The following is a 761,042-nucleotide window of genomic DNA, read 5'->3' on the forward strand; positions in this document are numbered from 1 at the left end:
GCCGGCCACGATTTCGCTCTCGGCACCGCAGGCGGCGGCTATGGGGCCACCACCGTCGATCTGAAGGGAGGCCTCGGCTCGGCCAGCGCCGTGACGAGCGCAGGGCACACGGTCGGCGCGCTGGTCATCGTCAACGCCCTCGCCTCCACCCTGGTCGGCGGCGGGCCGCATTTCTGGGCCGGGCTTTTCGAGGAAGGCGAGGAGTTCGGCGGCCTGGGGCACCCGCCCCGCATCACGCCCGAAATGCGCAAGCTCGACTGGAAAGGCCGCGCCTCGGCGGCGACGCCTCCCACCTCCACCACGATTGCCCTGATCGCGACGGATGCGGTTCTGACCAAGGCGCAAGCCAAGCGGCTTGCCGTCATTTCCCATGACGGCCACGCGAAAGGCCTGCGCTTCGCTCACGCGCTTTATGACGGCGACACGATCTTCGCTGCCGCGACCGGCAAGAAGCCCTTGAAGGACGAAGCGGGGGATTTCATCGAGATCGGCGCTCTCGCCGCCGATTGCCTCGCCCGTGCCATCGCACGCGGCGTCTACGAGGCTACCGCCCTGCCCTTTAAAGACGCGCAGCCCGCATGGCGGGATCGCTTCGGCAAGGACAGGCCGAGTTAGAAAGAGAGTGTGGGCTGCCTCCCGGCGAAGCTGTATTCCGGGTCGTCGCCGAGCCGGTACAGCAGGCTCGCCATGCGGGCTTCCAGCTTGTTTTGCGTATGGCCGAGCGCACGGTCGAGAGTGGTTTGAACGTTCTCGGCCGAGGCCAGAAGCGCTGCGGCCAGGCGCGGAGAGGTGGCTGCGATCCGCCGTGCCCAGCGCTGGGCTTCACCGGCATTGATGGCAAAGCGCGTCCGCACCAGATCCATGAGGCGATGCTCCGACTCGGCGGGCCGGATCATCAGCAGCGTGCTCTCACAGCCGAACAGATCCTGGGCCGCTCCCCGCATCGGAATCAGGTAGGCGACCGCCGGTCCGTGCTCCTCGGTGGCCGGCAGGGAAATGGGACCGCGCAACTGATCGAACAGCCCAAACGTGATCCGCTCCAGGTTCTCGCTCAAATCTCGTTGGGCATTTTCGTTTGTGAAGGCGACACGATTGCCCGCTCTCACATGCACCTGCGAAAGTCGTGTTTCCATGGCTTGGTTGCAGGCCAGAAGGCGGCCGTTCCGGGTCAGTACCGCAGCGGGAACATCCATGAACTGAAGCGCGGACACCGTCGAACGGGCCTGCCGCGCAGCCAGATTCGTGAACAGCAACGAGGCGCGTGCGAGGTGCGATCGGAGCTGGTTGAGCCGCGCCTTTCCTTCGGGATCCAAAACCCCTTGCTCATGGCGCCGCTCGAAACGCATGCAGACGAGACCGCCACTGGGGATTTTCATGATAGCGCCGGCAGACCAACCGCCGCCACGCGGACGGTGGAAGTCCCGATACATGGGAATGGAGTCGACTTCGCCGGGCGCGAAAATATCGTGCTCATCGAAGAACTGGAGGCGCTTGCGCTGGAGTCCGCGCATGATCCAGGGATTTTCCCGATGCCAGCCGTCTTCATACCATTCAGTCAAAACGGGCCGGTAGTAATCCGTCGCCAGCCAGGATCGCTCGCCTCGCCCGTCGGCGGCAGCGATGAAGCCCCCCTCAGCTCCCGCAAGAACTGAAATCTGGTCGAGAACCTGAGGCCAACGCTCATGAATGACCGCGGCTTCATAGATGTCGCTGATCAGCGAACGATTGCCCCCGAGCATTGATGCCCTCCGTAACGTTAGGGCATATCATAAACATTATACCTCTTCATTCAAGCAGTTTTCCCCTCCGAACGAATAGGATAACTATCTTGTGAGGCATTCGCGCAATTGCGAGGGAACGGCTTAGAACCGCTCCACCCGATAAGGCTTCGGATCGACCACGGTCTGCTGCTCGCCGGTCATCATTTCCGCCAGCAAGCGGCCGGTGACGGGGCCGAGGGTCAGGCCGTGATGGGCGTGGCCGAAACCGAACCAAAGGTTCTTGTGGCGTGGGGCCTTGCCGATGATCGGCATCATATCCGGCGTGCAGGGGCGCATGCCCATCCACGGATGGGGATCGACCCGCTCGCCAAGGGGGAAGAAGTCCTTCGCGATGGGCTCTGCCCGTTCGAGCTGGACCGGGCTTCTGGGCGCATCGCGGTTGGCGAATTCCGCGCCCGTCGTGAGGCGGATGCCCTTGGACATGGGGGCGAGAAAATAGCCGCGGTCGAAATCGAGCGTCGGCTTGTTGAGCACCGCATTGCCTTCCGGCTTGTAATGCATGTGGTAGCCGCGCTTGACCGCGAGCGGCAAATTGTAGCCCAGACGCTTCGTGACCACGTCCGCCCAGGGCCCCAAGGCCACGACGACCTCGCCGGCCTCGACCGGCCCCTTCTCCGTCTGCACGCGCCAGCCGGTTGAGGTTTCCTCGAGCGTCTTGGCATCTCCTGCCGCGAGTTCCCCGCCGAGGCGCTCGAACAGGCCCACATAGCCCATGGTGAGCAGGTGCGGGTCGGAGACGGAGGCCGGATCGGTCCAGTGAATGCCGCCCTTGGTCTCGACCTTCAGGTGCGGCTCGCTCTCGGCCACGCCCCTGGTGTCGAGAGCGTTGAAGTTCACGCCGAAATCGCGCTTCACGGCTTCCGCATCGCGGAACTGCGCGTCGCGGGTCTTCTCGTCGCGGAACACCTTCAGCCAGCCGGTCGGACGGATCAGGCCCGTGGAACCGGATTCCTCGGCCAAGGCCATGTGCTCGGTGACGGAATGCTCGATCAGCGGCGCATACATGCGCGCAATCGCCTTGTGCTGGGCGGGACGCGAATGCATCCAGTACTGCCACAGGAAGGGCGCGAGCCTCGGGATGGCGTCCCAATGGTAATGAGCGTCGATGGTGTTGTTCAGGGCGTAGCGCAGCAGGGCCCCGAAATCGTGCGGGAAGCCATAAGGATAGACGCCTTCGCGCTGGATCAGGCCCGCATTGCCGAACGAGGTTTCCTCGCCCGGCTTGCGCTTGTCGATCAGCAGTACTGAGCGGCCGCGTTTCTGCAAATGCACGGCAATCGACACGCCGACGATGCCGGCGCCGAGAACAATCACATCCTTACGCATGAAGTCCTGCCCTGTTTCTTGTTGCCCCCAGACGGGAGCGGGCTTTCGCCCCTTTTCAAACCGAGTTTTACTCCCGTTCCATTGGGGCCGTCCATGCCTTTCGTGCAGCCGAAGCACCTCTCCCCAGCCGAGTGGTCTTAAAATGGTTTACGGCGCGGCGTGAAGAACCGTTGCCCGCAGAAAATGCCTGTGCTACCGGCCCTTTTCATGACACGCCCTCTGCTCATCGCCCCTTCCATTCTCGCCTCCGACTTCTCGAAGCTCGGCGAGGAAATCCGCGCCGTCGACGCCGCCGGCGCCGACTGGATCCATATCGACGCGATGGACGGCCATTTCGTGCCTAACATCACCCTGGGCCCGGACATCGTGAAGGCGATCCGCCCGCACACGAAGAAGATCTTCGACGTGCACCTGATGATCGCCCCGGTCGATCCCTATCTCGAAGCCTTCGCCAAGGCGGGCGCGGATATCATCAGCATCCACGCGGAGGCAGGCCCTCACATACACCGCTCGCTGCAGACCATCCGCAAGCTCGGCAAGAAGGCAGGCATCGTGCTCAATCCGGGCACTCACGAGGCCTCCATCGAGCACTTGCTCGACGATGTGGACCTGATCCTCCTGATGACGATCAATCCCGGTTTCGGCGGACAGGCCTTCATCCCTTCGGTCTGCCCCAAGGTACGGCGGATCAAGGAGATGGTCGGAGATCGCGACATCGACATTGAGATCGACGGCGGCGTGACGCCCGAAACCGCTCCGCTGGTGGCGGAAGCCGGGGCCAACGTGCTCGTCGCAGGCTCCGCGGTGTTCAAGGGTGGTCCCTCGACTTACGCCGCCAACATGGCCGCCATTCGCGAGGCTGCAGAGAAGGCGCGTTGAGATCGACGGGTTATCGTGCTACCGCGCGGGGCATATCCCCCGCGTGGAAGTGAAAAGCGATGATCCCTCGTTACAGCCGTCCCGAGATGGTGGCCATCTGGTCGCCGGAAACCAAGTTCCGCATCTGGTTCGAGATCGAGGCTCACGCCACGACGGCGCTTGCCAATCTCGGCGTCGTGCCTAAGGAAGCCGCCGAGACAGTCTGGGAGAAGGGCTCCAAGGCCACCTTCGACGTGGAGCGCATCGATTCCATCGAGCGTGAGGTGAAGCACGACGTCATCGCCTTCCTCACGCATCTGGCCGAGATCGTCGGGCCGGAAGCCCGCTTCGTTCACCAGGGCATGACCTCGTCCGACGTGCTCGACACCACCTTCAACGTACAGCTCGCCCGCGCCACCGACATCCTCCTGCGCGACATGGACGAGTTGCTCGCCGCCATCAAGCGCCGCGCCATCGAGCACAAGATGACGCCGACCATCGGCCGCTCGCACGGCATCCACGCCGAGCCCACCACCTTCGGCCTCAAGCTCGCCCAGGCCTATGCGGAGTTCGAGCGCTGCAAGATCCGCCTGATCGAGGCTCAGCGCGAGATTTCCACCTGCGCCATCTCGGGCGCGGTCGGCACCTTCGCCAATATCGATCCGAGCGTGGAAGAATACGTGGCCGAGCAGATGGGCCTCCAGGTCGAGCCGGTCTCGACCCAGGTCATCCCGCGCGACCGCCACGCCATGTATTTCGCGACGCTCGGCGTCATCGCCTCCTCCATCGAGCGCCTGGCGACGGAAGTGCGCCACCTGCAGCGCAGCGAGGTTCTGGAAGCCGAAGAGTTCTTCTCGGCGGGCCAGAAGGGCTCGTCGGCCATGCCGCATAAGCGCAACCCGGTCCTCACAGAGAACCTGACGGGCCTCGCCCGCATGGTCCGCGCTTATGCCATGCCCGCCATGGAAAACGTGGCGCTCTGGCACGAGCGGGATATCTCCCACTCCTCCGTGGAGCGCATGATCGGCCCCGACGCCACCGTGACCCTGGACTTCGCGCTGGCTAGGCTCACGAATGTCATCGACAAGCTCGTGGTCTACCCTGAGAACATGCAGAAGAACCTGGACCGCCTCGGCGGCCTCGTTCACTCACAGCGCGTGCTGCTGGCGCTCACCCAGAAGGGCGCCTCCCGCGAAGACGCCTATCGCCTCGTTCAGCGCAACGCCATGCCGGTCTGGCGCGGCGAAGGTGACTTCCTGACCCTTCTGAAGAACGACGCCGACGTGGCGAAGTACCTGAAGCCGGAGGAAATCGAGGTCTGCTTCGACCTCGGCTATCACTTCAAGCACGTGGATACGATCTTCACGCGGGTCTTCGGTTCCGCAGGAGCATAACTCCAGGCCTGGACATTTTTGCCTAACGCGCGACAATTCCCGTGCAGGAGATTACGGCACGGGAATTGCAACCATGGTGTCAGAGAAGATCCTTGCCGCCGCCTTCACGAACGCCGTGAAGCGGGGCACCCTGAGAATGACCACCGCCAAGGGGCAGATTTTCACCTTCGGCGACGGCACTCTCCCGGAAGTCGCGATCCGGTTCACGGACCCTGCGGCCCAGACGGCCCTTTGCCTCCATCCTGAGCTGAAGCTCGGCGAGCTGTTCATGGATGGCAGGCTCATCATCGAGGAAGGCAATATCCTGGGGCTGCTCCAGCTCCTGCTTCAGGACACGCGCGGCGACCTCAACGAGCTTCCTCTTCATCCCCTGCGCAGGATCCGTCACAAGATCATGCGGCGCGGCGAGAACGATGCCCACCGCTCCAGGCGGAATGTCGCCCATCACTACGATCTCGATGGGCGGCTTTACTCCCTCTTTCTCGACAGCGACAAGCAGTATTCCTGCGCCTATTTCGACCATCCGGATGCGAGCCTCGAAGAAGCGCAACAGGCGAAGAAGCGACACATCACAGCCAAGCTCCTGGTTGATCGCGGCCACAGCGTTCTCGACATCGGCTCCGGCTGGGGCGGCATGGGGCTTTATCTGGCGCATGTGACAGGCGCCGATTCCGTGAAGGGCGTAACGCTCTCCCAGGAACAGCTCGAAGTCTCACGCAAGCGCGCCGCTGCGGCTGGCCTGGCAGATCGCGTGAAATTTGAGCTTGAAGACTACCGCTCCACCATCGGCAGTTTCGACCGCATCGTTTCCGTCGGCATGTTCGAGCATGTGGGGCTCGCATCCTACGGCGATTATTTTCAGACGTGCCGGAAGCTTCTGAAGGACGATGGCGTGATGCTTCTTCACACCATCGGACGCTCGGGCACGCCCTATCCTACAAACCCCTGGATCACGAAGTACATCTTCCCGGGCGGGCATCTGCCTGTGCTCTCGGAGGTTCTACCGGCCATCGAGCGGGCGGGTCTTGTCGTCACCGACATCGAGATCCTGCGACTGCATTATGCCTATACGCTCCAGGCCTGGCGCGAGCGCTTCATGGCCCATCGGGACGAGGTGCTGAAGCTCTACGATGAACGTTTCTGCCGGATGTGGGAGTGCTACCTCGCCATGTCGGAATCGGCCTTCCGCTGGCAGGACGCGGTGGTGTTCCAGCTTCAGCTCGCCAAGCGAAACGACGTAGTGCCGTTGACCCGCGACTACATTGCGGAGCGCGAAGCCGCGTTGAAGCAAGCCGAAAACATGGAGATCAAGCGCAGCGCTTGAACCGGGAGCGTCGCGCCTTTATCTCGGGATTATGAAAACCTCCGATTGCGACATCCTCATCGTCCCAGGCCACACGAATTCGGGCATCGACCATTGGCAGAGCCGCTGGGAGCGCCAGCTCTCGACCGCGTGGCGGGTCGAGCAAGAGAACTGGGATCACCCCAACAAGGATGCCTGGGTCGCGCGTATCGTCGAAGACGTGAAGCGCGCCGAGAAGCCTGTCGTGCTGGTCGGCCACAGCCTCGGCGTGCTCGCTATCGTCCATGCGGCTCCGCTTCTTCCCAAGGACAAGGTGCAGGGCGCTTTCCTGGTCAGCATGCCGGATGTGGACAGGCCCGATTTCATTCCCGCCATCGACCGCGCCTTCGCTCCGATCCCGCGCGATCCCCTGCCCTTCCCCTCGGTGCTCGTGGCGAGCCGCACGGACCCGCATTGCGATTACGAGAAGGCGGAAGACATCGCCTATGCCTGGGGCTCTTCCATCGTCGATGCGGGCGATGCGGGGCATCTGAACACGGATAGCGGGCACGGCCCGTGGCCGGAAGGCCTGATGCGCTTTGCGGGGTTTCTCAAGCGGTTGGGCTAAGGCTTTCGGCCGAGATCTGAATTTTACTTTGCCCTGAAAAGTTAACGCCGCTTAATCCAACATGACGAAAAGTTCATGCGCGAGTCATCCAGCCGAGAGCAGGATGGGGGCAATCTCATCTCATCGGCCTTCAAGGAGGATACCCGAATGAAAAAGATTGCCACCCTCGCCACTGCTGCTGCCATGCTTGCCGGTGTCGGCACCTACGCTTTTGCGCAGGCTCAGCCGCCCGTCGCCCCGCCTCCAGCCTCCCAGGATCAGGCCCAGCAGCAACGTCCGCAGCGTCCCCGCATGACCCAGGACGACTTCAACCGTCTCGTCGATGCCCGCGTCGCCGGCATCAAGGCTGGCCTGAAGCTCAGCGCAGACCAGGAAAAGCTCTGGGGCCCGGTGGAAACCGCCATGCGCAACGCCGCAACCCAGCGCTACACGCGAATGACGCAATTCCGCGAGAACCGCGAGCAGCGCCGTTCGGCGGACTTCATGCAGCGTCTGGAGCAGCGCAGCACGATGCAGAATGAGCGCGCCCAGACGTCGGCGGCCATCACGACGGCTCTGCGTCCGCTCTGGGATACGTTCAGCGAGGACCAGAAGCGCATTGCTCCGCGCCTCGTGCGTCAGGCCCTGAATGACGGCCCGGGTTGGCGTGAGCGCGGCGGACGTGACGGCCATCATGGCCGCCGCGCCGAGATGCGGCAGCACGGCATGATGGGCCAGGGCGGCATGGGTCAGGGTGGAATGATGGGCCCCGGCCCGCGCGGTCCAGCTCCCCAGCAGTAAAGCACGCAACCACAAATAAAAAGGCCGCCCGATCGGGCGGCCTTTTCAATTTCAAGTCTGCTTCGCAGATTAGCGCGAATAGAACTCGATCACGAGGTTCGGTTCCATCTGCACCGGATACGGCACCTCGGAGAGGGTCGGGATGCGGGTGAAACGAGCCGTCATCTTGGAGTGATCGACTTCGATGTAGTCCGGAACGTCACGCTCGGCGAGCTGCGAGGCAACGACCACGACTTCGAGCTGCTTGGACTTGTCCTTCACCTCGATCACGTCGCCAGCCTTCACAAGATAGCTCGGAATGTTCACGCGGCGGCCGTTGACCTTCACGTGACCGTGGTTGACGAACTGACGAGCGGCGAAGGGGGTCGCAACGAACTTGGCGCGATAGACGATCGCGTCGAGACGGCGCTCGAGCAGGCCCACCAGGTTCTCACCGGAGTCGCCCTTCTGACGAATGGCTTCCGCGTAGTAGCGGCGGAACTGCTTCTCGGTGATGTTGGCGTAGTAGCCCTTCAGCTTCTGCTTGGCGCGGAGCTGAGTGCCGAAATCGGACATCTTGCCCTTGCGGCGCTGGCCGTGCTGGCCGGGGCCGTATTCGCGGCGGTTCACGGGGCTCTTCGGGCGGCCCCAGATATTCTGACCCATACGGCGGTCAAGCTTGTGCTTGGCCTGAATGCGCTTCGACATCGCTGTTCCTCTTGTTGTCGAATTTGCGAGGAACGCGCCCTCCTCTTCCCCGAAGGGACGACAGGCCGACCGAAGCCGGGCCACGGGAGCGTAAAAAGTTACGCGGCCCCGTTAAGGACCGCGCGACTAGGTGGGATGTATGGGAAAACAGGGAGGAAGTCAATCAAGACCGAGGCTTAGCTACATCATCCCTGCAAAAGCGGCATGTCCTCGATCAACACCGCCGGCAATCCCTTATCGCGCAAGGCTTCGCGGAAGGCCGAGGTGATCCCTGCCCCGCTGGTAAAGACCGCCAAAGCCTCGTTCTCGTCAGCCTCATGCCCAGGAACGGGCTGGCCGATGAGCTGGGTCACGCGGCGGGCGATGGCCGGAGCCGGATCGATCCAGGTGACCGGCCAAGGCGCGAGCTTCTGGAACCGAGAGAGAAGCAGCGGGTAATGGGTGCAGCTTAAGGCCACCACGTCTGTACGGCCGCCCTCACCATTCACGAAGCACGGCAGAAGCTCTTCGATCAGCTCCGTGTCCGAGACGGGGTTTCCGGCCAACTCCGCCTCGGCGAAGCCTGCGAGACGGCGGGAGCCCACGAGATTGACCTTGCAGCCGCCCGCATAGGTCTCGATGAGGTCGCGGGTATAGTCCCGCGCCACGGTGCCAGGGGTCGCGAGCACAGTCACATAGCCGGTTCGCGTCGCCAAGGCTGCCGGCTTGATGGCGGGGACGGTGCCGATGAAGGGCACAGAGAACCGCTCGCGCAGGGGAGGCAGCACAACGGTCGAGGCCGTGTTGCAAGCGACTACCACGAGCTGCGGATCGTAAAGGTCGATCAGGCGCTCCATGACGGAGACAACGCGGGCCGTCAGAGCCTCCTCGCTCAACCGTCCGTAGGGAAAGCCCGCATCGTCTCCTGCATAGACGAAGCGCGCATCGGGGCGCGCTTTCAGAACCTCGGAGAACACCGTCAGGCCGCCGAGGCCGGAATCGAAGACGAGGATCGTGGGAACAGGAGAAGGCATGACAGCCGGGTTATAGGACGCACCGGCCAGAAGATCGATACGCATGGACAAGCCTTAGGAACGCAACTGCTTGATGAAGCTGTTCAGGCCACCTTCTTGGGTCTCGGTGGGGGCGAGGTTGAGCTTGCGGCGGGGCCCCTGCTCTTCCTGCTTCTGGCCTTCCACCTTGGGCGTCTGCGCCGAAAGGCGGCGCACCGGCCAGCCGTCGCTCCAATTGCCCATGTCGATGAATTTCGGGTCGCGCTGGAGAGCACCGGCATCCTTGCCCGCGAACGCCGCCTCGGCCGCCATCTCGAAGGTCCTCCAGTAGGCGAGATAATCGAGAGTGTCGGTGCCGTTGTTGCCGAGCTGCTGGGTCAGGATTGTCTGGGGGCCGGACAACGACATGTCGGCGCTCCATTTCCAGGTGTTCTTCTGCTTCGGGTCTTTCGGCGGATCGGGCTGCAGCTTGATCGCCGAGACATCGTAGTCGGGTTTCGGCGAGCCGGGCGAGGCCAGGGTCGCGGTAAGTGCCGGATAGCCATGATCGTCGGAGCTGGCGCGCATGAAGAGTTTGCGGGTCACCGGCACGCCGCTCGCCGCCTCGAAGAGACGGCGAGAAGCGCGGTCACTCGGCAGATGCTCGCGGTCGCCGTTCATGATGACGATGAGGGTCGACGGATCGATCGTCGAAAGATCGCCGAGCATGATGCCGCGTTCCTTCTCGGTCGATGCGATGCCGCCCGGCATGAAGCCGAAGATCAGTTTCGGCGCGGGCATTGCCGGGCCCTCTGCAGCGGCAGCCACGTTGAGCGCCAGCGGTACACCCGCGGAATGGCCGATATAGGCCACGCGGGTCAGATCGGGCCGCGCATTCTGATCGGGGCCCAACTGCACCAAGGCGTCGTTGATCAGAGATCCCGCCTTCAGCGTGGCATCCCCCGGACGGGAGCGGTTCACTTCCTGAAAACGCGGGATGATGACGAGATAGCCCTTGCGGGCGAGATGATCGATGAAGCCGCCGTAGAGCGCCGGGTTCACCGCGCCCCAGGAATGGAAGAACACCACCACCGGGCGGGGACTCGAGGGCGTATCGTTGCCGTAGAAAACGTAAGAACCGTAGCTGACGGTGCCGGTGTCGGTCTTGATCACCTCGGCGGCTTTGTAATCCTTGCCTCCGGGCCCCTTCTCCGGCTGCGGCGGCGGAGAAGCCGCGAACGCTATGGGTGCGGCGAGGCACGAACCGAGGAAAACAAGGGCAGTCAGCGAGCGGCGCATGGCGATCTCAGATCAAATGTGCGGAGCAAAAAGGGCTCCGGGCAACACTAGAGCAGAAGAGATTTAAGGCTTTCTCAACCGGCGCCCTTCCGCAAGTGCGCGAATCGCCCCGCGCAGGGTGCGAACATCCTGCTCTGTCATTTCAAGCCGGTGGAAAATATCACGCATATTCCGGGCCATAACTGGCTTTTTATCTTCAGGATAGAAGTTCACCGCCTCCAACTCATCCTCGAGATAATCGAAGAAAGAAGTAACCATCTCGCGAGATGCCGGCGGTGAAATTCTCTCGCCGGAAAACGGCAGCGCCCCGCCGGTCGCAAGCTTGTACCATTCATACGAGACGAGCAGCACCGCCTGGGCGAGGTTGAGCGACGAGAATTGCGGATCGACCGGGAAGGTGATGATGGCATCCGCCAGCGACACCTCATCGTTCTCAAGGCCCGTCCGCTCGCGCCCGAACATGATGCCGATGCGCTGCCCCTCGCCACTTCGCCGGTGCGCCTCTGTCATCGCCGTATCCGGCCCGAACACGCGCTTCATCTGCCCCCGCTCGCGCGCGGTGGTGGCGAAGACGAAGTTGAGATCGGCAATCGCCTCGCGCGCCGTGTCGTAGAGAATCGCGCCTTCCAGCACATGTACCGCGCCGGAAGCCGCCGAATGCGCGCCTTTTCTGGGCCAGCCATCGCGCGGAGCGACGATGCGCAGTTCCGAGAGACCGAAATTGGCCATGGCGCGCGCCACCATGCCGATATTCTCGGCCAGTTGGGGCTCAACGAGGATGATGGTTGGGAGCTTCATTGCATTGAGGTCTTGAGTGATCGGCTGAACAGAGTTCACTTCCATACGCCCCATGCTCCCGGGCCGCCACATTGATTTCCCGATCAAGCTTCACAGATGGCATCTTAAGCCCAATGGCGGGAAAGCGATGCTCGTCGGTAGCGAAATCCTGATTTCGGTCGCCACCTTTATCCTCCTCGTGGGGGTTTCACTCGGCTGCCTGTTCGGACACACCAGGCTTTCCCCCAAACAGCTTCAGGAAGACACGAACGCCACCGTCCGGATCGTCGCCAATGTCTTCGTGGTCATCGCGTCCCTGGTGCTGGGCCTCATGCTGAACTCGGCCAAAAACACGTTTCAGGCCGTGGACGACGATCTTCATGCCTATGCGACCGATCTCATCCTGCTGGACAAGACGATCCGCGCGCTGGGGCCGCTCGGCGACGACGCCCATCGCGGGCTTGTCGCCTATCTGGAGAGAGCACTCAGCGCCAATCCCGGCGTCGCAGCCGACCGGGAGGCCGGCATCCTGCTGGACGAGGTCGGGAATCGTCTCAGGGCGATCCGTGTCACGGACGATCAGCAGACAGCCCTCTGGAACGAGGCGCGGCAACTCTATCGGGAAGTCCTCGACCAGCGCTGGGTCATCGCCGGTCAATCGGGAGGAACGATCCCGATGCCTCTCGTCATCGTCGTGATCGCTTGGCTTGTCCTGATCTTCGCAAGTTTCGGCTACCGGTCGCCCCGGAATACGGTGGTCATCAGCACGCTCGTCGCCGCAGCCCTCCTCATCTCCGCCTCGCTCTGCCTGATCCTGGACATGGACAACCCATCATCGGGACTGATCCAGGTCTCGGACATGCCCTTGCAGCGTGTCCTGGAGCAGATCCGGCAATAAAGCTCCAGATCGGAACCCAGTCCGGTTGAAGGCATTGTTTCCTCTGCCGCCTCCCGGCCGGCTTCCCGCTTTCATCAGATCCTTCCGGAGTTGAAATTGCCCTGGCTGCGCAGGTTTGTGACATTGCTTTGCCTCATCCTGGCATCCCCGGTCTCGGCCCGTTCCGGCATCAGCAACCCGCAGACATCCGCCCCCCTTTTCCATGGCAACTGGTGCGGCGCAGGCGATGCCAATCGCGCCTCCCCCATCGACAGGCTCGATGCCGCCTGCCGGGCGCACGACCTTTGCTATGAGCGGGTCGGGCGGGGAGCCTGCATCTGCGACCAGGCGCTCCTGAAGGCGACGGCGGCTCTCATCCGGAACCCAACGACCCAGGCCAACCTGCGAAGCAAGGCTGCCACGGTGAATTCCCTGTTCAGCGCCGTCCTGTGTCGGGAGGATGGGAAAAACGTCCAAAGCCGCAGAAAGCGCTGAATTGGGGCGATCCCCCCACCTTCCCCCGGAGCCTTAACCGCGCTATAGCCCCGGCAACCCGTCTGCCGCAGGCAGGCCGTTTCAGCCCTGGAAAAACAAGGTGAGATCAATGGCGAAGATCAAGGTTGCCAATCCGGTCGTCGAACTCGACGGCGACGAGATGACCCGCATTATTTGGCACTTCATCAAAGAGAAGCTGATCCACCCCTATCTCGACATCGACCTGAAGTACTACGACCTGGGCATCGAGCACCGCGATGCCACCAGCGACAAGGTCACGGTCGAAGCCGCAGAGGCCATCAAGAAGTACGGCGTCGGCGTGAAGTGCGCCACCATCACGCCGGACGAGGCCCGCGTGGAAGAGTTCAAGCTGAAGGACATGTGGAAGTCGCCCAACGGCACGATCCGCAACATCCTCGGCGGCGTGATCTTCCGCGAGCCGATCATCTGCAAGAACGTTCCGCGCCTCGTGCCCGGCTGGACCCAGCCGATCATCGTCGGCCGTCACGCCTTCGGCGACCAGTACAAGGCCACCGATTTCAAGGTGCCCGGCAAGGGCCGCATGACGATCAAGTTCGAGGGCGAGGACGGCACCGTCATCGAGAAGGAAGTCTTCAAGTTCCCGGGTGCCGGCGTCGCCATGGCGATGTACAACCTGGACGAGTCGATCCGCGAGTTCGCCCGCGCCTCCATGAACTACGGCCTGAACCGCAAGTATCCGGTCTATCTCTCCACGAAGAACACCATCCTCAAGGCCTATGACGGCCGCTTCAAGGACATCTTCGAGGAAGTCTACCAAAACGAGTTCAAGGCGAAGTTCGACGCCGCCGGCATCACCTACGAGCACCGCCTCATCGACGACATGGTGGCCTCGGCCCTCAAGTGGTCGGGCGGCTATGTGTGGGCCTGTAAGAACTACGACGGCGACGTGCAGTCCGACACCGTCGCCCAGGGCTTCGGCTCGCTCGGCCTCATGACCTCCGTGCTGATGACGCCGGACGGCCAGACAGTGGAAGCGGAAGCCGCCCACGGCACCGTGACCCGCCACTACCGCGAGCACCAGAAGGGCAAGGAGACCTCGACCAACTCCATCGCTTCGATCTTCGCCTGGACCCGCGGCCTCGCCCACCGCGCCAAGCTCGACAACAACCCCGAGCTCGCCAAGTTCGCCGCGACCCTCGAGAAGGTCTGCGTGGACACGGTCGAGTCTGGCTTCATGACGAAGGACCTCGCTCTCCTCGTCGGCGCGGAGCAGAAGTGGCTCTCCACCACCGGCTTCCTCGACAAGATCGACGAGAACCTCAAGAAGGCGATGGCGGCTTAACGGCCAGCTTTCATGTGCGCATCGAAACGGGAGCCGCTGGCTCCCGTTTCCGTTTCAATGGCATTGCAAAATCAGGTGAGCCTTGTCGAACCGCCGCGCCTTGAGGTCGGACCGTTTGATCCAGACATAAAGCAGGCCCAGATCGTCCCAGACCATATCGTGCTCTTCATCAGATGCGATCTGGAAGAGGAAAACCCACTCCTCGCGCTCCGCTTCGACATTGATATGAGCGATTGCCTCTTCGTCCACCCAGGCATCAGAAGTTAGCCCATGGGAGACGAGGACACATTGAGCCGCCATATCGCCCTGAATCTGGCTCGGATGACCTCCGACGTGATGAACTTTCTCATCGTTGTCCTCATGCCATTGAGACCACTCACTGAACGCATCCTCGTCGATAAACTCCAGCGCTTCCCCGCTTTGCGGAGAGAGTGACGAGAGCGAAGGCTCGCATCGGACAGCAAGCGCCTCGAATTGGGTTAGGACTGAATCGTCAGGAGCCTGAACTCTGATCAGATCGGATACGGGAGATGTATCGTAAATCAGGCGAGAACCGTTAAGTGCAGCAGGCTGCAAGCCCCAGGGCATGTCAAAGACATCGTAGAAAAGAAAAAGCCGCCCTTCCTTCGGAAGATCAGGATCGGTAGGCCCAGCTGCCGCTACTTCCGCCAGATCGATCTGCGCAACGAAAGAAAGAGGGCAAGGACGCGTGGCAGCACGGCGGATTTCCTCATCGTATTCCCCCCTTTCCTCGGCATCCGAATAAGGCTCGCGCCAAGGCCACGGGATCGGAGCAGGTAGATCAGGCCGCCCTCCGATTTTCGTCGCGCCGAGCCTGATATCGCCTTCATCAGCCACAGGGATGCTTTCGAGGACCACGGAAGGCTTAGACAAGCCTGCGATCTTACGCGCGGTCTCTTCGCTCAAGCCCATGTCCAGCAGTTTGGCTTCAATATCGGCAATTGTGTGCAAAGGCTTTTCCCCTGTTTAGCATTTGGAAGGGTTCATTTTTCTGGAGATAAGCCTACGATACGAAACAACGGAACGACAACAGGCATAACCATGGCGCGCCATCTGATAAAAAAACTGCTGCGTCTCGACCTTTTCCTGCTTTTGGCGGCAGTCTGCATTCTTGGAATCCAGAGCACCGCTCAAGCCCAATCTCAACTTCAAGCCGTCCGCCTGCGTGAGATCAAGGATCTCGACAAGCTCGATCCCAACTGGATCATGGGGGTGTGCAATCTGCCCGGCCTCGAATGCAACAAGGTGGAAGTGCCGCGCCTGTTCGAGCGCAAGACGGAAACAGGTCGAGAGTTCTATGCCGTGATGGTGAACAGGACGATCTCCCGTCTTGAAATGAAAGCACCGGGCCAGTGGCAACTTCTGAACCGTTGGAGTTTCGAGAAATATCCCCTGCCAACGGCTCAAGACGGTTCAGAGGCGAGGATGATCGACATCCACCCTGCCCTCTATCCCGCAGGTCCCGGCCTTTGGGCCGTTGCCGTGCTCGATGATAAGTTGGAAAGCTATTCAGGTGGCGGCGCTCAATTCGTCATCGCGGATTTCGTGACACTCGATCCAGCAATCACAGACATCGATGAAGATCAGCGGAAGTTCGGCAATATCCCTTTCAGCTGCAACAAAACCGTGCGCGCCTGCTTTACGGAAAAAGAACATAAGACCTCGCCGCATTGCCACGACGAGAGCACAGGTTATCTCACGCTGAAATATGCGGCGACCACAGCAAGTCGTTACTACGACTGGACAGCCACCTGGAACGAAACGTCCTGGCCCGCAGGCGTTCCTCTATCCAAAGAGAAAACGACGCAGCAAACACTTGCTCTTAAGCCAGATTCAAAATCCGAGGCATTTGACGCGTTCGCATTCTGCGACGGAGGGCCCGCAGGCCGATAGACCCTGCTCATTTGCAGGAGCGCATAAACAACGACCTCACTCACCCTTTTCAGGCGAATGAGGCCTTATCAAAATAAGAGACACGCAAAGCGCTTCTTAGTGCTTCTCGTTTTGCCCGCTTGCGCTCTCCTGCGGAGAGCGTCTCTTCTCGCGCCTGATGCGCTTCATGAGAGCAATCGACGCCAGCATCGTGCGCTCGAGTTGATTCAACATCGGCAACGTCTCGGGAGAGGGTGATGAATGCTTGATGTCTTGCATGCTCCGACCTCTGCCTTTCCTGATAGATTACACAAACTGTTCGGATAAGAATCTGGCTTGGCAGTAGGGCTAGAATGTGGCCCGGTTAGGAATGATCTAAGCATCCGGCGGCCCAAAATCGCGCCTGGAATGAAAGCGGCGATAACGTTGCTTGGACAGACCGGCCAATTGCAACGATCCTTCGTAAGCCATCAGGCCTGTGATCACCAGCGAAGCAACACCGGCTGAACCGATCACATGAAGCAAGAAGCCAGCCATGCACGCCTCCGGACTCTCAACAGCAAGTGTAAGCTGGAGACGGCAGAATCTCGCCTGCCCATAGGGACTACCTAGTTGATCGATCAGCTTCTCATGAAAGGATGCTACCATATACATACGGAATAAAGTTCGCATATGCTGCTTCAACTGAAGCGCTGGAGTTTGATCGATGACTGACTCAGAATTCCAACCCGCCATGACTGGCGGCTGCCAGTGCGGCGCGGTGCGTTACGCGTTGATGTCGGAGCCGACGCATGCCAGCATCTGTCATTGCCGCATGTGCCAGAAGGCTTTCGGCAATTACTTTTCCGCGTTGACTGGCGTGCCGCGCAAAGACCTGATCTGGACGAAGGGGCAGCCCGGGAATTTCAGAAGCTCGGAAGCCGTGGAGCGCGGGTTTTGCCGCGATTGCGGAACGCCGCTCACCTATAATGCCCTTGAGACGGATCGCATCACCATCTCCATCGGCAGCCTCGATGAGCCAGGGCGGGTGAAGCCTGAAATCCAATATGGCGTCGAAGGTAGATTGCCAGCCTTCGAGAAGCTGCACACGCTTCCCGGCATCACGACCGAGGACGACAATCCGCCCGAGATGCTGATGAAGATGAAATCACGCCAGCATCCCGACCACGATTGAGGCCCCGTCTGCATCTCGGGCGGAGACGATCACAGACTCGCTATCGACAAATCTTGGCCGTTCCCGAAACCTACCGCCTCCTAACGCATTGACCCAGCGGCGACTTTGCCGGGCGCAAGATCGTGCGCCCAGTTCAGAAACGAGAGGGAAAGTGCATTGGTTGTTGCCTCCAGTCCAGGTCTTGTAAGGCCGCTTCATCCCCTTCACGCAATCTTTCTCGCTTTTCCGCTGCCGTTGTTCGCAGGAGCGCTGATCAGCGATTTCGCTTATCGGGCCACCTTTCACGTGCAATGGGCGAACTTCTCGTCCTGGCTCATCGCCGGCGGCTTGGTTGGCGGCGGCTTCGCCGTGCTTTGGGCGCTGGTCAATCTCTTTCGCAAAGGCACTGCGCGGAGAGGACGTCTGATGGTCTATTTCGTCGTGCTGCTCGCCATGTGGGTGCTCGGCTTCGTCAACGCTCTCGTCCACGCGAAGGACGCCTGGGCGACCATGCCTGAGGGCCTTTATCTGTCTGCGATCGCGACGCTCCTGGCCTTCGTTGCAGCCTGGATCGGCTATTCCGGATTTCATGCAGGAGAGGTGAAATGATCCGCTCAACCCTCCTTATCGGCACCCTGGCCATTGCTCTCGCTGCCAGCAACGCAGAAGCCCAGCAACAGCAATATGGCCCAAACCCGAACCTGCCCGAGCCGGAGCGCGGCTTGTTGCCCAGCATGAAAATTCCACGACCGGCCAATTGGGGCAACGAACTCCCGAAGGTGCCGCAGGGCTACAAGATTCAACCCATCGCCACGGATCTCAAGATTCCGCGCCAGACTCTGCTTCTTCCCAATGGCGATATTCTTGTTGCTGAGGGCTCCGGCGGCTACGCGCCGACGCTACGCCCTAAGGACATGATCGCGGGCTACATCAAGAGCCTGGGCAAAAGCTCAGTGAAAGGCGGCAATCGGCTGACACTTCTGCGCGATGCCGATGGCGACGGCACCTATGAACTGCAGGGCGTTTTCGCCGACAACCTCAACGCGCCTTACGGTCTCGCCTTCGTCAACGGTGCCATCTACGTCGCCAATCAGGATGAGCTGGTGCGGTTCGACTATCGTGACGGCGACACAAAGGCGAGCGCGCCTCCCATGAAGGTCACGGATCTCCCTGCCGTGATCAATCATCACTGGACGAAAGCCATGACCGCCAGCGCGGACGGGCGCTTTCTCTATGTAGGCATCGGCTCCAACAGCAACATCACCGAACGCGGGATGGATGCCGAGGAAGACCGAGCCATGATCTGGCAGATCGATGTGCAGACGGGGACACACAAGCCTTACGCGACAGGACTTCGCAACCCCACTGCCCTCACCATTCAGCCCGGCACGGGCCAGCTCTGGGCAGTCGTGAACGAGCGGGATGAAATCGGCCCTGATCTCGTCCCCGACTATCTGACCTCAGTGAAGGAAGGCGGGTTCTACGGATGGCCCTACAGCTATTGGGGTCAGAATGTCGACCCGCGCGCGCAACCGCAGGATCCGGAAAAGGTCGCGGCAGCCATTCGCCCGGATTACGCCCTGGGTTCGCATGTGGCAGCGCTCGGCGTGGCTTTCTCGACACCGGAGATGGGCCCGAATTTCACTGACGGCGTGTTCGTGGGCATGCACGGCAGCTGGAACCGCAGCGCTCCGGTGGGCTACAAGGTCGTCTTCGTTCCGTTCCGCGACGGTAAGCCTGCGGGCGACCCCATCGATTTTGTGTCCGGCTTCCTGGTCGATGACGGCAACACGCGTGGACGCCCGGTCGGCGTGACAGTGGATCCGCGCGGCGCCTTGATCGTCGCCGACGACCTGTCAAACACGATCTGGAGAATTACGAAGAACTAGGTCCGACGGGCGGCAACTTCATGACTAAGGGCGCGAATGTTTCAGAGGAGCTGGCGGGAATGGAATCCCGCCAGCTCCCGACGTTTACAAGCATCATGTCTTAAGACGTAGGCGCAGCCTGTTCCTTCACCGGCCCACGCGACACCGCAGGCTTCTGCGGCTTGTTCTTGCGCGAGAGAACGAGCGGGACGAGGCTGACCGTCACAGGATTCGGATAGTGCTCAAGTGTCGAGCCGGTCGCCGCATCGACACCCATGCCGATTACGCCACCGACAAGGACGTTGCCCGCGAAACCGGCCGCACCGGCGCCAGCAAGACGCGTCTGCACCATCACGTCCTGGCTCTGGTAGCCCTGCTTGGAAAAGGTCGCGATGAACTCGGACTTGCGGCTGATATCGAGGGTGCAGGGTGTCGTCGGGCAGGTCAGGCCTGTCGAGGTCCGCATCTCAGCGGGCGGCGTGGAATCGAAGGTGATCTGTTCGGTGGTGCCGCGGGTGACCGTGGCGCAGGCGCCAAGGGATAGGCTGCCCGCAAGAACTGCGAGAATGGATAAGCGCATGATGCTGCCCCGTTATCTTTCTTTGTTGTTTCTCGCCGATGCGAGCCAATACAACTAGAAGGATGCGCTACTTCATTTCAAGCGTGGAACGAGGCTGTGCACAGGGCCTTAAGCCGCCTGCCCCGATCCCCTTGAGGATCGAGACAGATGGTCAGATTCAATGCCGTTGCGTGAGGAGATGGACAGGCCTTACGCGCCTGTCGACATCGCCTCTTCGATGGCCGAGAGCGCGGCTTCGGCCTGGGCTCCGTCGGGGCCGCCGGCCTGGGCCATGTCGCGGCGTCCGCCGCCGCCCTTGCCACCGAGCTTTTCGGAGCCGACGCGCACGAGCGAGACGGCGTCGTATTTCGACGTCAGATCATCCGTGACAGCCACCACGATTCCGGCCTTGCCATCCTCGGCAACGCCGACAATCGCGACCACGCCGGAACCAAGGCGCTTCTTGCCCTCGTCCGCGAGGCTCTTGAGGTCCTTCATCTCGACGCCGGTGACCGCACGGGCCATGAGCTTCACGCCGTTAATGTCCTTGATCGGATCGCCCCCGCCTGCAGCCCCGCCGCCCATGGCGAGCTTGCGCCGCGCCTCGGCGAGTTCGCGTTCCAGCTTGCGGCGCTCTTCCATAAGAGCCGCGAGACGCGAGGACACATCGTCGACCGGAGTCTTCAAGATGCTCGCAACCTCTCGCAGCTTGCGGCTTTCATCCGCGAGGTAACGGCGCGCGGCATCGCCCGTCATTGCCTCGAGACGGCGCACGCCCGCAGCGACCGCGCTCTCGGCCACGATGGTGACGAGGCCGATGTCGCCCGTGCGGTTCACATGCGTGCCGCCGCAGAGTTCGATGGAGAAGGTCTTATTGCCTTCGGTCTTGCCCATGGAGACGACGCGAACCTCATCGCCGTACTTCTCGCCGAAGAGCGCGCGCGCACCGGATTCGATGGCCTCATCGACGGCCATGAGCTTGGTCACGACCGGCTCGTTCTGGAGCAGCACCTTGTTGGCGATCTCCTCGACTTCCTTCAGCTCCGCATCCTCGATGGGCTTCGGGTGGCTGAAGTCGAAGCGCAGACGGTCGGGCGCAACCATCGAGCCCTTCTGGGCGACGTGATCGCCGAGCACCTGACGCAGCGCCTCGTGCAGAAGGTGCGTCGCCGAATGGTTCGAGCGTACGGCAGAGCGACGCTCATGATCGACGATCAGTTCGAGGGACTGGTTGAGCTTCAGCGCACCATGCTCGACCGTGACATGATGCACGAAGAGATCGCCGAGCTTCTTCTCGGTGCCGGTCACGCGAACGCGCGCCCCCTCGCCCTGCATCACGCCGGTATCGCCGACCTGTCCGCCGGACTCGCCGTAGAACGGCGTCTGGTTCAGGACCACGAGGCCGGTCTCGCCAGCCTTCAGCGCCGAGACTTCCTTGCCGTCCTTGAGCAGCGCAACGACGACGCCTTCCGCCTGCTCGGTATCGTAACCGAAGAACTCGGTAGCACCCGTGCGCTCCTTGACGCCGAACCACACGGTTTCCGTCGCCGCCTCGCCTGAGCCCGACCAGGCTGCGCGAGCCTTCTCGCGCTGGCGCTCCATGGCGGCGTTGAAGGCATCCGTATCGACGCCGATGCCGCGCGGCTTCAGCGCGTCCTGCGTCAGGTCGAGCGGGAAGCCGTAGGTGTCGTAGAGGGTGAAGGCCGTGTCGCCCGAAAGGTTCTGACCCTTGCTGAGATTGCGGGTCTCGTCGTCGAGGATCGTGAGGCCGCGCTCCAGGGTTTTGCGGAAGCGGGTTTCTTCCAGCTTCAGCGTCTCGGTGATGAGCGCCTCGGCGCGGATCAGCTCAGGATAAGCCTGCCCCATCTCGCGCACGAGAACGGGCACGAGGCGGTACATCAGCGGATCGCGGGCGCCGAGGAGCTGCGCATGGCGCATGGCGCGGCGCATGATGCGGCGAAGCACGTAGCCGCGGCCTTCGTTGGAAGGAAGAACGCCATCCGCGACCAGGAAGCACGAGGTACGCAGGTGATCCGCGATCACGCGATGCGAGGCCTTGCGGTCGCCTTCCGGCGCGACGCCGGTGGCGTGAGCGACAGCCTCGATGAGGGTGCGGAACAGGTCCGTGTCGTAGTTCGAGTAGACACCCTGCATGATGGCGGAGATGCGCTCCAGGCCCATGCCGGTATCGATAGAGGGCTTCGGCAGGCCGATGCGGTTGCCGGGCTCGATCTGCTCGTATTGCATGAACACGAGGTTCCAGAACTCGAGGAAGCGGTCGCCATCCTCCTCCGGGCTGCCGGGAGGGCCGCCCCAGAGTTTGTCGCCCTGGTCGATGAAGATTTCCGAGCACGGACCGCAGGGGCCGGTATCGCCCATCTGCCAGAAATTGTCCGAGGTCGGGATGCGGATGATCTTGGACTCGGAGAAGCCTGCGATCTTCTTCCAGAGGTTCGCCGCCTCGTCGTCGTCATGATAGACGGTGACGAGCAGCTTGTCCTTCGGCAGGTCGAATTCCTTGGTGATCAGGTTCCAGGCGAGCTCGATGGCCCGTTCCTTGAAGTAATCGCCGAAAGAGAAGTTGCCGAGCATCTCGAAGAAGGTGTGGTGGCGCGCCGTGTAGCCCACATTGTCGAGATCGTTGTGCTTGCCGCCCGCGCGCACGCATTTCTGCGAGCTCGCCGCCGTGCTGTAGGGCCGCTTCTCGACGCCCGTGAAGACGTTCTTGAACTGCACCATGCCGGCATTGGTGAACATCAGGGTCGGGTCGTTGCGCGGCACGAGGGGGCTCGAGGCCACAGCCTCATGGCCGTTCTTGGCAAAATAATCGAGGAAGGCCGACCGGATTTCGTTGACGCCGCTCATGGGTTCTCAAACTCGGGAATTGGGGGCCTCTCAGCCCTGGTAATCTCTTGATGGAGGCCGGTTTTAGCCGTCCCCGGCCCCTCTGTCGAGGCGGGGCGTCATAATACGCTGCATACGCTGCGTCATCCCGGACGCCGACAGGCGATCCGGGATCGTTCCCAGAACAGAGCGCCATTCTCGGACAGCGATCCCGTGCTCTGCTTTGCAGTTTCGAGATGACGGCATTCAAAATGAAAAAGACCGCCGCGATCTCTCGCGACGGCCCTTCCTTTGCCCTTGAAGGAGAGCAAACCCTTTATGGAGCGGCGTTCCGGCCGGACAACCGGCCAATACGTCATCCTTATTCAGCGGAACCTTCATCCAGGTCCTCGGCGGTCGGGGTGGCCTGATCCAGAATGCGATCGGCGAGCAGGCCGGAATTCTGGCGGATGAGCGCCTCGATCTTGCCTGCAACCTCGGGATTGTCGCGCAGGAACTGCTTGGAGTTCTCGCGACCCTGGCCGAGGCGCTGGCTGTCGTAGGAGAACCAGGCGCCGGACTTCTCGACGATGCCGGCCTTGACGCCGAGATCGATGAGCTCGCCCACCTTGGACACGCCTTCGCCGAACATGATGTCGAACTCGACCTGCTTGAAGGGCGGAGCGACCTTGTTCTTGACGACCTTGACGCGAACCGAGTTGCCGATCGGATCGTCGCGATCCTTCAGGGTCGAGACGCGGCGGATGTCGAGGCGCACGGAGGCGTAGAACTTCAGGGCGTTACCGCCCGTGGTGGTCTCAGGGCTTCCGTACATGACGCCGATCTTCATGCGGATCTGGTTGATGAAGATCACCATCGTCTTCGAGCGCGAGATCGAGCCGGTGAGCTTGCGCAGGGCCTGGCTCATGAGACGAGCCTGGAGGCCGGGCTGCACATCGCCCATCTCGCCGTCGAGCTCGGCCTTCGGGGTCAGCGCCGCCACCGAGTCGATGACCAGCACGTCGACCGCGCCGGAGCGGACCAGCGTGTCGCAGATTTCGAGAGCCTGCTCGCCGGTATCGGGCTGGGAGATCAGGAGATCGTCCAGGTTGACGCCGAGCTTGCGGGCATAAACGGGATCGAGCGCGTGTTCCGCGTCCACGAAGGCGCAGACGCCGCCCTTCTTCTGGGCTTCGGCGATGGTGTGCAGCGCGAGCGTCGTCTTACCGGACGATTCCGGCCCGTAGATCTCGATGATGCGGCCGCGGGGCAGACCGCCCACGCCGAGCGCGATGTCGAGGCCGAGCGAACCCGTCGAGACGGTTTCGATTTCCACCGGCTGCTGGCCCTTGCCGAGCCGCATGATCGAGCCCTTGCCGAAGGCACGCTCGATCTGAGAGAGCGCCGCGTCGAGAGCTTTCGATTTGTCTTTATCCATTGATGTATTTTCCACCAGTCTCAGCGAAGACTGCGACATGACCAGAACATCCTTATGGCAGGAGGAGGAGTGAATCTCAACGCGGTGTTGAGAAGATATATGTACTCACTTTGTTCCTGGTCGCAAGTTCTTTTTTCGTTCTCATTTGAGAATTCACAGGGCTTTCTTCAAGCCACGATGTCGCAGGATAAAACTATTATAAATTCAATATCTTAACAGGGCAAAAGCGACTTCCCCCACTCCTACCCTTTATCAACCGGGACTGACAAAAACAGCGCTTTCCCGGCTCACTGAACGCCAATGTCGGCCTTCAGCTTTTTGATGACCTCATCAATGACAGGGTAAGCCTGCAGGTGGATGAATGGTCGCCCTTCCCTTAGCTGGATAAGACAACCGACAAAGTAGACCTCTTTGTCACCGAAGCTCCAAATTTGGAGTGCGGTTGGGTGACTGCCGACCTCTATGTCTGGCAGGGTTCTTTCAAGCCTCGGGATTTTTCCTCTGAAGATCCCTTGCAGTGAATCCGTCATCCGCATGGCCATTTCACGGATTTCATTGATTTCGGCCGGATCTGGCGTGAGGGCAGCCATAGCGCCCTCGGCGTCGTTCTTAAGAGCAGCTTCCACAGTTGCTCGGCAAGTCTGAGGGCTGATCGTGGTTTTGGCCGAAGCGCCCGTTGGAACCAAGCCGATCGCTAAGATGCTTGCAACGAAGCCTTTTAAAAGGCTTGAGATACTGCTTGGGGGACGTTTCATCACAGAACCATAGCGCACAGGGAATGCATCGTAGTTACATATGCTGTATGCTAATTGTCCAGCCTTCGCCCAAGTAGCGTCCCACGGTTCTGAACAGATCCTACTGCCCGATCACCTGCTTCACCGTCTCCACCAGCTGGCGCAGGCTGAAGGGCTTGGGCAGGAAATTGAAGTCCTCGCCTTCCGGCAGGTTCTTGCGGAAGGCTTCTTCTGCGTAACCGGAGACGAAGATCACCTTCAGGTCGGGATAGAGCTTGCGCAGCTCGCCGAGCAAGGTAGGGCCGTCCATTTCCGGCATCACCACGTCGGAAACCACGAGGTCCACCGGCGCGCCGCGCTCTTCGATGATCTCCATGGCCTCGACGCCGGAAGCTGCTTCCAGCACCGTATACCCACGGGCGGTCAGCGCCCTGGCGTTCACGGCGCGGACCGGATCCTCGTCCTCGACCAGCAGAATCGTGCCCTGCCCCGTCATGTCGGCGGCGGGCTTCTTCGGCGCATCGGCCTTGGCTTCTTCCGGCACTTCCTGCACGTCCGGGATATGGCGCGGCAGGTAGATGCTGAAGGTCGTGCCTCCCCCCGGCGTCGAATTCACGTCGATATAGCCGCCCGATTGCTTGACGATGCCAAACACGGTGGAAAGGCCGAGGCCCGTGCCCTTGCCGACCTCCTTCGTGGTGAAGAAGGGCTCGAAGATCTTGTCGAGCACTTCCGACGTCATGCCGGTGCCGGTGTCGGACACCTCGATCAGCACGTAATCGGCGGGCGGCATGCCGCTCACGTTGAGGCGTGTTGCATCCTGGGCGGAGACATTCGCCGTGCGGATCGCGAGCTTGCCGCCGTCGGGCATGGCATCGCGCGCATTCACCGCGAGGTTCACCACCACCTGCTCGAACTGGTTCACGTCCGCCTTCACGAACCACAGGTCGCGTCCGTGGCTAAGGTCCAGCTCCACGCGCTCGCCGAGAAGGCGCTTCAAGAGCATCGAGAGATCGTAGAGCCGGTCGTTGAGGTTGAGCACTTCCGGACGCAGAGTCTGACGACGCGAGAAGGCGAGCAGCTGACGCACGAGGCTCGCGGCGCGGTTCGCGTTCTGCTTGATCTGCATGATGTCCTGGAAGGACGGATCGGTGGGGCGGTGGTTAGCGAGCAGCAGATCGCTGTAGCCGATGATCGCCTGCAGCACGTTGTTGAAGTCGTGCGCGACACCGCCCGCGAGCTGGCCGACCGCATTCATCTTTTGCGATTGCGCGAGCTGTTCCTCGACTTTGCGGAAATCCGTCGTGTCGAGAGCATAGAGGATCGCCGTCTCGCCATCCGCGCCCGTATCGCCTGCTGGCGTCACCCACACGCGCACCGAGCTGCCGTTCTCGCCGGCTGTCTGCAATTCCAACGGCGCGATGTCGCCACGGTTTTCGGCAACTGCCTTCAGGGCTGCATCGAGCGGGCCGCTTTCGTGGAAGCTGTCGAAGATCGAAGGCCCCTCGCCGACACTGTCGCTCGTTCGCGGCAGGATGCCGAAGAGTTTCGAGAACGGCGCGTTCGCATGAACGATCCGGCCCGAGCGGTTCACGGTCGCAATCGCAATCGGCGTGTTGTTGAAGAAGCGCACGAAGCGCACTTCCGCAGCGCGCTGACCCTCATCCACCTCGACACCCGGCGAGCGGTTGAGAACGAGGGTGCGGGACGCGCCCATGCGCCCATCCAGCCCGAAGGCGATGCGGTGATAGAGGCGCGCCGGCAGGAACTGGCCGTTGCGGCGACGCAGATCCAGATCGAAGGTTTCCGTGCGCACGCTTCCCGGCTCGCCGGTGAATGAGGTCATCATCGCCACCACGTTGCGCGGCAGGATATCCGAAAGGCTCAATCCGCCTGAGCCGACCTGGGCGAGATCGTAATCGAGCCAGGTTGCGAGCGTCGCGTTGAGATAGACGACGGAGCCATTGGGATCGATGGAGAGGAAGCCCGCCGGTGCGTGATCGAGATAATCGATGGCGTGCTGCAGCTCCTGGAACACATTCTCCTGGCGCTCGCGCTCCTGGGTGATGTCAGCGATGCTCCACAGGGCAGCATCGCGGTTGCCTGAGCGCGGCATGGGGCGAACGCGAACCCGATACCATCCGAATTCTTGACTGCCGTCGAGAGAGGGCGACAGGCGGATTTCCTCCGTGCCCGTGCGCTGCTCGCGTCCCGCCTGGGCGAGACGGTAGATCGCCTCGGACACCTCCGGCGCGCCCATGAACAGGCGCTCGACTGGGCGAACCTCGCCGCCGCCGGAACCTGCAAGTGCGAGATAGGCCTCGTTGGCATAGATCATCCGGCCATCGTCATCGATGACGGCGAGCCCCTCGCCCGCCGTGTCGGCCATGAGCTTGGTGATGTCGTTGCGGATTGTCCGGCCCGCGAATTGCACGACCCCGATGGCCCAGGCGAAAAGGAAGAACACACCCGCCGTCGCGAAGAAGGCCAGGAGGCCAAGGATCAGGGGCTGCGTCCGCTCGATGCCGAGATAGCGAAGACTGAGGACCGCGCCAGCCAGGAGGGCCGCCAGCAGCAGGACCCATCCGAAATGGCCGTGGCGGTCGGAACGGTCGATGGTCGAACCCTTCGGCATATCGCCCTGATGAGCCATGAACTTCATTATCCTTCAGGATAGCGGATGTGCCGGGAACCGGTTACCGCCCACACCCGCCGCTTGATATCGTGTTGGTCCTACACGGAATTTATTGATTGACCTCTAAGGCGGCGGCAAGCGCCCGCGCAAGAGGTGCATAAGGGTCGTTTTGTAGGGGAATACTCCTCTTCCTGCCCCTCGCAGGACACAATTCGCGTGCTTGAGGAGCTTCCTCCCTCCTCCTGTGGATTGCAGGATTCTTCAACAACCCCATATGCCGTAAGGCTTAGATTGGGCCGTTAACCATCTGTTAACCTTGCGGCTGGCTTTGACGGTCAATGTGGTACAACCAACACAGAACTGGCCTGCAAAGGCCCCCACAAGGCTTTGAGAGTTCATCGTGTCATCTCTTTTTGGTATCGAAGCGTCGCGCGCCGTTCTTTTCGTGATCGCCTTCGCAATCATCCTGGCCCTGGTCGCATTGTTCGGCCTGGTCCTGCGCAAGCTGACGGGCGCTCGTCTCATGATGCCGGGTGCGGACCGCTCCCGCAGCCGTCAGCCGCGCCTCGGCATCGTCGACGTTTACGATCTCGACCGTCAGCGCCAGCTTCTTCTGCTGCGCCGTGACAATGTCGAGCACCTTCTTCTGATCGGCGGCCCCAACGACGTGGTCATCGAGACCAACATCGTGCGCGTGGCCGGCGCCCGGATTCCGGCGGCAGCCAACGAGGCTGGTCCCGAGCGCTTCGAGCCGGCGCAGGTCGAGGCCAATGGCCGTCCTTCCATCGAGGCTCAGCTCGCGGCCCAGCTCGGCTCCTTTGTCCGCCGTCCGTCCGAGGAATCGGATGTGGATCAAGAGCTCTCGGCCGTCGCCTCCGTCAGCGCCCCGATCCCGGCTCATCCCGAGCCCGTTCTGAAGCCCGACGCTGTTTCGGTGTCCTCGGCTCCCGCGATCCAGGGCCTTCGCGCCGAGGCGCGAAACGTGCCGTTCCCGAGCGCTCCGATTGCTCCCGTAGCCCCTGCTCCGGAAGTGCGCCCAGAGCCGCGCCCGAACTTCACGCCTCCTCCCTTCCAGTCGCGCCCGACGCCGACGGCTCCGGCTACGCCCGCTCCGCAGGCCGAGCCCGTCCGTCCGTTCCCGGCGGCACCGGTCGAGGCCCCTGCCGCGCCTGCACCCAAGGCCGGCCCTGATGCCGCTGTCCTTTCCAACATGGCCAAGCAGCTTGAGGAAGCGCTGAAGCGTCCAGCAGCACCAGTCGCCCCGCCTCCGGCTCCCGCCTACGAGCCTCATGAGGAAGATGTCGCGGAAGAGGACGATCTTCTCGAGACTGCCGATGTCGGAGAAACTCCCGCCGTCTATGAGCAGGAGGATCACGACGATCTCGTGGAGGAGGCAGCGCCCGCTCCGCAGCCCGAGCCGCCGCGTCCGGCCCCTGAGCCGGTCCGCCCCGCTCCGCTGCCGCCGCAGCAGCCGGCTCCCGCAGCTGCTCCTGCCGCCGAGAAGGAAAGCGATCCCTTCTCCGTGGAGGAGATCGAGGCGGAGTTCGCCCGCCTGCTCGGACGCCCGCTCGATCCCTCCAAGAAGGGCTGAGGGACAGTCCACTCAAGAACCCAATGAAAAAGGGCTCCGTCACCGGAGCCCTTTTGTTTTTTACTGGAATGAATGGCTGGATCAGTCGTCCCGGTAGACCCGCTCATTGCGCTCGTGACGCTCCTGGGCCTCCAGCGAGAGGGTCGCGATGGGGCGAGCCTCCAGGCGCTTGAGGGAAATCGGATCGCCGGTTTCCTCGCAATAACCGTAGGAGCCATCATCGATCCGGGCGAGTGCCGCATCGATCTTGGCGATGAGCTTGCGCTGGCGGTCGCGGGCGCGAAGCTCGATAGCACGATCCGTTTCAGAAGAGGCGCGGTCCGCCAGGTCAGGATGGTTCTCGTTCTCGCTCTGCAAGGTGGCGAGAGTTTCCTGAGCCTCTTTGAGGATATCGCTTTTCCAGCGAATGAGCTTTCGCCGAAAATACTCCCTCTGCCGTTCATTCATGAAGGGCTCGTCTTCTGTCGGTCGATAACCCTCATCAATTACGATGTCTGTCATGTTCGGCCGTTGTTCCCCGATGAACTGTGGCGCCCCTATATAGGGAAGCGAGTTTCACTACAACGCTCTTCAGCGTCACCGATTTGTCTAAATGCCGAAACGGCCTGCGCCGAAAACCCTGGCATTTCAAGGAAAAGCCGGAAGGCGTACCCATTTGCCGCACCACTTAAGAGGCCGCGGCCTCCGCCCTATGGATCAATTCTCCCGCCACATCCCCGATTTTCGGCGGCTCTTCGCGGATGAAGGGAAGCGGGCGGCAGACGGAAAGAGCCGCAAGCCCGAATCGGGCCGTCATGAGCCCGTTCAGCACGCCCTCCCCCAATTTCGCAGAGATCCGGGCGGCGAGCCCTAAGCCCAAAACCTGCTGCATAAGGCTGTCGCCCACCGCAACGCCACCTGTCACAGCCAGATGGTTCAATGCCGCCTTGGCGAGCCTCAGGAAACCAAACAAACCCGGCCTGCCGCCATAGATCCGCGCCAGAGTGCGCAGCAAGCGCACCGCCGCGAAGATCACGAAGGCCACGTCCACGATGGCGCGGGGACTCACCGCCGTCACAAGGGACACCTGTTTAGCCGCTGCCGCAATCGCGCGCTTGGCCTGAACATCGAGGGGCGCCAGCAGCTCGCGCTCGGCAATGGCGAGGCGATCATCCGCATCGATGATCTCGTCCGTCAGGGCTTTCAGACGGGCGCTGCCCTGAGCGGCGCTGCTTCTCGCGCCATAGAGGCCGATCAGATCGCCCACGATGCCTTTGGCGGCTTTGTGATCCTTCACCGCCAGAGCATCGACGGCGGCCTCACGCAGCCGCTCGATCTTTTGCTCTCGCCAGATGCCCAAGACTTCGCGACCGATGATGGCGAAAAAGGCGAGCGCCGCGATGATGGCCAGCGCCAGTCCAACCCAGCCGAGCCACGGGGCGATGGCGTAGAGATCGACAATCAGCCTTTCAAAGGCGAGCCCGAGACCGAGAACCAGAAGGCCCGACAATGCCGAGAGCAGAATGCCCATCCAGGGCGCGCGCCGCCGCTCGCCCATGGGCACGACGACGCCGTCCGCCGCCTCGATGGCATCGAAGGGCTCCTCCGTGACCTGAATGGCTCCGCCGGTCACGTTGGGATCATCGAGGCGGAAGGCGCGAGGTTGGCGGCTCATGCGAAACGGTCCCCCAGCAGGAATTCAAGGGCGCGGTCGAGACGGATATGGGGCATTTTCGCCATGCGTCCCGCCGCATCGACAGGCAATCTGGGCGGCCTGAAGCGCGGGAAGCGGAAGGAGCCGGGCTCGATGGCGCCGTGAAAGATGGCCTCCGCCGATTCCGGCAATTCGCCCGGAAAGATCGCGGCTTCCGTCTCGCCGTCGAAGATCTCACCCCCCACCCGCTCGCCGGCCTCCGGCACGCCCGATACGGCCCGCAAGGTCTCGCGGCCTTCGCGGATGGTGGTTTCGCGCGTGGCGCGGACAGAAGCGAGCGCCACGGTGCCGACCCGCGCGCCAGCAGCTTCCGTGCGGCGCGAGGCGCGGTTCACGAGATGGCGCAGGACCGCATCGAGCCGGTCGTGATCGGTGTGATGGATGTGATCCGCCTTGGTCGCCGCGAACAGTACCCGGTCGGCGCGCGGCGAGAACAGGCGGGAGAGCAGCGTATTACGCCCGATCCGGAACGCCATGAGAACCTGATCGAGCGCTTCTTCCAGCTCGGCCAGGGCGGCAGGCCCCGCATCGATGGCCGCGAGCACGTCGACGAGTACGATCTGCCGGTCGATGCGCTGGAAATGGTCGCGGAAGAACGGTTTCACCACATGCGATTTGTAAGCCTCGTAGCGGCGCTCCATGAGCGCGGCGAAGCTGCCAGGCGCGATGGGCTGGCCGCCCGGCAGATCGAGAGGCGCGAAGGTCAAAGCCGGAGAGCCCGCAAGATCGCCGGGCATAAGGAAGCGACCCGGCGGCGTGGTTGCGACGGCTTCTGCGCCGGCGCGCAAGGCCGTCAGATATTCCTTGAAGGCCTCGCTCGCTTTCGCGGCCAGCATCTCATCGGCGGAACCTGCGGGATCGAGGCTTTTAAGCGCCTCATGCCAACGGCCCGCGACTGCCGCCCGGTCGCGCTTGCGGCTGGCTTCGACCGTCTGGCGAGACCACTCGGCATAGCTCATATCGAGAAGCGCCAGATCGAGCAGCCACTCGCCCGGGTAATCGACGATGTCGACGGCCAGCGAAGCCGGGCCCGAGCGCCATCCGGCCTTGCGTTCGTATTCAACATCGACCCGTAATTCGCTGATCCGGCTCGTGGATTGTGGCCAGCGTCGATCTTCGGTGAGCGCCGCCATATGCTCCTCGAAAGGAAAGCGCGGCACCGTATCGTCGGGCTGATGGGCCAGATAGGCGCGCCGGATCCGCCCCTCGGCCGAAGCGCGGAAAGCCGGAAGGTTCGTGCCGCGTGTCAGGTGATGAACCAGCGCGGTCGTGAACACGGTCTTGCCGGAGCGGGCGAGACCCGTGACGCCGAGACGGATGGACGGCTGAACGAGCTGACCGGAGGCCTCCCAAAGCGATTGGGCGGCAGACCCCGCGCGGGAGGCAAGATCGGTAATGACTGACACTCAGATGAACCTAATTCTCTCAAGCCAAGCTGAAAGGTGGGGCTTGGAGTCCTATCGCGCAAGGCAACGCTATCGCTCCTGGGGCTGCCCCGCCCTGACATTGGCCTCGAGCTTCGCGGTGGCGCGCTCGATGGCGGCCTGAACGAGATCGGGGCTCGCCCGCAAGGTGCCCAGCTCGAAGGAGGACATGGCGAGCATCACCTGGGTCAAGTTCGGCAATGGCTTGCCATCCTCGGCATAGAGCTTGAGGTCGTCGCTGAGCCCGATTCCCAGCCCCTGAACCATGCGGCTCGCGTAATTGCGCAAGCGCTGTTCATCGGGAGCGCAGGTGCTTGCTACCATGGGCTTTTGAGTGGCAGAGGCGGTCGTCGCGGGCTCGCGCTTCGGCTTCGTTTTCTGAGCGAGGAGCGGCTGGGGCCGTGTCGCAGGCTTCGGCTTCTCGCCCATGCCCACCGCGATGCTGGGCACGCGATATTGCGGCGTCTTCGGCGTCAAGGAAATGGACAGGGAGACTCGCCCCGGCTTGCCGCCGGGACCGCTCTTCGCCGTGTAGCGCACGACATTCCCTTTCCCCTTGCGCCGCGAGGCGAGATATTGCGCGCGCACCGTGCCGCCGATCCCCCGGATGGCCAACACCGCCATGCCGCCGATGCCGGTGGCGACATTGCATTCCGCGGGCGCCCAGCGCCGCACGATGTCGAGGGCGGATTTTCGGTTGTAGTCGAGATAATAGCGTTTCAGCAGCAGAGCGGCGGCATCGGCCCCGTGATCGGCGGAAACGAAGCCCACATGCCCCTCGCCGTCGGTCGCGAGTTCACCGTTCCAGCGGGCGCTCTTGATGCACCAGTAATTGTTGAGCTTCACGCAGCGGGTGACGAAGGGGCGCTCCGCCTTGAAGAAAGCCGCCAAAGTGACCGCAGCCTTCGGCTCAAGCGCATCGATAGCCTCGGACCGCCAGTTGGTGATCTCGCGGCTCTCGGGCTCGTAGCGCGCCTGCTTCGAAGCGACGAGATCAGCGACGTCGGGAAGCAAGGCATGCCCGGCAAGGCCAAGCGCAAGAAGCGTCTCGATCAGCATGTGAGATTTCGTCCCCGCGAACCCGTGAAATTGTCGAGGTCATTTCGGGAGAAACGATGGCGAGGCCGATATGTTCATCCATGACGGCCGATCTTGACCGTTCTCCTCAGCCCGCGAATGATCCGTCTCTTTCGCGTGAGCCCTCATGACTGCCGATATTCTGATCCGATGCCTGGAACCCTCTGACGTACAAGCCTTCCGCGACTTGAGGCTGGAAGCGCTAGCCACCAATCCGGAGGCTTTCGGCTCCAGCTACGAGGAGGAAGTGACGCTTCCGCTTGAGACGATCCGCGCCCGCATCCCGACATCAGGTCCGAATGCCATCTTCGGTGCCTTCGCGGGAGAACGTCTTGTCGGCATGGCGGGCTTCGCGGTCTATGACCGGAGGAAGGCTTCCCACAAGGGCTTGATGTGGGGCGTCTACGTGCAGGCGGAATGGCGCGGAAAAAGCTTGGGAAGGAAGCTCGTGCAGCATGTCATCGCGCGCGCGGCTCAGCACGTGATCGTGCTCGAAGCGGCGGTCGGGATCACCAATGAGGGCGCGCGCCGCACCTATCACGCACTGGGCTTCAAGCCTTACGGGATCGAGCGCAAAGCACTTCGCGTCGGCGACACGTTCTACGACGAGGAATTGCTGTTCATCGACTTTGAAGAGCCCGGCGTACCGAGCCTTTAGCCATCCTCGCCCGCGCCGATGGATTTCGGCGTCACGAAGCGCTCGAGACGACCGGACTTGCGCGTGACGTCAGACCAGCTCTCGACGGAGAAATCGATGACGGCGAGACCGGCGGTCGGATATTTGCTGCCTAGGCGCATGATGCCGTCCATGTCGCCCTCGCCGATCAGGAAGCTCGCGAGATCCTCGAATCCGGGATTGTGGCCGATCATCAGCAAGGTGCGCGCCTCGGGCTCTACCTCCCGCAACACAGTGAGAAGCCGGGCAACGGGCGCCTCGTAGATGCGTCCGTCGTGACGATTTGGAATATCGCCGATGATGGGATGCACGATCTCCCAGGTTTCCTGCGTCCGGCGTGCCGGTGAAACGAGCGCGAGATCGGGCGCGAGAAACTCGGCTTTGATGTAGTTGCCCATCACCATGGAAGCCTCCTGCCCGCGTGGGGCGAGAGGCCGGTCGAGATCGAGCACGCCCTGCGGCCAGGCAGCCTTGGCATGACGGAGAAGAAGCAGGCGAAGCATCAGCGCCCTTCCCTTCTCGCGATGAAGGCAAGCTTCTCGAACAGGCTCACATCCTGCTCGTTCTTGAGCAGCGCACCGTGCAATGGCGGAATGAGCTTGCGGGTGTCTCGCTCGCGCAATTGCTCGGGGCCAATGTCCTCGGAGAGCAGCAGCTTAAGCCAATCTAAGAGTTCGGAGGTCGAGGGCTTCTTGCGCAAGCCCGGGACCTCGCGCACCTCGAAGAAGATCTTGAGCGCCTCTTCCACAAGCCGGTGCTTGATGCCGGGATAATGCACCTCGACGATGCGCCCCATGGTCTCCGCATCCGGGAACTTGATGTAGTGGAAGAAGCAGCGTCGCAGAAAAGCGTCCGGCAGTTCTTTCTCGTTGTTCGAGGTGATGATGACGATGGGCCGCTGCTTGGCCTTGATCGTCTCGCCCGTCTCGTAGACGAAGAACTCCATGCGATCGAGTTCGAGCAACAGATCGTTCGGGAACTCGATATCCGCCTTGTCGATCTCGTCGATCAGCAGCACGGGCCTGACGTCGGAAGCGAAGGCCTCCCAGAGCTTGCCGCGCTTGATGTAGTTTTTGATGTCCGACACGCGGGAATCGCCGAGTTGACTGTCGCGAAGGCGCGAAACCGCATCGTACTCATAAAGCCCCTGCTGGGCCTTGGTGGTGGACTTGATGTGCCAGGTGAGCAGCGGCGCATTCAGGGATCTGGCGATCTCCTCGGCCAGGACCGACTTGCCGGTGCCGGGCTCGCCCTTCACCAAGAGCGGGCGCTCCAGGGTAATCGCCGCATTCACCGCGACCGTCAGGTCCTCGGTCGCCACATAGCTTTCGGTCCCGGTAAAACGCGCCATCCCCACCATTCCTTGTCCGAGCGGAGCCTATGACGTGTCGTCACCTTTCGGCAACCGCTCTCATCATGTAAGCCCATAACAAACTAGGGAGGACAACAGCCAATGGCTCATAACCGTTATCACAAAGACCGCATCGGCAATCACAAGCTGAAGCCTGAAACCCTCATGCTGGGCTACGGCTACGATCCGACCCTGTCGGAAGGCGCGGTGAAGCCGCCGGTCTTCCTGACCTCGACCTTCGTGTTCAACAGCGCCGAGCACGGCAAGGAATTCTTCGATTACGTGGCGGGCCGCAAGGAGCCGCCCAAGGGTGAAGCCGCGGGCCTCGTCTATTCCCGCTTCAACCACCCCAATTCCGAGATCGTCGAGGACCGCCTCGCCATCTTCGAGGAGGCGGAATCGGGCCTTCTCTTCTCCTCGGGCATGTCGGCCATCGCCACCACGATCCTGGCCTTCTCCCGCCCCGGCGACGTGATTCTCCACTCCCAGCCCCTCTATGGCGGCACGGAGACCCTGATCGCCAAGACGCTGGCCAATTTCGGCATCCAGGCCGTGGGCTTCGGTGACGGCGTCGATGGCGCCGGCATCCGTGCAGCGGCCAAGGAGGCTCAAGGAAAGGGCCGGGTCGCGGTCGTCATGATCGAGTCGCCCTCGAACCCGCTCAACACCCTGGTGGATGTGGCCCTCATCCGCACCATCGCGGAGGAGATCGCGCAAGCCCAGGGCGGCCAGCGCCCGGTGATCGTCTGCGACAACACCCTCCTCGGCCCGCTCTTCCAGAAGCCGCTGAAGCATGGCGCGGACATTTCCGTCTATTCGCTGACGAAATATGTGGGCGGCCATTCGGACCTGATCGCGGGCGCGGCATTGGGCTCCAAGGAGCACATGAAGTCCGTGCGCCTGCTGCGCTCGGCCATCGGCACACAGCTCGATCCGCATTCCTGCTGGATGCTTGGCCGTTCGCTGGAGACGCTGGCGCTTCGCATGACGGCCGCGAACCGCAATGCGGAGATCGTGGCCAAGTTCCTCAACGAGCATCCGAGCGTCGTGAAGGTCCACCACCTCGACTATCTGCCGGAAGGCTCGCGCGCCGCCGAAGTCTACAAGGCCCAGAGCGACGCCCCAGGCTCGACCTTCTCCTTCGACGTGAAGGGCGGCGAGGCGGAAGCCTTCAAGGTGCTCAACGCGCTTCAGGTGTTCAAGCTCGCGGTGAGCTTGGGCGGCACGGAATCCCTCATCTCGCATCCGGCCTCCACCACCCATTCCGGCGTACCGAAGGAAACCCGCGACCGCCTCGGCGTCTCGGACGCCACGATTCGCGTCTCCATCGGCATCGAGCATCCGGACGATCTGGTAGCGGATCTGTCGCAGGCTTTGGCGACGCTGGGTTGATATTCGACAAGCGTTATCCCGGACGGCTCATGTCGTCCGGGATGACAGCCTCCGGCAAGCGCCGCGTCATAAGCCATGTCTCGGCTTCATAGCTTGAGCGGAATTTGCCCTTGCGCTCCCCTTCCGCGTAGAACCACAATGCGCTTGAACGGAAGGACCCAATGACGACCTCGATCGACCTGCATGCCTATCAGGAGCCCATCCTTTTTCTGGCAACGGCAGGCGTCGTCGTCCCGCTCTTTCACAAGCTGAAGATCAGTCCGGTTCTGGGCTTCCTCGCAGCCGGAGCGCTTCTGGGTCCCTATGGCTTCGGACGGCTCATTCCCGATTATCCCTGGATAGACTGGCTCACCTTCACCGATCCTGAAGGCACATCACGCTTCGCTGAGTTCGGCGTGGTCTTCCTGCTGTTCACCATCGGCATTGAGCTGTCCTGGCAGCGCCTGCGCATCCTGCGCCGTCAGGTCTTCGGGTTCGGCACACTGCAGGTCGTCCTCTGCACCCTGGCGCTGGGCCTCTTTGCCTACAAGACCGTCAATTCCATAGCGGCAGCCGCGATTATCGGCATCGGGCTTGCGCTTTCATCGACGGCCATCGTCCTGCCCGTGTTGGCGGAGCAGAAGCGTCTTAATTCCGCGGCAGGACGCGCGAGCTTTTCCGCCCTGCTCTTCCAGGATCTCGCGGTAGCACCCATCCTGTTCACGATTGCGGCCCTCGACACGCGCCAGCCCGAAGTCAGCATGGTGTCGTTTGCCATCGCTCTCGGTCAGGCGGGCCTCGCGCTCGCGATCATCGTCGGCTTGGGCCGTCTGGTGCTGAGGCCGTTCTTCCAAATGGTCTCCGCCACCAAGAGCCCCGAGATGTTCATGGCGGCATGCCTGCTCGTGGTGCTCATGACCAGCCTGATCGCTGCGGTGAGCGGACTCTCCATGGCGCTCGGCGCGTTCATCGCGGGCATTCTTCTGTCCGAGACGGAATACCGCCGCGCCGTCGACACCACGATCCAGCCGTTCAAGGGATTGCTGCTCGGCGTGTTCTTCGTGTCGGTGGGCATGAGCCTCGATGTGATGCGCTTCCTCGAAGCGCCAGTGACGATCCTGGCCGTCGCCACCTTCCTCATCGCCATCAAGAGCGTGATTATCTTCTGGCTCTCCCGTCCCTTCGGCCTCAACGCCTCCGAGGCCGCCGAGACGAGCCTGCTGCTCGGCCCTGGCGGCGAGTTCGCCCTCGTCATCATCGGCGCCTCCATGGCGGCGGGCCTCGTGCCTTACGAGATCGGTAAGAATCTGCTGCTGGTGACCACTCTCACCATGGTGGCGATCCCCTTCCTCGCCCGCCTTGGTCGACGCCTGAGCCGCAAACTCGAACAGCAGCGCCCCATCGATCCGGAACTCTCCGTGCCGCCTCCACCGGAAGAGGTGGGCCGCGTCATCGTCGCCGGCTATGGCCGCGTCGGTCAGCTCGTGGGCGATATGCTTCAGCGTCACAAGGTGCCCTACCTCGCCATAGACATGGACCCCGCCCGCGTGGCCGAGGAGCGCAAAGCCGGCAAGCCGGTCTATTTCGGTGATGGCTCATATTCCTCCTTCTTGCGTGCCTGCGGCATCGAGCAGGCACGCGCCCTCGTCATCACCCTCGACACGCCGAGCGCCATCGAGGCGGTGGTAAGTGCGGCCCGTCAGGAGCGGCCCGACCTCACCATCGTGTCCCGCGCCCGCGACGCGAAGCATGCGGCACAGCTCTACGATCTCGGCGTTGATGACGCGGTGCCGGAAACCATCGAGGCATCGCTGCAACTAAGCGAGGCGGTGCTGGCCGATATCGGCGTGCCCATGGGCCTTGTGATCGCATCGATCCATGAGCGGCGCGACGAGTTCCGCGTGCTTCTGCGGCAGAGCAACAAAAAGCCGGAGCGGATCGAATTTCGAGCAAGACGCACAGTAGGCAAGTAAGGCGATGTTCCTCACCTTCTTCACGGAGCTGCGTGCGGCGAAGGTGCCCGTCTCCCTCAGGGAATATCTCTCCCTGATCGAGGCGCTCGATGAGGATCTCGCCGACAAGAGCGTGGAGGAATTCTACTATCTCTCCCGCACCTGCCTGGTGAAGGACGAGCGCCATTTCGACAAGTTCGACCAGGTCTTCGCGCATGTGTTCAAAGGTCTCGAAAATTTGGGCCGCGCGCTCGGCCAGGAGGAGATTCCCGAGGAGTGGTTGCGCAAGCTCGCCGAACGCTATCTCACCGACGAGGAGAAGCAGCAGATCGAAACCATGGGCTGGGACAAGCTCTGGGAGAATTTGAAGAAGCGCCTCGAAGAACAGAAAGGCCGCCATCAAGGCGGCAATAAGTGGATCGGCACCGCAGGCACGTCGCCTTACGGGGCTTACGGCTACAACCCCGAAGGCATCCGCATCGGTCAGGACAAGAACCGCAATTTCCGCGCCGTAAAGGTGTGGGACAAGCGCGAGTTCAAGGATTTCGATGACGACGTGGAGCTTGGCGTGCGCAACATGCGCATCGCGCTGCGCAGGCTACGCCGCTTCGCGCGCACCGGCTCGGCCGAAGAGCTCGATCTCGACGAGACGATTCACGAGACCGCGCACAAGGGCTATCTCGATGTGCGACTGCGGCCTGAGCGCCGCAACGCGGTGAAGGTGCTGCTGTTCCTCGATGTGGGCGGCTCGATGGATTGGCACATCCAGGCGGCGGAGGAACTGTTCTCGGCGGCGCGGCTCGAGTTCAAGCATTTCGAGCATTTCTATTTCCACAACTGCGTCTACGAGCATGTGTGGAAGGAAAACCGTCGCCGCTTCGACGAGAAGATTCCCACCCTCGACCTGATCCGCACTTATCCGTCCGATTATCGCGTGGTCTTTGTGGGTGATGCCTCCATGAGCCCCTACGAGATCACTCATCCCGGCGGCTCGGTAGAGCATTGGAACGAGGAAGCCGGCAGCATCTGGATGCGGCGCATCCTCGATCATTTTCACAAAGCTGTCTGGCTGAACCCGGTGCCGAAGAACCATTGGCACTACACCCAATCCGTCACCCTCATGCGGCAGCTCTTTTCAGAGCGCATGCATCCGCTGACGCTGGAAGGCATAGACCACGCCATGCGCGAGCTGGTACGGTAAGGCCATGACACAGACTTACACTTACAGCCCCCGTCCGGTGGGCGGGCCGATCAGCTTTGCCATCAAGGGTGACATGCTGATCGTGGATTCCGGCCGCAAGGTGCACGAAGTGCGCCTCGGCGCGGTCGATACCGTGCGCATGACCTATGAGCCCGGACGCATCGGCCAGAAATCTTTCCGCACGAAAGTGACGATGAAGGACGGCAAGACCTTCACCTTCAGCTCGCTCAACTGGAAGAGCCTCGTGGAGGCGCAGGAGATGGCGGCGGAATACCGGGCCTTTGCCCGCAACCTGTGCGAGGCCATTGTAACGGCCAATCCGCAGGCGCGTTTCATCGCCGGAAAGCCCTGGTGGCTGTGGGCCTCAACCACCGTCGTCGCCATCCTGTCGCTTCTCATGATGGCTTATCTGATCTGGCAGGCGCTCCGGATGGGCTCAACGGGCGTGGCCCTGATCGGCGCATTGCTCGCGGTCGTGGGTACGTGGCAGATCGAGCCGATGGTACGCCTCAACAAGCCGCGCGTCTTCACCTCCGGCGCATTGCCGGAAGAGCTGATGCCGAAGGCGAGCTGATTTTTCATGACGAGCAGCCTTGAAGACGCGGACGAGCGGCGGCCCGACATCGAGACTGTCGACAGCAAGATCGTCTACGAGAACAAGTGGATGAAGGTCCGGGAAGACCGGATCCGCCGCAGGGATGGTTCGCTCGGCATCTACGGTTTCGTCGACAAGCCTGACTTCGTGATCATCGTTCCGGTCCAGGACGGCATCGTCCATCTGGTCCAGCAATACCGCTATCCCATCGGCCGCAGGCAGTGGGAGTTTCCGCAGGGTTCTTGGGAAGGCGAGCATGATGCAGATCCGCGCGATCTAGCACGGGGCGAGCTGGAGGAAGAAACGGGATTGTTCGCCGGAAACATTCAAGAGGCGGGGCAGCTCTACCCTTCGTATGGAACCGTGACACAGAGCTACCGGATTTTCCTGGCGACGGGCCTCACGCTTGGCCGCCGCCAGTTGGAGCAGGAAGAGCAGGACCTCATCACCAAGGCCTTCCCGCTGGCCGAGGTGGAGGCGATGATCCTGAACGGCACCATCCAAGATGCCGGAACCGTCGCCTCCTTCGGGATGCTGAGGCTGAAAGGCCTGATCTAAAGCCCTTTTAAGTCCGCACCACCAGCACTGAGCACCGTGCATGGCGCACGATGGTGGAGGCGTTGGAGCCCAGGAGATAGGTCGCCATGCTGGGACGGTGCGAGCCGACGACGATGAGGTCCGCGCCGGTCTTCTCGGCCTCGTCCAGCACCTCGCCGTAGACTGACCCCAAGCGCACGACCGCGGAGACACGATCGGCTGGCAGCTTCACGCTGGCCGCGAGCTCGGCGAGTTTCTTCTCGGCCTCGTCCTGTTGTTCCTGGTCGAAGGCCGGGGGCATGAACTCCATGTAGGTGACGGGCACGATGGCCCGCACATAGACGAGGCGGACATTGCCCTCAGAAGTCTTGGCAAGCTCCACGGCCTTGTCCAGCGCGGGCTGCGCCGTCTCGACCTCACCGAGGTCGACGGGAACGAGGATCGTCTTGAACATGGGCAATTCTCCTGATCAGCCTTGGCGGGTGGGGGTGTGAACAACCAGCCCGTCCAGCTCGGGCCGAACCCGGATCTGGCAGGACAGGCGGGAATTGGGACGCACATCGAAGGCGAAATCCAGCATGTCTTCTTCCATGGGTTGGGGCTGGCCGGTCACGGCCTCCCACTCCTCCTCGACATAGACGTGGCAGGTCGCGCAGGAGCAGGCGCCGCCGCATTCGGCCTCGATGCCCGGAACGCCGTTGCGAATGGCGGTTTCCATGACGGTCGAGCCCTCCTCGGCCTCCACAATCCTGGCGGTTCCTTCGGCATCGATGAAAGTAATCTTGATCATTGCGGACCTTTCTCTGTCGGCGCATATTTAAGATACGGCGCGCCGGATGACGAGAGATGAGCACGAGGCTTGCCGTCTTTTCGCCGTATTTCCCCCGGTAGTGCAGGTTACTGAGCCGTTAACGACGTTCGCAAGTGGCAGGGGACATCGGGTTTCCTTGAACATGACCGGCCGCTAAACTTGCTTGGTAAATAGCAGATTACCGTACGGAAGGACTGTCACCAGTTTTTCCGGACCGGCTGAAGCCCGCATTGCCTCTGAATGATCAAGGGAATGCAGGCGGCTTCAACCATCACAGTTGCGTCACGAGGGCGGATCATGGCGACCGAAAAGAAGAAGATAAAAGACCCGGCGGAGGCAGCCCTTTCGGCTGTCGAGCAGGCTCTCAACCTTGATGAGACCTTTGAGATCCCGACCCCGGATCAGCCGGAGAACACGTCTTCTTTCGAGGAGCCGCGCCTTCCGGACATCGACGCGCATGATTTCACGAAGGGCCCCTTCGCCCTCAACCCCGAGATTTCGGATCGCCACGACAACCGTCTGGACGACCGCGATATCAAGTTGGACGACGAGCCCCGCTCCGGCTTCGTCGCGCCCGATCGCGCCGCCGTCGCCAACGATGACCGCCAGAACGTCGGCGTGATGCTGCAGGCCCTCCAGGTTCGCCCCTCCCGTACCGCCTATGTGTTTGCGACCCTCGCCTCCCTTCTCTGGGTCGGCGGCGTCGGCTATTTCCTTTACTCCCGAGGCATCGTGACGGTTGAGCAGCTGCTCGCCACATTCCCGACCTCGCAGCTGGCCCTTGGAGCCATTGCACTCGTTGCTCCGCTCTTCCTGTTCTTCATTGCCGCGATGCTGACCGTCCGCTCGCAGGAAATGAAGATGGTCGCCCGCGCCGTCGGCGAAGTGGCCGTGCGTCTTGCCCAGCCCGAGAACTTCTCCACCGACGCCGTTCTCTCCGTCTCCCAGGCCGTGCGCCGCGAAGTGGCTGCCGTGGGCGATGGCGTGGAACGTGCCCTCGCCCGCGCCGGCGAACTTGAGACGCTTGTGCGCAGCGAGATCTCGACGCTTGAGCGTGCCTATTCCGACAACGAAATCCGCATCCGCTCGCTCATCGACGAACTCGTCGCCCAGCGCGAAGCCATCGTCTCCAATTCGGAGCGCGTGCGCGGCGCCATCACCGGCGCTCATCAGAACCTGATCCAGGATCTCGACGTCGCCAGCGAGCGCGTTGTCACCGCTGTCGGCGGCGCAGGCGACAAGGTCACCGGTTCCCTCGAACAGCAGGGTGACCAGATCACGCAGGCCCTCGGCCGCGCCGGCGAGCGCGTCGTCGAAGAGATGGCGAGCCGTGGCGTCGAACTCGTGGAGCGCCTCTCCGGCGCTAGCGAGGAGATCAAGTCCGGCATCGCCGATGTGGGCACCACGATCACCAGCGCACTTGAAGGCAAGGCGCAGGACATCACCGGCGCTTTCGAGCGCACCGGCGACGTTCTCACCCGCCACCTGCAGGAAGGCGCGAGCCAGGTTACCCGCACGCTGGCCGAGACCGGCCGCGGCGTCATCGACGCCCTCGCCCAGCAGGGCAGCGACGTGCGCGAGGCGTTCGAGCAGACCGCCCGCAGCCTCGAAGAAAGCTTTGCGCTGCGCGGCAGCGAGATCACCGAGAAGCTCGCAGCCACCGGTGGCGTCATCGCCGACGACATCTCCGCCCGTACCACCGACATGCGCGACCAGATCGCGGCAGCCGGCCTCTCCGTGAGCGAAGAGCTCATGACCCGCGGCACGGCCCTGCGCGAGCAGCTCGCCACCACGGGCTCGGATGTGGTCAACGACATCATCACCCGCGGCAACGAGTTCCGCGAGCATCTGGCGACGACGGCTTCCGAGGTCGGCAGCCAGATCACGCTACGTGGCAACGAAGTGCGCGAGCACCTCGAAGGCGCCGTGCGCATGGCTGACGAATCCATCGGCAGCCGTGTCGAGGATCTCGCCATTCGTCTCGAAACCGCCAGCCAGCGCGTCAGCGAGTCCGTCACCGTTCAGGGTCAGGCCCTGGAGAGCAATCTCGCCCAGGTCGGCGAGCGCCTCTCCTATCTCATGGGCTCCAAGGTCGAGGAATTCCAGTCGACCTTCGACACCCGTGGCCAGGAATTCTCGGAGACCCTCTCCCGTCATGCGGACGAGGTGCAGACCCGTCTCGCCGGCACCGGCAAGGACATCGTGCTCGCCATCGCAACCCAGGGCGCACGCGTCAACGAAGTGCTCAACCGCACGGCGGAAAGCGTCACCAATACTGTCGACACCCGTACCCGCGAGGTGGAGGAAACCCTCGGCTCGCGTCTCGAAGCCTTCGAGGGCGTCATGGGCCGTGGCGGCGAACTCGCCGACCGCATCTCCCGCGAAGTGGGCAGCCTGACGGAAACGATCAGCGGCCGCTTCGAGGAGATGGATCGTCTCATCACCGTGCAGGGCCGCTCGATGTCCGAGGCCTTCGCCGAGCGCGCTCGCGAAGCGACAACCGCTATCGAGACCCAGCTTACCGCGCTCGAGGAGCACGCCTCCCGCCGCACCACCGAGATCACCGCGAATTTCGACACCATTGTCGAGCGTGTTGACGGCGTTCTCGGCGCTCGCTCCACGGCCCTCAACGAGGCGCTCGTCGTGCGCACCGGCGAGATGGCCCGCGTGATGGCGGAAGGCGGCCGCGATGTGGCGAACGCTCTTCAGACCCGTGTGGACGAGATCAGCCAGGCGATCACTGCCAAGACCAGCACGATCGCAGACACCCTCTCCTCCAAGGCGGAGCAGATCGGCGAGACGCTGGATGCACGCGCGACCAGCATCAACGAGCTGCTCGGCAACCGTGCCGGCGAGATCACGCAGACGCTGGAAAACCGCATCAACACGATCAACCAGATCCTCGGCGACCGTGCCGACGAGATCGCCGAAACCCTCGGCGCCCGCGCCTTCGAGATCAACCAGACTCTCGGTGGCCGTGCGGAAGAGATCGCTTCGACTCTCGATGAGCGCGTCTCGAATTTCGAGGAGCGCGTGGTCAATCGTCTCGGCGGCGTGGCGGAAGCCATCGACGAGCGCGGCTCGGCCGTCGTCTCCTCGCTCAACAGCCGCATCGGCGAGATCCGCTCGATCTTCGATACGCAGGGCAACTCGCTCATCGAGACACTCGGCAATCGTGGCGAAGTGATCGGCCGCGAAGTCGAGACCATCACCGAGAGCACCCTGCGCGCCCTCGAAGAGCGCAGCCAGACCATGCTGTCGTCGCTCCAGGACCGCACGATGGAGCTCACCTCCTCCTACATGCAGTCGACGGAAGCCATGCGCGTTGCCATCGACTCCGGCACGGAGCGCACGGTCGAGACCTTGCTCGGCACCAATGAGCGCCTGCGCGGCGAGCTCGCCGACGTGCTCGGCCGCCTGCAGGATGCCAGCCGCACTCTGCAGCAGGTGGCGGCCTCCGCCAGCAACAACCTCGGCGCCGTCGAGGACGGCCTGGGCGGACGCGTGCAGCAGATCGAGACGTTGCTGTCGGAAATCGCCTCCCAGGCGAGCCGCGCCTCGGATCAGGTTGCCGATCAGGTCGATGCCCTGCGTGGCGTCTCCTCCGGCGCGATCCAGCAGGCCATGGACCTCGCTCACGCCCTCGAGGATCGCGGTCGCTCGCTGACCGAGACCACCTACGAGCAGATGAACACCCTCACCCAGGCGGCCTCCGCTCTGGAGCGTGTGGAAAGCCGCATGACCGAGGCCCTGTCCAGCCGCCAGAGTGCCCTGGACGAGCTGCTCGGCCGCATCGAGGAGCGCTCGCAGGATCTCGAATCCGTCACCCGCGCCTTCACCACTCTCGTGGAAGGCTCGCTCCAGAACGCCGAGAACAAGGCGCGCCAGATCGGCTCTGTCCTTGCCGGCGCTGCCGAGACGACCACCTCCGCCATCGGCGAGCAGTTCGAGCGCATCCGCTCCACCACCAGCGTGGAGAGCGAGCGCACCGCTGCCACCCTGCGCTCGACCTACGAGCAGGCAGCAAGCGAGATGGCGGAAGCCCTCAGCGGCGCAACCGCGAAGTTCCGCGACACCATGGGTGAGCTGCGCGGCATGACTGGCCAGATCCAGCGCGAGCTGGAAGCCACCCGCGCCGAGCTGCGTCGCGGTGTCGTCGAGCTGCCGCAGGAGACGCAGGAGACCACGGCCAACATGCGCCGTGTCGTCGCCGACCAGATCAAGGCTCTCAACGAGCTTTCCGCTCTGGTTTCGCGCTCGAACCGCGTGGTCGATGCGGCTCCCGCCGCTCAGCCCCGCCGCGCTGCGGTGAATGAGACCCCGGTTGCTGCGACCATGGCTGCGGTTGCCGCCGCCGTCGAGCAGCGCATCGCCTCCCCTGCCCCGGTTCAGGCCTCCGCACCCGCACCGACGGTCGCCCGTCAGCCTGAGCCGCGTCCGGCTCCTGCTCCGGCACCGGCCCCCGCGCCGGTCCGTCAAGCGGCTCCCGCTCCGGTGCAGCGTCCTGCTGCCCTTCGCGAGGAAGCCTCGTCCGCCCGTGACGCTGGCGCTGCCCGTGGTGGCTGGCTCTCGGACCTTCTGAACCGCGCCTCGCGCGATGATGAAGAGGAGCCTGTCCGCGCTCCGGCTCGTGGTGGCCGCACCAACAGCCTCGACTCGCTCGACTCGATCTCGGTCGATATCGCCCGCATGATCGATCACGATGCAGCCGTGGAGCTGTGGGACCGCTACCGCCGTGGCGAGACCAACGTCTTCAGCCGCCGCCTCTACACGGCGCAAGGCCAGCAGACCTTCGACGAGATCCGCCGCAAGTACCGCCGCGACGACGAGTTCCGTCAGACGGTCGACCGCTACGTGGACGAGTTCGAGCGCCTGCTCGCAGAAGTCTCCCGCGACGACCGTGACTCCACGCTGACGAAGACCTATCTCACGTCGGAAACCGGCAAGGTCTACACCATGCTGGCCCATGCAAGCGGTCGCTTCGAGTAAGATCGGCTCCGACTAAACGACACGCGAAAACGCGGCCTTCGAGGCCGCGTTTTTTATTGAGCCGGTCGATGTGTCAGGCTCGCCATGCGCATTGAAAGGACGAGCCTTGAAGCAACCCAGTATGAAAGTTCATCCGGATTTTCTGGATGCTGCCGATCGCCTCTACGGACCGCTGGGACTTGAATGCTCCGAACTGCAAGTGGAGCCAGAAAGCGCGGAATATGGCGCGTGCCGCTTCGACCTCGGTGGGCGCTCGGTTGTGTTTCGGGCTTCAAAGATCACACCCACGAAAATCGGGCAGTTCGTCACTTGCTGGAAACGCGTCGGGAGCAGCCCGATTCAACCATTCGATATATCCGATCCGTTCGACTTTCTCGTCGTCAGCTGTCGAAGCGAAGAGCATTTCGGACAGTTCGTTTTTCCAAAACCGGTGCTGCGGGAAAAGGATGTCGTTTCGGAACACGGCAAAGGCGGGAAACGAGGCATCCGCGTCTATCCGCCGTGGGATGAACCCGAGAGCCGTCAGGCGCAGCGAACGCAGGATTGGCAGAGCGACTACTTCCTGAAGATTGAGGACGCAGCTTTGGATAAGGTCAGAGCGCGAAAACTTTATGGGCTAGAGCCATAACCCGTGCAGAGCCGCTTTAGAGTTTCTTGCTGTGTGGCTCTTGGCTACCCTTTGTCATCACCGGCCTTGTGCCGGTGATCCCGATTGTTTGAATCGCAGTGCCTTTCTAATCGAGATGACCGGAGCAAGCCCGGTCATGACGAGGGCGGCTTGAAATGAGCGGCAAAAGAAAAAGGCCCCGATCCACTCGGAGCCTTGAACGATCAATCCCAATGGGACCGCTGACTTAAGTCGGCGCCTTATCCGTTAGCGGAGCCTGGCTGCTCACGTCACCCGGCTCCGCGCGGCGCGGCAGCGGGCTGCCGCTGACCCAGCGCACGATGTCGAGCATGGCGATCGAGAGTGCCTCGTCGAGGGCACGGGCTGCGTTGGGAGCATCCACGGCGGCAACCGGCACACGGGCACGGAAGATGCGGCCGCTTGCGATGCGGCCTGTCTGGTCGCTCACGATCTTCACCGAGATCTCGACCACCGCCTCGTTGGAGGGTGTGGCGATCTCGAAGCTGCGGAGTTCCGAAACGAGCTGGACATCGGCCACCGCACCGCTACTGGGCCGGGATACCCCGCGCAGCTGGGAGGCGTTCTCGAAGGTGTTGATGAGGCGCGTCTGGATCAGGCGCGGCAGGTTATCGGCCCACTGCCCTTCCCCGATGAAGGAGACCGAACCGCTCGCGTCCTTCACCAGGATCTGCTGGGTGGCGAGGGTCTGGATGGCGGCGGGCTCGTTCACGAGCACTTGGACGCCGGCGGCTCCCCTGATCCGCGACGAGGGCGCCGAGAGGTCATACGTCGTCGGCGCCGGGCCCGACGAGCAGGCGCCGGCAAGCGCCGCCAGCAGCATCACAGGCATCAGGCGCCGGAGCGGCCGGGAATCGGTCGGGGGAAGAGACACGGATGATCCACGCATACGGTTTACTTAACGGCGTCCATTGTATTGGGGGAGATTAGGTTGACCACCGAAAATAAACTGCTGTGGATTACGCTCGATGCTGCGCACCGCACGGCTGATATCCCCCAGCGTCTTCCGGCCTTCGACGGCCAGGGCCTCGTATTCCCTCAGACCTGAATCCGTGAAGCGGCCGACGCCGGAGAGAACGCCCTCAATGCCGCTGGTGCGCCGGTTCAGGTCGTCGGCAAGATCACGGACGGAAACGGCGGCGGCCCTGATTTCGTCGAAGGCCCCCTTGCCCGCCTCGCCCGAGGCCGAGCCGAGGAACTTCTCGGCCCCGGCCAGGACACCGTCGATCTTGTCGGCGGACTTATTGAGCTTCTCGGTGATGGAACGGGCTTCCTGGATCGCCTTGTCGATGTCCGGCCTGCGGTTGTTCAGGGTGTCGGTGAAGGCCTGAACGTTGTCGACCGTGCTTCTCACCTTGGCCGGATCGACGGCCTTGGTGAGCTCGGAGATCTCACCGATCGCGGAATCCAGCTTGGGAGCGGTCTCGTTGAGGCGGTCCACAAGGCTCGCCGCGTCCTTGAGGGCTTCGCTGACCACTTGGCGGTTCTCACCCAGAGCCTGAGCGAAATTGTCCACATTCTCGACGATTCGGGTCACACGCTGCGGCTCGACCGCGCGCACCACCTGATCGACATTGGTCGCCAGGGTCTCAAGTTTTTCGGCGAGGGGGCCGACTTTCTCGGCCGCCTGTCCGATCTGGGCCAGGAAGCGGTCGATGCCTTCTGCGTTCTCGCCGAGCGCCTGCGAGAAGCGCTCCACGTTCTGAACCGTGCGGTTGATGGAACCCTCGTTGTCCGCAATGACCCGGCCCACGCGCTCCAGCACATCATCGGCCCGGCGGGCGATGTTGCGGGCTGTCTCGATCAGGTCCTGGAAGTCGGAGCGGTCCGCGAAGATGGTCGGCATCGGCTGTCCGGGCCCCGCCACCAGCGGAGGCGCGCCGGGCTCGCCGCCCGAGAGGCCGATATTCGCCACACCCGTCAGGCCTTGGTATTCCAGGCGGGCGCGAGTATCGGCGCGAATGGGGGTGCTGTTGTCGACCTGCACGATGGCCACGACCCGGCGCGGGTCTTCGGGCAGGAGGCTGATCTGGGTCACCTCGCCGACGCGAAGGCCGTTGAAGGACACGCTGGAGCCCTGGGACATGCCGGACACGGAACCGGAGAAAACGATGCGGATGTTCTGGCGGTCCTGCCCCCGGGTTCCGCCGGAAAACCAATAGACGAAGCCGAACGCCGCCGCGATCACCGCCAGGGTGAAGATGCCGATCAGGGCGTAATTCGCACGCGTTTCCATCGCTTCCTCTTAAGCGCCGCCGGCCATGACCGAGCGTGCCCGTTTTCCATGAAAATAAGAGCGGAGCCACGGGTGATCAGAAGCCAGCATCGCCTCGATCGTCCCCTCCGCCAGGATTTTGCCGTCACCCAGCGCCGCGATCCGGTCGCACACCGTGTAAAGGCTGTCCAAATCATGGGTTACCATGAATACGGTAAGCCCCAAAGTCCGCTGCAACGTCGCAATCAGTTCGTCGAAATCGCCCGCGCCGATGGGATCGAGACCCGAGGTCGGCTCGTCGAGAAACACGATGTCCGGATCGAGGGCGAGAGCGCGGGCAAGAGCCGCACGCTTGATCATGCCGCCCGAGAGTTCCGAAGGCAGCTTGTCCGCCGCGTCCGGATTCAGGCCCACCATCTCGATCTTGAGCATCGCGAGCTCATCGAGGAGCCGCTCGGAGAGATTGAGATGCTCGCGCATCGGCACTTGGACGTTCTGCTTCACGGTGAGTGCTGAAAACAGCGCTCCCTGCTGGAACAGCACGCCCCAATGGCGCTCCATCATGCGGCGCTCGGAGGGCGACAGGCCGTCGAGGTTCTCGCCCAGAACCTCGATGGTCCCCGCACGCTTGGGCACGAGGCCGAGGATGGCGCGGGTGAGCACCGACTTGCCCTGGCCCGAAGCACCCACGAAACCGAGGATTTCGCCGCGATAGACGTCGAGATCGAGACCTTTCAGGATGGTCCTGTCGCCGAAGCCGACCTCGACGCCGCGCACGCGGATGATCACGTCGCGGTCTTGGGTGGAAACAGGAGGGCGCCGTTCGAGCATCGTCAGTACCTGATGGCCGCGAAGAACATGGCGAAGAGGCCGTCGAGCACGATGACCATGAAGATGGCCTTCACCACCGACGAGGTCACGTGCCGACCAAGCGACTCGGCCGAACCCTGCACCGCCAGCCCTTCGAGCGTCGCGATGATGCCGATGATCATGGCCATAAAGGGTGCTTTGATGATGCCGACCATGAAGGTGTTGAACGCAATAGACGCCTTCAGGCGCGTCAGGAACACGTCCGGGCTGATGTCGCCGTAGATCCAGGCCGTTACGCCGCCGCCGAGCAGGGCCGCGATGCTGGCGATAAAGGTCAAAAGCGGCAGGCCGATGATGAGGGCAAGGATACGCGGCAGGATCAGCACCTCGATGGGATCGAGACCCATGACCCGCAGCGCGTCGATTTCCTCGCGCATCTTCATGGAACCGATCTCGGCGGTGAAGGCCGAACCGGAACGGCCCGCCACCATGATCGAGGTGAGGAGCACGCCCAATTCGCGCATCACCAGGATGCCGATGAGATCCACCACGAAGGGGGTCGCGCCGAACTTGACGAGCTGGAAAATGCCCTGCTGGGCCACGATGGCGCCGACCAGGAACGAGATCAGGACGATGATCGGCACGCCGCGATAGGCGATCTGCTCCAACTGGTTGATGACTGCCGTGCCGCGAAAGCGCCGGGGATTGAGGACCACACGGATGAAGGCCGAGACCAGCTCGCCCAGGAAGGCGACGCCGCGGACGAGGTCGCTGCCTGCCCCGGTGACGGTCTGGCCAACATCGACGAGAAAATCGACGAAGCGGGAGCGCCTCACCTGCGGCTGTTCCTGGAAGCCGCGATAGGCAACCTCGTTCAGGAGGATATGCTGTTCCTGGCTGGCATTGACGAAATCGGACGCCAGGCCCTTCTCGCCGAGTTCATGGCGCGTGCGGTCGAGGACCCAGGCGCCCAGGGTATCGAGCCGCTTGACCCCCTTGAGGTCGAGGATGAGGTTGCTCCGGTCGGCCTCAGCCGCGATCTCGCCCACCAGGGCTTCGACCTTGCGCGCGTGCTCCGCGGTCCAATAGCCGGCCAGCGCCGCCGTAACTTTGTTCCCGGCACGCTCGATTGTCACTTCCGGCTCTTGAGCGAGGGTGCTCTGCGCCACGATCATCCTTCCGGCATTGATTCCTTTTGGTGATAGCGTGTAGCTGCGTCAGAAGTCGAGATGAAGTTATAGAGCCGTTCGCACTTTCGTGGGATCGTCTCTTTTCTTGGCTTGCCGCATTTCTGAGCGGCGAACCGGAACCACTTCGCCGAGAAATGTTCTAACTAGAAGCCAAGAGAATGCGTCAGCTCACCGTTTCCATCGACCGCTTTCCCATTGCGGGCAAATTCACCATCTCCCGCGGCTCGCGCACCGAAGCCGTGGTAGTGACGGCCACCATCACCGAGAACGGCGCCGTCGGGCACGGGGAATGCGTGCCCTACCCGCGCTACGGCGAGACGGTCGAGGGCGTGGCGTCGGCCATCGAGGCGATGCGTCCGCAGATTGCGGCCGGAATGACCCGGGAGGCGCTCCAATCCGCCATGCCGGCGGGTGCCGCCCGCAACGCGCTGGATTGCGCCCTCTGGGACCTGGACGCCAAGCGCTCCGGCATCCGCGCCCATGTAACAGTGGGCCTGACCCGCTGGCAGCCGGTGACCACCGCCTACACGATCAGCCTCGACACGCCCGAGGCGATGGCGGAGGCGGCAGGCAAAGCGGCGGCGCGGCCTATCCTGAAGGTTAAATTCGGTGGACCGGAGGGCGACATCGAGCGCATCCGGGCCGTGCGGCGAGCCGTCCCTGACGCCACGCTCATCGCGGATGCCAACGAGGGCTGGACGGAAGAGAACATCGAGGCTCATCTCGCGGCCTGCGCCGAGGAAGGCTACGCTCTGGTGGAGCAGCCCCTCCCCGCCAAAGCAGACGGCTATCTTTCCAAGATCGCGCGACCGGTGCCCATCATGGCGGATGAGAGCGTCCATGACCGCCCGAGCCTGCAACGGCTGGTGGGGCTCTACGACGTGGTGAATATCAAGCTCGACAAGACGGGAGGGCTGACTGAAGCTCTGGCCCTTGCCGAGGCGGCGGAAGCCCTTGGCTTTTCCCTCATGATCGGCTGCATGGTCGGCACGTCGCTGGCCATGGCGCCCGCCATGGTGATCGCTCCCCGTTGCCGCTTCGTGGATCTCGACGGCCCGCTTCTGCTCGCGAAGGACCGGGAGCCCGGCCTGAAATATGAGGGAAGCCTGGTTTATCCGCCAGAGCCCGCACTCTGGGGCTGAGACTTCAGCTTTCCGGCCACGATTATCATGAGCACGAAACCGATGGCGCCGAGAGGCGCCATCGCCGCGAAAACGAGCGGGCCGACCTTCTCATAGATCATGCCGCTGCCGATGGTGGACACTGCCGTCGTGAGAGCTGCGAGTGAGCCGTAGATTCCCTGCGCGCGCCCCCTGGCCTGCATCGGCGCGAACTGGATGAGCGCCGCCATAGTGCCGATATGGGTCGCAGCGAAGGAGAGGCTGTGCATGGCCTGGAGAACGAAAGTCGCCTCGATCCCCGGATTGAGGGACATGCCCGTGAAGCGGATCACCGCCGCTGCCGAGCCCAGCAGCATCAGCCCCACGCCTGAACCGCGCCCTACGGCGCGGCCAAGGAAGATGAACACCATGATCTCGGCGATCACGCCCGCCGCCCAGAAATAGCCGATGGCGGAATCCGAAAACCCAAGCGAGCGCCAGTGAATGCTGGCGAAAGCATTCAGCGCACCGTGGCTTCCCTGCGTGATGGCGCCTGCGATCAGGAGAAGCCACAAGACCTTCGGCAAAGCTGGAGGCACGGGCTTTTCCTTGCTCTCCGACTTCGCCGGATGATCCGGCGCTTCGTCGGGAACAACGGTGAGCGTCGCCGAAATCCCGAGGATCGGGATGAGCGTGAGCGCCAAGATCACTGCATTCGCCCCGAAGGCACCCACGAGATAGCCGGCGAGGATGTTGGTGATGAAGAAAGCCACGGAGCCGCTGCCCCGGATGCGGCCGTAATTGAGCCCCGGATGACGCTGCACCGCGTTCGTGGACACGAGATCGTTGCCGGGAATGACCGCTGCCTGCGCGAAGGCGACGAGAGCCACGAGCGAAATGATGACGGGGCTGCTGTCAGTGAGCAGGAGCAGAGGAAAACCCAGCATCTGGCCCATATGGCTCGCCAGAAGCAGCCGCCTCGCCCCGAAGGAGCGGTCGGCCAAGCTGAGCAGCGGGGCCGTGGCGATGATGCGCACGATGATGGGGATCGCGACCACGAACCCTATGATGGTGGGAGAAAGCGCCTTGCTCTGCAGCCAGAGCGGGAAGAACGGCAGATACACGCCGTGGCTCACGAAACTCGCCGCCTGCAGGGCGCCCAGCCGGAATTCGAGGGCTCTGGTCGAGGAGATCAAGGACGGCGCTTTCGGGAATCAGCATGAGCCATAACGGGCGTTCATTAAAGACATGATGCCCCGTGAGCCAAGACCTGACCCGTACCGTTTTGTTGACGATGGAAAGAATTCGGCTCAACCGCCCGCGTGTGCCACATGGATATTCGTGAAGAACTGCCGCGCACTCTCACGCCATGTGAAGGTTTCGCCATAGGCCCGGCAGCGGTCTTTCGGGATGTCCAGAGCCTCCAGGGCGGCCTTTCGCAAATCCTCATCGACCACCCCGCAGCCCGATGAGCCGATGATGTCGGCGGGGCCCGTGACCGGGAAAGCCGCGATGGGAAGTCCGGAGGCGAGTGCCTCAAGAAGCACGATGCCGAAGGTATCGGTGAGGCTCGGGAAGATGAAGACATCCGCGGAGGCATAGACCCGCGCCAGATCCTCCCCCGCGAGGGATCCAAGGAAACGCACCTCGCCGTAATGCCGCTCCAGATCCCGGCGTGCCGGCCCGTCGCCGACCACCACCTTGGTGCCCGGCAGATCGAGCGAGAGGAAGGCCGTCAGGTTCTTCTCCACCGCCACGCGGCCCACATAAAGAAAGACCGGCCCTGGACAATCGAGCACGCGCTCGTGACGCGGGCGAAAGAGCGTGGTGTCGACGCCTCGTGTCCACCGCACGATGTTTCGAAAACCCCGCGCGCTCAGCTCGCGCTCGAGCGAGTGCGTCGAGACCATCATGGCTTTCGCCTCGCGATGAAACCAGCGCAGAGCCTTATAGGACCACGCTTCCGGAACCGGCAGACGCGCCGACAGGTATTCCGGAAAACGCGTGTGATAGCTCGTCGTGAAGCCGCGCGTCTGCCGCTGGCAGGCCAGGCGCGCGGACAATCCGAGCGGCCCCTCTGTTGCGATATGCACGTGGTCGGGCTTTGCCTCCGCGATCATGCGCCCGACGATTTCGGGACGCGTCAGCGACAGACGAATCTCCGGATAGGTCGGCATGGGAAACGAGCGGAAGCGCTCCGGCGTCAGGAATGAAACCTCCGCACCGAAGGATGGCGCCTGTTCCGCCATGTATTCGAGCGAGCGCACGACACCATTGACCTGCGGGCGCCAGGCATCCGTGACGATGAGAACGCGCATCAGGCAGCCTTTCCATCGAGGGCGGCGGGCTTGTCGAGCGACACTGCGAATTGCGGAGCGAGAAAGCTCTGTTTGAGTGCTTCCGTCCAGCGGATCAATTCGAGCGTGCCGTCCCAGTGCTCGACGACCACGGTGCAGGATTCCACCCAATCGCCCGTGTTCACGTATGAGACGCCGAAATGCTCGTGCATGGCGGCATGATGAATATGGCCGCAGATCACGCCATCCACCTCCTGCCGGCGGGCTTCCGCAGCCAGAAGCTCCTCGAACTTGCTGATGAAGTTCACCGCGTTCTTCACCTTCAGCTTCGCCCAGGCGGACAGCGACCAATAGGTGAGACCGAGCTTGCGCCGGATGATGTTGAGATAGGTGTTGACGAACAGAGCCGTTGTGTAGGCGCCGTCCCCCAGAAGCGCGAGCCAGCGGGCGTGGCGGACGACGAGGTCGAACTGGTCGCCATGGATCACGAGATAGCGCTTTCCGTTCGCCGTCTCGTGGATCGCGTGCTCGGCAAGTTCGATGCCGCCGAGATTGACGCCGACATAATCGCGCAGGAATTCATCGTGATTGCCTGGCACGTAGATGAGCGACGTGCCTTTGCGAACCTTTCGCATCAGCTTCTGCACCACGTCGTTGTGGCTCTGCGGCCAGTACCAGCCGGACTTCAGACGCCATCCGTCGACGATGTCGCCCACGAGATAGATCGTCTCGGCGTCATAGCAACGCAGAAAATCCAGAAGTGCTTCCGCCTGACAACCTTTCGTGCCCAGGTGGAGATCCGACAGGAACAACGTGCGCACGCGGATCGTATCCGGGTCTCTCGACATGAGGCGCCTCCTTTTGAAATAGCCTCACATCAAGCCAAACCGGATTCGCATCTCGCCGCCGTGACATTCCCTTTGCGTTTTTATGACAACAGGCCGCGCATCCATGCGCTCAGCGCAGGGAGCGGGGACCGATAATGGCTTCACGCGGCGGGCCTGCCGTGTTCTTGTGCAGTTCCTTTGTTCCAAGTACTTCGCCAAGTGACTCGCCGTCGTGAAACCTCTCCTGGGGATCTCCCTCAAAGTCCTCTCAGCCATCATCTTCACGATGATGTCGGCTGTTCTGAAAACCCTGATGGACCGCTATCCGACCGGAGAAGTGGTCTTCTTTCGCTCATTCATCGCGATCCTCCCGCTCTGCCTATGGCTTGGCTGGAACGGCGAGCTGATCAACGGCTTGCGAACCAAGAACGTGATTGGGCATTTCAAGCGCGGATTTCTGGGCACGGGCGGCATGGCCCTGGGCTTCACGGCGCTCTCCTACCTGCCGCTTCATGACGCGATTGCGATCGGCTACGCTTCCCCTCTCATCGTAGTCATCCTGGCGGCGATCTTCCTGAAAGAGCAAATCCGCGCCTATCGCTGGACCGCCGTCGCGGTCGGCTTCATTGGCGTCCTAATCATGCTCGCGCCTTATCTGACGCCGGACACGTTTGCCGGCGGCATCACCGCCGGTCCCGCCCTCGGCGCAGCCTGCGCCTTTCTGGGCGCTTTCTCCTCCGCCGGCGCGATGATCCAGGTGCGGCGGCTGACCGGAACGGAAAAGACCGGCGCCATCGTGTTCTATTTCTTCATCCTGGCCTCGGCGCTCTCGTTCTGCACCATCATCTTCGGCTGGCATATGCCCGACGCGCGGGACCTTGCCCTCTTCGTCCTCGGCGGCATCCTGGGAGGCGTCGGCCAGATCCTGCTGACAGAATCCTATCGTTATGCCGACACCTCCGTGATCGCCCCCTTCGAGTACACCACCATGATTTGGGCGCTGCTGTTCGGGTGGGTCATGTTCGGAGACCTGCCGACTCCGACCATCATCGTCGGTGCGACAATCGTGGCGGGCACTGGGCTTTTCATCGTCTGGCGTGAGCGTCAGCTGGGCCTGGAGCGATCCCGGGAGCTGAAGGTTGCAGCTCCGAAACCAGGGGCATGACGGGAAAACACCCCTTGCGACCTCTCCGGCCTTGACCCGCCTCGCCTCTTATCCCACAACCGTTTAAAGGAACGGACGTTCGGTTTTTCAGAACAGAGGCATGGTATGGGCGTCGAAGGCAAAGAGCGGCAGCGGGACCTGGAATCGGGCGCGCAGGTCTTGTCCGGCAACATGGGCAAGACGATTCAGCGCCTGCGCAAGGCCTATAACCTGTCTCTGTCGGAACTCGCCGAGCAATCGGGTGTGGCCAAGTCCATCATCAGCCAGATCGAGCGGAACGAAACCAACCCGACGCTCGCCACCATCTGGCGCCTGAGCCAGGCCCTCGACGTCTCCATCGAGGGCGTGCTGGCCTCGGCCGATGAGGAGCCCTTCATCGAGAAATCCTCCAAGGCCGACACGCCGATCCTCGTTTCGGACGACGGCAAGATGCGGCTCGCCATCATCGGCTGGATCAAGACCATCGAATGGCTGCAATGGTACGACGTGAAGTCCGAGCCCGGCGGCGTGCTCGATTCCGACAGCCACCAGCGCGGCTCGGTGGAATGCCTGTCCGTGCTAGAAGGCGAGTTCGAGGTTGAGGTCGGCGGCGTGATCCAGCAGGCCAAGGCCGGCGAATCCCTGCGCTACCGCTGCGACCGTCCCCATTCCGTGCGCTGCATCGGCGATACCCCGGGCCGCGCCACCATGGTCTGCATTCTCAAGGCCGCCGTGATGGAGTGAGGCTTTCGCCTCGCTCCTCTCAAGGCTTCGGAGCCTTGTAGCCTTCCTTGGGCGGCAGGGAGAGCAGGTATTCCGCCATCGCCTTGCGGTCGCCCTCCGGCAACTGAGCCGTATTGCGCACGACCGAGCCCATCGGCCCGCCGACGGTATCGAAATTCGGCGTCTCACCCGTCGTAAGCAGAGTCACGAGATCGGCCTCGGTCCAGCCGCCGATACCGCTGGGATCGGGCGTGATGTTCGGCACCGTGCCCCTGCCCTCCGGATCGGGCCCGCCCGCGAAGCGTCTGCCGTCGATGGTCGCACCCGCGAGGTTGCGCTCGCTGTGGCACTCCGCGCAATGGCCTGGCCCATTCACGAGATAAGCGCCCCTGTTCCAGCTTTCGGACTTCGAGGGATCCGGTGCAAAGGCCTGCCCATCGAGGAACGCAAGCTTCCACAAGCCCACGCCACGACGGATATTGAAGGGGAACGGCAGCTCATGATCCGGGACATGTCCTTCGACAGCAGGAAGTGTCTTCATGAAGGCGAAGAGATCGCCCAGATCCTCTCGGCTCATGCGCTGATAGGAGGCATAGGGAAAAGCCGGATAATAGTGCCCCCCGTCGGGAGAGACGCCCTCCCGCATGGCCCGGATGAAATCGTTGATGCTCCAAGCACCGATGCCGTCCTGCGGATGGGGTGATATGTTGGGAACATGAAACGTGCCGAAGGGCGACTTCAGGGCATAGCCGCCGCCAAGACGCAGCTTGTCATCCTGGTTAGGCGTTGAGTGGCAGGAGGTGCAGCCTCCTGCAAAGAAGAGGACGCGCCCCTTTTCGACATCTGGTGCTCTTGTGGAATCGACCGGCGCAACCGGCTCACGGGTCCCTCCCTTGCGAATGATCGTATAGGCCATGGGCGAGGTCAGCGCCCAAAAACCCAGCCCTCCCAAGATCGCAATGATAATAAGGATAGAAACGATACGCTTCATGAGGAGATCTCCTGGAAGCAAGGTAGAGGCTGCTTAGGCCCTGCTCCAACCGGAATTTCTTCCGTCCACGGAGAATTGAAGGATTGAGTTTGTCTCTCATGCCGTCAGGGGAGATATGCCGCGAGCTCCCTACTTCTCTAAGCCGACCGCACCAGAATTCGAGTGTCGCCAGAAGGGCAAGGCGAACCCGGCAATACGGCATCAGGAATTTTTACCCCGATCAAGCGCTCCTCACGAATGCAAAGGAATGCCCTTTGGAAGACTCGACGAGCATGTCGAAGCCCTGTGCTATGATGTCCCTGATGATCTGGGACACAGCATGGTCTCCGATGATCTGCGGGTGCAACTCACCACACATCGCCCGAACCTGTTGCGGGATCGGGACTTTGAAAATGTCCTTCTCGGCTCCCTCTACATCGAAGAAGATGAAAGTCGGATGAACTTTCTCCAAGAGATCCTCCATCGCAACAATCGGCACTTTTGCTTTCGTCCGCATCGATCCGCCATCATCGTAGAGCGATGAAGAGACGAATTCCTCGTCGACGAAAAATTCGGCCTCTCCCCGGTCCATCCCGACCGCGGCATTCGTCACGTTGGGCTTGAGGCTGTTGACCGAGGCAATGGCATTGATCGAAGCGATCAGCTTCGGATTAGCTTCATAAGTATGCAGATTGGCACTGTCGTGGAGCTGCTGAGCGATGAAGGCCGAAACGACACCACATCCGGACCCGAGTTCGAGCACGACATCGTCCGGACGAATGAGGTCCCTGACAATATCGATTTCATCGCATTCGTAATCACCCTTGTACATGCTGCGTCGAACCTGCTGCAGTTCCGGGGTTGCTCTCAGGGGGATCCGGATGCCTTTCAAGTCGTAGATGTTCGGGTTCCGCATGACGAGAAGCGCGTATTGCACCTCACGCTTTACAGGTTCCGCAATGGCGCGCACTCGCTTTAGAAAGCCTGATACTTTTCTTTCCAGGAATGGTCTCGAATCCAAGCTCATGGTCAAACCCATTGTTCCGGCGTGAGATAGCGTCACGCAAAGGCATTACCATTAATAAGCGTTATGTAAGACCCAAGAATGCAATCCGCGTGGAAAAGCGAGCGATAGCAGAGTTATGGTCTTCCATTCCATATTATCTTGGACGCCTCACTTGCTCATATATAACGTCTCTTAAATTAGATGATAGCATTACGGTTACAATAACCCATTGGAGGTAAATAATCCTCGCAGACAGTGCGGTTGAATGACGTTTCACAAATTGGGCTCTGGATGACAGCAATGATGCTTGTGGTGCACCAGTTAAGTTCCCAACTGAATGCGCATGCACAGAAGTCCGGCTCAGCAACTGAAAACAAATCCATTCATCTCCCCAATACGACTTGAGGAAACCTGAAGGATACAGAACCAACTCATCGGGCTAGTGTGGTTATTGCAGCGCAAGAAAAATGAGCTTGCAATAACTAAAATGGGCGACTTGAAAAGCCGCCCATTTGATATCCGAAGGCTTAACTCTTCTTGCGGAAGTCGTTGTGGCAGGCGCCGCAGTTCTGCATGACCTTCGGCATCTCGGCCTTGAAGGTCGCCTCGTCCTTGATCGAAGCCATGGCGGTCTTGGCGTCCTGGTTGAACTTGGTCAAGATGCCCTCGAACTTCGCCTTGTTCTCCCAGATGGTCGGAAGCGCTTCAGTCTTAGGAGCACCCTTCGTATTCTCGGGGAAGAGCGAAGCCGCCTTCTCCGAATTATCGGCAAAGACCTTGAGACCGGCCTGGACCTTGGCGAGGTCGAACGGCTCCTGCCCTCGCAGCATGCCACCGATCGGTCGGGTTTGAGCGCCCATCTGTTTCATCAGGTTCTGGCGCTGCTCGACCACATCGCTCTGCGCGATGGCGACGGTGGCACCCAGCGCCAAGAGGCTGGCGACAAAAATCGTACGCTTCATAGAGTCATCCCTATTTCTGGAGCGGCGAACGGTTCGAGACCCTGCCGTCCCCGCCGGAGCGCCATTAGGGCATATCTCCTTGAAGATGCGCACTGAACTTTAGAACAAATCTATGTGAGCAGTCTGGGTTATCCCCGCTCCTGCTCGACCGGCTCACCGGCGGAGACCCAGTCCCTGAAGCCGCCCTTGTAATGCTCGCGGATGTCGTGTCCGGCGGCCTGGGCGAATTCCATGGCACGCACGGACCGGACACCGGCGGCGCAGGAAAAAACGATGCGCTTGCCTTCCGGCAGGGACGAAGGATCGAAGGTTGAAAGCGGGTGCGAAATGGCTCCGGGGATATGTCCTGCCTCATATTCATGAGGCTCGCGGACATCGACCAGAAGGATCGAGCCGTCCTGAAGCCCATTCTTGATATCGTCGCGGTCGAGATCGATGACCTGGAGTGCACCCATGCAAAAATTCTCCCTGCAGAGCCTCACTCATACCGGCTTTGCAGGGAGGATGACAATCGACGGATTTACGCGAGCGGCGGGATCCGCAACACCCAGCCTGGCTGGATCATGTCGGGGTCCTTTACCGGCGGAGAATTCGCCTTGACGATCTCCGTGTACTTCGCACCCTTGCCCTTGCCGTAATGTTTTTCGGCGATTTCCCAGAGCGTATCGCCCTTCTGCACCGTATACATTGTTGCGGGCGCGGCAGCCTGCGCGATCTGCAGGTCGCTCGTGTCCACTTCGGCGACGCCATAGGTATTGCCGAGCGACAGAATGATCTTTTCGGCTTCCTCCTGGGTGGTGGCTTGCCCCGAGAGTTTCACCTTGTCGCCTTCGACCTGGATCCCGAGCTTGCTTGAATCGAAGCCGTGCCCTTGGACTTCCTGCTGCAGCTTTTCGGGCGTTGCAGCATTGGCGCTGCCACCGAAGATCTTGGCGCCAGCCTCTTTGATGAATTTGAACAGACCCATGTGTTCCTCCTCCTGGACGGGCCAAGATGCGGCCGACCAAGGTGAAGACGCACGGCTCAGGTTGTGAGTTCCGCTCAAGCCAGGTTCGAGAAGACATCCGCCAGCGACGGCAGGCGATCCTTGAGACGCAAGAGAGCGATCAGCTCGATCTGAACGATGGCCGTATCGAACTCCGTATCAGAATCATGCTCCAGCCTTTCCTCGAAGGCCGCCATGATCTCGTCCTTCGTGCGGCCCTTCACAGCCATGATGAAGGGAAAGCCGAATTTCCGCTTGTAGGCATCGTTGAGTTCGATGAAGCGATCCCGCTCCTCTCCCGTGAGGCTATCGAGACCTGCAGAGGATTGCTCATTGCGGGAATCCGCCGTGAGATCGGCAAGCTTCAACCGCCCCGCGAGGTCGGGATGCGCGCGGATGAGCGCGAGCTTCTGCTCGCGTTTCGCCTCGGACAACACATGCACCATGGAGGCATGCAGTCCTTCCGCCGTATCCTGTGCCGTCGTGAGGCCTGCATCATAGGCACGCTCCGCGATCCAGGCCGAATGCTCGAACACATCGCCGAACAATTCCACGAACATTGCCTTGTTCATTGAACTCGGTTTTGAGCCTACCGGACGATGGTAGCGCATCCAGAGGCGCGCTATGTCAATCCGTCGGGCGATCCAGACATCGTCGTGGGAAGCCACGTAATCGAGAAAGCGCGCAAGCGCCGCAGCGCGTCCGGGGCGGCCGACGAGACGGCAATGCAACCCAATGGAAAGCATCTTCGGCGCGGTCTCGCCTTCCGCATAGAGCGTGTCGAACGAATCCTTCAGATAAGCGAAGAACTGATCGCCGGAGTTAAACCCCTGCGGCGATGCGAAGCGCATGTCGTTGGCGTCCAGCGTATACGGCACGATGAGCTGCATGCGCTCGCCGTGCTGCTCCCAATAAGGCAACTCGTCGGCATAGGAATCCGCGCTGTAGAGAAACCCGCCCTCCTCCGCGACGAGGAGGTTGGTGTGTTCCGACGTGCGCCCCGTGTACCAGCCGAGCGGACGTTCGCCGGTGACTTCCGTGTGAATGCGGATCGCCTCGCGCATATGCGCACGCTCCTCCTCAGCGGAGAAGTCGCGATAGTCGATCCATTTCAGGCCATGGCTCGCGATCTCCCAATTCGCTTCCTTCATGGCGTCCACCGCTTCCGGATTACGCATGAGAGCTGTTGCGACACCATAAACGGTGACCGGCATCCTGCGCTCAGTGAACATGCGCCACAGACGCCAGAAGCCTGCGCGGGAGCCGTATTCGTAGATCGACTCCATGCTCATGTGCCGCTGGCCGGGCCAGGGCTGCGCGCCCACGATCTCGGAAAGGAAAGCCTCCGACGCGCGGTCGCCATGGAGGATGTTGTTCTCGCCACCCTCTTCGTAATTGATCACGAACTGCACGCAGATCCGCGCATCGTCCGGCCAGCGCGGATGCGGCGGGTTGCGCCCGTAGCCGACGAGGTCGCGGGGATAGGAGGTCTCGGACATGAATTTAGCTTCCTCGATAGGTGGAGTAGCTCCAGGGCGTCACGAGGAGCGGCACATGGTAATGACCATCGGGTTCTGCGATGGTGAAGCGGATTGGAACGATATCCAGAAACGGCGGATCGGCCATCGGCGTGCCAAGCGCCTTGAAGTAGGCGCCTGCCTCGAAAACCAACTCGTAAGTCCCGGTGCGGAACGCCTCGCCGACCATCAGGGGCGCATCGGTGCGCCCATCCGCATTCGTTATCGTGCGGACGACCGAGCGGCGGCTCTCACCCTCGATGGCGAAAAGCTCGATGGCGACACCCTTGGCGGGCTTGCCGTTGACGTTATCCAGAACGTGGGTGGACAGGCGGCCCATGGAACCTCGCACGATGGGTGAAGACTCAGAATTTTCGGGCCCGACGCCCCGGCGTCAACCATTCGAAGCCGAACTCGTCTGAAAGTCCAGGTTTCCCAACGGCCTGTTCCTGTTGAAAAAGCGTCTTGAGAGGCCTTCCGCAATTCTAGGCAACGCCCTAGGCTTAGGGTTCTTCATTATCTAAGGGGCTGCATGATCGACCCGCAAATCTCCGAATGGATCAGCCAGATCCTGCGTTGGACCCACGTGATCACGGCAATCGCCTGGATCGGCTCCTCCTTCTATTTCATCCATCTGGATTTGAGTCTGAAGAAGCGGGAAGGCTTGCCTGAAGGCGTCGGAGGCGAGGCATGGCAGGTCCATGGCGGCGGCTTCTACAACATGCGGAAGTATCTCGTTGCGCCCCCCGAGCTGCCGAAGGAACTGACCTGGTTCAAGTGGGAGAGCTATTCCACATGGATCAGCGGCTTCTTCCTCATTGTCTGGGTCTATTATCTCCACGCGGATCTCTACACCATCGATCCGGCTGTCCGCGCTCTTGCCCCCTGGCAGGCTCCCGTCATCGGCATCGGCGCCATCGTGGTGAGCTGGTTCGTCTATGAAGGCCTCTGCCGCTCGCCCCTTGGCAGGAACGGGGTTGTGCTCGGGGCCGCGCTCTTCGCCTACATTCTGCTCGCGGCGTTCGGCTTCACGCAGGTGTTCAACGGGCGCGCCGCCTTCCTGCATACGGGCGCGATGATCGCCACCTGGATGTCGGCGAGCGTGTTCTTCATCATCATTCCGAACCAGAAAAAGGTGGTGGCCACCCTGCTCGCCGGCGGCTCGCCCGATCCTAAGCTCGGGAAAGAGGCGAAGCTGCGCTCGACACACAACAACTACCTGACCCTGCCCGTCATCTTCCTGATGCTCTCCAACCATTATCCGTTGGCATGGTCGTCCCGCTATGCGGTCGGCATCATCGCCTGCATCCTGATCGCAGGCGCAGTGATCCGGCACTTCTTCAATTCCCAGCATGCGGGCAAGGGCTCGCCCTGGTGGACCTGGGGCGTGGCCGCGGCTGCGATCGTGCTCGCGATCTGGCTCTCGATCATCGGCAAGCCCGGCAACGCCAACATGGCGGATGCCTCGGCAACGCCAGAGCCAGCGGCTGCCTTCGAAGAGGCCACCCTCGCCATCCAGTCCCGCTGTTCCATGTGCCATGCGGCCGAACCCGTATGGGAAGGCATCCCGGTCGCACCTAAAGGCGTACGCCTCGACACTCCGGAGGAGATCGCACGCCATGCCGAGCTCATCCGGATCCAGTCGGTCCTGACCCATGCCATGCCGCCCAACAACATCACCGAGATGACTCTGGACGAGCGCAAGGCCGTCGCATCCTGGCTGGCTGTTCGCAACAACGCCGTCCGCTAAAACCGCGCCCTGCTGCGCCACACCGTCAAATCCAATTGGAGGATCCATTATGTCCGAACTGACCCTGAAGACGGCACAGACCATCGCGGAAGCGGCCCTGAAAACCGCTCGGGAGAAATCCTTCAAGCCGCTTGCAGTGGTCGTCTATGACGCTCGCGGCGCCATGAAGGCTCTCCTCTCGGAAGACGGCACTAGCCTGAAGCGCGCCGAGATCGCCATGGGTAAGGCCTATGGGGCCCTCGCCCTCGGCGTGGGCTCCCGCGCCCTTCACAAGATGGCGACCGACCGTCCCTATTTCATCGCCGCCGCGACCCATGCGGTCGGCGGGCAGCTCGTCCCGGTGCCGGGCGGCGTATTGATCAAGAATGCCCAGGGGCAGGTCCTCGGGGCGGTTGGCGTATCCGGGGATACCTCGGACAATGACGAGATCGCCGCCGCCGGTGGAATCGAGGCCGCCGGGCTCGTCTTCGACGCCGGGGCGTGAGATTTCTCCACACCCCAGACCCTTGCCAGCCCTAGGTTATACGGTTGCGAAGGGATAGTACTGGACATGAACAGTTGATTGTTCAACAAATAGGACAAGGTTACTGCCCAATCGGCTCTGACCGAAAAAATCTTCCAACTGCGGAAACGAAAACCAGAAAGGGAACGCATCCGATGTCATCTTGGATTAAACGCACGGCGCTCGCCGCCGTCGCCACGGCCGCTCTCATGGGCGCCGCCTCGGCACAGGTCACCTACAATCGCGGCAACACCGGCGAGCCGGAGACCCTCGACACCCACAAGACCTCGACGGTGCAGGAAGCACACATCCTGCGTGACCTTCTGGAAGGTCTGGTGGCCTACAATGCCAAGGGCGAAGCCATTCCCGGCCAGGCCGAGAAGTGGGAAATTTCCGACGACGGCAAGACCTATCGCTTCACGCTCCGCAATGGCCTGAAGTGGTCGAACGGCGACCCGATCACCTCCGAAGACTTCGTCTATTCCTACCGCCGCATCATGGATCCGGCGACCGGCGCGAAATACGCGAACATCCTGTACCCGATCAAGAATGCCGAGAAGATCAACAAGGGTCAGGCCAAGCCTGAAGAGCTGGGCGTGAAGGCAGTCGACGCCAAGACCGTCGAGATCTCCCTTGAGGCAGCGACCCCCTACTTCATCGAGCTGCTGACCCACCAAACCAGCCAGCCGGTCCACAAGGGCTCTGTCGAGAAGTTCGGCAAGGACTTCGTGAAGCCGGGCAACATGGTGTCGAACGGCGCCTACAAGCTCGCCGAGTTCGCCCCGAATTCGCACATCAAGCTCGTGAAGAACGAGAACTACTGGGATGCCAAGAACGTCAAGATCGACGTCGTCAACTTCATCCCGCACCCGGACCTCGCCGCTGCCGTGCGCCGCTATGAGGCCGGCGAACTCGACAGCATGGACGAGCTTCCCGCTGACCAGACGAAGTCGCTCAAGGAGCGCTTCAAGGAGCAGGTCAAGCTCGGCCCGTATCTCGGTTCGTGGTTCCTGGTCGTGAACTCCTCCAAGGCTCCCTTCAGCGACGTGAAGGTGCGTCAGGCTCTCTCGATGCTGATCGACCGCGAGTTCATCGCCGAGCAGATCTGGGGCCAGACCATGCAGCCCGCCTATTCCTTCATGCCCCCGGGCCTCGGCAATTACGGCACGCCCGCCTACATGACCTACAAGGATCAGTCCCCGATCGACCGCGAGGAAGCGGCCAAGAAGCTCCTCACGGAAGCCGGTTTCGGTCCTGGCAAGCCGCTGAAGGTTGAGATCCGTTACAACACCACGGACAACAACCGTAACTCGGTGATCGCTGTCGCCGAGCAGTGGAAGCAGGCTGGCATCGAGACCTCCTTCATCAACACGGACGGCAAGACGCACTTCGCTCACCTGCGTGACGGCGGCGACTTCGACGTGGCCCGCTATGGCTGGATCGCCGACTACTCGGACCCGAACAACTTCCTGTTCCTGGTCAAGAGCGACAACAAGGGCTTCAACTACGGCAAGTACAACAACCCGCAGTTCGACAAGCTGCTGGACGATGCCGCTAAGGAGCTGGACCTCAAGAAGCGTGCCGATATCTTCAAGCAGGCTGAGGCAATCCTGATGAAGGACATGCCGTGGATCCCGATCATGTACTACGGCAAGAGCAACCTGATCTCGCCGAAGATCCAGGGCTACGTGCTGAACACGCGTGGCGTCTATCCGACGCGCTTCCTCTCGAAGACGCAGTAAAATAAAGTGCCGGAAAGGGGCGGCCTGATCTTCAGGCCGCCCTATTCTTTTATCCGTTATCGCGTTTCAACGAGAGGAGCTTGCCGTGCTCTCCTTCGTCTTTCGCCGTTTCCTATCGGCGATCCCGACGCTGTTCATCATCGTCACGATCTCGTTCTTCCTGATCCGCCTCGCGCCCGGCGGCCCGTTCGATCTCGAACGTCCGCTCGAAGCGAAGGTGATGGAGAACCTCAACAAGATTTATCAGCTCGATAAGCCACTCATCGAGCAATACTGGCTGTATCTCGGCGCTGTGCTGCGCGGCGATTTCGGCCCCTCCTTCATCCTGCGCGACTTCACCGTCGCGGAGCTTTTCGCTCGCGGATTGCCGGTCTCCATGACGCTGGGCGCGCTGGCGCTCTCCTTCGCCATTTTCGTCGGCGGCACGCTTGGCACGATCGCGGCGCTTCGCCAGAACAGCTCCATCGATTATCTCGTGACCGGTCTGGGCGCCCTGGGTCTAACCATTCCCAACTTCGTCGTCGCCCCGATCTTCCAGCTTGTGTTCGGCCTTGCCTTGGCCATGCTGCCTGTCGGCGGCTGGGCGGACGGCAATCCGCGCAACCTCATTCTCCCCGTCATGGTGCTGGCCCTGCCGCAGATCGCGGTCGTCGCGCGCATGACCCGCGCCGCCATGATCGAGAACCTGCGCTCGAACCATATCCGCACCTTGCGTTCGCTGGGGCTGCCGACGCGCACCGTCGTGGCCCATGCCCTGCGCGGAGCGGCCCTGCCTGTGGTGTCCTATCTCGGCCCTGCGGCGGCGGCTCTGCTGACCGGCTCCGTGGTCGTCGAAACGATCTTCGGCCTGCCCGGCATCGGACGCTACTTCGTGGAAGGCGCCCTCAACCGTGACTACACGCTCGTCATGGGCACCGTCGTGGTGGTTGCCGTCTTCGTTCTGCTCTTCAACCTCGTGGTCGATATCCTCTACGCTATCATCGATCCACGCATCCGTTACGATTGAGGTGGATCATGGCTGAAGGCGCTGTTCTCCCCATTGAAGCCACGACTGGTCCGGTTGTCACCGGCCGCTCCCTCTGGGCGGAAGCCCGTGGCCGTCTCGTCCGAAACCGGGCAGCTCTCACCAGCATCATCGTGCTGAGCCTGATTGCGCTGGCCTGCATCTTCGGACCGTTCTTCACCGGCCATCCGTTCGACAAGGTCTATCCGGATTACGTGAAGGTGCCGGCGAGCATGGAGGCTTACCCCAAAGCCGACCAGATCGAGCCGAACATCGAGCGTATTGGCTCGCGCGTGCGAGCCAAGGCCGAGAACATCAATATCGACAAGGGCGTCGTGCATCTCACGCTCGTGAGCACGAGCACGCGCCCCATCGATGAACGTTTGCTCGCCTATTTCGAGCGCTCCGACCTCTTCGGCACCGCCAAAGTGGTTGAGCGTCAGGATGAAGGGCGCAAGCTCGTCGTCGACGTACCGGTGAAGCAGCAATATTTCTTCTTCGGCACCGATACGAACGGGCGCGATCTTCTCACCCGCACCATGAAGGCAGGGCAGATCTCTCTCGCCATCGGCCTTCTCGCCACCTTCGTGGCGATCGTCATCGGCGTGATCTATGGCGCAACGTCGGGCTATCTCGGCGGACGCGTCGATCTCGTGATGATGCGTATCGTCGATATCCTCTACTCGCTGCCGTTCATCTTCTTCGTGATCATGTTGGTGGTGTTCTTCGGCCGCAACTTCATCCTGATGTTCTTGGCGGTCGGTGCCGTGGAATGGCTAGACATGGCCCGGATCGTGCGCGGCCAGACGCTCTCCATCAAGCGCCAGGAATATGTGCAGGCCGCCGAAGCTCTTGGCGTCGAGACGAAAGGGATCATCCGTCGCCATGTGATCCCGAACACGCTTGGTCCTGTCGTGGTCTACATGACGCTGCTCGTGCCGAAGGTGATCCTGCTGGAGAGCTTCCTCTCCTTCCTCGGCCTCGGCGTTCAGGAGCCCAACACCAGCCTCGGCGTTCTGATTTCGGAAGGCGCCAAAAACATTCAGGGCGCAACCTGGATGCTGATCTATCCGTCCATCACGCTTGTCGCGATCCTGTTCTGCCTCAACTTCATCGGCGACGGCTTGCGCGATGCTCTCGACCCGAAAGATCGCTGACATGACAGAATCCGTTCTTTCCGTCCGCAACCTTCACGTCCGTTTCCGAACCGGCGACGGCATTCTCCATGCGGTGAAGGGCATCGATCTCGACATCCCGCCCGGCGAGACAGTCGCCATCGTGGGCGAGTCCGGCTCCGGCAAGAGCCAGACCATGATGTCGGTGATGGGCCTGCTTGCTTCGAACGGCTGGGCCGAAGGCTCGGTGAAGTATCGCGGCCAGGAGCTGGTTGGCCTCTCGCCCGAAAGGCTCAACGCCTATCGCGGCTCGAAGCTCACCATGATCTTCCAGGAGCCGATGACCTCGCTCGATCCACTTTATCGGATCGGCGACCAGCTCGCGCTTCCGCTGATGACCCATGGGGGTTTAAGCAAGGCTGCCGCGCGCAAGCGCGCCATCGAGCTTTTGGAACTGGTGCGCATTCCCGATCCGGCGCGCCGGATCGACGCCTATCCGCACGAGATGTCCGGCGGACAGCGCCAACGCGTGATGATCGCCATGGCGCTTGCCAACAATCCGGACGTGCTGATCGCCGACGAGCCGACAACGGCCCTCGACGTGACGGTGCAGGCGCAGATCCTGGAGCTGCTGCGCGACCTGCAGAAGCGCCTCGGCATGTCCATCGTGTTCATCACCCACGATCTCGGCATCGTGCGCCGCTTCGCGGACCACACTTACGTGATGAAGCGCGGCGAGGTGGTGGAAAGTGGACGGACTGCCGACCTCTTCGCCGCTCCCAAGCATCCCTACACGCAGATGCTGATCGATGCCGAGCCGCGCGGCCGCAAGGAACCGGCGGCGGCGAACGCGCCTGTCATTCTGGACGCCAAGAACATTCAGGTAACCTTCGCGCTCGAGAAGAACTTCTTCGGCAAGGCCACGCATGTTCTGCGCGCCGTCGATGACGTGAGCCTCACGGTGCGTGCCGGCGAAACGGTCGGCGTCGTCGGCGAGTCCGGCTCAGGAAAATCCACCCTTGGGCGCGCTATCCTGAAGCTGCAATCGGCCACCGGCATCGTGCGTTTCGAGGACCGTAATCTCGCGCCTCTCGACCGCGCGGGAATGCGTCCGCTGCGCCGTCACCTGCAGCTTGTGTTCCAGGACCCTTTCGGCTCCCTCTCCCCCCGCATGACGGCAGGCGAGATCGTGACCGAGGGACTGCTCGTCCATGAGCCGAGCATCTCCCGCAAGGAGCGCGACCGCCGCGCTGCCCAGGCCTTCGAGGAAGTGCAGCTCGATCCGGCCTGGCGCAATCGCTTCCCGCATGAGTTCTCCGGCGGCCAGCGTCAGCGCATCGCCATTGCCCGCGCCATGATTCTGCATCCGAAGCTGGTGGTGCTCGACGAGCCGACCTCGGCTCTCGACCGCTCCGTGCAGAAGGAAATCGTGGAGCTTCTGCGCAACCTGCAGAAGGCGCACGGCCTGGCCTATGTGTTCATCAGCCACGACCTCGCTGTCGTCCGCGCATTGTCGGACGAGATCATGGTCATGAAGACCGGCAAGGTGGTGGAGCGTGGCACGGCGGAGGAAATCTTCGAGCGTCCCCGCGAGGCCTATACCCGCGACCTGATCGCCGCCGCTTTCCTGACCGAGAGCGAGAGATCCGAGGCGAAAAGCCAGCCCCTGGCTTCTTAAGCGGGAACCGAAAACCATGGCGCGGATTTGACTCCGCGCCATGGCAAAGCTCGCATCCTATCGCGCCAAGCGCGACTTCACGAAAACCTCTGAGCCGCAGGGCAAAGCAACGCGGCGCAAAGGCTCATCGTTCGTCATCCAGAAGCACGACGCCTCCCGCCTGCATTACGACTTCCGCCTGGAACTCGACGGCACTCTGAAAAGCTGGGCCGTTGCCAAGGGCCCGAGTCTCGTGAAGGGCGAGAAACGCCTTGCGGTCCATGTGGAGGACCATCCGCTCGCTTACGCGGATTTCGAGGGCACAATCCCTGAGGGACAATATGGCGGCGGCACGGTGCTGGTCTGGGACCGGGGCACATGGGAGCCCGAAGGTGATCCTCGCGAAGCCTATGCCAAGGGGCGCCTCACCTTCCGCCTCGACGGCGAGAAGCTCCATGGCACATGGCACCTGATCCGCATGGGAAAGCGCCCGCGCGAGAAGCAGGAATCCTGGCTTTTGATCAAAGCGGAGGACGCCTATGCCCGGACGGAGAACGATCCCGATATTCTTGAAGAAGCGCCTCTCTCGGTAAAATCCGGCTGCGCCATCGAAGAGATTGGACCCGCAAAAGCTGCGCCGAAGAAGAAAGCGGCTGCGAAGAAATCGCCTACCTCATCCAAGGAAACTGCCGCCGGTCCGAAGCGCTCCACATCAGCAAAAGCGGAGAAGACAGGCAGCGTCGACGTTGCAGGCATCTCCCTCACCCATCCTGAGCGCGTGCTGTGGGAAGACCAAGGCCTCACCAAGCAGGAACTGGCGGAGTTTTATGCCGGGATTTCCGATTGGCTCCTGCCGCATCTCGTCAATCGCCCTCTCACCCTCGTTCGCTGTCCCTCTGGCGCGGAGAAAAAATGCTTCGTGCAGCGCCATTCCTGGGCCGGAATGAATCCTGCCATCCACAGCACCATGGTGCCCGACACATCGGGCAAGCTGGAGGTGCTGAGCGTCGGCGACATTCAGGGCGTCGTCGCTCTCGTGCAGTCAGGCGTCCTGGAAATGCATGTCTGGGGCGCGACACTAACCGATCTGGAAAAGCCCGACAGGCTGATCTTCGACTTTGATCCCGGTGAGGGCGTGGAATGGTCACAGGTGATCGAAGGAGCACTTGCCGTTCGTGAGCGCCTGAAGACACAGGGGCTTGAGAGTTTCGTCAAGACGACAGGCGGTAAAGGCCTGCATGTGGTCGTGCCGCTCAAGCCGAAGGCGTCATGGAAGGAGGCACTGACCTTCACGCGCGGCATTGCGGAGGCGATGGCGAAGGATGAGCCTGATCGCTACACCACTACATCCGTCAAGGATGAGCGGCAGGGCAAGATCTTCATCGACTATCTTCGCAACAATCGCGAGGCCTCTGCCGTCGCGCCCTACTCGACCCGCTCACGCCCCGGCGCGCCTGTGGCTACGCCGGTTGCATGGGAAGAGCTTACGCCTGACCTGAGGCCCAACGGATTTACCGTCAAGAACATCGCAAAACGCCTTGCCTCCCTGAAACAGGATCCTTGGGCCGGGATGACAAAAGTCGATCAGATTCTGCCTGAAGCAAAGCGTACGAAGAGAGCATCTCGGAAAGCGTGAAGGATCAGAAGACCGGTGCCTTCAAGCCTTCCGCCTCAAGAGCTGATTGAACGGCAGGACGCGCGATCACGCGCTCGGCCAATGCGTTCAAATTAGGAATCGTGCGCGGCGGACGGGGCATGCCCCTGCCCCAACGGATCAGCATGAACAGGAAGAGATCCGCAGCGGAGAAGTGATCTCCGAGAAGCCATGTCTTGTCGCCGAGCTGTTCTGAGATGACGTCGAACATCCGGTAAAGGCGCTGCTCGGCCCCCTGCTTCACAGCCGGTGCAGCCGCCTCATCGATCACATGCTCGTGGGGGTAGAACCATGCGCGGTATTCTGCTTGCGGCGTATTGGTGAGATGTACCATCCACTTGTTGAATTCAGCTCGCTCCTTCGTGCCGAGAGCGGGCGCAAGCCCTGCTTCCGGGAATTTGTCTGCGAGGTACAAAGCGATGGCAACTGTTTCGAACAGCACGAACTCGTCATCGACCAGAACGGGAATGCGGCCATTCGGATTGAGCTTGAGATACTCGGCGCTCTTCTGCGCGTTCTGATTGCGGTCGACCAGCCGCATCTCGAACGGCACCCCGATCTCTCGCAGCATCATATGCGGCAGCAGGCTGGCATTGCCGGGATAATAATAGAGAGCCAACATCAGACGGGCCTTTCGTAAACGTGCTCGCCCCATTCGTAAGAGGCGGCGACCCGCCCGTAAAGGCGCACGGCACAATCATCCAGACCTTCCTTTCGCGGATACATGCCCTATCGTCCTGATATGCTTGGGGAGTGCGGACAATGGCAGAGCAAGAGCACAGCATCATCAAAACGCTTCGGGTAAAGCCTGGAGAACGCATCAAACTGAAAGACCGGGATCCGCGCGACTCCAGCCTTTTCGGGGACGAACAGGAGACGAAGGCCGCCACGGCCTCCCTCGCCAAGGATATCGATGCGCTGCAGGACCGGCTCTATGCGGAAGGCTCGCGCGCATTGCTGATCATTCTGCAAGGCACTGACACCTCGGGCAAGGATGGCACCATTCGCAGCGTCTTCAACTCCACCGGTCCGCTCGGCGTCTCGGTACACGCCTTCGGGCCGCCCTCGAAAATCGAGCTGGAACATGATTATCTCTGGCGCGTCCATGCCGCTTGCCCTCGGCGCGGTACCATTGGCATCTTCAACCGCTCGCATTACGAGGATGTGCTGATCGCGAAGGTGCGCGGTCTCGCCCCGAAGGAAGCCATCGAGCAACGCTACGAGCAGATCAATGCCTTCGAGAAAACATTGGTCGAGAACGGAACGACCGTTCTGAAATTCATGCTGCATATCTCGAAGGACGAACAGAAGGAGCGCCTTCAGGCGCGGCTCGACGATCCGACGAAGCACTGGAAATTCAACCCGAGCGACCTGGAGGACAGGGCGCACTGGGACGAGTACCAGGAGGCTTATGAGATCATGCTGCAGCGCTGCTCCACGCCCCATGCTCCCTGGCACATTGTTCCCGCCGACCGGAAATGGGTGCGAAACGCGGCCATTGCCTCCATTGTCAAGGCGACGCTGGAGGATATGAGCCCGCAATACCCGAACGTCTCCTGGAACCCCAGCGACTTCTCGATTTCCTGACCTGCATTCCACCTTCGTCGAAAGCCCTTGCCGAGACGGGCTTGGCGCGCGACAATAATCTCATGAAAAGCATTCTCGTCCCGATCGAAGACCATGGCCTGGTCGAGAGCCAGCTCGAAGTGGCGCTGCTCTTGGGCCGAACCTTTGACAGCTATATCGAGGGCTTGGCGATCACCCCCGATTACCCCGTGGTGTTGCCGGTGGACATTGCCATCGGCGTCCCTTCGCCCCTTACCCCCGAAAACCGCACCGAAATGGCTCGTGCCTGCCGTGAGCGGTTCGAAGGCTTCATGAATACGAAGCAGATTTCGCGCTCTTCCTCCGGCCTGTCGGGACTGAGCTTCGGCTGGCGGCAGGATGGCCTGACGGAGGATGCGTTCCTAGGCGCTTATGGCCGCGTCTTCGACGCCATCGTGGTCGGCAGGCCTGACGGCTCCGATGGCCAGACTCGCCTGTCCACCGTGGAGGCGGCGCTCTTTGAAACCGGGCACCCGGTGCTGATTGCTCCGCCGAGCGTGCCCCGCACCTTCGGCGAGGTTGTCGTGATCGCCTGGAACCGCAGCACCGAGACGGCGCGCGCCGTTTTGGGCTCCATGCCGCTTTTGAAGAAGGCCCGCCGCGTCGTGGTTCTCGAACTGGAGGATTGGGGCGTTCCAGGGCCCTCCGGCTCGGAGCTTGCCCGTTCCTTGCGGATGCATGACATTGCGGCTGAGGCCATCACGGCTCCCGACCCGGCGGACAAGCCGGGCGAGACGATCCTGACGGAGGCCGCCGCTCTCGGCTGCGATCTGTTGGTCAAGGGCGCCTATACCCAGAGCCGATTGAGGCAAATGTTCTTCGGCGGCGCGACGAGCCACATCCTGAACAGCACGACTATTCCCGTTCTGATGGCCCACTAGGCTTTGGAACTTGGCATGCCTCGGGACGTCGCCGTTGTCTTGGATGAGCGCTTTCGCCGCCTGATCATTCCCTCTGCCCGGCTGGAAAAGCTCGCGGAAGGTTGCCGCTGGGCGGAAGGCCCCGCCTATTTCCCTGCCGGGCGCTATCTCGTCTGGAGCGACGTGCCGAACGACCGCATGATGCGCTTCGACGAGACGTCGAACGCGGTCAGCGTGTTCCGCAATCCATCCGGCTATTCCAACGGCAATACGGTGGACCGCCAAGGCAGGCTCGTTACCTGCGAACACGGCAACCGGCGTGTGACCCGCACGGAGCATGACGGCTCCATCACCGTGATTGCGAGCCATCACGACGGCAAGCGCTTCAACAGCCCGAACGACGTAGTGGTGAAATCGGATGGCTCAATCTGGTTCACGGACCCGGCCTACGGCATCGACTCCGATTATGAGGGCCACAAGGCGGAGAGCGAGATCGGCGCGTGTCATGTCTATCGCGTCGATCCGCAGGGCGGATCCGTCAGCATCGTCGCCGATGATTTCGTGCGCCCGAACGGCCTCGCTTTTTCTCCGGACGAGAAGCGCCTCTACATCGCGGATACCGGCGCAACCCATGTTCCCAATGGGCCTGGCCACATCCGTGTTTTCGACGTAGGCGAGAATGGCCGCTTAGCGGGAGGCGATGTATTTGCGACCTGCACGGATGGTCTCTTCGACGGCTTCCGCCTGGACGATGCGGGACGCATCTGGACCAGCGCGGGCGACGGGGTGCATTGCCACGAGAGCGACGGTACGCTCATCGGCAAGATCCTGGTGCCGGAGGCGGTAGCGAACGTGGTCTTCGGAGGGGCGAAGCGTAACCGGCTCTACATCTGCGCCACGACGTCGCTTTACTCCATCATGCTGCCCGTGAACGGGGCAAAGACCTTCTAATCGCCCACGCCAGCACGGCCCTCGATCGTCATCAGGGTCGCCGTCAACACCGCAATCAGTTTCTCCTGTCCCTCCCGCCCGGCAAACACCTCGGTCTGTGCGAGCGTGAGGGTACGTCCGGCCTTGATCACCCTGCCCCGCGCCACGATGCTGTCGCCAATTGCAGGCGCCAGAAGGTTGATCTTGAATTCCGCCGTCAGCACGCCCGCCCCCGGCGGCATCAATGTCAGGGCCGCATAGCCTGCGGCTGAATCCGCGATGCTCGCGACCGCCCCCGCATGGACGAAGCCGTGCTGCTGCGACACGGCGGGCGATGGCGCCAGCGCGATGTCGACCGCGCCTGGAGACACGCGGGCAAGGGATGCCCCCAGCGTCTCCATGAGCCCCTGCTTCGCGAAGCTGCCCCGCACCCGTGCCTCGAAATCGGGGTCCCTCAGTGTGGGCTCGCTCATGTTCCTACCTCCATGGCCAAGCTTATTAAGGCAGCTTTCGACCCTCTTGTGAATTGGCCCCGCTTCCATCATGAATGCGGGCCATGACACAGCCTGCTTCCCCCTCCTCAAAGGTGCGCTCCGGCGTTCTCGTCGGCATCGGCCTGATGCTGCTCGGCACCTTCATGTTTTCCGTGAACGACGTGATGGGGAAATGGCTCGTCGCCACCTATTCCGTGGGTCAGGTTCTGCTTCTGCGCAGCGTCGCGGCGCTGGCGATCCTTCTGCCGCTCATGCATCGGCAGAACATTCCCCTGAAAGTTCCGCCGCAGCCCGGGCTTCACGCCTTCCGCATCCTCCTCTCGACCCTCGAGGTGGCCTGCTTCTATTGGGCCGTTACTTACCTGCCCCTTGCGGACGTGATGACCTATTACCTCGCTGGTCCGATCTATGTGGCGGCCTTCGCGGCGTTTTGGCTGGGCGAGAAGATCGACAAGCCGCGGATCCTCGCCATCGGCGTCGGCTTCATCGGCGTGCTGATCGCCCTGCGGCCTTCGCCCGCGACGCTCTCCTGGCCCGCCTTCATCGCCCTTGCGGGAAGCATGTTCTATTCGCTGCTGATGATCACGACCCGCAAGCTCCGCGACACAGATGACGGCACGCTGGTTCTCGGGCAGATTCTCGGCAATCTCATTTTCGGCATCCTCGTCGCCCCCTTTGCATGGGTTGCGCCGGGATGGCTCGATCTGGCCGGCCTTTTCCTGCTGGGCATCGTCTCGATGGCAGCGCATGCCTGCGTCAACCGTTCGTTGAAAATCGCCCCGGCCTCCGTCGTCGCGCCATATCAATACACGCTCATCATATGGGCCATCGTGCTGGGCTATCTGGCTTTCGGTGACATCGTCGAGTTCTGGACGCTCGTTGGCGCCGCTGTCATTTGCACCGCGGGCTTGGCGCTTCTGTTGCTTGAAAGGGAAGCGGCCCGGCGGGGGCGCGAAACGAAAGATATTGAGGAACCCGTTCTGCCGGAGGCTTAAGCCGAAAGGCCAATGGCCTCTCCACAATCTGCCCAACAAACGCGCTTGACAGGTTCGCTCCCCGCACCGTCAATGACGCAACAAAAACACAGGGGAGTCCGATGCGCCTCAAGCTCAAAATCGCTGCCGCTACGGCAGGAATTTTCTTTGCCTCCGCAGCCTTCGCGCAGGATATCAAGATCGCTCTCATCGCTGGCAAGACCGGTCCGCTCGAGGCTTATGCCAAGCAGACCGAAGCCGGCTTCATGATGGGCCTCGAATATCTCACCAAGGGCAGCATGACGCTGAACGGCCGCAAGATCTCCGTGATCGTGAAGGACGATCAGCTCAAGGCCGATCTCGCCAAGACGCTTCTGGAGCAGGCCTATAACGACGATAAGGTCGACCTCGCTGTCGGCACCACTTCGTCGGCTGCTGCGCTCGCCATGCTTCCCGTCGCGGAAGAGAACGGCAAGGTGCTGATCGTGGAGCCCGCCGTGGCTGATGCGATCACCGGCGACAAATGGAACCGCTTCATCTTCCGCACCGCCCGCAACTCCACGCAGGATGCTTATGGCGCGGCTGGCGCCATTCCGGCAAGCGGCGAAGTTTCCATCGCAACGCTCGCCCAGGATTACGCCTTCGGCAAGGATGGCGTCGCAGCTCTCAAGAGCGCGCTCGCGGAAATCCGCCCGAACGCGAAGGTCGTGTTCGAGGAATATGCGCCGCAGAACGCCACGGACTTCACGGCTTCCGCCCAGCGCATCTTCGACGCACTGAAGGACAAGCCGGGCAAAAAGATCATCAACATCATCTGGGCCGGCCAGCATCCGCTTCCGAAAATCGCCGACCTGAAGCCCGAGCGCTTCGGCATCGAGATCGCGCCCGGCGGCAACATCCTGCCCGCCATGCAGATCTACAAGAACTATCCCGGCATGGAAGGCGCTGTGTACTACTACTATGCCTTCCCGAAGAACGCGATGAACGACTGGCTCGTGACGGAACATCAGAAGCGCTACAATTCTCCGCCGGACTTCTTCACCGCAGGCGGCTTCGCCGCAGCCTCTGCCGTCGTCACCGCCATCCAGAAGGCCGGCGGCACGGATACCGAGAAGCTGATCTCCGCCATGGAAGGCATGAGCTTCGAGACGCCGAAGGGCACCATGACTTTCCGCAAGGAAGACCATCAGGCGCTTCAGGCCATGTATCACTTCAAGGTCAAGGCCAACGGCAAGGACGCGAACGACCTGCTCGATCTCGTCGACACTATCCCCGCCGACAAGATGCCCATTCCGGTTCGCAACAAGCGCTGAACAGAAGTGACATCACTTGCAACGACAACGCCCGCGCTTGAAACGCGCGGGCTTACCATTCGCTTCGGTGGCCATGTGGCCGTCAACAACGTGTCGTGCCAGTTCACTCCTGGCACGCTCACGGCGATTGTCGGCCCGAACGGCGCCGGCAAGACCACCTATTTCAACCTGATCTCCGGACAGCTGCGCGCAAGCTCGGGACAGGTTCTGGTCGAAGGCGAGGACATCACGTCGCTTGCCACCTCCGCCCGGGCCAAGCGCGGCCTGGGACGTGCCTTTCAGCTGACCAATCTCTTCCCTGACCTGACGGCGCTCGAGAACGTGCGCCTCGCGGTGCAAAGCCGCGCTGAAGCCGGCTGGTCTCTGCTTAAAGTTTGGAACAGCCGGCGCGATCTTATCGAGAAGGCGGACGGGATTCTTGAGCGCGTGCGCCTGAGCGACAAGCGCAATATCGCGCCGAAAGCGCTCTCGCACGGCGATCAGCGCAAGCTCGAAGTCGCACTTCTGATTGCGATGGAACCGAAGGTCTTCATGTTCGACGAGCCGACCGCCGGCATGAGCGTCGATGAAGTACCGACCGTGCTCGAACTCATTCAGGACATCAAGCAGCGCGGCGATTCCACCGTGCTTCTCGTGGAGCACAAGATGGACGTTGTCCGCTCGCTCGCCGACCGCATCATCGTGCTGCACAACGGTGCCCTCGTGGCCGATGGCGATCCAGGGGAGGTCATCGCCTCGCCCGTAGTGCAGGAAGCCTATCTCGGCGTGGAGGTGGCGAATGGCTGAGCCTCTGCTGCAGCTCTCCGGCGTTCACACGCATATCGGCCCTTATCACATTCTGCACGGCGTGGATTTCGCCATTCCCGCAGGCCAGCTCACCATGCTGCTCGGCCGCAACGGCGCAGGCAAGACGACGACGCTGCGGACCATCATGGGTTTGTGGCAGGCCTCGTCGGGCACGATCCGCTTCGATGGCAACGACATCACCAAGAACAGCACGCCGGACATCGCCCGTGCCGGCATCGGCTATGTGCCGGAATCCATGGCAATCTTCACCGATCTCACCGTGCGCGAGAACATCGTGCTGGCTGCCCGCAGCGGCCCGGTGGATTCCGCGCGTCTCGACTGGATGCTCGGCCTCTTTCCAGCGTTGAAGCGTTTCTGGAACCTGCCCGCAGGCAATCTCTCCGGCGGACAGAAGCAGATGCTCGCCATCGCTCGCGCCATCGCAGAACCGCGCCGCCTGCTGCTCATCGACGAACCTACCAAGGGTCTCGCGCCCGTGATGGTGCGCAGCATGATCGAGGCGTTCAAGGCTCTGAAAGCCGCCGGCGAAACGATCCTGCTCGTGGAGCAGAATTTCTACGCCGCCTCCGCGCTCGGTGACAACGTCATCGTCATGGATGACGGACGCATCGTGCATTCCGGCACCATGCGCGAGATGGTGGAGGACAAGAACCTCCAGCAGCGCCTGCTCGGCCTATCCCTGGATGCCCATCAATGACCGATATGGCTGCTGAAACCACCGCATCTCCCGAGCCGCTACCGCGCAGCAAGACCGATTGGCTCCCGCTCCTGCTCGTGCCTGCTCTCGCGCTTCTCGCCCTGCCCTTCGTCGGCAGCGGCTCGACCTGGGTCACGCTCACCGTCGCTGGCCTTGCGATGGGCATGATGATCTTCCTCATGGCATCGGGCCTCACGCTGGTGTTCGGCCTGATGGACATCATCAATTTCGGCCATGGCGTCTTCATATCGCTGGGAGCATACGCCACGCTGATCGTACTCGGACCGTTAGCAGGCTGGGCACAGGCGGATTCGGTATGGCTCAACTTAGGTCTGCTGCTTCTCTGCATCCTGGCAGCCATGGGCGTCACGGGCGTGGTAGGCGCCGTGTTCGAGCGCGTCATCGTGCGCCCGGTCTATGGCAGCCACCTGAAGCAGATCCTCGTCACCATGGGCGGCCTGATCGTCGCCGAACAGGCAATCCATGCCATCTGGGGCGCGTCTCCCATTCCGATCCCGTTGCCCGAAACCCTGCGTGGCGCATTCATCATCGGCGATGTCGTGATGGAGCGTTATCGCGTCGTGGCGGTCGGCATCGGCCTCGTGGTGTTCATCGGCATGCAGTTGCTGCTCAACCGGACTCGCATCGGCCTTCTCATCCGCGCAGGCGTCGAGAACCCGGAGATGGTCGAGGCGCTCGGCTATCGCATCCGCCGTCTTTTCGTCAGCGTATTCGTGGCGGGCTCCGCTCTTGCCGGTCTCGGCGGCGTCATGTGGGCTTTCTACCGCCAGACACTCACCGCCGGCATGGGCATGGAAGTGATGGTGTTGGTGTTCATCGTCATCATCATCGGCGGCCTCGGCTCCGTCGGCGGCTGCTTCGTCGGCTCACTCCTGGTAGCGCTGGTCGCCAACTATGTCGGCTTCATCGAGCCGAAACTCGCTTTGATCTCCAACATCCTTGTCATGGCGCTCGTGCTGATCTGGCGTCCGCAGGGCCTCTTTCCGGTAGCGCGTCGATGAGCACATCTCCTGCCCTGCCCCTGTCTTTTGACGAAACCCGCAAGAGCGGCGGTGCCTTAAGCAGCATTCTGTCTTCGGACCTGCCGCGCTCGAAGGCGCTGACTTTCATCCTGCTCGCCATTCTGGTTCTGCTGGCCGCAACGCCATTCCTGTTCTCCGGCAGCCAGCCTTTGAGCACGGCGGCGAAGATCTGCGTCTTCATCGTGCTGGTCGCAAGTTTCGATTTGCTGCTCGGCTATACGGGCATCGTGTCCTTTGCCCACACCATGTTCTTCGGCATCGGCGGCTATGGCATCGCCATCGCGCTGGAGCGACTAGGCGCAACATGGAGTTCGGTCGCGATCGGCCTCGTCGTTGCGCTGTTTCTCTCCGCCCTGCTCGCCGTCGCCATCGGCCTCCTGTCGCTGCGCGTGCGTGCGATCTTCTTCTCGATGATCACGCTGGCGGTTGCCTCCGCCATGGCGGTTCTGGCCTCGCAGCTCTCCGGTATCACGGGGGGCGAAGACGGCCTGTCGTTCCAGCTTCCTTACGAGCTGCGCCCGGCCTTCCGGCTCTTCTCGGAGCCGGTGCTCGGCGTCACCATTAATGGTCGCCTCGTTGCCTATTACATGCTGTTCTTCGTGGCGCTCCTCATGTTTCTGCTGCTACTTCGCATCGTGAACTCGCCGTTCGGGCGCGTGCTGCAGGCGATCCGCGAGAACGAGTTCCGCGCAGAGGCCTTGGGCTATCGCGTGGTGGCCTATCGTACGATGGCATCCGTCATCTCGGCGCTCATCGCCACCGTGGCAGGTGCGCTCATGGCTCTGTGGCTGCGCTACAACGGACCGGACACCACTCTCTCCTTCTCCATCATGATCGACATCCTGCTCATGGTGGTCATCGGCGGCATGGGAACGATGTACGGTTCCGTGATCGGCGCCACTCTCTTCGTCCTCGCGCAGAGCTACCTGCAAGTGCTCATGGATGCGGGCAGCAAGGCTCTCGCAGGCGTGCCGCTGCTGCCGAACCTGGTCCATCCGGATCGGTGGCTGCTTTGGCTCGGCGCGCTGTTCGTGATCAGCGTCTATGCTTTCCCGGGAGGCATCGTCGGGCGGCTGCGTCAGGCTCGGCAATAAAGACTAAAAAGGAAACTTAGCCGGTTTCCTGCGTTCTCCTCTAAAGCGAGGAGGAAGCGCCTATGAGTCGTGCCTTTGTTCGCGAAGCTGAGGGTGGAGAAGCCTTCGAGGATCTGCCTGACCGGACCTTGACCCCTCATCATCTTGTCACGCCGGTGGGTCTTGCCCAGATGGATGCCGAGATTGAAACCCTGCAACAGCGTCTCGATGCAGCGAAAGCCGCGGATGACAAGGCTGAGGTGGCGCGCCTCTCGCGCGATCTGCGTTACTGGTCGGCCAGACGCGTCTCCGCCGAAGTCGTTCCGCCTCCCACTGATGCGGCTCATGTCCGCTTCGGCGCGCGCGTCACCTTCGAGCGTGAAGATGGGCGACGCCAGACCTATCGTATCGTGGGCGAGGATGAAGCCGATCCGGCAAAGGGGACTATCTCCTATGTATCTCCCCTCGCCCAAGCCCTGATGGGCAAGGAAGTGGGCGACGCTATCCCCATCGGAGCAACCTCGGCTGAAATCATCGAGATCGTCATCTGAGACTCAGAGCCCTACGCTCTCCGTCATGGCCGCATAGTAAGCGCGCTTGGCCTCGTACATCCGCAGGTCGGCGCGCTTGACCACGGCCTCGAGACGCTCGCCGGGCTCGCTTGTCGCCAATCCGATGGCGAAGCTCAGCGGCAAGCCGGTGTAGAACTGGTTGTTGACCTCGAGAAGGTTCTCAATGCTCTCAATAACCAGCTTGGCCTCGCGCTCCTCCGTTCCCGGCATCAGAAGCGCAAACTCGTCACCGCCAATGCGGGCAGCGCATGAAGGCTTGTCGACGGCGTTGCCGAGAACCTCGCCAGCACGGCGCAGCAGGGCGTCGCCGGCAGCATGCCCAAGCTGATCGTTCGCCGCCTTCAAGCCGTTGAGATCAATGATGGCTACGGTCACGGGGAACGGCCCCTTCCGCTCCAGGCGATTGAGTTCATCGACATAGAAGGAACGATTGTAGAGCTTGGTCAGGACGTCGTGCTTGCCGAGATATTCCAAGTATGATTCGGCGCGTTTGCGAGCAGTAATATCCGTCAGCGCCAGCTGGACGAGCGACCAATCATGCTCATATCCCGGCAGGACGGAGAATTGCAGATGCAGATGAAGCTCATCGCCCGCCAAAGAATAGTTCACCACTTCCCGCTGCTGAAAGATTTTGCCGTGCCATAGATCGATGAGCTGCTCCCGGAAATGCTCCTGCATCTCCTCGCGCAGGACGCTGCCTAGATTGCTCAGCAAGGTCCTCTTATCAACCGCAGAGAATAGTTCGAGCGTATGCCGGTTCACATCGATCACACGAATTTCACTCATGCATCGCGTGATGAATTCCGGATGCACATCGGTGAAAGTGCGAAAGTCGAGAATTCTCTGTCGGCGCACATCATCGAGCAACTGCTTGACGGCACTGAAATCCTCGACCCAGAGAGAAACCGGCGAATGCTCGAAGAGGCCGCGCGCATAGATCTCGCTTATCGAGAGCTCTCGTCGCGCCGCTTCTCTTTCCGTGACATCCTCGATAGCGATGAGGACCCGATCCCATTCTTCCTCATGCCCAGGAAGGACCGTGCCTTTCAGCTGAATGTCGAGCCGCTTTCCAGACAGGGTGTAATTAACAGTATGGCTCTCGAACGTGAGTTCCCCATCCCAGAGCTGCACCAGCTCGTGGATATGCGTCTTGAGCATGTCAGCTTGGAAGATCTTGTCGAGATTAGCGACGAGATGCGCCGTATCGTCGGCTTCGAAAAGGCTGAGGGTCTTGCGATTGACCTTGATGACGCGAATTCTGTTGGAGCAAACTCGAACGCGTTCCACGTCCTCCTCCAAATACTCCTTCAGTGAGGTCACCCCAGCGGCCCGCCATTCATTGAAGAGCAGCCTGAGACCGCTGTAATCCTCCAGCCACAGTGAGACGGGCGCCAGATCGAACATACGGGCGTCGTCTTCTCTGTTATCCGGAAGGTGGTTGTCCAAGGTACCGGCGATGGTGTGGAGCATAGAGGGCCTACAGGTATTCTTTCTCCCCGCAATTCACCCTGTAGAGGCGATGTAATACAAGATCAAAACGATAAAATATTCGCTTTCCATTGAATCATCATGCCGGAAAAATAGTCAGAAGCTCAGCCATGCCAGAGCATCGCTCTTGTCAAGCTTCGCTTAGATCTCAGCCTGCATCTGCTCGACCACGGACTGGCTCATATAAGGCTGACCAGCCTCGTTTAGAGTCCGATCCAAAGCCTCGATGGCTTTCAGGATTTTCGTGAGTTCCTCTGCCATCTCTACAGAGGGAAGCGGGGCTTCCGCGATTTGCCGCGCCATTTCCCGCCGGCGTTTCACGAGACTTTCGCGCGCTGCATTCAGCTCCTTGATTTCCTCGGACGTCATAGGCTCCTCGTCATGATGCGTTTCAGGGATAAGTCCGTGCGGCTGAATATGTTCGCAGATCACCCTCATACGCCAGCGCTCACGCCCTGAACCGATGAAGTCCGGTACTTGAAACTCTCTTAGTCCGAAGTTTCTGCGGCCAAGGCATCGGCACCCGCTGAGCTTGCTCGCCACGCAGCTAGAGGCTCTTTCTCCTCAACAGGGGCCCGATCCGGAAGACGCAGGTCTCGGCCTTGCGCATTTCAAGCAAGGCATCCTGCAGCACATCGATGGAAGCAAAAGCCCGAGCACGGGATGCCGCGATCGCCGTGGGATCGCGCATCGAAAAGCGATCCGCATCATGCGCTAGCCTCGCACAGCGCTCATACACGGCACGGCGTGCTTCCTTCAGCCTCGGCGTCAACTGGCGGCTCTGCGCCACCTGATCGCAAACCTTAAGCACTTCGCGAGCAAGATCTTCGCCGGAGTAAAGCCCGGAATACGACCGGATCAGGTTGCGAACACCGCTTAAGGAGTGGCGAATTTCCTGCCGCAGAATGCTGTCGTCGCTCATCGCATTTCCGAAAGAGCTGATCGTGTGTCTTGCTGAACGATGTTTTTCTACGCGCTTAACCCTGCCTTCCTGAGAAAGCAGTCATTCTGCCGCGGATCAGTTCCTGTGTCGGTTGATCCTGCACAGCATTAGCCGATTGCTGGACGCCGGCCTTGTACACCAGCGGCCCTGCGACAATTCCCGCGACGAATGCAAATACGAGCATGACCAAAGCAACACGCCCATAAAGGGCAGCCAGATCCTTGGCGTTCATTGATTTCTCCTCGGACTGCTTCGCTTGAAGGAATCATAGGAGCCACCCCTGCTTCGGCCAAGGTCGTCGCCAGAATTTCAGCTGACACCAGGAAAGAATGTTATACGATTCAGAGGGCAAGCTACGGATTCGAGCGGCATTTTTTAAATACTCGACGCAAAAAATACTTTTCCACAGCACGGTTAATGCGCGATATATTCTTATACATAGTTACATAGCGATAGTTATATTGTCTCACGATTGTACGTTTTGCGACCTCTTCAAGGCAGCAATTGCCGCTTGCATCGCGAACCTTTCGCCTCAAGCCGGATTGGACAAGACACACGGAACTCGAATTGATGCCCTTCTCTCCAGCGTATCGCCCCACAAGAAGCCACGAGACATTAGGGAGCGACTTTTATGATGTTGTCGCTTCAGCCCAATTTCCAATGCACCTCATGCGCTATCGAAACCAGCGCTGGGCAGCGCGCACGGGCCTCGAGAACTTGACGGACGAGGAATGGGTGAAGCACTTCGGCTTCTTCGAGCCCCTGCCCGGCAGCTTTGAAGAGCCTGTCGCGCTGCGCTATCACGGCCACCAATTCCGCACCTACAATCCCGATCTCGGCGACGGGCGCGGCTTCCTCTTCGCGCAGCTGCACGACATACGTGACGGCAGGTTGCTCGATCTTGGCACGAAGGGAAGTGGACAGACGCCATGGTCGCGCCATGCCGATGGGCGCCTAACTCTTAAAGGCGGCATTCGCGAAATTCTAGCGACAGAGATGCTGGAAGCACTCGGCGTCGAAACATCGAAGTCGTTCAGCCTCATTGAAACCGGCGAGGAGTTGGAAAGAGGTGACGAGCCATCGCCGACACGCTCCTCCGTTCTCGTGCGCCTCAGCCATTCACATATCCGCATCGGGACGTTTCAGCGCCTGCTCTATCGCGACGAGACGGCCAATATCAGCAAGCTCCTCGACTACACGATTACAACCTACATGCCGGAGGTCTGGCGAGAGAATGAGGGAGAGCGAGCGGCGGCTTTCGTGGAGGAGGTTTGCCGACGCGTCGCGCGCATGGGTGCGCAATGGATGGCGGCCGGCTTCGTGCATGGCGTTCTCAATACAGACAACATCAATGTTACCGGAGAGAGCTTCGACTACGGCCCCTGGCGCTTTCTTCCGGCCTATGACCCTGCCTTCACGGCCGCGTATTTCGATGAGACCGGTCTCTATGCTTTCGGGCGCCAGCCAGACGCTCTTCTCTGGAATTTGTTTAGGCTCGCGGAATGCTTTCTGACTCTTGCCGATCAGAGCCGTCTTGAGGCATCGCTCGCGACGTTCGAGCCGGCCTTGCATCAGGAGTTTCCCGCAGCCCTCCTCCGCCGTCTCGGCCTGCAATCTCAAAGTTTAGAGATGAATGGGAGACTGGCCCGATCCTTATGGACGTTCATGCACAGCACGAATGCCCCTTTCGAGCAGACATTCTTCGATTGGCATGGCGGCCTGAAGAGTCTTGGGCGCGCAAAACACAGCCCCTCTGCCGCGTTCTATACTCATTCTGCGTTTCAAGAATTCCGCGATACGCTCGAGAGCTTCGAGCCTCTGCCCGGCGTGAATCTCGAACATCCCTATTTCGCAAGTCCAGCACCCTGCACGATGCTGATCGATGAGGTGGAAGCTATATGGGAGCCGATCGCCAGCCGGGATGATTGGTCAGCCTTCAATTCCAAACTGAAAGACATCAGCACGATGTCTGAAGCAAGCTCGATCAATTAAATTATCATTGTTGGGCAGCGACCGGGTTTCCCGTCTCGGCTGGAGCGCCGTTGCCCGTTCCACCCTGCGTGTTGCCCGTGCTGTAGCGTTGCATGACACGGGCCGTGCGCTGCCCGTCGCCTGGTATATGAGTGTTCATGACATAAGGCGGCCAAGGGTCAGCTGTATGCACGACGCTATTCCAGGCCTGCGCTTCGCCTGCATGAAGAGTGATGGTGTCCCGGCGCTCCATGTAATCCACGCAACCTCCCAGCAGCGGGACGGATGCGCCAAGGAATGCAACAAGAGCAAGCCTATTCCTATTGCTTGACGATTTTTTTGACGGCATTGCGCTTTCCTGGCTTCAACTCGACGATGTGACCATAAGGGCCGATAACCCCTGCGCCCTCGGCGAAGCGATTCTGCATGTCCTTGTCGACCTCCATGGAACCGAGAAGGAAGAACTCCAGGTCGTTGCTGGGCTTCGTCGAGTCAAGTGGCGTGCGAAGGGGCTGCCCCGGCCGGCCGGGCTTCACGAGCCGCGGCGTCACGATGATGACAAGATCAGTCTCCTGCTCCTCGAAGGAGGAAGAGCTGAAGAGTGCGCCGATGATGGGAAGAGAACCGAGCCACGGCACTTGCTCTCGGTTCTTGGAGTGAACGCTTTGCAAGAGGCCTGCCATCGCGAAGCTTTGGCCGTCACGAATTTCGAGGGAAGTGCTTGCGCGCCGAGTGATGAATCCTGGGATGGAGATCGGGCCCGTGCTCACGCGGATCGACTCGTCGACCTGGCTGACCTCCGGTTCGAGCTTGAGATTGATGATGCCGTTCTCGAGCACGGTCGGGGTGAAATTCAGGCGAACGCCATATTCCTTGTAGGTGACGGTAATCTGATTGTCTTGAGCCGAAACAGGAATGGGAACCTCGCCGCCGGCCAGGAAGCTCGCCTTTTCTCCTGAAAGCGCGATCAGATTGGGCTCGGCCAAGCGGCGCGCAAGACCCTTTTCCTCCAACGCTTGAACAAGGATATCCGCGCTGATGCCGCCGCCAAGGAAATTTGCAACCACTGTGCCGAATGGCGTTCCGCCGCTTGCCAGCAGCGGATTGTATGTGATGCCGGACGTCCCCGTTCGCGGAGGAGTGAAGTTTCCAAGCGCGACGCCACGCCCGGACGTATCGCCGGCACGACGTCCAAACCAGCTGATGCCGAGTTCGCGGCCGGCGCTGCGATTTGCTTCGATAAAGCGGACTTCAAGCATGACTTGCTGACCGCCCGTCACACGCAAAGCATTGATAACGCCATCCGAGCCATATTGCTCAGCGATCTCCAATGCCTTGCGAAGGGCGATGCCATCCGGCACCGTTCCGCTCAGGCGGAGCCGCCCATTGATTGTTTCCACGCGAATATTGGCTTGCGGAATGGTTTCCTGAATGGTTGCCGCAAGATCCGGCGTGTCGGCGCCGACCTCCACATTGACCGTTCCCAGCAATGAATCGTCAGTGCCGTAAACGGCAACATTCGTCCGCCCTTGCGCCTTGCCGAGCATATAGAACGAGTTCGTGGTGAGCGGGACGGCTGTTGCGATATCGGGATTTCCAACTACGACACGGCCGACATCCGCAGCTGTCCGAGTGGTTAGGAACTGTCCTTGGACGATATTGATGTCGCCAATTGCGCGCCCCTTGTTGAAGCGCAGCATTCTTTCCTGGGCCTGAACCGCAGAAACTGTGCCGACAAATGCAATCATGAAGGCGAATACTGCGAGAGCTGGCCCGACCTTGCTCAGCACCACGCAGCAGCGTGCCGGATCAAACTTCAATCGCATTTCTGAAAACCGCCCCCGAAAAGTTATATTGTTCTAATTTACCTCGCTTGGCGAAGTCTAGCCTTCCAAAGGGCCTAGAACTCTTCAAGCTGTGAGCCTTCGCAGTTAAAGGTGGGTAAAGAAAAGGCGGCCTAGTCCATCTGGTCTATCGGCCACTTACCGCTAGAAGTTGCAGTATCTGCAAGCAATTGTCCGAAGCATGTCTTGCGAGAGCGGGCAAACCACTGCTACATCGATGCAATGAATCGCTAGTATGCGGCAGAAAATAAGCCTAGGGGGCTGACAATGAGAGTACTTGAACGCAAGCTGGCAGCGGTTCTACTAGGCTGTGCGCTCCCTGTGCTGGCCGCATGCAATAGCACGGGTCTCTCCAGCTTCGGGAACAGCGTCACCGAGCTTGAACTGCCCGCCTCCGTCGAGACCTATCCCGACAGCGAGGTCTTCAAGGTTGCAAAGGTACAATTCTCCGAAGGCAATTACGGCCATGCCGCACGCTATTACGAGCGCTCCGTTGAGATCGAGCCCAATAACGGAGAGGCTTGGCTGGGTCTCGCAGCTTCGTACGACCGCGTGCGCCGTTTCGATTTGGCGGATCGCGCCTATCGCGAGGCAGGACGCCTCGTTGGAGACCGGGCCGAGTATTACAACAATATCGGCTATTCGTATCTTCTGCGCGGCGATGTAGTGAAAGCCCGCAGCAGTTTCCTGAAGGCGCATGAACTCGATCCGACGAACGTCACGGTCAACAACAACCTGGATCTCCTGCGCGACAATATCTCCCGACCCAGGAAGACCAGCTAAATCAGCGAAGCAGCCTCCCCTTTCAATGAGACAATAGCGGGCCTGCGATGTGCCGCTCGTGAAAATGCGCGACCTTCAATCCCCTGGAAGCGCATTCTGCATTCTTAGGCCGTTTGGCTGAATGACGCCTCGCAAAAGCTCTAGGCCATCAGGCTGAATAGACCAGCTTACGAAAAAGTTCTTTGAATGTTTGTAACACAGCCGAGAGGGCTTGTGGGGGGTCGCATCGAAAGTGCGACAGGCCAGTCTAACAAACCAAGGAACGAAACCATGAAGTCTCTCCTGAAGCGCTTCTCGAAGAACGAGTCCGGCGCAACCGCTATCGAATACGGTCTAATTGCAGCTCTGATCGCAGTTACCATCATCGGTATGGTGACGCTGGCAGGCGGCGAACTGAAGGATACATTCGACACTGTCCAGCAGAAGCTCGCAGCAGCCAACACGGCAGCTGGCACCGGCACCACCACCCCTCCGTAACAGCCGGCTCTCTACGTAGTCGCGAATCTAGCGGAGGGGCAATTTCCCCTCCGCTACAGTCTAAAAAATTTATCAGTTCATTGCCCTAAACGTTCTTGAGGACATTCATGACGATCTCGGCTGTAGCAGCGCTCACCGCTAGCCTCTGCTTCGCTGCAGCGACGATCTGGGCAGGCCTGATGGATCTCGCCACCATGAAGATCCGCAATGAGCTCGTTCTCTTTCTTCTAGCCATTTATGCCGCGCTGGCTCCCCTTGCGGGGTTCGGCGCATTGCAAATCGGCCTGAGCGCCGCTGTCGCATTCGCTGCTCTTGTCTGCACTTTCATCCTCTTCGCCCTGCGATGGATCGGCGGGGGTGACGCCAAGCTCATCTCAGTCGTCATTCTCTGGCTCGGCGCCGAACACGTTCTCCCTTACGTTCTGTACATGGCGATCATCGGGGGCGTCCTCGCACTCATCCTCCTTCGCTTTCGCGCGATGCCGCTTCCTGCCTTCTGCAGCGGCATGCCCTGGGTCCAGAGGCTCCACGCAAAGGAAACAGGTGTCCCCTACGGCGTCGCCATTGCGGCAGCGGCTCTCTTCATTTTCCCGAGCACGCCTTGGATAAAGATGCTGTCATGAAGCAGATCGCCATCGAAGTGAAAACAACGATTGCCTTCGAAGCAACAGGAGGCCTTTAACGATGCTGCGCATTATCATTCTGGTCATCGCCATTACCGCCGGCAGCCTCGCCGGCTGGCTTGCTTTATCGATGCGGCCGGGAGTGGCCGTCACAACCGCGCCAGCCTCCGCGCCGCAGGTTGCCATGATCGACGTTCTGGTCGCTTCATCGGATTTGGGCCAAGGGCAGACCCTGAACGACAAGGCACTTCGGTGGCAGCCCTGGCCGGCCACCGCAGTCAGCCCTGGATTCATCACCCGCTCTGCACAGCCTGAAGCGGTGAAGACCCTAGCGGGCGCCATGGTACGCATGCAGTTCGTTTCGGGCGAGCCGATCCGCGAAGACAAGCTGTCACGCGGCTCCAATCTTCTTGCATCCCTGCTCACCCCCGGCAAACGTGCGGTCGCCATTCGTGTGTCGGTCGAAAGCACCGCTGGCGGCTTCATCCTGCCGAACGATCGCGTGGACGTGCTTCAGACGGTCGCGCGCCCTGGCCCGAACCAGACCGACAATCTCAGCCGGACGATCCTGACCAACATTCGCGTCCTGGCTGTGGACCAGAAGGTGGAAGAAGCGAAAGGCCAGGCTGCGACCGTGGGCAAGACAGCGACTCTCGAGCTCAGCCCATCGCAGGCTGAAGCCATTGCGTCCGGGCAAGCAAGCGGCCTTCTCTCGCTCTCGCTCCGCTCCGTTGCCGATAACGGCGAGGAACCCGTTTTGCGACCGGAGAGCGCATCCGTCCGCATCCTCCGCGCGGGCCAAAGCGAAGTCGTGAAGTTCTAGATATGCGAAGCGGTGAACTTTCCGCAGGACCGACCCTTAATGACAGGCCTGACCTTCAACATGGCAGATAATCTCTCTCGGCAGATCGCAGAAACGGACGTGCGTCTCGCTTCCTCTCCTGAGGCTATTTCTGCACATGCCCGCGAAACGGTGCGGATTCCAAGGATTGTCATCGAAGCCTTCTGCGACACAGCGGAGATTGCAGCAACCATCGAGAATTCGGCTCGAGACCGCCTTATGGCCCGCACCCGCGTCATGGTGCGGATGGGCGGAATTGCAGCAGCTATCGCGCATTTCCAGAACGCCCCTACCCCAAATCTCGTAATCATCGAGAGCCGTTCTGCAGATGATCTCAATCTTGCCGATCTCGACCGGCTTGCGGAAGTCTGCGATCCGGGAACCCGCGTCATGGTCATCGGCCGTGCCAACGACATCGTATTCTATCGCGATCTGATGAAACGGGGGGTCAGCGATTATCTTCTGGCTCCTATCACGCCTGTTTCCCTGATCACCTCCATTTCAGGCGTTTACGGCGAAACCAATTCGGGCAAGCTGGGACATACCTATGCCTTCATGGGTGCCAAGGGTGGCGTCGGATCGTCCACCATCGCCCACAACATCGCATGGACGATTGCCCGGCAGCAGCAATCCGATGTTGTCGTTGCAGATCTCGACCTCCCCTTTGGCACAGCGAGCCTGGACTTCAACCTCGATACAGGACCTGGCCTTGCAGAGGCCATCCAGGACACGAGCCGCCTCGACGAGGTGCTGCTAGACCGCCTGCTGACCAAGTGCGGCGACCATCTGAGCCTATTGTCCGCGCCTACCGACCTCGAGAAATCCTATGATCTTGGACAGAGCGAGCTTGAGGCGCTGATCGAGGTTGCGCAGTCAAGCATTCCTTTTACGATCCTGGACATGCCGCATATGTGGACCTCTTGGTCGAAAAGCATGCTGACCGCGGCAGATGAAATCATCATCACGGCCGCTCCTGATCTCGCCAACCTTCGCAATGCCAAGAATATGATTGGTGTACTGAGGCAGGCTCGCCCACATGATCCTCCACCGAAGCTGATCCTGAATCAGGTTGGAATGCCAAAGCGGCCCGAGATCAAGCCGAAGGATTTCGCCAAAGCAGTGCAACTCGAGCCGATGGCCTGCATACCTTTTGACGCGCACCTGTTTGGAACCGCGGCCAGCAAAGGTCAGATGGCTGCCGAGGTTTCCTCCAAGGGCGCTGCGCAAAAATCATTCCAGGAGATCGCGGATCTTCTCACGGGTAGAAAGGACACGAAGAATGCACGCAGGAAGGCGCTCGATCTGAGTGCACTCTTCGGCAGGACGAAGCGCAAGCCCGCCTCTGCGGGGCAGTAAGTCAGGCCACGGCAGTGCGACAACAGGCGATGCTCACGATGACCGGAAGAGTAATCGCAGGCTCCAGGTTCGGACGCCTCCGGCGTCCGATCGCTGCATTCAGGCGCGGCGAAAGCGGTGTCTCAGCCCTTGAGTTCAGTCTTTTCGCCCCAATTCTGCTGCTCGGCTTCGTAGCGGTTGCCGACCTTGCCTTTCTCGCTCAGCAGAAGATGTCGGTGGATCATGTCCTGCGGGCTGGAGCTCAAGAGGCTATGGAGGACAAATCGACAAGCTCAACGGCTCCTGAGGTGACGAAAGTTTTGAACCTCATGGCGGCTGAAGGATTTGCTGTCGGCAGTGCGACATCGATAGGCGGCAAGCCGCCTCTTATGATAAGCGCCTCGCGTTATTGCGTGTGCCCAGACAATGTGAGTGGCCCTCACCTTCCCACCTGCACGACACTCTGCACGGGTGAGAAACTCCCTGTCGCCTTTTACAGGATCACGGCCGAAAGCAGAGCCACCAACATGATCCTGCCGCCGACAACTTTGAAGTCGGAGATTCAGGTTCAAGTCCGATGAGGTGTCTTGCGAACAGGATACTTCGCCTGTGCCGATGCGATCATGGCTCGACCGCGGTCGAGTTTGCTCTCATAGGCATGCTCTTGATCGCCGGGTCCTTGATCGTCATCGATCTCGGGCGCGGCTTTTGGATCTACAACAGACTCTCTGATGCTATCGAGCGCGCTGCGCGCGACAGCCTGCTTCGGCCTATGACCGATGGTCAGATTACCCTCGATATCGAAAAGCAATTTCCAGAACTCGGATCAGGCACACCCTTGGCCGAAAGACCGAAGGTCGAAATTACATCCGATCCGGATTTCAGAACGGTCAAGGCGAGCTTGCTCTTCAAGACTGTGGTGCCTGTGTTCGTCGCAGACGGCTTGAACCTGTCACTCAAGCGCCGCTTTCCGAAAGCCCCGCCGCCGAGTTCATGATCTGAGGCATTTGCGCCATTATTTGACCGGCTCGGTCTTGCCGACAGGCCTGCAAGTGTCGATGCAGGAGTACACTTGCTGAGAGGCTCCCTGATAAACCGTCGTCACTTGGTTCGAGTTGGCAGACACGCTGATCTTGAGGTGCGCGATTTCCCGTCCGGCCTCTCCTAGGACGATCATATTCGTCACGCCGACCGCTTTCCCTGTCAGCACCATGTTGTATTCATCGCTTAGGGTACCATCGGCAATAGCCGGGTTTCCGATGACGATCGTCCGGGCCGGATGCTCGAAAGTGAGGATCTTCGCGAAATCGAGCGCAACTGGCAAGGTAGATTGCTTAAGACCGATGCGAAGGCGCGCGTCCGTTGAAGGCAGCGTCCCCAGAAGCGTCGCCTCGTCCGCCCTGCTCTCGCCAGAAAGCCCTAAAGCTCCCAGCATCAATACTGCAGCCGTGATCTTGAGAAACGAGCATTGCATGAAGTATGTCCGATCACTTGGTATCACTCTTTGAAATCATTTTTAAAGCCATAGAGGCAATTAGGCCATTTGGCCGAGCCGCGGTTGATCCGGTCCTAGACCATGAAGCTGAATGGACCCTGGCAACACGCAAGCTCTAATTAGAGCTTACATTGGCGATGCGCCCGGTAAATGGGTTGGAAGGCCAAAGAAGGACGGGGCTTTCATTATGTTCGGTAAGAGGAGCTTGCAGGAAGAGGGCTTTAAGAAAGCGCCCTCTCCCTCGCCGGACATACAGCCCGAGAAGCATCTTTCGATCGCTCCCTCCGCTTCCCCAAAACAGGCTCCTTCCACGGAGACACTCCCCCGTTCTTCTTCTGCACCGTCCTCCAGCACTCCGAGCCAGAGCGACACTGCAGCACGCCCGCAAGGCAGCCGGAAGACGGACGAATATTACGGCCTGAAAGCACAGGTCTTTGCTGCCCTGATAGAGGCCATCGACGTCTCGCAGCTCGGCAAGATGGAGCTTCGTGAAGCCCGGGAAGCGATCGGTGAGATCGTCAAAGATATCGTCACTGCGAAGAAATTTGTCATGTCGATCGCCGAGCAGGACGAGCTTCTGCAGGATATCTCCAACGACGTTCTCGGCTATGGTCCGCTTGAGCCTCTTTTGGCTCGCGACGATATCGCCGACATCATGGTGAACGGTGCGGATACGGTCTACATCGAAGTCGCCGGCAAGGTGCAGAAGACCGACATTCAGTTTCGCGACAACGCCCAGCTCCTGCATATCTGCCAGAGGATCGTCAGCCAGGTCGGCCGGCGCGTCGACGAATCCAGTCCCATCTGCGACGCGCGACTTCCAGATGGTTCGCGTGTTAACGTCATTGCCTCCCCCCTTGCCATCGATGGGCCTTCACTTACCATCCGAAAGTTCAAGAAGGACAAGCTGACGCTCGATCAGCTTGTGAAATTTGGGTCCATTACTCCCGAAGGCGCCACGATCCTTGAGATCATTGGCCGCGTGCGCTGCAACGTGATCGTCTCTGGAGGCACGGGATCAGGCAAGACGACACTGCTGAACTGCCTGACGCGCTATATCGAACCGGGAGAACGCATCGTAACATGCGAGGACGCCGCGGAACTGCAATTGCAGCAGCCGCATGTGGTCCGACTTGAGACGCGTCCGCCAAACATTGAGGGTGAAGGCCAGATCACCATGCGCGACCTCGTCAAGAACTGCCTCCGCATGCGCCCTGAACGCATCATCGTGGGCGAGGTGCGCGGCGCTGAAGCATTCGATCTTCTTCAGGCCATGAACACCGGCCATGACGGCTCCATGGGCACCCTGCATGCGAACTCGCCTCGGGAGGCGGTTTCCCGCATCGAATCCATGATTACAATGGGCGGATACAGCCTGCCATCCAAGACCATCCGGGAGATGATTGTTTCATCCGTCGACGTCATCGTGCAGGCTGCGCGCCTCCGCGACGGATCGCGCCGCATCACGCACATTACCGAGGTTCTCGGGCTCGAAGGCGATGTCATCATCACTCAGGACCTCTTCACTTATGAGATTCTGGGTGAGGATGCCAAAGGCGACATCATCGGCAAACATCGCTCGACGGGCGTCGGAAGGCCCCGCTTCTGGGATCGCGCCCGATATTACGGAGAGGAGAAGCGCTTGGCTGCAGCCCTCGATGCTGCAGACAAGGCTTCCAGCTAGCCATAAGAGAGCAAGCATCCGATCATGCTCACCCCTGAACTCATTCCCGTCTACATCGCCCTCCTTGTCACCTTCTGTGCCGGCGGCGTGGTCATTGCTCTCTTCTATTCTTATTTCGAGCGTCGCTCGGAGAGCTACAAGCGCTTCGCGGCCATTGCTGCGTCCGGCCCTTCTATCGATCGGGAGGCCGTCAGCAATGAAACGAGAAGGCGCAAAGCTGTCGAGGTCACCCTGCGCGAGTTGGAAGACAAGCAGAAGATCAAGAAAACATCCAAGCTCACTCTATCCGCCCGGATCAGACAGGCAGGACTGAGCTGGACCCTGAAGACCTATTACCTGGTTTGCGTCATCGCAGGATCTCTGACCCTCTTGATGTCCTCAATCCTATTTGGACTTGGCCCGTTCTCCTCCGTGGCCTTTGGCCTGACAGGTGCTCTTCTGGTCCCTTACCTTTATGTGAACGGAAAGAGGAGCCATCGCTTCAAGAACTTCTCAATGGAGTTCCCGAACGCCGTCGATGTCATTGTCCGAGGCGTCAAAGCAGGTCTTCCTCTTGGAGATTGCCTGCGCATTATCGCTATGGAAGCACAGGAGCCGGTCAAAAGCGAGTTCCGCATCATCATCGAGGATCAGACCCTTGGCCTGCCGATGGACGAATCCGTTCAGAAGCTCGTCGAGCGCATTCCCCTGCCGGAAGCGAATTTTTTCGCTATCGTCATCGCACTGCAAAGCCGGACGGGCGGAAGCCTGTCAGAAGCTCTATCCAACCTTTCCAAGGTACTACGCGAGCGGAAGAAAATGAAAGCCAAGATCAAGGCCGTAAGCTCCGAGGCGAAGGCTTCCGCAGGCATCATCGGCAGTCTTCCGGTCGTCGTCGCCACGCTGATCTACCTCACATCGCCGGAATATATCAGCCTTCTTTTCACCACTGCCACCGGCAACATCACGCTTGCAGTTTCCGGCTTCTGGATGCTTATCGGCTGTCTCGTCATGCGCAAGATGATCAATTTCGATTTCTGAGGCATGTCATGAACCCTGCGGTCCTCCTCACTCATCTCGACTTAATCATCGCCCTTTCAGCCGCTGTCTCCGTCTGCGGGGCTGTTCTGGTCATCTCCTGGCCCTACTTCGCCCGCGACCAACTGAGCGCTCGCATGGCTCATGTCGCGAGTGAACGTGAACGGATCAGGACGCGCGAGCGAGCCCGCCTCAATGCCAAGGCGAAAACGCCCTCCCTGCGCAGCGAGCCCAAGAAGCTTTTCAAGGACATTGTGGAGAGGTTCGACCTGGCCAGGCGCGTGGAAGACGGTGACCTTGCCCAAAGGCTGCGGATGGCAGGCTTCCGTGGTCAAAGCCCCGTCATTACGTTTCTGGCCATACGGGCGATTGCGCCGATCGCGATGTTTCTCCTCGCCATCCTGTACGTTTTCGTCGTCCTGCGTCTCCAGCACCCTCTCTTCGTCAAACTGGGAATTGCAGTTGGCGCGGCCTGGATCGGCTATTTTGCCCCCCAGCTTTATGTCTCGAACAAGATCAAGAAAAGGCAGGACGCCATTCGGAGATCATGGCCGGATGCGCTCGATCTTCTGCTGATCTGCGTTGAATGCGGCATGAGCGTCGAGAGTGCGTTGCGCAAAGTCTCCGACGAGATCGGCACACAATGCGTAGAACTCGCAGAGGAACTTAGCCTGACGACAGCCGAGCTGTCATACCTGCAAGATCGTCGAAAAGCCTATGAAAACTTGGCCGAGCGCACCGGCCTCGATGGCGTCAAGGGCGTTGTCACCAGCCTTATCCAATCAGAAAAGTACGGTACTCCCCTGGCGCACTCCTTGCGCGTTCTCGCTCAAGAGAACCGTGATATGCGCATGAACGAAGCGGAGAAGAAGGCTGCAGCCTTGCCGCCCAAGCTCACGGTTCCGATGATCCTATTCTTTTTGCCCGTTCTCTTCGCCGTTATCATTACGCCGGCGGTCATCCGCATTACAAACCTCTGAGGAGGTTCGCAGCGAGTTCGGAGCGGCACCCGATGAGTTCGGAGCGGCACCCGATCGATTTGGGCGGGCCGCATCTTCGATTTTCTACTCGACGAGCTTTACGATCTGGCCCGTCAGGACGGTCTTTGTACCGGCTCCGGCGCAGGCTGCACCCATTTCGACGGTTGAATTGCCTGCGAAGGTAACCGTATTGGCGATAATCTGGAGGCAGCTTGACTCGGCTTTCGTTCCTCCGAGAAACTCTATCGTCGATCCGGGCAAATAGATCGCGCCCTTGATGCTGGCTGTCGAAGAGTTCCCATTAATCTTGAACACCTCGCCGCATTCGAGCGGTGAATCCTCACAGCGAGCGGCGAAGAACACCAGCCCTGAGTAAAGTCCCGCCGTCGGGGCAGCCAGATCCAGCTCTGCCGAACCTGAAATTTCAGCTGTCGTGTTGTTCGCGAAGAAGAAGGTTGCACCGTTCGATTTCAAGATCGCCTTGTTGTTGACCTTCAGGTTGCCGCCCGTGATGATGTACAGTCCCGGCCCAAAAGTAGCGGTCGTGTTGGATGCGACTTCGATCCCGTCGCAGAAAACCGAGTATGCACCATATATGGGATGTGGGAGTTCCTTCGGGGTGATCGCCCCTGAAACTGTTCTGCTCTGGCAGGTGTAACCTGAGACCGATGGCTCAGGAACGTCCGCATAAGGATCCGCAGCCGGAGGAGCGTTTTCCTGCACACTGGCGCAGACATTCAGGTCGAGCAGATCGGGCGATGGGTTCTTTACAGAGGACCCGCCGACCGTGCTGATGCAATCAGCCGTGAGATCCGCTGTCGAGTTCGGCATGTAATACGCATCGGATTGAGTAGAGTTCGAGACGACGCTGCAATCGTTGAGGGTCACGCTCGTATTGCCTGACACCTCAACGGCCTTTGATCTTGTGGCAGAAAGAGCCACCACGCAGGCGGGAGAACCACCAGTGAGCTTGGCGACCGCGCGTGCCCTGATCTCGACTGGAGTGTCGGAGAATATCGATGAAAGAAGCCGCGGCTTCGTCTCGGAGAGAATAACCTCGACGGCATCGTTGTCGTCGATTGACCCTCCGGCAAGCGGAGGGTTGTTCAAGGTCAAGTTCGTAGTGACGAGATCGGTTGCATCAGGGTCAGGGTTTGCATCAGTCATAACGGGCATGAAGCCGGAGGCTGATGCTACCCGCACGGCAGCGGCCTGCAGTGGATTACCGTTTTCTCCAACACGCTTTCGAACGGCAGCTGCATAAGCGGCCACATCGGCCGCGTGCTGCAACTTTCGCTGCGTATAATACCAATAACCGGTCTCTCCCCCGAGAGCCATGCCACCGATGATCACCGGCGACATGAGGCCCATGGCAACCGCCGCTGCACCACCCTCTTCTTTCCAGAGTCTATACAACCGAGGCAGCACGCTTGGTCTGCGGGGCCGCGATGGAAATGGCAGCGTCATTCTCTCATGCTCTCCGGGCCAGCACCCAGAAGGCACCGCCCGCTCAAAGATAGCTTGGTTCCGCAGAGAGAGATTGACCCATTCGAGAGCAAGCTTCCATTCGCCTGAATGGCCTAGGCCAAGTGCGCTACGCGGGGGGTGGCCTCGTTCAAACCGGCAATCACATCGCGCGCAGCACGTGCTGCTTCGCACACCTTGTTCAAAGCCATGGAAATATCGCCACCGGATTCACATTCACGTTCGAGAGCAATGCAGAATTCCGCCAGTTCGGAAAAGCCCAGGAGAGCGGCTTGGGATGTGATGGCATGAGCCGCCCTTGCGACTTCCCGGCGCTCGGTGCTCGTGAGGTCCTGACAGGCAAAGCTCGCCTTCAGCTGTTCGTCAAGACGATGAAGCCACTGCGAAACGCGGTCTATGCCAATCGTATCGCGAAAATCGGCGAAATGTCTCTCTTGAAAAGCCTGCTCGCTGGAAAGCGAGACTCCCGGAACAGCGCGATCCTCCAAGCCGTGGAACCACTCGCTCATCTTGCGCAGCAGATCGTCTCGTCGGATCGGCTTTCCAACATGATCGTTGAAACCCGCTTGCAGGAAGTCGCGGACTTGCTGAGGCAGAACGTTCGCGGTCATTGCAGCGACGAAGACATCGCGGCATGGATGATCGAGATCGCGGATGGCACGAATAGCTGTCAATCCATCCATGCCTGGCATCTGAATATCCATCAGCACGAGATCGTATGGTCGTGCCTGGAGGTTCGCAATGGCTTCCTCCCCGTTGGAGACGGCATCGACCGTGTGCCCTGCGGCTTCGAGCAATGCCTGCGCCAACTCCCGGTTGATGTCCACGTCTTCGACGATGAGAATGTGTGCTCGCTTCGCGGTCGCGGGAATGTCCATCGGGGTCGATTGCAGCGCCGGCATCTCGCCATGTGGCAGCACCAGCTCGATCCAGAAGGTCGAACCCTTTCCCAGTTCACTCTCCACACCGATCTGCCCGCCCATCAGCTCCACAAGGCGCTTGGAAATCGCAAGCCCTAGTCCGGTGCCGCCGAACTCCCGGCGGATGGAGGCGTCACCCTGAGAAAAGCGCTTGAACAATCGGCTGTGCTGCTCCGGAGCGATACCAATGCCTGTATCGCTGATAGAAATGCCGATCACCTCGCCTGATGACACCGCTCCCTTGTGTTCAATTCTTGCGGTGATGTGACCTTCACGGGTAAATTTTACGGCGTTGTTCAGAAGGTTCAGAAGCACCTGCCGCAACCGCGCCTCATCGCCCAGAACCACCTTGGGAATGTTCTGACCCCACTCGACCCGGATCGGGACTCCCTTCTTGCCCGCGCCGCTTGTGACGATAGAAACCGTATTATCGACGAGAGAAACCAATGAGAACGGCTCGATCTGCAACGCGATCTGATCCGCCTCGATGCTGGAAAAGTCTAGGATGTCGTTCGCGACCGTCAGAAGCGCAGAAGCGGAGACTTGGATGAGATCCGCATAGCGCCGCTGCTTCGTGCTGAGCCTCTCGTCGAGAAGTTGCTCCGTGTAGCCGATGATGCCGTTCAAGGGTGTACGGATCTCGTGACTCATGGAAGCAAGAAAATTCGTCTTTGCCTGGCTTGCGATGTTGGCCTGGCCCAGAGCTCTCTCGGCCACGTCTCTGGCTGCCGTCAGCTCCTTCTCTCGATCCGCGACAGCCTTCGCCATGCGATTGAAGGCGCGCTCCAGGATGCCGACCTCGCCCGATCCCTTATAGGATGAGCGCACGCTGAAATCCCCACGTTCGAGCGCTTCTGCCGTTTGCACCAGGCCACGCAAGGGTCGCAGAATGAGCCCCTCGACGCCCAATGTTCCCAGAAGCAGAGATCCGCCGATAATGACAAGGATCAGGACCAGCCTGTATCGCAGAGCCTCGTCGATAGGACCGATGACCGATGCTCTGCTCAAGCCGATGGCCAGAATGGCATCCGTTCCCGGCAGCGTCCTGAAGACGAAAAGACGCGGCTCTCCCGAGAGATCCTCCAGCTCGGAGTCGCCCTGGAAGGATTGCAGAGCCTTGCGGACAACATCGTGGCTCTGCAAATTGCGCCCGATCAGCTCGTTTCTCGGCGGATAATGCGCAACAAGCGACCCATTGCGGTCAATGACGAGCATGTTTACGTCAAGGCCCGAGTTCACATTCTTAAGGGAGCGCTCGTCCAATAGCCCTGGATCGATCTCGGCGGCAACCACCGCAGCAACCTGCCCTCCGTCGACCACAGCCATCGCAGCTGCAATGCCCATCCTCCCTGTGACGGGACTGACGCTCAGATCGCTCAGGGCGAATGCCTCGCCCTTGAGAACACGCGCCAGAAGGTCCCGCCTGGAAGTATTCGTGGCTTCGCCATGGGCATGAGCACCGCAGATCTCATTTCCCTGAAGGTCCGTGACGCGCAGCGATGTCATCCATCGATACATACCAAAGTGCCGCTGAACGGCGCTGGCGCATTCGGCACCGCCGGCTCGTAAACCCGGCGTCTCGCTGAGATGATGTAAGATCCCCTCGGCCTCCTCAATCACGCGGCTTTGCCGATCGACAGCATAAGTGATGAGGATATCCGCCCGTTCACGCGTGGCCTCAATGGCGAGCTTGCGCTCGTCGCTCGCGAACTGCACGAGAGCAGCGCTCAAAGGCGCCAAAGCGGCGATACCGATCAGAAGAAAGCGCCAGATCAGGCTGCCGCGATGCAGCCTGAGGAGCCTTGTCCCCACTCGCATCATGCTGGTGTTCCTCCCAATCGCCATCGCCGCGCACTTTGCTGGGGGCTACACGCTGGTCATCAGGTCGCGCTTGCGGTTCGGGTAAGGGCGCGCCCCTGCCACGGCAGCCGCCGCACGATTGTTCACGCCGAAATAGCGGAAGATCGCTGCCATGTGGATTTTCACAGTCCCCTCGCCCAATCCAAGAGCCAAAGCGATTTCCTTATTCGTCTTTCCTTGTACGAGCAGATCGAGAACATCGCGCTGGCGCGGCGTTAAGGGGCTCGATGTCTCAGAAGGCTCGGCCTCCTGAACCGGAACAGAGGGCTCTGCCTTTTCAGCGATGGTCTTGATGTTCTCTTCTTCAGAGGTTTCGACGGGAGCCGAAGAAATATCCGCAAGGCACGGAGGAACATAGACGCCGCCGTCGAAGATGATCTGGAGAGCGGCCGCGAGATCCGTGATACTCAGGCTCTTGAGCATGTAGCCATGCACGCCTGCTTCCAAGGCGAGAAGAATGTTGCGGCGATTGCTGGACGCTGAAATGACCCCCACCTTGGCGTTGGGAAAGCATTCCCGGACCGTCCGTAAATTGGTAGGCGTTCTCATTCCGGGCATAGAAAGATCGAACAAGGCAACGTCGATTTGATCATTCTCGCCCAAGCGCTCGAGCGCCTCATCCAGAGACCCGGCTTCTATGATTTTCGAGAAGCCGAATTGCCGGCTCAGGATGGCCCCAACGGCCATCCGAAAATATGCATCATCATCGGCGATAAGGCCGATGCGCGCAGGCGCCCCCATCAATATTCTCCCCCAGTTAGAATGCCAGTCTGATCGACAAGGACAGGATAAAAATCAATTCTTTATAATTACCCGGATCAACTTGCCGCACCTTCAACCCTGAAAGAAAAAGATACATCATTCCAAGTTGGCCCATTAATTCTAGTAGCCATCAATTTAAATGATCATGAAAATCCTCTTGAGATTAATTTTTCGGCCTCTCTAGTGCTGAGGATTTGGTCATCGTTTCAAATCATCTCCTCAAGACCAGCAAGTGCGCCAGATAGGGTTTGTACGGAGACCTTTGCCGGCTCCAGATATTTGGACACCTTGGCACGATATGTTTCACAGTTACACTCATGCGAGCGCATAGTGCGCTTGCAAATTATCCAATAAAAGTATCGGAAAGTACGATTTTCTGGCAATATTTGGCCGCCACAGGCAGATATTGCGCATCAACCTATGCGCGAATGCAATATATTATTAATAAGGAAAGTTGCGCGGTGCGATTTAGCAGCCTTACAACTCGCGCTCGCTGCTCAATTATCAGGCCGCCGACATGAAGTGCTGGCGAGCCGGAGCAAGACCGGCAAGCGGGATCGCCCGCCCTTCAGCGGGATCTCGGCCTCTCGCGCTGCGCTATCACGGCCATCAGTTTTTCACCTACCTCGGCGACGAACGCGGTTTCCTTTTCGCGCAGCTGCTACAGGACGGCAGGGCGCTCGATCTCGACACGAAGGGAAGCGGACAGACACCGCGGTCGCGCCATGCCGACTGACGCCTGACACTCAAAGACGGCATTCGCGAAATTTTGGCGACAGAGATCCTGGAATCGCTCGACGTTGAGACATCGAAGTCGTTCAACCAAGTGACGGATGTTACGTCGCGGCTATCAAGTTGTGTCTGCGGTTCGGATATGGACGCGCGCCTGCAACGGCAGCAGCAGCGCGATTGTTCACGCCGAAATAGCGGAAGATTGCAGCCATATGGATCTTCACTGTCCCCTCGCCAAGGCCGAGGGACAGCGCGATTTCCTTGTTCGTCTTTCCTTGCACGAGCAGATCGAGAACTTCTTGTTGGCGTGACGTCAGAGGGCTGGCAGGCTCCAGTTCCTGCCACGATGTCACCTCTGCCCTTCCCGCACGAGCCAACGGCTCGTTATTCGCATAGGTATTCAGAGTATCACAAGAGATCTCAGCCAAGACCGGTGGCACATGGATGCCCCCATCGAAGATGGTTTGAAGAGCTCCAACGAGGCCTGTGACGTTCGAGTTCTTGAGCACGTAACCGTGAACGCCGGCTTCCAGCGCCAAGAGGATATTTCGGCGTTCACTGGAAGCGGAGATGACGGCAACTTTGGTCTTCGGGAAGCATTCGCGAATAGTACGCAGGTTCGCGTGCGTCCGCACGCCTGCGGTGGAAGGATCGAACAGAGCCAAATCAATACTTGGATGCTCGCCTAATCGCTCCAGAGCGTCATCCATGGACCCGGTTTCGATAATGTTGGTAAACCCGAATTGCCTCTCCAGAACCGCACCTACGGCCATCCGAAAATATGCATCTCCATCGGCAATCATGCCGATGCGCGCAGGTGCCGTCATCAGCGCCCCTCCAACTGAACTGCTGGCTGCCAATGAAGCCTGCGCTGTCGTGTAATCCACGAAGCCCCTCATCCAGCAGATCCGAGGATCCTGACATAAAGTGTTTTGTTATTACATCAACTAAAATACGCAGACGGCTTGCAATTTTGCCAACCTCGCACGCAAGGCATTGCGACAGGCATTCCATAGTCATCTCAAATCGGCACGGCTCATAAGCCATGCCGCCGCTATCTGTCAGACAAACGCAACCCACAGCCCTGCAAGAGTTATGGCAGCTCCAGAGAGGCGCACCGCCTGCCCCTGCCTCAGAACGCTCATTCCTGCCGCAAGGCCGAAGAGGTGGAGAGCAAGGCTCGCAAGAGCAAAGCCGATGCTATAAGTCAGCCCTGTACTCCCTGCCGGAATCTCGACTCCATGAGCATAGCCATGGAAGACAGCGAAGAAGCCTACAAGCGCTGTTGCGAGTGCGGCTGCCAACTGTTTCCCTATCGTAATGAGCATGCCCAGAACGATGATGGAAGCCGCAATGCCGACTTCGAAGGCCGGGATCTCGGCTCCGGCTATTCCTAAAACACCACCGGCAAGCATCATGACGATGAAGCTGGCAGGCACCAGCCAAACAGCCCTGCCTCCGAGCATGGCCGCGAACAGGCCGACACTGACCATAGCCAGCACATGATCCATCCCGCCCAAGGGGTGAGAGAACCCAGTGGCGAATCCCGAGAAATGGTGCTGGCCGGTATGAGCTAGAGCCGGAGTGGCTGTCACCATTAGGCTTAAAGCAAGAATTGAATGCATTCTTTTCATATTTACCCCATGTGATTTCCCGTGGCAGCCGCCAAGCCGCCAATCTGCTCAATGAATTTCGCGATGGCCTCGACGCCGACACCATCGCGAATGTTGCTGAACACGTAAGGGCGCTGGCCGCGCATGCGCTTCGTATCTTCTTCCATGATCGCAAGGTCGGCACCGACATAAGGCGCGAGGTCGATCTTGTTCACCACGAGGAGATCCGATCGTGTTATGCCGGGACCGCCTTTACGTGGGATCTTCTCTCCGCCCGCAACATCGATCACATAGATCGTGAGGTCTGCAAGCTCCGGTGAGAAGGTCGCAGCCAGATTGTCGCCACCGGATTCGACAAGCACGATATCAAGCGCCGGAAAACGCTTTCTCATGCTGGCAATGGCGGCAAGATTGATGGATGCATCTTCACGGATGGCAGTATGCGGGCATCCGCCCGTCTCGACCCCCATGATGCGCTCGACGGGAAGAGCGCCCGCAACGGTCAGAAGGCGCGCGTCCTCCTTGGTGTAGATGTCGTTGGTGATGGCACAGATATCGTAGCGCTCGCGGAAGACCTTGCAGAGCGCTTCCATGAGCGCGGTCTTACCCGAGCCGACCGGGCCACCGATCCCGACGCGAAGAGGTCCCGTTTGAGAAGTCATGAGCGGAAAAGCCTCGTATATTGGTTTTCGTGATGGAAGGAGCCGAGATCGGCCCTGAAGGTGGCGCTCCCGATACCGTCGAGCGGCAAATCAAGCGCCTCGCCTACCACTTTCTGAACGGTTACGGCCAAGGAAGCGCTGATGCGGATTCCAGTCGTCTGCCCGATAGGCGCGAGCCGGATTGCGGCCGAGACGAAGTTTTGAACGATCCCGAAGAGATAAGCACAGGCAGCCGTCGGCAAGGGGATGTCGTGGGCGGCGGCAGCCATTCCGATTGCGACAGGAAACGCGACGTCTCCCTCAAGCGAAAGCAGACGCGGAGACGGCCAGGCTGCGAGCGTCGCATCGATGAAGCTGCGTCCTTGCTGGCTTGTTTCCAGATAAAGCTCAGCGGACGGCGAAAGCGCCAGCGCAAGGGCGTTGACGTCTTCGAGGGCAAATCCATCCCCATTGCGCACCGCCCGATATGCATGGCTCAAGAGAATGGCGTCGTTGCGCCCAACTCCCAATGTGAGCATGTCGGTGAGCCAAGCGACGAGGGTTGCCTCGTCCTTGACATCCCCCGCCTCCACCGCCCATTCGAGGGTGTGAGAATAAGCATAGCAGCCTACGGGATAGGATGGCGACAGCCATGCGAACAAAGGCAGGATCGTTACCGCCTCTCGGCTGGTCAATAGATCTTGCGTCCGCTCATTCATGATCATGGCCATGGTCGTGATGATAAGCCCCTCTCAGAGGACGGAAAGGACGCTCGACAACATCGACCAGCGCGCCCAGGCCGCGCAGCATATCGACCAGCACGTGATCATAGCCGATATAGATCGCATACCGCGTAATTTCCGCCGGGACGTGCCGGTTGCCGATATGCCAGGCGAGGTTCAGCAGCTCCAAGGGATCGCTCGTTTTGATTTCGACGAGCCGTTCGGGCGCAGCCTTCACCTCCACCAGCCAGCCTGTCTCCAGGCACAGGGCATCGCCGTCCTCCAGCACATCGGCCCTGTCGAGATCAAGCAGGAAACCGGTGCCGCCATCGGCGTTCAGAACGATACGCCTGCGGTGACGATCTCCATGATCGAGGGTAATCACATCGACGATGCGGTCGGCATCGACGTTCTCTTTGCGGATGATGGATGTAGCGCGGATCATATCAAAACAGGAAATAACGTTGAGCCATAGGAAGGATTTTCGCCGGTTCACAGACCAGTAGCTCTCCATCGGCGCGCACGTCGTAGGTTTCCGGATCGACCTCGATATGCGGGGTCGCATCGTTGAGCACCATGTCTTTCTTGCCGATGCCACTACGAACATTCTCGACCGCGACAAGCTGCTTATGAACGCCGAGCTTTGCAGCCAATCCATTCTCGATGGCAGCCTTCGACACGAAGGTCAGAGAGGTTGTCGTCAGAGCGCGACCATAGGCTCCGAACATGGGACGGTAATGTACCGGCTGCGGTGTCGGGATAGAAGCATTCGGATCGCCCATGAGAGCAGCCGCAATCGCGCCACCCTTTAGAACGAGATCAGGCTTTACGCCGAAGAAGGCAGGTGTCCACACGACGAGATCAGCGAGCTTTCCAACCTCGACGGAACCGATGTGCTTGGAGACGCCATGCGCAATGGCAGGGTTGATCGTATACTTGGCGATATAGCGGCGTGCGCGCAGGTTATCGTTATCGCCAGCTTCCCCTGGTAGTGCGCCACGCTGCACCTTCATCTTATGAGCCGTCTGCCATGTGCGGATGATAACCTCGCCGACGCGCCCCATGGCTTGGCTGTCGGAGGACATCATCGAGAGCGCCCCGATATCGTGCAGAATGTCCTCAGCCGCGATGGTCTCCTTACGGATGCGGCTTTCGGCGAAGGCAAGATCCTCGGGGATCGACGGCGAAAGATGGTGACAGACCATGAGCATATCGAGGTGCTCGTCGATGGTGTTCACCGTGTAGGGCCGCGTCGGGTTGGTGGAGGACGGCAGCACATTCGGCAGGCCCGCCACCTTTATAATGTCGGGCGCATGGCCACCGCCGGCGCCCTCCGTGTGGAAGGCATGAATCGTGCGACCCTTGAAGGCTTCAATCGTGTCCTCGACGAAGCCCGACTCGTTCAAGGTATCCGTGTGGATCATCACCTGGATGTCGTAAGCATCGGCTACCGACAGGCAGCAATCGATGGCAGCAGGCGTTGTGCCCCAATCCTCGTGCAGCTTGAGCGCGCAGGCGCCTGCCTCGATCATCTCCTCCAGGGCCTTCGGCTGCGAGGCATTGCCCTTACCCGTAAAGGCGAGATTCATCGGAAAGGCATCCGCTGCTTCGATCATGCGGGCGATATGCCAGGGGCCCGGTGTGCAGGTGGTTGCGAAGGTGCCAGTTGCAGGCCCCGTGCCGCCACCGAGCATCGTCGTGATGCCCGACATGAGCGCTTCCTCGATCTGCTGCGGGCAGATGAAGTGGATATGAGAGTCGAAGCCGCCTGCCGTGATGATCTTTCCCTCACCGGCGATGATCTCGGTTCCTGGGCCGATGATGATGTCCACATTGGGCTGCACATCCGGATTGCCGGCCTTGCCGATGGCTGCGATGCGTCCGCCCCTGATACCGATATCCGCCTTCACCACGCCCCAATGATCGAGAATGACCGCATTGGTGATGACGGTATCGACGGCACCCTCGGCTCGGGACGTCTGCGCCTGCCCCATGCCGTCGCGGATGACCTTTCCGCCGCCGAACTTCACCTCCTCGCCATAGGTGGTGAAGTCCTTCTCCACCTCGATCACGAGAGAGGTATCGGCGAGGCGGATCCGGTCTCCCTTGGTCGGACCGAACATATCCGCATAGGCCGAGCGCGGCAGGGATGACGGCTTTCTTGCATTCGACATCAGAGTTTCCCCATCACGCGTTGGCGGAAACCGTAAACCTCGCGCTTGCCGGAGAGCGGCACCAGAACGATCTCGCGGGTTGCACCCGGCTCGAAACGCACTGCCGTCCCAGGTGCGATATCGAGGCGCATGCCGCGCGCCTTCTCGCGGTCGAAGGACAAGGCGGGATTGGTTTCATGGAAATGATAGTGACTGCCGACCTGGATCGGCCTGTCGCCGGTATTGGCAACCGTCAGCGCAACGCGTTCGGCTCCCTCGTTAAACACGATCTCCCCGGCCTGCGCCCTCACCTCGCCCGGAATGTCGGTGGATGCCGCGCCACGTATGGGATGGTGGACGGTCACGAGCTTGGTTCCATCCGGGAAGGTGGCTTCCACCTGCACATCGTGGATCATCTCGGCGACGCCTTCCATGACCTGATCGGCGGTAACCACATGGGCTCCTGCCTCCATCAGATCCGCGACGGAACGTCCATCACGGGCACCTTCCACGACCGTGTCGGTAATGAGGGCAATGGCTTCCGGATGATTGAGCTTCACGCCACGCTCCAGACGCCGGCGCGCGACCATGGCTGCCATGGCGATGAGGAGTTTGTCTTTTTCACGCGGTGTAAGTTGCATCACAGAGTCCTAACTGAGCCAGACACGCGGCAGAGGCTCGCCGCGAAAGGCAATGAGAAACGGAATGACGACAGACCGAAGGGATTGAATGCTCATGGCGCAAAAGCGTACGGCCAAGAGACCGTTCCAAGCGCTGGCGGCGACCTCGCAGCCACGAACCGATGAAAGCAGCTCACGCGTGGATTCAAGACGTTCTTCCGCATCCGGCGCGACATGCACCATGGTCGCAAAGGCACGCGCTCCATTCGCGACGCTTGGCTTGCGCAACAGATCCGAGACCGGCCCGGCAAGCCGCAGAGTGTCAGCATAAACTAAGCGTCGCCCATGGCGGATGCGCCAACGATCCTCGAATAAACCGTTCTCGATGCGCTCTTCCCTGGCCTCGCGGCCGAAGACCACAGCCTCGAAGAGCGTCAGACTTGCACCCTCATCGACATCGGCATCCAAGCGCCGGACGAGGCGCGCCTCGTCGAAGAGAAGCGTTTCCTGCGGAAGCCAGTCGAGGCGCGCGCCCGTCCGCACACTCAAGTTCACCGACAATTCTGCAACGGCCCCATCCGAGCGATAAACTTTTTCTGCGGCAGGGGTGACAAGCGAAATCATTGCCCCGCTCTGGACCTCGACCTCGACGGCGAAACGATCTCCGCAGGCAATGCCACCCGCCGTGTTGACGAGCACAGCATCGAGTCCAGCACTCGCACCCCTCGGAAGCCGGATGCGCATGGAGCCGCTTTCCTCGATCCGCATCGGACGCGTTCGGCCGTTCAGACCCGTCGCGCTGAATGCAACACGCCCATCGGCCCTCTGCCGTTGAGGGGCACTCGAAAGCGGCGCTCCATCAAATGGCCAGGCGTTGACGTACATCGTCCCCCTCAAGGGCCTGGCGGTCACCCCTCTGCACAATCTCGCCACGCTCCATGACCACGAAGCGGTCAGCCAGATCGCGCGCGAAATCGAAGTATTGCTCGACCAGCAAGATAGCCATGTCTTTCCGCTCGCGCAGATAGACGATGGCTCGTCCGATGTCCTTGATGATGGATGGCTGAATCCCTTCCGTCGGTTCGTCAAGCACTAGAAGACGCGGGCGCGTGACGAGAGCCCGACCGATGGCGAGCTGTTGCTGTTGTCCGCCCGAGAGGTCGCCGCCTCTGCGGCCCATCATCGACTTGAGAACCGGAAAAAGCTCGAACACCTCGTCTGGGATCTTGCGTTGCGGGCGTTTGAGAGGCGCGAACCCTGTTTCGAGATTTTCGCGGACCGTCAGCAAAGGAAATATCTCCCGTCCTTGAGGGACATAAGCCACGCCGAGGGCTGCCCGCTCAAAAGGCTTCAGGCGTGTAATGTCCGTTCCATCGAATTCAATCGCACCGCCGGAAATCGGGCGGTGCCCCGCGATGGCACGCAGAAGAGATGTCTTTCCTACCCCGTTACGCCCGAGAACACAGGTCACTTCCCCCAACGATGCCTCGACCGAGACACTTCGCAGAGCTTGTGCGGCACCATAATGCAGGGAGATGTTTTCAACGCGAAGCATGGTCATCGGCCCAGGTAAACCTCAATCACGCGTTCGTTGGAGCTGACAGCATCGAGAGAGCCCTCTGCCAGCACGGAGCCTTCATGAAGACAAGTGACCTTTACGCCGAGATCGCGCACGAAGCTCATGTCATGCTCAACAACGACAACTGCTTTGGTTTTGGCGATCTCGCGCAGAAGGTCAGCCGTATCGGCGGTCTCCTGATCAGTCATTCCCGCAGCGGGCTCGTCGATCAGCAAAAGCTTCGGCTCCTGCGCCAGCAGCATGCCGATTTCGAGCCATTGCTTCTGGCCATGGGACAACTCCCCCGCCTTCCGATAGCGCTGAGACGACAGGCGCACCCGTTCGAGGAGTGCGTCTATTCTTTCCCGCTCAGAGGATGTGCGGCGTGAAAACAAGGCCGAGAAAGGATCGCGTTTGTTCTTGACGGATAAAAGAAGGTTGTCCTCCACGGAATGCATCTCGAACACTGTCGGCGTCTGGAACTTGCGCCCGATTCCGAGTTCCGCAATTGCAGCCTCGTCCAGAGCGGTCAAATCGTGCAAGCCTTCGAAGAGGGCGGCCCCCTGAGTGGGCCGAGACTTTCCGGTGATTACATCCATCATCGTCGTCTTTCCCGCTCCATTGGGGCCGATAATGGCGCGCATCTCTGCGTGATCGATGGCAAGCGACAATGCGTTGAGCGCCCTGAAACCATCGAAGGAAACGGTGATGTTGTCGAGGTAGAGGAGCGTCGGAGTGACAGGTGCGGACATGATGCTACTCCGCCGCTTGAGAAACAGGCTGCGGGGAAGGCTCTTCATGCGTTCGGCGGCGCGCCTTGCCCCACAGATCCTGGCCAAAGCCCAGAATGCCGCGCGGCATGAAAAGCGTGACGAAGACGAAGAGGCCGCCGAGAGCAAATAGCCAGAACTCCGGAAGCGCGCCCGTGAACCAGGTCTTTCCCGCATTGACGACCACAGCGCCGAGAATGGCGCCCGCCAGTGTCCCGCGTCCTCCGACAGCCACCCAGATGACGAGTTCGATGGAGTTGGCCGGCGCAAACTCGCTCGGATTGATGATGCCGACCTGCGGTACATAGAGCGCACCGGCAATACCGGCGAGCATCGCGGAGATCGTGAAGACGGCGAGCTTGTAATGCTCCACCTTATAGCCGAGGAAGCGTGTGCGGCTTTCCGCGTCACGAACAGCTACGAGCACCTTTCCGAACTTGGAACTGACCAGCCATCGGCACAGCAGATAGCCCAATCCAAGCGCTATGACAGACGACACGAAGAGTACGAGCCGCGTCGATGGCGCCTGCAAGGGAAAGCCCAGGATATCCTTGAAGTCGGTCAGGCCGTTGTTGCCGCCGAAGCCCATATCATTGCGGAAGAACGCAAGCATCAGGGCAAAGGTCATGGCCTGCGTGATGATGGAAAGATACACGCCGGTCACACGCGAGCGGAAGGCAAACCATCCAAAGACGAAAGCAAGGATGCCGGGAACTAGCAGGACCATGAGCATCGCGAAGGGAAAAGCGTCGAAGCCGTACCAGAACCAGGGCAGCTCCTTCCAGTTCAGGAAGACCATGAAGTCCGGCAATGTGGGATGAGCATAGACGCCGCGAGAGCCGATCTGGCGCATGAGGTACATCCCCATGGCATATCCGCCCAGCGCGAAGAAAGCGCCATGTCCGAGCGAGAGGATGCCGCAGAAGCCCCAGACCAGATCGACCGACAGAGCCAGCAGGGCAAAGCAGATGTACTTACCGAGGAGAGGTACGAGATGATCCGGAACATGCAGGGCCGAACCTGGCGCGAGCAGGCCGTTGAGAACCGGAATCAACACGGCAGCTCCAGCAAGAACCCCCAAGACCGCAATGGTCTGCCTGTCGAGCAAGGACTGCGTTCTCATGCTTCCACCGCCCTGCCCTTCAGCGCGAATAATCCGCGCGGTCGTCTTTGAATGAAAAGAATGATCGCGATGAGAAGCAGGATCTTCCCGAGAACGGCGCCTGCATAAGGCTCAAGCATCTTGTTGGCGATGCCGAGCGTCATTGCGCCGACCAATGTACCCCAGAGATTTCCCACACCGCCGAACACAACGACCAGAAAGCTATCGATGATGTAGCCTTGCCCAAGATTGGGGCTGACATTGTCGATCTGCGAGAGTGCGACACCGGCTATGCCCGCAACACCCGATCCGAGACCGAAGGCCAGCGCATCGATGCGGTTCGTCCGGATGCCCATAGAGCCAGCCATGCGCCGGTTCTGAGTGACCGCGCGCACATAGAGGCCGAGCCGCGTGTAACGCATCACGCAGAGCAGAACGGCGAAGACCGAGAATGCGAAGACGACGATGGCGATGCGATTATAAGTCAGGCTCAAGCCACCGATCTCCAACGCTCCGCTCATCCAGCTTGGTGTGCCGACTTCCCGGTTGGTCGGGCCAAAAATCGTACGCACACCCTGCTGGAGAATAAGTGAAAGGCCCCATGTGGCGAGAAGCGTCTCGAGAGGCCGCCCGTAAAGAAAGCGAATGACTCCACGCTCGATGAAGATGCCGATACCGCCTGAGACGAGGAACGCGAGCGGCAATGCAATGAAAAGGGATGCATCGAAAAGACCAGGAACCTGAAGCCGAATGAACTCCTGAACCATGAAGGTGGTGTAGGCCCCGATCATGACCATCTCACCATGCGCCATATTGATGACGCCCATGGCGCCGAAGGTGATGGCAAGGCCGATTGCGGCGAGCAGAAGAACAGAGCCGAGGGAAACGCCGTACCAGACATTCTGAAGCGCGTTCCAGAATGCCAGACGTGACTGGATTCCTGCAGCCGCCTCCGCGGCAGCCTTGACCAGTTCCGGATTGGCGTCAGGCGGAAGGTTGCTCAGAAGAGCGAGCGCATCCTGATCTCCGCGCTCGCTCAAGATCTCGATGGCAGCCTTCTTGTCGGATACGGAAGCGTCCGCCTTGCCCAAGATCACGGAAGCGCGCGCGCGCTCAAGGGCGTCGCGGACATGCACATGACTTTCCTGAGCAATGGCGCGATCGAGCACCGGCAAGACGGCGGCGTCGCGGGAACGGAATACAGCCCGGGCCGCATTGAGGCGGGCCTGCGCATCGGTGCTCAGCAGCGTGAGATTTCCCATAGCTGCCTCGACCGCCCGCCGGACGCGATTGTTGACGCGAACCGGCTTGAGCACGTCAGGGGCATTCACGGTCGCGCCCGTGGCTGCATCGACGATGCTTCCTGAGCTTTCCTTGATATAGACCTGCCCTTCACCAACCAGCAGACGGCCGTCGCGCAAGGCCTCGACGATGGTCAAGGCCCTGCCATGACCGCTGCCTGCAATGGCTGAGAGCGCAGCTTCCGTATCCGCGTAGCTGTCGGACGCGAATTTCGGCAGCGCCTCCTCGTAGGGGCCTGCCATGGCGCGGGCACCAAAGCCGATCAGCAGAAGCAGGGCGAAGGCCCGCATAAGTATGCGCAAGCTGGTCATTCGCGAGAACTCGAAAGGAGGAAGGGTGAGAGCGGCGATGAAGCCGCCCTCATCGCTCATGCTGTCAGGCGCCGCACTTCTTCGTGACGGTGTTGTAGTTGCCGCACTTGAGCGTCTTCCAATCGGCGATAAGATCCTTCGATCCTTCCAGGTATTGCGACCAGGCCGCACCCGGCACCAAGGCATCGGTCTGCGACACGGTTTCGAACTGGCCGTCTTCCTTGATCTCGCCGATGAGAACCGGTTTCGTGATGTGATGGTTGGGAAGCATCTCGGAGACACCGCCTGTCAGGTTCGGGACCTGAATACCGACGATGGAGTCGATGACCTTGTCCGGATCCGTCGTGCCGGCCTTCTCCACGGCCTTCACCCACATGTTGAAGCCGATCACGTGCGCTTCCATGGGATCGTTGGTGACGCGCTTATCGTTCTTTGTAAAAGCCTTCCACTTCTCGATGAAGGCCTTGTTGTCGGGAGTGTCCACGGACTGGAAATAGTTCCACGCAGCGAGGTGGCCCACGAGCGGCTTCGTGTCGATGCCGGCGAGCTCTTCTTCACCCACCGAGAAAGCGACAACCGGAATATCCGTTGCCTTGACGCCCTGGTTGGCGAGCTCCTTGTAGAAAGGCACGTTCGCATCGCCGTTGATGGTGGAGACCACGGCGGTCTTCTTACCGGCCGAACCGAACTTCTTGATGTCGGCGACGATGGTCTGCCAGTCGGAATGGCCGAAAGGCGTGTAGCTGATCATGATGTCCTCGGACTTCACGCCCTTGGATTTCAGATAAGCTTCGAGAATCTTGTTGGTCGTGCGCGGATAAACATAGTCCGTTCCCGCGAGTACCCAGCGCTCCACTTTCTCTTCCTTGGCAAGGTAATCCACCGCCGGAATGGCCTGCTGGTTCGGCGCAGCGCCGGTGTAGAACACGTTACGCTCGCTTTCCTCGCCCTCATATTGCACGGGATAGAAGAGGATGCTGTTGAGTTCCTTGAACACGGGCAGAACGGATTTTCGCGACACTGAGGTCCAGCATCCGAAGACGGCAGAGACCTTGTCCTGGCTGATGAGCTGGCGAGCCTTTTCGGCGAATAGCGGCCAGTCGGACGCAGGATCCACCACCACCGCTTCGAGCTTCTTGCCCAAGAGGCCGCCCTTCTTGTTCTGCTCCTCGATGAGCATCAGCATGACGTCTTTGAGCGTGGTCTCGCTGATCGCCATGGTGCCCGACAAGGAATGGAGAATGCCAACCTTGATCGTTTCCTGTGCTTGCGCGGCTCCACTCAGTGCGCCTGTCATCAGCGCAACAGACGCCATCGCGATCAGGCTTCTGCGGGTCATCTTCAACATCGACATGGTCTTCTCCCTCGTCTGCCCTGATTTGAGGTGCAGCACGGGGCTCATACGCAATAACCATGCCAAGGCTGGACTGAAGGGGCTGGGCTCTTGCGGGGCTCTCCACCGCATGAGGATGAGGGCTTCGATTGAGCAGGCTGACTGAAAAAGGGGCATAAGCCCAAGCACGAAGCTGTAACATTCTGGCGCGCATCCGCGCCGAAGGGACGCTCGTTTTCAGCGTCTCACCTTCCTTGCAGGGTTCTGTCTAAGCGTAGACTGCCGTCTGACAGGCCCGCTCATAGACCTCTTTATATTTGGAGGCGGAGCGATCCCACCCGTGAGGTCTCCCCATCGCGGCTCGACGCATGGCAGAAAGGCGCGGTCTTGAACGGAAGGTCTCCAGGCCTCTCTTGATGGCATCCATGAAGCGATAGAGGCATGGCTCGCCGAAGAGGAATCCGTTGACGCCATCTTCGATGGTATCGGCCAGACCACCGGTCCTATGAGCGATCGGCAATGATCCGAAGCGCTGCGCATACATCTGGCTCAAGCCACATGGCTCGAAACGGGATGGCATGAGCAAAAAATCACTCCCCGCATACATGCGCCGAGCATTGCTTTCATCATATCCGATCTTCACACCCACGGAGCCGGGATGGCGCTGAGCGAGAGCCTGGAGTTCAGCCTCGAACCTCGGTTCGCCCTGCCCGATGACGGCGATCTGACCACCCTGCGAGACAATCGTTTCAGCAGCGGAAATGGCAAGGTCCACGCCCTTTTGATGCACTAGGCGCGAGACGACAGCGAAAAGCGGGCCGTTGGACAGAGCAAGCCCGAAGTTTTTCCGCACGTTATTGGCGTTCGCGCGCTTTCCTTTGAAGTTCTCTGCCGAGAACCGGCTGACGAGATAGGGGTCCTTGCTTGGATCCCAGCTTGGATCGATGCCGTTGATGATACCGTCGAGACGGCCTTGGCAAGCGCGCGTCCGCAAAAGTCCATCGAGCCCACAGCCGAATTCGGGCCGCGTGATTTCCTGGGCGTAAGTAGAGCTCACGGTCGTGACGTGCGAAGCATAGAAGATTCCGGCCTTCAGAAATGAAAGCTTGCCGTAGAACTCGACGCCGTTGATGTGAAATGCGGCATCGGGAATGCCGAGACGCGCCAAGCGGTCGCGCTCGAAGATTCCCTGATAGGCAAGGTTGTGAATGGTGAGAATGGTTGGGATGTGCTGCCCGCGCCATGCGAGATAGGCTGCGGCCAGTCCCGAAGGCCAATCGTTCAGATGCAGCAGATCAGCGCGCCACAACGGATCCCCACTGCCGCACGCAATATCCGCCGCGGCAAGCCCAAGACGCGCGAAGCGAATATCGTTATCGCTCCAATCCTTGCCGAACGGATCGACATAAGGTGAACCGTCCCGCTCGTACAGTTCCGGACAGAGAAGAACATAGACGGTCAGCCCGTCCTTGGTCGTGCCGCGGCCGAGACCGCAGGCCGGGATGCCATATGACGCTGGCAGGCGAGCAATCTCCTCGACCTCTCCGATCTGCGAGAGCACCTGCCGATAACCTGGGATGAGGATTCGGACATCGTAATGATGCCTCAGCGCCCGGGGTAGTGCCGCGGACACTTCACCAAGACCTCCCGCCTTGATGTAGTCGGCGATCTCGGATGTCACGAAGAGAATCGATTGTCTGCGTTTTACAGAAATTGAAGGCTGATGACGATCATGATGCAACTCGCCATGTGTCATCGTCGCGAAAGCTGCACCAGCTTCCGTGTGAAGTGTTTCCAGCATGTTTACACGAAGGCGCGTTCCCCAATGACCTCTCTGCGCCCAAAGCAGGTCGGCGTCTTAACGCATTACCTCTGAGGAATGTTCCGAGGAAAAATCCTAAATAATCAGGATTGCCTCAATCTTCCCCATATTATTGCCGTGCTTGAGGAAAATGCTCAACTAAGCCTCATGACGCGCAAAAATTCCGCGCAAGCTTGGCCGTATTTTTTGCAAGTGCCGGGAACCTTGTACAGCGAAGCTCGTTCGCAAGTGCCCGAACTTTTGGAGATCTCATGCGGCGGATTCATCCGATGCCTTTCGGGGCGGAAATCACGAATGATGGTGTTCGCTTTGCACTCTGGGCGCCAACCGCCGCCGATGTCAGGCTCATATTGGATGCTTCGGAGCATGCCTTGGAAGCGCAGGACAATGGCTGGCATCGTCTTGTCTCGACAGAAGCCAAAGCAGGCAGCCGATACGGCTACAGGATCGACGGGAACCTGATAGTGCCCGATCCGGCCTCCCGCTTCCAGCCGGACGACGTGCATGGACTGAGCCTCGTCGTGGATCCTCACTCCTATGAATGGAATGACCGCTCCTGGGCCGGACGTCCCTGGGAGGAAACCGTGCTCTATGAAGTTCATGTAGGCACGGCAACGCCCGAGGGCACCTATGCCGGTCTCATGAACAAGCTCGAAGCCCTACGGGATCTCGGCATCACGGCAATCGAGCTGATGCCGATTGCGGAGTTCCCCGGCCGCCGGAACTGGGGATATGACGGCGTACTTCCCTACGCTCCCGATGCCGCCTATGGCAGCCCGGAGGATTTGAAGCGTCTCGTAGACCGCGCACATCAGCTCGGCATGATGATGTTCCTCGACGTGGTCTACAACCATTTCGGCCCATCCGGGAATTATCTCCACGCCTATGCCAAGTCCTTCTTCACGGAAAGGCATCCGACTCCGTGGGGAGCCGGGATCAACGTGGATGGCGAGGAAAGCTGCACGGTGCGCGACTTTTTCATTCACAATGCGCTGTATTGGCTAGACGAATACCACTTCGATGGCCTGCGCTTCGATGCGGTCCACGCCATCGTCGACGACAGCAAGCCCCACTTCCTCGATGAACTTGCTACCCGTATCCGGCACGCATTTCCGGATCGCCAGATCCACCTCGTGCTGGAAAACGAGGCCAATCAGGCGCGCTGGCTCGAGCGGGATAACGGCAGGCGCCCTCGCCTTCACAGCGCTCAATGGGCCGATGACATTCACAATTCCTGGCATGCTCTGCTGACTGGCGAGAACGAGGGCTATTATCAGGATTATGCAGACGCGCCTCTCAAGCGTCTCGGCCGGGCGCTTGCGGAGGGGTTTGCCTATCAGGGCGATCCATCACATCACAAACCCGGCGTTGTTCGCGGAGAGCCCTCAGCCCACCTTCCGCCGACAGCCTTCGTGTCCTTCCTTCAAAACCACGATCAAGTCGGCAATCGAGCTTTCGGAGAGCGTCTTTCGCACCTGATCCCTGCCGACCGCCTCGCGCTCGCACAAGCTATCTTTCTTCTCTCGCCTCATATTCCGCTGATCTTCATGGGCGAAGAATGGGCCGCCTCGTCTCCATTCCAGTTCTTCGTCGATTTCGAGGCGGAACCCGACTTGGCCAAAGCTGTCCGCGAAGGGCGTCGAGGAGAGTTCAAACATTTCAAAGCTTTCAACGACCCTGCAACGGCCGAGCGCATTCCTGATCCGACGGACCTGGCCACGTTCGATCGCTCCAAGCTCGATTGGTCGGAGATGGCTCGCTCGCCGCACCGAGCATGTGCTCTTGAAACAAAGCGTCTCCTGCAATTGCGGAAAAACGAGATCCTACCCATGCTCAAGAGTGCATATCGCGGCTCTCGCCACACCGTCTCCACTGACAACATTCTCGATGTGACCTGGAGCTTCGATAAAGGAACGCTTCGCGTGCTGGCAAATTTTGGCGATCAACCCATTTCTGCCGACGCCAGCAGCAATCCTCAAGTGCTCTGGTCGAGCGCAGATCGCTCGCCCGCTCATGGCGTCATCCAGCTCGCACCGTGGAACGGCATCGTCATGAAAGAGGCATCCGCATGAGCACGCTGGATGTTCTGTTGGCGCGTATGGCCGCACTCGTCGGCATTTCATCGGATTATACAGATGCTTTCGGCAGACGCATCGAGACGGGTCCTGAGACGCGCGACGCCATTCTGAAAGCTCTCGGTCTTGGCATCTCTTCGGAGAGTGAGGCGCAAGACAGCCTTGCCCGGCTGGAGAAGCTGAGAACAGGGCCACTTCCAAGCATCATTACCCTCATATCGGACCATCCCACCACGATTTCGCTGCGCAGCCCGATCGGACCAGCCGCTTGGACGATCACGGAAGAAAATGGAAGACAGCACAGCGGGACACTCGCTCAGGGGAAAGATGCGCTGAATCTCCCTGCCATGCCCATGGGCTATCATCGCCTTGTGCTCGGTGATCTGGAAGCGACCTTGATCGCAGCTCCCGAGAGTTGCTGGCAGCCTGAAATCATTGAAGGAAACAAGCGTCTATGGGGCACGGTGGCCCAGCTTTACTCGCTGCGATCCGCGCATGACCTCGGCATTGGCGATTACTCGGATGTGGCCCGCCTTGCGGAGGGCGTCGGTGCCTGGGGCGCATCCTTCCTGGGTCTTTCCCCTGTTCATGCGCTTTTCTCGGCTGACCGTACGAAGATATCGCCCTATTCCCCCTCCTCCCGGCTGTTTCTTGAAGCTCTTTATATCGATCCGACCGCCGTGGAAGGTTTTGCCGAAAGCGGGGCTCAACAGATTCTGGAAAAATCCGATGTGCAAGAGCGCGTGTCGCGTCTCAAAGGCGCTCAGCTCATCGATTATAAGGAAACATGGGCGATAAAGCGCCTCTTGCTTGATGCCTTATGGAATTACTTCCGTAAATTCGCCGATCAGACCGCATTCGAATCCTTCCGCAGAGCTGCAGGGCAAGGTCTGGAAGCACACGCCACTTTTGAAGCGCTTTCTGAGTACTTCCGCGAACAAAACTGCGCTTGGATCGGCGACTGGCCGGACGACTATAGAGATATACGCTCCCCTGAAGTCGAGCGCTTCCGTTCGACGCATGCTGAGTGCGTTGCATTCCATGTGTGGCTGCAATGGCTCGCCGACCAACAACTGGCACAGGCTGCGGAGCACGCACGCGCAGCAGGTCTAACGATCGGTCTATATCGTGATCTCGCTGTTGGGGCCGACGGTGGCGGGTCGGAAATCTGGGCAACACCTGAGCGGTTTGCACCTGGGCTCGCCATTGGCGCTCCTCCAGATCCACTAGGACCCCAGGGGCAGAATTGGGGCCTTCCGCCCTTCAACCCTCTCACGCTTGAAGAACAGGGCTTGGCAGCTTTTCGGGATTTGGTCGCTGCGAATATGCGTCATGCCGGCGCGATCCGCATCGATCATGCATTCCAGCTTCAACGTCTCTTCCTCATTCCCTCCGGCGCACCTGCCTCACAGGGTGCCTATGTGGATTATCCGTTCGAGGCGATGCTCGCGGTCTTACGCATTGAAAGCCATCGCGCCCAGTGCCTCGTCATTGCGGAAGATCTCGGCACCGCGCCGAAAGGCTTCTCCGATGCCATCATGGCGTCAGGCATACTCAGCTACCGCGTTCTCCCCTTTGAGCGTGAGGGCTCCGCTTTCAGGAAGCCGGAAGATTATCCGCACTCAGCCATGTCCGTTCTCACGACCCATGATCTTCCAACCTTCATAGGTTGGTGGCGCGGACTCGACATCGACTTACGTCAGACGCTTGGCGTGTTCGATCCTGCGACAGCATCGAACGAGCGTGCGGCACGAAAAGCCGACAGGCAGCACTTCGCAAAGGCATTGACAGAAGAAGGTTTGCTGACTTCTCCCGATGTGCCGGATGAGCCGCCGCTTGAAGGAGCCCTGCGCTATTTGGCCCGCACCTCATGCATTCTCACGGCTCTCCAGATCGAGGATGCATCCGGCGAGCTGAACCAGCCCAACATGCCCGGCATGGATGCCGGGCATCCCAATTGGCGCAGGCGCCTTTCGAACACTATCGAAAGCATAGTGTCTCCCGGCAATCTTTTTGCAAAGCTCTCCGTAGTTCTGGCGGAAGAAGGACGGAACGTGCAGGGGCGAACAAGCATACTGGCTTCACCTCCGCCACGCGCCACATATCGGCTGCAGTTTCACAAGGACTTCACTTTCGATGATGCCGTAAAGATCGTGCCATATCTGGCAAAGCTAGGCATCAGCCACGTCTATTCGTCGCCCATCCAGACGGCGAGTCCAGGCTCGACACATGGCTACGACATCACCGATCACTCCAGCATCAATCCTGAACTCGGAGGAGAAGAAGACTTCCGTCGTCTGTCGGACACTCTGAAAGGGCATGGATTGGAGCTTCTGCTCGATATAGTTCCCAACCATATGGGCGTGGGCGGAGAAGCGAATGGCTGGTGGCTGTCAGTGCTCGAATGGGGAGAGAGGTCTCCCGCAGCCGATACCTTCGACATCGACTGGGAGCGCCCTGGGGCACAAGGCAAGCTCATCATACCCATTCTCGGAAGTCTCTATGGCGAGGCTTTGGAGAAGGGCGAGCTGCAGCTGAAGTTCGATGCCGATGAAGGAAGTTTCAGCGTTTGGCATTGGGAGCATCGCCTGCCGATCTGTCCGGCGACCTATTCCCTGGTTCTCGACCATGTGCCGGCGGCTCTCGATGGGGGAGCTAAGGCCGGTGATTTTCTCATGCTTATGGAACATCACCCTTCCCTGCCGGAAGAAGGCGAGCGCTTGAAACTACGCCTGAAGGAGATGGTTGCGGCTCAACCGGAGGTCAAAAAGGCTATCGATGCCGCATTGACGTTCATCAACGGCACGCGCGGCATGCCTCAGAGTTTCAAAGCTCTTCATCGCCTCCTTGAAGCGCAGGCTTATCGCCTGGCTTACTGGCGGGTAGCTTCAAGCGACATCAATTACCGCCGTTTCTTCGACATCAACAATCTTGCAGGTGTACGTGTCGAAAACCCCGAGATTTTCGCGCGCACCCATGAACTGATCTTTCAACTGGTCAATGAGAACCGGATCCATGGCCTGCGGATCGATCATATCGACGGCCTTGCGGATCCGGAAGGCTACGCCCGCGCGCTTCAGCGTGCAATCGGCCCTGGCTTCTATGTGGCCGTCGAGAAAATCCTGGAACCTGGAGAGAAGCTGCGCTCATGGCCGGTGGCTGGCACAAGCGGATATGACACTCTCAATCTGATCGATGGTGTCTTGATTGATCATCAGACTGGGGAAACATTCGAACGAATCTACCGAGAGGCTTCCGGCATCTCGGACCATTACGATGACTTGCTGAAGCAGGCGAAGCTGGAGATCATTCAGGTCAACTTCGCGAGCGAGCTGGAAGCCTTGGTCTCCGACATCAAGGCAGCAGCGGATTCCAGCCATCACACCCGGGACCACACAATCCATGGTCTGCGCCAGGCATTGGTGGAGGTCATCGCCGCATTCCCGGTTTATCGCAGCTATCTCACCGAAGGCGAACCCGCGCCTGAAGATGTCCGATTGGTGGAGAACACCATTCACGCTGCAAAGCAAACCAGTGCGCTGCCTGACCGGAGCGCGCATGACTTTATTGCCGCCGTCCTGCTGAGCAGGGCGCAGGCTGCCGATGCTCAACGCTTCCGGCGTCGTTTCCAGCAGCTGACAGGCCCTGTCATGGCCAAAAGCCTGGAGGACACAACCTTCTACCGTTATGGCCGCCTGATCGCCTTGAACGAAGTCGGAGGCGATCCGGGACATTTCGGCCTGACCTTGCAGGACTTCCACGAAGCCAATGCGGAGAGGGCACGCCATTGGCCCTATTCCATGATCGCCACCGCCACCCACGACACGAAGCGCGGAGAGGATGCGCGCGCACGCCTTCTGGCGCTTTCCGAGCTGCCGGAGGAGTGGGAAAGCGTCGTCAGGCTTTGGCGTGAAATGATTGCTCCCTATCTCTCGGACATAAATGGCGCAGTAGCACCGGATGAAAACGATCAGGTGATCCTGCTCCAGGCCCTCCTGGGTGCCTCGCCTCTGGAGCTTCTTGAGGCCGATGATGATGCAGAGCTGAGCATCTTTCATGAACGGATGAAGGGATATCTTACCAAGGCGCTTCGTGAGGCGAAGCGCCAGACGAGCTGGATCAACCCGAACGAGCCATATGAGGCGGCCGCGCAAAGGCTGTTGCAAGCTGCGCTCACTCCCAAAAACAACATCCTCAACCAGCTGCGTCCTTTCGCGCAGCGCCTTTCCGTTTTGGGCATGCTCAACGGGCTCTCCCGCACCGTGCTGAAGATGACTCTGCCGGGCGTGCCGGATATTTATCAAGGCACGGAGTTCTGGGACTTCTCCCTTGTCGACCCCGACAACCGACGCCCCGTCGATTATACGGCGCGAGCCCAAGGTCTCGATGAAGAGACCGTCCTGGAAACATTGCTGGCGCATTGGCATGATGGCCGCATCAAGCAGCAGCTTGTGGCAGCGCTCCTGAAGAGCCGCACTGAAGCTCCGCAACTTTACGCTGATGGCGATTACAGGCCCATTGCGGTCGAAGGCGAGCGCGCGTCTCATGTGATCGCCTACCTGAGAGAGCACGGAGACGAGAGCCTCGCGGTGATCGCACCCCGCCTCTGGAGCAGCTTAGAAGGGGCAGAGCACCTGCATCTCGATCCGGCCGTCTGGCAGCATACCTTCGCTGCCCTCCCCCAAGGCCGCTGGAAGAATGTGATAACAGGAGAGGCTATCGAAGTCGGAGCCGGTCAGCAGCCATTGGGCAAAATTCTGTCCCCGTTTCCCTTCGCCGTTCTCAAACAGGATCGTTCCCGTCGATAGACACTCTTCTCGCCGCTTATCAATCTGGTCGTAAAATCCGCCTGCCCCATAATCGTGTTCTCTCACCAAGCAAGAACATTGCAGGCGGATCAGCTCGGGCAGTGGAAGAAGGATTAGGGGAATATGGGTATGGCCCAACGCAGGGGTGAAGCTCGGAACGTGGCGGCGCGCTCAGCCGAGCCGCGGACGGTTGCCGATATCATCGCGTCCGGCGATCCCTTTTCCGTGCTTGGCCCTCATGAAGTATCGCCCGGAATCTGGGAAATCCGGACCATCGTTCCTGATGCTGACCACATGACGGTTTTGGATCGGGATGGAGAAATCGTTCTCGCCCAGATGGAGAGAAAGCTTGCGGAAGGTCTTTTCGCAGGCACGGTGGAAACCTCTGAGCGGCCCGAATACCGCCTGCGGATCGAAAGACAAGGCCATGCGGAAATCAGACATGACCCCTACAGCTTCGGGACATTTCTTTCCCATGACGATCTGATCGCGCTTCGCGATCCCGGCAGCGATGCGGTCTATACGAAACTGGGCGCTCATCATCTTGATCTCGACGGCATCCAGGGCTTTCTCTTTACCGTCTGGGCTCCTAATGCACGCCGTGTGAGTGTTGTCGGTGAGTTCAACAATTGGGACGGTCGATGCCATCCCATGCGGCGGCGTCATGAGGCCGGTGTCTGGGAACTTTTCATTCCCGATGTCACGGCGGGCCAGCACTACAAGTTCGAGATCATCGGGCTGCATGGCAATCTTCTTGCCTTGAAGGCAGACCCCATAGCCTTCACAGCCGAAAATCCTCCCGCGACCGCCTCTGTTCTCAAGGGAGTACCGGCTTTCAGCTGGAAAGACGACGAATGGATGAAGTCTCGTGCTGCGAAAAACCAGCGCAAGGCCCCCATGTCGATCTATGAGTGCCATCTCGGCTCCTGGGCTCGCATGCCGGAGGAAGGCAATCGCTATCTCACTTATCGCGAGCTTGCGGTGAGGCTCATTCCTTATGTGAAGGATCTTGGCTTCACGCATATCGAGCTTCTGCCGATCACCGAATATCCGTTCGATGGCTCATGGGGCTATCAGCCGATCTCCCTTTACGCGCCCACGAGCCGGTTCGGCACGCCGGAAGATTTCGCAGCCTTTGTTGAAGCGGCACACGCTGCCGGGATCGGCATCATTCTGGATTGGGTGCCCGCGCATTTCCCGAACGATCCGCATGGCCTGAGTTATTTCGACGGAACGCATCTTTACGAGCACGCCGATCCGCGTCTCGGCTTCCATCAGGATTGGGGCACCTACATCTACAATTACGAGCGGCAGGAGGTTGCCACCTTTCTCGTCGCGAATGCCCGTTTCTGGCTTGAGCGCTACCATCTCGACGGTCTGCGCGTCGATGCGGTCGCCTCGATGCTCTATCTCGATTATTCGCGCAAACCCGGCGAATGGATTCCGAACCGTTACGGCGGCAACGAGAACTTGGGTGCCATCGATTTCCTGCGCCGCATGAATGAGGTGGCCTACGCATCCGCGCCGGGCGCCATTACCATTGCGGAGGAATCGACCGCCTGGCCGGGCGTGTCGCAGCCTACCTACACGGGAGGTCTCGGCTTCGGCTTCAAATGGAACATGGGCTGGATGCACGATACCTTGCGCTACATGAGCAGGGATCCGGTCTTCCGCCGCTATCATCATCACGACCTGACCTTCGGCCTTCTCTACGCTTTTTCCGAAAACTTCATCCTGCCTCTCAGCCATGACGAGGTCGTTCACGGAAAGGGCTCGCTCATCCGCAAGATGCCGGGCGATCAATGGCAGCGTTTTGCCAATCTGCGCGCTTATTTCGGATTCATGTGGGGACATCCCGGCAAGAAGCTCCTGTTCATGGGCGGCGAGTTCGCGCAGGAGCAGGAGTGGAACCACGATTACAGCCTCGACTGGCATCTCCTGAACGATCCTTACCACAAAGGCGTCCAGACCCTTATTCGCGATCTCAACCACGCCTATCGCTCGATCCCCGCCCTGCATGAGCGGGATTGCGAATGGAAAGGCTTCGAATGGATCGTCTCCGACGACAGGGACGACAGCGTCATCGCATGGTTGCGCCGCGGCGATCAGGAAGATTCCATTGCGATCGTCGTCTCGAATTTCACCCCCGTTCCGCAAGAAGGGTACCGTATCGGCGTTCCGGCATCGGGCTTCTACCGCGAGGTCGTCAATACGGATGCCTCACTCTATGGCGGCAGCAATGTGGGCAATCTCGGCGGGGTCGTTGCCGAAGAGACTTCAAGCCACAGCCGCCCCTGCTCCATCTGCCTCACCATTCCGCCTCTGGCCACGGTCATTTTCGTTCTGGAAAGAACCTGATCGAGCGCACGATATTGTCGAGCTTGTCATGAGACTTCCCGACGCTTCGCGCGTTGACGATGTGAACCGATTTGCTCAGCTTTCTGAGAACTGAAATGAACGACAAAGTCGATACCCGAGAACCGGCTCCAGCCGAGATCGTTGCGCCCAGTGTGAGGCGGACATCCCGCATTCGAGAGGGCCTGCCCTATCCTTTGGGCGCCACATGGGACGGGCTCGGCGTCAACTTCGCGCTCTTTTCCGCCAACGCCACCAAGGTCGAACTCTGCCTGTTCGATGTGGAGGGCAAGCGCGAGCTGGAGCGGATCGAACTGCCCGAATACACGGATGAGGTGTGGCACGGTTATCTGCCGGATGCCCGCCCGGGCACCACCTATGGCTATCGTGTCTACGGACCCTACGAGCCCGATGCCGGGCACCGCTTCAATCATAACAAGCTTCTTCTCGACCCCTATGCCAAGCAGATCGTCGGCGATCTGAAGTGGGACCCGGCGCTTTTCGGCTACACGGTGGGCTCGCCGGATGCAGACTTGTCCTTCGATGAGCGCAACAGCGCCCCCTTCATGCCGAAATGCCGGGTCATCGAATCGGCTTTTACATGGGGCAACGAGCGCAGGCCTCAAACCCCTTGGGAGCGCACGATCATCTACGAGGCCCATCTGCGCGGCTTCACCATGAAGCATCCGGCGATCCCAAAGGAAATCCGCGGCACCTGCGCAGGATTGATGCACCACGAGTCCATCAACTACATCAAGAGCCTCGGCGTCACTGCCGTGGAGTTACTGCCGATCCATGCTTTTGTGGACGACAGCTACCTGATCGAGAAAGAGCTTCGGAATTACTGGGGCTACAACTCCATAGGATTCTTCGCACCTCAGCCGCGTTATCTTGCTTCACCTTTCGTAAACGAAGTGAAGGAAATGGTCAGCCACTTCCACGATGCCGGGATCGAGGTCATCCTCGACGTGGTTTATAACCACACGGCGGAGGGCAACGAGCTCGGACCGACGCTTTCCTTCAAGGGAATCGACAACGCGTCATACTACCGCCTTGCTCCCGAGAAGCGCTACTACATCAACGACACCGGTACCGGGAACACCGTCAACATGAGCCATTCGCGCGTCCTGCAAATGGTGACAGACTCTCTGCGCTATTGGGCGCAAGAGGTGCGCGTGGATGGGTTCCGCTTCGATCTTGCAACCATTCTCGCCCGCGAGCCGCATGGCTTCGAAGAGGATGGGCGTTTTCTCGATGCCGTGCGACAGGATCCGACGTTGAGCCGCGTGAAACTGATCGCGGAGCCCTGGGATTGCGGTCCGGGCGGCTATCAGGTCGGTCGCTTCTCGCCCGGTTGGGCCGAGTGGAACGATCGCTACCGCGACACGATCCGCGCCTATTGGAAGGGTGAAGATGGAAAGTTGCCCGAACTCGCCTCGCGCCTGACCGCCTCGGCGGACCTTTTCAACAAGCGCGGGCGCAAGCCCTGGGCCTCTGTCAATTTCGTCACTGCCCATGACGGTTTCACGCTTCATGACCTCGTTTCCTACAACGACAAGCACAATGAGGCGAATGGCGAGGACAACCGGGATGGGCACGATCACAACCTGTCCTGGAACCATGGCGCGGAAGGCGAGACGAACGATCCCGAAATCCGTGCCTTGCGCTATCGGCAGATGCGCAACATTCTCGCGACGCTGCTCTTCTCTCAAGGAACACCCATGCTGCTGGCAGGCGATGAATTCGCCCGCACGCAGAAGGGCAACAACAACGCCTATGCTCAGGACAACGACATTTCCTGGATCGACTGGGAGGGTGTCGACGAGGACGGTGCGGAGCTGTTCGAATTCACGCGCAAGCTGATCCAGCTGCGCCAGAGCCTGCCGATCCTGCGCCGTGGGCGCTTTCTCTCAGGAGTCTATAATGAGGAGCTCGACGTCAAGGATGTGACTTGGCTCACGCCTGCGGGCGATGAGATGACGCCCGAGCATTGGGAGGAACCCCACGCCCGTTGCATCAGCATCCTGCTCGATGGACGCGCGCAGCCGACGGGCATCCGCAAGCGCGGCACGGACGTGACCCTGCTCCTCATCCTCAACGCGCATCATGACGTAGTGAAATGCAAGCTGCCCGAGGTTACGGGCGGACGGGCCTGGGCATGCCTCGTCGACACGAACAAACCGGAACTGGCATTCCCGACGCCGTTCAACTTCGGCAAGGAATATACGGTGACCGGCCGCTCCCTGCTCCTGTTCCAGCTTCAGCCGGAGGAGCAGGCGAGACAGGAGAAGAAAAAGAGCGCCTGATCGGGCGCTCTCAGACCTCTTCGAGACATGACCGGTAGAGGCGCGCGTATTGCCGCGCCGGCCTCGCCCATCCGACTTCCGCCGCCATTCCGTTCTCCTGCAGCCGGCGCCAGGCCTCGTGATCCGACCAGAGCATCTTGGCCCGGTTTGCCGCATCGACGAGACCGCCCAGATTGACGGGCGCGAACTGGACCCCTGTTGCGACGCCCGATGCAATCGCCATTTCGTTGGCGTCGATCACCGTATCGCTAAGCCCTCCGACGCGGGAGACGATGGGCACGCTGCCGTAATGCAGGGCGCAGAGCTGCGTCAAACCGCAGGGCTCGAAACGGGAAGGCACGAGCAATGCATCGCTGCCGCCCTGAATCAAGTGAGCAAGCTCCTCGTCGTACCCGAAGAAACAGCCGACCTGTCCGGGGTAGACGATGGACGCAGCCCGGAAGCTTTCCTCGAGCACCCGATCTCCCGCTCCCAGCAATGCAAGCTGTGCTCCACCTGTGAGCAGCGACGGCAAGGCCGCGAGCACGAGGTCGAGACCTTTCTGCTCGGACAATCGACTCACGACGCCGAAGAGCATTGCATCGGGATCGGCCTCCAGGCCCAAGCGTTCCTGAAGAGCCTGCTTGTTGATGCTCCGCTTCTCCAGCGTGCTACGTGTGAATGGCGCTGCTAGGGAGATGTCAGAGGTCGGGTCCCACACGCTTTCGTCGATCCCGTTCCGGATGCCGAACACATCCCTGGAGCGCGACCGCAAAAGACCGTCCAGCCCCATTCCACCTTCAGGAGACTGGATCTCCTTCGCATAAGTCGGTGAGACTGTCGTGATACGGTCGGAGAGCTGCAAGCCTGCCTTCAGGAAACCAATCTGCCCATAATATTCGACCCCATCCACGGTGAATGAGCGAGGCGGGAGGCCCAGCTCGCTGAGAATATCCGCAGGAAAGATACCTTGAAACGCGATGTTGTGGATCGTGATGACAGTGCCTGGGCGAGGCATGTCGCTGTAATGCAGATAGGCAGGCGCAAGAGCGGCCTGCCAATCGTGAGCATGCACGATATCGGGAGTGAAGCCCGGCACCGCTCCCTGCCCGATTTCGGCGGCAATCCGGCCCAAGGCCGCAAAGCGCCATGCGTTATCTGGCCAATCGCGCCCATCCGGCGTCAGGTACGGTGACCCTGGACGCTCAAAAAGGTGCGGCGCATCGATGATGAAAAGTTCAAGCTGGCTTGCCGTCGCCGAGAGAAGCCGCGCCGGGCGGCCGAAGAGATCCTGATACTCGCGAACGGTTTCGATCCGCCCTAGAGCCTTCAGAACGGCCGGATAGCCGGGCAGAAGAGAAACGACCTGCACGCCTTCATTCGACAAAGCAGCAGGCAGGGCGCCGGCCACATCAGCAAGTCCGCCAGTCTTGATGATGGGAAACAACTCCGACGTGACGGACAGAACCTTCAATGGGCTCATCCAGAGAGCCTGTCGATCATGGGCTTCGTAATGAGGCAGATCCCGCGCTCGGTACGGCGGAAGCGTCGCGCATCTTCCTTGGGATTTTCGCCGACCACCAGCCCATCCGGAATGCGCACGCCGCGGTCGATGACGACATTCTTCAGGCGTGCTCCCCGGCCGATATCGGCATAAGGCAGGATGACCGCGCCTTCCACGTGGGCATGGGAATGAAGGTGCACGGCGGTAAAGACCAGCGATTGGCGCAGCGAAGCGCCGGACACGATGCAGCCGCTGGAGACGAGTGAGTTGATCGCATGGCCGCGCCGGCGATCCTCGTCGTGAACGAACTTGGCAGGAGGCCAGGTTTCCGAGAATGTGGAGATCGGCCAGTCGCGATCGTAGAGATCGAGCGTCGGAACGATCGCCGTCAGGTCGATATTGGCCTCCCAATACGCATCGACCGTTCCGACATCACGCCAATAGGCCGGCGCATCGCGTCCGCCCGCTTCCGCGCCTGAGCGGACGCAGGAATGCGTGAAGCGGTGCGCCACCGCTTTTCCATGTTCAACGAGATAGGGAATGATGTCCTTTCCAAAATCCCGGCTCGATCCAGGGGTCTCGACATCGCGCCTCAACTGATCGAACAGGAAGCGTGTGTTGAAGACATAAATCCCCATGCTGGCCAGCGCCATGCCGGGATTGTCCGGGATGCCAGGAGGATCGGCGGGCTTTTCCAGAAACGAGACGATGCGGTCGGTCTCGTCGACGCCCATCACTCCGAAACCGGTTGCCTCCGCACGCGGAACTTCCAAGCACCCAACGGTCACGTCCGCTCCGGAATCCACATGCTGGCGAAGCATGATCTCGTAATCCATCTTGTAGATGTGATCGCCTGCCAGGATGATGATGTATTCGGGGTCGATACTCGCAATTATGTCGATGTTCTGATACACCGCATCCGCCGTTCCCTCGTACCACATGGTCTCGGAGACGCGCTGGCTCGCGGGAAGAATGTCGAAGCTCTCATTGCGCTCCGAGCGAAAGAAATTCCACCCCCTCTGCAAATGGCGGATGAGGCTGTGCGCCTTGTACTGGGTCGCGACGCCGATGCGGCGAATGCCGGAATTCAGCGCATTGGAAAGAGCAAAGTCGATGATGCGCGTGTTTCCGCCGAAGTAAACCGCCGGCTTTGCGCGAATGTCGGTCAACTCCATAAGTCTGGAGCCACGCCCACCGGCGAGAACATAGGCCATGGCGTGGCGGGCAAGAGGCGCGGAGGCAACGCTCGGGCTTGGCAAGATAAGATCCTCACATCAACGACAGCGATCCGTTCTGTAGTGTAGACTCGAACATCCGGTCGGCAGTTCTCTTTTCCTGTCCCGGAATTCGGTAGTAGGTGCCCGCCCATTCCTTCGCTCCGGATGGAGCGAACTCGCCTTTCTCGTTATGTCATGTGGGTGTTTTCGTGGACCTTTTCCGCTTTGGCACCGCTCCGGCCTCTCCTGTCGGATTGCTCACTTCAGCCGCGGTTTCAATGGCTGCTGCGGCAGTGCTTTTCCGCTTGCGTGTCTTTGGAGCCGCTGGGCTGCTGAGCACTTCATCCAGCGTCTGGCTGGTCATGCCGAGAGGCGCAGCGCTCGTTTCCAAAGGCGCTTCTTCATCACTCCCGACGACAGGATGCGATCCGTTGCCTGCCTCGGTGCTGTGCCGTCCCAGAATTTCTTTTTCGGCCCGATACCAATATTCTTCGGCCCGGTTTGGCAGGCTCCCGTGCTGCATCCACAATTCGTATGCCCGCTCCCGGATTCTTTGTTCAAGCTGCTTATCCATGGTCACCCTTCATGTTCTCGCATCTGCCCCGCCTCGGAAGCGGTGAGCCGATAGGCTACCCACAAGGCTGCTTTTTCAACGTTTGCAAGCTGCATCAATTATTAGGCGCTTTTGGCGAATGGCAACGGCTCCGAATGAGCAAGCGTGAGGTTTTAGGCCTCAATCAGGGACTAATTTTTGAGCTTTCCACGACAGAGCCAGCGACGGCCTAGGTACAATATCTCATGCCCTGGGAACCTTGGCTTCACTACAGAGTTGCCGATGCGGTTCTCTTATGATCATGAACAACGTGCACTTACTTGACGAGACGAACGGACTGACAGGTTCTCATGCGGGCCTTGAAGCGGTCAGCAGCGCGGCGGCGCGCCCGGTCCTGAAGCCGGGCAGCAATTGCTGGCGCGTGGTTCCCGCAGACAGGGCGGCTGCCCTCATCGACGGAGCGGATTATTTCGCTCAACTGGAGGCCGCCCTGCGCAAGGCGCAGCACTCCATCATGATCATAGGCTGGGATTTCGACGGCAGCATTCGCCTGCGTCCGAATATGGATGCAGAAACCTCTCCGCCGCTCGGCCCCCTGCTCCGCTCGCTATTGGAGGAGAAGCCTGATCTCGAGATCCGCATCCTGGTCTGGAGCGTTGCCGTCGTGCATGCGCCTGGCGCCCCCGGACCGTTGATTTTCGGAGCTGAATGGCAGAACCACCCTCGCCTTCAGCTGCGCCTCGACAAGCATCATCCGCTTTATGCCGCGCATCACCAGAAGATCGTTTGCATCGACGACGGCCTTGCCTTCGTCGGCGGCATGGATCTGACCGTCAGGCGCTGGGACACGCAGGACCATGCCTGCGACAACCCCTATCGTCTTCGGGAAGACGGCACGATCTACGATCCGGTTCATGATGTTCAGATGGTCGTCACCGGGCCCGCCGCCCACTCCATCACGGAGCTCGCCTATGAACGCTGGCGGGTCGCGACAGGCGAAGAGATCGCATGCCTGCCCCACCCCGTGCCGGACATATGGCCTGCGGATCTTGCTCCCGATTTCACCAATGCTCCCGTTGCCATCGCACGAACCTTCCCGGCCTGGGGCGCGCAATGCTCCGTCCAGGAAGCCTCAGTGCTCAACGTCGATGCCCTGTCGGCGGCACGAAAGTCGATTTACATCGAAGCGCAATACATGACCGCGCCCTATATCGGCGATGTTCTGGAGCAGCAGCTTGCCAAGCCCGATGGTCCTGAGATCATCGTCATCCAAACGCATGAATCGCACGGCTGGGCCGAGAAGAAGGTGATGGGCACGAACCGGGACCGGCTCATCCGGCGCCTCCGCAAGGCAGACCGGTATGATCGGCTGCGGGTCTATTATCCTGTCGTGCCCACCAAAGACGGCTTCTGCCAGGTTCTGATTCACTCCAAGCTGATCATCGTAGACGACACCTTCCTGCGCATCGGCTCGTCGAACATGAACAACCGTTCCATCGGCCTTGATACCGAATGCGATCTCGCCGTCGAGGCTGTGAATGACGAGATGCGCGGCTCCATTCTCAAGCTTCGGGACCGCCTCCTGGGCGAGCATCTGGGAACTGAGCCGGAGGTCTTTTCGGAAGCCGTTTCGGAGGAAGGCGGTTCGCTGATCGCGGCTATCGAGCGCCTGAACGTGAACGACCGGCGCGTGCATGTTTTCGATGCGATGTTCGATGAAGGCCCTGCGGAGCCGGCCGTCGGCACAAGCCTTCTCGATCCCCTTGAGCCTTTCGAACCGCTCTGGTTTTTGAAACGCCCCAATGATTGATCAGGCTCTTGCAGGAGCCTGAGTCATTCCGGCGTGGGCATTGCTCTTCCGGCGATAGAAGAGTTCAGTCACCAGAAAAACGACGATGCCCATGCACAGCGGGATCAGGAAGTAGACGAAGCGGAACACCAGAAGCGATCCGATCAGGTCCTGCCCAGGCAGAAGATACATCACCACACTCTCGATGACACCAAGACCGCCGGGCACATGGCTGATGAGGGACGTCGTATTGGCGATCACATAAACCGACGCGACACCGACATAGGCAACATCGGTCACGGCGGCGAGCGCCTGATGAAGACAGGCGGCGACAAATGCAAAATTGACGGAGCCGACGATCACCTGCCCAATGGCAAGAGGCAGAGGGGGCATGTCGAGTTCCCAGCGCCAGATCCTGAGGGATTTCCGCATAAAGGCTGATAGCGTGAGATAGATTGCAGGCAGGGCCAAACAGGCAATGCCGAGAACGATGACGATGGTTTTCGACACCCCAGTGATCTCAACCGCGAGGTCGGAGCGCAGCAATAGCGCTGCGCCTCCCAGCACCATCAGCCCAACCCCGACAGTGATACCGCAGAAGAGGATCACCTTCGCCACCTGCTCGGCATTCAGTCCCCAACGCGTATAGAATCGATAGCGCACGGCGCCGCTGCTCAGGAATGCGAGGCCGATATTGTGGCCGATGGAGAGACTGGTGAAGGAGGCCCAAAGAGCCTTGTAATACGGCAGCGGCTTGCCGACGTAGCGCAGGGCAAGATAATCGAACCCGCTGAGGCAGAGATAACTCGCGGCGGCAAAGCCGCCTGCCGCGGCCAAGCGCGCCGCAGGAATGGCGGCAACGGCGGCAAGCAACTCATCCATACTGTAGCGGCTGAGCGTCCGGTAGAGCAGGAAAGCCGCGAGGCCGATGGCGAGAACCGCGATCAAAGGCTTCCAGATCTTCCGCATTCCTACTCCCGCATCACTAGGGCAAAGCTTGCCGACCGACCTGTCAGTCTCGGCTTATGACAATCAATCCCAGCATATGCCGGTTCCGTCCCTATTCGTGGATACGTTCCACCCCGGCCTTGTGCGCTTTCACCGGCATGACGTGGAACTCGATCATGAGAGGCAAGTGGTCCGATGCAACCCGCGCCATGGGCGAGCGCACGGATTCCACGCGCGCCACATGGATCGAGCGGCTGACGAAGGCATGATCGATCCGCAGCATCGGCATCCTGGACGGGAATGTGGGCATCGGGCGCTGATGGAGCATGGCGGCCTGGGCATCGCGAAGGCGGGATGCCAAGCGCCGATAGGCTCTGGACCGGGGCGATGCATTGAAATCACCCAACAGGATCACGGGCTCTCGGCAGGCCGGATGACCGAGCCATTGCGGTCCCATGAGGCAATCCACCTGCGCCAGACGTTCATAGCGGCGCAGGCCCAGATGCGTCGTAATCACCTGCACATCCGTACCGCCAAGGTTGATGGAGGCCCAGAGCGCGCCTCTCGGCTCCGGCGCCAGGCGGCCCGTTCCGCCCGGCAAGGGGCCCGCCTTGATCAATCGCGAGGGACGATGCGTCAGGATAGCGTTGCCGTATTCCTCTTCTACTACGCGAAGGCTGGCGTGAAAGTGCATCTGCATGCCAAGGGCCTGGGCGATGGAATCCGCCTGATCGATCCCCCCGGTCCGCGCCCGTCTGACGTCGAGTTCCTGAAGCGCCACCACGTCAGGCTCATAGGCTGCGATCACATCGGCAATGCGCCCCGGCGAGAGCCGCCCGTCCGTTCCAAGACAGCGGCGCACATTATAGGTCAGTATCCGAGGCACCTCGCCTCCCTTCCATAGAGATTGGTCGCAGATAAGGGAAAGGCTGCGGAACGGCAGCCTCAACAGCACTAACCCCTGAAGGCGGCATAATTTCCATTGCCCCTTCGCATATCGCAACATCATCCAATGGATTTGAAGGACCGAGCTTAACCGCTCAAGCCGAGGAGCATGGATTCCTCATCCGAGAAGAGGCGAGAACGCGTCAGGAAGCGGACATCGCGGCCATTCTCGAGGGAGAACATCCCTCCCCGGCCCGGCACCACATCGATGATCAGCTGCGTATGCTTCCAATACTCGTATTGAGAAGGGCTCATGTAGAAGGGAGCCCCACCGATGCTGCCGAGAAGCACATCGGCATCGCCCACGATGAAATCGTCCTTCGGGTAGCACATCGGGGATGAGCCGTCGCAGCATCCGCCGGATTGGTGAAACAGGACCGGGCCATACTCGTTCTGTAACGTCGCGATCAGATCAAGCGCGGCAGGTGTTGCCGTCACGCGCAGAATTTCGGCATCCATCCTCGGTTCCTTCCATGGCGATTGGGCCGGGGCGCAGTGCACCCCGGCCTCTGTTGGAGGCCGATCTCTTCAGACGACTGCCCCTACGTCTTCGTCCACGCCGGCCTCCTAAGGGATCAGAAGAAGCCGAGGGCCTTGTCGCTGTAGCTCACCAGCAGGTTCTTGGTTTGCTGATAATGATCCAGCATCATCTTGTGATTCTCACGGCCGATGCCCGATTGCTTGTAGCCGCCGAAGGCCGCATGTGCCGGATAAGCATGGTAGCAATTGGTCCAGACACGTCCCGCTTGAATGGCGCGGCCAAACCGATAGGCACGATTGCCGTTGCGCGTCCACACGCCGGCACCGAGGCCGTAGAGCGTATCGTTGGCGATGTGCAGCGCCTCGTCTTCGTCCTTGAAGGTAGTTACCGAGACCACCGGGCCGAAGATCTCCTCCTGGAACACGCGCATGCGGTTATGGCCGCGGAACACCGTGGGCTTCACGTAATAACCGCCTTCGAGATCGCCCGACATCACATTGCGTTCGCCGCCGGTGAGCACCTGAGCACCCTCCTGCTTGCCGATGTCGATATAGCTGAGAATCTTCTCGAGCTGCTCGCTGGAGGCCTGTGCTCCGACCATGGTGGCGGGATCGAGGGGATTTCCCTGCTTGATCGCTTCCACACGCTTGAGCGCCTTTTCCATGAAGCGGTCGTAGACCGACTCCTGAATCAAGGCGCGGCTCGGACAGGTGCAGACTTCGCCCTGGTTGAGGGCGAACATCACGAAGCCTTCGATGGCCTTGTCGAAGAAGGCATCGTCTTCCGCCACCACATCCGAGAAGAAGATGTTCGGCGACTTGCCGCCCAGTTCCAGCGTGACCGGAATGAGGTTCTGGCTCGCATATTGCATGATGAGCCGGCCCGTCGTCGTCTCACCCGTGAAGGCGATCTTTGCGATCCGGGAACTCGATGCCAGCGGCTTGCCCGCTTCGAGACCGAAACCGTTGACGATGTTGAGAACGCCGGGAGGCAGGAGATCCCCCACGAGTTCCGCCCAAAGCAGGATCGAGGATGGCGTCTGCTCGGCGGGTTTCAGCACGACGCAATTGCCGGCGGCAAGCGCGGGAGCAAGCTTCCAGGTCGCCATGAGAATCGGGAAGTTCCAGGGAATGATCTGTCCCACCACGCCGAGCGGCTCATGGAAGTGATAAGCGACCGTATCGTGATCGATCTCGGCGGCGGAACCTTCCTGCGCTCTGATGCAACTCGCAAAGTAGCGGAAGTGATCGATGGCGAGTGGAATATCGGCGGCTGTCGTCTCGCGGATCGGCTTGCCGTTATCCCAGGTCTCGGCCAGTGCCAGGAGGTCGAGGTTTTCCTCCATGCGGTCGGCGATCTCGTTGAGGATGCGGGCGCGCTCGGCAGGCGCCGTCTTTCCCCAGGCATCCTTCGCCGCATGGGCCGCATCCAGGGCCGCTTCAATGTCGTCTTTGTCTGAGCGCGCCACCTCGCAGAGCACCTTGCCGTTCACGGGCGATGTGTTCTCGAAATATTTTCCTGCGACCGGCTCTCTCCACTCACCGCCGATGTAATTCCCATAGCGGCTTTTGAAGGGAACTTTCGGCGTCGACAGAAACTCTGGCTTGTTCATTGATTTCCTCCCAGATGAACATCGCCGTATGAGCAAGTTGCATGCCAGGCGCAGGTTTTGCAGGGCAGCAATCATTGTTGCAAAGCGGCAAGTCATTGCCTGATTTGAGCCCTTTGAAGCTGTCGCGCTTGTGTACTTTTGACCGCTTCGCATTATCTCAGCTTCAGCTATCATGCTCAGCGTCACGTAAAGAAACGCATCTGCGACAGCTGTTGCAATTTGCGACACCGGACAGGAGGAAGCCGTGTCGTCAGATAAGATTCAGCATGCGCGTCAATCGTTCTTCTCTAAAGGCGTCGTTCCTAGGGGATTGATTTCCCAGCCTATCCTGCGCTCCTGGAACCGATGCGCGGCATTGGGTCTCGAGGGGCGCGCCAATTCGCTGCCGGAGCCCCTGACCTCCCATGAGTTCGCAGCCTCCGCCGAAGAGGCGGAACTCTTCAGGCGTCTTTGCCGGCCCGAGATCGAGGCGCTCTATGCGGATGCGCAGGCGACCGACAGCATTGTCATTCTCACCAATGCGCAGGGGCTCGTTCTCGACACATTGGGCAGCCTCGGCTTTGCGCAACGCGCGGCCCGCGTGGCTCTCATGCCCGGCGTTCCCTGGAGCGAGCAGAATGTCGGCACGAACGCCATCGGCACGGCCCTCGCGGAAAGCTGCCCGATCGAGGTGCGCGGCGCGGAACATTATCTCGAATGCAACAGGATCTTGAGCTGCTCGGCCACTCCCATCATCGGCCCGCATGGAAATGTGCTGGGCGTCCTCGATCTGTCCGGTCCCGCCGATGTGCACCATGCTCATGCGCTGGGTCTGGTGCGGCTTGCGGCGGAGCAGATAGAGCATCGTTTCTTCGAGCACGGCTTCGAGCATGCGGACATCGTGCGTTTCCACACGGATCCGGCGATGCTCGGAACACCGCGCGAAGGGATCCTGGTCTTCGAGGACGGACGCCTCAAGGCAGCCAACCGGCAGGGGCTGCATTTCGTCGGCCGCACCTTCGATGCGCTGGGCCGCACGACCTGGGATGACCTTTTCCAAAACGGTGTTGCGGCTCTGGCCGATACGGGTGCCTTGAAGCGGTGCGATGGAGTGCCCCTTCGCGGGCGGCTCGATCAGCGCAAGCGCAGCACTGTGTCGACGCTCCGGAGCAACAAGGCCGTTCCGCCCACAAACGTCGCACCGATCTTCAATTCGGAAACGCACAAGGCTCTCACCCGTGCCGTTCGCCTGATCGATGCCGATGTCCCGGTTCTGGTTTGGGGAGAAACCGGCACAGGCAAGGAGGTTTTCGCCCGTGCGGTCCATGGCGGAAGCGCGCGCGCCGGAAAGCCTTTCGTCGCCGTCAATTGCGCGGCCTTTCCGGAAACATTGATGGAAGCGGAGCTGTTCGGCTATCAGGCCGGCGCCTTCACCGGCGCACGCACCGGCGGATCGAAGGGACACTTGCGGGAGGCCGACGGTGGCGTGCTGTTCCTCGACGAGATCGGCGACATGCCTCTTGCCCTGCAAACCAAGCTGCTGCGCGTCCTCCAGGAGCGCGAGGTTGTGCCGCTCGGCGGCAGCCGCGCTGTCCCGGTTGATTTCACGCTGATCTGCGCCACGAACCGAAACCTGTCAGAACTCGTCCAGAGCGGCGGGTTCCGCTCCGATCTCTATTTCCGGATTGCGCAATACACGATCGAGCTGCAGCCCCTGAGATCCCGTGCTGACCGGAGGCAACTGATCGACGAGGTCTGGAAGTGCCTTGGAGCGGCCGGTCGAAACGTGCGCCTGGAGGAAGAGTGCCGCGAGCGCCTCTCGACCTATGCATGGCCCGGCAATTTCCGTCAGCTGGTCGGCTGCCTGCGGGCGATGCTGGCGCTCGGTGAACCGGGCGACCGGCTGGGGATCGATGCCCTTCCGCCCGATGTTCGGCTGGCAGCGGACGCAGTCGGCCCCCTGCCCGTCAAGAAAGCAGAACCTCATCCGGCAACGCTGGACTCGATGACCATGGCGGCCATGAGGAATGCCCTCGAAGCGGCGGAAGGGAATGTTTCCCGCGCGGCGCGCCGTCTCGGGATCAGCCGCAGCACCCTTTACCGGCGCCTCCAAGGCAACGCTTGAAGCACAAAAAGAACGGGAGCCGTGCGTACATCCGGCACTAGCTCCCGCCTTTCTGACCAATCGCCCGAGCGACCGGATTGGCTCAAGATACGCCCGAATCCATGGATGGCGGGGACGCATAGGAGGTATGAAACCGCCTCCTTCGAGGGCTTTCCCTCTTGCGGGACCAAGCAGCCTGGGGCACTGACCGAACCGATGAAAAACCGTCTCCGGCTTTGAAGGAAAAAGAGATTTTCCTATTGGGCCGGACGGGTTATGGGCTTGCCTGACAGGCAAACGGAGACGACATGAGCGAGCAGTTCTCTCTTCAGAAAGACAAGATCCGGGTGCTTCTGCTCGAAGGGGTGAACGAGAGCGCCGTCGAGATGATCCGGTCGGCGGGCTACACGAACATTACCTATCTGAAGACGGCTCTCGACGAGAAGGATCTGATCGAGTCCCTGCAGGGCGTTCATATTCTCGGCATCCGCTCCCGCACGCAGCTGACCCGCGAGGTGATCGCCGCCGCCAATCGCCTCATCGCCGTCGGCTGCTTCAGCGTGGGCACGAACCAGGTCGATCTGGAAGCGGCGCGCCAAGCCGCCATTCCCGTCTTCAACGCCCCCTTCTCAAACACCCGCAGCGTCGCTGAACTCGTGATCGGCGAGATCGTCATGCTGCTGCGCCGCGTTTTCCCGAAATCCGCTGCCGCTCATACAGGCGGTTGGGACAAGTCGGCCATCGACAGCCATGAGGTGCGCGGCAAGACGCTCGGCATCGTCGGTTACGGCAATATCGGCTCGCAGCTTTCCTATCTCGCCGAGTCCATGGGCATGCGCGTGATCTTCTACGATCAGACCGACAAGCTGCGCCATGGCAACACGGAACCGGCGGACAGCCTGTACGATCTGCTGGGCCAGAGCGACGTGGTAAGCCTGCATGTTCCCGAGACGCCCGCCACGCATGGCATGATCGGCAAAAGCGAGATCGCCGCCATGAAGAAAGGCGCTTATCTCATCAACAACAGCCGCGGCACGGTGGTGGATCTCGATGCTCTCGCGGACGCGCTGAAGAGCGGCCATCTGCGCGGCGCCGCCGCCGATGTGTTCCCCGTCGAGCCTGCATCCAACAAGGAGCGCTTCGTGACGCCGCTCCAGGGCCTCGACAACGTTATTCTTACCCCGCATATCGGCGGCTCCACGGAAGAGGCGCAGGAACGCATCGGCGCCGAAGTCGCTCGCAAGCTGATCGATTATTCCGATGTCGGCTCGACCATCGGAGCGGTGAACTTCCCGCAGGTGCAGCTGTCGTCGCGCGCCACCGGCACACGCTACATCCACGTGCATCGCAACGTGCCCGGCATGCTTGGCCGCCTCAATCAGGTTTTCTCGGCGCGCGGCCTCAACATTACGGCGCAGCACCTGCAAACCGACGGCGAGATGGGTTATGTGGTGATCGAGGTGGAAGGCCAGCCCGAGCACAGCCGGGAAACGCTGCACGAGATCCGCGCTCTGGACGGCACGATCCGCGCTCGCCTGCTTTATGCGCTCGGCTGATCGAACGGATACAACCAAGTGCCGCACTTTTCCATAGCGCCGCTTCGTGCTTGGATTGCCGCATGATCGCAAGCGTTCAGGACCGTATCCGAAGCCTCCTGCAACAGACGGCAACGCGCCTCTCGGATGCGGCGCGCTTGCCCTCCGTGGTGGTGGAGGACACCGAGGTGACGCTCGGTGCTGTCGATCCGCCGCCTGGACTGCGGGCACGCGATCCGTTAGGCAGCGCGGCAACCCTGCCCTCACCTCCTCCCGATGAGCTGGACAACCCGACAGACATGAGCGCCTCCGTCGACACATTAGCCGAGCAGATGCTGACTCTGGTGGATATTGTTTCCGCCCAGGAGAAGGACATCAAAGCCCTGAGAGAGCAATGCAGAAAACTCGAAGAGCACAACCAGGCCGTCATGGTTGCCTTCTCGGCTTTCTTTCACGTTCTCTCGGTTGGGCGCGTGGCGAAAGCGAGCGAAATCGCCTCTCTTCTGCAGAACATCAGTAAGATCGCAGAGCAGGAAGGCCGCCCCAAGGAATCCGTGATTTTCCTTCAAAATCTCGCAAAGATGGTTCCGGGCCACTCGGAGCCTGAACAAGGCGCATAGCCGCGCTCTCCTGCTTCTCCGAAACATGCGCCGTTAAGCATCCCTTAACCTTAAGGTTTCATGATCGGAGGGCTGCTGATCCATACGCAGCCATCCGGCCAGCGCCGTCATCTCCGCCTTGCCGCGATGAAACCGTCGAAGGCACCTTCACGGAAGGAAACGGTTCATGTCGGTGGAAAGGGCGAATGTCGCGGTCGAGCACATGATTGCAGATCATGTTGCTGTTTCCTTCAAGCAGAAGGCCTCCCCCGCCGGAGCGGAGAGCACTGCAGCCCAGATCCGCCAGTGCATCACAGACAAGTTTGAACTTGTTGCGCCCGGCAACGAGCAGGACAACTCTCCCCCTGCGATCCAGCTTTTACGCGATAGCCTGATCAAGGCATTCTCGCCAGCGCAGGCGCCCAACACCTCGCAGAGCCGCGCCGAGCAGCTTGCATTGCTGCACAGCTCTCTTGAGGGCATGCGCCGCATTTCCGCAGTTGCAACTCTTAAGCCGGGAAAGCCTGTCCATGTCGATCTGCTGCTTGAACGTCAGCAGCTCGTTCTGAAGAACGAATTCACGGAAGGTTTCGGGCGGTTCGAGACTTGGCTCATCTCAATTGCAGCTCTCGCCCTCGTTCTTCTCAATGCCATCGACTATCTCTGGGCCATCCCGATCCTCGCCCTCAGCGTTGGCCGGTCCTGGCATCTCGATCGTCAATGCAAGAAGCGTCGCGAGAGAATTGCGGAGATCGATGCGGTCGTTCAGCCGGCTGCGCGGACATCTCACAGCTGAGACGGCAGAAGAGCATCCCGCAAGGCCTGCCAGCTTTCCCGATCCGGCGCGTTGATCAATCCGCCGCCTCGATTGATCGGCCGGTATGGCGAACCGTCGAAATGAGCCGAGTAGCCCCCGGCCTCGTGATGGATCAGCCAGCCAGCCGCATGATCCCAAGGCATCACGCTCGACGAGAAGGCGAAGTGCATATGTCCGCTCGCGATCTGGCGATAAGCGTGCGCGGCGCATCTCAGATTCGTGACCATGGCAATGCGCGGAAAATTGGCTGTCACCGCCTGCATCAGCGTCTCCGGCAGATAACGCCAGGATACGTTCCCCACCATCTCCGCAAGAGGAACGGGTGAAGCCACCTGCAATGCCTGCGTGGTGCCGTCCTGCCGCTGCATCCACGCACCTTCTCCACGCACGGCAACCGCCCAATCGTCCAAGATCGGGTCGAGGATGACGCCGCACACCACTTCTCCCTTCACCACAGCGGCGGCCATGACACCGAACAGCGGCAAGCCGGATGCGAAGTTCAAGGTGCCGTCGACGGGGTCTAGAATGAAGGCGAGATCGGCATCGGCCAATCCGTCGAGAAGCTGAGGGCTCCGGCTCACGCCCTCCTCGCCGATGACGACGGCATTCGGAAAAGCGCGCAGGAGATCCGCTTCGATGACACGCTCCGCTGCCTCGTCCGCATCCGTCACCAGATCGAGCTGCGATGACTTCGTGCGAATGGCGCCTTCGGACAGGTTCCTGAATCTCGGCAGGATTTCAGCTTGCGCGGCATTCCTGAGAATCTCTGCAACGGTGACGGCATTGGCTCTGGAAAAGATCATCGGCTTTCGCGCTATATTGATGGTTGCTTGACGATGCTTTGTAGCGGTTAAGGTCAGATCATCTCAAGCGGGCGCTTGCGTTTCGGTGGTGGAAACTCGGCGTCGATGGCATTCAACTCATCAGGGCTGAGTTGAATGTCGAGAGCTTTCCGATTTTCGCGCACATGATCTGTGCTCGATGCCTTGGGAATGGCGATGATGCCGGGCTTCTGCAAAAGCCATGCGAGAGCGATCTGATACGGGCTCGCTTTGTGGTGTCGTCCGATGGTCTGCAAGATTCCCGCCTTTGGCAAGCGTCCCTGCTCGATGGGGCTGTAGGCCATCAATGGCATCTTCCGCTCCGCCATCCACGGGATCAGATCGTATTCGGGTCCGCGTCGCGTCACGTTGTAGAGAATCTGATTGGTTGCACAATTGGTGCCGCCCTCAATCTCGAACAGCTCTTCCATGTCGTCCGTGTCGAAATTGCTGACGCCCCAATGGCGGATCTTACCGGAGCGGCGCAGATCCTCGAAGCCTGCCACCGTCTCTTCCAAGGGCTCATTTCCCCGCCAGTGCAACAGATAAAGATCGAGACGATCTGCTTTAAGCCGTCTCAAGCTGCGCTCGCATGCTTCAACGACACCCTTGCGGCTGGCATTATGCGGATAAACCTTGCTCACGAGAAACAGGCTTTCTCGCTCTGCTCCGAGGGCCTCCGCGATCAGCTTTTCGGATGCGCCCTCTCCATACATTTCCGCCGTATCGATCAGGGTCATGCCCAATTCGACACCCAGACGCAGCGCCTCGATTTCTTGAGCGCGCCCGGTGCTCTTTTCAGCCATCTGCCAAGTGCCTTGCCCGAGCGCGGGAACGGTCTCTCCCGAAGGCAGCACGACGTGTCGGCTCATGATGGCTCCTTAGACTGTCAGGTTTTTGCTTGAGACTATTGCAGGCGCGGTGTTTTCATGAAGCGACCGCGGTCGGCGGACCTGATCGTCACGTCGAAAGTGTCCCCTTCACGCTCCAGCGTGAGAGGCACATCCACGCCCGCAGGACCCAGCGCCCAGATGGCGCGGTAGAACTCGGCAAGCGATGTCACGACTTGCCCGGCAACGGCATGAACATTGTCTCCGGCTCTCAAGCCCGCGCGCTGCGCTGGAGCATCGCCGGCAAGGCCGATGACAGCGACCTGATCTTCTTCGGTTTCCGAGACATAGAAACCAAGCCACGGCTTCGGCGGCTTGCCGACGCGGCCAAGGGTCAGCAGGTCGTCGAGAATGGGTTTGAGGAGATCGATGGGCACGCTCATGTTCAGGGGAACGACGGCGCCGCCCTGCGCCTGATGCTGAAGCTGGAGCGAACCGATGCCGACGAGATCGCCACGCGGGCCGATCAGCGCCGTACCGCCCCAATTGGGATGGGCCGGCACCGTGAAGATGGCGTTGTCGATGAGATATTCCCAATATCCCGCAAATTCCTGACATGCGACGACCTGAGCCGCCAGGGCATGTTCACGCCCTCCGCTACCGCCCATCACCAGCTGGTCTCCGGGCAGGAGACGCCGGGAATCCCCGATCGGCATGACCGGCAACCCGAGCGGCTCGAGCGCCTGCACGAGACCGAATCCGCTGTCGTAATCGTAGGCGATCACATGGGCCTCGACCGTGCGGCCCTTGTTGGTGGTAAGCCACACTTCCTCGGCTTCGGCGATGAGGTATCCGATGGTCACGACGAGCCCGTCCGCGCGGATCACGACGCCCTGCCCAGCCCGTTCGGTTCCGAGGGTCTCGGCGGTAAAGGCATCCTCCGGCACGTGGCTGCGGATCGAGACGATGGAGTTCAGGGCCTCCCGAAGGTCATAGGAGAGCGCATCCGGATCGGGCTGAAACTCGGGCGGGACCTGCCATTCCTCCGGTGAATGCATCGGAAAACTCCTTACCCCGCCTCGCGAGGCCCCAAAGAACGGGTCCTCGAAAGAACATCTACACCATCAAGATGGCGAAAAATGCTGGACCTTCAACCCAGGCTCCTCCGATTGGTGCCGAGGATCGCCTTAGGAGACTTGACCTAAATCAAGGCTGATTGAACGGAACCGGAGCAAAGGACTGGCATGACGCCAGAACTCATTGCCCGCTATGACCAGCGCGTGCCGCGCTACACGAGCTATCCCACCGCTCCGCATTTCAAGCCGGATGTGGACCATGCAACCTATGCGCAATGGCTCTCTGAGCTTTCGCCCCAGACGGCGCTCTCGCTCTACCTGCACGTGCCTTTCTGCGCAGAGCTTTGCCTCTATTGCGGCTGCCACACCACGGTGGCCCGCACCTACAGCCCGGTCGCTTCCTATGTGGAGCTTCTGGAGCGGGAAATCGAACTCGTGGCCCAGCATCTGCCGGGCCGCATGGGCGTCACGCATATCCATTGGGGCGGCGGCACGCCGACGATCCTGTCCGGAGACGATCTCAGGCGCATCATGAGCCTTCTGGAGCGCTCCTTCGGCATCCGCTCGACCGCCGAGATCGCCGTGGAGATCGATCCGCGCACTCTCACTCTCGAGCACGTGGACGCGCTCGCCGCTTCCGGCCTCAACCGGGCGAGCCTGGGCGTGCAGGATTTTGACCCCAAGGTTCAGGAGACCATCAACCGGGTCCAGTCCTTCGAGCAGACGGCCAAGGTTGCCGGCTGGCTGCGTCATGCCGGCGTGACGGGCCTGAACCTCGATCTCATGTACGGCCTTCCCTACCAGACCACCGAGAGCGTTCTGCGTACCATCGAGCAGGCCCTTCGGCTCGACCCCGACCGCATCGCCCTCTTCGGCTACGCCCATGTGCCGTGGATGAAGCGTCATCAGGCGCTGCTGCCGGAAGAGGCCATGCCCGATGCCGTCCAGCGCGTCGAGCAGAACACAGCGGCGGCGGCGGCCCTGCTAGAGGCGGGCTATGTCCAGATCGGCATCGACCATTTCGCCAAGCCTAGCGATCCCATGGTCGCTCGCCAGCGCGAGGGGCGCCTGCACCGGAATTTTCAGGGCTACACCACCGACGAGGCCACGGCCCTCATCGGCTTCGGCACCTCGGCCATCGGCTCCCTGCCGCAGGGCTATATCCAGAACGCTCCAAGCACCGTTGCCTATCGCGAGGCGATCACGAACGGCCGCCTGCCCACCGTGCGTGGGGTTGCCCTGACCGATGACGACCGTCTGCGCCGGAACATCATTGAGCGGCTCATGTGCGACTTCGCGGTCGATCTCGGCGGGATTGCCCCCGATCAATCCGACTTCAGCGCGGAGATCACGGCCATCGATGAACTCGCCCGCGACGGATTGGTGAAGCGCGAGGGCTTGTCCATCGAAATCCCCGAGGACAGCCGCCTCCTGGTCCGGAACGTCTGCGCGGCGTTCGACCGCTATCTGGAAAGCGGGGTCGCGCGGCATTCGCGCGCTGTCTGAACCCTTTTGAAGGGCATCAACGGGTCGAAAGGCACCGTTTGATTTGCATCAATGTCCCTTCCCCACCTCCCGCCTAATGAGGAAACTGATGGCGAAGCTCTGGGCCTCGCCACATCAAGAACGGTCGAGACCTATGGCTCAAACGGCAACAACTTCCAAAGGAATGACCTTCGGCGAAGGGGGCTCCGCCCTTGCTTTCGCCGCCTTGGGCTTCCTGAGCATCATCATCGCGGCGAAGGCCTATACGCCCGAATACGCGTTCCACGCTTATCTCTTCGCGGCCGCGAGCGTCGCGTCCGTGTTCGTCATCGTCAACCGCTACTTCGAGCGGCCGGCCGCTCTGCCGCCGCTGACGATCAACGGCAAGCCCAACTACAACATGGGTCCGGTCAAATTCGCCACCATCGCCTCCGTCGTCTGGGGCATCGCGGGCTTCACCATCGGTCTCCTCATCGCGCTTCAGCTGGCGTTTCCGGCGCTCAACTTCGACACCTCCTGGCTGTCCTTCGGGCGCATGCGGCCGCTGCACACCTCCGCGGTGATCTTCGCCTTCGGCGGCAACGTGCTGATCGCCAGTTCCTTCTACGTCGTGCAGCGCACCTGCCGCGCGCGCATGGTCGGCGACATCTCTCCCTGGTTCGTGGTTCTCGGCTACAACTTCTTCATCGTGATCGCGGGCACGGGCTATCTGCTCGGCATCACGCAGGGCAAGGAATACGCCGAGCCGGAATGGTATGCTGACCTCTTCCTCACCATCGTGTGGGTTACGTATTTCCTCGTGTTCCTCGGCACCGTCATGCGCCGCAAGGAATCCCACATCTACGTAGCGAACTGGTTCTATCTCGCCTTCATCCTGACCATCGCCGTCCTGCATCTGGGCAACAACGCGACGGTTCCCGTCTCGATCTTCTCGCCGAAGAGCTACATCGTGTGGTCTGGCGTGCAGGATGCGCTGGTGCAGTGGTGGTACGGCCATAACGCGGTCGGCTTCTTCCTCACCGCCGGCTTCCTCGCCATCATGTACTACTTCATCCCGAAGCGGGCCGAGCGGCCGGTCTATTCCTACCGCCTCTCCATCATCCACTTCTGGTCCCTGATCTTCATGTATATCTGGGCAGGTCCCCACCACCTGCATTACACCGCGCTTCCCGATTGGGCGCAGACTCTCGGCATGGTGTTCTCGGTGATGCTGTGGATGCCCTCCTGGGGCGGCATGATCAACGGCCTCATGACGCTCTCGGGCGCATGGGACAAGCTCCGCACCGATCCGATCCTGCGCCTCATGGTCGTGTCCGTCGCCTTCTACGGCATGGCCACTTTTGAGGGCCCGCTGATGTCCGTGAAGGCCGTGAACTCCCTCTCGCACTACACGGACTGGACCATCGGCCACGTTCACGCCGGCGCGCTCGGCTGGGTCGCCTACATCTCCTTCGGCTGCATCTACTGCCTCGTTCCGTGGCTGTGGAACAAGAAAGAGCTGTACTCGATGAAGGCCGTCTCCTGGCACTTCTGGATCTCGACCCTCGGCATCGTCTTGTACATCTCCTCGATGTGGGTCGCGGGCATCCTGCAGGGCCTCATGTGGCGCGCCTATACCAGCCTCGGCTTCCTTGAGTACTCGTTCATCGAGACTGTGGAAGCGATGCATCCCTTCTACATCATCCGTGCACTCGGCGGCGCATTCTTCGTGGCCGGCAGCCTGATCATGGCGTGGAACGTCTGGAAGACGATCATCAGCGCCGAGGCTGCCGTGGAAGAAGTCCATCCGGCACAACCCGCCCTTGTCGCAGCGGAGTAAAGGAACCGATCATGTCTTTCTGGTCCCGTCATAAGATCTTCGAGACCAACTCGATCATCCTCGTCATCGGCGTGCTGTTCGTGATTGCGATCGGCGGCCTCGTGGAGATCGTGCCTCTCTTCTATCTGAAGAGCACGATCGAGAAGGCGGAAGGGATACGTCCCTACACGCCCCTCGAGCTCGCAGGCCGCAACATCTATGTGCGTGAAGGCTGCTACAACTGCCACAGCCAGATGATCCGCCCGCTGCGCGACGAGGTGGAGCGTTACGGTCACTACTCTCTCGCAGCCGAGAGCATGTATGACCGTCCGTTCCAGTGGGGTTCCAAGCGCACAGGCCCGGACCTTGCCCGCGTCGGCAACAAGTATTCCGACGATTGGCACCGCGATCACCTGAACGATCCCCGCGCCGTCGTGCCCGGCTCGATCATGCCGAGCTATCCTTGGCTCGAAAAGAACGAACTCGACATGTCCTCCGTCTCCGAGGACATGAAGATCCAGGCGATGCTCGGCGTTCCTTACACCGAGGACATGCTGAAATTCGCGATAAGCGATGTTCGCATCCAGGCCAATGCCGACGATCCGAACGCTGTCGATCTCGCCAAGCGCTACCCGAACGCCCAGTCGCGCAGCTTCGACGGCAATCCGCAGAAGGTCACCGAAGCGGATGCATTGATCGCCTATCTGCAAATGCTCGGCACGCAGGTGGACTTCAAGCTCTACGACAACAAAGCCAACGTGCGCTGAGGACATGGACATGCCAGCCGCATACAAATTCTTCGCTGAATTCGCTCAGACCTGGGGGTTGCTCTACTTCGTAGGCGTCTTCCTGATTGTTCTGATCTATGCCCTCGCACCCTCGCGGAAGGAGCGCTTCGACGCAGCCGCCCGCATGCCTCTCCAGGAGGATTGATTCTATGGCCCACGACAAGCATGAAAAGGTCGATGCCGTCACCGGCGTGGCCACGACCGGCCATAGCTGGGACGACATCGAAGAGCTCAACAATCCGCTGCCGCGCTGGTGGCTGTGGACCTTCTATCTCTGCATCGTGTGGGCGATTGCCTATTGCATCGCCTATCCGGCCTGGCCGCTGGTATCGTCCTACACCAAAGGCGCTTTCGGCTGGCACTCCCGCGAAGCGGTGGAGGTCGAGCTCACGGCCCTGAAGGATCAGCGCTCGGGCATGACGGCGAAACTCGCTGCAAGCTCTCTCGAAGAGATCAAGCAGGATCCCGAGATGTTCGCCTTCGCCCGCGCTCAGGGCAAGGCTTCCTTCGGCGACAACTGCGCCCCCTGCCACGGTGCGGGCGGCGGTGGCGCCAAGGGCTATCCGAACCTGAACGACGACGATTGGCTGTGGGGCGGCTCGCTGGAGCAGGTCCATAAGACAATCCAGTTCGGTGCCCGCTCCACCAGCGACCAGGGTCATTCCGGCAGCATGCCTGCCTTCGGACGCGACGGAATGCTCAAGCGCGAAGAGGTCTCGCAGGTGGCGGATTACGTGCGCTCCCTGTCGGGCCTGTCCACGGAGAAAGGTATCGACCTCGCAGCCGGCGCCAAGGTCTTCGCCGACAACTGCGCGGCCTGCCACGGTGACAAGGGCCAGGGCATGCAGGAGCTGGGCGCGCCGAACCTGTCGGATAAAATCTGGCTGTTCGGTTCCGACAAGGCAGCCATCATCGAGGGCCTCAACAATGGCCGTGGCGGCGTGATGCCCGCCTGGCATGGACGTCTCGACGACACGACCATCAAGGCGCTGACGCTCTACGTCCATTCCCTGGGCGGTGACCAGAACCGCTAAGCTGCAGCCCATACGTATTTCTACTGGCGGCTGGAGGACCTCCTCCGGCCGCTTGCTTGACCCAAATCAAGGCATCGCCTCGGTCCGTATTCTATCCAGGTCTCTCTTGACCGAGAACCTGCGACGGATTCGATGGCTGACGCTCCAGTTTCCCCCTCCCTTGCGACGGCAGAGGCCGAAGACGCCCCGCTCTATGCCCCTCGCAAGCAGATCTATCCGCAGGCCGTGAAAGGCCGCCTCCGCACGATCAAATGGGTCGTGCTGGCCGTCACCCTCGGCATCTACTATCTCCTGCCCTTCATCCGCTGGGACCGTGGCCCCAACGCTCCCGACCAGGCAATCCTGGTCGACCTCGCGAACGGCCGCTTCTACTTCTTCTTCATCGAGATCTGGCCGCAGGAGGTCTATTACTTCACCGGCCTCCTGGTGCTGGCCGCTCTCGCGCTTTTCCTCATGAACGCGGTCGCAGGCCGCGTCTGGTGCGGCTATCTCTGCCCGCAGACGGTCTGGACCGACCTCTTCTACGCCGTCGAGCGTTGGATCGAAGGCGACCGCCGTGAGCGCATGCGCCACGACAAGGAGAAGCTCACCTTCAAGGTCGCCGCTCAGAAAAGCCTGAAGCATTTCATCTGGCTGATGATCGCCTGGTGGACCGGCGGTGCTTGGGTTCTCTACTTCGCCGACGCGCCGACACTCGTCTATGAGCTCGCCACGTTCCAGGCGCCGATGCTCGCCTATATCTGGATCGGCATTCTCACCTTCACCACCTACACGCTCGCAGGCTTCATGCGCGAGCAGGTCTGCACCTACATGTGCCCCTGGCCGCGCATTCAGGCCGCGCTGACCGACGAATACGCTCTCAACGTCACTTATCGCTATGACCGCGGCGAGCCGCGCGGCTCGATGAAGAAGAACGAGACCTTGAAGCTTCAAGGTTTGCCTGCGGGCGACTGCATCGACTGCAACCAATGCGTCAATGTCTGCCCGACGGGCGTCGATATCCGCAAAGGCCTGCAGCTCGACTGCATCCAGTGCGGCCTGTGCATCGACGCATGCAATGTGGTGATGGAGAAGATCGATCGCCCTCTGAACCTGATCGCCTACGACACCGACATGAACGTGAAGGCCCGCATGGAGGGCCGTCCCGAAGTGCGCAAGATCGTGCGTCCGCGCACCATCTTCTACGCCGGTATCATTGCCATCGTCGGCGCGGTCATGATCGGCTCACTCGCCATGCGTCAGACGATCTACCTGAGCGTCATGCACGACCGGAACCCGCTTTTCGTTCGTCTCTCCGACGGCTCGATCCGCAACGGGTTTACCATCCGTGTGGCCAACAAGAACCTGGACGAGCGCAGCTATGTCCTCACCGTGGACGGGCTTTCCGGCGCGAAGCTCGACATCGTGGGCGGGGAAATCGACCAGCAAGGCCGGGCCGTCGTCAAGGTCGGCCCCGACCAGACCCTGGAAGCGCGCGTGCTCGTGAGCTCCCATGGAGCCAATGTTCCCGCATCGACCGACATTCACTTCACGCTCACCGACATCGCCAACGGCGATGCTACGCGGATGAGCGACTACTTCAAGGCGCCTTAGGAGGATCATGCCCATGTCCACGACAACTGCCGGACGCCCTCCCCGCGTCATTACAGGACGGACTGTCCTCATCTATTTCATCTCTTTCTTCGGCGTCATCTTCGCCATGAATTTCGTGATGATCCGCTTTGCCGTCTCGAGCTTCAGCGGCGTCGAGACGGAAAGCTCCTACAAGGCAGGGCTGACGTTCAAGAACGATGTGGCGGCAGCCCATGCGCAGGATGCCCTTCACTGGTCCGTAGAAGCGAATGTTCAGCGCGGCGAGAGCAGCAGCATCCTCATCACGGCTCGCGACGCCAAGGCTCTGGCCGTCTCCGGCCTGACGGCGCAGGTCAGGCTCGGTCACCCCACGGATAAGCGTAACGACGTCACGGTCGATTTCGTGGAGACCTCCACCGGTCAGTTCCGCAGCCTTACCCCGTTACCCGAAGGCCGCTGGGATCTCGTGATCGACCTGAAGCGCGGAGACGATGTCGTTTTCCGCTCCAAGAGCCGCATCGCGCTCTAGAGGAGAGAGATCAGATCATGTCAGAGGCCCTCGATCTCTCGATCTTCGTCAAGCGTCAGGACGATGGAACGGCGCATCTCGACCTTGCCATCGAGGGCATCGATTGCGCTGCCTGCATCGACGAGATCGAGGGCGGATTGTGCCGCTTGCCCGGCATAGTCGACGCCCGCCTCAACTACACAACCCACCGCCTGTCCGTGCAATGGCAGGACGGCGCCATCGTGCCTTCGGCCATTGTCGATGAACTGCGGGGCTTAGGCTATCGCGCCCATCCCTATCAATCGCGCCTCGTCGAGGAGGAAGAGACGCGCCGCTCCCAATGGCTGTTGAGATGCCTCGCGGTGGCAGGCTTCGCCTCCATGAACATCATGCTGCTCGCGGTCTCCGTCTGGTCGGGCAACGTGACGGACATCACGCCCGAGACGCGCGACTTCTTCCATTGGCTTGCCGCCTTCATCGCCCTTCCCGCCGTGGCCTATGCGGGACAACCTTTCTTCCGCAGCGCCATCAGCGCCCTTAAAGCCAAGCGCACCAACATGGACGTGCCGATCTCCATCGGCATCATGCTGGCCCTGATCATGTCGGTGGTGGAAACCATCAATCATGCGGAGAATACCTATTTCGACTCCGTCGTGATGCTTCTCTTCTTCCTGCTCTGTGGCCGTTACCTCGATCAGGCCATGCGCCGCCGCACCCGCGCCGTGGCGGGCAATCTTGCAGCCCTCAAGGCCGAGGTCGCGCACCGCATCGACGATAGCGGCGAGACGATTCTTGTTCCGACAGCGGCCCTCAATCCCGGCGACCGAGTTCTCGTGCGCCCTGGCGAGCGCATCGCCGTCGATGGCGTCGTGATCGCGGGCCATTCCGAACTCGACGAGAGTCTCGTCACCGGCGAAACCGTGCGACGCTCCGCGCTTGCAGGCGATGCCGTCTATGCCGGCAGCATGAACTATGAAGGCACGCTCACTCTCCAGGTGACGGCTGCGGGCAAAGGCACGCTGCTCGACGAGGTGGAGCGGCTTCTCGAGAATGCAGCTGCCGCTAAATCCCGTTATGTGCAGCTCGCTGATAAAGTGGCCCGGGCTTATGCTCCTGTCGTGCATCTCACCGCAGCTCTGACCGCGATCCTCTGGGTCGTTATGGGTTCCTCGGTGCATGATGCCATCATCACGGCGGTCGCGGTTCTCATCATCACCTGCCCCTGCGCCCTGGCGCTGGCCGTTCCCGTCGTTCAGGTCGTGGCGTCGGGTGCGCTCTTCCGCTCCAATGTCTTCCTCAATTCCGGCGACGCGCTGGAGCGCTTGGCCTCCGTGGACACCATCGTGTTCGACAAGACCGGCACGCTGACCCTTCCTGAAATGCGTGTCGCCAATGCGGAGGCTGTCCGCCCGGATCTGCTTGAGGCTGCAGCACGACTGGCTCTCTCGAGCCATCATCCGCTTGCAAGCGCTGTCGCGCAGGAAGCAAAGGAGCACCGTCCTTACGAGGAAGCTACGGAAGAAGTGGGTCAGGGCGTCAAGGCCGTCGTGCATGGCGTGGAGATGCGCCTGGGCAGCCCGAGTTTCTGTGGCGCGGCCGATCTCGCGACTGACGCTGTCGGCAACGACGCAAGCGTCTCCGTGATCGCCTTCGCGCGCGGCCATGAGCGCGCCGTTCTGCTCGTGCGCCAAGCCTTGCGCCCCGATGCTGCGACGACCGTCAAAGCGCTGCGGGATCTCGGCATCGACTGCCGCATCCTGTCGGGCGACCGCTCTGAAGCCGTTTCTCCGATTGCCGCAAGCCTCGGCATCCGCGAATGGCGCGGCGGCGCGAAGCCCGCCGAGAAGATCGCCGCCATCGAGGCGCTCAAGGCCGAAGGCCGGAAGGTGCTCATGGTCGGCGACGGTCTCAACGATGCGCCGGCCCTTGCGACGGCCGATGTGTCCATCTCGCCGATCACGGCCGCCGACATCACGCAGGCACAGGCCGACGCGGTCTTCCTTGGCGACAAGCTCTCGCCCGTTCTCGATGCCCTCGCCATTGCGCGGCGCGCCCGCGCGCTGATGCGGCAGAACCTGATGATCGCGCTGGTCTACAACCTGATCGCGGTTCCGCTCGCCTTCCTCGGCTATGTCACGCCCCTGGTTGCAGCGCTTGCCATGTCCGGATCGTCGAGCCTGGTGACGTTGAACGCGCTTCGTGCACGGAGCACGAAGACGAAGACCTTGTCCGAGGCTTCTTCGACCGACCATGCAACACCGGCTGTTCCAGTTATGCAGGGAGTCTGATTCATGGAAGTCCTGATCTACCTCGTGCCGGTTGCCCTGCTCCTGGGTCTCACCGGTCTTGCCGCCTTCCTGTGGTCGCTGAAGAACGGTCAGTATGACGATGTGGAGGGTGCAGCCCTGCGCGTTCTGAGAGACGACGACCTCAAATGAATGCCTCTTCCACCATGCCACGGGCAGGACGGCTCGACTGTCTCTGCGAACCGATAGAATCTGCCGGAGATCTACCGGATCGTGGCGGCACCGCGCTGCTCGCCGTCGCGTTCGCCCTGTCCGTGCTCTCGCAGGTTCTCACCCTCACCATTCTCCCTCTCGCGGGCTTGTCCCTCGCTCCGAGCGGAACCTGGGCCACCCTGCCCTATGCCGCCTTCTATGCCGGAGCGGCGCTCGCCAGCCTGCCGGCCTCCCTGTTGCTCGATGCCTTCGGGCGCCGGGCCGCCTTCTCGCTCGGCGCGAGCCTGGGCGTTGCCGGTGGCCTGATGACGGCCTGGGCCCTGTTGCAATGGCAGTTCACAGGCCTTGTTCTGGGCGCTTTCTGGCTCGGCATCGCCAGCGGCTTCAGCCTGTTCTACCGCCATGCGGCAGCCCCTCTAGGAGCTAAGGGAAAAGGCTCCATCCTTGTGGTTTTTGGCGCCGCCACCCTCGCAGGCCTCCTGGCTCCGACCGTGGCGAACATGGCCGAGGGCCTTGCTGTTCCTCACACCCTGGTCGGCATGGCGGCGGCGGCGGCACTCGCGCATGTCGGATCGCTCCTTGCCACGGCGGCTTTGCCCTATCAACGCATGCGCCGGAAGCCCGATGAGGCGAAGCCCCTAATGGAATGGCGTCGCATTCTCTGGCCCAGCCTCATCGGCGCTTTGGGCTGGTTCTCCATGACGGCTCTCATGGGCGCAACGCCTATTGCGATGGTCGGCTGCGGCCTTGGCGAGGCCGTCTCAGGAACCATTGCCTGGCATGTGATTGCCATGTATGCGCCGTCGCTGGTCCTTGCCGGTCTTCCTCAACCATTTCGCCCGACTTGGATTGCTTTTGGAGGCTGCGCTCTCCTTATGACAGCGGCGCTGGCCTTTCTTGCGGCCACAAGCATCGCCGCTTTTACCCTCTCGACCGCCCTTCTCGGCATAGGCTGGTCGCTAGTCACGATGGGAACCACCCTTTGGGTTCATGAGAAGGGCGAGCCGTCCCGCTGGCTTCTCGGCCTTCACGACGGAATACTCCTCGGCTCCGCCCTTCTTGGGGCTCTGGCAGCAGGGATCATGCAGTGAATGCAGCTCTGCTGCGGGGGCCAAGACACCTGTATCAAAGCCCCTTATGCCTGTGCTAGGAACGTCATAGGAATGGTGGCCGTTCTCCCGAGACCGGTTCCGGTCGATGACCGGAGATCCTTCCTGGACTGGAGTTTGTTTTGACAGCCTCGACTTCCGCTCCCAGCACCCCGCTGCGACAGGATATCAGTTTTCAGCTCCTCGTTGATGCGGTGACGGATTATGCGATCTGCATGCTCGACACCGAAGGCCGGATTGTCAGCTGGAACACGGGGGCCGAGCATATCAGCGGGTGGAACAAGGATGAGATCCGCAGCCGCCATTTCTCGATTTTCCACATTCCCGAAGACCTCGCTTCCGGGAAGGCTGCGCACGAGCTCGAGGTTGCCCGCGATACAGGACGCTACGAAGAACAGGGCGTCCGCTTGCGCAAGGACGGATCGCGCTTCATTGCCCATGTCAGTTTGACACCCCTGAAGAACGAGACCGGTCAGCTTCTCGGCTATGCCAAGGTGACCCGCGACATCAGCGAACGCGTTGCCGCCGAGGAAGCATTGAGGACCAGAGAGGCGCATCTGCGTTCGATTCTGGAAACGGTGCCGGACGCCATGATCGTCATCGACGAGCAGGCGCGCATTCAGTTCTTCAGCGCCGCCGCCGAACGCCTGTTCGGATACAAGGATCAAGAGATCATCGGCGAGAACATCAAGATTCTCATGCCCGATCCCTATCGCGGGCAACATGACGGCTACATGCATCGCTATCTTACGACGGGCGAGAGGCGCATCATCGGCATCGGCCGTGTTGTGGTGGGGCAAAGTAAGGACGGTTCCACCTTCCCTATCGAGCTCGCCGTGGGCGAGATGCGCTCGGGTGGGCAGCGCTACTTCACAGGCTTCATCCGCGATCTCACCGAACGGCAAAAAACGGAGGCACGCCTGCAGGAGTTGCAGTCGGAACTCGTGCACATGTCGCGCTTTACCGCGCTCGGCGAGATGGCCTCGACACTGGCCCATGAGATCAACCAGCCGCTTACAGCCATCGCAAACTATCTGAAAGGTTGCCGTCGCATTCTTCAGCGCATGGAAGGCCAGGACGTGGCTATGCTGGAAGGGGCTGTGAACCAGGCTGCCGAGCAGGCTCTGCGTGCCGGTCAGGTCATCCGCCACCTGCGCGAGTTCGTGGCACGTGGAGAGAGCGAGAGGCATATCGAAAATCTGCCCAAGCTGATTCAGGAGGCGAGCGCTCTCGCCCTGGTCGGGGCCCGGGAAATCGGCGTGCGCGTCTCCTATCGCCTTGATCCCAACGCTCCGCTTGTCCTGGCGGATCGCATTCAGATCCAGCAGGTTCTCCTCAACCTTATCCGCAACGCCATCGAGGCCATGCAGGATATGCCTCAGCGGGAGCTGGTGATCGCCTCCCACGCCTTACCCCAGGAAGGGTTGGTGGAGATCAGCGTTTGCGATACTGGAACCGGTATCGAACCGGAGATTCTGGAGCGTCTGTTCCAGCCTTTCGTCACGACGAAGAAACACGGCATGGGCGTAGGCCTTTCGATCTGCCGAACCATCGTCGAATCCCACGGCGGAAAGATCTGGATTGAGTCTGACGTCGGCAATGGCACCACGTTCAGGTTCACGCTGCGTACCGTCAGTCAGGAGGAATTAGCGAATGCCGAGTGAAGCGATCGTGCATGTGGTAGATGATGACCTGGCCGTGCGCCAATCCCTGTCTTTCCTGCTCGCATCGGACGGCTTGCCGGTGCGCATCCATGAATCGGCATCCGCGTTTCTCGACCACGTGGAGGTGGCGACCGGCGGCTGCATCGTCACGGATGTGCGTATGCCTGGCATCGACGGAATCGAGTTTCTCAAACGCCTGAAAAGTCGAGGGTTCACATTGCCGGTCATCGTCATGACCGGCCACGCGGATGTGCCGCTTGCCGTGGAGGCGATGAAGGAAGGCGCCATCGACTTCATTGAAAAGCCATTCGACGACGATCTCTTTCTGGCTGCCGTTCGCGCTGCCCTGAAACGCCAGGAAAAGCATGCCCACCAGGATGCCCAGACAGCCGAAGTGCGTGCGCGGGTTCAGGCCCTGTCGGAGCGTGAGAGCCAGGTTCTGGAAGGCCTAGTCGCCGGCAAGGCCAATAAGGTAATCGCCTATGATCTCGGCATCAGTCCCCGCACCGTCGAAATCTACCGGGCGAACGTAATGTCGAAAATGCAGGCTTCGAGCCTCTCGGAACTCGTCCGTATGGCCCTCCTCGTCGGCGCCCGACCCGAAGGCCGCGACTGAACCCTTAGGGAATAATCCTGAGCTTTCGGGCAAACGGACATTGACCCATATCAAGCCCTTGGCCTCGCCTTTGAATTAGATTGGGTGAGATCCTAAAGCCAGGGACCCATTGGGACTTATCATGTCCATGCCACCAGGGCCGGTCATCGTCGTCGATGATGATGATGCCGTTCGCCAGTCATTGAAGTTCGCCCTCGAACTCGAGGGAATGGACGTACGCCTCTATGAGAGCGGCGACGAGCTTCTTGCGGAGCCGGATCTGCCCACAAGCGGCTGCCTGGTTGTCGACTATTACATGCCGGCCATGAACGGCGTCGAGCTCATGGACAAGCTGCGCCGGCGCCTCATCAAGCTCCCCGCGATCCTGATTACGGCTCGCGCAACCGACGATATGCGCAAGCGCGCAACGTCCTCAGGCTTCAGCCAAGTCATTGAAAAGCCACTAGAAGACAGCACGCTGCTCGACAGCATTCGTGGCGCCCTAAGCATTCCTGCCTAAGCCCTCCTGCCCATACGGGAAATCCCTTAGGGAGAGCATCTGAATTTTTCCCTTCACTGCATCGGTTTAATCCTGGGTTCACATCAGACTTGAACCGACACCGAGAACCCCGATGCAGATCGCGCACGCTACCCTGAACAACCAGATCGCCCCGAATGCTGCGCTGCTGCGGACACGTGCAGTGCCGGAGCTCGGCACCGCCCGCACGGCCACAAAGGATGAAGAGATCTTCGCCGAGGGGGATCGCGCCGCTTATTTCTACAAAGTGGTCTCAGGTGCGGTGCGTACCTTCAAGCTATTGAGCGACGGGCGCCGCCAGATCGACGCCTTTCACCTTCCGGGTGACATCTTCGGAATGGAATCTGGCGATGAGCATCGCTTCAGCGCCGAAGCCCTCGGTGATGTCACCATCATTGCCTATCGCCGTTGCAGCTTGGAAGCCCTGGCTACACGCGATCAGGGCTTCGCTAATCAGGTGATTGAGTCCATGATGCGCTCGCTCGAGCGTGCGCAGAACCATATGCTTTTGCTCGGGCGCAAGCATGCTCTGGAAAAGATCGCAACATTTCTGCTCGTGATGGCCGAGCGCCTGGCGGAAGATGGCCATGTTGATCTCCCCATGTCGCGCACCGACATGGCGGATCATCTGGGCCTTACTATTGAAACCGTCTCGCGCTCTCTCACCCAGCTGGAGCGCCAGGGCGTCATCGAGCTTCCGGCTCATCGCCGCTCCATTGTTCTGTGCAACAAAGCAGCGCTTGAGCAGCTTGAGGCATGAACAACGGCAGAAATCTCAGCCCTATAGCGGGCGCTTTCTGACAAGGTTTTCGGCACGGCTCTGCACATCGCGCCATACGCGCAGCTCCCGCTTCGCATCCGCAAGGGCGCGATGAGCAGGGGCGCCGTCGGCCTCATCCTTAAGCCGTGCCTGAGCGAGAATGTCCTTTACATGGACCGCAATTTCATCATCCGCAACACCGGCCTCCTGCAGGATCCGCGTAATCGCATTCTCATGCGCAACATCCGTATCCTGCAGACGTAAAGCATGACGGGGAAGACCAGCACTCCGCAATAACTTACTGAGCCATTGACCGTCCCACGAGGGCGCCGTCGCGAAGAGAGCATGGCCTGACAGCACATCCAGCATGCGCTTTGCGACCTCGTCATGCGGCCTGCCTTCCGCAACCAGACGTTCGCGCGTGACGCGATGCGTAGCCTCGGCTTCCGAGGACCAGTCCGTCCATAAAAGGGCGGGCTTGATCAGGTAGCTCTCTTCGCCTCCGGACGCGAACACCCAACCAACCTCAATAGGATAACTGTTCTTGTTCAGGGAAGAGGCTTCGAAATCGAGGAAGACGATGTCCGAATGCTCAGCCATGACCGGTTCCTCAACCCGCTTCACAAACCAGGCATTGGCTGGGCTGATCGCACGAGCACTGCGGCATCTCGCAACTCTAGCGGGCAACCGCAGCCAGCAAGGGAACGACATTCCGTGCAACCGGCTGCGGCTTATCCAGAAGAGCCTGGATTTTCTCGGCAAGATCTGTCGCGCGATAGGGCTTGTAGAGGATCTCTACATCCTCGATTGTTTCTTCATCGTCCACGTAACCCGTCGTCAGGATGACATGAACTTCTGGCTTCTCGGCTTTGATAATCCGCGCGAGATCAACCCCGCTCAATCCACCAGGCATGCGAACATCCGAGAGAACCAGACGTACACGCTCGTTTGATTTCAAAATATCGGCTGCTTCATCCCCGTTTTCGGCCTCGATGACATCGAACCCGAGAGAATTCAGCGTAGAGATTGCGACCTGACGGACAGCAGGATTATCTTCAACGACAAGAACGGTCTGCCCAGCCCCGAACGGCGCGGCATCGCGCGTCTGCTTGTCGTTCAGGCTCTCAGTCGCGCCATAGGCGCGCGGCAGGTAAATGCGAATGGTGGTTCCTTCATTGGGAGCACTGTCGATCTCCACATGGCCATGGGATTGCTGAACGAAGCCATAGACCATGCTCAGCCCGAGGCCCGTCCCCTTTCCGCTCTCCTTCGTCGTGAAGAACGGCTCAAACACACGCTGAAGCACTTCCGGCGACATGCCGATGCCTGTATCGCGGACCGATATCGCGATGAACTCCCCAGGGGTCTCGACTTTGCTCTCATCCAATGCCTGAAAACTGATTGAAATCGACAGATCGCCGCCGTCCGGCATCGCATCGCGGGCATTTACGGCAAGATTCAGCAACGCGGCTTCGAGTTGAGCGCGATCAACCTCGATAGGATAGATCCCTTCCTCAAGATTCAGGCTGATATTGATGTTCTCGCCCAGGGTGCGCCGCATCAGTTCTAACAGACCTGATATCAAGCCGCCGGCATCGATAATGGAAACCTGCAAGGGCTGCCGGCGGGAGAAAGCAAGAAGCCGATGCGTGAGATCCGCGCAGCGTTGCGCACCCTCCATCGCCATCCTGACCCGCGGCTCCGCCTTTGCATTGCCTTTGATGGCTCGCTGCAGTAGATCGAGGTTTCCGATAACGACACTGAGCATGTTGTTGAAGTCATGGGCGATACCGCCTGTTAGACGGCCAACCGCTTCAAGCTTGCTGGCATGAAGCAGATTCTGCTCCATCTGCTTGCGCTCGGTGATGTCGAACCACATGCCGAAAAACTCGCGCGGACGCCCCTCATCATCACGCATCAGCATCGTCTGGTCCAGGAAGAACCGTTCAGACCCGTCGGCACAGGTCCAGCGATACTCAAGCGTGACAGTCCCCTGGTCCGTCAATTCGTGAAGCTGGGCCAGCACCCTGTCCCGATCATCGCGATGCAGGCGCGACGACCAGAAGTCAGGCGATTCCAAGAAGGCGTTGGGCGAAAAACCAGTGATACGCTCAATGCCCTCATTGGTAAAATGCAGTTGCCGATGATCCTCTCTCACTGATGCGGTGTAGAGAGCAATCGGCAAGGATTCCAGAACGATGGACTGGTGTTCCTCGCGACGGCGGAGTGCCTGTTCCGTCTTGAGCTTCTCACTGCGGACACGCAAGTTCTCCATGAGCAGCCGACGCTCTTCCTCGCCCTGCCGCCGGATCTCCTCAGTCTTGCGATAGAGATCGACGAAGACGTCGACCTTCGATTTCAGGATCAGCGGCTCGATGGGCTTGAACACATAATCCACCGCACCGGCCGAGTACCCGCGGAAGACATGCATGTCGTCTTTGTTGAAGGCCGTGAGGAACAAGATCGGCACGCGCGAGGAACGTGGCCGGTTGCGGATAAGCCCCGCAACCTCATAGCCGTCGAGACGCGGCATCTGAACGTCGAGAAGAATAGCTGCGAAATCGTGCTTCAAAACCTCGCGCAAAGCAGCCTCGCCGCAATCCGCCTTGATGATTTCGATGCCAGGACCGCGCAGTATCTCTTCGACGGCAATCAGATTCCGGGGATCGTCATCGACCACCAGAATCTTTGCTGGCACGGGATTGGACAAGACGCGTGTCGGAACCTGAAACTGCAGGTCAGCTTCCGGCTTGTCTTGACCGCTATGTTCCATCATGTCCTCAGACCGGCCTCTGTTGCACCATTAGGATGCATCTTCCCCTCAGGCACATAAGTGCTTCGACTTAGTTGAACGCGCAAGACGGCGAGAAGTTGATCGATGTCCACAGGTTTCGAGACATAGTCGGTCGCTCCTGCTTCCAAGCACTTCTCTCTATCACCCTTCATCGCCTTGGCTGTCACGGCAATGAGAGGAATATCCCGATAACGGTCATCTTTCCGGATTTCCCGCATGGTCTCATAGCCGTCCATCTCAGGCATCATGATGTCCACGAGAGCGATGTCTACATCCCGCGTTTCCTTGAGCTTCTCGATGCCCTCCAGGCCATTCTCGGCGAAGATGACCGTGAGGCCGTATTGCTCGAGCGCGCTCGTCAGCGAGAAGATGTTGCGCATGTCGTCATCGATGATCAGCACCTTCCGCCCTTCGAGGGAGGCTTCTCCCTTCGGTTCGACGATGATCTGGTCCTCCTCCGGAATCGCATTGATGGAGCGATGCAGGAACAGTGCCGTATCGTTGAGGAGACGCTCGGAAGAGCCTTCTCCTTTTAGGATCACTGTTGCCGCAATCTGCTCAAGACGGCGCTCCTCGGCGCGGCTGAGATCTTGTCCGGTATAGATCACGATTGGCAGTTCTTCGCCGCCTTTGGTTTTACGGATGCGTTCGATGAGTTCCGCTCCAGGAAGATCGGGCAATCCGAGATCCACTACAGCACAGTCGTATTGACGTGCCTGAATGGTTTCAAGCGCCTCCTCGGCGGTGGCGACGGCGGTGATGTCCACCTCCTCGCCTCTCATGAGTTCGGAGATGCTCATGCGCTGATTCTCATCGTCCTCGACGAGGATCAGCTTCTTTACCGGCCGACTGATGAAATCCTTTGTACGGTTGAGAGCCGCCATCAGGGATTCCCTGTCTACCGGCTTTTCGAGGAATCCAAACGCTCCCGCCCTCAGGCCGCGCTTCTTCTGATCGTCCACCGAAATCACGTGGATGGGAACATGTCGCGTTCTCGGATCGTGCTTGAGCAGATCAAGCAGCGCCCATCCATCCATGTCGGGCAGACCGATGTCGAGAGTAACCGCATGCGGCTTGTAGCGATGCGCAAGCGCTAGAGCCGCCGCGCCATCCATGGCAATCAATCCTTTGAAGCCCTGCTCCCGGGCAAGCTCCAACAGAACGGATGCGAACATCGCGTCATCCTCGATGATCAGCACCACCCGATCACCCGACACAATGGCGTGCCTGTCATCAAGCGATGCCGACAGCGCCATGGGAGCCGATGGCTGTCGTAGGATGGTGGATGCCACGTCCTCCGCAGCAACCGCTGCTCCGTTACCATTACCCCGAAGGCTTGAGGCCTGGGGTTGCGTGCTGTGGTTCGCGGGCGGCTCGACAGGCACAAACAGGGTGAAGGTTGAGCCTTGTCCAGGTACGCTCGACACTACGATCTCACCTCCCAACAGACGTGCGATCTCACGGCTGATCGACAGGCCAAGGCCGGTTCCGCCATACTTGCGGCTGGTTGTGCCATCGGCCTGCTGGAACGCCTCGAAAATGATGCGCTGTTTGTCCTCTGGAATGCCGATACCGGTATCCGTGACAGCAATGGAAATCCATTGGCTGCCTGCCCGCAGTGGGGAGCCCTCGGCCGAGCCGATATGAAGCCTCACCCCTCCGCTCTCGGTAAATTTGAAGGCGTTGGAGAGAAGGTTTCGCAGAACCTGCTGCAATCGCTTCGAATCCGTCCGGATCGTGGACGGCATGTTCTCATCCAAGTCGATATGGAAATCGAGCTTCCGCTCCTCGGCAATCTGACGGAAGGTTCTTTCCATATGATTGACCAGATCCTTGAAGCCTACCTTGGTGACTTCCAGGCTGACGGTGCCGGACTCGATCTTCGACAGATCGAGGATGTCGTTGATCAAGGCGAGAAGATCGGAACCCGCCGCGTGAATCGTCTTGGCGAACTCCTTCTGCTTGTCAGTGAGATTTCCATCTGGATTCTCGGTAAGAAGCTTCGACAGGATGAGAAGTGAGTTGAGCGGCGTGCGCAGCTCATGACTCATGTTCGCCAGGAACTGAGACTTGTAGCGTGACGTCAGAGAAAGCTGCTCGGCCTTTTCCTCCAGAGCCGTTTTGGCCATGGAGACTTCGCGATTCTTGTCCTCGACTTCCTGCTTCTGCAGCTCGAGCAGGCGCGCCTTGTCCTCCAATTCCTCATTGGATTTCTGCAGCGCTTCCTGCTGCTGGCGCAGAAGCTCCTCGGACTGGCGCAAGGTCGCGGCCTGCTGCTCCAGACGGTCGTTGGTGTTCTTCAATTCCTCCTGCTGGCTCTGCAGCTCAGTGGTGAGAAGCTGCGACTGCTTAAGCAGGCCTTCCGTCCGCATATTCGCAGCGATGGTGTTGAGAACGATACCGATGGATTCAGTGAGTTGATCAAGGAACGACTGGTGAGTTTCCGAGAAACGGCTGAACGAGGCTAGCTCGATGACGGCCTTCACCTCTTGTTCGAACAGCACCGGCAGAACGATGATGTTGAGCGGGGGAGCCTCGCCAAGCGCAGAGCTGATGGCGATGTAATCGCCCGGAGCATTGGAGACGAGGATGCGCTTCTTCTCGTAGGCCACCTGTCCGACGAGACCTTCCTTGAGACGGAAGCGGTTGTTGAGGTGCTTTCGCTCCGTGAAGGCATAGGATGCAACCAGCTCCAGCATCGGCTCGCTACCATCGCCGTCGACCGTGTAGAACACGCCGTGCTGTGCATTCACCAGCGGAGCGATCTCCGACAGGATCATGTTGGACACGGTGGTGAGATCGCGCTCGCCCTGCAGCATGCGCGTGAACTTGGCGAGGTTGGTCTTGAGCCAGTCCTGTTCCGCATTCTTGAGCGTCGTATCGCGCAGATTGCGGATCATTTCATTGACGTTGTCTTTCAGCGAGGCCAGCTCGCCGGAGGCTTCTACCGAGATCGATCGGGTCAGGTCGCCCTTCGTCACGGCGGTTGCCACATCCGCGATGGCGCGCACCTGAGTGGTCAGGTTCGCAGCCAGCTGGTTCACGTTGTCGGTCAGGTCGCGCCACAGGCCAGCTGCGCCCGGCACCCTCGCCTGTCCGCCCAGCTTTCCTTCGACACCCACCTCGCGGGCCACGTTCGTCACCTGATCGGCAAAGGTCGCGAGCGTATCGATCATCTCGTTGATCGTGTCCGCGAGCGCGGCGATTTCGCCCTTGGCATCCACGGTGAGCTTGCGCTTGAGGTCACCCTCTGCGACCGCCGTCACGACGCTGGCGATACCACGCACCTGACCGGTGAGGTTGTTCGCCATCATGTTCACGTTATCGGTGAGGTCTTTCCACGTGCCGGCAACACCGCGCACCTGCGCCTGGCCACCGAGCTTGCCCTCGATACCCACCTCACGCGCCACACGCGTCACTTCCGAGGCAAAGGAGTTGAGCTGGTCCACCATGGTGTTGATGGTGGATTTCAACTCCAAAATTTCCCCACGGACATCCACTGTAATCTTCTTCGAGAGGTCGCCGTTCGCGACCGCCGTCGTGACCTCGGCGATGTTGCGCACCTGACCGGTCAGGTTCGCGGCCATCATGTTCACGTTGTCGGTCAGGTCCTTCCAGACACCGCCGACACCACGCACCTGGGCCTGGCCGCCGAGCTTTCCTTCCGTGCCCACTTCACGCGCCACGCGGGTCACTTCGCCAGCGAAGGAGTTGAGCTGGTCCACCATCGTGTTGATGGTGTTCTTCAACTCAAGGATTTCGCCCTCAACCGCCACAGTGATCTTCTTCGAGAGATCGCCATTCGCGACCGCCGTCGTGACTTCAGCGATGTTACGGACCTGACCGGTGAGGTTCGCAGCCATCATGTTCACGTTGTCGGTCAGATCTTTCCAGGTACCGGCAACACCACGCACCTGGGCCTGACCGCCGAGCTTTCCTTCCGTGCCTACTTCCTTCGCGACGCGCGTCACTTCGGACGCGAAGGAGTTGAGCTGGTCCACCATCGTGTTGATGGTGTTCTTCAATTCCAGAATCTCGCCGCGCACTTCCACAGTGATCTTCTTGGAGAGATCACCCATAGCGACAGCTGTCGTAACTTCAGCGATGTTTCTCACCTGTCCGGTGAGGTTTGCGGCCATTAGATTCACGTTATCGGTGAGATCTTTCCAGGTGCCTGCAACGCCTTCCACACGGGCCTGTCCACCGAGCTTACCCTCGGAGCCCACCTCGCGCGCCACGCGGGTCACTTCCCCCGCGAAGGAGTTGAGCTGATCGACCATGGTATTGATGGTGTTCTTCAGCTCCAGAATCTCGCCGCGGACCTCGACAGTAATCTTCTTCGACAGGTCACCATTCGCCACAGCCGTGGTGACCTCGGCGATGTTACGCACCTGTCCGGTCAGATTCGCGGCCATCAGGTTCACATTGTCGGTCAGGTCTTTCCACGTGCCGGCAACGCCGCGCACCTGCGCCTGGCCGCCGAGTTTGCCTTCCGAACCCACTTCGCGGGCCACGCGGGTCACTTCCGAGGCAAAGGAGTTGAGCTGGTCCACCATGGTGTTGATGGTGTTCTTCAGCTCAAGAATTTCACCACGCACTTCCACCGTAATCTTCTTCGACAGGTCGCCATTCGCGACCGCCGTCGTGACCTCGGCGATGTTGCGCACCTGCCCGGTCAGGTTCGCGGCCATCATATTCACGTTCTCGGTCAGGTCGCGCCAGACACCGCCGACGCCTTCCACTTGCGCCTGTCCGCCAAGTTTGCCCTCCGAACCCACTTCCTTCGCGACGCGGGTCACTTCGGACGCGAATGAATTCAGCTGATCCACCATGGTATTGATGGTCGACTTCAGCGCAAGAATTTCGCCCTTCACATCTACGGTGATCTTCTTCGAAAGGTCGCCCCGAGCGACCGCCGTCGTGACCTCGGCAATGTTGCGCACCTGCCCGGTCAGGTTCGCGGCCATCATGTTCACGTTGTCGGTCAGGTCCTTCCAGACGCCGCCGACACCGCGCACCTGCGCCTGGCCACCGAGCTTTCCTTCCGTGCCCACTTCGCGCGCCACGCGGGTCACTTCGCCTGCGAAGGAGTTGAGCTGATCCACCATCGTGTTGATGGTGTTCTTCAATTCCAGAATCTCGCCCTTCACGTCTACAGTGATCTTTTTCGACAGATCGCCCATAGCGACCGCCGTGGTAACCTCGGCAATGTTACGCACCTGGCCAGTGAGGTTCGCGGCCATCAAATTCACGTTGTCGGTGAGATCTTTCCAGGTACCGGCAACGCCCTTCACCTTGGCCTGCCCACCCAGCTTACCTTCCGAACCTACTTCGCGAGCCACGCGGGTCACTTCGGAGGCGAAGCTGCCGAGCTGGCCCACCATGGTGTTGACCACCTTGCCGATGCGCAGGAACTCGCCGCGCAAGGGGCGCCCTTCGGTTTCGAGCTCGATGGTCTGGCTGAGATCGCCCTTCGCCACGGCGCCGATCACACGAGCCACTTCAACGGTCGGCTGGACAATGTCACCGATCATGGAGTTGACAGAATTAACGCAATCACTCCAGCAGCCGGTCGCACCATCCAGGCGCCCTCGCTCGCTGATGCGCCCCTCTTTGCCAACCACCTTCGCAACGCGATCGAGCTCACTGGCAAGGCCTTGGTTCAAGTCTGCTATGTCGTTGAAAGCTTCCGCAATCTCGCCGTCGATGCCAGTCATGTCGGATGGCAAGCGAACCGAAAAGTCGCCTTTCCGGAAAGCACGCAAGACTTTGAGCAGCAGCCTGGGATCAAGCTGCGATGTGGCAGATTCAACTTGTGGCATGAAGCCCCCCGTAACACTTCCGGGCAACGGCCCGGCACCCCTTTGCTATACGGACGACCGACGGGTGTTCGCACCACCTCTGGACGGAAGCCGACCATCCATAACGTAGGCGCTAGTGAAAAGTTCCAAGGGGAAGCGTGGCAGTTTGGGTGCCGCTTATGCGAATTTAATGCCAGCAATCGCGATGATACATCAGATCATAATAGACTCTTGCCAACGCTGTCCCTCCTGCAATTTCAAACCTTTATCCCAAGGTGGATTGGGACCGAAACGCTGCGCCAGAAAATCAACGAAAGCCCGTACCTTGGCTGGAGGATGACGGTTGGAAGGATAGACGGCAAAGACACCAGGCAGTTCGAGCATGGGCTGGTCGAGCATCAAAGCGACAAGCCGCCCCGCCCGTAACTCGTCGCTTACGACGAAGGTGGGCTCATAGATAAGCCCCTGTCCCGCGACGGCCGCCGCAACCAGAGCATCCCCGTTGTTGACGCGGAGATTGCCCTTGATGGCCACCTTCGCTTTGCCGTCGGCACCAAATGCCCATTCGTTCGGCCCAAGGGCGCGTGAGAGGGTGTAGCCGAGGCAGTTATGGTCAACGAGTTCCGCCACGGTCCTGGGCGTACCCCGCTCCGCGAGATAAGTAGGAGAGCCACAGAGCGCGAGGCGGCATGGAGCAATCCTGCGAGCGACCATTGTAGAATCCTGCAATCGCCCGATGCGTACGGCCACATCCCATCCTTCCTCGATCAGATCGACGAAGCGGTCGTTCAACCCAAGATCGATCGTTACAGCAGGATGAAGGCGTGTGAATTCGGCCATCAGAGGTGCGACCTCGCGGAAGCCGAATGACAACGGAGCATTCACCCGCAGCACGCCCTGTACTTCGAGACGCTCTGCCGATGCAGCAGCTTCGGCTTCCTCGACCTCCGCCAGAATGCGCTCGGCGCTCTCGAGATAACGCCGCCCGGCCTCAGTCAGCGTCAGGCGCCGGGTAGTCCGGTGGAGGAGCTTTACGCCCAGCCGCTCCTCGATGGCACCAACATGCTTGGTCGCCATGGTTTGCGAGATGCCGAGAGAGCGTGCGGCCGCAGACAGGCTGCCCAGGGCAACCACTCGTACGAAAATCTGCATTCCGGTGACACGATCGAGCATAAACCTCACTCCATAAGAGTGAAGCCTTATCGACCCAATCCGAATTATCAACTCACAAGGTGAGGCCTGAGTGATCCAGCTGCTCTCAAGCGCTCGACCCAAGAGGCAATTCAAATACGCCGAAACCGCCAACTGGCGGAGCTGGGGACCCTGAGCTGGTCTGCTGCATTAGGAAATTGGAAAATTTCTTCTCCAGTTTCTGAAGGGCCTATAGGCAGGCACTATTTTCACATCTATATAGAAGCAATAACTTATTTAACATAAGGATAACGTTAAATGGCAGCTTATGGAGCTCTGGATCTGATCGGCCGGACGCCCCTCGTTGAGGTGACCTCTCTGGATACCGGTCCCTGCCGGCTGTTCCTAAAGCTCGAGAGCTCCAATCCTAGTGGTTCGATCAAGGATCGCCCTGCCCGGGCCATGATCGAAGCGGCAGAGAAAAGCGGCACCCTGAAACCTGGCGGCACCATCATAGAGGCCACGGCTGGCAACACGGGTGTGGGCCTTGCCCTGGTGGGCGCCAGCAAGGGCTACCGCACTCTTCTCGTTGTTCCCGACAAGATGTCCCGCGAGAAAGTACTCCATGCCAAAGCTCTCGGCGCCGAGGTTGTCATCACGCGCTCGGATGTGGGCAAGGGTCATCCCGATTATTATCAGGACCTCGCACAGAAGATCACGAACGAGACTCCTGGGGCGGTCTATATCAACCAATTCGAGAACCCGGCCAATCCAGCGGCGCACGAGGCGAGCACTGGTCCTGAGATCCTAGAAGGAATGGAAGGCGACGTGGATGCCGTTGTGGTCGGCGTCGGGTCCGGCGGCACGCTGACGGGCATCGGACGCTACCTCAAGAAAGTTTCTCCCAAGACGGAGATGGTTCTCGCCGATCCTGCAGGCTCGATCCTGGCTCCTCTTGTGGAAACGGGAGAGATGACAGAAGCCGGCTCCTGGGCCGTCGAAGGCATCGGTGAGGATTTCGTGCCGCCGAATTGCGATCTTTCCCTGGTGAAGAAAGCGTATTCCATCAGCGACAAGGAGAGCTTCTCAGCCGCCCGCGATCTTCTGCGCAAGGAAGGCATTCTCGCAGGCTCGTCCTCCGGCACATTGCTGGCGGCGGCCCTTCGTTATTGCCGTGAACAGACGGAACCCAAGCGCGTCGTAACGCTCGTTTGCGATACGGGCGCCAAATATCTGTCGAAGGTGTTCAACGATGCGTTCATCGCGCAGGAAGGCTGGCTTGACCGCGCGCCCACCGGCACGGTGCGCGATGTGGTGATCAACCCATTCGGCGAAGGCGCGACGATCTTCGTCTCTCCCAACGAGACCATCCGCTCCGCCTTCGCGCGTATGCGCTCCTCCGATATTTCGCAGCTCCCCGTCATCGAGGATGGCCGTGTCGTCGGTCTCATCGATGAAAGCGACATTCTCGATGCGCTTGTCGCAAACGAGAATGCCCCACAAAATGTCTTCAACAAACCCGTACGCGAGATCATGGTCACTCGTTTGCAGACCATTGCGGCGCACGCCCCCGTGAAGGATCTCCTTCCCCTTTTCGCTGCCGGACTCGTGCCGGTGATCATGGACGGCGACAATTTCGTCGGCCTCGCCACCCGTATCGACCTCATCAACTTCTTCCGGATTCAAGCCTGATGACCACCCGCAACCAACTCGCCTTCTCAACCCGCTGCATTCATGCGGGGCAGACCCCGGACCCGACGACGGGTGCGGTGATGATGCCCATCTACGCCACTTCCACCTTTGCTCAGGAAAGCCCCGGCGTTCACAAGGGCTTTGAATACGCGCGCTCGCAGAACCCCACACGGATGGCTTTCGAGCGCTGCATCGCGGACCTCGAAGGGGGCGCAGCGGCCTTTGCTTTCTCATCGGGTCTGGCCGCCAGTGCGACGGTACTCGACATGCTGGAGCATGGTTCACACATCATCGCATCAGACGATCTCTATGGCGGCACGCGCCGCCTTTTTGAGAAGGTGCGCAGGCAATCCGCCAATCTCGACATTACTTATGTCGATCTCGGCAACCCCGATGCCGTGAAAGCAGCCCTGCGCCCCAACACACGTCTCGTCTGGGTTGAAACGCCCACCAATCCCCTCCTGAAGCTCGCCGATCTTGAAGCAATTGCGCAAGCGACGCGCGGCCACGGGACGCTGCTGGTCGCCGACAATACCTTCGCAAGCCCGTGGGTACAGCGCCCGCTGGAATTCGGCTTCGACATCGTCGTGCACTCCACGACGAAATATCTCAACGGCCATTCGGATATGGTCGGCGGCGTCGTGATCGTCGGGCAGAACCAGGAGGTTCGTGAAAAAATCGCATATCTTCAGAATGCTGTTGGCTCGATCTCCGGTCCTTTCGACAGCTTCCTGGCTTTGCGCGGCTTGAAGACCCTGTCGCTGCGCATGGAACGGCACTGCACGTCGGCTCTGAAGATAGCTGAATTCCTTGATGCCCATCCGCAGGTCGATGGCGTGATCTATCCTGGCCTTGCCTCACATCCTCAACACGAGCTGGCAAAGCGTCAGATGCGCGGCTTCGGCGGCATCATCACGGCCCGCATCAAGGGCGGCCTCGACGGCGCGACACGCTTCCTGGAACGTTGCCAGCTCTTCACCCTGGCGGAAAGTCTCGGTGGCGTGGAAAGCCTCATCGAGCATCCGGCCATCATGACCCATGCCTCCGTACCGCCGCACGTACGCGCTGAGCTCGGCATCGACGACGGGCTGGTGCGCTTGTCGGTTGGCATCGAAGACGCCGACGACCTGATTCAAGATCTTCGCTCGGCGCTCGCTTAAGTGGAGTTATATTTTGACAAGGCCCGGGATTGCTCGGGCCTTGTCAGCATTCAATGAAGCCTCTGCGTCATCCGCTTGATGGTTGCATCGAGCAAGGCCATGGCGGCGTCTCTGCTCGCGCTCGACAGCGCAGTCATGTCAGCCTCCCCCCTGCTCTCGCTCGCGGTTTCCAGAAGAGCGTAATAAGCCTGATCACGCTTCGGGCCATTGGCTTCAGCTTTAAGAGCACTGATCGCATCGATGATACCGGCATGCTGCCCTGCATCGACGAGCGCGCGCGCTCTCTTCAGGAGTTGGAGAACGGTTATCTGATGATTCATGACGATGAGCCCCATCGCAACCGGATTATGTCTTTCTAACCCTGGCTGCTCCTGCAGCATGGGGGAGTCTGAGTTTCCCGACAAGGGACCGCTGGGTGATGCGACGCCGAACCACAGCCGCCCAGGCGTCCACCTATCTGGGCAGTATGATCGAACGAGGCCAGCGCCTCGGGTGGGCAATGGCAATGAGATCAATTACAAGTTTCAAGAATTTCAAAAACACGTCTGAAAGGCATCTGATTACCCTGAGGCTATAGAGGCCCTCCCTAGAGGAAGGCTTTGTAAAACCAATTGGTCGGATAGCTCGAATTCACCGCTTCTCTCTGCGGAACAGCAGATTGAACTAATATTTTTTTGACTTTCCCTATCTAAATCCAGAGTTTTCATCTGGACGCCCGTCAGATAGCCTTGCTCCATAATCACATAAAAAGTAAATCTTGGTCACGTTTTCGCCCCATTCAGAAACCAAAACCCGCCTCGTAGTGCTTTTAAGTACAAACCCTCGGATTTTTATTTTACGAGGGAATATTAGAGTATTTTTTCTGAGTTTCGATTATTTCTGCAAGCATCTAAAAGGTTTTACGTCCTACTAGTCCACTTTCACCAACCTTCTTGATCCTGAAACAGCGCCCAGCAAATCGCTTTGATTTGCGGACGATCATTTTTGCGCGATCGTTCATCAGGCGCGGCCTGCGTTTCAAACGAGAAATATTTAATTTTAAGAGAGAAATACTATGGCTACGATTTATGTTTCGACCACGGGCAGCGACTCGAGCTCCGGCGCCTCCGGCAGCCCCGTTAAAACCATCACCAAAGCTGCACAGCTTGCTAAGGCTGGCGACACCGTGATTGTTGGCGCCGGCACCTATAAGGGCCTCGTCAACATCAGCTCCAGCGGCACTGCATCCGCACCGATCACCTATAAGGCGGCCGACGGCGCCAAGGTCGTCATCGACGGAGCAGGCACCCCCACCAACAGCTCGCTCGTTACGATCAGTGGCGATTATGTCGTGTTCCAGGGCTTCGAGGTTCAGAACGCGCAGCGCACCGGCATCAGCCTGTGGGAGTCGCATGACGTCAAAGTGCTGAACAACAAGGTGCACGATACCGTGCGCGCCGGTATCTTCTCGGGCGCCAGCGGCGCGGGCAGCTCCTACAACAACCTCATCGAGGGCAACGAGGTCTGGAACACCGTCAAGGAAAACACCTCGAAGAACTCGTCGAGCGGGTGGGCGCAGGCTATCGGCGCCTACGCATCGGACAACATCACCATCCGCAACAACACGTCCTACGACAACTGGGGCGAAGGCATCGGCGTTCAATCCACCATGAATGCCAAGATTCTGAACAACACCACGCACGACAACTTCAGCGTCAACATCTATCTCGACAACGCGCAGGCTGCAGTGGTGCAGGGCAACACGGTCTACACCACCAACGACACTACATACTACCGCAATGGCAAGGCTGCCTGGGGCATCCGCATCGCCAACGAGACCGTGGATCGTCCGCTGCCGTCCAAGGACATCGTGATCACCAACAACGTACTGGCCGGCTCGGGCGAGATCGGCTACGGCGCCTATGAGGCGAACTCGGGCCTGATCAACCCCACGATCCAGAACAACACGTTCTACTCGACCTACACGCAGATTCCGAACCTGGGAGGCGGCACGCCCACGACGCCGACTCCCATCCCTCAGCCCACGGACAACCCGGTCAAGGCAGTCGCTGATCTGTACAACGCTAGCGAAGATACGGCCCTGACAGTCACCGCTTCCAAGGGCGTGCTCGCCAACGACACTGCTGTCGATGGTGGCAAAGTGGCCGTTGCCGGGACCTTCGCTACGACCAAGGGCGGCAGCGTGAAGCTCAGCGCCGACGGCTCCTTCGTCTATACGCCGAAGACCGACTTCTTCGGTTCGGACAGCTTTACCTACACCGTAAAGGACGCCGACGGCGACGCCGCCACCGGCACCGTCACGTTCGCTGTGGCCGATGTAGCCGAGACTCCCACGACACCGACTACTCCGACGACGCCGACGACGCCGACGAACCCCAGCACGCCCATCCCCTCGCCGGTGAAAGTCATCAACGGTACGAGCAGCGCAAACACCCTCACCGGCACCTCAGGCGCCGATAAGATCGATGGCAAGACTGGCAACGACAAGATCGACGGGAAAGCTGGCAATGATATTCTGATCGGCGGCGCTGGCCAGGACACCTTCACGTTCAGCACCAAGCCGAGCGGCGCGAATGTAGACACGATTGTCGACTTCAAGTCGGGTGAGGACATAATCGACCTCAACAACTCGGTGTTCACCAAGCTCAAGGACGGCAAGCTATCGTCGAGCGCTTTCGTTGTCGGCGAGAAGGCGTTGGATTCTTCCGACCGCATCATCTACAACGACAAGACGGGCGCTCTGTACTACGATGCAGATGGCACGGGTTCCACCAAGGCGGTGAAGTTCGCCGTCATGGAAAACCACGTCAAGCTCGCGGCATACGACTTCTACATCATCTAAAGATAAGTCTTATCCACATTGAAGATGCGCGGCTCCGGTTAGACCGGGGCCGCGTTTTTTAGTAACAGGGAGAGACCAGGCTGGCAGAGGACAGCGACGACCCAATCCTAACGCTGGATGCCTCGCGACCTGCGAGAATTTGAATAAAGTGTCGAGACTACCTGGATGCCTTGGAGGCGGCAGAGCGGTCTTGATCCGCTCCCCTTTCATCCCGGTAGCGGTCGAGACGTTTCTGGGCATGGGGCCGTAAGGTTGCCAGGGTGACGACCAAAACTGCCAGCAAACTTCCTCCGAAGGGTGCGGCGGCAAGCGCAATGAGACCGCCCCACAATGGCCAAAGCGCAAAAAATGTTATCAACGCACCTACAACAGCAAGCAATGCAACCGGCATTTGAAATGCTCCCTCGGAGAGCGGCGCAATAGCGACCTACTACCCTAGTACGCTAGATGAGCCGTAAAGATAAGTTAAATACGATATTTGCTACTTAATCACATTTCATCTTTACTAGCAATAATATCCTGCTCGTTGCACGGATGTTTCACCCGACGCAAAATCTCAACGCCTAGCTTGAAGGGAGCAGTTGCGCTGCTGATGCAATGGAAAAAACAGGTTCTCAACCCATGAAATTTCAGGGCCGCAAAAAATTCCGAATGCATCTAGGAGAGAATTCGCAGCTTTCGCAGAAGGCGGCGCGCCTTTGACACAAACAATCCTGCAAAGACTTGCGGAATGAAGGTACGACGAGCTCCATCGATGATCGTATGCTCAGGCAGGACACAGATCGTGTGCAATCCATTCGGGTAAGGACCGTCAGGATCAGGCTTTAGAACAGCAACGACCTCCTCCGAGAATCTCTCAGGCGTGAGTGCAAGTACTCGGTTGATGACAACAGCTGCGCCATATCCGGTGGAGCAATCCTGTGCCGGGCGGTAGAGTTCTCCCTCATACATAAAGGGGGTTCCGGCAGGGCGGCCAGAGCGAATATCGATCTTCAATGGATTTGCGTCATGGGGCTGCCACGGACCTGTGAGTTCATTCGCGTGCCAGGCAAAAAGCGTGCTGTTTGACCCAGCGTCTTGGCTCGTACAAAACAGCCACCAGCGCCCATTATGCTGAAAGACGGTCGAGTCCACGGCAGAAAAACCCTCGACCAGTGTCGCAACCTTCGTCCACTCGCGCAGGGATGGTCCCGCGCGAAAGAGAGAAACCTCCCGCGCTTCGAACGTCTCAGGAATGCAGTAAATGGTCTCCTCGTGCTCAAACAGAAACGGATACGACATGTGACAGGGCAGCTCGATGACTGGGGTCAGCTTTCCAAACGTATACCCATCAGAGCTCTCAGTGATCGAGATGCGTCCCCTCTCCTGCTTCCAGGGATACTCTTCAGCAATGATGGTCATCCCACCTTTGGAGCCATTGTAGCGAGAGATCGCAAATGGATCCGCCAGAAACAGGCCTTTCTCCTCAGGAAGCCAACGCACAGAGGGCGGCATCGTACCCGTTACAATTCCGGATCGGCGTCTTTCTGCCAGATCCAGCACTTTATGAATTGGCTCATCGATAATTCCGACATTCCATTGTTGCTGGTGAAAGAACCACTCGATTGTATTCCGAACCCAGGCTTTAAGCGACATCCAGCCGAAGCGTATCATCTCCAGATTGCTTGGAAAAAGATGGCTTTGGGCCTTGGCCGGGGCCGCGCTGCCAGCAAAATAATCAGCTCTACTCCGTTGAATATCCCTGCAAACCTGCCGAGGCCAATCCGAGCTGCCGAAGAGGACATTATCTCGACTGCGGCAATATGAACGGGCAAAAGTCTTGAAGAAACCACGACGCAAGATCACGCCTATTCCTGATCCGTCGACACGGCGCTGAAGAAACGCGCCGGTCACAGGATCATCCCTGTAGATTTCCCAGAATCCAGGAGGTGTCCCGCTAATTTTCTCCGGATCTCCATGATTGAAGGACCATACACCAAAACGTGGAACGGTCAGAATTTCTCCAAGAAGACGATCCGGTGTGAGCTGCAGCACGAAATCGAGATCGTATTGGCGCACTTCATCCAAATTGCTCGAGCTGAGGCTCTGGAAATTTTCACATGCAAGTTCGGAGCTGCAATGGATGACTGGTAAATGCCCCAGCACCGGCGCCATATTCACGGGCATCATGGAACGTGACGATCGCGCAATGACCATGCGATCGTACAAACTCCATAGTGTCGACGTTTCTTGGGAAGACAGAGCCTTATGAGCCAGGTCACTTTGTTGCGAGCTTTCATCGTTGACGATCAAGAGAACAAGCTTCACCCCATTCTCTGCGAGAAGGCTTTCAATGCAGCGTGCCTGCCATGACGGGAGCGTTGTGCCAGTGCATAGAATTCCGAAACGGAGTAAACGTTCGGCTCTGTTAAGATTTGACGCGTCCGCCATTATCCCCCCGCTCATATCACCCTAGACAAATCGACGCCCATCACCTCCCTAGGCCGTAGGCGGCAAGTGTCTCCGATACCATCTGTTCAACGGTGAGCCGCGAGAGGATGAACTCTCTTGCCGCCTCTCCCAACCTCAGTCTGAGCCTAGAGTCGAGAGACAGTTCCCTGAGCGCATGAGCAAGTGCATCCACATCGTCCGGCGGAATGAGCAAGGCGGTTTCGCGATCGGAGAATATCTCCGGAATCCCACCGACTTTCGTGGCAACGATAGGCAATCCGGAGCGCGCTGCCTCCAAAGCTGTATACGGGAGCCCTTCCGAGCGGCTTGGCATGCAGAGGACATCGATCTCCGACATCACTGCGGCCACGTTCCTTCTAAAGCCGAGAAAGTGAATTTGAGAGCAGAGATCAGATTCACTTATCAGTCTCATCAAGTCGCTCTCTTCGGTACCTTCTCCCACAATAAGGGCATGAACAACGCATCCCCTCTCTCTCAATTGAGCAATTGCTGAGACCAAAACATCATATCCTTTGATCTTTTGCACGCGACCAATCAAACCGACAAGGAACTGTGAATCTGGAATCCCGAGCGATCTCCTGATACCAGCTTCCCGCGCAGGACAAAGAAGCGTTGGGACACCGTTGTAACTGAGGGTGACTCGGCTTGGCTCTACCCCAAGTGAGATTAAGTAATCCTGGATAGTTCTTGAAACTACAATGAATCTAAAACCCAGCGCCTTGCAAAGAAGGAGTACCCCCTCGTGGGCCCGCTGCCTCAGAAACCCCCTATGCGCAATCCCATAGATTGAGTGAACAGTAGCTACTGCTGTATCTATTGAAGACAACTTTGCGGCAATAGCTCCCCATAGTTGTGACTGAGGATTGTGAGCGTCTATGATATCGGCGTTAAATTCACGAGAGACCCGCATAATATCAAGCACAATTCGAGGATCGTGCCTGCGCTTATTTATGGCATAGATCGGCACACCGGATTGTTGAAGTAACGTAGCGATCTGGCTGTCTTTCAAAACTATGACCAGAACCTCATGATGCTTCTTGAGGGCAATAGCCATGTCGAGAACACGCGTGTCGACTCCGCCATGCCGCTTTGACAAATCAATGATAAGGATGCGTCTCTTGCCATTCGCCATAATATTGCCCCCTCGAAATTGAAGTTCAGTGGAGTAAGCATCTTCCTCTATTGAGACCCTCGGAATGGTTTCGGTACGTCTCACATGATTGTACTTATATGGTCTCCCATCGGCAGCGGAGAACTGCTAAACATGGGTAGTCGGGAGTGGCTACTATGACCCTTGTGAGAGCTTGTTTAATCATCGCCATCACCGCAGTCTCATCCCAGCTCGAATCTGTCGAAGCCGCAACAATCTATGTCTCGACATCAGGCAGCGATTCCAATCCTGGTACGATCAGCCTTCCTTACCGCACCATCTCCAAGGCCGCACAAGCCGCTACGCCAGGAACGAGAGTCATCGTCCAGGAGGGAGTTTATAGAGAGATTGTTCGGATCCCCGTGAGTGGGGCTCCAAGGCGCCTGATCGCCTTCCAGCCAGCACCTGGGCAACAAGTTATTATCGACGGCTCCGGATCTCCGCCCGATACATCACTGGTTCAGATCAATGCCAACCATGTCAGCTTCAGAGGGTTCACGATCCGTAATTCAACACGCACGGGGATTGCCGCCTGGGGAACACAGCATGTGAGCATTACTGACAATAAGGTGCACGGGAGCTACAGAGCCGGGATCTGGATCGGCCACACGGAGGCAGGGCAATCCTCCAGAAATCTCATTGCGCGGAATGAAATATGGGACAATTGTTTAGAGAATAAGTCCCGGACATGGAGCAGCGGATGGCCTCAAGCAATAGGCCTACATGCCTCCGATGTGAGTGTTGTACGCGGCAATCGCGTCTATCGCAATTACTGCGAAGGTATTGGCGCACAATCCACGAAAGACGTCAAAATTATCGGGAACAATGTGTCGGACAGCTACAGCGTCAACATATATCTTGATAATGCACCCGGCAGCGTTGTTCAGAGAAATAGTGTTTATCACACCTATAACGCAAACTTTTATCGCTATGGCAGACCCGCACGTGGCATACAGATCGCGAACGAGTATACAGGCATAGAGCTGCCCTCGAGCGGAATTACCGTAAGTCACAACACCTTGGCTGGCGTTGGTGAAGTCACGTATGGCAACTATCAAAGAGCATCCGGCTTGGTTAACAGTATAATTACTTCAAACACAATCTTAAGTTCGCCTAAGCCTCTCTGGTAAGATGACCAAGGCATCTTCAGTTCAACGTGCGAGACTTATGCAAAAGCACGACACATGAAGTTTGAAGCCTTTATCAAAGATAACTCTACAGACATTAGATTCATCTGATGCTTTGATGATCTCGTTTATTCTTAGACTTCATGCCACCGCATTGTTCTCCAAAATATGGACGACGCGATCCGCCATCGCATCCCAAGACCGCTCCGACTCTATCCTCTCCTTTGCAGCATCACCGATAGCGCGACGTTCACCAGAGTTTTTCAGAAGGTGTAACATGGCATCTTTCAGCGCCTCGGCATCACCAGGCGGCACGAGCCAGCCGTCAACACCATGCTGAATGACTTCAGCGAGGCCGCCTACATCAGATGCAATAGCCGCGCGTCCATGTGTCTGGGCCAACGATAGCGCGGCACTTGCCGTCGCTGTCTTGTATGGGAAGACTAGGATTGATGCGAGAGAAACGAGCGAGCCAACCTCGCTCATGGGCACGTACCGGGGGTCCAAGTTCGTTTCCTGCTGAATACCGAGGTGCTCGATCTGCTCACGAAGTTCATCAAGCTTGAATTCCTGACTTGGATAACCGACGATAAGAAGTCGGGCCGTCCCTGATGGGACAAGTGAGAAAGCCTCGACAAGAACGTCCAATCCCTTGCTTGGGCGCAATCCGCCGAAGAACAGGATGACGGGTTCATCTTCACGCAACCCATATCTTTGACGCAGATTCTTCCGTTCGCGCTCGTTATCGGGGAAGATCGCTTCAGGACCATGCGATATGGCGTATGTCGGCAAGCTGGAAGATACGCTTTCCTTGAACTCGAGCATCGTCTTCTCTGAAATGAAAATGACGCAGGCAAATCTCGTATAGAGAAACTTCATAAGATTGGCGTTCACAAGTTGTGATAGATGGCCATGCCGCTCTCGAAGAAGGAACTCATGACAAATATCGATAAGGCGATGGCCGCGCCAGTGAAGATATGAGACCGCAGCAACCTCGATTGGATTTCTCAGAAGACTGAAAATTGTGTAGTCCGGTTTCTCGCGACGAACGATACGGATGATCCGGATCCATTCTCTCATTGTTATCCCTGCACGAACAAATTTACGCAAGAACCGCCTTTTTGACCTCTGATTTGGCGAGGCTACCCTCGACCAGAAGCGCAGTGAAGGATCAATCTTAAAAGGGTGAGCGATATCTGAAAGTTCGTTGTTATGGTTTGCGAGGACCGTTACATTCACTCCAGCCATCTGGAGGGACGACGCCAACTGAAAGCTAAAATGGAGAAGTCCACCGCAATCGTCCGTCTCGACAATAAGCACCTTCATGATGCAATCCCCCTAATGCCATAGAGCGCCAGCAAGCGGTCTACTTGAACGTTAAGATCAAAATTACGCTCAACGCTGTCGCGAGCAGCTCGCCCAAGTTGCTTGGCCAAGTCATGATCGAGAATGATCCGTTCGCACGCTGAAACCAATTCATCTTCGCTTGCAGGCTCGACCAGGATACCCGTCTCTTCACTCGTGATCATCTCCGGAATCCCTCCCGTGCGGGAAGCAACGATGGGAAGGCCGGCGGCCATGGCTTCGATAATCACCGTTGGAAGCGCGTCGAAGAGAGTAGGCAGAACGAAGAGATCTGCTTGTTTCATGAGTTCACGGACATCAGACCGATGCCCCGCGAAGAAAACGTTGTCACGATTTCCAGCTAACTCCGCTTCATGCTCGAGACTGTCCCGTTCAGGTCCGTCACCAACGATCCAAAGCTGGAGAGCGGGGAACCTCTTGGACAAGATACCATGCGCGCGGATGAGGTATTGGAGCCCCTTCATCTTCCGCAAAACGGCTACCGAAAGCATAACGAATGGCTTATCAGGTTTCTGGTTGCCTTGCTCAATCTGATGACTAACGCTCCATTCCGACAGATCCACTCCGTTCGGTATCACATGGACGTGTTTCACCTTTTCAGGCGCGTACTTCAGTGCAACCGTCCTTGCCTGGTTCGTCAAGCAGATCAGCTCGCAGGGAAGATACTTTATCAAGGCGAACATCAAACGCAGGCGGAGCCCAGACTTACTCCACTGATTAGGCTCATCAAGCGTATGAAGTGTAACGACTGTCCGGATGCGAAGCAGCGCTCCGACGACAATCGAAGTAATCGTCGCGTAGTGCAGATGAGCGTGTATCGCATCCGGCCGCAGCTTCTTGATCGATATGATGAAGTTCAACCATTCCCGCAGCTTCCAAAGACGGCTGACCTGGACATGAAGCGTCGGGATATGATGCCGCTGACAAACCTCCAGAGCGGTATTGCTGGCCCGCGCCTGAAGATAGACGACAACGGCATCAACTCCTGTCGCTGTAAGGGCCGCAGCGATATCTGATATCGTCTTCTCGGCCCCTCCAGCCCCAAGACCGTCAATGACAAGAGCGACTCTTCGATTCTGCATGATCGGCACTCGTAAAGCGCAGCCCTTCAAATTCAAACGAGATGTCTCCGCTCATGATGTTGCACGGTCGGTTTCAGTTTGATGGCTGCGTGCACTCGGCTCGATGAACTGAGGCAACGATAGAACAACCGTCGGCCGGGACCAGCCATACTCCGCTATGCCACCATACGAATGCTCATGCCTGCGCCTACCGGCCCTGCGGACAGCATCAATTGCTGCAAGCGCAAAGGAAAGAGCAAGGCCTGCAAGTCCGCCCAGTAGTGCCGCAGCTGCAACGCTCAAGCCAACCGGCTTGTCAGTAGAAGTCGCGGGGTCGACGACCCGAATGGATTGATCGATACTGCTATCTGCAGAAAGGCGCGCTCTTTGATAGGCGCGGTTTGCCCGGTCGGCATCCCCTTTAGCCTGTTCCACAGCCAGCTTCAGAGGCATGATGGCTGCATCCGCTTGACTGAGCTCTGCCAACCTTCTTTCCACAAGCCTGAGCTGCAGAGTACGCTGGCTTTGCACCTGACGCAGTTCGGCGCGGTTTGTGGACCGCTCCGGATCCGGCATCTGGAGCCGAGCCTTTCCACTCAACAAAGCGCTTCGCTCAGCATCCGGGTCGACAATACCCAGTTTACTTTTCATCTGAACGAGATTCGTCTCGGCCGCCAGCAGTCTTTGGTTTGCATCCGCTGCCTGCGCCGCCAACTTTTCGACTGGGGTGTCCGGGAACAGGGAGGATCGGAATGCAAGGTATTCCGTCAGAAGAGCATTCACGAAGCGTACGGCGAAGTCCGGATTGCTATAGTGCATCTCGACAGATGCAACGCTTGTTCCTTCAGCCATTTTAATACTGATCCGCTCACGGATCTGGCTTAAAGCCTGATCCTCTGTGTCCTCAACCTTGTCCATTTGCGCGGTGATGAATGCGGGCATGAAAGTGCTGAGATTTGCCAGGAGCGGCTTAACATGTCCCGCAATCCATTCTCGATATTGGTTGGTTGGCTCGGAAGCCTTCCAAGCCTCTTTTCCGCCCATGGAGCGAAGCGCGGCCCGCAGCACGGATTGGCTTCCAAGCAGAGAAAGCTCGGTACTCACCGCATTCGCCAACTCGACCCTGACGGGGTCGCCTTCCCAGCCCTCTGAGACAGGGTTCTTGGCATAGTAATTGTTGTCAAACCGCAAAAGCATCGACGCGCGCACTTCGTACTCAGGTGGGCGCATCAGCATGCCTCCAGCCGCCGCCGCGCCGAAGAGCAAAACAGCTATGACCATGACATACTTGTATCGCCAAAGTGATCTCATCAAATCAGAGACTGTCATCGTTCCCATCGTCAGACCCTCACCCTTCCCCGTAGCTTTCGCCCAAAGTTCGAATTCATAGCGACTGTCGGCAGCGCCATTGCAGTAATCATGAGAAGCCATGAATATTGGGCATAACCTTCATGCAAGAAGATCGATGTCGCCATATACCCGGCCAGTGCAGCGCCCCAGGCACCTACTGCGTTCTCGGCGGCGATGCGTCTCTGTTTATGCAGATACGAGAGCGTCTTCAGTATCGAAGTCACTGCAATCGTGATGAGCACGGAAAAGAACAGAACCCCAACAACTCCACGCTCTGACAAGACCTCAAGATACAAGCTGTGAGTTTGCCGATCAGCACCTCTTGCCATCAACCCGCGGGCAATGGATATCTCTTGATAGTAGCTCATGAACTCGCCATAGCCTACGCCCAAGAGCGGGTGCCTCTCCGCAACATATAGAGCCGCCAGTAATTCACTCGCGCGTCCAGCTACAGCTGGATCCCTTCCGAACCCACCCGATGTGATCTGCTCAAGACTGTTCAAGCCAGCATTGAACCTGTCCATGTAATGCGAGGGCAGAGCAACGAGGCCAACCCCTCCAACCAGCACAGCGATCATCATGTGCTTCTTGGTAATCCGGCGCCTGTTGATGATGACGAGAACCAGCAGGCTGACTGCAGCCCCAAGAAGGCCTCCGCGCGAAAACGTCAGTAACAGAGCAATCAGGATGAGAACGCTCGCTACCATCCCAGATAAAGCATAGTATCGGTTAGCGCCCGACACCATGATCTGTAATGCTAGCGGTAGAGCGATAACCAGTATCTGCGCGTAGAAATTGGCATCCGTGAGAGGCCCTGATGGACGCCATCCATCCACCTGTCCTGACATATGTTGGATGGATGCAAGCGCGAACCCTCCAAAATCTTTAGAGTATCCCGTGTACAAATACTGAGTGATAGTCAGAAGAGATAGAAACGTGGCTGCAAGCACGATCGCCACGCACATTTTATGAAACTGCCTCATGGAAGAGATGAGCGAAACCAGCAAGAGCGTGACCACGCAGATTTTCGCACTATCAACTACTCTGGCCACAACAGCATCTGGACTGCGCGCATAGAGAGCTGTTGCCGCCAGTGTCGCCAGATAAACTGCGCACACAACCGCCGGAATGACGACTTGGTCTATTTTCTTTCCCGATAGCCAGTGGTAGCCCATCGTCACGGCCATCATGAGCGCGACGAGATCGCCAAACACCCTTATTCCATGGCTATCCGCGAGCACGGCCGAGGAGTTCATATAGATGATGATTGTGAACGCGATAACAGCAAATCCCGCGCTTCGAACGATTGCAAATGCGACGCACAGAGCGATAGGCAGTAGCAGGATGTACTTGGACAGACCGGCCATTGATAAGGCAAAAACTGCTATGCCGCATAACAGCACAGATGCTGCCACGGAGATGGGTGAGACCGCCACGCTTGTATATGGAACTTGAGTACCGACTTGCCCCGTGACGCCCATCTTGCGCTTTACCTTCCGCAACAGTGAAAACGCGCGCATAGCGCAATGACTAATCTATCGCGCAAGAAGTACTTTTGTAACTGCCTCATTGGAGTACCCCCGTCCGAAGCTTGACGAGGTCATCGCGAAAAGAGCGATCCAATACTAGGAGCAGGATGCAATAGGAGATGCCGCCGATTAGAATGCATCCGGCAAATTCGAGAACCGTCCCGAACTGAAAAAATTGCCGGAACACGACAACGGCAGCGGCCATTCCAACGCAAGACAGCAGAGAAGGAAGAACGCTGCTTACCAACTGGGAAAATCTGATCGAAAGATCCCGTTTGACAATCACAAATCTTACATATGTCCCGATGCACTCTGACGTGAACATCGCGAGAGCCACCATCTCAATGCTCCGGCTCAAAGCCATCCCACTCAATACGAGCAAAGTCGCTGCGACAGCCTCGAGTATAGTGATGAGCGTCAACACGTGAGGACGTCCGTTGGCCTTGAAAACATCCCCGACGGCCCATCCAAGCGTAAGCGGAATGCCGCTGAGAGCCAGGATCTGAAGAAGGGTGACAGAGCTGAGCCATTCCTCACCAAACATTATCGGCACAGATAGATCGGCCGTCAGAGCAATGCCTACTGACGCAGGCAGCATTGCCGAGCTGGAGTATCGAAGCCCAACTAGGTAGGTTTCCGCCAGCCGAGCCTTGTCGTTTGCGACGATGACGAAGGATGGAAAAAGAAGGCGGGTTAGCACTGTATTGATCCCGGTCACCGCAATCTCGGGAATACGAGCGGCGATGTAATATGGGCCAAGAGCCGCGGTCCCTAGAAAATACAAAATGACCAGCTGGTCTATTCTGTTGCGAATGGGAACCAGTATATCCATCAAGGCGATATGCCGACCGTATCTCGTTAAGCTGGCAACATCCTTGAAGCTTGGCCACCCCAATTGCCAGCGGGTCACACAACTCAGATAGAAAGTACGTGCGAAGGCAGCAAAAAGGAGACCGTATACGAGACTCCAAACGCCATATCCTGCGGCAAGGAGACCAGCCGTCACGATGAGTTTCGACAGGCCGTTGATGACATCTGACAATCCCCGCCGGAAAAGCTGTAGGCGCTTTTGGGTCAATGCCTCCTGGACTGTGCCAAGCGCATTGAGGGGAAAGAGCAAACTTAAATAGGGAAGGATTTCTGCAATCTCACTCGTTATTCCCCAGTGCAGCCAACAGAATATCAGAAGCCCTGCGCATTGCAGAAAGGATATCCCCATCACCATGATAAAGGCGGTTGTATGCAGAGAGCTGCTACCTCGATGATAGATCAGCGCGTCGCGCATTCCGAAATCACGAATGGAATCGAGAATCTCGATTGCAAGCAATGCTCCGGCTAGAATACCCATTCCTTCAGGCGCCAAGGTGCGCGCCAGAAGAACCGTTATCATCAGATTCAGAAGGCGCATCACCACGTAAGAGAATAAGGTGAAGGAGGCCCCAGAGACGACCATTCTTGCATTAAAGACGGGCGGCATCAGATCGGATATCGGCTGCGATGCAGAGGAGCCGTCCAACTTTGTATTCACGTCTTAGTATCCTGAAGGACGCGTTACGAGCATAACAACCGTGAGGACCAATATCGTTAAGTCCTTCAGCAAAGACTGTTGCCGAACATATTCGATGTCCATCTGACAACGCTGATCGAAGTTCTGTGGTTTATTGCGCGCTATCTGCCAAGTGCCGGTTATTCCAGGTTTGGCGAGAAGGCGCTGCCTCTGCCATGGGGCATAGGTTGACGGATTATATGAATTCGCCCTAGGTCCGACGAGAGCCATCTCGCCGCGAAGAACATTGTAGAGCTGCGGCAGCTCATCGATGTAGTACTTACGCAAAACTGATCCGACTGGCGTAATCCTAGGGTCCTTTTGAATCTTGAAGCCTGGCCCTTTGTCCTCACTGAGTTCTGCGAGCGCGGATTTCATTTGCTCTGCATTGGGAACCATCGTCCGCAACTTGACGATCGTGAATGGCTTTCCGTTAAGGCCATAACGCGTCTGTTTGAAGAAAACCGAAGAGCGGCGATCGTTCAGCTTAATAGCAGCGATAGCCGCAATAAGGATTGGCGCTGCGGATACCAGCATAAGGAGAGCCAAACAAACATCGAATGCTCTCCTGAGATATCGCTGTGTCGCGCCTACATGGTTCGAGTTGAATGCGCCACGATCGTAAGGGTCGGTATTCGTATAGAGATCTAGATCGGACATTGCCGAACCTCGCTCACATAGTTGATCCAGCAGTTCTCGCCGCGTCGCTACGCATGAATGCAGGATGTTCAGACTTACCGCCCCACAACCGGAAGGCTATGTAACCTTCGATGCCGGTTTAGGATTATATTTTAGAGAGGGGCCTCAAGGTGTCAAAAACAACATCGCGAAATGATACGCAAATATTCAGTACCTCTTTGTAGTCGCGGCGCGTAATACCTCTTTCTCGCCATAAAGTGTCTGCTCCTGTTCATAGGGGATGGAAACGAGGCTAGTAGTATCTACAGCGTTACTGGAGCAATGCGGATGGAGGGGGGAGCATGGCGAGAAATGTGGTAGAAGCGGTGGCTTATGGCGGCGTCGCCATCATGCTTTACCACTACGCAATTTATCCATTGATCGTTTGGGGCATGTCACGATTCTTGCCCTCACCGGCGGCTCCCAACAGACATCCCGCCCGGGTTACCTTGGTGATTGCTGCTTTCAATGAAGAGAAGGTCATTGAGGAAAAGCTGAAGAACAGCCTCGCGATCGACTACCCCGATCTAGAGATTCTAGTCGCTGCGGATGGATCGTCGGATGATACTGTGGACATTGCTGGTTCTTATGCCGAGCAAGGAGTCAAGGTTCTCTTCGAGCCCGAGCGCCGCGGGAAAGCATCGGCCCTGAATAGGGCAGTAATTCAGGCTACGGGTGAGATCATCGTGCTTTCCGATGCAAACGCGATGTATGCACCTCATGCTATCCGGTCTCTAGTTGCGGAATTCTCTACTTTTAACGTCGGCGCTGTCAGTGGAATTAAAGTCGTCCGTTCCCGCAGCCAAGGCGACAGCGGCTTCGGGCGTTCGGAAGGCTTTTACTGGAAATACGAAAATGCAATCAGACGCGCAGAGTCACGGATTGGCACGACTGTCGCCGCAGTTGGGGAAATTGTTGCAATACGTAAAGATATTTTTCGTCCTTTCCCGGCGGGGATCGTCAACGACGATGCGTATCTCGCATTGACTGTCCTTTCTCAAGGCTTCGACGTCCGGTTCGCGCCGGCTGCGATTGCTGAGGAGCTCTCTTCGATCAATGAAAAAGACGAATATGTTCGCCGCAGGCGGATTGCGGCTGGACGATGGGCTCAACTCCGATACGTGAAGCTCTTGCCGTTTCGCAGGCCCTTTGTGATTGCAGCATTCTTTTCTCACAAAGTCCTGCGCCTCGTTATGCCATTCGCACTTCTGCTATCGGCTATTTCGAGCGTCCTGCTGGCCACTCTTGAGCCGGAGAGTACGCAGTATCTTTTGTTGAGTGGGGCCTATGCTCTTTTGTTCGGAGCTGCGCTCTACGGCATGTATCAGCAGAACCGCAGGGGAATTGTTCAGCGCCTGAGCCGAATCTGCTTTTTTCTCATCAGCATGAACGTCAGCCTGGCCTTCGGCTTCCTCGACTGGATACGGGGAAATGTCTCTCCCGTCTGGAAAAAGGCGGCTCGATAGATGCCTATTCCTGACATCTTCTTTGCTGATCGCAGAAGAGCTTTGCCTTATCAGCGTGCAGCACGAAATGCTGCGTGGCTCTGCACAATACTGCTCGCGCTCCTTTCCCTTATACCCGGCAGCATGCAAGTCCGCTCCGGAATGCCCGGGGGCATAGAGCATGCGCTTGCCTATTTCGGCACTGCGACGCTGTTCATGCTTGGCTACGACAAGAAAGGCTGGGAGACCGCCGTCGGACTTATAGCCTATAGCGGGCTTCTCGAAGTACTCCAGCTTCTGGTTCCTGGACGAACTGCCAATTTCGCCGACATGCTTGCGAGCGGATCAGGGGCCCTCTTCGGGGTCACCCTATGGGCGGTTTTGCTCAAGCAAGGATCGCAGCAATATCCAATCCGTTCAGCGGCGCCATCCGATTCCACGAGACATGACGGAGCCTAGGCGTCTGGCGGCTCATCGCCGAACACAGAGCGGCCGCCATAGGCATGCGATCTCCTTCGTTCCTCCGCCATGATGTCATCTAATCCCGGTTTTACGGCATGCCGCTCCAAGGAACGTGCCTGGTCGTCTAGCCGCTTCAGTGCAAACAGCTCCTCCTGATGGCCGAGCTTTGCTTTCTGGACGGCGGATTTCAGAACCTGAATCGTTTGATCGTAGACGCGTAACGGGACCGGGAACGGATGCCGGTCCTTGCCGCCGTGGGCGAACGAGAAGCGTGCAGGGTCGCTAAAGCGGCAAGGCACCCCATGCACGACTTCTGCCACCATTGCGAGCGCCTGCACCGTTCGAGGACCCACGCCAGGGGTCAACAGCAAGTCAGGATAGTCCTCAGGACCGCGCTCGGCGGCGGCGGCCAAGCTCCCCTGGAGACGCCTCAGCACAACGTCCTTAGGGCGGACATCGTGATGCACCGGCATGATCAGGTGTGGAAGGAGCGGCTGCGGAGAAGGCGCGGATTCAAGCTCCTGCTCTGTCAGTGACAGGAATTTCCTGGCGAGGCCGTCAGGGTCCATTTTATCCAACAGCTCGATCTGCGCCCGGCGGGATGCCTCAGCCCTGTGATCCGTGAGATTGACGATCGTCCCCTGCCCGACTCCATCGATGCCGGTATGCGGTTCATCCACGAAGCTCTTGAGATCCTCCGAGAGCCAGTGATAGCGGCGGGCCTGGCGACGGGAATCATTCATGCCCTGCTGGACGACCGCCCAGTTACCGTCATCCGTCACGATGAAACCATGCAGATAAAGATCGAATCCGTCCTGGATCGCCGCGCTGTCGACCTTGGCGACCAATCGGCTGGCTTTTGCGAGAGCCGAGCCGTCAAATCCTACCCGTTCACCAATGGAGATCAGCTCATGTGGGGTTTGACGCGAATGGCGCCCTCGCCCTCCGCAAACATGAATGCCGAGCTCATTCGAGAGAGGTGTGAGGCCACGCTTGAGAGCGCCGATTACGCTGGTGGTAATACCTGAGGAGTGCCAGTCCATTCCCATGACGGCTCCGAACGACTGGAACCAGAACGGATGTGCCAGGCGGCGCAGCAGTTCATCGCGCCCATAATGATGCACGATAGCCTCACTGATGACGGCACCAAGGCGCGTCATTCGATCGGCAAGCCATTTCGGCACATGTCCGCTATGAAGCGGCAGGTCGGCACTGCCTGCTTTTCTTGCCATATTGGACAAGCCCTCTTTTCGACAGCGCGCTTAGCTAAGACTAGGCGTTGGATAGATCAAGCGTGCTCTCCTGCCCCAGCGCTTGATAGTTCTTTTGCAGCCAAGCTCGCGCCGAGGCTCGTCCGAGATCCTTCAGCTTCTTGAAGAAATCCCACCGCGCATTGAAGCGGGACGATGCCGCATAAGCATCGAGCTCCGGCCCGCCATGGATACGGTGCATCAGCACGCGCTTGTACTCATCCTGCGAGAGTTTTCCTTCATCGATCAGGCGCCGAACAAAGTTAATGGCCCTAAGTTCGTAAAGGAGATTGGCGTTGAATGTGACCTCGGTCAGCCTGCTGCGGATCTCCTCGGCGGTTTGCGGCGTCACCCGGCGTTCGACGGGATTGATCTGAATGAGCAGAATGTCATCCGTATGAGTTTCATAGAACAACGGAAAGAGAGCCGGATTTCCTGTATATCCTCCATCCCAATAAGGCTCGCCGTCGATCTCGACAGCCTTGAAGACGGTTGGCAGGCATGCGGAGGCAAGCACATGATCCACGGTCAGTTCAGGGGCTGTAAAGACCCGAATTTTACCCGTCCAGACATTCGTTGCCGAGACAAAGAGCTTCGTGTCCTTGCAGGTTCTGACCCGCTCGAAATCGATCATCTCGTTCAATGCATCCCGCAGCGGATTGATATCCAAGGGATTCAGATCATAGGGGCTGGTCACGTGAGAGATAGCACCGCCCCATAGGTTCGCTGGCGATTGCACACCGCTCCAGTAATTCAGGAACTGGTCGAAAAGCGAACGCTGAATGGGCGAGAGCACACCATCCAGACTGACCCGTTTCCAGAACTTGCGAAGCTGCTCACGGGCGCCGTCCCTGCCGCCCTCCAGCCAGCCTTCCACCATCACGACGGCATTCATGGCACCTGCGCTCGCGCCGGTAATGGCTTCAATGGCCAAACGGCCATCCTCGAGCAGATAATCCAGAACGCCCCAGGTAAACGCGCCATGCGCTCCACCGCCCTGGAGAGCGAGACAGACCGTCTTTTCGGCACTCGGCCCAACCATGCCGAGGAGCCTGCCGGGCCCTTTTGCTGTGCGTCCGGTCATCCAGATCTCCGTTCGTCAAGCACGGTTCAGGATTTAGCACAGTTTGAGCGGACAGTAGGACACCTGCGACATTTGAGCAGGCAAAGTTCTGTTTCAGCTCAGGCGTTTCATGTCGGCCAGCACGGCACGCGCCGCATTATGGCCGGGTGCGCCGGTGACACCACCGCCGGGATGTGTGCCTGCACCGCACATGTAAAGTCCGGTGATGGGAGCGCGATAATCCGCATGCCCCAACATGGGACGGGCGCTGAAAATCTGGTCGAGGGTCAGGGCACCGTGGAAAATATCGCCGCCGATGAGTCCGAACGTCCGCTCGAGGTCGAGCGGGCTCATGATCTGCCGCCCCACGACGCTTTCCTTGAAGCCAGGCGCATAACGGTCGACGGTCGCGATCATGAGATCAGCCACCTCCTCACGGTGATCGTCCCACGAGCGTCCATCGGAGAAGGCAGGTTGCACATGCTGGCAGAAGAGGCTCGCTACATGCGCGCCTTTAGGCGCGAGGCTGTCGTCGAGAGTCGACGGAATCAGCATCTCGACAATCGGCTCGCGGCTCCAGCCGAATTGCTTCGCATCATCATAGGCGCGATCCATATAAGCCAATGATGGAGCGATGATGATTCCGGCGGTGTGATGGTCGGCGACCTCCCGTCCAGGAAGCGCCGAGAAGCTCGGAAGCGATGAAAGCGCGACATTCATACGGAACGTGCCGGAACCCGACTTCCAGCGCCGTATGCGGCCAAGGAAATCGGCAGGCAGGGCGTCTTCCGGCACCAGCTTGTCGAAGAGCAGTTTCGGATGGACGTTTCCGGCCACGGCTCGTGACCGGATGGTGCGTCCATCCTTGAGGACGACGCCTGCCGCCTTGCCCTTCTCGATAATCACCTCGCGTACCGGCGCATCGGTTTCGATCTCGACGCCGCGCTCGCGGGCAGCCTTCGCCATGGCCTGCGTGATCGCTCCCATACCGCCGATGGCATGACCCCAGGCACCTTTCTTGCCGTTCACCTCGCCGAAGACATGGTGAAGCAGCACATAAGCGGTGTTGGGAGTATAGGGGCTCGCGAAATTGCCGACGATGGCATCGAAACCGAATACGGCCTTGACGCAATCCGTTTCGAACCAACCATCGAGATAATCGCCAGCCGATTTAGCGAAGAGATCGAGAAGAGCCCGCCGGTTCGCCATGGAAAGGCCGCGCAGGCGATTGCCGGTCGACAGCGCACGCCAGCCCTCCAACAATGCAGCGCGCCAGCCACCCTCAACCAGGTTCGGCGGCTGTTGAAGCACGAGATCACGCAGCACATCTGCGATGGCATCGATCTCGCTTGAATAGGCGTCATAGCGCTCCGCATCCTTGGCGCTGTACCGCGCGATCTCGGAGCGTGTCACACCCTCACCGACCTTCAGATACTGATCGTTCGGAAGGGGAAGGAAGTTGGAGAGTCGACGCTCGACGATCTTCAGTCCGTGCCGTGGGAGATCCAGATCGCGAATAATCTTGGGATTGAGGAGGCTCACCGTGTAGGACGCGACGGAATTGCGAAAGCCCGGATGAAACTCTTCCGTCACGGCAGCGCCGCCGACGACGGAGCGCTGCTCGAAGACCTTCACCTTGTATCCTGCAGACGCGAGATAGAAGGCGCAGACGAGCCCGTTATGCCCAGCCCCGATGATGACGACATCGCAATCCTTGGCCACTCTTATCCCCTATTCAGGCTGTTCCTCGTGGCTTAGAGCCTAGATCAATGAAGGATCTGGCTCAAGAAGGCCCGGGCGCGCAACTCCTTGGGATTGGAGAAGAACTCGGACGGCGTGCCTTGCTCGACGATCTCGCCACGGTCCATGAACACCACCCGGTCTGCCACCTGACGGGCAAAGCCCATCTCGTGGGTCACAACGGCCATGGTCATGCCCTCTCCGGCCAACTGCGTCATGGTATCCAGCACTTCCTTGACCATCTCTGGATCGAGCGCAGATGTCGGTTCATCGAAGAGCATGATGTCGGGCTGCATGGACAAGGCCCGCGCGATCGCGACGCGCTGCTGCTGACCGCCTGAAAGCTGCGAGGCATATTTGTGAGCCTGATCCGGGATGCGGACCTTGCCCAGGTAGTGCAGAGCCTTCTCCTCAGCCTCCTTCTGCGAGACGCCACGAACGAGCCTTAAGGCCAAAGTGCAGTTTTCCAGAACAGTAAGGTGCGGAAACAGATTGAACTGCTGGAACACCATGCCGACTCGCTTGCGCACGGCCTCCACGGCTTCAGGCTTACGTGTCAGTTGGATGCCGTCGACGACGATCTGTCCATCTTGGAAGCTCTCAAGCGCATTGATGGTGCGGATGAGCGTCGATTTCCCGGAACCCGATGGACCACAGATGACGAGCTTCTCGCCACGGGCAATAGTGAGATCGACATTTTTCAACGCCTGGAAAGTGCCATACCATTTCGACAGGCTCTTGATCTGAACGGCGGGAGGAGATCCCGCCGCAGGTGCCGTTTCCACGAGAGTGAGCTTCTTCTGGATCATGAATACGTCTCCTCTCGCATGCGTTTGGCCTCGACTTGATCGCTCATCATCGCACTTGAGCCTTGTTGAAGCGACGCTCGATCCGAGCCTGGATCAGCTCCAGGACAATAGAAAGAATCCAGTAGATCAGGGAGGCGGTGATCATCATCTCGACATGGCGGAACTCGGTCTGCCCTTGAGTACGAGCAAGATACATAAGTTCCCACACGCCGACGACCGAGACGAGCGAGCTGTCCTTCAGCATCGCGATGAACTGGTTTCCGGTCGGCGGGACAATGATGCGCATCGCTTGGGGAAGGATGATACGCGTCAGAGTATCTCTAGGCTTCAGCCCCAACGCTCGGGAGGCTTCCCATTGACCCTTCGGGATGCTCTCGATGCCGGCGCGGAAGATCTCGGTCATGTAAGCGCCATAGCAGAGAGACAGTGCGAGGATACCTGCGGGCACGGCGTTGATGACATATCCGAGCTGCGGAAGCCCCAGATAGATCATGTAGATCTGCATGAGCAGCGGAAGGCCGCGGAAAAGCGATGTATAGAAATTCGCGATTCCCAGCGCGATCCCGTTGGACGAAAGCTTGGCGATGGCGCCGATCATCGCAAGAATGGATGCGATGACAATCGAAATGGCTGAGACATAAAGCGTCGTAACCAGGCCCTGCGACAGCAAGAAGCCGATCTTGCGGCGAATGAACTCGAAGCTGAGATCGAAGGAGTAGAAGAACAGCAGAACGAGAAGCGCCAACTCGACCCAGACCACATACATTTGGTGCCGGATGCTGAGCCTCATCACCACGCCGACATTGAGCGCGACCACGGCGGTGACGATGATCGCAACGAGCAGATTTGACGCAAATCCCGGATCTCCCGCCAAGCCGAAAAGGCCGGCGAGAGCCTTGCCGAACGATGTCGTTCCGGCTTGCCCATACATAAGAACGCCGAAGAGAAGTGCGAGGCCTGGAATATAAATGGACGGCCGTGACAGCAGTCTCGGGTAATCGACGTTATCGGCATAATGCATCTGTCCTACCCTCTCTCAAATCCGTTTCTCGGTTCATTAATTCTAAGCTGACTTCCGCTCCCGGAAGAGATCGGCGGCCTGATAGGCCCAGTAAGTGAGTTGAGCGGCCGCACGTCCCGCTATCCACCCATTCCAAGCAAGGCCGAATGGGGCGAAGAGCTTGTAGCGATCGCTTTCACCCAAAATAGCTTCGGCGATCACGCGTCCGCCGATGGCCGTGGTATTGAGGCCGTGCCCCCCGAACGCAGTGCAGTACCAGACGCCAGGCTGCAGCCGCCCGATCTGGGGCATCATATGCCGGGCATAGGACATGAGGCCCGACCAGACGATCTCCACATCGAGATCCTTCAATTGCGGATAGGTGGAGACCATGGTCTTGTGCAGGAGCCGGCCAAGCAGGCGCGGCTCCGTAGTCTTCGTCGTGATCTTGCCGCCCCAAAGGATGCGCTCTCCACCATCGACGAGCCGGTAATAGTCCCCCGCGCGGCGATCGTCGCCGATGGCATGCTCGGTACGGATCGCGCTCGCGATCAGCTCTCGATTGGGCTTGGTCAGCATTACATAGGTGGCAATAGGCAGATAGCTGTGCTTGAGCTGTGGAACGAGGTTTCCGGTATACCCGCCAGACGCAATGACAAGATGCTCGGCCGAAACGGAGCCATGCTCCGTCCTCGCGACCTTAGTCGCGCCGTCCATCTCCGTTGAGAGGACGGCAGACCCCTCATAGATCTTCCCGCCCAGACGCTCGATTTCCGCAGCCAGCGCACGGGCATAGATCAATGGATTAAAATGGAAGGCATTGGGATCGAGCAGAGCCTGATAATAGCGCGGAGAGACGAGCAACTGCTGCACCTCGTCCCGGCTTTTGAACTCGACCTTGTAATTGAATTCTTTCTCGAGCCAGTCGCGATGCGCCTTGAGGCCATCCGTCGCCTCATAGCGCACGGCTCCGAGAATGCCGGGGGTCGGCTTGGCTTCAGCGGCAAGAGCCTGAACATTTTTCCTGACGACCTCTGCCCCTTCGATAGACAGGCGATGCAGTTCCTTCGCGTGCTCCATACCCGCCATGCGTTGGATGTTCTTGTAGCGGGCGGCCCAGCCGGGACTCACGAAGCCGCCGTTCCGGCCTGAAGCGCCCCATGCAACGCGATTGGCCTCCAACACGCAGACTTTGCGGCCATTGCGAGCCAACTCGAGCGCGGTGGTCAGGCCGGCCAATCCTCCACCCACAACACAGACATCGACCTTCACGACCTCTTCGAGCGCTGGTCTCTGGATAGCATCCGGACCCAATGCCCGGCGATAATAGGTTTCGATGTAGGACATGATAGATCGTGTCGTGTTGCGGATGGAATGGGTTTCAGAAAAGCAACGTGCTTACTTGCTGTAGTCGTTGCCGTACCATTTGGTGGTGAGCTTGCTGAGCGTACCGTCATCCTTCATGGCTTGGATGATGCTGCCGAGCTTCGCGGTCCATTCCGGATCGCCCTTGTCGGTCACTACCACGAGCGGCTCCTTGAAGGCAGCATCGCCCGGCAGGACCTTTACCGGATAGCGGTTCTTGATGGCGTTCTGCGCGGTCTGCTCAGGGGCAATCACGGCATGAATGCGTGTGCCGTCGCCCAGGCGCAGATCATCGAAGGGCAGCATCGAGTCCGCATAAGTCTTCACCTCACCAGGGGTCAGCGTGTACTGGATCGGCGCAAGGCCGGGAGCATCGATCTCGAGACGGCGGTTGATGTAGTCCTCGGAAGTCGTTCCCGTTTCAACGCCGATCTTCTTGCCGTTCAGATCGTCGCGGGAAGCCGCCTTGCTGTCCTTGTGCACGACGAAGACGTAAGGGCTGTAATAATAGATGCCCGCGAAATCGATAACCTGAGAACGCGCTTTGGTAGGCGTTATCGAACCGACGGCGACATCGAAGCGGCCATGCCAGCGTCCACCTGTCATCACGTTCCACTCAGGTGTTTCGAAGCTCACCTTGACGCCGAGACGCTTTGCGACCTCATTAGCCACATCGACGTCGAAGCCGACGAGTTTGTTGTTGTCGTCGAGATAGCTCTGCGGAGGCCATCCGCTATTGGTGGCGACCTTCATCTCGCCGGCTTTCATGACGCGATCCATCGTCGGACCGGCTTGAGCGGCTGCGTTCATCACCGAGACGAATCCCAGCGCCATCACTGTGCCAAGAAAGAGCTTGCGCATCCTTAATCTTCCCTCTGCTTGTGGTTGAATAACAAGGCGATAGGTTGACCCTATTTCTTGGAGCCGTAGCTCACGCCCGGTTCTGCCTGGCGTCAAATTGGGCCTTCGTCGCACTGAGCACGAAAGGCCATAGAAACTATTTTGAACGAGATCCGCGAGGCGCAAATCCTCGACAAGGCGGATTGGATGTTTTTTACGCTCGCAGCTGGCCTGCAGGACCTTGCTCGAACCCCGTGTTGACGTGCGGCGCAGCGGCAGATCCAACCAGACCATCCGCTTCTCACTCGCGCCGCTCATGACTGGCACCCAAGGGGATGATCAGAACCAAGCGCAATAATAATTCATTGATACCAAAGGCTTAGCCATCAGATCTCTCCCTCTCGGCTTTCCGCCGATCCCTGTTGTCTGACAGCAGACGACTAATCTTTTCTGCTGTCAAGACTGCTGTCGCTAGGGAAGAGAAACTTTCAACCGCATCGTCTGGCGCGTTGAGCGAACCTAACCTCTGCCTGATGCACCGATGCGAGCAGAGACGCTACTTGCGCACGAAGCTGAACGAGAATCGGCTGCCGCGATGATAATCCTTCGCGAAGAGGACAGGAGTTCCTGTTGTCGTGAAAGCGGTCTCCGCGATCAGGAAGCTGGGCCCGAAATCATGCAGATCGTTTCGCTCGCGCACATCATTCGGAAGCATCGTGGATGACGCAACCGCAGTCGACATGCGTGGGCGCATATCATGACGTTCCAGCAAATCGAGAATAGATCCGCTCCAATCGATGTCATAAAGACGGTCCGAAATGATGGAGCGCGGGACATAGTCCACGCAATAGACGAGGACTTCTTCTCCCTGCATTCGCAGCCGTTCCAGCCGGATCACGCGCGAGCCCGACTCAAGACGCAGTGCCTCTAGCACCTCATCTGAGGCCACCTCCTCCGATATGGAGAGCACCTTGTTTGTCGGGCGATAGCCCGACTTGTGCAGCATGTCGGTAACACTCTCGAAACAGGTGATCGGCCGCTCGACCTGCAGCGCCGCCGCCGCAGATACGAATCGGCCTTTGCCGTGCTTCACATAGATTGCGCCATCTTGCTCCAAGAGCTTCAGGGCCTCGCGGAGTGCAGGCCTGGAGATCTGGAATTTTCGAGTGAGTTCCGCCTCTGTCGGCAATTGATCGCCAGGTTTCAGACCGTGCTCGTCGATCAGGGCGCTGATTGCATCCCGAAGCTTCAGAACCAGGGTCCGCTCGTCGCGCAGAGGCGTAATCAAGGACATATTGATTTCAACTCACTCCTAAGGCCAGTTGTCAGTCCACAGGATTGGACCATCTTAAATCCAAGCGCAAGCTTCCCGGGGCAGCGCTAAGGCTAAATTGCAGGCATCCCACCATAAATTCTGCCCAATTCGAAGAAGGCCTCAAATCAATCTCCGATTTGGCTTGACAGCCCTCATTGACCTCGACAAGTTGTCAGACGACTGTCCTTAAGGCATTCGTAAAAGTGGTCGGGAACTCTCATGCTGAATTTCGATGAAAAGCGCTTCTTGCGCATCCAGTCCGGTGCCGTGTCCCACGCAGGCGGTCTCTACCGCGCGCTTCAAGAATGTCTTGAGCAGGGTGCGGAGAACCTCTTCTTCTTAGGCACAGGCGGCGCAGCAATCCTGATGATGCCCGCTACGCAGCTGCTTCAACGCCAATCCTCCCTCCCCACATTCCTCGAGATGTCGGCCGAGATCGTACTCACCGGTCATCAGGCTCTCGGCCCGAAGTCGATCGTCGTTATCCCTTCCCTGTCCGGCACGACGAAGGAAAGCGTTGCGGTGATGGAGTACTGCAAGGAGAAAGGCGCAAAGATCATTAGCCTTATCGGCCATGCCGAGACTCCCCTTGCCAAGGGTGCGGATTACGCCTTCGTGAATTTCGCCGAGGACGATACTTCCTGCGAATCCTTCTATCTCCAATCCCTCATCATCGCTCTCGCAGTCATGCATCTGCGCGGCGAATATGACGATTTCGACGCGAGTGTTCAGGAGTTGGTGCGCCTGCCGCATGCTCTGCTCAATGTAAAGAAGGCTTATGAGAATCAGGCGGAACGCATCGCGGAAGAGATCAAAAACGAACCTTATCACATTGTGACAGGCGCCGGCTCCACGTGGCCCGAGGCTTTCTATTACGGCATGTGCATTCTTGAAGAGATGCAGTGGATCCGCACGCGCCCGGTCCATTCCTCGGACTTCTTCCACGGAACGTTGGAGCTGGTGGAAAAAGGCGTGAGCGTTCTTCTTTTCAAGGGCGAAGATGCCTCCCGCCCCCTCGTCGAACGCGTCGAACGCTTCCTGCCAGATTACACGGACAAAGTGCGCGTCTTCGATACGGCGGAATTTACGCTTGAAGGTATCTCCGACGAGGTCCGCGCCTTGATCTCACCCGTGATCCTTGCAACGATCTTCGAGCGAGTCAGTGCGCATCTGGAAGTGAAGCGCAACCATCCGCTGACAACGCGCCGTTACTACAAGCGCGTGGCCTACTGACTTGAACCGGCCGACTACGCAGCAAGAGGAAGCGGGATGAGTTTTGAGTTCGCGGCAGTAGGCGACAACTGTATTGACCGGTTTATGCCCCCGATCAGCCTTTCGCTGATCGGGGGCAACGCCGTTAATGTCGCCGTGCAACTCAGCAGGCTTGGTCTCAAGACAGGCTATTTCGGCGCAGTCGGCTCCGATGAAGATGGGCGCCGCATGCTGGCCTGCTTCGAGGAAAACGGCCTTTGCACGGATCACGTACAGATCCGGCCAGGTGTGACGGCCTACACCAACATAGAAGTTGACGAGACGGGAGAACGAACGTTCGCCTTCGAAGAGTTCGGCGTGTGCCGGGGATATCGCCCGACCGATGCCGATATTCAGGTTCTCATGAAAATGCGCCACGTACATATCGGCTGGCTTGACGACGGAGGAGATCTTCGCCGGACCCTGCGGGCCGCTGGCGTCAGCGTCTCGCAGGATATTTCCATCAACACGGATGCAAGACATCTCGGCATCGAAGGTCTCGACTGCGTGTTCGCCTCGGCCGGCGATAATAGGGATGAGGCGCAGCAATTGCTTAGCTCCATCCTCGAGCGTGGCGCAAAACTTGCCGTCGTCACCTGCGGGTCTCGCGGCAGCATGGCCTCGGATGGCATCCAACTCAAAACCGCAGATATCCGTCCGGCGAATGTCGTGGACACGACAGGAGCTGGCGACAGCTTCATCGCAGGCTTTATCTCCGCCTATTCGCGGGGAGCTGCCCTTCAAACATGCTTGGAATCCGGACGTGATGCAGCTGCCGAGACCTGCCTTCACGTCGGCGGCTTTCCGCAACCCATGCTCCGTCTCGTCACATAGGCTTGCGTGATATTCAGCAATCAAAGCACAGGCCCTAAAAGCATCCCGCACCATTGACCCAGAGCTCGGGCCCTTGTCACAAAACTGTCGCATAAACTTCATTTGGTGACATAGGATCGGCCTGCTATTCCTCGCCGGGAGTGATGGGGGATCCAATGGCAAAAACTGGAAAAGACGCTAATCAGAAAGGCTTGGCGCTTACAGCCAAGGCTCTGCAGCGCGGAGAAAAACTCGAACGAACTCTGTTAAAGCTCGTAGCGCATACCGGTCCCAATACAGCTGCCGAGGGTTTGCTGCAGGCTATCCAGGAAGGCCTCATTGCACTCCGCAATGGCATGAAGCCTTCAAAGGCAAAGCCCGAAGGCAAGAAGCAGGACTCTAAGACAAAGGCCGATATTAAGAAGGCCGCTAAGAGTACGAAGAAATCCGCCAAGCCAAAGGGTGCGGTTAAGAAGCCTACTTCGGGAGAGATCACCCCTCTCGTCGAAAACGCTTCAGAATGACAAACCTTTAAGCAGGGCCGGACGCGCTGCTCCAACACATCAATAGAGCCTGCCAGGTAGATTTGAGTAGCCAGAAACTAACAGACTACGTCAAGGATCGCAGAGTCTTCGGAAAACCCGTTCTGGAATTTCAGGATCCGGACTTCACCCTTGCCGAGAGAAAATGAAATCATGAAAATGCTGATCGCGCGTTCTCTTTGATAAGCTGGCCGGATCAAGAGCTGATCCTGAGGAGATACGCGTGAGTTCCCGGTCTAGAGCCACTGCTTTTGACGGAAGCGCCAATAGAGCCATCCGCACACCAGGGCGATGACCACCAGAACCAAAGGGTAACCGTATCGAGAATGCAGTTCAGGCATGATGTCGAAGTTCATGCCGTAGATTCCGGCTACTGCCGTCGGCACCGCCAGAATCGCCGCCCAGGCCGCGAGCTTGCGAGTGATCTCCGTCTGCTGTGACTGCCCTCTCATGAGATTGGCCTCGAACGCGAATGCCAGCACTTCGCGCAAGGACTCGATCTCTTCCTGCACTCGGCGGATGTGGTCGGAGACATCTCGGAACAGCGGATGCATGGTACCGTCGATTCCCGGAAGCCCAGGCTGTTCGAGGCGACGGCAGACCTCAACCAAGGGCACCGCTGCATTGCGCAGGCGCACAAGATCCCTGCGGAGCTGATAAATCCGCGTCATCTGATCCTCAGAGGGGTTCGCTCCCAAAATGCCGTCCTCGATCTCCTCCACTTCCGCTTGGATCGTTTCGATCACAGGCATGTAATTGTCGACGATGAAGTCCAGGATCGCATAAAGAATGAAATCCTCACCTTCCGATAACGCCTTGGGAGCGGCCTCGCAGCGTTCTCTGACTGGCGTGTAGGTGATCGAAGGCCCGTGCCGGACGGAAACCACATAACCGCGTCCGACGAACAGATGAGTCTCACCGAAGACGATGCGCCCCTCGAGCATCTGGGCGGTTCGTGCCACGATGAACAACGCCTCGCGATATTGCTCCAGCTTGGGCCGCTGATGAGCCTTGAGAGCATCCTCGATGGCAAGCTCATGCAGATCGAACTCTCTCTGAACCTTTCTCAGAAGATCAAGGTCTGGCTCGTGCAGGCCGATCCAGACGACATGTCCCGGCTTGCGCGACCATTCTCCGGCCCCTTCGATGGCGATGTCAGCCACCCGCCGACCAGCCGCATAGGCGACCGAAGCCACAATGCCAGGGCGGTTCGCAGGTGAGACTGGAATGGCTCTGAGTGCCTTAGCCATAATGCATCAACGCTTGGCAAGGGTTTAAAGTGCCAAAGCAAAGCAGCAATCAGGAGAGCCGCCGCAGTTCCTAGAAGCGGCTTGTCCGATAAGGATATGGATCGATTATCGGCTTCCTGCCCGCAATCAGGTCGGAAACCAGCAGGCCCGTTGTCGATCCGCCGATCAGCCCCGTCTGGCCATGACCGAAAGCAAGCATGACGTTTTCGTGTCGTGGCGAAGGACCGATGACCGGCAGGGAGTCCGGCGTTGCCGGGCGGTGCCCCATCCAAATAGAAACCGGCTCGCCAGTGGCACCGGGGAAGTAGCGCTTCGCAATTCTTCCGAGGGCAGCGGCCCGCCGCTCGTTCATCGGCGCGTCGAGACCGGCGATCTCCGCCGTTCCCGCGACCCGGAGGCCATTCTCCATCGGCGTCATCATGATCTTCGTGGCCAGCGGATAGAGCGGCCGCTTTGGCGCTGTCTCCGGCATGGGCAACATCACGTGGTAGCCGCGCAGGCTTTCGAGGGGAATCTTGAGACCGAGCCGCCCGGCCAGACGTTGAGACCATGCCCCGGCTGCGATCACCACCCTATCGCACGGCATGCGCCCCACATCCGTGATGACGGCGCGAACCTGTCCGGCATCCTGCTCGAAATCCTTGACCGATGCGCGAACGAAGCGTCCGCCGTTTCGCACAATGCTCTCGGCAATGGTCGTCACGAGACGATGCGGATTGCTGCAATGACCGGAATCGGGAAGGTAGACCGCCCTTGCAAACCGAGGCCCCAATGACGGCTCCAGTTGGCGGATCTCGTCGGAATTCAGAATTTCCGAGCGGACGCCCAGCGCAGCCCTGATCTCTCGACCGAGTGCATCCTTGGCGAAGGCCGCATCGCTTTCATAGAGATAGAGTTGACCGGAGACGTGAAGCAGGCTTTTGGCATCGACTCCCAGAAGCGTCCGGTAGTGCTCGAAGCTGTCGGCATGGAGAAAGCGAAGCGCTTTTGAGATTCCGCTGATGCGCGGTCTTGAGCCCGCCGCGATAAATCTGGCGAGCCACGGCAGAGCGCGGGGCAGATAACGCCAGTCGATCCATAGCGGACTGTCGGGATCAGTGATCCATGATGCGGCCTGCCGCACAATGCCCGGCGTGGATATCGGCATCACCGATCCGGGACCGATGCTTCCGGCATTGCCGAAGGAACACGCCTCCCCCGGCGGCAAGGGATCGTAAATCGTCACCTTGTGTCCGTCCCGCTGAAGGAAGGCCGCACATGAAACACCGATGATGCCTGCTCCGACGATGGCGATGTTGGCCATGTTCCGTTTCCTCAGAGTGGAAGATGCAATCCGCGACCGGCTCGTTTGGCCTCCGCAATAACCTCGGCAGCAATGGCGAGATCGCCGAGCGCGAAGCCGGGGAAAAGAAACATGGTGCGTTGCGCCTCATCCGTCCGTCCAGCAGAAGTTCCGGCGACGAGGGATGCCAAATCCGCATCGAAAGGCCCCGGATAGCGGAGCTTGGCACGGTTCGCCGGATCGGCTGCCTGAGCATGATCGTCGGTCGCTAGGATATCAAGAGCGCGCAGCCCCTCGCCGTGCCACGGACGCCCGAGATCGACTGCCGCGACGAAGCATCCGGGTTTCAGAAGCGCCGCATCAAGGAAGGGCTCAAGACCGGGTTGTGCCGGAACCGTCGAGACGACCACATCGCAGGCGAGTGCTTCATCCGGCGCATTCGAGACTTCGGCATCGAGGCCGCTTTCCCTGGCATATGCCGCAAACTTTTCTGCCGATGAGCGGCCGCGTGAGCTGCAGACAACTTTGCGCAATCCAGGCAGCGCATCACGAAGATTGTCGAGATGTCCATAGGCTTGCGCACCGCATCCGATGAAGCCGATGGTGAAACTGTCGGGACGCGCAAGATAGGAAGCAGCGAGAGCGGACATGGCAGCCGTTCGCAGCACCGTAATGCTCGTCCCGTCGAGAACAGCCACCGGCACTCCGGTCTTGTAATCGTTGACCACGATCAGCCCATTGACATTCGGCAGCCCGCGTTCGCTGTTGTCCGCAGCAACCCCGACCCATTTCGTCGTCGCGTAAGGAGGGTCGGGCATAGCGGCGCAGAGGGACTGGAAAAAGTGTCCGGGGCCAATCGCTACGGTAAGCTTCGGCTGAACATGGGTTTTGCCCTCGGCATGCAGGCGAAACGCATGCGCAAGCGCCTCTCGCGCAGCCTGGGGCTTTATGTCGAGTGCAGCAATGTCTTCGCTCGAAAGATAGAGCAGCTTGCTCATTGCCCTCACCCCGCTCGGCTGTTGGACGATGCCGGCATATCGAACTCACGCGCCAGCTTGTCTGAGACCTGAACCGCATTCTTGAAACGATTGATGGAGAAGATACCGATCGGCGTATCGGTTCTGCCATCGACGATAAGATCGGCAAGGACCGCAGCAACTCCTGGCCCGACCTGGAAGCCATGTCCGCAGAATCCGAAGGCGTGATAAAGGCCGGGCGCCACTTCGCTCTCTCCGATGACTGGAAGCATGTCGGGCAGATAACCCTCAATGCCCGACCAAACACGGATGACCTGCGCCGATTTCAGAAACGGCGCGATCTTCATGAGACTGCGCATGCCGTTCAAGGTCTTGACCGGCGGTACGGGCGCACGGTTGAGCACATGATCGGCAGCAGTGCGCGGATAGCCTGCGAAAATCACGTTGCCGCGCGGAATTTGCCGGAAGATGGCGGAGCCATCCACGGCCTGGATGGAGGGCGTAACGCGATAAGGAAGAGGCTCGGTCACGAATTGCGGAGGCCCGGCTGCGAACATGGGTGCCGTCTCGCCGAAGGTTTCCGCAATCTCCAGGGCCCAGGCACCAGCGGAGTTCACCACCGCGTCACATTCTAGCACGCGCCCGATCTCGGTCTTCACGGCAAAGCCGGAGCCGTTTCGGCTCACTTCCGTCACGCGCGTATTTTCGATGACCTCCACGCCGAGCCGCTGTGCGGCTCTGGCGACGGCCACCGACACGAGACGAGGATTAGCCGTGGCATCTCGCGCCGAATAGGTTGCAGCCTGCGGCGTTTCTCCCAGCCATGGCCAGCGGCGGTGAAGCTCGTCACGACCGACACGCTCGATCACGAGCCCATGGCTCTCAGCGACGCGGGCGTGCTGCTCCAGCTTCTCCTGCTCCGCATCATTCACCGCGATGTAGAGATGGCCTGTCTTCTCGAATTCGCATCTGTCGCCGATGAGCTCTTCGATCTCCTCCCAGATCGCCTGCGATCTGAGCGACAACGGATATTGCCCCGGATGGCGGCCTTGCAGGCGCAGGTTTCCGAAATTCGTCCCGCTCGATTGTGCACCGACGACGCCTTTCTCAATCAGCGTCACCTTCAATCCGCGCTTGATGAGAAAAAGAGCTGTCCAGGTTCCGATGAGTCCGCCGCCGACAACAACAACGCGCGTTTTCGTCGTCATGGCTCCAACTCCGCCGCTGCATGAAGAGGAATGGGCTTCACCGGCGCCTGCACGCGCAAGCGTCCTGCTTGAGCAATCGGTGCATTGCACGTTCCCGCTACGATTTCCTGCAAGGCCGGTCCGCAGAAGCGCCCTTGGCATCGGCCCATGCCGCAGCGAGTGACAGCCTTGACGCGATTGACCTCTCGCGGCCCCAACGGCGCGCGAACGGCGGCTCGGATTTCTCCGACCGTCACCGCTTCGCATCGACAGACGATGGTTTCATCGGAAAGCGCGGCCGCCTGCTCAACCGGCCATGCGAAAGCTTTGGCGAGTCCGCGTTGGAATCTCCGCAGACGCTCGATCTCTTTGCGCAGTGGCGCAAGCGCGCTCTCCGGCTGCGGCCGGCCCGTATCTGCGAGCAGTGCGTAAGCGGCGAGCGCGCCGCTCGCCTCTGCGGCATCCGCTCCGCCGATGGCGGCCCCGTCGCCTGCCAGATAAAGGTCGGCTCCGGCGCGCCCATCTGCGTCCGTCTCCGGCAACCAGAGCCGGAAGTCCGGATCGAACTGAAAACGCGCTCCGGCCAGCTCGGCCAATTGCGTCTCCGGCTTGAGTCCATAGCCATAAGCGACGGCATCGCAGGCGATAAACCTCTCACGCCCTCGCCTATCCTTGATCCGCACGCCCTCGACATGATCCGTTCCATCGATCCCGAGCGGTGCCGCGCCGTCGATGATGGGGATACCAGCCATATGAAGCGCTGTGCGATACAGCATTCCCCGCGCCAGCGTTCGCGGACTGGCAGCGAGATCGCGGATAGCGGCGCGTTTTGCGGAGAGCGGAGTCGTATCGACCACCGCCGCAACCGATGCTCCGGACTTGTGATATTGCAGTGCTGCCAGAAACAGCAGCGGCGAGCTGCCGAGAAAGACGACGCGATTGCCGATCAGGCAGCCCTGATCCTTGAGGATCACCTGCGCGCCGCCCAGGGTGAAGACGCCTGGCAGCGTCCATCCCGGCAGAGGCATGATCCGATCCGTGGCGCCGGTTGCGAGGATCAGCGCGTCATACGGGATCGTCCCCGCCACGCCATCGCATAGCGTGTGCAGAACCTTCTCATGAGTGCCCCAGACCAGTGTGCCGGGCCGATAATCAATCCGCTCCTGGAGAGACGCGAACAACGTATGCAGGCGCTGGTACTTGCCCGCTTCCGAACCCATGAGAGCTTTGATGTCCAATGCGAGGCTCTTGGCCGGCGCGCGATAGCCCTGCCCTCCCGCCTGCTTCGTCTCGTTCACGAGAATGGGCTTCAGGCCCGCCTCGACCAGAATGGAGGCTGCGCGAATACCGGCTGGGCCGCCGCCGACGATCACCACATTATGCATCGGCTTGAGCCTTCCGGAGATCGGTCCATACGGCCATGCCATCGGCAGCTAGAGTTGTGCAGGCTCGTACCCGCTCGCCGCCTACGAGAGAAACCCAGCAATCCTGACAGGCCCCCATGAGGCAGAAGCCGGCTCGGGGCGCGCCGCCGAATTCGAGATGGCGGACGACTTTCCCGTTCAGCAGCAGCACCGCGAGCAGACTATCGCCCTCTACGGCCTCTACCTCATCACCATCGACCGTAAGGCGCAAAGCTGCGCCATGACGGGAAGCAACCCTTACGAGTTGTCCTTTGCGAACCCTTTGCTCTGACTTGTCCGGCATTTATGATCACCACGCAGTTATCGCCATGCAATAACTTTTGTGGAATGGTAGGGTCGTCAGAAAAGGGCTGTCAAGAAAAACGCGCCTAAACCATAAGCAATGCGACTTAAAGATTAGCCAGCAGAGATCATCTCAGGTGTTCGAGATGGAATGCGCTCCCGCGATGATATGCATAGCGAAGCGCTCCACCACTGCTTCCGGCGAGAAGCGCGACAGCGGAACCGCGATGTTGATGGCGCCCTCCGGACGATTGTTCGCCGCGACGACCGCTGCAGCGATGGAGGCATCGCCTCGATAGAACTCATCAAAGGCGGTGGCGTATCCCTGTTCGCGCGAAACGCGCAGCTTCTTCACGAGGTCGTCGATCTGCCATGTAGTCGAGGGAGTGATCGGCTTTCGGTCGGAGCGCTCGAGAATTGCAACCGCCTCGTCTTCAGGCAGCTGCGACAGAATCGCGATGCCGGGAGCCGTGCAATAAGCCGGCATGCGAGAGCCGATAATCACATTCGTGTTCAGCATGTGCCGGCTCATGAAGCGCGAAATGAAGATGATCTCGGTATCATCGAGCACGGTCATGTTGACCGTCTCTTCCGTCTCCTTGGAGAGGTGCAGGAGATAAGGCATTGCCCGTTCTACGAGGCGATTGCTGCGAAGGTAGTAGTAACCGAGTTGCAGCGTCTTCGCTGTCAGCTCGAACCGCTTCGTCTCAGGATCCTTCCGCAAGTAGCCGAGCTTCGTCAGTGTATGCGTGAAGCGTTGTGCAGCGCTGACATCCATCTCGGTTGCAGCAGCGATCTGGGAGAGGCTCAGGCTTGTGCTGTGCTGATCGAAAACAGAGAGCACACGAAAAGCCTTCTCGACCGACATCACCAGCAGCGGGTCTGTGGCGCGGCCGCGCTTTGGCGGCGCTTCATCTTCGATGGTCTTCATTTTGCCGGTCGCCATTCCTGAAATCTCTCTCCTGGAACCTCCTCGATAAAAATCCCGAGGGCAGTTGACAATAGCAGTAAGTTAGGCGGAACATACAATAAGAACTATTGCATTGCAATAAAATAGCAGGAGGGCTTGCAGACCATGGCTGAATTTATCTTGAGCGAGCGGCAGGGCGCCGTCGGCATCGTCACCCTGAACCGCCCCCAGGTTCTGAATGCCTGGAACACGGCCATGCGGGAGGAACTGACCGCCGCCCTGACAGCCATGGAAGAGGATGCGGACGTCCGCGCGATCATTCTCACCGGCGCAGGCGACCGTGCCTTCGGCGCCGGTCAGGACCTCAACGAGACGAAGACATTCGATCCCGAGCGCGCTGAGCTGTGGATGGGCGAGTGGGAGCGTCTCTATGATCGCATCCGTTCGCTCTCGAAGCCGATCATCGCAGCGCTGAACGGCGTCGCCGCAGGCTCCGCCTTCCAGGTCGCGCTCCTCTGCGACATCCGCGTCGGCCATTCCGGCGTGACCATGGGCCAGCCGGAGATCAATTCGGGCATCGCCAGCAGCACCGGTCCCTGGATCATGCGCGAGCATATCGGCCTCGCCCGAACCATCGATCTGACGCTCACCGGCCGCATGATGGATGCGGACGAGTGCTACCGCATCGGCGTCATCAGCCGCTTGGTTCCGCAGGACAAGGTGATGAGCGAGTCGCTTGCACTTGCAGAATTCCTCGCAAGCAAGCCTCCCGTTGCGATGCGTCTGGACCGCATGCGCTTCCGTGAAATGACGCAAGCAGGTTTCGACGACTGCATGGCCGCCGGCATCCGCATTCAGCGCGAAGCATATGCATCCGGTGAACCGGCCCGGATGATGGAGCAGTTCTTGGCTCGCAAGGCCGCGGCAAAGAAGGGCTGAAGCCCCAGCCACAACCCGAGGGAATACAGGTGAACAGCCTGCCAAACAGGAGGACTAAAGAATGAGCGATACCAATCTGACTATCAATCGGAGACACCTGCTCAAGACCGCAGGTGGTGCAGCCCTGGTTCTCGGAATGCCGGGGCTGACCGGCCGGGCTCAGGCGGCGACGACAATCACCGTCGCCGATCCCGGCGGCCCCTTCGGCCCCGCCTTCCGGAAGGCCTTCTACGATCCCTTCGAGAAGGCGACCGGAATCAAGGTCGTCAACGTGGCTCGTGAAGCCGAACCCACGGCCCAGTTCAAGGCCATCGTGGAAACGAAGTCCTATACCTGGGACGTCTGCACGCTGACGCTCTCCGCGCGCGACATCCTGGTGAAGCAGAATCTTCTCGAGCCCATCGGGTTCACGCGAGATGCCGCTCCTGGCCTGATGCCCGAAGCCATCACCGATCATTGGATGGGCACGGACGTTTATTCCACGGTCTTCGCCTACAGAAACGACCACTTCAAGGACAATGCGCCGAAGAGCTGGGCCGATTTCTGGAACGTGGAGAAATTCCCCGGCCGCCGCTCCCTGCGCAAGAACCCCATCGACTCCCTCGAGCAGGCGCTGATGGCCGACGGCGTGAGCATTGATCAGCTCTACCCGCTCGATGTGGACCGCGCGTTCAAGAACCTGGACAAGATCAAGCAGCACATCGCTGTGTGGTGGACCGGTGGCGCGCAATCGACGCAGCTCCTGCAAAGTGGCGAGGTCGATATCATCAGCGGTTGGAACGCACGTCTCCAGTCGGCCATCGACGGCGGCGCGCCGGCGACAATCGTCTGGGAGCAGGGACTCTATTCCATCGAAGGTTGGGCGATCCCGAAGGGCAATCCACGCGCGGATGCGGCAAAGCAGTTCATCAAGTTCTGCTCCGCTCCTGATCGCCAGGCCGCCTTCACGGAAGTTCTGGCTTACGGCCCGACCAACCTCGACGCCTATAAGAGCATCTCAGCGGATCGCGCGAAGGTCCTGCCGACCTCGCCAGAGAACCTGAAGAAGATGCGGGTCGCCAACGAGAATTGGTGGAGCGAGAACCGCGCCGCTGTGACCGAGCGCTTCAATAGCTGGCTGCTGACCTAAAAAAGCAAGCGCCGCCGCCTCAGTCCGTGGGGGCATGAAGCCGAGGCGGCGGCGCATCTCGGCGTGACTTGAGTTGTGTTTCCCGAACCGCGTGCGCGTGAGCGTTCGTCGATGCCTGAAGGCATGGCTAACTCTCCGTGACTGCGCTGAGGCTCTGCGGAGTCGGTTTTTATTGCATTTTTCGACCGGGCGGATGTCGCGGGCTATTTCAACGCCGCGCCCGCACATGGCTTCGAGATGAAGGAAGGAAGGCGCTACGATGACAACGATAGCGAAGGACGGCCCAAGCGCGCCGAAACTGATCATTGAAGGCCTGTCAAAGCAGTATGGTTCCGTGACGGCTCTGGAGCCGACGCACCTGACCGTTCCGACGGGCGAGTTTCTCACGCTACTTGGTCCATCCGGATCCGGCAAGACGACGCTGCTTCAGATGATCTGCGGCCTCGTCGAGCCGACTTCCGGCCGCATTCTCATCGATGGTCGAGACCAGACGCAGACGCCGGTTCACCAGCGCGATATCGGCCTCGTGTTCCAGCACTATGCCCTCTTCCCGCACCTGACCGTTGCCGAGAACATCGAATTTCCCCTTCGCATGCGGCCTCTCTCCGCGACGCAGGTCAAGCAGCGCGTCAAAGATGCGTTGACAATGGTGCAGCTCGACCATCTCGCATCACGTTTCCCGCGAGAACTTTCCGGCGGCCAGCAGCAGCGTGTCGCACTTGCACGCTCCTTCGTCTACCAGCCCTCCATCATTCTCATGGACGAACCGCTCGGCGCTCTCGACAAGAAGCTGCGCGAGCACATGCAGATCGAGATCAAGCAGCTCCACCGCGAGACAGGCGCCACCATCATCTACGTGACCCACGATCAGGAGGAGGCGCTCGCCATGTCCGATCGGATCTGTCTGATGAACCATGCCCGGATCGAACAGCTCGGCTCTCCTCACGAGATTTACGCCCGTCCGGCGACGGCTTTCGCTGCCGACTTCATTGGCATTTCGAACATCTTCCGTGGGAAGGTCGACGCTTCCAACGGAGAAACTCGTCTTACGACGCCGCACGGAAAATTCCGTCTGCCCGCGGGTGCCACGCACTCCGGTGCAGAGGCCGCCATCGTGGTGCGCCCTGAGCAGATCAGCCTTGGAGGCGACAAAGGGAACACTGTCGTTGGCCGCGTCGCGGATGCCGTTTATGCCGGCTCAGAGACGCGCCTCATCGTCGATCTCGACGAGGGTGAAACGGTGATCGTGCGTCTGCCGCCCGGCCAGCCTGCTCCCGCCTATGGAGAGCGCGCAACCCTTGGCTGGAATCCGGACGCCGCGGTTCTGGTGCCATGAGTGGTAAGGGAATCGCAAGCATGACAGCCATCACCGCTCCCGCCCTACCCCTCCGACAGCGACTGCTTCGTCCCAACGCGCTTTGGCTCGCGGCACCGGGCATCGCGTTCCTCGCCATTTTCTTCCTATTTCCGGTCCTGCGCCTCCTTTCCCTGAGCGTGCAGGATCCGGCGAGCGGCGCTCTCAGCGTTGCGACCTACGCCCGGATCGCGAACACGGACGTGTATCTTCAGGTTCTGGGCATCACGTTCAAGATCGCAGCCAACACGGCACTGTTTTCGATCCTGCTGGGTTATCCCCTCGCCTATTGGCTGGCCGGACTGAAGGATGGCCTGCGCGAGCGCATGGTTCTGCTCGTGATGGTTCCGTTCTGGACGAGCTATCTCGTGAAGACCTTCGCCTGGATGGTCGTGCTCGGCCGTACCGGCGTGATCAACAGCATGCTCACGGGAAGCGGCCTCGCTTCGCAGCCTCTTCCCCTCGCCTACAACGAGTTTGGCGTGATGGTCGGCATGGTTCATGCGATGGTTCCTCTCGCCGTTCTCACTATGCTCCCGGTCATGATCGGCATCGACCGGCGTCTGATCCAGGCAGCACAGGCTTTGGGTGCGGCACCCGCTCAATCTTTCTGGCTCGTCTACTTCAAGCTCTCCCTGCCCGGCGTCACGGCTGGCGGCCTGCTCGTCTTCATCTCGTCCCTCGGCTTCTTCATCGTGCCGGCCCTCCTGGGCGGACGGCGCGAGACGATGCTGGCGCAGCTCATCATCACGCAGGTTCAGGAACTCCTGAACTGGGCCTTCGCAGGCGCGCTCGCGGCCATGATGCTGGTGGCGGCGCTTGTCACCGTCTGGATCTATGACCGTCTCTTCGGCCTCTCCTCTCTCTCGGGCGAGACCTCGGGACAAGAAGGCGGAACGGGGCGCCTGCGTCTGCTCGGCCTTTCGATCCTGCGGGTTGTCGCGAAAGCGAGCGCGCTGCTGGCCGATGTCGTCCGCCGCGTGATCGGAACGCGCGGGACGAGCAAGTTGTTGTCGATCTACTGCACGCTTGCCCTCATGTTCCTGGTGCTGCCGACATTGCTTGTGATCCCCATCGGTTTCACAAGCTCGCAGTTCCTGGAATTCCCGCCTCCGGGATACAGCCTGCAATGGTTCGAGACCTATTTCTCCTCGCCGGTCTGGCTGTCCGCCACCTTGCGCTCCTTCGGCGTGGCTGCGGCGACAGCAATCTGCGCAACCGTTATCGGGGGCTTGGCGGCGCTGGCATTGGCACGCTCCAACACCCGCTGGGGCGGGCTCGTGTTCGCTGCGTTCCTTGCTCCCATGATCGTCCCGCGCATCATCATCGCGGTCGGCCTCTTCTACCTCTTCGCACAGATCGGCCTCATCGCGACGGATCTGGGCCTGGTGATCGGCCACACCGTCCTGGCTCTTCCCTTCGCCTTCGTGACGATCACGGCGATCCTGAAGAACTATGACTGGCGTCTCGATCAGGCGGCGGCTGTGCTTGGAGCGAACCGGGTCAAGACTCTGTTTCTCGTCACGGTTCCTCTCGTGAAGGGTGGGTTGGTCGCGGCCTTCCTGTTCGCCTTCATCACCTCCTTCGACGAGCTCACGATCGCGATCTTCGTCAGCGGCGGCATCAAGACGACGCTGCCCAAGCAGATGTGGGACGACATGATCCTGCAGCTCAATCCGACCCTCGCCGCGGTCTCCGTTGTGGTGTTCGTGATCGTGACAGTACTTCTTCTTCTCGCGGAACGCTTCCGCCGGACGACATAAAATCACAAGCTGAGAAATTTCGATGCCACTCGATACCATTAGTCTCGCCGATCTCTTGCGGCAGCATGCCGATAAGAATCCGGATGGAATCTTCGCTCGTTTCAATGGCGATCCCATCACCTTCGCCATGCTGGACTCCCAGTCATCCGCCATGGCGGCGTGGGCGCGCTCCCGGGGCCTGCAGTCCGGCGACCATGTCGCGGTCATGATGCGCAACAGCGTGCAAACTCTGGCCGTGGTCTTCGGCCTCGCCAAGGCCGGTCTGGTCTGGGTGCCGCTCAATGCTCAGCAGCGTGGTCAGGGCCTGCAATATATCATCAATCACTCGAAGCCGGCTCTCATCGTCGCCGACGACGACCTTCTGCCGACGATTGCAGAATCCGAAGCGGAACATCCTCGAGAAGGCTTCATCATCCATGGAGAAGCCGGAGACCATCCACGCCTTGCCGAGGTCCTGGGCACGGGAGCGCCCTTCGCGGAGCCGGCGCCCAACTTGGATGCGCCGTTCGCGATCATGTACACCTCCGGCACGACAGGCCATCCGAAAGGCGTGACCGTCTCCAACCGGATGATCCGATTGGCTGGAGAAGGCGTTAGCCTCGTCGCTGCCTCTCGTGCAGGCGACGTGATGTTCGTGTGGGAGCCGCTCTACCATATCGGCGGGGCTCAGCTTCTGAGCCTGCCGATGACGCATGGTGTCGTCCTTGCGATGGTAGACCGTTTCAGCGCAAGCCGCTTCTGGGGCCAAGTGCGCGAATACGGTGCGACGCACATCCACTATCTCGGCGGTATTTTGCAGATCCTTCTCAAGCAGCCTGCATCGCCGATGGATCGGGACCATCTCGTCAGGATCGCCTGGGGCGGAGGCTGCCCGGGCGACATATGGGAGGCGTTCCAAAATCGCTTCGGTGTCCAGATCCGTGAATGCTACGGCATGACGGAGGCCTCCAGCATCACGACCTTCAACGACAAGGGTGTCGTCGGCTCGGTCGGAAATGCGGTGCCGTGGTTCACGGTGGAACTGCTCGATACCGACGGCAATCCCGTTCCTCAGGGCGAGCGAGGCGAAATCGTGGTGCGGACCTCGCTGCCGGGAGCAATCACTCCCGGCTATTTCGAGAACCCGTCTGCGACTGAGAAGGCTCTTCGGAACGGCGCTCTGTATACGGGCGATCTCGGCACCTACGATGCGCAGGGCAACTTGATCTTCCATGGCCGCATGACCGACAGCGTCCGCTGCCGTGGCGAGAACGTCTCCGCCTGGGAAGTGGAGCGTGTCGCCTCCGATCATCCGGCCATCGAGGATTGCGCCATGATCGGCGTCGCGGCGGATATCGGCGAGCAGGACATCAAGCTCTTCATCAAGCCGAAGGCCGGGGCCAGCCTGCAGCCTGCGGAGATCTCCACATGGCTGACCTCCCGCCTCGCGGCCTACCAGAACCCCCGCTACATCGCCGTGGTCGACGAGTTCGAGCGCACGCCGAGCCAGCGCATCATGAAACACAAACTCTCCAAGAGTCTCGACGATTGCTGGGACAGACTCGCGAAAGGAAACTGAGATGACGACGGAATCCACCATCCTCCTCACGGGCACCGGTGCTTTCGCTGCCCGCATCCTGTTCGACATCGCAGCTACCGCCACCGCCCCGACACGCGTCGTTCTCGCGGGCCGCAATCGCGAACGCCTGCAATGGCTGAAGGTTGCGGCAGGCGCCCGCGCCGCGATCTTCAATACGCCCGTGACCGTTGTTGCACGCGAAGCGGATCTGCTCGCTGATGGCGTTCCCGGCGAATTGCTCGAAGAGACGAAGTCGGATGTGGTCGTGCAGGCAGCTTCCGTGCAGACTTCGTCCGTGATCGCAGGATCTGGGGATGCTTGGAGCAAGCTCGTTCAAGAGGGAGGATTGAGCGCGACTGCCGTCTTCCAGGCGGTTCTCAGCTCCCGTGTGGCGGCAGCCATGACACGGCTGGGAAGTACCGCTCCCCTGATCAACTGCAGCTTTCCGGACGTCGTGAACGGATTGATCAAGGCACTCGGGCATCAGGTCATCAGCGGCATGGGCAATGTCGCGATTTTGTCCAATGTGTTCGCGGCCGACCGCAACCTGATGGACAGAGACCGGATCAAGGTTCTTGCTCATTATCAGCATCTCGGAGCGTGGCGCCGCCCCGCTGAAGCGCGCGTCGGATCGGCACCACGAGTCTGGATCGACAATGAGGAGATCGGGGATGTGTTCGGCACCTTCCGCGATGTGAAGCTTACGCCGGAGCCGGTCATCGATATCTCCGGAGCAAGCGGCGTACCGATGATCCTCGCTCTCGCAGAGGGGCGCAGCTGGACCGGCCATGTTCCGGGGCCTTACGGCCTGCCGGGAGGCTATCCGGTGAAGCTCACCGACGGTGTGCTTTCACTCAACCTGCCGCCATCCATCTCGCAAGATGAAGCCGTGTCCTGGAACGCGCGTTTCGAGGAAGAGAACGGTCTCGTCATCGGCGAGGATCGCCGGGCGCGCTACACGGGTGTGTTGCGCGAGCGTCTGGCTCAGCATTCACCAAGCCTGGCGGAAGGCTTCGAGGTGTCCGACCTCGAGGAGGTTCATCGCTCGATGCAGGAACTGCGCACGAAGCTGCAGCAGAACTGACTTAGAAGCCTACTGCAGCGTGACCAGCACCCGCGCTGCAGCACTGAAAGATTCGGCGCGGTTTTTTCCAAGGCATAGCCATCATGAGATCTTCTCTGCCTTCCGTTGATCCATCCGACCGTTCCTGGTGGCTCGATGAAGCTTTGAAATCCGAGGGCAACGTGCCAACGGCTGCGCCTCTTGAAGGAGAATGCACGGTCGATGTCGCCATTGTCGGCGGCGGTTTCGCCGGGCTTTGGACAGCGCTCACGCTCAAACGCCGCCGCCCCGATCTTTCCATCGCCCTGATCGAGGCATCCATCTGCGGGTCCGGCGCAAGCGGCAAGAATGGCGGAAAAGTTCACGGCTATTGGTCATCCCTGGGCACAGCCGTTCAGGCTCTCGGGCGGAACGGCGCCCTTGCCATCGCCGAGGCAGGCGACTGGGCGCAGGATGGCATCCGGACCTTCGCATCCGAGTGCGGTCGTGACATCTGGTGGCGGGAAGGCGGAAACCTCGTCGTTGCCGCGACGTCACGGCAGGAAGAGAAGATCGCGGCTATCGTGGAGCAGGCCCGTGAGCTCGGCGCGGAAGACCATGTCACCGTTTTATCCGTGGAAGAGGTGCAGGCGCGCTGCGCATCACCGGTATTCCGGCGCGGTCTCTTCTATCCCGATGCAGCGACCGTACATCCCGCCCGCCTAGCTCGTGCGCTCCGACAGGCTGTCATCGACCAGGGCGTCTCTCTTTTCGAGAACACGCCCATGCTCAGTGTCACTCCGGGGAACCCGAGCCGGATCAAAACGCCTCGTGGCCAGATCATCGCTCGGGAGGTCGTGCTCGCGACCAATGCAGCGTTAAGCGAGCGTCGGGAGATCCGACCGCATGTCAGCATTTTCTCCAGCTATGTCGTCATGACCGAGCCGGCACAGGATCAACTCGCTTCCATGAACTGGACCGGCGATGAAGGTTTGGCTGATCTGCGCATGTTCCTGCACTATTCCCGCAAGACGGAGGACAACCGCGTCCTGATGGGATCAGGATCCGGTCCGGTCAGTTACGGCGCTCATGCGCAGGCGCGGCATCTCACCCATGACAAGGCGAGCATCGGACGCGCAGAGGCTGGGCTTCGCCGGCTGCTCCCAGCATTGCGGGACATTCCTCTCGCCCGCGCCTGGGGCGGCGCAATCGATGTTTCCGCCGACCGCCTGCCCTTCTTCAAGACCATACCCGATACGCGGATTCATTACGCCTGCGGTTTCTCGGGCCATGGCGTGAACGCCACCTATATTGCCGGACAATGCCTCGCATCGCTGGTCCTTAACGAGAGAGACCGCTGGTCAGGATTGCCGTTCTGTACGCGCCCGCTGCCAAGCCTGCCGCCCGAGCCGTTCCGTTTCACCGGCGCCAGCGCCATCCGCTCCGCCATTCTCGCATGCGAAGAAGCAGACGAGCAGAATCGTGGTGCGCCTGCCCTGGCGCGAGCCGTTGCCGCACTCCCGAAACTCCTTGGGCTCAGGATCGGCGTTCGCTAACCCGTGGCACGGATCATTGGAACTATGGTTCCGCTTAGCGCGGGACAGAAAATGTTACCAAGCCCAAGCCGGACGGCAATGCAATGCGCCATAAATCTCGCGCCAGCATCCGCCACCGGCTGGATGACCGATGGTGCAGGCCTAGGCTGCACAGATCCGGCAGGAATTTCGCGGTAACTCACCGGATGCGTGACATCAGGGTTGCGCTAGCACACGGTTGATGGCCTTCTCGATCCACTCGTCCCGCGAAACCCCGGCCCGGCGCGCCGCTTCATCGACCTGACGCACCAAATCCGGCGCCAGGGGCATCTCGACAAGGATCGCATCCTCGTCCGATCCAGGCGGCACATATGCCAAGCCTGTCACCATCCGCGCGAAACGCTGGACCCGATGCACTTTCTGCTGATCCGAGAGCGCGCTGTCGGCTGCGACGAGCGGGCAATATGCGCTCACCAGGTAATCGACGACCAGAGCAGGGCTCGTGCCGCTCCCGCGCAGATCGGCCATCACTTCGCCAAGACGATTGTTGGCGGTGATGTCATTGGCCCCTGAGAACAGGCCGTTGAGTGAAGAAATCGATTTTGCCGCTTTCGCGGCAACCGTATCAGGGCAAGTGAACGCCGCATTCGCTGGCGTCACAAGCGCACTCCCGAACCCGGCGACCGAGATCAGGGCGGCAAGCAGGTTTTTTCTGCGAAGCATCGCATCCTCCTCAGATCCTTCAGCTTAAGTCTTCAATGAGGAGGAAACATGGACGAGCGATAGCGGCAGCCGAAGAGCGTAGGCTCGAAAGGGGAGCCTGACATCGGTTAGAAGCCCGTCATGAATATCACCGAAAGTCGAATATCGAACGTGAAGCCGCTGACGACATAAAGCTCATTTATAGGTGCGTCCAAGGATATGATTGGACCCAGCATGGTCCGCCGGGTCTCTTGAAATCATGAAACGATCTTGGGGAAGTGACATGGCGGAAGATCTCGCAAGCATCCTGTGCAACAATATGAAAAGCAAGCTCGCCCGGGGCGAGGTTGTCTCCTCTATGACCGCGCGCCTGGTTCGCGGCGTAGAAATCGTACGGATCGCGAAGACGGCGGGCTTCGACTCCATCTATGTCGACTTGGAGCATTCCAGCTTCAGCTTCGACACCACGGGCCAGATCTGCATGATGGCGCTCGAAGCCGGGATCGCCCCCTTCGTGAGAGTTCCCACGAGCAGGCCGGAATACATTGCAAGAGCCCTCGATGGCGGCGCATTGGGCGTAATCGCGCCCGACGTGAGAACGGCGGAGGAAGCACGCGCCATCGTGAATGCGGCGAAATTCCCCCCGTTCGGACAGCGTGGCGTCTCCGGAGGATTGCCGCATCTTCAGTTCCGTACATTCCCGGCATCTCAGGCTTTCGCGGCCATGAACGAGGCCACGATGGTGATCGTTCAGTTCGAGTCGGCGGAGGCCGTGAGAAACGCGGATGAGATCATGGCGGTCGAAGGCGTGGACATCGCCCTTATAGGCACCAACGATCTGATGGCCGACATGGATGTCGCCGGCCAAGTCGATCATCCGAAAGTGCGCGAGGCCTACACGCTCACCATCGAGGCATGCCGAAAGCACGGCAAGCATGCTGGTGTCGGCGGACTTTCCGCCCGGCAGGATCTCGTCAGCGAGTTCGTGAGGATGGGAGCGCGATACGTGTCGACGGGGACGGATCTCAGCTTTCTGCTCGCTGCAGCGACCCAACGCGCGCGCCAGGTGGCGGAACTTCAACTTTGATCCGTCAACCTGCCACCGCCTCCCCGCGCCGTGTCCTTGACGTCGAGCATAGCCCGCTCGACTTCGGCATGCCCGCAGGAGCCTGCGATTGCCATGTGCATGTGTTCGGCCCTTATGAGCGTTTCCCGCTTTCTCCCCATCGGGTTTATATGCCGGGGCCTGCGCCGATCGAGGATCTGATCGCTCATCAGAACGCACTTGGTCTGGAGCGCGTGGTCATTGTGCAGCCTAGCATCTACGGAACCGATAATTCCTGCATGCTTCACGCGCTTCGCCGCCTCGGATCTCAAGCCAGAGGCATCGCGGTGGTGGATTCGGGAATGCCGGAACCAACGCTCCGCGAATTGCATGAAGCAGGCGTGCGCGGCCTTCGCGTCAATCTCGAAACCGCGGGCGTTGCGGACCCTGAAGCCATCGCTCAGCACATCGAGGCGTCAGCCGCTCAAGCAGCACCCTTCGGCTGGCATCTTCAGGTCTATACGGATCTCGACATCATCGCGACCCTTCACGACCGGATTCAGGCTCTGCCTGTACCCGTGGTGTTCGATCACTTCGCAAAAGCAAGAGCCGAAAAGGGACAGCATCAAACGGGGCTCCCTGCCCTCCTCTCCTTGATGCGGTCGGGCAAAGCCTATGTGAAGCTCTCCGCTCCCCGCCGTATTTCCGCCAGGCCCGATCACGCCGATGCCGGAGAAATCGCGCGCACGCTCCTGAAGGCCAATCCCGAGCGCCTCCTCTGGGGCAGCGACTGGCCGCATCCCGGCGCTTGGCCCGGAATCCCGCGCGATCCGAACCGCATCGAACCGCTCCATCCCGACGATGACGGACTGGCCTTGAACAGGCTCAATACATGGATGGGGGACGCCGCTCTGATGAGACAAATTCTCGTCGACAATCCAGCGCGTCTTTATGGGTTCTAACGAGCCCGCAGCCGAGATTTCCGCCCGAACAGAAGAGGGATGTATCCAATGACGTTTGCCGCACAGCACACCAGTCCGGAAGCCGCGCAGCTCTATGCAAGAGCTGAAGACGCAAGAGCATTCGCTACCCGCATTCTCATGGCCAACGGTCTTCCCGATGAGGATGCGAAGGTTGTGGCGAACTGCCTCATCCGGGCCGATCTGCGCGGCGTCGATACTCACGGATTGCAGTATCTTCCCCATTACCTCAAGCGCGTGCGCAGCGGCTTGATCAATGCAAAACCCTCTCTGTCGCTCCAGAAGGTTACGCCCGTCGCGGGCTTGCTCGATGGCCAGAATGCCTTCGGCTTCGTCGTGGCCACATATGCCATGGCGGAGGCTGTCGAAATGGCGAGGGAATTCGGAATCGGCCTGGTCTCCGCCCGGCGCAGCACCCATTTCGGAATGGCCGCATGCTATGTGCTTCAGGCGGTCGAGGCCGGCTTCATCTCCATGGTCTTCACCAATGCCTCGCCCGCGATGCCGCCATGGGGCGGCCGCCAGGCGCTGCTCGGCACGAGTCCGCTTGCAGCAGGCGTTCCAGCTGGCTCCGAAGTGCCTTACATCCTCGACATGTCGCCTGCCGTCGCCGCTCGCGGCAAGATACGCCGTGCGGCAAAGCTCGGACAGGACATCCCGCTCGGCTATGCTCTCGATGCGTCCGGGCGGCCGACGACGAATCCCAAGGCCGCTCTTGATGGCGGCGTCGTTCTTCCGATCGGCGGCCCTAAGGGCTCGGCCCTGTCCATGCTGATGGACATTCTCGGCGGCGTCCTGTCGGGCGCCGCCTATGCGGGGGGTGTCGCCAATCAGTTCGAGGTATTCGACAGGCCGCAGGATGTCGGCCATTTCTTCCTTGCGATCAAACCGGATCTGTTCGTTTCACGCGATGATTTTCTCCAGCGAATGGACACGCTGGTGCAGCGCGTGCACGGTTGCCCCAAGGCGGAAGGTTTCGACGAGATCTTGATGCCGGGCGAACTGGAATCCCGGCTCGAAGCGAGCCGCGTCCGCGCCGGAATTCCCTACAATGCAATCGATATCGCAGCGTTGCAGAAGGAAGCCGCCACAGCTGGCCAAGCGCCTCTCGCGGTGGCCCAGCAGCCCTTCGCTTCATGACAATGAAAAGGGGGGCGCAACCCTAGGGCTGCGCCCCCAACAGGTCAGCATCAGATCACACCGCCTCAGATCACGCCCTGGCGGCGAAGATCCTCCAGCTCCTCATCCGGCAAGCCCAAACGCCCGCCGAACACTTCTCGGTTTTGCGCCCCGAGCGCGCTGCTGGGCTCCAGTGGCATAGGCGGCACACCTTCATACCTGATCGGGCTGTTCTGCACGGCGATGCGGCCATATTGCGGATGATCAATCCATTGCAGGCTGCCTCGGGCATGCATGTGCGGATCGTTAATCACCTCGCTGAGGTCGCGCACCGGTGCGTGAGGTACCCGATGTGCAAGAAGGGTCTCCACAAGCGCCGCCTTCGTATGCAGACGCGTCCACGCGCTGACGAGTTCATCCACTTCATCGATATGGGCAACGCGCGTCTTGAGATCCTGGAATCGTGGATCGTCCTGGAGATCCTCACGTTTCATGGCCTTGAGCAAAGCATGAAAATGGCGGTTGTTGTTGCATATGATAGCGATATGCCCATCCTTCACCGGATAGACATTGTAAGGCGCTTCCGCCAGGCCTCCGTGACGGTTGCCGGTGCGCACGGGAATCTTCCCACCGCTGCCGTGATACAAAGCCAGATTGGAGCTCAAAGAGGCATACACGGCCTCCTGCATGGAGACTTCAACGACACGTCCCCTGCCCGTTCTCTCACGTTCATACAGCGCTGTCGCGATTCCACCGTAGAGATGGATGCCTGCGAAGAAATCGCAAAGCGCCGGTCCCGATTTCACCGGCGGGCTATCAGGAAAGCCGGTGATGCTCATGATGCCGGACATAGCCTGCACGGTGATGTCCATGGCCGGATAGTCGCGATAGGGCCCGGAACGCCCATAACCGGTACTCGATGCATAGATCAGGCGCGGATTGGCTTTATGCAGATCGTTTGGCCCGATCCCGAGACGCTCAGTAACGCCGGGCGCGAAGTTCTCTACCAGAACATCGGCCGCGCGAACCATCTGAAGGAAAAGCTCGCGCCCCCGCTCTGACTTCAGGTTGAGCGTCACTGATTTCTTGTTGCCGTTGAGCATCGCAAACGGCAGGGCCGCTCCGCCGAGTTCCGCACGAACCCGAAGATGCTCCCCGCCATGCGGCTCGATCTTGATGACCTCGGCTCCGGCCATCGCCATGAGGAAGGTTGCATAAGGACCATTGTAGATGTGGGAGAGATCGAGAACCACCAATCCGGAAAACGGATATCCTCGACGGTCCATCGTGGTCTGAGATTGCACTTCACTCTCATCCCTGGTGCCGGTATCCATCAGAAGGCTCCCATGCCGAGGAAGCCGTCGACATCATCGAATTCGGACACGATTCTCTTGCCAACGAGATCCTTGAGCGTCTCGGTCGTGCCACCGCCGAGCGTTCCATAACGGGCGCCACGGTACAGCCGAGAGACGGCATACTCGTCCGTGAATCCGTATCCGCCGTGAACCTGGATTGCCTCGCTGGTCACGCGGTTGGACATCTCGTTGCAGTACATCTTGGCCAGCGCCGCCTGATACGGATCGGGGAACGGATTGGCGGTGGCGCAGGCGCGATACAGAATGCTGCGGCCGACCTCGATATCCCGATACATTTCCGCGAGCTTCCAGCGCATGCCTTGGAAATCGCCGATCGGCCGACCAAAGGCCGTCCGCTCCCGAACATACCGCACGGATTCCTCGAACGCTCCTTCGGCAAGACCGAGCGAGATGCTGGGATTGAGGCAGCGCTGCGTGTTGAATGCGGACAAAAGCTTGCGGAAGCCATCTTCCCGGATCACGACATTCTCAAGCGGAATCTCGCATTCGTTGAATTGAACCTCCGCCAGATTTTCGCCGCCCATCGTATGATAGCGCGCCGTAATCTCCAGGCCCGGCGTGTCCTTCTCGACGAGAACGCAACCGATCCCTTCCCGTCCGGGCTGGTTGTCGATACGACTGAAGATCACGAAGGCGCTCGCCTCGTCGACGCGACTGATGAGCGTCTTGACGCCCTTCACGACGGCCTTGTCGCCCTTGATGGTAGTATTGGTGCGATAGTTTGCGACATCCGTGCCCGCGTGGGGTTCGGTCATGCAGATCGCCAGGATAGCATCGCCGTTGCACACCGCGGGCAGGATGCGCCGCTTGAAGGATTCCGGCGCATAGGTCGCGATAATGCGTGTCTGCGTTCCTACCTCGCCGAGCACGGCCATGGCGGTGACATAGCATCCCTTGGCGATTTCCTCGAGAACGAGCGCGGTATCGAAAACTCCCATACCCGAACCGCCGTATTCCTCCGGCACCGCCATGCCCAGAACACCGAGTTCTGCGAGCTTTCGGATATTCTCCCAGGGAAAGCTGCCATCCATGTAGCGCTGCGCACGTCCCTTGAATTCACCCTGTGTTACTTCACGGATGGTTCCAACGATGCTGCGCTGCTCGCTCGTAAGTTCGAACTTCATGGTGTCATGCTCCCCTGATGAAATTTTTGTCAGGTAACCGGGCATAATCCGCCATCGACATTGATGGCGGTCCCAGTCACATATGATGCGGAATCCGATGCGAGAAAGCAGGCGACATTGGCGAACTCCTCCGGCTCACCGAGACGCTGAAGCGGTACCTGCCGGGCCTGCGGCTCGACATATTCCTCGAAAGGAATGTCAGGCGCATCGCGCTGATGGCGACGTTCCCATTGCCCGCTCCTGATGACGCCCACGCAGAGCGCATTCACCAGGATGTTCCAGGGCGCAAGCTCCTGGGACATGACTTTCGTCAGTGTGATCCCGGCAGCGCGGCTCAACGTCGTTGGAGCACTGGCGGCTTTCGGCGCCTTGCCATTGGCGCTCACGACGTTGATGATGCGGCCCCACCGCTTTTCCTTCATGCCCGGAACGACAAGCTGCGACAGGTTGACGGCGGCGAAGAGCTTGAGGTCCATATCTGCGATCATGCTGTCGCGGGACAGATCTCCGAAGAACGAGCGGCTGGAGCTGCCGGCGTTGTTGACCAGAATATCGGCAGCTCCGAATTCGGCCTGGATCGCCGCCATCACTTCGCCAACCCGCTCGCGATTCGTAATGTCACAGGCATATCCGGCAACCTTGCCCGCAGCATTATGACGGATCTCGCGAACCGCATCGTCAAGCACGCTCTCACGCCGCGCGAGAACGGCCACATCGGCTCCCGATTGCGAGAGGCGCGCGGCAATCGCCTTGCCGAGCCCCTCGCTTCCTCCTGTGACGATCGCTGTCTTGCCTGTGAGATCAATCAGCATCGCCGATCAGAGCTCCCGCAAGGCGTTGAACTGATCGACATAGCCGGAGCCATCGATCCTGACGCCGATAACCGTCGTCCTGCCGGTTTTCAGGGCAGCACTGATCGCGTCCTGCAAGCCGTTTTCCGTGTCGACCGTGACGCCATCTGCCCCGAAGCCCTGGGCCATCTTGTCCCAGTCGCATCCTCCGACGCTGACGCCGTGGAGCGGCAGTCCCTTGATTTCCTGCTTCACGCGGATCAGCCCGATCTGCTGGTCGTCGAGCACGATGACGATGATCGGCAGGTTTTCGCGCACGGCTGTCTGAAGCTCCGCGACAGCCATCAGAAAGCCGCCATCGCCAGTGAACGCCACCACCGGCCGGTTGGGATGCGCAAGACGCGCAGCCAGGGCACCGGGAACCGCATACCCCATCGAGCCAAGGCCGTTGGAGGTCAGGAATTCGCGCGGACCGTAGGATTGCCACTTCTGCACAACCAAGAGGCGGCTTGCGCCGGCATCGCAGGTCGCGATGGTGTCCCGCGGCAGGACCGCGCGGGCGACTTCCATCGCCCGTTGCGGCGAGAGCCCTTTGCTCGGCGTGTTGAGCGCGTCGATCACATCCTGTCGGAAGACCGATGCGGCCCGTTCTCCCCAGTTGCTTCCGCCCGAGCACAGCTCTGTGATCTTGCGCAGGAGTACCTTCAGGTCGCCGATAGCTTCGATCTCGGCCGGGACGAGCGCATCCAACGAAGGCGTGCTCGCAAGCGCCACCAGCGGGGTCGTGTAGGGCCACGCCTTCGGCTGCAGCTCGACGCCGTCCAATCCTACCGTGATGATCAAGTCGGCTTCGCTCACGAGCTTGCGCTCTATGAGTCCGCCGATGATGCAGCCCGCGCGCAGGGGATGGTCCTCAGGGATCGCTCCCTTGCACTTTGAGGTCACGAGAACGGGCGCGCCAAGCTGCTCGGCTAATGCGACGAGTTCGTTCGATGCCTTGTCCCATAGGACTCCGAGACCTGCGAGGATGACCGGCTTGCGCGCGGCACGGACCCGGTCGGTAACAGGCTTCAGAGAGGCCGCATCGGGCTCGGGATACAGCAGGTTCGGCATCAGCGGCGGCTCGGCGTTGAGCGGCGCGGCCTCCTTGGTCGTCTCGCTTTGCGGAATGTCGAACTGGACCGGCCCCGGCGCTGGCGCCGTCGCTGTCCGCATGGCGCGGCGGAGCTGCTGCCGAATGGTGCGTGCATCGACGGTCGTTCCCCATTTGACGAGGGGAGCATAGACAGCAAGCTGATCGATGCGCTGGCGCAGGCCGACCTCATGGGCCGGTTGCGAATACCGATCCGTGAGCAAAATGAGCGGTGCGCGATCGAGAAAGGCATGCGCCGCGCCGTTGACCATGTTCGCAGCGCCGGGGCCACGCGTGGAAAGGCACACGCCGGGAGAACCCGTGATCTCACCCCAGGTCGCCGCAAGCATCGCGCCTGCGGTTTCCTGCTTCATCAGAATAAAGCGCATGTCGCGCTGGCGCGCGGCCTCCATCAGCTCGACGGACTCGCCCCCTGGGTGTCCGACAAGAAACGGTGTCCCGGCTTCCTTGAACGCATCGGCCATGACTTCAACGGTAGTCGACATTGGTAATCCTCCCGGAAAATGCAGCGCTCCGCTTTCCTTGATGCGGATAGGCGCGTGAGATTTTTTGATCAGCCGACGTGCCAGTAGAGGCCCTTCGGCTCCATGTAGGTTCTTATCCCCTGAAGCCCCTTCTCGCGGCCAAGACCACTTTGCTTGAAGCCGCCGAACGGTGTGGAGATCGAAGTTTCCTTGTAGGTGTTGATCCAGACCGTTCCGGCCTGAATGGCGCGAGCGACCCGCCACGCCTTGGCGAAGTCGCTGGTCCATAACCCCGCGGCCAAACCGAATTCCGTATCGTTGGCCTGTTCGATCAGATCGCTCTCGTTCTCGAACGGCAGAACGACGGCGACAGGACCGAAGATCTCTTGTTGAGAGATACGGGATTGGTTCGTGACACCAGCGATCACGGTTGCAGGGTAATAGGCGCCCTGCTCGAAGCCTCCGCCGGAAGGCAGCTCGCCGCCCACGAGGATCTGCGCGCCTTCCTCGCGTGCGAGTTCCACCGTGCGCGCAATTTGGTCGCGATGATTAAAGCTGACCATCGGTCCCATGCGCGTATAGGGTTCATCGGGTTTCCCGAGCGTGTAGCCTCGTGCCGCCGCCGTGAAGCTCTCCATGAAGCGTTCGAAAATGGAAGCCTCGACAAAGACGCGCGATCCCGCGATGCAGGATTGTCCTCCGCCGGAGAAAATCCCGTCAGCCACGGTTTTCGGAGCCCGATCGAGATCGGCATCGGCGAACACGATATGAGGCGACTTGCCACCGAGTTCGAGAACAACGGGCTTGAGGCGCTTTCCCGCCTCTGCGGCAATGGCACGTCCCGCCGCCGTTCCGCCGGTGAAGCTCACCATGTCGATTCCGGGATGCTCGACCAAAGCGCGCCCAACATCGGCAGCCCCCGTGACAACATTCAAGACGCCTGCGGGGAAGCCTGCCTCGATGGCAAGCCGCGCATATTCGAGCGCGATGCGGGGCGTGACCTCTGACGGCTTGAGAACGACCGTGTTTCCGGCGGCGAGAATCGGTGCGAGCTTCTGCGCTTCGAGCGTCAGCGGTGAATTCCATGGCGTGATCGCCGCCACGACGCCGACCGGTTCATAGACGGTCATCGTCACGCTGGGGCCACGTTGCGTCGTGAGTTCGCTCTCGAAGGTTTCGCAGCCTGCGGCGTAATAGCGGAAGGTCGCGGCAGCGCTCGTCGCCTGAGCGGCGCATTCCGAGAATGTCTTGCCGTTGTCCTCCATCTGTACGCGGGCCAGATGCTTTGTATTCGCAGCAATGAGATCGGCCATGCGATAGAGGAAGGCGGCTCTTTCATGATGCCGCAGCGCCGCCCATGCGGGATCGCGGAGAGCCTCGCGTGCCGCGTTCACGGCGTCATCGACGTCCGCAATTCCCGCACCTGCAATCCTTTCAATCTCGCCGCCGTTGCTTGGATTCACGGAGACGAATGAAGCGCCCTGCCCTTCCCGCCATTGGTTGCCTATCATGAACGGCCGCAGATCCATGCCGCTTCTCCTCAAAACCGTGGGATGTTTCGTCATGGGCGATCAGGCCGCGGTTCTGTGCGGCGTGAGCACCAGGTCCTGTGCGGGAATGTCCTCTCCCGATAGAATGCGCTGCGTGTTCCACACAGCGCGCTCCACCACAGGCCTGAAATTGTCAATCGTGCCGCCCGCCGTGTGCGGTGTGACCACGGTCTGGTCCAGAAGCAGCAGGGGATTACCGACAGGAGGCTCTTGTTCGAATGCATCGAGGCCAGCGGAATAGATATGCCCGCTCACGAGCGCCTCATGCAGAGCCGCCTCGTCCACCAATCCGCCACGCGCGCAATTGACCAGGATCGCTCCCGGTTTCATGCGGGCGATACGGGCCGCATCGAATATTTTGGCGGTTTCCTTCATCAAGGGGAGATGAAGCGACACGATGTCCGATTGGGAGGTCAGCTCGTCGAGCGGCACATAAGTTGCATTCAGCTCCTGCTCGATCTCAGGGCTTGCTCTGCGCGGATCGTAGTAGAGGATATTCGCCTGAAAGCCGCTCAGGAGTCTGGCCAGTTGCTGGCCGATGGCACCGAAACCGACGATCCCGACATTCTTGCCATAGATCTGGCGGCTAACCCCGCGCGCCGCCTCCTTGTCCCAACCGCCGGCACGGGTCTGGCGGTCGAGGAGCGGCAGCCGGCGGCATGCGGCCAGCATCAGGAGCAGCGTGTGCTCCGCAACCGGGATTGAGTTTCCGGCCTGAAGACGCGCCAAGCCGATTCCACGGTCCGCGCATCGTTCGGCATCGATCCGGTCGATGCCGGCTCCGAGTTTCTGAATGAAGCGCAGTCGCGGGGCCGCATCGATGAGTGAAGCGGGCAGAGGTGCCGCCATGACGAAGACGACATCGGCGTCTCGCAGAGCTTGCGTCTTATCCTCGAGGCTCTGACCCTTGGCGATGCTAAGGCGCCATTCGGCCGGAATAGCGGCCGCAATGGTGTCGATGCTTTTCGGATGGAAAGGATCGATGATGCCGATGGTCAAAGCCGCCATGATCAGGCCCTTGCAACAGGTTGATGTATGGCCTGGAGAATTCAATCAGTGGCGATAAACGTCCAATCATTAAGTCGAGACTGCTCATTAATGACGTTTATGAGAAGCGGCCTGTCAGACGAAACCTGCAACGCCAGCCACAGCAGCAACGGCCAGAAGCCATAACGGATTGATGCGCGTCATCAGCACGACGCACGCAGTCGCGGCCGTTATGACATAACCGAGAGAACTCTGTGCGGATGCGGCTGTCAGCAACCAGGCGCTTGTGATCATGAGCCCTGTCGTCAAAGGTACGAGACCGCTCCGGAGAAGCTTGAACCATCTGAGATGCTGCCATTGCGTCGAAAGGTGCGTGGCGACATAGGCGATGATGGTTGCCGGACCGCAGATGGCGAGTGTTGCCGCGAGAGCGCCGATCAGGCCGAAGATCTGCCAGCCGATCAACGTCACGAATATGACATTCGGCCCTGGAGCCGCCTGAGCCAAGGCGAAGAGAGCAGTGAACTGCTCATTCGACATCCAGAGATTGTCGAGCACCACGAAGCGGTGAAGCTCGGGTAGGATGGTGTTGACTCCACCGATGGCCAGCAGTGAGAGAAGAGAGATGTGCACGATGAAGCCCCAAAGGCCATCGTTGCCGCTCATGGCGTCCTCCACCAGATCCAAAGGATGCTGACGGGCCCCAGGACGGCCAGCGTCCAGACGAGCGGCACTTTGATGATCGCCATCGCGATGAACACCATTGCAGCGATTGTGATGGTGCGTCCTGAACGGAGCACCGGCCACGCGATCTTAGCCGCCATGGCCACCACGAGTCCCGCAGCCGCGGAGGCCACTCCTCGGAACGCATTCGCCACCGCAGGAAGATCGCCATAGCGGGTATAAGCAGCACCCAGACACAGAACGAGAACCACGGGCATCACCATGAGGCCCAGAAGCGCGGATGTGGCGCCGGCAATGCCCGCAAAGCGCGCTCCGACATAGATCGAGATGTTCACCACATTCGGACCTGGAAGCAGTTGCGACAGCCCCAATACCTCCGTGAACTCCGAAGCCGTCAACCAGCGTCTCTTCTCGACGAGCATATGGCGCACAAAGGGCAGAACGCCGCCAAATCCCGAGAGCCCGACCAGCAGGAAAGCCCGGAACAGCTCCGTCACACTGACCGTGAGTGCTGGCGGCGCCTGAACGGATTCGCCATCGTGCAGCGGCCCCGCGCCTGTGTTCATGTTCACTCCATACGGCCCCCTCTTTCGTACAAGGGCGGTTCGTCAGCTTCAGCGAAAGCAGATCCATACAGGCTGGATGCGCGCCATACATACTAAAGCCGGATGGCTGATCATTTTCGCCACCCATATCAATGTCTAATCATTTATCCGGGCAGGCTCATAAATTTCGATAATATGCCTGCGTCAGAATGGCACGAGGAGAGACGGCGAGAATGATGAATCTTCGGCAGATGGAAGTTTTCTACGCCATCATGGTGACCGGCTCGGTCACCGGAGCCGCCCAGTTGCTCAATGTGACGCAACCCGCGATCAGCACGGTTCTCAAGCATTGCGAAAGCCGCTTGAAGATGAAGCTCTTTCACCGCGCTGGAGGGCGCCTGCAGCCGACCAGTGAGGCTGAAGCGATCTTTCCGGATGTGGCGGAGATTTTCGGGCGGATCGAGGCTGTCGGACGCCTCACGCAGGATCTTGTCGGCGGCAAGCTCGGCACTCTCTCCGTCGCAGCGGCTTTTCCCATCGCCAACGGCTATCTCGCCAAGGCCGTCGCAGGCTTCGTGACGAGCCGCCCGCAGGTACGCTGCACTCTTCAGTCGCTCACATCGCCCCAGGTTCTCGACCGCGTGATCAATCGGGAGGTCGAACTCGGAATCGCACACGAACCCATCATCAGTTCGGCAGTGGATACCGAGGTTCTCATGAGCTGGAGCATCGCCTGCGTCATGCCGGAGACGCATCCCCTGGCTGCGCGCAGCGAGATCGACATCAGGGATCTCGCGGATTATCCCATCATCACCTATCTACCGCAAATCGTGTTCAGGCCCTATGTGGACCGCGCTCTCAGCGAAGCGGGCGTTGCTCCAAACATCGTCATTCAAGTGAGCGTCGCTCTCACAGGCATCATGCTCGCCCGCTTCGGCGCAGGTATTGCCCTCGTGGATCCCCTGTTGGTGAGCACCATGGGCATTCCGGGCGTCGTCGTCAGAAACCTGGTGCCCCGCATCGAGGCCAAAACGCTGCTCATCCGGCCGAAAGCCGCGCCTCACTCAGTCGTTGTGAACGACTTCATCGCCCACCTCAAGCAGACGATCCAGGAGGGACATCTCTAGAAACTGTGTTTATGACTGATGCCGGATTTTTTATTCGACACTCTGTCGGCATCAGCTTCTCATATCAGCGCTGGTACGTTGGGACGGTCTGATCCGCCAATCCGACAGCTCGAGTGAACGATGCAAAGACATCGGAATGGTCTGAACGCAAGAATGTCAGGCCCGCAACACAATATCAGATAAACAACACGGAGGAAGATCAGATGAAATACGTCAGATACGCCCTTGCTGCGGCCGCGATGGCATTCACGACGACGGCATTCGCACAGCAATTCCCGTCAAAGCCGGTCACTCTCGTAGTCCCCTTCGCAGCTGGCGGATCGAATGATATTCTGGCGCGCTACCTCGGCGACAACCTGAGCAAGATGTGGGGGCAACCGGTTGTCATTTCCAACATGCCGGGTGCGGGTGCGGCTATCGGGTCGGCTCATGTCTCGAAAGCCGCTCCGGATGGGCACACGCTTCTCATTGCCTCTGTGACCTTTACGATGAATCCCGCCGTTCAGAAAAATCTTCCCTTCGATCCGGTCAAAGGCTTCAAGCCCGTCGCCATGATCGGTAAGGTGCCCCTGGTCCTGGTCGTCGGAAAATCCGTGCAGGCCAACACCGTTCAGGAATTCCTGACGACCGCCAAGTCCAAGGAGCTGGCCTATGCCACGTCCGGTCTCGGCACCGTCAATCAGTTCGGTGCCGAGCTCTTTGCCCAGAGCGCCGGCGTCAAGATGATCCCCGTTCACTATAAGGGCGGATCGGAGGCCATGACCGATGTCATCGGCGGGCACGCGGATCTTTTCATGAGCAGCATGACACAGGCGCTGCCGCTGATCCGCGGCGGCCAGTTGAGAGGCATCGTCGTCACAAGCCAGGAGCGCGCCAGCGTCGCCCCTGAAATTCCCACCGCTGATGAAGCCGGCGTAAAGGGTGTCGATGTGGAGCAATGGTGGGGCATCCTCGCGCCTGCAGGCACGCCAGACAATCTTGTCACCAAGCTCAACGCCGACATCAACAAGGTTCTGAACACGGAGGCCACGAAGGAATACCTTGCCCGCGATGCCGGCCGCCCCACTCCCATGTCGCCTGAGGCCTTCGGAAAGCTCATTCAGGATGAGCTCGCGAAGTGGAAGGACATTGCTCAGAAGGCCGACATCAAAGCCCAGTAAGGCTCGGCCGTTCCGATCTTGAAATGAATGTGCGCCATGTTCCAAAAACATGGCGCACACCAATCTTGCCTCGCCATGCTTCTCGAAACGGCAAGGACGAGCGCGCATTTCCGGATAGTGCAATGAGAATCGTTCGTCAGAAAGATTTTGTCACAGGGCTGCTCTACATCGCGCTCGGGGTGGCTTTTGCGGTTGCGTCCTACGGATACCGAATGGGCACGGCATCGCGGATGGGCCCAGGGTATTTTCCCTTCTGGCTCGGGGTGCTTCTGGCCGCAATCGGCGTCATGGTGCTCTGGGGTTCGCTACGTCTCCACGCCGAGCCGGAAAAGCTGCAGCGTTGGGCAGTGAGGCCAATGCTCATCATTCTGGCATCGGTCTTCATTTTCGGTGCAATGCTAGAAACTCTCGGGCTCGTTCTTTCTCTGATCGTTCTGATTGTCGGATCGAGCCTTGCCAGTCCTGAATTCACGTGGCGGTCCACTATCATCAACACAGTGGCGCTCATCGTCTTTGCTGTTGTCGTATTCGTTTACAGCCTGAGCCTTCAATTCCCCGTTTGGCCGACGTTCATCGCAGGCTGAGGAGAAAGCAGTGGAACTCTTCGATAACCTGATGCTCGGCTTTGCGAATGCTCTCACGTTCCAAAACCTTCTCTACGCCTTTTTCGGTTGCGTCCTGGGAACCTTGATCGGCGTGCTTCCGGGTCTGGGGCCGCTGGCAACCATTTCCATGCTTCTGCCCTTCACCTTTGGGCTCGAACCCCTATCCGCCCTGATCATGCTTTCAGGCATCTACTACGGGGCGGCTTATGGCGGATCGACCACGGCCATTCTCGTCAATCTTCCCGGCGAAACATCCTCGGTCGTCACGGTTCTCGACGGATACCAGATGGCGCGGCAGGGGCGCGCGGGTGTCGCCCTGTCGACGGCGGCCCTCGGCTCCTTCTTTGCAGGTTGCGTGGGAACCTTGATCCTCGCGGCCTTCGCCAAACCTCTCACGCAATTCGCGTTCAAGTTCGGCCCGGCGGAGTATTTCTCGCTCATGACCATGGGGCTGGTCGGCGCGGTGGCACTGGCGTCCGGCCCTCTTCTGAAGGCGATCGGGATGATCGTGCTCGGGCTCCTGCTCGGTCTCGTGGGCACGGATGTCGCATCCGGCGTCATGCGCTTCACATTCGGGCTGCCGCAGCTCTGGGAGGGCATCGATTTCATCGTGATCGCCGTTGGCGTCTTCGCATTCTCGGAGATCATCTCCAGCCTCGAGAGCAAGGAGATCCGGGAAACCTTTACGGAAAAGGTCACCAATCTCCGGCCGACGCGGGAGGACTTCAAGCGCATGATCCCGTCCGTGCTGCGCGGCAGCGCCATCGGATCGGCTGTCGGAGTGCTGCCCGGCGCAGGATTGTCTCTCGCATCCTTCTTCGCCTACAGCCTCGAGAAGAAAGTCTCCAAAACCCCTGAGCGCTTTGGAAAAGGCGCCATCGAGGGCGTGGCCGGCCCTGAAGCGGCCAACAATGCCGCCGCTCAAACGGCCTTTGTTCCCACGTTGACCCTGGGCATTCCCGGCAGCGCGACCATGGCCTTGATGCTGGGCGCTATGATCGTTCACAACATTCAGCCTGGCCCTCAGGTGATGACCAGCAACCCATCCCTTTTCTGGGGCCTGATCGCTTCCATGTGGATTGGAAACCTGATGCTGGTGATCCTGAACCTGCCGCTTGTGGGAATATGGGTGAAACTGCTCACGGTTCCTTTCAAGGTTCTCTACCCGGCTATCCTGATGTTCTGCTGCATCGGCGTCTACTCGGTTCAGAATTCCGTATTCGACGTATTTCTCGCGGCCGTGTTCGGCTTCTTCGGCTACGGCCTGAAGAAGCTCGATTGCGAGCCGGCGCCTCTGATGCTCGGTTTCGTGCTCGGCCCGATGATCGAGGAGAATTTCCGGCGGGCGATGGTGCTCTCCAAGGGAGACTTTTCGGTTTTCGTCAGCCGTCCCATTTCGGCCGTCCTGCTCGCGGTCACAGCGGCTCTCATCATCGCAGTCGCCCTTCCGAACATCCGCAACCGACGCGAAGAGGCTTTCCAGGAGGGTTGATCACGCTCCGCCATGAACAGCGGCGCAGCACATGCAGCTCTGCCATGCATGGTGCAGGCTTGAGATGACGAAGATGTTTCGAATCCGCAAATGCGAAAGGCGGCTCCTCGGAGCCGCCTTTACTCGTTCATTCGCTATGCTTTCAGCCACCGTAAGGCGATACACAGACCTGTCTTGGTCCGCTCAAGGGCTGATAGCTGTTGTCCGAAACGCGGTAGGACTTCCAACGGCTTCCGCACCAATTGACATGTGCGGCGCTCAACCGGACCGGAGCATATGCGGGCCGAGCAATAACAGGCTGATTGACGATGGCACCACCAATGATAGCGCCTGCAACGAAGGCTGCGGGAGGAAACCACCATCCATTGTACTGGCGATAACCACGGCGATACTCCCGATATCCCCGATGCCCGTTATAATAACTCCAGTCTCCACGCCGTTCAAAGCGCGGGCGATCAAACCGGCGCTCGTACCGCGGACGTTCGAACCGGCTCCGGTCGTCATTCCGGCGGAACTGCGCCTGTTTCAGGTCGCGGCTCGACGCCTCGGGTTTGACGACAAGCAAAGGCGCTGCATTCGAAGCGGATATCGCAGAACCGACAATGCCAAGAGACAAACAACCCGCAAGAACACCGGACACGACTTTTTTCATCACAATCTCCATAGGCATATGCTGAACTCGTTGCCTACATCGACTTTCGGGCGCATTCAGTGAACACTGACTGAATGCCAACATTAAGCTTTTGCAATGTTCGGAAAGCGGGATCAGGAATGCTTCAAGAGGCGAGAGTAGCCTCGTGCCTTATCTTCCATTGCTCGATGGGCGTCTGCTGTGACGATGAGACGATGCACACTCTATTAAAAGTCACGTTCAATCCCTGCAGCTTGCTCTGAAGAGCCGCGATCTGCCGGGTCTTCTCGTCGCTCTGCGTGACACCATAAGCGAGGGAGATATGCGGCATGAATGTTTCGAGGCTTCCCACCTTGAAAAGATCGACGGCTCTTTCCTTCAGCAGCTTCAGCTGAGGCACTACAGGGAAGCGCGCGTAGAACGAGCGATAATAAAGCTCGCTCTCCTCAACGGAGCCGACGGAAGCCTGAAAGGACGCAACTCCATCGGCCAATTGCTCCACGAGCGGCTGCAAATCCTCACAGCTTCGCGGCATATCTTCCACGAGAGTCAGGTGCGGCTGGAAAACGGGACTGTTGAAGCGCTTGGCGAGATCCCGAACGATTGAAGCGAATTTCTGCTCCTGCTCAGCGATGGGCATCAGCCAGATGGAATGATAGTCGCCGCTCATGTCATGTCTCGTTGTTGGAACTCAGCCGTCGCTCTTAAGGGAACGCACGCTGCCTCGATAGACCAGGGGTGCCTCGATGACGGAAACGATGGGAGGAGCCTTGGGATCGGCCTGGCGCTGATCCAGAACCTTGATGATCTCGTTCGAGAGAATCTCTTCATCTTGATGGAAGGTCGTGAGCCTGTAGGCCCCCCATCGCGCCTCGGGGATACCATCGAACCCAATGACTGAGAGATCTTCGGGAATCGACAAGTTCAAGACATCCCTTGCATAATCCATCAATCCGAAGGCCATAAGATCGTTGACGCAGAACACCGCCTCGACGGTATCTCCGGTTCCGAGCAGCAGCGATGCCGCTGCCTGACCGCCGTCGTAATCGGTATAGCCTGCTGCTTGAGTCCTGACCTTGATGCCCTGCTTTGCGGCAGCAGCCACAAAAGCTTCCTCGCGCTCGATCAGGTTGGGACTGCCCACCGCCGAGATAATGAGACCTAGCTTGCGCAGGCCTCGCGCGACAAAAACCTCGACAGCGATCTGTGCTGCGCGAGCATTGTCGACGCGAATATGATCCGGACCATGCTCAGTCCGACCGACCACGATGAGCGGTTGGCCATTGCGTTGCGCCAGCTCGACGAGGGACGAGGACGGCATGCCCGACAGAACGATGGTCGCCTCTGCCCGATAGCGCAGGAGGGTGGAATGAGCCGCCTTGACCTGATCCTCGCCGGAGCCTGTCGGAATGAGCACGGGCACGCTGCCGCGCTCCACAAGCCGCCGAGACAAGGCGGCGATTTGTTGCGTCCGGAACGGGCTTGCAGGATCGGACGCGACGAGCCCCACGAGGCGGCTGCGGTTGGCCAGAAGCCCGCGCGCCAGATCATTGACCTGATAGCCAAGCTCCGCTGCCGCCTGCATCACCTTCTTGCGGGTCTCGGGTGCGATGCTCGCACCCGGCGTAAAGGCTCGCGACACGGCGGATCGGGACACCCCGGCACGCTCAGCGACCATGTGGGCGCTGATGAAACCCGGCTGAGCCTCAAGCCCTGTATCCAGCTCCTGCATGACGCGACTAATGTCCGACCTTGGAGAGCACGTCCGAGCGAAGGAATTTTTCGACGACGAACATGAAGGCAATCGAGGGAACGAGAAGGATCAGGGCCGTGATCGAGGCGATCTGATAATTGCCTCCGGAGCTCGCCGTATAGAGCAGCAACGGCAGGGTCGTCACGTCGGGCGCGCCGACAAAATAGGTGCCCGTGAACTCGTCCAACGACTCCAGGAAGACGAAGATCGCGCTTGCCAAAAGTCCTGGCGCCGCGATGGGAAGGGTCACATCCCAGAACCCGCGAAGGGCGCTCGCACCCATGGAGCGGGCCGCCTCCTCAAGCTCGCGGTCGATTGCCGAGAATGCCGCCGTCGCAATCCAGACCGCATAGACGAGACCGTGCGTGACATGGACGAGCACCACGCCGAAGATCGTTCCGTTGAGGCCGTACTGATAAAAGATGCGGGCGATATTCACATAGACCGGCAGGTTCGGAAACGCCTGCGGGATCAGCAGCGCCAGCAAGATCAAACCACGGAACGGCAGCTTGAGGCGCGCCAATGCATAGCCCGCCGGGATGGCGAGGCCGAGCGACACGACCACCGTCAGAACCGCGATCAGAACGCTCGTCGCAAGCGATCCCATGGCGTTGCCGCGCGGTGAGAACACGCTTGTCCAGAATGAGAAGCCGTATTTTAGCGGCAACACATGGGGGAAGTACCAGCGTTCCGCGACAGCCCAGAGGAGCAGGTTCACGAGAGGGCCGAAGATGATGAAGGCCAGGATCCCAAGCCCGATGCCGCGCGGAATCCACTTCCAGTCGAGTTGGACGCTCATCGTGCATGCTCCCTCATGGTCTGGCGCAGATAGATGATGGCTGCCACGCTCGTCATGAGAAGCGAGATCAGACCCAGCGCATTGGCGACGCCGTAATCGCCGTGCGCGTTGATGCGGAAGGCCATGTTGGCGGTGATCATGGTGGGGGATTGAGCGTTAATCATGAGCGGCACGGAAAGCACCGACATCATGGTGACGAAGCTGAGAATGAGGCCGACGAGAAGCGTCTGCCGCACTTGCGGCAGCACGATCTCGATGAGGATGCGGATGCGCTTTGCGCCCAAGTTCCGCGCCGCCTCGATGGTGCTGCGGTCAATGGAAGCCATGGCGCCGGCGAGCAGCAGCGTCACGAACGGCGTCTGCTTCCACACAAAGGCGGTGACGATGCCGCGCCAGTCGAGGAAGCTCATGGCAGCCATCGGCGTCATGATGCCGGCCTCGATGAAGATGTTGTTCATCAGACCGTTCTTGGCGAGGAATGTGCGCAGAACCTGACCGACGACGATGAAGGGAATGAAGAGTGGCCAGCGATAGACCCAGCGCAGAATCGAGACCGCTGTCGGGTTAGACCCAAGGGTGAGATAGCCGCCGATCATGATCGAGAATAGACCGATAAGGGCCGACGACAACAGCACGATGACAAGGGTGAACACCATGTCGCTGCTGTAAAGCTCGAAGGACTTGATGAAATTGCCGAAGCCGAACGTGCCGCCCACATCGAAAGCGCCCGTGATGGAGCTGATGAGCGGGACGATGAAGAGAAGCAGAACAATCGCCAGCGCCGGAGCGACGAGCAAGAATCCAATCAACGGAATCGGCATGGCAGATGAACTTCCATGAAACCGGCGGCTTGAGGCCGGTAACGTTTGATCCTGGCAGGCGAAGTTGGCTGGGAGGGAGTTTCTCTCCCAGCCATGATGACAACCGCTTAGTTGCTGACCTGACGCTCGTAAGCCTCAAGAATCGCCTTGTTGTAGGGGGCGATCGGGAAAGGCTTGCCGTACTTGGCGAGCTCTTCAGGCGAGATGTCGGTGAAGAGCTGCTGCCATGTCTCCTTGTCCAGATTGGCCTGGACATGCTGCGCATCGATTCCCGGATACCAGTTGAAGCGCTTCACGATGCCTTCGGCCTGTACCTTCGGGCTCGTGGCGAGCGCTACGAACTTCTGGGCCAGGTCCGCATTCGGGCTCTTGGCCGGGATCACGTAGTGCATGGGCTGGCCGGGCATGCCGGGAGACGGAAGAACGAGCTTCATCTCCGGCGGAAGCTGGCCCTTGGCCTTCCATGAGTAGAACATGTCCACCCAGACCGGTCCGATGGCGATCTCGCCGCGGCTGAGCATGTCGAGCGTGCCGGCATTTCCGGGCGTCATCGTGGCATTTCGGCTGAATTCCTTCAGCGAGGCGAAAGCCTTGTCCCAATTCTTTTCCTGACCCTCTTCGAAGGGGCCGTTCATGAGCTTCTGGGCATCGCCGCCGCCATAGGCATAGATCCAGCCCATGACGAAGCTGACGCCGGACGCGCCGCCCTTAATGCCGTTATAGCCGAACTGCTTCGGGTTCTTCTTCACGAACTCGACAAGCTCGTCGTAGCTCTTTGGCGGATTGGGAACGAGGGCCGGGTTATAGGCCAGCGCGGTCTGGCTGTTGAACATGGGCATGACATAGCCGTCCACGTTCGTGCCAAGCGCCATCTTGGCGTTCTCGCGCGTGACCATAGAGCCGCTTGGGATCTTGCTGCGATAGGAATCGAGGAACTTCTGCTCGACCATGGGGCCGACGAATTTCTCGTGCACCACGGCAACATCGGCGTCCCACTTGGCGACGCCGGCTTTGCTCTGCGCCTCGAAGCGTTCGAGGATCTTCTGCGAGCCTGCATCGCCGGGGCCGGTGCCGACCACACGCACCTTCGCGCCCGGATTTTCCTTCTCGAAAAGGGGCCCGAGGTATTCGTTCACGTAGTCGACCATGTTCTGGTCGCCAGCCGTGAGAACAGTGATTTCAGCCGCAGCGAGCGGCGTGCAGAACAGGCCCGTTGCGAGCGTGGCTGCGATGAATTTAGCCTTCATGTTTTCCTCCTTGGGGGCGCCTTGCAAGCTGCGCCCAGACAATGATCGCCTGTGGTTGAGCCCACCGGTCTATTGTTTTGGGAACAGGAACAATGCCGCCTCGGGAATGCGGATCGTGACGCGCTTGCCAATCTCGAAATTGCGCGGCGCGTCGACGATGATATGCGATGATCCGACGACGATTACATGACGCCAGAGGCCGCCCGGATAACTCGTCTGCTCGACAACACCGTTCAGCGTCAGCGCGCCCTCGTCGCGCAAGGAGCCCGCGTCGTCCTTCGCATCGCTCAGCTGCACCGATTCCCCACGGAAGCGAGCATTCATAGTTCCGGAGAGCTTGCGTCCCTGCGCGGAAACAACGGCAGCGGAGTTGAACGGGCTTGCCGCGATCTCGATCCGCTCGCCGCTGGTCGCGCCTGAAAGCTCAAGCAGGTTCTCCGCGCCCATGAACGCGGCGACGAAATCGGAGCTGGGACGGTTATAGACCTCTTCAGGCGTCCCAACCTGCTCTATGGAACCATTGTTGAGGATGACGATGCGGTCGGCCATCACCATGGCTTCCTCGCGGTCGTGCGTGACATGCACCGCCGTGATGCCGAGCCGGCGCTGCAACGCGCTGATTTCGTGGCGCACCGTCAGGCGAATGCGCGCATCGAGATTGGACAGGGGCTCATCGAGAAGAAGAATGTCGGGCTGGATCGCGAGCGCCCTTCCCAGGGCCACGCGCTGGCGCTGACCGCCGGAAAGATTGGCAGGCTTGCGCGCGCCGAACGCATCGAGCCCCAGGAGCTTCTTGATCTGCGTGACGCGCGTCTCGATCTCAGCCTTCGGCACCTTCCGCAACTTGAGCCCGTAACCGATATTCTGGTCGACCGTCATGTGCGGCCAGAGCGCATAGGACTGGAACACCAGGGCCATGCCGCGCTTGTCCGGCGGCAGCCGGGTCACATCCCGGCCGTCGACACGAATTGCACCCGAGGCGGGTATGTTGAACCCTGCAATGCTGCGCAAAAGGGTCGTCTTCCCGCACCCTGAGGAGCCAAGAAGTGCGACGAACTCCCCCTTTTTGACGGCGAGGTTCACTCCCTTGAGGACTTCATGCTGTCCATAGAGAACACGGGCGTCTGCCACTTCAAGAAAGGCGTTCAATGTTTCCTGCTCCTCGGCCTGGGCCCTCTTCGGGGCGCGGTTGCACAGGCGTGCAAGGATTATGATCAGCTTCCATCGCGCCACGCAAGCGGGGCTAGACTAAGGTCTGATGACGTAGGTTTTGTGAAGCTAGCGAAGGCGTGCCCGCCCCCACCCCGCGGCGGGCGTGCTCCAGGCGACCCCTCAAAGGCGGCACGGCATCCGGCAGGATGCGTGCATCAGGCGCGGTCGAGCGACAGGGTGTGATTGTCCCAGATCCAGCGGTCGAGATCGCCGCCAATGCGCTCGATGGCGCGGCCTTCGATCTGGGTCATCCCCACACCTGCATTGCCGGAGGTGACGAGGAACGTGGCGCGCTCAGGTGCTGCCGCGACGCCGCAGATATCCGACATGCGCCTGCGTCCGAGATATCTCCGCGAGGTCCTGTCCCAGAAGGCAACGACGCTGCCGAGAGGGCTCGTGGCCGCAATGATGTCGCTCGAGCGGTCCAGCGATACGGAGCCGATATAGTTCTCCAGCGAGAGAAGATCGTCCTCCGGGATGTCGAGGAAGATCGTTTCGCCGCTCAATGTGAGAATTCCCACAAGCTGCATCACATTGAGAGCGTCGCCCTTGAACTGGCAGCCGAATACCACTTCGCCATCCGGCGCGCAGGCAAGGTGACGGATGCTCAAGCTGCGCAGCTCGCGTGGCAGTTCAATATGACTCTCAACCTCACCGGTGCCCGCACGAAGAACGGCGAGGCTCGATTCCAATGCGCCTTGGTTGAGGGCGTCGCGGCTGTCCGCTTCCGTGCGCTCGCCGCCATTGGCCACAACCAGACGCTTGCCGTCGGGCAGGAAGGTGAGATCGTGCGGCCCGGGGCCGTTCGTCATTGTCTCGCCGATCCGCACATAGCCCGCATCCGCATCATAGATACCCAGAACACCATCGCCATTCTCGACGCGGTTCTCCGTGGCGTACAGCAACCGCCCATCGTCGGAAAATGTGCCATGGCCGTAGAAATGTCGTCCTGGCATCGCCGGCACGACCTTGCGGACGTCTCCACTGATGGGATCGATCACGGCCATCCAGTTGCCGGGCCGCCGGGCGAACACGACAAGCTCACGTCCACCCGGACGGAGCGTGATGTCGTGCCCGCGCGACGGCAGGGTGGTGGCAAAGCGCATGCGCCCATCTTGGGAGAATGCCGCTACATGGTGCACGCCGTTCGCATTCGTGCAGGCCGACACATAGATGGGCTCTCCCGCAAACGCGCCGCGAGGAGAAAGGCCCGTGCCAATGGCTGCGCCAAGCGCGGCGAGGAAGCTCCTGCGATCAATCGCCATCGAGAGAATTGAACCCCGTTGTGATCTCCAAGGACGGCGGGAGACCGGCTGTCGCAATCGTGCGCGCCGAGGAAACCGCATCGCGCAGCAATATGATCTTCGTACGCCCGCGCGGATCGGCGACCGCCTTGCGGAGATCCTCCGGCGCGTTCTCGGAGATCGACGCCGCAGACTCGATGGCATCGAGCGCGCCCTGTCCCTCATCGCCAGGGTTGGGGCCGAGCAATGCGCGCGTCAGCGCGCCTGCTGCTTCCAGGTTGAGATGGATCGCACGCGTTGAGCGCCCGCTGCGCCACATCTCGGCCGTTGTCGGTCGAGTGGCATCAATACTTGGACCGAGAGGACCAACGAGCTTGAAATCCTCGACGACTTCGAGCGCGGTGAGAAGATCCGTGACAAGGCGTGTCACCGCCTCGCGGGCACGCGCTTCGTCAGCCTGCTCGAGCATCGGCAGGGTTTTCTGCCGCCATTCATCCGAGACCTTGCGGGATGTCGTAGCCAGCGCAGTCGCGATCGCCTTTCCTACCTGGCACAACCGCTCGCTGGCGGGCGCGCTGGAACGCAGGCCATTGCGCGTCTCTTCCTCGAACAGCAGCCGTTCGAGCGCCGAGAAACCCTGACCGGCAACGCTCGTCTCCTGGAAGCGCTCGGGAGACAGAATCTCGGCATCCGGGCGCGAGATGAGATTCGACAATGCGCGCGAAACCGCATTGCGCCGCTCTGGCCAATGCTCCATGCGCTCGAACCTGAACTCTTCCCCAATCGGCCCGTAGCGCACGAACTCGACCTGCGCCCACGCATCGGCAGCCGCATGAAAAGCCGCATCGAGCGCCTTCAGATCGCGCGGAGTCTTAGAGCGACAGGCATCGTTCCATGCCGCCGCTTGCGAAGATGTTGCTTCGGCCAGCGCCTCGTAGCGAGGCAATGCGAATTCGCGGGCAGCTCTCAAGGCGACCTGACGATGATCGGCTGCGTTCGCCGGCGCGCCCAATGCGAACGCGAGAAGAAAGCCCATGGCAGCCAGCAAACGCATCACGTCGAACTCCTAAAGCGAGGCCAGGAAGGCGAGAAGCCGTTCACGCTCGCGCCTCTCAAGAGCAATATAGCGCGTTCGCGCCGCGCTGCCCTCCCCGCCATGAGCAAGGATAGCTTCTTCAATCGTTCCCGCGCGCCCGTCATGCAAGAAGCGCGCGCCGGATGCAAGAATCCGCGAGAGGCCCCAGAGCGGCGCGGTTCTCCATTCGGTGGAGGCCACGCCGGGTTCGGTTGCACCGCCATCGAGGCCTGCGCCCATGTCATGCAGGAGAAGATCGGTATAAGCCTGCACCGGGCCGCTCGGCGAGGGCAGCACCGGCGCATGGCAGGCAGCGCAGCCTATGCTCGCGAACAGCTTTGAGCCAAGCTTCTCCGTTCCACCACTGGCCGGTGCGGGTGGCGCAACAGAAGCCAGATAATCGCGGATCATCGCGACGATCTCGAGCGTGATTTCCGGCTCGCTCCCGTCTGCGCCATGTGGAGCGGCGCGGCATTCGGCTTGCTTCTCGGTGCAATCGCCCCAGGGAGTCATCCTCCCTTGCGTCGAGAAGCCGAGATCGAGCGCAAACGCCGTCGCGCTCATGCCGGAGAGAGTGGCCGCCGATGCCTTCCAGCCGAAGCGCCCGATGCGGGATATGCCGTCATGTACCGCGACGACATTCGCGCGACCGGATATACCGTCGCCGTTCCGGTCATCCGGGTCCGCACGTTCCAGGATGGCGGCGTCAGTCACCGCGTCTAGAAGTCCCATTCCACGAAGGGCCGGCGCAAGGCGGGCTCCGTGCCGGCTGCCAGGGGCAAGGATGCCCTGATTCAAGCTGTGAGGAGACGGCCCGCTCTCCGAGAATGCGATGCGCCCCTCGGGTGCAAGGCCAGGAACGGCGGCGGTCTGAAGCTGCCTGCCATAAATCGGGTCCGCCTCGCCGTTCTCACTGGAAAAGCGCATGACGAGATTATCGCTCGTCACGATACCGGCAGCATCCACCTCGACCGGCATGCGCTCCAGGCCCACATGGCACGAGACACAGGCGCGGGCATTGAAGAGTGGCCCCAAGCCATCGTTGGCCTTCGTCGATGACGGCGCAGGCACCCAAGCACGCTCGAACAGTGCCTTGCCGATGGCACGGCTCATGCGGTCGTCCGCCAGGGCGGTTCCTGCGAGCAAAATCGCGATGCCAATGCCGACGGCAAGGCGCATCACACAACCCTCACATAGCCCATCATCCCAGCCTCGAGATGTTCGAGGATGTGGCAATGGAACATCCAATCCCCAGGCGCGGCGACGAAGGCGATCTCGATGCGCTCCTTCGGGTGCAGCAGCACCGTATCGGCGAGAAAGCGCGGCAGGTCGGACCGTGAAGCAGACAGAACCTCGAACATGTGCCCATGCAGATGAATCGGATGCGGGTGGGGCGTGGCGTTCATCAACTCGAACACATAGGACTTGCCCGCCTCCAGCATCGCCAGCGGCGGCGGAAGATTCCGATGACCGGCATTGGGCCAGGATGCCTTGTTGATGGCCCAGAAAGTCGCATCCTGAACGCAGAGCGCGTCGAGCATCACCTTGCTCAAAGGGTCGTCCTGAGCCATAGCCTGCACGAAGCCCGAAGCACCCGTTGCAGCACTGAACGCGAAAGTCTTGCGCTCGGCTGTTTTCAGATCCGCACGCGGCACGCGCGACGCATAGAGAGGTTTGGGACGGAACGGGCGCTGCTTCAGATTTGAGTCGACGCTCTTCAGCGTCGCCAGTGTCCAGGGCTCGGCGGAAAAATAATCGATCACCTTGAAGGATCGACCCGCCTTGGGCGCGCGTACCAGCACGTCGAGGCGCATCGCCGTGCCGAGCTTCCAGCTGTGCAGCGGAAATGGATCGATGGGATTGCCGTCGGTCGCGATCACATAGGCATCGGCTCCCTCCACGCCCACCTCGATAGTGCGGGAAGAATCGAGGTTGAGAATGCGTAGGCGAACATCGCCGTGGGCTGGGACATCGCGCGAGAATTCCTGCACGCCGTTGACGGCGCGCACCGTCCCGAAGGTGCCGGCGCGGCTTGCACCCTCATTCGTATGGAACGGCAACCACGATCCGTTCTCGGCAAGCCGCCAATCCTTGTTGGCGAGCACGATATCCGCATGCGACGGCTCCTGCTCATCACCTTCGACGATCAGGATTCCGGCAAGACCGCGCCCGATCTGTCCCGTCTCGTTGCAGTGCGGATGGAAAAAGAACGTGCCCGTATCGGGAGGCGTGAACTCATACGTGAAGGTTTCACCCGGATTGACCGGAGGCTGCGTCAGATATTGCACGCCGTCCTGTCCATTGGGCACGCGGACTCCGTGCCAATGCATCGAGGTGTGTTCCGGCAGCGTGTTGACGAGCTGCGCGCGCAAGCTGTCACCCAGCCGGATTCGCGTGACGCCGAAGGGCTGGTCCGTATAGGTCCAGACACGCGAAACAGGCCCCGAGGGCCCGAGAAGCCGAGCCTCGCGCTCAGCCGCCGTGAAGGTGAGTTCATGCTTGACGCCAATCGCACCGGGCGGACGCGCGGGCAGCCCCTCGCCTGCCCGCGCAGACGAGGATCGCCACCCAAGGCTTGCGAGAGCACCGGCTCCCGCAAGCCCTGCCGTTCCGCTCAAAAAGATGCGGCGTGTCAGCACGATGGCCTCACTGCACCGCCGACGGGTTGTCGAGAGAGTCGGAGCCCTCGATCTTGATCTTGAGACCGAGCGCGCTCACCAATCCTTCGATAGCGCGCGCCTGAGCGACGAGGGAGTTCACACCCTCTTCGACCACACGATTGCCCTCGGCATTGCCTTCCGCGATCATCTGGTCGTAGGCCTCGACGCCCTTGTCGGCGCGCGCCTTGATCGCGCCGAGCTTGTCGGTCGCGTTCTTCATCGCGGCATCGACCTTGCCGGCTGCGTCACCTGCTTTCTCTTTCGCGTAGGCCGCGAGACTCGCGCCTTCGATCACGCTGCCGTCCGTGCGCACGTAGCGACCGTTGTAGATCGCCGCCATGCCGACCTGATCGTAGTAATGCGAATTGTGGGTGTTGTCGGAGAAGCAATCATGCTCCTCTTCCGGATCGTGCAGGATGAGCCCGAGCTTCATGCGCTCGCCGGCAAGTTCACCGTAAGAGAGGCTGCCGAGTCCGGTGAGGATCGTCGCCAATCCATCATTGGCCTTCTTGGCCGTCACTTCCTTGCGGGCCGCACCCTTCGCACTCCAGGCCTGAACCATCTCTGACAGGTCGTCGACGAGGAGTTCCGTTGCCGCGCGCAGATACTCGCGACGGCGTTCACAATTGCCATGCGTACATTTGTCGAGCGCGTAATCGGTGGCAGGGCGCGTTCCCGCACCGGCCTTCGTGCCGTTGAGGTCCTGACCCCAGAGCAGGAACTCGATGGCGTGATAACCCGTCGCCACATTGGACTCGACACCACCGGCTTCCTGCAGTTTGTCGCTCAATAGCTTCTTCGTGATCTTGCTCGCATCGACCTGGTTGCGTCCGACGCGGATCTTCTTGTTGGCGATCACATTGGCGCGGTAGAGCGGATTCTCATCCGACTTCTCACCATAGGATGACGTGTCGACATAATCGATCAGGCCCTCGTCCAGCGGCCAGGCGTTGACCTTGCCTTCCCACTCGTCGACCTGCGGATTGCCGAAGCGAAAACCTTCCGTCTGCTGATATGGCACCCGCGCCGCAAGCCATGCCTCGCGCGCCTTCTTGAGGTTCTCCTCCGTTGGCGCGCCCAGGAACACATCGACCGCCTTGTTGAGATCGCGTGCCGCCTTCAGGGCATCCTCGTACATGGCCTGCGCGATGTTCGCATAGGTGGCAACCACCGCCTTGGGCTCGGGAGCGGCGGCATAAGCGGGCATGGCAACGAGCGCGCCGAGAAGCGCGGTTGCCGCCAGCAGGGATCGGGCAGACTTCATGGGAAGAGACCTCCAGCAGGATCAGCGAGACAAACGCAGTTTAGAAATCCTAAAAACTACCTTTGTTTTCAATCACTTAATATAGGAATGAGGGAGCATCCGCAACCATATCCCTTACCTCGGCGTCAGGAAGGCTGAGGAGGATAGGACAAGAACCGGCAATGCTCGGAAGGAAAAGGGCCGAGATGGACAAGCGGCGCAATCGTCATGCACCTCTTGTGTCTATCCGCTCGAGGCCGTGAAAAACGGCCACGGAATCGCGGCGGGCGATGCCGATGAGCGTGATGTCGAGAAGCCGCGCCCTCTCCAGGGCAAGCGCGGTTGGCGCCGAGATGGCGACGAGTGTCCTTGCACCGAAGGCCGCGACCTTTTCCACCAGCTCGAAGGAACAGCGGCTTGTGACGATGGCGAAACCGCTTTCCGGCCTCGTGCCCACACGGGCAACAGCGCCGATGAGCTTATCGAGCGCATTATGCCGACCCACATCCTCACGCACGAACCGGACCGTTCCGTCGAGGTCGGCCCATGCCGCCGCATGCACGGCATGCGTCAGCTCGTTAAGAGCCTGCTCGCGCTCAATGCCCAGCAGAGCTGCGCGAATAGCGGACAAGGCAATGTCCGGCGCGCGTCCTTTCGGCTGTCTGGCCTGCGGCAAGGACTTCAGATCATCGATGCCGCACAGGCCGCAACCTGTTCGCCCCATCATGGCGCGCTTTCGCGCGAGATGTTCGTGAAGCCTGTTCGATGTCAGCTCGATTGAGAGCCGAAGGCCTTTCTCCTCTGGTTCGATGCGAATCCCACGGATGTCATCCGGCTCCTGGATCACACCTTCGGTCAGGCTGAAGCCAACGGCGAAGTCTTCGAGATCCGACGGCGTCGTCATCATGACGGCAAACGGGACGCCGCCATAAATCAGATTGACCGGCACTTCCGAGGGAATGGCTCTCGTTCCATGAAACGGATCTGAATCCTCGAAGGAGATTACCGTCATTGAGGCTTCCACCGCAGTCGGGTTCCGCGGATCGTCATGTGGCACGCCCTGAAGAAGGTGGCCTTGATCGGCAGGAGAACTCAGCCCGCTGAATTGCGGCTTGACCGTGGAGTCTTCAGACTCGGTGTGATCACCCGGCATGACGGTTCCTCTCCGGTCGACCCGTTCGAATGCTGCCATGGAAATGCACCTGGCAGCTTCTGCATTAGGGCCATCCCGGGCATCAGAATGCAAGACCCGCAACCGGATGAGGCTGCGTGCGATGGAACGGGGAGTTTGCATAATCGGCGAAGGTCTGGGACCATGAAGAGAGGAACGGAGGATTCAGATGGACACGCAAGATGTTCGGCTCAGTCATTTGTCCCATGGCGGCGGTTGCGGATGCAAACTGGCGCCCGCTGTTCTCCAGCAACTCCTCTCTGAACAGCCAGTTGCCGGACCATTCAAGAACCTCCTCGTCGGCACAGAGACGGCGGACGATGCGGCCGTCTGGCAGCTCGACGAGAACACCTGCATCATCGCGACCACGGATTTCTTCATGCCGATGGTCGACGATCCGTTCGATTTCGGGCGCATCGCGGCGACCAATGCCATTTCCGACGTCTATGCGATGGGCGGCCGCCCGATCATGGCGCTTGCGATCCTCGGCATGCCTCTGGGCAAGATTGCACCGGCCACCGTCCGCGAAATCCTGAAGGGCGGCGCGGCGATTTGCGCCGAGGCCGGCATTCCGGTCGCGGGCGGCCATTCCATCGATTGTCCCGAGCCGGTCTATGGACTTGCCGTAATCGGAACGGCGAAGCCCAGCGACATTCGCCGCAACAGCGGCGCGAAGGCAGGCGATGCGCTGATCCTGACGAAGGCTCTCGGCGTCGGCATCTATTCGGCTGCATTCAAGAAGGATGCGCTCTCCGCTGACGCCTATGTGGAGATGATGCACTCGGTCACGCTTCTGAACAGGATCGGCGCCGAGCTTGCGCAGGATCCCGATATCCATGCCATCACGGACGTGACCGGTTTCGGCATCCTCGGCCACGGCCTTGAGATGGCGCGCGGATCGGAACTCACCTTGACCATTGATCACGCCCGCCTCCCCTTCCTGCAGGAAGCCCCATCCCTTGCACAAAAGGGCTACGTCACGGGTGCCTCGACCCGGAACTGGGACAGCTATGGAGACGGTGTCGTGCTGCCGGAAAGCATGGACCTCTGGCAGAGACATCTTCTCACCGATCCCCAGACCTCAGGCGGGCTCCTGATCGCCTGCGTTCCGGAGCGAGCGGAGCAGATTCTCGGTCGCATCGTCGAGGCCGGGTATCCATCTGCTCGGATCGTCGGCCAAGCGGAGGCCGGTCCCTCGCAGGTCAGGGTGATCTGACGGGTTTCGGAACCCGCCGCCCTCCGCAACGTTGCTCCGAGAGCTTAGCCAAGGAGCGGACGCTATGCGTGCCTCTATGATCCTTGCCGTCGCCGTCCTCGGCCTGTCGACGCCCTCTTGGGCTCAAACGGCAGCGCAGCCATGTCCGGAGGCGCCTGCAACCACTGCCGCGACGCCGCCCGATCCGAACAACCCTGCCTCTGGCACCTCGCCGGGAACGGCAGGATCCTCCGGCTGGACGGGCGGACTCGGTGGCTCCCATATCGGCACGTCTCCGCAAGGGCCAACTCCGCAATCGCCATCGCAACATCCCGCGACCGCGAGCGGGCTCGATCCGATGAAAAGCGCGGCTGCGTCTCCGGCCAGTTCGTCAAGCGGATGCACACCCTCTCGCTGAGAGCCTAACCGGCTGGCGGCTATCCATGTTTCTGCGCATGGCCAGCGGATGATGATGGCGGAAGAGAGTGGGAGTCGAACCCACCTAGGACCGGCTCGCGGCCCCACCCGGATTTGAAGTCCGGACGCCCCACCGGGGGCGCCTCTCCTCCAGAAGACTTTTCAAGCGGCTGGCTCACGCGGAAGAGATCCAGCCGATGCGGATTGATGCGACGAAGATCGCCGCGGCGCAAGGTGACGCCATGACGGTCGAAGAACTCAAGAATTTGGATTGCGACCTTGCGCCCGTTCAACACCCGGTCGCGGAACTGCGCTGCCGTGAACTGCCGGTCGGACGCATGCCGGCTCAGATCCTCGATGATCCCGACCATCTCGGCAACGGTCTCGCGCCGGAAAAAATGATCGTGCGCCACCTCATCGAGCTGCCCGAGGCGGCTCAAAAGCTTGCAGAGGGAGCGAACATCATTCTCCGAAACAGCCAAGAGATTGGAGATGTCACGCACGCGTGGCGGGCGGAACCGTTCCTCCCCTGAGAGAAGCGGCTGGATCGTCTGCCACAGATGCTCCTCGTGCTCATCGAGGCGTACTTCATGTTCCGCCAGCCGCACCCATGAGCCGTCGATCTTGATCCGGCCTTCCGCAATGAGAGACTGCAACGCGGCGCGAAAAGCCTGTGCCGGCAGGCGCGGCTCACATTGAAGACGCAGGCGTTCCAAACCCATGCCCTGAAGATCCGGGTTCTCCCCGTGAAATGCACCGAGAATGCCTGTCAGGCCGGTTTCAAAAGCGAGCCCGCGCTGTCTTTCGATAGCCAGAAGAGCTGGACCCGCGGCGAGACGCACGAAGCCTAGTCTGTCTGCTATGTCCGTCACAGCGCTGAGAGGCATGGCCCTGTCGCGGGCGAATAGCACGAGATCGAAAAAGAATGGCTGCGCTGAGGCGAGACCTTGCATGGCAAGAGCCGGATCGGTCTGCGACAGAGCGGCAATCTGCGCACGCCTCTCCTCGCTTCGCCTGTATCGGGCGGGAGCGCGCAGATCGATGAAGAACCCGCCACCGATCGTGCGTTTAGCGGATGTGTCCCGCACGACGAAGCGATCATGGGCGGCTGCGGCAATCGGCCGGTCGAGGACGAGTTGCACCGTGCGCTTCTCGCCCGGCTGAACGAGATCGTCTTCCAAGAGAACGATCCGTGCTCCGACCTCGGCGGCCGCATGATGCAGCCTGACGGGAAACCATTGACCCACGGGCTTCTTCTCGGTCGCAAGAATCCGTAAGTTCGCATCGATCCGGTCGGTCGGCGCGTGAAGCTCGGGAGCGAGCACCATGTCGCCTCGGACGACGGCATCCTTCGATATTCCCTCACCCGCCAGATTGAGGGCGCAGCGTTGCCCTGCAACGCCTCGCTCAGCCGCACGGTTCTGGGCATGGATCGAACGCACGCGCGCCGTGCGGCCAGAGGGGCTGACGGCAACCTGATCGCCAATAGAAACCGTGCCGGACAGAACGGTCCCCGTCACAACGGTGCCTGCACCGGAGAGAGTGAAGCTGCGGTCCACGGACAAGCGGAAGAGACCGGCAGCATCCCGTTCCCGCTGAGCGGAAGCTTCTGCCTGCAAATGCTGATTCAATGTCCCGATCCCTTCTCCCGTGACGGAAGAAACCGGAATGATCGGACAGCTTTCCAAGGTCGTTCCTGCGAGAGCATTCCGAATTTGAGCGGACGCCTCAGCACGGCGCCCCTCATCCGCGAGATCGGCTTTGCTCAGTACGATGACGCCACGGTCGATTCCCAGGATGTCGATGATCGCCAGATGCTCGAGGGTCTGGGGCTTTACCGCATCGTCGGCTGCGACCACGAGCATAACGAAATCGACGCCGCTCGCACCGGCCACCATGGTATGAACGAAGCGCTCATGCCCCGGAACGTCCACGAAGCCAATCACATCGCCATTCTCTTGTGGCCAATAAGCAAAGCCGAGATCGATGGTGATGCCGCGCGCCTTCTCTTCCTTGAGGCGATCCGTATCGATCCCGGTCAGCGCCTTGACGAGCGCGGTCTTGCCGTGATCGATGTGACCTGCCGTGCCGACGATCATGAAGCGGCCTCGAAGCGCAAGGACGAAAGATTGTCTCGAAACGCTCCTTCGTCTTCCAAGCACCTCAGATCGAAGTGAAGCGCGCCTTCTGTCACGCGCCCGATCACGGGCCATGGCAGGCCCCTGAAAGCAGCGCTCAGTGCCTCGACCGCGCGCCCTCCCCCTGTGGGTCTTAGAGAGAGTCCGAAGCTCGGAATCGTATCTAGCGGCAATGCGCCTGAACCGATCTGGCTTGCGCACGCAGCCGCTTCGACAGCCACGCCGCGTCCCAGGACCTCGTTCAGAACAGGCGCAAGACGAAGAGCCATCTGCCGAATGTCATCGACCTGTCGCGCCAGAAAACGCATCGTGGGAAGTCTTTGCGCGAGCCGATCAGGATCGCGATAGAGCTTCAAAGTTGCCTCGCAAGCCGCGAGCCGGATCTTGTCCACGCGCAGAGCACGCTTCATGGGGTTGTGGTTGATTGCGGCGATGAGATCCTTCCGGCCGACGATGAAGCCGGCCTGCGGTCCGCCGAGAAGCTTGTCACCGGAGAAGGTGATGAGATCCGCCCCCTCCTCCACCGCTTCGCGCACGGTCGGCTCTTTCCTCAGCCCGAACCGGGAGAGATCGATAAGCGTTCCCGAACCGAGATCGTTGACGAGAGGCACCTTGTGCTGATGTGCGATCTTCGCAAGCTCGCGGGCATCGACTTCCGCCGTAAATCCTTCGATGCGGTAATTCGAGGTGTGAACCTTGAGGATCAGTCCAGTCTCGGACCCCAGCGCATTCGCATAATCGCGCGCATGAGTACGATTCGTCGTGCCGATTTCGCGTAAGATCGCCCCTGCCCTTGCCATGATCTCCGGCATCCGGAACGCACCGCCGATCTCGATGAGTTCTCCGCGCGAGACGATGGCCTCCCTGCCTTGAGCAAGCGTGTTGAGGACGAGAAGCACCGCAGCCGCGTTGTTGTTAACGAGGGTCGCATCCTCCGCGCCCGTCAATTCGCAGATGAGGCTGCGGACATGATCGTCGCGCTCCCCTCTCTTGCCGCTTGCGAGATCGAATTCCAGGGAGACAGCCTGGCGCATGGCGGCACTTGCCGCCTCCACGGCTTCTTCCGCCAGGATCGCGCGGCCGAGATTGGTGTGCAGCACGGTGCCGGTGAGATTGTAGAGCGGTCTGAGCCGCTTGTCTGCACGCGCATCGAGGCGAGACAGGACGGATGCAACAATGACCGCGTCATCGACACCGGTTCCAGGTTGCATTTCCTCACGCAAAGCCGCAAGGGTTTCGCGAATGGCCAATGTGGTTTCCGAACGCCCGTGCTTTTCCACGAGAGCCATAATGTCGGGTTGGCGCAGAACCCGATCGACGGAAGGAAGATTGCGCAGGGACGACAGGGCTGCCTCCGCCATGCCTAGACCCCAAGCAGGAAAGGATTGAAACTGCCGCGCCGGTAATCCCCCTCCCGCAGAAGGAGATCGAGCCCGAGGCTGGCGATATCGTCCGCGACCGGATCCAGGGCGACATCCTTCTGCTGGTGGAAGATTTTGACGTAGCCCCGGCAATTGTCGCAGCACTCCGCCTTGATCGTCCCGGCCCCGCCTTCGACCTCCTGGTATCCGACCCCTTTTCCGGAGCCGCACAGCACGCATTTCACGCGCACTACATTCCATAACGTTCCGCACAAGGAGCAGGAACAGTAACGCGTGCCTTCCGCCCCCATCCAGCCGACGACGAGGGACGAGACCGGCGGTCCGCCGCAGCATGGGCATGCGCCGTCGCTGATCCGTGTGAGTTTGTCCTTGTCGAGTTTCGCCGCAAGCCGAGCGAAATGAACCTGCAATCCCGCCGCGACATAGACATGCTCGGCAATGGCATCGGCCGGGATCGCTTCCGAGAGAACGTCGCGTATCATGCCGTGCATCTGCTCCAGTGGAGCTGCTTTCACATGGTCAAGTGCGGCTGCCGCCTCGGCCGGCTTGGCAAGCGGCGCGACCGCATCGAAGAGGCGGTTTAATGTTTCGCTTAAGATATCGTCATGGGCGATCTGATTGCGATCGAGCGCCGGCATGCCGAATTCACGGGCGCGGTCGAGCGCATCCGGAGGCGGAAGATCCGGCTCGGGCAGACCGCTCTGAATGGCGTTCTGCGCCGCAGCGAGGCCTGCGATGAATCGGAGGTAAGGAGCAAGCTCGCTCGTCTGCGCCAGGAATTCGAGGCGCTCTCTGCGGGCTTCGAACAATCTTCCCGGATCGGGCAGCTTGACGAAAGGCGGAGCCGGGACACGGCCGATGGAGGCGGGATTGGGCTCAAAGGAGCTTGAATGTGTCATGCAACCTCACGAACCGCACGGGTCACGTGTCATGGATCGCCCTATTCCGCGGGCGATGCCGGCTTCCTGAATCTATGGCGCTCCGCCAGCTCCTTCAACCAGAGGCGATGATGCTTCCAGGCCCAGCCCCCCGTCACTGAGCCGTGAGTCATGGCGCGCAGCGTCCCCCGCGCCCAGATCACCGCATAGACATGGGCGATCCAGATGCAGATCAGCGCAACGGCAGCGAGCGAATGGATGAGCACCGCGACGCGCTTCTGCGGAATGGTGGTCCAGTCGTAGAAATACTGATCCCAGATCGCGAGCCCTGTCAGAATGAGGGCGATGATCAGAAGGGACATAGCCCAGAAATTGAATTTCTGGATCGGGTTGTATCGTCCGACCGGGGGCACCTTTTCCTCATCCCCCTTGATCATGTCTCCGGCATGCGCGAGCCATTCCTTGTCGGCTTTCTCCGGCAGGTTGGCGCGCCAGAAGCGGATGAAAAGACCAAAGAAGCTGAAGAACAGGACGACACCGATCCAGGGATGAAACGCGCGTGCTTCCTGCCCGCCCCCAAAGAGTCCCGTGAGGAAAAACAGGGACGGATGGAAGAACGCCAAGCCCGACAGCGCGAGAAGAATGAGCGATATGGCCGTGACCCAATGGTTGACCCGCGCCCCCAGATTGTAGCGGTCGACAACGACGGGCTTGCCGGGGTGGATGGCATCTTCCTTCTCGATTTGCGTTGCTGCCATCAGGTCTTCTCCTTCACGAGATCCTCGGCCTTCTCCTCATCCTCCCGCGAGACGCGGTTGGGGCTGACGAAGGCGGAGTGAAGAACCCCGGCGGCGGCCGCAATCCCGAGGGCCGCGAAACCGAGATACTTGGACACGCCCTTCCAGGCATTCACGACGGGACTGACTCTCGGATCCTTCGGCAATCCGGAATAGATCTCCGGCTGGTCGTTGTGATGCAGAACATACATCACATGCGTGCCGCCCACGCCCGGCGGATCGTAGAGACCAGCCTTATCGTAACCGCGAGACTTGAGGTCCTCGATCCTGCTCTCGGCCTGCTTCTTCATGTCCTCCTTCGTTCCGAAGGTGATCGCGTGGGTCGGGCAGGCCTTTGCGCAGGCAGGACCCTGTCCCACGGCGACGCGGTCGGAGCAGAGGGTGCACTTGTACGCCGTGTGATCGACCTTCGAGATGCGCGGAATGTTGAACGGGCATCCCTTGATGCAATAACCGCAGCCGATGCAGTTCTCGTGCACGAAATCCACGATGCCGTTGGAATACTGCACGATGGCACCGGGCGCCGGGCAGGCTTTCAGGCAGCCCGGGTCCTCGCAATGCATGCAGCCGTCCTTGCGGATCAGCCATTCGAGATTTCCTGTCTGCGGATTATCCCATTCGGTGAACCGCATCAGGGTGAACATATCGGGCGTCAGATCATGCGGGTTTTCATAGATTCCCGTATTGGTCTCGACCGCCGGATGAGTGTCGTTCCATTCGATGCAGGCCGATTGGCAGGCCTTGCAGCCGATGCATTTCGACACGTCGATGAGTTTCGCCACCGGCTCCAATTGACGGGCCGGCGGCGGAATGGTCGAGGCGGAGCGGCGAACGAGATCCCGCTCCGTCAGATTCGTGTTGGCCGGTGTGACCGGAGGATTGCTGGTTGCGGTGTGAGGACTCGGTTCCATTGCACTTCTCCTCAAACCGACACCGGCGCCGTCGTGGGCTCGATGTTGACCAGGAACGCCTTGTATTCGGGTGTCTCGATATTGGCGTCGCCCACGAATGGCGTGAGGGAGTTCGGCCCCCAGCCCTTCCGCGCCTTACCCGTGAAGCCCCAGTGCAGCGGAATGCCGATCACATGCACAGGCTTGCCATCGCACATGAGGGGCTTGATGCGCTTCGTCACCACGGCTTTCGCCTTCACCTCGCCGCGCTTCGACCACACCCGCACCCATGAGCCGGGCGCGATGCCCTTCTCCGCCGCGAGCTGTTCCGAGATCTCCACGAAGAATTCCGGCTGAAGCGCCGCGTTCACGGGATTGTGCTTCGTCCAGTAGTGGAAATGTTCGGTCAGCCGGTAGGAGGTCGCCGCATAGGGGAACTCCTCCGACGTGGCGAACTGCGCCACGTCGCTCTGGAAAATACGCGCAACGGGATTGCCCCGGATCTTCGGCGCGATCACGTTGGCGATGGGCGCCTCGAACGGCTCGTAATGCACTGGGAACGGCCCTTCGCGCATGAGGCCGCGAGCGAAGAGACGCGACACGCCTTCCTGGTTCATGATGAAAGGGCCGACCATGTCCGGCTTGGCGGTGGGCGCGATGTCGGGAACGTCGTAGCCCGACCATTTGGCTCCATCCCACGCGATCAGCTTTCGCGTCGGATCCCATGGATTGCCCTGCAGATCCGCCGAGGCGCGATTGTAGAGAATGCGCCGGTTGAGCGGCCAGGAGAACGACCAGTTGGGATAGGCGCCCGTGTCGTCTGGATCGGTGTTGTCGCGGCGCGCCATGTTGTTGCCGGCTTCGTTGAAGCAGCCGGAATAGATCCAGCAGGCGCACGCGGTCGTGCCGTCGTCGCGCAGGGCTGAGAAATTCACGACCTGCTTGCCCTTCTCCAACACCATCTTGGTCGGATCCGCCGGATCGTAGAGCGCCTCGACGGTATAGCCGTTGAGTTCCTTCGCAAGTTCCTCCGGCGTCGGCTCGTTCCGATCCTTGTAGTTCCAGGTGAGGTTGAGGATCGGATCGGGGAAAGGCCCGCCCTCCTTCTCGTAAAGCGCACGCAGACGAAGATGGATCTGCGCCATGATCCAAGTATCGGGCTTCGCTTCGCCGGGAGGGCTGCCGCCCGCCCAGTGCCATTGCAGCCAGCGGCCTGAATTGACGAGCGCGCCCTCATCTTCCGCGAAGCAGGTGGAAGGAAGTTGGAACACCTCCGTCTGGATCGAGGCGGAGTTCACATTGTTGTACTCGCCATGGTTCTCCCAGAAGCGCGACGTCTCCGTCTCCAATGGGTCCATGGTCACGAGCCATTTCAGCTTCGCGAGAGACTCCACGATCTTCTGGCGGTTCGGGAAGGCGAGCAGCGGATTGAAACCCTGGCAGAAATAGCCGTTCACCTTGCCCTGGTGCATCATCTCGAAATAGCGCAGCACGTCATAGGCCGGCACGTCGAGCTTGGGCAAATATTGATAGGCGAAGTCGTTCTGCGCAGTCGCCGCATCGCCCCACATGACCTTCTGGAAACTGACGAAGAACTTCTTGTAGTTCTGCCAGTAGCTGGTCTGGTTCGGCCGCAGCGGCTTGAACGCACGGCTCGACATGTAGGTCGTAAAATCGGCTTCCCGCTCCACCGGAATATTCAGGTAGCCCGGGATCAGGTTCGACATCAGGCCGATATCGGTGAGGCCCTGGATGTTCGAATGCCCACGCAGGGCATTCATGCCGCCGCCGCGCACGCCGATATTGCCGAGCAGAAGCTGCAGCATCGCCATGGCGCGGATGTTCTGCGATCCCTTGGAGTGCTGCGTCCACCCGAGCGCATACATCGACGTCATGGTCTTGGTCGGCGACGAGCATTCCGAGATCATCTCAGCCACCTTCAGGAACTTGTCCTTCGGCGTGCCGCAGATTCGCTCGACCATTTCCGGCGTATAGGTGGCCACATGAGCCTTGAGCAGGTTCCACACGCAGCGCGGATTCTGCAGCGTGTCGTCGACCACCGCGAAACCGTCCGGCCCGATCTCGTATTCCCAAGTCGAGCGATCGTAGTCGCGCTTGCTTTCGTCATAGCCCGTGAACAGGCCGTCGTTATAGGCGAAGCCCTCCTTCACGATATAGGCCACGTTGGTGAAGGCCTTCACATACTGCCACTGAATCTTGTCGTTCTGGATGCAGTAATTGATGACGCCGAGCAGGAACGCGATGTCGGTTCCCTGCCGAATGGGAGCATAGTAATCGGCAACGGATGCCGAGCGCGTGAAGCGCGGATCGACAACGATGAGCTTTGCGCCGCGATTGGCCTTCGCCTCCGTGACCCATTTGAATCCGCACGGATGCGCTTCAGCGGCGTTGCCGCCCATGATGACGACGAGATCCGTGTTACGGATATCCGTCCAAGAGTTGGTCATCGCGCCACGACCGAAAGTTGGGCCCAGACTGGACACCGTGGGGCCGTGTCAAACGCGCGCCTGATTATCGAATGCGACGATGCCTGTGCTGCGGACGACCTTGTAGGTCAGCCATGCGGTTTCATTGGTGGTTGCGGAGGCTGCGAGGAAGCCGACGGTTGTCCAGCGATTGACCGGAACGCCGGCTGTGTTCGCGGCGATGAAGTTCGCATCGCGATCGTCCTTCAAGAGCCGTGCAATGCGGTCGAGCGCCTGATCCCAGGACACCTGCTCGAATTTGTCGGAGCCGGGCTTGCGGATCATCGGATATTTCAGCCGGGTTTCCGCTTTCACGAAGTCCTTAAGCGCCGCGCCCTTCGGGCAGAGCGTTCCGCGGTTCGTCGGATGGTCCGCATCGCCCTCGATATGAACGATCTCGGCCGTCTCGCCTTTTCGAAGGTCACCCTTCGAATACATGATGATACCGCAGGCCACCGAGCAATATGGGCAGGTGTTGCGCGTCTCCATCGTGTTCGTCAGCTTGAAAGGCCTGATGGCCGCAGCCTGAGCCGCTTCAAGCTCCGGGAACCCGAAGGCTCCCAACGATGTCCCGGCAACGCCCACGCCGGCGGCTTTAAGGAAGCCGCGTCGTGAGAGTTCCATGTTCATGGTAACCCTCCCTATCGTTTTGCACTGCAGCAACTTCTCTTGATAAAACTAGAGTAGTTTCGAACATTTCTAGTGTCAAACGGGCCATGACGCAGAGGAATAGCCCCAAGGTTACTTGCCTTTGAACCAGCGACAGCTTGACGAAAGCCAGTTCAGGCTCATAATGGCAACGTGTCCGTCAAGCTGCTCCCGCGTTGCGGGGCCGTGCCAAGCGCCATCAGCTTTCTGCCGCTTCCGGCAGCACACAATCGCGTGATTGCGGACCGCCTTCCTCTACGCTGCTCCCATCCATTCAGGCTTCGAAATGGCGCGTGGTTTCTCTGCGTGCCGGTATCTGCCTTCACGCTGGAGTTTATGCCATGAAGACCCGTCGTGACATTCTGCTGACCGGCGCCGCATTCTCGGCCTCACTCGCCCTGCCCCGAAGCGGTTTTGCATCCCCTCACCCCACAGGCGCATGGCGGCGCTTCGATGTGGCGACCACCTTGGAGATCGCCTCACCGGCAGGACGCGCGCAGGCGTGGATCCCGCTCGCCGGTTTCTCCGCGGATGACTGGGCGCGAGTGGAAGGCAACACCTGGCAGACAAACGCGGCATCCGTACAGGTCGTGAAAGATGCCACCTATGGCGCGAAGATGCTGCATGCGGTTTGGGAAGACGGAACAGCTTCTCCGTCCATCACGGTAACAAGCCGCTTCGCCACGCGCGACCGGCACAACGATCTTTCCGGCAACGGCAAAGCCGCTCCCTTGAGCGACCAGGAGCGCAAGCTCTACCTGTCTCCCACGGCTCTCATGCCCATCGACGGCGCGGTCAAGACGCTCTCCGACAGGATCACCGCAGGAGCCACCGGCGAGATCGAGAAGGTGCGCGCGATCTATGAGTGGATGGTCGAGAACACTTTCCGGCGCGCCTCTACGCGTGGATGCGGCGAAGGCAATGTCGCGGCCATGCTGCAAGCGAATGATTTCGGCGGCAAATGCGCGGACCTGAACGGCCTGTTCGTCGCTCTCGTGCGCGCCAGCGGAATACCGGCCCGCGACATCTATGGTGTGCGGGTTGCGCCCTCGAAGCTCGGCTACAAGAGCCTCGGCGCCAATTCCAGCACCATCACGAAGTCGCAACATTGCCGGGCGGACGTTTATCTCACTGGCCACGGCTGGGTTGCGATGGATCCCGCCGACGTGCGCAAGGTCATGCTCGAGGAGCGTCCTGAAGGCTTACCGCTCGATGCTCCCGAAGTTGCTGTCGCGCGCAAGATGCTGCTCGGCTCATGGGAAGGCAACTGGCTTCCCTACAACACCGCGCACGATCTCATCCTTCCCGGCGTGAATGCTCCGGCTTTGGGTTTCTTTATGTACCCTCAGGTCGAAACCGCAGCGGGCAGACTCGACTGCCTTCAGCCGGAGATGGTGAAGTACGTCATGACGGCTGCCGAGATCACCACATAGCGTCGACATCGGCTGGGCGGACATGCCTTACGAAGAGGCCGCGCGGGCCATGATCAAATTCCGGTCCGCTTCATCTGCATTGAATCTCACGAAGCGAAGGCGTGATGCGAAGCTCGCAGGGCTGCGATGCTCAAAGATAAAGGAAGAAGAAGCGGACGAAGTCTGCAAACCGGATGTGAGATGGATCGATCATTTTCTCAGCAACCATCATCGGAGCCCTGCTAGGGCTTTCTTGGAGAATGACGGCCTAAGCCATCCCCTCGTCAATCGCGGGCCGAAGGCTTTGGTGTTGGTTGCGTACCCATGTGATCGTCTCAATAGGTTTTGCGCACGGAGTATCCCTGAAAGGCACCCTTAAATCTTCTGGTTGTAGAGGCTGGCAATTTCGGGATGTCGGGATTGACCCTCTTATGGAAGTTCTTTCTCATCTAGTTTGGGGCGAGCTCTGAGGGGAAAGATCATGACGACGATGCAATTTAAAGGCGAAGGTTTCCCTGGTGTCGCGCCTGTTCCAACAGGCGATTTTCCAGAACCCCCGCTTGATAGTCACGACATCACACCTTTAGCTGGATATACTGCAAGCGACCCTGCATGGGGCGATTTTGTGCCAGCGGACTCCTTTCCAAAAGTGGCTCAACTTGGAACGATCCGATTCTGGGAATCCGCAGACGATTTCTCCTTTTACCTCGCCGACGTAAAAGTGACTTTGTGGGCCGACGGCAAGATGAAGATTTCGTTTTGGGAATGTACCGATGGGGCGGATTCTCACAACGTGCCACCAATGGAGATCACACTTCATCGCAGAACAGGATCTCCGATACAAGTTTTGCCAGCCGTTCCTTGGGACATCTCCTGTCTGCCGAAAGAACGCTATCGATATAAGGAACACAATCGTAATGTTGGCGCTGCAGGTGCCCAGGCATGGCGGGCTTTCGTTCCGGGGATGCACTGTACTGCAAAAGCTTGTGGCAGGCTCAAAACCGGCGACAATTGAGCCTTTGGTGATACGCGATCAACGTAGGCAGGTGCAAGGCAGCCAATGCCTTGCAACTGCCTTGGCTACGAGACAAAGATGTTGACACTGCCATCCCGCACTCCACTCGTGATGTGCCCAAAGCTATCGCGGTAGACGCCAACCAGCGGCTCTTGCGTCAGCTTCTGAGCAGAACCACCGCTCACCCTTGGTCTCATTGATGGCAGTCTTTGCATATGCCTTCAATCCGGGCAGAAGATAGACATCGACGTATCCGCCTTCGTGTTTGAGGACGAACGAAAGCGCCCGCCCGAATGTCTGAGCGGTCATGGGTCGTCGTGATGTGGATATGAAAAAGCCGCCCCGAAGAGCGGCTTAGATGGGGAAGATAAACTGTGCCTTATGGCGCTTCCAACAGTGCCCCGTGCAGCACAGCCTGCTCAGAGTGCCCGCGATCTCGCCCGATCACAGTGACAGTTACTGGGCCGGATAGCCCCCTCACATCAACTGCACCGATAGTAGGGATGCGCGAATAGAGATCGATGATCTTCCCGGATGAGGCATCCTTACCAGCCGTCACTTGAACAATTCCGGACCACGCATGGCGTCGGAACAACAGCGCCTCAAGCTTGTCTGCAACTACCGTCACGCTGGTACCCTGCCCTTGAAGGATATGGTGATCGGACTTGCGCACGATGGGCCCCGCATAAGAAAAAATCGGGTCAGCAGGACGCGCGAGCACCTTCTGCATTTTGCTTTGCCGTTTTACTAAATTCTGCAGCCCCTCTTCGTTCGCCAACGCTGGAGCTCGTCGGGCTATGACGCAAAGATCCCAGCCTGACATGGGATAGACTTGGCCGACGTGGTAGTTGATGACCTCAAAGCCGGCCATCTCGGTCGCGTTCAGCCAGTCTTCAATGTCGAGATACAAAAGATGTTCGTCAGAGTCATCGAACCCGAAGGGTACCGCAAAGAATAACAGGCCTTCAGGGGTAAGCACCCGACTGATCTCATTGAAGGTCTGCGCGAGATCCGGCGAATGTTCCAGGCAGTGGGAGGAAAACACTACGTCGAAACCACCGGATGAGAACGGGAAGTGCGTGTTAGGGCCAACGGCCGCGTTGCTTGCTGGAAGACCATATCGCGGCAGCCATTCCTGAGCAGCTTCAACTAGTGCTGTCTCGATGTCGAGCAGATGATAGCGAACCTCACGCTCCTCTACGACGGCTCGCCAAATGCGCTCGATGGGCCAGCCCCCGCCGATGTCCAGCAGCCGAGCGCCACGTGGGATATAGACCAAAGCTTCCTGCCAGCGGGTCAAGTACGCTGTTTGGCGCTGCTCAACCAATGCACCACCGGAGATTGCCACCATTTTATCGAAGTCGGCCTTTTGGGCATCGTTCACGACATTAAGGGCGTCATGCGAGTTTACTGAGGAAAAGACTTTGTTAGAGGATGACATAACAGGGTGATCCTTGGGCTCGACAGTTTTTGTGTATCAGTATTCTATGCCTAAGGAAACCTGTCCCAATGCCTCAGATCTAAGCTGCTAGCCCGGACGCCTGCTCAATGAGCTCGTCCATCGTACGATCATCCACTCCCACGATCTGCATAGACATCGGCACAAGTATTTCGTTCCGATCAAAGATATCACCACGTTCGAGGACTTCTTCAGCAGCCGCCTTATGTAGTGGGTTCGATAGACCTGCAATAGCTGCTTGGACTGCACCGAACAGCGTCCCATCACGGTTGGCTCTACCCTTCACGATCATCTCACCGCGGCGAAGCGGAAAGCCATCACGTTCCTTACCAACACTGAGGGTAACCCGTGGACCTCAGACGGCTTCCGCGCATTATGGAGCAAGGCCTGCGAACAGGCTGGAATTGACGATGTGACCTTCCACGATATCCGCGGCTCTGCCGTCACGCGCTTGGCGCTGGCCGGCGCGAGCGTGCCTGAGATTGCATCACCCACGGCTACTCATTTGAAGGACGCAGAGGAAATTTTTGCAGACCCATTATTTGGGACGCGGTGTAAAGCTGGCAGAGGCCGCGATGCTCAAACATGAGAGGAAGGAAAACCGGACGAAGTCTGCAAACCGGATGTAGAATGGCATGGACCGCCATGCGGTGAAGCCGTTCTGGGTCAGACTAAGTTGTCGGCGGATTTAGCGGTAAATTTGGTGGGTGATGTAGGGCTCGAACCTACGACCCGCTGATTAAGAGTCAGCTGCTCTACCAACTGAGCTAATCACCCATCGCCGAAGCGAATTCAGCGGCTAAGATCTCCGCTGAAGAGGCCGTGCGTGTAACAAACCGTACGGCCCCTGTCTAGCCCATTTGGAGAGTTTTTCTCCTTAAGCGGCAGATTTCGATTTTGACCGGTGATAACTCCCGTCACCTTGTGTCAAAACCCGGTCCTCGGGCTGGATTTGGCCGGGCTCGATCTCCCCCTGCCCCTCCAGCTCTTTCCACAGCGGGATCAGCTTGTCGACATCGAGGCTCGGCCAGGCTTCGACCCCGTCGAGCACGAAATAGGTCTCCTGGTAGTCGTCGATCCGGTAGAGGGTGCGCATGACGCGGCCGAGGTCGAAAGCGACCCGGTTGGGCGACGGGCTCTCCAGGGCAAAAATCGTCTCGCCCGGCGAGGAGGCGATGCCTGCTCCGACGATGCGCATGCCGTCCGGCGTCTGGGCGAGGCCGAATTCCACCGTGTACCAGTAGAGCCGCGCCAGATATTTCAGCGCCCCGTGCTCGGCTGCGACAAGCCCGGCCTTGCCGTAGGATTCGAGATAATCCGCATAGATCGGCTGCATGATGAGCGGCACATGGCCGAACACGTCATGGAAGATGTCCGGCTCCTCGATATAGTCGAGCTGCTCGGGCTTGCGGATCCAAAAGCCTGCCGGGAACTGGCGGTTCGCCAGCATGCGGAAGAAGGCGAGATCGGGGATCAGTCCGGGCACCGCCACAACCTCCCAGCCCGTGGCCGCCTTAAGGCGTTGGTTCATCACCCGGAAGTCGGGAATGCCCTCCTCGCCGATGCCGAGCCGGTCGAGGCCTTCCAGGAACTGGTCGGCGATGCGGCCCTTGAGGATCTCCCGCTGGCGCTTGGCGAGGGTGCTCCACGTTGCGTGATCCGTCTCGGTGTAGCTGTCAAAACCCTGATCACGCATGTACTCACGCGGGTCGTCGCTGCCGGTGGCGATATTCATGGCGTTTCCCTCGAAAAGTTATTGTGACGCAAGGGTAGCACTCAGATCGGGTCATTTTCCGACGGATATGACCTGGATAAGCACAAAGGCAGTCATAAAATGACCTGAAGGCCGCAATCTGAGGTTTCCATGAAACGCCACCTATCCCCCTCCGACCGCCGAATCCTGCGTGCCATTCAGGGGGATGGGCGCATTCCAAACTCCGCATTGGCGGAGAAGGTCGGTCTCGCGGCCTCCCCCTGCCTGAGACGCCTGAAGGCCCTGGAGGAGGATGGCATCATCGAGGGCTATAGGGCTCTGGTGAACCGCAAGGCCCTCGGCTTCGAGGTGGAAGCCTTCGTGTTCATCAAGCTGGAGCAATCAGAGCCCGGCTGGCGCACGCGCCTCGTGGATCGGCTGAAAGGCTATGAGGAGGTCATCGCCTGCCATGCCCTTGCCGGAGAAGTGGACATCATCGTCCATGCGGTGGCGCGGGATATCGAGAGCTTCGGCGAGTTCACCATGAACCGCCTGCTCACCCTGCCCGGCGTCGCGGACGTGCGCTCGAGCTTCGTGCTTTCGACCATCAAGCCGCAGAGTCCCGTGCCGGTGTTGGATCCTTGAAGCGGACCTACAAAAGGGCGCCGAGATTATTGGCCCAATGAGCAGTTACAGCAGGCCAAAGGCTTCCACTGAAGTATCTGAGGCATCCGCAGACAAGGCCGATGAGAAAAACAGAGACAATGGTTGGAGCATTGAATGGGAGAGAGAGAATAAGCCAGCCGGGAAAATGGATTGTCAGGAACAGAGCGGCTGCCAATGGGATTGCATATCGAGCTTTCATCTGCTCGCTCAACCGCGTTTGAACGACACCTCGAAAGAGGAGTTCTTCAACGAACACACCAACGAGGCTCCACGCATAGCCTCCCAGCGAGAGTGCGGAGATACGGCCCAGAGGCACATCGACCATATTCACTCGCAAAAAATTCCAGCCGAGAACCGATACGAAGGCTAGAAGCGAGAGGGCTATTGCTTTCGTCGAAACGGGCGTCACCCCAAGCCATCGCAAGGGGTGCCGAAGCTTTACCCAAAATGCGAAGGCTGCTGCAGCCGCAATCCAAAAGAAGGTGCGAAACCAAGGCCGCGCCCATTGGGGGAGCAATTCAAGCTTCCAAATGAGAACGACACACAAGGTCCAGGTCAGGAAGAAAGTTATCGTGAAGAGGGCAAGCCCGCCTCTCAATCCCTTGGCCTCTTTGCTGCGCGGCATGTCGACAGGCTCAATCATGAACGAAACATAAGCCTCCATATGAAAAGAGCCCGCTGAGCGGGCCCTGATCGGATGCTTATTCCGCCGCGTGCTGCGCATGCAGGCGAGCGCCTCGGCTCATGAGCTTGTTGAGCGCGCCGAGATAGGCCTGCGCGGAGGCAACCAGCGTGTCGGGATCGGCTGCGCGCGACGTCACGCTGCGGCCATCGGCGGAGAGGCGCACCGACACTTCCGCCTGCGCGTCGGTTCCTTCCGTCACCGCATGCACTTGGTAGAGTTCCAGCACGGCCTCGTGCGGCACCAGCGCCTTGATGGCGTTGAATGTGGCGTCCACCGGGCCGTTGCCCTCCTGCTCCTCGATCACCGTGTTGCCGTCGACCTGCAGGCGCATGGTGGCGCGCTGCGGGCCGCGCGTGCCGGCGACGATGGAGAGCGAGACCAGCTTGATGCGGTCATGGGCAGTGGCGATGTTCTGATCGACCAGCGCCTCGATATCCTCGTCGTAGACGTGCTTCTTGCGGTCTGCGAGATCCTTGAAGCGTTCGAACGCGTCCTGGAACTGGTTGTCGGAGAGGCTGTAGCCCAGCTCTTCCAGCTTGTTGCGGAAGGCCGCACGGCCCGAATGCTTGCCCATGACCAGCGAGGTCTTCGACACGCCGACGCTTTCCGGCGTCATGATCTCGTAGGTCTGCGCGTTCTTCAGCATGCCGTCCTGGTGGATGCCGCTTTCATGCGCGAAGGCGTTCCGGCCCACGATGGCCTTGTTGTACTGCACCGGGAAAGACGTCGCGGCGGAAGCAAGCTTTGACGCGCGCGTCAACATGGTGGCTTCGATACCCGTCTCGTATGGCAGCACATCGCCGCGCGTCTTGATCGCCATCACGACTTCTTCCAAAGCCGCGTTGCCCGCGCGCTCGCCGATGCCGTTGAGCGTGCATTCGATCTGGCGCGCGCCGCCTTCCAACGCTGCAAGCGAGTTCGCGACCGCGAGGCCCAGATCGTTGTGGCAATGGGCGGAGAAGATCGCCTTGTCCGCGTTCGGCACGCGCTCGCGCACCGCGCGGAACATAGCGCGGTATTCATCGGGCGTCGCATAGCCCACCGTGTCGGGCAGGTTGATGGTGGTGGCGCCTGCCTTGATCGCGGCTTCCACGCAGCGGCACAGATAATCGATGGGCGTGCGCGTGGCGTCCATGGCCGACCACTCGATGTCCTCGATCAGGTTACGCGCCTGCGTCACCGTGGTGGTGATGATCTCCAGCACTTCCTCTTCCGACTTGCGCATCTGATGCTGCAGGTGGATCGGCGAGGTGGAGACGAACGTGTGAATGCGCGGCTTCTTGGCGTGGCGCACAGCCTCGCCTGCACGGGCGATGTCCGCCGAGATCGCGCGGGCGAGACCGGCGACGGTGGCGTTCTTCACCTGCTGCGCGATCAGCGACACGGCTTCGAAATCGCCGTTGGAGGCAATGGGGAAGCCCGCCTCGATCACATCGACGCCCATGGTGTCGAGCAGGGCCGCGACTTCGAGCTTTTCTTCCAGCGTCATGGTCGCGCCGGGGCATTGCTCGCCGTCGCGCAGGGTGGTGTCGAAAATCAATACGCGGTCTTTAGAGGCGGTCATCGTGTCAGTCCTTCTCGGGAGGAGCGCTATCCTGGTCTTTCAATGCCGGGCGCTCGGAGGTTGTTCTTGATTTTTAAGACCCCTGAGAGCCCAGGCAACAATGCCCAGACGACCCTCAGGGGCGGCTAAGGAGAAGGAGGCCAAGGAGAAGCGCGCGGCCGGCCGCGGAAGCGGTGCCGTTCTTGTCAGCGCTGTGGGAGCCGATTGCCATCGCTGCCCATTCCTCCAAAAGCCGCAGCTTAAGCCTGCGAACAACGGGCATGTTTGTAACGGGGGAGCTTTCGAATGGCAAGCGCTTGAAACAAACGAAAAGCCCAGGCGCGACGATCGTATAGGAAAGTTCCTTGACCCTCAGGCTCTGGCCGGATGCGAAAACGCACTAAATCAGAGCAAGCTTGGCTTTTATCCAGCCCCCAGCCCAACGTGAGGTGATTTGATGAAGAATGTGATCCGTGGCCTGTGCCTGACCGGCCTTGTGGCCCTGCCGCTTGCCGCCTGCAACCAGACGACGGCTTCCAACACGGCCTCCGCCAGCGCGAGCGCCACTCCTTCCGGCTTCCGCATGCCCGAGGGTTCCGGCTGCCAGGGCGAGATCGCCCGCTATCGGGCCGTGATGAGCAACGATCTCGCCATGGGCCATGTGGGCCAGTCGGTCTACAACCAGGTCGACCGGGAGATGGGACAGGCGGAGGCCGCCTGCGCCGCAGGGCGTGATGCGGAAGCCCAGCGCATGATCCGGGCGACGAAAGCCCGCCACGGTTATGTCTGAGTAAAGACCGTCTCGAAGAAGGATTGCAGGAAGAGAGGCATCGTCTCCGGATCGATGTCCCTCACGCTGCGGACGATCCGCACGTCCTGCAATTCAGGCTCTGCTTCCCTGGCGATGTTGGCGCGGATCAAGCTTGCGCCCTCCTCCGCCGTCATCGGCAGCGTTACCATGCGCAGCAGCGCAATCGTCGGCCAGCGCTGGACGATGATCCATTCGTCGTCGACATGGAACTGGCCTTCCTCGAGGCCGGTTTCCTCGATCAGCTCGCGGGTCAGGCTCGCAGCGAGATCGACGGTGCCGTCAGGCCTGAGATCGTCCAGATCGGGCGTTCCTGCCGCAAAGTAGACGCGCCCCGCATTCGCCGTATGCGCCGACATGACGCCGCAGATGAAAGCGCCGTCCGATCCGCGCAACGCTCCCATGGCGAAACCGTTGGCGATGCTTTTGTCTGGATAGCCGCTGTCGATCCAGGCGAGGAAATCCGCGTAGTCGGTTTCGAAATACGTGTTGCGGCAGAGATCCTGCTCGAACTCCAGATTGCTGAGCAGCAGCACCCGCCCATTGAACATCTTAGGCTTGTCCGCGATGCGGCGTGCCCAGTTCCCCTCGATGAGCGAGCGGTTTCGCTCGGCCCAAGGCCATTCCGCAGGCACGCATTTCGCTTCGACGCGCGACACGCGCTTAATGAGAATCTCCGACATCACGCGATGATCTCTCCGCGCGTGACCATGACGGCTCCGCCGCCGATCTCGGCGGAAACGAGCGCGCCGTTCTTGATCGTCATCTGCAAGCGGATCTCACTCGGACGGCCCATCTCGACGCCCTGCTCGATGACGATGTTGTGCTCGCCATCACCGAGCGGCTCGCATTGCATGAGAGCGCCTGCGAAAGCAGCGGCGGCGGAACCGGTTGCAGGATCCTCCATGATGCCCATGCCGAGCCCGAACATGCGGGCGCGGAAGCGCAAACCTTCCGCCTGCGGCATGCGCGTATAGACGTAGGCTGCCGGATGATCGCTGTCGGAGAAAGCCTTGTCGAAGGCCTCGCCCTTCGGATAGGCGCGCTCCAATGCATCGAGGGATGCCACGGGCACGAGATCGTAAGCAACACCTGCCGAATGGCGGCTCGGCACATGGCGTTCGAATCCGATTTCCTTCGGATCGAGACCGAGCGCCCAGGCGCAATCGGTGCTTTCCTTGCCCTCGCCCCAGGAGAACGGCAGACGCGGCAGGCGGAAGCGCGCTGTGCCACTCACCCCATCCTTCACCTCAGCCACGCAAGGCACGATGCCGACCTTCTCCTTCAGGCCGAAAGCGACGGCGCCTGGCTCGCCCTTTTGATCCAGTAGCGCGAGCAGCAATGCCGTTCCCACGGTCGGATGGCCTGCGAAAGGCAATTCCCGTTTGCTCGTGAAGATGCGGATGTCGGCGCGCTGATGCGGATCTTCCGGCGGGAACACGAAGACCGTTTCGGAAAGGTTGAATTCCTTCGCGATGGTCTGCATGCCCGCATCGTCGAGCCCTTCCGAATCCAGCACGACGGCGAGAGGATTTCCGGCAAAGCGCTCGGACGTGAAGACGTCGAGGGTGATGAAGCGGCGGTTCATGCGGATCAAACCTCTTCCGGAGTGAAACGGTACGTGGGCGAAACGAACTCGTCCTGCGCGGCGATGGTGAGGATCTCGCGGGAGCCTGCCTCCTCCGTGCGCTTCAGCAAGCCGTAGACAGAGGCGGCAGCTTCCGCAAGAGCCGTTGCCGCGGATCCCGAGCGTGCATAATGGACGAAGAACAGGGCCGCGATCGCATCCCCCGCGCCGTTGATGCTGAGCGAGAGCTTGGGCGTGCGCACGCGCCAGAATCGGCCGCCCTGGCCTGCAATCAGATCGACGGAATCGGCAGGCGTCTCCTTCGCTTCGACCGATGTCACCAGCACGGCCTTGGGGCCGAGCTGCTGCACGGTCGAGACTGCCTTCTTCACATCGCTCAAGGTTTCGGTCGTCAAGCCCGAGAGATAGTCCAGCTCGAACTGGTTCGGCGTGATGATGTCGGCGGCGGGCAGCGCCTGATCGCGCATGAATTCCGGAATGCCGGGGCGCACGAAGATTCCGCGCCCCACATCGCCGATCACCGGATCGCAGCAATAGAGCGCCTTTGGATTCAGCGCCCGCACCCGCGCCACGGCGGAAAGGATCGCATTGCCGATATCGGCAGAGCCCATATAGCCGGAGAGCACCCCGTCGCACCGGTAGAGCACGCCGCGCTCCGCGATCCCCTCGACCAGTTCTTCGATAGCGGGGCCGTCGAAGACCCGGCCCTTCCAGGAGCCGTAGCCCGTATGGTTGGAGAACTGCACCGTATGAATGGGCCAGACCTCGACGCCGAGACGCTGCATCGGAAAGACGGCGGATGCATTGCCCACATGACCGTAGGCAACGTGGGATTGGATCGAGAGAACATTCATGGCTATAGCCCCCTTCTCTCTCTTTCGGTTAGCGCATTGCTCATCCGGCTTCAAATGACGTGATGTGATAGCTTTCATCACGGATGCGCCGGATCGTGGCATAGGGGCCATTCATTCGCTACAAGAGGCCCGTTCAGGAGGCGCCGCGCGTGAATCTCGAGTCCATTACCAATACCGTCATCGAATTCATCCGGGCCCACCAGGCCTATGCGCCCTTGCTCGTGGGCCTGATGACCTTCGGGGAATCCTTTGCCTTCATCTCGCTCATCCTGCCGATGATCACGATCCTCGTGGCCGTCGGGATTGCGCTGGCGGCGGCGGATGTCTCGTTCTGGCAGGTCTGGCTCGGGGCCGCGACGGGCGCCTTTCTGAGCGCCTGGCTCTCTTACGAGATCGGCCGCAAGGTCAAGAAACGGGCCTATGGCATCTGGCCCCTTTCGCGCAGGCCCGACCTGATCGAGAAGGGCGAGCGGTTCTTCCTGCGCTTCGGCCCCTGGGCCGTCTTTCTCGGCCGCTTCTTCGGCCCCACCCGCGCGGTCCTACCCCTGGTCGCCGGCATTTTCCTGATGCCCCGCGTGCTCTTCCAGGCCGCCAACATGGCCTCGGCTTCCGTCTGGTCCTTCGCCCTGCTCGCGCCCGGCACCGTGCTGGCGCATTCCCTGCTCTGGTAAGTTTTTCTAGGGAACCGGCTTCCGGAGGGTTCATTAGTCTCCCGTACCCAAAAGGAGGTTTCCCATGGGCAAAGGCAAGATGAGCGGCGACAACTCCGGCGAGAGCAAGAAGCACCCTGGCGACCATACCCGCGGCTCGGGCGGCACGGTGAAGAATCGCACCGATCCCGGCAAGCAGGACAACAACAAGGCTCAGAACACGAAGAGCAACCAGCAGTAAAACTGCCATTTTTTCTGCTCTTCGGATAAAAATCCCCTTCGTTTCCGGAGGTGGCAAAGGCCTTCCGTAATGTTAATGCCAAGGTATAACATTACGGAAGCATTGCCATGGGACAGACCCATAAGCCTTCATACGCTTGGCACGTCGACGACGAGTCGCTGGAAGACCTCTCTCCCGCAGAACCCGGCATGGCCGGCCTGCCGAAAACCTGGCGCCATTACGAATGGAAAGTCGCGGCCTTTGTCCTCGCGGCCCTTTGGCTGATCGAGGCTTGGACGTCAGGAGACCTTCTGATCGGCATCGTGGGGTTGAACCGTGTCGCTCAGGGTGTGTGGCTGCTGCTCGTGGTGCTCACGGTCTGCGCCGGCCTTTTCCATCTCTGGCTTCGCCGCCGCCCGAGCCTCGGCTTTCACGTCTGCGCGCTGATCGCCGTGTCGGCACTGATCGTGCATTCGCTCTGACCATCCCGAACAGACAAAAAGAAGGGGCGGAATTTTCCGCCCCTTTTTCGTTGTCGCTGAATGCGAAATCAGTTCTTGGTCTTGTCGACCAGAGCCTTTTCCTTGATCCACGGCATCATGTCGCGCAGGCGGGCGCCGACGTCCTCGATGGGATGGGCGGCGTTGCGCGCGCGCACGGCCTTGAACGAGGTCTGGTTGACCTTGTTCTCGAGCATCCAGTCGCGGGTGAACTTGCCGGTCTGGATGTCCTCCAGAACGCGCTTCATCTCGGCCTTCGTCTCAGCCGTGATGATGCGCGGACCCGTCACGTACTCGCCGTACTCGGCGGTGTTCGAGATCGAGTAGTTCATGTTGGCGATGCCGCCTTCGTAGATCAGGTCGACGATCAGCTTCACTTCGTGCAAGCACTCGAAATAGGCCATCTCGGGAGCATAACCTCCCTCGACCAGCGTCTCGAAGCCGGCCTTGATCAGCTCGACGAGTCCGCCGCAGAGCACGACCTGCTCGCCGAAGAGATCGGTCTCGCACTCTTCCTTGAAGGAAGTCTCGATGATGCCGGCGCGGCCGCCGCCATTGGCGGAAGCGTAGGACAGCGCGATGTCATGGGCGTTGCCCGTGGCGTCCTGGTGGATTGCGATGAGCGTCGGCACGCCGCCGCCGCGCTGATACTCGGAGCGCACCGTGTGGCCGGGGCCCTTGGGGGCGACCATGAGCACGTCGAGATCCTTGCGGGGCTCGATGAGGTTGAAGTGCACGTTGAGGCCGTGTGCGAACAGGAGAGCAGCACCCTGCTTCATGTTGTCCTGCAGGTCGTTGCGGTAGATGTCCGCCTGCAGCTCGTCGGGGGTGAGCATCATGACGACGTCGGCCCATTTGGCGGCCTCGGCCACTTCCATGACCTTGATGCCGGCCTTCTCGGCCTTGGCTGCGGAGGGAGAGCCCTTGCGCAAAGCCACGACGATGTCCTTCACGCCGGAATCGCGCAGGTTCAGCGTATGGGCATGGCCCTGGCTGCCATAGCCGACGATGGCGACCTTCTTGCCCTTGATCAGATTGATATCGGCGTCGCGATCGTAATACACGCGCATGGTGCTCTAGTCCTTGTGTTTCAGGGGGCTCCCCGCCCCGGTCTTCGTTGTATTGCGGTTGGGCTCAAGCCTTCGCGCAACTATTGTTTTGTCCAGCGCCGCTTTTAGCGAACAAAACTGCGCTGACAAGTCGAAGTTTGTAGGAAAAGTGCCTCAACCGCCTGAAACGACGGCTTTGCCCTGCCTACAAACGGTCCGAGCTTCGAGAGTTCAAATAGATCTCCCATGCTCTAGATTGGGTATGAGCAATTCTTTCCTCAAAAGGACAAGCCGCATGCAGCGCCTCGCCACTCCCGATGAAGTCCTTGCCTTCTGGCGCGATGCCGGACCGGAGAAGTGGTTCTCGAAGGACGACGCCTTCGACCAAGCCTGCCGGGACCGTTTCATGCCCACCTATGAGGCTGCCGCGAGGGGCGACCTCAACGAGTGGGAGCTCACCCCCGAGGGTGCGCTCGCCGTTGTTCTTCTTCTCGATCAGTTCCCGCGAAACATGTTCCGGGGACAGCGCGAGACCTACAAGACCGATCCCGTCGCCCTGATGGTGGCTGACCGTGCCATCGAGCGTGGTTTCGACCACAAGGTGGAACCGGAGTTCCGCCGTTTCTTCTACCTGCCCTTCATGCATTCCGAGTCCTTGCGGCATCAGGAACGCTCGGTGACCCTGAACGAAACCCTCGGTGAGGATTCCGCCAAGTGGGCACGCCACCACCATGAGATCGTCGCTCGCTTCGGCCGCTTCCCCCACCGCAATGCCCTTCTCGGAAGAGCGACGACACCGGAGGAGGAAGCGTTTCTGAAAGAGAACGACTTCCGGGGCTAAACTCTTACATGATCCCTTCCGCACCGCGCGCCATGGCAGCGACACCGGTGCGGGAGACTTCCACGAGGCCCACCGCCGTCATGAGCTTGATGAAGCGCTCGACCTCGTCGGTCGCGCCGGTCAGCTCGTAGACGAAGGACGTGAGCGTGGCGTCCAGCGTGCGCGCACCGAAGGCGGATGCGAGGCGCATGGCCTCCACGCGGTGATCGCCCTTGCCCACCACCTTCACGAGGCACAACTCGCGCTCCACCGCTTCGCCGGTCATCGTGAGATCGACCACGCGATGCACCGGCACGAGGCGTTCGAGCTGGCTCTTGATCTGCTGGATGATGCTGTCCGTGCCCGTCGTCACGATGGTGATGCGCGAGATATGCGCCTCGTGCTCCGTCTCGGTAACGGTCAGGCTTTCGATGTTGTAGCCGCGGCCTGAGAAGAGGCCTGCGATGCGGGCGAGGACGCCCGGCTCGTTGTCGACGACGATGGCGAGCGTGTGCCGGTTGACGGGCTCGACGCGGTGCGCATCGGGATAATGTGTTTTCATCTGGAGCATGGTTCGTTGTCCGGCGTTACTGGGCTTCAGGCTGCGTTGCGATAATTTTCGATCGGCTCTTCATCGACCTCGTCGGCATCGACGATCCAGGCTTCCTTCAGCGCAGCGGAGCGCCAGTCCTGGAAGGCGGGAAGCGACAGGATTGCGTCGACATAGGCGCGCGTTTCTTTATCGAGAGCGATGGAATATGTGTCGAGGCGCGTGACGAGCGGCGCATACATGGCATCGGCGCCGGAGAACGCACCGAAGAGGAACGGCCCGCCTGCGCCGAAGCGTTCGCGCGCCTGACGCACGATCTCGGAAAAGCGCGCAACGTCACGTGCAACAGCTTCGCCACGATCCTTTTGCGCATATTTCTTGCCGAGATTCATCGGACAGTCATTGCGCAAGCCTGAGAAACCCGCATGCATTTCGGCCGCAATGGAGCGCGCCATAGCGCGAGCCTTGCGATCTTCCGGCCATACGGGCGCGCTGAGAGCGTCACCCACATATTCCATGATCGCGACGGTTTCCCACACGGTCACGTCGCCGTCGATGAGGATCGGCACCTTGCCGGCGGGAGAGTGCTTCAGCACCTTCTCCTTGGTATCCGGCAGATCGAGCGGAATCGTGATCTCGTCGAAGGCAACACCCAGCTGCTTCATCAGCAGCCAGGGCCGCATCGACCAGGACGAGTAGCATTTGTTGGCGATGACGAGGGTTGGCATTGCTTCACGCTTTCCGCATTAAACCAGCATCTTGCCCTTCTCGTCGATCACGGAGCCGATATCGGCGCCGGTCTCTCCGAGGTAGTCGTTGAGCAGCATCTCGTTATGCGCCTTGCCCGACGGGATCATCGGGAAGCAGTTTTCCATCTTGTCGACGATGCAGTCGAAGACCACCGGGCGCTTCACGTTGATCATTTCCATGATCTTCGCATCGAGTTCCGCCGGGTTGTCGCAGCGGATGCCGACGCCGCCATAGGCTTCCGCGAGCTTCACGAAATCAGGCAGCGATTCCGAATAGCTCTGCGAGTAGCGACCGCCGTGCAGCAATTCCTGCCACTGGCGCACCATGCCCATGTACTCGTTGTTCAGGATGAACACCTTGACCGGCAGGTTGTACTGCAGCGCGGTCGACATCTCCTGCAGCATCATCTGGATCGAGGCTTCGCCCGCGATGTCGATGACGAGCGCATCGGGATGCGCGAGCTGCGCGCCCACCGCCGCCGGCAGGCCGTAGCCCATCGTGCCGTGACCGCCGGAGGTCATCCAGTGGTTCGGGTCTTCGAACCTGAAGTACTGCGCCGCCCACATCTGGTGCTGGCCGACCTCGGTCGTGATGTAGGGCGAGCGGTCCTTCGTGAGTTCATAGAGACGCTGGATCGCGTATTGCGGCTTGATGGTTTCCTTCGAGTTCTTGTAGGCGAGGCAGTTGCGCGCGCGCCAGCCCTCGATCTTGTTCCACCACTCCTGAAGCTCCACCTTGTCGGCCTGCTTCGCGCCCTGGCGCCACAGGCGCACCATGTCTTCGAGCACATGCGCGCAATCGCCGACAATCGGGATGTCCACCTTCACCGTCTTGTTGATGGAGGACGGATCGATGTCCACGTGGATGCGCTTGGAGAACGGCGAGAAGGCATCGAGGCGGCCCGTGATACGGTCGTCGAAGCGCGCGCCGATGTTGATCATCACGTCGCATTCATGCATCGCGAGATTGGCCTCGTAGGTGCCGTGCATGCCGAGCATGCCGAGCCAATGCTTGCCCGAGGCCGGATAAGCGCCGAGACCCATCAGCGTCGAGGTGATCGGGAAGCCCGTGAGCTCCACCAGCTCGCGCAGCAGCGCGGAAGCATGCGTGCCGGAATTGATTACACCGCCGCCCGTGTAGAACACCGGACGCTTGGCGTTCGCCATCAGCTCGATGGCGGCGCGGATGTGATCCATGTCGCCCTTCACGGTCGGGCGATAGGTCTTGTGCTGGTTGCTCAAGGGGCGGGCGTATTGGCCGGCCTTGAACTGAATGTCCTTCGGCAGGTCCACCACCACAGGGCCGGGACGACCGTTCTGGGCCACATAGAAGGCCTCGTGCAGAACGCGCGGCAGATCCTCGATGGATTTGACGAGGTAGTTGTGCTTCGTGCAGTGGCGCGTGATGCCGACCGTGTCGCATTCCTGGAACGCGTCCGAGCCGATGAGGTGCGTGGGCACCTGACCCGTGATGCAGACCAGCGGGATCGAATCCATCATGGCATCGGCCAGGCCCGTGATGGCATTCGTTGCGCCGGGACCCGAGGTCACCAGCACCACGCCCGGCTTGCCTGAAGCGCGGGCATAACCTTCCGCAGCGTGAACCGCGCCCTGCTCATGGCGGACGAGAACGTGGCGCACCTGCTCCTGGTGAAAGAGCGCATCGTAGATGGGAAGCACCGCGCCGCCTGGATAGCCGAACACATGCTCGACTCCCTGGTCCTGCAGGGCTCGGATCACCATTTCGGCTCCGGTCATCGTCTCGCTCATGGTCTTGGCTCCGTCGGGTCTTTGGTGTTTGTCTGCGGTGTTTCTGGTGTTTTAGGCAATAAAAAAGGCCCCTGAGGGGGCCTGTGCGCCATCGCCGGACCTGCGGGGATCAATCCCGCTCCGTCGATGGCGCTCGTACTACGAGAATAAGCTTGCGCATTTGGGCAGCTCTCGGTTCAAAAGTTGCGCCGACGCTATATGATCCGTTTCATTCGGTCAAGCGGGGGCCGGTTGGCAGATTGCAGCTTAGCTTCTAAGCTGCGCACCCTATTTTAGTCGTATGACCATGACCGATACCATCTCCTCGACCGGCGTTCCGATGCAAAATCAGCGCCTGACCGCCCGCGCCCTTCTCCTCGGCGACCGCCTCGACGTGGCGGGGCTCGAACGCAGCGACGTTCTGTCCACCACCCCCCTCGCCTTCCGCGCCGGCCAGGACGGCTTTGTGGCCCTGTTCCGTTATGGCGTGGCTGTCCTGGTGGGACTGACGCCCATCGAGGAGGACGAGATCATCCGTGGCCTGCGCCAGCGCATCAGGGGTGAGTTCGCGCGGCACGAGGAAGAGACCGCGATCATCGAGATCTCGCCCGACAGGGACGACCAGATTCCTCCGGGCGGACCGATCTACGTGAAGCAGCTCTCCACCGAGCGGCTGATCGTCATCGCAGACGCTCTCTCCAAGAGCGCGACGCTCGCCCGTGACGAGCGCGAGGCCACCGCCGCCTTCGAGCTGGTGGAGCCCTCCGTCCAGCATCTCGCTCAAGAAGGCCGCCGCCCGCGCGACAGGCGCAGGATCATGAAGCAGGTGGGTCATGCCCTGCTCGTGCGCCAGCGCATGTCCGGCGGCGTCGCGGTGGAGGAAAAGCCCGACGTGCTCTGGGACCGGCCCGACCTGGAGCGCCTCTATGCGCGTCTGGAGGACGAGTACGAGCTGAAGGAGCGTGCCACAGCCCTTCACAACAAGCTGGAAGTGCTGGGCGATACCGCCCAGGCGCTCACCGACATCATCGACACGGAACGTTCGCTACGCCTCGAACTGATCATCGTGCTCCTGATCGTGTTCGAGATCTTCATCACCTTCTTCCAGATGGCCGTGGGCAATCTCACGGGCCATTGAGGCGATCCATTGCCGCGTCGTATCCCTGCTCCGGCGACACCCATTCCCAATCCCGCAATTGGTGGCGGAACCAGGTGAACTGGCGCTTAGCATAGCGGCGCGTATCGCCTTGGCCTTTGACAATCGCCTCATCGAGCGAAATCTCGCCGCGCATATGGCTGAGCAGTCCGGGAACGCCGTGAGCGCGCATGGCGGGCAGCATGGGGTCGAGGTTGCGCTCGCCCAGCGCCCTCACCTCCTCCAGCGCGCCCTGCTCCATCATGGCGAGGAAGCGGCTGTCGATGCGACGGCGCAGCTCGTCCCGCTCGGGCGCGAGAAACAGCTTGATGACGGGAACGTCGTTCAACGGCCCCGGCTGACGGGCACCGTGGAAGGAGATGAGGGGCTGGCCGGTGGCCGCGAAGATTTCGAGCGCGCGCTGCACCCGCAGGCGGTCGGAGGGGCGCAAGGTCCGCGCCGTTTCGGGATCGCGCTCAGTCAGCAGACGGTGAAGCTCGGGCGTTTCCAGCCCTTCGCTCTCCCGGCGCACCTCCTCGCGGATAGCATCGGGCACGGATGGCATGTCCGAGAGGCCCTCCGTGAGCGCCTTGAAATAGAGGCCAGTTCCGCCCACGAAGATCGGCACCTGGCCGCGGCCTTGAACCTCCCGCAGCTCTTGCACCGCGTCAGTCAGGTAGCGGCCCACGGAGAAGTTCACGGCGGCATCCACATGACCATAGAGGCGGTGGGGAGCCTCACCCTCCTCGTCGGGCGTCGGGCGCGCGGTGATGACCCGCAGGTCGCGATAGACCTGCATGGAATCGGCATTGATCACGACGCCGTCGAGGGCTTGCGCCAATTTGATGCCCAAAGCGGACTTGCCTGAAGCGGTCGGTCCTGCAATGAGAACCGCGCCGACCTTTCCGTCACTCACAGCCCGGTCTCCCCATGGCGTCCTCTCAAAACTCCCTCGTCGCGACCCTGGTCGCCAACCCGTCCCAGCCCGTCGTCACGGACGATCTCGTGGCCAAGGCGGCGGATGTTTTGGGACATGAGACGCAACGCACCATTCTGGCAAGGGGAATCGCAGCGGACCTGGTCCTGACCTCCCCTGCTGACGCCAAGGCAGTCGAGATCACTCTGCGGTCGGCCCTGGAGGGCCAGCCTGTCGACATCGTGGTGCAGCCTCTCGCCACCCGGCGCAAGCGCCTGTTCCTGGCGGATATGGATTCCACCATGATCGCCCAGGAATGCATCGACGAGCTGGCCGATTACGTGGGACTGAAAGCCGAGGTGTCGGAGATCACCGAGCGCGCCATGCGGGGCGAAATCGCCTTCGAGCCGGCTTTGCGCGAGCGCGTGGCGCTCTTGAAGAACTTGCCGGTGAATGTGGTCGACGAGATCATCGAAAAGCGCATTACCCTCACACCGGGCGGCAGCGCGCTGGTTCAAACCATCCGCAAGAACGGCGGCTATGCCTGCCTCGTCTCCGGCGGCTTCACGCTCTTCACCGGCCCCATCGGCGCGAAGATCGGTTTCGACGAGCATCGCTCGAACCATCTCATTCTCGACGGCGAGAAGCTTGCAGGCCTCGTCGAGGAGCCGATCCTCGGACGCGAGGCGAAGCTCGCGACGCTGATCGAACTACGTGAGCGTTTCAACCTCGCCCACCACGACACCATGGCCGTGGGCGACGGCGCGAACGATCTCGCCATGCTCGGAGAAGCAGGCCTTGGCGTCGCCTTCCGTGCGAAACCGGCGGTCGCCGCAGCAGCACACGCACGCATCGATCACGCCGACCTGACGGCGCTTCTCTATGCGCAAGGGTACCGCGAAGAGGAAATCGCTGCGGCGTAAGTGACGCCGCAGCAAACCGCATCAGTCGCGGATGAAGCTCAGAAGGTCGTTGTTGAAACGCTCGACCTCAAGCTGCGCCAATCCGTGCGCGCCGCCGGAATAGACCTTCAGCTTCGCATTGGGCACGATCTTGGATGAAAGCATCGCCGATGCGGCGATAGGCACGATCTGGTCGTCGTCCCCATGCAGGATCAGCGTCGGCACGTCGATCCGTTTCAGGTCTTCCGTGAGATCGGTCTCGGAAAATTGCTTGATGCAATCATAGGCCGATTTGATGCCGGCCTGCATGCCCTGCAACCAGAAGGCCAGGCGGATACCTTCGTGGATTGTCGCTCCCGCGCGATTGAAACCGTAAAACGGAATGCTGAGATCGTAGAAATATTGAGGGCGGTTGAGAGCGGTGTTCAGGCGAATGTCGTCGAAAACCTGAAGCGGCGTGCCCTGCGGGTTGATGTCCGTCTTCAGCATCAGCGGCGGAATGGCGCCTAACAGCACCACCTTGGCGATACGCCGCGTTCCATGGCGACCGAGATAGCGCGTGACTTCGCCTCCGCCTGTCGAGTGCCCAACGATGACGGCGTTCTCCAGGTTCAGATGATCGATCAAAGCGGCGAGATCGTCCGCATAGGTGTTCATGTCGTTGCCGGACCAGGTCTGGGTCGAGCGCCCGTGCCCACGCCGGTCATGGGCGATCACGCGAAAGCCGCGCTCTCCGAAGAAAAGCATCTGCGCATCCCACGCATCCGCGCTCAACGGCCATCCGTGAGAGAAAACGATGGGCTGACCCGAGCCCCAATCCTTGTAAAAGATCTCTGTGCCGTCGCTTGTCGTGATCGTGCTCATGGTTCTGTTCCTGACGCCCCATTGTTCGCCGGGCACTCATTCGCGCGCCTGTGCCGTCACGGTCAGCGGCTGTGCCTCATTGAGATCTCACTGAACTGACTGGAATACAAAAACCGGACGGCGAAGCGCCCGCATGCCGGAGGCACTATCCGTGCAGTCCATCCGGCATGCAACCTATCCTGATGAGCTAGGCCTTTCATGAGCGATTAGGGCTGCGGGCTTTGGATCCGCCTGATGATGTCCGCAACCACTGTGGGATCGGCCACTGTCGACGTATCGCCATGGTTCTCGAAATCGCCTGCGGCGATGCGCGTGAGAATGCGACGGAGAATCTTTCCCGAGCGGTTCTTGGGCAATTGCGGCGCCCACTCGACGCGGTCCGGCGTGGCGATGGGGCCGATGCGTGTGCGCACGATCTGAACGAGATCGCGTTGCAGGTCGTTACTCTCCGCAACACCCTCTTTCAGGGTCACGAACGCAAAGATGCCCTGCCCTTTGATCTCATGCGGGAAGCCTACGACGGCAGCCTCAGCCACGGACGGATGCGAGGCGAGGGCCGCCTCCACCTCCACCGTGCCGAGACGATGACCGGACACGTTGATCACATCGTCCAGGCGGCCCGTGATCCAGTAATAGCCATCCGCATCGCGGCGTGCGCCGTCGCCCGTGAAATAATAGCCGGGATAGGCGCTGAAATAGGTTTTCAGGAATCGCTCGCGATCACCGAGGATCGTGCGCGCCTGCCCCGGCCATGAATCCGCAAAGCACAGGCTGCCGCTTCCCTCGCCTTCGACAGGCGTGCCATCACTGCCGAGCAGGGCAGGCCGCACGCCGAAGAACGGCCTTGCCGCCGAGCCCGGCTTTAGCGCCATCGCACCGGGCAGCGGACACAAGAGCACAGCGCCGGTTTCGGTCTGCCAATAGGTATCGACGATGGGGCATCGCCCGCCGCCGATGACCGCGTGATACCAGAGCCAGGCTTCCGGATTGATCGGCTCGCCCACGGAGCCCAGCACCTTGAGCGACGAGAGATCGTGTTTGCGCACCGGCCCCTCGCCTTCGCGCATCAGCGAGCGGATGGCCGTGGGCGCGGTGTAGAAGATGCTGACCTTGTACTTCTCGATAACCTGCCACCAGCGCGATGCGTCGGGCCATGTGGGCACGCCTTCGAACAGAACGATGGTCGCGCCGTTCGCGAGTGGCCCGTAGATCAGGTAGGTATGTGCCGTCACCCAGCCCACATCCGCCGTGCAGAAATGAATGTCGCCGGGGTGATAATCGAACATTGCCTTGAAGCTTGCAGCCGCATGGGCGAGATAGCCGCCCGTCGTGTGCAGCATGCCCTTCGGCTTGCCCGTGGAGCCCGACGTGTAGAGCACGAAGAGAGGATCTTCCGCGCTCACATCCACCGGCTCGCAGACATCCGCTACTTCAGCGAGCGCCTCATCGTACCAGCGGTCGCGTCCCGCCGTCATCGGAACGTCGCGTCCCGTGCGGCGAACCACAAGCACATGCTCGACGAAGGGTAAATTTTCGAGCGCTGCATCCGCATTCTTCTTCAGCGGAACATATTTGCCGCTGCGCTTACCTTCATCGGCAGTGATCAGAACCCGCGAGCGGCAATCCTCGATGCGGCCGGCAAGCGCCTCCGACGAGAAGCCGCTGAACACCACGGAGTGCACGGCGCCGATGCGCGCGCAGGCCAGCATCGCCGCAATCGACTGATGAATGACGGGCAGATAGATGCTGACGAAATCGCCCTTCTTCACGCCGAGCTTTTTCAGCACATTCGCGAGGCGCGACACTTCCTTGTGCAGCTCACCCCACGTTATCCGCTTCGCCTCGCCAGGCGTATCGCCTTCCCACAGGATCGCGGCCTCATTCCCGCGCGCGGCGGCGTGACGGTCCAGGCAGTTATAGGACGCGTTCAATCGGCCATCGGCGAACCATTCGATGCCGACATCGCCGGGCGAGTAGCGCGTGTTCTTCACGACCGTGAAAGGCTTCGCCCAGTCGAGAATCTGCGCCTGCCCGCGCCAGAAACTGTCAGGATCGTCGATGGATTGCCGGTAGAGCGCTTCGTAGATATCAGCGTTCACATGCGCTGAGGCTATGAGGCTGGCCGGGACGGGAAAAACATTCTGGGTCATTGGAATTCATCATCGAATTCACGAGCCGTGCTTCAGAGCCCGTGGCATGGAGGCAAGGCCCCAGATGCCGCGATGAAGGACGCTATGTCAACCGAAACGTTCTTTATTTAGAACGAAACGTCAATAAAAAAGGCGGCCGAAGCCGCCTTTTCATAACCTTCAGAGGCACTTACTCGATGGACAGGGCCACGAAACGGACCTCGCCCTGAGCATTGGAGACCAGAAGCAGCGCGGACTTGCGCCCCTGGGTCTTCAGATCGTCGATCTTCTTGGTCACATCGGCCGGATTGGTCACCGGCTCCTGATTGACCTCGACGATCACCTCACCGGCCTGGATGCGCTTGTCCGAGGCATTGGAGTTGGGATCGACGCGGGTGATGACCACGCCCTTCAGGTCGTCCTTCAGGCTGTAGCGGCGGCGCAGATCGTCCGTCATGCCGGACATGCTGAGCCCAAGCGCCTGACGCGTGACCGTGGGAGCGTCCGCGGGCGGCTGCTGCAGGTTGGCCTGCTTTTCGCCGTCCTCGAGGCGGCCCAGGGTCACCTTCTTGTTCATCTCCTGGCCCTTGCGGACGATGGATACATCGACTTCCTTGCCCACCGGGGTCGAGGCGACGATGCGCGGCAGATCGCGGGAATCCTTCACGTCCTTGCCGTCGAACTTGACGATCACGTCGCCGACTTCGAGACCCGACGGCTTGGCGGGGCCCTTGTCGTCAATGCCTGCAATCAGGGCGCCGCGCGCGGTGCCGAGGCTGAGCGCCTCGGCGGTGGCGTCATCCACGTTCTGGATGCGCACGCCGAGCCAGCCGCGGCGGGTTTCGCCGAACTCGCGAAGCTGCTCGATGATCGGCACGGCCGTGGAAGCAGGAACGGCGAAGCCGATGCCCACCGAGCCGCCCGTGGGCGAAAGAATGGCCGTGTTGATGCCGATGACCTCGCCGTTCATGTTGAACAGCGGACCACCGGAATTACCCTTGTTGATAGCCGCATCCGTCTGGATGTAGTTGTCGTAAGGACCGGACTCGATGTTGCGGCCACGGGCCGACACGATGCCCGCCGTCACCGAGCCGCCGAGGCCGAACGGGTTGCCGATGGCCATGACCCAATCGCCAGGACGGAGGGCGTCCGAGTCACCGAACTTCACGGCCTTGAGGGGCTTGTCGGACTTCACGCGCAGGACCGCGAGATCGACCTTGGAATCCTTGCCCACGATCTCGGCCTTCAGGCGCGTGCCGTCGGAGAAGATCACGCTGATGTCGTTGGCCTCGCCGATCACGTGATTGTTGGTGACCACGATGCCCGACGGATCGATCACGAAGCCGGAGCCCAGCGAGTTGGAGCTGCGGGGACGCGAGGGTGCGTTCTCGCCACCGCCGCCGCCGCCTTGGCCGCGACGGTTGAAGAACTCCTCGAAGAGATCCTCGAACGGGGTGCCGGGCGGAAGCTGAGGCAGGGTGCGGTTGCGGGCTTCGACCGTGGTCGAGGCCGAGATGTTGACCACGGCGCCGGTCACGGAATCCGCCAGATCGGCGAAGGATTCCGGGGCCGCGCGGGCCAGGGCGGGAAGCGGCATGGCGGCTGCGACAAACGTCACGACCGCGAAGAAGGAAGCTGCCAGCCGGCGCATGGGGCGCTGGGGCAGCGGCGTTACGGAGAGCGCCAGCGCATTCGTGGCTTGAGTCATCGAGAACCCTCTCTTGGAGAATGAGATATAGATTGTCGTTCTTGCGCGCCATTCAAGCGGCGAATGCGGCGGAAGCTGGGCCGTGGCCGAGCCTCGGACCCAAAAGTGGCTCCCACTTTTGGGACTGATCCGATGCTCATTCTTTTTCAGCCAAACCAGCGCACCAGCCAGATGATGCCGAGGCCCACGAAGGCCGAGATGATGCCGACGAGGCGCATCTGGTCGCTCGGACTGTGCGCGGCCTCGTACATGGCGCGGCGCATTCCGTCAGGGAAAGCCGCAAACAAGATGCCCTCGACCGCTAGAGCGAGGCCGAGGGCTGCAATCAAGTCCAACATCAGATCTTACTGTGCAGGAGCCGGCCGGGGAGCCGGGGTTGTTGTGGAGGCTCCTCCATTGGGCCGGGAAGTGGACCCGTTGAAGTAGCGGAAGAACTCCGAGTCGGGGCTCAGAACGAGGCGGGTGCCGCTTCCCTTCAGGCCAGCTTCATAGGCCTGCATGGAGCGGTAGAACGCGAAGAACTCAGGATCCCGGCCGAAGGCCTCGGCGAGGATGCGGTTGCGGTCGGCATCGCCCTGACCGCGCAGCTCTTCCGCCTTCTGGTTCGCTTCGGCGCGAATGATCGTCGCCTCACGTTCGGCGCGGGCGCGGATGGTCTGCGCCTGCTGGTTGCCGTTTGCGCGAAGATCCGCCGCCTCGCGCTCACGCTCCGTGCGCATGCGCTGATAGACCGCCTGGCTGTTGGCGTTGGGCAGATCGACGCGGGTGAGACGCACGTCGATCATCTCGATGCCGAGGCTTGCAGCCTGGCGGTTCACATCCGCCTGGATGCGGTCCATCAATTGCGGACGCTCGGTGCGAACGATCGCATCGCGCGAGGCGCTGGCCAGGATATTGCGCATGGCCGAGTTGGTGAAGCTCTGCAGTCGCTGGTTGGCGAGCGAGATGGTGCCGACCGCCTGATAGAAGCGCAGAGGATCGATGATGCGATAACGCGTGAAGGCATCGACCTCCAGGTTCTGCCGGTCGGCGGACAGAAGCGTCTGCACCGGCAGATCGAGATCGAGAACGCGCTTCTCGAAATAGGTCACGTTGTCGATCAGCGGCATCTTGAACTTCAGCCCCGGCTCGGAGATCGCGGATTGCACCGCGCCGAAGCGCAGAACGAGCGCATATTGGGTCTGCTGAACGATGAAGGTCGCGCTGTATAGAACGATGGCCACCAGAACCAGGAGGATCAGAAGGCCCGTGCGAAGGACGGAGTTATTCATCGCGTGGTCCCCTGATTGTTGGTGTTGTTCTGGGATTGCGGCATCTGGTTGAGCGGCAGGAAAGGCACGACGCCCTGTCCGTTCTGATCCACGATGATCTTGTCCACGCTGCCGAACACACGCTCCATGGTCTCGAGGAAGATGCGCTCGCGGCTGACATCCGGAGCCTTGCGGTATTCCTCGTAAACCTGGCTGAAGCGGGCGGCCTGACCGGTGGCGTCGGCCACCGACTGCTCGCGATAGCCTTCCGCCTGCTGAACGGTGCGCGAAGCCTCGCCTCGCGCCTCGGGTACGATGCGGCTGGCATAGGCCGAAGCCTCGTTCTGCACGCGCACGGCATCCTGCTGCGCGGCGTTCACGTCGAAGAAGGCCTGCTGAACTTCGGACGGCGGACGGGCTGCCTGCAATTGCACCACGTTGATGAGCACGCCCGCGCCATAGACATCGAGCGCTTCCTGCATGATCTGGCGCACTTCGCCGGCGATGCTTGCCTGCTCGGTGGTGAGAATGGCCTGGATGTTGCGGCGGCCGATCACCTCGCGCATGGCGCTCTCAGCCACGGACTTGATGGTGCCGTCGGGGTTCTGCAGGTTGAACACGTAATCCTGCGGACGCGCGGGGTTGATCTGCCACACTGCATCGAAATCGATGTCGACGATGTTCTCGTCAGCCGTGAGCATGAGGCTTTCCTCGATCACGTCGCGAGGACGGCCCTGCCCCGTCGCCGTGGAGCGATAGCCCACTTCGACGCGCTGCTGCGCGGTCACGTTGGGCTTGAGCACCCGGCCGATCGGATAGGGATAGTTGTAGCGCAGGCCCTCGCCGCTGGTGCTGCTGTACTTCCCGAAGATCAAGTTGATGCCGACCTCGTTGGGACGAACCGTGTAGAAGCCGGTGAGCAACCAGATCGCGATGACGCCGAGAATGAGAATGATGAGGCCCTTGCTGCCCATGGAGCCGCCGGGGATGAAATCCTTCAGGCGATCCTGGCCACGGCGCAGAATATCCTCCAGGTCGGGCGGATTGCCGTTGCCCTGCGGGCCGCCGGAGCCGCCCCACGGGCTCTTGCCCCCACCTGATCCGCCGCGCTGCCCCCAGGGGCCGCCGCCGCCGCTTTGGTTACTCCAAGGCATAGGACGCCTTTCCTCACTCTGGTTATGTCCGGCTGGAAGCCGATGGGAATTTGGAGACGGTTGTTGGTTTTCCCTTTTCCGCCTGTCAAGCCTGCGAATTGGGGATTCGTAAGCCGATAGTCAACCTTGGCACCGGTCAGGGGCGCCTCACAAGATCGATAAAGGTAAACGGGTGCTCGTCATCCGGGCCCTTGGGATGGGCAATCCGCGCCGTTTCACGAAACCGTGTCCGGTCGACGGGCGGGAAGAAAGCATCCCCTTCCGGAGCGGCAGCGACTTCCGTGAGGTATATTGTCTGCACATGCGGCAGGGCGATTCTGTAGATCTCCGCGCCTCCGACAACGGCAACCGCGTCGGCCCCCATTGCCTGCGCAAGCTCTTCCCCCTTGGCCACGGCCTGGTCCCAGCTATGGACCACATGAGTGCCGGGAGCCGAGAAGCCGGCATCGTGCGTAAGCACGATGGTTTCACGGCCCGGCAGAGGCTTGCCGATGGACTCGAAGGTCTTGCGACCCATGATCATGGGCTTTGCCATGGTGAGCTCGCGAAAGCGCTTGAGGTCGGTCCTGAGCCGCCAGAGAAGCTGATTGTCGCGCCCGATCACGCCGTTCTCGGCAACCGCAACCACGAGAATGAGAGGTCTCGTCATCATGTCTCCGCCAATTTGATGGGTGCCTCTCCGATGGCGCGCCGCGTGGTCCGTTCATCCATCGGCGCGGCACTGATATGGGAGGCTGTAGAACCGGGATGCTGCACTTCTATTCCGCCTCGCCCTCGGCCTGGACGCGGCGGGGCGAGCCCCATTCCTTGAGAATGTCGTTCATGTCGTCAAGGACGAAGAAGCGCGCGCTTTCCACGTCGTAGCCTTCGTCGAGCAGATTGTCGTAATCGGTCAGGCGATGGCGGATGTAAGAAGTGATCGATAGCCACGCCGCATTCTCGGGCGAGGCCGTGTGCAGGCCACGGCTTCCGAGCGCATGATCCGTCACGGATTCGAATTCATGCTTCGGGATTCGCGGAGCCAGAACCCGGACGGCGCTCTCGATGACCTCGCGCCTGTTCATGTCCGTCAGACCGCGACAGGCGCCTTGATGGCGGGATGCGGATCGTAATCCTCGATGGCGATGTCGTCGAACGTGAAATCGAACAGCGAGCGCACCGCAGGATTCAAGCGCAGCTTCGGCAGCTCGCGCGGCTCGCGGGAGAGCTGCAGGCGCGCCTGCTCGAGATGGTTGAGGTAGAGATGCGCATCGCCGAAGGAATGCACGAAATCGCCCGGCTGCAATCCGGTCGCCTGCGCCATCATGTGCGTGAGAAGCGCATAGGATGCGATGTTGAACGGTACGCCGAGAAACACATCCGCCGAGCGCTGATAGAGCTGGCAGGAGAGTCGTCCTTCCGCCACGTAGAACTGGAACAGGCAGTGGCAGGGCGCGAGCGCCATCTTGTCGAGTTCCGCGGGATTCCATGCGGAGACGATCAGGCGGCGGGAATCGGGATTGCGCTTGATCTCGTCGAGCACCCATTTGATCTGGTCGACAGTGCCGCCGTCGGGCTTCGCCCAGGAACGCCATTGCTTGCCGTAGACGGGACCGAGATCGCCGTTCTCGTCAGCCCATTCGTCCCAGATCGAGACGCCGTTCTCCTTCAGGTAGCGGATATTGGTGTCGCCCTTCAGGAACCAGAGCAGTTCGTGGATGATCGAGCGCAGATGCAGCTTCTTCGTGGTGACGAGCGGGAAGCCCTCGCTCAGGTCGAAACGCATCTGATGACCGAAGACGGAAATGGTCCCAGTCCCGGTCCGGTCATCCTTGCGGACGCCCTCATCCATGATGCGGCGAAGAAGATCGTGATAGGCTTGCATGGGGTGCTCCTAGCCTGAATATAGGACACCACTTCCCGCGCTCCGAGTCTGAATTAACCCCACCTGAGGTTATCCCCGCTCTTTCAAATTCGGATTCTGCCTCCTATATTGGGGGTGCCGGTCGCAAGGCCGGCTATGGCGATAAACGGCTATCGGAATAAACCCATCGGACCCGGGGGCGGTACCCGGCGCCTCCACCAAAGCCCAAGCGAGCCTTGGGTTTCGGCGGGGGCGAAATAGGATCGACGAGGGCGTAAAGGGTAGACTTTCGCTCGGCATGGTTCCGCCGATATCGGGCCTTTTTATAGTTGCCAACGACAACTATGCTCCGGTTGCAGTGGCTGCGTAAGCGGTCCCTAACACCGACTCAAAGCCCTAGCGGGTAGCACCGTTAGGCGGGGTTCGGAGGCACCTGGCAACAGAAGCCTCCACTTCTATTTCTGAATAGGGATCGCCTAATGGCCGGCAAAGACCTGATCCGCTACGATCTTCTGGTGCAGGACGCCCTGAAAGGCGTCGTGCGCAAGGTGCTGATCGATTCCAAGGACGGGCTGCCGGGCGAGCACCATTTCTACATCTCCTTCCAGACGGATTTTCCCGGCGTTCGCCTCTCGAACCGCCTGCGCGAAAAATATCCTCAGGAGATGACCATCGTCCTTCAGCATCAGTTCTGGGACATGAACGTCACGGAGCACACCTTCGAGGTGGGCCTTTCCTTCTCCGGCGTTCCCGAGCGACTGCTCATTCCCTTCGATGCGCTCACCGGCTTCTTCGACCCCTCCGTCCAGTTCGGCCTCAAGTTCGATGGCCAGGATGACGAGGAGGATGAAGACATCGCCGAAGCCCCGCCCGCGCCTCAGCCGATCCGCGGCTCGGACCCCGTGGAGCTGAAGCAGCCCCGCAAGGCCGCGCCCGCCGAGAAGAAGTCCGCTCCCGAAAAGGCTCCGGCCGCCAAGGCCGAGGAAGCTCCGAGCGAAGCGGTTCCCACCCCCAAGCCGGAAGCAGCGGACGCCAACGCCTCCGGCACCGCCGAGGTCGTGAGCCTCGACGCCTTCCGCAAGAAGAACTGACGGCTCGTCCTTACCCGTTCTCCAGAGACTGACACGCTGTGAGCGTCCTCCCGGTCTTGTGCCGGTGATCCACGCCTGTGAGGCGCTGCGGGTCCATCACGTCATCCCGGGGCCGCGCAGCGGAACCCGGGATCGCAGGACGAGAGTGGCGCCTGATCCTGCCTGCGTACGATCCCGGCTCGGCTTCGCCGTCCGGGATGACGACAGGCGGACAGGAAGGACGCCTTGGCCGGATGCGCGTGTTCCGCTTTTGTTCTTGACTTTGGTCCTAACCTTGGCTATAGGTTGTGGGTCCCGGCTCAATGAGGGGCGCGCTCGCGAGGCGTCGTGATTGTCGGAGCCGGGAGCGGTCCTGTGTCAGGCTTCGCAAACCTGTCGGCGGGAGGCCCATCGTTGAAAGACACGGTGTACGCCTAAAAGAACCGTGCGCGAGGAGCCGTCGGGTTCTTCACACACTCACACAGCCGAGCCAGACGCCTCCTCGCGCCTCCCTCGACCCCAAAACCTCGGAGCCATCAGCTCGCGAGGTCATTCCCACATGTTCTTTGACAGCCTACAGCTCCCTGAGAAGCCACCCTCTCAACGTCTCAGCTCTCGATCTGAGAGCCTGTCATCTGCGATGACTCAACCGCATCGGCAGGCCCTCGCGAGGTCTCAGCGTGATACGATGGAGCGGGGTGACACTGTGCCCCTCCCTCAGGTCCAGCCGCACGGCCCGCACGATGGTGGCGAGCACGATCACGGCCTCCTGCAGGGCAAAGGTCGCTCCGATGCAGACACGGGGACCGGCGCCGAAGGGCAGATAGGCGAACCTGTCGATCTTCTCCTTCTCCCCCGGCAGGAAGCGCTCAGGCCTGAAAGCATCAGGCTCATCCCAGAGGGTGCGGTGGCGATGGAGCACGTAAGGCGCGATGGTCACCACCGTGCCAGCCTCGATGGCGAGATCCCCAATCCGGTCATCGGCGATGGCCGCGCGGCTCAAGAACGGCGCCGGCGGATAAAGCCTCATCGCCTCGTCGAGCACGGCGCGCGTATAGACGAGCCGGTCGAGATGATGCGGCTCGACGGATCCCTCTCCCAAAACCTCATCGACCTCCCGCTCGATCCGCGCCCTCGCCCGCTCATCCTGAGAGAGCAGGTAGATCGACCAGGACAGGGCATTGGCCGTGGTTTCGTGGCCCGCACCGATGAAGGTGATGATGTTGGCGCCCACTTCCGTGTCACTGAGGCCCTTGCCGGTTTCTGGGTCGGCGGCCTCCAGAAGCAGGGTCAGGAGATCGCGCGGCGCGGGCTCGCCCCGTTCGAGCATCGCCTTTCGGTCCCGAACCAGCTCGTTCACCAGCTCCTCGAAAAACCGGATCGCGGGCCGCGCCCGGAGCCGTCCGATCCTGGGAACCCAGTCCGGCAGGCCGAAGATGTCGACCGGATCGATCTTCCCCAAGCCTTCGAAATAGCGCGTGATGGCCCGCCCAAGCGCATCAGGGTCGCGGGCCACGCCTTTCGAGAAGATCGTCCGCTCCAGCACATCGAGGGTAACGCGGGTCATCTCGAGGGAGATATCGACCTCCCTGCCCTCCGGCCGTCTTTGCCAGCGGCGCACGAGGCGCTCGGCCGATTCGACCATGGCCGGGAAGAAGCCTGCCACCACCCGTGGCGGGAACAGGGGCGCAATGGTGCGGCGCTGGAGCTTCCACTCCTCGCCTTCCGCCGTCAGCAGGCCCCGCCCCAGTCCGGGCGCCAGAACCCTGAGCTGCAGGTCGTCCTTCCGGTAATTGGCGGCATTGTCGACCAGGATGTGGCGGATGACCTCCGGGTCGTTCACCACAGTGATCCGCCCCAAAGCTCCGCTGCCCGAGATGATCCGCTCGCTGAAATGCCGCTCGGTCCAGGTGGTCAGCGGGTTCCGGCGAACCGCCAGCAGGAACGCGAGGAGCCCCAGCGGCTCCTGAAGAGGCTTCGGGGCCGGAGGGCGGAAAAGCGGGTTATCGAGGGTGTCGGTCATCCGAATTTACAACGCTCTTATGCGGCCTTCGCTGTTGCGGGAGCCTGAGTTTGAGATAAGAACACGCAACTCCATTGAAAGAGGTGAGCATGTCCTCGACCCGTACCGAAACAGATACCTTCGGCCCCATCGAAGTTCCCGCCGACAAGCTCTGGGGCGCCCAGACGCAGCGTTCGCTCCAGAACTTCCGGATCGGCACGGACAAGATGCCGCTCCCCCTCGTCCACGCGCTCGCCATCGTGAAGCAGGCCGCAGCCCTCGTGAACAAGGACCTCGGCAAGCTGGATTCGAAGCTGGCCGAGGCCATTTCCGCCGCCGCCGCCGATGTGGTGCAGGGCAAGCACAACGACGAGTTCCCGCTGGTGGTCTACCAGACCGGCTCGGGCACCCAGTCGAACATGAACATCAACGAGGTGCTCTCGAACCTCGCCATCGAGCGCCTCGGCGGCGAGCGCGGCAGCAAGAAGCCGGTTCACCCGAACGACCACGTGAACATGGGCCAGTCGTCCAACGACGTGTTCCCGACCGCCATGCACATCGCCGTGGCGCGTGAGATCAACGCCCGCCTGGTTCCCGCCCTCAAGCACCTGCTGAAGGCGCTTGAAGCCAAGCAGGAAGAGTTCAGGGACATCGTGAAGATCGGCCGCACGCACCTGCAGGACGCGACGCCCGTGACGCTGGGCCAGGAGTTCTCCGGCTATGCGGCGCAGGTGAAGCTCGGCATCGCCCGCATCGAGCAGACGCTGCCCGGCATCTATGCGCTCGCTCAGGGCGGCACCGCCGTCGGCACGGGCCTCAACGCCCATCCGGAATTCGCCGACCGCTTCGCCGCGAAGGTGACAGAGCTGACAGCCCTTCCCTTCACCTCGGCCCCGAACAAGTTCGAGGCTCTGGCCTCCAACGACGCGCTCGTCTACACGCACGGCGCGCTGGCGGCTCTCTCCGCCGGCCTGTTCAAGATCGCCAACGATATCCGCCTCATGGGCTCTGGCCCGCGCTCGGGCATCGGCGAGATCTCGCTGCCCGAGAACGAGCCCGGCTCGTCGATCATGCCCGGCAAGGTGAACCCCACCCAGGCCGAAGCCATGACGATGCTCTGCTGCCAGGTCGCCGGCAACCAGACCACGGTGACCTTCGCAGGCTCCCAGGGCCATTTCGAACTCAACGTGTTCAAGCCGGTCATCGTGAACGCGGTGCTGCAATCGATCCGCCTGCTCGCGGACGGTGCGATCAGCTTCACGGACAATTGCGTCGTCGGCATCGAGCCGAACCGCGAGCGCCTGCAGGACCTGATGGGCCGCTCCCTCATGCTCGTGACGGCGCTCGCGCCCACCATCGGCTACGACAAGGCGGCCCACATCGCGAAGACCGCGCACAAGAACGGCACGACGCTGAAGGAAGAGGCCCTCAAGGCGGGCGTGTCGGAAGCGGACTTCGACGCCATCGTCCGCCCCGAGACGATGCTTCAGCCGGGCGAATAAGCGGCATTCGCGCCATGGCAGAGATCATCAATCTGCGCCAGGCGCGCAAGAACAAGGCGCGGGCCGACAAAGAGGCCCGCGCCGACCAGAACCGCATTTCCTTTGGCCGCACCAAGGCGGAGAAGGAACTGACGAAAGCCGAGCGTGAGCTGGAGCAGCGCCGCATCGACGCTCACAAGCGCGACGACAGCGAGAAGCCGTGAATGGGCTCCGACATCGTCAAACGCTCCGTCTCGATTGCCGGTCACCGCACCAGCATCTCGCTCGAAGAGCCATTCTGGCAGATCCTGCGCGAGATCGCAGAGCGCGATAAACTCTCCATTCAAGCCCTGATCGGACGCATCGACGCGGAACGCGGCGAGCAAAATCTCTCCTCCGCCATCCGCGTGTTCGTGCTGATGGATCTGCGCAACCGCTGATACGCGGATCGCAAGTCTTTGCTTACAACCTGAACAGGTTTCTCAGCGATCCGGGCTGCCGTGGATGCGCGGCGGCGCATTCAAATTCACGGGCGGATTCAACGGCGGCAAGCTGTTCATCTGAAACGGCGCGGGTGAAGATGCAGGCTGCTCTTCGTCCGGCTGTTGCTGCTGCTCCGATTGCAGACGCTCCGCTTCCAAACGTGCTTTCTCCGCATCGGCTTTTGCCTTCGCCTGACGTGCAGTCTCTTCCGCCGCAGCTCTCAAGCGCTGACGCTCGGCTTCTTGCTGTGCCTGGATCTGACGCTGGCGCTCGGCAGCGGCACGCTCGAAGGCTTCGATCTTTTCGAGTTCGCGCTTGAGCACGATGGCCGCAAGCCCGTTGCGGAACGGTCCTGCATCCAATTCTCGCGTGGGGGCGGCAAGCGTACCGCGCCAGTTCAAGCCGATGGAGGGCGGAGCACCGGTCCAGCCGGCGGGCGATGTCTTGGATACGAGCGAGCCGCGCGCATCGAGGGCGAGCGTATTGAGATCGAACGTTACCGCGCCCTGCCATGTGGAGGGCCCGGCTTCAATCACAAAAGGCGAGAGCCGCAGCGACCCGCCGACGAGGGCCGCCGATGTGGTGACTGTTTGCGCGGAAAGCGGAGCACGACCCAATTCCGCATTGATGATGGCTTCCGCTTTGCCTTCGATGAGCGGCTCGTTCTCGGCGAGAGCGCGCTTGAGAGCGCGGTCGAACACGGCAGGATCAGCGGATGGAACACGAAGCTTCGTGATCGTCCAATCGCCCGCGCCGCCAAGCGCGGATACGAGCTGCGACGTGCTCGTGCCAGCCGTTCCGAATTTGAGATTGCCTGAGAGAACCGCCTCGATGGGCGATGATCCGCCGAGGGCCCAGAGCGGCACGTTGTCGATGGCGCCCTCGCCCACGATGGTCGCCGTTGCATCCTGGCGCGTGATGGTCGTGGATCCCGTCAGGCGACCAGAGCCGATGCTGGCATCGAGATTGCGGATCGAGATGCCGTCCGACTGCGCTTCGACCGTGAAACTCGCGCGCGTGCCTTGAACGCCGCGTCCCAGATCGAGCGTGCCGACGCGGAACACGACCTGCCCGCCGCTCACAAGGCGGCCGCTCTGCCCGAATGTGGCATTGGACCAGATGGCGGTGGCGTTCGGATCGCCCGGCACATTGAGCGCAAGAGCGGCCGTCAGCCACGGCAGAGAAAGTCTGTCGAGCGAAATTTCGCCGCCGATTTCCGAGCGCGAGCGAATATTGAGATTGGCCTGAATAGGATCGCCCGCAACCTCGCCTGTCACATCGAGACGGCTTGCATCGCGCTCGCGTCCCAGGGACACACGCGCCTTCACGGGAACGGGCGACGTCACGCCCGCGCCATCGCCAAGGAGAAGCAGAAAGGGTGTGACATCCGGCGTGACGAACTCCGCTTCGCCGCTATCCACCACATCGTCGTTCGCGCTTAACGTGAAAGGCCTCAAGGTCGCAATCTGCGCGCCCGCGACATTGCCCGCGAAGGTGACATTGAACTGGCCCGAACCGACGCGGGTGCCGCGCAGATCGATCCTAGAGGGACGGTCGAGACCCGTCATGTTGGCACGGTTCACCCATCGGCCCGTATTCTCGGCGGCAAGCGCAAGGTTGAGATTCTGGGTCCGCCCGTCAACGGCATCCACGCTGCCTTCGATGGCGCCGCCCGCAGCGGTGCCTTTCATCATCGTCCGCAGCCGCACTTCGGTCGAACCTGGCGGAGGTGCGACACGCTCAGTTCCCACCTGCACGTTGAGCGCGCCTTCACGCAGGAAATACGGCACGAGCTTGGACACGCCGCCGATCCACACGCTGCCGATCAGATCAATGAGAGGGGCGGCGCGCTGCGCTGTGACCTTGCCGTTGATGCTGCCGGAACCATCGGGCGTGATACGTCCGCTCACGCGGGCATTCGCACCAGCGAGATCCACGATGTCGAGATTCTCGACGAGCAAAGCCTGTCCGTCGGAGAGAATGCGCGCCGTGATGCGGCCGCTCGCAGAACTCTTTCCAGCACTCACGCCGCGCGCTTCGAGAATGAAGCCGACATCCACATTCTGTGTGGCTTCGAACACGCTGGAAAGCTGCGGCAGCTGATCGAGGTTGAGGTTCTGGATCGCGACCTGAGCTTCCAGCTTGCCGCGCTCATCGGACTCGGGCACGGTGTAGCGCAGATTGCCGGTGGTAACCGCATCGCCGATTTTCAGGCGCATCCGGTTGAGCGACAGAACCGGGTTGTTGAAGACCACATCGGACGAGGCCTCGACGGGACGCCCGTCGAGAACAGCGAGAAGCGGCGAGCGGATCTTGATGCGGTCGAGATAGCGTGCGAGGCGATCGGAAGCGTTCGAGGCCAACGCCACCTTGCCTTCGATGCCACCTTGCGTCGTCAAGCCGAGCTGGCCTTCCATGGCCACGCGCGTCTCGCCGGGCGCATTGAACTCCACTCGTTCAAGACGTGCCTTTCCGCGCTCGAGCGACAAACGCAGAATGGCGCCCGTCAGATCCTCCTGTCCCAGACCGATGCTGTCGATCTTGAGATCGAGATCGATGGGAACGGTCGTCGGAGGCAGCGACCACGCCTGCAGGCGGGTCTTGAAGTCCTGCCCATTCGAGGAAAGGATGAAGCTGTCGGCGTCGAGACGGCGTCCTTCGAGCTTAAGCGCGATGCGAGGATCGGTGATGCCGATGCGGCCCTCGCCAGTCATGCGAAGGCTCGCACCGCCCTCGCCAGCCTCCATGCTGACGTTACTCAGCGCCACGGCACCATCTGCCGTCTTGAATTCGGTTTCGACGGCGATGGGAATAGGAATGCCTGCTGCCGCGATCTGCGCCGGAGGGCCGAACAGTACCTTGGCCTTGCCGAAGATGCTCGGAACGTTGGTTCCGGCGGCCGGATCGTCGAGAGCCAGGCGGGCATCGATGTCGAAACGCGGATAGATGTCGCCGCCGCCCGAGAGCTTGACCTGAACGCTTTTGTCTTCCGCAAGCTCTCCCGTGACGAGACGGAAAGGCACGCCCGCCGTGGTGCCCTCGACCCGCCAGGGGCCAATGAGCTTTTGCCCCTCGATCTGGACATTCTCAGCAAAGGCCTGGTTCGTATGGCCCGTGGTCGCTGACTGCGTGGTCACGAGCAAGTTGCCGACCGTGAGGCTGTCGATGGCCCATTCACGGCTGCGCCCGCTGCCGGATACGAGATCGGGAGGCAGGCGCCAGTCGCCCTTGCCGGAAACGGGAACGCGGATATCGGCTCGCCCGATCCGCGTCGCGGTAAAGCGCACTTCTCCGCGCAGGAGCGGCGTCAGCGCGATCTCGGCCAGCACGTTGTCGGCCGTCAGCATGGGGGAATCCGGCGTCTTGCCGCCGAGCTGCAAGCGATCCAGCACGATCCTCGGCTCGGGCAGCAGGCGGATGGAGATATTCCCCGCAGTCCGGGCTTCCGTGCCCGACGCGCGCGCGATCATCCCGTCGATGGTGTCGCGGTATCCCTCCCAGTTCATGAGAGGGGGTGCGGCGACGGCAACCGCCAGGATCAGGATCACAATGCCTGCGATGATCGTCAGGATATCGCGCAAGAGGCTTTTCTTCTCCGTTTCATTCTAGCTCTTTAACCCAAGGATCATGGGATCGGGAGCGCGTCGGGCGCTCCTTCCACCGTCAAAGTGCAACGATCTTACCCGGGTTCATGATGTTGTGCGGGTCCATGGCCCGTTTCAAGACGCGCATGAGGTCGAGCGCGGCCTCTCCGTGTTCAATTTCCAGGTACTTCATCTTCTTCTGGCCAACACCATGCTCGCCGGTGCAGGTGCCTTCCATGGCAACGGCCCGCTTCACGAGACGGTCCACGAAGGCTTCACAGGCAGCGACTTCCGCAGGGTCATCCACGTTCACGAGCGGCTGAACGTGGAAATTGCCGTCTCCCACATGGCCCACGATGGGGGCGATCATGCCGCTGTCGAGAATGTCCCGTTTCGTCTCGTCCACGCATTCGGCAAGGCGCGAAATCGGCACGCAGACGTCGGTTGCCACCGATTGAGCGCCGGGACGCAGGCCGCGAGCCGCCCAATAGGCATCGTGCCGGGCCTGCCAGAGGCGAGAGCGCTCCTCGGGCTTCGTCGCCCATACGAAAGGCTGGTCCGTATATTCCGCCGCGATTTCGCCGAAGCGCTCAGCCTGCTCCTGAACGCCCGCATCCGAGCCGTGAAATTCCAGCAGCAGCAAGGGGCTCTCAGGCAGGTCCAGCTTCGCGTGAAGGTTCACCGCCCTCACCTGCACCTCATCGAGCAGCTCGATGCGCGCCACCGGAATACCGGACTGGATGGTAAGGATCACTGCGTCGCAGGCAGCCTTGACCGAGGGGAACGGGCAGATACCGGCCGAGATGGCCTCAGGGATACCCTGCAGCTTGAGCGTGATCTCGGTCACGATGCCGAGCGTCCCCTCCGAGCCGATCATGAGGCGGGTAAGGTCGTAGCCTGCCGAACTTTTCTTGGCGCGGCTTGCGGTCTTCACGATCTCGCCGTTCGGCAGCACGACCGTCAGCGAGAGCACTACGTCTTTCATCGTGCCGTAACGGACAGCATTGGTACCGGAGGCGCGGGTAGCGACCATGCCGCCGATGGAGGCATCCGCTCCCGGATCGATGGGGAAGAATAGGCCCTTGTCGCGCAAGTGCTCGTTCAGCTCCTTGCGGGTCACGCCTGCCTCGACCACGCAGTCCAAGTCTTCCTCATGCACGGCGATGATGCGCTTCATGAGGCTCAAGTCGATGCACACGCCACCTTCGGGCGCGTTGATGTGACCTTCGAGCGAGGTGCCTGTGCCGAAGGGAACGATCGGAACCCCCTTCTCGGCGCAGAGCTTCACGATCTCGGACACTTCCTCCGTGGTGCGGGTATAAACAACGACATCCGGCGGCTGGTTCTTCACCCAGGTGAGTGTGTGGCCATGCTGCTCCCGCACGGCTGCGGAGGTCGTCATCCGGTCTCCGAAGCGAGTGGAGAGTTCTTTTGTCAAAGCCGAAATGACGGCTTCCGAAGGCTTGGAACGACTGGACGAGAGAATGGCGCTCATGGTGGCAATAGGTTCCGGTGACGATGCTCGTTATCCATACCTACCAAAATGGGCATTAACGCAATACTCTGAAGGTCAAATGGGCCAATATGCCCATGGATGGCGGACGGATATGTGCTAACATTCCTGCCTTGCTTCCAGGAGATTGACGGTCGTGAGCGGCATTGAGGGAGAGAAATGACCATGGAGAAGAAGACTCCTGTGTTCTTCTTCGCACCCTTCGTATCGTCCACGATGCGGGTCGAGCCCGCATGGATCGACTATAACGGCCATATGAACATGGCCTATTACCATGTGCTCTTCGACCGTGCCCTGGATGAGGGCTTCAGCCTCATCGGCCTCGGCCGGGAATATCTGGAAGAGCGCAAATCTTCTTCCTTCGCCGCTGAGATCCATACCCTCTACAAGCGTGAATTGAAGGTGCGCGATCAGGTACGTGTGACGCTTCAGCTCGTCGATTACGACGAGAAGCGCATCCACTACTACATGGAGATCCGCCATGCGACGGATGGCTGGGTCGCCGCGACCATGGAAGGGTTGTCTCTCCACGTGGACATGGAAACCCGCAAGGTCTCACCCTTCCCCGAGGATATTTTTGCCAATCTCGCCGTGATGAAGGCAGCCCATACGCGCCTTCAACGGCCACAGGCCTTGGGCCGGATCATCGGCGTTCCGGCAAGACTCGAGAAGCACGAGGCCCTGCTCGCCTTGGGCACTCGCCACTAGCACCCCGCCGAGCCCGCAGGGCAGTTGCGGAAGGGCGAAGGGGTGTTGGAGAACAGCCTCTGCCTGTCGATATCCTGCCTAAGCTGGTTCCGGTCCGTTTGGATCTGTCGCTGAACGTCGTTGAGGCGCTGGTCCTGCCGTATGTTGCGGTTGATGTCGTCGACCTGACGCTCGGACCGTGGCTGGCTCGGCAATAGCGAGGGTTGGGCCTGTGCCGCCAGGGGCAGGACAAGTCCAAGGCAGATCGCAGCCGTGACAAGCAAGCGCATGGGACATTCCTTTCGTGGCCTGTCATCACCATATGGCGACGAGAACCTCTTCCAACAACGATGACGAGCCTTGATCCACCGCCCTGTCCCAGGGCTATCGGCAATTCCGGGCTCGACGCCGTTCGCCTTTTGATCCATGGTCGCGCCGATGAATCAGCCTGATAACAGCCCCGATCCTCACGACGATCTGGCGCACCAGCCCTCCTCCGGTTCCTTGAGCGCCCGCGCCCGCGCGGCGGTTGCGCCCCAGCTTGCCTATCTCAACGGCCTGAACCCGGAGCAGCGCGCCGCCGTGGAGGCGACCGAAGGCCCCGTTCTGGTGCTCGCCGGCGCCGGCACCGGCAAGACCCGGGTACTCACCACCCGCATCGCCCATCTAATCGCCACAGGCAAAGCCTGGCCGTCGCAGATCCTGGCAGTGACCTTCACCAACAAGGCTGCCCGTGAGATGCGTGAGCGCATCGGCCGTGCCATCGGCGAGGTAGCCGAAGGGATGCAGTGGCTCGGCACCTTCCACTCCATCGGCACCAAAATCCTGCGCCGCCATGCAGAGCTCGTGGGCCTGCGCTCCGACTTCACCATTCTCGGCACGGATGACCAGCTGCGCCTGATGAAGCAGGTGATCGAGGCGGAAGGCATCGACGAGAAACGCTGGCCCGCGCGCCACCTCGCCGGTCTCATCGACGGTTGGAAGAACCGTGGCCTCGGGCCTGATCAGGTGGCTGCCGGTGAGGCCGGTGCTTTCGCCAACGGCAAGGGTGGTAAGCTCTACCGCGCCTATCAGGAGCGCCTGAAGGTTCTCAACGCCGTCGATTTCGGCGATCTGCTGCTCGAATGCCTTCGCCTGTGGCGCGAGCATCCGGACATTTTGGAGCAATACCAGGAACGTTTCCGCTACATGCTGGTGGACGAGTACCAGGACACCAACGTCGCGCAATATCTCTGGCTGCGCCTGCTCGCGCAGAAGCGAAAGAACCTGTGCTGCGTGGGCGATGACGATCAGTCGATCTATGGCTGGCGTGGCGCCGAGGTCGACAACATCCTGCGCTTCGACCACGATTTTCCGGGCGCGCCCGTGATCAGGTTGGAGCGCAATTACCGCTCCACCGGCCATATTCTCTCTGCAGCCTCCGTGCTGATCGCCAAGAACCAGGGCCGCCTTGGCAAGACGCTTCGCACGGAAGACGAGCCTGGCGAGAAGGTGTCGATCACCGGCGCATGGGATTCGGAGGAGGAAGCTCGCCTCATTGGCGAGGAGATCGAGGCGCTGCATTCCAAGAAGCATTCGCTGTCGGAGGTCGCCATCCTCGTGCGCATCTCGGCGCAAATGCGCGAGATCGAAGACCGGCTCGTGCAGCTCGGCGTGCCCTATCGGGTCATCGGCGGCCCGCGCTTCTACGAGCGCGCGGAAATCCGTGATGCGCTGGCATATTTGCGTGTCGTCAATCAGCCCGCCGACGACCTCGCCTTCGAGCGCATCGTCAACGTGCCCAAGCGCGGCCTTGGCGATGCGACGATTCAGGTGCTGCACAACCATGCCCGCGCGGCCCGCGTGCCGATGATGGAAGCCGCGCGCTTCATTGTCGAGACCGACGAGCTGAAGCCGAAACCGCGCGCGACGTTGCGCGATCTGCTCATTTCCTTCGGCCGTTGGGCGAAGCTCTCCGAGACCATGTCGCAGTCGGAAGTCGCGCAGACGGTGCTGGAGGAATCCGGCTATACGGATATGTGGCAGAAGGAAAAATCCGCCGATGCCGCAGGCCGCCTCGAAAACCTAAAGGAACTTGTGCGCTCCATGGAGGAGTTCCCGGATCTGCAAAGCTTCCTGGAGCATGTCTCGCTGGTGATGGAGGCGAACGAGAGCGATACGACCGAGCGCGTGAGCCTGATGACGCTGCACGCCGCAAAAGGCCTCGAATTCGACACCGTATTCCTGCCCGGCTGGGAGGAAGGTCTCTTCCCCAATCAGCGCGCGCTCGACGAGAGCGGCCGCGCAGGCCTAGAAGAAGAGCGCCGCCTCGCGCATGTGGGTATTACCCGCGCCAAGCGCCGCGCGAAGATCTACTTCGCCTCCAATCGACGCATCCACGGCTTGTGGAACTCGACTGTTCCCAGCCGCTTCATCGACGATCTGCCGGAAGGCGATGTCGAGATCGTGGAGGCGCCCGCGAACTTCTCTCATAGTGGCGGATACGGCGGCTCACGCTTCGACCGCATGCAGTCTTTCAGCGGCTCGTCCTATCAGACGCCCGGCTGGCAACGCGCGCAGGCCCATCGCGCCGGCGCCGAAGATGGCGGCTATTCCGCTCGCCGTTCGGGCGAACGCCGTGGCCCGATGATGATTGAGGGCGAGCTGGTGGCAAAATCCACCGGCACCTCGGGCTTTGCCATCGGCGGGCGCGTACTGCACTCGAAATTCGGCCCCGGCACCATCGAGGCGGTGGACGGCAACAAGCTCACCGTCGAGTTCGACAAAGCGGGGCGCAAGATGGTGCTCGATAGCTTCGTTGAGGCACTAGGCTAAAGGCTTTTCCCAAGAAGCAACTGAGCTCTAGCCACCTTCTCACAACTGTGGAACTATCCGTACCCGAACGGCACAACCGTGAGGCACAGATGTTTCCTCTCTCCCATATGTTAAAATCCTTCGTGCGCACTGGGACTTTGAAGGTCATCGATGCAGAGGGCAAAACTCACATCTTCGGAGGCGATAAGCCCGGCCTGAACGTCACGATGCGGCTGACGGACAAGTCGCTGTATCACAAGCTCTTCCTCAACCCGGAACTTCATGCAGGCGAGGCCTATATGGATGGCCGCATGAGCTTCGAGGAAGGCTCTACACTGCGGGACTTCCTGAATCTCTTCTCTCAGAACCGCTCTACACTGGCGAATTACCCCTTGCAGAACGTGCTGAAGCGCATCTCACGCACCGTGAAGCGGTTTCAGCAGGCGAACCCCGTCGGCAAGGCGCAACAGAACGTGGCACATCACTACGATCTCGGGAACGATTTCTACAGGCTCTTTCTCGACAAGGGGATGCAGTATTCCTGCGCCTATTTCATCAATGATGACGACACGCTGGAAGAAGCGCAGCAGAACAAGCTTCGCCTCATCGCGGCCAAACTGCAGCTCAAACCCGGCTTGAAGATCCTCGATATCGGCAGCGGCTGGGGCGACCTCGCGCTCTATCTCGCCGCGATGGAAGATGTGGATGTCACGGGCGTCACGCTTTCCAAGGAGCAATACGAGCTCTCAAACGAGAAGGCACGGCGCGCGGGCCTGTCGCACCGCGTGCGCTTCGAATTGCTCGATTACCGCAAGGTCGACAGACGCTTCGACCGCATCGTATCGGTGGGCATGTTCGAGCATGTGGGTGTGCATCATTACGGCGAGTTCTTCGCCAAGATCAACGCCCTGCTCGATGATGACGGCTTGATGGTTCTGCACTCCATCGGCAAGATGAGCCCGCCCGGCACTGCAAGCCCATGGCTGCGCAAGTACATCTTTCCGGGAGCCTACTCCCCTGCCCTGTCGGAAGTTTTCCCTGTCACAGAGCAGAACTCTCTCTGGGTGACGGATCTCGAATTCCTGCGCATCCACTACGCCAAGACATTGAACCATTGGCATAAGCGTTTCGAGGCGAGCCGCGAGAAGATCGCCGCCATGTATGACGAGCGCTTCTGCCGGATGTTCGAGTTCTATCTCATTTCCGCGGAGACGATGTTCACGACGGGCAGCCAGCTCGTGTTCCACATGCAGCTTGCCCGCAAGCGCGATGCCGCGCCCATCGTGCGCGATTACATCACCGATCTGCAACGTCACTACAAATCCATCGAACCTGAGCGCCTCAAGATTCTCGAACCGGCAAGAGAGCTGATGCCGGTGTGAGAACCGGCATCCTTGGCTTCAAGTGAGCGTCTCGTAATCCTTGTTCTTCAAGCCATCATGCGAATGGCGCGTGGGCAGCGTGCTCTTCGGCTGCTTTTTGAAGTGCGAGGACGCCATGGAGCCGACGCCGCCCTTGGCCGTCATGACACCGCCATCGACGGCATAAAGCGCCCCGGTCACATAGCTCGCTTCATCTGATGCCAAGAAGCAGAACACGTTCGCCACTTCCTCCGGCGTGCCGCGCCGCCCCATCGGCGTCGCCTCGATCATCATCGATTCCATCCATCGGGCCGGTCGACTTGTGCGTCCAGGCTGTATCGATGGGACCGGGACAGACGCAGTTGGCGCGAACGCCATAGGCGGCCTGCTCAACCGCAACACCACGCATGAAGGAATGGATGAAGGCCTTGGTGCCGCCATACATCGTATTCTGGGCAATTCCGATCATGCCGGCCTCCGAGCCGGTGGAGACGATGTTGCCATAGGTCTTCTGCAGATAAGGCAAAGTGAACCTGGTCATCAGGAAGACGGAACGTACGTTTGAGCGAAGCGTCTCGTCGAACTTCTCGATGGGGTAATCCTGCGTCTCCGCTGCGGCCAGGAACACACCGGCATTGTTCACGAGTACATCGATGCGCCCATAGGCGCTCACGCAGGCCTCCACCGCAGCTTGAGCGTGACGCTCTTCCGCAATATCGCCCAGGTAGACCTCGGCGAAGCCTCCCGCTCCGTTGATAAGCCGCGCCACATCCTCCACAGGGTCGTCAGGCAGGCCGACAAGGAGAAGGCGTGCGCCTTCACGGGCGAATTTGAGCGCAATGGCTTCGCCGATGCCGGTTCCGGCACCCGTTACGATGGCGACCTTATCGAAAAGACGTCCGGACATGGGGATCTCCTGCGGGCTCTCAGGCGCCGCCTCAAGCGTCATAGGAAAGGCTTAGCGCTTGAAGAACGGGCGCGAGTCCAGGCGGTTCCGGCCTCAAGACCTTTCGGATCGCTTGAGACGGAACACGGGGGATGCTAGAGCAGCCTCATGCTTGAAGGTCTGCACCCCAACCGCCCCACCCACGTCTTCCGCATCACCACGGATGAGCGCTCCGCGCGCGTCATGACCGATCTGATCGGAGAGATCTTCGATCCCGCCGAGACAGCCGTTGCCGCCTTCGAGACGGTGGAGGACGGCCCCTGGTTGCTCGAGGCCTATTTCGCCCATGAGCCGAACGAGACCGCCATCCGCGATCTCGTGCGCCCCATTGTCGGTGAGGAGGCGGACAAAGGCGTGTTTCTGCCGCTCGAACAGAAAGATTGGGTGAAGGCCTCATTGGAAGGTCTGAAGCCCGTCCGCGCTGGGCGCGTTCTGGTCCACGGCTCTCACGACCGGGAGCAGCGCCGCGACAACGACATCGCCATCGAGATCGAGGCAGGCCTCGCCTTCGGCACAGGCCATCACGGCACGACCCTCGGGTGCCTTCAAGCCTTCGTGGATGAACTGAAAATCCGCACACCTCGCCATGTGCTCGATGTCGGTACCGGCACGGGCATTCTGGCCTTCGCTGCGGCCAAGGTGCTGAAGCGGCCCGTGGTTGCGGGCGACATCGATCCGGAAGCGGTGCGGGTGGCGAAGGAGAATGCTCGCCTCAACGGCATCGGCCAGTGGATGAAGCTCTATGTCGGCCCCGGCACCCGCAACGCCGAGGCTGATCGTCCGGGCCATTTCGATCTGGTCTTCGCCAATATCCTGGCAAAGCCCCTGAGGATGCTGGCGCCCTCGCTGGTACGGGTGGCGAGTAATGACGGAACGCTCATTCTCTCAGGCCTGCTCGGCCATGATGTTCCGGGTGTGCTGTCGGCTTACGCGCAGCAAGGCTGGTATTTGCAACGGCGCTACGACCTAGAAGGCTGGGCAGCCCTCGTACTGAAGCGGGGCAGCGCACGTCCGCAGCCCCGCCAATAAGCGGATAAATTTGTCAGGCTTACTCGGCGATGACGCCAGGATAGCGCTTTGCCATCTCGCGACGGAGCTGGAAAGCATCGGCGATGACATCGCGAACGAACTTCATGGCAATAACGATCAACATGGTTTTACTCTTTTCTCTTCGAATGGAATTCGAGGGTTAGATCTTGAACGGCAGATCGGCGCTCTGGCTCAGGAAGTCAGCGGAGTGATCCTGCTTGCGGATCAGATCAGCTCTGAGGGCTTCATGACGGCGCAGCTCGCGAGCGGCGCTCCGGGCACGGCTCTCGGTAAGAGCATCCAAGACGCTCCGGACAATCAGAGAGAACGTGGACGGGGCCTTGGCCGGGGTAGCGTAGACGGAATTCAAAACAGCTGTGTTCATGGGCTCATCTCCAACAGATTGGCGTGAGACCCTTCGGTTCAGCGTTCCTCTGTTCTTGTTACGCTATACATAAGCCAGACACGACTTTAGTTGTAGGCGGGGCGATTGCATGTGAGCCATGCATCTATTGCACTGCACAATCAGAAAATATTAAAGCCTAGGCACCCGACGCATGATGATTGGGCAAGTTGCCTGCCGCTTATGCAGCCCCTTATGGCTTACAGCGGTTGCAGGGCCTGTTGCTCCGGCATAGCGTGCTGCCTTCCACATTCCTATTCCGGTGCTGTACGGATGGCTCAGTTCCAATTCTTCGACGATACGACCTCCCCTTCCCAGGGCCCCGCCCGCATTGCCAAGCTGCGCGCAGAGCTGAGCCGTCGCAGCTTCGATGGCTTCGTCGTGCCGCGCGCCGATGAGCACCAGGGAGAATACGTGCCAAAAAGCGCCGAGCGTCTTGCTTGGCTCACCGGTTTCACAGGCTCCGCAGGCACTGCCGTTATCTTTCTGAACAAGGCCGCTCTCGTGGTCGATGGGCGCTACACGGTCCAGGCTGCCGAGCAGGTGGACACCTCCGTGATCACACCTGTGCAGCTTGCCGACATGTCGGCTGAAGACTGGATTGCCGCAAACCTGCCGGAAAGCGGCACACTGGCCTACGATCCCTGGCTGCACACGAGCGACAGCCTGAAGCGCCTGGAGCAAGCCGCAGCGAAAGCGGGCGGCAAGCTCGCTCCCGTCGATATCAATCTGGTCGACGTAATCTGGATCGACCGGCCGGCCCCGCCACAGGAGCGTGTGCGCCCTCATCCGCTCGATTATGCCGGTGAGACTGCCGAAGCGAAACTGGAGCGCATCCGCAAGAAGATGGCGGAAGCCAAACTCGATGCGCTCGTCATTTCCGATCCGCACAACCTCGCCTGGGCCTTTAACCTGCGCGGCGGCGATGTGGGTCACACCCCGCTGCCGCTCGGCTATGCCGTGCTGCCGAAGGCAGGCCGCGCGAGCCTGTTCTTCGATCCAGCGAAAATCACCAACGAAGCCGGAGCCGCAGTTGGCGAACTCGCCGAGTTCGCGCCCATCGGCACCTTCCAGAGCGCACTCGATACGCTCGGCCAGAAAGGCGGCAAGGTGCGTGTGGATTCAGCCACCGGCGCCGTCGCCCTGATCCGCCGCATCGAAGCCGCAGGCGGCATGGTGGATGTGGGAGCCGATCCCATCGCGCTGATGAAGGCGGTGAAGAACAAGGCGGAGATCGCAGGCTCGCATGCCGCGCATCTGCGCGATGGCGTGGCGATGGCACGCTATCTCGCATGGCTCGACCGCGAGGCCCCGAAAGGACAGCTGACCGAGATCGATGCCGTCGAAGCGCTGGAGGCCTTCCGTGTCGAAACCGGCGCGCTGAAGAACATCTCGTTCCCCAGCATATCTGGCGCGGGCCCGAATGCCGCCCTGCCCCATTATCGCGTCACCGCTTCAAGCAATCGCAAGATCGAGAACAATCAGATCTTCCTCATCGATTCCGGCGCACAGTATGAGGATGGCACCACCGACATCACGCGCACGATCATCGTGGGAGAACCGACGGCAGAAATGAAGGATCGGTTCACCCGTGTGCTGCAGGGCCACATCGCCATCGCCCGCATCGTTTTTCCGAAGGGCACGACAGGCGCGCAGATCGATTCCTTTGCCCGCAAGCCTCTATGGGATGCGGGCCTCGACTTCGATCACGGCACAGGCCACGGCATCGGCAGCTATCTCTCCGTGCATGAAGGCCCGCAGCGCATCGCCAAGACCGGCACGACGCCGCTTGAGGTCGGCATGATGCTGTCCAACGAGCCGGGCTTCTACAAGCAGGGCGATTACGGCATCCGCATCGAGAACCTGATCCTCGTGGAGCCGCGCAAGATTGCTGGTGGTGATCGCGAGATGCTGGGCTTCGAGACTCTTACCTTCACACCCATCGACCTGCGCCTGGTGGAGCCTTCCATCATGACAAGAGACGAGATCGCATGGCTCAACGACTATCACGCGCAGGTACGCGAGAAGATCGGCCCGCATGTCGATGCGCAGACGCGCGCGTGGCTTGAGGATGCGACGCGCGCGATTGGCTAGATCAGGTTGCGCAGCAGCACAACCGAGGCAACGCCCACGGCGATGGTGGCGAGCAGCGGCAAACGGAAGGCAACGACGGCGGTGATGGCGGCTGCAATCGCCTCCGCCCACCCCGTCGTCAAAGCCGTCGGTGCTATGACGGAGACCAGCACGGCGGGTGGGATCGCATCGAAGGCCGCTTTTGCGCGGCCTGTGAGCACGAGACGATCCGCCACGAAGAGGCCAGCAATACGTGTGATATAAGTCACCACCGCCATGGCAATGATAGCGAGCAGCGTTGTCGTATCGAGGCTCATGCATGCGCCTCCTTAGGGGCGGCAAGATAAGCGGCGGCAATGCCCGCGAGCGCGCCGGATGCCACATGCCACGGCGCACCAATGAAGTAATGCACGAGTGCGGCAACGGCAGCGCTGACACCGACAGTCACAAGGGTCACGCGACTGCAACCAAAACCGGCCACAAGCCCGATGAACAGCGCCGTGAAGGCAAAGTCCGCGCCGATGCGCGAAGGATCACCCATGAGGGAACCGAGAACGGCGCCAAGCGTGCTGGATATCGCCCAGTTCAGCCACAATATGGCAGCCATGGCGGCCCAATAAGCTCCTGTGATCGGCCGCTCAAGCGCACGCCTTTCCGACAGTGCCCAGGATTCATCCGTAAGGAAGAACATCGCGACAAGTTGCTGAGATCGCGACATCTTCAGCTTCGGCATCAGCGAAGCTCCCATGAGCACGTGACGGGCATTGATGAGCAAGGTCGCGAAAGTAAGCGCCGCGATGGGAGCCGGATGAAGCCACGCCTCAGTCGCTGCGAATTGCGCGCCACCGGCAAAGACGAGGCTGGACATCAGCCCGATTTCCAGCGGTGACAATCCCTTAGCAGCAGCAAGTGCTCCGAACAGTAGGCCGATGGGGACGGCCGCGACGGCAACAGGGGCGATGTCGCGCAAGCCTGCGCGGATCTCGCGTTTATAGATTGTCATGGGCATTCCACTCACGAACCGTTACGCCCGACGAGGGCGAACCAGCCATCCTCGTCCATGACCTGAAGGCCAAGCTCGGCCGCTTTCGCGAGCTTCGAACCCGCGCCGGGACCGGCCACGACGATATCCGTTTTCTTGGAAACGGACCCCGCCACCTTAGCCCCGAGCCGCTCAGCCATGGCCTTCGCCTCCTCACGGGTCATCTGCTCGAGCGAGCCCGTAAAGACCACCGTCTTGCCGGCAACTGGAGATTCAGATGCCACCGTTTCATAGTCCTCTACATATACCGGCCGGCTATTAGGTTCATTTGAAAATGTCAGTGCATCAATCTCAGCCTTATTTCTTGGCTCCATAAAGAAATGAAGCACAGAATACAAAGCCTTCTCACCAAATCCATCTATCGAGATCACGTCCTCAAAATGTTTAGATTCCATAGACATCAAACGTGCGACGTCTGCAGATAAACTTGGCCAGCCATAATGTAACTTACGCGCATACTCAGATTGGGAAACATCGTAGTCTAATCGAGTAGCGAGATCGCTTAGCAGGCTGCCCCATAAACGATCTAACTGCTCTTCGATTTCAGAAATTGCATCATATGCTTTTTTGGATGAGGAGAAGTGTTCGAAAAACTTCTCTCGATTCTTTTCAGAAAATCTCTCTATCCTTGCCAGGCCTATCTCCCAATCATGCATGTTAGGAAGCTGGGAATTCTCACGTTTGAAGCGATGCATGTGCTCAATCAAGCGTCTGGCAATAATTGGCCCCACACCTTCTATGTAACGCAGCTTAGCTAGATTAACGCTTTCATAGTTGCTCTTCTCATGGAAAATATCGAAGAGCTCCTTAAGTTTTTCAGGGTCAGTGAGATCAAGTTTGCCCCCGAAGGCTGAACGAGCTTCATTTCCCCACAATTGAAGAACGAACGATACGCCCTCATTCATATAGTCATAGAAATTACTATAAGTATGAAAGTGTCTAGCTAGAAGCTTTGCGCTTGCCTCTCCAACATCAGGTATGCCCAGAGCATAGATAAAGCGATTAAGCGATATCGAGCGCTTTGCATTGATAGCGGCAAATAAATTACCGACACTTAGGCTTCCCCAGCCTTCTCGATTCTCTAGACGAGAAAGCCCCTGACGATTGCGGTGTTCAAGAGTGAAGATATCATGGGGAAGCCTGACTAAACCGATTTCGAATAGCTCATCAATGCGCTGTTCACCCATGCCTTCGATATCGAAGGCGTTGCGCGAGACGAAATGCTTCAGGCGTTCGCGCGCCTGCGCCGGGCAGATGAGGCCGCCGGTGCAGCGGCGTACCGCATCCTCCTTGCCCGTGCGCGGATTGACCTCGCGCACCGCATGGCTGCCGCAGGCCGGGCATTGCGTGGGAAATTCATAAGGCTTTGCATCAGAGGGGCGCTTGTCCAGCACTACATCGAGCACCTTCGGAATCACATCGCCTGCGCGGTTGATGATGACCGTATCGCCGATGCGGATATCGACGCCCTCGCGGATCTTTTCTCCGTTGCCGCCAATACCCTTGATGTAATCCTCGTTGTGCAACGTCGCATTCGACACGACGACGCCGCCGACGGTGACAGGGCGCAGTCGCGCAATGGGATTGAGCGAGCCCGTGCGGCCCACATTGATCTCGATGCCTTCCAACACCGTCACCGCTTTCTGCGCGGGGAATTTGTGCGCCAACGCCCAACGGGGCGAACGCGACACGAAGCCGAGGCGCTGTTGCAGGTTCAAATCATCGATTTTGTAGACGACACCGTCGATGTCGTAGCCTAGATTGGCGCGATCCGTCTCGATGGCATGATAATGCTCGAGCATCTCCGCAACGCTGGAGCAACGGCGCGTGAGCTTATTGACCTTGAAGCCGAAGGCGCGCAGGGCATCCATCATGCCGTGTTGCGTATCGGCGGGCATGGCGCTCACCTCGCCCCACGCATAGGCGAAGAAACAGAGCGGACGCGATTTCGTAATGTTTGGATCGAGCTGGCGCAGGCTGCCGGCAGCAGCATTGCGCGGATTGGCGAAGAGCGGCTTGCCTGCCGCCTCCTGCCGCTCATTGATGGCTGCGAAATCCTTGTGCGAGAGATAAACCTCGCCGCGCACCTCGAACACCTCGGGAATGTTCGATCCTTTCAGCACATGCGGAATGTCTTCGACCGTGCGCGCATTCGCCGTCACGTCCTCGCCTTCCGCGCCATCGCCGCGCGTGGCCGCCGAGACGAGCTTGCCCTTCTCATAGCGGATACTGAGCGAGAGGCCGTCGATCTTGGGCTCAGCCGTGAAAATCAACTGCGCATCCGCCTTCCATTGTAGGAAGCGGCGGATGCGCTCGACGAACTCTTCGACCTCCTCGTCTGCGAACCCGTTCGAGAGGGACAGCATCGGTATGCGGTGCTTGATCTTGGCAAACTTTTCCGATGCTCTGGAGCCGACCTTCTGCGTCAGGCTTTCCGAGGTCTTGAGCTCGGGAAACATCCCCTCCAGCGCCTCGTAGCGCTTGCGCAGGGTGTCGTATTCCGCGTCCGAGACCGTGGGCGCATCTTCCTCGTAATAGCGCCGGTCATGCTCCGCGATTTCAGCCCCCAGAGCCTCGTGCTCGGCACGCGCTTCGGAGAGGTTCAATTGGTCGACAGGCTTCAGGGAAGGTGCGTTTTGTGCGGACATGGTCGAATCGAGGTTGGTGTCGATTGAACCATAGCGTCTTGGCCGCGACTCTCCAGGGTTAAGGCCCTAGATAATTCCTGCTCAAGCCTCGTCAGCGTCCTCGTTCCGCAAGGCGCCCACAAATGCGGCTTGGCTGATGATACCCGAGGCTGCCAACACGCAGGCCGCCGCAAGCGCCGGATCATGACCCAGCCCGGACAAGGAAGTGCAGACGGCGCCGACAGCCATTTGCGCGAACCCGTAAAGCCCCGCTGCCGAACCGATCAGCCTGGGATTGACGCTCACGGCCTTGGTCAGGGCTGCCGGGCTCGACAGGCCCGCTCCCATCGTGAACAGGATCATGAGGCCAACGGCTGAGAATACATCGACCATTCCCAACAGAACGAGGCTGAGAAGTACCAAGGCGGAAACAGTGCTCAGGGCGTTGGCTCCCACCATCAGGCGCTCCATCTTTACCCTGCCGATGAAGCGGCTCGCCAAGGCGCTGCCGATGGAGGCACCCACTGCCATCAATCCGAGAGCAATACCCACTTCATAGGCCGGCCGGCCAAATTCCTCGAAGATGAAGGGAGAAGCCGCAATGAAGGCATATCCCGACGTCGTCGCGAAACTTCCGCCAATCGTGTAGCCGAGGAACGCACGCGATTTGAGAAGCCCCTTATAGTCGCGCCCTAAAGAGAGAACGCTGATCGCGCCGGAGGGCTGTCCCGTTTCCGGCAGGAGGCGCCATGCGAAGAGAAGGTTCGACGCACCAAGCGCGATGAGCAGCAGGAAGATGGAGCGCCAGCCGAAGGTGGAGGCGAGCAGCCCGCCGAAGAGCGGCGCAAGAGCCGGCCCGATCACCACAATGAGGTTCATTACGGCAAGCTGTCGGGCCGCCGTTTCGGGACCGGACATATCCCGCACCATGGCGCGTCCCAGAACCAGTCCGGCACAGCCGCCCAAGGCCTGAAAGAGCCGCGCGGCCACCAGTGCATAGACACCCGGCGCGACGGCAGCGGCAATCCCGGCTGCGGTGTAGAGAACAAGTCCGACCATCAGGATAGGTCTGCGCCCGAAACAGTCGGAAAGCGGCCCGTAGATGAGCTGCCCGAACGCCAGCCCGAGAATGTAGAGGCTGATGGTCATCTGCATGGAGGCGATGCTGGCGCCGAGATCCTGCGCGGCGATCGGGAGCGCCGGCACGAACATATGCATCGCCAGAGTGCCACTGAAGGTAATGAGCACCAGAAGCCAGAGAGCTGGCTTGCGCTTCAGACCCACAGTTGGGAGAGGTTCGTGCCTCACAAGGATGAAGCCCTGGGTTGGACAAGGAACGGCTCGGAAGCGGCATTGCACCGCTCAGGGTCGAAGACACTTGTTGACGCCTCGATACCTTATCAACTTGTTAGCCGGCTTCGATGAACTTCGGTAGAGGCTTAAACAGCATGCCTCCTGCGCGCCCTGTTAATGAGCAGCAGCTTCCAAAAGCCGCGCAGCCGCAGCGCGGGCTTCCTCGGTGATCGTCGCGCCTGCGAGCATCCGGGCAATTTCCTCGCGGCGCGGCGTTGCTTCCAGGGGCACGACCCGTGTCGCGACGCGATCTTCGGCCCCGTTGACGCCTTCCTTGGCAATCAGGAAATGGCTTTCGGCGCGGGCAGCCACCTGCGGGGCGTGAGTAACGGCCATGACTTGGACTCGCTTGGCCAGACGTCCGAGGCGTTGGCCGATGGCATCCGCCACCGCGCCGCCGACGCCGGTGTCGATTTCGTCGAACACGAGGGTCGGGGCGGAGCCCTTGTCCGCCAGCACAACCTTGAGGGCCAGCATGAAGCGCGACAGCTCACCGCCCGAGGCCACCTTCATGAGGGGGCCAGGACGGGTGCCTGGATTGGTCTGGGCCCAGAACTCCACCCGCTCGAAGCCTGCCGGGTCGCGGCTGTCCTCGTCGGTCTGGATTTCGGTGATGAACTTGGCGCGCTCCAGCTTCAAGGGCGGCAGTTCCGCCTGCACGGCGGTATCCAACGCTTGGGCCGCCTTCTTGCGGCCAGCGGAGAGCTTCCGGGCGGCAGCTAGATAAGCCTGATCGGCTTCCTTCAGTGCGGCCTCGAAGCCGGCAAGACGCTCCTCGCCGGCGTCGATTGCGGATACGTCACCCTCGAAGCGCTGCCGGAGAGCCGCTAGCTCATCGGCGGGCACGTCGTACTTGCGGGCGGCAGCGCGAAGGGCGAAGAGACGCTCCTCGGTCTGTTCCAGCTCACGGGGGTCATATTCCGTGGCGCGGATCGCCTCTTCCAGGGCCGCCCGGGCCTCGTCGATGGCGACGAGCGCCGCATCGAGGGCTTTCACGCTCGGGTCCACGAGAGCAGGCGCCTGGGCACTGCGGCGCTCCAGCTTGCGCACGGCCGCCGAAAGCTCCGGAATGGGAGATGAGTTGCCCGCGACAGCCTCGAAGGCTTCGTTCAGATCCTGCGCGACCTTTTCGGATTGCATCATGACAACCCGGCGCTCAGCCAGGGCCTCCTCCTCACCCGCTTGCGGGTTGAGCTTGGACAGCTCCTCAACGGCATGACGCAGGAAATCGGCCTCCTTGCGGGCCTTGTCGATGCGGCTGCGATGTTCCTGCAGGGCCGCCCTCGCCTCCCGCACGCGGCGTGCGGCCTCGGACACGGATTGCAGCTCATCGGAAAGGCCGCCGAAGGCATCGAGAATGGCGCGATGGCTGACGGGATCGACGAGGGCGCGGTCGTCGTGCTGGCCATGGATCTCGACTAGGGTCGCACCGATGGCCTTGAGAACCTGGACGCTCACGGGCTGATCGTTGACGAAGGCGCGGGTGCGCCCGTCCGCCACCTGGACGCGTCGCAGAATCAGGTCCCCATCCACATCGATCTCCGCCTCAGCCGCAATGCGGCGGGCCGGATGATCCATCGGGCAATCGAAGACAGCCGTCACCTGCCCCTGAGACTCGCCGTGGCGAACGAGGCTTCCATCACCGCGCCCGCCAAGAGCCAGGGCAAAGGCGTCGAGCAGGATAGACTTGCCCGCGCCCGTTTCACCCGTGAGGACGGAAAGGCCCTCACGGAAATGAAGCTCAAGCCTGTCGATGAGGACGATGTCGCGTATCGCCAGCTGGATCAGCATGGGAGGGAGGCTTACTTACCCCGCCCGCTGACCGACCTGGGGAACGCCGCGGAAGGCCTTGCTGATCCAGGACTGGGAGTCCTCGCGCGGCTCGACGCCGCCCTTGGTCAGCAATGCATGCGCGTCCTTGTACCAGGAGCTGTCAGGGAAATTGTGGCCGAGAACGGCGGCGGCCGTCTGCGCCTCGCTGACGATGCCCATGGCCATGTAGGCTTCGGCGAGGCGCTGAAGGGCCTCCTCCGTATGGCGGGTCGTCTGATAGCGCGAAACTACGGTGCGGAACCGGTTGATGGCGCCGGAATAGTTGCGCTTCTGCAGGTAGAAGCGGCCAACCTCCATCTCCTTGCCGGCGAGCTGGTCGCTGGCCACTTGGATCTTCTTCTTCGCGTCAGCCACGTATTCCGACTGCGGGTAACGCTGCACCAGATCCTGGAGAGAGGAAATGGCACGCTCGGAAGTGGCCTGATCGCGGGTGATGTCCGGAATTTGATCGTAATAGGACGATGCCATCAGGTACTGGGCATAGGCTGCGTCCGAGGTGTTCGGGTGCTGTTGGAGATAGCGCTTGGAGGCGGTGATGGCCTCCTCGTACATGCCGCCTTCATAGCTGGCATAGGCCTCCATGATCAGCCCTTTGCGCGCCCACTCGGAATAGGGGTACTGGCGGTCGAGGCTGCTGAACTTCTTGGCCGCGCCTTCGAAGTCCTGCTTCTGGACCCGGGCGAGACCGTCGTTGTAGATCTCTTCAGCCGGTGTATCGGCGACGATCTCCGGCTTATAGGTTTCGCTCTTGTCGAAGGGATTGATCGACGACAGGGTATCGCAGCCCGCGAGCGCCAGACCGCAGGCGCCAACCAGCAGCGCGCGTCCAGCAACAGCTCTCAAGCTCAAGTAAACCTTCGCGAAAGACATGCCTCGCGGTCCTCCAAAAACGGTGCCCGGTGATTTTTAACGATGCACCGAGGTTCTTTAACCTATGCGGGGGTCAAGAGCCAACCCCATCCGGGAGGCTTTACCCAATTGGATGGAGCAAAGCCGCACGAAATCGTGCGGCCAAAGGGCGCTCGCGTGAGCTTTCTCTTCGAAAAAGGCTCAGTGGACCTCGGGAGCGAAAGCCGTCATGGCCGCGCTGCTCACGTCCACATAGCCCGTCTCGCGGCGCGGAACGGCGTCCACGATGGCGTAGTTCGAGCGGCTCGAGAACAGGGCCTCAAGCACGGAGAAGTTCAAGCGATGGCCACCGCAATAGGAGCGGTAGGTGCCGAGCAGCGGCAGGCCGGCGAGCGAGAGATCGCCCACGGCGTCGAGCAGCTTGTGGCGCACGAACTCGTCCGCATAGCGCAGGCCTTCCGGGTTCATGATGCCGTCATCGCCGATGGCGACCGTGTTTTCGAGGGAAGCGCCAAGGGCGAAACCGGCGCTCCAGAGCTTCTCCACATCGCGCATGAAGCCGAAGGTGCGGGCGCGAGAGATTTCGCGGCGGAACACGGAAGGCGACAGGTCGACGGCCTTGCGCTGACGGCCGATCACCGGGGTCGGGAAATCGATTTCCACATCGAGGCGGAAGGCGCGCTCATTCGGGAGAAGCTCAGCAAAGGCCTTGCCCTGGCTCACGCGAACCGGCTTGAGAACCTTGAGGTAACGGCGGGTCGCGCCCTGAGCCACGATGCCGACCTGATCGATGGCGTCAATATAGGGGGCCGAGCTGCCGTCGAGAATCGGAACTTCCGCACCATCAACCTCGACCAGGACGTTGTCGATGCCGAGGCCTGTCAGAGCGGCCATGAGGTGCTCGATGGTCGCCACAGCCCCGCTCTCGCGATCACCGATCACGGTGCAGAGCTCGGTGGCGGTCACCGCCAGATGGCGGGCGTCGATGAGGCGGTCCAGGCCGCCCGGCAGGCCGGTGCGCAGGAAAGCAATGCCATGGTTCACCTCCGCGGGGTGGAGGATCATCTTCACCTCGTCCCCGGAATGGACGCCGATGCCTACGAGCGTAACGGCGGCGCGGAGCGTGGTTTGATGGCTTTGCTTCATTATCTCTGAACCTCGAACAAGATCGCCGCTTGGATTGAAGAACCGCTGCGCGATACGTTCGTGTAATTTCTTTGATGGGCGGGATCGAACTGGACCCTGCCCTTTCGACAAGGGCAACATAGTCTCCGCCTTAGGCTAGGCCAAATCACGCTTTTTTACGTTCTGTTACAAGCTCGGTGAAAATTAACCCCTTGTTAACAAACGGATTTATGCAAAAAGGCCCCGGCTGCCTGAGCAACCGAAGCCTTTGTCTGTAACAATCCGGTCAGGCTTAGTTGGCCTGGCGACGGAGGAAGGCGGGAATCTCCAGCTGATCGTCCTCCATACCGCGCTGAGCAGGAGCCTGGGCGGGGCGCTGGGCCTGGGGAGCCGGACGGCGGGCGTACTCGGCATGAACCGGGGACATCTGCTGACGCGGGGCCTCCTGACGGGGAGCCTGCTCGGCCGGAGCGTGGTGCTGAGCCTCCTCGCGGCGACCGAAGCCCATGGTGGCCAGACGCTGGATCAGGGACGGCTTATGCTCCTGAACCGGGTCGATCTCGCCACGGCTGGCGCGGATCTGATTCTGAGCCGGGATCGGCAGCTCGTCGATTCGCGGCATCCGGGCCGGACGCATGGCGCGCTCGGCCTGCGGCGGGATGAACGAGTCTTCCATCGCCGGCTCGTCATAGACGGGCGCTTGAGGAGCCGGGGCCTCATAGGCCATGGCGGGCTTCGGCTGGGCCGGTGTCAGAACCACGTCGTCGCGCACCACCGGCTGGGGAGCCGGTTCCATGGCCTGAGGAGCCACGGGAGCGGGAGCGAGGACGGGAGTGCCCTCGGTCAGGATGTGCTGGGCAGCCTTCACCGGCTCGGCAAGCTGGGGGTTGGCGCGAAAGGTGGGGGTAGCCTGGGTGACTGCCTGGGTATGCGTGGCGCGGGCGCGAGCCTCGGCGCGCAGGCGCTCGGCCACCTCGGAGATCCGCTGCTCGGTGGCGGAGATATCGCCACCGTTTTCCAGGATCGCGTGGTCGATGCCGGTGGCCACCACGGACACGCGGATGATGCCTTCCAGGCTCTCGTCGAAGGTGGCGCCGAGGATGATGTTGGCATCCTGATCCACTTCCTCGCGGATGCGAGTGGCGGCTTCGTCGAGTTCGTAGAGGGTGAGGTCGTTGCCGCCCGTGATCGAGATCAGCAGGCCGCGGGCGCCCTTCATCGACACGTCGTCGAGGAGCGGGTTGGCAATGGCAGCCTCGGCGGCACGGATCGCGCGCTTCTCGCCGGAAGCCTCGCCGGTGCCCATCATCGCCTTGCCCATGCCGCGCATGACGGAGCGGACGTCGGCGAAGTCGAGGTTGATGAGACCTTCCTTGACCATGAGATCAGTGATGCAGGCCACGCCCGAATAGAGCACCTGATCGGCCATCGCGAAAGCGTCTGCGAAGGTGGTCTTCTCGGTGGCGACGCGGAAGAGGTTCTGGTTCGGGATGACGATGAGGGTATCGACAGCTTGCTGCAGCTCGGCAATGCCGGCTTCGGCAAGCTTCATGCGGCGCACGCCCTCGAACTGGAACGGCTTCGTGACGACGCCGACCGTGAGGATGCCGAGTTCGCGTGCAGCGCGAGCCACGACCGGAGCAGCGCCCGTGCCGGTGCCGCCGCCCATACCGGCGGTGATGAACACCATGTGGGAGCCGGCGAGCTGATCGCGGATCTCATCGATCACCTCTTCGGCTGCAGCGCGGCCGACTTCCGGCTGCGAGCCTGCGCCGAGGCCTTCAGTCACCTGAATGCCCATCTGGATCACGCGCGGAGCCTTGGAGGAGGCAAGTGCTTGTGCGTCGGTGTTCGACACCACGAACTCGACGCCCTCCAGACCCGACTCGATCATGTTGTTCACGGCGTTGCCGCCAGCGCCGCCGACACCGAAGACAGTGATGTGCGGCTTGAGTTCCCGGATGTCCGGAGATTGCGAATTGATTGCCATGACCTGTGCCTCTTTGGCCTTTTGACTGACAGCGTTTGGCCGACGCTTACCCTGGTTGACTTGAACTCCCGCGATGACCCGCCGCGTCATCACGTTACGCATTTAAAAACTGTCGCGAATCCACCGGCCCACCCGCGAGAAGTAGCCGTCGGTTCCCGTACTCTGAAACAAGCCGCTCGAGCGCGGCTCGAAATACTCGATATGCGCCACCTGGGGATAGACCAGGAGGCCGACCACCGCCGAAAAAGCGGGGCCCTTCGCCGCTTCCGGCAGACCCTTGATGCCGAGCGGACGCCCGACACGAACCTGGCCCTGCAGAATGCGGCGCGCCGTTTCAGGCAAGCCCACGAGCTGGCTCGCGCCACCCGTTAGCACGACGCGCCGTCCGGCCTGGGCCGCAAAGCCCGCGCCTTTGAGGCGATCGCGCACGAGTTCGAGAATTTCCTCGACCCGCGGCTTGATGATGCGAACGAGATGCGACTTCGGCAGATGGTTCGGAACATCCCGTTCGTCCTCATCGACCTGCGGCACCGCGATCATGTCCCGGTCATCCGCGCTCGAAGTGATCGCGGAGCCGTAGAGAGTCTTGAGCCGCTCGGCAGCGGAGACGCGTGTCGTGAGACCGCGCGCGATATCCATGGTCACGTGATGACCGCCGACGGCGATGGCATCCGTATGTACGAGATGCCCGTTGGAGAAGATGCCCACGCTCGTGGTGCCCGCACCCATGTCGACGACGGCGCAGCCCATATCGGCCTCGTCATCGACCAGAGCCGAAAGACCCGCGGCATAAGGAGATGCGATCACCGCCTCGATACCGAGGTGGCAGCGCTCGACCGCGAGCATGAGATTACGCGCAGCTGCAGCTTCCGTGGTGACCACGTGAAGATCGACGCCGAGCTGCTCGCCGATCATGCCTGCGGGATCCACGATGTGGTTCTGCTGATCGAGCGAGAAGCCCGTCGGCAGAGCGTGAAGAACCGCCCTGCCCCGGCGCAGATCGTAATCGGAGGCCACATCGAGAACACGATGAACGTCGCCTGCATTCACGGCGCCGCGCACCGGAATATGCGCATCGAAGTGCTCGGAGGCGAGACGGCCGCCGGTGAGGTTCACGATCACCGACTGAATTTCGACCTTCGCCATCCGCTCGGCCGCGTGGACGGCCTGGCGAATGCAAGTTTCCGCTGCTTCCAGATCGACAACGACGCCGCCCTTCAAGCCAGCGGAGCGCTGATGGCCGATGCCGAGGATGCGCGCCACATGGGTGCGACTGCGCAGGGACTCAACCTCATCGGCAGGCTTCAGCTCCGCCACGACGCAGACCACCTTGCTCGTTCCGATGTCGAGGACCGAGAGAATGGCGCTCTTGCGCGCAGACAAAGGCTTGAGACGCGGCGTTAGCCCGTGACCCGAGAGACTCATGTATCGACCCCCTTGCCGCGCATCGGTTTTTTCTTGAGGGACTCGGCGCGGGCCAGAGCCGCCTCTTCTGTCAGACGCACCACGACGCGATCTGCCATGCGCAGATCGATCGCGAGCACGTCCTTTTCCAAAATCTTTTGTTCGTTCTCGAGCTTCACGAGACGGGCCAGCGCATCGGCTGCGCCCTTCTCCGGCAGGCGCACATCCATGCCGTTGTCCATCTTCAGCGTCCAGCGACGTCCGGAGACGAGCGTGCCGGCACGGATGCGCCCTTTCAGCGGACCAGCCGCGTCGAGAAGCGCGAAATATTCCTTGCTGCGGACATTGGCGCTCTCGCCCACCACGAAGGGCAGATCGGTGAAGCGCTCGTCCTGCATGAGATCGATGACGGTGCCGTCGGAAGCGATGATGAAAAGCTCGCCGTTATGCTGCCACAGCGCATACGGCTTGCGCTCGGTGAGCGTGATCACGAGCTCGTTCGGATAGAGCTTGCGCACGGCAGCGCTCTCGACCAACGGCACGCGCTCGAGGCGCTCGCGTAGGTCATTCACATCGAGGAACACCAGCGACTGCTTGGCGTTGAGGCCGCCGGCCGCGAGAACCTCGCTCTCGCGCATCTGCGAGATGCCGGAGATCGTGATGCTCTCCAGGCCCAGTCCGAGCGTGCGGGCCAGGGCGTGATGCGGCTGGCCGTTCTCACGGATGAAGGCATCGAGGTGTCCGCCCTGCCAGAGGCCGAGCGTCACGACGCCGGCATAGAAACCGAGGGTGAGCCAGGTGCCCAGGAAACGGGGAATGCGCTTCTCGAGCGAAACGCCGGCGGAACGACGCCGGACACTCCGCGAGGAGCCGAAGACCTTTTTGATTCGGGGGGGCTGCCTGTGGGAGGCAGCGCGCGCAGCAACAACGCCAGCCGGGTAGGCTGTCATCGATTGCAGGTAGCGTCCTCCACCATCCATTGCACAAGCTCGCCAAAGGTATAGCCCGCGTGGGCTGCCAGTTCTGGCACCAAGCTCGTCTCGGTCATGCCGGGTTGCGTGTTGACCTCCAGGACCACGAGTTCCCCGGTTCCCCCGGGTGTGTCGTCATACCGTAAGTCGGCGCGGCTGATTCCCCTGCAGCCGAGCGCTTGATGCGCCGTTAACGCCAACTCTTGGACCTTTTGGTAAATATTCGGTTTAATTTCTGCCGGCAGGACGTGAATGGACCCGCCCTTCACATACTTTGCGTCATAATCGTAGAAGACCCCGGTCGCCGGGCGGATATCGATGACCCCCAGCGCCTTGTCACCCATGACCGCGCAGGTAAGCTCACGGCCCGCAACATATGATTCTACAAGGACTTTCTCGCCGAAAGCCCAGTCCTCACGCAGCAGCTCCTGGGGCGGATGGGAGCGGTCTTCGCGGACGATGATAACCCCCACGGAGGAGCCCTCGCTCACGGGTTTCACTACATAGGGAGCCGGAAGCACGTGGCTTTTGGCCGCTTCCATTCTGTTAACAACCACACCTTTCGGCACGGGAACCCCGGCAGCGGCCATGATGACCTTCGCCTTGTCCTTCTGCATGGCCAGGGCCGAGGCGAGCACGCCGGAATGGGTGTAAGGAATTCTCAGGACCTCCAGGAGGCCCTGGATGGTGCCGTCCTCGCCGACGCGGCCGTGAAGGGCGTTGAACACCACATCCGGCGCCGTCGCCTGGAGAACGGTTGCAATATCGGGCTGCACATCGATGGGAGTGACCTTGTATCCCTGCCCTTCCAAGGCATTGCAGCAGGCCCGGCCCGTCGCGAGGCTCACCTCGCGCTCCGCGGACCAGCCGCCATAGAGAACCGCAACGTGCTTGGCCATGACATGCTCCTTGAACTGCACCGGCCCTAATCAAGCAGGCTGGCGTTAACAAAGTGATTCGCACCGTATTCTCAGGCGAAGCGGGTCCGATTCGCCTTTAAGCAATTGCGGCAGGCTAAAAGGCTACGCCAGATTGCGACCGACGCGTTTGATTTCCCATTCGAGCTCAACGCCCGACATCTCGTGGACCCGGCGGCGCACTTCCTCACCGAGGTTCTCGATATCGGCAGCCGAGGCAGAGCCGTGGTTGATCAGGAAGTTGCAGTGCATCTCAGAGACCTGAGCATCCCCAATGCGAAGCCCGCGGCACCCGGCGGCATCCACCAGCTCCCACGCCTTCTTGCCTGGAGGGTTCTTGAAGGTGGAGCCCCCCGTGCGGGTATTGACCGGCTGCGTGGAGGAGCGCGCCTCGGTGATGGCGTTCATCTCGGCGAGAATCTCTTCCGGGTTACCGGGGCGGCCTTCGAAGAGAGCTTCGATGAAGATCACATCATCCGGCACGCTCGAATGGCGATAGGTGAAGCCCATCTGCGCATTGGTAAAGGACACGAACTCGCCGGTGCGGGCCACGCCCCTTGCTTCGATGAGCACATCCTTCGTCTCGCCGCCATAGGCGCCGCCATTCATGCGAAGCGCTCCGCCGATGGCACCGGGAATGCCGCGCAGGAACGAGAGTCCCGCGATCCCCGCTTCCGCCGCCGCGCGCGCCACCTTCACGTCGGGAGCGCCTGCACCCGCGCGAACGCGCAGGCCCGGCTCGATGGAGACTTCGGCAAACCCTTTTCCGAGCCGGACGATCACGCCTTCCCATCCACCGTCTCGGATGAGCAAATTGGAGCCCAAGCCCACAACAAGCACCGGCATCTGCTGATCGAGGTGCTGCAGGAAATAGGCGAGATCGTCGGCATCGGCCGGCGTGAACAGCACCTGAGCCGGGCCGCCCGTGCGAAACCAGGAGAGCGGCGCCGTCGGCGCATTCGCCTCCAGCTTGCCGCGCAACTCCGGCATTCCAGCCCTCAGCTCAGGAGTGATGTCCTTGAACATCAAGCAGCCTTTTCGCCCAGGGCCTCAAGCTCGCCTGGGAGCGCATAAGCCCATTGCGTGATGTTGCCTGCCCCGAGGCAGATCACATAATCGCCCGGCTTCGCCACGCCCTTGATGAGGCCAGCGAGATCTTCCGACTTTTCGAGCGCCATCACATTGCGATGACCGCGCGCCTTCAAACCCGACACGAGACCATCGCGGTCGGCACCGGGGATAGGCTGTTCGCCTGCGGCGTAAACCGGCGCGACGATAACCGCATCCGCATCGTTGAAGCAGGTGCAGAATTGATCGAAGAGCGAGTTCAGGCGCGAATAGCGATGCGGCTGCACGACGGCAATGACTTGCCCTTCCGTCGAAGCACGCGCGGCTTTCAGCACAGCGGCAATCTCAATGGGATGGTGGCCGTAATCGTCGAACACGGTAACGCCGTTCCATTCGCCGGTGCGGGTGAAGCGGCGCTTCACGCCGCCAAAGCCGGAAAGCGCCTTGCGGATCGCATCGGGCGAGACGCCGAGTTCATGTGCGACGGCAATCGCCGCCGTGGCGTTGAGCGCATTGTGCGCGCCCGGCATCGGCAGAACGAGGTCTTCGAGCTCGAGGCGGAAGCCGGGACGGCGGTCGCGGATCATCACGCGGAACTTGGTCTGCCCGCCGCGCGGATCGATATCCATGATGCGCACATCGGCCTGCGGATTCTCGCCATAGGTGATGATGCGGCGATCCTCGATGCGGCCAACGAGATCCTGCACCGTAGGATGATCGATGCACATGACCGCGAAGCCATAGAACGGAATCGAATTGATGAAGGAATGGAAGGCTTCCTTGATCGCATCGAAGGTACCGAAGTGATCGAGGTGCTCGGCGTCGATATTGGTGACGATGGCGACGTCCGCCGGAAGCTTCAGGAAAGTGCCGTCGGATTCGTCCGCCTCCACCACCATCCACTGGCCGTCGCCCATGCGGGCATTGGTGCCATAGGCATTGATGATGCCGCCGTTGATGACGGTCGGGTCGAGGCCGCCCGCATCGAGCAGCGTTGCGACGAGCGAGGTCGTGGTGGTCTTGCCGTGCGTACCGGCGACAGCCACGCAGGACTTGAAACGCATGAGCTCGGCGAGCATCTCCGCGCGGCGCACGACGGGCAGGCGCTTCTCCCGCGCCACGATCAGCTCCGGATTGTCGCGCTTGATCGCGGTGGAGACCACGACGATCTCTGCATTCTCTACGTTCTCGGCCTTGTGGCCGATGAAGGTCTTGATGCCCTTCTCCTCGAGACGCTTGACGTTGTAATTGTCAGCCGCGTCAGAGCCCTGAACGGTGTAGCCCAGATTGTGCATGACCTCGGCGATGCCCGACATGCCAATGCCGCCGATACCGATGAAGTGAATGGGACCTAGCTTCGGCGGCAGTTTCATGAAGGCATTCCGTTCTTGTTAGAAGGTATCAGGTTGAGGACAGCGTGAGCGAGACGCTCGGCCGCATCCGTGATGCTGGCGCTATGTGCAGCGGCAGCGGCTTTGGTCAAGCTCTCAGGCTCTTGAAAAGCTGAACGAATCTCGTTCGCCAAGCGCTCAGGGGTGAATTCCGTTTGTGGGCAAACGATGGCAGCGCTAAGATCTCCAAGGGTTTTGGCGTTGGCAGCCTGGTCCTGATCGAGCGAACCCGGCAGGGGCACGAGGATCGAGGGGCGCCCGATCACCGCAAGCTCCGCGACCGTCGAGGCACCGGAGCGGGCGATGACGAGATGAGCTTCACCCAAGCGCTTCGGCAGGTCCTTGAAGAAGGGTTCGGCCTCGAATTCCACGCCGAGACGTTGATAATGGGCGCGGACCCGTTCCAGATCCTCTCCCCTCGCCTGCTGGGTGATGATGAGGCGAGCACGCAGCTCCGGCGGCAGAAGCTCGATGGCGGGTGGCACCACATCGCTCATTACCCGCGCACCCTGGCTGCCGCCGACGACGAGAAGGCGCAGCTTTCCATTGGGATCGAGTGGAGCATAGGCCTTCTTCGCCGCTTCCAGAACCGCAGGGCGGATGGGATTGCCGGTCTGGATCACCTGCCCGGACACTCCTGCCGGAATGCTTTTCGTATTCGCAAAGCCTGTCGCGATCACCGAGGCGCGACGGGCGAGCAGCTTGTTGGCACGGCCCATCACGCCATTGGCTTCATGGATCACCGTCGGCACTTTCAGGAGCGACGCGGCGATCACCGGCGGCACGGTGGGGTAGCCACCGAAACCGACGACGGCATCGGGCTTCAGCCGGCGAACGACGCCGGCGGCTTTCAGCGTTCCTTGCGCGAGGAGAAGCGCAGCTTTCGCCATCTTCGGGATCGAGCGGCCTGAGGGCGTGGCGGAGGGAATTTCGACGATCTCATCCGCCGGGAACGAGCCTGCATAAGCATTGGCGCGTTTGTCGGTGGCAAGCACCACGCGGCAGCCGGAAGCCTTCAGCACATTGGCAAGAGCTTCTGCCGGGAAGAGATGGCCGCCGGTCCCGCCTGCGGTGAGAAGAACGAGAGGCATCGTCATTACCGCTGCCAATCCTGATTGAAATTCTCCATCATCTCCGCGCGCGGGCGGCGGCGCGTGAGCGCGATGAGGAAGCCCATGCCGAGCGCCAGCGACAAAAGCGAGGAACCGCCATAGGAGATAAACGGCAGCGTCATGCCCTTGGCGGGCATGAGATGCACGTTCACCATCATGTTGATGGAAGCCTGGAGGCCGAACATGAGAATGAGGCCCGTTGCGGCCAGGCGGCAGAAGGTGTCCTCGTTGCGCTTGGCGAGCATCAGGCCGCGCAGCACGATGAACGCGAAGAGCACCAGCAAGGCAAGGCACACGACGATGCCGAACTCTTCCGCCGTCACCGCGAAGATGAAGTCCGTATGAGCGTCCGGCAGGATGCGCTTTACAGTGCCCTCCCCCGGACCGCGCCCCAGCCAGCCGCCGCGCGAAAAAGATTCCATGGCCGTATCGACCTGGAAGGTATCGCCGGAATCCTTGTCGAGGAAGCGCTCGAAGCGGGCGCGGACGTGCGGCAGGAATTCATAGGCCGCAACGATGCCGACAAGTCCCGCGCCACCAAGGCCCATCACCCAGAACCAGTGCAGTCCGGCGACGAAGAAGAGGCCGCACCACACGATGGTGACGAGCATGGTCTGGCCGAAATCGGGCTGAAGGATGAGCGGGATGATGGTGGCGGGCAGAAGCATCAACGCCATCAGCGCGCCCGGCATGTCCTTGCGCCGAGCGCCTTCAGAAAACGCCCAGGCAGCGAGAACGACGAAGGCGGGCTTCACGAATTCGGAAGGCTGAATGCCAAGCGGGCCGATGACGATCCAGCGATGCGCGCCCTTGATCTCGGGCCCGAACTGAAAGGCGAGCATGATGAGAACCATGCCGCCGATATAAACCAGCAAGGCCAGGCGCCGGATGTGACGCAGGGACAGAAACGACACCGGCAGCATGATGAGAAGCGCTGGAATGAGGAACAGCACCTGACGGTTCACGAAGTGAAAGGTCGAAAGCCCCAGACGCTCCGCGACCGGCGGGCCGCCTGCCATGAGAAAGACGAGACCGGCGAGCATCAGGATCGCGAGCGCCGCCAGCAGCAGCCGGTCGACGGTCCACCACCAATCGCTGAAAGCCGAGCGTTCCGCGCGCGATACCATCTTCAAGCCCCCTTGGCTTCAAGGCCCGGCAATGCCCGGACCAGATCGCGGAAATGATTTCCGCGCACCTCGTAATTCGGAAATTGATCGTAGGACGCACAGGCCGGCGAGAGCAGCACGACCGATGGTCCGTCCATCGACGCAGCATCCGCTGCCGCCTGCTCGACGGCTTTGTCGAGCGTTCCGCAAAGAACATAAGGAACGTCGTTGTCGAGCGTCTTGGCAAAATCTTCGGAAGCTGCGCCGATCAGGTAGGCCTTGCGAACCTTCGGAAAGTACTCGCGCAACGGCTCGATGCCGCCCTCCTTCGCCTTGCCGCCGAGAATCCAGAGAATGTTATCGAAGGACTTGAGCGCCTTCTCGGTGGAATCGGCGTTGGTGGCCTTGGAATCGTTGATGAAGAGTGTCGAGCCGCGACTGGCGACCTCTTCCATCCGATGAGGGAGACCGGGAAAGGTATGTAGAGCCTTCGCAAAGTCTTCCCATTCAACATTGAAGTTCGTTTGAGCAACAGTTGCGAATGCAGCAAGGGCATTTTGCAGGTTATGCTCACCGCGAAGACTCGTAATGCCGTCTATATCTGCAATCTCGCCATCGTCATCAGCTGGATGGAAGTAGAGCTTTGTTCCATGACCATGAAAACCGATTGTCAAAGACTGCTTAGTCGAAACCTTGTCGAGAAGATTATTATGCCGCTCCGCGATGGAACGGGAATAGGGGTCATCTATTCCAACGACCTTCCATTGAGCTTGCGCGATGAGGCGCTCCTTGATCGCGGCGTAATTCTCCATCGTTCCATGCCGATCAATGTGATCTGGAGAGATATTCAGAAGAACACCAATCGAGGGATTAAGTGACGGCGCCAGATCGATTTGGAACGAGGAGCATTCAACCACATGAATGCGATTTTCAGATGGCGGCTCCAGTGAAAGGATTGCTGTTCCAATATTGCCGCCCATCTGGACGTCACAGCCTGTCTCGCGCAGCATATGCGCAATGAGGGCCGTCGTCGTGGACTTGCCGTTGGTGCCGGTGATGGCGACTAACCACGCGTTCGGCGCGATCTTCGCACGCTCGCGGCAGAACAACTCGATATCACCGATGATCTCGACACCGGCCTCTTTCGCAAGCTTCGCCGACCAATGCGGCTCGGGATGGGTGAGCGGCACGCCGGGGGAGAGAACGAGCGCCGATACCTTCGACCAGTCGAGCTGACGCAAATCGCCTGTCTCGATACCCTTGGCTTCAGCCTCCGCCATCTTCGCCGGATTATCGTCACAGGCAATGACACGCGCTCCACCTTCCTTCAGGGCGAGCGCCGTCACGAGCCCCGATCCGCCAAGACCGAAGAGAGCGACTGTTTTGCCGGAGAAGGTCGTGACGGGCGTCATCGGATGTTACCGGAGCTTGAGGGTCGCGAGACCGACGAGGGCGAGAACCACGGCAATGATCCAGAAGCGGATCACCACCTGAGGCTCGGTCCAGCCGAGCTGCTCGAAATGGTGGTGGATCGGCGCCATCTTGAACACGCGCTTGCCCGTGAGCTTGAACGAGGCGACCTGGATGATCACCGACATGATCTCCAGCACGAAGAGGCCGCCGACGATGGCAAGCACGACCTCGTGCTTCGTCGCCACCGCGATGGTGCCGAGAAGGCCTCCGAGAGCGAGGGAGCCCGTATCGCCCATGAAGATCTGGGCCGGAGGCGCGTTGAACCAGAGAAAGCCGATGCCTGCGCCGATCAATGCGCCGCAGATCACGGCGAGTTCGCCGGTGCCGGGCACGAAATGGATCTGCAGGTAGTTCGCGAACACCGCGTTACCAGCGAGATAGGCGATGAAGCCGAAGGTACCGGCAGCGATCATCACCGGCACGATTGCGAGGCCATCGAGACCGTCCGTGATGTTCACTGCATTGCCGGCGCCGACGATCACGAAGCCTGCAAAGACGATGTAGAACCAGCCGAGATTGAAGATCAGGTCCTTCGAGAAGGGCAACGCCAGCTTGTTGGCAAGGCCGGGCGCTTCCACATATGAAATCGCAATGCAGGCCACCGCCGCGATAAGCGCCTCGATGGCAAGTCGCGACTTGCCCGAGAAACCCTTATGAGACTGCTTCGTGACTTTCAGATAATCGTCGTAGAAGCCGATGGCGCCGAAGCCCACGGTGACGAAGAGCACAATCCAGACATACTGGTTCTCGAGATTTGCCCAGAGCAATGTCGAGACCAGTACACCCGCCATGATCATGAGGCCACCCATGGTCGGCGTGCCGCGCTTGGTCAGCAGGTGCGATTGCGGCCCGTCCTCGCGGATCGGCTGGCCCTTGCCCTGCTTCAGGCGCAGAAGCGAGATGATAGCCGGTCCGAACAGGAACACGAAGAGCATGGCGGTCGCCGTCGCGCCCCCGGTACGGAACGTGATGTAGCGGAAGATATTGAGGGGGCTGAAGTAAGGGCTGAGTTCAGCCAACCAGGTCAACATTGTACTCTTATCCTTTCAGCGCGTGGGCTGTTGCGCTCGCGCCGTAACGTTCTTTCAGGGCTTTGACAACCAAAGCCATCTTCATGCTGAGCGACCCCTTGACCATCACGGCATAGCCGGGCCGGATCGCGGCGCAAACCTCATCGACGAGCTCAGCGGAGGTTTGCGCATGCAGCACCACCTTCGCCTTCGGCAAACGGTCCACCAGATTCTGCATCAGAGGGCCAGCAGCAAAAACGAGATCGATCTTGTTGGACTCAATTGCCTCGGCAAGCTCCTCGTGGAGGCCAGGCCCTTTCTCGCCCAATTCCTTCATGTCGCCCAGCACGGCAATGCGCCGAGCCTGGCGGCTCAATTCCACCGCACCGAGATTGGCAAGCGCCGCCCGCATTGAGGCCGGGTTTGCGTTGTAGCTTTCGTCGATAAGAAGCGCTTCGTCTGCGCCCATCCTCAGCATCGTCCGCTCGCCGCGACCCACGGGCGGCTTCAAATCGGCGAAGGAGAGAGCCACCAACGCAAGATCCGCGCCGAGTGCATGACAGGTTGCAAGCACGCTCAAGGAGTTGAGCGCGATGTGACGGCCTGCCGTACCGATCCGATAGGTGATGGGCTGACCGAAGACACGCGCCTCAACGATGGATTGATCGGGCTTAACGATGATCCGCTCAGCACGGATGTCAGCGGCTTCGTTCTCGCCAAAGGAGATGACACGACCTGCGGCGGAAGCAAGCGCGTGAGCCTTCATGCGCTCGAAATAAGGAGAGTCGCGGTTGATCACTGCCGTACCGCCAGGCTCGATTCCGGAAAAAATCTCGCCTTTTGCATCAGCGATCCCCCAGAGCGAAGGAAAGAATTCGATATGCACCGGCTCGATCGTGGTGATGACCGCCACATGCGGGCGCACCATCGCGGTCAGCGGCAGGATCTCGTGGGCATGGTTCATGCCGATCTCGAACACGCCGAACGTGGTTTCGCGCGGCATGCGCGAGAGGGTAAGCGGCACGCCCCAATGATTGTTGTAGGATGCGACCGATGCATGCGTCGCACCCTGGCGCGAAAGCGCAAGGCGCATGGCCTCCTTCGTGCCGGTCTTGCCGACGGACCCGGTGATGGCGACGATCTTCGCATCCGTGCGCTTGCGCGCGGCGCGACCCAGCTGGCGCATGGCGTCTAGCACATCGGGCACGATGATGAGCTTGTCGGAACTAAAAGCAGCAGCCTTTTCCTCGGACACCACGGCGCCCGATGCGCCTTTCTCCAGGGCAGCGGGAACGAAGTCGTGACCATCATGCACATCGCCCTTGATGGCGAAGTAGAGATCGCCGGGCTCGAGCGTCCGCGTGTCGATGGACGCGCCGGTTGCCTGCTTAAAGCCGCTGCCGACGCGCGCGCCGGTGGCGGCAACGATCTCATCCAATGTCCACAAAGGCGAATTCATCCCTGCCTCTCCGCAATCGCCGCCCGGACCTCTTCATGATCCGAGAACGGCAGGGTCCGGTCGCCGATGATTTGGCCCGTTTCATGGCCTTTACCGGCCACGATCAGAATATCTCCGGGCTGAAGCTCTTTTACGGCCGTCCGGATCGCAAGCGAACGGTCGCCGATCTCGCGGGCACGGGGCGCGCCTTCGAGCACCTCTGCGCGGATCGCGGCAGGGTCTTCCGAGCGAGGATTATCGTCCGTGACGATGACAATATCCGCCTTGTCGTTGGCAATGCGGCCCATCAATGGGCGCTTGCCCTTGTCACGGTCACCGCCACAACCGACGATGCAGACGAGACGTCCCTTGACGAAAGGACGCAGCGCATCAAGGACATGAGCCAGCGCATCGGGCTTGTGCGCGTAATCGACGATGCAGATTGCGCCATCGATCTCGCCTACCTGCTCCAGGCGACCGGAGACGCCTTTAAGCGTCCTGAAGCCCTCGAACACTTCGGCTGCCCTGCTCTCGCCTTCGACAGAGAGCACCAGACCGGCGGCGACGAGAGTGTTCTCGATCTGGAATGCTCCGAGAAGCGGAAGAGTCGTTTCGAACCTCTTGCCAAAAGCCTCAATGCTCAAAAACTGCCTGAAGCCCTCGGGACGAGCCTCGACGAGACGGAGCGCCTCACCCTGGCTTCCGGTGGTCATGATGGGTAATCCGCGCTCGCCCACGCCGTGCAGGAACACATCCGAGAACGGACCGTCAGCATTGATGATGGCTGGGGCATCCTGCGGCAGCAGGGTATCGAATAGACGCAGCTTCGCCTTAGCATAGGCTTCCGTCGTGCCGTGATAATCAAGGTGATCGCGACCGAGATTGGTGAAGCCTGCCGCTTTCAAACGAACGCCGTCGAGACGACGCTGATCGATGCCGTGAGAGGAAGCCTCCATCGCAAGGCGTGTGACACCATCCTTCGCCAAATTGTCGAGGGTTTGGTGCAGCGAAATCGGATCGGGCGTCGTGAGCGAACCATAGGCTGCGCCGTCCGACGTGATCACCCCGAGGGTGCCGAGGCTTGCGGATTTGTAGCCGAGAACCGCGAAGAGCTGACGCGTGAAATCCGCGACGGAACTCTTCCCGCTCGTTCCCGTGACGGCAACAACCTTCTCCGGCTGCAACGGATAAAAGCGGGATGCGGCTTGAGAGAGAGCCTCTCGCACATCGCTCACGCGGACATAGGCCACGTTGGCAGGCAGACCGGCAGGACGCTCGGCTTCTCCGACAATTGCAGCCGCGCCGGCTGCAACGGCTTGAGGCACGAAATTCATGCCATCCACCTTCGTTCCCGGCACGGCGAAGAAGGCACCATCCTGACCGACTTTGCGGCTGTCGGAGGCAATGCCTGTTACGGACAAAGATGCTTCCGGCAGTCCCTGGGCCTCCGGAAGCAGATCGCTCAATCGAATTGTTTGTGTCATCGGTTGGAGCCCCATGCATTGAGGCGTGACATGAGAGGGAAAGGCTGTACCGGCGGCTCGAACCGCGGAGGAATGCCGAGGAGCGGCGCGACCCGCTCGATCACGTTGCCCGTCACCGGGCCCGCATTCCAGCCTGCCGTCGAGAAGCCGTAAGTGCCCTCGACCGCCTGCGGTTCGTCCATGATGGTCAGGAACACATATTTCGGCTTGTCGGCCGGAACGACGGCGGTGAAAGTGGTGAAATTTTTGTTCTTCGCGTAACGGCCGTTGATGACCTTCTCCGCGGTACCGGTCTTGCCGCCCACGAAGAAGCCCGCGATGGAGGCAGAGCTTGCCGAACCTTCCGGAACCGAAGCGTTGAGGCGCAATACATAGCGCATTGCCTCGCTCGTCTCGGGCTTGAGCACCTGCAGTGCATGCTGGCGGGCCTCCGCCTCATTGCGCTTCAGGAAAGTCGGCTTGACCAGCACGCCACCATTGACCAGCGCGCCGACCGCCGAGAGAGCCTGGAGCGGTGCAACAGCAAGGCCGTGACCGAAGGCGATGGTCATGGTGTTGAGTTCACCCCAGCGCGGCGGAATGATCGGCAAGGCGTTCTCCGGCAGCTCCGTCTCGAGGCGGGTCAACTGTCCCATCTTGCGCAGGAAGGCCTTGTGCCCTTCCACGCCGATGCCCAGCGCCATGCGCGCTGTGCCGATGTTGGACGAGTGCACGAAGACTTCCGGCGTGGTGAGAATACGACGCGTCGGGTGATAGTCGCCGATGGTGAACTTGCCATAACGCAAGCCGGATCGCGCATCGAAGGTCGAGTTGATGTTGTACTTGCCGGAGTCGAGCGCCATCGCGACCGTCAAGGCCTTGAAGGTAGAACCCATCTCGAACACGCCGACATTGATGCGGTTGATCCGGTCCTTGTCGAGCGCATCGACCGGGTTGTTGGGATCGTAATCCGGCAACGACACGAGCGCGATGATCTCACCCGTATTCACGTCAAGAACCGCACCGGCTGTTGCCTTGGCCTTGAATTTCGCCATGCCCTTGGCGAGTTCGTCGCGCAGGGCATGCTGCACGCGCAGATCCAGGGAAAGTTGAATGGGCTTCAGATCGGCAGCGGAGATGTTGAAGCCCGCGCCATTGAGATCCTGCAGGCCCATGCTGTCGATATATTTCTCGATGCCTGCAATGCCCACATTGTCCACGTTGGCGAAGCCCAGCACGTGCGCGGCCGCTTCGGCATTGGGATAGACACGCTTGTTCTCAGGAAGGAAGCCGACTCCCGGGATCCCGAGACGATGCACCTCGGCCTGCTGGCGCGGCGTGATCTCGCGCTTGACCCAGACGAAGCCCTTCTTGGTGCCGAGCTTGTTGCGCAAATCCGTGGCGTCGAGATCAGGCAAGACAGCCGTGAGCAGTTCGACGGCCTCATCCTTGTCGATGATGTTGCGCGGCTCCGCGAAGACCGACACCATCTTCACGTCGGTGGCGAGGATCTCGCCATTGCGATCTACGATGTCGGGACGCGCCGCGGAAATCTCGGAGGATGCCGCACGGCGGACTTCGCTCGTGTTCTCGCTCGTCACGGCAAGCTGCACGAGGCGTCCGCCGATGACGCCGAAAAGGCCCACGAAGCAGATGGCGGCGAGACCCACACGCGATGTGCTCTTGTCCAGGCGCAACCGGAACAGCTCGCGCGCATGGGAGAGGACGCCTCTCTTGGGCGATTGGCTCTTAACCTTCAGTTCGGGTTGAGGCGCATGCAACACGGGAATTACCGTCTCGGAGTTTGAGTCGATGGGGTGCGGGCTTCGTTGCTTCTGTCTTTCGGCGTCGCTGTCGGCTCGAGCAGGCCGAGCGCCTGGAGCTTGAGCCCGATCTCATCCCCGCGGTCAGGGCGGTTCGGTAGATCGGACAGGCGGGCCAATTGCTGGATCTTCAAGGCCTGCAGATCGAGATGTTGATCGGCGGCAGCCTGCAGGCGGTCGGGGCGGTCGAGATATTGCCACTCGGCCTGAAGCACGGCGATGGCTTCGCGCTCGCGCTGCGCCTTCGACTTCAGCTTCGCCACCTGCTCGGAGTAATAGAGCGTGTCGTACTTGATCGAATAGGCATAGCCCGCCGACGAGATGAGGGCGGAGATCGCAACGATGTGGAGCAGCTTGCTCATCGCCGCCCTCCCCTTTTTTCCGCTGTCTGAGGCAGCTCTGCCAACATGGTGATGGCGCTGAGCGGCTCCTGTGGAGGTTCGCTCGTGCGTGCCCCGGCGCGCAGCTTCGCCGAACGGGCGCGCGCGTTGCGCGCCATTTCCTGCTCGCTCGGGCCAACAGGTCCTTTCGTGACCGCATCGAAGGTCGGCTCGGGAGCCGCCATCGTCGGCATATGACGGGAGCCGCTCGGCGTACGTCCCGTGCGGGCCGCGAAGAACTGCTTCACGATGCGGTCTTCGAGGGAATGGAAGGTCACGACCACAAGACGCCCGCCGGGTTTCAGGATGCGCTCGGCCGCATGCAGCGCACGCACCAGTTCTCCCAGCTCGTCGTTTACGGCAATGCGCAAACCTTGGAACACGCGCGTGGCCGGATGGATGCCGCCCGGCTCCTGCCGGATCAGGGAGGCAACGAGATCCGCAAGCTGGCGCGTCGTTTGAAACGGCTCACGGCGGCGCGCTTCGATGACGGCGCGCGCCACTGCCCGGGCACGACGCTCCTCACCGTAGTGATAGAAAATATCCGCGAGTTCGGCCTCGGAGGATTCATTGATGAGGTCGGCAGCACTCGGCCCGTCCTGTTCCATACGCATGTCGAGAGGGCCATCATTGCGGAACGAGAATCCGCGCTCAGCCTGATCGAGCTGCATGGACGAAACACCGATATCGAGCACCACTCCGTCGACGCTTTCTAAACCCTGATCGCGCGCAAGCGTATCGAGATCGCCGAAGCGTCCCGGCACGAGCATAAGGCGCTTCTTGAATTTCGCCGTTAGCGCGGTGCCGCCCGCAATCGCATCGGGATCGCGATCAATGGCAATCACTTTGTTCTGAGGATGAGCATCGAGAATGGCGCGCGTATATCCGCCTGCGCCGAATGTGCCATCGATGAAGAGGCCACCGCTCTTCACATCGAGCGCATCGCACACCTCCGCCAGGAGCACAGGAACGTGACGGGTCGGTCCGCCAGCGGCTCCGGCTCCTGGGCCGTCGCCGCGTCCCATCATTGCTCCTGCACTCCTGGTGAGGTGTTCTGTACCATACGCGGCTCCACAATCCGGGCTCCGAGAGATTTCTTCAGGTCTCTGACCTTCGTGCGCGCCTCCTCCAAGTGCGCACGGAAACGCTCCGGTTCCCATATCTGGAACTTGTGACCGAGTCCGACGAACGTCACCGTATCGCCAATCCCGGCATGCACTTTCACTGAGTCCGTCAGGATGACACGCCCCTCCGGATCGACTTTCAGAATTTCGCTGGTCCCGAACAACGCGGTCGACAGCTGATCCCGTTCGTCCGAATAAGGCGACAGCGTCGACAAGAACGCATCGATCTCGTTCAGAAGCGTGTTGCCACCTGCGTCCAAGGCCTGCGCGTCGAGCGCGGGATGAACGTAGAGACCCTCGAATCCGTCCCTGGCCAAGACGGCCCGGAAGGATGCGGGGATCGAGACGCGACCCTTCGAATCCAACTTGTTGGTGAAATTGGACACGAAGCGGTTCATTGGCCGCAGCTCGCAAGCTCCCGATTGTCAGCCCCCCGACAGGCCTTACTGGCCTGCCACCCGTTCTCGGCGAAAACGCCTCTTTCCGAAGTCTAATGTCGGCACATCTGGTGCGCCTGACATTCCCTTCGGAAGACACCGTCGACGGGATGATTTGGGATAACATGGGATAATATGGGCGTCAACGGAACGGGGTTGGGGTGCAAGCCTTGCAGCATGCAATCCCCATGAGACGCATTTGTGGTTAATGAATCGTAAGCAGACCAACGCTTTGGTCCGCTTTGTCGCAGTTTTCGGCCTGTGGAAAAGAGGGGTCAGCCGGCCTGTAAGCCGGGTTCTGTATGGCCCAAGGTTTAACCCTCGAACGTGGCGGCCATTCCTCTGGGACGGTCATTGCTGACCGCCTCAAGCAACCAACCCGGACGACCAGCCTGGAAGCAGGCCTGGCGCGAACGCCTGTCGTCCCTATTCGGTTTTGCTCCTGGTGGGGTTTACCGTGCCGTCCGCATTACTGCGTCCGCGGTGCGCTCTTACCGCACCCTTTCACCCTTACCCTGCTGAACAGGGCGGTCTGCTTTCTGTGGCACTATCCCTAGGGTCGCCCCCGCCGGACGTTATCCGGCACCTTACTTCCATGGAGCCCGGACTTTCCTCCTCGAGCAAGCTCGAAGCGGCCGCCCGGCCAGCTGACGGTTGGGATGTGGTGCGAAAGATGGTCTGACGTCAAGGCCGAAGGTTAATCGGCAGCAGCCGTAATCACTTTCACTCGAGCGCAATAGGCACGTGAGGCGCTCGTCATCGTCGTCGTGCGGTGACCGAATTGATAACGCAGGATCGTGCCGCAGGTGTCGCCACCAGCGAGCTTATGGGCCTGCGCGAGATATTTCAGGCCGTAACGGAGATTGGTTTCAGCATCCATCAGACCGGCAACGTCGCCCTTGTAGCCAAGCGACTGAGCCGTCCGATAATTGATCTGCGTCAGCCCGATATTGGGACCATTGCGCGCGCCGGGATTGTAGCGGCTCTCAATGCGAACAACCGCATCGGCCAGTTCATACGATAGGCCGTTCTCGGCGGCATAGCGGGCGATCAGAGGCTTGAGAGCGCTAGCCTTGACAGCATCAGCCCGCTCCGAGCGGGACCGGCCCTGAGGCTCAATGACGAGCGAAGCCGTCTCATCGGCGGCATCCTCTCCCGTCGTCTCTTTGGCAGCAGTGGCGGCGGCCTTCGCAGTGGCAGGAGACGGGGTTGCCGCGGCGGCTTCCTTGATCTTCTTCTTTCCGGACTTGGCGGCTTTTGCAGCCTCTGCGGCTTCCTCTGCTTGAATAGCGCTCTCTTCTTCCTTCTGTGCGGCAGCCGCAGCCTTAGTTTCCTCGATCTGAGCCCTCATGAGCGCCTCGGCCTCGTCAGGAGAAATAACGTTGTCCGCACGAGCCTGTGACGCAAGGGCAAGTGCAGCCACACCGAGAATCGCAACCGCCAAGGTTCTTGAGAAATGCTGCCAAGTCATACTGAAACTCCAAATGGCATCGGTCGCGGGGAAGCGGTGGGTGGGGAGCAAATAAGGCAAAGTTGTGACTTAGCAAGTCGAAATCGTGACGAGACAATGCTCAAGCTAGACAATGATTCTTCATCAAACCGAAGCGCAGAAAGGCAAGAAATAGCCTGCACAACTTAACGAAAAATTTTTCTACAGCTCATTGATGACCAAGGAACTTTGTCCCTTGGTCGGGAGTTGGCGTCTGCGTAAGGTCAAGCTAAGGATTAAGCTGGGCAGCCTACAGCCCGCTAGATACAGGGAAGCCTCCATGAAGAAGATCATTACCGCCATTGCCGCTGGTGCTCTCACCCTCTCGATGGCCGCCTGCAACACTCCAGGTGAGCGTGCAGTTGGCGGTGCCGCTATCGGCGGCCTGGCTGGTGCAGCTATCGGCGGCGCAGCTACGGGTACTGCAGGCGGCGCCCTGGCTGGCGCAGCCATCGGCGGCGCCGGCGGCGCAATTGTCGGCGCTAGCACGGCTCCGCGCGGCCCCGCATGCCCTTACGGCACCTATCAGGACATGTACGGCAACATCTACTGCCGCTAAGTCAGTCCCGAACTTGAATTTAAGGGGCCGGGATCATCTCGGCCCCTTTTCTTTTGCCCGAACTTGAGCGACCACTGCTCTCAAGATGATTCAGTCGATTTGGGGTAAGTTGAGTGGTGCCGGCATCGGCCTCGCTCTGGGAGGGCCGATTGGCGCTCTCCTGGGCGGCGTGGCTGGGCACGTGCTCATTGATCGTGAGGGCGCTCCTTTTGGAAAGCCGCCGCGCGATGTGCTGTTCACCATGGGCCTCGTCGCACTTGCCGCCAAGATGGCGAAGGCCGACGGCGTGGTAGTGGATGTGGAGGTGAAGGCCTTCGAGCAGATCGTCGAGGTGCCGGAAAACGAGCATCCGCGCGTGCAGCGCCTGTTCGAACTCGCCATGCAGACATCAGACGGCTTCGAATCTTACGCCCGCCAGATCGGTGAGGCATTCAAGGAGGAGCCCGCTCTCCTGGAAGACGTGCTCGATGGCCTCTTCCATATCGCCAAGGCGGACGAGGCCGTGCACGAGGCCGAGTACATTTACCTCAAGAATGTGGCGACGATCTTCTCGTTCTCGGAAACCGACTTCGAGCGCATCGCCGCGCGCCATGTGACGCGTGCGGATGATCCTTATCTCATTCTCAAAGCCGACAGGTCCATGAGCGATGACGAACTGAAGCGGCACTATCGGAGGACGGTTGCCGAGAACCACCCCGACCGGGAGATCGCACGAGGTCTACCGCCGGAAGCCGTGAAGATCGCGACCGAGCGCTTGGCTACCATCAATGCCGCCTGGGAGCGGATTGCCGCCGAGCGGAACCTCAGGTGACATAATGAGCCCGTCCCTTTCCACTGAGAGCCCTGTTGCCACGAAGGTGTTTCCTTCGCCCAATCACGGGGAGCGAAAGGACGGACAGCGCCCGACTATGGTGATCCTGCACTACACAGGTATACCGGACGAAGGCGAGGCCCTGCAGTGGCTGTGCAATCCGATCTCGCAGGTCTCGGCTCATTACTTCGTGTTCGGTGACGGGCGTGTGCTGCAACTGGTGCCGGAAGCGCGCCGCGCCTGGCACGCGGGCGTCTCCTTCTGGGACGGCGAGACGGACATCAACTCCGCCTCCATCGGCATCGAGATCGCCAATCCCGGGCATCCAGGCGGCATGCCCGCCTATCCCGATGCCCAGATCGAAAGCGTGATCGCGCTCACGAAAGACATTGTCACCCGCTGGCGCATTCCGGCAACGCGCGTACTCGGCCATTCCGATGTGGCGCCTGGGCGGAAGGTCGATCCTGGCGAGAACTTTCCATGGAGGCGCCTGCACGAAGCAGGCATCGGCCATTGGGTAGCGCCCGCGAATTTGAGCGACGGTCGCTTCTTCTCGCGCGGCGACCAAGGCATGCCTATCGAGGCATTGCAGGCGATGCTCGCCATGTACGGCTACGGCGTGAAGATCAACGGGGTGTTCGACGAGAACACGGAAAAAGTTGTTTCCACCTTCCAACGCCATTTCCGCCCAGAACGTGTGGATGGCGTGGCGGATGCCTCCACCATTACTACCTTGCGCGATCTGATCGCGAAAAGGCCGTCGTCACCGACGGCCTGATCAACCTTACTCAGCCGCCATGGGCCTGTAATTCGCCGGATCGTAGTTCAGGATCGGGCTGAGCCAACGCTCGGCCTCCTGCACGCTCATGCCTTTGCGCATGGCGTAATCCTCCACCTGATCGCGCTCCACCTTCGCCACGCCGAAGTAATAAGCCTCCGGATGCGCGAGATAGAGACCGGACACGGAAGAGCCCGGCCACATGGCGTAGGATTCCGTCAGCGTCACGCCAATGCTTTTCTCAGCGCCGAGAAGGCTGAAGATGGTCGCCTTTTCGGTATGATCGGGCTGAGCGGGATAGCCGGGAGCGGGGCGGATGCCTTTGTACTCCTCGCGGATCAGATCCTCATTGGTGAAATTCTCATCCGACGCGTAGGCCCAGAACTCCTTGCGCACGCGCTCGTGCATGCGCTCGGCGAAGGCTTCCGCGAGACGGTCGGCAAGAGCTTTCACAAGGATCGAGCGGTAATCGTCGTTCGCACGCTCGAACTTTTCGGCGATGCGCACTTCCTCAATGCCAGATGTGACCACGAAGGCGCCAATCCAGTCGGGCTTGCCGCTCTCGGCAGGCGCGACGAAGTCGGAGATGCAGACATTCGGCTTACCGTCGCGCTTGGAGAGCTGCTGACGCAGGCCGTGGAAGGTGGCAAGCGCTTCGCTGCGGCTGTCGCCAGTGTAGAGGCGGATGTCGTCGCCCACCGCATTTGCCGGCCAGAAGCCGATGACTGCCTTCGGATTGAACCAGCGCTCCTCGACCAGCTGTTTGAGCATGGCTTGAGCATCTTCCCACAATTGGCGCGCGGCAGGACCCTGCTTCTCGTCATCAAGGATCGCGGGGAAGCGTCCCTTCAGCTCCCAGGTCTGGAAGAAAGGCGTCCAGTCGATATAGGGGACAAGTTCACCCACATCGTAGCTGCGGAACACGCGCGCGCCGGTGAAGGTGGGCTTGGTTGCAGAATAGGCATCCCAATCGAGCTTCATACGGTTGGCGCGGGCCTTCTCGATGGCCAGGCGCTGCTTGTCAGCCTCCGAGCGTGCGTGAGCATCCGCCACCTTGCGGTATTCGCTGCGCAGGGTCTCCACGTAATTGTCGCGCATGTCAGGCGACAGGAGCGACGAGACGACGCCGACCGCACGGCTCGCATCCGTCACATAGACGGCCTGGCCCTGGTTGTAGTTCGGATGGATCTTGACCGCCGTGTGCACACGGCTCGTGGTGGCGCCGCCGATGAGAAGAGGAATATTGAAGCCCTCGCGCTCCATTTCGCTTGCCACATGCACCATCTCGTCAAGCGAAGGCGTGATGAGGCCGGAGAGGCCGATCACGTCGACATTTTCATTGCGTGCGGTTTCTAGGATCTTCTGGGCCGACACCATGACGCCGAGATCGATGACCTCGTAGTTGTTGCAGGCGAGAACCACACCGACGATGTTCTTACCGATATCGTGCACATCGCCTTTCACGGTCGCCATCAGCACCTTGCCGGCGGCGGAGCGTGATTCGACTCCGGAAGCCTTCTTTTCCTCTTCCATGAAGGGCATGAGATAGGCGACCGCCTGCTTCATGACGCGGGCGGACTTCACCACCTGCGGCAGGAACATTTTTCCTGCGCCGAAGAGATCGCCCACCACGTTCATGCCGGCCATGAGTGGGCCTTCGATGACGTGCAGCGGGCGTTCAGCGGCTTGCCGCGCCTCTTCCGTATCCTGCTCGATATACTCCGTAATGCCGTTGACGAGCGCATGTTCGATGCGCTTCTCGACCGGCCAAGAGCGCCATTCGAGATCGGCGGCCTTCACCGCGCCTGCGCCATCGCCCTTGAAGCGAGGCGCAGCTTCCAGAAGGCGCTCCGTCGCATCAGGGCGTCGGTTGAGCACCACATCCTCGCACAGCTCGCGCAACTCGGGATCGATCTGCTCATAGACCGCGAGCTGGCCTGCATTCACGATGCCCATATCCATGCCGACCTTGATGGCATGGAAGAGGAAGACGGAGTGCATGGCCTCACGAACAGGCTCGTTGCCGCGGAACGAGAACGAGAGGTTCGACACGCCACCCGAGATATGGGCGTGAGGCAGCGTCTCGCGGATGATGCGGGTCGCCTCGATGAAGTCGACACCGTAGCCGTTATGCTCTTCAATGCCGGTGGCGACCGCAAAGACGTTAGGATCGAAGATGATGTCTTCCGGCGGAAAGCCGACCTGCTCGGTGAGGATCTTGTAGGCGCGCGTACAGATCTCGACCTTGCGATCCTGCGTGTCGGCCTGCCCGGTTTCGTCGAAGGCCATGACCACGACTGCGGCGCCATAGGAGCGGCAGATCTTGGCATGCTCGATGAACGCCTCCACGCCCTCCTTCATGGAGATCGAGTTGACGATGGCCTTGCCCTGAATGCACTTGAGGCCGGCCTCAATCACATGGAACTTCGATGAATCCACCATCACCGGAACGCGCGCGATGTCGGGCTCTGCAGCAATGAGGTTGAGGAACTCTACCATCGCCTTCTCGGAATCGAGTAGGCCCTCGTCCATGTTGATATCGATGATCTGAGCGCCGTTCGCGACCTGATCGCGCGCGACATCAAGCGCAGCCGCATAATCGCCGTTGGTGACAAGCTTACGGAACTTGGCCGAACCGGTGACATTCGTGCGCTCGCCCACATTCACGAACGGAATCTCCGAGGTGAGTGTGAAGGGCTCGAGTCCCGACAGGTGCATGAGCGGCGCTAGCTTCGGCACCTTGCGCGGAGCCTTGCCAGTGACGGCTTCCGCGATGGCGCGAATATGCGCCGGCGTGGTGCCGCAACAGCCGCCAACCACATTGACGAGGCCTGCATCAGCGAATTCGGCGATCATGTGCGCCGTTGCTTCGGGGCTTTCGTCATACATGCCGAATTCATTGGGCAGACCGGCATTGGGATAGGCGCAGACGAAGGTGTCCGCGACCTTGCCGATTTCCTGAATATGAGCGCGCATCTCGCGCGCGCCGAGCGCGCAGTTGAGGCCAATGGAGAACGGCTCGGCGTGGCGGACTGAATACCAGAAGGCGGAAGGCGTCTGGCCTGAGAGCGTGCGGCCGGACAGATCCGTGATCGTGCCCGAGATCATCACAGGCAGCTTGACGCCCTTCTCGGCGAAGACCTGCTGGGTCGCAACGATGGCAGCCTTGGCGTTGAGCGTGTCAAAGATCGTCTCGATGAGAATGATCTCGGAGCCGCCGTCGATAAGCCCCCTCACCTGCTCCGCATAGGCATCGCGAACCTGATCGAAGGTCACGGCGCGGAAGCCCGGATTGTTCACGTCCGGCGAGATGGAGAGCGTGCGGTTCGTCGGGCCGATGGCGCCCGCCACGAAGCGGCGGCGGCCATCTTCCTTCTGCGCGATCAGCGCAGCCTCGCGAGCAAGGCGAGAGCCATGGAAATTGAGATCGTAGACGATCTCCTCCATGCCGTAATCTGCCTGGGCAATGGAAGTGCCGGAGAAGGTGTTTGTCTCGACAATATCGGCGCCTGCACGAAAGTAGTCGAGGTGGACGTTGCGCACAGCATCGGGCTGCGTGAGGATGAGAAGATCGTTGTTGCCCTTGACGTCGTGCCCCCAGTCCTTGAAGCGCTCGCCACGGAAATCCTCTTCCGAGAAGCGCGAGCGCTGGAGTTCCGTTCCCATCGCGCCGTCGAGCACGAGGATGCGCTTGGAGGCTGCTTCGCGGAGTGCCTTCAGGACTTCAGCGCCATTGGCGGGAGCGGGAGTAAACGCGGTCATTGTTCTGTTCTCTTCTCATCCAGCCGAATCCGCTTCGGCCATTCGTGTCTCTTTCGACACGGCAGTCAGGCAGATGCCAGGCTCAGCCGGGCACTAAATTTAGGCAGCCGCCTTCACGCTCTGATCACGAAGTCCGAGCAAGTGGCAGATCGCATAAACAAGATCGGCGCGGTTCATGGTGTAAAAATGAAACTCACTCACGCCACGGTCGACGAGGTCGATGACCTGCTCGGCGGCAACGGCTGCGGCGACGAGCTTGCGCGTCTCAACATCGTTTTCAAGACCGTCGAAACGAGCCGCAAGCCAATCGGGGATGCTCGCCCCGGTCTTGGCCGCGAAATTCGCCGTCTGCTTGAAGTTCTGCACCGGCACGATTCCGGGCACGATTGGGATATCGATGCCGCGCGCACGAACGCGATCGAGATAGCGGAAGTAATGGTCGTTATCGAAGAAGAACTGCGTAATGGCGCGATCCGCGCCGCAATCGACCTTTGCCTTCAGCGCATCGATGTCGGCATCGAGCGATGCGGCTTCAGGATGCTTTTCTGGATAGGCCGAAACGGACACCTCGAAATCTCCGATGGCCTTGATGCCAGCCACGAGATCGCAGGTCTGCTGATATCCGCCAGGATGAGGCTCATAGGCCGTGCCGATGCCGGCAACCGGATCGCCGCGCAGGGCTACGATGTGGCGCACGCCGGCATCCCAGTAAGAGCGGATCACGTCGTCCACTTCATGCTTCGTCGCCGCGACGCAGGTCAGGTGTGCGGCGGGTTTGAGGGCCGTTTCCTGCACGATGCGCGAGACCGTGGCGTGCGTGCGCTCCCGCGTGGAGCCACCGGCGCCGTAAGTCACGGAAACGAATTGTGGGCTCAGCGGCGCAAGACGCTGAATGGAGGCCCAAAGCGTCGTTTCCATCTCCGGAGTCTTCGGCGGGAAGAACTCGAAAGACACCTTGATCGGACAAGAAGCCTGCCTGCTGGGGCGAAGGGTCAGGGGCGACATCAGGCAACCTCTTTATTGGGCTCGGACAAAGGCCAATCCGTCATGGTGCGGCGGTCTTGTCCAAGCCAAAGTGAAACGGTGAGTTGGTCATCGCCCTTTCTGGGCGGCGCTAATTCTTTCGTCAGCGTGCAATCGAGGCCCGCCTCGTCAAGCCAGCCGGCAACCTGCGTAGGCGCGAAGCCGAGGCGACGATGGGCCTGCCCCTCGCGCAGGAACTCCAGCTTATGCGGCGCGAAATCGACAACGAGGATGCGCCCGCCCGGCGCCACCAGGCGCGCGGCCTCGCGGATCGCGCGGGCCGGATCGTCCAGGTAATGCAGGACCTGATGAATGATCACGAGATCGAAGGTGTCGCGCGGGAACGGCGGCGCATAGATGTCGCCCTGACGAAGCTCGATCCCGCGCAGGCCTGCCTTCTCGAGATTTGCGCGAGCGACGGAAAGCATGGCGTGGCTCGCATCGAGTCCAACCGTGCGGCTGGCGCGCGGCGCGAGGAGCTGCAGCATGCGGCCGGTGCCAGTGCCGAGATCGACGAGATTGCGGATCTCTTTCGATCCCAGTGCTTCGAGCACCGCTGCCTCGACCACCGCCTCAGGCGCATGGAGTGAGCGCAAGTGGTCCCATTCCGGAGCGAGGCGGGAAAAGTAAGCCTGGGCGGCATGCGAGCGCTGGGCCCGTACCGCCTCGAGGCGCGTACGGTCCTCCAGCAATTGCGGATCGGACCGGTCGAGGCTCTCAAGGGTCGGGCGGATGATCTTCAGGGCTGTGCCGCGATCAGTCAGCCGAAAGAAGGCCCAGGCCCCTTCCCGATGCCGCTCCACGAGACCAGCCTCCACGAGCAGCTTCAAATGACGAGAGATCCGCGGCTGGGACTGCCCAAGGATGTCGGTGAGGTCGGAAACCGACAACTCTCCTTCGGCCAGCAAAGCCAGGATACGCAGGCGCGTTTCCTCGGCGGCTGCCCTTAGGACATCCAGCGTCAAATCCAGCGATGGAGCTTCTCTCTCGGCCATGAGCCCAACTCGATCATACATATAAAGATATATTTATATGTATTTTGAGGAAAGCGCAAGCAGAGCATCACTGTTTGAGGCGTCCAACCTTGGCCCTGTTGGCTGCAATCACGAGCAAGAGGACGACCCCGGCCACAAGCCAGGCCGATGGGGCGACGGATTCGCCATTGAGGATGGCAGCGATCAGCAGCGTCACGAATGTCTGAAGCAGCTGAACCTGGCTCACATGAGCGATGCCGCCCAGGGCCAAGCTGGCATTCCAGGCGAAGAAGCCGAGATACTGGCTCATGAGAGCCACATAGACGAAGCCGATCCAACTCCAGGGCGGGACCGCAGCGAGCTCGCCCGGCACGGACCAGAGCGCCAAGGGAATGGTGACAGGAAGAGCAATCACCAGAACCCAGGAGATCACCTCCCAGCCGGCCATGCCCTTGAGCACGAGCTTGCCGGAGAGCACATAGCCCAGCGCGGAGGATAGGGCAGCCGCCAGAAGAAACAGGTCTCCCCGTCCCAACGACCCGCCGCCCTCATACAGGGTGAAGCCGATGACGAGAGCAGCGCCGGTCAGTGCCGCCAGCGAGAAAGCCGGGCTCGGCCGCTCGCCTGCGATCAGCGTGCTGATGGCAGAGGTGGCGAGCGGCATGATGCCGAGCACAACCCCGCCATGAGAGGCTGGGACGCTTTTCATGGCGAGCGCCGTGAAGCCTGGGAAGCCTCCGACGATGCACAGAGCCGTGAGCGCTATGGTGCCTATCTGCCGAGAGGCAGGCCATGGCTTGCGCAGCAGGAGGAGAGTTGCGAGGGCGAGGAGCCCAGCGACAGCCGCTCGGCCTGCGGTGACGAAGAGCGGGCTCAGATGCTCGACGGCGATATGCGTGAAGGGCAGCGTGCCGTCGAAAATGCACACGCCAACAAAGCCCAGAAGCAGGCCAAGACTCGCACGGGACATGAGAGATGCCGCTATCGGAACGGAGGTTCGTCGAAGCTGCGCAGTTTCCGCGAGTGCAGGGACGAGCGCTGCCCACGCAGGATATCGAGCGCCGCGAGGCCGATCATGAGGTGCTCGCTCACAGCGCGCTCATAAAACGCGTTGGCGGCTCCCGGCAGCTTAATCTCGCCATGCAGCGGCTTGTCGGAAACGCAGAGCAGCGTGCCGTAGGGCACGCGCAGTCGATAACCCTGCGCGGCGATGGTGCCGCTTTCCATGTCCACCGCGATGGCGCGGGACAGATTGATCTGCCGCCGTTCCTGGCTCCAGCGGAGTTCCCAGTTGCGGTCGTCATAAGTCACGACCGTGCCCGTGCGCAGACGACGCTTCAGCTCCTCGCCGCGCTCGCCCGTGACTTGCACTGCGGCGTCCTGCATCGCGACCTGAATTTCCGCGAGCGCCGGAAGAGGAATCTCGGGCGGCAATGCGCCGTCGAGGATGCTGTCGCGCCGGAGATAAGCATGAGCGAGAACGTAATCGCCGATCGATTGTGACTGACGCAAGCCGCCGCAATGGCCTACCATGAGCCAGCAATGCGGGCGCAGGACTGCGAGATGATCCGTGATGTTCTTCGCGTTCGAGGGGCCGACGCCGATATTGACGAGCGTGACGCCCTGCCCGTCCTTGCGCATCAGGTGATAGGCCGGCATCTGGAAACGGTGCCAGGGCGAGGAAGCGATGAGCTCCTCGACGGCTGCCTCGCTCAACCCGCGCTCGATGGCAACGCCGCCGGGCAGAACGAGCTTGTTGTAAGGCCCCTCCTCGTTCGCCAGTTCCTTCACGGCCCAGCGAATGAACTGGTCCACATAGCGGTGATAGTTGGTTAGCAGAATCCAGGGCTGCACCGAGCGCCAGTCACTGCCGGTGTAATGCACCAAGCGGCGCAGGGAGTAATCGACGCGCGCGGCATCGAAGAGCGAGAGCGGGCGCGCTTCGGCTTCATGGAAGATCCATGTGCCGTCGGCGATCTCATCGCCGACTTTTGCCAGCAGCGGTGTCGGAAAATGCTGCGCGAGTTCGGAAGCCGAATGCGCGCCGCGACCGAGCTCGTCGCCGCGCTCGAAAATGTACGGGTAAGGAATTTCCTGATCGCTGACGCCAACTTCGAGCGTCGCGCCGTAGTCGCGCACGAGATGGTTCAGCTGTTCAAGGAGGTAGTTCTTGAAGAAGGCAGGCTGCGTGATCGTAGTCGCATAGACGCCGGGGCCCTGGAACTTGGCATAAGCCCGCTGCTTCACAGGCGGTACGGAATTTGCCCGGTAATCGACGCGAAGCTCAGGATAGCGGAAGCGGGAGCGCTCTAGCGGTGTGGGGGGCGTGCCGGTGGCGAAGAAATGCTCCAGAGCGTGGCGCTGCGCCTCAGTGGCGCTGTCATGGAGCTGGATGAGCCGCTCGACGGCTTCTTCGGGAGTGGCGACGGATTGGAAGGCTGAGATCTGGTCGGCAGGCACGTGATATTTCTCTTTTTCTGTCTCGTGCCTCAAGGGTCATACACCTTTTTGACCAAGAACCCAAGCACCTAGGATTCTCAGAAGGAAAGCCTATCCCCGTTCCAGTCGAAAAAGCCGCCCGTTTCCTTGAGAGTGAGCCCATCGATAAGCCGGATAAGCCCTGCCGCGCTCTCCTCGACGGAAATGTCGGCGTCCGAACCGCCCATGTCGGTGCGCACCCAGCCGGGATGCACGGAAATCGCAATGATGCCCTCGGGCTGCAAATCGGTGGCGAGGCCCTGCATCACCTTGTTCACCGCAGCCTTGGACGCACGATAGGCGATACGGTCCGACTTCGCGTGAGAGAGCGAGCCCATGCGGCTTGATATCGTGACGATCTTGGCCGCTTTCGACTGCCGCAGATGGGACAGAAAGGCTTGCGTGATGCGCAAGGGGCCAAGTGTGTTGACCCGCAACACTTCAAGAAAACCCTCGAAATCCATGTCCAAGGTCGATTGCCGCTTCGGGCCGATGAGGCCTGCATTGTTGATGAGAACGTCAATCGGCTCATCCAATTGGCTCGCAGCCTCAACGATGGAAGCCTCGTCGCGCACATCGAGGGCGATCAGCTTGAGCCGTCCATCGGCCGTAAATTTTTTCCACTCCGGCGACGCCCAACCGAGATCGCGCAGCGTGCCAATCACGCGTTCGCCGCGCATGAGAAGGGCGCGGGCGAGTTCCTGCCCGATTCCGCGCCCGATACCTGTGATGAGGTAAGTGCTCACGCAAAAACCTTATCGCGTGAACTTCTTGTACTTGATGCGATGCGGGATCGTGGAATCCGTGCCGAGGCGGCGCTTCTTGTCTTCCTCGTAATCCGCGAAGTTGCCTTCGAACCATTCCACGTGGCTGTCGCCTTCGAAGGCGAGGATGTGCGTCGCGATACGGTCGAGGAACCAGCGATCGTGCGAGATGATGACGGCGCAGCCCGCGTAATCTTCCAGCGCCTCTTCAAGCGCGCGGAGCGTATCGACGTCGAGATCGTTGGTCGGCTCGTCGAGGAGCAGCACGTTCGCGCCCGACTTCAGGATCTTGGCGAGGTGCACGCGGTTGCGCTCACCGCCCGAGAGCACGCCCACCTTCTTCTGCTGGTCCGAGCCCTTGAAGTTGAACGCGCCGCAATAGGCGCGGGCATTGATCTCGCGCTTGCCGAGATAGAGGATCTCGTTGCCGCCGGAGATTTCCTCGTAGAGCGTCTTGTTGGCATCGAGCGAGTCGCGGCTCTGGTCCACATAGCCGAGCTTCACGCTCTCGCCGATGGAGATCGAGCCTTCATCCGGCTGCTCCTGTCCCGTGATCATGCGGAACAGGGTCGTCTTGCCGGCGCCGTTCGGACCGATGATGCCGACGATGCCGCCCGGCGGAAGCTTGAACGACAGATCGTCGATGAGGAGCTTGTCGCCGAAGGCTTTCTTCAGGCCGTTGAATTCGATGACGTTGTTGCCGAGACGCTCTGCAATCGGGATGATGATCTGAGCGGTCGTCGGACCCTTCTCGTTGGCCTTGGCCACGAGTTCCTCATAGCGCTGGATACGCGCCTTCGACTTGGCCTGACGGGCCTTCGGCGAAGCGGACACCCATTCGCGTTCGCGCTCGATGGTGCGCTGGTGAGCCGCGTCCTCACGGCCCTCCTGCTCGAGGCGCTTCTGCTTCTGCTCGAGCCAGGACGAGTAATTGCCCTCGTAGGGGATGCCGCGTCCGCGGTCGAGCTCGAGAATCCAGCCCGTCACGTTGTCGAGGAAGTAGCGGTCGTGGGTGACGATCAGGATCGCGCCCGGATAGTTGCGCAGGTGGCCTTCGAGCCAGGCGGTCGTCTCGGCGTCGAGATGGTTGGTCGGCTCGTCGAGGAGCAGCAGTTCCGGCTGTTCAAGCAACAGCTTGCACATGGCCACGCGGCGGCGCTCACCGCCCGAGAGCTTGTCCACCGGCCAGTCGTCCGGCGGGCAGCGCAGGGCGTCCATGGCCTGATCGACCTGGGAATCGAGATCCCAGAGGCCTTTGGCCTCGATCTCGTCCTGAAGGCGGGTCATTTCGTCCGCCGTCTCGTCCGAGTAGTTCATGGCGATCTCGTTGTAGCGGTCGAGCAGCGCCTTCTTGGCGGCCACGCCCTCCATCACGTTCTCGCGGACGTTCTTCGACGGATCGAGCTGGGGCTCCTGCGGCAGGTAGCCGACGCGGGCGCCCTCGGCCACCCAGCCCTCGCCGGTCCAGTCGGTATCGGTGCCGGCCATGATGCGCAGCAGGGTCGACTTACCCGCGCCGTTGACGCCGAGCACGCCGATCTTGGCATCCGGGTAGAAGGAAAGATGGATGTTGTCCAAAACCTTCTTGCCGCCCGAATAGGTCTTGGTGAGGCCACGCATGTGGTAGATGAACTGACGGGACACGGAAAAAGCCCTGCTTGATGAGATCGGTTGAATGGAGTTGGCCGTCAGTTAGCAGGGGCGGCCTGCCGGGGCAAGGCGGGGAAGTGACGCCCACGCGGGCGGACGGACAAGCTGAAGCGCTCTCGCGGCAATGGTTTGCCCGAGGTTTTGGGGTCGAGGGAGGCGCGAGGAGGCGTCTGGCTCGGCTGTGTGAGTGTGTGAAGAACCCGACGGCTCCTCGCGCACGGTTCTTTTAGGCGTACATCGTGTCTTTCAACGATGGGCCTCCCGCCGACAGGCTTGCGAGGCCTGACACAGGACCGCTCCCGGCTCCGACAATCACGACGCCTCGCGAGCGCGCCCCTCATTGAGCCGGGACCCACAACCTATAGCCAAGGTTAGGACCAAAGTCAAGAACAAAAGCGGAACATAATGTTCGCACTTCCGCATCCTCCCAGTCATCACCGGCCTTGTGCCGGTGATCCCGATTAATGAGAGCGCAACGCCTTTCCAGTCGGGATGGCCGGGACAAGCCCGGCCATGACGGAAGAAGTGAGTGAACTGCTTGCGCCCTCTCAGGAGAGGGATCACTCTCGCCTTATGAAACTCTACTACATCTACATCCTCGCCAGCAGATCTGGTGGCGCTCTGTATATTGGCGTCACCAATGATCTACCCCGACGTGTCTGGGAGCATAAAACCGGGCGCGGTGGCGATCACACGCGGCGTTATCGAATTGACCGTCTTGTTTATTATGAAAGCTATCCGAGCATCATCGACGCCATTCAGCGGGAGACATCGATCAAGCGGTGGCCGCGGGCATGGAAGACAAATCTTATTCTCGGTATAAACCCGACGTGGCGCGATCTTTATAACGACTTGAACGCGTGATCCCGCCTTACCCACGTCTTTACCGACTGTGCATGACAGTAAGCGGTTGAGCAAATGCTCACCTCAAAGCCCGAACGGATACGTCTCCGGCATGCCCTTGCCATGGGCGTGGCTCAGCGGCGTGACCGCTTTCGTTTCCTCGAACCACACGAAGTCGTCGAACTGCTCGGCCAGGATGGCCTCGAAGTAATGGCTGTAGAGTTCGGTGTCCGGCCGATAGATGACTCCGATGGCCCGCTCCAGACGCGGACGCGACAGAACTTCCTTCAGGTCGTTCTGAAGGTTCTCCCGCCAATCGGTCAGGAAGCGTTTGTGCCCCGTATCCCGGAAGATGCGCTCATGGCTGTCGGGCCTTGCAGGCAGCACGTTCTTCACCTGCATGGGCTCGTCCCAATCGTCGGCGGCGGCAACCGTGCCTCGATCAGTCCCGAAGCCGACGAGCACGGCCTCCTCGCGATAAGCCTTGCGGCAGAGCTCGCCGATATTGAACTCGCCCTGCCAGCCCATGGCGGTGGCGGCGGCGTTGCCGATGTGGGAATTATGCGCCCAGACCACCGCCTTGGCGTTGTCGCGGCGTGCCAGCAGACTCTGGAGCGTATCGAACATGTGTCGGTCGCGCAGGTTCCAGGACTCCGTCGCGCCCTCATACATGATGCGGTAATAATGCTCCGCCGCATGAACGATCTTGGCGTTCTGCACCGCATCGAAAAACGGCTCACCGCCGTTCGTCTCCAGATATTCCATGCGCTTGCCGAGAATGTCCTGCAACTGACGCAGCAGCGCTTCATCGCAGGGTTTTTTCTGACCCGTGATGACAGCGCGACCGTAACGCGCCGGGTCTGATTGCCAGGGGCTCAGGCAGCCGTAACGTCCCCTCGCCTCTTTTGCTGCTTTCGGATCGACCTTGTCGAGATAGTCGAGCACCGCGCGGATGGACGCATTGAGGCTGTAGACATCGAGCCCACGAAACTCGGCGCGCTCGCCCTCGGGGCGATCCTTGTTGATGGTGCGCATCCAGTTGACGAAATCCGCCACCTCCTCGTTGCGCCACATCCAGGTGGGAAAGCGCTCGAAGGCAACGTCATCTCCATCGGGCACAGGGCGGTGTCGCACATAAGCATCGATCCGCGCCGCATCCGGCCAATCGGCCTCGACCGCAACGATGTTGAATCCGTGATGCTCGATAAGCCGCCGCGTGATGGCCGCCCGCGCCCGGTAGAACTCCGACGTTCCGTGGGTCGCCTCGCCGAGCAGCACGACCTTGGCGTCACCGAACCGGTCGAACATGGCGCCGAAAGCCGCGTCATCCTCAAGAGGCGGAAGCGGTTCGCCATGTTTGCGGACAATATCGACTGCCTCCTTGATGGAGGATTCGTTCTCGTTCTGCTTCCAGGAAAAGCGGGCCATCGTCGCCTCTCGAAAGTGGAGAAACTTTCTCCACTAACGGCAAGCCGGAAGCGCTGTTCCCCGACTGAAAGCTATCGCAACGAGGCTATGCAACATTCTCCATGATCGAAGCGTAGGCTTCTTCCGCCGCGATAACCGTGGCCATTTGAACCGTATGGGCGAACCGGTACGCATCACCGTAGATGGTCTCGTCGGGAAACTCGGTGACGATGGTGAGCGGCGACGGATGGCGTTCCTCGGCGGTGATCAGGCACGGCACGCCGTTGATGATCTCATACGGCTTGCCGCCGGAGTGTATGGCGCAGATCTCGATCTGGCGCCGGTTGAACTCGACAAGGCCCGGCACCGCCGACAATCCCTTGGTGACCGCCTCGATCAGGGTTCTTGCCGTCTCTCCCCAGGATGGGTGATGGCGCATGATGAGGAAGAAGCCCTTCGGGATGGACCACAGCTCGAACCCGCGCGGCAGATAGCCCGTGAACGGACGTGTCCATTCATGCGCGGGATAGCCGTGCAGATTGATGTGCAGCTGCGCGCCGGACATCGCCAAGGCGTGGTTGCGAGCGCCGATTTCGAAAGCGGGTTCGCTTTTGCCGAATTCAAGATCGTTACCGCGCGAGGTGTAGCGCGCCGCATGATGCATGTGGCGCGGATTGGCCTCGCACAGGCGTCCGTGCAGCGCATAGCCGTCCGGGTTCTCGACCGGAATGAAGGCGATGTTCGCTTCAGGATTGGCAAGAAGACGGCGCACCGCCCTGAAGGCTCCGACCGGAGCCGAAGTCTCGTTGGCGTGCTGTCCGCTGGTGACGAGAACGGCAGGCCGCGATCCCGAACGGTAGAGTCCGCGCACGGGCCGCCCTTCGACGGACATGCCCTCGAACGTCTCGCCGGGAAGCGCTGCGAGTTCGCGCTGAAGCTGCATCAGGCTCGGGGCCGCATCCGCAATCTCGAGATCCTGCTCGGGCCGCGCGGGATTTTGCGAAGCGTCGAAGCCGCGGAGCGCTACGCGCACATGGGCATCGCCGTCATTCGCGCGGATGTCCGGCACGATCTGTCCGGGCTGTAGGCCGCGATCTTCCGGCGGGCGGTTCGAGCGGCGCTTGAAGAATTCGAGGATCGAGAAATAGAAATCCTCGTGCAACGCCTCGCGGGTGCTCATCACCTCGTCGCCATAGGACAGAGGCCGCTCGATGCCGGGAATCGCCACGTCGATGGCGAGCGTTTCCACATAGGGCTCCTCAGGGGGCCATTCATGAGCAGCGACGGCAGCCATGACCTTGTGAAAAACAATCTCCGCTTCCGTCTCCACAGGCTCGTCGATATCGGGCTCGCCGTCGGCGCGATCCGACACGATCAGCCAGCCCGTCGGCACAAGATCGATCTGGTCGAGATGATTGGTACGCGTGCGGTTGGGCGCGAACACCTTATGCTCAACAACACGCCCGTCCTGGTATGTGGCCTGCACGCGATAATTCAGATCGGCATCGTCGGGCTCGAAGCTCATTGCAACATGGTCGTAGAGCGCGGCGAGCGGATAGGCCTCGGAGAGGAAGCGTATGGGCGACGCTTCCGGATGGACCGGATAGCGAACGACAACGCTTGCCAGCCCATTGGTGTCAATCTCTTCCAGGAAGGCATGCACGAGAGGCTTGTAGGCGCTGCGCAGGCGCGCGGTGACGCCTGCCTGCGCCAACCGCGCTTCGCCCGCGCGCCGCGCCGCCTCGTCCTCGAACAGCCACGCCTCCAGGCGGGTTCCGCGATGCTTGTCCGAGGCCCAATCGCGCAGAAGGATATCGAGCGTGCGCGGAACGCGTTCATCGAGCAGGATCGTCATTTCGAAGTCTGTCCCGTTGGATCGAGGTAATCGCGCAGCCAATCGCCTAAGAGGTTCAGGCCGAGCACGGTGAACATGATGGCAAGCCCCGGAAAGACGCTGACCCACCAGGCCGTCTGGAGATAGGTGCGCCCATCGGCCAGCATGCCGCCCCAGCTCGGAATGAGAGGATCGACGCCGAGCCCAAGGAAGGTCAGGCTGCTTTCGAGCAGGATGTTGTTGGCCACATTCAGCGTCATGAGGATAACGATGGGGCCCAGCACGTTCGGCAGCACATGGGTGAAGATGATACGCCCGTTGCCGACGCCGATGGCTCGCGCGGAGAGGATGAACTCCCTCTCGCGCAGGGCCAGCACGGAGCCGCGCACGACGCGGGCATAATGCACCCATTGCGTCGCGATCATCACCAGGATGACCTTGTCGAGGCCCGCGCCGAAAATGGCGAGGAACATGATCGCGACGAGGATGAAGGGAAGTGCCAGCTGAATGTCGACGAAGCGCATCAGCAGCATCTCAGTGATGCCCCGATAATAGCCGGCGATCAGCCCGACGAGCGTCCCCAAAAGGACGGCGCCAAGCACGGAGAGGATTCCGACCACGAGCGAAATCCGGCCGCCCACGACGACGCGGGCGAGCACGTCGCGGCCGAGCGGATCGGTGCCGAGAAGATGGTTCAAGTCCTGGAAGGGCGGGATGAGGCGGGCCATGAGATCCATGCCCTCGCCGCCATCAGGAAAGAGGATGGGCGAGAGCAGCACCGCCAGCGAGATGCCGCCCGCGAACAGAATGCCGAGCAAGAGCTCCAGCGACCTGAAGCGCGAGCGCGATGTGGAGACAGCCTGAGCCGCAGCCATGGGCCTTACTCCGTGCGGATGCGCGGATCGACCAGCCCATAGGCGATGTCGATCACGAGATTGATGAGGACGATGAACAGGGCGAGCACCGCAATCGTGCCCTGCAGCACGGGGTAATCCCGGTTCGAGACGGCGTCGAAAGCGAGCGTGCCCATGCCGGGCCAGTTGAACACCCGCTCCACGATGACGATGCTGCCGATCAGGTTACCGAACTGAATACCGATATAGCTGATGAGCGGTATGGCCGAGTTGCGCAGGGCATGCTTGTAGAGCACGATCCGGTCGCGCAGACCTTTGGAGCGCGCGACCATGATGTATTGCTGCGAGAGCGTCTCCAGCATCGCCGTGCGCACGAGTCGGACATTGGTGGCGGTGAGAATGATCGCCATGGTGAGCGCCGGCATGATGAAGCTCTCGGGCCCTTCCATTCCGCTCGGCGGCAAAAGGCCGAGGAAGATGGAGAACAGGAGCACCAGCATGATGGCGAGCCAGAAATTCGGGAAGGACAGGCCCACCAGCGACAGGATGCGGATGAGCTGATCGGGCCAGCGCCCGCGATTGACCGCGGCGGTGATGCCGAGCGGCACGGACAGAATGATGGAGATCAGAAGGGACGTGAAGGCGAGCAGGAGCGTGGCGGGCAAGGCTTGAGCGATCAACCCGGAAACCGGCGCATTGCCGAAGAAGCTGCGCCCCAAATCCCCCACGAAGATACCCTGGAGAAAGCTGAGATACTGAACATAGAACGGGCGTTCGAGGCCGAGCGCCTGCCGGATGTTCTGCAGATCCTGCTCGGTGAAGTTGCCGCCGCTCATCATCATGATGGCGGGATCGCCGGAAAGCCGGATCGTGAAGGAAACGAGCAGCGTTACGGCGAGAATGACGAATATCGCCTGCAGCAATCGTTTGATGATGAAACCTGCCATATCGTGGTCCTGCGTCGTGGTCCTGTCCGTCCCGACCTTTTTCTTGATCTTGGAAGAGGCCCCGCTCGCGCGGGGCCTGCTCGATGTCATGAGGTTAAAGCGTTCCGCTTATTCCACCGATGTGGCGGTGTAACGGAAGCGGCGGTCGGCGGGAGCGTCGAAATCCTTCACGCGCTTGTTCACGCCGAAGAGGGTGTTCTGGTTGTAGAGCGGAAGCTCCAGCGCCTGATCGGCTACGTAGCGCGCGATCTCCTGGAGGATCTTCTCACGCTCCTTAGTATCGTAGACAAGACGCTGCTTCTCGAGCATCTCGTTCAGCTTCGCGTCGTTGTAGTACGGGTTCCACTTTTCGCCCGAGTGATACATCAGGTAGGCGTTGTTGTCGTAGTCGAAGGTCCAGCCACCCCAGGCCTGGTGCCAGGCTTCGCCGGTCTTGCCGTTCGGGATGATGTCGTTGAGCAGAACCGGCGGCTCATGCGGCTGAAGCGCCGGCTTCAGGCCGAGCGCCTGGAGATAGCCTGCCGTCGCCTGGGCCACTTCGCGGAAGGTGGCGTCGTTGCCGCGGAAGTCGATCCGCACCGGCGCTCCTGCCGGAACCTTCGCCGCTTGAAGCATCTGCTTCGCCTTGGCGAGGTCGAAAGGCAGCGGCTTCAATGCCGGATCGTTGCCGAAAGACAGCTCCGACTGGAAGCTCGCGATGGGCTTGGCGTGGCCGAGAAGCACGGCCTTGATGATAGCGTCGCGGTCGACGCCCATGATGAGCGCCTTGCGGACATTCGCATCCTTCGTGATGCCGTCCTTGGTGTTGAAGCGCAGCGACACCACCGTCGGGCCGGTGACGCTCATGAGGGTCAGGTTCTGGCTCTTCTCGATGGTCGGCGCGAGGCCGAACGGGATGAGCGTCGCCACGTCGATGCGGCCTGCCTGAAGCTCAGCCACCTGCGTATTCGCTTCTGAGATGAAGCGGAACACGAGCTTGTCGAGCTTGGGCGCGCCGCCCCAATGGTCGGGATTGGCTTCGAGAACCAGGTTCACCTTCGGATTGTATTCGACGAACTTGAACGGTCCGGTGCCGACCGGATGCGTGTTGAAGTAGTCGTCGCCCTTCTCCTGGACGTATTTCGGCGGCACGATCATCGCGCCGTAGCCTGCGAGCTTCGTCAGCAGCACGGGGTCCGGCTGCTTCATGATGAAGTCCACCGTGTTCGCGTCAACCACTTCGACACGCTCGATGGAATTGTAGTTCGATTGCTGCGGGCCTTTCTTGCCTTCCTCGCCGAGCAGGCGGTCGAAGGTGAACTTCACGGCCTGCGCGTTGAAGGGCTCGCCGTTGTGGAACTTCACGTTCTCACGCAGCTTGAAGCGGATGCGCTTGCCGTCGTCCTGGAACTCCCATGAAGTCGCAAGGGCGGGCTTCAGCTTCATGTCCGCGCCACGGGCGGTGAGTCCGTCATAGATGTTGTTGGCGGCGGACGACCAGTCGACCAGGAAGGTATCGATCGGGTCCCAGCTGGCCGGATCGATGGCAACCGCGGTCGTCAGCGTGCCGGCAGCCTGCGCGCCGGACGCCATGAGCGGCGCCAAGGCCACTGCGGCAGTCAAGCCGAGCGCCTTCATCGTTTTCGAGAACTTCATCATCGTCTCCCTCTTTCTTGAAGTTTCATGCCACACCGCGAAGAGGATCGGCCTCAACGGCAACCCAATGCCCCGGCTCCACTTCGCGCATGCGGTGAATGGCGGGCTCCTGCCCAACTGAACGGACGGGACTCGGGATTTCTCCCTCGATCCTCGTCTTCGCGCGCTCCCGCTGCGGGTCCGCAATCGGTACGGCGGACAAGAGCTTGCGCGTATAGGAATGCTGCGGATTCTCGAAGATCGCCTGACGCGACCCGATCTCCACGATCTGGCCGAGATACATCACGGCCACGCGGTGACTGATCTTCTCCACTACCGCCATGTCATGGGTGATGAAGAGATAGGACAGCCCCCTCTTCTCCTGCAATTCCATGAGCAGATTGACGATCTGCGCCTGGATCGACACGTCGAGCGCGGAGACGGATTCATCGGCAATCACGAGCTTTGGGTCGCTGGCGAGTGCACGCGCGATGCAGACGCGCTGACGCTGTCCGCCGGAGAACTCGTGCGGATAGCGCTTGGCATGCTGCGGCAGCAACCCCACCTGCTCCAGCAATTCATGCACACGCTTCTCGATGGCCTTGCGGTCTTTCAGCAGCCCGTGAACGATGATCGGCTCGGCGATGCTGTAGCCCACCGTGTGACGCGGATCGAGAGACGCGAAGGGATCCTGGAAGATATACTGGATTTCCTGCCGCAGGCGGCGGCGTTCGCCCTGGCTCATGCCCGCCATGTCGCGCCCATTGAAGCGCACCGTGCCGCCTGTCGGCTCCACGAGCTGCTGCAACGTGCGGCCGATGGTGGACTTTCCGCTGCCGGATTCACCCACCAGCGCCAACGTCTCGCCGGGATAGAGATCGAAGCTCACTTCCTCGACCGCATGAACGCGATGCGTAACGCGGCCGAAGAAGGTCTTGCCCACATCGAAGCGCGTGGTCAGTTTCTCCACCTGGAGAACGGGCTTCGCATAATCGGCGGTGTTCTGCACATGCGTGTCGCCGACAAGCTTCGGCGCGCCGCCGTCCATGACCATGACCGGCGTGCGTTTCGGCAACGGCTCGCCCTTGAGGCTTCCCAAACGCGGCACGGCGGAAAGCAGCGCTCGCGTATAGGGATGCTGCGGCGCCGTGAAGATGTCGCGCACGGGCGCCTGTTCCACCTTCTCGCCTTTCCACATCACCACCACGTCGTCCGCCATTTCGGCAACGACGCCCATGTCGTGCGTGATGAAGATGACGGCGGTGCCCATCTCCTGCTGAAGATCGCGGATGATGTTGAGGATCTGCGCCTGGATCGTCACGTCGAGAGCGGTCGTCGGCTCGTCGGCGATGAGAAGCTTGGGATTGCAGGCGAGCGCCATGGCGATCATCACGCGCTGGCGCATGCCGCCGGAAAGCTGGTGCGGATAACGGTCGAGAAGCCTGTCCGCATCCGGCAGGCGCACTTTCTGCAACAGTTCCTTCGCGCGGAGCTGCGCGTCACGCGCGTTCAGGTTTTCATGCAGGATCAACGTTTCGGCAATCTGATTGCCGATGGTGAAGACCGGGTTGAGCGATGTCATCGGCTCCTGGAAGATCATCGCGATGTCTTTGCCACGTATCTCCCGCAGCTTGTCGTCGGACGCCTTGGTCAGGTCGATCGGCTCACCATGGGAGGGACGGAACAGAACCTCGCCGCCGACGATCCGGCCGCCCGTGTAATCGGTAAGGCGCATGATCGCCAGGGAGGTGACGGATTTGCCCGATCCGGATTCGCCCACCACGGCCAGGGTCTTTCCCGGGCTCACATCGAAACTGACGTCCTTGACGGCTCTGAAAGGGCCACGTTCGGTTCCGAACTCGACTGATAGAGAGCGCACCGAAAGAAGAGATCCGCCCTGCGGCTTGGAATTGGCTGTTATATCAGACATCCATCCATACTCGTGGTAGGTGCCGGCCTCATCAAGGTCAGCACCTCATCAATACTTGCCTTCCCAGTCACAGCCGCATCTCCCTAGGTCAAGCCCTAATCGCGAGAGAACAGGCATGTGAGAGGATCATAAGCCCCATATGATGCATGGGGCCAGAGTTTTGTTACGGGGTTACCCACTCGCCGCCGCGCATCAGGGGCTCGGACGTGCCGTCCTGATGGATGCCGTCCACGTCCACCTTGTCGGAACCGATCATCCAGTCGATGTGAATGAGGCTCTTGTTGGCGCCGCGCGAAGCCAGTTCCTCCTCGCTCATGCCGCCGCCGTCGCGGATGCATTTGCTGTAGGCTTGGCCGAGCGCGATATGGCTCGAGGCATTCTCGTCGAACAGCGTGTTGAGGAACAATAGGCCGCTCTGCGAGATGGGCGAAGAGAACGGCACGAGCGCAACCTCGCCGAGACGGCGCGCGCCCTCATCCGTATCGAGTACCTTGTTGAGCACCGCCTCGCCCGTGCGCGCCTTGGCCTCCACGATGCGCCCACTCTCGAACTTGACCTGAATGTCCTGGATCAGCGTGCCGTTGTAGGACAGCGGCTTGGTGCTGGTGACGTGACCGTCCACGCGGTCCTTGTGAGGCGTGGTGAAGACTTCCTCGGTGGGGATATTCGCGTTGCAGACGATGCCGGTCTTGGTCTTGCCGGAACCGCCCGCCCATTTATGCCCTTCTGCCAGCCCCACACGCAGATCGGTGCCGGGGCCTTTGAAATGCAGCGCGGCATAGTTCTTCTCATTCAGCATGTCCCTGCGCGCGTGAAGGGTCTTATTATGCTGTTCCCACACAGCAATCGGATCGGGCGTATCGGCGCGCGACGCGGCGAAGATCGCCTTCCAGAGCTTGGCGACAGCCACATCCTCGGGATCGTTTGGAAAGACTGCTTTGGCCCAGGCGGGCGTTGCAGCGGCAACGAGCGTCCAGTTGGTTGCGGAATCCGCAATCAGGCTGAGCGCGGGCATATAGGCCTTGGAACGCGCGCGGTTGGCGCGAGAAACCTTTTCCGGATCTTCCTTGGCGAGCAGCGACGGATCGTCACCGACAATGGCCAAGCGCGCTGCGCCATTCTTGTAGGCTGCGGCCATGCCGTCATAGAGCCAGGAAGCAGCCGTATCGAAGCCTTCGTCGCGTCCGAGACGGTAACGCATGAGCGTCGCCTGATCGTCGGAGAAGAACGTGGTCACAAGCGAAGCGCCCGCCTTGTAGGCATGCTCCGTGATGCGGCGTGCCAGGGGCACCGCATCGAGCGGAGCGGTGACGACAAGCTCCTGGCCCGGCTGCAGCCCCAGGCCCACCCGAATGGCCACCTCGGCCAGACGATCGAGAAGCTGGTCGCGGGATACGGCATCGGAGGGCTGACGGAATTGTTCGTTCATGATGGCATCTCTCGAAGGATCAAGGTGAGCGGCAGGCTACACGCCTAACCGGCAGGTGCAAGTTTCAGGATTTCAATCTCACATATTTCCCGCCTGCCCTGAGCCAAGGGCCTGCCGGTCTAATGCGATGCTTTTGATGATGGCCTGAACGGACAAGCCAGGCTTCAAGCCAAGCCGTTCAACGGATTTGCGCGTCAGGCTGGCGACAATGCTGTCGCCGCCGCAATCGAGCGTCACGTCGATGCTGGCTCCTTCGCCTTCTTCAATCGCCGTGACATAGCCTGGAAGCACATTGAGAGCGCTGAGCCCTTCAGGCGCGCCGAGGGACAGGATGATGTCGCGAGCGCGAAGGCGAACCTTTACCGGAGCGCCGACCGGAAGATCGAGGCGTGCGACGGTGAGCGTGCCGGAGGCCGCTTGCAGAATTGTCAGGCCGTATTCCTCCTCGTGCCGCAGAACGCGCGTCTCCACCAGCGCACCGGCCTCGATGGGGCCAGCTTGAGGAAAAAATTTCGTGTGCCGTAGAATCTCGGAGGCAGGGTTGGAAGCGGTCACTTGCCCTTCATTCAAAACCACGATGGATGTCGCAAGCCGCGCGATCTCCGGCACGGAATGGCTGACCAGAACCATGGGCACATTGCCCCCGTCTCGCAGGCGCTCGATGTAGGGATAGATCTCGGCCTTCCTCTCCTCGTCGAGAGAGGCGAGCGGCTCGTCCATGAGGAGAAGCTGCGGATCGGCAAGAAGAGCGCGGCCGATGGCGACGCGCTGTTTCTCCCCGCCCGACAGGCTCGAAGGCCAGCGGCCGAGCAGATGCCCGATCCCAAGCAGATCGACAATCGCGTCGAAATCCGCAACGCGCTCGCGCCGTGGCGAGAACCAGCGCCCGAAGAGAAGGTTCTGCCGCACGTTCAGATGCGGGAAGAGTCGCGCCTCCTGAAAGACGTAACCGATCCTGCGCCTGTGCTTCGGCACGAAGAGGCCTTGCTGCGTATCGACAAGCACGCGCTCTCGCACACGCACGCGGCCCTTATCCGGGCGGATGAGGCCACCGATGATGTTGACGAGAGTCGTCTTGCCGGAGCCGGAAGGACCGAACAAAGCCGTCAGCCGTCCGTCCGACTGGAAGCGCGTTTGAAGCGTGAAATCGCCTTGCTGGTGATGGAGATCGACGTCGAGGATCATCAGGCGAGGAACCTCCGCCTGACGCGACGCGCCATCCATTCGGAAATCCAGAGCGCTGCGATGGAGATTAGGACGGAGACAAGTGTGAGGCGCAACGCGCCGCCCTCTCCGCCGGGCACCTGCGTGTAGGTGTAAATCGCGGTCGGAACGGTCTGCGTCTCGCCGGGAATGTTGGAGACGAAGGTGATGGTGGCGCCGAACTCCCCCATCGCCTTCGCGAAGGACAACACCATGCCTGCGATGATGCCGGGCAGGATGAGCGGCAGCGTCACGCCAAGGAAAACCCAGATCGGATGCGCACCTAATGTGCCCGCTGCATCTTCGAGCTTGCGGTCCACCATTTCAAGCGACAGGCGGATGGCGCGCACGAGCAAGGGAAAGCCCATGATGGCGCAGGCCAGTGCCGCGCCTGTCCAGCGGAAGGAGAACACGATGCCGAAATGCTCATCGAGAAAAGAGCCGATGGGACCGCGCCGTCCGAAGCCCAGAAGAAGCGCGTAGCCCACGACGACAGGCGGCAGCACCAGCGGCAGATGCACCAGAACGTCAAGCGCCTGCCGTCCCCAGAAGCGCCCACGCTCCAGCGCGTAGGCGATGGCGATGCCTGGGATCAGGCTTGCCGCCATCGCAACCGCCGCAACCTTGAGACTGAGGCGGATGGCGGTCCATTCCTCGGGAGAAAGCCAATCCGTCACGAGCTGGAGCCGGGTTTGTTCACAAACGTGAAGCCCTGTTTCTCGAAGAAAGGCTTCGCCCGATCGGAGCGCAGGAAGTTCAGCAAGGATGACGCATCGGGATTGGCGGATTCTTTGGTAAGCGCGACGGGATAGACGATGGGTGGGTGCGTGCCTTCCGGAAAAGCCGCAACGATCTTCACGTTCGGATCGGACACGGCATCCGTCTTGTAGACGATGCCGAGAGGCGCTTCGCCGCGCGACACGAGAAGAAGCGCCGCACGCACGTTATCGGCCTGCGCGACTTTATCCTTCACGCCATCCCAGGCACCGAGCCTTTCAAGGGCGGCCTTGCCGTATTTTCCTGCAGGCACCGCCTCCACCTGTCCTATGGCGAGACGGCCATTACCAAGCGCGGATGCAAGATCGAGACCGGGCTGGAGAGAAACCTGCACGCTTGAGTCTTTCGGCGCGATGAGGACGATGCTGTTGCCGAGAAGGTTGGTTCGCGTCTCCGGTTTGATCAGGCTCTTGGAGGCGGCGTAATCCATCCAATCGAGATCGGCGGAGAAAAAGATGTCCGCAGGAGCCCCTGCCTCGATCTGCTTGGCCAGTGCATTGCTGGCGGCATAGGAAATCACGGCATTCTTGCCGGTCTCCTGCTTCCAGGCGGCAGCCACATCCTCGAGGGCGTTCTTGAGGCTCGCTGCGGCAAAGACCACGACGTCCTTGGCCTGCGCGGGCAAGGTGATCAGAGAAAGCGCCAGCCCGAAAGCCAGCGCCCGGAATGCGCCGTGCCTGAATCGTATAGGTCGCATAGCCTGTTCCTCTCGCACGCCTCGTGGAGCATCCTATCGCAGACGGTTCCGGGTTCAAGCAGGGCGACGGCGAGGTTCGGCTTTTCTTCCCAAGCGGCGAACGAGGCGATAACCAAGGAGAACGGCCACGATAGCGGCGTAAATCAAGGGTTCCAGGGGCCAGGACTTGACCACGAGGATGAAGTGCAACGCCGCGCCGATGGCAGCCAGATAAACGAACTTGTGCAGCTTTGCCCAAGCCTGCCCGCCCATGCGCCGGATGGCGGCGTTGTTGGAGGTGATGGCGAGTGGCAGAAGAATGAGGAAGGTCGCCATGCCGATGGTGATGTAGGGCCGCTTCACGATATCGGCACCAATCGCCGCGAAATCGAGCCCCTGGTCGAGCACCAGATAGGTCGTGAGATGCAGGAGCGCGTAATAGAACGCGAGCAATCCGATGGCGCGGCGATAGCGCAGGAGGTTGATGGAAAAGAGCTGGCGCAGGGGCGTGATGGTGAGCGTCGCGATGAGGAAGCGGAACGCCCATTCACCGAGTTCCTGCTCCAGCGTGCGCATGGGATCTGCGCCGAGCTGATCGGTGATGCCCGCATAGAACAGCCACACGGCAGGAATGAAGCCGACGATGTAGACGAGGATCTTCGGCACCTGCGGCAGCGCAAAGCCCTTCTTGGCGGCCTGAACGGAAGCGCGGTCCTGCATCAATAATATTTCCGCAGATCCATGCCGTTATAGAGGCTCGCCACCTGCTCCGCATAACCGTTGAACATGAGCGTCTGGCGCCGCTTCGCGAACAGGCCGCCCTCCCCGATCCGCCGCTCGGTGGCCTGACTCCAGCGCGGATGGTCCACGTTCGGATTCACGTTGGCGTAGAAGCCATATTCGCTCGGAGCCTGCTTGTTCCAGGCCGTCTGCGGCTGCTTCTCCACGAAGCTGATGCGCGTGATCGACTTGATGCCCTTGAAGCCGTATTTCCATGGCACCACGAGACGGATCGGCGCGCCGTTCTGGTTCGGCAGCGTCTCGCCGTAGAGGCCGACCGCGAGGATCGCGAGCGGGTGCATGGCTTCATCAAGCCGCAGGCCTTCCGTGTAAGGCCAGTCGAGCACGGGCAAGACCGAGCGCAGGCCCGACATCTCATTCGGCCGGTTGACGGTTTCAAACGCCACGTATTTGGCGCTGCCCAGCGGTTCCGCGCGCTTGATGAGATCCGCCAGCGGGAAGCCCACCCACGGGATCACCATGGACCAGCCTTCGACGCAACGCATGCGGTAGATGCGTTCTTCGAGAGTGGACGACTTGATGAGGTCCTCGATGCCGATCTCCTGCGGCTTCGACACCAGTCCGTCGATCTTCACTCTCCACGGCGACGTCTTGAGCGTTCCCGCGTTCTTTGCCGGATCGTCCTTGTCGACGCCGAACTCGTAATAATTGTTGTAGCTCGTCACATCCTCGCGGCTCGTGAGCTTCTCGTCCGTGGAGAAGGCGCTCTTGGCCGCCGACAACGGCGCCGCTTCCGTCCATCCCGGAAAGGCGGCTGCGAGGCCGAGCCCGGCGGCCCCGGCCATCCATTGTCTTCGGTTGAGATAGACCTCTCGAGGGGTGATCTCGGAAGGAAGGATGTCGGACGGGCGGCGGATCAACACGGCGAAACCTCGTTTCAAACCCCTGATAGAGGTACACCCGGGAACGCCGATGGTGCCTTCACGTTTCCGTGTGTCCTTCAGGCTGCGGCAATGCGCTTTCCTTGCCCGTCGAAAAGATGAGCCTGATGTGCGACCGGCTTCAGAGCCACCGCCTCGCCGGGCTTCAGGGCGCAGCGTTCCCGCAGCACGACAGTCAGATTGCCGCCTTCCGCCTTCACGATCAAGGTGGTGTCCGAACCCGTCGGCTCGATGACCGAGACGATCGCCGGGATGGAGCCGGGCGTTCCGGCAGGCGCGATCTGAAGATGCTCGGGGCGGATGCCATAGGTGATGTCCGCGCCGTTGCTCACCTGCGGTTTCACGTCCAGCGGCAGCACAGCGCCGCTCGGAAGCACGATCCCCTCAGGTACGAGGCGGCCCTCGATGAAGTTCATGGCGGGCGAGCCGATGAAGCCCGCGACGAAGCGGTTCGCCGGGCGGTCATAGAGCTCGAGCGGCGCGCCGACCTGCTCCACGATGCCGTCATGCATCACCACGATCTTGTCGGCCATGGTCATGGCCTCGATCTGGTCGTGCGTCACGTAGATCGTCGTGGTCTTGAGGCGCTGGTGCAGTTCCTTGATCTCGGCGCGCATCTGCACGCGCAGCTTGGCATCGAGGTTGGAGAGCGGCTCGTCGAACAGGAACACCTGCGGATCGCGCACGATGGCGCGGCCCATGGCGACGCGCTGACGCTGGCCGCCGGAGAGCTGGCGCGGATAGCGGTCGAGCAGCGGCGTGAGGCCGAGCGAGCTTGCGGCTTCCGCCACGCGCTTCTTCTGCTCAGCCGCAGGCACGCCTTTCAGCTTGAGCGAGAAAGCCATGTTCTCCGCCACCGTCATATGCGGATAAAGCGCATAGGACTGGAACACCATGGCGATGTCGCGGTCCTTCGGCGGCACGTCGTTGACCACGCGCGAACCGATACTGATGTCGCCGCCTGTGATGTCCTCAAGCCCCGCGATCATGCGCAGCAACGTCGATTTTCCGCAGCCCGAGGGGCCGACGAGAATGACGAATTCGCCATCCTGAATGTCGACATCGACACCCTTGATGATCGAGACGGTGCCGAAGGCCTTTCGGACATCGCGGATCGATACATTGGCCATTCTAGTCTCCCTTAAGGGTTCCGTGCTTCTGCGGCACGGACGAATTTCTTGGTGATTTCGCGTGGATTGGTGATGGCGGTTCCCACCACCACCGCATGGGCGCCGCGCTTGAGGGCTTCCGCCACGAGATCGGGCGTATCGAAACGGCCTTCGGCGACGACAGGAACCTGGAGCGCGGCGACAAGCGCCTCCAGCAATTCCAAGTCCGGCCCCTCGCCTTTGCGGGAAGCCGTCTCGTCCGTATAGCCGGAGAGCGTCGTCGCCACATAGGTTGCGCCGTAGGCGTGCGCCGCCTTGCCTTCTTCGAGCGTGGAAATATCGGCAAATACCTCTTTGCCGAGTTCGCTGCGAATGCGCGCGATCAGGCGCTCCACCGGCTCGCCGTTTCGCGGGCGTGCGGTCGCATCGATACCGACAATGTCGGCACCGGCCTTCGCAATGCGCGCCGCATCCTCGAAACCGGGCGTGATGTAGACCGCGAAGCGATCATCAAACACTTTCGAAATGCCGATGATGGGCAGCGCCGTCACCGCGCGGATCGCCGCAATGTCCTCAGCCCCGTTGGCACGAATGCCCTTCGCGCCGCCCGCCTCGGCGGCGAGCGCCATGGCGGACATGTAGACGGGGCCGTGCAGCGGATTGTCCGCACGGGCCTGACAGGACACGACGAGAGCGCCTTTCGGGATCGGCATCTTACTTCACCGCTCCCGCCGTCATGCCTTGAATAAACTGGCGCGACAGGGCGATGTAGAGAAGCGTGATCGGTGCTGCAGCAATCGTGAGGCCCGCGAACAGCATGCCCCAATCGGTGGTGTACTCACCCATGAAGGTGGTGAGGCCCTGCGGCAGCGTCTTGTAGGCATCGGTCTGGATGAACACGAGCGGGAAGAAGAAGTCGTTCCAGATCGGCACCGCATTCTGGATCGCGGCAATCGCCATGGGCGGACGCGCGAGCGGCAGCATGACGGACCACATGATGCGCGGCTCCGATGCGCCGTCGATGCGTGCGGCATCCTCCAGCTCGGAGGGCAGCGAGCGCAGGAAGCCCGCCATGATGAACACGGCCGACGGCAAGCCGATGGCCGTATAGGTGACGATCAAGCTCCACCGGCTATCAAGCAATCCCAAGTCGCGCAGCAGGATGAAGAGCGGAATGACCGCGAGCTTCAACGGCAGCATTAGGCCCGCGAGGAAGAACAGCAGGATGAAGGTGTTGGTGCGCGATTCATAACGCGCCACCGCATAGCCCGCCATGGTGCCGAGAATGAGGATCAGGATGATCGATGCGCCCGTCACGAAGATCGAGTTCAGGAAGTAGGTCGGCATCGAGGTTTCGCCGAGCACCTTGGCGAAGTTCCCCACTTGCGTGAAATCAGGCAGCGCGAAGGGATGCTCGAAGATCTCGCCCGTGGACTTGAAGGCGGAGAGCACCATCACCACGACCGGGTAGAGCATGATGAAGGAATTCGCGATCAGGATCACCTGCGCGAGAAACGCGAAGGAAATGGGATTGCGCGATGCGGAGGACTTGGCCAGGGCGGTCAAAACTGAATCTCCCGACGGCGCAGCCACAGAGTCAGCGTGGACGCGAAGACGACGATGAAGAGGAAGATGAGAGTGGCGAGCGCGGAGCCCAGCCCGAAATTCTGGATGCTGGCGCTCTGGTTGCCGAAGGCCGTGCGATAGAACACGAGACCGAGCACGTCGGTGGTGCCGAAGGGCGACCCGTCGAGGCCGACCATCACATACGGAATTTCGAACCAGTTGAATGCGCCGATGAAGAGCAGCGTGAACAGAATGGTGGTGCTGGGCGCCACCAGGGGCCACACGATGTTCTTGAGGAGCTGCCACTCGGATGTGCCGTCAAGGCGCGCCGCCTCGATGATCTCGGACGGAATGCGCTGCATGCCCGCGAGATAGACAAGAGTCGGAAAGCCGACGAAGTGCCAGGCATTGGCGAGAATGAGCGCGCCGAGCGCGGTGGATGAATCGCCGAGCCAGGGCTTGGCCCATGAATCGAGGCCGACCGTATAGAGCGCCTGATTGATGATGCCGAAATTCGGATTGAGGAAGAGCTTCCAGAGAAAGCCCACGATGATCGTCGACAGAACCACCGGCACGAACACAGCCACGCGATGGAAGCGGAAGCCGAAGGGCTCCTTGTAGAGCAGCCACGCGAGCAGGAACCCGCCGCCGTTCTGGATGATCATGAGCGCAATGAGCGCATAGACGTTGTGCAGGAAGGCGTTCCACACGGTAGGCGCCATGGTGGCGCCGAACAGCACTTCCTTAAAATTCGCCAACCCCACGAACTCGCCGCGCGCGAGCCCGCGCCATTCATAGAAGGCGTAAGCGAAGGCGGACAGGATCGGATAGACCACGAACAGCGACATGAAGACGATGGGCGGGACGACGAGAAACGCCACCCAGCTGCGATGCTTCAGCGTGCGGGCCTGTTTGGGCGAGACGGGCATGGGACGAGCTTTCAGAAAAAGGCGGCGGATGACACATCCGCCGCCCTCGTTTCAGAGATGCTTACTTCTGGAACGGCTTGTAGTAGGTCGCGATGCCCTTGTTGATTTCGGCAGCGGCCTGCTCAGGCGTCTGCTGACCGGCGAGCATCTTCTGCACGTTCGACTGCAGCAGCACCGAGCCGCTCGGCTCGTTGTAGCGGAAGCGAACGAGCATCAGGTAGGACATGGCGTTCTCGGTGAGCTTCGCCACATCCTGCGTGATCGCGTCTTCGATCTTGATGCCCTTGATCGGCGACAGGTTCTTCAGGGTGTTGGTGAAGGCCGTGCCGTACTCAGGGGTCGCGAGGAAGCGCACGAACTTCAGGGCGGCGTCCTTCTTCTCCGACTTCGCGTTCACCGCATAGCCACCGTCATAATAGGTAGCCACGAGCGCCTTATCGCCAGCCTTGAGGACAGGCGCAGGGAACACGCCGAGGTCGAGCGTGGGGTTCTGGTTCTTGAAGTTCGCGACCTCATAGGAGCCGCCAGCGAACATGGCCGCGCGGCCTGCCACGAAGAGCTGCTGCGAGGACGGATAATCGACGCCGGTGAAGTTCGGCGAGAAGTACTGGCTCACGTCCTTCAGCTTGGTGAGGGCGTTCACGAAACGCGCATCGGTGAAGTTCGCCTTGCCGGACACGATGTCGGCCTCGAACTGCTGGCCGAGCATGGACGACAGCAGGCCGCCGACGATGGTCTCGTTCTGCCAGGCGGTCGCGGTGCCGTTGCCGAACGGCGTGATGTTCTTGGCCTTCAGGGCCTGTGCGAGCGTCATCAGCTCGTCCCAGGTCTTCGGCGGGTTCAGGCCGTTATCCTTGAAGATCTTCTTGTTGTAGACCACGAGCTGGGTCTGCATGGCGAACGGCACGGCATAGACCTTGCCGTCGGAGCGCAGCGTCTCGGCGGCGAGAGCAGCCTCGGGGAAGTTCGCCAGCTCCGGCACGTTGGTCTTGTCGAGCGCGAGCAGATAGCCCGGGGTCGCGATGGTCTCGAGGTTGCCGTAGGCGCGAACCTGGATCACGTCCGGGCCGCGGCCTGCTGCGAGCGCGGTCGAGAGAATGGTCTGGTAGTTCTCAGGGGCGTAGGTCTCGAACTTGATCGAGATGTTCGGCTCCTTGGCCTGGAACTTCTTGATCGCGTCCTGGTAGAACGCCTTGTCTTCCTGGCGCCAGCTCCAGAAAGTCAGCTCGGTCTGCTGCGCCATGGCGGCGCCGCTCGATAGGATGAAGCTGCCGGCGGCAGCGCCCATCAGAATGCGTCGGGTGAGTTTCATGTTGAGTTCCCTCATTGTTAAGTCCTTAGTCCTCCCACCGATCGGCAGCTCGTAGGCTGCCTTTCGGAATTCCTGTCAGCCGCTTGTTTCGGCTGCGATCACGAGCACCGTCGCATCATCGTGCATTTTGACACGCGGGTAAGCTCCCGACAGGGAGTCGCCACGCTCGAGCGCCCGTAATTCCTCGATCAGATCGTCTCCCCTGCCCTCAGTCAGCGCGGCATGAAGAGAGTGATCCGTATAAGCTCCAAAAACATCCACTAGCCGCATGAAGCCGTCGGTGGCGAGCGCGATCACGCTGCCTGCCGCAACCTGCGCCTCGAAGCGCAACTCACGCCCGGCGAAGGGCTGGCTGGGGCTTACGACCCAATAGCCGTCCGGCTGGTTGAGGCTGGCGCGGTTCTCCAGGATTTGGCGTCTCACCGCCTCGGGCATCCGTCCCGGCTCGTGCCCTCCGGCCTCGAGCGCGGCGAGCGTCTTCCTCTCGAAGGGCTTCGACCGCTCATCGGTCCAGCGCACGATGCCCTGCCCGGTCGGCACCAGAGCCACGACATCTCCGAGGAAGAAACCCTGGAGCCGGATCGCCCCGCCGCTTGCCCGCGCCTCGACGAGCCCGAGACATGCCGATGGGGCATGGTGGATGTGGCGGCCGGGCAGATGAGCGGTTGCGGCCTCGAAAACCCGATGGACCTCGCCTTCCAAGGCCGGCAGGAGGTCAGCCCCTTGGCGCCCTCCATCCACCAGCTTTTCCAAGGTCTTATCGATGGCCTCAGTGAGCCAGGCGGCATCGCTGCCGCCCTTCGTCAACTGCTCGGTCGAGAGCCCGGTGGCTCCATCGACGATCCATGCGCAATGGCCAAGCAGCCCCAGCCCGTCCTCATTGATGCGGGAGCCGGGTATGGATTGCCGGTACAAAGACCGGAAGTGGGGTGCAGGGCCAGTCAGGGTCACCCCTAACTGGTCTCATATTGGTCGCCTTCTGTCCATACTGGTCTTAAGCGCTGTTCACACCCTGTAAGCCTAGAGCCGCTTCCACTTTCCTGGAAACGCCTCTCTTTTTGGTTTGGCGCATTTTTGACGGCGAACCGGGACCACTTCGCTGAAAATGCTCTATATCGGCAGCCCCGTATAGTTCTCGGCCAGGGACTTTGAAGCCGCCTCGGAACTGACCAGATAGTCGAACTCCGTCCGCTGCATCCGGCGCCCGAAAGCGTCCGTTTCCGGGAAGGTGTGGAGAATCGAGGTCATCCACCAGGAGAACCGCTCCGCCTTCCAGACCCGGGCGAGCACCCGGGCCGAATAGCCGTCGATCCCTGCCGGAGAACGCTCTTGGTAATATTCGGTCAGGGCTTCCGCCAAGACACCCACATCGCTGGCGGCCAGATTGAGCCCCTTAGCACCCGTGGGCGGCACGATGTGGGCGGCGTCGCCCGCCAGGAACAGGCGTCCGAAGCGGAGAGGCTCGGCCACGAAGCTGCGCAGCGGCGCGATGGATTTCTCGATGGACGGACCGGTGAGCAGCTTCTCCGCCGTCTCCTCGTCCACGCGGCGGCGCAGCTCGTCCCAGAACCTGTCATCGGACCAATCCTCGGCTTTCTCGCCGGATGGCACCTGCACGTAATAGCGGCTGCGGGTCGGCGAGCGCATGGAGCACAAAGCAAAGCCCCGCGCGTGATGCGCATAGATCAGCTCATCCGCGACAGGCGGACGATCCACCAGCACGCCAAGCCACCCGAAGGGATAGACCCGCTCGAAGGTCGTGAGCGCGCCCGCCGGTACGCTCGCGCGGCAGACACCGTGGTATCCATCGCATCCGGCGATGAAATCGCAGGCGATCTCCTGCGAGACGCCATCCTTCACGAAGCGCACCTTCGGCTTGTCGCCGTCGAAATCATGGATCGTGACATCGTCCGCCTCGTAGATCGACATCGCGCCGGAAGCATCGCGCGCCTCCATCAAGTCGCGCGTCACCTCCGTCTGTCCATAGACGGTGACCGTGCGCCCGATCAGCTCACGGAAATTGAAGCGATGCTTGTCGCCGTCGAAGCAGAACTCAACACCGTCATGCACCAATCCCTTTGCATGCACATGCTCGCCGACGCCTGCTTTCTCCAGAAGCTCGACGCTTCCCTGCTCCAGCACGCCGGCGCGGATGCGGCCGAGCACGTATTCGCGGCTGCGCCGCTCGACGATGATCGTCTCAACGCCCGCCTTGTGCAGAAGCTGCCCGAGCAGGAGTCCCGCAGGGCCCGAGCCGATGATCGCAACCTTGGTGCGCATTGTTTCGTCTCCTGCCTGATATCGCGGGCGTCTAATGATTGAGTTTGGGCGACGGTGAAAAGCTCATACCTGTGATGAGCGCCTGCGCCTTGCTTAATCCCGCCGCCGTCGCCACTACCATCTGAGGCAGCACCATCCATTCCAGGGTCCATGCGGCACCGGAGCGCTCGTTCTCATGCACAAGCGCCTGATGGAGCGTGCCGAGTAGGCCGGCATTGAGGCGAGCAAGCGCGACGAGCACCTCGGCCTGAACCGGATTCGACTTGTGCGGCATGGCGGATGACCCGCCGCCGGAGGCAAGCCGCACTTCGCTCACCTCGTTCTGCGCCATCAGCGCCACATCCTGTCCGATCTTGCCGAGCGTGCCTGACAGAAGCGAAAGAAACGATGCGAACTCGCCGATGCGGTCGCGCTGCGAATGCCAGGATGGCCCATAGCCGAGCCCCAGAATATCAGCCATGGCGTCGGCGACCGCATCGCCGTGATCCTTCATCTCGCCCCGGGTGCCGATGGGGCCGCCCAATTGCACCATCAGCAGACGCGGCGCGAGATTCGCAAGGTTCTCGGCATGACGCTCCAGCGGCTGCAACCACGTGTCGATCTTGTCGGCTGCCGTAAATGGCAGCGCCTGCTGCATGCGGGTATGTGCCATCAGTTTCGTCGCGCCATCCCGCTTGCGCAGATCGCGCAAATTAGAGATTACGTCAGCCAAGCGGCTTTCGAAAATGGCGACGATGCTCTTCAGGCGAAGTACGAGGGCCGTGTCGATGATGTCTTGGCTCGTTGCACCGAAATGGACGGCTTTATTGTGCGGCTCGCCGATTGCTGAGCGAAGCTGCTTCACGAGTTCGGGAATGATGACGCCGTCCTGCATGAGGCCTTGCGCCAGCTTTTGCCAATCCGGGCGGAACGATCCGCAGGCTTGCGAGATTTTCTCTGCCGCTTCCCTGTCGATCAATCCGGCCTGGGATTGCGCTCGGGCCAATGCCGCTTCGACCTGCAACAGGGCCAAGAGTTCGGCGTCATGAGAGAAGAAAGCCTCTACAGCCTCGTCACCGACGAGAGCCTGGAGCAAGGGGTGGGACAGCGCCTGCATGAAAATGCTCCCGGACGATCAGACGGCTTCGAGGGCAACGGCGATGCCTTGACCGACACCGACGCACATGGTGGCCAGCGCCCGCTTCTTGCCCGTGAGCTTCAGCTCCAAAGCCGCTGTGCCCGCAATCCGCGCCCCCGACATGCCGAGCGGATGGCCGAGCGCAATCGCCCCGCCATTCGGGTTCACATGCGCCGCGTCCTCCGCGATGCCCAGCCCCCGCAGCACCGCGATGCCCTGGCTGGCAAACGCCTCGTTCAGCTCCACCACATCGAAAGCGCTCGGCGTCAGCCCAAGACGCGCGCACAGCTTCTGTGTGGCCGGTACCGGCCCGATCCCCATGATACGCGGCGGCACGCCTGCGGCGGCTCCGCCGACGATGCGTGCAATGGGTTCGAGCCCGTATTTCCGCACCGCGTCCTCGGAGGCGATGATGAGCGCCGCCGCGCCATCGTTCACGCCCGACGCATTGCCCGCCGTCACCGTGCCGTCCTTGCGGAAAGGCGTCGACAGCTTGGCCAGCTGCTCCAGCGTGGTGTCGCCGCGCGGATGCTCGTCCTTGTCCACGATCACCGGATCGCCCTTGCGGCGCGGGATCGTCACCGGGACGATCTCCCGTGCCAAGCGCCCGTTCTCCTGCGCCGCAGCAGCCTTCTGTTGCGAGCGCATGGCAAAGGCATCCTGGTCCTGGCGCGAGACACGATAGTCCTCGGCCACGTTCTCGCCGGTCTCCGGCATGGAATCGACGCCGTATTGTTGCTTCATCAGCGGGTTGATGAAGCGCCAGCCGATGGTGGTGTCGTGAATCTCGGCCGCACGTGAGAAAGCGGCTTCCGCTTTCGGCATGACGAAGGGCGCGCGTGACATGGACTCGACACCGCCTGCGATCATCAGCTCGGCCTCGCCTGCCTTGATGGCGCGAGCGGCCGTGATCACCGCATCCATGCCGGAGCCGCAGAGACGATTGATGGTGGTGCCAGGCACGGAGCCCGGCAGGCCCGCGAGCAGCGTTGCCATGCGGGCGACATTGCGGTTGTCCTCTCCCGCCTGGTTGGCGCAGCCGAAGATCACGTCATCGACGGCCTCGAAGTCGATTGTCCCGTGGCGCTCCATGAGAGCCTTGAGCGGAACGGCGGCGAGATCGTCCGCGCGCACGCTCGACAAAGCTCCGCCATAGCGGCCGATGGGCGTGCGCACATAGGCGCAGATATAAGCCTCACGCATATCACAACTCCGGAACGTTCAGGTCGGTCACTGGACCCTTGGTAAACAACTCGGCGCCGGTCTGAGCTTGCAGCGCCTCAAACGACAACGCGGGCAGCTTCTCGCGCAAGACAAATTGGCCGTCCTCGATGTCAATCACCGCGAGGCTTGTATAGATACGCGTCACGCAGCCAACACCGGTCAATGGGAGCGTGCAGCGCGTCACCAGCTTGGGTTTGCCGTCCTTCGTGACGTGATCGGTGATCACCGCCACTCGCTTGGCGCCGTGGACGAGGTCCATCGCCCCACCGACGGCCGGAACCCCTTTAGGTCCGGTGCTCCAGTTCGCCAGATCGCCGTTCTCGGCCACCTGATAGGCACCTAGGATCGCAACATCCAAATGCCCGCCCCGCACCATGGCGAAGCTGTCGGCATGATGGAAGAAGGCGGCGCCCGGATTGAGCGTAACGGCCTTTTTTCCGGCGTTGATCAGATCCCAATCCTCGCTCCCATCCGCGGGAGCTTCGCCGAAATTCAAAATGCCGTTCTCGGTATGGAAGATCGCCTGTCGTCCGGGAGGTTGATACTGGGCCACCATTTCCGGAAAACCGATGCCAAGGTTGACGTAGGCGCCATCCTGAATGTCCTGCGCGGCACGCCAGGCGATCTGTGCGTTGGAAAGCTTGAGAGTCATGGATGATGCGCTCCAGCGCGGTTCAGAACTTCTTCCTGTTGAGGATCGGACACCTCGACGAGGCTCTGCACGAAGATTCCGGGTGTCACCACATGCTCGGGGTCGATACTGCCCGGCTCCACGATTCGAGCAACCTGCACAATCGTGGTCGTAGCCGCCATGCACATCAGCGGATTGAAATTCCGTGCGGCCTTGTTGTAGGTCAGGTTACCCTGCCGATCCCCCAGATGCGCCTTCACCAGTGCAAAATCAGCCTTGAGCCAGCGCTCCTGCACGTAGGGCCGTCCCTCGAATTCTGCGATCACCTTACCCTCAGCGAGATCGGTGCCATAAGCCGTAGGCGTGTAGAAGGCGGGAATGCCCGCCCCGCCCGCGCGGATGCGTTCGGCTAAGGTGCCTTGCGGGACCAACTCCAGCTCGATCTCTCTGGCCAGATATTTCTCGGTGAAGACACGGGGATCGGCCGAGCGCGGAAAAGAGCAGATCAGTTTCCGCACCATTCCGTGTTCGATCAATGCGGCAAGCCCGACATGACCGTTACCTGCGTTGTTGTTCACCACAGTCAGGTTTTTTGGGCTGCCGGTCTCGCAGAACCGGTCGATCAGCGCATGGATCAGCTCGATTGGGGAGCCCGAACCACCGAAGCCGCCGATCATCACCGTTGCGCCATCACTGATTTCCGCAACGGCCTCGGCCAGAGAGCTGATTGTCTTATCCATTCGAAGGCTCCTCCCGCTTCTGGAGACGACTCTTCCTCTCGAAAGCTCGTCCGCCTGCGGGGTTCAAATATCGAAAAAAACGGTTTCCTTCTCACCCTGCAAATGGATGTCGAAGGTATAGGTGGGCATGCCATTCTCCTCGCTGCGCGCGGCAATGAGGGTCGGCACCCTCACCTTGTGTTCGATGCGCGCGAGCACGGGACATTCCGCATTGGCGGCCTCTTCGTCGCCGAAATACATGCGAGTATGAAGACCGATATTGATGCCCCGCGCCACGATCCAGAATGTGATGTGCGGCGCCATGAGGCGGCCATCCTTGAAAGGAACGCCGCCCGGCTTGATGGTCTCGAACTTGAACTCGCCCGTCATGCCGTCCGTCGGCTGACGTCCCCAACCGGTAAAATGCGGATCGGCCTTGCCGCGCTTCTCCTGCGGGCTGTTGTAGAGACCTTGCCCATCCGCCTGCCAGATCTCGACAAGCGCATCCTTCACCGGCGTTCCGCTGCCGTCGAAGATGCGACCTTTGACGATAATGCGCTCGCCCTTGGTCTCGGGGCTAACGAGAACGAGGCCGAGATCCTCGTTCCAGACACCTGTGATCTCGACCCAGTTCGGCGTCGCGCCGATATGGACGTAAGGGCCCGCCGTCTGGGAGGGCGATTCTTTCAACCTGTCGAGTTTCTGAACCATCAGTTCCCCTCCATGCGGTTCTCGAACATGGTCGAGCGACGGCCGCGCAGAACAATGTCGAACTTGTAGGCGAGCGCATCCATGGGCAGCGTGTTCTCGCGGTCGAGCGCCGCGATCAGTTGCTCCACGGCTCGCCTATCGGGGATCGTCGAGACGATGGGGCATTGCCAGATCATCGGATCGCCTTCGAAATACATCTGCGTGATCAGGCGTTGCGCGAAGGCGTGTCCGAAGACAGAGAAATGGATATGCGCGGGCCGCCAATCGTTGACGCCGTTCGGCCAAGGATAAGCGCCCGGCTTGATGGTGCGGAACCAGTAACGCCCCTCTTCGTCCGTGATCGCGCGTCCGCAGCCGCCGAAATTGGGGTCGATGGCGGCAAGATAGGTTTCCTTCTTGTGCCGGTAGCGACCGCCCGCATTGGCCTGCCAGAACTCCACGAGAACGCCGGGAACCGGTCGCGCGTTCTCATCCAGCACGCGGCCATAGACGACGATGCGCTGGCCGATGGGATCACCGGTCTTGGCGAAGTTTCGGATGAGGTCGTTGTCGAGCGGGCCGAGCTTGTTGTGCCCGAAGGTCGGCCCCGTCAGCTCGGAAATCGTGTTGTCGAGGGAAAGGAGCGGGTACTGCGGAGAGCGCAGGATGGACGTCTTGTAGGTAGGCGTGAAAGCAGGCGGATGCCAGTTCCTGTCCCGTTGGTAGAATGATCCCTGATCCGACATGGCTGCCCTCCCTGCAGAGCCGCTGTTTTTACTTTTCCATTTCCTCAAAGGCTCTCTTCACGATCTTGAAGGCATGGTTGGCGGCGGGCACGCCCGCATAGACCGCCACATGCATAAGAGCCTCGCGAATATCGTCCTTGGTCGCGCCGGTATTGCGCGTGGCGCGCACATGCATGGCGACTTCCTCGTCGTGACCCAGCGCAGCGAGAAGCGCGATGGTCACGATGGAGCGCTCGCGCTTGGTGAAGTGCGGGCGCGCCCACACCGAACCCCAGGCACCTTCGGTAATGAAGGTCTGGAAATCCGCATCGAACTCGGTCATCTGCGCGCTGGCGCGATCCACATGCGCATCGCCGAGAACTTGGCGGCGCACCTTCATGCCGGCTTTGTAGCGTTCGCTGCCCTGATCGTCAGACAAGACCGGCCTCCTGAAGATGGTTTTGGATGAGCTGCGTGAGCACCTTCGACTTCTCGACGCAGGGGATGTGCCCGCATCCTTCGATCAACGCGAAGCGTGCCTTGGGAATGAGGTTTGCGGTGCCCTGCACCACATCGGCAGGCGTGGAACCGTCCTGATCGCCTGCGACGCAAAGTGTCGGCACCGCGATCTTTCCCGCATCCGCCGTGAGATCCGCGTCGCGAATGGCGGCGCAAGTTCCGGCATAGCCGTGAGCAGGCATGCGCACCAGCATGTTGCGCCATCCGGCCAGCTCATCCTTGCGCGTTTCGTGGAAATCGGGCGTGAACCAGCGTTGCAGAACGCTCTCCACGATGGGCTCGATACCGCCCTGCTCCACGGCAGCGATCCGCTGAGCCCAGAGCTCCGGCGCGCCGATCTTCGCCGCCGTGCAGCACAACACCACAGCTTTCACGCGCTGAGGCGCCCGCACGGCAGCGCGCTGCGCGATCATGCCGCCGACGGAGAGGCCGACGAGGGAAGCGCTTTCGACCTTCAGGTGATCGAGAAGCGCCAGGAGATCGTCCGTGTGATCGTCAATCGTGTAGGGCGCAGGCGGCGCATCGGAAAGGCCGTGTCCGCGCTTGTCGTAGAGCACCACGCGGAAACGATCCGTGAAGGCAGGCGCGATCTCCTGCCAGATGCGGAAGTCGCTGCCGAGGGAGTTGTTGAACACGAGCGCAGGCCCATCAGGCCGCCCGACGACCTGATGGTGAAGAACGATGCCGTTTGAGCGAATGAATGCCATGTTCTCCCTCAATGCAGCGAGCCGACGCCGATATAATGCTCGACAAGGCCGTGATCGGCCCTGAGAGCCTCGCTCGTTCCCTGCCAGACGATGCGCCCGCGTTCGAGGATCAGCACGGACTCGGCGAAATCGAGGGCGCTTTCTAGTCGCTGCTCCACGAGCAGGATCGTCATCTCGCCGCTTGACGCTAAGCGCGTGAGAGCGGCCATCAGCTCCTCGCAGATCACGGGCGCCAGGCCTTCGAGCGGCTCGTCGAGGAGAAGCACGGAAGGCTTGCCCAGGATGGTGCGGGCAGTGGAGAGCATCTGCTGCTCGCCCCCGGACAATTGCCAGCCGAGATTGCTGCGGCGCTCGAAGAGACGCGGGAACATATCGTAGGCTTCCTGAATGACGCCGCGCGGGCGATCCTTGATGCCGACGATCAGGTTTTCTTCCACCGTGAGCGAGCGGAAAATGTCGCGCGTCTGCGGCACGAGGCCGATGCCCTGGCGCGCACGCTCGGAACTTCTCAAGGATGCGAGGTCGTTTCCACCGACCATGATCTCGCCGCCATAGCGCCGGTTCATGCCCATGAGGGTCGAGAGCAGCGTGGTCTTGCCCATGCCGTTGCGTCCGAGGATGGACAGGCGCGCGCCGGCGGGCACCGAGAAGGATACATCCTCCAGCACCATTGTCGGGCCATAACCCGCACTCAAGTGTTTGACCTCAAGCGACGCTGCGGGCATTGGCATAATTCCCCAGATAGGCTTCACGAACCTTCGGATCGGCAGCGACTTCCGACGGCAATCCCTCGAAGATGATCCCGCCCGCCGCCAGCACCACCACGCGCTTGGCGAAGCGGAACACGAGGTCCATGTCATGCTCGATCATGAGCACCGCGAGGCTCGGCGGAAGACGCTCCAGCGCCTGCTCGATGCGCGGCGTATCGGCGGAAGGCACGCCCGCCGCAGGCTCGTCGAGCAGCAGCACCTTCGGCTTGAGGGCAAGCGCGATGGCGATTTCCAGCAAGCGCTGCTGGCCATAGGCGATCTGCCCGACCTTGCGGCGAGCGACCTCCAAAAGACCAAGCGTGGCGAGAATATCGTGCACCTCGTCCGCGACAGCGGAATTACCACGGAAACGGCTGAGAATCCGCGACGCCTTTCCTTCCCGCTGCAGAACGGTGAGGGTGACGTGCTCCTCGGGCGTCAGCTCCGAGAAGAGCCGCGTGACCTGGAAGGTGCGCACCAATCCTTTGCGCACGCGACGCACGGCGCCGAGCTGCGTGACATCCTCGCCGTTGAGAACGACACGTCCGGCGCTGGGCTTGATCTGGCCCGTGACCAGATTGACGAAGGTGGTCTTGCCAGCACCGTTCGGGCCGATCAGCGCGAGGCGCTCACCCTCCGCCATCGACAGGGAGATGTTGCGGCTCACCGCCAGACCGCCGAAGGATTTGGACAGGTTCTCGACGCGGAAGAGATCGCTCATGCCTTCCCTCCCCTCAGCTTCTCAGCCAGACTCGTCAAGCCGCCGGGCGCCGCCAAGACGACGGCGATCAGCAGCGCGCCGACCATCGTCATCCAGTGGAATGGGTTGATGGCGGAGACCATGTGCTCGAAACCCATGAAGATGATGGTTCCGATCAGTGCGCCATAAAGTGTTCCCAATCCGCCGAGCACGAGCATGACGAGCGCATTGGCAGACAACTCGAAGCTCACGCTGTCGAGGCCGACCACCTGCGTGGAGATGGCAGCGAGCGCGCCGCCCATGCCAGCCACCGCGCCTGAGATGACGAACATCTTTAGGAGAACGGGAAACACGAAGGCTCCCATGGCTCGGATGCGCACCGGATCCTGCTTGATGCCCCGGCACAACATGCCGAAGGGCGAAGCCACGATAAATTTCAGCAGGATGAAGACAAGGAGCAGAAGCGCAAAGCCCATGAGGTAGGCGGTCTTGCCCCAGAGATCGAACTCGAAGATCCCGAAAAGCGGGCTCACCATCAAGCCCGCCAAACCATCGCTGCCGCCGGTATAGGCGGAGGCCTTGTTGGCGGCTTCATGGAAGAGCTGCACGATGGCGATGGAGAGGACGAGCTGCGCCAGCCCATGCGCGCGCAACATGATCGCGCCCATGACAAGGCCCGCGGTTGCACCGGCGAGAGCGCCGATGGCGATCAGCGTCATCGGCTCCGTCACGCCGTTCACGCAGGCGATGCCCGCCGCATAGGCGCCCGCGCCGAACAAGGCCGCCTGGCCTAAAGTGGCCACGCCGCAATAGCCGACGATGAGATCGATAGACAGGACCAGAAGAGCGACCGCAACAATGCGCGTGAGCAACGCGAGGTTGTCGGGGAACAGCCAGTAACCGGCCGCTCCGCAAATGACGATCAACATGATGCCGATCACATCGCGCCACCAGAGACCTTTCGCCCTGGGCGCTGCCGATACTGTTTGTGCCTGAGCCATCACCTGCATGTTACTGCGCCCTTCCCAGGAAGCCGCGCGGGAACAGGCAAACGATCAGGATCACCGCAGCATAGAAGAAGAAGTTGCCGAACTCAGGCATGAGATAACGCCCGGTCGTATCGATGAAGCCCAGCAGAAGGCACGCGATGACGGCGCCTGGAATGGAACCCGCGCCGCCGACCGACACGACGACGAGGAAAGTCACCATGTAGCGCAGGGCGTAATAGGGCTCGATGGGTAAAAACTCGGCGCCGACCACGCCGCCCAGTGCCGCGAGTCCGATGGCGATGGCAAAGCTGATGGCATAGACGACCTGCGTGCGCACGCCGAGCGCATCGCTCATGGCTGCATTATCAACGGTCGCGCGCAGCTTGATGCCGAAGCTCGTGCGCTCGATGAGATACCACAAGCCGCCGGCCACGACCGCGCCGCAGGCGATCACGAAAAGCCGGTGCGCCGCAATGGTGCGAAAGCCCACATCGATCGGCTGGCTGAGGGCCTGCGGCAGCGGAATGGTCTTGAGCGTTGGGCCGAAGAAATAGTTCGTGATGCCGATGACGCAGAAAGTGATGCCGATGGTCATCAAGACCTGGGTCAGTTCAGGACTGCCGTAGATCCGGCGATAGAGAAAGCGTTCGAGAGGAATCGAGATGATGATCGTGCCGATGATGGCGAGGAAGATCGCGACTGCATAGCCCAAGCCCAGATCGCGCGCGGCATAGGATGCGATGTAGCCCGCGATCATCGCGAAAGCGCCATGGGCCAGATTCACGACGCGCATCAAGCCCATCGTGAGCGACAGGCCGATGCAGATGATGAACAGCACCATGCCGAACGCCAGGGCGTCGATGGCTATGCTGAGAATGGTCTGCATGAGATCTTCCGCTCGTTCTCGAATGAAGAAAGCGGGCGGACGCAACCGCTTCAGGATCGCGCCCGCCCTAAAGGCACACCTTATTGGGTGGGCATGCCGGGATCCTTCTGGTTTGCGAAGGTCTGGACTTCCTTGTTGATGTACTTGCCGTCGGCACCCTTCGCGACTTCGCGCAGATAGATGTTCTGCGTGATGTGGCGATTGTCCGATTCGATGCGCACCGGGCCGCGCGGGCTCGTCCAGGACAGGCCCTTCACCGCATCGACCGCCTTTTGCGCATCCTGCTTGCCGTCGGTGGCCTCGATCATCTTGTAGATGACATGCATGCCGTCATAGGCGCCGACCGACGGGAAGGAGAGCTGGTCCGCTCCGCCGATGGCCTTGGTGGCTGCTTCCACGAACTTCTTGTTCTCCGGGCTGTCATGCGACACGGCGTAATGGAAGCTGGTCTTCAGGCCCTCTGCTGCCGCGCCAAGCGCAGGCAGGTCGGATTCCTGCGTCAGATCGCCCGGTGCGTAGAACTTGATGCCAGCTTGCTTCAAGCCTGTCTCGTTGAACGCCTTCACGAAGCCCAAGGTCGGCGGGCCGGAAGGCAGAAAGGTGAAGAGGCCAGCAGCGCCGGAATCGCGCACGCGCTGCATGATCGGGCTGAAATCGGTGGTGTTCATCGGCATGCGGATGGATTCGACCACCTGGCCGCCCGCTGCCTCGAAGGCTTTCTTGAAAGCATTCTCCGCATCGACGCCCGGACCGTAATCGCTGACCACGGTGATGGCTTTCTTCACGCCCTCGTCGAAGGCGATCTTGCCGAGCGGGCTTGTCGTCTGCGCGGTCGTGAACGACGTACGCACCACGAGCGGCGACGTGTTCATGATCGCGGAGGTTGCCGCGTTGAAGATGACGAGCGGCGTGTTGGCCTGCGCGAGCAGCGGCGTGATCGCCATGGCGTCCGGCGTGAAATAGACGCCGCCGAGATACTGCACCTTGTCCTTCACAACCAGTTCCTGCGCGAGCGCGCGGGACTGAGCGGGATTGGCGGCGGGAAGATCGCGGTAGATGACTTCGATGGTGTGGCCCTTCACGGTCTTGCCGTTCAGCGCCATGTAGGCTTCCACACCGGCCTGGAAGTTCTTGCCCTGCAGGGCGAACGGTCCCGAGAACGGGCCAATGATGCCAACCTTGATGGTGTCGGCGTATGCGGAGACGGAGCCCATCAGCAACGCGCCGACGGCCGCACCCAGAATTCTCTTGCCTGCTGTCATCCTCGTTTCCTTCCCTGCGAGCCGGCGGATCTCTTTGGACGTATCCCGGTCTCTGGTTCGATGGCAATCATCTTGTGCGCATTGCGAACATTGATTACCATATCGAACATGAAGGACGATTCAGAGGGGTGGTGTCAAGACCACTTGAGTCGAACATACCGCTCTTTGGAGACGAGCATGCACCCTCAGGACACCGATAAACAGGACGGCGAAGACCGCGATTTCGTGGCAAGTCTCGAAAAGGGGCTGCTGGTGATCGAGGCCTTCGATGCCAACCGTCCCCGACTGACCCTGTCGGACGTCGCCAAGATCACGGGCATCACCCGCGCGGCGGCGCGGCGCTATCTGCGCACGCTCACCAAGCTCCATTATGCGGATTTCGACGGGCGCTATTTCTCCTTGAGCCCGCGCATCCTCCGGCTCGGCTATGCTTATCTTTCCTCCACGGCGCTTGCCACAAGGCTCCAGCCCTTCCTGGAGCGGATTTCGGAGGAGACGGGCGAATCCAGCTCGGCCGCCGTGCTGGACGGGGACGACATCGTCTATATCGCCCGCTCGGCCACGCGCCGCATCATGTCCATCGGCCTGGGCGTCGGAAGCCGCCTGCCCGCCTATTGCACGTCTCTCGGACGGGTGATCCTGGCCCATCAGCCGATGGAAGCCTTCGAGGCCTATCTCGGGCGAGTCCGCCTGGAGCCCCGCACGCCGAAGACCATCACGAACAAGGACGAATTCCGACGCATTTTGGAGATCACGCGCCAGCAGGGCTATGCCATCGTCAACGAGGAGCTGGAATTCGGCCTACGCTCCATCGCCGTGCCCCTGGCGCAGAACGGCCAGGTGACAATCGCCCTCAACGTCAGCGCCCAGGCGGCCCGCGTTCCGGCTTCCGAAATGGAAGAGCGTTTCCTGCCGGCGCTGCGTGCCGCGAGCGAGGCTCTGCGCTATACGTTGTAGGCCTCAGTGCGGTGCAATTGATCGAAATCCCGCGATGCGCGTTAGCAAAGAGGCCAGCTTGAGCAATGAAGGACGTCCCATGGTTACCCTGGAGATTGCGGGCAAGGCGGTTGCCGTGACCAATGCCGATGAGGAACAGGCCCATGAACTCTTTTTGAGCGAGAGCTTTAAAGATGACCTCAAGTCGTTTAAGAGCGAGGGCCGCTTCCTGTGGGACGGCTCAGCTGCCTTAACAACAAGACCCGCATCCGAAGACGAAATCGATGCGTTTTATGAGGTCTTGGACGAAGAGGACGAGGACGAGGTCGGAGACGGCGAAGACACGGGCGACATCAATATCGATGTGGTTTTCCTGGTGTCGATCGACGAGATAGACGACAGTGCTGCCTCTGGCTGATCATCCTTATCAGAGCTTTTGAAGCTCCCTCCAACTGGTTCAGCCCTGTTTCATGCCCTTCCCCAAGACCAATCCAAGCCTCGAGCGCGCTCTCGCCGACAAAGGCTATAACGATCCAACTCCGGTCCAGGCCGCCGTGCTCGACACGGACGCCATCGACCGCGACCTTCTTGTGTCCGCCCAGACCGGCTCCGGCAAGACGGTGGCCTATGGCCTGGCCATGGCCTCGACTCTCTTGGGCGGCGCCGAGCGCTTCGGCAGCCCGCGCGAGCCGCTCGCTCTCATCATCGCCCCGACCCGCGAGCTGGCGCTTCAGGTCAACCGCGAGCTGATTTGGCTCTATGGCCCCGCAGGCGCGCGCGTCGTCTCCTGCGTCGGCGGCATGGACGTGCGCCGCGAGCAGCGCGCCCTGGAAGACGGTTGCCACATCGTCGTCGGCACGCCCGGACGCCTGCGCGACCATCTTGAGCGCGGACGCCTCGACACCTCGAAGATGAAGGTCGTGGTGCTCGACGAAGCGGACGAGATGCTCGATCTCGGCTTCCGCGAGGACCTCGAATTCATCCTCGACGCCACGCCGGAAGAACGCCGCACGCTTCTGTTCTCGGCAACCCTGCCGAAGAACATCGTGGCGCTTGCACGCCGCTATCAGCGCGATGCGCACCGCATCGATACGCTGGTCGAGAACCAGTCGCATGGCGACATCGAATATCGCGCCATCCGCTGCGCGCCGAACGAGGTAGAACTCGCAACGGTGAACCTGCTTCGCTTCTATGAAAGCCGCGGCACGATGGTGTTCTGCCATACCCGCGAGGCGGTGCGGCATCTGCATGCGAGCCTCGTGGAACGCGGCTTCGCGGCCGTCGCCCTCTCGGGCGAACTCAGCCAGAGCGAGCGCAGCCATGCGCTACAGGCCCTGCGCGATGGACGCGCACGCGTGTGCGTTGCCACCGACGTTGCCGCACGCGGCATCGACCTACCCGATCTCGGCCTCGTCATTCACTTCGATCTGTCGAACGATCACGAGACGCTTCTTCACCGCAGCGGCCGCACGGGACGCGCGGGACGCAAAGGCGTCTGCGTGATGCTCGTGCCCTATACGCGCCGCCGCAAGGCCGAGCGTCTGATCGATCAGGCAGGCATCGACGTCACGTGGGGCGGACCGCCCTCCGCCGATGACATCCGCAAGCTCGACCGCGAACGCTTCATGCAGGACCCGATCTTCTCCGAGGAAAGCACGGAAGAAGATATCGCCGCGGCGCGCCTGCTGATGGAACAGAAATCCGCCGAGGAGATCGCCAACGCCCTGGCGCGCTTCCATCGTTCGCGCCTGCCCGCACCGGAAGAGGTTTTCGATCCCGGCGAGGATCGCGGACCGCGCCAGCGCAAGGACAAGCGTGAGCGCGAGGACGATCGCGCAGGCGGCGGCAAGAGCTGGGGTCGCGGCTCGTCGGAAGACGGCGCTTACGGCTCATCGGAAGACATGGTGTGGTTCCGCATGAGCGTGGGACGGCGCAACAACGCCGATCCGCGCTGGCTTCTGCCGATCATCTGCCGTCTCGGCCATGTGACGAAAAAGGAAATCGGTTCGATCAAGATTTTCGACAGCGAGTCGAAGTTCCAGATCGCCAAATCCCACGCGCCGAAATTCGCCGCGTCCGTCCGCAAGACCAACGACGAAGACATCCGCATCGAGCCCGCCGACGCACCGCATGGCGGCAAAGACTTTGGCGGCAAGGGCCCCGGCGGCAAGGGTCCTGGTGGAAAGGGTCCTGGCGGAAAGCCCTGGGGCGCGAAATCCTGGGATGGCCCCAAGCCGAAAGGCCCGAGGGGCAAGTCCGAATTCTCGGACCGCAGGGACACGAAGGAACGGGGAGACTTCTCCGAACGCAAGGGCCCTCGCGAGGACAGAGGGCCGCGTGAGGGAAAGCCTGCTTACGAGGGCAAGAAGCCCGGCGCCCACAAGGGCTCGAAAGACCATAAGGGCCCCAAGGATTTCAAAGGCCCCAAAGATTTCAAGGGCCCCAAAGATTTCAAGGGCCCGAAGGACAAGAAGCGTCCTTCCGACAAGCGCCGCTGAGAACAAAAATCGAGCCGGGATGTTTCGCATCCCGGCTCGATCTTTATGGCGTAGGGGAACCCTTAATAACAGCCAAGCTGAAGGCTGTACGAATACCATCCCAGGCGTAGTAATATTATCCACTCTCTAGGTGGAGAGCAGACAAGGTTTGCTGGAATCGGTAAGTTCTTCTCAACAACGTAGGGGCAGAACAATGAAACCTGACATGGACCTGATCGGCGCACTCACTTCCTTCTCGGTTGGCACGCTCGATGGCCGCGACGCGATGATGGTGATCGAGATGGCGTCGACGCCGGAGGAGTACGAGAGCGGGGTGCGCCGGCAGCTGCCGGTGGCGATGACGCCGGAGCATGCGCGCGAGCTGGGCGAGGCGCTGCTGCTGGCCGCCAAGGCGGCGCTCATGGGCGACACCCCCTCATACGCCGTGAACTGAGACGATCGTCCTGCGCAATTGGGCGCGGGACGATAGGATTCTCATAAATTATTGCACTGCACCATAAAATTTTTTGCATTGCAACGTAGGCCGGCTTCGGGTGTTATCCATCTTTCAATGACTGAAGGATAGCCCGATGCAGCGCCTAGGCACCATGATCCGCCAATTGGCTCGTCACCGCCGCCAATGGGAAGGATTGATGAAGGCTGCGGCCGTGAATGCAGCCTCGTCCGCGCCCTCGCGGCCAACGTCCGACCGCTTGAACGAGGTCCGCGATTTCGGCCCCAATCCGGGCAATCTGCGCATGTTCACTTATGCGCCCCCGGAACTTGCTCCCTACCCGGCCTTGGTCGTGGTTCTCCATGGCTGCACGCAAACCGCGGCAGGTTACGATGACGGATCCGGGTGGTCCGTCGTGGCCGAGCGCTACGGCTTCGTCGTGCTTTTTCCTGAGCAGCAGGAAGCCAACAACCCGAAGCGGTGCTTCAACTGGTTTCAGGCAGGCGATACCGAGCGGGACCAAGGTGAGGTCGCATCGATCCGCCAGATGGTCGAGCGCGCCGTCCGCGACCACGGCATCGACCGCAGGCGCATCTTCGTCACCGGCCTGTCGGCCGGCGGCGCCATGACCGCCGCCATGCTGGCCACCTATCCGGATGTGTTCGCAGGCGGCGCCATCATCGCAGGCCTGCCTCATCGCAGCGCCACCAGCGTCCCACAGGCTTTCGAGGCCATGTTCCAGGGACAGGAGAAACCAGCGGAAGCCTGGGGCGATCTGGTGCGCGACGCCTCCAGCCATCGGGGCCCATGGCCGAAGGTCTCGGTCTGGCACGGCAGCGCGGACGCCACGGTGAAGCCGATGAATGCGGGCGAGATCGTCAAACAATGGACGAATGTCCACGGCCTTTCGATGCGCCCGAGCCGGGATGAGATCGTCGACGGTTATCCGCGCCGCGTATGGACGAACGATGTCGGTGAAGAGGTGATCGAGGAATACGTCATCACCGGCATGGCGCATGGCACGCCGCTTGCAACGGGCGAGAGCGAGAACCAATATGGCGCAGCAGGCCCGTTCCTGCTCGAAGTCGGCATCTCGTCGAGCTATCATGCGGCGAAGTTCTGGGGCCTGACGGAGCGCGTCGTCTCGAAGCGGACGGAAGCCTCACCCAAAGTCGCCCCCATCCGGCAAGAACCCGTGCCGCAGCAGAACGCGCAGCCGCGCCCGAAGCAAGCCGAGTCACCAGTTCCCGATGTGACTGCCGTCATCACCAAAGCCCTTAAGGCCGCGGGTCTCATGCGCTGAAGGCTTAGAGCATCGTTCGGGCGCAGAACCGGGACTACTTCTGCACAATGCTCTAGGGCTGCTTCTGAACGTTCAGGTCGTCGTCCTTCCTCTTCTCGCCAGTCACGCAATTCATGCGTGACTGGGCTGGAATGAGCAGCGATTCACGATCCTCAATCCCGGCAACCTCCCGCATGATCTTGGTTCGGATCACCATGGCGAATTGCTCCGGATCATGCAGCGGGATCACGAATGAGCCAGAGCCGCCGATGACGCATTCACGATAATAGGCATCGAGCCCGTCCATCTCGGGACTGTTCTGGGATCGTCCGAACATGATCGGCAATCCGTTGATGGTGATGCCTTCGGCTACCGCTTCGTCCCGCGCGAGCGCAACCTTTCTTCCATCATTGTTCGGTCCATCGCCCGAAATATCGATGACGCGCCGCGCCGTGTCTCTGCCGAGATCGTTGAGCAGATCACGGCTGAAGTCGATGACACCGGAAATCGAGGTCATGCCCGCCTGACGGACCGACCTGCTGGCGAGGCTTGCAGCGAAAGCCTTCGCTTTCTCCGGACCATCGATCAAAGTCCAGGGCACAAGCACGGCCTGGTCCTTCGCACCGGACCATTCGACGTAAGTAACGGCGATCCGTCCTGTCGTCCCGCTCCGGATGGCCTCATGCACGAGGGAGGAGCGGAAGGCCTCCACGAAACCGGCACGCTGCAATCCCTGTTCCTCCGCTTCCATGGAAGAGGAGACATCGACCGCGAGAACCAGAGCCAGATCGAGCTGAGGCTCGGCTGAGACCGGCGTTCCGACGAAGAAGCCGACGCCAAGGACGAGACACGTGAACATACACCTGAAACGACGCAGCATGACGACCTCCGCCCCTGCCTTCAGCCGATGCGGCGATGAAGCCGCTTTCTCTCTCAACGCTCCAAGCTGGACTTTGATACGCCAACCCGCCGAAGAAAGGCCGGCCCGCATTTGCGGGCCTCGCAGCTTTGCCTTTAGGCGGCAAAGGCGGATTTTTTGAGGAGACCGCCGTGGAGGGGCAGATCCCCTTCTTCCATGGGCGCATCGATGGTGCAGACGACACCGCTGGGTGCGAAATCAATCTGGACATTGCCCTGCAGGTCGGAGGCCAGGCTCCGCTCGATGAGTCGCGTTCCGAAACCGCGGCGCTGCGGCGGCTGAACGGGTGCGCCTCCCTTCTCTTCCCAACGCAGGTGGAGACGGGCAGGCTCGACGGAATCGTCCAGTGACCAGGCGATATCGACTCTTCCCGATGCATTGGCGAGCGCGCCGTGCTTCACCGCATTGGTGGCAAGCTCCTGCAGTGCCATGGAGAGCGCGAGCGCCATGCGCGGCGACAGGCGCACCTCCGGCCCATGGCTGTTGAGGCGGTTCTCGCCGATGCCGCGATAGGGATCGATGGATTGCGCAACGATCTCCCGCAGCGATGCGCCTTCCCAGTTCTCGCGGGTAAGAACATCATGAGCCCTGGAGAGGGCAAAGAGGCGCGCCTCGAGAGCCATACGCGGTTCCTGCGTGACACCGGCATTGCGCAGGGTCTGCGCCGCGATGGATTGAACAGTCGCCAATGTGTTCTTGACCCGGTGGTTCAACTCATGGATCAGCAGTTCGCGATGCTCTTCGGCATTCTTGCGATGAGAGACATCCCGGAAATAGATTGAGAGCCCGCCATCCGCCGTTGGGAAAATACTGATTTCCAACCATTGTCGATTATTTGACGACAGAGTCTCCAGGCGCATGGGAACACGCCCTTCCATCGCCATCATGTGAGCCCTGTAGGGATCGCTTCCGACGATATCGGGAAACTCATCCCAATAGACCTTGCCCATCAGGTCTTCACGTTTGCGGCCCCACAGCTCTTCCGTCTTGCGGTTGACATAAGTAAAGCGCCATTCGCGATCGACCGCATAGAAAGCATCGTTGATGCTCTCCAGAATATCGCGCATCCGCTCCTCGCTCCCCCGCAGGGCGGTCTCCATGCGTGCGCGTTCGACGGCCTCCCAGGTTCGCTCGGCGACTTGCCGAACCAGAACCTCTTCATCCTCGCGCCAGTGACGCGGGTCTACCTGATGCACGAGCAGCGCCGCTTCGATTTTCCTGTTCTTGATCAGCGGCACCGTGATTCCTGAACGCGCGCCGATGGCGACATAAGTTGCAGCGATTCCTTCACCCGCCGTCAACTGATCGTCGAAGGCATCATGGAGGCAAACCGTGTGGCCTGCCCTCAGCACTTCGATCAGGGGTTCGCCGAATGCCATGACAGGATATCGCCCGACGAGGCTCGGCGCCTTTCCATCGGTCCAGTCGCGCTCGACGACGAAGATCTCTCCATCCGGCGTGTCTTCCACATAACCGTAATTCGCACGCGATGCATTGAGATGCTTACCCAGCATCTCTGCGGCGATGGCCATCACCTTGCGCGGATCGTTGATGTGGCGAAGCCGCTTGTCGAGCTCGACCCGGAATCTCAGGTGCTGTTCCGCGCGTTCCTGCATCACAGTCGCGCCATAAACCCAAAGCGTGCCGACGACACGCTCCGCTTCATCATGGACGGGGGTGCAGGAGAAGCTGTACCGCACCTCGCCCGAATAACCCGTCCGGCGCGCGACGAATGTGAGATCGTCGAGATGCGCCGCTTCGCCGGCGCTAATCTTATCGATGATCGCGTCTGCTTCCTGCGCCAGAAAAGGCCAGATCTCAGCGAAGGGACGGCCTAGGGCCGCCGGATGGCGTTTTCCGAGTATGGATGCGTAGCCCTCGTTGTAGAGCATGGTGCGATCCGCACCCCACAAGAGGAACATGGGCTGGCGCGAACCGAGCATGACGGTGACGAGAGTGCGCAGATATTGCGGCCAAGCCTCCTTCGCACCAAGGGATGTCACCTCCCAGTAGCAAGCCTCGATCGCGGCCCGAACGTGCTCGCTCGTCACGGGGTTTTGCCGGCCGGAGAAGGAGTCGATTTCCGTTCTCATGCCCCGATCCCGCACGCAACAGAGGGGGCTACAGCTAGACCGTTCTCAACCAGAAGCCGCACTGCCTGCCCTCTTCAATCCCATTCTCAATCAGCAAAACAACCAGCAGCATATGATACCGAGCACCCGAGGAACACCGGAACTCAACACTTGCTGACTCAATATAACATAGTGATTTCTAGGGAACCTGTCACCACGATACAATATATCATAAATTTTACTGCTCGTAACACGTGAGCACCGCTGCGGTATGAGTAGGACAAAAGCGCGCAGTTGCTTTAATGTTATTTAATTGCAAAACCAAAAAGGGATGAAAGCAAAAACCCAGAAATAAAATACCTCACAAGCTTAGCTTTTTTTAGCACATCTCACCACCGTCAAAGATGTTGGATGACAGATAACAGCCAAGCTCTTGCCGTTCCTCCTTGAAAACTGAAACTCCATTTTATAACCGAAGTCTCATGATATAGCGGAGCACCCAACGAGCTTCGCCATATTGCGCGTAATTGTTGCCCTTTACTTGCAAGATGAGGCTTTCATGGCGACTACTTTGTCGAATACCACCGCCGCGCAGAGCACGGTTCAACTCTCCGCTTGGGCCGATACGGCCAATGGAGTCGGCGCTCTCGTTTATCTCGTGGTGAACGGCGTCCGCGTCGGCGAGCCGCAATACATCACAGCCGGGCGCTGGAGCGGACAGGCCGCGCAGAACCTCACCTTCACCTTCGATACTCCCGCGAAAGTGGATTCCATTGCCATTGAGTTCGCCAACGACATGGTCGATGGCGGCAATCGCTCGCTTTACATCAACAGCATGAACGTCAACGGCGTCGCCCTGACGGCGGCCGAGTCGAAGTTTTACAACCAGTGGGGAGGCGTCGAAAGCGGCACCTGGAATCTCTGGAACAACGGCAAGCTCACCTACGACACATCCAACCGCACGGACATCTTCAAGCCCGCTGCAGGCATCGACAGGACCGGGACTGATGCCGCCGAGACTCTCACCGGCACGGACCTCGCCGATACGCTCAACGGCGGCGGCGGCAGCGACACGCTGATCGGCGGCCTCGGCAACGACCGTCTCACCGGCGGCTTGGGCGCCGATACATTCCGCGTCACAAAGGGCAGCGGTCAGGACATCCTCACCGACTTCACCTCGGCCCAGGGCGACCTCATCGACCTGACGGGCACGGGCATCACCGGCCTCGACAAGCTGCAGATCACCACTTCGGGCAGCACGCATGTGATCGGCCTCGGCGACGGCACGACGGTCACGGTGACTGGCAGCACAGCGCCGCAGGCGAACTGGTTCAAGTTCGATCCGGTCCCGGGCGGTGGCGGCACCAGCACGAAGAGCAGTGTTACTCTCTCGGCTTGGGCCGATGTCGCGAACGGCGTCGGCGCGATGGTCTATCTCGTGGTGAACGGCGTCCGCGTGGGCGAGCCGCAATACGTCACGGCCGGACGCTGGAGCGGACAGGCCGCCCAGAACCTCACCTTTACCTTCGATACTCCCGCGAAAGTGGATTCCATTGCCCTCGAATTCGCCAATGACATGATCGATGGCGGCAATCGCTCGCTTTACATCAATGCATTGAAAGTCAACGGCGTCAGCCTGACAGCAGCGGAAGCCACTCTCGTCACGCCCTGGGGCAATACCTCGACCGATTGGAATGTCTGGTACAACGCCAAGGTCAGCTACGACATGACCAACCGCCAGGACATCTTCAAGCCTGTGCCGGGCATCGTGAAGAACGGCACGGAAGGCGCGGATTCCCTATCCGGTGCGGGCGGTGCTGACACGCTCAACGGCGCGGGCGGCAACGACGCTCTCATCGGCGGCGATGGAACCGACAGCCTCACGGGCGGCGCGGGCGATGACGTTCTCAATGGCGGCGCAGGCGCCGACAAGATGTTCGGAGGTGCAGGCAACGATCGCTATGTCGTGGACAATGCAGGCGACGCAGTGACCGAACTTGCGAATGAAGGAACCGACACGGTCGAAGCCTCCATTGCCTACGCGCTTGGCGCCAATGTCGAGCACCTGATCCTCACTGGAAGCGCCGATCTGAACGGAACCGGCAACGGCCTCAACAACCAGATCACCGGTAATGCAGGCAGCAACCTATTGTCGGGCGGTGCGGGCAACGACACGCTTGACGGCGGCGCGAATGCCACCGGCAAGATCGACACCCTGACGGGCGGCACGGGCGACGACACCTATGTCGTGCGCAGCGTCTCCGACGTCGTGACCGAGAACGCGGGCGAAGGCACCGACACGGTGCAGGCGGCCGTGACGCATACATTGGCGACCAATGTGGAGCACCTCGTTCTGACAGGCACGAGCGGCAACAGCGGCACGGGCAACGACCTCGCCAACCGCATCACGGGCAATGCAGGCGCAAACACCCTCGATGGCCGCGGCGGCAACGACACGATCATCGGCGGCGACGGCGCAGATATTCTGATCGGCGGAGCGGGCAACGACCAGCTCACCGGCGGAGCGGGCGCGGACACGTTCCGCTTCGCCAAGGCTGGCGGGCAGGACACGATCACCGACTTCAACGCAAGCCAGGGCGATCTCATCGACCTGACGGGCACTGGCGTCACCGGCCTCGACAAGCTGCAGATCAGCAGCAGCGGCGGCATCTACACCCTCGGTCTCGGCGATGGTTCTACCATCGCGCTGACGTCGAGCACGCCGCCGCAGGCGAGCTGGTTTAAGTTCGACACCGGCGGTGGCGGCACGCCTCCCGGCGGCGGCAATGCCAATGAGATCTTCGAGTGGGAATCCATCAGCCTCCCCTCCTATTGGGGCGGCCGCTATCAGCAGGCGGATTACGGTCTCGCGGGCTTTGACCGCGTCGTGACGACGGGCGCGAATTCGGTCACCATCATTCCGAATTTCTTCCAGTCCAACGGCACCAGCAACGACATGCATCTGAACATCCACCCTGAATATCCTCAGTGGGGTTCGGAAAGCGACACCTTCGCCCAGGTGACGCAGGCCGTAAAAGATGCGGTCGCCAAGGGCTTGAAGGTAACGGTGAAGCCGCATATCGAGCGCGATGATCGCACGACCGTGGGCGATGCCGCCTGGCGCGCCCTGATTACGCCGAGCAATCCGGTAGAGTGGTTCAAGAACTACAAGGCCTTCATGGTGGAATACGCCAAGGCCGCGCAGGCGGGCGGCGCCTCGCTCTTCGTCGTCGGCACCGAGATGAAGAGCATGACGGACCCCACCAAGGTCTGCAGCGACGGCATGACCTATACGCAGAAGTGGCAGGACATCATCTCCGCAGTGCGTCAGGTCTTCACCGGCAAGGTGAGCTATGCCGCGACCGATGAGGAGGCGATGAAGGTCGGCTTCTGGGGCGATGTGGATTACATCGGCGTCGATGCCTATTTCAGTCACACCAACAGCAACACTCCCACCGTCGACGAACTGGTGGACAGCTGGATAACGACCGAGCACAGACACCCCTATGCCGAGATGATCTACGGCGACAAGTCGGTGATCGATACCTGGAAGAGCTTGTCGGAGACCTACGGTAAGCAGGTGATCTTCACCGAGATCGGCTATGGCAGCTATGACGGGGTGAACAAGAGCCCCGGCTGGATCGCCGGCAGCACGGTGGATTACCAGGAGCAGAAGGACGCGTACGAGGCGCTCTTCCAGGTCATGAAGAACTATGGCGGAAAGTGGCTTGCCGGTGCGATGCTCTGGAGCGACACGACCTCGAAGCCAACAGACTTCGCCGACAATTACTACGTGACTTACGGCAAGCCTGCCCATGAGGTGATTACCGCCGGCTACACCGACCCAGCGCACGTGGCCGGTCTCGTTCACAATGGAACCGCCGCGAACGACAAGCTCGATGGCGGCTACAACAACGACACCATCAACGGTGCCGGCGGCAATGACACCATTTGGGGCGGCAAAGGTAGCGACATCCTCAGCGGCGGTGCCGGCGCCGATCGGTTCGAGTTCGGATCGGGCAGTGGCAACGACACGATCTCGGACTTCGATGTCGCGGCTACCAACGAGATGATTGCCATCGCCAAGAACCTGAACGGCCTCAGCCTTTCGACCTTCGAGCAGCTGATGGCCCGTACCACCACGGTCGGAGCCGACACGGTGATCGACCTCGGCGGTGGCAATACGCTGAAGCTCAGCGGCGTCACCAAGGCTCAGCTCTCGGCGAACGACTTCCTCTTCTTCTAAAGACAGCGTTCTTCCGTAACACATGGCGGCCCGGAGCTTCTCCGGGCCGTTTTCTTTTGCCTTTTCAAACCTGTAACAAAATCCACTCTCTAGGTGGAGAGCAGACAAGGTTTGCTGGAATCGGTAAGTTCTTCTCAACAACGTAGGGGCAGAACAATGAAACCTGACATGGACCTGATCGGCGCACTCACTTCCTTCTCGGTCGGCACGCTCGATGGCCGCGACGCGATGATGGTGATCGAGATGGCGTCGACGCCGGAGGAGTACGAGAGCGGGGTGCGCCGGCAGCTGCCGGTGGCGATGACGCCGGAGCATGCGCGCGAGCTGGGCGAAGCGCTGTTGTTGGCCGCCAAAGCCGCGCTCATGGGCGACACCCCCTCTCACGTCTTGAACTGAGAGCGTCAGGTTTCCTCTCATCGGCATGCGCGATATGAGCCCATGTCGAAATGAAAATGATCGTGATGCGCCTCGTTGTAATCGGGGCTCAGCACGACATCGAAGAAGGTGCAGGCGCCATCGCGCACGGCCCGCAGGAAAGCCGCGTGGCGCTGATCGCCTCCCTCCCAGTCGCGCCGCACCGTGACCTGCCGGCCATCTGCGAGAACGAAAGCGGCAATGTCGATGGCGTTGGCCGTCGCATGCTCGCTGCGCCGTCCCTGATCGCGATGATTGATATTCCGGCACGCATAGGTGCCGACATGGACGATGCGCACCACGTCCTGCCCGAGATGCTCACGCGCGGCAGGCCCCACCACATGCTCGTCGAACAGCGCCCAGGCCACGGCCAGCGGGCATGTCGCCGTGGCGTTGCGGCTCAGGGCACGGGACGCATTCCCGATCTCGACTGCATCGGAAAGCCCGCAGCCGTCGCCGCTCACGCGGTCCGCGACAGGCTTGTACGAAACATCCGAATTCGCCAGCACCGCCAGACATTGTGGAGTGTCTCCATCCAGGCGGGAGAGCTTGATCCGCGTCAGCCAGTTCACGTCATCCGCAATGCGCAGCGGCACGAACGGATTGAGATGGCGGGGAATGTCGATCACTCCGCCCCAGACAAGCCCTGAAAGGACCACGCCCCCGATCAGGGCGGTAAGGGCCAAACGGCCAAGAAGCACCGGAAGAATGCGTGTTCGGTGGTGGGGCGTAGAAAGAGGCTGCATGAGAAGGTTTTAGGGCCGCTTGCCAAAGGAGCCACCGGCCCAACCATTCCTTGCGCTCTGCGATGCTCAGCTCGCCTGTGCGATGCCTCGGCAATGGAATCCGAGAACGCGGGGAGCCCCGCCGAGATAGTATTCCTCCATATCCTGAATGGAGAACCCGCTTCTCCTGAGAAGCTCCGCCACCGGCCTCGTCAGGTTGCAACCTACAGCGAGAGAGCGCCAGATCGGGTTGAGGCGGCGCTGCCACCGCGCCACATCCTCCTCAGGCGACAGGCCATGCTCCAGAAAGAGCACCCTGCCCTCAGGCTTGAGAACCCGCCTGATCTCCTTGAGCGCCATCTCGGGATCGTCGACGGAGCACAAGGTATAGGTGATCACCGCCGTGTCGATGGTGTCGTCGCCCAGGGGAAGCGCCTCGGCCGGAGCGCGCACGATTTCCACCGGGACGTGGCTGCTGCGGTGGCGCGCCTCACCGAGATGAAGGAAGTCGTCGTTTGGATCGACTCCTATGACCCTCGTCACGTTGAGCGGGTTGTAGAACCGCAAGTTCAGGCCAGGTCCCATTCCAATCTCGAGAACCACGCCGCGCGCGAGGGGAATGACCCGCTCACGCTCTGCGGTAATGTCGTCCATTGAGCAAAGGCAGCTGACGAATTTCGGGCCGATATAGCGAGAATAAAGGTTCATCGTCGTCCTCGTGGGAAAAAGTTGTTCGGGGTCTATCGTTTCGAACCGCGCCAGCCGTAATAGACGTCGAGGGGCTCCAGCCCGATGTCATGCAGCATGTGCTCGTCGAGCTGCGCCAGCTGCTGACGGGTCTGCTCCCGCGCTGCGGCTTTTCTCATCAGCGCAAGGAAGTAGCGGGACGATTTGACGGCGCTCTCTGCGGCGGCTCGCACAAGCCGGCCATAATGGGAGAGTTCGGAACTGTGCATCGAAGCAGTGCTGTGCATCATGACATGCCTCCCAGCATTTTTGATGCTAGACTGGGCCTCACCAGACCCGGCTGTTGTCGATCATGCGTCGTCCGCGCCTGGTCTTCTGTGATCCGGGTCACATTGCAGCCGCGCTGTCATGGCTGAGGAAACGCTCCTATGGCTGGACCGCACAACCTTGCGCTTCTGCTCAAGGCCAATCCCTTCTTCGCCGGTCTGGGCGACGAGGCCATCGAGGCGATCGCGGTGCTGTGCGTCACCCGGCGCCTCGAACCGGGCGAAACGCTCTTCCTCAAAGGCGATCCGGGAGATGCGCTTTACGCCGTCCGGCGCGGGCAGGTTCGGATCGCGACGGGCAGTTCATCCGGCAAGCGGCTGACCCTCAACCTGCTGGGGCCCGGCGATGTGTTCGGCGAGGTCGCGCTGCTCGATGGGCGCCCGCGGACTGCCGATGCGGTGGCTGTGGAGCCGACTGAACTCTACACGGTTTTCCGCCGCGACTTCTTCAACCTTCTCGAACGTCGCCCCTCCGTCGCCATCCGCCTGATCGAGCTGCTCTGCGAGCGCATTCGCTGGATGAGCTCGCAGATCGAGGAGCGTGCTTTGCTGCCGCTCGGAACAAGACTCGCCCACCGTCTCGTCGCGCTCAGCGAAGATTATGGCCGCGATCTGCATGTCAGCCAGGAGGAACTGGCCATCTTCGTGGGCGCCAGCAGAGAGAGCGTGAACCGGCAGCTTCAGAGCTGGCGGCGCATGGGCTGGGTGGAACTGAGCCGCAACTGCATCCGCGTTCTTCATCCATCGCACCTGTACCGATCTTCCGACGGCGCCGAGCGGGATTCCGTGTGATCCGCATCACAGAACGAAATGATCTCTGCTCTCAGTATGCAGGCCTTCTTCAAGGGGAGATGAGCCATGGCCCTTTATCGACAAAAGTTGCCGCAGCTCTCCGGCGGCGACTTCCTGACCGACGGCGGATTGGAAACAGCCCTCATCTTCCACCACGGGATAGACCTGCCCTGCTTTGCCGCCTTCCCGCTTGTGATGAGCGAGGACGGGCGCGAGACATTGAGGCGCTATTTCAAACCCTACCTTGAAACAGCCATGCAACAGCATGTCGGCTTCATTCTCGACACGGTCACATGGCGAACCAACAAGGATTGGGGCGAGAAGCTCGGCTATTCGGCGCAGGATCTCACCGAGGTTCAGCGCCAATCGGTCTCTTTCGCCAGTGAACTGCGCGACGCTTACGCGACGAACGGCACACCCATCGTCATCAACGGCATCCTCGGGCCGCGCGGCGACGGCTACAAGGCAGATGACCGGATGAGTTCCGACGAAGCGGAGCAATACCATGCGCCGCTGATTGAAGTGTTCTGCGACACCGCGGCGGACATGGTGAGTGCGATGACGATGACCTATCCCGAAGAGGCCATCGGAATCGCGCGCGCAGCGCAGAGTCGCGGCATGCCGATCGTGATTTCTTTCACCGTCGAAACCGATGGCCGCCTGCCCTCCGGGGACAGCCTGCGAGAGGCAATCGAGAAGGTGGACGCCGCCACCGGCTCGGGGCCGATCTATTACATGATCAACTGCGCACATCCGAAGCATTTCGAGGAAGCCTTGAATGCCAAAGAAGCCTGGCTCGATCGGATCAAGGGGATCAGGGCCAATGCCTCCACCTTGAGCCACGCCGAACTCGATGCGGCGACAGAACTCGACGACGGCGATCCTGCTGCGCTCGGGCTTCACTACCGTATGCTGCGCAACACATTGAAGCAGCTGCGTGTGCTGGGAGGATGCTGCGGGACGGACCACCGTCACATCGCTGCGATTTGCGAAGCTTGCAGCCCGGCTGACACTGAAAACGCTCCACCGCGTGTATGAGAAAAGCCGTGCAAAGCCTTATTGGAAAACATGCCCCCGCCGCCTCTCAGGCCTTGATGGGAAGCGCTATATCGGAACTAACTCTTAAGGGGTGTGCGGACGCAAAAGAGTTGGGAGCGACGCTTTCGCGACATAGTATGTTTTAGGAAGCGAAACTCACAAGCAAGGCATAGGCCCGCGGCACAATGTGAGAAGGACAAGCGTCCGCCAAAGGCAATCGAACGTTCACTCGATCGGATTATGCCATGTCACGACGTTTCGACCATGCACGATCTGGAATGCGGAAGGCAGCGCTTATCCGCTTTGTTCTTTGTGCTCTCTTCATTCTTCCATCCCTCGGAGAGGCCTTGGCGCAGGACGTCGCCAGGAAGGTTCTCCATATCGATTCCTATCATGCGGGCAATCAGTGGAACGATCGGATCGTCGCCGCGCTGCGGGAAACGCTGAGCGGCAAAGGCGTCGATTTCCGCGTGTTCCACATGGACACGAAGCGGCGCCCGTCGCCAAGCGACATCCACGCCTCCGCCGAAGAGGCTGCGCGGGTGATCGATGAGTTCAAGCCCGACGTGATCACTACCAACGACGATCCCGCCACGCAGTATTTCATCATGCCCTACCTTCGCGATGCCTCCATTCCGGTTGTTTTCTGCGGGCTGAACTGGGACGCTTCAACCTACGGGCTTCCCTATCGCAACACCACGGGCATGGTGGAGGTCTCGCCGATCCCACAGATCGTAAAACTGATGCGCCGGCACGCACGCGGCCCGAGGCTTGGTTTTCTCGCCGAGGATACGCCGGTCAAGCACAAGGAGATTTCCTATCACGAACGCCTTTTCGGCATCACTTATGAGAAGACCTATTTCGTGAACTCTCTTGCGGAGTGGAAGGAATCCTTCCTGCGTGCGCAGAAGGAAGTCGACATGCTCATGGTTCTGGGTGTCGGCGCATTGCCGGACTGGAACCTTGCCGAAGCAACCCGCTTCGTGGAAGAGCGCAGCGAGATTCCGAGCGGAACGGATTTCGAGTGGCTGACGGCTGTGAGCCTCATCGGCGTAGTGAAAAGCCCGCAGGAGCAGGGACGCTGGGTGGGACAGGCGACGCTTCGCATTCTCGAAGGCGTTCAGCCCCGCGACATCCCCCTCTCGTACAACCGTGAAGGTGAGTTGTTCTTCAACGACAGGATCGCCCGCAGGCTCGGCATCAAGGATCTCCCACCCCTTGCCAGGGCCGTCCCATGATGCGTCCCGGGCGTACTGCTTCTTCCGGGGTTACAAGTCCCAAGCGCTCTCTCACGCTACAGACGCTCCGCAAAATCGCAATCCGCATCAGCCTCGTGGTCGCGGCCGCCACCATCCTGAGCTACTGGCATGTCAAGACCGGCTTCGAGCAGCAGGCCACCGAAAACCTCGAGCGCTATGTCGAGCAAAGGCGCGAGCGCGAAAGCGCCATCTTCGATCTCGCCAGCAGCAACATCCAGACCTTCTCGGAGAGCTATCTGCGCGAGATCCGCCAGATGGATCTCTTGGGAGCGGAGCAACGCTTCGCAACCCTCTTCGAGCAGCATTCCGACGGCACCACCCGCCTGACGGAGAACGTCTTCAAGACCTATGGCGTCACGGGCTTCATCGGCAAGCATGTGATGATCGAGCGCGATCTCAAGCGGCGCCTCGTGGTCGCGTTCGACCTGATCACGCAGTTCGGCCCTGCCTGGAAGAGTCAATTCGCCAATCTCTATGTGATGACGCCGGAAGGCGCCGTGATCATGTATTGGCCCGACCAGCCGTGGGCTCTGCGCGCAAGCGACTGGGAAATCGCCGGCAAGCTGAACCTGCTCTCCGAGAAAAAGGACGACGTGCTCATTGCCAGCACCGGAGCCGTTGGCAGCTCCGTCAAGGAACGATGGTCCGAGCTTTACTTCGATTACGGCATCAACGACTGGCTCGTCTCGGTCACGCGCCCGGCCCTCATGGACGGGCGACCGGCCATCAAGATCGGGCAGGACATTCTCGTCCACGACCTGATTGGGCGTGCCGTCAGCACGGGCCTGGATGGAACCTACAACATCCTATTTTCAGAAGAAGGCCGGATCATCGCTCATCCCCGCTTCATGGATGCCATTCAGGCGCGCAGCGGCTCGTTGCCCGTCTCCGAGACTGGCGATCAGAACCTTGAGAGAATTCATCGGCTGACCCTTGATCGCTCGCCGCAGCAGACCGTCATTCGCGATCAGACGGACAATCAGGTGATCGCCGTCACGAAGCTTAGCGGGCCGGGATGGACGCTCGCCACTGTCTATCCGCTGGATGTTGCCGCGGAAAGCGCCTGGAAGACCGCTCGCCTCATTCTCCTCATGGGTGTGTTGGCGCTTCTTCTCGAAATCGCCATCATGAGTTCCACTCTCAGGAGCCAGATCGCTATTCCCCTGCGGTTGCTCGTCCGCGCCACGAGTTCCGTGGGCAAGGGAGAGTTCAAGACGCATCTCAACCTGAACCGGCAGGATGAGATCGGAGAGCTGGCGGAAGCCTTCACCACGATGGCCCGGCAGATCGACGCCCGCGAGACGGCGCTCAGCGAGCGCAGCGCGAGTCTCGCTAAGCTGAACGAAGAACTCGCCCATGAACTGAGCGAACGTGAGAAGGCCGAGCGTGAGTTGGCACGCCATCGCGAGCTCAACGCCCTTCTCGACACCATCGATTACGGCATTCTTTTCCTGAGCCCGGACCTCAAGATCCGCCTCGCCAACAGGGCTTACAAGGACATGTGGGCCGTGCCGCAAGCACAGATCGCCAAGGGCACGCCCATTCGCGATGTGATCGCGCACCATAGCCGCGCACTCGGCATCGAGCATGAGTACAATGACGCCTTCATTGAGCGCAGCATGCAGGACATCCGGCATTGCGATGAAGCGCCGATCGAGATCCAGTCACCCAACAATCGCGTCCTCCGCTATCATTGCGTAGCCCTGCCTGATGGCGGGCGGATGCTCACTTATGTGGACATTACCGAGCAGAAGCGTGCCCTCGACGCCATTGCTTTGGCCGAGCAACGTCAACGGCGGCTTTTGGAAATGGCCCCCTATCCGCTGGTGGTGACGCGAATGTCCGACGGGCGGATTCTCTATGCCAATGCCCGAACCGCCGAAGCCATCGGCCTGAGCCAGGAAGAGGTGCGCGGCACGCTCGCGCCGAATTACTACGCAAACCCAGCCGACCGTGAGCGCATTATCAAGGTTCTGACGCAGGAAGGCCGTGTCCAGGACGTGGAAGTTCGCCTGCGGCGTTATGACGGCAGCGAGTTCTGGGCCTTGGTGAATGCGAGCTTCGCCGACTACGAATCCACGCCGGCTCTTCTCTTCGCTTTCAACGACATCACGGAACTGAAACAGAGGGAAACGCAGCTCAAGCAGGCGAAGAAAGAAACCGAGGCGGCGCTGCGCGACCTCAACGCCGTGTTGGAGACCATTCAATACGGCATCCTGTTCCTCGACCCCGATTTCCATATCCGCCTTGCCAACCGCGCTTATCGTGAGATCTGGCAGATGCCGGAGGGGTTCTACGAGAACTCCCGCTCGCTCGAAGACGACATGGAGAAAAGTCGCCAGATCGGCAGCTACGACGTATCCGACGAGGAATGGCAAACCTACAAGGCGAGACGGATTGAGGAAATTAAGAGCGGCATTGCTGCGACAACGGAAATGCGCCTGAAGAGCGGGCAAGTTCTTCAATACCACATCATTGCATTGCCGGATGGCGGGCGAATGCTCACCTATTTCGACATCACGGACTTGAAACTGTTCGAGGATGTCCTGCGGCAAGCTAAGGAACAAGCCGAGGAAGCGAGCCAAGCGAAATCCCGCTTCCTAGCAAATGTAAGTCACGAGCTTCGCACGCCGCTCAACGCGGTGCTCGGCTATACGGAGCTGCTGATCGACGGCCTCTACGGCGACTTGCCCGAGAAGGCTCATGGCATTCTCACCCGCGTGCAGGTAAACGGCAGGCATTTGCTCGCTCTCATCAACGACATTCTCGACCTCTCGAAGATCGAGGCCGGTGAACTCCTGATCGCCTCGGAAACCTATTCGGTTTTCGATCTCATCTATGCAGCCGTGACAACAGCGGAACCCCTTGCGAAGGCCAAGGGGCTTGCGCTTCGCGTCTCCATCCCTGATGGCCTGCCCTATGGCAGCGGCGATGAGCGTAGACTGACCCAGGTACTCGTCAATCTCGTCGGCAACGCCATAAAATTCACGGAAAAAGGATCCGTCGATGTCGAGGCCAACGTAGAAGGCGGTCGCCTGAAGATTTCCATCAAGGATACCGGCGTCGGCATTCCTCTGAACGACCAGAAGGTCATCTTCGAGGCCTTCCAGCAAGGCTCCAACGCCATGAATGGAGGCACCGGGACAGGTCTCGGCCTCGCCATCTCGAAGCGTATCGTGCACATGCACGGCGGCACGATTCAGGTGTGCTCGGCTGTGGGGGAAGGCTCCACTTTCACCATCGATCTTCCGCTCGAGGTGCGGCCTGCCACGGAGGCCGCCTGATGAGCAAGCGGATCCTGATCGTGGAGGATACGGAGGATAACCGGCGGATCCTGCGCGACCTCTTGAGCAATGCGGGATTCGACATATGCGAGGCGCATGACGGCCAAGCCGCCGTGACCGCGGCGACCGAGTTCCGGCCCGATCTGATTCTGATGGACATTCAGCTTCCCATCCTCGACGGATACGAAGCCATCCGGCACATCAAGGCCAACAAGGCCATCCAGCCGCCCCCCATCATCGCCGTCACGTCCTATGCTCTGTCAGGGGACGAAGAAAAGGCCTGGGCCGCCGGATGCGACGGATACATCGCGAAGCCTTTCAGCCCGCGCCAAATTCTCGCGAAGATTCGCGAGCTTCTGGAGTGACGTCCATGCGCGAGCGTCCTCTCATCCTGGTGGTCGATGATATCGAAGAGAACATCGAGATCGTCCGGGTGCGCCTGGAAGCGCAAGGATATGAGATCGCAACCGCAACGAACGGACGCGAAGCGCTGGAGCAGACCGGCAGGCTTCGCCCGGACCTGATCCTTCTCGATATCATGATGCCGGAAATGGATGGGATCGAGGTGACCAGGCGGCTCAAGGGCGACAATGTCCTTCGCGCGATCCCCATCATCCTGCTGACGGCGAAATCCAGCATCAAGGACGTGGTGGCGGGCCTCGATGCCGGAGGCGACGATTACCTCACCAAACCGTTCGAGCCCGCGACCCTTGTCGCGAGGGTGCGCTCGCTGCTGCGGATCAAGACCCTTTACGACACGGTTCAATCGCAGGCCGCCGAGTTGTCCTTTCTCAACAGAGATCTGGAAGCGCGGGTGGAGCAGCAGGTGCAGGAACTCGACCGGTTACGTGATCTGCGGCGTTTTCTGCCGCCTCAGGTCGCCGACATGATCGCCTCGAAAGGCGGCGATGCCGAAATTCTCAAGCATCATCGCCGTGAGATCGTCGTCCTTTTCTGCGATCTGCGTGGATTTACCAGCTTTGCCGAAATCGCCGCGCCGGAAGAAGTGATGGATCTGTTGAATGCCTATCATTCGACTCTCGGCCCCTTGATCCATGCAGCGGAAGGAACGCTCGAACGGTTCGCAGGCGACGGCATGATGATCTTCTTCAACGATCCCATCCCCTGCCCCGATCCTGCCGCACGGGCGGTGCGGCTCGCCATCGGCATGCAAGAAACCACGCAGGCGCTTGCACGCGATTGGCAGCTTCGCGGCTATTCCATCGGCTTCGGGATCGGCATTGCACAAGGCTATGCGACGCTGGGGCGGATCGGTTTCGAAGGCCGGTTCGATTACGCGGCCATCGGCACCGTGACGAATGTAGCGGCCCGCCTCTGCTCCGAAGCGCGCGACGGACAGATCCTTGTCACGCAGCGGGTTGCGGCGGAGGCTGAGGACATAACCACAGCCGCTGCACTCGGCGACTTTCAATTGAAGGGCCTGAGCCGGCCTATCCCGATCTACAATATCGAAGGCCTGAAGGATTAGACCCAATTGGCGACCGTCCGCTTCGCCCCTTGCGCATAAAGCTGCCCAAGCGCAGCCTTCACGGGGCCGGTAAAGCGTGCATCGTGCGGAAGATCGTCTCCGAAAATCTCCCGCACCGCGAGCAGTTCTCCAGCCAATCTCTCAGGCGACACCCCTGCCCGGTCCGCCGTCTCCCGCAGGCGTGCAGCCATGGGGTCGCGCACATCGATGGGAGCGCCCTGCTCGTCGATGCCGGTCACGTAACGCATCCAGGCCGCGACGCCGAGCGCGAGGCGTTGGATTGGCGCATCGTCACGAAGCCTGTCCCGCACGGTCCCAAGCAGGCGCTGCGGCAATTTCTGCGATCCATCCATGGCGATCTGCCATGTGCGATGCCGAAGGGCAGGATTCTTGAAGCGCTCGATGAGCGCACGCTTGTAGGCAGCAAGATCGGCGCCGGCAGGCATGTGGAGCGTCGACGTCACTTCCTCATTCATGAGCCCTGCAATCAGGCGCTCGAAAGCAGGATCCGCCATCGTGTCGGCCACGGTTTCATAACCCGCGAGATAGCCGAGATAGGCCAGTGTCGAGTGGCTCCCGTTGAGAAGCCGCAGCTTCATATGCTCATAGGGCTCCACATCCGACACGAACTCCGCGCCGACTGTTTCCCAAGTTGGGCGGCCTTGAGGAAAGCTGTCCTCGATCACCCATTGCGTGAAAGGCTCGGTCACGACGGGCCATGCGTCGGTGACGCCAAGCTCCTCACGGATACGCCTGCGATCCTCATCGCTCGTTGCGGGAACGATCCGGTCGACCATGGTGCATGGACAAGCGACTTCATTCGCCACGAAGCGTCCAAAGGCAGGATCGCTCAGTTCGGCGAACCGCGTCAGAACACGCTTCACCGTGCGGCCGTTGGAGGGAAGGTTATCACAGGTCAGAACCGTGAAAGGCGGAACACCCGCGATCCTACGGCGGCGCAAGGCCTCGATGATAAAGCCTGGAGCGGATCGGGGCAGATGCGGATTGCGCAGATCATGCACGACATCCGGATGCGACTCGTTCAGCGTTCCCGTTGCCGGATCGTGGCAATAGCCCTTCTCCGTCACCGTCAACGAGACGATCCGCGTTTTCGGGTCCGCCATGACCTTCAAGAGATCCTCGATGGCCTGCGGGGCGACGATCACTCGTTGAATCGCGCCTATAACCCGCAGCTTCTCGCCCTCTCCCGAGCGGATAGAGAGAGTGTAGAGCCCGTCCTGCGGCTCAAGCGCGTCATAGGTATCGGGGCTGCGCAGGCTCGCCGCCACGATGCCCCAGTGCGGTTCCTGCGCCAGGATGTCCTCCACATAGACGGCCTGATGGGCGCGGTGAAAGGCTCCGACGCCGAGATGCACGATCCCCGTCGTGACCGCACTGCGGTCGTAAGGCGGGCGCATGACAGCGCGCGGCAGATCGTTGAGACTTGCTTCGCTCAAACGCTTCGACATGGCATCCTCAATGCGCGGGTTGCTGCTTGGCGCGAGTGACGATCTGCGTCGGGTTGACGAACCGCAGCGCGATCACGAGCCACACCAGCGTGGTCGCCATATAGACCACCGCCATGGCGTCAATGGATTGCACGGCACGCACGCCTGCCGCGAAGACGGCATAATAGAGCGCCACGACCAGAGTCTGGCTCGTCGGCCCCGCCACCAGGAAGGTCAGTTCGAACATCGCAATGGTGCGCACCAGCACGAGCAGCAACGCCGCCAGAATGCCCGGCAGAAGCAGCGGCAGGAGCACATGGATGAAGAGCTTGAAGGTATTGGCGCCGAACACCCGCGCCGCCGCCTCGATCTTCGGATCGATCTGCTCGATGAATGGGATCATGACGAGGATCACGAAGGGAACCGTCGGCACGAGATTGGCAACGACCACACCCCAGAACGTGCCTGCAAGTCCTGTCCGGTAGAGCACGGTTGCGAGCGGAATGCCGAAGGTGATCGGTGGGATCAGGAGCGGCAGCAGGAAGAGCAGAACCAGAAGACGCTTTCCCGGAAAGTCGCGGCGCGCAAGCGCATAGGCCGCCGTGACGCCGAGCACGCCAGAAATCAGCACCACCAGCCCGACGACCTGGAAGGTGACGATCAGGACGTCCCAGAGCTGGAATTCGTTCCAGGCAGAGGAATACCACCGCGTGGTCCAGCCGACCGGCAGCCAAGTGCCGAGCCAGCGCGTGGCGAATGAGCTCGTGACCACCGTCGCGATCATGGCCAGCAGATTGACGATGAAGAAGCCGACGACGCTCCAGACGGCCACGGCCCATAGTTTCGAGCCAATCGTCGTATCGCGGATCATCATGATGTCACCCTTTCGCGCCGGAGGCGGGGCCGCGGTAGAACAGCCCGCGAGACGCGAGCACCAGCACGACAATGCCGAGCTGAACGAAGCCCATGATCATTGCGACGGCAGAGGCCATGGAATAATCGTATTCCTCGAATGCCGCCTGATAGGCCGCAATGGAGATCACGCGCGTCGTGCCCGCAGGCTCGCCGAGCAGCACCGCCGAGGGAAAGACAGAGAATGCCTGCACGAAGGACAGGCAGAACGTGATGGCGAATCCCGGCATCAGCAGCGGCAGATAGATATGCAGGAAACGCTGCCATGCACTTGCCCCGAGCGTCGCCGCCGCCTGCTCCAGCGCCGGATCGATACCCGTGACATAGGAGAGTGTCAGCAGGAACGTGAACGGGAATCCTGTGATCACGAGGGACGCGAACACGCCCCAATAATTGTGCACGAGCCGCAAGGGCTGATCGATGATGCCGAGGGTCACGAGGGTGCGGTTGAACCACCCTTGAGGGCCCAGATAATTCAGAAGCCCTTCCGCCACCAGAACCGTGCCGAGAGTGATCGGCAGAACGAGGATCGTCGTCAGCAGGCGTTGATGCCGCATGAGACGGACGCGGAATGAGATCGGAACCGCAAGCAGCAGATTGAGAAGCGTGACGGGGATGGACAGCAGGAGCGTGTTGCCGATGGTGGCGTAAAAGTAAGAGTCAGAGAAGAAGCGCTGGTAATTGGCAAGCCAGCCGCCATTCTTCGGCTCGAACGACAACACGAAGCCGAAGGCGAACGGATAGACGAAGAGCAGCAAGCTGAAGATGGCGGCGGGAACAACCAGAAGCGTGACGGCATCGAAACCCTTCGCAGCCAAGCGCTGCCTCAGGCTGGGGCCGTGATCGATAGGCGTCGTGGGCGCGACAGCTTCCATCATTGCCTCCCCTTGATCGGCTCGGCAAAGACGAGGACGCGCTCATTGTCCGCCCGCAGGTGCACGACCGATCCCAGTTCGACCGGCTGATGCGAGCGGAAGACGAAATCGAGCCCGCCTTCGGAATGCGCCGTTCCCACGAACTCGCGGCCACGATACTCGATAGTGTCGACCTTGACCTTCAGCGCGTTCTCACCGGGATCGCCGAGAACGAGATCATCCGGTCGGATCGCAGCATACGCGGTCGATCCCACCGACAGACTTTCGCGCGCGATGCCACCGATCCGTGCGCCTTCCACATCGAGAAGCACGCGGCCGTTGTCGACTGAAACAACCTTGCCCTTCAGCTTGTTGCGGAAGCCCATGAAGTCGGCGACATCGAGATGGGCGGGCGCGTCATAAAGCTCCTTCGGCGTTCCGACTTGGCGGATCACGCCGTCTCGCAGCACCACGATCCGGTCGGCGAGCGACAAGGCTTCATCCTGATCGTGCGTGACATAGATGGTCGTCGCGCCAAGCTCGTTGTGAATGCGCCGGATTTCCGCGCGCATTTCGAGGCGTAGTTTTGCATCGAGGTTCGAGAGCGGCTCGTCCATGAGAACCAGCGGCGGCTCGATGACGATGGCGCGAGCAATAGCCACGCGCTGCTGCTGGCCGCCCGAGAGCTGCCCCGGCAGCTTGTTCTCCTGACCTTCGAGGCGCACGAGGCTCAGTGCCTCGTTCACCTTGCGGTCGATCTCCGCTTTCGGCGTGCCGCGCATTTTGAGGCCGAAGCCGATATTCTGGCGGACATTGAGATGGGGGAAGAGCGCATAGTTCTGGAACACCATCCCGAACCCGCGCTCCTCCGGACGCAGCGTGTCGATCCGGTTCTTGTCGAGCCAGATCGCGCCGCCCGTGACGGGGAGAAGACCCGCGATGCAGTTCAATGTTGTCGACTTGCCGCAGCCCGATGGTCCGAGCAGCGCGATGAACTCGCGCCGTTGGATCGTGAGGGACACATCGCGCAGAGCGTTGAGCGCGCCGAATTCGCGCTTGACGCGATCAAGCCGGACTTCGTTGAACTGTGAGAGAGCTATGGTCATCGCGGGTCCTTTAAGTTACTTGCGCTTCGCTCCGCCGACCTGTTCGTCCCACATGCGGAACGCAACCACCATTTGCTCCGGCTGGAGCGGCAGTTCGATCGGGTTTTCAGCGATCCACTTCTCGTATTCGGGGCGTCCGTATTCCTTGATCGCGGCCTGGCTTTCCGGAGGCGCCATGTCGAGCGTGACGCCCTTCACTGCGGGGCCGGGATAGAAGTAGCCCTCGTCATAGGTGTAGGCCTGCTGCTCCTTGGTGAGCAGGAAGTTCATCAGGTCGATGAGAACGGCGGTCTTCTCGTTCGACAGGCCTTTCGGGATGCACATGTAATGCGCGTCGGCCACCCAGTGGAAACCTTTGAGCGCCGCAACCTTCGCCTCTTTCGGCACAACGCCGAGCACGCGCGGGTTGATGTCCCATCCTGTGGTGGACACCGTCATGTCGCGCGAGCCTTCGCCCAGCTCCTTCATGACCGCGCCGGTGCCGGACGGATAATACTCGATGTTCTGACCGAGTTCCTTGAGATAGGCCCAGGTCTTGTCCCAGCCCTTCGCCGGATCCTGCGGATTGCTGTCGCCGAGGATGTAAGGAAGGCCCATGATGAAGGTGCGGCCGGGGCCTGAATTGGCGGGACGCGCATAGATCAGGCGGTTCGGGTTTTCCTTGGTCCAGGCGAGAAGCTCCTCCGCCGTGGTCGGCACTTTCTTCACGCGGTCGGGCATGTATTCGAGGAGCGGCCCCGACGGATAATAGGTGACGACGACGCCCTGCCCTTTTGCCAGCGTCTGCATCTTCGCCGCAGCCGGAAGATAAATATCGTCGAGCTTCGGCAGAGCGCTCGCGTATTGCGACATCACTTCTACCCAGAGCTTCTGTTCGACGCCTGCGGACAGCGCGTCCGTTCCGGTGAGCACGAGGTCGATATCGACGCGGCCCGCATCCTGCTGTGCCTTGAGCTTGCCCGCGAGTTCAGGCGCGGGAGCCTTGGTGAAGGTGATGCGGGAAACGAGATTGGGCTTTGCCTTGCGATAATTCTCGATGGCCTTCTGGGTCAGCGCCAGGTTTCCTGCGACGTCGATGATGTTGAGCGTCACAGGGCTTGTGGGCAGCGTCAGCTGCTGAGCGAAGGCTCGTCCGCCAAAGGCGGCGAGCCCTGCGCCGGCGGCGACAGTGCCGACAAAGTTGCGTCTGGTGATCAGGTTCGTCATGGTCTTCCTCCCGTTCTGTGCAGCAGCAGGGCCGTCGAGGGCCGTGCCCGTTCTCACAGCTTGTAGGCCTCTTTCGCGAGGCGATATGCGAGGTCGTAGGCCACTTCGTGCGCCTCATCCTCATCGAGGCGGTGGGTCGTCACGAGGTTGGCGAGATAAGCGCAGTCGACACGCCGCGCCACGTCGTGGCGCGCAGGGATTGAGAGATACGCACGCGTGTCGTCGTTGAAGCCGACCGTGTTGTAGAAGCCCGCCGTTTCCGTGGTGAGTTCGCGGAAGCGGCGCATGCCTTCTGGCGCATCGAAGAACCACCAGGCCGGACCGAGCTTCAGGACCGGATAGTGACCGGCAAGCGGGGCAAGCTCCCGCGAATAGCTCGTCTCGTCCAGCGTGAAGAGAATGACGGAGAGGTTCGGCTCATTGCCGAAGCGGTCGAGCAGCGGCTTCAACGCGCTCACATAATCGGTCTGCGAGGGAATGTCGGCACCCATGTCGCGGCCGAAGCGGTTGTAGATCTGGCTGTTGTGATTGCGGAAGGAGCCGGGATGGATCTGCATGACCATGCCGTCCTCCACGCTCATGGCCGCCATCTCGGTCAGCATCTGCGCGCGGAACAGCTCCGCATCGCCTGGATGCGCATCGCCCGTCGAGACTCGGCGGAACAGAGCTTCAGCATCGGCGCGCGATAGATCGGCTGTCCGCGCCGTCGGGTGCCCGTGATCGGTCGAGGTCGCACCGTATTGCCGGAAGAAGGCGCGCCGCTTGCGATGCGCCTCCAGATAGCCGCTCCAGGTGGCAGTGTCGCAACCGGTGATCTCGCCGAAGCGCACAAGGTTCCGACGAAACCCGTCGAAATCCGGATCGACGACAGGATCGGGGCGATAGGCCGTGACAACGCGCCCTCCCCAGCCCGACCGGCGAATGATCTCGTGATATTTCAGAGGATCGAGCGGGCTCTCCGTCGTGGCGATGGCCTCGATGCGGAAACGCTCGAACAGCGCCCGCGGGCGAAACTCCGGCGTACGAAGCGCCTCATCGATACGGTCGTAATAGGCATCGGCATTCTTGGGCGTAAGACGCTCCGTGAAACCGAAGAGCGTTGCGAAGGTGTGATCGAGCCATGTGCGCGTGGGCGTGCCGCGGAAGAGATGATAATGCGCCGCGAAACGACGCCAGATCGCGCGCGGGTCTTTCTCGACCGCAGCGCCATCCTTGGTGGGGATACCGAGATCCTCGAGCCGCACACCCTGGCTGTAGAGCATGCGGAAAATGTAATGGTCAGGAATGACGAAGAGCTTAGCCGGGTCGGGGAACGCCTCGTTCTCCGCATACCAGCGCGGGTCCGTGTGGCCATGAGGCGAGACGATGGGCAGATCCTTGATCCCCTCATAGAGCCGGCGCGCCACGTCACGCGCGGCGGGCTCAGTCGGGAACAGCCGGTCCGGATGGATCAGCATGGCGTTCTCCCTAAGACTTCGTCTCGACCTTCGATGGCCGTTTTCCAAATTCCGTTAGGAGAGTAGATCGGTCTGATCGGGTTTGCAATGGTCTACTAGTATGGTAGTGTGCCACTTATGACTAATAAACGCCCCCTCGCAAAACTCGATGACGGCCGCGAACCCATGGCCCGGCAGGTCACGCGCGCGTTGCGCCAAGCCATCGTCACCATGCAGATCCCGCCGGGAGAAATGCTGTCGGAACAGGACCTTGCGGAGAAATTTGGGGTCAGCCGCTCGCCGGTTCGTGAGGCTTTGATCAAGCTTAGCGAGGCCGGTCTGGTACGGGTTCTGCCCCAGCGCGGCACGCAGGTGGTCAAGATCTCGCGAGCGGGCGTGGAGGATGCGCGCTTCATCCGCGAGGCGGTGGAATGCGCCGTCGTGCGCGAGGCGGCCTTGAAGGCAAGTCCCGTCATGCTGGCTGAGCTGAATGCCAGCCTCACGCGGCAACGCCGCGCTCAGCGCTCCGCTTCGACGGAAGAGTTCTTGTCTCTCGATGAAGAGTTTCACCGGCTGCTCGCAGAAACGGCAGGGCGACCCAAAGCGTGGCGGATGATCGAAGACGTCAAGCCGCAGATGGACCGCGTGCGCTTTCTCGACATGGCGAAAGCCGTGCCGCGCCATGTGGTTCTCGCCCAGCACGTACTCATCGTGGATGCCATCAAGGAGAAGGATCCGCTCGCTGCAGAGACCGCAATGCACCAGCACCTGAGCGAAATCCTGCGCTCATTGCCGGAACTCGCAGAGCAGCATCCGCATCTTTTCGAAACCGAGGCCGAAGCCTCGCCGGAAGTGCTCAGCGCATAAGGACTGACCATGCTGGACAAGCCGATACCGGCACCACGGATCGTACGCCTCCATGAGCGAGACAATCTCGTCGTGGCGGTCGATCCCATCGTGCCGGGCGCGGTTGTGAATGGTGTGACAGCCAAGGAGCGTGTGCCGAAAGGCCACAAGATCGCTATCGCTACGATTGCTCAAGGCGAGCCGGTCTTCAAGTTCGGTCAGATCATCGGTTTCGCATCGAAGCCTGTCGAGCCCGGCGAATGGCTTCACGAGCATAATATTGAAATGCATGCCTTCGCGCGCGACTGGCATTTTGCTGAAGGCGCGAAGCCCACTCCCCTTCTCCCGCCCGAACAGCAGGCGACGTTTCAAGGCTATCGTCGCGCGAACGGCAAGGTCGGCACGCGCAATTATCTGGCGATCCTCACCAGCGTGAACTGCTCGGCCTCGGTCGCGCGCTTCATCGCACGGGAGGTCGAGCGCTCCGGCATGCTCGACGATTATCCCAACATCGACGGCGTCATTCCGCTCGTGCACGGCACCGGCTGCGGCATGGATCAGAAGGGCGAAGGCGCCGACATCCTGAAGCGCACGCAATGGGGCTATGCCTCCAACCCCAACATGGCAGGCGTGCTCATGGTGGGCTTGGGCTGCGAAGTTTTTCAGATCGGCCGCTGGAAGGAAGTCTACAACATCGAGGAGAGCGATACCTTCCGGTCTCTCACCATTCAGGAGACCGGCGGCACGCGCAAATCCGTCGAGGCGGGCGTTGCCGCGATCCGTGACATGCTTCCGCTCGCCAATCGCTTCCGGCGCGAGACGGTGCCCGCGTCCGAACTGATGCTCGCCCTGCAATGCGGCGGATCGGACGGTTATTCCGGCATCACGGCCAATCCGGCGCTGGGCGCTGCCGTCGACATTCTCGTGCGCAATGGCGGTACCGCAATCCTGTCGGAGACGCCGGAGATCTACGGTGCGGAGCATCTCCTCACCCGCCGCGCGGCGACGCGCGAGATTGGTGAAAAGCTCGTCGATCTCATCGGCTGGTGGGAGGAATATACCGCGCGCAACAAGGGCGAGATGAACAACAATCCTTCGCCCGGCAACAAGGCGGGCGGCCTCACCACGATCCTTGAGAAGTCGCTGGGCGCTGCGGCCAAGGGCGGCACGACGACGCTCACCGATGTCTATCGCTATGCCGAACCGGTGACGTCAAAAGGCTTCGTGTTCATGGATACACCCGGCTACGATCCCGTCTCCGCAACGGGACAGGTGGCAGGCGGCGCGAATATCCTGTGCTTCACCACCGGACGCGGCTCAGCCTATGGCTGCAAGCCGACGCCGTCGATCAAGCTTGCGACCAACAGCGATGTGTATCGCCGCATGATCGACGACATGGACATCAATTGCGGCGACATTCTCGACGGCGTTTCGATTGCAGAAAAGGGCCGGGAAATCTTCGAGACGATCCTCAAGGTCGCCTCGGGCGAGCGTTCGAAATCGGAGCTTCTCGGATATGGCGATGCCGAGTTCCTGCCCTGGCAGATCGGCGCGGTGATGTGAGCGGGTAAAAAGAATTCAATTGCAAAGCCGATCCGCGAGGTCGGCTCCTTTACAAGGTGATCTCATGGAACAGACCTGGCGCTGGTTCGGCCCCGACGATGCCGTTCAGCTTCCCCACATCCGCCAGACCGGCGCGACGGGAATCGTCACCGCCCTACACCACATTCCCTACGGCGTTGTCTGGAGCGTGGAGGAGATCGAGAAGCGCAAAGCCGAGATCGCCGCCGATTCATCGCTCGGCCTGCGCTGGAGCGTCGTCGAGAGCCTGCCGATTCATGAGAACATCAAGATCGGCGAGGGCGATCTTTCCCCGCTCTTCGACAATTACCGCCAATCGCTGCGCAATCTCGCGCAATGCGGCGTCACGACGGTGTGCTACAACTTCATGCCGGTCGTCGACTGGACCCGCACCGAACTCGCCTACCCCCTCCCGGGAGGCGGAACGGCCTTGCGCTTCAACATGCATGAATATGCAGCCTTCGACTGCTTCATGCTGCAGCGCCCTGGCGCCGAAGACGAGCAATCTCCCGAGGTCCTGGCACGCGCGAAGGAATGGTACGGCCGCTCGTCGGAAGCCGACCGCAACAAGCTTCTCGCCAACATCATGGCGGGCCTGCCGGGCGCTTACGACCGCTATGACATCCCCGGCCTGCGCGCGATCCTCGCACGCTATGAAGGCATCAATGCATCTTCCTTGCGCGAAAACCTGGCGTGCTTCCTGCGCGAGGTGATTCCGACCGCCGAGGAAGTCGGCATCCGCATGTGCATTCATCCCGACGATCCGCCGCGTTCCCTGATGGGATTGCCGCGCATCGTGTCGAATGCGGACGATCTCGCCTTCATCCTCGGCGCGGTCGATTCGCCCGCGAACGGCATTACGCTTTGCAGCGGCTCTCTTGGAGCGGGGCCATCCAACGATGTGCCGGCCATCGCGAAGCGCTTTGCCGACCGCATCTGGTTCGCGCATCTGCGCAACGTCGCTAAGGATCCAGACGGTTCCTTCATGGAAGCGGACCATCTCGGCGGCGACACCGACATGGTGGCCGTTGTCTCCGCTCTTCTGGAAGAGCAGAAGCGCCGCAAGGACTCGGGCGATCCGCGCTGGCGTATCCCCATGCGGCCGGACCACGGGCACGAACTGCTCGACGATGTGGGCAAGCCGACCCATCCCGGCTATCCGGCCATCGGCCGCCTCAAAGGCCTCGCCGAGCTGCGCGGTGTCATGACGGCGGTTTCGTCTCTCAAGGGCCTGCCGCTCTGATCGGATCGGTGGCGAGCAGCCCCATCCGGAACACGGAAGGGCACCTGCCCAACCCACCCCCACGCTTAAATTTCGTTCTTTATTACGTACAAAATCTCAGTCAGACCGTTAGATAGGCAACTTCATAACGACTTTTTTCCTTATCTCATGAGAGTAGGAAGATCGAACTACCATCCTGTTTTGTTCGTTAAACAGAACTTTTCCGTTGACAAGGACAAGCTGAACGCTTTTCCTCCCGCAGGCACTTCACCTGAGGGAGATAGAGAACGATGCTTCATAAGAACCGGATTGCGCTCGCGGCAGGCATAAGCGCCCTGTCCCTGACTGCCCTGCCCGCCTTCGCGCAGACGATCTCTGACGGCATCGTCAAGATCGGCGTGCTGAACGACCAATCCGGCATCTATGCGGACATGGCAGGTTCGGGCTCGACCATCGCCGCCCAGATGGCCGTCGAGGATTTCGGCGGCAAGGTACTTGGAAAGCCCATCGAGATCGTGGCGGGCGACCACCAGAACAAGCCGGATGTGGGCTCCTCCGTCGCCAACCGCTGGATCGACGTGGAGAAGGTGGACACCATCGTCGATCTGCCGACCTCCTCGGTGATGCTCGCCATTCAGGAAATCGGACGCCAGAAGAACCGCCTCGTCATCGCCTCCACGGGCGGCTCGTCGGACTTCACGGGCAAGTTCTGCTCACCAGTCGGCATTCACTGGACCTATGACACCTACGGCCTCGCGGTCGGCACCGGCCAGCCTCTGGCGAGCCGTGGCCCGTGGTACTTCCTGACGGCGGATTACGCTTTCGGTCATGCGCTAGAGCGCGACACCGCACAGGCCGTCGCCAAGGCAGGCGGCAAGGTCGTCGGCGGCGTAAAGCATCCTCAGGGCAATCACGACTTCTCCTCGTTCCTTCTGCAGGCGCAGAGCTCAGGCGCCAAGATCGTCGGCATCGCCAATTCCGGGGCCGACACGGTGAACGCGATCAAGCAGGCGCATGAGTTCGGCCTCACGAGTTCGGGCGTGCAGCTCGCGGGTCTCTACATGCACATCACGGACGTTCACGCCATCGGCCTCGAGCAGGCGCAGGGCCTTCTGATGACGCAGGCCTTCTACTGGGATCTCAACGACGAGACGCGCGCCTGGTCGAAGCGTTTCTACGAGCGCCACAAGGCCATGCCGACCATGGGCCAGGCGGGTGTCTATTCCTCGCTCATTCACTACTTCAAGGCCATCGAGGCCGCAGGCACCGACGAGGCGCAGGCTGTCGCGAAGAAGATGAAGGAGCTGCCGGTCAACGACTTCTTCGCCAAGAACGGCAAGGTGCGCGAGGACGGCCGCATGGTGCATGATCTCTACGTGTTCGAGGTGAAGAAGCCGGAAGAATCCCGCGAGCCGTGGGACTACCTGAAGCTCGTGCGCACCATTCCCGGCGATCAGGCTTTCCGTCCTCAAGCGGAAGGTGAGTGCCCGCTCGTGAAGGCCAGCCAGTAATCGCCTTATTGCTAAGCCTGAATATCGAGACGGATGTTCACGCATTTGCTAGAATCCGGCCCGGTCAGGACAATCCTGCCGGGCCATGCCCTTAAAGAAACTTCATCGGCAGATTTCAGGGAAACGCTCGTGACTTCGACGGCTTACGACACGAACCTCGACAAGAACCCGGCGAATTATCAACCTCTGACGCCCCTCACCTTTCTGGAGCGTGCAGCAGGCGTCCATCCTGAGCAGGTTGCCATCATCCATGGTGCTTTGAAGCGTAATTACCGCGATTTCTACGCTCGTTCCCGGCGTCTCGCGTCGGCATTGAAACAGCGCGGCATTGGGCGCGGCGACACGGTGTCAGTGATACTACCCAATACGCCGGCCATGCTCGAATGCCATTACGGCGTGCCCATGGCGGGTGCGGTGCTCAACACGCTCAACACGCGCCTGGATGCAAAGATCATCGCCTTCTCGCTCGAACACAGCGAGGCGAAGGTTCTCATCACGGATCGCGAATTCTCGGGTGTCGTGAAAGCCGCGCTCGAGTTCGTCCCCAATAAGCCCCTCATCATCGACTATGACGATCCGGAATTCACAGGCGCGGGCGAACGCCTGGGCGAGATCGAATACGAAGAGTTTCTCGCAGCAGGCGATCCGGATTTCGCCTGGAGCCCTCCCGGCGACGAATGGGACGCCATCACCCTCAACTACACCTCTGGTACGACCGGCGACCCGAAAGGCGTCGTCTATCACCATCGCGGCGCTTACCTGCTCGCCATGGGCAACATCGTGACAGGTGCCATGAGCCAGCATCCGGTCTATCTGTGGACGCTGCCCATGTTCCATTGCAACGGCTGGTGCTTCCCCTGGTCGTTATCCATCGTTGCCGGAACACATGTGTGCCTGCGTGCTGTGCGCGCGAAACCCATGTACGATGCGCTTGCCGACCACAAGGTCACGCATCTGTGCGGCGCGCCGATTGTCATGTCGACACTGCTCAATGCCCCCGACAATGAAAAGCGCGATCTGCCGCATAAGGTCCGCTTCATGACGGCAGCAGCCCCGCCGCCGGAAGCCGTGCTCGCAGCCATGAAGGCTGCCGGGTTCGACGTCACCCATCTCTATGGTTTGACGGAAGTCTATGGCCCTGCGGTTGTGAATGAATGGCACGAGGACTGGGACAAGCTGTCATCGGAGGAATATGCGGCGAAGAAGGCGCGGCAGGGCGTGCGCTATCCGGTTCTGGAAGAGCTCGATGTGCTCGATCCGGACACGATGCAGCCCGTACCGGCGGACGGAAAGACGCTCGGCGAAGTCATGTTCCGCGGCAATGTGGTGATGAAGGGGTATCTCAAGAATCCGTCCGCAACCGAGAAGGCCTTCGCGGGCGGCTGGTTCCATTCCGGCGATCTCGGGGTCAAATATCCCGACGGCTATGTTCAGCTGAAAGACCGCTCGAAGGACATCATCATTTCAGGCGGCGAGAACATCTCCTCCATCGAGGTGGAAGATACGCTCTACAAGCATCCCTCGGTGCAGACAGTTGCGGTCGTCGCCATGCCCGACGAGAAATGGGGCGAGACGCCCTGCGCTTTCGTGGAGCTGAAGCCCGGTCAGTCAGCCTCTCCCGAGGATCTCATCGCCTGGTGCAAGCAGCACCTCGCATCCTTCAAATGCCCGCGCCATGTGATCTTCACCGAACTGCCGAAAACATCCACCGGCAAGATCCAGAAATTCCAACTGCGCGAGATGGCGCGCGCCAGCGCGGGAGCGGCTTGAAGAGAGGTTCAGCGCCCCTTCCACTTGGGCTTGCGCTTGCCGATAAAGGCATCGATGCCCTCTGCGGCATCCTCGGCCATCATGTTGCAGGCCATCACCTGCCCTGCATAGGCATAAGCCTCTTCCAGGCTCATACTGCGCTGGCGGCCGAACATGGCCTTCCCGGTGCGGATCGCAACGGGACTCTTGGCGCAGATATCCGACGTGAGAGAAGCGACAGCCGCATCGAGTTCGGCATCGGGCGCCACGCGGTTGACCAAGCCGTAGGAGAGAGCATCAGCCGCCGAAATGAAGCGGCCCGTGACCAGCATCTCGAAGGCCTGCTTGGGCGCGACATTGCGGGAAAGCGCCACCGCCGGCGTGGAGCAGAAGAGGCCCACATTGATGCCCGACACCGCGAATGTCGCGCTCTCGGCGGCAACGGCGAGATCGCAGGATGCGACGAGCTGGCATCCCGCAGCCGTCGCCATGCCGTGCACCCGGGCGATGACCGGAACGGGAAAGGTCACGATGCTCTGCATCACACGCCCGCAGCGTTGGAACAGATCCTCGTAATATTCCTGGCGCGGGTTCGCGCGCATCTGCTTCAGATCGTGCCCCGCGCAGAAGGCCTTGCCTGCCGCTGCGATCACGAGGCAGCGCACGCTCTCGTCCGTGGAGAGTTCATCCAGGCTCTGCTGCAGCGCCTGCAGCATGTGTTCCGACAGGGCATTGTACTGGCCGGGCCGGTTCAGCGTCAGGGTGACGACGCCTTCGCGCTCCTCCCGGATCAGAATGGGCTCATCGGAAACAATCTGCTGCACGCTCATCGGTCTTCTCTCCTGCCTCGTCATAATTAGGCACGTTGTCCACGGGTGCCAAGCCGAATAAGCTCACACGGAAATAAGCCTCAAGCCAACGACAGGAAGGAAGCCCCCATGAATGACGCCAAGATCAGCCGCTTCCCGACTCCACAGATCTCCGATTTGCCGGATGATATCCGTGCTCGCATCCTCGCGGTACAGGAGAAGTCGGGCTTCGTTCCGAATGTCTTCCTGGTGCTTGCCCGGCGCCCGGACGAGTTCCGTGCCTTTTTCGCCTATCACGATGCTCTGATGGACAAGCCGGGCAACCTCACCAAGGCCGAGCGCGAGATGATCGTGGTGGCGACGAGCAACGCCAACCAGTGCCAATATTGCGTCGTCGCCCATGGAGCGATCCTGCGCATCAGGGCCAAGAACCCGCTGATCGCCGATCAGGTCGCCATCAACTACCGGAAGGCTGACATCACGGACCGGCAAAAGGCGATGCTCGACTTTGCCATGAAAGTCGCCCTCAAAGCCTACGCCATCGGCGAGGACGATTTGGCGGCGTTGAGCGCCCACGGCTTCAGCGAGGAGGATGCCTGGGACATCACGGCGATCGCAGCTTTCTTCGGCATGTCGAACCGCCTCGCCAACGTCACCAGCATGCGGCCCAACGACGAGTTCTACATGTTGGGCCGGACGTGAGCCTGACGCCGATCTTCGGCTGCGTTGTCAAAGCGTGGAGAATACAAGTCTGAACCTGTCATAGGGCCCGGTGCAGCCGGACCGATCATCGTCAGTCGCTGAACCCAGCCGAGCGACAGACTCCACCGACCGGACATTGTGCGGAATCAGCCGTCCTCACCCAGGCGGGACGTGCCGTTTCCTGAAGCGCGCAGAAGCTCCCATCGCGCACATAACGGTCGTAGGTTGTTGGTCCCGTCCGCAGAACAACCGCACCCTGCGAGGCCACGATCCCTCTGGCCTGGGCACAGGTCATTGCGAGAGTCGATGACTGGGCAAAAGCGCCCGTAGCGAAACCTGCAACGGCGACGAACACGACGAATACCAGAACCTTCATGGTCTCCCTGCCTTTCGAGACCATCCTAGCTCGGCCGCAGCATCGTGCTTGATCGGAGAGGACAGTTTCTTGACAATTTGGGACATCGCGGCCTCGCCCACGCGAAGGTTCATGCGTCCAAGTTCAAGGCAATGGCCAAAACTGCACAGGGATTGTCCTCATCTGTCAAGCGAAGCGTCGCGGTTCGTCTAATGTTTCGCGGAATGGGCAACAGCTGGAGAATGTCACATGGAAGTTGGTCGCTTCATGGCTGCTGCTGGGTTCGGCTTGGTGATATCGGTTGCAGCATCGGATGCGAAAGCGCAGGGAGCGCCGCCCGGCTTCCAGGGTGCCTGGCTGTCGGGCGACAAGGATTGTGCGGAGGTTTACGCGTCGACCGGCAAGGGAGCATCCTTCAAGCGGCCGGTCGACATCTTCGCGCCTGCCTTCATCATCGCCGGTAACCGGCTACGAACACCTCAGGCGACGTGCCGCATCAAATCGGCCAAGCCCGCCGGAGACCGTCGGCTTCTCATCCTCTCCTGCGCCAATGCCGTTTCGGACGACGAGGTGAGGGTTCTCGTGGCCGCGCAACCGGACGGCTCGCTCAAGCGCTTCTTCAACGAACAAGACGAAATCGGCACCGCGTATAGACAATGCTCGCGATGAGGCATGAAGGCGGGATCGCCCGGGACTTTTTTTCATTCGCGCGAGAACACCAGAGCCTTGTCCCAAATAGTCAAAACTCTGTCTCAAGCAATCAAGCACCGATGCCTGGCGGAGTTAGTTTGAGTTCAATGGAGAAGTTCTGGATTTCAGCATGGCAACGCGGGCGGCTCGTCGATCAGACCATAGAGATCCCAAACTCGATTGATTGTCGAACACATGATGTCATCCGCGCAATCGGCGGGGAGAGCGATGATGACCGAATTGAATGCGTTCCGGAAACGATTGGCCGTCTCGTTGGCGGCGATCGCATTGAGCCTGTTCCCTTACCTCTCTTCCGCACGAGCGGACAACCCGGCGCGTGAACAAGCGCAGACGATCGGCTCGAAGCCGCCCAAGCCATCGCCCAAGCGGCCGGCGCCGCCGCAACCGCCGGCGAAGGAGGCTGCGAGCAGGCCCGATGGCGCCGGCAATTTTGTCTATGGCATCATCAACACTATCCGGGCCGAGAGCGAGGAACTCTGCGCGCGCTATGGCAATCCGTCGGATTGCCTCGAAGAGGCGGAAGTCTGCCTGACCATGCGCGATGACGAGGATAATCAAGTCAAGATGTGCCTCAATACCATTCCCGGCGAAAGCAGCGGCCAAGGGCCGATGCAAAGATCGCGGCTCAGACGTTGAGGGCGGCTGTCCGGCCTATGAAGCCGCTTTCATCAGCGGCGTGGAGCAGCCTTATCGCTTCCCATCACCGACGGCGACGGCGCCCGCAACCACGGGCTCCTGGCGTCCGCACTTCACACGGCGCAAATCCGCCGCCGGTGAGGGAGCGCTGGCTCTCAATGTGAGAATGTCGCCGACGGGAGTGGTGTTTCCGGCAAGACCCGCGTCGAGAAGATCCTTCGTGATCCGTGTCCGCGTCGCGGCATTGGGAGCGCCGAGCACCACGCCGACGACTCGCCTGCCGCCACGGACAGCGGAGACCGCCACGTTGAAACCGGATGCGCATACATAACCGGTCTTTGTCGCCTCGAGGCCGGTATAATTCTCGATCAGCTTGTTGGTGTTCTTGAGCGTCCGGCCGTTGACCGCGATGGCCGACATTCTGAAGAGATCGGTGTGGTCCGCATGATAGCTCAGGATGACCAGCATAAGGACAGCCATATCCCTCGCGTTGGTCACTTGGCGATCGTCGTGCAGGCCGCTGCCATTGACGAACCGCGTGCCGCTCATGCCAAGACGGGCGGCCTCCGCGTTCATTGCCGCGGCGAACGATGCTTCGCTGCCGCCGACGGTTTCCGCGACCGCCACCGCCACGTCGTTTGCGCTCTTGACCATCATCACGCGGAGCGCATCTTCCAGGCGCAGAGAGGTTCCCGGCGGCACACCCAGTTTCGATGGCGCCTGAGCGGCGGCGCGTGCGCTCATGACGACGGAGCTGTCGAGCGTCAGTTTGCCGGAACGGACGGCCATGAGAGCAAGATGCGCCGTCATCATCTTGGTCAGCGAGGCCGGATGCCAGGAGCGGGTCGCCTCCTGGGCGACCAGGACATCGCCGGAGGATGCATCCACCAGCAGCAAGGGCGAGGCGTTGGCGGACGCGGTCATTGCGACGAGGCCGGCAGCCAGCAGGAGCGAGGGCGACTTCATGCCCTGACGATTAACTGAACCATTCTCCTGAGCAACCAAAGGATGCCCCAACAGCCCGGTATGATCCGCATTGGTCATGCCATTTCACCCGTGGCTACCTCGAATTGTCCAAGTCCGCCGCCTGCCCCGCCACGAGCTGAAACAGGATCCGCGGCGCTTCGAAGCACAGCCAAGGTTGTTGACATTGCTCTCAAGCAAGTTGCTCACTCAAGGAACAATCGTATCTTCTCCTTGCTGATCCGCAGGGGCGTTGGGGAGCTTCATTTGGCAGGAACGAACGACAACAATCTGCTCGCCACCTTGTGCCCGGAGGATCGCGCATGGCTGGAGCCTCATCTTGAACAGGTCGAGGTGGCGCGGGGCGAGGTTCTGGCTCACGAAGGCGAATTACTGCAGCATATCTATTTTCCGCTAACGGCCATCATCTCCCTGGTTTGCGATATGGAGGATGGGCGGGTTGCCGAAATGGCAAATTTTGGACGCGAGGCCATGGTTGGACTGCCCTTCAGCGGCGTCCATCTCGGGACGATCGGCCGCTACGTTGTCCAGGTTCCGGGCACGATGCTCCGCATCGATCCGAAGCTGCTCCGCGCGGCAATAGCCTCCCGTCCCGGACTTCAGGAGATGACCTCGCGCTACACGGAAATCCTGATGGTTCTGACGTTGCAATCGGCTGCCTGCAATGCGGCTCATAGCGTCGAATCCCGCTGTTGCCGCTGGATCATCGCGACAAGCGACAGAACAGGCCGAACAGAGATCCCCCTCACCCACGAGTTTCTGGCCGAGATGCTGGGTGTCCAGCGCTCGACCGTCACCGAGACGGCCCGTGCGCTCCAGCAGAAGGGCCTGATCAGCCAAGGGCGGGGAACCTTCACCATTCTTGACCGGCAGCGCCTCGAACAGAACGCATGCGAGTGTTACGGCAAGCTGCGGAAAAAATACCTCCAGCTCCTCCCCCGCTGGACCCAAGCGTCCGACCAGGGGGTCACGGAAGCGCAGCAGGGCGAACTCCTGAAGCCGTGAACGCTTATCGCCTTTGAATCTCGGGAGGAAACCGCTAAAGAGAAGGGCAACTCAGTATCACTCTTCGCCGGATGGACGTTCCTGTGTTTGCCGTACCTCAGCCGCCCTTGAACGAAGCCGAGCGGCTCGACTTTCTGTTCTCCTGCGGCATCCTCGACACGCCTCCCGATGAACGGTTCGATCGCATCACCCGTCTGGCCACTCAGTTCTACGAGGCCGACGTCGCGTTTCTGGGCTTCATCGATGACCGCTATCAATGGATGAAGTCCATCCGTGGAGACGGGGTCGCTCCCTGGATCGAACGGGACCAATCCGTTTGCCAGATCGTGATCTCATCCGGTGAGCCTCTTGTCGTAGGCGACATGCAGACCGACCCACGGCTCGCCGGGCACCCGGTCATCCCGCATCTCCCCTTCCGCTTCTACGCTGGTGTACCGCTGCTCACCGAGAACGGAGCCGCCGTGGCCTCCTTGTGCATCATGAAGCGGGAGTCTCAATCCAAGGACGGATTCAATCTCTCTCCTTTGAAGGATCTTGGCGCAATCGCGATGGATGAGCTCGAGCTGTGGCGCATCAATCAGCAGCTCAAGCGCGCAGCCGAAACGGATCGGTTGACCGATCTGGCCAATCGCCACGTCTTCGATGCAACTCTCGAGCGGGCTTGGGGGCGGCTTCAGCGCACAAGCCGGCCTCTGTCACTCCTGATGTTGGACATCGATCACTTCAAGGCCCTGAACGATGCCTCCGGCCATCAGGCCGGCGACGAGGCCCTTCGCCAGTTCGCCCGAGTGCTGTCGACAGCGGTGCGCTGCTCCGATGATCTGGCAGCACGCTATGGCGGCGAGGAATTCTCGCTCATTCTTCCGGATACGGATCGCGCAGGCGCCTTGAAGGTTGCCGATATGCTTCAGGCATCGCTGGCGAGGGCGGAAATTCCGCACCCGACCAGCACCCACGGGCGCGTGACCGCGAGCATCGGTTTAGCCACCACCGGTCCCGATGACGTCGACAACTTGCAGACCCTTGTCGCCCATGCGGACGCCGCGCTCTACCAAGCCAAACGGGACGGCCGCAATCGCACCGTCGCTTGGGCCGGGGCATGACCGATTTCCACGACGCCAGTGACACGCAGGCACTATTTTCAGCAATTAGTTCTGCTCTACCAGAACCCCATTCAGATGAGGATAGCCATGACCGCTAAGAACCTTCTTGAGGGCTTCGATAAGATCACCCCGCGCGAATGGGATCAGCGAATTGCAGGGGCGGCGATTGCTGCCATTCCCTTTGTCGGAGGATCCCTATCTGTCCTATTGGCTCCGCCCGGACAAACCGGCGCAGAAAAAAGTATCATCTGCATCGGCTCGTATGACTGCACAACCATGAAGGGGAATGGTAAAGGCGTATCGTCCTTCATAGATATTGGTGTCGGTGAAGTTGAAGTGTGCTTTACCCAACCTGTTGCTGAAGACTACTACGTGTTTGTCTCGCCAAATGGGTTACTGGCCGACTGTTATTCCAGGTCTCCCAAGGGTTTCCGCATTAAGCTCCTCTCGCCATATGAGCAGCTGATGGATGGAGCGATTTGCTTCGCAGCTGTGAGAGTGTAGGTAGTAAGGTTAGATGAATGTTTCGAGCATCATGAGAACCTGCCGCCTCATGATCTCTGAGCGGTGAAGGTCATTCATGTTCTCTCCTAGGGCCTGGGCTTGGAAACTACCAAAGGATATTCATTGGTAGTTTCCTTTAGTATTAGGCACAGCTCTCTCAAGAAATATGTGCGTACATGCCGAGGTTAAGCGGTGCACGGAGGTCGAGCAGGTGCATTTGGCCAGCAGATCATACCCTCGTGAGTACAAGGAAGAAACGCCCAGTGTCAAACCGAGCGCCAGCTCGGACAATAAAAACAAAACATTTTCAATTGCTTATGAGGAAATTGGTGGGCCCGGCAGGACTCGAACCTGCAACCAGACCGTTATGAGCGGCCGGCTCTAACCATTGAGCTACAGGCCCTTCCAGGGAAGGCCGGACATCATCTAGCCGAGGCAGAGGCGTTCGTCACCCCCTTTTGACACAGAGTACCTCCCTGCCCTGCCCCCTTTCAAGGCCGGTAGACTTCGACCTCTTCCTCGAAGCCTTCGACGGCGTGCGCGCCCAGCGTATGGGGATTGCCCCACAGATGCTCCACGAAAGGCTTGGACATGAGCAGCGGCTCGCCGAGTCGCTTGTTGAGATCGGCGATGCGGCTTGCGAGATTCACGTCGCGCCCGATCACCGTGAAGTCGAGGCGCTGGCCGGAGCCCACATTGCCGTAGGCCGCATCGCCGTGATGCAGGGCGAAGCCCACATTGATCGGCACGGGAAACCGGCCTTCGTTGTTCGCGGCCTCGATGCGCCGCAGGGCGTTGGTGGCTGCGGTCAAAGCGGATTGCGCGGCGCCGCCCGTGTCGTCGCCGCGATCGCGCATGATGGCGAGCAATCCATCGCCCAGATATTTCAGCACCTCGCCGCCTTCGTCCTCGATGGGCGGCACGAGGCAGTCGAAATAGTTGTTCAACAATTCCACCGCGCTCTCCGGGCTCAACGAGGAGGAAATGCGCGTGTACTCGCGCATGTCCGCGAAGAGAATGGCGGAACGGATGCGCGTGACCTGCCCGCGCTGAATGGCGCCTGAGAGAATGGCCTTGTGCGGATCGTCGCCAACATAGATGCGCAGCACCTCGTCAAGACGGTTGCTGGTGGCGCGCAGTTCCGTGATGAGCGCGAAGGAAGGCATGACGAGGCGCAGGATCGTCAATCCATGCTTGCCGAAACCTTCAGGCGAACGCGTCGCGAGGGAGATTGCATTCTCCGCGCCGTTGGTGAAGTGGATCGGGATCGTGAGATAATAGCGGTAGCCCGCCTCTTTCAGTTCCGGAATGACCGGGAATAGATCGTCCGGCGTCTCGGCAAGATCGAGGAAGAGCCACTCGCCGGTGCGGTTCACATGAGCGAAGGGGCTTTTCTGATAGATCGCTTCGCGCCGGTCGCCGTGCGGCAGATAGCGGACGATCGTCCCCTCCTCCCGGGTCCAGAAGCGTCCGATCCCGGCATATTCGGAATGAAGCGCCTCGATGGCCGAGACGGCCCGGTCGATGGGCAGGCCGAGATCGATGAGCTGGGCAAGGAAGCCGCTCAGGACTTCGTTCGAATCCTCCATGCGGGCGGCCACGGTCACGAGCCAATCCCTGAGGGCGATGACGCGCGGCAGCGTTTCCGCATCGAGAGAGCGGGCGAGCGACAGGAGATCGTCCGGAAGGGCTGCCAGGGGAGAAACCGTCATCATAAGGCCAAGGTGTGTTGTCCCCACGGTTCCTTCAAGGCGCGGGGGCGCATGACTTGAGAAAAGATGCTATGCGCCCCAAAAGGGCAATCATTTTGACAGAGCCCCCGTCTTTGGAGAGCCGGACCATGCCAAGCATCGATACGCTTTTCGTCACCAAGGTCTACCGGGCGGAACTCGCCGGCACGAAGGCCGAGCGCCGCAACGATGAGCTCGAAGCCGCCTGCCTGTCCATCGCGGAAGACGACGAGGCCGGCCAGCGCTGGTGCGAGAAGAACGGCTATCCGGGCTACACCTCCTATGCCTCGCTCAACGACCTGCCCTGGCGCGTGCCGGTGTTCGGCGACCTTTTGAAGGATCTCGACAAGCATGTGGCGGCTTTCGCCAAGGAGTTGGAATTCGACCTCCAAGGCCGCAAGCTCGTCATGGACAGCTTGTGGATCAACATCCTCCCGCCCGGCGGCATTCATACGTCCCACATCCACCCGCATTCGGTGATCAGCGGCACCTATTACGTGACGATTCCGGAAGGCGCGAGCGCGCTCAAGCTCGAAGATCCGCGCCTCGGCTTCATGATGGCGGCCCCGCCCCGCAAGGCCAAGGCCAAGCAGGAGAACCGGCAGTTCGCCTATATGAAGCCCGCGCCCGGGACGGTGCTGCTGTGGGAAAGCTGGTTGCGCCACGAAGTGCCGCTCAACGAAGCGGAATCTGAGCGCATCAGCATCAGCTTCAACTATTCCTGGCAGTAAAAAATCGACGCCTCGTTTCCGGCGGCAGGGCTTCGCGGTTTAGGCTAAAACATTGGCATGACCCGCGATGACGACACACTCTACGCCGCCCTGATCGCCCGCGATCCTTCCTATGAAGGCTTCGCCTATGTGGGCGTGAAGACCACCGGCATCTTCTGCCGCCTGACCTGTGCGGCCCGCAAGCCGAAGCGCGGCAACGTCGTGTTCTTCGGCGCTTGCGAGGACGCGCAAGCGGCGGGCTTTCGGCCCTGCCTGCGCTGCAAGCCCCTCGACCGGCAGCGGCCGACGAGTGGAGCGTTCGAGACGCTGCGCGAAAAGCTGAAGGCCGAGCCCGAACGGCGTTGGAGCACCGAGGATCTGAAGGCCTTAGGCTACGACCCCTCCACCGTCCGCCGCGCCTTTCAGCGCGAATACGGCGTTACCTTCGCGCAATATGCGCGCTCTCAGCGATTGGGGATCGCCGTCAATCGTTTGCAGCAGGGAGGCTCCGTGATGGATGCGCAATTGGATTCCGGATACGAATCCGGCAGCGGCTTTCGCGAGGCGATCACCAAGCTCGTGGGCGATGCGCCGGTGCGCGCGACGGAGCGGCCCATCCTGACCGCGCAATGGCTCGACACTCCCATCGGCGCGATGCTCGCCATCGTGGACGATACGGGCGTGCATCTTCTCGAATTCGCGGAGCGCGCCGCTCTTCCGACCGAAATCAATCGCCTGAGAACCCGTGTCGGGCCGATCTGCTTCGGAACGCATCCAATGCTCGATGAGTTGGCCCGCCAGATTGAGCGCTACTTCTCAGGCCGGTCGCTTGCCTTCGACGTGCCCATCGTTCAGCGAGGCAGCGCTTTCGAAGCAACGGTGTGGGACGCCCTGCGGCAGATCCCCGTCGGCGACACGCGCAGCTATGGCGAGATCGCCCGCTTCATCGGACGCCCCGAAGCGCCGCGTGCCGCTGCGCGGGCCAACGGCGCCAATCAGGTCGCCATCATTATTCCCTGCCATCGCGTGATCGGCGCGGATGGATCGCTGACCGGTTACGGCGGAAAGATCTGGCGCAAGAAATGGCTGCTCGAACACGAGCGGCGTGTTGCGGTGTCCTCAGCGAAGAGAGAGCAAGCGGAGCCTGCTCTCTGATCTCGCTTCAGAAACGAGCCTTCTCGATCTTCGGCAGGAAGTATGTGAGCAAGCCGATGGCCGGTAGGAACGACACGATCTTGTAGACCGTCTCGATGCTCGTCAGGTCGGCGAGATGCCCGAGCACCGCCGCGCCCAATCCGCCCATGCCGAAGGAAAGGCCGAAGAACAGGCCTGCGATCATGCCGACGCGTCCGGGCACCAGCTCCGTTGCGTAGACGAGGATCGCTGAAAAGGCGGAAGCCAGCACGAGGCCGATGATGACGCTGAGCACAGCCGTCCAGAACAGGTTGGCGTAAGGCAGCATCAGCGTGAATGGCAGCACGCCGAGGATCGAAATCCAGATCACGTAGCGCCGCCCGATCCGGTCGCCGATGGGCCCGCCGATCACCGTGCCTGCGGCGACCGCGCCAAGAAACACGAAGAGATAGAGCTGCGAATCCTGCACCGACACCTGGAACTTGGACATGAGGTAGAAGGTGAAGTAGCTGGAGATGCTCGCCGTATAGAAGTTCTTCGAGAACACGAGCAGCATCAGGATCGTGATCGAAATGGCGACACGCTTTCTCGACAGGCTCGACAGCGAAGCGGAAGCTTTCGGCTTCGCCTTCAGTTCCGCGAGCTTTGCCCCATACCAGCGCCCGACATTGAACAGGATGATCATTGCGAGCAGGGCGACGACCGAGAACCAGGCGATGCTGGGCTGGCCGAAAGGCACGACGATGAAGGCGGCAAGCAGCGGCCCAAGCGCGGTACCCGCATTGCCGCCCACCTGAAACACGGATTGCGCCAGACCGTGCCGCCCGCCGGAGGCCATGCGCGCCACGCGGGAGGATTCAGGATGGAACACGGATGAGCCCATGCCGACCAAAGCGGCGCCCAAAAGCAGCAGCGGATAGGAGCTCGCGCGTGAGAGGGTGAGCAGGCCGATGAGCGTGAAGCCCATGCCGATGACGAGGGAATAGGGCTGCGGCTTCTTGTCCGTATAGGTGCCGACCAGCGGCTGCAGCAGGGAAGCCGTGAGCTGGAAGGTGAGCGTCAGGAAGCCGATCTGGCCGAAATCGAGATGGAAGTTCTCTTTCAGGATCGGATAGATCGCCGGCAGCAGGGACTGGATCAGATCATTCAGCAGATGGGAGACGCTGATCGCGGCGAGGATCGGAACGGTCACCCGCTCGATGGAGGCACGTGCAGGAGCGGCGGCAAAAGCGGGAGACTTGCTGTCCATTTGGCGTTCTTATGATTTAAGGCCAAGCTCCGCCGGGCCTGAAAAGGCACATTCGAGCTGGCTCTATACCATATTACGGCCTCAGAGCCTCACCTGCTCCTGCAAGGCAGGGTTGTTGCGTGGGCAAGGGGCTGCCCTACTTCTCATCCCATTCATAGACCCGCTCAGGCCCGTCCGCGTATTCCTCGACCTCTTCCTCCACCTCGTGGAAGGTGATCTTGATGAGGGGAATGACGCTCTCGTCGCCCTGGCTGCTCCGCTCGAAGCGCAGCACGTCGTAATAGGCGCAGCGCGAGCGGCCTGGATAGGAACGGCAGACCGCCGGGCGTCCGTGATAGATCGAGCAGCCACGGGTCTTCTGGTCGAGGAACATGCAGGTCTTCTCGAAGATCTTGTCCTTCACCCTCTTCAGCACGCGCTCGCCTTCGAAATCCGCCGTGTAGCGTTCGCGGGCCTCCTCGAAGGAAACGTTGAAATACTTCGCCAGCCGGGTGATGTCGCGCTTCGTCACCACCACGCGTTCATAAATCGAACAGCAGAAGGCCGGGCACTTGTTGCAGTCGAAATAAGTACGCGGCTGATCGTCCTTGATGACGCGTTCGGACATGACGGCTCCTCTACACCAGCGCTCATATCTATAGGAGCCGCCACGGCAATCCAGCACCCTTTCATAGATGCACACACTCATTCGCCTCCTCGGTGACAGGATGAAGGGCATCCTTACAGTCAAGGTTGAGAACGAATGCCTTGAAGTCCAACGGTTGCCACAAGTTCTTCCCAATTGAGAATTAACACCTGCGTCAAAGGGAGCGCGGATTCACCGGCCCCGAAAAGAACACGACAAGGGGCATTTCCTCATGGCACAAGCGACAGCTTACGAGCAGCTCATGCTCGAACTGGTGAATGCGGCGCGCGCTAAGGTCGGCGCACAGCCGCTCGCCTTCAACGGCAATCTCAACGCATCCACCGATTCCCACACGGACTGGATGATCGGAACCGATGCCTTCTCCCATACGGGCGTGAACGGCTCGACGCCGACGGAGCGCATGAAGAGCGCGGGTTATGTGTTCAGCGGTTCCTGGTCCTCGGCCGAGAACGTCGCCTGGGCGAGCCTTCGCGGCCCCGCAGGCTATCAGGACGAAGTGCAATTGCTGCACACCAACCTGATGAACAGCCCCGGCCACAAGGCCAACATCCTCAACGGCACGTTCCGCGAGATCGGCATCGGGTTCAACACGGGTTCCTATCAGGGCTGGGATGGTGCTTTCGTGACCGAGAACTTCGCGCGCTCAGGCTCGAAAGTGTTCCTGACCGGCGTCACCATGGACGATAAGGACGGCGACCGCTTCTACGATGTGGGCGAGGCGTTGAAGGGCGTGACGATCACTGCGGTGAGTTCCACAGGCGCGCGCTTCACCACCACGTCGGGAGCAGCCGGCGGATACAGCCTCGCGCTTCCGAGCGGCACCTACAAGGTCACCTATTCCGGCAGCGTCGTTCCGGTGGCAAAGCAGGTAACGATCGGCGAGAGCAACGTGAAGCTCGATCTCATCGATCCCGCTCTGGTGAAGGTGATCACCGGCACCACGGGTGCCAACACCCTCATCGGCACGTCGCGCGTCGACCTGATCAAGGGCAACGCGGGCAACGACAAGCTCTATGGCCGCACCGGAAACGACACGCTGCGCGGCGACAGCGGGAACGACAGGCTCTACGGAGAAGCCGGTCGTGACACGCTCGACGGCGGAACCGGCAACGACACCCTCAGCGGTGGCGCGGATGCGGATGTTTTCCGCTTCAGCGGCAACTGGGGCAAGGACAAGATCTCGGGCTTCCAGAACGGTCTCGACCGCATCGACCTGCGCGGCAATTCGCTGAATTTCAGCAAGCTGTCCATCAAGCAGGGCCATGGCGACGGTGACGGCATTGCCGATGACGTGATCATCACCGCCAACGGGCAGTCGATCACGCTGCTGAACGTGCAGAAGGCCCTGATCGGCGCCTCAGACTTCCTGTTCTGATCTCAATAAAAAAGGCGGGCATCAAGCCCGCCTTTTCGTTTTTACTCGGCAGCGACAAGAACCTGCTCGCCGCGCGGCGCAGCCGGGCTGGGCGCGCCGTCATAGACGGCCTGATCCAGAACGCGCTCTTCCTTCGCGACGATCACGGGCACGAGGATCTGGCCGGTGACGTTGGTCATGGTGCGCATCATGTCGACCACGCGGTCGATGGCGACGATGTAGCCGATGCCTTCGAGCGGCAGGCCCGCCGTGCTTAAGGTGAGCGTGAGCATCACGATGGACGTGCCGGGGACGCCCGCCGTGCCGAGCGAGCCCAGAACCGCAGTAAGGCCGATGAGCACATATTGCGTCAGCGACAGGTCGAGGCCGAAATACTGCGCGATGAAGATCGAGGCGATGGCGGGATAGATCGCGCCGCAGCCATCCATCTTCACATTCGCGCCGAGCGGCACGGCAAAGCTGGCATAGCTCTGCGGCACGCCGAGCTTCTCGACAGCAACGCGCAAGCTCATCGGCAGGGTGGCGAGGCTCGACGAGGTAGCGAACGCCATCTGCATCGCCGGAGCCGCGCCCTTGAAGAAGCGTCCCACTTTCAGGCCGTGGACCTTCAGCAAGCCGCCATAGACCACGACGATGTGGAACAGGCAGGCCAGATACATGGCCGCGATGAACTTGCCGAGCGGCAGCAGCGAGGCCAGACCATAGCGCCCGACGACCCAGGCGATCAGGCCGAAGGTGCCGATGGGCGTGAGCTGCAAAACCCAGCGCGTGATGCGGAACACGAGCGTCGCACCCTGATCGACAAGAGTGCGGATGCCCGCCGTCTTCTCGCCCAGCGACACGAGGGCAGCGCCCACGATGCCGGAGAAGAACAGAACCTGCAGCACATTGGTATCGGCCATGGCCTTGATCGGGTTCGTGGGCACGATGCCGATCAGCACTTCGAGCGGCGTCGGGATCGTGCGCGGCTTCACCTCGCCGAGCGGCAGGTTCGACAGCCCAATTCCCGGATCGATGAGATGGCCGAACGCGATGCCCACAAGGACCGCGATGGTTGAGGTCGCGATGAACCAGAACAGCGTGCGCAGGCCCAAGCGCGCCACGTTGCCGGCTTCCGCCAGCTTCGCCACGCTGGACGTGATGGTGAAGAACACGAGCGGAATCACGATCATCCGCACGAGGTTCAGGTAGATGTCGCCGAGAGGCTTGAACCAGGCCGTTGCCTGCTCCCCTGCCCAGAGACCGGCCAGGATGCCGAGCGCGAAGCCCACTGCGACCCGCTGCCAGAGGGGCCGAGAAAACCACGATTTAATCATGTGGATATTGCCTTATTTACAAGATTTCTTGCAGATAAGGCACAAAAACCCATAGCACAATTGCCACAGACGCAGGGCCGGACTGGCGACCTTGCATGGGTTGAACAGGTGCATTTTTCGGTGAAGTGGCTCCGGTTCACCGTCAGAAAATGCGGAAAACCAAAACAGAGGTGCTTCCACAGAAGAGGAAGCACCTCTCAAAACCTTCCTCACAATTCTGTGCGAAGACCAGCCTTGCCGGAACGTGTCATGTTCTCTGCCGCTTATCGGCAAGCATGAGGGAACATGACTGCCAAGCCTTCGCCCCTGATCTCAAGCGCTCTGAAATTGTGCCTGATCCTTGCGATGCTGGCAGCGCCGTCCTTTAAGGTTTCGGCGCAGACCTTCCCTGCCCCAATGGGCGCGCCGTCTCTCGACCAATCCGTTGAACGCGCCAAGGAGCTGGAGAATCTTCGTTCGCTCATCATTTCCCGCGATGGAAAGATTGTCGTTGAGCAAGCCTTCAAGGGCTCGAGCCTGGAGCGGCCCACCAACATCAAATCAGCGTCCAAGACCATTCTGTCCGCGCTCGTCGGCATCGCCATCGAACGCGGCGTTCTGAAAGGCGTCGATCAGCCGGTTGCGGAAATCCTCGCTGCCAACATTCCGCCCGATGCGGACGAGCGCGTGAAGCACATCACCATCGGCCATCTTCTTTCCATGCGCGCAGGCTTGGAGCGCACGTCGGGCCGCAATTACGGCGCGTGGGTGAGCAGCGGGAATTGGGTGCGCCATGTGCTCACGCGCCCCTTCGTGGACGAGCCCGGCGGACGCATGCTCTACTCAACGGGCAGCACGCATCTGCTCTCGGCCGCACTCACGCGCGCATCGAAGCGCAGCACGCTGGAGCTTGCGCGCGAATGGCTCGGCGAGCCGCTTGAAGTGCAAGTGCCGCCATGGACGCGCGATCCACAGGGCATCTTTCTCGGCGGCAACGAGATGGCGATGTCACCGCGCGCGCTCCTGCGCTTCGGCGAGATGTATCGCCAAGGCGGCATGATCGACGGCAAGCGCGTCGTGTCGGAGACCTGGGTGAAGCAATCCTGGGAGCCACGCACCTCTTCACCCTTCACCGGCGATGCTTACGGCTATGGCTGGTACATGCGCGACATGCGCGGGCATAGGGTTTACTACGCCTGGGGTTTCGGCGGACAGATGATCTATGTGGCGCCGAGTCTTAACATGACAATCGTCATGACATCCGATCCGACGGAACCTTCGCGCGAGGACAATTACATCGGCCAGCTTCACGCATTGGTCGCGGACAGCGTCATCCCCGCCCTGCGGTCGGATGAGGCAACCGGAAGCCTTTGATTACATGCGCTCGCCGGGCAATTGGCTGGCCTGCTTGACCCATTCAGAGAACTGTTTCTCGTCGAGAGCATCGTTCTCATGAATGTCGAGGTAGCGCACGTCCTTCTGCTTGGACTGGCCAGGAGGAACGGGCGTCAGCGACGTGCCGCGGAAGAACGCCACCTTCACGTATTTCGCGAAGCAGTGGAAGCTGATGAACCAGTTTCCTTCCTCTACGCCGTAGAACGGCGAGTTCCATTTCACCGCCTTACTCACATCAGGAACAGCGCTCACGATGATCGCATCGAGACGTCGCCCAAGATTACTCTTCCACCCCGGCATGGCGGCGATATAGGCCTGCACGGGCTCATCACCGTAGCCCTTCGCGATTTGCGGATTGCCGCCCGACAGCAGCACCGGCTGTGCGTGCGCAGGTTTACTTTTGGGTTTGGTCTCGGTCATGGGATCATCCTGCCGGTCAGCTTCGGACATGCAACGAGCCTAATCGAGCAGCAGCTTCAACACCAGCGGCAGCAGCAAGGCGGTGACGAGCGCGTTGAGCCCCATGGCGATGCCGGCGAACGTGCCGGCAAGCGAGTGCACCTGAAAGGCGCGCGCCGTGCCGATGCCGTGCGACGCAAGGCCCACGGCGAACCCGCGTGCGCGCCAATCCTTCATGCGAAGCGCGTTCATGAGCGGCGTCACCATGACAGAGCCGATGACGCCGGTGAGCATGATGAGAATGGCGGTGAGCGCCGGATCGCCGCCGAGTGTTTCCGTGATGCCCATGCCGACCGGCGCGGTGACGGATTTCGGCGCAAGCGAAATGAGGATGGATTTCGGCATGCCGAACACCTGCGCGACAATGACTGCCGAGGCGATGGCCGTGACGGAACCCACGATCAGCGCCGCCGCCATCGGCACGATGGCGCGCAGAACGATGCGGCGGTTTTCATAGAGCGGAATGGCGAGCGCGACGGTGGCGGGGCCGAGCAGGAAATGCACGAACTTCGCGCCTTCGAAATAGACGGGATACGACGTGCCCGTCACCCAGAGCACGAGCGCCACCGTGACGACGGACATCAAGACCGGATTGCACAGAGGATGCCGCCCGAACGCTTGCGAAATGCGGTCGGCGATCACGTAAGCACCGAGCGTCACCACGAGCCAGAGCAGCGGCGTCTGCGAAAGATAAACCCAGAGAGAGAAAGCCTGATCGCTCACCGCTTTTCTCCCCCTCTATCATCGTCCGATGTTTCCATGGACGATCCGCTGAGGCGCGACACCACGACGAACGTGACCACCGTCACCACGAGCGTGATGAAAGTCGAGACGATCAATGTCACCACAAGCCCAACGCCATACTCCTTGAGCACGTCGATCCGCTGCACCACGCCGACACTCGCCGGAATGAAGAGCAGCGACAGATGCGCAAGCAATCCCTTACCGGTTGAATCGAGCGCGCGCCCGAATTCCGGAATTGCCTTCCGCACCTTGTCCCGCACGCTCAGGAAAGCGAGCAGGAACAACATGCCGAGCACCGGCCCCGGCACAGGCCAACCGAACCCGCGCGCAACGACCTCGCCGAGCAATTGGCAAAGAAGAATGATGGTGAGGCTGATGATCATGACATCTTGCTTGAACGAAAAAGGCGGGCCTGAGAGCCCGCCTTTTGAATTCGCTTAGTTGTCCAGGAAGCTCCGCAGCTTCCGGCTCCGTGACGGATGCTTCAGCTTGCGCAGGGCCTTCGCTTCGATCTGGCGGATACGCTCGCGGGTCACCGAGAACTGCTGGCCGACCTCTTCGAGGGTGTGGTCGGTGTTCATGCCGATGCCGAAGCGCATGCGCAGCACGCGCTCTTCACGCGGCGTGAGCGAGGCGAGAACGCGGGTGGTGGTCTCGCGCAGGTTCGACTGGATCGCCGCGTCGATGGGCAGGATCGCGTTCTTGTCCTCGATGAAGTCGCCGAGGTGTGAATCCTCCTCGTCGCCGATAGGCGTTTCGAGAGAGATCGGCTCCTTCGCGATCTTCAGAACCTTGCGCACCTTTTCCAGTGGCATGGCAAGCTTCTCGGCCAGCTCTTCCGGGGTCGGCTCGCGGCCGATCTCGTGCAGCATCTGGCGCGAGGTGCGGACGATCTTGTTGATCGTCTCGATCATGTGCACCGGAATACGGATCGTGCGGGCCTGATCCGCAATGGAACGCGTGATCGCCTGCCTGATCCACCACGTGGCGTAGGTCGAGAACTTGTAGCCGCGGCGGTACTCGAACTTATCGACCGCCTTCATGAGGCCGATATTGCCCTCCTGGATCAGGTCCAGGAACTGAAGGCCGCGGTTCGTGTACTTCTTGGCAATCGAGATCACGAGGCGCAGGTTCGCCTCGATCATTTCCTTCTTCGCCTGGCGTGCTTCGCGCTCGCCCTTCTGCACCATCATGACGATGCGGCGGAATTCCTGGATCTCCAGGCCCGTCTCGCTCGCCAGATTGTGGATGTTCTCGCGCAGGTCGTGGATGCCGTCCTTCGCCTTGGCGACGAAGTCTTTCCAGCCCTTGCCGCCGAGCTTGGAGACGCGCAGCACCCATTTCGGGTCAAGCTCCCAGCCCTGGTAATGCTTGAGGAATTCCTCGCGCGCGACGCCGTGGCTTTCGGCCAGGCGCATCAGGCGGCCCTCATGCGAGATGAGGCGCTTGTTGATGTCGTAGAGCTGCTCGACGAGCGCTTCGATGCGGTTGTTGTTGAGCGACAGCGACTTCACGGAAGCCACGATGTCCGACTTCAGCTCGCGGTACTTGCGCTCCTGGGCCGGGGTCAGCTGCTTGTTCTGCATGCGCTGTTCCACATGCTCGACCTGCAGGCGGCGCAGCTTCTTGTAGTTGTCGGCGATGGAGTCGAAGGTCTCGAGAACGCGCGGCTTCAGCTCGGCTTCCATAGCCGAGAGCGACACGTTGTTCTCAAGGTCGTCGTCGTCCATCTCGCCTTCCGGCGGGGTCATTCCCTCTTCGCCCTCGGCGGCAGGCTCTTCCTCGGCTTCACCCTCGCCGAGCGCATCGACCTTGGGCGCGCCCTTGCCGTCGGGGCCGGCGTAAGTCGCCTCGAGATCGATGATGTCGCGCAGCAGCACCCGGGCGTCGACGAGCTCGTCGCGCCAGATGATGATGGCCTGGAAGGTCAGCGGGCTTTCGCAGAGGCCCGCGATCATGGCCTCGCGGCCGGCCTCGATGCGCTTGGCGATGGCGATTTCGCCCTCGCGCGACAGAAGCTCGACCGAGCCCATCTCGCGCAGATACATGCGTACCGGGTCGTCCGTGCGATCGGTCGGCTCCTTGGTCGTCGTCTCACGGACCGCGACGGCGCGGGTCTGCGAGGCCTCGACGAGATCGCCACCCTCGGCCTCATCTTCCTCGGCCTCGGCCTTCTCGCCCTCTTCCGTCTCTTCCGACTCGACGACGTTGATGCCCATTTCCGAGAGCTGGCCGAGCACGTCCTCGATCTGCTCCGAGGAGAACTCCTCCGGAGGCAGAACCTCGTTCAGCTCGTCATAGGTCACATACCCGCGCTTCTTCGCGAGCTTGATCATCCGTTTAACGGCGGCATCGCTCAGGTCGAGCAGGGGCCCGTCGCTCGTTTGCTCCGGAGCCGTCGTCTCGCCTTCGTCCCGTTCGGTCGCCTTCGTCGCCATGCTTTGCCTTACTCCGGCGCCCCATGTGTCCCCCCAGCGGAACCCACGATGCGCGAATGGGCAGCAAGGCTTGTGAGCCTGGCCACCCGAAAATCCCTGACCAATAAACAGCAAGTCAATTGACTAACCGTTAACCATCTCCTGCCCTGCAGTGGGCTAAATCCCTAGAAACCGGCTCCCCCAGCGGACCCGTTCTTGTCCATGTCGGCCTCGGCACCCTCAACGGAGGACAGTTGGTTTTGGACCTCTCGCAGCCAGGCGAGATTGGCCTCGTTGTCCTCTTCGGCAAGTGCGCGCTCCGCGGCTCGAAGTTCGCTATGTAACGTGCGCGCACGGCGATGCAAGGTGATGGCTTGCCTCAATGCGTCCTCTAGCCGCAACGGATCCGCATGCGGATCGAGCATCCAACGGTCGCCGGGGCGCACCATGGCGGTGAGCCTGTCGGCTGCCTGGGCCAGCCCGGCCCGCTCTAAGCGGGCCTGCATTACGGTAGGATCGGCGGGTTCGCCGCTGGCGGCGCCATCCAGCAGGAGACTGCGCATCATCTGGGCGCTGCGTCCCTCAAGTTCAAGATCCGCAAGGGTTTCTGCGTGATTTTGAATGAGCTCCGGATGGATCAGGAAGGTGCAGAGGATCATCGCCTCGCGGGGGCTTTCCGCCGTGCCGCCCGTGAAGAGTGGGCTCCTCGCCAAGAGCGGCGACACGCTGAGACGGGCGCTCGGTGTCGTTGGGGCAGGCCCTCTGAAATCGCGCCGCCCTCCCCCGCCCTGGCGGTTGAAACGGTTCGCACGGGAATTCGGATTGAGGGCCGCAATCCGGCTTTCGACCTCCTCCCGGTAGTACCGTTTGAGGGTTTCGTCGCGAATCAGTGCAAGTGATTCGCGCAAGCGCCGCTCCAGTGACGCTCTCTGCTCAGGCGTATCGAGGGGACCGGCCTCGGTCTCCCGCGCCCAGAGAATGTCCACCAGGGGCTTGGCCGTGGCGAGAACCCGCTCGATGGCGCTCCGCCCGCCCGAGCGGGCCAAGTCGTCCGGATCCTGCCCCTCGGGCAGAAGGGCGAAGCGCAAGGATTTGCCGGGGCTCAGGTTCGGCAAGGCCGTGTCGAGGGCGCGATAAGCAGCGCGCTGGCCCGCCTTGTCGCCGTCGAAGCACAGGATCGGGTCTTCGGAGAGACGCCAGAGAAGCGTAAGCTGGTCCTCGGTCAGCGCCGTTCCGAGCGGGGCGACCGCATTGGGAAAGCCCGCGACGGAGAGCGAGATCACGTCCACATAGCCTTCGACCGCGATCACCGTGCCCTTGTCGTGCGCGGGCTGGCGGGCGAGGTGGTAGTTGTAGAGAAGCCGTCCCTTGTTGAAGAGCGGCGTATCCGGCGAGTTCAGGTATTTCGCAGGCACATCGGCGGCCATGGCGCGTCCGCCGAAGGCGATCACGCGGCCACGCACATCGCAGATCGGGAACATCACCCGGTCGCGGAAGCGGTCGTAAGGAACCTTCACGTCCTCGGCTGAGATCAGCAGGCCCGCCTCCACCATCATCTCGATGGAGATGCCCTTCTCGGCCAGATGATCGCGCAACGCGAACCGCTCCGGCGGCGCATAGCCGATGCGAAAGCGCTTCTGCGTGTCGGGGCTCAACGAGCGCCCGGCGAGATAATCGCGCGCCTTCATGCCGTGGCGGCCCTGAAGCGAAGCCTCGAAGAACGCTGCGGCCAGTTCCATGGCGTCATAAAGCGTCTTGCGCTTGACCTCCTCGGCCCGATCCTCCGGCGTGAGCTTGGGCAGCGGCACTCCCGCCTCCGCCGCCAGCCGCTCGACCGCTTCGGGGAACGAAAGCCCTTCCGTCTCCATGACGAAGGTGAAGATGTCGCCGTGCTTGCCGGAGGAGAAGCAATGGTAGAACTGCTTCTGGTCGTTCACATAGAAGCTCGGCGTCTTCTCCGCATTGAACGGCGACAGTCCCTTCCACTCCCGCCCTGCCTTCTTCAGGCGAACGCGCTTTCCCACGACAGCCGAAACCGGCAGCCGGGCGCGGATCTCTTCGAGGATCTGGGGCGGGTAGCGCAAGGTTAAGCGAACTCCAAACCTGCTCCATAAACTAGGGCGGCGGAGATGAGGTTAAAAACGCCGAAGCCAAGCTATTCTTTGCCCATTATTCACAGGGACAGTTCCCGCGCTCCCCTTATGGCACTGTTACGACGATGGCTGAGCAGGAGTCGGGTTCGTCGCACCGGTAGCTGTGCGGTGCGCCGGAATCGAAATAGATCGCATCGCCCTCGTCGAGGACGAAGTCGCTGCCGGCGATGCTGAGAGCAAGCCGTCCCTTGATGACGTAAACCAGCTCCGCGCCATCGTGCTGATGCGGCTGCGACTCGTTCGATGAAGCGGGAAACTCCGCATAATAGGCCTGCATCTTGCGGTCGGTGACGGGGAAGTCGAGGCTCTCGAAGAAGTAGGACGGCATGTCGTTCCGCTGCCTGTCCGGCAGGCGCAACCGCTCAGCCTTGCGCACCACCGCGACCTTGGGCCGGTCAGGCGCCTCCGCAAAGAAATGGTCGAGCCCGACCCCGAAGACCATGGCGATGCGCAGCAGGGTCGGCAGGGTCGGAATGAGCTGCCCGCGCTCGATCTTGGACAGCATGGCCGGAGAGAGACCCGTATGGCCCCCGAGCTGCACGAGGCCGAGCTTCTTCGCCTGGCGCAGCACGCGAATCTTGGTGCCGATCTCGTATTGCCCCAACCCGTCAGCCAGCGTCTCCGACAGCATCCAGCGCCTCCGTTTTCACCTGAATGAATTTAGGTCATGTCTTTTTTACTCTAAAGAAAATCAATGTTCATGTCACGATAATTTGAGTATTGAGAAAATCAATTTGCACCATAAGAAATAGTCAGAGGCCAGCAAAAATGGCTCTCCCCGGTCGCCGAGGAGCGACCGAGCCACCTGTGCAAGGAGCATGAACGATGAAATTCGAAATCAGGAATCTGGCGATCGCAACGGTTGCGGCTCTTGGAATCGTCGCCGGGGGCTCAAGCGCCCGTGCAGCCGATATCGTCGATACGGCCGTGTCCGCCGGCCAGTTCAAGACCCTTGCGGCCGCGCTGACACAAGCGGGTCTCGTCTCCACCCTCAAAGGCTCCGGACCCTTTACGGTCTTCGCCCCCACGGATGCCGCCTTCGCCAAGCTGCCCGCCGGAACGGTCGAGAACCTTCTGAAGCCGGAAAACAAGGACAAGCTCACCGCCATCCTCACCTACCACGTCGTCCCGGGAAAGGTGACGGCGGCCGACGTCGTCAAGCTCCAGCAGGCAAAGACGGTGAACGGCAAGGCGCTGAAGGTCAGCGCGAAAGGCTCGGGCGTCATGATCAACGACGCCAATGTGACGAAGACAGACATCGCGGCGTCGAACGGCGTTATCCACGTCGTCGATACCGTGATCCTGCCGCCGAACAACTGACGCCTCTGCCTGGAGCGTCCCCAACGGCGCTCCAGGCTCCTTCTCGACTCTCCGATACCGTTCAGGGGCCGTTTGTCGGAGGCTGGCATTCGGAGCGCGTGAATGCACGAGAACCTCGGCTTTTCCGTGCCGCGATCGAGAGCCTCAGGAGCCTGCATCATTTCAAGCGCCCTCACGGGCGCTTTTTCTTTTTGTCAGCCCTGCTTTGTCGGTGACGTGAGGTCTCTAAGCGGGGCTGAAGTCAAAGCTCGGAAAGATGCTTGTTCTTCGTTTGTGCTTGACAATAAAACTATACGTTGTTTCATTACAACCTATAGGCGCACTGAAGGATATGATCCAGCTCCGGTTGTAAAAGAGCGCCTATGAAAACCGGTGCCGCGATAAAGGAAAATGCATGCCGAACGAGATCACGCCGGCCATCACCGACGCTCTGTCAGCCAATGTCCTGGATGACGTTTCTGTCATTGAATCGAGAGCACAAACCCGATTCTACAACTGGAATGCTCTCTCCCCGTCCTGGCAGTCTCCCGCTCCATGGCTGACAACGCATTTCTCCTTCGCGGGCTCGGTCGTCGTCGGGACCGCAGATGGCGAATGGCTCGTCGGCGGCGATGGCGATGATACCATCGACGGCGCAGGCGGTGCCGACACGATGGTCGGCTCCAAAGGGAATGACACCTACATCGTGGATAATGTCGGTGACGTCGTGGGCGAAAATCCTGGTCAGGGAATCGATCACGTCATTGCATCAGTGAGCTACACTCTGGGCAACAATGTCGAGAACCTCACGCTGACAGGCGGCTCCGCCTTTATCGGACGCGGCAATACGCTCGACAACCAAATCATCGGCAACGCTCTCGACAACACCCTGCTCGGCGATGCCGGTGACGACACCCTCGACGGTGGAATCGGCATCGATACGATGGTCGGCGGCATAGGGAACGATGTTTACTACGTCGATGACATCAACGACTTCGTCCTGGAGAATGCAGGCGGGGGTATCGATACGGTTTTCTCTTCTGGCGAGGAGTATAATCTCGCCGACAATATCGAAAACCTTACCCTGACAGGTTCCGCCATCATCGGACGCGGCAACGACCTCGACAACCTGATCATCGGCAATGCGGAGTGGAACTGGTTGAACGGCGGTGCAGGGGCCGATACGCTGATCGGAGGCGCGGGCAATGATACTTATTACTTCGTCAACCTCGACGATGTGGTGATCGAGAACGCCGACGAGGGCTATGACACCATCGTCACAACGATAAGCTACACGTTAGGCGATCATATCGAGAGTCTTGTGTTAAGAGGGCCTGGCTTAGCGGGCACCGGCAACGATCTTGATAACCATCTGCTCAATGCAATGTCCACGGATGGCGATTACACGACGCTCGATGGCGGCGCAGGCAATGATCTCATTGAGGGCAATGGTTCCTACTCGGTCTATATCGGCGGCTCAGGCAACGATACGATCAGGGGCGGCAGCGGTCACTCGCTCTACGTCGGCGGCTCAGGCGATGATAGCATCATCCTGTTCAGCTCAGATAATACGCTGGTCGGCGGCAGCGGCGATGACTTTTATTACGTCAGCGACTTGGACCATATCATTATCGAGAATGCGGGCGAAGGCATCGATACCGTCCAGGCTTACGGCAGAAGCATCACGTTGAGTGATCATGTCGAAAATCTCGAATTGTACTCTCCACCCTCGGGCTTCGTCGCCAAAGGCAATGACGAGAACAATATAATCCAGGTATATCACCCGGACGGCTCCGGCACGTTGGATGGAGCTGCCGGCGACGATTATCTGGTAGCGGTCGTATACGCATATGTGGACCACGTCCTGATTGGCGGTTCAGGCGTGGACACGATGTCCGGGGGCATGGGCAACGACACTTACTATGTCGACAATGAACTCGACGAGGCGTATGAGGATTCGTGGTTCAGTGGCGGGTACGACACCGTCATTTCTCATGCGAATTATACCCTGTTGACCGCAATCGAAGAGCTTCAACTCCAAGGCTCCGCAATCTCGGGCACCGGCAACGCGCTCGACAACAAGATTGTCGGCAATGCCTTGGCAAATAACCTTCGGGGAGAAGCCGGCAACGACACGCTCGATGGCGGCGCAGGCAACGACACGATGGCGGGCGGCAGCGGTGACGACACTTACTATGTCAACAGCACCGCGGATCGCGTCACCGAGCTGGCATCGGAAGGAACCGATACGATCCATGCCTCAGTCAGCTGGACGCTCGGCGCCAATATGGAAAATCTCGTGCTCACGGGCAGTGCCACGAGAGGCGTCGGCAACGCGCTCAACAATGTCATCCAGGGCACCAGCGCCAACAACAATCTGAATGGCGGCAGCGGCTCCGACACGCTGACGGGAGGCGCGGGCGAAGATCAGTTCGTGCTGACCCGTGGGCATGCCGGCGTCGACACCATCACCGACTTCGTGCATGGCACGGACCAGATCGTGCTGAGCGGTTTCGATTTCTCTTCTCTCGAGGATGAATACACGCTGGTGATCGACGGCGGCCCGGTCGATGAAGTCGCCACGCTGCTCTACAACAGCACGACAGGCGTTCTCTCCTTCGATGAGGATGGAACCGGCGGGGCCGCAGCCATCCAGTTGGCGCTGCTTTCGACCAAGCCAGTCCTGACCGCCTCGGACTTCATCCTGATCTAAAGGCTGCGTCACAGCTTTCAGCTTGCCGCCCAAGGGCGGCAAGCATCGTCACAAGACCTATCTCCCAGCCAAGTCACGGCTGCCGAGAGGCACGATCTCGCCAGGAATGCCCACGACGGGATCGACCAAATGAACGCTGCTCACTCAAATCCTTGTCGACGGATCACGGATAGGGACAAGCCGTAGCTTTCATACGATGCAAGCGCGCCAGCGAGAACCGACTCCAGGGAAAGATAGAAACGGCTTAACCATATCATCCCCGGAAACCCTGGGGATGATTGTCGCCATTCGGCATGCCACTTCGCACACCCTGAAGGGAACCAGGTCTTCGGCCTGATGTTCTCCCGGCAAAAGCCCCCAGAGGCGCAGCATCCATGGGAGCGACATCGCATTCATGCTCTCGCCTGGGGCTTCGTGCCGAGGTGATTGATCATGATCGACCATCGAGAGAACTTGCTCCTTGCCGGGTTGGAACCCGACGATTTCGCGGCCCTCGAACCCAAACTCGAGCTTGTCGAATTACCCCCCGGGCAATCCCTTTATGAGACCGGCCAGAGCGTGAACCATGCGTATTTTCCGCATGACGCGATGATTTCCCTGGTGACGATCCTGAACGACGGCGGCACGGTCGAGATGGCCGTTTTCGGACGCGAAGGCGTTGTCGGATTTGCCAGCGCGTTGACCACGCGGGCGGCGCTGGGCCGTTATCTCGTTCAATTGCCCGGAACCGCCTCGCGGCTGCCGGTGGAAATTCTCATCGAAGCCTTCGACACCCGCCCGAACCTTCGCCTCCTGTTTCTCCGCTACATCGAGGGATTGCTGTCGCAAACCTTCAGGCTCACGGCCTGCAATGCGGTTCACGGCGTCGAAGCGCGCTGCTGCCGCTGGCTGTTGACGGCCCATGACCGCGTCGGACGCGACGAGCTGCCGCTGACGCACGAATTCCTGGCCGAGATGCTCGGCGTGCAGCGCCCCACCGTGAGCATCATTCTGCGCACGCTTCAGACCGCCGGTCTCATCACGCAGCGGCGTGGCATCATCGTGATCGCCGACCGTCAGGGAATCGAAGAAGCAGCCTGCGAGTGCTACGGAAGTATTCAGGAGCGTTTCAGCGATTTGGGATTCCACTTTACCAAGCGAAGCGGAGCAGTACCATCCACAATGGCTTAAATTAAAGCTGAGCTTTTGCTCTACCTAGAGAGAAATAGAGCAAATACTACTTTTGGATAGACAGAATTGTCATCACTCTGACAGACGCGGCGCTCTACAGGCTTTATCGCATCATTCAACACAGCAGAGGATGCGAATGTCTGTTTTCGAGATCGACACATCGCGCACGGAGCTGGCGGACACGCGCTCTCAAGCTCCGGCGCTCAAGCCCCTTTATCACTCTCTCCTCACGACGCTCACGAACCTGGATTTCGCCTATGAGCGTGAACGCGAGCAGCTGAACTTATCCGCGTTGAATGCAAAGGATCATGCGCGCGCCCTGATGAAATTGCAGGAGAACCACCGTGAGCGGCGCCTCCCATATCTTCAGCAGCTCGCAATCCTCCAAGAGCGCCTGGAGCGCTCAGACGAATTAACGTCCGACGCATAAGCAATCAGCGGACATCGAATTTCCAGTACCGGCCGCCCGTTTTTGCCCCCACGGATACGACCGGAACTCAAGCGCCCTCACGGGCGCTTCTTTTTTGGCGCTATCCTCCGTTGCAACAACCTTCAACAGATGCTCGTGTATGCGTCGCAGCGCACGCTGGTCCCGTCTGTGTAGCCGGGTACGCGGTGTGGACTGAAGGATTTGGACAGTGTCTCGCAGCCCGACGCTCACAGCCATGGGTTGGATCCTGAATGGTGGAAACGGAACGGCGGCGGGGCCGTTCCGTGACGATGCGAAGAAGCGGATCAGGCTCTGGCCTTGACCGGGAGCCGAAAGGGCGCGCCCAGCCGGTTGAACGCGTTCATGGCCGCAATCGTGATCGTGAGGTCCACGAGATCCTTGGGCGCGAAAGCCGCGCTTGCGGCCGCATAGGCCTCGTCGGAGGCGTGCGTCTCGCTAACGAGCGTGACTTCCTCCGTCCACGCGAGCGCGGCGCGGTACTTGTCGGGAAACAGGTGGGGCACCTCGGCCCAGACCGGAACGAGAGCGACCTTCTCGATCGGCATCGTTTCCAGGAGGTCCCGGGTATGCAGGTCGATGCAGTGCGCGCAGCCATTGATCTGCGAAACACGCAGGAAGACAAGGTGGATCAATTCGTGGGGCAGGTCGGTGCCCGTGGTGATGTAGTGGTGGATGCCGAAAAGGGCCTTCGCACCCTGCGGCGCCACCTCGTTCCAGACCAGCCGTTTGTTCTCGCTCATGACACATCCCTATGTTCGGAACGCCGGAGATTGACGTTCGAAGACATGACGGGCCAAGCGGCCGGGGTGTGACATGCCACTCTGCATTTCCACTCGAAGCGGCCGATGTCACATCCGGGCACGTCCGATCGTCTTATCCTCGAGTTCAGGATGCTCAAGCGACGGGAGAGCGGATATGATCGGCGAGGAAACTGGACGGATGGAAGCAATGGACGATCGGCGGAGCACCGAATTCGAGGCGGAGCGCAGGCGCCTGACACGCTTGGCCTACCGGATGACGGGCTCGCTCACCGAGGCGGAAGATGTCGTGCAGGACGCATGGCTGCGGTGGGTTGGGGTGGAGGGCGGCATCGATTCCCCTCCCGCCTATCTAACCCGCATCGTCACACGCCTGTGCCTCGACCGACGCCGCTCCGCACGGGCGCGGCGGGAAACATACGTCGGACCCTGGCTGCCGGATCCTCTCGTGGGTTCCGTGGAGCCGAACGAGACGGTCGCCGACGACGTCACGGTCACGTTGATGCTAGCCCTTGAGCGTCTGTCGCCTCTGGAGCGGGCTGCTTTCCTTCTCCATGACATCTTCGACGTGCCGCTGACCGAAGTGGCCATCACCCTCGACCGAGAGCCGGCTGCGGTTCGTCAGCTCGCAGCGCGCGCCCGCAAGCACGTGCAGGCCGCACGTCCCCGCTTTGACGTCGAACCTGCGGATGCAGACCGGATAACCCATGCCTTCTTCGCCGCGGCCCGCGACGGGGACGTCGCGGCACTTTCGGCGCTGCTGGCCAGGAATGTCGAGATCCATACCGATGGCGGCGGCAAGGTCCATGCCTTCCGCAATGTCATCCGGGGCGTCGAGCGAGCCCTGCGCCTTTTTGCCGGGCAGCGGCGCAAGGATGCCGTGCCGCCGACGCTGCTTCGTGTCGTCACCATCGACGGCCTGCCAGGCTACGTCAGCCTCGATGGAGGCGGCGTGCTTCAGACAACCGCGCTCGACATCCGCGAGGACGGGATCGCCGCGATCTACATCGTCAAGAACCCGGACAAGCTGTCTCACTTGGCGGCAGAAGTGGACTTTCCAAAACGCATCTCGCCGATACCACCAGCCTGATGAGCCGTCTGAGTGACTGCTTTAATGCGGATAACCGTTCGATAGGCGGCACACGTGGCTCGTTCACGCTTGAACGTCCGCTTCGGGTCAGAAGCAGAAACAAAAGCAAGGACCGCGGAACTGAGCCAGGGAAGGTTACAAAGAGTACGAAATGTTCATGTTTTGTTCTTGACAATGATCCTAACCTTGGCTATATCTGGAGTTGTCCCGACCCAATGAGGGGCGCGCTCGCGAGGCGTCGCATGTGTGGGGTTGGGGGCGGTCCTGTGTCAGGCCTCGCAAGCCTGTCGGCGGGAGGCCCATCGCTGAAAGACGCGGTGTACGCCTAAAAGAACCGTGCGCGAGATGCAGTCCTGCTCTCACACACAAACATCATCGAGCCGGGCTGCACGTCGCGCCACCCTCGATCAGCTTTTCAGGCTTCGGACTGTTTCAGTCCGGAGCCCGAAGGCGCACGTCATTTCCCAAGACAGTTCCAAGCCATTCATTTCAAGGCGAACATTTGCCGGAGCTTTTCATGAGCCGAGCCGAACTCCCACCCCCTGGATTTCCCGATTGCGACGACACTCTGCGCCGCCTGTCCGACGTGCTGCAGATTCCCCTCACCTGCCGCAAGCACCGCTGCCGTCGCGAGGGCCTCTGCCAGGGCGGCTTTGGGCCTCCCTGCTATTTCGAGAACCACGGGAATTTCGTGGAGGGCGTGCGCAAGCAGATGCAGGAATACCGGGAGTACTGGGGCACGAAGCGGCGAACTGCGAAGGCGATGCTACGGCGGTGAGAGACCTACCGGCGGCTCCCGCGGTCATCCCGGACGAAGCGCAGCGCAGGTCCGGGATCGCTGGCAGGGTAAAGCACTATTCTTGGGGGCGATCCCGGGTTCCGCTTCGCGGCCCCGGGATGGCGAGTTGGGCGATAGGGGAGCGTGTGACCGCCTCAGCCCTTCGGCAGCATGTCCTTCACGAGGCCGCTGGCCTTGGCGAAGTCCATCTGGCCCACATACTTGGCGCGAAGCGCGGCCACGACCTTGCCCATGTCCTTCATGGAGGCCGCACCCGTCTCGGCGATGGCGGCTTCAATCGCGGCCTTGGTCGCGGCCTCGTCCATCTGCTGGGGCAGGTAGGAGGAAATGACGGCGACCTCGTTCTTTTCCTGGTCGGCCAGCTCCTGGCGTCCGCCCTGCTCGTACATGGCGATCGATTCCTGGCGCTGCTTCAGCATTTTCTGGAGGAGAGCCAGGATCTCCTCGTCGGAGAGCGGCTCCTTGCCGTTGCCCCGGGCCTCGATGTCCTTGTCCTTGAGGGCGGCCTGAATCAGGCGGATCGCGCCAAGCTTGCCCTTGTCGCCGGCCTTCATGGCCTCTTTCATCTCGGCGGTGAATCGTTCGCGCAGCATCGGATTTCCTTTCAATTTAAGGCGCTTCAAGCGTTGACGGGACGCGAGCGGCCCCTTAAGTCGTGCAGGACAGTTCACGGTCGGCCCGGAACGGGCCTGCTCAAGCACGGCCTGTTGGCCCCGGACTTAAAGAGATCATGACGATGCTGCAAGACAAAGACACCACCGGGCCTCTCTCGGGTGGCTGGGAAGAGCCGCGCGCGACGGCCGTTCTCGTGCTCCAGGACGGCACGGTGCTGGAAGGCTTCGGCATCGGCGCCGAGGGCGAGGCCACCGGCGAAGTCTGCTTCAACACCGCGATGACGGGCTATCAGGAGATCCTGACGGACCCTTCCTATGCCGGGCAGATCATCACCTTCACCTTCCCGCATATCGGCAATGTGGGCACCAACGACGAGGACATCGAGAGCGTGAACGCCGCCTCGTCCTCCGGCGTGCGCGGCGTGGTTCTGGCCGCAACCATCACAGAGCCCTCCAACTGGCGCGCCTCCCGCGATCTCGACGCCTGGCTGAAAGCCCGCCAGATCGTGGGCCTGACCGGCATCGACACCCGCGCGCTCACCGCGCTGATCCGCGACAAGGGAATGCCCAACGCGGTCATCGCCCATAGCCCGAAGGGCGAGTTCGACCTCGCGGCGCTGAAGGCGAAGGCTGCCGCCCTCCCCTCCATGGACGGCCTCGACCTCGTGCCCCTCGTCACCAGCACCCAGCGCTTCGACTGGAACGAGACCACCTGGGAGCGCGGCGAAGGTTACGGCCAGCAAGACGGCGCCTCGAAGCATCACGTGGTCGCCATCGATTACGGCGTGAAGCGCAACATCCTGCGCCTGCTCGCTCGCGCCGGCTGCAAGGTCACGGTCGTTCCCGCCACCGCCACGGCGGACGAGGTTCTGGCGCTGAAGCCCGACGGCGTGTTCCTGTCCAACGGCCCCGGCGATCCGGCGGCGACCGGCGAGTATGCCGTTCCGGTGATCCAAAAGGTGCTGGAGCAGAAGATCCCGACCTTCGGCATCTGCCTCGGCCACCAGATGCTGAGCCTGGCCGTCGGCGCCAAGACGCAGAAGATGCACCAGGGCCACCACGGCGCGAACCATCCGGTGAAGGACAAGACTACCGGCAAGGTGGAAATCACCTCCATGAACCACGGCTTCGCGGTGGATCCGGCCACGCTTCCGAAGAACGCGGTGGAGACCCACGTCTCCCTCTTCGACGGCTCGAATTGCGGCATCGCGCTCACCGACCGCCCGGCCTTCTCGGTGCAGTACCACCCGGAAGCCTCCCCGGGCCCGCAGGACAGCCATTACCTCTTCGACCGTTTCGTGAAGCTGATGGATGAGGGCAAGGCGAAGGCTTAAGCGCACGTCCTTCAAACACTCTCGAACAGCGTCGTCGTTCTTGTGGAGCGGCGACGTTTTCTTTTGGCCAAGGTGCGTTTGCTCACACGCCGAACAGCCGCGACAAACGCGGGCATTGCCTCATTCCCCCAAATCACGGTAACGATTGATTAACCATAAAAATCAATGATTCCAGGCCAATATTTGGGGGCTTTCTCCGATGAATTTCGATCACGATACCGGCGAATTCAGCCGCTTGCACAACCTCTTCACCTTCCACCTCGGCATCGCGGTCACGCTCTCCTGGCTGACCTCGCTTTATGCGGCGTTCTACGCACCATGGGTGCGCAACATCCGCCCGCTTCTCGACCCCGCCAATGTGGGCACCGTCGAGAGCACCTGGTCCTATCTCTTCATTTTCCCCGTCGTTCTCACGACCGCGTGGCTGATTTCCATCTTCGGCCAGAGCCTGTTCGCCAAGTTCCGCCTGTTGAAGAACCAAGCCATCGAGTTCGGCATTGCAGCGGCTGTTGCCTTCGCCATGTTCTATCTCTCCATCGACCGCGCCGTCGCGGCGATGCTGCTGGGCATGTAAGAAAAGCCCAAACGAGATGACGAATGCTCAAGCTTGAGCTATGACTGATGCCCATGATGAACTGGCGCGAATACTGGAACCAAGATACGCCGATCTACTCGGGCGAGCGGCACAAGCTGTTGCATTACAAGCTCGTGGCGAATGACATCATCGGTCACATTCCCTCGCGCGATGCAATCGTGCTCGATTACGGGTGTGGTGAAGCGCTGTTTGCCGATCAGGTCGCGGCCAAATGCGCGAAGCTCTATTTGAGCGATGCTGCGCCTCTGGTCTGCGAACGATTGCAAGCAAAGTTCAGCGGCAACGAACGCATCGCGATTCTGAGCCCCGGTGAAGTGTCCGGGCTTGCAGATGCATCGCTCGATCTCATCGTGGTGAACTCACTCCTGCAATATCTCTCGCTCGATGAATTGCGTGGCCTTCTGAAGCTCTGGCGTTCCAAGTTGAAGAGCGGAGGCAAGCTCGTCATTGCCGACGTTATCCCGCCGGATGTGAGCCCGGTCACGGATGCGAAGGCGCTCCTGTCCTTCGCTTGGCATGGCGGCTTCCTGAAGTCGGCTGCCGTGGGGCTCGCGCGAACAGCATTCTCCGATTATCGCAAGATCCGTGAGGAGATCGGCCTTGCGCAATACAGCGAGGACGAGATGGCCGACATTCTTCAGGATGCCGGCTTCACGCCAACGCGCGCGCCTCGCAATTTCGGGCACAACCAGGCGCGCATGACCTTTATCGGGCAGGTCGCTTAAGCCGTTGCAAGAGAGCGTTTCTCGCTCGCAATCGACCATGCCAGCACGCCAAGACCCGCAACGGCGAGAACAGCCCCGACCCATCCCGTCGACTCGAAGCCATAGCCTGCGGAAATCGCAAGACCGCCGAGCCACGCACCCAGCGCATTCGCAATGTTGAAGGCGGAGTGATTGGAGGCTGCGGCAAGTGTCTGCGCATCGGCAGCCACGTCCATCAAACGTATCTGAAGCGCCGGTCCAAGCGCGACGCTGCAGCCGACAAGAAAAACGAGGAGCGACAACAGATAAGGATTGCTGGCAGTGAGCCAGAGCAGCGTCATCACCACGGCGCTGCCGGCCAAGGTGCCTGCAATGGTGCCGATCAGGTTCTTGTCGGCGAACCATGCACCGACGAGATTGCCGACGATCATGCCGGAGCCGAAGAGCGCCATCATTAGCGGCACGGCGCTTTCTGGCATGCCCGCGACCTGTGTCGCCGTCGAAGCGATGTAGGAAAACACCGAGAACAGACCGCCGAAACCGACTGCGCCGATGGCAAGCGTGAACCACACTTGCTTGCGCTTGAACGCGCCGAGCTCGCGCATGGGGCTCGCACCCTCCTCTACCTTGTCTTTCGGCAGGAACAGCCAGATCAGAGCAACCGTCAGCGCGCCCATGACCCCGACAGAGGCGAAGAGGATGCGCCAGTTCAGAATTTGACCGAAGAACGTCATGATGGGCGTGCCGATGAGCGTCGCCACCGTCAGGCCCAGCATGACACGAGCCACAGCCTGCGTACGCTTGTTAGGTTCAACGAGCGATGCCGCCACCAGCGCCGCCACGCCGAAATAAGCACCGTGGGGAAGGCCGGTCAAAAAGCGCACGAGCACGAAGGATTCGAAGGTCGGCGCAATCGCGCTCACCGCGTTGCCGATGGCGAAGATCGCCATGAGCATCAAAAGCAGCGTCTGGCGCGAGAGCTTTGCCGCGAGTACGGCGATGATGGGAGCGCCCACCACAACGCCGAGCGCATAGGCGCTGATGGCATAGCCTGCCTGCGGGGTCGTGATGGCGAATTCCTGTGCGAGATTGGGCAGCAGTCCCATGATGGCGAACTCGCCTGTGCCGATGCCGAAACTGCCGACGGCAAGCGCCAGCTCGATGAGCGTCACGGCAAGGCGCGACTTGGGAGCAGCCTGCTCCTGGTCGGCCGCAGCCGAGCGCGCTTCTTCTGCAATCGCCAGATCGGACATCGAGAACCTCGGAATTCGGGAAGCTGTGAATGCGCTTATTGCATTGCACAAAGATTCTGGCGACCCACAGGGATGCAAGTCAGGCTTGCAGTGAAATTCTGGAACGCTCTGCAGACGGCACCCAGCGCCGCTTCCTTATGCAAATGTCCAGATCTTATGCGCCATGAAGCTCCACAGCATGACAACCCCTGTCGCCACGACCTGTGACGGCAGATAAGGTCCGCCGAGCCAGACCGTGAAGGCGTGCATGAGAAACCAGGTCAGCAGAAACCCGATGAAGGCCACCACCGCGAAACGCCAGGTCGCTTCCCGGTGCGGACGGTTGCTCCGGTAAGTATGCCTGCGGTTGAGCCCATAGGACACCAATCCGCCCGCCACATAGCCCGCAAGCGTGGCGGGAACAGGATGGAGTCCTCCACCTTCGACGAGAAGGATGAGCAGGCCGTAATGCACCACGGCCGCCGCGAGCCCTACACCGAAGAAGGCGGAGAATTGGCGGGTCAAATGCTGGAAAGGCGAAAGCGTGGTCACGCCCTCTCGTTAGCCTCTTCTCGGGGGCCCGTCACCTCGCCCCTCTGAAGCCGACCGGCAAGTCTGCGAACTATCACCCGCGGCAGGAACTTGGACCCGAGGGTTCCGAGCCAGTTGCCGCCCCCCGGGATCACAATGGCCTTGCCGGCCTCGTAGCCCTCGACACCGATCCGCGCCACCTCTGCGGCCGTCATGAGGGTGGGCCTGAGGGTTCTGGAATATTCCACGTCGGCCGTCGCCGAGAATTCGCTCTCGGTCGAGCCCGGACAGAGAGCCGTCACCGTCACGCCCCGGGATTTCGCTTCCTCGTGCAGGGCTTCCGACAGAGAGAGCACGTAAGCCTTGGTGGCGTAATAGACCGCCATGTAGGGCCCGGCCTGAAAGGCGGCCGTGGAAGCGACATTCAGGATGCCGCCCCGCCCCCGCTCCAGCATGCCGGGGAGCATGAGGCGGGAAAGGGCAGTAAGCGCCCTCACATTGAGGTCGATCATGGCCATCTGCCGCTCGACAGGCAGCGTTGCGAAGTTTCCTCTCAGGCCGAAGCCGGCGTTGTTCACAAGAGTATGGACCCGAATGCCCCGGTCGCGGAGCATCTCGACCAGATCCTGAGGAGCCTCCCTGTCCTCCAGGTCCAGGGCCATTGTTTCCACCTCGATCTTGTGAACCGACTGGATTTCCCCAGCCAGGGCCTCCAGACGCTCATGCCGCCGGGCCACCAGGACGAGAAAATAGCCCTTTGAAGCGAGAACTCGGGCCAATTCTGCCCCGATTCCACTCGATGCCCCGGTAATCACGGCCCAGCGCGGGTCGTCTGCCATCCTCACACTCCTCAGTCCCTCTCGACTCGGCGATCATGCCCTATGGGAGACTTGCCACCAAATCATGGCTTCAGGCCTTTGAATTTGTGACAGCACCGTGTAAGAGCCTCTCTCAACCTTCAATCTGACACATCCCGGCTGCGCGAGAAGCGCCGCAATGAGCGGCCGCGCGGCTGGACACGCCTGGGTGGCCCTATGCCGAAGCGGACAGACATTTCCTCCATTCTCATCATCGGTGCAGGACCGATCATCATCGGTCAGGCCTGTGAGTTCGATTATTCGGGCACGCAAGCCGTCAAAGCCCTGAAGGAGGAAGGCTACCGAGTCGTCCTGGTGAATTCGAACCCCGCGACGATCATGACCGATCCCGATCTCGCGGACGCCACCTATGTGGAACCGATCACGCCTGAGATCGTCGCCAAGATCATCGAGAAGGAGCGCCCGGACGCCATCCTGCCCACCATGGGTGGCCAGACTGCTCTGAACTGCGCCCTCTCGCTTAAGAAAATGGGCGTGCTCGAGAAATTCAACGTCGAGATGATCGGCGCGACGGCGGATGCCATCGACAAGGCGGAAGACCGCCATCTCTTCCGCGAGGCAATGACCAAGATTGGCCTCGACACGCCGAAGTCGCGCCTCGCCAATGCCTCCGCCCTCAAGAAGGCCGACCGCGACGCCTACCTCGCCGAACTTGTCCGGATGGAAGCTCTCGATATCCATCCCGGCGACAAGAAGCGAATGATCGCCGCCTACAAGCTGAAGTGGGATGCAGGCGAGAACGACCGCCGCAAGCGCTACCAGGAGCACGCCATGGGCGAGGCTCTGCTCGCGCTCGCCGAAGTCGGCCTGCCCGCCATTCTTCGTCCGTCCTTCACCATGGGCGGCACCGGCGGCGGCATCGCCTATAACCGCGAGGAGTTCCTCGACATCGTGGAGCGCGGTCTCGACGCGTCGCCCACCAACGAGGTGCTGATCGAGGAGAGCGTGCTCGGCTGGAAGGAGTACGAGATGGAAGTCGTCCGCGACAAGGCGGACAATTGCATCATCATCTGCTCCATCGAGAACTTCGATCCGATGGGCGTACATACAGGCGACTCGATCACCGTCGCGCCGGCGCTCACGCTCACCGACAAGGAATACCAGATCATGCGCGACGCCTCGCTGGCGGTGCTGCGCGAGATCGGCGTCGAGACCGGCGGCTCGAACGTGCAGTTCGCGATCAACCCGGAGAACGGACGCATGATCGTGATCGAGATGAATCCGCGCGTGTCGCGTTCCTCCGCGCTCGCATCCAAAGCCACGGGCTTCCCGATTGCGAAGGTCGCGGCGAAGCTCGCCGTCGGCTATACGCTCGACGAGATCGCCAACGACATCACCGGCGGCGCGACACCTGCTTCGTTCGAGCCCACCATCGACTACGTCGTCACGAAGATTCCACGCTTCGCCTTCGAAAAATTCCCCGGCGCCGAGCCGACGCTCACCACGGCGATGAAGTCCGTGGGCGAGGCGATGGCGATTGGCCGTTCCTTCCCGGAATCGCTGCAGAAGGCGCTTCGCTCGTTGGAGACGGGATTGACCGGCCTCGACGAGATCGAGATCGAAGGTCTCGGCAAAGGCGACGACCGCAACGCCATCAAGGCCGCCATCGGCACGCCGACTCCGGACCGCATCCTGAAGGTCGCACAGGCACTGCGCCTCGGCATCAGCCATGACGAAGTCCATGCATCCTGCAAGATCGATCCGTGGTTCCTGGAGCAGCTCCAGGACATCGTCGACATGGAAGCCAAGGTGAAAGCGAACGGCCTACCGAAGACGCCGGGCGCATTCCGCCAGATCAAGGCGCTCGGTTTCTCCGATGCGCGCCTTGCTGTGCTTACTCACAAGACGGAAGCGGAAGTGCGCGAGGCGCGCCGCGCTCTCGACGTGCGCCCCGTGTTCAAGCGCATCGATACCTGCGCGGCGGAGTTCGCCTCGCCTACCGCCTACATGTATTCGACCTACACCGCGCCGTTCGCAGGCAAGCCCGCGGATGAAGCCAATCCGTCGGACGCCAAGAAGGTCATCATTCTCGGCGGCGGCCCGAACCGGATCGGCCAAGGCATCGAGTTCGATTATTGCTGCTGTCATGCCTGCTTCGCGCTCAAAGACGCGGGCTATGAGACCATCATGATCAACTGCAACCCGGAGACGGTCTCGACCGATTACGACACCTCCGACCGGCTCTATTTCGAGCCGCTGACGCAGGAAGACGTGCTGGAGATCATCGAGACCGAACGCTCCAAGGGCACGCTCCATGGCGTGATCGTACAGTTCGGCGGCCAGACGCCGCTGAAGCTCGCCCGCGCCCTGGAAGAAGCCAACGTGCAGATCCTTGGCACCTCGCCGGATGCCATCGACCTCGCGGAGGATCGCGACCGGTTCAAGCGCCTCCTCGACAAGCTGCACCTGAAGCAGCCGAAGAACGGCATCGCCTATTCGGTGGAGCAGGCGCGCCTGATCGCCGCCGATCTCGGCCTGCCCTTCGTGGTGCGTCCGAGCTACGTTCTCGGCGGCCGTGCCATGGCGATTATCCGCGACGAGACGCAGTTCGAGGATTACCTGCTCGGCACCCTACCGAGCCTGATCCCGTCCGACATCAAAGCCCGCTACCCCAACGACAAGACTGGCCAGATCAACACTGTTCTTGGCAAGAACCCGCTGCTTTTCGACCGCTATCTCTCGGACGCCATCGAAGTGGACGTGGACTGCCTCTGCGACGGCAAGGATACCTTCATCGCGGGTATCATGGAGCATATCGAGGAAGCGGGCATCCACTCGGGCGATTCCGCCTGCTCGCTCCCGCCGCGTTCACTCTCGGAAGAGATCCTCGCAGAGCTGGAGCGCCAGACGAAGGCGATGGCGCTCGCTCTCGACGTGGGCGGCCTGATGAACGTGCAATACGCCATTAAGGACGGCACGATCTATGTTCTCGAAGTGAACCCGCGCGCCTCGCGCACGGTGCCCTTCGTGGCCAAGGTCATCGGCGAGCCTATCGCCAAGATTGCGGCCCGCATCATGGCAGGCGAATCTCTCGCGAAATTCGGCCTCACTCCGAAGGAGCTGCCGCATATCGGCGTCAAGGAAGCGGTGTTCCCCTTCGCCCGCTTTCCGGGCGTGGACGTGCTGCTTGGGCCCGAAATGCGCTCCACGGGCGAGGTCATCGGCCTCGACCGGGGCTTCGGCGTGGCCTTCGCCAAGAGCCAGCTCGGCGCGGGCAGCCAGGTTCCGAGAACCGGCACCCTCTTCGTCTCAGTGCGCGACTCGGACAAGGAGCGCATCCTGCCGACCGTGAAAATGCTGGAGGAACTGGGCTTCAACATCGTCGCCACGGCAGGCACCCAGAAATTCCTGGTGGAGAAAGGTGTGAAGGCGGCTCGGATCAACAAGGTGCTGGAAGGCCGCCCGCACGTGGTGGACGCCATCAAGAACGGGGACATCCAGCTGGTCTTCAATACCACCGAAGGGGCGGGTGCTTTGTCAGATTCTCGCAGCCTTCGGCAGGCTGCCCTCTTGCATAAGATACCTTACTACACCACTCTTGCAGGAGCGATTGCTGCAGCCGAGGGCATCAAGGCCTATCTAGGCGGCGATCTCGAGGTCAGGGCGCTTCAGGACTATTTTGCCTGAGGCATTCTGCCTCCACATTGGAACTGCGAAGCTTTTGATAAGTTTTCGCTGACATGCGAGGGCGCTGGAAACAGCGGCCTCGTACCTCTTTTTGGACGAGACAAACGATGGACAAGGTCCCTCTGACGATCAAGGGTTTTGCGGCGCTCGAGGAAGAACTCAAGCACCGTCAACAGGTTGAACGCCCCCGGATCATCCAGGCCATTGCCGAAGCGCGTGCGCTTGGCGACTTGTCGGAAAACGCCGAATACCATGCCGCCAAGGAAGCTCAGTCCCTCAACGAGGGCCGCGTCCTTGAGCTGGAAAGCCTGATTTCCCGTGCGGAAGTCATCGATATCGCCAAGCTCTCGGGCGAACGGATCAAGTTCGGCGCGACCGTGAAGCTGGTGGACGAGGACACCGAGGAAGAGAAAACCTACCAGATCGTAGGTGAGCCCGAGGCCGATGTCCGCTCCGGACGGGTCTCCGTCGCCTCCCCCATCGCCCGCGCCCTTATGGGCAAGACCATCGGCGACACGGTCGAAGTCTCGACCCCCGGCGGCGGTAAATCCTACGAAGTCGTCGGCGTCCAGTTCCGGGCTTAAAACGGCAAGGGGGCAGATGATGAGAGATCACACCATGCTCCCCTTGTCCCGCCGATCCTTTATCATGGGTCTCGCCTGCTCCGGCTTTGCCGGTGCGGGTTTGCTGGCGCATGCTCCAGCTTGGGCGCAAACCTTTCCTCAGGCCTTCTCTTCATTTTCCGTCGATATAAGGCCTCTCAAGGCCAAGGGCCTGGGACCTTTCGCTGATCTCGTCGGACAGGCGGCCCTCGACGAGCTTTACCGTTCCTTTGCCGATCGGATCGACCGGCGCGGCCCGCGTTTCATGCTTGTGATCACGGACATCTACATGACGCCTTTCACTGATGGTGGCTCATGGCGTGATCTTGGAGGCGGTGGCAGCGGGTCCGACGGCATGGATGGAGAAGCCTTGGCGCTCGGTCCCAAGGGCGAAATCCTCGCCCGCCATCCGCAGCATGCGGTGCTCGACGTGGCGCGGAGAAGCACCGAGCCGGACGAGCCGGGCCGCGCGGTCGCCCTCGCCCAGCATTACGTGCGCTGGCTGCGGCGCCGGCTCTGATCGCGACTTATTCCGCTACTTCCGCCACATCCTCGATCGGCACCAGCGGCTCGTCCTTGATCAGGTCGAGAGTCAGGGCGGTGCGGACGTTGCGGACGTTGGGCAGCGACGTGAGCTCGGAGACGAGCCCCTGGAAAGAGGCAAGATTCGGGGCTACGCATTTCAGGATGAAGTCGATATCGCCCGACAGGGTCCAGCATTCGCGGACCATGGACCAGTCCGTAACCCGCTGCTGGAACTCCTGAAGCTCCTTTTTGCCCTGAATGTCGAGCTGCACCATGGCGAAGCACACGATCTCGAAGCCCAAGCCCTTGGGGTCGAGAATGGCGCGATAGGCCTTGATGATGCCAGCGCTCTCGAGGGCACGCACCCGGCGCAGACAGGGTGGGGCCGACAGGCCGACACGGCGGGCCAGCTCCACGTTGGTGATGCTGCCGTCGGCTTGCAGTTCTTTCAGAATGGCCCAGTCAATAGAATCGAGGCGTCCGCGCACGGTCACTCCAGTAATGCGCATGCCCAACTCTTCGTGGCGCGGGTCATGCTGCACTTCAGTCAAAAAACTCGTCTTGGCTGAGTAGACCGTGTAAAGGGTCAGCACAAGCGGGACGGGCGATTAAGTCGCAACGAACCATATGAACTCCACAAGCTCATTGATCGAATGTTGCGCGACACTGCCGACCTTATCACCTGGGTTCTGAGCGATGGCAAAGCCGGGGACGAGCTTCAGGCCTTAAGCGTGGCCGAAGCATTGGGAGTTGCGCCCCAGATCCGCCGGGTCGAACCGCGCGCGCCCTTTACCTGGGTCATGCCCTGGGGGCCCATCGATCCGCGAGAGAGGTCTGGCGCACCGAGTAGCCCCATCACCCCGCCCTATCCCGACCTGCTCATCGCCTCCGGCCGCAGAGCCGTGCCGTATCTGCGCTTCGTCAAGCGTGCCTCGGGCGGGCGGACCTTTACGGTTTTCCTCAAGGATCCACGCACTGGCCCGAACACCGCCGATTTCATCTGGTCGCCGGACTATGACCGCTTACGCGGCCCGAATGTACTGACGACGCTCACCCCGCCGCACCGGGTTTCGGCTAATCGGATCGAGGCGGCGCGTAACCATCCCGATCCCCGCCTCGCCTCCCTGCCCCATCCCCGGGTAGCGGTACTAGTCGGAGGAGACAGCCGCCATCATCGATTCACCGATCACGACATCGCGCGGCTCGTCACACACCTGACGGTGCTTGCGGAAACGGGAGCCGGGTTGATGATGACGGCCTCCCGCCGCACGCCTCAGGCCTTGCGGGACGCCCTGATCGATCTGTCTGCCCGGCATCGCGCCTTCTTTTGGGACGGCACGGGCGAGAACCCTTATGTGGCCCTGCTCGCTCTTGCCGATTTCATCGTCGCCACCGCCGATTCCTTTAACATGATCGGCGAAGCTGCGGTGACCGGGCGACCTGTCCTGGTCTTCGAGCCTTCCGGGGGCCACCCCAAGCTCGATGTTTACATGGCGAGCCTGAAAGCGCATGGAATTGTGCATCCGTTCGAGGGGCGTCTTGTAGGACAGGCCTACGAACCATTAAATTCCACTCTCAAGATTGCTGCTGCCATCGTCCGGGGCTTCAGCCTTCACCGCCGCTCGCTCGGCCTTCCGGATGTGGCTTTTTCTCTGGAGTTTCCCTGATGGCCCAATCTCACGCCAAGCTCATCATCATCGGCTCGGGCCCTGCAGGTTACACGGCGGCGATCTATGCGGCACGCGCGCTGCTTGAGCCCGTTATGATCTCGGGCTTCCAGCCCGGCGGGCAGCTCATGATCACTACCGATGTGGAGAACTATCCCGGCTTCGCCGATGTCATCCAGGGGCCCTGGCTCATGGAGCAGATGCGCCTCCAGGCCGAGCATGTGGGCACCAAGATGATTGCAGACCACATCACCAAGGTCGACCTGAAGCAGCGCCCCTTCCGCCTGGAGGGCGATTCCGGCGATGTCTATACCTGTGACTCGCTCATTGTCGCGACCGGCGCCCAGGCCAAGTGGCTGGGCCTGCCTTCAGAAGGTCTGTTCCAGGGCTTCGGCGTCTCGGCCTGCGCCACCTGCGACGGCTTCTTCTACCGCAACAAAGAGGTCGTGGTGGTGGGCGGCGGCAACACCGCCGTCGAGGAGGCGCTCTATCTCGCCAACCTCGCCTCCAAGGTCACTCTGGTTCACCGCCGCGACTCGCTTCGCGCAGAGCGCATCCTGCAGGACCGCCTGTTCAAGCACCCCAAGATCGAGGTGCTGTGGAACAACGCCGTCGAGGAGATCTGCGGCACGGAGAACCCCTCCTCCGTCACTCACCTGAAGCTGAAGAACCTCGTCTCCGGTGAGGTCTCGGACTTCAAGACCGACGGCATCTTCATCGCCATCGGCCATAAGCCCTCCACCGAGCTGTTCGTCGGTCAGCTCGACATGAAATCGGGCGGCTATCTGCAGGTGCAGCCGGGTACGACCAGCACCAACATCCCCGGCGTCTTCGCTGCCGGCGACGTCACGGACGACGTTTACCGTCAGGCCGTCACATCGGCAGGCATGGGCTGCATGGCTGCTTTGGACGCGGAGCGCTATCTGGCGGCCCTGGAGGCTACCCAAGAGGCTGCCGAATAGGTTTTATTAACAACTGGTTATCCCTTGGGCAGGATTCCTATTGCATCCTGCGTCCAGCTCATAAGAGATAAGGATGCCTTGCATCAGGAGAATGCAGGCAGCAGGGGAACGCCGTGGACTGGGATAAAATCCGGATTTTCTACACCGTTGCGGAAGCGGGCAGCTTCACCCGCGCCGGTGACGATCTGGGCCTCAGCCAATCCGCCGTCAGCCGCCAGATCAGCGCCCTTGAGCGCGAGCTGAAGGCCCCCCTCTTCCACCGCCATGCCCGCGGCTTGATCCTGACAGAGCAAGGCGACCTGCTGTTCCGCGCCGCGCGCGACATGCGCATGCGCCTGGAAACCACCAAGGCCCGCCTTGTGGAAACCAGCGAGCGCCCTTCCGGCGAGCTGAAGGTGACGACCACTGTAGGCCTCGGCTCCATCTGGCTTGCCCAGCGCATCGCCGAATTCATGGATCTCTACCCGGAAGTGCGTGTCGAACTGATCCTTTCCAACGAGGAGCTGGATCTTGCCATGCGCGAGGCGGATGTCGCCATCCGCCTGCGCCGTCCGGCCCAGCCGGATCTGATCCAGCGCCGCCTCTTCACCGTGCATTTCCACGTCTACGCTTCGACCGACTACCTGAAGCGTTTCAACGAGCCCAAGACGCTGGAGGAGCTCGACGAGCACCGCATCGTCTCCTTCGGCGGCGACCAGCCCTCCTACCTGATGTCGGTGCATTGGCTCTCGACCGCTGGGCGTGAGGGCCGCGAACCGCGGCAGTATCACTACATCGTGAACAATATCACAGCCCTGAAAATCGCCGTTGAAACGGGAGCCGGCATCGCCGTACTGCCGGATTATGCCGCCGTGGGCAATCCGAACCTGGTCCAGATCCTGCGCGACGTCGAAATGCCCTCCCTCGACAGCTATCTGGTCTATGCTGAGGAAATGCGCTCCGTTGCCCGCGTCCAGGCCTTCCGCGACTTCCTGATCTCCAAGGCTCAGCGCTGGACCTACTAAGTCACCGATAAGTGTTGATTCCTAACTGCCACGCCCAAGCGTGGCAGTTTTATGTCATAGCCGAACAAAAGGCATGCATGCAGCGCAGCCCTTTCATGAGGCATATTGCATTGCAAATAAGTCGAATGCAGCCGATATGGGCATTGGCTGATTTCAACGCGGCATCGCTTTTCTTCCTCCCGGCGATGTCGTGTCGGCCGTTCCCTCTGGAAGGTTTTGACGAATTTTGTCGGACCTCACTTTATGCCGGGCCTTTGGCCCGGCTTTTTTCTTTTCAGTCCTGTTTTATCTGTCAGTCCTGCCGAGCGTGGGGCCTGACGACTTCTTCCTTGAGCACGCGGCGCAGCACCTTGCCTACATTCGTTTTCGGCAGAAGCTCTCTAAACTCAATGCGGCGCGGCACCTTGTAGCCCGTCAGGTTCTCGCGGCAGAAGGTGCGCAGCTCGTCCGCGGTGAGCGCGGGATCCTTTCGCACCACATAGGCCACGACCGCCTCGCCCGATTGGTCGTCGGGCAGTCCGATGACGGCAGCCTCCATGACGCCCGGATGCTTCACGATCACGTCCTCGACCTCGTTCGGATAGACGTTGAAGCCGGAGACAAGGATCATGTCCTTCATCCGGTCCACGATCTTCACCTGCCCGTCGGGAAGGATCATGGCGACGTCGCCGGTGCGGAAGTAACCATCCTCCGTCATGACTTTCGCCGTCTCCGCCGGCTGCTGCCAGTAACCCGCCATCACCTGAGGGCCATTCACGCACAATTCGCCACGCTCGCCCGGCGGCAGAATGGAGCCGTCGCTCGCGCGCACCGTCACATCGGTAGAGGGAAGCGGATAACCGATGGTGCCGGTGAATTCCGCGATGTCGAGACGGTTTGCGCAGACCACCGGCGAGGTTTCCGATAGGCCGTAACCTTCGACGATGGGCTGGCCGGAGATTTCCTTCCATTTCTTCGCGACGGCTTCCTGCGTGGCCATGCCGCCTGCAACCGCGAACACGAGCTGCGAGAAGTCGACCTCGCGGATGCCCGGCGCATGGGCGAGCGCGTTGTAGAGCGTGTTCACGCCGGACATGAGCGTGATCTTGCTCTTCTTCAGGATCTTCACGAAGCCTGGAATATCGCGCGGATTGGCGATGAGCAGCTGGCAGCCGCCGATCTTCGTCATGAAGAGCGCGCACACGGTGAGTGCAAAGATGTGATAGAGCGGCAGCGCCGTGACCATCACATGGTCTTCACGCTCGCCGAAGAACGGTCGCATCCACGCTTCGCATTGCAGGACGTTCGCCACCACGTTGCGGTGGAGCAGCACGGCTCCTTTCGACACGCCCGTCGTGCCACCCGTATATTGCAGGAAGGCGATGTCGTCGCGCGTTACTGCGACGGGCTGCGGCTTCTTTCGTCCGCCCTCGCCCAGCACCGACTTGAACGGCACGGATTGCGGCAGGTTAAACGGCTTAACTGCCTTCTTCACATGCCGCGACACGAGATTCACGATCGAACCCTTGAGGCCCAAGAGATCGCCAGGCGATACGACGACCACGCGATCGAGCTTGAGATCGACCGAGGCCTCTTCCACCGTCGCGCCGAAGTTCTCGAGCACGAAGAGGAAGCGCGCTCCGGAATCCTGCACCTGATAGGTCAACTCGCGGGGCGTATAGAGCGGATTGACGTTCACAACCGTTCCGCCCGCCATGAGCACGCCGAAGAGGATCGCCGGATAGGCCATCACGTTCGGCAGCATGATCGCGACCCGGTCGCCCTTCCTCAGTCCCTGCTGCTGGAGCCATGACGCTACGGCATCGGCAGCCCGGCCAAGCTCCGCATAAGTCATGCGTTTGCCGAAACTCTCGGCGGCGGGCCGGTTTGGATAATCCGCTAACGCTTTAAGAAAAATGTCGTTGAGGGTGCCGATGCTCGCATCGTCGATGGTCTGAGGCACCTTCGCCGGATAGGACTTGAGCCAAGGCCTGTCCGAAGGGGTTCCAGCCGGGCCCGTGATCGAGGCCGGTTGCGTCGTGGCGTTCATTTTTCCTCCCGCTTCAAGGCGAGTTCTTTCAGAGGAGATGGCGTCTCCGGTGAAGGTTAGATTGGCGCGGAAGGAGGGATTTGTCGATGGGCGCCCTCTTTGAGAGGAGGAAACGCCCATCGATGAGGTGTCAGTGAGCCTTCTGCACGATCATATCGGCGGTTTTTCCGCTCAGCTCGGCCATATGGTCGAAGCGGGTCGAGAAGGTGCCGACACCGGCTGTGACCGAGCGCAGCTCAATGATCAGGTCCCCAATCTCCGATTCCGGAATGGTGGCGCTCAACACCTCCCATCCCGCCCATCCCGGCCGCCCGTCATAGCCGAGGATCTGCCCGCGTCTTGCGGTCACGAGGCCTGTGGCCTTGGACAGGGCCTCTGTGGGTATGGTGATCTCGACCGAGAGAATAGGCTCCAGCAGCACCGGCTTGGCTTTCGGAAGAGCCTCCGCCAAGGCGAGCTTCGCCGCTGCCTGGAAGGCCGCATCGGAGGAATCCACCGTGTGGTATGACCCGTCTGTGAGGCTCACGGCCAGATCGACCACGGGGAAACCCAACGGCCCGTTCTTCAGCGCATCCCGCACACCGGTTTCTACGGACGGAATGTATTGGCGTGGCACGACGCCACCGGTGATGCGATCCTCGAAGGCAAAGCCCTCTCCGCGCGGCAGCGGCTTGATCTCGATCATCACGTCGCCGTACTGGCCGTGACCGCCGGTCTGCTTGCGATGACGGCCGCGAGCGGACGCATGCAGGCGGATCGTTTCGCAATAGGCCACACGCGGCTTGGAAATGTCGACGCCGACCTGGAAGCGGGAGGCGAGTTTTTCCACCGTGACACGCAAGTGCATCTCGCCCTGTCCGAGCAAACGGATCTCGCCCATCTCGGGCCGCGTCTCCACCACGAGAGACGGATCTTCCTCGGTGATCTTCGTGAGTGCGCTCGAGAGGCGCACGTCGTCCTTGCGATCCTTGACCTTGAGCGCTACCGCATAGACGGGCTCAGGCGGCGCGGAGGAGACGATGGTGTCCGGGCGCATCTTGCCGGATGCGAAACTGTCACCCGTCGCGATGCCTTCGAGACGACCGAAGCCGACTGCATCGCCCGCATTGGCCTCATTGCGGCGCGTCGTATTGCTGCCAACCATCGTAAGCAGAGAACCGATCCGGCTTTCCGCACCCTGGGAGCCCAATGCAGTGTCGCCTTCATGGAATGTGCCGCGCATCACGCGCGCGACGGAGAGCTTACCGCCCTGCCCCATGTGAAGGGTTTTCATCACATGCGCGAGAGGCGCGCCTTCTTCCGGGATCCCAAGTCTGGCGCGGGTTTCATTGAGCGTCGGCGCTTCATGGCGTAGCGCTTTCAGAAGTCGCGTGACGCCGTTGCCGCGCTCGGCGGAGCCGATGAGGGCAGGCACCACATGCCGCTCACGCAGTTCTTTGGAGAGATCGTCGAAGATGCGGTCGCGCGGAGGCTCGATCTCGGAGATCAGCTCCTCCATCAGTTCGTCATCGTAATCGGCGAGCTTTTCGAGCATGGCGAAACGCGCCTCGCGCTCGCGCAAACCTTCGCCATCGGGCATCTCGACGACTTCGCTAGGCGCATGCTCGCGATAGATGAAAGCGCGCTCCAGGGCTAGATCGATGAAGCCGACCGCGATGCCGTCCTTCCACAATGGGATCTGGCGCAGCAACAAGGGCGTGCGCGATGCCTGCTGCAGAAGGCTCAATGTTTCGCGGACACGCTGCGTGGCCGTGTCGATCTTGTTGATGAAGAGGAAGCGCGGAATGTCCGCCTCTTCAAGCTCCCGCAGAATGATTTCAAGTGCCGGAATTTTACGTTCGTCGGATTCGCATACGACGATCGCCGCGTCACAGACCGGCGTGATGTTGCGCATCTCGTGCAGGAATTCCGTGGATCCTGGGCAATCGACGAAGGTCATCGTCTCGCCTAGAAACTCGACGGTGGCCACATTGGGCTCGATGCTCATGCCGTGAGCGCGCGCCTCGGCGCTCGCATCGCCGACGCTGTCGCCATTGACCACGCGGCCTGCGCGCGAGATCGCGCCGGTGCGTTCCAGGATCGCTTCCAGGAGAGTGGTCTTGCCGCTCTGGAATGGGCCAACGATGGCAATGCATCGCGGGCCCGCGGGTCCTCTGCCGTTGGGTGCCATGAAAGTCTCCTCCCTGCCCCCGTCAGCGCGCTCTTCACGGCCGCTTTAATGGATGCTCTGCTTGTCGGGAGAAGTTGGCAAGGGACATTTTGCGCACAGAGAACGGCCAAGCTTGAACTTGGCCGCTATCTCAGATGGGCGGGAGTAGCGTCCTGATGCTCGCCGCGGCGCACGGTCTTCATGGCGAAGATCGTCACCGGCCCTGCGCGAAGGAGGTTCATGGAGGAGACGATCATCTCCGCCAGGCGCTCAGGGCTGACGCTGTCGCCCTCGATGTCGAGGATGAAGTCTTTTGCCTCGACATAGCCGCCATTGGTGAAGTCGACGCGAAAATCCGACTTCACCCGATAGACGGATTGCTGATTGACCCGATAGGGCTCTGCCTCGGGATCCGGATGGAATGTCCGAGGCAGATTACTCATCAGCGAAGCGATCCGCAGAAGCGCTGGATGCGGTTACAGGCATCTTCCAGCAACGCGTTCGACGTGGCGTAGGAGATGCGGAAGTTCGGGCCCAGACCGAAGGACGAGCCGTGCACGGCGGCGACACCTTCAACTTCCAGAAGTTCGGCGACGAAATCCTCATCCGTCTCAATGACCTTGCCCGACGGCGCGGTCTTGCCGATGGCCTCGGCGCAGGATGGATAGACGTAGAACGCGCCTTCCGGCATCGGGCACTTCAGGTACTTCGACTGGTTGAGCATGGAAACCACGAGGTCGCGGCGCTCCTCGAAAGCCTTCTTGAAGCGCGGCAGGTGATCCTGCGGGCCGTCGAGAGCCTCGACGGCTGCCCACTGGGAAATCGCGCTCGTGCCGGAGGTCTGCTGGCCCTGCACGAAGTCCATCGCCTTGATGAGATGCTCAGGGCCACCTGCGTAACCGATGCGCCAGCCGGTCATGGCATAGGACTTGGACACGCCGTTCATGGTGAGCGTGCGCTCGTAGAGGTTCGGCTCGACCTGCGCGGGCGTCACGAACTCGAAATCGCCGTAGGTGAGGTGCTCATACATGTCGTCGGTGAGCACCCACACATGCGGATGGCGCATCAGCACGTCGGTGATCGCCTTCATCTCAGCGCGGGAATAGGCCGCGCCCGTCGGGTTCGATGGCGAGTTGAGGATAATCCACTTTGTCTTCGGGGTAATCGCGCGCTCGAGGTCGCCCGGCTGGAGCTTGAAATTGTGTTCCATCGTGCAATCCACGAACACCGGCTTTCCGCCGCAGATCACAACCATCTCAGGATAGGACACCCAGTACGGCGCCGGAATGATGACCTCGTCACCCGGGTTCAGGGTTGCGAGCAGCGCGTTGTAGATCACGTGCTTGCCGCCCGTGGAGACGATGGTCTGCGAAGGCTTGTAGTCGAGGCCGTTCTCGCGCTTGAACTTGCGGGAGATCGCCTCGCGAAGCGGCACAATGCCGGAGACGGGGGTGTACTTGGTCTCGCCGCGACGGATGGCCGCGATGGCCGCTTCCTTGATGTTGTCGGGCGTGTCGAAATCCGGCTCGCCGACGGAAAGGCTGATCACGTCCCGCCCCTGGGCTTTCAAATCGCGCGCTTTCTGCGTGATGACGATCGTGGCAGACGGCTTAACGCGAGAAAGGGCATCAGACAAAAAGCCCATGGGAAACCTCCGATAGGGGCGTTAGGAAGGGAATGTGACGGGGGCGGACCCTAATCCGCTCAAGCTGTCCAAGCAAGCAAAACAGCCCTGCTCGACAGGCTTTTTCAGGAGACGCCATTTCATGACCTTTTCCCTTACCCGCCGCATGGCCCTCGGCCTTCTCGCAGGCGCCGCCCTGTTCTCGCAGGCCGCCCTCGCCCAGCCTTATCCCAACCGCGTCATCAAGATGGTGGTGCCCTACCCGGCCGGTGGCCCGACCGACGTGATCGCCCGCATTGTGGCGGAGGAGATGGGCAAGGAACTCGGCCAGAACGTGATCGTCGAGAACATGGCGGGCGCATCCGGCGCCGTCGGCACGCGCGCCGTCGCCCGCGCCACGCCCGACGGTTACACCCTCGTCTTCGGCAACAACCAGACGCACGGGAACAACATGTTCCTGCTGAAAGATCCGGGCTACGACGCGGTGAAGGATTTTGCTCCCCTCGCAGGTGCCGGCGCGTTCGAGCATGTCTTCGTGGTCAAGAACGACTTGCCTGTGAAGACCATTTCCGAATTGGTCGAACTCGCCAAGAAGGATCCGGGCAAGCTCAATTACGGCTCCACCGGCGTCGGCTCCGGCTCGCATCTGGCGACCGAGCTTTTCATGACGCGCACGGGGATCAAGATGACCCATGTGCCCTTCCGGGGCGCTGCTCCTCTGGTGACGGAACTTATGGGTGGCCGCATCGATGTGTCGAACTCCACCCTGCCGAGCGTGCTCGCGCAGTTCCAGGCAGGCCAGATGCGGGCCATCGGCCTCGCCAGCCCGCAGCGCAACCCGCTGGCCCCCGACGTGCCGACCTTGCGTGAACAGGGCGTCGCCAACGCGGATGCGGAATCCTGGGCCGCCTTCTTCGCGCCCGTGAACACGCCCAAGCCTGTCCTCGACAAGCTCTCGGGCACGATCATCGCGATCCTCAACAAGCCGGATGTGAAGGAACGTATCACGAAGCTTGGCTTTACTTTGAACGTGCGCGATCCCGAGACCTTCAAACCTTATCTGGACAAGGAGATCCAGACCTGGGCGGAGATCATCAAAGCGGCCAATATCGGCGCGGAATAAGTCTCGCCGAACAATCGCTTCCATCCAATGGCCGGGGCCTTGCTCCGGCCATTTTCATTGCGATGATTACTGTCCTAGTAAAACATCAGCAGCGTTAATATTGGTTAATGAATAGTTAACGTCGTCACTTACCAAGATCTCCAAAAGTATGACTTCAACACAGGGCGGAACTTTCCTGTATTGAATGGGTTTTTTCTCCGTAGCCGCCTTGGCATCAAGGGGAAAAACCATGAAAACCTTGCGTCCCAGGAACCACGTCGCGTCCCGCGTTCACCGGCTGGATCTTCGTCAGCAGAGCCGTTGCTCGCTGGCGCTGATCATGCTGATGGGACTGGCCACCCTCTCCGTTCTCGCCACCACGCAGACCCTGTCGGCGCGGGACACGAAGCCTGTCCACCTCTATTCCATCCGGTAACACGTGAGTGAACGGCCGCGAGGTTGACGCCTCGTACCAGGAGGTTAGCTCTTCGACCTCAAGATTGACGGAGAGCCTCCATGCCGAAACTTCGCCTTGCCCTCGCCTGCGCCCTGGTTCTTGCCGCCGCCCCGGCCGCGCTGGCTCAGGACACGCAGCGCCTTCGCACCGACAAGGCGGAAGTGATCGTCGAGACGATCGCCCGCAATCTCCAGAACCCCTGGAGCCTCGCTTTTCTCCCTGACAGCCGCATGCTGGTGACCGAGAGGCCCGGGCGCCTGCGCATCGTGGATGCGGACGGCAATGTCTCCGAACCGATCAAGGGGCTTCCGCGCATATCGGCCCGCGGCCAGGGCGGACTTCTCGATGTGGCGCTCGATCCCAATTTCGCGCAGAACCGCCTCGTCTATTTGAGCTTCGCCGAGGATCGCGGTGAAGGCCGCAACGGCACGAGCGTTGCACGGGCGCGTCTCAGTCAGGACGGGACGGCTCTCGAAGAGACGCAAGTGATCTTCCGCCAGGAGCCGTCCTATGCGGGAACGCATCATTTTGGATCGCGCCTGGTCTTCGCCCGTGACGGCAATCTCTTCGTGACGCTCGGCGAACGCAACGACCTGCGCAATCAGGCACAGAGCCTCAATAATCATCTCGGCAAGATCGTCCGCATCAAGTCCGCAGGCGGTGCCGCCTCCGATAACCCGTTCTTCAATCGTGAAGACGCACGCCCTGAGATCTGGTCATCGGGTCATCGCAACGTCCAGTCGGCGGCTCTCAATCCAGCGACAGGCGAACTCTGGATCGTTGAGCACGGCGCGCGCGGAGGCGACGAGGTGAACATTCCGCAGAAGGGCAAGAATTACGGCTGGCCCGTGATTTCCTACGGCGTGCATTACTCGGGCCAGAAAATCGGCGAAGGCACGAAAAAGACCGGCATGGAGCAGCCAGCCTATTTTTGGGACCCGTCCATCGCGCCCTCCGGCATGGCCTTCTATACGGGCGACAAATTCCCCGCGTGGCGCGGCAGTGTTCTCGTCGGCGCTCTTGCCGGAAAGCTCGTCTCGCGTCTTGAGACCAACGGCAACAAGGTGACCGGCGAAGAGCGCATGCTGCAGAATCTCGGCGAGCGCATTCGCGATGTGCGCCAGGGTCCCGACGGCCTGGTCTATCTCCTCACGGATTCTCCGCAGGGCCGCATTCTGCGCATGAAGCCTGCAACCTGAGCGGCATCAGGCGCGCGGCCCGAAGAGAATGAGGGCCGCGCCTGCAAGGCAGATCGCGCCGCCTGTAAAATCCCAACGGTCGGGCCGCGCGCCTTCGACGATCCAAAGCCACAGGATCGAGGCGATGATGTAGATGCCGCCATAAGCCGCATAAGCGCGTCCGGCGGCATCGCTCGGGGCAAGGGTCAGAAGATACGCAAAAAGCGCCAAGGCACTTAAGCCCGGCATAAGCCATAGCGGCGACTTACCCAGGCGCAGCCATGCCCAGAACGAGAAGCATCCCGCGATCTCGGCGAGCGCTGCGAGGGCGTAGACGAAGATCGCCATGGTCACGCTCAGCGGCCTTGGAAGATGAAGGCAGCACCTGCGGCGATCAGCACGAAGCCGATGAGATGGTTCCAGCCTAAGGACTCTTTCAGATAGAGCACCGAGAAGCCTGCGAAGACCACCAGCGTGATGACCTCCTGCATAGTCTTCAGTTCGGCGGCCGAATAGACGGCCGAGCCGATACGGTTCGCAGGCACCGCGAACCAATACTCGACGAAAGCAATGCCCCATGAGGCCATGACCGCCAGCCAGAGCGGCGATGTCTTGAACTTCAGGTGGCCGTACCAGGCGAATGTCATGAAGACATTCGAAGCGATGAGCATGAGAATAGGCGCGGTATGAGGGTTCATGAGGTTTGCATCGAAGGGCGATTGAGGGGCATTGCCCCCTGCCCTATTCCTTTCATGCATGGTGTCAAGCAATGGCCTTCGCCCATGCGGTAGAAAGCCGTTGCGGCAAAAAGGCCGGTTTTAAAGGATATTCCTTCAGGGCACGCGTTACCTTTGCCGAGCGACCAGCTGAATGAACATCAACATACGGAACGGGTGCCGCCTCGCTGTGTGCGGCAGGCCTGCTGGGAGGAGGCTTGATCGCGCTCGCCGAGGCGCGCAATCACCTCTGAGCCTCCGGCGATCTGCGGATTGGACGGATCGAAGCCTTCGCGCTCCTCGCGCTGTGTCACAAGGGCACGCGCCTTCTGAAAAGCCACATCGAGGCGGCTTTCTCCACGCATGGCCTTGTTGAAGAACGCATCACCGAAATAGGTCCATGTCGCGCCATCACGGCAGCCGAAGGAAGATCTGTCGGCAGAGGCAGCCGTGATCACCAGCGTACGTTCATCCGCGAGCTTCGCGAAAACGCCCGAATAGCAGGCCGATACGATCACGACGCGGTAGCGCGCCCCGCTCTCCTGCAGGAGTTGCCGCACGTTGCCGGGCGTGATCATCGTGTGATCGTCCTTAGTGACGATGGCGGCCCCATCGGTGCTGCCGTGCGAGGTCAGGAAGAACACCAGCACATCGTCAGCATCGACCACTTCGCTGACGGATTGAACCGCCTTGCGGATGGTCTGCGGCGTAGCGCCCGCGCTTCGCTTGGTATTGAAGCCGACGATGGTGCGGTTCTTCGTATTCAGGCTTGTGCCGAGCACGCGGGCCGCACCCTTCGCCTCGCTCTCGAACACGCTCTGCGGACCCCAGAGGCCGAAGGAGAGAATATAGACATCCGTTCCCGGCCCCGAAGGAGCAAGACGTCCGGACTGAGCCAGGGCCGCGCCCGACAATCCAACGGTGAACGCCATGGAGGCGAGAAACATCTTCAGGCCATTTGCTCTGTAGCGCACATCTCTCTCCTTTGAGGCGCACTTCTTCTCAACCATGAAATAATATTCGTCACGCCATGACAAGGCCGCGTGATGGAAACCTTGACGCTTGCCGAACCGAAAGCCGTCTTAGGGGTTTTCCTGTCACAGAATTCAGAAAGAGCTTTCTAAGAGGATTTCGATGGATATCGCGCTCGACAAGGTCTGCGAACTCATTCTCCGGGTCAGGGCCATTGACGTGAAGGAGGGCGTCACCGATCCAGCCTCGGGCTCGAACCCTATCGACGACGGCGCCATCGACGCTCTTACCACCTCGCCGGACGATGCCACCGAGGACGAGCTGCGGGATGTGATTGCCGGCCTCAACGATGACGAGCGCGCCGATCTGATCGCTCTCGTCTATATAGGGCGCGGCGACATGGAGCCCGAGGAATGGGGCGATGCGGTGCGCCTCGCCCGCGAGCGCGAGGAGGCAAACTCCGTCTCGACCGCGGATTGGCTCATCGGCATTCCCAACCTCGCCGATCTGCTGGACGAAGGCCTCAATGCCATGGGCCGCAGCTGCGCCTGAGGGGCATTCAGCGCGGCTCGACGCAAGATCACAGAGAATTTTTCAGAACATCGCCGACATGGTGACGGTGCCCTATTTGCGACACGGAGTGAGAGAACACTCCGCCGTGCCTGCTGAAGGAGGACGCCATGTGTGCGCGCAGTCCTGAAGAAAGCTCTGAAGAGAAGGTGCAGACCAAGATTCTGCAGGCCATCCACGATGCCCTTGACGACACTCAAAGTCCAGCCGAGCCTCAGCACAAGGACGTGCCAGTCTCTCAGACTCCACAGGAGAAGCTGCTCGACACCAAGGTCGAACTCGACCGTGTCGAACTCTATCTGAAAGGGCCAACGGTCTTCACCGCCTGAGCTCCTCCTAAGCTCTTCGGACGCCTCTGCGCATTCCGGCACCCCGCTCCGAGCGCATCTTCAACGGCCTCCGGCACGAAGGCTTGAGCCTGGCATCGTGCAGGTCGTTTTCTCATGGATAGGTTTTACACGCTGCTACGATTGCCTTAAGCACGGAGCCCCAAGGAATAAAGTTACCCTGGAGACGACCCATGGTGGAATCCTGGCAGCAGGCCAACCTGTCGAATTGGAACAATCGGGCAGCATTGCATATCCGCGATGCCACGGGTTTCTATAATGTTGAGGGCTTTCTGGCCGGCGAAGACAAGCTCCATTCCATCGAGACTTCCGAGATCGGCGATGTGAAAGGCAAGCGACTTTTGCACCTGCAATGCCATTTCGGCCTGGACACGCTCTCCCTCGCCCGCCGTGGAGCCACCGTCACCGGTCTGGATTTCTCGCCTGTTGCCATCGAGGGCGCACGCGGTCTCGCGAAGAAAGCCGGTCTGCCCGCCACCTTCGTAGAGGCCGATGTCTACGACGCGCGGAAAGTGATCGACGGTCATTTCGACATGGTGTTCTCGACCTGGGGCACGATCTGCTGGCTCCCCGACGTCAAGTGCTGGGCGAAGGCCGTCGCGGACATGCTGACGCCGGGCGGCACTTTCTATTTTCTCGACTCGCACCCATCCGCCCAGGTTCTTGAACAACGCGACGGACGCCTGGAGCCGACCTATGGCTGGCGCACGCCGATGGACAAGCCTGCGGCCTTCGAAGAAGCGCAGTCCTACACGGGCGATGCTCACAAGGAAGCGATCAAGGATTACAACTGGATCCACCCCTTGTCCGATGTGATCGGCGGGCTTCTCGATGCAGGACTTCGCCTGGAATTCCTGCATGAGCATGAAGTCCTGCCCTACAAGCTCTTTCCCATGATGGTGCCGGCAGGCCAGGGCCTTTTCCGGCTTCCCGACGGATCGGTGCCGATCCCGTTGTCCTTCTCGCTCAAGGCGGTGAAGGCCTGATACTTTCAGCGTCCCTTACACTTGCCCTTGCACCTGCCTTGTACCGAAACTGCCCCTCGGGCGTTGTTGCTCCTGTGAGGAGCAGCTTGGCTCTTCCCCTATCCGGTTCCGCTCCCGGGACGTATCTTAAACAGGAGACCCCATGAGCATCGGCCTGATCGCCCTGCTGGACGATATCGCAGGTTTGGCCAAGGTAGCGGCCGCCTCCCTCGACGATGTGGGAGCGCAAGCCGCAAAGGCGGGCGCGAAGGCTGCGGGCGTGGTGATCGACGACGCGGCCGTCACGCCGCGCTATGTCGTCGGCTTCGCCGCTTCCCGCGAACTGCCCATCGTCGGAAAGATTGCCCTAGGATCGCTGAAGAACAAGCTGATTTATCTTCTGCCAGCCGCATTGCTCCTGAGTTTTTCCGCGCCCTGGGCCATCACTCCGCTGCTCATGATCGGCGGCGCTTATCTCTGCTACGAAGGTTCGGAGAAGGTGTTCGAAGCCCTCTTTCCCCATGGCGCGCATGAGCACGAAGCCCAGCTTAACAAAGCGGTGCAGAGCGCGCAAAGCCTTGAGGACGAAAAGATCAGCAGCGCCATCAAGACCGATTTCATTCTCTCCGCTGAGATCATGGCGATCACCCTCGGCACGGTTTCCGAGGCTTCGACCTCTATGCAGGCCTTCGTCCTCGGGTTGGTCGGCATCGGCATCACAGCGCTCGTCTATGGCGGCGTGGCGCTGATCGTAAAGGCGGACGATGCGGGCGTAGCGCTGGCCACCAATGAGCATCCGATCTCCAGCCTCTTGCGCCGGGATGCACAGAGCGGCGCCTCTTCGTTGGATAAAACGATTGCTCCGCTCACACGCGGCTTCGGACGCGGCCTTGTGCGCGCGATGCCTGCTCTTCTGCGCCTGCTTGGCATCGTCGGCACAGCCGCCATGATCTGGGTCGGCGGCGGCATCATCGTTCACGGGTTGGAAGGCTACGGCTTTGCATGGCTCGGCCATGCAATCCACGCCGTCGCCGTTGCAGCTGGCCATGCCGTTCCTGTCTTGAGCGGTGCCGTGGAATGGCTCATCACGGCGGTAGGCTCAGGCCTCTTCGGCCTCGCGCTGGGAGCGGTGCTGATCGCGCTCATCCATTATGTGGCCTTGCCGCTGGTGAAGGCCGTACGCGGCAGCCGGAAGGCGGAGAAGCACACGGCTTAACGATCAAGGGCTGCTCGAATGAGCAGCCCTTTCTTATTTGACCGTGGCGAGCGAACCTCTCAGAGCTTGCCGAGCTTGAGGAACTGCGTCTCGCCGGAAGAGTCGTTCACGCCGTCGTTGTCGGTGATGATGTAGGCCTCCCCCGCCGCATCGATGGCGAAGCTCTCGACCTTGTCGAGAACATAGCCCTTAGCCGCCTTCAGGTCCGGCAGCAGATCGCGCAGCTCCGTCTTCTTCACGGTCGGCAATTCACCGCCAAGCACAACAGGCTTCATGTCGGCCAGGGAGACGGAATAGAGCTTCTTCAGCTTCGCCTTCTCGGCGATCTGATTATCGCGCTCGATGATGATGACGCGATCGCCCGCAGCCGTAATCTCGGACAGGCCGACCCAGCCTTCCTCCGTCTTGTCGAGAGGATAGCGCACGCCGCCCCAACTCTTGTCCGAGGGCTTGTAGGCGAGGAGCTTCACGCTGTTCTTGGCATCGTCCGCCCATTCGCGCTGTACGGCAAGCCAGACGATTTCATTCGCGCCGGAGCCGGTCACCGTCACACCCTCGAAACCATAGTTCTTCGCGCCCTCTTCGAGGCTTGCGGGCAGAGAGACTTCCTCCTGGATCTCGCCCTTCGCATCGACCTTCACGAGAAGATTCTTCACGCCTTTTGGCACATTGCCTTCGGATGCGAGCCAGAAACCGCCATCGCTTGCAAGCGCCACGCCTTCGAGATCGAGTTTCTCGGCGGCCTGTCCCTTGCGCGTCACGAGCGTTTCCGCCGTGATCATTGCAGGCTTCCGCGTTGCATCGATGGTGAGAATGCGCGGTGCACCGCCATAGGCACTGTCCGTAATCGCGTAGAGCTTACCAGCCTGCGATTTGTCGGCGGCGATTCCGGAGAGAGCACCCCAAGCGATAGGCAGGCCCTGAGCGTTCTTGGCCGAGCGTATCATGGGATAAGCAGGTGCTGTGCGCTCGGCACGCTGGTAGATCATCACATGCGGAGCGACGCCGCCATCCACATGCAGGGGCGTCTCGCTGGTCGCAATGAAGAGGTTGCGCGAGGGAATGGCAATCAGGCCTTCCGGACCGATGCCCGTGGGCAGAACCTGCACGAGTTCAGGCGTGGCGCCCGTATCGCGGTATATGCCGACGACTGAGCCGCGCTCGGAGCCCACAAAGATCAGGTTGTCCTGGCCGAAGCGGGCAGCCTCGATGCCTTCGATCTCAATGCCCTTCTTATTGCGGCTTTCGGGATAGTGGCCGAGAGACACGATCTCATGCTCCAGGCTGGCGCCGGATTCGTAAGAAACGCTGCCGTCCTTGTTGAAGATGGTGAAGCCGCGCGATCCGCCCTTCCAATCGCCTTCATTGGCGGTGGCGAAGCGGTTGTTGTCGATCCAGTGCACGCCATCGGGCTCACGCGGCACGCCGTTCATGGAGCCGCTGAGATCGATCCTGCCGTCCTTCTTCGTGTCGATGTTTTTCAGATCGGCTTGGCCTGCGGAGAAATGGGATTCGACCTTTCCGGTCTTTCCGTCCACCACGACGATATAGTTGTTTTCCTGCAGGGTGACGACGATCTTGCCCTCGTCGTTCACGTCCACATATTCCGGTTCCGGATCATCGCCCGCAACATCCGCGAGGCCCGTCATGGCGACGGTCTTGAGGCCTGAGCAGTCGATGGCGTTGCCATTGAGACTACCGATCACCAGCGCGCCGGCGGGAAGCTGCGGCAGGGCACCGTCATTCACCTTCTCGTCGCGCTCGTTCTCGATGGCGATGGCGAGCACGCCCGCATTGGCGGCAACCGAGTCGGGCTGGCCGGGAAGCTGGCATTCGGAAGACACTTTGCGGCCCGCCAGATCCACCAGCACCAGCTTGCCGCTCGGACTCTTGTAGCTTTCCGAGGTGTTGACGGCGACGAAAGCGGTGCCGCCCACGATCTTCACCGAAGTAGGCTCGCCGCCCACAGCCAGCGTACCGGCAGGCTTGGGCGCAGCCGGATCGGTGATGTCAATGAAGCCAATGCTCTTGCGCGGGCTGTCGGTATAGACGAGCAGGTTGCCGTCCTCGCTCGCGGAGATGATCTCCGCCACCGTCTCGCTCTTCTTGTCGGCATCGGCGAGGTTGGCGATAATCGGAAAACTGGCGATGCGGTCGAAATATTCGGCCGCTGATGCGTTAAGAGCAGAGCCTGCCAAAAGGACGCCGGCTACCGAGCCGGCGACGAGAGAACGGTGCATGATATATCCCCGCGATATGGTTGAGCTTGGCGGGAGTTGTCATGCGCCAGTCTCATGACGGGTGGATGACGGCAGGGAGAGGCATCCCCCACCCTTTCAATCTTCGCTCTTTTGTACCATATTCGTTCCCATGGCCAAGACACCCAAGAAGCCCAAGCTTTCCACCGGGAAAGCCTCCAAGCCTGAGCTGAAGCCTCTCGCTCCTCATCTCGCCGACCTGCTCAATCCCGCCGTCAATCGGGAGCGCGAGGCGGCTGAAGGATTCGCCGAGCGGGCGCAGGAAACCTTCATCCATGGCGACATCACGGATGTCGACCCGGCTCTCGCCAAGAAGCTTGGCCTGAAGGGTCCCGATGATGGGCCGGACGTGGCAAACGAATTGGGGGATCTAGCAACGGAATCCGGCTTCTCGGCCACCGTCGATGCGCTCTCGAGGCTGCTCACGGAAGGCGATCCGCGCTTCAAGAACGGCAAGGCCTGGGTGCCGCACCGCCCGCCCCGTCCCGAGAAATCGGAAGGCGGCATTCCGTTCAAGATCAAATCCGAGTTCACGCCTTCAGGCGACCAGCCCAACGCGATCCGCGAATTGGTGGACGGCGTACGGCGGCAGGAGCGCGATCAGGTGCTGCTCGGCGTCACCGGTTCGGGCAAGACCTTCACCATGGCCAAGGTGATCGAGGAGACGCAGCGCCCCGCCCTCATCCTCGCGCCGAACAAAACGCTTGCCGCGCAGCTTTACGGCGAGTTCAAGTCGTTCTTCCCCGACAACGCGGTGGAATACTTCGTCTCGTATTACGACTATTACCAGCCTGAAGCCTATGTGCCGCGCTCGGACACCTTCATCGAGAAGGAAAGCTCTATCAACGAGCAGATCGACCGCATGCGCCACTCGGCGACCCGTGCGCTGATCGAGCGTGACGACGTGATCATCGTTGCCTCCGTGTCGTGCATCTACGGTATCGGCTCGGTGGAGACCTATACGGCCATGACCTTCTCCGTGAAGGTGGGCGAAAAGATCGAGCAGCGCCAGCTCATCGCGGATCTCGTGGCCTTGCAATACAAGCGCATCCAGAGCGATTTCGCCCGCGGCACTTTTCGCGTGCGCGGTGACGTCATTGAACTCTTCCCCGCCCACTTGGAGGATCGCGCCTGGCGCATCGGTCTCTTCGGCGACGAGATCGAGAGTATCGTCGAGTTCGATCCGCTCACCGGCAAGAAGACCAACGATCTGTCCTTCGTGAAGGTCTACGCGAACTCGCACTATGTGACGCCGCGTCCGACCTTGCAGCAGGCCGTGAAGGGTATTCAGGACGAGTTGCAACACCGTCTTCAGGAACTCGCCCGCATGGGCCGCCTGCTGGAAGCGCAGCGCCTGGAGCAGCGTACGCAATTCGACCTTGAGATGATCGAGGCCACCGGCGTGTGCAACGGCATCGAGAACTATTCGCGCTATCTCACCGGCCGCAAGCCCGGCGAGCCGCCGCCGACCCTGTTCGAGTATCTTCCCGACAACGCCCTCGTCTTCACGGACGAGAGTCACGTCACCGTGCCGCAGATCGGCGGCATGTATCGCGGCGACTTCCGCCGCAAGGCGACGCTTGCCGAATACGGCTTCCGCCTGCCCTCCTGTCTAGACAACCGCCCCTTGCGCTTCGAGGAATGGGACGCCATGCGTCCGCAGTCGATCCATGTCTCGGCGACGCCGCAGAAATGGGAGATGGAGCAGACCGGCGGCGTGTTCGTGGAACAGGTCATCCGCCCGACCGGTCTCGTCGATCCAATTGTGGAGATCCGCCCCGCCCGTTCCCAGGTCGACGATCTCGTGCACGAGGTGAAGGAGCTGTCCGCGCAAGGCTATCGCACGCTCGTCACTACGCTCACCAAGCGCATGGCCGAGGACCTCACGGAATACATGCACGAAAACGGAATCCGCGTGCGCTACATGCACTCTGACATCGACACGCTAGAGCGCATCGAGATCATCCGCGACCTACGCCTCGGCGCCTTCGACGTTCTGATCGGCATCAACCTGCTGCGCGAGGGTCTCGACATTCCGGAATGCGCGCTCGTCGCCATTCTCGACGCGGACAAGGAAGGGTTTCTGCGTTCCGAGACGTCGCTGGTGCAGACCATTGGCCGCGCGGCGCGTAACGTGGAGGGCAAGGCGATCCTCTATGCCGACAAGATCACCGGCTCCATGGAACGCGCCATCGCGGAAACTAACCGCCGCCGCGAGAAGCAGCTCGCCTATAACGCCGAGCACGGCATCACGCCGCAAAGCGTGAAGAAGAACATCACGGACATTCTGGAGAGCGTCTACGAGCGCGATCACGTCTCCGTCGATACGGGCCTTGCCGACAAGACCGTCGGCCACAACCTCAAGGCCGTCATCGCGGATATGGAAAAGCGTATGCGCGAAGCCGCCGCGAATTTGGAGTTTGAAGAAGCAGCAAGACTGCGCGACGAACTCAAGCGATTGCAGGCGACGGAACTTGCCATCAGCGACGATCCCATGGCGCGCCAGAGCGATGTGGAGCGCGATGCGGGCAAGTATGGCGGTTCGCGCAAATACGGCCGCAACGCCAATCTGCCGCCGAAGGGGCTCCCTCCTTCAGCGGACGGCGCCAGCGAGGGCGATGAGGATTCAGGCTCCTACGGCCCACTCGGCAAAGGGCGTTCCGACGAAGGCACGCGCATTCGCAAGCCCGGCCTCGACGAAATGGGCCCAGGCACGGACCGCGAAGTCCCGCTGAATTTCCGCGAGCGTCCGGCTGGCCGCTCGACGCAAGGCTTCGCGGGACAAAAGCCGAAATATAAGGGCGGGCGCAAGGGGCGCTAGGCCAAGGCCCGCCTGCTTAAGATCAGCAGGAATCCACAACTACAAGATGACGCCGCTTCATGAATGCAACTTTATAATATATAACCCTCCGTGGCTATGCCCATCCTACGGAGGAGTTTCGGATGCTTACCTCTCGCTTCACGTTTGACACCGATCTGTCGGAATATACCGACCTTTATTATGTGGGGGATGTTACCCATCTCGGTGTCGTTTATCGGCAGCATCTCGCCTTTGGCACCAACGACCACACTATCGTCGGTTCCGCAGCCCAGGACTCGATTTACGGCTCAGACGGGCAAGACGTGATCGTCGGCAACGGCGGCAATGATATCCTCAGAGGCAACAAAGGCGATGATCTGATCTTTGGCGATCATTTCTATTTTCAGCTAGGGAACGACTATCTGGACGGTGGCGCAGGAAACGACACTCTGCAGGGCGGCATTGGTGACGACGTATTGCTAGGTTGGTTCGGAGACGACGTCCTTTATGGAGGAACCGGCAACGATACCTTTGCAACGTGTTACCGAGATGGCACGGACACGATCAAGGATTTCAGCTTTGGCGATAAGCTCGTCATGACGGATGTGACCACATCGCATGACGGTGTTTTCGGCATCGGAAGCTACAACAAGCCGGCTCCGATCTATGACTGGTTCACTGTCGTCGGCACCAAGATCACGACGGATTACGGCACAGTCATTATCGAAGGGATCAAACCCGAGCAGCTGAAAGGAGGCATCGGCGCCTCAGGCTGGTGGGAGTGGCACCTGTAAGATTTTCATCGCTCAACAAAGCATTCTAATCTTAGGATGGTCGGGCTCCGGCCATCCGTTTCTGATTAGCCCAGCAGAGGCCGTGGCATCACTAAAGCCGCAAGGCTTGCCTGCTCTAGACACTGAAACGGCCTAAGGCTCAGTGCCACGTCACCTCAAAGGCCCCAACCGGCCGGGCAAAGCCTTTCAAAGTTCGCTGCCCGAGATTCACGCAAGTGATCCGACCCGACAAAAATGCGGACACTGCTTCGGACACAACAATGGTCTTCGGCTCTGCGCTCTGGCATAGGCGAGCGGCCATCTGCACGGTCGCGCCGAAAAGATCGTTGTGATCGGCGACAGGCTCGCCGGCATCCAATCCGATACGGACTTGCAGCTTCTCCTGGCTGGCAAGATTGAACGCATCGAATGCCTGCTGGATGGCGCAGGCGCATTCCACGCCAGCCTCGGCATCTTCGAAAACCGCCATGATTCCATCGCCCGTATGCTTGATCTCGCGCCCGCCTTTGCGATGCAATGCACGACGGACCAACGCATCATGAGCACGCACCATCTCGACGGCGCGCACATCGCCCAAGCGTGCGGTCATCCCGGTGGAGTCGACAATGTCCGTGAACATGATCGTGCGCATGGCGGGATCGATCGGAGCTTTAGTATCTGCACCAGCTGGCGTGAGGGGATCCGAAACACGACCCAAGAAAGCCTCGACGGCGGACAGATCGACTTCGATGACATCTCTGGCGATATTGCCGTGAGCCTCATCATGAACCCGCATGGCCGTCTGAATGTCGGGAGCATCGATAAGGCAGAACGCCGTTCCGCGCGTGTCGTCGAACCAATAGGTCAGGAACCGCACGCCGTAACGCCCCTGGACTTCCAGGTCGCTCCGATGGGCCTCGGCGATATCGACAGCCGTCAAGCCCTTCAAGTCATGCCGATCCAGGAATATGGGCATCGCTCTCTCCGAGCCCCCGAACTCAATCTACACCGTTTGGTAAAAGCCCGGAATGTCTTTGCCAGATCTCGAAGGTATGCCCCCGGTTCGCTAAGGGGATGACAGATGGCGGGGTTCTTACCCGTACAAGCTGGGCCTTAAGGCACAGGAAATGAAAAAGGCGGCCTTCCGGCCGCCTTTTTATCTCATCTCGAGACCGTCAAAGCCGTCCCATCAGCAGCAGGACGATCAGGATCAGCAGCACGACGCCGAGCAGGCCGCTCGGGCCATAACCCCAGCCTCGGCTGTGAGGCCAGGCAGGTACGGCGCCAATCAGCAGGAGAATGACGAGGATGAGAAGGATGGTGCTTACAGCCATGTATTGCCTCCAATAACGATACTACGGCAGGCCGCCTCTTCACGCATGACAACCCAAGAGGGACCTGAAAACCCAGCCGAAACTGAGCTGTTACAAGAAAACTTGGCCGTTCAAATTTGGTTCCCGCAGCCCTTCCGCAATGCACAGGAAGGAATCGCTGCCGTAACGGAACGATCGAATTGGCTTGGCGTTACATCCACGGCGATTGGGTGCCGCCGTGAGCGCGACCCTGCGGGAGGTCGCCGCTTCCTAAGGATCAGGATGCCCAATGCAAAAGAAGATTCAAAAGCCCATGTCTCAGTTCGATCCAGAGCCTATTCCAGGCCTCAGAAAGTCCTCATCACCGGCGCTCAGCCGTTCTGTCCAGACCCAGCTCGGTCAGCGTCTTCGTCAGTTCTACGAAGCCTTGGCGCTCGGCGAACAACCGGTTCCGGATCGCTTCATCGAAATCATCAATCGCCTGGATGAGCGGAAGCCGGAGAAGCAGCAATCATGAGCATCGATACCGATCTTCGCGATTCCATGCTCAAGGCGACGCCGAACCTGCGCGCCTTCGCCATTTCTCTGACGAATAACGTGGACCGTGCAGACGATCTCGTTCAGGAAACACTGATGCGGGCGATTGCCAACATCAACCGTTTTCAGCCCGGCACCAACATGCAGGCGTGGCTCTTCACGATCCTGCGCAATCTCTTTCATTCAGAATACCGGAAGCGGCGTCGTGAAGTGGAGGATGCAGACGGCAAATATGCAGCCGCCCTCTCCGTCCAGCCTGACCAGATGCCTCATCTCGATTTCGAGGATCTGCAGAAGGCGCTCGCGCGCCTGCCGCACGACCAGCGCGAGGCGTTGCTTCTGGTGGGTGCGTCAGGCTTCTCCTATGAGCAGGCCGCCGAGATCTGCGGCTGCGCCGTAGGCACCATCAAGAGCCGAGTCAACCGCGCGCGCAACCGCCTCGCCGAACTCATGCATCTTGAAGACATGGATGAGGATATTGGCCCCGACCGTATGACGCTCTCGGTGATGCACGCCGCTGTTGCCTGATCGGAGCCCATCTCAAACACCAAAGCCCGGCGAAGCGGAGAACCGCTCCCGGGCTTTCATTCATCGAATGATGCAGATGTGAATTGCGCGGCCTGAAGAAGCGCGCAATCGGTTTACCGGCGCCGGAACTGCTGGTTGCCGCGCTGCGGCGGACGGGGGCCGGAGGATGCACCCGAGTCCTTGTGGCGGAAGATGAGCCGGCCCTTTTCGAGATCGTAGGGCGACATCTCGACAGTCACGCGGTCGCCCGCCAGCGTCTTGATGCGGTTCTTCTTCATTTTGCCGGCCGTGTAGGCAATGACTTCATGGCCATTGTCGAGCTGCACGCGATAGCGCGCATCCGGCAGAATCTCGGTCACAAGTCCTTCGAAGGTGATCAGTTCTTCCTTTGCCATGCAAAGACTTCCTCGTAACAAAAAAGCCGCCCCTCTGCGGAACGGCCGATAGGCAAGAGGGCGCGCCGGGCACGCCCTCCAGATATCAAACCTTAGGCGTTCTGCAGGTTCACTGCAGAAGCGCGGCCGGTGCGCTGGTCGGTCTGAAGCTCGTAGGAGATCTTCTGACCTTCGCGCAGGCCACGCATGCCGGCGCGCTCAAGCGCCGTTGCATGGACGAACACGTCCTTGCCGCCGTTGTCGGGCTGGATGAAACCATAACCCTTGGTTTCATTGTACCACTTCACGGTTCCCGTTTCCATGGGAAATCCTTTCGCTGTCGTTTGCACGTGGGCGGGAGCCGAAGCCAATACGCCCGTTAGTCGATATTGGTAGAGAGAGGAACGTGCGCCCGGCAGTGCCAAAGCGGTGTAGCCCAGTCGTCCGGCCAAATGTCGATGCGTGAATAAGTAGGGGAAGGATAGGGCAATTGCAAGGCAGAACGGCTAAGCCTTCTTAGGTAGAAGGCTTAGCCCTTAGGCTTGAAATAAAGCCCTGCAGGGCTTTCTCACCCTGCTCCGTGAACCTGATCTCGTCCCCATCGGCCTCGATGAGGCCCCTCTCCGTGAGCTCGGAGACGGCCTTTTCGCTCGCCTTATGCCCCACTCCATCGCGCTGGACCACGCTTCGAACCCTCTGCCCGCTGGACAACTGGTGATAGATCGCAAAGGCAAAAACGGCCAATGCCTCGTCGCTCAAGCCCGATAGTTTAGCCATGGTGACCTCGTGTTTCGGATGCGTTTCGCCTCCGTCAATGCGGCCCCGGCGAACCCGTTCAACCCTGTCCTTTGAAAAGCGTTCAGAGGAACGGCTCTCGCGGCCTCACGTTGAAGAGGCAAGGCCCTGCCCTAGCGGCAGACCCCGTTTCCAGAAACACCGAAAGGAGCGCTCCCATGGCCAATGATCGCTATCGCGATGACGACGGCTATATCGCCCGCCGAGGCTTCGGCAATGAGCGCGCGGGCTACGACCGCAACCGTGATTCCGCCTCAGAGAGAACGCCCCGACGCGATTATGGCGATTCTGCCGGCTACGGCACAGGCGGCTCCGCCCGCGACTGGCGCGATGTCGTCGGCGAGGACCGTGACTACGATACCTCGTCCATTTTCCGCTCTAGCCGCAGCTTGGATCGCGACAGGGACTACCCCCGTTATGGACGCAACCAGGATCGCTACAGCTCTGACACGTTCGGCCGTGGCTCCCGCGATGCCTATGAGGAAAGAGGCTTCCTCGACCGCGCCGGAGACGAGGTCCGCTCCTGGTTCGGCGACGAAGATGCCGAGCGCCGACGCGACCGGGACATGCGCGAGGCAGGCTATCATCGCGGGCGCGGCCCGAAAGGCTATCAGCGCTCCGATGAGCGGATCCTGGACGATGTGAACGACCGCCTCACGGACGATCCTCATATCGACGCATCCGAGATCGAGGTGTCGGTTTCCAGCCGCGAGGTCACCTTGAGCGGCACGGTCAACAGCCGCTTCGAGAAACGGCATGCGGAGGACATCGCGGAAGCCGTTTCCGGCGTCACCCATGTGCAGAACAATCTGCGCGTCCAGCAATATGCCGATATGGGCATGGGCGGCAGCATGCTCTCGGGCGCCAGCGCGGCGGGCGCGGGAACGGTCGGACGGCCCGAAATGAGCGGCGCGACGGATAGGGACGAGACCACGTCCCGCAAAAACCGCTCCTGAGCAATATTGCCTTCGGGGGGCCATCCTCTGTCCCCTGCAAAGCTCTTAAGGACCGACATGGATGCGCCTTTCGTCTCTTGGGAGCGGGGCGCATCTGTCGTATCAGGATCTTGCATTTTCCCGCAGGCGCACGACCTCCTATGTGACGGGAAGGATGAGGACAATAATGGCAGGTATTTCCGTCACGCTTGAAGGCGACAACATCCAGCTCGCCTTTCAGAAAGGCGAGCAATCGACTGCAGTGGTCATGGACCCCCATGCCGCCCGCTCGCTGGTCAAGGCCGTCAGTCAGCTTCTCACAGCCATCGGCGAAGGCGGCGAGAACGGGGACGAGACTCCCGAGGAACTGGTGGAAGTCACCTCTTCAACCATTGATGTCGGCACCGACGAGCATGGCCTGGCCGTGGTGGGCCTGCAGGCCGGGCTGATGCCTCCTTTCCTGCTGCGCCTCAAGGACGACGAAGCCAGACACATCGCTACCAGCCTTCTGGAAATCCTGAACAGCCCGAGGGACGTGCGGACGTCTCACGGGGATCATTAACCTCGTGCGGCTTTCTGCTTTCTAGGAATATTGATCTGCTCGGCCCAATATGAGATATTATTACAATAATGTAATGATTGGCCTGACGAGTTGCTAGCTTTCAGGCGAAGCGGGTTGCCATGGAAAGCTGGAACGCAGGCTACGTCACTGCCGTCGACTATACTCACGGCTTCTACAAGGAGCTGACTCCTAATCTCCTCAGCTTCTTCACCCTTCTCCAAGGCTACGATGCTCCTGGAAGCGATCTGGAACCGCGCAATTACTGTGAGCTCGGTTGCGGACAGGGCTTCACCACCAATGTCCTTGCCGCGAGCAATCCGCATATTCAGTTCTATGCCACGGACTTCAATCCGCGTCATATTTCGGGAGCACGCGAACTCGCACGCGCGGCCAAGCTGACGAATGTTCATTTCTCCGACGACAGCTTCGGTGACTATCTGGAGCGCAGCGATCTGCCTGACTTCGATTTCATAGCCCTTCATGGAATCTACAGCTGGGTTCCGGCACAGGTGCGCCAGGACATCGTGCGCTTCATTCGCAAGAAACTGAAACCCGGCGGCATCGTCTATATCTCCTACAATGCCATGCCCGGGTGGGCTGCTCTTCAGCCGCTTGGGCGGCTTCTCATGGAGCATGCGAATTCTCAAGGCGCCAACCGCCCGCTGCTGCCGCGCGTCGGGACAGCCATCGAGTTCGTCGAGAGCTTACAGAAAGCCGAGGCCGACTACTTCACGCGCAATCCCTTGCTGGAGGGATACGTCAGCCGCATGAAGGGCAAGCACATCAATTACATCGCTCACGAATATTTCAATCGTGAGATGACCCCGTTCTACTTCATGGACTTGGCGCGTGAATTGTCCGAGGCCAAGCTCTCATGGGTGGGGCAGGCCCACGGCACGGCAGGGATCGATCATCTTCATTTAACCCCTGAACAGCGGGACCTGCTTGCGACGATCGAAGACGCATCATTCCGCGAAACGATTCGCGATCACATCCTCAATCAGCAGTTCCGCCGCGATGTTTTCATCAAAGGCCCGATCAAGCTCAGTGAGAAGGCTTCTCGTGATAAATGGCTTGGGAGACGTTTTGTCCTCAGAGGCAGCAAGAACCTCTCTCCCAAGATGGACGGCAGACGCTACGGTGCAGAGATGAACCCCGCGCTCTTCAACAGCGTGGTCGCAGCTTTTGCGGATGGGCCTCGCACCCTCGGGGAGATCGTCGGCCTGCCTGAGCTCTCGACATTCAAGCTGGAAAGCATCACGCGGATGCTGAGCTTCTTCGTCGATCAGAATGCCGCCTTCCCATGCCTGCCTTCCGATGGACAGGCGGAACGCATCCTTCGCGCCAATATCTTCAATCGCGCCGTCACCGAACGAATTCGGGAAGGGCAGGACTTGTCGGCCTTTGCCTGCGGTGTCACCGGCGGCGGACTGCCTCATGACAAGATCAGTCAGCTGGTCTGGCTTGCCATGCATGACAAAGAGCAAGATCTGGAACAGGCGGTGCTGAGAGACATGGAACGCCTGCGTATCCGCGTGACCAGGAACGATACCTCTCTCGACCTCCGGACAGCGCTGGGCGGCATCATCTCCAACTTGGAGGAGAAGGAAGTGACATCCTTCTGGCGAGCCATGGGGCTACTTGAAGCATCGAAAGCTGCTCCCAAGGCGGAACACGGACGCTTAAGCGCCTGATGTCTCCCCGTCCGACGGCAAACTGAGCCGCTGCGGAACTTCATTACTGCCATAGGGTTGTCGAACGCGGGACATCATCGGCCCCGCTTTGGATAAGGCCTATGGTAGTTCACGATCCTGACCTGACGTCCAACCCTCCCTACAGCGTCCCCGTGATGGATGCCAAGGCGGAGCCGACGCTGAAGTACCCTGAATCCGAGGCCTTCTATGCCGAGGCTCTTCGGGAGTTGAATCAGCTCGGACTGCCTTTCCTGCTGGCGGGCACCTATGCTCTCTCGGCCTATACCGGCATCACGCGTCCGACGAAGGATCTCGATATCTTCTGCAAGGCGGGCGACTACACACGGGTCCTGTCTCACTTCAAGAATCTGGGATACTCGGTCGAGATCGAGGATGACCGCTGGCTCGGCAAGGTTTTCAAGGGACAGTATTTCTTCGACGTCATTTTCGCATCCTCGAACGGGACGATGCCGATCGGTGATCCGTGGTTCGAGCATGCCCGGCAGATCGAGGTGTTCGGCTCGCCCGTGCGCATCGTTGGCCCCACCGAGCTTATCTGGTCGAAATGCTTCATCCAGCTGCGCCACCGTTATGACGGCGCGGATGTGGCGCACACGATCTTGAAAGCCCACGACCAGATCGACTGGCATCGCCTGCTCGCCTACATGGAAGTCCATTGGGAGGTGCTGCTCATGCACTTGCTCAACTTCCGCTGGATTTACCCATCCGAGCGCGACAAGGTTCCGCGCTGGGTCATGGATGAGCTGCTCGACCGGTTGGCCAAGCAGCTCGATCTGCCCGCGCCGCAGATGAAGGTCTGCCGCGGACGGATGTTCTCCCGCATCGATTACGAGATTGACGTGAAGCAATGGGGCTTCGCCGATGTCGGTGGTGAAGGTGAATGGCGGAATGAGTGACGTTGAGAAGACCTTGAAGGTCGCAGCCATGGGCGACCTTCACGTGCGTGAAGACAATGCGGAAGCTTTCCGCGAATTGTTCGGTGAAATCTCGCGAGAGGCGGATGTCCTCGTTCTTGCCGGCGACCTCACTGATCTCGGCAAACCGAAGGAAGCGGAGCTTCTTGCGCAGGATCTCAAGGCTTGCTCCATCCCGGTCGTCGGCGTGCTCGGCAATCACGATTACGAGTGCGGCGCCCACGAGGAAGTGGCGCATATCCTGCGCGATGCAGGCATGAAGGTTCTCGATGGGCAATCGGTCGAGATCGATGGCGTCGGCTTCGTCGGCGTGAAGGGATTTGCAGGCGGCTTCGGACGCCGCATGCTGGGCTATTTCGGCGAGCCTGCCATGAAGCAGTTCGTCAACGAGACCATGAACGAGACGCTGCGCCTCGAGAATGCGATGCGGCAGGTGAAGGCCAAACGTTCCGTAGTCATTCTGCACTACGCGCCGGTCGTCGACACCATCGAAAGCGAGCCGCTGGAAATCTATCCTTTCCTCGGCTCCTCACGTCTGGCCGAGACAATCGACCGCTTCAAGGTGAACGCCATCGTGCACGGCCACGCCCATCGTGGTCGCTATGAAGGGCGCACACCTGGTGGGCAGCCGGTCTTCAACGTCGCGAAATACATCGAGAAGCCAACCGGCAAGCCCTACGCCATCTTGGAGATCTGACCGCTTCTTAGAAGCGTGTTCCTGGAGAAGTCGGATTGCCCGGGAGATAATCGGGCTCTGAGCCCGGTCCTGTTGGGTCTGTAATACCGGGGTCGTTCACGGGATAAGGCGTTCGTGGGCCGGTCGGCCCCGTGTCCGGCATCTCGTCCGGTTCAGAACCAGGCGGCACTTCGGTCGGAATATTTCCGCCTGGGATTGGGTCGTTCGTGGGATTGCCTGGATTCACCATTCTGATCGTCCTCATTGGATGGGCCGTGAATTGGGTCAACAGGCCCGCGCAAATCGGGTTCCGCACGCCAGATTTTCCGGAACCCCTGCTCTCCTGGTCCGTTCCATCGCCATCCCCTGTAAAACAATGGAGAGCGTCATGCCTGACATTCAACAGGCCAAGATCCTCATTATGGCGACAGACGGTTTCGAGCAGTCGGAACTCATGGTGCCGCAGAAGAAGCTTTCGGAAGCAGGCGCGACGGTCGAAGTCGCAGCACCTAAGTCGCGCATGAATCCCGGCGAAATTCGCGGCTGGGACAAGAAGGATTGGGGCCAGAGCGTGAAGGTCGACAAGGATATCGAGAATATCGATCCGTCGGCCTACGACGCGCTCGTGCTTCCCGGCGGCCAGATCAATCCCGACAAGCTGCGCGTCGAGCAGAAAGCCATCGAGATCATCCGCGCATTCTATTCATCCGGCAAAGTCGTCGCCGCCATCTGCCACGCGCCCTGGCTGCTGATCGAGGCAGGCATCATCAAGGATAAGAAGTGCACATCCTATCATTCGATCAAGACGGATGTGGCTAATGCAGGCGGTCAGTGGCGCGACGAGACGGTGGTGACCGATCAAGGCCTGATCACCAGCCGCAATCCCGGCGATCTCGATGCGTTCGTCACCAAGATCATCGAGGAAGTTCGCGAAGGTTCGCATAAAGACCGCCGTCACGCTGCTGAGTAGCTTCTTAATCCTCTCAGCAAAAGAAAAAGCGGCCGGTGAAAACCGGCCGCTTTCTTCCGATGTCTCTCGAAGCCCTTAAGCGAGCTGGATCGCGGAGATCTTCCAGGGACCATTCTGATCTCTGCGGAACGTCCACAGCTCGGTGGCTTCCTGCGGCGTGGAGGGATCCCCCTCCAGCACGCGCCCGGTCGCCTTATCGGTCAGCACATCGACAACCGAGAAGCGCATGGCGACGGTCGCGTAATCGGTTGCGCCTTCACGCCACGCCTCGGAGAGATCGCCCTGAAGCAGTCGCGTGTCCGAGACCTTGTTCACGACGCCGCGCGCGGCGTAGTCGTTGAGCTCTTCCTGGATGTAGCCCGCCATTTCAGGCGTGGCCATCGACCAGATCTTCTCGATGTCCTGACGCGAATAGGCATCCTGCAACTCGACGAGCGAATGCTCGAAGGAAGCGAAATCCTGCTCACCGATGCTGACCTCATCGCGCACATCCGTGCGGCGACGGGACGGGTTCAGGCCACCGAGCGCTCCACCGAGACCACCGCCAAGACCGCTCAGGCCGCCTCTTGCAGAGCGATTACCAGCCGGAGGCACACTGCCGCCTGTCGCCGTGCGATCGTAGCTCTGCGGACCCGCATAAGCCGGCTCCTGGCGACGGCGGAACCACTTCATAGCGAACGAGACCACAAGCACGATCAGGCCGATCTGGAGCAGCAGACCCATGACGGAAGCAAGGCCGGCGAGACCGCCGAAGAAGCCGTTGCCCATGAGCATGCCGAGCAGACCTGCGCCGAACAGACCGGCCATCAAGCCCGTGCCGAAGCCGAAGCGGCGGGGCTGCGCCACGTTCGGAGCCGGAGTGCCGGGGCGGTTGAGGTTCGGCCCCTGGTTCGGAATCTGCGAGCGCTGAATGGGAGCAGCCGCATCAGGCGCCGTCCGGGTTGCCGGCGGCGGAGAATAGGTGCGCGCGCCGCGCGAGCCGAAGCCGCCTCGTCCCCCGCCGACGCGTGCCTCGGCAGCGCTGCCGGCCAGAACCAAAGCGGCAGCCAGAGCGACCATGACGCGGCTTCGGCGAGAAGCAAATTTCATCATCTTTTCGTTTCATCCCTCAGGAGCACGACGCTCCGAACCTTAATGTGGTGATGGCCTGCCCCTTGCAAAAGGGCCAAGCCAACCGAAAAACCCCGCCGGACAGCACGACATATCCTGTGCAGATTCAATGATACTAGGTTCCGTCGATCTGCTGGAAGCTCCAGGCTTTAGCCAGGACTCCTATTGTTCGCTCTCCGTTCTAGGATGAGAACATCGGATTCAGCGCCTTGGTTCCGCAACGGAAAGAGGAGCTACCTCCAGCGGCTCTTCCCCGCTATCCACAGGTTCGTCTCTCGACTCACGCCTGAGCCTATGTTCTCTTTTTGTTCGATCAAACGAGATGGATGAGAGATCATGCGCAAGCCGACGGGACTGGAGCGGCTCTATGTGGATTTCGATTCCTTCTTCGCCAGCGCCGAGCAGCACCTGCAGCCCCATCTGCGCGGCAAGCCTATGGGGGTCATTCCCGTCGATTCGGAGCATACGGGTCTGATCGCCGTCAGCCGTGAGGCGAAAGCCCTCGGGATCAAACGCGGCGCGGTCGTGCGCGACGTGCGCCGGGAGTTTCCGGGCTTCATCTTCGTGAATGCGCGGCATGAACGTTATGTCGATCTCCATCGCGAAATCGTGCGGATCATCGGGGACATCGTGCCAATCAAGGCTGTCTGCTCCATCGACGAGGTGGTCTGCGCTCTTCTACCCTCCGAACAGGCGGAGGGGCTGGCGCTGGGCCAGCGTGTGAAGGACGCCATCACGACCCGGATCGGCCCGACGCTCACCTGCTCCGTGGGTCTTGGGCCAAACGATCTGCTGGCTAAGATCGCAGCCGAGGCCAACAAGCCGGACGGGCTTGCAGCCATTCACCCGGAGGACCTTCCAGGCCCCCTGCTCTCTCTCGAACTCACTGATATTCCCGGCATCGCGCGCGGCAACGCGGCGCGCCTCGCCCGCGCTGGCGTCACCGACATGGAAGGCCTCCTGCGGCTGCAGCCCAAGGAGTTGCGCCGCCTCTGGGGCAGCGTGGAGGGCGAGCGAATGTGGATGGGCCTTCACGGTTACACCGTCGAGCGGCCGGAAACGCAACGCCGCATGTTCGGCCACGGCCGCGTGCTGCCGGCAGACTGGCGGCATCTGGGAGGGGCATACGCTGCCGCCCGTGTTCTGCTGATAAAGGCTTCGCGCCGCATGCGCCGCGCAGGCTTTTCCGCCCGTGCGCTCGCCCTCTGGCTCACCGACAAGAGCAGCGCCGGCTGGTACGGCGAGCAGCACTTCTCGCCGACCTGGGACGACCCTTCCCTGCTCGCCTCGTTAAGTCGCCTTTTCCTGCATGCGGAGCGCGAAGACATGCGCCGCAGCCGCAGCGTTCATGTAGCACTCTACGATCTTGTGCCCATGCAGGATGTCGAGGAGGACCTGTTCGGATATACGGCAGAAGCACAGCTCAAACGCCGAATGGAATACCTGTCTGTGATCGCCGACCGGCTCAACACCCGCCATGGGCAGAATCTTCTGCATTTCGGGCCCTGGGTGGACATTCCCGGCGGCTATGCGGGCGCGAAGATCGCCTTCAACCGCATTCCCGACGCGGAGGATTTCTGAGTTCTCCGCGTCGAGTTTATTCAATTAAAGCAGCTTAAGCCGCAGCAGCCTTCGGCTGCACCTCGGCCATATAATCCTCCATCAGCGTCTTGGAGATATTGCCGGGGGTGAAGGTATAGGGGCCGACCTCTGCGACAGGCGTGACTTCCGCCGCCGAGCCGGTGATGAAGCACTCGTTGAAGCTCGAGAGTTCCTCCGGCATGATCCGGCGCTCGGTCACTTCGAGGCCGCGGCGCTTGGCGAGATCGATCACCGTGCGGCGCGTGATGCCGTCGAGGAAGCAATCGGCCAGCGGCGTGTGGATCACGCCATCGCGGGTGAAGAAGATGTTGGCGCCGGTGCATTCGGCGACGCGGCCCTGCCAGTCGAGCATGAGCGCGTCAGCATAGCCCTTCCGCTCCGCCTTATGCTTCGAGATCGTGCAGATCATGTAGAGGCCTGCAGCCTTCGCGGCCGACGGCGCGGTCGCCGGATCGGGACGGCGGTATTCCGCCATATCGATGCGGATGCCCTTCATCTTCTGGGCCGGATCGAAATAGCTCGGCCATTCCCAGGCGGCGATGGCGAGGTGGATTTTGTTGGTCTGAGCGGCAACGCCCATCATCTCCGAGCCGCGCCAGGCGACGGGGCGAAGGTAAGCGTCCTTCAGCCCGCTCTTTTCCAAAACCAGACGCTTGGCGGCGTCGATCTCGGCGACCGTATAGGGGATCTCGAAATCGAGGATCTGTGCGGACTTCTTCAAGCGCTCGGAATGCTCGGTCGACTTGAAGATCTGCCCCCCATAGGCGCGCTCACCCTCGAATACGCTCGATCCGTAATGGAGGCCGTGCGAGAGGACATGGAGCTGCGCATCCTTCCAGGGTACGAGCTGCCCGTCGTACCAAATCCATCCATCACGTTGATCGAAGGGGGTCGCGGACATCGTTTTCTCCTTAACTGCCGACCTTTGTGGCAAACCGGGGCCGTGTAATTTCCGGTCGCTTCCATGGCATTTGGGTTTCATTCATTTCACGAAAGCGGCTTGACGAGTAACAATCGTCCTGAGATATGTCAACAAGGCTGACATAAAATTGGATGAGGACGTTGCCAGACGCGATCCCGGCTTTCAAACGGCAGAGCCTCGACAGGGACATCCTGATCGAGACGCCCGCCTATGATCTGATCGAGCTGTTTTTCTTCGCCTATCGCGACTTCGTCAGCGATCCGGACAGGATCCTGGACGAATACGGCTTTGGCCGGGCACATCACCGGGTGCTGCACTTCGTCAGCCGCCAGCCGGGGCTGACGATTGCCGAGCTGCTCGACATTCTGAGGATCACGAAGCAGAGCCTCAACCGGGTGCTCAAGGAGCTGATCGAGAAGGATTTCATCGAAAGCCGGATGGGCACCGCCGACCGGCGTCAGCGGCTTCTCCATGCCACGCCGCAAGGGCATGATCTCGCCCTGAAGCTCGCCAAGCTCCAGACCAGGCGGATCATGCGGGCGCTGGCGGACGCGGAGCCCGAGGCCAAGGAGGCGATCACCCGCTACCTTCTATGCCTCATCGATCCGGATGACCGCGAGCATGTGAAGCAGCTCGTATTCGGGCCGGACAAAACCTGATAAAGCAGAGGGCCTTTTACAATCTAAGTGCCCCGGAGCCCATGGAAGCGACCCGCATCGATATCCCCGATCACGCCCCCCACATTCTCGTGGTGGATGACGACCGGCGTCTGCGCGATCTTCTCACGCGCTTCCTGTCCGAAAACGGCTATCGCGTGACGGCGGCCTCCAGCGCGGCGGAGGCGCGCTCCATCGCCGGGAGTTTCGTGTTCGACGCGCTCGTGCTCGATGTGATGATGCCGGGCGAGACCGGCTTCGAATATGCGCGCAGCATCCGCACCACCTCGCAGGTACCGATCCTGATGCTCACCGCCCGGTCCGATACATCCGACCGCGTCACAGGGCTCGAGATCGGCGCGGACGATTATCTTTCGAAGCCCTTTGAACCGCGCGAACTTCTGCTGCGCCTCGGCAACATCCTCAAGCGTGCAGTCCCGGTCGTGGGTGCATCGAACGGCGATGTTCCCGAGACAGTGCATTTCGGCCCCTTCTCCTTCCGCTTCGACCGTGGTGAGTTGCGGCGCGGCGACGAGGTCGTGCGCATCACGGAACGCGAGCGTGAGATCCTGACGATCTTAGGTTCGGCAACCGGCGACAACGTCCCGCGCGACGCGCTTGCCGGCAACGGCGCCGCCGCGAACGAGCGCACGGTCGACGTGCAAATCAACCGCCTGCGGCGCAAGATCGAAGTGGATCCCGCCAATCCGCTTCTCCTGCAGACCGTGCGCGGGATCGGCTACCGACTCGTGATCGACCGATGAAGATTGGCGCAGCCCTCAACTATGCACCACTCGATCAAGGGGTGCGCTGGCTCGGCAAGTTCCTGCCGAAGGGGCTTTATGCGCGTGCGCTCATCATCATCATCGCGCCGGTGATCCTGCTGCAATCCGTCGTCGCTTACGTGTTCATGGAACGGCACTACGAATTGGTGACGCGGCGCCTCTCCTCCGCCGTTACTGCCGATATTGCGGCGCTCATCCAGATCTACGAGAGCTATCCGCAGGACCGGGAGGCGACTACGCTCACACGGATTGCCTCCGAGAGCCTCCAGCTCGACGTGGACATTCTGCACAACACGGATCTGCCGCCGCCAGGGCCAAAGCCATTCTTCTCGGTTCTCGACGAGACGCTCTCCAACGAACTGCGTCGCCAGATCGACCGGCCCTACTGGCTCGATACGGTCGGGCGCTCGAACTATGTGGAAGTCCGCATCAAGCTCAACCAGGACACCGTGATGCGCGTGCTGGCGCGGCGCAGCCAAGCCTATGCGTCGAACTCACACATCTTCCTCGTCTGGATGGGCGGCTCGTCATTCGTGCTGCTCGGCATCGCGATCCTGTTCCTGCGCAACCAGATCAGGCCGATCCTGCGTCTTGCGGAAGCGGCAGAAGCCCTCGGCAAGGGACGCGAGATCGAGTTCCGTCCGCGCGGCGCGCGCGAGGTGCGCCTAGCCGGTCATTCCTTCCTCGAGATGAAGCGGCGCATCGAGCGCAACATGGAACAGCGCACGACGATGCTCAACGGCGTCAGTCACGATCTGCGCACCATTCTCACGCGCTTCAAGCTGTCGCTCGCGCTCATGCGTCAGACGCCCGAGGTCGAAGACCTCAAGCGCGACGTGGACGAGATGAGCCGCATGCTGGAAGGCTATCTCGCCTTCGCGCGCGGCGAAGGCGGTGATGCGGGCGAGATCGCCTGCGAAACGGATTTGCGCCAGCTTCTGGAAGAAGCGCAATCGGATGCGGAGCGCCAAGGCCATGTGACGGAGCTGGAAATCAAAGGCGACCCGATCATCATCGTGCGCCCTGATGCTTTCCGCCGCCTTCTCTTCAACCTCGTCGCCAATGCCGCACGCCATGGCGACCGGATCGAAATTTCCGCCAATCACGAAACGCGCTGGCTCACCCTGCATGTGGACGATGACGGCCCAGGCGTCCCGGCCGACATGCGTGAGGAAGTGTTCAAGCCCTTCGTGCGCCTCGACGAAGCGCGCAACCAGGACGAAGGTGGCTCGGGTTTAGGCCTCGCGATTGCCCGCGACATTGCGCGCTCGCATGGCGGCGACATCACTCTGGGCGAGAGCCCGCTTGGGGGCTTGCGCGCAACGGTGCGGCTGCCTGCCTAGCATTCTTCAAAGAATGTCATCCCGGATCGGCTTCGCCGTCCGGGATGACACTTATCAATAGAGCCGCCCGCCCACCGGCACATTCTTGTCAGGGCGAATAAGCATTACGTCGCCGTTCGCGTCCGGCACACCGAGCGTCAGAACCTCGGACATGAATGGGCCGATCTGACGCGGCGGGAAATTCACCACAGCGAGCACCAGCGAACCGACGAGTTTTTCCATCGCGTGGTTCACCGTGATCTGCGCGGAGGAGCGCTTGGTGCCGATCTCAGGGCCGAAATCGATGGTAAGCTTGTATGCGGGCTTGCGCGCCTGCGGGAAGGGCTCCGCGGCGGTGATGCGCCCGACGCGGACGTCAACTTTCATAAAATCGTCGAATGAAATCGTCGGCGATTGTACCTGATCCATAATGCCCCTCTTGATCGTCAAATCGCGGCTGCGGGATTGTCCGCATCGCCCTCATCCGCTTGGCGGCGCTCGCGCCGCGCGGCACGGCGCCCTTCCCTCAGCGCACGTCCGACAGCGCGCAGGGGCGCAGTGAGGCGGCGCAGGTCTTCCGCGCCCTCGATCACACGCTCGCCACGCCGCAATTCGCGGTCGAGACGCGCCATGGTCTTGGCGAGAGCTGGATCGTCATCGTCGAGCCAGGTGCGCATGGTATTGGAATAGACGAGCACCGCACCTTGCAATTTAAGCACGCCAAGCGAGCCCTCCGTGCCGATGCCCGCAGCCGCCAGCATGAAGCGCATGGAATTGACGGCCACCTGATGAAGAGCACTTAGCGAGAGCGGATCGAACTGCATGTCGCGCGAGATCCGCCGGAGCGCTTCCTTGTAGGGCTCTAGCGCATCGAAGCGGCGCATGATTACGTCGAAGATGCGCTCGCGGGCAGGCTCTCCGGCGAGATCGTCCGTGGTCTCCTCCAGCACCTTGCGGTCGATCTGGCGAGAAAGACCGCCGAGCACCGCGCCTTTGGAGGGAAAGAGATCGCGGAACTCCGCCAGCGTCACGCCTGCCTCCTGCGCGACATCGGTGATTTCGATCTCGTTCCAGGCGCGCGTGGCGGCAAGCCTCATGAGGGCGTCGATGATGGCCTTGCGCTTGTCGAACGGGGCTTCCACCGTCATGGCATTCTCCTGAACATGCAATCCGCCCGATTGATCTAGGCGCGCGAAGCGTTCTGTCAGCCCGCAAGCTCTTCCGCACGGCGCTTGGCCGCAGCGACAGCCTCGCGCATGAGGCTCTTGAGACCGTCCGGATCCCGCATGAGCACTTCGAGCGCTGCCGCCGTGGTGCCACCGGGCGAGGTCACGTTCTGGCGCAGCGTAGAGGGCGGCAGATCGCTCTGGAACAGAAGTTCGCCCGCTCCCGTCACCGTGGCGCGCGCAAGACGCTGCGCGAGTTCGGCAGGTAAGCCTGCGGCTGCGCCCGCTTCCGCGAGGCACTCGACGAGATGGAATACGTAAGCCGGGCCGGAGCCGGACACAGCCGTCACGGCGTCGATAAGATCCTCGGACGGCAACCATTCGACGATGCCGTTGCTCGACAGAAGCGCATCGGCCATGAGGCGCTGCTTCTCGCTCACCTCTGCGTTGGTTGCGGCACCCGTTGCGCCGCGTCCGATGCTGGCGGGCAGGTTGGGCATGGCGCGCACGACGGCGGAGGCCGCAGGAAGCCTGCCTTTCAGATCGCCGATGGTCTTGCCGGCGAGAATCGAGATGATGAGCGTCTGCGGGCCGAGATAGGCGTTCAGCGAAGACGCAGCATCGTCCAGCATCTGCGGCTTGACGGCGAGCACGAGCACATCGGCAGGCGATGGATTAGGGGGATTGAGCGCAATCCCCTTCTCCGAGCAGAAGCGTGTCATTTCGTCGGAGGGGCGCGGATCGATGACCGTCACGCCGGAAGGCTTCATGCCGACCTTGAGCCAGCCCTCCAGCATGGAACCGCCCATCTTGCCGGCGCCGACGAGAATGAGGGAGGAAGGCAGGTGCTGAGCATCGGTGGGCATGAAAAGGATTCCGGCATGTGAATGAAGCGAAGGCCGCTACTATTCACAAGCCCCCCTGCCCTGTCGAGGCTCGGATATTGTTAAAAGGCTTAGGCTTAGGCTTCGCCCTCGGTCTCGAACAGCACGCTGTCGAGCGCTTCGCGGGCCGACTTGCCGGCCCAGATCACGAACTGGAACGCCTGGAAGTATCGCTCGCAAGCCTCAACTGCCACGCGCAGCATGGTCTCGCACTGGCCTTGCGTCGGATCCGCGCCGCCCGCCAACAGCAGGGAATGGCGGAACATCACCACGTTCTCCGAGCTCCACAGGTCGAAATGGCCGACCCAGAGCTGCTCGTTGATGTAGGAAATGAGCTGCAGCACGTCCTGACGGCGGCGCTCCGGAACCTTCAGGTCGAAGGCGCAAGCCACGTGGAGCGCCTCCACATCCTCGATCCAGGTGAAGGCGATATCGTAATCGGCCCAGCGCCCAGCCACGGAGATCGACATTTCGTCAGCTTCCGCACGGTCGAAAATCCAATGACGCAGGGAAGCGAGCCGCTCGACAACGTCGAGAGGATGTTCCAGGCGGTCGATTTCGAAGTGATGCTGAGACATGGCGATCCAAAAAACTTATTGGCCTGAATTATGGTAAACATAGTCAGACAATAACATTTATTAATTCAGGCAATAACTGAAAAGAACTTCCCGAATACATCGAGGCATTCAGGATTCTTATCACGTCAGACCCGAATCAGCTCATGAATCACAGTCTTAGATTTTGACTCTCGCCACAATGCGCCTTCCGAACCTGTCCACAACAGGAGGGATGCATTGGAAGCAGAGCGGCCTACCCCAAACGGTTAGGTGGCAGAGGGTTTAGCCTTGCCGGACTGGGCGAGCTTTTCTTCCAGGGCCTTCAAGCGGGCTTCCAGGCGCTCGTTCTCAGCGCGGGCGGCCAGCACCATCTCGCGCAGCACCTCCACCTCCTCGCGGGTCGCCACGTCCATGTCCTTGACCAGGCGCTCGAATTGGCTGCGGACGACGGTCTCCACCTCTCGCCGGACGCCCTGCGCGGCGCCAGCGGCATCGGTGGCAAGACGGGCGAGTTCATCGAAGATCCGGTTGGAGGATTGAGTCATGTCTGGAAATCCACAGCATCGGGAGGCTTAAAGCCCAGGAAAGGCAGATGTGGGCGCATTTGGCCGAAACTGCAACAGGGTTGACGATCTCCAGCCGCCGGGTCCAATGGCAAAATGTTCAACGAAGGGCCGCCATGCCTCTCTCATTTCCCATTCTCGACCCCATCGCCTTCTCCATCGGTCCCTTCGCGATCCGCTGGTATGCGCTTGCCTATGTGACAGGCCTTCTGGGCGGCTGGTTTTATGCCAAGCGCCTGGCTGCCAGGGTGGAACTCTGGGGGCCCTTACGCCAGCCGAAGCCGACCGACATCGACGATCTGATCGTCTGGGTGGCGCTCGGCGTCGTTCTCGGCGGCCGGCTCGGTTACGTGCTGTTCTACAATCTCGGCGCCTATCTCCAGAACCCGCTCGAAGCGCTCGCCGTCTGGCACGGCGGCATGTCATTCCATGGCGGCTTCCTCGGTGCGGCGCTCGCCCTCGTGCTCTTCGCCCGATCGCGCTCGCTCAACCCGCTCGCGATGCTCGACATGGCAGCCGTGGTCACGCCCATCGGCCTGTTCTTCGGGCGCATCGCCAATTTCATCAATGGGGAACTCTGGGGACGCCCCGCTCCCGACTTCCCCTATGCCATCGTGTTCCCGCATGCAGGCCCCGTGCCGCGCCATCCGAGTCAGCTCTATGAAGCTTTCGGCGAAGGCCTCGTGCTGTTCATCGTGATGGCGATTGCGGCACGGGTGTTCGGTTTCCGCCGCCCGGGCCTTCTCGGCGGCATCTTCGTGCTGGGTTACGCCATTGCCCGCATCGTCTGCGAGTTCTTTCGAGAGCCCGATGCGCAGCTCGGCTTCCTCTTCGGCTCGTCCGTGAACGCTTTGAGCGGCGGCATCACCATGGGCATGCTGCTCTCGGTGCCGATGGCGATTGTCGGCATTGTCTTCATCGTGTTGGCAGCGCGCGGCTACACACGGCCCGCACAGACAGTCGAGGCCGCATGAAGTCTCTCGGCGAGCATGTGCGCGAACTGATCGCCCTCGAGGGGCCGATCACGGTCGAGCGTTACATGGATCTCTGCCTCCGGCATTACTACGCCACGCGCGACCCTTTGGGCGTGGAAGGCGACTTTACGACCTCGCCCGAGATCAGCCAGATGTTCGGAGAACTGATCGGCCTCTGGATGCTGGAAGTCTGGAATGCCATGGGCCGTCCCGATCCCGTGCATCTCGTGGAGTTGGGGCCGGGGCGCGGCACACTCATGGCCGACCTGCTTCGCGCCACGAAGCTGCTGCCGGATTTTGCAAGCGCCGCACAGGTGCATCTGGTGGAGACGAGCCCTGCCCTGCGGCAGAAACAGCAGGATACGCTGGCATCAACAGGACTACCCGTCCATTGGCATGAGCGGTTGGACGATGTGCCTGAGGGACCGATGCTTCTCGTCGCGAACGAGTTCTTCGATGCGCTCCCCCTTCGCCAGTTCATCGCCACGGAACGCGGATGGTGCGAGCGCCTTGTCGGCATCGAAAACGAAAACCTGATCTTCGGTCTTCGCGCTGAGGCTGCGCAGGCTCTGGGCCAGCCGCTCAAGATCGGCGACGTGCTCGAATGGCCCGCCATGTCCGTCGACATTATGCAGCACCTCGCGCGCAGGATCGCACGCGATACGGGCGCTGTGCTCATCATCGATTATGGCTATTGGGGGCCCGCCTTCGGCGACACACTGCAGGCGCTGAAAGCGCATGCCTATGTCGATCCGCTTGAGCTGCCGGGCGAGGCCGATCTTACGACCCATGTGGATTTTCACCATCTGGCAAAAACCGCATCGGCACATGATTTACAGGTGCACGGACCCGGCACGCAGGGCGATTTCCTCACCGCCCTTGGCATCGAAGCGCGCGCATCCTCTCTCAAGAAGCGCGCCACGCCTGCACAAAGCGCCGAGATCGATACCGCACTGACACGTCTCACCGAACGCGGCGAGATAGGCATGGGAAAGCTCTTTAAGGTTTTGGCCGTTACCCATAAGAGTCTTGAAGCCGTTCCCGGATTGCCGCCTCTTTCTTCCTCCTGAAGTTTCCGCACCATGCTCATCCAAGCCCCCTCTCTTTCCGCTCTTCCAAAAATTCGCCACGCCTTCTTCACGCGCCAAGGGGGCGTGTCGGAGGGCATCTATGCGTCTCTCAATGGAGGCATCGGCTCGTCGGATGAGCAGGAGCGGGTGAAGGAAAATCGCCGCCGCATGGCGGAGACTTTGCATGTCACGCCCGATGCGCTCATCAGCGTGTACCAGGTGCACTCGCCTGACGCGGTTCTCGTGGAAGGTCCGTGGGGAGCGGAACGTCCGAAGGCCGATGCCATGGTGACGAAAGTGCCTGATCTTGCCCTTGCCATCACCACGGCGGATTGCGGCCCGGTGCTGTTCGCCGATGCCAAGAGCGGTGTGATCGGCGCGGCCCATGCGGGCTGGCGCGGTGCGGTAACGGGCGTTCTCGAATCCACTATCACCGCGATGGAACGGCTCGGCGCGGAGCGTCAGCAGATCGTTGCGGTGCTCGGCCCCACCATCAGCCAGAAGGCTTATGAAGTGGGCCCCGAATTCGTGCGGCGCTTTGCCGAGGAAGCGCCGGGGCACGAGCATTTTTTCAAGCCGAGCGAGAAGGCGGATCACGCCATGTTCGACCTGCCCGGCTTCATCGGCGCACGCTTGAACGCGGCGGGCATCAGCGGCTTCACCAATCTGGGCCTCTGCACTTATTCAGATGAGGAGCGGTTCTTCAGCTATCGCCGCACCACCCATCGCAAAGAGCCCGATTACGGCCGTCTGATCTCAGCGATCACACTCACTCCTTGATGCCGGCGACGTCCGGAGTTTCCCAGGCCAGATGCTGACCGCCATCGACAGCGATCATCTGGCCCGTGACGCTGCGCGCATTCGCGAGATAGACCACCGCCTCCGCGATCTCCTCCGGCGTCCCTCCATGCCCGAGCAGCACGGCGCGCGCCTGTTTGTCGAAATCCTCATTGCCCTGCCGTTCGTTCGCCAAGGTGGGACCGGGACCGACGGCATTCACACGGATGCGCGGGGCCAGCGCCTGCGCCATGGTCTGCGTTGCAGTGAACAAGGCCGCTTTCGTCAACGTGTAGGAAAAGAATTGCGGCGTGAGCTTCCACACCCGTTGATCGACGATGTTGACGATGGAGCCTTGCCTATCCGGTGGCAGCTGGCGCGCGAAGTCACGGGCCAGGAACATCGGTGCGCGCAGGTTTACGGCGAAGTGCCGGTCCCAGCGATCCTGCGTGAGAGTTTCGACCTCGTCGGGCTCGAACTCGGAGGCGTTGTTGACGAGTAGCGTCAACGGAGTGCCGAGGCCTTTGACGGCATCGTCCACCAGTCGGTCCACCGCGGACGCATCGGCGAGGTCACCTTTCACCACGACGGCATGGCCACCGTTTGTCTTGATATTCCTTGCCATCTCCTCCGCTACATCCGTCGACCGGCGGCAGTGTATCGCGACGCCGTACCCCTCCCGGACGAGGTGCTCAACAATGCTCCGGCCGATTCTTTTCGCCCCCCCGGTCACGAGTGCAATCTTGTTCATTTTTGGCCTCTTGAAATGTTACGACGCAGCGTTAATTGAGCACTTTGCCAAGAAATTGACATTTTTTACCTCCCGTCGCGAACTAACTGCCTAGTTATGCGTTGTGGAGTCCAGCGAGACCACAAGGGGAATGCTGAAGCTCGTCGCCACATTACTGCCACAGTACCTTTTGGGTCCTGTGGTTGTCATGTCACAGCCCTCGGCAGGTTGTCGCTCTATAAATGGGTAGTACCCCGTCGGTGCCAGGCGCGTCCTGGCACGGCGGCGTATGACATCGATCAAGGAAAGAGAAACCATGAAGAAGATTCTTCTCGCTAGCGTTGCCCTGTTCGGCTTCGCCGGGGCTGCTACGGCTGCGGACCTTCCCGCCCGTGCCGCTCCTCCGGCTCCGATCGTGGCGGCTGTCCCGCTCTTCACCTGGACCGGCTTCTACGTCGGTGTGAACGCCGGTTACGGCTGGCACAACAACGGCGACAACACCTCCGTGCTCGTTCCGGGCGGTGCAGTCGGCGTGGGTTCGGTGCCCGGCACCATCACCTTCAACGACGATGATGGCGAAGGCTTCGTCGGCGGCGGACAGATCGGCTACAACTATCAGATGGGCTCCTTCGTGATCGGTCTCGAAGCCGACCTGCAGTGGGCTGACCTCGGTGGTGCAAACGGCACGGCCATCTATCCGGCACAGTGGGGCGCTTACGCCTTCCAGCCGGCCGGTGTTGCCGGTGGCGTTGACTGGTTCGGCACCGTTCGCGCTCGCGCCGGTGTGGCCTTCGACCGCGCTCTCGTTTACGCCACGGGCGGTTTCGCTTACGGCGGTGCTGACGACAACAACGACTTCTTCAGCAACAACGACGACGTCCGTACGGGCTGGGTGCTCGGTGCTGGCTTCGAGTACGCCTTCACCAACAACCTGACCGCCGGCATCGAAGGCCTGTGGGTCAACCTCGACAACGACAACCGCACCTATGTCGGCAGCTCCATTCCGGCTGTCGGCGCCGGTCGTACCGCTGTCGACGTGGCTGGGTTCGACCGCGACAGCGACAACGACTTCTTCGTCGCCCGCGCGAAGCTGAACTACAAGTTCAGCTCCTACTAAGATCCGTCGCTTCGGCGATAGAGAGGGGCCCGGGGAAACCCGGGCCTTTTTCGTTTACGCCGTCACCCTTGTTTTTCCATAGGCAGGAACGCGCGCTTCGAAATCGGCAAGCCACGCCACGAGCTTCGGATGCGTCTCGCGCCAACGGCCCGCGAAGCGCAGATCGAGGTAGCCGAGCGCGCAGGCGAGCGCGATATGGCCGATATGAAGCGCAATTGCGGGCGTCGAGAGATGCGCCTCCGCGAAGGCCAGTCCCCGCTCCACCTTGCCGGCCTGATGGTCGACCCATTTGGGCTCGTGCTTCTCCTGCGCGCGGAAGCGGCCTTCATAGACCTGAAGCAACGCCGCATCCGCGATGCCGTCGGCAAGTGCTAGGTCGCGCAAGGCTGTGAAGCGCGCCTCCCCTGCCGGATAGATGCGGTTTCCACCCGCCAGGAAGTCGAGATATTCCACGATCACGCGGGAATCGTAGAGCACCTCGCCGTTCTCCAGGATCAAGGCGGGGATTTTCCCGAGCGGATTCTGCTGCCGCAGGCTGTCCTCTGGGTTCAAAGTTTCCGCATCGACGATCTGGATGCGCTCGGAGAGACCAAGGAGAGAGGCTGCGATCTTGACCTTTCGGCCGAAGGGCGAGGCGGGAGACGAGCGAAGAACGAGCATGGACGCTTCCTATCAAGGAGAGAGGCCGCATTCATGAACCCTCTCAGTGGAAGCGGCAATGCATCTTAAGCCGGAGGGCCGAAGGCTTCACAGCGATAAGCGCCGAAACCGCTGCGAGAGAGGCGCTCGGCGAGCGCGGGCAGGAGAATTTCCGCCTCATCCTTCAGCGACCAGGGCGGATTGATGACGAAGAGCCCGCTGCCGTTGAGCCGCGACGGATCGCGCGGATCGTCCACATAGAGTTCGAGGCGAAGGCCCGGACGCGAACTCTCCTCATTAAGTCGCGCAGCCACGGCATCGACGGATGCCACGTCCTTGATGGGATACCAGCCTGCATAAACGCCGGTCGGCCACTTCTTCAGAGCCGTCAAAAGCTCCGTTCCGAGCCGTTCCAGTTCTCCGGTTTTCTCATAAGGCGGATCAATCAGCACGAGCCCACGCTTTTCCTTCGGGGGAATAAGCGAGTGAAGCGCTGTCCAGCCGTTGAGGTGCATCACCTTCAGGTTCGACACCTCGTTGAAGGCCTCGTTCAGTACCTCGTAGTCGGCGGGATGCAGCTCGACGAACACGCCGCGATCCTGCCGCCGCAACAGCTCGCGCACGATGCCGGGCGAGCCGGGATAGATGGTCTTGCCATGCCGGGCCTGCACCTCCGCGATCGCTTGGCGATAGGGCGCGAGAATTTCCTCGACCTGAGGAGAAAAGAGCTCTTGGAGACGCCCGACACCCTCCACCCATTCTCCCGTCCGCTCGGCCTCGTCGGCGGTCAGGTCGTAGAGCCCGATCCCTGCATGGGTGTCGATGACGCGCAGGGGCGTCTCCTTGCGCTGCAGATAGATGAGGATGCGCGCGAGAAGCGCGTGCTTCATGACGTCGGCAAAGTTTCCGGCGTGAAAGGCGTGTCGGTAATTCATTCTGCAAGTCTTATCGCATCACGCGGACCCTAAGAAGGGCCATGTCAGCGCTCCATAAGGGCCGCGTAGTGAAAAGGGATCCGGTTTTTCCGAAGTGACGATGCCCTATCGCACCGCCGGAACCGCGATCTCGCCCGCGCGGCATCCGTCGCGGTCGACCTCGGGGCATTGGCGGAAATTGCGCAGGTCCTTGTCGAGGCAGATCCGAACTTCCTGGAAGATCCGACGTCCGCAGGAGACTGCGATCATATCCCGACGAAGACCTGGATTCACGCTCATGAAAGCCTGCTCGATCTCGCTCGGCAGAACCTTCGAGCGGTCGCCCATGGCCTTGAAGCTGTCAGGAACGCGCACCCGCTCCTTGGCGCGCTGAACGGCATTGAAATAGCCGCTGGGGCTCTCGCCCGTGCAGGTGCCGTGCTTGCGCCACTGATAACGGGCGAGATTGTCTTCAGGGAAAAGGCCCTTGGCCTCGGTCAGCACGCTCGAGGGAACGAAGCGTCCGTTCGGCTCGCAGAAACTCGGATAGCCCTGCTCCTTCTGAGGCCAGAGGCCATGCACGACGAAGGAGAGGCCGCTGCCGCTATCGCACTGGCGGCTCTTGCGGCCGCTGGCCTCGCAATAGCCGGGGGACCAGGAAAGAGCGAGTACATAGAAATCGAATTGCCCCATGGGGGCTCCCCTCGCCTCACGCGGCGTCTGCGCCGCGCCAGGGAGAGAAAACAGAAGGCACGCGCCCGCGAGGGCGAGAGACCATTTCAGGATCAAGGGGCAGCCTGCTTGCAATGAGGGGCGTAGGCATAGCTGCGGTCGAAGCCGTCCACGCAGGAATCTGTGCTCCAGCCAACGCCGATGAAGCCAAGATCTTCACGGATCGAGAAGTTCACCTTGTGCCGGTAGCCATCGGAGACGATGACCGTGCCCGTGCAGAAGCGGCGGGGGATATAGTCGAGGCCCCAGGGACGCCACGCGACCTGACGAACCTGTTCGAAGCCAAGGATCTGGGCGGTGGAGTTCCAGAACCGGCGCTCCTTGTTCTCGAAATTCACGGCAACGTTGTTGAGAACGGCCGGGTCCTCGCAGGCGGGAAGACCGGCATCGTACTGCCTCAGAGACAGCTCGTGCGGCTTCTCCCGACGCTCGGCGGGAGTTATCTCACGCGAGAACGCGGGTGCGCTCAACACCATGCAAGAGATAAGAGCCGCCAGCCACTTCATTCTACTGCTCCAAGGAATAGAGACCGATTTATGTAACATCGACCATGTGGGCGATGGGTGAGAAGGTCAAGGCTCCGCTCACGGTTTAATAGGCAGCGTGGCGGTTCAGCACCAGGGGCTGCCCCGCCGATGAGCGCATGGGTGCCGCAGGGGGCCTCGGCGGCGCGTAGGTCTGCTGGGGCACATAGGTTTGCTGAGGCGCTTGGCTGACATAGCCCGGAGGCGGCGGAGGCGTATAGAGCTCGGGAGCCGCGTTGCCGGAATACCCGGAATTGCCGGAATAGCGCGGCATAGCTGGAGGCGGCACGGGCGCGGCGACCACGGGCGGCGCCATGGGCGCTCCCATAGGCGCTCCCCTGGGGATATCCGCAGAATAGCCGGCATCCGCGCTCTCCGCAGGCACGTCCTGCTCCATCTCGGCGGAAGGCAGCTCGCTCTGGGCGCTCACGCTCTGGAGGATCTCGCGGCTCCGCTCGGGGTCGATTCGCGGCTCGAACTTGAGGATCGGTTTGCAGATGCGGCGGTCGCCGCGCGCATCGTGCCGCGCCAGATCGATATGGAAATGATCGTAATGGAAGGCATCGGCGCCGGGGCCCAGCACCGTGTTGAAATAGCGGCAGGCTCCGACGAAAGCCTCGCGCAGGAAGTCCTGCTCGACGGGGCTTGCCTTCCAGCCTTTCACGACCGTGATCTCGCGCCCGTCGGCCAGGACGAACGCCATTACGTCGAGCGCATTGCCGAAGGAATGCTCGGAGAGCTTGGCGCCGCGCTGGTTGTTGCGCGGGCGGCAGGAATAGGAGCCCGCTTTGATGTCTACCAGCGGAACGCCGAAATACATCAGGGCAGCGGGCTTCACGATCTCGTCGAGCCAAGTATCGATGCGCGGAATGATCGGGCAGGCCAGGGTCACCTTGGATTTCAGGCCCACTTCGCCGTTGTTGAACGCGGCCACTTTGAAGGGATATTCCATGCCACAGACGCCGGGGCCGTCGATCTTGGACGACATGGACATATAGGCGGAGGGTTGCACGAGGCGCTGTGCCAGGCAGGCTTCCTCAGCCTGCGCGCGCCAGGGTTCGCGCTGTTCGAAACGAAACAACCCGCAACCGGTCAAACCGAGCCCAACAAGCGATAGGGCAACAAACGCAACTAACCCACGACGCATGGCTCGACCTTAGCCGGCCTCCGGTAAACATCCCGTCAACGCTCACCCCGCCCTTCGAATCGCCCCCTGGGTCGAGAGTGAGAAGCAAAACACCATGCTGGCGACGGGCGAACATGCAGGTCTTCAAAAATTTTCTGCTTTGATGGGCGCGTATCTTCCCTTGGCATGGCAAGGGGTTAACCATCTGTTAACCATGTTGGCGGCTTAATAGTAGTATTTATAAGGCTTTGCCCGGACTTTTCAGGCCGCCGCGCTTCTGGTACGTTCCCTATCTATTCAGACAGGGGACCTTTTGCATGTACCTGACGTCGAATTCCGATTGGACCGCCAAGCTCAACATTGCAGCGGCCTGCATTTCCTTCTCCTTCATTTGCGCGATCGTTGTCGGGATCGTCTAAGACGGCCCGTTCAAAGCAACCGAATTCCATTGTTCTCAACGCCGCCTCATTCGGGCGGCGTTTTTCATGTCACCGGGCACGGTTTGGGCGAGATGATCCAGGACATCACGTTGATCGCCATGTCGCATTGGGCGAGGCGCGGCCCGTCCGCCGTCTTCAGGCAGATCGTTTCGCCTTCCGCATAAAACCGGCCTTCGGCGCGGCAATAGCAATCGAGAGGATTGTGCCCGGGCGCCTGCGCCAGTTGGACGTTGGCGGGATCACCGGACATAAGAGCGAGAAAGACCAGGATGCCGGGCATGGATGCCTCCGCTTGCGATCTTCAACGCTATGATCCTCCCGGCGGCAGACCGGGTCAAGAATGGCAAGCCGCCGATCAGCTCCACCGCTCCATGGCGGCATCGTCCGCAGCTCTCGTCTCGACCCAGGCCCCGACCGTCCCGTCCGTCAGATGCTCGCGCTTCCAGAACGGGGCGCGGGTCTTCAGGTAATCCATCATGAAGGAAGCGGCCTCGAAGGCGGCGGCACGGTGAGCACTTGCCGCCAGCACGAGGACGATAGGCTCGCCGGGCCGGATCTGGCCGAAGCGGTGGATGATGGTGAGCCCCAACAGAGGCCAGCGCTCTTCTGCCTCTCGGGCGATGCGGGCCATCTCGGCCTCGGCCATGCCTGGATAATGCTCGAGCTCTAGGGCAGAGAGACGCCCCCCCTCGTCACGGCAGAAGCCGGTAAAGGCGATCGTGGCTCCAATGTCGCCGCGGCCTGAGATGAGAGCAGCCGTCTCGGCGGCGGTGTCGAAGGGCTCGGCCTGGATGCGGATGTCGGCCATGGCGGCCTACCCGCCGGTCATGGGCGGGAAGAAGGCGATTTCCCGCGCGCCGGCAATCGAGGCCTCGGGCTTTACATGCACATGGTCGATGGCAGCACGGACGATTGCCTCGTTCTCAAAGGCGTACTCGTATTCCTCGCCCTGTGTCTTCAGCCAGCGCACGAGATCGGCGATTGTCGCAATCGTCTCGGGCAGCTCGATAGTCTCGTCCGTTTTGCCGATCCGCTCGCGCACCCAGGCGAAATAGACGAGCTTCATGAGATCTAATCCTCGTCCACGAGGTGATGGATGCCGGTCCTGAGATAGTCCCATCCGGTATAGAGGGTCAGGATCGCGGAAACCCAGAGGAGCGTGAGACCGATCATGGTGTTCCCCGGCAGCACCGTGTCCCCTGCCGGTCCCGCGACCAGGAAACCGAGAGATAGAAGCTGGAATGTGGTCTTCCACTTGGCGACGCGGCTCACCGGCACGCCCACCTTCAACTCCGCCAGGAACTCGCGCAAGCCCGAAACCAGAATCTCACGGCAGAGAATGACGAGAGCGGCCCAGATGTGCCAGCCCTGGATCGTCTTGTCGGCGACCAGCATGAGCAGGCAGGCGGCGACCAACAGCTTGTCGGCAATGGGATCGAGCATGCGGCCGAGAGCCGATTGCTGCGCGAAGGCGCGTGCAATGTAGCCGTCGAAATAATCGGTGATGGCGGCGAGTGCGAAGACGGCGAGCGCGAACCAGCGCGACCAGTGATCCTCGGGCCAGAACATCAGGCCGACCAGGACCGGCACGGCCACCAGCCGGCCATAGGTCAGCATGTTGGCGAGGTTGAAGGCCTTGGACCGGCGCATGGGACGTACAGTGCTCATGAGTCAGGCAGGAAGCATGTCTCGACGATGTCCGTCAACCATGGGGAGGCCCACATTGCCGTTATCGCCGAGCCTTACCCCCGTTCGTGGAAGAAATCGTACACGGCCCGCGCCGTGGCGGCGTTCACCCCGGGAGCCTTCATGAGGTCCTCCAGGGCCGCGCGCTGGATTGCCTTCACGGTTCCGAAATGGTGCAGGAGCGCCCGTTTGCGAGTGGGTCCAATGCCGGCGATCTCGTCTAGCGGGTTCTTGACCATCTCGCGCTTGCGCTTGGCCCGATGCGTGCCGATGGCGAAGCGGTGCGCCTCGTCGCGCAGGCGCTGCACGAAATAAAGAGCCGGATCCCGCGGGGGCATCTTGAACGGGGGCTGGCCGACCTTGAAGAAGGTCTCGCGCCCCGCATCGCGGTCCCGTCCCTTGGCGATGCCAACGAGGGTCACGTCGTTCTCGCTCACGCCCACATCCGCAAGCGCCTGACGGGCCGCTTCGAGCTGCCCCTTGCCGCCGTCGATGAGAACTAGATCGGGCCATACGGGAAAACCATCGTCGGAGCCTGACTGCGCACCGGCCTCCTGATCGGACGTTCGCGGCTCCTCCTTCACGAGCCGCGCGAAACGTCGCTGCAGCATCTCACGCATCATGCCGTAATCGTCGCCGGGCTTCAGGTCTTCCGACTTCATGTTGAAGGTGCGGTAATGCTGCTTCATGAAGCCGTTCGCGCCCGCCACCACCATGGCGCCCACCGCGTTGGTACCCATGATGTGCGAGTTGTCGTAGACCTCCACGCGCTTCGGCGCTTTGTCCATGCCGAAAGCCTGGCCGAGCGAGATGAGCAGCTTCTGCTGCGAAGCCGTGTCCGCCAGACGGCGGCCGAGCGCTTCCTTCGCATTACGCAGAACATAATCGATGAGCTGCCGCCGCTCACCACGCTGCGGTGCATGTATCTCTACGCGCGTATCGCCCTTCGTCGAGAGCGCCGCCGCCATCAGCTCCGCATCTTCGATCTCATGAGAGAGAAGGATGAGACGCGGCGCGGGCTTGTCGTCATAGAATTGCGCGAGGAAAGAACTCAGCACCTCGTCCGGCGTCATGGACTTGTCCGCCTTCGGGAAATAGGCGCGGTTGCCCCAGTTCTGCCAGTTGCGGAAGAAAAACACCTCCACGCAGAACTGCCCCGCCTGCTCGTCGATGGCGAATACGTCGGCCTCTTCCACCGATTGCGTGTTGATGCCCTGCACGCCCTGAATGGCGGAGAGCGCGGCGAGCCTGTCGCGGCAACGCGCGGCGCGCTCGAATTCAAGCTCTTCCGCGGCCGTTTGCATCTCTTCCGTGATGCGCTGCTTCACGGCATTGGACTTGCCGGACAGGAAGCCTCGCGCTTCGTTCACGAGGCCTGCATATTCCTCGGACGAAATCTCGTTGGTGCACGGACCGGAGCAGCGCTTGATTTGAAACAGCAGGCAAGGCCGCGTGCGGTTTTCGAAATAACTGTCGTTGCACGAGCGCAGAAGGAACGCGCGCTGCAGCGCGTTGATCGTGCGGTTCACCGCCCACACGCTCGCAAACGGTCCGTAGTAATCGCCCTTGCGCTTGCGCGCACCGCGATGCTTCACGAGCTGGGGCGCGGCGTGATCGGCGGTGAGCAGGATATAGGGCAGAGACTTGTCGTCCCGCAGAAGCACGTTGTAGCGGGGCTTGAGCTGCTTGATGAGATTGGCCTCGAGCAGCAGCGCCTCGGTCTCCGTCGCCGTGGTGACGAACTCCATCGAGGTGGTTTCGCCGATCATGCGGGCGATGCGGTTCGAATGTGCTTGGCCGCGCGCATAGGAGCCCACGCGGTTCTTCAGACTCTTGGCCTTGCCCACATAAAGCACGTCGCCCTTCGCATCGAACATGCGATAGACGCCCGGCGAGTTGGGCAGCGTCGTCCAGAACCGGCGGATGACCTCCGTGCCGCGCTGGACGGAATTGGGGTTCGCCTCAAGGTCGAACTCGACATCCGAGCCGCTCTCGACGGCTACGTTGTCATCGTCCTCCTCATTGTCCAGGATATCCGGCGGAACGTCGTTATAGGTATTGCGACTCATGAAGAAGATTTAAGCATTCACGAGTCGACAGGAAAGGGCCTTCTGCATAGGTCCCCCTTCCTGGTCTTTTGCCCCATGCCCCTAGATCACCTGGAAGTCTAGGTAGCTCATGGTCTTGAGCTTGGGCTGAAGCTTGGCAATGATCTCGGAAGCCCCCTTTCCGGAGCCATCTGCATCATAGCGCAGGTAGCCGGTCTTGGTGTCGTACAGGATATAGTCTTTGGCATCCTTGGCTACAGAGCCGAAGGTGAAGAATGCCTTCTTCAGCGTGCCGGCCTTGGAGCCCAGTCTCCGGAAAATGGCATTCTCGAGCTGGATCGTGTCGTCCTTCATATTGAAGTCGGTGATTCGGTCCAGATCGTTTTTCCGATGCGGCTTCGTACTGAACACGAAGACATCTCGCCCGGTGCCACCCGTCAGCACATCATTGCCGGTGCCTCCTGAGAGCTTGTCTTTACCGCCTCCACCATTGAGAGTGTCGTTGCCGCCTCTGCCCTGGAACGTATCATTGCCCGATCCTCCAACGAACTTCTCATGAGCGGCAGCACCCAGGACATTCTCTGTATGGACATTCCCGATACCGATCATCAGATCCATCTCGACAGAAAGAGTATGCTGTTCAATGACGCTGCCGCTGTCGGTGACCCTGACTTTAATCGTATGGGAACTTGCCTGCTCGTAATCCAGCAATCCTCCGTTCACGACGACAATTTTCCAAACGTTCCCTTCCTTGACGGCTTTGAAGCGCCCGCCCGCGCCTCCATTGAGAACCTCATACGTGAACTGCCCCGTCCGGTCGGGATCCATCGCCGATAGAGTGCCTACCGTCGATCCCGTCGCGCTCGCTTCAAGAACAGATACTGTGCTCAACCGTATGCCGAACGGAGCTTCGTTGACATCGTTGATATAGACCTTGATGCTCTCTTCGATGGACGAAGCTCCACCTTGAACTGTCTCGCGAGCCTGCACTTTGACGAGGAAGTATTTTCTTCCATCGGCTTCGGAAAGCAGATTGGGCTCGTTCTCGAAATCGACGGCGCCTGACATGGTGATCTTGCCGCTCGCATCGACCGAGAACCGATTGCCCGGGTTGGCCGTCAGAACATAGGAAAGGGGATTGGTTCCTGCCGATTTGACAATTGCCACAAGGGACTGTGTGCCCTCGTTCTCATCGACGGAAGCAACCGCGCCCTGGACCTCAGGCTTGGTTGGAGGAGAGGACGGAAGGTCGAGCGTGTAGCGTTGCTGATGAATGTCTTGACGAGAAATGCCTGCATCGAAATCGAGGAAAGAGCTTTTCCAGCTGATCACCCAGCTCCCATCCGCCAAGGCGGCAACGCTCGGATCCATGACGATATCCGGCGAAAAGCTGACTTGCTGATCCGTGGTATAAAGAGCATTTCCATCCCGATCGTAGACCTGCTGATAGATCGCATCGCCCACAGGATTGTCCCATGTCCCATGGATGCTGCTGCCCTTCCATGTCACGACCCAACCTCCATTGGCCAGAGCTGCGATGCTGGGGGCTAAATCCTGATAATCCACAGTACGGCTGACGAGCAGATCGGCTTCATAAAGCGCCTTCCCTTCCCGATCATACCTTTGCAAGAAGACATCCCCGTCACTGGATGAAACCCAGGCAACAACCCAACCTCCATCGTCGAGCGCTGCCGTGGTCTGCATAACCTGGTCGTTGTGGGCCGCTGCGCCGACTTTGATTTCGGAGCCGATCGACCGACCACTCGCATCATATCGCTGCTGATAGATGTCAGATGCTGACGTGCTTGCGTCGAGCGATCTCCAAGTGACGACCCATCCCTTGTCGGATAGAGCAGTCGTGATGGGCTCGTCCTGAGTATCGTATGTTTGTGTATTGACGAGGCGCTCAACCTCGTACAGGGCCTGGCCGCTCCGACTGTAGCGCTGCTGATAGACATCGCCACGCCATTGATCGATTCCGATATCCTTCATGCATGTCCATGTCACGAGCCAGCCGCCATCCTCCATGGCGACGACGTTAGGCTGATATTGCGTTTTGAGGACGATTTGATTGACGCGAACCTCACCGCCGATGGGTTGGCCGCGAGCATCAAAGCGCTGCTGATAGATGTTCCCGTGCAGGCCCTCATCGGCATACGATGTCCATGTGACAAGCCAGCCGCCATCGGCCAAGGCAATGGCACTGGCGTCATGCTGCTGGCTTGCTCTTTGAGTGTTGACGATTTGCTCGACCTCATAAACGGCTAGACCGCTCCGATCGTAGCGCTGCTGGTAAACATCCGTGCCGGAGCCATCGTAGCGATCGCTCGACCAGATCAACAGCCAGCCCCCGTCGGCCAAGGCTGTGATCTCAGCATCATCGCGCGAGCCTTGGGCAATGAGGTTCACCTCTTGGTCGACGCCTATTTTTTTGATCGGCTTCGCCATCGGTTTGTCCTTATATTACTCTAAAAATATGGAATCGTGATAACGTTACTTTAATATGGCTCTATTCTTCCCTGCTCAACATTTTCAGGGAGTGTATTTTGTCGCAGGCTCCACTAACCGGCCATCTGTTCCAGAACTTCCGTTCGGGGCTAAACGCATGAACATGCGCTTGTAGCGTCCCTGCATAAACCGGTTTAAACAGCAGAGCTTCTTTCTGGGATTCAGCCATGCGCCTGTCGATCATCACATCAGCCGTCGTCGCGGCCCTTGTGGGCTTCGGCAGCACGATTGCCATCATCATCGCGGCGGCTCAGGCCGTGGGTGCGGATGCAGCGCAGACCACGTCCTGGGTCGCGGCGCTTTGCCTGGCGACGGGTGCCACGAGCGGCTTTTTGAGCGTTCGTTACAAAATGCCCGTGGTCGCAGCCTGGTCGACGCCCGGTGCCGCGCTGATCGCATCCTCCAGCGGCATATCCATTCATGCGGCCGTGGGCTGCTTTCTGCTGGCCGGTTTCCTCATCGTGCTGGCGGCTTTCGTGAAGCCGTTCGGCCGCTTGATCGAGAAGATTCCGGCCTCGATTGCCGCCGCGATGCTCGCGGGGATCCTGATCCAATTCGTGATTGCGGTTTTCGTGAGCGCGCAGGTAGCGCCGGGCCTCGTGCTGCCCTTGGTCGGGATTTTCCTCGTGGTCCGGCTGTTCAATCCGGCGCTTGCCGTGCTGGCGGTCCTCTTCGTGGGCTTGGGAATCGCCTTCGGCGGCGGCCTCGCCCGTCCCCTCTCCTCCGATTTCAGCATCTCGTCGCTGACCTTCATCGCTCCATCCTGGGAGCCCATAGCCCTCATCGGCCTCGGCCTGCCGCTCTTTCTGGTGACCATGGCGTCCCAGAACCTCCCGGGCTTCGCGGTGCTGCGGGCCTCCGGCTACACCCCTCCGACTCGTCCGATTCTCGCGGTGACGGGATTGGCCTCCATGCTGACCGCGATTTTCGGGGCCCATACCAGCAATCTCGCGGCCATTTCCGCCGCTATCTGCACGGGGCCCGATACCCATCCCGATCCGGGCAAGCGTTGGATGGTCGGGCCTTTCTACATGCTGAGCTATGTAGTCATCGCTGCTTTCAGCGCCGCCCTCATCGGCTTGATGGCGGCCCTGCCGCCGGAACTCATCAAGACCGTTGCGGGGCTCGCCCTCATGGGAGCTTTCGCGGGAGCCCTAGGCTCAGCCCTGTCGGATGAGCCCAAGCGCTTCCCCGCCGTGCTGACCCTGGCCGTCACGGCCTCCGGCATCACTCTTTATGGAATCGGCTCCGCCTTCTGGGGATTGGCCGCAGGCCTCATTGCACTAGCCCTCGACGCCCTGATCGTCCAGCTCCGCAAGCGTGGCTGATCTGGACGGCGGCTCCCGCTACGGTTAATGTTTCATTACCGATAAGAAGAACGGGAGCCTTCATGGCCGGGACGAAACACTGGGGGCGGCTTGCCGCAATCGCGATGACGATGACTTTGGGCGCCTGCCAGGGCTCCCTCGTGAGCGGCTCACCCGAAGGCGTACCGGTGGCGGTCGAGAGCATCGATGGAGCCCCTGCCCCGGTCCAGACGGCCCTGCTGGGCGAGCTGACGAATGCGGCCTCCGACCGCAAGGTCGAGCTCGTCGGCACCGGCGCCCAGGCCCGGTACCGGGTCCGCGGCTACCTCTCCACGACCACCGAAGAGGGGGAAACCAAGGTTTCCTACGTCTGGGACGTATTCGACGCTCAGAAGCGCCGCGCGAAGCGGCTCGAGAGTTCGCGTGCCGTCACCCTCGCCTCCGGCTCGATCTCGGCCATCGACAAGGGAACCTTGGCCAAGCTCGCCCAGTCCAGCATGGACGAGATCGCCGAGTTCCTGAGCAATTCGAAATCCGTCCAGACCGCTGAAGTCACGGACGACGACAGCTCAGTGGCCCTGCAGTGACCGCATGGCCGCACTTCCAGATTGCGGCACTTCTTCAACACGACTCGTATTGTGACGGTTTGATATCGCTGCTAAGAGCCTTGCGCCTGACCGCGCAAAGGTCGAAAGATGCGCAGTGGGCTCGACCAGTCACTCAAAGCTAGAGTTGCTTGCATGAAGCTCGTTGCGGGAAATTCCAACCGTCCGCTGGCCGAGGCCATCGCCGCCTATCTCAACGTGCCGCTGGCCAAGGCCCAGGTGAAGCGTTTCGCGGACATGGAAGTGTTCGTCGAGATCCAGGAGAACGTGCGCGGCGAGGATGTGTTCATCATCCAGTCGACCTCGTTCCCCACGAACGATCACCTGATGGAACTCCTGATCATCACCGATGCGCTCCGCCGTTCATCGGCTAGACGCATTACGGCGGTGATCCCCTATTTCGGCTATGCGCGGCAGGACCGGCGCATGTCGGGCCGCACGCCGGTCTCGGCCAAGCTGGTCGCCAACCTGATCACCCATGCGGGCGTCGACCGCGTGCTGACGCTGGATCTTCATGCCGGCCAGATCCAGGGCTTCTTCGACATCCCAACCGACAACCTGTTCTCCGCCCCCATTCTTGCCCGCGACATCAAGGAACACCTTGATGGCGGCAACCGCATGGTGGTCTCGCCGGACGTGGGCGGCGTGGTGCGCGCCCGCGCGCTCGCCAAGCGCATCGATGCCCAGCTCGCCATTGTGGACAAGCGCCGCGAGCGCCCGGGCGAGTCCGAGGTCATGAACATCATCGGCGACGTCTCCGGCCGCTCCTGCATCCTGGTCGATGACATCGTGGATTCCGGCGGCACTCTGGTGAACGCTGCCGACGCCCTCCTCGCCCAGGGTGCGAAAGAGGTCTATGCCTACATCACCCACGGCGTGCTCTCCGGCGGCGCGGTGGCCCGCATCGCAGGCTCGCGTCTGAAGGAACTGGTCATCACCGATTCCATCATGCCGACCGAGGCCGTGAAGGTGGCGCACAACATCCGCGTCATCTCGATCGCCCCCCTCATGGGCGAAGCCATCGGCCGCACGGCGACGGAAAGCTCGGTATCGAGCCTGTTCGATTAAGCAAAAAAGCAAGTCGCGTCTCTTCAAAAAACACTTCGGTCACCACCGAAGTGTTTTTTGTTTTCCGGCACAGTAGCATCGGCGAAGCCTCTTGCCGTCACGCTCGAAGAGGCTTCCCATGGATCACACGCCTGCACCGAACATTCCGGTCCACCGGATCATCGACCCACCCGTGCTGTATTTCGGCACACCTGTCGTCCTGCTCACCACTCTCAACTTGGACGGGTCGCCTAATATCTCGCCCATGTCCTCCGCCTGGGCTTTGAATGACAGGATCGTTCTGGGCCTGGCCACCAATGGCCAGGGCAGCGAGAATGCCGTCCGAGAAGGCGAATGTGTCATCAACTACGCCCCGGCGAGCCTTTGGGAGAAGGTGGAGCGGTTGGCCCGCACCACCGGACGCAATCCGGTGCCGGAATACAAGGCTGCGGGAGGTTACTATTACGAGCCCCACAAGTTCGATGCCGCCGGGCTGACGCCTCTTCCCTCCGACATCGTAGGTCCTCCGCGCATCGCTGAATGCCCGTTCCAGATCGAAGCCCGGATCGTCGCGGCCCACGCAAGCGACGGGCATCCCTGGACCATCGGCTGTGAGCACGCCTTCGCGATCATCGAGGCTCAAGCCCTGCGCGTTCATGCCCATGAGGAGGCCACTTTGGCGGGCACGGACCACGTAGATGTCAGTCGCTGGAAGCCCCTTCTCTACGTTTTTCGCCACTATCTCGAGGTCGGGCGGGACTTGGGCCGGACCTTCAAGGCTACAGCCTGAGAACCCCTGTCAAAGAGTTGCATTTCAAGGCCCTTTCCCCTATAAGCCGCCTCGCGCCCGCTCGACACCCTTGGAGGCACGGGCGCGGACCTCATGGCCGCCGGTAGATTTCCTTGATGGAAGCCTGGGCGGCCATCGGTTTTCTAATCACCCTTTTAAGGACCACGACCATGAGCGAAATTAAGCAAATCAAGGCCGTGGCGCGCGACCGGAGCGGCAAGGGGGCCGCCCGGGCCGTTCGTCGCCAAGGCCAAGTTCCTGCCGTTATCTACGGCGCCGGTCAGCCCGCCCAGGCGATTGCTCTCGACTTCAACCAGACGAAGCAGCTGATCTTCGCTGGCCACTTCCTGACCACGATCTTCGACATCGACGTCGGCGGCAAGACGGTCCGCGCCATTCCGCGCGACTACCAGCTCGACCCGGTGCGCGACTTCCCCGTGCACATCGACTTCCTGCGTGTCGCCAAGGGCCAGACCATCAAGGTCGTGGTTCCGGTCCACGTTGTCGGCCAGGAGAAGAGCCCCGGCGTGAAGCGCGGCGGCACGATCCAGATCGTCGAGCACTCGGTTGAGCTCGCGGTTTCGCCCGACGCGATCCCCGACTTCATCGAGGCTTCGGTCGAAGGCCTCGACATCGGCTCCTCGGTTCACCTGAACGACATCAAGCTGCCGAAGGGCGCGAAGGCCACCTCCTCGGAGAACGCCACCCTCGTCACCGTCGTGGCCCCGACCGGCCTGAAGGAAGAAGAGGCTGCTCCGGCTGCTGAAGGCACCGCTGCCTAATCAGCTTTGATCGGGCGTTCTAGCCCATCGATCGGCTTCAACGCTCCGACCGCAAGGCCGGAGCGTTTCATTATGAGAAGACCTTGCGATGCGCCTTTTCGTCGGCCTTGGTAATCCCGGTTCGCGCTACGCCAGAAACCGCCACAATATCGGTTTCATGGCTGTGGACGAGATTGCGCGCGTTCATAACGCGGGTCCTTGGCGCAAGCGTTTTCAGGGCGAGACGGCGGATGCGGTGATCGGCGGCGAGAAGGTGATGCTGTTGAAGCCTCAGACCTTCATGAACCTATCAGGCCAATCGGTGGGAGAAGCGCAGAACTTCTTCAAGATCCCGCTGAACGACGTGACGGTTTTCTACGACGAACTCGATCTTCCGCCCGCGAAATTGCGCGTGAAGATCGGCGGCGGCAATGCAGGCCATAACGGCCTGCGCTCGATTTCCGCCCATTGCGGCAACGATTATCGTCGCGTGCGGCTCGGCATCGGCCATCCCGGCCACAAGCCGCTCGTGCAGCACCATGTGCTGGGCGACTTCGGAAAAAGCGAAGAGGCATGGGTCGAAGACCTATGCCGCATCATCGCGGACAATTCTGCTCTCCTCGCCAAGGGTGAGGACGGAAGTTTTCAGAACAAGGTCCACCTCGCCATGGAGGCGAGAGGCTGGACGGACGTGAAACGGCCTGGAGAACAGGCCGCCTCAAAAAAGGAGTGAGGCCATGGGCTTCAAGATGGGCATCGTCGGCCTGCCGAACGTGGGCAAGTCCACCCTCTTCAACGCGCTGACGCAGACCGCTGCGGCGCAGGCTGCGAACTATCCGTTCTGCACCATCGAGCCGAATGTGGGCGACGTGGCCGTGCCGGACGACCGGCTCGATCAGTTGGCCGGCATCGCGGGCTCGGCGCAGATCATTCCGACGCGCCTCACCTTCGTGGACATCGCCGGCCTCGTGCGCGGCGCGTCGCGCGGTGAAGGCCTCGGCAACCAGTTCCTCGCCAACATCCGCGAAGTCGACGCCATCGCTCACGTGGTGCGCTGCTTCGAGGACACGGACATCACGCACGTCGAAGGCAAGATCGACCCCATTGCCGACATCGAGACCATCGAGACCGAGCTGATGCTCGCCGATCTCGACAGCCTCGAGAAGCGCGTCACCGCGCTCGAGAAGAAGGCCAAGGGCAACGACAAGGAAGCGAAGGAAACGCTCGACCTCGTGAACCGCTGCCTACCGCTTCTGCGCGACGGCAAGCCTGCCCGTATCGTGGAGCGCAAGCCCGAGGAAGAGCGCCTGTTCCAGATGCTCGGCCTTCTCTCCTCCAAGCCAGTTCTTTACGTCTGCAACGTGGAAGAATCCTCCGCCGATAAGGGCAACGGCTTCTCCGCCAAGGTGTTCGAGCGCGCGAAGGAAGAGGGCGCGAAGGCCGTCGTGGTTTCCGCCAAGATCGAAAGCGAGATCGCCGTTCTGCCGCCCGAGGAGCAGAAGGAATATCTCGAAGCCGTCGGCCTTGAGGAACCCGGCCTCAACCGCGTGATCCGCGCGGGCTACGAGCTGCTCGGCCTCATCACCTACTTCACCGTGGGCCCGAAGGAAGCACGTGCCTGGACGATCACCAAGAGCACCAAGGCTCCCGGTGCCGCCGGCGTGATCCATACGGATTTCGAGAAGGGCTTCATCCGCGCCGAGACCATCGCCTACGCCGATTACGTGTCGCTGAAAGGCGAAGCGGGCGCACGCGATGCGGGCAAGCTGCGGCTCGAAGGCAAGGAATACGTCGTCCAGGACGGCGACGTGATGCACTTCCGCTTCAACACTTAAAAATCTGTCGGAATCCTGAACGCGCTCTTTTCAGTGCGTTCAGGCACATCCTGCTTTGATGACTGTATGGAGAATATGTCCCATGCAGAATGTTTTTGAAAACGCCATGGCAACGTTTGTTTTACCCGGTCTCGGAACCGCCGAGTTTTTTGTCGCGATCCTCGTGGCCTGCGGCCTCGCCATGATCGCCATTTCGTCCCTGCTGCCGAAGAGCACTGCCGACGAATTGGAATGGTGGGAGCGCTAAGCTCTTCGCTGAGTTCTTAAGGTAGCCGCAAAGCTTTTGGGCCGATGCCGAGCCCGATTTGTAGGCTCTCCGCGATGCGCTGCGCGCGGACGATGAAGAACTCCGCTGCATCGGGCTCGAAGATCTCCCGCGCCGTCTTCTCGAACAGATCGAGCCAGCGCGTGAACAGCTCAGGTGTCAGCGCCAAACCGAAATGCGCCGCCTGCGGCTTGCCGCTGTAGCGCGCCGTCCTCAAGGCAATCGAGGACCAGAAATCCACCATGATCGCCAGATGCTCGCTCCATCGGCTCGACAGGGCATTGTGAAAGATGGGACCGAGTTCAGGGTCTTTCAGCACACGGTCGTAGAACGTGACGACAAGCTCACGGATCATCTCTTCCGTCACGCCCTCGGCGGGCGCGATGAGGGGAATGCTGCGGCCTGTCGGAATGTGCTGAGTCAAAGAAACCTCTCCTCTTCGCAGAACGGGATGGAAAGCAGATGCTCCCATCCCGGTCAAATGTCTTTGCTGAAGATCAAACCAGATCGCTCATAGCGGCCTGGCTTGAGGTTGGTCAGTGATGGCTGTGAGGAGCAACTTGGACAGCCTGAGATCCGTGCGGGTGCTCCTTGTTGGGAGTGTGGGTACTCAGCTCCGTGGGCTGATAGTCCGCTCCCTCCAAACCATAGAACACGCCGTGCAATCCCCAATAGCCGGTGACGAACACCACGAGAGCAACCGCGAGACCGGCGGGAACCGAAGCCATGTTGCCGAAGCGGGGCAGCGTGCGCGGCATCTTCACGGCAACGACCTTAGCCTCGCGGCAGGGATCGGCGGCGACAAGGAAGAGCGACGCCATGATCATGGCGTGACCGACAAGGTCGATGCGGCCAAACGGATAAACCGCGGTGAAGAAGATCAGCAGCAGCGACACGGCCGAGAGACGACGCACCATGGGCGTCCAGAGCAGGCCGAAGCCGAGGGTGAACTCAGACACGCCGGCCATGGGGATGAACACATCGCGCGGCATGCCGAAGGTCAGGAAGGGCTTCTCCTCGACGAGCGGATAGAACCAGTCCGGATAGGCGAATTTCTCCAGGCTCGACCACATGAGAGCAATCGCAATGCCCCAGCGCAGAGCCATGAACCGGCGCGCATGCCACTTCGGGTTATCCGTCGAGGCCATCACAAGATAAGCAGCAACGCCAACGCCGAGCGCGAGATAGTCGAGCAGGTGGAAGAGATCGTACTCACGCAGGGCCACAACCCAGAGAGCGATGATGCCAGCCGCCGCAATCGGCATGGTCCGGCGCGAGAACACGCAGATCGCAATCAGCAGCTGCGCCCAGGAGATGAGTTCCGAATTCGTCTTCAGGTCGGGTGTGAGATAGATGCCGCCCACCGCGAAGATGGCGACGAAGAAACCGCCGATGGCGACGCGCATGAAATCGTCGCCACGGTTCCAGAGCGGCGCACTGATACGGTCAAGCCCGGACAGGACACCGCGACCGATGAAGGTGCGCTCGACCGCGAGCGTGGCCAGGAAGAAAGCGAGCACGAGGCCGATGCCTGTCCAGAACCAAGTGTTTGTCAGGGTCGCGCTGATCGGCTGCGGGGTCGCATCGACAATGTAGGGAGCAAACCACTTCACATGCGCTTCGGCGGGAAGCGCCCAGATTGCCGCTCCGAGAGCGGCAAGAACTCCGCCAACTCGCTTCGTATTCGTCATGATATCCTCGTGACTCGGGTACAAATCTTTTCAGGTCGCGAGGGAAATACTCCTGCATCGGAATAACGGAAATTCAGATCAAGTGCCTAAGGGATTCCCCTATAAGGCCAGAGGCTTGGCCATTGGCGTGGCATTTTGCCCTTCCCTCTCTAACATCTTCTGAGGATCGTTCGCCTACCTTGAGCGTTGAGCTTTGAAGGCATTCTTCATTCCCATGCATCTTATTCGCCGCCATTCCTGGGATCTCACCCCTTCCGAAGCCATCACCCTTCAGCAGGAGCTGAGGCGAGAAGTCGTGGCCGACCGGCCCATCGATCTCGATGCAGTCAAGCTCGTGGCGGGGGTCGATGTGAGCGTGAAGAACGAACAGTCGCAGGCCGCCATCGTCGTCGTGACCTATCCTGGCTTTCTGCACGTCGAGACGGTGCTGGCGCAGCGCCCGACGCCGTTTCCTTATGTGCCCGGCCTGCTGAGCTTTCGCGAAGGGCCGGTGCTTGAGGAGGCGTTCGAGAAACTGAAGTCAGAGCCGGACGTGTTCCTTTTCGACGGCATGGGTATTGCACACCCGCGCCGCATCGGCATCGCGAGCCATATGGGCCTGTGGCTGCAGCGCCCCACCATCGGCTGCGGCAAGACCCTGCTCTGCGGTCGCTACAAGGATCTCGGCGAGGAAAAGGGGTCGGCCGCACCCCTCATCGACCGGAAGGAAACCATCGGCGTGGCGCTCCGCACCCGCACGGCCAAGAATCCGATGTTCATCTCGCCCGGGCATTTGGCGGATATTCCCACCGCGGCTGAACTCGTGCTGCGTTGCTCTCCAAAGTATCGCTTGCCCGAACCGATCCGCCTGGCGCACAACGCAGCTGGACAGTTCAGTCCCCTACTGGTCTGAGTCCAAGCGCAGAAACCCGCATAGAGCGAGCCATGCCCCGTTACGCTTTCGAAGACCTCACGCCCGGCACCACGCAGATGCTTGGCCCCGTCACCATCACGAAGGAAGCGCTCCTTGCCTTCGCGCAGGAATACGACGCGCAGCCTTTCCATGTGGACGAGGTGGCGGCCAAGGACAGCTTCATTGGCACGCTCATCGCCTCGGGCTGGCACACCTGCTCCATCAACATGCGGCTGATCGCGGATGATGTGATCCTCGATTCCACGTCCCTCGGTTCGCCCGGCATTGAGGAAGTGAAGTGGCTCAAGCCCGTGCGGCCCGGCGACAGCTTACGCTCGCGCATGACGATCCTGGAAAGCCGACCCTCAAAGAGCCGACCCTCCCTTGGCCTCGTGCGCTTCCAGTTCGAGATGCTCAATCAAGCGGATGAACCCGTTTTCACGCAGAAGAACTGGATCATGTTCGGACGCCGCGATGCGGAGCCGGTCAAGGGGTCGGGGCCCAGTGTTCTGGCCGCCGCCGCATCCGACATGCCGGACAACACGCCGAAACGCGAGCTACCGCACATTTCATCCAATCCGTATTTCGAGGATCTGGTGATCGGCGAGACGGAGGTGCTTGGCTCTTACAAATTCGAGCCTGACGACATCATCGCATTTGCCAGGCAATTCGATCCGCAGCGTTTCCATGTGGATGCGGAGGCTGCGAAGGACAGCCTGTTCGGCGCACTCTGCGCTTCCGGTTGGCATACGGCGAGCGTCTGGATGAAGCAGATGGTCGGCTATCGCCACCGCATCCGCGAGACTGCGCTCGCGCAGGGCGCGCGGCCCGCACGGCTTGGCCCCTCCCCCGGCTTTACCAATCTGAAGTGGCTCAAGCCCGTCTATGCGGGCGACACCATCACCTACCGTTCCACAGTGACAGGAAAGCGCGCGTCTAACTCGCGCCCCGGCTGGGGCCTCGTGTTCCACCACAACAGCGGCATCAACCAGCATGGAGATGAGGTGTTCTCCTTCGAGGGCATGGTGTTCTGGGAGCGGCGCTCTTGACTGCATAAAAGCGTCATCCCGGACGAAGCGCAGCGGAGATCCGGGATCATTTGCAGGATGGGGCGCTTATATCGTCACGCGATCCCGGCTTCCGCTTCGCGGCCCCGGGATGACGCGCTTGTTAAAGGCGCTTCTGTTCAGCCCTCGCACGCGTCTCCTCATCGAGTCTCGCGCGCGTCTCCTCATCGAGAATAGCGCGGATCTGCGTGAGCAGCGGATGTGCGGATGTCTGCTTCTGCCCGTAGCCGAGATTGAAGGCGTAGTCGAAATCCGCGGGGTTCTTGCCTTGAACGTGCTGGAGAATGGTCTCCAGCTTGTCGAGCCCCTTAGCGAGAACGGCCTCGGGCGTTTGAGCGGCCTCGTACTCTTCCCACAGCGCCAAAATCTCTACACACTTTTCAGCATGAAGCGACTTCGTGAGCAGCTCAAGATCCGCTCTTTCCTGAGCAGATTTGCTACTGCCTTCCGTCTGCATGATGGCGGGAATATCGCCGCTCAATGCCTCGCCGAGATCGTGCACGATGCAGAGCTTGATGAGGTGAAGAAGGTCGATGCCTTCGAATTCATCCGCGAAGACGAGCGCCATCAGGCAGAGACGCCATGTATGCTCCGCTGTGCTCTCGGGCCGCCCATCGGATGTGAAACCACTGCGCAGGGTGCATTTCAGCTTTTCCGCTTCGCGCAGGAATTCAAGCGTTCCCAGGATACGATCAGCCGACGCCACGAGCGCTGCTCCTCAGTGCCCCTCGAAGCTCACGAGGCTGCGCACCTCGACGCCGAGATCGCGCAGCTTCTTCGCACCGCCGAGGTCCGGCAGGTCGATGATGAAGCAGGCGGCGACGATGTTCGCGCCCATCTGGCGGAGCAACTGCGTGGCCGCCACCGCCGTGCCGCCCGTGGCGATGAGATCGTCCACCAGGATGACGCGCTCGCCCTGGCCGATGGCATCCGTGTGAATCTCCATCTCGTCCACGCCGTATTCCAGCGAATAGGCGATGCGCACCGTCTCGTGCGGCAGCTTGCCCTTTTTACGGATCGGCACGAAGCCCGATGAGAGTTGGTGCGCGATAGCACCGCCCAGAATGAAACCGCGTGCTTCGATTCCGGCGACCTTGTCCACGCGTCCACCCGCGAAAGGATGCACAAGCTCATCCACCGAGCGTCGGAAGGCGCGAGCATCGCCGAGCAGGGTCGTGATGTCGCGAAACACAATGCCAGGCTTCGGATAATCTGGGATCGAGCGGATTGCTGCTTTCAGGTCGGTGAGGAGACGCTGGTCCATGTTTGAGCCTGCCATAAGTGAAAAGCGGTAAGGTTATCCGAGGAGCTTAGCCATGGCCGAACACCCCTCTCGAACCGTCGTGACCGATATCGATATTCCCTTTGGAAGCCTAGTTCTGTTCTTCGTCAAGGCCTCCCTCGCCGCAATCCCGGCCGCGATCATCGTCATGTTCATTCTTGCTTTCATCAGCTGGATCTTCGGTGCGATCTTCGGCTTAGGTCATATGGGCTGGATGATGAGCTAGATCTCCGACGCCTTCAAAACCCGCGCAGCAACCGCTTCGAGCTTTTTCAGAAGCTCAGGGTCGCGTGCCGATGGGGCCGTCATGATGGCGCCGTCGAGCGCCCGGTCGGACTTTGCAGGGCAAAGCTCGTGCTCGGCGGGAAAATCGCGCGCGATACGGGCGACGAGGCGAGCTACCTTCGTGGCGTTCTGCTGGGCCACGGCCACGACGGAAGCCACGTCCACATCGTCATGCTCGGGATGCCAGCAGTCGTAATCAGTCACCATGGCGATAGTGGCGTAAGTGATCTCGGCCTCGCGGGCGAGCTTGGCCTCGGGCATCGCCGTCATGCCGATCACGTCATAGCCCAACTCCTTATAGGTGATGGATTCGGCATAGGTTGAGAATTGCGGGCCCTCGATGCACACGAGCGTGCCGCCCACCGCAAACGGGATGCCCTCCGCTCCGGCGGCGCCCGCGATCCTCTGCTGCAGCAACGGGCCGACAGGATGAGCCATGGGCACATGCGCCACACAGCCCTTTCCGAAGAACGAGTTCTCGCGCTTGTGCGTGCGGTCCACATACTGATCCACCAGCACGAAGAAGCCGGGATAGTACTCCTGCTTGAAGGAACCGCAGGCGGAGACCGAAATGAGATCGGTTACCCCTGCTCGCTTCATCGCGTCGATATTGGCGCGATAGTTAATGTCGGACGGCGAAAGGCGATGGCCTCGGCCATGGCGGGGAAGAAAGACAATCTGCGTTTCGCCGATGCGACCCGTGCGCAGCACGTCGGAGGGCTCACCCCAGGGTGAATCGATACGCAATTCGCGCATATCCTCGATGCCCGGCAGGTCGTAAACGCCCGATCCGCCGATGATCCCCAGAACTGCCTTCGTCATCTTCGTCCTCGCCTGCTTGGGCTCTCTCGTCCCTGTCATAGCCGAAGGCGAAGCCTGCCCCAAGCCTGAGCTCACATTCATGGACCTTCGGGGCGTCAGCCCTCGGCCTAATCATCAGCGTAAGGGAAATGCCGCCATCTCGTCCGTTTCGAGGCAAGGGAAGAGCGTTTCGCGAACGAGCCGGATCTGCTTCACGGGCGCCGTAATCGCGACGGGCAACGCCTCGACGCGCTCGACCACATCCTTCGGGATCGCGGCATCCGTCCGGTAGCGCGCCAGGGTCGAATGGATCAGATCATAGATGATCGGCTTCTGGCCGGGAGGCGACGGAACCTCGCGAACGATCCTCTCCCGGATGGCTTCAATCAAGCCGGTTTCCTCGGTCGCGGTCGCGATGATGGCCGTATCGGTGACCTTGAGGCGGGAGAAGCGCAGCTCCAAGGCACGATGGCCGACGCATAGGTCATTCAGGATGCCGCGGCACTGCGGCTCGATGCTCTGCCAATAGACCTCCTTGTCGTAGCCTTCCTTCACGGTCGCCAGCGGGTAGATAGTGACATGCAATCCGTGCCCCGGCCCGAGATGCAAGGGTTCCGGCCAAAGCTTGTCGAAAGCCTCCTGCACCTTCGCAAAGGCGCTTCGGGTTTCGGGCTCCAGGCTGGGTTGTACGTGGTAGGCGAGGCACGGCTGGGCCCAAATGGCGTCGGCGATGGTCTGTAACATGAAAACCGCCTTAAGGTCGCCTGCCGGCAAAGTCATCCGAAAAGAAAGGGCTCCGATGGAGCCCTCTGAACTTATGCGGATTCCTTGAGAGCCAGCCAGTCTTCCCAGCAATGCTCAGGATCCACATCGTCATAACCGCGCTCCTCAGCCAGCTTCTCAGCGGCTTTGGGGGAAACACGCATGGCTTGGGGCAAGAAATGATCGCGGATCTTCTCGACCTCTTCCTGGTTCAGGGGCGATCCCTTGCGCTCTTCCATTTGCGTGAGAATGGCAACGAGAGCAGGAACGAAGACAAGGACCTCCTCATTAGAAGTATTTTTCTGCTTCTTTCCAAAAAAATTCCAGATCATCTACAAAACCTATTCTTATGTTCCTCTGGGCCACCAAAAGAAAAAGGCCCCGGAAACCGGGGCCTTTTCGATTTTAAGGATTGTGGGTCATCGGAGGCGTTGCGTGGCCTTCGACCTCGCCGCCCACTCGGGCCCAGACCTTTTTCTTCGTGAAGTAGAGCAGACCCGAAAGCACCAGCAGGAACAGCATGACCTGGAAGCCGAGGCGCTTGCGGGCCTCGAGGTGCGGCTCGGCCGACCACATGAGGAAGGCCGTCACGTCCTTGGCGTATTGCTCGATGGTCTCCGGAGCCTGAGACTGGCCGGCCTCATTCTTCGGATACTCCACCTGACCGTCGCTCAGCGGCTTCGGCATGGCGATGATGTGGCCGGGGAAGTAGTGGTTGTAATGACCGCCTGTCGGAACCTGGAAACCTGCAGGGGCCTCCTCGTAGCCGCGGAGCAGCGCCACGAGGTAATCGGCGCCGTTCTCGGAATACTGGCTGAACACGTCGGTGATGAACCAGGGGAAGCCGCGCTCGTAGGTGCGAGCCTTCGCCATCAGGGACAGGTCCGGCGGAGCCTTGCCGCCGTTGGCCGCAGCCGCCGCGTTCTCGTTCGGGAACGGAGACGGGAAGCGGTCAGCCGGACGGCCGGGACGCTGGAACATGTCGCCCGAGTCGTTCGGGCCGTCCGTGATCTGATACTCGGCGGCGAGAGCCTTGACCTGCGCCTCGGAGAATTCCGGGCCGCCTTCTTCAGCGAGGTTGCGGAAGGCAACGTAGCTCAGGCCGTGGCAGGAGGCGCAGACCTCGCGGTAGACCTTGAAGCCGCGCTGCAGCTGAGCACGATCGAACTTGCCGAAGGGGCCTTGGAAGGTCCACTTCTGCTGCGGCGGGACCGGGGTCTCGCCGGCAGCGAAGGCCGGAGCAGAGAAGCCGAGGATGGCTGCTGCGATGAGAAGAGTACGCTTCATCATTGTTCTGTTTCCTCTACTCTCGCATTAGCCCTTGGAGTGCGGCTCGGGATTGGCACCGGCCGGCACGCCAGCTCCACCCTTCTGCACGCCCATCACGGATTCGAGGATCGAATTCGGCAGCGGCAGCGGACGCTCGACGAAGCCGAGCACCGGCAGGACGATGAGGAAGTGGGCGAAATAGTACACGGTGCAGATCTGCGACGCGATCACGTACCAGCCTTCAGCCGGACGGGAGCCAAGCCAGCCGAGGATGAAGCAGACCACCACGAACAGCCAGAAGAACTGCTTATAGAGCGGGCGGTAGGCAGTGGAGCGCACCTTCGAGGTGTCGAGCCAGGGCATGAAGCACCAGATCACGATGGCAGCGCCCATGGCGATGACGCCGCCGAGCTTGTCGGGAATGGCGCGCAGGATCGCGTAGAAGGGCAGGAAGTACCACTCGGGCACGATGTGCGCGGGCGTGACTGCCGGATTCGCAGGGATGTAGTTGTCCGCATGGCCGAGATAGTTCGGCATGTAGAACACCCAGTAGGCGAAGAAGAGCATGAACACGACGACGGCGAAGATATCCTTGATCGTCGCATAAGGCGTGAACGGAACCGCGTCCTTGCCCGACTTGATCGGAATGCCGGTCGGGTTGTTCTGGCCCGGCACGTGCAGAGCCCAGATATGCAGGCCGACGACGCCGGCGATCATGAAGGGCAGCAGGTAGTGCAGGGAGAAGAAGCGGTTGAGCGTCGGGTTGCCCACCGAGTAGCCGCCCCAGAGGTAGCTGACGATGGTGTCGCCGACGACCGGGATCGCCGAGAACAGGTTGGTGATCACGGTGGCGCCCCAGAAGCTCATCTGGCCCCAGGGAAGCACGTAACCCATGAAGGCGGTGGCCATCATGAGAAGGAAGATGATCACGCCCAGAATGTAGAGCACTTCACGCGGCGCCTTGTAGGAGCCGTAGTAGAAGTTGCGGAAGATGTGGACATAGACGGCGACGAAGAACATCGACGCGCCGTTGGCGTGCAGATAGCGGATGAGCCAGCCGTAGTTCACGTCGCGCATGATGTGCTCGACGGACTGGAAGGCGAGATTGGCATTCGGCGTGTAGTACATCGCCAGGAACACGCCCGTCACGATCTGCGAGACGAGCATGAACGCCAGAATGGCACCGAAGGTCCAGAAATAGGTCAGGTTCCGCGGCACCGGGAAAGCGATGAACGAGGAATGGACGAGGCCTGCGATGGGCAAGCGGCTCTCGAACCACTTACCGAAGGCGCTCTTGGGAACGTAAGTCGTGGAATGCTGGCTCATGGATATGCCTGATCGTCGCTGTCAGTTACGCCGTGGCTTCTTGGCCGATGATGATCTTCGTGTCGGACGCGAAGGAATAAGGCGGGATCGGCAGATTGATCGGCGCCGGGCCGCCGCGGACGCGGCCGGAGGTGTCGAAGACCGAACCGTGGCAGGGGCAGAACCAGCCATGATACTCACCCTGCTGGCCGAGAGGCACGCAGCCCAGATGGGTGCAGTTGCCGTAAACGATGAGCCACTGGGCCTTGCCTTCCTTCACGCGGGCCGAGTCGGCCTGCGGATCGCGGAGCGAAGCCACGTTCACGTCCTCGGCGGCCTTGATTTCCTCAGCCGTACGGTGACGGATGAAGATCAGTTTGCCGCGCCAGAAGACCTTCACGATCTGCCCTTCGGCGATCGGGGACAGGTCCACTTCGACGGGGGCGCCGGCAGCCACCGTCGCCGCGTCGGGCGCCAGGGACTGGACGAAGGGCCATACCAGGGTAGCTCCGCCGACAACGGCGGCTGCGCCCGTGGCGATGTAAAGGAAATCGCGCCGTGTCGGCTCAGCGACATGAGTGGTGGTCTCGGCCACGTGGCTCTCCAGCATTGATCAAAAACGAGAACCGCGCATCTTCAATGCCTTGCGAGACAAGGCATTTCGGCATGCCAGTTCCTACAATAAGGAACAAGCATACGCGTCAACGCGCACGCAATGCGACTGGGAGTCGCCGCGCGGTGGCTCTTTGGCACGGCCAAGCCCCGCTGTCCATAGCCGGATTGGAGTTGTTCCAACCTGATGCCTTATAAAGACACCGCTTCCGGGGAGGTATTTCCCTCCCCCGCTCCTAGGAAGCCGCCCGACTGCCGGCGCCAGAGTCGGGCATAAAGACCGCCTGCTCGAAGCAGCTCCGCATGGCTCCCCTCCTCCAGGATGCGCCCTTCCTCGAGCACGATGAGCCGGTCGAGGGCCGCGATGGTGGAGAGGCGATGGGCGATGGCGAGCACGGTCTTGCCCTCCATGAGGGTGGAGAGCGATTCCTGGATTGCCGCCTCGACCTCCGAATCCAGGGCGGAGGTCGCCTCGTCGAGCACCAGGATCGGGGCGTCCTTCAGGATCACCCGGGCGATAGCGATGCGCTGGCGCTGTCCGCCGGAGAGCTTCACGCCCCGCTCGCCGACATGGGCGTCATAGCCCCTCCGGCCCCGGTGGTCCTCCAGACCCATGATGAAATCGTGGGCATGGGCGAGCTTTGCCGCCTCGATGATCTCCCGCTCCGTGGCTCCGGGCCGCCCATAAGCGATGTTGTCCCGGATCGAGCGGTGAAGGAGCGAGGTGTCCTGGGTCACCACGGCGATGGCGGAGCGCAGGGAATCCTGCGAAACCCTGGCGATGTCCTGCCCGTCGATGAGGATGTGCCCGCCCTCCACGTCGTGAAGGCGAAGCAGCAGCGAGGTGATGGTGGTTTTGCCCGCGCCGCTGGTGCCCACGAGCCCCACCTTCTCGCCGGCTCGGATCGTGAGATCGAGCCCTTCGATCACTCCCTCTTCCTTACCGTAATGGAAGGACACACTCTCAAAGCGGATCTCGCCGCGGGCCACCTTCAGGCGCGGAGCCTCGGACACATCCACCAGCCCGTGCGGACGGGCGATGGTCTGCATGCTCTCCTGCACCGTGCCGATATTCTCGAAGACGTCGCGGACCGTGTGCATGACCCAGCCGGACATGGCGAGGATGCGCATGACGAGGGCCAATCCCGCCGCTGCCTCGCCACTGGTCATGGCGCCCCGGCTCCAGAGCATGACGGATAGGGCTCCGGTGGAGGCCAGGAGCAGGCTGTTCATGAAGGAAAGGATGCCCGCGACGGTGGTGTTCAGCCTCAAGGACCGGAGGAAGGCATCCGTATTGGCCCCTACGGCTTCCCTGACGGCCGAGCGCTCCTCGTCGGACCGGGCGAAGAGCTTGACCGTGAGAATGTTGGTGTAGCTGTCCACCACCCGGCCCACGAGGGCCGAGCGGGTATCGGCCACTTTCAGGGACCGCTCCTTGGCCCGCGGCACGAAGAACCACAGCAATAAGGCATAGGCCGCGACCCAGATTCCCATGGGCATAGCGAGCCAGGGGCTGATGCTGGTAAAGACGCCGAGCGCCGTAATCGCATAGATCACCACATAGAGCAGCGTATCGATCAGGGTGACGGCAATGCTGCGGATCGCGCCGCCGCCCTGCATGACGCGGTTGGCGAGGCGGCCGGCGAAATCGGCCTGAAAATAGCTCACCGCATGGCCCAGCGTGTAAACATGGGTCCGCCAGCGGATCATGTTGGTGCTCTGCGGGATGATGACCTGGTTAGAGATCAGCTCATGCGCGAAGTTCAGGATAGGCCTGACAAGGACGACAAGGGCCGCCATTCCGAGAAGCGTGGTGCCGTGATCGACCCAGATCCGGTCCGGCGTGGACTTGGTCAGGATGTCCACCAGCCAGCCCAGCAGGATGTAGAGGGACGATTCGAACAGGCCGACGACCAGCGCCACGATGAAGAGGATGACGAGCCAGAAGCGGACCGGCTTGAGATAATGCCAGGTAAAGCCGCTTACCGTATTGGGCGGGGTCTCGCTCTCATTGAACGGAGCAAAGGGATCGACCCTCTTTTCAAACCACCGGAACATGCCTTTTCCCGAATCTTGTCCTGAAGTCCCCCTCGTTAACACAAGGAGGATCGGAAGCGTTCACTTGACGAGAGCCCATCCTGCGCCGATGACGGAACCATGCCTCGTCTCGCCATCTTCCAGCCGGATATCCCGCAGAACACCGGCACCATGCTGCGCCTCGCCGCCTGCCTCGGCGTGCCCGTGGACATCATCGAGCCCGCGGCCTTCGACGTCTCGGACCGGAACTTGCGCCGCTCGGGCATGGATTACCTCAACAGCGTGACGATCACACGTCACATTTCCTGGAGGGCCTTCGAGGAATGGCGCCGCGATAGCAAGAGCCGGCTGGTGCTCGCCACCACCAAGGGCGCGATGCCCTATACGGATTTCCAGTATCAGCCCGACGACATCATCCTCGTCGGGCGTGAATCGGCGGGCGTACCGGATGATGTGCATGTGGCGGCCGACGCTCGGATCATTATCCCCATGCAGACCGGCATGCGTTCGCTCAACGTGGCCGTAACAGCCGCCATGATTCTCGGCGAAGTCTTGCGACAGACAGGTTCCTTCCCTATTCCCTCCAGCACCGAAGCCTGAGGCGACAGCCATGACCGACAAAGCCGATATCGAGCGCCTGCAGATCGAAGCGCCGCTCTGGTTCGCCTCTCTCCGCGACCGGATCTGCGCCGCCTTCGAGCATTTGGAGGACGAGGTCACAGCTCCCCTCCCCTCCGAGGCTTTGCAAGCTGGCCGTTTCGAGCGCACGCCCTGGGAACGCAAGGATCACAGCGACGCGCCGGGCGGCGGCGGCGTGATGTCGATGATGCGCGGGCGCGTATTCGAGAAGGTCGGCGTCCATGTCTCGACGGTTCACGGAGAATTCGCGCCGGAATTTCGCGGCCAGATTCCAGGCTCCGATCAGGATCCGCGATTCTGGGCCGGCGGCATTTCGCTGATCGCTCATCCGTGGAACCCGAACGTGCCCACGGTTCACATGAACACGCGGTTCGTGGTGACGACGAAAGCGTGGTTCGGAGGCGGAGCCGATCTCACGCCCGTGCTCGACCGCAGACGCACGCAGGATGATCCCGACACCATCGCCTTTCATGCGATCATGGAAGAAGCCTGCAGCCGCCATGCGCCGGAAGGTTCTTACGAGAAGTACAAGAAGTGGTGTGACGAGTATTTCTATCTCAAACACCGCCACGAACCGCGCGGCATCGGCGGCATTTTCTACGATTACCATTGGACCGGAAATCCGGACGAGGATCTCGCCTTTACCAAGGACGTAGGAGAGGCATTTCTGAAGGTCTATCCCGAAATCGTGCGCCGCAACGTGTTCGACAAATGGACCGAGGCAGACCGCATCGAGCAGCAGGTGCGGCGTGGACGCTATGTGGAGTTCAACCTGCTCTACGATCGCGGGACGATCTTCGGCCTCAAGACCGGCGGCAACATCGCATCGATCCTGTCATCCATGCCGCCAACGGTGCGGTGGCCCTGAGCGAGTGGCGTCATCCCGGGGCTGCGGAGCAGAACCCGGGATCGCATGACGAGTATGGCGCGAGAGCAACCCCTATCCCGAATGGGAGAGGTATTCCCGTGCCTTATCCTGCTTGCGATCCCGGATCTGCGCTGCGCTTCGTCCGGGATGGCATGCTGGTGTCAGTCCTGCGCGGAGACACGCTCCAGCAAATCCTTCGCGTAAGCCTCGTCCGTGCGGCACCCCTCCGCAAGCCAAGCCTGACGTGCTTGCGCAAGAATCTCACCCACTCTCGGTCCTTTCGGGATTCCCCGTGCGATGAGATCGGCTCCGCGCAACGGAAAAACCGGCACCGCCTCCGCACCGCTCCGATAAAGGGCGAGAACCTCGATAGCCTGCTTCTCGACGACAGGCGAAGGCTCGCCTTCGATGGCAGCGAGAGCGACGCTCAGCGTTTCCACGCCATGATCCGCCACGAGGCGACGTATAGCGATCGCATCGAGCGGCAAGGGCCAGGTTTTCAGGATCACGAGCAGCCGCGCATAAGTCGTGAGCTTCTTGTGCTCGTCGTTGGACAATCGCAGATGCTCGCGCAAGCGGTCCGCATCCTGCTCGACCATCATGGCAAGGGCCGCAAGCCTCCATGTGGCACCTGGATCATCCTTGTCGAACGCAGCAATCCGGCTGAAGCGTCCAAACTCGGCAGCGCCTGCGAGAAGCCATGTGAGAAAGCCGTGATCACCTAAAATTCGAAGCGTCTCTTCCGCGCGGCGCGCGACGAGGAGCCTGAGCAATTCGTGCCGGATTCTCTCCTTCGAGAGAATGGCCATTCCCTGTCGCTCGGCGCCCGATGCGGCAAGTCCCTCTGCATCTGGATCCCCTTGCGCGTATTCCGCGTGGAAGCGGAAGAAGCGCATGATGCGTAAGAAATCCTCGCGAATGCGCGTACGCGCATCGCCGATGAAGCGCACACGCCGCGCGCTCAAATCGGCAATGCCATCGGTATAGTCGTAGAGCTGCCCGTCGAGGCCGAGCGAGAGAGCATTGATCGTAAAATCGCGCCGCTTGGCATCAAGCACGAAGTCGCGCCCGAAATGTACGACCGCATAGCGTCCGTCCGTCTCTACATCCTCGCGCAGCGTCGTGACCTCGAAGGGCTCGCCATCGACGATCACGGTGATGGTGCCGTGGTCGATGCCTGTCGGAACGGATTTGAACCCCGCCGCATTCGCCCGCTTCACCATGGAATCCGGCAGCATGGTGGTGGCGCAATCGACTTCCGTGACGGGGCGCCCGAGCAATGCGTTGCGCACCGCGCCACCCACGATGCGCATCTCTTCGCCATCGCCATTGAAGACGTCCAGCAGGCGGCGCAGCTGCGGGCGTTCGAGCAAGGCTTTCAGCGCCGTATGATCGAGAGTGTCACTCACTGAAATTGTCCCGGGACGACTCGCCCATTTTCGATATGCGTCGGCACGAAGGCACCGGTGTGATGATCCGTCATGAAACCCGTGACGACGAGCGAGGCGATGACCATAACAAGACCCGCGATCGTGAGCCAGAGAGATTGGTCGCTCCACGAGGACCAGGCCAAGGCATTGCGCCGACGGATGACGAGATACACCCCAAACAGAACGAAAGGCAGGAGAAACAGCACCAATCCCTGCAGGAACGCACGCGTCATACCGTATAGAGCCTCTCATAAAGGTTGCGGATGATTCCCGCTGTTACGCCCCAGATATAGCGCCCTTCATAGGGCATCGCATAATAACGCCTGAGCTTCCCCTTCCATTCACGGGAATGAAGCTCGTGTCGCTCCGGGTCCATCAGAAAGCTCAGCGGCACCTCGAAAACATCGGCCACCTCATTCGGATTGATGGCGAGCGTGTAGGATGGCGAAACCTGCGCCACAACGGGAATCACAAGGTAGTTAGTGGTCGAGAGATAGGCATCGAGATAGCCGATCAGATCAATGAAACGGCTGTCGAGCCCGATCTCCTCTTGGGCTTCGCGACAGGCCGCGGCCAGGATCGAGTCGTCCTCCGGATCGACCCGCCCACCAGGAAAGGCGATCTGCCCTGAATGCTGGCGCAGATGGGCGGAGCGCTCGGTGAGCAGCAAAGCAGGCTCCTCGCGCATCACGACAGGTACCAGCACGGCGGCCGGCTTCGGCTGGAGGGGATAGACCAGTGGCACGTTGTCGAGGGTGTGGTCCCCGCGCGGATTGGCCAGCGCGTCTTCCAGATGCGGCGGCTCGTGACGCAGGCGCTTCGCGGCAAGGGCCAGAAAATCCAGCACGTCCAGAGGGGCCGCCCTCATAAGAGATCCCCCAGCTCCGCGACATCAGCAATGGCAAAGAAGACCTGGCCCGCCGCGATCCCGAACACGGCCTTGCCCTCGACCTCCCGCTCCTCGACGAGCGCCATCAGATCCATGGTGAGCGCACGGGTGAGGAGCGCCCACAGCTCGCCGCGAACCTTCACATAGGGCTTCACGCCCCCATGCCCGTCCCGTTCAAAGCGCAGGGGATGACCCGGACCCACCTGCACGAGATCGTCCACATTGGTCCGCAACGCGATCTGGCGGCTGTCCCCCTCCCCCTCGACGGCCATCTCGACGGCAAGGAACGGGGCATCATCAACGGTGATTCCCACCCGCTCCACCGGGGTCACCAGCACGTAGCGCTCAGGATCCTTGCGAAGAACCGTGGAGAACAGCTTCACGAGGGCAGGCCGGTTGATGGGCGAGCCCATGTAATGCCAGGAGCCGTCGGCGGCGATGCGCATGTCGATCTCGCCGCAATAAGGGGGGTTCCAGCGCTCCACCGGAGGCGGACCCTTGCGCTTGGCATCGGAGCCCAGCGCCTCCGTGAGGCGGGACAGGGCGCTGCCGGGGTTGGGGGCGTTGGAATCCGTCATGACGCAGGTGTGAACAGGAATGTGAAGTTGGGGGATCGACGTAAGGCAATCATCGGCTACTTCCTAAGCATAGAGTCCTCCGCTGCCACGTCCAATCTTTCGATCCCACCCGCTGCGGCGCATCGACCCTTGCCACTCGATAGGCATCGAAGGCAGACTAGGTGTTTGGGGGCGTATGCAACGGAGAGGGAGAGTGACCTCATGACGGCCAGCATTTCTCAAGCGCCCACCGCCTTGGACGACGCGATCATCCGCAATGCGGAGGCAACGCTTGAGACTGTCGGACGTGCCCGCGACGCCATCCACACGGTCATCTTCGGCCAGGAGGACGTGGTCGATCAGACCTTGATCACCCTGCTCGCGGGCGGCCACGGCCTGCTCGTGGGCGTTCCGGGCCTCGCCAAGACCAAGCTGGTCGAAACCCTCGGCACGGTGCTGGGCCTGGATGCCCGCCGCATCCAGTTCACACCCGACCTGATGCCCTCCGACATCCTGGGCTCCGAAATCCTCGACGAGGGCGCCGACCGCCGCCGCTCCTTCCGCTTCGTGAAAGGCCCGGTCTTCGCCCAGCTTCTCATGGCGGACGAGATCAACCGCGCCAGCCCGCGCACCCAGTCCGCCCTGCTTCAGGCCATGCAGGAGCATCATGTGTCGGTCGGCGGCGAGCGGCACGACCTGCCCCAGCCCTTCCATGTGCTGGCGACCCAGAATCCCATCGAGCAGGAAGGCACCTACCCCCTGCCCGAGGCACAGCTCGACCGTTTCCTCCTGCAGATCGATGTCGATTATCCAACCCGAGAGGCCGAGCGGCGTATTCTCATCGAGACCACGGGCGCGGAGGATCGCAAGCCCGTCACCGTGATGAATGCGGAAGCACTCATGAACGCCCAGCGCCTCGTGCGCCGTTTGCCCGTCGGCGAGAGCGTGGTCGAGGCGATCCTCGATCTCGTGCGCTCCGCCCGCCCTGAAGGCGAGAACGTGGACGGCGTAACCGATAAGATCCTCTGGGGTCCCGGCCCCCGCGCCAGCCAGGCGCTCATGCTCGCCGTGCGTGCCCGTGCGCTCATCGAGGGCCGCGTCGCGCCCTCCATCGCCGACGTGGTGGCGCTGGCCGAGCCTGTTCTCAAGCACCGCATGGCGCTCACCTTCTCGGCACGGGCCGATGGAGACACGCTCTCAAGCGTGATCGCCCGCCTGACCGCACGGCTGGCAGGGTAAGGATCGCTGTCATGACCCGCGTCCGGGTCCTTCCCGAAAGTGCCCGCTCGCCGGGACGCCAGGAAACCGAGAACGCCCTCTCGCTCGCCCATCGCATGCCGCGCCTCGTGCTCGAAGCGCGGCGCGTGGCGGCGAACCTTGCGCACGGCATCCATGGGCGCAGGCGCGCGGGTATCGGCGAAAGCTTCTGGCAATTCCGCCCCTTCGTGGCAGGCGAGTCTGCGCAGCGCATCGACTGGCGACGTTCCGGCCGCGACGACCGGCTCTACGTGCGCGAGCGGGAATGGGAGACGGCGCAGAATCTGTGGATCTGGATCGACCGTTCCGCTTCCATGGGCTATGCCTCGGAACTCGCGCAGGCTCCCAAGATCGAGCGAGCCATCGTGCTGGGCTTCGCCCTTGCCGATTGCTTCGTGGAATCGGGCGAGCGTGTCGGCATGCTTGGCCTCATGGCTCCGCGCGCGACGCGGCGCATCGCCGAGACCATGGCGCAGACCCTGGTGACGGATCGCGCGTCGCTCGAAGAGGACATGCCTCCCGCCGCCCCTATCGCTCCGCAGCACGAGGCCATCCTGATCGGCGATTTCCTCTCTCCCGTGCGTGACATCGCCGCCACCGTGGAAGGCATATCCGCGCGCGGCGCACGCGGCCACCTCGTCATGATCGTCGATCCGGTCGAGGAGACATTCCCGTTCCAGGGCCAGGCGGTTTTGCACGATCTTGAGGATGGCCTGTCGCTTCGCATCGGCGATGCCGAAGCCTGGGGACGCGCCTATCGTGAACGCATCGGGGCGCATCGCGCCGAGTTGCAGGAACTCACGCACCGTCGCGGCTGGACCTTCACGATTCACCGCACCGACCGTCCAGCAAGCGAAGCGGCTTTGCGCCTCCTGACGCTGGTCTCCGCCGCGCGCGGCGCTAAGCTGGGAGGGCGCTGATCGTGTTCGGTCTTCCCCTCACCTTCACCGTTCCACTGGTGCTGACCGCGCTCGCGGCCCTGCCCGCGATCTGGCTCTTGTTGCGCATCACGCCGCCGCAGCCGAAACGCGTGGATTTTCCGCCGCTCAAGATCCTCGCCGACTTACGCCCCGAACAGGAGACACCCGCGCGCACGCCCTGGTGGCTTCTGCTGATGCGTCTTCTGCTTGCGGCCTTCCTCATTCTCGCGGCGTCGGGACCGATCTGGAATCCGCTGGCGGAGGACAACAGCCGCGCGCCACTGCTTCTCGTCGTGGATAATGGCCTTGCCGCCGCCCACAACTGGCGTGACAGAATGAACCTCGCTTCCGAACGCATCGAGGCGGCAGGCCGCGATGGACGCACCGTTGCCATTCTCGGCACGGCGGAAGCGCCCGCCGGGCTCGAACTGAGCAATCCGGCGGCCGCCCTGGAGCGCCTGCGTTCTTTGAAGCCGCAACCTCATCTGCAGGATCGCAGAGCTCACCTGGAGAACATCCAGCGCCTTCTGGAAAGCACACCCGATGCGCATATCATCTGGATCAGCGATGGGGTGGCCGGCGTTGATGGGCAAGATTTCGTCAGCGGCTTGGCGCAGATGACGGATGATCAGCGTGTCACGGTTCTCAAATCCGACCGCGCCTCCGCGCTTGCGCTGGCAGGCGTCGAGAATGCGGGCGGCCGCCTGAATGCACGCGTCGTGCGCGCCGAACCCAATGGCCGCGATTCAGGAACGCTCCGTGCGCTCGACCTGAGGAACCTGCCCCTTGCGGACATGCGCTTCAGCTTCGATACGAACGCGACCGAGACGAGTGTCGCCTTCGACCTTCCCACCGAGATCAGGAATGCGATCACACGCATCGAGATCCTCGGCGAGAGTTCTGCCGGCGCGGTGAATTTGGTCGACGAGCGCGGCAAGCGGCGGCGTGTCGGCCTCGTCTTCGGCGGCACCGCCGACCAGACGCAGCCGCTTCTATCGCCGCTCTATTACATCGAGCGCGCGCTCTCGCCGTATTCGGAAATTCGCATGGGACGCGGCGGCGTGGCGGATTCCGTGAACCAGCTGATCGATGAGCAGGTTTCGATTCTGGTGCTCGCCGATGTGGGCGGCCTCGACCGCGAGACCCTCGGCAGGGTCACGTCCTTCGTCGAGCAGGGCGGATTGCTTTTGCGCTTCGCTGGCTCGCGCCTTGCCGCCGGCAATGACGAACTCGTACCGGTGCGGTTGCGCCGTGGTGGCAGAAGCCTCGGCGGATCGCTCTCGTGGGATACGCCTAAGACCTTCGCACCCTTCACGCGCGAAAGTCCCTTCTTCGGGCTCGCCATTCCCGAAGAAATCGGCATCCGCCGTCAGATCCTCGCGGAACCCGACGGCGACCTTTCCTCGCGCACCTGGGCATCCCTTGCGGATGGGACGCCCATCGTGACTGCGGACAGGCGCGGAGACGGCCTCATCGTACTCTTTCACGTGACAGCGGATGCCACTTGGTCGAACCTGCCGCTCTCTGGCCTCTTCGTCGACATGCTGCGCCGGATCACATCTCTGGCCGGCGCTGCCAGCGATTTAACGAGCGAGGCGCGCAACGCAGAGATCGAGACGGTCGCGCCCCGCATGACGCTCGACGGCTATGGCATGTCCACGACACCGCCAGCCAATGCACGCGCTATTCCTCGCACTTATGTCAGCCGTGCCACCGGGGACCATCCGCCCGGTTTCTACGGTCCAGTGGATTCCAGCCTCGCCGTGAATGCGCTCGTGCCGGGAGACACATTGGTGCCGCTCAATTTCGCTCCGCTCAATGCTCGCGTCGAACCTTTGGCGGGCGCTCAAACCGTCGATCTGCGCATGCCACTCTTCATGCTCGCCCTTCTCCTGCTTCTCGCAGACACCCTCGCTTCGCTGTGGCTCGGGGGCCATCTCTCCAATCTGTCGGGACGAGTGCGCAAGGCGGGCGCCGCGGCTTCCATCGTACTTGCATCGATGATGCTCTTCTCGTCGGGGTTCGATGCGAGGGCGCAGGATCTGATGTCTCGTCCGATCGACGAGAATGCCAGCCCCGCGCTCATCACGCGCCTGGCTTATGTGATCACCGGCGACGCCAATGTGGACGAGACGAGCCGTGCCGGGCTCTTGGGCTTGACGCAGATCCTGTCGCAGCGCACGGCGCTCACCCCCGGCGATCCCATCGGCATCGATCCGTCGCGAGACGAAGTCGCCTTCTATCCACTGATCTACTGGCCCATTGTGGCGACGCAACCCATTCCATCCGAAGTGACGATCCGCAAGCTCGACGCCTTCATGAAAGGCGGCGGCACCGTGATCTTCGACACGCGCGATGCCTTTAACAACCGTCCTGATGGAGCCGTCAGCGCGGAGGGGCAATACTTACGCCGCATGCTCGCAACCCTCGACATTCCCGAATTGGAGTCGGTGCCCAACGATCACGTCCTGACGAAGACGTTCTACATTCTCGACACCTTCCCAGGGCGATACGCCACCGGCCAGACTTGGATCGAAGCTCTGCCGCCGCGGGCGGAGGGCGAGGAGAATCGTCCCGCCCGCTCCGGCGATGGCGTATCGCCGATCATCATCACCTCGAACGATCTGGCTGCGGCCTGGGCCGTCGGTCCACGCGGGGAATATCTCTTCCCCGTCGTCGGAAGCAATCAGCGCCAGCGTGAGATGGCGTATCGAAGTGGCATCAATATCGTGATGTATTCGCTCACTGGAAACTACAAGGCCGATCAGGTTCACGTGCGTGACCTGCTCGAGCGGCTGGGGCAGTGATCATGTCGGTGCTTTCCGTCAGCTTCTCGCCTCTCATTCCAACTTACGCGCTATGGGTCATCGGCGCTGTTGCCGCGCTGCTCGCGCTTCTGGCCATCGTCTCCCGTGGCCCCATCGCCATCCTCCGAGCCATCGCCCTGGCGCTCTTGCTTCTCGCGCTCGCCAATCCCGCTCTCGTGCAGGAAGAACGCGAGAAGGTGAAGGACATCGTGGCCGTCGTCATCGACCGTTCCACGTCGCAGACGCTGGGCGACCGCGCCGCCATGACGGATCAGGTGCGAGCCGAGCTGGAGCGGCGCTTCGGCTCGCTGACGGATGTAGAGCCGCGCTACATCGCGGCGGACGATCATGGCAACGATGAGGGAACGCGCCTGTTCACGGCGCTGTCCAACGGCCTTGCCGATGTTCCGCCCGACAGGCTGGCGGGCGTGATCTTCATCACCGACGGCGTGGTGCACGACATTCCGCCTTCTTTCGATGCGCTCGGTTTCCGCGCGCCGCTTCATGCGCTCATCACTGGCCGTCCGGACGAGCGCGACCGGCAGATCAAACTCATCGAGGCGCCCCGCTTCGGCATCGTCGGCAGGGAGCAGACCATCCGCGCGCAGGTGATGGAGCGCGGCGGCACAGGCTCCGCGCTTGTCACGCTTCGTCGCGACGGTCAGGTTCTGTCGCGCCAGCAGGTGCGTGCCGACACGCCCTTCTCCCTGCAGGTGGAGATCGAGCACGGCGGCACCAACGTGGTCGAACTCGAAGTGGAAAGTCTGCCCAACGAGCTGACACTGGCCAACAACCGCGCTGTCATTCCCATCGAGGGGATTCGCGAGAAGCTGCGCGTGCTGCTCGTTTCCGGGGAGCCCCATGCGGGCGAACGGACATGGCGCAACCTTCTGAAGTCCGATGCCAATGTGGATCTCGTGCACTTCACCATTCTTCGACCGCCGGAGAAGCAAGACGGCACGCCGATCAACGAATTGTCGCTCATCGCATTCCCGACGCGAGAACTGTTCCAGCAGAAGATCAAGGATTTCGATCTCATCATCTTCGACCGCTACACGAACCAAAGCATTCTGCCATCGAGTTATTTCGAGAACATCGTGCGCTATGTGCGCGAGGGCGGCGCGATCCTCGTGGCGGCGGGACCGGAATTCGCAAGCTACGGCAGCCTCGCGCAGACGCGACTTGCACCCGTCATCCCCGGCATTCCCAACGGGCGCATCGTCGAGCAACCCTACAAGGCCAGCATCACCGAGACCGGCAATCGCCATCCAGTCACGCGCGAGCTTCCGGGCTCGGAGACATCGCCGCCGTCCTGGGGCGAGTGGCTGCGCATCATCGGCTCGGACGTGCAATCGGGCTCCACGCTGATGTCGGGCGCGGACAACCTGCCGCTGCTCGTTCTGCGCCGCGAGGAGAAGGGCCGCGTCGCACTGCTTCTCTCCGATCATGCATGGCTCTGGGCGCGCGGCTATCAGGACGGTGGCCCGCATCTCGACCTGCTGCGCCGCCTCGCCCATTGGCTCATGAAAGAGCCGGCGCTCGAGGAAGAAGCCCTGCGCGCGTCCGCCAATGGCCGCACCATCCGCATCGAGCGACAGACGATGGCGGATACGGCGGAACCTGTAACCCTCGTGGCACCGAGCGGTGTCGAGCGAAGCCTTCTGCTGAAAGAGAGCCGCCCGGGCCTCTTCACTGCCGATGTTGAAGGCAGGGAACTCGGTCTTCACATGGTGCGCTCGGACGATCTGATCGCTTTCGTGAGCATCGGCCCGGCCAATCCGCGCGAGTTGATGGACGTGTTCAGCAATACGGAGGCGCTCACGCCCATCGCGGAAGCGACGGGCGGCTCCGTGCGGCGCGTGGCCATGGCGGGTGACCGCAGCACCGTGGTGCCGCGCATCCTTGCCGTGCATTCCGGCTCGCGCTTTTCCGGCGGCGACTGGATCGGCATCAAGCCCAGTGAGAGCGCCGTCGTACGCGGCGTCTCCGTCTTTCCGCTGGCTCTCGGCTTCATCGGCCTCGCCCTGCTGATCGGCGCAACCCTCGCCGCGTGGCTGACGGAAGGCCGCCGCAGGACGTGATGTGTGAAGAGCGCGATCCCAGGGTTCCGCTGCAAAAAGCCGGAACTGCGCGCAGGATGGAGTGCCGCCGCCGTTTCTATGCAGGCAGCACGACCACCTTCGTCTTGACCGGCGTGTGGTCGTACAGGTGCATCATATCCTGGGTGAGGAGGCCGACGCAGCCGCTGGTGATGCCGTTGCCAATCGATTCCGCGTCGAGGCTGGCGTAGATCGTGTAGAGGGTGTAGGCGCCATTCTGATAGAGATAAAGCGTGCGTGCGCCGAGTGGATTATCGAGACCGCCCGGCATGCCGCCAGCGTATTTGGCCGCCTCAGGCTGGCGCTTGATCATCTCCTTAGGCGGGGTCCAAGTCGCCCATTCACCCTTGCGCCCGACATAAGCGTCACCGCTCCACCGGAACCCGTCGCGGCCAACATTGGCACCATAGCGGGTGGCCATTCCGTCTTCCTCGATGCGGTAGACGTAGTAATTGCCGGGATCGACGATGATCGTACCAGGCGCTTCCTTGGTCTCGTAGCGAACGGTCCGGCGATAATATTTCGGATCGACCTTGCTGACATCGATTGCCGGGATCGGGAACTTCTCTTCAGGCACCGGCCCGTAGAGCTTCGCCGCATCGGCAGCGCTCATGCCGTCGGATACGCAACCGGCCAGTCCCAGAGCACCGACACCAGCGGCCGATCCGACCAGAAACGACCGGCGGGTGAGAAGCCCCGTCTGACGCTCAAGCAAAGTCGCCTCGTCCGTCACGCCGGCATCGGCATTTCTACCGTTCATGATCGTCATTTGACAGTTCCCTTATTCGAATGCCCGACGAGACAATGCTCCGGCATCCACCCGCTGAATGTCTTGTTGAGCTTGAGATTGCCGCCACACGGCTCGATTGGCAAGCTCAGGCCTTTGGCGCACGGAGTTTGATAATGCTTGAAGCACATGCACCGCGTGTGTCGACGGCATGAACTGCCTAATAAGGAACCCGTTCACTCTGCCTTAGGGAGAGGCGTGACGATCCCCTTGGCGCGGGCCAAGGCCCCCTCCTCCAGCTCCAGGGCGAGGAAGCGGATGGGATTGACGGGTCCCGGCAGTTGCAGAGGCTGGGGCGGAACGCGCTTAAAGCCGAAGCGGCTATAATAAGGCTCGTCGCCCACGAGAAGCACCAGCTTATGCCCCTTCGCCTTCGCCGCCTCCAGCGACCGGCGCATGAGAGCGGCCCCTATGCCGCGATTCTCGAAAGCGGGCTCGACCGTCAGCGGCCCCAGCATCAGGGCAGGCACCTCGCCCGCCATCACGGGCGTCAGGCGAACGGAGCCCACCAACAGGGTGCCGACCATCGCAGTGAAGGAAACGTCGATGAGGTATCCGGCCCCTTCCCTTAAGCGGGAAGCGGTGCGGGCATAGCGGCCGGGGCCGAAGGCGCGCTCATGAAGGCGCTCGATGGCCTCGGAATCGATGGGCTGCTCGGAACGAATGAGAAGGGAAAGCTCGGTCATGGACGGACTCAAGGGCAGGACGACGGTGAAGGCGGCTGGACGGTAACGTCAGCCCTGTCGTCGTCGCTGAATCCGGATGATGGTCATGGCCGCTGTGTTTCCTCGAATATCCTGGCCATAGCAGCCTGAGGGGCTTGGCGCAAACCCTACTCTTCTACCAGGTTACTGAAAGCGGCTGTCCATCAAGGATCTCGGCCAGGCGGCGGCGGGTCGCCATCGTCGTGTCCTCGGGCAGTCGATCGAGGGGGAAGAAACCGGCCTCCGCGATTTCGCGGTCGGGCTGCTTTTCCCCCAGCACCGTGAAGCGGCGGATGACGTAGACCAGCACGTGATCGCGCCGGGAAGCCCGCTGGTTGAAGAACACGCCGGTCAGGGCAGGCTGCTCGTCGATGGCGATGCAGGCCTCCTCGCGCAGCTCACGCGTCAGGGCATCGAGCGCCGTCTCGCCCGTCTCGACTCCGCCTCCGGGCAGATGCCAGCCGGGCACGTAGGTATGGCGGATGAGAAAGACGCGGCCCTGCCCGTCGAGGACGACGGCCCGCACGCCCAGGGTCATGCCCCTGGAAAAACGCCAGAACGTATGCAGCCCCCAATTCATGAAACGGGCGGCTTTGCTCGATGGCGGTAAGGCGGGCATCATTCGAATAGATCACAACAAGATTACGGGAAGATGAACGGAGACATTCGTCCCATGCATAGCTGATCCATGGGAATAGCGCGTGACCTGCGTCCGACTAAGGTCTAATACGACGCCAACCAAAGGTGTTCCAATGTTTCTCTCGCTGATCCTCTCCCGCATCAACCGCTCGGCTCGCTTCAGCTGGTCCCCGGCCCTCAACCTCGAGGACCGCACGATCTACTCGACCCTGATCCCGGGCGCCCAGTACTAAACCTGCATCCGCAGCTTATTAAGCCAAGCCTTACCCGCTTGGCTTTGTCTCGTCTTTCTCATCGAGACCCACTTGAATGGACGGAGCGCGAGGCTATCGCGCTCACCGTTCCCGGCGAAGAGGATTCCAGCGGCTAGCGCTTCGCAGCCCGCCTTCGCCTCTGATTTCCCCATCGGCCATGCTTGACGGCGCACGCGTGCCGGGCGAACTCTCGCCTGCTCATCTCAGTTAGGCCGTTATGTTTCGCATTGCTCACCTCACCGATCCTCATGTAGGGCCCCTTCCCCGGCCCCGCCTGAAGCAGCTTCTGAGCAAGCGCCTGACCGGCTGGTACAACTGGCACCGCAGCCGGCAGGACCTGCACGACATGGAGCTGCTCGCGGAACTCGTTGCCGACATTCACGCGCAGAAGCCTGATCACATCACCTGCACGGGCGACACCTGCAATATCGGCCTTCCCGATGAATGGGAAACCTCCCGCATCTTCATGGAAAGCCTCGGTGATCCATCGCGCGTGACTTTCGTACCCGGCAACCACGACGCCTATGTGCGCGGTTCGCTCGAAGGGCTGCTCAAGAAGATTTCCCCTTGGACGCGCGGCGATGACGGACGCGAAGGCGTGTTCCCCTACCTCCGCCGCTATGGAGACATCGCCATCATCGGCCTGTCCTCCGCCATTCCCACTCTTCCGTTTGTGGCGAGTGGCCGTATTGGCTCGCAACAGACGAAGAATGCGGAGGAGATGCTGAGCGAATTGGGACGCGATCCGTCCTGCTTCCGCATCATCCTCATCCATCATCCGCCGCATATCGGCGGAGCAGACCCGGGACGCAATCTCACCGATGCCAAACGCTTCGAGGGCATGATCAAACGTGTCGGCGCGGAGCTCATTCTGCACGGACACAACCACGTCGGTTCGCTCGCGCATCTCGACGGGCCGCGCGGCCCCGTCCCCGTCATCGGCGCGCCCTCTGCTTCGGCACGAGAAGGCACGCTCACGCATAAGGCAGGCTATCATCTCTTCACCATCGATCGCGATGAAACCGGTTTTCTGCTGAAAGCCGAACTGCGAGGCTTGAAGCCTGACGGTACGGTGGGCGGAATGGGAATGCTGTCGCTGGCGCGTATCCGCCAATCTCAAGAACAATCCTGAAACGATATCTTTTCCTTTTCTGGAACTGCTGAGACGCCTCTTCGTTGAAGGGGTGCAGCAGCCACACCCATGAGTTTTGCAAGCCTCGCGGGCTTTGCACGGTGTTCTGCGCTCCCAGAAACAGGAGTTTACCGATGAAGAAACACGTTGTTCTCGCGGCCTTGCTTGCATCGATTTCCGCACCGGCCTTCGCCCAGACGGTGATGGACAGCCAAACCTATCGCATGATGGCAGCCCAGTCCGATGCTTTCGAGATTGCATCAAGCCAGCTTGCCCTGCAGCGCTCCCGCAATCCCAATGTACGCCGCTTCGCTGAAGACATGATCAAGGATCATGGCATGACCAGCCAAGCTCTGAATGGCGGTCGTGCAGTTTATTCCGCGACGGGTGAGTTCATTCCCGGTTCCGTCGGCGGCACTCTCGCAGGCGCCGGCATCGGCGCACTGATCGGTGGTCCTGTCGGCGCAGCGGTTGGTGCAGGCGTCGGCGCGACGGCCGGAGCGACGGCAGGCGCAGCAGCGACATCTCCGAATGCGGCAGGCGGCACGGCAGCCGGTGCCCTGACGGGTGCGGGTGTCGGCGCCCTGGTTGGTGGCCCTGTCGGCGCGGCAGTCGGCGCAGGCGTTGGCGCGACCACTGGCGCCGCGGCGGGTGCTGCGGAAGTGCAGTCCACCGGCTCGGTGACGCCGGTTCGCGTCGGCGTTACGCTCAGCCCTGAAAAGACCGCGATGCTGAACCAGCTCGCCTCCACATCCGGGCCGCAATTCGACCGCCTCTACGGTCAGTATCAGCGCGCAGCTCACCAGGAAGCGCTGAACCTGCATGCGACTTATGCTCAGGCCGGCGGCGACCCGTCGCTTCGCCAGTTCGCGGCTTCCGTGGTGCCGCATATTGAACATCACGCCGCAGAAGCGCGTCGCCTTCCCGGCGGCACGGCGAGCCGCCGCCGCTAAGCGACGTTAGCATGTCTTCAATGATTGCGGCGGGTCATTCGGCCCGCCGTTCTTATGCGTCCTGGAGAAAAGTTTCGACCTTTGCGCGCTGAGGAATCGGCGCGACGGCCCCATAACCCAAAGTCGACAAAGCCGCAGCCGCATTGGCATAATTTGCAGCGCGGAACGGATCGCGGTGCACAAGCCATTCGGCAAGGAACGCACCGTCGAACGTATCGCCCGCGCCCGTCGCGTCGACGGCCTCAACAGGCTTTGCCGCAATCACCTCGAGCCGCTCCTTCGTCGCGACCATAGTGCCGTTCTTGCCCATGGTCAGCGCCACCACATCGCTGCCGAGATTGAGATAGAAAGCGCAGATCTCCTCCGGGCGATCCAGGCCGGTCAGCTGACGGGCATCGTCGAGGCCGGGCAACAAAATGTCCGATAGCGCGGATGCTCCATGGATGATCGCGCGGGCGCGTTCCAGAGGCCAGAGCTTCAGGCGCAGGTTCGTGTCATAGCTGACGACGGTGTCGTTTGCTTTCGCGTGATGGATCGCGGCGAATACCGCATCGGCGCAGCTTTCCGAGATCGCTTGCGTGATGCCCGACGCATGCAGGATGCGCGCCGAGGCGATCTGGATCAGCGGCAATTCCTCGGTCGTGATCAGGCTCGCAGCCGATCCCGCACGGGCATAGGAGAAGACATGCCCTTCCGCACCGTAGCTGATGAAATATGCACCCGTCCTTCCATCCTTGCGCAGGATGACGGAGGAACAATCGATGCCTTCCCGATGCCAGAGATCGAGAAAATCCTGCCCGAAGAAGTCACGCCCCAGCGCCGTAAAGATCCCAACCTTCGCACCCTGGCGCGCAGCGGCGACGGCGGTGTTGGAGACGTCGCCGCCGAAGCCCGGGAGATAGAGGCGTTCGCCATTGCGCTGCACCTCCGCAAATTCCATCATCGGCTCGCCGAAGGTGAGAAGATCGATGTTTTTCATGACGCACCTTGTTTGGGAAACACTACTTGAGGCAGATGCTACTCGAGCCAAATGCTACTTGGGCAAGGCCGCAGGCACATTGTCTCCGATGGAGACAACTTTTCCCGGATTGAGGATGTTTTGGGGATCGAGCGCGCGCTTGAGGCTATGCATGAGGTCGATCGCCACCGCATCCTTGTAGAGTAGCAGTTCATCGCGTTTGATAAGCCCGACGCCATGCTCGGCGGAAATCGAACCATTCATGCCGTGAACGATGTCGTGCACGATGCGGTTGAAGCGCTCCCACTGACCGAGATACTCGGCCTTGTCCATGCCGACGGGCTGTGTGAGATTGAAATGAATGTTGCCGTCGCCGAAATGACCGAAGGCGCAGACGCGCACGCCCGGCATCTCAGCCTCGCAGGCCTTTGTTGCCACATCGATGAATTCGGCGACGCGTGAGACGGGCACGGCTACGTCGTGTTTGATCGAGCCGCCCTCCATGCGCTGAACCTCGGAGAGATTTTCGCGCAATGCCCACAGTGCCATGCTCTGTGCTTCACTCGCGCCTAGCACCGCATCCTGCACCAAGCCTTCCTCGAAGGCCTCTCCGAGCACGGCCTCCAGCTGGCTCTGCAAATCCGCATCCTTCTGCGGCGATGAAAGTTCGATCAGCGCATAGGAATTGTGCTTCTCGGCCAGCGGGCGCACGGAGCCGGGCATGTGCTTGAGGACGATCTCAACCCCGAACTCGGGGACATACTCGAATGCGGTGAGCTGATCGCCCGTTGCCTCGCGCAATCGCTGGAAAACCTTCAAAGCATCGTAGGGCGACTCGCACCCGATGAAAGCGGTCACTCGCGAATAAGGCTTGGGAAAGAGCTTCAGCACGGCAGCCGTGATGATGCCGAGCGTGCCTTCAGATCCAATGAAGAGATCCTTCAGGTCGTAGCCCGTATTGTCTTTGCGCAGGCCTTTCAAGCCATCCCAGATTCGCCCGTCGGCCAGCACAACTTCGAGACCGAGGGTCAGATCGCGCATGTTGCCGTAGCGCAGAACAGCGGTGCCGCCTGCATTGGTGGCGAGGTTGCCGCCGATACGGCACGAGCCTTCCGAGGCCAGCGAGAGAGGAAAGAGATAACCGGCATCGCTCGCCGTATCCTGCACCGTCTTCAGAATGCAGCCCGCCTCGACGGTGATCGTTGCATTCACGGGGTCGATCTCGCGGATGGCATCGAGACGCGTGAGCGACAGCACCACGCCGCCATAAGGAACACCACCGCCGACGAGACCCGTATTACCGCCCTGCGGCACGACCGGCACGCCCGCTTTTGCGCATTCCTGCAGAACGAACGCAACTTCGTCACGATCTTTTGGTCGCACCACCGCCAGGGCCTCGCCCCGGTACAGACCGCGCGCCTCGGTCAGATGCCCGTCGATGTCGCCCGCGGCTGTCAGCACATAGGGTTCACCGAGCCGCAACTTCAGGGTGTCAATGAGAGCCGTGCCAGAGCTGCCGAGTGCCGCCATCGTCATTCCTCATGTAGAGCCATCGTTCATGACGTCTTGTGGTGAGAACCGCAAGGTGTAGGAAGGGAGAAGACGACCCTGCCCTTTCATCAGAAGGCTCTCGCGAACCATCATGGCCTACGTCATCCCCACTCCCCCGATCCATGCTCTTCCGGTCGCCGGAACCGGCGATCTCTTTCCCGTGCGCCGCGTCTATTGCGTCGGCCGCAATTATGCCGCCCATGCGCGGGAAATGGGCGGAGACCCGACCCGGGAGCCGCCGTTCTTCTTCATGAAACCGGCCGATGCTCTCCAAGTCGTGCCGGAAGGCCAGATTGTCGATCATCCCTATCCGCCGAAGACCCAGAACTACCATTTCGAGATCGAGCTGGTGGTCACCCTCGCCAAGGGCGGCAAGGACATCCCCGTCTCCGAAGCACTCGGCCATGTGTTCGGTTATGCCATCGGTCTCGACATGACCCGCCGCGACCTCCAGGACGAGGCCAAGCAGTTGCGCCGCTCCTGGGAACTCGGCAAGGCGGCGGATTTTTCAGGCCCGGTCGGGCCGATCCATACGGCCTCCAAGGTCGGCCACCCGGCCAAGGGCGCCATCTCGCTCTCCGTCGATGGCACGGCAAAGCAGAAGGCAGACCTCTCGGACATGATCTGGTCGGTCGCCGAGCAGATCGCCTATCTCTCGTCCTATTTCGAACTTGCCCCAGGCGACGTGATTTTTGCCGGAACGCCGGAAGGCGTGGGGGCGGTCGCGCGGGGACAGACCATGGTCGGAGCCATTGAGGGCCTCGGCGAGATCCACCTGCGGGTCGTATAGCGCTTCGTTACACCCTTGCCTTTTTCCCGAGGCTGCTAGCTACTGTGTTGCATGCGGCTACCGCCGCTTGCAACAAGGCTCGGCATCAGCACGAGCCGGTAACCAAGGGAATGGCTATGAATCTCACGAAGACCCTCGGCTTGGCTCTCCTCGGCTCAGCCCTCGTCACCGGCGGCGCCTCCGCGCAGCAGAAGACTATCAAGATTGCTACGGAAGGCGCCTACGCCCCCTATAACTTCACCACCCCGGACGGAAAGCTCGACGGCTTCGAGATCGAGCTGGCCAAGGATCTGTGCGCGCGCATGAAGGTGAAGTGCGAGATCGTGGCTCAGGACTGGGACGGCATCATCCCGGCGCTCAATGCCAAGAAGTACGACGCCATCATGGCCGGGATGAGCATTACCGACGAGCGCAAGAAAGCCATCGACTTCGCCGGTCCTTACGGCGATTCCCCGAACGGCTTCCTCGTGGCCAAGTCGTCGCCCCTCGCCAAGATCCCGGGCACGGGAGAGTCCTACAATCTCGGCACCCAGCAGGCCGCCGCCGAGAAGGCCATCGAGTCGACCAAGTCCCTTCTGAAGGGCAAGACCCTCGCCGTTCAGGGTTCGACCATTCACTCGAATTATGCCGACAAGTACCTGAAGGGCACGGTCGACATCCGCGAGTACAAAACCACTGAAGCCCACGACCTCGACCTTGCCGCCGGCCGCGTCGACGTGGTTCTGGGCGATGCCACCAGCATCATCGGTACCCTCGAGAAGCCCGAGTTCAAGGATTACGTCCTCGTCGGCCCCTCCATCACCGGCGGCATGCTGGGCCTCGGCGTCGGCGTCGGCCTGCGCAAGGAAGACCAAGAGCTGAAGAAGGCCTTCAACGAAGCCATCCAAGGCGCCATCAAGGACGGCACTCTCAAGACCCTGGCCGTCAAGTGGTTCAAGGTCGATATCACCCCCAGAAGCTGATGGATCAAGGCGCGGCCCCGCCGCGCCTTTTTCAACGGCTCTCCTCCGGCACGATTTAGCAAGCCCTGCCTTGGACTTAAGTCCCGTGCAGGCACCTGTGCAAGGTCATCCGGGCGGCTCTTGCCTTTTTCCGGAGATTGGCCGTTACTGCGTCCCGGCGCGGCCTCAAGAAGGCCGCGAGCAAAACAGGCTCGCGTGCATCCGAGCCGATAAGTTTAAGGGAACGATGATGAAATTCGTGAAGACTGTCAGCCTCGCCATTCTCGGCACCGCCCTTACGATGGGTGCGGCTTCGGCACAGGAAAAGACCATCAAGATCGCCACGGAAGGCGCTTACGCTCCGTGGAACTTCACGGGCGCCGGCGGCAAGCTGGAAGGCTTCGAGATCGATCTCGCCAAGGATCTGTGCGCGCGCATGAAGGTGAAGTGCGAGATCGTCGCCCAGGACTGGGACGGCATTATTCCCGCTCTCAATGCCAAGAAGTACGACGCCATCATGGCCGGCATGAGCATCACCGAAGAGCGCAAGAAAGCCATCGACTTCGCCGGCCCTTATGCCGCCGGCCCGAACGGCTTCCTCGTCGAGAAGAACTCGCCGCTCGCCAAGATCCCGGGTACGGGCCAGGCTTATAACCTCGCCACCCAGAAGGAAGCCGCCGAGAAGGCTATCGATGCCGTGAAGCCGATGCTGAAGGGCAAGACCGTCGGCGTTCAGGGTTCGACCATCCACTCGAACTTCGCCGACAAGTACTACAAGGGCACGGCCGAGATCCGCGAGTACAAGACCACCGAGGCGCATGACCTCGACCTCGCCGCCGGCCGCATCGATATCGTGCTCGCCGACTCTACCGCCATCATCGGCACCCTCGAGAAGCCTGAGTTCAAGGACTATGTTCTCGTCGGCCCGTCCATCACCGGCGGCCTGCTCGGCGAAGGCGTGGGCGTGGGTCTGCGCAAGGACGATGCCGCACTGAAGAAGTCCTTCAACGAGGCCATCCAGGCTGCCGTCAAGGACGGCACCGTGAAGAAGCTCTCCGAGAAGTGGTTCAAGATCGACATCTCGCCGAAGGGCTGATTTCAGTCTCTCGACAATTCAAGGCGCGGCTATTGCCGCGCCTTTTTGTATCAGAACAGGCAAGATGCGACGCAAAACATCATTCTGAACACCTTATTCGCCATGAAATGGGCTTGCACTGGCTCGGCTTTTGAATGTTAGTTTTGAGCGGCGGGCGGAAGGCTCCGTCCGGACAAGATTCAGCTCAAAGCTGACCAAGGGAACGACGATGAAGCTATTGAAAACATTGGGATTGGGCCTGCTGGCCTCCGCTCTCGCCTTAGGCGGTGCTTCCGCGCAGGAGAAGACGGTCAAGATCGCCACGGAAGGCGCTTACGCTCCGTGGAACTTCACGGGCGCCGGCGGCAAGCTGGAAGGCTTCGAGATCGATCTCGCCAATGACCTCTGCGCGCGCATGAAGGTAAAGTGCGAGATCGTCTCTCAGGATTGGGACGGCATTATTCCCGCTCTCAATGCCAAGAAATACGATGCCATCATGGCCGGCATGAACATCACGCCGAAGCGCCTCGAAGCGATCAACTTCTCCCGCCCCTACGCCACCGGCTCCCATGGCTGGGGGGTCCTGAAGGATTCGCCGCTCGCCAAGCTCGCAGGAGCAGGCAAGCGCATCAACCTCGACAAGGATCCTGAGGCCGCCAAGGCGATGATCGAGGAATGGAAGCCGCTTCTGAAGGGCAAGACCATCGGCACGCAGAGCTCGACCGTGAACGGCGCGTTCCTCGAGAAGTACCTGAAGGACACGATCACCATCCGTGAGTACAAGACCACGGAGCAGCACGACCTCGACCTCGCGGCAGGCCGCATCGACGCGATCTTCGCGGCCCATTCCTCGCTGAAGGCCTCGACCGAAAAGCCGGAATTCAAGGACATGCTGATCGCCGGCGGCGCAGTGGACGGCGACGTGCTCGGACGCGGCGTAGCGGTCGGCCTGCGCAAGGACGATGCCGAGTTGAAGGGCATGTTCGACAAGGCGATCCAGGCCGCCATCGACGACGGCACCGTGAAGAAGCTCACGGAGAAGTGGTTCAAGATCGACATGGCCCCTCAGACCTGATGAGGGTGATTTAAGACCGGTCGTGCAGCTTTGAACCGGGTGTGACATATGACGCCTCGCCCCGCACCGTGCGTGGGGCGAGCACATTCAGGAAAGTAGAAACGCGTGCAGCAACTGAGCTATTTCGAGCTCGTCGGATTCGGCCCCAATGGATGGGGATGGCTCCTCTTTGTGGCGACGGGAATGACGATCGCGGTCGCGACATGCGGCTTCATTGCGGGCGCCGTCGTCGGCACCTTCGTGGCCTGGGGTAAGATCGGCGGCAATGCGCCGGTCCGTTGGGTCGCCGACGGTTACACGACCGTTCTTCGCGGCATCCCGGACCTGTTGGTCATCTATCTCTTCTATTTTGGCGGCAGCGCGGCGTTGGGCGCCATCGGCAGCCTGTTCGGCGCTGACGGTTTCATCGGCGTGCCCGCTTTCGTCACCGGCGCGCTAGCGATCGGCATCGTATCCGGCGCCTATCAGGCCGAAGTGTTCCGCGGAGCCTATCAGGTGGTGAGCCGGGGCGAGCTGGAAGCCGCGCGCTCTGTCGGCATGCATCGCTGGCTCATGTTCCGCCGCATCATCGCGCCGCAGGTGCTGCGCTATGCGATTCCTGGCCTCGGCAATACATGGCAGCTGGTGTTGAAGGAATCCGCGCTGATCTCGGTAACGGGTCTCGTCGAGCTTCTGCGCCAATCGCAAGTGGCTGCAGGCTCCACGCGCCGCCCCTTCGATTTCTACATCACGGCCGCGATCCTCTACCTGCTCATCACCTGGGTTTCGACCTATCTGTTCCAGCGTGCGGAGACTTATTCGTTGCGCGGCATGCGGAGGGCTTCCTGATGGATTTCGCCTTCATGCAGGAAGCCTTCCTGCGTCTCATCACCGGCATTCCGCTCACGCTGAATCTCGCCTTCACGTCGATTGCCTTCGGCGCGATCTTCGCCATGCTGCTTGCACTCATGCGCATGTCGAACATCAAGCTGATCGACTGGCCTGCGCAGGCTTATGTCTTTGTGTTTCGTGGCACGCCGCTGCTCGTGCAGATCTTCTTGATCTATTACGGCCTCGGACAATTCAGGCCCACCTTACAGGAATGGGGCCTCTGGGGCTTCTTCCGCGAGCCCTATTGGTGTGCAGTGCTGGCGCTCACGATGAACACAGCCGCCTACGGCAGCGAGATCATTCGCGGCGGCCTTCAATCGGTTCCGCATAACCAAGTGGAAGCGGCACGTGCCTGCGGCATGTCGGGCTTCCTGCTCTTCCGCCGCATCGTCTTCCCGATTGCCGTGCGCCAAGCCCTACCGGCCTATGGCAGCGAGATCATTCTGATGGTGAAGGCGACGTCGCTTGCCTCCGTCATCACCATGATGGAAGTGACCGGGCTTGCGGCAAAGATGATTTCGCAGACCTTCCGGGCCATCGAAGTGTTCGTCGTGGCTGGTGCGATCTATCTCATCCTGAACTTCATCATCACGCGCATCATCATGGCCATCGAATGGTGGCTCTCGCCTCATCTGCGCCGTCCGCCGGCCATCAAGACGCGCCTGGAGGCAGTACATGTCTAACGGAGTTGCATCCTTGTCTTCCAAGACTGTTCCCGCGGTTTCGATCTCGAACCTGCGCAAAAGCTTCGGCCCCCTCGAAGTGCTCAAAGGCGTATCCCTGAAGGCCAATGAGGGCGACGTGATCTCGATTCTCGGCGCGTCCGGATCCGGCAAGTCGACGATGCTTCGCTGCATCAACATGCTCGAAGTGCCCGATGGCGGCGATGTCACCATTGGCGGCGAGACGATCAAGCTGAAGCAGAGCCGCAAGGGCATGCTGCCTGCCGATCAGCGCCAGGTGGACCGCATCCGCTCGCGCGTGGCCATGGTGTTCCAGAGCTTCAATCTCTGGTCCCACATGACGATCCTGGAGAACGTGATCGAAGCGCCCGTGCATGTGCAGAAGCGCCCGAAGGCGGAGTGCATCGCGGAAGCCGAGGAGTTGCTCGCGAAGGTCGGCATCGCCGACAAGCGCAACCAATATCCCTCTCACCTCTCTGGCGGTCAGCAGCAGCGCGCTGCCATTGCACGCGCGCTTGCCATGCGCCCGGATGTGATGCTCTTCGACGAGCCGACCTCCGCGCTCGATCCCGAACTCGTCGGCGAGGTGCTGCGCGTCATGCGCTCTCTGGCTGAAGAAGGCCGCACCATGCTGGTAGTTACGCACGAAATGGGCTTTGCCCGTGACGTGTCGAACCGCGTGGTCTTCCTTCATAAAGGCGTCGTTGAAGAAGAAGGTCCGCCGGCTGAGGTGTTCGGCGCTCCGAAGTCCGAGCGCTTCAAGCAATTCATCTCAAGCCATCGGTAAAACAAAAGCGCGGCACGAGCCGCGCTTTTGTTTTATGCTGTCAGCGCCGTTCGATCCGGCGTGGCGGCGCTCCGGGAACAGGCGGATATTGCCCCGAAGCGTACGTCCCTCCGGAAGAGCCTTGCCACTGAGGATGCTGCTCGACAGGGTGTGCGCGCGGAAGGATGAACCCAATCACCGCTGGGACAGCAAGGATCAGCAGCGACACAGCGCCCCAGACGAACACGATGGCCCCTAACCCCAGGCTTCTCAGAACCGCAAGGCCCCATGAAAGCCATTCGACGGTCTCGGGATGATCGCTCACGATATCAGCGTTGCGGACGGCAACATCGCCGAAGAGATCGAGAAGGCCATAAGCTCCCCATGCGAAAAGGGACCAGAGCGCAACGCCGATCCAGGCGAGAACCCAAAGCAAGCGCCTCATCGTCATCGCTCCCCAACACGCACGGCTGTGCCCTCGATCTCCTTCGGTCCGCGCTTGGGCGTGCCGAGATGATCGTGGATGATGCGCATATTGCGCGCATTAGCCTTGAAGAAGACGTCGAACACATCACCGGCCAGCGGAATGGCGCCGATGGCCGTATCCACGGCCACATTGCCGACCATGCGGGCGATCTTCCAACGCGGAAGACCGAGTCGGCGCGCTTCCCAGATAATGTAGCTCGCGAGAGCCGCCGACAGAACATCGCCAACGCCCGGCACCAAGCCCAGGACGGCATCGAAGCCGATCCTGCGGTTCAGACCGGGAATGAGGAAGGCGTTGTCCATCAGCCTCGCCAAGAGCGTGATGCGCGCAAGGGAATCCTCCCGGCTCGGGCCGGCGGCCTTGATGGCTTCGAACAGGTCGCTACGGACAGCGGTCATTCCAGTCTCCAGATGCCGATGTTACGGCTCGCAACATGATATGTGTATCGCTGCAGGAGGCTGCAAGGCCCGAAGAACTGTTACATATAACATTCAAACATGAAAAATTTTTCAGGCTAGAATGATTGCAGAATAAGGATTTCCGAAGAGATAACCCTTTTGATAACCCGCTTTCTCCTTGCACCGCGCTTGCCACAACTAAGCCGCAGCTTAGGTACCTGAACCTAAGCAGCAAATGCGACCGCCGGTTTACTGGCCAATAATCATCATTGCCGTTGGGAGGACTATCGACGCGGCGAGATCTTGTGTGGGGGCTCAGGACGGGAAGAAACCGATGAGCACCGAATTGAAAGCGGGGCGCACGCCTTGGCTTGTCTTCATCGCCGGCGTTTGTCTTGCGGGCATGTCGCCCAATCTGGCCAATGCTCAAAGCCTGCCTTCCGCTCCGACTGGAATCGTGATTCCAATCCCCATCTCCAACACGAGCGCTTCGCCTCCGATCGCCCCCTCTCCGAGAGCCCGGGCCAGAGCCAATGTCCTTCCCAGAGCGCATTCGAGAGACATTCCCAAAAGCGAGTACACCAGCCTTCCCACCAACGACCGCATTACCGATCCTGCCACGACCGGGAGCCTGCCCGACGCCGGCACGCTCGGAACGCGCACCCTTTCAGGTTTCGCGTCCCTGGTTGCAAAAGGCGCCATCACAGTACGCGACAGCGCTCCGAGCAATTGCCTGCCGGGTAATCTACGTGAGGTGGTTGCCGATGTTGCCAGTAAGTTCGGTCCTGTCAGCGTCGAATCCACACATCGGAGCACAGGCCGCAACTGGCGTGCGGGCGGTGCTCGCCATTCCCTGCACTTGTCCTGCCGCGCCATTGATTTCAGGGTTAGAACCCGTACAAGCGGCGTGATGGCCTATCTCCGCGGACGCCCAGAAGTCGGCGGCCTCAAGATCTATCGAAACGGCATCATTCATATCGACAATGGCAGCCGCCGATCCTGGTAACTTCCCTTCAAGCAGGCGCGTCGGAATACTGAGGCATTCATGCCTCACAGGCAGCTCTCGTCTGCTTTCGTAGGGCTGGAGGCGCCGGTGGAAGTGTAAGACACTCCTGTCCATGTTCGAAAACTTCACGCATCGCCTCGTCGAAACGTCAGGGGCTAACATCAATCTCCGTTACGGCGGAGAAGGCCCGCCTGTCCTGCTGCTGCACGGACATCCCCAAACCCATGTCATGTGGCATCGGGTGGCTCCGCGCCTGGCAGAAGACTACACGATCGTCTGCGCTGACCTGCGCGGCTACGGCGACAGCTCAAAGCCGCCTACGACATCCGATCACGAGCCTTACTCCAAGCGCGCCATGGCACGGGATATGGTCGAAGCAATGCAGGCTCTCGGCTTCGACCGCTTTGCCGTCGTGGGACATGATCGCGGCGGACGCTGTGCCTACCGCATGGCGCTCGATCACCCGGATCGCATCGTTGCCCTTTCCGTTCTCGACATCCTGCCGACCTACGAACATTTCGCTCGCACCGACATGGCATTCGCCATAGGCTACTGGCACTGGTTCTTCCTCGCGCAGCCGCATCCAATTCCTGAGACTTTGATTTCAGCTGATCCCGACACGTTTTATCTGCGGCGCGGGCGAGCGATGTTCGATCCGCAGGCATTGGCGGAATATCGGCGTTGCTACACCGATCCCGCGACGATCAATGCCATGTGCGAGGATTACAGAGCGGGCGCGACGATCGATATGCATTTGGACGAAGCCGACAAGCGGGCTGGACGGCGCATCGAATGCCCCATGCAAGCGCTATGGGGTTTGAGGAACGGCCTGGAACGCTGGTATGATGTTCTGGCGGTCTGGCGCGAGTGGGCAGATCACGTTGAAGGCCATGGCATCGCGTGCGGTCATTATCTTGCCGAGGAAGCGCCCGATGAGACGCTCGCCGCACTCAAGCCTTTCCTCGCGAAAGCCTTCAAGGCCAGCGCTTAGAGACGCCCTATCCGCAGAGATAATGGAAAGCGAATGGCACGCCGGAGCTGCGGATCGCCCCAAAGGGCCAGCAGATCGCGATGGAAGTGTTCAATGGGCTGGCGTCCTTGCGCTTTCTCAAGGCCGCGCACCGCCGACCATGTATCGGCATAGCCGATAAGGTCGGATGCCTGCCATTGAACCTCGATGGCAAGCGGCGGCGCTGTCCATTCCTCAAAGGGGAAGGCGAAGGAGCGATAACCGTCCTCTACATGGCGACGTTCAGGCGGCCAATAAGGCCCCACAACATCCTTATAGAAGCGCTGAATAAGCGGATGGATGTCGGTATCCGCCTCGATCACGCCATAGGTGATGAGCGCCAACACCGCGCCTGGTTTTCCAATACGGCGCACTTCCGCGTAAAACGCATCGAGATCGAACCAATGAGCGGCCTGCGCCACCGTGATCATATCGACGGAGGCATCGGCAAGACCGCTCTTCTCCGCAGGCGCAATGCGATATTCCACGCGCTCATGAGGTTCTGCATTGTGGATCTGCTGCGCACTCGCATCGGTGGCGATCACATGCCTGAACCGCTCTGCCAGTAGCATCGAGAGCTGTCCCGTGCCGCAACCGACATCTAGCGCCAGCTCAGTCTGGCGGCAAACGCTCGCGAGATAATCAACGAGTTCTCGCGGATAAGTCGGGCGATAGGCTGCGTAATTGCCAGACTTTTCCGAGAAGTGATCCTTGAACGACATATCTATGCGCCGGAGAACGGAGCGATCGTGATGCCGTTGGCTTCGAGCTTCGCCCGCACCGTCCGCGCCATGGCAACCGCGCTCGGCTCGTCACCATGAACGCAGATCGTGTCGATCTCGATGGGAATGCGCTTTCCCGACGTGGTGATGACGGCTTTGTCCTGGATAGTGCGCAGAACCCGCTCGGCGGCAGCATCTGCATCATGCAGAACGGAGCCGGGCTTCTTGCGGGAGGTAAGCGTGCCGTCATCCTCATAGGTGCGGTCGGCGAAGAACTCACGCGCAACCGGGACACCGATCTGCTGCGATGCCTTCTCCATCAAGAGACCCGGCATGCACACATTGATGAGGCTTTGATCGACACCCTTAATGGCGCGCGCGATGGCAAGCGCCAGGCTCTCATCCTCGTTCGCCATGTTGTTGAGCGAACCATGGGCCTTAACATAAGTAACCTTATGGCCTGCAAGCGCCGCTACCGCCTGCATGGCGCCGATCTGGTAGGCTACCATGCGCTCGATCTCAGCGGGAGAATCGCCTCGGATCACGCGTCTTCCGAAACCGTGCAGATCGTTGAAGCTGGGATGCGCACCGACCGCTACGCCCTTGCGCTTCGCCGTCTCGGCAGTCCGGAACATGATCGACGGATCGCCGGCATGGAAACCGCATGCTACGTTTGCGGACGAGACGATATCGAGCATTGCCTCATCATCTCCCATTCGCCATGGCCCATAGCCTTCGCCCATATCGCAGTTGAGATCGATTCTCATGATACCCTCACACCAATACGGGTTGAGCGGTTTGCGAGCCCACATGGAACACGCGCTTATAGCGCTCGATCTGATCTTCCGGTCCCAAGGCTTTCGTCGGATTGTCGGAGAGCTTCACGGTCGGATGCCCGTCCGCCGAGATGACCTTGCAGACGATGGAGATGGGATCGAGCCCGCCATCGGGAACAAGTCCACGGAAATCGTTCGTCAACAGCGTACCCCAACCATAGCCCATGCGCATGCGCCCACGGAAATGGCGGTGAATGCGTTCGATCACATCCACATCGAGGCCATCAGAAAAGATCGCGAGCTTCTCGCTCGGATCCTGTCCGCGCCTCTGCCACCACGCAATCGCTTCCTCGCCGCCTTCGATGGGGTCCTTGGAGTCGATGCGGATGCCTGTCCAGGACGGGACCCATTCGGGAGCATTCTGCAGGAAATTCGTCGTGCCATAGGTATCGGGCAGGATGACGCGCAAGTTGCCCTCGTAATCCTGCTGCCAATCGGCCAGCACGCGATAAGGCGACTTCGCCAGCTCTTCATCGCTTTCGGTCAACGCGGCATAAACCATGGGAAGCTCATGGGCGTTCGTGCCGACAGCCTCCACCTCGCGCCGCATGGCGATGAGGCAGTTGGACGTGCCGAGGAAGGATGGACCAAGCCCTTCGATCATCGCCTGCACGCACCAATCCTGCCATAGGAAGCCATGGCGGCGGCGCGTGCCGAAATCCGAAATGGAGAGATCGGGCAATGTCTTTAGACGCTCGATCTTTTCCCACACCCGCGTCATGGCGCGTGCATAGAGCACCTGCAGCTCGAACTTGCCCATGCCCCTCAGCACGCCGCGCGAGCGCAGCTCGTTGAGAATAGCGAGCGCCGGGATCTCCCACATGGTGGTCTCGATCCACGGCCCGTGGAAGGTCAGTACGTACTGGCCGTCCTCCTTCTCCAGCAGGTATTCCGGGAAGCGGAAGGTCTCGAGCCAGTCCATGAATTCCGGCGAGAACATCTGCCGCTTGCCATAGAAGGTGTTGCCGCGAAGCCAGGTGGATTCGCCGCGCGTCAGCGACAGGCTGCGCACATGGTCGAGCTGCTCGCGCAATTCGCCTACATCGATGATGTCGGCGAGGCGGATGCGTGTGGTGCGGTTATGGATGCCGAATGTGACCTGGACATCCCGGTGGCGACGAAAGATCGTCTGCGCCATCAGGAGCTTGTAGAAGTCCGTATCCAGGACCGACCTTACGATCGGGTCGATTTTCCAGGTGTGGTTATAGACCCTGGTCGCGATGTCCACCATCGCCTGCTCCTAGCCGTTTCAGGAGGCAGGACAATAGCGAAGGCCGGAAGCCGGCGAAAGAGCGTGCGGCTCATACCCCCTCTGCCCTCCCTCAAGGAGGCAGTACATCCACTTGAATCGACGCATAATAGGCCGCCACATCGGCCATATCTTGGTCCGAGAGCTCTTTTGCGACAATGTTCATGGTCTCGTTCTGGCGGGCGCCTGACTTGTATTCTCCCAGAGACTTGATGAGATAACCCTCGATCTGCCCCGCCAGGTTCGGGGCCTCCGGGTTCTTCGACAGGCCGTCCAGCCCGTGGCAGGCCTGGCAGGTCGTGATCTTCTGCCGCCCCGCCTTGGCATCGCCCGCATGCCCGGAGACAGGCGCAAGACAGCCCAGAAAAGCCCCGAGAAGAGCCAAGGCATCGATCTCCTTCATGATTTCGCCTCTCAAGAAAACAGGCGCGCCGCGATTGGCGCGCCTGCAGCAACGGGCTTATTGGCCTTCATAAGAGATACGGTAGATCGCCCCTGCCGTGTCGTCGGACACGAGAAGCGAGCCGTCGAGCAGCACGGCTACATCCACCGGGCGTCCGAGATACTCACCGTTCTCGTTGAGCCAGCCTTCGGCAAAGACCTGCGGCTTGTCCGCAGTCCCATCCGGCTTGAGGGGCGTGAACATCACCCGCGCGCCCACAGGCTTGGTACGGTTCCAGGAGCCGTGCTGCGCCGAGAAGATGCCACCCTGATAAGCCGCGGGGAACATCTTGCCCGTGTAGAAGGAAAGCCCAAGATCGGCGGCATGAGGAGCCATCTCTGATTGCGGCTCGACGGTTCCGGCCGGAACCTGGTCGTCCTTGTATTCGACGGTGCGAACCGTGCCGCCGCCGTAATAGGGGAAGCCGAAGTTCTGGCCCATTTGAACGGCGCGGTTGAGTTCGCCAGGAGGCTGGTCGTCGCCCATGCCGTCGACTTGGTTATCGGTGAACCACAGAGACTTGTCGGCCGGGTTGAAGTCGATGCCTACCGAGTTACGGATGCCGGTCGCATAAACCTCGCGGTTCTTGCCGTCCTGGTCCATGCGAATGACGCCGCCGATACCGTTCTTTCGATAGAGCTCCATCTTGTCCTTCGGGGGCACATTGAACGGCTGCCCTAGGGCGATATAGAGCTTGTTGTCGGGCCCGACGCGGCATACGCGCGCGGTGTGATTGAAGCTCTCCTCCGTTGGCGGGATCATCTCGCCCTGTTTCACGACGACACCGGCCGCCACATCGGGGCCCTCATAGAAGAATTCCGCCGCCGGAAACTGCAGCACTCGATTCTGCTCTACGACATAGAGCATGCCATCGCGTGAGAAGCAGACCCCGTTGGGAATCTTGAACTCGACTGATGGCGCGAACTGCTTCACCTCGTCCGCCACGCGATCCTTGTCACGATCCGTGATCACATAAACATTGTTCTTGCGCGTTCCGACAAAAACAACACCGGCGTTAGGGCCTACCGCCATGTGGCGCGCATCGGGAACGATGGCATAAAGATCGATCTTGAAGCCCGCAGGAAGCTTGATCTTCTCGAGATTCCTGCGGATGGCGTCGGCGCGACGGCCCTCCTGCGGAATCTGTTTGGGTTCAACGGTGCCCGTATTCTGAAACGTCTGGAGCTTCTCGAGATTGCTGCTCGGTTGATTGCTGGGCTGAGCAAGACTGGAAGATGCGAACACTACAGTGGAGACGGCGGCAAGCCAGATGGATTTCATCCTTCCCTCCCTGGGAGCGCCCCCTGTTCTATCATTCTTCGGCCTGCAAATTGATCGCAGGCTTCTTTGCCTTATGGGCGCTCATCATACTCAAGCTGGCGTTCGAGAGAAAGAAACTAAAGAGGTATCACGAAAAAGGGCCGCGAAGCGGCCCTGATTGCTGTCACCTTGCTGAAGAAACATCACCTTAAGTTGACCTTCGCCTGATCCCCCGGATCGGGCTGCTTCCCGGTCAGTACGGCTTTCGCATAGCCGTAGAGATGGACGATCGTCGAGGACGGGCTATCCCAATACTCGCCTTTCGAGGGATGCACGCGTATCAACGCGATCTGCGGATCGTCCACGCCTTTTGGGAACCATGCCCGCAAAGGCTCCGACCATTTCTCCTCGATCTTTGCCTTGTCGCGCACGATCTCGGCCTTGCCGGCGACAGATACATAAGTCTGGCTTCCAGGATCGCTGAAGCCAAGGTTCACTTCATTGTCGCGGGAGACTTCCGTGATCTTCGGCGACTGGATCTGCGTGAAGAACCAGAGATCGCCATGCTCATCGGCTTCCTGGTTATACATGGGGCGGCTGTGCAGCGTGCCATCCGTATCCACAGTGGTCATCATGGCGATCTTCACGTCTTTGATCAGATCGTAAAGTTTTTTGGCATTCGGATCGTTATGGCCGTGCTGGTGCATCATCCTCTCCTAATATCTTCACAACGTCTCGGGTCGGCGATGCGCGTACGCGGCTGTCCGGTCGGCCGGACACGGCCCCCGAGGGATCGGTTGAACAACGGACAAGGTGGGTTTTGGTTCGGATATCGCCTATGACAGCCAGACAACGCCTTAACGGACGGGCGCAGAGCCTATACATGAGACTCAAGCGAAGACCGATCCGAAGCTCAGGAGCCTCCATCGTGGCGATTACCCGTGAACATGTGTTGCAGGCGCTCTCGACCGTACACGTCGATGCCAGTGGAACCGACCTCGTGGCGTCAGGACGTCTCTCCGACATTCATATCGACGAAGCAGGCAGGGTGATGTTCTCCATCGCAATCAGCCCATCCGAGGCGCAAGCCATGGAGCAGGTTCGTCAGACTGCCGCTGCCGCCGTGCAGGGCTTGCCCGGCGTTAAGGGAGTTTTCGCAAGCCTCACCGCCGATCGTCCTGCCGGGTCGGGCCCACCACCCTCCCCTGCGGCCGCGCAGCGCCCCCGGGCCGCTGCCCAGCCCCAGAACCAGCGTATCCCAGGCGTGAAGCACGTGGTCGCGGTGGCCTCCGGCAAAGGCGGCGTCGGCAAATCCACGACCGCATGCAATCTCGCCCTGGGCCTCAAGGCACAGGGCCTGAAGGTAGGCATTCTCGATGCGGATATCTACGGCCCTTCCATGCCCAAGCTCCTCGGCATTCACGGCAAGCCCAAGCTGCTCGAGAACCGCATCCTCGAGCCCATGGAAGCTTATGGACTGAAGGTCATGTCCATCGGCTTCCTCGTCGACGAAGAAGCCGCGATGATCTGGCGTGGGCCGATGGTCATGTCCGCCATCACTCAGATGTTGCGCGAGGTCGCCTGGGGCGATCTCGACGTGCTCGTTGTGGACATGCCGCCCGGCACGGGCGATGCGCAACTCACCATGGCGCAGGCAACGCCGCTCGCTGGCGCCGTGATCGTGTCCACGCCGCAGGATCTGGCACTCATCGATGCACGGCGCGGCGTGTCCATGTTCAAGCGCGTGGAAATTCCGATCCTCGGCATCGTCGAGAACATGGCGACTTTCGTCTGCCCCCATTGCGGACAGACCTCGCATATCTTTGGCCATGGCGGCGCACGCTCGGAAGCCGAGCGCCTGGGCGTACCCTTCCTCGGAGAGGTGCCGCTCAACATGACCATCCGCGAGCTTTCGGATGCCGGGCGCCCCGTCGTAGCGACGGATCCGGATGGACCGCATGCCAAGATCTACAAGGACATGGCACAGCGGATCTGGACTGCATTGTCCGGCGGAGACGCGGCTCGTCCCGCACCACGCATCGTGATCGAGTAGATCTGCCGTGACGTCCCATCCGGCAACGTTAGGCGTGATCCTCGCCGGTGGGTTGGCGCGGCGCATGGGCGGGGGCGACAAGCCTCTTCTGAGACTTGGGAGCCAGTCTCTCCTTGCTCATGTGGCGCAGCGATTGGCGCCGCAATGCGAAAGTCTGATTCTCAACGCCAATGGCGATCCTTCGCGCTTTGCCATGTGGGATATGCCCGTGGTTCAGGATTCCGTTGCAGGGCATCCAGGCCCTTTGGCGGGCATTCTCTCTGCACTCGATTGGGCCGCTTCTGAGAAGCCTTCCATTGCATGGGTTCTCAGCGTTCCAGGTGATACGCCCTTCATACCTCTCGATCTGGTCATGCGCCTTCATGAAGCGCGAGAAAAAGCCAGGGCGCGCCTCGCCTGCGCTGAATCCGGCGCGCATCGGCATTTCACCACGGGCCTGTGGCCGGTCGATCTGCGGCATGACATGCGCCGTGCGCTCACATCTGGGGACATACATCGCGTGGAGGATTGGATGAGCTCTCATGGCTTCACGACAGCGGCTTGGCCAACTGAGCCGTTTGATCCCTTCTTCAATATCAACACTCCGGATGAGTTGATCGCCGCACAAGCCATTGCCGAGCAGCAGGCAACATTGCCACAACCCGGCTTGGGAGCAGCGGCAGAGACGGGAGAACGTGATGATTGAGCTGGATCTGTCCGGTTTGAAATGTCCGCTTCCAGTGCTGCGAACCCGCAAGGCGCTGCTCTCGATGAATCCAGGCGATCAATTGCGTGTGACCTGCACGGACCCGCTTGCGGGCATTGATGTCCCCAACCTTATCCGCGAACTCGGAGATATGCTGGTCGAGCAGTGTCAGGAGGAAAAGAGCATTACCTTCCTGATCGAAAAAGCAGACCAACCGGCATGAGAAAGGCCCGGCTGAAGCCGGGCCTTTTTGCGAAACATCATCTGGATCAGGTGCTCTTACGCATGCTGTCCTTGATGCCGCCAATGGTGTTCTGGATCTTGCCTTCAGCCTTATCCATCTTGCCTTCGGTTTCCATCTTCGAGTCGCCGAGAGCTTTGCCGAGGCCTTCCTTCACACGACCCTTGATATTCTTCATGCTGCCTTCCGTACGATCAGGATCCATCATCATTCTCCTCAGTGTAAAACCTGGAGGGGAACGCCTGGCACATCGTTAGGTTTCAAGCCAAGCAGTAAATAACACCCGTTCATTCCACTATAAATCAGCGCATATCTTCACATTATCAATGAAATCATTCTAATTAATATAGATTATAAACCAAGTAGCAATTCGTTTATTGAAATAAAACTTCGTAGTTTGCCAATCTAAAATAAATCTTACTTCTAATTTTCTTAATTTTACATATTTTAGATACAACATTCCCTTTTGTCATATCTCAGACATGGACAAGGCATCCATGCGCTCTAATTCGAGGCTCAGATCTAACGTTATACTCTTGTGACTGTGAGTTCTCGTGCCCTCAACCCAAAGGCCCCCTAGAAAGCCTACGAAGGCTGTGCACCCAACTTCTGTCCGGACCGGCGCAAAGAAAACGGCGCAGCCTCTGGACCGGATTGCTCTTCTCGCACACCAGCTCAGGACGCCTCTTTCGGCCATCAACGCACTTGCTCAGGGCATGATGCGTCGGGCAGAGCGTATGAGCTCCGAAGATGTCAGGACCCGTGCCGAAAAGATCTGGCGCGCGAGCCTGCGCCTAGACGAGCTGATCGAGACGATCATGTCCTACACGCGGGCGAGCGCCGGCGGCATGCTTCTCAACCCCACCGAATTCAATCCCGAGTCTTTGATCAGGCGTGCCTGCAAGGAGCAGAGCAACCACGATCCCGAGCGCCCCTTCACCATCGACATTCAAAAACTTCCCGAGATCATCATTGGCGACCCCATCCTGCTGGAGCAGGCGCTTGTGATCGTGCTGTCCAACGCGATTAAGTATTCAGACTCCGATACTCCCATCAGCGTCAGGGCCCGTCCATCGAGGGAAGGCGTCATGGTCGTCGTGAAGGACGAAGGAATCGGCGTATCCGAGCGTGATCTACCATTCCTGATGCAACCCTTCTTCCGTGGTCACAATGCCAAGGAGATAACCGGCACCGGCCTGGGTTTGAGTCTTGCCTGGCACATCATCATGCTCCATGGCGGCAGCCTTCACATCGCCAGCAAGGAAGGGCACGGAACGACCGTGACACTGACGATTCCGGAAAAGAACGTGACGGGAGCTTCAGGCGTGCTCTAACGGATCAGAACAGCGCGAAAGTCGTTCACGTTGGTCAGTGTCGGCCCTGTGACGACAAGCCGGTCGAGCTGCTCGAAAGCGGAATAGGCATCGTTGCCGGCAAGATGGGCCGCAAGATCCACGCCCCTTTCCTGCGCGGCGGCGAACAAGGCGTGATCGAACCACGCGCCTGCATTGTCCTCCGATCCGTCGATGCCATCGGTGTCGCAGGCAATGGCTGACATGCCTGCTTCGCTGCGCAATGCCAGGGCGAGCGACAACAGAAACTCCGCGTTGCGCCCGCCCCTCCCCGAGCCTCGGACAGTGACGGTCGTCTCGCCTCCCGACAGAAGCACGCAAGGTGCCGCAACAGGTTCACCGTGCTGTCGAACGGACCGTGCAATGCCCGCCATCACGCGCCCAACCTCGCGCGCCTCGCCTTCGATAGCATCGCCGAGGATCATCGGCATCAGCCCCAGTTCACGCGCTTTGGCGGCAGCCGCGTCGAGCGCCATCTTGGGCGTGGCGAGCATGTGAACCACACCGCCCTCACCCGAGCTTTCGACAACATTGGTCCGCATGGCCCGCATCACGTGAGCGGACACCTGGATTCCATGTTTGTCGAGGATGGAAATGACTGCTTCCGGATCGACGCGCTCGGGAATTGTCGGGCCCGAACCGATGCTCGCGGGGTCATCGCCTGGAACATCGGAGATGAGATAGGTGACGAGTTGCGCCGGATGGACGGCAGCCGCGAGTCTTCCTCCCTTGATGGCGGAAAGCGACTTGCGCACGAGGTTCATCTCACCGATAGGTGCGCCCGATTTGAGCAGCGCACGATTCAAGCCCTGCTTGTCCTCGAGGGTGACCCCTTCCGCGGGAAGCGAAAGAAGCGCGGATGCGCCGCCTGAGATCAGGCAAACAACGAGATCATCCGGACCGGCCTCTTGTGCCAAGGCCAGAATGCGCCTGGCGGCATTGAGGCCCGCCTCATCGGGCACTGGATGGGCGGCCTCTATGATTTCAATGGAGCTGGTGGGAACTGCATGGCCATAGCGCGTGACGACCAAGCCCTCACAGATGCCGCCTTCCCTCGCCCAAGCCGCCTCGAAGGCTGCCGCCATGCGTGCGGATGCCTTTCCGGCACCAAGTACGATAGTTCGGCCCTTGGGCCGAGGCGGCAAGCGCCCATCAAATCTTCCATCCGGAAGCGCCGCATTCAGGGCCGCATCGAACAATGCCCGCAGGATCGATACATCTTCTGTCATGCGGCGAGCTTACGACAGAAATCGATTTCGTGAAGACCCTGAGACCAATCAGGCCTCGACTGCAACACGCCTGCTCTCACCTGCAAGGTGCAGGGACACGTTATCGGCTGCGATCTTCTCAGCAAGTACGGCATCCGGCGCACGGTCGGTGACAATGTCGGAGAGCCTTTCCATCGGACAGACGAGTTCGAGATGGCGGCGATTGAACTTCGTCCCATCGAGCAGGAGAACGTTGCGCTCCGCCCGGTCCATCATGGTGCGCTTGACCCAACAGGCTTGAGTCTCCACATCGTTCGGCCCCTCAAAGGTAAGGCCGCTGGCGCCGATGAAAGCAATGTCCGCATTGAATCGCTGAAGGAAGGCGCAGGTTTCCGAGCCGTAGACACCCCGTTCGCGCGCCGAAAAATCGCCTGGGCAGAACAGCACCCGCACGCTGCCCTGTGGCACGAGGGCATTTGCGACCGCAAAGCAATTGGTGATCACGGTGATCTTCTCGGCCGTCTCGGCCAGAACATGGGCGAACCGGGCCGTGGTCGAGCCCGAATCGATCATGACGACATCCCCGGGCATCACCAGCTTGACGGCGGCCCGGGCGATGGCGTCGCGCTCTTCGACCGCCAGCGTGTTCCTATCCTGGAACTCCGGCTGAAGGCCAAGCTGTCGCCCTGCCGCGCCGCCATAGGTGCGGCTGACCAGACCTCGTTGGGTCAGTTCCTCGATATCGCGGCGCACTGTCTCGGCAGAAACCCCTAGCCTGCGGGCGAGATCCGATGTCCGCACCGCTGGGCTCAAGCCCAGTTCGGCCAGGATCAGCCGCTGACGAACTACCTTTTTGCCTTCAGGAAGCGACACGCTTCAACCCTCCATCCGCAACCAAGGATAGCGTAACTCGCTCAAAAATGTTGGAACATCCCACAGAAGTATGATTGAACTGCCAAATTCTGTCATCTAGGTTTCACATAAGGCACCGATGAGTGCCATTAAAGGAAGCGCCTGTTTATGCACGAGACTGTTCTGCATTCCCGCAGCCCCAAAGTCATGGGAGCAGCGGCATGATCCCCCTTTCTCAGCTTTCGCGGGAAAAGGCGCGTTCCGTGCGCGTCATCCTCACTGACATCGACGACACCATTACGACGGAAGGCATGCTGACGGCCTCCGCCTATGCGGCGCTGGAGAATCTGCAAAAGGCCGGCTTCCTTGTGATCCCCGTGACGGGCCGTCCCGCCGGATGGTGCGATCACATCGCGCGCATGTGGCCGGTTGACGGTATCGTAGGCGAGAACGGTGCTTTCTATTTTCGCTACGACCGCGAGCGGAAAAAGATGGACCAGCATTTCTGGGCGAGCCCCGAGGAGCTGAAAGGCAATCGCGCGAAACTCGATGCCATCGAGAAAGAAGTTCTCTCCTCCGTTCCGGGCTCCGCGCTCGCCAGCGACCAAGCCTATCGCCTGGCCGATCTCGCCATCGATTTCTGCGAGGACGTACCGGCTCTCCCTGAATCCGAGGTCGACCGGATCGTTGCCATTTTCGAGCGCCACGGCGCGCAGGCGAAGGTCAGCTCCATCCATGTGAACGGTTGGTTCGGCGACTACAACAAGCTCAGCATGGCCAAGACGATTCTGGCCGACGTGTTCGGCATGGATTGGGAGCAGGCCAAGCAATCCGTAATTTATGCGGGCGACTCGCCGAATGACGAGCCCATGTTCGAAGCCTTCCCGCTCAGCGTGGGCGTCGCCAACGTTCACGCTTTCGCGCATCGTCTGAAGAACAAGCCTGCCTACATCGCCGAGGGTCATTCAGGAGACGGTTTCGCCGAGTTGACCGAACTGCTCCTGGCAGCCAAACGCTAACGCGCATTCTAACTTTCAGATCTCAAGGGTCGTGCCTATGTCCGAGATTGTCGTCAACGCAGTATCGAAAACATGGAGCGGCGTTGGCGGCGTCAACCGCATCAGCTTCAAGGCCGATGCGGGAACGCTGCTGGTCCTGCTCGGGCCCTCGGGCTGCGGCAAGTCCACGACGCTGCGCCTGATCGCAGGTTTGGAAGAGGTCGATTCCGGCACCATCACCATCGGCGGCCGCGATGTCACTCATCTGTCGCCTGCACAGCGCCACATCTCGATGGTGTTTCAGTCCTATGCGCTGTTTCCACACCTCAACGTCGCGGAGAACATCGTCTTCGGCCTGAAAGTGCGCGGCGTCGGCCGCGGTGAACGCGATGAGCGGCTCAAGAAGGTGGCTGACATCGTGGGCTTAAGCGATCTGCTCGAGCGCAAGCCGTCCCAGCTCTCCGGCGGTCAGCGCCAGCGCGTTGCGCTAGGCCGCGCCATCATCGCGGAAGCCCCCGTCTGCCTGATGGACGAGCCTCTGTCGAACCTCGACGCCAAGCTGCGCCACGAGATGCGCACCGAGATCCGCAGCCTGCAGCAGCGGCTCGGTATGACGATGGTCTATGTCACGCATGACCAGACCGAAGCCATGACCATGGCTGACCGCGTGATTCTGATGCGCGACGGGCATATCGAGCAGAACGGCGCGCCGCATGAACTCTATAACGAACCGGCGAGCGACTTCACGGCGCGCTTCATCGGCACGCCGCCCATGAACCTCATCTCCTGGCAAGACGGCGCCGTTCTCGGCGTGCGGCCGGAGCATATCTCTCTCGTGGAAAGCAACGGCATCCAGGCCACCGTCAAGGCGGTGGAGTATCTCGGCGCCGACAGCATCATCCTGTGTGACGTGAAGGGCGAGACCGTATCCGTCCGCCAGACCGGCTACTGCGCGCTGCCCACCGGCGCACAAGTCGCGCTCGGATGGCAAAACCGTCACATACATCTGTTTGACAGGGACAGCGGAAAGCGTCGCGCGGGCAGCGCATTGCCCCAGTGAGGCTTATCCTCTGAGAGAACGCACGCGGTACCAAGCCGCAGGCGTACGGCTTCTTAAAACCCGAAGGGGGAGGACAATGAAGTTCAAATCCAAGGCCCTGCTCACGGCAGGCTTCATGACGCTGGCGAGTCTCGGTGCCGGTGCCGCTCATGCGGTCGACCTGACCATGTACTACCCTGTCGCCGTCGGCGGTCCTGTCACGAAAGTCATCGATGACATGGTCCAGCAGTTCCACAAGGAAAATCCGGACATCAAGGTCGAGTCCGTTTATGCCGGCAACTACACCGACACCATGACCAAGGCCATGACCGCCATGAAGGGCGGCCAGCCTCCTCAGCTGTCGGTGCTGTTCTCCACCGATCTGTTCACGCTCATGGACGAGAAGGCCATCGTGCCGGTCGATGAGATCGCCGGCACCGACAAGGAATGGCTGAACAGCTTCTATCCGGCCTTCATGGAAAACGGACGCGTCGAGGGCAAGACCTGGAGCATTCCGTTCCAGCGCTCCACCATCGTGCTCTACTACAACAAGGACGCCTTCAAGGAAGCGGGCCTCGATCCGGAAAAGCCGCCGACAACCTGGGCCGAGATGGCCGAGATGTCGAAGAAGCTCGTGAAAAAGGATGCTTCCGGCAACGTGAGCCGCTGGGGCGTGGAAATCCCCTCCACCGGCTACGGCTACTGGATGCTCCAGGCCCTTGCCATCGAAAACGGCCAGAAGCTCATGAATGAGGCTGGCAATCAGGTCTCGTTCAATGCGCCGAAGACCGTCGAGGCCCTGCAGTACTGGGTCGATCTCGCCGCCAAGGACGGCGTGATGCCCAAGGGCGCCGTGGAATGGGGCACTCTGCGCACGGACTTCCTGGAAGGCAAGACGGCCATGATGTGGCACACCACGGGCAACCTGACCGCGGTGAAGGAAGGCGCGAAGTTCAACTTCGGCGTCGCCATGCTGCCCGCCAAGGAGCGCCGTGGCTCCCCGACCGGCGGCGGCAACTTCTATGTGTTCAAGAGCGCAAGCCCTGAGCAGCAGCAAGCCGCCGTGAAGTTCATCAAGTGGATGACCGCTCCCGAGCGCGCAGCCGATTGGAGCATCAAGACCGGTTACGTCGCTGTGACGCCCGCTGCCTACCAGACGGACGTCATGAAGAACTACGTCAAGGACTTCCCGCAGGCCGTCGTCGCCCGCGATCAGTTGGAGCATGCCGTTGCCGAACTCTCGGTGCATGAGAACGGCCGCATCTACAAGATCATGAACGATGCGGTGCAGGCAGCCGTCACCGGCACGCAGACCCCGCAGGAAGCCCTCGAGAGCGCTCAGAAGCAGTCCGAGCGCATCCTGAGCCGCTACAAGTAACCGACTTCACGTGCTGCGGCGGAGCCTTCCGCCGCAGCATATCGTCCGATCCCGCAGGAGAATGCGATGGTATCCGCCGTCATGAGCGCCGCCGAGCCGAAAGCCCTTAGGCGCAGGAATTGGATGACGAACGTCAATGCCTGGCTGCTTCTGCTGCCCGCCGTCGTTCTCCTGGCGACCTTCACCCATTACCCGATCCTCGCCACGCTCTATCACAGCTTCTTCTCGCTGGGCCGGGGCGGTGGCTCCACATTCGTCGGCCTGGAAAACTACACCTACATGCTGGAAGACGATGTCTTCTGGCAGGTGCTGCGCAACAACATCGTCTTCGCACTCGCCACCGTGCCGACCAGCATCGCGCTCGCACTCCTGATGGCCGTGTGGGTGGACAAGAAGATGGCCGGACGCTCATTCCTGCGCCTCGCCTTCTTCACGCCGACCGTTCTGCCGATGATCGCGGTCGCCAATATCTGGCTGTTCTTCTACACGCCCGGCTATGGCCTGCTCGATCAGGTTCTGAAGAGCTTCGGCTTCTCGGGGCATAACTGGCTCGGCGATCCCTCCACCGTCATGACCTGCCTTGCCGTCATGGTGGTGTGGAAGGAAGCCGGCTTCTTCATGATCTTCTATCTCGCGGCCTTGCAGACCATTCCGCCCGAGTTGAAGGAAGCCGCAGAGGTCGAAGGCGCGAGCCGGTGGTATTTCTTCCGCCGCGTGACGTTGCCTCTTCTTATGCCCACGACCCTGTTCATTTCGATCAATGCGCTCATCAATTCCTTCAAGCTCGTCGATCAGCTCGTCATCATGACCAAGGGCGGGCCGAACAACGCAAGCTCGCTCCTGCTCTACTACATCTACGAAGTCGCCTTCACCTTCCAGGATACCGCTTTCGCTGCCACGCTGACGGTGACGCTGATCGCGATCCTAGCCGGCGTCGCCCTCACCAAGTTCGTCTATCTCGACCGCAGGATTCACTACCAATGAGACAGAAAGATCATTCGGTCGAAACCATCGCCGCCTGGGTACTCGCACTTCTGTGGCTGCTTCCGCTGGCTTACAGCCTGTGGAGCGCTTTCCACCCATCAGAGTACGCAACGCGCTTCGACATCACCGCCCCGCTGACCCTCGACAACTTCGTCAAGGCCTGGAACCAGGCGCCGTTCGCCCGCTATTACCTGAACACCCTGATGTTGGTGACCATGGTGCTGGCCTGCCAGCTCGTGATTGCCACACTCGCGGCCTACGCCTTCGCTCGCTTCAAGTTCTTCGGGCGCGATGTGCTGTTTGCGCTTGTGCTCGTTCAGCTAATGATCATGCCGGACGTGCTGATCGTGGAGAATTACCGCGTCATCAGCACATTGAACCTGCTCGACACGATCCCCGCCATCGGCCTTCCCTACATCGCCTCGGCCTTCGGCATCTTCCTGCTGCGCCAGACCTTCAAGGGCGTGCCCAACGAACTGGTGGACGCTGCGCGCGTGGAAGGGGCCTCTTCGTTCGGCGTCCTGTGGCGCGTCTTCGTGCCGCTCGGCAAGACGACCTACATCGCCTTTGGTCTCGTCTCCGTGAGCTATCACTGGAACAATTTCCTCTGGCCGCTCATCGTTACTAATTCGGTCGAAAGCCGCCCTCTTACCGTGGGTCTTGCGGTCTTCGGAGCGCCTGAGACCGGCGTCGATTGGTCGGTGATCACGGCGGCCACCGTCATGACCATGGCGCCGCTGCTTCTTGCTTTCCTCCTTTTTCAGAGGCAGTTCGTTCAGTCCTTCATGCGGGCAGGCATCCGCTGATGAAGCTCGTCACTTGGAATGTCCAATGGGGCCTCGGCTGCGACGGCAAGGTCGATCTCAACCGCATCGTCGAAACGGCGAAAGCGTTGAGCGACGCGGATGTCTTTTGCTTCCAGGAAATCTCGCATGGCTTCGCACCCCATGATGGCGGAGAGGACCAGCCTGCAATCCTGAGCGATCTCCTACCCGGTTACACGCCAATCTTCCGCCCTGCCGTCGAGCGGCGCGACGAAGAAGGACACCGCCAGGTCTTCGGCAACATGATCCTGTCGCGTCTGCCCGTGCTGGAGATCACGAGCCATATGCTGCCATGGCCTGCGACCGAATGCCGGAGCATGCAGCGCCAAGCTCTTGAAGTGATCGTTTCAACGAGCTTCGGGCCCGTGCGCGTCACCACTTGCCATCTCGAATATCACGCTTTCGAGCATCGGCAGGCGCAGGTCGAGCACATGCGCATGGTGCACGAGAACCACGAGAAGCGCATGAGGCTCAGCCATCGCGACACGTCGGCAGGCCCTTACCGCACGCTTCCCGCGCCGGTCGGCGCCATCGTGTGCGGCGACTTCAATCTTGGCCCCGACGATCCGCTTCACGCCGAGATGCGCAAGCCCTTCGCATCAGGTATTCCAACCTTCGTGGATGCTTGGGCGATTCAGCACGGCGATGCTCCGCATGCGCCGACGACGGGAGTTGCTGATTTCAAGCAATGGCCACAGGGCCCACATTGCCGCGACTACATCTTCGTATCGGAAAATTTGGCGGATCGGATCACCGATTTGCGCGTCGATGTGGAAACGACGGCATCCGACCATCAGCCGGTTGCAATCACTCTCCGCGCCTAAAGAAAAGCCGGGCTTCAAGGAGCCCGGCTTTCTTCATTAGATGCCTGCAAGGCAGACATATTTGATTTCGAGGAAGCCCTCGATTCCGTATTTGGAGCCTTCACGGCCCAAGCCCGATTGCTTGATCCCGCCGAACGGCGCCATCTCGTTGGCGAGTGCGGGCGTGTTCACGCCCACCATCCCGCTCTCCAGAGCCTCCGCCACACGCCAAACGCGGGCCATGTCCTTGGCGTAGAAATAGGACGCCAAACCGAACTCCGTGTCGTTGGCCATGGCGATCACGTCCGCTTCGTCCTTGAACGTGATGATCGGGGCGAGCGGCGCGAAGGTTTCTTCCTTCGTCACCTTCATGCTCTGGTTAATGCCCGTCATCACCGTAGGCTCGAAGAACGTGCTACCGAGATCCGAGCGCTTGCCGCCCACCAGCACCTTGCCGCCCTTGGAGAGGGCATCGGCTACATGGTCTTCCATCTTTGCCACGGCGCGGTCGTCGATCAGCGGGCCCATGGTCACGCCTTCTTCCGTACCGTGGCCGAGCTTGAGGCCTTTGGCCTTCGCCGCTAGCTTTGTGGCGAAGGCTTCCGCCACGCTCTCCTGCACATAGATGCGGTTGGCGCATACGCAGGTCTGGCCGGCATTGCGGAATTTCGAGGCGGTTGCTCCATCCACCGCCGCATCGAGATCCGCATCGTCGAACACGATGAAGGGCGCGTTGCCTCCGAGCTCCAGGGAGAGGCGCTTGATGCTGTCGCCTGCCTCACGCATCAGCCAGCGGCCCACATTGGTGGAGCCGGTGAACGTGATCTTGGCGACCTTCGGATTGTGGCAGAATTCCTCGCCGATGGGTTTGGCCTCGCTGGTAGTGACCACCGAGAACGCACCCTTCGGCACCCCTGCCCGCTCGGCCAGCACCGCGAGTGCCAGCGCCGAGAGCGGCGTTTGCGCCGCGGGCTTGAGCACCATGGTGCAGCCCGCAGCCAGTGCAGGACCGACCTTGCGAGTGATCATGCCATTCGGGAAGTTCCAGGGCGTGATCGCGGCACACACACCCACCGGCTGCTTGAGCACGAGGATGCGCTGGCCCGCATTGGCGCCGGGAATGATATCGCCGTCGATGCGCTTGGCCTCTTCCGCGAACCACTCGATATAGGCGGCGTTCGAGATCACCTCGCCCTTGGCCTCCGCCAGCGGCTTTCCCTGCTCCGTGGTGAGGATGAGCGCCAGGTCGTCGGCATTCTCGATGATGAGGTCGTACCACTTCTTCAGGATCTGGCTGCGCTCCTTGGCGGGGCGCTTGGCCCAAGCCTTCTGCATCTCATGAGCCTTGTCGATGGCCCGGCGGGCAGCATCGGCGCCGAGATCGGGCACATGAGCGATGAGCGCGCCATCGAAGGGATCGTTGACGGGGATGGTCTTGCCGCCGGAAGCATCGACCCACTCGCCCGCCACATAGGCTTGCGACACCAGCAAAGACGCATCCTTCAGATCGGGGATGCGGCGCTCCGGGGGATTATGAGCGGTCATGGAGAACTCCAGCCTGGATGATGAAAAGGGTGAGGGGGATATAGGTGCTCGCGGCCGGGCTGCACACTGCTCTGCACGCCGGTCTGGGTTGCCGCAGATAGCGGCACTGCCAAGCCTGTACAGACTCTGTCTGGAATAAATGGGTGCGACTTAAGGATGAAGCATCCTCGCATTGCTAAGGCGTACGGTGCCGTTACCTTGTCTTGACCGGCTTCATGGGGGGTTCCACCATGCGGTCCGATATGTGGCAGGACCAACCTGCCTTTCCGACAACAATGGGAAGGAAGACGATGCGAGTTCTCAAGCCAATTCTGTTCGCCTTAAGCTGCACCGTGGCGGCACAGGCAGCTTACGCCCAGAAAGTCTCCGACAACGTGGTGAAGATCGGCATTCTGAACGATCAATCAGGCGTCTATGCGGATTTCGGCGGAAAATCTTCCGTTGCCGCCGCCCAGATGGCCGTTGAGGATTTCGGCGGCAAGGTTCTCGGCGCCAATATCGAGATCGTGAACGCCGATCACCAGAACAAGCCCGACGTGGCCTCCAGCGTCGCCCGCCAGTGGTACGACGCTGACAAGGTCGATGCCATCATGGAGCTGACCACCTCCTCCGTTGCGCTCGCGGTCCAGGGCCTCTCGAAAGAGAAAAAGAAGATCACCATGACCACCGGTGCGGCAACGACCGATCTCACCGGCAAGCAGTGCTCGCCTTATGGCTTCCATTGGGCCTACGACACGCATGCCCTGGCCGTCGGCACGGGCGGCGCGCTCGTGGAGAACGGCGGCAATAAGTGGTTCTTCCTCACTGCCGACTATGCCTTCGGTTACTCTCTTGAAGAGCAGACTTCCAAGTTCGTGAAGTCGAAGGGAGGTCAGGTCGTCGGCTCCGTGCGTCATCCGCTGGCCGCGACCGATTATTCGTCGTTCTTGCTGCAGGCTCAAAGCTCCGGTGCCAACGTGATCGGCATGGCGAATGCGGGCCTCGACACCGCCAACGCCATCAAGCAGGCGGCCGAGTTCGGCATCACCCAGAACGGCACTCGTCTTGCAGCCCTGCTCTTTACGCTCGCCGAAGTGAAAGGTCTGGGCCTTCAGGCCGCGCAGGGCCTGACGCTGACTGAGGGCTGGTATTGGGACCAGAACGATGAGAACCGCGCCTTCGCCAAGCGTTTCCAGGCCAAGACCGGCAAGATGCCCAACATGATCCATATGGGCACCTATTCCACTGTCATGCAGTACCTGAAGGCCGTTCAGAAGACCGGCACGGACGAGACCGAAGCGGTTGCCAAGGCGCTGCATGAAATGCCGGTTCAGGACGCTTTCACCAAGAACGGCAAGGTGCTCCCCAACGGCCGCATGGTCTACGACATGTATCTCTTCCAGGTGAAGAAGCCCGATGAGAGCAAGAGCGAATGGGACATGTACAAGCAGCTCGCCACGATTCCCGGCGATCAGGCCTACATGAAGGCCGCCGACAGCGGCTGCCAGCTCACGCAGTAATCTGAAACATGCAATGGGCGAGGACGGTTTGCGCCGCCCTCGCCCTTTCATTCTCAACTCTTCATCGTTCGGGATCGACAGCCGCCATATGGTCAGTACTCAACCGATTTTGAGCGCCACAGGCCTCACCATGGAATTTCGCGGCTTCGTCGCGGTGAAAGACGTGACGTTGTCCGTCAACGAAGGAACGATCCATGCCTTGATCGGTCCGAACGGCGCCGGCAAGACCACGGTCTTCAACCTTCTCACAAAGTTTCTCACGCCGACGCGCGGGCAGATCAGCTTTCGTGGCAATGACATCACCGGCCTAAAGCCCGCCGAAGTGGCGCGGCTCGGCCTCGTACGTTCGTTCCAGATCTCTGCCGTGTTTCCGCATCTGTCGGTTCTCGACAATGTACGCGTGGCGCTGCAGCGCCCGAAAGGCCTTGCCACCCAGTTCTGGCTTCCCTCCAGCAGCCTTTCGTCGCTCGACGAGCGTGCGCTGGAGCTGATCGATGCAGTCAATCTCTCGGCTTATGCACATCTGAACGCTTCGGAATTATCCTACGGCCGCAAGCGCGCGCTCGAAATCGCCACGACTCTTGCTCTCGATCCCGCCATGCTGCTTCTCGACGAGCCTATGGCCGGCATGGGGCATGAAGACATCGGACGCATCGCCGACCTGATCCGGCGAGTCGCCAAGAACCGAACCGTGCTCATGGTGGAGCACAACCTGAATGTGGTGGCTGATCTGTGCGATCGCGTCACGGTTCTCGCCCGTGGCGAGATTCTCTCCGACGGATCCTATGTCACCGTCAGCGCCGATCCGCGCGTGCGTGAAGCCTATATGGGGACCGAGCATGAGTAACGCGCCTCTCCTGGAAGTTCGCGGGCTGAACGCCTGGTACGGAGAAAGCCACGTTCTTCACGGCGTCGATCTCGACATCCATGAAGGCGAGACCGTGACGCTTCTCGGCCGCAACGGCGCGGGCAAGACGACGACGCTGCGCGCCATCATGGGAATCCTGCGCCGCCGACAGGGCGTGATCCGCCTGCGCGGCAAGGATCTGCTTAGCCTTCCCCTGCACAAAGTGGCGCAGGCGGGCATCGGCTATGTGCCCGAGGAGCGCGGTATCTTCGCCAGCCTCAACGTGGCCGAGAATCTGGTGCTTCCGCCGAACGTCTCGGACGGCGGCATGAGCATGGAAGAGATCTACACGCTCTTCCCCAACCTGCACGAGCGTCGCTCAAGCCAGGGTACGAAGCTTTCCGGCGGCGAGCAACAGATGCTGGCGATTGCGCGCATTCTGCGCACCGGCGCACGGATCATCCTGCTCGACGAGCCGACAGAGGGTCTTGCTCCCGTCATCATTCAACGCATCGGCGATGTGCTGGTGGAATTGAAGAAACGCGGCATGACGATCCTGCTCGTGGAGCAGAATTTCCGTTTCGCCAAGAAAGTCGCGGACCGTTTCTACCTTATGGAAGACGGACGCATGGTCAATTCCTTCCCAGGTCATGAGCTCGATGCGCGCATGGACGAACTCCACGAAGTGCTGGGAGTGTAACGCATGAGCACGATTTTCGGCATTCCCACCCCCGCCCTCTACGGGCAGATTCTCATCGGCCTCATCAACGGCTCCTTCTACGCCATGCTCAGCCTCGGCCTCGCCGTGATCTTCGGCCTGTTGCGGGTGATCAATTTCGCGCATGGCGCGCAGTACATGCTCGGCGCTTTCGCCGCGTATCTCCTGCTGACCTATCTGGGCATCGGCTATTGGCTGTCTCTCGTTCTCGCCCCCCTGATCGTCGGCGCGGTGGCGATCGTCATCGAGCGCTTCATGCTGCGCCGCCTTTACGGCCTGGATCCTCTCTACGGCCTTCTGCTGACATTCGGTCTGGCGCTCATTCTCGAAGGCGCCTTCCGCCACTGGTTCGGCGCTGCCGGAAAGCCCTATGCGCCTCCGGCCCAGCTCACCGGCGCACTCAATCTCGGCTTCATGTTCATGCCGATCTATCGCGGCTGGGTGGTCGTCGCCTCCCTGTTCGTGTGCATCGGCACGTGGCTGCTGATCGAGAAGACGCGGCTTGGCGCTTACCTGCGCGCGGCCACGGAAAATGCCACGCTTGTTCAGTCTTTCGGCGTGAACGTGCCGCTGCTTCTCACTCTCACCTATGGCCTAGGGGCTGCCCTTGCCGCGCTTGCGGGCGTTCTGGCTGCTCCTATCTATCAGGTCAGTCCGCTTATGGGCTCGAACCTCATCATCATCGTCTTTGCCGTGGTCGTCGTCGGTGGCATGGGGTCTATCCTCGGCGCCATCGTGACCGGCTACGTGCTCGGTGTTTTGGAAGGCCTGACAAAGGTCTTCTATCCGGAAGCCTCAAGCATTGTTATCTTTGTGATCATGGCCATCGTTCTGCTCGTCAGGCCGGCAGGTCTCTTCGGGCGGGAGGAGTAACATCATGGCTGTCGGAACTCAGTATCTCGCGGAGCAGCCCAAGCTGCGAACCACCTCGCTCGTTCTGGGCGCGGTCGCCCTCGCCGGCCTGCTCGCTGCTCCGTTCTTCCTCTATCCCGAATTCCTGATGAGCATTCTGTGCTTCGCGTTGTTCGCCTGCGCGTTCAACCTGCTCATCGGCTATGTCGGCCTTCTCTCCTTCGGCCATGCCGCCTTTTTCGGCGGCGCTGCCTATTACACCGCGCACGCGGTCAAGGTGTGGGGCTGGGAGCCGCTGACAGGTATTCTTTTCGGCGCGGCCGGTGCTGCCGCGATGGGGCTCATTATCGGCTTCATCGCCATTCGCCGCCAGGGTATCTACTTCGCCATGATCACCCTGGCTCTATCGCAGATGTTCGCCTTCATCTGCCTGCAGGTGCCTTTCACCCATGGTGAGGACGGCATTCAGGGCGTGCCGCGAGGGCATCTGCTCGGCATCGTCGATCTCAGCCAGCCCCTGGCGATGTATTATGTGACGCTTGCGATCTTCCTATTCGGTGTCTTTGCCATCTGGCGCATCGTGAACTCGCCTTTCGGCAACATTCTGAAGGCCATTCGCGAGAACGAGCGCCGCGCCGTTTCCCTTGGTTACAGGGTCGACCGCTACAAGCTCGGCGCGTTCGTCATGTCCGCCGCTCTCGCGGGCCTTGCCGGAGGCACGAAGGCAATCGTGTTCCAGTTTGCGACGCTGACCGACGTGCAATGGCAGATGTCGGGCGAGGTCATTCTCATGACCCTGCTCGGCGGCATCGGCACCATGATCGGGCCCATGGTCGGCGCGGGCCTTGTCATCGCCCTGCAGAACTATCTCGCTTCGTCCCAATTCCCTGTCACCGTTCTGATCGGCATCATCTTCGTCATATGCGTGCTGCTGTTCCGCCGGGGCATCGTGGGCGAGATTTTGGAACTCATGAAGCGCAAGCCCAAGGGCACGATCTGACGACGATACCCTTGGCTATCGATTGAGGCGTGTCATGTCCGATAGCAACACATTCGACTACGTCATCATTGGTGGAGGTTCGGCAGGCTGCGTTCTAGCGAACCGCCTCTCCAAGGATTCCACCAATTCCGTTTGCTTGCTGGAGGCTGGTGGAAAGGACAATTGGATCTGGTACCACATCCCGGTCGGCTATTTGTTCGCCATCGGCAATCCGCGCGCCGACTGGATGTTCAAGACCGAGAGCGAGCCCGGCCTCAACGGGCGCATCCTGAATTACCCACGCGGCAAGGTGCTGGGCGGCTGCTCGGCCATCAACGCCATGGTCTACATGCGTGGCCAGCGCGAGGATTACGACAACTGGCGCCAGATGGGTCTGAAGGGCTGGGGCTGGGATGATGTCAGGACAATCTTTCGTCAGCACCTCGATCATTATCTCGGCGCAGGCGAGCATCATGGGGCAGGCGGCGAATGGCGCGTCGAAGCGCCGCGCACGCGCTGGGATATTCTCGACACCTTCATTGAGGCTGCGGTTGAGGCCGGCATTCCCCGCACCAACGACTTCAATACAGGCAGCAACGAGGGTATCTCCTACTTTCACGTCAACCAGAAGAGCGGCCGCCGCTGGTCGGCGGCGCGGGGTTTTCTGAAGCCTGCTCTGTCGCGTCAAAACCTGAAGCTCGAGCTCAATGCGCATGTCACGCGCATACTTTTTGAGGGCAAGCGGGCCGTCGGCGTCGAGATTCTACAGAACGGCAGTCTAAGGCGCATTCATGCGCGCAAGGAGGTCGTTCTGTCGGCCGGCGCGGTAGCATCCCCGCAGATCCTGCAGCTCTCCGGCATTGGCGATGGCCACCTCCTGCAACAGCATGGGATCCCCGTGCTTCAGCACCTGCCGGGCGTTGGCGAGAACTTGCAGGATCATCTTCAATTGCGACCGATCTACAAAGTCCACGGTGTGCGTACGCTCAACGAGGATTACCGATCGTTTATGAAGAAGGGCTACATGGCCCTCGAATACGCCTTGTTCCGGCGCGGTCCGCTGACCATGGCGCCCTCCCAGCTGGGCGCGTTCACGCGGTCCTCTCCGGACTATGCCACCCCCAACCTTCAATTCCACATCCAGCCCCTGTCTCTCGACAAGTTCGGGGAGGACCCACATCCCTTCCCTGCTTTCACGGCGAGCGTCTGCAACTTGAGGCCCACGAGCCGCGGCAGCATCCGGATTCGCAGCGACAAAGCCGGCGATGCACCTTTCATCCGGCCCAATTACCTATCGACGCCGGAGGATCAGCAGGTTGCCGTGGATTCGCTGCACCTGGTTCGCCACATCGTCTCAATGCCATCGCTCCAGAAGTACCGGCCGGAGGAATACAAACCCGGCGCTCATCTGAAGTCGCATGACGAGCTTCTCAACGGCGCTCGAGACATCGGCACGACCATTTTCCATCCCGTGGGCACGGCGAAAATGGGCATCGAGAGCGATCCCATGGCGGTCACGGACGAACGCCTTCGGGTACGGGGCGTTGAGGGTCTTCGCGTGATCGATGCCTCCGTCATGCCGACGATCACGAGCGGCAATACCAACTCACCGACGCTTATGATTGCCGATAAGGGCGCGTCCATGATCCTTGAGGATCATGCGCGGCATGTGGAAGTCATCAGGAAATCAGCCTGAGACTGGCGTATCGCGCGCAAGAATGTCTTTGATCTTAGCTCACGCGCACCCGAGGCTAGCGTGAGCTTTGCCTCAGGCCGACATCTGCCCTTCCGCAGGCAGGTGGCTTGCCGCCCAGATGGCAGCCTGTGTTCTGTTCTTCGCGTGAATCTTGCGCAGGATTGCTTTGACGTGAACCTTGACGGTCGCCTCTGTGATGTCGAACTTGCGCGCGATCAGCTTATTTGAATCGCCGTCCATGAGGCAGCGCAAGATCACCGTTTCTCGAACGGACAGGCCCTTGGTCTGAAATTGCCCGTCAGGCACTCTCTCGTTGCTCGGAGCCTCGGCATCTCCATTCGGGCGGAGAACATGCTCGTGCAGCAACTCGAGAACGGCCGAAGGAAAGACGACCTCGCCAAGCATGACCAGATCCAAGGTCTTGACCAGAACCTCGCATGAAACAGACTTGACGAGATAAGCGTCTGCGCCGGCTTGGAAGGCAGAGATGATCTGCTTCAGGTCATACTGGTCCACCAGCATGAGCACTCGGGCGGAAGCATATTGCTCCTTGATCTGTCTAATATCGGAACACGCTTCCGCATGATTGCGCGAGCCGTCCATGATCAGGAGGAATGAAGGGGAATCCGACTCCCAACCTGTAAGTACCTCATCGAGGCTCGATGACAACGCAACAGGGTTGTACGCCGTCTCCGCCAGGATCCGTCGTAGGCCTTCACGGAGGAGCGTGTTGGATTCAACGAGGAGGGTTGGAGTTGCTTCAAGAGTCATATGGACCTGGGATGTCTCTGACGCTCGCGCCAGTTCCAGATATCGGGCTGTTCCGATGTCTCTCGTAAGCGGCACACTCTGAAGGGACGAGCCATCAAGATCGTAGGTCTTCCTCATGGGATTGCCTTTCTGGCCTTAAAGCGCGAGCACGAGAGGTAGTTCGGCACTTTCCTCTAGGGAAATTAGCTTATTCGGCGTTTCTCCACAATGGCTTGCCATTCACATCTGTTAAAAGTTTGTTAAAAAATCCCATCAAAAATAGAAATATAGTTTCAAATAACTCTGCTGAAATGGCGCCTTACTTCCAAGAAGGATACGAATAACCAGCCGTTTGTCGACTTTAGACTAAATTCGCTGCTTTATTCCGTACCATGAGGATTGGCTTTGAGTTAAAGAGCAGGCGCGATGTCTAAACAGCCTGAGGCTGAGACATATGGAAAACCTTTTTGGCCGGACTAAAATAACATAGCGCCCCTGAAAAATCCTGACCTGCCCTTAATTGATGATGAGATGCTATTTTAATCTGATTAGCGACGACGAGACGATGATCGACGAAGAAGGTGTCGAGGTAAGGGATCTGGATCAAGCATGGGCTCAGGCTCTCAAGGCCATCGCTGAATTGCGCGCGGAAGCTGATGACGAGCTTATCGATTGGGACCGTTGGCGCCTGGAGGCCACCGATTCAAGCGGCAAGGTGCTCTTCTCCCTCAAGCTCACGCACAGCCTGCATTGAGAATACACTCTACTCACGCTGACAGGCTTTTCAGAAGGCCTTCAATGCCTCGCTCTGCGCTCCCGTACCGTCATCCATCTGCATCCAGGCAGCATCCTGGCTAGTTCCAGGGAGGTGGCTGACAGCCCACATGGCCGCTTGTGTCCGGTTGGCGACACGGATCTTTCTCAGGATCGCTTTGATGTGAACCTTGACGGTCGCCTCAGCGACCTCAAGCTTGCGTGCGATGACCTTGTTAGGCGCGCCTTCCATCAGACATTGCAGGATTTCGGCCTCTCGGCTGGACAATGTTCTAATCACGGAATCCTTGCCCTCGACGAGACGCTCTGCCTGCGCGAGAGACATGGCAATCGGGACATTCTCCTTGCGCATGACGATCGCCCCGCCGGAAGGCGACATGGCATTAAGGAAGGCCGCGGACGGGAAGACCATCTCGCCTAGCATCACAAGGTCCAGATACTTGATCAGTGCTTCACACCCTGTCGTCGCGAGGCAATATCCATCTGCTCCGGCTTGAAGCGAGAGCTTCATCCCTTCAAGGTCGAATCCGTCTGCGAGAATGACGACACGCGCATTGGCATGCTGCACCTTCAGATCCCTGACGATGTTGCTCATTCCATTCGGGTAGAGATTGCTGTCGATGATGAAGAGGAAAGACGTACTTCCGTAAAGCTGCGGAACTGCTGCCCCGCGGCCACTCAGATCCTCGGGATGAATCTTGTATCGGGTGTTCGACAGAATGTGCTTGATTCCCTCACGGAGCATGGAATTCTTGCAGCCCAAGATCGTCGTGACCTGCAGCGCGTTTGTCATGTGAGGAAACCTTTTCGCAGAGATTACCCCCGATTATACGAACGGCTTGAATAGGAGCTACTGAGGCAAAGGGAGTATCAGTTACTGCTTAGGGGGTATCTAGAGACGCACTCTTTGCAAACTCTCGAATTCCAGAAGACTGAAGTCATTCATTTTTATGTCCGATTCAGGTTCTCTTGATGGCTGCGGCAAAGAGACAATTTGGCACGAAGATCCGCACTAGGGGCTCTCTTTTGGATAGAAAAAATCCAAGAGCTTTTTGGCTTGGGCATTGAGTGGGAGCTAGCATCTTCGGGGGGCATAAGGCCGCAACTCATTGTCGCATTACGCAATAGAAAAGCAGCCTCAGGCTTCCCGTGAGGCTGCTCTCTTTTTGCTCATCAATTCTCGAATGCTAATGCTTCCGCGGCGCTCGACGTGAAAGCATGTTCAGCCCCTCCACGAGGGCCGAGAAGGTCATGGCGGCATAGATATAACCCTTGGGCACGTGGAAGCCGAAGCCTTCTGCGATCAGCGTCATACCGATCATCAAAAGGAAGCTCAGGGCCAGCATGACGACGGTGGGGTTGGCCTGGATGAACCGCGACAGCGGGTCCGCCGCAAGAAGCATGACGGTGACAGCGGCAACCACCGCGATAACCATGATCGGCACATGCTCCGTCATGCCGACTGCAGTGATGATGCTGTCGATGGAGAATACAAGGTCGAGAATGAGAATCTGCGTGATGGCAGAGGCAAAGCTCATCCCAGCCTTCTTGCCGTCGAACATGTCGGGACCCGGATCGGGATCGACGTTGTGATGGATCTCTTTGGTCGCCTTCCAGACGAGGAAAAGGCCGCCCGCGATCAGGATGAGGTCTCGCCAGGAGAAGCCATGGCCGAAGGCCGTGAACAGCGGATCCGTCAGGCGCACGATGATGGCAATCGTTCCCAGGAGAGCCAGCCGAAGGATTAGGGCCAAGCCTATGCCGATGCGACGGGCACGTGCCTGCTGGTGTGCGGGCAGCTTGTTGGTCAGGATCGAGATGAAAATTAGATTGTCGATCCCAAGCACCACCTCCATGACGACGAGGGTCGCCAGTGCCGCCCAAGCCGTCGGATCTGCAGTTAACGCGATGATTTGTTCCATAAGCCTCTCTCGTGTGAATCTCTTCCCTTATGTTTTGTCTTGATCAAGCTTAAGCAAGAGATAGGCCTCAATTCTCATTTGCCTTTAGTGCTCCTATCAACAACTCCTGATCTCATGGAACCAAGCCCGGCAAGGAGAGCGTTCCCTTCTCGTCGGAGAGGAGGCTGGTATGAGATTACGGCTGCATTGGATGGGATACACAAGCTTGGCCTTTGGCCTATTTGCAGCAACAGCACCCGGCCATGCTCAATCGCCGCGGCCTTGGGTCGATCCTCCTCCTGAAGCCGGAGCGGCCCCATCCCGGCCTCACCCCGCCCCTGCGGCGAATGAAAGCAAACCCGCCACTCCTCAACCTGCCGGGGCCAGCGCGATTGCCAAACCGGATGTATCAGGCAAGGAACAGGCGAGGCAGACAAAAGAGGCATCCTCGCCAAGTGCTTCAACGAATACCTCGCAAAGTGTGAAGACACCGCCGCGAAAAGCTGTGGTCGAACGCCGCGAGCGGCGGCAAAACCGCTCGGCGACGGCATCTGCCAGCCGGCCAAGGCAAACGATTGAACGTCGCGAGTTCGCCGGACCAGCTCTGCAAGGCACCCGCACGGAGAGAGTCCAGCGCGGGCCGAATGCGGGCCTGCAGGTCATGACCCTCAGGACGATCGAGTTTCCGGATGGAAGACGGGTTCAGATTCTGACGTCCCCGCGCCCTGAAGCCATGTCGCGCCTCACCGAAGCTCCTTACTAGAGCTTAAAGGCAAACTCCGGTTCCCCCGGCAGTGCCCGACACTATGCCAGGGCAGCCTGTCTGATCCCTTGAGAGAATGAGGCGAGATCAGCATCGTCCTGGGATGTGAGCCTGCGCTTCAAGCTGGTCAGCAGATCCCCGATCTGATCTTCCGGGAGAGCGCCCGAGAACAGGAAGCCCTGCATCTCGCTGCATCCCGTCTGTGACAGAAAGAGCTTCTGGTCTTCCGTCTCGACGCCTTCTGCGGTGACCGTCAGGCCCATGGCACGGCAAAGAGTGACTATGGCGGTTACAATCGCCATGGACTCATCCTGCTGCCCCAGATGCTGGATGAAGGAGCGGTCGATCTTGATCTTGTCGACTTCGAAGCGACGGAGATAGCTGAGACTGGAATAGCCGGTTCCGAAATCATCCAGCGCGATCTTGAATCCTTCCTGCCTCAAAGTCTTCAACGCAGAATGGGATAGGTCGCTGTCTCCGAGCAAAAGACTCTCGGTAATCTCGAACTCAATGCGGCGAGGATCGGCTCCAGCCTCATGCACGATATCGATAAGTTGCCGGGCGAGATCCCCCGTGCGGAACTGAATGGGCGAGAGGTTGACGGCAATCGTCAGGTCCGGCCAACGCTTTGATGCGACGCATGCCTGACGCAGCACCCATTCCCCCAAGGGTGAAATAAGACCGGTTTCTTCCGCGATGGGGATGAACTGATGCGGCGCAATCATGCCGCGGGTTGGATGATGCCATCGCACGAGCGCTTCGAGACCGATGATGGATTGCCCATCCACGTCGACTTGCGGCTGATAGAACAATCGCAGATCGCTTCCCGTGACGAGGGCGGCGCGCAGTTCCTCCTCGATCGTGCTTCGCACCTTTACCGCCTCGTCCATGACAGCCGTAAAAATGCGGTAGGAGTTTCTGCCTTCGGATTTGGCCTGGTAGAGAGCGATATCGGCCTTGCGCATAAGATCCACGCGCTCCAAACCGGCTTCGGGCGCCAAAGCGACACCGATGCTCACACCGACGAAGGCTTGCTTGCCAGAGATTTCGAAAGGTTTGTGAACCGCATCGAGAATGCGCGCACAGATCCTCTCCACATCCTCACGCTCACCGATGCCCGCCAGTACGACGGCGAACTCATCGCCTCCAAGACGGGCGATCGTGTCGCTGCCGCGAAGCAGCAGCGACAGTCTTTGTCCGAATTCGCGGACGACGCAGTCGCCTGCCTGGTGTCCTAATGTGTCGTTTACATGCTTGAAGCGATCGAGATCGAGCATGAGGATGGCCAGCTTGTCCTGGGGGCCGGCACCCGCAAGGGTATGATCAAGCCGCTCATCAAACATAGCGCGATTGGGAAGGCCCGTCAGAACATCATGGAAGGCCAGATGATGAGCTTGCGCCTCGCTCGCGCGTAATTCCATGACAGCCTTTCTCAGCTTCGACATCGAACGCCGGAGCGAGCGGGCAAGAAGAGCCATGACGCAGATAAGCAGCGCGCAAACGGCAATGATGCTCGGGCCGAACGTGCGCAGGATCGTCGTTCCCGGCAGCTCGGGCTTCCATATGAAGTAACCGATGTGCTTTCCTTCATCCGATCGAAGAGGAACCCCAACCTCGTTCTCGCCCGGCTCATTGGTCAGCGAGAAACGCAATCTCTCAATGAGATTCTGCTCGGCCAGATGAGTGAGGAAGTTGCCATCGAGAAAGCGCACACTGACAAGGAGGAATTCGCTGCCTGGGACCTGAATGAGATCATCGTCTTCAGGGACGATCTTCATTGCGCTGACAGCTGCGGGTCTTCCCAAGAGCTTCAGCAGGCGCGTGTCATGCAAGGCCCTGCCGCTCTTCAGGTAAGCGCCAGGAGCGAAATGACTGGAGCTATTCTGGCGCGTCTGTCCTGCATCGTTGCGAAGCCCTCGAATGAGCTCTTGAAAACTCGTTCGCACTTCCTCGAACGCATCAAGAGACACGCGGGTGCCATCGATGACGACATCGACAGGTTGATCCTGCGGATTCAGGATGTAGGTCCTGTCCTGATCGAAGGTCAGATGCAGCCAGCCGCCAATATTGGCGTGGATCCATTTCTCGTCGAGAGGGTGCTGATTAAGCTGTCGGACCGTGTCATTCCAGACGGCGACCATCTCCTGCTGTTTGGCCAATTCACCGAGAACCGCGCGGATACTGCGCTCGGTCATGCGTTGCTGGCGCTGTATCGAGAACTCATCGCTTTGCCGGACAGACCACGCCAAGGCAAGCGCTGCCAGCGCGAGGGCCGCCGCCGTGCTCAAAGCGACGGGCAGCAAGACCCGCATGGAGAACCGCCAGTTGAGCTGGTCTAGGGAAGAGAATCTGGGCAAGAGTTCAGCGCCTCAAAAAATGGCACGCATCGCAGTCGTGAATATATATTACATTATTTCATTTCTTGGAAAAAGCGAAGCCGTTTCGCGTCGAAATTGCCGTGCCTCGGCACATTTGCCATTAAAAGCTTCTGCCTGCCTTTCGCGATGCGCCGACACTACCCGTTTCTTACTCCCATTGCTCTCCTTGACAGGCATGTTCGCCCGGCGGAGCCTTCACCTTCGTGAAAGCAGACGGGAGGGTGCGATGCCCAGAAGCGTGAAGGACTTGCTGGCGGAGGCCAATGCGGCCGTTACCCGGCTGTCGCCAAGTGAGGCCAAGGAGAAAATACGCTCGGGCAACGTGCTTGTGGTGGATGTCCGCGACCCGACGGAAGCCCAGCAGACCGGGCGGATCAAGGACGCAATCAATGTCTCACGCGGCATGCTGGAGTTTCGGGCCGATCCTGAGAGTCAGTATCACGATCCCGCCTTCCAGAAGGACAAAACCATCCTCCTACATTGCGCCTCAGGCGGCCGCTCTGCTCTCGCCGGAAAGACCCTAAAGGACATGGGCTATACCGCTGTGTTCAACATCGGCGGCTTCAAGGAACTCGCGGAAGCAGGCATCGATACCGAGCCCGCATGAGATTGATTGCTTACACTGAATGTCCCGGAGAAGAACTCAACGGGAGAGGTGGTAGCGGAGGTCCGCCTCATGCGCTCCCCACACATGCCGAAACCCTTGTTTTCCCTCCATACAGCTACGCAGGGCTGACCCGATAAGATGCATATGTAGAGTGGCCCCATTCAGTAGATCACACCTCAACAGACCTAGGTAATTGGCCACTAGTTAGCTCGACAGAGCGAGCCATCTGTAATCCGACACTTTACACAATACTCGTAATGTGTGACATTACGGATAACTCTCACCTCCAGGGCAGGCCGATGACAGACGGGCAAAATCCAAAGATCATAGGGGCAACTTCAAAGCCCCCCTCTCTCATGCATCCAGGCCAGTATGTACGAGATAAGTTTCTCACCTCTAGGTCTATGTCTGTAAAGGCTGCGGCAGACCTAGTTGGTGTTAGCCGACCAGCCCTCTCCAACTTCCTCAACGGCAAGGTTGCCACCTCACAAGAGATGGCATCACGAATTGAGCGCGCCTTTGGCCTGCCTGCCCAGAAGCTTTTAGACATGCAGGTTGCCTATGACGCGACCCAAACCAAAGCGAGAGCACCAGCCAACACAAAAGCTTACGTTCCGCCATTCCTCATTATCAGAGCCAACGACATCGAGACATGGGCCTCGCAGAATATCTCTGCGCGCGCACGCCTCTCAGTCCTACTCCGTACCCTCGTCCATTCGACAGGACTGGGATTGAAGAAGGTCGATTTCCCCGGCAACGATGATTCCCAAAGGCCCGGCTGGGATGGCTTTGTAGAAACTACTGAAGGCACACCATGGATTCCTGATGGTACTTCAGGTTGGGAGTTTGGCGTCAACGCAAATATCAAGGGCAAAGCAGACGACGACTTCGCCAAGAGCGTAAAGGCAATCAAGGAAGCCGACAGAAGCGTCATGACCTTCGTGTTTGTCACACCGCGCCGATGGACAGGAAAGGCCGCTTGGATCACGGAGATGAAGGCCAAGGGACTCTGGAAGGACGTGCGAGCCTATGATGCCAGCGATCTGGAGCAATGGCTGGAGCAGTCGTTGTCAGGACAAGCGTGGTTCGCAAATGAGACGGTGCGGCCATCGGAAGGGGTTCGTTCACTGGATCAGTGTTGGTCAGACTGGGCAAATGCGACCAGTCCGCCTCTCGTAGCCGACTTGTTCGACACCGCAATCGCTGCCGCGAAGAGAACAGCAGCATCGCGCCTGTCGAAAGAACCTGAGGGGCCGACAATCATTGCTGCGGATTCTGTCGAAGAAGCTCTGGCGTTTCTCTCCCAGTTGTTCAGCGATAAAGGCGGCGAGGAACTGGCGCTTCACCGTGACCGTGTCCTTGTCTTTGACAAACCCGGCACTCTTCCCAGATTGGCACAAGGTGCTCAGAACTTCATCCCTGTGGCTTTTACCCGTGATGTTGAACGTGAAATGGCACCTCTTGCTCGTTCCGTTCACACCATCATCGTCTATCCGCGAAATGCAGCGCCTGACCCGCACATCGTACTTGAGCCCTTGAGTCACGAGGCATTCGGCTCAGCCTTGGAGGGTATGGGATTTAATCGTGACGATATTGCTAGGTACAGCAACGCCTCTGGTCGTTCGCTCACGGTTCTTCGACGGCAACTCTCGACAACCCCAGCAGTTCGAAAGCCCGAATGGGCTGTGGATCATGCAACTGCCGGGAAGCTGATCCCATTCCTGTTGGCTGGCGCGTGGAATTCCCACAACGAAGCCGACCAAACCGTGTTGACGCTACTAGCCGATGACGAGCCGTATGAGGCGCTAGAGAAGGAGTGCCAACGCCTAGCACAGATTAATGACGCCCCACTCTGGTCTGTTGGGACGTACCGGGGTGTAATCTCTAAGATTGACTTGTTATTTGCCATTGCCGGATCAATCACAGTCCAAGATTTAACTCGATATTTCGATACAGCGAAGATCGTCTTAGGCGAGGATGATCCAAGTTTGGACCTGCCTGAGAGCGCCCGGTGGGCAGCTTCGATTTATGGCAAGTCGCGTGAAATCTCTGCGGCACTACGGGAGGGCATATCTGAAACTCTGGTATTGCTCGCTGTGCATGGCAATCATCTCTTTAAATCCCGTCTTGGGATAGACGCGGAGGCATTAGCGGCACGTTTCATCCGTGATCTCCTGACCCCACTGACATTGCGTACCCTTGAAGCGCACGACCGGGACCTTCCTACCTATGCGGAGGTTGCTCCCGAGGAGTTTCTAGCAATTCTGGAACGCGATCTGAGAAGTGAGCAATCTGCTGCGGTCGGATTGATGCGCCCTGTCAATACTGACACAGGTTTCTTTGGAGGCTGCCCTCGAACCGGTCTGCTCTGGGCGCTTGAAGGGCTGGCCTGGAATCCAGACACACTCCCACGATCTGCTCTTATTTTAGCTCAACTCGCTGAGGTGGAGATCAGCGATAACTGGGTCAATAAGCCGATCAACTCTCTGTTGTCGATCTTCAGAGTCTGGATGCCACAGACCGCAGCCAGTCACGACGTGCGCCTTAACGTAATCAAACTTCTTGCGGAAAAGTATCCTGCTGTTGCCTGGAAAATCTGCATTGAACAGTTGAATACTGGTGATAAATTCGGCGACTATAGCCATAAACCCCGTTGGCGCACCGATGGATATGGCTTCGGTGAACCTTTCACCGAAGGAGAACCTGTTCTGGTATTTATGCGCGAAATGGTCGGTATGGTCCTGGGCTGGAAGAGCCATTCACGTGAGATGCTTTGTGATCTAATTGAGCATCTGCACGATCTTTCCGAAGGTGATCAAACAAGAGTATGGGAGCTAATTCTATCGTGGGCCAACGCTGAGGCCTCCGATTCTGATAAAGCGATTGTACGGGAAAAAATCCGCGTCACGGTTATGTCGCGGCGTGGCCTAAAACGATCCAAGGAAGCAAATTTCGCAAGCCTAACTAAGGCAGCTAAGGTAGCATATCAGGCGCTTGAGCCTACTGATCTTATCACCAAGTATGAATGGCTGTTCCGAACACAATGGGTGGATGAGTCAGCAGACGAACTCCTTGATGAAAGCATGGATTTTCAACTTCGCGAGGAGCGCATCAAACAACTTCGTATCGAGGCGCTACGCGAGATCATGCAACAACGGGGACTACCCGGAATTCTCGAACTCGCCAGTATGGGTAAGGCATCGTCCACAATCGGTTCGCTTCTAGCAGGTAATATCCTGCCCGAGACAGAGATGCACGACCTTCTCCTGATGGCACTACCATCGGCTGTGAGCGAAAAGTCTGGCGGCAGAAAAGACCTAATTGCTGGAGCCTTGTGGTCTGTCACCGATAAGACAAAACGTGTGGATGTGCTGAAGTCAATCAAGAGGCACATATCAGAATCAGACATGGTTCAATTGCTGTTGCTTGCACCATTCTGCCGAAGCACATGGCAAGTTGTCGAGGAGTTAGAGGAAACACATCAGCAGATATACTGGAATGAGGTTCCAGTGGGTTGGCCATTCGACTCTGATGAGGAGAATAGAGACGCCATTGATCGTCTGCTTGCAGCGCAGCGGCCTCGGGCAGCGTTCGCGTTCATTCGGCGACGGCTAGAGGCGGTTCCAACTTCCATTCTGTTCCAGGTGCTCTCTGGATGCTTGAAAGAAGGAAAGGATCAGCCAGGGCATTATCAGCTTGATCAGTATCATCTTGAAGAGGCTTTTGGGCTCATCGACAAGGACCCAGAACTCACATTGGAGCAGAAGGCCAGCCTAGAATTTTCGTTCATTGACGCTCTTGCGCGACCGGGAAGCAGACGGAAAAGCTCCGGAATTCCTAACCTTGAGAGATATATCGAAGCTCACCCTGAATTCTTCGTGCGGGCGATTGTATGGAGGTATAAGCGACGGGATCGTGACGACGATCCGCAGGAATGGAGGGTTGATCCAGAAACTGCTGAACATTTCGCTGAGAAGGCTTACAAGTTGCTCGACAGCATCAAGCGTATCCCTGGTCATAATGATCTCGGTGAGTTTGATTCTAGTTTGCTGGTGAAATGGGTAAAGTCTGTCCGGGATGCTTGCTCGGAGCTTAGCCGGTCGGAGATTGGCGATGTTTGTCTTGGCAAGCTGTTTTCTTGCGCGCCCGTAGGCCAAGACGGAATCTGGCCGTGTGAGCCTGTGCGAAGTGTTATGGAAGATATCCAATCGGAAAGTATTTCCGAAGGTGCGTACACTGGGTTGTATAACGCACGTGGAGTGCATTGGCGCGGTGAAGGCGGAGACCAGGAGCGGGAGTTGGCTAGGAAGTACCGGACTTGGGCTAACGCCCTGCATTACTCCCATCCGTTTGTGGCCTCCACAGTGCTGACCAGTCTCGCTAAAACCTATGAGGATCAAGCTAGCCGGGAAGATGCGGAGGCTGGTATCAGAAGACGCCTCCGTTGAGTGCTCCAGTGGCTCCAGAATTTTCTGGTATGTTTCGAACCTAAGTACCAGCGGATAACCTACTGGTCCCACAGACTGCACAAATTACTTGTGCGATACGCAATCCATGAGAGCCTCGATTCGATGAGGCTTTCATGGAGCATCCTTTGAGAGAGGCGATACCGGCCAGTAAGGCACTACGAGCCCGAGCCTTCAATGGCTGGGCCTTGAGGGCGCTGTCCCGCTGCGACGAGGAGTATTCCGGCATCCTGCGCTTTGCGCTGTTCGCAAGCGCCTTCCGCCGACAGGCGATGTTTCTCCTGCTGGCCTTCCTCGACCGGGATCGTCCGGAGGAGCTTGCGGATCGGCTGGGTTGCGCGAAGCATTCCCATCTCATCAAGACCATTGCAGAGGCGCTGGTTACTCGGCGCGTCGGCGACCTTGTGACGGCAGCGTTTGGGCAAAGCCAGGGACTGCTCGGCGCTCTCAAGAAACTGGGCGACCTGCCTCTGCCGCTTCACTCGTACCAAGTCTTGCCGATGCTGTTTTCCGAACCGGAACACCGAGAGCGGGCCAAGGTCCTGCGGCAGATGTCGCAGATCAACGAAACGCACCTGACGGTGATTTGCGGCCTTGAGCCGCCCTTCATTATCCAGGACCTCGTCGAGAATTTGACGGTCGAAGGTTTGCATCAGTTCCGCGCAACCGTCGCTCTCATTCTCAGGCTCGTGCCTGAGGCGACCGCCGAGGACCTCGCGCACTCGATCCGAGCGGCAGCGGACAACACCACGCTGCAATCTTTAGCGGAACGCTGGCTCACGAAGGCCAAGGACTTCCCGCTGGCTCTTACTGCCTTGGACAATGCCGAATTCCACCAATTGCGTTCGGGAGAGGCAATTCGTAACGCGGCTCTTCGTTTCCGGAATTGCCTTCGGAACAAGACCACCGAGGCGGCGCTGGGCCATGCAGCCTACGTCGAGTATCTGCCCATCCCGGCCATCATCAAGCTTGTCGCCCTTACGGAGAACCGTTGGGTGGTCGAGGGCATCTACGGCCCGAGTCAGGACCGCGTCGATGACGCTGTCGCCAGAGACATCAGTCAGAAACTGGAAGCGGCGGGAGCGTTGATTCCGTTGCGTCATCATGCGGACGGCGAACAGGCGAAAGCAAGTTTCTTCGATGTGAGCGAGCCTTTCGACGATGCCGATCTCGACTTCGTCAGATGGGACCTGTCTCAGGAGCGGGATGACGATGATTAAGGCCGGAGCCCCAAGGACATGCCTAGCGGCTTTCCGCTTCCTTGCGTGGACCTCTTCGCTTCGAGGCCCGCTTCTTGATGTAGACCGGTTCTCCCTCGGCTGGGCCGGGAATGTCATCGAAGAACCTTGTCATCTGCACCCTCAGAGCCAGGGACAAATGCCAAAGGCTGATGACAGTCGGGTTTCTCGTTCCCGACTCCAATGAACTCACATGAGCCCGGTCCACGCCGAGGCGCTCAGCCAGTTCCTGCTGGGTAAGGTTCGCCTCCAGCCGAAGCCGACGCATGTTTTGTCCGATGATCCGCCGTACATCCATGGGCTGGATCAAACCGGATGTGCAGGATATTGATGCAACCAACATTGTACGTTACATAGTACAAAATAAGTTACTATAGCCGAGCCGTGACCTCGGCGGCATTCGGGGGATCAGGAACGATGGACGACTTTCTCTTCAGCGCCTTGGCGAACGGAGCCTTCGTCCCCTTCGATCCCCTGACGGATCGGATCGTCATCGACGCCAATGCGAGCGAAGTGAGCATCTTCGAAAGCCCGCCGACCGGGATCGGCATCTCGCTCTTCGGCAAAACCGTCACTTTCACAGTCGATCTTGTGGACCTCGTGGGCGGCGTGAACATCGTCACCACGAATGGCTCGCTCTTCTGGATTGGCGACAACGAGGGAACGACGCCCGATCCCGTGCCTGGAACGACGGACGATGGAACGAATTTTGGTCGCGGTGGAAGCGGCAACGATCTCCTCATGGGCCTTGGCGGAGACGATGTGCTCTATGGCGGCGCAGGCGACGATGTCCTCCACGGCGGACTGGGGAACGATGTTCTCGATGGCGGAGCCGGGATCGATCAGGTTTATCTCAGCACTGGAGCTTTCTACGTCAATCTGAGCCTGGGAGAGGCGAGGAGCGACTTCGGGAGCATCGATAGGCTCTTCAACATCGAGATGGTCTACGCCTCGTCGTCGGGCGACCATGCCGACATCATGATCGGCGACGATAACAACAACACATTCGTTTCGTACTATGGGGACGACCTACTCCAGGGACTCGGCGGAAATGACGTTCTGCGTCCTGGCGAAGGCAACGATACCATCGACGGCGGCGAGGGATTCGACGAGATCGCCTATCAGGACGGATCGGCCTTGTCTGGGATCGTCATCGATCTTGGCGACGGATCGGGCACGGTGACCGACCCCTGGGGCGATACGGATGTTTTCACCAGCATCGAAGCGGTTCGTGGAACGAAGTTTGCCGACAGGATCACCGGGTCGAACGAAAGCAACCGATTCCGTGGTTACGCCGGAAACGACACCATCGACGGGCGTGGCGGAGACGATTGGATCACCTATGATCGGGAAGTTGCGGATCGAATGCAGCAGATCGGTAGAGGGAGCGTCTCGATCAATCTTCAGACCGGCACCGCAACCGATCCCTTCGGGAACACGGATACTCTCATCTCCATTGAAGGCGCGGAAGGCGGAGACGATGACGATGTGATCGTCGGCAGCATGGGCGACAACTTCATCCTCTCTGGCCGAGGCGGCAATGATTCGATTTCCGGCCTCGCGGGCAAGGATACCCTCGATGGCGGTTCGTGAGACGACTGGCTCAATGGCGGTTCCGGTGACGACGTGATCGACGGCGGCGAAGGCTCTGGTGATGTGGCGGTCTTCTCTGGCACCAGAGCGCAGTACGCCGCCTTCAAGAATGCGGACGGCTCGATCACGGTCGTGGACGAGCGTGCTGACGGCGACGGTCTCGATGTCATTCGCAATGTCGAGCGGTTTCAATTCGCAGATGGCACAGTATCTCTCGACACTCTCTTGACCGGCAATGTGAATGAAGCGCCGCGCAACATCGAGTTGTCGAGCGCCCTTGTCGCGGAAAACAGCGCCAGAGGTACAGTCATCGGCCTGCTCTCGGCGATTGATTCGGATTACGGAGACAGCGTGAGCTTCAGCGTCAGTGGCGATGCCGCAGGCCGCTTTGCCATCGACGGCAACCGTCTCGTCGTGAAGAACGGATATCTTCTCGATTTCGAGCAAGCCGCGACGCATCAGATCGTGATACGAGCCACGGATCGCTTCAACGTCACGACCGAAAAGACGGTTACGATTACGCTCTCCAACGTTCACAACGAACTGAATCTCGGCTCGTCGGGGAACGACAAGATCGTGGGTGGGTCTGGAAACGACACCTTCAGTGGCGGCGCAGGCAACGACACTCTCTATGGTGGGCTTGGCAACGATGTTCTCACCGGAGGAACGGGCAAGGACATCTTCGTGTTCAACACGAGACCGCACGGCAGCTTAAACGTCGATAGGATCGGCGACTTCAGCGTGGCCGACGATACGATTCATCTGGCAAGGTCGGTCTTTACTAAGATTGCTAAGACCGGAGCGTTGTCCAAGGCTGCGTTCTGGAGTGGGACCAAAGCGCATGACCGTGATGATCGCATTATCTACAATAAAGGCACGGGTGCGCTTTACTACGATCCGGACGGCACCGGAAAAGCCGTCATGGTGAAGATCGCGAACCTCACGAAGGGGCTGAAGATGACCAGCGCGGATTTCTTCGTCATCTAAAGGCAATCACGCCGTTAGGGAGGGCCTTGAAGATTACAACGGTCGCAATTTCACAGGAGTTTCACGCCAGAAGCGCATCGTCCCGGATCACTTCTTCGGAAGCATGCCGCTATATAGGCGTCGAGTTCGTAAAGCGTTTGGCGATCTTCGCGATAGTGGCGCGGCTGCATCCCGTCGCAGCCTGAATTTGCGACCACGACGAGCCAGCCCGGAGCATGGATTCGATACCTGCGTTACGCGCGACGTTTTCTTTTCGGCCCTTATAAAGCCCTTCCGCTTTCGCCTTTGCCTGACCTTGCGCCTGTCTCCTGCGACGGTCCTCGTAATCTTTACGAGCCACAGCAGCAAGCACATCAAGCATCATGCTATTGATGGCGTCGAATATGCGTGGGGTAAATTCATCCGTCTCAGCTTTTGCCATCACCCAGGATGTGGGAAGGTCCAGCGCAACGATTCGGATGCGACACTCTATAAGCTTCGATTTGAGTTGTTCCCAATCAGCCGAATTAAGGCGGGTTAGTCGATCAACGGCCTCCAAAAGACAAATATCGCCCGGCTTCGCATCCTTTAGGAGCCGAAACAGTTCAGGGCGCGCAAGCTTCGCACCGCTCTCATTTTCAATGTAGGTGGCTGCGATGGTCAGGCCATGATCAGCCGCGAAGGCTTCGACTTGTTCGCGGGCGCGGGTGGCGTCTTGCTGGTTTGTAGAAGCACGTAGGTACGCCCGAACGAACATCAAACCTCCAAACGGTTCAGTTAGAATAGTTCATATCCTATGGGTTCATTTAGGATAGTCAAGCTTGCGATACTGAACCAGTTTTGAGGTGGTACAAGAAAGGGATACCCTTTTTGAACTGCCCTGAACTGATCGACACGTAGAACACTCTACTGGAAGCAGCTAAGACCTTATTCTATCTAATGCATGGGTATGCGTGGTCATGCATGTTGACACATGCATAGAATTTCTCCATATAAACGTGACGCATGCATAGGCATGCCCATGGAGGAATCTACATGCTTGAAGTGCATACGATAACCGAAGCGTCCACAACGGATACCGGAGTTAGGTTTTTCGTTGGCGTCATCACAGACAGGCCCGAGGTGGCGATGGACTGGGCGACGAAACTTAAAGCACTGACTGCTGGGGCTACAGCCCACACGCCTGTCACCCTGCCAGACTTCGTTGCCGTGAACCCGACCGTGAAGGAAGTCATTAGCCAAGCGCTCGATGAGGGCGAGAATCTAGACCCCAACCGTTACGACGCAGTGTTCAAGGTCCTTGCCGAGGTGACTTTGGCAGGACCGGATAAACGGATTTCGATATCCGACCTTGCCCAGAAGGTCGGGCTCCAGAAGGGAACGATCCGAACGATGAATACAAAGCTTTCCATGCGCATTGGGCGCGTATTGGGAAAGAAGGCGCATGAGATCAAGCACGCTACTCCGCCATTCCCGGTACTCCAGCGGAAAATTGACGCGCTCCTCAATACTAAATGGACCAATGGGAATCCCGAATACCGGCTTACCGGCTCGGCGTTACCGGCGATTCAGGAGTGGCTGTCCAAGCGAGCCTAACGAAAAGGGCCGGTATCCCCGGCCCTTTTGTTTTGGAATACTCTTCGAACCGGTCCCTCTCAATGCCTCCATTCTTGCGCGCACCGCGAGCGAACGGCACTATGTAGTGCAATGCCTCGTTCATAGGCCACAAGGGTAATTTCGTGGATCGAAGTTGGGAAAGCTATGCCGGTGAAGCGTGGCCCATTTTGGTTAAGTGGGCTAAACGTGGGCAGACGTGCTTCTATCAAGATTTAGGAGGGATATTAGGATTACATCATAGGACCGTAAGATGGGTGCTCGGGCCTATCCAAGACTACTGCCTTGCAAGCAAACTTCCTCCTCTGACAGCCATCGTGATCGCCAAAACTACGGGCCTGCCGGGAACAGGTTTTATAGGTTGGGATATCGAAGACCTCGATGCCGCTCATAGGATGGTATTCGGCTTTGATTGGGGCTCCGTGAAGAACCCTTACATTGGATTCAATCCCTCAGATACTATTGAAACCATTGCCGATGATTTGTTTAGCGATCCTGACCGCGCAGGAGACGTATATAGGTCCGTTCGAGTTCGTGGTGTCGGACAAAGAATATTCCGAAACCTCCTAATGAAGACCTATGGCACTCAATGTGCGATGTGTGGTTTTTCCTTTGAACCGGCCCTAGAGGCTGCTCACATAGTGCCATGGTCTGAGGCATCTAAGGAGCACCGGCTCCACCCACAAAATGGCATACTGCTTTGCTCGTTACATCATCGGCTATTCGATGCCGCTTTGATGACAGTGAGTCAGTCGTACAAGGTTGTCTATTACGATCCTTATATGAACGACACCCCGTATTCGCATTTCGACATGGCGGCGACAGCCGCTCTCCACGGGCAGAAAATATACTTGCCACACGATAAGCGTCATTGGCCCGCGAAGGCGTTTCTTACGAAGCACCATAAACTGAGGCGCTGGGGACGTCTCCGATAGGGCTTGGCCGTCGCTAGACTTACGTTCACAGTTGCCACATGAATCCTGAAGAACTCCACAAGCATCTCTTGACCCAATCTGGTATGGCTGCCGCTCGCAGCGCTCTTGTATGCAGAATACCCTGGCTGCTTCATGTAACTCCACTTGAGGCCGTGGACGGAATTCGAAGAGCGGGTTTGATGCCAATGAACCCAGGCGGCGTTGTGCCTGGAATTGTCAGGGATGCAATCGGGGCTGGAGCCGAAAAAATCCTCTGTCTCAGACCCTCAATCTCAAAAGATATCGTGATCGGGAAGGAACCGCCGTTCCTTAAGCTCGCTATACCAAGCATTGCCCTACCCGATCGGATTGGACTAGATTGGTCATTTCCAGAAAGCTGGCGTCTTGCCGAAAGTCTCTATGAGAGCAATGCCATCTCAGACCCCTACAGCATTCTCGTTGAGGTCGCAGTTAATCTGGGCTCGGTTGTTGCTTACGATAGCATCCCGTCAGGTTCTATTCGTGTCTGCCCTAAATCTGCGCCTAACTCAAACCTCGCAGACTGGCCGCCGCTCGATGAGGCTATCAATAGCGAGCTTGCGTTGTTCTAAGTCGAGGGCCGTCATTGCTATCTATAGGGGGGTACCGGCTAAGATTGCCTCCTTTCGGATGTCTATGGACCAACAACAGAGGCTTGAAGCACAGGGTGATTCGTTAACGAATCATTAACCATACGAATCAGCTTGTTCCCGATAGGATTGCCCGCTCTGAAGCGCGGCCTTTTACAAGACCGCGATCTTAAAATGCACCATGTCGATATCGCTGATGAATGAGCAGATGAATCGAACCTCTCCTGCGGGAGCGGATCGGTCTTTTTCAATCTTGTGATCCCGCAGATTGAGCCGACGCGCGCGGCTACGAAGCCCGTCGAGAAGTTCATCTTGAGCCTCATCAATAAAATCTGTCCAGTCGGACCAGGGCAGGAAACCAGCCTGAGCCTCAAGCCGCCTCGCCCTTCGTTCTATCTCTGCTTCTCTCGGTGTTTTGACGAACGTGAACGGCAGTATCATGGCGTTCTTGGTTGGTCTTGGGTATATCCCTTCTTTTTGGGGCGGCCAGGGCCTCGATAAACTCCTGCGCGCAGCTTCTGCTCCTTCTTGCGATCTCGCTTTCGTTTTTGTCGCTCACGATCCTTCTGCCGTTGCTCAGCCAACCGCTCCTCACGACTGCGAGAATCTTCCGCTTCAGAACTAGGCCGTCCCCGGCCAAGACGCCGCACATCGAGCAAGCCTGCTTCTTCGACCGGTACAAGCACGATCTCATCGATCTGCTGATCCATGAGATATTGCTCCAGTGCTTCTGCCTGATACAGGTCGTAGAGATAAATATGGTAATCCTCACTCGATGCGGCGTTTCTCAAGTCGCCTCGATATATGAATTGAATGATATCCTCGATTTCGCGAGCCCGCTCGATGTCCTCAGGGCTTAGCCCGAACAGATCGATGAGTGGCTGATCGGATGCGAGCATCTTGGCGCTGTAAATGAAGGCGCAAGTCGTGTGGTGCATCAGATCATTGGTGCCTTCAGTCTTAGGCGGCACCTGCTGTCCTGAGAGACGCCCGAAGCAATAATCGGTTATGACCTTGTTGCCCGACCAATATCCAAGCAGAACTTTTTCAAGATGACGGCAGACACGCACGACATGTCCCCGCCCTTTGGTCTGCCAGAAGGTGCTTGATCCGCGATGCCCGCGTGTGAAGTAGTGAACGAATACACGCCGGGCTTTACGAGGCTGCCCAACGAGGCGAACCTCTTCAATCTCAATCGCTCCAGGGTAAAAAGCATCTGTGACTTTCGCCAGGACGCTGTGGTGATAGCTTGCTCCTACAATAGTGACGCTCTCGGCGCTCTCCAATTGCAGTGGTGTCCATACGGACCACCACTGCAATCTCCGACCCCGCTCTTGCAGGTCGGCCCAGTTCTGGACGTCCACATAGACCCCGTGTGCAGATCGAGCCCGCTTGTCGAGGGTCACCAGATCGTTCAGGACATCGTCGCGCATGACCTTTCTTGTGATCGGAGTATCGTCATGCACCAAGAGCCTGGACCAATTCGTGTCTGCAATGGGGTCAAGGCCGTAGCTCTTCTGGAGGTAGACGGCGCTTGCCTCGGCACAAATTTTATCGGTCACGACGGCGTTCGGCACTTCGTCGATTTTGACATGCCAGCCGGAGAGATCACTCATATCGGCATTCATCATGCCTTCGTGAGTGATGAGCAGGATCACATGATCCTCATACCGGTACTTCGCGATAGCCTCTGCAATCCTCCTCAAGACAGGTGCTTTTTGAGAGCCCTTGCCATGAACTGAGAGAATAATAGGCTTGGTTTGTGAGACGCGAATCATAGAATTCAGATTTCGCTCTTGCTCTTCGATTAGGTTGATTCGTGGGCACGACAAAATATACCGTCCGGGATTTGCGATAATTTCTTTGTGCAATCGCGTAGTCTTTCCACATCCTGGCGTGCCTGTTGATAATTTTAACTTCATGATTGGCTCGTAATAGGCAATGAATAGAATATAAATTACGTCACGTGCTAATATCTATATTATTTTCCATGGACGGAATTTCTTGAAAACGACGAGGGGAGAGGAGTGAAAGGCGAGGGCGGAGGCGCAGCCGAGGACCGCAGACGCATCATCCTCTTCCCTCGTCTATGGGGTGGCTGCAACGCAGCCTGCCCCATCGAATTAGACTCTCTGAATTCATGGGTATGGGCTTCAGAGGGATATGTGCCGACCGAGCCCTCTCGCCTGACGGCGTTCCGGCCCGGTCAGCAGCGCTGAGGCGTCCCGCTTACGGGCGGCAAGCGCCACTCCGCAGGACACCCCATCGCCCGAATTCAAAGTCCTCGTGACGAAAAGCTTTGTTTAAGTGATCGGCGCAGCCGCCATGTAAGCACGCCTAGGATGATAATTCGGGCGGTTCGGATGACGGCTCATAGGCTCGAATTGGCTTGAATTGCACCCAGATCAGGCCCTGACCGAGTACGACTGCATCGGCTTGCCCCCGTTGATCGAACTTGCCCGAACTATCACCTCACGCTGTCTTGCCGTCCCGCGCCCAATAACCCGGAAGTGTGATCGCCGCTCGTGAGGGCGTTTTGCGCCTCCGACTCCTTGCGGTCCATTCACTCTAGCCGCTTCGGCTACAAGTAAATCGCGGTTGATCTTCACGATGCAAGGTGCGTCGAGCTTTTGCTGCCCGAGCTTCCTCCTGCTGTTGTATCGGTCAACTTTGAAGCTCCGCTTAGAGCTTACCTCGATAGCGTTTGAGCGCGAGGCGAGCAGCATCGTCGCCACGATCATATCATCGATTGTCTTATCATTACGGGCTTTCAATGCCTGGATGACCTCGTCGGACAGGAAGGGGCGAGGGATGCGATAGGTATAGGTAACTGCTCCATCCGTGCCGATGTGGAACGAAGCGGCATCCAGCAGCCAGGATTGAAATGGCCCACTGGGAGCCTCTTGCCGGATGAAGACGCTACCCTTGATCCCATCCTCTGTTTCATGGAGCAGGGCACAGTAGGTCCGCTCGAAATCGAGGCCGTCCTCGGTGCAGTGAAAGACATATGCGCACAACTCCTGGGGGAGGAAGAACTTTCTCTGTCGAATAAGGTCGTGGCCCTGGTTAAGGCTGCGAGAGTATCCATCCCTCCCAATCCAGTCGGCATGAGTGATGTCAAAGTGATAGCCAAAATCAAAATTGGGGCGCTCAAAGACAAAAGGAGGCGTTTCAGGATCGCCAAGTATTGTCTGCCCTATCCATCGTCCGAACCCAAGATGATACCCTGATTCCATTCCAATAATTGGGCGAATCAGACTGCGATTTGCAGCTTTGACAAGGTCTATATACAAACGAGTCGTCTGATTCGCCGAGTGATTCGATGTATTTTCCTTAATTTCATTATCAATAATACTTTTGATCATTAAATGGCTCTCTAAAAATAATCAGCCTAATGGCTGCTCTTTGATAGAGAGGCGTATTCTTGGCTGTCATTATTTTTTTTAGAGAGCCCCATCTCATTGTCGCTGAATTTTAATTTCGACATTCCAGGGCGTGCTCTGGCAGGGTAGCCGCATCGCACTGGAAACCCGCAGTCAGAATCCTGCGGACCACCTCCTTGCGTAATCCGGGGCTCTCCCGGTCGTCCATATTATTGGACGGACTCCTGAGTTCTTCAGTGACAATGACCAACTCCGGCAATTGCAGCCGGGCAACCCAACAACAGATCACTTCAGTTATAAGCACCCAATCTGAGACGGAATTCGGTTCGATCAGCCATGGACAGGCTGCGTCTGACGACCAGCTAGCTGTAGATGAAATTCTCGACCGCTTCACTCTCGCCCTTGCTCGCCAACTGGCCCGTGAGGATCATGATAATGCATTGAGCGAGGGCTCTATGCCGGAGGTGCAACAGCAATGAAGCGGGGCGTTCTTTATGGTCGGTTTTCCACTAATTATCAGCACGATGAGTCGGTTGAGGACCAGTTTCGACTCTGCCGGAAATTCATCAATGATAAAGGAATCGATGTCGTTAACACCTACGAGGATCGGGGCATCTCTGGGGCTACAATTGCGGCTCGTCCCGGCATCCAGAAACTGCTCAAGGCAGCGGAGAACAAGGAATTCGACTACATCGTTGTAGAAAGCCTTTCTCGCTTGTCGCGCTCGATGCGCGATATGAATCTCATTGCCGACAGACTGAAATTCCTCGGCATAGAGATTTGGGCCGTGAATAGCGGAGGCCGAGTGGATACCGTCCAAATTGGTGTCCTCGGGCTTGTCGCTCAAATGCAGCGTGAAGAGACTGCCAAAATGGTAAAACGCGGCATGGAGCCGAAAGCTGCCACTGGCAAGAACATGGGAGGGAGAGCCTATGGCTACCGCGTCCCGAAATTTGCCGAAGGAGTTTCCCACACGGGCATGCTCGAAATCTACGAGCCTGAGGCAAAATTCATCCGCCGCATCTTCGACGAGTTCATTAGTGGGAGAACACCTCGCCAGATTGCTTACGGTCTAAACGAGGACAATGTCCCTCCGCCCCGTGGCAAGCAATGGAACGCCTCCACAATCAACGGCAATGGGCAGCGGGGCTGCGGCATTCTTCGGAACGAGAAATACATCGGGCGGCTCGTTTGGAATAAGAACCGGATGCTTCTCGATGATCGGTCGGGGAAACGCATCTCACGCGCCAACCACTTGAACGAGCAGGTAATTGCTAATGGCAGCATACCAGCCATCGTTTCGGTCGAGGTATTCAACAAGGCCCAAGCTATTATCGAAGCGAAAGCTCGCAAGCAGGCAGTGAACGGCTTTACGCGGGCTCCCAAGCGGTTGCTTTCAGGAAAACTCCGGTGCGGAGCCTGCGGGGGCGGCATGTCAATCCTGGGGAAGGACCGGACAGGTCGTGTACGCATCCGCTGTACCAATCATGCTGAGTCCGGAACCTGCCCGGCCCCTAAGACCCACTACCTCGACACTCTTGAACAAGAAGTTCTGGCGCTGCTCCGGAACGCCTTGCAAGAGCCCAAGCGTATCCAGAGATTCGTCGATGAGTACCAGAAGGAGCGTCGGCGGCTCATTGGGGCGTCCCTAAGTGAGCGTTCCAGGGTTGAGCGGCGGCTTGGAGAGCTTCATCGTACAATTAATCGCCTCACCGATATGATGGTCGAAGGCCAAGGCGACATGCGTGTGCTGGACAATAGGATTAAAGAGGCTGCGGCGGAGCGGGATCAATTTGAGGCCAAGCTCGAAGTCCTGAAGGAAGAAGCCCCAGATTTAAAGATCGAGCCGCACCCAACCCTGGTTAAGCGGCACCTCGATATTCTGGTGAGGCTTCAACCATTTCTGGAGCACGGCGCTCAGGCTAACGATCCTGATCTAATGATCATACGTGAACTAATCGAGAACGTCGTAGTCAACTCGGACAGGACACTACAGATTGTTGGGCGTCTAGACGCTTTGACGGGTGCTTTCCGGGAACTAGGCACCTCCACAGAAAGTGTGTGGGGAGCAATGGTAGCGGAGGAGGGATTTGAACCCCCGACACAAGGATTATGATTCCTCTGCTCTGACCAACTGAGCTACTCCGCCCCAGGCCGCTGGGGCGAACCCCGCGTCAGGCATGCGCGATATAGGGAAGATTAGGCCCCAGTGTCAAGAAAGAGGCTGAGCCTGCCGACGAATTTGTGGCGGTTTCTTTTCAAGCCGCAAACGAGAGCGGCGTTCGCCAGCTCTATACCGGCGATGCCGCCGTCAAGCGCACTCGTTCCCCCCTCCTCGAAGGAAGCGCTACCCCTTAGCTTTCATGCGCCAGAGCTGAAAGCCTTCCGTGGAGATCGCCTGCTCGATGGTGCGGCGGGAGAACTTGTGCGGGGGAGCCTCACGGGAGTTGAGGGTGCCCGTCAGTCCCCAGGGGCCGTACTTGGTGGGCAACTTGCTGCCAGCTTCGTCTCCTGCAAAGGCATGCAGGTCTTCCTTGGCCTGAGAGGTGAACATGAAAAGACGCATGGGAATGGCTTTCGTGAATGCTTACAGGAACTTGTAAGACTTTACATAGGGCGCAGGGACCGGAAGTCACCTCGGCGGGGTTTTAAAGGGCTGCGCCAAAAGAAAAGCGGGCCTCAAGCCCGCTTCTTGATTCTCATGAGTTTGAAGAACCCTGCCGGGAAGAGTGATCGCAGCTCGACCACCTCCATTGTTCCGGTGCTTCGGGCCCAATCCTCCACTCTCGCCGCCTTGAACGAGGAACTCCAGCCAATGGCCTTGGCGAGCGGGGCCGCCATCTCCTCCAGGGCAGCGACAGGCCCCGAGGGCTGGCCCCAGTGATTGGCGAGAACGATCTCGCCGCCGGGCTTCAGCACACGGGCGAACTCCGACAGGGCCACTTCGGGCTCCGGCACAAGGGTGATGATGAACTGGGCTGTGACCGCATCGAATGTCGCGTCGGGGAAACCGAGACGGGTCACGTCCATGACCTGCAGGCTCTTCACATGGGAAAGGCCGCGCTTGTCGACCTTCTCCTGCGCCCGGCGCAGCATGTCCTCGGAGAGATCGACCCCATAAACCTCGGCATGCCTGGGGTAATAGCCCAGGGACAGGCCGGTGCCGACGCCGGCCTCCAGAACCTTGGGGCCGCAGGCGACAGCCGCATTCACGGCGGCCCGGGCGGCGGGCTCGGTCAGCTTGTCGTAAACCAAGTCATAGATCGGCGCCCAACGCGCATAGGCTTTGCGCATCAGGGCCGTGGTCGCTCCATCCGTCATACAGATACCTTCAGAGGGCGCTTCAGGCCGCAGCGGAAGCGGCTTCGGCGACAGTGCGGGCAATGGTACCTCCGCCAAGCACTCGGGCCCGCGGAGTATCGCTCTCATAAATGACACAGGCTTGACCGGGAGACACCCCATCTTCGGCCGATAACAGCTCGACAATAGTGTCAGTTCCTGTGGATCGTAAGATAGCCGGCCGGGGCTCGCGGGTGGAACGGACCCGCACGGCCACCTCCATCCCCTTCTCGCCCAAGGTTTCCAACGGCACATCGCCGAGCCAGTTGACGTCCGTGATGCGGATCAGCTTGGTCGCCAAGGCTTCGCGGGGCCCTACCACGACGCGAGCCTCCTTAGCGTCGAGGCGCACCACATAAAGGGGCTCCCCCACTGAGAGGCCCAAGCCCTTCCGCTGCCCCACGGTGTAATGGATGATACCCTCGTGGCGGCCGAGCACGCGGCCATCCACATGGACGATCTCGCCGCCCGCGACGGCGCCGGGCTTCAGGCGCTCGATCACATCGCTGTAGCGGCCTTGGGTGACGAAACAGATGTCCTGGCTGTCGGCCTTCTCGGCGATGGCGAGGCCGAACTGACGAGCGTAGTCGCGGGTCTTTTCCTTCGGCAGTTCCCCCAGCGGGAAGCGCAGGATGTCGAGTTGCTCGGGCGTCGTCGCATAGAGGAAATAGCTCTGGTCCCGGTCCGGATCGGCCGCACGGTGGAGGGCGCGCCGCCCATCGGGCAGACGGCGGCTTGCCACGTAATGGCCGGTGGCCAAGATATCGGCGCCGAGTTCCCTGGCGGTCTCCAGAAGATCCCGGAACTTGATGGAGCGGTTGCACTCGACGCAAGGAATCGGCGTCTCGCCGGCCAGATAGCTCTGGGTGAAGCGATCGATCACGGCCTTGCGGAAGCGCTCTTCGTAATCGAGCACGTAATGCGGAATGCCGATCGCCTCGGCCACGCGGCGGGCATCGTAGATGTCCTGGCCCGCGCAGCAGGCGCCCTTACGGTGCGCGGCCTCGCCGTGATCGTAGAGCTGAAGCGTAATGCCGATGACGTCATAGCCCTCCTGCTTGAGAAGAGCCGCCACGACTGAGGAATCCACGCCGCCCGACATCGCAACCACGACGCGGGTCTCAGCGGGAGACTTGGGTAGATCGAGTGAGTTGAGCATCGTTCCATCCAGAGGCGCCGTTCAAGGCGGCGCACGGGAGGGGCCAAAGCCCTTCTATAGCGATGGCCGGTGAATTCTTAAAGAGAAACGTGCCGCAATAAGCCGGTGTTAACGTTTATGGCTAAGGTTAGGCGCTCTCGTAACCGCCTGGACGGGCTTAGGAAAACATTAAGCCCCACCCGTTAGGTTCGAGCCTGTCAAAGGTCGTTGAATTTTTGTGTGAGCGTATCATGACCGAACCCCACCGCCCTAGGGTCAAGTATGTCATAGGGCCCGACGGCAGTCCCCTGACGATTGCCGACCTGCCTCCTTCCAGCACTCGTCGCTGGGTCATCCGCCGTAAGGCCGAAGTCGTTGCCGCCGTTCGTGGCGGTCTCTTAAGCCTCGAGGAAGCCTGTCAGCGCTATACGCTGACCACGGAGGAATTCCTCAGCTGGCAGCTGTCCATCGACCAACACGGCCTCGCCGGCCTGCGGACGACCCGGATTCAACAGTACCGCCAGTAATGCCTTAGGCTCTAACCGATCCAGGACGAGGCGCTGCTTTCATGAAGCGGCGCCTTTTTCGTTGGACCACCCAAAATCATGCAGTCGGCAGCTCGGCTGTTAAGGTCTTCCTAACCATAGAATGGGCATAAATCCTTACCCTCTACATGGATAGGTACGAATCGTGCTCAGCGCTCAGGATATGCCGGAACAGCAGGCTCTCGCCTCATCGAATGCGGCTCTTCCGCCATCCTCCGTTGCCGATCAGACAGTCGATGCGCTTCGGCGCATCCTGGTGGGGCACACGATTGCCGATGTGGAGCGCCACCTGATCCTGGACACCCTCGCCTATTGTTTCGGCAACAGGACCCACGCGGCTCGCATCCTCGGCATCTCGATCCGCACCCTGCGCAACAAGCTGAATGAGTATATGGAAGCCGGAGTTTCCGTGCCGGAGCCGGGCCAGAAATCGGCCATCGCGGCTTAAGCCCGGTTCATTCGCGATCCAAAGCGCCTACTGATCAGATGAAGAGAGCGGCGGTGGCGGCACCGTGCTGCTGTCCACCACGCCTCGGGCACGCCAGGCCTGCGCCAGCCTTGCCCGCTCGAAGAGCAGCACGACCACCAGCGACATGCCGAAGGGGATCAGCAGATAGAACAGGCGGAAGATGATGAGTGCCGCAAGCACGTCCGCCTTCGGGATATCCGGCATGGCCGTGAGGAACACCAGCTCAAACACGCCAAGACCTCCCGGGGCATGGCTCACAAGAGCCGCCGAGAACGAGGCCAGGAACACGGCGAGCACCACCATGAAGCTCGGTTCGAGGTGGCTGGGAAGCACGAAATAGATGATGCCGGCGGCCCCCAGCAACTCGAGCGGAGCGGCAATCAGCTGCCGCACCATGATGGCGGGGCGCGGATATTCGAGCTTGGCCTTACGGATCACCAGCGGTCGAAGATGCAGGATGGAGCCCACCACATACAACGCGATGAAGGCTAGAAGCAGCAGGCCCACGCCCCGGGCCGTGGCCGGATTGGTCAGCGCGGTAGGCAGCAGGTCCTCAAGGCGATGGAGGAGTGTCGGGTTGACGGTAAGCGCCACGCCGCCAAGCAGGATTGTGCCAAGTCCGAAGGTGAAGGAGCAGAGAGCAACGAGCACGGCGATCTGCGGCGCGCTCAGCCCCTTGGACGTGTAGGCCCGGTAGCGCACGACAGCGCCCGAGAAGACCGAGGCGCCGATATTGTGGGACAAGGCATAAGTCGTGAACGACGTCACCGACACGAACAGCCACGAGATGTGACGTACGCCGAGATGGAGCAGCGCGATGCGATCATACCAGGCGAGAGCAGCATAGGCGACGAGCGTCGACAGGCCGGCCAAGGCATAACGATGGGTTGGCACCGCTGTCAGGCTGTCCCAGACATCATCCAGAGACATGCCACGCAGTTCGCGATAGAGAAGCCAGACCGAAACGACGACCGCGACAAGCCCGATGACGGGCCAGATGAACTCACGCACTTTCTTCATCGAGACGGTCGCGCTCCTTGGTTCCTTCTTCTGTGCCCATAATCCGTTCGATCTGCAAGAGAAAACGGCTCCCGGCCGACCGGACATAACGTCCAATGCGGCACGCGCGCCAGGTGACCTCCAAAGGCGGTTCACGCAGAGTTGCTCTCCGCCCGAACCCGTGACACAGCGAGAGCTTGGTTGTCGGATCGAAAGGCGGGCTCATGACGAAATCTCAGACGGCGCTGAACCTCGACGGATATACGGATCTGCCACCTGGAAAGATCGCGTCCATCGTCACCTATCTGGAGATGCGCTCCCCTCCCCCATCCTCGCCGATGGAGGCTCAAGGGGATTGGTCGCTCCAGCCCCTCGGCAACGATCGCGACCGGTACAGAACTCTTTATCGCCGGATCGGCGAACCCTGGCTGTGGTTCAGCCGGGTGGTCATGCCCGACGAGGAGCTCGCCGGCATTCTCAGCAATCCGAAGGTCGAGGCCTATGCCCTGAATGACGGGCAAAACGACATCGGCCTCCTGGAACTCGACTTCCGGTCTGGAGGAGAAGTCGAGCTGGCCTTTCTCGGCCTCGTGCCCGGGATCATCGGAAAGGGCGCCGGGCGTTTTCTCATGAGCGAGGCAATCCGCCGGGCCTTCGCTCAACCGATCGACCGCTTCTTCGTTCATACCTGCAGCCTGGATCACCCGGCGGCGCTCGCCTTCTATATACGCTCGGGCTTCACTCCTTATCGACGCGCTATCGAGGTGGCGGACGATCCAAGGCTCCAAGGCCTCCTGCCGCGAGAATGCGCACCCCAGGTCCCGGTGCTCGGCTGAACCCTAAAAAGGAAAAGGACGCGCCGGGCTGCGGCGCGTCCTTTTCAATTGCGTAGTTGAAACGGATCAGGCGGTTGCGCGCATGGCGCGGACCTGACCCATCTGGCTGATGGCCGGATCCAGTGCCCGCTCGGTGGCGCGCTCCCGGTCCTCCAAGCTCTCGGCCCTCTTCAGTTCCTCGAAGGCCTCACCGAGCTCGGCCTTGGCGTCATCGAGCTGAGTGTGAAGGTTCTGAGCCGACATGCGAAGGTTGTCCCGCCGCTGGGCCGCGGCGCGAGCATAGGTCGGATAGGCGAAATGGTTCGGATCGGAGATCCCGGCCTTGTGCTCTTCCGCTGCGATTTCCCGGTCAAGGTCAGCCGCCATGCGGTCGAACTCGGCGATCATCATCTCGATCTGCGCCACCCTCCGACGTTTCTCGTCGACTTGAAAGCGCTTGAGGCGGATGAGCGTATCCCGCGACTTCATCTTGATTCAACTCCACACGTCGCTGTTTCAGGTACCCGCCGGATCGCTCAGTTATCCTTGAGGCATGAGACATCATCGCGCATGGAAGTTGACTCTTCCTTACCACGGCGAACGAAAAACCGTGGAAGGACAAATCACTAGCGCCCCCGCACGGCCTTCAGGCAGGCCGCGAGGCTTGCGCCAGGCTTTCGTCAACCTTTCGTTTACCGATTTCGTTAACACTGCTGCCGTCACGCCTGCCGCATCGCAAGAGCCGCGGGCGATCGCAGACGAAATCCTTCGTTTGCAACGATTTTGGATGGCATGGCGAGGTTCCCTATGGTCACCTTGAATCCACAGGCTGAGCGCCTTGAACGAGAGATTGGCACGCCCAAGTCGTTAAGCGCTTGCATGCATGAATCAGGGTTTGTTAACCATTCCGAACTAGCGTCACGAATCAGTGCAAAAGGGCATCCACCGCTGGCCCGGTGGTGGATGGGTAGCCACAAGCTACACGCAAGCTCCAGGGCAAGGGCTGGGGAATAAAAATGCGCATACTTCTCATCGAAGACGACAGCGCAACTGCGCAAAGCATCGAACTGATGCTGAAGTCCGAGAACTTCAATATCTATACGACGGATCTCGGCGAAGAGGGCATCGACCTCGGCAAGTTGTACGACTACGATATCATCCTTCTCGACCTGAACCTTCCCGACATGTCGGGTTATGAGGTTCTGCGCACGCTGCGCGTCGCGAAGGTCAAGACGCCGATCCTGATTCTCTCCGGCATGGCCGGCATCGAGGACAAGGTGAAGGGTCTCGGCTTCGGTGCCGACGACTATCTCACGAAGCCTTTCCATAAGGACGAGATGGTCGCCCGCATTCACGCCATCGTGCGCCGCTCGAAGGGCCATGCGCAATCCGTGATTACCACCGGCGATCTTGTCGTGAACCTCGACACCAAGACCGTCGAAGTGGGCGGCGCTCGCGTGCATCTGACCGGCAAGGAATATCAGATGCTGGAGCTGCTCTCGCTGCGCAAGGGCACCACGCTCACCAAGGAGATGTTCCTCAATCATCTCTATGGCGGGATGGACGAGCCGGAACTGAAGATCATCGACGTCTTCATCTGCAAGCTGCGCAAGAAGCTCGCCAACGCATCGCAGGGCAAGAACTACATCGAGACCGTCTGGGGCCGTGGCTACGTGCTGCGCGAGCCGAACGAGTCCGATGTGCGCGTTGCTGTTTAAGCGAAACACGAACGGAACAAAAAGCCCGGCCGAATGCCGGGCTTTTTTATTGAGCGTGTCACTCGCTTCATAAGCGCATCAGAACTACTCCGCCGGTAATCAAGGATGCAGCAGCGATGCGGCTGGGCCCAGTGCGTTCCTTCAAAAAGATGACGGCGATCAGCAACGCCATCAACACGCTTGTCTCGCGCAGGGCCGCGACGAGAGCGATGGGAGCTTTCGTGAAGGCCCAAATGGCAATCCAGTAGGATGCAAGCGACATGGTGCCCGCGATAACGCCGCTGCGCCATGCAGGCACGACCTTGATGAAAGCCTTAGGACCACGTTTCGCCAATGAATAGGCACAGGTGAAGACACCGTCGATGAGCGTGGTCACGAGAATGAAACCCGATGCGGATTCCGACAGACGCGCACCGACACCATCGACGAGCGTGTAAGAGGCAGTGCAACCCGCTGTCACGAGCGCCAGTCCGAACGCCTTCGCCGGCATGCGCCCGTTCACTCCGCCTCTCAAAGACATGAGGCAGACGCCGAGCCCGATGGATGCAATGGCCAGCATCTTTGAGGGAGGCAGCGACTCGCCGAGCAGCGGCACGCTCGCAAGGGCCACGATGAGAGGAGCGCTGCCTCGGGCGAGAGGGTAGACCTGGGAAAGGTCGCCATGTTCATAAGCGCTGATCAGCGACAGCTTGTAGGCCGTGTGAATGATCGCGGAAGCCAGAATCCAGGGCCATGAGGCCATAACGGGAAACGCGAAGAACGGCAGCAGGATGAGGCTGAGCGCCATCTGAACCAGGACGATCAGCAGCAGCGAGGAAAACCGGTCGAGACCGACCTTTATCAGGGCATTCCAGCCCGCATGCATGAAGCCCGCCACGAGAATGGCGAGAAAGACGGCGGTTTCCACTTCATTCTCCTGGATCGTCCGGGCAGGCACGTGAGCATCGTGCCCATTCAAGGTCATGCACCCTTGTTTCATCGATCCAGGCGTTTGATAATCGAGATCATCGAACGAAGATTGTGCCTTTTTCTCACATGAGCCGACGCCGCCTCCCCTCTCTGAATGCTCTTGTCGCCTTCGAGGCGGCCGCCCGGCTGGGCCGCATGACACTGGCGGCAGAAGAACTGTTGGTTACCCACAGTGCCGTCAGCCGTCATGTGCGTCATCTGGAAGAAACGTTGGGCATACGCCTCTTCGAGGGGCCGAAGAACGCGTTGCGTCTGACGGAGGTCGGCCAGACGCTTCTGTCCCATCTGACTGTCGGGCTCGATCATCTGGAGGCTGGCGTTCGCGCGGTGGCCGACGAGGAGGACGGCACGCTCGATGTGTCATGCCCCGGCACCTTCATCATGCGCTGGCTCATTCCACGCCTTCATCGTTTTCAGAATGAGCACCCCGGCATCGAGGTGCGCCTGTCGGCTTCGTACGCGCCCATCGATTTCACGCGCGAGCGCTATGAGATCGCAATCCGCCTGACGGATTTTCCGATACCGCCGGAGGCGCCGCTCACGACGCTCTTTCCGGAATATGTCGGCCCGGTTCTCTCACCCGCACTTGCGAGCCGATTGAACCTGAAGCAGCCGCACGACTTGGAATGCGCACCGCTCCTTCACACGAGCACGCGGCGCCATGCATGGGATGATTGGGCAGCGCGAATAGGATGGCTTAGATCGTCAAACCTTCCAGGAGCCGATTACGAGCACTTCTACTACATGCTGGAGGCAGCGACAGCGGGTCTCGGCGTTTGCATTGCGCCAGGACAACTCGTGATCGACGATCTTCAGGCGCAACGTCTCGTCGCGCCTTTCGGATTCATTCCCAGCACCATGAGTTATGTCGCCGTGCGTCGTCCCCGGAGAAACCGCAAGGCGCAGGCTTTCTGCGCCTGGCTCGCGGAAGAAGCCGCGAGGACGCTTATGCCGTCACCGACCTGATCGTGACCTCATCGCCGTCGATACTGAAGGCGATGCTCATGTTCGATTCACGGGCCACCATGCCGGCGTAATAGATCTGGATGCCATGGGCATCGACCGTGCCGGTCTCCGAATGGCCCGCGAGCAGTTCCTGCGAATGCGCCGGAATGCGGGCGTTCAGGCCCTTGGACTTGATGGTGAACTCGCAAGCATCCGCATCGCCCGTCACCGTCACGGCAATCGCGCCGCCGCGCGGAATGGCGGTGATGGCGATCATGATCAGGTTGAGGAGCAGCTTGACTCTGTTCTTGGGAAACAGAAGGCGCGGCGAGGACCAGGAGAAGCTGATCTTGTCGTCGAGGAAGAGGCCCCGCGCCACCTGCTCCGCATCGCCCAGATCGATGGAGGCACCGGCCGAGCCTGCCGCGCCGAAGGCGAGGCGGGCGAACTGGAGGCGAGCGGAAGCCTGGCGGGCGCTCTTCTGGATCAGGTCGAGAGCGAATTCCCGCATGGAGGCATCGCTGTCGTCCTCGAGAACCTCGAGCCCGTTGACGATCGCGCCGACCGGCGAAATCACGTCGTGGCAGACGCGAGAGCAAAGAAGGGCGGCAAGGTCGAGCGAATCAAGAGAGATGGTGGCCATAAGGGCTCCGGAGGGACCGTAAGTTCAGCGTAGGATTCATGAAATCCTGGATTTCGGGTTTCACGAATACAGCCAAACAGGAAAGAGAACGTGAACCGGATACCCGGCTACGAGTTCTTTGGAAAGCAGGCAAAAGTGATCGACAGGTCTTTCGAGAACAGGCACAGTCCCATGATGCGTCTCGCCGACACTCATCCTGATGATATCGCCCTCAGGCTTGCGTCCATCGCTTCCGAGGCCGCGCATCTTCTGCGGGGCATGGAAAATGCGTTGATCGACAAACGCATCAAGGACGATGGAAGCCCGAGCACGGCGGCCGATCTGGCGGCGGAAGAGCTGATCATCCGCCACTTGCACGAAGCCTGGCCCGGAGTTCCCGTCGTGGCCGAGGAAACGGCGAGCACGGCTCATGCGGGTAAGCTCTTCTTCCTGGTAGACCCTCTCGACGGCACGGGCGACTTCATTCACGGCACCGGGGAATACAGCGTCAACATCGCCCTGATCCAGGGAAACCGCCCCCTGGCAGCAGCGGTTGCGGGCCCAGCCCTGGGCAAGGTCTGGATCGCAGGCACAAGAGCCCGGATGAGCCCGATGCCCGAACCCGGCAGCGATGCGTTCGATTGGCAGGACATCAAGGTTCGCAGTGCCCCCGAGGACGGCCTCGTCGCCCTCGTCAGCCGCCGCCATGGGGACTTCGCGACGGAGGCCTGCCTCTCGGTGCTGTCCATCGGCACGAGGCGCATGACCTCCTCGGCCCTGAAATTCTGCCTGATCGCCTCGGGCGAGGCCGATATCTATGTGCGCTGCGGGGCGACCATGGAATGGGACACGGCGGCGGGAGACCATGTGCTCTGTTGCGCGGGCGGCAGCGTCGTCGGCCCCGGCGGCGTTCCGCTCACCTATGGCCACGAGGTGCGGGGCTATCGCAACGGCCCCTTCGCCGCCATGGGGGATACGTCGCTTGCGCCCAAGCTCGACCTGCCGGCGGCTGCGGCCTGAGATCGCAACCGCCCTACCCCTGCGGCACCAAAGCACCGTCCGTACAGAGATTGTTAGGGTTGATGCTCGTAAAATCGGGGTTCGATAGAAGCCATCCGTGCTGAAAGAGCCGGATCGTCCCCTGTCTCATACGAGGAGATAGCCCATGCGCTCCCGAATTTCCTTTGTTGCCGCGGTTGCCCTCGCCGCCCTTGCCGGCGCCCTCCCCTCTCAAGGCTGGGCGCAAACCTATCAGCCGGCCTATGCGAACAATCCGGGCAATCCCGAATCCTTCAATTCCAACGAGCTCGTCGATTCCGGCCATCAGTTCTTCGGCTCGGCCTCCCGTGGCCTTGCCCTCACGCTTCAGGAGGCCGTGCGCCGCTGGGGTGAGCCCAACGGCTATATCCTCGGCCAGGAAGCCTCCGGCGCCATCATCGGCGGCCTGCGCTATGGCGAGGGCAAGCTGTTCACCCGCAACGCGGGCGAGCGCAAGATCTTCTGGCAGGGGCCGTCCGTAGGCTTCGATTTCGGCGGCGAAGGCTCCCGGACCATGATGCTGGTCTACAACATGCCCTTCACCGATGCCCTCTATAAGCGCTTCGTGGGTATCGACGGCTCGGCCTATTTCATCGGTGGCTTCGGCATGACGGCGCTGGCGGCCGACCAGATGGTCGTGGTTCCGATCCGCACCGGCGTCGGCGCGCGTCTCGGCGTCAATATGGGCTATCTGAAGTTCACGCCCGAGCCGACCTGGAATCCTTTCTAGGATCCCCCGCACAAATCACGCTGCCGGTCCGCCTTCTCTCGGCTTCTTCGCGTGTCAAAGAGCAAACGGGAATGGCCTCGCGAGCTGATGGCTCCGAGGTTTTGGGATCGAGGGAGGCGCGAGGAGGCGTCTGGCTCGCTTGTGTGAGTGTGTGAAGAACCCGACGGCTCCTCGCGCACGGTTCTTTTAGGCGGACACCGTGTCTTTCAACGATGGGCCTCCCGCCGCCAGGCTTGCGAGGCCTGACACAGGACCGCTCCCGGCTCCGACAATCACGACGCCTCGCGAGCGCGCCCCTCTCTGAGCCAAGATGAAACATTTATAGCCAAGGTTAGGACCAAAGTCAAGAACAAAAGAAGAACATTAACCCGCATCGTCATGGCCGGGCTTGTCCCGGCCATCCACGTCTGAAGAGCCGCTGCAGCAAAAGACGGGGATCACCGGCACAAGGCCGGTGATGACGGCGGAGGGCGTCATCCCGGACGGCGCAGCCGATCCGGGATCGCGAGCAGGATAAGACGCGGGTATACCTCTCCCGCCCGGGAGAGGGGATCTGCGCCCTTCTCGTCACGCGATTCCGGGTTCTGCTCCGCAGCCCCGGGATAACCGATAAATGTGCACATGAGGACGCCTCTCTCCGCGCGGCCGGTGGAAACGGCATAAAGCTGCCCTAGAACGGGGCTTCCAGGACTGATTGGTCTGGAAAGCTGCGCAGGTACGATGCAGAGTGCCTGCGCATAACCGATCCGGTCTCATCCCGGCTTCCTGCCGGGTCCATGGAGTTGGCGTCCGCGTGGTTGAAACCATCATGATTTTCGCACTGGGGTTTGTCGCTGCAACCCTCGTCGCGCTCCTTATCATTCCCGCCGTCAATGCTCGCGCGGAGCGCTTGGCTCGCCGCAGGGCCGAGGCGCTGTTTCCCATGTCCATCTCCGAATTGACGGCGGAGAAGGATCACTTGCGCGCCGAGTTCGCAGTTCTGCAGCGCAAGATCGAGCGCAAGGCAGAGGAAGCTCTCGCCGCCAAGCATGAGAGCATGGAGGAGTTGGGCCGCCGTGCGGTGCGGATCGAGGCGCTCGAAAGCACTCTCACCGAACGCGACAAAATCGTCGCGCAGCTCGAAACGTCCCTTGCTGAAACGCAGACGAAACTGGCAGCCGTCGAGGATGAATTCGGCCAGACCAGAACCTACCTCTCCAGTGCACGCGAGACCCTGGCTGCTCTTGAGAATGCCCATCGCGCCACGCTGAACGAATTGTCCAACACGCGCATGGAACTGGACGTCACACAAAATGACCGTTCCAAGTTCAAGACGGAACTGCTTCACACGCAGGAAAAGCTCGCGCGGTTGGAAACGGAATTCGCCGACATCGATCAGCGCCTGACGGCGTCTCTCAGTGACATCGATGCCAAGCGCATCGCGATTTCGGACCTCGAAACTCGCCTGATGACACAGACTGCACGCGGCAACGATTTCGAGCGTGCAGTCAACGAGCGGCACACCGAATTGTCGAACGAGCGCGCGCGCCTCTCCGACCTTGCGAAGGAGCTGGCCGCAGCGCAAGAGCGCAGCCGGATTCTGGAGCAGCGTATCGGCGAGATCGAAGCCGAGCGCGACGAAGCGCGAAGCCGCCTCACCTTGCAGGAAAGCTCCAAGGCAAGTGACGAAGAGTTGCGCCGCCAGATCTCCGAGGTCGCCGCGAAGGTGATGAAGGCGAATGGCAGCGCATCACCGCGCAACGGCAATGGCAATGGCAGCGGCCGCAACAACAAGCGGCGCAATAAGACAACGGGAAAGCAGAACCTGTCCGACCCCGCTATCTCCTGAGACCCACGGCTTACTTCGGTTCGACCTGGGGATTGCCACCCGGGCTGCCCGGCGGCGGGATGACCGGCGTCGTGTTGGGATCGGGCACGGGAGCCGGAACTGTCATGTCAGGCGTGGCCGTTGCCGGCGGACGGATAACTCCGTCTGATTTCTCCAGCTTGTCGCTCAGCGTAGAGCCGGTCGATGGGGGATCCTGCGATGGGATATTCCCCTGCGGGTCGACCTTTTCAGGCGGCATCTGCTGCAATGGAGGCATGTTCGGCGCCTGCTGGTTCAGGACGCCGGGATTTTGCGCCATGGCGGCGGTGATCCCACCTGCCATGGCGAGGGACAGAACCAGAATTCGCTTCATGGATCGCTCCTTTCGAAAGGCAACGAGCGATCCCGAAGGCAGTTCCGCTTCGCTTACTCGGCAGCCATGCGCGGCGAGGACGCCATCCGAATATAGATCTCGCGCAGCTTCTTCGTGACCGGTCCCGGTTTTCCATCGCAGATGGAGCGTCCGTCGATGGTCACGATGGGGAGCACGAAGGTGGATGCACTCGTCATGAAAGCCTCGGCGGCATCATATGCTTCCTCCACGGTGAACATCCGCTCTTCGAGTTCGATCCCGACATCTTTCGACAAAGCGAGAAGCGACTTGCGCGTGATGCCCGGCAGAATGGCATTCGACAGCGGCCGCACGACGATGCGTCCCTCCTTCGTGACGATGAAGCCGCTCGAAGAACCGCCCTCCGTCACGTAACCGTCCTGCACCATCCACGCTTCCTGCGCACCGGCTTCCTTGGCCGCCTGCTTGGCGAGCACCTGCGCCAGCAGGTTGATCGACTTGATGTCGCGGCGGCTCCAGCGCTGATCCGGCACGGTGACGACGGCAATTCCCGTCTCCGCCGCGGGCGCGTTCACGATGGCCTTGGCCTGCGTGAACATGGCGACCGTGGGAGCGGCGTTTTCCGGGAACATGAAATCGCGTTCCGCCACACCGCGCGTCACCTGAAAATAGATGAAGCCTTCCGTCATACCGTTGCGGCGCGCGAGCTCTTCTTCGAGGCGCGTCCATTCCGCGCGCGAATAGGGATTGGGAATCCGCACCTCACCGAGCGAGCGTTCGAGGCGCTCGAGATGCGCATCGTTGTCGACGAGATTTCCGTCGAGCACGGCGATGCCCTCGTAAACACCGTCTCCGAACAGAAACCCTCGATCCATGAAGGGGACCTTGGCCTCTTCAATAGGAAGGAACGAGCCGTTCAGGAACACGATGCGGGACATGGATACCTCGAATGATATGCGTCACGAAGCTGCGCAGTGGATGGCCCACGCGGCAGGCTGACCTAAATGCTCAAGCATCCCGTCAGCATGGCCATAGGTACCTCCATGATGAAAGCGATGCCACTCTTCATTTCAGTGGTCGTTGCGATCTTCTCTCTCCCCTCCTCCGCTTCCGCTTCGCAGGCGGCGTTGAGCTGGTTCAAGAGTCAGGGTTTCGTTGGCCCCGAGGGAACACGGATCATCGCCTGCCATGGTTATGGCTGTTCGCGGCGTCAGGTGGTTTCTGTGGATGGCGGCTGGCTCGGCCGCGCTCGCGCCATCCTGAAAGGGGGCCGCGCCTCCGCGGAGGCGGAAAGGCAGGCCCTTTCGCAGGTCGTGAGCATCTACACGGCCTATCTGGCCGCCTCGATCGGCGGCAAGCGCGACGTCCCCGGCTCGCCCGCCGGAATGTCAGGCGTGCATGGCCAGATGGATTGCCTGGATGAAACCGCGAACACGACGAGCCTGCTGCTCGTGCTTCAGGGACAGGGCCTGCTCGCCCATCATCAGGTCGAGCCGCCGGAATCACGTGGATTTTTTCTGGATGGACGATACCCGCATTTTTCCGCCGTGATCGTCGACGAGAGCGGGACGGAATGGGCGGTCGATCCGTGGAGGCGAGCGCCGGGCCAGAAGCCGGAAATCCTGCCGCTCGTCCAGTGGCGGCAGGATTCCTGAATCAAAACAGACCTGAGTCTTATTTCAGGTGCTGAGCAAGGTGCTTGTTCATCTCGAACATGGTCACCTTCGGCTTGCCGAAGATCGGCTGCAGCTTGTCGTCGGCGATGATCTCGCGCTTGTTCTCAGGGTTCTGAAGGTTGTTCTTCTTGATGTATTCCCACATCTTGCTGACCACCTCGCCGCGCGGCAGCGGGTTCGAGCCAACGATGGCCGCCAGCTCCTTGGACGGCTGCAGGGGCTTCTGAAGAGCATTGGGCTTGGAACCAGCGGCAGCAGCCTTCTTCGCTCCGGCTTTTCCGTCTGTCGTCTTGGTCGGCATGTATTCCTCCGGGAGTAGAGTGGGAAAGCTCGGCAGCAGCAATGTTACTTAATCGTGCCGCAAGCTCATTGACCTTTCCTTGGTCGGATAATCCGGAGACCGGTTGAAACCCCAGTCCCCGATGGAAAGCCAATTCGGGCAGAGCTTATGTCTGCTCCGTGCCTACAGCAAGATAGACTTCAGGAATTTAGGCTGTTTTCGGAAAAGGAAGGATTTTTGCCGTTTCCTGGGGAAGAAGCATGCCTTTTCCGGAGCGGGGATGCCTTCTGGACCGCTCCGCCGCCGATTGAACATGGGACACGATTGCCTCGTTCGGGCAAGGCTTGGCCAGGAAGGCCGCCCCCTGAGGCAAATCCCCCTCTGCCGGCCATTGCCGACCCGACATGATCAGAATTTCGGCCCCCGGCCAGGATTCATGAACCGCATGAGCGAGTTCGAACCCGTTGCAGCCGTTGGGCATATCCACGTCGGTGAGCAGAACATTCACGTCGAGGCCCGCCTTCATCAGGACGAGAGCTTCCGTGGCATTAGCGGCCTCGACCACCTTGAAACCGGAATCTTCGAGAAGTTCCGCCACGAAAAGGCGGATCAGAGGCTCGTCCTCGACCAGAAGAACTGTGGATTGCGGCTCAGGCATCAGGCACTCGGAGAAAGGCACAATTGCTCATGAACGCTCAAGCTGGCGATTGGTTCCATACCTCAATCATACCAGTTGGTGATCAGGCCCTGAAGCGTTCCACATGCCGGGCCAGACCCTCGGACGCGATGTTCTTGTGTTTCGCCTCGACCTCGAAATCCGTCCACGCCAGATGGCGCGCCACGAGATCGTTGAGGGGGAGGTTCCACATCAGGTTCGAGTGGCCGCGCAGGTCCTTCGGCTTCACCCCCGCCTTCACAAGAGCCGCGAAGTCGGGAAGCACGCCGGTGTCGTGCTCCGCCAGCAGATCCTCCCTGGACACACTGATATGGCTCAAGGGCCGCACGTCCCGCCAGGAGGCAATGATCGTCGCGATCCTGGAATCGTCGGGCTCCACATACTCGCCTTCACTCTTGATCCAATGATGATGCAGATCGAGAACGAGCGGCACCGCGTCCGCCAGCGGTAACAGATCGTCGAGGCCATAGCTCACCTCGTCGTTCTCGATGGTGATCAGGTTGCGCGCAGTTTCGGACAAGCGCTCAAGACCTTGCCGGATGCCATCGATGCCCACCGCCTTCGCACCACCGTGGATGTTGATGTGAGCGCCATGCGGATGCCAGCCGCCGTCATATCCCATCATGCGCATCACATCCGCATGATACTCGAACTCAGCAATTCCGTTCTCGGCCGCTGATGCGTTGGCGGATGCGATCACGCAGAACTGTCCCGGATGCATGCTGAGACGCACTCCATGCTCACGCGCAAGCTCACCCGCAGCGGCCAGCCTGCTTTCGATGAGATGACGCAGATCACGATCGCGGTAGAATTCCAGACAGCTGGAATGCGTATAGCCGGGCAAAAGATCGCTGGAGAGACGGTGCAGCCGCTCCAGTTTCGGGCGACTTGCCACGTGCCCGATCTGACGTGTGGCGGCCTCGAGATTATGGGCCACGACGGAGAACAGCTTATCGTAAGCAGCCTGCGGATTCAGACGGCTGAGATAAGCCATCGTCACCGTGCTCGTGTTCATCTGTCGCGAGGTTTCAGAACTTCCGTCTTCAGGCAGGAATTTGCAGCAGAAGCCAAGTCGTTGATGTCGTTGATCCGGCATATTCGAGATGCGCGCGCCCTCCAGCGTCAGCATCTCAGCATGAATACGAGCGGGAAGACATCGCGTCAATCGACCGCAGGATGGCTCGTTCCTCGAAAGGTTTTGGGATGAAAGCCGCCTCCCGCAACGAATGCGGCAGATCGCCTGGATGCGAGGCCGACACGAAGGCAAAGGGAATGCGCCGCTCGGTCAGCGCGTTGGCGACACCGAAGCTCTTGCCGCCGACCACGTCGATATCGAGGAGTGCATAGTCGAACTCATCCTCGATGTGGTCGTAGGTTTCATCAATCGAATTGAAAACGCCGACGATCTCGTGACCCTCGTCTTCCAGGATGGTCTGGAGGTCGGAGGCAATAAATGGATCATCTTCCAAAATCAGAATACGCACACTAAAGCTCCGCTCGCTTCAATCGGACCGCTTCTTAAAGCCAAATTTATACAGCTGAAACGCAACCCTATCCCGAACCTTCATGAGCAACGGCTTCATGGATGCGAGGTTCCAGCCTTTGCCTGCAACTCCACGGGTTTCAAGGCCGCATGGTTAAACTTTGCTACCCTCAAGCTCTTGAAATGCGGAAAGGGGCAACCCATCTCAGCATCAACCTGGTAGCGCCCTGGCGCGGCCAGATACGGTCACGTTGCCGATATCATGACGCCGGATGTACGCGCATGATTTCGCCGTGGCCGTTGCCATTTCTGGCGCGGCTTATCAGAAGCGCGCAATAAAAAACGCCGGCATTGAGCCGGCGTTTTTTATCGACTGTAAGGACTGCTCAGTGACGGTTTGCGTCGCGGCGGTCAGAGCCGAACTCGCTTTCATGACGGCTGAACTGCGCCTCATCGCCGCTGAAGGCTTCCTCTACGTATTCACGGCCACGGCTCGCCGCGTCTCGCGCATAACGCATTCCCTGGTTGCGGACCTCATCGGCCCATTCACCAAAGAACTCGTTCTCGTGGCGCGTCCGCGGCAGGAGGGCGCCAAGGAGCAAGCCTGCGGCAAGACCGACAAGGCCGACGACCATCGGATTCTCGGAGACGTAGTTCTGCATGCCGCCACGGACATTGCCGAATGCCTTGGCTGAACGGCCACCGGCGTGACGGACACGGCGGCGCTGTCCCTCATAGGCGTCCGACGCCCATTCGGATGCGCGCTCGTAGGTGTCGCGCGCCCATTCGGAGGCATCTTCATAAGCATCCTCGGCGCGATGGCGCATATCGCCTGCCATCTGCTGAGCCTTCTCCGCCATCGAGCCCGCTTGATCCTGCAACGTATCGGACGAAGAGCCGCCTTTGGACCTGTCGCCACCCTGGTTGCCGCCAAGAGGATGGGAGGTATGAGAGGCAAGCGTCGAACTCTGTGCAGCCTTCTTGTCATCATGCGCATGCGGCATGGGCGGCTCACCGATATTGCCCACGGACGTGCCAGCGGAAACCTTGCCGGAGCCGGTCTCGTTCTGCTTGTCATTCGGCGACTTGCCGCCTTCGTTCTTCGTATTGGCCATGAAAAGCTCCTGTTCTTTAAAAAATCAAATGCGGGAGTTCATTCTGCGGCGATCGAACATGCCGTCGGTCTGCTCCAGCGGCGCTGCCCCTGGCTCATAGAGGCGCATGTCGCCCGGCTCGCCCATGAGAACCTGATCGAGATCCTCTTCGGTGATGAAATCCTCGTCCGCTGCGATGAGCCGAGTCGGGCGCCGGCGCGCCGGACGCCCCAGCCGGTAGGCGAGAAGCCCGAGACCGGCTGCGATCAGCATCACAGGAACGGGATTGCGGCGCACGGTTTCGAGAACCCGGTCATAGAGCGGACCGTATTCGCTCGTCCGAGCGGTTCCCAGCATGTCGTCGACGACCCCTGAGACGGTCATCTTGTTCTGGAGTTGGTCGATGGTGCGATCGAGCTGCGCGCGGCTCTGCTCGATGTCCTTCTCCAGATCCTGAAGGCTCTGCGTCATCATGCACCTCTCTCGGAGAGAACTTCCGCATCGCGCTTGAGCGAACGCATGGTTCTTTGCGGCGTCAGCGTCGAAGCCGACATGGCGTGACGCCCATAAAGGCCGAGGCCGATTGCGATGAGCGCCATCAGGCCGCCGACGATCAGAGCCGCCTGCGCCTCGGAATTCACGACCGTCGCCAGCCACTCAACAAGCGATTCCGTCAGAAGCATGACGGCAGCGATTGCGAAGATTGCCGCAACCACCACCATGGCAAGGCCTATGAAAAGGGTGCGGATGTTCTGAGAGATCTCCGTGCGAAAGAGGGTGAACTCTTTCTGTGCAAGATCCGTAGACTCGCGCAGGGCCTCACCGACGAGGCCCTGAATGGTTTGATTATTGCCCTGCATGACCACTCTCCGTCATGCCCCGGCTCGGGCACGCGAACGCTGCGCCTGCTGCTGCCGGTTGCGGCTGGGCTGCGAGACGCTCGGCGTCATGCGGTCCTGCCGCAGATCCTCGGCCGTGCTCTTGAGGAAGCGCGCCGCCAGGAAACCGACCGCGACCGAGACCGCTGCCGCGGTTGCCGGGCGACGGCGGACAACCTCTTCGAAATCGTTGAAGATGTCTGCGAAAGTCTTGTCGCGGATCGTATCCGCCAATTGCTCCAGGCCATCTGCTGCGCTGTCCACGACGGCGCGAATGTTCGGACGCTCGTCGAAGGAATGCGTGGATTCGCGCAAAGAGGTCGCGAAATCCGCGACAGATTGCGCGACGTCATCCTTGCGGCGGCCAGCATAATCGGTCGCCTGCTCGCGCGCTGAATCGATAAAATAACGGCCGCGCTCGACGGCTGCCCCGGCCATGTCGCCGACATCGCCTTTCAGGGTGTCCCAATCTTCGCTGCCTGTCTCATGGTGTCTATTGCCGTTCTGCTGTCCCACGCCCATGGTCAACCTCTCTTAATCGTGGGGGAGTAACCATTAGAAGCGCGGCAGGTTCCGCAGGGCGCAGGGCTCTTTCGCCGAGAACGGCAAAGGCCGTCGGAAACCTCGTGTCAGCGGCCGGATGCCAACCAATCGACCAGATCGGCGACCTTTTTGCGGGCCTCATCGTCTTTCAGGCGCAAAAAGCTGCGAACGAGACGGTCGCTCTCCGGACTCGTCAGGAACTCGGACATCATGCTGTCGCTGGAAGAGCCTCCTGCCGGCAGCCCAGGCGCCCCTTCGAAGAAGAACTCGATGCCGACATCCAGAACACCGGCGATCTGGAGGAGGCGGCTCGCTCCGACCCTATTGATGCCCTTTTCGTATTTCTGAACCTGCTGGAAGGTCAGGCCCAGAGCCTCCGCCAGCCTCTCCTGGCTCATTCCAAGCATCATCCGCCTGGACCGCACCCGGGTACCGATATGCCTATCGATGGGGCTGGGTGACTTCTGCTGCAACCGCCTCTCCTTCCACTACCGTCAGGCTTGGACGAATATACCCCTTTCAAAACCTTGGGTAGCAAAAGTATGATATACACCTGTTGATAGAAATTTCCGGGGGCGCAGGTGTCTCGACAGAGCTTTGATTACGCAACGGAAGCTTTCGAGTTCATCGGGAGATTGGACAGGCTCCCTGGAGTTGATGACGTCATCGACGAGATGGCTAGATCTTTTACTCTATTCGGGTTTGAAAACTTCATCATCACAGGCTTACCAGGCTTGAGAGAACGCTTTGATCAAGTCGTTCTTCTCAAGAAATGGCCCCTAGGATGGTTCGAAATCTATGTGAAAGAGGACTTTGTTCGTGTCGACCCGGTCATTCGCCTTTGCCGGAATACGGTTCAACCTTTCGAATGGTCCGAAGCGCCCTTCGACCGGGAAAAGGAACCGCGCTCGGCGGAGGTCATGGATCGGGCCACCGATTTCAGGATGAAGGATGGGTTTTGCCTGCCCATTCATGGCATCAACGGGTACGAGGCCTGTTTTTCCATGAGCGGCGTCGATCTCGACCTGTCCTCCCGGACGAAGCCGGCCTTGCACCTCATGGCCATGTACGCGTTCGAGAGAGCCCGCCAAATCCTCAAGCCCCTGCCTCATCGCGGGGCAGATCTGCTGACCCCGCGCGAACGGGAAACCCTGATGTGGGCCGCAGCCGGGAAATCAGCCGCCGTTACGGGCGAAATTCTCGGCATCACCGAGAGGACGGTGACGGCGCATATCGTGAGCGCCTGCCAGAAGCTGGATGCCACCAACAAAACCCAGGCCGTCGCCCGCGCCATGCAGTACAAGCTCATCCGGGTCTGAGCGCCTTACCTGTAATTTTCTACAATATCATTCACGGATGGTTCGAGTGAAATGTCCCCAGAAAATAAGGGGGGACAGCCATGACCTGCATCCATGTCGTGACACAAGAAAACAGAGCCTTATACGAAGAAAGCCTGCAGCAGTTTCATCGTCTTCGACACCAGATCTTCGTGGAGGAACGAGGCTGGAATGACCTGAGGCAATCGGATGGGTTGGAGGTCGATGCTTACGATAACGAGCATGCCATCTATCTTCTCGCCATCGATGCAGGCCGCGTGGTCGGCGGACAGCGGCTTTATCCGACCTTGATGCCGCACATGATCAGCGAAGTGTTTTCTGGCCTGGCCCCTCGCGGCATTCCGCAGGCTGCGGACATCTTCGAGTGGACACGCTACTTCGTGGTGAAGGAGCGGCGCACGGGCCGCACCGATTGTCGGCTTCTCGCCGCCATGCAGGAATTCTGCCTTGAGGAAGGGATCTCCGAGGTCACGGCGGTTGTCGAAATGTGGTGGCTGCCGCGATGGCAGCAGGCTGGTTTCAAGGTACGTCCCCTCGGCTTGCCTCAGATGATCGAGGGACAGCCCTGCATCGCCGCTGCCATCGAAATCTCACAGGCAAGCCTTGAGTATGTGCGAAAGCTCGCCGGATTGCGCGGCGCATCCCTCATCCGGGAGGGGCTCTCCTCTCCGCACGCTCAGCAGGTGCCCCATGTCGCTGCCTGAAGAACGACCTCCCCTCGCCTCTTTCATTCATGAGGAGATGTCCCAGGGCATCAGCAATAACCTGAGCCAACTTCTCGATCTTCTACCTTCTGTCGCACGTCTGCGATTGGTGGCGTTTCTGCATCTGGTGGAGCAACCGGACACCATGAAGGCGACGCTTGAGGTGCAGCCATCGGGGCTTCTGCGCCTGACGCTCGATACCACCGTCGCGCCCTGCCCTTCTCAACGGAATTGATGTGGCGCTTCCAAGCTATCACGCACAAACGAAGCCCCGCCTTTACGGGCGGGGCTTTATACTTGTATCGAGCCGTCAGGCAGCCTTGGTGTTGACGCGCGCTTCGGCAAGCTTCGTCAGCAGAAGATCGGTTTTCTTCTCTTCCTGCAGGTTCTGATCGAGGAGCTTGGCGGCGTCGTTCATGCCGAGCTCCTGCGCCCAGGTCTTGAGAGAGCCGTAGCGCGTGATCTCGTAGTGCTCGACAGCCTGGGCGGACGCCAGAATTCCTGCGTCGAGCGCTTCGCTCTCGGCAAAGTCCTCCATGAGTTCCTTGCCTTCGTCGATGATGCCGTTGATGGCCTCGCATTGTACGCCGCGGGCGGCCTTGCCTAGGATTTGGAAGACCTGCTCGAGGCGCTCGATCTGGCCCTCGGTCTCCTGGCGATGGGTTTCGAAGGCCTCCTTCAACTCCTCGGATTCAGCATTCTTCGCCATTTTCGGCAGCGCCTTCAGGATCTGCTTTTCGGCGTAATAGATGTCCTTCAGCGTATGAAGGAACAGGTCGTTCAAGGTCTTTTCCGTGTTCGCCATCGATTGTCTCCGTAGTGGAAAGTGCCGACTCAACGACGGCCAAGGTGTTCGGTTCCTCGCCATCCGCAGACTCATGGAACAACGTCAATCCGCGTCGCGTTCGCCCCGTTATTGAAGGAGAATGAACTTGGCGAACATCATCTCGGCAGGAGCCGGATCCCTGACGAACGGAGAGCCCCATCTGAGCACAATGGAGCGCGGAGCCTACATGATCGCGGGCCTTGGCCTTGCCGCGGCGGCGGCCAAGCCGCGTCCTAATCCACTGCTGAGCGTGCTTGCTCTTGCAGGCGGCTCGTATTTGGCGTGGAGGGGTTATGTCGGAAATTGCCCGATCAAGGCAGCTATGACAGGCGGCAGCGACGACGAATGAACGACGTCCAACTCCGATCAGGAGAAACGGGTCGCACTCATCGGTGCGGCCCGTTTTATCGATCCGCCAATCAATAAGTCGTGGTGGAACGGCGACCGGCGATCATGCCATAGATGAAGAGCACAATGACCGCTCCCACGATGGCTCCGATGAAGTTTGCCCCATCATCGGGGCCATACCAACCAACGGCGCGCCCGAGATAGGTTGCGACGACGGCGCCGACGATACCGAGGATCGTGGTCAGGATGAACCCGGAAGGCTCGTTCCGGCCAGGCATGACCCATTTGGCGATAAGCCCAGCCACGAAGCCGATGATGATGGTCCAGATGATGCTCATGATATGGTCCCTGAGTGCGTTGCCTCCTCAAGGAACGCGCATCCCAAGCTAAGGTTGCCGCCAGCCTCGGGTTGAAGAGCGCATTTTTCATGATCTCGCCGCAGTTCGAGGTGACCCTTGGTCCATCAATCGGAGGTGACGCCCATGAACAATGTATCACCCTGGACCTATGAGGCCGTTCAACGGCTGAAAGAGCTGGCAAAAGAGGGAATGCCCGCCTCCGTGATCAGCCTCAAGCTCAAGCGCCCGATCACGGATGTCCGGGCCAAGCTCAGCGATCTCGGGATCACTCCGGCAACCGAAGAGCATTGAATCCATTCAATGGCCCTGAGAGGATGAAGGCAATGCCGGAGCATTATCCCTGCGTTGGCCTTCGACGGAAATCTTGGCCTTTTCTGCGGATTGATATCTAGGAATATAGAGAAAATTAGCCTATTCAATTAAAGCCCGCGCACTTTTCTGTTCGTGCTGACAGCTTCACACAAGCCAGATCCGTCAAATTCCTTTCACACTTTAGCTTTTGCGCATCCGGCGGTGTGCATCTCCTATCGTGCACAAAGGGTCACGAAGATCATGCGCGCTTTCAACAATTTGAAACTCCTCGCCAAGCTGGCGATTCCGATCACTATTTTCGTTGTGGTCACCATAGGGCTGATCGTTCTTGCCAAATCCGGTCTTGAAGAAATGGCGCAGGATACGCAGGAACTGGTCGAACAGGAGGTGGCCAGACAGGCTCTCGTCCTGCAGATCAACGCCGCGGTTAACGAAACGACCGTGCAAGAGAAGAACATGGTCATCTATACCGACGCCGAGATGATGGCGTCGGCCCGGAAAACATTCAATCAGTACCGCGATCTCTCTCTCAAGGAGATCGACGAGCTGATCCGTCTTGCTAGCACTCCAGAACGCAAGGAATCCGACAGCCAGTTGAAGTCGCAGATTGTTCATTATTTCGGCATCCTGGAGAAAAGCGCCGATCTCAATCAGGCAGGCCGGACCGAAGAAGCGACTGCGATCACAAATGGCGAAGGCCGTACGGCGCGTATCGAACTGCGCAATGCCCTGGCCAAGCGCGTAGAAATAAGCAAGGAAGCGCTGGCGCGCGCCGCCGACGATGCAGACAAGTTGGCGGAGAGAGTCTCCTGGATTCTGATTTCCGCAGCTTGCGTGGGCATCCTGGCCGCTCTCGCCCTGACCGGCCTCATCGTCATCTTCGGTGTCACGAAGCCGCTCTCCGGGATGACAACTGCCATGACGCGCCTGGCCGACGGCGAGCTTTCGATCAGCATTGTCGGAGCCGAACGCAAAGACGAAGTGGGACAACTGGCTCGCGCCCTGCAAACCTTCAAGGACAACGCCATTGAGGCACGCCGGATCGCGGCCGAGCAGGAGGCCGAGAACGAGACCAAGATGCGCCGTGCGCAAATGCTCGACGAGCTGACCCGTAGCTTCGAGACGAAGGTGTCGTCTCTCACGCAGGGGCTCTCCTCCGCGGCTACTCAGATGGAGTCAACCGCTCAGTCCATGACCCATGTGGCAGACCAGACCACCCAGCAGACGGTGAATGTCTCCTCGGCAGCTCAACAGACATCGGCCAACGTCCAGACGGTCGCCGCTGCAACCGAAGAGCTGTCGATCTCGATCCGCGAAATCGCTACCCAGGTCGGACAATCCTCGCAGGTTGCGGAGCGCGCCGTGCAGGATACCCAGCGGACAAACACCACGGTGCAGGCCCTGGCGGCCACTGCCGAACGCATCGGCAACGTGGTGCAGCTGATCAGCAGCATTGCGGGCCAGACCAATCTGCTGGCGCTGAACGCCACCATCGAGGCGGCACGCGCGGGTGAGGCAGGCAAGGGCTTTGCCGTGGTCGCGACCGAAGTGAAGGAACTGGCTTCGCAGACCGCAAAAGCGACCGAGGAGATTGGAGCTCAGATCGCCTCGGTGCAGCAGGCGACGCAGGAGACGGTCACAGCCATCCAGGACATCGCGCGCACCATCACGGAGATGTCGCAGATCTCGACTTCGATCGCGGCAGCGATGGAAGAGCAAGGCGCCGCGACGGCGGAGATCGCCCGCAACGTGCAGGAGGCGGCACGCGGCACGGAAGCCGTTACCGGCAACATCGTGGATGTGCAAAAAGGCGCTGGCGAGACCGGCTCTGCGGCCACGCAGGTGCTCGGTGCCGCCCAGGAGCTTACGCGGCACTCCAGCACTCTGGGCAAGGAAGTCGACTTCTTCCTGACCAGCGTCAGAGCTGCGTAGACTTGCTGTTACGCTCCCTCTGGAGCTGTCACGACCAAAGGCGAGAGCGCACCACCGCGCCTCGCCTTTTCTCTTGTCTGAAGCGCAAACGACAAGTCCCGCACAAGCCAATCCCTTTAACTTACATGCGCTGCGCATGGACACGCAGCGACATCAGGCTTGCCAAGGGGATGTCCTATGAGAATCAAGACAAAGCTGTTTGCGCTCGTTTCCGCATTGAGCTTGCTCGCGGCCATTATTGCCGGCGTCGGAATCTACACCGTGCGCACCTACGATGCGGCCGTTGACGATGTCAGGGCCTCCGCTCTTCGCGCCCTTTATGCTGAACGTCTCAATCGCCTGGTGACGCATGTGGTCATGGAATCCCGCGGGATTTATGCGTCGAAGGACACGAAGGAAGCGCAGAAGTTCGGAGAAGGCGCTTTGGCTACGCTCCGCGAGATCGACACCCTTCTCATGGAATGGAAGCCTCTTCTTCCGCCCGAAGAGAAAGCTCTCTTCGAAGGATTGGTGAAAGAGGCAGCCGATTTCAAAACCTTCAGGACGGAGACAGTCCGTCTTGGCAGTACGGTTTCTCCGGAGGCCGCCAACGCGCAAGGGAACACGGACGCCAATCGCGCCAACAGAAAAGCCTTTCAGGTTCGCATCGACGAATTGACGAAACGGGGAAGTGAGAAGATGGGCCATATCGCCGAAGAGACCGACACTCTCTACGGCAACATGCTCACCCTGCTCTTGTCCCTGACTGCAGGCGGCACGATCGCCGCTCTGCTCCTGGGCTGGCTAATCGGCAATCGCCAGATCGCCCGTCCGCTTCAGGTTGTGACTGGAGCCATACAGAAGCTCGCTTCCGGCGATTATAACCTTCCCAAAGTCAAGCCCGGCCGCGACGAGATCGGCGACATCTGGAAGGCAACCCAGATATTCTCCGGCGCCATGCAGGACGCTCAACGCCTCAGAGAAGAACAGGCAGCATCTGAAAGCCGGATGGCGGCAAACCGCAAAGCGGAAATGGCCGCTCTCGCCCAGCAGTTCGAGAACAGCGTGGGCGGCCTCGTGCAGCACCTTTCGTCCTCGGCGAGCGAGATGGAAACGACAGCGCGATCCATGTCGGCTGTCGCCAACCAAACGACCAACCAGTCGCTGACCGTATCGTCCGCGGCGCAGCAGGCATCCGCCAATGTTCAGACGGTGGCCGCAGCTACGGAAGAGCTTTCCATCTCCATTCGCGAGATCGCAGGCCAGGTCTCGCAATCGTCTCAAATCGCGGACAAGGCCGTGGAGGGTGCCCAGCGCACGAATATGACCGTTCAGGAGCTGGCCGCAACCGCCGAGAAGATCGGCAATGTCGTGCAACTCATCAACAATATCGCGGGACAGACGAATCTGCTGGCGCTCAATGCCACAATCGAAGCTGCACGCGCCGGCGAAGCGGGCAAAGGCTTCGCCGTCGTTGCCTCCGAAGTGAAAGACCTCGCCAGCCAGACCGCCAAGGCGACGGAGGAGATCTCCATCCAGATCAACTCCGTACAGAACGCCACGAGAGAGACTGTCGAAGCCATTCAGGAAATCGCGCGCACCATCAACGAGATGTCGCAAATCTCGGTCTCAATCGCGGCGGCGATGGAAGAGCAAGGCGCGGCGACGGCGGAGATCGCCCGCAACGTGCAGGAGGCGGCACGCGGAACGGAATCTGTCACCGGCAACATCCTCGATGTGCAAAAGGGCGCAGGCGACACGGGCGCTGCGGCATCGCAGGTTCTTGGCGCGGCTCAAGTGCTGGCGAAGAGATCGAGCGAACTCGGCAATGAAGTTTCTACGTTCCTGAGCGAAGTCAGAGCGGCCTAGGCCATCGTGAAATGAGAACCGGAACGAATAATAAAAGGAGAAGTGGAGTTCCTGGTACATCCGCAGAGAACCCCACTTCTGATCGTCCATATCTACGAACAAAGGCACCGTAATTTTCCTGGCTTGCACGAAGCTGACGCCGCTTCGTTCACCTCGGAAGGGTTACGGAAAATACACTAACGGCCCAGCTTTAGTGTGTGAGACACATAAACAATTACCCTGATTCGGTTCACGGCAGCGGCTATGATCACTCGATTTGAGAAAGCATTGGAACAAGTGGCCCGAGAGGACAGCGAGCTGGATCCGGATCGCGTGGCGCTTGAGAGCCGCGCACAAAAGGTGCGGCGCCTTGAGGAGCTCATCCGCGCCAAAGAAGCGAGCGGCGACCGCATCGTGATCGGCATCGGGGCTGCACTTGTGGTGTCCTCCATGGCGCTTCCCGTTTATGCCTCCTTTGTACGGGATCCCTATATCTATCTGCCGAGCGTGGGAGGATCCATTGCATCGCTCAGCAACATGACCGCCGAGCGAATGCAGCTCCCTTCCCTGTCGGACGCAAAGCCCGTCAAAAAGGAAAGCGCCATCACGCGCTCAAGCGGGCAAGGTGGGAAATCCGCGAACGCGGGACAAGGAGCGGGGACAGCCGCGTTTGCGCGATACGTCATCCATCGTGCGACGGAAGCCTCTGCCTTGATCGAAGGGCCCAGCGGCTTGTGGTGGGTGACGCCCGGCATGAAGATCCCCGGCGCCGGACAGATCCTCTCCATCGAGCATTCCGACGCCGGATGGGCCGTGGTAACGTCCGAGACGACAATCACCGAAGGAATTGCCGGAAACGCCACGAATTGAGGCCGGTCACCCGGCCCTTCACATCTTCCTACGATCCACCGAGCCTCAGCTTGGCGATGCTCATCATCAGATCGACACTGATGCCCTGATCGGAAGACTGGTTGAAGAGACTCAGCACAGGCGAGACGGTTTCCACAGAAGCGTTCGTCATATCCCACATGACGTTGAAACGCTGGATCAGCTTGTCGACCTTTTTGGGATCCTGAAAATCCTTCACGTCGAGAAACTTCTCGATGTTTCGCACTTGGATATCGAGATCCGCTCTCGATGCAGCCTGCGGAATGTTGAACGTGGTCTGGACGAACTGCAGGAGCGCCTTGTCTGCAAGAATGCCCATCGTCGTTTTGACGGATGACGCCTTCCGCTTGAAATAGAGCGCGAGGCGGACACCTTGATTGTCGCTGCCTTCCCGCTGTTCCAGCGTCTGTTGAACGTATCTCTCCACGGCTTCCGTAGTCGCACTGGCGGCAGATGTGGCCTGCGCCCCCTTTCCGGCGAAGTCGAATGCCTTTGCGAACTCCTTGTAGAGAGGGTTCGACATCTTGTTGGCCATGCTGAGCGGATTGCTCACGCCTTCGTTCAGCATCTTCTTGATGAAAGCCTTGGCGTAAGCCATGTCTTCGAGACCATAGGCTTTCATGGCGTATTTGAAGACCCGGTCGTTCTTGATGAACTCATCGACCGTTTTGATGGTCTTGATGGTCTTGTTGTAGTATTCGGTATCACGCTTTACCGACGCATCGTTCGCGATCAGCGTCTTCGTGCGCGCAAGATTGTTCGTGACGATCTGATACCGGGTTGACGTGCTGACCATGGTAAACCTATGAGCGTTTAGAGGCCGACAAATGCCCTCATCGAGCCAGAGCTAAGTCGGCACTCGTGCGACCAGCTATATCCCTGCAATCCTGCCTGAATCTGTCCGCAACGGCTTTCGTGTCGGCCGCATCGAACTGAAACTCGGACCGCTGCGTCTCATACCGATAATTCGAGAGCTCGATGATGAGCGTCCGGGCATCCGTCAGTTTCTCCAGGAAGACGGAAACCTGTTCCGCATTGGCCATCTGTCCGGCTTTGTCCCGGTAGGTCCAGTATGCCAGTTCGGGGCTTCTGTCGTCGAACCAATAGACGGTGCTGCGCCCTCGCGGAGGGCTGCGTCCCAGATAGCTCTTCTGTGAAACCGTCGCCGTCATGGACAGGGTTTCCGGCTTATCCTCGCCTGCGGGATACCTTGCGCATGTCAGCCACAACAGGGCTTCGTTATCTCCGCGCAACCGTGCGAAGGCGGCTTGAGGATTTCCCTCCGGATCGTGCCGAAGCACGTAATCCCAGGATCCGATCCAAGTGGCGAGAGCCTGCGCCGGCCGAGCCGCGCTGAGCCCTGCCGCGCCAAGCACAAGGGCAAGACAGACAACATGTTTGATTGAAACGAAGTATGACGGCTTATGACTCATGGCCGCACCAAATTTTCTAAAAAAGAAGCCTCGCCCTTTGCAAGGCGAGGCTCCTCTTAGGTCCGTTGCGAAGCTCTTACTGGAAGAGACGCAGGATCATCTGGCTGTTCTGGTTCGCCATCGAGAGAGCCTGCACGCCGAGCTGCTGCTGAGTCTGCAGAGCCTGGTTGCGGGTCGAAGCCTCGTTCATGTCGGCATCGACGAAGGCGCTGACGCCAGCGGTGAGCGAGTCGGACAGGACACCGATGAACTCAGACTGGGTCTCGAGCAGGGCCTTGTTCGCGCCGAGCATGGCGGAGCCTTCGGTCACCTGACGAATGGCCTCGTCGACAGCCTTCAGGGCCTTGGAGATTTCCTCAGCCACGACGGGAGCCTGGGACTCGCCAGCCACCGGAGTGCCGAAGGTAGGAGCTGTGACCTTGGCAGCCACTTCCTCGGTATCCGTCGCAGCAGTCAGACGCAGCTTGCCATCAACAATGTTGGCCTTGACGCCGGCGGCACCGAAGCCCGTCGGATCTGCAACATCGTTAATCGCGTCTCTCAGTGCCTCAAGATCACCCTCGACTACGTCGTAGCTCACCTCGGCGCCGCCGGCGACCGAGATCGTGAGCTTGGAGCCAGGAGCAGCGTCGGCAGCGGAGAACTCGACGTAACCGCCCAGATCGGCAGTACCGGCAGTGGTGGCAACACTGTTTGCAGCGGCGATGTTGTTTCCGGCGGTATCCGCGTCGGTATAGCTGCCCGCGAAGACCGCGCTACCCGTCAGAACGAGCTTACCATCGACGTTGCTGGCTGTGATGCCCGCGGCCTTAACGCCAGTGTCATCGTTGATCGCCTTGACCAGGTCGTCGACCGAGTCGCTGGTCGTCGTGATGGCGATGGGGGTCGCAACAGCAGCGCCGGTGCCGTCGGTATCGATGGTGAGCGTGTCACCCGCAGCCAGATCCGTAAAGTTCAACGTCTGCGTAAAGGCACCAGCGGCCACCGGCGCATGAGCCGTGGCATCGACAGCGGTCGTGCCGGCAGATGCGTCAGCAAAGGTGCCAGAAACGCCCTTGCCGCCTTCCTTCGCCGTCAGGACGAGCTTGCCGTCTGTATCGACAGAGGCTTCGACCAGTGCCTTGAGGGCGTCATCGCCGTTGATCTTGTCGGCGATCGTCTGCGCCGAGTTCTCGGCAGAGGAAAGCCTGATCGACTGTTCTTGTCCGCCTGTGAGAGTGAACGAGAGCTTGTCGCCCGTGGACGCGCTGCTGACGTCGAACGTGACCGTGCCCTTCTCATCTTCAGCTCCGGCGATGTTGGCAGAGGCCACATCGTGAAGGATGCCGCCGATACCAGCCTTGGCATCGGAGAAGAGGTTGGTCTTGGTGGTGTCGATCTTCAGAGTACCGACAGAGTTGGTGTTGCCATCATAGGAAACGACGAGGTTGACGTCCGAAGGAGTTCCGGAAAGCCAGTTCTGGCCGTTGAACGTAGCCGATCCAGCCGCGCTCTTCATACCTTCAATGAAGGCGTTGAACTCGGTCTGGATTTTTGCGCGGTCTGCACCCGGCTGGCTGGCAGCAACGAGACCTTCCTTCATCTTGTTGAGGTAGGTCAGCGACTTGTCCATGGCCGAGGTGAAGGTGTTGATCATCGCCGTGGACTGCTTGATGGAGTCCTTCACAGCGCTGAGAGCGCCGTTGTCCGACTTCATCTGCGTGGCGATCGACCAGTAGGATGCGTTGTGCGAAGCCTCGCCGACGCGCAGACCCGTGGAGATCTGGTTCTGGTTCTTGTTCATGGCGGTCTGCGTAGCCTTCAAGGCCTGCAGAGCAGTCATGGCGGACAGATTGGTATTGATCGAAGACATGTGCTTCTTCCTTGAATGATTGGATTGTTCAGGGAATGCCGGGATTTCACCGGCCCAGCGGAGTGGCATCATGCCTCGGGAAAACCCGATCCGCTGCTCACATGACATCCGGGCTCAACCGGTAAAATGGAGGGGCATCATGCCGCGCTCTTCGAGGAGAGCCTCCATAGTGCGTTTTCGATGCATGGAGCTTTTATTGGCTCTCCGCATTCGTGAACTCATTTATGCTCGAATCATTCCAAAGGGTCAAGCATCAACATCAAGTAAATGTCGATTTTTTATTGCTCAACACTTCATTAACCATAGGAGCTCCACCAACACGGAAAGCTCCCGCAAGCGTGGGAGCTCTTCAATGTTTGAAGACATCGCTGTCGGTCAGAACTGAATCCAAATTATTGGAAACTACCGCACTCCCGCCAGCACCGTACGGTTGCCGATCCCCGCGGCAATCGACTTCGCGTACAAACCGCGATAGGCGGGGTCCAGCGACAACGCATCCGTAATGCCGAGGATCGTTTCCGAAGCGCCGAGCACGAGGCTGCCATCCGCAGCCATCAGCTGCGCAATCCTGCGAAGCACATTCGCCTTCATCTGCGGATCGAAATAAATCAGGACATTCCTGCAATAAACGATATCGAAGGGCCCGAGGCGGCTGAAATCGTCGATCAGATTCAGGTACCGGAAATCGACCATGGAGCGGATTTCAGGGGCGATCTGCCATTGGTCGCCTTTCTGGGCAAAGTACTTCACGAGAAGCCGGACCGGCAGGCCGCGCTGGACTTCGAACTGGTTGTAGATACCCGCCCTCGCCTTCTCCAAAACCTCATTGGATATGTCGGTCGCGATGATATCCACGTGCCAACCCGGCATGCGAACTGATGCTTCCTTGAGCAACATGGCAAGAGAGTATGGCTCTTGCCCCGTCGAGGCTGCGGCACACCAGATCCTCAACTTGCGACTTGCCGCACGCTCCTTGATGAAGCGCGGGAGAAGAACATCCTGGAACAGGTCGAAGGGCGCCTTGTCACGAAAGAAGAAAGTCTCATTCGTCGTCATCGCCTCGATGGCTGCATTCTCGAGAGCGGCTGAACGGCCCGACTTTATCTCTCTGATCAGGTGCGACAGATTCTCGATCTTGAAGCGCGTGCAGATGGGCGTCAAACGGCTTTCGACAAGGTATCTCTTGTCGACTGTCAGCGCCAAGCCGGATCGTGCTTTCAGAAAAGCGCGAAGGGCTTCGAATTCAAGTTCCGTCATCGCGAAGCTCCGGCAATGAGGCCCTTCAGGGAACGGCCGATGGCATCCAGGGGGAGAATTTCATGAGCAAGTCCCGCTTTTACGACACTACCGGGCATTCCCCAGACAATGCTGGTGGCCTCATCTTGTGCGATGAGCGTCGCGCCGGCCTTGACCAGATGGCGAGCCCCGTTCGTTCCGTCAGATCCCATGCCTGTCAGCACGGCGGCAATTGCCGAAGCCCCGAAAACCGAAGCCGCATCGCGAAACAGCACATCGACGGCAGGACGGCAGAAATTCTCCGCCGGACCATCATTGAGCCGAATGACAGGTTTGCCCGTGGTCGCGGCCACGCCCATGTGGCGCCCGCCTGGCGCCACGAGAACCGTTCCCGCCTGAATCGTCTCGCCATCCTTCGCTTCCCTGCATGGGAGCGAGAGCAGAGATTGCATGTGCTCGGCGAAGACTGCCGTAAACATGGGCGGCATATGCTGAACGATCAGAACGGGAATGGCCGCGAGCACTGGCTTGAGGTCCTGCAACACCCGCTCCACCGCCCTCGGCCCGCCCGTCGATGAGCCGATGAGAAGGCATTGAGGACGCACATAAACTGGTTTTGCCGCAACGGAGCTCGTTGGTGGTGTCATGACCTGAGCCACTGCTGGAGATGCGCGAACCACTCGAGGCTTCGTTGCGCCTAAAGCACGCAGCTTCTCCACCAGGTCACGTCGGAACTCCGATGCGGCATCGGCAGCGCGCGCAGTCTCAGGCTTTGCCAGATAATCGATCGCCCCCAAAGAAAGGCACTTCAGCGAAACCTGTGCATTTCGCTTCGTCAATGTCGAGATGACGATCACCTTGCAGGCGGGATGCGCCTTCAGGATCATGGGGAGAGCGGCGAGGCCATCGATCTCAGGCATCTCGATGTCGAGCAGCACGATGTCCGGCTTATGCCGCTCGGCCATATCCACGGCCATACGGCCGTTGGAGGCTGTGCAGACGACATCGAATCCTCCTGCCTCGGAGATCCATCGTGCAATCATGCCGCGAATGACGGCGCTGTCATCCACGATCATGATACGTGTCAGCGGAGCTTGTCCGGAACTCGCTTGAGTGAAAGGTTCCAATGACATTGCATTACGCCGGGAAAGTCTCAGAGAGAAGCCCCAATTCCCGAAACTTCGCAGCCAGGATGTCCTTGTCGAAAGGCTTCATGATGTATTCGTCAGCGCCAGCCCCCAACGCGCGCGTGATGTGATCCATGTCGTTCTCTGTCGTACAGAACACGACCTTCGGCTTCTCTCCGCCTGGCGTCTTCCTGAGTTCCGTGAGGAAATTGTAGCCGTCCATGACAGGCATGTTCCAGTCGAGAAGAATGACATCCGGCATCCTGATGCGGCATTCGGCAAGGCCGACCGCACCGTTCTCGGCTTCGTTCACCTCGAAGGAAAGGCTCTCCAGAATGTCTCTCGATACTTTCCGAATGGTTCGAGAGTCATCAACAATCAGACAATAATTCATGAAGCAAATTTCCTTGGCATACCATCAAACATCCACTCGGCGGAGCGAGCATTCATCACGAACGGATGTCCGATTTGCTGATGAAGTTGAAGTTCTCGATCAGGATCTCTTTGACGATATCCGCGCCAAGACGTTTGTTGATCTTCTCTTTGACGCTGGCGATCATTCCGTTCACGTTGTATCGGGACAGCTTCCTGAAATCGAGGGTGTCATCCGAATAAACATGACGGAATATCTCGTCCTGAATGAAAGCCTCAGGCGGCACGGATATCTCTCTCAGCGTTCTCGAATCCGCGGTAAAGACGAAATTTCCTACCACGTATCCCTGCACCGCACCTTCGGCGATGATCGGGATATTGAGGGGCGGCAGCTTCTTATACTGAAGCCCCTCGTAGTGCGGCTTCTCTTCGGTTGCAGCTCTCCCGACCATCCACGTCACAGCCGCATAGCACGAACCAAGCGTGACCGCGCAGACCCAGAATCCGGCTATGACATTCCTGATCACGCGCCGAAGCCTCCATGCACCACATGAGCAGAGTATGTGCTATCCGATTCAGCGGCTTGAATGGCACCTGAGATCAGCGTCGATATTTCTTGAACGGCACGCATGTGGCGCTCCAAAATGTCCTGATTTCTCTCGAGCTTCACCTTGATGCGCTCGAATTTCTTTGCGGCAATGCCGTCAATTGCAATGGTCTCGACAGTCTTGACCATCCGGCTGATTTCCAAAAGGCTCTGGCTCTTCCGACGGTTGAACTCATCGAGATTCTTCAGGTCCCGGGACAAGAGGGCCGCCGTCTCAAGATCCAACGTTTCTTCAAGGCGTTCCAGCGACTTCATCAGCATCCGAGTCTCCTTATTTCTGCTCAACCAGAATATGCTTCGCAATTCCAACGCCACCGGCCTTGGCAACCTGAGCGCCGATCTGTTCTGCCATCATGGACTTCCAGATGGATCCTGCATTGCCTTTGCCATAGGTGTTCTCTGCATTCTTCGGCAGCATCGACTCGACAAAGGTCTGAAGAATGAAGGCCTCGAATTCCTGAGCTGTACGCTTGGACTTGAGCGCTTCAGCCGACTCCGCGTCATTTCGCAGAGCGTTACGCATCTGGTAGATATCCGCTCCGCCCCCGAGAGGACGCGCGGAGACGGCGCGGACGGCCTCTTCGAACGTGGGTCCGCCTGCGGGAGCCGCACCTTGCAGCAGGCTCTGCGTGGCTGCCTGATAACGGGTTGGATCCGCTGCCCTGGCAACCTCGCTGAGAATATCTGATGGGGGGCTGATCGCCATCGCGATCTCCTTGTCTGCACCTAAGTCGGATTCCTATCGCATGAGGCTTACGGGAGGCTTGTGCCGATCCTTTGTGTCATGGCTTCAAGGATGGCCGCCAGATCCTTCTTCTCCTGCTCCCGATAGATCGTTTCCTTGAGACGCTCGAACGTCTTTTCGGTCCGTTTCACCTGCATGGCCTTTTCCGTCGTGACGGCCTTCTGCGTGATGACCGCCTCCTGCGCTTTAACCTCCTCAAGCGCCAGCGCCTTCAGCTTCCTGGCTTTCACGTCGACAAAGAGACCGTGAAGCTCGCTCGAATCTCCCATTGTCTGAAGGATTTCCTCTTGAGCCGCCTTAAGTCGGTTCTCTTCTCGCTGCAGATGCGCAAGCTGAAGCTCCGCGCTTCTATGAAGGTGCTGTTGAACCTTGATCAGCCTGTCGAATCTCTTGAGCCTCTGCTTCATGAGGATCATCCCCTCAGCCAAGCTGCGAAGGCTTCCATAAAGAGAAGCACATAGTCCTGGGCTGCAAAGTACATGATGAACAGTCCTCCGAGCATGATGAAAGGGGTCGCGATGAAGAAGACCGGGATCTGAGGCGTCAGCTTGTTCGCAAGGCCCGCCACTAAGTTGACGATCACCGAGTAGAGAAGGAATGGGCTGCTGATCCTAAGCGCGATAACGAAGGCGCTGCCGACTTGGTCCATCAGTTCCGTCAGGGATGATTGCGTGCTGATACTCTGGCCGAACGGCATGCGGGAATAAGAGCCGATGAGACCTTTGATCAACTCCCAATGCAGGTCGGACAGAAAGATCGCGGCTGTTGCCACCATCATGATCAGAGAGCTGATGGCCGGAAGCGGCTCGGCCTCATCCATGGGCGTTCCCGGCATGCCGCCGTAGCTGAGTGCCATGGATACGGCACCCAGCATCGTCTGCAGGGCAAAGAAATAAATCCGCCCCAGCAATCCGATCAAAAGCCCGGTCAAAAGCTCGGACGCGATCCAGCGCAACATCACCGCCGGGGGCTGGCCGGCAATGCCGCTGCCGATCTTGTCTAACAGGACAGGCGCCAGGGACAGGCTGACCGTCAGAGCCAGGAAGAGCCGGATCTGCGGCGGAATTCTGTTGCTGGACAGGGCCGGCGCAATCAGCATGCATCCGCCTACGCGGCAGAAGATCAGGAAGATACCGAGCAAGGTATCCGCAGCAAGCAGGTTCACGCGACAGTCCCGAGTGAATTGACTTCCACGCCGCGCGCAATCTCCAGATGGGACAAAACCGGCAGGGAGGAGAACATGCGCTCGATGATCATCCTCACATAGGGCCTGGCATCGGGGGCCGTCACGATGGCGAAGTTCTTGACCTGGCCCATGCGCGTCTTGATCGCGTCCGAGGCTTCGGTGCCGAATTGCTCGACGAGGCGTGGGTCGATATCGAACTCGATGACATCGCCCTTCGCATCGCGCTTCAGGCTTTGATGGAAGGCAATATCCCATTTGTTCCCGAGACGCAGGACATTGAGGGCGCCTCCCTCCGCCAGGTCTCCGCAGATCTGCTGCGCCATGCGCACACGCACATGCTCGACGAGTTGCTCTGCCCGACGGGCATGCGGTGCAACCTCGGCTACGGCCTCGAGAATGAGGCTCAGGTTGCGGATGGAAACCCGCTCCGCCAGCAGGAGCTTCAGCACGGCCTGTAGGCCTGAATAGGAAATCTGCGAGGGACAGATATCGTCGAGCAGGCGTTTATACTCAGGCTCAAGCCCATCCAGAAGATTGCGAACATCCTTGTAGGATAGGAGCTGCGGCAAGTTGTTGCGAATGACCTCGCTCAAATGCGTCAGCAGAACGGATGCCCCGTCGACAGCAGTGAATCCCTGCCGCTTGAGTTCGCCCACATAAGCATCCGATACCCAGAGCGCCTTCATGCCGAAGGCGGGCTCGCGCACTTCATCCCCAGGCACGTCCGGAGTTGGGCCGTCGCCCAGGACGACGAGCAGATCGCCGGGGCGGATCTCGTGCGTTGCGATCACCGTGCCGTGAATCTTGATCTGATAGCTCTTGGCCGGAATCATGAAGCTGTCGGAAAGCTTGACCTCCGGCAGGACGAAGCCGAAATCCTGCGCGAATTTTTTGCGCATCTTCTTCACGCGATGAGCCAGATCCCCATGGGAGCTCGACAGATAGGATGAGAGATGCTTGCCTAGGCAGAGTTCCACCTCTGCCATCTTGAGCGATTCCTTGACGGTATCGGTCGCCTCCAGAAGCTTCGTCTGCTGCTCCTGCTCCTGACTGAGTTTCTCTTGTGCTTCCTGTTCGGCCCGGGATTTCGGAATGCTGTAGGCCATGAACCCCATGAATCCCCCGAGCGCCATGAAGGGCACCATCGGCAGACCCGGAACGATTGCGAAGACGAACATCATGCCGGAAGCGACCATCAGGGCGCGGGGATAAGCACCCAGCTGATCCAGAACCGCCTGCTGAGCCTGACCGCGCGTGCCGCCCTTGGAAACGAGAAGGCCTGCGGCCAGCGAGACCACGAGCGCTGGAATCTGGCTGACGAGACCGTCGCCAACCGAGAGCTGCGTGAAGATGTCGGCTGCTTTCGACAGCGTCATGCCATGCCGCGTGACGCCGATGATGATGCCGCCGAAGATGTTGACCGCAATGGTGATCAGGCTTGCGATGGCCTCACCGCGAACGAATTTCGAGGCGCCGTCCATGGAGCCGAAGAAAGCGCTTTCCTCTTCCAGCTCGCGACGCCTTCTCTGAGCCTCCTTCTCATCGATCAGACCTGCGGACAGATCGGCATCGATAGCCATCTGCTTTCCGGGAATGGCATCGAGCGTAAAGCGTGCCCCGACCTCGGCGATACGCGTGGCGCCTTTGGTGATCACCAGGAAGTTGACCGTGATCAGAATGATGAAGACGACGATACCGATCACGAAATCGCCGCTCATGACGAAGCGCGAGAAACCGCTGATCACATGACCTGCGGCATCCACGCCTTGATGTCCATGAGAGAGAATGAGACGTGTCGAGGCAATGCTGAGAGCAAGGCGCAGGAGGGTCGCGATCAGCAGGACGGTCGGAAAGGCGGAGAACTCGAGCGGCTTCTGAATCCACAGCGCCACCATCAGGATGAGCACCGACAGGGCAATCGAGAAAGCCAGACCCATATCGATGAGCAGAGGGGGAATCGGAAGGAACAGGATCGCCAGGATGACGACCACGCCGCTGGCGAACATCACGTCCCGGCCGCGGTCCTTCTTCACTGTGTCACTTGACGCCATGTGCCTCTCCATGCGGCGAGCCAATCATCCGTCTGACACATGCGCGATGAAGCTTGCGCGAAGGTCGCTTGACCCTATCCAGCGGCGACCTTTGCTGGAACCCGCACCATCATCTTGCTAAAATCCTGTAATAATCTTTCCATAGACCAGCTCTGTGAACGCATAGATCTGCGATCCGACAAAGGAGCCTGTGAGAAGAGCAATGACCAGAATGGCAATGATCTTCGGAATGAACGTGAGGGTCACTTCCTGAATCTGGGTGAGAGCCTGGATCAGGGCGATGACGATGCCGATGACCATTGCGGCCCCGACTGCCGGGCCGGAGCCGATAATGACGGTCCATATGGCAGCGCGGACCAGTTCAAGCGCATCAATCTCGTTCATTGTCAGCTGACCACGATACCCTGGCCCAGAAGAAGCTCGGTCCCATTCGAGAGCGTCGCCCAAGGCCCCTGGCTTGTGATCTTGACGGAGGTCACCTGACCGGAAACCGTACCGTCCGCGGATGTAACCGTGCGTCCGATGACGCTGTCGGCCTGCGACAACGCAAAAGACGATAGCAAGGCATCGAGTTTCTCGTTGCTTTTGACCGCCTGCTCGACTTGGGAGAATGTCGCGAGCTGAGCCATATACTCCGTCGATTTCATCGGATCCGTCGGATCCTGATTCTTCATCTGGGTCAGCAGCAGCCTGAGAAAGTTATCATAGCTGACCGTCGAGGTTTTCTCCGCACCCGATGCTTTTTGAGTGATCGCTGAAGCGGCAACCGAAGAGACGTTCATTTCATTGCTCCCGATCAGGCTGCTTTTTCGGAGACGGTCGCCGGCTCGGCCGGAGCAGCAGGCTCGACAGCCTCGAAAAGGCTGCGGATGACCTTCAGGGCTTCGAACATTCGACCGACGGCGACGAAGTCGCTGACGCTCTTTAGATGGCTCTTCACGGTCTCGTCGGTGGTGATCGTCAGAATGGCATCAAAAATCTTCCGGAAAGCCAGCATCCCTTTTTCCTCTTCCTGAGGATTGATGAGGAGTGACTGAACGACGAAATACAACTGCCGCATCGGGGTCGTTGCATCGGCCAGCTGAAGAACATGGCTCTCCAGGAGAAAGCGTGCGTCGTTGAGAAGGCTCAAAGTGACCTTCTGGCTGACGCTCAGCACAGCGCCGTTGATGAAGATCCGCTCGCCGGCCTTGAGGGAGAATCGCATCTTTGCAGTCATTTCAGGCCGTCCTTGATCAAGATGTTGATATCGATGAGCGCCGCAAGGCTTTTGCTTTCGCCGCGGATGATGAGATCGGTTTCCTTCATCACCCAAAGGCCGATGGAGATGAGCTGCCCCTTCAGCTTGTCGGGGAGTGCGTTATCCGGGTGCCCCAGATCCTTGATCATGAAGGTCCAGAGGCGCTGGAGAAAGACGATTGCGCCGAGCGTTTCCGGAGATTGAGACGGAAATCCTTCAGCGGCACGCAGAAGCTCGATGGCGCGTTCGAACAATTCGTATTCGCGCTGTCGGCAGTCCTGCGGTGAATCCTCGAGGATCTCGGAATATGAAAACTGATACATACACGCTTTCCTGCCGTTAGATGAAGTTGATCAAGCTGAGTTGGTTGAGTTGGGCTGTCAGGGAATAAGACGTCTGGATTTGCGTTGAGAGCTTATCGACCCGAACCTTGGCTTCGGCCGGATCAACGGCTTCGTAATTCGTGATCCTTTCATCAAGGAATGTCTTCTGAAGGCTCATCCGCTCATTCGCCTGGTCGATCTTCTGCTGGGCCGTTCCAAGATCCGCCTGGACATCGGTCACGCTTGAAATTCCGTCTCCCAGCGTGCCGACAATCCTGCTGACCAAGTAGCTTCGCGTTTCATTGGTCATCCCGGCGATCCCCAGATCGAAGGTCATGACGTAAGCCATGGTCAATTGCCTGAATGCGTTATCGTCGGCGCTGACGGATGTTTTGATCCGCTCCGCCGGAGAGATCAGGCTTTGGATGTTCTGATCCGACGCATTGGACCACGTACCCTTCCATGCACCATCGAATACGCTGGCAAGGGGCCCGTCGATGAAATCCTTCATCTGGCCCGGCGTGATTTCCGCCACCCGGGAATCACCTTGCGGGAAATGGAAGAAATCAGAGAATGCCTTGTCGATGGCGGCTTTCGGACCGGCCTCATAGATATTGAAGGGCTGTACCTTGGAATTCACCCCGCCAAAGAGATACTGACTGCCGGTGCTCTCGTTCAATGTCGAGGTCAGCTTGCTCAATCCGGCTTTCGCCTGGCTCGCGACCAGAGACACGTCCTGTGAGCCGACAGGCATTCCGATCAAAGAATTCTTGAAGGTGTCAGCCACGGCGCGGACCTGATCGAGCGCCGCCGAGGTCGTCTTCAGGCGAAGCGCCGTCGTCGCGTTGCTGTCGGTCAAGGTGTCGAGAGTCAGCCGCTCCTGGCGCAGGGATAGGGTCTTCCCCGTCTGACGCCCGAGCGCTAAGCCCACATCCATGTGACGCCCGGTCACGACCTCCTTATTGGCCTTCACAAGATCCGACTGTAGCTTGTCGAGAGTGGACCGGGGAGAATTCCAGAGAGTCGTGGTCGATATGAATGTCGTCTTCATGCCTTACCCCACTGAATTGAGAAGCGTCTGGAGCATCTGGTTGATCACGGAGATCAGCTTTGCCGACGCGGAGTAAGATTTCTCGAGCTGGAGCATGAGCGCCGTTTCGTCATCCATGTTGACGTCCGTTGCGTTCGAGAGAGCCTCCGATGCCTGCGCCAGCAAAGTCGTCTGATAGGCAACCTGCTGAGATGCATCCTGACGTTTGGCTTCGACCCATCCGGCCGAGGACGATGCGAAATCCTGCAGCGTCATCTTTTCGCCTAGTCCAAGACCTGAATCGAAATCCCGATCTGCTTTCAGATTGTCGATCAGTTGATAGAGGCGGCCCGAGAAAGACGCGGTCCCGTCACCATAGGTGTAATCCACATCAGCAGTGATGCCGCCGTCGCGGATTCGCTCGTACTTTCCGCCTGTTCCTTGCGAAGGATCGACGGCGCCATTGACCTTGATGGAGCCTGCAAGTCCGATCGGGGCCGTCGCGGCAATGTCGGGGCCGCCCGGATAGGTAAAGACGCCAGCCTGAGGGTCCTTGCCTCCACCGGTCTTGTCCGTTTCAGCGAAGGCCGAGATCAAGCCTTGAGCCAACTCGTCGAGCTGGCGCTGGTATCCGATGGCGATATCGTCCCGCACTTTGACGAGGCCGACGAGGCTGCCGGAGCTCAAGGGCATCGGTGAGGAGTCGCCGGTCACCGGGACATTGTCGATGAGGATCGCTCCGCCGGGTTTCCCGGTCACCAGAGACACGCCCGTGTCGTATTTCACGCTGCGCGGGAGCCTGTCGAAGAGCGGAACTCCGCTATCGGTATAGAGCGCAACGTCATTGTCGGCTCTGTACACCACGGTCACCCCGATTTCCTCGGAGAGCTGTGAAATGAGCTGATCTCTTGTATCAAGCGCGTCGGTTACATCCCGCCCGAGGGCAGAACCGCTCATGACCTCATCGTTGGCGGCCTTGAACTTGGTGAGAATGTCATTGATCCGGGCGACGGAGTCGGTGATCTGGACCTGCGTTTCCTGACGGATCGCGTTGATCGTGGAGGTCGCCTGATTCAGGCTTGTCGCAAGATCGGTCGCAGCTTTGACGAAGCCGCGAGCCAGAACGGTATCCTCCGGCGCGTTGGCATATTGCTGGAGTGCAGCGCTCAAGGCGCCCAACCGCGCAGCCGGCGACTCGTCCAGCTCCGGATCGCTGATGGTCTGACTGAGCCTCTGGAGCCCTTCGAGCAGCGACTGCTGCATCGCGACGTCCGATGTCGTCTCCAGCATCTTGTTCAGAAGCGCCCGGTCACTGGCCCTGAGAACCGTTACGCGCGCCGCGCCGTCGGTCGTGACGAGAGCGCCGATCTTGCGCGAATAGCCGGGATCGGAGGCGCCCGCCGTATTGCGGGAAACGAGCGCCATCTGCGACTGGGAAGCCTGCAGTGAGGAACGGGCCGTATTATAGGCAACCGAAAGTGACATGATTGAAAGCTCTGCAGAAGGAGCGAAAGCGTTAGCGCTTCAGGTTCATGAGAACATCGAGCAGCTCGGAACCGGTTTGGAACACCTTCGAATTCGCCGTGTAGCTGGTCTGCGCTTCGATCATTGCCGTGAGTTCCGTGCCGATATCGACATTGGACCCTTCAAGCGCTCCTGACGCGATTGATCCGAAACCAACCGTTCCCGGAAAGCCGACCTGATAACCGCCCGACCTGTTTGTCGCCTCATAGACGTTGCCGGCGCGAGGGTTGAGATTGTCGGGGCTCGGCACGGTCGCCAGAGGAATGCGGTAGGCCTCGATGCGCGAACCATCCTCGTAAACGGCATAGACCGTACCATCGGCGGCAAACTCGGCGCTCTTGACCGCCGAGGGCGCATTGCCGTCCGACGTTCCAGTCAGCGAATACTCGCCCGCAAGCTGCGTCATCCCCGTCATGTCGAGTTTGAAGGGAACGCCATTGGGAACTGTGAAGGACAACTCTGTCGACGCGGCCTCGATATTGCCATTGGCATCGAAGCTCAATTCCCAAGGAGTTGCGCCAATCAGGGAGGCACCACCCGCATCCTCAACCGTCATGTCCCATGTATCGGCCCCGGTCTTTTCCAGGGTGATGTTGATCTTTACCGGATTTCCGACATTGTCGAAGACCTGAAGCGAAGATGACTTGGTCGCGCCGACCGCTGCGCCGTAGGGCAAGTTGCCGGTAAAGGTGCCATTCTTCGAAGCGGAGGCTTGCATACCGAATGATGACAGGTTGACCGGAACCATTCCATCGAGACTGTTTAGGGACGGGGTGGTTGCATCGGGGCCAAGCTTGAAGCCCATCAGCGTGAAGCCCGCCGCATTGACGAGGTCCCCGGTCTTTCCATCCACGACAAAGTTGCCTGCACGCGTCAGTGCGGGAGATCCTTTCGGGTCGGAGACAACGAAGAATCCGTTGCCGGAGACAGCAAGGTCAGTTGCCGATGTCGTGTAGCTGATCGGCCCCTGGTCAGAGATCGTATAGCGGACGGTGCTCGTGACGGAGCCGGAGTTATAGGCGCCCTCGCTCGACGGAAGAATGAGGGAGGAGAATTCCGTGGAAGCCCGCTTGTATCCGTTCGTGCTCGAGTTCTGAATATTCTCGGCAACCGTTCCGAGCTTGTTCGACTGAGCAGTCATGCCGGAAACGCCGCTGCGAAGGACACCGTAAAGGCTCATGTGAAACTCCTGAAATCCGTTTGAAATCTAACACCAGGATGCTTGCGTGAAGCTGGAGCGTGTTTGAACCGTGTTATTGCTTGAGCGCTTGCGCGAGATCCATGAAGGCATCCCGGCTTGCGGGGGACGAAGGATCCTGTCGAAGAGCGTCATAAATTTTCGGGACGAGAACGACAGCCTGATCGAGATCCTGATCCGTGCCGGGCTGATAGCCACCCATCATCCGCAAGTCACGGGTATCTTCGTAACGCGCGATCATGCCGCGTAACCGCCGCACGAGTTCTTTCTGCTCGCGAGACCAGACGTGATCCGCGAGGCGGGAGATGGAGCCGAGAACATTGATGGCCGGATAGCGGCCCTGGTCGGCAATGGAGCGGTCGAGAACGATATGCCCGTCGAGCGTGCCGCGAATGTTGTCGGCCACCGGGTCATTGTGATCGTCACCGTCGATGAGAACGGAGAAGATGCCCGTAATGGACCCCTTCCCTTCCTCGCCGGGCCCAGCCCGTTCGAGCAGACGGGGCAAGTCGCTGAAGACGCTTGGGGTATAGCCCCGCGCCACGGCGGGTTCTCCTGCGGCGAGCGCGACATCGCGAGCGGCGTGAGCATAGCGCGTGACCGAGTCGATGATCAGAAGAACCGACTCGCCGCAATCCCTGAAGTACTCCGCAATGGAGACGGCCGTTCGTGGAGCCTGACGCCGCATCATCGGGCTCTCGTCGCCGGTCGACACCACCATGACAGCCTTGTGCAGGCTGGCCTCGATCGGACCTTCCAGGAATTCGCGAACTTCGCGGCCCCGTTCTCCCACGAGGGCTACGACAATCGTGTCGAAGCCTTCGCACTTTGCCAGCATGGTCAGAAGAGTCGACTTTCCGACACCAGAGCCGGCGAAGATGCCGATGCGCTGACCCTGGCAGATCGGAGTGAAAAGATCGATGGCCTTGACCCCCGTCTGGAGCGGCTTCTGAACACGTGCGCGTGTCATGGCAGAAGGAGGTTCGGCATCGTGGTGCATCGGATTTGAACCGGCCACAACTGGGCCTAGCCCGTCGAGCGGCTCGCCAAGGGCATTGATGACCCGCCCCTTCCAGCTCTGTTCGGGAGAGAGACCATTATTCGCGACGATGAAGGCCGGTGTCCCGATCCTCGCATCGATGCGGCCGTTGAACGGCTTGATCGTCAAACCGTCCGCATCGATGCGGACGACCTCACCGACTTGCACCTTGCCGCCTGCATCGAAACCCACTTGGTCGCCCAGCTTGACGAATTGAGAGAGCCCCGTCACGCGGTAATAGCTGGGCGTGACTTCGCGAATGGTGCCGTTGATCCGGACCAGGCTTTTCCCAGCGCATTCGGACAGGATCAGATTTTCGAGTGTCCCGAGAGCGTTCATGTCGCTCCTCAGCTGTTAGGGCCCAATGTTCGGATGGCATCCATCAAGGTGGATTCGCTCTCCTGGATGGTTGTCGCGGCGCTCTCGAAGTTCCTCTGAAGCGCAATCATCTTCGTCATCTCGAGAACGGGATTGACGTTCGACCCTTCGCTATAGCCCTGTTGGATGCCATTGGACGTAAAGTCCTGCACCGCCTCGCCGGGCATGCTGGATACAACACCCGAATTTCCATAGCGGCTCAGCCGACTGTTGCTGCTCAGTTGGAACAAGCCGAGAGTTCCGACCTGGTTATCCCCCTGAGTGATCGTCCCGTCACGACTGACGACGGGAGGTCCGGCATTCGGATCGAGCGCAATGGGCGCGCCGCCGGTATCGAGGACGGCGTGTCCGTCGACTGTCACGAGATCGCCGTTCTCGTTCATGTTGAAACGACCGTCCCGCGTATAAACCGGACCGCTTGGGCCGCTATAGGCAAACCAGGCATCCCCCTGGATGGCGACGTCGAGAGGATTGTCCGTCTTGTTCAAGGGACCGGCCTGGCGCGAAATGTAATTTCGCCCGGACGAGGAAAAGGACACATCGTTCTTGCCGGCGAGAGAGAGGAGTTCCTCGAACTTGATCTCATCGGCGCGAAAACCGCCCGTCGTCATGTTTGCGATGTTGTTGGCAATCGTCGAAAGACGCTTCTCCATCGCGACCTGGGCCGACAGCGACACATAGAGGGCGGATTGCATCTGGATGCTCCCGCAAGGCCAGACCCGACGGCCCTACCCTGCCTAGGTGAAATCTCCGGTACGCACAGGCCTGAGGCCCCTGCAACTCCCAGCCACGGGTACCAAAGCAGCCTTGCTCGAAGCTGGCTTCGCCCTTCCCAGCTTCACGCAAGCCTCCAGGATTAGAAAATCGACCGGAACTGAGCTCTCGCGAGGACTAGAAGATTGGGCGTCTTAATCGGATTGGTTGTTGCCATCGGCTCGCTCGTCAGCGGCTATGTCGCCATGGGCGGGCATCTCTCCATCATCTGGCAACCGTGGGAATATGTTATCATCTGCGGCATCGCGATCGGCACGTTCATCATCGCGAACCCGATGTCGCTCCTGAAGGACACGGGCCGGGCTGCCTTTGAGGCAATTCAGGGCAAAGTTCCCAAGAGGGAGCAGTATCTCGCGATCTTAGGCTTGCTTTATGCCTTGTTGAGAGAGTTGAAGAACAAGCCGCGCAACGAGGTCGAGGTCCATATCGACACGCCATCGGAATCCGAGATCTTCAAGTCGTTCCCGAGCGTCCTCAATGACAAGGACCTGACTCTCTTCATCTGCGATTACGTCCGCCTGATCATCATCGGCAATGCGCGCCCTCATGAGATCGAAGCGCTCATGGAAGAGGAGATCGCGACCCTCAAGCGCGACCGGACCAAGCCCTATTATTCGATCTATACGGTCGCCGAAGCTCTGCCCGCTCTCGGCATCGTAGCCGCAGTCCTGGGCATCGTAAAAGCCCTCGGCGCGATCGACCAGTCGCCGGCCATCCTCGGAGGCCTGATCGCATCCGCGCTTGTCGGCACCTTCGCAGGCATCTTCATATCCTATGCCTTCCTGTCGCCGCTTGCGAACAAGGTGAAAGCGACCCGTGAAAAGCAGACACGCGTTTACATCATCGTGAAGCAGGCCCTGATCGCCTACATGAACGGCGCGCTGCCCCAGATCGCCGTGGAGCATGGCCGAAAGGGAATCTCCGTGGAATACCGCCCGACCATCGACGAAGTTGAAACGGCCACAACGACCGGCGGACGCTCCGAGGAACTGAAGGAAGCAGCGTAATGATGAGCGGTACGCAAAGCGCCAACGATATTCGCGACATGCTCCTGGACTCGGCAGGTCTCTCCATCGACCGCCTGCCCATGCTGCATGTGATCTTCGATCGCATGTCGACAAGCTGCGCCGAGCATCTTCGGCACATGGCCGCTTCTCCCATGTACTATTCCCTCAGCGGGATCGAGAGCGGGCGCATCAGCGAAATTCTGGAGATGTATGAGGCCAATGCCGTCGCAGGCATCTTCCATGCTCCGGATTGGGACAGCCATATCCTGATCGGATTCGACCGCGACTTCATTTACACGATGGTCGAGGTACTTTTCGGCTCCGATGGTTCGGAGCCTCCTGTCGAGGAGGCTCGCGGTTTCTCCAGCATCGAGCTTCGCATGGCGCAATCTCTTTTCGAGCAGGTCGCCAAGGCGCTGCAAGCCTCGTTCTCCCTGGTATCGAACACGAAATTCAAGCTGGAACGCCTTGAAACCCGCATGGACTTCGCCGTGATTGGCCGGAGAAACAACCAGGCGGTCGCCGCCAAGTTTCTCCTTCAGGCCTTGAATCGTGGCGGCGAGATGTTCGTGATCATTCCTCAATCGGCCCTGAACCCGATGAGAAAGGTGCTCTCGAGAGTCGTCTCAGGCGAGTCGACGGGGCGCGACCCGCGCTGGCTGAAGCAAATGGCCAACGAGGTGAGCAAAACGGAGATCACTCTCACAGCCGTTCTTGAAGAACGCTTCCTCTCTCTCGGTGAGATCGCAGAGTTGAAGGTTGGTCAGGTGATCGAGCTCCAGGCTACGCCCAAGAGCCGCGTCAAGCTCGAAGGAAATCAGCAGGGCCTCTTCTGGTGCCACATGGGCCAGGCCGACGGATCCTACGTTCTCAAAATTGATGAATCGATCGACCAAGAGAAGGAATTTCTTGATGATGTCTTCGCTAGCTAACATCGTTCTCTTCGTCGCTCTCGTCATAACAAGCGCGATGGTCGCTCTTATGTATCTGAAGCTCAAGCGCTTCGACCGGTACCATGCGGAGTACCAGCAAATCTTCGATAAAACCGGAGTGGCTCTGATCGGCGCGCAAAGGGCCGTCGCCACCTTCGGATCAGAGAGCCGCGAGACGCTCGCCCTTCTTGGAGCCCGTATTGAGGAAGCCCGGGAATCGGCGAGGCAGCTTGAGGCGCTCACCCAATCTGCTCGCGAGCTGTCCCAGGCCCGCTCTCGCAGCTCCAATTCGTAAGGATCTGTCATATGTCAAACCCATTTGAGAATAGTTTTCAGGACAAGGCCGCCTGGCAGCAGGAGGGAGAACTCGGCAAGAGTCTCGGCGGTTCTTCCTCGCGAGACGACAGAATGGACAGCGGCCGCAACCTCGATTCGATCCTGCGGATTCCGGTGACGATCCAGGTCGTTCTCGGTTCCGCGACCATGCCCGTCTCCAACTTGATGAAGCTGGGACGCGGTGCCATCGTTCCTCTGGATCACAGGGTCGGCGAACCCGTCGATGTAGTGGTCAATGGCCGCGTGATCGCCCGGGGCGAGGTTGTCGTCGTGGAAGATGACAATTCGCGCTTCGGCATCTCCCTGACCGAAATCGTCGGCCCGCCGACCAACGACATCACTGGTTAAAGCGGTTTCATCTATGGTTGCGAGTTTCCCTGTAAGGCCAGGCGGCGCAAAGCCGATGAAAGGGCCGGAACGCGTTGCAACGCTTCTTCTCGCGATGGGGAAGCCTGCGGCCGGGCGGATTTTGAAGCATTTCAGTGAAGATGAGATTCGCCTCGTCACGAGGTCCGCCGCTCTGCTGGGCCCGGTCTCGCCTTCTCAAATCGAGACGCTCATCGACGAATTTGCCTCGAACTTTACAAGCGGGGCGGACGTCATCGGAAGCGTCTCTCATATTGAGAAGCTCCTGTCAGGAATCTTATCTCCCGAGCAGATTGCCGACATTCTAAGCGATGTCGCAGGCAATGCGAACAGAAGCATTTGGGAGCGCATCTCAACCGTTTCTGAGAGTGCTATTGCCTCCTACCTTTTGAAGGAGCATCCGCAAACGGCGGCTCTCATTCTGACGAAGGTCAAGCCGTCATGCGCCGCCAAGGTGATGACCCAGCTTCCTCAGCCCCTGCGCAACAACTTGATGCGCCGTATGCTGAGCATGAAACCCATCGTCGACGAAACCATGAAGAATATCGAGAAGACTCTCCATGAAGATTTCATGGCGAATTTCTCGAAGCATGCCGGATCGGACACTCACGCCAAAATCGCAGACATCATCAACAAGATGGAGCGCGACCATATGGAGGACGTGCTCACCAGCCTTTCGACCGTGAGGCCGAAATCAGCAGAGATTCTCCGAGGCCTGCTCTTCACCTTCGACGACATCGTGAAGCTCACGCCGCGAGACCGAACGACGCTGTTCGATCAAGTTCCCCCGGATAAGGTCGTTCTAGCATTGAAGGGGACGAGCGACGATTTCCGCAAAGTGGTTCTTGCCGCACTCTCGTCCCGCGTCAGGCGCATGATCGAGCACGAGTTGAGCAGCAAGGAGCCTTCACCGAACCGGGATATTGCCGAGGCACGCCGCTCCATTACGGACCTTGCCCTGGATATGGCCGGACGGGGCGAGATCGTCATCAACTCTGAAACAGACGACGAGTCTTTCGTCTGAGTGTTGATGATAAGAGATGTCCGATTCAGAAGACAAGGAAAGCAAAACTGAAGCGCCTTCGGACAAGAAGGTTCGCGACGCTCTCGAGAAGGGCAACATTCCCTTCTCGAGGGAGGCGCCTATATTCGCTTCGATCCTCGGCATCCTTCTGGTCCTGACATTCACGGCCCGCAGCAGCACGAAGTTTTTGACGGAACGCCTGTCTCTCTTCATCGATCGTCCGCAAGACTTCCGGCTGGGATCAGGAGCGGACGCTGCATCCTTGTTCCATGCGCTTTCCCTCGACTTGGGAATGTTTTTGGTCCCGATCATCGCAATCCTGGCAGGATGCAGCCTTGTGGCCTCGATCTTCCAGAACACCCCGTCCGCCGTCACTGAGCGGATCAGGCCTCAATGGAACAGGATCTCACCGATAAGCGGCTGGAATCGAATCTTCAGCCGCTCCGGCCTCGTCGAGTTCGCTAAGGCCTTGTTCAAATTCGGAACCATTACCATCGTCTCCATTCTGCTTCTCAAGTCGGAGCAGCATAAGGTCTTCAACGCCATGTTCAGTGACCCGTCCCTTATTCCGGAGCTTATGCTGACCATGGCGATGCGGCTCGTTTCCGCTATTGCCATTGCGACGATTGTTCTCGTTGCCGCCGACTTGGTTTGGGCGCGACTCAAATGGCACAACGACCTGAAAATGACGCCACAGGAGGTCAAGGAAGAGCACAAGCAAATGGAAGGCGATCCCATGGTCAAGGCCCGCATGCGCTCGCTGGCTCAAGACCGTGCCCGAAAACGCATGCTGGCAGCCGTTCCCAAAGCGACGTTCGTCATCGCCAATCCGACCCATTACGCGATTGCGCTCCGCTATGAGCGAAGCGAAGCGAGCGCCCCTATCGTCGTTGCAAAAGGCAAGGATCTCATTGCCTTGAAGATCCGCGAAACGGCAGAGAAACACGGCGTTCCCGTCATCGAGGACAAGCCCCTGGCAAGATCCATGTACGACCATGTTGAAGTGGATCGCATGATTCCTCCGGATTTCTACAAAGCGGTCGCACAGATCCTCTTTTACATTCTTACGAGATCTAAATGAAAAGACTTCCCTCCGCAGCCCCGGAAGGCTCTCTTTACGGATATGTCGACGTGAACGCATTCGAGGAGGTTCTGGCCTGCAACATCAAGGATGTCATAGCCGATTTTTGCCTCGTGGATGCCGAGATCATCAGATCTTATGTAAGCAAACAGCTGCACGGCAATATGAATGAGATCGTTTCGTCCTGCGCGGAACTGTTCTTCAAGGGACACACGCTTTCCTATGCCCGGTCCGCCGGGATCAGCACGGCTCTTGGCCACCCTCCCTGTGTCGTTCTCGACATGGAGTTTGCTCACGATACTGTCAGCGTCGACTTCAAGCTCGTCCTGGGGGAGTTCTCCGTGGGCGTGCACATCAATCGCGTGCTGCTGTCTGAGATCAGTGAGACCGACTTCGACCCTCGCTCGTTCGCTCAAATCATCGCCTCGGCCCGCTTGAGACCTCTCCCACCGCGCTTCCGTTCCGCTTACTGCCCCGCAAATTCTCTGCGGCATTGAGCAGCGACACAGGCGAATACCTTGGCACGAACTTCCGTCCCCCTCGTTCTCCTGTCGGTTGCCGGCGTACTGGCCGGCTGCAACGCTCAAACTACGGTCGACGCTCGAGGCCCTTGGGGAACGCCGGCAGAGCCACGCAGTTATCCGCAATACTCATCGCCATGGGGGCGGCATATCATAGAGGAACGCCCTCCAATCGTGTCCGGCGCAAGCCTGCCCATGGAACCCGCTTTTTCGGCGGACAATGGCAACTTCCTGCCGGTTTCTTCCCGGGACAGACGAACCGTCACCTTGCCGGAAGACCCGCAACCTTCTGCCTCCGTGGCTCCATCCCATGCGCGTGAGCCAGCCGGGCCGGTTCCTGCAGAGATTCGCGAGGAGGTGCGCACACAAGAGCGCGCCCGCATGTCGCCTTCGGCGGAGTTTCCGCCCGGAGTTTTCACAACCCCTCGCCGTGCGTCGTCTTATGCCGGAATATGGCACGCCAAGGATGACAAGGGTCTTTCCTGCAGCATCCATCTTTCAAGCGTTGCATCCCTGGATCTTTATAAGGCATCCGTGTCCAAGTGCTCCAATGAGAGCCTGAGCCAGGTGAACATGTGGCGATTTGAGGGAGGCAAAGTTACGCTGTTCTCTCGGGGCACGGAGATTGCGCGATTGGAGGGAGCGGAAGCTTCCCTTGCAGGGACCTTGAGCAGGTCAGGCGCTCCTCTTAGAATGACGCGATAGACGACGATTATCAGCCGCTGGAAGCAGTCTGGCCCGGCTTCAATCCCGGGGCATCCGCGCAGAACGAGCGGGCATTCGGCGTCCATTGGCCAAATCCGGTCGCGACCATGTTGGCGATCACCCGGCAAACATAACGCTTCTGGGCGGGATCGTTATCGGGACCGGCATGATAGCGGGCAATCGCCATCGTCCAAGTCTCATGACGCCCCTTCAACTCGCTCAAGAAACGGGCGGCGTATTCCACATTGTCCCGAGGGCTCAGCATGCTTTCCAAAGATGCGAACCTTTCGCGGTGATAATGATGGTTGATCTGCATGCAGCCGAGATCGACCAGCTTGGCCCCGGCCCGGCGGGCCTGTTCGAACTGCTGAACGGCTTCGCCAAGGGAATTCGCGAAAACCGCCCGTCCCTCGATGTTCATGGCATAAGGCTGCAAGGATCCGCGACGCCCGGTTTCCGTCAGTCCGACCGAGTAAAGCATTCCGAGAGGAACGCCATATTTCGCGGAAGCCCGTAGCATCTCCCGCTCGCAAAGCTGGCTCGCAGGCTGCGCCTGAACTTGAGCGCGAGCAGGACTTGCCAGACTATAGGTACACGCCGCCAGTGCTGCGGCTGCCAGGAATCGCTTGCTCGTCCGCATGCTTATGATGCTCTGCACTTGTGCCCGCATTTTGCCTTTCCCGGTTGCGAGAATGTCCATCCTGGCTGGCGCTACCTTGCTGAAATGATTGTCCCTGCATCTGCATGTCGGACTGGGTCTTGGATGTCGCCATGCGATCCTGAACAACATCGTCATTGACATGAATGCTGATCGTGTCGGGACGATATCCCGATCCGCGCAGAAGCGAGGACAGTTTTTCGGAATCGGCCTTCAAAAGCTGCGCCGTCTCTTCGCTCTCAACATGAAGCTCCATATCAAGGCTCTCACCGGCAAGCCGCATTTTTACGGTTACAGCACCGAGATGCGCAGGGTGAAGCTGCAGGTTGAGAACCCGCAGGGCACTATCGGAGGCTTTGACGGATATTGTCCGGAATGTGCCATCGAATTGCGTTGGATGAGCTTGTGAGCTGTTTGCGAAGGATTGAACCTCCGACTTTACCGCACGCGCTATCCGATGAAGATTGTCCGATGGTAGGTTGATGGATTCATCATGCTGGACTGAATCCGGAGAAGGGTCTGCCTGGTGCTCAACTCTTTCCTCAGAGTGGCCTGCCATGGGCTTTCCTTTTGCAGCGGTGTTCATGGCATCACCCGATTCACGCTCCACCGCATCCAGGGGAGCAGCAGGAAGTCCAGCTTGCGGGCGGGTATCCTGCTGAATGTCCTGCCGTTTTAAGGGGAGAGACACTGGAAGTTCGTTGCGGGCGCCATCATCGGATATGTCATCGAACGAGGCTGAGGTTTCGCCTTGCGGTTCGGCAATGTGTCCGGTTTCAAGCCTCTCAACCAATGGCTTGAAATGCGTTTCCTGATGCTGAACGGTAATCGCTGTTCTGGGTGCGGTCGTCAAGTTCGGCAGCCCACCTTCTTCCGGCGAGAGCTGCATGCCGTCCAGAAGAAGCGGTGAGGAGCCGCCCTTCTGTTCATCGCTGCTTGAAGATGCCATTGAAGCGGGCGATGCTGCATTCGGCAAAATACCTTGCAGCAGAACGAAGACTGCGTTTGCTATGCCGGCAGGTCCGGATGCGTTGCCCTCAGTTGCCGTCTCGGACGTGTTAGGCTCACCCTGCCATTGAGCATCGCCCCCATCCCCCGAGACATGCTCTGCCAACCCCTTCAAAAGAGTGTCGAAGCTTTCGGTGTCAGCAGGTCCGGTAGCGCCAAGCGCACCTTCAACAGCGACAGAGGGATCTCGCGAAGGCTGCTGATCAATCTGTCTGGGTAGATTGCGGGCCAGGATGTCAAAAGGGTTCATTGAACGGTAGGTGCCTGGTTCTTGATCAAACTGTCGATGCGGCTCAGAGTATCACGTGCCTTCAGTAGCGCTTGAAGCTGTTCCGGCGCTTGCTTCTGGCTGGAAGCGGGCGCGGAATCTGTATCAACCGGCGTCGTTTTTCCCTTGGTCGCGATCGTGCTGTTTCCTGGCATATGACGAATCTGACCTGCCATCGACAAGGCCGAGTTCAGAAGAGCAGCGTCTCCCTCTGACAAGAGCGACCTATCGATGCTTTCCAGATCGGCAACCGCCGCCCCGATTGTAGCGGGAGAAACAATCATGGCGGCGGCGTGATAAAGCTTCGCCCGCGCAGCGTTGCCGGCATCGCGGCCAGCAAACTCCAGAGCCTTATCCGCGAACATGCGGGCAGATGTCGTGAATCCCTGATCGATCGATGATCTTGCAACGAGAAGATAAAGGTCCTGCCTGGCGCCTGGCTCCAGATCCTTCAGGACGTCCACGACACGGATGAAAAGAGCTTGGTCCTTTCCGAAGTCGACCCTCGTCAGTACCGAAGCCAAACGTTGCCGGAAGTTTCCCGCATAAATCGAGTGGCGGTAGCGGCGCAGATAGTCGGACGAAAGAGCCAGAAACTTCTTCATATCGCCGGTCTGGCTCGCCACGAAAACCTGCCGTCTCAAAGCTCCCTCCTCAAGCAACGTTCCCGGAGCCACAAGCCTGACAAAATCCAGAAGGTCGCTGGACTTCTTCGAATCCGTCCGGACAAGCAAAGCGGATTGGACCAATGCCAATTGCGCGCCGAGCATGGGGGCGAGTGTCCGAACATCCAATGACAAGAGCTTGCTCTTCGCTTCCTCTTCCCTTCCCTCCACATAGGCCAGGGTTCCTTCGACAAAGGCCCTTTGATCCAGAGGGACGCCGATATCCAAGAGTCTTCTGAGGATCTGCGGATTTCCTCCGCTCAGGACGAAAGCGATGGCGGCACGTACGTTCTTGGCCTCTGTCCAAACCTCCGCTTCCAGAGCCATGAAGCGGCTATCGAGGATCGTCAGGAGCCCACGTTGCCCCACATGAGCCTCGGTCGATCCCGTGGCAATCTGATCCTGCATCAGCTGCAGCGTTCGAACCATCTGGATGGGGCGCGAGACGGCCTCCTGTTGTGCCGGGGGAGCTGCCGCCGCGCGCGCATTCTCTGCGAGAGCAGGTCCCGGCGTGCCCATGACAGCGACGAGAAGAACAGCGTGAAGGAACCGATTCACGGCATCACTCCTGAAGCAGAATTTCGACTCGGCGGTTCTGATCGGCCTTCGGATCGGATGGTATTTTCGGATCCCGGTCGGCATGCCCCTCCACCCGCACGATCCTGTTCTCATCCAGACCGCCGCGCACGAGCATGTAGAGAGCCATCTGAGCGCGGGCATGCGACAAGCGCCAGTTATCATAATTGGCGGACTTGAATGGTCGGCTGTCCGTATGCCCACGGATCACGAGCTTGCCGGGGCGCGACTGCAGGATAGAGGCGATCTTGGCCATGGCCTGCACGACCTTGGCATGCGGCTCGGCCGAACCCACTGCGAACATGGAAAAATCGAAATCGTCCGTCAGGCTAATCACGGTGCCCGCGCCTGTCCTCCGCACCTCGATATGCGGCCGCGGTGACGCATCCTTTCCCGGCTGAACGGCATTCATGATCTCGTTCTTCAGCTCCGCCACTTTCCTGTCAGCTGCATCCTCCGTAGAGGTAGCGGAAGCTTCCGTCGCCGAAGCACTCTTCCCGTCCGGCGAATTCTTCTGATCCGAAGCCTTCTGCTCCATGGAAGCGGCAACGGCCCCGGATTTGACATCCTTCTGGTCGAGCGCAGGATTCTTCTTGGAAGCGGCCCAGGCGTCGACTTCCGCCTTGGTTGGCGCGGGGGTCGCCGTTCCAGGCTTGGGCGTGTTCACTTTCAGTTCGTCGATAGGGGCAACCTGCCAATAGAGCGGATCGAAAGGATCCCTGAAGGCTTCGCCGCTGTTCAGGCCGGGAGCATCGCTTTCGCCGGGAGTCACATCCGCGCCAAGCGTGTCATGGGGATTGGCCTCGATCTCATCCGCGATCTTTGCGAGCACGGCATAGGGATCCTGAAACAGCGCCCCTTCCTTGAAACGGGGCTTCTGCAGTTGTTGCGATTTTCCGCCGGTTCCCTGGCCGCTTCCCTTTTCCCTGCCGTCGTTCTTGTTATCGGTCTCACGCTCCGGAGGCACATTCTGCGGATCGTCCAGCCCCTTCTTGTTGGAGGTGGAGTTCGCAAGTTGGACAGGGTTGAAATAATTGGCAACGCCCACCTTGGTGTCCTCGTCGGACATACCGACAAGCCACATGATGAGGAAGAAGGCCATCATGGCCGTCATGAAATCGGCGTGAGCGATCTTCCAGGCGCCGCCTTTGACCGTAGTTTCCTCGTCTTCGCTTCGGCGGATGACGAGAATTTCCTGCTTGTCTGAACTCAGCATGATGGATCTGCCTTCAGAAGGTCCCGAAGCCGCTCGGACCAGGCACCGAATTGCGTCTGAATGGTTGTGTCGCCGGCAACAAGCGTCAGCTCAACATCATGGCTTGGGATAAACTCGATGATACCCTCGCGCGGAGCCATTCCAGCCTTCACCGCGCTCAGCAGGTCCTCCGGACCCGACACTTTCACGAGAGTCTCCGTCTCACCCGAGAGGATAGTTCCGAGATGCGCCTTGAACTCGGCGACCGCCCGTTGCTGGAGGGCCTCAGGAATGACCGATACCAGTATTCTGGCGGCTTTCTCAGACAGGATGGCCTCAAGATTTCCAAGTGCCGCGATCATTTGAGAAGAAAGCTGCTGCGCTTCCTGCTCAACCCAAAGCTCTCTTTGTACGGCCAGCTCTTCGCGATGCTTCTCCCGCTCGGCATTCAAGACCTCGTCGAGTTGCCGTCGAGCCTTCTCTCTTTCTTCGTTTCTTGCCCGGGTTTCGACGGACCGGATCAGTTCAGCCTGATGATCGACTGTAGGCTGGACAGGAGCAGATTCCGGCTCAGTATTCTGCCGCACCCGGCGCAGGATTCCGATCCCGAACCCTTCCGAAGGAACCGGACTGGAGAAGTCGCTGATAAGAGTGGCAATGCTTCCCGACATCACGCAGCCTCTTGACGAAGCCACTGTTTCAGAACCGCCGCCGCCTGCTCTTCACTGAGCTCGATGATCTGTTCCAGTTTGCGCTGCGGAGTACGTGGCATCTCGATCAACGGCTGGCCGGAATCATCCGGTAGAGCAGGCTGCTGTAGCAAGCTCTCTGTCTCCGCCGTTTCGAACTCCTTGCTGTCTTCCGCAGCAGCCAGAGCCACCATCTGCTCTCGTTGAATCTCCAGGTCGGCTTGATGGCGCGCAACCAGCATGCGCACGGCAGGACGCAGACCAAACCAGATCAGCATGGCGCAGAGGGCGAGAACGGTGAGGGCATTCACGACCGTTCCGAACTGCCGCATCAGGATCTCGGCCACGGAAGGACCAGGAACGGGCTGAAGCACGCTGCTATCGTCGACGAAGCTCACGGCCGCAACCTTGATCTGGTCGCCACGATTCTTGCTAAACCCTGCGGCCGACGACACAAGCTGCTCGATCTCTGCCACTTTCGCATCGATCTGGGCGGGCTCTGCCCCCTCACCGAGCAGAGATGCGATGCGAGACCTGTTCACCAGCACCGCGACCGAAAGGTTCTTGATCGAATAGCCATCGCTGATGGTTTGAACCGTCTTGGAGGAAATCTCGTAGTTCGTCAGCTCTTCACGGCGCTGGTTATCCTCGCTCGAGCTGTCACTTGTGTCGCCGCGGACGTCCTCCTCGGGAAGATTCTGCTGAACGGTCGTAGGCCGTTGGCCAGCCTTGTTCTGGGAAACCTCGGTTTCCTTCACAGTCCTGATTGAGCGCTCCACCTTGGATTCGGGATTGAAGATCGTTTCATTGGTGCTCACCTTGTCCGTATTCAGACGGGCGGCGACGCTGATCTCGAAGTTCCCGATGCCCAGGTAAGGCGCAAGAGTCCGCCGGATGCTGTCCTGAATTTCCAACCCAACGGTCTTTTCAAGGTTTGCCAGCTTGCCGGTGGACGCGTTCGCGGAATCGTCTCCAGACGCCAGAAGCGTTCCCTCGGTGTTCATGACCGTGACCTTGTCGACGGCCATTCCAGGAATGGCTGCGGCAACAAGATGGCGGATTGCCTGCGCCTGGGAATAATCGTCGGCGGGAGATGTCCGTATGACGACGGAAGCCGAGGGAGGCTGCTGCTCACGGCGGAAGGAGCCTCGATCCGGCAGAACGATATGGACGCGAGCAGCCTTGATGCCTTTCATGCCCTGAATGGTGCGGGAAAGCTCGCCTTCAAGCGCTCGCACCTTGGTGACTTCCTGCATGAACGACGTCAGGCCCAAGGACCCGAGATCGTTGAACAGCTCGTAGCCTGACTTGGTGCTGTGAGGCAGGCCTTTCTCAGCCAGCAGCATGCGGGCTTGAGCGGTATTGCCATAACTGACGAGCAAGGACGTGCCGTCGGAGCTGACATCGAAGGGAATGCCGGCATCCTTGAGCACCGTTCCCATGCGGCTGACGTCTTCCCGGTCAAGCCCCGTATAAAGGGTCTCCTGAGCCGGGCGGCTGAGGTAATAGGCGCCGATGCCCACGGTGAGGAACACCGCAAAGCCGATGGCAGCCAGAGCCGCCAATCGGCGTACTCCCAGCTGCATGAGGCTGGTCCACAATCTTTCGGCTTGCTGACGACCGGGCATTGAGAATCTCGACGATAAAGAGACGTACTGAGATTCTTTCTTGCGTCATCAACCTTGTGCGAGGATTGCTGCCCTGTCCTATGGCACCTAGAAATACGATCTTACGAGGCCGTTGACGAGGATGTTCCATCCGTCGATCAGAACGAAGAACAGGATCTTGAACGGAAGCGCAATCACCGTCGGCGGCATCATCATCATACCCATCGACATCACGAGCGTCGCAACAATCATGTCGATGACGAGGAACGGAAGCGCGATCAGGAAGCCGATCTCGAACCCTCTTCTCAGCTCGGAGATCATGAAGGCGGGAATGAGGATGCGCAGATCGATTTTCTCTCCTTCATTAGCCTTTGGATAGGTTTCGGAAGCCAGATCGACGAATGTCTGAAGGTCCTTGGGCCGAACATGGGAGAGCATGAACTCCCGGAAAGGGTCGGCTGTTCGATGAAAGGCTTCCGCCTCCGTGATCCTGTTCTCGGTCAAAGGCCGGACGCCTTCGTTCCAGGCCTTGTCGAAGGTCGGCCCCATGACGAAGAAGGTCATGAACAGGGACAGGCTGATCAGGAAGATGTTGGCGGGCGTGCTCTGCAACCCCAACCCGGAGCGAAGGAACGAAAATGCCACCACGAAGCGTGTGAAGCTCGTCACCATGATGAGCAGCCCCGGGGCCAGGGACAAGACCGTCAGCAAGACGACGATCTGGATCATCCGCCCGCTCGCCGCTCCATCGCCAGGCGGGAGAAGACTCTCGAGGCTCGGCACCTGCGCATATGCCCCCGCACCTGTCGTCAGCAGGGTAATAAGGCTCATGAAGAGAAGACGAATGCGCATGAAGGGATGCCTTGGAAGAGGTTCTCGGCTGAATTGGCTTTGAGAAATAAATGGTTCTGAAAATGTTTTCCGGTCACTGGACGACAAGAGTTTCAAGAACAAGTTCCTGAACCAAGCCGTTCGACCTGATCTTGACCCGCTCGTTGAGATCCTCCCTCACATGAAGGAGGCCGCTCGGGCCTTGAATTTGCGCCAATGTGACCGTTCGAAGATAGGCAAGAATATCCTGCCGGGCTTCGGCCACGAGGAGTTCAGGGTTGAACTCGATTCCGCCCTTGTAGACGAGAGATGCTTCGAGACGGATCCAGTCGGTTTCCGATCCGGCAAGATTAGTCACGACCGCAGCAAGTTTCCTGATCGTGATGTCCCCGGTATAGGCACTTGCCTCCACCGGCTTATGAGGCACGGCGCTGTATTTCTCCTCGATCCTCTTTTCGATATTCGACACGATGCTCAGCCCGAATCCACCTCCGATGAGAGCGGACAGGAGCGTCAGCAACCCGAGGGTCAGCAGCAGGGCTTTGGTTCCTTCCTTCGTCGCCTGACCTGATGGAGAGGGAAGCGCCAGATTTTCTGCCATATTCCTTGCCCGCCTTAGAACGGCGTCACAGCATCGAAGATCTGCTGCCCATAGGCGGGCTGCTGGACCTCCATGAGACGGCCGCGTCCACCGTAGGAAACACGCGCCTCAGCGATCTTGTCGTAGCCGATCGTATTTCGGGGAGAGATGTCACGAGGGCGGACGATGCCCGCTATATTCAACACGCGCACCTCATAATTCACCCGCACTTCCTGGGAACCGCTGATGATGACATTTCCGTTGGGCAAAACTTCCGTCACAATCGCCGCGACGGAGAGGCGCAGCTTCTCGGAGCGGTCGATTGTCCCCTGCCCCGTCGAAGAGGAAGAAGAATCCAGGCCGACATCGGCAGTGCCATCCGCCTGCCAGCCTTTGAAGGCGAAGCCATAGCCCAGACCCGCATCGATGGACGACGAGCGGGATCTGTCGCTCGCATTGTCGAACTGGGCCTTGTCGTCGATCTGAATGTTGACCGTCACGATGTCGCCAACCTGCCTTGCGCGGGGAGATGTAAACAAATCGGCGCTGGCGTTGCTCCAGGTTGAGTTGGGAGCTGTGCTCAGCGTGTTCTTGAAAACATGCGGGAGAGGTTCTCTCTCGACAGTGATGCCTGTTCCGACCGGCGTCATCATAGGTTCGCGCCCAAGATCCTCGGGGCGAGTTGCGCACGCAGCCAATAGGCAAAGGCTGGCAATGGAAACAACGAATTTCACTCTTTCCTCCCACTGCTCGCAACCCGTTTGGGAGCATCCGTGATGATATTGGCAAGTTGGGCGGCCCGCGCCGGCTCCATCTCGTTCAGAACCGCACTTGCAACCCGAGGGTTGAGTCTGGCGATGACCGCAGCCGCAATCTCATCTTCCATGTTGATGAGCTGAAGAGCCGCCGCATCCGGGCGCATGCGGGAATAGATTGCAACGATGGTATCGTCGGCTTTCTCAAGAACCTCATTGCGGCGGCGCAACCAGTCCTCATATTCGGCACGCTTCGCCTCGAGGATCTTGAGCCTTCCCTCGATTTCCTTCTCCATGCTGACGAGTTCCGCCTTCTGAAGAGCGTAGCGGGCGTCGGCTGCGGCATCGGCGATGTTGGCGCAGTAATTATTGCCTTTCGCTTCAGCCGGCTTTTCCTGCGAGAAAGCTGTTCCGGAGATGAACAGCGCCGCGAGCACGGCTGTTTGCGTCAGCGCAACCTTCATAGATTTCATCATTGGACCACGAGCTCCGCCTGAAGCGCCCCGGCCGTTTTAACCGCCTGAAGGATCGCGATGACGTCGGATGGCTTGAGCCCCATCTGATTCAGGCCCCTCACCAGGGTCTGAAGATCCGATCCCCTGACGATGGCCAGCGGAACTCTCTCTTCCGCGGCTGTGATCTGGGTTCTGGGAACGACAACCGTCTGCCCGAAAGACATCGGGTCTGGTTGCGAAACCTCAGGCATCTCAGTGACACGGATCGTCAGAGCACCATGGGTGATCGCAACGGTGGAGATCTGAACGTTCTTGCCGATGACGACTGTTCCGGTTCTCTGGTCAACGACGATCCGCGCCGGTGTGTCAGGCCTGATTTCCAGATCCCCCAGTTCGGCAATGAACCGTGTCGGCGCAATGTTTTTAGGCCGTGTCAGAACGACGGTGCGAAAATCCTTTGGAGCCGCCACGCGCGTGCCGTAACGCTGCTGAGCATATTGATTGATCGCGTCCGTCACGAGGGTTGCAGTCTTGTAATCCGGGTTCTTGAGCTCGAATGCAAGCGTTCCGACCGTATCGAACCCGCCTCGCACTTCCTTCTCGACCAATGCACCGTTTGCAATCCGCCCGGAGGTTGCCACGCCGGATGTCAATGTCTCTGCCTGTCCCTGCGCCGCAAATCCTGAGACCACAATCGCGCCTTGGGCGACGGCATAGACCTGTCCGTCGCCGCCCTGCAGGGCCGTTAGCATCAGTGTCCCGCCCTTGAGCGACGAGGCATCGCCCATCGACGTCACGGTCACATCGATCCGTGAGCCTGCGCCGACGAAAGGCGGAAGATCGGCCGTCACGATGACCGCCGCCACGTTTCGCGTACGCAAGTTGACGTCCCTGACGTTCACGCCCATCCGGTCCAGCATCGACTGCAAGGCCTGTTCGGTGAATTGGGAGTTGCGGAGCGTATCGCCCGTGCCCTGCAATCCCATCACAAGGCCGTAGCCGATCAGCTGGTTGTCGCGAACGCCCTGGACATTCGCCACATCCTTGATCCGCGTGGCGGCCATGGCATGGGACGCCATCAGCATCCCGAGGATGAACAATACAGCGCGGACCATCATTGGATGCCGATCCTGATTCTGCCGTCAGCCTGAACCCGTCCGGTAATGACCCGTCCGCTATCCACGTTCTTCACCTGAACCGTTTGGCCCATGGCACCCGATTGCATGGGAATCCCAACCCCAACGATGGACAGCCCGCCTTCTTCGAACAGGATCGCCGTCTGCTCGCCGCGCGTGACAAGTTTCGGGTCGTCGACGGCATTCATGGGAATGGGTTCGCCGGGCAGCAATGTGCGGCGCGCCGACTTTCCAACGAGAACGCGCGGCGACTCGACCACGGCGGTACGGTAGCGATAATTCGCGGGAAAGGTCCGATCCTTGAGCATGGACTCACCGATCAGATCACCGGGGTAGATCGTCACGGACGGAACCGGAAGCACACGCTCCTCGCCGAAAGCCGCTTGGGCTGCAACGGTGAACGCGGCGATAGCCATCGCGCAGGCAAGCAATGATTTCATGGAAACGCCTGACCTCAAATCACTCAGCGAATGCCTTTGGAGACGGTGCCGGCCATATCATCTGCCGCCTGGATGACCTTGGAGTTCATCTCGAATGCACGTTGGGCGGAAATGAGAGTGGTGATCTCCTTGATGGCATCCACGTTCGATGCTTCGAGGTAGCCCTGATGGATCTTGCCGTAACCCGGGTCCGAAGGGCGTCCCTCGTTGGGCGCGCCGGAAGCGAGCGTCTCGCGATAGTAATTGCCGCCGATCGGCTCCAAGCCGGCATCGTTCGCGAAATTCGCGAGCATGAGCTGACCGATGGGGCGAGGCACAACCTCGCCATCGATCTTTGCGAAGACCTCACCGGATTCGTTGACGGTGACGTCGATGGCTTCCGCGGGAACAACAATCGGTTGGGTGATGGCGTAACCGTCAAGGGTTACGAGACGTCCATTGGCGTCTTTGTTGAAGGCGCCTGCGCGCGTGTAAACCGTTTCGCCATTAGGTCCATCCACCTGGAACCAGCCGCGTCCGCTCACGGCAAGATCGAACTGGTTCGACGTATTGGTCAAAGCCCCCTGGCGGTGCAGGTTGCGAATGGCCGCGGCCCGAACACCGAGGCCCAGCATGGCCCCTTCAGGAACCGGGCTTGCGCCAGTCTGATTCGGCACGGCCTGAGCGCGCTCAGCCTGATAAAGCAGGTCGGTGAATTCGGCACGGGCGCCCTTGAACGCCGTCGTATTCACATTTGAAATGTTGTTGGCAATGACTTCGACATTGAGCTGCTGAGCATTCATGCCCGTTGCAGCAATCGCCAGCGCTCTCATGATCTTCTCCTTAGATCGCCATCCGCGAAATTTCTTGATAGGCGGCAACAACCTTGTCGCGAATTGCGATTGCCGTCTGAAGCGTCTGTTCTGCGGCCATGACAGCCTCAGCCACCTGTTGCACGGATGCCTTGCCTTGGATGCCGGAAATCGACGATGCCTCGCCGGCCTTCAAGGTGTCGATCGCCGATGAAGCGACCTGCGCCATCGTGTCGAGAAAGCTGACCTGAGCAACGCCGGCCGAGGATGCATTCGAGGGCAGCTTGATTGCAGCCGCAGGCGCGGACGCGACCGCAGACGGACGCTCGATCATCGATGAGATGGAGGATGCTGCGCTGATCATATCAGCCTCTCATAAGGTCAATCGTTGCGGAGATCATGGCGCGAGCCTGCTTCATCATCTGCAGGTTGGCCTGGTACGAGCGGTTGGCCTCGCGCATGTCGGCCATCTCGATCAGCATGTTGACGTTCGGCTTCTTCACCATGCCGTTTTCGTCTGCTGCAGGATTTCCGGGATCGTACTCTACCGGGAACGGCGTCTCGTCCTTTCCGATTTCCTTCACAGAAACCGAAGAGGCTCCCATGGCGCGGTCGAGTTCAGATTTGAAAGTGATCGTCTTTCGCGAGTAGGGATCGGAGCCTGGTGTGCGCCCGGTGGATTGAGCATTCGCGACGTTCTCGGAGATCACTCTCAAGCGCGCCGATTGAGCTTCGAGACCTGCGCTTGAAAGTTTCGCTGAGGCAATGAGAGGGTCGACCATCACGCTGTCCTCACGCTCGACATCAGCATGCGGTGGAATGCCTTGACCACGCTCGTATTCAAGGAGTGCTGGCGATCCACCTCACCGGCCTTGATCATCTCCTGCTCGACGCTGACGGAATTCCGCGAATGGACAGTATCCCAGGTATCCGTCTTCTTCACCTTCATCCCCTCAGGGCGAGATGCGTCGAAGCCGATATGCCCGTTGCTGGTGGCCGCCATGGCCAACTTCGTCTTGTCCAGAATATCGGAGAAGGGCTCGACGTCTTTCGCGCGGTACCCGGGCGTGTTTGCGTTGGCGATGTTTCCTGAGATCGTAGCCTGGCGTGCAGAAAGCCATTGCGATTGCCTGGACGCCAGATCGAAAAGGTAGACAGGTGATGTCACAGTGATCTCCAACCATCATGGTCGAAGATGCATTTACGCGTGTAACCTTGCATGGGGCTGACTTGGTCCTGGAGCAAAATCGCTTGGACCGCCTATCCGCAATGAGAGGATTATCTTTGAGGATGAAGTCAGTTCAGAGAGGCGCAGATTTTTTTATGTTATTACGTTATTTAAAATTAGCTCTGCCTCTCGATCTGGTTGATTTAATTTCGAGGAGACGTGCCTTGTGGCCTTCCGATCACAAGCGCAGAGTAAATTGCACGCACAACCGCCAATCGACATTTGGTAGCAGCTTGGCCATGCATTGGGGTCTTGAAGAAGCATGCCGAGAAAGCTACGAGCAAAAAATTGAGATTGTGATTGACCACATCAACTGTCAGACGGCTTGGGGGGCTATGACAGATGATCATATTCGCTTCGGCACTCACCTGAAAATAGCTGCCCTCTCCCCTGACAAAAAATTAGGAGAAAAAGCCCAATGTCGACTGGGGCGGTTGTTTATGTGGTGGATGACGATGTCGGAGTGCGCAAAGCGCTCTCCTTTCTGCTCGTGTCTGCCGGTTTAAATGTCCGTTTGTACGACTCCGCCACGTCTTTTCTGAAAGAGGTCAGAGATCCTGGCCGCTGTTGCATTGTAACAGATGTGCGCATGCCGGGAATCGATGGACTTGAATTCATTCGCCGCCTGAACGAGCGCGATCTCAACGTGCCTGTCATCGTCATGACAGGCCATGCCGATATTCCGCTTGCCGTTGAGGCCATGAAGGCCGGTGCTATCGACTTTCTGGAGAAGCCTTTTCGCGAAGACCGCTTTCTTGAAGTCGTTCGCTTCGCCCTCGTATGCGACGAGAAAAGTGTTCGCAGAAGTCAGGAATTGCTGAAGACGCAAGCCCGCTTGCAATCTCTCACGCAGCGCGAGCGTCAGGTTCTCGATTGCCTCGTTGCGGGCAAGGCCAATAAGGTCATTGCCCACGAGCTCAATATCAGCATCCGCACGGTCGAGATTCATCGCTCGAACGTCATGGCCAAGATGGAAGCCCGGAATCTGTCCGAGTTGATCCGCATGGCCCTCTTTGTCGAGGCGCCGGCCAGCTAGCGCTCGACACCAGATGGGCCAAGCATCGTATCCAGGACCATTCTTCACGTGATGGATTGCACCGCCTGATGGCCTCCGTAAAAACCCTGCTCCCGACCCAGACCGACAGCTCCGGCGAGAATCCGGGCACGACAGACCCATCCTATCTCGTTTCAAACAACAATCGCTGGTCACGCGTTGCGTTGAATTTCGAGAGCGTCGAGCATGACGCGTGGTGCGAACTCAGCTTTTACCTGGAATGGAATTCTCAAGAGGAGAATCTTTCCGCCCATGATTTTGCGGCAATCGGAGTGGACTTTCTGACGGAAGATGGCTCAAGCATCGACTTCGCATATGTTCCTGGCCTGACCAAAACTCAGATCGATCCTCACAGCTGGTATGTGAATGGCCCCGACTACCACGATCATGGACGTTGGGGGAGCAGGGTATCGCTTGGCTTCTTCATTCCCTCCCCTACCAAGAAGATTGCAGTCAACATCCGGAGCTGGCGCAACTCCCATCCATTCATCGTCCGTAACCCACGTCTGCTTCAGAGGCTTGCGGCCGAAGATGAGGCGAGCGACGAGAGCGCCGATCCGGCACGGGTATCCAACGCTCTGCGTCCCTTGAATGCTCGCCGCACATGGCGCTCTTTCAACGCTGAGCCGATCTGGATCAACTTCTCTGTGATTCCGGAACGGAGGCTTCTGATCCGTGGGCAGATCATCAATGAGAACCTTGGACCAGACGGTGCGATGGCTCGCATTGTCTATCGCAATGCCAAAGGAGCAGAACTTCCGCCTCCTTATCCGGAGACGTCGGCAGCGCCTTCCGTAGGATCCTTTATCGGCATTCCGGTTCATCGGCAGGCGCGGCGCTTCACTCTGGATCTCATCCCACCGCCTGAAGCCGCCAGTGTCGATGTCGGATTTCAAACCTGGCACGCCCAGACCGGAATGGAACTGGCTGGCCCTCTCGAAGTGTCGCTTGAAGATGATCTCACGCTGGAGGCGATCTCTGACGAGAACTCCCCTGATGCCGTGACATTCCTCAGACACCTGATGGCTCGGCTTGACCCGTCGCAGTCCCCGAACGAGCCGGCATCTTTCTCAACTCAGGTGAGAAAGATGATCGATCCGAAAGCATTGGCCTCCCCGCAGACCGTCCAGGCTAAACTGAAGGCTATGCAGCGTGGCGGAACGACTGAGTTTTCGGGAGGCATGCTGACTCTTGGCAGCTTTCCGGAATGGTCGTTGCTGGAGCAGCCCGCATGGATGGAAGACCCCTTTCTGTCCCCAGCATGGAGACTGGAGTTTCAGTCGTTATCCTGGATTGAAAGCCTTCTCGAAGAAGACAAGGCCGACAATCTCAATCAAGCCATCGCGCTGGCAGTCTCCTGGTCGCTTGCCAATGCTTGGGGATCTCAGAAAGACCCGATCAGCGCACATCCTCGAGCGCTGTCCGCACGAGCCGAGATGTTTCTTTGTCTCCTATGCCGCAGCGCCCTGTCCCAGAAGACTGTAAAATCCCGCGAGTTCCTCACTCTTTTTTCTGAGACAGTGCGGCATGCTTTTGCCCTTGCGGAGATTCTTGGCCAGAATATTTTCGCACATTCCGTTGTGCATTTGCACGCAGCCTGCGCTCTGCTTGCCTTGGCCAGATGCCTGCCGCGCATCTCTCTCGCGCCTTACTGGGAATCTCTTGCTCTGTTTCATCTGAAAGATGGTTTCGACCGTTTTCTTGACGAGAACGGCACATTCATCGAGCAATCCCCACACGTCCAGTTGGAAGTCATCTCCCTGGGCCTCGTTCTCGCCCGTCAACTTGAAGGCCGGGCAAAGACGGCGGAGCTGCATCGCAACTTGACCGAACGCATCAGGATAAGCCTGCGGCCGCTGGTGGCTGTCACCGACCCATCAGGTTATCTTCCTCCTTTCGGAGATTCTCCTCACGGCATTCATCATGCCGCTTGGTTGCGGCGGCTTCTGTCCGATTATGGCGCGGGCCTGCTATCGGATCCTGAGCTCGCCTCCGAACTGTCATACCCTCCGGGCAAGAAAGTTTTCTCCTCTGAGAAGGCGGGCCTCATCGCAGTCCGCCGATATGACCGAAACGCTCATTGGAGTTACTTCTGCTCGTCACTGAGTGGCCGGCACCATGAACATGGTCACTTCGATTGCGCATCTTTTCTTTACTCGACCGGCGGCGCACCCTGGGTCATCGATCCCAGAGGCTCAAAGCTCCATGATGCCGGCGTGGGACGTCAGTATCTCGTATCATCGAGAGCCCACAATATCGCCCTTCCCGACGGCCGGGATCAGCTCGCGGGGATTGGGTGGATCGAGTCACAGGAAGAGCTGGAAGGCGCAACCCTATTCGTGCTCGGCAGCAATGCGTATGGGCCGGAATATGCGCACCGCCGCATCTTCGTCACCTTGGAAGGCCTGGATGCCATCGCAGTGCTCGACCATTTTGTGTCCCAGCCCAGGCCTATTGCTTTCGAAGGATTTCTTCACTTCGATACGAACATCATCGTCGCCATTGCTGCGACACAAATGGGCGTCGCCTACCGCAAGAACGAGAAGCTCAAGGTCACGCCCTATGCAGTGAAAGGGCAGTTCAATGGAATGAGCATCGAGAATGGACGAAATGACCGCCCATCATTACTCCAAGGGTTCGTTGCCCGCGCGGCCGGCGGCCTGCAGCCTGCCAACGTCCTTAGCTACCGATTTTCCGGTCACGAGGCCGTCTGCGGCGGTGTCATGCTGTCCGTCAACGACAAAGCAGCCCGCTCACTCTCACGGCTGTTAGACAAATTGAACGTTCTGCACACCGTCAGCCGCCTGACTACCTAAGCACCGGCGGATCAAGCAGGAATGGACGCTTCTGGAGAGCATCCATTCCAACCGTAGTTACCCGAACAGGGCATCAATAGCGTCTTGAGACGTGATGCCTTTGTCTGTCGTCAAAGCGGGACCGTTCAGAAGCGCTTCATCACCATCGCGAACCGGCTCCAAGGTTTCAACATCCTTGAAGCTCTCGAGGCCGCCCCAGATCTGGATCATCTCGTGAACACGCTCTTCCACGAACTTCATCGCATTCACGACCTTGCTGATACGCTGCCCGGTAATGTCCTGAAAATTGCAGGCCTCGAAAATGCTGATCACCTGATCGGAGATCTCACGAGCGAATTCCTGATCTCCTCCCGAGAGGCGGGACGCCAGATTGCCGGACAGCTCATCGATCCGTTCGGCCGCGGCGAGGATCGAATTGGTCGCCGTTTCCGTACCCATGACGATGGCCCCGAGTTCGTCCGTAACCCGGTTGATTTCCTGCCCCTGAGATCCGGCATAGCGGAGTGTTGCAATCTCCCGCTTGGTGCGCTCGATCGCCTCATAGATCGAGTCCAGTTCGACCTTAAGACGCATCGCCTCCTGCATGTCCTTCCGGTGCTCTTCGAGGAACGAAGCCGAAAGCTCCTTGGCTGGAACAATAGCCTCCTTGATCGATCCGAGCATGTTCATGATCTCGGTATGGCGCTCAAGCATATCCTCGTTAGCCGGAGGTGATGCCAGGTGAGCTTCGATGCGATAGCTCTTACGTGGGTTCATGGCTCACACCAAACTTGTCGTTATGCGCTGAAGACAGCGCTAATCTTCGAACGAAGCGTCTCGGCATTGAACGGCTTCACAATGTAGTTGTTTACACCGGCTTTTTTCGCAGCGACGACGTTCTCCGTCTTCGCTTCTGCCGTCACCATAATAAAGGGCAGAGATCCCAAATCGGCATCGGCGCGGACCTGCTGAAGCAGCTCATACCCAGTCATCGGCGCCATATTCCAATCGGAAATCACCAGACCGTATTTCTTGGCCCTGAGCTTCTCCAAGGCAGCCTGTCCATCCGAGGCGTCGTCGACATCGTTGAAACCGATCTGCTTGAGAAGGTTGCGGAGGATCCGAACCATGGTCTGATAGTCGTCGACCACAAGGACGGGAGTTGAAAGGTCTAAACTCACGGTAGCATATCCTATCTAGTTACATGAACGAGAAGTTTGAACAACGATGGCTAAGCGGCCTCACGCTCCGAGCCGAAAGCAAGAACGGCATCCACGTCGAGAACGATCATCAGCTGACCTTGAAGCTGGTGTACTCCTTGAGACAGGCTCACCCAACGTCGATCCATATGAACGGGGTTCGGCTGCATCTCGTCGGAATTGAGCTTGAGAACCTCGCCAACCTCATCGACGAGCAGGCCATATGCCTCACCCTGGTACTCAAGCCCTACGGCCATCCGCCGCCCTGTCTTGCTGTTATCCTGCAAGCTAAGCCGACTGCGCAGTGAAACGGCCGTCACCACACGACCTCGGAGATTGAGCAAGCCCGCAATTTCCATCTGCGCCAGCGGAACCTTCGTCATCTCGTTGACGACGAAGACATCATGAACACGGCCGATCGGCATTCCAAGCAACTGGCCTGCCACGGTCACCGTGATGAACTCCGTCTCCCTTGAGAAAGTCTTGGGTGCGTCGAAGGCAATCGTATCCATGGCTTTCATGATCATGCAGCCTCTTCAAGATATCCACTGAGTTCCGCGAGCGCTGAAAGGAGCCCGCGACGATCGACCTTCGAGACGACTTCCGTAATCTTGAAGCGCCTTGCGAGGGCGATCAGTTGAGCGTCCGGCCTCAACGTCATACCGATGACCGGCGTTGAACGATGTTGAGGGTCCGCACGCAGAGTTGCGATGAAGGCGAAGCTGGAATGTCCAGGCAACTCGAGGTCGGCGATGATAACGTCCGGCTGAGCTCCGTTCGAGAGCATGCGCGCGGCGTCCTGAGCCGTAGCCGTGGTTTGAACGCGATAACCCGCGGCCTTCAGAACAGGGACGAGCATGTCTCTGAAGAAGTTCGACCCGTCGATGAGAAGCAGGGAATTTCCCTGCTTGTCCTTCTGATCCGAACGGGACCATGTTTCGAGCACGAGGGGCAGGTAATGGGCGACATTGACGATTTCCGTGGTGCGGCCCCGTACCACCGCCGACCCCACAAGATCGGAGCGTTCGGCAAGAAGCTCCACATCGAGCTTGTCCTCGACGATGTCGACGATTTCCGCCACCGCAAGCCCCATGGAAATTTCCCCATCGGAGAACACTAGAAGGGACTGCATCCCCTGCCTTTTTACCTCAAGCTCATCATCACAGGAGACGATCGGCATGAGGCGGCCACGATACTGAACAACCGGGCGTCCGCTCGCCCATTCAATCGTCGAGGCATCAATCTCTTCAAGACGCGTGACAAGCGAAAGCGGCACGGCTTTCAGGCTGTCGCTGCCGCCGCGGAAGACAAGCAGGCTCGTCAGCTCTTCGGCTGCGGCAATCGCCTGCTCCAGCGAGAGATCGCTCTGGAATTCGTCGCTTTGCCCTTCCGACCCGACCATCCGCGCAAGGCCATTGGGATCCACGATGAGGACGACGGCACCGTCGCCGAGAATGGTATTGCCGGAGAAGAGCTGAATGTGTCTCAGCTTCGAGGACATCGGCTTGACGACGATCTCCTCCGTATGGAAGACGCCATCGACGAGAATGCCAAAGCGCTGCTGCGCCACCTGCGTGACGACCACGAAGCCAGTATCGACATCTTCGACATCCGAAAGCCTCATCACCTTAGAAAGAGGAACAATCGGCAGCAAACGTTCACGTAGACGCAGGATCGGGGTTCCATTGATCCGCTCTATGGAATGTTCGGAGGCTGGCGAGACCCTGACGAGCTCCGACACCGCCACCTGCGGAATGGCGAAGCGCTGGTCTTTTGACGAGACGATCAAGGCAGCGACAATGGCCAATGTAAGCGGGATCTTGATGGTGAATATCGTGCCGCGCCCCTGCTCCGAGCGGATATCCACCGTCCCGCCGATCAGCTCGATATTGGTCTTCACCACGTCCATGCCGACACCCCGGCCGGACACGGATGTCACGGCAGCGGCAGTCGAGAAACCAGGATGGAAGATGAACTTGGCGACTTGAGCATCGCTCATCCGCTCAAGCTCGGATTCGCTGATGACTGCCCTTTCGACGGCCTTCCTGCGGATGGCGGCATAGTTCAAGCCTTTGCCGTCATCGGAAATCTCGATCGTGATCGAACCTCCCTCATGATAGGCATTCAGGCGGATGATCCCCTTCTCGGGCTTTCCGGCGGAACGGCGATCGGCAGGGCTTTCTATGCCATGATCAGCCGAGTTGCGGACCATATGGGTGAGCGGGTCCTTGATGACTTCGAGCACCTGGCGGTCGAGCTCGGTATCCGCCCCCTGCATGATCAGCTCGATCTTCTTGGACAATTCATTGGAGAGATCGCGAACGACACGCGGCAGCTTCTGCCATGCATTGCCAATCGGCTGCATACGCGTCTTCATAACGCCGTCCTGCAATTCCGCCGTCACCTGAGACAGGCGTTGCAATGGCACCTTGTAACCGTAATCCTCCGAATTGCGGCGCGCGATTTCAAGCAACTGGTTTCGGGTCAGAACAAGTTCCGACACCATCGTCATCAGATGCTCAAGCGTGTCGACGTTCACGCGGATCGTTTGAGCCTTTCCGGCAACGCCCTCTCCCCCGTCCGGCTGATCCGAGGCCTCTACGTCTTTCTTGACTACTTTTGGAGAAGCATTCGCCTGCGCGGAAGGTGCAGTCTGCTCAGGTTTTGCCGCAGCAATGGTCTCTGGCCCCGGTGCGTCGCGGAAGGCACGCTCCAGTTCATCCAGAGATACTTCTCCTGGCTTCAGCGCTCTCTCCAGAACCTGATAGACAAGAGAGCCGGAAGCCTTCTCGTCCTCCGGGCCGGGCGCTTCCTGGAAGGCACGTTCGAGCTCATCGAGAGAGACCTCGCCAGGCTTCAGCTCCCGCTCAAGAATCTGAGGGACCAACGTTCCAACCGTTTGCGCCGCGCTCGACACAGGAGCAGGCGCCTGTGCATGGCTCGTTGCATTCGACATGTGGTCGAGAGCCGCGATGAGGTCATCATCGGTTCCTTGCGGCTCGACACCATGGCGTTCCAGTTCGCCGAGGATGTCCTTGACCCGATCAAGCGTCGTCAGGATCAGCGACACGGCTGCTGTCGTGACCGGCATCCCATCGCGGAACTTGCCCATGAGGGTCTCCGCCGCGTGAGCAAGAGCCTCAAGCCGAGGGAGCCCAAGGAACCCGCAGGTCCCTTTGATGGTGTGCACCAATCGGAAGATGTTGCTGAGGATCGCCTGGTTGTTGGGATCCTGCTCGAAGCGGACCATCTCCACGTCGACCGTTTCAAGATGCTCGTTGGTCTCTGTGAGAAACTCAAGGAGAAGGTCGTCCATCGCGGTATCTCATCTCTGGTTAGGAAAGCTGTTTGTCATTCGTTTGCATACGCCTGGGCCGGGAAGACCTAGATCGGGTATGGCCGTCGAAGTTTGTGTTCTGATTGATCTTTTCTAAGAGCGATCACCACATCCGCCATCACCGCCTTTGCAGCGATGAAGGGGTCGTTATCGAGAGGGGCAGAGATGTTCTCTCTCAACCTGCAGAATTTCGTACGGGATATGGGCATGAGCTTAGTATCACGATGAGTTCAGCTGACCTTACCGGCTCTATCTTGCGTCAAGCTGATCTGCTGATGGACGCAAGATAGGCGGCGCTACTCAGGGCGTCCCTCATGAGCGCAATCTCCGTCACAGGCTCCAAACGCAAAGAGCCGGGTCAAGCGGACCCGGCTCTCATTATCCTTCCGATACCTTCAGCGGCGCTTGCCGCGGATCAGGGATTCAGGAGACGGCTCCCATGTAGGAATAGCCGATGTAGCGCTTTGCATCGATGGGATCGTAGCCCAGGCGCTGGCGCAGCTTCTTACGGAGCTTGCTGATGTGTCCTTCGACGACGCTGTCCTCGACATCGTCACTATAGAGGCCATAAACGCTGTCGAAGATCTGCTTCTTCGTAAGGCGATGCCCTTTTTTCCGCACGAGATACTCGAGGATATGGCGCTCGCGGCGCGGCAGCGAAAGAGGCACACCATCGACCTCCGGATCGCGACCATCGAAGAAAACCCTGAGCCGGTCGTTATCATTCTGGCCTGGCTTGCTCGTGCTGACGCTCAGCCGTCGCCACACTGCCTGGGAACGGGCGAGGATCTCCCGCACGTGAACCGGCTTACGAACAACATCGTCGAATTTTGCCGTAAAGAGTTCCAGTGTTTCTTCGAGAGAGCGCACATCGCTCAGCGCGATGATCGGCGCCTTGGAATGGCGACGGATGCTCTCGGCATAACTGGCGCGCTGATCAAAGCTGCCGAGAACGAATCCCTGGATTGCTTCCATGTCGGTGTCAGACGCCGCTTCCAGCCACTCGCTGAACTCGCCCGAATACAAGCCGATAGAAGATACACCTTCCCTTTTGAAGCTTGCCACATACCCTGACGTCACTATCTGTCGATCATCGACAACGATATACATGCTAGGCCCCCAGCCTTCACTATGAATTACTTACTCAACTCAATGAACAACTCGCCGTTTGTTTGCCACATTTGGTGGATACTTATTTATCCGGCAATCAAAAACTATGCCTGTTCGTTTGGAGGGGCAATACGTAGTGAGACAGAGGGTCAAGAGGGAAAAGATTAATAACTGTTAACGAATTAAGATTCGTTTCCGTTCTCGGCTTGGAGAATCGGGATCAGAATTAGATGAATCCCTGGAAACAGCATAAGCAATTGAGTTTATAGGGCGTTTTGGCGCTTGATATTGATGCTTCTACTTCAATTGCAGCCGTTAATAGTATGAATCTATATTACGTTTCTAAGTAATTCGCGAAAGCGTCCGCTACGTAATCCGGCCTACTGAGTCGCAAGCCTTCGGTGGGCCAAAATCGGCGCATGCTCTTAAAAAATGCGAAGTGATTCGCGCGGCTTTCAGCAAAAGCAAGTCCATCCCAACCGCCACGGAGTGATGAGATTAAGCCAGCAATCTTGCCCGCGCCTTTTCTGATCGATCAGGTCCAGTGCATCAGCCAAGCTGTGCATGCAGAAAAGATTCGGAGCGCTTAAAATAGAGTCAACTTGGTTAATCAACTGTTTCCCAAGCGTTCTTGACTCCGCTTCCAGCGGTCCATACCATTCCTGAGGTGACTTCATAGTTTTGTGACACAAACCCGAAGTCATTCCATGCACTATGGCAGACCTTCCTCAAGGTCCGGCATGACGCCCTGCCATCTTCCCGGTTCAAGCCCGGATTAAGCCTGAACAACAGATCGAGCCTTTCGCTCGAGGCATGATGCCATCCTGTTGAGTCGGTTGAGTCCCGACATCTTCTGAGCGGATCACATTCTTCCAGTCAGGCGTGTTGCATGTCGGAGCTTTCCTATAGCAGCCTTCATACGAGTTGGTGCGAAGCCGACCGCCTTGCTGCTCTTCGCAGGTTCCATGTTCTCGACGCGGAGCCTAATGACTTCTTCGACAGTATCGCCAGGATCGCCGCCCAGATCTGCAAAGCTCCTATCGGCTTGGTCAGCTTCATCGATGAGGAGAAACAGTGGTTTAAAGGCGCGCATGGTATCGAACTGAGGGAAGCGCCACGCGAATTGTCGATCTGTACGCATACGATATGCGGCAACGGGCTGTTCGTCGTGCCTGATCTTAGAAAAGGCACTCGCTTCAAGGATACTCCCCTCTTCGGGATTGAGCTTCGCGCCTTATTCTATGCCGGCCTGCCCCTGAAGACGAAGGAGGGGCTTGCGCTTGGAACATTATGCGTGCTGGACCTTAAGGCTCGCCGCCGCAGCCTCACGGAACAGCAATCTCAAGCGCTTCAAGGCCTTGCTCAAGCCATTCTGAACCACTTGGAACTGAGCCTCTCCGACAGGGCGCTCGTCGAAAGTGAACAAGTGAAGAAGCGCCTCTTGTCCAGCAGTAGTGATTGCATCGCCCTTCTGGATCTGAATCTCAAACTGCTTCATATGAATGAGAGCGGCCTGCAAGCCTTCGGCTTGGGAAGTTCCGCTACTGCTCAAGAGCAACGCTGGGCCGACCTTTTCTCCAGCTTGGATGATGAGGGCGCGCAGGCTTTTGCCATTGCGAAAGCTGGCGGCGTCGGGCGCTATAAAGGCTGTTGCGTGCCCCGAAGCGGGACCTCAAAGTCGTGGGCTATCGTCGTCACCTCGATCCTGGACGCTTCAGGCAAGCCTCAAGCCTTTCTCTGCGTTGCCCGTGACATCACGGACATGCAGCACGCAGAAGAATGTCTTCGTCAAAGCGAAAGCCGTGTCAGGACGCTTGTCGACGTCATGCCAACCTCCTTCCCTTCACCCCAGGCTGTCTGGTTCAGCAACGAAAAAGGCACTTTCACCTACTGCAACGAATATTGGTATGATTATACAGGTCTGGAACGCGACAGGCACAACTGCCAGGACTGGTCATCCGTCGTGCATTCGAGCAGGCGAGAGCAGACGCTGTTTCTCTTGAACGAGGCTTTCTCGAAAGAGAACTCGTTCGAAATTGAAATCCCCATTCGCCGCGCCTCCGACGGCACTTACAGGTGGTTCATTGTTCGCGGGCAGCCGCTCAAGGACGAGAATGGCAAGGTCGAGCAATGGTTCGGGATTGCCATGGACATCCATGAGCGCAAGCAATCCGAAGAGGCGCTTCGCGATAGCGAGGAGCGTCTTCAGCTTGCACTCAAAGCGGCTCACATGGTGGCTTGGGAGTACAATCCGAGGACGAGGATTGTGAGACGCTCCGAAAACTCGGTGGCCTTGCTGGGAATTCTGAATGGAACTGACATCGGTCTCTTTGAAAGTGTTCACCCGGCAGATCAGGCGAAAGTCAGCCAGTTCCTCGAGCGGATTGAGATCTACGGAGCAGATTCCGTCGAGTGTCGCTGCGTACAGCCCAACGGGAACCTCCGTTGGTTCAGAGCACGCGCGGAGAAAGCTGGCCCGGACCGAATTGTCGGGGTGACTTTCGATATCACAGACCATAAGGAAGCCGAGGAGGAGATTTGGCGTGCCGCCAATCATGATCCTCTCACGGGCCTTCCCAATCGCAGCCTGTTTCAGCGGCGGCTTGAGACGGCACTGGCCAATGCACGTCAGAATGGCACCAGCGTCAGTCTGCTGATGGTTGACCTCGACGAGTTCAAGGACATCAACGACACCCTCGGCCATGATGCCGGCGACGAGCTTCTGAAAGAGACAGCGTCTCGCTTATCGGCCATGGTTCGCGATTGCGACACCGTTGCCAGGCTGGGAGGAGATGAGTTTGCTCTTCTGGTCGTCGAGCCTTTGAAGCTGGAAAACTCGGCCAGGCTTGGCTCCTTGATTTTGGAAGCGTTGCGCCAGCCCTTCACATATCAGAAACGGACCTTGATCAGCCGCGGGAGCATCGGCGTCGCCGCTTTCCCGGACCACGATGATGAACCCACCGAGCTGATGAAGGATGCCGACATCGCCCTTTACCAGGCCAAGTCCCAGGGGCGCCATCGGGTTGTCACCTACTCGCCGGACATGCGGCACATGACGGAAGAGCGTGTGACCCTTGGCAGAAGCATCAGGGAGGCCGTCTTCAATCGTGAGATCGTTCCGTTCTACCAGCCGAAAGTTTCTCTCGATACCGGACAGATCGTAGGCTTTGAGGCCTTGGCGCGTTGGCGGCATCCTGGAAAGGGAATACTCACGCCGGCCACATTCGGATCCGCCTTTGAAGATCATGAGCTTGCGTCGGAAATCGGCAAGTTGGTCATGTCCACCGTTGCGACAGACCTGCGTCAATGGCTCGATGACGATCTTGCGATCGGCCGCGTTGCCATCAACCTCTCACCGGCCGAGTTCGTTCAACCCGGCATGGTCGACAACATGCTGAGAACCCTCGATTGGATTAAGGTGCCATCGAAATTCCTGGAGGTTGAAGTCACCGAGACGGTTCTTCTCGGCCGCAACTCCGGCAATGTCTCCAAGCTTTTGGATCAGTTTCGTCAGCACGACATCCATATCGCTCTGGATGACTTCGGCACAGGCTACGCCTCTCTCACGCACTTGAAGCAATTTCCGGTCGATCACATCAAGATCGACCGCAGCTTCGTTCAGAACCTGGAGCACGACCCGGATGACGAGGCGATCATTGCAGCCGTCATCGGTCTTGGAAAAAGCCTGAAGCTGCAGGTGACGGCTGAAGGCGTTGAAACGCTCGGTCAGGCACAGCGCCTACGAAGTCTCGGCTGCGACCATGTTCAAGGCTTCTTCTATGCGAAGCCGATCTCGGCTTCGGATGTACCCGATTTTCTATTAAAATGGAACCACAAAATGCTCCATCATCCGTTTCCGGAGAGCTCTGCATAGGGCTCTTCCGGAAGCGGATTGGAGAGCTTTTACGCGACAGAACGAGAACGCATTCGATAGTTGATAACATATCATGATCTGCGTCACGTCCACGCTGATCCTGTCGACAACCGCGATTTGATTTGAATTAGACTATTCTCTTTGTTAGCCGGGCCACACACATTGGTGAGACCCTCAACCTTCCTCGGCCACTCTATCCATGCCCTCTCGTACGACCAAGGACGGTCTTTCCTCAGCCATTTCCGAGCGTGTCCTGCCTCTTCATCACGTGAATATTGTCGGCACGGCACCTGAACCTGCTTTCGACGACATCGCTCAATTGGCTGCTGATATTTGCGGATGCCCGATGGCAGCCGTCACTTTCATCGATCATGACCGGCAATGGTTCAAGGCCGTCATCGGAAGCTTTCCCGAAGACGTTCCTCTCGATGCATCCATCTGTGCTCGCGCCCTTCGCGATTCCGATGTGACCTGCATAGGCGATCTTGCGGCACATTCCGACTTCAAGCAGAACCCTTTCGTCGCAGGCGAGCCATACCTGCGTTTCTATGCATCGGTTCCCATCCTGAGTGATGACGGCAACGTCCTGGGTTCCCTTTGTGTCTTTGACAACATCCCTCACCCCGAGACGCTCTCGGCCAAGCAAGCGCAATCTCTCCATGCTCTTTCCCGTGCGGTGACGCGCGAGTTCAGAAGCCAGCAGCTGAGCGTGCCGCAATCTTCCCCTCCAGAGAATGTGCAGGCTGTCCGTACGGATGAGTTGAAACTAACCGACAGGCGGCAGCAGGCCGAGCCTGGCGAATCCTACGAGATGGAATACCGCCTCCGTCACCATTCAGGTGACTATCGCTGGGTCTCATCGCGCATCCATCCTTTGAGGGACGATCAGGGCCGGATCGACAGGTGGATTGGCGCGAGCGTCGATGTCAATGCCCTGAAAGAAACTGGAGGCGGGGTCTCCAAGAACAAAGAAGTTGCCGAGCACTTGCTCGCGAGCTTCGACGGCCTTCTCATGATGATCGATCTCGAGGGCCATCTCCGCTTCATGAATCGCTATACTCAGTCATCGGCAGAGTGGGATGCTCTCTCCGGGATGGACGGCCGTCCTTGGCTCGGTCTTTGGAGAGAAGCGGATCAGGAGAGCGCGCGCGCCGCGCTTGAAAGCGCGAGATCCGGAACACCAGGGCGGTTTCAGGGAGCCGGGTCACTGCTCCTGGAGAACACGGCATGGTGGGACATCACCATCACTCCCATCATGGGATCTGATCATCGCCCAGAAGCCTTTCTGGCGATCGCGCGCGACATCAGCGACTTGAAAGCAAGCGAGCAGGACCTGCGCCACCAGAACGATCGCTATCGCGCGTTGGTGGATGCCAGTACTGCCATTGTCTGGCGGACGGATTGCGATGGCGCCTTGATCGAGAGCCATGGGTGGGAAGAGTTCACCGGTCAGTCGCTTGACAATTCCCGGGGGAGCGGCTGGTTGGAAGCTGTCCATCCTGATGACCAGGCGCGCCTCAAGGCTGCCTGGCGAAGCATTCTGGACTCTGAAGAGCTTGGAAGAGCCGAATGCCGGGTTGTGCTCCCCGATGGCAACTCCCGCTGGATGCAGATCACCGGAATACCGCTCACCGATATGGCCGGCGCCGTTCGTGAATGGATCGGCGCGCTCACCGACATTCATGAGCAGAAGGCCGCAGCCGAAAACCTGCGCATGAGCGAGCAGCGGTATCGGGCCTTGATCGAAACCAGCACTGCCATCGGCTGGCGCGCCGATACGGATGGCTTGTACATCGAAGGTTGGGGCTGGCACGAGTTCTGCGGACGCGAACCGACCGTCGGCGCACCGCTCGGCTGGCTGGATTTCATTCATTCCGACGATCGCGAGCATACGGCGGCTGCTTGGCAAGAAGCCATTACCGCAAGACAGCCCGCAAGGATCGTCCATCGGATGCTGGGCTTGAGCGGAGAATACCGCTGGGTGTTCTGCCGGGCGCTTCCCTTGCTGAATGAGGCTGGAGTAGTCGAGGAATGGGCCGGCACGATCTCCGACATTCACGACCGCAGAGCTGCCGAGGATAAGCTGCGTGCCAGCGAGGAGCGCCTGCGTCTTGCAGTGGAAACGACGGGGCTCGGCATCTGGGACGTCAACATCGTCACGGGCCGGCATCAATGGACCCCGGAGACATATCAGCTTCTAGGTCTTCCCGCGGGCGCCAAAATCGACCAGGAGACTCTTCCGCCCCTTATCCATCCGCAAGATCGTGATCGGGTTCAGCAGAAATTCTATGTCGATGTATCGGACAGCAACCTGACCTATAGCGATACGTTCCGTATTTTCCGCGCCGATACGGGTGAAGAGCGCTGGATCCTCGCAACAGGACGAACGGTTCTGGGCGATGACGGCGATCCTATTCGCAAGATCGGCACGGCCCAGGACATCACCGAGCGCAAGCTTGCGGAAATTGCCATCAAGACCAGCAAGGAGCAGCTGAGCCGTAGCGAGGCGCATCTGCGCTCGATTCTCGAAACCGTTCCAGACGCCATGATCGTTGCCGATGAGAAAGGCATTATCCGGTCGTTCAGCGCCACGGCAGAGCACATCTTCGGCTATCGCCCAGAAGAAGTGATCGGCACCAACGTAAAGTTCCTGATGCCCCTGCCCTACCGGGAGCAGCACGATGCGTATATCAGCCGCTATCGCCATTCCGGCGAGCGCCGCATCATCGGCAGCGGGCGCGTGGCCATGGCCCAACGCAAAGACGGCACAACCTTCCCCATGGAAGTACAGGTTGGCGAGATGCAATGGGAGGGAGAGCGCTATTTCACGGCCTTCATCCGCGATCTCACTGAACGCCAATACACCGAAATGCGCATGCAAGAGCTGCAATCCGAACTTGCCTACATGTCGAGACTGACAGCCATGGGCGAGATGGGCTCGACGCTCGCGCACGAGATCAACCAGCCTCTCACGGCCATCGCCAGCTATCTCAAAGGGTGCGGCCTCATTCTGGATCGCATGGAAGGCGCCGAGATAGCGACGCTCAGGCTTGCCGTCGACGAGGCCGCAGAGGAAGCTTTACGCGCTGGCGAAGTCATCCGTCAGTTGAGAGAGTTTGTCGCCCGTGGAGAAAGTGAGCACCGCGTGGAGCAGCTTCAGCGGCTGATCGAGGAAGCGAGCGCGCTCGGACTTGTCGGAGCCAAGGAGAAAGGCATTCAGGTCGAGTTCGATTTCCCGTCAGACGACTTTCAGGTGATCGTCAATCGCGTTCAGATCCAGCAGGTTCTCATCAACCTCCTGCGCAATGCGGTTGAGGCGATGCACGGCATTCAGGACCGCTTCCTCACCATCCGGGCTGGCGCGGTGCAGGATGGAACGATGGTTCAGATCAGCGTGAAGGATACAGGCTCCGGCATCGCACCGGAGGTTTTGAGCAAGCTGTTCACGCCTTTCACGACCACGAAGAAGAGCGGCATGGGCGTTGGTCTGTCGATCTGCCGGACAATCGTGGAATCTCACGGAGGAAAGATCTGGGCCGATTCCATTCCAGGCGAAGGAACCACATTCCACTTCACGCTCAGAAGCGTCGATCTCGAAGAGGTTGCCTGGCCTGAAGACTGACGATCCGCGCAACGTGAAACACACACGAATGGAATTCAGCGGTCAGGCAGCGAGGCTTAGAACACCGGTCATGTCACTGGGAAAGAACATAAGCTCGGCCGCTTCGTCGGCTTCCAGGGCGGTTTCCTGCCGGAAGATGGTGGAGCGGTTTGGCTCCGCGTCTTGGTCAGCGCCTTGAGGCAGCCAATCCACGTCCACCCAATGGTTGGCATGATGCACGGAGACGATTTCGGCACCGAGAGCCTTGAGCTTCAAGCGGAGGTCGACGAAGCGCGCGAAAAACTCATTGTCGCTGGCCATCGAACCGGTGTGTATGGGAACATAGGCAATCATTGCACTTCCCTTGAGGGTATCTGTCTGCGGGCAATCATTACCCGCAGGCTTCCTGGATAAAGGGACGTGCTTGTGTGAAGCTGGTGCCGTCGCCAGCTCTCCCGGCATCATGTATCCTTCGATGGGTCTCTCCTCAGCGAGCCCTTCTCGGAGCGCAGCATGCCTCATTACCTTGGTATCGATGTCGGCACATCGGCGGTCAAAGCGCTGATCGTCGACGCGCAGCAGCGGCCCGTCGCGGAAGCGGATATTCCCCTGGAGGTTTCCCGTCCGCGCAATCTCTGGTCCGAACAGGGTCCCGAGAGCTGGTGGCAAGCGATTCAGGCGGCCATTGGGCAATTGCGCACCCAAGCGCCTGCGGTCTTTGCCGATGTCCGGGGGATTGGGCTCTCAGGCCAGATGCATGGCGCCGTCCTTCTGGACGCGCATGACAAGCCATTGCGACCGGCCATTCTCTGGAATGACGGCCGCTCCTTTCAGGAGGCGGACGACCTCAAGTCGCAGCATCCGGACCTTTCGCGGCTCATGGGGGTGATTCCCATGCCCGGCTTCACGGCCCCGAAGCTCCTGTGGCTTGCCCGCCATGAGCCGGAAGCATTCCGCAACTTAAGAAAGGTTCTCCTGCCGAAGGACTATATTCGCCTGAAACTCACCGGAAGCTGCGTCACCGACATGTCCGATGCAGCCGGGACCTGGTGGCTCGACGAGGCGGCGCGCGATTGGTCGGATGAAGCCCTCTCGGCAACGGGCCTGGAGCGTGCACAAATGCCCGACCTCGTCGAGGGCTCTGCGCCGTCCGGAACGTTACGCCCCGAGATCGCAGCGGAATGGGGGATGCGAAGCGACGTTGTCGTGGCCGGCGGAGCCGGCGATGCGGCAGCAGGGGCGGTTGGGCTGGGAGCCATCGAGGACGGATCGGCCTTCATCTCTCTCGGCACGTCCGGACAGCTGTTTGTCACCACGCGCCATTTCAGCCCCGCCCCCGAAGCCTTGGTCCATTCGTTCTGCCATGCCATTCCGGACCGCTGGTTTCAGATGGCGGCCATGCTGAACGGGGCGAGCTGCCTCGCCTGGGCGGCCGGGCTGCTCAACGCCGATATTGCGACTCTCCTGCGCCAGACTGAGGACGCCTATCGAGCGCCCACTTCCCTGCTCTTCCTGCCCTACCTCGCCGGAGAGCGGACGCCTCACAACGATCCCTATGCGCGCGGCGTCTTCTTCGGCCTTTCCCCGCAGACGCAACAAGCAGACTTGATCCAAGCGGTCCTGGAGGGTGTTGCCTTCACCTTCGCCGATGCCAAGGCATGTCTCGAACAAGCAGGCACGCAACTCTCTTACGCAGGCCTGATCGGCGGTGGTTCCCGAAGCGCTTTCTGGGCCCGCATTCTTGCCAATGTTCTGAACATTCCGCTCGTCCGCTATCAAGGCAGCGACAAAGGACCAGCCTTCGGCGCAGCCAGGCTGGCACGCCTGGCGGCAACCGGAGAACCTCCGGAAGCTGTGTGCTCGCCGCCCGCAGTGCTTGAAACCATAGAACCCGAACCTGGCCTCGTGGAGGCATATGGCCCACGTATCGAAGACTTCCGCCGCCTCTATCGAGCCCTAAGGCCTGAGTTCAGGCATGCCTTCGCAGGCGGCGATTGAAAGTGTTTTGAGCAGCCCTAATCTCCTTTCGTCCTGAACGATCAAGTCGCTCGCAATCAAGCCGAAGACGTCAGGGAGGAAAGAAACGTGGATCGGGGCTCTGCTGCGACATCCCCCAATTCCACCACTTCTCTTGGAGCTCCCGGGAGAAGCATGTTGGGTGCTGCCTTAGAGCAACCCCATATCGCCCTCTGCCTTTCCTGTGAGCATGCTGATTATGTCTCCAGCGCACTCGAGCCGAAGGAGAGGCTATGACAGGCTCATCTCCGATTCTCGAAATGTCCAGGATTTCGAAGACCTTTCCCGGTGTGAGAGCGCTCTCCGATGTGTCGCTCACCGTTTATCCAGGTGAGATCCATGCGCTCATGGGCGAGAACGGAGCCGGCAAGTCGACCCTGATGAAAATCCTTTCAGGCGCCTATCTCGCCGATAGCGGCGGAGAGATCCGGATCGAGGGAAAGCATGTGACGATCAACGGCCCCCTCGCCGCTATCCATCACGGAATATCGACCATCTATCAGGAGCTCTGCCTCGCGCCGAACCTATCGGTCGCCGAGAACATGCTGCTGGGACGTGAGCACAGAAGCGGCTTCATGGTCGACCGCAGCTCGATGGAAAACGCCTGCCGGAATGTACTTGCCCGGCTGGGGGTTTCGTTCGGCCCTTCGACGAAGGTCAGCGAATTGTCGATGGCTGAGAGACAACTGGTGGAGATCGCCCGCGCGCTCATCTCCAATGCCCGCATCCTGATCATGGACGAGCCGACCACCTCGCTGTCGTCGAGGGAAACGGAAGCTCTCTTCGCGCTCGTGCGTCAGCTTCGGACAGAAGGTATGGCGATCATCTATATCAGTCACCGCATGGCCGAGGTTTACGAACTCGCCGACCGTGTCTCCGTGCTGAGGGATGGAACCTATGTCGGCACCCTTGAGCGAGATGAAATTTCGGCCGACCGTCTGGTCCGCATGATGGTCGGCCGCGATCTCTCCTCCTTTTACAAGAAGGACCACGATGCGAAAGGAAGCCGCGGCCCGGTGCTCTTCTCCGTTCGCAATATGAGCGATGGCAATCGGGCCCATGAATGTTCATTCGATCTGCATTTGGGAGAGACTCTGGGCATCGCAGGGCTCGTCGGGGCTGGGCGAACCGAACTCGCACGCCTCATCTATGGGGCCGACCCGCGCACCAGCGGCGAGATCACCCTGCAAGGAAAACCTCTTGCGATCCATCGCCCGGAGGATGCGATCGATGCGGGCATCGTCTATCTGACCGAGGACCGAAAGCACCTCGGTCTGTTCCTCGACATGACGGTGCGCGAGAACGTCAATCTGAACGTTCTAGGCCGGGATGCGCGGCCAGGCAGAATCCTGAACCTCAAATCCGCCAAGACGCGCGCTGCTTCCGCGATCAAGTCGCTGGGAATCCGGGTGGCCGGGGATATAGTTCCTGTCGGCAGCCTTTCCGGCGGCAATCAGCAGAAAGTTTTGCTCTCCCGCCTGCTCGAAACAAAGCCGCGCGTGCTGATCCTCGACGAGCCGACACGCGGCGTCGACATCGGAGCGAAATCTGAAATCTATCGGCTGATCGACGAGCTGGTACGCAGCGGCGTCGGCGTCATCGTCATATCGAGCGAACTTCCGGAGGTCGTCGGCATCTGCGACCGCGTGCTGGTGATGCGGGAAGGAAGGATCGCAGGTGAGGTCGGCGGTGTCGGCCATCCTCCGATCACGCAGGAAAACATCGTCGCCATCGCGACAGGCGTGAAGGAAGCCGCCGCATGACAACTCCCGATCAATCCAGCACATCCATCCAGAACTCCGGAATCCTCGGCGTCGACACGGAAACACGAAGCCTGCAAAAGCGGCTCGCATGGCGTTCCACCCTGCAAGCCATCGGCATGCTCCCGGTTCTGATCATTCTCGGCATTGCCTTTGAACTCATGTCGGGCCGCTTCCTGAGCGTCCAGAATCTTTCCATCGTGGCGCAACAGGCCTCGATCAACATCGTGCTCGCTGCGGGGATGACCTTCGTCATTCTCACCGGCGGCATCGATCTCTCCGTAGGCTCCATCCTCGCCGCATCGGCGATGGTCGCGATCCTCGGCTCGCAAATTCCCGAATGGGGCCTGCTGGGGATCCCTGCCGCCTTGCTGATGGGTCTTGCGCTTGGTTTCCTCAATGGCGCGCTCATCGCCTTCATGCGGCTTCCCCCTTTCATCGTGACGCTCGGCTCCTTGACGGCTGTGCGCGGCCTCGCGCGCCTGCTCGGCAACGACACGACCAAGTTCAACCCGGAGCTCCCCTTTGCCTTTATCGGCAATGGATATCTCTTCGGCGTCCCCTGGCTTGTGGTGATTGCCTTCGTGGTCGTGCTGGTATCCTGGTTCATTTTGCGGCGCACGGTTCTTGGCGTGCACATCTATGCCGTCGGCGGCAATCCGGATGCTGCGCGCCTCACTGGCATCAAGGTCTGGGCCGTTCTGCTCTTCGTTTATTGCGCTTCAGGCTTTACCAGCGGTCTAGGCGGCGTCATGTCTGCGGCGCGCCTTTACGCGGCCAACGGGCTGCAGCTTGGCCAGTCCTATGAGCTCGACGCCATCGCCGCCGTCATCCTCGGCGGCACGAGCTTCGTGGGCGGCATCGGCTCCATCTGGGGCACACTCATCGGCGCACTCATCATCGCGGTTTTGTCGAACGGCCTCATTCTCGTCGGCGTCTCCGACATCTGGCAATTCATCATAAAGGGTCTCGTCATCATCGGCGCCGTGGCCCTCGACCGGTATCGCCTGAAGGGCTCCGCGCGCACCTGAGAGCGTGTGCCGCAGGGCGACCGTGCTCGTGGCTTGGTCAACCCGGCGCGATGCAACAAAGACCGAAACGACGTGGAGGAAGATACATGAAGCGCATTCTTCTGACGGCCGTTGCCGTTGCTGCCCTCAGTGCCGGCGCGGCCGAGGCCAAGGAACTGAAATCCATCGGCATCTCGCTCGGCTCCATGGGCAACCCATTCTTCGTCGCTCTCGCCCGTGGCGCAGAAGCCGAGGCGAAGAAGATCAATCCGAACGTCAAGGTGACGGCGGTCGGCTACGATTACGATCTCAACAAGCAGTTCACGCAGATCGACAACTTCATCGCCGCCGGCGTCGACATGATCCTCCTCAATCCGGGCGACCCGAACGCGGTGGAGCCCGCCATCAAGAAGGCCCAGGCCGCAGGCATCATGGTCGTTGCGGTCGATACGGCAGCCAAGGGCGCTGACTTGACGGTGACGACGAACAATGTCCAAGCCGGGCAGATCGCCTGCCAGTACATCGTCGACAAGCTCCAAGGCAAAGGCAACGTCATCATCCAGAACGGACCGCAGGTCTCGGCAGTCATCGACCGCGTGAAGGGCTGCAAGGAGGTTTTCGCCAAGAACACCGGCCTCAAGGTTCTGTCCGACGATCAGGATGCCAAAGGTTCCCGCGAAGGCGGCCTTCAGGTCATGCAAAGCCATCTCACCCGCTTCCCGGATGTCAATGCCGTGTTTGCGATCAACGATCCTCAGGCCATCGGCACGAACTTGGCGGCCAAGCAGCTCAATCGCAACAACATCATCATCACCTCGGTCGACGGCGCGCCGGATATCGAGGCGGCCCTGAAGGACCAGGGGAGCCCCATGATCCAGGCTTCATCGAGCCAGGACCCTTATGCGATGGCCCAGCTGGCCGTGCGCTTGGGTAACGATGCCATGAATGGTAAGAAGCCGGAGAACGCGGTGACGTTGATGCCTTCGAAGCTGATCACCCGCGAGAACGTGAATCAATACCAGGGCTGGTCCGCACCCCGCTCCTGATCCTGTCATGCCTGACCGTGCGGCGTCGGAACGTCCGGCGCCGCTTCCCTATACGGAGACAAGAATGATCCTGGTCTGCGGTGAAGCCTTGATCGACATGTTCATCGGAGCACCTTCTCCGAATGGGCTTTCGGCCGAGGGCGTGGCAGGCGGATCGCCCTTCAACGTCGCCATCGGCATCGGCCGCCTCGGCCGCCCCACGGCTTTCCTGTCCACCCTATCGGAAGACACGTTCGGCGCCTTTCTCGCAGACAGGCTCGCTGACGCGGGCGTGAGCGCCTCCTACCTGCAGCGCTGCCCGAACCCGACCACTCTCAGCGTCATCGCAACGACCGCCTCAGGTGAACCGCACTATTCCTTTTACGCTCCGGACAGCGCAGACCGTGCCCTCAAACCCGAGGCACTACCCTCGCAACTTCCTTCCGACATCAACGCCATCGCCGCAGGTTCCTATGCCCTTGGAGTCGAGCCCATCGCCAGCGCCATCGAGACCCTGCTCCGCCGTGAAGCAGGAGGGCGCGTGGTGTCGCTCGATCCGAATGTGCGTCCCCGCGTCGTCGGCGACCTGGTAACCTATCGCGAGCGCTTCGAGCGGCTTCTCGCTTATGCCGACATCGTCAAGGCGAGCGATGAGGATCTTCATCTGCTTTATGCGAACCAGGATCTCGTCGCTTCCGCGCAGGCCTGGCTTAAACGCGGCCCCAAGCTGGTCATCGCCACGCGCGGAGCGGACGGGCCATTGGCATTCCTCAACTCCTTGGTCATCGAGCGCCCGGCGCCGCGCGTGAACGTGGTCGACACGGTGGGCGCAGGCGACACCTTCCATGCAGGCCTTCTCTCCTGGCTCGATGCGAACGGCCTGCTCACTCCGTCAGGCGTTGAAGGCTTGAGCGAGGCGCAGGTGGCGGAGGCTCTCGACTTTGCTGCTGCGGCGGCAGCCATCGTCTGCACGCGTCGGGGCGCCAACCCGCCCACCTGGAGCGAAGTGGTTCGCTTCATGGTCGAGCGCGCTTAGAAACAGCAGGAACCTCAAATGCAGATGCCCCTCCCCAATCTTCCCGCAACCGGGTCGAGTTGGCGCACGCGCCCTTATCATCGCCAATGGCTCAGCGAGCAGGCAGGTCGCCTGTTCGATTTTTTCCAGCGCCACAGCATCAATCCTGCAGGCGGCTTCTTCAATCTCGACCGTCAGGGGCGACCGCTCGACGGCGACAATTCAGTCCGCCAGATTCATAGCACCACACGCATGGTGCATTGCTCCTCCATCGGCGTTCTTCTCGGCCGTCCCGGATGCGATGCGCTTGTCGATCACGGCATGAGCTATCTTTGGAAGCACCACCGGGACGCCCAGCATGGAGGCTATGTCTGGTCTCTCGATGACAACGGACCGAAGGACGACACGAAGCAGGCTTACGGACACGCCTTCGTGCTGCTCGCCGCTTCCAGCGCGAAGATTGTCGGCCATCCTCTCGCAGATACGCTTCTGGCTGATATTTCTCAGGTCCTGGAAGAGCGCTTTTGGGAAGAACAGAACGGCGCGGTCGCCGAGGAATTCGCTCGCGACTGGTCGTCGATCAGCGAGTATCGCGGCCAGAATTCCAACATGCATCTGACGGAAGCCTTGATGGCCGCGTTCGAGGCGACCGGCGAGAGATCCTATCTCGATAAGGCCGAGCGCATCGCGGATCTCATCATCCGCCGCCATGCCGCATCGCTCGGCTATCGGGTCGCCGAGCATTTTCACGTCGATTGGTCACTGGATCGCGATTATCGCGGCCACGAGATGTTCCGTCCCTATGGCACGACGCCGGGGCATTGGCTCGAATGGGCGCGTCTTCTGCTGCAGCTCTGGGTGCTCGGCGGTAAGCGTCACGATTGGATGCCGACAGCATCCCGCGAATTGTTCCGCCAATCCATCGAACTCGGCTGGGATGAGACCAAAGGCGGCTTCTTCTATTCACTCGACTGGAATGACCAGCCGCGCTTGCCGCACAAACTGTGGTGGCCCTGCGCCGAGGCCATCGGCGCTGCGGCCTTTCTTTGCGAGCACAGTCCGAGCGAATTTCACGAGACATGGTACAGGCATGTATGGAGCTTTATCGAGCGCCATCTGATCGATCACGAGCAGGGCGGCTGGCATCCGGAACTCTCGGAAGACCTACAGCCTGCGAACACATTGTTCACGGGAAAGCCCGATCTCTATCATGCTTTGCAGGCCTGTCTCATTCCTCTCTTTCCAGCGACGGGAAGTTTGACGCACGTCATCCCGCAAAGCGAGGACTAACCAGCCAAAGCCTTCTCCAGCCTATCGCGAGAGGGCATGCCTTCCTGGGCACCTGCCGTCATGCATGACAGGGATGCTGCGACGCAGGCCCGATGCATGGCGTCATTCATCTCACGCCCTTCCGCAACGCCGCACGCGAGCACGCCGACGAACGTATCGCCCGCCCCCGTGGTATCGACCGGCTTGACCGGAAAAGCGTTCGCGTGACTCTGCGTACCATCGGGACTGACGGCAAACGCACCCTTCGCTCCCGCCGTCACAATGCAGAGCAGATTGCAGCTTCGCGCCAGAATGGATGCTGCTTTAAGATAATCCTTTCCAGCGTCCTGCCCCATGATGGCCGCAACAGAGATTGCTTCGTGTTCGTTGACGACAAGCATGTCGGTGCTTGCGAGCATCTCAGCCATGGCAGAGCGTTCCACCGCAGCCGGAGCAGGCGCGACATTCCAGATAACGGTCGCGCCCTCTCTCCTCGCACGCCGCGCCACTTCTAGGTTCTCAACGAGAGGCACTTCCATCTGAAGAACCAGCACGGAGACTGCCGATAGCAGCCCACCCGGCAAGTCCGCCGCACGCACAACCAAATTGGCGCCGCTTGCAACCGTGATGGCGTTCTCTCCTTGCCCATCGACAGTGATGAAGGCGCAGCCGGTTGGTTCGCCGGAAATCTGCACAGCCGTCACATCGACATCATTCTTGCGAAGGTTATCGATGCACGCTTTGCCGAATGCATCGTCTCCCACGGCCGCAGCCATAGCGACCTTGATCGAGCTTCCCTGACATGCACGGGCAGCGGCAACCGCCTGGTTCGCTCCCTTGCCGCCAAAGAAACTGTCGGCTCGGCGTGACAGAACGGTTTCTCCAGGACGGGCGATGCTTTCCACCCGGGCGACGAGATCCATGTTGATCGACCCGAATATCGTGATCATGCAATCCTGCTCCATTCTGCGATTGCCTGATAGAAAAATACCGGGTTCTGCGGCCAATCTGGAGAGCGAAATTTTTGGCCTCAGAGCCCCACCCGGCTCCGGCTCAACACATCGGCCAAAGAAACCCGCACCGTACCGCCACGACCGACAAAGCGATCTGCGAAGAGCATCGAATTCAACACGGCCTCCTGGGTCGTTTCCGTAGCCGCGCGGAACAAGAGGTCGATCCTGTTTTCGTTCAGAATGCGCATGTCCACCACATCGGCCTTGCCGTCATGCTCGATCGTGTTCGCTGTCGTGAACGCGATAACGATGTCCCCGCTGCCATGCCCCCAGAACGAACCAAGCCGCGCAAGCCCTGCACCCGCGCGCTTGGCAACGCGATTGAGCTGGCGGTGATCGAGCGGAACATCGGTCGCGAGAACGATGATGATCGAGCCCTTCTCCTGCGTCTTGCTCAAATCCTCTTCCATCTTTGGCGACAGCCTGCGCCCATCGGGAAGAACGAGATCGCCGGCTCTGCCGAAATTGGTGAGAACGAGCACACCCAGATGATGCTCGTTTCCGTCGAGTGCGATCCGCCGCGATGATGATCCGATGCCGCCCTTGAAGCCGAAGCAGGTCATGCCGGTTCCGGCGCCAATGCTGCCCTGCTCGACCGGCCCGTCATGCGCAGCCTGTAAGGCAATCCTTGCATGCTCTTCCGTCACCGCCAGAGCTTGAATGTCGCTCAATGGTCCGTCGTTGCACTCTCCCACCACGGGATTGACCGTTGAGGTGGTGCGTCCGATGTCGGGATTCTGCGCAATGGCCTCGCGGATCAGAGTCGTCGCGCAGGTGCCGACGGACAATGTATTCGTCAGCAGGATCGGCGTTTCGATGGTCCCGAGCTCGTCGATCTGCACAAGGCCCATGGATTTGCCGAACCCGTTGATCACATGGGACGCCGCCACGACCTTGCGCCGGAAGAGATTGCCGGAATGCGGCAGGATCGCCGTGACGCCGGTGTTGATCTCGCCCTCGCGCAGGGTGCAATGCCCGACACGTATTCCAGGCACGTCCGTGATCGCATTTTTTGCGCCCTGAGGCAGGACCCCGCAGACGAGATCGAAATCGTTGACTGTGCGGCTCATCCCCTGCTCCGTGCGACGGCGAGTTTAGAAAAACATCTTGCCAAGTCTGGCGCGAGGCAAGTGTCGCCATGTAGCCGGAAAATTTCAAATAGGGGAATTGGTGAAGGTCAGAACGCGCGAACGAGCCAGCTGCGGCGCGGCAGCTTCAAGACGAAAAGATATGTCTGACGAGAAGGAAAATGGCGCGCCCGAAAGGATTCGAACCTCTGACCCCCAGATTCGTAGTCTGGTGCTCTATCCAGCTGAGCTACGGGCGCGTGGTCGGCAGGTCGTTGCGGGAAGCAACATCAGCCGAGGCGGGTGACTTAAAGGGTTCTGATGCGCTTGGCAAGCCTCCTCTGAAGAGATTTTGCACAAGCTTCATTTTGCTTACTGAATGGCGGCCCGATCCGGGATCGTGATCCGGAAACAGGTATGGCCATCGCTGTCGTCGAGGCTGATCGTGCCGCCATGGAGCTGAACCAGTTCCGCTACAATCGTCAACCCAAGGCCGGTCCCGCCCTTGCGGGCAGAACTCTGGAATGGCGAGAAAAGATCGGCCTTCACCCGCTCGGGGATTCCCGGGCCGTTATCCCTGACGAGAATCGTAACAGCATTACCTTCCCGGCTTGCCGTAACATCGATGCACGGATCGCCCTCGGAAACGCCTGTCTGGCTCAGGGCCTGTACCGCATTGCGCACAAGATTCACGAGCACCCGCGAAAGCTGGTCCTTGTCCGCATCGACCATGAGGTCTTCCGGCACATGAGCGCGAAAAGCGATTCCGACCTCGGGAGCGAGATCCGTAAGGTTCGAGAGATCCTCGATCAAGGGAGCGAGCGGAATCAACCGACGCTGCGGCAAAGGCTCAGCGGCACGGCCATAGGCGAGCGTCGTCTCGCAGAAGGCGATGGCCCGGTCGAGAGTGGCGACAAGCCGGGGAGCGACCCGCTGTGCCGTCTCGTCATTCACCCGCTCGAGGCGATCCGTGAGAAGCTGCGCCGTGGTCAGCATGTTGCGCAGCTCATGATTGATCTTGCTGACGGCAAGGCCCAGCTGCGCCAAGCGCCGCTTCTGCCGCAGCTCGTCGGCCAAGGTCGTCTCCATACGCGCCAGGGCTTGTTCGGCGAGGCCGATCTCATCCGCCCTGTCGGTCGGCTGGATGACGCGGGACGCATCCTCCGGGTTGCCGGAAAACTCCGCGATATTGCCGGTCAGCCGCCGCACGGGCCTCACGATGACCCATTGCAGGGTGAGGTAAACGAGGCTCGCCGTGATGATGGAGATGAAGAGCGAGAGCAGAAGGATGTTGCGCGAGAACTCGAGCATGGCATTCCGCAAGGGGCGTTGATCGAGAATGATCTCGACGAAATCGACGCCCATGCCGTGCCCGATCACCCGAATCGGCTTGTCGGTCGGGGTGAACAGCACCGCGAAGGCATCGCTAACCAGATCGGCCCATCTCGCGTCCCGCAGGTCGACGCTCTTTCCCACCTCGGGCGGCGCATCGTTGATGGCGAGCAGGCTTCGGCGCCCACCGCCCCGAAGAGCAATCGCCTGGGCCCCCACGCCCTGCAAAAGGCGCAGCTCCAGCTCCCCGGGCAAACTTTCCTCGGGCGCAGCATCGAGCACCATGGCGGCGATCTGGGCCGCCGCAAGGCGGTCGTTCAGCCAAGTTTGGCGGAAATTGGCGATGGAGGGCACATAGATCAGCACCTCCGCGATCATGACGAAAAGAACGGTCAACAGCAGCAGACGCGCGGAAAGCCCGAACTGGCTCAGGATCCGCCACATCAGCGATTGCGGCTGCTCGACACTCATACCCGCCTTATCCCAAGCGGCGAAGCAGATCGGGCCCCTCGCCGTACCCAAGGATTCTGGGCCGAAGGCCTCAGAAACTCCACCGCAATGCTCTTCGTCACCTCGGAGAAGGTGAGGTAGGGATAGACTAAGCCGGTCAGTTCCGAAACCTTGAATCCTTCGCTTATCGTCAGGCTTCCAAGGCAAGATCTCCAGAAGCCCGGTTTCGAGGGGCGCCGTATCCCTTGTGGATGTATCCCCTCCCTGCTATGCGCCCCCTGCCCTGCCTCTCAAGCTCGCGAGGATACGATAAGGAACCTGAGCGGTCGGATTGCCGCATAAAGGCCAGAGCGGCGTTGACTTTGCCCCTCTCTTCCTTCATAAGCCCGCAAGCTGACAGCGCTCTTCTGGGGCGCTGATCGTTTTTTCGAGACAGTTTCGGGGGAAACCCCTTACCTAACCAGACGGGCGCGAGCCTTCGAGCACCGCTGCCCCATTCGACCGGAGATGTGCCGTGAAGAGGACGTATCAACCGAGCAAGCTGGTTCGCAAGCGCCGCCACGGCTTCCGTGCGCGCATGGCGACCAAGGGCGGCCGTAAGGTCATTGCTGCTCGCCGCGCCCATGGCCGCAAGCGCCTTTCGGCGTAAGCGACCTTAAGGACCCCCGATGCGCGACCCTCGCGCAGATTTGACCATCGGGCGTCTGACGAAAAGACCTGACTTCGTCGCGGCGGCCTCCGGCCGCCGCTTTCATACGGAGCGGATGACGGTGCAGGCTCGCCTGCGCGACAACTCCGATCCGGATAGCTCGGAAGCCGGCCTTCGGGTCGGCCTGACCGTTACGAAACGGGTGGGCCACGCCCCCGAGCGCAACAGGATCAAGCGTCGGCTCCGGGCTGCCGTACCCATGGCAGGACAGGACTACGCAACCATTAATGCGGATGTCGTCATCATCGGACGGCGTGAGATTCTGACAGCGGATTACGACGTGCTCATCGACGATCTCCGGCGCGCTCTGCGGGTTGTAACCAAGCCGAAAAGCGCCCACCTCTCAGATCGTACCCTCCCCTCCTCACCTCCCCAAAAAGGCGAGCGTCGCGGACATTCCCATGCGTGAAGACAACAAAAACCTGATCCTCGCCATCGCCATGTCGCTGGCGGTCCTCTTGGGCTGGCAATATTTCTTTGCGGCTCCCGAAGCCGCAAAGCAGCGCCAGGCTGCCCAGCAGCAGCAATCCGCACAGGTCAACCCTAACGCCGCGAGCCCGAGCCAGGCCGGCGGCGCGGCGCCTACGGTGCCCGGAACGTTGCCTGGCACCCCGGCAGGCCCCGTTACCCTGTCCCGTGAGGCTGCCCTCGCCGGCAGCAAGCGCGTGGCTATCGACACCCCGTCCATCAAGGGCTCGCTCAACCTGCGCGGCGGCCGCATCGATGACGTCGCGCTGAAGAACTACCGCGAGACGGTTGACCCCAACAGCGCCAACATCGTGCTTCTGTCCCCCGAGGGTACGCAGAATCCTTATTACGCCGATTTCGGCTGGGTCGGTGCCCAGGCCGGCGGCCTACCCAATGCCAATACCGAATGGACCGCCGACCGCGACCGGCTGACCCCTTCGACGCCGGTGACCCTGAGCTGGGACAACGGCCAGGGCCTCGTCTTCCGCCGCACGATCTCGGTGGACGACAAGTTCATGTTCACGGTCAAGAGCACGGTCGAGAATCGCGGCTCCGCCCCCGTGGCGCTGCAGCCCTATGGCCTCGTCTCCCGCCACGGCAAGCCGGTGACGCTCGGCTATTACGTGCTTCACGAAGGCATGATCGGCGTCCTGGGCGAGAACGGCCTTCAGGAGATCAAGTACGACACGCTCGACAAGGAAACGCCCGTTGCCGGTTCCACTGTGTCCCAGAAGGCCTGGGACAACGTGCAGGGCGGCTTCCTCGGCATCACCGACAAGTATTGGGCGGCGACCATCGTCCCCGATCAGGCGATGACCTATCAGGGCGCCTTCACCTCGCAGCAGAGCCAGGCGGGCCGCACCTATAACGCCTTCATGCAGGGCGCGGCGCAGACCATCCAGCCCGGCGCGGCGACCGAAGCCACGCAGCGTTTCTTCGCGGGCGCCAAGGAAACGGCGACCATCGACGCCTACCAGGACAATCTCGGCATCAAGAATTTCGATCTCATGATCGACTGGGGCTGGTTCTACTTCATCACCAAGCCGCTCTTTAAGGTGCTGGACTTCTTCTTCCGCCTGTTCGGCAATTTCGGCATCGCGATCCTTCTCGTGACCGTGATTCTGAAGATCTTCTTCTTCCCGCTTGCCAACAAGTCCTATGCCTCCATGGCGAAGATGAAGGCGGTGCAGCCGGAGATGACCTCGATCCGCGAGCGCTATGCCGACGACAAGATGAAGCAGCAGCAGGCGCTGATGGAGCTGTACAAGAAGGAGAAGATCAATCCGGTGGCAGGCTGCTGGCCGGTGCTGATCCAGATCCCGGTGTTCTTCGCGCTCTACAAGGTGCTCTTCGTCACCATCGAAATGCGCCATGCACCGTTCTTCGGCTGGATCCGCGACCTCGCCGCTCCCGATCCAACCTCCATCTTCAACCTCTTCGGCCTCATCCCCTATGACCCGGGCGCGGTGCCGGTGATCGGCCCCTTCCTGATGCTCGGCGTATGGCCGATCATCATGGGCTTCACCATGTGGCTGCAGATGAAGATGAATCCGGAGCCGCCGGACCCGGTGCAGAAGCAGGTCTTCGCCTGGATGCCGGTGATCTTCACCTTCATGCTCGGCTCGTTCCCCGCCGGCCTCGTGATCTACTGGGCCTGGAACAACCTGCTCTCGGTCACGCAGCAAGGCTTCATCATGAGGCGCAACGGCGTGAAGATCGAGCTGTGGGAGAACCTGCGCAAGACCTTCAGCCGCAAAGCCAGCCCGGCCAAGGGCTGACATAGGCACCCGATAGAATGACCATCCCCGGGCCTCGTCCCGGGGATTTTCTTTTGTGGCGCCCGTCGCGATTTTCCCCCGCCGCTCCGCCTCTATATGACCAGGCTACGATGCAGAGCCGCGACCAATGATGAATGCACCCGCAGCCCGACTGAAGCAGAGCCCTGAATCCGACCGCCATCCTCGGGAAATCGAGCTGAAGCTCGAACTCGCCTCCGGCACTTTCGACGATCTTCTCGCCCATCCGGCCTTGCCCCTCCTCAGCGCCCTCCCCGGTCAGAGCGGGCAGCTTCATGCGATCTACTTCGACACCGCGGATCATGCCCTGCGGCGCGAGGGCATCAGCCTGCGCATTCGCCATAAAAACGGCAGCACGATTCAGACCATCAAGGCCGAAGGAGCTCACGGCAGCCTGATCATGGATCGCGGCGAATGGGAGACTCCCGTCAATGACCGTCTCGACCTATCCGCAGCGGCTGGAACGCCTCTCGCGTCGCTTACCTCGGACGAGGCCACGCGACGGAGCATCGGCCCCATCTTCACAATCGACACGGATCGAAAGGCTTACGAGACCGAATTCGACGGTTCCCTGATCGAAGTCTCGCTCGACCGATCCAGGGTATCGGTGATGCAGCAGGAGATGACCTTCCTGGAGATTGAGCTGGAACTGAAGATGGGAAGCCCTGCCGCTCTCTTCGCGCTCGCCCGCCGTTTGAGCGAGGCCGCCCCTCTGCGCCTCTCGATATTGGCCAAATCCGCGCGAGGTTATCGCCTTCTCAATACGGCATCTCTCAAGCCATCCCATTCGAAGCCGATCGAGCTCCCGAAAGAAGCCACCTGCGCCGAGGCCTTTCAGATCATTGCGCGTTCGTGCCTATCCCAGATGCTGTACAATGAGGTCCTCGTGCGGCAGACGCAGGATCCCGAGGCCCTGCACCAGACGCGCGTGGGCCTGCGTCGTCTGAGGTCCGCTCTCTCGCTGTTCGGAAAGCAATTGCTGACCGATCCTGAGAGCGCCGGGATGAAGAGCGATCTTCGCTGGGCCGGACAAGCCATGGGCAAAGTCCGGGATCTCGATGTCCTCCTGGAGCGCATCCGCTCCTCGAAGCCCGAATATGACAAGTCCCAGGCAAACAGGGTCGAGCGAATCCGGGGAGAGGCTCATCGCGACTTGCTGGAAATCCTGAACTCCCGCCGTTTCATGGAGACCATTCTCAAGGCTGCTGCCTGGATCGAGGCCGGAACCTGGACCGCCGCAGATGCAAGAGCCCGCAAGCAGCCGGTGCTAGACTTTGCAACGAGCGAGCTGTCCCGTCGTTTCAAGCGCATCCGCAAAACCGGCAACCGCCTGCGCAAGCGCAGCGAGGAGGAGCGCCACGAATTGCGGATCCGGATCAAAAAGCTGCGCTATGGCACCGAGTTCTTCGCCTCTCTGTTTCCTAAGGCAAAGGCGCAGAAACGCCGCCAAAAGCTCGCCAGCCTTCTGGGGAAACTTCAGGACACGCTCGGAGAAGTGCACGACCTGGCGGTCAGCGGCTCCCTCGTTCCCTCGCTTGTCGAAACCGCGCCTCGACGAGCGGAGCGGCGTCGGGATAAGCTTCTCGACAAGAGCAAGAAGACGGCGAAATCTCTCTTCAAGATTGAGCCCTTCTGGCTCTGATGGTCTTGCTGTCCGGGCAGGAAGCGGCCAAGCACCTTGAACAATGTGTCCCAAGCGCCGATAAGAGCCCTATGACCGAAACAAGCCCTTCCCAAGATCAAGATCCGCTTTTCGAAATCGGCCGCAAGCTCTTCGCAGGCGAGGCGGATTTCATCTGGGCCGCGAACTCCCTGAAGAACCTGCCCCCCATGACCAAGGTGGAGATCGCCTTTGCAGGCCGCTCCAACGTGGGCAAGTCGAGCCTCGTGAACGCGCTCACGGGACGCAACACCCTGGCCCGCACCTCCCACACCCCGGGCCGGACGCAGCAGCTCAACTTCTTCAACATCAACGATCGCTTTCACCTGGTGGACATGCCCGGTTATGGCTATGCGGCCGTGGACAAGCAGAAGGTCGAGGCCTGGACGCAGCTGATCCACGACTATCTGCGCGGCCGCGCGAGCCTCGCCCGCGTCTATGTGCTGATCGATGCCCGCCATGGCATCAAGCCGGTCGATGAGGCGGTTTTGGAGACCCTGGGCACCGCCGCAGTCTCCTACCAGATCGTGCTGACCAAGGCCGACGAGCTGAAGCCGGGCGAACTGGAAAAGCGTATCGCCGATACGCAGCAGAAGATCGCCAAGCGCGCCGCAGCCTTCCCCGAAATCCTTCACACATCGAGCCGCTCAGGTCTCGGCATCCCCGAGCTGCGAGCCGGAATCGCACGACTTTTGAGCGAGCGAGGGGCTCTGTGAGTTTGGCGACCCGCCTCCTGATCGCCCTCGCGGGCCTTTCCGGCGCCCTGGGCGTGGGCCTTTCAGCAGCCGCGGCCCACATTACCGGCGGCAATCTCATGACGGCGGCGCAGTTCCTCCTGTTCCATGCGCCTGCTCTGCTCGGCCTAGCGGCCTTGATCACAGCAGGCGCTGTCCACCCGAACCTCGGTCAGCTGGCTGGCTATGTGCTGGTCCTGGGTCTTGCCCTGTTCTGCGGCGATCTCTCCCGCCGTGCCTTCAGCGGAATCGCGCTCTTTCCCAGGGCGGCTCCGACGGGCGGCCTGCTCCTGATGGGCGGCTGGGTTCTTATTGGCGCCGCAGCCTTGCTTGGGCACCGCAATTAACTTTCTGCAAAGATGGCAACTGCGCCAAAGAGCGCACCTTTGCGCTAATTCCCCAGACCAAAACAATAAAAATAAAATAAAAGAAGCGAATTCTGCGCATCTTTAAAGCGTATGACTGTGCGCACCTAAGCTGAGCCATATTGTCGCAACTGTACATCTTTGTCGCAGCCCAAAAAATTAGATAGCCCCAACTATAATTATGCAACATTAAAACGTTGCGTCTATTTTCGGACGCCAATCGACAAGATTGCAACCTATAGGAACAACCTATGACTCAGGTTATCTCGACGCATACAATGCACGAAGAAGATACTGCTTATGCATTGCCGGAATTCAACATCGATCGCATCCAGATGATTGACCAGAACACCATGTTTATCCCCCTGGGTGTGCTTGGTAATGCGAACGCCAACAAGATCTTCGGCAACGCAGAAGCCAACTGGCTGAACGGTGGCGCCGGACAGGACACCATGGCTGGCGGGGCTGGCGGCGACAGCTATTTCGTCGACGATGCTGGTGATGTGATCATCGAGGCGGCCGACGGCGGCATCGACCATGTGAACGCAAATGTCAGCTACGTCTTGTCCGCCAACATTGAAAACCTTTACCTCGGCGGTTCGAATGGCCCAAATGGCCCAACCAGCTGGGACAACATTAATGGCACTGGCAATGCTCTCGACAACTTCATCAGCGGCAACCACGGCAGCAATCACCTGATTGGCCTTGAGGGTAATGACACCCTCATGGGCGGCGGCATGGACGGCGCCGATACCCTCGAAGGCGGCAGCGGCAACGATGTCTATTATGCCGACGGCAATGATACCATCATCGAAGCCGACAACGGCGGCATCGACACCGTGTGGGTGTATGGCACCGACTTCGACTTCAGCAAGCTCAAGAACGTCGAGATTGTGAAGTTCTTTGAGAACACCGCGGTCACGACGAATTCCACGCCGGTCCCGCCCAATGTCGATGCTCAATCACAGCCCTCCAAGGACGCTTTCATCTTCGACGACAAGCTGAGCAAGAAGACCTCAGTGAAGAAGATCGCTGATTTCGATGTGAAGAATGACACGCTCTGCCTCTCCAAGGAGGTCTTCAAGAAGATCGCCAAGAAAGGCGATCTGTCGAAGGCTGCCTTCTACTCGGGCACGAAGGCTCATGATGCCAGCGACCGCATCATCTACGACAAGAAGACGGGCGTCGTGTCCTACGATGCGGACGGCAAGGGCGGCGCGGCTGCGATCAAGTTCGCCAAGATCGATGCCGGACTGAAGCTGACCGCTGACCATTTCCTCGTCATCTAAGGCCCATGAACTCCGGGGCCCCTGCCTACCTTAGGCGGGGGCCCTTCCGTTGCGGCTTGAATCCGGGTCGACGCTTCCCTGTTTTCAGAGCGCGCCCCTTAGGCTAGAACGCAGATCGTTTAGCGAGATTCACCTGCAAGGCCGCCGATGTCCGATAAAGCCTCGATCACTCACCAGCTCCCCGACGTTCATGTACAGGCCGAGGTCCTCGTGCAGGCCTTGCCGCATATGCAGCGCTACGACCAGCAAGTCGTCGTGATCAAGTATGGCGGCCATGCCATGGGCGACCGCGCGGCGGCCGAGGACTTCGCCGAGGACGTGGTGCTGCTCGAGCAATCGGGCATCAAGCCCATCGTCGTGCACGGTGGCGGGCCGCAGATCGGCAAGATGCTGGAAAAGCTCGGCATCAAGTCCGAGTTCAAGGGCGGACTTCGCGTGACGGATCAGGCCACGGTCGAGGTCGTGGAGATGGTGCTCGCGGGCTCCATCAACAAGCAGATCGTGGGCTGGATCGGCACCGAGGGCGGCAAGGCCGTGGGCCTTTCCGGCAAGGACGGCAACATGGTGATCGCCCGCAAGGCGACCCGCACCGCCGTGGACCCGGATTCCAACATCGAGAAGGTGGTGGACCTGGGCTTTGTCGGCGAGCCGGAGAAGGTGAACCGCGAGGTTCTGGACCAGGTGCTCAGCGCCGAGCTGATTCCGGTTCTTGCCCCCGTGGCCATCGGCCAGGACGGCCAGACCTATAACGTCAATGCGGATACCTTCGCAGGCGCCATCGCAGGCGCCATGACGGCCAAGCGTCTTCTGCTCCTGACCGACGTTCCGGGCGTTCTGGACAAGAACAAGAACCTGATCCCCGAGATGACCATCGAGGATTGCCGCCGCCTCATCGCCGACGGCACCATCACCGACGGCATGATCCCGAAGATCGAGACCTGCATCTATGCCCTGGAGCGGGGCGTGGAGGCCGTGGTCATCCTTGACGGCAAGGTGCCCCATGCGGTGCTGCTGGAGCTGTTCACGGACCACGGAGCGGGAACGCTGATCCGGCGGGGTTAAGCCCCTCCCCCTTCCCGGCAGCCGGGACAATCACTATATTGAAGTCAGTGGGGCCGCACGGCCCCATTGCCGTCTTTAAGGTCATGAACGCTAAGCCGCCTCTGGAAAACCACGTCTCATCCGCCGAATCCCGCGTTTTCTCGCATGTGGACACGTGGATCTTCGACCTGGACAATACGCTCTACCCGCACACATCGCGGGTCTGGCCGCAGATTGACGAGCGCATCACGCTCTACGTTTCAAACCTGTTCGGGCTGGACGGCCTGTCGTCCAAGGCGCTGCAAAAATATTTCTATCATAAGTACGGCACCACACTGAAAGCCCTGGTCGATGAGTACAACATCGATCCGCACGACTTTCTCGATTTCGCGCACGATATCGATCACACTGACATCGAGCTGAATGCCAGCCTCGGCGCGGCCATCGAGAAGCTGCCCGGCCGCAAGCTCATTCTGACCAACGGATCGCGTAAGCACGCGGAGAACGTGGCTAAGAAGATCGGCATTCTCGATCACTTCGAGGACGTGTTCGACATTGCGGCATCGAACTTCGTGCCCAAGCCCGAGCGGCGTGCTTATGAGAGTTTTCTCGACAGGCATGGCGTGGAGCCTTCGCGCTCGGCCATGTTCGAGGATATCGCCAAGAATCTCACTGTCCCGCATGAACTCGGCATGACCACGACACTGATCGTGCCGAAAACCGTCGATCCGTTCCGAGAGAGCTTCGAGCAGGAGGCGGTGAAGACGCCGGAGATCGACTACATCACCAACGATCTCGCGGAGTTCCTGCGCCAATATGCGCTGCCGGTGAAGTAAACCCCTCAATGTAGCTGCAAAAAGAAATGGCCCCCTTTCGGAGGCCATCTCTCGAACATCAGCGAAGGTCTTAAGCAGCCTTCGTGTTGATCTTGCTCTCGGCAATGCGATTGAGCTTCTGATCGGTGGATTTTTCCTGATCGAGAATCTGATGCAGCACACCGGCGCAATCCTCGCGGCCGAGCTGCTTGGCCCATGCGACGAGCGTGCCGTAGCGGGTAATCTCGTAGTGTTCCACAGCCTGCGCGGCGGCAAGCAGAGCAGCGTCGAGAACCTGCGGGTCTTCGATGTCGCCGGCAATCTCCTGCGCTTCGTCGATGATGCCGTCAATGGCCGGGCAGGTCACACCCTTCGGATCGTGGCCGTGCATGCGGAAGACCTGTTCGACCATCTGGATCTGCTGTTGCGTCTCACCCAGATGCGTCTGGAAAGCCTGCTTCAGCTGAGGATCGGAAGCCTTTGCGATCATTTCCGGCAGCGCCTTCGTGATCTGCTGCTCGGCGTAGTAAATGTCCTGCAGGGTGTGAACGAAGAGATCGTCCAGAGACTTGATGTCCTTCGAAAAGAGACCCATAGCGCTCAATCCTTCCCGATTGCGATGTCATCCAAGATGCGAGCGCCAGCACTCGCATGGCGCGTCAGCCAGAGCTTGGAGAACGTCGTCAGGGAGAGGCGGTTCCGGGCTTATTCGACGATCCGCAGATCGCGCCCCTGAAGACGCAGCATCTCGGCGCGGGCCTGCGCGTCTCCATCCTCGAATTCCAGGGTTTCGATCCGCTCTCCGCGCTTGACGATCTTGTCCGTGGAAACGCGGATCTGGGCCACATCGTCCTGCGCCTGACGGAAATGGGCATCGAGTTTGGCTACGCGGCTGTCGAGCCGGCTCACATCTTCAAGAAGCTTCTGCACTTCAACCTGGATCACGCGCGCCTCCTCGCGAATGCGGGCATCCCGCACGAGCGCCTGCATGACCTGGATCGCAAGCGTGAGAAGCGACGGTGAAACGATGACGATGCGCGCGCGATGCGCCTTCTGCACCACATCGTCGAAATGCTCGGCGAGATCCGCATAGATCGATTCCGCCGGCACGAAGAGCATGGCGATATCCTGCGTCTCACCGGGGATGAGATACTTCTCCGCGATGTCCTTCACATGCACCAGCATGTCGCCACGCACTTTGCTTGCCGCGCGCGCACGCGCCTCTTCGCCCTTCGCTTCGCGGAAGGACGTGAAACCCTCCAGCGGGAACTTGGCGTCGATCACGAGGCCGCGCGCATCTCCCGGCAGCCGCACGAGGCAATCGGGGCGCGTGCGGTTGGAAAGCGTCGCTTGGAACTCGAAGGCGTTCGCAGGCAACCCGTCGCGGATGATCGCCTCCATGCGCCCCTGGCCGTAGGCACCGCGGCTCTGCTTGTTGGCGAGAATGTCCTTCAGTCCCATGAGCTCGCCGGTGAGGTTGCTGAGGTTCTGCTGCGCGGCGTCGATGACGGCAAGCCGCTCGTTAAGCTTCGACAGGTTCTCGCTCTGATGGCGCGTGGAGGTTTCCAGCCCCTGCCCGACGCGATGCTGGAGCCCGTCGATACGCTCGGAAATCATGCGGACGAAATCGCTCTGGCGGGAGCCGAAGACCTCCGCGATGGTCTGCATCCGCCCGGTCATCTCAGCCTGGATACGGGTGAGCTCGGCGACCTTGTCGTCCATCTCCCGGGACCGCTCTTCGGCCACCGCCCCCTCGAGAACTTTCTCCCGCCGCGTCCGCAGGAGCAGCACGGTGACAAGAATCAGGAGGAGAAGACCCAACCCCGCCATGCCGATCACGACATGCCCCCAGGTCAGGGCATGGGAGCCGAGGATCAGGACGACATCGTTCATGGCCATACTTCCGGTTGACGGCGGCATCCGAACATATCACGAACGATTTGACCATCCTCCTGGAAGCCCTTATCTCCCGCGATCATGAGCATCAGATCCCTTGTCATCCTTCCCGACTCCAAGCTCCGCCTGATTTCCGAGCCCGTTAAGGAAATCACGAAGGAGATCCGCCAGCTGGCCGAGGACATGCTGGAAACCATGTATGACGCCCCCGGCGTGGGCCTGGCGGCGATCCAGATCGGCCTGCCTGTCCGCATGGTGACCATGGACGTGTCCAAGACCGAGGACGAGCGTGAGCCCATGGTGCTGATCAATCCGGAGATCGTCTGGGCCTCCGAGGAGAAGCGGGTCTACGAGGAGGGCTGCCTGTCGATCCCCGAATATTACGAGGAGGTCGAGCGCCCGGACCGGGTGCGCTTCCGTTACCTGAACCTCCAGGGCGAGACCGTGGAGCAGGAGGCGGACGGCCTCTTAGCCACCTGCGTGCAGCACGAGATCGACCACCTTAACGGCGTTCTGTTCATCGACTATCTCTCGAAGCTCAAGCGGGACCGGGTGATGACCAAGTTCAAGAAAGCCGCCAAGCGCGAGGTCGGGGCATGAGCCTGCGCGTCGTCTTCATGGGCACACCGGACTTCGCGGTGCCCACGCTGGCGGAGATCGTCGGCCAAGGCCACGAGGTCGTCGCCGTCTATACCCGCGAGCCCGCTGCCGCCGGACGCGGCATGGAGCTGAAGCCCTCCCCCGTCCACAAGATGGCGGAGCGTTTCGGCATTCCGGTTTTTACCCCCAAGACCCTGCGCACCGAGGAAGCGGCGGAGCAGTTCCGCAGTCTCGACGCCGATGTAGCGGTGGTGGTGGCCTATGGCATGATCCTGCCGAAGGCCATTCTTGAAGCGCCGGAACTTGGCTGCCTCAACCTTCACGCCTCGCTCCTCCCCCGCTGGCGCGGCGCTGCCCCCATCCAGCGCGCCATCATGGCAGGCGACAAGGAGACGGGCGTCGCCGTGATGAAGATGGAAGAGGGCCTCGATACCGGCCCCGTCGCCATGGTCGAGAAGGTGGCGATCGCTCCCGACATGAATGCGGGCGAACTCCATGACAGGCTGATGGTGCTGGGCGCCGACCTGATGGTGCGCGCGCTCGCCGCTCTCTCCCGAGGAGGCCTTGGCTTCACGCCGCAGCCGGAAGAGGGCGTGACCTACGCTCACAAGCTCAAGAACGAGGATGCGCGGATCGATTGGTCGAAGCCCGCGCAGGCCGTGCACGATCACATCCGCGGCCTGTCGCCCTTCCCCGGCGCGTTCTTTACCACCGATTTCGGTAAGGGCGACGAGCGGGTGAAGGTGCTGAAAGCGACGCTGGGGAAAGGCTCCGGCGACGGCGGGACACTGATCGACGGCGATGGTACGGTATCCTGTGGCGATGGGGCCTTGCGCCTGATCCAGGTTCAGCGCGCCGGTAAGGGGCCTGTTGCCTTCGACGAATTCCTTCGCGGCGTGAGGATCGCTCCGGGCGCCCGCTTCATGTGAGGTCGATCCATGACTATCCGCGTAGAGGAAGCCGCCGATTGGACTGCGGTTTACACCATCTACGCGGAGGCTTTCGGACAGCTGACCGAAGCCGAACTCGTGCGGCACCTGCACGATGACGGAGACCTCATCCTGTCCCTGATCGCTCATGGCGACAAGCCCGCCGGTCATATCGCCTTCTCGCGTCTCGCCCTGCATGAGACGCCTGCGATTAGAGGTGTCGTGCTGGCACCATTAGCGGTCAGGCCGGAGTTCCAGGCGAAGGGTGTCGGCTCGGTTCTCGTTCGCTATGGCCTCGAGAAACTGACAAGCGACGGCTACGATCTGGTCGTGGTTCTCGGCGACCCGGATTACTACAGCCGCTTCGGCTTCACGCCACGGCTGGCAAGCCAGCTGAAAACCCCTTATGACGGGCCCTATCTCCAGGCCCTTGCTCTGTCCGACAAGGGAAAAGAGGCTCACGGCCCGGTGTCCTATGCCCGGGCCTTCGCGGAATTGAAGTGACATGCCCCGCTACAAGCTCGTCGTTGAATACGACGGCACGCCTTTCACAGGCTGGCAGCATCAGACGAACGGTCTCTCCGTGCAGCAGGCGGTGGAGGATGCCATCGCGCGCTTTGCCGGCGAGACGGTGCGCATCCATTGCGCCGGACGCACGGATTCCGGCGTTCACGCGACGCATCAGGTGGTGCATGTGGATCTCGCGAAGGACTGGCGCCCCGACACGGTGCGCGACGCCACCAACGCGCACCTGAAACGCGCACCCGTCGCGATCTTGTCCGCGCAGATCGTGCCGGACACGTTCAACGCGCGCATCTCCGCTATCAAGCGGCATTACGTCTATCGCATCCTCAACCGCCGCGCTCCGCCGACGCTGGATGCCAGCCGTGTGTGGCACGTAGCCTGGCCTCTCGATGCGGCCATCATGCACGAGGCCGCGCAGACGCTTATTGGCAAGCACGACTTCACCACGTTCCGCGCGGCGGAATGCCAGGCCAACAGCCCGATCCGCACTCTCGACCGTCTGGATGTGGAGCGCATCGGCGACGAGATCCGCATCTATGCCTCCGCACGCTCGTTCCTGCATCATCAGGTGCGCTCATTGACCGGAACGCTGGAGCGCGCAGGCGCGGGCCGCTGGTCCGTCGAGGATGTGCGCGCGGCGCTTGAAGCGCGTGACCGCACCCGCTGCGGCCCGATGGCTCCCTCGACGGGGCTTTACCTGATCGGCGTCGATTATCCGGACTAACCGAGAAGCGCGCGGGTGATGCTGCCTATGCCGGAATTGAGCACGATCCCGAGCAGCACGATTCCGAGAGCCGGCAAATTCGAGAGGCCGAGCGTCGCCTTGTTGGCAAACCATTGCATCCGCACGATGATAATCGCGAAGGCCAGGCTGAAGATGCTGGCAAGCGACGGCGTGGCCCAGCCGAGAAGCAGGAGCATGGCGGGCACGGACAAAACGAGCAGCCCCATGGCCGTGATCCAGTTCGTCACGATGACGAAGGGCACGTAGGCCTTCGTCAGGTTGAAGCGACGGGCGACCCAGATCATCGCGAGAGGCAGAGCGACAAAGCTCGCTATGTGGCTCAAGGCCACGACGGCATCGAGCCAGAAACTGTCGAGCAAGGCTCGGTCCGGCTGCAGCAACCCAAGGCGCATACGCTCAAGGGCAAGCGAGACGACATAGGCTGGCAACGTCAGCCAGATCGCGGCGAATGAGCGCCAAAAGCCACGCTCGCTCATGTCGAAGGATTTCAGCCCCTCGGCCCTGCTGTGGAGCAGGTCGAGCGTTCCCCGGAACGAGCGATTGACCTCATCTGCCGTGACGATCATGAGCAGCCTCGCTTGAGTGTGGATGCTCACGGGAAACAGGCGGGAGTCGCAAACGTTCCGGCCCGAATCCGACTTTAGTTGAATACAGCCGTGCTTACCTCTTAAGAGGCAGGCGCGAAGTAGGCGTTCAATACTTTGCGATAGATAGCAGTAAGCCGGTCGAGATCCGCCACCGCCACCCGTTCGTCGATCTGGTGCATGGTCTGTCCGACGAGGCCGAACTCGACCACCGGGCAATCCTTCACGATGAAGCGTGCATCCGACGTGCCGCCCGTGGTGGAGAGCTTGGGTCGGATGCCTGTCTCGGCCTCGATGGCGTCAGAGATGAAGCCCACAAACTCGTTTGGCGGCGTGAGGAACGCGATCGCGTTCGTCGGCTCCACGTGAAGCGTGTAGCGAACGCTGTTACCCGCAGCCTCGCTCAGGCGGCGGGAGATCTCCGCTTCCAGGCTCGCAGGTGTCCAAGTGTCGTTGAAGCGGATGTTGAAAGTGGCGCGCGCCTCGGCTGCAATCACATTGGAGGCGGGATTGCCCACATCGACCGTGGTCACTTCGAGGTTCGAGGCGTCGAAATGCTCCGTGCCGTGATCGAGAGGCTGGCGCAGGAGTCCCTCCAACAGGCGCATCATGCCGGGAATGGGATTATCGGCCAGATGCGGATAAGCAACGTGCCCCTGCTTGCCTTCCACGACGATCCTGCCGGTGAGCGAACCGCGCCGCCCGATCTTGATCATGTCGCCGAGCTGGTTGGGGTTGGTCGGCTCACCGAGGATGCAATGATCGAAGCGCTCGCCGCGCCCCTTCGCCCACTCGAGGAGCTTGACCGTTCCGTTGATGGCGGGCCCCTCCTCGTCTCCCGTGATGAGGAAGCCGATGGAGCCGGGAAAATCCGGGTTCTCGCGGATAAAGTCGAGCGCCGCCGCCATCATGCAGGCAACGCCGCCCTTCATGTCGACGGCGCCGCGTCCATACAACTCGCCGTTTTCGATTTCGCCACTGAACGGCCCGTGCCGCCAGCGCCCCAGATCGCCCGGCGGCACTACATCCGTGTGGCCTGCAAAAAGCAGGTACGGCTTGCCGGTGCCGTAGCGCGCGTAGAGGTTTTCGACATCGGGCGTGCCGAGCTCGGAAAAGACCGGGCGATGCACCTCGAACCCAGCCTCCTTGAGCACGCTTTCGATGAAGGACAGCGCGCCGCCCTCCTCCGGCGTCACGGAGGGGCAGCGGAGGAGCGACTGGGCGAGGAAGAGGGGTGAGGTATCCATTATCAATCCCGCAACAGCTCGTTGATGCCAGTCTTGGCGCGGGTCTGCGCGTCCACGCGCTTCACGATGATGGCGCAGTAGAGGGACGGGCCGGGAGTGCCATCGGGCAAGGGTTTGCCGGGGAGCGAGCCGGGGACGACCACCGAATAGGGCGGGACGCGGCCGATGAAGGTTTCGCCGGTATTGCGGTCGATGATCTTGGTGGAGGCGGAGATGAACACGCCCATGGAGAGCACCGAGCCCTCGCCCACGATCACGCCCTCCACCACTTCGGAGCGCGCGCCGATGAAGCAGTTGTCCTCGATGATGGTGGGGTTGGCCTGGAGCGGCTCCAGCACGCCGCCGATGCCGACGCCGCCGGAAAGATGCACGTGCTTGCCGATCTGCGCGCAGGAACCCACCGTGGCCCAGGTATCCACCATGGTGCCCTCGTCCACGAAGGCGCCGAGATTGACGAAGGACGGCATCAGCACCACGTTCGGCGCGATATAGGCGCCACGACGCACGATGCAGTTGGGAACGGCGCGGAAGCCCGCATCCCTGAAGCGGTTCTCGCCCCAACCGGCGAATTTGGAGGGCACCTTGTCCCACCAGGTCGCATCACCGGCTCCGCCCTGAATGACTTCCATGTCGTTGAGGCGGAAGGACAGGAGAACCGCTTTCTTGAGCCATTGATGAACCTGCCATTCGCCGTCGACCTGTTTCTCGGCCACGCGCGCCTTGCCGGAATCGAGAAGCTGAATGGATTCCTCAACGGCTTCGCGAATGGCTCCCTTGGTCGAGACGCCGATATTGGCGCGGTCTTCCCAGGCGGCATCGATGGTGCGGGCGAGATCGGTCAGGGACATGTGTTCTCTCGGGGCAAAAGGATGATCGTGTTTTGATTAGCAACGGGATTTGAAACTGTCATCCGCATGCGCATATCCCGATGCAGAATTCTCAAAGCCGCTTAGAACGATGTGCGTTGGCGAATGGCGGCGGAAAGCGTACCTTCGTCGAGGTAATCGAGTTCGCCGCCCACCGGTACGCCGTGCGCGAGCTTCGTCACCTTCACGGGCAGGTGGCCGAGAAGCTCGGTGATGTAATGGGCCGTCGTCTGCCCATCGACCGTGGCGTTAAGCGCGAGGATGATTTCCGCCACGCCGGGTTCGGACGCACGGGTCACGAGACGGTCGAGGTTGAGATGCTCGGGCCGCACGCCATCGAGCGGCGAGAGCACGCCGCCGAGCACGTGATATTTCGCGTTGATCGCGCCGGAGCGCTCCAACGCCCAGAGATCGGACACGTCTTCCACCACGACCAGGATCGACGGATCGCGCTTGTGATCGCGGCAGATGGTGCAGGGATCGGACGTATCGACGTTGCCGCAGGACGAGCACACCACGATCCGCTCATTGGCGACGCGCATGGCGTCGCTCAACGGATTGAGCAGCGTGTCCCGTTTCTTGATGAGATGAAGCGCGGCACGGCGCGCCGAGCGCGGGCCTAAGCCCGGCAGGCGCGCGAGTAGCTGAATCAGGCGCTCGATCTCGGGGCCGGCAACGTGCTGCGCCATGTGGGCCTCAGAACAGCTTCAGGCCGGGCGGGATCGGCAATCCCTTCGTGAGGCTTTCCATGCGCTCCTGCGCGGCGCGGTCTGCCTTGCCGCGCGCGTCGTTCATGGCGGCGACGATGAGATCCTCGAGGATCTCCTTCTCGTCCGGGTTCATGAGCGACGGATCGATGCTGATGGCTTTCAGGTTGCCCTTGCCGGAAATCTTCACGGTGACGACACCGCCGCCGGCCGTGCCTTCGACTTCGAGATTGTCCAGCTCGGCCTGCGCATCCTGCAGCTTCTGCTGCATCGCCTGAGCCTGCTTCATCAGTCCCATGATGTCTTTCATGACCGTATCCTCGAACTAAAAGAGATCGTCGTCGGCTTCCGCCTCATGCGCGGCAAGCGCATCGGCTTCGCCCAGAATTTCCGTCTCCGCATCCTCGCCCACCTTGTCCGCGCGCTCGATCACGTTGACGATCTGCGCGCCGGGGAACTTGGACAGGACAGCCTGCACGAGCGGATGATTGGCGGCGCCTTCCTTGCGCTCGCGCTCGGCGGCTTCGGCCTGAGCGCGCAAGGTGGGAGCACCCTCCTCCGAGGACAGCGACACCATCCAGCGCTGCCCGGTCCATGACTGGAGCGCACGCGACAGCTCATTGGCGATGGTGCGGTTGCCGGATTCCGCGAGGCTGAGTTCGATGTGGCCTTCCTCGAAACGCACGAGGCGCACATCGCGCTCCAATGCCGACTTCAACACGATCTCGCGCTTCTCGCCGGCGAGTGCCACCACGTCCTCGAAACGGCGAAGACGCATGGTCGGCTCTGCTTGCGCCGGTTGAGCGCGCGGCTGCGGTTGCGGCTGCGAGGTTGCAAGCGCCATGTTGCCGGAAACAGCCGGTCCGCCCGTGGGGCGCGTCGGCGCAGGCGCCGGACCGCCGGTCGGAACCGGCGCGCCGTCCTTCAGCGCGCGCAAGGCTTCGTCAGGCGTCGGCAGATCGGCGGCGTAGGCGAGGCGCACGAGCACCATCTCCGCCGCCGAGATCGGACGGTTGGAGGATTGAACCTCGGGAATGCCTTTGAGCAGCATCTGCCAGGCGCGCGAGAGCGTGCGCACCGAGAGCTTCTGCGCGTACTCCAGACCGCGCGTGCGCTCGATCTCGGAGAGCGCCGGATCCTTCGCGGCTTCAGGGATCAGCTTCAGGCGCGTGACCACATGCGAGAAGGCGGCGAGATCGGACAGGATCACCGCCGGATCGGCGCCCGCATCGTATTGCGAGCGAAGGCCTGCGAAAGCGGCTGGAACATCGCCGCGCATCACGGCTTCGAACAGGTCGAGCACCTGCGTGCGATCCGCCAGTCCCAGCATGTCGCGCACGGTGTCGGGCGTGACCACGCCCGCGCCATGGGCGATGGCCTGATCCATCAGCGAGAGCGAGTCGCGGGCCGAACCCTCCGCCGCGCGGGCAATCGCCGCGAGCGCTTCCTGCTCGGCCTGCACGCCTTCGGCCTCGCAGATGCGGCCGAGATGAGCCACGAGCTTGTCGGCCTCGATGCGGCGCAGGTCGAAGCGCTGGCAGCGGGACAGGATGGTGACGGGGACCTTGCGGATTTCCGTGGTGGCGAAGATGAACTTCGCATGCGGCGGCGGTTCTTCGAGTGTCTTCAGGAAGGCGTTGAACGCCTTCTCCGAGAGCATGTGAACCTCGTCGATGATGTAGACCTTGTAGCGGGCCGAGACCGGCGAATAGCGGATGCCGTCGATGATCTGGCGCACGTCGTCGATGCCGGTATGGGACGCGGCGTCCATCTCCAGCACGTCCACGTGGCGCGATTCCATGATCGCCTGACAATGCACGCCGAGTTCCGGCATGTGGATGGTGGGCGCGCCGGTGCCATCCTCTTTCTGGTAGTTGAGACCGCGGGCGAGAATACGGGCCGTGGTGGTCTTGCCCACGCCGCGGACACCGGTGAGCATCCAGGCCTGGGGAATGCGCCCGGTCTCGAAGGCATTTGAGAGGGTGCGCACCATCGCTTCCTGACCGATCAGGTCATCGAAGGTGCGGGGGCGATATTTGCGGGCAAGAACGCGATAAGGCGAAGCCTTCGCCTCGGGAGCGGGCGCGGCAGGGAAGCCCGGCAGGGCCGGCTCGTCGTTCAGGGGCGTGCCGGCTGTGGTGTCGTCCATCGGCTGCAAGGCTTTGGGAAACTCTGGAGCTGCTTCCACTTGCGTGGAACCATCTCTCTTTGTTGGCCGCATTTTTTGACGTCGAACCGGGGCCACTTCGCCGAAAAATGCTGTGTAAGGTGGGAGGCTGGACGAAGACCCGTTCGGTCTCGTTAGGGCTGCTTCCTTCCGGATCTGACCCGGTTGGCGAGTGAGACGTCCCTCGCCAACCTCCCAATGGCTATATGGGCGTTTCGGGCAGGGAACGCAAGTTGGAAAGACCGCTCCGGCGCGCCATCCCCGGCTTGCACAGAGGAAAGTGAAAGCAGGTCCTGGATGCGTGGCATTGTCGCTGGACCTCATGAACATGCAGGTACATCCTCGCGAGCTGATGGCTCCGAGGTTTTGGGGTCGAGGGAGGCGCGAGGAGGCGTCTGGCTCGGCTGTGTGAGTGAGAGAAGAACCCGACGGCTCCTCGCGCACGGTTCTTTTAGGCGTACACCGTGTCTTTCAACGATGGGCCTCCCGCCGACAGGCTTGCGAAGCCTGACACAGGACCGCTCCCGGCTCCGACAATCACGACGCCTCGCGAGCGCGCCCCTCATTGAGCCGGGACATCCAACCCATAGCCAAGGTTAGGACCAAAGTCAAGAACAAAAGCGGAACATGCGCCTCTGACCAAAGCACCATCCCTTTCCGCCGCTCGTCATCCCGGACGGCGCAGCCGAGCCGGGATCGTACGCAGGATGTGGCGCCACTCTCGTCCTGCGATCCCGGGTTCCGCTGCGCGGCCCCGGGATGACGTGTTGTTGCGCGGCAGGCACGCGTCATCACGGCCTCCCGTCAGACTTCCTCTTATGCGGAGACGGCTGACAGCGGGCAGCAACCTCGGCTAGATACGCTCCATGACATTCCAGCTCGATTCCCGGCTCGAGGCCGATACGATCCCCATCGGCGACCTCGCTCTCTCCTCCATCCTTCTCCTGAACGATGCCCGTTTTCCCTGGTTCGTGCTGGTGCCCCGCATCCCGAACGTGAGCGAGATCACCGACCTGTCGGACGAGCAATATGCCCAGCTCACGCAGGAAATCCGCATCGCGACGAAAGTGATGCTGGCGCTGTCCAAGCCCGACAAGGTGAATGTGGGCGCGCTCGGCAATATCGTGACCCAACTGCATGTGCATGTGATCGGCCGCTTCCGATCCGATCCAGCCTGGCCCGGTCCGGTCTGGGGCCATGGCACTCGCACGCCTTATCCGGATCACGCGGTCACCGCCCTCATAGAGCGCGCCGCCGCTCTCTTTGCTGAAGCCTGAACATGACGCGCCCCATCGGCTACATCACCAATCCTCTCGTCCGTCACAGCGCGGAGCGCGATCCCGAGGCGCTCACTAAGGCGGTCAACGACCCGAAAAGTGCCTTGGTGCTGCTTGCCGGCGACATGCCGATTCTGCGATCCGGCGAGCCTGGAACAGGCCTTCTGCCGCTTTCCACCTTGAGCCGTTTGCCTGCCCATAAAGAGCAGGTTTTTCTCGGCACGTTGCAGGACCGCCCGGTCATCGCGACGCTCGCCGCACCCGACGCTGTGGAGCTGTTCCAGAACGATCCCGATTACACGGCTGTCGATCTGCGCTCGATTGCCGTTCGCGGGCTCGTGCCGGCGGAGGAGCTCGGCATTCTCGCCATGGCGAAGACCATGCTGGACTGGCACAACCGCCACCGCTTCTGCGCCAATTGCGGTGCGCCGACGGTTGCTGCTCAGGCAGGCTTTCGCCGGGATTGCACGGCTTGCGGCGCGCAGCATTTCCCGCGCACCGATCCGGTGGTGATCATGCTGATCACGCGCGGCGACACATGCCTCATGGGCCGCCAGCCGCGCTTTGCCGACAAGGTTTATTCATGCCTCGCGGGCTTCCTGGAGCCGGGCGAGACCATCGAGAATGCGGTACGGCGCGAAGTGTTCGAGGAGGCTGGAATCCGCGTCGGCGCGGTTCGCTACATGACCTCGCAGCCCTGGCCCTTCCCGTCGAACATCATGATCGGCTGCGTCGGCGAAGCGATCAGCGAGGAGATCAACTTCGACAGAGAAGAACTCGAAGATGCTCGCTGGTTCACGAAGGACGACGTGCGGCGCATGCTGGACGGCACGCACGAGGATTTCGCAGCACCTTCCCCGATTGCGATTGCAAACCACCTTCTCAGGGAATGGGTGAAGGGCTAACTCAGCACGTCATCCCGGGGCCGCAAAGCGGAACCCGGGATCGCATGACGAGTATGGTGTCTCATTCTGCTCACGATCCCGGATCTTCTCTGCGCTTCGTCCGGGATGACGCAGTCAAACTCGCGGAATCGGCTCGAAGCGATACGCCACTTCCGTAAGCATCTGGCCGCGCACGTCGAAGCTCTGCTCAGGCCCCGCCTGTCCGCCGAGCGTTTCGTAGAAACGGCGCGCCGCACCATTCTCTTTCAGAACCCACAGGCCCACAGATCGGAATCCTTGAGCGGCCAGGTGATCGAACACCACAGCCATCAGCTTGCGCCCGAGACCCTGCCGCTTCACCTTGTCGAGCAGATAGATCGCGAAAATCTCCGCATCCGTTCCGAGAAGATCGGCGCCCTTGTTGCGGATCGGACCGCCCCGCGCGAAGCCGACGATCTCGCCGTCGGCATCCAGCGCAACGGCGAGCTTTGCCTGCGCGTCATCTTGCGCCAGAATGCCTTGCCACATATGTCTGCGCTCTTCGACGGAGAGGCCGGCAAGCGCCTCAGGCGTCATGAAATCCTTGTAGGATTCACGCCAGCCCTGAACATGCACTCTCGCGATACCATCCACATCGATCGCGAGGCCTTCGCGGATGAGAAACGTCACTCGACCTCGCGAATTTTCTCGCGGAACGGATCGGCGGAATAGACGCCGAGAATGCGTAGCTCGCGGGAGAAGAACTCGAGTTCTTCCAGCGCGCGCTTGAGGTTTGCATCCTCCGGATGGCCATCGACCTCGGCGTAGAACTGCGTCGCCAGGAATTCGCCCTCCAGCATGTAGCTTTCGAGCTTCGTCATGTTGATGCCGTTCGTCGCGAAACCGCCGAGCGCCTTGTAGAGCGCGGCGGGCAGGTTGCGCACGCGGAAGACGAAAGAGGTGACGGTCGGGCCATTGCCTGCAGGCGCCCAATGCGGCGTCTTCGACAGAACGACGAAGCGCGTGGTGTTGTGCGCCTCGTCCTCCACGTTTTCAGCGATGACCTTCAGGCCGTAGAGGTCGGCCGCCATGCGCGGCGAGAGCGAGGCGCGCGTGGGATCCTTCCACTCGGCGACCTGGCGCGCGGAGCCTGCGGTGTCGCCGGCCACATGCGCCTTCAATCCGAGCTTGCGGATGATCTTGCGGCATTGGCCGAGCGCATGGACGTGGCTGTACACGCTCTTGATCGTGCCGAGATCGGCCTCCGGCAGCGCCATAAGCTGAAAATGAATCGGCAGGAAGCCCTCGCCGATAATGTGCAGGCCGGATGTCGGCAGCAGGTGATGGATGTCCGCCACGCGGCCCGCGATCGAATTCTCGATCGGGATCATGGCAAGCCCCGCCTCGCTGTCCTTCACGGCGGCGAACGCATCCTCGAAGGTGGGGCACGGCAGCACTTCCCAATCGGGATACATCTGCGAGCAGATGATGTGGGAATTGGCTCCCGGCTCACCCTGGAACGAAATAACCTGTTTCATGCTGTTCTCCGGGCCGCGATGATTTCGCGGGCTCTGTCCAGATCGTGGGGCGTGTCGACGCCGAGCGGCACATCGTTCACCACGACCGCATCGATACGCATGCCTGCTTCCAGCGCGCGCAGCTGCTCCAGCTTCTCGCGCAGCTCCAGCGGAGACGGCTTCATGCCGACGAAGCGCTGCAGGGCTTTGCGGCGATAGGCGTAGAGGCCGATGTGGTGGTAAAGCGGGCCGTCCCCATAGGGAGCCGTGGCGCGGGTGAAGTAGAGCGCCCGGAAGCGGCCGGGGGAGACTTCCGCGCCCACCATCTTCACGACGTTGGGATTGGTCTTCTCCTCCTCGCGTTCGATTACCGCCACGAGGGTGGCGAGATCGACGGACGAATCCGCGAGAGGCGAGATGGAGGCCGCGATGGCCGCCGGGTCCACGGTCGGCAAATCGCCCTGGACGTTCACCACCACGTCGTGGCGGCCTTCCGGATCGAGCTTTTCCACAGCCTCGAAGATGCGGTCGGAGCCGGAGGCGTGGTCGGCCCGGGTCATGACCGCCCGGCCGCCGGCTTTCGCCACTGCCTCGGCTATCTCGGGCGCGTCGGTGGCAATCGCCACCGGCCCGATCCCGGCCTCCATGGCACGGCGCCAGACATGAACGATCATGGGCTCTCCCGCGATATCGGCCAGGGGCTTGTTCGGCAGGCGGGTCGCCGCAAGGCGGGCGGGAATGAGAACGAGAGGGTCGGACATGGATTCTCGAGGGTTTGAAGCTGCGCGTCCTTACCAAGGCAGGGACCATTTGTCATGGTCCGAGGCCGGCCTGCGGCCGGACCTCCGGCGGAATTCAGGCGTTTGTCAGCCAGTGCTGCGACCATAGGAGCGCCGAAAACCTCGAAGAGATCTAAAGAACCCCATTGTCAAACCCCCACCTCAACGGCTAAGCAACGCCCCGTATCTCGCGGGCGCCCGCCCGTGGAGCTGTTCTGTTTGCGCTGGGTTCGCCGTGACCAAGGCGAGGAGAGCCTGATTTATGAATATCGAGACCAATAAGATCCTGGGCGCCGTTTTCGGCACGCTTCTCTTCGTGGTTGGCGTCAAGGTCGTGGCCGAAGGCCTGTTCTCGGCTCATGCCCCTGCCGTTCCGGGCTATGATCTTCCGGCCGCCGAGGAGGCCGCTGCCGGTGGCGCCGGCGGTGCTGCCGCCGCTCCGGCTCAGCCCCTCCCCGTTCTTCTGGCCAGCGCCGACCCGGCCAAGGGCCAGGCCGCAGCCAAGAAGTGCGCCTCCTGCCACACCTTCGAAAAGGGCGGCGCGAACAAGGTCGGCCCGAACCTCTATGGCGTCGTGGGCCGCCCCGTGGCTTCCCATGAGGGCTTCAACTACTCGGGCGCCATGAAGGCCCATGGCGGCAACTGGACCTACGAGGCTCTGAACGACTTCGTTCACAACCCGAAGAAGGCCACCCCCGGCACGATCATGGCCTTTGCGGGCATCGCGACCGACAAGGAACGCGCGGACCTGCTGGCCTATCTGCGGACCCTGTCCGACAGCCCGGTGGCCTTCCCGGCCCAGTAAGCCTTTAAGCGAACACCTGAATTTGACCGAAGCCGGGCCCTCGAGCCCGGCTTTTGTTTTATTCGCGCGCCTTGCGCTCGCCCCAAGGCGCACAAAAATGTAAACCTGACGACAGACGCCTCGTCCTTCAGGAGATGCCTTGTGATCCGCACCCTTCTGCTAAGCTTCCTGGCCGCTTGCCTTACCCTCACTCCTCTTGCAGCTCAGGAAGCCCAGTGGCGGCATGGCGCGGCTCTCCTCGGAGAGCCCAAGTATCAGCCCGGCTTCAAGCATTTCGACTATGTGAACCCCAACGCTCCAAGGGGCGGACTGGTGCGGCTCGGCGCGCAGGGCACCTTCGACAGCTTCAACATCGTGGTCGCGGGCGTGAAGGGCACACCTGCCCTGGGCATCCCCCTCATCTATGAGTCTCTCGCTACTCCTTCCCTCGACGAAGCGAGTGCTGCTTATGGCCTTCTGGCGGAATCCTTCAGCTATCCGGAGGATTTTTCCTCCGTCACCTTTCGGCTCCGTCCGGAAGCCCGCTGGCATGATGGGCAGCCGATCATCGCCGAGGATGCAATCTTCTCCTTTGAGGTCCTGAAGGCCAACAGCCCCCTTTATGCCTCGTACTATGCCAACGTCGTCAAAGCCGAGAAGATTGCAGACCGGGAGGTGAAATTCACCTTCGATCAGAAAGGCAATCGCGAGCTGCCGCAGATCATGGGCCAGCTCACTATTCTGCCCAAGCATTGGTGGGAAGGCACGGCTCCGGACGGCCGCAAGCGCGATGTCACGCAGACGACACTGGAACCGCCTCTGGGTTCGGGTCCTTATCGCATCAAGAGTTTCGAGGCAGGCCGTACGGTTTCGTACGAACGCGTGAAGGATTACTGGGGCGCGGGCCTCAACGTGAATGTGGGCCAGAACAATTTCGACGAAATCCGCTTCGAGTATTATCGCGATGCGACCGTTCTGCTCGAAGCGTTCAAGGGCGACCGAACCGATTTCCGCACAGAGAATATCGCACGCAATTGGGCCACGGGTTACGATTTCCCTGCGCGCCAGGAAGGCCGTGTCGTTCTCGAGGAATTTCCCCAGCGTGCCAACGGCGTGATGCAGGCTTTCGTTTTCAATCTAAGACGCGACAAGTTCAAGGACGAGCGCGTGCGCCGTGCCTTCAATCTAGCCTTCCCCTTCGAAGAGCTCAACAAGGCCATCTTCTCGGGCCAGTATGAGCGCATCGCGAGCTACTTCCAAGGCCTCGACATTGCTTCGTCCGGTCTGCCGGAAGGACAGGAGCTCGCCATTCTCGAATCCGTGCGCGATAAGGTTCCGCAGGAGGTCTTCACGACCCCATACAAGAACCCCGTCAACGACACGCCGGACGCCGTGCGCAACAATCTGCGCGAGGCCGACCGCCTGCTGCGCGAAGCGGGCTGGGAGGCGAAAGGCGGTCGCAGAGTGAGTGCGAAAGGTGAGGTTTTCTCCGTGGAATTCCTCGGCAGCTCGCCAACGGACGAGCGGTATGTCCTTCCTTACAAGAATGTTCTCAATCGGCTCGGCATCGAGGTCAACGTGCGCATCGTCGATGACGCTCAATACATCAACCGAACCCGTTCGTTCGATTTCGACATGACCACGAATTTATGGCCGCAGACGTTGTCTCCCGGCAACGAGCAACGCGAATTCTGGGGCTCTCAAACGGCCAAGCGTGAAGGCTCGCAGAACATTGCAGGCATTACGGATCCAGGCATCGATGCCTTGATCGACAAGGTGATCTTCGCGAAAGATCGCGATGAGCTCGTCGCGGCAACGAAAGCGCTCGACCGCGTGCTTCTCGCGCACAACTACGTCGTGCCGCATTGGACATACGGAAAGCAGCGCACCGCGAGGTGGAACCGCTACAGCCATCCGGAGAACATGCCGCGCTACGGCGGCGCGGCGTTCCCGACCATCTGGTGGTATGACGAAGCCAAGGCCGCCAAGACGGGAGCACCGCGATGAGAACCTTCAATCGCCGCGCCATTCTTAAAACAGGTGCCGCGGGCGCCGTCTTGAGCATCCTCCCGAGATCCGGTTTCGCACAGGAAGGCGGAGCCGAAACCCATGGCCTCTCCGCCTTCGGCGAGCTGAAGCTTCCGCCCGATTTCAAGCATTTCGACTACGTCAATCCCGCCGCCCCCAAAGGCGGCACGCTGGTGCTGCAGATCAAGCAGGGCAGCGGCAATCAGAACTTCGACACCTTCAACACGCTCAATATCTATGTGCTGCGCGGCGACGGCGCCGCCGGCATGGGCGCGACCTTCGACTCGCTGATGGCGGGCTCTGGCGACGAGCCTGATGCGCTTTACGGCCTCGTTGCGAAAAGCGTGCGCATCTCGGACGACAAGCTGACCTACCGCTTCACCCTCCGCCCCGAAGCGCGCTTTCATGACGGCTCGAAGCTGACGGCCAAGGATGCGGCTTTCTCCCTGAATATCCTGAAGGAGAAAGGGCATCCCGTTTATCGCTCTCTGCTGACGCAGATGGCCTCCGCGACAGCCGAGGCGGACGACGTTCTGCGCGTCACATTCACGCCGCAGCGCAGCCGTGACCTGCATCTTGTGGTCGCGGCATTGCCGATCTTCTCTGAGCGCTACTGGCAGGGCAAGGATTTCGAAGCCTCTACCCTGGAAGCGCCGCTCGGCTCCGGCCCGTACAAGGTCGGCAAGTTCGAGACGGGGCGCTATATCGAGTTCGAGCGTGTGCCGGATTACTGGGCGAAAGACCTTCCGGTGAATGTGGGCCTGAACAATTTCGACCGCATCCGCTGGGAATACTTCCGCGATCGCACGGTGGCCTTCGAGGCGTTCAAGAACGGAACGCTCAACTACCATGAGGAATTCACCTCGCGCATCTGGTCAACCGGCTACGATTTTCCGGCTGTGCGCGAAGGCAAGGTGAAGAAGGAAGAGATCTCGAACGACGCGCCATCCTCCATCCAAGGCTGGTATTTCAACACGCGCCGCGAGGCTTTCAAGGACCCGCGCATCCGCGAAGCCATCGGGCTCGCATTCGATTTCGAATGGACGAACGCGAACATCATGTTCGGCCTCTACGAGCGCACCACGTCGTATTTCGAGAACAGCGACATGAAGGCGACGGGTCTGCCTTCACCCGAGGAATTGGCGCTGCTGGAGCCGTTCCGCGCTCAGCTGCCAGCCTTGGTGTTCGGCGAGCCGCCCGTACCGCCCGTCTCCGATGGATCGGGACAGGACAGGAAGCTGCTGCGCCGTGCGGACGAGCTGTTGCGCGAGGCGGGCTGCAAGCGTGAGGGCGGCGTGCTGAAATTGCCCAACGGACAGCCGCTGCGGATCGAGTTTCTCGACTCGTCCAGCTTCCTTCAGCCGCATACGCAGCCCTTCCAGGCCAACCTGAAGCGGCTCGGCATCGAGGCCTCCTCCCGCATCGTCGATGCCGCGCAATATCAGCGCCGCATGGAGGAGTTCGACTTCGACATGGCGAGCCGCAACCTCTTCGGCGGATCGACGCCCGGCGACAGCCTGCGCGTCGTCTATGGTTCGGAGGCTGCGAAAACACCCGGTTCCCAGAATATCGCGGGCATTTCCAACCCGGCCGTCGACGCGCTCGTCGAGAAGATCGCCAATGCCAAGTCGCGCCAGGAACTTAACACCGCCTGCCGCGCTCTGGACCGGGTTCTCCGTTCGGGCCATTATTGGGTGCCCATGTGGAACCGACCCAGTGAATGGATCGCCTATTGGGACCAGTTCTCACGGCCTGAGAAGAAGCCTCGCTTCTCTTCCGGCGCGCCGGGAACCTGGTGGTACGATGCCGAGAAGGCCAAGCGGATCGGACGAGGATAAGGTTTGAATACGTTCATGACGGCTCCAGCCGTGGCGGGCATGCCCCGCCTGCTTCTGCGTCTCGAAGGTTTGGCGCTGTTCGTTCTCGGCACCTGGTTTTTTGCTCAAACGGAGCAGTCGTGGGTGCTCTTCGCCGTTTTGTTCTTCAGCCCCGACTTGAGCTTTGCAGGCTACATGGCGGGACCTAAGGCTGGTGCCGCGATCTATAATGCCGCCCATACCACGCTCGGGCCTGCGCTCCTGACAGGCATCGGGCTTGCCCTGAACGCCTCTCTCCTTCTTGGGCTTGCCGCCATCTGGGCGGCGCATATCGGGTTCGACCGCATGGTGGGATACGGATTGAAATACGAAACCGCTTTCAACGACACCCATCTCGGCCGCATCGGCCGCAACAAGGCTGAAGCCTGATGCTGGCTTACATCGCACGCCGCATTCTCCTCATGATTCCGACGATCCTCGGGATCATGCTCATTTCCTTCGTGCTCGTGCAGTTCGCTCCAGGCGGACCTGTCGAGCGCATCATCGCGCAATTGCAGGGACAGGATTCGGGCGCGACCTCGCGCATTTCCGGCGGAGGCGGCGATGTCTCGGCTGGAAGCCAGAGCGCTGTCGGCGCAGGCGATGCGTCCACATCGCGCTATCGCGGCGCGCAAGGCCTCGATCCGCAATTCATCAAACAGCTGGAAGCGCAGTTCGGCTTCGACAAGCCCGCTCATGAGCGCTTCTTCAAGATGCTGTGGGATTATGCGCGCTTCGATTTCGGCAAGAGTTATTTTCGCGACATTTCCGTTCTGGAACTCATCAAGGAGAAGCTTCCGGTCTCGATCAGTTTGGGCCTATGGATGACACTCCTGTCCTACGCCATCTCGATTCCGCTCGGCATCAGGAAAGCGATCCGCGACGGCTCGTCCTTCGACATCTGGACTTCGGCCATCGTGATCGTCGGCTATGCAATTCCAGGCTTCCTCTTTGCGATCCTACTCATCGTTCTCTTCGCGGGCGGATCGTTCTGGCAGTTCTTTCCCTTGCGCGGCCTGACCTCCGAGAACTGGGCTCTCCTGCCGTGGTACATGCAGATCGCCGATTACTTCTGGCATCTCGTGCTGCCAATCACCGCCATGGCGCTCGGCGCTTTCGCCACCTCGACGCTTCTCACGAAGAACTCCTTCCTCGACGAGATCCGCAAGCAGTACGTGCTCACCGCCCGCATGAAGGGGCTGTCCGAGCGGCAGGTGCTTTACGGCCACGTGTTCCGCAATGCCATGCTGATCGTCATCGCCGGTTTCCCGGGCGCCTTCATCAGCGCCTTCTTCGCGGGCTCGCTTCTCATCGAGACGATCTTCTCCCTCGACGGCCTTGGGCTTCTCTCTTTCGAATCCATCGTGAACCGCGACTATCCGGTGGTGTTCGCCAACCTCTACATCTTCTCCCTCATGGGATTAGTGGTGAACCTGCTTTCCGATCTCACCTATACCTGGATCGATCCGCGGATCGATTTCGAGACCAGGGAGGCGTGAGATGTTGAAGCAATCATGCCTTCTTGTCATTCCCGGCCGGAGCGCAGCGAAGGGGAAGGGAATCCATAGCGCCGCACCCAGTCGTGGATCCCCTTCCCTCGCCTGCGGCTCGCCGGGGATGACACAGAGCGGAGGCGCGCAATGAACGAGAACGTTCCCGTCGTTTCCCCTGCCGCCTCGCCCGTCGCGCCGCCGCTGCCGAAAGAAGGCTTCATTAAGCTCTCGCCATTGAACCGGCGGCGGTTTGCGAACTTCAAGGCGAACAGGCGTGGCTATTGGTCGTTCTGGATCTTCCTGGTCCTGTTCGTCTTGAGCCTGTTTGCCGAGCTCATCGCCAACGACAAGCCGATCCTCGCCTCCTACAAGGGCGAGCTGCTTTATCCCGCCTTTGTGGATTACCCGGAGGAGAAGTTCGGCGGCTTCCTGGCGCAGACCGATTATCGTGATCCCGTCATTTCAAAAGAGATCCAGGAGAATGGGTGGCTCCTCTGGGCGCCAATCCGTTTCTCCTACAATACGCACAACCTCGACCTTCCGGTGCCCGCGCCTGCGCCGCCCACGTGGATGCTCACCGACGAGCAATGCCGCCCCATCGCGGAGCGCAATGGCGGCACGGGCTGCGACAGCATCGAGTGGAACTGGCTCGGCACCGACGACCAAGGCCGCGATGTAGTGGCACGATTGATCTACGGCTTCCGCATCTCCGTTCTCTTCGGTCTGATCCTCGCCGGCATCTCGTCCGTCATCGGCATTCTCGCGGGCGCGGTGCAGGGCTATTACGGTGGCTGGATCGATCTCATCGCGCAGCGCTTCATCGAAATCTGGACCGCGATCCCTTCCCTCTACCTGCTCATCATCATTTCCGCGATCATCACGCCGAGCTTCTTCGTGCTGCTCGGCATCCTGCTGCTCTTCTCCTGGGTGTCTCTGGTGGGCGTGGTGCGCGCAGAGTTCCTGCGCGCCAGAAACTTCGAATACGTACGCGCCGCGCGCGCCCTGGGGCTCTCGAACGCCACTATCATGTTCAAGCACCTTCTGCCGAACGCGATGGTCGCGACCTTGACCTTCATGCCGTTCATCATCAACGGCTCGATCACGACGCTCACCTCTCTCGACTTCCTCGGCTTCGGCCTGCCGCCAGGCTCTCCCTCGCTCGGAGAATTGCTGGCGCAAGGCAAGGCCAACCTGCAGGCCCCCTGGCTCGGCCTTGCCGGGTTCTTCGTGATCGCTCTGATGCTCAGCCTCCTCATCTTCATCGGCGAAGCGGTGCGTGACGCCTTCGATCCGAGAAAGACATTCCGATGACAGAGCCTCTGCTTTCCGTCCAAGACCTCTCCGTCGCGTTCCGACAGGGCGAGCGTGACACGCTGGCGGTGGACCGCATCTCGTTCGACATCATGCCGGGCGAGACGGTGGCGCTGGTGGGCGAGTCGGGTTCCGGCAAGTCGGTTTCGGCTCTGTCTATCCTGAAGCTTCTGCCCTACCCGTCCGCGCATCATCCGTCGGGCAAGGTCCTGTTCAAGGGCAAGGACCTGATCGCCTTGACGGAAGACGAAATGCGCCGGGTGCGCGGCGACGACATCACCATGGTGTTCCAGGAGCCGATGACCTCGCTCAATCCGCTTCACACCATCGACCGGCAAATCGGCGAGATCCTGAAGCTTCACAAAGGCCTCTCCGACAGGGACGCGCGCGCCCGCACGCTGGAGCTGTTGCAGCTCGTCGGCATCCGCGATGCGGAGTCGAGGCTGAAAGCCTATCCGCATCAGCTCTCCGGCGGCCAGCGCCAGCGCGTGATGATCGCCATGGCGCTCGCGAACGAGCCCGATCTTCTCATCGCGGATGAGCCGACGACGGCACTCGACGTGACGGTGCAGGCGCAGATCCTGAAACTTCTCGCCGAGCTGAAAGCCAAGCTCGGCATGTCCATGCTCTTCATCACGCACGATCTCGGCATCGTGCGCAAAGTTGCCGACCGCGTCTGCGTGATGCTGGGCGGCAAGATCGTCGAGCATGGAACGGTGGCAGAGGTTTTCGACAACCCGCAGCACGCCTACACGCAGAAACTTCTCGCCGCCGAGCCGAAGGGCCGCGCCAATCCGGTCGAAGCGAGCGCGCCCGTGATCGTCGAAGCGGGTCCGATCAAAGTGTGGTTTCCGATCAAGCGCGGCTTCTTCCAGAAAACAGTTGGCCACGTGAAGGCTGTGGACGGCGTTTCGGTGCGCGTGCGCAAGGGTGAGACGGTGGGCGTGGTGGGCGAATCCGGCTCAGGAAAAACCACGCTCGGCCTCGCCATCCTGCGCCTCGTGCAATCGGAAGGCCCCATCGTCTTTCTCGGCAACCGCGTCGACAATTTGCGCTCGCGCGAGATCCGCCCCATGCGGAAAGATCTCCAGGTGGTGTTCCAGGACCCTTACGGCTCGCTCTCGCCGCGCATGTCGGTGGCCGAGATCGTGGAGGAAGGCCTGCTCGTTCAGGACAAGGGCCTCGATTACCGGCAACGCCGCGATGTAGTGGCGAGGGCCCTGCACGATGTGGGCCTCGACCCCGCCACCATGGACCGCTATCCGCATGAATTCTCCGGCGGTCAGCGCCAGCGCATCGCCATTGCCCGCGCCATGGCGCTGGAGCCGCAGTTCATTCTGCTCGACGAGCCGACATCGGCGCTCGACATGTCCGTGCAGGCGCAGATCGTGGAACTCCTGCGCGACCTTCAGAAGCGCCGCGACCTCGCCTATATGTTCATCAGCCACGATTTGAAGGTGGTCCGCGCGCTCGCGAACCACGTGATGGTAATGCAGAACGGCAAGGTCGTCGAGGAAGGGCCGGCGGAAACGATCTTCACCGCGCCTCGCACGGAATACACAAAGGCGCTGTTCGCGGCGGCGTTCAACCTGGAGACGGCCGGAGACAATTCGGTTCGCCAATGACACAGGGCAACCCATATCATCATGGCAGGCTCCCTCATGAATTTGCAGCATCGCATCTTTCGACGTAATGCCGTATCAATTGCCTCTCTGACGGCTTGAAGGACTTCAATATGGCACGTGCTCTCCTCATCGTTCTCGATTCCGTCGGCATCGGCGGGGCTGAAGATGCGGATTCCTATGGCGATGTCGGCGCCGATACCGTCGGGCACATTGCCGAGGCCTGCGCCGAGGGCCGTGGCGACCAGCAAGGCTTGCGCCAGGGACCGCTTCACCTGCCTCATATGACGGCTTTGGGCTTGGGCTTGGCCTGTGAGGCCTCCACGGGCCGCCTGCCGCCGAACTTAAGCCCTCAAGGTGCATTGAAAGGCGCATGGGGCTACGGCGTCGAGACCTCCAAGGGCAAGGATACGCCGTCCGGCCATTGGGAGATCGCGGGCGTTCCGGTCACGTTCGATTGGGGCTATTTCCCCAACACGGTTCCGACCTTCCCGCAAAAGCTCACGCATGCGCTGATCGAGCGCGCGAAGCTTCCGGGCATTCTCGGCGACAAGCATGCCTCGGGCACGGCCATCATCGATGAGTTCGCCGTCGAGCACTTAAGGACCGGCAAGCCGATCTGCTACACCTCCGTCGACAGCGTGCTGCAGATCGCGGCGCATGAGGAAACGTTCGGGTTGGAGCGGCTCTACGAAGTGTGCCGGATCGCGCGCGAACTCTGCGACGAATACAAGATCGGCCGTGTGATCGCGCGGCCGTTCCAGGGCACGCCGGAAACCGGTTTCAAGCGCACGGGCAACCGCAAGGATTTCGCAACGCCTCCGCCGTCCGACACCATTCTCGATACGCTGACGAAGGCGGGACATGCAGTAGTTACTGTCGGCAAGATCGGCGACATCTTCGCCCATCGCAGCACCGGCAAGGAAGTGAAGCCCAACGGCAACGATGCCTGCCTGTCTGCGGCCATCGACGCCATGAAGACGCTGCCGGATGGCGGTTTCGTGTTCGCGAACCTTGTCGATTTCGACAGCGAGTTCGGCCACCGCCGCGACATTCCAGGCTATGCGGCGGCGTTGGAGGCTTTCGACGGGCGCGTGCCGGAAATCGAAGCTGCGCTGCAAGAGGGCGACATTGTCATCATCACTGCCGATCACGGCAACGACCCCTCCTGGCAAGGCACCGACCATACCCGCGAACACGTGCCGATCCTCTGCTTCGGTCCAGGCGTGAAGCCCGGCAGCGTAGGGCGGCGGGAAAGCTTTGCCGATATTGGAGCGAGCGTCCTGGCTCATGTGGGCGTTGCCAATCCCGGCAAGGGAAAGTCGTGGATCTGATCCGACGTCATCCCGGACGAAGCGCAGCGGAGATCCGGGATCGTCTTCAGAATATGGCGCTCTTATCGGCATGCGATCCCTGGTTCTGCTCCGCAGCCCCGGGATGACGCCTTGAACGATACCTTGGCCCTAGGGCTTCGCTGCCGCACCCTACGCTTGAGCCGTTGACGGCAACGCAACTTTGGCTCAGTCTTCCACAGATCGTAAGGAGACTTTCCTGACGATCCGTTGGGGGAGTCTTCCCGTTCTCGCGTGGAAGATCATTCATGAGCACGCCTAACCGCTCGACCCATATCCGGCTCACCTCTCACCCCGAGCCGAATGCAGGCACCATCAAGCATCCAATCCATTGGGGCGCCAAGGACCCGCATGAGCGCGGGCCGATCATCGGCACCGTGACCAATCCCGGCGACCGCAACGTGATCGGCGCGCATGGCGGCTCCTATTCCCTCTATCGGGCCTTGGCGATTTCGGCGCGCGCGCTCAATCCCCTCGCGCGGCCCGACCTTCACAACACGCATCCCACCGCCGAAATCGGCCCGCATCCGCAATGGTTCGAGAACGGCAAGATCGTCTCCCTCGACCCCTGGGGTCACATGGTTGGAGATGTCTTCAAGGACGAGATCGCGAGCGGCCACGACATCCGGCCCTCTATCGCGGTGACGAAAGCGCGCCTCAACATGCCGGAAATCCTCTCCGCCATGGGCGCGAAGCGATTGAAGGCCGATGGCGGTTTCCTGCATGAATCCGGCGACATTTCGGTGACGAAGATCGCGGTCGATCCCGTGTGGTATCTGCCGGGCATCGCGGAGCGCTTCGGCTGCACGGAAGGAGAATTGCGCCGCACGTTGTTCGAGCAGACCGGCGGCATGTTCCCCGAACTCGTAACGCGTCCCGACATGAGCGTATTCCTGCCGCCCATCGGCAACACGACCGTGTATGTGGTGGGCGACGTGTCGCGCCTGAGCGATCCGAAAACACGCATCGCCTGCCGCGTGCATGACGAGTGCAACGGCTCCGACGTTTTCGGCTCCGACATCTGCACATGCCGTCCTTACCTCGTGCACGGCATCGAGGAATGCGTGCGGGAAGCTCAAGAAGGCGGCGTCGGCGTGATTGCCTATAACCGCAAGGAAGGCCGCGCGCTCGGCGAAGTCACGAAGTTCCTTGTCTACAATGCGCGCAAGCGGCAGGAAGGCGGCGATTCAGCATCCACCTATTTCGAGCGTACGGAATGCGTGGCGGGTGTGCAGGATGCGCGCTTCCAGCAGCTCATGCCCGATGTGCTGAACTGGCTCGGCATCCGCCGTATCGACAGGCTCATGTCCATGTCGAACATGAAGTACGACGCTATCGTCGGCTCCGGCATCGAGGTGGTGGAGCGCGTGCCCATTCCGGCCGAACTGGTGCCACCGGATGCGCAGGTCGAGATCGAGGCCAAGAAGGCCGCCGGCTATTACACGCCGGACGGAACGCCGGACTCATCCGAACTCGACAAGGTGAAAGGCCGCGATCTCGAGCGCTTTTAACCTTCTCCACAACCGGTTGGGTGCGAGAGTGCGGCCCGGCCCTAAGTCTATGCTATCGCTCTTCACCTTAGAGCAGCGGAGCCCTGCGTGACGGACCAGCCGAATTCCTCCCCTGAGACACAAGCCGCCCGTACGCTTCTGAATGCTGCGGCGGTGCGCGAGCGCTCCCATCAATTGCTGAACGCGGGCCTTGAGGGGCGGCTGCAGCATTTCACCGTGGACCTGAACCGCCTGGAGCCCTGCGCCGACGAGGTGGTGAAAACGATCCGTGAGGCCTACCCTTCGCTCGACATCCCCTTCCATGCCCGCTGGCGGCATTTCGCGGCCGGAGGCCATGACCGCTGGGACGCGGTGATGCATGGCGCGCCCTGGACGAATGCGGGCGACATGGCCCGGGCGGCCTTCGACCTCGCCATCGTTTCCGTGCTGCTCGATGCGGGTGCCGGCCCGCAATGGCGCTATCAGGAAGGCCGCACGGGCGAGACCTATACCCGCTCCGAGGGTCTGGCAGTCGCGAGCTTCGACATGTTCGTGGGCGGCGCCTTTTCCAGCAGGCCTGATGACCCTTTCCGCGTCGATGCGGATGTGCTCATGGCGCTGACGGCAGACGATCTTGCCGAAGGCTTCCAGGTTTCCGCAGATAACCCGCTCGTGGGGCTCGAAGGCCGCGCTGCGCTCCTGAATCGCTTGGGCCGCGTCGTGGCGACCAATCCCGATATTTTCGGGCAGGTGGACGATCCCCGTCCCGGCGGCCTTGTCGACGTGATCGTGGCGACAGCCGAGGGCGACGACATCAAGGCAACCTCCATTCTGGAGGCACTGCTCACCTATCTCGGTCCCATCTGGCCCGGCCGCATCACCTTGGGCGGCGTCGATCTCGGCGATACCTGGCGCCATCCCCTGGTGGAGGCGCCGGACGCCACGAAAGGGCTCATCCCCTTCCACAAACTCTCCCAGTGGCTCTCCTATTCGCTGATCGAGCCCCTGGAATGGGCCGGCTATAATGTGACCGACGTCAACGGGCTCACGGGCCTGCCGGAATACCGCAATGGCGGCCTTTTCCTCGACACGGGCGTGATCGTCCTGAAGGACCCCGAGGACGCCAAAAAGGCACATGCGGTGGATTCCCCCCTCGTGGTGGAGTGGCGGGCCTTGACGGTTGCTCTTTTGGACCGCATTGCCGATCCGATCCGCGCCCGGCTCGGGTTTACCGCCGAGGACTTTCCTCTCGCGAAGGCACTCGAAGGCGGCACCTGGGCAACGGGGCGCAGATTGGCCAAGGAGAAGCGCGGCGACGGCTCGCCGCCTCTCAGCGTGATCAGTGACGGAACGGTGTTTTGAGGATTGAGCCTATGACGACCAAGGGAGAAAAAAGCATGCAAGGCGTAACGGTGGTCGATCATCCGCTGGTTCAGCACAAGCTGACACTGATGCGCGACAAGGAGCGCTCCACGAAGGGCTTCCGCCAGCTGCTCAACGAGATCGGCATGCTGCTCTGCTACGAGGTCACCCGCGATCTCCCCATGGAACGCATCGAGATCGAAACGCCGATGACCAAGATGGAAGGCGCGCAAATCGCCGGCAAGAAGCTGGTCTTCGCCCCCATCCTGCGCGCGGGCGTCGGCTTCCTCGACGGCATGCTCACCCTCGTTCCCGCAGCGCGCGTCGCCCATATCGGCCTCTACCGCGATCCGGAATCGCTGCAGGCCGTCGAGTATTACTTCAAGGCTCCGTCCGATCTCGCCGACCGTATGGTGCTGGTGCTCGACCCGATGCTCGCCACCGCGAACTCGGCGGTTGCCGCTATCGAGCGCCTGAAGGAGCGCGGCGCGAAGGATCTTCGCTTCGTGTGCCTGCTCGCAGCCCCTGAAGGCATCGAGCGCCTGCGCAGCGCGCATCCCGACGTGCATATCTGGACCGCGTCGATCGACGAGAAGCTGAACGACCACGGCTATATCGTGCCGGGCCTCGGAGACGCCGGCGACCGCATGTATGGAACGCGCTAAAAGCGAGGGCCGTTAGCGCTGTGATCCATCACAACAGGGACTAGCACCTTGCGCTTCATCGTCGCCGATTGGGGAACGACCCGCTTCCGTGGCTATCTGATCGAGGGTGAGACCATTCTCGATCAGGTCTCGTCGGATGAGGGCGTCTCCGCCCTGCAAAAGGGCCAGCATCGGGACGTGTTCGTCAAACATTGCGGGCGCTGGCTCGATGCGGAGCCGAACGCGCCCGTGCTGCTTGTCGGCATGGTGGGCAGCCGCGAAGGATGGGTGGAAGCGCCCTATGCCACCTGCCCTGCCGGTCTCGTGGAAATTGCGGAAGCGCTCATTCCTGTCGAAATCGGCAACGGCCGCAAGGGCTACATCATTCCAGGCCTCTTCTGCGAGCCCGCTCCCGGCGCCGCCGACGTCATGCGCGGCGAGGAAACGCTGGTGCTCGGCACCGGTGTCGAGAACGGTCTCATCTGCTCAGCCGGCACGCACCCCAAGTGGATTCTCGTGCGCGATGGGCGCATCGAGCGTTTCGCCACCTACATGACCGGCGAGATGTATGCGCTGTTGCGCGAGCACTCGATGATCGGACGTCCCGCGACGGAGCCCGCCGACCAGAAGGGCTTCGACATGGGCCTCCATGCGGCCGAGCGCAACAGCGGCGCTGAAGGTGCTGCCCGCGTCGGCCTGCTGCACCTTCTCTTCTGCGCGCGCGCCGCCGTCGTTTCCGGGCGCATGGCAAGCAACCTGCTTGCGCCGTATCTTTCCGGCCTGCTCACCGGCGATGAGATCAACGGTGCGCTCGCGCAATTCGGCCGTCCCTCCTCCGTCACCATTCTCGCCAGTCACGAACGCGCGGATCTTTACGTGCATGCGCTCGCACGTCTCGGCATCAAGACGGAATTGAAGATTCCTCAGCAGGCACTGCTTGCCGGCTTGGCGCGGATCGTCAGGCAGCATGCAACAGCATGAAAAACGGCGTCATCCCGGACGGCGCAGCCGAGCCGGGATCGTGCGCAGGATAAAGCGCCATTCTCGTCATGCGATCCCGGGTTCCGCTGAGCGGCCCCGGGATGACAGCCGCTCAATTCGCCTTTAGAACTTCATTTCAATTGCCTTCATTCCAGGTCAACGCCCATGCCTCATCCCCTGCTTGCCGCCTCCTCCGAAACCTCGCTTCCGATCTGGCTCGTGACCGAGAGCACGTGGAGCAGCATCTCCGCCCAACTGCCGAAGACGGCGCAGGGTTTTGCAAAGGCTCAGGGCTTTGAAGGAAAGGCTGGCAGCCATTGCCTGCTTCCGGACGCGGAGGGCAATCTCTTCGGCGTTGTCTTCGGCCTTGCAGGTGAAGACGCCACGCAGCGCGATCCCTTCGCTGCCGGCAAGCTGTCAACGATCCTGCCCGATGGCGTGTATCGCTTCGAGACCGACGCTCCCGCTGCGACACTTGCCACACTCGCGTGGGTTCTCGGCTCCTACAGTTTTACGCGCTATCGCAAGCGTACGGAAAAATCCGTTCGTCTCGTCACGCCGAAAGGCGTCGATGCCGAAGAGGTGACGCGCATCGCCAACGCCGTGTTCCGCAGTCGCGATCTCATCAACACGCCGACGAGCGATCTCGGACCCGACGGCATTGAGGCCGCCGCGCGCCAGATCGCGGATGCGCATGGCGCAGCGTTCAACAGCATCGTCGGCGACGATCTCTTGAAGCAGAACTTACCGATGATCCACGCGGTCGGGCGCGCTTCCGCCATCGCGCCGCGCCTCATCGATTTCACCTGGGGCAATGAGAACGCGCCGCGCATCACGCTCGTCGGCAAGGGTGTGGCTTTCGATACCGGCGGCCTCGACATCAAGCCCGCCGCCTCCATGTTGATGATGCGCAAGGACATGGGCGGCGCGGCCGCCACGCTCGCTCTCGCCGATATGATCATGGGCGCGAAACTGCCCGTGCGCCTGCGTGTGCTCATTCCCGCCGTCGAGAACTCGATCTCGAGCAACGCCTTCCGCCCCGGCGACATCCTCAACAGCCGCAAAGGCATTACGGTCGAGATCGGCAACACGGATGCGGAAGGCCGCCTCATTCTCGCCGATGCGCTGGCACTGGCGGATGAGGAAAAGCCGGACCTCATCGTCGATTTCGCGACGCTTACGGGTGCCGCCCGCGTGGCGCTCGGCCCTGAGCTCCCGCCCTTCTTTACGGATGACGACGCGCTCGCCCTCGAGATCGCCCGCACCGGCCTGGAGGTGAACGATCCCGTGTGGCGCATGCCGCTTTGGGCTCCTTACCAGAGTCAGCTCGACTCGAAGTATGCGGACATGAACAACACGGGCGGCCCAATGGCCGGCTCCGTCACCGCCGCTCTGTTCCTGCGCCGCTTCGTATCCGACGCCAAGGCGCATGTGCATTTCGACATCTTCGCCTGGAACAACTCCACCCGCCCCGGCCGCCCGGAAGGCGCCGAGGTTCAGGCAGCGCGCCTCATGTATGCCCTTCTGAAGAAGCGCTACGCCTCTTAAGCATAGCGACAAAGACAGGTTGCATCGTTCGGCTTGAGCCCGAATAATCCGGACCCGGAACGACCGGTGCAATCATGTCTGTCGCGTTGCGTGCGATTCAATCCTTAAAGCTCTGGCACGACGTGCATCTCGACCTCGTGCACCAGGGCAGCGACCTCTCCTCGCGTCAGATCGCCATTCTACTGACGATCTATCTCGATGCGCCGCCGCATACGGTCCGTGGGCTCGCCAAGAAGCTCGATGTCACGAAGGCCGTCATCACCCGTGCCCTCGACACCCTCGGCAAGCTCGACCTCGTCTCCCGCCGCCGGGATGAGGCGGATCGGCGCAATGTGATCATCCAGCGCACGGTCGCTGGCGCTTTGGCCGTGGAACGGCTAGGAGACATCGTTACCGCCCGAGCCAAGGAGCTGCCTCGATGAGTTTCGACCGCCGCATCACACCCGTCCGCGCCGATCTGGCTGACGAGAAGCTACGCGGTCAGGTCGAGGCCGAGCGCTTCACCATCGGCACGGCAAAGCGCGTCGTTGCGCCCTTCTCTCCCCTGCACCGCCACCCTTCCCGGGAGGCGCCTGTCGATACACAGGCTATCTTCGGCGAGGCCGTGACCGTCTATGACGAGCACGAAGGCTGGGCCTGGGTTCAGCTGCAAGATGACGGCTATGTGGGCTATCTGCCGAGCGCCGTGCTGGGCGAACCGGGTCCGCAGGCAACGCACAAGATCGCGGCGATCCGCACCTTCATCTATCCCAGCCCGAACCTGAAGCTGCCGCATACCGATTTGCTGACGATGAATTCGAAGGTCGCCATCGTGGGTACCGAGGGTGACTATGCGCAGATGGCCGATGGCGGCTGGCTCTATGCTCCGCATCTGGCAAGCATCGATGCACGCGAGACGGATTACGTGAGTGTCGCCGAGCGTTTCCTGCACACGCCCTATCTCTGGGGCGGCAAGACGAGCCTCGGCATCGACTGCTCGGGCCTCGCTCAAACCGTTCTGACAGCAGCGGGCATCAAGGCCCCGCGCGACAGCGACATGCAGGAGCAGCAACTCGGCACCGCCATCGAGGTCAAACCCGACCTCAGCGGCCTCAAGCGCGGCGATCTCGTGTTCTGGAAAGGCCATGTGGGCCTGATGATGGATGCGACGAACTTCATCCACGCCACCGGCCACACCATGACCGTGATGATCGAGCCGCTCTCGGTTGCGGAAGAGCGCATCCGCCGCACGAGCTACGGCCCGATCAGTTCGATCAAGCGTTTCGTTTAATAGCCCCGATCCCGATCCACCACGTTCTCGAACGTCTCTCCCGCTTCATGGCGGAGGATCTGCTTCGCGATGTAGCGTGCCGTAGCTTCAGGCTCGCTTACCGCCGCGTTGTGCGGCGTGATGGTGACGCGCGGATGCGACCAGAGCGGAGAATCTTCCGGCAGCGGCTCCTTCTCGAACACGTCGAGCGTTGCCGCTTTCAGCGTTCCATCGTCGAGGCAGGCGAGGATATCGCTTTCCACCTGCAGACCGCCGCGACCCGCATTGATGAGCACCGGCCCACCGAGTTTGCCGTCCTGCGCGAGCTTCTTGAACAGGCTTCGGTTGAGAATGCCGCGCGTGTCGGGCGTGAGCGGGATGAGCGCGATGAGAATGTCCGTGCGCGCGAGAAACTCATCGAGCCCGCTCTCGCCGGAGTACACATCCCAGCCGTGGAAGCTCTTGGGTGTACGGCTCCAGGCCGCCACCTCGAAGCCCATCATTCTGAGCTTCACGGCAGCATCTTGTCCCAGCACGCCAAAGCCCATGATGCCGACGCGCACGTCCGAGGCAATCGGCGGAGAACGATCCGGCTCCCAGCGCTTCTCACGTTGAGCCTGCGCGAAGCGCGCATGATCGCGCAAATACATGAGCGAATGCATGACCATGTATTCGCTCATGCGATGGGTGAGATCGTCCTGCGCCACACGCACGATTGGAACAGCCGGAAGACCGGGATAGCCCATCAGATGATCGACGCCCGCACCGAGGGAGAAGAGCGCCTCCAAGTTCGGCAGGTTGTCCAGGCTTCCCGGCTTCGGTCCCCAGGTCGCCACGTAGCGGATCTTGCTTCTGTCGAAACCCTCACCCAGCACGACGATCTCGCGACCGGGCAAATGGCGCGTGAAGCGCTCGACCCATGGCTGCGTTTCCCAGGTGACCGCGACGAGAAGGCTCAAGATTTCGCTCCGATGCGTTCGAGAATCATGGCGCCGGACTTCGCCTTCGCGTCGCCCAGCACATAGGCCGCGCGCACCATGCGCTCAGCCGCCTTCGCGGACTCTTCGGTGCGCGCGTGCAAGATGGCAAGCGGACGGTTGGAATCGACCACCTCGCCGATCTCGGCAAGATGGGTGAGGCCAACCGCGTGATCGATGGCATCCTGCGGACGCGTGCGCCCGCCGCCGAGCGCCACGACGGCAACACCCACATCGCGGGTGGCGACGCTCTGCACGATGCCGGAACGCTCCGCATGGATCGCGCGGACGATGGGCGCTGCCTGCAGATGCGTTTCATGACGCTCCAGAAAATCGGAGGGACCGCCAAGCGCCACGACCATGCGCTGGAACACCTCCGCCGCCTTGCCGGATGAAATCGCGCTCTCGATCTTTTCGCGCGCGTCGACGATATTGGACGCGATCTTACCGAGCACGAGCATTTCGGCGGAAAGCTCCACCGTCACCTCATGGAAACGGCTCTCGCGCTTGCGACCCGTCAGGTAATCGACTGCGTAGGCCATCTCGACCGCATTGCCTGCGGCGGATGCGAGCGACTGGTTCATGTCGGTGAGCAGCGCGCTTGTGGGCAGGCCCGCGCCATTGGCGACGAGCACAAGGCTTTCTGCGAGCGCGCGCGCGTCCTTGGCGTTGTCCATGAATGCGCCGGAGCCGAACTTCACGTCCATCACGAGGCCCTGAAGACCGGCGGACAGTTTCTTCGAGAGAATGGACGCGGTGATGAGATCGATGGATTCCACCGTCGCCGTCACGTCACGGATGGCATAGAGGCGCTTGTCGGCGGGCGCGAGATCGGCTGTCTGGCCGATGATGGCGCAGCCGACTTCACGTGTGACACGGCGGAAGGTGTCGATATCGGGCTGCGTGACATAGCCAGGAATGGAATCGAACTTGTCGAGGGTGCCGCCCGTGTGGCCGAGGCCGCGGCCGGAGATCATCGGCACGTAGCCGCCGCAGGCCGCAACCGCAGGACCGAGCGCGAGGCTCACCGTGTCGCCCACGCCGCCGGTGGAATGCTTGTCGAGCACGGGACCGGGCAGATCCCATTTCAGCACTTCACCCGAATTCATCATGGCCTGCGTCAGCGCTACGCGCTCAGGAACGGAGAGGCCACGGAAGAAGATCGCCATGGCGAAGGATGCGGCCTGGCCTTCGGAGACATGGCCCGAGGTGAGCCCTTTGATGAAGTGATGGATCTCTTCGGCGTCGAGCGTTGCACCGTCGCGCTTGCGGCGGATGATTTCCTGCGGAAGAAGAGTCATTGTTCAGTATGCTCCGGTGGCCACTTGGCCTTCCCGTCCTTCAATGGCGGCAATCAATGTATCGTAGACGCTGCTTGCGCCAATGCGGAAGGTCTGCGGCGTCGCCCAGCCTGCGCCCATGATGCGCTCAGCCAGATCGAGATAGACCTTCGCGTCGGCGACCGTGCGGATGCCGCCGGAGGGCTTGAGGCCCACATTGCGGCCCGACGCCTTGATGGCGTTGAGCATGATCTCAGCTGCTTCCGGCGTCGCGGAAACAGGTGTCTTGCCGGTCGACGTCTTGATGAAGTCGGCACCGGAATCAATGGCGAGACGGCTTGCCGTTTCGATCAGCTTCGCATCTTTCAACTCGCCGGTTTCGAGAATGACTTTGAGAAGGCGTCCCTGATCGACGAGATCGCGCACGGCTTCGATCATCTCGCCTGCAATCGTGACGTCACCACGGCGAAGTGCATTGTACGGCAGCACGAGGTCGATCTCATTCGCGCCATCCGAAAGCGCTTCCTGCAGATCGTCGGTGACGCGATCGATATCCTCCCCGCCGGCGGGGAAATTCACCACGGTCGCGATGCGCACGGGCGAACCCTTCAGGTTCTCCTGCGAGCGCTTGACGAATTGCGGCCACACGCAGACGGCAGCCACGGGGCCGAGCGGATTGAGCGCTTTCTTGCAAAGCGCATCGATGGCCTGATCGGTGCAATTGTCCGTCAGGTCGGTGAGGTCGAGGCAGCGCAGGGCGCGCTGGGCGATTGCTGCGTCGGACATTTTTACATCTCCGCGACGAAGGAACGGATGAGGCGCTTGAACTTCTCGGAGGCTTCCGCCGCCGTGTCCTTGGTTTCCTGGTGCGAGGGCGAGGCGCCTTCGATCCCGGCAGCCAAGTTGGTGACGACGGAAATCGCTGCAACCCGCAGGCCGTAATAGCGAGCGAGGATCACTTCCGGCACGGTCGACATGCCGACGAGGTCGCCGCCGAGGATCTGCACCATCTTGATCTCGGCGGGCGTCTCGAAGCTCGGGCCGGAGAGCCACGCATAGACGCCTTCCGGAACATCGATGCCGGTCTTCTTCGCGGCGCGCTGAAGAACCTCGCGCAAGGCAGGGTCGTAAGCATCGGTCAGCGAGACGAAACGGCCTTCCGTGTGATCGCGCAGCAGCGGATTGCCGCCGGAGAGATTGAGGTGATCGCTGATGGCAACGAGGCTTCCGGGACGGATCGAGGCGCGCACGGAACCGGCGGCATTGGTCGCCACCAGCACCGGAATGCCGAGTTCTTTCACGAAGGCGACGGGCAGGCGCATCGCGCCTGCATCACCTGTTTCGTAGTAATGCGCACGGCCCTGGAACAGGAGCACGCGCTTGCCCTCGAGCGTTCCAGCAACGAGCTTGCCCGCATGGCCGGACACGCCGCTCTTCGGAAAATGCGGGATGTCGGCGTAAGCGAGGCTTACCGCATCGCTCACCTCATCGACGAGCGTGCCGAGGCCGGTTCCCAGCACGAAGGCTGCATCGAAACGGCCATTAAAGCCGCGGGCACGCACGAATTCGGCGGCCTCTTGAACATTCTGTTGCATGACAAGTCTCTTATCTGTCCGTCAGGTTGTCCGGCCCGAACGAGAAGGGCAGCAACTCTTCCAGGGTAAAACTCTTGCGGATGCCCTCAGGGCCTGCGATGTGAATCTTCGTATCGGGCGAGGCGAATTCGCGGATCCGCTGGCGGCAGCCGCCGCAGGGCGTCACGAGATGCTCGCCGTCGCCCATCACGACGATCGCGCGGATGGCGCTTCCGCCGCCCGCGATCATCGCCGAGACCGCTCCCGCTTCCGCGCAGGAGCCCACGGGATAGGCCGCGTTTTCCACGTTGCAGCCGGTGAACACCTGTCCTTCCGGCGTCAGAATTGCAGCGCCGACCTTGAAGCGCGAATACGGCACATAGGCTCGCGCCTGGATCGTCTTGGCGGCTTCGAAAAGCGTATCGAGAGACACCATGATCAGCGTTCCTTCACATAAGGCACGCCTGCCGCGCGCGGCGGAATGGCCTTGCCGATGACGCCCGCGAGCAGGATCACCGTCATGAGATAGGGCAGCGCCTGAATGGCCTGCACCGGCACTTCACCGATGCCGGGGAATGAGAAGCCCTGCAGCTGATTGGCGATGGCGTCGAGAAAACCGAAGAGCAGGCAGGCGCCGAGCGCGGGCCATGCGCGCCACTTGGCGAAGATGAGCGCGGCGAGCGCGATGAAGCCGCGCCCCGTGGTCATGTTCGGCAGGAAGGCCGCAGCCTGTCCGACCGACAAATAAGTTCCGCCGATACCGCAGAGAATGCCGCCGATGATGACGGCGGAATAACGCAGGCCCGTCACGGAAATGCCTGCGGTGTCGACGGCAGCCGGGTTCTCGCCGACCGCGCGCAGGCGAAGGCCAAAGCGCGTGCGGCCAAGAACGAACCAAGTGAGCGGCACGGCCAGAAGCACGATGAAGACCAAGGCCGAATGTCCGAAATAGGCATCTTCGAAACGCTGGTCGCCTTCGAGCGGCGGCGTGCGTCCGCCCTGCCCATACCAGGCATTGCCGACGATGGCGGTGAGCCCCGCCGCCAGCATGTTGATGGCGACGCCGGACACGATCTGGTTGCCGCGCTGGCTGATGGAGGCAAAGCCGTGGACGAGGGCGAAAGCGATGGAAGCGAGAATGCCGAAGGCAAGACCGATCCATGCGGAGCCGAACGCGTAAGCGGCGGCAGCGGCGGCGAAGGCTGCCGCCAGCATTTTGCCCTCAAGGCCGATATCGACGACGCCCGAGCGCTCGGACCATAGGCCCGCAAGACATGCGGCGAGCAGCGGAATGGAAAGACGCAGCGCCGAGTCGAAAACCGTTGCGAGAATACCGAGATCCATGCTCACGCTCCCGCCAGTTTAGGACGCGACAACAGATGCGCCACGAGACGGCGGAAGAGACCGTCCAGCGCACCTGCAAACAGAATGATGATGCCGCCGATCACCACCACCATGTCGCGGGTGATGTTGGGCTGCTCGAAGGCGAGTTCCGCACCGCCCTGATAGAGAATGCCGAACAGGAGCGACGCCAGGATGATGCCGACCGGATGCGCGCGCCCCATGAGCGCGACAGCGATGCCGACGAAGCCGTAGCCGGAGGTGAATTCCAAGAGCAGGCGATGCTGGTAGCCCATCAGCTCGTTCACCGCGAGGCCGCCTGCGAGCGCCCCCGAGAGCACCATGGCGATGACGATGATGCGCGCGGGCGAAATGCCGGCATACACCGCAGCCGTCGGATTGGAGCCAACGACGCGGATCGCATAGCCGAGGCGTGAACGGTAGATCAGCAGCCAAATGAGGAATGCCGAGATCAGTGCGAGCACGAGGGTGAGGTTGAGCTGCGAGGCCGGGATGGTGACGCCGAACCACGCGAAGACATCATGCATGAAGGGAATCTGCGAGGCTTCGGGGAAGGGGCGCGTTTCCGGGTTCATGGATTGCGGCTCGCGCAGCACGTTCACCAGCAGATAGACGATGAGAACGCTCGCGAGCCAGTTGAACATGATCGTGGTGATCACGATGTGGCTGCCGCGTTTCGCCTGCAGATAGCCGGGAACAGCAGCCCATGCCGCACCGAAGGCGGCGGCGGCGAGAATGCCGACGGGAATGAGCAGGAAGCCCGGCAGGAAGGTGAGGTTGTTGAGCGCAAGCGCAATGCCCAATCCCGCAATCGTCGCCTGGCCTTCACCGCCGATGTTGAAGAGGCCCGCGTGGTACGCGACTGCGACCGCCAGTCCGACGAAGATGAAGTCGGTGGCGTAGAACAGGGTGAAGCCCAAGCCCTCGCCCGTGCCGAGGCTGCCCTGGAGCAGATAGCGCGTCGCCGTCAGCGGATTCTCGCCGATGCTGAGCACCACGAGGCCTGCGACCAAGAACGCTGTGACGACGGAAACGGCGGGGACGAGAACCGTGTCGGCCCATTTGGGCATTTCGATGGGTGCACTCACGTCGAACTATCCGGCAGGAACAGGTGACCCTGTTCGTCGATGGGGAAAGAAGGATTCCAGGCGACCTCCCAGAGGTGCCCGTCAGGATCGGCGAAGTAGCCCGAATAGCCGCCCCAGAACACGTCCTGCAGCGGCTTCACGGTGCGCGCACCGGCAGCAATGGCGCGGGCATAAACCTCGTCCGCCTCGCTTTTGGAATGCGCATTGTAGGCGAGCGTGATGGCGGCAAAGCCGGTGGGCTTGTTCTCGACGCCTGCATCCTTCGCGAGATCGGCGCGCCCGAACAAAGCAAGAGCTAGGCCGTTCGCCTGATAGAAGGCGACGTCCGGCTGGCTCGCGGACGAAGCCTTCCAACCCCAGGCTTCGTAGAAGGCGCGGGACTTTGCGAGATCAGCGACACCGAGCGTGACAAGCGACAATCGCGGTTGCATCAGGCGGCCTCATCCGTCACGCCGGCCATGAGCAGGCCGAGATCCTGCTCGTTCGTCTCGGAGGCCTTGCGCTCGCCGGTAATTTTGCCGCCGCACATGGTCAGGATGCGATCCGAGAGATGCATGATCTCGTCGAGTTCCACCGACACCAGCAGAATGCCGACGCCCGCATCGCGAAGCGCGATGAGGCGGCGATGGATGAATTCGATGGCGCCGATATCGACACCGCGCGTCGGCTGGCCGACGAGCAGAACCTTCGGATTGCGCTCGATCTCGCGCGCCAGCACGATCTTCTGCTGATTGCCGCCGGAGAAATTCGATGTCTTCAAGCGCGGCGCGGGTGGGCGCACGTCGTATTGCTCCATCTTCTTCTCAAGATCTGCGATCAGGCGGTCATGATCGAGGATGGGACCGTTGCCGAGATGCGGCTCGTCGCTGAAGCCGAGAATGGCGCTCTCGAAAGCGGGAAATGCAGGCACGAGACCCATGCGCAGACGGTCTTCCGGCACATGCAGTAGACCGAGCTTGCGCATCTGGTGCGGGTTGTGCTCGGCGGCGCCGATGCCCTGCCCTTCGAAGTGGATGGAGCCGAGCACCGGACGGCGCATGCCCGCAATGGCCTCGAGAAGCTCGCTCTGGCCGTTGCCCGCAACGCCCGCGATGCCGACGATCTCGCCCGCGCGAACGGTGAGTGACGCATTCGCCACGCGCAGCACACCACGCGCATCGACAACCGACAGGTTTTCCACCTCGAGCATGGGAGCGCCGGGCGCCTTCTCGGTTTTCTCCACACGCAGCAGAACGCGGCGGCCCACCATCAGTTCTGCAAGCTCGGGCGGAGACGTGTTGGCCGTCTCCACGGTCGCCACCATCTCGCCGCGGCGCATGACGGAGACGCGATCCGTGATCGCCATGATCTCGCGCAGCTTGTGGGTGATGAGAATAACGGTCTTGCCCTGCGCTTTCAGCGAGCGGAGCAGCTCGAACAGCGCATCGGCTTCCGCAGGCGTGAGCACGGCGGTGGGCTCGTCGAGAATGAGAATATCCGCGCCGCGATAGAGGGCTTTGAGAATTTCGACGCGCTGTTGGAGGCCGACCGAGAGTTCGCCCACGGTGGTGTCCACATCGATCTCGAGGCCGTAATCGGCGGCCAACCGCGCGAGTTCCTTGCGCACCTTGGCCTCGCCCGCGCGCAGCATGGCGCCGCCTTCGGCGCCGAGCATCACGTTCTCGACCACGGTCAGCGGCTCGACCAGCATGAAGTGCTGGTGAACCATGCCGATGCCTGCACAGATAGCGTCAATGGAAGAGCGGATTCTGATCGGCTGCCCGTTCACGCGGATCTCGCCGGAATCCGCTTCGTAGAAGCCGTAAAGGATCGACATGAGCGTCGACTTGCCGGCGCCGTTCTCACCGACGATGCCGTGGATCGTGCCGCGCTCGACGCTCAAGTTCACGTCCTTGTTGGCGTGAACAGCGCCGAAGCTCTTGTTGATGGCAATGAGTTCAATGGCGGGAGACATCGGCCTCTAGGGGTTGTCCGGCAAGGAAAAAGCTAAGGCGGATCTTATCGGAAAACGGAACGATCTTAAAACGGAAACGGCCGCAGGCTCTCTTTTCAGAAAACCTGCGGCCGGATCGAAGCGTCAGCTTACATCGGGCACTTTGAGTCCGACATGTAGTCGTGGACCTTGATCGCGCCGGACTTGATGTCGGCGGAGGCCTTGTCGACGGCAGACTTCATGTCGGCGGTGATCAGCGACTTGTTGTTGTCGTCGAACGCCCAGGCAACGCCGTCCTCGGCGAGGCCGAGAACCGAGACGCCGGCCTTGAAGGTGTTCTTCTTGGCCTGGTCGAAGGCGTTGTAGGTGGCGACGTCCACGCGCTTGACCATGGAGGTCAGCATCTTGCCCGGATGCAGGCCGTTCTGGTTGGAATCGACGCCGATGCCGAGCTTGCCGGCGTCAGCCGTGGCGCGCAGGACGCCAACGCCCGTGCCGCCCGCCGCATGGTAGATCACGTCCGCGCCGCGGGAGATCTGGCCCTTGGCGAGCTCGCCGCCCTTCACGGGGTCGTTCCAGGCTGCACCCGTGGTGCCGGTCATGTTTTGGAACACCTCGGCGTCCTTGTTGGCATACTTGGCGCCCTGGACGTAACCGCAGGCGAACTTGCGGATGAGCGGAATGTCCATGCCGCCCACGAAGCCGACCTTGCCGGACTTGGAAGCCTTGGCGGCCAGGAGGCCGACCAGGAACGAGCCCTCATGCTCCTTGAACACGACGGACTGGACGTTCGGCTTCTCGACCACGGCGTCGATGATGGCGAACTTGGTGTTCGGGAACTCTTCGGCGACCTTCTTCAGCGCGGTCTCCTGGGAGAAGCCCACGGCCACGATCGGCGAGAAGCCGTCGCGGGCGAAGCGGCGCAGGGCCTGCTCGCGCTGAGCGTCGTTCTGCGGCTCGAAATCGCGGTATTCGGTGCCCGTGTCCTTCTTGAACTTCTCGGCGCCCGTATGCACGCCCTCGTTGAAGGATTTGTCGAACTTGCCGCCGAGATCGTAAACGATGGCGGGCTTGAAGGCCGCCTGCTGCGCGAAGGCAGCCGTGGCGGAGAAGGCGAGGCCCGCGAGCGCGAGGCCAAACTTGGTTACTGTCATCGGCTTTGTTCCCTGTTAGACGCCGGATTTAGGTGTCCGGTTGCCCCTTGACGATGGCACGGGAAGGGTCACGACGCCAAGGTCCCTGTCAAGCGGGATGTTACTTTCCTTCGCTGAATCGTTGCAGGGAATGGTTGATAGCGCGAAGCTACAGCATCGGACCCAAAAGTGGATTTGCACTTTTGGGGCGAATCCGATGCTTTCTCTCTCTGAACAAGAGCATCGTTCGTGTGGAAAACCGGGGCCACTTTTCCGCACGATGCTCTAGGGATTAATGTCGTCCTATGGCCCTGACATCCGACGAAATCGACCGTTATGCCCGCCACTTGGTCCTCAGGGACGTAGGCGGCCCAGGACAATTGAAGCTTAGAGCTGCTCGCGTGCTCGTGATCGGCGCGGGCGGGTTGGGCGCCCCTCTCCTCCAGTATCTGGCGGCCGCCGGAATCGGCACCATCGGCCTTGTGGACAACGATGTGGTGTCCCTCTCCAACCTGCAAAGGCAAGTGGTCCATGGGACCGCGGATGTGGGAATTGCCAAGGTTGAGAGTGCGGCCAGAGCCATCCGGCACCTGAACCCTCACGTTACGGTAGAGCCCCATAACCTGCGGATCACGCCGGAGAACGCCCGTGAACTGATTAGCCGCTATGACATCGTGGCCGATGGATCGGACAACTTCGAAACCCGTTATGCGGTCTCGGATGCCTGCTTTTTCGAGAAAAAGCCGCTGGTGACGGCGGCTCTCGGCCAGTTCGACGGGTCCCTGACGACGATCCGAGCCCATGAGACGGGGCCTGACGGCAGGCCGAACCCCACCTATCGCTGCCTGTTCCCCTCCCC

At 60.4% G+C, this 761,042-nt stretch carries 722 protein-coding genes, 5 tRNA genes, 3 other RNA genes and 6 pseudogenes (1 of these 736 cut by a window edge); 318 read left to right on the plus strand and 418 right to left on the minus strand.

Annotation, left to right across the window (positions count from 1 at the left end):
- On the plus strand, positions 1 to 615 hold the 3' portion of the coding sequence (locus tag MHY87_RS00655) for a P1 family peptidase (protein ID WP_239349699.1). It extends 402 nt beyond the left edge of the window; only the last 615 of its 1,017 coding nucleotides appear in the window; its start codon lies off the left edge, out of view; its stop codon occupies positions 613 to 615.
- Here the strand turns inward: MHY87_RS00655 and MHY87_RS00660 are convergent.
- Both MHY87_RS00660 and MHY87_RS00665 read right to left on the minus strand, forming a co-directional pair.
- The gene (locus tag MHY87_RS00660; protein ID WP_239348453.1) at positions 612 to 1,739 is read right to left on the minus strand and encodes a hypothetical protein; all 1,128 of its coding nucleotides are present in this window, start codon (positions 1,737 to 1,739) and stop codon (positions 612 to 614) included. The two genes, MHY87_RS00655 and MHY87_RS00660, sit on opposite strands and share 4 nt — an antisense overlap.
- A gap of 123 nt (positions 1,740 to 1,862) precedes the next feature.
- Positions 1,863 to 3,107 (minus strand): FAD-binding oxidoreductase, encoded by a 1,245-nt coding sequence (locus MHY87_RS00665; RefSeq protein ID WP_239348454.1) that lies wholly within the window; start codon positions 3,105 to 3,107, stop codon positions 1,863 to 1,865.
- A 207-nt stretch (positions 3,108 to 3,314) separates the two neighbouring features.
- Between MHY87_RS00665 and rpe the strand changes: the two genes are divergently transcribed.
- The 5 genes from rpe to MHY87_RS00690 all read left to right on the plus strand — a co-directional run bounded on the left by rpe (position 3,315) and on the right by MHY87_RS00690 (position 8,049).
- Positions 3,315 to 3,986, plus strand: a complete 672-nt coding sequence (rpe, locus tag MHY87_RS00670; RefSeq protein ID WP_239348455.1) for a ribulose-phosphate 3-epimerase — start codon at positions 3,315 to 3,317, stop codon at positions 3,984 to 3,986.
- Positions 3,987 to 4,045: 59 nt separating this feature from the next.
- A complete protein-coding gene (gene purB, locus MHY87_RS00675) occupies positions 4,046 to 5,359 on the plus strand; it encodes an adenylosuccinate lyase (RefSeq protein ID WP_239348456.1) in 1,314 nt (437 codons plus the stop codon).
- A gap of 73 nt (positions 5,360 to 5,432) precedes the next feature.
- Positions 5,433 to 6,683, plus strand: coding sequence for a cyclopropane-fatty-acyl-phospholipid synthase family protein (locus MHY87_RS00680; protein ID WP_239348457.1), 1,251 nt, complete (start codon positions 5,433 to 5,435; stop codon positions 6,681 to 6,683).
- A 31-nt stretch (positions 6,684 to 6,714) separates the two neighbouring features.
- The gene (locus MHY87_RS00685; RefSeq protein WP_239348458.1) at positions 6,715 to 7,269 is read left to right on the plus strand and encodes an alpha/beta hydrolase; all 555 of its coding nucleotides are present in this window, start codon (positions 6,715 to 6,717) and stop codon (positions 7,267 to 7,269) included.
- Positions 7,270 to 7,416: 147 nt separating this feature from the next.
- Complete coding sequence (locus MHY87_RS00690) at positions 7,417 to 8,049, plus strand: Spy/CpxP family protein refolding chaperone (protein WP_239348459.1); 633 nt, start codon at positions 7,417 to 7,419, stop codon at positions 8,047 to 8,049.
- Between the two features lie 69 nt (positions 8,050 to 8,118).
- Here the strand turns inward: MHY87_RS00690 and rpsD are convergent, their stop codons facing one another.
- Together rpsD and murI are read right to left on the minus strand one after the other, a co-directional pair.
- Entirely contained in the window at positions 8,119 to 8,736 is a 618-nt protein-coding gene (rpsD, locus tag MHY87_RS00695; protein ID WP_134499065.1) for a 30S ribosomal protein S4, read from the minus strand.
- Between the two features lie 185 nt (positions 8,737 to 8,921).
- The gene (murI, locus tag MHY87_RS00700; RefSeq protein ID WP_239348460.1) at positions 8,922 to 9,794 is read right to left on the minus strand and encodes a glutamate racemase; all 873 of its coding nucleotides are present in this window, start codon (positions 9,792 to 9,794) and stop codon (positions 8,922 to 8,924) included.
- A 499-nt stretch (positions 9,795 to 10,293) separates the two neighbouring features.
- Between murI and MHY87_RS18890 the strand changes: the two genes are divergently transcribed.
- Positions 10,294 to 10,575, plus strand: a complete 282-nt coding sequence (locus tag MHY87_RS18890; RefSeq protein WP_370644827.1) for a LolA-related protein — start codon at positions 10,294 to 10,296, stop codon at positions 10,573 to 10,575.
- A gap of 8 nt (positions 10,576 to 10,583) precedes the next feature.
- Here the strand turns inward: MHY87_RS18890 and MHY87_RS18895 are convergent.
- Together MHY87_RS18895 and MHY87_RS00710 are read right to left on the minus strand one after the other, a co-directional pair.
- A pseudogene (locus MHY87_RS18895) lies at positions 10,584 to 11,006 on the minus strand (alpha/beta hydrolase); the annotation flags it as partial.
- Positions 11,007 to 11,069: 63 nt separating this feature from the next.
- On the minus strand, positions 11,070 to 11,804 hold the full coding sequence (locus tag MHY87_RS00710) for an RNA methyltransferase (protein WP_239349701.1): 735 nt from the start codon (positions 11,802 to 11,804) through the stop codon (positions 11,070 to 11,072).
- A gap of 127 nt (positions 11,805 to 11,931) precedes the next feature.
- Between MHY87_RS00710 and MHY87_RS00715 the strand changes: the two genes are divergently transcribed.
- The 3 genes from MHY87_RS00715 to MHY87_RS00725 all read left to right on the plus strand — a co-directional run bounded on the left by MHY87_RS00715 (position 11,932) and on the right by MHY87_RS00725 (position 14,479).
- Positions 11,932 to 12,681 carry a hypothetical protein gene (locus MHY87_RS00715; RefSeq protein ID WP_239348462.1) on the plus strand — a complete coding sequence of 250 codons (750 nt, stop codon included), beginning with the start codon at positions 11,932 to 11,934 and terminating at the stop codon, positions 12,679 to 12,681.
- A gap of 96 nt (positions 12,682 to 12,777) precedes the next feature.
- On the plus strand, positions 12,778 to 13,155 hold the full coding sequence (locus MHY87_RS00720; protein WP_239348463.1) for a phospholipase A2 family protein: 378 nt from the start codon (positions 12,778 to 12,780) through the stop codon (positions 13,153 to 13,155).
- 109 nt (positions 13,156 to 13,264) lie between these two features.
- On the plus strand, positions 13,265 to 14,479 hold the full coding sequence (locus MHY87_RS00725; protein ID WP_239348464.1) for an NADP-dependent isocitrate dehydrogenase: 1,215 nt from the start codon (positions 13,265 to 13,267) through the stop codon (positions 14,477 to 14,479).
- 54 nt (positions 14,480 to 14,533) lie between these two features.
- Here the strand turns inward: MHY87_RS00725 and MHY87_RS00730 are convergent, their stop codons facing one another.
- Positions 14,534 to 15,451, minus strand: a complete 918-nt coding sequence (locus MHY87_RS00730; RefSeq protein ID WP_239348465.1) for a YwqG family protein — start codon at positions 15,449 to 15,451, stop codon at positions 14,534 to 14,536.
- A gap of 90 nt (positions 15,452 to 15,541) precedes the next feature.
- Here MHY87_RS00730 and MHY87_RS00735 point away from each other — a divergent pair, with 90 nt between their 5' ends.
- Positions 15,542 to 16,393, plus strand: a complete 852-nt coding sequence (locus MHY87_RS00735) for a hypothetical protein (RefSeq protein WP_239348466.1) — start codon at positions 15,542 to 15,544, stop codon at positions 16,391 to 16,393.
- 354 nt (positions 16,394 to 16,747) lie between these two features.
- Here the strand turns inward: MHY87_RS00735 and MHY87_RS00740 are convergent, their stop codons facing one another.
- Entirely contained in the window at positions 16,748 to 16,909 is a 162-nt protein-coding gene (locus tag MHY87_RS00740; RefSeq protein ID WP_239348467.1) for a hypothetical protein, read from the minus strand.
- Between the two features lie 169 nt (positions 16,910 to 17,078).
- On the opposite strand from MHY87_RS00740, the gene MHY87_RS00745 reads away from it, so the two are divergent.
- The 3 genes from MHY87_RS00745 to MHY87_RS00755 all read left to right on the plus strand — a co-directional run bounded on the left by MHY87_RS00745 (position 17,079) and on the right by MHY87_RS00755 (position 19,414).
- Positions 17,079 to 17,546, plus strand: a complete 468-nt coding sequence (locus MHY87_RS00745) for a GFA family protein (RefSeq protein WP_239348468.1) — start codon at positions 17,079 to 17,081, stop codon at positions 17,544 to 17,546.
- Between the two features lie 156 nt (positions 17,547 to 17,702).
- Positions 17,703 to 18,134: a DUF2231 domain-containing protein gene (locus MHY87_RS00750; RefSeq protein WP_239348469.1), complete on the plus strand. Its 432-nt coding sequence runs from the start codon at positions 17,703 to 17,705 to the stop codon at positions 18,132 to 18,134.
- Positions 18,131 to 19,414 carry a sorbosone dehydrogenase family protein gene (locus MHY87_RS00755; protein ID WP_239348470.1) on the plus strand — a complete coding sequence of 428 codons (1,284 nt, stop codon included), beginning with the start codon at positions 18,131 to 18,133 and terminating at the stop codon, positions 19,412 to 19,414. The genes MHY87_RS00750 and MHY87_RS00755 overlap by 4 nt, the downstream gene beginning before the upstream one ends.
- Positions 19,415 to 19,514: 100 nt before the next feature.
- Here MHY87_RS00755 and MHY87_RS00760 read toward each other — a convergent pair whose 3' ends face one another.
- The 5 genes from MHY87_RS00760 to cckA form a co-directional block, all read right to left on the minus strand.
- Positions 19,515 to 19,973 (minus strand): translation initiation factor 2, encoded by a 459-nt coding sequence (locus MHY87_RS00760; protein WP_239348471.1) that lies wholly within the window; start codon positions 19,971 to 19,973, stop codon positions 19,515 to 19,517.
- 189 nt (positions 19,974 to 20,162) lie between these two features.
- Positions 20,163 to 22,817 carry an alanine--tRNA ligase gene (alaS, locus tag MHY87_RS00765; protein ID WP_239348472.1) on the minus strand — a complete coding sequence of 885 codons (2,655 nt, stop codon included), beginning with the start codon at positions 22,815 to 22,817 and terminating at the stop codon, positions 20,163 to 20,165.
- Between the two features lie 340 nt (positions 22,818 to 23,157).
- Positions 23,158 to 24,252, minus strand: coding sequence for a recombinase RecA (recA, locus tag MHY87_RS00770; RefSeq protein ID WP_304611092.1), 1,095 nt, complete (start codon positions 24,250 to 24,252; stop codon positions 23,158 to 23,160).
- Positions 24,253 to 24,500: 248 nt separating this feature from the next.
- A complete protein-coding gene (locus tag MHY87_RS00775) occupies positions 24,501 to 24,968 on the minus strand; it encodes a hypothetical protein (RefSeq protein WP_239348474.1) in 468 nt (155 codons plus the stop codon).
- Between the two features lie 100 nt (positions 24,969 to 25,068).
- Positions 25,069 to 27,600 carry a cell cycle histidine kinase CckA gene (gene cckA / locus MHY87_RS00780; RefSeq protein WP_239348475.1) on the minus strand — a complete coding sequence of 844 codons (2,532 nt, stop codon included), beginning with the start codon at positions 27,598 to 27,600 and terminating at the stop codon, positions 25,069 to 25,071.
- Positions 27,601 to 27,982: 382 nt separating this feature from the next.
- Here cckA and MHY87_RS00785 point away from each other — a divergent pair, with 382 nt between their 5' ends.
- Positions 27,983 to 29,173, plus strand: coding sequence for a hypothetical protein (locus MHY87_RS00785; protein WP_239348476.1), 1,191 nt, complete (start codon positions 27,983 to 27,985; stop codon positions 29,171 to 29,173).
- An 81-nt stretch (positions 29,174 to 29,254) separates the two neighbouring features.
- Here the strand turns inward: MHY87_RS00785 and dksA are convergent, their stop codons facing one another.
- The 4 genes from dksA to MHY87_RS00805 all read right to left on the minus strand — a co-directional run bounded on the left by dksA (position 29,255) and on the right by MHY87_RS00805 (position 33,349).
- On the minus strand, positions 29,255 to 29,674 hold the full coding sequence (gene dksA, locus MHY87_RS00790) for an RNA polymerase-binding protein DksA (protein WP_134499078.1): 420 nt from the start codon (positions 29,672 to 29,674) through the stop codon (positions 29,255 to 29,257).
- 166 nt (positions 29,675 to 29,840) lie between these two features.
- Complete coding sequence (locus MHY87_RS00795; RefSeq protein ID WP_239348477.1) at positions 29,841 to 30,827, minus strand: YcjF family protein; 987 nt, start codon at positions 30,825 to 30,827, stop codon at positions 29,841 to 29,843.
- Positions 30,824 to 32,272 (minus strand): YcjX family protein, encoded by a 1,449-nt coding sequence (locus MHY87_RS00800; protein WP_239348478.1) that lies wholly within the window; start codon positions 32,270 to 32,272, stop codon positions 30,824 to 30,826. Before MHY87_RS00800 ends, MHY87_RS00795 begins: the two co-directional genes overlap by 4 nt.
- A gap of 69 nt (positions 32,273 to 32,341) precedes the next feature.
- A complete protein-coding gene (locus MHY87_RS00805) occupies positions 32,342 to 33,349 on the minus strand; it encodes a hypothetical protein (protein ID WP_239348479.1) in 1,008 nt (335 codons plus the stop codon).
- A gap of 145 nt (positions 33,350 to 33,494) precedes the next feature.
- Between MHY87_RS00805 and MHY87_RS00810 the strand changes: the two genes are divergently transcribed.
- Positions 33,495 to 34,025, plus strand: a complete 531-nt coding sequence (locus MHY87_RS00810) for a GNAT family N-acetyltransferase (RefSeq protein ID WP_239348480.1) — start codon at positions 33,495 to 33,497, stop codon at positions 34,023 to 34,025.
- On the opposite strand, the gene MHY87_RS00815 is transcribed toward MHY87_RS00810, so the two are convergent.
- On the minus strand, positions 34,022 to 34,546 hold the full coding sequence (locus MHY87_RS00815) for a histidine phosphatase family protein (protein WP_239348481.1): 525 nt from the start codon (positions 34,544 to 34,546) through the stop codon (positions 34,022 to 34,024). The two genes, MHY87_RS00810 and MHY87_RS00815, sit on opposite strands and share 4 nt — an antisense overlap.
- Positions 34,546 to 35,394 carry a MoxR family ATPase gene (locus tag MHY87_RS00820; RefSeq protein WP_239348482.1) on the minus strand — a complete coding sequence of 283 codons (849 nt, stop codon included), beginning with the start codon at positions 35,392 to 35,394 and terminating at the stop codon, positions 34,546 to 34,548. The genes MHY87_RS00815 and MHY87_RS00820 overlap by 1 nt, the downstream gene beginning before the upstream one ends.
- Before the next feature lie 102 nt (positions 35,395 to 35,496).
- Here MHY87_RS00820 and MHY87_RS00825 point away from each other — a divergent pair, with 102 nt between their 5' ends.
- The 5 genes from MHY87_RS00825 (at position 35,497) to MHY87_RS00845 (ending at position 41,071) form a co-directional block, all read left to right on the plus strand.
- Positions 35,497 to 36,786 carry a cystathionine gamma-synthase family protein gene (locus MHY87_RS00825; protein ID WP_239348483.1) on the plus strand — a complete coding sequence of 430 codons (1,290 nt, stop codon included), beginning with the start codon at positions 35,497 to 35,499 and terminating at the stop codon, positions 36,784 to 36,786.
- 161 nt (positions 36,787 to 36,947) lie between these two features.
- The gene (locus tag MHY87_RS00830; protein WP_239348484.1) at positions 36,948 to 38,738 is read left to right on the plus strand and encodes a cation:proton antiporter; all 1,791 of its coding nucleotides are present in this window, start codon (positions 36,948 to 36,950) and stop codon (positions 38,736 to 38,738) included.
- A gap of 4 nt (positions 38,739 to 38,742) precedes the next feature.
- The gene (locus tag MHY87_RS00835; protein ID WP_239348485.1) at positions 38,743 to 39,918 is read left to right on the plus strand and encodes a VWA domain-containing protein; all 1,176 of its coding nucleotides are present in this window, start codon (positions 38,743 to 38,745) and stop codon (positions 39,916 to 39,918) included.
- A 4-nt stretch (positions 39,919 to 39,922) separates the two neighbouring features.
- Positions 39,923 to 40,492, plus strand: coding sequence for a hypothetical protein (locus MHY87_RS00840; protein WP_239348486.1), 570 nt, complete (start codon positions 39,923 to 39,925; stop codon positions 40,490 to 40,492).
- Between the two features lie 6 nt (positions 40,493 to 40,498).
- Positions 40,499 to 41,071, plus strand: a complete 573-nt coding sequence (locus tag MHY87_RS00845) for an NUDIX domain-containing protein (protein WP_370644803.1) — start codon at positions 40,499 to 40,501, stop codon at positions 41,069 to 41,071.
- A 7-nt stretch (positions 41,072 to 41,078) separates the two neighbouring features.
- Here the strand turns inward: MHY87_RS00845 and MHY87_RS00850 are convergent, their stop codons facing one another.
- The gene (locus tag MHY87_RS00850) at positions 41,079 to 41,504 is read right to left on the minus strand and encodes a universal stress protein (RefSeq protein WP_239348487.1); all 426 of its coding nucleotides are present in this window, start codon (positions 41,502 to 41,504) and stop codon (positions 41,079 to 41,081) included.
- A 15-nt stretch (positions 41,505 to 41,519) separates the two neighbouring features.
- Entirely contained in the window at positions 41,520 to 41,840 is a 321-nt protein-coding gene (locus MHY87_RS00855; protein ID WP_239348488.1) for a 2Fe-2S iron-sulfur cluster-binding protein, read from the minus strand.
- A 318-nt stretch (positions 41,841 to 42,158) separates the two neighbouring features.
- Between MHY87_RS00855 and MHY87_RS00860 the strand changes: the two genes are divergently transcribed.
- Both MHY87_RS00860 and MHY87_RS00865 read left to right on the plus strand, forming a co-directional pair.
- Positions 42,159 to 46,850: a hypothetical protein gene (locus tag MHY87_RS00860; protein ID WP_239348489.1), complete on the plus strand. Its 4,692-nt coding sequence runs from the start codon at positions 42,159 to 42,161 to the stop codon at positions 46,848 to 46,850.
- Between the two features lie 121 nt (positions 46,851 to 46,971).
- A complete protein-coding gene (locus tag MHY87_RS00865; RefSeq protein ID WP_239348490.1) occupies positions 46,972 to 47,478 on the plus strand; it encodes a MepB family protein in 507 nt (168 codons plus the stop codon).
- Between the two features lie 226 nt (positions 47,479 to 47,704).
- On the opposite strand, the gene MHY87_RS00870 is transcribed toward MHY87_RS00865, so the two are convergent.
- Genes MHY87_RS00870 through MHY87_RS00885 form a run of 4 tightly spaced genes read right to left on the minus strand, consistent with a single transcriptional unit; the run spans position 47,705 to position 51,696 of the window.
- On the minus strand, positions 47,705 to 48,370 hold the full coding sequence (locus tag MHY87_RS00870; protein ID WP_239348491.1) for an ABC-type transport auxiliary lipoprotein family protein: 666 nt from the start codon (positions 48,368 to 48,370) through the stop codon (positions 47,705 to 47,707).
- Positions 48,371 to 48,394: 24 nt separating this feature from the next.
- Entirely contained in the window at positions 48,395 to 49,732 is a 1,338-nt protein-coding gene (locus MHY87_RS00875) for an MlaD family protein (protein ID WP_239348492.1), read from the minus strand.
- Positions 49,733 to 49,741: 9 nt separating this feature from the next.
- Complete coding sequence (locus MHY87_RS00880; RefSeq protein WP_239348493.1) at positions 49,742 to 50,542, minus strand: ABC transporter ATP-binding protein; 801 nt, start codon at positions 50,540 to 50,542, stop codon at positions 49,742 to 49,744.
- A gap of 2 nt (positions 50,543 to 50,544) precedes the next feature.
- The gene (locus MHY87_RS00885; protein ID WP_370644804.1) at positions 50,545 to 51,696 is read right to left on the minus strand and encodes an MlaE family lipid ABC transporter permease subunit; all 1,152 of its coding nucleotides are present in this window, start codon (positions 51,694 to 51,696) and stop codon (positions 50,545 to 50,547) included.
- A gap of 173 nt (positions 51,697 to 51,869) precedes the next feature.
- Between MHY87_RS00885 and dgcA the strand changes: the two genes are divergently transcribed.
- Complete coding sequence (dgcA, locus tag MHY87_RS00890; protein ID WP_239348495.1) at positions 51,870 to 52,853, plus strand: N-acetyl-D-Glu racemase DgcA; 984 nt, start codon at positions 51,870 to 51,872, stop codon at positions 52,851 to 52,853.
- Here dgcA and MHY87_RS00895 read toward each other — a convergent pair.
- The 3 genes from MHY87_RS00895 to MHY87_RS00905 all read right to left on the minus strand — a co-directional run bounded on the left by MHY87_RS00895 (position 52,823) and on the right by MHY87_RS00905 (position 55,956).
- Positions 52,823 to 54,007 carry an MFS transporter gene (locus tag MHY87_RS00895; protein WP_239348496.1) on the minus strand — a complete coding sequence of 395 codons (1,185 nt, stop codon included), beginning with the start codon at positions 54,005 to 54,007 and terminating at the stop codon, positions 52,823 to 52,825. The genes dgcA and MHY87_RS00895 overlap by 31 nt on opposite strands.
- A gap of 114 nt (positions 54,008 to 54,121) precedes the next feature.
- Entirely contained in the window at positions 54,122 to 55,129 is a 1,008-nt protein-coding gene (locus tag MHY87_RS00900; protein WP_239348497.1) for a glycosyltransferase family 1 protein, read from the minus strand.
- Positions 55,129 to 55,956: a UDP-2,3-diacylglucosamine diphosphatase gene (locus MHY87_RS00905; RefSeq protein ID WP_239348498.1), complete on the minus strand. Its 828-nt coding sequence runs from the start codon at positions 55,954 to 55,956 to the stop codon at positions 55,129 to 55,131. Before MHY87_RS00905 ends, MHY87_RS00900 begins: the two co-directional genes overlap by 1 nt.
- Before the next feature lie 211 nt (positions 55,957 to 56,167).
- On the opposite strand from MHY87_RS00905, the gene MHY87_RS00910 reads away from it, so the two are divergent.
- Positions 56,168 to 57,100: a DMT family transporter gene (locus tag MHY87_RS00910; protein WP_239348499.1), complete on the plus strand. Its 933-nt coding sequence runs from the start codon at positions 56,168 to 56,170 to the stop codon at positions 57,098 to 57,100.
- A 105-nt stretch (positions 57,101 to 57,205) separates the two neighbouring features.
- Positions 57,206 to 57,823: a helix-turn-helix domain-containing protein gene (locus MHY87_RS00915; RefSeq protein ID WP_239348500.1), complete on the plus strand. Its 618-nt coding sequence runs from the start codon at positions 57,206 to 57,208 to the stop codon at positions 57,821 to 57,823.
- A gap of 19 nt (positions 57,824 to 57,842) precedes the next feature.
- On the opposite strand, the gene MHY87_RS00920 is transcribed toward MHY87_RS00915, so the two are convergent.
- The 7 genes from MHY87_RS00920 to uraH form a co-directional block, all read right to left on the minus strand.
- Positions 57,843 to 58,793, minus strand: coding sequence for a cytochrome c (locus MHY87_RS00920; RefSeq protein ID WP_239348501.1), 951 nt, complete (start codon positions 58,791 to 58,793; stop codon positions 57,843 to 57,845).
- A 220-nt stretch (positions 58,794 to 59,013) separates the two neighbouring features.
- Complete coding sequence (locus MHY87_RS00925) at positions 59,014 to 59,742, minus strand: FkbM family methyltransferase (RefSeq protein WP_239348502.1); 729 nt, start codon at positions 59,740 to 59,742, stop codon at positions 59,014 to 59,016.
- 563 nt (positions 59,743 to 60,305) lie between these two features.
- Positions 60,306 to 60,740 carry a cytochrome c gene (locus MHY87_RS00930; RefSeq protein ID WP_239348503.1) on the minus strand — a complete coding sequence of 145 codons (435 nt, stop codon included), beginning with the start codon at positions 60,738 to 60,740 and terminating at the stop codon, positions 60,306 to 60,308.
- A 128-nt stretch (positions 60,741 to 60,868) separates the two neighbouring features.
- Positions 60,869 to 61,195: a rhodanese-like domain-containing protein gene (locus tag MHY87_RS00935; RefSeq protein WP_239348504.1), complete on the minus strand. Its 327-nt coding sequence runs from the start codon at positions 61,193 to 61,195 to the stop codon at positions 60,869 to 60,871.
- Between the two features lie 65 nt (positions 61,196 to 61,260).
- Entirely contained in the window at positions 61,261 to 61,707 is a 447-nt protein-coding gene (lysM, locus tag MHY87_RS00940) for a peptidoglycan-binding protein LysM (protein WP_239348505.1), read from the minus strand.
- Positions 61,708 to 61,781: 74 nt separating this feature from the next.
- Positions 61,782 to 63,224 carry an allantoinase PuuE gene (puuE, locus tag MHY87_RS00945; protein WP_239348506.1) on the minus strand — a complete coding sequence of 481 codons (1,443 nt, stop codon included), beginning with the start codon at positions 63,222 to 63,224 and terminating at the stop codon, positions 61,782 to 61,784.
- Positions 63,225 to 63,228: 4 nt separating this feature from the next.
- Positions 63,229 to 63,582 carry a hydroxyisourate hydrolase gene (gene uraH / locus MHY87_RS00950; RefSeq protein WP_239348507.1) on the minus strand — a complete coding sequence of 118 codons (354 nt, stop codon included), beginning with the start codon at positions 63,580 to 63,582 and terminating at the stop codon, positions 63,229 to 63,231.
- Positions 63,583 to 63,774: 192 nt separating this feature from the next.
- On the opposite strand from uraH, the gene MHY87_RS00955 reads away from it, so the two are divergent.
- The 7 genes from MHY87_RS00955 to ligD all read left to right on the plus strand — a co-directional run bounded on the left by MHY87_RS00955 (position 63,775) and on the right by ligD (position 72,647).
- Positions 63,775 to 64,992: a urate hydroxylase PuuD gene (locus MHY87_RS00955; RefSeq protein ID WP_239348508.1), complete on the plus strand. Its 1,218-nt coding sequence runs from the start codon at positions 63,775 to 63,777 to the stop codon at positions 64,990 to 64,992.
- 49 nt (positions 64,993 to 65,041) lie between these two features.
- A complete protein-coding gene (locus MHY87_RS00960) occupies positions 65,042 to 65,476 on the plus strand; it encodes a heme-binding protein (RefSeq protein ID WP_239348509.1) in 435 nt (144 codons plus the stop codon).
- 173 nt (positions 65,477 to 65,649) lie between these two features.
- Complete coding sequence (locus tag MHY87_RS00965) at positions 65,650 to 67,236, plus strand: peptide ABC transporter substrate-binding protein (protein ID WP_239348510.1); 1,587 nt, start codon at positions 65,650 to 65,652, stop codon at positions 67,234 to 67,236.
- 85 nt (positions 67,237 to 67,321) lie between these two features.
- A complete protein-coding gene (locus tag MHY87_RS00970) occupies positions 67,322 to 68,242 on the plus strand; it encodes an ABC transporter permease subunit (protein ID WP_239348511.1) in 921 nt (306 codons plus the stop codon).
- 8 nt (positions 68,243 to 68,250) lie between these two features.
- Positions 68,251 to 69,396, plus strand: a complete 1,146-nt coding sequence (locus tag MHY87_RS00975) for an ABC transporter permease subunit (protein ID WP_239348512.1) — start codon at positions 68,251 to 68,253, stop codon at positions 69,394 to 69,396.
- 1 nt (position 69,397) lies between these two features.
- Positions 69,398 to 71,032: an ABC transporter ATP-binding protein gene (locus tag MHY87_RS00980; protein ID WP_239348513.1), complete on the plus strand. Its 1,635-nt coding sequence runs from the start codon at positions 69,398 to 69,400 to the stop codon at positions 71,030 to 71,032.
- Positions 71,033 to 71,072: 40 nt separating this feature from the next.
- Positions 71,073 to 72,647, plus strand: coding sequence for a non-homologous end-joining DNA ligase (gene ligD, locus MHY87_RS00985; protein ID WP_239348514.1), 1,575 nt, complete (start codon positions 71,073 to 71,075; stop codon positions 72,645 to 72,647).
- Between the two features lie 4 nt (positions 72,648 to 72,651).
- On the opposite strand, the gene MHY87_RS00990 is transcribed toward ligD, so the two are convergent.
- On the minus strand, positions 72,652 to 73,287 hold the full coding sequence (locus tag MHY87_RS00990) for a glutathione S-transferase family protein (RefSeq protein ID WP_239348515.1): 636 nt from the start codon (positions 73,285 to 73,287) through the stop codon (positions 72,652 to 72,654).
- Positions 73,288 to 73,427: 140 nt separating this feature from the next.
- On the opposite strand from MHY87_RS00990, the gene MHY87_RS00995 reads away from it, so the two are divergent.
- The 3 genes from MHY87_RS00995 to MHY87_RS01005 all read left to right on the plus strand — a co-directional run bounded on the left by MHY87_RS00995 (position 73,428) and on the right by MHY87_RS01005 (position 76,081).
- Positions 73,428 to 74,252, plus strand: coding sequence for a polyphosphate kinase 2 family protein (locus tag MHY87_RS00995; protein WP_239348516.1), 825 nt, complete (start codon positions 73,428 to 73,430; stop codon positions 74,250 to 74,252).
- A 62-nt stretch (positions 74,253 to 74,314) separates the two neighbouring features.
- Positions 74,315 to 75,151: a universal stress protein gene (locus MHY87_RS01000; RefSeq protein ID WP_239348517.1), complete on the plus strand. Its 837-nt coding sequence runs from the start codon at positions 74,315 to 74,317 to the stop codon at positions 75,149 to 75,151.
- A gap of 15 nt (positions 75,152 to 75,166) precedes the next feature.
- Positions 75,167 to 76,081 (plus strand): SMP-30/gluconolactonase/LRE family protein, encoded by a 915-nt coding sequence (locus tag MHY87_RS01005; RefSeq protein WP_239348518.1) that lies wholly within the window; start codon positions 75,167 to 75,169, stop codon positions 76,079 to 76,081.
- Here MHY87_RS01005 and MHY87_RS01010 read toward each other — a convergent pair.
- Positions 76,078 to 76,533, minus strand: a complete 456-nt coding sequence (locus MHY87_RS01010; RefSeq protein ID WP_239348519.1) for a PaaI family thioesterase — start codon at positions 76,531 to 76,533, stop codon at positions 76,078 to 76,080. The genes MHY87_RS01005 and MHY87_RS01010 overlap by 4 nt on opposite strands.
- 83 nt (positions 76,534 to 76,616) lie before the next feature.
- Here MHY87_RS01010 and MHY87_RS01015 point away from each other — a divergent pair, with 83 nt between their 5' ends.
- The 7 genes from MHY87_RS01015 to greA (MHY87_RS01045) all read left to right on the plus strand — a co-directional run bounded on the left by MHY87_RS01015 (position 76,617) and on the right by greA (MHY87_RS01045) (position 83,012).
- Positions 76,617 to 77,549 carry a DMT family transporter gene (locus MHY87_RS01015; protein ID WP_239348520.1) on the plus strand — a complete coding sequence of 311 codons (933 nt, stop codon included), beginning with the start codon at positions 76,617 to 76,619 and terminating at the stop codon, positions 77,547 to 77,549.
- Positions 77,550 to 77,650: 101 nt separating this feature from the next.
- On the plus strand, positions 77,651 to 78,841 hold the full coding sequence (locus tag MHY87_RS01020) for a substrate-binding domain-containing protein (protein WP_239348521.1): 1,191 nt from the start codon (positions 77,651 to 77,653) through the stop codon (positions 78,839 to 78,841).
- Positions 78,842 to 78,847: 6 nt separating this feature from the next.
- Positions 78,848 to 79,627 carry an ABC transporter ATP-binding protein gene (locus tag MHY87_RS01025; protein WP_239348522.1) on the plus strand — a complete coding sequence of 260 codons (780 nt, stop codon included), beginning with the start codon at positions 78,848 to 78,850 and terminating at the stop codon, positions 79,625 to 79,627.
- A complete protein-coding gene (locus tag MHY87_RS01030) occupies positions 79,620 to 80,345 on the plus strand; it encodes an ABC transporter ATP-binding protein (RefSeq protein WP_239348523.1) in 726 nt (241 codons plus the stop codon). The genes MHY87_RS01025 and MHY87_RS01030 overlap by 8 nt, the downstream gene beginning before the upstream one ends.
- A complete protein-coding gene (locus MHY87_RS01035) occupies positions 80,342 to 81,367 on the plus strand; it encodes a branched-chain amino acid ABC transporter permease (protein WP_239348524.1) in 1,026 nt (341 codons plus the stop codon). The genes MHY87_RS01030 and MHY87_RS01035 overlap by 4 nt, the downstream gene beginning before the upstream one ends.
- The gene (locus tag MHY87_RS01040) at positions 81,364 to 82,482 is read left to right on the plus strand and encodes a branched-chain amino acid ABC transporter permease (RefSeq protein ID WP_239348525.1); all 1,119 of its coding nucleotides are present in this window, start codon (positions 81,364 to 81,366) and stop codon (positions 82,480 to 82,482) included. Before MHY87_RS01035 ends, MHY87_RS01040 begins: the two co-directional genes overlap by 4 nt.
- A 62-nt stretch (positions 82,483 to 82,544) precedes the next feature.
- Positions 82,545 to 83,012 (plus strand): transcription elongation factor GreA, encoded by a 468-nt coding sequence (gene greA, locus MHY87_RS01045; RefSeq protein ID WP_239348526.1) that lies wholly within the window; start codon positions 82,545 to 82,547, stop codon positions 83,010 to 83,012.
- Between the two features lie 3 nt (positions 83,013 to 83,015).
- On the opposite strand, the gene MHY87_RS01050 is transcribed toward greA (MHY87_RS01045), so the two are convergent.
- The 4 genes from MHY87_RS01050 to MHY87_RS01065 all read right to left on the minus strand — a co-directional run bounded on the left by MHY87_RS01050 (position 83,016) and on the right by MHY87_RS01065 (position 85,696).
- Positions 83,016 to 84,503, minus strand: coding sequence for a GGDEF domain-containing protein (locus MHY87_RS01050; protein WP_239348527.1), 1,488 nt, complete (start codon positions 84,501 to 84,503; stop codon positions 83,016 to 83,018).
- A 159-nt stretch (positions 84,504 to 84,662) separates the two neighbouring features.
- On the minus strand, positions 84,663 to 85,064 hold the full coding sequence (locus tag MHY87_RS01055; RefSeq protein WP_239348528.1) for a hypothetical protein: 402 nt from the start codon (positions 85,062 to 85,064) through the stop codon (positions 84,663 to 84,665).
- A gap of 4 nt (positions 85,065 to 85,068) precedes the next feature.
- Positions 85,069 to 85,443 (minus strand): hypothetical protein, encoded by a 375-nt coding sequence (locus tag MHY87_RS01060; RefSeq protein ID WP_239348530.1) that lies wholly within the window; start codon positions 85,441 to 85,443, stop codon positions 85,069 to 85,071.
- A 55-nt stretch (positions 85,444 to 85,498) separates the two neighbouring features.
- On the minus strand, positions 85,499 to 85,696 hold the full coding sequence (locus MHY87_RS01065; protein WP_239348532.1) for a hypothetical protein: 198 nt from the start codon (positions 85,694 to 85,696) through the stop codon (positions 85,499 to 85,501).
- Between the two features lie 338 nt (positions 85,697 to 86,034).
- Here MHY87_RS01065 and MHY87_RS01070 point away from each other — a divergent pair, with 338 nt between their 5' ends.
- Positions 86,035 to 87,456, plus strand: a complete 1,422-nt coding sequence (locus tag MHY87_RS01070; RefSeq protein ID WP_239348534.1) for a protein adenylyltransferase SelO — start codon at positions 86,035 to 86,037, stop codon at positions 87,454 to 87,456.
- Positions 87,457 to 87,460: 4 nt separating this feature from the next.
- Here the strand turns inward: MHY87_RS01070 and MHY87_RS01075 are convergent, their stop codons facing one another.
- Both MHY87_RS01075 and MHY87_RS01080 read right to left on the minus strand, forming a co-directional pair.
- Positions 87,461 to 87,697, minus strand: a complete 237-nt coding sequence (locus tag MHY87_RS01075) for a hypothetical protein (RefSeq protein ID WP_239348536.1) — start codon at positions 87,695 to 87,697, stop codon at positions 87,461 to 87,463.
- 58 nt (positions 87,698 to 87,755) lie between these two features.
- Positions 87,756 to 89,255, minus strand: coding sequence for a type II and III secretion system protein family protein (locus MHY87_RS01080; protein WP_239348538.1), 1,500 nt, complete (start codon positions 89,253 to 89,255; stop codon positions 87,756 to 87,758).
- A 291-nt stretch (positions 89,256 to 89,546) separates the two neighbouring features.
- Between MHY87_RS01080 and MHY87_RS01085 the strand changes: the two genes are divergently transcribed.
- From MHY87_RS01085 to MHY87_RS01110, 7 genes are all read left to right on the plus strand, one after another.
- Positions 89,547 to 90,062, plus strand: a complete 516-nt coding sequence (locus MHY87_RS01085; protein WP_239348540.1) for a tetratricopeptide repeat protein — start codon at positions 89,547 to 89,549, stop codon at positions 90,060 to 90,062.
- A gap of 270 nt (positions 90,063 to 90,332) precedes the next feature.
- Positions 90,333 to 90,539, plus strand: a complete 207-nt coding sequence (locus MHY87_RS01090; protein WP_239348542.1) for a Flp family type IVb pilin — start codon at positions 90,333 to 90,335, stop codon at positions 90,537 to 90,539.
- A 107-nt stretch (positions 90,540 to 90,646) separates the two neighbouring features.
- Entirely contained in the window at positions 90,647 to 91,162 is a 516-nt protein-coding gene (locus MHY87_RS01095) for a prepilin peptidase (protein WP_239348544.1), read from the plus strand.
- 61 nt (positions 91,163 to 91,223) lie between these two features.
- Positions 91,224 to 91,985, plus strand: coding sequence for a Flp pilus assembly protein CpaB (gene cpaB / locus MHY87_RS01100; protein ID WP_239348546.1), 762 nt, complete (start codon positions 91,224 to 91,226; stop codon positions 91,983 to 91,985).
- A 39-nt stretch (positions 91,986 to 92,024) separates the two neighbouring features.
- A complete protein-coding gene (locus tag MHY87_RS01105; protein WP_239348548.1) occupies positions 92,025 to 93,359 on the plus strand; it encodes an AAA family ATPase in 1,335 nt (444 codons plus the stop codon).
- A gap of 38 nt (positions 93,360 to 93,397) precedes the next feature.
- Positions 93,398 to 93,919, plus strand: coding sequence for a TadE/TadG family type IV pilus assembly protein (locus MHY87_RS18900; RefSeq protein WP_370644828.1), 522 nt, complete (start codon positions 93,398 to 93,400; stop codon positions 93,917 to 93,919).
- Positions 93,916 to 94,335 (plus strand): TadE/TadG family type IV pilus assembly protein, encoded by a 420-nt coding sequence (locus MHY87_RS01110; RefSeq protein WP_255726128.1) that lies wholly within the window; start codon positions 93,916 to 93,918, stop codon positions 94,333 to 94,335. Before MHY87_RS18900 ends, MHY87_RS01110 begins: the two co-directional genes overlap by 4 nt.
- A gap of 18 nt (positions 94,336 to 94,353) precedes the next feature.
- Here the strand turns inward: MHY87_RS01110 and MHY87_RS01115 are convergent, their stop codons facing one another.
- Positions 94,354 to 94,812, minus strand: a complete 459-nt coding sequence (locus MHY87_RS01115) for a pilus assembly protein N-terminal domain-containing protein (RefSeq protein ID WP_239348552.1) — start codon at positions 94,810 to 94,812, stop codon at positions 94,354 to 94,356.
- Positions 94,813 to 95,020: 208 nt separating this feature from the next.
- Between MHY87_RS01115 and MHY87_RS01120 the strand changes: the two genes are divergently transcribed.
- The 3 genes from MHY87_RS01120 to MHY87_RS01130 are packed head-to-tail and all read left to right on the plus strand — an operon-like array spanning position 95,021 to position 98,514.
- Complete coding sequence (locus MHY87_RS01120) at positions 95,021 to 96,517, plus strand: CpaF family protein (RefSeq protein WP_239348554.1); 1,497 nt, start codon at positions 95,021 to 95,023, stop codon at positions 96,515 to 96,517.
- Positions 96,518 to 96,541: 24 nt separating this feature from the next.
- The gene (locus MHY87_RS01125; RefSeq protein WP_239348556.1) at positions 96,542 to 97,537 is read left to right on the plus strand and encodes a type II secretion system F family protein; all 996 of its coding nucleotides are present in this window, start codon (positions 96,542 to 96,544) and stop codon (positions 97,535 to 97,537) included.
- An 8-nt stretch (positions 97,538 to 97,545) separates the two neighbouring features.
- Positions 97,546 to 98,514 carry a type II secretion system F family protein gene (locus MHY87_RS01130; RefSeq protein WP_239348558.1) on the plus strand — a complete coding sequence of 323 codons (969 nt, stop codon included), beginning with the start codon at positions 97,546 to 97,548 and terminating at the stop codon, positions 98,512 to 98,514.
- An 84-nt stretch (positions 98,515 to 98,598) separates the two neighbouring features.
- Here MHY87_RS01130 and MHY87_RS01135 read toward each other — a convergent pair whose 3' ends face one another.
- The 3 genes from MHY87_RS01135 to MHY87_RS01145 form a co-directional block, all read right to left on the minus strand.
- Positions 98,599 to 99,942, minus strand: a complete 1,344-nt coding sequence (locus MHY87_RS01135) for a pilus assembly protein TadG-related protein (protein ID WP_239348560.1) — start codon at positions 99,940 to 99,942, stop codon at positions 98,599 to 98,601.
- 152 nt (positions 99,943 to 100,094) lie between these two features.
- Positions 100,095 to 102,740 carry an ATP-binding protein gene (locus tag MHY87_RS01140; protein WP_239348562.1) on the minus strand — a complete coding sequence of 882 codons (2,646 nt, stop codon included), beginning with the start codon at positions 102,738 to 102,740 and terminating at the stop codon, positions 100,095 to 100,097.
- Positions 102,741 to 102,785: 45 nt separating this feature from the next.
- Positions 102,786 to 103,520, minus strand: coding sequence for a response regulator transcription factor (locus MHY87_RS01145; RefSeq protein ID WP_239348564.1), 735 nt, complete (start codon positions 103,518 to 103,520; stop codon positions 102,786 to 102,788).
- A gap of 538 nt (positions 103,521 to 104,058) precedes the next feature.
- Here MHY87_RS01145 and MHY87_RS01150 point away from each other — a divergent pair.
- Positions 104,059 to 104,370, plus strand: a pseudogene (locus MHY87_RS01150) (protein adenylyltransferase SelO family protein); the annotation flags it as partial.
- Between the two features lie 7 nt (positions 104,371 to 104,377).
- Here MHY87_RS01150 and MHY87_RS01155 read toward each other — a convergent pair.
- The 14 genes from MHY87_RS01155 to glgA (MHY87_RS01220) form a co-directional block, all read right to left on the minus strand.
- On the minus strand, positions 104,378 to 105,160 hold the full coding sequence (locus tag MHY87_RS01155; protein WP_239348566.1) for a response regulator transcription factor: 783 nt from the start codon (positions 105,158 to 105,160) through the stop codon (positions 104,378 to 104,380).
- A gap of 174 nt (positions 105,161 to 105,334) precedes the next feature.
- On the minus strand, positions 105,335 to 105,907 hold the full coding sequence (locus MHY87_RS01160; RefSeq protein ID WP_239348568.1) for a HupE/UreJ family protein: 573 nt from the start codon (positions 105,905 to 105,907) through the stop codon (positions 105,335 to 105,337).
- A 2-nt stretch (positions 105,908 to 105,909) separates the two neighbouring features.
- Positions 105,910 to 106,548 carry an urease accessory protein UreG gene (gene ureG / locus MHY87_RS01165; protein WP_239348570.1) on the minus strand — a complete coding sequence of 213 codons (639 nt, stop codon included), beginning with the start codon at positions 106,546 to 106,548 and terminating at the stop codon, positions 105,910 to 105,912.
- Positions 106,545 to 107,252, minus strand: coding sequence for an urease accessory protein UreF (locus MHY87_RS01170; RefSeq protein WP_239349705.1), 708 nt, complete (start codon positions 107,250 to 107,252; stop codon positions 106,545 to 106,547). Before MHY87_RS01170 ends, ureG begins: the two co-directional genes overlap by 4 nt.
- Positions 107,239 to 107,694 (minus strand): urease accessory protein UreE, encoded by a 456-nt coding sequence (locus MHY87_RS01175; protein WP_239348572.1) that lies wholly within the window; start codon positions 107,692 to 107,694, stop codon positions 107,239 to 107,241. Before MHY87_RS01175 ends, MHY87_RS01170 begins: the two co-directional genes overlap by 14 nt.
- Position 107,695: 1 nt before the next feature.
- Positions 107,696 to 109,423 carry an urease subunit alpha gene (ureC, locus tag MHY87_RS01180; RefSeq protein ID WP_239348574.1) on the minus strand — a complete coding sequence of 576 codons (1,728 nt, stop codon included), beginning with the start codon at positions 109,421 to 109,423 and terminating at the stop codon, positions 107,696 to 107,698.
- Positions 109,423 to 110,043: an urease subunit gamma gene (locus MHY87_RS01185; RefSeq protein ID WP_239348576.1), complete on the minus strand. Its 621-nt coding sequence runs from the start codon at positions 110,041 to 110,043 to the stop codon at positions 109,423 to 109,425. The genes ureC and MHY87_RS01185 overlap by 1 nt, the downstream gene beginning before the upstream one ends.
- Positions 110,044 to 110,052: 9 nt before the next feature.
- Positions 110,053 to 110,766, minus strand: coding sequence for an urease accessory protein UreD (locus tag MHY87_RS01190; RefSeq protein WP_239348578.1), 714 nt, complete (start codon positions 110,764 to 110,766; stop codon positions 110,053 to 110,055).
- A gap of 115 nt (positions 110,767 to 110,881) precedes the next feature.
- The gene (urtE, locus tag MHY87_RS01195) at positions 110,882 to 111,577 is read right to left on the minus strand and encodes an urea ABC transporter ATP-binding subunit UrtE (RefSeq protein ID WP_239348580.1); all 696 of its coding nucleotides are present in this window, start codon (positions 111,575 to 111,577) and stop codon (positions 110,882 to 110,884) included.
- Positions 111,578 to 111,579: 2 nt separating this feature from the next.
- Entirely contained in the window at positions 111,580 to 112,332 is a 753-nt protein-coding gene (gene urtD / locus MHY87_RS01200; RefSeq protein ID WP_239348582.1) for an urea ABC transporter ATP-binding protein UrtD, read from the minus strand.
- Positions 112,333 to 112,336: 4 nt separating this feature from the next.
- Positions 112,337 to 113,473, minus strand: coding sequence for an urea ABC transporter permease subunit UrtC (gene urtC, locus MHY87_RS01205; RefSeq protein ID WP_239348584.1), 1,137 nt, complete (start codon positions 113,471 to 113,473; stop codon positions 112,337 to 112,339).
- Positions 113,470 to 115,065 carry an urea ABC transporter permease subunit UrtB gene (gene urtB / locus MHY87_RS01210; protein WP_370644829.1) on the minus strand — a complete coding sequence of 532 codons (1,596 nt, stop codon included), beginning with the start codon at positions 115,063 to 115,065 and terminating at the stop codon, positions 113,470 to 113,472. The genes urtC and urtB overlap by 4 nt, the downstream gene beginning before the upstream one ends.
- A 64-nt stretch (positions 115,066 to 115,129) precedes the next feature.
- Positions 115,130 to 116,413, minus strand: coding sequence for an urea ABC transporter substrate-binding protein (urtA, locus tag MHY87_RS01215; RefSeq protein ID WP_370644830.1), 1,284 nt, complete (start codon positions 116,411 to 116,413; stop codon positions 115,130 to 115,132).
- Between the two features lie 253 nt (positions 116,414 to 116,666).
- Positions 116,667 to 118,154 (minus strand): glycogen synthase GlgA, encoded by a 1,488-nt coding sequence (gene glgA, locus MHY87_RS01220; protein ID WP_239349711.1) that lies wholly within the window; start codon positions 118,152 to 118,154, stop codon positions 116,667 to 116,669.
- 317 nt (positions 118,155 to 118,471) lie between these two features.
- Here glgA (MHY87_RS01220) and treZ point away from each other — a divergent pair, with 317 nt between their 5' ends.
- From treZ to glgX, 4 genes are all read left to right on the plus strand, one after another.
- Entirely contained in the window at positions 118,472 to 120,292 is a 1,821-nt protein-coding gene (gene treZ, locus MHY87_RS01225; RefSeq protein WP_239348586.1) for a malto-oligosyltrehalose trehalohydrolase, read from the plus strand.
- Entirely contained in the window at positions 120,289 to 125,103 is a 4,815-nt protein-coding gene (treY, locus tag MHY87_RS01230) for a malto-oligosyltrehalose synthase (protein ID WP_239348588.1), read from the plus strand. The genes treZ and treY overlap by 4 nt, the downstream gene beginning before the upstream one ends.
- A 129-nt stretch (positions 125,104 to 125,232) precedes the next feature.
- The gene (gene glgB, locus MHY87_RS01235; protein ID WP_239348590.1) at positions 125,233 to 127,461 is read left to right on the plus strand and encodes a 1,4-alpha-glucan branching protein GlgB; all 2,229 of its coding nucleotides are present in this window, start codon (positions 125,233 to 125,235) and stop codon (positions 127,459 to 127,461) included.
- Between the two features lie 95 nt (positions 127,462 to 127,556).
- Positions 127,557 to 129,764: a glycogen debranching protein GlgX gene (glgX, locus tag MHY87_RS01240; RefSeq protein WP_239348591.1), complete on the plus strand. Its 2,208-nt coding sequence runs from the start codon at positions 127,557 to 127,559 to the stop codon at positions 129,762 to 129,764.
- A 10-nt stretch (positions 129,765 to 129,774) separates the two neighbouring features.
- Here the strand turns inward: glgX and glgA (MHY87_RS01245) are convergent, their stop codons facing one another.
- The 3 genes from glgA (MHY87_RS01245) to MHY87_RS01255 all read right to left on the minus strand — a co-directional run bounded on the left by glgA (MHY87_RS01245) (position 129,775) and on the right by MHY87_RS01255 (position 133,038).
- Complete coding sequence (glgA, locus tag MHY87_RS01245; RefSeq protein ID WP_239348593.1) at positions 129,775 to 131,226, minus strand: glycogen synthase GlgA; 1,452 nt, start codon at positions 131,224 to 131,226, stop codon at positions 129,775 to 129,777.
- Entirely contained in the window at positions 131,223 to 132,506 is a 1,284-nt protein-coding gene (glgC, locus tag MHY87_RS01250) for a glucose-1-phosphate adenylyltransferase (RefSeq protein ID WP_255726134.1), read from the minus strand. Before glgC ends, glgA (MHY87_RS01245) begins: the two co-directional genes overlap by 4 nt.
- Before the next feature lie 151 nt (positions 132,507 to 132,657).
- Complete coding sequence (locus tag MHY87_RS01255; RefSeq protein WP_239348595.1) at positions 132,658 to 133,038, minus strand: DUF2934 domain-containing protein; 381 nt, start codon at positions 133,036 to 133,038, stop codon at positions 132,658 to 132,660.
- Positions 133,039 to 133,312: 274 nt separating this feature from the next.
- On the opposite strand from MHY87_RS01255, the gene MHY87_RS01260 reads away from it, so the two are divergent.
- Positions 133,313 to 134,827, plus strand: coding sequence for a phospholipase D-like domain-containing protein (locus MHY87_RS01260; protein ID WP_239348597.1), 1,515 nt, complete (start codon positions 133,313 to 133,315; stop codon positions 134,825 to 134,827).
- Here the strand turns inward: MHY87_RS01260 and MHY87_RS01265 are convergent, their stop codons facing one another.
- The 4 genes from MHY87_RS01265 to adh all read right to left on the minus strand — a co-directional run bounded on the left by MHY87_RS01265 (position 134,828) and on the right by adh (position 138,792).
- The gene (locus MHY87_RS01265; protein WP_239348599.1) at positions 134,828 to 135,775 is read right to left on the minus strand and encodes a lysylphosphatidylglycerol synthase domain-containing protein; all 948 of its coding nucleotides are present in this window, start codon (positions 135,773 to 135,775) and stop codon (positions 134,828 to 134,830) included.
- A gap of 91 nt (positions 135,776 to 135,866) precedes the next feature.
- A complete protein-coding gene (locus MHY87_RS01270; protein WP_239348601.1) occupies positions 135,867 to 136,640 on the minus strand; it encodes an endonuclease/exonuclease/phosphatase family protein in 774 nt (257 codons plus the stop codon).
- Between the two features lie 146 nt (positions 136,641 to 136,786).
- Positions 136,787 to 137,158, minus strand: coding sequence for a DUF779 domain-containing protein (locus tag MHY87_RS01275; protein ID WP_239348603.1), 372 nt, complete (start codon positions 137,156 to 137,158; stop codon positions 136,787 to 136,789).
- Positions 137,159 to 137,274: 116 nt separating this feature from the next.
- Entirely contained in the window at positions 137,275 to 138,792 is a 1,518-nt protein-coding gene (gene adh / locus MHY87_RS01280; protein WP_239348605.1) for an aldehyde dehydrogenase, read from the minus strand.
- Between the two features lie 244 nt (positions 138,793 to 139,036).
- Here adh and MHY87_RS01285 point away from each other — a divergent pair, with 244 nt between their 5' ends.
- The 4 genes from MHY87_RS01285 to MHY87_RS01300 all read left to right on the plus strand — a co-directional run bounded on the left by MHY87_RS01285 (position 139,037) and on the right by MHY87_RS01300 (position 143,805).
- Positions 139,037 to 140,896 carry a sigma-54-dependent Fis family transcriptional regulator gene (locus MHY87_RS01285; protein ID WP_239348607.1) on the plus strand — a complete coding sequence of 620 codons (1,860 nt, stop codon included), beginning with the start codon at positions 139,037 to 139,039 and terminating at the stop codon, positions 140,894 to 140,896.
- Between the two features lie 287 nt (positions 140,897 to 141,183).
- Positions 141,184 to 142,431: a phosphoglycerate dehydrogenase gene (gene serA / locus MHY87_RS01290; RefSeq protein WP_239348609.1), complete on the plus strand. Its 1,248-nt coding sequence runs from the start codon at positions 141,184 to 141,186 to the stop codon at positions 142,429 to 142,431.
- A 62-nt stretch (positions 142,432 to 142,493) separates the two neighbouring features.
- A complete protein-coding gene (locus tag MHY87_RS01295) occupies positions 142,494 to 143,030 on the plus strand; it encodes a hypothetical protein (protein ID WP_239348611.1) in 537 nt (178 codons plus the stop codon).
- A 166-nt stretch (positions 143,031 to 143,196) separates the two neighbouring features.
- Positions 143,197 to 143,805, plus strand: a complete 609-nt coding sequence (locus MHY87_RS01300; protein ID WP_239348613.1) for a hypothetical protein — start codon at positions 143,197 to 143,199, stop codon at positions 143,803 to 143,805.
- Here MHY87_RS01300 and MHY87_RS01305 read toward each other — a convergent pair.
- Genes MHY87_RS01305 through MHY87_RS01315 form a run of 3 tightly spaced genes read right to left on the minus strand, consistent with a single transcriptional unit; the run spans position 143,796 to position 146,535 of the window.
- Positions 143,796 to 144,629: an inositol monophosphatase family protein gene (locus MHY87_RS01305; protein ID WP_239348615.1), complete on the minus strand. Its 834-nt coding sequence runs from the start codon at positions 144,627 to 144,629 to the stop codon at positions 143,796 to 143,798. The genes MHY87_RS01300 and MHY87_RS01305 overlap by 10 nt on opposite strands.
- A 53-nt stretch (positions 144,630 to 144,682) precedes the next feature.
- A complete protein-coding gene (locus MHY87_RS01310; protein WP_239348617.1) occupies positions 144,683 to 145,519 on the minus strand; it encodes an aldo/keto reductase in 837 nt (278 codons plus the stop codon).
- A gap of 35 nt (positions 145,520 to 145,554) precedes the next feature.
- Entirely contained in the window at positions 145,555 to 146,535 is a 981-nt protein-coding gene (locus MHY87_RS01315; RefSeq protein ID WP_239348619.1) for a S1C family serine protease, read from the minus strand.
- Positions 146,536 to 146,721: 186 nt separating this feature from the next.
- On the opposite strand from MHY87_RS01315, the gene hemN reads away from it, so the two are divergent.
- From hemN to MHY87_RS01385, 14 genes are all read left to right on the plus strand, one after another.
- Entirely contained in the window at positions 146,722 to 148,059 is a 1,338-nt protein-coding gene (gene hemN / locus MHY87_RS01320; RefSeq protein WP_239348621.1) for an oxygen-independent coproporphyrinogen III oxidase, read from the plus strand.
- 133 nt (positions 148,060 to 148,192) lie between these two features.
- Positions 148,193 to 149,857, plus strand: coding sequence for a cytochrome-c oxidase, cbb3-type subunit I (gene ccoN, locus MHY87_RS01325; protein ID WP_239348623.1), 1,665 nt, complete (start codon positions 148,193 to 148,195; stop codon positions 149,855 to 149,857).
- A gap of 11 nt (positions 149,858 to 149,868) precedes the next feature.
- Positions 149,869 to 150,603 carry a cytochrome-c oxidase, cbb3-type subunit II gene (gene ccoO / locus MHY87_RS01330; RefSeq protein WP_239348625.1) on the plus strand — a complete coding sequence of 245 codons (735 nt, stop codon included), beginning with the start codon at positions 149,869 to 149,871 and terminating at the stop codon, positions 150,601 to 150,603.
- A gap of 10 nt (positions 150,604 to 150,613) precedes the next feature.
- Positions 150,614 to 150,769: a cbb3-type cytochrome c oxidase subunit 3 gene (locus MHY87_RS01335; RefSeq protein WP_239348627.1), complete on the plus strand. Its 156-nt coding sequence runs from the start codon at positions 150,614 to 150,616 to the stop codon at positions 150,767 to 150,769.
- Between the two features lie 4 nt (positions 150,770 to 150,773).
- A complete protein-coding gene (ccoP, locus tag MHY87_RS01340) occupies positions 150,774 to 151,658 on the plus strand; it encodes a cytochrome-c oxidase, cbb3-type subunit III (protein ID WP_239348629.1) in 885 nt (294 codons plus the stop codon).
- A gap of 132 nt (positions 151,659 to 151,790) precedes the next feature.
- Positions 151,791 to 153,251 (plus strand): cytochrome c oxidase accessory protein CcoG, encoded by a 1,461-nt coding sequence (gene ccoG / locus MHY87_RS01345; RefSeq protein WP_239348631.1) that lies wholly within the window; start codon positions 151,791 to 151,793, stop codon positions 153,249 to 153,251.
- 13 nt (positions 153,252 to 153,264) lie between these two features.
- The gene (locus MHY87_RS01350; protein ID WP_239348633.1) at positions 153,265 to 153,759 is read left to right on the plus strand and encodes a FixH family protein; all 495 of its coding nucleotides are present in this window, start codon (positions 153,265 to 153,267) and stop codon (positions 153,757 to 153,759) included.
- 17 nt (positions 153,760 to 153,776) lie between these two features.
- The gene (locus tag MHY87_RS01355) at positions 153,777 to 156,026 is read left to right on the plus strand and encodes a heavy metal translocating P-type ATPase (protein WP_239348635.1); all 2,250 of its coding nucleotides are present in this window, start codon (positions 153,777 to 153,779) and stop codon (positions 156,024 to 156,026) included.
- Between the two features lie 3 nt (positions 156,027 to 156,029).
- The gene (gene ccoS, locus MHY87_RS01360) at positions 156,030 to 156,176 is read left to right on the plus strand and encodes a cbb3-type cytochrome oxidase assembly protein CcoS (RefSeq protein WP_239348637.1); all 147 of its coding nucleotides are present in this window, start codon (positions 156,030 to 156,032) and stop codon (positions 156,174 to 156,176) included.
- Positions 156,173 to 157,288, plus strand: a complete 1,116-nt coding sequence (locus tag MHY87_RS01365; protein WP_239348639.1) for an MFS transporter — start codon at positions 156,173 to 156,175, stop codon at positions 157,286 to 157,288. Before ccoS ends, MHY87_RS01365 begins: the two co-directional genes overlap by 4 nt.
- Positions 157,289 to 157,428: 140 nt before the next feature.
- On the plus strand, positions 157,429 to 158,970 hold the full coding sequence (locus tag MHY87_RS01370) for a PAS domain S-box protein (protein WP_255726143.1): 1,542 nt from the start codon (positions 157,429 to 157,431) through the stop codon (positions 158,968 to 158,970).
- A complete protein-coding gene (gene fixJ, locus MHY87_RS01375; protein WP_239348641.1) occupies positions 158,960 to 159,586 on the plus strand; it encodes a response regulator FixJ in 627 nt (208 codons plus the stop codon). Before MHY87_RS01370 ends, fixJ (MHY87_RS01375) begins: the two co-directional genes overlap by 11 nt.
- A gap of 121 nt (positions 159,587 to 159,707) precedes the next feature.
- Complete coding sequence (locus MHY87_RS01380; protein ID WP_239348643.1) at positions 159,708 to 160,085, plus strand: response regulator transcription factor; 378 nt, start codon at positions 159,708 to 159,710, stop codon at positions 160,083 to 160,085.
- Positions 160,086 to 160,197: 112 nt separating this feature from the next.
- Positions 160,198 to 160,863, plus strand: coding sequence for a helix-turn-helix domain-containing protein (locus MHY87_RS01385; RefSeq protein ID WP_239348645.1), 666 nt, complete (start codon positions 160,198 to 160,200; stop codon positions 160,861 to 160,863).
- 21 nt (positions 160,864 to 160,884) lie between these two features.
- On the opposite strand, the gene MHY87_RS01390 is transcribed toward MHY87_RS01385, so the two are convergent.
- The 5 genes and pseudogenes from MHY87_RS01390 to MHY87_RS01410 form a co-directional block, all read right to left on the minus strand.
- Entirely contained in the window at positions 160,885 to 161,463 is a 579-nt protein-coding gene (locus MHY87_RS01390; RefSeq protein ID WP_239348647.1) for a transcriptional regulator, read from the minus strand.
- 76 nt (positions 161,464 to 161,539) lie between these two features.
- Positions 161,540 to 163,048, minus strand: a complete 1,509-nt coding sequence (locus MHY87_RS01395) for an ATP-binding protein (RefSeq protein WP_239349717.1) — start codon at positions 163,046 to 163,048, stop codon at positions 161,540 to 161,542.
- Between the two features lie 222 nt (positions 163,049 to 163,270).
- Positions 163,271 to 163,639, minus strand: a pseudogene (locus MHY87_RS01400) (PleD family two-component system response regulator); the annotation flags it as partial.
- Positions 163,636 to 169,479 (minus strand): HAMP domain-containing protein, encoded by a 5,844-nt coding sequence (locus MHY87_RS01405; RefSeq protein ID WP_239348649.1) that lies wholly within the window; start codon positions 169,477 to 169,479, stop codon positions 163,636 to 163,638. The pseudogene MHY87_RS01400 and the gene MHY87_RS01405, both read right to left, overlap by 4 nt.
- Positions 169,480 to 169,671: 192 nt before the next feature.
- On the minus strand, positions 169,672 to 170,631 hold the full coding sequence (locus MHY87_RS01410; protein ID WP_239348651.1) for a LysR family transcriptional regulator: 960 nt from the start codon (positions 170,629 to 170,631) through the stop codon (positions 169,672 to 169,674).
- A gap of 276 nt (positions 170,632 to 170,907) precedes the next feature.
- Between MHY87_RS01410 and MHY87_RS01415 the strand changes: the two genes are divergently transcribed.
- Together MHY87_RS01415 and MHY87_RS01420 are read left to right on the plus strand one after the other, a co-directional pair.
- Complete coding sequence (locus tag MHY87_RS01415; RefSeq protein WP_239348653.1) at positions 170,908 to 172,281, plus strand: pyridoxal-phosphate dependent enzyme; 1,374 nt, start codon at positions 170,908 to 170,910, stop codon at positions 172,279 to 172,281.
- Positions 172,281 to 173,441 (plus strand): cystathionine gamma-synthase, encoded by a 1,161-nt coding sequence (locus tag MHY87_RS01420; RefSeq protein ID WP_239348655.1) that lies wholly within the window; start codon positions 172,281 to 172,283, stop codon positions 173,439 to 173,441. Before MHY87_RS01415 ends, MHY87_RS01420 begins: the two co-directional genes overlap by 1 nt.
- Positions 173,442 to 173,491: 50 nt before the next feature.
- Here the strand turns inward: MHY87_RS01420 and MHY87_RS01425 are convergent, their stop codons facing one another.
- Entirely contained in the window at positions 173,492 to 173,761 is a 270-nt protein-coding gene (locus MHY87_RS01425; RefSeq protein WP_239348657.1) for a hypothetical protein, read from the minus strand.
- 734 nt (positions 173,762 to 174,495) lie between these two features.
- On the opposite strand from MHY87_RS01425, the gene MHY87_RS01430 reads away from it, so the two are divergent.
- A complete protein-coding gene (locus tag MHY87_RS01430; RefSeq protein ID WP_239348659.1) occupies positions 174,496 to 176,283 on the plus strand; it encodes a right-handed parallel beta-helix repeat-containing protein in 1,788 nt (595 codons plus the stop codon).
- 657 nt (positions 176,284 to 176,940) lie between these two features.
- Here MHY87_RS01430 and MHY87_RS01435 read toward each other — a convergent pair.
- A complete protein-coding gene (locus MHY87_RS01435) occupies positions 176,941 to 178,590 on the minus strand; it encodes a hypothetical protein (RefSeq protein ID WP_239348661.1) in 1,650 nt (549 codons plus the stop codon).
- Between the two features lie 163 nt (positions 178,591 to 178,753).
- Positions 178,754 to 179,866, minus strand: coding sequence for a glycosyltransferase family 4 protein (locus MHY87_RS01440; protein WP_239348663.1), 1,113 nt, complete (start codon positions 179,864 to 179,866; stop codon positions 178,754 to 178,756).
- A 155-nt stretch (positions 179,867 to 180,021) separates the two neighbouring features.
- On the opposite strand from MHY87_RS01440, the gene MHY87_RS01445 reads away from it, so the two are divergent.
- The gene (locus tag MHY87_RS01445; RefSeq protein WP_239348665.1) at positions 180,022 to 181,014 is read left to right on the plus strand and encodes a nitrous oxide reductase family maturation protein NosD; all 993 of its coding nucleotides are present in this window, start codon (positions 180,022 to 180,024) and stop codon (positions 181,012 to 181,014) included.
- A gap of 138 nt (positions 181,015 to 181,152) precedes the next feature.
- Here the strand turns inward: MHY87_RS01445 and MHY87_RS01450 are convergent, their stop codons facing one another.
- The 6 genes from MHY87_RS01450 to MHY87_RS01475 form a co-directional block, all read right to left on the minus strand.
- Positions 181,153 to 182,337, minus strand: a complete 1,185-nt coding sequence (locus MHY87_RS01450; RefSeq protein WP_239348667.1) for a glycosyltransferase family 4 protein — start codon at positions 182,335 to 182,337, stop codon at positions 181,153 to 181,155.
- Complete coding sequence (locus MHY87_RS01455) at positions 182,334 to 183,494, minus strand: glycosyltransferase family 4 protein (RefSeq protein ID WP_239348669.1); 1,161 nt, start codon at positions 183,492 to 183,494, stop codon at positions 182,334 to 182,336. The genes MHY87_RS01450 and MHY87_RS01455 overlap by 4 nt, the downstream gene beginning before the upstream one ends.
- Positions 183,495 to 183,509: 15 nt before the next feature.
- Positions 183,510 to 184,766: a hypothetical protein gene (locus tag MHY87_RS01460; RefSeq protein ID WP_239348671.1), complete on the minus strand. Its 1,257-nt coding sequence runs from the start codon at positions 184,764 to 184,766 to the stop codon at positions 183,510 to 183,512.
- Positions 184,767 to 184,777: 11 nt separating this feature from the next.
- The gene (locus tag MHY87_RS18905; RefSeq protein WP_239348673.1) at positions 184,778 to 186,202 is read right to left on the minus strand and encodes an O-antigen ligase family protein; all 1,425 of its coding nucleotides are present in this window, start codon (positions 186,200 to 186,202) and stop codon (positions 184,778 to 184,780) included.
- Between the two features lie 151 nt (positions 186,203 to 186,353).
- Positions 186,354 to 187,844: an oligosaccharide flippase family protein gene (locus MHY87_RS01470; RefSeq protein ID WP_239348675.1), complete on the minus strand. Its 1,491-nt coding sequence runs from the start codon at positions 187,842 to 187,844 to the stop codon at positions 186,354 to 186,356.
- A gap of 3 nt (positions 187,845 to 187,847) precedes the next feature.
- Positions 187,848 to 188,522: a sugar transferase gene (locus MHY87_RS01475; protein WP_239348677.1), complete on the minus strand. Its 675-nt coding sequence runs from the start codon at positions 188,520 to 188,522 to the stop codon at positions 187,848 to 187,850.
- A 320-nt stretch (positions 188,523 to 188,842) separates the two neighbouring features.
- Between MHY87_RS01475 and MHY87_RS01480 the strand changes: the two genes are divergently transcribed.
- Both MHY87_RS01480 and MHY87_RS18910 read left to right on the plus strand, forming a co-directional pair.
- Positions 188,843 to 190,006, plus strand: a complete 1,164-nt coding sequence (locus MHY87_RS01480; protein WP_239348679.1) for a glycosyltransferase family 2 protein — start codon at positions 188,843 to 188,845, stop codon at positions 190,004 to 190,006.
- A gap of 141 nt (positions 190,007 to 190,147) precedes the next feature.
- Entirely contained in the window at positions 190,148 to 190,444 is a 297-nt protein-coding gene (locus MHY87_RS18910) for a VanZ family protein (RefSeq protein ID WP_370644831.1), read from the plus strand.
- Here MHY87_RS18910 and MHY87_RS01485 read toward each other — a convergent pair.
- From MHY87_RS01485 to MHY87_RS01520, 8 genes are all read right to left on the minus strand, one after another.
- Positions 190,441 to 191,679: a DUF763 domain-containing protein gene (locus MHY87_RS01485; protein WP_239348681.1), complete on the minus strand. Its 1,239-nt coding sequence runs from the start codon at positions 191,677 to 191,679 to the stop codon at positions 190,441 to 190,443. The genes MHY87_RS18910 and MHY87_RS01485 overlap by 4 nt on opposite strands.
- Before the next feature lie 40 nt (positions 191,680 to 191,719).
- Complete coding sequence (locus MHY87_RS01490; protein ID WP_239348683.1) at positions 191,720 to 192,781, minus strand: patatin-like phospholipase family protein; 1,062 nt, start codon at positions 192,779 to 192,781, stop codon at positions 191,720 to 191,722.
- Between the two features lie 93 nt (positions 192,782 to 192,874).
- Complete coding sequence (locus MHY87_RS01495) at positions 192,875 to 194,482, minus strand: NAD(P)/FAD-dependent oxidoreductase (protein WP_239348685.1); 1,608 nt, start codon at positions 194,480 to 194,482, stop codon at positions 192,875 to 192,877.
- Between the two features lie 44 nt (positions 194,483 to 194,526).
- Entirely contained in the window at positions 194,527 to 195,309 is a 783-nt protein-coding gene (locus MHY87_RS01500) for an amino acid ABC transporter ATP-binding protein (protein ID WP_239348687.1), read from the minus strand.
- A 46-nt stretch (positions 195,310 to 195,355) separates the two neighbouring features.
- Positions 195,356 to 196,330, minus strand: a complete 975-nt coding sequence (locus MHY87_RS01505) for an amino acid ABC transporter permease (protein WP_239348689.1) — start codon at positions 196,328 to 196,330, stop codon at positions 195,356 to 195,358.
- A 42-nt stretch (positions 196,331 to 196,372) separates the two neighbouring features.
- A complete protein-coding gene (locus MHY87_RS01510) occupies positions 196,373 to 197,656 on the minus strand; it encodes an FAD-binding oxidoreductase (protein WP_239348690.1) in 1,284 nt (427 codons plus the stop codon).
- Between the two features lie 51 nt (positions 197,657 to 197,707).
- On the minus strand, positions 197,708 to 198,535 hold the full coding sequence (locus MHY87_RS01515; protein ID WP_239348692.1) for a transporter substrate-binding domain-containing protein: 828 nt from the start codon (positions 198,533 to 198,535) through the stop codon (positions 197,708 to 197,710).
- A 535-nt stretch (positions 198,536 to 199,070) separates the two neighbouring features.
- Entirely contained in the window at positions 199,071 to 199,802 is a 732-nt protein-coding gene (locus MHY87_RS01520) for a GntR family transcriptional regulator (protein WP_239349719.1), read from the minus strand.
- A 246-nt stretch (positions 199,803 to 200,048) separates the two neighbouring features.
- Here MHY87_RS01520 and MHY87_RS01525 point away from each other — a divergent pair, with 246 nt between their 5' ends.
- The 3 genes from MHY87_RS01525 to MHY87_RS01535 all read left to right on the plus strand — a co-directional run bounded on the left by MHY87_RS01525 (position 200,049) and on the right by MHY87_RS01535 (position 202,417).
- Positions 200,049 to 201,062 carry an SIS domain-containing protein gene (locus MHY87_RS01525; RefSeq protein ID WP_239348694.1) on the plus strand — a complete coding sequence of 338 codons (1,014 nt, stop codon included), beginning with the start codon at positions 200,049 to 200,051 and terminating at the stop codon, positions 201,060 to 201,062.
- A gap of 36 nt (positions 201,063 to 201,098) precedes the next feature.
- The gene (locus MHY87_RS01530) at positions 201,099 to 201,914 is read left to right on the plus strand and encodes a PfkB family carbohydrate kinase (protein ID WP_239348696.1); all 816 of its coding nucleotides are present in this window, start codon (positions 201,099 to 201,101) and stop codon (positions 201,912 to 201,914) included.
- A gap of 155 nt (positions 201,915 to 202,069) precedes the next feature.
- The gene (locus tag MHY87_RS01535; RefSeq protein WP_239348698.1) at positions 202,070 to 202,417 is read left to right on the plus strand and encodes a hypothetical protein; all 348 of its coding nucleotides are present in this window, start codon (positions 202,070 to 202,072) and stop codon (positions 202,415 to 202,417) included.
- A gap of 254 nt (positions 202,418 to 202,671) precedes the next feature.
- On the opposite strand, the gene MHY87_RS01540 is transcribed toward MHY87_RS01535, so the two are convergent.
- The 6 genes from MHY87_RS01540 to MHY87_RS01565 all read right to left on the minus strand — a co-directional run bounded on the left by MHY87_RS01540 (position 202,672) and on the right by MHY87_RS01565 (position 208,715).
- Positions 202,672 to 203,685 carry a magnesium and cobalt transport protein CorA gene (locus tag MHY87_RS01540; protein WP_239348700.1) on the minus strand — a complete coding sequence of 338 codons (1,014 nt, stop codon included), beginning with the start codon at positions 203,683 to 203,685 and terminating at the stop codon, positions 202,672 to 202,674.
- A gap of 70 nt (positions 203,686 to 203,755) precedes the next feature.
- On the minus strand, positions 203,756 to 204,988 hold the full coding sequence (locus MHY87_RS01545) for an FAD-binding oxidoreductase (RefSeq protein WP_239348702.1): 1,233 nt from the start codon (positions 204,986 to 204,988) through the stop codon (positions 203,756 to 203,758).
- 11 nt (positions 204,989 to 204,999) lie between these two features.
- Positions 205,000 to 205,965: an ornithine cyclodeaminase family protein gene (locus MHY87_RS01550; RefSeq protein ID WP_239348704.1), complete on the minus strand. Its 966-nt coding sequence runs from the start codon at positions 205,963 to 205,965 to the stop codon at positions 205,000 to 205,002.
- A gap of 5 nt (positions 205,966 to 205,970) precedes the next feature.
- The gene (locus MHY87_RS01555) at positions 205,971 to 207,152 is read right to left on the minus strand and encodes an FAD-binding oxidoreductase (RefSeq protein ID WP_239348706.1); all 1,182 of its coding nucleotides are present in this window, start codon (positions 207,150 to 207,152) and stop codon (positions 205,971 to 205,973) included.
- Complete coding sequence (locus MHY87_RS01560; protein WP_239348708.1) at positions 207,149 to 208,516, minus strand: NAD(P)/FAD-dependent oxidoreductase; 1,368 nt, start codon at positions 208,514 to 208,516, stop codon at positions 207,149 to 207,151. The genes MHY87_RS01555 and MHY87_RS01560 overlap by 4 nt, the downstream gene beginning before the upstream one ends.
- Positions 208,509 to 208,715 (minus strand): (2Fe-2S)-binding protein, encoded by a 207-nt coding sequence (locus tag MHY87_RS01565; RefSeq protein ID WP_239349721.1) that lies wholly within the window; start codon positions 208,713 to 208,715, stop codon positions 208,509 to 208,511. Before MHY87_RS01565 ends, MHY87_RS01560 begins: the two co-directional genes overlap by 8 nt.
- On the opposite strand from MHY87_RS01565, the gene MHY87_RS01570 reads away from it, so the two are divergent.
- Positions 208,674 to 208,826: a hypothetical protein gene (locus tag MHY87_RS01570; RefSeq protein ID WP_239349765.1), complete on the plus strand. Its 153-nt coding sequence runs from the start codon at positions 208,674 to 208,676 to the stop codon at positions 208,824 to 208,826. The two genes, MHY87_RS01565 and MHY87_RS01570, sit on opposite strands and share 42 nt — an antisense overlap.
- A 144-nt stretch (positions 208,827 to 208,970) precedes the next feature.
- On the opposite strand, the gene MHY87_RS01575 is transcribed toward MHY87_RS01570, so the two are convergent.
- Positions 208,971 to 209,783 (minus strand): IclR family transcriptional regulator, encoded by an 813-nt coding sequence (locus MHY87_RS01575; protein WP_239348710.1) that lies wholly within the window; start codon positions 209,781 to 209,783, stop codon positions 208,971 to 208,973.
- A gap of 129 nt (positions 209,784 to 209,912) precedes the next feature.
- On the opposite strand from MHY87_RS01575, the gene MHY87_RS01580 reads away from it, so the two are divergent.
- The 7 genes from MHY87_RS01580 to MHY87_RS01610 all read left to right on the plus strand — a co-directional run bounded on the left by MHY87_RS01580 (position 209,913) and on the right by MHY87_RS01610 (position 219,088).
- On the plus strand, positions 209,913 to 210,686 hold the full coding sequence (locus MHY87_RS01580; RefSeq protein WP_239348712.1) for an enoyl-CoA hydratase/isomerase family protein: 774 nt from the start codon (positions 209,913 to 209,915) through the stop codon (positions 210,684 to 210,686).
- Positions 210,687 to 210,747: 61 nt separating this feature from the next.
- Complete coding sequence (locus MHY87_RS01585; RefSeq protein WP_239348714.1) at positions 210,748 to 211,815, plus strand: ABC transporter substrate-binding protein; 1,068 nt, start codon at positions 210,748 to 210,750, stop codon at positions 211,813 to 211,815.
- A 259-nt stretch (positions 211,816 to 212,074) separates the two neighbouring features.
- Complete coding sequence (locus MHY87_RS01590; protein ID WP_239348716.1) at positions 212,075 to 213,151, plus strand: ABC transporter ATP-binding protein; 1,077 nt, start codon at positions 212,075 to 212,077, stop codon at positions 213,149 to 213,151.
- 20 nt (positions 213,152 to 213,171) lie between these two features.
- Complete coding sequence (locus tag MHY87_RS01595; RefSeq protein ID WP_239348718.1) at positions 213,172 to 214,932, plus strand: ABC transporter permease subunit; 1,761 nt, start codon at positions 213,172 to 213,174, stop codon at positions 214,930 to 214,932.
- 22 nt (positions 214,933 to 214,954) lie between these two features.
- Positions 214,955 to 216,490, plus strand: coding sequence for an AMP-binding protein (locus MHY87_RS01600; protein WP_239348720.1), 1,536 nt, complete (start codon positions 214,955 to 214,957; stop codon positions 216,488 to 216,490).
- 1 nt (position 216,491) lies between these two features.
- The gene (locus tag MHY87_RS01605) at positions 216,492 to 217,574 is read left to right on the plus strand and encodes a hypothetical protein (RefSeq protein WP_239348722.1); all 1,083 of its coding nucleotides are present in this window, start codon (positions 216,492 to 216,494) and stop codon (positions 217,572 to 217,574) included.
- 83 nt (positions 217,575 to 217,657) lie between these two features.
- On the plus strand, positions 217,658 to 219,088 hold the full coding sequence (locus MHY87_RS01610; protein WP_239348724.1) for an FAD-binding oxidoreductase: 1,431 nt from the start codon (positions 217,658 to 217,660) through the stop codon (positions 219,086 to 219,088).
- A gap of 195 nt (positions 219,089 to 219,283) precedes the next feature.
- Here MHY87_RS01610 and MHY87_RS01615 read toward each other — a convergent pair whose 3' ends face one another.
- Positions 219,284 to 219,790, minus strand: a complete 507-nt coding sequence (locus MHY87_RS01615; RefSeq protein ID WP_239348726.1) for a CopG family transcriptional regulator — start codon at positions 219,788 to 219,790, stop codon at positions 219,284 to 219,286.
- Between the two features lie 262 nt (positions 219,791 to 220,052).
- On the opposite strand from MHY87_RS01615, the gene MHY87_RS01620 reads away from it, so the two are divergent.
- From MHY87_RS01620 to MHY87_RS01630, 3 genes are read left to right on the plus strand one after another with little or no spacing between them, the layout of a single operon-like run.
- A complete protein-coding gene (locus tag MHY87_RS01620) occupies positions 220,053 to 220,856 on the plus strand; it encodes an HpcH/HpaI aldolase/citrate lyase family protein (protein ID WP_239348728.1) in 804 nt (267 codons plus the stop codon).
- The gene (locus MHY87_RS01625; protein WP_239348730.1) at positions 220,853 to 221,776 is read left to right on the plus strand and encodes an amidohydrolase family protein; all 924 of its coding nucleotides are present in this window, start codon (positions 220,853 to 220,855) and stop codon (positions 221,774 to 221,776) included. The genes MHY87_RS01620 and MHY87_RS01625 overlap by 4 nt, the downstream gene beginning before the upstream one ends.
- A 48-nt stretch (positions 221,777 to 221,824) precedes the next feature.
- A complete protein-coding gene (locus MHY87_RS01630) occupies positions 221,825 to 222,934 on the plus strand; it encodes an Ldh family oxidoreductase (protein ID WP_239348732.1) in 1,110 nt (369 codons plus the stop codon).
- 65 nt (positions 222,935 to 222,999) lie between these two features.
- Here the strand turns inward: MHY87_RS01630 and MHY87_RS01635 are convergent, their stop codons facing one another.
- The 8 genes from MHY87_RS01635 to MHY87_RS01670 form a co-directional block, all read right to left on the minus strand.
- Positions 223,000 to 224,247: a CaiB/BaiF CoA-transferase family protein gene (locus MHY87_RS01635; RefSeq protein ID WP_239348734.1), complete on the minus strand. Its 1,248-nt coding sequence runs from the start codon at positions 224,245 to 224,247 to the stop codon at positions 223,000 to 223,002.
- Positions 224,247 to 225,413, minus strand: coding sequence for an acyl-CoA dehydrogenase family protein (locus MHY87_RS01640; protein ID WP_239348736.1), 1,167 nt, complete (start codon positions 225,411 to 225,413; stop codon positions 224,247 to 224,249). Before MHY87_RS01640 ends, MHY87_RS01635 begins: the two co-directional genes overlap by 1 nt.
- A gap of 29 nt (positions 225,414 to 225,442) precedes the next feature.
- Positions 225,443 to 226,225, minus strand: coding sequence for an SDR family NAD(P)-dependent oxidoreductase (locus MHY87_RS01645; RefSeq protein WP_239348738.1), 783 nt, complete (start codon positions 226,223 to 226,225; stop codon positions 225,443 to 225,445).
- 6 nt (positions 226,226 to 226,231) lie between these two features.
- The gene (locus MHY87_RS01650) at positions 226,232 to 227,842 is read right to left on the minus strand and encodes a thiamine pyrophosphate-binding protein (protein WP_239348740.1); all 1,611 of its coding nucleotides are present in this window, start codon (positions 227,840 to 227,842) and stop codon (positions 226,232 to 226,234) included.
- 68 nt (positions 227,843 to 227,910) lie between these two features.
- Positions 227,911 to 229,350, minus strand: coding sequence for an aldehyde dehydrogenase (locus tag MHY87_RS01655; protein WP_239348742.1), 1,440 nt, complete (start codon positions 229,348 to 229,350; stop codon positions 227,911 to 227,913).
- A 42-nt stretch (positions 229,351 to 229,392) separates the two neighbouring features.
- A complete protein-coding gene (locus MHY87_RS01660) occupies positions 229,393 to 230,379 on the minus strand; it encodes a 2-hydroxyacid dehydrogenase (protein ID WP_239348744.1) in 987 nt (328 codons plus the stop codon).
- A 114-nt stretch (positions 230,380 to 230,493) separates the two neighbouring features.
- On the minus strand, positions 230,494 to 231,024 hold the full coding sequence (locus MHY87_RS01665) for a chromate transporter (protein ID WP_239348746.1): 531 nt from the start codon (positions 231,022 to 231,024) through the stop codon (positions 230,494 to 230,496).
- On the minus strand, positions 231,021 to 231,608 hold the full coding sequence (locus tag MHY87_RS01670; RefSeq protein ID WP_239348748.1) for a chromate transporter: 588 nt from the start codon (positions 231,606 to 231,608) through the stop codon (positions 231,021 to 231,023). Before MHY87_RS01670 ends, MHY87_RS01665 begins: the two co-directional genes overlap by 4 nt.
- A gap of 212 nt (positions 231,609 to 231,820) precedes the next feature.
- Between MHY87_RS01670 and MHY87_RS01675 the strand changes: the two genes are divergently transcribed.
- The 4 genes from MHY87_RS01675 (at position 231,821) to MHY87_RS01690 (ending at position 235,971) form a co-directional block, all read left to right on the plus strand.
- Positions 231,821 to 232,714, plus strand: a complete 894-nt coding sequence (locus MHY87_RS01675) for a LysR family transcriptional regulator (RefSeq protein WP_239348750.1) — start codon at positions 231,821 to 231,823, stop codon at positions 232,712 to 232,714.
- 203 nt (positions 232,715 to 232,917) lie between these two features.
- Positions 232,918 to 233,874, plus strand: coding sequence for a tripartite tricarboxylate transporter substrate binding protein (locus MHY87_RS01680; RefSeq protein ID WP_239348752.1), 957 nt, complete (start codon positions 232,918 to 232,920; stop codon positions 233,872 to 233,874).
- A 23-nt stretch (positions 233,875 to 233,897) separates the two neighbouring features.
- Positions 233,898 to 234,458, plus strand: coding sequence for a tripartite tricarboxylate transporter TctB family protein (locus tag MHY87_RS01685; protein WP_239348754.1), 561 nt, complete (start codon positions 233,898 to 233,900; stop codon positions 234,456 to 234,458).
- A 10-nt stretch (positions 234,459 to 234,468) separates the two neighbouring features.
- A complete protein-coding gene (locus MHY87_RS01690; RefSeq protein ID WP_239348756.1) occupies positions 234,469 to 235,971 on the plus strand; it encodes a tripartite tricarboxylate transporter permease in 1,503 nt (500 codons plus the stop codon).
- Positions 235,972 to 236,113: 142 nt separating this feature from the next.
- On the opposite strand, the gene MHY87_RS01695 is transcribed toward MHY87_RS01690, so the two are convergent.
- From MHY87_RS01695 to fdhD, 13 genes are all read right to left on the minus strand, one after another.
- Positions 236,114 to 236,623 carry a BA14K family protein gene (locus MHY87_RS01695; RefSeq protein ID WP_239348758.1) on the minus strand — a complete coding sequence of 170 codons (510 nt, stop codon included), beginning with the start codon at positions 236,621 to 236,623 and terminating at the stop codon, positions 236,114 to 236,116.
- A gap of 124 nt (positions 236,624 to 236,747) precedes the next feature.
- Positions 236,748 to 237,272, minus strand: coding sequence for a 2'-5' RNA ligase family protein (locus MHY87_RS01700; protein WP_239348760.1), 525 nt, complete (start codon positions 237,270 to 237,272; stop codon positions 236,748 to 236,750).
- Positions 237,273 to 237,293: 21 nt separating this feature from the next.
- Positions 237,294 to 238,334 (minus strand): LacI family DNA-binding transcriptional regulator, encoded by a 1,041-nt coding sequence (locus MHY87_RS01705; protein ID WP_239348762.1) that lies wholly within the window; start codon positions 238,332 to 238,334, stop codon positions 237,294 to 237,296.
- A gap of 7 nt (positions 238,335 to 238,341) precedes the next feature.
- Complete coding sequence (locus tag MHY87_RS01710; RefSeq protein ID WP_239348764.1) at positions 238,342 to 239,154, minus strand: ABC transporter permease; 813 nt, start codon at positions 239,152 to 239,154, stop codon at positions 238,342 to 238,344.
- Complete coding sequence (locus tag MHY87_RS01715) at positions 239,151 to 239,975, minus strand: ABC transporter permease (protein WP_239348766.1); 825 nt, start codon at positions 239,973 to 239,975, stop codon at positions 239,151 to 239,153. Before MHY87_RS01715 ends, MHY87_RS01710 begins: the two co-directional genes overlap by 4 nt.
- A gap of 107 nt (positions 239,976 to 240,082) precedes the next feature.
- Positions 240,083 to 241,222 (minus strand): extracellular solute-binding protein, encoded by a 1,140-nt coding sequence (locus tag MHY87_RS01720; RefSeq protein WP_239348768.1) that lies wholly within the window; start codon positions 241,220 to 241,222, stop codon positions 240,083 to 240,085.
- A 69-nt stretch (positions 241,223 to 241,291) separates the two neighbouring features.
- A complete protein-coding gene (locus MHY87_RS01725; protein WP_239348770.1) occupies positions 241,292 to 242,371 on the minus strand; it encodes an ABC transporter ATP-binding protein in 1,080 nt (359 codons plus the stop codon).
- Between the two features lie 218 nt (positions 242,372 to 242,589).
- On the minus strand, positions 242,590 to 243,699 hold the full coding sequence (locus MHY87_RS01730) for a DUF1513 domain-containing protein (protein WP_239348772.1): 1,110 nt from the start codon (positions 243,697 to 243,699) through the stop codon (positions 242,590 to 242,592).
- Positions 243,689 to 244,732 carry an imelysin family protein gene (locus MHY87_RS01735; protein WP_239349723.1) on the minus strand — a complete coding sequence of 348 codons (1,044 nt, stop codon included), beginning with the start codon at positions 244,730 to 244,732 and terminating at the stop codon, positions 243,689 to 243,691. Before MHY87_RS01735 ends, MHY87_RS01730 begins: the two co-directional genes overlap by 11 nt.
- A 12-nt stretch (positions 244,733 to 244,744) precedes the next feature.
- A complete protein-coding gene (locus tag MHY87_RS01740) occupies positions 244,745 to 245,932 on the minus strand; it encodes a di-heme oxidoredictase family protein (RefSeq protein ID WP_239348774.1) in 1,188 nt (395 codons plus the stop codon).
- On the minus strand, positions 245,932 to 247,392 hold the full coding sequence (locus MHY87_RS01745; protein WP_239348776.1) for a multicopper oxidase family protein: 1,461 nt from the start codon (positions 247,390 to 247,392) through the stop codon (positions 245,932 to 245,934). The genes MHY87_RS01740 and MHY87_RS01745 overlap by 1 nt, the downstream gene beginning before the upstream one ends.
- 7 nt (positions 247,393 to 247,399) lie before the next feature.
- Positions 247,400 to 248,677 (minus strand): imelysin family protein, encoded by a 1,278-nt coding sequence (locus tag MHY87_RS01750; protein ID WP_239348778.1) that lies wholly within the window; start codon positions 248,675 to 248,677, stop codon positions 247,400 to 247,402.
- A 205-nt stretch (positions 248,678 to 248,882) separates the two neighbouring features.
- The gene (gene fdhD, locus MHY87_RS01755) at positions 248,883 to 249,848 is read right to left on the minus strand and encodes a formate dehydrogenase accessory sulfurtransferase FdhD (protein ID WP_239348780.1); all 966 of its coding nucleotides are present in this window, start codon (positions 249,846 to 249,848) and stop codon (positions 248,883 to 248,885) included.
- A 148-nt stretch (positions 249,849 to 249,996) separates the two neighbouring features.
- Here fdhD and selD point away from each other — a divergent pair, with 148 nt between their 5' ends.
- Entirely contained in the window at positions 249,997 to 251,043 is a 1,047-nt protein-coding gene (selD, locus tag MHY87_RS01760; RefSeq protein WP_239348782.1) for a selenide, water dikinase SelD, read from the plus strand.
- A gap of 452 nt (positions 251,044 to 251,495) precedes the next feature.
- On the opposite strand, the gene MHY87_RS01765 is transcribed toward selD, so the two are convergent.
- The 7 genes and pseudogenes from MHY87_RS01765 to fdnG form a co-directional block, all read right to left on the minus strand.
- Positions 251,496 to 251,591, minus strand: a tRNA-Sec gene (locus MHY87_RS01765).
- A gap of 114 nt (positions 251,592 to 251,705) precedes the next feature.
- Positions 251,706 to 253,652: pseudogene (gene selB, locus MHY87_RS01770) on the minus strand (selenocysteine-specific translation elongation factor); the annotation flags it as partial.
- Complete coding sequence (gene selA / locus MHY87_RS01775) at positions 253,535 to 254,938, minus strand: L-seryl-tRNA(Sec) selenium transferase (RefSeq protein WP_239348784.1); 1,404 nt, start codon at positions 254,936 to 254,938, stop codon at positions 253,535 to 253,537. The pseudogene selB and the gene selA, both read right to left, overlap by 118 nt.
- A gap of 2 nt (positions 254,939 to 254,940) precedes the next feature.
- Entirely contained in the window at positions 254,941 to 255,858 is a 918-nt protein-coding gene (fdhE, locus tag MHY87_RS01780) for a formate dehydrogenase accessory protein FdhE (protein WP_239348786.1), read from the minus strand.
- A 41-nt stretch (positions 255,859 to 255,899) separates the two neighbouring features.
- Positions 255,900 to 256,595 (minus strand): formate dehydrogenase subunit gamma, encoded by a 696-nt coding sequence (locus MHY87_RS01785; protein WP_239348788.1) that lies wholly within the window; start codon positions 256,593 to 256,595, stop codon positions 255,900 to 255,902.
- Positions 256,595 to 257,545: a formate dehydrogenase subunit beta gene (fdxH, locus tag MHY87_RS01790; RefSeq protein WP_239348790.1), complete on the minus strand. Its 951-nt coding sequence runs from the start codon at positions 257,543 to 257,545 to the stop codon at positions 256,595 to 256,597. The genes MHY87_RS01785 and fdxH overlap by 1 nt, the downstream gene beginning before the upstream one ends.
- Positions 257,546 to 257,556: 11 nt before the next feature.
- Entirely contained in the window at positions 257,557 to 260,640 is a 3,084-nt protein-coding gene (fdnG, locus tag MHY87_RS01795; protein WP_239348792.1) for a formate dehydrogenase-N subunit alpha, read from the minus strand.
- A gap of 359 nt (positions 260,641 to 260,999) precedes the next feature.
- On the opposite strand from fdnG, the gene MHY87_RS01800 reads away from it, so the two are divergent.
- Together MHY87_RS01800 and MHY87_RS01805 are read left to right on the plus strand one after the other, a co-directional pair.
- Complete coding sequence (locus MHY87_RS01800; RefSeq protein WP_239348794.1) at positions 261,000 to 262,091, plus strand: transglutaminase-like domain-containing protein; 1,092 nt, start codon at positions 261,000 to 261,002, stop codon at positions 262,089 to 262,091.
- Between the two features lie 460 nt (positions 262,092 to 262,551).
- Positions 262,552 to 263,085 (plus strand): hypothetical protein, encoded by a 534-nt coding sequence (locus MHY87_RS01805; RefSeq protein ID WP_239348796.1) that lies wholly within the window; start codon positions 262,552 to 262,554, stop codon positions 263,083 to 263,085.
- A gap of 379 nt (positions 263,086 to 263,464) precedes the next feature.
- On the opposite strand, the gene MHY87_RS01810 is transcribed toward MHY87_RS01805, so the two are convergent.
- Positions 263,465 to 264,526 carry a class I SAM-dependent methyltransferase gene (locus tag MHY87_RS01810; protein ID WP_239348798.1) on the minus strand — a complete coding sequence of 354 codons (1,062 nt, stop codon included), beginning with the start codon at positions 264,524 to 264,526 and terminating at the stop codon, positions 263,465 to 263,467.
- Between the two features lie 256 nt (positions 264,527 to 264,782).
- Here MHY87_RS01810 and MHY87_RS01815 point away from each other — a divergent pair, with 256 nt between their 5' ends.
- On the plus strand, positions 264,783 to 265,133 hold the full coding sequence (locus tag MHY87_RS01815) for a tyrosine-type recombinase/integrase (protein WP_239348800.1): 351 nt from the start codon (positions 264,783 to 264,785) through the stop codon (positions 265,131 to 265,133).
- 112 nt (positions 265,134 to 265,245) lie between these two features.
- On the opposite strand, the gene MHY87_RS01820 is transcribed toward MHY87_RS01815, so the two are convergent.
- Both MHY87_RS01820 and phhA read right to left on the minus strand, forming a co-directional pair.
- Positions 265,246 to 265,321: transfer RNA gene (locus tag MHY87_RS01820), tRNA-Lys, on the minus strand.
- A 100-nt stretch (positions 265,322 to 265,421) separates the two neighbouring features.
- Positions 265,422 to 266,279, minus strand: coding sequence for a phenylalanine 4-monooxygenase (gene phhA / locus MHY87_RS01825; RefSeq protein WP_239348802.1), 858 nt, complete (start codon positions 266,277 to 266,279; stop codon positions 265,422 to 265,424).
- A gap of 129 nt (positions 266,280 to 266,408) precedes the next feature.
- Here phhA and MHY87_RS01830 point away from each other — a divergent pair, with 129 nt between their 5' ends.
- Positions 266,409 to 266,882, plus strand: coding sequence for an Lrp/AsnC family transcriptional regulator (locus MHY87_RS01830; RefSeq protein WP_239348804.1), 474 nt, complete (start codon positions 266,409 to 266,411; stop codon positions 266,880 to 266,882).
- 7 nt (positions 266,883 to 266,889) lie between these two features.
- On the opposite strand, the gene MHY87_RS01835 is transcribed toward MHY87_RS01830, so the two are convergent.
- Together MHY87_RS01835 and MHY87_RS01840 are read right to left on the minus strand one after the other, a co-directional pair.
- Complete coding sequence (locus tag MHY87_RS01835) at positions 266,890 to 267,546, minus strand: CPBP family intramembrane glutamic endopeptidase (protein ID WP_239348806.1); 657 nt, start codon at positions 267,544 to 267,546, stop codon at positions 266,890 to 266,892.
- 58 nt (positions 267,547 to 267,604) lie between these two features.
- On the minus strand, positions 267,605 to 269,152 hold the full coding sequence (locus MHY87_RS01840; RefSeq protein WP_239348808.1) for a 2-isopropylmalate synthase: 1,548 nt from the start codon (positions 269,150 to 269,152) through the stop codon (positions 267,605 to 267,607).
- A gap of 436 nt (positions 269,153 to 269,588) precedes the next feature.
- On the opposite strand from MHY87_RS01840, the gene MHY87_RS01845 reads away from it, so the two are divergent.
- Positions 269,589 to 269,921 (plus strand): hypothetical protein, encoded by a 333-nt coding sequence (locus MHY87_RS01845; protein ID WP_239348810.1) that lies wholly within the window; start codon positions 269,589 to 269,591, stop codon positions 269,919 to 269,921.
- Here MHY87_RS01845 and MHY87_RS01850 read toward each other — a convergent pair.
- The 3 genes from MHY87_RS01850 to pdxY are packed head-to-tail and all read right to left on the minus strand — an operon-like array spanning position 269,912 to position 272,381.
- On the minus strand, positions 269,912 to 270,622 hold the full coding sequence (locus MHY87_RS01850) for an NUDIX hydrolase (protein ID WP_239348812.1): 711 nt from the start codon (positions 270,620 to 270,622) through the stop codon (positions 269,912 to 269,914). The genes MHY87_RS01845 and MHY87_RS01850 overlap by 10 nt on opposite strands.
- The gene (locus MHY87_RS01855; RefSeq protein ID WP_239348814.1) at positions 270,622 to 271,527 is read right to left on the minus strand and encodes a PhzF family phenazine biosynthesis protein; all 906 of its coding nucleotides are present in this window, start codon (positions 271,525 to 271,527) and stop codon (positions 270,622 to 270,624) included. Before MHY87_RS01855 ends, MHY87_RS01850 begins: the two co-directional genes overlap by 1 nt.
- 5 nt (positions 271,528 to 271,532) lie before the next feature.
- On the minus strand, positions 271,533 to 272,381 hold the full coding sequence (pdxY, locus tag MHY87_RS01860; RefSeq protein ID WP_239348816.1) for a pyridoxal kinase PdxY: 849 nt from the start codon (positions 272,379 to 272,381) through the stop codon (positions 271,533 to 271,535).
- A gap of 149 nt (positions 272,382 to 272,530) precedes the next feature.
- On the opposite strand from pdxY, the gene MHY87_RS01865 reads away from it, so the two are divergent.
- The 3 genes from MHY87_RS01865 to MHY87_RS01875 all read left to right on the plus strand — a co-directional run bounded on the left by MHY87_RS01865 (position 272,531) and on the right by MHY87_RS01875 (position 273,733).
- Positions 272,531 to 273,052 (plus strand): DedA family protein, encoded by a 522-nt coding sequence (locus MHY87_RS01865; RefSeq protein WP_239348818.1) that lies wholly within the window; start codon positions 272,531 to 272,533, stop codon positions 273,050 to 273,052.
- A gap of 64 nt (positions 273,053 to 273,116) precedes the next feature.
- A complete protein-coding gene (locus MHY87_RS01870; RefSeq protein ID WP_239348820.1) occupies positions 273,117 to 273,272 on the plus strand; it encodes a hypothetical protein in 156 nt (51 codons plus the stop codon).
- A gap of 107 nt (positions 273,273 to 273,379) precedes the next feature.
- Positions 273,380 to 273,733 carry a hypothetical protein gene (locus tag MHY87_RS01875; RefSeq protein ID WP_239348822.1) on the plus strand — a complete coding sequence of 118 codons (354 nt, stop codon included), beginning with the start codon at positions 273,380 to 273,382 and terminating at the stop codon, positions 273,731 to 273,733.
- 68 nt (positions 273,734 to 273,801) lie between these two features.
- Here the strand turns inward: MHY87_RS01875 and ilvC are convergent, their stop codons facing one another.
- The gene (ilvC, locus tag MHY87_RS01880) at positions 273,802 to 274,821 is read right to left on the minus strand and encodes a ketol-acid reductoisomerase (RefSeq protein ID WP_239348824.1); all 1,020 of its coding nucleotides are present in this window, start codon (positions 274,819 to 274,821) and stop codon (positions 273,802 to 273,804) included.
- A gap of 274 nt (positions 274,822 to 275,095) precedes the next feature.
- On the opposite strand from ilvC, the gene MHY87_RS01885 reads away from it, so the two are divergent.
- The gene (locus tag MHY87_RS01885; RefSeq protein WP_239348826.1) at positions 275,096 to 275,641 is read left to right on the plus strand and encodes a DUF924 family protein; all 546 of its coding nucleotides are present in this window, start codon (positions 275,096 to 275,098) and stop codon (positions 275,639 to 275,641) included.
- A gap of 4 nt (positions 275,642 to 275,645) precedes the next feature.
- On the opposite strand, the gene ilvN is transcribed toward MHY87_RS01885, so the two are convergent.
- Genes ilvN through MHY87_RS01900 form a run of 3 tightly spaced genes read right to left on the minus strand, consistent with a single transcriptional unit; the run spans position 275,646 to position 278,689 of the window.
- Entirely contained in the window at positions 275,646 to 276,191 is a 546-nt protein-coding gene (ilvN, locus tag MHY87_RS01890; protein ID WP_239348828.1) for an acetolactate synthase small subunit, read from the minus strand.
- A gap of 26 nt (positions 276,192 to 276,217) precedes the next feature.
- Entirely contained in the window at positions 276,218 to 276,898 is a 681-nt protein-coding gene (locus tag MHY87_RS01895; RefSeq protein ID WP_239348830.1) for a glutathione S-transferase family protein, read from the minus strand.
- A gap of 18 nt (positions 276,899 to 276,916) precedes the next feature.
- Positions 276,917 to 278,689: an acetolactate synthase 3 large subunit gene (locus MHY87_RS01900; protein WP_239348832.1), complete on the minus strand. Its 1,773-nt coding sequence runs from the start codon at positions 278,687 to 278,689 to the stop codon at positions 276,917 to 276,919.
- Between the two features lie 286 nt (positions 278,690 to 278,975).
- Between MHY87_RS01900 and MHY87_RS01905 the strand changes: the two genes are divergently transcribed.
- Positions 278,976 to 279,806: an RMD1 family protein gene (locus tag MHY87_RS01905; RefSeq protein WP_239348834.1), complete on the plus strand. Its 831-nt coding sequence runs from the start codon at positions 278,976 to 278,978 to the stop codon at positions 279,804 to 279,806.
- Here MHY87_RS01905 and miaA read toward each other — a convergent pair.
- The gene (gene miaA, locus MHY87_RS01910; protein ID WP_239348836.1) at positions 279,793 to 280,719 is read right to left on the minus strand and encodes a tRNA (adenosine(37)-N6)-dimethylallyltransferase MiaA; all 927 of its coding nucleotides are present in this window, start codon (positions 280,717 to 280,719) and stop codon (positions 279,793 to 279,795) included. The two genes, MHY87_RS01905 and miaA, sit on opposite strands and share 14 nt — an antisense overlap.
- Before the next feature lie 14 nt (positions 280,720 to 280,733).
- Between miaA and serB the strand changes: the two genes are divergently transcribed.
- Complete coding sequence (serB, locus tag MHY87_RS01915) at positions 280,734 to 281,642, plus strand: phosphoserine phosphatase SerB (protein ID WP_239348838.1); 909 nt, start codon at positions 280,734 to 280,736, stop codon at positions 281,640 to 281,642.
- 21 nt (positions 281,643 to 281,663) lie between these two features.
- On the opposite strand, the gene MHY87_RS01920 is transcribed toward serB, so the two are convergent.
- The 9 genes from MHY87_RS01920 to MHY87_RS01960 all read right to left on the minus strand — a co-directional run bounded on the left by MHY87_RS01920 (position 281,664) and on the right by MHY87_RS01960 (position 290,590).
- Positions 281,664 to 282,485, minus strand: coding sequence for an alpha/beta fold hydrolase (locus MHY87_RS01920; protein ID WP_239348840.1), 822 nt, complete (start codon positions 282,483 to 282,485; stop codon positions 281,664 to 281,666).
- 206 nt (positions 282,486 to 282,691) lie between these two features.
- Positions 282,692 to 284,635 carry an acetate--CoA ligase gene (acs, locus tag MHY87_RS01925; RefSeq protein ID WP_239348842.1) on the minus strand — a complete coding sequence of 648 codons (1,944 nt, stop codon included), beginning with the start codon at positions 284,633 to 284,635 and terminating at the stop codon, positions 282,692 to 282,694.
- Positions 284,636 to 284,804: 169 nt separating this feature from the next.
- Entirely contained in the window at positions 284,805 to 286,265 is a 1,461-nt protein-coding gene (locus MHY87_RS01930) for a DegQ family serine endoprotease (RefSeq protein ID WP_239349725.1), read from the minus strand.
- Positions 286,266 to 286,468: 203 nt separating this feature from the next.
- Complete coding sequence (locus tag MHY87_RS01935; protein WP_239348844.1) at positions 286,469 to 286,660, minus strand: DUF2065 domain-containing protein; 192 nt, start codon at positions 286,658 to 286,660, stop codon at positions 286,469 to 286,471.
- A 6-nt stretch (positions 286,661 to 286,666) separates the two neighbouring features.
- Positions 286,667 to 287,593, minus strand: a complete 927-nt coding sequence (gene hflC / locus MHY87_RS01940; protein ID WP_239348846.1) for a protease modulator HflC — start codon at positions 287,591 to 287,593, stop codon at positions 286,667 to 286,669.
- Entirely contained in the window at positions 287,590 to 288,726 is a 1,137-nt protein-coding gene (gene hflK, locus MHY87_RS01945; protein WP_239348848.1) for an FtsH protease activity modulator HflK, read from the minus strand. The genes hflC and hflK overlap by 4 nt, the downstream gene beginning before the upstream one ends.
- Before the next feature lie 136 nt (positions 288,727 to 288,862).
- A complete protein-coding gene (locus MHY87_RS01950) occupies positions 288,863 to 289,375 on the minus strand; it encodes a dihydrofolate reductase (protein ID WP_239349727.1) in 513 nt (170 codons plus the stop codon).
- A 109-nt stretch (positions 289,376 to 289,484) separates the two neighbouring features.
- Positions 289,485 to 289,790, minus strand: coding sequence for a DUF2293 domain-containing protein (locus MHY87_RS01955; RefSeq protein ID WP_239348850.1), 306 nt, complete (start codon positions 289,788 to 289,790; stop codon positions 289,485 to 289,487).
- Between the two features lie 5 nt (positions 289,791 to 289,795).
- Complete coding sequence (locus MHY87_RS01960; protein WP_239348852.1) at positions 289,796 to 290,590, minus strand: thymidylate synthase; 795 nt, start codon at positions 290,588 to 290,590, stop codon at positions 289,796 to 289,798.
- A gap of 77 nt (positions 290,591 to 290,667) precedes the next feature.
- On the opposite strand from MHY87_RS01960, the gene ssrA reads away from it, so the two are divergent.
- Positions 290,668 to 291,023, plus strand: a transfer-messenger RNA (tmRNA) gene (gene ssrA, locus MHY87_RS01965).
- A gap of 25 nt (positions 291,024 to 291,048) precedes the next feature.
- Positions 291,049 to 291,660 carry an SspB family protein gene (locus MHY87_RS01970; protein WP_239348854.1) on the plus strand — a complete coding sequence of 204 codons (612 nt, stop codon included), beginning with the start codon at positions 291,049 to 291,051 and terminating at the stop codon, positions 291,658 to 291,660.
- Between the two features lie 610 nt (positions 291,661 to 292,270).
- Here the strand turns inward: MHY87_RS01970 and MHY87_RS01975 are convergent.
- The gene (locus MHY87_RS01975) at positions 292,271 to 293,662 is read right to left on the minus strand and encodes a cytochrome P450 (RefSeq protein WP_239348856.1); all 1,392 of its coding nucleotides are present in this window, start codon (positions 293,660 to 293,662) and stop codon (positions 292,271 to 292,273) included.
- 89 nt (positions 293,663 to 293,751) lie between these two features.
- Between MHY87_RS01975 and fumC the strand changes: the two genes are divergently transcribed.
- The 3 genes from fumC to MHY87_RS01990 are packed head-to-tail and all read left to right on the plus strand — an operon-like array spanning position 293,752 to position 295,562.
- Positions 293,752 to 295,143 (plus strand): class II fumarate hydratase, encoded by a 1,392-nt coding sequence (gene fumC / locus MHY87_RS01980; RefSeq protein ID WP_239348858.1) that lies wholly within the window; start codon positions 293,752 to 293,754, stop codon positions 295,141 to 295,143.
- A 14-nt stretch (positions 295,144 to 295,157) separates the two neighbouring features.
- On the plus strand, positions 295,158 to 295,346 hold the full coding sequence (locus MHY87_RS01985) for a DUF4169 family protein (RefSeq protein WP_239348860.1): 189 nt from the start codon (positions 295,158 to 295,160) through the stop codon (positions 295,344 to 295,346).
- Complete coding sequence (locus MHY87_RS01990) at positions 295,347 to 295,562, plus strand: ribbon-helix-helix domain-containing protein (protein ID WP_239348862.1); 216 nt, start codon at positions 295,347 to 295,349, stop codon at positions 295,560 to 295,562. It abuts the gene before it with no gap.
- Positions 295,563 to 295,604: 42 nt separating this feature from the next.
- Here the strand turns inward: MHY87_RS01990 and MHY87_RS01995 are convergent, their stop codons facing one another.
- Positions 295,605 to 299,186, minus strand: a complete 3,582-nt coding sequence (locus MHY87_RS01995) for an AsmA family protein (RefSeq protein ID WP_239348864.1) — start codon at positions 299,184 to 299,186, stop codon at positions 295,605 to 295,607.
- Positions 299,187 to 299,268: 82 nt separating this feature from the next.
- Positions 299,269 to 300,684: an FAD-binding oxidoreductase gene (locus tag MHY87_RS02000; protein WP_239348866.1), complete on the minus strand. Its 1,416-nt coding sequence runs from the start codon at positions 300,682 to 300,684 to the stop codon at positions 299,269 to 299,271.
- Positions 300,685 to 300,861: 177 nt separating this feature from the next.
- Here MHY87_RS02000 and MHY87_RS02005 point away from each other — a divergent pair, with 177 nt between their 5' ends.
- Positions 300,862 to 301,410: a thioesterase family protein gene (locus tag MHY87_RS02005; RefSeq protein ID WP_370644806.1), complete on the plus strand. Its 549-nt coding sequence runs from the start codon at positions 300,862 to 300,864 to the stop codon at positions 301,408 to 301,410.
- On the opposite strand, the gene MHY87_RS02010 is transcribed toward MHY87_RS02005, so the two are convergent.
- Positions 301,407 to 301,679 carry a hypothetical protein gene (locus MHY87_RS02010; RefSeq protein WP_239348870.1) on the minus strand — a complete coding sequence of 91 codons (273 nt, stop codon included), beginning with the start codon at positions 301,677 to 301,679 and terminating at the stop codon, positions 301,407 to 301,409. The two genes, MHY87_RS02005 and MHY87_RS02010, sit on opposite strands and share 4 nt — an antisense overlap.
- 148 nt (positions 301,680 to 301,827) lie before the next feature.
- Between MHY87_RS02010 and MHY87_RS02015 the strand changes: the two genes are divergently transcribed.
- Complete coding sequence (locus tag MHY87_RS02015) at positions 301,828 to 304,203, plus strand: ATP-dependent helicase (protein ID WP_239348872.1); 2,376 nt, start codon at positions 301,828 to 301,830, stop codon at positions 304,201 to 304,203.
- 89 nt (positions 304,204 to 304,292) lie between these two features.
- Positions 304,293 to 305,564, plus strand: a complete 1,272-nt coding sequence (locus tag MHY87_RS02020) for a cyclopropane-fatty-acyl-phospholipid synthase family protein (protein ID WP_239348874.1) — start codon at positions 304,293 to 304,295, stop codon at positions 305,562 to 305,564.
- 18 nt (positions 305,565 to 305,582) lie between these two features.
- Here MHY87_RS02020 and MHY87_RS02025 read toward each other — a convergent pair whose 3' ends face one another.
- Both MHY87_RS02025 and MHY87_RS02030 read right to left on the minus strand, forming a co-directional pair.
- Entirely contained in the window at positions 305,583 to 305,846 is a 264-nt protein-coding gene (locus tag MHY87_RS02025; protein ID WP_370644807.1) for an SDR family oxidoreductase, read from the minus strand.
- Complete coding sequence (locus tag MHY87_RS02030) at positions 305,755 to 306,450, minus strand: SDR family NAD(P)-dependent oxidoreductase (protein WP_255726174.1); 696 nt, start codon at positions 306,448 to 306,450, stop codon at positions 305,755 to 305,757. The genes MHY87_RS02025 and MHY87_RS02030 overlap by 92 nt, the downstream gene beginning before the upstream one ends.
- 147 nt (positions 306,451 to 306,597) lie before the next feature.
- Between MHY87_RS02030 and MHY87_RS02035 the strand changes: the two genes are divergently transcribed.
- Entirely contained in the window at positions 306,598 to 307,518 is a 921-nt protein-coding gene (locus tag MHY87_RS02035; protein ID WP_239348876.1) for a 50S ribosomal protein L11 methyltransferase, read from the plus strand.
- Positions 307,519 to 307,678: 160 nt separating this feature from the next.
- Here MHY87_RS02035 and MHY87_RS02040 read toward each other — a convergent pair whose 3' ends face one another.
- Positions 307,679 to 307,903, minus strand: a complete 225-nt coding sequence (locus tag MHY87_RS02040; RefSeq protein ID WP_239348878.1) for a hypothetical protein — start codon at positions 307,901 to 307,903, stop codon at positions 307,679 to 307,681.
- Between the two features lie 291 nt (positions 307,904 to 308,194).
- Between MHY87_RS02040 and MHY87_RS02045 the strand changes: the two genes are divergently transcribed.
- Entirely contained in the window at positions 308,195 to 310,015 is a 1,821-nt protein-coding gene (locus MHY87_RS02045; protein WP_239348880.1) for an aminopeptidase P family protein, read from the plus strand.
- Here MHY87_RS02045 and MHY87_RS02050 read toward each other — a convergent pair.
- The 25 genes from MHY87_RS02050 to MHY87_RS02170 all read right to left on the minus strand — a co-directional run bounded on the left by MHY87_RS02050 (position 310,012) and on the right by MHY87_RS02170 (position 339,401).
- A complete protein-coding gene (locus MHY87_RS02050; protein WP_239348882.1) occupies positions 310,012 to 310,311 on the minus strand; it encodes an AzlD family protein in 300 nt (99 codons plus the stop codon). The genes MHY87_RS02045 and MHY87_RS02050 overlap by 4 nt on opposite strands.
- Positions 310,308 to 310,997, minus strand: coding sequence for an AzlC family ABC transporter permease (locus MHY87_RS02055; RefSeq protein WP_239348884.1), 690 nt, complete (start codon positions 310,995 to 310,997; stop codon positions 310,308 to 310,310). The genes MHY87_RS02050 and MHY87_RS02055 overlap by 4 nt, the downstream gene beginning before the upstream one ends.
- Positions 310,998 to 311,008: 11 nt before the next feature.
- A complete protein-coding gene (gene ligA / locus MHY87_RS02060; RefSeq protein ID WP_239348886.1) occupies positions 311,009 to 313,684 on the minus strand; it encodes an NAD-dependent DNA ligase LigA in 2,676 nt (891 codons plus the stop codon).
- An 81-nt stretch (positions 313,685 to 313,765) separates the two neighbouring features.
- Positions 313,766 to 314,947, minus strand: a complete 1,182-nt coding sequence (locus MHY87_RS02065) for a multidrug effflux MFS transporter (RefSeq protein WP_239348888.1) — start codon at positions 314,945 to 314,947, stop codon at positions 313,766 to 313,768.
- Positions 314,948 to 315,130: 183 nt separating this feature from the next.
- Positions 315,131 to 316,807: a DNA repair protein RecN gene (recN, locus tag MHY87_RS02070; RefSeq protein WP_239348890.1), complete on the minus strand. Its 1,677-nt coding sequence runs from the start codon at positions 316,805 to 316,807 to the stop codon at positions 315,131 to 315,133.
- A gap of 15 nt (positions 316,808 to 316,822) precedes the next feature.
- Complete coding sequence (locus MHY87_RS02075) at positions 316,823 to 317,719, minus strand: outer membrane protein assembly factor BamD (RefSeq protein WP_239348892.1); 897 nt, start codon at positions 317,717 to 317,719, stop codon at positions 316,823 to 316,825.
- 180 nt (positions 317,720 to 317,899) lie between these two features.
- Complete coding sequence (gene lpxC, locus MHY87_RS02080; protein WP_239348894.1) at positions 317,900 to 318,844, minus strand: UDP-3-O-acyl-N-acetylglucosamine deacetylase; 945 nt, start codon at positions 318,842 to 318,844, stop codon at positions 317,900 to 317,902.
- Between the two features lie 271 nt (positions 318,845 to 319,115).
- Complete coding sequence (gene ftsZ, locus MHY87_RS02085; protein ID WP_239348896.1) at positions 319,116 to 320,813, minus strand: cell division protein FtsZ; 1,698 nt, start codon at positions 320,811 to 320,813, stop codon at positions 319,116 to 319,118.
- Between the two features lie 102 nt (positions 320,814 to 320,915).
- Positions 320,916 to 322,238: a cell division protein FtsA gene (gene ftsA, locus MHY87_RS02090; protein ID WP_239348898.1), complete on the minus strand. Its 1,323-nt coding sequence runs from the start codon at positions 322,236 to 322,238 to the stop codon at positions 320,916 to 320,918.
- Complete coding sequence (locus MHY87_RS02095; RefSeq protein WP_239348900.1) at positions 322,235 to 323,197, minus strand: cell division protein FtsQ/DivIB; 963 nt, start codon at positions 323,195 to 323,197, stop codon at positions 322,235 to 322,237. Before MHY87_RS02095 ends, ftsA begins: the two co-directional genes overlap by 4 nt.
- A complete protein-coding gene (locus tag MHY87_RS02100; RefSeq protein ID WP_239348902.1) occupies positions 323,164 to 324,087 on the minus strand; it encodes a D-alanine--D-alanine ligase in 924 nt (307 codons plus the stop codon). Before MHY87_RS02100 ends, MHY87_RS02095 begins: the two co-directional genes overlap by 34 nt.
- Positions 324,088 to 324,210: 123 nt before the next feature.
- A complete protein-coding gene (gene murB, locus MHY87_RS02105; RefSeq protein WP_239348904.1) occupies positions 324,211 to 325,134 on the minus strand; it encodes a UDP-N-acetylmuramate dehydrogenase in 924 nt (307 codons plus the stop codon).
- Positions 325,131 to 326,546, minus strand: coding sequence for a UDP-N-acetylmuramate--L-alanine ligase (gene murC / locus MHY87_RS02110; protein ID WP_239348906.1), 1,416 nt, complete (start codon positions 326,544 to 326,546; stop codon positions 325,131 to 325,133). The genes murB and murC overlap by 4 nt, the downstream gene beginning before the upstream one ends.
- On the minus strand, positions 326,543 to 327,661 hold the full coding sequence (murG, locus tag MHY87_RS02115; RefSeq protein WP_239348908.1) for an undecaprenyldiphospho-muramoylpentapeptide beta-N-acetylglucosaminyltransferase: 1,119 nt from the start codon (positions 327,659 to 327,661) through the stop codon (positions 326,543 to 326,545). The genes murC and murG overlap by 4 nt, the downstream gene beginning before the upstream one ends.
- A complete protein-coding gene (locus MHY87_RS02120) occupies positions 327,661 to 328,803 on the minus strand; it encodes an FtsW/RodA/SpoVE family cell cycle protein (protein WP_239348910.1) in 1,143 nt (380 codons plus the stop codon). Before MHY87_RS02120 ends, murG begins: the two co-directional genes overlap by 1 nt.
- 2 nt (positions 328,804 to 328,805) lie before the next feature.
- Positions 328,806 to 330,194: a UDP-N-acetylmuramoyl-L-alanine--D-glutamate ligase gene (gene murD, locus MHY87_RS02125; protein WP_239348912.1), complete on the minus strand. Its 1,389-nt coding sequence runs from the start codon at positions 330,192 to 330,194 to the stop codon at positions 328,806 to 328,808.
- A gap of 6 nt (positions 330,195 to 330,200) precedes the next feature.
- The gene (gene mraY, locus MHY87_RS02130; protein WP_239348914.1) at positions 330,201 to 331,286 is read right to left on the minus strand and encodes a phospho-N-acetylmuramoyl-pentapeptide-transferase; all 1,086 of its coding nucleotides are present in this window, start codon (positions 331,284 to 331,286) and stop codon (positions 330,201 to 330,203) included.
- 7 nt (positions 331,287 to 331,293) lie between these two features.
- Positions 331,294 to 332,724, minus strand: coding sequence for a UDP-N-acetylmuramoylalanyl-D-glutamyl-2,6-diaminopimelate--D-alanyl-D-alanine ligase (locus MHY87_RS02135; RefSeq protein ID WP_239348916.1), 1,431 nt, complete (start codon positions 332,722 to 332,724; stop codon positions 331,294 to 331,296).
- Positions 332,721 to 334,187 (minus strand): UDP-N-acetylmuramoyl-L-alanyl-D-glutamate--2,6-diaminopimelate ligase, encoded by a 1,467-nt coding sequence (locus MHY87_RS02140; RefSeq protein WP_239348918.1) that lies wholly within the window; start codon positions 334,185 to 334,187, stop codon positions 332,721 to 332,723. The genes MHY87_RS02135 and MHY87_RS02140 overlap by 4 nt, the downstream gene beginning before the upstream one ends.
- A complete protein-coding gene (locus tag MHY87_RS02145; RefSeq protein ID WP_370644808.1) occupies positions 334,184 to 335,950 on the minus strand; it encodes a peptidoglycan D,D-transpeptidase FtsI family protein in 1,767 nt (588 codons plus the stop codon). The genes MHY87_RS02140 and MHY87_RS02145 overlap by 4 nt, the downstream gene beginning before the upstream one ends.
- 5 nt (positions 335,951 to 335,955) lie before the next feature.
- Positions 335,956 to 336,351, minus strand: coding sequence for a hypothetical protein (locus MHY87_RS02150; protein WP_239348920.1), 396 nt, complete (start codon positions 336,349 to 336,351; stop codon positions 335,956 to 335,958).
- Positions 336,348 to 337,397, minus strand: coding sequence for a 16S rRNA (cytosine(1402)-N(4))-methyltransferase RsmH (gene rsmH, locus MHY87_RS02155; protein WP_239348922.1), 1,050 nt, complete (start codon positions 337,395 to 337,397; stop codon positions 336,348 to 336,350). Before rsmH ends, MHY87_RS02150 begins: the two co-directional genes overlap by 4 nt.
- The gene (gene mraZ / locus MHY87_RS02160) at positions 337,394 to 337,891 is read right to left on the minus strand and encodes a division/cell wall cluster transcriptional repressor MraZ (protein WP_239348924.1); all 498 of its coding nucleotides are present in this window, start codon (positions 337,889 to 337,891) and stop codon (positions 337,394 to 337,396) included. The genes rsmH and mraZ overlap by 4 nt, the downstream gene beginning before the upstream one ends.
- A 310-nt stretch (positions 337,892 to 338,201) precedes the next feature.
- Positions 338,202 to 338,581: RNase P RNA component class A (rnpB, locus tag MHY87_RS02165), an RNA gene on the minus strand.
- Positions 338,582 to 338,627: 46 nt separating this feature from the next.
- Entirely contained in the window at positions 338,628 to 339,401 is a 774-nt protein-coding gene (locus MHY87_RS02170; RefSeq protein ID WP_239348926.1) for a lytic transglycosylase domain-containing protein, read from the minus strand.
- A 298-nt stretch (positions 339,402 to 339,699) separates the two neighbouring features.
- On the opposite strand from MHY87_RS02170, the gene MHY87_RS02175 reads away from it, so the two are divergent.
- The 3 genes from MHY87_RS02175 (at position 339,700) to MHY87_RS02185 (ending at position 341,567) form a co-directional block, all read left to right on the plus strand.
- Positions 339,700 to 339,978, plus strand: coding sequence for a hypothetical protein (locus MHY87_RS02175; protein ID WP_239348928.1), 279 nt, complete (start codon positions 339,700 to 339,702; stop codon positions 339,976 to 339,978).
- An 85-nt stretch (positions 339,979 to 340,063) separates the two neighbouring features.
- The gene (locus MHY87_RS02180) at positions 340,064 to 340,789 is read left to right on the plus strand and encodes a TerB family tellurite resistance protein (protein WP_239348930.1); all 726 of its coding nucleotides are present in this window, start codon (positions 340,064 to 340,066) and stop codon (positions 340,787 to 340,789) included.
- Positions 340,790 to 340,793: 4 nt separating this feature from the next.
- Positions 340,794 to 341,567, plus strand: coding sequence for an N-acetylmuramoyl-L-alanine amidase (locus MHY87_RS02185; RefSeq protein WP_239348932.1), 774 nt, complete (start codon positions 340,794 to 340,796; stop codon positions 341,565 to 341,567).
- 6 nt (positions 341,568 to 341,573) lie between these two features.
- On the opposite strand, the gene metH is transcribed toward MHY87_RS02185, so the two are convergent.
- The 7 genes from metH to ettA all read right to left on the minus strand — a co-directional run bounded on the left by metH (position 341,574) and on the right by ettA (position 352,212).
- Positions 341,574 to 345,329: a methionine synthase gene (metH, locus tag MHY87_RS02190; protein ID WP_239348934.1), complete on the minus strand. Its 3,756-nt coding sequence runs from the start codon at positions 345,327 to 345,329 to the stop codon at positions 341,574 to 341,576.
- A 99-nt stretch (positions 345,330 to 345,428) separates the two neighbouring features.
- A complete protein-coding gene (gene metF / locus MHY87_RS02195) occupies positions 345,429 to 346,334 on the minus strand; it encodes a methylenetetrahydrofolate reductase [NAD(P)H] (protein ID WP_239348936.1) in 906 nt (301 codons plus the stop codon).
- On the minus strand, positions 346,334 to 347,347 hold the full coding sequence (locus tag MHY87_RS02200; RefSeq protein ID WP_239348938.1) for a metalloregulator ArsR/SmtB family transcription factor: 1,014 nt from the start codon (positions 347,345 to 347,347) through the stop codon (positions 346,334 to 346,336). Before MHY87_RS02200 ends, metF begins: the two co-directional genes overlap by 1 nt.
- Before the next feature lie 67 nt (positions 347,348 to 347,414).
- Positions 347,415 to 348,296 (minus strand): DMT family transporter, encoded by an 882-nt coding sequence (locus MHY87_RS02205; RefSeq protein ID WP_239348940.1) that lies wholly within the window; start codon positions 348,294 to 348,296, stop codon positions 347,415 to 347,417.
- A gap of 11 nt (positions 348,297 to 348,307) precedes the next feature.
- Entirely contained in the window at positions 348,308 to 349,786 is a 1,479-nt protein-coding gene (locus MHY87_RS02210) for an AMP nucleosidase (RefSeq protein WP_239348942.1), read from the minus strand.
- Positions 349,787 to 349,863: 77 nt separating this feature from the next.
- Complete coding sequence (locus MHY87_RS02215; protein ID WP_239348944.1) at positions 349,864 to 350,550, minus strand: SDR family oxidoreductase; 687 nt, start codon at positions 350,548 to 350,550, stop codon at positions 349,864 to 349,866.
- Positions 350,551 to 350,559: 9 nt separating this feature from the next.
- Positions 350,560 to 352,212 carry an energy-dependent translational throttle protein EttA gene (gene ettA, locus MHY87_RS02220; protein WP_239348946.1) on the minus strand — a complete coding sequence of 551 codons (1,653 nt, stop codon included), beginning with the start codon at positions 352,210 to 352,212 and terminating at the stop codon, positions 350,560 to 350,562.
- Positions 352,213 to 352,791: 579 nt separating this feature from the next.
- Here ettA and MHY87_RS02225 point away from each other — a divergent pair.
- A complete protein-coding gene (locus tag MHY87_RS02225; RefSeq protein ID WP_239349731.1) occupies positions 352,792 to 353,082 on the plus strand; it encodes a GIY-YIG nuclease family protein in 291 nt (96 codons plus the stop codon).
- Between the two features lie 63 nt (positions 353,083 to 353,145).
- On the opposite strand, the gene MHY87_RS02230 is transcribed toward MHY87_RS02225, so the two are convergent.
- The 32 genes from MHY87_RS02230 to MHY87_RS02385 all read right to left on the minus strand — a co-directional run bounded on the left by MHY87_RS02230 (position 353,146) and on the right by MHY87_RS02385 (position 385,528).
- Entirely contained in the window at positions 353,146 to 354,489 is a 1,344-nt protein-coding gene (locus tag MHY87_RS02230; RefSeq protein ID WP_239348948.1) for an erythromycin esterase family protein, read from the minus strand.
- A gap of 85 nt (positions 354,490 to 354,574) precedes the next feature.
- A complete protein-coding gene (locus tag MHY87_RS02235; protein WP_239348950.1) occupies positions 354,575 to 356,323 on the minus strand; it encodes a M14 family zinc carboxypeptidase in 1,749 nt (582 codons plus the stop codon).
- Complete coding sequence (locus MHY87_RS02240) at positions 356,320 to 357,177, minus strand: ABC transporter permease (protein WP_239348952.1); 858 nt, start codon at positions 357,175 to 357,177, stop codon at positions 356,320 to 356,322. The genes MHY87_RS02235 and MHY87_RS02240 overlap by 4 nt, the downstream gene beginning before the upstream one ends.
- Before the next feature lie 5 nt (positions 357,178 to 357,182).
- Positions 357,183 to 358,103, minus strand: a complete 921-nt coding sequence (locus MHY87_RS02245) for an ABC transporter permease (protein WP_239349733.1) — start codon at positions 358,101 to 358,103, stop codon at positions 357,183 to 357,185.
- A gap of 108 nt (positions 358,104 to 358,211) precedes the next feature.
- The gene (locus MHY87_RS02250) at positions 358,212 to 359,741 is read right to left on the minus strand and encodes an ABC transporter substrate-binding protein (protein ID WP_370644809.1); all 1,530 of its coding nucleotides are present in this window, start codon (positions 359,739 to 359,741) and stop codon (positions 358,212 to 358,214) included.
- Positions 359,742 to 359,763: 22 nt separating this feature from the next.
- Positions 359,764 to 361,647, minus strand: a complete 1,884-nt coding sequence (locus MHY87_RS02255) for an ABC transporter ATP-binding protein (protein ID WP_239348956.1) — start codon at positions 361,645 to 361,647, stop codon at positions 359,764 to 359,766.
- Positions 361,648 to 361,810: 163 nt separating this feature from the next.
- Complete coding sequence (locus tag MHY87_RS02260; RefSeq protein WP_239348958.1) at positions 361,811 to 363,076, minus strand: aminopeptidase; 1,266 nt, start codon at positions 363,074 to 363,076, stop codon at positions 361,811 to 361,813.
- Positions 363,077 to 363,154: 78 nt separating this feature from the next.
- Complete coding sequence (gene modC / locus MHY87_RS02265; protein ID WP_239349735.1) at positions 363,155 to 364,261, minus strand: molybdenum ABC transporter ATP-binding protein; 1,107 nt, start codon at positions 364,259 to 364,261, stop codon at positions 363,155 to 363,157.
- Positions 364,261 to 364,956, minus strand: coding sequence for a molybdate ABC transporter permease subunit (gene modB, locus MHY87_RS02270; RefSeq protein ID WP_239348960.1), 696 nt, complete (start codon positions 364,954 to 364,956; stop codon positions 364,261 to 364,263). Before modB ends, modC begins: the two co-directional genes overlap by 1 nt.
- Positions 364,953 to 365,753 (minus strand): molybdate ABC transporter substrate-binding protein, encoded by an 801-nt coding sequence (gene modA / locus MHY87_RS02275; RefSeq protein WP_239348962.1) that lies wholly within the window; start codon positions 365,751 to 365,753, stop codon positions 364,953 to 364,955. Before modA ends, modB begins: the two co-directional genes overlap by 4 nt.
- A 54-nt stretch (positions 365,754 to 365,807) precedes the next feature.
- Positions 365,808 to 366,452, minus strand: a complete 645-nt coding sequence (gene msrQ / locus MHY87_RS02280) for a protein-methionine-sulfoxide reductase heme-binding subunit MsrQ (RefSeq protein ID WP_239348964.1) — start codon at positions 366,450 to 366,452, stop codon at positions 365,808 to 365,810.
- The gene (msrP, locus tag MHY87_RS02285; RefSeq protein ID WP_239348966.1) at positions 366,452 to 367,396 is read right to left on the minus strand and encodes a protein-methionine-sulfoxide reductase catalytic subunit MsrP; all 945 of its coding nucleotides are present in this window, start codon (positions 367,394 to 367,396) and stop codon (positions 366,452 to 366,454) included. Before msrP ends, msrQ begins: the two co-directional genes overlap by 1 nt.
- A 77-nt stretch (positions 367,397 to 367,473) precedes the next feature.
- The gene (locus tag MHY87_RS02290) at positions 367,474 to 368,544 is read right to left on the minus strand and encodes an ABC transporter ATP-binding protein (protein ID WP_239348968.1); all 1,071 of its coding nucleotides are present in this window, start codon (positions 368,542 to 368,544) and stop codon (positions 367,474 to 367,476) included.
- 11 nt (positions 368,545 to 368,555) lie between these two features.
- Positions 368,556 to 369,236: an N-acetylmannosamine-6-phosphate 2-epimerase gene (locus tag MHY87_RS02295; protein ID WP_239348970.1), complete on the minus strand. Its 681-nt coding sequence runs from the start codon at positions 369,234 to 369,236 to the stop codon at positions 368,556 to 368,558.
- Between the two features lies 1 nt (position 369,237).
- Positions 369,238 to 370,089: a carbohydrate ABC transporter permease gene (locus MHY87_RS02300; protein WP_239348972.1), complete on the minus strand. Its 852-nt coding sequence runs from the start codon at positions 370,087 to 370,089 to the stop codon at positions 369,238 to 369,240.
- Entirely contained in the window at positions 370,086 to 371,018 is a 933-nt protein-coding gene (locus tag MHY87_RS02305; protein WP_239348974.1) for a carbohydrate ABC transporter permease, read from the minus strand. The genes MHY87_RS02300 and MHY87_RS02305 overlap by 4 nt, the downstream gene beginning before the upstream one ends.
- A gap of 61 nt (positions 371,019 to 371,079) precedes the next feature.
- Positions 371,080 to 372,330, minus strand: a complete 1,251-nt coding sequence (locus tag MHY87_RS02310) for an extracellular solute-binding protein (RefSeq protein ID WP_239348976.1) — start codon at positions 372,328 to 372,330, stop codon at positions 371,080 to 371,082.
- Between the two features lie 75 nt (positions 372,331 to 372,405).
- Entirely contained in the window at positions 372,406 to 373,281 is an 876-nt protein-coding gene (locus tag MHY87_RS02315; protein WP_239348978.1) for a hypothetical protein, read from the minus strand.
- Positions 373,282 to 373,440: 159 nt separating this feature from the next.
- The gene (pobA, locus tag MHY87_RS02320) at positions 373,441 to 374,610 is read right to left on the minus strand and encodes a 4-hydroxybenzoate 3-monooxygenase (RefSeq protein WP_239348980.1); all 1,170 of its coding nucleotides are present in this window, start codon (positions 374,608 to 374,610) and stop codon (positions 373,441 to 373,443) included.
- 31 nt (positions 374,611 to 374,641) lie between these two features.
- A complete protein-coding gene (locus tag MHY87_RS02325; RefSeq protein ID WP_239348982.1) occupies positions 374,642 to 375,706 on the minus strand; it encodes a 3-carboxy-cis,cis-muconate cycloisomerase in 1,065 nt (354 codons plus the stop codon).
- 18 nt (positions 375,707 to 375,724) lie between these two features.
- Positions 375,725 to 376,930, minus strand: coding sequence for a 3-oxoadipyl-CoA thiolase (gene pcaF, locus MHY87_RS02330; RefSeq protein WP_239348984.1), 1,206 nt, complete (start codon positions 376,928 to 376,930; stop codon positions 375,725 to 375,727).
- Position 376,931: 1 nt separating this feature from the next.
- Positions 376,932 to 377,603, minus strand: coding sequence for a 3-oxoacid CoA-transferase subunit B (locus MHY87_RS02335; RefSeq protein WP_239348986.1), 672 nt, complete (start codon positions 377,601 to 377,603; stop codon positions 376,932 to 376,934).
- Entirely contained in the window at positions 377,600 to 378,322 is a 723-nt protein-coding gene (locus MHY87_RS02340; protein WP_239348988.1) for a 3-oxoacid CoA-transferase subunit A, read from the minus strand. Before MHY87_RS02340 ends, MHY87_RS02335 begins: the two co-directional genes overlap by 4 nt.
- Positions 378,323 to 378,385: 63 nt before the next feature.
- Positions 378,386 to 379,012: a protocatechuate 3,4-dioxygenase subunit alpha gene (gene pcaG, locus MHY87_RS02345; RefSeq protein WP_239348990.1), complete on the minus strand. Its 627-nt coding sequence runs from the start codon at positions 379,010 to 379,012 to the stop codon at positions 378,386 to 378,388.
- Positions 379,012 to 379,737, minus strand: a complete 726-nt coding sequence (pcaH, locus tag MHY87_RS02350) for a protocatechuate 3,4-dioxygenase subunit beta (RefSeq protein ID WP_239348992.1) — start codon at positions 379,735 to 379,737, stop codon at positions 379,012 to 379,014. Before pcaH ends, pcaG begins: the two co-directional genes overlap by 1 nt.
- 28 nt (positions 379,738 to 379,765) lie before the next feature.
- The gene (gene pcaC, locus MHY87_RS02355) at positions 379,766 to 380,116 is read right to left on the minus strand and encodes a 4-carboxymuconolactone decarboxylase (protein WP_239349736.1); all 351 of its coding nucleotides are present in this window, start codon (positions 380,114 to 380,116) and stop codon (positions 379,766 to 379,768) included.
- A gap of 31 nt (positions 380,117 to 380,147) precedes the next feature.
- Positions 380,148 to 380,942, minus strand: a complete 795-nt coding sequence (pcaD, locus tag MHY87_RS02360; protein WP_239348994.1) for a 3-oxoadipate enol-lactonase — start codon at positions 380,940 to 380,942, stop codon at positions 380,148 to 380,150.
- A gap of 8 nt (positions 380,943 to 380,950) precedes the next feature.
- The gene (locus MHY87_RS02365) at positions 380,951 to 381,667 is read right to left on the minus strand and encodes an ABC transporter ATP-binding protein (RefSeq protein WP_239348996.1); all 717 of its coding nucleotides are present in this window, start codon (positions 381,665 to 381,667) and stop codon (positions 380,951 to 380,953) included.
- Positions 381,648 to 382,412: an ABC transporter ATP-binding protein gene (locus MHY87_RS02370; protein WP_239348998.1), complete on the minus strand. Its 765-nt coding sequence runs from the start codon at positions 382,410 to 382,412 to the stop codon at positions 381,648 to 381,650. Before MHY87_RS02370 ends, MHY87_RS02365 begins: the two co-directional genes overlap by 20 nt.
- Positions 382,409 to 383,401, minus strand: a complete 993-nt coding sequence (locus tag MHY87_RS02375; RefSeq protein ID WP_239348999.1) for a branched-chain amino acid ABC transporter permease — start codon at positions 383,399 to 383,401, stop codon at positions 382,409 to 382,411. Before MHY87_RS02375 ends, MHY87_RS02370 begins: the two co-directional genes overlap by 4 nt.
- 1 nt (position 383,402) lies before the next feature.
- The gene (locus tag MHY87_RS02380; protein ID WP_239349000.1) at positions 383,403 to 384,266 is read right to left on the minus strand and encodes a branched-chain amino acid ABC transporter permease; all 864 of its coding nucleotides are present in this window, start codon (positions 384,264 to 384,266) and stop codon (positions 383,403 to 383,405) included.
- Positions 384,267 to 384,346: 80 nt separating this feature from the next.
- A complete protein-coding gene (locus MHY87_RS02385; RefSeq protein ID WP_239349001.1) occupies positions 384,347 to 385,528 on the minus strand; it encodes an ABC transporter substrate-binding protein in 1,182 nt (393 codons plus the stop codon).
- A 177-nt stretch (positions 385,529 to 385,705) separates the two neighbouring features.
- Here MHY87_RS02385 and MHY87_RS02390 point away from each other — a divergent pair, with 177 nt between their 5' ends.
- From MHY87_RS02390 to MHY87_RS02410, 5 genes are all read left to right on the plus strand, one after another.
- Positions 385,706 to 386,485: an IclR family transcriptional regulator C-terminal domain-containing protein gene (locus MHY87_RS02390; RefSeq protein WP_239349002.1), complete on the plus strand. Its 780-nt coding sequence runs from the start codon at positions 385,706 to 385,708 to the stop codon at positions 386,483 to 386,485.
- A 79-nt stretch (positions 386,486 to 386,564) separates the two neighbouring features.
- Positions 386,565 to 386,882, plus strand: a complete 318-nt coding sequence (locus MHY87_RS02395) for a hypothetical protein (protein ID WP_239349003.1) — start codon at positions 386,565 to 386,567, stop codon at positions 386,880 to 386,882.
- 52 nt (positions 386,883 to 386,934) lie between these two features.
- Positions 386,935 to 388,962: a DEAD/DEAH box helicase gene (locus tag MHY87_RS02400; protein ID WP_239349004.1), complete on the plus strand. Its 2,028-nt coding sequence runs from the start codon at positions 386,935 to 386,937 to the stop codon at positions 388,960 to 388,962.
- A gap of 205 nt (positions 388,963 to 389,167) precedes the next feature.
- Positions 389,168 to 389,395, plus strand: coding sequence for a hypothetical protein (locus MHY87_RS02405; RefSeq protein ID WP_091133736.1), 228 nt, complete (start codon positions 389,168 to 389,170; stop codon positions 389,393 to 389,395).
- A 136-nt stretch (positions 389,396 to 389,531) separates the two neighbouring features.
- Entirely contained in the window at positions 389,532 to 390,698 is a 1,167-nt protein-coding gene (locus MHY87_RS02410; RefSeq protein WP_239349006.1) for a PHB depolymerase family esterase, read from the plus strand.
- A gap of 52 nt (positions 390,699 to 390,750) precedes the next feature.
- Here the strand turns inward: MHY87_RS02410 and MHY87_RS02415 are convergent, their stop codons facing one another.
- Positions 390,751 to 391,557, minus strand: coding sequence for a DUF1194 domain-containing protein (locus tag MHY87_RS02415; RefSeq protein WP_239349008.1), 807 nt, complete (start codon positions 391,555 to 391,557; stop codon positions 390,751 to 390,753).
- A 134-nt stretch (positions 391,558 to 391,691) separates the two neighbouring features.
- Entirely contained in the window at positions 391,692 to 393,689 is a 1,998-nt protein-coding gene (locus tag MHY87_RS02420; protein ID WP_239349010.1) for a PAS domain-containing sensor histidine kinase, read from the minus strand.
- Positions 393,690 to 394,227: 538 nt separating this feature from the next.
- Between MHY87_RS02420 and MHY87_RS02425 the strand changes: the two genes are divergently transcribed.
- Together MHY87_RS02425 and MHY87_RS02430 are read left to right on the plus strand one after the other, a co-directional pair.
- Positions 394,228 to 397,914, plus strand: coding sequence for a carbohydrate-binding domain-containing protein (locus MHY87_RS02425; RefSeq protein ID WP_304611093.1), 3,687 nt, complete (start codon positions 394,228 to 394,230; stop codon positions 397,912 to 397,914).
- A gap of 168 nt (positions 397,915 to 398,082) precedes the next feature.
- Entirely contained in the window at positions 398,083 to 398,310 is a 228-nt protein-coding gene (locus MHY87_RS02430; RefSeq protein ID WP_239349012.1) for a hypothetical protein, read from the plus strand.
- A 17-nt stretch (positions 398,311 to 398,327) separates the two neighbouring features.
- Here the strand turns inward: MHY87_RS02430 and MHY87_RS02435 are convergent, their stop codons facing one another.
- The 3 genes from MHY87_RS02435 to MHY87_RS02445 all read right to left on the minus strand — a co-directional run bounded on the left by MHY87_RS02435 (position 398,328) and on the right by MHY87_RS02445 (position 400,030).
- Complete coding sequence (locus tag MHY87_RS02435; RefSeq protein WP_239349014.1) at positions 398,328 to 399,074, minus strand: extensin family protein; 747 nt, start codon at positions 399,072 to 399,074, stop codon at positions 398,328 to 398,330.
- 66 nt (positions 399,075 to 399,140) lie between these two features.
- Entirely contained in the window at positions 399,141 to 399,761 is a 621-nt protein-coding gene (locus MHY87_RS02440) for a class I SAM-dependent methyltransferase (RefSeq protein ID WP_239349016.1), read from the minus strand.
- A 32-nt stretch (positions 399,762 to 399,793) separates the two neighbouring features.
- The gene (locus tag MHY87_RS02445; protein ID WP_239349018.1) at positions 399,794 to 400,030 is read right to left on the minus strand and encodes a DUF1127 domain-containing protein; all 237 of its coding nucleotides are present in this window, start codon (positions 400,028 to 400,030) and stop codon (positions 399,794 to 399,796) included.
- A gap of 138 nt (positions 400,031 to 400,168) precedes the next feature.
- Here MHY87_RS02445 and MHY87_RS02450 point away from each other — a divergent pair, with 138 nt between their 5' ends.
- The 6 genes from MHY87_RS02450 (at position 400,169) to MHY87_RS02475 (ending at position 407,928) form a co-directional block, all read left to right on the plus strand.
- Positions 400,169 to 400,858, plus strand: coding sequence for a Crp/Fnr family transcriptional regulator (locus MHY87_RS02450; RefSeq protein ID WP_239349020.1), 690 nt, complete (start codon positions 400,169 to 400,171; stop codon positions 400,856 to 400,858).
- 66 nt (positions 400,859 to 400,924) lie between these two features.
- Positions 400,925 to 401,896 (plus strand): homocysteine S-methyltransferase family protein, encoded by a 972-nt coding sequence (locus MHY87_RS02455; RefSeq protein WP_239349022.1) that lies wholly within the window; start codon positions 400,925 to 400,927, stop codon positions 401,894 to 401,896.
- Between the two features lie 347 nt (positions 401,897 to 402,243).
- On the plus strand, positions 402,244 to 403,134 hold the full coding sequence (locus tag MHY87_RS02460) for an ABC transporter substrate-binding protein (RefSeq protein WP_239349024.1): 891 nt from the start codon (positions 402,244 to 402,246) through the stop codon (positions 403,132 to 403,134).
- On the plus strand, positions 403,131 to 406,439 hold the full coding sequence (locus MHY87_RS02465; protein WP_239349026.1) for a PAS-domain containing protein: 3,309 nt from the start codon (positions 403,131 to 403,133) through the stop codon (positions 406,437 to 406,439). The genes MHY87_RS02460 and MHY87_RS02465 overlap by 4 nt, the downstream gene beginning before the upstream one ends.
- On the plus strand, positions 406,439 to 406,804 hold the full coding sequence (locus tag MHY87_RS02470; protein WP_239349028.1) for a response regulator: 366 nt from the start codon (positions 406,439 to 406,441) through the stop codon (positions 406,802 to 406,804). Before MHY87_RS02465 ends, MHY87_RS02470 begins: the two co-directional genes overlap by 1 nt.
- A gap of 5 nt (positions 406,805 to 406,809) precedes the next feature.
- A complete protein-coding gene (locus MHY87_RS02475) occupies positions 406,810 to 407,928 on the plus strand; it encodes an adenylate/guanylate cyclase domain-containing protein (protein ID WP_239349030.1) in 1,119 nt (372 codons plus the stop codon).
- On the opposite strand, the gene MHY87_RS02480 is transcribed toward MHY87_RS02475, so the two are convergent.
- Genes MHY87_RS02480 through uxaC form a run of 6 tightly spaced genes read right to left on the minus strand, consistent with a single transcriptional unit; the run spans position 407,925 to position 414,911 of the window.
- Complete coding sequence (locus tag MHY87_RS02480; protein ID WP_239349032.1) at positions 407,925 to 409,397, minus strand: mannitol dehydrogenase family protein; 1,473 nt, start codon at positions 409,395 to 409,397, stop codon at positions 407,925 to 407,927. The genes MHY87_RS02475 and MHY87_RS02480 overlap by 4 nt on opposite strands.
- A 7-nt stretch (positions 409,398 to 409,404) precedes the next feature.
- Positions 409,405 to 410,247: an ABC transporter permease gene (locus tag MHY87_RS02485; RefSeq protein WP_239349737.1), complete on the minus strand. Its 843-nt coding sequence runs from the start codon at positions 410,245 to 410,247 to the stop codon at positions 409,405 to 409,407.
- A 7-nt stretch (positions 410,248 to 410,254) separates the two neighbouring features.
- Positions 410,255 to 411,163 carry an ABC transporter permease gene (locus MHY87_RS02490; protein ID WP_239349739.1) on the minus strand — a complete coding sequence of 303 codons (909 nt, stop codon included), beginning with the start codon at positions 411,161 to 411,163 and terminating at the stop codon, positions 410,255 to 410,257.
- Positions 411,163 to 412,248, minus strand: a complete 1,086-nt coding sequence (locus MHY87_RS02495) for an ABC transporter ATP-binding protein (protein ID WP_239349034.1) — start codon at positions 412,246 to 412,248, stop codon at positions 411,163 to 411,165. Before MHY87_RS02495 ends, MHY87_RS02490 begins: the two co-directional genes overlap by 1 nt.
- Positions 412,249 to 412,263: 15 nt before the next feature.
- The gene (locus tag MHY87_RS02500; RefSeq protein WP_239349036.1) at positions 412,264 to 413,454 is read right to left on the minus strand and encodes an ABC transporter substrate-binding protein; all 1,191 of its coding nucleotides are present in this window, start codon (positions 413,452 to 413,454) and stop codon (positions 412,264 to 412,266) included.
- 53 nt (positions 413,455 to 413,507) lie between these two features.
- A complete protein-coding gene (uxaC, locus tag MHY87_RS02505) occupies positions 413,508 to 414,911 on the minus strand; it encodes a glucuronate isomerase (RefSeq protein ID WP_239349038.1) in 1,404 nt (467 codons plus the stop codon).
- Positions 414,912 to 415,028: 117 nt separating this feature from the next.
- Between uxaC and MHY87_RS02510 the strand changes: the two genes are divergently transcribed.
- The 5 genes from MHY87_RS02510 to MHY87_RS02530 all read left to right on the plus strand — a co-directional run bounded on the left by MHY87_RS02510 (position 415,029) and on the right by MHY87_RS02530 (position 421,820).
- Complete coding sequence (locus MHY87_RS02510) at positions 415,029 to 415,757, plus strand: GntR family transcriptional regulator (RefSeq protein WP_239349040.1); 729 nt, start codon at positions 415,029 to 415,031, stop codon at positions 415,755 to 415,757.
- Positions 415,758 to 415,766: 9 nt separating this feature from the next.
- Positions 415,767 to 417,299 carry a UxaA family hydrolase gene (locus tag MHY87_RS02515; protein WP_239349042.1) on the plus strand — a complete coding sequence of 511 codons (1,533 nt, stop codon included), beginning with the start codon at positions 415,767 to 415,769 and terminating at the stop codon, positions 417,297 to 417,299.
- A 64-nt stretch (positions 417,300 to 417,363) separates the two neighbouring features.
- Complete coding sequence (gene uxuA, locus MHY87_RS02520; protein ID WP_239349044.1) at positions 417,364 to 418,560, plus strand: mannonate dehydratase; 1,197 nt, start codon at positions 417,364 to 417,366, stop codon at positions 418,558 to 418,560.
- A 269-nt stretch (positions 418,561 to 418,829) separates the two neighbouring features.
- Positions 418,830 to 420,050, plus strand: a complete 1,221-nt coding sequence (locus tag MHY87_RS02525; protein ID WP_239349046.1) for an ABC transporter substrate-binding protein — start codon at positions 418,830 to 418,832, stop codon at positions 420,048 to 420,050.
- 129 nt (positions 420,051 to 420,179) lie between these two features.
- On the plus strand, positions 420,180 to 421,820 hold the full coding sequence (locus tag MHY87_RS02530; protein ID WP_239349048.1) for an acyl-CoA synthetase: 1,641 nt from the start codon (positions 420,180 to 420,182) through the stop codon (positions 421,818 to 421,820).
- 8 nt (positions 421,821 to 421,828) lie between these two features.
- Here MHY87_RS02530 and MHY87_RS02535 read toward each other — a convergent pair whose 3' ends face one another.
- Complete coding sequence (locus MHY87_RS02535; RefSeq protein WP_239349050.1) at positions 421,829 to 422,629, minus strand: enoyl-CoA hydratase; 801 nt, start codon at positions 422,627 to 422,629, stop codon at positions 421,829 to 421,831.
- 108 nt (positions 422,630 to 422,737) lie between these two features.
- Here MHY87_RS02535 and MHY87_RS02540 point away from each other — a divergent pair, with 108 nt between their 5' ends.
- Positions 422,738 to 423,310: a peroxidase-related enzyme gene (locus MHY87_RS02540; protein ID WP_239349052.1), complete on the plus strand. Its 573-nt coding sequence runs from the start codon at positions 422,738 to 422,740 to the stop codon at positions 423,308 to 423,310.
- Positions 423,311 to 423,401: 91 nt separating this feature from the next.
- Here the strand turns inward: MHY87_RS02540 and MHY87_RS02545 are convergent, their stop codons facing one another.
- Positions 423,402 to 423,686, minus strand: coding sequence for a hypothetical protein (locus MHY87_RS02545; RefSeq protein ID WP_239349054.1), 285 nt, complete (start codon positions 423,684 to 423,686; stop codon positions 423,402 to 423,404).
- 228 nt (positions 423,687 to 423,914) lie between these two features.
- Here MHY87_RS02545 and MHY87_RS02550 point away from each other — a divergent pair, with 228 nt between their 5' ends.
- Positions 423,915 to 424,334: a hypothetical protein gene (locus tag MHY87_RS02550; RefSeq protein ID WP_239349056.1), complete on the plus strand. Its 420-nt coding sequence runs from the start codon at positions 423,915 to 423,917 to the stop codon at positions 424,332 to 424,334.
- 252 nt (positions 424,335 to 424,586) lie between these two features.
- Positions 424,587 to 425,012 (plus strand): hypothetical protein, encoded by a 426-nt coding sequence (locus MHY87_RS02555; protein ID WP_239349058.1) that lies wholly within the window; start codon positions 424,587 to 424,589, stop codon positions 425,010 to 425,012.
- A gap of 51 nt (positions 425,013 to 425,063) precedes the next feature.
- Here the strand turns inward: MHY87_RS02555 and MHY87_RS02560 are convergent, their stop codons facing one another.
- Entirely contained in the window at positions 425,064 to 426,056 is a 993-nt protein-coding gene (locus MHY87_RS02560; RefSeq protein WP_239349060.1) for a D-alanyl-D-alanine carboxypeptidase family protein, read from the minus strand.
- A gap of 186 nt (positions 426,057 to 426,242) precedes the next feature.
- Here MHY87_RS02560 and MHY87_RS02565 point away from each other — a divergent pair, with 186 nt between their 5' ends.
- The 3 genes from MHY87_RS02565 to MHY87_RS02575 all read left to right on the plus strand — a co-directional run bounded on the left by MHY87_RS02565 (position 426,243) and on the right by MHY87_RS02575 (position 428,608).
- Positions 426,243 to 427,001, plus strand: coding sequence for a Crp/Fnr family transcriptional regulator (locus tag MHY87_RS02565; protein WP_239349062.1), 759 nt, complete (start codon positions 426,243 to 426,245; stop codon positions 426,999 to 427,001).
- An 83-nt stretch (positions 427,002 to 427,084) separates the two neighbouring features.
- On the plus strand, positions 427,085 to 428,104 hold the full coding sequence (locus tag MHY87_RS02570; RefSeq protein ID WP_239349064.1) for a sensor domain-containing diguanylate cyclase: 1,020 nt from the start codon (positions 427,085 to 427,087) through the stop codon (positions 428,102 to 428,104).
- Between the two features lie 87 nt (positions 428,105 to 428,191).
- Positions 428,192 to 428,608 carry a hypothetical protein gene (locus MHY87_RS02575; protein WP_239349066.1) on the plus strand — a complete coding sequence of 139 codons (417 nt, stop codon included), beginning with the start codon at positions 428,192 to 428,194 and terminating at the stop codon, positions 428,606 to 428,608.
- A 327-nt stretch (positions 428,609 to 428,935) separates the two neighbouring features.
- Here MHY87_RS02575 and MHY87_RS02580 read toward each other — a convergent pair.
- Together MHY87_RS02580 and MHY87_RS02585 are read right to left on the minus strand one after the other, a co-directional pair.
- Positions 428,936 to 429,011: transfer RNA gene (locus MHY87_RS02580), tRNA-Ile, on the minus strand.
- Between the two features lie 88 nt (positions 429,012 to 429,099).
- Positions 429,100 to 430,320, minus strand: a complete 1,221-nt coding sequence (locus MHY87_RS02585; protein ID WP_255726319.1) for an adenylate/guanylate cyclase domain-containing protein — start codon at positions 430,318 to 430,320, stop codon at positions 429,100 to 429,102.
- A gap of 128 nt (positions 430,321 to 430,448) precedes the next feature.
- On the opposite strand from MHY87_RS02585, the gene MHY87_RS02590 reads away from it, so the two are divergent.
- The gene (locus MHY87_RS02590) at positions 430,449 to 431,069 is read left to right on the plus strand and encodes a TIGR02466 family protein (RefSeq protein WP_239349070.1); all 621 of its coding nucleotides are present in this window, start codon (positions 430,449 to 430,451) and stop codon (positions 431,067 to 431,069) included.
- Positions 431,070 to 431,126: 57 nt separating this feature from the next.
- Positions 431,127 to 432,203 (plus strand): bifunctional transcriptional activator/DNA repair enzyme AdaA, encoded by a 1,077-nt coding sequence (locus MHY87_RS02595; RefSeq protein WP_239349072.1) that lies wholly within the window; start codon positions 431,127 to 431,129, stop codon positions 432,201 to 432,203.
- A 7-nt stretch (positions 432,204 to 432,210) separates the two neighbouring features.
- Here MHY87_RS02595 and MHY87_RS02600 read toward each other — a convergent pair whose 3' ends face one another.
- Positions 432,211 to 433,431, minus strand: a complete 1,221-nt coding sequence (locus MHY87_RS02600; protein ID WP_239349074.1) for an MFS transporter — start codon at positions 433,429 to 433,431, stop codon at positions 432,211 to 432,213.
- Between the two features lie 136 nt (positions 433,432 to 433,567).
- A complete protein-coding gene (locus MHY87_RS02605) occupies positions 433,568 to 434,038 on the minus strand; it encodes a YkgJ family cysteine cluster protein (RefSeq protein WP_239349076.1) in 471 nt (156 codons plus the stop codon).
- 250 nt (positions 434,039 to 434,288) lie between these two features.
- On the opposite strand from MHY87_RS02605, the gene MHY87_RS18810 reads away from it, so the two are divergent.
- Complete coding sequence (locus tag MHY87_RS18810; protein ID WP_304611094.1) at positions 434,289 to 435,452, plus strand: CAP domain-containing protein; 1,164 nt, start codon at positions 434,289 to 434,291, stop codon at positions 435,450 to 435,452.
- 41 nt (positions 435,453 to 435,493) lie between these two features.
- Here MHY87_RS18810 and MHY87_RS02620 read toward each other — a convergent pair whose 3' ends face one another.
- Entirely contained in the window at positions 435,494 to 436,768 is a 1,275-nt protein-coding gene (locus MHY87_RS02620) for a dicarboxylate/amino acid:cation symporter (protein WP_239349078.1), read from the minus strand.
- Positions 436,769 to 437,053: 285 nt separating this feature from the next.
- Here MHY87_RS02620 and MHY87_RS02625 point away from each other — a divergent pair, with 285 nt between their 5' ends.
- Complete coding sequence (locus MHY87_RS02625) at positions 437,054 to 438,121, plus strand: serine hydrolase (protein WP_239349080.1); 1,068 nt, start codon at positions 437,054 to 437,056, stop codon at positions 438,119 to 438,121.
- Here the strand turns inward: MHY87_RS02625 and MHY87_RS02630 are convergent, their stop codons facing one another.
- The 6 genes from MHY87_RS02630 to MHY87_RS02655 form a co-directional block, all read right to left on the minus strand.
- Positions 438,122 to 438,562 (minus strand): DUF1801 domain-containing protein, encoded by a 441-nt coding sequence (locus tag MHY87_RS02630; protein ID WP_239349082.1) that lies wholly within the window; start codon positions 438,560 to 438,562, stop codon positions 438,122 to 438,124.
- 39 nt (positions 438,563 to 438,601) lie between these two features.
- Complete coding sequence (locus tag MHY87_RS02635) at positions 438,602 to 439,324, minus strand: LrgB family protein (protein WP_239349084.1); 723 nt, start codon at positions 439,322 to 439,324, stop codon at positions 438,602 to 438,604.
- Positions 439,321 to 439,728 carry a CidA/LrgA family protein gene (locus MHY87_RS02640; RefSeq protein WP_239349086.1) on the minus strand — a complete coding sequence of 136 codons (408 nt, stop codon included), beginning with the start codon at positions 439,726 to 439,728 and terminating at the stop codon, positions 439,321 to 439,323. The genes MHY87_RS02635 and MHY87_RS02640 overlap by 4 nt, the downstream gene beginning before the upstream one ends.
- A gap of 54 nt (positions 439,729 to 439,782) precedes the next feature.
- Positions 439,783 to 441,783, minus strand: coding sequence for an RNA polymerase sigma factor RpoD (gene rpoD, locus MHY87_RS02645; RefSeq protein WP_239349088.1), 2,001 nt, complete (start codon positions 441,781 to 441,783; stop codon positions 439,783 to 439,785).
- Between the two features lie 164 nt (positions 441,784 to 441,947).
- Positions 441,948 to 443,846 (minus strand): DNA primase, encoded by a 1,899-nt coding sequence (gene dnaG, locus MHY87_RS02650; RefSeq protein WP_239349090.1) that lies wholly within the window; start codon positions 443,844 to 443,846, stop codon positions 441,948 to 441,950.
- Between the two features lie 115 nt (positions 443,847 to 443,961).
- Complete coding sequence (locus MHY87_RS02655; RefSeq protein WP_239349092.1) at positions 443,962 to 444,546, minus strand: helix-turn-helix domain-containing protein; 585 nt, start codon at positions 444,544 to 444,546, stop codon at positions 443,962 to 443,964.
- A 194-nt stretch (positions 444,547 to 444,740) separates the two neighbouring features.
- On the opposite strand from MHY87_RS02655, the gene MHY87_RS02660 reads away from it, so the two are divergent.
- The 4 genes from MHY87_RS02660 (at position 444,741) to MHY87_RS02675 (ending at position 449,527) form a co-directional block, all read left to right on the plus strand.
- The gene (locus MHY87_RS02660; RefSeq protein WP_239349094.1) at positions 444,741 to 445,235 is read left to right on the plus strand and encodes a fasciclin domain-containing protein; all 495 of its coding nucleotides are present in this window, start codon (positions 444,741 to 444,743) and stop codon (positions 445,233 to 445,235) included.
- 394 nt (positions 445,236 to 445,629) lie between these two features.
- The gene (locus MHY87_RS02665) at positions 445,630 to 447,927 is read left to right on the plus strand and encodes a calcium-binding protein (RefSeq protein ID WP_239349096.1); all 2,298 of its coding nucleotides are present in this window, start codon (positions 445,630 to 445,632) and stop codon (positions 447,925 to 447,927) included.
- A gap of 432 nt (positions 447,928 to 448,359) precedes the next feature.
- Positions 448,360 to 449,097, plus strand: coding sequence for a Crp/Fnr family transcriptional regulator (locus tag MHY87_RS02670; protein WP_239349098.1), 738 nt, complete (start codon positions 448,360 to 448,362; stop codon positions 449,095 to 449,097).
- Positions 449,098 to 449,233: 136 nt separating this feature from the next.
- Positions 449,234 to 449,527 carry a hypothetical protein gene (locus tag MHY87_RS02675; RefSeq protein ID WP_239349100.1) on the plus strand — a complete coding sequence of 98 codons (294 nt, stop codon included), beginning with the start codon at positions 449,234 to 449,236 and terminating at the stop codon, positions 449,525 to 449,527.
- A 305-nt stretch (positions 449,528 to 449,832) separates the two neighbouring features.
- On the opposite strand, the gene MHY87_RS02680 is transcribed toward MHY87_RS02675, so the two are convergent.
- Positions 449,833 to 450,288: a carboxymuconolactone decarboxylase family protein gene (locus tag MHY87_RS02680; RefSeq protein WP_239349102.1), complete on the minus strand. Its 456-nt coding sequence runs from the start codon at positions 450,286 to 450,288 to the stop codon at positions 449,833 to 449,835.
- A gap of 208 nt (positions 450,289 to 450,496) precedes the next feature.
- Here MHY87_RS02680 and sigJ point away from each other — a divergent pair, with 208 nt between their 5' ends.
- Both sigJ and MHY87_RS02690 read left to right on the plus strand, forming a co-directional pair.
- Entirely contained in the window at positions 450,497 to 451,396 is a 900-nt protein-coding gene (sigJ, locus tag MHY87_RS02685; RefSeq protein WP_239349104.1) for an RNA polymerase sigma factor SigJ, read from the plus strand.
- A 517-nt stretch (positions 451,397 to 451,913) separates the two neighbouring features.
- Entirely contained in the window at positions 451,914 to 452,174 is a 261-nt protein-coding gene (locus MHY87_RS02690) for a hypothetical protein (protein ID WP_239349106.1), read from the plus strand.
- 155 nt (positions 452,175 to 452,329) lie between these two features.
- Here the strand turns inward: MHY87_RS02690 and MHY87_RS02695 are convergent, their stop codons facing one another.
- Positions 452,330 to 452,788 (minus strand): GatB/YqeY domain-containing protein, encoded by a 459-nt coding sequence (locus MHY87_RS02695; protein ID WP_239349108.1) that lies wholly within the window; start codon positions 452,786 to 452,788, stop codon positions 452,330 to 452,332.
- Between the two features lie 143 nt (positions 452,789 to 452,931).
- On the opposite strand from MHY87_RS02695, the gene carA reads away from it, so the two are divergent.
- The 3 genes from carA to MHY87_RS02710 all read left to right on the plus strand — a co-directional run bounded on the left by carA (position 452,932) and on the right by MHY87_RS02710 (position 455,463).
- Positions 452,932 to 454,143 (plus strand): glutamine-hydrolyzing carbamoyl-phosphate synthase small subunit, encoded by a 1,212-nt coding sequence (gene carA, locus MHY87_RS02700; RefSeq protein WP_239349110.1) that lies wholly within the window; start codon positions 452,932 to 452,934, stop codon positions 454,141 to 454,143.
- A 199-nt stretch (positions 454,144 to 454,342) separates the two neighbouring features.
- Positions 454,343 to 454,717, plus strand: a complete 375-nt coding sequence (locus tag MHY87_RS02705; protein WP_239349112.1) for a hypothetical protein — start codon at positions 454,343 to 454,345, stop codon at positions 454,715 to 454,717.
- Positions 454,718 to 454,764: 47 nt separating this feature from the next.
- Positions 454,765 to 455,463: a class I SAM-dependent methyltransferase gene (locus MHY87_RS02710; RefSeq protein ID WP_239349114.1), complete on the plus strand. Its 699-nt coding sequence runs from the start codon at positions 454,765 to 454,767 to the stop codon at positions 455,461 to 455,463.
- Here MHY87_RS02710 and MHY87_RS02715 read toward each other — a convergent pair.
- From MHY87_RS02715 to MHY87_RS02725, 3 genes are all read right to left on the minus strand, one after another.
- A complete protein-coding gene (locus tag MHY87_RS02715) occupies positions 455,460 to 456,695 on the minus strand; it encodes an MFS transporter (RefSeq protein WP_239349116.1) in 1,236 nt (411 codons plus the stop codon). The two genes, MHY87_RS02710 and MHY87_RS02715, sit on opposite strands and share 4 nt — an antisense overlap.
- Positions 456,696 to 456,830: 135 nt before the next feature.
- On the minus strand, positions 456,831 to 457,226 hold the full coding sequence (locus MHY87_RS02720; protein ID WP_239349118.1) for a GtrA family protein: 396 nt from the start codon (positions 457,224 to 457,226) through the stop codon (positions 456,831 to 456,833).
- Complete coding sequence (locus MHY87_RS02725; protein WP_239349120.1) at positions 457,223 to 458,044, minus strand: SDR family oxidoreductase; 822 nt, start codon at positions 458,042 to 458,044, stop codon at positions 457,223 to 457,225. The genes MHY87_RS02720 and MHY87_RS02725 overlap by 4 nt, the downstream gene beginning before the upstream one ends.
- 195 nt (positions 458,045 to 458,239) lie before the next feature.
- Here MHY87_RS02725 and carB point away from each other — a divergent pair, with 195 nt between their 5' ends.
- The 3 genes from carB (at position 458,240) to MHY87_RS02740 (ending at position 462,832) form a co-directional block, all read left to right on the plus strand.
- Positions 458,240 to 461,710, plus strand: coding sequence for a carbamoyl-phosphate synthase large subunit (gene carB, locus MHY87_RS02730; protein ID WP_239349122.1), 3,471 nt, complete (start codon positions 458,240 to 458,242; stop codon positions 461,708 to 461,710).
- Positions 461,711 to 461,817: 107 nt separating this feature from the next.
- Positions 461,818 to 462,294 (plus strand): transcription elongation factor GreA, encoded by a 477-nt coding sequence (gene greA / locus MHY87_RS02735; protein ID WP_239349124.1) that lies wholly within the window; start codon positions 461,818 to 461,820, stop codon positions 462,292 to 462,294.
- A 34-nt stretch (positions 462,295 to 462,328) separates the two neighbouring features.
- Positions 462,329 to 462,832, plus strand: a complete 504-nt coding sequence (locus MHY87_RS02740) for a hypothetical protein (RefSeq protein ID WP_239349126.1) — start codon at positions 462,329 to 462,331, stop codon at positions 462,830 to 462,832.
- A gap of 7 nt (positions 462,833 to 462,839) precedes the next feature.
- On the opposite strand, the gene MHY87_RS02745 is transcribed toward MHY87_RS02740, so the two are convergent.
- Positions 462,840 to 463,346, minus strand: coding sequence for an Lrp/AsnC family transcriptional regulator (locus MHY87_RS02745; RefSeq protein ID WP_255726220.1), 507 nt, complete (start codon positions 463,344 to 463,346; stop codon positions 462,840 to 462,842).
- A gap of 144 nt (positions 463,347 to 463,490) precedes the next feature.
- Between MHY87_RS02745 and MHY87_RS02750 the strand changes: the two genes are divergently transcribed.
- The 3 genes from MHY87_RS02750 to MHY87_RS02760 all read left to right on the plus strand — a co-directional run bounded on the left by MHY87_RS02750 (position 463,491) and on the right by MHY87_RS02760 (position 466,470).
- Positions 463,491 to 464,504 (plus strand): mitochondrial fission ELM1 family protein, encoded by a 1,014-nt coding sequence (locus MHY87_RS02750; protein WP_239349128.1) that lies wholly within the window; start codon positions 463,491 to 463,493, stop codon positions 464,502 to 464,504.
- The gene (gene trxB / locus MHY87_RS02755; protein ID WP_239349130.1) at positions 464,504 to 465,466 is read left to right on the plus strand and encodes a thioredoxin-disulfide reductase; all 963 of its coding nucleotides are present in this window, start codon (positions 464,504 to 464,506) and stop codon (positions 465,464 to 465,466) included. Before MHY87_RS02750 ends, trxB begins: the two co-directional genes overlap by 1 nt.
- A 113-nt stretch (positions 465,467 to 465,579) precedes the next feature.
- Complete coding sequence (locus MHY87_RS02760) at positions 465,580 to 466,470, plus strand: LysR family transcriptional regulator (protein ID WP_239349132.1); 891 nt, start codon at positions 465,580 to 465,582, stop codon at positions 466,468 to 466,470.
- Positions 466,471 to 466,762: 292 nt separating this feature from the next.
- On the opposite strand, the gene MHY87_RS02765 is transcribed toward MHY87_RS02760, so the two are convergent.
- The 4 genes from MHY87_RS02765 to MHY87_RS02780 all read right to left on the minus strand — a co-directional run bounded on the left by MHY87_RS02765 (position 466,763) and on the right by MHY87_RS02780 (position 472,293).
- Positions 466,763 to 468,499, minus strand: a complete 1,737-nt coding sequence (locus MHY87_RS02765; RefSeq protein WP_239349134.1) for an AMP-binding protein — start codon at positions 468,497 to 468,499, stop codon at positions 466,763 to 466,765.
- 130 nt (positions 468,500 to 468,629) lie between these two features.
- Positions 468,630 to 470,669 (minus strand): elongation factor G, encoded by a 2,040-nt coding sequence (locus MHY87_RS02770; RefSeq protein ID WP_239349136.1) that lies wholly within the window; start codon positions 470,667 to 470,669, stop codon positions 468,630 to 468,632.
- A gap of 125 nt (positions 470,670 to 470,794) precedes the next feature.
- Positions 470,795 to 471,091 carry a hypothetical protein gene (locus MHY87_RS02775; protein ID WP_239349138.1) on the minus strand — a complete coding sequence of 99 codons (297 nt, stop codon included), beginning with the start codon at positions 471,089 to 471,091 and terminating at the stop codon, positions 470,795 to 470,797.
- Positions 471,091 to 472,293, minus strand: coding sequence for a pyridoxal phosphate-dependent aminotransferase (locus MHY87_RS02780; RefSeq protein WP_239349140.1), 1,203 nt, complete (start codon positions 472,291 to 472,293; stop codon positions 471,091 to 471,093). The genes MHY87_RS02775 and MHY87_RS02780 overlap by 1 nt, the downstream gene beginning before the upstream one ends.
- Positions 472,294 to 472,414: 121 nt before the next feature.
- On the opposite strand from MHY87_RS02780, the gene MHY87_RS02785 reads away from it, so the two are divergent.
- The 3 genes from MHY87_RS02785 (at position 472,415) to MHY87_RS02795 (ending at position 475,030) form a co-directional block, all read left to right on the plus strand.
- Positions 472,415 to 473,395 (plus strand): tripartite tricarboxylate transporter substrate binding protein, encoded by a 981-nt coding sequence (locus MHY87_RS02785; protein ID WP_239349142.1) that lies wholly within the window; start codon positions 472,415 to 472,417, stop codon positions 473,393 to 473,395.
- A 229-nt stretch (positions 473,396 to 473,624) separates the two neighbouring features.
- Positions 473,625 to 473,810, plus strand: coding sequence for a hypothetical protein (locus MHY87_RS02790; RefSeq protein WP_239349144.1), 186 nt, complete (start codon positions 473,625 to 473,627; stop codon positions 473,808 to 473,810).
- An 80-nt stretch (positions 473,811 to 473,890) separates the two neighbouring features.
- On the plus strand, positions 473,891 to 475,030 hold the full coding sequence (locus MHY87_RS02795) for a PQQ-dependent sugar dehydrogenase (RefSeq protein WP_239349146.1): 1,140 nt from the start codon (positions 473,891 to 473,893) through the stop codon (positions 475,028 to 475,030).
- 6 nt (positions 475,031 to 475,036) lie between these two features.
- Here the strand turns inward: MHY87_RS02795 and MHY87_RS02800 are convergent, their stop codons facing one another.
- The 3 genes from MHY87_RS02800 to MHY87_RS02810 form a co-directional block, all read right to left on the minus strand.
- Positions 475,037 to 475,357, minus strand: a complete 321-nt coding sequence (locus MHY87_RS02800) for a YnfA family protein (protein WP_239349148.1) — start codon at positions 475,355 to 475,357, stop codon at positions 475,037 to 475,039.
- Positions 475,358 to 475,365: 8 nt separating this feature from the next.
- Positions 475,366 to 475,707, minus strand: a complete 342-nt coding sequence (locus MHY87_RS02805) for a DMT family protein (protein WP_239349150.1) — start codon at positions 475,705 to 475,707, stop codon at positions 475,366 to 475,368.
- Positions 475,708 to 475,886: 179 nt separating this feature from the next.
- The gene (locus MHY87_RS02810; protein ID WP_239349152.1) at positions 475,887 to 476,699 is read right to left on the minus strand and encodes a C13 family peptidase; all 813 of its coding nucleotides are present in this window, start codon (positions 476,697 to 476,699) and stop codon (positions 475,887 to 475,889) included.
- A gap of 160 nt (positions 476,700 to 476,859) precedes the next feature.
- Here MHY87_RS02810 and MHY87_RS02815 point away from each other — a divergent pair, with 160 nt between their 5' ends.
- The 4 genes from MHY87_RS02815 to MHY87_RS02830 all read left to right on the plus strand — a co-directional run bounded on the left by MHY87_RS02815 (position 476,860) and on the right by MHY87_RS02830 (position 479,795).
- The gene (locus tag MHY87_RS02815) at positions 476,860 to 477,249 is read left to right on the plus strand and encodes a DUF3775 domain-containing protein (protein WP_239349154.1); all 390 of its coding nucleotides are present in this window, start codon (positions 476,860 to 476,862) and stop codon (positions 477,247 to 477,249) included.
- A gap of 128 nt (positions 477,250 to 477,377) precedes the next feature.
- On the plus strand, positions 477,378 to 477,596 hold the full coding sequence (locus tag MHY87_RS02820) for a hypothetical protein (RefSeq protein WP_239349156.1): 219 nt from the start codon (positions 477,378 to 477,380) through the stop codon (positions 477,594 to 477,596).
- A 191-nt stretch (positions 477,597 to 477,787) separates the two neighbouring features.
- A complete protein-coding gene (locus tag MHY87_RS02825; protein ID WP_239349158.1) occupies positions 477,788 to 478,600 on the plus strand; it encodes a bifunctional 2-polyprenyl-6-hydroxyphenol methylase/3-demethylubiquinol 3-O-methyltransferase UbiG in 813 nt (270 codons plus the stop codon).
- Positions 478,601 to 478,742: 142 nt separating this feature from the next.
- Positions 478,743 to 479,795 (plus strand): DUF808 domain-containing protein, encoded by a 1,053-nt coding sequence (locus MHY87_RS02830; protein ID WP_239349160.1) that lies wholly within the window; start codon positions 478,743 to 478,745, stop codon positions 479,793 to 479,795.
- Positions 479,796 to 479,854: 59 nt separating this feature from the next.
- On the opposite strand, the gene MHY87_RS02835 is transcribed toward MHY87_RS02830, so the two are convergent.
- On the minus strand, positions 479,855 to 482,035 hold the full coding sequence (locus MHY87_RS02835) for an esterase-like activity of phytase family protein (RefSeq protein ID WP_239349162.1): 2,181 nt from the start codon (positions 482,033 to 482,035) through the stop codon (positions 479,855 to 479,857).
- 130 nt (positions 482,036 to 482,165) lie between these two features.
- On the opposite strand from MHY87_RS02835, the gene uvrB reads away from it, so the two are divergent.
- Positions 482,166 to 484,874 carry an excinuclease ABC subunit UvrB gene (gene uvrB, locus MHY87_RS02840; protein ID WP_239349164.1) on the plus strand — a complete coding sequence of 903 codons (2,709 nt, stop codon included), beginning with the start codon at positions 482,166 to 482,168 and terminating at the stop codon, positions 484,872 to 484,874.
- Positions 484,875 to 484,996: 122 nt separating this feature from the next.
- Positions 484,997 to 485,647 carry a calcium-binding protein gene (locus MHY87_RS02845; RefSeq protein ID WP_239349166.1) on the plus strand — a complete coding sequence of 217 codons (651 nt, stop codon included), beginning with the start codon at positions 484,997 to 484,999 and terminating at the stop codon, positions 485,645 to 485,647.
- A gap of 139 nt (positions 485,648 to 485,786) precedes the next feature.
- On the opposite strand, the gene MHY87_RS02850 is transcribed toward MHY87_RS02845, so the two are convergent.
- On the minus strand, positions 485,787 to 486,602 hold the full coding sequence (locus MHY87_RS02850; protein ID WP_239349168.1) for a nickel-binding protein: 816 nt from the start codon (positions 486,600 to 486,602) through the stop codon (positions 485,787 to 485,789).
- 199 nt (positions 486,603 to 486,801) lie between these two features.
- Positions 486,802 to 486,960: a DUF3309 family protein gene (locus MHY87_RS02855; protein ID WP_239349170.1), complete on the minus strand. Its 159-nt coding sequence runs from the start codon at positions 486,958 to 486,960 to the stop codon at positions 486,802 to 486,804.
- A gap of 268 nt (positions 486,961 to 487,228) precedes the next feature.
- Between MHY87_RS02855 and MHY87_RS02860 the strand changes: the two genes are divergently transcribed.
- On the plus strand, positions 487,229 to 487,456 hold the full coding sequence (locus MHY87_RS02860; RefSeq protein ID WP_239349172.1) for a NepR family anti-sigma factor: 228 nt from the start codon (positions 487,229 to 487,231) through the stop codon (positions 487,454 to 487,456).
- Positions 487,453 to 488,004 carry a sigma-70 family RNA polymerase sigma factor gene (locus tag MHY87_RS02865; protein ID WP_239349174.1) on the plus strand — a complete coding sequence of 184 codons (552 nt, stop codon included), beginning with the start codon at positions 487,453 to 487,455 and terminating at the stop codon, positions 488,002 to 488,004. Before MHY87_RS02860 ends, MHY87_RS02865 begins: the two co-directional genes overlap by 4 nt.
- Before the next feature lie 113 nt (positions 488,005 to 488,117).
- Here the strand turns inward: MHY87_RS02865 and infA are convergent, their stop codons facing one another.
- The 3 genes from infA to MHY87_RS02880 all read right to left on the minus strand — a co-directional run bounded on the left by infA (position 488,118) and on the right by MHY87_RS02880 (position 489,155).
- A complete protein-coding gene (infA, locus tag MHY87_RS02870) occupies positions 488,118 to 488,399 on the minus strand; it encodes a translation initiation factor IF-1 (RefSeq protein WP_009494617.1) in 282 nt (93 codons plus the stop codon).
- 92 nt (positions 488,400 to 488,491) lie between these two features.
- The gene (locus tag MHY87_RS02875; RefSeq protein ID WP_091138623.1) at positions 488,492 to 488,701 is read right to left on the minus strand and encodes a cold-shock protein; all 210 of its coding nucleotides are present in this window, start codon (positions 488,699 to 488,701) and stop codon (positions 488,492 to 488,494) included.
- A gap of 193 nt (positions 488,702 to 488,894) precedes the next feature.
- Positions 488,895 to 489,155 carry a hypothetical protein gene (locus MHY87_RS02880; protein WP_239349176.1) on the minus strand — a complete coding sequence of 87 codons (261 nt, stop codon included), beginning with the start codon at positions 489,153 to 489,155 and terminating at the stop codon, positions 488,895 to 488,897.
- 176 nt (positions 489,156 to 489,331) lie between these two features.
- Here MHY87_RS02880 and MHY87_RS02885 point away from each other — a divergent pair, with 176 nt between their 5' ends.
- The 5 genes from MHY87_RS02885 to MHY87_RS02905 all read left to right on the plus strand — a co-directional run bounded on the left by MHY87_RS02885 (position 489,332) and on the right by MHY87_RS02905 (position 493,996).
- Entirely contained in the window at positions 489,332 to 490,129 is a 798-nt protein-coding gene (locus MHY87_RS02885; RefSeq protein ID WP_239349178.1) for a BON domain-containing protein, read from the plus strand.
- 166 nt (positions 490,130 to 490,295) lie between these two features.
- On the plus strand, positions 490,296 to 490,670 hold the full coding sequence (locus MHY87_RS02890; RefSeq protein ID WP_239349180.1) for a hypothetical protein: 375 nt from the start codon (positions 490,296 to 490,298) through the stop codon (positions 490,668 to 490,670).
- Between the two features lie 119 nt (positions 490,671 to 490,789).
- A complete protein-coding gene (locus MHY87_RS02895) occupies positions 490,790 to 492,364 on the plus strand; it encodes a class I SAM-dependent methyltransferase (protein WP_239349182.1) in 1,575 nt (524 codons plus the stop codon).
- A 101-nt stretch (positions 492,365 to 492,465) separates the two neighbouring features.
- Positions 492,466 to 493,281, plus strand: coding sequence for a nucleotidyltransferase family protein (locus MHY87_RS02900; protein ID WP_239349184.1), 816 nt, complete (start codon positions 492,466 to 492,468; stop codon positions 493,279 to 493,281).
- On the plus strand, positions 493,274 to 493,996 hold the full coding sequence (locus MHY87_RS02905) for a metallophosphoesterase (RefSeq protein ID WP_239349186.1): 723 nt from the start codon (positions 493,274 to 493,276) through the stop codon (positions 493,994 to 493,996). The genes MHY87_RS02900 and MHY87_RS02905 overlap by 8 nt, the downstream gene beginning before the upstream one ends.
- 7 nt (positions 493,997 to 494,003) lie before the next feature.
- Here the strand turns inward: MHY87_RS02905 and MHY87_RS18915 are convergent, their stop codons facing one another.
- On the minus strand, positions 494,004 to 494,225 hold the full coding sequence (locus MHY87_RS18915; RefSeq protein WP_370644810.1) for a hypothetical protein: 222 nt from the start codon (positions 494,223 to 494,225) through the stop codon (positions 494,004 to 494,006).
- Between the two features lie 138 nt (positions 494,226 to 494,363).
- Between MHY87_RS18915 and MHY87_RS02910 the strand changes: the two genes are divergently transcribed.
- Positions 494,364 to 494,945 carry a type 1 glutamine amidotransferase domain-containing protein gene (locus MHY87_RS02910; RefSeq protein ID WP_239349188.1) on the plus strand — a complete coding sequence of 194 codons (582 nt, stop codon included), beginning with the start codon at positions 494,364 to 494,366 and terminating at the stop codon, positions 494,943 to 494,945.
- Between the two features lie 75 nt (positions 494,946 to 495,020).
- Here MHY87_RS02910 and MHY87_RS02915 read toward each other — a convergent pair whose 3' ends face one another.
- Positions 495,021 to 496,037, minus strand: a complete 1,017-nt coding sequence (locus MHY87_RS02915; protein ID WP_239349190.1) for a Tim44 domain-containing protein — start codon at positions 496,035 to 496,037, stop codon at positions 495,021 to 495,023.
- Positions 496,038 to 496,391: 354 nt separating this feature from the next.
- Here MHY87_RS02915 and MHY87_RS02920 point away from each other — a divergent pair, with 354 nt between their 5' ends.
- The gene (locus MHY87_RS02920; protein WP_239349192.1) at positions 496,392 to 497,636 is read left to right on the plus strand and encodes a type VI secretion protein ImpB; all 1,245 of its coding nucleotides are present in this window, start codon (positions 496,392 to 496,394) and stop codon (positions 497,634 to 497,636) included.
- Positions 497,637 to 497,670: 34 nt separating this feature from the next.
- Here the strand turns inward: MHY87_RS02920 and MHY87_RS02925 are convergent, their stop codons facing one another.
- Entirely contained in the window at positions 497,671 to 498,558 is an 888-nt protein-coding gene (locus MHY87_RS02925) for a branched-chain amino acid aminotransferase (protein WP_239349194.1), read from the minus strand.
- Between the two features lie 152 nt (positions 498,559 to 498,710).
- Between MHY87_RS02925 and MHY87_RS02930 the strand changes: the two genes are divergently transcribed.
- The 3 genes from MHY87_RS02930 to MHY87_RS02940 are packed head-to-tail and all read left to right on the plus strand — an operon-like array spanning position 498,711 to position 501,363.
- The gene (locus tag MHY87_RS02930; RefSeq protein ID WP_239349196.1) at positions 498,711 to 499,238 is read left to right on the plus strand and encodes a MarR family winged helix-turn-helix transcriptional regulator; all 528 of its coding nucleotides are present in this window, start codon (positions 498,711 to 498,713) and stop codon (positions 499,236 to 499,238) included.
- Positions 499,239 to 499,279: 41 nt separating this feature from the next.
- Positions 499,280 to 499,999 carry a response regulator gene (locus MHY87_RS02935; RefSeq protein ID WP_239349198.1) on the plus strand — a complete coding sequence of 240 codons (720 nt, stop codon included), beginning with the start codon at positions 499,280 to 499,282 and terminating at the stop codon, positions 499,997 to 499,999.
- Positions 499,996 to 501,363, plus strand: a complete 1,368-nt coding sequence (locus MHY87_RS02940; protein ID WP_239349200.1) for an ATP-binding protein — start codon at positions 499,996 to 499,998, stop codon at positions 501,361 to 501,363. The genes MHY87_RS02935 and MHY87_RS02940 overlap by 4 nt, the downstream gene beginning before the upstream one ends.
- A 54-nt stretch (positions 501,364 to 501,417) precedes the next feature.
- Here MHY87_RS02940 and MHY87_RS02945 read toward each other — a convergent pair whose 3' ends face one another.
- The 5 genes from MHY87_RS02945 to MHY87_RS02965 form a co-directional block, all read right to left on the minus strand.
- Positions 501,418 to 501,771: a tRNA-binding protein gene (locus MHY87_RS02945; protein WP_255726230.1), complete on the minus strand. Its 354-nt coding sequence runs from the start codon at positions 501,769 to 501,771 to the stop codon at positions 501,418 to 501,420.
- A 17-nt stretch (positions 501,772 to 501,788) separates the two neighbouring features.
- The gene (locus MHY87_RS02950) at positions 501,789 to 502,490 is read right to left on the minus strand and encodes a TetR/AcrR family transcriptional regulator (RefSeq protein ID WP_239349204.1); all 702 of its coding nucleotides are present in this window, start codon (positions 502,488 to 502,490) and stop codon (positions 501,789 to 501,791) included.
- Between the two features lie 56 nt (positions 502,491 to 502,546).
- Positions 502,547 to 503,374 (minus strand): pyrroline-5-carboxylate reductase, encoded by an 828-nt coding sequence (gene proC / locus MHY87_RS02955; protein ID WP_239349206.1) that lies wholly within the window; start codon positions 503,372 to 503,374, stop codon positions 502,547 to 502,549.
- Positions 503,375 to 503,469: 95 nt separating this feature from the next.
- Positions 503,470 to 503,970, minus strand: a complete 501-nt coding sequence (locus MHY87_RS02960) for a YbjN domain-containing protein (protein ID WP_239349208.1) — start codon at positions 503,968 to 503,970, stop codon at positions 503,470 to 503,472.
- Positions 503,971 to 504,215: 245 nt separating this feature from the next.
- Positions 504,216 to 504,494 (minus strand): accessory factor UbiK family protein, encoded by a 279-nt coding sequence (locus MHY87_RS02965; RefSeq protein ID WP_239349210.1) that lies wholly within the window; start codon positions 504,492 to 504,494, stop codon positions 504,216 to 504,218.
- Positions 504,495 to 504,628: 134 nt separating this feature from the next.
- Between MHY87_RS02965 and lgt the strand changes: the two genes are divergently transcribed.
- From lgt to pgeF, 3 genes are read left to right on the plus strand one after another with little or no spacing between them, the layout of a single operon-like run.
- The gene (gene lgt, locus MHY87_RS02970) at positions 504,629 to 505,486 is read left to right on the plus strand and encodes a prolipoprotein diacylglyceryl transferase (protein ID WP_239349212.1); all 858 of its coding nucleotides are present in this window, start codon (positions 504,629 to 504,631) and stop codon (positions 505,484 to 505,486) included.
- Entirely contained in the window at positions 505,483 to 506,556 is a 1,074-nt protein-coding gene (locus MHY87_RS02975) for a class I SAM-dependent methyltransferase (RefSeq protein ID WP_239349214.1), read from the plus strand. The genes lgt and MHY87_RS02975 overlap by 4 nt, the downstream gene beginning before the upstream one ends.
- 12 nt (positions 506,557 to 506,568) lie before the next feature.
- The gene (gene pgeF, locus MHY87_RS02980; protein WP_239349216.1) at positions 506,569 to 507,336 is read left to right on the plus strand and encodes a peptidoglycan editing factor PgeF; all 768 of its coding nucleotides are present in this window, start codon (positions 506,569 to 506,571) and stop codon (positions 507,334 to 507,336) included.
- Here pgeF and MHY87_RS02985 read toward each other — a convergent pair.
- The gene (locus MHY87_RS02985; protein WP_239349218.1) at positions 507,326 to 508,084 is read right to left on the minus strand and encodes an SDR family oxidoreductase; all 759 of its coding nucleotides are present in this window, start codon (positions 508,082 to 508,084) and stop codon (positions 507,326 to 507,328) included. The genes pgeF and MHY87_RS02985 overlap by 11 nt on opposite strands.
- Positions 508,085 to 508,379: 295 nt before the next feature.
- Here MHY87_RS02985 and MHY87_RS02990 point away from each other — a divergent pair, with 295 nt between their 5' ends.
- Positions 508,380 to 509,180, plus strand: a complete 801-nt coding sequence (locus MHY87_RS02990) for an outer membrane protein (protein ID WP_239349220.1) — start codon at positions 508,380 to 508,382, stop codon at positions 509,178 to 509,180.
- A 54-nt stretch (positions 509,181 to 509,234) separates the two neighbouring features.
- Here the strand turns inward: MHY87_RS02990 and MHY87_RS02995 are convergent, their stop codons facing one another.
- The 11 genes from MHY87_RS02995 to MHY87_RS18815 all read right to left on the minus strand — a co-directional run bounded on the left by MHY87_RS02995 (position 509,235) and on the right by MHY87_RS18815 (position 519,737).
- Positions 509,235 to 509,840, minus strand: a complete 606-nt coding sequence (locus MHY87_RS02995; protein ID WP_239349222.1) for a glutathione S-transferase family protein — start codon at positions 509,838 to 509,840, stop codon at positions 509,235 to 509,237.
- A 65-nt stretch (positions 509,841 to 509,905) separates the two neighbouring features.
- The gene (locus MHY87_RS03000; RefSeq protein WP_239349224.1) at positions 509,906 to 510,754 is read right to left on the minus strand and encodes a 23S rRNA (adenine(2030)-N(6))-methyltransferase RlmJ; all 849 of its coding nucleotides are present in this window, start codon (positions 510,752 to 510,754) and stop codon (positions 509,906 to 509,908) included.
- Between the two features lie 105 nt (positions 510,755 to 510,859).
- Positions 510,860 to 511,522 carry a ribonuclease T2 gene (locus tag MHY87_RS03005; protein WP_239349226.1) on the minus strand — a complete coding sequence of 221 codons (663 nt, stop codon included), beginning with the start codon at positions 511,520 to 511,522 and terminating at the stop codon, positions 510,860 to 510,862.
- On the minus strand, positions 511,519 to 511,971 hold the full coding sequence (locus tag MHY87_RS03010; protein ID WP_239349228.1) for a hypothetical protein: 453 nt from the start codon (positions 511,969 to 511,971) through the stop codon (positions 511,519 to 511,521). The genes MHY87_RS03005 and MHY87_RS03010 overlap by 4 nt, the downstream gene beginning before the upstream one ends.
- An 85-nt stretch (positions 511,972 to 512,056) precedes the next feature.
- On the minus strand, positions 512,057 to 513,070 hold the full coding sequence (locus MHY87_RS03015; protein WP_370644811.1) for an extensin family protein: 1,014 nt from the start codon (positions 513,068 to 513,070) through the stop codon (positions 512,057 to 512,059).
- Between the two features lie 528 nt (positions 513,071 to 513,598).
- Positions 513,599 to 513,835 carry a hypothetical protein gene (locus MHY87_RS03020; RefSeq protein WP_239349232.1) on the minus strand — a complete coding sequence of 79 codons (237 nt, stop codon included), beginning with the start codon at positions 513,833 to 513,835 and terminating at the stop codon, positions 513,599 to 513,601.
- Positions 513,836 to 513,910: 75 nt separating this feature from the next.
- Complete coding sequence (locus MHY87_RS03025) at positions 513,911 to 514,363, minus strand: molybdenum cofactor biosynthesis protein MoaE (protein ID WP_239349234.1); 453 nt, start codon at positions 514,361 to 514,363, stop codon at positions 513,911 to 513,913.
- A 6-nt stretch (positions 514,364 to 514,369) separates the two neighbouring features.
- A complete protein-coding gene (gene moaD, locus MHY87_RS03030; RefSeq protein WP_239349236.1) occupies positions 514,370 to 514,621 on the minus strand; it encodes a molybdopterin converting factor subunit 1 in 252 nt (83 codons plus the stop codon).
- Positions 514,622 to 514,626: 5 nt separating this feature from the next.
- Positions 514,627 to 515,223, minus strand: coding sequence for a CDP-diacylglycerol--glycerol-3-phosphate 3-phosphatidyltransferase (gene pgsA, locus MHY87_RS03035; RefSeq protein ID WP_370644812.1), 597 nt, complete (start codon positions 515,221 to 515,223; stop codon positions 514,627 to 514,629).
- Positions 515,224 to 515,297: 74 nt separating this feature from the next.
- Complete coding sequence (uvrC, locus tag MHY87_RS03040; protein ID WP_239349240.1) at positions 515,298 to 517,310, minus strand: excinuclease ABC subunit UvrC; 2,013 nt, start codon at positions 517,308 to 517,310, stop codon at positions 515,298 to 515,300.
- 81 nt (positions 517,311 to 517,391) lie between these two features.
- Positions 517,392 to 519,737, minus strand: a complete 2,346-nt coding sequence (locus MHY87_RS18815) for a cadherin domain-containing protein (protein WP_304611095.1) — start codon at positions 519,735 to 519,737, stop codon at positions 517,392 to 517,394.
- Positions 519,738 to 519,964: 227 nt separating this feature from the next.
- On the opposite strand from MHY87_RS18815, the gene MHY87_RS03055 reads away from it, so the two are divergent.
- The 8 genes from MHY87_RS03055 to MHY87_RS03090 all read left to right on the plus strand — a co-directional run bounded on the left by MHY87_RS03055 (position 519,965) and on the right by MHY87_RS03090 (position 526,389).
- On the plus strand, positions 519,965 to 521,125 hold the full coding sequence (locus MHY87_RS03055; protein WP_239349242.1) for a benzoate/H(+) symporter BenE family transporter: 1,161 nt from the start codon (positions 519,965 to 519,967) through the stop codon (positions 521,123 to 521,125).
- A gap of 62 nt (positions 521,126 to 521,187) precedes the next feature.
- Entirely contained in the window at positions 521,188 to 521,691 is a 504-nt protein-coding gene (locus tag MHY87_RS03060; RefSeq protein ID WP_239349244.1) for a hypothetical protein, read from the plus strand.
- A 153-nt stretch (positions 521,692 to 521,844) separates the two neighbouring features.
- Positions 521,845 to 522,777 (plus strand): ribose-phosphate pyrophosphokinase, encoded by a 933-nt coding sequence (locus MHY87_RS03065; protein ID WP_239349246.1) that lies wholly within the window; start codon positions 521,845 to 521,847, stop codon positions 522,775 to 522,777.
- A 118-nt stretch (positions 522,778 to 522,895) separates the two neighbouring features.
- On the plus strand, positions 522,896 to 523,546 hold the full coding sequence (locus MHY87_RS03070; RefSeq protein ID WP_239349248.1) for a flavin reductase family protein: 651 nt from the start codon (positions 522,896 to 522,898) through the stop codon (positions 523,544 to 523,546).
- 170 nt (positions 523,547 to 523,716) lie between these two features.
- A complete protein-coding gene (locus tag MHY87_RS03075; protein WP_239349250.1) occupies positions 523,717 to 524,328 on the plus strand; it encodes a 50S ribosomal protein L25/general stress protein Ctc in 612 nt (203 codons plus the stop codon).
- Between the two features lie 88 nt (positions 524,329 to 524,416).
- A complete protein-coding gene (pth, locus tag MHY87_RS03080) occupies positions 524,417 to 525,040 on the plus strand; it encodes an aminoacyl-tRNA hydrolase (protein ID WP_239349252.1) in 624 nt (207 codons plus the stop codon).
- A gap of 4 nt (positions 525,041 to 525,044) precedes the next feature.
- Positions 525,045 to 526,142: a redox-regulated ATPase YchF gene (ychF, locus tag MHY87_RS03085; protein ID WP_239349255.1), complete on the plus strand. Its 1,098-nt coding sequence runs from the start codon at positions 525,045 to 525,047 to the stop codon at positions 526,140 to 526,142.
- A gap of 106 nt (positions 526,143 to 526,248) precedes the next feature.
- A complete protein-coding gene (locus tag MHY87_RS03090; protein ID WP_239349257.1) occupies positions 526,249 to 526,389 on the plus strand; it encodes a hypothetical protein in 141 nt (46 codons plus the stop codon).
- A 16-nt stretch (positions 526,390 to 526,405) separates the two neighbouring features.
- On the opposite strand, the gene MHY87_RS03095 is transcribed toward MHY87_RS03090, so the two are convergent.
- Positions 526,406 to 526,831 (minus strand): group III truncated hemoglobin, encoded by a 426-nt coding sequence (locus MHY87_RS03095; RefSeq protein ID WP_239349259.1) that lies wholly within the window; start codon positions 526,829 to 526,831, stop codon positions 526,406 to 526,408.
- A gap of 112 nt (positions 526,832 to 526,943) precedes the next feature.
- The gene (locus MHY87_RS03100) at positions 526,944 to 528,098 is read right to left on the minus strand and encodes a hypothetical protein (RefSeq protein WP_239349261.1); all 1,155 of its coding nucleotides are present in this window, start codon (positions 528,096 to 528,098) and stop codon (positions 526,944 to 526,946) included.
- A 214-nt stretch (positions 528,099 to 528,312) separates the two neighbouring features.
- Here MHY87_RS03100 and nfi point away from each other — a divergent pair, with 214 nt between their 5' ends.
- Entirely contained in the window at positions 528,313 to 528,990 is a 678-nt protein-coding gene (nfi, locus tag MHY87_RS03105; protein ID WP_239349263.1) for a deoxyribonuclease V, read from the plus strand.
- A gap of 32 nt (positions 528,991 to 529,022) precedes the next feature.
- The gene (locus tag MHY87_RS03110; protein ID WP_239349265.1) at positions 529,023 to 530,039 is read left to right on the plus strand and encodes a MaoC family dehydratase; all 1,017 of its coding nucleotides are present in this window, start codon (positions 529,023 to 529,025) and stop codon (positions 530,037 to 530,039) included.
- A 121-nt stretch (positions 530,040 to 530,160) separates the two neighbouring features.
- Here the strand turns inward: MHY87_RS03110 and MHY87_RS03115 are convergent, their stop codons facing one another.
- The gene (locus MHY87_RS03115) at positions 530,161 to 530,763 is read right to left on the minus strand and encodes an HD domain-containing protein (RefSeq protein WP_239349267.1); all 603 of its coding nucleotides are present in this window, start codon (positions 530,761 to 530,763) and stop codon (positions 530,161 to 530,163) included.
- Positions 530,764 to 530,775: 12 nt separating this feature from the next.
- Positions 530,776 to 531,321 carry an adenine phosphoribosyltransferase gene (locus MHY87_RS03120; RefSeq protein ID WP_239349269.1) on the minus strand — a complete coding sequence of 182 codons (546 nt, stop codon included), beginning with the start codon at positions 531,319 to 531,321 and terminating at the stop codon, positions 530,776 to 530,778.
- 52 nt (positions 531,322 to 531,373) lie between these two features.
- Between MHY87_RS03120 and MHY87_RS03125 the strand changes: the two genes are divergently transcribed.
- Positions 531,374 to 531,565, plus strand: a complete 192-nt coding sequence (locus MHY87_RS03125; RefSeq protein ID WP_239349270.1) for a hypothetical protein — start codon at positions 531,374 to 531,376, stop codon at positions 531,563 to 531,565.
- Here the strand turns inward: MHY87_RS03125 and MHY87_RS03130 are convergent.
- The 7 genes from MHY87_RS03130 to MHY87_RS03160 form a co-directional block, all read right to left on the minus strand.
- A complete protein-coding gene (locus MHY87_RS03130; protein ID WP_239349271.1) occupies positions 531,562 to 532,446 on the minus strand; it encodes an S-methyl-5'-thioadenosine phosphorylase in 885 nt (294 codons plus the stop codon). The genes MHY87_RS03125 and MHY87_RS03130 overlap by 4 nt on opposite strands.
- 114 nt (positions 532,447 to 532,560) lie before the next feature.
- Positions 532,561 to 533,169, minus strand: a complete 609-nt coding sequence (locus tag MHY87_RS03135; protein ID WP_239349272.1) for a 2'-5' RNA ligase family protein — start codon at positions 533,167 to 533,169, stop codon at positions 532,561 to 532,563.
- Positions 533,170 to 533,240: 71 nt separating this feature from the next.
- Positions 533,241 to 533,519: a hypothetical protein gene (locus MHY87_RS03140; protein ID WP_239349274.1), complete on the minus strand. Its 279-nt coding sequence runs from the start codon at positions 533,517 to 533,519 to the stop codon at positions 533,241 to 533,243.
- A 73-nt stretch (positions 533,520 to 533,592) separates the two neighbouring features.
- Positions 533,593 to 534,477, minus strand: coding sequence for a cytochrome c1 (locus MHY87_RS03145; protein WP_239349276.1), 885 nt, complete (start codon positions 534,475 to 534,477; stop codon positions 533,593 to 533,595).
- A 24-nt stretch (positions 534,478 to 534,501) separates the two neighbouring features.
- Positions 534,502 to 535,782, minus strand: a complete 1,281-nt coding sequence (locus tag MHY87_RS03150) for a cytochrome b/b6 (protein WP_239349278.1) — start codon at positions 535,780 to 535,782, stop codon at positions 534,502 to 534,504.
- 25 nt (positions 535,783 to 535,807) lie between these two features.
- On the minus strand, positions 535,808 to 536,356 hold the full coding sequence (petA, locus tag MHY87_RS03155) for a ubiquinol-cytochrome c reductase iron-sulfur subunit (protein ID WP_239349280.1): 549 nt from the start codon (positions 536,354 to 536,356) through the stop codon (positions 535,808 to 535,810).
- A 209-nt stretch (positions 536,357 to 536,565) separates the two neighbouring features.
- On the minus strand, positions 536,566 to 538,431 hold the full coding sequence (locus tag MHY87_RS03160) for an ABC transporter ATP-binding protein (RefSeq protein ID WP_239349282.1): 1,866 nt from the start codon (positions 538,429 to 538,431) through the stop codon (positions 536,566 to 536,568).
- A 99-nt stretch (positions 538,432 to 538,530) separates the two neighbouring features.
- Between MHY87_RS03160 and MHY87_RS03165 the strand changes: the two genes are divergently transcribed.
- Together MHY87_RS03165 and hemF are read left to right on the plus strand one after the other, a co-directional pair.
- On the plus strand, positions 538,531 to 539,010 hold the full coding sequence (locus MHY87_RS03165) for a tRNA (cytidine(34)-2'-O)-methyltransferase (protein WP_239349284.1): 480 nt from the start codon (positions 538,531 to 538,533) through the stop codon (positions 539,008 to 539,010).
- A gap of 10 nt (positions 539,011 to 539,020) precedes the next feature.
- Complete coding sequence (gene hemF, locus MHY87_RS03170; protein WP_239349286.1) at positions 539,021 to 539,917, plus strand: oxygen-dependent coproporphyrinogen oxidase; 897 nt, start codon at positions 539,021 to 539,023, stop codon at positions 539,915 to 539,917.
- A 161-nt stretch (positions 539,918 to 540,078) separates the two neighbouring features.
- Here hemF and MHY87_RS03175 read toward each other — a convergent pair whose 3' ends face one another.
- From MHY87_RS03175 to MHY87_RS03190, 4 genes are read right to left on the minus strand one after another with little or no spacing between them, the layout of a single operon-like run.
- Positions 540,079 to 541,326: a CCA tRNA nucleotidyltransferase gene (locus MHY87_RS03175; protein WP_239349288.1), complete on the minus strand. Its 1,248-nt coding sequence runs from the start codon at positions 541,324 to 541,326 to the stop codon at positions 540,079 to 540,081.
- Complete coding sequence (locus MHY87_RS03180) at positions 541,323 to 541,580, minus strand: DUF6111 family protein (protein WP_239349290.1); 258 nt, start codon at positions 541,578 to 541,580, stop codon at positions 541,323 to 541,325. The genes MHY87_RS03175 and MHY87_RS03180 overlap by 4 nt, the downstream gene beginning before the upstream one ends.
- Entirely contained in the window at positions 541,577 to 542,215 is a 639-nt protein-coding gene (locus tag MHY87_RS03185) for a CoA pyrophosphatase (RefSeq protein ID WP_239349292.1), read from the minus strand. The genes MHY87_RS03180 and MHY87_RS03185 overlap by 4 nt, the downstream gene beginning before the upstream one ends.
- Positions 542,212 to 542,814 (minus strand): DUF1285 domain-containing protein, encoded by a 603-nt coding sequence (locus MHY87_RS03190; RefSeq protein WP_239349294.1) that lies wholly within the window; start codon positions 542,812 to 542,814, stop codon positions 542,212 to 542,214. The genes MHY87_RS03185 and MHY87_RS03190 overlap by 4 nt, the downstream gene beginning before the upstream one ends.
- 201 nt (positions 542,815 to 543,015) lie before the next feature.
- Between MHY87_RS03190 and MHY87_RS03195 the strand changes: the two genes are divergently transcribed.
- From MHY87_RS03195 to MHY87_RS03210, 4 genes are read left to right on the plus strand one after another with little or no spacing between them, the layout of a single operon-like run.
- Entirely contained in the window at positions 543,016 to 544,032 is a 1,017-nt protein-coding gene (locus MHY87_RS03195; RefSeq protein ID WP_239349296.1) for a MoxR family ATPase, read from the plus strand.
- Between the two features lie 11 nt (positions 544,033 to 544,043).
- On the plus strand, positions 544,044 to 544,970 hold the full coding sequence (locus MHY87_RS03200; RefSeq protein ID WP_239349298.1) for a DUF58 domain-containing protein: 927 nt from the start codon (positions 544,044 to 544,046) through the stop codon (positions 544,968 to 544,970).
- A 2-nt stretch (positions 544,971 to 544,972) separates the two neighbouring features.
- On the plus strand, positions 544,973 to 547,777 hold the full coding sequence (locus tag MHY87_RS03205) for a DUF4159 domain-containing protein (protein ID WP_239349300.1): 2,805 nt from the start codon (positions 544,973 to 544,975) through the stop codon (positions 547,775 to 547,777).
- A gap of 8 nt (positions 547,778 to 547,785) precedes the next feature.
- Positions 547,786 to 549,858: a hypothetical protein gene (locus MHY87_RS03210; protein WP_239349743.1), complete on the plus strand. Its 2,073-nt coding sequence runs from the start codon at positions 547,786 to 547,788 to the stop codon at positions 549,856 to 549,858.
- A gap of 76 nt (positions 549,859 to 549,934) precedes the next feature.
- Here the strand turns inward: MHY87_RS03210 and MHY87_RS03215 are convergent, their stop codons facing one another.
- The 3 genes from MHY87_RS03215 to MHY87_RS03225 form a co-directional block, all read right to left on the minus strand.
- A complete protein-coding gene (locus tag MHY87_RS03215) occupies positions 549,935 to 550,636 on the minus strand; it encodes a L,D-transpeptidase family protein (protein ID WP_370644832.1) in 702 nt (233 codons plus the stop codon).
- Between the two features lie 203 nt (positions 550,637 to 550,839).
- On the minus strand, positions 550,840 to 551,349 hold the full coding sequence (locus tag MHY87_RS03220; RefSeq protein ID WP_239349304.1) for a GNAT family N-acetyltransferase: 510 nt from the start codon (positions 551,347 to 551,349) through the stop codon (positions 550,840 to 550,842).
- A gap of 154 nt (positions 551,350 to 551,503) precedes the next feature.
- Positions 551,504 to 551,947, minus strand: a complete 444-nt coding sequence (locus MHY87_RS03225; RefSeq protein WP_239349306.1) for an NUDIX domain-containing protein — start codon at positions 551,945 to 551,947, stop codon at positions 551,504 to 551,506.
- A gap of 530 nt (positions 551,948 to 552,477) precedes the next feature.
- On the opposite strand from MHY87_RS03225, the gene MHY87_RS03230 reads away from it, so the two are divergent.
- The gene (locus MHY87_RS03230) at positions 552,478 to 553,392 is read left to right on the plus strand and encodes a metallophosphoesterase (protein WP_239349308.1); all 915 of its coding nucleotides are present in this window, start codon (positions 552,478 to 552,480) and stop codon (positions 553,390 to 553,392) included.
- A 134-nt stretch (positions 553,393 to 553,526) separates the two neighbouring features.
- A complete protein-coding gene (locus MHY87_RS03235; RefSeq protein WP_239349310.1) occupies positions 553,527 to 554,345 on the plus strand; it encodes a DUF4142 domain-containing protein in 819 nt (272 codons plus the stop codon).
- Between the two features lie 52 nt (positions 554,346 to 554,397).
- On the opposite strand, the gene MHY87_RS03240 is transcribed toward MHY87_RS03235, so the two are convergent.
- Positions 554,398 to 555,324 (minus strand): sugar kinase, encoded by a 927-nt coding sequence (locus MHY87_RS03240; RefSeq protein WP_239349312.1) that lies wholly within the window; start codon positions 555,322 to 555,324, stop codon positions 554,398 to 554,400.
- Positions 555,325 to 555,378: 54 nt separating this feature from the next.
- The gene (locus MHY87_RS03245) at positions 555,379 to 556,839 is read right to left on the minus strand and encodes an FAD-binding oxidoreductase (RefSeq protein ID WP_370644814.1); all 1,461 of its coding nucleotides are present in this window, start codon (positions 556,837 to 556,839) and stop codon (positions 555,379 to 555,381) included.
- A 106-nt stretch (positions 556,840 to 556,945) separates the two neighbouring features.
- On the opposite strand from MHY87_RS03245, the gene MHY87_RS03250 reads away from it, so the two are divergent.
- The 7 genes from MHY87_RS03250 to MHY87_RS03280 all read left to right on the plus strand — a co-directional run bounded on the left by MHY87_RS03250 (position 556,946) and on the right by MHY87_RS03280 (position 563,075).
- On the plus strand, positions 556,946 to 557,644 hold the full coding sequence (locus MHY87_RS03250; protein ID WP_239349316.1) for a fumarylacetoacetate hydrolase family protein: 699 nt from the start codon (positions 556,946 to 556,948) through the stop codon (positions 557,642 to 557,644).
- A gap of 116 nt (positions 557,645 to 557,760) precedes the next feature.
- The gene (locus MHY87_RS03255) at positions 557,761 to 558,606 is read left to right on the plus strand and encodes a lysine/arginine/ornithine ABC transporter substrate-binding protein (protein ID WP_239349318.1); all 846 of its coding nucleotides are present in this window, start codon (positions 557,761 to 557,763) and stop codon (positions 558,604 to 558,606) included.
- A 229-nt stretch (positions 558,607 to 558,835) separates the two neighbouring features.
- On the plus strand, positions 558,836 to 559,681 hold the full coding sequence (locus tag MHY87_RS03260) for a lysine/arginine/ornithine ABC transporter substrate-binding protein (RefSeq protein WP_239349745.1): 846 nt from the start codon (positions 558,836 to 558,838) through the stop codon (positions 559,679 to 559,681).
- 208 nt (positions 559,682 to 559,889) lie between these two features.
- The gene (locus MHY87_RS03265) at positions 559,890 to 560,735 is read left to right on the plus strand and encodes a lysine/arginine/ornithine ABC transporter substrate-binding protein (RefSeq protein WP_239349320.1); all 846 of its coding nucleotides are present in this window, start codon (positions 559,890 to 559,892) and stop codon (positions 560,733 to 560,735) included.
- Positions 560,736 to 560,840: 105 nt separating this feature from the next.
- Entirely contained in the window at positions 560,841 to 561,563 is a 723-nt protein-coding gene (locus MHY87_RS03270; protein WP_370644815.1) for an ABC transporter permease, read from the plus strand.
- Positions 561,563 to 562,288, plus strand: coding sequence for an ABC transporter permease (locus MHY87_RS03275; RefSeq protein WP_239349322.1), 726 nt, complete (start codon positions 561,563 to 561,565; stop codon positions 562,286 to 562,288). Before MHY87_RS03270 ends, MHY87_RS03275 begins: the two co-directional genes overlap by 1 nt.
- Positions 562,281 to 563,075: an ABC transporter ATP-binding protein gene (locus MHY87_RS03280; RefSeq protein ID WP_239349324.1), complete on the plus strand. Its 795-nt coding sequence runs from the start codon at positions 562,281 to 562,283 to the stop codon at positions 563,073 to 563,075. Before MHY87_RS03275 ends, MHY87_RS03280 begins: the two co-directional genes overlap by 8 nt.
- A gap of 40 nt (positions 563,076 to 563,115) precedes the next feature.
- On the opposite strand, the gene MHY87_RS03285 is transcribed toward MHY87_RS03280, so the two are convergent.
- Positions 563,116 to 563,499, minus strand: coding sequence for a hypothetical protein (locus tag MHY87_RS03285; protein ID WP_239349326.1), 384 nt, complete (start codon positions 563,497 to 563,499; stop codon positions 563,116 to 563,118).
- A 2-nt stretch (positions 563,500 to 563,501) separates the two neighbouring features.
- A complete protein-coding gene (locus MHY87_RS03290) occupies positions 563,502 to 563,939 on the minus strand; it encodes a DUF4112 domain-containing protein (protein ID WP_239349328.1) in 438 nt (145 codons plus the stop codon).
- A gap of 334 nt (positions 563,940 to 564,273) precedes the next feature.
- On the opposite strand from MHY87_RS03290, the gene MHY87_RS03295 reads away from it, so the two are divergent.
- Both MHY87_RS03295 and MHY87_RS03300 read left to right on the plus strand, forming a co-directional pair.
- On the plus strand, positions 564,274 to 564,945 hold the full coding sequence (locus MHY87_RS03295) for a D-Ala-D-Ala carboxypeptidase family metallohydrolase (protein WP_239349330.1): 672 nt from the start codon (positions 564,274 to 564,276) through the stop codon (positions 564,943 to 564,945).
- A gap of 112 nt (positions 564,946 to 565,057) precedes the next feature.
- Complete coding sequence (locus MHY87_RS03300) at positions 565,058 to 565,936, plus strand: alpha/beta fold hydrolase (RefSeq protein WP_239349332.1); 879 nt, start codon at positions 565,058 to 565,060, stop codon at positions 565,934 to 565,936.
- On the opposite strand, the gene MHY87_RS03305 is transcribed toward MHY87_RS03300, so the two are convergent.
- The 6 genes from MHY87_RS03305 to MHY87_RS03330 form a co-directional block, all read right to left on the minus strand.
- Positions 565,933 to 566,676: a class I SAM-dependent methyltransferase gene (locus MHY87_RS03305; RefSeq protein ID WP_239349334.1), complete on the minus strand. Its 744-nt coding sequence runs from the start codon at positions 566,674 to 566,676 to the stop codon at positions 565,933 to 565,935. The two genes, MHY87_RS03300 and MHY87_RS03305, sit on opposite strands and share 4 nt — an antisense overlap.
- A gap of 2 nt (positions 566,677 to 566,678) precedes the next feature.
- Complete coding sequence (locus MHY87_RS03310; protein WP_239349336.1) at positions 566,679 to 567,443, minus strand: LamB/YcsF family protein; 765 nt, start codon at positions 567,441 to 567,443, stop codon at positions 566,679 to 566,681.
- Positions 567,444 to 567,450: 7 nt separating this feature from the next.
- Positions 567,451 to 568,743 carry a nicotinate phosphoribosyltransferase gene (pncB, locus tag MHY87_RS03315; protein ID WP_239349338.1) on the minus strand — a complete coding sequence of 431 codons (1,293 nt, stop codon included), beginning with the start codon at positions 568,741 to 568,743 and terminating at the stop codon, positions 567,451 to 567,453.
- A 91-nt stretch (positions 568,744 to 568,834) separates the two neighbouring features.
- Complete coding sequence (locus MHY87_RS03320; RefSeq protein WP_239349340.1) at positions 568,835 to 569,164, minus strand: cytochrome c; 330 nt, start codon at positions 569,162 to 569,164, stop codon at positions 568,835 to 568,837.
- Positions 569,165 to 569,221: 57 nt separating this feature from the next.
- On the minus strand, positions 569,222 to 570,484 hold the full coding sequence (locus MHY87_RS03325) for a sorbosone dehydrogenase family protein (RefSeq protein WP_239349342.1): 1,263 nt from the start codon (positions 570,482 to 570,484) through the stop codon (positions 569,222 to 569,224).
- 182 nt (positions 570,485 to 570,666) lie between these two features.
- Positions 570,667 to 571,170, minus strand: coding sequence for a pyridoxamine 5'-phosphate oxidase family protein (locus MHY87_RS03330; RefSeq protein WP_239349749.1), 504 nt, complete (start codon positions 571,168 to 571,170; stop codon positions 570,667 to 570,669).
- Positions 571,171 to 571,391: 221 nt separating this feature from the next.
- Here MHY87_RS03330 and MHY87_RS03335 point away from each other — a divergent pair, with 221 nt between their 5' ends.
- The 3 genes from MHY87_RS03335 to MHY87_RS03345 are packed head-to-tail and all read left to right on the plus strand — an operon-like array spanning position 571,392 to position 573,424.
- Positions 571,392 to 572,516 carry an Mrp/NBP35 family ATP-binding protein gene (locus tag MHY87_RS03335; protein WP_239349344.1) on the plus strand — a complete coding sequence of 375 codons (1,125 nt, stop codon included), beginning with the start codon at positions 571,392 to 571,394 and terminating at the stop codon, positions 572,514 to 572,516.
- Positions 572,517 to 572,523: 7 nt separating this feature from the next.
- Positions 572,524 to 573,201: a molybdenum cofactor guanylyltransferase MobA gene (gene mobA, locus MHY87_RS03340; RefSeq protein WP_239349346.1), complete on the plus strand. Its 678-nt coding sequence runs from the start codon at positions 572,524 to 572,526 to the stop codon at positions 573,199 to 573,201.
- Positions 573,194 to 573,424, plus strand: coding sequence for a sulfurtransferase TusA family protein (locus tag MHY87_RS03345; protein ID WP_239349348.1), 231 nt, complete (start codon positions 573,194 to 573,196; stop codon positions 573,422 to 573,424). Before mobA ends, MHY87_RS03345 begins: the two co-directional genes overlap by 8 nt.
- A gap of 46 nt (positions 573,425 to 573,470) precedes the next feature.
- On the opposite strand, the gene MHY87_RS03350 is transcribed toward MHY87_RS03345, so the two are convergent.
- Positions 573,471 to 573,653, minus strand: coding sequence for a CsbD family protein (locus MHY87_RS03350; protein ID WP_370644816.1), 183 nt, complete (start codon positions 573,651 to 573,653; stop codon positions 573,471 to 573,473).
- Between the two features lie 385 nt (positions 573,654 to 574,038).
- On the opposite strand from MHY87_RS03350, the gene MHY87_RS03355 reads away from it, so the two are divergent.
- Positions 574,039 to 574,776 (plus strand): HAMP domain-containing sensor histidine kinase, encoded by a 738-nt coding sequence (locus MHY87_RS03355; protein WP_239349352.1) that lies wholly within the window; start codon positions 574,039 to 574,041, stop codon positions 574,774 to 574,776.
- On the opposite strand, the gene MHY87_RS03360 is transcribed toward MHY87_RS03355, so the two are convergent.
- Positions 574,773 to 576,023, minus strand: coding sequence for a glycerate kinase (locus tag MHY87_RS03360; protein ID WP_239349354.1), 1,251 nt, complete (start codon positions 576,021 to 576,023; stop codon positions 574,773 to 574,775). The two genes, MHY87_RS03355 and MHY87_RS03360, sit on opposite strands and share 4 nt — an antisense overlap.
- A gap of 48 nt (positions 576,024 to 576,071) precedes the next feature.
- Positions 576,072 to 576,875, minus strand: a complete 804-nt coding sequence (locus MHY87_RS03365; RefSeq protein ID WP_239349356.1) for a DeoR/GlpR family DNA-binding transcription regulator — start codon at positions 576,873 to 576,875, stop codon at positions 576,072 to 576,074.
- A gap of 200 nt (positions 576,876 to 577,075) precedes the next feature.
- Here MHY87_RS03365 and MHY87_RS03370 point away from each other — a divergent pair, with 200 nt between their 5' ends.
- From MHY87_RS03370 to MHY87_RS03395, 6 genes are all read left to right on the plus strand, one after another.
- Positions 577,076 to 577,873 (plus strand): HAD family hydrolase, encoded by a 798-nt coding sequence (locus tag MHY87_RS03370; protein ID WP_239349358.1) that lies wholly within the window; start codon positions 577,076 to 577,078, stop codon positions 577,871 to 577,873.
- Between the two features lie 37 nt (positions 577,874 to 577,910).
- Entirely contained in the window at positions 577,911 to 578,912 is a 1,002-nt protein-coding gene (locus tag MHY87_RS03375; RefSeq protein WP_239349360.1) for an ABC transporter ATP-binding protein, read from the plus strand.
- 76 nt (positions 578,913 to 578,988) lie between these two features.
- The gene (locus MHY87_RS03380; RefSeq protein ID WP_239349362.1) at positions 578,989 to 580,269 is read left to right on the plus strand and encodes an ABC transporter substrate-binding protein; all 1,281 of its coding nucleotides are present in this window, start codon (positions 578,989 to 578,991) and stop codon (positions 580,267 to 580,269) included.
- 66 nt (positions 580,270 to 580,335) lie between these two features.
- Positions 580,336 to 581,253 carry a carbohydrate ABC transporter permease gene (locus tag MHY87_RS03385; protein WP_370644817.1) on the plus strand — a complete coding sequence of 306 codons (918 nt, stop codon included), beginning with the start codon at positions 580,336 to 580,338 and terminating at the stop codon, positions 581,251 to 581,253.
- The gene (locus MHY87_RS03390) at positions 581,250 to 582,059 is read left to right on the plus strand and encodes a carbohydrate ABC transporter permease (RefSeq protein WP_239349364.1); all 810 of its coding nucleotides are present in this window, start codon (positions 581,250 to 581,252) and stop codon (positions 582,057 to 582,059) included. Before MHY87_RS03385 ends, MHY87_RS03390 begins: the two co-directional genes overlap by 4 nt.
- Complete coding sequence (locus MHY87_RS03395; protein ID WP_239349366.1) at positions 582,059 to 582,901, plus strand: endonuclease/exonuclease/phosphatase family protein; 843 nt, start codon at positions 582,059 to 582,061, stop codon at positions 582,899 to 582,901. Before MHY87_RS03390 ends, MHY87_RS03395 begins: the two co-directional genes overlap by 1 nt.
- Positions 582,902 to 582,937: 36 nt before the next feature.
- Here the strand turns inward: MHY87_RS03395 and MHY87_RS03400 are convergent, their stop codons facing one another.
- Positions 582,938 to 584,425 (minus strand): NAD-dependent succinate-semialdehyde dehydrogenase, encoded by a 1,488-nt coding sequence (locus MHY87_RS03400; RefSeq protein ID WP_239349368.1) that lies wholly within the window; start codon positions 584,423 to 584,425, stop codon positions 582,938 to 582,940.
- A 290-nt stretch (positions 584,426 to 584,715) separates the two neighbouring features.
- Between MHY87_RS03400 and MHY87_RS03405 the strand changes: the two genes are divergently transcribed.
- The 6 genes from MHY87_RS03405 (at position 584,716) to MHY87_RS03430 (ending at position 591,016) form a co-directional block, all read left to right on the plus strand.
- Positions 584,716 to 585,924 carry an ABC transporter substrate-binding protein gene (locus MHY87_RS03405; RefSeq protein ID WP_239349370.1) on the plus strand — a complete coding sequence of 403 codons (1,209 nt, stop codon included), beginning with the start codon at positions 584,716 to 584,718 and terminating at the stop codon, positions 585,922 to 585,924.
- Positions 585,925 to 586,012: 88 nt separating this feature from the next.
- Positions 586,013 to 586,771 (plus strand): ABC transporter ATP-binding protein, encoded by a 759-nt coding sequence (locus MHY87_RS03410; RefSeq protein WP_239349372.1) that lies wholly within the window; start codon positions 586,013 to 586,015, stop codon positions 586,769 to 586,771.
- The gene (locus MHY87_RS03415; protein WP_239349374.1) at positions 586,764 to 587,471 is read left to right on the plus strand and encodes an ABC transporter ATP-binding protein; all 708 of its coding nucleotides are present in this window, start codon (positions 586,764 to 586,766) and stop codon (positions 587,469 to 587,471) included. Before MHY87_RS03410 ends, MHY87_RS03415 begins: the two co-directional genes overlap by 8 nt.
- A 3-nt stretch (positions 587,472 to 587,474) precedes the next feature.
- Positions 587,475 to 588,362, plus strand: coding sequence for a branched-chain amino acid ABC transporter permease (locus MHY87_RS03420; protein ID WP_239349376.1), 888 nt, complete (start codon positions 587,475 to 587,477; stop codon positions 588,360 to 588,362).
- A 4-nt stretch (positions 588,363 to 588,366) separates the two neighbouring features.
- On the plus strand, positions 588,367 to 589,341 hold the full coding sequence (locus tag MHY87_RS03425) for a branched-chain amino acid ABC transporter permease (protein WP_239349378.1): 975 nt from the start codon (positions 588,367 to 588,369) through the stop codon (positions 589,339 to 589,341).
- 34 nt (positions 589,342 to 589,375) lie between these two features.
- The gene (locus MHY87_RS03430; protein WP_239349380.1) at positions 589,376 to 591,016 is read left to right on the plus strand and encodes a GMC family oxidoreductase; all 1,641 of its coding nucleotides are present in this window, start codon (positions 589,376 to 589,378) and stop codon (positions 591,014 to 591,016) included.
- 72 nt (positions 591,017 to 591,088) lie between these two features.
- Here the strand turns inward: MHY87_RS03430 and MHY87_RS03435 are convergent, their stop codons facing one another.
- On the minus strand, positions 591,089 to 591,787 hold the full coding sequence (locus MHY87_RS03435; RefSeq protein ID WP_239349382.1) for a response regulator transcription factor: 699 nt from the start codon (positions 591,785 to 591,787) through the stop codon (positions 591,089 to 591,091).
- 544 nt (positions 591,788 to 592,331) lie between these two features.
- Here MHY87_RS03435 and MHY87_RS03440 point away from each other — a divergent pair.
- Positions 592,332 to 592,520, plus strand: a complete 189-nt coding sequence (locus tag MHY87_RS03440; protein WP_239349384.1) for a hypothetical protein — start codon at positions 592,332 to 592,334, stop codon at positions 592,518 to 592,520.
- A gap of 30 nt (positions 592,521 to 592,550) precedes the next feature.
- On the opposite strand, the gene MHY87_RS03445 is transcribed toward MHY87_RS03440, so the two are convergent.
- The 3 genes from MHY87_RS03445 to MHY87_RS03455 all read right to left on the minus strand — a co-directional run bounded on the left by MHY87_RS03445 (position 592,551) and on the right by MHY87_RS03455 (position 597,516).
- Entirely contained in the window at positions 592,551 to 593,333 is a 783-nt protein-coding gene (locus tag MHY87_RS03445) for a response regulator transcription factor (protein ID WP_239349386.1), read from the minus strand.
- 394 nt (positions 593,334 to 593,727) lie between these two features.
- The gene (locus tag MHY87_RS03450) at positions 593,728 to 594,462 is read right to left on the minus strand and encodes a TerC family protein (RefSeq protein ID WP_239349388.1); all 735 of its coding nucleotides are present in this window, start codon (positions 594,460 to 594,462) and stop codon (positions 593,728 to 593,730) included.
- Between the two features lie 783 nt (positions 594,463 to 595,245).
- The gene (locus MHY87_RS03455; protein ID WP_239349390.1) at positions 595,246 to 597,516 is read right to left on the minus strand and encodes a bifunctional diguanylate cyclase/phosphodiesterase; all 2,271 of its coding nucleotides are present in this window, start codon (positions 597,514 to 597,516) and stop codon (positions 595,246 to 595,248) included.
- A 292-nt stretch (positions 597,517 to 597,808) separates the two neighbouring features.
- On the opposite strand from MHY87_RS03455, the gene MHY87_RS03460 reads away from it, so the two are divergent.
- The 3 genes from MHY87_RS03460 to MHY87_RS03470 all read left to right on the plus strand — a co-directional run bounded on the left by MHY87_RS03460 (position 597,809) and on the right by MHY87_RS03470 (position 603,875).
- Positions 597,809 to 598,189 carry a rhodanese-like domain-containing protein gene (locus MHY87_RS03460; RefSeq protein WP_239349392.1) on the plus strand — a complete coding sequence of 127 codons (381 nt, stop codon included), beginning with the start codon at positions 597,809 to 597,811 and terminating at the stop codon, positions 598,187 to 598,189.
- Between the two features lie 299 nt (positions 598,190 to 598,488).
- The gene (locus MHY87_RS03465; RefSeq protein WP_239349394.1) at positions 598,489 to 602,637 is read left to right on the plus strand and encodes a HigA family addiction module antitoxin; all 4,149 of its coding nucleotides are present in this window, start codon (positions 598,489 to 598,491) and stop codon (positions 602,635 to 602,637) included.
- 134 nt (positions 602,638 to 602,771) lie between these two features.
- The gene (locus MHY87_RS03470) at positions 602,772 to 603,875 is read left to right on the plus strand and encodes a hypothetical protein (RefSeq protein ID WP_239349396.1); all 1,104 of its coding nucleotides are present in this window, start codon (positions 602,772 to 602,774) and stop codon (positions 603,873 to 603,875) included.
- A gap of 22 nt (positions 603,876 to 603,897) precedes the next feature.
- On the opposite strand, the gene MHY87_RS03475 is transcribed toward MHY87_RS03470, so the two are convergent.
- On the minus strand, positions 603,898 to 604,236 hold the full coding sequence (locus MHY87_RS03475) for a helix-turn-helix domain-containing protein (protein ID WP_370644819.1): 339 nt from the start codon (positions 604,234 to 604,236) through the stop codon (positions 603,898 to 603,900).
- A 74-nt stretch (positions 604,237 to 604,310) separates the two neighbouring features.
- On the opposite strand from MHY87_RS03475, the gene MHY87_RS18820 reads away from it, so the two are divergent.
- From MHY87_RS18820 to MHY87_RS18830, 3 genes and pseudogenes are all read left to right on the plus strand, one after another.
- Positions 604,311 to 605,486 (plus strand): calcium-binding protein, encoded by a 1,176-nt coding sequence (locus MHY87_RS18820; protein WP_304611098.1) that lies wholly within the window; start codon positions 604,311 to 604,313, stop codon positions 605,484 to 605,486.
- Positions 605,487 to 605,543, plus strand: a pseudogene (locus MHY87_RS18825) (hypothetical protein); the annotation flags it as partial. It abuts the gene before it with no gap.
- Between the two features lie 75 nt (positions 605,544 to 605,618).
- A complete protein-coding gene (locus tag MHY87_RS18830; protein ID WP_370644833.1) occupies positions 605,619 to 606,473 on the plus strand; it encodes a cadherin domain-containing protein in 855 nt (284 codons plus the stop codon).
- A 109-nt stretch (positions 606,474 to 606,582) separates the two neighbouring features.
- Here the strand turns inward: MHY87_RS18830 and MHY87_RS03505 are convergent, their stop codons facing one another.
- The gene (locus tag MHY87_RS03505; RefSeq protein ID WP_239349400.1) at positions 606,583 to 607,209 is read right to left on the minus strand and encodes a recombinase family protein; all 627 of its coding nucleotides are present in this window, start codon (positions 607,207 to 607,209) and stop codon (positions 606,583 to 606,585) included.
- Positions 607,210 to 607,487: 278 nt separating this feature from the next.
- Here MHY87_RS03505 and MHY87_RS03510 point away from each other — a divergent pair, with 278 nt between their 5' ends.
- The 3 genes from MHY87_RS03510 (at position 607,488) to MHY87_RS03515 (ending at position 609,591) form a co-directional block, all read left to right on the plus strand.
- Complete coding sequence (locus tag MHY87_RS03510; protein WP_239349402.1) at positions 607,488 to 608,048, plus strand: hypothetical protein; 561 nt, start codon at positions 607,488 to 607,490, stop codon at positions 608,046 to 608,048.
- Between the two features lie 614 nt (positions 608,049 to 608,662).
- A complete protein-coding gene (locus tag MHY87_RS18920; RefSeq protein ID WP_370644834.1) occupies positions 608,663 to 609,001 on the plus strand; it encodes an HNH endonuclease in 339 nt (112 codons plus the stop codon).
- 38 nt (positions 609,002 to 609,039) lie between these two features.
- Positions 609,040 to 609,591, plus strand: a complete 552-nt coding sequence (locus MHY87_RS03515; protein WP_239349404.1) for a hypothetical protein — start codon at positions 609,040 to 609,042, stop codon at positions 609,589 to 609,591.
- Between the two features lie 171 nt (positions 609,592 to 609,762).
- Here MHY87_RS03515 and MHY87_RS03520 read toward each other — a convergent pair whose 3' ends face one another.
- The 3 genes from MHY87_RS03520 to MHY87_RS03530 form a co-directional block, all read right to left on the minus strand.
- Positions 609,763 to 610,050 (minus strand): hypothetical protein, encoded by a 288-nt coding sequence (locus tag MHY87_RS03520; RefSeq protein ID WP_239349406.1) that lies wholly within the window; start codon positions 610,048 to 610,050, stop codon positions 609,763 to 609,765.
- Complete coding sequence (locus MHY87_RS03525) at positions 610,047 to 611,531, minus strand: hypothetical protein (protein WP_239349408.1); 1,485 nt, start codon at positions 611,529 to 611,531, stop codon at positions 610,047 to 610,049. The genes MHY87_RS03520 and MHY87_RS03525 overlap by 4 nt, the downstream gene beginning before the upstream one ends.
- Before the next feature lie 483 nt (positions 611,532 to 612,014).
- Positions 612,015 to 612,974 (minus strand): hypothetical protein, encoded by a 960-nt coding sequence (locus MHY87_RS03530; RefSeq protein WP_239349410.1) that lies wholly within the window; start codon positions 612,972 to 612,974, stop codon positions 612,015 to 612,017.
- Between the two features lie 493 nt (positions 612,975 to 613,467).
- Between MHY87_RS03530 and MHY87_RS18925 the strand changes: the two genes are divergently transcribed.
- On the plus strand, positions 613,468 to 615,108 hold the full coding sequence (locus MHY87_RS18925; protein ID WP_370644835.1) for a recombinase family protein: 1,641 nt from the start codon (positions 613,468 to 613,470) through the stop codon (positions 615,106 to 615,108).
- Here the strand turns inward: MHY87_RS18925 and MHY87_RS03540 are convergent.
- The 4 genes from MHY87_RS03540 to mnmA all read right to left on the minus strand — a co-directional run bounded on the left by MHY87_RS03540 (position 615,065) and on the right by mnmA (position 617,490).
- Positions 615,065 to 615,141: transfer RNA gene (locus MHY87_RS03540), tRNA-Met, on the minus strand. The genes MHY87_RS18925 and MHY87_RS03540 overlap by 44 nt on opposite strands.
- A gap of 198 nt (positions 615,142 to 615,339) precedes the next feature.
- A complete protein-coding gene (locus tag MHY87_RS03545) occupies positions 615,340 to 615,546 on the minus strand; it encodes a hypothetical protein (protein WP_239349414.1) in 207 nt (68 codons plus the stop codon).
- Between the two features lie 125 nt (positions 615,547 to 615,671).
- On the minus strand, positions 615,672 to 616,313 hold the full coding sequence (locus MHY87_RS03550) for a class I SAM-dependent methyltransferase (protein WP_239349416.1): 642 nt from the start codon (positions 616,311 to 616,313) through the stop codon (positions 615,672 to 615,674).
- Between the two features lie 22 nt (positions 616,314 to 616,335).
- On the minus strand, positions 616,336 to 617,490 hold the full coding sequence (gene mnmA / locus MHY87_RS03555; protein WP_239349418.1) for a tRNA 2-thiouridine(34) synthase MnmA: 1,155 nt from the start codon (positions 617,488 to 617,490) through the stop codon (positions 616,336 to 616,338).
- A 230-nt stretch (positions 617,491 to 617,720) separates the two neighbouring features.
- On the opposite strand from mnmA, the gene MHY87_RS03560 reads away from it, so the two are divergent.
- A complete protein-coding gene (locus MHY87_RS03560; RefSeq protein WP_114187418.1) occupies positions 617,721 to 617,996 on the plus strand; it encodes a DUF1153 domain-containing protein in 276 nt (91 codons plus the stop codon).
- A gap of 184 nt (positions 617,997 to 618,180) precedes the next feature.
- A pseudogene (locus MHY87_RS03565) lies at positions 618,181 to 618,462 on the plus strand (helix-turn-helix domain-containing protein); the annotation flags it as partial.
- A gap of 27 nt (positions 618,463 to 618,489) precedes the next feature.
- Here the strand turns inward: MHY87_RS03565 and MHY87_RS03570 are convergent.
- Positions 618,490 to 619,503, minus strand: coding sequence for a lysylphosphatidylglycerol synthase domain-containing protein (locus MHY87_RS03570; RefSeq protein WP_239349420.1), 1,014 nt, complete (start codon positions 619,501 to 619,503; stop codon positions 618,490 to 618,492).
- A gap of 203 nt (positions 619,504 to 619,706) precedes the next feature.
- On the opposite strand from MHY87_RS03570, the gene MHY87_RS03575 reads away from it, so the two are divergent.
- Positions 619,707 to 620,318 (plus strand): N-acetyltransferase, encoded by a 612-nt coding sequence (locus tag MHY87_RS03575; RefSeq protein ID WP_239349422.1) that lies wholly within the window; start codon positions 619,707 to 619,709, stop codon positions 620,316 to 620,318.
- Positions 620,319 to 620,384: 66 nt separating this feature from the next.
- Here the strand turns inward: MHY87_RS03575 and fliJ are convergent, their stop codons facing one another.
- On the minus strand, positions 620,385 to 620,786 hold the full coding sequence (gene fliJ / locus MHY87_RS03580) for a flagellar export protein FliJ (protein ID WP_239349424.1): 402 nt from the start codon (positions 620,784 to 620,786) through the stop codon (positions 620,385 to 620,387).
- A gap of 527 nt (positions 620,787 to 621,313) precedes the next feature.
- Here fliJ and ctrA point away from each other — a divergent pair.
- Complete coding sequence (gene ctrA, locus MHY87_RS03585) at positions 621,314 to 622,015, plus strand: response regulator transcription factor CtrA (protein ID WP_239349426.1); 702 nt, start codon at positions 621,314 to 621,316, stop codon at positions 622,013 to 622,015.
- Positions 622,016 to 622,082: 67 nt separating this feature from the next.
- On the opposite strand, the gene MHY87_RS03590 is transcribed toward ctrA, so the two are convergent.
- A complete protein-coding gene (locus MHY87_RS03590; protein WP_239349428.1) occupies positions 622,083 to 622,979 on the minus strand; it encodes an EamA family transporter in 897 nt (298 codons plus the stop codon).
- Positions 622,980 to 623,050: 71 nt separating this feature from the next.
- Here MHY87_RS03590 and MHY87_RS03595 point away from each other — a divergent pair, with 71 nt between their 5' ends.
- Entirely contained in the window at positions 623,051 to 623,950 is a 900-nt protein-coding gene (locus MHY87_RS03595; RefSeq protein ID WP_239349430.1) for a LysR substrate-binding domain-containing protein, read from the plus strand.
- Here MHY87_RS03595 and chpT read toward each other — a convergent pair.
- The gene (chpT, locus tag MHY87_RS03600; RefSeq protein WP_239349432.1) at positions 623,931 to 624,572 is read right to left on the minus strand and encodes a histidine phosphotransferase ChpT; all 642 of its coding nucleotides are present in this window, start codon (positions 624,570 to 624,572) and stop codon (positions 623,931 to 623,933) included. The two genes, MHY87_RS03595 and chpT, sit on opposite strands and share 20 nt — an antisense overlap.
- Positions 624,573 to 624,662: 90 nt before the next feature.
- Between chpT and MHY87_RS03605 the strand changes: the two genes are divergently transcribed.
- Both MHY87_RS03605 and MHY87_RS03610 read left to right on the plus strand, forming a co-directional pair.
- Positions 624,663 to 625,571 (plus strand): 3'(2'),5'-bisphosphate nucleotidase CysQ, encoded by a 909-nt coding sequence (locus MHY87_RS03605; RefSeq protein WP_370644820.1) that lies wholly within the window; start codon positions 624,663 to 624,665, stop codon positions 625,569 to 625,571.
- A 145-nt stretch (positions 625,572 to 625,716) separates the two neighbouring features.
- On the plus strand, positions 625,717 to 626,319 hold the full coding sequence (locus tag MHY87_RS03610; protein ID WP_239349434.1) for a DUF1134 domain-containing protein: 603 nt from the start codon (positions 625,717 to 625,719) through the stop codon (positions 626,317 to 626,319).
- 473 nt (positions 626,320 to 626,792) lie between these two features.
- Here MHY87_RS03610 and MHY87_RS03615 read toward each other — a convergent pair whose 3' ends face one another.
- Entirely contained in the window at positions 626,793 to 626,942 is a 150-nt protein-coding gene (locus MHY87_RS03615; RefSeq protein ID WP_239349436.1) for a hypothetical protein, read from the minus strand.
- A 185-nt stretch (positions 626,943 to 627,127) separates the two neighbouring features.
- Between MHY87_RS03615 and MHY87_RS03620 the strand changes: the two genes are divergently transcribed.
- Positions 627,128 to 628,147 (plus strand): hypothetical protein, encoded by a 1,020-nt coding sequence (locus MHY87_RS03620; protein WP_239349438.1) that lies wholly within the window; start codon positions 627,128 to 627,130, stop codon positions 628,145 to 628,147.
- 10 nt (positions 628,148 to 628,157) lie between these two features.
- Here MHY87_RS03620 and MHY87_RS03625 read toward each other — a convergent pair whose 3' ends face one another.
- Entirely contained in the window at positions 628,158 to 628,499 is a 342-nt protein-coding gene (locus MHY87_RS03625; RefSeq protein WP_239349440.1) for a hypothetical protein, read from the minus strand.
- Between the two features lie 53 nt (positions 628,500 to 628,552).
- Positions 628,553 to 629,416, minus strand: a complete 864-nt coding sequence (locus MHY87_RS03630; RefSeq protein WP_239349442.1) for a D-amino-acid transaminase — start codon at positions 629,414 to 629,416, stop codon at positions 628,553 to 628,555.
- Between the two features lie 117 nt (positions 629,417 to 629,533).
- Between MHY87_RS03630 and MHY87_RS03635 the strand changes: the two genes are divergently transcribed.
- On the plus strand, positions 629,534 to 630,133 hold the full coding sequence (locus MHY87_RS03635; protein WP_239349444.1) for a hypothetical protein: 600 nt from the start codon (positions 629,534 to 629,536) through the stop codon (positions 630,131 to 630,133).
- Between the two features lie 19 nt (positions 630,134 to 630,152).
- Here MHY87_RS03635 and MHY87_RS03640 read toward each other — a convergent pair whose 3' ends face one another.
- The 9 genes from MHY87_RS03640 to MHY87_RS03680 form a co-directional block, all read right to left on the minus strand.
- Positions 630,153 to 630,455 (minus strand): SWIB/MDM2 domain-containing protein, encoded by a 303-nt coding sequence (locus MHY87_RS03640; protein ID WP_239349446.1) that lies wholly within the window; start codon positions 630,453 to 630,455, stop codon positions 630,153 to 630,155.
- Positions 630,456 to 630,642: 187 nt separating this feature from the next.
- Positions 630,643 to 631,092, minus strand: a complete 450-nt coding sequence (locus MHY87_RS03645; protein WP_239349448.1) for a response regulator — start codon at positions 631,090 to 631,092, stop codon at positions 630,643 to 630,645.
- A gap of 82 nt (positions 631,093 to 631,174) precedes the next feature.
- Positions 631,175 to 632,125: a UV damage endonuclease UvsE gene (locus MHY87_RS03650; RefSeq protein ID WP_239349450.1), complete on the minus strand. Its 951-nt coding sequence runs from the start codon at positions 632,123 to 632,125 to the stop codon at positions 631,175 to 631,177.
- Positions 632,126 to 632,240: 115 nt separating this feature from the next.
- Complete coding sequence (locus MHY87_RS03655) at positions 632,241 to 632,594, minus strand: response regulator (RefSeq protein WP_239349452.1); 354 nt, start codon at positions 632,592 to 632,594, stop codon at positions 632,241 to 632,243.
- 385 nt (positions 632,595 to 632,979) lie between these two features.
- Positions 632,980 to 633,708, minus strand: coding sequence for a hypothetical protein (locus tag MHY87_RS03660; RefSeq protein WP_239349454.1), 729 nt, complete (start codon positions 633,706 to 633,708; stop codon positions 632,980 to 632,982).
- 24 nt (positions 633,709 to 633,732) lie between these two features.
- Positions 633,733 to 634,161, minus strand: coding sequence for a DUF3618 domain-containing protein (locus MHY87_RS03665; RefSeq protein ID WP_239349456.1), 429 nt, complete (start codon positions 634,159 to 634,161; stop codon positions 633,733 to 633,735).
- Positions 634,158 to 634,547 carry a phage holin family protein gene (locus tag MHY87_RS03670; protein ID WP_239349458.1) on the minus strand — a complete coding sequence of 130 codons (390 nt, stop codon included), beginning with the start codon at positions 634,545 to 634,547 and terminating at the stop codon, positions 634,158 to 634,160. Before MHY87_RS03670 ends, MHY87_RS03665 begins: the two co-directional genes overlap by 4 nt.
- Before the next feature lie 12 nt (positions 634,548 to 634,559).
- Entirely contained in the window at positions 634,560 to 635,087 is a 528-nt protein-coding gene (locus MHY87_RS03675) for a hypothetical protein (RefSeq protein WP_239349460.1), read from the minus strand.
- A gap of 107 nt (positions 635,088 to 635,194) precedes the next feature.
- The gene (locus tag MHY87_RS03680) at positions 635,195 to 635,581 is read right to left on the minus strand and encodes a helix-turn-helix domain-containing protein (RefSeq protein WP_239349462.1); all 387 of its coding nucleotides are present in this window, start codon (positions 635,579 to 635,581) and stop codon (positions 635,195 to 635,197) included.
- 108 nt (positions 635,582 to 635,689) lie between these two features.
- On the opposite strand from MHY87_RS03680, the gene MHY87_RS03685 reads away from it, so the two are divergent.
- From MHY87_RS03685 to MHY87_RS03695, 3 genes are all read left to right on the plus strand, one after another.
- Positions 635,690 to 636,427 carry a LuxR family transcriptional regulator gene (locus tag MHY87_RS03685; RefSeq protein WP_370644821.1) on the plus strand — a complete coding sequence of 246 codons (738 nt, stop codon included), beginning with the start codon at positions 635,690 to 635,692 and terminating at the stop codon, positions 636,425 to 636,427.
- Positions 636,428 to 636,507: 80 nt separating this feature from the next.
- Complete coding sequence (locus tag MHY87_RS03690) at positions 636,508 to 637,149, plus strand: acyl-homoserine-lactone synthase (RefSeq protein WP_239349466.1); 642 nt, start codon at positions 636,508 to 636,510, stop codon at positions 637,147 to 637,149.
- On the plus strand, positions 637,136 to 637,384 hold the full coding sequence (locus MHY87_RS03695; protein ID WP_239349468.1) for a hypothetical protein: 249 nt from the start codon (positions 637,136 to 637,138) through the stop codon (positions 637,382 to 637,384). The genes MHY87_RS03690 and MHY87_RS03695 overlap by 14 nt, the downstream gene beginning before the upstream one ends.
- A 75-nt stretch (positions 637,385 to 637,459) precedes the next feature.
- Here MHY87_RS03695 and MHY87_RS03700 read toward each other — a convergent pair whose 3' ends face one another.
- Entirely contained in the window at positions 637,460 to 637,954 is a 495-nt protein-coding gene (locus MHY87_RS03700; RefSeq protein ID WP_239349470.1) for a ferritin-like domain-containing protein, read from the minus strand.
- Between the two features lie 127 nt (positions 637,955 to 638,081).
- Here MHY87_RS03700 and MHY87_RS03705 point away from each other — a divergent pair, with 127 nt between their 5' ends.
- Positions 638,082 to 638,324: a hypothetical protein gene (locus MHY87_RS03705; RefSeq protein WP_370644822.1), complete on the plus strand. Its 243-nt coding sequence runs from the start codon at positions 638,082 to 638,084 to the stop codon at positions 638,322 to 638,324.
- A 70-nt stretch (positions 638,325 to 638,394) separates the two neighbouring features.
- Here MHY87_RS03705 and MHY87_RS03710 read toward each other — a convergent pair whose 3' ends face one another.
- Positions 638,395 to 638,661, minus strand: a complete 267-nt coding sequence (locus MHY87_RS03710) for a GlsB/YeaQ/YmgE family stress response membrane protein (RefSeq protein WP_239349472.1) — start codon at positions 638,659 to 638,661, stop codon at positions 638,395 to 638,397.
- Positions 638,662 to 638,805: 144 nt separating this feature from the next.
- On the opposite strand from MHY87_RS03710, the gene MHY87_RS03715 reads away from it, so the two are divergent.
- The 4 genes from MHY87_RS03715 (at position 638,806) to MHY87_RS03730 (ending at position 643,623) form a co-directional block, all read left to right on the plus strand.
- The gene (locus MHY87_RS03715) at positions 638,806 to 638,973 is read left to right on the plus strand and encodes a hypothetical protein (protein ID WP_239349474.1); all 168 of its coding nucleotides are present in this window, start codon (positions 638,806 to 638,808) and stop codon (positions 638,971 to 638,973) included.
- Between the two features lie 261 nt (positions 638,974 to 639,234).
- The gene (locus tag MHY87_RS03720) at positions 639,235 to 640,926 is read left to right on the plus strand and encodes a methyl-accepting chemotaxis protein (protein ID WP_239349476.1); all 1,692 of its coding nucleotides are present in this window, start codon (positions 639,235 to 639,237) and stop codon (positions 640,924 to 640,926) included.
- A gap of 177 nt (positions 640,927 to 641,103) precedes the next feature.
- On the plus strand, positions 641,104 to 642,774 hold the full coding sequence (locus tag MHY87_RS03725) for a methyl-accepting chemotaxis protein (RefSeq protein WP_239349478.1): 1,671 nt from the start codon (positions 641,104 to 641,106) through the stop codon (positions 642,772 to 642,774).
- Positions 642,775 to 643,041: 267 nt separating this feature from the next.
- On the plus strand, positions 643,042 to 643,623 hold the full coding sequence (locus MHY87_RS03730; RefSeq protein WP_239349480.1) for a hypothetical protein: 582 nt from the start codon (positions 643,042 to 643,044) through the stop codon (positions 643,621 to 643,623).
- 28 nt (positions 643,624 to 643,651) lie between these two features.
- Here MHY87_RS03730 and MHY87_RS03735 read toward each other — a convergent pair whose 3' ends face one another.
- The 21 genes from MHY87_RS03735 to flgF form a co-directional block, all read right to left on the minus strand.
- The gene (locus tag MHY87_RS03735; RefSeq protein ID WP_239349482.1) at positions 643,652 to 644,437 is read right to left on the minus strand and encodes a DUF1217 domain-containing protein; all 786 of its coding nucleotides are present in this window, start codon (positions 644,435 to 644,437) and stop codon (positions 643,652 to 643,654) included.
- 37 nt (positions 644,438 to 644,474) lie between these two features.
- Positions 644,475 to 645,074 carry a hypothetical protein gene (locus tag MHY87_RS03740; protein WP_239349484.1) on the minus strand — a complete coding sequence of 200 codons (600 nt, stop codon included), beginning with the start codon at positions 645,072 to 645,074 and terminating at the stop codon, positions 644,475 to 644,477.
- A gap of 76 nt (positions 645,075 to 645,150) precedes the next feature.
- Positions 645,151 to 646,926, minus strand: coding sequence for a flagellin (locus MHY87_RS03745; RefSeq protein WP_239349486.1), 1,776 nt, complete (start codon positions 646,924 to 646,926; stop codon positions 645,151 to 645,153).
- Between the two features lie 402 nt (positions 646,927 to 647,328).
- The gene (locus MHY87_RS03750; protein WP_239349488.1) at positions 647,329 to 648,183 is read right to left on the minus strand and encodes a protein-glutamate O-methyltransferase CheR; all 855 of its coding nucleotides are present in this window, start codon (positions 648,181 to 648,183) and stop codon (positions 647,329 to 647,331) included.
- The gene (locus tag MHY87_RS03755; RefSeq protein ID WP_239349490.1) at positions 648,180 to 649,238 is read right to left on the minus strand and encodes a chemotaxis response regulator protein-glutamate methylesterase; all 1,059 of its coding nucleotides are present in this window, start codon (positions 649,236 to 649,238) and stop codon (positions 648,180 to 648,182) included. Before MHY87_RS03755 ends, MHY87_RS03750 begins: the two co-directional genes overlap by 4 nt.
- A 61-nt stretch (positions 649,239 to 649,299) precedes the next feature.
- Positions 649,300 to 649,683 (minus strand): PleD family two-component system response regulator, encoded by a 384-nt coding sequence (locus MHY87_RS03760; protein WP_239349492.1) that lies wholly within the window; start codon positions 649,681 to 649,683, stop codon positions 649,300 to 649,302.
- Positions 649,684 to 649,738: 55 nt separating this feature from the next.
- Positions 649,739 to 650,188 (minus strand): hypothetical protein, encoded by a 450-nt coding sequence (locus MHY87_RS03765; protein WP_239349494.1) that lies wholly within the window; start codon positions 650,186 to 650,188, stop codon positions 649,739 to 649,741.
- Positions 650,185 to 650,529, minus strand: a complete 345-nt coding sequence (locus tag MHY87_RS03770) for a flagellar protein FlgN (protein WP_239349496.1) — start codon at positions 650,527 to 650,529, stop codon at positions 650,185 to 650,187. The genes MHY87_RS03765 and MHY87_RS03770 overlap by 4 nt, the downstream gene beginning before the upstream one ends.
- A 10-nt stretch (positions 650,530 to 650,539) precedes the next feature.
- The gene (locus MHY87_RS03775; protein WP_239349498.1) at positions 650,540 to 650,974 is read right to left on the minus strand and encodes a rod-binding protein; all 435 of its coding nucleotides are present in this window, start codon (positions 650,972 to 650,974) and stop codon (positions 650,540 to 650,542) included.
- 47 nt (positions 650,975 to 651,021) lie between these two features.
- The gene (locus MHY87_RS03780) at positions 651,022 to 651,282 is read right to left on the minus strand and encodes a hypothetical protein (RefSeq protein ID WP_239349500.1); all 261 of its coding nucleotides are present in this window, start codon (positions 651,280 to 651,282) and stop codon (positions 651,022 to 651,024) included.
- Positions 651,283 to 651,425: 143 nt separating this feature from the next.
- Complete coding sequence (fliR, locus tag MHY87_RS03785) at positions 651,426 to 652,178, minus strand: flagellar biosynthesis protein FliR (protein ID WP_239349502.1); 753 nt, start codon at positions 652,176 to 652,178, stop codon at positions 651,426 to 651,428.
- Positions 652,175 to 654,250 (minus strand): flagellar biosynthesis protein FlhA, encoded by a 2,076-nt coding sequence (gene flhA / locus MHY87_RS03790; protein ID WP_239349504.1) that lies wholly within the window; start codon positions 654,248 to 654,250, stop codon positions 652,175 to 652,177. Before flhA ends, fliR begins: the two co-directional genes overlap by 4 nt.
- A gap of 117 nt (positions 654,251 to 654,367) precedes the next feature.
- On the minus strand, positions 654,368 to 654,634 hold the full coding sequence (locus MHY87_RS03795; protein ID WP_239349506.1) for a flagellar biosynthetic protein FliQ: 267 nt from the start codon (positions 654,632 to 654,634) through the stop codon (positions 654,368 to 654,370).
- A gap of 2 nt (positions 654,635 to 654,636) precedes the next feature.
- A complete protein-coding gene (gene flgD, locus MHY87_RS03800) occupies positions 654,637 to 655,032 on the minus strand; it encodes a flagellar hook assembly protein FlgD (RefSeq protein ID WP_239349508.1) in 396 nt (131 codons plus the stop codon).
- A gap of 14 nt (positions 655,033 to 655,046) precedes the next feature.
- Positions 655,047 to 655,469: a flagellar biosynthesis repressor FlbT gene (gene flbT, locus MHY87_RS03805; RefSeq protein WP_239349510.1), complete on the minus strand. Its 423-nt coding sequence runs from the start codon at positions 655,467 to 655,469 to the stop codon at positions 655,047 to 655,049.
- Positions 655,466 to 655,813, minus strand: coding sequence for a flagellar biosynthesis regulator FlaF (gene flaF / locus MHY87_RS03810; protein WP_239349512.1), 348 nt, complete (start codon positions 655,811 to 655,813; stop codon positions 655,466 to 655,468). Before flaF ends, flbT begins: the two co-directional genes overlap by 4 nt.
- Before the next feature lie 16 nt (positions 655,814 to 655,829).
- The gene (locus tag MHY87_RS03815) at positions 655,830 to 656,864 is read right to left on the minus strand and encodes a flagellar hook-associated family protein (protein WP_239349514.1); all 1,035 of its coding nucleotides are present in this window, start codon (positions 656,862 to 656,864) and stop codon (positions 655,830 to 655,832) included.
- A 3-nt stretch (positions 656,865 to 656,867) separates the two neighbouring features.
- Positions 656,868 to 658,328 carry a flagellar hook-associated protein FlgK gene (gene flgK / locus MHY87_RS03820; protein WP_239349516.1) on the minus strand — a complete coding sequence of 487 codons (1,461 nt, stop codon included), beginning with the start codon at positions 658,326 to 658,328 and terminating at the stop codon, positions 656,868 to 656,870.
- A gap of 31 nt (positions 658,329 to 658,359) precedes the next feature.
- Entirely contained in the window at positions 658,360 to 659,547 is a 1,188-nt protein-coding gene (locus tag MHY87_RS03825; RefSeq protein WP_239349518.1) for a flagellar hook protein FlgE, read from the minus strand.
- 73 nt (positions 659,548 to 659,620) lie between these two features.
- Positions 659,621 to 660,943: a flagellar protein export ATPase FliI gene (gene fliI, locus MHY87_RS03830; RefSeq protein ID WP_239349520.1), complete on the minus strand. Its 1,323-nt coding sequence runs from the start codon at positions 660,941 to 660,943 to the stop codon at positions 659,621 to 659,623.
- An 8-nt stretch (positions 660,944 to 660,951) separates the two neighbouring features.
- Complete coding sequence (gene flgF / locus MHY87_RS03835; protein ID WP_239349522.1) at positions 660,952 to 661,677, minus strand: flagellar basal-body rod protein FlgF; 726 nt, start codon at positions 661,675 to 661,677, stop codon at positions 660,952 to 660,954.
- A 204-nt stretch (positions 661,678 to 661,881) separates the two neighbouring features.
- Between flgF and motA the strand changes: the two genes are divergently transcribed.
- The 8 genes from motA to MHY87_RS18930 all read left to right on the plus strand — a co-directional run bounded on the left by motA (position 661,882) and on the right by MHY87_RS18930 (position 667,728).
- On the plus strand, positions 661,882 to 662,763 hold the full coding sequence (gene motA / locus MHY87_RS03840) for a flagellar motor stator protein MotA (RefSeq protein WP_239349524.1): 882 nt from the start codon (positions 661,882 to 661,884) through the stop codon (positions 662,761 to 662,763).
- The gene (locus tag MHY87_RS03845; RefSeq protein ID WP_239349526.1) at positions 662,763 to 663,695 is read left to right on the plus strand and encodes a flagellar motor switch protein FliM; all 933 of its coding nucleotides are present in this window, start codon (positions 662,763 to 662,765) and stop codon (positions 663,693 to 663,695) included. The genes motA and MHY87_RS03845 overlap by 1 nt, the downstream gene beginning before the upstream one ends.
- Positions 663,676 to 663,990: a hypothetical protein gene (locus tag MHY87_RS03850; RefSeq protein ID WP_239349527.1), complete on the plus strand. Its 315-nt coding sequence runs from the start codon at positions 663,676 to 663,678 to the stop codon at positions 663,988 to 663,990. The genes MHY87_RS03845 and MHY87_RS03850 overlap by 20 nt, the downstream gene beginning before the upstream one ends.
- A 113-nt stretch (positions 663,991 to 664,103) precedes the next feature.
- On the plus strand, positions 664,104 to 664,379 hold the full coding sequence (fliN, locus tag MHY87_RS03855) for a flagellar motor switch protein FliN (RefSeq protein ID WP_091129771.1): 276 nt from the start codon (positions 664,104 to 664,106) through the stop codon (positions 664,377 to 664,379).
- Between the two features lie 55 nt (positions 664,380 to 664,434).
- Positions 664,435 to 665,421, plus strand: a complete 987-nt coding sequence (locus tag MHY87_RS03860; RefSeq protein WP_239349528.1) for a flagellar motor switch protein FliG — start codon at positions 664,435 to 664,437, stop codon at positions 665,419 to 665,421.
- 16 nt (positions 665,422 to 665,437) lie between these two features.
- Positions 665,438 to 666,502 (plus strand): flagellar biosynthesis protein FlhB, encoded by a 1,065-nt coding sequence (gene flhB, locus MHY87_RS03865; RefSeq protein WP_239349529.1) that lies wholly within the window; start codon positions 665,438 to 665,440, stop codon positions 666,500 to 666,502.
- Positions 666,499 to 666,999, plus strand: a complete 501-nt coding sequence (locus tag MHY87_RS03870) for a hypothetical protein (RefSeq protein ID WP_239349531.1) — start codon at positions 666,499 to 666,501, stop codon at positions 666,997 to 666,999. Before flhB ends, MHY87_RS03870 begins: the two co-directional genes overlap by 4 nt.
- A gap of 405 nt (positions 667,000 to 667,404) precedes the next feature.
- The gene (locus MHY87_RS18930; RefSeq protein WP_370644836.1) at positions 667,405 to 667,728 is read left to right on the plus strand and encodes an AprI/Inh family metalloprotease inhibitor; all 324 of its coding nucleotides are present in this window, start codon (positions 667,405 to 667,407) and stop codon (positions 667,726 to 667,728) included.
- A 10-nt stretch (positions 667,729 to 667,738) separates the two neighbouring features.
- Here the strand turns inward: MHY87_RS18930 and MHY87_RS03875 are convergent, their stop codons facing one another.
- From MHY87_RS03875 to flgB, 16 genes are all read right to left on the minus strand, one after another.
- Positions 667,739 to 668,368 carry a transglycosylase SLT domain-containing protein gene (locus MHY87_RS03875; protein ID WP_370644823.1) on the minus strand — a complete coding sequence of 210 codons (630 nt, stop codon included), beginning with the start codon at positions 668,366 to 668,368 and terminating at the stop codon, positions 667,739 to 667,741.
- A complete protein-coding gene (locus MHY87_RS03880) occupies positions 668,313 to 669,644 on the minus strand; it encodes a flagellar hook-length control protein FliK (RefSeq protein WP_239349535.1) in 1,332 nt (443 codons plus the stop codon). Before MHY87_RS03880 ends, MHY87_RS03875 begins: the two co-directional genes overlap by 56 nt.
- The gene (locus MHY87_RS03885) at positions 669,641 to 670,735 is read right to left on the minus strand and encodes a chemotaxis protein MotC (RefSeq protein WP_239349537.1); all 1,095 of its coding nucleotides are present in this window, start codon (positions 670,733 to 670,735) and stop codon (positions 669,641 to 669,643) included. The genes MHY87_RS03880 and MHY87_RS03885 overlap by 4 nt, the downstream gene beginning before the upstream one ends.
- Positions 670,736 to 670,889: 154 nt before the next feature.
- Complete coding sequence (locus tag MHY87_RS03890; protein WP_239349539.1) at positions 670,890 to 672,119, minus strand: MotB family protein; 1,230 nt, start codon at positions 672,117 to 672,119, stop codon at positions 670,890 to 670,892.
- A complete protein-coding gene (locus tag MHY87_RS03895) occupies positions 672,113 to 672,769 on the minus strand; it encodes a hypothetical protein (protein WP_239349541.1) in 657 nt (218 codons plus the stop codon). The genes MHY87_RS03890 and MHY87_RS03895 overlap by 7 nt, the downstream gene beginning before the upstream one ends.
- On the minus strand, positions 672,769 to 674,415 hold the full coding sequence (fliF, locus tag MHY87_RS03900; RefSeq protein ID WP_239349543.1) for a flagellar basal-body MS-ring/collar protein FliF: 1,647 nt from the start codon (positions 674,413 to 674,415) through the stop codon (positions 672,769 to 672,771). Before fliF ends, MHY87_RS03895 begins: the two co-directional genes overlap by 1 nt.
- Before the next feature lie 87 nt (positions 674,416 to 674,502).
- Positions 674,503 to 675,246 (minus strand): flagellar type III secretion system pore protein FliP, encoded by a 744-nt coding sequence (gene fliP / locus MHY87_RS03905; RefSeq protein ID WP_370644824.1) that lies wholly within the window; start codon positions 675,244 to 675,246, stop codon positions 674,503 to 674,505.
- Between the two features lie 73 nt (positions 675,247 to 675,319).
- Positions 675,320 to 675,826 carry a flagellar basal body-associated FliL family protein gene (locus MHY87_RS03910; protein WP_239349545.1) on the minus strand — a complete coding sequence of 169 codons (507 nt, stop codon included), beginning with the start codon at positions 675,824 to 675,826 and terminating at the stop codon, positions 675,320 to 675,322.
- Between the two features lie 14 nt (positions 675,827 to 675,840).
- Complete coding sequence (gene flgH, locus MHY87_RS03915) at positions 675,841 to 676,539, minus strand: flagellar basal body L-ring protein FlgH (RefSeq protein ID WP_239349547.1); 699 nt, start codon at positions 676,537 to 676,539, stop codon at positions 675,841 to 675,843.
- A complete protein-coding gene (locus MHY87_RS03920; protein WP_239349549.1) occupies positions 676,536 to 677,036 on the minus strand; it encodes a MotE family protein in 501 nt (166 codons plus the stop codon). Before MHY87_RS03920 ends, flgH begins: the two co-directional genes overlap by 4 nt.
- Positions 677,033 to 678,133, minus strand: a complete 1,101-nt coding sequence (gene flgI, locus MHY87_RS03925; RefSeq protein WP_370644825.1) for a flagellar basal body P-ring protein FlgI — start codon at positions 678,131 to 678,133, stop codon at positions 677,033 to 677,035. The genes MHY87_RS03920 and flgI overlap by 4 nt, the downstream gene beginning before the upstream one ends.
- Complete coding sequence (gene flgA, locus MHY87_RS03930; RefSeq protein WP_239349551.1) at positions 678,130 to 678,591, minus strand: flagellar basal body P-ring formation chaperone FlgA; 462 nt, start codon at positions 678,589 to 678,591, stop codon at positions 678,130 to 678,132. Before flgA ends, flgI begins: the two co-directional genes overlap by 4 nt.
- Positions 678,592 to 678,614: 23 nt before the next feature.
- A complete protein-coding gene (flgG, locus tag MHY87_RS03935) occupies positions 678,615 to 679,403 on the minus strand; it encodes a flagellar basal-body rod protein FlgG (protein WP_239349553.1) in 789 nt (262 codons plus the stop codon).
- Between the two features lie 10 nt (positions 679,404 to 679,413).
- Entirely contained in the window at positions 679,414 to 679,746 is a 333-nt protein-coding gene (locus MHY87_RS03940; RefSeq protein WP_239349555.1) for a flagellar hook-basal body complex protein FliE, read from the minus strand.
- A gap of 1 nt (position 679,747) precedes the next feature.
- Positions 679,748 to 680,164, minus strand: coding sequence for a flagellar basal body rod protein FlgC (flgC, locus tag MHY87_RS03945; protein WP_239349557.1), 417 nt, complete (start codon positions 680,162 to 680,164; stop codon positions 679,748 to 679,750).
- Positions 680,164 to 680,550 carry a flagellar basal body rod protein FlgB gene (gene flgB, locus MHY87_RS03950; protein WP_239349559.1) on the minus strand — a complete coding sequence of 129 codons (387 nt, stop codon included), beginning with the start codon at positions 680,548 to 680,550 and terminating at the stop codon, positions 680,164 to 680,166. Before flgB ends, flgC begins: the two co-directional genes overlap by 1 nt.
- Before the next feature lie 122 nt (positions 680,551 to 680,672).
- Between flgB and MHY87_RS03955 the strand changes: the two genes are divergently transcribed.
- The 3 genes from MHY87_RS03955 to MHY87_RS03965 all read left to right on the plus strand — a co-directional run bounded on the left by MHY87_RS03955 (position 680,673) and on the right by MHY87_RS03965 (position 684,480).
- Entirely contained in the window at positions 680,673 to 681,116 is a 444-nt protein-coding gene (locus MHY87_RS03955) for a hypothetical protein (RefSeq protein ID WP_239349769.1), read from the plus strand.
- Positions 681,029 to 681,646 carry a response regulator FixJ gene (fixJ, locus tag MHY87_RS03960; protein WP_239349561.1) on the plus strand — a complete coding sequence of 206 codons (618 nt, stop codon included), beginning with the start codon at positions 681,029 to 681,031 and terminating at the stop codon, positions 681,644 to 681,646. Before MHY87_RS03955 ends, fixJ (MHY87_RS03960) begins: the two co-directional genes overlap by 88 nt.
- 68 nt (positions 681,647 to 681,714) lie before the next feature.
- Positions 681,715 to 684,480: a heparinase II/III family protein gene (locus MHY87_RS03965; protein ID WP_239349563.1), complete on the plus strand. Its 2,766-nt coding sequence runs from the start codon at positions 681,715 to 681,717 to the stop codon at positions 684,478 to 684,480.
- 57 nt (positions 684,481 to 684,537) lie between these two features.
- Here MHY87_RS03965 and MHY87_RS03970 read toward each other — a convergent pair whose 3' ends face one another.
- From MHY87_RS03970 to MHY87_RS03990, 5 genes are all read right to left on the minus strand, one after another.
- A complete protein-coding gene (locus tag MHY87_RS03970; protein ID WP_239349565.1) occupies positions 684,538 to 685,236 on the minus strand; it encodes a protein phosphatase CheZ in 699 nt (232 codons plus the stop codon).
- 20 nt (positions 685,237 to 685,256) lie between these two features.
- Positions 685,257 to 685,640, minus strand: coding sequence for a response regulator (locus MHY87_RS03975; protein WP_239349567.1), 384 nt, complete (start codon positions 685,638 to 685,640; stop codon positions 685,257 to 685,259).
- 50 nt (positions 685,641 to 685,690) lie between these two features.
- Entirely contained in the window at positions 685,691 to 686,179 is a 489-nt protein-coding gene (locus MHY87_RS03980; protein WP_239349761.1) for a chemotaxis protein CheW, read from the minus strand.
- A gap of 2 nt (positions 686,180 to 686,181) precedes the next feature.
- Positions 686,182 to 688,974 (minus strand): hybrid sensor histidine kinase/response regulator, encoded by a 2,793-nt coding sequence (locus tag MHY87_RS03985; RefSeq protein ID WP_239349569.1) that lies wholly within the window; start codon positions 688,972 to 688,974, stop codon positions 686,182 to 686,184.
- 444 nt (positions 688,975 to 689,418) lie between these two features.
- Entirely contained in the window at positions 689,419 to 690,105 is a 687-nt protein-coding gene (locus MHY87_RS03990) for a response regulator transcription factor (RefSeq protein ID WP_239349571.1), read from the minus strand.
- A gap of 889 nt (positions 690,106 to 690,994) precedes the next feature.
- On the opposite strand from MHY87_RS03990, the gene MHY87_RS03995 reads away from it, so the two are divergent.
- Both MHY87_RS03995 and MHY87_RS04000 read left to right on the plus strand, forming a co-directional pair.
- The gene (locus tag MHY87_RS03995; protein ID WP_239349573.1) at positions 690,995 to 693,979 is read left to right on the plus strand and encodes an EAL domain-containing protein; all 2,985 of its coding nucleotides are present in this window, start codon (positions 690,995 to 690,997) and stop codon (positions 693,977 to 693,979) included.
- 199 nt (positions 693,980 to 694,178) lie between these two features.
- Positions 694,179 to 697,601 carry a PAS domain S-box protein gene (locus MHY87_RS04000; protein WP_239349575.1) on the plus strand — a complete coding sequence of 1,141 codons (3,423 nt, stop codon included), beginning with the start codon at positions 694,179 to 694,181 and terminating at the stop codon, positions 697,599 to 697,601.
- Positions 697,602 to 697,643: 42 nt separating this feature from the next.
- Here MHY87_RS04000 and MHY87_RS04005 read toward each other — a convergent pair whose 3' ends face one another.
- Positions 697,644 to 698,045 carry a hypothetical protein gene (locus MHY87_RS04005; RefSeq protein WP_239349577.1) on the minus strand — a complete coding sequence of 134 codons (402 nt, stop codon included), beginning with the start codon at positions 698,043 to 698,045 and terminating at the stop codon, positions 697,644 to 697,646.
- Between the two features lie 48 nt (positions 698,046 to 698,093).
- On the opposite strand from MHY87_RS04005, the gene xylB reads away from it, so the two are divergent.
- From xylB to MHY87_RS04035, 6 genes are all read left to right on the plus strand, one after another.
- Entirely contained in the window at positions 698,094 to 699,578 is a 1,485-nt protein-coding gene (gene xylB, locus MHY87_RS04010) for a xylulokinase (protein WP_239349579.1), read from the plus strand.
- A 251-nt stretch (positions 699,579 to 699,829) separates the two neighbouring features.
- Positions 699,830 to 701,359, plus strand: coding sequence for a sugar ABC transporter ATP-binding protein (locus tag MHY87_RS04015; RefSeq protein ID WP_239349581.1), 1,530 nt, complete (start codon positions 699,830 to 699,832; stop codon positions 701,357 to 701,359).
- Complete coding sequence (locus MHY87_RS04020) at positions 701,356 to 702,387, plus strand: ribose ABC transporter permease (RefSeq protein WP_239349583.1); 1,032 nt, start codon at positions 701,356 to 701,358, stop codon at positions 702,385 to 702,387. Before MHY87_RS04015 ends, MHY87_RS04020 begins: the two co-directional genes overlap by 4 nt.
- 86 nt (positions 702,388 to 702,473) lie before the next feature.
- Entirely contained in the window at positions 702,474 to 703,412 is a 939-nt protein-coding gene (locus MHY87_RS04025) for an ABC transporter substrate-binding protein (protein WP_239349585.1), read from the plus strand.
- A 7-nt stretch (positions 703,413 to 703,419) separates the two neighbouring features.
- The gene (locus MHY87_RS04030; protein WP_239349587.1) at positions 703,420 to 704,427 is read left to right on the plus strand and encodes a carbohydrate kinase; all 1,008 of its coding nucleotides are present in this window, start codon (positions 703,420 to 703,422) and stop codon (positions 704,425 to 704,427) included.
- A gap of 18 nt (positions 704,428 to 704,445) precedes the next feature.
- Positions 704,446 to 705,696 carry an AGE family epimerase/isomerase gene (locus tag MHY87_RS04035; protein WP_239349589.1) on the plus strand — a complete coding sequence of 417 codons (1,251 nt, stop codon included), beginning with the start codon at positions 704,446 to 704,448 and terminating at the stop codon, positions 705,694 to 705,696.
- Here MHY87_RS04035 and MHY87_RS04040 read toward each other — a convergent pair.
- The 4 genes from MHY87_RS04040 to MHY87_RS04055 form a co-directional block, all read right to left on the minus strand.
- On the minus strand, positions 705,693 to 706,625 hold the full coding sequence (locus MHY87_RS04040) for a ribokinase (protein WP_239349591.1): 933 nt from the start codon (positions 706,623 to 706,625) through the stop codon (positions 705,693 to 705,695). The two genes, MHY87_RS04035 and MHY87_RS04040, sit on opposite strands and share 4 nt — an antisense overlap.
- Positions 706,626 to 706,705: 80 nt before the next feature.
- Positions 706,706 to 707,758 (minus strand): P1 family peptidase, encoded by a 1,053-nt coding sequence (locus MHY87_RS04045; RefSeq protein ID WP_239349593.1) that lies wholly within the window; start codon positions 707,756 to 707,758, stop codon positions 706,706 to 706,708.
- A 180-nt stretch (positions 707,759 to 707,938) separates the two neighbouring features.
- A tRNA-Arg gene (locus MHY87_RS04050) sits at positions 707,939 to 708,015 on the minus strand.
- A gap of 112 nt (positions 708,016 to 708,127) precedes the next feature.
- The gene (locus MHY87_RS04055) at positions 708,128 to 709,558 is read right to left on the minus strand and encodes a HAMP domain-containing sensor histidine kinase (RefSeq protein ID WP_239349595.1); all 1,431 of its coding nucleotides are present in this window, start codon (positions 709,556 to 709,558) and stop codon (positions 708,128 to 708,130) included.
- 493 nt (positions 709,559 to 710,051) lie between these two features.
- On the opposite strand from MHY87_RS04055, the gene rpmH reads away from it, so the two are divergent.
- From rpmH to MHY87_RS04100, 9 genes are all read left to right on the plus strand, one after another.
- Positions 710,052 to 710,186, plus strand: coding sequence for a 50S ribosomal protein L34 (rpmH, locus tag MHY87_RS04060; RefSeq protein WP_027314822.1), 135 nt, complete (start codon positions 710,052 to 710,054; stop codon positions 710,184 to 710,186).
- Between the two features lie 19 nt (positions 710,187 to 710,205).
- Positions 710,206 to 710,655: a ribonuclease P protein component gene (gene rnpA / locus MHY87_RS04065; RefSeq protein ID WP_239349597.1), complete on the plus strand. Its 450-nt coding sequence runs from the start codon at positions 710,206 to 710,208 to the stop codon at positions 710,653 to 710,655.
- Entirely contained in the window at positions 710,648 to 712,492 is a 1,845-nt protein-coding gene (gene yidC, locus MHY87_RS04070) for a membrane protein insertase YidC (RefSeq protein ID WP_239349599.1), read from the plus strand. Before rnpA ends, yidC begins: the two co-directional genes overlap by 8 nt.
- Positions 712,493 to 712,619: 127 nt before the next feature.
- Positions 712,620 to 714,152 (plus strand): CHAD domain-containing protein, encoded by a 1,533-nt coding sequence (locus MHY87_RS04075; protein ID WP_239349601.1) that lies wholly within the window; start codon positions 712,620 to 712,622, stop codon positions 714,150 to 714,152.
- A gap of 71 nt (positions 714,153 to 714,223) precedes the next feature.
- Positions 714,224 to 714,886, plus strand: a complete 663-nt coding sequence (gene yihA, locus MHY87_RS04080) for a ribosome biogenesis GTP-binding protein YihA/YsxC (RefSeq protein WP_239349603.1) — start codon at positions 714,224 to 714,226, stop codon at positions 714,884 to 714,886.
- On the plus strand, positions 714,883 to 715,251 hold the full coding sequence (locus MHY87_RS04085) for a DUF423 domain-containing protein (RefSeq protein WP_239349605.1): 369 nt from the start codon (positions 714,883 to 714,885) through the stop codon (positions 715,249 to 715,251). Before yihA ends, MHY87_RS04085 begins: the two co-directional genes overlap by 4 nt.
- Positions 715,252 to 715,520: 269 nt before the next feature.
- Positions 715,521 to 716,558, plus strand: a complete 1,038-nt coding sequence (locus MHY87_RS04090; RefSeq protein WP_239349607.1) for a calcium-binding protein — start codon at positions 715,521 to 715,523, stop codon at positions 716,556 to 716,558.
- Between the two features lie 147 nt (positions 716,559 to 716,705).
- Positions 716,706 to 717,620 (plus strand): acetylglutamate kinase, encoded by a 915-nt coding sequence (gene argB, locus MHY87_RS04095; protein WP_239349609.1) that lies wholly within the window; start codon positions 716,706 to 716,708, stop codon positions 717,618 to 717,620.
- Positions 717,621 to 717,703: 83 nt separating this feature from the next.
- The gene (locus MHY87_RS04100; protein ID WP_239349611.1) at positions 717,704 to 718,435 is read left to right on the plus strand and encodes a pyrimidine 5'-nucleotidase; all 732 of its coding nucleotides are present in this window, start codon (positions 717,704 to 717,706) and stop codon (positions 718,433 to 718,435) included.
- 70 nt (positions 718,436 to 718,505) lie between these two features.
- On the opposite strand, the gene MHY87_RS04105 is transcribed toward MHY87_RS04100, so the two are convergent.
- Positions 718,506 to 719,009 carry a ferritin-like domain-containing protein gene (locus tag MHY87_RS04105; protein WP_239349613.1) on the minus strand — a complete coding sequence of 168 codons (504 nt, stop codon included), beginning with the start codon at positions 719,007 to 719,009 and terminating at the stop codon, positions 718,506 to 718,508.
- 110 nt (positions 719,010 to 719,119) lie between these two features.
- Positions 719,120 to 720,307 (minus strand): DNA recombination protein RmuC, encoded by a 1,188-nt coding sequence (locus tag MHY87_RS04110; protein ID WP_239349615.1) that lies wholly within the window; start codon positions 720,305 to 720,307, stop codon positions 719,120 to 719,122.
- Between the two features lie 84 nt (positions 720,308 to 720,391).
- Between MHY87_RS04110 and def the strand changes: the two genes are divergently transcribed.
- Genes def through truA form a run of 4 tightly spaced genes read left to right on the plus strand, consistent with a single transcriptional unit; the run spans position 720,392 to position 723,088 of the window.
- Entirely contained in the window at positions 720,392 to 720,910 is a 519-nt protein-coding gene (gene def / locus MHY87_RS04115) for a peptide deformylase (RefSeq protein ID WP_239349617.1), read from the plus strand.
- Complete coding sequence (gene fmt, locus MHY87_RS04120; RefSeq protein ID WP_239349619.1) at positions 720,907 to 721,839, plus strand: methionyl-tRNA formyltransferase; 933 nt, start codon at positions 720,907 to 720,909, stop codon at positions 721,837 to 721,839. Before def ends, fmt begins: the two co-directional genes overlap by 4 nt.
- Before the next feature lie 9 nt (positions 721,840 to 721,848).
- Entirely contained in the window at positions 721,849 to 722,343 is a 495-nt protein-coding gene (locus tag MHY87_RS04125; RefSeq protein WP_239349621.1) for a GNAT family N-acetyltransferase, read from the plus strand.
- A 1-nt stretch (position 722,344) separates the two neighbouring features.
- A complete protein-coding gene (gene truA / locus MHY87_RS04130) occupies positions 722,345 to 723,088 on the plus strand; it encodes a tRNA pseudouridine(38-40) synthase TruA (RefSeq protein ID WP_239349623.1) in 744 nt (247 codons plus the stop codon).
- Here the strand turns inward: truA and MHY87_RS04135 are convergent.
- The 7 genes from MHY87_RS04135 to ffs all read right to left on the minus strand — a co-directional run bounded on the left by MHY87_RS04135 (position 723,085) and on the right by ffs (position 728,878).
- Positions 723,085 to 723,675 (minus strand): hypothetical protein, encoded by a 591-nt coding sequence (locus MHY87_RS04135; RefSeq protein ID WP_239349625.1) that lies wholly within the window; start codon positions 723,673 to 723,675, stop codon positions 723,085 to 723,087. The two genes, truA and MHY87_RS04135, sit on opposite strands and share 4 nt — an antisense overlap.
- 101 nt (positions 723,676 to 723,776) lie before the next feature.
- Positions 723,777 to 724,940 (minus strand): succinyl-diaminopimelate desuccinylase, encoded by a 1,164-nt coding sequence (gene dapE / locus MHY87_RS04140; protein WP_239349627.1) that lies wholly within the window; start codon positions 724,938 to 724,940, stop codon positions 723,777 to 723,779.
- 2 nt (positions 724,941 to 724,942) lie between these two features.
- The gene (gene dapD / locus MHY87_RS04145; RefSeq protein WP_239349629.1) at positions 724,943 to 725,788 is read right to left on the minus strand and encodes a 2,3,4,5-tetrahydropyridine-2,6-dicarboxylate N-succinyltransferase; all 846 of its coding nucleotides are present in this window, start codon (positions 725,786 to 725,788) and stop codon (positions 724,943 to 724,945) included.
- A gap of 101 nt (positions 725,789 to 725,889) precedes the next feature.
- Complete coding sequence (recR, locus tag MHY87_RS04150; protein WP_239349631.1) at positions 725,890 to 726,495, minus strand: recombination mediator RecR; 606 nt, start codon at positions 726,493 to 726,495, stop codon at positions 725,890 to 725,892.
- A 7-nt stretch (positions 726,496 to 726,502) separates the two neighbouring features.
- Positions 726,503 to 726,823 carry a YbaB/EbfC family nucleoid-associated protein gene (locus MHY87_RS04155; RefSeq protein WP_239349633.1) on the minus strand — a complete coding sequence of 107 codons (321 nt, stop codon included), beginning with the start codon at positions 726,821 to 726,823 and terminating at the stop codon, positions 726,503 to 726,505.
- A 15-nt stretch (positions 726,824 to 726,838) separates the two neighbouring features.
- Positions 726,839 to 728,662 carry a DNA polymerase III subunit gamma/tau gene (locus tag MHY87_RS04160; RefSeq protein WP_239349635.1) on the minus strand — a complete coding sequence of 608 codons (1,824 nt, stop codon included), beginning with the start codon at positions 728,660 to 728,662 and terminating at the stop codon, positions 726,839 to 726,841.
- Positions 728,663 to 728,779: 117 nt separating this feature from the next.
- An RNA gene (ffs, locus tag MHY87_RS04165) (signal recognition particle sRNA small type) lies at positions 728,780 to 728,878 on the minus strand.
- Between the two features lie 668 nt (positions 728,879 to 729,546).
- Between ffs and MHY87_RS04170 the strand changes: the two genes are divergently transcribed.
- On the plus strand, positions 729,547 to 729,957 hold the full coding sequence (locus MHY87_RS04170) for an HIT domain-containing protein (protein ID WP_239349637.1): 411 nt from the start codon (positions 729,547 to 729,549) through the stop codon (positions 729,955 to 729,957).
- 2 nt (positions 729,958 to 729,959) lie between these two features.
- Positions 729,960 to 730,862: an NAD(+) diphosphatase gene (nudC, locus tag MHY87_RS04175; RefSeq protein WP_239349639.1), complete on the plus strand. Its 903-nt coding sequence runs from the start codon at positions 729,960 to 729,962 to the stop codon at positions 730,860 to 730,862.
- Positions 730,863 to 730,976: 114 nt separating this feature from the next.
- Here nudC and MHY87_RS04180 read toward each other — a convergent pair whose 3' ends face one another.
- The 3 genes from MHY87_RS04180 to MHY87_RS04190 are packed head-to-tail and all read right to left on the minus strand — an operon-like array spanning position 730,977 to position 733,098.
- On the minus strand, positions 730,977 to 731,510 hold the full coding sequence (locus MHY87_RS04180) for a GNAT family N-acetyltransferase (protein ID WP_239349641.1): 534 nt from the start codon (positions 731,508 to 731,510) through the stop codon (positions 730,977 to 730,979).
- Positions 731,507 to 732,358, minus strand: a complete 852-nt coding sequence (locus MHY87_RS04185; RefSeq protein WP_239349643.1) for a prephenate dehydratase — start codon at positions 732,356 to 732,358, stop codon at positions 731,507 to 731,509. Before MHY87_RS04185 ends, MHY87_RS04180 begins: the two co-directional genes overlap by 4 nt.
- Complete coding sequence (locus tag MHY87_RS04190) at positions 732,355 to 733,098, minus strand: 3-deoxy-manno-octulosonate cytidylyltransferase (protein WP_239349645.1); 744 nt, start codon at positions 733,096 to 733,098, stop codon at positions 732,355 to 732,357. Before MHY87_RS04190 ends, MHY87_RS04185 begins: the two co-directional genes overlap by 4 nt.
- A gap of 280 nt (positions 733,099 to 733,378) precedes the next feature.
- Here MHY87_RS04190 and MHY87_RS04195 point away from each other — a divergent pair, with 280 nt between their 5' ends.
- From MHY87_RS04195 to MHY87_RS04265, 15 genes are all read left to right on the plus strand, one after another.
- Positions 733,379 to 733,921, plus strand: a complete 543-nt coding sequence (locus MHY87_RS04195; protein WP_239349647.1) for a cytochrome c family protein — start codon at positions 733,379 to 733,381, stop codon at positions 733,919 to 733,921.
- Positions 733,922 to 734,062: 141 nt separating this feature from the next.
- Positions 734,063 to 735,907, plus strand: coding sequence for an extracellular solute-binding protein (locus MHY87_RS04200; protein WP_239349649.1), 1,845 nt, complete (start codon positions 734,063 to 734,065; stop codon positions 735,905 to 735,907).
- Complete coding sequence (locus MHY87_RS04205) at positions 735,904 to 737,766, plus strand: extracellular solute-binding protein (RefSeq protein WP_239349651.1); 1,863 nt, start codon at positions 735,904 to 735,906, stop codon at positions 737,764 to 737,766. Before MHY87_RS04200 ends, MHY87_RS04205 begins: the two co-directional genes overlap by 4 nt.
- Positions 737,767 to 737,781: 15 nt before the next feature.
- On the plus strand, positions 737,782 to 738,174 hold the full coding sequence (locus tag MHY87_RS04210) for a DUF4260 domain-containing protein (RefSeq protein ID WP_239349653.1): 393 nt from the start codon (positions 737,782 to 737,784) through the stop codon (positions 738,172 to 738,174).
- Positions 738,174 to 739,283 carry a microcin C ABC transporter permease YejB gene (locus tag MHY87_RS04215; protein WP_239349655.1) on the plus strand — a complete coding sequence of 370 codons (1,110 nt, stop codon included), beginning with the start codon at positions 738,174 to 738,176 and terminating at the stop codon, positions 739,281 to 739,283. The genes MHY87_RS04210 and MHY87_RS04215 overlap by 1 nt, the downstream gene beginning before the upstream one ends.
- Positions 739,284 to 739,424: 141 nt before the next feature.
- A complete protein-coding gene (locus tag MHY87_RS04220) occupies positions 739,425 to 740,588 on the plus strand; it encodes an ABC transporter permease (RefSeq protein WP_239349657.1) in 1,164 nt (387 codons plus the stop codon).
- Positions 740,585 to 742,213 (plus strand): ABC transporter ATP-binding protein, encoded by a 1,629-nt coding sequence (locus MHY87_RS04225; RefSeq protein ID WP_239349659.1) that lies wholly within the window; start codon positions 740,585 to 740,587, stop codon positions 742,211 to 742,213. The genes MHY87_RS04220 and MHY87_RS04225 overlap by 4 nt, the downstream gene beginning before the upstream one ends.
- Positions 742,214 to 742,323: 110 nt before the next feature.
- Positions 742,324 to 743,544, plus strand: coding sequence for a phosphopentomutase (locus MHY87_RS04230; RefSeq protein ID WP_239349661.1), 1,221 nt, complete (start codon positions 742,324 to 742,326; stop codon positions 743,542 to 743,544).
- Positions 743,545 to 743,810: 266 nt separating this feature from the next.
- Positions 743,811 to 745,073: a GTP cyclohydrolase II gene (locus tag MHY87_RS04235; RefSeq protein ID WP_239349663.1), complete on the plus strand. Its 1,263-nt coding sequence runs from the start codon at positions 743,811 to 743,813 to the stop codon at positions 745,071 to 745,073.
- 87 nt (positions 745,074 to 745,160) lie between these two features.
- Entirely contained in the window at positions 745,161 to 746,414 is a 1,254-nt protein-coding gene (locus MHY87_RS04240; RefSeq protein WP_239349665.1) for a URC4/urg3 family protein, read from the plus strand.
- A 35-nt stretch (positions 746,415 to 746,449) separates the two neighbouring features.
- Entirely contained in the window at positions 746,450 to 747,079 is a 630-nt protein-coding gene (gene upp, locus MHY87_RS04245) for a uracil phosphoribosyltransferase (protein ID WP_091139039.1), read from the plus strand.
- Between the two features lie 48 nt (positions 747,080 to 747,127).
- Complete coding sequence (locus tag MHY87_RS04250; RefSeq protein ID WP_239349667.1) at positions 747,128 to 748,039, plus strand: 2-dehydro-3-deoxygalactonokinase; 912 nt, start codon at positions 747,128 to 747,130, stop codon at positions 748,037 to 748,039.
- A gap of 165 nt (positions 748,040 to 748,204) precedes the next feature.
- Positions 748,205 to 749,587, plus strand: a complete 1,383-nt coding sequence (locus tag MHY87_RS04255) for a M17 family metallopeptidase (protein ID WP_239349669.1) — start codon at positions 748,205 to 748,207, stop codon at positions 749,585 to 749,587.
- Between the two features lie 74 nt (positions 749,588 to 749,661).
- The gene (locus MHY87_RS04260; RefSeq protein ID WP_239349671.1) at positions 749,662 to 750,009 is read left to right on the plus strand and encodes a MarR family transcriptional regulator; all 348 of its coding nucleotides are present in this window, start codon (positions 749,662 to 749,664) and stop codon (positions 750,007 to 750,009) included.
- Positions 750,006 to 750,857, plus strand: a complete 852-nt coding sequence (locus tag MHY87_RS04265) for a C40 family peptidase (RefSeq protein WP_239349673.1) — start codon at positions 750,006 to 750,008, stop codon at positions 750,855 to 750,857. Before MHY87_RS04260 ends, MHY87_RS04265 begins: the two co-directional genes overlap by 4 nt.
- Here MHY87_RS04265 and MHY87_RS04270 read toward each other — a convergent pair.
- The 10 genes from MHY87_RS04270 to MHY87_RS04315 form a co-directional block, all read right to left on the minus strand.
- On the minus strand, positions 750,854 to 751,795 hold the full coding sequence (locus MHY87_RS04270; protein WP_239349675.1) for a glyoxylate/hydroxypyruvate reductase A: 942 nt from the start codon (positions 751,793 to 751,795) through the stop codon (positions 750,854 to 750,856). The genes MHY87_RS04265 and MHY87_RS04270 overlap by 4 nt on opposite strands.
- Positions 751,792 to 753,114: a thymidine phosphorylase gene (gene deoA / locus MHY87_RS04275; protein ID WP_239349677.1), complete on the minus strand. Its 1,323-nt coding sequence runs from the start codon at positions 753,112 to 753,114 to the stop codon at positions 751,792 to 751,794. Before deoA ends, MHY87_RS04270 begins: the two co-directional genes overlap by 4 nt.
- A gap of 3 nt (positions 753,115 to 753,117) precedes the next feature.
- Complete coding sequence (gene deoC, locus MHY87_RS04280) at positions 753,118 to 753,879, minus strand: deoxyribose-phosphate aldolase (protein WP_239349679.1); 762 nt, start codon at positions 753,877 to 753,879, stop codon at positions 753,118 to 753,120.
- Between the two features lie 2 nt (positions 753,880 to 753,881).
- Positions 753,882 to 754,688 (minus strand): purine-nucleoside phosphorylase, encoded by an 807-nt coding sequence (locus MHY87_RS04285; RefSeq protein WP_239349681.1) that lies wholly within the window; start codon positions 754,686 to 754,688, stop codon positions 753,882 to 753,884.
- A gap of 10 nt (positions 754,689 to 754,698) precedes the next feature.
- The gene (locus MHY87_RS04290; protein WP_239349683.1) at positions 754,699 to 755,103 is read right to left on the minus strand and encodes a cytidine deaminase; all 405 of its coding nucleotides are present in this window, start codon (positions 755,101 to 755,103) and stop codon (positions 754,699 to 754,701) included.
- 2 nt (positions 755,104 to 755,105) lie between these two features.
- A complete protein-coding gene (locus MHY87_RS04295; RefSeq protein WP_239349685.1) occupies positions 755,106 to 756,011 on the minus strand; it encodes an ABC transporter permease in 906 nt (301 codons plus the stop codon).
- A 2-nt stretch (positions 756,012 to 756,013) separates the two neighbouring features.
- Entirely contained in the window at positions 756,014 to 757,099 is a 1,086-nt protein-coding gene (locus tag MHY87_RS04300) for an ABC transporter permease (RefSeq protein WP_239349763.1), read from the minus strand.
- A gap of 14 nt (positions 757,100 to 757,113) precedes the next feature.
- A complete protein-coding gene (locus MHY87_RS04305) occupies positions 757,114 to 757,548 on the minus strand; it encodes a VOC family protein (RefSeq protein WP_239349687.1) in 435 nt (144 codons plus the stop codon).
- Positions 757,548 to 759,071, minus strand: coding sequence for an ABC transporter ATP-binding protein (locus MHY87_RS04310; protein ID WP_239349689.1), 1,524 nt, complete (start codon positions 759,069 to 759,071; stop codon positions 757,548 to 757,550). Before MHY87_RS04310 ends, MHY87_RS04305 begins: the two co-directional genes overlap by 1 nt.
- 128 nt (positions 759,072 to 759,199) lie before the next feature.
- Positions 759,200 to 760,204: a BMP family protein gene (locus MHY87_RS04315; RefSeq protein WP_239349691.1), complete on the minus strand. Its 1,005-nt coding sequence runs from the start codon at positions 760,202 to 760,204 to the stop codon at positions 759,200 to 759,202.
- A 284-nt stretch (positions 760,205 to 760,488) separates the two neighbouring features.
- Here MHY87_RS04315 and MHY87_RS04320 point away from each other — a divergent pair.
- A partial coding sequence (locus tag MHY87_RS04320; protein WP_239349693.1) for a HesA/MoeB/ThiF family protein occupies positions 760,489 to 761,042 on the plus strand: 554 nt, incomplete at its 3' end.

The sequence above is a fragment of the Microvirga sp. ACRRW genome, assembly GCF_022346925.1.
Classification (GTDB): domain Bacteria; phylum Pseudomonadota; class Alphaproteobacteria; order Rhizobiales; family Beijerinckiaceae; genus Microvirga.

Coding starts and splice junctions, on each gene's coding strand:
- MHY87_RS00660 (WP_239348453.1), bottom strand. CDS start 1,739: ATGCTCGGGGGCAATCGTTCGCTGATCAGCGACATCTATGAAGCCGCG.
- MHY87_RS00665 (WP_239348454.1), bottom strand. CDS start 3,107: ATGCGTAAGGATGTGATTGTTCTCGGCGCCGGCATCGTCGGCGTGTCG.
- rpe (WP_239348455.1), top strand. CDS start 3,315: ATGACACGCCCTCTGCTCATCGCCCCTTCCATTCTCGCCTCCGACTTC.
- purB (WP_239348456.1), top strand. CDS start 4,046: ATGATCCCTCGTTACAGCCGTCCCGAGATGGTGGCCATCTGGTCGCCG.
- MHY87_RS00680 (WP_239348457.1), top strand. CDS start 5,433: ATGGTGTCAGAGAAGATCCTTGCCGCCGCCTTCACGAACGCCGTGAAG.
- MHY87_RS00685 (WP_239348458.1), top strand. CDS start 6,715: ATGAAAACCTCCGATTGCGACATCCTCATCGTCCCAGGCCACACGAAT.
- MHY87_RS00690 (WP_239348459.1), top strand. CDS start 7,417: ATGAAAAAGATTGCCACCCTCGCCACTGCTGCTGCCATGCTTGCCGGT.
- rpsD (WP_134499065.1), bottom strand. CDS start 8,736: ATGTCGAAGCGCATTCAGGCCAAGCACAAGCTTGACCGCCGTATGGGT.
- murI (WP_239348460.1), bottom strand. CDS start 9,794: ATGCGTATCGATCTTCTGGCCGGTGCGTCCTATAACCCGGCTGTCATG.
- MHY87_RS18890 (WP_370644827.1), top strand. CDS start 10,294: ATGAAGAGTTTGCGGGTCACCGGCACGCCGCTCGCCGCCTCGAAGAGA.
- MHY87_RS00710 (WP_239349701.1), bottom strand. CDS start 11,804: ATGAAGCTCCCAACCATCATCCTCGTTGAGCCCCAACTGGCCGAGAAT.
- MHY87_RS00715 (WP_239348462.1), top strand. CDS start 11,932: ATGCTCGTCGGTAGCGAAATCCTGATTTCGGTCGCCACCTTTATCCTC.
- MHY87_RS00725 (WP_239348464.1), top strand. CDS start 13,265: ATGGCGAAGATCAAGGTTGCCAATCCGGTCGTCGAACTCGACGGCGAC.
- MHY87_RS00735 (WP_239348466.1), top strand. CDS start 15,542: ATGGCGCGCCATCTGATAAAAAAACTGCTGCGTCTCGACCTTTTCCTG.
- MHY87_RS00740 (WP_239348467.1), bottom strand. CDS start 16,909: ATGGCTGGCTTCTTGCTTCATGTGATCGGTTCAGCCGGTGTTGCTTCG.
- MHY87_RS00745 (WP_239348468.1), top strand. CDS start 17,079: ATGACTGACTCAGAATTCCAACCCGCCATGACTGGCGGCTGCCAGTGC.
- MHY87_RS00755 (WP_239348470.1), top strand. CDS start 18,131: ATGATCCGCTCAACCCTCCTTATCGGCACCCTGGCCATTGCTCTCGCT.
- MHY87_RS00760 (WP_239348471.1), bottom strand. CDS start 19,973: ATGCGCTTATCCATTCTCGCAGTTCTTGCGGGCAGCCTATCCCTTGGC.
- alaS (WP_239348472.1), bottom strand. CDS start 22,817: ATGAGCGGCGTCAACGAAATCCGGTCGGCCTTCCTCGATTATTTTGCC.
- recA (WP_304611092.1), bottom strand. CDS start 24,252: ATGTCGCAGTCTTCGCTGAGACTGGTGGAAAATACATCAATGGATAAA.
- MHY87_RS00775 (WP_239348474.1), bottom strand. CDS start 24,968: ATGAAACGTCCCCCAAGCAGTATCTCAAGCCTTTTAAAAGGCTTCGTT.
- cckA (WP_239348475.1), bottom strand. CDS start 27,600: ATGGCTCATCAGGGCGATATGCCGAAGGGTTCGACCATCGACCGTTCC.
- dksA (WP_134499078.1), bottom strand. CDS start 29,674: ATGACAGACATCGTAATTGATGAGGGTTATCGACCGACAGAAGACGAG.
- MHY87_RS00795 (WP_239348477.1), bottom strand. CDS start 30,827: ATGAGCCGCCAACCTCGCGCCTTCCGCCTCGATGATCCCAACGTGACC.
- MHY87_RS00805 (WP_239348479.1), bottom strand. CDS start 33,349: ATGCTGATCGAGACGCTTCTTGCGCTTGGCCTTGCCGGGCATGCCTTG.
- MHY87_RS00810 (WP_239348480.1), top strand. CDS start 33,495: ATGACTGCCGATATTCTGATCCGATGCCTGGAACCCTCTGACGTACAA.
- MHY87_RS00815 (WP_239348481.1), bottom strand. CDS start 34,546: ATGCTTCGCCTGCTTCTTCTCCGTCATGCCAAGGCTGCCTGGCCGCAG.
- MHY87_RS00820 (WP_239348482.1), bottom strand. CDS start 35,394: ATGGCGCGTTTTACCGGGACCGAAAGCTATGTGGCGACCGAGGACCTG.
- MHY87_RS00825 (WP_239348483.1), top strand. CDS start 35,497: ATGGCTCATAACCGTTATCACAAAGACCGCATCGGCAATCACAAGCTG.
- MHY87_RS00830 (WP_239348484.1), top strand. CDS start 36,948: ATGACGACCTCGATCGACCTGCATGCCTATCAGGAGCCCATCCTTTTT.
- MHY87_RS00835 (WP_239348485.1), top strand. CDS start 38,743: ATGTTCCTCACCTTCTTCACGGAGCTGCGTGCGGCGAAGGTGCCCGTC.
- MHY87_RS00840 (WP_239348486.1), top strand. CDS start 39,923: ATGACACAGACTTACACTTACAGCCCCCGTCCGGTGGGCGGGCCGATC.
- MHY87_RS00845 (WP_370644803.1), top strand. CDS start 40,499: ATGACGAGCAGCCTTGAAGACGCGGACGAGCGGCGGCCCGACATCGAG.
- MHY87_RS00850 (WP_239348487.1), bottom strand. CDS start 41,504: ATGTTCAAGACGATCCTCGTTCCCGTCGACCTCGGTGAGGTCGAGACG.
- MHY87_RS00855 (WP_239348488.1), bottom strand. CDS start 41,840: ATGATCAAGATTACTTTCATCGATGCCGAAGGAACCGCCAGGATTGTG.
- MHY87_RS00860 (WP_239348489.1), top strand. CDS start 42,159: ATGGCGACCGAAAAGAAGAAGATAAAAGACCCGGCGGAGGCAGCCCTT.
- MHY87_RS00865 (WP_239348490.1), top strand. CDS start 46,972: ATGAAAGTTCATCCGGATTTTCTGGATGCTGCCGATCGCCTCTACGGA.
- MHY87_RS00875 (WP_239348492.1), bottom strand. CDS start 49,732: ATGGAAACGCGTGCGAATTACGCCCTGATCGGCATCTTCACCCTGGCG.
- MHY87_RS00880 (WP_239348493.1), bottom strand. CDS start 50,542: ATGCTCGAACGGCGCCCTCCTGTTTCCACCCAAGACCGCGACGTGATC.
- MHY87_RS00885 (WP_370644804.1), bottom strand. CDS start 51,696: ATGATCGTGGCGCAGAGCACCCTCGCTCAAGAGCCGGAAGTGACAATC.
- dgcA (WP_239348495.1), top strand. CDS start 51,870: ATGCGTCAGCTCACCGTTTCCATCGACCGCTTTCCCATTGCGGGCAAA.
- MHY87_RS00900 (WP_239348497.1), bottom strand. CDS start 55,129: ATGCGCGTTCTCATCGTCACGGATGCCTGGCGCCCGCAGGTCAATGGT.
- MHY87_RS00905 (WP_239348498.1), bottom strand. CDS start 55,956: ATGTCGAGAGACCCGGATACGATCCGCGTGCGCACGTTGTTCCTGTCG.
- MHY87_RS00915 (WP_239348500.1), top strand. CDS start 57,206: ATGGGCGTCGAAGGCAAAGAGCGGCAGCGGGACCTGGAATCGGGCGCG.
- MHY87_RS00920 (WP_239348501.1), bottom strand. CDS start 58,793: ATGAAGCGTATCGTTTCTATCCTTATTATCATTGCGATCTTGGGAGGG.
- MHY87_RS00930 (WP_239348503.1), bottom strand. CDS start 60,740: ATGAAGCGTACGATTTTTGTCGCCAGCCTCTTGGCGCTGGGTGCCACC.
- MHY87_RS00935 (WP_239348504.1), bottom strand. CDS start 61,195: ATGGGTGCACTCCAGGTCATCGATCTCGACCGCGACGATATCAAGAAT.
- lysM (WP_239348505.1), bottom strand. CDS start 61,707: ATGGGTCTGTTCAAATTCATCAAAGAGGCTGGCGCCAAGATCTTCGGT.
- puuE (WP_239348506.1), bottom strand. CDS start 63,224: ATGTCCGAGACCTCCTATCCCCGCGACCTCGTCGGCTACGGGCGCAAC.
- uraH (WP_239348507.1), bottom strand. CDS start 63,582: ATGGGCCGCCTGTCCACCCACGTTCTGGATAACGTCAACGGCAAGCCC.
- MHY87_RS00955 (WP_239348508.1), top strand. CDS start 63,775: ATGATCGACCCGCAAATCTCCGAATGGATCAGCCAGATCCTGCGTTGG.
- MHY87_RS00960 (WP_239348509.1), top strand. CDS start 65,042: ATGTCCGAACTGACCCTGAAGACGGCACAGACCATCGCGGAAGCGGCC.
- MHY87_RS00965 (WP_239348510.1), top strand. CDS start 65,650: ATGTCATCTTGGATTAAACGCACGGCGCTCGCCGCCGTCGCCACGGCC.
- MHY87_RS00975 (WP_239348512.1), top strand. CDS start 68,251: ATGGCTGAAGGCGCTGTTCTCCCCATTGAAGCCACGACTGGTCCGGTT.
- MHY87_RS00980 (WP_239348513.1), top strand. CDS start 69,398: ATGACAGAATCCGTTCTTTCCGTCCGCAACCTTCACGTCCGTTTCCGA.
- ligD (WP_239348514.1), top strand. CDS start 71,073: ATGGCAAAGCTCGCATCCTATCGCGCCAAGCGCGACTTCACGAAAACC.
- MHY87_RS00990 (WP_239348515.1), bottom strand. CDS start 73,287: ATGTTGGCTCTCTATTATTATCCCGGCAATGCCAGCCTGCTGCCGCAT.
- MHY87_RS00995 (WP_239348516.1), top strand. CDS start 73,428: ATGGCAGAGCAAGAGCACAGCATCATCAAAACGCTTCGGGTAAAGCCT.
- MHY87_RS01000 (WP_239348517.1), top strand. CDS start 74,315: ATGAAAAGCATTCTCGTCCCGATCGAAGACCATGGCCTGGTCGAGAGC.
- MHY87_RS01005 (WP_239348518.1), top strand. CDS start 75,167: ATGCCTCGGGACGTCGCCGTTGTCTTGGATGAGCGCTTTCGCCGCCTG.
- MHY87_RS01010 (WP_239348519.1), bottom strand. CDS start 76,533: ATGAGCGAGCCCACACTGAGGGACCCCGATTTCGAGGCACGGGTGCGG.
- MHY87_RS01015 (WP_239348520.1), top strand. CDS start 76,617: ATGACACAGCCTGCTTCCCCCTCCTCAAAGGTGCGCTCCGGCGTTCTC.
- MHY87_RS01020 (WP_239348521.1), top strand. CDS start 77,651: ATGCGCCTCAAGCTCAAAATCGCTGCCGCTACGGCAGGAATTTTCTTT.
- MHY87_RS01030 (WP_239348523.1), top strand. CDS start 79,620: ATGGCTGAGCCTCTGCTGCAGCTCTCCGGCGTTCACACGCATATCGGC.
- MHY87_RS01035 (WP_239348524.1), top strand. CDS start 80,342: ATGACCGATATGGCTGCTGAAACCACCGCATCTCCCGAGCCGCTACCG.
- MHY87_RS01040 (WP_239348525.1), top strand. CDS start 81,364: ATGAGCACATCTCCTGCCCTGCCCCTGTCTTTTGACGAAACCCGCAAG.
- greA (WP_239348526.1), top strand. CDS start 82,545: ATGAGTCGTGCCTTTGTTCGCGAAGCTGAGGGTGGAGAAGCCTTCGAG.
- MHY87_RS01050 (WP_239348527.1), bottom strand. CDS start 84,503: ATGCTCCACACCATCGCCGGTACCTTGGACAACCACCTTCCGGATAAC.
- MHY87_RS01060 (WP_239348530.1), bottom strand. CDS start 85,443: ATGAGCGACGACAGCATTCTGCGGCAGGAAATTCGCCACTCCTTAAGC.
- MHY87_RS01065 (WP_239348532.1), bottom strand. CDS start 85,696: ATGAACGCCAAGGATCTGGCTGCCCTTTATGGGCGTGTTGCTTTGGTC.
- MHY87_RS01070 (WP_239348534.1), top strand. CDS start 86,035: ATGCCCTTCTCTCCAGCGTATCGCCCCACAAGAAGCCACGAGACATTA.
- MHY87_RS01085 (WP_239348540.1), top strand. CDS start 89,547: ATGAGAGTACTTGAACGCAAGCTGGCAGCGGTTCTACTAGGCTGTGCG.
- MHY87_RS01090 (WP_239348542.1), top strand. CDS start 90,333: ATGAAGTCTCTCCTGAAGCGCTTCTCGAAGAACGAGTCCGGCGCAACC.
- MHY87_RS01095 (WP_239348544.1), top strand. CDS start 90,647: ATGACGATCTCGGCTGTAGCAGCGCTCACCGCTAGCCTCTGCTTCGCT.
- cpaB (WP_239348546.1), top strand. CDS start 91,224: ATGCTGCGCATTATCATTCTGGTCATCGCCATTACCGCCGGCAGCCTC.
- MHY87_RS01105 (WP_239348548.1), top strand. CDS start 92,025: ATGACAGGCCTGACCTTCAACATGGCAGATAATCTCTCTCGGCAGATC.
- MHY87_RS18900 (WP_370644828.1), top strand. CDS start 93,398: ATGACCGGAAGAGTAATCGCAGGCTCCAGGTTCGGACGCCTCCGGCGT.
- MHY87_RS01110 (WP_255726128.1), top strand. CDS start 93,916: ATGAGGTGTCTTGCGAACAGGATACTTCGCCTGTGCCGATGCGATCAT.
- MHY87_RS01115 (WP_239348552.1), bottom strand. CDS start 94,812: ATGCAATGCTCGTTTCTCAAGATCACGGCTGCAGTATTGATGCTGGGA.
- MHY87_RS01120 (WP_239348554.1), top strand. CDS start 95,021: ATGTTCGGTAAGAGGAGCTTGCAGGAAGAGGGCTTTAAGAAAGCGCCC.
- MHY87_RS01125 (WP_239348556.1), top strand. CDS start 96,542: ATGCTCACCCCTGAACTCATTCCCGTCTACATCGCCCTCCTTGTCACC.
- MHY87_RS01130 (WP_239348558.1), top strand. CDS start 97,546: ATGAACCCTGCGGTCCTCCTCACTCATCTCGACTTAATCATCGCCCTT.
- MHY87_RS01140 (WP_239348562.1), bottom strand. CDS start 102,740: ATGATGCGAGTGGGGACAAGGCTCCTCAGGCTGCATCGCGGCAGCCTG.
- MHY87_RS01145 (WP_239348564.1), bottom strand. CDS start 103,520: ATGGGGGCGCCTGCGCGCATCGGCCTTATCGCCGATGATGATGCATAT.
- MHY87_RS01160 (WP_239348568.1), bottom strand. CDS start 105,907: ATGAAAAGAATGCATTCAATTCTTGCTTTAAGCCTAATGGTGACAGCC.
- ureG (WP_239348570.1), bottom strand. CDS start 106,548: ATGACTTCTCAAACGGGACCTCTTCGCGTCGGGATCGGTGGCCCGGTC.
- MHY87_RS01170 (WP_239349705.1), bottom strand. CDS start 107,252: ATGATCATGAATGAGCGGACGCAAGATCTATTGACCAGCCGAGAGGCG.
- MHY87_RS01175 (WP_239348572.1), bottom strand. CDS start 107,694: ATGATCCGCGCTACATCCATCATCCGCAAAGAGAACGTCGATGCCGAC.
- ureC (WP_239348574.1), bottom strand. CDS start 109,423: ATGTCGAATGCAAGAAAGCCGTCATCCCTGCCGCGCTCGGCCTATGCG.
- MHY87_RS01185 (WP_239348576.1), bottom strand. CDS start 110,043: ATGCAACTTACACCGCGTGAAAAAGACAAACTCCTCATCGCCATGGCA.
- MHY87_RS01190 (WP_239348578.1), bottom strand. CDS start 110,766: ATGCGCATCCGGCTTCCGAGGGGTGCGAGTGCTGGACTCGATGCTGTG.
- urtE (WP_239348580.1), bottom strand. CDS start 111,577: ATGCTTCGCGTTGAAAACATCTCCCTGCATTATGGTGCCGCACAAGCT.
- urtD (WP_239348582.1), bottom strand. CDS start 112,332: ATGTCCGCACCTGTCACTCCGACGCTCCTCTACCTCGACAACATCACC.
- urtC (WP_239348584.1), bottom strand. CDS start 113,473: ATGAGAACGCAGTCCTTGCTCGACAGGCAGACCATTGCGGTCTTGGGG.
- urtB (WP_370644829.1), bottom strand. CDS start 115,065: ATGACCAGCTTGCGCATACTTATGCGGGCCTTCGCCCTGCTTCTGCTG.
- urtA (WP_370644830.1), bottom strand. CDS start 116,413: ATGTTGAAGATGACCCGCAGAAGCCTGATCGCGATGGCGTCTGTTGCG.
- glgA (WP_239349711.1), bottom strand. CDS start 118,154: ATGACACATGGCGAGTTGCATCATGATCGTCATCAGCCTTCAATTTCT.
- treZ (WP_239348586.1), top strand. CDS start 118,472: ATGCGGCGGATTCATCCGATGCCTTTCGGGGCGGAAATCACGAATGAT.
- treY (WP_239348588.1), top strand. CDS start 120,289: ATGAGCACGCTGGATGTTCTGTTGGCGCGTATGGCCGCACTCGTCGGC.
- glgB (WP_239348590.1), top strand. CDS start 125,233: ATGGCCCAACGCAGGGGTGAAGCTCGGAACGTGGCGGCGCGCTCAGCC.
- glgX (WP_239348591.1), top strand. CDS start 127,557: ATGAACGACAAAGTCGATACCCGAGAACCGGCTCCAGCCGAGATCGTT.
- glgA (WP_239348593.1), bottom strand. CDS start 131,226: ATGAGCCCATTGAAGGTTCTGTCCGTCACGTCGGAGTTGTTTCCCATC.
- MHY87_RS01255 (WP_239348595.1), bottom strand. CDS start 133,038: ATGGATAAGCAGCTTGAACAAAGAATCCGGGAGCGGGCATACGAATTG.
- MHY87_RS01260 (WP_239348597.1), top strand. CDS start 133,313: ATGATCATGAACAACGTGCACTTACTTGACGAGACGAACGGACTGACA.
- MHY87_RS01265 (WP_239348599.1), bottom strand. CDS start 135,775: ATGCGGAAGATCTGGAAGCCTTTGATCGCGGTTCTCGCCATCGGCCTC.
- MHY87_RS01275 (WP_239348603.1), bottom strand. CDS start 137,158: ATGGATGCCGAAATTCTGCGCGTGACGGCAACACCTGCCGCGCTTGAT.
- adh (WP_239348605.1), bottom strand. CDS start 138,792: ATGAACAAGCCAGAGTTTCTGTCGACGCCGAAAGTTCCCTTCAAAAGC.
- serA (WP_239348609.1), top strand. CDS start 141,184: ATGAGCGAGCAGTTCTCTCTTCAGAAAGACAAGATCCGGGTGCTTCTG.
- MHY87_RS01295 (WP_239348611.1), top strand. CDS start 142,494: ATGATCGCAAGCGTTCAGGACCGTATCCGAAGCCTCCTGCAACAGACG.
- MHY87_RS01300 (WP_239348613.1), top strand. CDS start 143,197: ATGTCGGTGGAAAGGGCGAATGTCGCGGTCGAGCACATGATTGCAGAT.
- MHY87_RS01305 (WP_239348615.1), bottom strand. CDS start 144,629: ATGATCTTTTCCAGAGCCAATGCCGTCACCGTTGCAGAGATTCTCAGG.
- MHY87_RS01310 (WP_239348617.1), bottom strand. CDS start 145,519: ATGAGCCGACACGTCGTGCTGCCTTCGGGAGAGACCGTTCCCGCGCTC.
- MHY87_RS01315 (WP_239348619.1), bottom strand. CDS start 146,535: ATGCATTCACCGGAGGAATGGCAGGTCCCGCCCGAGTTTCAGCCCGAT.
- hemN (WP_239348621.1), top strand. CDS start 146,722: ATGACGCCAGAACTCATTGCCCGCTATGACCAGCGCGTGCCGCGCTAC.
- ccoN (WP_239348623.1), top strand. CDS start 148,193: ATGGCTCAAACGGCAACAACTTCCAAAGGAATGACCTTCGGCGAAGGG.
- ccoO (WP_239348625.1), top strand. CDS start 149,869: ATGTCTTTCTGGTCCCGTCATAAGATCTTCGAGACCAACTCGATCATC.
- MHY87_RS01335 (WP_239348627.1), top strand. CDS start 150,614: ATGCCAGCCGCATACAAATTCTTCGCTGAATTCGCTCAGACCTGGGGG.
- ccoP (WP_239348629.1), top strand. CDS start 150,774: ATGGCCCACGACAAGCATGAAAAGGTCGATGCCGTCACCGGCGTGGCC.
- ccoG (WP_239348631.1), top strand. CDS start 151,791: ATGGCTGACGCTCCAGTTTCCCCCTCCCTTGCGACGGCAGAGGCCGAA.
- MHY87_RS01350 (WP_239348633.1), top strand. CDS start 153,265: ATGTCCACGACAACTGCCGGACGCCCTCCCCGCGTCATTACAGGACGG.
- MHY87_RS01355 (WP_239348635.1), top strand. CDS start 153,777: ATGTCAGAGGCCCTCGATCTCTCGATCTTCGTCAAGCGTCAGGACGAT.
- ccoS (WP_239348637.1), top strand. CDS start 156,030: ATGGAAGTCCTGATCTACCTCGTGCCGGTTGCCCTGCTCCTGGGTCTC.
- MHY87_RS01365 (WP_239348639.1), top strand. CDS start 156,173: ATGAATGCCTCTTCCACCATGCCACGGGCAGGACGGCTCGACTGTCTC.
- fixJ (WP_239348641.1), top strand. CDS start 158,960: ATGCCGAGTGAAGCGATCGTGCATGTGGTAGATGATGACCTGGCCGTG.
- MHY87_RS01380 (WP_239348643.1), top strand. CDS start 159,708: ATGTCCATGCCACCAGGGCCGGTCATCGTCGTCGATGATGATGATGCC.
- MHY87_RS01385 (WP_239348645.1), top strand. CDS start 160,198: ATGCAGATCGCGCACGCTACCCTGAACAACCAGATCGCCCCGAATGCT.
- MHY87_RS01390 (WP_239348647.1), bottom strand. CDS start 161,463: ATGGCTGAGCATTCGGACATCGTCTTCCTCGATTTCGAAGCCTCTTCC.
- MHY87_RS01405 (WP_239348649.1), bottom strand. CDS start 169,479: ATGCCACAAGTTGAATCTGCCACATCGCAGCTTGATCCCAGGCTGCTG.
- MHY87_RS01410 (WP_239348651.1), bottom strand. CDS start 170,631: ATGCTCGATCGTGTCACCGGAATGCAGATTTTCGTACGAGTGGTTGCC.
- MHY87_RS01415 (WP_239348653.1), top strand. CDS start 170,908: ATGGCAGCTTATGGAGCTCTGGATCTGATCGGCCGGACGCCCCTCGTT.
- MHY87_RS01420 (WP_239348655.1), top strand. CDS start 172,281: ATGACCACCCGCAACCAACTCGCCTTCTCAACCCGCTGCATTCATGCG.
- MHY87_RS01425 (WP_239348657.1), bottom strand. CDS start 173,761: ATGAATCATCAGATAACCGTTCTCCAACTCCTGAAGAGAGCGCGCGCG.
- MHY87_RS01430 (WP_239348659.1), top strand. CDS start 174,496: ATGGCTACGATTTATGTTTCGACCACGGGCAGCGACTCGAGCTCCGGC.
- MHY87_RS01440 (WP_239348663.1), bottom strand. CDS start 179,866: ATGGCGAATGGCAAGAGACGCATCCTTATCATTGATTTGTCAAAGCGG.
- MHY87_RS01445 (WP_239348665.1), top strand. CDS start 180,022: ATGACCCTTGTGAGAGCTTGTTTAATCATCGCCATCACCGCAGTCTCA.
- MHY87_RS01450 (WP_239348667.1), bottom strand. CDS start 182,337: ATGAAGGTGCTTATTGTCGAGACGGACGATTGCGGTGGACTTCTCCAT.
- MHY87_RS01460 (WP_239348671.1), bottom strand. CDS start 184,766: ATGACAGTCTCTGATTTGATGAGATCACTTTGGCGATACAAGTATGTC.
- MHY87_RS01475 (WP_239348677.1), bottom strand. CDS start 188,522: ATGTCCGATCTAGATCTCTATACGAATACCGACCCTTACGATCGTGGC.
- MHY87_RS01480 (WP_239348679.1), top strand. CDS start 188,843: ATGGCGAGAAATGTGGTAGAAGCGGTGGCTTATGGCGGCGTCGCCATC.
- MHY87_RS18910 (WP_370644831.1), top strand. CDS start 190,148: ATGCCCGGGGGCATAGAGCATGCGCTTGCCTATTTCGGCACTGCGACG.
- MHY87_RS01485 (WP_239348681.1), bottom strand. CDS start 191,679: ATGGCAAGAAAAGCAGGCAGTGCCGACCTGCCGCTTCATAGCGGACAT.
- MHY87_RS01490 (WP_239348683.1), bottom strand. CDS start 192,781: ATGACCGGACGCACAGCAAAAGGGCCCGGCAGGCTCCTCGGCATGGTT.
- MHY87_RS01500 (WP_239348687.1), bottom strand. CDS start 195,309: ATGATCCAGAAGAAGCTCACTCTCGTGGAAACGGCACCTGCGGCGGGA.
- MHY87_RS01505 (WP_239348689.1), bottom strand. CDS start 196,330: ATGCATTATGCCGATAACGTCGATTACCCGAGACTGCTGTCACGGCCG.
- MHY87_RS01510 (WP_239348690.1), bottom strand. CDS start 197,656: ATGTCCTACATCGAAACCTATTATCGCCGGGCATTGGGTCCGGATGCT.
- MHY87_RS01515 (WP_239348692.1), bottom strand. CDS start 198,535: ATGCGCAAGCTCTTTCTTGGCACAGTGATGGCGCTGGGATTCGTCTCG.
- MHY87_RS01525 (WP_239348694.1), top strand. CDS start 200,049: ATGCTGAATTTCGATGAAAAGCGCTTCTTGCGCATCCAGTCCGGTGCC.
- MHY87_RS01530 (WP_239348696.1), top strand. CDS start 201,099: ATGAGTTTTGAGTTCGCGGCAGTAGGCGACAACTGTATTGACCGGTTT.
- MHY87_RS01535 (WP_239348698.1), top strand. CDS start 202,070: ATGGCAAAAACTGGAAAAGACGCTAATCAGAAAGGCTTGGCGCTTACA.
- MHY87_RS01540 (WP_239348700.1), bottom strand. CDS start 203,685: ATGGCTAAGGCACTCAGAGCCATTCCAGTCTCACCTGCGAACCGCCCT.
- MHY87_RS01545 (WP_239348702.1), bottom strand. CDS start 204,988: ATGGCCAACATCGCCATCGTCGGAGCAGGCATCATCGGTGTTTCATGT.
- MHY87_RS01550 (WP_239348704.1), bottom strand. CDS start 205,965: ATGAGCAAGCTGCTCTATCTTTCGAGCGAAGACATTGCTGCACTCGAC.
- MHY87_RS01555 (WP_239348706.1), bottom strand. CDS start 207,152: ATGACGACGAAAACGCGCGTTGTTGTTGTCGGCGGCGGACTCATCGGA.
- MHY87_RS01560 (WP_239348708.1), bottom strand. CDS start 208,516: ATGCATAATGTGGTGATCGTCGGCGGCGGCCCAGCCGGTATTCGCGCA.
- MHY87_RS01570 (WP_239349765.1), top strand. CDS start 208,674: ATGGCGGACGACTTTCCCGTTCAGCAGCAGCACCGCGAGCAGACTATC.
- MHY87_RS01575 (WP_239348710.1), bottom strand. CDS start 209,783: ATGGCGACCGGCAAAATGAAGACCATCGAAGATGAAGCGCCGCCAAAG.
- MHY87_RS01580 (WP_239348712.1), top strand. CDS start 209,913: ATGGCTGAATTTATCTTGAGCGAGCGGCAGGGCGCCGTCGGCATCGTC.
- MHY87_RS01585 (WP_239348714.1), top strand. CDS start 210,748: ATGAGCGATACCAATCTGACTATCAATCGGAGACACCTGCTCAAGACC.
- MHY87_RS01590 (WP_239348716.1), top strand. CDS start 212,075: ATGACAACGATAGCGAAGGACGGCCCAAGCGCGCCGAAACTGATCATT.
- MHY87_RS01595 (WP_239348718.1), top strand. CDS start 213,172: ATGACAGCCATCACCGCTCCCGCCCTACCCCTCCGACAGCGACTGCTT.
- MHY87_RS01600 (WP_239348720.1), top strand. CDS start 214,955: ATGCCACTCGATACCATTAGTCTCGCCGATCTCTTGCGGCAGCATGCC.
- MHY87_RS01605 (WP_239348722.1), top strand. CDS start 216,492: ATGACGACGGAATCCACCATCCTCCTCACGGGCACCGGTGCTTTCGCT.
- MHY87_RS01610 (WP_239348724.1), top strand. CDS start 217,658: ATGAGATCTTCTCTGCCTTCCGTTGATCCATCCGACCGTTCCTGGTGG.
- MHY87_RS01615 (WP_239348726.1), bottom strand. CDS start 219,790: ATGCTTCGCAGAAAAAACCTGCTTGCCGCCCTGATCTCGGTCGCCGGG.
- MHY87_RS01620 (WP_239348728.1), top strand. CDS start 220,053: ATGGCGGAAGATCTCGCAAGCATCCTGTGCAACAATATGAAAAGCAAG.
- MHY87_RS01630 (WP_239348732.1), top strand. CDS start 221,825: ATGACGTTTGCCGCACAGCACACCAGTCCGGAAGCCGCGCAGCTCTAT.
- MHY87_RS01635 (WP_239348734.1), bottom strand. CDS start 224,247: ATGGATACCGGCACCAGGGATGAGAGTGAAGTGCAATCTCAGACCACG.
- MHY87_RS01640 (WP_239348736.1), bottom strand. CDS start 225,413: ATGAAGTTCGAACTTACGAGCGAGCAGCGCAGCATCGTTGGAACCATC.
- MHY87_RS01645 (WP_239348738.1), bottom strand. CDS start 226,225: ATGCTGATTGATCTCACAGGCAAGACAGCGATCGTCACAGGAGGAAGC.
- MHY87_RS01650 (WP_239348740.1), bottom strand. CDS start 227,842: ATGTCGACTACCGTTGAAGTCATGGCCGATGCGTTCAAGGAAGCCGGG.
- MHY87_RS01655 (WP_239348742.1), bottom strand. CDS start 229,350: ATGGATCTGCGGCCGTTCATGATAGGCAACCAATGGCGGGAAGGGCAG.
- MHY87_RS01660 (WP_239348744.1), bottom strand. CDS start 230,379: ATGGCGGCTTTGACCATCGGCATCATCGATCCTTTCCATCCGAAAAGC.
- MHY87_RS01665 (WP_239348746.1), bottom strand. CDS start 231,024: ATGAGCGGCAACGATGGCCTTTGGGGCTTCATCGTGCACATCTCTCTT.
- MHY87_RS01670 (WP_239348748.1), bottom strand. CDS start 231,608: ATGAACACAGGCGCGGGGCCGCTGCACGATGGCGAATCCGTTCAGGCG.
- MHY87_RS01675 (WP_239348750.1), top strand. CDS start 231,821: ATGATGAATCTTCGGCAGATGGAAGTTTTCTACGCCATCATGGTGACC.
- MHY87_RS01680 (WP_239348752.1), top strand. CDS start 232,918: ATGAAATACGTCAGATACGCCCTTGCTGCGGCCGCGATGGCATTCACG.
- MHY87_RS01685 (WP_239348754.1), top strand. CDS start 233,898: ATGAATGTGCGCCATGTTCCAAAAACATGGCGCACACCAATCTTGCCT.
- MHY87_RS01695 (WP_239348758.1), bottom strand. CDS start 236,623: ATGAAAAAAGTCGTGTCCGGTGTTCTTGCGGGTTGTTTGTCTCTTGGC.
- MHY87_RS01700 (WP_239348760.1), bottom strand. CDS start 237,272: ATGAGCGGCGACTATCATTCCATCTGGCTGATGCCCATCGCTGAGCAG.
- MHY87_RS01705 (WP_239348762.1), bottom strand. CDS start 238,334: ATGCAGGAGCTGGATACAGGGCTTGAGGCTCAGCCGGGTTTCATCAGC.
- MHY87_RS01710 (WP_239348764.1), bottom strand. CDS start 239,154: ATGAGCGTCCAACTCGACTGGAAGTGGATTCCGCGCGGCATCGGGCTT.
- MHY87_RS01715 (WP_239348766.1), bottom strand. CDS start 239,975: ATGCCGATTCCGTTGATTGGATTCTTGCTCGTCGCTCCGGCGCTGGCG.
- MHY87_RS01720 (WP_239348768.1), bottom strand. CDS start 241,222: ATGAAGGCTAAATTCATCGCAGCCACGCTCGCAACGGGCCTGTTCTGC.
- MHY87_RS01730 (WP_239348772.1), bottom strand. CDS start 243,699: ATGGCGATTGATCGCAGGAGCTTCCTCGCCGCGCTTGGCGCAGCCATT.
- MHY87_RS01735 (WP_239349723.1), bottom strand. CDS start 244,732: ATGCGTTTGCTGGCTGCCATGGGCTTTCTTCTCGCGTTCGCATTGGGC.
- MHY87_RS01740 (WP_239348774.1), bottom strand. CDS start 245,932: ATGCGCCTTGCCGTCGGCATTGGCATCGCGATTTTGCTCGCAGGAACC.
- MHY87_RS01750 (WP_239348778.1), bottom strand. CDS start 248,677: ATGAAGTCTGCCCGATCCCTGCTGGCGGCAACCGCGCTTCTCGGCGCG.
- fdhD (WP_239348780.1), bottom strand. CDS start 249,848: ATGGCAGCATTCGAACGGGTCGACCGGAGAGGAACCGTCATGCCGGGT.
- selD (WP_239348782.1), top strand. CDS start 249,997: ATGGACACGCAAGATGTTCGGCTCAGTCATTTGTCCCATGGCGGCGGT.
- selA (WP_239348784.1), bottom strand. CDS start 254,938: ATGGCGGAGGCAGCCCTGTCGTCCCTGCGCAATCTTCCTTCCGTCGAT.
- fdhE (WP_239348786.1), bottom strand. CDS start 255,858: ATGACACATTCAAGCTCCTTTGAGCCCAATCCCGCCTCCATCGGCCGT.
- MHY87_RS01785 (WP_239348788.1), bottom strand. CDS start 256,595: ATGGCAGCAACGCAAATCGAGAAGGAAGATGCCATCCACCCCGGCAAG.
- fdxH (WP_239348790.1), bottom strand. CDS start 257,545: ATGGAACCGAGTCCTCACACCGCAACCAGCAATCCTCCGGTCACACCG.
- MHY87_RS01800 (WP_239348794.1), top strand. CDS start 261,000: ATGAAGACCCGTCGTGACATTCTGCTGACCGGCGCCGCATTCTCGGCC.
- MHY87_RS01805 (WP_239348796.1), top strand. CDS start 262,552: ATGACGACGATGCAATTTAAAGGCGAAGGTTTCCCTGGTGTCGCGCCT.
- MHY87_RS01810 (WP_239348798.1), bottom strand. CDS start 264,526: ATGTCATCCTCTAACAAAGTCTTTTCCTCAGTAAACTCGCATGACGCC.
- phhA (WP_239348802.1), bottom strand. CDS start 266,279: ATGAATATCGCCACCGGCAGCGACGACCCGCGTGAGTACATGCGTGAT.
- MHY87_RS01830 (WP_239348804.1), top strand. CDS start 266,409: ATGAAACGCCACCTATCCCCCTCCGACCGCCGAATCCTGCGTGCCATT.
- MHY87_RS01835 (WP_239348806.1), bottom strand. CDS start 267,546: ATGATTGAGCCTGTCGACATGCCGCGCAGCAAAGAGGCCAAGGGATTG.
- MHY87_RS01840 (WP_239348808.1), bottom strand. CDS start 269,152: ATGACCGCCTCTAAAGACCGCGTATTGATTTTCGACACCACCCTGCGC.
- MHY87_RS01845 (WP_239348810.1), top strand. CDS start 269,589: ATGAAGAATGTGATCCGTGGCCTGTGCCTGACCGGCCTTGTGGCCCTG.
- MHY87_RS01850 (WP_239348812.1), bottom strand. CDS start 270,622: ATGTCGGAGATTCTCATTAAGCGCGTGTCGCGCGTCGAAGCGAAATGC.
- MHY87_RS01855 (WP_239348814.1), bottom strand. CDS start 271,527: ATGAACCGCCGCTTCATCACCCTCGACGTCTTCACGTCCGAGCGCTTT.
- pdxY (WP_239348816.1), bottom strand. CDS start 272,381: ATGAATGTTCTCTCGATCCAATCCCACGTTGCCTACGGTCATGTGGGC.
- MHY87_RS01870 (WP_239348820.1), top strand. CDS start 273,117: ATGGGCAAAGGCAAGATGAGCGGCGACAACTCCGGCGAGAGCAAGAAG.
- MHY87_RS01875 (WP_239348822.1), top strand. CDS start 273,380: ATGGGACAGACCCATAAGCCTTCATACGCTTGGCACGTCGACGACGAG.
- ilvC (WP_239348824.1), bottom strand. CDS start 274,821: ATGCGCGTGTATTACGATCGCGACGCCGATATCAATCTGATCAAGGGC.
- MHY87_RS01885 (WP_239348826.1), top strand. CDS start 275,096: ATGCAGCGCCTCGCCACTCCCGATGAAGTCCTTGCCTTCTGGCGCGAT.
- ilvN (WP_239348828.1), bottom strand. CDS start 276,191: ATGCTCCAGATGAAAACACATTATCCCGATGCGCACCGCGTCGAGCCC.
- MHY87_RS01895 (WP_239348830.1), bottom strand. CDS start 276,898: ATGCCAACCCTCGTCATCGCCAACAAATGCTACTCGTCCTGGTCGATG.
- MHY87_RS01900 (WP_239348832.1), bottom strand. CDS start 278,689: ATGAGCGAGACGATGACCGGAGCCGAAATGGTGATCCGAGCCCTGCAG.
- MHY87_RS01905 (WP_239348834.1), top strand. CDS start 278,976: ATGACCGATACCATCTCCTCGACCGGCGTTCCGATGCAAAATCAGCGC.
- serB (WP_239348838.1), top strand. CDS start 280,734: ATGGCGTCCTCTCAAAACTCCCTCGTCGCGACCCTGGTCGCCAACCCG.
- MHY87_RS01920 (WP_239348840.1), bottom strand. CDS start 282,485: ATGAGCACGATCACGACAAGCGACGGCACAGAGATCTTTTACAAGGAT.
- acs (WP_239348842.1), bottom strand. CDS start 284,635: ATGACCCAGAATGTTTTTCCCGTCCCGGCCAGCCTCATAGCCTCAGCG.
- MHY87_RS01930 (WP_239349725.1), bottom strand. CDS start 286,265: ATGCGCCGGCTGGCAGCTTCCTTCTTCGCGGTCGTGACGTTTGTCGCA.
- MHY87_RS01935 (WP_239348844.1), bottom strand. CDS start 286,660: ATGTTGGACTTGATTGCAGCCCTCGGCCTCGCTCTAGCGGTCGAGGGC.
- hflC (WP_239348846.1), bottom strand. CDS start 287,593: ATGAATAACTCCGTCCTTCGCACGGGCCTTCTGATCCTCCTGGTTCTG.
- hflK (WP_239348848.1), bottom strand. CDS start 288,726: ATGCCTTGGAGTAACCAAAGCGGCGGCGGCGGCCCCTGGGGGCAGCGC.
- MHY87_RS01950 (WP_239349727.1), bottom strand. CDS start 289,375: ATGACGAGACCTCTCATTCTCGTGGTTGCGGTTGCCGAGAACGGCGTG.
- MHY87_RS01955 (WP_239348850.1), bottom strand. CDS start 289,790: ATGAACAGGCGCGAGGTCATCGAGAGCGCCGTCCGGGTTCTGGCTCCG.
- MHY87_RS01960 (WP_239348852.1), bottom strand. CDS start 290,590: ATGCAAGCCTATCACGATCTTCTTCGCCGCATCATGGATGAGGGCGTC.
- MHY87_RS01970 (WP_239348854.1), top strand. CDS start 291,049: ATGGCCGGCAAAGACCTGATCCGCTACGATCTTCTGGTGCAGGACGCC.
- MHY87_RS01975 (WP_239348856.1), bottom strand. CDS start 293,662: ATGACCGACACCCTCGATAACCCGCTTTTCCGCCCTCCGGCCCCGAAG.
- fumC (WP_239348858.1), top strand. CDS start 293,752: ATGTCCTCGACCCGTACCGAAACAGATACCTTCGGCCCCATCGAAGTT.
- MHY87_RS01985 (WP_239348860.1), top strand. CDS start 295,158: ATGGCAGAGATCATCAATCTGCGCCAGGCGCGCAAGAACAAGGCGCGG.
- MHY87_RS01990 (WP_239348862.1), top strand. CDS start 295,347: ATGGGCTCCGACATCGTCAAACGCTCCGTCTCGATTGCCGGTCACCGC.
- MHY87_RS02000 (WP_239348866.1), bottom strand. CDS start 300,684: ATGAGCGCCATTCTCTCGTCCAGTCGTTCCAAGCCTTCGGAAGCCGTC.
- MHY87_RS02005 (WP_370644806.1), top strand. CDS start 300,862: ATGACCATGGAGAAGAAGACTCCTGTGTTCTTCTTCGCACCCTTCGTA.
- MHY87_RS02010 (WP_239348870.1), bottom strand. CDS start 301,679: ATGCGCTTGCTTGTCACGGCTGCGATCTGCCTTGGACTTGTCCTGCCC.
- MHY87_RS02015 (WP_239348872.1), top strand. CDS start 301,828: ATGAATCAGCCTGATAACAGCCCCGATCCTCACGACGATCTGGCGCAC.
- MHY87_RS02020 (WP_239348874.1), top strand. CDS start 304,293: ATGTTTCCTCTCTCCCATATGTTAAAATCCTTCGTGCGCACTGGGACT.
- MHY87_RS02025 (WP_370644807.1), bottom strand. CDS start 305,846: ATGGAATCGATGATGATCGAGGCGACGCCGATGGGGCGGCGCGGCACG.
- MHY87_RS02030 (WP_255726174.1), bottom strand. CDS start 306,450: ATGTCCGGACGTCTTTTCGATAAGGTCGCCATCGTAACGGGTGCCGGA.
- MHY87_RS02035 (WP_239348876.1), top strand. CDS start 306,598: ATGCTTGAAGGTCTGCACCCCAACCGCCCCACCCACGTCTTCCGCATC.
- MHY87_RS02040 (WP_239348878.1), bottom strand. CDS start 307,903: ATGAACACAGCTGTTTTGAATTCCGTCTACGCTACCCCGGCCAAGGCC.
- MHY87_RS02045 (WP_239348880.1), top strand. CDS start 308,195: ATGGCTCAGTTCCAATTCTTCGACGATACGACCTCCCCTTCCCAGGGC.
- MHY87_RS02050 (WP_239348882.1), bottom strand. CDS start 310,311: ATGAGCCTCGATACGACAACGCTGCTCGCTATCATTGCCATGGCGGTG.
- MHY87_RS02055 (WP_239348884.1), bottom strand. CDS start 310,997: ATGACAATCTATAAACGCGAGATCCGCGCAGGCTTGCGCGACATCGCC.
- ligA (WP_239348886.1), bottom strand. CDS start 313,684: ATGTCCGCACAAAACGCACCTTCCCTGAAGCCTGTCGACCAATTGAAC.
- recN (WP_239348890.1), bottom strand. CDS start 316,807: ATGCTGATCCAGCTGGCGATACGCGACATCGTCCTCATCGACAGGCTT.
- MHY87_RS02075 (WP_239348892.1), bottom strand. CDS start 317,719: ATGTCTTTCGCGAAGGTTTACTTGAGCTTGAGAGCTGTTGCTGGACGC.
- lpxC (WP_239348894.1), bottom strand. CDS start 318,844: ATGAAGCAAAGCCATCAAACCACGCTCCGCGCCGCCGTTACGCTCGTA.
- ftsZ (WP_239348896.1), bottom strand. CDS start 320,813: ATGGCAATCAATTCGCAATCTCCGGACATCCGGGAACTCAAGCCGCAC.
- ftsA (WP_239348898.1), bottom strand. CDS start 322,238: ATGAGTCTCTCGGGTCACGGGCTAACGCCGCGTCTCAAGCCTTTGTCT.
- MHY87_RS02095 (WP_239348900.1), bottom strand. CDS start 323,197: ATGGATGGTGGAGGACGCTACCTGCAATCGATGACAGCCTACCCGGCT.
- MHY87_RS02100 (WP_239348902.1), bottom strand. CDS start 324,087: ATGGCCAAGCACGTTGCGGTTCTCTATGGCGGCTGGTCCGCGGAGCGC.
- murC (WP_239348906.1), bottom strand. CDS start 326,546: ATGAAACTGCCGCCGAAGCTAGGTCCCATTCACTTCATCGGTATCGGC.
- murG (WP_239348908.1), bottom strand. CDS start 327,661: ATGACGATGCCTCTCGTTCTTCTCACCGCAGGCGGGACCGGCGGCCAT.
- MHY87_RS02120 (WP_239348910.1), bottom strand. CDS start 328,803: ATGGTATCGCGCGCGGAACGCTCGGCTTTCAGCGATTGGTGGTGGACC.
- murD (WP_239348912.1), bottom strand. CDS start 330,194: ATGACGCCCGTCACGACCTTCTCCGGCAAAACAGTCGCTCTCTTCGGT.
- mraY (WP_239348914.1), bottom strand. CDS start 331,286: ATGTTGACCTGGTTGGCTGAACTCAGCCCTTACTTCAGCCCCCTCAAT.
- MHY87_RS02135 (WP_239348916.1), bottom strand. CDS start 332,724: ATGAATTCGCCTTTGTGGACATTGGATGAGATCGTTGCCGCCACCGGC.
- MHY87_RS02140 (WP_239348918.1), bottom strand. CDS start 334,187: ATGACACAAACAATTCGATTGAGCGATCTGCTTCCGGAGGCCCAGGGA.
- MHY87_RS02150 (WP_239348920.1), bottom strand. CDS start 336,351: ATGAGCAAGCTGCTCCACATCGTTGCGATCTCCGCCCTCATCTCGTCG.
- rsmH (WP_239348922.1), bottom strand. CDS start 337,397: ATGATGGGACGCGGCGACGGCCCAGGAGCCGGAGCCGCTGGCGGACCG.
- mraZ (WP_239348924.1), bottom strand. CDS start 337,891: ATGAACCGCTTCGTGTCCAATTTCACCAACAAGTTGGATTCGAAGGGT.
- MHY87_RS02170 (WP_239348926.1), bottom strand. CDS start 339,401: ATGACTTGGCAGCATTTCTCAAGAACCTTGGCGGTTGCGATTCTCGGT.
- MHY87_RS02175 (WP_239348928.1), top strand. CDS start 339,700: ATGAAGAAGATCATTACCGCCATTGCCGCTGGTGCTCTCACCCTCTCG.
- MHY87_RS02180 (WP_239348930.1), top strand. CDS start 340,064: ATGATTCAGTCGATTTGGGGTAAGTTGAGTGGTGCCGGCATCGGCCTC.
- MHY87_RS02185 (WP_239348932.1), top strand. CDS start 340,794: ATGAGCCCGTCCCTTTCCACTGAGAGCCCTGTTGCCACGAAGGTGTTT.
- metH (WP_239348934.1), bottom strand. CDS start 345,329: ATGACCGCGTTTACTCCCGCTCCCGCCAATGGCGCTGAAGTCCTGAAG.
- metF (WP_239348936.1), bottom strand. CDS start 346,334: ATGTCGCCCCTGACCCTTCGCCCCAGCAGGCAGGCTTCTTGTCCGATC.
- MHY87_RS02200 (WP_239348938.1), bottom strand. CDS start 347,347: ATGGCCGAGAGAGAAGCTCCATCGCTGGATTTGACGCTGGATGTCCTA.
- MHY87_RS02205 (WP_239348940.1), bottom strand. CDS start 348,296: ATGTCCCGTGCGAGTCTTGGCCTGCTTCTGGGCTTTGTTGGCGTGTGC.
- MHY87_RS02225 (WP_239349731.1), top strand. CDS start 352,792: ATGAAACTCTACTACATCTACATCCTCGCCAGCAGATCTGGTGGCGCT.
- MHY87_RS02230 (WP_239348948.1), bottom strand. CDS start 354,489: ATGGCCCGCTTTTCCTGGAAGCAGAACGAGAACGAATCCTCCATCAAG.
- MHY87_RS02235 (WP_239348950.1), bottom strand. CDS start 356,323: ATGACGATCCTGCTCGATGAACGCGTTCCGCGCACGCTCGATATCCTT.
- MHY87_RS02240 (WP_239348952.1), bottom strand. CDS start 357,177: ATGGCTGCGGCTCAGGCTGTCTCCACATCGCGCTCGCGCTTCAGGTCG.
- MHY87_RS02245 (WP_239349733.1), bottom strand. CDS start 358,103: ATGGCAGGTTTCATCATCAAACGATTGCTGCAGGCGATATTCGTCATT.
- MHY87_RS02250 (WP_370644809.1), bottom strand. CDS start 359,741: ATGATGAAGTTCTCGAAAACGATGAAGGCGCTCGGCTTGACTGCCGCA.
- MHY87_RS02255 (WP_239348956.1), bottom strand. CDS start 361,647: ATGTCTGATATAACAGCCAATTCCAAGCCGCAGGGCGGATCTCTTCTT.
- MHY87_RS02260 (WP_239348958.1), bottom strand. CDS start 363,076: ATGAACGAACAATTCCGTCAGCCCTCCGATGCCGTATCCCGCGACCAG.
- modC (WP_239349735.1), bottom strand. CDS start 364,261: ATGATCCTCGACGTCGATCTCCATCACCAGCAAGGCGATTTCACGCTT.
- modA (WP_239348962.1), bottom strand. CDS start 365,753: ATGCGACCTATACGATTCAGGCACGGCGCATTCCGGGCGCTGGCTTTC.
- msrQ (WP_239348964.1), bottom strand. CDS start 366,452: ATGCAGGACCGCGCTTCCGTTCAGGCCGCCAAGAAGGGCTTTGCGCTG.
- MHY87_RS02290 (WP_239348968.1), bottom strand. CDS start 368,544: ATGGCCAATGTATCGATCCGCGATGTCCGAAAGGCCTTCGGCACCGTC.
- MHY87_RS02295 (WP_239348970.1), bottom strand. CDS start 369,236: ATGCCGATCCCGAAAGGCGCTCTCGTCGTGTCCTGTCAGGCCCGTGCG.
- MHY87_RS02305 (WP_239348974.1), bottom strand. CDS start 371,018: ATGCCCGTCTCGCCCAAACAGGCCCGCACGCTGAAGCATCGCAGCTGG.
- MHY87_RS02310 (WP_239348976.1), bottom strand. CDS start 372,330: ATGAAACTCACCCGACGCATTCTGATGGGCGCTGCCGCCGGCAGCTTC.
- pobA (WP_239348980.1), bottom strand. CDS start 374,610: ATGCGCACCAAGGTTGCGATCATCGGCTCGGGCCCTGCGGGACTCCTG.
- MHY87_RS02325 (WP_239348982.1), bottom strand. CDS start 375,706: ATGCAGGCGCTGTCCCACCCCTTGCTCCAGGCTCTCGTCGGTGACGAG.
- pcaF (WP_239348984.1), bottom strand. CDS start 376,930: ATGCGTGAGGCTTATATCTGCGCCTATGTGCGCACGCCCATCGGCCGC.
- MHY87_RS02335 (WP_239348986.1), bottom strand. CDS start 377,603: ATGACTCTCAAGCTTTCCAACGCACAGATCGCCTGGCGTGCCGCGCAG.
- MHY87_RS02340 (WP_239348988.1), bottom strand. CDS start 378,322: ATGGATAAGACAATCAGCTCTCTGGCCGAGGCCGTTGCGGAAATCAGT.
- pcaG (WP_239348990.1), bottom strand. CDS start 379,012: ATGGTTCAGAAACTCGACAGGTTGAAAGAATCGCCCTCCCAGACGGCG.
- pcaH (WP_239348992.1), bottom strand. CDS start 379,737: ATGTCGGATCAGGGATCATTCTACCAACGGGACAGGAACTGGCATCCG.
- pcaC (WP_239349736.1), bottom strand. CDS start 380,116: ATGAAGGTGCGCCGCCAAGTTCTCGGCGATGCGCATGTGGATCGCGCC.
- pcaD (WP_239348994.1), bottom strand. CDS start 380,942: ATGGCATTCATTCGCTCAAACGGCATCGTTCTTCACCATCAGGTCGTC.
- MHY87_RS02365 (WP_239348996.1), bottom strand. CDS start 381,667: ATGCCCGCAGCGTCGCTTGAGGTCAAACACTTGAGTGCGGGTTATGGC.
- MHY87_RS02370 (WP_239348998.1), bottom strand. CDS start 382,412: ATGAGCGATCTCTTCCGCGTCGAGAACCTGTCCAAATCCTTCGGCGGT.
- MHY87_RS02375 (WP_239348999.1), bottom strand. CDS start 383,401: ATGCAGGTGATGGCTCAGGCACAAACAGTATCGGCAGCGCCCAGGGCG.
- MHY87_RS02380 (WP_239349000.1), bottom strand. CDS start 384,266: ATGCAGACCATTCTCAGCATAGCCATCGACGCCCTGGCGTTCGGCATG.
- MHY87_RS02385 (WP_239349001.1), bottom strand. CDS start 385,528: ATGACAGCAGGCAAGAGAATTCTGGGTGCGGCCGTCGGCGCGTTGCTG.
- MHY87_RS02390 (WP_239349002.1), top strand. CDS start 385,706: ATGCACCCTCAGGACACCGATAAACAGGACGGCGAAGACCGCGATTTC.
- MHY87_RS02395 (WP_239349003.1), top strand. CDS start 386,565: ATGGTTACCCTGGAGATTGCGGGCAAGGCGGTTGCCGTGACCAATGCC.
- MHY87_RS02400 (WP_239349004.1), top strand. CDS start 386,935: ATGCCCTTCCCCAAGACCAATCCAAGCCTCGAGCGCGCTCTCGCCGAC.
- MHY87_RS02405 (WP_091133736.1), top strand. CDS start 389,168: ATGGACCTGATCGGCGCACTCACTTCCTTCTCGGTTGGCACGCTCGAT.
- MHY87_RS02410 (WP_239349006.1), top strand. CDS start 389,532: ATGCAGCGCCTAGGCACCATGATCCGCCAATTGGCTCGTCACCGCCGC.
- MHY87_RS02415 (WP_239349008.1), bottom strand. CDS start 391,557: ATGCTGCGTCGTTTCAGGTGTATGTTCACGTGTCTCGTCCTTGGCGTC.
- MHY87_RS02420 (WP_239349010.1), bottom strand. CDS start 393,689: ATGAGAACGGAAATCGACTCCTTCTCCGGCCGGCAAAACCCCGTGACG.
- MHY87_RS02425 (WP_304611093.1), top strand. CDS start 394,228: ATGGCGACTACTTTGTCGAATACCACCGCCGCGCAGAGCACGGTTCAA.
- MHY87_RS02430 (WP_239349012.1), top strand. CDS start 398,083: ATGGACCTGATCGGCGCACTCACTTCCTTCTCGGTCGGCACGCTCGAT.
- MHY87_RS02435 (WP_239349014.1), bottom strand. CDS start 399,074: ATGCAGCCTCTTTCTACGCCCCACCACCGAACACGCATTCTTCCGGTG.
- MHY87_RS02440 (WP_239349016.1), bottom strand. CDS start 399,761: ATGAACCTTTATTCTCGCTATATCGGCCCGAAATTCGTCAGCTGCCTT.
- MHY87_RS02445 (WP_239349018.1), bottom strand. CDS start 400,030: ATGATGCACAGCACTGCTTCGATGCACAGTTCCGAACTCTCCCATTAT.
- MHY87_RS02450 (WP_239349020.1), top strand. CDS start 400,169: ATGGCTGGACCGCACAACCTTGCGCTTCTGCTCAAGGCCAATCCCTTC.
- MHY87_RS02455 (WP_239349022.1), top strand. CDS start 400,925: ATGGCCCTTTATCGACAAAAGTTGCCGCAGCTCTCCGGCGGCGACTTC.
- MHY87_RS02465 (WP_239349026.1), top strand. CDS start 403,131: ATGATGCGTCCCGGGCGTACTGCTTCTTCCGGGGTTACAAGTCCCAAG.
- MHY87_RS02470 (WP_239349028.1), top strand. CDS start 406,439: ATGAGCAAGCGGATCCTGATCGTGGAGGATACGGAGGATAACCGGCGG.
- MHY87_RS02475 (WP_239349030.1), top strand. CDS start 406,810: ATGCGCGAGCGTCCTCTCATCCTGGTGGTCGATGATATCGAAGAGAAC.
- MHY87_RS02480 (WP_239349032.1), bottom strand. CDS start 409,397: ATGTCGAAGCGTTTGAGCGAAGCAAGTCTCAACGATCTGCCGCGCGCT.
- MHY87_RS02485 (WP_239349737.1), bottom strand. CDS start 410,247: ATGATCCGCGATACGACGATTGGCTCGAAACTATGGGCCGTGGCCGTC.
- MHY87_RS02490 (WP_239349739.1), bottom strand. CDS start 411,163: ATGGAAGCTGTCGCGCCCACGACGCCTATCGATCACGGCCCCAGCCTG.
- MHY87_RS02495 (WP_239349034.1), bottom strand. CDS start 412,248: ATGACCATAGCTCTCTCACAGTTCAACGAAGTCCGGCTTGATCGCGTC.
- MHY87_RS02500 (WP_239349036.1), bottom strand. CDS start 413,454: ATGACGAACCTGATCACCAGACGCAACTTTGTCGGCACTGTCGCCGCC.
- uxaC (WP_239349038.1), bottom strand. CDS start 414,911: ATGCTGATCCATCCGGACCGGCTGTTCCCGACTGAGCCCGCCGCGCGT.
- MHY87_RS02510 (WP_239349040.1), top strand. CDS start 415,029: ATGACTAATAAACGCCCCCTCGCAAAACTCGATGACGGCCGCGAACCC.
- MHY87_RS02515 (WP_239349042.1), top strand. CDS start 415,767: ATGCTGGACAAGCCGATACCGGCACCACGGATCGTACGCCTCCATGAG.
- uxuA (WP_239349044.1), top strand. CDS start 417,364: ATGGAACAGACCTGGCGCTGGTTCGGCCCCGACGATGCCGTTCAGCTT.
- MHY87_RS02525 (WP_239349046.1), top strand. CDS start 418,830: ATGCTTCATAAGAACCGGATTGCGCTCGCGGCAGGCATAAGCGCCCTG.
- MHY87_RS02535 (WP_239349050.1), bottom strand. CDS start 422,629: ATGAGCGTGCAGCAGATTGTTTCCGATGAGCCCATTCTGATCCGGGAG.
- MHY87_RS02540 (WP_239349052.1), top strand. CDS start 422,738: ATGAATGACGCCAAGATCAGCCGCTTCCCGACTCCACAGATCTCCGAT.
- MHY87_RS02545 (WP_239349054.1), bottom strand. CDS start 423,686: ATGAAGGTTCTGGTATTCGTCGTGTTCGTCGCCGTTGCAGGTTTCGCT.
- MHY87_RS02550 (WP_239349056.1), top strand. CDS start 423,915: ATGGAAGTTGGTCGCTTCATGGCTGCTGCTGGGTTCGGCTTGGTGATA.
- MHY87_RS02555 (WP_239349058.1), top strand. CDS start 424,587: ATGACCGAATTGAATGCGTTCCGGAAACGATTGGCCGTCTCGTTGGCG.
- MHY87_RS02560 (WP_239349060.1), bottom strand. CDS start 426,056: ATGACCAATGCGGATCATACCGGGCTGTTGGGGCATCCTTTGGTTGCT.
- MHY87_RS02575 (WP_239349066.1), top strand. CDS start 428,192: ATGACCGCTAAGAACCTTCTTGAGGGCTTCGATAAGATCACCCCGCGC.
- MHY87_RS02585 (WP_255726319.1), bottom strand. CDS start 430,320: ATGACGGTTTCTCCCCTGGCAGCCCTTCCGGACGATCTCCTGTCGCTC.
- MHY87_RS02590 (WP_239349070.1), top strand. CDS start 430,449: ATGCCAAGCATCGATACGCTTTTCGTCACCAAGGTCTACCGGGCGGAA.
- MHY87_RS02595 (WP_239349072.1), top strand. CDS start 431,127: ATGACCCGCGATGACGACACACTCTACGCCGCCCTGATCGCCCGCGAT.
- MHY87_RS02600 (WP_239349074.1), bottom strand. CDS start 433,431: ATGGACAGCAAGTCTCCCGCTTTTGCCGCCGCTCCTGCACGTGCCTCC.
- MHY87_RS02605 (WP_239349076.1), bottom strand. CDS start 434,038: ATGTCCGAACGCGTCATCAAGGACGATCAGCCGCGTACTTATTTCGAC.
- MHY87_RS18810 (WP_304611094.1), top strand. CDS start 434,289: ATGGCACAAGCGACAGCTTACGAGCAGCTCATGCTCGAACTGGTGAAT.
- MHY87_RS02620 (WP_239349078.1), bottom strand. CDS start 436,768: ATGATTAAATCGTGGTTTTCTCGGCCCCTCTGGCAGCGGGTCGCAGTG.
- MHY87_RS02625 (WP_239349080.1), top strand. CDS start 437,054: ATGACTGCCAAGCCTTCGCCCCTGATCTCAAGCGCTCTGAAATTGTGC.
- MHY87_RS02630 (WP_239349082.1), bottom strand. CDS start 438,562: ATGACCGAGACCAAACCCAAAAGTAAACCTGCGCACGCACAGCCGGTG.
- MHY87_RS02640 (WP_239349086.1), bottom strand. CDS start 439,728: ATGATCATCAGCCTCACCATCATTCTTCTTTGCCAATTGCTCGGCGAG.
- rpoD (WP_239349088.1), bottom strand. CDS start 441,783: ATGGCGACGAAGGCGACCGAACGGGACGAAGGCGAGACGACGGCTCCG.
- MHY87_RS02655 (WP_239349092.1), bottom strand. CDS start 444,546: ATGCTGTCGGAGACGCTGGCTGACGGGTTGGGGCAATACGAGATCGGC.
- MHY87_RS02660 (WP_239349094.1), top strand. CDS start 444,741: ATGAAATTCGAAATCAGGAATCTGGCGATCGCAACGGTTGCGGCTCTT.
- MHY87_RS02665 (WP_239349096.1), top strand. CDS start 445,630: ATGCCGAACGAGATCACGCCGGCCATCACCGACGCTCTGTCAGCCAAT.
- MHY87_RS02670 (WP_239349098.1), top strand. CDS start 448,360: ATGATCGACCATCGAGAGAACTTGCTCCTTGCCGGGTTGGAACCCGAC.
- MHY87_RS02675 (WP_239349100.1), top strand. CDS start 449,234: ATGTCTGTTTTCGAGATCGACACATCGCGCACGGAGCTGGCGGACACG.
- MHY87_RS02680 (WP_239349102.1), bottom strand. CDS start 450,288: ATGAGCGAGAACAAACGGCTGGTCTGGAACGAGGTGGCGCCGCAGGGT.
- sigJ (WP_239349104.1), top strand. CDS start 450,497: ATGGACGATCGGCGGAGCACCGAATTCGAGGCGGAGCGCAGGCGCCTG.
- MHY87_RS02690 (WP_239349106.1), top strand. CDS start 451,914: ATGAGCCGAGCCGAACTCCCACCCCCTGGATTTCCCGATTGCGACGAC.
- MHY87_RS02695 (WP_239349108.1), bottom strand. CDS start 452,788: ATGCTGCGCGAACGATTCACCGCCGAGATGAAAGAGGCCATGAAGGCC.
- carA (WP_239349110.1), top strand. CDS start 452,932: ATGCTGCAAGACAAAGACACCACCGGGCCTCTCTCGGGTGGCTGGGAA.
- MHY87_RS02705 (WP_239349112.1), top strand. CDS start 454,343: ATGAATTTCGATCACGATACCGGCGAATTCAGCCGCTTGCACAACCTC.
- MHY87_RS02710 (WP_239349114.1), top strand. CDS start 454,765: ATGCCCATGATGAACTGGCGCGAATACTGGAACCAAGATACGCCGATC.
- MHY87_RS02715 (WP_239349116.1), bottom strand. CDS start 456,695: ATGTCCGATCTGGCGATTGCAGAAGAAGCGCGCTCGGCTGCGGCCGAC.
- MHY87_RS02725 (WP_239349120.1), bottom strand. CDS start 458,044: ATGGCAGACGACCCGCGCTGGGCCGTGATTACCGGGGCATCGAGTGGA.
- carB (WP_239349122.1), top strand. CDS start 458,240: ATGCCGAAGCGGACAGACATTTCCTCCATTCTCATCATCGGTGCAGGA.
- greA (WP_239349124.1), top strand. CDS start 461,818: ATGGACAAGGTCCCTCTGACGATCAAGGGTTTTGCGGCGCTCGAGGAA.
- MHY87_RS02740 (WP_239349126.1), top strand. CDS start 462,329: ATGCTCCCCTTGTCCCGCCGATCCTTTATCATGGGTCTCGCCTGCTCC.
- MHY87_RS02745 (WP_255726220.1), bottom strand. CDS start 463,346: ATGCGCATTACTGGAGTGACCGTGCGCGGACGCCTCGATTCTATTGAC.
- MHY87_RS02750 (WP_239349128.1), top strand. CDS start 463,491: ATGTTGCGCGACACTGCCGACCTTATCACCTGGGTTCTGAGCGATGGC.
- trxB (WP_239349130.1), top strand. CDS start 464,504: ATGGCCCAATCTCACGCCAAGCTCATCATCATCGGCTCGGGCCCTGCA.
- MHY87_RS02765 (WP_239349134.1), bottom strand. CDS start 468,499: ATGAACGCCACGACGCAACCGGCCTCGATCACGGGCCCGGCTGGAACC.
- MHY87_RS02770 (WP_239349136.1), bottom strand. CDS start 470,669: ATGGCACCCAACGGCAGAGGACCCGCGGGCCCGCGATGCATTGCCATC.
- MHY87_RS02775 (WP_239349138.1), bottom strand. CDS start 471,091: ATGAGTAATCTGCCTCGGACATTCCATCCGGATCCCGAGGCAGAGCCC.
- MHY87_RS02780 (WP_239349140.1), bottom strand. CDS start 472,293: ATGGGCTTTTTGTCTGATGCCCTTTCTCGCGTTAAGCCGTCTGCCACG.
- MHY87_RS02785 (WP_239349142.1), top strand. CDS start 472,415: ATGACCTTTTCCCTTACCCGCCGCATGGCCCTCGGCCTTCTCGCAGGC.
- MHY87_RS02790 (WP_239349144.1), top strand. CDS start 473,625: ATGAAAACCTTGCGTCCCAGGAACCACGTCGCGTCCCGCGTTCACCGG.
- MHY87_RS02795 (WP_239349146.1), top strand. CDS start 473,891: ATGCCGAAACTTCGCCTTGCCCTCGCCTGCGCCCTGGTTCTTGCCGCC.
- MHY87_RS02800 (WP_239349148.1), bottom strand. CDS start 475,357: ATGGCGATCTTCGTCTACGCCCTCGCAGCGCTCGCCGAGATCGCGGGA.
- MHY87_RS02805 (WP_239349150.1), bottom strand. CDS start 475,707: ATGAACCCTCATACCGCGCCTATTCTCATGCTCATCGCTTCGAATGTC.
- MHY87_RS02815 (WP_239349154.1), top strand. CDS start 476,860: ATGGATATCGCGCTCGACAAGGTCTGCGAACTCATTCTCCGGGTCAGG.
- MHY87_RS02820 (WP_239349156.1), top strand. CDS start 477,378: ATGTGTGCGCGCAGTCCTGAAGAAAGCTCTGAAGAGAAGGTGCAGACC.
- MHY87_RS02825 (WP_239349158.1), top strand. CDS start 477,788: ATGGTGGAATCCTGGCAGCAGGCCAACCTGTCGAATTGGAACAATCGG.
- MHY87_RS02830 (WP_239349160.1), top strand. CDS start 478,743: ATGAGCATCGGCCTGATCGCCCTGCTGGACGATATCGCAGGTTTGGCC.
- MHY87_RS02835 (WP_239349162.1), bottom strand. CDS start 482,035: ATGCACCGTTCTCTCGTCGCCGGCTCGGTAGCCGGCGTCCTTTTGGCA.
- uvrB (WP_239349164.1), top strand. CDS start 482,166: ATGGCCAAGACACCCAAGAAGCCCAAGCTTTCCACCGGGAAAGCCTCC.
- MHY87_RS02845 (WP_239349166.1), top strand. CDS start 484,997: ATGCTTACCTCTCGCTTCACGTTTGACACCGATCTGTCGGAATATACC.
- MHY87_RS02850 (WP_239349168.1), bottom strand. CDS start 486,602: ATGCCCATATTCCTGGATCGGCATGACTTGAAGGGCTTGACGGCTGTC.
- MHY87_RS02855 (WP_239349170.1), bottom strand. CDS start 486,960: ATGGCTGTAAGCACCATCCTTCTCATCCTCGTCATTCTCCTGCTGATT.
- MHY87_RS02860 (WP_239349172.1), top strand. CDS start 487,229: ATGCAAAAGAAGATTCAAAAGCCCATGTCTCAGTTCGATCCAGAGCCT.
- MHY87_RS02865 (WP_239349174.1), top strand. CDS start 487,453: ATGAGCATCGATACCGATCTTCGCGATTCCATGCTCAAGGCGACGCCG.
- infA (WP_009494617.1), bottom strand. CDS start 488,399: ATGGCAAAGGAAGAACTGATCACCTTCGAAGGACTTGTGACCGAGATT.
- MHY87_RS02875 (WP_091138623.1), bottom strand. CDS start 488,701: ATGGAAACGGGAACCGTGAAGTGGTACAATGAAACCAAGGGTTATGGT.
- MHY87_RS02880 (WP_239349176.1), bottom strand. CDS start 489,155: ATGGCTAAACTATCGGGCTTGAGCGACGAGGCATTGGCCGTTTTTGCC.
- MHY87_RS02885 (WP_239349178.1), top strand. CDS start 489,332: ATGGCCAATGATCGCTATCGCGATGACGACGGCTATATCGCCCGCCGA.
- MHY87_RS02890 (WP_239349180.1), top strand. CDS start 490,296: ATGGCAGGTATTTCCGTCACGCTTGAAGGCGACAACATCCAGCTCGCC.
- MHY87_RS02895 (WP_239349182.1), top strand. CDS start 490,790: ATGGAAAGCTGGAACGCAGGCTACGTCACTGCCGTCGACTATACTCAC.
- MHY87_RS02900 (WP_239349184.1), top strand. CDS start 492,466: ATGGTAGTTCACGATCCTGACCTGACGTCCAACCCTCCCTACAGCGTC.
- MHY87_RS02905 (WP_239349186.1), top strand. CDS start 493,274: ATGAGTGACGTTGAGAAGACCTTGAAGGTCGCAGCCATGGGCGACCTT.
- MHY87_RS18915 (WP_370644810.1), bottom strand. CDS start 494,225: ATGGTGAATCCAGGCAATCCCACGAACGACCCAATCCCAGGCGGAAAT.
- MHY87_RS02910 (WP_239349188.1), top strand. CDS start 494,364: ATGCCTGACATTCAACAGGCCAAGATCCTCATTATGGCGACAGACGGT.
- MHY87_RS02915 (WP_239349190.1), bottom strand. CDS start 496,037: ATGATGAAATTTGCTTCTCGCCGAAGCCGCGTCATGGTCGCTCTGGCT.
- MHY87_RS02920 (WP_239349192.1), top strand. CDS start 496,392: ATGCGCAAGCCGACGGGACTGGAGCGGCTCTATGTGGATTTCGATTCC.
- MHY87_RS02925 (WP_239349194.1), bottom strand. CDS start 498,558: ATGTCCGCGACCCCCTTCGATCAACGTGATGGATGGATTTGGTACGAC.
- MHY87_RS02930 (WP_239349196.1), top strand. CDS start 498,711: ATGAGGACGTTGCCAGACGCGATCCCGGCTTTCAAACGGCAGAGCCTC.
- MHY87_RS02935 (WP_239349198.1), top strand. CDS start 499,280: ATGGAAGCGACCCGCATCGATATCCCCGATCACGCCCCCCACATTCTC.
- MHY87_RS02940 (WP_239349200.1), top strand. CDS start 499,996: ATGAAGATTGGCGCAGCCCTCAACTATGCACCACTCGATCAAGGGGTG.
- MHY87_RS02945 (WP_255726230.1), bottom strand. CDS start 501,771: ATGGATCAGGTACAATCGCCGACGATTTCATTCGACGATTTTATGAAA.
- MHY87_RS02950 (WP_239349204.1), bottom strand. CDS start 502,490: ATGACGGTGGAAGCCCCGTTCGACAAGCGCAAGGCCATCATCGACGCC.
- proC (WP_239349206.1), bottom strand. CDS start 503,374: ATGCCCACCGATGCTCAGCACCTGCCTTCCTCCCTCATTCTCGTCGGC.
- MHY87_RS02960 (WP_239349208.1), bottom strand. CDS start 503,970: ATGTCTCAGCATCACTTCGAAATCGACCGCCTGGAACATCCTCTCGAC.
- MHY87_RS02965 (WP_239349210.1), bottom strand. CDS start 504,494: ATGACTCAATCCTCCAACCGGATCTTCGATGAACTCGCCCGTCTTGCC.
- lgt (WP_239349212.1), top strand. CDS start 504,629: ATGCCTCTCTCATTTCCCATTCTCGACCCCATCGCCTTCTCCATCGGT.
- MHY87_RS02975 (WP_239349214.1), top strand. CDS start 505,483: ATGAAGTCTCTCGGCGAGCATGTGCGCGAACTGATCGCCCTCGAGGGG.
- pgeF (WP_239349216.1), top strand. CDS start 506,569: ATGCTCATCCAAGCCCCCTCTCTTTCCGCTCTTCCAAAAATTCGCCAC.
- MHY87_RS02985 (WP_239349218.1), bottom strand. CDS start 508,084: ATGAACAAGATTGCACTCGTGACCGGGGGGGCGAAAAGAATCGGCCGG.
- MHY87_RS02990 (WP_239349220.1), top strand. CDS start 508,380: ATGAAGAAGATTCTTCTCGCTAGCGTTGCCCTGTTCGGCTTCGCCGGG.
- MHY87_RS02995 (WP_239349222.1), bottom strand. CDS start 509,840: ATGCTCGTTCTTCGCTCGTCTCCCGCCTCGCCCTTCGGCCGAAAGGTC.
- MHY87_RS03000 (WP_239349224.1), bottom strand. CDS start 510,754: ATGAATTACCGACACGCCTTTCACGCCGGAAACTTTGCCGACGTCATG.
- MHY87_RS03010 (WP_239349228.1), bottom strand. CDS start 511,971: ATGAAGTGGCTGGCGGCTCTTATCTCTTGCATGGTGTTGAGCGCACCC.
- MHY87_RS03020 (WP_239349232.1), bottom strand. CDS start 513,835: ATGCCCGGCATCCTGGTCTTTCTCGCTCTTATGTCCGGTGATCCCGCC.
- MHY87_RS03025 (WP_239349234.1), bottom strand. CDS start 514,363: ATGGCCGACATCCGCATCCAGGCCGAGCCCTTCGACACCGCCGCCGAG.
- moaD (WP_239349236.1), bottom strand. CDS start 514,621: ATGAAGCTCGTCTATTTCGCCTGGGTGCGCGAGCGGATCGGCAAAACG.
- pgsA (WP_370644812.1), bottom strand. CDS start 515,223: ATGAGCACTGTACGTCCCATGCGCCGGTCCAAGGCCTTCAACCTCGCC.
- uvrC (WP_239349240.1), bottom strand. CDS start 517,310: ATGAGTCGCAATACCTATAACGACGTTCCGCCGGATATCCTGGACAAT.
- MHY87_RS18815 (WP_304611095.1), bottom strand. CDS start 519,737: ATGGCGAAGCCGATCAAAAAAATAGGCGTCGACCAAGAGGTGAACCTC.
- MHY87_RS03055 (WP_239349242.1), top strand. CDS start 519,965: ATGCGCCTGTCGATCATCACATCAGCCGTCGTCGCGGCCCTTGTGGGC.
- MHY87_RS03060 (WP_239349244.1), top strand. CDS start 521,188: ATGGCCGGGACGAAACACTGGGGGCGGCTTGCCGCAATCGCGATGACG.
- MHY87_RS03065 (WP_239349246.1), top strand. CDS start 521,845: ATGAAGCTCGTTGCGGGAAATTCCAACCGTCCGCTGGCCGAGGCCATC.
- MHY87_RS03070 (WP_239349248.1), top strand. CDS start 522,896: ATGGATCACACGCCTGCACCGAACATTCCGGTCCACCGGATCATCGAC.
- MHY87_RS03075 (WP_239349250.1), top strand. CDS start 523,717: ATGAGCGAAATTAAGCAAATCAAGGCCGTGGCGCGCGACCGGAGCGGC.
- pth (WP_239349252.1), top strand. CDS start 524,417: ATGCGCCTTTTCGTCGGCCTTGGTAATCCCGGTTCGCGCTACGCCAGA.
- ychF (WP_239349255.1), top strand. CDS start 525,045: ATGGGCTTCAAGATGGGCATCGTCGGCCTGCCGAACGTGGGCAAGTCC.
- MHY87_RS03090 (WP_239349257.1), top strand. CDS start 526,249: ATGGCAACGTTTGTTTTACCCGGTCTCGGAACCGCCGAGTTTTTTGTC.
- MHY87_RS03100 (WP_239349261.1), bottom strand. CDS start 528,098: ATGACGAATACGAAGCGAGTTGGCGGAGTTCTTGCCGCTCTCGGAGCG.
- nfi (WP_239349263.1), top strand. CDS start 528,313: ATGCATCTTATTCGCCGCCATTCCTGGGATCTCACCCCTTCCGAAGCC.
- MHY87_RS03110 (WP_239349265.1), top strand. CDS start 529,023: ATGCCCCGTTACGCTTTCGAAGACCTCACGCCCGGCACCACGCAGATG.
- MHY87_RS03120 (WP_239349269.1), bottom strand. CDS start 531,321: ATGGACCAGCGTCTCCTCACCGACCTGAAAGCAGCAATCCGCTCGATC.
- MHY87_RS03125 (WP_239349270.1), top strand. CDS start 531,374: ATGGCCGAACACCCCTCTCGAACCGTCGTGACCGATATCGATATTCCC.
- MHY87_RS03130 (WP_239349271.1), bottom strand. CDS start 532,446: ATGACGAAGGCAGTTCTGGGGATCATCGGCGGATCGGGCGTTTACGAC.
- MHY87_RS03135 (WP_239349272.1), bottom strand. CDS start 533,169: ATGTTACAGACCATCGCCGACGCCATTTGGGCCCAGCCGTGCCTCGCC.
- MHY87_RS03140 (WP_239349274.1), bottom strand. CDS start 533,519: ATGATCTGGAATTTTTTTGGAAAGAAGCAGAAAAATACTTCTAATGAG.
- MHY87_RS03145 (WP_239349276.1), bottom strand. CDS start 534,477: ATGATGAAGCGTACTCTTCTCATCGCAGCAGCCATCCTCGGCTTCTCT.
- MHY87_RS03150 (WP_239349278.1), bottom strand. CDS start 535,782: ATGAGCCAGCATTCCACGACTTACGTTCCCAAGAGCGCCTTCGGTAAG.
- MHY87_RS03160 (WP_239349282.1), bottom strand. CDS start 538,431: ATGTTCCGGTGGTTTGAAAAGAGGGTCGATCCCTTTGCTCCGTTCAAT.
- MHY87_RS03165 (WP_239349284.1), top strand. CDS start 538,531: ATGCCTCGTCTCGCCATCTTCCAGCCGGATATCCCGCAGAACACCGGC.
- hemF (WP_239349286.1), top strand. CDS start 539,021: ATGACCGACAAAGCCGATATCGAGCGCCTGCAGATCGAAGCGCCGCTC.
- MHY87_RS03180 (WP_239349290.1), bottom strand. CDS start 541,580: ATGACGCGTGCGTTCCTGCAGGGATTGGTGCTGTTTCTCCTGCCTTTC.
- MHY87_RS03185 (WP_239349292.1), bottom strand. CDS start 542,215: ATGAGGGCGGCCCCTCTGGACGTGCTGGATTTTCTGGCCCTTGCCGCG.
- MHY87_RS03190 (WP_239349294.1), bottom strand. CDS start 542,814: ATGACGGATTCCAACGCCCCCAACCCCGGCAGCGCCCTGTCCCGCCTC.
- MHY87_RS03195 (WP_239349296.1), top strand. CDS start 543,016: ATGACGGCCAGCATTTCTCAAGCGCCCACCGCCTTGGACGACGCGATC.
- MHY87_RS03200 (WP_239349298.1), top strand. CDS start 544,044: ATGACCCGCGTCCGGGTCCTTCCCGAAAGTGCCCGCTCGCCGGGACGC.
- MHY87_RS03215 (WP_370644832.1), bottom strand. CDS start 550,636: ATGAACGGTAGAAATGCCGATGCCGGCGTGACGGACGAGGCGACTTTG.
- MHY87_RS03220 (WP_239349304.1), bottom strand. CDS start 551,349: ATGACCGAGCTTTCCCTTCTCATTCGTTCCGAGCAGCCCATCGATTCC.
- MHY87_RS03225 (WP_239349306.1), bottom strand. CDS start 551,947: ATGAATTGGGGGCTGCATACGTTCTGGCGTTTTTCCAGGGGCATGACC.
- MHY87_RS03230 (WP_239349308.1), top strand. CDS start 552,478: ATGTTTCGCATTGCTCACCTCACCGATCCTCATGTAGGGCCCCTTCCC.
- MHY87_RS03235 (WP_239349310.1), top strand. CDS start 553,527: ATGAAGAAACACGTTGTTCTCGCGGCCTTGCTTGCATCGATTTCCGCA.
- MHY87_RS03240 (WP_239349312.1), bottom strand. CDS start 555,324: ATGAAAAACATCGATCTTCTCACCTTCGGCGAGCCGATGATGGAATTT.
- MHY87_RS03245 (WP_370644814.1), bottom strand. CDS start 556,839: ATGACGATGGCGGCACTCGGCAGCTCTGGCACGGCTCTCATTGACACC.
- MHY87_RS03250 (WP_239349316.1), top strand. CDS start 556,946: ATGGCCTACGTCATCCCCACTCCCCCGATCCATGCTCTTCCGGTCGCC.
- MHY87_RS03255 (WP_239349318.1), top strand. CDS start 557,761: ATGAATCTCACGAAGACCCTCGGCTTGGCTCTCCTCGGCTCAGCCCTC.
- MHY87_RS03260 (WP_239349745.1), top strand. CDS start 558,836: ATGAAATTCGTGAAGACTGTCAGCCTCGCCATTCTCGGCACCGCCCTT.
- MHY87_RS03265 (WP_239349320.1), top strand. CDS start 559,890: ATGAAGCTATTGAAAACATTGGGATTGGGCCTGCTGGCCTCCGCTCTC.
- MHY87_RS03275 (WP_239349322.1), top strand. CDS start 561,563: ATGGATTTCGCCTTCATGCAGGAAGCCTTCCTGCGTCTCATCACCGGC.
- MHY87_RS03280 (WP_239349324.1), top strand. CDS start 562,281: ATGTCTAACGGAGTTGCATCCTTGTCTTCCAAGACTGTTCCCGCGGTT.
- MHY87_RS03285 (WP_239349326.1), bottom strand. CDS start 563,499: ATGAGGCGCTTGCTTTGGGTTCTCGCCTGGATCGGCGTTGCGCTCTGG.
- MHY87_RS03290 (WP_239349328.1), bottom strand. CDS start 563,939: ATGACCGCTGTCCGTAGCGACCTGTTCGAAGCCATCAAGGCCGCCGGC.
- MHY87_RS03295 (WP_239349330.1), top strand. CDS start 564,274: ATGAGCACCGAATTGAAAGCGGGGCGCACGCCTTGGCTTGTCTTCATC.
- MHY87_RS03300 (WP_239349332.1), top strand. CDS start 565,058: ATGTTCGAAAACTTCACGCATCGCCTCGTCGAAACGTCAGGGGCTAAC.
- MHY87_RS03305 (WP_239349334.1), bottom strand. CDS start 566,676: ATGTCGTTCAAGGATCACTTCTCGGAAAAGTCTGGCAATTACGCAGCC.
- MHY87_RS03310 (WP_239349336.1), bottom strand. CDS start 567,443: ATGAGAATCGATCTCAACTGCGATATGGGCGAAGGCTATGGGCCATGG.
- pncB (WP_239349338.1), bottom strand. CDS start 568,743: ATGGTGGACATCGCGACCAGGGTCTATAACCACACCTGGAAAATCGAC.
- MHY87_RS03320 (WP_239349340.1), bottom strand. CDS start 569,164: ATGAAGGAGATCGATGCCTTGGCTCTTCTCGGGGCTTTTCTGGGCTGT.
- MHY87_RS03325 (WP_239349342.1), bottom strand. CDS start 570,484: ATGAAATCCATCTGGCTTGCCGCCGTCTCCACTGTAGTGTTCGCATCT.
- MHY87_RS03330 (WP_239349749.1), bottom strand. CDS start 571,170: ATGCACCAGCACGGCCATAACGATCCGAATGCCAAAAAACTTTACGAT.
- MHY87_RS03345 (WP_239349348.1), top strand. CDS start 573,194: ATGATTGAGCTGGATCTGTCCGGTTTGAAATGTCCGCTTCCAGTGCTG.
- MHY87_RS03350 (WP_370644816.1), bottom strand. CDS start 573,653: ATGATGATGGATCCTGATCGTACGGAAGGCAGCATGAAGAATATCAAG.
- MHY87_RS03360 (WP_239349354.1), bottom strand. CDS start 576,023: ATGACAGAAGATGTATCGATCCTGCGGGCATTGTTCGATGCGGCCCTG.
- MHY87_RS03370 (WP_239349358.1), top strand. CDS start 577,076: ATGATCCCCCTTTCTCAGCTTTCGCGGGAAAAGGCGCGTTCCGTGCGC.
- MHY87_RS03375 (WP_239349360.1), top strand. CDS start 577,911: ATGTCCGAGATTGTCGTCAACGCAGTATCGAAAACATGGAGCGGCGTT.
- MHY87_RS03380 (WP_239349362.1), top strand. CDS start 578,989: ATGAAGTTCAAATCCAAGGCCCTGCTCACGGCAGGCTTCATGACGCTG.
- MHY87_RS03385 (WP_370644817.1), top strand. CDS start 580,336: ATGGTATCCGCCGTCATGAGCGCCGCCGAGCCGAAAGCCCTTAGGCGC.
- MHY87_RS03390 (WP_239349364.1), top strand. CDS start 581,250: ATGAGACAGAAAGATCATTCGGTCGAAACCATCGCCGCCTGGGTACTC.
- MHY87_RS03395 (WP_239349366.1), top strand. CDS start 582,059: ATGAAGCTCGTCACTTGGAATGTCCAATGGGGCCTCGGCTGCGACGGC.
- MHY87_RS03400 (WP_239349368.1), bottom strand. CDS start 584,425: ATGACCGCTCATAATCCCCCGGAGCGCCGCATCCCCGATCTGAAGGAT.
- MHY87_RS03405 (WP_239349370.1), top strand. CDS start 584,716: ATGCGAGTTCTCAAGCCAATTCTGTTCGCCTTAAGCTGCACCGTGGCG.
- MHY87_RS03410 (WP_239349372.1), top strand. CDS start 586,013: ATGGTCAGTACTCAACCGATTTTGAGCGCCACAGGCCTCACCATGGAA.
- MHY87_RS03415 (WP_239349374.1), top strand. CDS start 586,764: ATGAGTAACGCGCCTCTCCTGGAAGTTCGCGGGCTGAACGCCTGGTAC.
- MHY87_RS03420 (WP_239349376.1), top strand. CDS start 587,475: ATGAGCACGATTTTCGGCATTCCCACCCCCGCCCTCTACGGGCAGATT.
- MHY87_RS03425 (WP_239349378.1), top strand. CDS start 588,367: ATGGCTGTCGGAACTCAGTATCTCGCGGAGCAGCCCAAGCTGCGAACC.
- MHY87_RS03430 (WP_239349380.1), top strand. CDS start 589,376: ATGTCCGATAGCAACACATTCGACTACGTCATCATTGGTGGAGGTTCG.
- MHY87_RS03435 (WP_239349382.1), bottom strand. CDS start 591,787: ATGACTCTTGAAGCAACTCCAACCCTCCTCGTTGAATCCAACACGCTC.
- MHY87_RS03440 (WP_239349384.1), top strand. CDS start 592,332: ATGATCGACGAAGAAGGTGTCGAGGTAAGGGATCTGGATCAAGCATGG.
- MHY87_RS03445 (WP_239349386.1), bottom strand. CDS start 593,333: ATGACAAACGCGCTGCAGGTCACGACGATCTTGGGCTGCAAGAATTCC.
- MHY87_RS03450 (WP_239349388.1), bottom strand. CDS start 594,462: ATGGAACAAATCATCGCGTTAACTGCAGATCCGACGGCTTGGGCGGCA.
- MHY87_RS03455 (WP_239349390.1), bottom strand. CDS start 597,516: ATGCGGGTCTTGCTGCCCGTCGCTTTGAGCACGGCGGCGGCCCTCGCG.
- MHY87_RS03460 (WP_239349392.1), top strand. CDS start 597,809: ATGCCCAGAAGCGTGAAGGACTTGCTGGCGGAGGCCAATGCGGCCGTT.
- MHY87_RS03465 (WP_239349394.1), top strand. CDS start 598,489: ATGACAGACGGGCAAAATCCAAAGATCATAGGGGCAACTTCAAAGCCC.
- MHY87_RS03470 (WP_239349396.1), top strand. CDS start 602,772: ATGGAGCATCCTTTGAGAGAGGCGATACCGGCCAGTAAGGCACTACGA.
- MHY87_RS03475 (WP_370644819.1), bottom strand. CDS start 604,236: ATGTTGGTTGCATCAATATCCTGCACATCCGGTTTGATCCAGCCCATG.
- MHY87_RS18820 (WP_304611098.1), top strand. CDS start 604,311: ATGGACGACTTTCTCTTCAGCGCCTTGGCGAACGGAGCCTTCGTCCCC.
- MHY87_RS03505 (WP_239349400.1), bottom strand. CDS start 607,209: ATGTTCGTTCGGGCGTACCTACGTGCTTCTACAAACCAGCAAGACGCC.
- MHY87_RS03510 (WP_239349402.1), top strand. CDS start 607,488: ATGCTTGAAGTGCATACGATAACCGAAGCGTCCACAACGGATACCGGA.
- MHY87_RS18920 (WP_370644834.1), top strand. CDS start 608,663: ATGTGTGGTTTTTCCTTTGAACCGGCCCTAGAGGCTGCTCACATAGTG.
- MHY87_RS03515 (WP_239349404.1), top strand. CDS start 609,040: ATGAATCCTGAAGAACTCCACAAGCATCTCTTGACCCAATCTGGTATG.
- MHY87_RS03520 (WP_239349406.1), bottom strand. CDS start 610,050: ATGATACTGCCGTTCACGTTCGTCAAAACACCGAGAGAAGCAGAGATA.
- MHY87_RS03525 (WP_239349408.1), bottom strand. CDS start 611,531: ATGAAGTTAAAATTATCAACAGGCACGCCAGGATGTGGAAAGACTACG.
- MHY87_RS03530 (WP_239349410.1), bottom strand. CDS start 612,974: ATGATCAAAAGTATTATTGATAATGAAATTAAGGAAAATACATCGAAT.
- MHY87_RS18925 (WP_370644835.1), top strand. CDS start 613,468: ATGAAGCGGGGCGTTCTTTATGGTCGGTTTTCCACTAATTATCAGCAC.
- MHY87_RS03545 (WP_239349414.1), bottom strand. CDS start 615,546: ATGTTCACCTCTCAGGCCAAGGAAGACCTGCATGCCTTTGCAGGAGAC.
- MHY87_RS03550 (WP_239349416.1), bottom strand. CDS start 616,313: ATGACGGATGGAGCGACCACGGCCCTGATGCGCAAAGCCTATGCGCGT.
- mnmA (WP_239349418.1), bottom strand. CDS start 617,490: ATGCTCAACTCACTCGATCTACCCAAGTCTCCCGCTGAGACCCGCGTC.
- MHY87_RS03560 (WP_114187418.1), top strand. CDS start 617,721: ATGACCGAACCCCACCGCCCTAGGGTCAAGTATGTCATAGGGCCCGAC.
- MHY87_RS03570 (WP_239349420.1), bottom strand. CDS start 619,503: ATGAAGAAAGTGCGTGAGTTCATCTGGCCCGTCATCGGGCTTGTCGCG.
- MHY87_RS03575 (WP_239349422.1), top strand. CDS start 619,707: ATGACGAAATCTCAGACGGCGCTGAACCTCGACGGATATACGGATCTG.
- fliJ (WP_239349424.1), bottom strand. CDS start 620,786: ATGAAGTCGCGGGATACGCTCATCCGCCTCAAGCGCTTTCAAGTCGAC.
- ctrA (WP_239349426.1), top strand. CDS start 621,314: ATGCGCATACTTCTCATCGAAGACGACAGCGCAACTGCGCAAAGCATC.
- MHY87_RS03590 (WP_239349428.1), bottom strand. CDS start 622,979: ATGACCTTGAATGGGCACGATGCTCACGTGCCTGCCCGGACGATCCAG.
- MHY87_RS03595 (WP_239349430.1), top strand. CDS start 623,051: ATGAGCCGACGCCGCCTCCCCTCTCTGAATGCTCTTGTCGCCTTCGAG.
- chpT (WP_239349432.1), bottom strand. CDS start 624,572: ATGGCCACCATCTCTCTTGATTCGCTCGACCTTGCCGCCCTTCTTTGC.
- MHY87_RS03610 (WP_239349434.1), top strand. CDS start 625,717: ATGCGCTCCCGAATTTCCTTTGTTGCCGCGGTTGCCCTCGCCGCCCTT.
- MHY87_RS03615 (WP_239349436.1), bottom strand. CDS start 626,942: ATGTGCACATTTATCGGTTATCCCGGGGCTGCGGAGCAGAACCCGGAA.
- MHY87_RS03620 (WP_239349438.1), top strand. CDS start 627,128: ATGATTTTCGCACTGGGGTTTGTCGCTGCAACCCTCGTCGCGCTCCTT.
- MHY87_RS03625 (WP_239349440.1), bottom strand. CDS start 628,499: ATGAAGCGAATTCTGGTTCTGTCCCTCGCCATGGCAGGTGGGATCACC.
- MHY87_RS03630 (WP_239349442.1), bottom strand. CDS start 629,416: ATGTCCCGCATCGTGTTCCTGAACGGCTCGTTCCTTCCTATTGAAGAG.
- MHY87_RS03635 (WP_239349444.1), top strand. CDS start 629,534: ATGCCACTCTTCATTTCAGTGGTCGTTGCGATCTTCTCTCTCCCCTCC.
- MHY87_RS03640 (WP_239349446.1), bottom strand. CDS start 630,455: ATGCCGACCAAGACGACAGACGGAAAAGCCGGAGCGAAGAAGGCTGCT.
- MHY87_RS03645 (WP_239349448.1), bottom strand. CDS start 631,092: ATGCCTGAGCCGCAATCCACAGTTCTTCTGGTCGAGGACGAGCCTCTG.
- MHY87_RS03650 (WP_239349450.1), bottom strand. CDS start 632,125: ATGAACACGAGCACGGTGACGATGGCTTATCTCAGCCGTCTGAATCCG.
- MHY87_RS03660 (WP_239349454.1), bottom strand. CDS start 633,708: ATGGCCAATACGAAGAACGAAGGCGGCAAGTCGCCGAATGACAAGCAG.
- MHY87_RS03665 (WP_239349456.1), bottom strand. CDS start 634,161: ATGATGACGCAGAGCCTTCAGGATCTGGAGAAGGACATCGAGCAGAGC.
- MHY87_RS03670 (WP_239349458.1), bottom strand. CDS start 634,547: ATGCAGGGCAATAATCAAACCATTCAGGGCCTCGTCGGTGAGGCCCTG.
- MHY87_RS03675 (WP_239349460.1), bottom strand. CDS start 635,087: ATGGGCGTGGGACAGCAGAACGGCAATAGACACCATGAGACAGGCAGC.
- MHY87_RS03690 (WP_239349466.1), top strand. CDS start 636,508: ATGACCTGCATCCATGTCGTGACACAAGAAAACAGAGCCTTATACGAA.
- MHY87_RS03695 (WP_239349468.1), top strand. CDS start 637,136: ATGTCGCTGCCTGAAGAACGACCTCCCCTCGCCTCTTTCATTCATGAG.
- MHY87_RS03700 (WP_239349470.1), bottom strand. CDS start 637,954: ATGGCGAACACGGAAAAGACCTTGAACGACCTGTTCCTTCATACGCTG.
- MHY87_RS03710 (WP_239349472.1), bottom strand. CDS start 638,661: ATGAGCATCATCTGGACCATCATCATCGGCTTCGTGGCTGGGCTTATC.
- MHY87_RS03715 (WP_239349474.1), top strand. CDS start 638,806: ATGAACAATGTATCACCCTGGACCTATGAGGCCGTTCAACGGCTGAAA.
- MHY87_RS03720 (WP_239349476.1), top strand. CDS start 639,235: ATGCGCGCTTTCAACAATTTGAAACTCCTCGCCAAGCTGGCGATTCCG.
- MHY87_RS03725 (WP_239349478.1), top strand. CDS start 641,104: ATGAGAATCAAGACAAAGCTGTTTGCGCTCGTTTCCGCATTGAGCTTG.
- MHY87_RS03735 (WP_239349482.1), bottom strand. CDS start 644,437: ATGGTCAGCACGTCAACCCGGTATCAGATCGTCACGAACAATCTTGCG.
- MHY87_RS03740 (WP_239349484.1), bottom strand. CDS start 645,074: ATGAGTCATAAGCCGTCATACTTCGTTTCAATCAAACATGTTGTCTGT.
- MHY87_RS03745 (WP_239349486.1), bottom strand. CDS start 646,926: ATGTCTTCGATCAATACCAATCTGTCCGCCATGACTGCTCTGCAGGCC.
- MHY87_RS03750 (WP_239349488.1), bottom strand. CDS start 648,183: ATGACGGAACTTGAATTCGAAGCCCTTCGCGCTTTTCTGAAAGCACGA.
- MHY87_RS03755 (WP_239349490.1), bottom strand. CDS start 649,238: ATGATCGTGGATGACAGCGCCGTCATTCGCGGCATGATTGCACGATGG.
- MHY87_RS03760 (WP_239349492.1), bottom strand. CDS start 649,683: ATGAATTATTGTCTGATTGTTGATGACTCTCGAACCATTCGGAAAGTA.
- MHY87_RS03770 (WP_239349496.1), bottom strand. CDS start 650,529: ATGCTGATGAAGTCGCTGGAACGCCTTGAAGAAACGTTGGATCTTGAG.
- MHY87_RS03775 (WP_239349498.1), bottom strand. CDS start 650,974: ATGGCGATCAGCCCCCCATCAGATATTCTCAGCGAGGTTGCCAGGGCA.
- MHY87_RS03780 (WP_239349500.1), bottom strand. CDS start 651,282: ATGGGAGATTCGAGCGAGCTTCACGGTCTCTTTGTCGACGTGAAAGCC.
- flhA (WP_239349504.1), bottom strand. CDS start 654,250: ATGGCGTCAAGTGACACAGTGAAGAAGGACCGCGGCCGGGACGTGATG.
- MHY87_RS03795 (WP_239349506.1), bottom strand. CDS start 654,634: ATGAACGAGATTGATGCGCTTGAACTGGTCCGCGCTGCCATATGGACC.
- flgD (WP_239349508.1), bottom strand. CDS start 655,032: ATGAACGTCTCTTCGGTTGCCGCTTCAGCGATCACTCAAAAAGCATCG.
- flbT (WP_239349510.1), bottom strand. CDS start 655,469: ATGACTGCAAAGATGCGATTCTCCCTCAAGGCCGGCGAGCGGATCTTC.
- flaF (WP_239349512.1), bottom strand. CDS start 655,813: ATGTATCAGTTTTCATATTCCGAGATCCTCGAGGATTCACCGCAGGAC.
- MHY87_RS03815 (WP_239349514.1), bottom strand. CDS start 656,864: ATGAAGACGACATTCATATCGACCACGACTCTCTGGAATTCTCCCCGG.
- flgK (WP_239349516.1), bottom strand. CDS start 658,328: ATGTCACTTTCGGTTGCCTATAATACGGCCCGTTCCTCACTGCAGGCT.
- MHY87_RS03825 (WP_239349518.1), bottom strand. CDS start 659,547: ATGAGCCTTTACGGTGTCCTTCGCAGCGGCGTTTCCGGCATGACTGCT.
- fliI (WP_239349520.1), bottom strand. CDS start 660,943: ATGAACGCTCTCGGGACACTCGAAAATCTGATCCTGTCCGAATGCGCT.
- flgF (WP_239349522.1), bottom strand. CDS start 661,677: ATGCAATCCGCCCTCTATGTGTCGCTGTCGGCCCAGGTCGCGATGGAG.
- MHY87_RS03845 (WP_239349526.1), top strand. CDS start 662,763: ATGATGAGCGGTACGCAAAGCGCCAACGATATTCGCGACATGCTCCTG.
- MHY87_RS03850 (WP_239349527.1), top strand. CDS start 663,676: ATGATGTCTTCGCTAGCTAACATCGTTCTCTTCGTCGCTCTCGTCATA.
- fliN (WP_091129771.1), top strand. CDS start 664,104: ATGGACAGCGGCCGCAACCTCGATTCGATCCTGCGGATTCCGGTGACG.
- MHY87_RS03860 (WP_239349528.1), top strand. CDS start 664,435: ATGAAAGGGCCGGAACGCGTTGCAACGCTTCTTCTCGCGATGGGGAAG.
- flhB (WP_239349529.1), top strand. CDS start 665,438: ATGTCCGATTCAGAAGACAAGGAAAGCAAAACTGAAGCGCCTTCGGAC.
- MHY87_RS03870 (WP_239349531.1), top strand. CDS start 666,499: ATGAAAAGACTTCCCTCCGCAGCCCCGGAAGGCTCTCTTTACGGATAT.
- MHY87_RS18930 (WP_370644836.1), top strand. CDS start 667,405: ATGTCGCCTTCGGCGGAGTTTCCGCCCGGAGTTTTCACAACCCCTCGC.
- MHY87_RS03875 (WP_370644823.1), bottom strand. CDS start 668,368: ATGCGGACGAGCAAGCGATTCCTGGCAGCCGCAGCACTGGCGGCGTGT.
- MHY87_RS03880 (WP_239349535.1), bottom strand. CDS start 669,644: ATGAACCCTTTTGACATCCTGGCCCGCAATCTACCCAGACAGATTGAT.
- MHY87_RS03885 (WP_239349537.1), bottom strand. CDS start 670,735: ATGCAGGATCAGATTGCCACGGGATCGACCGAGGCTCATGTGGGGCAA.
- MHY87_RS03890 (WP_239349539.1), bottom strand. CDS start 672,119: ATGCTGAGTTCAGACAAGCAGGAAATTCTCGTCATCCGCCGAAGCGAA.
- MHY87_RS03895 (WP_239349541.1), bottom strand. CDS start 672,769: ATGTCGGGAAGCATTGCCACTCTTATCAGCGACTTCTCCAGTCCGGTT.
- fliF (WP_239349543.1), bottom strand. CDS start 674,415: ATGCCCGGTCGTCAGCAAGCCGAAAGATTGTGGACCAGCCTCATGCAG.
- fliP (WP_370644824.1), bottom strand. CDS start 675,246: ATGCGCATTCGTCTTCTCTTCATGAGCCTTATTACCCTGCTGACGACA.
- MHY87_RS03910 (WP_239349545.1), bottom strand. CDS start 675,826: ATGGCAGAAAATCTGGCGCTTCCCTCTCCATCAGGTCAGGCGACGAAG.
- MHY87_RS03920 (WP_239349549.1), bottom strand. CDS start 677,036: ATGATGAAATCTATGAAGGTTGCGCTGACGCAAACAGCCGTGCTCGCG.
- flgI (WP_370644825.1), bottom strand. CDS start 678,133: ATGATGGTCCGCGCTGTATTGTTCATCCTCGGGATGCTGATGGCGTCC.
- flgA (WP_239349551.1), bottom strand. CDS start 678,591: ATGAAATCATTGCTTGCCTGCGCGATGGCTATCGCCGCGTTCACCGTT.
- flgG (WP_239349553.1), bottom strand. CDS start 679,403: ATGAGAGCGCTGGCGATTGCTGCAACGGGCATGAATGCTCAGCAGCTC.
- MHY87_RS03940 (WP_239349555.1), bottom strand. CDS start 679,746: ATGATCAGCGCAGCATCCTCCATCTCATCGATGATCGAGCGTCCGTCT.
- flgC (WP_239349557.1), bottom strand. CDS start 680,164: ATGGTCGACCCTCTCATTGCCTCAGCGAAACTTTCAAGCGCAGGTCTC.
- MHY87_RS03955 (WP_239349769.1), top strand. CDS start 680,673: ATGAAGTCAGTTCAGAGAGGCGCAGATTTTTTTATGTTATTACGTTAT.
- fixJ (WP_239349561.1), top strand. CDS start 681,029: ATGTCGACTGGGGCGGTTGTTTATGTGGTGGATGACGATGTCGGAGTG.
- MHY87_RS03965 (WP_239349563.1), top strand. CDS start 681,715: ATGGCCTCCGTAAAAACCCTGCTCCCGACCCAGACCGACAGCTCCGGC.
- MHY87_RS03970 (WP_239349565.1), bottom strand. CDS start 685,236: ATGAACCCACGTAAGAGCTATCGCATCGAAGCTCACCTGGCATCACCT.
- MHY87_RS03980 (WP_239349761.1), bottom strand. CDS start 686,179: ATGAAAGCCATGGATACGATTGCCTTCGACGCACCCAAGACTTTCTCA.
- MHY87_RS03985 (WP_239349569.1), bottom strand. CDS start 688,974: ATGGACGACCTTCTCCTTGAGTTTCTCACAGAGACCAACGAGCATCTT.
- MHY87_RS03990 (WP_239349571.1), bottom strand. CDS start 690,105: ATGTATATCGTTGTCGATGATCGACAGATAGTGACGTCAGGGTATGTG.
- MHY87_RS03995 (WP_239349573.1), top strand. CDS start 690,995: ATGTCGGAGCTTTCCTATAGCAGCCTTCATACGAGTTGGTGCGAAGCC.
- MHY87_RS04000 (WP_239349575.1), top strand. CDS start 694,179: ATGCCCTCTCGTACGACCAAGGACGGTCTTTCCTCAGCCATTTCCGAG.
- MHY87_RS04005 (WP_239349577.1), bottom strand. CDS start 698,045: ATGATGCCGGGAGAGCTGGCGACGGCACCAGCTTCACACAAGCACGTC.
- xylB (WP_239349579.1), top strand. CDS start 698,094: ATGCCTCATTACCTTGGTATCGATGTCGGCACATCGGCGGTCAAAGCG.
- MHY87_RS04015 (WP_239349581.1), top strand. CDS start 699,830: ATGACAGGCTCATCTCCGATTCTCGAAATGTCCAGGATTTCGAAGACC.
- MHY87_RS04020 (WP_239349583.1), top strand. CDS start 701,356: ATGACAACTCCCGATCAATCCAGCACATCCATCCAGAACTCCGGAATC.
- MHY87_RS04025 (WP_239349585.1), top strand. CDS start 702,474: ATGAAGCGCATTCTTCTGACGGCCGTTGCCGTTGCTGCCCTCAGTGCC.
- MHY87_RS04030 (WP_239349587.1), top strand. CDS start 703,420: ATGCCTGACCGTGCGGCGTCGGAACGTCCGGCGCCGCTTCCCTATACG.
- MHY87_RS04035 (WP_239349589.1), top strand. CDS start 704,446: ATGCAGATGCCCCTCCCCAATCTTCCCGCAACCGGGTCGAGTTGGCGC.
- MHY87_RS04040 (WP_239349591.1), bottom strand. CDS start 706,625: ATGATCACGATATTCGGGTCGATCAACATGGATCTCGTCGCCCGGGTG.
- MHY87_RS04045 (WP_239349593.1), bottom strand. CDS start 707,758: ATGAGCCGCACAGTCAACGATTTCGATCTCGTCTGCGGGGTCCTGCCT.
- MHY87_RS04055 (WP_239349595.1), bottom strand. CDS start 709,558: ATGAGTGTCGAGCAGCCGCAATCGCTGATGTGGCGGATCCTGAGCCAG.
- rnpA (WP_239349597.1), top strand. CDS start 710,206: ATGCGCGACCCTCGCGCAGATTTGACCATCGGGCGTCTGACGAAAAGA.
- yidC (WP_239349599.1), top strand. CDS start 710,648: ATGCGTGAAGACAACAAAAACCTGATCCTCGCCATCGCCATGTCGCTG.
- MHY87_RS04075 (WP_239349601.1), top strand. CDS start 712,620: ATGATGAATGCACCCGCAGCCCGACTGAAGCAGAGCCCTGAATCCGAC.
- yihA (WP_239349603.1), top strand. CDS start 714,224: ATGACCGAAACAAGCCCTTCCCAAGATCAAGATCCGCTTTTCGAAATC.
- MHY87_RS04090 (WP_239349607.1), top strand. CDS start 715,521: ATGACTCAGGTTATCTCGACGCATACAATGCACGAAGAAGATACTGCT.
- argB (WP_239349609.1), top strand. CDS start 716,706: ATGTCCGATAAAGCCTCGATCACTCACCAGCTCCCCGACGTTCATGTA.
- MHY87_RS04100 (WP_239349611.1), top strand. CDS start 717,704: ATGAACGCTAAGCCGCCTCTGGAAAACCACGTCTCATCCGCCGAATCC.
- MHY87_RS04105 (WP_239349613.1), bottom strand. CDS start 719,009: ATGGGTCTCTTTTCGAAGGACATCAAGTCTCTGGACGATCTCTTCGTT.
- MHY87_RS04110 (WP_239349615.1), bottom strand. CDS start 720,307: ATGAACGATGTCGTCCTGATCCTCGGCTCCCATGCCCTGACCTGGGGG.
- def (WP_239349617.1), top strand. CDS start 720,392: ATGAGCATCAGATCCCTTGTCATCCTTCCCGACTCCAAGCTCCGCCTG.
- fmt (WP_239349619.1), top strand. CDS start 720,907: ATGAGCCTGCGCGTCGTCTTCATGGGCACACCGGACTTCGCGGTGCCC.
- MHY87_RS04125 (WP_239349621.1), top strand. CDS start 721,849: ATGACTATCCGCGTAGAGGAAGCCGCCGATTGGACTGCGGTTTACACC.
- truA (WP_239349623.1), top strand. CDS start 722,345: ATGCCCCGCTACAAGCTCGTCGTTGAATACGACGGCACGCCTTTCACA.
- MHY87_RS04135 (WP_239349625.1), bottom strand. CDS start 723,675: ATGATCGTCACGGCAGATGAGGTCAATCGCTCGTTCCGGGGAACGCTC.
- dapE (WP_239349627.1), bottom strand. CDS start 724,940: ATGGATACCTCACCCCTCTTCCTCGCCCAGTCGCTCCTCCGCTGCCCC.
- dapD (WP_239349629.1), bottom strand. CDS start 725,788: ATGTCCCTGACCGATCTCGCCCGCACCATCGATGCCGCCTGGGAAGAC.
- recR (WP_239349631.1), bottom strand. CDS start 726,495: ATGGCGCAGCACGTTGCCGGCCCCGAGATCGAGCGCCTGATTCAGCTA.
- MHY87_RS04155 (WP_239349633.1), bottom strand. CDS start 726,823: ATGAAAGACATCATGGGACTGATGAAGCAGGCTCAGGCGATGCAGCAG.
- MHY87_RS04160 (WP_239349635.1), bottom strand. CDS start 728,662: ATGGACGACACCACAGCCGGCACGCCCCTGAACGACGAGCCGGCCCTG.
- MHY87_RS04170 (WP_239349637.1), top strand. CDS start 729,547: ATGACATTCCAGCTCGATTCCCGGCTCGAGGCCGATACGATCCCCATC.
- nudC (WP_239349639.1), top strand. CDS start 729,960: ATGACGCGCCCCATCGGCTACATCACCAATCCTCTCGTCCGTCACAGC.
- MHY87_RS04185 (WP_239349643.1), bottom strand. CDS start 732,358: ATGAAACAGGTTATTTCGTTCCAGGGTGAGCCGGGAGCCAATTCCCAC.
- MHY87_RS04190 (WP_239349645.1), bottom strand. CDS start 733,098: ATGTCCGACCCTCTCGTTCTCATTCCCGCCCGCCTTGCGGCGACCCGC.
- MHY87_RS04195 (WP_239349647.1), top strand. CDS start 733,379: ATGAATATCGAGACCAATAAGATCCTGGGCGCCGTTTTCGGCACGCTT.
- MHY87_RS04205 (WP_239349651.1), top strand. CDS start 735,904: ATGAGAACCTTCAATCGCCGCGCCATTCTTAAAACAGGTGCCGCGGGC.
- MHY87_RS04210 (WP_239349653.1), top strand. CDS start 737,782: ATGACGGCTCCAGCCGTGGCGGGCATGCCCCGCCTGCTTCTGCGTCTC.
- MHY87_RS04215 (WP_239349655.1), top strand. CDS start 738,174: ATGCTGGCTTACATCGCACGCCGCATTCTCCTCATGATTCCGACGATC.
- MHY87_RS04220 (WP_239349657.1), top strand. CDS start 739,425: ATGAACGAGAACGTTCCCGTCGTTTCCCCTGCCGCCTCGCCCGTCGCG.
- MHY87_RS04225 (WP_239349659.1), top strand. CDS start 740,585: ATGACAGAGCCTCTGCTTTCCGTCCAAGACCTCTCCGTCGCGTTCCGA.
- MHY87_RS04230 (WP_239349661.1), top strand. CDS start 742,324: ATGGCACGTGCTCTCCTCATCGTTCTCGATTCCGTCGGCATCGGCGGG.
- MHY87_RS04235 (WP_239349663.1), top strand. CDS start 743,811: ATGAGCACGCCTAACCGCTCGACCCATATCCGGCTCACCTCTCACCCC.
- upp (WP_091139039.1), top strand. CDS start 746,450: ATGCAAGGCGTAACGGTGGTCGATCATCCGCTGGTTCAGCACAAGCTG.
- MHY87_RS04255 (WP_239349669.1), top strand. CDS start 748,205: ATGCCTCATCCCCTGCTTGCCGCCTCCTCCGAAACCTCGCTTCCGATC.
- MHY87_RS04260 (WP_239349671.1), top strand. CDS start 749,662: ATGTCTGTCGCGTTGCGTGCGATTCAATCCTTAAAGCTCTGGCACGAC.
- MHY87_RS04265 (WP_239349673.1), top strand. CDS start 750,006: ATGAGTTTCGACCGCCGCATCACACCCGTCCGCGCCGATCTGGCTGAC.
- deoA (WP_239349677.1), bottom strand. CDS start 753,114: ATGACTCTTCTTCCGCAGGAAATCATCCGCCGCAAGCGCGACGGTGCA.
- deoC (WP_239349679.1), bottom strand. CDS start 753,879: ATGTCCGACGCAGCAATCGCCCAGCGCGCCCTGCGCTGCCTCGACCTC.
- MHY87_RS04285 (WP_239349681.1), bottom strand. CDS start 754,688: ATGCAACAGAATGTTCAAGAGGCCGCCGAATTCGTGCGTGCCCGCGGC.
- MHY87_RS04290 (WP_239349683.1), bottom strand. CDS start 755,103: ATGGTGTCTCTCGATACGCTTTTCGAAGCCGCCAAGACGATCCAGGCG.
- MHY87_RS04295 (WP_239349685.1), bottom strand. CDS start 756,011: ATGGATCTCGGTATTCTCGCAACGGTTTTCGACTCGGCGCTGCGTCTT.
- MHY87_RS04300 (WP_239349763.1), bottom strand. CDS start 757,099: ATGCCCAAATGGGCCGACACGGTTCTCGTCCCCGCCGTTTCCGTCGTC.
- MHY87_RS04305 (WP_239349687.1), bottom strand. CDS start 757,548: ATGCAACCGCGATTGTCGCTTGTCACGCTCGGTGTCGCTGATCTCGCA.
- MHY87_RS04310 (WP_239349689.1), bottom strand. CDS start 759,071: ATGTCTCCCGCCATTGAACTCATTGCCATCAACAAGAGCTTCGGCGCT.
- MHY87_RS04315 (WP_239349691.1), bottom strand. CDS start 760,204: ATGACAGTAACCAAGTTTGGCCTCGCGCTCGCGGGCCTCGCCTTCTCC.